The sequence below is a fragment of the Pedobacter sp. AC190 genome, assembly GCF_979258025.1.
In genome coordinates this window covers 288,358-1,211,103 of the sequence record NZ_OZ409824.1, presented here as the reverse complement: position 1 = coordinate 1,211,103, position 922,746 = coordinate 288,358, and the positions used below count along the sequence as shown (strand labels likewise).

Annotated in this window: 766 protein-coding genes, 12 tRNA genes, 3 rRNA genes, 1 other RNA gene and 7 pseudogenes (2 of these 789 cut by a window edge); 413 read left to right on the top strand and 376 right to left on the bottom strand. The window is 36.9% G+C overall.

The window, feature by feature from the left end; all coding sequences use genetic code 11:
• Positions 1 to 389, top strand: the final stretch of a protein-coding gene (locus ACZZZI_RS05280; RefSeq protein ID WP_463488865.1) for a GAF domain-containing sensor histidine kinase. Its footprint begins 814 nt before the window's first position; 389 of the gene's 1,203 nt are visible here — the last part of the coding sequence; the start codon falls outside the window, past its left edge; its stop codon occupies positions 387 to 389.
• Between the two features lie 9 nt (positions 390 to 398).
• On the opposite strand, the gene ACZZZI_RS05275 is transcribed toward ACZZZI_RS05280, so the two are convergent.
• The 4 genes from ACZZZI_RS05275 to ACZZZI_RS05260 all read right to left on the bottom strand — a co-directional run bounded on the left by ACZZZI_RS05275 (position 399) and on the right by ACZZZI_RS05260 (position 4,701).
• Complete coding sequence (locus ACZZZI_RS05275) at positions 399 to 1,688, bottom strand: gluconate:H+ symporter (RefSeq protein ID WP_463488864.1); 1,290 nt, start codon at positions 1,686 to 1,688, stop codon at positions 399 to 401.
• A gap of 2 nt (positions 1,689 to 1,690) precedes the next feature.
• Positions 1,691 to 3,181, bottom strand: a complete 1,491-nt coding sequence (locus ACZZZI_RS05270; protein ID WP_463488863.1) for a gluconokinase — start codon at positions 3,179 to 3,181, stop codon at positions 1,691 to 1,693.
• Between the two features lie 64 nt (positions 3,182 to 3,245).
• The gene (locus ACZZZI_RS05265; RefSeq protein ID WP_463488862.1) at positions 3,246 to 4,352 is read right to left on the bottom strand and encodes a fatty acid desaturase family protein; all 1,107 of its coding nucleotides are present in this window, start codon (positions 4,350 to 4,352) and stop codon (positions 3,246 to 3,248) included.
• Positions 4,353 to 4,491: 139 nt separating this feature from the next.
• Positions 4,492 to 4,701, bottom strand: coding sequence for a hypothetical protein (locus ACZZZI_RS05260; RefSeq protein ID WP_463488861.1), 210 nt, complete (start codon positions 4,699 to 4,701; stop codon positions 4,492 to 4,494).
• A 250-nt stretch (positions 4,702 to 4,951) separates the two neighbouring features.
• Between ACZZZI_RS05260 and ACZZZI_RS05255 the strand changes: the two genes are divergently transcribed.
• From ACZZZI_RS05255 to ACZZZI_RS05240, 4 genes are all read left to right on the top strand, one after another.
• Positions 4,952 to 5,413: a PA2169 family four-helix-bundle protein gene (locus ACZZZI_RS05255; RefSeq protein WP_463488860.1), complete on the top strand. Its 462-nt coding sequence runs from the start codon at positions 4,952 to 4,954 to the stop codon at positions 5,411 to 5,413.
• A 288-nt stretch (positions 5,414 to 5,701) separates the two neighbouring features.
• On the top strand, positions 5,702 to 6,928 hold the full coding sequence (locus ACZZZI_RS05250) for a cation:proton antiporter (protein ID WP_463488859.1): 1,227 nt from the start codon (positions 5,702 to 5,704) through the stop codon (positions 6,926 to 6,928).
• Between the two features lie 593 nt (positions 6,929 to 7,521).
• Positions 7,522 to 7,773, top strand: coding sequence for a DUF3253 domain-containing protein (locus tag ACZZZI_RS05245; protein ID WP_463488858.1), 252 nt, complete (start codon positions 7,522 to 7,524; stop codon positions 7,771 to 7,773).
• 164 nt (positions 7,774 to 7,937) lie between these two features.
• Positions 7,938 to 8,120 carry a YtxH domain-containing protein gene (locus ACZZZI_RS05240; protein WP_463488857.1) on the top strand — a complete coding sequence of 61 codons (183 nt, stop codon included), beginning with the start codon at positions 7,938 to 7,940 and terminating at the stop codon, positions 8,118 to 8,120.
• A 287-nt stretch (positions 8,121 to 8,407) separates the two neighbouring features.
• On the opposite strand, the gene ACZZZI_RS05235 is transcribed toward ACZZZI_RS05240, so the two are convergent.
• Positions 8,408 to 9,646, bottom strand: a complete 1,239-nt coding sequence (locus ACZZZI_RS05235) for a peptidoglycan DD-metalloendopeptidase family protein (protein ID WP_463488856.1) — start codon at positions 9,644 to 9,646, stop codon at positions 8,408 to 8,410.
• Positions 9,647 to 10,281: 635 nt separating this feature from the next.
• On the opposite strand from ACZZZI_RS05235, the gene ACZZZI_RS05230 reads away from it, so the two are divergent.
• On the top strand, positions 10,282 to 10,800 hold the full coding sequence (locus ACZZZI_RS05230) for a hypothetical protein (protein WP_463488855.1): 519 nt from the start codon (positions 10,282 to 10,284) through the stop codon (positions 10,798 to 10,800).
• A gap of 110 nt (positions 10,801 to 10,910) precedes the next feature.
• Here the strand turns inward: ACZZZI_RS05230 and ACZZZI_RS05225 are convergent, their stop codons facing one another.
• The 8 genes from ACZZZI_RS05225 to ACZZZI_RS05190 form a co-directional block, all read right to left on the bottom strand.
• Complete coding sequence (locus ACZZZI_RS05225) at positions 10,911 to 11,456, bottom strand: M949_RS01915 family surface polysaccharide biosynthesis protein (protein WP_463488854.1); 546 nt, start codon at positions 11,454 to 11,456, stop codon at positions 10,911 to 10,913.
• Positions 11,457 to 12,035: 579 nt separating this feature from the next.
• Positions 12,036 to 12,407 carry a VOC family protein gene (locus tag ACZZZI_RS05220; protein WP_463491773.1) on the bottom strand — a complete coding sequence of 124 codons (372 nt, stop codon included), beginning with the start codon at positions 12,405 to 12,407 and terminating at the stop codon, positions 12,036 to 12,038.
• A 78-nt stretch (positions 12,408 to 12,485) separates the two neighbouring features.
• Positions 12,486 to 13,544: an ACR3 family arsenite efflux transporter gene (arsB, locus tag ACZZZI_RS05215; protein WP_463488853.1), complete on the bottom strand. Its 1,059-nt coding sequence runs from the start codon at positions 13,542 to 13,544 to the stop codon at positions 12,486 to 12,488.
• Positions 13,544 to 13,963 (bottom strand): arsenate reductase ArsC, encoded by a 420-nt coding sequence (locus ACZZZI_RS05210; protein WP_463488852.1) that lies wholly within the window; start codon positions 13,961 to 13,963, stop codon positions 13,544 to 13,546. Before ACZZZI_RS05210 ends, arsB begins: the two co-directional genes overlap by 1 nt.
• 12 nt (positions 13,964 to 13,975) lie before the next feature.
• Positions 13,976 to 14,356: an N-acetyltransferase family protein gene (locus tag ACZZZI_RS05205; protein WP_463488851.1), complete on the bottom strand. Its 381-nt coding sequence runs from the start codon at positions 14,354 to 14,356 to the stop codon at positions 13,976 to 13,978.
• Between the two features lie 115 nt (positions 14,357 to 14,471).
• Positions 14,472 to 14,939 (bottom strand): DUF6428 family protein, encoded by a 468-nt coding sequence (locus ACZZZI_RS05200; RefSeq protein WP_463488850.1) that lies wholly within the window; start codon positions 14,937 to 14,939, stop codon positions 14,472 to 14,474.
• 54 nt (positions 14,940 to 14,993) lie between these two features.
• Entirely contained in the window at positions 14,994 to 15,323 is a 330-nt protein-coding gene (locus ACZZZI_RS05195; protein WP_463488849.1) for an ArsR/SmtB family transcription factor, read from the bottom strand.
• 558 nt (positions 15,324 to 15,881) lie between these two features.
• Positions 15,882 to 16,049: a hypothetical protein gene (locus tag ACZZZI_RS05190; RefSeq protein ID WP_344765258.1), complete on the bottom strand. Its 168-nt coding sequence runs from the start codon at positions 16,047 to 16,049 to the stop codon at positions 15,882 to 15,884.
• A gap of 690 nt (positions 16,050 to 16,739) precedes the next feature.
• Between ACZZZI_RS05190 and ACZZZI_RS05185 the strand changes: the two genes are divergently transcribed.
• The 12 genes from ACZZZI_RS05185 (at position 16,740) to ACZZZI_RS05130 (ending at position 35,256) form a co-directional block, all read left to right on the top strand.
• Positions 16,740 to 18,095, top strand: coding sequence for a sugar MFS transporter (locus ACZZZI_RS05185; RefSeq protein WP_463488848.1), 1,356 nt, complete (start codon positions 16,740 to 16,742; stop codon positions 18,093 to 18,095).
• 219 nt (positions 18,096 to 18,314) lie between these two features.
• A complete protein-coding gene (locus ACZZZI_RS05180; RefSeq protein ID WP_463488847.1) occupies positions 18,315 to 21,443 on the top strand; it encodes a SusC/RagA family TonB-linked outer membrane protein in 3,129 nt (1,042 codons plus the stop codon).
• A 20-nt stretch (positions 21,444 to 21,463) separates the two neighbouring features.
• Positions 21,464 to 23,044 (top strand): RagB/SusD family nutrient uptake outer membrane protein, encoded by a 1,581-nt coding sequence (locus ACZZZI_RS05175; RefSeq protein WP_463488846.1) that lies wholly within the window; start codon positions 21,464 to 21,466, stop codon positions 23,042 to 23,044.
• Positions 23,045 to 23,173: 129 nt separating this feature from the next.
• Positions 23,174 to 23,812 carry a carbohydrate-binding family 9-like protein gene (locus tag ACZZZI_RS05170; protein WP_344765252.1) on the top strand — a complete coding sequence of 213 codons (639 nt, stop codon included), beginning with the start codon at positions 23,174 to 23,176 and terminating at the stop codon, positions 23,810 to 23,812.
• 44 nt (positions 23,813 to 23,856) lie between these two features.
• Entirely contained in the window at positions 23,857 to 25,056 is a 1,200-nt protein-coding gene (nagA, locus tag ACZZZI_RS05165) for an N-acetylglucosamine-6-phosphate deacetylase (protein WP_463488845.1), read from the top strand.
• Positions 25,057 to 25,066: 10 nt separating this feature from the next.
• Positions 25,067 to 25,834: a 6-phosphogluconolactonase gene (locus ACZZZI_RS05160; protein WP_463488844.1), complete on the top strand. Its 768-nt coding sequence runs from the start codon at positions 25,067 to 25,069 to the stop codon at positions 25,832 to 25,834.
• Positions 25,835 to 25,892: 58 nt separating this feature from the next.
• Positions 25,893 to 26,708, top strand: coding sequence for a phytanoyl-CoA dioxygenase family protein (locus ACZZZI_RS05155; protein WP_463488843.1), 816 nt, complete (start codon positions 25,893 to 25,895; stop codon positions 26,706 to 26,708).
• A 3-nt stretch (positions 26,709 to 26,711) separates the two neighbouring features.
• Entirely contained in the window at positions 26,712 to 27,545 is an 834-nt protein-coding gene (locus ACZZZI_RS05150) for a sugar phosphate isomerase/epimerase (protein ID WP_463488842.1), read from the top strand.
• A gap of 10 nt (positions 27,546 to 27,555) precedes the next feature.
• Positions 27,556 to 30,423, top strand: coding sequence for a glycosyl hydrolase (locus tag ACZZZI_RS05145; protein WP_463488841.1), 2,868 nt, complete (start codon positions 27,556 to 27,558; stop codon positions 30,421 to 30,423).
• Between the two features lie 16 nt (positions 30,424 to 30,439).
• On the top strand, positions 30,440 to 31,906 hold the full coding sequence (locus tag ACZZZI_RS05140) for a glycoside hydrolase family 28 protein (RefSeq protein ID WP_344765243.1): 1,467 nt from the start codon (positions 30,440 to 30,442) through the stop codon (positions 31,904 to 31,906).
• A gap of 16 nt (positions 31,907 to 31,922) precedes the next feature.
• Positions 31,923 to 34,049 (top strand): polysaccharide lyase family 8 super-sandwich domain-containing protein, encoded by a 2,127-nt coding sequence (locus tag ACZZZI_RS05135; protein WP_463488840.1) that lies wholly within the window; start codon positions 31,923 to 31,925, stop codon positions 34,047 to 34,049.
• A gap of 25 nt (positions 34,050 to 34,074) precedes the next feature.
• The gene (locus tag ACZZZI_RS05130) at positions 34,075 to 35,256 is read left to right on the top strand and encodes a glycoside hydrolase family 88 protein (RefSeq protein WP_463488839.1); all 1,182 of its coding nucleotides are present in this window, start codon (positions 34,075 to 34,077) and stop codon (positions 35,254 to 35,256) included.
• Between the two features lie 65 nt (positions 35,257 to 35,321).
• Here ACZZZI_RS05130 and ACZZZI_RS05125 read toward each other — a convergent pair whose 3' ends face one another.
• Both ACZZZI_RS05125 and ACZZZI_RS05120 read right to left on the bottom strand, forming a co-directional pair.
• Entirely contained in the window at positions 35,322 to 36,293 is a 972-nt protein-coding gene (locus tag ACZZZI_RS05125; protein WP_463488838.1) for an SAM-dependent methyltransferase, read from the bottom strand.
• 7 nt (positions 36,294 to 36,300) lie between these two features.
• Positions 36,301 to 37,248, bottom strand: a complete 948-nt coding sequence (locus ACZZZI_RS05120) for a phytanoyl-CoA dioxygenase family protein (protein WP_463488837.1) — start codon at positions 37,246 to 37,248, stop codon at positions 36,301 to 36,303.
• Between the two features lie 154 nt (positions 37,249 to 37,402).
• Between ACZZZI_RS05120 and ACZZZI_RS05115 the strand changes: the two genes are divergently transcribed.
• The 8 genes from ACZZZI_RS05115 (at position 37,403) to ACZZZI_RS05080 (ending at position 52,436) form a co-directional block, all read left to right on the top strand.
• The gene (locus ACZZZI_RS05115; RefSeq protein ID WP_463488836.1) at positions 37,403 to 38,083 is read left to right on the top strand and encodes an aspartyl/asparaginyl beta-hydroxylase domain-containing protein; all 681 of its coding nucleotides are present in this window, start codon (positions 37,403 to 37,405) and stop codon (positions 38,081 to 38,083) included.
• A gap of 62 nt (positions 38,084 to 38,145) precedes the next feature.
• Positions 38,146 to 39,090, top strand: coding sequence for a hypothetical protein (locus ACZZZI_RS05110; RefSeq protein ID WP_463488835.1), 945 nt, complete (start codon positions 38,146 to 38,148; stop codon positions 39,088 to 39,090).
• 2 nt (positions 39,091 to 39,092) lie between these two features.
• Positions 39,093 to 39,623, top strand: coding sequence for an adenylyl-sulfate kinase (gene cysC / locus ACZZZI_RS05105; protein WP_463488834.1), 531 nt, complete (start codon positions 39,093 to 39,095; stop codon positions 39,621 to 39,623).
• 266 nt (positions 39,624 to 39,889) lie between these two features.
• Positions 39,890 to 40,852, top strand: a complete 963-nt coding sequence (locus tag ACZZZI_RS05100) for a bifunctional UDP-sugar hydrolase/5'-nucleotidase (protein ID WP_463488833.1) — start codon at positions 39,890 to 39,892, stop codon at positions 40,850 to 40,852.
• 66 nt (positions 40,853 to 40,918) lie between these two features.
• The gene (locus ACZZZI_RS05095; RefSeq protein ID WP_463488832.1) at positions 40,919 to 41,467 is read left to right on the top strand and encodes a phage tail protein; all 549 of its coding nucleotides are present in this window, start codon (positions 40,919 to 40,921) and stop codon (positions 41,465 to 41,467) included.
• A 1-nt stretch (position 41,468) separates the two neighbouring features.
• On the top strand, positions 41,469 to 42,623 hold the full coding sequence (locus tag ACZZZI_RS05090) for an ABC transporter substrate-binding protein (RefSeq protein WP_463488831.1): 1,155 nt from the start codon (positions 41,469 to 41,471) through the stop codon (positions 42,621 to 42,623).
• A 10-nt stretch (positions 42,624 to 42,633) separates the two neighbouring features.
• Positions 42,634 to 51,495 carry a YDG domain-containing protein gene (locus tag ACZZZI_RS05085; RefSeq protein ID WP_463488830.1) on the top strand — a complete coding sequence of 2,954 codons (8,862 nt, stop codon included), beginning with the start codon at positions 42,634 to 42,636 and terminating at the stop codon, positions 51,493 to 51,495.
• A gap of 53 nt (positions 51,496 to 51,548) precedes the next feature.
• The gene (locus ACZZZI_RS05080) at positions 51,549 to 52,436 is read left to right on the top strand and encodes a PorP/SprF family type IX secretion system membrane protein (protein ID WP_463488829.1); all 888 of its coding nucleotides are present in this window, start codon (positions 51,549 to 51,551) and stop codon (positions 52,434 to 52,436) included.
• A 138-nt stretch (positions 52,437 to 52,574) separates the two neighbouring features.
• Here the strand turns inward: ACZZZI_RS05080 and ACZZZI_RS05075 are convergent, their stop codons facing one another.
• The 3 genes from ACZZZI_RS05075 to ACZZZI_RS05065 form a co-directional block, all read right to left on the bottom strand.
• The gene (locus tag ACZZZI_RS05075; RefSeq protein WP_463488828.1) at positions 52,575 to 53,636 is read right to left on the bottom strand and encodes a LacI family DNA-binding transcriptional regulator; all 1,062 of its coding nucleotides are present in this window, start codon (positions 53,634 to 53,636) and stop codon (positions 52,575 to 52,577) included.
• A gap of 175 nt (positions 53,637 to 53,811) precedes the next feature.
• Positions 53,812 to 56,013 (bottom strand): glycoside hydrolase family 52 protein, encoded by a 2,202-nt coding sequence (locus ACZZZI_RS05070; protein ID WP_463488827.1) that lies wholly within the window; start codon positions 56,011 to 56,013, stop codon positions 53,812 to 53,814.
• Positions 56,014 to 56,033: 20 nt separating this feature from the next.
• Complete coding sequence (locus ACZZZI_RS05065; protein WP_463488826.1) at positions 56,034 to 57,950, bottom strand: sialate O-acetylesterase; 1,917 nt, start codon at positions 57,948 to 57,950, stop codon at positions 56,034 to 56,036.
• Between the two features lie 377 nt (positions 57,951 to 58,327).
• Here ACZZZI_RS05065 and ACZZZI_RS05060 point away from each other — a divergent pair, with 377 nt between their 5' ends.
• Together ACZZZI_RS05060 and ACZZZI_RS05055 are read left to right on the top strand one after the other, a co-directional pair.
• Positions 58,328 to 58,777 carry a pyridoxamine 5'-phosphate oxidase family protein gene (locus tag ACZZZI_RS05060; RefSeq protein WP_463488825.1) on the top strand — a complete coding sequence of 150 codons (450 nt, stop codon included), beginning with the start codon at positions 58,328 to 58,330 and terminating at the stop codon, positions 58,775 to 58,777.
• 108 nt (positions 58,778 to 58,885) lie between these two features.
• A complete protein-coding gene (locus ACZZZI_RS05055; RefSeq protein WP_463488824.1) occupies positions 58,886 to 59,056 on the top strand; it encodes an ATP-binding protein in 171 nt (56 codons plus the stop codon).
• Positions 59,057 to 59,678: 622 nt separating this feature from the next.
• Here the strand turns inward: ACZZZI_RS05055 and ACZZZI_RS05050 are convergent.
• Positions 59,679 to 61,430: a UvrD-helicase domain-containing protein gene (locus tag ACZZZI_RS05050; RefSeq protein WP_463488823.1), complete on the bottom strand. Its 1,752-nt coding sequence runs from the start codon at positions 61,428 to 61,430 to the stop codon at positions 59,679 to 59,681.
• Positions 61,431 to 62,615: 1,185 nt separating this feature from the next.
• Here ACZZZI_RS05050 and ACZZZI_RS05045 point away from each other — a divergent pair.
• Positions 62,616 to 64,052, top strand: a complete 1,437-nt coding sequence (locus ACZZZI_RS05045; RefSeq protein ID WP_463488822.1) for an ATP-binding protein — start codon at positions 62,616 to 62,618, stop codon at positions 64,050 to 64,052.
• Between the two features lie 417 nt (positions 64,053 to 64,469).
• Here the strand turns inward: ACZZZI_RS05045 and ACZZZI_RS05040 are convergent, their stop codons facing one another.
• Together ACZZZI_RS05040 and ACZZZI_RS05035 are read right to left on the bottom strand one after the other, a co-directional pair.
• Entirely contained in the window at positions 64,470 to 64,631 is a 162-nt protein-coding gene (locus ACZZZI_RS05040; protein ID WP_463488821.1) for a hypothetical protein, read from the bottom strand.
• Positions 64,632 to 64,849: 218 nt separating this feature from the next.
• Entirely contained in the window at positions 64,850 to 65,287 is a 438-nt protein-coding gene (locus ACZZZI_RS05035) for an Hsp20/alpha crystallin family protein (RefSeq protein ID WP_463488820.1), read from the bottom strand.
• Between the two features lie 649 nt (positions 65,288 to 65,936).
• Between ACZZZI_RS05035 and ACZZZI_RS05030 the strand changes: the two genes are divergently transcribed.
• Together ACZZZI_RS05030 and ACZZZI_RS05025 are read left to right on the top strand one after the other, a co-directional pair.
• The gene (locus ACZZZI_RS05030) at positions 65,937 to 67,523 is read left to right on the top strand and encodes a PAS domain-containing sensor histidine kinase (RefSeq protein ID WP_463488819.1); all 1,587 of its coding nucleotides are present in this window, start codon (positions 65,937 to 65,939) and stop codon (positions 67,521 to 67,523) included.
• Between the two features lie 523 nt (positions 67,524 to 68,046).
• Entirely contained in the window at positions 68,047 to 68,286 is a 240-nt protein-coding gene (locus tag ACZZZI_RS05025; RefSeq protein ID WP_463488818.1) for a hypothetical protein, read from the top strand.
• Positions 68,287 to 69,505: 1,219 nt separating this feature from the next.
• Here the strand turns inward: ACZZZI_RS05025 and ACZZZI_RS05020 are convergent.
• On the bottom strand, positions 69,506 to 69,865 hold the full coding sequence (locus ACZZZI_RS05020; RefSeq protein ID WP_463488817.1) for a response regulator: 360 nt from the start codon (positions 69,863 to 69,865) through the stop codon (positions 69,506 to 69,508).
• A gap of 41 nt (positions 69,866 to 69,906) precedes the next feature.
• Positions 69,907 to 70,170 (bottom strand): hypothetical protein, encoded by a 264-nt coding sequence (locus ACZZZI_RS05015; RefSeq protein WP_463488816.1) that lies wholly within the window; start codon positions 70,168 to 70,170, stop codon positions 69,907 to 69,909.
• A gap of 814 nt (positions 70,171 to 70,984) precedes the next feature.
• Between ACZZZI_RS05015 and ACZZZI_RS05010 the strand changes: the two genes are divergently transcribed.
• A complete protein-coding gene (locus ACZZZI_RS05010; protein WP_463488815.1) occupies positions 70,985 to 71,218 on the top strand; it encodes a hypothetical protein in 234 nt (77 codons plus the stop codon).
• Between the two features lie 487 nt (positions 71,219 to 71,705).
• Here ACZZZI_RS05010 and ACZZZI_RS05005 read toward each other — a convergent pair whose 3' ends face one another.
• From ACZZZI_RS05005 to ACZZZI_RS04995, 3 genes are all read right to left on the bottom strand, one after another.
• A complete protein-coding gene (locus ACZZZI_RS05005; protein WP_463488814.1) occupies positions 71,706 to 71,912 on the bottom strand; it encodes an RNA polymerase sigma factor in 207 nt (68 codons plus the stop codon).
• Entirely contained in the window at positions 71,815 to 72,213 is a 399-nt protein-coding gene (locus ACZZZI_RS05000; RefSeq protein ID WP_463488813.1) for a sigma factor, read from the bottom strand. Before ACZZZI_RS05000 ends, ACZZZI_RS05005 begins: the two co-directional genes overlap by 98 nt.
• Before the next feature lie 957 nt (positions 72,214 to 73,170).
• Positions 73,171 to 73,551: a LytR/AlgR family response regulator transcription factor gene (locus ACZZZI_RS04995; RefSeq protein WP_463488812.1), complete on the bottom strand. Its 381-nt coding sequence runs from the start codon at positions 73,549 to 73,551 to the stop codon at positions 73,171 to 73,173.
• Between the two features lie 164 nt (positions 73,552 to 73,715).
• Between ACZZZI_RS04995 and ACZZZI_RS04990 the strand changes: the two genes are divergently transcribed.
• The 4 genes from ACZZZI_RS04990 to ACZZZI_RS04975 all read left to right on the top strand — a co-directional run bounded on the left by ACZZZI_RS04990 (position 73,716) and on the right by ACZZZI_RS04975 (position 77,876).
• The gene (locus tag ACZZZI_RS04990; protein WP_463488811.1) at positions 73,716 to 74,057 is read left to right on the top strand and encodes a hypothetical protein; all 342 of its coding nucleotides are present in this window, start codon (positions 73,716 to 73,718) and stop codon (positions 74,055 to 74,057) included.
• Positions 74,058 to 74,817: 760 nt separating this feature from the next.
• Positions 74,818 to 76,368: a sensor histidine kinase gene (locus ACZZZI_RS04985; protein ID WP_463488810.1), complete on the top strand. Its 1,551-nt coding sequence runs from the start codon at positions 74,818 to 74,820 to the stop codon at positions 76,366 to 76,368.
• Positions 76,361 to 76,723, top strand: coding sequence for a response regulator (locus ACZZZI_RS04980; RefSeq protein ID WP_463488809.1), 363 nt, complete (start codon positions 76,361 to 76,363; stop codon positions 76,721 to 76,723). The genes ACZZZI_RS04985 and ACZZZI_RS04980 overlap by 8 nt, the downstream gene beginning before the upstream one ends.
• A 286-nt stretch (positions 76,724 to 77,009) precedes the next feature.
• A complete protein-coding gene (locus ACZZZI_RS04975) occupies positions 77,010 to 77,876 on the top strand; it encodes an AraC family transcriptional regulator (protein WP_463488808.1) in 867 nt (288 codons plus the stop codon).
• A 490-nt stretch (positions 77,877 to 78,366) separates the two neighbouring features.
• On the opposite strand, the gene ACZZZI_RS04970 is transcribed toward ACZZZI_RS04975, so the two are convergent.
• Together ACZZZI_RS04970 and ACZZZI_RS04965 are read right to left on the bottom strand one after the other, a co-directional pair.
• On the bottom strand, positions 78,367 to 79,017 hold the full coding sequence (locus tag ACZZZI_RS04970) for an HD domain-containing protein (protein WP_463488807.1): 651 nt from the start codon (positions 79,015 to 79,017) through the stop codon (positions 78,367 to 78,369).
• 261 nt (positions 79,018 to 79,278) lie between these two features.
• The gene (locus tag ACZZZI_RS04965; RefSeq protein ID WP_463488806.1) at positions 79,279 to 80,049 is read right to left on the bottom strand and encodes a GDSL-type esterase/lipase family protein; all 771 of its coding nucleotides are present in this window, start codon (positions 80,047 to 80,049) and stop codon (positions 79,279 to 79,281) included.
• 439 nt (positions 80,050 to 80,488) lie between these two features.
• Between ACZZZI_RS04965 and ACZZZI_RS04960 the strand changes: the two genes are divergently transcribed.
• Positions 80,489 to 80,824, top strand: a complete 336-nt coding sequence (locus ACZZZI_RS04960; protein WP_463488805.1) for an RNA polymerase sigma factor — start codon at positions 80,489 to 80,491, stop codon at positions 80,822 to 80,824.
• Between the two features lie 12 nt (positions 80,825 to 80,836).
• On the top strand, positions 80,837 to 80,995 hold the full coding sequence (locus ACZZZI_RS04955) for an RNA polymerase sigma factor (RefSeq protein ID WP_463491771.1): 159 nt from the start codon (positions 80,837 to 80,839) through the stop codon (positions 80,993 to 80,995).
• Between the two features lie 474 nt (positions 80,996 to 81,469).
• Here the strand turns inward: ACZZZI_RS04955 and ACZZZI_RS04950 are convergent, their stop codons facing one another.
• A complete protein-coding gene (locus ACZZZI_RS04950; protein WP_463488804.1) occupies positions 81,470 to 82,141 on the bottom strand; it encodes a response regulator in 672 nt (223 codons plus the stop codon).
• Between the two features lie 504 nt (positions 82,142 to 82,645).
• Between ACZZZI_RS04950 and ACZZZI_RS04945 the strand changes: the two genes are divergently transcribed.
• The 4 genes from ACZZZI_RS04945 to ACZZZI_RS04930 all read left to right on the top strand — a co-directional run bounded on the left by ACZZZI_RS04945 (position 82,646) and on the right by ACZZZI_RS04930 (position 84,074).
• Positions 82,646 to 83,011: a response regulator gene (locus tag ACZZZI_RS04945; protein ID WP_463488803.1), complete on the top strand. Its 366-nt coding sequence runs from the start codon at positions 82,646 to 82,648 to the stop codon at positions 83,009 to 83,011.
• A 236-nt stretch (positions 83,012 to 83,247) separates the two neighbouring features.
• Positions 83,248 to 83,463: a hypothetical protein gene (locus ACZZZI_RS04940; RefSeq protein WP_463488802.1), complete on the top strand. Its 216-nt coding sequence runs from the start codon at positions 83,248 to 83,250 to the stop codon at positions 83,461 to 83,463.
• Positions 83,464 to 83,643: 180 nt separating this feature from the next.
• Entirely contained in the window at positions 83,644 to 83,853 is a 210-nt protein-coding gene (locus ACZZZI_RS04935) for a chemotaxis protein CheB (RefSeq protein ID WP_463488801.1), read from the top strand.
• An 8-nt stretch (positions 83,854 to 83,861) separates the two neighbouring features.
• Positions 83,862 to 84,074, top strand: a complete 213-nt coding sequence (locus tag ACZZZI_RS04930) for a hypothetical protein (protein ID WP_463488800.1) — start codon at positions 83,862 to 83,864, stop codon at positions 84,072 to 84,074.
• Positions 84,075 to 84,181: 107 nt separating this feature from the next.
• On the opposite strand, the gene ACZZZI_RS04925 is transcribed toward ACZZZI_RS04930, so the two are convergent.
• The 11 genes from ACZZZI_RS04925 to ACZZZI_RS04875 all read right to left on the bottom strand — a co-directional run bounded on the left by ACZZZI_RS04925 (position 84,182) and on the right by ACZZZI_RS04875 (position 93,525).
• Positions 84,182 to 84,664 carry a hypothetical protein gene (locus ACZZZI_RS04925; RefSeq protein ID WP_463488799.1) on the bottom strand — a complete coding sequence of 161 codons (483 nt, stop codon included), beginning with the start codon at positions 84,662 to 84,664 and terminating at the stop codon, positions 84,182 to 84,184.
• A 4-nt stretch (positions 84,665 to 84,668) separates the two neighbouring features.
• Positions 84,669 to 85,820 (bottom strand): zinc-dependent alcohol dehydrogenase, encoded by a 1,152-nt coding sequence (locus ACZZZI_RS04920; RefSeq protein WP_463488798.1) that lies wholly within the window; start codon positions 85,818 to 85,820, stop codon positions 84,669 to 84,671.
• 176 nt (positions 85,821 to 85,996) lie between these two features.
• Entirely contained in the window at positions 85,997 to 86,824 is an 828-nt protein-coding gene (locus tag ACZZZI_RS04915; RefSeq protein WP_463488797.1) for a cyanophycinase, read from the bottom strand.
• Between the two features lie 64 nt (positions 86,825 to 86,888).
• Entirely contained in the window at positions 86,889 to 87,086 is a 198-nt protein-coding gene (locus ACZZZI_RS04910; protein WP_463488796.1) for a hypothetical protein, read from the bottom strand.
• Between the two features lie 195 nt (positions 87,087 to 87,281).
• On the bottom strand, positions 87,282 to 87,494 hold the full coding sequence (locus ACZZZI_RS04905) for a hypothetical protein (RefSeq protein ID WP_463488795.1): 213 nt from the start codon (positions 87,492 to 87,494) through the stop codon (positions 87,282 to 87,284).
• Positions 87,495 to 88,795: 1,301 nt separating this feature from the next.
• The gene (locus tag ACZZZI_RS04900) at positions 88,796 to 90,976 is read right to left on the bottom strand and encodes a hypothetical protein (RefSeq protein ID WP_463488794.1); all 2,181 of its coding nucleotides are present in this window, start codon (positions 90,974 to 90,976) and stop codon (positions 88,796 to 88,798) included.
• Between the two features lie 65 nt (positions 90,977 to 91,041).
• On the bottom strand, positions 91,042 to 91,416 hold the full coding sequence (locus tag ACZZZI_RS04895) for an SPW repeat domain-containing protein (RefSeq protein WP_463488793.1): 375 nt from the start codon (positions 91,414 to 91,416) through the stop codon (positions 91,042 to 91,044).
• 195 nt (positions 91,417 to 91,611) lie between these two features.
• Positions 91,612 to 92,439, bottom strand: coding sequence for an MBL fold metallo-hydrolase (locus ACZZZI_RS04890; RefSeq protein WP_463488792.1), 828 nt, complete (start codon positions 92,437 to 92,439; stop codon positions 91,612 to 91,614).
• Between the two features lie 18 nt (positions 92,440 to 92,457).
• Complete coding sequence (locus ACZZZI_RS04885; protein ID WP_463488791.1) at positions 92,458 to 92,652, bottom strand: hypothetical protein; 195 nt, start codon at positions 92,650 to 92,652, stop codon at positions 92,458 to 92,460.
• A gap of 31 nt (positions 92,653 to 92,683) precedes the next feature.
• Positions 92,684 to 93,115: an MgtC/SapB family protein gene (locus tag ACZZZI_RS04880; RefSeq protein WP_463488790.1), complete on the bottom strand. Its 432-nt coding sequence runs from the start codon at positions 93,113 to 93,115 to the stop codon at positions 92,684 to 92,686.
• Positions 93,116 to 93,294: 179 nt separating this feature from the next.
• Positions 93,295 to 93,525 (bottom strand): hypothetical protein, encoded by a 231-nt coding sequence (locus tag ACZZZI_RS04875; RefSeq protein WP_463488789.1) that lies wholly within the window; start codon positions 93,523 to 93,525, stop codon positions 93,295 to 93,297.
• A gap of 263 nt (positions 93,526 to 93,788) precedes the next feature.
• Here ACZZZI_RS04875 and ACZZZI_RS04870 point away from each other — a divergent pair, with 263 nt between their 5' ends.
• Positions 93,789 to 94,289, top strand: coding sequence for a hypothetical protein (locus ACZZZI_RS04870; RefSeq protein ID WP_463488788.1), 501 nt, complete (start codon positions 93,789 to 93,791; stop codon positions 94,287 to 94,289).
• Positions 94,290 to 94,799: 510 nt separating this feature from the next.
• On the opposite strand, the gene ACZZZI_RS04865 is transcribed toward ACZZZI_RS04870, so the two are convergent.
• Positions 94,800 to 95,309 (bottom strand): RNA polymerase sigma factor, encoded by a 510-nt coding sequence (locus tag ACZZZI_RS04865; protein ID WP_463488787.1) that lies wholly within the window; start codon positions 95,307 to 95,309, stop codon positions 94,800 to 94,802.
• A 762-nt stretch (positions 95,310 to 96,071) separates the two neighbouring features.
• Positions 96,072 to 96,308, bottom strand: coding sequence for a transposase (locus ACZZZI_RS04860; RefSeq protein ID WP_463491769.1), 237 nt, complete (start codon positions 96,306 to 96,308; stop codon positions 96,072 to 96,074).
• A gap of 243 nt (positions 96,309 to 96,551) precedes the next feature.
• On the opposite strand from ACZZZI_RS04860, the gene ACZZZI_RS04855 reads away from it, so the two are divergent.
• The 7 genes from ACZZZI_RS04855 (at position 96,552) to ACZZZI_RS04825 (ending at position 107,382) form a co-directional block, all read left to right on the top strand.
• The gene (locus ACZZZI_RS04855; RefSeq protein WP_463488786.1) at positions 96,552 to 96,701 is read left to right on the top strand and encodes a response regulator; all 150 of its coding nucleotides are present in this window, start codon (positions 96,552 to 96,554) and stop codon (positions 96,699 to 96,701) included.
• A gap of 335 nt (positions 96,702 to 97,036) precedes the next feature.
• Positions 97,037 to 97,252 (top strand): hypothetical protein, encoded by a 216-nt coding sequence (locus ACZZZI_RS04850; protein ID WP_463488785.1) that lies wholly within the window; start codon positions 97,037 to 97,039, stop codon positions 97,250 to 97,252.
• 174 nt (positions 97,253 to 97,426) lie between these two features.
• Positions 97,427 to 98,455: a chemotaxis protein CheB gene (locus tag ACZZZI_RS04845; protein ID WP_463488784.1), complete on the top strand. Its 1,029-nt coding sequence runs from the start codon at positions 97,427 to 97,429 to the stop codon at positions 98,453 to 98,455.
• Between the two features lie 67 nt (positions 98,456 to 98,522).
• Positions 98,523 to 103,721: a CheR family methyltransferase gene (locus tag ACZZZI_RS04840; RefSeq protein ID WP_463488783.1), complete on the top strand. Its 5,199-nt coding sequence runs from the start codon at positions 98,523 to 98,525 to the stop codon at positions 103,719 to 103,721.
• A 1,420-nt stretch (positions 103,722 to 105,141) separates the two neighbouring features.
• On the top strand, positions 105,142 to 105,336 hold the full coding sequence (locus tag ACZZZI_RS04835) for a hypothetical protein (protein ID WP_463488782.1): 195 nt from the start codon (positions 105,142 to 105,144) through the stop codon (positions 105,334 to 105,336).
• Between the two features lie 77 nt (positions 105,337 to 105,413).
• Positions 105,414 to 105,638, top strand: a complete 225-nt coding sequence (locus ACZZZI_RS04830; RefSeq protein ID WP_463488781.1) for a hypothetical protein — start codon at positions 105,414 to 105,416, stop codon at positions 105,636 to 105,638.
• A 799-nt stretch (positions 105,639 to 106,437) separates the two neighbouring features.
• On the top strand, positions 106,438 to 107,382 hold the full coding sequence (locus ACZZZI_RS04825; RefSeq protein ID WP_463488780.1) for a manganese catalase family protein: 945 nt from the start codon (positions 106,438 to 106,440) through the stop codon (positions 107,380 to 107,382).
• Between the two features lie 39 nt (positions 107,383 to 107,421).
• Here the strand turns inward: ACZZZI_RS04825 and ACZZZI_RS04820 are convergent, their stop codons facing one another.
• The 3 genes from ACZZZI_RS04820 to ACZZZI_RS04810 are packed head-to-tail and all read right to left on the bottom strand — an operon-like array spanning position 107,422 to position 111,529.
• The gene (locus tag ACZZZI_RS04820) at positions 107,422 to 109,251 is read right to left on the bottom strand and encodes a family 1 glycosylhydrolase (protein ID WP_463488779.1); all 1,830 of its coding nucleotides are present in this window, start codon (positions 109,249 to 109,251) and stop codon (positions 107,422 to 107,424) included.
• Entirely contained in the window at positions 109,229 to 110,371 is a 1,143-nt protein-coding gene (gene glf, locus ACZZZI_RS04815; protein ID WP_463488778.1) for a UDP-galactopyranose mutase, read from the bottom strand. The genes ACZZZI_RS04820 and glf overlap by 23 nt, the downstream gene beginning before the upstream one ends.
• 9 nt (positions 110,372 to 110,380) lie before the next feature.
• Positions 110,381 to 111,529, bottom strand: a complete 1,149-nt coding sequence (locus ACZZZI_RS04810; protein WP_463488777.1) for a glycosyltransferase family 1 protein — start codon at positions 111,527 to 111,529, stop codon at positions 110,381 to 110,383.
• A 1,209-nt stretch (positions 111,530 to 112,738) separates the two neighbouring features.
• Here ACZZZI_RS04810 and glgX point away from each other — a divergent pair.
• The 3 genes from glgX to ACZZZI_RS04795 are packed head-to-tail and all read left to right on the top strand — an operon-like array spanning position 112,739 to position 116,514.
• Positions 112,739 to 114,889 carry a glycogen debranching protein GlgX gene (gene glgX, locus ACZZZI_RS04805; RefSeq protein WP_463488776.1) on the top strand — a complete coding sequence of 717 codons (2,151 nt, stop codon included), beginning with the start codon at positions 112,739 to 112,741 and terminating at the stop codon, positions 114,887 to 114,889.
• Positions 114,890 to 114,920: 31 nt separating this feature from the next.
• Positions 114,921 to 115,634: a DUF3891 family protein gene (locus ACZZZI_RS04800; protein ID WP_463488775.1), complete on the top strand. Its 714-nt coding sequence runs from the start codon at positions 114,921 to 114,923 to the stop codon at positions 115,632 to 115,634.
• A gap of 55 nt (positions 115,635 to 115,689) precedes the next feature.
• Entirely contained in the window at positions 115,690 to 116,514 is an 825-nt protein-coding gene (locus tag ACZZZI_RS04795) for a transporter (protein ID WP_463488774.1), read from the top strand.
• A 271-nt stretch (positions 116,515 to 116,785) separates the two neighbouring features.
• Here ACZZZI_RS04795 and ACZZZI_RS04790 read toward each other — a convergent pair whose 3' ends face one another.
• The 5 genes from ACZZZI_RS04790 to ACZZZI_RS04770 form a co-directional block, all read right to left on the bottom strand.
• Entirely contained in the window at positions 116,786 to 118,345 is a 1,560-nt protein-coding gene (locus tag ACZZZI_RS04790; protein ID WP_463488773.1) for an FAD-dependent oxidoreductase, read from the bottom strand.
• A gap of 29 nt (positions 118,346 to 118,374) precedes the next feature.
• Entirely contained in the window at positions 118,375 to 118,875 is a 501-nt protein-coding gene (locus ACZZZI_RS04785; protein ID WP_463488772.1) for an ankyrin repeat domain-containing protein, read from the bottom strand.
• A gap of 96 nt (positions 118,876 to 118,971) precedes the next feature.
• Positions 118,972 to 119,532 (bottom strand): YciE/YciF ferroxidase family protein, encoded by a 561-nt coding sequence (locus ACZZZI_RS04780; protein ID WP_463488771.1) that lies wholly within the window; start codon positions 119,530 to 119,532, stop codon positions 118,972 to 118,974.
• A 111-nt stretch (positions 119,533 to 119,643) separates the two neighbouring features.
• Positions 119,644 to 120,321, bottom strand: a complete 678-nt coding sequence (locus ACZZZI_RS04775; RefSeq protein WP_463488770.1) for a DUF6766 family protein — start codon at positions 120,319 to 120,321, stop codon at positions 119,644 to 119,646.
• Between the two features lie 4 nt (positions 120,322 to 120,325).
• Positions 120,326 to 120,814 carry a CinA family protein gene (locus ACZZZI_RS04770; RefSeq protein ID WP_463488769.1) on the bottom strand — a complete coding sequence of 163 codons (489 nt, stop codon included), beginning with the start codon at positions 120,812 to 120,814 and terminating at the stop codon, positions 120,326 to 120,328.
• A 185-nt stretch (positions 120,815 to 120,999) separates the two neighbouring features.
• On the opposite strand from ACZZZI_RS04770, the gene ACZZZI_RS04765 reads away from it, so the two are divergent.
• The 4 genes and pseudogenes from ACZZZI_RS04765 to ACZZZI_RS04750 all read left to right on the top strand — a co-directional run bounded on the left by ACZZZI_RS04765 (position 121,000) and on the right by ACZZZI_RS04750 (position 124,927).
• Positions 121,000 to 121,200 carry a hypothetical protein gene (locus ACZZZI_RS04765; RefSeq protein ID WP_463488768.1) on the top strand — a complete coding sequence of 67 codons (201 nt, stop codon included), beginning with the start codon at positions 121,000 to 121,002 and terminating at the stop codon, positions 121,198 to 121,200.
• 26 nt (positions 121,201 to 121,226) lie between these two features.
• Positions 121,227 to 121,778, top strand: a complete 552-nt coding sequence (locus ACZZZI_RS04760; RefSeq protein ID WP_463488767.1) for a YciE/YciF ferroxidase family protein — start codon at positions 121,227 to 121,229, stop codon at positions 121,776 to 121,778.
• Between the two features lie 7 nt (positions 121,779 to 121,785).
• A pseudogene (locus tag ACZZZI_RS04755) lies at positions 121,786 to 123,977 on the top strand (catalase).
• Between the two features lie 329 nt (positions 123,978 to 124,306).
• Positions 124,307 to 124,927, top strand: coding sequence for an alpha-ketoglutarate-dependent dioxygenase AlkB (locus ACZZZI_RS04750; protein ID WP_463488766.1), 621 nt, complete (start codon positions 124,307 to 124,309; stop codon positions 124,925 to 124,927).
• Positions 124,928 to 125,157: 230 nt separating this feature from the next.
• Here ACZZZI_RS04750 and ACZZZI_RS04745 read toward each other — a convergent pair whose 3' ends face one another.
• Complete coding sequence (locus ACZZZI_RS04745) at positions 125,158 to 126,351, bottom strand: PAS domain-containing sensor histidine kinase (protein ID WP_463488765.1); 1,194 nt, start codon at positions 126,349 to 126,351, stop codon at positions 125,158 to 125,160.
• Between the two features lie 741 nt (positions 126,352 to 127,092).
• On the opposite strand from ACZZZI_RS04745, the gene ACZZZI_RS04740 reads away from it, so the two are divergent.
• Together ACZZZI_RS04740 and ligD (ACZZZI_RS04735) are read left to right on the top strand one after the other, a co-directional pair.
• Positions 127,093 to 127,251, top strand: a complete 159-nt coding sequence (locus ACZZZI_RS04740; RefSeq protein WP_463488764.1) for a DUF3606 domain-containing protein — start codon at positions 127,093 to 127,095, stop codon at positions 127,249 to 127,251.
• A 33-nt stretch (positions 127,252 to 127,284) separates the two neighbouring features.
• On the top strand, positions 127,285 to 130,185 hold the full coding sequence (gene ligD / locus ACZZZI_RS04735; RefSeq protein WP_463488763.1) for a DNA ligase D: 2,901 nt from the start codon (positions 127,285 to 127,287) through the stop codon (positions 130,183 to 130,185).
• Positions 130,186 to 130,463: 278 nt separating this feature from the next.
• On the opposite strand, the gene ACZZZI_RS04730 is transcribed toward ligD (ACZZZI_RS04735), so the two are convergent.
• Positions 130,464 to 130,742, bottom strand: coding sequence for a hypothetical protein (locus ACZZZI_RS04730; protein WP_463488762.1), 279 nt, complete (start codon positions 130,740 to 130,742; stop codon positions 130,464 to 130,466).
• A gap of 179 nt (positions 130,743 to 130,921) precedes the next feature.
• Between ACZZZI_RS04730 and ACZZZI_RS04725 the strand changes: the two are divergent.
• Positions 130,922 to 131,185, top strand: a pseudogene (locus ACZZZI_RS04725) (DEAD/DEAH box helicase family protein); the annotation flags it as partial.
• A gap of 65 nt (positions 131,186 to 131,250) precedes the next feature.
• Positions 131,251 to 131,706 carry a hypothetical protein gene (locus ACZZZI_RS04720; RefSeq protein WP_463488761.1) on the top strand — a complete coding sequence of 152 codons (456 nt, stop codon included), beginning with the start codon at positions 131,251 to 131,253 and terminating at the stop codon, positions 131,704 to 131,706.
• Between the two features lie 93 nt (positions 131,707 to 131,799).
• On the opposite strand, the gene ACZZZI_RS04715 is transcribed toward ACZZZI_RS04720, so the two are convergent.
• From ACZZZI_RS04715 to nhaA (ACZZZI_RS04705), 3 genes and pseudogenes are all read right to left on the bottom strand, one after another.
• Positions 131,800 to 132,414: a hypothetical protein gene (locus ACZZZI_RS04715; RefSeq protein WP_463488760.1), complete on the bottom strand. Its 615-nt coding sequence runs from the start codon at positions 132,412 to 132,414 to the stop codon at positions 131,800 to 131,802.
• A gap of 83 nt (positions 132,415 to 132,497) precedes the next feature.
• Complete coding sequence (locus ACZZZI_RS04710) at positions 132,498 to 133,136, bottom strand: TIGR00341 family protein (protein WP_463488759.1); 639 nt, start codon at positions 133,134 to 133,136, stop codon at positions 132,498 to 132,500.
• Between the two features lie 9 nt (positions 133,137 to 133,145).
• Positions 133,146 to 134,451 (bottom strand): annotated as a pseudogene (gene nhaA / locus ACZZZI_RS04705) (Na+/H+ antiporter NhaA).
• 122 nt (positions 134,452 to 134,573) lie between these two features.
• Between nhaA (ACZZZI_RS04705) and ACZZZI_RS04700 the strand changes: the two are divergent.
• Positions 134,574 to 135,386 carry an ion transporter gene (locus ACZZZI_RS04700; RefSeq protein WP_463488758.1) on the top strand — a complete coding sequence of 271 codons (813 nt, stop codon included), beginning with the start codon at positions 134,574 to 134,576 and terminating at the stop codon, positions 135,384 to 135,386.
• A 637-nt stretch (positions 135,387 to 136,023) separates the two neighbouring features.
• Here the strand turns inward: ACZZZI_RS04700 and ACZZZI_RS04695 are convergent.
• Together ACZZZI_RS04695 and ACZZZI_RS04690 are read right to left on the bottom strand one after the other, a co-directional pair.
• Positions 136,024 to 136,938, bottom strand: a complete 915-nt coding sequence (locus tag ACZZZI_RS04695) for a helix-turn-helix domain-containing protein (RefSeq protein ID WP_463488757.1) — start codon at positions 136,936 to 136,938, stop codon at positions 136,024 to 136,026.
• A 10-nt stretch (positions 136,939 to 136,948) separates the two neighbouring features.
• Positions 136,949 to 137,878, bottom strand: a complete 930-nt coding sequence (locus tag ACZZZI_RS04690; RefSeq protein ID WP_463488756.1) for an alpha/beta hydrolase family protein — start codon at positions 137,876 to 137,878, stop codon at positions 136,949 to 136,951.
• A 917-nt stretch (positions 137,879 to 138,795) separates the two neighbouring features.
• On the opposite strand from ACZZZI_RS04690, the gene ACZZZI_RS04685 reads away from it, so the two are divergent.
• The 6 genes and pseudogenes from ACZZZI_RS04685 (at position 138,796) to ACZZZI_RS04660 (ending at position 142,168) form a co-directional block, all read left to right on the top strand.
• Positions 138,796 to 139,428: a hypothetical protein gene (locus ACZZZI_RS04685; protein ID WP_463488755.1), complete on the top strand. Its 633-nt coding sequence runs from the start codon at positions 138,796 to 138,798 to the stop codon at positions 139,426 to 139,428.
• A gap of 37 nt (positions 139,429 to 139,465) precedes the next feature.
• Positions 139,466 to 139,702 carry a hypothetical protein gene (locus ACZZZI_RS04680; RefSeq protein ID WP_463488754.1) on the top strand — a complete coding sequence of 79 codons (237 nt, stop codon included), beginning with the start codon at positions 139,466 to 139,468 and terminating at the stop codon, positions 139,700 to 139,702.
• A gap of 341 nt (positions 139,703 to 140,043) precedes the next feature.
• A pseudogene (locus tag ACZZZI_RS04675) lies at positions 140,044 to 140,517 on the top strand (SOS response-associated peptidase family protein); the annotation flags it as partial.
• Between the two features lie 93 nt (positions 140,518 to 140,610).
• A complete protein-coding gene (locus tag ACZZZI_RS04670; RefSeq protein ID WP_463488753.1) occupies positions 140,611 to 140,802 on the top strand; it encodes a DUF3606 domain-containing protein in 192 nt (63 codons plus the stop codon).
• Positions 140,803 to 141,096: 294 nt separating this feature from the next.
• Entirely contained in the window at positions 141,097 to 141,390 is a 294-nt protein-coding gene (locus tag ACZZZI_RS04665) for a DUF3606 domain-containing protein (RefSeq protein ID WP_463488752.1), read from the top strand.
• 4 nt (positions 141,391 to 141,394) lie between these two features.
• Positions 141,395 to 142,168: a DNA-formamidopyrimidine glycosylase family protein gene (locus ACZZZI_RS04660; RefSeq protein ID WP_463488751.1), complete on the top strand. Its 774-nt coding sequence runs from the start codon at positions 141,395 to 141,397 to the stop codon at positions 142,166 to 142,168.
• Between the two features lie 1,217 nt (positions 142,169 to 143,385).
• Here the strand turns inward: ACZZZI_RS04660 and ACZZZI_RS04655 are convergent.
• From ACZZZI_RS04655 to ACZZZI_RS04620, 8 genes are all read right to left on the bottom strand, one after another.
• Positions 143,386 to 143,505 carry a Na+/H+ antiporter NhaA gene (locus ACZZZI_RS04655; protein ID WP_463491767.1) on the bottom strand — a complete coding sequence of 40 codons (120 nt, stop codon included), beginning with the start codon at positions 143,503 to 143,505 and terminating at the stop codon, positions 143,386 to 143,388.
• A gap of 143 nt (positions 143,506 to 143,648) precedes the next feature.
• Positions 143,649 to 143,876: a Na+/H+ antiporter NhaA gene (locus ACZZZI_RS04650; protein ID WP_463491765.1), complete on the bottom strand. Its 228-nt coding sequence runs from the start codon at positions 143,874 to 143,876 to the stop codon at positions 143,649 to 143,651.
• Positions 143,877 to 144,246: 370 nt separating this feature from the next.
• Positions 144,247 to 145,050, bottom strand: coding sequence for an inorganic diphosphatase (locus ACZZZI_RS04645; protein WP_463488750.1), 804 nt, complete (start codon positions 145,048 to 145,050; stop codon positions 144,247 to 144,249).
• An 83-nt stretch (positions 145,051 to 145,133) separates the two neighbouring features.
• Entirely contained in the window at positions 145,134 to 145,409 is a 276-nt protein-coding gene (locus tag ACZZZI_RS04640) for a hypothetical protein (RefSeq protein ID WP_463488749.1), read from the bottom strand.
• A gap of 55 nt (positions 145,410 to 145,464) precedes the next feature.
• The gene (locus tag ACZZZI_RS04635) at positions 145,465 to 145,674 is read right to left on the bottom strand and encodes a hypothetical protein (protein ID WP_463488748.1); all 210 of its coding nucleotides are present in this window, start codon (positions 145,672 to 145,674) and stop codon (positions 145,465 to 145,467) included.
• A gap of 63 nt (positions 145,675 to 145,737) precedes the next feature.
• Complete coding sequence (locus ACZZZI_RS04630) at positions 145,738 to 147,135, bottom strand: YihY/virulence factor BrkB family protein (protein WP_463488747.1); 1,398 nt, start codon at positions 147,133 to 147,135, stop codon at positions 145,738 to 145,740.
• Positions 147,119 to 147,487: a hypothetical protein gene (locus tag ACZZZI_RS04625; protein WP_463488746.1), complete on the bottom strand. Its 369-nt coding sequence runs from the start codon at positions 147,485 to 147,487 to the stop codon at positions 147,119 to 147,121. The genes ACZZZI_RS04630 and ACZZZI_RS04625 overlap by 17 nt, the downstream gene beginning before the upstream one ends.
• Positions 147,488 to 147,493: 6 nt before the next feature.
• Complete coding sequence (locus ACZZZI_RS04620; protein ID WP_463488745.1) at positions 147,494 to 147,760, bottom strand: YtxH domain-containing protein; 267 nt, start codon at positions 147,758 to 147,760, stop codon at positions 147,494 to 147,496.
• Positions 147,761 to 148,074: 314 nt separating this feature from the next.
• Here ACZZZI_RS04620 and ACZZZI_RS04615 point away from each other — a divergent pair, with 314 nt between their 5' ends.
• On the top strand, positions 148,075 to 149,133 hold the full coding sequence (locus ACZZZI_RS04615) for a DUF748 domain-containing protein (RefSeq protein WP_463488744.1): 1,059 nt from the start codon (positions 148,075 to 148,077) through the stop codon (positions 149,131 to 149,133).
• Positions 149,134 to 149,688: 555 nt separating this feature from the next.
• Here the strand turns inward: ACZZZI_RS04615 and ACZZZI_RS04610 are convergent.
• The 7 genes from ACZZZI_RS04610 to ACZZZI_RS04580 all read right to left on the bottom strand — a co-directional run bounded on the left by ACZZZI_RS04610 (position 149,689) and on the right by ACZZZI_RS04580 (position 160,484).
• On the bottom strand, positions 149,689 to 150,789 hold the full coding sequence (locus ACZZZI_RS04610; protein WP_463488743.1) for a sensor histidine kinase: 1,101 nt from the start codon (positions 150,787 to 150,789) through the stop codon (positions 149,689 to 149,691).
• 226 nt (positions 150,790 to 151,015) lie between these two features.
• Positions 151,016 to 151,744, bottom strand: a complete 729-nt coding sequence (locus ACZZZI_RS04605; protein ID WP_463488742.1) for a LytR/AlgR family response regulator transcription factor — start codon at positions 151,742 to 151,744, stop codon at positions 151,016 to 151,018.
• A 508-nt stretch (positions 151,745 to 152,252) separates the two neighbouring features.
• Entirely contained in the window at positions 152,253 to 152,615 is a 363-nt protein-coding gene (locus ACZZZI_RS04600; protein WP_463488741.1) for a carboxypeptidase regulatory-like domain-containing protein, read from the bottom strand.
• Positions 152,616 to 152,861: 246 nt separating this feature from the next.
• Positions 152,862 to 155,948, bottom strand: a complete 3,087-nt coding sequence (locus ACZZZI_RS04595) for a caspase family protein (protein WP_463488740.1) — start codon at positions 155,946 to 155,948, stop codon at positions 152,862 to 152,864.
• Positions 155,948 to 158,413 (bottom strand): WD40 repeat domain-containing protein, encoded by a 2,466-nt coding sequence (locus tag ACZZZI_RS04590; protein WP_463488739.1) that lies wholly within the window; start codon positions 158,411 to 158,413, stop codon positions 155,948 to 155,950. The genes ACZZZI_RS04595 and ACZZZI_RS04590 overlap by 1 nt, the downstream gene beginning before the upstream one ends.
• A gap of 15 nt (positions 158,414 to 158,428) precedes the next feature.
• Complete coding sequence (locus ACZZZI_RS04585) at positions 158,429 to 159,202, bottom strand: hypothetical protein (protein WP_463488738.1); 774 nt, start codon at positions 159,200 to 159,202, stop codon at positions 158,429 to 158,431.
• A gap of 85 nt (positions 159,203 to 159,287) precedes the next feature.
• Complete coding sequence (locus ACZZZI_RS04580) at positions 159,288 to 160,484, bottom strand: CHASE2 domain-containing protein (protein ID WP_463488737.1); 1,197 nt, start codon at positions 160,482 to 160,484, stop codon at positions 159,288 to 159,290.
• Between the two features lie 933 nt (positions 160,485 to 161,417).
• Here ACZZZI_RS04580 and ACZZZI_RS04575 point away from each other — a divergent pair.
• The gene (locus tag ACZZZI_RS04575; RefSeq protein ID WP_463488736.1) at positions 161,418 to 162,659 is read left to right on the top strand and encodes a hypothetical protein; all 1,242 of its coding nucleotides are present in this window, start codon (positions 161,418 to 161,420) and stop codon (positions 162,657 to 162,659) included.
• Positions 162,660 to 163,021: 362 nt separating this feature from the next.
• Here the strand turns inward: ACZZZI_RS04575 and ACZZZI_RS04570 are convergent, their stop codons facing one another.
• Positions 163,022 to 163,657, bottom strand: a complete 636-nt coding sequence (locus ACZZZI_RS04570; RefSeq protein WP_463488735.1) for an alpha-ketoglutarate-dependent dioxygenase AlkB — start codon at positions 163,655 to 163,657, stop codon at positions 163,022 to 163,024.
• A 223-nt stretch (positions 163,658 to 163,880) separates the two neighbouring features.
• Here ACZZZI_RS04570 and ACZZZI_RS04565 point away from each other — a divergent pair, with 223 nt between their 5' ends.
• From ACZZZI_RS04565 to ACZZZI_RS04555, 3 genes are read left to right on the top strand one after another with little or no spacing between them, the layout of a single operon-like run.
• On the top strand, positions 163,881 to 165,092 hold the full coding sequence (locus tag ACZZZI_RS04565) for a 3'-5' exonuclease (RefSeq protein WP_463488734.1): 1,212 nt from the start codon (positions 163,881 to 163,883) through the stop codon (positions 165,090 to 165,092).
• 9 nt (positions 165,093 to 165,101) lie between these two features.
• Positions 165,102 to 167,222, top strand: coding sequence for a hypothetical protein (locus ACZZZI_RS04560; protein WP_463488733.1), 2,121 nt, complete (start codon positions 165,102 to 165,104; stop codon positions 167,220 to 167,222).
• A 1-nt stretch (position 167,223) separates the two neighbouring features.
• Entirely contained in the window at positions 167,224 to 168,684 is a 1,461-nt protein-coding gene (locus ACZZZI_RS04555) for a hypothetical protein (RefSeq protein ID WP_463488732.1), read from the top strand.
• A gap of 391 nt (positions 168,685 to 169,075) precedes the next feature.
• Here the strand turns inward: ACZZZI_RS04555 and ACZZZI_RS04550 are convergent, their stop codons facing one another.
• Together ACZZZI_RS04550 and ACZZZI_RS04545 are read right to left on the bottom strand one after the other, a co-directional pair.
• A complete protein-coding gene (locus tag ACZZZI_RS04550; RefSeq protein ID WP_463488731.1) occupies positions 169,076 to 170,875 on the bottom strand; it encodes a DUF2357 domain-containing protein in 1,800 nt (599 codons plus the stop codon).
• Complete coding sequence (locus ACZZZI_RS04545) at positions 170,876 to 173,011, bottom strand: McrB family protein (protein ID WP_463488730.1); 2,136 nt, start codon at positions 173,009 to 173,011, stop codon at positions 170,876 to 170,878.
• A gap of 397 nt (positions 173,012 to 173,408) precedes the next feature.
• On the opposite strand from ACZZZI_RS04545, the gene ACZZZI_RS04540 reads away from it, so the two are divergent.
• Both ACZZZI_RS04540 and ACZZZI_RS04535 read left to right on the top strand, forming a co-directional pair.
• Positions 173,409 to 174,425, top strand: coding sequence for a CBS domain-containing protein (locus tag ACZZZI_RS04540; protein ID WP_463488729.1), 1,017 nt, complete (start codon positions 173,409 to 173,411; stop codon positions 174,423 to 174,425).
• Positions 174,426 to 174,465: 40 nt separating this feature from the next.
• Positions 174,466 to 175,023 (top strand): hypothetical protein, encoded by a 558-nt coding sequence (locus ACZZZI_RS04535; RefSeq protein WP_463488728.1) that lies wholly within the window; start codon positions 174,466 to 174,468, stop codon positions 175,021 to 175,023.
• A gap of 457 nt (positions 175,024 to 175,480) precedes the next feature.
• Here ACZZZI_RS04535 and dcm read toward each other — a convergent pair whose 3' ends face one another.
• The 6 genes from dcm to ACZZZI_RS04505 all read right to left on the bottom strand — a co-directional run bounded on the left by dcm (position 175,481) and on the right by ACZZZI_RS04505 (position 180,732).
• Entirely contained in the window at positions 175,481 to 176,479 is a 999-nt protein-coding gene (gene dcm / locus ACZZZI_RS04530) for a DNA (cytosine-5-)-methyltransferase (RefSeq protein ID WP_463488727.1), read from the bottom strand.
• The gene (locus ACZZZI_RS04525; protein WP_463488726.1) at positions 176,472 to 177,368 is read right to left on the bottom strand and encodes a type II restriction endonuclease; all 897 of its coding nucleotides are present in this window, start codon (positions 177,366 to 177,368) and stop codon (positions 176,472 to 176,474) included. Before ACZZZI_RS04525 ends, dcm begins: the two co-directional genes overlap by 8 nt.
• 41 nt (positions 177,369 to 177,409) lie before the next feature.
• The gene (locus ACZZZI_RS04520; protein WP_463488725.1) at positions 177,410 to 178,393 is read right to left on the bottom strand and encodes a hypothetical protein; all 984 of its coding nucleotides are present in this window, start codon (positions 178,391 to 178,393) and stop codon (positions 177,410 to 177,412) included.
• 136 nt (positions 178,394 to 178,529) lie between these two features.
• Positions 178,530 to 178,997 (bottom strand): very short patch repair endonuclease, encoded by a 468-nt coding sequence (locus ACZZZI_RS04515; protein WP_463488724.1) that lies wholly within the window; start codon positions 178,995 to 178,997, stop codon positions 178,530 to 178,532.
• Positions 178,998 to 180,164: 1,167 nt separating this feature from the next.
• Positions 180,165 to 180,401, bottom strand: coding sequence for a helix-turn-helix domain-containing protein (locus ACZZZI_RS04510; RefSeq protein WP_316760039.1), 237 nt, complete (start codon positions 180,399 to 180,401; stop codon positions 180,165 to 180,167).
• A gap of 73 nt (positions 180,402 to 180,474) precedes the next feature.
• Positions 180,475 to 180,732 (bottom strand): hypothetical protein, encoded by a 258-nt coding sequence (locus ACZZZI_RS04505; protein ID WP_463488723.1) that lies wholly within the window; start codon positions 180,730 to 180,732, stop codon positions 180,475 to 180,477.
• 569 nt (positions 180,733 to 181,301) lie between these two features.
• On the opposite strand from ACZZZI_RS04505, the gene ACZZZI_RS04500 reads away from it, so the two are divergent.
• The 3 genes from ACZZZI_RS04500 to ACZZZI_RS04490 are packed head-to-tail and all read left to right on the top strand — an operon-like array spanning position 181,302 to position 187,229.
• Entirely contained in the window at positions 181,302 to 182,639 is a 1,338-nt protein-coding gene (locus ACZZZI_RS04500) for a TlpA family protein disulfide reductase (protein ID WP_463488722.1), read from the top strand.
• Between the two features lie 27 nt (positions 182,640 to 182,666).
• A complete protein-coding gene (locus ACZZZI_RS04495) occupies positions 182,667 to 185,867 on the top strand; it encodes a SusC/RagA family TonB-linked outer membrane protein (RefSeq protein WP_463488721.1) in 3,201 nt (1,066 codons plus the stop codon).
• Between the two features lie 15 nt (positions 185,868 to 185,882).
• Positions 185,883 to 187,229 carry a RagB/SusD family nutrient uptake outer membrane protein gene (locus tag ACZZZI_RS04490; protein ID WP_463488720.1) on the top strand — a complete coding sequence of 449 codons (1,347 nt, stop codon included), beginning with the start codon at positions 185,883 to 185,885 and terminating at the stop codon, positions 187,227 to 187,229.
• 46 nt (positions 187,230 to 187,275) lie between these two features.
• Here the strand turns inward: ACZZZI_RS04490 and ACZZZI_RS04485 are convergent, their stop codons facing one another.
• The 5 genes from ACZZZI_RS04485 to ACZZZI_RS04465 all read right to left on the bottom strand — a co-directional run bounded on the left by ACZZZI_RS04485 (position 187,276) and on the right by ACZZZI_RS04465 (position 191,133).
• The gene (locus ACZZZI_RS04485) at positions 187,276 to 187,611 is read right to left on the bottom strand and encodes a hypothetical protein (RefSeq protein ID WP_463488719.1); all 336 of its coding nucleotides are present in this window, start codon (positions 187,609 to 187,611) and stop codon (positions 187,276 to 187,278) included.
• Between the two features lie 148 nt (positions 187,612 to 187,759).
• Entirely contained in the window at positions 187,760 to 188,227 is a 468-nt protein-coding gene (locus ACZZZI_RS04480; RefSeq protein ID WP_463488718.1) for a MauE/DoxX family redox-associated membrane protein, read from the bottom strand.
• Between the two features lie 93 nt (positions 188,228 to 188,320).
• Positions 188,321 to 188,896, bottom strand: a complete 576-nt coding sequence (locus tag ACZZZI_RS04475; protein WP_463488717.1) for a Crp/Fnr family transcriptional regulator — start codon at positions 188,894 to 188,896, stop codon at positions 188,321 to 188,323.
• 302 nt (positions 188,897 to 189,198) lie between these two features.
• Positions 189,199 to 189,738 (bottom strand): lipocalin family protein, encoded by a 540-nt coding sequence (locus ACZZZI_RS04470; RefSeq protein ID WP_463488716.1) that lies wholly within the window; start codon positions 189,736 to 189,738, stop codon positions 189,199 to 189,201.
• Positions 189,739 to 190,020: 282 nt separating this feature from the next.
• Positions 190,021 to 191,133, bottom strand: a complete 1,113-nt coding sequence (locus ACZZZI_RS04465) for a hypothetical protein (RefSeq protein WP_463488715.1) — start codon at positions 191,131 to 191,133, stop codon at positions 190,021 to 190,023.
• 424 nt (positions 191,134 to 191,557) lie between these two features.
• Between ACZZZI_RS04465 and ACZZZI_RS04460 the strand changes: the two genes are divergently transcribed.
• The 27 genes from ACZZZI_RS04460 to ACZZZI_RS04330 all read left to right on the top strand — a co-directional run bounded on the left by ACZZZI_RS04460 (position 191,558) and on the right by ACZZZI_RS04330 (position 214,174).
• A complete protein-coding gene (locus ACZZZI_RS04460; RefSeq protein ID WP_316760013.1) occupies positions 191,558 to 191,833 on the top strand; it encodes a helix-turn-helix transcriptional regulator in 276 nt (91 codons plus the stop codon).
• 2,167 nt (positions 191,834 to 194,000) lie between these two features.
• Positions 194,001 to 194,948: a toprim domain-containing protein gene (locus ACZZZI_RS04455; RefSeq protein ID WP_463488714.1), complete on the top strand. Its 948-nt coding sequence runs from the start codon at positions 194,001 to 194,003 to the stop codon at positions 194,946 to 194,948.
• A gap of 13 nt (positions 194,949 to 194,961) precedes the next feature.
• Positions 194,962 to 195,333: a hypothetical protein gene (locus tag ACZZZI_RS04450; RefSeq protein WP_463488713.1), complete on the top strand. Its 372-nt coding sequence runs from the start codon at positions 194,962 to 194,964 to the stop codon at positions 195,331 to 195,333.
• Between the two features lie 62 nt (positions 195,334 to 195,395).
• Complete coding sequence (locus ACZZZI_RS04445; protein WP_463488712.1) at positions 195,396 to 196,313, top strand: relaxase/mobilization nuclease domain-containing protein; 918 nt, start codon at positions 195,396 to 195,398, stop codon at positions 196,311 to 196,313.
• Between the two features lie 40 nt (positions 196,314 to 196,353).
• Positions 196,354 to 197,019, top strand: a complete 666-nt coding sequence (locus tag ACZZZI_RS04440) for a hypothetical protein (protein ID WP_463488711.1) — start codon at positions 196,354 to 196,356, stop codon at positions 197,017 to 197,019.
• A gap of 4 nt (positions 197,020 to 197,023) precedes the next feature.
• Complete coding sequence (locus tag ACZZZI_RS04435) at positions 197,024 to 197,344, top strand: hypothetical protein (RefSeq protein WP_463488710.1); 321 nt, start codon at positions 197,024 to 197,026, stop codon at positions 197,342 to 197,344.
• 2 nt (positions 197,345 to 197,346) lie between these two features.
• Positions 197,347 to 197,649, top strand: a complete 303-nt coding sequence (locus ACZZZI_RS04430) for a DUF4134 domain-containing protein (protein WP_463488709.1) — start codon at positions 197,347 to 197,349, stop codon at positions 197,647 to 197,649.
• A gap of 13 nt (positions 197,650 to 197,662) precedes the next feature.
• Positions 197,663 to 197,974, top strand: a complete 312-nt coding sequence (locus ACZZZI_RS04425) for a DUF4134 domain-containing protein (protein ID WP_463488708.1) — start codon at positions 197,663 to 197,665, stop codon at positions 197,972 to 197,974.
• A 10-nt stretch (positions 197,975 to 197,984) separates the two neighbouring features.
• A complete protein-coding gene (locus ACZZZI_RS04420; protein ID WP_463488707.1) occupies positions 197,985 to 198,260 on the top strand; it encodes a DUF4133 domain-containing protein in 276 nt (91 codons plus the stop codon).
• Positions 198,257 to 200,695, top strand: a complete 2,439-nt coding sequence (locus tag ACZZZI_RS04415) for a TraG family conjugative transposon ATPase (protein ID WP_463488706.1) — start codon at positions 198,257 to 198,259, stop codon at positions 200,693 to 200,695. Before ACZZZI_RS04420 ends, ACZZZI_RS04415 begins: the two co-directional genes overlap by 4 nt.
• Positions 200,692 to 201,357, top strand: coding sequence for a hypothetical protein (locus ACZZZI_RS04410; RefSeq protein WP_463488705.1), 666 nt, complete (start codon positions 200,692 to 200,694; stop codon positions 201,355 to 201,357). Before ACZZZI_RS04415 ends, ACZZZI_RS04410 begins: the two co-directional genes overlap by 4 nt.
• Entirely contained in the window at positions 201,354 to 202,010 is a 657-nt protein-coding gene (locus tag ACZZZI_RS04405) for a hypothetical protein (RefSeq protein WP_463488704.1), read from the top strand. Before ACZZZI_RS04410 ends, ACZZZI_RS04405 begins: the two co-directional genes overlap by 4 nt.
• A 1-nt stretch (position 202,011) precedes the next feature.
• Positions 202,012 to 202,677: a hypothetical protein gene (locus ACZZZI_RS04400; RefSeq protein ID WP_463488703.1), complete on the top strand. Its 666-nt coding sequence runs from the start codon at positions 202,012 to 202,014 to the stop codon at positions 202,675 to 202,677.
• Positions 202,674 to 203,444: a hypothetical protein gene (locus tag ACZZZI_RS04395; RefSeq protein ID WP_463488702.1), complete on the top strand. Its 771-nt coding sequence runs from the start codon at positions 202,674 to 202,676 to the stop codon at positions 203,442 to 203,444. Before ACZZZI_RS04400 ends, ACZZZI_RS04395 begins: the two co-directional genes overlap by 4 nt.
• Positions 203,441 to 204,574, top strand: coding sequence for a plasmid transfer protein (locus ACZZZI_RS04390; RefSeq protein ID WP_463488701.1), 1,134 nt, complete (start codon positions 203,441 to 203,443; stop codon positions 204,572 to 204,574). Before ACZZZI_RS04395 ends, ACZZZI_RS04390 begins: the two co-directional genes overlap by 4 nt.
• A gap of 2 nt (positions 204,575 to 204,576) precedes the next feature.
• Positions 204,577 to 205,197 carry a conjugative transposon protein TraK gene (traK, locus tag ACZZZI_RS04385; RefSeq protein WP_463488700.1) on the top strand — a complete coding sequence of 207 codons (621 nt, stop codon included), beginning with the start codon at positions 204,577 to 204,579 and terminating at the stop codon, positions 205,195 to 205,197.
• A gap of 14 nt (positions 205,198 to 205,211) precedes the next feature.
• Positions 205,212 to 205,607, top strand: coding sequence for a hypothetical protein (locus ACZZZI_RS04380; RefSeq protein WP_463488699.1), 396 nt, complete (start codon positions 205,212 to 205,214; stop codon positions 205,605 to 205,607).
• On the top strand, positions 205,594 to 205,932 hold the full coding sequence (locus tag ACZZZI_RS04375) for a hypothetical protein (RefSeq protein ID WP_463488698.1): 339 nt from the start codon (positions 205,594 to 205,596) through the stop codon (positions 205,930 to 205,932). The genes ACZZZI_RS04380 and ACZZZI_RS04375 overlap by 14 nt, the downstream gene beginning before the upstream one ends.
• Before the next feature lie 173 nt (positions 205,933 to 206,105).
• On the top strand, positions 206,106 to 206,792 hold the full coding sequence (gene traM / locus ACZZZI_RS04370) for a conjugative transposon protein TraM (protein ID WP_463488697.1): 687 nt from the start codon (positions 206,106 to 206,108) through the stop codon (positions 206,790 to 206,792).
• Entirely contained in the window at positions 206,789 to 207,607 is an 819-nt protein-coding gene (locus ACZZZI_RS04365; RefSeq protein WP_463488696.1) for a DUF4138 domain-containing protein, read from the top strand. Before traM ends, ACZZZI_RS04365 begins: the two co-directional genes overlap by 4 nt.
• Positions 207,608 to 207,733: 126 nt before the next feature.
• A complete protein-coding gene (locus tag ACZZZI_RS04360; protein ID WP_463488695.1) occupies positions 207,734 to 209,716 on the top strand; it encodes a type IV secretory system conjugative DNA transfer family protein in 1,983 nt (660 codons plus the stop codon).
• 16 nt (positions 209,717 to 209,732) lie between these two features.
• Positions 209,733 to 210,143 carry a hypothetical protein gene (locus ACZZZI_RS04355; protein ID WP_463488694.1) on the top strand — a complete coding sequence of 137 codons (411 nt, stop codon included), beginning with the start codon at positions 209,733 to 209,735 and terminating at the stop codon, positions 210,141 to 210,143.
• A 98-nt stretch (positions 210,144 to 210,241) separates the two neighbouring features.
• Positions 210,242 to 210,787: a M23 family metallopeptidase gene (locus ACZZZI_RS04350; protein WP_463488693.1), complete on the top strand. Its 546-nt coding sequence runs from the start codon at positions 210,242 to 210,244 to the stop codon at positions 210,785 to 210,787.
• The gene (locus ACZZZI_RS04345) at positions 210,774 to 211,967 is read left to right on the top strand and encodes an ArdC family protein (RefSeq protein ID WP_463488692.1); all 1,194 of its coding nucleotides are present in this window, start codon (positions 210,774 to 210,776) and stop codon (positions 211,965 to 211,967) included. The genes ACZZZI_RS04350 and ACZZZI_RS04345 overlap by 14 nt, the downstream gene beginning before the upstream one ends.
• A gap of 3 nt (positions 211,968 to 211,970) precedes the next feature.
• Positions 211,971 to 212,747 carry a DUF4099 domain-containing protein gene (locus ACZZZI_RS04340; protein ID WP_463488691.1) on the top strand — a complete coding sequence of 259 codons (777 nt, stop codon included), beginning with the start codon at positions 211,971 to 211,973 and terminating at the stop codon, positions 212,745 to 212,747.
• 35 nt (positions 212,748 to 212,782) lie between these two features.
• The gene (locus ACZZZI_RS04335) at positions 212,783 to 213,604 is read left to right on the top strand and encodes a C2 domain-containing protein (protein ID WP_463488690.1); all 822 of its coding nucleotides are present in this window, start codon (positions 212,783 to 212,785) and stop codon (positions 213,602 to 213,604) included.
• 348 nt (positions 213,605 to 213,952) lie between these two features.
• Positions 213,953 to 214,174 carry a hypothetical protein gene (locus ACZZZI_RS04330; protein ID WP_463488689.1) on the top strand — a complete coding sequence of 74 codons (222 nt, stop codon included), beginning with the start codon at positions 213,953 to 213,955 and terminating at the stop codon, positions 214,172 to 214,174.
• Positions 214,175 to 214,277: 103 nt separating this feature from the next.
• Here the strand turns inward: ACZZZI_RS04330 and ACZZZI_RS04325 are convergent, their stop codons facing one another.
• From ACZZZI_RS04325 to ACZZZI_RS04315, 3 genes are all read right to left on the bottom strand, one after another.
• Positions 214,278 to 214,439 (bottom strand): hypothetical protein, encoded by a 162-nt coding sequence (locus tag ACZZZI_RS04325; RefSeq protein WP_463488688.1) that lies wholly within the window; start codon positions 214,437 to 214,439, stop codon positions 214,278 to 214,280.
• 72 nt (positions 214,440 to 214,511) lie between these two features.
• Positions 214,512 to 214,751: a hypothetical protein gene (locus ACZZZI_RS04320; RefSeq protein ID WP_463488687.1), complete on the bottom strand. Its 240-nt coding sequence runs from the start codon at positions 214,749 to 214,751 to the stop codon at positions 214,512 to 214,514.
• A gap of 42 nt (positions 214,752 to 214,793) precedes the next feature.
• Positions 214,794 to 215,063: a hypothetical protein gene (locus ACZZZI_RS04315; protein ID WP_463488686.1), complete on the bottom strand. Its 270-nt coding sequence runs from the start codon at positions 215,061 to 215,063 to the stop codon at positions 214,794 to 214,796.
• A 401-nt stretch (positions 215,064 to 215,464) separates the two neighbouring features.
• Here ACZZZI_RS04315 and ACZZZI_RS04310 point away from each other — a divergent pair, with 401 nt between their 5' ends.
• From ACZZZI_RS04310 to ACZZZI_RS04285, 6 genes are all read left to right on the top strand, one after another.
• The gene (locus tag ACZZZI_RS04310) at positions 215,465 to 216,820 is read left to right on the top strand and encodes an ATP-binding protein (RefSeq protein ID WP_463488685.1); all 1,356 of its coding nucleotides are present in this window, start codon (positions 215,465 to 215,467) and stop codon (positions 216,818 to 216,820) included.
• A gap of 444 nt (positions 216,821 to 217,264) precedes the next feature.
• Positions 217,265 to 217,810: a sigma-70 family RNA polymerase sigma factor gene (locus ACZZZI_RS04305; RefSeq protein ID WP_463488684.1), complete on the top strand. Its 546-nt coding sequence runs from the start codon at positions 217,265 to 217,267 to the stop codon at positions 217,808 to 217,810.
• A 76-nt stretch (positions 217,811 to 217,886) separates the two neighbouring features.
• A complete protein-coding gene (locus tag ACZZZI_RS04300; RefSeq protein ID WP_463488683.1) occupies positions 217,887 to 218,882 on the top strand; it encodes a FecR family protein in 996 nt (331 codons plus the stop codon).
• 118 nt (positions 218,883 to 219,000) lie between these two features.
• Positions 219,001 to 222,060, top strand: coding sequence for a TonB-dependent receptor (locus tag ACZZZI_RS04295; protein WP_463488682.1), 3,060 nt, complete (start codon positions 219,001 to 219,003; stop codon positions 222,058 to 222,060).
• An 8-nt stretch (positions 222,061 to 222,068) separates the two neighbouring features.
• Entirely contained in the window at positions 222,069 to 223,355 is a 1,287-nt protein-coding gene (locus ACZZZI_RS04290) for a purple acid phosphatase family protein (RefSeq protein WP_463488681.1), read from the top strand.
• A 23-nt stretch (positions 223,356 to 223,378) separates the two neighbouring features.
• Positions 223,379 to 224,182, top strand: coding sequence for a glycerophosphodiester phosphodiesterase family protein (locus ACZZZI_RS04285; RefSeq protein WP_463488680.1), 804 nt, complete (start codon positions 223,379 to 223,381; stop codon positions 224,180 to 224,182).
• Between the two features lie 225 nt (positions 224,183 to 224,407).
• On the opposite strand, the gene ACZZZI_RS04280 is transcribed toward ACZZZI_RS04285, so the two are convergent.
• Positions 224,408 to 224,863 (bottom strand): DoxX family protein, encoded by a 456-nt coding sequence (locus ACZZZI_RS04280; protein ID WP_463488679.1) that lies wholly within the window; start codon positions 224,861 to 224,863, stop codon positions 224,408 to 224,410.
• Between the two features lie 299 nt (positions 224,864 to 225,162).
• On the opposite strand from ACZZZI_RS04280, the gene ACZZZI_RS04275 reads away from it, so the two are divergent.
• The 4 genes from ACZZZI_RS04275 (at position 225,163) to ACZZZI_RS04260 (ending at position 244,319) form a co-directional block, all read left to right on the top strand.
• Positions 225,163 to 226,374 carry a helix-turn-helix domain-containing protein gene (locus tag ACZZZI_RS04275; RefSeq protein WP_463488678.1) on the top strand — a complete coding sequence of 404 codons (1,212 nt, stop codon included), beginning with the start codon at positions 225,163 to 225,165 and terminating at the stop codon, positions 226,372 to 226,374.
• Positions 226,375 to 226,599: 225 nt separating this feature from the next.
• The gene (locus ACZZZI_RS04270; protein WP_463488677.1) at positions 226,600 to 241,302 is read left to right on the top strand and encodes a DUF7507 domain-containing protein; all 14,703 of its coding nucleotides are present in this window, start codon (positions 226,600 to 226,602) and stop codon (positions 241,300 to 241,302) included.
• Positions 241,303 to 241,365: 63 nt separating this feature from the next.
• On the top strand, positions 241,366 to 242,337 hold the full coding sequence (locus ACZZZI_RS04265) for a PorP/SprF family type IX secretion system membrane protein (RefSeq protein ID WP_463488676.1): 972 nt from the start codon (positions 241,366 to 241,368) through the stop codon (positions 242,335 to 242,337).
• 5 nt (positions 242,338 to 242,342) lie between these two features.
• Positions 242,343 to 244,319, top strand: coding sequence for an OmpA family protein (locus ACZZZI_RS04260; protein ID WP_463488675.1), 1,977 nt, complete (start codon positions 242,343 to 242,345; stop codon positions 244,317 to 244,319).
• A gap of 145 nt (positions 244,320 to 244,464) precedes the next feature.
• Here the strand turns inward: ACZZZI_RS04260 and ACZZZI_RS04255 are convergent, their stop codons facing one another.
• The 30 genes from ACZZZI_RS04255 to ACZZZI_RS04110 all read right to left on the bottom strand — a co-directional run bounded on the left by ACZZZI_RS04255 (position 244,465) and on the right by ACZZZI_RS04110 (position 278,423).
• The gene (locus ACZZZI_RS04255) at positions 244,465 to 245,073 is read right to left on the bottom strand and encodes a Crp/Fnr family transcriptional regulator (RefSeq protein ID WP_463488674.1); all 609 of its coding nucleotides are present in this window, start codon (positions 245,071 to 245,073) and stop codon (positions 244,465 to 244,467) included.
• A gap of 161 nt (positions 245,074 to 245,234) precedes the next feature.
• The gene (locus tag ACZZZI_RS04250; RefSeq protein WP_463488673.1) at positions 245,235 to 246,293 is read right to left on the bottom strand and encodes a helix-turn-helix domain-containing protein; all 1,059 of its coding nucleotides are present in this window, start codon (positions 246,291 to 246,293) and stop codon (positions 245,235 to 245,237) included.
• A 322-nt stretch (positions 246,294 to 246,615) separates the two neighbouring features.
• The gene (locus tag ACZZZI_RS04245; protein ID WP_463488672.1) at positions 246,616 to 248,340 is read right to left on the bottom strand and encodes a carbamoyltransferase family protein; all 1,725 of its coding nucleotides are present in this window, start codon (positions 248,338 to 248,340) and stop codon (positions 246,616 to 246,618) included.
• An 89-nt stretch (positions 248,341 to 248,429) separates the two neighbouring features.
• Positions 248,430 to 249,011: an exosortase Y gene (gene xrtY, locus ACZZZI_RS04240; RefSeq protein ID WP_463488671.1), complete on the bottom strand. Its 582-nt coding sequence runs from the start codon at positions 249,009 to 249,011 to the stop codon at positions 248,430 to 248,432.
• Between the two features lie 167 nt (positions 249,012 to 249,178).
• Positions 249,179 to 250,033 (bottom strand): glycosyltransferase family 2 protein, encoded by an 855-nt coding sequence (locus tag ACZZZI_RS04235; protein ID WP_463488670.1) that lies wholly within the window; start codon positions 250,031 to 250,033, stop codon positions 249,179 to 249,181.
• Positions 250,034 to 250,389: 356 nt separating this feature from the next.
• Complete coding sequence (locus ACZZZI_RS04230) at positions 250,390 to 251,685, bottom strand: XrtY-associated glycosyltransferase XYAG1 (protein WP_463488669.1); 1,296 nt, start codon at positions 251,683 to 251,685, stop codon at positions 250,390 to 250,392.
• Positions 251,682 to 252,335: a hypothetical protein gene (locus ACZZZI_RS04225; protein ID WP_463488668.1), complete on the bottom strand. Its 654-nt coding sequence runs from the start codon at positions 252,333 to 252,335 to the stop codon at positions 251,682 to 251,684. The genes ACZZZI_RS04230 and ACZZZI_RS04225 overlap by 4 nt, the downstream gene beginning before the upstream one ends.
• The gene (locus ACZZZI_RS04220; protein WP_463488667.1) at positions 252,275 to 253,078 is read right to left on the bottom strand and encodes a hypothetical protein; all 804 of its coding nucleotides are present in this window, start codon (positions 253,076 to 253,078) and stop codon (positions 252,275 to 252,277) included. Before ACZZZI_RS04220 ends, ACZZZI_RS04225 begins: the two co-directional genes overlap by 61 nt.
• 105 nt (positions 253,079 to 253,183) lie before the next feature.
• Complete coding sequence (locus ACZZZI_RS04215) at positions 253,184 to 254,158, bottom strand: glycosyltransferase family A protein (RefSeq protein WP_344765113.1); 975 nt, start codon at positions 254,156 to 254,158, stop codon at positions 253,184 to 253,186.
• Between the two features lie 242 nt (positions 254,159 to 254,400).
• Positions 254,401 to 255,591 carry a glycosyltransferase family 4 protein gene (locus ACZZZI_RS04210; RefSeq protein WP_463488666.1) on the bottom strand — a complete coding sequence of 397 codons (1,191 nt, stop codon included), beginning with the start codon at positions 255,589 to 255,591 and terminating at the stop codon, positions 254,401 to 254,403.
• A complete protein-coding gene (locus ACZZZI_RS04205) occupies positions 255,591 to 256,478 on the bottom strand; it encodes an FkbM family methyltransferase (protein ID WP_463488665.1) in 888 nt (295 codons plus the stop codon). Before ACZZZI_RS04205 ends, ACZZZI_RS04210 begins: the two co-directional genes overlap by 1 nt.
• A 91-nt stretch (positions 256,479 to 256,569) precedes the next feature.
• Complete coding sequence (locus ACZZZI_RS04200; RefSeq protein WP_463488664.1) at positions 256,570 to 257,838, bottom strand: glycosyltransferase family protein; 1,269 nt, start codon at positions 257,836 to 257,838, stop codon at positions 256,570 to 256,572.
• 5 nt (positions 257,839 to 257,843) lie between these two features.
• The gene (locus tag ACZZZI_RS04195; protein WP_463488663.1) at positions 257,844 to 259,073 is read right to left on the bottom strand and encodes a glycosyltransferase; all 1,230 of its coding nucleotides are present in this window, start codon (positions 259,071 to 259,073) and stop codon (positions 257,844 to 257,846) included.
• Positions 259,070 to 260,152, bottom strand: coding sequence for a non-hydrolyzing UDP-N-acetylglucosamine 2-epimerase (gene wecB, locus ACZZZI_RS04190; protein WP_463488662.1), 1,083 nt, complete (start codon positions 260,150 to 260,152; stop codon positions 259,070 to 259,072). Before wecB ends, ACZZZI_RS04195 begins: the two co-directional genes overlap by 4 nt.
• A gap of 25 nt (positions 260,153 to 260,177) precedes the next feature.
• Entirely contained in the window at positions 260,178 to 261,131 is a 954-nt protein-coding gene (locus ACZZZI_RS04185; RefSeq protein WP_463488661.1) for a glycosyltransferase family 2 protein, read from the bottom strand.
• Positions 261,104 to 262,075, bottom strand: coding sequence for a hypothetical protein (locus tag ACZZZI_RS04180; protein WP_463488660.1), 972 nt, complete (start codon positions 262,073 to 262,075; stop codon positions 261,104 to 261,106). The genes ACZZZI_RS04185 and ACZZZI_RS04180 overlap by 28 nt, the downstream gene beginning before the upstream one ends.
• Before the next feature lies 1 nt (position 262,076).
• On the bottom strand, positions 262,077 to 263,204 hold the full coding sequence (locus ACZZZI_RS04175) for a glycosyltransferase family protein (RefSeq protein ID WP_463488659.1): 1,128 nt from the start codon (positions 263,202 to 263,204) through the stop codon (positions 262,077 to 262,079).
• 5 nt (positions 263,205 to 263,209) lie between these two features.
• The gene (locus ACZZZI_RS04170) at positions 263,210 to 264,172 is read right to left on the bottom strand and encodes a hypothetical protein (RefSeq protein ID WP_463488658.1); all 963 of its coding nucleotides are present in this window, start codon (positions 264,170 to 264,172) and stop codon (positions 263,210 to 263,212) included.
• A complete protein-coding gene (locus tag ACZZZI_RS04165) occupies positions 264,169 to 265,026 on the bottom strand; it encodes a glycosyltransferase (protein WP_463488657.1) in 858 nt (285 codons plus the stop codon). Before ACZZZI_RS04165 ends, ACZZZI_RS04170 begins: the two co-directional genes overlap by 4 nt.
• Complete coding sequence (locus ACZZZI_RS04160; RefSeq protein WP_463488656.1) at positions 265,004 to 265,954, bottom strand: glycosyltransferase family 2 protein; 951 nt, start codon at positions 265,952 to 265,954, stop codon at positions 265,004 to 265,006. The genes ACZZZI_RS04165 and ACZZZI_RS04160 overlap by 23 nt, the downstream gene beginning before the upstream one ends.
• A gap of 95 nt (positions 265,955 to 266,049) precedes the next feature.
• On the bottom strand, positions 266,050 to 266,856 hold the full coding sequence (locus ACZZZI_RS04155; RefSeq protein ID WP_463488655.1) for a glycosyltransferase family 2 protein: 807 nt from the start codon (positions 266,854 to 266,856) through the stop codon (positions 266,050 to 266,052).
• Positions 266,853 to 267,569 (bottom strand): class I SAM-dependent methyltransferase, encoded by a 717-nt coding sequence (locus tag ACZZZI_RS04150; RefSeq protein ID WP_463488654.1) that lies wholly within the window; start codon positions 267,567 to 267,569, stop codon positions 266,853 to 266,855. The genes ACZZZI_RS04155 and ACZZZI_RS04150 overlap by 4 nt, the downstream gene beginning before the upstream one ends.
• Positions 267,566 to 268,834, bottom strand: a complete 1,269-nt coding sequence (locus tag ACZZZI_RS04145; protein ID WP_463488653.1) for an ABC transporter ATP-binding protein — start codon at positions 268,832 to 268,834, stop codon at positions 267,566 to 267,568. Before ACZZZI_RS04145 ends, ACZZZI_RS04150 begins: the two co-directional genes overlap by 4 nt.
• A 37-nt stretch (positions 268,835 to 268,871) precedes the next feature.
• Positions 268,872 to 269,231: a four helix bundle protein gene (locus ACZZZI_RS04140; protein WP_463488652.1), complete on the bottom strand. Its 360-nt coding sequence runs from the start codon at positions 269,229 to 269,231 to the stop codon at positions 268,872 to 268,874.
• 103 nt (positions 269,232 to 269,334) lie between these two features.
• A complete protein-coding gene (locus tag ACZZZI_RS04135; protein ID WP_463488651.1) occupies positions 269,335 to 270,192 on the bottom strand; it encodes an ABC transporter permease in 858 nt (285 codons plus the stop codon).
• A 358-nt stretch (positions 270,193 to 270,550) separates the two neighbouring features.
• Positions 270,551 to 271,654 carry a glycosyltransferase family 4 protein gene (locus ACZZZI_RS04130; protein ID WP_463488650.1) on the bottom strand — a complete coding sequence of 368 codons (1,104 nt, stop codon included), beginning with the start codon at positions 271,652 to 271,654 and terminating at the stop codon, positions 270,551 to 270,553.
• Positions 271,655 to 271,694: 40 nt separating this feature from the next.
• The gene (gene asnB, locus ACZZZI_RS04125; RefSeq protein WP_463488649.1) at positions 271,695 to 273,497 is read right to left on the bottom strand and encodes an asparagine synthase (glutamine-hydrolyzing); all 1,803 of its coding nucleotides are present in this window, start codon (positions 273,495 to 273,497) and stop codon (positions 271,695 to 271,697) included.
• Positions 273,498 to 273,964: 467 nt separating this feature from the next.
• Positions 273,965 to 274,465, bottom strand: a complete 501-nt coding sequence (locus ACZZZI_RS04120; protein ID WP_463488648.1) for a UpxY family transcription antiterminator — start codon at positions 274,463 to 274,465, stop codon at positions 273,965 to 273,967.
• Between the two features lie 441 nt (positions 274,466 to 274,906).
• On the bottom strand, positions 274,907 to 277,306 hold the full coding sequence (locus ACZZZI_RS04115; protein WP_463488647.1) for a GumC family protein: 2,400 nt from the start codon (positions 277,304 to 277,306) through the stop codon (positions 274,907 to 274,909).
• Positions 277,307 to 277,607: 301 nt separating this feature from the next.
• A complete protein-coding gene (locus ACZZZI_RS04110; protein WP_463488646.1) occupies positions 277,608 to 278,423 on the bottom strand; it encodes a polysaccharide biosynthesis/export family protein in 816 nt (271 codons plus the stop codon).
• A gap of 1,116 nt (positions 278,424 to 279,539) precedes the next feature.
• On the opposite strand from ACZZZI_RS04110, the gene ACZZZI_RS04105 reads away from it, so the two are divergent.
• On the top strand, positions 279,540 to 279,938 hold the full coding sequence (locus ACZZZI_RS04105; protein WP_344765070.1) for a hypothetical protein: 399 nt from the start codon (positions 279,540 to 279,542) through the stop codon (positions 279,936 to 279,938).
• A 1,186-nt stretch (positions 279,939 to 281,124) separates the two neighbouring features.
• Here ACZZZI_RS04105 and ACZZZI_RS04100 read toward each other — a convergent pair.
• Positions 281,125 to 281,565, bottom strand: a complete 441-nt coding sequence (locus tag ACZZZI_RS04100; protein WP_463488645.1) for a hypothetical protein — start codon at positions 281,563 to 281,565, stop codon at positions 281,125 to 281,127.
• Positions 281,566 to 282,291: 726 nt separating this feature from the next.
• Here ACZZZI_RS04100 and ACZZZI_RS04095 point away from each other — a divergent pair.
• The 9 genes and pseudogenes from ACZZZI_RS04095 to pgk form a co-directional block, all read left to right on the top strand.
• Entirely contained in the window at positions 282,292 to 282,804 is a 513-nt protein-coding gene (locus tag ACZZZI_RS04095) for a hypothetical protein (RefSeq protein WP_344765068.1), read from the top strand.
• A 124-nt stretch (positions 282,805 to 282,928) separates the two neighbouring features.
• The gene (locus ACZZZI_RS04090) at positions 282,929 to 283,849 is read left to right on the top strand and encodes a glycosyltransferase family 2 protein (RefSeq protein WP_344765066.1); all 921 of its coding nucleotides are present in this window, start codon (positions 282,929 to 282,931) and stop codon (positions 283,847 to 283,849) included.
• A 111-nt stretch (positions 283,850 to 283,960) separates the two neighbouring features.
• Positions 283,961 to 284,227 (top strand): nucleotidyltransferase family protein, encoded by a 267-nt coding sequence (locus ACZZZI_RS04085; RefSeq protein WP_463488644.1) that lies wholly within the window; start codon positions 283,961 to 283,963, stop codon positions 284,225 to 284,227.
• A gap of 116 nt (positions 284,228 to 284,343) precedes the next feature.
• Positions 284,344 to 284,529, top strand: a complete 186-nt coding sequence (locus ACZZZI_RS04080) for a HepT-like ribonuclease domain-containing protein (RefSeq protein ID WP_425567318.1) — start codon at positions 284,344 to 284,346, stop codon at positions 284,527 to 284,529.
• A gap of 181 nt (positions 284,530 to 284,710) precedes the next feature.
• Positions 284,711 to 285,805: an MraY family glycosyltransferase gene (locus tag ACZZZI_RS04075; RefSeq protein WP_344765062.1), complete on the top strand. Its 1,095-nt coding sequence runs from the start codon at positions 284,711 to 284,713 to the stop codon at positions 285,803 to 285,805.
• Between the two features lie 101 nt (positions 285,806 to 285,906).
• Positions 285,907 to 286,902, top strand: coding sequence for a type I glyceraldehyde-3-phosphate dehydrogenase (gap, locus tag ACZZZI_RS04070; protein WP_344765060.1), 996 nt, complete (start codon positions 285,907 to 285,909; stop codon positions 286,900 to 286,902).
• 65 nt (positions 286,903 to 286,967) lie between these two features.
• Positions 286,968 to 287,405, top strand: a complete 438-nt coding sequence (locus ACZZZI_RS04065) for a GNAT family N-acetyltransferase (RefSeq protein WP_463488643.1) — start codon at positions 286,968 to 286,970, stop codon at positions 287,403 to 287,405.
• A 6-nt stretch (positions 287,406 to 287,411) separates the two neighbouring features.
• On the top strand, positions 287,412 to 288,605 hold the full coding sequence (locus ACZZZI_RS04060) for a phosphoglycerate kinase (RefSeq protein WP_344765056.1): 1,194 nt from the start codon (positions 287,412 to 287,414) through the stop codon (positions 288,603 to 288,605).
• 490 nt (positions 288,606 to 289,095) lie between these two features.
• Positions 289,096 to 289,293 (top strand): annotated as a pseudogene (pgk, locus tag ACZZZI_RS04055) (phosphoglycerate kinase); the annotation flags it as partial.
• Between the two features lie 162 nt (positions 289,294 to 289,455).
• Here the strand turns inward: pgk and ACZZZI_RS04050 are convergent.
• The 3 genes from ACZZZI_RS04050 to ACZZZI_RS04040 all read right to left on the bottom strand — a co-directional run bounded on the left by ACZZZI_RS04050 (position 289,456) and on the right by ACZZZI_RS04040 (position 291,464).
• Positions 289,456 to 289,653, bottom strand: a complete 198-nt coding sequence (locus ACZZZI_RS04050; RefSeq protein ID WP_344765054.1) for a hypothetical protein — start codon at positions 289,651 to 289,653, stop codon at positions 289,456 to 289,458.
• A 147-nt stretch (positions 289,654 to 289,800) separates the two neighbouring features.
• Complete coding sequence (locus tag ACZZZI_RS04045) at positions 289,801 to 290,979, bottom strand: helix-turn-helix domain-containing protein (protein WP_463488642.1); 1,179 nt, start codon at positions 290,977 to 290,979, stop codon at positions 289,801 to 289,803.
• 68 nt (positions 290,980 to 291,047) lie between these two features.
• Positions 291,048 to 291,464, bottom strand: a complete 417-nt coding sequence (locus ACZZZI_RS04040; RefSeq protein WP_463488641.1) for a DoxX family protein — start codon at positions 291,462 to 291,464, stop codon at positions 291,048 to 291,050.
• A 194-nt stretch (positions 291,465 to 291,658) separates the two neighbouring features.
• Here ACZZZI_RS04040 and ACZZZI_RS04035 point away from each other — a divergent pair, with 194 nt between their 5' ends.
• The 6 genes from ACZZZI_RS04035 to ACZZZI_RS04010 all read left to right on the top strand — a co-directional run bounded on the left by ACZZZI_RS04035 (position 291,659) and on the right by ACZZZI_RS04010 (position 299,849).
• Positions 291,659 to 292,690: a LacI family DNA-binding transcriptional regulator gene (locus ACZZZI_RS04035; RefSeq protein WP_463488640.1), complete on the top strand. Its 1,032-nt coding sequence runs from the start codon at positions 291,659 to 291,661 to the stop codon at positions 292,688 to 292,690.
• The gene (locus ACZZZI_RS04030; RefSeq protein WP_463488639.1) at positions 292,690 to 293,430 is read left to right on the top strand and encodes an SDR family NAD(P)-dependent oxidoreductase; all 741 of its coding nucleotides are present in this window, start codon (positions 292,690 to 292,692) and stop codon (positions 293,428 to 293,430) included. Before ACZZZI_RS04035 ends, ACZZZI_RS04030 begins: the two co-directional genes overlap by 1 nt.
• Before the next feature lie 67 nt (positions 293,431 to 293,497).
• Positions 293,498 to 294,622, top strand: coding sequence for an endo-1,4-beta-xylanase (locus ACZZZI_RS04025; protein WP_463488638.1), 1,125 nt, complete (start codon positions 293,498 to 293,500; stop codon positions 294,620 to 294,622).
• Between the two features lies 1 nt (position 294,623).
• Positions 294,624 to 297,485 (top strand): glycosyl hydrolase 115 family protein, encoded by a 2,862-nt coding sequence (locus tag ACZZZI_RS04020; RefSeq protein WP_463488637.1) that lies wholly within the window; start codon positions 294,624 to 294,626, stop codon positions 297,483 to 297,485.
• Between the two features lie 29 nt (positions 297,486 to 297,514).
• Entirely contained in the window at positions 297,515 to 298,615 is a 1,101-nt protein-coding gene (locus ACZZZI_RS04015) for a glycoside hydrolase family 43 protein (protein ID WP_463488636.1), read from the top strand.
• Between the two features lie 208 nt (positions 298,616 to 298,823).
• Positions 298,824 to 299,849, top strand: a complete 1,026-nt coding sequence (locus ACZZZI_RS04010; RefSeq protein WP_463488635.1) for a LacI family DNA-binding transcriptional regulator — start codon at positions 298,824 to 298,826, stop codon at positions 299,847 to 299,849.
• Positions 299,850 to 300,755: 906 nt separating this feature from the next.
• On the opposite strand, the gene uxuA is transcribed toward ACZZZI_RS04010, so the two are convergent.
• Positions 300,756 to 301,925 (bottom strand): mannonate dehydratase, encoded by a 1,170-nt coding sequence (uxuA, locus tag ACZZZI_RS04005; RefSeq protein ID WP_463488634.1) that lies wholly within the window; start codon positions 301,923 to 301,925, stop codon positions 300,756 to 300,758.
• Between the two features lie 252 nt (positions 301,926 to 302,177).
• Between uxuA and ACZZZI_RS04000 the strand changes: the two genes are divergently transcribed.
• Genes ACZZZI_RS04000 through ACZZZI_RS03990 form a run of 3 tightly spaced genes read left to right on the top strand, consistent with a single transcriptional unit; the run spans position 302,178 to position 308,778 of the window.
• Positions 302,178 to 305,261 (top strand): SusC/RagA family TonB-linked outer membrane protein, encoded by a 3,084-nt coding sequence (locus ACZZZI_RS04000; protein ID WP_463488633.1) that lies wholly within the window; start codon positions 302,178 to 302,180, stop codon positions 305,259 to 305,261.
• A gap of 26 nt (positions 305,262 to 305,287) precedes the next feature.
• A complete protein-coding gene (locus ACZZZI_RS03995) occupies positions 305,288 to 307,096 on the top strand; it encodes a RagB/SusD family nutrient uptake outer membrane protein (RefSeq protein WP_463488632.1) in 1,809 nt (602 codons plus the stop codon).
• 23 nt (positions 307,097 to 307,119) lie between these two features.
• Positions 307,120 to 308,778: an endo-1,4-beta-xylanase gene (locus ACZZZI_RS03990; RefSeq protein WP_463488631.1), complete on the top strand. Its 1,659-nt coding sequence runs from the start codon at positions 307,120 to 307,122 to the stop codon at positions 308,776 to 308,778.
• A gap of 306 nt (positions 308,779 to 309,084) precedes the next feature.
• Here the strand turns inward: ACZZZI_RS03990 and ACZZZI_RS03985 are convergent, their stop codons facing one another.
• Both ACZZZI_RS03985 and ACZZZI_RS03980 read right to left on the bottom strand, forming a co-directional pair.
• Positions 309,085 to 311,004 (bottom strand): sialate O-acetylesterase, encoded by a 1,920-nt coding sequence (locus tag ACZZZI_RS03985; protein ID WP_463488630.1) that lies wholly within the window; start codon positions 311,002 to 311,004, stop codon positions 309,085 to 309,087.
• 7 nt (positions 311,005 to 311,011) lie between these two features.
• The gene (locus tag ACZZZI_RS03980) at positions 311,012 to 312,628 is read right to left on the bottom strand and encodes a GH35 family beta-galactosidase (RefSeq protein WP_463488629.1); all 1,617 of its coding nucleotides are present in this window, start codon (positions 312,626 to 312,628) and stop codon (positions 311,012 to 311,014) included.
• A 133-nt stretch (positions 312,629 to 312,761) separates the two neighbouring features.
• Here ACZZZI_RS03980 and ACZZZI_RS03975 point away from each other — a divergent pair, with 133 nt between their 5' ends.
• From ACZZZI_RS03975 to ACZZZI_RS03840, 28 genes are all read left to right on the top strand, one after another.
• Positions 312,762 to 314,402, top strand: a complete 1,641-nt coding sequence (locus ACZZZI_RS03975; protein WP_463488628.1) for a glycoside hydrolase family 43 protein — start codon at positions 312,762 to 312,764, stop codon at positions 314,400 to 314,402.
• 140 nt (positions 314,403 to 314,542) lie between these two features.
• Positions 314,543 to 316,021, top strand: a complete 1,479-nt coding sequence (locus ACZZZI_RS03970) for a xylulokinase (RefSeq protein ID WP_463488627.1) — start codon at positions 314,543 to 314,545, stop codon at positions 316,019 to 316,021.
• Positions 316,022 to 316,038: 17 nt separating this feature from the next.
• Positions 316,039 to 317,370 carry a xylose isomerase gene (gene xylA / locus ACZZZI_RS03965; protein ID WP_463488626.1) on the top strand — a complete coding sequence of 444 codons (1,332 nt, stop codon included), beginning with the start codon at positions 316,039 to 316,041 and terminating at the stop codon, positions 317,368 to 317,370.
• Between the two features lie 79 nt (positions 317,371 to 317,449).
• Complete coding sequence (locus tag ACZZZI_RS03960; protein WP_463488625.1) at positions 317,450 to 319,138, top strand: sodium/sugar symporter; 1,689 nt, start codon at positions 317,450 to 317,452, stop codon at positions 319,136 to 319,138.
• Between the two features lie 483 nt (positions 319,139 to 319,621).
• Positions 319,622 to 323,074, top strand: a complete 3,453-nt coding sequence (locus ACZZZI_RS03955) for a PAS domain S-box protein (RefSeq protein ID WP_463488624.1) — start codon at positions 319,622 to 319,624, stop codon at positions 323,072 to 323,074.
• Positions 323,049 to 323,444, top strand: coding sequence for a response regulator (locus ACZZZI_RS03950; protein ID WP_463488623.1), 396 nt, complete (start codon positions 323,049 to 323,051; stop codon positions 323,442 to 323,444). Before ACZZZI_RS03955 ends, ACZZZI_RS03950 begins: the two co-directional genes overlap by 26 nt.
• 387 nt (positions 323,445 to 323,831) lie before the next feature.
• Positions 323,832 to 324,302 carry a division/cell wall cluster transcriptional repressor MraZ gene (gene mraZ, locus ACZZZI_RS03945; protein ID WP_316759743.1) on the top strand — a complete coding sequence of 157 codons (471 nt, stop codon included), beginning with the start codon at positions 323,832 to 323,834 and terminating at the stop codon, positions 324,300 to 324,302.
• Positions 324,292 to 325,197: a 16S rRNA (cytosine(1402)-N(4))-methyltransferase RsmH gene (gene rsmH, locus ACZZZI_RS03940; RefSeq protein WP_463488622.1), complete on the top strand. Its 906-nt coding sequence runs from the start codon at positions 324,292 to 324,294 to the stop codon at positions 325,195 to 325,197. Before mraZ ends, rsmH begins: the two co-directional genes overlap by 11 nt.
• Positions 325,194 to 325,628 (top strand): FtsL-like putative cell division protein, encoded by a 435-nt coding sequence (locus tag ACZZZI_RS03935; protein ID WP_316759738.1) that lies wholly within the window; start codon positions 325,194 to 325,196, stop codon positions 325,626 to 325,628. Before rsmH ends, ACZZZI_RS03935 begins: the two co-directional genes overlap by 4 nt.
• Positions 325,618 to 327,720 (top strand): penicillin-binding protein, encoded by a 2,103-nt coding sequence (locus ACZZZI_RS03930; protein ID WP_463488621.1) that lies wholly within the window; start codon positions 325,618 to 325,620, stop codon positions 327,718 to 327,720. The genes ACZZZI_RS03935 and ACZZZI_RS03930 overlap by 11 nt, the downstream gene beginning before the upstream one ends.
• Before the next feature lie 80 nt (positions 327,721 to 327,800).
• On the top strand, positions 327,801 to 329,258 hold the full coding sequence (locus ACZZZI_RS03925; RefSeq protein WP_463488620.1) for a UDP-N-acetylmuramoyl-L-alanyl-D-glutamate--2,6-diaminopimelate ligase: 1,458 nt from the start codon (positions 327,801 to 327,803) through the stop codon (positions 329,256 to 329,258).
• Positions 329,258 to 330,505, top strand: coding sequence for a phospho-N-acetylmuramoyl-pentapeptide-transferase (mraY, locus tag ACZZZI_RS03920; protein WP_463488619.1), 1,248 nt, complete (start codon positions 329,258 to 329,260; stop codon positions 330,503 to 330,505). Before ACZZZI_RS03925 ends, mraY begins: the two co-directional genes overlap by 1 nt.
• Positions 330,506 to 330,572: 67 nt before the next feature.
• On the top strand, positions 330,573 to 331,919 hold the full coding sequence (gene murD / locus ACZZZI_RS03915) for a UDP-N-acetylmuramoyl-L-alanine--D-glutamate ligase (protein ID WP_463491763.1): 1,347 nt from the start codon (positions 330,573 to 330,575) through the stop codon (positions 331,917 to 331,919).
• 15 nt (positions 331,920 to 331,934) lie between these two features.
• Positions 331,935 to 333,125 (top strand): FtsW/RodA/SpoVE family cell cycle protein, encoded by a 1,191-nt coding sequence (locus ACZZZI_RS03910; RefSeq protein ID WP_316759725.1) that lies wholly within the window; start codon positions 331,935 to 331,937, stop codon positions 333,123 to 333,125.
• Positions 333,126 to 333,222: 97 nt separating this feature from the next.
• Complete coding sequence (murG, locus tag ACZZZI_RS03905; protein WP_344765008.1) at positions 333,223 to 334,326, top strand: undecaprenyldiphospho-muramoylpentapeptide beta-N-acetylglucosaminyltransferase; 1,104 nt, start codon at positions 333,223 to 333,225, stop codon at positions 334,324 to 334,326.
• A gap of 97 nt (positions 334,327 to 334,423) precedes the next feature.
• Entirely contained in the window at positions 334,424 to 335,779 is a 1,356-nt protein-coding gene (murC, locus tag ACZZZI_RS03900; RefSeq protein ID WP_463488618.1) for a UDP-N-acetylmuramate--L-alanine ligase, read from the top strand.
• Positions 335,772 to 336,899: a cell division protein FtsQ/DivIB gene (locus ACZZZI_RS03895; protein ID WP_463488617.1), complete on the top strand. Its 1,128-nt coding sequence runs from the start codon at positions 335,772 to 335,774 to the stop codon at positions 336,897 to 336,899. Before murC ends, ACZZZI_RS03895 begins: the two co-directional genes overlap by 8 nt.
• Before the next feature lie 46 nt (positions 336,900 to 336,945).
• On the top strand, positions 336,946 to 338,304 hold the full coding sequence (gene ftsA, locus ACZZZI_RS03890) for a cell division protein FtsA (RefSeq protein WP_316759713.1): 1,359 nt from the start codon (positions 336,946 to 336,948) through the stop codon (positions 338,302 to 338,304).
• Between the two features lie 129 nt (positions 338,305 to 338,433).
• Positions 338,434 to 340,053, top strand: coding sequence for a cell division protein FtsZ (gene ftsZ, locus ACZZZI_RS03885; protein ID WP_316759710.1), 1,620 nt, complete (start codon positions 338,434 to 338,436; stop codon positions 340,051 to 340,053).
• A gap of 166 nt (positions 340,054 to 340,219) precedes the next feature.
• Positions 340,220 to 341,461: an aminotransferase class I/II-fold pyridoxal phosphate-dependent enzyme gene (locus tag ACZZZI_RS03880; RefSeq protein ID WP_316759707.1), complete on the top strand. Its 1,242-nt coding sequence runs from the start codon at positions 340,220 to 340,222 to the stop codon at positions 341,459 to 341,461.
• Between the two features lie 258 nt (positions 341,462 to 341,719).
• The gene (locus tag ACZZZI_RS03875; RefSeq protein ID WP_316759705.1) at positions 341,720 to 341,896 is read left to right on the top strand and encodes a histone H1; all 177 of its coding nucleotides are present in this window, start codon (positions 341,720 to 341,722) and stop codon (positions 341,894 to 341,896) included.
• Positions 341,897 to 342,315: 419 nt separating this feature from the next.
• Positions 342,316 to 342,531 (top strand): helix-turn-helix transcriptional regulator, encoded by a 216-nt coding sequence (locus ACZZZI_RS03870; protein ID WP_316759702.1) that lies wholly within the window; start codon positions 342,316 to 342,318, stop codon positions 342,529 to 342,531.
• On the top strand, positions 342,528 to 342,860 hold the full coding sequence (locus ACZZZI_RS03865; protein WP_463488616.1) for a HipA N-terminal domain-containing protein: 333 nt from the start codon (positions 342,528 to 342,530) through the stop codon (positions 342,858 to 342,860). The genes ACZZZI_RS03870 and ACZZZI_RS03865 overlap by 4 nt, the downstream gene beginning before the upstream one ends.
• Complete coding sequence (locus ACZZZI_RS03860; RefSeq protein WP_463488615.1) at positions 342,850 to 343,845, top strand: type II toxin-antitoxin system HipA family toxin; 996 nt, start codon at positions 342,850 to 342,852, stop codon at positions 343,843 to 343,845. The genes ACZZZI_RS03865 and ACZZZI_RS03860 overlap by 11 nt, the downstream gene beginning before the upstream one ends.
• Before the next feature lie 77 nt (positions 343,846 to 343,922).
• Positions 343,923 to 344,468 (top strand): hypothetical protein, encoded by a 546-nt coding sequence (locus tag ACZZZI_RS03855; RefSeq protein ID WP_463488614.1) that lies wholly within the window; start codon positions 343,923 to 343,925, stop codon positions 344,466 to 344,468.
• Positions 344,469 to 345,448: 980 nt separating this feature from the next.
• Positions 345,449 to 348,643 (top strand): SusC/RagA family TonB-linked outer membrane protein, encoded by a 3,195-nt coding sequence (locus ACZZZI_RS03850; protein ID WP_463488613.1) that lies wholly within the window; start codon positions 345,449 to 345,451, stop codon positions 348,641 to 348,643.
• Positions 348,644 to 348,670: 27 nt separating this feature from the next.
• Positions 348,671 to 350,227 (top strand): RagB/SusD family nutrient uptake outer membrane protein, encoded by a 1,557-nt coding sequence (locus tag ACZZZI_RS03845; protein ID WP_463488612.1) that lies wholly within the window; start codon positions 348,671 to 348,673, stop codon positions 350,225 to 350,227.
• Positions 350,228 to 350,358: 131 nt separating this feature from the next.
• Positions 350,359 to 351,528 carry an alpha/beta hydrolase gene (locus tag ACZZZI_RS03840; RefSeq protein WP_463488611.1) on the top strand — a complete coding sequence of 390 codons (1,170 nt, stop codon included), beginning with the start codon at positions 350,359 to 350,361 and terminating at the stop codon, positions 351,526 to 351,528.
• Between the two features lie 76 nt (positions 351,529 to 351,604).
• On the opposite strand, the gene dapA is transcribed toward ACZZZI_RS03840, so the two are convergent.
• The 3 genes from dapA to ACZZZI_RS03825 form a co-directional block, all read right to left on the bottom strand.
• Positions 351,605 to 352,483 (bottom strand): 4-hydroxy-tetrahydrodipicolinate synthase, encoded by an 879-nt coding sequence (dapA, locus tag ACZZZI_RS03835; RefSeq protein ID WP_463488610.1) that lies wholly within the window; start codon positions 352,481 to 352,483, stop codon positions 351,605 to 351,607.
• Between the two features lie 75 nt (positions 352,484 to 352,558).
• Positions 352,559 to 354,571, bottom strand: coding sequence for an NAD-dependent DNA ligase LigA (gene ligA, locus ACZZZI_RS03830; RefSeq protein WP_424059752.1), 2,013 nt, complete (start codon positions 354,569 to 354,571; stop codon positions 352,559 to 352,561).
• Between the two features lie 51 nt (positions 354,572 to 354,622).
• Positions 354,623 to 355,297, bottom strand: a complete 675-nt coding sequence (locus ACZZZI_RS03825) for an ACP phosphodiesterase (protein WP_463488609.1) — start codon at positions 355,295 to 355,297, stop codon at positions 354,623 to 354,625.
• Positions 355,298 to 355,437: 140 nt separating this feature from the next.
• Between ACZZZI_RS03825 and tyrS the strand changes: the two genes are divergently transcribed.
• Entirely contained in the window at positions 355,438 to 356,724 is a 1,287-nt protein-coding gene (gene tyrS, locus ACZZZI_RS03820) for a tyrosine--tRNA ligase (protein WP_463488608.1), read from the top strand.
• A gap of 45 nt (positions 356,725 to 356,769) precedes the next feature.
• Here the strand turns inward: tyrS and ACZZZI_RS03815 are convergent, their stop codons facing one another.
• From ACZZZI_RS03815 to ACZZZI_RS03805, 3 genes are read right to left on the bottom strand one after another with little or no spacing between them, the layout of a single operon-like run.
• On the bottom strand, positions 356,770 to 357,753 hold the full coding sequence (locus ACZZZI_RS03815) for a LuxE/PaaK family acyltransferase (protein WP_463488607.1): 984 nt from the start codon (positions 357,751 to 357,753) through the stop codon (positions 356,770 to 356,772).
• Between the two features lie 19 nt (positions 357,754 to 357,772).
• Positions 357,773 to 358,132 (bottom strand): hypothetical protein, encoded by a 360-nt coding sequence (locus ACZZZI_RS03810; protein WP_316759669.1) that lies wholly within the window; start codon positions 358,130 to 358,132, stop codon positions 357,773 to 357,775.
• A 6-nt stretch (positions 358,133 to 358,138) separates the two neighbouring features.
• On the bottom strand, positions 358,139 to 360,568 hold the full coding sequence (locus ACZZZI_RS03805) for a penicillin acylase family protein (protein WP_463488606.1): 2,430 nt from the start codon (positions 360,566 to 360,568) through the stop codon (positions 358,139 to 358,141).
• 190 nt (positions 360,569 to 360,758) lie between these two features.
• Here ACZZZI_RS03805 and ACZZZI_RS03800 point away from each other — a divergent pair, with 190 nt between their 5' ends.
• The 5 genes from ACZZZI_RS03800 to glgB all read left to right on the top strand — a co-directional run bounded on the left by ACZZZI_RS03800 (position 360,759) and on the right by glgB (position 369,831).
• Positions 360,759 to 363,692, top strand: a complete 2,934-nt coding sequence (locus tag ACZZZI_RS03800) for a TonB-dependent receptor domain-containing protein (protein WP_463488605.1) — start codon at positions 360,759 to 360,761, stop codon at positions 363,690 to 363,692.
• Between the two features lie 227 nt (positions 363,693 to 363,919).
• Positions 363,920 to 364,546: a hypothetical protein gene (locus tag ACZZZI_RS03795; protein WP_344764978.1), complete on the top strand. Its 627-nt coding sequence runs from the start codon at positions 363,920 to 363,922 to the stop codon at positions 364,544 to 364,546.
• A gap of 26 nt (positions 364,547 to 364,572) precedes the next feature.
• Entirely contained in the window at positions 364,573 to 365,184 is a 612-nt protein-coding gene (locus tag ACZZZI_RS03790; protein ID WP_463488604.1) for a hypothetical protein, read from the top strand.
• Positions 365,185 to 365,340: 156 nt separating this feature from the next.
• Positions 365,341 to 367,803, top strand: a complete 2,463-nt coding sequence (locus ACZZZI_RS03785; RefSeq protein ID WP_463488603.1) for a glycoside hydrolase family 31 protein — start codon at positions 365,341 to 365,343, stop codon at positions 367,801 to 367,803.
• Between the two features lie 63 nt (positions 367,804 to 367,866).
• On the top strand, positions 367,867 to 369,831 hold the full coding sequence (glgB, locus tag ACZZZI_RS03780; RefSeq protein WP_463488602.1) for a 1,4-alpha-glucan branching protein GlgB: 1,965 nt from the start codon (positions 367,867 to 367,869) through the stop codon (positions 369,829 to 369,831).
• A gap of 133 nt (positions 369,832 to 369,964) precedes the next feature.
• Here glgB and ACZZZI_RS03775 read toward each other — a convergent pair whose 3' ends face one another.
• Positions 369,965 to 372,151, bottom strand: coding sequence for a TonB-dependent receptor (locus ACZZZI_RS03775; RefSeq protein ID WP_463488601.1), 2,187 nt, complete (start codon positions 372,149 to 372,151; stop codon positions 369,965 to 369,967).
• A 58-nt stretch (positions 372,152 to 372,209) separates the two neighbouring features.
• Positions 372,210 to 372,548 (bottom strand): DUF6660 family protein, encoded by a 339-nt coding sequence (locus ACZZZI_RS03770; protein ID WP_463488600.1) that lies wholly within the window; start codon positions 372,546 to 372,548, stop codon positions 372,210 to 372,212.
• Between the two features lie 901 nt (positions 372,549 to 373,449).
• Between ACZZZI_RS03770 and ACZZZI_RS03765 the strand changes: the two genes are divergently transcribed.
• Positions 373,450 to 379,044 carry an Ig-like domain-containing protein gene (locus ACZZZI_RS03765; RefSeq protein ID WP_463488599.1) on the top strand — a complete coding sequence of 1,865 codons (5,595 nt, stop codon included), beginning with the start codon at positions 373,450 to 373,452 and terminating at the stop codon, positions 379,042 to 379,044.
• A gap of 2 nt (positions 379,045 to 379,046) precedes the next feature.
• Positions 379,047 to 380,036 (top strand): PorP/SprF family type IX secretion system membrane protein, encoded by a 990-nt coding sequence (locus ACZZZI_RS03760; protein ID WP_463488598.1) that lies wholly within the window; start codon positions 379,047 to 379,049, stop codon positions 380,034 to 380,036.
• A 46-nt stretch (positions 380,037 to 380,082) separates the two neighbouring features.
• Here the strand turns inward: ACZZZI_RS03760 and ACZZZI_RS03755 are convergent, their stop codons facing one another.
• Positions 380,083 to 382,473 carry a hybrid sensor histidine kinase/response regulator gene (locus ACZZZI_RS03755; RefSeq protein WP_463488597.1) on the bottom strand — a complete coding sequence of 797 codons (2,391 nt, stop codon included), beginning with the start codon at positions 382,471 to 382,473 and terminating at the stop codon, positions 380,083 to 380,085.
• 440 nt (positions 382,474 to 382,913) lie between these two features.
• Here ACZZZI_RS03755 and ACZZZI_RS03750 point away from each other — a divergent pair, with 440 nt between their 5' ends.
• Both ACZZZI_RS03750 and ACZZZI_RS03745 read left to right on the top strand, forming a co-directional pair.
• Complete coding sequence (locus ACZZZI_RS03750) at positions 382,914 to 383,660, top strand: hypothetical protein (RefSeq protein WP_463488596.1); 747 nt, start codon at positions 382,914 to 382,916, stop codon at positions 383,658 to 383,660.
• 25 nt (positions 383,661 to 383,685) lie between these two features.
• Entirely contained in the window at positions 383,686 to 384,612 is a 927-nt protein-coding gene (locus ACZZZI_RS03745) for a pepsin/retropepsin-like aspartic protease family protein (protein WP_463488595.1), read from the top strand.
• A 39-nt stretch (positions 384,613 to 384,651) separates the two neighbouring features.
• On the opposite strand, the gene ACZZZI_RS03740 is transcribed toward ACZZZI_RS03745, so the two are convergent.
• From ACZZZI_RS03740 to pfkA, 6 genes are all read right to left on the bottom strand, one after another.
• Positions 384,652 to 384,873: a hypothetical protein gene (locus tag ACZZZI_RS03740; RefSeq protein ID WP_463488594.1), complete on the bottom strand. Its 222-nt coding sequence runs from the start codon at positions 384,871 to 384,873 to the stop codon at positions 384,652 to 384,654.
• Positions 384,874 to 385,002: 129 nt separating this feature from the next.
• A complete protein-coding gene (locus tag ACZZZI_RS03735; RefSeq protein ID WP_463488593.1) occupies positions 385,003 to 385,755 on the bottom strand; it encodes a class I SAM-dependent DNA methyltransferase in 753 nt (250 codons plus the stop codon).
• A gap of 201 nt (positions 385,756 to 385,956) precedes the next feature.
• The gene (locus ACZZZI_RS03730; protein ID WP_344764956.1) at positions 385,957 to 386,202 is read right to left on the bottom strand and encodes a hypothetical protein; all 246 of its coding nucleotides are present in this window, start codon (positions 386,200 to 386,202) and stop codon (positions 385,957 to 385,959) included.
• Positions 386,203 to 386,556: 354 nt separating this feature from the next.
• Complete coding sequence (gap, locus tag ACZZZI_RS03725; RefSeq protein ID WP_463488592.1) at positions 386,557 to 387,558, bottom strand: type I glyceraldehyde-3-phosphate dehydrogenase; 1,002 nt, start codon at positions 387,556 to 387,558, stop codon at positions 386,557 to 386,559.
• Between the two features lie 9 nt (positions 387,559 to 387,567).
• Positions 387,568 to 388,410 (bottom strand): hypothetical protein, encoded by an 843-nt coding sequence (locus ACZZZI_RS03720; RefSeq protein WP_316759608.1) that lies wholly within the window; start codon positions 388,408 to 388,410, stop codon positions 387,568 to 387,570.
• A gap of 3 nt (positions 388,411 to 388,413) precedes the next feature.
• Positions 388,414 to 389,400, bottom strand: a complete 987-nt coding sequence (pfkA, locus tag ACZZZI_RS03715) for a 6-phosphofructokinase (protein ID WP_316759603.1) — start codon at positions 389,398 to 389,400, stop codon at positions 388,414 to 388,416.
• Positions 389,401 to 389,510: 110 nt separating this feature from the next.
• Between pfkA and ACZZZI_RS03710 the strand changes: the two genes are divergently transcribed.
• Positions 389,511 to 390,200 carry an NUDIX hydrolase gene (locus ACZZZI_RS03710; protein WP_316759601.1) on the top strand — a complete coding sequence of 230 codons (690 nt, stop codon included), beginning with the start codon at positions 389,511 to 389,513 and terminating at the stop codon, positions 390,198 to 390,200.
• 171 nt (positions 390,201 to 390,371) lie between these two features.
• On the opposite strand, the gene ACZZZI_RS03705 is transcribed toward ACZZZI_RS03710, so the two are convergent.
• Positions 390,372 to 391,232, bottom strand: a complete 861-nt coding sequence (locus tag ACZZZI_RS03705) for a BadF/BadG/BcrA/BcrD ATPase family protein (protein WP_316759598.1) — start codon at positions 391,230 to 391,232, stop codon at positions 390,372 to 390,374.
• 220 nt (positions 391,233 to 391,452) lie between these two features.
• Here ACZZZI_RS03705 and ACZZZI_RS03700 point away from each other — a divergent pair, with 220 nt between their 5' ends.
• From ACZZZI_RS03700 to ACZZZI_RS03685, 4 genes are all read left to right on the top strand, one after another.
• Positions 391,453 to 392,475, top strand: a complete 1,023-nt coding sequence (locus ACZZZI_RS03700; RefSeq protein ID WP_463488591.1) for a threonine aldolase family protein — start codon at positions 391,453 to 391,455, stop codon at positions 392,473 to 392,475.
• Positions 392,476 to 392,491: 16 nt separating this feature from the next.
• Positions 392,492 to 393,985 carry an acetyl-CoA carboxylase biotin carboxylase subunit gene (accC, locus tag ACZZZI_RS03695; RefSeq protein ID WP_463488590.1) on the top strand — a complete coding sequence of 498 codons (1,494 nt, stop codon included), beginning with the start codon at positions 392,492 to 392,494 and terminating at the stop codon, positions 393,983 to 393,985.
• A gap of 9 nt (positions 393,986 to 393,994) precedes the next feature.
• The gene (locus tag ACZZZI_RS03690) at positions 393,995 to 394,582 is read left to right on the top strand and encodes a riboflavin synthase (protein ID WP_463488589.1); all 588 of its coding nucleotides are present in this window, start codon (positions 393,995 to 393,997) and stop codon (positions 394,580 to 394,582) included.
• Positions 394,583 to 394,646: 64 nt separating this feature from the next.
• Positions 394,647 to 395,108 carry a DUF4268 domain-containing protein gene (locus ACZZZI_RS03685; protein ID WP_463488588.1) on the top strand — a complete coding sequence of 154 codons (462 nt, stop codon included), beginning with the start codon at positions 394,647 to 394,649 and terminating at the stop codon, positions 395,106 to 395,108.
• Here ACZZZI_RS03685 and ACZZZI_RS03680 read toward each other — a convergent pair.
• A complete protein-coding gene (locus tag ACZZZI_RS03680; RefSeq protein ID WP_463488587.1) occupies positions 395,105 to 396,256 on the bottom strand; it encodes a tetratricopeptide repeat protein in 1,152 nt (383 codons plus the stop codon). The two genes, ACZZZI_RS03685 and ACZZZI_RS03680, sit on opposite strands and share 4 nt — an antisense overlap.
• A 134-nt stretch (positions 396,257 to 396,390) precedes the next feature.
• On the opposite strand from ACZZZI_RS03680, the gene ACZZZI_RS03675 reads away from it, so the two are divergent.
• Together ACZZZI_RS03675 and ACZZZI_RS03670 are read left to right on the top strand one after the other, a co-directional pair.
• Positions 396,391 to 396,687 (top strand): hypothetical protein, encoded by a 297-nt coding sequence (locus ACZZZI_RS03675; RefSeq protein WP_316759585.1) that lies wholly within the window; start codon positions 396,391 to 396,393, stop codon positions 396,685 to 396,687.
• Between the two features lie 24 nt (positions 396,688 to 396,711).
• A complete protein-coding gene (locus ACZZZI_RS03670) occupies positions 396,712 to 397,302 on the top strand; it encodes a porin family protein (RefSeq protein WP_463488586.1) in 591 nt (196 codons plus the stop codon).
• Positions 397,303 to 397,355: 53 nt separating this feature from the next.
• Here the strand turns inward: ACZZZI_RS03670 and ACZZZI_RS03665 are convergent, their stop codons facing one another.
• Positions 397,356 to 398,312: a YihY/virulence factor BrkB family protein gene (locus tag ACZZZI_RS03665; RefSeq protein ID WP_316759580.1), complete on the bottom strand. Its 957-nt coding sequence runs from the start codon at positions 398,310 to 398,312 to the stop codon at positions 397,356 to 397,358.
• A 78-nt stretch (positions 398,313 to 398,390) separates the two neighbouring features.
• Positions 398,391 to 398,789 (bottom strand): META domain-containing protein, encoded by a 399-nt coding sequence (locus ACZZZI_RS03660; protein ID WP_463488585.1) that lies wholly within the window; start codon positions 398,787 to 398,789, stop codon positions 398,391 to 398,393.
• A 377-nt stretch (positions 398,790 to 399,166) separates the two neighbouring features.
• Here ACZZZI_RS03660 and ACZZZI_RS03655 point away from each other — a divergent pair, with 377 nt between their 5' ends.
• Positions 399,167 to 399,949, top strand: coding sequence for a hypothetical protein (locus ACZZZI_RS03655; protein WP_463488584.1), 783 nt, complete (start codon positions 399,167 to 399,169; stop codon positions 399,947 to 399,949).
• 5 nt (positions 399,950 to 399,954) lie between these two features.
• Here ACZZZI_RS03655 and ACZZZI_RS03650 read toward each other — a convergent pair whose 3' ends face one another.
• The 12 genes from ACZZZI_RS03650 to ACZZZI_RS03595 all read right to left on the bottom strand — a co-directional run bounded on the left by ACZZZI_RS03650 (position 399,955) and on the right by ACZZZI_RS03595 (position 409,821).
• A complete protein-coding gene (locus ACZZZI_RS03650; RefSeq protein ID WP_463488583.1) occupies positions 399,955 to 400,563 on the bottom strand; it encodes an alpha-ketoglutarate-dependent dioxygenase AlkB family protein in 609 nt (202 codons plus the stop codon).
• Complete coding sequence (locus tag ACZZZI_RS03645; protein WP_463488582.1) at positions 400,539 to 400,796, bottom strand: Ada metal-binding domain-containing protein; 258 nt, start codon at positions 400,794 to 400,796, stop codon at positions 400,539 to 400,541. Before ACZZZI_RS03645 ends, ACZZZI_RS03650 begins: the two co-directional genes overlap by 25 nt.
• Before the next feature lies 1 nt (position 400,797).
• On the bottom strand, positions 400,798 to 401,643 hold the full coding sequence (locus ACZZZI_RS03640; protein WP_463488581.1) for a methylated-DNA--[protein]-cysteine S-methyltransferase: 846 nt from the start codon (positions 401,641 to 401,643) through the stop codon (positions 400,798 to 400,800).
• Positions 401,644 to 401,721: 78 nt separating this feature from the next.
• Positions 401,722 to 402,135 (bottom strand): DUF1801 domain-containing protein, encoded by a 414-nt coding sequence (locus tag ACZZZI_RS03635; protein ID WP_463488580.1) that lies wholly within the window; start codon positions 402,133 to 402,135, stop codon positions 401,722 to 401,724.
• Positions 402,132 to 402,512 carry an iron chaperone gene (locus tag ACZZZI_RS03630; RefSeq protein ID WP_316759561.1) on the bottom strand — a complete coding sequence of 127 codons (381 nt, stop codon included), beginning with the start codon at positions 402,510 to 402,512 and terminating at the stop codon, positions 402,132 to 402,134. Before ACZZZI_RS03630 ends, ACZZZI_RS03635 begins: the two co-directional genes overlap by 4 nt.
• A gap of 314 nt (positions 402,513 to 402,826) precedes the next feature.
• Complete coding sequence (locus ACZZZI_RS03625) at positions 402,827 to 403,150, bottom strand: MazG-like protein (RefSeq protein WP_463488579.1); 324 nt, start codon at positions 403,148 to 403,150, stop codon at positions 402,827 to 402,829.
• A 5-nt stretch (positions 403,151 to 403,155) separates the two neighbouring features.
• A complete protein-coding gene (locus ACZZZI_RS03620) occupies positions 403,156 to 403,710 on the bottom strand; it encodes a DNA-3-methyladenine glycosylase I (protein ID WP_316759556.1) in 555 nt (184 codons plus the stop codon).
• Between the two features lie 2 nt (positions 403,711 to 403,712).
• Positions 403,713 to 404,633 carry a helix-turn-helix domain-containing protein gene (locus tag ACZZZI_RS03615; RefSeq protein ID WP_316759554.1) on the bottom strand — a complete coding sequence of 307 codons (921 nt, stop codon included), beginning with the start codon at positions 404,631 to 404,633 and terminating at the stop codon, positions 403,713 to 403,715.
• A gap of 17 nt (positions 404,634 to 404,650) precedes the next feature.
• Positions 404,651 to 405,448: an SDR family oxidoreductase gene (locus ACZZZI_RS03610; protein ID WP_463488578.1), complete on the bottom strand. Its 798-nt coding sequence runs from the start codon at positions 405,446 to 405,448 to the stop codon at positions 404,651 to 404,653.
• Positions 405,449 to 405,607: 159 nt separating this feature from the next.
• On the bottom strand, positions 405,608 to 406,189 hold the full coding sequence (locus ACZZZI_RS03605) for a YdeI/OmpD-associated family protein (RefSeq protein ID WP_316759546.1): 582 nt from the start codon (positions 406,187 to 406,189) through the stop codon (positions 405,608 to 405,610).
• A 171-nt stretch (positions 406,190 to 406,360) separates the two neighbouring features.
• Positions 406,361 to 408,409 carry a TonB-dependent receptor gene (locus ACZZZI_RS03600; RefSeq protein WP_463488577.1) on the bottom strand — a complete coding sequence of 683 codons (2,049 nt, stop codon included), beginning with the start codon at positions 408,407 to 408,409 and terminating at the stop codon, positions 406,361 to 406,363.
• 80 nt (positions 408,410 to 408,489) lie between these two features.
• Positions 408,490 to 409,821 (bottom strand): PQQ-dependent sugar dehydrogenase, encoded by a 1,332-nt coding sequence (locus ACZZZI_RS03595; RefSeq protein ID WP_463488576.1) that lies wholly within the window; start codon positions 409,819 to 409,821, stop codon positions 408,490 to 408,492.
• Between the two features lie 238 nt (positions 409,822 to 410,059).
• Between ACZZZI_RS03595 and ACZZZI_RS03590 the strand changes: the two genes are divergently transcribed.
• Positions 410,060 to 412,279 carry an NADP-dependent isocitrate dehydrogenase gene (locus ACZZZI_RS03590; protein WP_316759536.1) on the top strand — a complete coding sequence of 740 codons (2,220 nt, stop codon included), beginning with the start codon at positions 410,060 to 410,062 and terminating at the stop codon, positions 412,277 to 412,279.
• 183 nt (positions 412,280 to 412,462) lie between these two features.
• On the opposite strand, the gene ACZZZI_RS03585 is transcribed toward ACZZZI_RS03590, so the two are convergent.
• A complete protein-coding gene (locus tag ACZZZI_RS03585) occupies positions 412,463 to 412,717 on the bottom strand; it encodes a hypothetical protein (RefSeq protein WP_316759534.1) in 255 nt (84 codons plus the stop codon).
• A gap of 190 nt (positions 412,718 to 412,907) precedes the next feature.
• On the opposite strand from ACZZZI_RS03585, the gene ACZZZI_RS03580 reads away from it, so the two are divergent.
• The gene (locus ACZZZI_RS03580; RefSeq protein ID WP_316759532.1) at positions 412,908 to 413,315 is read left to right on the top strand and encodes a hypothetical protein; all 408 of its coding nucleotides are present in this window, start codon (positions 412,908 to 412,910) and stop codon (positions 413,313 to 413,315) included.
• Between the two features lie 65 nt (positions 413,316 to 413,380).
• Here the strand turns inward: ACZZZI_RS03580 and ACZZZI_RS03575 are convergent, their stop codons facing one another.
• On the bottom strand, positions 413,381 to 415,210 hold the full coding sequence (locus tag ACZZZI_RS03575; RefSeq protein WP_463488575.1) for a DNA polymerase III subunit gamma/tau: 1,830 nt from the start codon (positions 415,208 to 415,210) through the stop codon (positions 413,381 to 413,383).
• Positions 415,211 to 415,397: 187 nt separating this feature from the next.
• Positions 415,398 to 416,270 (bottom strand): AraC family transcriptional regulator, encoded by an 873-nt coding sequence (locus ACZZZI_RS03570; RefSeq protein WP_316759526.1) that lies wholly within the window; start codon positions 416,268 to 416,270, stop codon positions 415,398 to 415,400.
• A gap of 172 nt (positions 416,271 to 416,442) precedes the next feature.
• Here ACZZZI_RS03570 and ACZZZI_RS03565 point away from each other — a divergent pair, with 172 nt between their 5' ends.
• A complete protein-coding gene (locus ACZZZI_RS03565; protein WP_316759523.1) occupies positions 416,443 to 417,036 on the top strand; it encodes a hypothetical protein in 594 nt (197 codons plus the stop codon).
• A gap of 82 nt (positions 417,037 to 417,118) precedes the next feature.
• Here the strand turns inward: ACZZZI_RS03565 and ACZZZI_RS03560 are convergent, their stop codons facing one another.
• Positions 417,119 to 417,673 (bottom strand): hypothetical protein, encoded by a 555-nt coding sequence (locus ACZZZI_RS03560; RefSeq protein ID WP_316759521.1) that lies wholly within the window; start codon positions 417,671 to 417,673, stop codon positions 417,119 to 417,121.
• Between the two features lie 277 nt (positions 417,674 to 417,950).
• Between ACZZZI_RS03560 and rpsF the strand changes: the two genes are divergently transcribed.
• Genes rpsF through rplI form a run of 3 tightly spaced genes read left to right on the top strand, consistent with a single transcriptional unit; the run spans position 417,951 to position 419,025 of the window.
• The gene (gene rpsF, locus ACZZZI_RS03555; protein WP_316759519.1) at positions 417,951 to 418,307 is read left to right on the top strand and encodes a 30S ribosomal protein S6; all 357 of its coding nucleotides are present in this window, start codon (positions 417,951 to 417,953) and stop codon (positions 418,305 to 418,307) included.
• Positions 418,307 to 418,570 (top strand): 30S ribosomal protein S18, encoded by a 264-nt coding sequence (gene rpsR / locus ACZZZI_RS03550; protein WP_056093004.1) that lies wholly within the window; start codon positions 418,307 to 418,309, stop codon positions 418,568 to 418,570. The genes rpsF and rpsR overlap by 1 nt, the downstream gene beginning before the upstream one ends.
• Positions 418,571 to 418,581: 11 nt before the next feature.
• Positions 418,582 to 419,025: a 50S ribosomal protein L9 gene (rplI, locus tag ACZZZI_RS03545; RefSeq protein ID WP_316759516.1), complete on the top strand. Its 444-nt coding sequence runs from the start codon at positions 418,582 to 418,584 to the stop codon at positions 419,023 to 419,025.
• A 102-nt stretch (positions 419,026 to 419,127) separates the two neighbouring features.
• On the opposite strand, the gene ACZZZI_RS03540 is transcribed toward rplI, so the two are convergent.
• The gene (locus ACZZZI_RS03540; RefSeq protein ID WP_344764900.1) at positions 419,128 to 419,832 is read right to left on the bottom strand and encodes an SDR family oxidoreductase; all 705 of its coding nucleotides are present in this window, start codon (positions 419,830 to 419,832) and stop codon (positions 419,128 to 419,130) included.
• Positions 419,833 to 419,959: 127 nt separating this feature from the next.
• On the opposite strand from ACZZZI_RS03540, the gene mtgA reads away from it, so the two are divergent.
• Entirely contained in the window at positions 419,960 to 420,688 is a 729-nt protein-coding gene (gene mtgA, locus ACZZZI_RS03535) for a monofunctional biosynthetic peptidoglycan transglycosylase (protein WP_463488574.1), read from the top strand.
• 73 nt (positions 420,689 to 420,761) lie between these two features.
• Here mtgA and ACZZZI_RS03530 read toward each other — a convergent pair whose 3' ends face one another.
• Both ACZZZI_RS03530 and ACZZZI_RS03525 read right to left on the bottom strand, forming a co-directional pair.
• Positions 420,762 to 423,176, bottom strand: a complete 2,415-nt coding sequence (locus ACZZZI_RS03530) for an AsmA family protein (protein WP_463488573.1) — start codon at positions 423,174 to 423,176, stop codon at positions 420,762 to 420,764.
• Between the two features lie 97 nt (positions 423,177 to 423,273).
• Positions 423,274 to 423,753 carry an ABC transporter ATPase gene (locus ACZZZI_RS03525; RefSeq protein WP_316759508.1) on the bottom strand — a complete coding sequence of 160 codons (480 nt, stop codon included), beginning with the start codon at positions 423,751 to 423,753 and terminating at the stop codon, positions 423,274 to 423,276.
• 51 nt (positions 423,754 to 423,804) lie between these two features.
• Here ACZZZI_RS03525 and ACZZZI_RS03520 point away from each other — a divergent pair, with 51 nt between their 5' ends.
• Positions 423,805 to 424,269 carry a hypothetical protein gene (locus ACZZZI_RS03520; RefSeq protein WP_463488572.1) on the top strand — a complete coding sequence of 155 codons (465 nt, stop codon included), beginning with the start codon at positions 423,805 to 423,807 and terminating at the stop codon, positions 424,267 to 424,269.
• A 58-nt stretch (positions 424,270 to 424,327) separates the two neighbouring features.
• Here ACZZZI_RS03520 and ACZZZI_RS03515 read toward each other — a convergent pair whose 3' ends face one another.
• Both ACZZZI_RS03515 and ACZZZI_RS03510 read right to left on the bottom strand, forming a co-directional pair.
• Positions 424,328 to 425,116 (bottom strand): (Fe-S)-binding protein, encoded by a 789-nt coding sequence (locus tag ACZZZI_RS03515; RefSeq protein WP_463488571.1) that lies wholly within the window; start codon positions 425,114 to 425,116, stop codon positions 424,328 to 424,330.
• Between the two features lie 55 nt (positions 425,117 to 425,171).
• Positions 425,172 to 426,467: a 4Fe-4S dicluster domain-containing protein gene (locus ACZZZI_RS03510; protein ID WP_463488570.1), complete on the bottom strand. Its 1,296-nt coding sequence runs from the start codon at positions 426,465 to 426,467 to the stop codon at positions 425,172 to 425,174.
• 231 nt (positions 426,468 to 426,698) lie between these two features.
• Between ACZZZI_RS03510 and ACZZZI_RS03505 the strand changes: the two genes are divergently transcribed.
• Together ACZZZI_RS03505 and ACZZZI_RS03500 are read left to right on the top strand one after the other, a co-directional pair.
• Positions 426,699 to 426,771: transfer RNA gene (locus tag ACZZZI_RS03505), tRNA-Phe, on the top strand.
• A gap of 126 nt (positions 426,772 to 426,897) precedes the next feature.
• Positions 426,898 to 426,970, top strand: a tRNA-Phe gene (locus ACZZZI_RS03500).
• Positions 426,971 to 427,018: 48 nt separating this feature from the next.
• On the opposite strand, the gene ACZZZI_RS03495 is transcribed toward ACZZZI_RS03500, so the two are convergent.
• Entirely contained in the window at positions 427,019 to 427,444 is a 426-nt protein-coding gene (locus ACZZZI_RS03495) for an SRPBCC domain-containing protein (RefSeq protein ID WP_463488569.1), read from the bottom strand.
• A gap of 794 nt (positions 427,445 to 428,238) precedes the next feature.
• Between ACZZZI_RS03495 and ACZZZI_RS03490 the strand changes: the two genes are divergently transcribed.
• Positions 428,239 to 429,798: a S41 family peptidase gene (locus ACZZZI_RS03490; protein ID WP_463488568.1), complete on the top strand. Its 1,560-nt coding sequence runs from the start codon at positions 428,239 to 428,241 to the stop codon at positions 429,796 to 429,798.
• A 57-nt stretch (positions 429,799 to 429,855) separates the two neighbouring features.
• On the opposite strand, the gene ACZZZI_RS03485 is transcribed toward ACZZZI_RS03490, so the two are convergent.
• The 3 genes from ACZZZI_RS03485 to ACZZZI_RS03475 form a co-directional block, all read right to left on the bottom strand.
• The gene (locus ACZZZI_RS03485) at positions 429,856 to 430,455 is read right to left on the bottom strand and encodes a hypothetical protein (RefSeq protein WP_463488567.1); all 600 of its coding nucleotides are present in this window, start codon (positions 430,453 to 430,455) and stop codon (positions 429,856 to 429,858) included.
• Positions 430,456 to 430,521: 66 nt separating this feature from the next.
• Positions 430,522 to 430,887, bottom strand: a complete 366-nt coding sequence (locus ACZZZI_RS03480) for a hypothetical protein (protein WP_463488566.1) — start codon at positions 430,885 to 430,887, stop codon at positions 430,522 to 430,524.
• A gap of 47 nt (positions 430,888 to 430,934) precedes the next feature.
• Complete coding sequence (locus ACZZZI_RS03475) at positions 430,935 to 431,576, bottom strand: DUF47 domain-containing protein (protein ID WP_316759487.1); 642 nt, start codon at positions 431,574 to 431,576, stop codon at positions 430,935 to 430,937.
• A 100-nt stretch (positions 431,577 to 431,676) separates the two neighbouring features.
• Here ACZZZI_RS03475 and ACZZZI_RS03470 point away from each other — a divergent pair, with 100 nt between their 5' ends.
• The 5 genes from ACZZZI_RS03470 (at position 431,677) to ACZZZI_RS03450 (ending at position 438,192) form a co-directional block, all read left to right on the top strand.
• Complete coding sequence (locus tag ACZZZI_RS03470; RefSeq protein WP_463488565.1) at positions 431,677 to 432,159, top strand: GNAT family N-acetyltransferase; 483 nt, start codon at positions 431,677 to 431,679, stop codon at positions 432,157 to 432,159.
• A 205-nt stretch (positions 432,160 to 432,364) separates the two neighbouring features.
• The gene (locus ACZZZI_RS03465) at positions 432,365 to 433,372 is read left to right on the top strand and encodes a sensor histidine kinase (RefSeq protein WP_463488564.1); all 1,008 of its coding nucleotides are present in this window, start codon (positions 432,365 to 432,367) and stop codon (positions 433,370 to 433,372) included.
• Positions 433,373 to 433,374: 2 nt separating this feature from the next.
• Positions 433,375 to 434,082: a LytR/AlgR family response regulator transcription factor gene (locus ACZZZI_RS03460; RefSeq protein ID WP_463488563.1), complete on the top strand. Its 708-nt coding sequence runs from the start codon at positions 433,375 to 433,377 to the stop codon at positions 434,080 to 434,082.
• A 105-nt stretch (positions 434,083 to 434,187) separates the two neighbouring features.
• Positions 434,188 to 434,655, top strand: a complete 468-nt coding sequence (locus tag ACZZZI_RS03455) for a nucleoside triphosphate pyrophosphohydrolase family protein (RefSeq protein ID WP_316759479.1) — start codon at positions 434,188 to 434,190, stop codon at positions 434,653 to 434,655.
• Positions 434,656 to 434,805: 150 nt separating this feature from the next.
• On the top strand, positions 434,806 to 438,192 hold the full coding sequence (locus tag ACZZZI_RS03450) for a DEAD/DEAH box helicase (RefSeq protein ID WP_463488562.1): 3,387 nt from the start codon (positions 434,806 to 434,808) through the stop codon (positions 438,190 to 438,192).
• Positions 438,193 to 438,273: 81 nt separating this feature from the next.
• On the opposite strand, the gene ACZZZI_RS03445 is transcribed toward ACZZZI_RS03450, so the two are convergent.
• From ACZZZI_RS03445 to ACZZZI_RS03430, 4 genes are all read right to left on the bottom strand, one after another.
• On the bottom strand, positions 438,274 to 439,065 hold the full coding sequence (locus ACZZZI_RS03445) for an NAD(P)-binding domain-containing protein (protein WP_463488561.1): 792 nt from the start codon (positions 439,063 to 439,065) through the stop codon (positions 438,274 to 438,276).
• 195 nt (positions 439,066 to 439,260) lie between these two features.
• Complete coding sequence (locus ACZZZI_RS03440) at positions 439,261 to 440,193, bottom strand: NAD-dependent epimerase/dehydratase family protein (RefSeq protein WP_463488560.1); 933 nt, start codon at positions 440,191 to 440,193, stop codon at positions 439,261 to 439,263.
• Between the two features lie 129 nt (positions 440,194 to 440,322).
• Positions 440,323 to 440,922 (bottom strand): Crp/Fnr family transcriptional regulator, encoded by a 600-nt coding sequence (locus ACZZZI_RS03435; protein WP_316759469.1) that lies wholly within the window; start codon positions 440,920 to 440,922, stop codon positions 440,323 to 440,325.
• 62 nt (positions 440,923 to 440,984) lie between these two features.
• Positions 440,985 to 441,566, bottom strand: a complete 582-nt coding sequence (locus tag ACZZZI_RS03430; RefSeq protein WP_316759466.1) for a thymidine kinase — start codon at positions 441,564 to 441,566, stop codon at positions 440,985 to 440,987.
• Between the two features lie 186 nt (positions 441,567 to 441,752).
• Here ACZZZI_RS03430 and ACZZZI_RS03425 point away from each other — a divergent pair, with 186 nt between their 5' ends.
• Entirely contained in the window at positions 441,753 to 442,904 is a 1,152-nt protein-coding gene (locus ACZZZI_RS03425) for a hypothetical protein (protein ID WP_463488559.1), read from the top strand.
• Positions 442,905 to 442,983: 79 nt separating this feature from the next.
• Here ACZZZI_RS03425 and rodA read toward each other — a convergent pair whose 3' ends face one another.
• From rodA to purH, 6 genes are all read right to left on the bottom strand, one after another.
• Entirely contained in the window at positions 442,984 to 444,249 is a 1,266-nt protein-coding gene (gene rodA, locus ACZZZI_RS03420) for a rod shape-determining protein RodA (protein ID WP_316759462.1), read from the bottom strand.
• A complete protein-coding gene (gene mrdA / locus ACZZZI_RS03415; protein WP_463488558.1) occupies positions 444,246 to 446,255 on the bottom strand; it encodes a penicillin-binding protein 2 in 2,010 nt (669 codons plus the stop codon). The genes rodA and mrdA overlap by 4 nt, the downstream gene beginning before the upstream one ends.
• Positions 446,255 to 446,770 (bottom strand): rod shape-determining protein MreD, encoded by a 516-nt coding sequence (locus ACZZZI_RS03410; protein ID WP_316759457.1) that lies wholly within the window; start codon positions 446,768 to 446,770, stop codon positions 446,255 to 446,257. Before ACZZZI_RS03410 ends, mrdA begins: the two co-directional genes overlap by 1 nt.
• Complete coding sequence (gene mreC / locus ACZZZI_RS03405) at positions 446,767 to 447,603, bottom strand: rod shape-determining protein MreC (protein WP_424060431.1); 837 nt, start codon at positions 447,601 to 447,603, stop codon at positions 446,767 to 446,769. Before mreC ends, ACZZZI_RS03410 begins: the two co-directional genes overlap by 4 nt.
• Before the next feature lie 74 nt (positions 447,604 to 447,677).
• On the bottom strand, positions 447,678 to 448,700 hold the full coding sequence (locus tag ACZZZI_RS03400; protein ID WP_056092903.1) for a rod shape-determining protein: 1,023 nt from the start codon (positions 448,698 to 448,700) through the stop codon (positions 447,678 to 447,680).
• Positions 448,701 to 449,189: 489 nt separating this feature from the next.
• Positions 449,190 to 450,716, bottom strand: coding sequence for a bifunctional phosphoribosylaminoimidazolecarboxamide formyltransferase/IMP cyclohydrolase (gene purH, locus ACZZZI_RS03395; protein WP_316760124.1), 1,527 nt, complete (start codon positions 450,714 to 450,716; stop codon positions 449,190 to 449,192).
• 646 nt (positions 450,717 to 451,362) lie between these two features.
• On the opposite strand from purH, the gene ACZZZI_RS03390 reads away from it, so the two are divergent.
• The 3 genes from ACZZZI_RS03390 to ACZZZI_RS03380 are packed head-to-tail and all read left to right on the top strand — an operon-like array spanning position 451,363 to position 452,895.
• Positions 451,363 to 451,941, top strand: coding sequence for a dihydrofolate reductase family protein (locus ACZZZI_RS03390; protein WP_463488557.1), 579 nt, complete (start codon positions 451,363 to 451,365; stop codon positions 451,939 to 451,941).
• A 20-nt stretch (positions 451,942 to 451,961) separates the two neighbouring features.
• Positions 451,962 to 452,417, top strand: coding sequence for a nuclear transport factor 2 family protein (locus ACZZZI_RS03385; protein ID WP_344764852.1), 456 nt, complete (start codon positions 451,962 to 451,964; stop codon positions 452,415 to 452,417).
• Between the two features lie 58 nt (positions 452,418 to 452,475).
• Positions 452,476 to 452,895 (top strand): DUF1801 domain-containing protein, encoded by a 420-nt coding sequence (locus tag ACZZZI_RS03380; protein ID WP_316759445.1) that lies wholly within the window; start codon positions 452,476 to 452,478, stop codon positions 452,893 to 452,895.
• 73 nt (positions 452,896 to 452,968) lie between these two features.
• Here the strand turns inward: ACZZZI_RS03380 and purN are convergent, their stop codons facing one another.
• Complete coding sequence (purN, locus tag ACZZZI_RS03375; protein ID WP_316759443.1) at positions 452,969 to 453,547, bottom strand: phosphoribosylglycinamide formyltransferase; 579 nt, start codon at positions 453,545 to 453,547, stop codon at positions 452,969 to 452,971.
• 242 nt (positions 453,548 to 453,789) lie between these two features.
• Between purN and rpsT the strand changes: the two genes are divergently transcribed.
• Positions 453,790 to 454,044, top strand: a complete 255-nt coding sequence (gene rpsT / locus ACZZZI_RS03370) for a 30S ribosomal protein S20 (RefSeq protein WP_056871313.1) — start codon at positions 453,790 to 453,792, stop codon at positions 454,042 to 454,044.
• A 70-nt stretch (positions 454,045 to 454,114) separates the two neighbouring features.
• Complete coding sequence (locus ACZZZI_RS03365) at positions 454,115 to 454,681, top strand: JAB domain-containing protein (RefSeq protein ID WP_463488556.1); 567 nt, start codon at positions 454,115 to 454,117, stop codon at positions 454,679 to 454,681.
• A gap of 204 nt (positions 454,682 to 454,885) precedes the next feature.
• Here the strand turns inward: ACZZZI_RS03365 and ACZZZI_RS03360 are convergent, their stop codons facing one another.
• The 4 genes from ACZZZI_RS03360 to ACZZZI_RS03345 form a co-directional block, all read right to left on the bottom strand.
• Complete coding sequence (locus ACZZZI_RS03360) at positions 454,886 to 455,899, bottom strand: site-specific integrase (protein ID WP_463488555.1); 1,014 nt, start codon at positions 455,897 to 455,899, stop codon at positions 454,886 to 454,888.
• Positions 455,877 to 456,818 carry a tyrosine-type recombinase/integrase gene (locus ACZZZI_RS03355; RefSeq protein ID WP_463488554.1) on the bottom strand — a complete coding sequence of 314 codons (942 nt, stop codon included), beginning with the start codon at positions 456,816 to 456,818 and terminating at the stop codon, positions 455,877 to 455,879. Before ACZZZI_RS03355 ends, ACZZZI_RS03360 begins: the two co-directional genes overlap by 23 nt.
• Before the next feature lie 34 nt (positions 456,819 to 456,852).
• Positions 456,853 to 458,199: a site-specific integrase gene (locus tag ACZZZI_RS03350; protein ID WP_463488553.1), complete on the bottom strand. Its 1,347-nt coding sequence runs from the start codon at positions 458,197 to 458,199 to the stop codon at positions 456,853 to 456,855.
• Between the two features lie 408 nt (positions 458,200 to 458,607).
• A complete protein-coding gene (locus ACZZZI_RS03345) occupies positions 458,608 to 458,898 on the bottom strand; it encodes a HigA family addiction module antitoxin (protein WP_463488552.1) in 291 nt (96 codons plus the stop codon).
• A 570-nt stretch (positions 458,899 to 459,468) separates the two neighbouring features.
• Between ACZZZI_RS03345 and ACZZZI_RS03340 the strand changes: the two genes are divergently transcribed.
• The 3 genes from ACZZZI_RS03340 to ACZZZI_RS03330 all read left to right on the top strand — a co-directional run bounded on the left by ACZZZI_RS03340 (position 459,469) and on the right by ACZZZI_RS03330 (position 464,644).
• Positions 459,469 to 460,665 carry a restriction endonuclease gene (locus ACZZZI_RS03340; RefSeq protein ID WP_463488551.1) on the top strand — a complete coding sequence of 399 codons (1,197 nt, stop codon included), beginning with the start codon at positions 459,469 to 459,471 and terminating at the stop codon, positions 460,663 to 460,665.
• A gap of 104 nt (positions 460,666 to 460,769) precedes the next feature.
• Positions 460,770 to 461,135 carry a hypothetical protein gene (locus ACZZZI_RS03335; protein ID WP_463488550.1) on the top strand — a complete coding sequence of 122 codons (366 nt, stop codon included), beginning with the start codon at positions 460,770 to 460,772 and terminating at the stop codon, positions 461,133 to 461,135.
• Positions 461,132 to 464,644, top strand: coding sequence for a PIN domain-containing protein (locus ACZZZI_RS03330; protein ID WP_463488549.1), 3,513 nt, complete (start codon positions 461,132 to 461,134; stop codon positions 464,642 to 464,644). The genes ACZZZI_RS03335 and ACZZZI_RS03330 overlap by 4 nt, the downstream gene beginning before the upstream one ends.
• 713 nt (positions 464,645 to 465,357) lie before the next feature.
• Here the strand turns inward: ACZZZI_RS03330 and ACZZZI_RS03325 are convergent.
• Positions 465,358 to 466,401, bottom strand: a complete 1,044-nt coding sequence (locus ACZZZI_RS03325) for a DUF5677 domain-containing protein (protein ID WP_463488548.1) — start codon at positions 466,399 to 466,401, stop codon at positions 465,358 to 465,360.
• A gap of 709 nt (positions 466,402 to 467,110) precedes the next feature.
• Between ACZZZI_RS03325 and ACZZZI_RS03320 the strand changes: the two genes are divergently transcribed.
• The 14 genes from ACZZZI_RS03320 (at position 467,111) to ACZZZI_RS03255 (ending at position 485,906) form a co-directional block, all read left to right on the top strand.
• Entirely contained in the window at positions 467,111 to 468,262 is a 1,152-nt protein-coding gene (locus tag ACZZZI_RS03320; RefSeq protein WP_463488547.1) for a hypothetical protein, read from the top strand.
• A 436-nt stretch (positions 468,263 to 468,698) separates the two neighbouring features.
• Positions 468,699 to 469,796, top strand: coding sequence for an ABC-three component system protein (locus ACZZZI_RS03315; RefSeq protein WP_463488546.1), 1,098 nt, complete (start codon positions 468,699 to 468,701; stop codon positions 469,794 to 469,796).
• The gene (locus ACZZZI_RS03310; protein ID WP_463488545.1) at positions 469,778 to 470,293 is read left to right on the top strand and encodes an ABC-three component system middle component 2; all 516 of its coding nucleotides are present in this window, start codon (positions 469,778 to 469,780) and stop codon (positions 470,291 to 470,293) included. Before ACZZZI_RS03315 ends, ACZZZI_RS03310 begins: the two co-directional genes overlap by 19 nt.
• The gene (locus ACZZZI_RS03305) at positions 470,290 to 472,197 is read left to right on the top strand and encodes a hypothetical protein (RefSeq protein WP_463488544.1); all 1,908 of its coding nucleotides are present in this window, start codon (positions 470,290 to 470,292) and stop codon (positions 472,195 to 472,197) included. Before ACZZZI_RS03310 ends, ACZZZI_RS03305 begins: the two co-directional genes overlap by 4 nt.
• Before the next feature lie 707 nt (positions 472,198 to 472,904).
• Positions 472,905 to 473,261, top strand: coding sequence for a hypothetical protein (locus tag ACZZZI_RS03300; RefSeq protein ID WP_463488543.1), 357 nt, complete (start codon positions 472,905 to 472,907; stop codon positions 473,259 to 473,261).
• Between the two features lie 742 nt (positions 473,262 to 474,003).
• The gene (locus tag ACZZZI_RS03295) at positions 474,004 to 474,213 is read left to right on the top strand and encodes a JAB domain-containing protein (RefSeq protein WP_463491761.1); all 210 of its coding nucleotides are present in this window, start codon (positions 474,004 to 474,006) and stop codon (positions 474,211 to 474,213) included.
• Between the two features lie 73 nt (positions 474,214 to 474,286).
• Positions 474,287 to 475,123 (top strand): endonuclease/exonuclease/phosphatase family protein, encoded by an 837-nt coding sequence (locus ACZZZI_RS03290; protein WP_463488542.1) that lies wholly within the window; start codon positions 474,287 to 474,289, stop codon positions 475,121 to 475,123.
• A 309-nt stretch (positions 475,124 to 475,432) separates the two neighbouring features.
• Positions 475,433 to 477,832 carry a phenylalanine--tRNA ligase subunit beta gene (gene pheT / locus ACZZZI_RS03285; RefSeq protein WP_344764844.1) on the top strand — a complete coding sequence of 800 codons (2,400 nt, stop codon included), beginning with the start codon at positions 475,433 to 475,435 and terminating at the stop codon, positions 477,830 to 477,832.
• A 31-nt stretch (positions 477,833 to 477,863) separates the two neighbouring features.
• Positions 477,864 to 478,154, top strand: coding sequence for a hypothetical protein (locus tag ACZZZI_RS03280; RefSeq protein WP_316759433.1), 291 nt, complete (start codon positions 477,864 to 477,866; stop codon positions 478,152 to 478,154).
• 33 nt (positions 478,155 to 478,187) lie between these two features.
• Positions 478,188 to 478,478, top strand: coding sequence for a cell division protein ZapA (locus tag ACZZZI_RS03275; protein WP_316759430.1), 291 nt, complete (start codon positions 478,188 to 478,190; stop codon positions 478,476 to 478,478).
• 290 nt (positions 478,479 to 478,768) lie between these two features.
• A complete protein-coding gene (gene rny / locus ACZZZI_RS03270) occupies positions 478,769 to 480,340 on the top strand; it encodes a ribonuclease Y (RefSeq protein WP_316759428.1) in 1,572 nt (523 codons plus the stop codon).
• A gap of 662 nt (positions 480,341 to 481,002) precedes the next feature.
• Positions 481,003 to 481,458 carry an Mpo1 family 2-hydroxy fatty acid dioxygenase gene (locus tag ACZZZI_RS03265; protein ID WP_463491759.1) on the top strand — a complete coding sequence of 152 codons (456 nt, stop codon included), beginning with the start codon at positions 481,003 to 481,005 and terminating at the stop codon, positions 481,456 to 481,458.
• 111 nt (positions 481,459 to 481,569) lie between these two features.
• Positions 481,570 to 484,365, top strand: coding sequence for a TonB-dependent receptor (locus ACZZZI_RS03260; protein WP_316759425.1), 2,796 nt, complete (start codon positions 481,570 to 481,572; stop codon positions 484,363 to 484,365).
• Between the two features lie 86 nt (positions 484,366 to 484,451).
• Complete coding sequence (locus tag ACZZZI_RS03255) at positions 484,452 to 485,906, top strand: hypothetical protein (protein WP_316759424.1); 1,455 nt, start codon at positions 484,452 to 484,454, stop codon at positions 485,904 to 485,906.
• Positions 485,907 to 485,974: 68 nt separating this feature from the next.
• On the opposite strand, the gene ACZZZI_RS03250 is transcribed toward ACZZZI_RS03255, so the two are convergent.
• The gene (locus ACZZZI_RS03250) at positions 485,975 to 486,271 is read right to left on the bottom strand and encodes a hypothetical protein (RefSeq protein WP_316759420.1); all 297 of its coding nucleotides are present in this window, start codon (positions 486,269 to 486,271) and stop codon (positions 485,975 to 485,977) included.
• A 142-nt stretch (positions 486,272 to 486,413) separates the two neighbouring features.
• Between ACZZZI_RS03250 and ACZZZI_RS03245 the strand changes: the two genes are divergently transcribed.
• Complete coding sequence (locus tag ACZZZI_RS03245) at positions 486,414 to 486,572, top strand: LPXTG cell wall anchor domain-containing protein (protein WP_316759418.1); 159 nt, start codon at positions 486,414 to 486,416, stop codon at positions 486,570 to 486,572.
• A gap of 2 nt (positions 486,573 to 486,574) precedes the next feature.
• On the opposite strand, the gene ACZZZI_RS03240 is transcribed toward ACZZZI_RS03245, so the two are convergent.
• The 4 genes from ACZZZI_RS03240 to ACZZZI_RS03225 form a co-directional block, all read right to left on the bottom strand.
• Entirely contained in the window at positions 486,575 to 486,850 is a 276-nt protein-coding gene (locus ACZZZI_RS03240) for a hypothetical protein (protein WP_316759416.1), read from the bottom strand.
• A gap of 112 nt (positions 486,851 to 486,962) precedes the next feature.
• Complete coding sequence (locus ACZZZI_RS03235) at positions 486,963 to 488,171, bottom strand: hypothetical protein (RefSeq protein WP_316759415.1); 1,209 nt, start codon at positions 488,169 to 488,171, stop codon at positions 486,963 to 486,965.
• 114 nt (positions 488,172 to 488,285) lie between these two features.
• Positions 488,286 to 489,113 carry a lysophospholipid acyltransferase family protein gene (locus ACZZZI_RS03230; protein WP_316759412.1) on the bottom strand — a complete coding sequence of 276 codons (828 nt, stop codon included), beginning with the start codon at positions 489,111 to 489,113 and terminating at the stop codon, positions 488,286 to 488,288.
• A 337-nt stretch (positions 489,114 to 489,450) separates the two neighbouring features.
• Positions 489,451 to 491,202, bottom strand: coding sequence for a lysophospholipid acyltransferase family protein (locus ACZZZI_RS03225; RefSeq protein WP_316759409.1), 1,752 nt, complete (start codon positions 491,200 to 491,202; stop codon positions 489,451 to 489,453).
• Positions 491,203 to 491,296: 94 nt separating this feature from the next.
• Here ACZZZI_RS03225 and ACZZZI_RS03220 point away from each other — a divergent pair, with 94 nt between their 5' ends.
• A complete protein-coding gene (locus ACZZZI_RS03220) occupies positions 491,297 to 492,196 on the top strand; it encodes a ComEA family DNA-binding protein (RefSeq protein ID WP_463488541.1) in 900 nt (299 codons plus the stop codon).
• A 211-nt stretch (positions 492,197 to 492,407) separates the two neighbouring features.
• Positions 492,408 to 493,559 (top strand): acyl-CoA dehydrogenase, encoded by a 1,152-nt coding sequence (locus tag ACZZZI_RS03215; protein WP_316759406.1) that lies wholly within the window; start codon positions 492,408 to 492,410, stop codon positions 493,557 to 493,559.
• Positions 493,560 to 493,715: 156 nt separating this feature from the next.
• Here the strand turns inward: ACZZZI_RS03215 and ACZZZI_RS03210 are convergent, their stop codons facing one another.
• A complete protein-coding gene (locus tag ACZZZI_RS03210; RefSeq protein ID WP_316759402.1) occupies positions 493,716 to 494,102 on the bottom strand; it encodes a hypothetical protein in 387 nt (128 codons plus the stop codon).
• Between the two features lie 517 nt (positions 494,103 to 494,619).
• Here ACZZZI_RS03210 and ACZZZI_RS03205 point away from each other — a divergent pair.
• From ACZZZI_RS03205 to ACZZZI_RS03100, 22 genes are all read left to right on the top strand, one after another.
• Positions 494,620 to 497,793, top strand: a complete 3,174-nt coding sequence (locus tag ACZZZI_RS03205) for a SusC/RagA family TonB-linked outer membrane protein (RefSeq protein WP_316759399.1) — start codon at positions 494,620 to 494,622, stop codon at positions 497,791 to 497,793.
• A 17-nt stretch (positions 497,794 to 497,810) separates the two neighbouring features.
• Complete coding sequence (locus ACZZZI_RS03200; protein WP_316759398.1) at positions 497,811 to 499,262, top strand: RagB/SusD family nutrient uptake outer membrane protein; 1,452 nt, start codon at positions 497,811 to 497,813, stop codon at positions 499,260 to 499,262.
• 174 nt (positions 499,263 to 499,436) lie between these two features.
• The gene (rpsU, locus tag ACZZZI_RS03195; protein ID WP_231462547.1) at positions 499,437 to 499,631 is read left to right on the top strand and encodes a 30S ribosomal protein S21; all 195 of its coding nucleotides are present in this window, start codon (positions 499,437 to 499,439) and stop codon (positions 499,629 to 499,631) included.
• A 139-nt stretch (positions 499,632 to 499,770) separates the two neighbouring features.
• The gene (locus ACZZZI_RS03190) at positions 499,771 to 500,655 is read left to right on the top strand and encodes a tyrosine-type recombinase/integrase (protein ID WP_316759396.1); all 885 of its coding nucleotides are present in this window, start codon (positions 499,771 to 499,773) and stop codon (positions 500,653 to 500,655) included.
• 14 nt (positions 500,656 to 500,669) lie between these two features.
• Entirely contained in the window at positions 500,670 to 501,017 is a 348-nt protein-coding gene (hpf, locus tag ACZZZI_RS03185; protein ID WP_316759395.1) for a ribosome hibernation-promoting factor, HPF/YfiA family, read from the top strand.
• 230 nt (positions 501,018 to 501,247) lie between these two features.
• Positions 501,248 to 501,320 (top strand) — tRNA-Thr (locus ACZZZI_RS03180).
• A 38-nt stretch (positions 501,321 to 501,358) separates the two neighbouring features.
• Positions 501,359 to 501,441: transfer RNA gene (locus ACZZZI_RS03175), tRNA-Tyr, on the top strand.
• Between the two features lie 78 nt (positions 501,442 to 501,519).
• Positions 501,520 to 501,592: transfer RNA gene (locus tag ACZZZI_RS03170), tRNA-Gly, on the top strand.
• Positions 501,593 to 501,678: 86 nt separating this feature from the next.
• Positions 501,679 to 501,750, top strand: a tRNA-Thr gene (locus ACZZZI_RS03165).
• A 126-nt stretch (positions 501,751 to 501,876) separates the two neighbouring features.
• On the top strand, positions 501,877 to 503,064 hold the full coding sequence (tuf, locus tag ACZZZI_RS03160) for an elongation factor Tu (protein WP_316759394.1): 1,188 nt from the start codon (positions 501,877 to 501,879) through the stop codon (positions 503,062 to 503,064).
• 56 nt (positions 503,065 to 503,120) lie between these two features.
• A tRNA-Trp gene (locus tag ACZZZI_RS03155) sits at positions 503,121 to 503,194 on the top strand.
• 91 nt (positions 503,195 to 503,285) lie between these two features.
• The gene (secE, locus tag ACZZZI_RS03150) at positions 503,286 to 503,483 is read left to right on the top strand and encodes a preprotein translocase subunit SecE (RefSeq protein WP_316759392.1); all 198 of its coding nucleotides are present in this window, start codon (positions 503,286 to 503,288) and stop codon (positions 503,481 to 503,483) included.
• Positions 503,484 to 503,492: 9 nt separating this feature from the next.
• Complete coding sequence (nusG, locus tag ACZZZI_RS03145; protein ID WP_316759389.1) at positions 503,493 to 504,032, top strand: transcription termination/antitermination protein NusG; 540 nt, start codon at positions 503,493 to 503,495, stop codon at positions 504,030 to 504,032.
• A gap of 245 nt (positions 504,033 to 504,277) precedes the next feature.
• Positions 504,278 to 504,721, top strand: a complete 444-nt coding sequence (gene rplK / locus ACZZZI_RS03140) for a 50S ribosomal protein L11 (RefSeq protein WP_132529141.1) — start codon at positions 504,278 to 504,280, stop codon at positions 504,719 to 504,721.
• A gap of 20 nt (positions 504,722 to 504,741) precedes the next feature.
• Positions 504,742 to 505,440, top strand: coding sequence for a 50S ribosomal protein L1 (gene rplA, locus ACZZZI_RS03135; RefSeq protein ID WP_316759381.1), 699 nt, complete (start codon positions 504,742 to 504,744; stop codon positions 505,438 to 505,440).
• Between the two features lie 2 nt (positions 505,441 to 505,442).
• A complete protein-coding gene (rplJ, locus tag ACZZZI_RS03130; protein WP_231462586.1) occupies positions 505,443 to 505,964 on the top strand; it encodes a 50S ribosomal protein L10 in 522 nt (173 codons plus the stop codon).
• A 65-nt stretch (positions 505,965 to 506,029) separates the two neighbouring features.
• Positions 506,030 to 506,404: a 50S ribosomal protein L7/L12 gene (gene rplL, locus ACZZZI_RS03125; RefSeq protein WP_316759378.1), complete on the top strand. Its 375-nt coding sequence runs from the start codon at positions 506,030 to 506,032 to the stop codon at positions 506,402 to 506,404.
• A gap of 157 nt (positions 506,405 to 506,561) precedes the next feature.
• On the top strand, positions 506,562 to 510,365 hold the full coding sequence (rpoB, locus tag ACZZZI_RS03120) for a DNA-directed RNA polymerase subunit beta (protein WP_316759376.1): 3,804 nt from the start codon (positions 506,562 to 506,564) through the stop codon (positions 510,363 to 510,365).
• Between the two features lie 80 nt (positions 510,366 to 510,445).
• A complete protein-coding gene (gene rpoC, locus ACZZZI_RS03115) occupies positions 510,446 to 514,732 on the top strand; it encodes a DNA-directed RNA polymerase subunit beta' (RefSeq protein WP_316759373.1) in 4,287 nt (1,428 codons plus the stop codon).
• A gap of 144 nt (positions 514,733 to 514,876) precedes the next feature.
• On the top strand, positions 514,877 to 515,188 hold the full coding sequence (locus tag ACZZZI_RS03110) for a DUF3467 domain-containing protein (protein ID WP_316759370.1): 312 nt from the start codon (positions 514,877 to 514,879) through the stop codon (positions 515,186 to 515,188).
• Positions 515,189 to 515,265: 77 nt separating this feature from the next.
• Entirely contained in the window at positions 515,266 to 516,489 is a 1,224-nt protein-coding gene (locus ACZZZI_RS03105; RefSeq protein WP_316759367.1) for an OmpP1/FadL family transporter, read from the top strand.
• Positions 516,490 to 516,500: 11 nt separating this feature from the next.
• Entirely contained in the window at positions 516,501 to 517,787 is a 1,287-nt protein-coding gene (locus ACZZZI_RS03100; RefSeq protein WP_344764809.1) for a G-D-S-L family lipolytic protein, read from the top strand.
• 51 nt (positions 517,788 to 517,838) lie between these two features.
• Here ACZZZI_RS03100 and miaA read toward each other — a convergent pair whose 3' ends face one another.
• The 4 genes from miaA to ACZZZI_RS03080 all read right to left on the bottom strand — a co-directional run bounded on the left by miaA (position 517,839) and on the right by ACZZZI_RS03080 (position 521,691).
• The gene (gene miaA / locus ACZZZI_RS03095) at positions 517,839 to 518,762 is read right to left on the bottom strand and encodes a tRNA (adenosine(37)-N6)-dimethylallyltransferase MiaA (RefSeq protein ID WP_316759362.1); all 924 of its coding nucleotides are present in this window, start codon (positions 518,760 to 518,762) and stop codon (positions 517,839 to 517,841) included.
• A 73-nt stretch (positions 518,763 to 518,835) separates the two neighbouring features.
• On the bottom strand, positions 518,836 to 519,480 hold the full coding sequence (locus tag ACZZZI_RS03090) for an IS1096 element passenger TnpR family protein (protein ID WP_316759360.1): 645 nt from the start codon (positions 519,478 to 519,480) through the stop codon (positions 518,836 to 518,838).
• A gap of 99 nt (positions 519,481 to 519,579) precedes the next feature.
• On the bottom strand, positions 519,580 to 521,034 hold the full coding sequence (locus ACZZZI_RS03085; protein WP_316759357.1) for a CCA tRNA nucleotidyltransferase: 1,455 nt from the start codon (positions 521,032 to 521,034) through the stop codon (positions 519,580 to 519,582).
• Positions 521,035 to 521,124: 90 nt separating this feature from the next.
• A complete protein-coding gene (locus tag ACZZZI_RS03080; protein ID WP_463488540.1) occupies positions 521,125 to 521,691 on the bottom strand; it encodes an L-threonylcarbamoyladenylate synthase in 567 nt (188 codons plus the stop codon).
• 197 nt (positions 521,692 to 521,888) lie between these two features.
• On the opposite strand from ACZZZI_RS03080, the gene ACZZZI_RS03075 reads away from it, so the two are divergent.
• Positions 521,889 to 522,449, top strand: a complete 561-nt coding sequence (locus tag ACZZZI_RS03075; protein ID WP_316759352.1) for a DUF4136 domain-containing protein — start codon at positions 521,889 to 521,891, stop codon at positions 522,447 to 522,449.
• A 10-nt stretch (positions 522,450 to 522,459) separates the two neighbouring features.
• Here ACZZZI_RS03075 and ACZZZI_RS03070 read toward each other — a convergent pair whose 3' ends face one another.
• Positions 522,460 to 523,665, bottom strand: a complete 1,206-nt coding sequence (locus ACZZZI_RS03070; RefSeq protein ID WP_316759350.1) for a glycosyltransferase family 4 protein — start codon at positions 523,663 to 523,665, stop codon at positions 522,460 to 522,462.
• A gap of 8 nt (positions 523,666 to 523,673) precedes the next feature.
• Positions 523,674 to 524,492 carry a 2,3,4,5-tetrahydropyridine-2,6-dicarboxylate N-succinyltransferase gene (locus tag ACZZZI_RS03065; protein WP_344764801.1) on the bottom strand — a complete coding sequence of 273 codons (819 nt, stop codon included), beginning with the start codon at positions 524,490 to 524,492 and terminating at the stop codon, positions 523,674 to 523,676.
• A gap of 178 nt (positions 524,493 to 524,670) precedes the next feature.
• On the opposite strand from ACZZZI_RS03065, the gene ACZZZI_RS03060 reads away from it, so the two are divergent.
• Positions 524,671 to 525,075: an RNA-binding S4 domain-containing protein gene (locus ACZZZI_RS03060; protein ID WP_316759345.1), complete on the top strand. Its 405-nt coding sequence runs from the start codon at positions 524,671 to 524,673 to the stop codon at positions 525,073 to 525,075.
• Here the strand turns inward: ACZZZI_RS03060 and ACZZZI_RS03055 are convergent.
• The 3 genes from ACZZZI_RS03055 to ACZZZI_RS03045 form a co-directional block, all read right to left on the bottom strand.
• On the bottom strand, positions 525,072 to 525,845 hold the full coding sequence (locus ACZZZI_RS03055; RefSeq protein ID WP_316759343.1) for an EcsC family protein: 774 nt from the start codon (positions 525,843 to 525,845) through the stop codon (positions 525,072 to 525,074). The two genes, ACZZZI_RS03060 and ACZZZI_RS03055, sit on opposite strands and share 4 nt — an antisense overlap.
• Before the next feature lie 89 nt (positions 525,846 to 525,934).
• Positions 525,935 to 526,417: a nucleoside deaminase gene (locus ACZZZI_RS03050; RefSeq protein ID WP_316759341.1), complete on the bottom strand. Its 483-nt coding sequence runs from the start codon at positions 526,415 to 526,417 to the stop codon at positions 525,935 to 525,937.
• A gap of 65 nt (positions 526,418 to 526,482) precedes the next feature.
• The gene (locus ACZZZI_RS03045) at positions 526,483 to 527,079 is read right to left on the bottom strand and encodes an OmpH/Skp family outer membrane protein (protein WP_463488539.1); all 597 of its coding nucleotides are present in this window, start codon (positions 527,077 to 527,079) and stop codon (positions 526,483 to 526,485) included.
• Positions 527,080 to 527,755: 676 nt separating this feature from the next.
• Here ACZZZI_RS03045 and gyrB point away from each other — a divergent pair.
• Entirely contained in the window at positions 527,756 to 529,714 is a 1,959-nt protein-coding gene (gyrB, locus tag ACZZZI_RS03040; protein WP_316759336.1) for a DNA topoisomerase (ATP-hydrolyzing) subunit B, read from the top strand.
• A gap of 235 nt (positions 529,715 to 529,949) precedes the next feature.
• On the opposite strand, the gene ACZZZI_RS03035 is transcribed toward gyrB, so the two are convergent.
• The 9 genes from ACZZZI_RS03035 to mdh all read right to left on the bottom strand — a co-directional run bounded on the left by ACZZZI_RS03035 (position 529,950) and on the right by mdh (position 536,787).
• Complete coding sequence (locus tag ACZZZI_RS03035; protein WP_316759333.1) at positions 529,950 to 530,876, bottom strand: bestrophin family protein; 927 nt, start codon at positions 530,874 to 530,876, stop codon at positions 529,950 to 529,952.
• Between the two features lie 26 nt (positions 530,877 to 530,902).
• Positions 530,903 to 531,400 carry a hypothetical protein gene (locus ACZZZI_RS03030; protein WP_316759330.1) on the bottom strand — a complete coding sequence of 166 codons (498 nt, stop codon included), beginning with the start codon at positions 531,398 to 531,400 and terminating at the stop codon, positions 530,903 to 530,905.
• Between the two features lie 197 nt (positions 531,401 to 531,597).
• Complete coding sequence (locus tag ACZZZI_RS03025) at positions 531,598 to 532,950, bottom strand: sensor histidine kinase (protein ID WP_316759328.1); 1,353 nt, start codon at positions 532,948 to 532,950, stop codon at positions 531,598 to 531,600.
• Positions 532,950 to 533,627 carry a response regulator transcription factor gene (locus ACZZZI_RS03020; RefSeq protein WP_316759326.1) on the bottom strand — a complete coding sequence of 226 codons (678 nt, stop codon included), beginning with the start codon at positions 533,625 to 533,627 and terminating at the stop codon, positions 532,950 to 532,952. Before ACZZZI_RS03020 ends, ACZZZI_RS03025 begins: the two co-directional genes overlap by 1 nt.
• A gap of 171 nt (positions 533,628 to 533,798) precedes the next feature.
• Positions 533,799 to 534,338, bottom strand: coding sequence for an SRPBCC family protein (locus ACZZZI_RS03015; protein ID WP_316759324.1), 540 nt, complete (start codon positions 534,336 to 534,338; stop codon positions 533,799 to 533,801).
• Between the two features lie 59 nt (positions 534,339 to 534,397).
• Positions 534,398 to 534,793 carry a group III truncated hemoglobin gene (locus tag ACZZZI_RS03010; RefSeq protein ID WP_316759321.1) on the bottom strand — a complete coding sequence of 132 codons (396 nt, stop codon included), beginning with the start codon at positions 534,791 to 534,793 and terminating at the stop codon, positions 534,398 to 534,400.
• Positions 534,777 to 535,217 carry a hypothetical protein gene (locus ACZZZI_RS03005; RefSeq protein ID WP_316759319.1) on the bottom strand — a complete coding sequence of 147 codons (441 nt, stop codon included), beginning with the start codon at positions 535,215 to 535,217 and terminating at the stop codon, positions 534,777 to 534,779. Before ACZZZI_RS03005 ends, ACZZZI_RS03010 begins: the two co-directional genes overlap by 17 nt.
• A 59-nt stretch (positions 535,218 to 535,276) precedes the next feature.
• Positions 535,277 to 535,702 (bottom strand): aspartyl protease family protein, encoded by a 426-nt coding sequence (locus ACZZZI_RS03000; protein WP_316759317.1) that lies wholly within the window; start codon positions 535,700 to 535,702, stop codon positions 535,277 to 535,279.
• A gap of 146 nt (positions 535,703 to 535,848) precedes the next feature.
• Positions 535,849 to 536,787 (bottom strand): malate dehydrogenase, encoded by a 939-nt coding sequence (mdh, locus tag ACZZZI_RS02995; protein ID WP_316759314.1) that lies wholly within the window; start codon positions 536,785 to 536,787, stop codon positions 535,849 to 535,851.
• A gap of 294 nt (positions 536,788 to 537,081) precedes the next feature.
• On the opposite strand from mdh, the gene ACZZZI_RS02990 reads away from it, so the two are divergent.
• The 8 genes from ACZZZI_RS02990 to ACZZZI_RS02955 all read left to right on the top strand — a co-directional run bounded on the left by ACZZZI_RS02990 (position 537,082) and on the right by ACZZZI_RS02955 (position 548,180).
• Positions 537,082 to 537,534, top strand: coding sequence for a lipocalin family protein (locus tag ACZZZI_RS02990; protein ID WP_316759312.1), 453 nt, complete (start codon positions 537,082 to 537,084; stop codon positions 537,532 to 537,534).
• 441 nt (positions 537,535 to 537,975) lie between these two features.
• The gene (gene dnaE / locus ACZZZI_RS02985; RefSeq protein WP_316759309.1) at positions 537,976 to 542,409 is read left to right on the top strand and encodes a DNA polymerase III subunit alpha; all 4,434 of its coding nucleotides are present in this window, start codon (positions 537,976 to 537,978) and stop codon (positions 542,407 to 542,409) included.
• Positions 542,410 to 542,576: 167 nt separating this feature from the next.
• Positions 542,577 to 542,897 (top strand): thioredoxin, encoded by a 321-nt coding sequence (gene trxA / locus ACZZZI_RS02980; RefSeq protein ID WP_109923776.1) that lies wholly within the window; start codon positions 542,577 to 542,579, stop codon positions 542,895 to 542,897.
• 117 nt (positions 542,898 to 543,014) lie between these two features.
• Positions 543,015 to 544,226 carry a PQQ-dependent sugar dehydrogenase gene (locus tag ACZZZI_RS02975; protein ID WP_316759303.1) on the top strand — a complete coding sequence of 404 codons (1,212 nt, stop codon included), beginning with the start codon at positions 543,015 to 543,017 and terminating at the stop codon, positions 544,224 to 544,226.
• Positions 544,227 to 544,383: 157 nt separating this feature from the next.
• The gene (locus ACZZZI_RS02970) at positions 544,384 to 545,301 is read left to right on the top strand and encodes a DUF58 domain-containing protein (RefSeq protein ID WP_316759300.1); all 918 of its coding nucleotides are present in this window, start codon (positions 544,384 to 544,386) and stop codon (positions 545,299 to 545,301) included.
• A gap of 137 nt (positions 545,302 to 545,438) precedes the next feature.
• Positions 545,439 to 547,175, top strand: a complete 1,737-nt coding sequence (locus ACZZZI_RS02965; RefSeq protein ID WP_463488538.1) for a thiamine pyrophosphate-dependent enzyme — start codon at positions 545,439 to 545,441, stop codon at positions 547,173 to 547,175.
• A gap of 20 nt (positions 547,176 to 547,195) precedes the next feature.
• Positions 547,196 to 547,657 (top strand): redoxin domain-containing protein, encoded by a 462-nt coding sequence (locus tag ACZZZI_RS02960; RefSeq protein ID WP_316759295.1) that lies wholly within the window; start codon positions 547,196 to 547,198, stop codon positions 547,655 to 547,657.
• Between the two features lie 4 nt (positions 547,658 to 547,661).
• On the top strand, positions 547,662 to 548,180 hold the full coding sequence (locus ACZZZI_RS02955) for a DsbA family protein (protein WP_463488537.1): 519 nt from the start codon (positions 547,662 to 547,664) through the stop codon (positions 548,178 to 548,180).
• A gap of 276 nt (positions 548,181 to 548,456) precedes the next feature.
• Here ACZZZI_RS02955 and hppD read toward each other — a convergent pair whose 3' ends face one another.
• Together hppD and ACZZZI_RS02945 are read right to left on the bottom strand one after the other, a co-directional pair.
• A complete protein-coding gene (gene hppD / locus ACZZZI_RS02950) occupies positions 548,457 to 549,587 on the bottom strand; it encodes a 4-hydroxyphenylpyruvate dioxygenase (RefSeq protein ID WP_316759289.1) in 1,131 nt (376 codons plus the stop codon).
• An 89-nt stretch (positions 549,588 to 549,676) separates the two neighbouring features.
• The gene (locus ACZZZI_RS02945; RefSeq protein WP_316759286.1) at positions 549,677 to 550,843 is read right to left on the bottom strand and encodes a homogentisate 1,2-dioxygenase; all 1,167 of its coding nucleotides are present in this window, start codon (positions 550,841 to 550,843) and stop codon (positions 549,677 to 549,679) included.
• Between the two features lie 320 nt (positions 550,844 to 551,163).
• Here ACZZZI_RS02945 and ACZZZI_RS02940 point away from each other — a divergent pair, with 320 nt between their 5' ends.
• The 3 genes from ACZZZI_RS02940 (at position 551,164) to ACZZZI_RS02930 (ending at position 553,952) form a co-directional block, all read left to right on the top strand.
• Complete coding sequence (locus ACZZZI_RS02940) at positions 551,164 to 552,159, top strand: fumarylacetoacetate hydrolase family protein (RefSeq protein ID WP_316759283.1); 996 nt, start codon at positions 551,164 to 551,166, stop codon at positions 552,157 to 552,159.
• 276 nt (positions 552,160 to 552,435) lie between these two features.
• The gene (locus tag ACZZZI_RS02935) at positions 552,436 to 553,323 is read left to right on the top strand and encodes a flavin reductase family protein (protein ID WP_316759280.1); all 888 of its coding nucleotides are present in this window, start codon (positions 552,436 to 552,438) and stop codon (positions 553,321 to 553,323) included.
• 20 nt (positions 553,324 to 553,343) lie between these two features.
• Positions 553,344 to 553,952, top strand: coding sequence for a YdeI/OmpD-associated family protein (locus ACZZZI_RS02930; RefSeq protein ID WP_316759277.1), 609 nt, complete (start codon positions 553,344 to 553,346; stop codon positions 553,950 to 553,952).
• Positions 553,953 to 553,955: 3 nt separating this feature from the next.
• Here the strand turns inward: ACZZZI_RS02930 and ACZZZI_RS02925 are convergent, their stop codons facing one another.
• The 7 genes from ACZZZI_RS02925 to ACZZZI_RS02895 all read right to left on the bottom strand — a co-directional run bounded on the left by ACZZZI_RS02925 (position 553,956) and on the right by ACZZZI_RS02895 (position 561,032).
• A complete protein-coding gene (locus ACZZZI_RS02925) occupies positions 553,956 to 554,504 on the bottom strand; it encodes a C40 family peptidase (RefSeq protein ID WP_316759275.1) in 549 nt (182 codons plus the stop codon).
• A gap of 117 nt (positions 554,505 to 554,621) precedes the next feature.
• Positions 554,622 to 554,996: a DUF4870 domain-containing protein gene (locus ACZZZI_RS02920; protein WP_316759272.1), complete on the bottom strand. Its 375-nt coding sequence runs from the start codon at positions 554,994 to 554,996 to the stop codon at positions 554,622 to 554,624.
• A 73-nt stretch (positions 554,997 to 555,069) separates the two neighbouring features.
• Complete coding sequence (locus ACZZZI_RS02915; RefSeq protein ID WP_316759269.1) at positions 555,070 to 555,771, bottom strand: SDR family oxidoreductase; 702 nt, start codon at positions 555,769 to 555,771, stop codon at positions 555,070 to 555,072.
• A 52-nt stretch (positions 555,772 to 555,823) separates the two neighbouring features.
• On the bottom strand, positions 555,824 to 557,602 hold the full coding sequence (locus ACZZZI_RS02910) for an aromatic amino acid hydroxylase (protein ID WP_463488536.1): 1,779 nt from the start codon (positions 557,600 to 557,602) through the stop codon (positions 555,824 to 555,826).
• 484 nt (positions 557,603 to 558,086) lie between these two features.
• Complete coding sequence (locus ACZZZI_RS02905) at positions 558,087 to 558,587, bottom strand: GtrA family protein (RefSeq protein WP_316759265.1); 501 nt, start codon at positions 558,585 to 558,587, stop codon at positions 558,087 to 558,089.
• 102 nt (positions 558,588 to 558,689) lie between these two features.
• The gene (locus ACZZZI_RS02900) at positions 558,690 to 560,210 is read right to left on the bottom strand and encodes a catalase (protein WP_316759263.1); all 1,521 of its coding nucleotides are present in this window, start codon (positions 560,208 to 560,210) and stop codon (positions 558,690 to 558,692) included.
• A gap of 132 nt (positions 560,211 to 560,342) precedes the next feature.
• Positions 560,343 to 561,032 (bottom strand): CAP domain-containing protein, encoded by a 690-nt coding sequence (locus ACZZZI_RS02895; RefSeq protein ID WP_316759260.1) that lies wholly within the window; start codon positions 561,030 to 561,032, stop codon positions 560,343 to 560,345.
• A 137-nt stretch (positions 561,033 to 561,169) separates the two neighbouring features.
• On the opposite strand from ACZZZI_RS02895, the gene ACZZZI_RS02890 reads away from it, so the two are divergent.
• Positions 561,170 to 562,366 (top strand): SH3 domain-containing C40 family peptidase, encoded by a 1,197-nt coding sequence (locus ACZZZI_RS02890; RefSeq protein ID WP_316759257.1) that lies wholly within the window; start codon positions 561,170 to 561,172, stop codon positions 562,364 to 562,366.
• A gap of 110 nt (positions 562,367 to 562,476) precedes the next feature.
• Here the strand turns inward: ACZZZI_RS02890 and ACZZZI_RS02885 are convergent, their stop codons facing one another.
• The 5 genes from ACZZZI_RS02885 to ACZZZI_RS02865 form a co-directional block, all read right to left on the bottom strand.
• Entirely contained in the window at positions 562,477 to 563,241 is a 765-nt protein-coding gene (locus ACZZZI_RS02885; protein ID WP_316759253.1) for an SDR family NAD(P)-dependent oxidoreductase, read from the bottom strand.
• Positions 563,242 to 563,327: 86 nt separating this feature from the next.
• Complete coding sequence (locus tag ACZZZI_RS02880; RefSeq protein ID WP_316759251.1) at positions 563,328 to 563,732, bottom strand: helix-turn-helix domain-containing protein; 405 nt, start codon at positions 563,730 to 563,732, stop codon at positions 563,328 to 563,330.
• A 53-nt stretch (positions 563,733 to 563,785) separates the two neighbouring features.
• Positions 563,786 to 564,631 carry a ThuA domain-containing protein gene (locus tag ACZZZI_RS02875; RefSeq protein ID WP_316759248.1) on the bottom strand — a complete coding sequence of 282 codons (846 nt, stop codon included), beginning with the start codon at positions 564,629 to 564,631 and terminating at the stop codon, positions 563,786 to 563,788.
• A gap of 178 nt (positions 564,632 to 564,809) precedes the next feature.
• The gene (locus ACZZZI_RS02870; protein ID WP_463488535.1) at positions 564,810 to 565,685 is read right to left on the bottom strand and encodes a DUF6252 domain-containing protein; all 876 of its coding nucleotides are present in this window, start codon (positions 565,683 to 565,685) and stop codon (positions 564,810 to 564,812) included.
• 210 nt (positions 565,686 to 565,895) lie between these two features.
• Positions 565,896 to 567,539, bottom strand: coding sequence for a glycine--tRNA ligase (locus ACZZZI_RS02865; protein WP_316759242.1), 1,644 nt, complete (start codon positions 567,537 to 567,539; stop codon positions 565,896 to 565,898).
• Between the two features lie 331 nt (positions 567,540 to 567,870).
• On the opposite strand from ACZZZI_RS02865, the gene ACZZZI_RS02860 reads away from it, so the two are divergent.
• The 9 genes from ACZZZI_RS02860 (at position 567,871) to ACZZZI_RS02820 (ending at position 576,058) form a co-directional block, all read left to right on the top strand.
• The gene (locus tag ACZZZI_RS02860) at positions 567,871 to 568,791 is read left to right on the top strand and encodes a glycerophosphodiester phosphodiesterase family protein (protein WP_316759239.1); all 921 of its coding nucleotides are present in this window, start codon (positions 567,871 to 567,873) and stop codon (positions 568,789 to 568,791) included.
• 54 nt (positions 568,792 to 568,845) lie between these two features.
• Positions 568,846 to 569,553, top strand: a complete 708-nt coding sequence (locus ACZZZI_RS02855) for an ATP-binding cassette domain-containing protein (RefSeq protein WP_316759236.1) — start codon at positions 568,846 to 568,848, stop codon at positions 569,551 to 569,553.
• Between the two features lie 3 nt (positions 569,554 to 569,556).
• Complete coding sequence (locus ACZZZI_RS02850; RefSeq protein ID WP_316759234.1) at positions 569,557 to 570,096, top strand: porin family protein; 540 nt, start codon at positions 569,557 to 569,559, stop codon at positions 570,094 to 570,096.
• A gap of 130 nt (positions 570,097 to 570,226) precedes the next feature.
• Entirely contained in the window at positions 570,227 to 570,955 is a 729-nt protein-coding gene (gldF, locus tag ACZZZI_RS02845; RefSeq protein WP_463488534.1) for a gliding motility-associated ABC transporter permease subunit GldF, read from the top strand.
• Positions 570,952 to 572,634 (top strand): gliding motility-associated ABC transporter substrate-binding protein GldG, encoded by a 1,683-nt coding sequence (gene gldG / locus ACZZZI_RS02840; RefSeq protein WP_316759230.1) that lies wholly within the window; start codon positions 570,952 to 570,954, stop codon positions 572,632 to 572,634. The genes gldF and gldG overlap by 4 nt, the downstream gene beginning before the upstream one ends.
• A 33-nt stretch (positions 572,635 to 572,667) precedes the next feature.
• Positions 572,668 to 573,792 (top strand): DNA polymerase III subunit beta, encoded by a 1,125-nt coding sequence (gene dnaN / locus ACZZZI_RS02835; protein WP_316759227.1) that lies wholly within the window; start codon positions 572,668 to 572,670, stop codon positions 573,790 to 573,792.
• Between the two features lie 83 nt (positions 573,793 to 573,875).
• Positions 573,876 to 574,556: a DUF4397 domain-containing protein gene (locus ACZZZI_RS02830; RefSeq protein ID WP_316759224.1), complete on the top strand. Its 681-nt coding sequence runs from the start codon at positions 573,876 to 573,878 to the stop codon at positions 574,554 to 574,556.
• 57 nt (positions 574,557 to 574,613) lie between these two features.
• A complete protein-coding gene (locus tag ACZZZI_RS02825; RefSeq protein ID WP_424056841.1) occupies positions 574,614 to 575,306 on the top strand; it encodes a DUF4397 domain-containing protein in 693 nt (230 codons plus the stop codon).
• Positions 575,307 to 575,380: 74 nt separating this feature from the next.
• Entirely contained in the window at positions 575,381 to 576,058 is a 678-nt protein-coding gene (locus ACZZZI_RS02820; protein WP_316759218.1) for a DedA family protein, read from the top strand.
• Between the two features lie 52 nt (positions 576,059 to 576,110).
• On the opposite strand, the gene ACZZZI_RS02815 is transcribed toward ACZZZI_RS02820, so the two are convergent.
• From ACZZZI_RS02815 to ACZZZI_RS02770, 10 genes are all read right to left on the bottom strand, one after another.
• On the bottom strand, positions 576,111 to 577,064 hold the full coding sequence (locus ACZZZI_RS02815) for a zinc dependent phospholipase C family protein (RefSeq protein WP_463488533.1): 954 nt from the start codon (positions 577,062 to 577,064) through the stop codon (positions 576,111 to 576,113).
• An 18-nt stretch (positions 577,065 to 577,082) separates the two neighbouring features.
• Entirely contained in the window at positions 577,083 to 577,508 is a 426-nt protein-coding gene (locus tag ACZZZI_RS02810; protein ID WP_463488532.1) for a VOC family protein, read from the bottom strand.
• A 99-nt stretch (positions 577,509 to 577,607) separates the two neighbouring features.
• Positions 577,608 to 578,060: a DUF1569 domain-containing protein gene (locus ACZZZI_RS02805; protein WP_463488531.1), complete on the bottom strand. Its 453-nt coding sequence runs from the start codon at positions 578,058 to 578,060 to the stop codon at positions 577,608 to 577,610.
• 27 nt (positions 578,061 to 578,087) lie between these two features.
• The gene (locus ACZZZI_RS02800; protein WP_463488530.1) at positions 578,088 to 579,188 is read right to left on the bottom strand and encodes a hypothetical protein; all 1,101 of its coding nucleotides are present in this window, start codon (positions 579,186 to 579,188) and stop codon (positions 578,088 to 578,090) included.
• 109 nt (positions 579,189 to 579,297) lie between these two features.
• Entirely contained in the window at positions 579,298 to 581,673 is a 2,376-nt protein-coding gene (locus tag ACZZZI_RS02795) for a DUF2339 domain-containing protein (RefSeq protein ID WP_463488529.1), read from the bottom strand.
• 235 nt (positions 581,674 to 581,908) lie between these two features.
• A complete protein-coding gene (locus tag ACZZZI_RS02790) occupies positions 581,909 to 582,940 on the bottom strand; it encodes an Atu2307/SP_0267 family LLM class monooxygenase (protein ID WP_463488528.1) in 1,032 nt (343 codons plus the stop codon).
• A gap of 279 nt (positions 582,941 to 583,219) precedes the next feature.
• Positions 583,220 to 585,076: a molecular chaperone DnaK gene (gene dnaK / locus ACZZZI_RS02785; protein WP_316759202.1), complete on the bottom strand. Its 1,857-nt coding sequence runs from the start codon at positions 585,074 to 585,076 to the stop codon at positions 583,220 to 583,222.
• Positions 585,077 to 585,226: 150 nt separating this feature from the next.
• On the bottom strand, positions 585,227 to 588,205 hold the full coding sequence (gene secDF / locus ACZZZI_RS02780) for a protein translocase subunit SecDF (protein ID WP_316759200.1): 2,979 nt from the start codon (positions 588,203 to 588,205) through the stop codon (positions 585,227 to 585,229).
• A gap of 448 nt (positions 588,206 to 588,653) precedes the next feature.
• A complete protein-coding gene (locus ACZZZI_RS02775) occupies positions 588,654 to 589,142 on the bottom strand; it encodes a dihydrofolate reductase (RefSeq protein WP_463491757.1) in 489 nt (162 codons plus the stop codon).
• Positions 589,143 to 589,271: 129 nt separating this feature from the next.
• Entirely contained in the window at positions 589,272 to 590,066 is a 795-nt protein-coding gene (locus ACZZZI_RS02770) for a thymidylate synthase (RefSeq protein ID WP_109932413.1), read from the bottom strand.
• 408 nt (positions 590,067 to 590,474) lie between these two features.
• On the opposite strand from ACZZZI_RS02770, the gene ispE reads away from it, so the two are divergent.
• The 5 genes from ispE to ACZZZI_RS02745 all read left to right on the top strand — a co-directional run bounded on the left by ispE (position 590,475) and on the right by ACZZZI_RS02745 (position 594,812).
• Positions 590,475 to 591,278, top strand: coding sequence for a 4-(cytidine 5'-diphospho)-2-C-methyl-D-erythritol kinase (ispE, locus tag ACZZZI_RS02765; RefSeq protein WP_316759192.1), 804 nt, complete (start codon positions 590,475 to 590,477; stop codon positions 591,276 to 591,278).
• A 106-nt stretch (positions 591,279 to 591,384) separates the two neighbouring features.
• Complete coding sequence (locus ACZZZI_RS02760) at positions 591,385 to 591,807, top strand: OsmC family protein (RefSeq protein WP_316759190.1); 423 nt, start codon at positions 591,385 to 591,387, stop codon at positions 591,805 to 591,807.
• 160 nt (positions 591,808 to 591,967) lie between these two features.
• Positions 591,968 to 593,140: an O-succinylhomoserine sulfhydrylase gene (locus ACZZZI_RS02755; protein ID WP_463488527.1), complete on the top strand. Its 1,173-nt coding sequence runs from the start codon at positions 591,968 to 591,970 to the stop codon at positions 593,138 to 593,140.
• 560 nt (positions 593,141 to 593,700) lie between these two features.
• Positions 593,701 to 594,423 (top strand): pirin family protein, encoded by a 723-nt coding sequence (locus ACZZZI_RS02750; protein ID WP_463488526.1) that lies wholly within the window; start codon positions 593,701 to 593,703, stop codon positions 594,421 to 594,423.
• 92 nt (positions 594,424 to 594,515) lie between these two features.
• Positions 594,516 to 594,812, top strand: a complete 297-nt coding sequence (locus ACZZZI_RS02745; RefSeq protein ID WP_463488525.1) for a hypothetical protein — start codon at positions 594,516 to 594,518, stop codon at positions 594,810 to 594,812.
• Between the two features lie 117 nt (positions 594,813 to 594,929).
• Here ACZZZI_RS02745 and ACZZZI_RS02740 read toward each other — a convergent pair whose 3' ends face one another.
• The 6 genes from ACZZZI_RS02740 to tgt all read right to left on the bottom strand — a co-directional run bounded on the left by ACZZZI_RS02740 (position 594,930) and on the right by tgt (position 602,955).
• The gene (locus ACZZZI_RS02740; protein WP_463488524.1) at positions 594,930 to 595,256 is read right to left on the bottom strand and encodes a GxxExxY protein; all 327 of its coding nucleotides are present in this window, start codon (positions 595,254 to 595,256) and stop codon (positions 594,930 to 594,932) included.
• Between the two features lie 212 nt (positions 595,257 to 595,468).
• Entirely contained in the window at positions 595,469 to 595,747 is a 279-nt protein-coding gene (locus ACZZZI_RS02735; RefSeq protein WP_344764689.1) for a lipopolysaccharide assembly protein LapA domain-containing protein, read from the bottom strand.
• A gap of 3 nt (positions 595,748 to 595,750) precedes the next feature.
• The gene (locus ACZZZI_RS02730; protein WP_463488523.1) at positions 595,751 to 598,555 is read right to left on the bottom strand and encodes a TolB-like translocation protein; all 2,805 of its coding nucleotides are present in this window, start codon (positions 598,553 to 598,555) and stop codon (positions 595,751 to 595,753) included.
• Positions 598,556 to 599,839: 1,284 nt separating this feature from the next.
• Entirely contained in the window at positions 599,840 to 600,718 is an 879-nt protein-coding gene (locus tag ACZZZI_RS02725; RefSeq protein WP_463488522.1) for a DMT family transporter, read from the bottom strand.
• 1 nt (position 600,719) lies between these two features.
• The gene (locus ACZZZI_RS02720) at positions 600,720 to 601,823 is read right to left on the bottom strand and encodes an LptF/LptG family permease (protein ID WP_316759168.1); all 1,104 of its coding nucleotides are present in this window, start codon (positions 601,821 to 601,823) and stop codon (positions 600,720 to 600,722) included.
• Between the two features lies 1 nt (position 601,824).
• Positions 601,825 to 602,955, bottom strand: coding sequence for a tRNA guanosine(34) transglycosylase Tgt (gene tgt, locus ACZZZI_RS02715; protein ID WP_344764682.1), 1,131 nt, complete (start codon positions 602,953 to 602,955; stop codon positions 601,825 to 601,827).
• A 134-nt stretch (positions 602,956 to 603,089) separates the two neighbouring features.
• Here tgt and ACZZZI_RS02710 point away from each other — a divergent pair, with 134 nt between their 5' ends.
• Together ACZZZI_RS02710 and rsmG are read left to right on the top strand one after the other, a co-directional pair.
• Positions 603,090 to 604,217, top strand: a complete 1,128-nt coding sequence (locus ACZZZI_RS02710; protein ID WP_463488521.1) for a glycosyltransferase — start codon at positions 603,090 to 603,092, stop codon at positions 604,215 to 604,217.
• Between the two features lie 31 nt (positions 604,218 to 604,248).
• Positions 604,249 to 604,884, top strand: coding sequence for a 16S rRNA (guanine(527)-N(7))-methyltransferase RsmG (gene rsmG / locus ACZZZI_RS02705; protein ID WP_316759161.1), 636 nt, complete (start codon positions 604,249 to 604,251; stop codon positions 604,882 to 604,884).
• Between the two features lie 18 nt (positions 604,885 to 604,902).
• Here rsmG and ACZZZI_RS02700 read toward each other — a convergent pair whose 3' ends face one another.
• The 6 genes from ACZZZI_RS02700 to ACZZZI_RS02675 form a co-directional block, all read right to left on the bottom strand.
• Positions 604,903 to 606,144, bottom strand: coding sequence for a M56 family metallopeptidase (locus tag ACZZZI_RS02700; RefSeq protein ID WP_463488520.1), 1,242 nt, complete (start codon positions 606,142 to 606,144; stop codon positions 604,903 to 604,905).
• A gap of 44 nt (positions 606,145 to 606,188) precedes the next feature.
• A complete protein-coding gene (locus tag ACZZZI_RS02695) occupies positions 606,189 to 607,472 on the bottom strand; it encodes a M56 family metallopeptidase (protein WP_463488519.1) in 1,284 nt (427 codons plus the stop codon).
• On the bottom strand, positions 607,472 to 607,843 hold the full coding sequence (locus ACZZZI_RS02690; protein WP_316759150.1) for a BlaI/MecI/CopY family transcriptional regulator: 372 nt from the start codon (positions 607,841 to 607,843) through the stop codon (positions 607,472 to 607,474). Before ACZZZI_RS02690 ends, ACZZZI_RS02695 begins: the two co-directional genes overlap by 1 nt.
• Positions 607,844 to 608,023: 180 nt before the next feature.
• Positions 608,024 to 608,974, bottom strand: a complete 951-nt coding sequence (locus ACZZZI_RS02685; RefSeq protein WP_463488518.1) for a M28 family peptidase — start codon at positions 608,972 to 608,974, stop codon at positions 608,024 to 608,026.
• A 245-nt stretch (positions 608,975 to 609,219) separates the two neighbouring features.
• Positions 609,220 to 612,759, bottom strand: a complete 3,540-nt coding sequence (smc, locus tag ACZZZI_RS02680; protein WP_463488517.1) for a chromosome segregation protein SMC — start codon at positions 612,757 to 612,759, stop codon at positions 609,220 to 609,222.
• An 823-nt stretch (positions 612,760 to 613,582) separates the two neighbouring features.
• Positions 613,583 to 615,880 (bottom strand): ATP-dependent helicase, encoded by a 2,298-nt coding sequence (locus ACZZZI_RS02675; protein WP_316760120.1) that lies wholly within the window; start codon positions 615,878 to 615,880, stop codon positions 613,583 to 613,585.
• A 365-nt stretch (positions 615,881 to 616,245) separates the two neighbouring features.
• On the opposite strand from ACZZZI_RS02675, the gene ACZZZI_RS02670 reads away from it, so the two are divergent.
• A complete protein-coding gene (locus tag ACZZZI_RS02670) occupies positions 616,246 to 616,569 on the top strand; it encodes a DUF493 family protein (protein WP_316759141.1) in 324 nt (107 codons plus the stop codon).
• A 155-nt stretch (positions 616,570 to 616,724) separates the two neighbouring features.
• On the opposite strand, the gene ACZZZI_RS02665 is transcribed toward ACZZZI_RS02670, so the two are convergent.
• From ACZZZI_RS02665 to ACZZZI_RS02655, 3 genes are read right to left on the bottom strand one after another with little or no spacing between them, the layout of a single operon-like run.
• A complete protein-coding gene (locus tag ACZZZI_RS02665; protein WP_463488516.1) occupies positions 616,725 to 618,230 on the bottom strand; it encodes a PH domain-containing protein in 1,506 nt (501 codons plus the stop codon).
• Positions 618,230 to 618,775, bottom strand: coding sequence for a PH domain-containing protein (locus ACZZZI_RS02660; protein ID WP_344764665.1), 546 nt, complete (start codon positions 618,773 to 618,775; stop codon positions 618,230 to 618,232). The genes ACZZZI_RS02665 and ACZZZI_RS02660 overlap by 1 nt, the downstream gene beginning before the upstream one ends.
• A gap of 54 nt (positions 618,776 to 618,829) precedes the next feature.
• Positions 618,830 to 619,801: an SGNH/GDSL hydrolase family protein gene (locus ACZZZI_RS02655; RefSeq protein WP_316759134.1), complete on the bottom strand. Its 972-nt coding sequence runs from the start codon at positions 619,799 to 619,801 to the stop codon at positions 618,830 to 618,832.
• A gap of 259 nt (positions 619,802 to 620,060) precedes the next feature.
• Here ACZZZI_RS02655 and ACZZZI_RS02650 point away from each other — a divergent pair, with 259 nt between their 5' ends.
• Together ACZZZI_RS02650 and ACZZZI_RS02645 are read left to right on the top strand one after the other, a co-directional pair.
• Positions 620,061 to 621,431, top strand: coding sequence for a dipeptidase (locus ACZZZI_RS02650; protein ID WP_463488515.1), 1,371 nt, complete (start codon positions 620,061 to 620,063; stop codon positions 621,429 to 621,431).
• Between the two features lie 196 nt (positions 621,432 to 621,627).
• Positions 621,628 to 622,608 (top strand): glycoside hydrolase family 43 protein, encoded by a 981-nt coding sequence (locus ACZZZI_RS02645; protein ID WP_463488514.1) that lies wholly within the window; start codon positions 621,628 to 621,630, stop codon positions 622,606 to 622,608.
• A 42-nt stretch (positions 622,609 to 622,650) separates the two neighbouring features.
• On the opposite strand, the gene ACZZZI_RS02640 is transcribed toward ACZZZI_RS02645, so the two are convergent.
• The gene (locus ACZZZI_RS02640) at positions 622,651 to 623,877 is read right to left on the bottom strand and encodes an MFS transporter (RefSeq protein ID WP_463488513.1); all 1,227 of its coding nucleotides are present in this window, start codon (positions 623,875 to 623,877) and stop codon (positions 622,651 to 622,653) included.
• A gap of 478 nt (positions 623,878 to 624,355) precedes the next feature.
• Between ACZZZI_RS02640 and ACZZZI_RS02635 the strand changes: the two genes are divergently transcribed.
• The 4 genes from ACZZZI_RS02635 (at position 624,356) to ACZZZI_RS02620 (ending at position 627,089) form a co-directional block, all read left to right on the top strand.
• On the top strand, positions 624,356 to 625,039 hold the full coding sequence (locus ACZZZI_RS02635) for an NAD-dependent epimerase/dehydratase family protein (protein WP_463488512.1): 684 nt from the start codon (positions 624,356 to 624,358) through the stop codon (positions 625,037 to 625,039).
• A 47-nt stretch (positions 625,040 to 625,086) separates the two neighbouring features.
• Positions 625,087 to 625,350, top strand: coding sequence for a hypothetical protein (locus ACZZZI_RS02630; protein ID WP_463488511.1), 264 nt, complete (start codon positions 625,087 to 625,089; stop codon positions 625,348 to 625,350).
• A 5-nt stretch (positions 625,351 to 625,355) separates the two neighbouring features.
• Positions 625,356 to 626,159, top strand: coding sequence for a helix-turn-helix domain-containing protein (locus tag ACZZZI_RS02625; protein ID WP_463488510.1), 804 nt, complete (start codon positions 625,356 to 625,358; stop codon positions 626,157 to 626,159).
• A gap of 63 nt (positions 626,160 to 626,222) precedes the next feature.
• Positions 626,223 to 627,089 (top strand): glycoside hydrolase family 25 protein, encoded by an 867-nt coding sequence (locus ACZZZI_RS02620; RefSeq protein ID WP_316759115.1) that lies wholly within the window; start codon positions 626,223 to 626,225, stop codon positions 627,087 to 627,089.
• 122 nt (positions 627,090 to 627,211) lie between these two features.
• Here ACZZZI_RS02620 and ACZZZI_RS02615 read toward each other — a convergent pair whose 3' ends face one another.
• Positions 627,212 to 628,309 carry a mandelate racemase/muconate lactonizing enzyme family protein gene (locus ACZZZI_RS02615; protein ID WP_344764645.1) on the bottom strand — a complete coding sequence of 366 codons (1,098 nt, stop codon included), beginning with the start codon at positions 628,307 to 628,309 and terminating at the stop codon, positions 627,212 to 627,214.
• Between the two features lie 218 nt (positions 628,310 to 628,527).
• Here ACZZZI_RS02615 and ACZZZI_RS02610 point away from each other — a divergent pair, with 218 nt between their 5' ends.
• The 3 genes from ACZZZI_RS02610 to ACZZZI_RS02600 all read left to right on the top strand — a co-directional run bounded on the left by ACZZZI_RS02610 (position 628,528) and on the right by ACZZZI_RS02600 (position 632,505).
• Entirely contained in the window at positions 628,528 to 630,549 is a 2,022-nt protein-coding gene (locus tag ACZZZI_RS02610; RefSeq protein ID WP_463488509.1) for a thioredoxin domain-containing protein, read from the top strand.
• 703 nt (positions 630,550 to 631,252) lie between these two features.
• Entirely contained in the window at positions 631,253 to 631,759 is a 507-nt protein-coding gene (locus tag ACZZZI_RS02605; RefSeq protein WP_316759108.1) for an FKBP-type peptidyl-prolyl cis-trans isomerase, read from the top strand.
• Between the two features lie 167 nt (positions 631,760 to 631,926).
• Positions 631,927 to 632,505, top strand: coding sequence for a peroxiredoxin family protein (locus ACZZZI_RS02600; RefSeq protein WP_463488508.1), 579 nt, complete (start codon positions 631,927 to 631,929; stop codon positions 632,503 to 632,505).
• On the opposite strand, the gene ACZZZI_RS02595 is transcribed toward ACZZZI_RS02600, so the two are convergent.
• The 5 genes from ACZZZI_RS02595 to ACZZZI_RS02575 all read right to left on the bottom strand — a co-directional run bounded on the left by ACZZZI_RS02595 (position 632,502) and on the right by ACZZZI_RS02575 (position 637,742).
• Entirely contained in the window at positions 632,502 to 633,803 is a 1,302-nt protein-coding gene (locus tag ACZZZI_RS02595) for a hypothetical protein (RefSeq protein WP_463488507.1), read from the bottom strand. The genes ACZZZI_RS02600 and ACZZZI_RS02595 overlap by 4 nt on opposite strands.
• On the bottom strand, positions 633,796 to 634,380 hold the full coding sequence (locus tag ACZZZI_RS02590; protein ID WP_463488506.1) for an RNA polymerase sigma factor: 585 nt from the start codon (positions 634,378 to 634,380) through the stop codon (positions 633,796 to 633,798). The genes ACZZZI_RS02595 and ACZZZI_RS02590 overlap by 8 nt, the downstream gene beginning before the upstream one ends.
• 134 nt (positions 634,381 to 634,514) lie before the next feature.
• Positions 634,515 to 635,243 (bottom strand): DUF4397 domain-containing protein, encoded by a 729-nt coding sequence (locus ACZZZI_RS02585; RefSeq protein ID WP_344764633.1) that lies wholly within the window; start codon positions 635,241 to 635,243, stop codon positions 634,515 to 634,517.
• Between the two features lie 139 nt (positions 635,244 to 635,382).
• The gene (locus ACZZZI_RS02580) at positions 635,383 to 636,039 is read right to left on the bottom strand and encodes a hypothetical protein (protein ID WP_463488505.1); all 657 of its coding nucleotides are present in this window, start codon (positions 636,037 to 636,039) and stop codon (positions 635,383 to 635,385) included.
• 80 nt (positions 636,040 to 636,119) lie between these two features.
• Entirely contained in the window at positions 636,120 to 637,742 is a 1,623-nt protein-coding gene (locus ACZZZI_RS02575; RefSeq protein ID WP_316759095.1) for an ABC-F family ATP-binding cassette domain-containing protein, read from the bottom strand.
• Positions 637,743 to 638,243: 501 nt separating this feature from the next.
• Here ACZZZI_RS02575 and ACZZZI_RS02570 point away from each other — a divergent pair.
• The 4 genes from ACZZZI_RS02570 to ACZZZI_RS02555 all read left to right on the top strand — a co-directional run bounded on the left by ACZZZI_RS02570 (position 638,244) and on the right by ACZZZI_RS02555 (position 640,571).
• Positions 638,244 to 638,798, top strand: a complete 555-nt coding sequence (locus ACZZZI_RS02570; protein ID WP_463488504.1) for a hypothetical protein — start codon at positions 638,244 to 638,246, stop codon at positions 638,796 to 638,798.
• Positions 638,799 to 639,058: 260 nt separating this feature from the next.
• Positions 639,059 to 639,631: a nitroreductase family protein gene (locus ACZZZI_RS02565; RefSeq protein ID WP_463488503.1), complete on the top strand. Its 573-nt coding sequence runs from the start codon at positions 639,059 to 639,061 to the stop codon at positions 639,629 to 639,631.
• Positions 639,632 to 639,726: 95 nt separating this feature from the next.
• Positions 639,727 to 640,071 carry a DUF1801 domain-containing protein gene (locus ACZZZI_RS02560; protein WP_344764626.1) on the top strand — a complete coding sequence of 115 codons (345 nt, stop codon included), beginning with the start codon at positions 639,727 to 639,729 and terminating at the stop codon, positions 640,069 to 640,071.
• A 47-nt stretch (positions 640,072 to 640,118) separates the two neighbouring features.
• Complete coding sequence (locus tag ACZZZI_RS02555; RefSeq protein WP_344764623.1) at positions 640,119 to 640,571, top strand: 3-oxoacyl-ACP synthase; 453 nt, start codon at positions 640,119 to 640,121, stop codon at positions 640,569 to 640,571.
• A gap of 36 nt (positions 640,572 to 640,607) precedes the next feature.
• Here the strand turns inward: ACZZZI_RS02555 and ACZZZI_RS02550 are convergent, their stop codons facing one another.
• Genes ACZZZI_RS02550 through ACZZZI_RS02535 form a run of 4 tightly spaced genes read right to left on the bottom strand, consistent with a single transcriptional unit; the run spans position 640,608 to position 644,998 of the window.
• Positions 640,608 to 641,768: an RsiV family protein gene (locus ACZZZI_RS02550; RefSeq protein ID WP_463488502.1), complete on the bottom strand. Its 1,161-nt coding sequence runs from the start codon at positions 641,766 to 641,768 to the stop codon at positions 640,608 to 640,610.
• 44 nt (positions 641,769 to 641,812) lie between these two features.
• Positions 641,813 to 642,703, bottom strand: a complete 891-nt coding sequence (locus ACZZZI_RS02545) for a polysaccharide deacetylase family protein (protein WP_463488501.1) — start codon at positions 642,701 to 642,703, stop codon at positions 641,813 to 641,815.
• Between the two features lie 11 nt (positions 642,704 to 642,714).
• Entirely contained in the window at positions 642,715 to 644,076 is a 1,362-nt protein-coding gene (locus ACZZZI_RS02540; RefSeq protein ID WP_463488500.1) for a M1 family aminopeptidase, read from the bottom strand.
• A 46-nt stretch (positions 644,077 to 644,122) separates the two neighbouring features.
• Positions 644,123 to 644,998 carry a polysaccharide deacetylase family protein gene (locus tag ACZZZI_RS02535; RefSeq protein ID WP_463488499.1) on the bottom strand — a complete coding sequence of 292 codons (876 nt, stop codon included), beginning with the start codon at positions 644,996 to 644,998 and terminating at the stop codon, positions 644,123 to 644,125.
• Positions 644,999 to 645,174: 176 nt separating this feature from the next.
• On the opposite strand from ACZZZI_RS02535, the gene ACZZZI_RS02530 reads away from it, so the two are divergent.
• A complete protein-coding gene (locus ACZZZI_RS02530; RefSeq protein ID WP_424058379.1) occupies positions 645,175 to 647,682 on the top strand; it encodes a S9 family peptidase in 2,508 nt (835 codons plus the stop codon).
• Positions 647,683 to 647,775: 93 nt separating this feature from the next.
• Here ACZZZI_RS02530 and arr read toward each other — a convergent pair whose 3' ends face one another.
• The 4 genes from arr to ACZZZI_RS02510 form a co-directional block, all read right to left on the bottom strand.
• Entirely contained in the window at positions 647,776 to 648,204 is a 429-nt protein-coding gene (gene arr / locus ACZZZI_RS02525; protein ID WP_316759071.1) for an NAD(+)--rifampin ADP-ribosyltransferase, read from the bottom strand.
• A 135-nt stretch (positions 648,205 to 648,339) separates the two neighbouring features.
• Positions 648,340 to 648,834: an SRPBCC family protein gene (locus ACZZZI_RS02520; protein ID WP_316759068.1), complete on the bottom strand. Its 495-nt coding sequence runs from the start codon at positions 648,832 to 648,834 to the stop codon at positions 648,340 to 648,342.
• Positions 648,831 to 649,151, bottom strand: coding sequence for an ArsR/SmtB family transcription factor (locus ACZZZI_RS02515; protein WP_316759065.1), 321 nt, complete (start codon positions 649,149 to 649,151; stop codon positions 648,831 to 648,833). The genes ACZZZI_RS02520 and ACZZZI_RS02515 overlap by 4 nt, the downstream gene beginning before the upstream one ends.
• 486 nt (positions 649,152 to 649,637) lie before the next feature.
• Positions 649,638 to 650,600 (bottom strand): GlxA family transcriptional regulator, encoded by a 963-nt coding sequence (locus ACZZZI_RS02510; protein ID WP_463488498.1) that lies wholly within the window; start codon positions 650,598 to 650,600, stop codon positions 649,638 to 649,640.
• Between the two features lie 139 nt (positions 650,601 to 650,739).
• Between ACZZZI_RS02510 and ACZZZI_RS02505 the strand changes: the two genes are divergently transcribed.
• From ACZZZI_RS02505 to ACZZZI_RS02490, 4 genes are all read left to right on the top strand, one after another.
• Positions 650,740 to 651,234, top strand: coding sequence for a DinB family protein (locus ACZZZI_RS02505; RefSeq protein WP_463488497.1), 495 nt, complete (start codon positions 650,740 to 650,742; stop codon positions 651,232 to 651,234).
• Between the two features lie 66 nt (positions 651,235 to 651,300).
• Positions 651,301 to 651,678 (top strand): DoxX family membrane protein, encoded by a 378-nt coding sequence (locus ACZZZI_RS02500; protein ID WP_463488496.1) that lies wholly within the window; start codon positions 651,301 to 651,303, stop codon positions 651,676 to 651,678.
• A gap of 87 nt (positions 651,679 to 651,765) precedes the next feature.
• Positions 651,766 to 652,197, top strand: a complete 432-nt coding sequence (locus ACZZZI_RS02495) for a DUF2147 domain-containing protein (protein ID WP_316759049.1) — start codon at positions 651,766 to 651,768, stop codon at positions 652,195 to 652,197.
• Positions 652,198 to 652,207: 10 nt separating this feature from the next.
• A complete protein-coding gene (locus ACZZZI_RS02490; protein WP_463488495.1) occupies positions 652,208 to 653,221 on the top strand; it encodes a WD40/YVTN/BNR-like repeat-containing protein in 1,014 nt (337 codons plus the stop codon).
• A 120-nt stretch (positions 653,222 to 653,341) separates the two neighbouring features.
• Here ACZZZI_RS02490 and ACZZZI_RS02485 read toward each other — a convergent pair whose 3' ends face one another.
• The 3 genes from ACZZZI_RS02485 to ACZZZI_RS02475 form a co-directional block, all read right to left on the bottom strand.
• A complete protein-coding gene (locus ACZZZI_RS02485; protein ID WP_463488494.1) occupies positions 653,342 to 654,931 on the bottom strand; it encodes a hypothetical protein in 1,590 nt (529 codons plus the stop codon).
• A gap of 19 nt (positions 654,932 to 654,950) precedes the next feature.
• On the bottom strand, positions 654,951 to 655,802 hold the full coding sequence (locus tag ACZZZI_RS02480; protein WP_424058388.1) for a dienelactone hydrolase family protein: 852 nt from the start codon (positions 655,800 to 655,802) through the stop codon (positions 654,951 to 654,953).
• A gap of 78 nt (positions 655,803 to 655,880) precedes the next feature.
• Positions 655,881 to 656,885, bottom strand: coding sequence for a phosphotransferase enzyme family protein (locus ACZZZI_RS02475; protein WP_316759036.1), 1,005 nt, complete (start codon positions 656,883 to 656,885; stop codon positions 655,881 to 655,883).
• Between the two features lie 113 nt (positions 656,886 to 656,998).
• Here ACZZZI_RS02475 and ACZZZI_RS02470 point away from each other — a divergent pair, with 113 nt between their 5' ends.
• Positions 656,999 to 657,592, top strand: a complete 594-nt coding sequence (locus ACZZZI_RS02470; protein ID WP_316759033.1) for a 2OG-Fe(II) oxygenase — start codon at positions 656,999 to 657,001, stop codon at positions 657,590 to 657,592.
• Here ACZZZI_RS02470 and ACZZZI_RS02465 read toward each other — a convergent pair.
• The 6 genes from ACZZZI_RS02465 to ACZZZI_RS02440 all read right to left on the bottom strand — a co-directional run bounded on the left by ACZZZI_RS02465 (position 657,589) and on the right by ACZZZI_RS02440 (position 667,641).
• Positions 657,589 to 658,527 carry a helix-turn-helix domain-containing protein gene (locus ACZZZI_RS02465; protein WP_316759031.1) on the bottom strand — a complete coding sequence of 313 codons (939 nt, stop codon included), beginning with the start codon at positions 658,525 to 658,527 and terminating at the stop codon, positions 657,589 to 657,591. The genes ACZZZI_RS02470 and ACZZZI_RS02465 overlap by 4 nt on opposite strands.
• 23 nt (positions 658,528 to 658,550) lie before the next feature.
• Positions 658,551 to 659,648 carry an efflux RND transporter periplasmic adaptor subunit gene (locus ACZZZI_RS02460; protein ID WP_316759029.1) on the bottom strand — a complete coding sequence of 366 codons (1,098 nt, stop codon included), beginning with the start codon at positions 659,646 to 659,648 and terminating at the stop codon, positions 658,551 to 658,553.
• A 12-nt stretch (positions 659,649 to 659,660) separates the two neighbouring features.
• Positions 659,661 to 662,945 (bottom strand): efflux RND transporter permease subunit, encoded by a 3,285-nt coding sequence (locus ACZZZI_RS02455; RefSeq protein ID WP_316759027.1) that lies wholly within the window; start codon positions 662,943 to 662,945, stop codon positions 659,661 to 659,663.
• 13 nt (positions 662,946 to 662,958) lie between these two features.
• Complete coding sequence (locus ACZZZI_RS02450; RefSeq protein ID WP_316759025.1) at positions 662,959 to 664,347, bottom strand: TolC family protein; 1,389 nt, start codon at positions 664,345 to 664,347, stop codon at positions 662,959 to 662,961.
• A 190-nt stretch (positions 664,348 to 664,537) separates the two neighbouring features.
• Positions 664,538 to 664,966: an SRPBCC family protein gene (locus tag ACZZZI_RS02445; RefSeq protein WP_463488493.1), complete on the bottom strand. Its 429-nt coding sequence runs from the start codon at positions 664,964 to 664,966 to the stop codon at positions 664,538 to 664,540.
• Positions 664,967 to 665,049: 83 nt separating this feature from the next.
• Positions 665,050 to 667,641 (bottom strand): PAS domain S-box protein, encoded by a 2,592-nt coding sequence (locus ACZZZI_RS02440; RefSeq protein ID WP_463488492.1) that lies wholly within the window; start codon positions 667,639 to 667,641, stop codon positions 665,050 to 665,052.
• A gap of 206 nt (positions 667,642 to 667,847) precedes the next feature.
• Between ACZZZI_RS02440 and ACZZZI_RS02435 the strand changes: the two genes are divergently transcribed.
• The 14 genes from ACZZZI_RS02435 to ACZZZI_RS02370 all read left to right on the top strand — a co-directional run bounded on the left by ACZZZI_RS02435 (position 667,848) and on the right by ACZZZI_RS02370 (position 686,661).
• The gene (locus tag ACZZZI_RS02435; protein ID WP_316759018.1) at positions 667,848 to 668,378 is read left to right on the top strand and encodes a sigma-70 family RNA polymerase sigma factor; all 531 of its coding nucleotides are present in this window, start codon (positions 667,848 to 667,850) and stop codon (positions 668,376 to 668,378) included.
• Positions 668,379 to 668,480: 102 nt separating this feature from the next.
• Complete coding sequence (locus ACZZZI_RS02430; RefSeq protein WP_316759015.1) at positions 668,481 to 669,128, top strand: YggL 50S ribosome-binding family protein; 648 nt, start codon at positions 668,481 to 668,483, stop codon at positions 669,126 to 669,128.
• Positions 669,128 to 670,360, top strand: a complete 1,233-nt coding sequence (locus ACZZZI_RS02425; RefSeq protein ID WP_316759014.1) for a DUF4374 domain-containing protein — start codon at positions 669,128 to 669,130, stop codon at positions 670,358 to 670,360. The genes ACZZZI_RS02430 and ACZZZI_RS02425 overlap by 1 nt, the downstream gene beginning before the upstream one ends.
• Positions 670,361 to 670,445: 85 nt before the next feature.
• The gene (locus ACZZZI_RS02420; protein WP_316759012.1) at positions 670,446 to 672,839 is read left to right on the top strand and encodes a TonB-dependent receptor; all 2,394 of its coding nucleotides are present in this window, start codon (positions 670,446 to 670,448) and stop codon (positions 672,837 to 672,839) included.
• Positions 672,840 to 672,862: 23 nt separating this feature from the next.
• Entirely contained in the window at positions 672,863 to 674,065 is a 1,203-nt protein-coding gene (locus ACZZZI_RS02415) for a DUF4374 domain-containing protein (RefSeq protein WP_463488491.1), read from the top strand.
• Between the two features lie 36 nt (positions 674,066 to 674,101).
• Positions 674,102 to 675,232, top strand: a complete 1,131-nt coding sequence (locus ACZZZI_RS02410; RefSeq protein ID WP_316759005.1) for a PepSY-associated TM helix domain-containing protein — start codon at positions 674,102 to 674,104, stop codon at positions 675,230 to 675,232.
• Positions 675,233 to 675,242: 10 nt separating this feature from the next.
• Positions 675,243 to 677,528, top strand: coding sequence for a TonB-dependent receptor domain-containing protein (locus ACZZZI_RS02405; RefSeq protein ID WP_463488490.1), 2,286 nt, complete (start codon positions 675,243 to 675,245; stop codon positions 677,526 to 677,528).
• Positions 677,474 to 677,731, top strand: a complete 258-nt coding sequence (locus ACZZZI_RS02400) for a hypothetical protein (RefSeq protein WP_463488489.1) — start codon at positions 677,474 to 677,476, stop codon at positions 677,729 to 677,731. Before ACZZZI_RS02405 ends, ACZZZI_RS02400 begins: the two co-directional genes overlap by 55 nt.
• Before the next feature lie 81 nt (positions 677,732 to 677,812).
• Positions 677,813 to 677,998 carry a Sec-independent protein translocase subunit TatA/TatB gene (locus ACZZZI_RS02395; protein WP_344764570.1) on the top strand — a complete coding sequence of 62 codons (186 nt, stop codon included), beginning with the start codon at positions 677,813 to 677,815 and terminating at the stop codon, positions 677,996 to 677,998.
• Positions 677,999 to 678,282: 284 nt separating this feature from the next.
• On the top strand, positions 678,283 to 681,270 hold the full coding sequence (locus tag ACZZZI_RS02390) for a SusC/RagA family TonB-linked outer membrane protein (RefSeq protein WP_316758996.1): 2,988 nt from the start codon (positions 678,283 to 678,285) through the stop codon (positions 681,268 to 681,270).
• Between the two features lie 12 nt (positions 681,271 to 681,282).
• Positions 681,283 to 682,872 carry a RagB/SusD family nutrient uptake outer membrane protein gene (locus tag ACZZZI_RS02385; protein ID WP_316758993.1) on the top strand — a complete coding sequence of 530 codons (1,590 nt, stop codon included), beginning with the start codon at positions 681,283 to 681,285 and terminating at the stop codon, positions 682,870 to 682,872.
• A 16-nt stretch (positions 682,873 to 682,888) separates the two neighbouring features.
• Complete coding sequence (locus tag ACZZZI_RS02380; RefSeq protein WP_463488488.1) at positions 682,889 to 683,953, top strand: phosphatidylinositol-specific phospholipase C1-like protein; 1,065 nt, start codon at positions 682,889 to 682,891, stop codon at positions 683,951 to 683,953.
• A gap of 19 nt (positions 683,954 to 683,972) precedes the next feature.
• Positions 683,973 to 685,376, top strand: a complete 1,404-nt coding sequence (locus ACZZZI_RS02375) for an alkaline phosphatase (RefSeq protein ID WP_463488487.1) — start codon at positions 683,973 to 683,975, stop codon at positions 685,374 to 685,376.
• 61 nt (positions 685,377 to 685,437) lie between these two features.
• Positions 685,438 to 686,661, top strand: a complete 1,224-nt coding sequence (locus ACZZZI_RS02370) for a CehA/McbA family metallohydrolase (RefSeq protein WP_463488486.1) — start codon at positions 685,438 to 685,440, stop codon at positions 686,659 to 686,661.
• 55 nt (positions 686,662 to 686,716) lie between these two features.
• Here the strand turns inward: ACZZZI_RS02370 and ACZZZI_RS02365 are convergent, their stop codons facing one another.
• Entirely contained in the window at positions 686,717 to 686,947 is a 231-nt protein-coding gene (locus ACZZZI_RS02365) for a hypothetical protein (protein WP_316758984.1), read from the bottom strand.
• Positions 686,948 to 687,522: 575 nt separating this feature from the next.
• On the opposite strand from ACZZZI_RS02365, the gene ACZZZI_RS02360 reads away from it, so the two are divergent.
• Genes ACZZZI_RS02360 through ACZZZI_RS02350 form a run of 3 tightly spaced genes read left to right on the top strand, consistent with a single transcriptional unit; the run spans position 687,523 to position 689,361 of the window.
• Complete coding sequence (locus ACZZZI_RS02360; RefSeq protein ID WP_463488485.1) at positions 687,523 to 688,020, top strand: transposase; 498 nt, start codon at positions 687,523 to 687,525, stop codon at positions 688,018 to 688,020.
• Between the two features lie 20 nt (positions 688,021 to 688,040).
• Positions 688,041 to 688,403: an ISAon1 family transposase N-terminal region protein gene (locus tag ACZZZI_RS02355; RefSeq protein ID WP_463488484.1), complete on the top strand. Its 363-nt coding sequence runs from the start codon at positions 688,041 to 688,043 to the stop codon at positions 688,401 to 688,403.
• A complete protein-coding gene (locus ACZZZI_RS02350; RefSeq protein WP_463488483.1) occupies positions 688,378 to 689,361 on the top strand; it encodes an ISAon1 family transposase in 984 nt (327 codons plus the stop codon). The genes ACZZZI_RS02355 and ACZZZI_RS02350 overlap by 26 nt, the downstream gene beginning before the upstream one ends.
• 272 nt (positions 689,362 to 689,633) lie before the next feature.
• On the opposite strand, the gene ACZZZI_RS02345 is transcribed toward ACZZZI_RS02350, so the two are convergent.
• The 3 genes from ACZZZI_RS02345 to ACZZZI_RS02335 form a co-directional block, all read right to left on the bottom strand.
• A tRNA-Leu gene (locus ACZZZI_RS02345) sits at positions 689,634 to 689,717 on the bottom strand.
• Positions 689,718 to 689,766: 49 nt separating this feature from the next.
• Positions 689,767 to 689,839, bottom strand: a tRNA-Gly gene (locus ACZZZI_RS02340).
• A 93-nt stretch (positions 689,840 to 689,932) separates the two neighbouring features.
• On the bottom strand, positions 689,933 to 690,421 hold the full coding sequence (locus ACZZZI_RS02335) for a regulatory protein RecX (RefSeq protein WP_316758980.1): 489 nt from the start codon (positions 690,419 to 690,421) through the stop codon (positions 689,933 to 689,935).
• Between the two features lie 61 nt (positions 690,422 to 690,482).
• Here ACZZZI_RS02335 and ACZZZI_RS02330 point away from each other — a divergent pair, with 61 nt between their 5' ends.
• The 3 genes from ACZZZI_RS02330 (at position 690,483) to arsC (ending at position 694,053) form a co-directional block, all read left to right on the top strand.
• Positions 690,483 to 692,942, top strand: coding sequence for a bifunctional UDP-N-acetylmuramoyl-tripeptide:D-alanyl-D-alanine ligase/alanine racemase (locus tag ACZZZI_RS02330; RefSeq protein ID WP_463488482.1), 2,460 nt, complete (start codon positions 690,483 to 690,485; stop codon positions 692,940 to 692,942).
• A gap of 166 nt (positions 692,943 to 693,108) precedes the next feature.
• The gene (locus ACZZZI_RS02325; protein ID WP_316758977.1) at positions 693,109 to 693,699 is read left to right on the top strand and encodes a DUF502 domain-containing protein; all 591 of its coding nucleotides are present in this window, start codon (positions 693,109 to 693,111) and stop codon (positions 693,697 to 693,699) included.
• A 9-nt stretch (positions 693,700 to 693,708) separates the two neighbouring features.
• Entirely contained in the window at positions 693,709 to 694,053 is a 345-nt protein-coding gene (arsC, locus tag ACZZZI_RS02320) for an arsenate reductase (glutaredoxin) (protein ID WP_316758975.1), read from the top strand.
• Positions 694,054 to 694,141: 88 nt separating this feature from the next.
• Here the strand turns inward: arsC and ACZZZI_RS02315 are convergent, their stop codons facing one another.
• From ACZZZI_RS02315 to ACZZZI_RS02305, 3 genes are all read right to left on the bottom strand, one after another.
• Positions 694,142 to 694,636: a hypothetical protein gene (locus ACZZZI_RS02315; protein ID WP_316758971.1), complete on the bottom strand. Its 495-nt coding sequence runs from the start codon at positions 694,634 to 694,636 to the stop codon at positions 694,142 to 694,144.
• Positions 694,637 to 694,850: 214 nt separating this feature from the next.
• Positions 694,851 to 695,558 (bottom strand): LOG family protein, encoded by a 708-nt coding sequence (locus ACZZZI_RS02310; protein WP_316758968.1) that lies wholly within the window; start codon positions 695,556 to 695,558, stop codon positions 694,851 to 694,853.
• Between the two features lie 18 nt (positions 695,559 to 695,576).
• Positions 695,577 to 697,085 carry a sodium:solute symporter gene (locus tag ACZZZI_RS02305; RefSeq protein WP_316758965.1) on the bottom strand — a complete coding sequence of 503 codons (1,509 nt, stop codon included), beginning with the start codon at positions 697,083 to 697,085 and terminating at the stop codon, positions 695,577 to 695,579.
• A 197-nt stretch (positions 697,086 to 697,282) separates the two neighbouring features.
• Here ACZZZI_RS02305 and recR point away from each other — a divergent pair, with 197 nt between their 5' ends.
• The 8 genes from recR to rrf all read left to right on the top strand — a co-directional run bounded on the left by recR (position 697,283) and on the right by rrf (position 706,856).
• Positions 697,283 to 697,900 (top strand): recombination mediator RecR, encoded by a 618-nt coding sequence (gene recR, locus ACZZZI_RS02300; protein ID WP_316758962.1) that lies wholly within the window; start codon positions 697,283 to 697,285, stop codon positions 697,898 to 697,900.
• A gap of 110 nt (positions 697,901 to 698,010) precedes the next feature.
• A complete protein-coding gene (locus ACZZZI_RS02295) occupies positions 698,011 to 698,820 on the top strand; it encodes an SDR family oxidoreductase (RefSeq protein WP_316758960.1) in 810 nt (269 codons plus the stop codon).
• 138 nt (positions 698,821 to 698,958) lie between these two features.
• Complete coding sequence (locus tag ACZZZI_RS02290) at positions 698,959 to 699,795, top strand: alpha/beta hydrolase (RefSeq protein WP_316758958.1); 837 nt, start codon at positions 698,959 to 698,961, stop codon at positions 699,793 to 699,795.
• 1,545 nt (positions 699,796 to 701,340) lie between these two features.
• Positions 701,341 to 702,862: ribosomal RNA gene (locus ACZZZI_RS02285) — 16S ribosomal RNA — on the top strand.
• A gap of 303 nt (positions 702,863 to 703,165) precedes the next feature.
• Positions 703,166 to 703,240: transfer RNA gene (locus tag ACZZZI_RS02280), tRNA-Ile, on the top strand.
• A 16-nt stretch (positions 703,241 to 703,256) separates the two neighbouring features.
• Positions 703,257 to 703,330, top strand: a tRNA-Ala gene (locus ACZZZI_RS02275).
• Positions 703,331 to 703,729: 399 nt separating this feature from the next.
• Positions 703,730 to 706,606, top strand: a 23S ribosomal RNA gene (locus tag ACZZZI_RS02270).
• 138 nt (positions 706,607 to 706,744) lie between these two features.
• Positions 706,745 to 706,856 (top strand): 5S ribosomal RNA (gene rrf / locus ACZZZI_RS02265).
• The 16S, 23S and 5S rRNA genes sit together here with 2 tRNA genes alongside, the layout of an rRNA operon.
• 463 nt (positions 706,857 to 707,319) lie before the next feature.
• Here rrf and ACZZZI_RS02260 read toward each other — a convergent pair.
• Together ACZZZI_RS02260 and ACZZZI_RS02255 are read right to left on the bottom strand one after the other, a co-directional pair.
• A complete protein-coding gene (locus ACZZZI_RS02260; protein ID WP_463488481.1) occupies positions 707,320 to 708,375 on the bottom strand; it encodes an IS110 family transposase in 1,056 nt (351 codons plus the stop codon).
• A 683-nt stretch (positions 708,376 to 709,058) separates the two neighbouring features.
• A complete protein-coding gene (locus tag ACZZZI_RS02255; RefSeq protein WP_316760964.1) occupies positions 709,059 to 710,006 on the bottom strand; it encodes an ion channel in 948 nt (315 codons plus the stop codon).
• A 352-nt stretch (positions 710,007 to 710,358) separates the two neighbouring features.
• Between ACZZZI_RS02255 and trpD the strand changes: the two genes are divergently transcribed.
• The 4 genes from trpD to trpA all read left to right on the top strand — a co-directional run bounded on the left by trpD (position 710,359) and on the right by trpA (position 714,355).
• Positions 710,359 to 711,345 (top strand): anthranilate phosphoribosyltransferase, encoded by a 987-nt coding sequence (gene trpD, locus ACZZZI_RS02250; protein ID WP_316760966.1) that lies wholly within the window; start codon positions 710,359 to 710,361, stop codon positions 711,343 to 711,345.
• Positions 711,345 to 711,980 (top strand): phosphoribosylanthranilate isomerase, encoded by a 636-nt coding sequence (locus tag ACZZZI_RS02245; protein ID WP_316760967.1) that lies wholly within the window; start codon positions 711,345 to 711,347, stop codon positions 711,978 to 711,980. The genes trpD and ACZZZI_RS02245 overlap by 1 nt, the downstream gene beginning before the upstream one ends.
• A 341-nt stretch (positions 711,981 to 712,321) precedes the next feature.
• The gene (gene trpB / locus ACZZZI_RS02240; protein ID WP_344767637.1) at positions 712,322 to 713,503 is read left to right on the top strand and encodes a tryptophan synthase subunit beta; all 1,182 of its coding nucleotides are present in this window, start codon (positions 712,322 to 712,324) and stop codon (positions 713,501 to 713,503) included.
• 84 nt (positions 713,504 to 713,587) lie between these two features.
• Positions 713,588 to 714,355 (top strand): tryptophan synthase subunit alpha, encoded by a 768-nt coding sequence (gene trpA, locus ACZZZI_RS02235; RefSeq protein WP_463488480.1) that lies wholly within the window; start codon positions 713,588 to 713,590, stop codon positions 714,353 to 714,355.
• A gap of 563 nt (positions 714,356 to 714,918) precedes the next feature.
• Here the strand turns inward: trpA and ACZZZI_RS02230 are convergent.
• Positions 714,919 to 715,353 (bottom strand): GNAT family N-acetyltransferase, encoded by a 435-nt coding sequence (locus ACZZZI_RS02230; RefSeq protein ID WP_316760971.1) that lies wholly within the window; start codon positions 715,351 to 715,353, stop codon positions 714,919 to 714,921.
• A gap of 903 nt (positions 715,354 to 716,256) precedes the next feature.
• Here ACZZZI_RS02230 and ACZZZI_RS02225 point away from each other — a divergent pair.
• From ACZZZI_RS02225 to ACZZZI_RS02210, 4 genes are all read left to right on the top strand, one after another.
• Positions 716,257 to 716,862, top strand: coding sequence for a TetR/AcrR family transcriptional regulator (locus tag ACZZZI_RS02225; protein ID WP_316760973.1), 606 nt, complete (start codon positions 716,257 to 716,259; stop codon positions 716,860 to 716,862).
• Between the two features lie 74 nt (positions 716,863 to 716,936).
• Positions 716,937 to 718,127, top strand: coding sequence for an efflux RND transporter periplasmic adaptor subunit (locus ACZZZI_RS02220; RefSeq protein ID WP_316760975.1), 1,191 nt, complete (start codon positions 716,937 to 716,939; stop codon positions 718,125 to 718,127).
• Between the two features lie 116 nt (positions 718,128 to 718,243).
• A complete protein-coding gene (locus tag ACZZZI_RS02215) occupies positions 718,244 to 721,438 on the top strand; it encodes an efflux RND transporter permease subunit (protein ID WP_316760977.1) in 3,195 nt (1,064 codons plus the stop codon).
• Positions 721,425 to 722,834 carry a TolC family protein gene (locus ACZZZI_RS02210; protein ID WP_316760979.1) on the top strand — a complete coding sequence of 470 codons (1,410 nt, stop codon included), beginning with the start codon at positions 721,425 to 721,427 and terminating at the stop codon, positions 722,832 to 722,834. Before ACZZZI_RS02215 ends, ACZZZI_RS02210 begins: the two co-directional genes overlap by 14 nt.
• Positions 722,835 to 723,517: 683 nt before the next feature.
• Here the strand turns inward: ACZZZI_RS02210 and nhaA (ACZZZI_RS02205) are convergent.
• Both nhaA (ACZZZI_RS02205) and ACZZZI_RS02200 read right to left on the bottom strand, forming a co-directional pair.
• Positions 723,518 to 724,669 carry a Na+/H+ antiporter NhaA gene (gene nhaA / locus ACZZZI_RS02205; RefSeq protein ID WP_316760983.1) on the bottom strand — a complete coding sequence of 384 codons (1,152 nt, stop codon included), beginning with the start codon at positions 724,667 to 724,669 and terminating at the stop codon, positions 723,518 to 723,520.
• 82 nt (positions 724,670 to 724,751) lie between these two features.
• Positions 724,752 to 725,372, bottom strand: a complete 621-nt coding sequence (locus tag ACZZZI_RS02200; protein WP_316760984.1) for an L-threonylcarbamoyladenylate synthase — start codon at positions 725,370 to 725,372, stop codon at positions 724,752 to 724,754.
• A gap of 83 nt (positions 725,373 to 725,455) precedes the next feature.
• Here ACZZZI_RS02200 and ACZZZI_RS02195 point away from each other — a divergent pair, with 83 nt between their 5' ends.
• The gene (locus ACZZZI_RS02195; RefSeq protein ID WP_316760985.1) at positions 725,456 to 727,117 is read left to right on the top strand and encodes an FMN-binding glutamate synthase family protein; all 1,662 of its coding nucleotides are present in this window, start codon (positions 725,456 to 725,458) and stop codon (positions 727,115 to 727,117) included.
• Positions 727,118 to 727,293: 176 nt separating this feature from the next.
• Here ACZZZI_RS02195 and asnS read toward each other — a convergent pair whose 3' ends face one another.
• The 10 genes from asnS to lpdA form a co-directional block, all read right to left on the bottom strand.
• Positions 727,294 to 728,742: an asparagine--tRNA ligase gene (gene asnS, locus ACZZZI_RS02190; RefSeq protein ID WP_316760986.1), complete on the bottom strand. Its 1,449-nt coding sequence runs from the start codon at positions 728,740 to 728,742 to the stop codon at positions 727,294 to 727,296.
• Between the two features lie 113 nt (positions 728,743 to 728,855).
• The gene (locus ACZZZI_RS02185; protein ID WP_463488479.1) at positions 728,856 to 730,502 is read right to left on the bottom strand and encodes a M28 family metallopeptidase; all 1,647 of its coding nucleotides are present in this window, start codon (positions 730,500 to 730,502) and stop codon (positions 728,856 to 728,858) included.
• Between the two features lie 544 nt (positions 730,503 to 731,046).
• Positions 731,047 to 732,033, bottom strand: a complete 987-nt coding sequence (locus ACZZZI_RS02180; RefSeq protein WP_316760988.1) for a transglutaminase family protein — start codon at positions 732,031 to 732,033, stop codon at positions 731,047 to 731,049.
• Positions 732,034 to 732,086: 53 nt separating this feature from the next.
• The gene (locus ACZZZI_RS02175) at positions 732,087 to 733,022 is read right to left on the bottom strand and encodes an alpha-E domain-containing protein (RefSeq protein WP_316760990.1); all 936 of its coding nucleotides are present in this window, start codon (positions 733,020 to 733,022) and stop codon (positions 732,087 to 732,089) included.
• A 9-nt stretch (positions 733,023 to 733,031) separates the two neighbouring features.
• Positions 733,032 to 734,480, bottom strand: coding sequence for a circularly permuted type 2 ATP-grasp protein (locus ACZZZI_RS02170; protein ID WP_463488478.1), 1,449 nt, complete (start codon positions 734,478 to 734,480; stop codon positions 733,032 to 733,034).
• Between the two features lie 437 nt (positions 734,481 to 734,917).
• Positions 734,918 to 735,445, bottom strand: a complete 528-nt coding sequence (locus ACZZZI_RS02165; protein WP_316760993.1) for a ferritin — start codon at positions 735,443 to 735,445, stop codon at positions 734,918 to 734,920.
• 311 nt (positions 735,446 to 735,756) lie between these two features.
• Positions 735,757 to 736,116 (bottom strand): hypothetical protein, encoded by a 360-nt coding sequence (locus tag ACZZZI_RS02160; RefSeq protein WP_316760994.1) that lies wholly within the window; start codon positions 736,114 to 736,116, stop codon positions 735,757 to 735,759.
• 78 nt (positions 736,117 to 736,194) lie between these two features.
• A complete protein-coding gene (locus ACZZZI_RS02155; RefSeq protein ID WP_316760996.1) occupies positions 736,195 to 736,761 on the bottom strand; it encodes a GNAT family N-acetyltransferase in 567 nt (188 codons plus the stop codon).
• 2 nt (positions 736,762 to 736,763) lie between these two features.
• Positions 736,764 to 737,603, bottom strand: coding sequence for an MBL fold metallo-hydrolase (locus tag ACZZZI_RS02150; protein WP_316760998.1), 840 nt, complete (start codon positions 737,601 to 737,603; stop codon positions 736,764 to 736,766).
• Positions 737,604 to 737,744: 141 nt separating this feature from the next.
• The gene (lpdA, locus tag ACZZZI_RS02145) at positions 737,745 to 739,133 is read right to left on the bottom strand and encodes a dihydrolipoyl dehydrogenase (RefSeq protein ID WP_316760999.1); all 1,389 of its coding nucleotides are present in this window, start codon (positions 739,131 to 739,133) and stop codon (positions 737,745 to 737,747) included.
• Positions 739,134 to 739,670: 537 nt separating this feature from the next.
• On the opposite strand from lpdA, the gene ACZZZI_RS02140 reads away from it, so the two are divergent.
• A complete protein-coding gene (locus ACZZZI_RS02140; RefSeq protein ID WP_316761001.1) occupies positions 739,671 to 743,069 on the top strand; it encodes a TonB-dependent receptor in 3,399 nt (1,132 codons plus the stop codon).
• Positions 743,070 to 743,162: 93 nt separating this feature from the next.
• Here the strand turns inward: ACZZZI_RS02140 and ACZZZI_RS02135 are convergent, their stop codons facing one another.
• Positions 743,163 to 743,669, bottom strand: coding sequence for a GNAT family N-acetyltransferase (locus ACZZZI_RS02135; RefSeq protein WP_316761003.1), 507 nt, complete (start codon positions 743,667 to 743,669; stop codon positions 743,163 to 743,165).
• A 261-nt stretch (positions 743,670 to 743,930) separates the two neighbouring features.
• Between ACZZZI_RS02135 and ACZZZI_RS02130 the strand changes: the two genes are divergently transcribed.
• The gene (locus tag ACZZZI_RS02130) at positions 743,931 to 745,583 is read left to right on the top strand and encodes a M28 family metallopeptidase (RefSeq protein ID WP_316761005.1); all 1,653 of its coding nucleotides are present in this window, start codon (positions 743,931 to 743,933) and stop codon (positions 745,581 to 745,583) included.
• A gap of 91 nt (positions 745,584 to 745,674) precedes the next feature.
• On the opposite strand, the gene ACZZZI_RS02125 is transcribed toward ACZZZI_RS02130, so the two are convergent.
• Together ACZZZI_RS02125 and ACZZZI_RS02120 are read right to left on the bottom strand one after the other, a co-directional pair.
• Positions 745,675 to 746,277: an outer membrane beta-barrel protein gene (locus ACZZZI_RS02125; protein WP_316761007.1), complete on the bottom strand. Its 603-nt coding sequence runs from the start codon at positions 746,275 to 746,277 to the stop codon at positions 745,675 to 745,677.
• Between the two features lie 309 nt (positions 746,278 to 746,586).
• The gene (locus ACZZZI_RS02120) at positions 746,587 to 747,144 is read right to left on the bottom strand and encodes an NADPH-dependent FMN reductase (RefSeq protein ID WP_316761008.1); all 558 of its coding nucleotides are present in this window, start codon (positions 747,142 to 747,144) and stop codon (positions 746,587 to 746,589) included.
• A gap of 93 nt (positions 747,145 to 747,237) precedes the next feature.
• On the opposite strand from ACZZZI_RS02120, the gene ACZZZI_RS02115 reads away from it, so the two are divergent.
• Positions 747,238 to 748,440 (top strand): MFS transporter, encoded by a 1,203-nt coding sequence (locus tag ACZZZI_RS02115; protein WP_316761011.1) that lies wholly within the window; start codon positions 747,238 to 747,240, stop codon positions 748,438 to 748,440.
• Positions 748,441 to 748,740: 300 nt separating this feature from the next.
• On the opposite strand, the gene ACZZZI_RS02110 is transcribed toward ACZZZI_RS02115, so the two are convergent.
• The 4 genes from ACZZZI_RS02110 to pyrE form a co-directional block, all read right to left on the bottom strand.
• Complete coding sequence (locus ACZZZI_RS02110; RefSeq protein WP_316761016.1) at positions 748,741 to 751,272, bottom strand: hypothetical protein; 2,532 nt, start codon at positions 751,270 to 751,272, stop codon at positions 748,741 to 748,743.
• A gap of 202 nt (positions 751,273 to 751,474) precedes the next feature.
• Positions 751,475 to 754,075, bottom strand: a complete 2,601-nt coding sequence (clpB, locus tag ACZZZI_RS02105) for an ATP-dependent chaperone ClpB (RefSeq protein WP_316761019.1) — start codon at positions 754,073 to 754,075, stop codon at positions 751,475 to 751,477.
• A 386-nt stretch (positions 754,076 to 754,461) separates the two neighbouring features.
• The gene (locus ACZZZI_RS02100) at positions 754,462 to 754,860 is read right to left on the bottom strand and encodes an SRPBCC family protein (protein ID WP_316761023.1); all 399 of its coding nucleotides are present in this window, start codon (positions 754,858 to 754,860) and stop codon (positions 754,462 to 754,464) included.
• A 33-nt stretch (positions 754,861 to 754,893) separates the two neighbouring features.
• Entirely contained in the window at positions 754,894 to 755,559 is a 666-nt protein-coding gene (gene pyrE / locus ACZZZI_RS02095) for an orotate phosphoribosyltransferase (RefSeq protein ID WP_316761026.1), read from the bottom strand.
• Here pyrE and ACZZZI_RS02090 point away from each other — a divergent pair.
• A complete protein-coding gene (locus ACZZZI_RS02090) occupies positions 755,558 to 756,169 on the top strand; it encodes an NUDIX hydrolase (RefSeq protein ID WP_316761029.1) in 612 nt (203 codons plus the stop codon). The genes pyrE and ACZZZI_RS02090 overlap by 2 nt on opposite strands.
• A 101-nt stretch (positions 756,170 to 756,270) precedes the next feature.
• Here the strand turns inward: ACZZZI_RS02090 and ACZZZI_RS02085 are convergent, their stop codons facing one another.
• From ACZZZI_RS02085 to ACZZZI_RS02065, 5 genes are all read right to left on the bottom strand, one after another.
• Positions 756,271 to 756,879: a hypothetical protein gene (locus tag ACZZZI_RS02085; RefSeq protein WP_316761032.1), complete on the bottom strand. Its 609-nt coding sequence runs from the start codon at positions 756,877 to 756,879 to the stop codon at positions 756,271 to 756,273.
• The gene (locus ACZZZI_RS02080) at positions 756,869 to 757,372 is read right to left on the bottom strand and encodes an RNA polymerase sigma factor (RefSeq protein ID WP_316761035.1); all 504 of its coding nucleotides are present in this window, start codon (positions 757,370 to 757,372) and stop codon (positions 756,869 to 756,871) included. Before ACZZZI_RS02080 ends, ACZZZI_RS02085 begins: the two co-directional genes overlap by 11 nt.
• Positions 757,373 to 757,558: 186 nt before the next feature.
• Complete coding sequence (coaD, locus tag ACZZZI_RS02075) at positions 757,559 to 758,020, bottom strand: pantetheine-phosphate adenylyltransferase (protein WP_316761040.1); 462 nt, start codon at positions 758,018 to 758,020, stop codon at positions 757,559 to 757,561.
• Positions 758,021 to 758,386: 366 nt separating this feature from the next.
• Positions 758,387 to 758,923: a 16S rRNA (guanine(966)-N(2))-methyltransferase RsmD gene (gene rsmD, locus ACZZZI_RS02070; protein WP_316761041.1), complete on the bottom strand. Its 537-nt coding sequence runs from the start codon at positions 758,921 to 758,923 to the stop codon at positions 758,387 to 758,389.
• Positions 758,914 to 759,720, bottom strand: coding sequence for a DUF3822 family protein (locus tag ACZZZI_RS02065; protein ID WP_316761042.1), 807 nt, complete (start codon positions 759,718 to 759,720; stop codon positions 758,914 to 758,916). Before ACZZZI_RS02065 ends, rsmD begins: the two co-directional genes overlap by 10 nt.
• A 262-nt stretch (positions 759,721 to 759,982) precedes the next feature.
• Between ACZZZI_RS02065 and ACZZZI_RS02060 the strand changes: the two genes are divergently transcribed.
• The 3 genes from ACZZZI_RS02060 to ACZZZI_RS02050 all read left to right on the top strand — a co-directional run bounded on the left by ACZZZI_RS02060 (position 759,983) and on the right by ACZZZI_RS02050 (position 763,938).
• On the top strand, positions 759,983 to 761,122 hold the full coding sequence (locus ACZZZI_RS02060) for a putative sensor domain DACNV-containing protein (RefSeq protein ID WP_344766037.1): 1,140 nt from the start codon (positions 759,983 to 759,985) through the stop codon (positions 761,120 to 761,122).
• Between the two features lie 327 nt (positions 761,123 to 761,449).
• A complete protein-coding gene (locus ACZZZI_RS02055; protein WP_316761047.1) occupies positions 761,450 to 762,883 on the top strand; it encodes an ATP-dependent DNA helicase in 1,434 nt (477 codons plus the stop codon).
• Between the two features lie 386 nt (positions 762,884 to 763,269).
• Positions 763,270 to 763,938 carry an MCP four helix bundle domain-containing protein gene (locus ACZZZI_RS02050; RefSeq protein WP_424057079.1) on the top strand — a complete coding sequence of 223 codons (669 nt, stop codon included), beginning with the start codon at positions 763,270 to 763,272 and terminating at the stop codon, positions 763,936 to 763,938.
• Between the two features lie 86 nt (positions 763,939 to 764,024).
• On the opposite strand, the gene ACZZZI_RS02045 is transcribed toward ACZZZI_RS02050, so the two are convergent.
• A complete protein-coding gene (locus ACZZZI_RS02045; RefSeq protein WP_316761052.1) occupies positions 764,025 to 764,870 on the bottom strand; it encodes a CvfB family protein in 846 nt (281 codons plus the stop codon).
• A 373-nt stretch (positions 764,871 to 765,243) separates the two neighbouring features.
• Here ACZZZI_RS02045 and ACZZZI_RS02040 point away from each other — a divergent pair, with 373 nt between their 5' ends.
• Entirely contained in the window at positions 765,244 to 766,980 is a 1,737-nt protein-coding gene (locus ACZZZI_RS02040; protein WP_316761055.1) for an ABC transporter ATP-binding protein, read from the top strand.
• Complete coding sequence (locus tag ACZZZI_RS02035) at positions 766,964 to 768,724, top strand: ABC transporter ATP-binding protein (protein WP_463488477.1); 1,761 nt, start codon at positions 766,964 to 766,966, stop codon at positions 768,722 to 768,724. The genes ACZZZI_RS02040 and ACZZZI_RS02035 overlap by 17 nt, the downstream gene beginning before the upstream one ends.
• Before the next feature lie 51 nt (positions 768,725 to 768,775).
• On the opposite strand, the gene ACZZZI_RS02030 is transcribed toward ACZZZI_RS02035, so the two are convergent.
• The 3 genes from ACZZZI_RS02030 to ACZZZI_RS02020 are packed head-to-tail and all read right to left on the bottom strand — an operon-like array spanning position 768,776 to position 769,938.
• Positions 768,776 to 769,144, bottom strand: coding sequence for a DoxX family protein (locus ACZZZI_RS02030; protein WP_316761059.1), 369 nt, complete (start codon positions 769,142 to 769,144; stop codon positions 768,776 to 768,778).
• A gap of 6 nt (positions 769,145 to 769,150) precedes the next feature.
• Positions 769,151 to 769,615, bottom strand: a complete 465-nt coding sequence (locus ACZZZI_RS02025) for an SRPBCC family protein (protein ID WP_316761062.1) — start codon at positions 769,613 to 769,615, stop codon at positions 769,151 to 769,153.
• A complete protein-coding gene (locus ACZZZI_RS02020) occupies positions 769,615 to 769,938 on the bottom strand; it encodes an ArsR/SmtB family transcription factor (RefSeq protein WP_344766044.1) in 324 nt (107 codons plus the stop codon). Before ACZZZI_RS02020 ends, ACZZZI_RS02025 begins: the two co-directional genes overlap by 1 nt.
• 169 nt (positions 769,939 to 770,107) lie before the next feature.
• Between ACZZZI_RS02020 and ACZZZI_RS02015 the strand changes: the two genes are divergently transcribed.
• A complete protein-coding gene (locus tag ACZZZI_RS02015; RefSeq protein WP_316761066.1) occupies positions 770,108 to 770,995 on the top strand; it encodes an SMP-30/gluconolactonase/LRE family protein in 888 nt (295 codons plus the stop codon).
• A 61-nt stretch (positions 770,996 to 771,056) separates the two neighbouring features.
• Here the strand turns inward: ACZZZI_RS02015 and ACZZZI_RS02010 are convergent, their stop codons facing one another.
• Positions 771,057 to 771,344, bottom strand: a complete 288-nt coding sequence (locus ACZZZI_RS02010) for a putative quinol monooxygenase (RefSeq protein ID WP_316761068.1) — start codon at positions 771,342 to 771,344, stop codon at positions 771,057 to 771,059.
• Positions 771,316 to 771,948: an NAD(P)H-dependent oxidoreductase gene (locus tag ACZZZI_RS02005; RefSeq protein WP_344766047.1), complete on the bottom strand. Its 633-nt coding sequence runs from the start codon at positions 771,946 to 771,948 to the stop codon at positions 771,316 to 771,318. The genes ACZZZI_RS02010 and ACZZZI_RS02005 overlap by 29 nt, the downstream gene beginning before the upstream one ends.
• 97 nt (positions 771,949 to 772,045) lie before the next feature.
• Between ACZZZI_RS02005 and ACZZZI_RS02000 the strand changes: the two genes are divergently transcribed.
• Positions 772,046 to 772,942, top strand: coding sequence for a LysR family transcriptional regulator (locus tag ACZZZI_RS02000; RefSeq protein ID WP_463488476.1), 897 nt, complete (start codon positions 772,046 to 772,048; stop codon positions 772,940 to 772,942).
• 165 nt (positions 772,943 to 773,107) lie between these two features.
• Here the strand turns inward: ACZZZI_RS02000 and ACZZZI_RS01995 are convergent, their stop codons facing one another.
• The 8 genes from ACZZZI_RS01995 to ACZZZI_RS01960 all read right to left on the bottom strand — a co-directional run bounded on the left by ACZZZI_RS01995 (position 773,108) and on the right by ACZZZI_RS01960 (position 785,235).
• On the bottom strand, positions 773,108 to 774,748 hold the full coding sequence (locus ACZZZI_RS01995; protein ID WP_463488475.1) for a TldD/PmbA family protein: 1,641 nt from the start codon (positions 774,746 to 774,748) through the stop codon (positions 773,108 to 773,110).
• Positions 774,749 to 775,011: 263 nt separating this feature from the next.
• Positions 775,012 to 776,328, bottom strand: coding sequence for a TldD/PmbA family protein (locus tag ACZZZI_RS01990; RefSeq protein ID WP_316761079.1), 1,317 nt, complete (start codon positions 776,326 to 776,328; stop codon positions 775,012 to 775,014).
• Positions 776,329 to 776,330: 2 nt separating this feature from the next.
• Complete coding sequence (locus ACZZZI_RS01985; protein ID WP_316761082.1) at positions 776,331 to 777,965, bottom strand: TldD/PmbA family protein; 1,635 nt, start codon at positions 777,963 to 777,965, stop codon at positions 776,331 to 776,333.
• A gap of 89 nt (positions 777,966 to 778,054) precedes the next feature.
• Positions 778,055 to 779,851, bottom strand: a complete 1,797-nt coding sequence (locus ACZZZI_RS01980) for a hypothetical protein (RefSeq protein ID WP_463488474.1) — start codon at positions 779,849 to 779,851, stop codon at positions 778,055 to 778,057.
• Between the two features lie 2 nt (positions 779,852 to 779,853).
• A complete protein-coding gene (locus tag ACZZZI_RS01975; RefSeq protein WP_463488473.1) occupies positions 779,854 to 781,986 on the bottom strand; it encodes a DUF4175 family protein in 2,133 nt (710 codons plus the stop codon).
• On the bottom strand, positions 781,973 to 783,346 hold the full coding sequence (locus ACZZZI_RS01970; protein ID WP_463488472.1) for a BatA domain-containing protein: 1,374 nt from the start codon (positions 783,344 to 783,346) through the stop codon (positions 781,973 to 781,975). Before ACZZZI_RS01970 ends, ACZZZI_RS01975 begins: the two co-directional genes overlap by 14 nt.
• A gap of 3 nt (positions 783,347 to 783,349) precedes the next feature.
• Positions 783,350 to 784,237, bottom strand: coding sequence for a DUF58 domain-containing protein (locus tag ACZZZI_RS01965; protein ID WP_463488471.1), 888 nt, complete (start codon positions 784,235 to 784,237; stop codon positions 783,350 to 783,352).
• A complete protein-coding gene (locus tag ACZZZI_RS01960; protein ID WP_463488470.1) occupies positions 784,237 to 785,235 on the bottom strand; it encodes an AAA family ATPase in 999 nt (332 codons plus the stop codon). The genes ACZZZI_RS01965 and ACZZZI_RS01960 overlap by 1 nt, the downstream gene beginning before the upstream one ends.
• Before the next feature lie 150 nt (positions 785,236 to 785,385).
• Between ACZZZI_RS01960 and ACZZZI_RS01955 the strand changes: the two genes are divergently transcribed.
• The 8 genes and pseudogenes from ACZZZI_RS01955 to ACZZZI_RS01920 all read left to right on the top strand — a co-directional run bounded on the left by ACZZZI_RS01955 (position 785,386) and on the right by ACZZZI_RS01920 (position 792,508).
• Entirely contained in the window at positions 785,386 to 786,015 is a 630-nt protein-coding gene (locus ACZZZI_RS01955; RefSeq protein ID WP_463488469.1) for a DUF4159 domain-containing protein, read from the top strand.
• 20 nt (positions 786,016 to 786,035) lie between these two features.
• Complete coding sequence (locus ACZZZI_RS01950; protein WP_463488468.1) at positions 786,036 to 786,809, top strand: NIPSNAP family protein; 774 nt, start codon at positions 786,036 to 786,038, stop codon at positions 786,807 to 786,809.
• Positions 786,810 to 788,051: 1,242 nt separating this feature from the next.
• On the top strand, positions 788,052 to 788,270 hold the full coding sequence (locus ACZZZI_RS01945; protein ID WP_463488467.1) for a hypothetical protein: 219 nt from the start codon (positions 788,052 to 788,054) through the stop codon (positions 788,268 to 788,270).
• Positions 788,271 to 788,312: 42 nt separating this feature from the next.
• Positions 788,313 to 789,338: pseudogene (locus ACZZZI_RS01940) on the top strand (RHS repeat domain-containing protein); the annotation flags it as partial.
• Positions 789,316 to 789,798, top strand: a complete 483-nt coding sequence (locus ACZZZI_RS01935; RefSeq protein WP_463488466.1) for a hypothetical protein — start codon at positions 789,316 to 789,318, stop codon at positions 789,796 to 789,798. The pseudogene ACZZZI_RS01940 and the gene ACZZZI_RS01935, both read left to right, overlap by 23 nt.
• Before the next feature lie 392 nt (positions 789,799 to 790,190).
• Positions 790,191 to 791,204, top strand: coding sequence for a hypothetical protein (locus tag ACZZZI_RS01930; protein ID WP_463488465.1), 1,014 nt, complete (start codon positions 790,191 to 790,193; stop codon positions 791,202 to 791,204).
• Positions 791,205 to 791,246: 42 nt separating this feature from the next.
• A pseudogene (locus ACZZZI_RS01925) lies at positions 791,247 to 792,209 on the top strand (RHS repeat-associated core domain-containing protein); the annotation flags it as partial.
• Positions 792,209 to 792,508 carry a c-type cytochrome gene (locus tag ACZZZI_RS01920; RefSeq protein ID WP_463488464.1) on the top strand — a complete coding sequence of 100 codons (300 nt, stop codon included), beginning with the start codon at positions 792,209 to 792,211 and terminating at the stop codon, positions 792,506 to 792,508. The pseudogene ACZZZI_RS01925 and the gene ACZZZI_RS01920, both read left to right, overlap by 1 nt.
• A 67-nt stretch (positions 792,509 to 792,575) precedes the next feature.
• Here the strand turns inward: ACZZZI_RS01920 and ACZZZI_RS01915 are convergent, their stop codons facing one another.
• From ACZZZI_RS01915 to ACZZZI_RS01905, 3 genes are all read right to left on the bottom strand, one after another.
• Entirely contained in the window at positions 792,576 to 792,812 is a 237-nt protein-coding gene (locus ACZZZI_RS01915; protein ID WP_463488463.1) for a helix-turn-helix transcriptional regulator, read from the bottom strand.
• A gap of 347 nt (positions 792,813 to 793,159) precedes the next feature.
• Positions 793,160 to 793,525, bottom strand: a transfer-messenger RNA (tmRNA) gene (gene ssrA, locus ACZZZI_RS01910).
• Between the two features lie 98 nt (positions 793,526 to 793,623).
• Entirely contained in the window at positions 793,624 to 793,983 is a 360-nt protein-coding gene (locus tag ACZZZI_RS01905) for a response regulator transcription factor (RefSeq protein WP_316761104.1), read from the bottom strand.
• Between the two features lie 163 nt (positions 793,984 to 794,146).
• Here ACZZZI_RS01905 and ACZZZI_RS01900 point away from each other — a divergent pair, with 163 nt between their 5' ends.
• Positions 794,147 to 795,025, top strand: coding sequence for an aldo/keto reductase (locus tag ACZZZI_RS01900; protein WP_463488462.1), 879 nt, complete (start codon positions 794,147 to 794,149; stop codon positions 795,023 to 795,025).
• A 16-nt stretch (positions 795,026 to 795,041) separates the two neighbouring features.
• Here the strand turns inward: ACZZZI_RS01900 and ACZZZI_RS01895 are convergent, their stop codons facing one another.
• Positions 795,042 to 795,458, bottom strand: coding sequence for a putative quinol monooxygenase (locus ACZZZI_RS01895; protein WP_463488461.1), 417 nt, complete (start codon positions 795,456 to 795,458; stop codon positions 795,042 to 795,044).
• Between the two features lie 241 nt (positions 795,459 to 795,699).
• On the opposite strand from ACZZZI_RS01895, the gene ACZZZI_RS01890 reads away from it, so the two are divergent.
• Entirely contained in the window at positions 795,700 to 795,951 is a 252-nt protein-coding gene (locus tag ACZZZI_RS01890) for a hypothetical protein (protein WP_316761111.1), read from the top strand.
• A gap of 333 nt (positions 795,952 to 796,284) precedes the next feature.
• Here the strand turns inward: ACZZZI_RS01890 and ACZZZI_RS01885 are convergent, their stop codons facing one another.
• Complete coding sequence (locus ACZZZI_RS01885) at positions 796,285 to 796,869, bottom strand: DUF4142 domain-containing protein (protein ID WP_316761115.1); 585 nt, start codon at positions 796,867 to 796,869, stop codon at positions 796,285 to 796,287.
• Positions 796,870 to 797,089: 220 nt separating this feature from the next.
• Between ACZZZI_RS01885 and ligD (ACZZZI_RS01880) the strand changes: the two genes are divergently transcribed.
• From ligD (ACZZZI_RS01880) to ACZZZI_RS01845, 8 genes are all read left to right on the top strand, one after another.
• A complete protein-coding gene (ligD, locus tag ACZZZI_RS01880; RefSeq protein ID WP_463488460.1) occupies positions 797,090 to 799,828 on the top strand; it encodes a DNA ligase D in 2,739 nt (912 codons plus the stop codon).
• An 83-nt stretch (positions 799,829 to 799,911) separates the two neighbouring features.
• Positions 799,912 to 800,682 (top strand): non-homologous end joining protein Ku, encoded by a 771-nt coding sequence (gene ku / locus ACZZZI_RS01875; protein ID WP_316761120.1) that lies wholly within the window; start codon positions 799,912 to 799,914, stop codon positions 800,680 to 800,682.
• Between the two features lie 491 nt (positions 800,683 to 801,173).
• On the top strand, positions 801,174 to 802,268 hold the full coding sequence (locus ACZZZI_RS01870) for a phosphotransferase enzyme family protein (protein WP_463488459.1): 1,095 nt from the start codon (positions 801,174 to 801,176) through the stop codon (positions 802,266 to 802,268).
• Between the two features lie 425 nt (positions 802,269 to 802,693).
• Positions 802,694 to 805,360, top strand: coding sequence for a valine--tRNA ligase (locus tag ACZZZI_RS01865; protein ID WP_463488458.1), 2,667 nt, complete (start codon positions 802,694 to 802,696; stop codon positions 805,358 to 805,360).
• A 283-nt stretch (positions 805,361 to 805,643) separates the two neighbouring features.
• Entirely contained in the window at positions 805,644 to 806,507 is an 864-nt protein-coding gene (locus tag ACZZZI_RS01860; protein WP_463488457.1) for a sugar phosphate isomerase/epimerase family protein, read from the top strand.
• A gap of 23 nt (positions 806,508 to 806,530) precedes the next feature.
• Positions 806,531 to 807,886 carry a Gfo/Idh/MocA family protein gene (locus ACZZZI_RS01855; RefSeq protein WP_463488456.1) on the top strand — a complete coding sequence of 452 codons (1,356 nt, stop codon included), beginning with the start codon at positions 806,531 to 806,533 and terminating at the stop codon, positions 807,884 to 807,886.
• A 248-nt stretch (positions 807,887 to 808,134) separates the two neighbouring features.
• Positions 808,135 to 809,502 carry a 3-keto-disaccharide hydrolase gene (locus tag ACZZZI_RS01850; protein WP_463488455.1) on the top strand — a complete coding sequence of 456 codons (1,368 nt, stop codon included), beginning with the start codon at positions 808,135 to 808,137 and terminating at the stop codon, positions 809,500 to 809,502.
• Positions 809,503 to 809,958: 456 nt separating this feature from the next.
• Entirely contained in the window at positions 809,959 to 811,158 is a 1,200-nt protein-coding gene (locus ACZZZI_RS01845) for a Gfo/Idh/MocA family protein (protein ID WP_463488454.1), read from the top strand.
• A gap of 87 nt (positions 811,159 to 811,245) precedes the next feature.
• On the opposite strand, the gene ACZZZI_RS01840 is transcribed toward ACZZZI_RS01845, so the two are convergent.
• Entirely contained in the window at positions 811,246 to 811,704 is a 459-nt protein-coding gene (locus tag ACZZZI_RS01840) for a type I restriction enzyme HsdR N-terminal domain-containing protein (RefSeq protein ID WP_463491755.1), read from the bottom strand.
• 121 nt (positions 811,705 to 811,825) lie between these two features.
• On the opposite strand from ACZZZI_RS01840, the gene holA reads away from it, so the two are divergent.
• The 3 genes from holA to ACZZZI_RS01825 all read left to right on the top strand — a co-directional run bounded on the left by holA (position 811,826) and on the right by ACZZZI_RS01825 (position 816,078).
• On the top strand, positions 811,826 to 812,848 hold the full coding sequence (holA, locus tag ACZZZI_RS01835; RefSeq protein WP_344766066.1) for a DNA polymerase III subunit delta: 1,023 nt from the start codon (positions 811,826 to 811,828) through the stop codon (positions 812,846 to 812,848).
• Between the two features lie 184 nt (positions 812,849 to 813,032).
• Positions 813,033 to 813,392: a VOC family protein gene (locus ACZZZI_RS01830; RefSeq protein ID WP_424059073.1), complete on the top strand. Its 360-nt coding sequence runs from the start codon at positions 813,033 to 813,035 to the stop codon at positions 813,390 to 813,392.
• Positions 813,393 to 813,510: 118 nt separating this feature from the next.
• On the top strand, positions 813,511 to 816,078 hold the full coding sequence (locus ACZZZI_RS01825) for a zinc-dependent metalloprotease (RefSeq protein WP_463488453.1): 2,568 nt from the start codon (positions 813,511 to 813,513) through the stop codon (positions 816,076 to 816,078).
• A 73-nt stretch (positions 816,079 to 816,151) separates the two neighbouring features.
• On the opposite strand, the gene ACZZZI_RS01820 is transcribed toward ACZZZI_RS01825, so the two are convergent.
• From ACZZZI_RS01820 to ACZZZI_RS01800, 5 genes are all read right to left on the bottom strand, one after another.
• Entirely contained in the window at positions 816,152 to 816,535 is a 384-nt protein-coding gene (locus tag ACZZZI_RS01820; RefSeq protein WP_424059041.1) for a hypothetical protein, read from the bottom strand.
• A gap of 552 nt (positions 816,536 to 817,087) precedes the next feature.
• Positions 817,088 to 818,362, bottom strand: a complete 1,275-nt coding sequence (locus ACZZZI_RS01815) for an alkaline phosphatase family protein (RefSeq protein WP_463488452.1) — start codon at positions 818,360 to 818,362, stop codon at positions 817,088 to 817,090.
• 299 nt (positions 818,363 to 818,661) lie between these two features.
• On the bottom strand, positions 818,662 to 819,192 hold the full coding sequence (locus ACZZZI_RS01810; RefSeq protein WP_463488451.1) for a GNAT family N-acetyltransferase: 531 nt from the start codon (positions 819,190 to 819,192) through the stop codon (positions 818,662 to 818,664).
• A gap of 28 nt (positions 819,193 to 819,220) precedes the next feature.
• Complete coding sequence (locus ACZZZI_RS01805; RefSeq protein WP_463488450.1) at positions 819,221 to 820,057, bottom strand: carboxylesterase family protein; 837 nt, start codon at positions 820,055 to 820,057, stop codon at positions 819,221 to 819,223.
• Positions 820,058 to 820,169: 112 nt separating this feature from the next.
• The gene (locus ACZZZI_RS01800) at positions 820,170 to 821,063 is read right to left on the bottom strand and encodes a helix-turn-helix domain-containing protein (RefSeq protein ID WP_344767650.1); all 894 of its coding nucleotides are present in this window, start codon (positions 821,061 to 821,063) and stop codon (positions 820,170 to 820,172) included.
• A gap of 540 nt (positions 821,064 to 821,603) precedes the next feature.
• Here ACZZZI_RS01800 and ACZZZI_RS01795 point away from each other — a divergent pair.
• The 3 genes from ACZZZI_RS01795 (at position 821,604) to ACZZZI_RS01785 (ending at position 827,535) form a co-directional block, all read left to right on the top strand.
• The gene (locus ACZZZI_RS01795) at positions 821,604 to 824,762 is read left to right on the top strand and encodes a SusC/RagA family TonB-linked outer membrane protein (protein ID WP_463488449.1); all 3,159 of its coding nucleotides are present in this window, start codon (positions 821,604 to 821,606) and stop codon (positions 824,760 to 824,762) included.
• 12 nt (positions 824,763 to 824,774) lie between these two features.
• Positions 824,775 to 826,352 (top strand): SusD/RagB family nutrient-binding outer membrane lipoprotein, encoded by a 1,578-nt coding sequence (locus ACZZZI_RS01790; protein WP_424059031.1) that lies wholly within the window; start codon positions 824,775 to 824,777, stop codon positions 826,350 to 826,352.
• Between the two features lie 106 nt (positions 826,353 to 826,458).
• On the top strand, positions 826,459 to 827,535 hold the full coding sequence (locus ACZZZI_RS01785; RefSeq protein ID WP_463488448.1) for a cellulase family glycosylhydrolase: 1,077 nt from the start codon (positions 826,459 to 826,461) through the stop codon (positions 827,533 to 827,535).
• A gap of 430 nt (positions 827,536 to 827,965) precedes the next feature.
• Here the strand turns inward: ACZZZI_RS01785 and ACZZZI_RS01780 are convergent, their stop codons facing one another.
• Both ACZZZI_RS01780 and ACZZZI_RS01775 read right to left on the bottom strand, forming a co-directional pair.
• Positions 827,966 to 829,141 (bottom strand): FAD-dependent oxidoreductase, encoded by a 1,176-nt coding sequence (locus tag ACZZZI_RS01780; RefSeq protein WP_463488447.1) that lies wholly within the window; start codon positions 829,139 to 829,141, stop codon positions 827,966 to 827,968.
• Positions 829,142 to 829,214: 73 nt separating this feature from the next.
• The gene (locus ACZZZI_RS01775) at positions 829,215 to 830,072 is read right to left on the bottom strand and encodes an AraC family transcriptional regulator (protein WP_463488446.1); all 858 of its coding nucleotides are present in this window, start codon (positions 830,070 to 830,072) and stop codon (positions 829,215 to 829,217) included.
• 396 nt (positions 830,073 to 830,468) lie between these two features.
• Between ACZZZI_RS01775 and ACZZZI_RS01770 the strand changes: the two genes are divergently transcribed.
• Positions 830,469 to 832,211 carry an ABC transporter ATP-binding protein gene (locus tag ACZZZI_RS01770; RefSeq protein ID WP_463488445.1) on the top strand — a complete coding sequence of 581 codons (1,743 nt, stop codon included), beginning with the start codon at positions 830,469 to 830,471 and terminating at the stop codon, positions 832,209 to 832,211.
• 56 nt (positions 832,212 to 832,267) lie between these two features.
• Here the strand turns inward: ACZZZI_RS01770 and ACZZZI_RS01765 are convergent, their stop codons facing one another.
• Positions 832,268 to 832,795 carry a DinB family protein gene (locus tag ACZZZI_RS01765; RefSeq protein WP_463488444.1) on the bottom strand — a complete coding sequence of 176 codons (528 nt, stop codon included), beginning with the start codon at positions 832,793 to 832,795 and terminating at the stop codon, positions 832,268 to 832,270.
• A 432-nt stretch (positions 832,796 to 833,227) separates the two neighbouring features.
• On the opposite strand from ACZZZI_RS01765, the gene ACZZZI_RS01760 reads away from it, so the two are divergent.
• From ACZZZI_RS01760 to ACZZZI_RS01750, 3 genes are all read left to right on the top strand, one after another.
• Positions 833,228 to 833,482 carry a Na+/H+ antiporter NhaA gene (locus tag ACZZZI_RS01760; protein WP_463488443.1) on the top strand — a complete coding sequence of 85 codons (255 nt, stop codon included), beginning with the start codon at positions 833,228 to 833,230 and terminating at the stop codon, positions 833,480 to 833,482.
• Positions 833,483 to 833,486: 4 nt separating this feature from the next.
• The gene (locus ACZZZI_RS01755; protein ID WP_463488442.1) at positions 833,487 to 834,818 is read left to right on the top strand and encodes a DUF389 domain-containing protein; all 1,332 of its coding nucleotides are present in this window, start codon (positions 833,487 to 833,489) and stop codon (positions 834,816 to 834,818) included.
• Between the two features lie 407 nt (positions 834,819 to 835,225).
• Positions 835,226 to 835,630 carry an EVE domain-containing protein gene (locus ACZZZI_RS01750; RefSeq protein WP_316761187.1) on the top strand — a complete coding sequence of 135 codons (405 nt, stop codon included), beginning with the start codon at positions 835,226 to 835,228 and terminating at the stop codon, positions 835,628 to 835,630.
• A gap of 38 nt (positions 835,631 to 835,668) precedes the next feature.
• Here the strand turns inward: ACZZZI_RS01750 and ACZZZI_RS01745 are convergent, their stop codons facing one another.
• Both ACZZZI_RS01745 and ACZZZI_RS01740 read right to left on the bottom strand, forming a co-directional pair.
• Positions 835,669 to 836,859: a cation:proton antiporter gene (locus ACZZZI_RS01745; RefSeq protein ID WP_424060028.1), complete on the bottom strand. Its 1,191-nt coding sequence runs from the start codon at positions 836,857 to 836,859 to the stop codon at positions 835,669 to 835,671.
• Between the two features lie 69 nt (positions 836,860 to 836,928).
• Positions 836,929 to 837,450 (bottom strand): acyl-CoA thioesterase, encoded by a 522-nt coding sequence (locus ACZZZI_RS01740; RefSeq protein WP_316761193.1) that lies wholly within the window; start codon positions 837,448 to 837,450, stop codon positions 836,929 to 836,931.
• A 270-nt stretch (positions 837,451 to 837,720) separates the two neighbouring features.
• Between ACZZZI_RS01740 and ACZZZI_RS01735 the strand changes: the two genes are divergently transcribed.
• On the top strand, positions 837,721 to 839,211 hold the full coding sequence (locus tag ACZZZI_RS01735) for an alpha-amylase (RefSeq protein WP_463488441.1): 1,491 nt from the start codon (positions 837,721 to 837,723) through the stop codon (positions 839,209 to 839,211).
• A gap of 145 nt (positions 839,212 to 839,356) precedes the next feature.
• Here ACZZZI_RS01735 and ACZZZI_RS01730 read toward each other — a convergent pair whose 3' ends face one another.
• From ACZZZI_RS01730 to ACZZZI_RS01695, 8 genes are all read right to left on the bottom strand, one after another.
• The gene (locus tag ACZZZI_RS01730) at positions 839,357 to 840,286 is read right to left on the bottom strand and encodes a hydroxypyruvate isomerase family protein (RefSeq protein ID WP_316761198.1); all 930 of its coding nucleotides are present in this window, start codon (positions 840,284 to 840,286) and stop codon (positions 839,357 to 839,359) included.
• Positions 840,273 to 841,304 carry an FAD:protein FMN transferase gene (locus ACZZZI_RS01725; RefSeq protein WP_463488440.1) on the bottom strand — a complete coding sequence of 344 codons (1,032 nt, stop codon included), beginning with the start codon at positions 841,302 to 841,304 and terminating at the stop codon, positions 840,273 to 840,275. The genes ACZZZI_RS01730 and ACZZZI_RS01725 overlap by 14 nt, the downstream gene beginning before the upstream one ends.
• The gene (locus tag ACZZZI_RS01720) at positions 841,304 to 842,626 is read right to left on the bottom strand and encodes a Gfo/Idh/MocA family protein (RefSeq protein ID WP_463488439.1); all 1,323 of its coding nucleotides are present in this window, start codon (positions 842,624 to 842,626) and stop codon (positions 841,304 to 841,306) included. Before ACZZZI_RS01720 ends, ACZZZI_RS01725 begins: the two co-directional genes overlap by 1 nt.
• A 22-nt stretch (positions 842,627 to 842,648) precedes the next feature.
• Positions 842,649 to 843,608 carry a formylglycine-generating enzyme family protein gene (locus ACZZZI_RS01715; RefSeq protein ID WP_463488438.1) on the bottom strand — a complete coding sequence of 320 codons (960 nt, stop codon included), beginning with the start codon at positions 843,606 to 843,608 and terminating at the stop codon, positions 842,649 to 842,651.
• Between the two features lie 117 nt (positions 843,609 to 843,725).
• Entirely contained in the window at positions 843,726 to 845,003 is a 1,278-nt protein-coding gene (locus ACZZZI_RS01710) for a type IX secretion system plug protein (RefSeq protein ID WP_463488437.1), read from the bottom strand.
• A 277-nt stretch (positions 845,004 to 845,280) separates the two neighbouring features.
• Positions 845,281 to 847,188, bottom strand: coding sequence for an ABC-F family ATP-binding cassette domain-containing protein (locus tag ACZZZI_RS01705; protein ID WP_316761723.1), 1,908 nt, complete (start codon positions 847,186 to 847,188; stop codon positions 845,281 to 845,283).
• Between the two features lie 257 nt (positions 847,189 to 847,445).
• Entirely contained in the window at positions 847,446 to 848,642 is a 1,197-nt protein-coding gene (locus tag ACZZZI_RS01700) for a hypothetical protein (protein WP_463488436.1), read from the bottom strand.
• Complete coding sequence (locus tag ACZZZI_RS01695; protein WP_463488435.1) at positions 848,642 to 849,280, bottom strand: RNA polymerase sigma factor; 639 nt, start codon at positions 849,278 to 849,280, stop codon at positions 848,642 to 848,644. Before ACZZZI_RS01695 ends, ACZZZI_RS01700 begins: the two co-directional genes overlap by 1 nt.
• Positions 849,281 to 849,424: 144 nt before the next feature.
• Here ACZZZI_RS01695 and ACZZZI_RS01690 point away from each other — a divergent pair, with 144 nt between their 5' ends.
• The 4 genes from ACZZZI_RS01690 to ACZZZI_RS01675 all read left to right on the top strand — a co-directional run bounded on the left by ACZZZI_RS01690 (position 849,425) and on the right by ACZZZI_RS01675 (position 852,383).
• Positions 849,425 to 850,273, top strand: a complete 849-nt coding sequence (locus tag ACZZZI_RS01690; RefSeq protein ID WP_463488434.1) for a hypothetical protein — start codon at positions 849,425 to 849,427, stop codon at positions 850,271 to 850,273.
• 142 nt (positions 850,274 to 850,415) lie between these two features.
• On the top strand, positions 850,416 to 850,976 hold the full coding sequence (locus ACZZZI_RS01685) for a YceI family protein (protein ID WP_463488433.1): 561 nt from the start codon (positions 850,416 to 850,418) through the stop codon (positions 850,974 to 850,976).
• Between the two features lie 4 nt (positions 850,977 to 850,980).
• Entirely contained in the window at positions 850,981 to 851,919 is a 939-nt protein-coding gene (locus tag ACZZZI_RS01680) for a DUF5777 family beta-barrel protein (protein ID WP_463488432.1), read from the top strand.
• An 11-nt stretch (positions 851,920 to 851,930) separates the two neighbouring features.
• Positions 851,931 to 852,383: a QcrA and Rieske domain-containing protein gene (locus ACZZZI_RS01675; protein WP_316761227.1), complete on the top strand. Its 453-nt coding sequence runs from the start codon at positions 851,931 to 851,933 to the stop codon at positions 852,381 to 852,383.
• A gap of 445 nt (positions 852,384 to 852,828) precedes the next feature.
• Here ACZZZI_RS01675 and ACZZZI_RS01670 read toward each other — a convergent pair.
• Positions 852,829 to 852,902, bottom strand: a tRNA-Ile gene (locus ACZZZI_RS01670).
• A gap of 308 nt (positions 852,903 to 853,210) precedes the next feature.
• Between ACZZZI_RS01670 and ACZZZI_RS01665 the strand changes: the two genes are divergently transcribed.
• The 5 genes from ACZZZI_RS01665 (at position 853,211) to ACZZZI_RS01645 (ending at position 863,730) form a co-directional block, all read left to right on the top strand.
• Positions 853,211 to 854,440, top strand: coding sequence for a Pycsar system effector family protein (locus ACZZZI_RS01665; RefSeq protein WP_463488431.1), 1,230 nt, complete (start codon positions 853,211 to 853,213; stop codon positions 854,438 to 854,440).
• The gene (gene ppk1 / locus ACZZZI_RS01660; RefSeq protein ID WP_463488430.1) at positions 854,440 to 856,482 is read left to right on the top strand and encodes a polyphosphate kinase 1; all 2,043 of its coding nucleotides are present in this window, start codon (positions 854,440 to 854,442) and stop codon (positions 856,480 to 856,482) included. Before ACZZZI_RS01665 ends, ppk1 begins: the two co-directional genes overlap by 1 nt.
• Positions 856,483 to 856,540: 58 nt before the next feature.
• Entirely contained in the window at positions 856,541 to 857,398 is an 858-nt protein-coding gene (locus tag ACZZZI_RS01655) for an SdiA-regulated domain-containing protein (RefSeq protein WP_463488429.1), read from the top strand.
• Between the two features lie 140 nt (positions 857,399 to 857,538).
• Positions 857,539 to 861,144, top strand: a complete 3,606-nt coding sequence (locus ACZZZI_RS01650) for a BamA/TamA family outer membrane protein (RefSeq protein ID WP_463488428.1) — start codon at positions 857,539 to 857,541, stop codon at positions 861,142 to 861,144.
• A gap of 294 nt (positions 861,145 to 861,438) precedes the next feature.
• Positions 861,439 to 863,730, top strand: coding sequence for a GAF domain-containing protein (locus ACZZZI_RS01645; RefSeq protein WP_316761241.1), 2,292 nt, complete (start codon positions 861,439 to 861,441; stop codon positions 863,728 to 863,730).
• A gap of 43 nt (positions 863,731 to 863,773) precedes the next feature.
• Here the strand turns inward: ACZZZI_RS01645 and ACZZZI_RS01640 are convergent, their stop codons facing one another.
• Together ACZZZI_RS01640 and ACZZZI_RS01635 are read right to left on the bottom strand one after the other, a co-directional pair.
• The gene (locus ACZZZI_RS01640; protein ID WP_463488427.1) at positions 863,774 to 865,726 is read right to left on the bottom strand and encodes an LTA synthase family protein; all 1,953 of its coding nucleotides are present in this window, start codon (positions 865,724 to 865,726) and stop codon (positions 863,774 to 863,776) included.
• Between the two features lie 127 nt (positions 865,727 to 865,853).
• Positions 865,854 to 866,453, bottom strand: coding sequence for a GIN domain-containing protein (locus ACZZZI_RS01635; RefSeq protein ID WP_344769097.1), 600 nt, complete (start codon positions 866,451 to 866,453; stop codon positions 865,854 to 865,856).
• 246 nt (positions 866,454 to 866,699) lie between these two features.
• Here ACZZZI_RS01635 and ACZZZI_RS01630 point away from each other — a divergent pair, with 246 nt between their 5' ends.
• Positions 866,700 to 867,059: a response regulator gene (locus ACZZZI_RS01630; RefSeq protein WP_344769099.1), complete on the top strand. Its 360-nt coding sequence runs from the start codon at positions 866,700 to 866,702 to the stop codon at positions 867,057 to 867,059.
• Here ACZZZI_RS01630 and ACZZZI_RS01625 read toward each other — a convergent pair whose 3' ends face one another.
• Positions 867,060 to 868,358, bottom strand: a complete 1,299-nt coding sequence (locus ACZZZI_RS01625; RefSeq protein ID WP_344769101.1) for an ABC1 kinase family protein — start codon at positions 868,356 to 868,358, stop codon at positions 867,060 to 867,062.
• A 6-nt stretch (positions 868,359 to 868,364) separates the two neighbouring features.
• Complete coding sequence (locus ACZZZI_RS01620) at positions 868,365 to 869,018, bottom strand: TetR family transcriptional regulator C-terminal domain-containing protein (protein WP_344769103.1); 654 nt, start codon at positions 869,016 to 869,018, stop codon at positions 868,365 to 868,367.
• Between the two features lie 222 nt (positions 869,019 to 869,240).
• Between ACZZZI_RS01620 and ACZZZI_RS01615 the strand changes: the two genes are divergently transcribed.
• From ACZZZI_RS01615 to ACZZZI_RS01605, 3 genes are read left to right on the top strand one after another with little or no spacing between them, the layout of a single operon-like run.
• The gene (locus ACZZZI_RS01615) at positions 869,241 to 870,095 is read left to right on the top strand and encodes an HD domain-containing protein (protein WP_463488426.1); all 855 of its coding nucleotides are present in this window, start codon (positions 869,241 to 869,243) and stop codon (positions 870,093 to 870,095) included.
• A gap of 60 nt (positions 870,096 to 870,155) precedes the next feature.
• Positions 870,156 to 870,296, top strand: coding sequence for a Sec-independent protein translocase subunit TatA/TatB (locus tag ACZZZI_RS01610; protein ID WP_316761262.1), 141 nt, complete (start codon positions 870,156 to 870,158; stop codon positions 870,294 to 870,296).
• A 50-nt stretch (positions 870,297 to 870,346) separates the two neighbouring features.
• Positions 870,347 to 870,535 (top strand): hypothetical protein, encoded by a 189-nt coding sequence (locus ACZZZI_RS01605; protein WP_316761265.1) that lies wholly within the window; start codon positions 870,347 to 870,349, stop codon positions 870,533 to 870,535.
• Here ACZZZI_RS01605 and ACZZZI_RS01600 read toward each other — a convergent pair.
• Positions 870,532 to 870,930: a hypothetical protein gene (locus tag ACZZZI_RS01600; RefSeq protein ID WP_316761268.1), complete on the bottom strand. Its 399-nt coding sequence runs from the start codon at positions 870,928 to 870,930 to the stop codon at positions 870,532 to 870,534. The genes ACZZZI_RS01605 and ACZZZI_RS01600 overlap by 4 nt on opposite strands.
• A 329-nt stretch (positions 870,931 to 871,259) precedes the next feature.
• Between ACZZZI_RS01600 and ACZZZI_RS01595 the strand changes: the two genes are divergently transcribed.
• Positions 871,260 to 874,802, top strand: coding sequence for a PKD domain-containing protein (locus ACZZZI_RS01595; RefSeq protein ID WP_463488425.1), 3,543 nt, complete (start codon positions 871,260 to 871,262; stop codon positions 874,800 to 874,802).
• Positions 874,803 to 874,806: 4 nt separating this feature from the next.
• Positions 874,807 to 875,820, top strand: coding sequence for a PorP/SprF family type IX secretion system membrane protein (locus ACZZZI_RS01590; RefSeq protein ID WP_463488424.1), 1,014 nt, complete (start codon positions 874,807 to 874,809; stop codon positions 875,818 to 875,820).
• 67 nt (positions 875,821 to 875,887) lie between these two features.
• Here ACZZZI_RS01590 and rpoN read toward each other — a convergent pair whose 3' ends face one another.
• Positions 875,888 to 877,360, bottom strand: coding sequence for an RNA polymerase factor sigma-54 (gene rpoN, locus ACZZZI_RS01585; protein ID WP_316761277.1), 1,473 nt, complete (start codon positions 877,358 to 877,360; stop codon positions 875,888 to 875,890).
• A 155-nt stretch (positions 877,361 to 877,515) separates the two neighbouring features.
• Between rpoN and mscL the strand changes: the two genes are divergently transcribed.
• A complete protein-coding gene (mscL, locus tag ACZZZI_RS01580) occupies positions 877,516 to 877,905 on the top strand; it encodes a large-conductance mechanosensitive channel protein MscL (RefSeq protein WP_316761279.1) in 390 nt (129 codons plus the stop codon).
• 43 nt (positions 877,906 to 877,948) lie between these two features.
• Here mscL and ACZZZI_RS01575 read toward each other — a convergent pair whose 3' ends face one another.
• Positions 877,949 to 878,821, bottom strand: coding sequence for a ChaN family lipoprotein (locus tag ACZZZI_RS01575; protein WP_463488423.1), 873 nt, complete (start codon positions 878,819 to 878,821; stop codon positions 877,949 to 877,951).
• Between the two features lie 130 nt (positions 878,822 to 878,951).
• Here ACZZZI_RS01575 and ACZZZI_RS01570 point away from each other — a divergent pair, with 130 nt between their 5' ends.
• From ACZZZI_RS01570 to tsaB, 7 genes are all read left to right on the top strand, one after another.
• Positions 878,952 to 879,719, top strand: a complete 768-nt coding sequence (locus ACZZZI_RS01570) for a LiaF transmembrane domain-containing protein (protein ID WP_463488422.1) — start codon at positions 878,952 to 878,954, stop codon at positions 879,717 to 879,719.
• A gap of 285 nt (positions 879,720 to 880,004) precedes the next feature.
• The gene (locus ACZZZI_RS01565; protein WP_316761287.1) at positions 880,005 to 880,952 is read left to right on the top strand and encodes a sensor histidine kinase; all 948 of its coding nucleotides are present in this window, start codon (positions 880,005 to 880,007) and stop codon (positions 880,950 to 880,952) included.
• Positions 880,930 to 881,664: a LytR/AlgR family response regulator transcription factor gene (locus ACZZZI_RS01560; RefSeq protein WP_316761289.1), complete on the top strand. Its 735-nt coding sequence runs from the start codon at positions 880,930 to 880,932 to the stop codon at positions 881,662 to 881,664. The genes ACZZZI_RS01565 and ACZZZI_RS01560 overlap by 23 nt, the downstream gene beginning before the upstream one ends.
• Positions 881,665 to 881,895: 231 nt before the next feature.
• Positions 881,896 to 882,054 carry a 50S ribosomal protein L34 gene (gene rpmH, locus ACZZZI_RS01555; protein WP_010601723.1) on the top strand — a complete coding sequence of 53 codons (159 nt, stop codon included), beginning with the start codon at positions 881,896 to 881,898 and terminating at the stop codon, positions 882,052 to 882,054.
• A gap of 66 nt (positions 882,055 to 882,120) precedes the next feature.
• On the top strand, positions 882,121 to 882,519 hold the full coding sequence (locus ACZZZI_RS01550) for a ribonuclease P protein component (RefSeq protein ID WP_463488421.1): 399 nt from the start codon (positions 882,121 to 882,123) through the stop codon (positions 882,517 to 882,519).
• A complete protein-coding gene (yidD, locus tag ACZZZI_RS01545) occupies positions 882,503 to 882,733 on the top strand; it encodes a membrane protein insertion efficiency factor YidD (protein WP_344769121.1) in 231 nt (76 codons plus the stop codon). Before ACZZZI_RS01550 ends, yidD begins: the two co-directional genes overlap by 17 nt.
• A 72-nt stretch (positions 882,734 to 882,805) precedes the next feature.
• On the top strand, positions 882,806 to 883,492 hold the full coding sequence (gene tsaB, locus ACZZZI_RS01540; RefSeq protein ID WP_463488420.1) for a tRNA (adenosine(37)-N6)-threonylcarbamoyltransferase complex dimerization subunit type 1 TsaB: 687 nt from the start codon (positions 882,806 to 882,808) through the stop codon (positions 883,490 to 883,492).
• Between the two features lies 1 nt (position 883,493).
• On the opposite strand, the gene ACZZZI_RS01535 is transcribed toward tsaB, so the two are convergent.
• Complete coding sequence (locus ACZZZI_RS01535) at positions 883,494 to 884,897, bottom strand: DUF5723 family protein (RefSeq protein ID WP_463488419.1); 1,404 nt, start codon at positions 884,895 to 884,897, stop codon at positions 883,494 to 883,496.
• Between the two features lie 27 nt (positions 884,898 to 884,924).
• Positions 884,925 to 886,493, bottom strand: a complete 1,569-nt coding sequence (locus tag ACZZZI_RS01530) for a hypothetical protein (protein WP_463488418.1) — start codon at positions 886,491 to 886,493, stop codon at positions 884,925 to 884,927.
• Between the two features lie 93 nt (positions 886,494 to 886,586).
• Between ACZZZI_RS01530 and ACZZZI_RS01525 the strand changes: the two genes are divergently transcribed.
• Entirely contained in the window at positions 886,587 to 886,973 is a 387-nt protein-coding gene (locus ACZZZI_RS01525; protein WP_316761320.1) for a DUF423 domain-containing protein, read from the top strand.
• A complete protein-coding gene (gene priA / locus ACZZZI_RS01520) occupies positions 886,973 to 889,453 on the top strand; it encodes a replication restart helicase PriA (RefSeq protein ID WP_463488417.1) in 2,481 nt (826 codons plus the stop codon). The genes ACZZZI_RS01525 and priA overlap by 1 nt, the downstream gene beginning before the upstream one ends.
• On the opposite strand, the gene ACZZZI_RS01515 is transcribed toward priA, so the two are convergent.
• Positions 889,450 to 890,130, bottom strand: a complete 681-nt coding sequence (locus ACZZZI_RS01515; protein ID WP_316761326.1) for a hypothetical protein — start codon at positions 890,128 to 890,130, stop codon at positions 889,450 to 889,452. The genes priA and ACZZZI_RS01515 overlap by 4 nt on opposite strands.
• A gap of 189 nt (positions 890,131 to 890,319) precedes the next feature.
• On the opposite strand from ACZZZI_RS01515, the gene ACZZZI_RS01510 reads away from it, so the two are divergent.
• On the top strand, positions 890,320 to 890,976 hold the full coding sequence (locus tag ACZZZI_RS01510) for a protein-L-isoaspartate(D-aspartate) O-methyltransferase (protein ID WP_316761330.1): 657 nt from the start codon (positions 890,320 to 890,322) through the stop codon (positions 890,974 to 890,976).
• Between the two features lie 113 nt (positions 890,977 to 891,089).
• Here ACZZZI_RS01510 and smpB read toward each other — a convergent pair whose 3' ends face one another.
• Positions 891,090 to 891,539 (bottom strand): SsrA-binding protein, encoded by a 450-nt coding sequence (gene smpB / locus ACZZZI_RS01505; protein WP_316761332.1) that lies wholly within the window; start codon positions 891,537 to 891,539, stop codon positions 891,090 to 891,092.
• A gap of 219 nt (positions 891,540 to 891,758) precedes the next feature.
• Here smpB and ACZZZI_RS01500 point away from each other — a divergent pair, with 219 nt between their 5' ends.
• The gene (locus tag ACZZZI_RS01500; protein WP_316761333.1) at positions 891,759 to 892,235 is read left to right on the top strand and encodes a TlpA family protein disulfide reductase; all 477 of its coding nucleotides are present in this window, start codon (positions 891,759 to 891,761) and stop codon (positions 892,233 to 892,235) included.
• Here ACZZZI_RS01500 and ACZZZI_RS01495 read toward each other — a convergent pair.
• On the bottom strand, positions 892,225 to 894,087 hold the full coding sequence (locus ACZZZI_RS01495; protein WP_463488416.1) for an Nramp family divalent metal transporter: 1,863 nt from the start codon (positions 894,085 to 894,087) through the stop codon (positions 892,225 to 892,227). The genes ACZZZI_RS01500 and ACZZZI_RS01495 overlap by 11 nt on opposite strands.
• Complete coding sequence (locus ACZZZI_RS01490) at positions 894,074 to 894,736, bottom strand: metal-dependent transcriptional regulator (protein WP_316761338.1); 663 nt, start codon at positions 894,734 to 894,736, stop codon at positions 894,074 to 894,076. The genes ACZZZI_RS01495 and ACZZZI_RS01490 overlap by 14 nt, the downstream gene beginning before the upstream one ends.
• Before the next feature lie 126 nt (positions 894,737 to 894,862).
• Between ACZZZI_RS01490 and ACZZZI_RS01485 the strand changes: the two genes are divergently transcribed.
• The gene (locus ACZZZI_RS01485; protein ID WP_056090420.1) at positions 894,863 to 895,333 is read left to right on the top strand and encodes an Lrp/AsnC family transcriptional regulator; all 471 of its coding nucleotides are present in this window, start codon (positions 894,863 to 894,865) and stop codon (positions 895,331 to 895,333) included.
• A 331-nt stretch (positions 895,334 to 895,664) separates the two neighbouring features.
• On the opposite strand, the gene ACZZZI_RS01480 is transcribed toward ACZZZI_RS01485, so the two are convergent.
• From ACZZZI_RS01480 to ACZZZI_RS01470, 3 genes are all read right to left on the bottom strand, one after another.
• The gene (locus ACZZZI_RS01480; protein WP_463488415.1) at positions 895,665 to 896,078 is read right to left on the bottom strand and encodes a GxxExxY protein; all 414 of its coding nucleotides are present in this window, start codon (positions 896,076 to 896,078) and stop codon (positions 895,665 to 895,667) included.
• A 563-nt stretch (positions 896,079 to 896,641) separates the two neighbouring features.
• Entirely contained in the window at positions 896,642 to 897,319 is a 678-nt protein-coding gene (gene ung, locus ACZZZI_RS01475; protein ID WP_463488414.1) for a uracil-DNA glycosylase, read from the bottom strand.
• A 75-nt stretch (positions 897,320 to 897,394) separates the two neighbouring features.
• Positions 897,395 to 897,913, bottom strand: a complete 519-nt coding sequence (locus tag ACZZZI_RS01470; RefSeq protein WP_463488413.1) for a TlpA family protein disulfide reductase — start codon at positions 897,911 to 897,913, stop codon at positions 897,395 to 897,397.
• Between the two features lie 114 nt (positions 897,914 to 898,027).
• Here ACZZZI_RS01470 and ACZZZI_RS01465 point away from each other — a divergent pair, with 114 nt between their 5' ends.
• Positions 898,028 to 898,567 carry a DUF2892 domain-containing protein gene (locus ACZZZI_RS01465; RefSeq protein ID WP_316761355.1) on the top strand — a complete coding sequence of 180 codons (540 nt, stop codon included), beginning with the start codon at positions 898,028 to 898,030 and terminating at the stop codon, positions 898,565 to 898,567.
• 47 nt (positions 898,568 to 898,614) lie between these two features.
• On the opposite strand, the gene ACZZZI_RS01460 is transcribed toward ACZZZI_RS01465, so the two are convergent.
• Positions 898,615 to 899,112: a DUF1905 domain-containing protein gene (locus tag ACZZZI_RS01460; protein WP_463488412.1), complete on the bottom strand. Its 498-nt coding sequence runs from the start codon at positions 899,110 to 899,112 to the stop codon at positions 898,615 to 898,617.
• 240 nt (positions 899,113 to 899,352) lie between these two features.
• Here ACZZZI_RS01460 and ACZZZI_RS01455 point away from each other — a divergent pair, with 240 nt between their 5' ends.
• Positions 899,353 to 899,907, top strand: a complete 555-nt coding sequence (locus ACZZZI_RS01455) for a pyridoxamine 5'-phosphate oxidase family protein (protein ID WP_316761362.1) — start codon at positions 899,353 to 899,355, stop codon at positions 899,905 to 899,907.
• 8 nt (positions 899,908 to 899,915) lie between these two features.
• On the opposite strand, the gene ACZZZI_RS01450 is transcribed toward ACZZZI_RS01455, so the two are convergent.
• Both ACZZZI_RS01450 and lysS read right to left on the bottom strand, forming a co-directional pair.
• Positions 899,916 to 900,128, bottom strand: a complete 213-nt coding sequence (locus ACZZZI_RS01450) for a hypothetical protein (protein ID WP_316761366.1) — start codon at positions 900,126 to 900,128, stop codon at positions 899,916 to 899,918.
• Positions 900,129 to 900,243: 115 nt separating this feature from the next.
• Positions 900,244 to 901,953: a lysine--tRNA ligase gene (gene lysS, locus ACZZZI_RS01445; RefSeq protein WP_463488411.1), complete on the bottom strand. Its 1,710-nt coding sequence runs from the start codon at positions 901,951 to 901,953 to the stop codon at positions 900,244 to 900,246.
• A gap of 277 nt (positions 901,954 to 902,230) precedes the next feature.
• On the opposite strand from lysS, the gene ACZZZI_RS01440 reads away from it, so the two are divergent.
• Positions 902,231 to 902,920 (top strand): DUF2461 domain-containing protein, encoded by a 690-nt coding sequence (locus ACZZZI_RS01440; protein ID WP_463488410.1) that lies wholly within the window; start codon positions 902,231 to 902,233, stop codon positions 902,918 to 902,920.
• A 68-nt stretch (positions 902,921 to 902,988) separates the two neighbouring features.
• On the opposite strand, the gene ACZZZI_RS01435 is transcribed toward ACZZZI_RS01440, so the two are convergent.
• From ACZZZI_RS01435 to ACZZZI_RS01420, 4 genes are all read right to left on the bottom strand, one after another.
• A complete protein-coding gene (locus tag ACZZZI_RS01435) occupies positions 902,989 to 904,905 on the bottom strand; it encodes an AMP-dependent synthetase/ligase (RefSeq protein ID WP_463488409.1) in 1,917 nt (638 codons plus the stop codon).
• Between the two features lie 275 nt (positions 904,906 to 905,180).
• On the bottom strand, positions 905,181 to 905,507 hold the full coding sequence (locus ACZZZI_RS01430; RefSeq protein ID WP_025142623.1) for a HesB/IscA family protein: 327 nt from the start codon (positions 905,505 to 905,507) through the stop codon (positions 905,181 to 905,183).
• Between the two features lie 87 nt (positions 905,508 to 905,594).
• Positions 905,595 to 906,008 carry a Fe-S cluster assembly scaffold IscU gene (gene iscU / locus ACZZZI_RS01425; protein WP_047797365.1) on the bottom strand — a complete coding sequence of 138 codons (414 nt, stop codon included), beginning with the start codon at positions 906,006 to 906,008 and terminating at the stop codon, positions 905,595 to 905,597.
• A gap of 151 nt (positions 906,009 to 906,159) precedes the next feature.
• Positions 906,160 to 907,371, bottom strand: a complete 1,212-nt coding sequence (locus ACZZZI_RS01420; RefSeq protein WP_316761380.1) for an IscS subfamily cysteine desulfurase — start codon at positions 907,369 to 907,371, stop codon at positions 906,160 to 906,162.
• Between the two features lie 117 nt (positions 907,372 to 907,488).
• Between ACZZZI_RS01420 and mce the strand changes: the two genes are divergently transcribed.
• A complete protein-coding gene (mce, locus tag ACZZZI_RS01415) occupies positions 907,489 to 907,896 on the top strand; it encodes a methylmalonyl-CoA epimerase (protein ID WP_316761383.1) in 408 nt (135 codons plus the stop codon).
• A gap of 218 nt (positions 907,897 to 908,114) precedes the next feature.
• Positions 908,115 to 908,402, top strand: coding sequence for a hypothetical protein (locus ACZZZI_RS01410; protein ID WP_316761384.1), 288 nt, complete (start codon positions 908,115 to 908,117; stop codon positions 908,400 to 908,402).
• 573 nt (positions 908,403 to 908,975) lie between these two features.
• On the opposite strand, the gene ACZZZI_RS01405 is transcribed toward ACZZZI_RS01410, so the two are convergent.
• Complete coding sequence (locus ACZZZI_RS01405; RefSeq protein ID WP_463488408.1) at positions 908,976 to 910,598, bottom strand: amidase; 1,623 nt, start codon at positions 910,596 to 910,598, stop codon at positions 908,976 to 908,978.
• 249 nt (positions 910,599 to 910,847) lie between these two features.
• Here ACZZZI_RS01405 and ACZZZI_RS01400 point away from each other — a divergent pair, with 249 nt between their 5' ends.
• The 8 genes from ACZZZI_RS01400 (at position 910,848) to ACZZZI_RS01365 (ending at position 917,235) form a co-directional block, all read left to right on the top strand.
• Complete coding sequence (locus ACZZZI_RS01400; RefSeq protein ID WP_056090378.1) at positions 910,848 to 911,096, top strand: type B 50S ribosomal protein L31; 249 nt, start codon at positions 910,848 to 910,850, stop codon at positions 911,094 to 911,096.
• Positions 911,097 to 911,168: 72 nt separating this feature from the next.
• Complete coding sequence (locus ACZZZI_RS01395; protein ID WP_463488407.1) at positions 911,169 to 912,335, top strand: GlmU family protein; 1,167 nt, start codon at positions 911,169 to 911,171, stop codon at positions 912,333 to 912,335.
• 38 nt (positions 912,336 to 912,373) lie between these two features.
• Complete coding sequence (gene tpiA, locus ACZZZI_RS01390; protein ID WP_316761393.1) at positions 912,374 to 913,135, top strand: triose-phosphate isomerase; 762 nt, start codon at positions 912,374 to 912,376, stop codon at positions 913,133 to 913,135.
• A complete protein-coding gene (gene prmA, locus ACZZZI_RS01385) occupies positions 913,136 to 913,975 on the top strand; it encodes a 50S ribosomal protein L11 methyltransferase (RefSeq protein WP_463488406.1) in 840 nt (279 codons plus the stop codon). It begins immediately after the preceding gene.
• 69 nt (positions 913,976 to 914,044) lie between these two features.
• Positions 914,045 to 915,397, top strand: a complete 1,353-nt coding sequence (locus ACZZZI_RS01380) for a UDP-N-acetylmuramate--L-alanine ligase (protein ID WP_463488405.1) — start codon at positions 914,045 to 914,047, stop codon at positions 915,395 to 915,397.
• Between the two features lie 6 nt (positions 915,398 to 915,403).
• The gene (locus tag ACZZZI_RS01375; protein WP_316761401.1) at positions 915,404 to 915,724 is read left to right on the top strand and encodes a helix-turn-helix domain-containing protein; all 321 of its coding nucleotides are present in this window, start codon (positions 915,404 to 915,406) and stop codon (positions 915,722 to 915,724) included.
• Between the two features lie 98 nt (positions 915,725 to 915,822).
• Positions 915,823 to 916,302 (top strand): Lrp/AsnC family transcriptional regulator, encoded by a 480-nt coding sequence (locus tag ACZZZI_RS01370; protein ID WP_463488404.1) that lies wholly within the window; start codon positions 915,823 to 915,825, stop codon positions 916,300 to 916,302.
• A 3-nt stretch (positions 916,303 to 916,305) separates the two neighbouring features.
• Positions 916,306 to 917,235, top strand: coding sequence for an EamA family transporter (locus ACZZZI_RS01365; RefSeq protein ID WP_463488403.1), 930 nt, complete (start codon positions 916,306 to 916,308; stop codon positions 917,233 to 917,235).
• Positions 917,236 to 917,262: 27 nt separating this feature from the next.
• Here ACZZZI_RS01365 and ACZZZI_RS01360 read toward each other — a convergent pair whose 3' ends face one another.
• The 5 genes from ACZZZI_RS01360 to ACZZZI_RS01340 form a co-directional block, all read right to left on the bottom strand.
• Positions 917,263 to 918,381: a GNAT family N-acetyltransferase gene (locus ACZZZI_RS01360; protein WP_463488402.1), complete on the bottom strand. Its 1,119-nt coding sequence runs from the start codon at positions 918,379 to 918,381 to the stop codon at positions 917,263 to 917,265.
• Between the two features lie 72 nt (positions 918,382 to 918,453).
• Complete coding sequence (locus ACZZZI_RS01355; protein ID WP_316761412.1) at positions 918,454 to 918,645, bottom strand: hypothetical protein; 192 nt, start codon at positions 918,643 to 918,645, stop codon at positions 918,454 to 918,456.
• Positions 918,646 to 918,734: 89 nt separating this feature from the next.
• On the bottom strand, positions 918,735 to 919,301 hold the full coding sequence (gene scpB, locus ACZZZI_RS01350; RefSeq protein WP_463488401.1) for an SMC-Scp complex subunit ScpB: 567 nt from the start codon (positions 919,299 to 919,301) through the stop codon (positions 918,735 to 918,737).
• Positions 919,302 to 919,552: 251 nt separating this feature from the next.
• Complete coding sequence (locus ACZZZI_RS01345; protein WP_463488400.1) at positions 919,553 to 922,387, bottom strand: sensor histidine kinase; 2,835 nt, start codon at positions 922,385 to 922,387, stop codon at positions 919,553 to 919,555.
• Between the two features lie 157 nt (positions 922,388 to 922,544).
• Positions 922,545 to 922,746 carry the end of a LytR/AlgR family response regulator transcription factor gene (locus ACZZZI_RS01340; RefSeq protein WP_316761421.1) on the bottom strand. Its footprint extends 584 nt past the window's final position, so 202 of the gene's 786 nt are visible here — the last part of the coding sequence; its start codon lies off the right edge, out of view — the gene reads right to left on this strand; its stop codon occupies positions 922,545 to 922,547.

Genomic DNA, 922,746 nt, shown 5'->3' with positions numbered 1-922,746 from the left:
TCTTTAAAGTTATCATGGGTTCAATGCATCAAGACGTCAGTTTCTCTAAAGAAAAATTAATGCAGATTGCAGGAAACCTGATCTCAAATGCGATAAAATTTAGTTCTGATTATGGAACCGTTACTGTAAAGCTAGAACTTGAAATTCCTGATAGACAAATGTTTTTGAAAATTAATGTTTCGGACAACGGGAATGGTTTAAAACAAGCCGCCATTGATAAGATAATGCTCGGCGAGCTGGAATCATCTAATGGGACTTTTGGAGAACTAGGTTATGGTTTAGGCTTGCCAATGGTAATTGGCGATGTTAAAAGCTTAAAAGGCCAAATGGAAATTACATCCGAAGAGGGTTGGGGTACAAACTTTGAAATTACGATACCTTTATATTAGTTTAAGCTTTTAAACAAATTGATTAATCAAGAGAACGCCTAATAAACCAAGCACAGAAACTATACTTTCCATCATAGTCCAGGTTTTAAAAGTTTGTTTTAAACTAAGGCCGAAGTACTCTTTAAACATCCAGAAACCTGTGTCATTAACATGAGAAAACATTAAACTGCCTGCTCCAACAGATAAAACCATTAATTCTGGCGATGCGCCAACTCCAATAAAGGGGAGAACAATTCCCGATGCCGTTAAAGCGGCAACAGTTGCAGAACCTAGTGTTACCCGAAGCGAGGCTGTAATAAGCCACGCCAGAAAAAGTGGCGATAAATTTAATCCTGCGGTAAGCGCCTTAACGGTTTCGCCAACACCGCTATCGACCAAAATTTGTTTGAATGCGCCACCAGCTGCAATAATCAAGATAATCATTGCAATACTTTTTACACCTTCAATACACGATTCCATTGTTTTTTCAATGGTTTTATCTTGAACGAAAATGGTAATAACAACTGCAATTAAAAGTGCTGCGGTTGGATCGGCCAAAAAGGTAAAAATGGGTTTTAAGGTATAAGGATTAGTAAAAGCTGTGCCAATGGTGCCCGCCATAATTAATAGAACAGGTAATAGTGCAGTGAAAAAGCTCTTTCCTGCATTAGGTAAATGCTCTTCTTCAATCAAAGTAAATCCAGTGTTAGATATTGAAATTTCTCGTTTTATAATTAATCGGGGGAAATAAACGCCAGCAATAATTGCGATTGGAATACTTAGGCCCAGTCCGTAAATCAATGTTTTACCAATATTTGCATGAAAAATTGCGGCTAAGGCTACAGGACCAGGATGAGGAGGTAAAAAACCATGTGTAACCGATAAAGCGGCAGCCATAGGTATACCGATATATAATTTTGGTAAACCAGTGGCCGAAGCAATTGCAAATACGAGTGGTATTAAAACAACAAATCCTGCATTGTAAAAAAGTGGAATACCAACCAACAAGCCAGTTAAAAGTACTGCCCATTGAATGTTTTTCTGCCCGAACAGTTTAATCAGAATAAATACAATTTTTTTAGCCGAACCACTGTCTTCAATTAGTTTTCCCATCATTGCGCCTAATGCCAAAACCATTACCATACTACCTAAGGTACTGCCAATGCCATTACTTACCGCAGTCATTACTTTCGCTACAGGCATGCCTAAAAACAAGCCCGTAATAATGGCAACCAAAAGCAGTGCAATCATTGGATTTAGCTTTTTAATAATCAGAATAAAAAGCAAAAGAATGCCGGCAAGCACAATTAATAAAGACATAATTACAAGTTGAGGTGATAAAGCTGATGCATCGTCTCTTTGAGATTACTGTACAGCTGATTAAATATGGGGAAATTTCTTTGGTAAATTTGATGATTGCTCAAATTTGGCCAAATGATTTCGGCTGTTGTGTTTGTGGACGAAGGATATTGGTGACTAAGGCCAGTTGCTTTTGCTGCAAGATAAGCAGCGCCAACTGCGGAGGCGTCCTCCTCTAAAACGAGTACAATGCGCTTACCCGTTATATCAGCCAAAATTTGCATCCATATTTTTGAATGCACAAAACCACCACTAACATTTATCTGTGTAATCGGTTCAGTATGCTGTTCAACAGCTTTCATAACATCATTAAGCGCATAACAAATCCCCTCAATAACAGCTCTGGCCATATGCTTTTGATTATGTTGCAGGTTAAGTCCGAAAAAAGTGCCGCAACTTTCACTATCCCACAAAGGCGCACGCTCGCCAGTTAAATAAGGCAGAAAAATTAAACCCTTGCTACCTGCTTCCGAGTCTTTTACATCTTCAAAAAGCTGCTCATAATCTTCGCTTTTAAGCTCTGGCTTATTAAAAATGTTTTTTAGCAGCCATTGTAAGGCAATACCGCCATTATTAACTGGTCCGCCACATATAAAGGTTTTTTCGTCAAGAATGTAGTTAAAGGTCATTCCAACAGGATTAATTATTGGATTTGGGCTCGCCAAACGCAAAGCTCCGCTGGTACCAATGGTAATTGCTGCAATACCTTTTGCTGTTGCATCGCTGCCTAAATTTGCCAAACATCCATCGCTCGCACCAATTACAAACGTGGTATTTAAATTATTGAGCGATTTTTTTGAAGCATCGATCAATGCCGAACTTTGATAACTTGTTTGAACGGGTATCGATAAGTTTTCAGCAGTAATGCCTGCAAGTATCAAAGAATCTGTATTCCATGATAAACTATGAATATTAAATAAACCTGTGGCAGATGCAAGAGAATAATCTATTTTAAATGTTCCAAATAATTTGAACCAGATGTATTCTTTTATCGAGATAAATTTCGAGCTTTTATAAAATAATTCTGTATCGTGTTTTTTTAGCCAAATGAGTTTGGTGATTGGCGACATGGAATGTATTGGCGTTCCAGTTGCCTGGTAAATAAGCTTTCCTTTTTCTGATGCTAAAAGATTTTTGGCTTCTTCCGTACTTCTGTTGTCGGCCCAGGTGATCATTGGGGCTAAAGAATTTCCTGCTTCATCTATAAGTATTAAACTGTGCATGGCAGAACTTAAACCAATGCTCAAAGGGTCGGCATTTAAGTTACCCTTTAACTCATTTAAGCACTTGATAAAAGCATCCCATATTAATTCAGGATTTTGTTCGCTATAACCTGGTTTTGTCGTTTCGGTTGGGTAATGAAACTGGCTTACTGCTATCGGTTGATACTGTAAATTTAATGCAACGGCCTTTGTGCTGCCTGTTCCAATATCAACGCCGATTAAATATTTCATGCAAAAGGTTTAAATTGCAATTTAGGCTTTTGAGTAGAAAAACGAAATATTATTTATGACAAGGCTAACGGTTTATAAGTGGGTCAATGCGATAAGTATCCCGGCCCAACTTTCTCAACATTCGATAATGAGAACTTAATGCATCGCCAAAAGTTTTGTTTTCGATGTATGGTAAATTATATCTTAAAGCAGTTGCTTTAACAATTTTAGCGATAGCTGGATAATGTATATGGCAGACTTTAGGGAAAAGATGATGTTCAATTTGTCTGTTTAAACCTCCGCAAAAGAATGCGGCTATTTTACTGCTTCCAGCAAAATTTGCAGTCGTTCTCAACTGATGTTCTGCCCATGCTTCTTCAATATTACCCTGTTCATTTGGCTGTGGGAAATCAGTGCCCTCTACCACATGTGCCAGTTGAAAAACCAACCCAAGTATAAGGCCTTGAGAAAGCTGCATAACTAAAAAGCCTAATAGAAATTGCCACCAGGGAATATCAATTACAAAAATTGGCAGGACAAGAAAGAAAAAGTAGTAAATAGCTTTATTAAAAAACAGGTTGAAATAAGCAGATTTCGAGTGATTATTCTTATGCTCTCCAATCTTCTTCTGGAAAAACTTTTTATAATCCTTGCGGAAAACCCAGGAAAGCATAGCAAAACTATAAAGAACAAAAGCATAGAAATGCTGGTAACGCTGAACTTTGTTAACAGTTTCCAATGGGGAAAAGCGAATCAAACCAGGAGCAACATCAATATCTTCATCATGCCCTGCAATATTGGTATAAGTGTGATGGACAATGTTATGGCAAATATTCCAGACATACGGACTTGCACCTAAAAGATTAAAAACATAACTAAAGCTGCTATTTACAGTATTATTTGGGGACAAAGATTTATGTATAGCATCGTGACAAATATTAAAGCCAACAAATGCACCAAATGCACCGAGTAACGATGCTAAGATTAACAAAATAGGCCAGCTAAACCCAGATAAAAGAATTACAAAATATAAAGCGATATAAATTGATAAAAAAAAGGCTGTTTTTAGCCACATGGCAAAATTGGCATGGGTAGAAATTTTCTCGGTTAAAAAATAATCATCAACCTCGCCACGTACTGCAGCATAGAATCCAGATCGGCCTGCGTTGCAGAATTTTAGTTTTTTGCTCATACTTTATTCATCTGTGTGAAGAAACTGTTAATTTACAGATACTCTAGCGCAGATGCATTTAAGTATAGATACGGTAAAACCCAAATATAGGATTTAAAAACTGACTTTTAAATGATATTTCTGTTAAGCAATGTTAAAATTATCCAATTGTTATTTTCCTCTTTGCCTTCTTCGCCTCCAAGTTTTCATTTGTTAGTAGGGTTGCTATTAATTCAAATTTTTCTGGCTGAGCGGCGTATTCATCAAGCATGATTTCCCATTTTTTTAATTCTGCCTGTGCGTGTTCAACTTCTGATTTTAATGATTCAATTTTATTTTGCAATAATTTGCTAATGTTTTGATTTGCCATACTGCAAAATTAAAGTGTTTTCTTTCGCGTTTTAAACGCTTTTTGTTATAAAATTGTAACTGCTTAGTTAACAGTTAGAAAAAATAATGGATTATTCGTTTTGCATGGATATTGCGGTCATCAACTAACAGTATACAACCGAGATAACAAAGAATTGCTTATCTAAATGGCATTCCGTCAAAAGTGAAGTAAATTAAATTGGGCGCAAACATTCGTGAAAAAAAAGTGTTTTCATAGTAAATATAAAACTATGGAAACTCAAGAAAACATCGTGCAGGTTTTAAATGATCTAATCGAGATTAATAATGATAGAGCGGATGGATTTGACCGTGCATCCTCAGACCTTCAGCCTGAAAATATTGATCTTAAGGCAATATTCGAAAAATTTGCTTCTGATAGCAGAGAAAATTCGATACAACTTGCTGGCTTAGTTGGCAAAAATGGTGATAGTCCAGATGATGGCAACACCATACTTGGTACCCTTCATAGAGCATGGATTGATGTTAAAGCAAGTTTCGGTGGAAACGATCGACACAGTATATTGGCGGAGTGTGAACGCGGGGAGGACGCAATCAAAAAGGCGTATAGAGATGCATTGCAGCACAATGATCTTGGAGCTGAAGTAAGAGAAGTTTTATTGAAACAACAGGATGGTGTTAGTACTGGTCACGATACGATTAAAGCATTAAGAGACGCCCAAAAAGCGCTTTAAGATAGATGCATTGTTAAATAAAAAGCCTGTTTCATGGATAAGTCTATGAAACAGGCTTTTTCTTTAGATTTTAACAGTGAAATAAATATTCTTTTACTCGTTTTTAAAATGAATAGCATAAGCTATCACTAAGTAAAAATCCCTTATTAATTTTTATTACAGATTTTTCCTTTCGAGATTTAACCTCTGGCAGGAATAGTCAATGTATTTCAGCATAGACTTTGCTTAAATCCAATATGGAGAAACTAAAAGTCCAAATGTTTGTATTTAATTCATGCTAACCTTAACATGAATCAATATATCCTAATACTAATGCTGATCGGCTTGGCATCCTTCAGCGTGTCTTGGATGCCAAAAATATCTTCCTATACCAGGATTTCTTATTCCGTATTTTACGTTTTAATTGGATTCATAGTTTATAGCTTGTTCCCAAGACAACTTCCTGACCCTTTGCCCGCACATCATCCAGAAATTAGTCTGCATTTGACCGAGCTTGTATTAATCATATCCCTGATGGGTGCAGGTATCAAAATTGACAGACCCTTTTCCATAAAAAGCTGGGTTATTCCACTTAAACTGGTTACGATCACCATGGTTTTAAGTATAGCTTTTAGCATTTTTCTCGGCTATTATTTTTTAAGTTTGGGATTAGCCTCTGCAATTCTTTTAGGGGCATGTTTAGCACCAACTGATCCAGTATTGGCTGCAGATGTTCAGGTGGCGCCGCCAAATGAAACAATTAAATCTGAAACAAGATTTTCATTAACTGCAGAGGCTGGTTTGAATGATGGCATGGCCTTTCCATTTGTCTGGCTTGCTATCACTGTAGGGCTTGTTACTACCACTAATGCGCACGGATTAGTTGGTCAATGGTTCACCTTCGACGTAGTATACCGCATTATACTTGGTCTCATTTCTGGCTATCTTCTGGGAAGGTTCCTAGGATTTATTATTTTTAAATTGTCAAACAAATATGAACTCCTACAAACACGTGATGGACTAGTCGCGATTTCTGCCACATTAATTGTTTATAGCCTTACAGAGTTCATGAGTGGATACGGATTTATAGCTGTTTTTATTTGTGCAATATCACTTCGTCATTATGAAAAAGGAAATGCTTACCATACCGAGTTACATTCCTTCAGTGATCAGATTGAACGGATGCTGGTGAGCGTGTTATTGATTTTGTTTGGTGGAATGCTCGCCAGGGGTGTTTTAGCACCTCTGGATTGGAAAATGGCTAGTTTTGGACTAGTTTTTATGTTTTTCATCCGACCTGTTTCTGGTCTTTTGACCCTGAGTGCCACAAAAATTTCTTTTCATGAAAAACTTGGAATCAGCTTTTTTGGCATAAGGGGGGTAGGGACTGTTTTTTACTTATCTTTCGCTTTCAGTGAATTTGATTTCAAATATAAGGATAGAATTTGGGCGATAGGTGCTTTCGTTATTTTATTATCCATCATCATCCATGGATTCACAGCAACCAGGGTGATGAAAAAACTAACCAAGACTTAAGACATTCTGTGGCTGTTTGTTTATAAAATCAGCAATAACCTATTCAATAATTATTTGTTGCAATGTTTTGGATTTTTAATTTCAGGGCGGATCTACTTGATCCTTCCCCATAATTAATATGAACGCCGAGTTCAAATTATTTTGAATTTCCCAATAATCAATTGATCATTTTTGATGGTTTAATTATCTTAAAATTTTGAAAGATTCAAGCAGTATAAGTTCCGCTTCTGATTAAGCAGACATTTATCGCGGACTAGAGAACAGTATGGGGTAGGATAAATTTTGAATTATTTAGACCCAGTTTTACAATTTCAAAGTGTCCTAACATACAAGTTTAGTCATCCCGGTGCAAACTCAGAATTTCATTAAACTGCTGCTTTGTGGTTATTAGACTAAATTGCTTATTGTGGTAAGGCGATATTTCTGCATTAAAGAATAGAACCTGTATCTATACTAATCTTAATTGAATTCCCACCGGATGGGGTTGTTACTTTAGTATATAAAACTATCGACTTGATGACAGACTAGAATTCAATAGCAGATCTATAAGATAATATATAAAGCAATAATGATCTTAATTTGTTAGTGACTGCATGAAGCAGTCATTAGATATACAAGCGGCCATTTTGCGTATAGCAACGCAACGTGGCAGTCAAAAAAGTACCTGTCCATCTGAAATTGCTCGTATGCTCTTTCCCAGTGATTGGCGAAACCATATGAAAGATGTGGTTAATGAAGCTATACAGTTGCATCATGACGGACGCGTGCTCATAACTCAAAAAAGCAAACCTGTTGATATCGATCGCATCAAAGGTCCTGTTCGCATTAAGTTACTTCAACCTTGACTTCATCGCCATGCATAAAATATTATCTTCTTTCATCATAAACTCTGGTGAAAAATTTTTGACTTTTTATTTTTTTATTGAAAATATATTTAGGTCTTAGCCTTAAAATAATTAAAACTAAACCTAGTCGAATCGTGTTGAATAGGCATATAAGATTTGAAGATATGGGGTTTATAAAAAATGCAATCGTTGGTATTGCGCTGTATGAGGGAATAAAGTATTTAACAAAAAAAAATGCACTCGGCATTTCAAAGTTAGATCAAATTAAAGAACAGGCTCCTGAATGGTTGGATAAAGCTAAGGAAGTGACTGCAGATATTAAGGATGGAAGAATTCCTCAAGTATAATATGTAATGAGTACCTGCAAAAGTGAATATTAACTCTTAAGCATTAATAGATATTCTAAGATAGCTAAAGGTAGATTGGGCTTTTTTGAAATGCTGAATCCCTGAGCAACTGCATATTTGCTGGGAAATGGAGGTAATAGGGGTTGGATTTACTTACCTAGTTTATCAGTTTAGGGGCTGGTTTTTTTGATTATGTGCTCACAAATTAGCTCAACTTAACTTGGGGTAGTTAACCTCGCACGAACATAACTAGCCGAGATAGCCTAAATAAAATCTCTTCACCTGCACTACTGTTTTATCCATCCAAATCGGTCTTCATCAAGACTTATTAAATGAAAGCCTTCGAAACTTCCTAACAAGTTGACAATACTGGCTTGCTGTAAATTCATTTTTACTGCAGCAAGCGTATCGGGCTCATCATAGAGTTTGAGTTGTTTTGCTGAAAGTTTAAGCGTGCTAATAGGACTGGAAACTGAAATTAAATTGCTACTGTTTAAAAATCCAACAGCTCCATTGGGTAAAATGACTCTATAGCCGTTTCCTGATGCTGCACTTATCTTAACAATTGTACCTTTTGGTAAATCAAGATTAGAATTTTGAGCAGATGTCCCTTTTAAAATCTGATCTGATTTGGTTCTTAAGGTTTTATTTAAATTAGATATTGGTGCTGAAATGTTAGCAGGTACTTTAAGATCAGGATTTATGAATGGAAAAGGGTCAATTGCACCGCTGGATGTGTAAATGCCAAAGTGTAGATGAGTTGGAGTAGATTTTGCATTGCCAGTATTGCCCATTAATCCAAGTGTCTCACCTGCTAAAAACTCTTGCCCTTCAATTGCAATCTGCTCGTCCAGGTGTGCATAATACAAAGTATAATCTTGCCCTTTTGGTTTAAACCAAATTACCTTTCCACCAAGTTTATTTTCATTTACACGCGTTACCCGTCCATCACTGGTTGCAAGCACTGGGCTTCTGAAGGAACCAAAAATATCCACTCCCTCATGCTTACGTAAATTGTTTTCCCTTCCGTCGCCCCAATAACTCTTAATATTATTACCTCCTGTTTTGGTGGGGAATCCTAATGAAGGGCCTGAAGTGATCTCCAACGTATATCCCCAGCTTTGAAGCAATTCAGGTTGTATCCTTAAAAGATAAGCGCCCGAATCTCTTATATCCAGTTCCAGAACAGAACCCAGCGTGTCAGCTGATGCAATATGATTTAAAATCTTAGATTCTTTTATTTCCCAAACATCCAGGTAAATCGGTGATGTGTTTGCTGACTTTTTATCTAACGAAATTGATATTTTCTGACCTTTTACAGCCGCAAATTTGTAAAAATGAGATGGTGTTTTATCTGCTGGGAAATAACCTGTTTCTTTATATGGAATGTTAATATTGAGCGCTTTGTCGTTGCTAGTTAAGGATGAATTTATCCAGGATAGTCCAAGATTAGATCTATCCAGGCCAGCTGCTATCAATTTTCTTTGATAAATTTCATGCGGAGAGGATGGTTTAAAGAGATTCATTGAGCCCGATCTACAGGAGTAAAGTATGGTTGTGGAAAGGCATATAGCTAGTATGGAATTTATCTTCATGTTTTTTTAAAAATAGGGTGTAGAAAAGGCAGTTTACAGGGCGATCTGATTACCATTAAACTAGTGCTTTTAAGGGAACAACATAAATCTCAAATTGTTGTTTTGTAATTAATCTGATAACAAATATGTGAAATCTCCATCGGATTAATTGTTTCCGCTGACCAGCCTCGACATGCTTTTATCAGTATTGGGTCTTCTTCATCTTATGTATTTGCACGAAGCTATCTTTAAATCTTGGTCGTCATAACCAAAGCTGCTGCTAGAACAGTAATAAGTGGGTTTGCTGGTAAACTATATTAGATTTTTTGGTGATCACTAATTCGTTAAGTTAAATATCGAAAAGTCGAGCAAGACAAGATTTGACCATTTTGTAAATCTCCAAGTTGGACTACTTAGAAATAGTACAGATGAAAAAAACCATTAAAGAAGATATGCTGTTGTTTGATATATGGAACTGAAGGTGACTTAATAATTTGTGTCTATTGTCATCATTTTTTTGGTTCATAGCTGAACTATTTTTTTTTGTCTGATGAATAGTGTTGGATTTTATATTTGGAGTAATTAAAATGGATATTGAATTTTTGCGCAATTGGGTTAAGGAACAGCACGAAGGCCAAATTATTCCTAAGAACGGCTACCCTTATTTCACTCATCTCTCCGCGGTTGCAGCCCTAGCAGGGGGAGTGGTTCGTTTGGGCGATGAAATTGGCTTATGCCACGATCTTTTAGAGGATACTGAAGTAACTGCTGAAGCACTAAGGACAGCGCTTTTGTCATTTGGGTATTCTCAGACAGATTCGGAAATCATTACCACTTGCGTTGTAGAACTTACCGATGTATATACAGTTTCTGCTTTTGGCGAATTGAAAAAAAACGAGCGAAAGCAGCTTGAAGCTGAAAGGTTAATAACCATCAGCAGCAGGGCGCAGAGCGTCAAATACGCAGATTTGATTGATAATATTGGATGGGTTTTAACCTTCGATAAGCGGGCAGCAAAAAAATATCTGAAGAAGAAATTAGCCCTCCTTAGAAAACTTAACAAAGGGGACCGAGGGCTTATGGCTAATGGCAATGAAATTGATTGAGGACAATCTATAATGTCAAAGTTGTCGCTGCAAAATCAATATAGAAAATCAATGATTAATATTATCTGCAGATCCTACCAAAGTCCTCTTTAATCCGAAATTTGTGTTTTTTAGCCGTTTTTTAACAGCACTCCCTGACCTTTGCGAATGGCTTCCAAAAGTGAGTGTAGGTATTTCCTTATGGTCAAAGGAAGGGCATTGATTTCCTTGTCCTGAATGAAATGCCTGCCTAAATCCATTTCGCTTTCAATTGCCCTGATCACATACTTTTTATTTTTATAAATCGTAATAATTTTTATTCTTTTGTAACCATTTCCATCTTTACTTCCATAAACAATGATTGGGTCAATTCGATTGTCTCCATCTAAATCTTTAAACGAACAGTACTTGGTCCAAAACCAGATATTGGTCTCCTCATTTTCGCTTTTTCTCTCATCTTTAATAGACCAGTGGATGAGGTTTCCGCCATGGTCTGCTCGGAAGGCTATTGCTTCAATGCTATTATTTGTAGTGTCTTTATTTTTAATGTTGAAAATTTTTTCCAGAAGGGCTATTTGGTAGTCTCCGCTAGCATCACTTAAACCATAGGCCCTGAAAATTTCCTTCGGATTAATCTGGAGTTGTTCAGCTACCTGCGCATGTTCGGATTTCATCATCCGATTACTGGTTTGGGAAAAGCTTAAAAAAGGTGAACAGGCTAGGAGAAGGGACATAAGGATTAGATGATTAGACCATCTGAATTTGGCAGTGCTCATTGCTGGGTAGGTGAAATTGTCTTAATTATTAGTTCTTAGCGAGTGAAAGTCTACGTTTAATGTCTGGCAAATTTAAATTTTCTATACTTAGTTTCAGGGTTAATTTGAAGATAATTTTCTCTGATTTGTTTTTAGTGATAGATCAGCACTATCCCAGACTTTTCGGACATTCATACAAAATCACACAAATTGCTTGCATTAAATATATTTTGTTTTTGCTCGCCTAAAAAGTTCGCTATCGAAACTAAAGCGCTTTATGCCGGTATTGAATTACTATGCAGAAATTTGAAAAAATAAAAGAACTGCTATCAGCAATTGAAGCTGATGCAGCAAAGTTTTTATGATGCTGAAAATGCTTCCGCTGGTACCAGGGTGCGTAGCTGTTGCACAACTAGTATTTACTGATTTATATCCATATTCAATAAAAAAGGGCAATTCTCAAGTCGAGAATTGCCCTTTTTACTTTATGTTTTTAGTTGACTAACCTACTACTTCATAAAAGGTGATAAGGTTTCCATAGAGATCCAATGTTGCCAGGTCACGGTAGCCCCAATGCTGGTGCTCAACAACCGAATCCTTAGTGTGAAGCACCCCTTTTGGTTTATATTCCTGATAGAGTTCATCAATTCCCTCGACCTCGACCCTACAGCTTGCCATACCTGCGATGAAAGTTTCTGCTCCAGACCAGATAGGTGGTGAGAAAAGTGCCAGGCTCCGGAACTTCCAACTTTTGTCGCACGCCTGCCAAAGATGGATTTCAACACTTCCACCTACCAATATGGCAAAGCTTTCTTCTTGGTGGCGAGCAACAAAGCCCATTTTTGACTGGTAAAAGTCTAAAGCCTTTTTAATGCTGACAGCAGGGAGCGCTGGAACACTATTCTGAAATTGACCATTCGTTTTTTATCCTATAACTTAAAGTTACTGAATTTAGTAGTACTTTTTGCGGAACCAGAACGCAAGATTAACGAGTGCAATCAACGCTGGAACTTCTACCAGTGGGCCGATCACTCCTGCAAATGCCTGACCAGAATTGATTCCGAATACACCGATAGCAACAGCAATTGCAAGTTCAAAGTTGTTTCCCGTGGCCGTAAAGGCAATCGAGGTACTTCGTGAATAATCTGCGCCGAAGTATTTGCCCGCTAAGAAGCTGACCACAAACATAATGGAGAAGTAGATTACAAGAGGTATGGCAATGCGAACCACATCAATCGGTATCTGAACGATCAGGTTGCCCTTTAGGCTGAACATAATCAAGATGGTAAACAATAGCGCTATCAGCGTAATTGGTGATACGAGCGGTACAAACTTGTTCTGGAACCAATCTTCACCCTTCAGTTTGATCAGACAGTATCTACTGATAATGCCCATTGCAAACGGTAGACCCAAATAAATGCCCACGCTCTTGGCAATCTCGCCAATTGTAATATTTATCTCTAGGCTTTTAAGTCCAAAATATGGCGGAAGAACGGTAATAAAAACATAGGCAAAAACGCTGTACAACAATACCTGAAAGATGCTGTTCAAAGCGATCAGCCCTGCCGCATATTCACGGTTACCCTCTGCGAGTTCATTCCACACCACGACCATCGCAATACATCGTGCAAGTCCGATCAAAATCAGCCCCACCATATATTCGGGATAGTCCCTTAAAAAAGTTATTGCTAAAAAAAACATGAGAAGCGGGCCGATGATCCAGTTGAGCACCAGTGAAACAGTAAGCACTTTTGTGTCCATGAACACTTCGCCCATCTTTTCATATCTCACCTTTGCAAGCGGGGGATACATCATCAGGATCAGTCCGATGGCCAGTGGTATGTTCGTTGTTCCACTTGAAAAGGAATTGATAAAGTTCGATGATGTCGGTATAAAGTAGCCAATACCGACACCAATTGCCATCGCCAAGAATATCCAAAGGGTGAGGTAACGGTCAAGGAAACCCAGTTTTTTCCGCTTGATTATGGGTACACAATTATTTGCAGACATCAGCGCTTTAAGTTTTCGTTAACAAAGTTTTGTGCGTACTTGCGGATCATCTCCCTTACCTCACGGAACTGCTCCATCACTTCTTCTTCTGTTCCGATAGCTTTGGCGGGATCGGGAAAATTATAATGGAACTTTACTGCATTGGTGGGGAAATAGGGACAGCTTTCTTTTGCATTATCACAAACGGTGATCACGTAGTCGAAATCGATACCCATGTATTCATCAATGTTGTTGGAGGTATGTCCAAAAACGTCTATTCCATCACTTTTCATTATCTCGATGGCCTTTGGATTTACACCATGTGTTTCTATTCCTGCGCTGTAGATTTCCGCCTTATCTCCTGCAAAGTATCTTAAATAACCTTCAGCAATCTGGCTCCTGCAACTGTTCCCTGTGCAGAGCACTAATACCTTTTTCATAAATTTTTATTGTTAAATGATTGTTTTACTGCTTCTTTCCAAAAGCACCGTATCCCTCCAAACTCCGTTCTGCTTTCCAATTTTTTCTCTAACGCCGAGCGTCCTAAAGCCTGCTTTTTCATGGATGCGAAGGCTACCGATGTTTTCGGGAAATATACCTGCCTGTAATGTCCATATTTCTTCTATCTCACTCACGGCAACAAGTTCTTCTAAAAGTGCAAGCCCAATTCCCTTTCCAGATTGCTCGGGGTCAACATATACGCTAACTTCAGCTACCCCGGCATATACGCAACGTGAAGAAACGGGAGTCAATGCTGCCCACCCGATCAAACTTCCATTTTCTTCAGCAATAATCCTGCAAGTGCTAAGATGCGAGCTGTCCCATTCTTCCAAAGAGGGTGCGCTGTTCTAGAAAGTGGCATTGCCCGTTGCAATACCCTTTTTCATAGATTAACTTAACCTGCTTCCAATCCGATGGCAATAGTTTTCTTATTTCCATAACAAAGGATTAACAGCAACCGCCACCAGGAGTACAACCGTTCGCCACACCAGCCAGATTGACCATTCCCTTTTTTGGTGTTTCTTCAACACCACAAGCTTCCCTAGCAAGGCAAGCTGTTTGTTTGGCAAGCAACAGGAAATTCGTTCCATCATAACCAAGATCATATTTTCCAATAGTTCCGAATTGGTATTCCACTTCAATTTCCAGGTCTTCCATGCCCAATACCTTTTCCGATAGAGAAATGATGTTCAGCAATTTTCCCGCTTTCAGGCGATGCTCATAGTCATCTGCATCCCATAACTGGAAGTTTGCCACTTTCTCATGGCGCACCTTTCCTCCACAGTCGATGAAGTCTTTTGTGATGACACCTACTTCTGTTACGTGGAAATGTTCTGGTACGGTTTCTCCGTTTTCTACTTGGAAATTAACTGATTCAGCTGCTGCCAAGATGGTTTTGATTTCTGATAGTCTCATATATTCTCCATTTATGTATCGTAATTTTGCGATAGATTCACTTAAAAAAAAGGGTTAACAACAGCGCTTGGGAGCTACATAGGATCCCATAAAATCTCCAAAGAGCTTTTGCAAAAGGCTCCACGTTTTCGGTTCTATGCAGTAGCAGACCTTCACCCCATCGATCGTTCCCTGTATGATACCCGCATTTTTCAGCTCTTTCAAATGCTGTGAGATCGTTGCCTGCGCAAGGCCCAGTTCTTCCACGAGGTCACCACATATACAAGCATTCGCAGAAATGATCTGTTGCAAAATCGCAATGCGTGCAGGATGTGCAATTGCCTTCAAAAGTGTTGAAAGCTCGTTCTGCTCCTGCGTGAACATTTCTGTCTTTGTAAGTCCCATAATTTTATATCGCAATATTACGATTGTAATTATTGATATACAAATAATCTATCGTTATTTTGCGATATATTTATTTAAACAACTGACTATCAATTATATAATTTGTATTTTTGCTTATGCAAGGTAAGAAGAACTATCAGGAAAAGCTTTTCATCAGCTTTCAACTTTCAGACTATATCCCCGCAGATGATTTTTACAGACGTTTAAAGGACATACTCGACCTCGACTTTGTTTACAGTGCAACGGATGTCTTCAGTTATAAATCTGCTTGGACTAAAATATTGTGTTAATTTAAAAACCAAGCGGTTTAATTGTGTCTAAATTCTTTAGGTTAAATAGACATAACTTGATTTGAGGATCATTTAGCCATGGCCACTTCTAGTCGTGGCTTTCTGTATTGACTATGTTAGATATTGGTAAAGAATTGAAGTAAGCGGCTGCAAATCTAATTGGTCAGATAAAGTGTCAAGATAAATATTGTTCGAACTCTGGGTTGCCAATACAACAAAGCCAAATATTTTGGTGGCCCTGTCGTTAGCAATAATTTATAGTTAATAACTAACCTTTAGTCAGCTGTTTTGATAAAACTTTCTTCTTATAACTTTCCAGAAAGCTATTGACCATACCAGCGAAGAGCGTTTTTTTCTGGCGGGCATTTCCAATAAAATCTTGGTATCTCACAATAGCCTGTTTTAAACTAAATTCTTTTTTTAAGTCCTTTTCCATAATCTCTCCTTTTTAAATGGTACATCATCGAAACTCAACGAGTTCGGCTTATTGGCTAGAAGTCGAGTATCGATGGTTTTTACATACAGCAGCGTGTATGTTTTTGTATATCTATTTGATAATAAATGTTTTATATTATAGTAACGGAAATTTAGGCACTTTGTTTTAACCAAATGTTGTATATCGTTTCAAGTAGGGCTACAGCTCTAGGATGTACAATTCATAACTTTTATTGTTTAATTCTTAAACTAAGAACTATAGATTCCCTTCTTCTAGCTCTCTGGGTTCTTGTTAATTTCATCCATAAGTGCCAGTTGGCTTATTTGTATTAATACCCCTTTTTTGTGTTTGTTCAACTAATGAGTCTTCACGGACATTTTGATCTTCCTTTAATAAGTATTTGCGTTAAACTTATTTGTATCTGAATCGTTAGAGAAGACAGCATTAACTGTAGCTCAAATACTATATGTTTTGATCTAATCCAAATTACTTCTAAAAAAAAATTAAAACTTTTGCTTTTTAAAACAAAAGTTTTTATATTCGTGTACGTTAACGGTCATGTTTTTTAGTCAGTTAATGAAGACCAAATATAACTTTACAATAAAGGACAAATTTTTTTACAATAGTTACGTGTACGTACACTATTTGTGTTGTTTGTTTTGACTATTATTATTAATTATAAATAGGGTAATGAGAATAAGGAAAAATATAAATATTGTTGAAGTAGGAAGTTTAACCAAGAAACAAACTTTCATCTCTACTTTAATTTTAGGAGGACTGTTTTTTATTTTCGGTTTTGTAACTTGGGTAAACGCAATTTTAATTCCTTATTTTAAAATAGCCTGCGAGCTTACTCACTTCGAATCTTATTTAGTTGCTTTTGCATTCTATATTTCCTATTTCGTAATGTCTATTCCATCTTCATACTTATTAAAATCTGTTGGTTTTAAAAAGGGAATTATGTTTGGGCTTTGGATAATGGCGGCTGGTGTTTTTATTTTTATTCCTGCAGCGTTAACTAGAACGTATGGCGTTTTTTTAATGGGGCTATTTACAATTGGCTGTGGTCTTGCCATACTGCAAACAGCGGCCAATCCTTACATAACCATATTAGGATCTATAGATAAAGCCGCAAAACGTATCAGCATAATGGGGATATGTAATAAAGCTGCGGGGTTAATTGCACCTTTAATATTTGCATCGGTCATATTTAAAGTAACTGATAGTGAGGTTTTAAGTCGAATTCACACAATTGGAGGGGCGGAGCGAAGTGCTTTTTTTGATGAGTTGGTACGAAGGGTTATTTTTCCTTATACAACTTTAGGTATCGTTTTAACCATTTTGGGTGGATTTATAAGGTATTCTCCGCTGCCGGAAATTAATACCGAAGAAGAAAATTCTGAACTCTCGGTTATCAACGCAGACAAAAAACATGTGTTTCACTTCCCGTATCTCATCCTAGGTGTTTTAGCCATATTTCTACACGTTGGAACTCAGGTAATCGCCATTGATACTGTTATAGGTTATGCAAATTCAATGGGGATCCAAATTTTAGAAGCTAAAGTTTTCCCATCATACACACTCTTCACTACAATTATTGGTTATGTATCTGGCATAATCCTGATCCCACGATATGTTTCACAAGTAAATGTATTGCGTGCTTGTACATTAATTGGTGCGGCGTTAACACTGCTAATTATTTATAGTCACGGCAGCTATATCATTTTAGGGCACAAAGCAGATATTTCTATTTGGTTTATCGTATCGCTTGGTTTAGCTAATTCTCTGGTTTGGGCTGGTATTTGGCCACTTGCACTAAATAATTTAGGGCGGTTTACAAAAGTTGGCTCTTCAGTCTTAATTATGGCTTTGTGCGGGAGCGCCATTTTTCCTCTTTTATATGGCTATGTGGCCGATTTATACAATGAAAGAGCGGCTTATTGGATACTTTTTCCTTGTTATCTGTATTTAATGTTTTACGCTTTTTACGGACATAAGATCACCTCATGGCGATTGATCAAAATTAATAAAGAAATGCAGGTTTAAATTTTCACAATCACCCTCTTGGAAGCACTAATTAGACTAACCAATAATCAATATAAACCAAACACTAAATCAAAAATGAAAAAATGCAGCTAACTCACATCTAAAATTAAATAGGCCATTAATGCATAACTGGCATTAAGAAATAAGCCTGTTGCCAATAAATCAGGGCTTGAACCTGAATTAATACTAACTAACCATTCAATTCTTAAACGAAAAAAAATGAAAAAACAAATAATGCCAGCGGCATCCTATTTTTTCGACTTTTACAAGGTACTGAAGATCAAAAATTATTTTTTCCTTGCACCGCTACTATTAGTTTGTGCAAATGCATCAGCAAATAATTTAACAATTGTAAAAAATGCTGATTTAACTACATCCACCAAGTCGAATTTTAAACCATTAATCAAATCAATATATGATGATGTTCAGATAAAAGGAACAGTAAAGGATGAAGGCGGGCCGATTCAGGGGGTTGTTGTAACCGTATTAGGAACTAAAATAAGTACTTATACTGACGCCAAAGGTTATTACCAATTAAGTGCACCAAAGGGCGCATTACTCAAGTTTTCTTATGTCGGTTTTACCGACCAAACTATAACAGTTTCGAACCAGACTGTTATAGATGTGCTAATGAAACCAGATAATGATAAGTATAATTTAAATGATGTAGTGGTAGTTGGTTACGGAACACAGAAACGCTCTGATATTACTGGATCAGTTAGCTCGGTACCAAAAGAAAGATTGTCGCAATTACCAGTAACCAACGTGCTTCATGCTATGGAAGGTGCTACAGCTGGTTTAAAAATTACACAAACATCTTCAGTGCCAGGAAGCTCGGCAGGTGTATTGGTTAGGGGAGTAAACTCTATAAATGCAAATACGGCACCTTTAACGGTAATTGATGGAGTACCTTTTAGCAATCTTGGTGGCTCGATGAATGATATCAATCCAAATGATATTGAATCAATTGAGATATTGAAGGATGCTTCTGCTGTTGCTGTTTATGGAACAAGAGGTTCTAGTGGTGTAATTTTAATTACCACAAAAAGAGGTAAAACAGGAGAACCAACAATTCGCTACAGCGCGTACGCAGGACCAGAATTTCAAAATAAAACTTTAACACCTTTGAATGCGGAACAGTATGTTCAGAAATATCTTGATTTTTTAAAGCAAAGAAATCAAGCACCGACGGCTACACCTGTACCAAATCAATACGAAATTGAGAATTATACTGCGGGTAAAACAACCGATTGGATGAAGGAAATTTCTCAAAATGGATTTATTCAGGATCATAACCTTAGTATTTCTGGAGGAAGTGAGCGTATAAAATATTTTGTATCTGGTGCTTATCAAAAGCAAAAAGGTGTTTTAAAAGGTTACCAGTACAATCGTGCATCTTTCAGATCAAATTTGGATGCAAAATTAACAGACTGGTTAACAGCTGGAACATCTATTTTTTTTGCAAATAATAATACAGATGGAGGAACCGTAAGGTATTCTGCAGCGATGCAAATGAGTCCTTATGGTCGTGAATATGAGGCAAACGGCGATTATACAATTTTTCCAATGTTCTCTGAAACCAATTTTAGAAATCCTTTACTTGGACTGAATTCTGACGTAATTAACAGAGATAAAAACCTAAATGGAATATTTTATGCAGAAGTAAAACCAACATTTATAAAAGGATTAAAGTACAGATTAAACGCAAATTACGCGTTTTTACCTTCGAGAACTAATACTTACAGTGGCGTTGATGCTGGAGATACATTTGGTGGCACCGCTGGACTTAGCAATACCGAAACCAACAGCTGGATTGTTGAGAATATTCTTACTTACGATAAAAACTGGGGTGACCATCATTTAGATGTAACAGCGCTTTACAGTGCGCAGGAAAAACAATACACAACCAACGGCACAACTGGCAGAACATTTATTAATGATGATTTATCATTTAATAATATTGGCGGCGCAAGTGTAGTTACAGCAACTTCTTTTTATAGCCGAGAAGCATTGGTATCTCAAATGGGAAGAATAAATTATTCTTACAAGAGCAAATATTTGTTTACCGCAACAGCGAGAAGAGATGGATATTCAGCATTTGGATCTGGAACAAGCAAGTATGGCTTATTTCCTTCAGTTGCAATTGGGTGGAATATATCTAATGAAAACTTCCTTAAAAATGTAAAACAAATTGACAACATAAAATTTAGAGCATCTTACGGTACTTCAGGTAACCAGGCTGTAGGTGTTTATCAAACCATTACCACACAAGGCATAACTAAATATGTATATAATGGTGTAACTGCAATTGGCTTAGTTTCGAGCTCTTTACTTGCAAATGGAATCTTAGGTAACGTTAATTTAAACTGGGAGAGTACAAGAGGTAGCAACTTAGCCGTAGATTTTTCCCTTTTCAAAAACAGGATTAGTGGTACTATCGAAGCTTATCAAACCCGTACTAAAGATGTATTGTTAAGTCGCAGGCTGCCAACAATTAGTGGTTATTCTAGTATTTTCGACAATTTAGGAAGTGTAAAAAACAAAGGAATTGAGGTTACTTTGAGTACCATTAATATTAAAAAAGATGATTTTACATGGTCTAGTAATTTTAACTTCTCTGCCAACAGGAATAAAATTGTTTCTCTATATGGAGATGATAAAGACGATATCGGAAATAAATGGTTTATAGGAAAACCGTTAAATGCAATTTATGATTATCAGTTGGCTGGTGTATGGCAGGTTGGTGAAGATCCATCGAAAGTAGACCCAGGTGCAGTACCAGGAAGTTTGAAATTTGTTGATATCAACGGCGATAATAGAATTACAGAAGCTGATAAGATTTATCAGGGAACAAGTTTACCAAAATGGACTGGTGGTATGAACAACACCTTCAGGTATAAAGCCCTTAGCTTAAGTGTGTTTATTCAAACATCGCAGGGTGCAAAAGTAAACAATCCACTTTTAAACTTACAAACTTACGGCGGGCGTGTTAATATCCCACAGGAAGTTTCCTATTGGACACCAGAGAATGGAAACAATACACAACCATCGTTAGTATTTACCAATCCAAGACTTTATGCCTATCCAAGTAAGCATAATTACACCCGCATAAAAGATATAACCATCAGTTATACTTTCAGTGAGAAAACCCTTAATAGACTTAAACTAGGTAGTTTAACTGCTTTTGCAAGTGGTAGAAACCTGCACACATTTACAGATTGGGTTGGACTTGATCCAGAATTAAGCGTAAATGCAACCCAGGCAGGCGCTGCTAATGCACCACTTAGTTATGGTATATATCCATTGGTATCAAGTTTCGTTTTTGGCCTAAATGTTACCCTACGTTAAAAAAATTAAAAGAAATAATCATGAGAAAATTAACTTTTTTAGTACTTATTTTTCCAGTGTTAGCCAGCTTTCTTTCCTGTAAAAAAAGCTTTCTGGATGAAAAATCTGATTCAGCTTACTCCCCTCTAACCACCTTTAAAAATGTTGCAGGTTTGGAGTCGGGTATTGCAGGTTTGCAAGCATCAGTTCGCGAACAGTACACCATGCAGGTTACCCAATCCTTACTGGCGGTTTTCCAGGTTGGAACCGATGTTGCTTTAAACGGTTTGGATGCTGGAGAGGCTGAGCCTTTTCAAAATTATGCACTACTAAATTCTGAAAGTCCTGCTGCACTAAATTATTGGAGCTGGTCGTACAAGGTGATAAATAATGCCAATCAAATTATAAAGGGCGCGTCTGATAATACCAGCGTTTTAACTACGGCACAAAGGAATTTGTATCTGGCTGAAGCCAGATTTTATAGAGCTTATGCTTATAATTTTTTAGTAACTCTATGGGGATCAGTTCCTTTAATTGATCAACCTTTAGATGTTCCAAAAACTGATTTTGTACGAGCAAATCTGGAGAGTTTAAACACGCTGATTAATGATGATTTAATTTTCGCCAGTACAAATTTACCTGCAATTGATGCCGTATCGAAGCCAGGAAGAATAAGCAAAGAGGCTGCACAACAGCTACTTGCCGAGGCTTACTTAAGACAAGGTAAAAATGATCTTGCTGAGGTACAATGCTTAAATGTAATAACCAGCAAAAAGTTTTCAATTGTTAATACAAGATACGGCGTTAAAAAGGCACTTGCTGGCGATCCTTTTTCAGATATGTTCGTAGATGGTAACCTACGTCGCAGACAAGGAAATACCGAAGCCATCTGGGTTCAGGAAATGGAGTACAATCTTCCAGGAGGTTCTTCGAGCTTAGATCAGCATAGAAGGGTTTGGGTTCCATATTATTCTAACGTTGCAGGACTTTTAGTGTGCGATTCCCTTGGTGGTCGTGGAATTGGCCGAATCCGTTTAAGTCCGTGGGTTATAAATGGATTATATAAAGGTAACGACATGCGTAACTCTAAATATAATATTCATCGCGATTACTATTACAACGATCCTAAAAATGCAAAATTTGGTCAAAAGGTAGTTCCATTGGCTGCCGATACACTCTACAAAATTGTTCCTTCTACAACTAAATGGAACCATTATCTTGATGCAGATCCAACGGGTAACGGTTCTTACAAAGATTTAATTATGATGCGCTTAGGCGAAACTTATCTTTTACTTGCTGAAGCTCAGTTTAAACAAACAAAACTAGCAGAAGCAGCCATCAGTATTAATGTGCTGAGAACTCGTGCAAACGCTGCTCAGGTAACCGCTTCGGATATTACACTCGATTTTATTTTAGATGAGAGGGTAAGAGAACTGATTGGTGAAGAAAATCGCAGAATGACTTTGGCTCGTACTGGCACATTGGTAGATCGATTGAAAAAACTGAATTTCAAAGACAATTCAACCGTTCAAGCGTATAATCAGTTATTACCAATTCCACAAAGTGAAATTGACCTGAATAAAGACGCCAAATTAGCTCAAAACCCAGGTTACATACGATAATAAACACATACAGGCAAAAAACACTGGTGGGGTTGATCAGTGCTTTTTTGCCCGCTCTCAAAAATTAACGTCTCTCAACTTTTAGAGGTTAGCTTACAATGAATTTGAAGAAAATAATTTTAATAAAAAATGCGGATACCAGCAATAGCCTCTATTAGCCAAAGCTCTGATATCCAAGAAGTATCAGAGCTATTAGACACATTGCCTCAACATCATATTAGTCATCAACCTTGGATTGAGTTTAAAAGTAATTGCCATACCAGTTTTGTTATTGCCCATTCTGGAGATGCAATTTTTTTAAAATATTATGTAAAAGAAGATATAATCAAATTGGCTACCCACCAAACAAATGGGCGGGTTCACAAAGATAATTGCGTAGAGTTTTTTGTTGCTTTCGAGTCACAGAAAAAATATTACAACATAGAAATCAACTGTGCGGGCGTTGCTTTAATAGGTTATGGCGAAGGAAGATTAAACCGAAAACTATTGGATGAAAAGTTGATAAACAAGATAAATGCACATATTAATATTCAAACAGCTCCACTAAATAGTGGCAATAAATATAGGTGGCAAGTTACGGTAATGCTGCCAATCGAAGTATTTGAAGAGAGTAATATTGGCAGTTTAAATCAAAAAAGTGGCTTAGGGAATTTTTTTAAATGTGGTGATGATTTACCGAACAAACATTTTTATGCCTGGAGTAATATTGAAGCTAAAAAACCTGATTTCCATTTGCCCCAATTCTTTGGAAAGCTTGAGTTTAGTTAAAAGTAGGCCGCAAGGTTTACTGAAGAAGAAATGAACATCTACATATGAAAAATATTAAAATAATTAATGGTCATATTATAACTCCGTACCGCATTATAAAGAACGGTACGCTGCTAATAAAGGATCAAAAAATAGAAGCGGTAAGTCAGGTTGATATTGAAACTAATGATTATGAGATTATCGATGCCAAAGGAAATTATATTGCTCCAGGTTTTATTGATATTCACATTCACGGCGGCGGTGGTTATGATTTTATGGATGGAACCGAAGAGGCTTATCTTAAAATTGCTCAAACTCATGCTAAATATGGAACAACGGCCATGGCGCCTACTACGTTAACCTGTTCTAAACAAGATTTGCTAAAAGCAATTGATTTGTACAAAAGCGCAATGCTTAAAAATACACAAGGTGCACAATTTATTGGTTTACATCTGGAGGGTCCATATTTTGCCCTCAATCAAAGCGGTGCACAAGATCCGAGATACATCCGAAACCCTGATATAGAAGAGTATAAAGAAATAATTGATTATGGGCAGGATATTATTAAACGCTGGAGTGTTGCACCCGAACTGCTAGGAGCAGTTGAAATGGGTAAATATCTAAAATCGAAAGGAATTATAGCGGCAATTGCCCATACAGATGCAATTTACGAAGAAGTTGTAGAAGCCGTTGAAAACGGTTACAGTTTAGCAACTCATCTTTATTCGGCAATGTCTGGGGTAAGTAGAAGAAATACTTATCGCTATGCTGGGGTAATAGAAAGCGCTTTTTTAATCGATTCAATGGATGTAGAGATTATTGCAGATGGGATACATCTTCCGCCGCCATTACTAAAGTTAGTTTATAAAATTAAAGGATCAGAGCGAATAGCGCTTATTACTGATGCAATGCGGGCAGCTGGAATGCCAGAAGGAGAAAGCGTTCTTGGAAACAAGGATACTGGCTTAAAGGTAATTGTAGAAAACGGCGTCGCTATAATGGCAGATAGATCTTCCTTTGCAGGAAGCGTTGCAACTACCGATAGACTTGTTCGCACAATGGTAGAGCAGGCAGATATCTCTTTATTAGAGGCAGTAAAGATGATTTCGAATGTACCTGCAACCATAATGGGCATTTCGGATACAAAAGGCAGCTTAACTGCGGGTAAAGATGCCGATGTATTAATTTTTGATGAAAAAATCAATATAAAGAAGACAATCATCAAAGGAGAAATAATTTATACAGCAATCGATTTTAATAAATAAGAAGAATTTAATGAAAGAATTTATAAAAAACCTACTCACGGTAAAGATTTTTGAAAGCAGAAATTTGATGGGAGAAGCTGTGGCGAATGCTGTGAGTGAAAAAATAAATGAGCTTTTAAGCAAACAACCTTTTGTAAACATAATTTTTGGAGCAGCGCCCTCTCAAAATGAATTTTTTCAGGCGCTTATCAAAAAAAATATAGAATGGTCTAGGTTAAATGCTTTTCATATGGATGAGTATATAGATCTCGATGCAGATGCTCCGCAAGGGTTTGGTAATTTTTTAAAAGATCGTTTATTTACTAAAGTACCTTTCCATTCGGTTAATTATATCGATGGTAATGCTGCTGATTATAAAAAAGAATGTTTACGCTACACAGAATTGCTGAATAAATTCGAAACGGATATCGTGTGCCTTGGTATTGGAGAAAACACACATCTTGCTTTTAACGATCCGCACGTTGCTAATGTAAATGATCCTTATTTTGTTAAAAGAGTAGATCTCGATTTACAGTGCCGAACGCAGCAGGTAAATGATGGCTGCTTTAAAGAATTAGATGAAGTACCCACACATGCGCTAACCTTAACATTGCCCGCATTGTTAAAAGCTCCTTACGCTTTTTGCACTGTACCAGGAGAAAAAAAGGCAAAAGCCGTTCAGCTTACATTAACTCAGCACATAAGCGATGATTTGCCTTCTACCTTATTAAGAATTCATAAGCATGCAATTCTGTTTTTAGATGATCAAAGCAGCGCTTTACTCGATAATAAATTTTAATAACCTCGAACGAGCATTAGAGGTTTAATATTTTCTAACCAAAATAAACTCAACAGAAATGAATTGTGAATTAACAACCGAGCAAATAAATTTTTATCAATCTAATGGATTTATCGTTATCGAAGATTTTCTCTCTCCTGAGGAATTGGCCGAATGGCGTGAAGCGGTTACTGAAGCAGTAAAAGAAAGAAACGGACTTAAAATGCCTGGGAAAGAAGCTAAAATGGGTATGGATGATGGCATAAATAAAGATTCAGAATATTTTTCTAAAGTTTTTGATCAGTTACTTAACCTTTGGCAAACCAACGATAAGGTTAAAAACATTATGTTGGATAAACGAATCGGAAAAATGGCGGCTCAGTTATCTGGTGCGAGTGGGATTAGGATTTGGCATGATCAGGCTTTATTCAAACGCCCTTGGGCAAATCCAACTTCCTGGCATCTTGATACACCATTTTGGTCTTTTTCTGATAGAAAAGCCTTATCGATTTGGGTTGCTTTAGATGATGCAACACTTGAAAACGGCTGTTTATACTTCATACCTGCATCTTTTAAAGAAACCTCATTCGAAAATAAAGGTATTGGAAAAAACATGGATGGTATTTTCGAAGCTTATCCACAATTTGCTCAAGTCGCATCGGTATCAGCAAGTATGAAAGCGGGAAGTTGTTCTTTTCACAATGGTTTAACTATTCACGGCGCTGGTGCAAATATGAGCAGTGGCTATAGAAGAGCAATGACTTGTGCGTATATGCCTGATGGAAACAGCTTTAATGGAGAACCCAATATTCTGCCAGAAAGTTATTTAAAAACGCTTAAGGTTGGAGATCTACTGAATAGTGAAGAACAAAATCCGCTGATTTATCAGGACTAGCTTATGCATACAGATTTAAGATTTTTATCTCCCAGATGGGGATACGAAAATATTCCCTGGCGCAGCTTTTTAAAGCAGGTAAAAGAAGCTTCTTATTCTGGAATAGAATGGTTTCCATTTGCCGAATCGGGCAATTATAAAGAGGTTCTCGATTTGCTCAACCATTACGAATTGGATTACGCCATTGTGATGGCAGTTGTTAGGCCTTATCAAAACTTCGAACTGTATTTAACCCATCTGCAAGAAGACTTGATAAAACTATTAGAAATCGGTATCGGAATTAAAGCTCCATTGTTTATAAGCGCACAAACTGGTCGGGAGTTTTTCAACGATCATCAGATTCAGCAATGTCTGGAAGTATGCCAACAGATTCAGGATCAATTTAATATACCTCTTTATCAGGAAACACATCGTAATAAATGGTCTTTTGCAGCACATCGGGTAGGAGAGATATTAACGAAAAACAACACTATTCGCTTAACGCTCGACGTTTCTCATTGGTTTTGTGTTTCTGAAAGTTATTTAGAAGATCAGCAGCTTGCCGTAAGCGAGGCAATTAAACATAGTTGCCATATTCATGCAAGAGTAGGGCATACCCAAGGGCCACAAGTTTGGGATCCCGCTGCAGAAGAGTACAAAGAGGCTTTAGATGCCCACTTGAAGATTTGGGATAAATGGGTGGCCAATAGAAGAGAAAAAAATGAGCCCGTTTCGATTACCACGGAATTTGGCCCAGCTCCATATCTTACAAAAGGAGATAGAACAATCTCTTTAAGTGATGAGCAATGGAGATTGAATATATGGATGAAAGATTTTCTGAAAAATAGATACAGTTAAAAGGAAAAATATGAAGAGAAAATCTTTTTTGCAGCAGAGCGCTGTTTTTTCTGCGGCAAGTTTTTTAATGTTCAATAGCAATGCTTTTTCCAGATCTATTATTAATGGTTTAGCCAGTTATGGAAATGATAATTTGTATCAGCTATTTAAAAATCCATCAAATATTTACCGACCATTTGTTCGTTGGTGGTGGAATGGAAATAAAGTAGAAAGAACAGAACTGGCCAGAGAACTTAAACTCTTAAAAGATGCAGGAATTGGTGGCGTAGAAATATGTCCGATTTCATTTCCTTCAAATACCGATAATATGGGTATTCCATCTGTTGAGTGGCTCAGTGATGAATGGATAGATCTTTTGAAATTTACTTTAGAGGAGGCTAAAAAGCTGGATATGACCTGCGATCTTTTGGCTGGAACTGGATTTCCTTTCGGCGCTGAATTTTTAGAAGGCGAAGAGCGTGCTCAGGTGGTGGTAGTTGCGGTCAAAAAACTGCAAGGGCCTTTAAAAACAGAAATATCTCTTTTTGATCTTTTAAAAGAGGCCGATCCAGCAACTTTAAGTCCTTATAGTGGTAGAAAACCAGAAATTTTAGAAGTAAGCATCGTTCCAGATCCATTAATTAATATAAATCAGATTAAAAACGTAACCTCGAAAATAACCGACAATGTACTAAAGGTTGATTTGCCCGAGGGTAAATTCGCAGTTCATGCATTGGTAAAGATCGATGGCTTTATGAAAGTAATACAGGGCGCTCCAAGCGGTAGCGGACCAGTATTAAATCATTATAACGAAAAAGCAGTTCAGAAATACTTAAACAAAATCACTGGATCTATTCAGAGTAAAATCGGTCCCCTTACAGGTTCTATTCGTTCTTTTTTTGTAGATAGTTTAGAAATGGAAGGAGCGAACTGGACTGGAGATATGCGCTTGGAATTTCAAAAACGTAGAGGATATGATTTGTATCCTTATTTACCATTTCTACTTTTTAAAACAGGCAGAATGGGAAATACAACCGACTTGAATTATAATGTGAAAACCAGTCCAGAAATGGAGCGCATGTTAAGAAGGATGAGGTATGATTTTGAATATACCAAAGCAGAACTCTTCAGAGAAAGGTTTTCGAATAATTTTAGTAAATGGTGCGCTGATAATAAAATAAAATCGAGAGCACAAGCTTATGGTAGAGGTCATTTTCCTTTGGAAGGCAGTTTTGGGATGGACATACCAGAAGGCGAAACCTGGATGAAATATGGCATTGGGGAAGAAATATCTGAAAAAGACTTTACTAAATATCCCTGGCATCTGGGCCGAGGAAATACAATGATTAATAAGTATGTCTCATCCGCAGCTCATTTAAAAGGAAAAAAACTGGTTAGTTCTGAAGAGTTAACCAATACCGATATGGTGTTTAACGAATCTTTAGAGCTTTTTAAAATTGCAGGCGATCAAAGTACTATTTCAGGGATTACACATCCCATTTTTCATGGATTTAATTATTCTCCAAAAAATGCAGCCTTTCCTGGTTGGATAACCTACGGCGGTTATTTTAACGAACAAAATACAATGTGGCCGTATTTTAAGCACTATACCGATTATAGGGCAAGGCAATCTGCATTATTACAACAGTGTACTTTTTTTGCTGATATAGCAATAATGGCACCTACTGGCGATATGTGGAGTGAAGTTGGCGCACAAATGGAACCATTCCCTTACAGGATTACACCATCCTATCAATTGCTAATCTGGGAATCGATACACCAGAATGGAAATGCCTGTGATTATGTTTCTGAACAGGTAATTGCAGATGCCGACTTTAAGAATGGCTGGATGAATTATGGCTCAAGAAAATATCATACGTTGTTCTTAATAGAAGTGAAGAGTATTTTACCTCAAACAGCAAAAAAAATATACGATTTTGTTAAAGCAGGAGGGCGGGTTTTTTGTATCGAAGCTTATCCTCAGCAATCTTTAGGATGGTTTAATCACGAGCAAAATGATCTGGAAGTACAAAAATGGATAACGGAATTAAAAAAATACCCTAAACAGTTTATATACTTAGCTAAGCCAGCATCTAATTTTAAAGATTGGTACAAAAGTGTACAAAACGATTACAATATTAAGCCTTACCTAAAAATTGCTGCTCCGAATACGTTTATAACACAGGTAAGGTATCAGTCTGATGATGCTGAAGTTTTTATCATTAACAATTCGAGTAGTCACAACAGTATAGATTTCGATGCTACATTCTTGCCCGAAATTACCGACAAAAAGCAAGCGTGGATTTGGGATGCGGCAAATGGTAATAAATTTAAACTGAATTTAAAGGATAGAAATCTTAAAATAAAGCTCTTCCCGGCAGACTCCAAAATTATTGTTTTCAATCAGGATAAAGATGGTGAAAACTGGCAACCTGTCCCCGAGATACCCAACCATGCAATCAGCTTAAAATCTGCCTGGCAAATGGAACTTAAACATATGGACGGAACATCCCGAAACGAGGAATTGTTAAAGCTTACTGATTTAAAGGATGTACCCCATCTTATGCACTTCGCGGGTACGGTTTCTTACAAATATGTACTGGAATTATCGAATGCTACAGATTTCTCTTATCTGGATTTAGGGAAGGTAAGCGGGATTTCTACACTCCTTGTAAATGGTCAAACTTTAGATGTAAGCTGGTACGGACGCAGGGGGTATTCTATTAAAAACTTACTAAAGGCAGGTACTAATCAAATAGAAGTTAAAGTTACAACTGTAATGGTTAACTATATGAAATCACTAACTGAAAATGCTACAGCACAGTACTGGACAAACAATAAGGGAAAAGAACAACCACTTCAATCAATGGGCCTGATCGGTCCAGTAAATTTATTTTAAATAAAAACACAAAATTATGAAGCATCAAAAAACAATAATTTTAACCCTGTTTATTTTTATTCAATCATTAGCTGTATCAGCAAAAGATTATAAGGCATCTTTTTTTAATATTAAATCAGATGGCTTAACGATGAACACCAGATCCATTCAATTTGCTATAGATTACATCAATAAACAAGGAGGTGGTCGGCTGGTGTTTTATGTAGGCCGTTACCTTACAGGTTCTATTCACCTTAAATCAAATGTAACTTTGCAGCTCGAAGAAGGCGCAGTGCTATTGGGCTCAACCAATCCATTCGATTACGATAGAATCGGAAATACGGCTCTAATTCACGCCAGAGATTTAGAAAACGTTGGCATTACAGGCAAAGGTATGATTGATGGTCAGGGCAGAGCTTTGGCTAATAATTCTATACAATACGCAAACGCAGGCTTAATAGAAGATATTTTAAAATACGACCGTACCCGCGAATCAATCAGGCCGATGGTTATCTATTTCTATGGTTGCAAAAATGTGAATATTAAAGAGATAATGCTGCAAAATTCGGCTTGTTGGTTGCAAACTTACGAGCGTTGTAAAGAACTAGTTATCGACAGTATAACCGTTAATAATGTTGCTTTTTGGAATAGTGATGGCATTGATGTGGTGGATTGCGATAATGTGGTTATTACCAACAATAATATTAATGCGGCAGACGACGGGATTTGCCTAAAGTCGCACAACGAAAAATTCTATTGCAATAATATACTTATCGAAAATAACATCGTTAGAACTAGCGCAAATGGCATTAAATTAGGGACAGCTGGTAAGGGTGGTTTTAAAAACATAAAAATAATAAACAATACCGTGTACAATACTTACCGTTCGGCAATTGCTTTACAAAGTGTAGATGGTGGGTTTTTAGAAGACATTGTTGTTGATGGTTTAAAAAGTACCAATACAGGGAATGTTATCTTTTTAAGATTGGGAGAAAGAATTGCGGGTAAAAAATCTACTTTAAAAAGGGTTTTAATTAAAAACGTTGTTGCAGATGTACCACTTGGCAAAGCTGATGCAGGTTACGATTACGAAGGCCCGATTGAAGATTTACCAAGAAATATTTCCCCGATAATTATTGCTGGTTTACCAGGTCAATACATTGAGGATGTTACCTTCAGTAATTTCGATATTTCTTATCCTGGTGGAGGAAGCAAGTTTATGGCCTTTGTAGCTTTAGATAAATTAGATAACATACCAGAAGTGCCTGCTAACTATCCCGAGTTCTCCATGTTTAAAGAAGTTCCTGCCTGGGGTATTTATGTTAGACACGCAAAGAACATAAACTTCTCAAATATCAATTTAAAGGCAGAGAAAAAAGATTACAGGTTGCCTATCGTGATGGATGATGTACACAATGCATTGCTAAAAAAGATAAAGTTCGAACAAATAGAACAGAAAAAACTGTTGTATACTTACAAATCGACAAATGTAACTGTTAACTAAAATTTCTTCACCCAAAATGAGCTGCTTTTTACGTAAGGTTTATATTCTTTTGCTTTTCCTAACCATTGGAGCAAAGTTTTCATACAGTCAGGATGAATTTCAGCTTATTGAATTAAGAATAAACGATTACTTAAAAGCGGAGATAGAACCAGATCAGTTAAATAAAGATGTAAAAAAATACCTTACAGACATTACCAAAGATGGTTATTGGTCTGCCATTGATTATTCCTCGGTAGCTGAAACCAGCTGGGAACCACTTGTGCATTTAAAAAGAGTTAAGCAATTTTCTTTAGCCTTATCATTAAAAAACGAGGATGTTAATGAGAAATCTAAATTGGAAATGCTTACTGTTAAAGCATTAAGATTTTGGTTAATTAAAAATCCGAAAAGTAAGAATTGGTTTCAGAATGAGATTGCCGCTCCTACAACAATTGGAGAAATTTTATTGCTCTTAAAAAATGCCAGCATTCTGCCCGCCACCCTGCAAGATTCGCTTTTACAAAGTATGGAGCAGGGAAATGTGGTAAAAGCGATTGGTGCCAATAAACTTGATATCGCCACGCACATTATTTACAGAGCATCTTTAACAAAAGATAAGGCATTAATGGATTCAGCGGTTCATCAGGCATTTTTACCCATCACACTTGAGAATAAAGAAGGCTTGCAAAGGGATTATTCCTATCTGCAACATGGCCCGCAACTACAAATTGCAAGCTACGGACAAGTTTTCTTAACTGGAGAATATAAAGTGGCCTCCTGGCTATTGGGCACCAGATATGCTTTGCCTGCTGAGAAATTGAAAATTCTGGATTATTATTTAAATGACACTTTTTTGCAAACGATAAGAGGACGATATATAGATTTTAATACCGAAGGGAGGGGAGTTTCCAGGAATGATGTTTTAGATAAAATGGATATTACATCAAAGGCAGGGCCTAATGCTTTGCTGGCTCTTGCCGAAAAAGTTAATCCTTTGAACACAGCTATTTTGGCTGCTGCGCAGAAACGCATTATACAGCAAGAGGAACCCTCATTTATGATTAAACCTGCTCACATTCATTTCTGGAAAGCTGATTATACGGTGCACAGCCGCCCAGCTTATTCCTTTAATGTTAGGGCGGTTTCCAAACGAACCATTAGAGCAGAAACGGGTAACAAAGAAAATCTGCTTGCTAAGTTTTTGCCTGATGGATCAACGAATATTCAAAGAAGCGGGGAAGAATATTTTAACATTATGCCAGTTTGGGAATGGGATAAAATACCAGGGGTTACAGCTCGCGATTATCTTTATGATCAAAAATTAACAATAGAATGGGGAGAAAGAGGTGTTGGCGCTTTTATTGGTGGGGTAAGCGATGGAGTTTACGGCGCATCAGCATATCAACTCAATTATAACGAAGTAACAGCAAAAAAGGCCTGGTTCTTTTTCGATAACGAAGTGGTTTGCCTGGGTGCAGCAATCAATAGCTTTGCTAAAGAGGCAATTACCACAACAGTAAATCAGGCATGGCAAAAGGGTATAGTTAAGGCATTTGCCAATAACAAACTAATTTATGTTGATAAAACACTTAGCTCAAAAGATCTCAAATGGGTCTGGCATGACAGCGTTGGTTATTACTTTCCAAAAGGAGGTAAGCTAAAATTAAGCAATCAGGTTCAAACAGGTAGCTGGTTCTCAATTAATTTAAACCGCTCAAAAGAGCAGGTTAAGGGTAAGGTATTTAAGTTATGGTTTGAGCATGGTATCGATCCAGCTGATAATTCCTACGCCTACGTTGTTCGCCCTGGGGTAAGCGAAAAAGATATGCTGGGTGAAGCCTATACCAGTACAGAGATATTATCAAATAACGGCGCCATCCAGGCCGTAAAAAATGATGCTTTAAATATGGTTCAGGTAGTTTTTTATGAACCAGGGATTTTAAAAGGGTCAAATTTCTCCATTAAAGTTGATAGAGCCTGCATCGTTTTGATAAATAATGTTTCAGGCAAAACCCCAACTGTTCATGTAGCAGATCCCACACAAACATTGGACCAGGTAAAATTAAGTTTTAATTCGCAATGGGTAAAGGAAAACGAAGAACGATTGATCAGCTTTCCCAATGGCACGGATAAAGGAAAGAGTGTGAGCTTTCAATTCGAATAATTAACAAGCATTAACTAACCAAATAATGAAAAAAATAATTTTACTCTTCATCATAATTTTATTTAAGAATACCGATGGATTGGCGCAGAATAAGCTACTAATAGATGTAGAAAAACAATTTAGACTTGCAGCCAAACAATATGAAGGCATGCTGGCTACTCACAAAGATTTAACGCAATTTCCGCAATCAACAAAAAAGAATGGTGAGGCAGATAATAGAACTTCAGATTGGTGGTGTAGTGGCTTTTTTGGTGGCTCTTTGTGGTATTTGTATGAATATACAGGAACAGAAAAATGGAAAACTGCAGCAGACCAATGGACAAAAGCCCTGGAAAAGGAGCAGTATAATACTAAAACCCACGACTTAGGGTTTATGTTATATTGCTCTTATGGTAATGGATACCGAATTACACAAAATTCTGAATACATAGAGCCTTTAATTACTGGTGCAAACTCATTATCAACCAGATTTAATCCCGCTTACGGATTAATTAAATCATGGGATAAACATGCCGATTGCGAATACCCTGTAATTATTGATAACATGATGAATCTGGAATTTTTACTCTGGGCAGCCAAACAAACGAAAGATAGAAAACTGTATGATATTGCCATAACCCATGCCGATAATACGCTTAAACATCATTTCAGAAAAGATTACAGTAGTTTTCATGTGGTTTGTTACCTGCCAGGAACAAAGGTTTTCAGAAAGAAAACACATCAGGGAGCAGCAGATTCTTCTGCATGGGCAAGGGGCCAAGCCTGGGCGATGTACGGTTATGCTTTAATGTATAGGGAAACTAAAGATAAGAAATACCTAAAGCAGGCGGAAGGTATAGCCCGTTTTATTATTAATCATCCGAATCTGCCCGAAGACAAAATACCATATTGGGATTTTAATGCGCCAAATATCCCAAATGAAGAACGCGATGCTTCAGCAGCTGCGGTATTTGCATCTGCATTTTTAGAGTTGAGTACCTTTTCTAAAAAAAATCAAAAGCTTTATTTTAAAACGGCAGAAGATATGCTGGTTAGCTTATCATCACAAAATTATACAGCTAAAATAGGAGAGAACAATAATTTTATTTTAAAGCATTCTGTTGGACATAAGCCTGGAAATTCTGAAATAGATACGCCTTTGGTATATGCCGATTATTACTATTTAGAAGCACTTTTGAGGTACAAAAAGCTAACATTGATTAATTAAATTTTTAATTGGCACTTTATTGCCAAAGTTATTTTAATCCATACAGCTATAAGTTAGATAAATAATTAGGTATTGATTTCTGCAACAATAAACCCAGGTTTTCCAACTACACTATATTTAAAGTTTAAATTCAGAGATCCGTGTTTTTTATGTGTTTTAATTTTCTCCAGTAAGTTTAATGAGCTTTCATTGAAATGCAAGGTGTTTCCATCATTAACCTTAATCTCAGTCAGATAATAAAGTTGTTCCTCCTCTGATATTGTAACCTGAACATTTTGCTGGGGAAAAACCCATTCTCTGTTTACTGAGTTTTGAATAATGGTTTGCATAAAAGAACGATTGAAATTAACAAGCTCTTTTATACTTTCAGGTGTACGCTCCTTTCTATTCATCTTCGAAACAGAGACTTTAATTTCCTCAGGTAAAAAAATAACATCTGTAGAAAGCTGGCTTGCAAGATTCAGCATAATAGCTACCTGCGGTTCAGTAATCAGAGCTCTATTCATTGTTTCACTAATTACAATATCTATCGTTTTATTATCAACCTCCCATAAAGCTGCATCACATTGTTTTATGCTTTTAACATAGGCACCTAAACCGAAGAATTCGATTACTTGCTTCAATTTATCGATACTTTCAGGATTGATTTCCAAACAGGTAAATTGAACTTCTTCAGGTTTTAGCATCATCATAATCGGAAGCGCTAAAGTTGCAAATGGTCCTGTGCCAGCATATAAAACATGAACTGGTTTTTTGCCTTGACAAATCTTTTTCAATATTGATGAGTACAATCCTCTTGAAAATCGTTGGGTTCTAAAAACTTCTCTTACACATCTTGCTGCCCAAAATGTACCTATAGCATTACCATATTGTGTCTTAACATCCGTTCTGCCTTCATTATTTTCTACAGTAAAGTTATCGAACAACAAATCAGCGTAGGCCATTACAGCAAGAGCGAGTTTATCATGGAAGTTTTCTGGAAGCAGAATGTCCTTGCTACACGCTGATAGTCGCTTTTTTAGGGCTTCATTTTTCATAATGGATTTAGTGTAATTTGCTAAAACTGATATACTGAACAAATCGAGGAGAATCGGAGTAGTTTGGACTTGCTGCATGTGGGAGGGCTTCTAGCCAAAGAATCAGATCTCCTTTTTTTCCTGCTAGAGCAATTTCTTTTTTTTCTTTTCGAAGAAAATCTATTGCTTTTTCTACATCATTATATTGCTGAAGGAATGGTTCTATCTGGTGATGAAAACCTGGAACAAGGGTAAAGGCGCCTCTGTTTTCTGGTACATCATTTAAATAGATCAATCCTTGAATATAATAATCAGGCCCATTCTCCATATCAAAGTCCCAGTGTAGAGGCGAGCCTTTAAAGTTAATGCCCTCTTTTAATGGCGGGTTATAACCTAATTTATCTGCGTTAGGTATAAGGCTATTGGTTTTATAAAGATCAGAAAAGATAGCTTTGATGGATTGGTCATTCCTAATCGCAGAAATTGCGTCATGCTGAAAAACCTGAAACATAATACCCTGAAGCTTTTCGTTATTTTTATGCCAGGTTTCCTTATTATCAAGATCAATATTAAGTTCCTCACAGATAATTTCTACTACCGAATCGCATTGTTGCCCATTAATTACACCTTCAACTTTTAAATAACCATTTTCATCCCAAAAGCGGTGCTGTTCTAAACTTACATAATCGTTTAGTGGTAAAGCATTTAATGGCTCTTTATCGGGGGTTTGATTTTGTGTATGATTGTACCATTTAGTAAAACTCAATACTGCTTGGTCATAAGTAGCTTTCCCTTTTCTGTCAATAATCCATTCCTGAAAATGCTCATCGCTATAACATTCGTTAAATAAAAAACTGAAGGTTTCTAATAGCCCTAAACCAAACAAGCCCAGAAATATTTTTTCGGTCTGAATAAACTCCTTATCCTTTTTAATGTTTGGGTTTTTAGGGTCATGATAGCTCCTGTAAATACTCAAAAAACGGCATAACAGTTTATTCTTTAGTGAAGCGTCCTGGTCCAAATTCTATAATGATTAGGGAGATTATGTGAATTTCTGCGGATGAAGTTGCAGATTTATTTGTAGAATCTCAAACACTTAGTTAATATTACCAAAACAATTTAAATCTCCCGTGCTTAAATTCATTCAATTTTCTGAAGGTTACGATTCGCTTAAACTTACTGCTGAACTCGATAAATGTATGAACATGCAATGGTATGATCATTTTAATAAAAAGGATTATCATGGTGCCTGGCAAAGTATTTCTCTTCGCTCTGCCAGCGGTAAAGAACAAGATATATACTCGAATTATAGCGTAGAAAGTTATCAGGATACAGCTCTTCTGGCAGAACTTCCATACCTGAAAGCCATAATTGATTCCTGGCAGTGCAAAAAGGAAAGTGTAAGATTGCTTGCTTTGCATCCTGGTAGCGAAATAAAACCACACCGCGATATTGGCTGTAATTATAAAAATGGGAGTTTCAGAATCCATATCCCAATTCTAACTAATGAACACATTCAATTTACCGTTGGAGAAGAAGATTTGGTTATGTTACCAGGCAGTTGCTGGTATGTAGATTTTACAGAAAAACATAGCATCAAAAATAACGGAACCATTGTTAGGGTTCATTTAATTATTGATGGCTTAAGAAATGATTGGACTGATGAACTTTTTTCGAGACATGGTTATGATCTGAACTTAGATAAAACGATTGAGTACGATGCAGATACCAAACTAAAAATGATTGCAGAACTTGAGAAAATGAATACGGAAACTTCAAAAATGCTTATCAATCAGCTAAGAGGTGAGTAAAATAATCGTTTTTAAAATCAGGCAGTTTAATTTCTGTCTTAAAGCTGTAGATCAAATAACTAATGAATTTTTTAAAAAACTGGATTCCCTACCAGATAAAATATCAGGATAATAATTGGATTATCAATTGGCTTGATCTGGCAGACCGCGATATAGTCGAACCATTTTTTGATGAAACGATTAGCATTTGCAGAAGCAGAATGTTGGAAAGGTCTAAATTTGCCTCACAAAGTTCAACTGATTTTTTAATTGAGGCTGCTGCAGATACTGATTCTGTGATGCCGACTGCATTTATTTTTCATGTTTCTCGTTGCGGTTCAACTCTGCTATCTCAAGCATTAACTACGCAGTATAATAATATTGTTATTGCAGAAGCTCCTTTATTCGATGAAATATTAAGAGCGCAGGAGCAAGATAGTGCAATAGGGTTAGAAAAAATTGAACAAATATTTAAAGCGGCAGTTACAATGATGGGTCAGCAAAGACATCGCCAAAAAAAAGAATATTATATAAAGTTAGATAGCTGGCACCTGCACTTTTATCCTCAGTTAAGAAAGTGGTTTCCTAAAACACCATTTTATTTTCTATCCAGAGCACCTCACGAAGTTATTGCTTCGCATACGAAAAGAAGGGGAATTCATGCTATTCCGAACTATATTAATCCAAGTTTACTTCGAGTTGATCCTGACGAACGCCATACCTATGATTTTAATTTTTACACATCGGCCGTGCTGAAAGGGTTTTATGAGACGATGTGTAACATTGTTAACGAAAAAAATCCATTGAATCGTTTTTTTGATTACAGCTGGGGAATGAATCAGATGGTGAATGATTTCTATAAAACTATTTCTGTAGAAGCTGATTTAACTTTAACAAAGGAGCGTTTGAGCTACCACAGTAAATTTCCAGAACAGCGGTTTAGTGAAGAAAAATCTTCTATAAGTCCTGAGGATTACCCTGATGCAACTCAGGCTTATAAAAAATTACTGAGTATGATTCAATTATAAACATGGGAAAAATAGTTCAGTTTACTGGTTTATCAGGAGCAGGAAAAACAACAATTGCCGAAGCGTTTTCAAGTGATTTTAGTAAGAAAGGCTACCGCATAAAGATAATTGATGGAGATGTTTACAGACAAACATTGTGTAAGGATTTAGGATTTTCCAAAGCCGATCGGATTGAAAATATTTCCCGCTTGGGAAAACTTGCTCATGAGCTCGCTGTAGATTATGATTATATCATAATTGCAGCTATAAATCCATTTGAGGAGTCTAGAAGCCTTCTTCACAAAAAATATGGTGCAGTATTGGTACATATTCATTGCGATCTGCCTGTGCTTCAAAAAAGAGATACAAAGGGATTATATCGCAGAGCAGCTTTAAATGAAGGTCATATAGAAAAGATACATAAACTTACGGGTGTTAATGATGTTTTTGAACTACCTGAAAAAGCAGATTTATTGCTGGATACGACAGACAGTAATATTGAACAAACTTTATTAAAATTTATCTCATTTATAAGCAATTTCAAGAAGAATTGAAATTAAAATACCTATTTGCAAATACACGGATTGTATTATTAATTATTCAAAAAGTTGTCTTTCGTAAAATGAACAAGTGCCAAGTGCCTTTCTGAATGAAAAAAACAAGACTTTTTTTTGCTTAAATCATATTCTGTTATAGAACAAAGGCCATTTTCCTTAGAAGTTGAAAATTAATCTTATCATAAGCCATTATACTCTTGTATAGAATATCATTTTTGTTGGATATTAGGGCAATCTTTATTGTCCCCAATTTAAAGTCCCTAATGAATTCTAATCGACGCTCCTTTTTAAAGAAAAATGTACTGCTTGGTGGTGGCCTTTTAATTGCAAACTCACTCGATGCTGTAGCTGGAATTACCAAAACCATCAACACCAATCAAATTAATAAAACCCAGATCAATGTAATTTATACAAACGATACTTTAGGTAATCTGGATAGCGTTTATCATGACTTTGGCGGATTACCCGCAGTTCATCATTGTATTAAAAACGAAGAACACGCCTCATTATTATTCGATGCTGGTGGTTTTTTAAATTCAGGGGCTGATTTGGTAACTGCGCTAAAAGGAATTGAGGTAATGAATAAAATCAATTACCATGGTGTAAATCTTAGTGCAGCTGATTTAAAGGGAGGTTACGAACATTTGACACAACTTTTGCCTTACATTAATTTTCAGCTTTTAAGCTGTAATTATATTTTTGAAAATGAGCAAATACGTAATGCCTTAAAACCTTATCAGGTGCTTAACTATGGAAAATATAAAATCGGCGTTACTGGCGTTGGGGAAATTGTAAATCTAGAGGGACTTAAAATAGTAGATCCTCAAAAGGCATTAAAAGTAGTTGCTGAACAGCTTAAGAATCAGCACCAATGCGATCTTATTATCTGTCTTTCTCACTTAAGTTTTAACGAAAAATCTGATTACAACAATAAAAAGCTGGCTCAATCCTCTCAACATGTAGATATGGTAATCGGAGGAAATGCTGCTTCATCCAAAAGTCAACTGTGGGTGGTTAAAAATACTCAAAAACACGACGTTGTACTCAGTAATAATTACGACAAAGGTTTATCAATAGCCAAAGTTAGTTTCTCTTTTAATCAAATAGGAGAAAAAACAGGCTTGGATTTTAAACGGTATGTTCCAGGTTTAACTGATCGTACACTTATCGCTCAAACATTATCCTCTATAGAGAATAGAAATAACAAAAACACTCATTTAGCATAAACCGAAATCGGTTTTGGCCGACACAATTAATAATCCCTCTTTAACTCAACTTTTAAAATTACTATTATGGAACCGTATTTAGGTATGATTACCGCATTTGGATTTAATTTTGCCCCTCGCGGCTGGTTTCTTTGTAACGGACAGATGCTGCCTATTGCCCAGTACCAGGCGCTTTTTGCGCTTTTAGGTACATATTATGGAGGCAACGGGCAAACGACTTTTGCAATTCCTGATTTAAGGGGAAGAACACTTATCGGACAAGGCCAAAGCTCAGTAGGAACGCAATATATTATAGGTCAAATTGTTGGTAATGAGAATATTACTTTGCTTGCACCTAATTTGCCAGCGCATACCCATCCATTTACCATACCCGCAGTAACAACCGCAGGTGATTCGGCAGATCCAACTAACAATCGTTTAGCAGCAAGTCCGAAGACTGGATCTGGTCCAAATGCCACATCGCTGAAAACATATTCTACTGCGACAAGCAATGCCACTATGGGCAGTGGAACAACAGGGATTACTGGAAGTAATAACCCCTTTTCAATTATGCAGCCATCTGTAGCTGTTTCTTATTGCATAGCATTAGAAGGATTGTTCCCATCAAGAAACTAAAGTGAACAAGCCTTTAAAAATTGGTTTTCTGATGCCCTACTCGGGTGTTTATCCATTTTATGCGCAACATATAATGACTGGACTGCTTTGTGCGGTATCCCAAATAAACCTTAAATCAAGCGATTTCGAATTCGTTCCTGTATACACGGGCCAAGGCTCGGTTAAAGCAACTTTAGAGGCTGTACAGAAACTCGTTTTTTTTGACGGCGTGGATATGCTGATGGGTATGGTTAATATCAAAGTCTTAGATGATTTGAGGCCTATTCTGGAAAATCATCAAAAAATAGGGCTTTTCTTCGACTTCGGAGAGCTTGTGCCAAGAATCGAAGGCTTTAGTAATCATATTTTTAATATCTCCGCAAAGCTTTGGCAATCGCAGTATATATTAGGTCAATGGGCAGTTAAAGAGTTTGGGGCTAATGGACAAATGGTTTCACCAATCTATGAAGCTGGATTTAACTTAAACACCTCCTTTCTGCAAGGTGCAGCATCTTCAGGTACCGCCTCACTTAGAAGTTTTGTGCTTCCAGAAGCACTTGCAAATAAAGATGTACTCAACCTGGAATCATTTTTTAAGGCCATAGATCTAGAAACTCCAGCTTTTGTACATGCAATATTTACTGGTAAAATGGGCAATCAATTTCTGGCACAATGGCGTAATAGTAAATTTTACGATTCTATTCCACTTCTTACTGTCGAGAATATGGCTTATTCAGATATGCTTGAAGATGTTCAGGATTTGAACCTTAAATTCTATTCGTCATCTTTATGGCAAAAAACATCACAAACTAAAGAAAACCAAGCCTTTGTTAAGAATTTCGAAAATTTTGGCAAGCAACAAGCAAATATTTTCGGAATGATGGGTTATGAGGCTGGTTTAGTACTATCAAACATTTCTTCGCTTATAAGAAAGGGCGATGTGCAAGGCGCTATCCAAGTGTTGAAAATCAAAGATATTATTGGCCCCAGAGGAACATTGAATCTGCAAACACAGTCTGCACAACAATTTTCACTAGTCGATATCAACAAAATTATTACCAATAAAAATACAATTAATCAAACGGTACTGAACCAATCAACCGCGATTGGCTTTGACACTTCTACTGTATTTCAAGATACCCTCAGCGGCTGGCAAAATCCCTATTTATCTGTTTAAATACGCTCCTATGAAAAAAATCTTTACTAAAGGACTTTTTACTGTTTCTGCAATTATTCTTTTCCTTACACTAACTTTACCCTCGTTAGCCCAGTATACAAAATCAACTTTGGAAAGCGGAGGGCAATATACAGCCATGGCAAAAGATGCAAGTGGCAATGTATATGTAACACGACTGGCCGCTGGTGGCGCTAGTTATCAGGTTGTTAAATATACCGGCGGCACGGGGAGTCCTGCCACTTTGGTTAGTGGATTAACTTTCGAATTGGAGGATTATCCTTGGGGATTAGCAGTTGCCAGTAACGGAGATGTTTATATATCTACAGATTTTAGCAATTTAGGCGGTGCAATTATCAAACTAACCGCAGCAACCAGTTATTCAAAATCAACAATACAAACAGGGCGTTATTTTACTGCACTTACTATCGATAAAAACGATGTTCTTTACGCAGCCGAATTTGATTCAGCTGCTGGTAAATATGCAGTTGTAAAATATACCAATCCTGCTGCAGCTGGTACAACTATTTATAATGGAATTTCTACGGGTCTAGGGCTTAGCTACCCGACAGGAATTACGGTTGCACCAAATGGTGATATTTTCGTAACCGATGTATTTAATACAGATAACGGAACAGCAAAGAATGGTGGTATTATTAAGCTTACAGCCCCAAGCTACACATCAACCAATCTGGCTACAAATACATATACTACCAGTATAATGTGCGATGAATTTGGAAATTTATATGCAACTGAAAACAGGGGCACTGGATACCAACTTTATAAATATGCAAATGCTGCAGGTGCGGGTACATCATTTTATTCTCCTTTACATTTTTATTCCTATTTCTATCCTTATGGCGTAACTTTTATAAATAACGTTGGTTATGTAGTTGATGGAGATGATAACGCTGGATCAGGAGGAGAGGTAATTAAATTAGAACCAATAGATACAACTCCAGCAGCAGTGCCAACGGGCTTAGTGGCTAGTGCGGGTAGTTCATCGGCTACATTAACATGGGATCCTAACGTGGATCCTAACGTAAATGGTTATCGGATTTACAGAGGATTGGCTGCAAATCCAACAACTTATGTGGGGTCTGCTCCATTTGGCACTAATACATTTACAGATACTGGACTAAATAACGGGGTTGTTTACTATTACCGAATTTCAGCTACCGACATTTTTTATAACGAAAGTGCAAAAACAGCAGATGCCTCTGCTACACCAACCCCGCCAGTGTTAACCGCTGCAGTATATAATGCTGCAACTGGTAATTTACTTGTAACAGGGACTTCTTTTTCTGCTGCGCCGGGTGCAACGAATGATATTGTAGCCAATAAGTTTACCTTAACGGGGGAGGGCGGAGCAACCTATATACTTACCACTACTCCAAATGTAGAGATTACCTCTTCAACATCTTTTACTCTTGTTTTAGATGCAACTGATAAAGCTGGTATTAATCAAATATTAAATAAAAATGGGGTAGGTTCAACATCGGGAACAATTTACAATATCGCTGCCGCCGAAGATTGGAATGCGGGAGAGCTCACCGCTTCAATTATTGCGGATGCAACAACTCCACTTACCGTTTCGAATGTTCTAATTCCAACAGTTACATCTGCAACTTATAATGTATCTACAGGAGTATTGGCTGCTACAGGAACGGGTTTTGTTTCCATAACAGGTTCGGTAAACGACATTATTGCGAACAAATTTACCCTTACTGGCGAAGGTGGTGCAACATATACATTAACCAATACCCCTAATGTCGATATCACTTCTGGAACTGCTTTTTCACTAACCTTAAGTATAGCAGATATCTCAGGACTTAAAACAATTTTAAATAAAAACGGAATTTCGTCTACGGGAGCGACCGCTTATAATTTAGCAGCAGCAGAAGATTGGTCAGCTGGAACAGATGCGGGTGTTGTGGTTGCGGATTTAACTGGAAACGGTGTGACGGTGAGCAATGTCGCTATTCCAACAATTACTGATGCAACTTACGATTCTGCTACTGGTACTTTGGTGGTAACAGGTACAAATTTCTTATCGCTTAATGGAGCGGCAAATGATATTATTGCAAACAAAATCACTTTAGCTGGTGAAGGGGGTTCAACGTATACTTTAACTGATACCCCAAATGCAGAAATTTCCTCTTCAACATCATTTACCTTAAACCTTAGTGTAACAGATAGGGCCATAATAAGCCAGATATTAAACAAAAATGGCACTTCTTCTACGGGAGCTACTACCTATAATTTAGCTGCAGCCGAAGATTGGGCCGCAGGGGCTGATGTAGCGGTTGTAGTTGCCGACTTAACTGGAAATGGTATTACGGTCAGTAATGTTGCCGTTCCTGCAATTAGCTCTGCAAGCTATAATGCGACCACTGGTGTACTTAGCGTTACAGGTTCAGGTCTGGTAAAATTAAGTGGCGCGGCAAATGATATTCTAGTAAACAAACTTACACTAACAGGCGAATCCACTTATACTTTAACTAGTCCAGGTGTTGAAATTACATCAGCTACGTCATTTGCTGTAACCTTAAACGGAGCAGACAAAATAGCAGTTAATCAAATATTAAATAAAAATGGAACTTCTTCAACAGGAGGCATAACCTATAATTTAGCAGCGGCCGAAGACTGGTCTGCTGGTACAGATGCAGCTGTTGTAGTTGCAGATTTAATTGGGAACACAATTGCGGTTTCAAATGTTCCAGTTCCCATAATTACAGCTGCAACTTATGATGCATCTACAGGGATATTGACTGTAGCAGGGACAGGCTTTGTTTCTATAACAGGTTCGGTAAACGACATTATTGCCAACAAATTTACCCTTACTGGCGAAGGTGGTGCAACCTATACGCTAACCAATACCGCTAATGTTGATATCACTTCTGGAACTGCTTTTTCACTAACCTTGAGTATAGCAGATATCTCAGGACTTAAAACAATTTTAAATAAAAACGGAACTTCGTCTACAGGCGCTACTACCTATAATTTAGCAGCGGGGGAAGACTGGTCAGCTGGTACAGATGCAACTGTTGTGGTAGCCGATTTAATTGGAAACGGTGTGATGGTGAGCAATGTCGCTGTTCCAACAATTACTGCTGCAACTTACGATTCCGCTACTGGTACTTTGGTGGTAACAGGTACGAATTTCTTATCCCTTAACGGGGCAGCAAATGACATTACTGCAAGCAAAATCACTTTAGCTGGTGAAGGGGGTTCAACGTATACTTTTACTGATACACCAGATGCAGAAATTTCCTCGTCAACAGCATTTACCCTAAACCTTAGTGTAACAGATAGGGCCATAATAAGCCAATTATTAAACAAAAATGGCACTTCTTCCACGGGAGCTACCACCTATAATTTAGCAGCAGCAGAAGATTGGGCCGCAGGGGTTGATGCAGCTGTTGCAGTTGCCGATTTAACTGGAAATGGTATTACGGTCAGTAATGTTGCCGTTCCTGCAATTAGCTCTGCAATTTATAATGCGAGCACGGGTGTACTTACCATTACAGGTTCAGATTTGGTAAAATTAAGTGGCGCGGCAAATGATATTCTGGTAAACAAACTTACCCTAACAGGTGAATCAACTTATACTTTAACCAGTCCAGGTGTAGAAATTACATCAGCTACGTCATTTGCTGTAACCTTAAACGGAACGGATAAAATCGCCGTTAATCAGATCTTAAATAAAAACGGAACTTCATCAACTGGTGGCATAGCTTACAATTTAGCGGCAGCAGAAGACTGGTCTGCTGGTACTGATGTAGCTGTTGTGGTTGCGGATTTAACTGTAAATGCTATTACAGTTTCAAGTGTTCCTGTTCCTACAATTACATCTGCAATCTATAGTGCATCTACAGGGATATTGACTGTAGCAGGAACAGGTTTTGTTTCTGCAACGGGCACTGCCAATGATATCATTGCCAATAAATTTACCCTTACTGGTGAAGGAGGTACAACATATACCTTAACCAATACCACGAATGTAGATATCAATTCTGGAACATCTTTCGCGTTAACATTAAGTGCAACAGATAAATCAGTGGTTAACTTGGTATTAAATAAAAACGGAACTTCGTCAACAGATGTAACAGTTTATAATTTAGCAGCAGCAGAAGACTGGGCTGCAGGAGCTGACGCAGTTGTCGTGGTTGCAGATTTAACTGGAAATGGCATTACCGTAACCAATGTAGTGGCTCCAACCGTAACTTCTGCAACTTATAATGTTACTACTGGTGTATTGGTTGTAAAAGGTTCAAATTTCTTGTCGCGTAGCGGATTGGCAAACGATATAATCGCTAATAGAATACGCTTTCTAGGCCAAGGCGCTTTCAATTATACTTTAACTGATACTCCAAACGGAGATATAACATCTGGAACTGAGTTTGCCATAACCTTTAGTGCAACAGATAAAGCTGCGATGATGCTTAGATTTAATAAAGACGGGTCATCGTCAACAGATGGAACAACTTATAACATCGGCTTGTTAGAAGATTGGAATGCTGGAGCGGCTACGGCAGTTGTAATTGCCGATTTATTTGGGAATCCAGTTACGGTATCGGGCGTAAAATCTTCAAATGCAAATCTTGCATCCTTAACAACAACGGCTGGAACTTATACTCCTGCATTTGCACAAGGAACCATAACTTATTCAGCAGATGTACCATTTACATTAAGCTCAATAACTTTAACCCCAACCATTGCAGAAAGTCACGCTACTTTGGAGTTGAACTTTAATGGGGCAGGTTATAATACCATTACAAGCGGAGTAGCAACATCTGCGCTTACTTTAGTTGATGGTCTAAATATGATTCAAGTTAGGGTAACTGCCGAAGATTTAGCGGTTACAAAAGTATATACTTTAAATGTAACTAAACTTCAGGCGGCATCAATTGGTGATTATGTCTGGCTGGACCACAACCAAAATGGTATTCAGGATGCTGGAGAACCTCCTGTAGCAGGGGCAACTGTTAACTTAACAGGTACAGACATTTTTGGCGGCACAGTTAATTTATCAACAACTACAAATTCATCCGGAATTTATAGTTTTACCAATCTTACCCCTTCTGCAGGTTATACGTTGAGTATTTCAGGTTATCCCGCGAGATACACGTCAACCTACGATTTAGATGGCGTTGGCACTGCTGGTACGACAACTTTAGCTCTTACTTCAGGAACTAACGTTAGTAATGTAGATTTTGGGCTATACGATCCATATTACACCAATGCAGATTTATCATCATTAACTGCAACTGCTTTAATCGCTCCGTCTTTTACAGCAGGTACAGTTAGCTATATAGCGAGTGTTTCAACAGCTACCACTACTTTCCAGCTTACAGCAACAACGCTTGCTGCGCCATCTACCATAACACTTAGTGAGAATGGAGGAACTGCAATTGTTCTAACAAGCGGAACACAAAGTGCTGCATTACCTTTAAATTTCGGCGATAATATTTTTGCTGTTAAGGTATTGGCTCAGAATGGATTAACAAATAAAACGTATACGCTAACGGTAAACAGACCAAATGCTGGTCAAACTATTACTTTCTTGCCGCCAGCAAACGTGGCTTATGGGTCGGCAGATTTTGACCCTGGAGCTTCGAGTGCTACATCTGGTACAAACCCTATAAGCTACACTAGCAGCAACCCAACTGTAGCTACAATTGTTGCAGGAAAAGTACATATACTGAATAAAGGTCTTACAATAATTACAGCTAAACAAGCTGCAAGCACGGGATATGATGCGGCAACAGATGCAACGCAAACTTTAACTATAACAGCTAAAGATATCACTGGAAGCTTTACCTCAGCGAATAAGGTTTATGATGGTCTTGCCTCGGCTGTCATAACAAACAGAACCTTGAATGATGTTCTTCTAGCTGATCTTGCTGATGTAACCCTTACCGGCGGCACTGCTAATTTTGCAAATGCTGATGCAGGAACAGGCAAAACGGTTACTTCAACAGGTATGGTATTATCTGGAACAAGAGCTACAAACTACAACTTAACATCGGTTGCCACAGCTACAGCTGATATTACTGGCTTAAGCATTACTGGAAACTTTACTGCCGATAATAAAGTATACGATGGCTTGGTAAATGCTACTGTTTTAACCAGAACTTTAACAGGTGTTTTAAACGCCGATCTTGCTAATGTAACCCTTACAGGTGGTACCGCTAATTTTGCAAATGCTGATGCAGGAATAGGTAAAACGGTTACTTCAACAGGTATGGTTTTATCTGGAACAAGAGCGGCTAATTATAACTTAACATCGGTTAGCACCGGTACTGCAAACATTACTGGCTTAAGCATTACCGGAAACTTTACTGCCGATAATAAGGTGTACGATGGCTTGATAAATGCTACTGTTTTAACCAGAACTTTAAATGGTGTTCTAAATGCTGATCTTGCTAATGTAACCCTTACAGGTGGTACCGCTAATTTTGCAAATGCTGATGCAGGGACAGGCAAAACGGTTACTTCAACAGGTATGGTTTTATCTGGAACAAGAGCGGCTAATTATAACTTAACATCAGTTGCTACAGCTACAGCTAATATTACTGGCTTAAACATTACTGGAAACTTTACTGCCGATAATAAGGTGTACGATGGCTTGGTAAATGCTACGGTTTTAACCAGAACTTTAACTGGTGTTCTAAATGCCGATCTTGCTAATGTAGCCCTTACAGGTGGTACCGCTAATTTTGCAAATGCTGATGCGGGGACAGGCAAAACGGTTACTTCAACAGGCATGGTTTTATCTGGAACAAGAGCGGCTAATTATAACTTAACATCAGTTACCACAGCTACAGCTAATATTACTGGCTTAAGCATTACTGGAAACTTTACGGCTGATAACAAAGTATATGATGGTTTAGCAAATGCTACGGTTTTAACCAGAACTTTAACTGGTGTTCTAAATGCTGATCTTGCTAATGTAACCCTTACAGGTGGTACCGCTAATTTTGCTAATACTGATGCAGGGATAGGCAAAATGGTTACTTCAACAGGTATGGTTTTATCTGGAACAAGAGCGGCTAATTATAATTTAACATCGGTAGCCACAGCGACTGCAAACATTACTGGTTTAAGCATTACCGGAAACTTTACTGCCGATAACAAAGTGTATGATGGTTTAGCAAATGCTGCTGTTTTAACCAGAACTTTAACTGGTGTGCTAAATGCCGATCTTGCTAATGTAACCCTTACAGGTGGTACCGCTAATTTTGCAAATGCTGATGCAGGCACAGGCAAAACGGTTACTTCAACAGGTATGGTATTATCTGGAACAAGAGCGGCTAATTATAATTTAACATCGGTTGCCACAGCAACTGCAAACATTACAGGCTTCAGCATTACTGGAAACTTTACTGCCGATAACAAAGTATATGATGGTTTAGCAAATGCTATTGTCTTAACCAGAACTTTAACTGGTGTGCTAAATGCCGATCTTGCAAATGTAACCCTTACAGGTGGTGCCGCTAATTTTGCAAATGCTGATGCAGGCACAGGAAAATCAGTCACCGCTACAGGAATGATATTATCGGGTAATAGAGCAAATAATTATGTTCTAGCCAACGTTACTACAACTTCGGCTAACATCACGCCAAGGGCAATTGCTATTCTTGCAGATGCAAAAAACAAAATTTATGGTGATGCTGATCCCGCTTTATCTTATACGATTGCTTCAGGCTCATTAGTTACCGGAGATACTTTTACAGGAAACCTTAGCCGTATTTCTGGAGAAAATATAGGGAGCTACGCAATTAACCAGAATACTTTAAGTCTGGGTACTAACTACAACATGGCGTTTATAAGTTCGAATTTACAGGTAAACAGAAGAACTTTAACCATTACTGCAAATAACGTAACTCGAAACTTTGGAGCAATCAATCCAACTTTAACAGCAAGTTATAGCGGTTTTGCTGGTATTGAAAATGCATCTGTTCTATCAATCCCTGTATCTTTATCAACTACAGCCGTTGCAACTTCTCCATCAGGAACTTATCCAATCGTAGCAAGTAATGCAACAGGAGCAAATTATAATATAAATTTCGTGCCAGGCATATTAACGGTGGCAACAACAGTGCAGAATATTAGTTTTGCTGCCCTGCCGAATAAGTTATCAGCCGATCCAATATTTACACTTACAGCTACAGCAAGCTCTGGTTTGATTGTGAGTTATACAAGCAGTGATCCAACTGTTGCAAGGGTGATTAATGCAAATCAGATAGAAATCTTAAAGGCAGGTGTAACCGTTATTACCGCGTCGCAACCAGGAAATCTCAACTTCGCTGCAGCGCCGCAGGTATCACAGAGTTTCACTGTAATTGACAATCCACCTCCTGTAATAAATATTAGCAGTAACAAAGGCTTTAGTATTAGTAAAGGTGAAACAGCCGTTCTAACTGCCAGCGGCGCACAAACTTATCAGTGGAGTAATGCAAATGGTATTATCGGAGGACAAAACACTTCGATCCTCACAGTCAGACCTTCGCAAAACACGACCTATACCGTTACTGGTTTTAATCAATTTGGAAGAAGTAGTACCGCTAATTTTAAATTGGATGTTCGTGCCGATTACCAGGTACTTAACATTATGAATGTACTTACTCCAAATAACGATGGAAAGAATGATACCTGGATTGTAGAGAATATCGACATGTATCCGAATAATACAGTTAAAATTTTTGACAGGGTTGGTAAAATTGTATTTGAAATGAAAACCTACAATAACTCTTGGAGTGGAACATTTAAAGGACGCACACTACCAGAGGGTTCATATTACTACCTAATTGATTTCGGTCCTGGGATAGGCACAAGAAAAGGCTCTATTACTATTGTTGACCAGTTATAAGATACAAATCTCTATCGGCTACTTTAAGATAGCCGATAGATAAAACATTTAATATGAAAACTCTAAGAATTTTTTTAAGCCTGTGTACGCTTTTTTTAAGTACAGCAGCATATAGTCAGCTTAACCCTATGGGTAGCATGTTTTATCAGAATCAATATTTAAGTAACCCAGCAATGGCAGGACTTGAAAAGGGTACTGAGTTGAATGCCACATACAAAGCACAATGGACAGCAATCGAAGGTGCCCCTGCAATGCAGGCCGTTACCGCTACTTATGGTTCGAATAGTAGAAAGGTTGGTTTAGGTTTATCTTTTTATAACGAGAAATCTGGTGTAATACAGCGAACAAACTTTAAAGGTACGTATGCTTACCATTTACCATTAAATAGTGGAGATAGTTTTCTTGATTTCGGACTCTCTGCGGGATTGATGAACGAATGGATCGATTTCAGTAAGATCAAGGGAGACCAGAGCGATATAGCTTTTGGTAATTTTAACGAGAGAAAGCTTTATTTTGATGGTGATTTTGGAGTTGCGTTTAGAACTGGAAACATTAATGTTCAGGCAGCGTTACCGAATTTGAAAAGGTTTTTTAATCGTGATCTTAAGCGAGCAGTGCTGGATAGAGCATCTTACTTCGCTGCAGCAAGTTATAAATTTCGCTCTCCAAATGCGGTGTTAAGCGAAATAGAGCCAAAGGTTTCATACCGTGGCATGGAAAACTATCGGAATATTGTAGATTTAGGTTTGAATGCGCAGTTATGGGGTAATAAAATGCTTTTGAGTACAATCTACCACACCACCAGCAGCGTTACTGCAGGGGTAGGAACAACCTATCAAAATCAGTTATCTATACTTGTAATGTATACCAGTAATACCAAAGATTTACAAAACTATAGTAATGGCGAATTTGAAATTGGATTAAAATATAACTTCAGATAGGAATATCCATTTCCTGATCGAAATGATTACTGGTAATCTAATTTCGTGTCTTTACCTGTTATGAAAAACATAAGGTAAAGACACAAGGAAAACTAACATGAGGATAGTTATTTTTAATCAAGCCAACTATATTGGAGTTTAATTGCGATATGACTTATAATTCTCTTTAGTTATAATATCAATTGGCATATAGTAAGTAGCCTCAACTTCAGTGTTTAAAACCAAATTCTGATAAAGGGTTATTATGCCTTTATAACCTTGTTCCTGAGGTTTTTGGCAGATCAGGAAATCTATTATTCCTTTCTTTAAAAAAGCTATACTTTCGGTTAAAAAGTCATATCCAACCAGGCGGATGTGACTTAAACCGTTCTTCTCCAGAAATTGTGCAACAGAAAAAACCCTGGAGTTGGTTACGAAAATAACCTTAACATCAGCGTTGTCAGCTAATACTACTTTTAGTTTAACAGAAATGGAACCATAATCGGTTTCGGGAGTAATATCTGTTTTTATAATCTGAACTTCTTTCTCATGGCCATCAAAATAGGAAATGAAACCTTTCTCTTTCCTAAGTAAGTGATGGTAGCTATCGATTTCTTTTGAAATGTTAACGATTAAAATTTTATCATGCTTAGCAACCAAATAGTTAACAATATGTGCGCTAAGATGCCCGCTTTGAAATAAGTCTGGCCCGATGTAGCTGAGTCTAGATTCATTAGGGATGTCGGAGTTGATAAAAACCTGAGGGATTTTGGCAAGATTACACAATTTAGAAAAAGCCAGAGACTCTTCGATAAAGATTGGCGCGACCAATACCCCGTCAACATTGGTTTTAAGAATTTTTTTCGACTGTTCTACAAACGATTGCTTATCATTCTGGTTATAGAAGTATTTGTCAATTACAATTCCGAATTGTTTTATTTCGGCCTCAGCAAGCTGAATGCCCTTTAAAGGTGCTTCCCAAAATTCAGTTTCTGATGATACAGCTGGAATTAAACTTGCGAAACGAAGCACTTTTTTAGAAGCTAATCTTCTCGCTAAAATGTTAGGCTGGTAATCCAGTTCTTTCATGATAGCCAAGATCTTGTTTCTGGTTACCTCCGCTACTCCAGTCCGCTCGTGTATCACGCGATCTACAGTGCCTATAGAAACATTGGCCTGTCTGGCTATTTCCTTCACACCTATAAGCACATTGTCCTTCATATTTGCCGCTGTTTTTCTTTTGTAAAAGTATTACTACTATGCGAAAAAAAAAAATCAAAACTCGAGGTTAAACTTCAGCTCTTTATAATCGAGAAATGAAATGATTTACCGCTTTAATTATTAAAATCTAAAAAGATTTGGTTACTTTTTAGAACAGCTTTTGTCAGCTAAAGAGTTATTTTCTCAAAGGATCTTTTAATAACCAATAGGATAATATCGAAATCCCCCTTGGGTACCAGTAACCAATCCATACCTCGCCTTTATTAAGTAGCCCATCGTTATAAGCGTAAGGACTATTTTTATTCCAATTGTAAATATAAAGTGCAGAAGAATGATTTATTCCATACCATTGCGAAGCTACCGCATCAGCCACAATAGTTTTGCTAAACCATGTTGTTCCCTCTCCAGTGGTTAATTTGATGCCATAATCGGCGATACTTTGTTGGTAAGTGGACGCATAATCTTTTTTCAATACCGCTGATAATTGATATAATAACGTAGATTTACTGTCAGCCAGTCCTGGTAAGAATAAACCTTCTCCAATAACAACGGAACGCTGTCTCCATTTAGGAAATGACTCATCTAGGCTAACAGGTATAAAACCATATTTTTGCTGCGCTTTTTTTAGAGTACTCAAAATTAATCTGGCCTGGTTTTCAAAGTGAAGCGCCTGCTTATTTCTTAAAGCTTCGTTATTAACCGCAACGCCTGAATTTTTATAACCAGTCCCTTCGCCATCTACAACACCTTTTTTTGAGTCATCAAAGCTGGTATGCTTTTCTTTGTTCGATAAAGCCCTGAACATTTCAGCGGCCACAGCGTAGGCGCTTAATTGTTTAGCCCCCAGAAAAGTATTGTCTGGCGATAATTTTAATGCCTCATTCGCATCATAGGTGGTCCAGCCATAGGCTTTGTCGGCTATTCCATTTCCGTTGGTATCTCGGTTTATAACCGATTGAAGTAATACATCAACCGTACCCAACATCGATTTCACAAAAACGTCGTCTTTACTGATTTTCCAATACCAATATAAAAGTAAAACGAAAGAAGTATTTTCTTCAACCGCCATATGCGGACCGTAATTATAGTTTGCGGTTTCACTTATGAAGGGCAAATCACCAACATCATGATATAAATAAGGGCCGTATTCAGCTGCAGTCATCCCTTGCTGATAACCTGGTTTATTTTGTGTAGCGTTTGCGGGTATATGTACTTCCTTCTTCGCGATGTAGTTTGTCCATTGGTTAAGCTGAAGCTTTAAACGCCAGGGCGAAAAAATTGCATTCACCTCAGTTTCATGAGCTACATCAACAGTACTTAAATGTTTAAACCGACCTTCTGAAACATAAAAACTAGGCTCGTTATGTTTATCAGTTAAAAAAAAGGTATTCGCCAAATCGGTATGAAAAGTTAAAGCCAGAGCCCATTTTTCTTCCCTGGTTAAATCTCTGCCCATTAAACTATCCTCAAACTTTTGGGTCAGGTTAATGTTTTGCTCGTAGCTTTCCTGTGCATACTTTATAACTGCTCCAATGTTTTTCCAATATTTAGTGTAATAGAATTTTAAAGGTAGATTAATACGTTTATCTTCTATTAAGGTACTATCATTATGAGTCGCGTAAATTTGTGATACTTCTTTTGTGGCCTGCTGAGCCAAACTAAATTCATAAACAAGGCCACCAAACCCATCTTCGTTAAATGCGCCCTTAGCTGCTGGTTTAAGAGCAGCTAAAGCAAGCTTGCTATTTAGGTGAGCGTTATCCTTGAAGAAAAGGATCTGCTCTGTGTTTTCAGGTTTGATAGGCTCCAGGTTCATGAAATTAAAACTCTTTACAGGCGTTTTAGCTAAAGCCACCTTAAGCCTACAATCTATATTAATTTGGCTTTCGTTGGCAACTCGAATCTGCATGTAAAAACCTGGGAATATCTGCGTTTTAATAGCCGCAGTATCATTTAGATCTTTTGAAGCGGTAAAGGAGGAAATTAGGGTAAAGATTACTTTTATTCCTTCGGGCGTTTCTCCGGTAATTTCCATAGATGCTGGTCCAAATCTCAGCATTTGATTTTTCAAGTAACTTGTATTTCTGGGTAGCCTGGTTGTTCTAAAACAGTAATTTTTGTCTTTAACGGTTAAACCAATTAACAACCCTACCTGTTCATCCATGTCAAAACCAAGACTGCCGCTTTGCATACTCTGATTTTGATTAAATAATGAAAAGGTGAACCTGCTTCCCAAACGCGAATTTAAAAGCGAAAAGTTAGTGCTATCTGTTATTGGAGTGCTAATTAAGTTTTGATCAACTTTAAAACTTTGTGCATGGGGTGTTAAAGCAAAACCGAGCAATAATGCAGAGAAGAATATTTTGAGAAAATTCATTGTTAATTTTTTTATAACACTTAGTTACTTTTAAAGCTAGAAGCAGGCAAACCCTCCTCGTTGTATAAATTTGCGCCATCAGGACTATCAGCCCAGGCATATCTAACTGCAATTGGTTTGCTGATCAGATTATTCCACACCACAACTTTATTATTTACAATTTTTGCCTGTGCAGGTATAAAGTTTTTCCCATCGTCGGATATGCTAAAGTAATTTAGCTTTTCGCCAGTAAACTTCAATCCCGAACCCACATTATCAAAAGAAACCACAACTTTTTCGCCTTCTATAGCTATAGATTTATAAATGGGCCCTGAAAAAACGATGTTTTCCTGATAAGCAATTTTTTGCGCCCCCAAGGCAAGCCGTTTACCTACATCTGATTTGTTGCGGGGGTGGAGATCGCCTTTTTCGCCGATATCGTGGATTACAGCCATAGCTGTGTTAGGTATTTTTAACGATTTCATCTGTGCTTCTCTTAGCAAGGCCCAATTGCTATTTTCAGGCTCGCTATCTGTAGCCAGATAATTAGCTAACTGAACATAAATAAAAGGTAGTTTCTGATCATTCCAGTCGGTTCTCCACCTATCAATTAACGAGTGCAACAAACTTTGATATTGTTCGGGTTTTGGAATGTTACTTTCACCCTGATACCACAAGATCCCTTTAATTTTATAATTAGATAAAGGTTTAACCATGGCGTAATAATAGGCAGTAGGCGTATGCAAGGATAATCCGTTTCCTCTTGGTAGAAGTTCTTTCTCAATTCCGAATTTATATTTCCAAGGCTTATCTAAGGTAATGGTATCCCGATCGAAACGAAGTACATAATTGTTCTTTATATCAAAACTAAGGCCCGTTGTTGGGCTCGTTAATCGGATGGTTATGCTGTTTTTTCCAGCTTTAAACAAACCTGGATTAATTGTGTAATCCCTTAACGTATAGCCGCTGTTAATCGAACCTATTTTGTGTCCGTTTATAAAAGTTTCATCTTCAGTATGCATCATCCCTAAAGAAAGCATGGCTGTTTTCCCAATCATAGAAGAAGGAATATCAATTTCTGTTCTAAACCATACAACGCCATATTTCAATGCCTTAGCTTCTGCGTTATATTGTTTAAGATTGTCGATTTCTTTCCAGCCTGTGCTTGTAGAATACGATTCTTCGAACCATTTTTCTTTCAAACCCAAATCATCATTCTTAACAGATCTATACCAGGAATCAGATTTTAGTTGATGGGCATTTAAAGTTTGTGCTAATTCTTGAGGATCTTGAAATCTTTTAGCCACTTTATCATATTCTGGAAAAGCTTTTAACGATTTATAATCTACCCAGGATTGTATAGGGGTTCCACCTACACTCGAGTTAATAATGCCAATTGGGATCTTATATTTTTCGTATAGATCTTTTGCGAAAAAAAACGCTACCGCAGAGAAAGATAGAATTGTTTCAGGGTTTACGCTGACCCAACCGTCATCACTGATTACATCTTCTACGGGTGTAAAAGCCATATCGCGTTTAACGGTAAACTGCCTTATTTCTGGGTAAATACTGTTTTGGATAATCTGACTGTAATTTGCTTTAATGTTTGCTCTCCCCATTAAAGCCTCCATGTTAGATTGCCCTGTGCAAAGCCAAACATCACCAAAAAGCAAGTCCTTTAGCTCGATGTTGTTAATACGCATCTGATACGGTCCACCAGCTTTTTGCGCCTCTATATCTACCGACCATTTTTGGTTAGAACCAGCTTTCGTTTTATAGGTTTTTTTATTAAATGTTAGAGTAATCGCTTCTCCCGCGTCTGCCCAACCCCAAATTTTAATAACCTGACCTCTTTGTAAAACCATACCGTCACTTACTAATCTTGGAAGTTTAACCGCTGCCTTTACGCCAATAAATAAAAATAGTAGTACAGCGGTACAATAGGCTAACTTTTTCATAATGTAAAAGAGGTATTGATTTTATAAATGGTTAGGTATATAATGATTTAAAATATATCAATACAATAATACAATATCTCATTCGAATGTTTGCTAAAAAAAAGTAAAAAATATATAAGTTATCGTACACGAATACAATATTTCTTATTTTGTTGACCTGATTTATCTCTAATTTTTTTAACCAGCGGTGGTGAATATTTTGAACAGATTTCTTTGAAATTGACACCTACATTTTTGAGAAGAGTGATGAAGATCATTTCTTCTCTCGCAGCCAATTTACATATTTGACTGGGTTTTTGTAAAAAACTTACATTGCGGGTTTAAACAATTGATTTTGCTAACCTGTGGCCGTTAAATTGATTTAAAAACTATTAATTATGTTAGGAGACTTAAATAAAAGAGAATTGCTTGATTTGATCGAGAATCAGGTTATTGGCAGATTAGGTTGCCACGATAATGGAGAAACTTATATTGTTCCTGTTAATTATGTTTACCGGGATAATATGATCTATTTACATTCTGGAATGGGCAAAAAGATAGAAATGATGCGGGCCAACCCTAGAGTGTGTTTTCAGATAGATGAAATCAAAGACACCTTCAGGTGGAAAAGCGCAATTCTGCACGGTAATTTTATTGAATTGAGTGGGGAGGAAAGACAACAGGCTATGCAAGGGATTATACATCGTATTATGCCGCTGACTGATCGACCCTCAGAAGAACCTTCTCACGGTATTAAACCTGAATTGCATGATGATATTGTCGTATTTAAAATAGAGCTCACCGATATTAGCGGTAGGTATGAAATGCATGAGAAACAGGATGAATAGCGAGAGGAATAAAATAGTGAATCGTTGATCAGGTAATGGCAATTATGTAGGTAAATATCGCATATCTATCCTAGGGCACTCCCATGGTCTTCCGGCGACTTTTTAGGGTTGGGATATATACAGCAACGCTTTCCTGGCATTGGCATAGGGTTGTATGTAGGTGAGCAGATCATTAAAAATCATGATGGCATGCTTTGGCTTGATAGCGAAAAAGGCATGGGTTCGACATTTAGTTTTACTTTACCTGTCAAACACAAGGAGCAGGATGAGCACAAATAAAACGATACTGATCTGTGAGGATGATGAAGGGATACTGGACATGCCTGGAATGGTGTGCGAGGATAACCGATATAAAGTAAGCCCGGGTCAGAATAGCCTTAATGTTAAAAATATCTTGGAAAACCAGTTGACTGACCTGATTCTGCTGGATCTTTGGATGCCTGTGCTCTCGGCTGATCAGGTTCCTAAAATAATCGGTTATAACCCGGGGCTTGCAAACATATTCCATTGATCATTATGTCTGCCAGCAGATAAGACCGAAAGATTGCAACAGATGAGGGTGCTTAAGGTTTTATAGCTAAGTCTTTTGATTTTGATGAGCTCGCAGATATGGTAACGGTTTTGTGAGCTAAATAAATACGGCTTCATCTATTGATCAGCGTAGTGTTTGTAGCAACTGGTTTTCTTTTGTCGATATATTATAAAGAGAAAGAATACATTCACATTTGTAGAATGATCGACAGGTGATGGACGATCAGAACTTTTTGAATTGGCTTGTTTTACAATATCTTTCTCCTTCAAAGTACAGTAACAGGGGTTTATTTTACACGCTTATTTATCTAAGAATAGCATTTAGTAATTGCCAGAAGTAAATACTTTTCCAAAATCTTGCCCACTTAAACTAATCATAAAGGTCTTCGAGTCCTAATTTTTTGATTCTCATGCTGATTGCTGTTCGAGACCGGCCAAAGTGAATGGAAAGATCACTGGGGCTGTAGCCATCGGCATACATGATAGTGAGTTCATTGTCTAATTCCACTGTCCAGGATTGATTGGCGGATGACTTGTTTTTTTCGCTGCGAATAGGTTTTATCCCTGCATTCTTTATTAGATTTCCTTTGGATATATGCTTAGAATCCTTAGGGGATGGGATCAGGAATATTTGTGGAGAGGCTGGGAAATGTATCGGAACCATGGTTTCTGGAATGTAAAGGCCAGTTCTGGCTCTAGTGATGGCGACATACAGTAAGTTGATCTCTTCGGTCATGCGGCTAAAATGTGCTGGCCCAGTATTTTTATCTTCTCTAAGTTTTCTCACTTTTTCTTCTGTAACGAAATCATCGGCTAAAAGAACGGCATCATACTCCATTCCCTTACAACGGTGAACGGTTGAAAAAACAATTTCAGCCTTCGCCTTATCATTCGGCTCCACATGCTTTTCTTTAATCGCCTTAATCATGCCTGGTATGGTGTTGCCATATTGTAATATAAGTTCGATCATCATCGATAACTGTTTATCCTCAGTTTGCTTCACATATTCTTGAAGTTCCTCTAGATTTCGCATCGATCTGATCAATGGATCCCTTATCTGTTCATGGCTATGGTTATATAGGCTCAAAATATCATACAATGATGCCCCTTCGTCAGCGTATGTATAGGAGTTTATGTTGCCCTCGAAATAGATATGCTTGATGTTCCTTCGCTCGGTCACATATTCAATGGCTTTGATCAAAAGTCCAAGATTTGTTCTGGCAATTACTGCATTGGTTTTGATCTTTTTAGCCGTGCCTTTCCCCAATATCGTCATGGGAGTATGGGGCTGTAAAAGATTTTTCAATCTCAGGGTTTCCATGGCTAGGTTTGCAATGTCTTGTCCAAAGCGAAAGCTGGTGGAAAGGTTGTAAATTTTGAAATTTGCATTTTCCAGGGAGTTTACCGCATGGCGCCAACCGTAAATTTGTTGGTGGGTATCGCCTACGATGACTTTGTTCGAGCTTTGTTTTAAGAAGATATCCAGCATGGCTGGTGAGGCATCCTGCGCTTCATCAAAAAGGATGTAGTCAAAGCCGAGCTGGGGCAACTGGAGCTGGAACTTTTTTAAATAAAAATCATGGGTGATTTCGATTTCTCCTCTGTCCATTTTGCCCAAAAATATACGGGCATTGGAGAAAATGTAATCATAAGCATCGACCACGAAGGATTTAGCCTCATCATCTAATAGGTTTAGATAGTCTAAATTTTGAACCTTTAACTGATCACTGTTGCAGAAATAGGAAACGAGCTTAAGGATGTGGTTGGCGATGATGGCTTCGCTGTGTTTTTCTCCTGTACCCTTTAATTTTAGAATATTGACAATCTCGTTAGTCGTGTAATCCTGATTTTTCACTTGATATTTGCTTCGCATCACGATGTGGCGAAAGGCGAGGGAATGTGCAGTCTCTACATGTACATTTTGTAAACCTTTTTCGCTGAACTTTTTTGCCGCCTCAAGTTTTACGGCCTTGTTAAAAGCGAGGTATAGTATGCGGCTATTAGATGGTCTTGTTCTGGCATATTCTATTATGGTGGTGGTCTTGCCTGAACCTGCTACCGCATTAATTTTAATATGACCAGTGGAGTTTATAATCTCTTTCTGCTGTTTAGTCCATTCCATCTCTCCAAGGATAATTTCTGATTTTAAAGGTACAAGGTTACAAATTTTAAAGGATTGTTCTTGAAGATTTTTGGTGCTTTAGTTCAGCTTTCATATTAGGTGAATAACACGAGTAACTAAATTTTGATTTTAGTTATATGTAAGAGTAAGGTGGGTTTTGATTAGGTGTTAAGTTTTGCGACCTATTTACAAATGGCCGTACAAAAAAAAAGCACGCCACATATTAAATGATTAATGCGTTGCACGCCAAATCGTTGACTGGACTTTATTGATTTCTATTGTTGCTGAAAGGTTACCGTAGCGGCTTTCATATGCAAGGTAACCAGATATGTACCAGCATCGTTTGCAGCTCTTTTCATTTTACACCAGTTAGCAATAAGGTTAAGGTGAATAAGTTTTGTTTAATGGTCATAATTATTTTTTCCTGGTTCATACAAATATGGTTCCAATATCGAGGATTTTCATATAAACAAGTTTACCAGTGTGATTTCACGTGGTTCTTATATCTTCCTTAGAATCTGATATTCTTGATTTTTTAGTTAATGCTTATTTGTTTTCATTTTTCTGAGTGAGATTATTCCGCTGACAAGTACAAATTGATCGCTTAACGCTATTATTCCGAAACATTATCTGCACATTAATATTTACTCGGATTACTTTTAAAAAAGGATATGTCTGGTATGCAGTTTCAACTAAGCCGTGGCCTGTGATTGTTTTCGTATGGTTGAAATGAAATCCATTCGTAATCTAAGGATAATATGCGGAGATTAAGTGGTCTAATCTCCGCAAGCTCTGAGATTATTGGTTATTAAAAACAAATGACTTGAATGTGAGCTCCTTTCAGAGTGAGGTTTCAAACATCTAGCTTTTTTGCTGCTCCAGTGGCCATTACTGGGTAGATTTGAATTTTTTTGCCCGATTTGCTGGAATGGCTAAAGTTGCAAATTACCTTAAACAGTAAGATATGGTTAGATTTTTAATAAATTTTTCACTTCACCTTTTTTATAAAAAGGTTAAACAATGGAAAAAGTGGTAGGCGTTAAACAGTATTTTTTTTACGAAAAAAATCTATTTAAATATTTTCTATTAGATAGATATAAATTACCAAACCACGCTTTGACTGGCTAATTATCGTGTTAATTAAAACATTGCTTTTGCAGAATTGTTAATTTCTCCGACATCGATATGAAAAAAGAAGATAAATCAGATGAATTTTTGAGGAAGTTCAACGAATGTGAACAGCGTTTCAAAGCGATTTTCTCGCTTACCTCTGCGGCAACGAAAATTATTGACCCTAATCTTACCATCATAGAGGTCAATGATGCGTTTATCGATCTGATGGGTTACGAAAGATCCGAGATATGCGGCACCAAGATCATGGAGTATGCCTGCGAAGAATATAAGGATGCATGGAAAGAGCTTCAGCAGGCCATGTGGCTTCATGGAAAACCTGATTTCAAGATTGACGTATGCCTGAAGAAGAAGGATGGTAAACTAGTCTGGGTCCACATTACAACTATACTGTTTACCGATTCTGGAAACAAATATGCGTATACCGTGCTCGATGATTTTACTTATCTTAAGGATTTTGAAGAGAGCCAGAAGCGGCTGAACATGTCTCTGGAATATTCCAAAATGGCGGTATGGGAGCTTGATCTGGATTCAGGCAAATTGATCCATACTGGGGACCTCGCCAACATTCTTGGCCGTTCCGAAGAAGGTGGGGATCTGCAGAAATCGGACTTGATCGACTGCTTTATCGATGGCGGTAATCAGGCGCTTGCCGAGCTCATAGGTTCGATAAGCCAGACTGGCCACTTGGAGTTTTCTGGACGGGTGGTCAATTCTGGCGTTGACAGCAAATGGGTTAATCTCCATGCAAAACTTGGCGAGGGGCCCACTCAGTCAAAAGTGCTGATGGGAACTGCAAAGGATATTTCCGGAGAAAAGCAGGCCGATCGTTACAAGGATGATTTTATCAGCATCGCAAGCCATGAACTCAAAACGCCAGTAACCGTGCTGAGCGGCACTCTCCAGCTTATGGAGCGTATATATCCGAGGGAAAACCCTAGGTTATCCAAACTGATCGACCAGGCCAACCTGAGCATGAAAAAGATCAACGAGCTGATTGGGGATCTGCTCAATGCCAGCAAGATGAACGAAGGACAGCTTCATCTGCAGATGAGAAACTTTAATATTTCCCAGGCAGTCGAGGAGTGCTGTTCGCAGATTGACCGGGAAGGCAAGCACCGAATTATTGTAGAGGGGGACACCGCGCTCAATCTTTATGCGGATTCCGACCGCATCCAACAGGTTATCGTGAACTTTGTCAATAACGCCATCAAATATGCGCCCGATGCCAGGGACATCCGGATACGGGCAACAGATGAGGGCGAGAAGATCCGGGTTGCCGTTATCGATTCCGGCCCAGGAATCGACGAAGAGAAGTCCCTGCATTTATTTGACCGTTATTACCGGGTGGATTCAGAAGGAAGCCAGTATTCAGGACTCGGCCTTGGACTCTATATATCCTCGGAAATTATCAAAAAACATAAGGGTGATATCGGGGTGGAGAGCAAACCTGGAGTGGGCAGTGAATTCTGGTTTACCATACCTAAATAAAACAGGCTACCTTATTTCCCATTAGGCCGGGGGGGGTAAGAAAAGATCAGGGGTTCTCATCTAGTGTGACTAGGGTGGAAATTTATCATAGCCATCAATATTTCGGAGCACCTGTTTTTATCATGGATGCCGTTCAAAAAGAATACCACGGTATCTTACTGACCGTTTGTTCTCTAGATATTTTATTTCTATTAGACCAGATCGGGTCTTGAGGAGTTTTTGCTAGGATTCAAGTCTTTAGTCGTTTAAGTTCCTTTTCTACGGAATTTTCAGGTTCCCACCAAAATTCAGCTTGAACGCATCCTGAAGATGAGTGTGGAAACGCACTTTCTCTGCATTGACTGAAGCATGCCTGCCAATAAATTGACTAGCTCACATGCTTTTGCGATGCGACTGAATGGCAATCCTAAAACATAATTATTGTATTGGCTTTATATCCCTGCCTTCCAGTAGCGCCAGGAGAAAGATCTCTTTAGAGATCAGACCTGCATTTTCCTTCAACTGATCAAGGTTGCAGAAGATTTTTTTTACTGGGACTTCAAGGTCAGCAATTTCCTTGCTGAGTTCCATTTCGATCATGCAGGTTTTTAGAGGACTTTCCGATCCGTTGAGCATATCAAAAGTATCCAGCGCAGAAGGCAGATTCGTTCCCAGAGAAAATCTACCGTAGCAAATTTTAGCACTATTTACACAGAGTGTAACGTTTATCGTTAAAGCAGATTCCGTCTTAAAATTCCTTTCCTAAAATCTCCTATTAAAAATATAAAAAGATGCCGCTAACAGCGGCATCTTGCGATCTAGCTGATCGTTATCTCTCTAGAAACTTTTGCTTCCTCTTTTTTTTGGATCGAGAGCATCAGCACCCCATCGGTATAGCTTGCCTTAATCTGCTCCACGTCGGTAGTTTCGGGTAATGAAAAACTCCTGCTAAATGATGAATAACTAAATTCGCGCCTATTATATGTTTTTTCGTTAGCACTGTTTTCGCTGCGGTACTCTGTGGAAACAATTAGGATATCCTTCTCAACAGAAACTTTAAAATCTTCTTTTTTTAGACCTGGAGCAGCTAGCTCAATGTTGTATTCTTCACTGGACTCAGAAATATTGACTGACGGAATGCTATTCATGCGGCGTTCCGAAAAATACGAGTCGCTCAGTACAGATTCAAAAATGTCATTAAAGCCTGGCAATAACGAACTGTTTTTCTTTTCTGGATTAAATTTAACCAATGTCATAATGTATTCTCCTTAATTTTTAATAAATGGACTATTATTCAATTAATTTTCTCTAAAACCCAAAAGGTTTTACTCTGTGGATATCAAGTGCTGTGCCAGCTCTTTTATAGGGAAGATTAAACTACTGTAGCGCTGCAAAATTTTCAGAAATCCTGAACTTATTTCAGCTTGTGACTGAAAAAATTGCAGTTTAATTCAAGGCAATTGTAGTCTTGTTCATTATAATCAAGATAAAGAATCAGAGTAGGCATTATCTAAATTTTCTTGGACAGTTGTGGGTCGAAGCTCTGGATCAATCGTTTTTTGTATCATGTATTTTAGAAATTTACAGCAAATGTCTATTTCGCCTCTAGATTTAAATTCAATCATATGACTGCGGACATGAAGTTCACCATTTTACGTGTTCTCAATTAATCGCTTATATTGTATCTATCCAGATTTAATAATTAATAGGAGTATAACATACATCAGCTGATAATTTGTTTTGAAGGATTTATAGTCTGAAGTTGTTTTTATAACAAACTCATCGGTTTGTTAAAAAGTTAATTGGACACACTATTACATAATTGTTGATTGAATTGGTTGAAAACTGGCAATTATATCTTTCAATCACATCTATTTGGAAAATCAATACATAAACTAACAAGTTTTGTTTAAGAAAATATCAAAAAAGTCAATTTGTTTAGGGGCTAAATGTTTAGCTTTGGGTATGTGTACTGGGTCAGAATCAAATTCAATTTTTAAACCTGAAGTGGGAAAAATGGGTCAGGAGCCTGACTTAACCTTGAGTACGGATTTATCCTCAATAGATTTATTGAATGCAATTCCTCAACATATATGGACAGCGGATAGATCTGGATCAATAAATTATGTAAACGAAAAGATTAGTAAGGATTTTGGGTTTCCTGCTTCTCAGATTCTAAGTTTAGGATGGGAATATTTTGTACACCCCGAAGATCTTCCTCAAGCTTTAAAAAGGTGGAAAGAAAGTCTCATAGATGAAAAGGAGTACAAATCAGAACTGAGACTACTCTATAAAGACGGAAAATATTACTGGCACTTGGTAAAAGCTGTATCAATTTGTGTTCAGAATAAGCCAGGCATATGGATGGGTACCTGCACTAACATTCAGGCAAGTAAAGAAAACGAATTGAGAAAAGACGAATTTATTTCGACTGCAAGCCATGAATTAAAGACTCCGCTAACTTCAATAAAGGGCTATAATCAAATCCTTCTCAAAATCGCCGAGAATCCAAAAGTGAAAGACTTTTTGCAACGCACTGGCTCCCAGCTTGTACGACTTGAGAAACTTATTTCAGATCTTTTGGATGTCAGCAAAATTAATGTTGGGAAATTGCCTTTGAATGTCGAGACGTTTGACTTCTTAAAATTGTTGAATGAAACTATCAATGGAATGCAGATCATTTATCCCTCGCATAGGCTTATTTTGACAGATAAACCTGAAGTTACCATCCAAGGCGACAAGTATAGACTGGAACAGGTTATACAGAATTTCGTATCTAATGCGGTTAAATATTCACCCAATGCTGATCATGTTTTAATAAACTTGGAGGTACAGGACGACAATCTGATTGTTTCCGTAACTGATTATGGTATTGGGATCGATAGTGAGGAAATTGCCAAACTTTTTGAACGCTATTATCGTTCAGATAATTCATCATCGAGGTTCGATGGATTAGGTCTAGGACTTTATATCTCTGCGGAAATTATCAAAAGACACGGAGGGAGCTTCTGGATCGAGAGCGAATTAGGTAAAGGGTCAGTTTTTTATTTTAAACTCCCGCTATCGCCTCTTGAAGAGATAATGCCTGAAACCGAAACCCTGAACTATTATAAAGATCGATACATCGAGATTTATTGTCCGCCTGACTCAACTATAATGTATGTAAGGTGGTGGGGACATCAGAATATGCATTCGGTTAAGCATGGGGGCAAGCTTATGATTAAATATTTAAGCAAAAACATCCGATCAAAAGTTTTTAACGATAATAGAGAAGTATTGGGCACTTGGTCAGAAGCATCCGACTGGGCTGCTGAGGTTTGGTTGCCGTTAATGGAAAATGCTGGGCTTAAGTTTTTCGCATGGGTATTTTCGGCCAGTGTGTTTAGTCAGTTATCGGCCCAAAAGAGCATTGAAAACAAAGACAAGAAATCTGAAATATCTTTTTTTTATCAAGCGGAAGATGCAATTGACTGGCTTGATTCAAATGAATAAAAACTATTATGGACTAAGTTTCTGGAATTAGTCCTAACGGTTATCACTTTTGTGAATTCTAAAATGAAAAGGAGCTTTGTTTGTTATTAGCAAGTAATGTCGCAAATTTTAATTATTCAAAGATTCTATTGTGAATATTTTATTAATCGGCAATTAAATTAAAGGTTTTTATCTAAATAATCAGAAGCTAAAGAAATTAACTACTGTAAAATTAATAATGTTATTTAATGTAAAGTTCATAAGAACAGATTTCAATGGATGGTGGATATCCAGGAAACTCTGAAATGATTATTGAAATAAATGAGGCTTATCAAATAATGTGGAGATAGACTATCTCTAAATAAGAATATCCATGTAACATATCTGTTGATTTTTTTAGGAAAATTTAGATAATAGCTACCTTCTGTCTTAACCCTTATATTTCCTTTTTACCACGATGCCTGATACTAAAGTGTAAGCTTTGCAAGTTAAATGATCATGAATTTCTAATAACCAAATTTAAGTTATGATATCTGACCAAACTTTGAGAAAATTAAAAAAAGCTTTAATTGAAAAATTTGGCACTGAGGTGAGCAATTCATCATCATGTGAGGAGCTGTCCATAGACATTTTTATGACATGCGGACACTATGTTAGCCAGTCAACTATCATGCATCTATATGGCATTATCAATAATAAAGGTTGCATAAATCCAGCTATTTTAGGTTTTTTAAGCGAATATGCTGAGTTGTCAAACTCCAAACAAAAGATCGAAGGCAAATAATCAAAAGGAAGAGATATATTAATTTTTGGATCGGTTCAATGACTTTTATGTGATTGTGTTTCAATCTGAACAGCTTCCAGACCTTTGTTAGTTAATTCAATTTCGAAGAATACATTGTCTGATATTGCTAGTGCTGCATATGAATTTTTGAGACGAAACGGAATCTCCTGGTCGTTTTCATCTATTATTATTCCGCAATTGTCGATCAGGTTTATGAGCGAAATTTTTCCTTTCCTCATCACCAATTAGATTTAATAATTAACATAAGTATTGCATTGAAATATTGATTTATAAAGAAGATTTAACAAGTATTCGTGTAAAACGTTTTAGTTACAAATAAATAAAAATTTTTTGATAATCCCACATAAAGTAATAAAACTGTATATTAAATAATACAGCCAATCGTTACGTGATTTTCCGGATGATTTATCCCCGAGATATTTGCCCATTCCTGTATTTCAATCTAGCTTATATCTCATAATGTTGATTAATTACTAATTTGCAAATGCTCAATGTGCGGAACGGGTGTTTCTGTCGCGGGTTTTGGTAGTTTACATAAGTTGAAGCAGAAAGAAAAATACAAAATCCTGTGTAAATACCTTCACATTTTTAGGTTATTTTCTCGGTGTAGTTTTTGAACTGAAACGAGAACAGTTGAAAGAAAAATAGATTAGGAGTCCAACGCCTACTTTTCATAAACTAGAAAACTATTAGGCACTTTATATTTTCAAGTCAAAATTTCTAAATCAAAACTCCGGTTTAAAGGCTTATATAAAGACAATATATTAATATTTAGTATGAAAACATCAATAATATGGGATAACCAAGGAGATTTCGTTAGGAGTTATCATAAGGCAACTGAATATTAGTGGATTACGTCGTATTCTCGATCCGATTTTATAAGCGAATTGCAATATATACAGGAGATTTTCTCATCAGATATTTTTTATAGATATATTTATTAACTGAGTTTTCAACTCATTTTATTTGCTGCAAAATAAAATGAAGTTTGATACACTAATACTGCATGTTTGGACTACAGCCCTGATTTATACCACTAAAAGCATTAATTTAATTTAAAACGCCTACTTTTTTAGTTGATACAAATCCTGATTAGCCCACTGAAAAATAAAATCGACGCCATTGCATTTGCCAAATTTTCACGGTTTATTGGTTATCAGGCTAGCATTGCATCAGCAAAGGTTGACTGTCCATCCTTCTACGGGTTCAGCTGCCTTGCAATTTTTCTTAATAGCACATGGATGTCAAAGGGCTTGGTTACATATTCTTCAGCCGTACAAGCACGGGTCATCAGTGGCAGATCTGCATGTGCGCTCATCATTAGTATCGGGATTTTTTTTGTGGCCTCATCTGATTTTAAAAGTTTACACACTTCCAGACCATTCCCATCAGGAAGCATTACATCCAGAATAAATAAGTCTGGACTCGAATCCTTCCTTGAGAAGAAGTCATGTACTTTGCTGTAGGTTTCAACCTTGTACCCCTCTTCCAAAAGCAGTATCTCTATAATCTCGATAATGCCAGGTTCATCCTCCAGGACGCAAATGTTTTTCCCCATAATAAAAATAAAAATTTCGTTTGAATAATCACTGGGAGATATTATCCTTTTTCCTCCTTTAGATCCTTAGCTCCACCCGCCTCATACCTTTGCTCTCCAAGCTCATCTTCGTGGACAATGAGTGAATTCGGGGTAGCGGAGGATGGGTTACTTCCAGTGCCTGATGTCTTTGGAATGGAGACTATTTCATTATCATTCTCTGTAGAGGGCTGGAGAAATTGCTTATTTCCTAAAGCGGCCTGAGCCATTTTCTCTTGGTCCGTTAAGCCCTGTGATTGTTCATTTTTAGTTTCTATGTTAGCCATAACTTCTTGTGTCTGTCTTAGTCAACAATATGAACAATTTAAAGTTTGACATATTTCAAATATTGCGAATCATCATATTGAATTAATACAAAATTAAGCCATTCGATGTTGATCGATCGTCTTAACTCAAGTCCATACGGCCAATGTTAGTCGACAGTGGTTATGAGGTTATGGGCGCTTTTTTGCTTTGATAATTGACCAGATTTCCATAATTAGAAGTCATCCCTAAAAATCTACTTATTACGGTTTATTAATCATTAAACTACTTTTGGGGAATTTGGCCCAGTTTTTTGCAAGAGAGGCGCCATTTGTTTTCCTTCCTGGTTTATGCGTCAATCTATTTGGCTTATTGCCATTCGTGAAAGGGGTAGTAAATCTTGAGCAAACGTTCATTAGAGCGATCGATGAACATTGTTTAAAGAAAAATCTTAACACTTTACTACCCCATCCAAAGTAAGCAGAATTATCCATGCTGATTCCTTTAAGGAATGCATGCACTGTGCTCACCTACTCAAATTAGGGTCGCGCAAAAATAATCACGTTTGTATTTTATATCTTACAACTTATAGGTGTTTTTGTAAAACTTGGGTCTGTTTTTGTTTTAAGCTGTATATGAAACAATTAACCATCACCCTGATTCTCGTATCGATCGTTTTCTATGGTTGTAAAAAGAAATTCTGTGGAAAGATCTCTATGATCAGCTCGGAAACTTCTACCGTGGATGGGGAGCCGTTATATAAAATATACTTGGAGAGTGGCGAAGTCGTGCAGATGAGAAGTCGAGGGAATTACCAGGTCGGGGAAGGATATTGCAATGATTAATGAACAGATTGAAGATTTCACATTAGGCCATAGAATATTTAAAATACGATCCCACAAATTCAAAGAACTCCTCAATGCGATCGAACTTAATTTCAGTCAGGATTCTATTACCCTCTTCACAATAATCGAAAAATTACCTAAGGAGGTTGGAGCGATCTTTATCGAAAAATCAGCATTGGAAACAGCTTATGAGGAATTTATGAAGAAGGCAGAAGATTCTAAATAATTGCTGGTATCGTATTGTCAGAATGTTTAGTAAAACAATTTTCCGCTCATTCCCGATGTCTCCATTTACCTAAAAGAGTCTGGCTAATACGTAGCTCATCAGCTACTTCTTTTACAGATCCCTTGGTGTAAGAAAGCTCTATAGCCATTTTTCTAAAGCATTCACCGAACGCTAATTTGTCCATTTAATCAAATTTAAAAGTTTTTTTCTTACTCTGACGACTAAATTCGCCTAGCTAAATGTAGCAACTCCACCACCTGATTACTTATGTGGTTTAAAATTCAGCCATCGGTTTGAAGGTGTTTTTTTAATAAGGGAAAATCCACTGAATGCCCGTTGCGAATTAAGCTGTTATTAAGTCTTCTCCGGGTTCCGCGTACGCTTTTTGAGCATCTCCGCTCTTACCCTTTTCTGTAATAATTATACGTGTTGTATGTAAGTGATTGTAGATTAGTTATGTGATTTGGAGACACAACAGCTCAACAAACTAAGATCTGTATATCTTCAGATATTTTTTGAGTCCAAGTCTAGCCTGGCGGATATAGGTTTTAACCGTGCCTATGGGAAGCTTCAATTCAGCCGCTATTTCATCATATTTATATCCTTCGAAATACTTTTTTGAAAGGAACAATATATTCCGGCTTGATAGAAGCCATTGCTTTATTGATGTCTTCCATTGCAAATGTACTCTCATCTGTGTTTTTTGTGGCACTTATTGCCAATTGTCCACTGTTAAGTTCATCATCTATCGAGACAATGGCCTTGCGTTTTGTTGCCCTGTTAAAATCATTTATATAGGTATTTCTCATGATAACATATAGCCATCCTTTAACATTAGTACCTTTGTCAAAGGTATCTGCAAATCGAAGTCCTTTAATCAATGTTTCCTGCAGAAGGTCTTTGGCATCATCTTCATCTCGGGTGAATTTCAAAGCGTGCGACATTAACTGATCAGCGTGAGCGTAAATCTCAGATGTGAATTTAGTGTGGTTCATAATTATTATCTACCGTGATAGTTCAGTCCGGATTTTTTCTGGATTTAAATTAAACAGATGAAGCCAAATTTGGTTTTGTACTACAGGATAACAGGTAAAACTCCTCACTTTCAAGTATTAACAGATGTAAAGTACGTAGGGGTTGGATAAAAGAAATGTTTTATCTCCTCTTCGATAAGCATATGAAATACGAGCTGGAATACGAATCTAGCTCTCACTTATTAGCTTAGAGATTGATCTCATCCCAGGATAAAAACAATCCGTTTTACGGAGTAAGTTCACTTTTAAATTATTATTTTCGATGGCCTAACTTCCACATAACGCCTCAAAATGATTAAATACTTCACATTTAGTTTCGCTATTGCATTTATCTCTTGGATCATCGGCATGATCGATACAAGCACACTTTCAAAAAGTGATCTTTATCAGCAAAAGTTATCTAGGTTGGACTTCATAAAAAATGAACAGCTCAATATAGCAATCGGGCTAGATCTTTTTAAATGGATCATCATGCTCAGTTTCTTCAAGTTTTTTAATCCCAAATTATCCCTCAAGAAGAAGATCCTGTTCAAAGGGTTGGAGTATTACAGGTCAGAAATGACGAAGGCGGAAATTAATCACCATTTCGCCTTTACCACTTAGCGGTTTTGCCGAACCGCGGGGTTTGGCAAATATAGCTGTTTTCATCTTCTCACTACGTAAAAAATTTATACATATCACAGTTGCCAAGTTGATAGCGGTACAATGCGTTATGGATGTTGATGGTCGAAGAAAAATTACATGTTAAGGCTTATTGGCATTCCACTCCATAAAGCGGGCGCGATCGTATTGAAGATTTCTATATTGGCTTAATTGTTAATCACATTTTTTGGTGACTTTTAATGAAATTTTTAGGTGAATTAATGTTATCATGTTTGATAAACCGCCTAGGTGATGTTGAAAATGTTTGATTGATAGTTACTTCATTTCACTTTTTAATATTTGATTAACAGATTCAATAAACTTTTCAAAAGGTATGGGTTTGACTAAAAATTTATCTGCATGTACGCTGAAAGCATCTAATGCATATTCTGGATGGCCAGTTATTAATATGATGAATTTAACCACATCACGAAATATCTTTGCTATATCTAATCCAGATATAGGCATATTGATATCTAAAAACAGGAAATCAATCTTTTCGAGATTTTTTATTTCAGTAACGGCCACACTTGGACTCAGATAACTCTTTACTAAGGTCAACTTAGGCGTCAGAGATATGTATTCTTTCAAAATGTTGATGGAGCTAAAGTCATCATCAATTATAATGCATCGATATTTTTTATCTGAATGTTTCATATATATTATACCCTTAAAATATTATAAATGTTTGGATCACAACATTTTGGAATTTAAATGTTGTCCGTTTACAGGGAAATTGAGGTTCTTTTAAAGGCCTTTTCCCAATTTGACATTTGTTTATACCGTGATCATCCGATACTATTGATAATCTAAAAGACTGCATGGAATCACCAAATAGGGAGATGCTTATTGAAAAGGCAAGTTCCTTTTTCAGAAAACACGGTAGACATCAGGTAAAATCCGGGCTGGATTTTCTTTTCAATACAGAGAATGAGGGTGCAAAGGTTTCCCTCCGCTGGAAACAGTATTTGGTAACTTGGTCTGCCATCTATCCGCTAAGCGTATTGATTCCTTTATTGATTTTTCCCATTCTCCACGGCATTCATTTTTATACTAATTATTATTTTAATGCCCTGGTTAGCTCAGGGGTTATCGTCTTTCTAATGGTTTATGTTGTTATGCCCAATTATACCAGGCTCATAAGAAAATGGCTTTATAAATAAAAGCTGTTTTTATCTTTACAATTTATATTTTACCTCATCATGCAATCACCGCACTAAAATTCGGTGATTTTTCATTTATCCACACTGTATTTTAAAAAAGGGTTACTGGTTCCGCCTTGAACGAATAATATTATCTATTGTATTTTTCCCTCTATCGACTGGTTATGCCTTTTCATCGAAAGTTGCATCAAAACCATGTTCCTCCTCAATAGATTTACAGTACGAAAACAAAGCAATCACTTAAGGTCTTTAGCCACCGCTGCAAGGTTCGCTTTGGGATCTCAGGATTAGCATTGGTAATCTGTTCGATCTTGGCCACACCCGCAAACTCCGACAGGTCAGCCAAAATCTTATTTGCTATTGTGCTTTTGTACTTTTCTATAATGGTGCGATCGTGCTTATCGCGCCAAATTAGTGGCGCAATCAGGCTCATCGCGCCAGAATCTGATAAAATGGCGCAATACCGAGGGACTGGTCTTGTACTCTATATTCTAATGAGATTGCGCTGGCTCATTGGGCTATATATCAGTGTAAAAATGACAAGGTGATCTCTTTCATAATCAGATTGCCTGTTTTACCCTTAGAATTAACAGAATTCCCAAACCATTTCGAACCAAAAATTGTTAGTGCATTTAATCAATCAGTCAAGGCGGCCCAGACGTGTTGACCAGGATTTGGATTATACACATAATAATATACTTTTTTCGGAAACTTAGGCCACGCGCTTCGGTTAATATTGAGACAATAAAATAAAATAAAAGTGACTAATTTTATACAAGGCAAGCTGGTCTATTCCGGTGAAACAAAGGAAAGGGATTTTGATCTCCTTACAAAAGCGATTGATGCATCTCTTTCTGGTATCATCATCACTGATAATAGCCAGCCAGACAATCCGATCATTTACTGTAATGCTGCTTTCGAAAAAATGACAGGTTATCAGCGGAAAGAAATCATAGGCCATAATTGTCGTTTTTTGCAAAACGATGATCGCGGCCAGGAAGCAAGGTTAATGCTTCGGCGTGCGGTAGACGAAGGAAGAGAGTGCACTGTTGACATCCGTAACTATAAAAAAGGCGGTGAGCTTTTCTGGAATGAACTTTACATGTCGCCAATTAAGGATGAAAGAGGAAATGTGACCCATTTTATCGGAGTACAAAATGATGTGACCCGAAGAAAGGAACTCGAACAGCAACTGAGGATGAAGCAGAGCCAAATGGAAAAACAGATTTCTGACCGCACTAGAAGCCTTCAGGAGAGCGAAGCTTTTCTTTCCAGTATTATTTCTACAGTTCGGGAAAGTCTGTTGGTGCTTGATCCAGACTTTACAGTGGTTAGTGCAAACTCTCATTTTTTGAAAACTTTCAAAGTAAGTCAAGAAGAAACTAATGGTAAATTACTATACGAGTTGGGTAATCATCAGTGGGATATCCAAAAACTTAGGGAATTGCTAACCGAGATATTACCAACTAACAATCCTGTTGAAGATTTTGAGGTGGAACATGATTTTCCTCATATTGGAAAAAAACTAATGTTGCTGAACGCTTACAGAGTCGAGCTTGAGGGACAGTTTAAAGATCAAATCCTTTTGGCGATCGAGGATATCACCGATAGACGGGAGATTGAACGTAGAAAAGACGATTTTCTTTCAATTGCCAGCCATGAGTTGAAAACCCCATTGACAACAATTAAAGGGTATGTACAGGCATTAGAGCGAACAGTTCCCAAAGAATCGAGCGATAAATTCAGGACAATTCTGAACAAAACGGCTATGCATGTCAATAAGCTGAATAATCTTATTACTGAGCTGCTGGATGTTTCACGGATTCAAACTGGAAATCTGGAACTTCACAAAACTGAATTTGACTTTGACAAATTAGCGGAGGAGACCATTGAAGGTTTGCAGAATGCAGCCCATCACCATAGAATTTCAATTGAAGGTAAAAGTAAAGCGATGGTTTCAGCGGATGAATCCCACATCGTTCAAGTGCTTAACAATCTGATCTCCAATGCGATTAAATATGCGCCTGACTCACCGCGAATTTTGGTTTATGTGTCTGCAGTAAGTGAATATGTTAAAGTTTCTGTAACCGATTATGGAATGGGCATCAGCCTCGAGGATCAGAAACGACTCTTTGAAAGGTTCTTCAGGGCTGGAGAGATTCAGCAGCGTTTTCCTGGAATGGGAATTGGCTTATATATTTGTGACCAGATTATTAAAAACCATGGTGGAACGCTATGGGTACAAAGTGAAAAGGGAAAAGGCTCAACATTCAATTTTACATTACCAATAAATGCCAATACAAATGAATAACAAAAAAATACTGATCTGTGATGATGACGAGGGTATTCTCGACATGTTGGGGTTGATTCTGGAGGAGACCGGATACGATATCGTTACTGAACAGAATAGTTTGAATGTTAACCAACTGATTGAATTTGAATCACCTGATCTCATCATTCTTGATCTGTGGATGCCTGTTCTTTCAGGTGACCAAGTTTTAAGAGGTTTGCGTGAAAATCCGACTACAGAAAACTTGCCGGTAATTGTAATATCGGCAAGCAGGGATGGACAGGCTATTGCAGAGCGAGCAGGAGCTTCTGATTATTTGGCAAAACCTTTCGACTTTGATGAACTTATCGATAAGATCAAGAGTCAATTGAACTAGCTAAAGCAAATGACTTTGAAAACAAATGAAATAAATCGTCCATAACTTTATATTCCAACATCAGATTCCTTTGGGCGTATACATGATTATCTTCGAATATCCCTATACATGCGAAGCTTCTTTTCGATAATGAACAATACGCCTAGGCTTGATGCTGAAGAGTAGTTCACAATCCTAAAGATAGGAGCCTAGTTTATTCAATTTTATTGTGATTCCTTCATTATGATTGCCTATTTTTAACATCTAAATTTTAACATAAGAGGGTAACTTTAAAACTTAAATCATAATGGATTATGTCTCTAATCGCATAGCTAAAATGGAAGCGGATATTATGGATTCCTTTCTGGTCTCCAAGGTCTCTTATGAAAAGAACGTATTAAAACTGTCAAGGTTAGCTTATCATAGGATCATTTTTGTTACAGATGGCAAGGGCAGTTTTACCATTGATGATAAATGCTACAACTTGGAGAAAAATCAATTATACCTTATTTCAAAAGGACAAATGTTTGATAATCGGGGTGTCTCATTAATTGGTGGTTTCCAGATATCCTTCGGCGACTGTTTCTGGAAACGTACGCCAGGAAGTGTGAACAATTGCAAAGCTGTGCTGTTCAACAATGCTCTGGATAATCAGTGTCTGCAGATCCAAGACAGTGATGCCGATAATCTAATGCCACATTTCAATGCACTTATGAATGAATACACTTCCATTCCTTATATCAATAAACTCGATGTACTTGCTGCATTTTTGAAGATCATTATGATAAAGATCGCCAACCTGAATGCATCACTTACCAAGGGATTTGATAATTTTGAAAAACAACTGTTCAGAGACTTTTTGGAATTAGTCAGCCAGGATTATCATTATCGCCATGAAGTGTCTGACTATGCAAAACAATTCAATATCACCCCTCGCAGACTTTCCGAGATATCCAAACGCTGTACTGGTAAAACCGCAAAGGACATTATCAATGGCCAGTTGATTGCTGAGGCAAAAAGACATCTGCAATTTAGCACTGTGGCGGTCAAGGAAATAGCTTTTCAATTAAGTTTTGCAAGGCCAGAACAGTTCAGCCATTTTTTTAAGAAAAACGTAAACACTTCCCCGACAGACTATCGTTCTTACTTTGCTGGCAACATTACAGTAATTTGATCTTACGGTTTAATCCAAGTTTGTATTTCGATTAGTTAGGGTATTAATCCTTTAGAAGACAGTCTGTTATGTTGATAATTCTCCGCTTACAGAAATGAGCTGACGCGATGAGTAATCCTCCCAGGGGAAATACAGTGGCTTCAAGTAAATGCAGGCATGTATGACTAAGGATAATTGACATTAATCCAGCTAGCATTATCATCATCGGAGTTCTTTCCGTTTCTAAAGTGCTGTTCCTTATTCTTCGGATTGCAAAGCATGGACAAATCAAACATCCCTCCTTATACCGGTCCAATCTACAATACACCCAAGCCTAAAATGGACAGGGATGCCGAGAAAATAGGTTATGCCGCAATGTGATGGTTACATCAGAGAGGTGAGAACGCCAACCTTATCACTGGAATTATGATATTTTGTTGAAGAATTCATTTGTAGTTTACAAGATAATAGCCGCCAGCACCACAGCCGACGGCAATATCGCTTATAATAATTATTCGCTCCAAGGAGAATGCAGGATGCATTCGCAGAAATTTTTTCTATGGAAATTTGGTATCATGTAAGCGCATACGTCCGCCTTGATGTTTCCAAAGGTAGTTTCTGTTTTATGTTCGAACCCACCAAAGAAGGTTGGAATTATATTCTTTTTGAAATCATTTCTTGGGAATGCGGTTATGATTTCCTCCCTGTTGGATTCACTTAGGTTTTCGTATCCTTCGCCCATCACATCCAGTCCCACACCGCTGTACATTAGTGCAACTTCGTTCTCTTTATGCTCTGCTATTCCAATGGTTGTGTGCAAGGCGATGGTATCCCACACAAGTTGCAGTTTTTCCTGTGCCATGCCATGACTTTTAAGGAATTCTCTAGCCGCGTTGGCCCCGTCGACTTCAAACCGCAGATCAGGAGTGCTATAATGACTTACTAACCCAAGATCATGAAATACAGAAGCTACATACAGCAGTTCTTCATCGTATTTCAGGCTGTTCCTTTTTCCATTAAGTGATGAGAACAGAAATACCCTAAGGGAATGATTATAAATAAACTCTGTTCCGTACTCGAGCAAGAGCTCGGTGGCCTGTGTAGCTATCGTACTGTCCGGAATACCGATCCCAGCTACCGATTTTAATCTGTTTACTGACATAATTATCTTTTTTTTATGCTCAAAGCTACTGGCTATTAGGTTGGCAGAGCTGTTAAAATAAACCGATGTAATGCCAAAAAATACGACTGGAGATTTCGCTTGTAGTGATCAAGTCATTTCGGAATTTAAGATCAATGTGTTCTGGTCGAAAATGACGGCCTTAATACTTTGCTACTAAGTTACTAGAAGTATGCTATGGAATTTTTTAACCCAGTCAATTCGTTAGGGAATCTGTTGATTAGTTAAGCCGAAATCTCCATACTATTCATGATTCTTCCCCAATGCTTTAATTATTGGTTTTTCGAACTCAACCCACTTCTGATACCCCTTATCGTTCAAATGCACGCCGTCTTTAGTCAATTCCTGTATCAATTCACCGTTTGAATCTATAAATTGACCGTAGAAATCAATGACCTCATAATATCCCTTAAGCTCATTTTTTTTAATCATTTTATTTACCGAAAGAATATCCTTATGCAGGTATGTTCTTCGAGTGGGTAAAAGTGTGCGTACATAAATTTTCGTATTTGGCGATCTGTGATGTATTATTTTGGCGATTTTCAATATGTTCTTGCCAATATATTCGGGTGAAGGAACAATTTTGTCATATTTTAGATCAGGATTATCCTCTTGGTGATGGAGGCTAAAAAGATCATTGATTCCAATTAGTATAAATACAGCTGTTGGTTTAAAGTAGGTTATTTCCCTTAAACGATTCATTACTCCATCAGTGAGATCTCCAGCAATTCCTCTGTTGCGGATATGTTCTATACCGAATTTCCCACTCCAATCTAACCCTCCTTCAGTAATACTGTTGCCAATAAACACGACTTCTCCAAACTCTAAGGGTTCATTTTTAAAATCCTGGATGCGTTTGGTGTAATGTTTTTGCGCCCAATTATTATGGTAACGAGATATGTTTTTTTTTGTTGGAAATAGTCCTGCCAGTTCTTTGGTTGAATCCAGAGATGATTGCCCAAAAGACTCAATACTTAATACAATTAAAAATAAACCAGTAAATATTTTTTTCATCGTTCTGAATTTAATAAATTTTTAACAGTTGAATCTACATTACTTGAAATTTTTAGACTGACACGATAAGGATTTTTTAGATATACAATTATTAATAGGGCAAATTATTAACCAATTTGCATTCTTCATCTAGCGAAAAAAATAAAAAATACTACCACTTATAATGTCAAATTTATGGTTAAAAATTTTCAGATGAAGGTTTGGCTTCCAGTGAGCAGATATTCTTTTTTCATCCCTTTGATTTTTATGGGACAAGCTTAGTTTACAATGGTTTTCACAGAATCACTATTGATGCGGCTTTTGAGCTATTTTTCCAGCCGAGGGTATACTACTAATTCCATCCTTTGCTTCATTTACTCAATATGAAATCGTTTTGATTTGAAAGCAATGAATGGTATGCCTTTTGATTTTTTCCAGTTATACCTAAATATCATTAGCAATGAACCAACATGAATTTGCGCACGTTATAAGGCAGCATGCAGGATCTCTCCGTTCGCATGCATTTAACTTTACAAGAAACCCAGATGATGCAAACGATCTTTTACAGGAAACGCTTCTAAAAGCAACCCGCTTCGCTGCACCATTTAGCGAGGGAACTAATTTAAAAGGGTGGCTTTTTGTCATCATGAAAAATACTTTTATTGATAGTTACGGTAAAAACCTAACAATGAGGGATAAACTGTTGTTTGACGAAGAATTTTCATCAGGACGGTTGGCTAGTATTGCAGCGGAAAATGACGCGGTGAGTATCTTGTGGTTAAAGATATTGAGGTAGCACTGAAGAAACATCCGAAATTATTACATACCATTTATACGTTATTTCGAGGGTTATAAGTATGGAGAAATCGCCAAGGAGCTAAATCTCCCTTTGGGTACGGTTAAGAAAAATATTCATCAGACCAGGATTTTACTGGAGAAATGGTTAAGACATTTAAGAAAAGTCTAAGATCAAAATTAGGACAGTTTGGGTGAGGCAACAGTTCTTCTTTTTAGCATCAACACACTGCGTTAAATACCTGAATTACTTAAGAAAGTTTAAGGGGGCTAAGGAAGTAGGAGCTATATACTTGAAACATAGGTTTTATCCCCATTTAGGGAAGTTTAATAAGGAGAACTTCGTAGAAGGCACAGAATTCATACTCTTTATCAATAAAAGCTAGATGTGGATTTACAGATAAAAGATAAAGTTATAACAGATCAGGTATATTTTTAAGCAATTTAAAATAGGTAGGCTCTGGTATATTCGAACTTTCAAGTCAAATGTTTGGCTGTATCATGTTGTCACACTATTTCCACACGCATATCTTAGCCTTATAACCCGGAGTAAAACTTACGGTGGCGGGGGCATTATGTGTTCTAATAGTAAATGTAAGGTGTACAACCTTCATTTAAGATACGGAAGAACTAAAGAAAAATGCGATTATCGGAGTATCCCGTTGGTGATAGCAAACCTGATCAAAGCAGCGCTGTTCCTCGAGTTGGTTTTGTCGAGCAGGCTCTGTCGATGGCCTTCAACGGTTCGCTTGCTTAGAAAAATAGATTCCCCAATCTCGGTATTTGTCATGCCCTTAGCGATGAGTTCAAGTATCTGCAGTTCTCTATCGGTGAAGAAAGGCAGGTTCGCGCTTTGTTCAACGGCAATACCACTACGAATGTTGGTGACCATTGATTCCGCTACGTCAGAACAAATATATTTCTTACCATTGGAAACTTGTCTAATCCCAAAAAGAAGTTCTTCGGACTCAATGGATTTGGTCAGATATCCCAAACAGCCTGATCTGAAGGCCTTTTCCACATGTTTCTCACCGCTCAACATTGAAAAGGCAATTGTGGCCACGCTGAATTTAGCTTCTGCAACAAATTCAAATAGGCTGTAGCCGTCCATTTCAGGCATGTTAAGGTCTGAAATGAGCACATCAGCGACAACACCCTGCTGTAAAAGTTCGATAGCCTGATTCCCGTTCCCGGCCTCTGCGACCACACACATGTCTTTCTGAGAATCAATTAGCATGCGTAAACCATTCCTCAATACATGATGGTCCTCAACCAGCATAATTTTTATCTCAGAGCTATTTTCCAACAGAGTATCCATAACAAAAGATTAATTTATTCACTTTTATTTCTACGAAGAAACTCAAAAATACGGTTAATTAATACATTTTAGTTGTGTTTTGATAAAGTCGAGTGATTCGCGTCATTAAGGTTTTGATCCAGGGCAGGTGAGGTGTCACAAGTAATAACCTCGCCACTGACAGGGAAATCCCGATTTATGAATTATGTTTATGCATTTCTAAAAAGCACTGCATTTTTTTTGCACGAACGAGCAAAATTGCTTTTAGTTCTATATCCAGTATTTTCCGCAGTTCTTATCGCTAAATACTTGCTTTACCGTCTTTTTATCTTATTTGGTTAAACTCACGAATTAAACTTTATAGATAAAAAAATAAATTGGTACTTAGATGCTAGCTTAAGGAAGGATATGCGCAGGAGCTCCACCACAATAAATACTTATTCTATAAAACTAAATACCTGAAACGGTTTTATTGGTCTTGATTTCGAAAAGAAGAGATTAAATTTATGTTCTAATTCTGTAAGGATGGCTCGAATAGTAATAGTAGAGGATGATAGCAGCAACGCTGAAGTGATTGAGTTGGTTCTTCAGAGCCAGCAGCACACATCTGTTTGTGTCAAGGACGGATCAACGCTTAATCGGGTGCTTTCTAAAATGCGCCCAGACTTGATTATTATGGATATTATGTTAAATGGAGACGATGGACGGGAGTTATGCAGGGCAATCAAAAAGAATAAAGAAACACACAGAATTCCGGTGCTGCTTCTCACTGCGATGCTTGAGTCGCAAGTAGACAAAGTATTCAGCAATGCCGACGAAGTGATGTTCAAGCCCTTTGATTATGAAAAACTGATCAAGACTGTTCATTCATTACTTGATACAGCTTGTTGAGATGAACATGCGAAATTTAAATGATCTACTGTCTTTTAATACCTCTTAAGAGGTATTCACTGTGCGGTTTTACTAGGTCATATATTTTAATTATCAGCAATTATCATTATTGATTAAAGAGTTGATTCTAAAGTGGACTATTCAAAAGCAAGTGAGCTTACATGGCTCGTTTCCGAAAATATATTGTAGAATGGGAGTAAAGTAGAGCTGTGACACTCATTAACCGATAATATTATATGAGAAAGGGTAAAATTCACTTTTATAACAAAACCGATGGAATCGGACTTATTATGGATTGCAACGATCAGGACATTATTTTTTCGCTATCAGAGCATTCATTTATTCCTATTCAAGGACAGTTAGTTTATTTCGAGATTGATTTTCTAGAAGGAGCGTTGGTTGCAACTAAGATAAGGCCTGTAAAGAATAAAAGCGTAAACATGGATTTTTGATTATTTGTAAATTCAAATAGTTCATTTAATTTGTCGTCTTGATATTGTTCGTTTAATCACAAAGCCCGATTTATTTGCAAATCAAAGAAATTTAGATCTATATATCATCACAAATAGGGAGTTCCGTGCCATCGATAAATGGTGATTTTACGGGTGCGCTTAATAAAAATTAAAACCTTAATGGGAAAAAGGGATATCATTGTAATAGGTGTCTCAGCAGGAGGATTTGAAGCGCTGAAACAGCTCATTCAAAACCTGCAAATTGATTTTGATGTCTCGATATTTATTGTCTGGCACATGAGTCCAGATGTTATCGGGATTCTTTCTAACGTTATTAATAAATTAGGAACCATAACGGCCTCAAACGCTGTGGAGCAGTCCAATAAATAAATAAGATTATGGAAAATAGTAATGGTGGTGATTTAAAAGAGGCATCAGAAAACGAATCACTTACACCTGTACGGCCGCCTTCAGAAGATATAATAAAAGGAGCGGGAGAAGATGATGCCACAAAGGAACTGGAAAATAACCCGTCGGATGAAGAGCTTGATAGCGAAGAGCAGCGTGGTACCGGCCCTGGTGCTTACCCGGGCCCGCCTGATGGCGAATAATATTAATTCCTTTATTTCAATTGAACCAATTGTAAGCAAAGTAAAGTGATAATTGTGAATAAGTTGAACCTGCCCTGAGGACTTAAAATCCTTAGGGAGGTTCTTTTTTATTTTCTTTTGCAAAAATGCTTTATTACCAGTGTACCTACAGTGATTGCAAGTGCTGCCTTGCCTATCATAGCCACAGGGTTATGTCTGAATTCTGATTTCCAACCCCTTTCTTTAATAATATTGGGAATTGTACCTTTCTTAAAGTCGTCAATAATACCTTCCCAGGCGTTTACACGATCGGCTATAATTAAGGGTATCCAGTGGCGGTACCTGTCTTCGCTGTGCTTAAAAGCATACCTGCGTATAGCTCCACTAAGCCCTGACGGCGGTGCGGAAGTTCCGAATACTACGCTCGGCTGAGGCCGTTCACTTGATTTTAGCAGCTCAACGGTTAAGGGTTGTTGCGCTGATTTTTCATAATTGCTCCGGTTATGGTCGTCTCCGGTGTAGTTTTTAATAGGGTAGGTGGGTTCGTTATCTGGATCGATATCCATTCCCCATCCCGGAATATTTTTGTAATCTTGATTTTGATTGTTCATAATATTAGGGTTTAGTTGATGGGATAAGTACAGTTTTAATGCATTCATCTAATTTGGATGAGAAAATCCGGTAAGCTTCCGAAATTTCTTCCAGCGGTACTCTATGGGTAATCAGGCCTTTAGGATTCAGCCTTCCAGACTGAACATGATCGATTAAGCGCGGTAAAAGCCTTTTAACCGATGCCTGATTTGCCCTCAGGGTAATTCCTTTGTTAAGAATGTTGCCAATCGGAACGTAATTAAATGGCGGGCCATAAACGCCAACTACAGAAACGATTCCTCCTTTTTTAACGGAGTTTATTGCCCATTGCAACGCTGTTGCTGCTCCGGCCTGCATCAGGGTTAATTTACCGGTAAATGTCTGTAGGGCATTTCCCTCTGCTTCGCAGCCTACACAATCGATACACACATCTGCTCCGTACCAATCGGTGGTTTTTTTAAGGAAAACTACAGGATCGGCCATTGATTTAAAGTTGTAAGCTTCGCACTTTGCATAATTTTTTGCAAACTCGAGGCGGTAGTCTACATGGTCAATAATGATTACTCTTGAAGGACCAAAAAACCACGCGCATCTTGCAGCCATGATACCAATTGGGCCTGCGCCGAAAACCACTACAGTATCACCTTCTTTTATGCCGCCCATTTCTGCTGCCTGGTAACCTGTTGGGACCACGTCTGTTAACAATACGGCATCATCAGGGTCCATATCTGGAGGGATTACAGTTGGCCCAACGTTTGCGTAGGGCACCCGTACATATTCTGCCTGCCCTCCATCAAAGCCACCGGCAGTGTGCGAGTAACCAAAAATGCCTCCGACGGCAGTGGCCATGGTATTGGATTCGTGGCAGTTTCCGTAAAGGCCCTGCTTGCAGAAATTACATTTTCCGCAGGCAATGTTAAAAGGTACCAATACCTGATCCCCAACTTTAACATTGGTTACCAAAGGGCCAACTTCTGCTATTACACCGGTAAATTCGTGCCCAAAAGTGGAGCCTATACGTGTATCGGGTACTAGGCCATGGTAAAGATGAAGATCTGAGCCACAGATGCAAGTCCTTGTAACCCGTACAATCGCATCTTCGGGATGAAGAATTTCAGGCATTGGCCGCTCAACGGTTCGCACCCGGTAAGGGCCGCGGTAGTTCATTGCTAACATAATTTTAAAATTTAATTTAAGTAAATGATAATTTTCTGTTGGTTACTACACCATTTTAAGGGGTTAATCGAGAAAAAGTATTGTGTTACCTATTTAAAACATTGGTTTTTAGCAATAGGTTTGAAATTATTGTGATTGCTTGTTGAATACGACGCTGATTAGTCAAATCCGCTTATTTAAAGGTGAGGGATGTTTCTGCATGGAATAACAAACTTTTCACTCATTGACAGAATCGATACTTTTAAATTGCGGATCGTAATTTTACGATCCTCATTAAAGGAGATAATGTTGGAGTTGTTGCTTACTTCGCCATCCAATAAAATAACCACGCCGTTACCAATCACTTCACAATTAAATGCCTCAGTAACAATTACTGCCGTGTTTTCTTCGATACCTATACCAATAGAAGCCGGATTTGTGGCAATTACCTGTGCCATGCGAACAAAACGGCCGCGGTGAACAAAATGTGTATCTACACAAACGTCTTTTAAGAATTCAAATCCAGTGGTAACTTTTACACCGGCAGCCACCATTTCGTTGTTGCCAGTGCCGTCGAAAATCATGGGTGTAGACATTGCCATTGCGCCCGCGCTTGTTCCGGCCACGATCAATCCGCCATGGATATACCTGTTTTTAATCTGCGCCATAAGTTCAGTTCCGCCGTATATCGCGGTAAGTTTAAGCTGGTCGCCCCCGGTAAAGAAAATACCGTTTGCATGCTCAATACGTTCGGCCAGGTCAGTATCTAATGGCCTGTTATCGTGGTGTATATGGCCGGTGTCACGTGCACCAAGTTCATTAAAACAGGCTGCATATACATTATAGGTGTCATCAACTTCTTCTGATCCAGCAGTGGTAATGATTTCAATTACGGGTGATTTACCACACAGTTCTATAAAAATTGATAGTACAGATTCATCGGTAAGTTCGATAGGTAATTTATTTTCTGCACCACCGATGAGCATCAGTTTACCATTTGGAAGAGGACAGCTTTGTTTTTTCATCCTTTGTTTCTTTAAATCTTTTTGCGGTATTATCGGCCAGATGATTTTATAAGACTAATTTTTACTATGGCCACGAAACTGACCACTCATCAAATCCGCCTGATTTTTTTCCTTTGCTAACGTTGTCGTCAGGTTGTTCTTCTCCGCTTTCAATTTGTTCATTTTTTTTCTTAAGTGTTTCAATAATCTCTTCCTCAAGTGAACGATCGCTATTTACTTCCCCTTGTTTTTTCAGGTTATTATTTTTGCTGTTATCTTTCATAGTATAACTGATTATTTATAATCACCGATAAACCTGGTTGTATTAAACTAGATTTTTATCGGTCGCTATTTGCCATATTATGTGGATGCTAATCCAGGTTTATAATTGCTCCTATGTTGAACATGGTTTTTAAGTTGTTTGATTACTTGCCGATCAGGGCCTTCTATCTGCTGATTAATTCGCAGTCTGCATTGTTTAATCCCTCCCGCTCTTTTCCCAATCGGTTAGGTTACTGCTGGTATCTGTATCGATGCTATCCCCTTTTGGAATATCTAGATCGGCAGGAAGCTTATCTTCTAAAGATTTTGGTCCGTCTTCCACTTTCTGGTCTTCATTGCCTAAAGGTTCATTTTCCAGCCCATGTTTTGTTTTTTCGTTGTCTGTCATCCTTCCCTTGTTATTGTGCATAATGTATTAAGTTAATACCATTTTTTTATTGCGCTTGTTTAGGGGTAAATACCCAAAAAGAAGCCGATAAATCCCTGAATTTGCTTCCGTATTTATTCGTAGAAGTGTGGGTTGCGAAAGGTGATTGGTTTAAAACGATAGAACAGTAAAAGCTATTGATGCACTCGTTTGAAACGATCGCAAGGATGATTTACTATGTAAACCTTCCTGCTTTGAGCAGCAAATAATCGTATTTACTACGGACCCTTTCTGCAGTGGACAGCTAAGAATCATTATTAATACTTGATGTCTTAAGCTAGTGCCTGTTTTTAATTAGCATTGCATAACTTATCGTTTAAAATGATAAAATCGAACGCTATTTAAGCACTTGTTAGAAACGAAGGCTCCCGTAGTTTTATTCATTTAATAATCTGGCCCCTGTGTTTTGAGGTGGCTTTAGGTAATCCTTTGTCTTATTTATATCCGTTGGCAAAACACATAGATATCCAAACCAAATATGTGTCCACACAATAGGGGAAGTCTGTACAGACTTTCGATCTCCTCACAACCGAGGGCCCGCTTATTAGAATCCCCCATTTAGCTATATCATTATTCTTAAAATTGTTTTTCAGATTAGCGCAGTATACCACATGGTATTTGTCTGCAGATTACTGACGTTACTTACCGCATATACCCAGGAGTTTTTTCCACAGTTTTCGCATTTTTTGCCTGCAGGCTCTGTATGGTAGTTACCACCAAATTTGCAAACCTGCTGGGTGCATTGCGGATGTATTTATCAGACATTTCCTTGTCTCATTCCGGAATGGAAGGTAGCCCCGGCGCAGGCGCCGTTTTTTTAAGTAAGCTAAAAGATCCTCCAGTTTCAAAGTACAAACATTTAACCATACCAAGGTGGCTAATTCCTTCTGATCGAAGCTGCGAAATTACCCTTCATCCGCATAAGGGGGTAAAGTATCATTGTGGGCGGTTCTTAATCTAGTAACACCAGCATCGAAATGGATTGGCAGCAGCTGTAAAGATCAGGTATTACCATTATTTTAAGTGAAGTTATGGCTTTGGGGTATCTATCCGGAAATGGCGGCTTGCCTTGATCTTTGGCCAAAGGTAAAATTAACGCAAAAAAATGATTACCCACTCTTTTTCAATGGGTCGGATTAATGACGCTTTCGAAACCGCTCAGAACAAAAAAGAAACCGGGGCAGTATTTGTCGGGCTTACTGTTTAAAGTTTTTTATCTTAATTTTTTATTAGGTTATTTGCAGCACGCTGATTATTATCAACGTGCTGAAACATCAACAAACCTACCAGTTAATACTGACTTTTTGATTCCCTGCTATCCTATATTCCAGCAGATTAGGATCGTTTTTTACAGGATTGTATCTTTCGTTTCTCATTACAGATTTCACTTCCAGATTTTTAGGCCGATCTCCACCCTGGAATAAAATAATTATCCTGCAATTTAGTCGTTCGTCCCCACCAGTGCTTAGGGAGGCTGCATTAGCTTTGCATCGGAAGTTGGATATTGGATAATCGCAAAAAATGATAAAAGATTCATTTTTAACTTTAAAATACTGTTTCGGTATTACGCCGAATGCTATTCCTGCTCCATATACTTCCTGTCCAACCTCTCCAGACTGCTCCCAGCCATCGTGCAGATCTTCCAGGGCAATCCACAGTTTGCGATCAATTTCACCTGTTTTGCTTTCTTTAGCCACCGCTTCTTCTTTCAGTATGGTCGGATAGTAGTGGGCCACACGGCCCATCATGTGCCTGATGAACTCCGCAATTAACAACCTTACCGACGGAAGGATTTCCAGTCCCTCTGCTTCTTTAAGGTAGTCATGTAGGGCGGAATATACCTCCTGCTCTTCATAAGCAGCAGTATATGGCGCATCTCTCAATGGGAAAACTCCAAAAAACGTTGGAAAATGCTTAGCGTTACCATATTCGCATTCCCAAAGCTGTACATTGTCAAAAATCGCCGCTAAGCATACATAACTCAGCTCAAGGAAAGTTTTATCTTGGGTTTCTTTATATAACCTGAGCATGGCTCCGGCAGAAAATGCAGTGTTGTTGGCCTGGTAAAACAGTTCGAAGCTCAGGCCCTTTAATTTAGCTGCTGATTTTTTGGCTTCCTCAAAAAATCTTTTATCTCCGGTTATCTTCCACATTCTCAGCATTAAATCTGCAAATGTACCCGGAACATCTTTTTCACCTCCTTCTCCTTCGGCGGTTTCCGCTTTTATAATATCAAGGGTATCCATCTGATAAAATACCGGCCACTGGTAATTGAATTTATGGGCCACTTTGACTGCATAACCAATGGAATCGAGAAGCATTTTTTTTGCATTTTCATCACCACGGGTACTCAGGCGGGCAAGGTTCATTAATGGATGGTGCAAATACCAGGCATCCATCACCCGCGGCTTTTTCTGCTCTTCAGAATGGTCAAGGTTTTTTTCGGCCGATGGCAGCCACCTCACGATTGTCCCCATGTCTTTCTGGTAAAATGCCTCGAGCCCACTCCTTAATTCAGTTACCAGTTGATGAGTGTTTTCACCTTTCCAATCCAGGTAATCCAGCATCGGGAGCAATACGGCAAGTTGAACCATGACCTCAGGCGGCGTTTTATAATCAGCAACATAAGCGTTAAGGTAGCTGTGGCCTCCGGCAAATGTCCAACAGCCTTTGTGGTAGGTCAAATCTTTAAGGCCTTTTTCCACAGTGTCAAGCCAGTCGTGGTAAAAGCGCTCAGGCCGAGGGATTTTAACATAGATTTCGGCTAACCGATCAAGGTACAATATTGCAGTTTCGGCAGGCGAAGCAGGAAGCTGATCCGATAGGCTCACAAAACCGTCACTAAAGCAGTAGCTTTTACCTTTCTCTAATGGCGCCGTTGTTGCAGGTAAAGCGAAGCCGATTTCAGGCCATTCTCCGCCTATCGCACCCCCTGCACTGCATTTTGCGGTTTCACAGTAATCGTTAATAGCGGTTAGGTTTTGAAAATAAAATACGGAGCCCGAGGTACCATCATTAAAGAAAAGTATTCCGGACCGGGTTCCCCTCTGCTGGGTATGAATTGTTCCCTGTTGTTTTATCTTTCCTTTACTATCGTAACAGATAATATCCCTAGGCCAGTATGGAATAAACAGGGGCACCTTTGGTGTTGCCATAACAGTATAACGGAAAAATTCCTCTCCTGCTTCATATTGAATGGTTACCTGGAAAACTATTGTTGAGCAGGCAAGACTCACCGTAGTTTCACCTTCATCATGGTGGATTTTCTTAATTTCTAATTTTCCAGAGGGTGAGAATGCCGTGCGGAAAGCAATCCGGTTTCCGTCTGGCCTTTCTTTTACCAGCCAAAGTGTATCACTTGATAAATAAGCATTAAGCTGAAGCGATTTAGAAATTTCGGCAACTGGTGCTAACGATTTAAGCTCTGTTTGGGCATTTGCTGCCCAGATGGAAATTGGTTTCATATAGATGTATAATGCAAACTAATTTTTTTGTAACTGAAAAACAACCAGCAATTCTTATTGCTGGCTCATGTATTGCGGTTTCTGTAATCTTTAATCAATGAGTTGCAGTTTGTGGTTAATCCGGCCACTACAGAAAAGGCACCCATAATTACATGCGGCCAAAAAATCTGCTGATAAAAGGCAAAAAGCCAGGGCGAAATTGCTAAGGTAGATCCTAAAACAACATCCATATCAAGATGGAATGCTATGGGCAGCTTTTTCCACACACCGAGTTCATAGTTGGTAAAAAGAGATTGGAAAATAGCAATGAGTGCTGGAATAAAAAAACAAATTGCGGCTGGCATAACATTAATGAAACCTAAAATAAAAGGGGCAGAAATCATCACTGCGGCCCATAGATAATCAATTATTCCATGCGTTTTTCTCGATATTTTTTTCATGCTTTAAGTGTATTTTATTTTCAGGGCTTTTAAACTTTGGGCTGATCTGCTCCTAACATTCATCCCTCAAGAAAACCATGTTTACTGGCTGCGGGTTTTATAAAGCGTTACAAAACGTATTTATCACTTTTATTAAGTACTTCACTTTAAGTAATGTGGAGTATTCAGATTTAAAGAGAACCATTTTGTAAGGATTTATACAAAACGGCCGTGACTTGGTATTGCCACTGTGCTAAAATTTTCAACAAGATTTTTAAGGCCTAACCTAAGTTCTGCGCCTTTCATATATTGGCCGTGCCCTGAAACAACAATTGCTGGGCGCAGGTCTCTCAATTTTTTAACGGTATCCCAGGCAGCCTGCCAGTCGGTGGTTAAATACCTGGGTGGTCCCTGTACTTCACGTTTCTGAATTAAAACTTTGTAGATCGAATCCTGCTTAACGGTAATAAATGCATCAGCAGCGATTAAAATTTTATCTGCCTCGCGAAAAAAAACAACCTGACCAGGCAAATGGCCTGGTGCATGAAGCCAACGCCAGTTTGGTGCATCAGATAAACTTCCATCTTCGGGGTAAGGATATACATGTCCGGAAATATCAATTGGTTTATAAGGGTAAATGGAAGATAGTTTGGCGAGCAGCCCTCCCTCGACAGAACTGTCGGGTTCAGGATATTCCTGTTTGCCCGTAATAAATGGCATTTCTAAACGATGAGCATAAACAGGCACTTTCCATTTTTCGAGTATTTTAACAATGCCGCCAACATAATCAAAATGGCCATGGGTTAAAAAAATCGCTTTTGGTGGTTTATCTTTTCCATAGCGTTCTTCGGTAGCAGCTATAATCTCATCTCCACATTTTGGCATGCCACAGTCTATTAAAATCCAGTCCCCACCGGGATGGCCAAGCATTAAAATATTAACGATCTGGTGGGTGAAATAATACACATCACCAGCTACGGTTTTCCCGTTTCCACTGGACAATGATGTCATCGGAATGATTCTGTTGTCTTTACTCTGTTCCATTCGATATTTATTTAGGGTTTATCCACTACAAATGTTATTTAAGAAAAAACTCGCAACCTCCTCCGCCATTGCCAACTGTCTGTTAAGCTCATTTACGGAGGTCTTTTTGCCTCTGATCAGGTAAACTACATTTATCCGTCCTTCCTCTTTGGATATTTCCAGACGCTCAATCTCTGCACCTGTGTTGTGTAACCGTTTTTCGAGCGACAGCACATTGGAAAACGATAGTTAATGAAATTAATCGTTACCATTCTTTCCTTTTGCAGATCTGAAACGATTTTTTTACATAACTGACCATAACCAAAACGCAGAGTGTACAAATGGTTAGCACAAATGCAAGCGCATGATAACCAACTCCGGCTGTCATGCCGATTGCGGCCGATGTCCAGATTACAGCAGCCGTGGTTAGTCCTCTTACCCATATGCCGTCTTTAAAAATTAGCCCTCCACCTTTAAAACCGACGCCTGTTATTATGTTGGCCGAAATACTGTCGTCGGTGCCGCTTCCATGCCAGGATACAATTGTAAAAATGGCAGATCCCAAGCTGATTAAAATAATCGTCCGGAAGCCAGCAGATTTGTTTCTATATTCTCTCTCGAAACCGATAATGCCACCACATATTACCGAAACCAACATGGCAGTTATATCGCGTATTTCTACAGTTAGGTCAATCATGTTTTATTCTTATCTATAAAACATGTGTGCTGGTGATTTGGTTTTTGAACTATTCAATGCTCAATTGAAAGACCCAACAAAATGTAAAATCTAATTTATTTCACTTAACGAGGATCATTAGGGTGTGATTTTCCACGTTTGATAGTTCGAAGTACTTGTTACGGGGCGATGTACGTGTTTTATTGGGCTCCAAGGAGCCCTTTACTGTACAATCTTATGGCGGGCCGCTTGTCCTGCAGCAATTGGTAATACAATGCCATGAAAAAGGATTGGCCGTAATAAGACAGCCACTGTTTGCCTTTAGCAGGTTTAGCTTTCCCCGTCTTCTTTTTTGTAGTGTCCTGCAGGGTTTGCGCAATTGATGCCACACTGATCGTAAGTGCGAGCATCATCATCATAAGTTTTTTCATAACTATTGGGTTTTTGTTAATACCACTTATAACACAATAGTTCTTTTGTTAAAGTTGAATGTTTTTAGCAAAGCTTATATCCATCTTCCGCCAGGCACGTAGTAATTATTATTCTGTAGATATAAAAACCTGCCAGAGAATTCGCATTATTTTTTTTTAAAACCTTCGCTGTTTTCACTTTGTTTTATAGGTGTTAAACTAAATTGCTCCTGCCTGCAATAATCTGTGCCGGCAAAAGCTGTATCACTATTATTGTTATTACAATGAAAACCGCTAAAAAATTAAGCTTTTATTTATTGCTAACCATTGCACCGCTTGTATACAGTTGCAAGCACGATGAATCCGAATTCGCCATGCACGATGATCAGTTTATTGATTCCATTTATCCGGAAATGCGTTACCAGCAGCAACTGAATCTCGAATTACAAAAAATCCCAAACCGGGAAGATATCAATAGTTTCGGGTATAAAAGAGCAACAGATAGTGAATCTTATTTTAAAGAGTTAGCGATAAATGCAAATATTCCGGAGCAGCCTCCGCTTCAGCAAGAACATATTGAAAAACTTAATGTCCTTCGCAGTCGGGATTCAGTAAGGATAGACGATCTAAAAATATTACTAATTAATTCTGACCAAAAAATTATAAGCTATCATGTAAAAGCGACGGGTTCTACCGGTTTGAAGCATCCAGATTTAAGAGTTTGGGTCGAAAAAAAGCTACATTACTGGATAACAGATTTAAATGAGTTGCAATTATTAAAATGACATTTTTCAATTACTGCAACAAACCGTTGACAAACGAAATATAATATATAAAGGAAACTAAATGAAATGTTTTCATGTTAAGCCTGTCGAAAAACCTTGAAGCATATTCAACCTAGTTTTTCGACAGGCTAAGGATGAAATATCAAACAATATAGTGTGCTTTTAACGTAAGGGTATATTAATGGTTGGCTTTTATCAAGGAATTGAAGGATTTTTTTCAAGCAGTGCAAAAATACCACAGGGTTTTATCACAAATTCTTCTGCTATGCAACCGCTATTCATGCGGTGCACATCGGCATGGGGCAATTAATTATCTTTTAGCTTAGTTAAGCGTTTTATCCATCTTAAATAATAATTTACTTTTTGCCATTATTTTAATAGCGATAAAGCTTTCGATCTTGAATGTCAACTTCTGGTAGTATTTTCATCAATTTAGGTAGTTGACACGGATTTGTTGCAAAGTACGTGTGTAATTTTTTAAACAGGCCTTACATTTTGAAGCCCTGTTATTTAGTATTTCCTGTAATGTTTTAACGACTTTTTTAGCAGCAGCCGAGCCTGATGAATATGGGTTTTAACCGTGCCTACCGGTATATCAAGTTCGAGCGCTATTTCCTGGTATTTATAACCTTCAAAATATTTAATAAAAGGAACCGAATAAGTTGTTGGGAGCTTTTCTAGTGCATTTTTAATGTCTTCCAAAGCAAATTTGCTTTCGCCATGGTTTGTGCTTGCGTTTGTGCAAAGCTGCTCTGATGAGATTTCTTCCACTTGTAAAACGCGTTCCCTGTGACGTTGCTGTTTGCGGTAACTGTTGATAAAGGTGTTGCGCATTATTACAAAAAGCCATCCCCTGATATTGGTTCCTTGGTCAAACTTTGAGGCAAATCGTGTGGCCTTTACCAAAGTATCCTGTAGCAGATCATTTGCATCATCAATATCATTGGTAAACTTTAATGCATGCGAACGCAAGGCGCCTGCATGAAGATTGATGCTGTTTGAAAATTCGTATTGTGTCATAGGTAAATTGTTTAAGGATGTCAATTACTTTCCTCAAAGCATATACCATTTGGCATTGTGGCTTTGGTCCTTTTAACTGCTCACGTATAAACCGCATATCACCTAAACTCATACATATAGTTATTTTAAAGCAGTAAATACAATCATTTAAGCTTTGTTTCAGGCCAGACAAAATTCAGTCTAACCAGATAAGATGAGATTCCATAAAGAGATGGATAACTTGAATTTAAAGTTTATTTTAGGCGATTTTTAGCTTTCAGATTTAAATATGACGGAGATTTTCCGTCCCTTTCCATAAAATAATGGTAACATTTTTTAAATCTTCCTGGTGCAGAAGGCTCCGAACTTCTTGCATAATATCCGAATGGCAAATCAATGCACGTTTCATTTTAATTTCGTTAAACTTACCCTGATGATAAAGGAGGATTTTTTTGCCTTCGGTAAATTTTTCCAGTAGGGGTTAGCTACTGATTAGCCGACCCCAGATCCCGAAGAAGCACAACAACAAAACTAGTTACCATTGCAGATACAAGTGGAGAAGTGAAATTGCAATAATGTTATCAACAGTGCCTTGGAATTGCAATAGTATACTATTGGTTTTTTCTCGTCAGATATTTTTTGAATGCAAATTATGCGGCTCTTTTTCTGTTAATTATCGTTTTTTCAATATCTAAAGGAGTCAAATAACCTAATGAGGAATGGAAATTGCCAGGTATGCCTGTTTCTTAGTTTTGAAAGTTCTTTGATAAACCATCTCAGTTTTCATTGTTTAAAGAAACTCTCTGCAACTGCATTATCCCAAAAGTTTCCTTTCCTGCTCATACTCTGAATTAATGGTAATCCCATCAACTGCTGCCTAAACTCCAAGCAAGCATACTGAACTCCCTGATCGGAGTGGAATATTAGTTTATCCCCAATTCCCCGGTTTGCCTTAGCCATCCGGAATGCGCTAACAGTTGTGTTTTTGGCTTCCATATTATCACTTAGTGACCAGCCAATTACCTTTCTATATTTGGGATGAGCTAGACCGAGTTAAATACGTTTTCGCTGCAACTAAATACCTGAAGCGGTTTTATTGGTCTTGATTTCGAAAAGAAGAGATTAAATTTATTTTCTAATTCTGTAAGGATGGCTCGAATAGTAGTAGTAGGGTGATAGCAGCAACGCTGAAGTGATTGAGTTGGTTCTTCAGAGCCAGCAGCACACATCTATTTGTGTCAAGGACGGATCGACGCTTCATCGGTGCTTTCTAAAATGCGCCCAGACTTGATTATTATGGATATTATGTTAAATGGAGACGATGGACGGGAGTTATGCAGGGCAATCAAAAAGAATAAAGAAACACACGGAATTCCGGTGCTGCTTCTCGCTGCGATGCTTGAGTCGCAGTAGACAAAGTATTCAGCAATGCCGACGAAGTGATGTTCAAGCCCTTTGATTATGAAAAACTGATCAAGACTGTTAATTCATTACCTGATACAGCTTGTTGAGATGAACATGCGAAATTTAAATGATCAACCTGTCTTTTAATACCTCTTAAGAGGTATTCACTATGGGGTTTACTAGGTCATATATTTTAATTATCAGCAATTATCATTATTGATTGAAGTGTTGATTCTAAAGTGGACTATTCAAAAAGCAAGTGAGCTTACATGGCTCGTTTCCAAAATATATTGTAGAATGGGAGTAAAGTAGAGCCGTTGACACTCATTAACCGATAATATTATATGAGAAAGGGTAAAATTCACTTTTATAACAAAACCGATAGAATCGGACTTATTATGGATTGCAACGATCAGGACATTATTTTTTCGCTATCAGAGCATTCATTTATTCCTATTCAAGGACAGTTAGTTTATTTCGAGATTGATTTTCTGGAAGGAGCATTGGTTGCAACTAAGATAAGGCCTGTAAAGAATAAAAGCGTAAACATCGATTTTTGATTATTTGTAAATTCAAATAGTTGATTTAATTTGTTTTATTAATTTTGTTTAGTAAATAAGTCCTACTTAGTCTCAAATCAAAAGAAATTTAGAACTATATACACATCAACGAATAGAGGGATAGTGCAGCTTGTGAGATTTTACGGGTGCGCTTAATATAAATTAAAACCTTTAATGGAAAAAAGGGATATCATTGTAATAGGTGCCTCAGCAGGAGGATTTGAAGCGCTGAAACAGCTCATTCAAAACCTGCCAATTGATTTTGATGTCTCGATATTTATTGTCTGGCACATGAGTCCAGATGTTATCGGGATTCTTCCCAACGTTATCAATAAATTGGGAACCATACCAGCCTCAAACGCTGTGGAGGGAGAAATTATAAAAAAAAATCATATCTACGTTGCTCCGCCGGACCATCACCTTTTACTGGAACCTGGTTTGGTGAGGGTTGCGCGGGGGCCTCGTGAGAACCATTTCAGACCTGCAGTCGATCCACTGTTCCGTTCAGCGGCATTTGCTTACGGTGAGCGGGTAATTGGAATTGTACTTAGTGGTGCATTAGATGATGGAACAGCCGGACTATGGCGGATTAAAGCATATGGCGGAATAGCCATTGTGCAGGACCCAAGTGATGCACAGGTACCCTCGATGCCCGAAAACGCATTACGGGAAGTCAAGATTGACCACTGTGTACCCGTTGCAGAACTCCCCAAGCTTCTGCTTGAACTATGTGCTCAGGAAATAAGCAATAACTTACCAGAAATGAAAGATGAGAAAACTAAAGCAGAAATTGATATTGCTGCAGCTGGCGATGCCCTGAAATATGCTCCCACATTTATGGGTGAGCTGTCACCATTTGCATGCCCGGAGTGCCATGGCGTGCTAGCCAAAATTACAGAGGAAAACCTGGTGCGTTTTCGGTGTCATACCGGCCATGCCTACTCTGGGGACGCATTACTTTCTTCGCTAAGTCAAAATGTTTCTGAAAGCCTGTACAATGCGGTAAGAGGTATGGATGAGACTATATTTCTGTTAAACCACATTGGGGATCATTACGCAGAGGCGAATCTTCCAAAGTTAGCCGCAGAGTATTTTAACAAGGCAAACGAAACCACAAAACGCAGCATGATTCTTCGTAGCGCAATACAGGACCAGCAGCCTCTCAGTTCAGAAATTTTGCGAGCAGAGGGCAACTTAAACTAGCAAATTCTTTTCTCATTACAATGGGTAGAGTAATTTTTCTTATTTTAGCCGGTAGGGTTCGCGTATTATGAAAAAGAAAAACAGTGCCGGCAGGCGAAACACAAATTCTTTGTCACCACTCAACGGTGCTAAAAACTTTTTCATTGTAGGTATAGGTGCATCGGCGGGTGGGATCCAGGCCCTTCAGACTTTTTTTAGGAATGTTCCTGAGCAGCCGGACATGGCCTATATTGTGATTTTGCATCTTTCTCCTGACCATGACAGTCAGCTTGCCGAAGTTTTGAGCATAGAAACTTCAATGCCAGTTACACAAATAAAGCAAAAGACCCGTATCGTCCCCAATCACGTGTTTGTTGTTCCACCTGACAGGCATTTAACCGTTGAAAAAGAATACCTTACCATATCAGCGAATTTGTTTGCAGAAGACAGACGTGCTCCGGTGGATATTTTTTTCAGGTCATTGGCCGATCAACATACCTCTCGAGCTGTATGCGTTGTCTTGTCCGGAACAGGAGCAAATGGTTCGATGGGGCTCAAAAGGATCAAAGAACTAGGAGGCGCGACGTTTGTTCAAAATCCAAGGGAAGCGGAGTTCAATGAAATGCCCCGAAACGCAATTGCCACAGAACTCGTAGATGAGATTCTTAATGTTTCAGACATTCCTGAGCGTATTGTGGCTTACCGTAATGGGATGGGCGTAGTGCAGATTCTTGACGTACCTGCAGGGGAGCCGGAGGAAGTACAGCAGCAGGCACTAAGGGAAATATTTACCCAATTGAAAGTTCGCACTGGCCACGACTTTTCTAATTATAAAAGGCCCACGCTTCTACGCCGGATAGAGCGGCGTATAAATGTTCATGGCCTAGCCGACCTGCGTTCCTACGTCACGGTGCTGACAGATAATTTACAGGAAACACGGGCCCTTTTGAAAGATTTACTTATATCTGTTACAAACTTTTTTCGGGACCGGGAAGCATTTGACGCTTTGGAAAGGGAAGTTATTCCTGCACTATTTGCTGGCAAGAATTCAGCCGATCAGGTTCGCATCTGGGTGGCTGGCTGCGCAACAGGGGAAGAAGCCTACTCTATAGCAATGTTATGTGCAGAGCAGCTTTCCAGCACCTTTGATGCGCCAAAAGTACAGATATTTGCCACTGATATCGATGAGGCTGCTATTTCCACGGCGAGGGAGGGACTTTACACGATAAATGATGCAGCAGATGTCTCTACAGAAAGATTGAGACGTTTTTTTTCAAGAGATGGCGACTACCATAGAGTGAGGAAGGAAATTAGAGAAATGATTCTGTTTGCCAATCATAATTTTCTAAAGGACCCGCCATTCTCGAAACTGGATTTGGTTTCTTGTCGAAATGTATTAATCTATCTTAATGGTACCGCTCAAGACCGGGTTGTGGAGACTTTCCATTTTGCATTAAAACCCAAGCGCTTTTTGTTTTTGGGCACCTCTGAATCAGTCGATGGTGCGAGCGATCTTTTTAACGTGCAGGATCGCGATCATCACATCTATACTGTGCGCGAGGTGGCCTCGCGAAATTATCCGGTGCCGGATTCCGTGCCACAGTTTCAGTATTCACGTAGCCAGAATCTAGCCGAACAACCAGGGAACGTTGGTGCCCAACGTATTTCCTTTGGCGAACTGCACCAGAGAATGCTGGAGGAATATGCGCCACCGTCAATCGTTGTTAATCAGGAATATGATATTGTTCATATGTCAGAACGCGCCGGCCGCTATTTAGAGTTTACCGGTGGGGAGCCGACGCAGAACTTGCTAAAGCTTATTGCCCCACAGATCAGACTCGAGGTCCGTGCGGCACTTTATCAAGCCGTACAGTATAAACGATCGATCGAAATACATAATATCAGATCTGCGGTAAACAATCAGTCTGAGATGCTGGACATTTTAATCCGGCCCTCTCTGGAGGGTGGGAATATTCCCCAAGGGTTTATACTGATCATATTTAAACCTTCGGAGGAAGTTAATCTGGAATCCAACACGATCATAGTATCCGCGGATGAACCTGTTGCAAAACAGTTGGAAGAGGAACTTATCGGATTGAAATCGCAGCTGCGAAATTCGATAGAACATCATGAATACCAGGCCGAGGAACTTAAGGCTTCGAACGAGGAACTGCAGGCGATGAACGAGGAACTCCGCTCAGCTGCAGAAGAGCTGGAAACCAGTAAAGAAGAGCTACAGTCCATCAATGAGGAGTTGAGAACGGTGAATCAAGAGCTAAAAGTAAAAATTGAAGAGACCAGCATAACCAGTAATAACCTCCAGAACTTAATCAACTCCGCAGAGCTTGGTACGATCTTTCTGGACAGGAGCTTCTCTATAAGACTTTACACCCCGGCGATTCTGGAAATTTTCAATCTGAAATCGAGCGACTTTGGACGTCCTGTGACGGATATAACGCACCGGTTGCTTTACGATGATCTTCTCTTAGATGCGGAAGTGGTATTGGATAAGCTCACTGTAATCGAAAAGGAAGTATGTACCAGCGATGCCCGTCACTTTATGATGCGTATGCTCCCTTACAGAACCGCAGAGGACCGGATCAACGGCGTTGTAATAACTTTTTTCGACATAACCGTTCAAAAGCTTTCTCAACATGCTCTAAAGCAGTCCGAAGAGCGAATGAGACTTCTGGTAGAAGGGGTAAGGGACTATGCAATTTTCATGATCGACAAGGAGCGGCTGGTTGTCGTATGGAATAGCGGCGCTCAACTCATCTATGGTTATTCCGAACTTGAAATGATTGGAAATACAAGTGATGTCACCTACGCAAAGGGGGAAATTGATCAGCAAATTCCTGAAAACGAGCTTGTACTAGCCGAAGAAAAAGGTAGTGTAGAAAGTGAAAGGTGGCAAATACGTAAAGATGGTTCAAAATTCTGGGCTTCAGGAATTGTTCAGCCTATAAGTGACGAGCGTGGTGATACCATTGGATTTGTGAAGATAATCCGCGATATGACTATCCAGCGAGACTTACAGCACGCCCTTAAACATTCCGAAGAAAAATATCTTTCAGAACTGGAAAGTGCGGTGCAAAACCGTACAGCCCAGGTCAATGATAGCAAGGAGCAATATCTAACACTGGTCGAAAACACTCCCGATTTGATTTCTCGGTGGGACACTGATCTGAAACTTGTATTCGCCAATAGTGCTTTCTATCAAAAAATAGCTATAAAAGAAAATCAGTCTAATGACAAGGTTGCTGAGGAAACGAGTTTTAACCAAACGTTTCTTGGCCCACATTTACAAGGTCTACAAAAAGTATTAAAAACTGGCGACACTGTCGAATATCTAGCCATTCTGGAAGGCGCTGAACGGATAACTTATTTATACTCACGATTAACTCCTGAGCATGACCAGCAAGGCAATGTTGTAACAATTTTGGCCATTGCCCGTGATATAACCGAAATGAAGGAAGCAGAGATTAAGCTTAATGAAAATCGTGATTTGCTTCAATCGATTCTGGATAACAGTATTATCGGAATGTCTGTTCTCAAAGCAATCAGGGACGAATCCGGCGCGATACGAGATTTTGAAATTACTCTGACCAATCGTGAACTAGAAAAAGAGACGCAGAGAACCGATCTAGTCGGGAAATATTATTTAAAAGAGTACCCGGGAATTATAGAGACAGGAGTATATGAGGTGATGATGCGTGTAATGCGAAGTGGCACGGCAGAAGGACTTGAGTATTTTTATCCTTATGAAGGATTTAAAAAATGGTATTCCTGTATGTTTGTTAAAATGGAGGATGGCCTTTTAGCCACCAATTTAAATATAACTGAGCGAAAGAATGCCGAGCAAAATGTGAGGAGCTCGGAAGAGCGGCTAAGAATGTTTGTTACAGCAAGTGCAGATCTAATTTACCGCATGAGTTCAGACTGGAGTGAAATGACAGTGCTCACTGATGATGTTGTGTTAAAAGATGCTAAAAGCCCTATAAGTGACTGGCTGGACAACTATATTCCCCTAACGGAACATGCTCGCTTCAAACTAGTTATTGCAGAATCGATAAAAACAAAGAAGTTATTTGTTTTGGAGCATCAAATACTATTGGCTGATGGATCAATTGGATGGATGAGCTCAAGGGCGATTCCTTTGCTAGACCAAAACGGAAATATTATCGAATGGTTTGGTGTATCCTCTGACATAAGCGCCAGAAAAATTTCCGAAGAACAGCGGGACAGACATTATCTATTATTACAACAGTCCGAGCAGGTTGCAGCGACTGGAACCTGGCATTATGATTTATTAGTTAATAAAATAACTTGGTCTGACGGCATGTATAGTTTATATGAGGTTCCGACTGGAGGGGATATAGGACTTGAAATTTATGGCTTGCTTGCTTCCCCGGAGTCTATGGCGAATGGGAAATTTTTGGCAGGGTTGATAGAAAATCCAGAAGCTGGCTTTGATGACATTCTCCATATTCAGGTAGGAGGTATCAATAAGGTAATCAAGGTAAAAGCTACAGTGATTCGGAACGATGACAATTTGCCTATTAGTATAGTGGGAGTAGATATGGATGTATCTGCGAGTTTCGCTGCTCAAGAAAAAATACGGCTGATGTCAAAATTTCAACAACTTGAAATTTTTAGAGCTACACTCAGTATGCAGGAGGAAGAACGACGCAGGATTTCTGAAAGTCTTCACAATGGCCTCGGCCAGCTTTTATATGGGATTAAACTCAGTCTTGGAGGGCTCAGTCTTAAAGAGGCTGGGGCAGATAAGGATAAGTTTATCGCCTCTAAAAAATATACGGAAAAGCTGCTTACCGACGCAATTAAGGAATGCCGTCAGATTTCGCATCAATTAATGCCCGCAGCGCTTGAGGAATTTGGACTTCAACCCGCACTTGATGAAGTATGTAAACAACTCAAAGGCAAGGTGAGATTCGACTGCCATTACAACGGCCTGCAGCAGCGAATGGAGAGTTACTTAGAACTTGCAGTATTTAGAACGGTTCAGGAACTGATGCTTAATGTCGTCAAGCACGCTCAAGCTACTCACTGTGAGGTAATAGTAAAGATTATAGGTGATAGGGTCCAGATTGGAGTCAACGATAACGGAAAGGGAATTGATTTTGAGAAGGAAAGGCAAAAAGGGATTGGACTCAGTTCAATTCAAAGTAAGATAAATTTACTTAATGGAAAGGTAAATATTATTTCACAGAAAGGAATGGGAACTCAGATAGCCGTTATTATTCCAATCACATCCTCGCAGAGTTAAGCTTAAATCCTCTATCTTATTTTTTTTTAAAAATTAGTCACGACATCACACTGTTGTGAGCTGAATAAATAAAGTAGGTTGACGCCGTCTCACAGGAAATATATTTGCTGTAAAGTTTTGCCTGTCTGTATTTTAGTGAATTGGCGGAAAAGGGCCAAATGAACTAGTTTGTTCAATTGGTGGAGAATTCGCTTGTCATAGCTTTTCTATGGGCTAACGTGCGGAAAATTTGCATTATGCGCCTTCAACCAGTCCTGCATCTGGGCTGCAGAGGTAGCCGGATAAAGGATAAGCTTTCCCGAATGAACTCTTCAATAGGCATCCTGCCAGTTAGAAAAAACTCAAAAACGAAACACACATATTTTGGAACGTTGAAGGCGAAGGCTACACAACTTCATTTACCTCCCTCTGCCTACTTACTAAGTTACAAACAAGTTTTACAAAAATTTTATTTATGGTAAGACCTTTTCAAGGTACTGGATCATCCAAAATATTACATAACTGCCAGTTTTTCATTAACAATGCCATATTGGAAAAGGCGGTGCAGATTGACCCCATATCACCGAAAATAAAAGTGGTGTAAGTTCTGTATATTTATGATTTATTGAATTGGTAGAAAGGGTTTAGATCAATTGGTGTGCCCATTAAGTGCGGAGAAAATCCTTTAGGATACATGAGAACAGGGGAGAAGGCTTCGAGTTTTGATCTGCGTCGGGAGTATTAAGTTCGTCTATGAATAACTTTAAAAAGTCTTCGCCCACAAGACTGACACCATCTGGATCAGATCCAAAATTGAAGATTTTTAACTCTGTCAATTGTTTCCTTTTTGAAGCTAACGGTCTATCTCTTAGGCCGAAGATGGTATGACATTGTTGACCTCTGGGGGTGTTGTGGCTGATCTTCCCCGTAATCTAATACTTGAGGTCTGTTTCACATTGTTGTAAGACCGAAGTTGCAGCTCATTATGGCTTTTTTGTGACCGCAAAGCCTATTGGATTAGCAGCTTGCAACAATATTGTCGAAATCCAATGTTAAATTAGGAGCCAAATGCTGTGGTCCTAGGCGTTCGTTATGAGAATTGCCCAGCTCAATGTGGTCATAGCAGTACGCGCATAAATACTTTTCAATTAAATAAGCTTCTTTGACATCCCTGCGGACGGCTTGCCTAGTACTCCACTGAAGTTGCCGTAATTCGAATGTGGATGATCGACTTTCCAATTGGACAAACTTAACTGTTCTGCTCCTTTTATGATTCTTCTCATTTTTGGATCAGTTCAAGCCTATTGATTAGCAATCGTGATTTGATAAGCTCAAGGTGGTCTGAAGGCAGCACCTCTTCAAGTTTCTTAAGATGATGTGGAAACAATCCAAACTTTAGCTGAATATTTATGTTCTTCAAATACATCTATAAAGAAAAACTATGAAAACTTTAAAATTAACATTGATTGCGTCTGCCTTTTTATTTTTAGGTGCCTGCAACAACAATACTGAAGAAAAAAATCGGCAATCAGAAGTGAACACAGATACCATTGATACCACTGCAACCGGTGATCAGCAAATGAGAGATAGCACTCACATTGATTCATCAACAAGGACATTGCCCCCGAATAAATAAATGAATAAAGCCCTCGTTTGACGGGGGCTTTTTACGCTCTAGGTGTTTCAGGTTCGTTCATTTTTCTTAAAAGAGTAATGATTATAGTACTTAACGCAACAGTGACCAATATCTTTTTCGCAAATCCTTTAGGGTTGTATGTTAACTCTGATTTTATTCCTCGTTCTGCAAACACGTTGGGAAATATTCCTTTTGCCAAATCTCCTACTATGGCCTCCGATGCGTTAACCCGGTCAGCGAGAATTAACGGAATCCAGTGCCTATACCTGTCCTCGCTATGTTTAAAAGCACATACCGCCTAATCATCCCGCTCAGCCCTGATGGCTGAACGGTATTTCCAAAGACCGTGCTTTACTCAGAGCCTTCATTAGATTTTAAAAGTTCAACATCAATCTTTTGTTGAGGTGACTGTAAGTAGCCATAGTTTTTGACGCTTCCTCTCCAAAACTGCTGTCTATCTCCGGGTAACTAGAATCAAAAAAAGTGTTAAATTGAGCACTAGTTTCCCCGCTAATGCCAAAGCCCAGATTCTTTGGTTCTACCAAAATAATTTTTTGCCTGCGCGCTGTAGATTCAAAGCGGTAGTTAACCCGGTAATTCCATCACCTACTATTATGGCATCTAAACTGAATCTAATATATCTGCTGAAAAGAGGGCTGCATCATAAGGCGCTGCCAGATACTTGTCGTTTTGCCGTCTCGCTGATTTTTTTTATTTTTCATATCTACGTACTGCATCGTTCAGTAATCGTTTATTATCCCTGTATGCCAAATTAGTATATCGGCGATTCCTAGTGTAGATTTAGCAGCGATTGTAGCTGTGCCCTTAAAGGTTTAAAATTCAATCTATGAAGGCCTACAGGCTTAGACAACAGCGTGTAGCATGGGATACTTTTGTGGATACATACGTGATTTAGCCCGGGCTTCCACTATTTGTTAAGGTATAATTCGAGACTCCGCTAACTTGCCTGGGATTAATACGTATATAGTATGGGAAGTATACCCTTTTTGTCCATTGGCTAAACTTTATGAACTTCTACAGTGTGGTATAGAAGCGAGGCGCATTTGCTGCTGAGCCCTTAACTAACAAAAAAAATAGCTTATGTTCCATCACTCAAAAGACTTGCAGTTCAATGCAAGAGTCTCTAAACCAGACGCCGTATTCGCAAACATTTTATTAGAACAGTTTGGTGGTGAAAACGGAGAGCTTGCCGCAGCCATGCAGTATTTTACGCAGGCATTTGGCGCCAAGCAGCCACATCCTGACAAGTACGATATGCTAATGGATATTGCAACCGAAGAGTTTAGTCATCTTGAAATTGTAGGGGCAACTATCCAGATGCTTTTAAAAGGTGTCAACGGCGAACTTAAAGATGCCGCGGATTCATCGGAGATTATGCAAGTGTTAGACGGTAAAGCGGCTAAAGAAAACATCATCCATGCGGCCCTGTCAGCTAATCCCCATTTTGTAATGTTAAGCACTGGTGGTCCGAGACTGGCTAATAGCCAGGGGATTCCATGGTGTGCATCCTACATCCATTCCAATGGAGACCTTACGGTCGATCTGAGGTCTAATCTTGCCTCAGAGTCCAGGGCGAAGCTGGTGTATGAACACTTGATGAAATTTACTGATGATCCTTATGTTAGGGAAACACTTTCTTTTCTTATGACCCGCGAGGTGGCCCATTACAAAATGTTTGAAGCCGCATTGGATACCATTCAGCCAAATTTCCCTCCCGGGGTGCTGCAGGCAGATCCGAGATTTACTCAACAATATTTCAATTTTTCGCAGGAAAATTCATTCGCTGGTCCCTGGAATCAGGGCGAGATGCCAGGCATGGGAAAGGACTTTGAATTTATAGAAGACCCTGTTGCCTTCGTTAAGGAAACCGAAGGGCTTACCAACCTTTCTGGTGACAAGGAAGAAGAAATGGAGCAGGCTCAGCTGCTAAACAAAGAGATGAGCGAAGAGAAAAGTATTGAGGTCAAATCAGCAGAGCCAGAGGGAACTGCTCAATGGAGCAATTACAGAGAACCTAAAATTTAATGCACACAACGGAAGGCCGGACTGCGAAAGCATCTGGCCTTACTTTTTATAAAGGCTGTACCCATTATGTTCCAAATATCCGCTTTCCCCATCGATTAGCAAATCGATTACCTCGTTAGCGGTTTCCCATTTCCTTTTTTGATCCTCTGCATTTTTCCACGCCCTGCCGGTTTTGATTACCATTGTCGGAAGCCGACCGCATTTTTGTTCCCCATACGGGCTAGCGTGTTCCTCAGGACGCGCTTTAGCAGGCATAAACGGGTAAATTTCGTCAGTATCGCCTTTGAACCGCGCTTGGGTCTCGCATTCTTGGGCAACATGCATAGTCATTTTATTGATTTCATCACTCACCTCGAACAGAAAGTTTGTAGTTTCTATATCCATTACAGGTAAGAGGCAAATGATAGACCATGGATTGTGTTTATTTATCAACAGCTTAACGTGTTTAAAGGATTCCAGTGAATAGGTCGCTTCTATTGTTTTATAAGCTAGTCTGCGGCCATCTAAAATGCTTTCATAAACATCTGCATGATGAAGATCTTCTCCAATAATGAGCACTGGCCTGCCTGGCGCGTCTGTCTTGGGGACCTTAAAATCGTTACTACCATAGGCAAACCTGCCTGTAGTTTCCCACCAGCCGCGGCCTTGGACCGCTGGGTGAGCGTAAGTTTTCCCGGTGGCAATCGCCTGCACAAGATTAGCCAGTGCTGTTGGCCTGAGCAGGCCCTTTGACAGGTCAAAAGCGCCAGGCTCGTAATCCTCAAATCCAGTGGTCAGAAGGTTCCTCCAGCCGAAGGACCCAAGAAGAGACCACGCTGTGATTGCAACCATGTTAACTCCTTCTGCCTCTAATTTGCGGGCCTTAAGGTCAATCTGCATCAGCCATTTAAGCTGATCTTCCCGTCCGCAGTGCAGGTACACTTCGGTAAGCGCCACGGGGATATCATAACGGTTGAAAGCCGCTCTCAGCAGCATATCCACGCCACAAAGGACTGCATTGGGAGACCTCACAGCTTCTACGTCCGCATAACGGACCGAACCGCTTCCCCCATGTGTATGCTCGGGATATATTTCCAGATTTTCATCGAGATACCTTTCAGAGGTGATGTAGTAGTTGACTCCATAAATTTCAGGCATGCAGGGATCCTCTGCCAGTTCCTCGAGTTCCTGCGGGGCAATTCCGTTCTCGGTAATGTATTCCCACAGGGGGTGGGGCTGGTTTACTTTTCCGCAAAGCAGATCCATGGAAAGCCACCTCCTCTGGTTCTCAAAATTAGCCTGACTGCGAAGAAAAGGGGTGCTATGGGTCTCTCCCAAGTCTTCGGTTTGAATAAGCTTTGCCTGGGGGTTGATCTTGCGGATTGCCTTCATCGCCGCGCGGGTCGCCCTGCATTCGCTCATTAGGATCCGGAGGAAAGTCTCGTCTGTTTTTTTATGCGGATGCCATAACCCGTAAAGTCCGCAGAACCGGGCTGTAGTCAGCGGCTCATTGATTGGGGTATAATATTCGAGCCAGGGAAACCGCTCCGCAACTAGGTGGGCATAATCAGCCAGTCCTTTTTCAAAGGAACTATCGGTGAGATTCACGTAGGCCGGGCCGCAGCCATGGTGGACAAGCCCGGCGATGACGCCAACACCGTTTTGGCGAAATTCCTCAAGGGCAGTTGCTGTCCCTGACCAGTCTATGATTGCCTCACGCTCTGGTTGATGGTTTTCCCATAGCACGGGATAACGGATCCGTTGAATACCAAGTCCGACAATTTTTGGGATGTCTGCCTCGCGCCCATAGTGTCCAGCAAAAGCCAGCTGGTCAAAGTATTCGTCACCCAGCCTATTTATTGTGCACTCAATTCCGCCCCAGACTTCCATTTGCGCTTTCTAGTACCCTGGTGTTTTCGCTGGCCTCTTTTTTTATCTTTCTGTAGGTTGCCAATGCCTGTGCCACGACCTGGTCCATGTTATAATATTTATAGGTTGCCAGCCTTCCCACAAAGTAAACATTCCTCTGGCTTTTTGCAAGCTCCTCATATTGCCTGTAAAGGGCCATATTGTCTGGTCTGGGGATAGGATAATAAGGATCACCCTCGGCTGTTGGAAACTCATAGACGATCGAGGTTTTATGGTGCTTTTGCCCGCTGAGGTATTTGAACTCGGTGATGCGTGTGAAGCTGTAGTCATTGGGATAATTTATAGTGCCGGTTTGCTGAAAAGTTTCCTGGTCGTGAGTTTCGAACCTGAATTCGATGGAACGGTAGGGTAGTTTGCCAAAGCGGTAGTTAAAATATTCGTCCACTGGTCCGGTGAAGACCATTTTTTTAAACTGAATTTCTGGAGCGGCATCGCGGTAATCTGTTCCGAGCATTATGCTGATGTTAGGGTGGTTGAGCATGTTTTCGAACATTTTCGTATATCCATACAGAGGCATCGATTGATAGGTATCAGTGAAATACCGGTCATCCTTGTTTGTCCGTGTGGGAACCCTTGCAGTCACGGAGGCGTTTAGCTCCGAAGGATCTAGATCCCACTGCTTGCGGGTATAGTTTTTAAAGAATTTTTCATAAAGTTCCCTTCCAATCGAATTCACGACCACATCCTCCGATGTTTCAAGTATATTTTTTGACTCCGCCTTTGAGGCGAAAAATGCTTCCAGCTGCGAGCTGTCAAGGTTCATCCCGTACATCTGATTAATGGTGGTGAGGTTGATTGGGATTGGAAGGTATTGCCCGTCCAGACTCGCGAGTACCTTGTGTTGATAGTGTCTCCACTGGGTAAACCTGGAAAGATATTCAAAAACCTCCTTGCTATTGGTATGAAAGATGTGAGGTCCATATTTATGAATCAGGATTCCAGCCTCATCATAATAATCAAAGGCATTTCCGCCTATGTGGTTCCTCTTGTCCAGAATTAACACCCTGTTTCCTTCGGAGGCAAGTCTTTCGGCCAGTACGCTTCCCGCGAATCCTGCGCCTACGATTAAATAATCATACATATTTTTCTTTTAACTAGCAATCGATACTTTTAATTTTGAGTTCATGGCGAGCACCAGCTGTGCCGCCATGAATTCCTGAGTATAATCCCAGGAAATGTCTTTCAGAAATTCGTCTACCTTATTAAGCCATTCTTTTGTGTCATCCTGCTTTAGGATCGCCTCAACCGCATCGATAAAGCCGTCCGTATCGGAAGCAATATGCACAAGCTTTTTAATTCCATAAGGCAAAATTACGTCGCGTATCGGGGTAGAAATAACCGGTATACCAGCTGAAAGGTATTCAGGGGTTTTTGTCGGACTGATAAACTCTGTCGATTCATTGATCGCAAATGGAATTAAGGCTATGTCCCAGCCGCTGAGGTAAGCGGGGAGCTCGCGATAATTTTTTTGGCCCAGGTAATGGATGTTGGCTCCTTGCGGAAGCGTTATAGGATCTATTTTAACCACGGGCCCGATCAGTATGATGTGCCAGTCAGGTCTTTTGCGAGATAGTCCCTCAATAAGTTCGAGATCAAACCGCTCATCGATTACTCCGAAAAATCCCAGCTTGGTTCCCCTGATAGCGGCCTGGTCTGCGGGCTGTTCCAGGGATTTCCTGGCTTTACCGAAATGTTCTTTTTCTATGCTGCTGGGCACTGGCCAGATATTGCTATGCAGGTTTTTCTTTGCTTCGTAAAGAGAATGGCCTCCTGTGAATACGACGTCTGCCTTTTCGATCAGTTCGCGTTCAAGTCTTTTGAGCGATTCCGGAGCAAAACGGAAGGCGGAAAGTTCGTCCATACAGTCGAATACGGTTAGGGATGATTTAAAATTTCTGCTGAATTCCAGGGCGATGGGGGTGTAGTACCAAAAAGTCCAAGCTTCTTCACCAGCAGATTCCAGGAAACTGCCCAATAGTACCTTTTGCATCTCAACGGTGTCCTCAGGGGCGGTACCTACCGGGATATTGGGAACGATAACGGTGAGATTGTGCATTTTGACATAACTGACAAGAGCAGGCGCAGCTGCGTGCACATAAACTGGTTCTTCCATGTAAAACACACGGCAGTTTTTGGCAAAGCGATTCATCAGGTGCTGCGGGCGCTGAAAAACAAAATCCCATCTCAGGTGGGAAAAACATAATAGATTCTGTGAAACGGTGTTTTTTGGATTTCTCATATATTTTGTAATTGATTAGTCGGAATCTGCCTGTCCGGCCCAAGGCATAGGAAAATATTAACCCGGCAACTATACTTACAACCAAATTTATTGGGGATAGTTCTTGCAATAAATACCTGTTTTAATATCCACTGTTTATTTCTTGAATAAATTGGCCTTCGGATAATGTTACATACCTTTAAAATACGGTTATTTGGATCACTTCTGGTCCCTGTCAGACCCACACTTTCTTTGAGGAAACGCGGCAATCAGCAAAAAAAAATATCCCAAAATAACCATGGAAATAACATTGCTTTTGCACAAGGTTAACAACCCTGAAGACATCGCAACAATTACTCCCAGGTGTGGAGCCATACCCAAATAGAGCTTCAGGGTGGCGATTTTGAAAAAAGGATGGCTCTAATCTGTTTATAAAAGCTAGCCAGAGAACGGATACGCCAGTAGTAAATGCGAACAGTCTTACTAGATTAATTTCCTCAAATTAAACATCTATGGAGCATGCATCAAAAAACACGGCAAAAAAATAATCCGCCAGTGCGAGGACAATTTTTTTGATCATGGCAGTTTTCCATAAGCTGTGTAGGTATTCTTAGGTTTTTCCAATCAACACTGTTGGTGGAAAAAAGATATCACTGGACTAATTACAGGTAGTTTACCGCCAAAGCGTATTTACACGGTGAGGATAGCCATTATGCTTATTTGATCCATTACCGCACACCATTTCTGGTTTATTATGTAACGAAAATTCCGGGCATGAAAAAAGAAGTGGACAAAGGCTTTTGGAGAAATTCCACAAAACGGGGTATCAATGGTGCTGTGCCCCTTCTGGAAACTCCGCCAAATTCAATTTTGCTTTTACCTAAAAGTTGGGTCCGATCACCCAGAAGACCAGCAAATATCTTTCAGCTCTACAATTTCGTGAGCGAGGACTAGTTTTTTTTACCAAGTTCCTTTGCTCGTGAACGTGTCAACTCTGAAGTCTACCCTCCCGACTTATATTTATACTGCTTGGGTCCGGGACGCTCTGGTTATCGATTAACTAGCAGTCTACGCTAAGTAAGCTTCCGAATCTTTCTTAACCATTATCTATTCGAACTAATGATGAATTACCTGGCGCCATAAATACCCTAAATTTTTTCGGTTTTTACCAAAATGGAGTTTCAGGAAAACCTGGGTGAAAATTAAATGTTTTAACCTAAAATGCATTCTATGGAAGACAATTATACCACAACACCCGGCAAATCCTTTCCCCTTGGCGCTACCTGGAAAAGAAACGGGACTAATTTTTCGATTTTCGCCCAAAACGCGGAACGCGTTGAACTCTGCCTTTTTGATGTGACCGGAACCGAGACCTCGCGGATTGAACTTGCCGACCGGGACCACCACATCTTTCACTGCTTTGTTCCTGAAGTAGCCCCCGGCCAGCTTTATGGCTATAGGGTATACGGTCCTTATGATCCATTAGCTGGAAAGCGCTTCAACCCGAACAAGCTCTTAATCGATCCTTATGCCAAAGCGATCTGCGGCAAACTGGTATGGAACCCTGCCGTATTTGGTTATGTGACCGGCGGCGGAGAAGGCAATCTGGGTTTTTCAGGCGAGGACAGCGCTCCATATATGCCAAAGTCGGTTGTCATCGACCCCGTCTATGACTGGCAGGGGGATACTCCCCCGGATATCTCCTACCACCGGACGGTAATATATGAACTGCATGTTAAGGGATTCAGCCAGCTAAATGGCCTTATTCCCGAACATCTTCGCGGAACATTCGCCGGCATTGCCCATCCGGAAAGTATAAAATACCTCAAATCACTTGGCATAACCGCAGTGGAGCTTATGCCTGTGCACCAGTTTATCTCGGACGGTCATCTGGAAAAAAAAGGCCTCCACAATTACTGGGGATACAATACCATAGGCTTTTTTGCCCCACATGGAAATTATAGCGCTGCGGGAGATTCCGGAGGGCAGGTAAAAGAGTTTAAAGACATGGTCAAAGCGCTCCATCAAAACGGTCTGGAGGTTATTCTGGATGTAGTTTACAACCACACTGCGGAAGGCAATGAACTAGGCCCGACCTTGTGTTTTAAGGGCATTGACAATGAAAGCTATTATCGTCTGGAAGAAACAGATAAACGCTATTATACGGATTACACTGGAACAGGCAATACACTTAATACCCGCATGCCCGCAGTACTCAGGTTCATCATGGACAGTCTCCGTTACTGGGTTTCGGAGATGCATGTCGACGGTTTCCGCTTTGACCTTGCATCAACCCTTGCCAGGGGTCTCCATGAGGTGGACAGGCTGGGGGCCTTTTTCGATATCATCCATCAGGATCCCGTTATTTCCCAGGTGAAACTTATTGCCGAGCCCTGGGACGTAGGCGAGAACGGATATCAGGTCGGCAAGTTCCCTGCGGGATGGGCGGAATGGAATGGGAAATACCTGGATACGGTACGCAGGTTTTGGAAAGGCGACTGCGGAATGACCGGCGAATTTGCCCAACGGTTTATGGGGAGCCCCGATCTTTATATGCAGGACTACCGCAGGCCGACCGCCAGTGTCAATTTCATTACCGCCCATGATGGCTTCACGCTGCACGACCTGGTCAGTTATAATGAAAAGCACAACCAACAAAACCTAGACGATAATACTGATGGGGAACAGGATAATGATTCCTGGAACTGTGGCGAAGAGGGCGATACCGAAGATGCAGACATCAATTATCTTCGCGGAAAGCAAAAGCGTAATTTTATGGCTACTCTGCTGCTCTCGCAGGGCGTGCCGATGATAAGCTCGGGAGACGAAATAAGCAGAACACAGAAGGGAAACAATAACGCCTATTGCCAGGACAACGAAATTTCCTGGATAGACTGGACATTACTAGACGATGATCTACTGAAATTCACAAAAGAAGTCATTCATCTCCGGTTGCAACATCCCAGCCTCCGCCGGCGTGAATGGATCGTTGGCGACCGGGTGGATTCGGACGGACTGTTGGACGTTGCATGGTTTTCATCAAATGGCGAGTATATGAGCGAGAACCAATGGAGTGATCAGGAAAGCCGATGCCTGGGTATTTTCCTCCATGGAGAAGGGATTCAGGGAACCGATAGATTGGGCAATGAAATATCTGACTGCCACTTCCTCTTGATTTTCAATGCGGGACACTCCGACATCGATTTCAAGCTTCCGCAAATGAAGTTCAGCCGGGAATGGATGCAGATTTTGACAACAGGTGATAAGATACCGCCGTCTGGGGAGTATGGCGCAGGGGAAATAGTGACCATGGAAAACCGAAGCCTGATGGTTTTTCGCTCAGGCCAGAATGCAGACACTCCTAAAGTCACCAAAGTTTAGACTATTTTATGAAAAAACCAATTGAAAACTTATGATCGTTAACTACACGCAAAGCGGCTGGCAGATCATAGCTCAGCGTTCACATGGCCTTCTTGCAGCACAGATCTGTGCAATGTGGAACCATGCGGAAAGGCCCGAACGCTGGATAGAAACCCTTATTGCGACGGCCGAACATGATGATGTCTTCAATGAACTGGAAACCGGACCGCTGGTCAGTCCAAACGGAGGTCCTGTTGATTTCAGGATGAATGTTTTTGATGAAAGTCTTTCCGAGCAGCTTATCGGGCGCGCCGAGATGAAAGGGAGTTTTATTGCCCTGCTGGTTTCCAGGCATATTGCTTTTACCCATGGACAGGAGCAGGCTGCGAAGCCATTTCTTGCCAGGCTGAAAAAAAAGGAAAAGGAATGGCTTAAGATTGTGGGGGTTTCCAGAAAGGAGGCGGATGCGGCATACGAGATACTGCAGTTCTGCGATGCCCTTTCCCTTTTGATCTGTAAGGACCAGGTTCCCCCTCAGGGGAGAAAAATAGAAATCAGCACCGGTCCTAACGGAAGGATGTACGAACTGTATTGCCAGAAAGGAAGTCTGCGGGTTTTCCCTTGGCCGTTTGAGAGCGATGGGTTCAGGGCGGATTATGAATGCCGGAACTTAAGTGCGCTCACCTTTACAAACGACAGCGCCTTCCGGAAGGCACTTAAAGAAACGACAGCTTCCAGGATAAGTATCAAATTTGAAAAGGAATAGGGCTTTTGAGCCAAACTTTTAGCCTGCCGTCATTGTTTATAGGAAAACTAACCGAATGAAAAACCATTTAATATTTGCGCTCCTGTGTATGTTCAGCCTAAACGCCGCAGGGCAGAACAAACAGTCCTACTCTGTCTTTAAGCCTGTGCCACGCGATAGTTTGAGGAAAATGGAAACTGACCGTCCAGACGTAAGTGAAAGTCCGCAGACCGTTGATGCGGGCCACTTTCAGCTTGAGACCGATCTCTTCCGTTTTCAGCGGCAGAAAACCGAACAGGGGAGAACAGATGATTATCTGATCAATCAGATGAATATAAAGCTGGGACTGACCCGGTCCACAGCGATCCAGATAAATTTTGGAAGCTATGCGGTAAACAAAGATTTTGACAGTGAGGGTCAGGTGGAAAGAAGCAGTGGATTCGGCGATCTTACCCTGCGGGTGAAACAAAACCTGCTGGGCAACGATAGGGGAAAGTTTGCTATCGCAGTACTGCCTTACCTCAAGTTTCCCACATCCAGGATAGATGTGCAAAGGGAGTATGAGGGCGGAATCATCATTCCCATGAGTTTCAAAATTGGCAAAGAATGGAAGCTGGGGATGCAGGTGGAGGCCGATCGGCTAAAGGATGAAGAAGGTAGGGGGCACCACAATGAGCTCCTGCAGACATTAACCCTTTCCCATTCCTTAAATAAGAAAGTCGAAGCCATCATTGAAACCTATTACACCTATGAAATCAAGGCGTCACATTTCGAAAATTTTTTGAATGCGTCCCTGCAGTTTGAGCTTAGCAGGGACATGCTCCTGGACGGCGGACTGAACTACGGCCTCCAGCACGATGCACGGAAAAGCTACTTTCTCGGACTAGCATTTCGGCTATAAGACCATAAAACAAATAAGACCATGAAAAACAAAAATAAAAACAACAACCCGGTGGCCACTGAACCGGCGCCGGAAATTGATGAGGCTGCGAGACGGCTAAATGAACACATCCTATGGGAGAACACAGTCAACGGATCATATAGGGAGGACGAGGATGCAAACCAGGATAGGCCCTCGGGCGGGCAATAGTTAAGTTGTTATGTTAAACGGTCAGGCCTGCGGTCTTTTCATTGAACCGAAGGCCTGCTCTGAGAAGTAATCAATTGATTCTTCATGTTTTATTGTTTATAATCTCATCTCCGGAGATATTGATCTGCGCAAGTGCTTCCCTTGGAGGACCTGTGATCACGCATCCGTCTGTAGCGAACCGCCCGCCATGGCACGGACAATCCCAGCTTTTCTCGCTTGCGTTCCAGTTGACGATACAGCCCGCATGGGTGCATACCGGATCAAGTGCGGTGACCTTTCCGCTGCTGTCCTTATAAAGTGCCAGTTTTTTGCCATCAAAAGAGGCAATTTTTCCCTGGCCATTCGCTAAACCGTTAAGCGTATCGAGTACCGCCCCGCCAAATCTGTCGGCCAGGAAATGATAGGCGACATCCGCATTTTCTTTCACGAATTCGCTAAAGCCCGAGACAGGCTTTATTCTCGATGGCGAAAGGACTTTCGCCAGTGTATGTTCCTTTTTTAAAATCAGGCTGGTGATAATTTCCCCTGACAGGCTTCCGAAGATCATGCCATTTCCGTTGAAACCTGTAGCAACATAGATGCCCTCATCACCACCAGGCAACTGGCCGATATAGGGAAGGCCATCCACGGGAACGTAATATTGAGAGGACCACCGGAATTTTATTTCATTGATCTCAAAAATATCCCGGGCATATTTTTCCAGATCTTTAAAGGCCTGCTCCGGATCATCGTGGCCGGTTTTGTGGTCAGCACCGCCAACCAGAAAATAGTTTTTTCCGTCTATCTCGTGGCTCCTGAAATAGTGGTAGGGTTCCTGCATATCATAGGAGAGGCAATTTGGATAGTTGCCGTCTTTGAGTCCAGCTGCAATCACGTAACTTCGATATGGTGCGTTCCGTAGAGACAGGATATTGATTCCTGGCGGAATGTGCGTAGCCCATACCAGGTTGTTTGCCCTAATTTCCCCATTATCGTGAAGTGCATGGTGGATTCCGTCTCTGAATTCTGTAGAAGTTACCATGATCCCTTCGGAGATCTTTCCGCCAAGTTTTTTAAATCCATCAGCAAGACCGGCTATGTATTTTAGTGGATGAAACTGTGCCTGGTCTTTAAACCGCAGGCAATGCTCGAAATCGATCGGCAGACCATTAGTCTCGGATTCGGTGACCGCAATTCCGGCCTCCTGCGCCGAAGAGAGGATCTGCTGGAGCTGAGTTGTCTCCTTCTCGTTCTGGGAAAAGAGATAGCCGTCCTTAAATTCAAAATCCGCATCTATCTGAAGTTCATCTATATTGGCCTTGATCTTTTCTATCATCCTCCTGGAAGCATCAGCCAGCATGCTGGAAACGTCCTTTCCAAAGTCGCTGTCGATTTCGGGATAGGTTGCATCCAGAAAGGTATTCAAATGGGCGCTTGTTCCGCCCGTAGTTCCAAATCCAAGGTTGTGGGCCTCGGCAAGTATGCACTTTTTCCCCTCCCGTTGAAGGTTTAGCGCGGTAGTCAGCCCAGTGATACCTCCGCCGATAATCAACACGTCGTAAATCTCATTTGAATCGTTTATGCTAGTGGACAAATCTTTTTTGCCTGCCTGCCACAAGCTTGTATTTTTCCCGTCGCGGGGATTTATAGTATTATTTTCCATATTGTTCCAATAAAAAAATGTCAGAAGTCCTAAGCGGTTCTTTCACCATCTGATACCTGTTGGTTCAAAAGTTCAAGTGCTTTTTCATTTCCCTGCATGGCCGCAAGGTCGGCGGCACGCTGTCCGCGGATATCTGTGATACTGGGATCTGCTCCGCTTGCGAGCAGGAACTCAAAGACCTCATTGCGTCCGAACATCGCAGCGAACATCAGTGCCGTCCCACCGTTTCCATGCTGGAGGTCCAGGTTGGCATGACGTGAAACTAGTAATTCTACGATCGGAAGATAGCCTTTAAAGCTTGCGCCCATTAGTGCGGTGTTTCCCCCGCTGTCCCCATCGTCGATGTTCGCGCCACTGTCAAGTAAAAGTTTGGCGGTTTCGAGCCTGTTGTTATAACATGCGATGATGAGCGGGGTGTAGCCTTTTTCGTCTCGAAAGTTTAGGTTTACGCCTCTTTTGATGAGCTCCCTGATTACGTCGTTTTCGCCCTGCCTGGCTGCCGGGATAATGAGCTGGTCAATATTTTCCATAAGTTATAATGCTGTAAGTTGATGTGAAAGCCCGGATACGAGATGTTCTTCTAAATCCTGGAAAATTGAAGAAGGCTCCCTTAAGGAGCCCTGTGATTATTCTGAAACGGCCTGTGCATTAACTGCTCCAACCGCGATTTCGGTAAGGGCGAGGTCAGTCGCCTTTTCGTTTTCAAGCGTTTGGCTAAGCAGGTCGGCTATGTCATCGCGGCCCATGTTCTGCGCAAATACTCTTAAAGTGCCGTATGTGGCGATCTCGTAATGCTCCACTTTCTGCGCGGCAAGGATAAGTCCTGCATCACGGATCATCGTTCCTTTATCAGTGTCTGAAATAATTCCATCAGCCTCCTCCAGAAGGCCCGCCATTGCATCGCATTTTTTAGCGGCGGCTTTCTCCTCTAAAAGTTCAAACACCTGCTCTAAGGTGTCGATGTGCTGCTCGGTCTCAGCGGTATGTTTGTCAAAGGCCGCGGCAAGTTCGGGGCTTGTCGAGGCTTTTTTCATTTTAGGGAGTGCCTTTGCCAGGTGTTTTTCAGCCCAATAAATGTCTTTAAGTTCATCAACAAAGAACTCATGGAACTCTGTATCCTCAATTTTGCCCGCTTTTGGAGCTGTTTTTTTTGCCGCCGGTTTTGCGGATGTTTTTGTTGTTGCCATATTGTTTAATTTTCTAAAGGTATACTTCCAATAACCTCCTGATCTGCGGTTTGGTTTTGAGTTTTTTAATTTTTACCGCCCAGGCATTTGGTCTTGAAGCAAAGCTATTCCTTATTTGCCTGTCTCCAGATCGGGCGCATCAACGGGCTTAGACTCCGGAGATCCTTTCTGCCTTAGGAATATGGTGAGGACGACGATCGAGGCTACCGAGAGAAACTCGCTCTGCCAGTTCTGGAAGGTTTCGAACCAGAAATTCGCGCCGCCAACATATTCAAACATGCTTTCCAAGGCCTTTCCCTTGAGTTTTAGTTCTACGTTGTTGTCCTGCCAGCTTCCGTAAAAATGTAGTCCCCAGCTGACCAGGAACAGGATGCCAAATGCAATTGAAAGTGAATGGCTATAAAGTTTCAGCACAAGCCCGCCTTTTCTTACCGGCCAGGGCGCATGCGGGGAGGGCTTGGGCTCGCGGTCCACTTCTTCACCCTCATCGAGCTTCTTGGATTCTGCGGAACCGATCTGCCGGAGCGAGATCGTTAGTACCACGTATAGTGCCATCTGGAGAAATTCGCTTTCGAAATTCTCGAACGTAGCCGAAATAAAATGCCCGCTGCAGAGGTAAGTGCCAAGGCCAATCGCTTTTGCGCCCAGGTCCTGCAGTTCGGAATTATGTTCGTTCCAGCCGGTGAGTGCCTGTGCAGCAAGGGTAACAATAAAGAGGCTAATGAAAACCACTGAGAGCCCGTTACGGTAGAACCAGGATCTTTTCTGATGCTTTTTTTCTGTTCCCATTATATTAGTTTTTTAAATTCAGATAATGCTCCAGCAGAACCGCTGTTCGTTCCACGGTGCGCAAAACAATCTCCTCCCGGTCCCCAGAAAAATTCATACGTTCAGAAAACAAAAGACCACCATTTTTTAGGGCGTAGACGAACATGGTTCCAACTGGTTTTTCTTTCGTTTCGCTGCCCCCTGGGCAGGTAAGCCCGGTAACGCCAATATGGATGTCTGCTGGTATAACCTCACGAACCCCCTCGGCTATTGCTCTGGTAATCTCCATTGATTCAGGGGTAAATTCTTCTATAAGATCATGGCTGACTTTTAATAGACTTTCCTTGAGGCAGGCATCATAGCACGCTATTCCCCCTTTTAAAAAATCTCCGGCATCATCGATCAGCGAAAACTCCGCACTGAGCCGGCCAGCGGTCGCACTCTCGGCAAAAGCCAGGGTCAGTCTGCTTTCAATAAGCAGGCGACCGACCTGTTTTAGTGTATCACTAACCATAACTTAAATTTTGTTTTTATTTATCCTATAAACACCGTTTTCCGCTTTCTGGTTTTGCGCGTGCTTTATCTTACCGGGTACCGGAAGTTTTTTATCGTCAGATAATAAATAAAAAATCTAAAACCATTCTCTTTTGCGTGTGGTTATTTATCAGAAATAAGTTACTGACCTGTAAACTGAATAGTATGGAAACTAATTCAAAAACTCAACAGTCACCAACTGGCTTATCCAAACCGGTCGAACTTCCGCAAGGCACAGATTACCGGGGAATTTCCGGAAGCGCCAGCCTGAACGCATCAATATCCACTGATAATGATGGCCCTTCTGAAAAGGGAAGGGGATCAGAACAGTCAGATGAAGATAATCCCCTTGTGCGCGGCATTTAGAATTATTCAACCTTAACAGAACAGATATGAAAAAACAAGAAAGCGGTAGCTCACCAAAATTGAGCACCAAACCTGACGCACCAGCGGCCCCATTAAGGGAACTTTTTACAGACGGCATACGCGATTTGTACTGGGCCGAAAACCATCTGGTGAAGTCTTTGCCTAAGATGATTTCGGCGGCAAGTTCACCGGATCTGGTTTCTGCCATCGAATCGCACCTTGCCGAGACAAAGGAACATGTGGAAAGGATCCAACAGATTTTTGCTCTCCTGGGCGAAAAGCCAGTAGCAAAGAAATGCGATGCGATGGAGGGGCTCACCAAAGAGGGCGAAGGTATAATCGAGGAAACTCAAGCAGGAACTGCCACCAGGGATGCGGGCATTATTATGGCCTCGCAAAAAGTGGAACATTATGAGATTGCATCCTATAATGGCCTTTACCAGCTGGCCACAACCTTAGGTCTCACCGAGGTAGCGGATATTTTAGAACAAACGCTTTCAGAGGAAAAGCTGGCGGACAGCAAACTCTCCGATATAGCCGGAAACGAAATCAACTCTAAAGCTGCAGACGAATCATAAAAATATTATGGCAAAAAAGACAACGGGCAATAGCGGGCTTTCCGCTCAACCCGATAACGATAAGACAAAAAGGCTTGAAGAATTTTTGGCTGATAGTACATCGCAGGTGATGACCACCAATCATGGCCTTAAAATTAACGATGATCAGAACTCGCTGAAAGCGGGTGACCGTGGCGCAACACTTTTAGAGGACTTTATTCTCCGCGAGAAAATAACCCACTTTGACCACGAGCGCATACCTGAGCGCATCGTTCACGCAAGGGGATCGGGAGCTCATGGTGTTTTCAAGGTATATGAAGATATGTCATCTTTGACCAGGGCAGCATTTCTCTGCGATCCGGGGCAGAAACCCCGGTATTTGTCCGGTTTTCAACTGTTGCCGGCTCACGGGGATCAACAGATCTTGCAAGGGATGTCAGGGGATTCGCAGTTAAATTCTATACCCAGGAAGGAAACTTCGATCTTGTAGGAAACAATATGCCGGTATTCTTTATCCAGGATGCCATCAAGTTTCCGGATCTGGTGCATGCGGTAAAACCCGAGCCGGATAATGAAATGCCCCAGGCGGCCTCCGCGCATGATACCTTTTGGGACTTTATCTCCCAGATGCCGGAGTCCTCGCACATGATCATGTGGCTGATGAGTGACCGCGCGATCCCGAGAAGTTACCGCATGATGGAGGGGTTTGGTGTGCATACTTTCCGTTTTGTCAACGCAGAGGGAGTGGCGAGTTTTGTAAAGTTCCACTGGAAGCCGCTTCTAGGCGTCCATTCTGTCGCCTGGGATGAGGCGCAGAACATTTCGGGCAAGGACCCGGATTTTCACCGACGTGATCTGTGGGATGCTATTGAGGCCGGTGCTTTTCCGGAGTGGGAGCTTGGCGTACAGATTGTGGCCGAGGAAGATGAATTCAAATACGGCTTTGATCTGCTGGATCCGACTAAGCTCATTCCAGAGGAGCTGGTTCCCGTACAGCGCATAGGAAAAATGACGCTTAATAGGAATCCCGAAAACTTTTTCGCAGAGACCGAGCAGGCTGCTTTCCATGTGGGACATGTTGTTCCGGGGATCGATTTTACCAATGACCCGTTGCTTCAAGGCAGGCTTTTTTCTTATACAGATACCCAGCTGATCAGGCTAGGGGGGCCAAACTTCCACGAGATCCCGATCAACCGTCCCGTGGTTCCAGTTCATAACAACCAGCGTGATGGCTATATGCGCCAAACTATAAACAGAGGTAAAACCAGCTATGGGCCAAATGGAATTGCGATGAATGACCCTCAACAGGTCAAAGCAGCCGATGGGGGATTTGTGAGCTATAACGAGCGAATCGATGCAAGAAAGATAAGGGCCAGGAGCAGAAGCTTTTTTGACCATTTTTCCCAGGCAAGGCTTTTTTTGAACAGCCAGTCTGAGGCAGAGAAAAACCATTTGATCGACGCATTGAGTTTCGAGCTAGGAAAGGTTAAAATGGTACCTGTCCGAGAACGCATGCTCGGCCTTCTTTCCCATATTGATAAAGCACTGGCGGCCGCTGTCGCATATGCATTAGGTCTTCATGTACCAGAAATTCCTTTGGACGAACTTAACGGAAGCGTTCCGGCGGATGGCCTGAATGATGACTACGCTCCAGAACAGAAGGATGGGGAACTGGCGAGGTCCGAAGCGTTAAGCATGGCTGGAACAATCAAGGACTCCATCGCTACCCGAAAGATCGCCATACTCGCCGCAGACGGTGTTGACGGCAAGTCATTAAGTATTATCAAAGACAGTCTGGTAGCCAAGGGGGCTGTTGTGCATATTATTGCACCTAAACTTGGCGAGATCATTTCTGCTGATGATGAGCGCATCCAGGTGGATGAGAGCTTCCTTACTGCTGCGTCGGTTTTATATGATGCGGTTTATCTAACAGGCGGGACAAACAGTTCGGCGGCATTGGAAGCTGAGGCCAACGCTGTACATTTTCTAAACGAAGCGTTTAAGCACTGCAAAGCCATTGCAGTGGATGCGTCCGCTATCCAGGTCATCGAGGCTACTTATTTCTTCAAAAAACTGCCCGCAGACTACACCGAGGAAACTGTGCTGCGCGAAGGAATTCTGGTTGCGGATAAACATGCCGACCTCTCGGTATTGTTTCCCAGGATGATTGCCATGCATAGATTCTGGGACCGTGAGGTACCAAGAAAAATTCCAGCATAATCTGCTTTTCCTTTTTAAGTCAAGCCGGAGCAAGTCTCTGGCTTGACTTAAATTTTTTTCAGTTTCTGTTGTAAATCAATCTCTAGGCTGTGAATAATCCCTTCCCACCAAAAAAAACGAAGATCCAAGATCCCTCGCCGCATTTTTAAGCATCTAGCCTAAATGTAAAATGATCAAAAAGCGGATGTCCACTTTGACTGTGTCAATATGGACTAAAATTCTTGCTAAATCAAAAATGCGTAGAAGGCATGCCTCATTTTCGCTTGGGAAATAAATAACACAATTGTTATTTATTTGGTGTTATCAATTGGCATTGATACTTGAAAAAAATGAAAACTCTTTTGCCAGGATTGTTACTATACCCGGATTTTATCGATTCTGAAAAGGAAGCAAAATTAATTAAAGAAATTGACCGCCAGTTATGGACTGTTGATTATCAAAGGAGACTGCAGTATTACGGTTTTAGCGATGAACTGGAGGCGCCTTATGACCTTGTAACCTATCCTGTTGTTATACCTCCATGTATCAACGAACTTTCTCGGGAAATTTTGGCGCGGGAGATCTTGACCAACCAGCCCGACCAGGTGATCATTAATGAATATCTTCCCGGGGAGGGTATCAAGTCGCATACCGACCGGGCTTATTATGAAAATCAGATTGGTGGCGTAAATCTGGGAAGTGGATGTGTCATGAAATTCACCAACTTAAAAAGCTTTGAAGTTATTGAAATTGAAATTCCCAGACGCTCTGTTTATGTAATGCAAGATGATGCCCGTAAAAAATGGAGTCATGCTATTCCACCAAGAAAGAAAGATATTGTAAATGGAGAAATCATCCATCGGGGCAGGAGAGTTTCGATAACTTATCGAAAAGTGAAACACTCGAAGGTTCGTCCTTTGAATCCCCAGGGCAAAGTTGCGAAGATTTTGAACAATATTTTCCAGTATTAAATAGAATTTTAATACCTTATCAAGTGCGGTGCTAAGCAGCGTCTGTAATGATATTGTTGTTTTTATCAACCATAATCCAAGACCAATCAAAATTCAGCAACGACCTGTAAGGCTAGGTGCTGATATAACGGTTAAAGTTTGCTAATAAAACCACAATCCATTACAGATGCTTTTAGGAGATGTAAAACAATAGACAGATTTTAGTCCTCCCGAAACCAAAAAGACATTCTCTATTTTATCCTCAAAGGCAGACTGAAATGGAATATGCTTCCCTTTCCTAAGGTGCTTTCTGCCCAGATCCTTCCACCGTGGCGTTCCACAATTTCGCTACAAAGAAACAGTCCAAGTCCAAGACCCGGCGCACTGCTGTCTTCCATCCGGTAGAACCGTGAAAATATGATTTCCAGTTTATCTTCAGGGATACCCAATCCTTTGTCGCGTACACTGACCGTTACCTGTTTGTGATCTGTCTCAAGGAAAATTTCCACAAGATTTGAGCAGGGTGAGTATCTGATGGCGTTAGTCAACAGGTTTATAAGTACCTGTTCGATCCTCTGCCCATCAATTTCTACATTGAGGGTTTCAATATCAGTCTGGAATTTGAACTCATGCTGCGGGTGGGCATGTTGCATTATTTCGATACTGTCATCGATAATTCCTTTAATGTCGTTAAGCTGAAGGGTCAACGGAAGCTTTCCCGCCTGGATCTTGGTTATATCCAACAAGTCGTCGATCAATCTGATTAGCTTTTTAACCTGCTGAGATGCTTTATTAACCACATGAATAGATTTTTGTCCGTCACTTGTTTTTGCAAGTATCTGTAAGTAACCATTCAAACTGGTTAGGGGCGTCTTGAGTTCATGGCTCGCCAGCCCGATGAATTCATTTTGTCTATCACTGAGGGTTTTGACCTGTTCATAAAGGCGCGCTTTTTCCTGCTGTAATAAGATTTGCTCACTAATGTTCCTAGCAATCTTCGAAGCACCTATTATCTTACCGTCTTCGGCAATAACCGGGGAAACTGTTACAGAAATAGGTACGAACGAACCAAACTTGGTCAGTCTTATCGTTTCGAAATGGTCAACCTTCTTCCCTGCCTTAATTTGCGAAATGATGAATGTTTCCTCCTCTAGCCTTTCTGGTGGGATAATCAGCGAAATATGGTTTCCGATGGCTTCTGATTCACTATAGCCGAACATTTTTTCTGCGGCCGGATTCCAGCTCATGATGATGCCATCCAGGTTTTTGCTGATAATGGTATCCTGGGAGTTGGCCACAATCGACGCCAGAATGGCGTTTCTATCGTTTATAAAAGACTCAATCATAGGTATGATCAAAGTTAAAAAAATATTCAAAATAGTTGTAAATAAATCAGCAGTCATGTCTGCCCGTTCATCGTTATTGCCGTAAGTTCCCGTCCCCAATATTTACAATAGGTAAGAAAACGCGCGTTTGCACGCTTCAAAATAAGAATGCTGTTAAACTTTTCGATACTTAGTTGTGTTAGTAATTACGATTCAGGTCAATTGCACCATCCATCATGTTTTACGTTTCTAACATCAGATAAAAAGCTAATGGCAGTAGTATCAAAATTTCAGGCCGTAATACAATGCAAATGTCCGCGTTGCCGGAAAGGGGATATCTTTACAGGAAGCGCTTACTCGTTCCGACTTCAAAAAACCAATACCAATTGTCCATACTGCAATCTAAAATTCGAACGTGAACCAAGCTTTTTTTATGTGGCCATGTTTGTAAGCTATGCCATGAATGTAGCGGAAATCATATCTATTGGTGTCGCATCGTATGTTTTGGGCTTATCATTGATGTATGAAAACCTATGGTACTATGTAACGTTCATTCTCATCGGTGTACTTATTCTTTCTCCAATAAATTATCGGTATTCCCGGGTGATCTTATTGCATTATTTGACTCCGGGTTTAGGTTATGTTCCAGACAGCGGTGATGTCGACTCATAAGCAGGACGTTCCCGTCAGATTGATGAGGTATTTCTGCGAATCTCAATTTATCTATTGCCAGTATTTTTTTAGAAACCTTAGCGGAGCTATGTTGTAGATAGAAATCTGGAAGAAACATATAAATAAGAAAAAATCAAACCATGGGCCCAAAACAAATGTTTACTCCCTAGACTTTAAAATATAAACGTTATGGCAAGAGGAACAAAAGTGGAAAGAAACTCTGTTTCTAACCAGGATCACGAAATCAAATACGAAGCAGATAAACTGAATGTGAAACCTGCGAAAGTTAAAGAAGCAAAATCAAGTGCAGGAAATCAGCGAAAAGCGATCGAGAAAAAAGTAAAGTAATGGATAAGCCCCGGCATCGGGGCTTTTTAGCTTATGAAAGTAGCTAGCTACAACATCAACGGAATCAATGGAAGGATCGGTACCCTCCTGAAATGGCTCAGAACCGCTCAGCCCGATATTCTGTGCCTGCAGGAACTGAAGTGTGAGGACAAATCCTTTCCGATTAACCAAATCAATGAAGCAGGATATCATGCCGTTTGGCATGGTCAGAAAGCGTGGAATGGAGTTGCAGTATTAAGCAAAAAAGAAATCAGGGAACTTAGGCGCGACCTGCCCGGAGAAGATCCCGAATTCACCCATAGCCGATACCTGGAGGTATTCACTTTTGACACGGTAATCAGCTGTATTTATCTGCCATACGGCAATCCTTTTCCGGGACCAAAATATGAATATAAAAAACGATGGTTTGCTCGGCTTATAGATCACGCAAAAACCTTGATGGCCACAGGCCTGCCGGTAATGCTCATTGGAGACTACAACGTCATGCCCACTGAGCTGGACACTTATAAGCCTGAGAAATATAAGAAAGACGCACTCTTTCAACCGGAAATCAGAAACGCTTATGCCGAGCTTTTAGAACAGGGCTGGACTGATGCGATCCGTATGCTTCATCCAGGCGAGCGAATATACACCTATTGGGACTATCTCCGCAAGGCCTATGACAGAAACGCGGGGTTGCGCCTCGATCATTTTCTGCTGAGCACCGACCTAACCGAAAAACTAAAGGATGGAAATGTGGACAAAGAAGTACGGGGCTGGGAGGGTGCAAGTGATCACGCCCCGGTTTGGATAGCTCTCTCTGCCAGACCACTGAAAAAAAATGCCGGAAGGAAGCTGAAAGCTGATAATTCAGCCAGGCAACATAACAAAATTATAACTTCTGCACCGGTTTTAGAAATCCTGGCAACGACGGAAAAGCAGGAGATGCCAACAGGAGTTAAGGTGATGAAAGCCACCTTAGTAGATGAACCTTTTGATGAACCCGGATGGCTTTATGAGGTCAAATGGGATGGCTACCGGGCAGTCTGCTACCTAAGGAAGAACGAAACTAAAATCTTTTCGAGAAACAATATCGAGTTCTTGCAGTTCGGTTCGATTTGCGAGGCGCTCGGTAACCTCGGGATTACCGCCGTTCTAGATGGCGAGATTGTAGCGCTGAAGCAAGATGGTACTGCAGACTTCGGTGCGCTGCAGAACTGGAAAAATACCAAAAACGCCAGTCTGATTTACTACGTTTTTGATGTTCTATGGCTTGAAGGCCATTCGTTACTGTCCTTAACCCTAAGCGATCGAAGAAAGATATTGGAGGAAATCATACCTAAAAATCACGATAACATTAAACTTAGTTCCGCTTACTCCACCAGTGGCATTGATTTTTTTGATGCCGCAAAACGGATGAAGCTCGAGGGGATAATCGCCAAACGGGCCGATAGCTTTTACTCTTCGGAAAGTAGGTCCCGTGAATGGCTTAAGATAAAAGCCAAACGCCGGCAGGAGGTCGTGATCGGGGGCTACACCCGAAATGATGGCACCGAAAAATATTTTAGTGCCCTGGCACTTGGTGTCTATGATGGGGCCGGCAAGCTAAAATATATTGGTAAGGTTGGCACAGGCTTTAACCAGAGCACGCAAAAGGAACTAATGGAGGCGTTCGATAAGCTGGCCACTCAAAAATGCTATTTTGATACAACGCCGGACGTGGATGAACCCTCGCAGTTCCGTCCCCAAAGGTTAGGCGCAAAACCTACCTGGCTAAAGCCCGAACTAATCTGTGAGATCGACTTTGCCGAACTTACAAGTGATGGAAAACTCCGCCAGGCCTCTTTTAAGGGGCTGCGTAAGGACAAAAGCCCAAAGGAGGTTGTGATGGAAAATGAGAACGATACTGCCTCTATAATCGGTGAGGTTAAGCTTGATCATGGATTAACCCATAAGAAAAGAGACCAACCCGTAGAGAAAACCACAGATCGGGTGAAACCAAAAAATTTTAAGCCAAAGCAGGGTCCGCTGCTAAGTGGTTCCGCTGATACCCAGGAGAAAAAAATCGATGGTCATCTTCTAAAATTTACACATCTTTCAAAACTCTACTGGCCGGAAGATAAGGTGAGCAAACGGGATATGTTCAATTACTATGATGCCGTTTCGCCACTGATGCTGCCCTATCTGCTCGACCGGCCCATGTCCCTTAACCGATATCCCGGAGGTATCCACAGCCAAAGCTTTTATCAGAAAAACGTGAGGGAAACTGCACCGGCCTGGGCGCATACCATGCCCCATACAAACGAAAAAGGAGAAGAAAAAAGTTACCTTCTGGGCCACGACAGGGCAACCCTTTTATGGATGGCCAGCCTGGGGTGTATAGAAATGAACCCCTGGTTCTCAAGATCTGCCTCGCCCGACTATCCGGATTATTGCGTGATCGATCTCGATCCGGATAAAAACACATTTGAGCAAGTAATAAAGGCCGCACAGGTTACCCGGCAGATACTCGATGCAATCGGCGTACCAAGTTATCCAAAGACCTCTGGATCCACAGGCATGCATATTTATATTCCCCTGGGTGCTCAATATACCTACGAGCAAAGTCAGCTTTTTGCCAATCTTGTAGTCCGTCAGGTAAACCGCGAACTGCCAAAATTTACAACGCTGGAACGTATGGTCTCCAACCGCGGCGGTAAAATGTACCTTGATTTTCTTCAAAACCGGCCAGGGGCTACCATTGCCGGGGTGTATTCACTCAGGCCAAAACCAGGTGCAACCGTTTCCATGCCTTTACTATGGGAAGAGGTAAAACCTGGACTGAAGATGCGAGACTTTACGATTTTTAATGCTGTTGACAGATTGAGAGAAACCGGTGATCTGTTTTCGGGCGTGTTAGCGAAAGGCGTAAACATGGAAAACGTGCTCACCAGCGCACGTGAACATTTCGGTTAAGGCAGCTTTTTTTAGCATTTTTGGAGTAATTATTGCAAAGATAATCTTGATAATGTAGTAGTTTATGGTCCCTGAAGAACCGTTAAAATATCGGGGAACATTACTGTTTTTAAGTCAACCACAATCGATCATAGGATTTTAGGTATTCTGATGGATCACGGTGGATGTAGATCTTGTAACTGCTGGCTACTAGAGGTCGATATCCACAACTTATGTTCCTAAAGAATGTATGTCAGAGGTGATAATGATTTGGATATTTAGCATTAATGCCCCCCCTGTCAAATTTGAGTTTTTAGATGATTTTCAATAATTCCTGCCAGCCGAGTAATATCAGGGGTATGTAGCATAATCCCTTTGGATCTATTCAGATCCTCTTCGTAAACCGGTAAATCCTCAATGAGCTCTTCCATTGGCAATAGCTGCCAATCCTCGCCCGGGGGACGTAACGCTGCAACAATTTTGCCATCATGAAGAATTTCGTATATTCCATTGACCTCGACAACATTTAGTTCGTAGGCAGTGCCCGCAACATCGAAATCGATTTTAAGTGGTTTCATATCCACAGAACAGAACCGAAATCAAAATGTTTGCGAAATCGCGTAAGAAACGGGTTTGAAAGAAGTTAATTGCAAAATTTATTTCTTCGATAAATTTATAAACATTTCGCCCTTGGCCACGGTTTTATCATCATGAAAATCCCCAATTTTAATGTTGCAGCGGTCAGAAAACACTCTATGATTATCAGAGAGCGGATATCGATCGGGTGTTTGATTTACTGAATTCCTTTGAAGGTAAGCGCCGTTTACTTTATCAGCTTGCAACCGGAGGAAGGAAGACCGTTATCTTTTCAGAGATCGTGAACAGGTATATTGAGAAATATCAAAAAAAGGTAATCGTACTCACCCACAGACGTGAGCTCTGCCGACAGACCTCCGTCAAACCGTTTACCTATAAATTAGGATGGTTTCTTGAGGGGATAGTGGAACATGAGGAACAATGAAGGATGATGCTGTGCACAACTTGAGAAATAGTACACCTAATATCTTTATTCAAAATGGATTTGAAATGAACAAGATTGAAAAAATATTGGTTTCCGGTGCTACTGGGACCACCTTTATGACCGCTGCGAGCGCAATTATGTCACTGTTGCCCAAACAGGAATTTCGGGAACCAGATCAATTAGAAAAGGTTATCGGGCGTCTGATGCCTTATTTATCGAACACTGCAAAAGTAGTTGCAGGATGGAGTGCCCATTATGGTATGGGCATGTTGTTCGCCGCTGTTTATGTCGATCTTTGGGAAAAGAATAAGATTAAGCACGATTTGAGAAACGGATTACTGCTTGGCGCAATCAGTGGTCTGGTTGGTGTCCTGATTTGGAAAGCTACTTATAAAATCCATCCGTTGCCACCAAATAGCCGTAAAGGCGACTTCTATTTACAAAGGATTCCCGCACACTTGATATTTTCAATTTTTGCCACACTTTCCTACCGTATAATGCGCAAATATGCTTCCCTATAAAAAGCCAAACTAACCTTTGGCATACGATTAAGCTTTCTAGGGTCTACACTAAATAAGCATTCTTATATTGGAAATCTTATCATTATGACTTTTTTATTCACCGCTGTAAACTGCTCTTAGGGAATCCACTTTCAATCTTCCTTTCAGCCAGGTCCGAATCCGCAACTGATTCGCAGCACTTGGCGTCTTTGAGACCTCTGCGATAAATAGGGTCAGCGTATCTCTTCTCTGGGTATCCAATCTGTTGACTATTGTATGAGAGAGGGAATAACTCCTGATTTCCGGAAAAAGGGCAATTAACTCAGCGCTGATGTTAGGTAGGGGCTGCGCCATTTTTTCAATCTTTTTGACTGTCCCGGACTGATTTCCCTTTTTGAACACATCTTCCATGATACTCGCCTTGATTTGAGAAAAATCAATTTCCTGCCCGGCATTAAGACCCTGCCTGATTCGCAAAGTTGTACCTTCTAGCTTATATTTTTTTAAGCTGTTTTTTAATGCATTAACAACCGTTTGTGGCAGCTCGGATCCAATCAGCAGCAAGTCGATCTCTTGCTCTCCCTTAGCATATCGAAGGTTTCGGTTAACGACCTGGGTGTTTGCAAAGTTGAACTCTTCACGAATAAAGGTCTGAGCGTTGTTTTCAAAAATACTTTTCTGTACAATACCGTAGGCCAGGTATACGCTTGGAATGGTGGTAACGAGCACGCTGATGAGGATGTATCTGGAAACCTTTTTTTCTACACCCGAATCTTCAAAATGTTTCTTGTCAAATTTTAAGAATCTTACAATCAGATACGTGGAGATACAAATAAATAGGCTGTTGATAAAAAATAGGTATAAAGCGCCGAAGAAAGGGGCCAGTTGCCCATCGCAAGACCGTAGCCAGCTGTGCAAAGTGGGGGCATAAGTGCTGTAGCAATGGCTACGCCGGGAATAACGTTGCTTTTTTCTCTTCTTGTGGCGGCGATAATGCCCGCCAGTCCGCCGGTGAAAGCAATAAACACATCCCAGATAGAAGGAGTAGTCCTCGCTAGGAGCTCGCTTTGCGCTTCATGAAGTGGGGTAATATAGAAGTAAATCGTTGAGGTGATAATACTAATACAGGTTGCGATCAGTAGATTTCTTCCCCCTTTTTTGACCAGCTCAAAGTCATTCGTTCCGATACCAAGGCCTATACCCATAATCGGGCCCATGAGCGGGGAAATTAACATGGCCCCGATGATCACCGCTGTCGAGTTAACATTCAGTCCGACAGAGGCGATAATGATGGCAAAGATAAGGGTCCATAGCGGGCCGCCCACAAATATTGAGTTTCTCGAAATCGATTCTACAACTTCGTTTTCATTGGCTTTGTCTAGATGTAGGTTAAAGCGGTTTGCAATAAACGTCCTTAAGGCACCCTGTAGGTCATCTGTTTTCTTTTCCATATATCCTTCTTAGGTATTAACTTCTTCGTTTATTGATGTTTTGGCTCCAATGCGTTTTAGTAAGATGGTTCCTAAAATTCCGGCGAGAACCGAGGCTATTAGTATACCATATTTGGCTTGATCAATGAATGCCGGGTTTTTAAAGGCCAGTCCACTGATAAAAAGCGACATGGTGAACCCGATCCCAGCAAGCAAAGCAACACCCGCTATATGTTTCCAGTTCGCCCCTTCAGGTAAACTCGCAAGGCGGAATTTTACCATGATCCAGCAAAACAGCAAAATGCCGATAAACTTTCCAATAACAAGACCCGAGGCAACACCGATAGATACCGGGTTGATGACGGAACTGAAAAAATCTGAGGTGATCACGATACCGGCATTGGCCAGTGCAAACAAAGGCATGATTCCAAATGCTACCCAGGGATGCAGTGCATGTTCAATAGTCTGCAACGGAGTTTCCGCTGCCATGCTCAAGCTCTTCACTTTTTGGATGGTTTTATTTTGTAAAGGTGTGATCAAACTTCCCCTTTCCGGGATGTCGGCCTCAAAATCATATGATAGCTTTCTTAAGTTACTGGAATAAATCTGCTCATCAATCCGGGTAACTGCCGGGATGGTGAAGGCTACCAACACACCCGCAATGGTGGCATGTACACCCGAGAGTAAAAACCCAACCCACACGCATATGCCCAGGATAAGATAGAACATAGCGCTTCGTATCCCCATTTTATTTCCCACCATCAATAACATCAGAAATCCAGCACCAATAGCCAGCGGCACAAAATTGATCTGGTCTGTATAAAAAATGCAATCACCAATACCGCCCCCAGATCATCTGCTACCGCCAGCGCCGATAGAAAGATTTTGACCGAAACCGGAATGTGTTTACTGGCCATGGAGAGCAAGGCCAACGCAAATGCGATATCCGTTGCCATCGGTATGCCCCAGCCATGTGCAGCATCAGTGCCTTTATTAATAAAAAAATAAATTGCCGCTGGAACGAGCATGCCCCCAGCGCCGCAGTCATAGGCAGGGAAGCATTTTGCAGGGAGGAGAGTTCTCCCTCCATAAATTCGCGTTTGAGTTCCAGGCCAATCACGAAGAAAAATATGGCCATCAGACCATCATTAATCCAGATATGTAAGGGTTGACTGAGTAAAAACTTGTCAAATCCTACCGTGAAATTGATGTGCCAAAGATGTTCATAAAATTCATGAAAGGAAGAGTTGGCCCATACAATCGCAATAACCACGCTAATCAGCAGCACTATTCCACTGGTATATTCCAGGTGGATGAAACGACTCGCTGGGGCCATGATTTTTTCAATCGTTGTTTTTTCCATAATCCTCAAAATTCCAAATATACATTTTTAAAGAAACTATAGGTTTTAATTACGAGGTTAATATGTTAATTTGCCAAAAAACGGATTCAGAGAACATGACCAGGGTTAACGACATCCTAAGGAAAAAACTATATATCGTTATTTTTCGCTCTGATACCAGGGCAGGAAAACTTTTTGATGTGGTGCTGCTGGTATTGATCCTGCTTAGCATCCTTTCCGTTTTTCTGGAAAGCGTGGGCTCCGTGAGAGAAAGGTTTTACCAGACCATACATATACTCGAATGGATATTTACAGTCTTGTTTACAGTTGAGTATCTTCTTCGAATCTATGTCAGCCATAAGCCGCTTCGATACATTTTCAGCTTTTATGGGGTAGTGGATCTGATTGCCTTCATCCCGACATACCTTAGCATTTTCTTTATCGGAACCCAGTATCTGGTGGTAGTGCGGGCTTTCCGTTTGCTTCGCGTGTTCAGGATACTCAAGCTTACCCAGTTTCTTTACGAGGGCAACATCCTGAAAAAGGCACTGCGTGCTAGCCTATACAAAATTGTCATGTTTCTCTCCAGCGTAATTACTTTAGTGACCATCATCGGGACACTCATGTATATAATAGAAGGGGAGAACAGCGGCTTTACCAGTATACCAATGTCCATTTATTGGGCAATTGTAACCATTACCACCGTTGGCTATGGTGATATATCGCCGCAAAGCCCTTTAGGTCAGATGCTGGCCAGTGTACTGATGGTCATCGGTTATGGAATCATTGCCGTTCCCACCGGTATTGTTTCAGTGGAGATGTCAAGGGCTACCGAGGAGGCAAAGACGAAATGTCCGAAGTGTTTTGCAGGACTTCACAGTGAAAGAGACAAGTTCTGTCATAATTGTGGTTTTGAGATCAAAAGATAGTTTTTAGGAAGTCAACTGATTTAATGTGCGCGATGAAGCGCTTACTAAAAAGGATCTGCTCGATAGCAAGGCGGCCGAGAATAACCTGTTAGTTAGCAATGAAGAACAACTCATGAAGAAAAAGCTTTTAGTGCCAATTGCGTTATCATTATCGGGTTTATCATTTTGGTTAATCATTTCAGCATTGTCCACCGGCGGCTGAGGGGAAAAGCAAACAAATCATCGCCCACTTTGTCTTATATTGTCTTATGTTGAATTCCTGCCCATGAACATCCTTAGACCAATCATTAGAGAAATGACATTCAAACCTGGTATCGTAGTGCCGAGTTTGGCATTTATCATATCGATTACGCTTGTATCGAGTTTTTTTCCTGCGCAAACTGCGTCTATCCTTGATGTAATCAAAACCTGTATCTTTGTTAACCTGAACTGGGTTTATGTGTGGTCAGTTACCATCTTTGTTTTATTTATCACAAGTTGTAAATCGCAGATGAGCACGTGATTTTGGAGTAACCTTAGTCCAAAATAACCATCTCCTATTTCAAGAGACGTATCCAATACCGCGAAAGCTATACATGGCTTAAGGAAGCCCCGTTCTTGCGCATTAGGCGATAGTCGCTTTGTACCTCGATTTGCTTTAATCGAAGGAACGCCTGAAATCCAAAGGCGACACACTTGTTTTGAGCTTGAAAAGTTTACTAAAAGACTGAGGATGTTCAAATCCTAATTCATAAGCTATCTCGCTTATCGAGTCCTTGCTTGTCGATAACTGCTGTTTTGCTTTTTGGATCAGGTGGTTATGGATGTGCTGTTGTGCATTTTGCCCCGTAAGTGATCGCAACATATCACTTAAATAACTGGCGCTGACGTTTAACTGCTCCGAAAGAAATTGAACAGTTGGAAGGCCTTGCTTTTGTGCGTTTGATGGCTGAAAGTAGGTATGTAAAACATCTTCTACCTTTTGAAGCAGGTCGCTGCTTACCGCCTTTCGGGTAATGAATTGCCGGTTGTAGAACCTATTAGCATAATTGAGCAGCAATTCGATATGTGAAATCACAACGTCCTGGCTGAAATTATCAATTCTGCCTTCCAGTTCTTCTTCAATGCTTTGAAAGACAGAAATGATGGTGGTTTTTTCTTTCTCTGACAAATGCAATGCTTCATTGATTGAATAGGAAAAAAAGCCAAAATCTTTTATTTTCTTAGCAAGTTCGTAACCGAGTAAAAAATCCGGTTGGATCAGTAAAGTATAACCGGATTGATCACTGAGTGGTTCATGGGCTCCTGTGATCTGGTTAGGCGAAACAAAAAACATTCCGCCCTCCTCGAAATCGTAGTGATGCTGCCCATATTTAAACTTTCCATGGAAGTTCATCTTATACGATATCTTGTAAAAACTTAGAATGTGCGGACTGGGAAGCCTTTCCAGCGAAATAGCTCCTGAAGCATTATTAATTAAACTTACCAATGGGTGCATAGGTGCCGGCATATCCAGCGCCTTATGCAACCTTGATAAAGAATTGAATCTGTGGTTAGACATTTCAACCTTCATATTTGCTTGATTATGATTTGCTTTCAATCCTGCCTAATGAACCCTCTACGCTTTTAAGGTTTTTCTTTGCTTGCTCCCAACTTGAATCGGCTGGATTGAATGTGCTCCGAATATACGCAACAATGCTTTCACATACAAAAGCCACCCGCTCCGGATTTTCATCACTTGTCTCGCGGGCATCATATCCTGATATGCCACCAAAGATGTGTTCAGCGCCAAACACGGTCAGCAAGTCCTTCGGTCCGGGACTTTGATAATAGGCATCTGCACGCCAATTGTCTACATCAGAAAACATGAGGTTTACGTCCTTTTCCCCATTTACAATAAGTGCTGGCAACTTCATGGTATTAAAATTTCCGGCCGCCAACACAGGATACAGCTGTCTGGCGGCTCCGTTAAATCCTTCAGGTCCGCCAGATGCGCCAATTAGCACCCGGGCTCTCAATCTTGGTTCCGCGGCATTTACTATTTTACCCGTCGCGGGGTCAGTTACCTCCATACCAGCCAGCATGGCGACGGTTTGGCCGCCCATTGAATGGCCGACGACAGCAACATTTGTTTTATCAATTCTTGCAGTTAACCCAGGAACTGTGGCAACAATTTCGTCAAGATGATCTAGGATGAATGTTATGTCCGCTGGCCGTGAACTCCAAAATAAGGGTGCTTCTGGAAGGGATGAAGAAAGTCCGAGTGCTTTGGAATTTTGATGCGTAGGTTGAATAACTACAAAACCTTCTGCAGCGAAAAAATCTACCATGGGGCCATATCCTCTGTACGAGGAGAGAAAGTATGACGGGCCATGGCCATGCGAAAGAAGAATAACTGGCAGGTTGTCTCCGCTCGCGGGAGCAGAAACTTTTATTTCAAGGTCTACGTAACGGCCTTCAACTGGTAATATAACCGGACTAAAGCTGATGATGGGTGTTTTTGACTGTTTCATTTTATTATTTATTAAATTTTGATAAAACAAAGTTGATCAACTTTCGACCACCCTGCGTAGTGAAATCGGGGCATTACTTAGCCAAATCGACGAGTGTAGTGATTTTTGGTACCTTGACCATAAAATACTTGAAGTACGTATTGCATTTATTAAATATTTGAGCGAAACGGAAGAGAGAAAACATAAAAAGTTTATTGCACTTATTTGGAGAATAGGTAGAGTTATAACTATAAAACCTCATTACAGTTCATCCCAGGTGGAAAAGATTGCCCATCTTTTTAATAGATATCACCGTGCAGACAATGGCGCGCCACATTAATCAGCGCCAGGGTCTGAATAATGTATATTAATGCGGAGATTATAAAAAAGTACTAGGTTAAGATTCGGGTAGATAGCGTACTAGGCGAAGGAAATATTTTTGGTTTACAATACCATGGGTGAGATAAGTCGATCTTCAAAATGGGGCGATCTAATCGGCAACCTCCAATTCCTTCGGAAGCATTTTGCGATAAATACTTTTCAAGATAATCGACCGTCGCCCTATCAGGTGGTGAATTGATCCACAGGCAACAAAGTCGTCATAGAGTTATGAGTGAGCAAGATTTATCCGTCGCCCGGCCTTTGTAGTGTATCCTTGAATTGATTACCTTAAGAAGGGTTTTTTGTTATAATCAAAAACAGGATGGGCCTTCTCACCTTAAGTTGAACCTGCAGACAATACCATTAAACCATAACATAACCGAACCCAGACTTGTGGAAAACATTCATATTTGGTGGAAAGTTTACACTGTTTAACATGATGACTATTTTAGATAAAAAGGCTTTAAATTTTATTTATAAGTGATAGTTTTCAATCAATTTTATCCCCATCTTGCTGATTTTCAAAACCTATCTGCTCAAATGATTGTTGTTGCTAAATGGACAGAAAAGAAGTAACCAGCCTAATTAGTGAGGTAGATAAAAGCGTCATTAGCTGGGCAAAAGCACATCGCAGTGAATTGATAATTGGCGGTATTTTTGGATTTTCCTTAGCTGCGGCTTATATAATTTTCTCAAAGAAACAGTTTAAATCGGCTAAGCCGTTAAAACCATTGGAACCCGGACTGAGTATGGAAAGATATATTTTTGAAATCCCAACCGACAACGGGACAAAACAAGCTGTCGTAGAAGCTTCAGGCGAATGCTATGGGGTGACACTTGATGGCAAATATATTGGAAGCATGTGGCGCGATGAAAATCTTGGTCTTCAGTGGGACACACTCGATGAAGAACTTGCGCCTCATGTCTGGAATATCGCATCCAAGCTTTCAGAGGCTTTTTCCCGACAGGGATATCCCTCACTGTTAAAAGGTGCCTATCCCGAAATAGAGCATACCGAATGGAAGAGCAGTGAAACCCTTGAAGTAATTCTTGCAAAGGAAACAGATATGGAAGTCTTCACTACATTTTTAAAAGATGAGGTCTTAAACTTGGTTAATTTCGAGGAGCACCTGGACTTGATGGTCAAGAAAGCCGATGATCCCTATTTTGTTATTATCGGCATCAACTAACCGTTTCCTATTTGGTTAACGATTTAGTATTTTTAAGATGATGAAAATAGAAGAGGCTTTTGAGATTACCCTGCCCGATATTAAAATGGTCGTTACTGCTCTTCTGATCGGAAGAAGTGAAATCTTTAGGATCGAGTTCTCTGATGGAAGACTATTACTAAACGTAACAGAAGCCAATGGTTACAGGCAATTCTGGACATCTGTTCTGCAGGGAAGACAGATAGAGGCAGAATTTCTTGGTAAAAAGATTGCTGAACATTTGAAAAATAAATAATTATGTGTTACTACAATGGTCAACGCATTTCAAGGGCAGAGTTTATTTCACTTCTTCAACTTGAGAAGGCAGTAAAAAATTATCATTTTCTGGACAGGGCGGTTCATTGCCTATTCACCTGTGGCGGTTTTAAAAAGAGATGTTGAACAAACAAACTTTGATATCGTACAGAAGGAGTGGGGTTTTTTGCCTCCCTACCTAAAAAACCGCGAGGCTACAAAGAATTTTCGCAATGGCTATAAGATGCTGCCGGTAAATGGCATATCGGCTACACTACACTTAATGCAAAAGCTGAAAATCTGTTTACGAATGAATAGGGCGGTCCATCTGTTTATTCTAATTCAGCCCGCGAGTGCCGATTTCTCGTGCTTTCAACCGGATTTTATGAGTGGCGCCCTGTATTTCCGAAGAACAAAAAAACAGGAGATCCTTTGAAAACTGCCGTTAAGTATCCCTACTATATTTCTGTTAAAGACGAGGAATACTTCAACATGGCGGCAATTTATCAGCAGTGGACCGATCAGGAAACCGGGGAAATTGTTGAGACAGTCGCTGTCACTACCGCGCCGGCCAATCCGCTCATGGAACAGGTCCATAATTCCAAAAAACGTATGCATACCATTTTAAATGATGAGCTCGCCTATGAATGGATGTTCCGGGATTTAATCGATGAGCGAATCACCGAGATAGCATCCAGTCAGTTTGCTGCCAAACAGATGGATGCCTGCACTATTGCGAAAGAGTTCTTGTCAACACTTGAGCCATCAACGCCTTTTATTTATGAATACCTTCCAGCTATTGAGTATTCGATCTAGCATGGCTGGCGCTTGAATAAAGCGCAATTACAATATTTTTTGAATTTCAAAACCATTTTCAATTGAGATCAGTTATATTATAAAATTCATATTATGAGCGATAACAAACATAAACAGGACGGTAGAGAGGATTCAAAAGTTGATCTGAACGATGCAAGTGAGGTTGCTTATGCAGCAAAGCAGGCTGGAGTAACTTCGGCTCAATACAAGGAAATGGCCAAAGCGTCAGGAAGTTCTTCCAGGGCGAAGATTACCGAATATATTAAGTCAACTGCCAAGGAGTAAGTCTACGATATCCACCTGGCCTTGCCAGAAACTCGGAGCAGAGATCTTTAGTGAATCGCCGGGTTTCGGCTGTCTTTCCTCAAGACGTTCATAAATCTGTACTTGGCAGAGGCAGCTCTGTTGCGGAAGTTGTAAATAACTGGGATGGAAACTTAACGGTCATCTTCGCAACAGCACCGCGTAGATCCTATGGTAGATTGTGTTCAGAAAATTTTAAATAATACAATAAATCATGTTCAATCCTATTATGATCAGTTTTATCTGACTAAGAAAAAACAGTAATCTAAATATTTTATGGAAAGGCAGCCAAATAGTCAGGCAAAGTTTAGTAATGAAGAGGACGGCGAAATCAATTCTGAAAAATTCATTAATTCCGATGATCGCCTCGACCGACATGAAACCGAAAGTGATCTTGATTCCCTGGAACCACAGGAATTTGGAACAAACGAGGGCTTACTTAACGTCGATGATCCAAATGAACTCAGCTATTGGGCTGAACAGTTTCAGATCAGTACGGATGAATTAAAAGCCGTAGCACTGCTGCAGGGAAACTCCATCCGCGAAATAAAAAAATATCTATCCACATAAGTTTATGGCAGAACTACCAGATTTGACCGTATTTTCGCAGATACTAACCCGAAGGTTTAAAGGGCAGACTTTGGAAACGCTGGAAATTACGGTATCCAAAAAAATTAATGTCTCGGCAAAGGAAATGAAAAAAGCTTTGGAAGGCAGGGAACTTTTAGATGTCAGGCGTTCCGGAAAAACGCTACAACTTATTTTTTCGGGTTCCCAGGTTCTTGGTCTTCACTTAATGCTTAGGGGAGAACTTATCTCTATTGATCAGGATGAGCCGCCCCGCTTTCAAATTTTAGGGTTTCATTTTGAAGGGGGCGATGCATTTGCATTGATCGATCTTCAAAAACAGGCAACGCCCACCTTGAATCCCGAACCTAACGAAGTTCCGGATGCGCTTGAGATGGAAAAGGATTATTTTTTGCATTTATTGGCTAATAAAAGAACATCGATAAAAACATTGTTGATGGATCAGCATTTGATTCGTGGGATAGGCAATTCCTATTCGGATGAGATACTTTATCATGCCGGCATTTCTCCGTTTTCAGTCTCGAAAGCCATTCCGGACAAAGGGGCAAAGAAATTATACAAAAGCATAAAATCTGTGTTAAATGATGCGATATCAAAAATCGCAGAAGCAAATGGTGATGAATTGAGAGGTGAGTTACGGGATTTTATGTTGGTACATGGTGCCGGATTAAAAAAGACAGCCAAAGGAGAAGATATTTTGTCTGAAAAAATCGGCGGTCGCAAAGCTTACTATACTAAATCGCAGGAATTTTTTGAATGATTTATGCCTACCTACAACAATAACGGTATAATATTCCATGTAAAAGATTTAAACATAAATTTTTAAAACTAAATAACATCAAAATAGATATTATCACTTTTTCCGTAGGATAATGAGTTATCGCCATAAGGCAAAGCTAATTGCTTTTATTCTCCCTCCTTTATCAGAACCTGAGTGGTGAATGCTTGTGTTGATTAGATTTTAAGTTTTTATTGACAATTTATTGTTACTCAATTTAATATCTAATAATCCAGGCTGGTGTGGCTTTTGTAAATTCCATGCTTAAGCATGTTTTCTAACAAAATCATTATGACCAATGGTTTAAAGCGAAAACTCTTAACTTCTTCTGGATAAAATAGGTTAATAAACTGTTCTTTGTCTTTCCTTATTGTTTAAGTGTTATGAGGTTATCAATTTGATGAAGTTCCTCCCAGCTCAGGCAATTCCTCGGTGATCCCTTAGCTTCAGGATTAAACCGTATCAATTCAGCCAAATTAAGAATTGCTTCTCCGGCGTCCTCATTAAATTTCCGAACGCTATCATTTAAAAAAGTCAATGTGTTAAATAATAGGTGTAGATTTGTAATTATCAATTGTTTTACTGAGCAAGAGTGGCAAGTTATTATCGGCAAGCGATGCCGCTGCAATCAGCTGTCATGTTGTAATCGCGTTCATAATGGATATATTTGATACGCTGTAAAAATAGGTCTAGAATTGAGATATTTTTGGGCAATTAACCAGAAATATAAAAGTCGTTTAGAAAAACATTCGCCACTGCATGTTGTTTGTAGCTTATGAGAGGCCCTGCAAAAGATTTCCTCTAAATCTTACATTGTCGCCCAAAGATCTTGTGACCAGCGATTCTTCACTACAGGTGATCGTTCTTCACAATCCTGGCGTGTTCTGTTTTAATGAGAAGATCTGGATGCTGCTCAGGGTATCAGAGAGTAGGTGCCAGAAAAGAAGGCTGTATCTTGCTGTAAGGTGATCCCTCACTGATGTATCTGGCAATCGGTTTGCGATAAATGTCCTTAAGGCACCCTGTAGGTCATCTGTTTTCTTTTCCATATATCCTTCTTAGGTATTAACTTCTTCGTCTATCGATGTTTTGGCTCCAATGCGTTTAAGTACGATGGTTCCCAAAATTCCGGCGAGAACCGAGCCTAATAGTATACCATATTTGGCTTGATTAATGAATGCCGGGTTTTTAAAGGCCAGTCAACTGATAAAAAGCGACATGGTGAACGCGATCCCGGCGAGCAAAGCAACACCCGCTATATGTTTCCAGCTCGTCCCTTCAGGTAAACTCGGAAAGCGGAATTTACCATGATCCAGCAAAACAGCAAAATGCCGATAAATTTTCAATAACAAGACCCAAGGCAACAGCGATAGATACTGGGTTGATGACGGAACTGAAAAAATCTGTGATCACGATACCGGCATGGCTACCAACACACCCGCAATGGCCACCATCAATAATATTAGAAATCCAGTACCAATAGCCAGCGGCACAAATTGATCTGGTCTGTATAGAAAAATGCAATCACCAATACCGCCCCCAGATCATCTGCTACCGCCAGCGCCGATAGAAAGATTTTGACCGAAACCGTAATGTGTTTATTGGCCATGGAGAGCAAGGCCAACGCAAATGCGATATCGGTTGCCATCGGTATGCCCCAGCCATGTGCAGCATCGGTGCCTTTATTAATAAAAAAATAGGCGACAATATAGCAAATTACTCTAAGTCAAAATCAAATCAATAGTCTGAAATTTTTGATTTACATTATCAAATCTTTAATTATGAATTATCAGATAAGTAAAGATTAAGGTTACTATTACGGTAGTAATTATTGTCATTAAAGAATAAATATTAGACTTTTGGACAAGATTCCCTAAACGATCTCTTTCAATAGGGCTTAGAGATTTTACGTTACTTTCTAATCGACTTTTCTCCATCATTTGCCAGCCTACAAAAAGAATCGCGCTCTTAGATCCTTCTTCACTCTTCGACGCAAACAGGTTTTGCAATTGCATCTTGGAGTTTTCCAACGGCAGCATTTTAAATGTTTCTAAGACCGTTTATAACGTGCTAATTTTCATCGTACGTACAAGGATTTCTTTCTGATCCAATTCCTTTTCCAGCGCTAATTTCAGATCCGACCAGAAAGAAATATCATGATTTTCAACCATCGTTTCAATAATCATCGATTGATCAAATTCCACTCGGCCTGCATCTTTCCAAATGCCCTCGACAGGACTGTGCGAGTAGATGCTGGTCCCTCCGAATTTTTCGGTTAAAGTTTTTTGCAACCTTTCCAGGGTCAATCCAAATGCAGGTTTAGAGGTAAGGGGCAAAAATATCTGGACGAGGAAATTCTTTTGTTTGTTTTTTTTCTTTCCTTCTTCGATAATTTTAAGTGCTGCCAGGGGACTGGCCACTTTGTGGATCTTAAACTCTTTCCCTGCGAGACGGTTATAACCGACGAAGAAATGTTCCATCTCAGCTATAAGTTCCTTGCCGAGATCGGCTATTGTTCGGGTCCCTTTAAACATATACGAAATCTCTGGGACCGCTATGAGTCGGTCATTTTCCATTTCCTCACCGTTCTTTTCCTGTTGAGAGGCCCTTAATACCCCGATGATTCGGCAATCCAGTGCGCACCCAGTGAAACTTCCAAATTCTGAGACCACCATAACATCCAGAGGATCGCCGTCCTCACCCAAGGTACCAGGAAGATAACCAAAGTCAAAAGGAAAGACCAGTCCAGCTGGCATAACCTTACTGAGCAAAAAAACATCCTGCATAGGTTCATAGTCAAATTTTTGTCTGCTGCCCTTAGGCGTTTCAATGATTACCCTGAACAACTCATCCTGCTTTTTCATGTCGATACTGTTTAGTTAAATAATTAGGCTGATTTTCGAATGCTTGTTAGTCAATATTACCGTTGATTCACTAAGTCTCCGCGTTAACAGTTTCTGAAATTAGCTGCGTTACTTTCACTCATTAGCCCATCTTCGGTAAAGACTTTCAGTCTTTTTTTTTCCTTTTTCCGTTTCTTCTGGAAGCACAACATTTTGAGGTCTTCCCCTGCTCTGGCATTGTTGATTAGTAACCTCTTTAATAATTTGAGATCTTGAAAATCGCTTGCTCCATTGGCAAGGGAATTGACGGGTATGCTACAAAGTGCAGGCATAGCGGTCAGGATGGTGATGCCATCTTTCGGCATAAGCACAATTGTCATGTTTTTTGAATTTATTTAGCTGATACTATTTGTTTCAGTATCCTCGGGTAACCAATCAGATCTGTAGCTCGATGAATATGTCGTCACTGCTTTCTTGCTCGAAAATCGAGAGTACTTTTTCCAAAACAAGTTGTTTTAGCGCAAGTTTCAGATCACCCAATTCCATTCCTAAATCCTTTGAAGCCTGCGCTAAGCTGAACATTCCCCTGGTAGAATCTTTAAGTTCTTCCGTCAGATATCTTCTAACTACTTCTTTGTTGCTCATAGTGCTCATATACTATTTAATCTAATATTATAATTTGACTGCGTTTCACTGATACGCAGTTGCTTACTTACCTTTTTTATCCACAGATTGAATTGATTCATTTGCCTGTTCAACCTCGACTTCTTTAATGGCAACTGCGTAATGGTTAGGATGGATCTCTGAACCGTATGCAATGGCATATGATTTAGTGAACTCCGCGCCAAAGTATAATATGATGGAGGAATAATAGGTCCAAAGTAAAAGAATTATAAGTGAACCAGCAGCCCCATAAGTACTCCCGATATCACTTTTTGAGATATAAATCGATATCGCAAATTTACCAGCCATGAACAATAAAGCGGTTATTAATGCCCCGGATAACACGTCCCGCCATTTGATTTTAGCGTCAGGAAGCACTTTAAATATAACGCCAAAAATCGAGGAAATTACCACTAGCGTGATGGCTGTATTGATGATATAGAAAACAATTACAGATACATCCTGGAACCGGCTTTGTAGCCTGTCACTAAATCCGTCTAATACGGCTGTAACGGCTAAAGAAACCAATAACAAAAATCCTAGTGAGATGATTACTGAGAAAGAAAGGAAACGATTTTGCAGCATCTTCAACCAACCTCTTCTAGGTTTGGGCTTTATCCCCCAAATGGTATTGATTGAATCCTGTATGTCTGCAAAAATGCTGGTGGCTCCAATAAGCAATGTTACCAGGCCGATAATAAAAGCGATGGTACCCTTGTCTCCAAGTCCTGCACTCTTGATCATCTCCTGCAGCTGCATCGCAGTATCTGAACCCAAAAAACCTTTCAACTGTTCAAATATCTTTCCCTGCGCGGCCTCTTTTTTCATAAAAATCCCACATAAGGCAATGATTACCACGAGCAACGGTCCCATGGAGAAAACAGTATAATAAGCCAGAGAACCACTCATTTTAGTAACCTTATGATCTCCGAAACCAGCAAAAGAAGATTTCAGTACATTCCATATCCCTTTCAGGCTGAGCTTTTCCTTGTTAACGGGTTTTTCAGTCGTAGTTAACTCTTGGGCATCGTTATATCTTGTACTATAAGCGACCAGTTTTGAGGCCGATGTAGCTAACTTTGGAATAGCGATTACTGGGGACGGCTGAACGGTTTTAGGGCTAAGTGTTTTTTTTATAACCTGTTTTGTTGCCATTGATATTAGGCTTCGATTGACAAAACCTGCTTTTCTGAGTATTGTTTTGCGAAGTAAGGAAGCCACAACATCGGGAATGAGTTCCCCTTTTGGATCTTTGAGCTGATCCCCCTTTTTATCTAAACCAGTTCGGAGAATTTTTTTTGCGAATTCCAATGGGCGATGGTTGGTCAGAACGTTTACAAGTGATTTTATTTCTGATTCCCCTAGGGAAATTTCTCTTCTAAGCTCGACATTATAATCCTCCAGCTCTTCCTGGCTTCTAAAGCTTTTATTTTTCTCGATCATTATCCAAATATTTGTGTACAAGTTTTCTAATGGACATATCGATCAACATCTTCTCAATGAAAGTTCTCCTTTTTGAAAATACGCCAATTGCTATGACCAGATAAAAACAGGTGAGACTGCCAAATCCCAGAGCATAGCTGTTGAACAAACCAGAGAAGAAAAATCCCAATGTTATGGTGCCGAAGAGAAATGCCAGTAAAATGCAAACCGACATAATAATATTAGTCACCAGATTGGCCGCCAGTTCGGAAATGAAAATAATCGAACGGTATTTTAAAAGTTCAAGTCGATGTTCGATATTGAGGCGAACAGCATACAGAACGCCTGAAATTTCACTAAATAAATCTCCCATAATAAATTAAGCCTCGGCAGGTTTTTCAGATATTTCTTCTTTGACCTCAGCAGATTTGCCCTGAGCTTTCTCTGCAAGCTCCTCGCTCGCTGCAGTTAGTTTTTTAATTCCCTGTATGGCGTTATCGACGATTCTGTCCTTTAAATCTGAGAGTGCTTTTGATAACCTGTCTTGAGTTTGCTCACCTTTATCAAGAGCGAAGAGGATCCCGAGCGCGGCGCCCGCTGCAAGTCCGGCGATCAGTGCGGCTATTGTTTTCGAATTGTTGTTCATCTTTCAGGGGTTGTTTATTTGCATAACCGTAAGTTCCTGGTTTTTGTTTTCTTTTTCAGTTATAGGTAATACACATTCGGCATTCGAAGCTGTTAAACATGTTCTGTATGTTGAACGCTATTAGCATCTTTACAGAACTTTTGGCGATAATTGGTGTTGAATAAGCAGAAATACCATAAAGTCAAATGAAAGGGAGTTCCACAAAACTTCGCAAACGATATATAATCATCGGCAGCATTCTTTTAATCTTGGTGCTAATTCGCATTGCGCTACCCTATATCGTTTTGAAATACGTGAATAAGACTTTGGCTGAAATGAAAGGATACTATGGACATGTTAGCGATATTGATATCCATTTATACAGGGGTGCCTATCAGATTGATGGGCTGTATATTAATAAGGTAAATAGTAACAATAAAAAGCAGACAGAGTTTATCCGCATTAAAAAAACAGATCTGTCTGTGGAATGGAAAGCCCTTCTAAATGGTGCATTTGTGGGAGAACTTGATATTTTTTCACCCAGACTCGTTTTTACAAAGGATAAGACCGAGATTGGCAAAGTAGCCAAAGATACCAATGATTTTAGAAAAGTGCTCAAGAGCCTCATGCCACTCAAGGTGAACAGGTTTGAGGTGCATGAGGGTAGCATTCATTATGTTGATCCAGGTTCTTCACCCAAGGTGGATATCTCTGTTAAAGACCTTCACATAATCGCGTCCAATCTGACTAATAGTAAAGATGAAAAATCAAGATTGCCGTCTGCGTTGCTCGCTGATGGTAAGGCGTATGATGGTACGATAACCATAAAGATGAAACTCGATGCTTTAGCCAAACAACCTACTTTTGATCTGACTGCAGATATAAGGGGAGCAAACCTAGTCAAGCTGAACAGTTTTTTAAAAGCATACGGAAAGTTTGACGTCAGCAAAGGTACCTTCGGGCTCTATAGTGAGTTCGCAGCAGAAAAAGGTAAATTCAAAGGCTACGTTAAACCCATCATAAAAGACCTGAAGGTCCTTGGGCCTGAAGATAAAAAGGATGGTTTCTTTCAGAAAGTAAAGGAGGCACTTATTGGATTAGCTGGTAATATCCTGAAAAATCCTAAAAAACAACAGGTTGCAACAAAAATTCCCATTGAAGGAACATTTAAAGATGCGTCGGTAGATAGCGGGTCGGCAATTTGGGAAGTGCTAAAGAATGCATTTATCGAAGCACTTATGCCAAGTATTGACAATGAAATCTCTATTGCCTCGGTAGGAGAAGTTGATGGGAAAGGCAAGAAGAAAACCTTTTTCGGGCGATTGTTCTCAGGAAAAGATGAGGAACCCAAGAAAGAACCCTCAGGTTTGCGGAAATTAAAAACTACTAATTAAACGTGTTTGTTTAATCTATTGTTTAAGTGTTTAAACTTAGCATTTACTTAACGAATAAAGGCAGCCATTCTCTTTTGGAATGTCTGTAAACTTATTCATATTTACGAGATTAGAAGAAACATATTTTTGGTGGTAATGAACTAATTGACATAAGTTTCCAGATGTTCTCAATTTCCTTTTCCTGAAAAAGAGTTGGTCCGATTGCATTGCCAAATCAACGGTATCCCGGTGACCACTCTGAACAAAAAAATATATTTGACCCCACTTTGCCAAATTCATAAACCAGAAGATAATTAATGATTTAATATAATTTAATTTCTAGCGAGATGGGGTCAGTCGGCTGTGGTTTATCCACTCCAAGGTTGATTTCTCTATTTTGAGGTACAATGTTAAAAATTTTAAAGGATTGTAGTTATGAGATTTTTTGGGATAGATTGAAATTATTTGTGCTTAGTTCAGCTTTTTTATTGATTAATTAGACCAATAACTAAATTTTGGGCTTACTTTATGCGTAAGAGTAAAGCGCATTTGATTAATAGGGGCTTCGTAATCAAATCACAGCAGACTGATATCAATACTGATTCTTGTGATAAAGTGCCGATCTGGAGTGGAACTGAAAATGCACTCACTATCTATGCCATATGCAGCTTCAATTCTGTTTTGAATATTTTCAATGCCTAAGTTTAGCCCAGAATCGTTCAATCCAGTATTTATAAGGTTTTTGGTTTCTATTTTTAGCTTGTTCTCATTTATAAAGATGTGCATGCTTGCTGGATCATCAGGCTCATTTAAGTTTCCGTGCTTAAAAATATTCTCTAACAGGGTTAAGATGATTAGTGGAATAAAAGGATACTCGAGAACCGCTGACTCCACTTGGAAATGAATATTCAGAGTTCCGGATTTTGGAATTTGCCATAGACTGATATAGTTTCTAGCATGCTGAATTTCCTCTTTGAGCAGAGGGGCTTTTTCACTGTATTCCGCTTCCAGGGCGAAGCGGATCATGTTGGATAGTCGCACGACTGCACTAGCTACCTCAGGTTGTGAATTTTGGGTTAAGCTAAATATATAGTTTAGGGTGTTGAAAAGGAAATGGGGGTTAATTTGGGCTTTTAGATAGGCATGTTTAGCCTTACTGAGTTCTAGTTTGGTTTGCTGTATAATGATTTTCTTTTCCAGGGCTCTTTTTTCGAATTCTGCTCTGCTGCTACGCTCTTTTACATACACCCCAAAGTAGTAGTACAGGAAAGCTAGGATAACAAAATATAGTCCTCTCCAGGCGGTGCCTGAAATATATTGCCTGTTTAGCGCAGGCTTTTTTCCCGTATAAAGTTCCCAGTGTTTAAGCGCACTATCCAGGCCGTATTTCAGAATAATGAGCATTAAAAAGCTTATTGAGAGTAACAACGGCAATCTCCAAACCCACTGCCAGCCTTGCTCGAGACTATGGGGCAAAATAAATAAGGAGAGAAAGTAAAATAAGGCAATATTGATCAGGTAATGGCCAGTCAGCAAGTAAAAATTGCCTATTGCTCCAAGGGCTATTCGCATAGTCGTGAGTTCATAGCTGATCAGAAAAACCCAGGCGAAGACATTCCAAGAATACATTTTTTTCCATTTTATTCTGCCGAAATTTTTAGTCAGATCGGCTTTCAAATAAGTCAACATAGCTTTTGAATAAAGATATTTTTATCGCATTTCCAGGCTGGTAGCTTCCCCTCATGAAGCAATCAAACCACTCAAAATTGAACCGGAAAACGGTGTTTGTTTTCCGTTCCAAAGCCAATAGGCAACTATCTAGTACTGATCCTACCGAGGCCACAATGACAATAGTAGTAACCACGGTTACCTATACTGGCAGGGTAGCAGAAAGAGGCAAGGGCTAATCCTTTCTAAAAAGAAGAGTATTATCTTCCAGGTACCTGATGAAATTTATTTTAAATGGCGCAGTCATCAATACATCATACTTCTGCAGGTGTATGGTGTTGCCTTGGATGGATTGGATGTGATGGGTGTTAATGATATAGGATTTGTGTACCCGGTAAAAGTTGGAGTTCTGTGATAATTTTTTTTCCATGTCTACAAGGGAATAATAAATCATAAAATGTTCATGTTCTGTAAATATATACAGATAGTTTCCTGCTCCCTGTAAATAAATGATGTCCCTCTTTTGGACTTTCACACGGTAGCCGCGTTCTCCAGTGCGGATGTAAAATGCCTGATTATCCTCATCTAGCGGGTTGTCGAAGCATTCTCTGATTACTGTATTTACCTCTTCTGCGAAACGGCTAAGCTCGATCGGTTTCAACAGATAGTGTTTGGCCCGAAGCTCAAATGCTTTGAGTGCATATTCGGCAAATGCGGTGGTAAAAACAATGTTTGGAGTGGTTCGCTGAATGTGTTTGGCTAACTCAAGGCCAGATAGTCCTGGCATGTCGATATCCAGGAAGACAAGGTCGGCCGCAATCGAGTTGATGCTGGATAAGGCCTCCAATGAATTCTGATAAGTTTTCAAGACTTGAAGTCTTGGGATCTTGGCGATATGATCGGTTATAACTTTTATCGCAAAGGAGTCGTCGTCTATAATAACGCAATTAATAAGATTTTTCATAATGATAAAATAGGGTAGAACAAGCTCTCATTTTTATTCCTATTTTGTTTATGGCTTTTTACCCCTTTTTGACTGGGTAAATTTACCCTCCTGTAGCCAACTGGAAGATCCAATGTATTTGACCCTGTAGCGCAGATTTTAAATTTTTTATAAGCAGTTGGTGAATAGGGTGTTGCTGTAATTGTTTCTGGTGATAAGGGATCAATTGACAGCGGTTTATCCAATACGCAACTTGTTGCCAACGGATTGGGACTCGCCAAATCAATATACTACAAAGGCATTGTTACAGGCAAAGCCCCTTTTCAGACCAGCGCAACTTCCCAGGGTGAATAGGACAGATTACATCTTCGCACTTGCGGAATTGTTGCCAAAGAAAGTGGAAAAGTTGTTGCCTGGGCGTCCATGACACCAATTTCTCATCTTGCATGTATGCAGGTGTAGCTGAGGTCTGCTTATGATGCCTATGTGGAGAGCCATTCAGGCTTTAATCAATAAATATCTGTGGTAATTAATCAATTAATACTTCATTTGCATATTTTATTCTAAAATTTAGCACGATAGAGTCTCCAGGGTTTATTTTAATGGTTTTAGGTTTTGAAAGTTTGTAACCCACAAAGCCAGCTCTGATTTTGTAGTTACCTGGTTTCAACTGCGCCTTGTATATACCATTATTATCTGCCATTGCAATTGTTGTCGTATCACCTGCTCTAACTGCTCCAGGTAATATGCTGCCACTATGAGCATCAACTATTTTTCCTGTGATAATACTTTTGGTGGTGCCCAATTTATATCTTTTAATATTATAACTGGAGCAGGCAGAGATCCCTACAGCAGGAATTAAGATTGAAAGAATGATTTTCGTAAGTCTCATTTTTGTAGTTTTTAATTTCTGCTATTTTAATTAGCTGCACAGCCAAGGGATTTTACTTTTTTTGATAGGGGATATCCATTTGCATTAGCGCCGCATTGTTCTATGAGAAGATTAATCTGAATCCAATCGTGCTCACTTTGGTTAAGGGTTTTTAGAACCAGTCTCGTTAGTCCTCGTGGAAATCTCTAAAAATATAGGCATATGTTGCCGACTGATGTTGGTTATTTCTTATAAGTTTTTAACTCTTTACCATATTCTCATGTCATTTAAAAGGTTCTCCATTCGTGATACTGGTTTCTGCATATCTTTAGTCAGTATAGGGACTTCTATAATCACATACTTTTGCAGTTCGGATAAACTAATTTTTCCGTCACGGTTTGCATCTGCATGCATCCCGCCGAGTCCCTGTAGAACTGAATAAGTAAAAGCTCCATTGTTCCATGCGTTTGCTTCAAGCGCTTCGTCAGTTGCCCCTGCGGATGGAATTACCGTCGCGCCCGTTGAAATCCTTAGATCGACAAACATTTGCTTCATCATCTCGAAGGTATTCTCAAGCCCCTTCTGCTTTTCAAAAAGGGTGAGGTTTGATCCACCGCGGAAATTTAGGTCTTCATTGGTTTGTTTTTTAGCATTGCCAATCGCAATGTCTTCTTTGTCAATTTCACCAGAGTGGCAGGCGTCAATCATCAGTAGTTTATTTCTGGCTGGTATATTATCCAAAAGCCCCTCCAAATCGGCATATAGTAAACCTTTTTGGGACGGGTTAGAGAAATTCATATCAAATGTCGAAAGATAGTAATCGAGCTGGTCATCAGGAATACCGTGTCCAGCATAAAACAAAACTATTTTATCATCCTCATTTGTGTTTAACAAGGTTTTCTTCAGATTCAAAATGTTTTCTCTGGTTACCATCTCGTTCAATAGAGAAATTTTGATGATTTTATTATATGTTATTTTTCCTTTTGAAAAAAGATTTTGTATATCCTGAGCGTCCTTCGCTGCATAATCTAGTTTTTTTCTTTTGTCAAGATAATCGCTGACCCCTAGAGTGATAACATAAAGATTTGGTAGTTCTGCAGCGCCATTGTATGTGAGCGAGAATTGGTCCCTCAAACTTTCAATTCCTCTGGAATTTAGAACAGTGACCTCAATCAGGTTACTACCTGTCGCAAGCTTCACAGCGACATCTATCTTAGCTTTTTTTTCCTGCCTTTTTTCTAGCGGTAGTCCCATCGCCCCATAGATGGGGACACCATTTATGTAAACATTCAGCTTCTGGAGATTAAACATTTCATCGTTTGCTTCTACCGAAAACTTTACAAGTCGCAGAGACGATGTAGTAGGTAGAAGAGATTTATTGGCAATTTTAACCTGGGGGACATTGCTGGAACGATCGGCTTCAAAGCGGACGGGGTCAAAGCCTAATTTTTTTAAACGCTTCTGATAGATCCGTCTGTAAACCTCTATAGTCTTTACAGGCGCTGTGCCCATAAGCTCCAGCACCTTGTCTGGCCTGTTGAATTGCAAGTCAAACTGTGAGAATGAATAAAGATCGTTTCCTAATCTGAATTTTAATTTTTTTGCAGCGTCAGGAGTTGACATATAGTAGCCCTCGGGCGTGCTCACCATATAATCTGTGCTGTCTACACAGAAAAATTCCGCCAGTTCCTTACCACTTGACAGATCCCACATCCGGAGTGAAAAATCATCACTTGAGCTGATGAGGAGCTTGTTGTCAGACGAAAAATTTATTGCAGTGATTTTTTGTGTGTGACCGCTTAATGTTGTAATCAGGGCCCCAGTACTCATATTCCATATTTTTATTTTCTGGTCAAGGGCAGCAGTTGCCAGAAGGGACTCATCTTCACAAATTTTAAGGAGGTTAATCGGCTCAGTATGTCCCCGAAATGTTTTAGAAACAATCCCCTTATTGATATCCCAAATTCTGGCTGTTTTATCATCCCCCGCACTTATAAATGAAGTGGTATTTTTTAAAAACGCCAAATCCCGGACTGCTGAGAGCTGCATGAATGATTTGAGTGGTTTCAGGTCTGAGCTGCGCAGGAGTTTTATCTCCCTTGATTGATCTCCTCCATTACTAAGCACAAACTTCTCATCGCTACTCGAAACTGCGACCTCACCACTGGCTATTAGTGCTTCAAGTTTTTTATGACCTCCTCTATTTTCCAGAGTTGCTTGCTGTTTATCTGCGGACAGATCAATTACTCCGTTTCTAATATTCCAGTTTGCAGAGCCATATTGATGGTGAATGTTGATTGTTGAATCGCCCTTTGAAAAGCTGATTTGATCGATATAATTCCCATTACCTGCGATTTTATCGATTAAAGTTCCACTCTCAGGCTCTATCCATAATACCCCACTTTTGCCTTTGCTGTCTTGAAAACTGGCTAGGAGTTTTCCTCCGTCTGGAGAGAATGCCACAGCGGTAAGTACAGCGGAAGGCTCTTCAATAATTTTCGATGTTTTAGTTTTTCCAAAACTGGATACATGTATTCTCTGTTTTTCCAAACTTGCTACGCGGAGGCTTGTGGCAGACAGGCTTGAACTTGAATGGGGAAGGAAATTTTTTTCATACAAAGTGAGGCCTTGGTTACTCGCCAAATCAACACTTTTAATTACCAAGCTTGCCTTACCTGAGAGATCAACGTCACTTCCCAGGCAGAGTAAACGGTTTGAACCACTGAAATCCAGTTTCTCACACCCTTTATTGAAAACCGTAATTTTTTTTACGAATTTGTCATCCTGGAAAACGTGTAACCGTCCAAGGCCGTCGCTTAAAACGAGTACGTTGGAAGTAGGACTATATGCAGAACTGGTAACTGTAAAATCCTTTGGGAAATAACCCAGCATCTTACCCTGGTTTATCTCCCAAGATGATACACTTTTGCCTATGGTTATAATGTTTGTGCTGGCTGCGGTAAAATAAATGCTGCTTAATCCTTCACCTGAATTTAACACAAGTTGTTCACTTCCTGCCTCTAAGTTCCATATAATAATCCTTCCATCGATCCCTCCAGCAGCAAGGAATTTTCCATCTACAGAGAATGCTATAGAGATTACTGGCGAACTAAAGCCACTGATTTCACTTATTTCAACAAGGGTTTCCGCGTCCCAGAGTTTTACAGAAGCCGCTTTTATTTGGCCATGTTCCAAAAGCTCACCTGCGCCAGTGGCAATTATGCGGCCGTCGGGAGAATATGCAATTGTATTAATCCGGCTGTTATGTCCTTTTGGAATAATAACCTCCGCCTGCTGTGCATAGGATACTATCGATGAACATAAGAAAATTAAAAACACAGTGAGTCCTTTCATTATCTGATCTTACTTGGTGCATCAAAATTACGCGTTTCAATTGGAGCGGATAATGTGTTTTTTGAGTTATATCCTACGACCTGCAAGCTATTTCGCTGGCCCCATTTAATAAGCTTTGAATTACTCAGCGGAATGTTTATTGCAGAAACTGCACCTGATGCACTTTTGCTTAGCACCCTTGCATCAGGATAAGCAACTATGCCATTGATAATTACTTTAACATTTCCAATACCTCCTCCATTATTGCTTAACTGTATGTTCAATACAGGGTTTTTTGGATTCACGACCTCATTCAGTTTTACAGTGGGGTAGAGGTCTGAACTTGAAAATGGTGGGATTGGAGGCAAGTTCCCAGGTGCATATCCTAAGAGAATAGGCAAAAGCCCTTTTTTATAATATCGGCTCCGAATTTGTTCGAGCGGGATCGTTATCGATTTAAAAGAATAGTACAGGGTCTGGAGTGCTTTGTCAGATCCGTCAAAGTAGCCTTCTGGGGTAATGATGAGCCACTCCGAAACATCAATTGGAATTAAAGAGGCGATCTGTTTGCCCGATTCTGTGCTCCAGAGCCTGGTGGTGTTGTCAAGACTTCCCGTCACGAAGTATTTTCCCGTAGGCGAGAATTTAGCGGAGAAAAGCTCTGCAGTGTGCCCGGTGAAAACCATGCTTTTTTTGCTGTTGATATCAAATAAATTGGCTAATCGGTCGTATCCCGCCGTTAGAATCTCACTCTGGTCAGGAGAAAAACTCACCGAGCTGACATCCGAACCATGGAGATCGTAGCCCTTGGTTTTTAAACCTAATCCAGTATTCCAGAACCACACGCTTTTATCGTTACTGCTGGTCACCATCGTCTTTCCATCCTTTGTCAAATCCATCGAAGTGATTAGCTCATCATGATTGTCCTGGAAAGTTTTTAAGTATTTACCTGTCTCTGCGCTCCAGACCTGCACCTCTCCAAAAGCTTTTTTAACCTTGTCATTATCCGCCAGACGAAAATCCTGTTTACCGCCAAGGTAAATTAACTTTCCATCGGGGGAAAACATTATACAGGTGCTCACATGATTAGATCCAGTCTTGAGAATGCTTCGCGAGAAATTTGAAATAAGTTTTCCCGAAGCAGCCTCAAATAATATTAGGGTAGAGAAAAAGTCGTTCTTATTTATAGCGGCCAGCTTCTTGCCATCAGGAGAAAATATAATTGCTCCGGATCCTGCGCCAATTGCATAAAGCGCTTTGCCGGAACTTATTTCATAGACCACTCCAGCATTACCTGCATTTCCCACCGCAATCAAATTATTGTCAGGAGAAAAAGATAGTGCAGTGATCGAATATCTTTGATCCTTTAGTATTTTAACCAATGCTCCAGTTTCAATATCCCAAATTTTTGCTGTACCATCCTGACCTCCTGTTGCAAGATATTTCCCGTATGGTGAAAAAGTTACCGCCAATACCCCGCCACTCCTTGTACTAAGTACTTTTATTGTTTCACCACTCAATGCATCAACAATTACTGCTGCACGGTTTGCAAGTCCAATCACGATTGAATTTCCGTCTGGTGAAAATTCTGCAGACATCATGTTGGTAAAGGTATTTTTTAGTTTTCTGATCACTTTCCCAGTTTCCAAGTCAATTAGTTGTATCAAACTGTGATACCCTATTAGAACCACTTTTTTGTCTGGCGATACAGCGGCAAAACTTGCCGAACCGTTAAATTTCACTTTAAGTTTGTTTTTATTATGCAAATCATAAACTCTTCCCTGTCCATCGCCAACTGCGAAGGCATACTGTCCGTCGTTGGTAAACCCTGTCAGTAAAATTTCAGAACCAACGTTAAAGAGTCCAAACACAAAACTAGAAGTTTCATTTCCCTGTCTGTCCCAGAGTTTTGTTGGTTCATCAGTAACATCCCGGTTGTGTATCATATTAACGCCTCCGCCTCCGGTTATGATAAAATCGCCCTGAGGATAATAGGCAGCTGACAATATTTTATACCTGGATTCGCGGATGGTAGTGGTAACTTTACCCGTACTGAGATCATAGATTTTTGCTGTTTTATCCTTGCTGGCAGACAAAAAACGATCTTCAGCAAAAAAATCAACGCATGAAATGGAATCAGAATGGATTTTAACGGTGTTGATGAGCGCTCTGCTTTCAAAATCCCATAAAAGGATGCTCCCATCCTGACATCCCGCTAAAAGGGTTTTGCCGCTTGGGGAAAATCGAAGAAATGACGGAATAGATTTAAGTCCTTTGAAGGTATTAAGCTCTCTTCCTGACGAACTTTCCCAGCTTCTGATTGTTAAGTCCGGACTGCCTGTTAACACAAATTTTCCATCAGGGGAATAGGTAGCCAGTGTAACCTGCTTGGTATGTCCAGCTGGTAATACTAGTTCAGGCTTCTCCTGCGCAATAATTAAGCTTGCGAAAAAAGAAAAAAATGTAATGAGTAGCGTTCTTTTCATATTATATGAATTTGGTTATGGATGAAGAATGAATTCTAGGATTTCCTGCTGATTTAAGTAACCATAGTATACTGAAAGTTCATCTAAAATGATATCTTCAACTATTTTCACTCTGTTTGGGCTGGAGGCGTATAGTAGGTTTAAATTACTCTTCAATACCTTTACTTCCTTAATTAATTGCTCAGGCGGATAGGAAGAGATTTTCAGTGCGGAAATCAATTCAGATTGTTTTTGAACCGCATCGTAATAATAAAGGCCTAGCGCGGATGTGTTTGCCTGATTAATGGGTTTTCCATCGACCAAAAAAAGGTTTTTGTCAATTACCAATGCAATCTCACCGGAAGAATTTCCAGCAATGTCAAAGCTGAGTTTTTTGTTAATTATTTCGCCGTTCAAAGTATAACGGATGAAAAAAAACTGCTTCGTTAAGTCTGTGAAAGCGGATTTGGAAAGAGAAAAACTTAGTGTGTCTAAAAGTGTCAGACGGGGGATGGTGTCTCCTTGTTTGCGGGCAAGATTTTTGAAAAAAAACTTAAGATCATTTTTTGAATTGATGACGCCACGTCCTGCCAGGGTCTGAGTTAAGTTAGTGGGAATGAGATTTTCACTTAGCTTAACTAAAATTCCTGGAAGTCTGCTCGAGTTAAGCGATTTTTTACGTCGCAAGGTGTAGCGTCCCTTCTGCGGGCTTATGAGTGCTACTAAATCTTCATCACTATTGAAAATTAATGCATCATCCAGCTTGAGCTGATCACCGATTTTCAGAGCCTGACGGGTTTTAGAGCTCATTACTTTTCCGTTTATATGTGAAACATAATAAATGTCATTCGACTGGCTGAAAAACAACTGTAGGAAAATCAAAATAACCATCATGCTATAACTTATTTTTTTTATGTGCCTTAAATTCAAGGTACAGGGATACTGCTGTTAGGTAAAGGGAAATCAGTACCACATCTATGTGTTTGTGAAAAAGTGAAAATGAGACTAACGACAAAAATCCGGTAATTAGGAAGAATGTGAAAAATTCTACCAGCGCCGATCCAAAGGGTGTATTTTTGAAGTATTTTATTACCTTTTCAAATACTATTGGCGGATAAAAAACCAGATAACTTAGTAGGGAGAAACTAAAAAGCATGAATAATAACCATGACAAACTGATCTGGTTATCTCCTTTTAAAAAACCAATGATAAGATTTGCAAGGATTAACGACCCTGGTACTTTGCCGCTATAGGTTGGGTGGAGATCGCCACTGAAATCCCCAATAATGATAGTTTTTCCACGAAAAAACTGATCATAAAATGTTTTTTGATCAGCTTCCAGCAAATCCACAATTTCGTTAAGCGGGATAAGTTTACTTTTGCCTCCAGCCGCATCTAAATCAGAGATGGAAATGTAGTTCTCATAAATAATAGTATTGAAGTATACCTTTCCTTTTAACCATAAAAGGCCCAAGGTCTTGCGAGCAGTCATACCCGAAATCTGCTCAACTATTTTTAAGGGAATTGTCGCTGCGCCTGAAGGGGTTGAGTATTGGTATTTTAATAATTTGTCGGATGAGTAAAGCCCCGAAGATTGTTGATAGCCAGCATAGCCCGTATTTACGCCCTTCAGGTATGGATTCAATACCTGATTTCCTTCCCGGGAAAAAGGTACGATCAGTCCATTTACGTGTTTTATTGTTTTGCTAAACTCCTCATCCTGATTTGTTGCGATGTCGAAAAGTAAATCGCAAATAATAGGCTGATCAGGCTTATTACTTATTTGTTTGAATAATCTTGAAAGTGCTTTTCTGTCCGTTAGTACTTGATTTCCATTTAGATCAACCCTTGGAACAACGACTTTGCTTGCACTCACATCAATAAAGGTATAATCCCCAGATAAGTCGCTTTTTGTTGAGAAAAGGTCATCAATAAATAGTGTTGACTTAATTTGACTTTCTTCAGGAGCAAAATTGTAATCAATGTTTAACGCTAAAATTGCCAGAATGAGCAGGAATGCTCCATGAAGACATGAATAACCTACCTTAATTACAATAGGATTTGACTTTGCAAAAAGCCTTTTAGAGGACATGGGCGTTAAAGAGATTTTAGCTAAAGTTATAATATATTTTCTAATATCCTTACTGATACGCAGTGAATTATATATTTTTTATTGACACGTTGCTGTATTAGCGATTAGAAGTTTCGACTCGTAAGGAATCCTGATGGTTTTTATTTCTCGCTGAAATGTTAGCTTGCAAATTTCCCTGTTAGGTATGCCCGAAATTCGGGACATTCCATTGCCTCGAAGTTATCTAGGTGTAAAAATCGGTTATTCTGTCATTCCGATGAATCATATCATCTATAAACTTTACCATTCGGACAATTCTGAAAAAAAGAAGTTACTATAATCGGAAGTGGACCCGCTGGGATTCGAACATAGTCCGAAAGCATGCGTTTAATCAATATTTATTGGGCTTTCGGTTAGATACTCACCTAGTGACTCACCGCTTTTTTTGTGGCTTTTTAGTGCAAATGCTATACTGTAAATGTAACTTTTTTTTTGAAGTTTGAAGTGATATTTTGAAATTCATCTAAAAAAATATTTCTGCGATTTTTAGGATTAAGTAGCAAAAAATTCATTTTTCTCTGGTCGACAATGTTTCCTGCTGAACAATATTCATCAGATGAACATTTGTAGTCAATCTTTGAAAGGGTTCGAGCCCCATCATCCACCAAGAAGATCAAATTTACTATGAATGCTCCCTCTGGAAAAAATACAGATCAGCAGACAGGCCCGGATCTACCGGTGAAAAAGCAAGAAAACCTGCTTTACAATACTGAATCACCAAACCGTTTCTGATCTCGGTTTGAGGTACATTGTGGGCATCGCAGCTATATAAAGAGCAAACACCACAAAAAAAAGATCATAGCAACCTTTAAACAAATATCAAAGATTTTGTGTGCGCAGATATTTCTGACGATTTATGTTGTAATTTCGGTCAATAAACGCGCTTAAAAAATAATGAACATAAACGATAAAGGACAAGTTGGGGAAGATTTTGTTAACAAACTGGCATTCGACTCTTTTCTGAAATATTGGTGTTTCCCAGGTCCAAACGACATCACTGGAGACAACAAGGAAATCTGCGATCTACTCATCATATTCGATGAGGCTTGCGTGATCGTCTCCGTAAAAAATTACGCTTTCAGTGGTAACTATGAAAGGTATTTCAATCACACCATCAAAAAAGCCGTTAAGCAGATCAACGGTGCTGAGCGAAAACTATTCGGCCAAAGGGCAATCCTGATACAGCATCCGGATCGAAACGGTGAACTATTTCCCAAAGAGGAGATAAAGGATATTTACCGGATTATTGTAAATCTCAATACAGGCGTGAAATTCTATCAGTCTTCGTTTGTTGAAAATGGAAAACCATACGCCGTGATGGATGCGGAAGCCTGGATGGACGCTGTCGAATTATTGGACACCATTCCAGATTTCCTGAATTACCTCAAGACAAGGTTTGAATTTTTTGGCACCAGGCCAGCATTTATCTTCCCACGTGAGGAGTATGACTTTGCAGAGAACGATGCACTTGCCGCTGAAAGGGCTGTAAAAGAAATCACAAAGGAAACCGGAAACCTCATTATCATCAACGGTAAAGAAGTCGATCTGATCGCCTATTTTTTGGCGAGCGGCTTTTCTTTTGAAAACGTTCAGGAGCCGATGCAGAGAGAAAGCCTGCTCTTCAGTATTGATGGACAATGGGATCAGCTTCGCACGCACCCAGTTTATCAGCAAAAACTGGAATTGGAAAAAGACAGTTATTTCTTTGACAACCTGGTTGCGAAACATGTAATCAATACCGATAAGGGCCACCATCTGGCAAGGATGCTTTTCAGATTCAAGCGGCTTGAACGTGCACAGCTATCCATGGAATTCCAGAAATACCATGAGAAAATCAGCTTGAGACCAAACGTCCAGGTGAACAGGACAAGGCTCATCTTCAAAGACACCCATTTTCTTTTTATTTGGTTTTCAGACAAAGTTGACATAAACCAAATCAATGCTTTCCTTGAGTTAGCGATGCTACACGCCCACTATAGAACAAAATTCAATAACCAAGAACTTGGAGCGATCGCCTTGTCCAGGTCCAAAGAACATATCGCATATGGGTACGCCAAGCAGTTGAAGGATCCATCCAAAGAGGAGCTAACGCAAATGGAAAAACGCTTCCAAGCAGAAGGTTGGGATTTAAACTAAACTCAAGGACAAGTCAAACTGTAGCAGCACCGCATCACATTCTTCTACCATAAATCCCGCATCCATCAGCGCAACCGCAAAATCCCCGCGCTAAAGTTGGTTGATTTCCTGAAAGGTTAAGATCATACTAACAGCTAAAGCCGTAAAAGATAGATCCACTTTGTGCTCTTAAGCGGGATAGCTCTTAGATTTGAAAAAACATGCCCATAGAAGTGCTTAAAGTCTCAAAAAGGCTTACAGGATAGTATCAGCTTTCGCCCAATAGACGTAATATGATCGAATTATAGTTTATCGAGCAGTGCTTTCGTTCTCAAGACAAAGGTGGTATTGACTCAGAAAAAAACATATTAAGTAAAATGATTTTATAGTATTGTTTTTCTGAAAGTCATCGAGATCCTTAGCGCTCGGTTTACCCGCATGCCATCAATTTCATCAGCCAGTCGGGCTGGTATTCCGTGTGACCACTTGTAACGGGAATCTCCTGATATCGCTACCACACTGCATGGCTGGAGTATAAACTCCTGTTTAGTCTTGCTGGAAAGCTCAATGAAGTTCATCGCACAGGCTGATCCTAGACTTAACGAGATAATGGTATCTCCGAAGCAAGGCTCACAGTCGACATGGTTTGCAATACCCTGGCCAGGCTTATATTCATTGATGATCACCTGATCAGGCGCTTCACTCATTAGCTGCTCGTGTACAAGTTTATCCGCGATGAATTTTATCCATTCCGGTAAAGGACCTAGGTACATGTCGTAGTTCAAAGACCGCGCGCGGTAATCATATTTCCAACCATAATGCTGTACCCTGCGCTTAAGGTCACCTAACCAGGGCTCCTCGGCGATATGCGATAAGAGTTCCAGCTCCTGTGCTGAGGTGATGAAATCAGTTCGGTATTCCAGCCCAGCAATCCGCATGGGACTGGGAACAGTCTGTACAAGTGTAACAGGCTGCGCTGGTGCAGGATTGAAGAGATCAAATTTCGGTTGGGTTTTCATAAACGCTTCTACAAAGATAAGGTTTGGTATTGAAATGCAGTACGAGCAAATTATGAGACAAAAATACTAAAAATATTAGTAAAATACAATTAAATTTATTATCAGGAAAATGCTTGGAAATTAGGGTTTTTGGATTTAAATTTTACTTTTGTAATAACGCTTTGTCTGGCAGCCAATTCTGCCAAGCTGAGCGCTAATATGTTTAACGCCTCAAAATAAATTAATGCCTGAATTTAAATTTACGCTGCCGGCCATCACCGCGCTCAATGATGACCAGCAATTAGCCTATGACCCAAGGGTTCCAATGCTAATCACCGGTGGCCCGGGAAGCGGAAAAACCGTAGTCACCATTTACCGTTTTTTAAGGGCGGTGCTCGAAAAAAAACACCTTATGCTCTTCACTTATAACCGGGCCTTGATCTACTCGATAAGAGGTACTTTAAGGGACAGGGCCGAAGAACTTTTCGGCGGCTTTGACCAGGAACAAATCAAGCATGTTGTTGAAAACCAGTTGTCAACCTTTTACAACTGGCACCACAAACAGATTAAGTACTACGATGCTGAGGCGGAAGACGAAATTGTCAAAGACAATTTTGAGTCATACGCAGCGGAACACCCACGTTTCGATGAAATATTTTTCGATGAAGGCCAAGACCTGCCCCGCACTGTTTATGCCAATGCCTTTATCCTGGGCGAGACGATTTCAGTTGGCGCGGACCGTGCGCAGAATTACCGAGGGCATTACACCTCGGATGAATTGGAGGATACCATATTTGAGGGGCTGTGGAACCAGGACGCGAGTACCGACCGGCAGTACCTAGAGACCAATTACCGCAATACCAAGGAGATTTTTGAGTTTGCAAAAGGATTTGTGCCAGATGATCCGAGGGTACAGCAAATGGAAACCGAACATTTACGTACGGGCAACCAGCCTGAGGTGAGGGATGGATATACGGTTGTAGAGCAGTTAGGGATGCTCAAAGAAATTATCGAAGCCAACCAGAACAGTAACGTTGGGATCTTGGTCCACTCTCCTGAGGAAATCACCACAATCCGGGTGTTTTTGGAGGGGCATCAGTACTCTTGCCACGAGCACGCACCTGTAGCCCGCTCATTTTCTTACTATTATAACAAGATGAGTATTCCACATGAAAAAGCGATGCAGATTCGCTTAAGTTCGCCATTCATTACTACATTTGAATCTTGCAAAGGACTGGAATTTGATGTAGTGATTTTGCCATTTTTTGAACAATCGGATATAGCGACCAATACAAAGAATGACGACGGGCGATTCAAAGCAACACCGAGCCATTACTACGTAGCAGTGACCCGGGCAAAAAATGATTTTATTGTGTTGTGTAATAAAAAGCCAGAAGCACTGTCTTTTTATTCACGAGTTGAAGCAGCGGGAGAGGATGATGACCTCCCTTTTTAAAAAAGTAATATGGCCAAGAAAAGTAACAACGATAAGACAGTGACCGGAGAAAATAAGCTGGATGCAACTTTGTTCAGCGAGCAAGATCTGGAAGGCCTGGTCCACCAACAAGCCGCCGCATCGCTAGGGGCCGAGGAGGAGAAGGAAGCAAACACAAAGAAAAAGCCTGCCAAAACTGCTGCAAAGAAGGCCAGTAAGACAGTTTCAAAAAATCTCAGACAGGACCCTAAAAATATTCCGCTGGAACTAATAGATGTACATACCGAGGCAAGCTCAACCCATGTAACCTCCGGTACAGGATCGGAATCGAGCCAGGATGCAATGGCAGCTCCCATCATAGAAAAAGAAATGGATGGCGAGATGGCGGCCGAGCATACAATAACTCCTCAAGAGGAGCCTGGAGTTGATCAACCTTCGACGGAAGAAGCGCTGCATGAGATTGAAAACCCTGTTGCTGTATCCTTGGAAGCCCCTATGCAAAAGGTCCAAGAAAATGTCTCGAACGATGCTGCTGACCAGCACATCGCATTTGATCCGGCCAAGCCAATTTATCTGGAAATCCACAGGGGCAATATCTACCATTATTTTTCCAGGGCGATAGTCTTGCCTTCACGCTATTATCCCAACCGCGCCTTTTCAGACTTACAGTCGGCATATACCGACCAGCTTATCCTCTCTAACAATGCCTCAAATCCGGATCCGGAAATGGTTTTGCTACAAGTGCAGCTTAAGTCTTTCCAGTTACCTGGCCTAAATGTCCAGGGCCGGTTCGCGTTTATGGATTTCCCACTTGCGATTACCAGCGTTAAATCGGTTATTGTCAGGAGTGATGCCGTGAAAACAACAATTTTGAGCGATGCGACTTTATTTGATGGAGGATTTATTCCCCAACAGCTCATCGCTGTCGGCACCGTTGGAATTTCAACGGCGGACTTTAATAGCTTGAAGCTGCAAAAACAAGGGACGGATTACAGCGCCAAAATTAATAAGTTCAACCGCACCCTGGGGCTGTTGGCCTTTATTAGAAACTATAGTTACCTGACCTCTTCAGGTACAGGGCTTTATAAATCAGTCTCAGATCATTTCTTTCTGGCGATGCAGGCACTCGAGCCAGCCTTCGGTTCGGCAATTCTATCCAACCCAAGCCTCTCCGAATTCTACAGTTTTTTATTTGAGGAAAACTGTCCTGGTGATAAGCCTTTGCTAAAGTGGCTATTTTCTAGATTGCAGATAGATGAAAATTTTAATGACAGAGATGTAAAGGATTTTATGTCTGCCCTAGCAGCCATCAAGGATGAGTCCATCCCACAAGAGCGGATCCGGGAGATTAATGGCAACTTAAAAGATGCCATCAAACGAAAATCAGCTATACGGTTAGTGGAGGGAATTGCCACGAAGTCAACTTCCATTTTACCATTGTACATATTTTCATACTTGCGCAATTACGCGCAGCAAAATAACATACTCATCGCAAGGCGGGACATCGTCAGCCAGTACGCGGTGATGTATGGTGAATATGCATTCGGTTTGCTAGGCTATTTCTATGGTTACGCTGCCCTGGCGAACAGTGAAGAGCGGATGGCAAGCGTCAGTGAGGCCGTCTCGCTGTCCTCAAATCCAAAACCAAGGCCAGAGATAAAATTCAAGGTCGACAGCGAATTTGATCGGTCGGTAATTGATATCGTTTTTGGATACGTCTTTCAAACCAGCTTGAGCAGGCCTGATTATATTCAAGGCGCATTTCCAGTAGAGGAGACCAGCATCTATGCTGATCGCCAAAAAGAGATCATTTTCCGCCGATCATCTATCATTGGGGAGAAATATGAGTCGATCCGTATCAAGCGCCTGCCTTCAGAATTTGATACGCTCATTGGCCAGATCAGTGCAGGTGAGGAATGGATCGGGTACCATACCGAGCTTGGGTTTTTATGCCAGAAATTATCGATGTTGCCTGAGTTTTCTGCAAACGCAGCCAGACGCTTGGTCAATCATGGTTTGGTAGAAGCACTGAAAGAAGTGCGCTTCTCTAGGGCAACGCTCATCGAGCGGTTGAAACACCCATCCATGAAAATAAAAATTGAAGAGCTTCGCATCCGTGTTTTACTAGCCAAAGAAAACAAGGAACTTTAAGATGGAAATTGATGGGCTCTTAGCACGTTTCGTGCTGCTTTCTACCGAAGAAATTATAAACTTCGTATCTGAACACCGTCGGGAACTCCAATTGCTTTTCATCCATGCAGGCTCCGATCAGGCAAATATCTCTAAATTCCGCAGGCTACTCGGTCACCTTTCGCAGAACAATGTGTCTGCCAGCGAAGTCCAGAAGTCCTCTGTGCAGATCCAGTTTTTATATGGCCAGCTTGGCAATTACTTTAAGCGGGCAAATCACCGTCCAGGCGTATCCAACTGTATACGCAAGGTGAATCCCTCGGTTTTACGCAACCGGCTCGAGGCTTGGATACACTATCAGCAGTACAATCACTATCTAGATCACTTCAATTCCTTGCCCAAGTATCTCGAGAAAGTCTCCAATGCACTGAGCGAGGAGGACGAAAGCTACGAAAATGAGGTTGTGAGGGATATACATGAGTATTTTGAGTACGCCTGCCATGCAATGGGAAGATATGGAAAAGAAGGTGACCTGGAAGAATTTGTTGCCCTGTTTTCTTCGGATGCCTTGGCCGAAGACTTTCCCATTTTGCTTTTTTACCGGGAAAATCTGGAACAGTTCGAGCTGAATCTCGAATACAACGCCCATGTGGATAAGATATTCGAGCCAAGTGCTTGGGCAGAGCAACTTTTTAGGGATAAAATCATTGTCCCTATAAAAGCACATCCAGAAACCAATTGGAGTCGGCTACTAATGGGGTATACGTTTGACGAAATCAAAAAGGACATCATCAACTTTGGACAGACAGATTTTGATAAGCCCATAGAGGGGCTTTCTGGTCTGGACATGGTACGACTTTATGCGTATTGCAACATGAGAATGCACTATTTTGCCGCACTGCATCTTTTTGAACGTTCAGACGTATTCCAGACCTTATACAGTACAGCGGGAACAGTTAAATTTATAGATATTGGCTGTGGCCCGGCAACCAGCGCTCTGGCCTTCATTGACCACATCCACCAGCATACCGGGGGAAGGGTAGAGTTTGATTATGTCGGGGTAGATTACTTCGACAGTATGCGCAACGGCGCTGGATATTTTTTGAACAATGACCTTTTTCGGCCCAAGGAGCATACCATATGTTTAAAAGAGCTCAATGAACTGGATTTTCAGGTGTTGGAGAAAGCAAACAGCATTTTCATCAATGCGAGTTACTTATTTGCGAGCGAATACCTGGATCCAAGCGCTTTGGCCCAGGATGTACTCAATGTCCGTAAAAGCCAGCCCGGATGCCCATGTTTCTTTATCTTCCAAAATGCCGTCGGCACGCGCCGGAACGCCAAATATGAGGAATTTAAGGAGCATGTTGGCGCTTTCCAGATCATTTATAATGGAAGCCGGAATATTCCTTATTCTAACTCAAGGGGTAGCTTTTATTCTACCGATCAACTGGTCTATCAGCAAATCCTGAAACTTGACTGAGGTAGCCAGGAATTGTAGGTCGTTATCGTGTGGCCTTAAATACTCAGAAAAATCATAAAAAAAAATCATTAAATCAAGTATCGATTTCTGAGCTTTCGCAGTTTTTCGAAACTTTGAAAAAAGAAAGGAAGATTATAAACGGGGATTTAGGGAGTATATCAAAGCATTTTCTAACACTTTTTTTGAACGTCAACCCGTTCCTGGTCAGCTTTGCGGCATTATCATCCGTTTATCTCCAGCATGCACCACTCCGCTTGATATATTACCAGCTATTCCGCTTGATAGTATCATCGATTCTATAATAGATATCTTAAATACTCAGAAAATATTGATAGCGGTTTTTTAAAAATGGCGATTTTATGCTTTATTGTTAAAATAATGCTTTACTTGCCTAACATTCAGGAGGAATTTTATGTATATCAAAAGTCTGCTGAGCCATGTTTTCTCTTTGGGTCGTTTGGTCTGAAAAATGTGATACAACTTCTAGAATGAATGCTTTTAATTCAGCGATTCCTGTATCTGTCTTTGATGGACGAACTGCGAAAGCACCAAGACCAGGCAAGATTTCATGAAAACCTTTTCTGTAAAGGGAGAATTCACCTGGATATAATATATATGCACCACCGGTTCTTCTGATGGCGTCTTTGTAGGCATGCATTTTCAATAAATCCGCATTCTTGTAAATCCCTTTACGGTTCTGCGTTTTTTCCTCATTCAGCTCCTGCTCACTGCGGTCCCTCATTAGCTCAGTCATGTTTGCAATCTTATACTTTGCATCAAAATGAATGTGAACAATCTGTTCGCTAGTTTCGGCCAGCTGTTCTAAAAGATTCTCCGGCCAGATAGAAAGAGTATAGTCCGGCCTTAGCGTTGTTGACCAGCTGCCTGACGAAGGGTACTCCTTGTTTCCTGTAAAGGAGCGGTTATAATTGAAGCGGATATTAAGTTTTCGCCCTGCCTTTTCATACACCCCGCGAAGGGCAGTAAATCTTCCCTGTCTCAACTGAAGGTTTAATCCGACAGAAGTATGCGCAATAAGCTGCTCAATGTCTTTGGGTTCAATAGAAAAAACCGACTGAAATAAATCAAGCAGCTGAAAAAATAACCAATACTCATATAGCACGGCTACATTTTTTTTACCTCCTGCGTAAACGTCATCACCGCCCTTCCAGATCATTTTTGCAGCCAGATCGAACATCAACCAGACGCGCAGCATTTCCCTGTAACCTTCCTTCCGCTGAAGCACGGGACTGTTTAATTTAAGCGTTTCAGGTCTGGAGATCTCCTTAAAAATCTTATGGTGAAGATATGATTCCAGCTCTGCAATTAAAGCCAGCGTTTCTGTATGAAGTTTGCTTTCTCCCTGGGCACGGGTATTGATATCAGTACAAAACTTTAAGTAGGTTTCTAGGGAATGCTTGATGAAACGGTTTTCTGGCGTATCTGCAGAATCTATTTTATGTGCAGACTCAATTCTTTCTGGAAGACTCCTCAGACCATATCTTTGAAGGTAATGATCTTCAGCGAGGACTGATTGATTGCCACCTTTTAACAGCTCTTTTATGTTTTTAGCTGTAAATCTTCTTACCCTGCGGATATCTGAACTTTTTATACTGTTTTTCCATACAGTGACCGGAGCAGATACAATTCTGCTTACAGCCTGAGAAAACTCATCGGTTTTGATGATGGAGCTGATAAAAGCAAAACGCTGATAAAGCGTTTGCGCATCTGCGGTATAATCAACATCGAAATACTGATTAACAGGCGAATTTGCCTGTAAAAGAAGTCCGGAACATTTCTCAGTAATTGCCTCCAGCATCTGGCGGTAATCCTCCCGGTAAGAGGTTTTTACGGACCTGACCTCCAGAGAAATGCTGCCCATTGGCTCACCCTTTTGAGTAAGCTGTAGTGAAAGCGTTCCAACAAAGATATTTGGAGCCAGGGTACCCACATGAGGCATCCGCTTATGCGAAAGGACAATCTGTACCTCAAGGGGACCAAAGCCAAATTCCACATCATTAAAGGCATAATCATAGAAACAGCCTTCCACGAGCTGAAATCTGGACTCATTATAAAGTTCCGGATCCCCATGCGCATCAAACAAGGTACCTTCAAGACGCTCAGCTATTTCTAACTGGAGCCCATCCTTTATGTGATCTAACGAAATTATAACCAGCGGCAGATTTTTCATTTAAGCTTCAGCAAAACTCGCAAAACCGTTATCTACAGCCGCATTGTACATCCTTGATATTTTTTCAAGTGAAAGCGGATATAGAACCTGAGCTGAGTTAAATTCAAAATCAGGATTATCAAAAACCTCCTTTTCAATCTTCAGCGATGCGCTGATGCATAAAAGACCTAAAGTTGCAAGCACAGGACAAAGCTTTCTTCTGGACCCGTGAAGCTTAGGTAGCAGTTTTTGCATTATGGCAATATCTATCTTTTGATTAAGGGAAAGGCCTTTATCCACCTTGCCAAGCTGGGAGATTAACCTGATAATATCCCCTGCACTCCGATAACCAAACTCGGCGCCGATTTTTTTAAGTTCAGCAAAAAATCCCAGCATGGTTTTATTCACCTCCTGAGCATCTTCCCTGACAATATTTTTTTCCGCTGCAAGGCTCAGGAAATCAGCAGCCATTGCAGCGCCATTAGCATTCAGGTAATCCTTATTAATAACTTTAATTCCTTCGAGAAATCCTGCCATTTCAGCATCATTAACTCTGAATTCAATTGTGCTTGCCCTGTCTAAAACCTTCGGACTGAACATGCTGGTCGTCTCGTCGATATTCACCGTTCCGACGATAAAAAGGTTTGCAGGCAGGGATAGTCTGGATGGAATTCCGTTTTCAGCGGTCTCAAAATCATGTAATGGAATTCCATCTCCCGATTCCATTACACTTAAAAAGTCAGCAAAGTAACGCTCTACGTGACTTAGATTCATCTCATCAAGCAATAAAAAATGTGGCAGGAGCGGAAACTTAGCTGCCTGAATAATTAAATCCAGAACCCCGCTGTCCGGGCTTACATATTCCCCTGATTTAAGCGCGTTCGGGTAACCCAGTAAAGGTTCCCTGTTGGTCCAGTCTGCGCCAACGGGTACCAGCAGATACTGCTTTTTATCCTGACTAATCCACTGAAAAAAGCACTGAGCAAGCTTGGTTTTCCCGGAACCTGAGAGTCCGGTAAGAATAACAAAGGGCTTAGTTAACAGGGAAGCCACAAATCTTGAAATCAAGCTGCGCTCATAAAAAAGACCAGCCGAGCGAATGTCAGCAAGAGCTGCATCAAGATCAAGGGGAAGGGGAGAAATTGCTGATTGCACAACCGGCGCATCAACTGCCCTGAAAATAAATGTACCGGAGTTTTCAAAAATTTCGAATTCGGGATAATATTGTTTTAAAATTACCTTCATCGAATCAATATCAAGTCTTGAATCTTTTTCGGAAGTCCATTCAGTGGAAAAATAATAAATCTTTGAATCCTGATCAACATATATCGGGGTAACAAAACTTCTGGGTTTATTGCCCATTACTAGATCCTGTGGTTCCAATATGGAATCAGAAACCCTGAAAATACTTGTCAGGCTCAAGCCATCTGACTTTATGGATTTATTACTGGTGCCTGGGTTGGTCGAGATTTTATCCTTTAATCGCTCAAGGTCGTCATACTGAAACAAAAACGAGAAAACGTCATAAGCAAACTTATTAATCTGTCTGCCGCTTACCAGAAATGGTAAGTCACGGTAAAAACGTTTTTCAAGATAATCATAGATGTCGCGCGCTCCGCTCAGACTATAAATAAACTTACCAAGCATTGAGGAACTCGCATCAGGAACATTGATAATTTTCAGAATAACGGACATGAAAAAATCACTGGTCCCCCTTATCTTTGAAGAACCTGCATTGTTATTAATTATCGATTTGGCAGCAAAATTATATCCCTCATCCACCACTGGCTTAAGGGCAATGCTCTCGCTCCACGCGTCCAGATTCAGTGCGTTCAGATCAAAATGGCCGGATAAAACTTCATTAACAGTTTCCTCCTTTGAACGCGTGGATTTGAAAGTGTCGAATACATCCATATGATCACGAAGTGCAGTGGCAAACGGTTTAATCAGTACAGCATATAATACATATTGCCCAGGAACGATACAATGATTGCGCTCCACATGAAAAGTAATGGAATGATCTGAAACCTCCGCTACGTTTTCGAGTTTTGATATTTCTGTTTTATCCTGCTGACTGAAAATTATTTCCGGCCATGAGGTGATGCCCTTAAAATATTCCTGAGTGTCTTTGCCCAACTGGCTGATGTCTTTAAGCATAGGTTTCTTTTTTAAAAACACGCCCTGCTGCAAAAAACAGATCTTCGTTTAGGACAAATCAGCTGTTGAATACAAAACAGTTTGTTTGTTATCGCAGATGTCTTAACTAAACCGAACTGAACGGAGAGTGTCTGTGCGAATTTAATCTTTTTTAGCAAATAGAAGACATGATTTCAGTTTGCCTGTAGTCTTTCTTGGTATTGAGCAATATTTCTCACTTAAATCGTAGCCTTAATAATGCTATATTAGCACAACTAAATTAATGCCTCACTTACCAATGATAAATTGCCAGCAGAGAAAACCTGCCTGCAATATTTGTGCATTTAAAACTTATGTTTTAAGCAAAATGCCTGTTCAGAAAAGGTGAGGCTCAGTCAAGCCATATAACCTTAAAAAAATGAATTTTAAAGAAGTACTTCTTGAAGTACAAAAAACAAAAAAGTCGCAGAAGATCTGGCCGGCTCAGATTACCGGTTACCTTGGGGTATCCAGAAGAGGATGGAAAGTTGTCAATACTGTTAACCAAATGCTCGAAGAACACGATCTGATCTGTGAGCCCGACTTCGGGAGCGCATGGTTTTACGGACAGGTCGAGATTAAAGCCAAACCAAAAATTGGCACCGGCAAGGAAAACGCCACTGAATCGGATCTGGATCCTACCCCCAGATTAAGCATGCTTAAGGCGGCAAACCTGAACCTCATTAAGGAAGAAGGACTTGGGAAAGGCCTTATATGTGTAAACAAGGACACGCCGCTGACCGAGGCGATAACGCTCATGATCATACATGATTTCTCTCAGCTCCCCATTCTCTCCGGCGCGCGAGATGTGGAAGGGATTATAAGCTGGAAATCAGTTGGAAGAGCACTCGCCCTTGGAAAAGTATGTAAAATAGTATCTGACTGTAAGGAAGAGGTCATCGTGCTGAACCATGACGAACCGCTGTTCACCGCTGTAAAATCCATACTCGACAAGGAAGTTGTACTGGTCCGTCAGAAAGATAAAACTATATCGGGCATAATTACCGCAACAGACATCAGCGAACAGTTTATCTCAATGGCTGAACCCTTCTTAATTATCGAGCAGGTTGAAAACCATTTAAGGCGATTGCTCGACCAGAAGTTCGGTCCTGAAGAGCTGACCTTTAAGGCAGGCGGGAATGAAGAAAGCCGTCCTGTCGCAACGCTCTCTGAACTTACCTTCGGCGAGTATGTGCGCATCTTTGAAGATCCGAAAAAATTCAACAAACTTGGCCTTAGTATAGACAGGAGTATTTTTGTAAAACAGCTTGAAGAGGTTAGAAAAATCAGAAACGATGTAATGCATTTTGATCCCGATGGTATAACTCAGAAAAGCCTGAATCTTTTGAGGGAAACCGTTTCTTTCCTGCATACCCTGACCAGCACACTTAAATAATTGACTCTATTGTAGCACAATCTCTAAAACATTAACTGCATTGAAAAATAAATTCATAGATGCTGAATTCTGGTCGCTGACGACCGGAGGAGCGTTCCAGAGAGCGAACGTTTACAGGAAAGATTTACCGGATAAAGGGCTGGAAAATAAAAAAAAGGAATTTAAATCGCGGCTCAGGGAAATCGTAGCAGAAATTACAGGGCAGTATATCAATGGTAATATCGATGATGAGCAGCATATTGAAAATATACGCAAAATAATTAATGACAGTGTCAGCGATATCCTCAATGATGGAAAACTAAAGTTTGGTGTTGCACAGAAACTTCTCAATCTCCACCTGAAGTATGAATGGTGCAGGGATAAAATCCCTGAGCCGCCCCATTGCCCTGTTGACCGTGTTGTTTTAACTGAATATGATAAAATGCATGTGTCAAGCTGGACAAAAATGGATAGTGAAGAGGAATACAGGACCCACATCAGCAACCTTCGTACGAAGTTTCATACCCCAGTGCGTTCTCTGGCCATGTGGGAACTGGAGATGTTCAGCAGAAGGTTTGAAAAAGAGGTGAAATCCGTTAAAAGGAAATCTCTATGCTGACCAAAAATAAAATCACCACTTTGTTGGCGGACTACCTGCGCGCTCAACAGTATTCTGAAATTATGACCCTTACGAGCATTCAGAATGGAATTGATGTCACTGCAGGTAGCTGCGAAAAGAATATGTATTGAGGTGAAAGGAGCGACCAGCGTAGGCGTTACCTCTGGAAAGTACGGAAAGCCATTCAGTCCGGATCAGATGAAATCGCACGTGGGCCAAGGCATTGCTAAAAACCGTGACTGATATGAACCTGAATGAAAATAAGGGTTCAGAATTTGCAAGAGCATTACCTGTAAACTACGAAAGTTTAATAGAGAAAATAATACCTGGTCTTAATATTTTAGGGATCAGAGTCTTTCTGGTCTCAGAAACAGAGGTGAGAATTCTTTGAGGGATGAATCCGGAAATCACAGATACAGCAGCGCAGAAATAACTCAGGCGCTGCTGTATTTAAAGGCTAAAGGACTTCTTCCTTTTGCAGACTTTTTTTCTTTGCTGTTGTTTTTTTAGCTTCAGCGGAAATTTTGATGTGCTTAAGCATCTCAAAGGCTACCTTTTCCACAACCTTTACCGGTACGCTGTTTCCAAACTGCTGATATGCCTGATTGGAAGAAACCGGAATTTTAAATGTATCGGGAAAACCCTGCAGTCTTGCCGCCTCTCTTGGAGTAAGTTTTCTTGGATTCAATCCATCCTGAGCGATGAGAATCTCACTGCCGTCCTTATAGTATCTGGCTGAAATCGTGTTGGTGTATTCCGAGTCAGCAGTGACAAGGCCAAAACCAAAGCCCTTTCCTTTTTCCTTATTTGCAATTTTTCTTCGTTTATGCCCTTCCCAGAGACGATCAGAAATTGTAAATTTAGGGTCTACATCTTCTTCTAAAATATCGCCGACCTTTACCGGCTCATTCGTTGGCTCAGGAAATTTAAATTCAATAGAAGGATCAAGAAAACCTACAATATAAATTCTCTCCCTGTTCTGTGGAAGTCCGAAATCTCTTGCTCTTAACACCCTGAACTGAACATTGGTATAACCTATAGTCTTAATGTGCTCAATAATGATGGCAAGCGTGCGCCCCTTGTCATGGCCTTTTAGCTGCTTCACATTTTCAAGCAGAAATGCCTGAGGTTTTTTTTCGATCAGAATCCGCTCAATATCAAAGAAAAGTGTTCCCCTGGTATCAGAAAAGCCTTTTTTAAGTCCTGCCTGTGAAAACGGCTGGCAGGGGAAACCCGCTAAAAGGATATCATGCGAAGGAATATCTTTTTCTGAAATCTGTGTGATATCCCCGTGTACCGTTTCATCATTAAAATTCGCGCGGTAGGTTTCTGCAGAAAACTTATTCCACTCACTGGTAAATACGCAATTAATCTTATGCCCGGTGGCCTTTTCAAATCCGAGTCTGATACCCCCGATACCTGCAAACAGGTCAATAATCTTTATCTCCTTACTCATCTTCTTTCCAATATTTTAATATGTCCGGAATTTCCTCAAACAAATACTCTTCAAAACTGATGATATTCTTAAGTTCCTTAAGACTACCGGAATTTGCCACCCAGTCATAGGCCACAACAATGATGTTATGATTGGACATTTCTGCCGCCTTACTTCCGGCAATGTTTTCATCAGCGGTGAGTAAATGTATTTCCGGAATTTTTGTTCGCTCAATTTCTTCAGCAACTTCCTGCCACCGCTCACGCAGAGAGGTTTTCATTGTTCCGATAATAGTTTTATTACGTCTTTTGGCGTAAGCACCAACGCCGGGAAGGATACTGTCTACTTTTTTTCCAAGACCAAGGCTGTCAAAGATTTTTCTTCCCACCTTGCCCTGAGAATCATAAGGGTAACCCAGATATTCGTAAATTTTATAAATAATCGCCTCAAAACTTTTGCCTGCCCTTGATCTTCTGGACTGGGTATTACTTAAGGCAAGCCTATAAATGTAGGGAAATACTCTTCCTGCATATTCCCCGCAAACTTCCTTAACCCTTTCCAGCAGCTCATCATCCCTTCTTGTGATCATATTCTCACTGAGCAATCCCTGCAGGATTTCATTTGGTGTATTCAGAAGTTTATGCAAATCCCGCATCAGCACCGCATTGAAGTTGACCTCGTCCAGCAGATACTCCTGCCAGACCACTTCCCTGAGATCCCTTACACACTCACTTACCTTTCTTGATTCCAGCTGCTCAATAAATTTATGGTTATTAAGCATGGCCACCTCAACAATTTCTGCTGAACTTCTGATGTGGTCCATCCGGTACTTACGGATAAGAATGTCAAAGTCTTCCAGCTCCTGTGGCGGAATTTCAATAATACTGGGAATCTGGCTGGTGTTGTTCAAGTTCGTTATTTCTTGTTTTCAAATTTAGCAATAATTAAGGATTATCTGACCGTTGAAAGCACTTTAAAATGTTCAAGCGGGCAAATCATTGTCGGATTATCGCTGTTTTCCGCGCGCATTCCAATACCTCCCTGAATTATTTTTCCACTCAGATTCCGCTCAAAATCAAGGATATCAATAATGCGCCACTCCATAAAATTCCGTTCAGTCTGGTTATCGACCCTGCGCACAATGTAAAACAGTTTTATCCTGGTAACCTCAGTAATTTTTTTAAGGTTAAGTATCCGGTGAACATCCATGCCAAAACCCACGGGCTCTCTTTTAGAGAGGTCTTTTTCCTTAAGTTCAATGAACTGCAATTCTTTGCTGATCTCAGAGTAAAGGATAAAATCGATATCCGAAGGCAGTCCCCTTTCTTTACCAGCACCAATATATCCGTCAAAAATAAGCCGCTGCACATATAAATCCGTTAATGCCTTAATTGGAAATTTAGCCAGTTTGCCCAGAAAATAATCCCTTGATTCGTTTGAGGCATGAGGTTTCAGACCTCGACGGGTTAAAGGGAAATATTTAACTAATTCCTCCAGCCTGCTTTCAGTAAAGACATGATTTACCATGTCAAAAACAAAAAACCTGAGCTCCGGAACCGGAAGCGGGGTACCTGTACCCATGACGTCCTTCAAGGTCCAGTCTTTATGATCTTCTCCGGACCAGCGGATAAAAAACATGGCCTTACATTTAAGCCTTGAAACACGGGCATAAATGGGAAGGTATCCTTTGGGATCATCATCTGAAACTGTAAAGTATAATGGAGAATCGAGTGTATCAGCGCCTGGGACTGTCGGGATAAAATATCCGCCGGAGAAAGTTCTTGTATCGGGCCGGTTCTCACCGAGCCATATGGAGAATTCAAGCTCTCCTACGAAACCCTTGTACCGGCTGTTATACTGAAGGTCACCGATTACATTGTGCGAAAGCAGATGATGCAGGCTTGTTAAAATCTCCTGCGGGGAAATAATTGCCATAAAAGAGAGCGTGTCAGGTTTTTAGGATACTAAAATAACTGGTTTATCGGTTTAAAAAATAAATGTACGGTTTAACCTCAGTCCCAAGTTGCAAAAAAAAGATGCACATTAAATAAGATAGCCTGAAAATTCGGACTTAAACTACCGGATCTGTTAACAGGACATCTGATGTGTTTGCTCCATCCGATGAATTGAGAATAGCTTCGGTCAGCCTGGTCAGCGTTTCGCCGATTGCTGCTTTTTTAAGCTCACATTCCCAAATTTCCAGTACTTTCCATTTGTCATTTTTCAGAGCCTCCCTTGCTTTAATATCTCTTTTAACCGTATTATTAATTTTCTCTGCCCACCATTCGGTTCTGGTTTTAGGAAGAATAAAGTAACGGCAACTTTCATGTCCGTGCCAGAAGCACCCGTTTATGAATATGACTGTTTTGTATCTGGGCAGTACGATGTCCGGACTGCTTGGAAGTCTTTTATCATGAATACGGAAACGAAATCCGTTTGCATGTAAAAACTTCCTGACCACCATTTCCGGTTTAGTATTTTTCCCCTTAATCATACTCATATTAAAGGAACGCTTTTCCTTGCTATGTACATCTGACATGTTTTAAAAACACATGATTCAGTTTGATGTTTCAATTTTGGAAATAAAAACGACATAATTTATCAATTCTTACAGAAAATACATAAAACATACCTACTCAATTGATTAAGGTATTCTGAACCTGTCCCGTCAACCTTTCACGCTCAAGTGTTCAATAATTTCTCTATTCTTTGGATGATTGGGTGGTAAATAAACGAAATATCCATCTTTTTGTAGATCATCAAAACAGCAATGATAAGTTGGATAAACCTGAGTACATTGACACCGTCTTACCAGAAATAAAATTGTTTTAAAGTCTTGTTTGCCTGCATTTTACTGAATTGGCGGAAAGGGGTTAAATTAATTGGTTTGTGCACCAATGAACTCTCTTTAAAATTTTATATCTGATAAAAAATTTGAGGAATTTTTTCAATATAAAAATTTAATAGAGCAATTAACGACTGTCCACGCCAACAGAATTAATATTGCGGAAAGCACGACCTTAAATAGGATACTGCTACTTTTAGCGTTCATCCAGATTGCGCCAATTTTAGCAACAATTTACCTGCAAATCATCAAAAAAAGTTTTACCGCCGAAGATTTATTCTCTTCTATAACTTCAGTCATAAGTTGCTTCATGATTTGGTTGATCTTTAGGTTCGTAAACCGCCGAAACATGAAACTTGATAAGTCAAATTAATTTTTACACCTCCAATTATTATTGCGTGTCAAAAATTGTAAACAAAAAGGTTCAGGCAATGTTACATTTTGCTGCCTTGAATGCAATTCGCTATGTGCTATTTCAATCTCAACGGAAACGACAAACTGATTAGAAAATTTGGCAATGAGAACTTGGAGAAATTGGTTTTGCCCACCAGATAATTTACAGTAAAGCAATTAGCGTGACAGGTAGATTGATTTGGACACTCACGTTTAGTAGACTACAAACGTGCGAAATTTCAGAAACTATGTTTAGTTTTTAAGCTTTTGGTCTAAACAACAGTTCCATTGAGCTCTTTAGCTCATTTTTAGCTCATTTTAGTTCATTAGTTTCCCTAATGAAATCCCGATGGGATTCGAACCCGAGATCACTTAAATATTTAATTCATGAATTGACCTGCAAAACACTAAAGAACTGAAGTGTCTAACTTTACCATTCTAATTTATTGATCATGATTACTGCATAAATTATACTTTCTTAAATTCATCAACTTTACTTTTACTCCAATCACTAGGGTGTAACAAATTTCTAATATCAACTCTTAGAAATTCCGCAATTTTATTTAAATCGTTAACAGATGGTTGTCTGTGATTATTTACCCATCTTGAAAGGGTCTCTTCTGACTTTTTGAGATATTTTGCAATATCCCTGTTATAAACATTTTTCTCTTCAAACAATTCCGCTAAACGATTTATATTCTTCATATTATAAAAAAAAATTAAAAAGTTTGACGTTTTATGAAAAACTTTTCTTAACATTGTAATATCATAATGCGAATCATAGAGTTGGAAGGCCAGCTTTAAACGATGTTACTCGTCCAAAATCCGCCAGATTTACCACGAGTTGATCGAGTGTTCGCCTATATACTGGAATTATTATACTTTTGTATAATCCAGTAGGGCGTGCCTCGTAAACTTTTGGGTAATTTTTATCTACTGATAAAAAGCGGTTCTGGCGGAACCATGGCAAAAGTGGAGAGGTGCGACCTATTGGTTTTTCCAAGTCACTTTTTTCTGCTTTTGTTTGAGTCCGCATCGTTTTACATAAAATTAACCGTTTATGAAAACGAAAGAATTAGCCTCTACCAGGTTTCACTCCAAGGAAGTGAAAGGTATTTTTTCCCTTAAACTATTATTAAAGAACGTTATCTGTTCTCCAACCTAATGTTTTGAGCTAAGAAATTCCAGGTAAAAAAATAGCCAAAGAAGAAGAGACTTTTAGTGTGAGCGCACTCTTCAGATTCTTTGGGATATTCTACTGCCTGGGACCAGCCTTTATGGCTTATTAAGTCTCTTTGCATTACTTGGTTTTTCGCAATTGCCAAATTAAGCATCTTTTTACTAATTACCTATACGGTTGACCGTATCTGCACAATGTTTTTGTGTGGTGGGGCTGGTTTTTGTCTTTATTTTTTTAATTATCTGTTTTTTAATCTGATGTGTAATGGTTGTTTATCTTCTTCTTTTTGATGGGCTTTATGCATTGAAGCCGAGGAACCCAGAGTGATGGGTTTTATTCAAGGCGGGTTGATGTTGGAAATAGGTTCTTGATAATGCGCCTGCCTTGTTTTTTCTTTAAAGAATTCTAAACTAACTAACAATCTGATGAAAAAAATATTTGAAAGCATCTTAATGGGATTGCTATGGCCTTTTTTGAAGGGATTTATTCTTTCGCTTCTTATAGGCACTCTGATTGCGTTGTTGCTGATGGCCAGCCCAGTATTGGGCCAAGGAAAGGTCGTTGGACTAAAGGTAGGTGATACTGTTCCTGTTGATGTATTGAACGAGCGCCGATTGACAATTGATCTCTCTTCACCTATTGCTGATGTGGTGCCGACAAAAAGGGTTGCCCTTTCTGATTTTAAAGGAAAGCTAATTATACTGGATTTCTGGGGCACTTGGTGTTCGTCGTGTCTAGCTCGATTTCCGAAGCTTAAATTGCTGCAGGATAAGTATAGGAATGAATTGGCGATTATTATTGTGAATAATGAGCCTTTGGTGAAGACTTATGGTTTGCTTTCTTCGAGGCTAAAGGAGCGGGGGGAGTTATTTTATAATATTGTTTTGGACACGAATATTACTGCGCTTTTTCCGCACCGCACAGTGCCCCATTATGCATGGGTGGGGAAGGATGGTAAAGTAATGAGTGTATCGGGATCTGATGATATAACTGAAGAAAATATCAATGCGGCGCTTAAAAGTGGAGAACTTAATATCACCCAGAAGATTGATATTTCGCCTGAGCCACCACTTTTTTCTTCTGTTTATCTTCCAAAGGATAATCTGATAAAGTACAGTGTTTTTTCGCGTGGTGGATTTTCAGGGTTGCCAGCGGGACGGCGGAAACGTATGGATAGTTCTGGTAGGATTTGTCGCGGTAATTCTTTTTCCAACCATCCGATGGAAGCGATTTTAAAATCCATTGCGATCGAAATTTTGGTGCCAGAGGGTTATAAATTTAGTGATTATAACCTGCTTTATGAGGGGCATGATTTAGAACGCTTCCAGCAGCAAGTTTACAATTATGAGTTTATTGGTCCAGTGGAAAAGGCGGCGGATTTATATCCGCTGATGCTGAAAGACCTGAATGATTATAGCCCCTATGTGGCAGAAATTACTACGCGAAAAATGAAATGCCTTGGCCTTTTTAAACTTGGCGATGAGTTGGATGCGGATGGGTGGGGGAAATCTTCAATCAAGAAAGATTCGCTTAAAACAGGTTCTAAGCCAATTAAAAATGTGGATATCCTAGTCTCCCAGCTTAATGGTAGTCGAAAGCTTGAGAAACTGGTGAGCAATGAGACTGGGGCTAATGACAAGTTGCATATCGTGATGGATATCCAACAGGGTTTTAGAGAAATTAATGCTAAACTAAAAAAATATGGCTATTACCTAAAACCAATGGAAAAGGAATTTCAGGTAATGGTAGTGCGAGATAAATAAAATAATGCTCACAGATAAGATATAGTTATGAAAATATTGATAATCACCATCTACATTTTGTCGATGGTCAGCTTTGCCAGTGCGCAAAGCAGGTTCTCCGGGCGGGCGGTAAATGCTACTGATAGCTCGAAGGCCGTAAAAGTGAGTATAACAATCTCCCGTTCGGCGGGATTGGACCGTGTGATTGAAAGTGATTCAGATGGCCAGTTTTCATTTAGTATTCCTTCAGGAGAAGTAAAGGTTTTGGTCTCTGCTGAGGGATTTATTCCTTATGGACGTGATATGGTGTTGCCTGTTTCTGCACCACTGCTTTTTAAAATGATTCCATCTTCAATTGAATTGCAGGAATTTTCTTTCAATACGGGTTATCAGTTGGTGGATAAAACGCGCTCTACTGGATCTTTTTCGAAAATAGATAACATTGTTTTAAATCAGCAAGTTGGCAAAAATTTACTGGACAGGCTGGAAGCTGTTGGTAGCGGCTTAAGTGTTGACAGGAGTACCAGTTCTACTGGCCGGTTTATGATCCGAGGTTTGAGTACTATACGGGGTCCAAGGGAGCCGCTGATTATTTTGGACGAAATGCCTTATGCAGGGGATTTTTCCAACATCAATCCTGATGATGTCGAGAACATTACGATTCTTAAGGATGCTGCTGCCGCATCGATCTGGGGAACCAGGGCAGGGAACGGGGTGATTGTAATCACCACTAAGAAAGCGAAGATGAACAGTCCACTCCAGGTCAGTTTCGATGCGAATGTGGCCATTCAGCAGCGTCCTGATCTTAAGTATGACAAACGCATTTCTTCATCGGATTTTATCGATCTGGAAAGTTTTCTTTTTTCTAAGGGTTACTACACCAGTCAGTTGAATTCCAACCAAAAACCTGCATTTACCCCTTTTGCTGAATTACTGGTTCTGAATGCAGCAGGAGGGATCTCAACTGAGGAGTTGCAGGTGCAGCGAGCGAGGCTAGCGGGGTACGATGTTTATGATGATTTTGAAAAATACATTTATGAAAATGGTTTTCGTCAGCAGTATTCGCTTTCATTGTCTGCTGGTACCCAGAAGCACAGTTACATTTTATCTTCATCCTACACCAGGGGATATAGTAATCTTGGCGCAGTGGATGAGCGTACGACGGCCCGCTTGGCCAGCAATTACAACCTGCTGAAAAATTTGCAGCTGTCCTCGGCATTTACCTATACTGGCGGTAAAAACTTAGCTGGTAGACCAGGGCTTGGTGGAATTCTGAGCCGAACGGGCATTTACCCCTATGCAAGATTTGCCGATGAGCAGGGAAACCCGGTGGCGATAACTAAGAATTACAGGCAGACTTTCCTGAATTCGCCTGCTACTGCTGCGCTGCTGGACTGGTCTTATTATCCTCTGCTGGATTATATGCAGGTTGAGAATAAAGCAAAATTGACTGATTTGCTGGCAAATTTTGACCTGAACTACAAGTTTCCTTTTGGACTGAAGGCTTCTTTGAAATATAGCGTGGAAAGCCAACGTTCTGAGTCTTCGGTATTGCAAGGGGCGGATTCCTATTTTTCAAGGAACCTGGTCAATAGCTTTACACAGGTAAGCCCTGCGGGTGTGGTGAGCTATCCAGTTCCCCGAGGGGGTGTTTATGATAGCGGCAATGTGGATTTAAATTCCTGGCAGTTCCGCCCTCAACTCAGTTATGATCAGTCGTGGAAGGAACATAGACTTAGCGTTATTGCGGGGATGGAATGGCGAAGGGCCATGTCAAGCGGTCTTGCGGGCAGGCTTTATGGTTATGACAGCGATAAGCTTAGCTTCGGAGCCGCAGATTATACCAGAACTTATCCGAATTTCATCTCTGGTGATATGAGTTTTATTTCCAGCGGCAGCTCGGTATCAAAAACCAATGCATCCTTTTTCTCGGAATTCTTCAACCTGGGGTATACTTTCAGGGATACTTATACTTTAAGTTTTAGTGCCAGGGCTGATGCATCAAATGCTTTTGGAGTGGAAACCAATGATAAGTTTAAGCCGCTCTGGTCAGCGGGGCTAGCCTGGGAATTAACCAAGATGCCCTTCTTGAAGAGCAAGGTTGTTGACTTTTTAAAACTTAGGGTGACTTATGGATTAAGTGGAAATACGGATCCTTCGATGACCGCGGTGACCACTATCCGCTATTCAGGTAATTCCCAGTATACGCTAACGCCATTTGCTTTGGTAGATAAATTTTCCAATCCATCGCTGCGATGGGAAACTGTGCGAATGCTCAATGCTGGACTGGACTTTAACCTGTTTTCTTCGAGGCTAAATGGTAGCGTTGAGGTTTACCGAAAAAATGCGGTAGATCTTTTCGGGGCGTTCCCAATTGATTACACCACGGGAGTCGGTTTTACCGTGACGCGTAATGTTGCGGCAATAAGTGGAAATGGTTTTGATCTCCAGCTGAATTCCAGAAACCTGAATGGTGCTTTCCAGTGGCAGACGATGCTGAATTTTTCCTCTGCAAGGGATAAGGTGAAAACCTATTACCTGGGCTCAGTCCAGGGAAGTAATTTTGTGCAGAGTGGTGCAGCGGTTTCGGGAATTGAAGGCCTACCAGTGTATTCTATCTTTTCTTACAGGTTTGCAGGACTCGATCCGTTGACTGGAGATCCGCGGGGATATCTTGGCGGGGTGGTTAGTAAGGATTACAATAACCTCACCGGGGCATCCACCACGATTAATGATTTGGTTTACCATGGTTCGGCGCTGCCAGGGTATTTTGGGAATGTGATCAATACCTTCAGCTATGGCGGGATTTCACTCTCAGTTGCATTGAGCTTTAAATTCGATTATTACTTCAGGCGGAAGGGTATTGAATATGCGAGCCTTTTTACCAACTGGACAGCGAGTGCGGACTATGCTTCCAGGTGGCGCAAGCCAGGGGATGAAGCATTTACCAATATTCCATCACTTATTTACCCAGTATCAAATGCCAGAGAGAATTTTTACCGGTTTTCGAGCGAACTGGTTGAGAAAGGGGATCACCTTAGGCTGCAGTATGTGAATATAGATTATAGATTTCCTGCTGGACTGGTAAAAAACCTGAAGTTAAAATCTCTTTCGGTGTTTGTTAATGCATCAAACTTAGGGATAATCTATAGGTCGAATAAACTAGGGCTTGATCCTGATCTTAATAATATGGCAAACCCGCTTCCCCCTGGAAAAACATTTTCATTTGGCTTGAAAACCCAGTTATAATTAAATCTGATTGACATGAAAAAAATACTTATTTACCTGGTGACGATCACCTTTGTGCTGATGATGCTACCAGGCTGCAAAAAATTTCTGGAGGAGAAACCTGACCAAAAATTGGTGGTGCCGTCCTCACTGGAAGACTTCGCGGCACTGCTGAACAGTGCTAATGTTTTCAATAATGTGGATCTGGTCAGCCTTGAAATTAATTCGGATGATTATTTTCTAACGGATGCGGACCTGGCTTCACTCACCAGTGAGCCTGACCGAAGGATGTATAGCCTCCAAAAAGATTTCCTTTTTTCGCCATCAACAAATGACTGGTTAGCAGTTTACAGGGCTATTTATTACGCCAATATTGTACTTGAAGGCCTTGAAGGCTCTGGGCTTAACCGCAACGCAGCATTTAATGAGTTGAAGGGAAGAGCCTTAGTTTTTCGCGCGAAATGTTTTCTACAGGCGGTTTCGCTTTGGGGGAAAGCATATAAACTTGCGAATGATCAGGATTTGGGAATTCCATTGAGGCTTAATAGCGACTTTAATCAACCTTCGGAAAGGGCGGGGCTAAAGGCTTGTTATGATAAGATTATTGAGGATTTAAATGCCGCAGTACCGCTTCTGAAGGATAAAAGTTTCCACCCATTTCAACCTGGAAAGGCAGCTGCTTATGGTCTTTTATCACGCGTATATCTTTATATGGGTAGATACGCGGAGTCTGAATTAAATGCAGCACTATGCCTTAAAATTTTTCCTGATTTGCTCGATTACAACAGCGTGAGTACTGCTGACCGGTATCCTTTTCCGCTTTATAATGTTGAGCAAATATTTAATACATTTACGCCTCCAGCAACCATTGTTGGTTCATCGCGAGCCAAAATTGTTCCTGAACTTATCGGCAGCTACGGGGTGAATGATTTAAGGAAGGGACTTTATTATTTGGTTACAGCTGGCGCTTATTATTTCAAGGGCACCTATCACCAGCCTGCACTTTTCTTTGGAATTGCAACAGATGAGCTGTATCTAAATCTTGCGGAGTGTCAGGTACGGGCGGGGATGACCACTTTAGGGATGGAAACTTTGAATAAACTGCTTATCAAAAGATACAAAACGGGGACGTTCCAGCCAATGATTGCTACAAATGCGGCTGATGCGCTGGATAAGGTATTACTCGAAAGACGGAAGGAACTGGTGATGCGGGGCCTTAGATGGATGGACATCAAACGGCTCAATGCAGAAGGGCAGGGTATCGTTTTAACGCGGAACATAAACGGTGTTTCATATAGCTTGAGTCCTAATGACAAAGCGTATGTCATGCCGATACCAGAGGATATTATTGCATTGACAGGTATGCCCCAAAATGAGCGTTAATCAAAACGGCAGCCACAATATGCGGCTGCCGTTTTGATTTCCAATTTTAAAGCTGGGCACGTTTCTCTATAGGAGCTGCCATGACTTCTGTGTAGTTACCATGATAGTTTTCATCGATGAACGCCTCAAGTTCTTCCGGAGTGTCTACATCATCCGGGGTTACTAAAGAACAAGGCAACGCGGTACCTGAATCACATGAAGTTGGCGGAGGCAGCAAATAGGAATATTTGGTTTCATCTGCGGCTTCTGTCACATTGTTACTTTGAAAATACCAGGTTCTGGAGAACTTCGATTTTTCAGTTGATTTAAAAGCACTGGTTACCAGTGTAAGGCTCAAGCCCAATATTAGGGCGGCATAGCCTAAATTTATTTTTTTTAACATGTTTATGTTCTGCTTTGTTGCTTTGAAAAAGCAGATGAAAAAGTTTGCTTATTATTCATTCCATTATCCTCATTCTCTAAGCCTTAATGTTATTTGAGTTTTTAGGTTGTTGTTTATTCTGGGGGCTTACGGGCCAGATTGTTTTCTTTCAATTTCTTGTCACCGCTCCTCCTTTCTCATTTTTGTATAGATAACTGCCTGTTAGGGCAAGGCCGAGGAAAGTTATATTTATCAACAGGTGCTGTACCCAGCTTAAGCTGGATATTATACCACCACAAGCGCATGGCATTTTTTCTCTCATGCCGAAGGCTGCAAGGGCTACATATATGGTGAAAATGCTAAGCAATATGCTTGAGCTGATAAAACCAACCTTTCTCCATTTGTTTTTCAGGAGCATGATGGTAATAAGCAGTTCGGCGACTGGAATCAAAATCGATAGCGGCGTGATAAAGGATTCGTGAAAAAACTGGCGTTGCAGGGCCTGGATGAACTGCTGATGGGAAATGATTTTATCGAGGGCAGTATAGCTCCACAATAGTATGAGCAGACTCGCGAGGCGAATCTGGGTTTCTCTATCTGGAGTGAATATTACCTGGGTTGATTTTAGCCATTTCATACTCCGAAGTTGGCGCTAAGGATTGGTAGATCTTTAAGGCAATTGTCTAAAAATAAAGCTGGTTTTATGATTTGTATACGTCAAATGTCTGCTTTATTGCTTTTTCGCGCGCAGGCGGCTGTATGTTTTGATATCCATACCTAAAAAACTTGCGATATATTTTTGAGCAACGGTTCTTTGGAGCGCTTTGTGTCTGCTCTGGAGGTAAGCAAAGCGTTCTTCTGCTTTGGTACCACTCAAACAGACCAGGTGCAATAGTAATTCTCCTATTGTCTCAGACTGAATGCTTTGGTTTACCAGGATGTATTCTGGGAAAACTCTGTATATGATGGGTAAATGCTGTGCAGATATGCCCTGAAGTATCGTGTCTTCCAGGAAATGAAAATACAAGGATCTACCTGAGCCCTCTGCTATTCTGCCCTGAGGGATAAAAGCACCTTGTTGCCATATATAAACTGTGTTTTCTTCTCCTGATTGATCTTTGCTGGCATATAGTCTCACCATGCCTTCGTTAATTCTAAATGCGCCTGAATGCACAAAGGTTTCTAGGAATATCCTGTCGTTTTTTTTGAAAAAATACTCAGTGAGTACTCCGTTGATGTAGGTTTTCAGACCTATAGACATCTGTCCATGTTCGATCATCGCCTGTAGATAGTGTTGCGTTTCCATAACGTTTTTTACGCAAAGAAAGGGGCATTTTAAGCTTTGTCAAGTTGCTAAAACAGCAATCCCGAGCAACCAAGCAGGTTGCTGTTTTTTTAAGGTTAAAAGCTTGAATTGCATGCAGGGCTAGATCACAATTCACCTGGCTGAAAAACACTTATCCCTTATTTATAAGGTCTTAAGAAGTTAAAGTGCAACAATAGCGCTTGTTGATCTTCGATTGATCCTTTAAAAGCATATTTCTTGCTCTGATCAGTAAGGGTAAAAAACGTTGAATTGACACAGGGATACTGAAAAATTTTTTGAACTTAGTTTTTGTCATGTTTTACCCAGATCAGCTTTCCTGTATCGTAGCCGTCCCGTTTAGCCTTTTCTAAAAAGGCTTCTTTTATTTTGCCGTCCATTTTTTGATTTCTGGAGAGTAGCCAGATGTATTTCGTGCTGCTTCCGTATATCAATGCATTCTGGTAGTCTTCATCGATAGACACAACATTGTAGCCTCCGGAGAATGGTCCGAAAAAGGAGACCTTTAGTTTGGCTTCGGTTTTGGGGCCGATGAATTTAGCCTTGCCCTGAGCGGTGCTCCATTTATTTTTTTTATAGTTAAATCCTTTGTTTATCACTTTTATACTTCCGTCAGTGTTTAGATCGTACTCGGCTGTAGTATTATCCATGTTCTTTTCAAAGGCATAATCAAACCTTGCGATTTCGTACCATTTGCCAAGGTATTTATCGCTATTGAAGTTTTTGACAGCGATTACGTTCTTTGATTTTACGGCGCATGACTGCAACAAAAGAAGTGAGATTGCGGCTGTTCCCAGAGATAGATACAGGAATTTATTTTTCATGATGATGGTTATGCAAATCTTGTGCCTATAAAAACTTTTCATAGGATAGTTTTCGCTTTTTTTATGAATTTTATTTGGTGCCAAATTGCAGCCGAAGTATTATTATAGACTTTTTTTTTCTTAAAACTTCCAGAAAGCAAATATTTGCGGATAAATCGATATCGCTTATTCAGTTGAACAGCTGCATAGTTTCTTCCAATTCAGGTGAATGGCTTGGGAAATCGAGATATTCAAATTGATTACGTTGTTCAAATTTTTTGGATTTATTCTGCAGCTGGGATGCTAATATTTTTTCTGACCGATAATCAGCATCTGGGTGATTTTTTCCAGTACTTTATCCAGATCTGCCGCTGAATTACCGTAGTAAGCGTTTTTGAAACTTTTTTCTGATATTTTGTCTGCATCTGGCGTACTGTAATGTTCCGATACATATTCATGAATGATTTTGGGTTTGTCTGCTATGATAATCCCGCAGGAAATTTGCAGGTTTATAAAAATGGCCAGCTGTCTTACAGTCAGGTTTACCTGGAAGTGCTTAGTTTCTGGAGCCAGGTTTTCGCTCATTTTACTGATGCTTTTTAGATACTCGATTTCTGCATCTACCATTTGTGTAAGGGACTCATTTATTGAGGGGAGGTCTTTCTGATAGTAAGTGGTTGTGATTAAAGTAGCTTGTTGTAGCCGTTTCTTAAAATAGTACAAAAGTTCCAAACGCGATGGAAGTGTGCTGGAATCTAAGGACTGCATTAAAAATTCACTGCAGAAATCATAAAATGTTGTAGGATTGAAGTTTACCCTAATCAAAAAGATGATAAGTTCGAAGGTATCCCTAGGAGGACTTTGAGCGAATTGATCAGACAGGGTTTGAGTAAGCTTGTCCAAATAATTTAATTGACCGTAGCATACTGGCAAACTAGAATGTGCGCTGGAGGGCATGAATCCAGAGAGTATCTCGATTAGCCTGGTTTGGACATTCGCCTGCATGAAGATGGTTTGCATGGTATTCCACTTTAACTGTAACCCCGCAATCCGCCCTTTTACCACTAATGCTGGGACGGCGGTCGTTTGATCTAAATATTCAGGATAAAATCCTTCCAGTTCATCAAATAAAGTTATGATGGCATCTAGTATTTCTTGATAGATTCTCTGTTGTGTTTTTGAATTAATGTTTCCTTTTTTTGCTTTTTCCATTCTTTTTAGCATCCAGATCAAACCGTGCTGATGCTGATGAATGAACTGGTTAATGAGAGCTTGATCGGCAGTTAGTACATTGCGCCTTATGGCTGCAGAAATCCGCAGTTTTTCTTCTGGTATGGAGGTGTCGGTAATTTCTTCCTGCTTACCTTCCAGGCAGGCCTCAATAAGAGATTCTAAAACAAAGAGTTCATAGTTCATATTTTTTAGCTTCTTTTCTGCTTAAAATAATTTTCTGGTTTCATTCTAACCTGGTTTGTGATGCTAAACGCAGTTTGATTCTTTCAAAAGCCAATTTGACTGATGTTCTAAACGTAGTTTTTGGCTTTAGTTTGTCTTGGCGATATTTGGCTTGCGCTACCCCTTAGAGGGGGTTGCTGAATTGGCAACCCGCTGGCAACTTGACAGGAATTTGATTATTGCCTTGTTTTGCTCCTGCAAACGCTAGCTACTTTTAGCTGGGTTTGCGGGATAGGGCCAAATAATAGTATGAACTTTCTGAAAGTTTAGTATTGTACACCATCGCTTAGCTTTCCTATATATTTTTTCGAAAGGATTAAGCTGATGAACTTTCTCCATATTGATTTGCTTGGTTTAGTGTTAACCTCTTTTTTGCTTAGCGGCTATGAATAAACTTGACAAACTAATTGAAGTTTTAGAAAAAATTTATGAAATTATCCAACTCTTTTACAAAAATAACTACGGTCATCTTAGTCTTCCTGAGGATGAGCTTTTAAGTCGTCAGGAGGTTAAAGATTATCTGGGCATAAGTGAGAGTACTTACAAGAGGAAGGTGAGAGATGGTAATCTCAAACCCCAAAGATTTCCAGGTGGGGATCGTTTTTATAAGAGTGAACTAAAAGGAGAGTTAAAGGAGAGTAGGAGAAAGGGTCGAATTTAAAATTGTTGGATTTACCCTCCAATGATTTTATATTTACTTGGTTATAGCAGGTTTTTTTAGGCGCCGTTATTGTGCAACATTCTTATTTGTTTTATGGATTTCAAAGTCCTGCAATGCCATAGTATTAAATTCTTAGTCAGATTAAAAATTAAGCTATTTAAGGAATGCTATTCCTCCAAGTGAAATTCTTAAAAAAGGAGCATGTATATATTTCATTTGAGTATGAATCCCCATTATTTTGATCTGGAAATATTGAGTCAGCTTAACTAAAGATAGATAAAACTTTGGTTTATAGATATAGCACTAGTTATTAACCACCAGCTGAAATTGCAGAAACGCATTTGTGTATGAAAGCATTCAGGAGTCTTTTCAACTCCAGATATTACACCTTGAGCAAAGGACCGCGAATTTTGTATAGTCCGATAACCGCAAACAAAAATAGAGTAAATGTGGATAAGGAGTCTAACGGGCAATAAACTATTCCATAATCAACGAGAATTCCTGAGCCTCCCAGGCTTAGTAGGCCTACCGGGCATGAGTTAGGAGTTGGAGCATTTCTGATGAACTGGGCATGCTGAGTCGAACTTGTCGCACCAGGTGGGCAAGTTTCCGAGATGCCCCCGGTCCAACCATACAAAAAAGCAGGTGGAGTAGTATAAATTACGCCTCCACTTCTGCACCCCCTGTAAACTTGCGCAGCGAGCTCTTCTGCGAGAAAGGATAAGAAAAACAAAATTAAAATTGTTTTAAGTCTCATAATTAACACTTTAAGTTATGAGCGTTGCTTGAAATTAAGGTTAAAACAAAACGGATAACGAATTATCGCATTCATTGTCTGTTCATTTTCTGATAATAACAGAGATTTGAAATGATCAAAATGAATAATATCCAGGATGATTAAATGGTAGCTATTTAAATCATTATTCGGAAATGGTAATCCTACTAATTCGAAGTATACTTCTTACTGCACTTCACGGATAACAGGTTAGCTAAAGGGATAAATCTAACTCTAGTTCTATTGCAATATTAGTTTTGGTTTCTCGCACTTTTACCAAAGCTCCACGGATGATGTTTTTCTTCAAATGTTCTCATTTTGTCTTTTTATGCAAAAAGACCGGTCGTAGATTTTATTTAATAGATGTAGCTGTTAAGGCTGCTTACAAATAGATCCCATTGCCTCAAAATCCTAGGTATTATTGAGGAATCATTGAAGCAAATTTAAATGTTAAAATAATTTATGTTGATGATTAGATCTTACGTTAATCAAAATTGCAGTTATCAATAAGCAGCTTCTATTAGCTCACCTTTAGCTCACAAACCGCCCAATTTAGCTCAATTTAGACCAAAAATTCTCCCGAAAAAAAATCCAAGATAGGTTTGTCTCAATGAAACTAACAGTAGCTGTTTTTTTTGCTGCTGCTTAGTATCGGTCTATCAGCAGAAAGGCCGAAGATCTTTGACATTTGGGAATGAAGCATTATTCCGTGAGGAACGGAAAATCCTGTGAAGCTGAGATGATTTCAATATGCGAAAGCGCAGGGGCAGGCGAGGGCCCGGTCTGTATGGATCGACGTGAGTAATTTCGAATTACCTTTTTTTTACGCATTTTTTTTAGTTGCGTTTAGGTTAAGGTTGGAGGGGTCAATTGGCCCCTTTTTTTGTGCTCTTATATTTCGTCTTTTCCTGGCTCTTGCATTTGCAATGAAATTATAGTTGTAGGCTGCGAAATGTGGACGGGTGTCTTTGTTTCTTTATTGGCAGGGGATGTTTAAAAGCGAAAATCTCTGGTTAGTCAGAGTATGATTGCTTCCAAAAGATAAGGTCTTAGTTGTGCGGGCATTTGCAAGGATATGTTTCAGCGTGGGATGGATAAAGCAAGTAGGATCGATATAAAATATAGATTTCAAAGGAAATACATGAACGCTAATGCTCTTTTTAGGGAGCAATGATGTAGAAATTATTACTACACTTTTTTTTAGCAAAGTATTATTTGCGCGTGCTTTTTGGATGCGCAATTAGATTTTGCTTAGCCAATTGTTTTCTTCCATCTGCTTAAAATACAAAACACTTCAGTCCAGTACCCATAAAAGATAGAGCGTAAAATTTTTTCAAAAGAGAACCCATTAAAGCAAAAGCTATCAGCTACGGACACAATCAACTCAAAATTATGGAAAGCAAATTTGACCTCATAGCTATCCGGGAATCTACAGACCTGGTTAGTACTTTGAAATTGTTGGGCTGCGAACCACTGAGAAAAAGTGGAGGAGAATTATTCTACTTATCCATGCTCAGAGATAACGATTCGTCACCTTCGTTCTGCGTGAATGAGAAATCTGGCCTTTGGTATGATCATGGTATGGGTAAAGGGGGGTCGGTAATTGAGTTTGCGCTTTCCTACTGGGCACACCTTCCCTTCAAGGATGCCATTAATGAACTACTGAAAATTAGCGGTCAATTACCAGGTGACTTAGTGAACAGGCCTGCACAAGTTAAGCAAACCTCACTCTTGATGCGCGAACCTAGCTACATTATCAGGGAAGTTAAGCCGCTTGGTACCAATAATTCAATCAGTGATTATTTAAAGTCAAGAGGTGTTTTTGAAGTTGCTCAAAGTTACCTAAGGGAACTTTATTACAGCATTAAACTTCAGGATAATACTAGAAGAGAAGTCTTTGCTGCCGCATGGCAGAATGAGCTAGACGGCTGGGAAGTGCGAAACATGAATTTCAAGGGATGTCTGGATAAAAAAGGAATGAGCTTCATTGCTGGAAATGATTCTAAAATAAATCTCTTTGAAGGGATGATGGATTTTTTGAGCTGGAAAAAACTTTTTCCCAGCGACCCTTCTTCATCGCTTATCCTCAACACACTTTCCTTTTTAACTCCTGCCATAGAAAGAGCTAAAGTCTACCCAGCGGTTGAAGTATTCTTTGACCACGACAAGGCTGGAAGAAAAGCAACAGATGAAGCTTTGGCGAGCATGCCTCATGCAATTGATAGCTCTGCGATTTATGCAGGCTTCAACGATTTAAATGAAAAACTGCAGAACCTGTTAGCTAAAGGAATGCAACTTAATTCAGCTACCCAGGAGTTTAAAAAAGGTCCAGTTCGATAATTTCACAATGACTATGAAAACAGATAGAAAACTTAAACGCGCTAATATGGTGAAAGGCTATCTAGATGATAAAGAAATGCAAATGGTGACTAAGATTCGCCTCCAGTTAGGCATTACTATGTCAGATCTTTTGAGAAGCAGGTTACTTGATCCCCGTCTGCTCAACATCAATCCTTCAAAACTTTTGACACTTTTAAATGAGATTGGCTTGGAGATAACCAGTATTAATATACAGCTAAAAAAGTATTTTGAAGATTGCAAGGCTCAACAAGAGAGCGATTCCGCTTGCTCAATTGAGGGAATTATTGAAAGCTACCTTTACCAGCAACATAGACTAGAGTTGCAGATACGAAAATTACTAATCAGAATAGAAGGAAGGGTGTAAATATGAGCATTGTCGTAAAGCTTTTTACCACTTCTTTAGGATTTCCAGCGGTAGAGTACAACATGAATAAAGTTGAAAATGGAAAAGCAGAACTTATGTGTTATAAGAACTTTGGAGTACTTCATGCCTTTAATAACCCAGTCAGCCTTGATTTTGAGCATTATTTAGGCGCAGTCTCCTCATTAAACCGTAGAAGCTGGTACGCGCAGTTTCATGCTGTACTTTCAGTTAAAGGTAAAGCCGTTTCTAGCGAAAGTTTAAAAAAATTTGCTGAAAATTGGCTCATCGAGATGGGCCATTCCAAACAGCCTTATTTATTGTTTTTTCACTCAGATACTAAAAATCATCACGTTCATATCGTATCGACCAGCATTAAGCCATCAGGCTTAAAAATTTCTGATAGTTTTAACAGAATAAGGGCAATGGATGCGGTAAATAAATTACTGGGCATTGATGTGGAAGAAGTTTTCAAGGCCGATGTCTCGCCGCTGCTTGGTTATAAATTTTCTTCCCTCGCGGAGTTTTCCAGCTTACTTCGACAAAAAGGCTATGCTAGTTATACTAAAGATAATGTGTTTTTTGTTCGCAAATACGGAAGAACTTTTTTACGGATGGCTGATGAAAAGATCCAGCGCATGATCCTATCGCCCGCTGCTAACTCAGCGCTAATCGAAGATACCAGGCTTAAAATAAATTTAGCTTTGAACTTGAAGGATAATACCTGCCTTCCCATTTATCAGCCGCTCGTGCACCACTTTGCTGAGCGCCTTCTTGGATTTCGATCTGAGCTTTCAGATTATCTTAAAAGTCATTATGCTCTTGAAATTATATATCATTTCAAACAAACAGTAATTACCAGTTTTACCGCTATTGACCATAAAAGTCGCTTCGTTATTCAAGGCTCCCGGTTAATGGAACTTGGAAGGATTATCGGAGAAAAGACGCCTCAGGTATTCCAGGCTAAGAGCCACTCCAGATAATATCATATCTTCTCTTCAATGAGATTTCACTCACAAGCGCATGAAGAATTCTAAAGCTTATTTACTTAAATATAATTTTATGATCATCGCAACTGGTAACTTAAAGGGGGGCTGCGGGTGCAGCAGTTTGCTATTGCTTTTAGCGCATCACCTTTCTGGCGGCAACAAAAGGGTTTATCTAATTGATTTAAGTCTGCAGGGCAGCTTAGACTTGCTTTTTAGCCGCTCTTTACTTTTACGCGAGGAGTTACCTTTTGAATTTTTTCGTTCAGATACCGCTAAAGCAACACTTCTGATCAGCAGGCTAAGCAGCGAAAATAGTATGCTATTACTGGATATGCCTAAAACATTTGTTGATAAAAATCTGCAATCAGTAATTGAAAAGATTGACCACTTTATTATTCCCTTTCAATATGAATTTACGGGCCTGCATGCGGCTACTGGCTTTTCTTTACTGATCAAAAGATTCGCTAAGCGCTCAAAATCCATCTTTTTGCCCAACATGAATTCTCCGAGTGGATTCCCTGATAGGCTTTGGGAAAGCCAGGAGATGCTTCGCTCGATTGGGCAGCTTTCAGCGCCAATCCCACTGGTTCCAGCAATAATGAACCTTAGAAGTATGTACTTGCCACCAGCTTGTATTTTTCAGCTTTCTCCAACGCTGAAACTCCTTTGTAATCAATATTTATTTAACCCTAAATCATAAAATCATGAGCTGGACAAATTTTACCATCTACCTGGCGATAGCTTATTTCTTTTATTATGCCTTTAATTTTCTAATGGATTTCACCCTGAACGGTAGGAAAATCATATCAAGTGAGCATTCAGACACTGTTGGGGTGCATTATCAGGTCGAAAGTGATGAGCAGCCAATTGAAGTTTCGGCTGCAGAGGTAGTAGAGCATTCTGAATTTTCAACTCCAGAATTTTTAAGTTCTGGAGAGACCGATAGCTCGGGCGCGCAGCGATTCGAGCAGCTTATGAAAGCAGCATCCCAAGATTTAATTGAATGTACCAAAAGAATGCTCTAAAAATGAGAACGATATCTATTTTAATTCTGATAATGCTTTCCTACACGGTGATCTATTGCAGTGCCCAGGTACCCGGGCTTTCAGAATTTTCCCAGGCCAGCAGCCAAATCAGGCAGTACTATTTTTCTTTTTCAGATTTAGCAATGGTTATCGGCGCAATTTCTGGACTACTTGGGGGATTGCGTGTATACGCCAACTGGCAAGGTGGCCGCCATCATATCGACCGGCAGGTTGCTGGCTGGCTTTTCTCCTGCCTTTTTTTAAGCCTTTGCGGAATATTTCTTCGCGGGGTATTCGGACTTTAAAATCAAAAACAATATGAAAAAACTAACAAAAAATCTGCTGCTCACCCTAAGCGTGGGCATGCTGTCTGGCGTTGCCTATGGCCAAGCTGGCGGGGGGACAACAGGAATCAACGCCGCAACTTCAACGCTGACCAGTTACATTGACCCGGTTTCCACGCTAACGCTTGCAATCGGGGCCGTAGTAGGAATAATCGGAGGAATCATGGTCTACATCAAGTGGAATTCTGGCGATCGGGACATAAGCAAAGAAGTAATGAGCTGGGGAGGTTCCTGTATTTTTTTAGTGCTGGTATCAGTGGTAATCAAAGCCTTTTTTGGCGTGTAAGAGTATGCTTATGGAACGCTATCCAATTTATAAAGGACTTGAGCAGCCTTTAAGCTATCGTGGCTTAAAGGGAAAATTCATTGGTTGGGGGATTGGCTCACTCATCTGTGGCCTTTTCTTAGGTGGCATAATTGGCGCAGCCTCTAGTATGTATTTCGGGCTTTTTATAAGTATCCTATTTGGCGGCGGTGGGTTTTGCTACACCCTCTACCGCCAAAAACTTGGGCTGCATAATAAAAAAAGAGAACTGGGATTATTTGTTCATCAAAATCGCTTACGATTATGAGTACTAAAATTTTTGAGCTGCCCTACATCGGTTTCGATAATTACCAGGGGTTGGATTTACTTTATACCGCTAAAGGTGATTTTTCAGTGATCATTCAAATTACCAATGCTGTTACCGAGCTTTCTGCTGATGAAATGGGCTATACCTTATATCATGAGCTGCTACTAAAAATTATTAAAATTCTGGGAGAAGGTCATGTGCTGGTGAAGCAAGATGTTTTCTTGGCTAGCGAATACTCGGCTGCGAAAAGTGAAGAATATTTGCAAAAGGCATATGATGCCCACTTTCACGGCCGCAGAAAATGTAGCCTTTTAACTTACCTCACCATAACATGTAAGGTGGACCGTTCCAGGTTTTATGTGCATAATGAAAAATCATTGATCAGCTTTAAAATTTTAGTGACTAAGGTTTCTGATATCCTTGTAGATGCTGCTTTAAATCCCAAGCTTTTAAATCGGGAAGAGATTGACCGTTATATAGGTAAGTTTTTGTCACTGGACTTTTCTTCGGTTAATATCAAGAGGAATAATTTTTCGGTGCAGGATAATCAAATTGATATCGGAAGCTCTTCACTGAGGTGTATTTCGCTAATTGATACCGATAAAATGGAGCTGCCTGCCTATTTCAGTAGTTATCAGAAAAGAGAGGGGAGTAGTGGGTTGCGGGAATTTGCTACCGATAACCTGTCCTTTTTGCATCAGGTGCCAGCATTTGAATGCATGATCTACAGCCAGGTAATATCCATTCCTGCCCAGCCCTCGATACTATCTTCCCTTAGCTTAAAACAGAAACGGCATGCTGGAATACCCGACCCAGCTAACCGGTTATGCATGGAGGATATTTCAGCTTTGCTGGCTGAAGTAGCCAGAGATAACCAGCTGTTAATTCATGCGCACTTTAATATTATTGTATCTGCAAGCAAAGAACACATTGGCGAGGCTTCCAATTTCATAGAGTCTTCGCTATTCTCTCTTGGAATCATTCCTTCCAGAAATGCCTATAACCAGCTGGAAATATTCAAAGCATCCCTGCCCGCTAATGCTACAGCATTAAAAAACTATGATCTGGTGTTAATGCCAAGCCGCGCTGCAATTTGTTTATTCTTCAAGGAGTGCTTTCAGAAAAGCGAAGAATCCAATTTTTTATTGCGTTTTACAGACCGGCACGGGATACCAATCTCTATTGACCTGGCGGATCTACCGATGCAAAGTGGACGGATCGCTAACCGGTCGAAATTCGTGCTTGGCGGTTCAGGCTCTGGTAAGTCATTTTTTATGAATAGCCTGGTCGAGCAATATTTGCTATACAATATGGATGTAGTAATTGTAGATACCGGGCATTCCTACAGCGGGCTTTGCAGTTATTACAACGGCCGTTATCTAAGCTACTCCGAGCAGCATCCAATCACGATGAATCCATTTGCATTTTCAAGGTCAGAATACAATATTGAAAAGCGTGATTTTATAAAAACGCTGATCTTCCTGCTTTTTAAAGGCGTCCATGGAGAAGTTTCTGCAGTAGAAGATACGGTGATTTCCGGGGTCATCTCCTCTTTCTATGCTATGCACTTTTCAGCAGATAAACCTTTTGCGTTAAACTTTGATACATTCTATCACTACTCGGTTAAGCGCATTAAGGAAATAGCGGAGCAGGACCACATTTCATTCGAACTCGATGATTACCGCTTTGTGCTGCGTAAATTCTGCAAAGGTGAAGAATTTGGGGATTTGTTGAATCTCGCCACCGATGCATCCCTTTTAACAGAGAAACTCATCGTCTTTGAGATTGATTCCATCAGGGAGCACAAAGTGCTTTTCCCAATTGTGACCCTAATCATAATGGATGTTTTTCTGCAGAAAATGAGGCTGCGCCACGGCCAGCGAAAAGCGTTGATTTTGGAAGAGGCCTGGAAGGCAATCGCATCTGAGCTGATGGCCTCTTATCTGGTCTACATGTATAAAACGGTAAGAAAATTTTATGGCGAGGCGATAGTGGTCACCCAGGAAATAGAGGATATTATTTCCAGTCCTACCGTAAAAAACAGCATCATCGCAAATTCTGATACCATCTGTTTGCTAGATCAGGGTAAATTCCGAGACGATTATGGCAAAGTTGCTGCGCTGCTCTCGCTCAATGACCAGGAACAAAAGAAAATCTTCACCATCAACCAGCTTGATAATAAGCGGGGAAGAGGCCGTTTCAAGGAAGTTTATATCAAGCGGGGAAGCAGTGGCGAGGTATATGGGGTAGAGGTTTCCCTGCGGCAGTATATGACTTTTTCAACAGAGAAGCCTGAAAAGCTTGCACTGGAATATTATATAATACAATATGGTGATTATAGAATCGCTTTAGATGCATTTATTAAAGATTTTGAACAGTCCGGGACCGCACTAAATCATTTCATTAACCAGGTCCTTTTAAAACATTCGTTATGAAAAATTTTTTGTTTACCTGCCTTTTTGTGGCTGTGATTTGCTCCAATAGCTCAGCACAAATTTATGTTGATCCAAGTACGTCTGCCGCTATGGCCTCGCAATCTGTACTCATCAATTCTCAGTTGAATACCTCAAATGATAAGTTAACGCTATTAGAGCGAGCTCAGCTCTCGGTCAGCGGAGAACTCGCTATTGCAAACCAGCTGCAGAGCAGAATCTTCCGCGGCCTAACCACCGTGTCCGCTGCGGTTAGCTCACTGCTCGCGGTGAAAGATATTTATGAAATAACGCAAGATATATTGCGCGACGGTAGAAGAGCAGTGGAGATCGCTTCCAGTAATCCAGCTCTTCTGCTTTTTGCGCAATCCGGAGCCGATGAATTTTATTCAAGAGCAATACGCTTATCCACCCAGGTAGGGAGTTTTGTGTTACATTCTTCCAATGAAAACCTAATGGATTCAGGCGAACGTGCAAAGCTGCTAAACCACATCGTTACCGAATTATCCATTCTTAGGGGCGTAATTTATGGGATTTACCGAAGTATGTACTGGGCAAAGGTGAGGGGATTCTGGAATTCGGTAAATCCTTACTCAAAATATATCAATCTAGATAAGCGCATTGCCGAGGATGTTGTTTTTAAAAGCAAACTCTTAAAGCGATGAGATCTGCTATGGTGTTGCTTAGTGCGCTGCTATGTAGCATGCTTTGCTCGGCGCAGATCAATGTTGCTTTACTCCATCAGCTTATTGATAACAGTAAATCCGAACATTCCAGGCAGACTATGCTGCGAGATAAGCAAGGGGTTTCTAGCAGTGTTGAGCGTTTGAACGCGATTCAGGCGGGAAAGCTTAAAACCACTTACCAGGATTTAAGAAAAAAATTTTCTGCTTTGGGTATGGGAATCCAGGCGCTACAAATCACAAAGGAGGCGATCCCGATACTTAATCAGATTTCTGCTGATCAAAGCGCCATTATCTCTCTTTCGCTAAGTAAACCTACTTTGGTCCTGCTTTCAATCGAAACGCAAAGCGATTTAGTGGACCGCGCCCAGTTACTGCTGCGCTATATGTATGGTCTTGCCTTATCTACTGGTGAAATCGGAGCGATGTCCAGGTCTGATCGAGTGATGCTGACAGATTTTGTTGTGAGCGAACTACGCGCGATTTCGCTGATACTTTCTGGACTAAAACGAAGTCTTCAGGCGCTGACTGCAATTGAAGCAAAGAAAGGCAGAGGACTGATGGATATGTTTGAGCGTGACAAACTTCTTTCAAAGGATATACTATTAAAAGTGAAACAGTTAAAGCGAAAATAATATGAAAAAATTCTTCCTTTTAGCAACCTTTTTAGCTTTGCTCAATTACAGCTACGCCCAGCAGCTAATTTTTGATAGAGAACATTTTTCTATTGTCAATCAAAATGGCCTGGCCAGGCTATCTGCTGAACTGGCCCTGCAGTCTAGTTACAACCGGATCAAAGCGGACCTGAATGATATCGAAATAAATATCGGCTCGCTGGTACTCACCGAGCAGCTAATTTTTAGCTCACTAACCAAGGTCGATCAGGGACTGAAATCTGGGCTAATGATTCAAGATATCTCCCAGTTGCTAAATGAGATTTATCAGCAGAGCAGTGAGCTGGTTTCTTATGCCTCTAGCAGGCCCGAGTTACTGCTTTTTGCCGAGCGGTTTTCTAAGCAACTCAAAACCCGCGGGGTAAATTTACTTAGCGAAGTGTCGGAACGTATATTATCAGAGCAAGCTGATCTTTTGATGAACGCGGCGAAACGTGATGCACTCTTAAGGAAAATTTCACTCGAGCTTCGCCTCATTCGTTCACTGGTGTTTTCCATGCGAAAAAGTATGTTCTGGGCCGCTCAGCGCTCCTTAATCTCCCAGGTCAACCCATTTAAAGACTTCCTAAACATTGATAAAAGAATGGTTGATCAAATCATCAGCCGTTATAAAACTTTAAAAAAATGAAAATATTTATTTTATTTTTTAGCTGCCTGAGCATCTTTTCAGACGCTAATGCGCAAAAAAGTGTTCACGATGAACACATCGTAAACCAACAGGAACGGATGGTTTTTAAATCCTGGGATGAAGATAAATTCACACCAACCTCTGGTTTTCTAGGGCTTAATCCACTTTATTGGATAACCTGGGGACTGCACCCTAATTATCCGGATAATGATCTTCGACCCTTAGGCCCACTTGGTCCGCAAACCGCCAGGATCGCATTGTCGGTAGCGATGAGCGCTGCTGAGCAAAATCATAAACTTTCTTCAGATAGCATCCGCCAAACTGCGCTCGCCAATCTCTCTACGCACGCTGCAGTTTTATCTGATGCTGATCCCCTATGGATCCTTTATTATTCTTCGGCACTTTCCCCTCTTAAAGCATCACCTGAAAACAGTTTGCAGGGACTCTCTAACAGGGAAATAAATTACCTGCAGCAGTCTGGATATAACAGTTGGTATATCCAGCAACATGCTCAGCTGCAGCAAAGACTCGAAGTGGCCAGGGGAGCCGATATGGAGCGTGGTTCCAGAATTCTCTATTATCACCGCCTGCTTTTAGAGTATAGGAAGCTTCAGGCTGGCTGGGAGGATAAAAAGCGATTGTCCAAATCCCTGATCCAAAATAAAGCGGTAAGAGAAAAGCTTTTAAATAGAAATAAGCCCATAAAAGCGGGGAAAATGAGCGATATCGAAATCGCAGATTATGTAATCAAAAATTCAAAACTATGAAACGCTACTTGACTTTAGGGCTTATTCAGCCCATTTTACAGGCCACGGGGGTAACCGATTCTTTTAAAGATACTTTTAATTTCTTGCAGGGAAATGGGGTATATGAGGAAGGAACGATGCACTTTTTAAAGAATATGAAAGATACGATCTGGACGCATTATGATGTTTTCTTAGTGGATGCCCAAGCGATGTGTGCCATTTTTATGCTGATTTTTTTTGCTTCCAGGAGTTACGGTATGATTTCGGGGGATAAAAAACTTGAAGTGATGCCACTGCTGAGGCCATTTGGTCTTGTGATGGTAATTTTGTGGTGGCCAGCTTTCACCAGAGTGCTTGCCTTTCCTGGAGAGTTGATTGAAAACAGAACCGAAGCACTTTTTGATGGGAGTCAAGCCGAGATCAATAATCTGCGCTTAGAGCGTGCAAAACTCATGGTGGATGTTGCCGATGAACTTTTTAAACTGCAGGCGAGTTCTGAAGTGGCCAAAACCGAAGCGGATACCTGGTATGAAAATGCATGGGAATCGGTTAAGAGTTCAGTTAAAGAAGGTTTTGCTGAGGTATGGAACCCAGTAGTGGAAATGCGCAACCGTCTTCAGGTCGGCTTACAGCTATTAGCGAGCTCACTGCTGGAAACCCTCGCAGTATGGCTACTGCGGATAAGCGTTTACGTGATTTTTATTGTTCAGATTATTTTTTCAACGATTCTCATCATACTCGGCCCGTTCTCAGTTGCTGCAAGCATTCTGCCCTGGTTTCAGCGCTCTTTTACCGAATGGATTGCAAGATTTATTTCAGTTAGCCTTTATTCCGGTATAGCATATCTGGTGATGTATGTTGCCTCGCTGTTTCAGCATTATGCCCTACAAGCCGAAATTCAGCGCTATACCGAGCTGCTGAAAAATGACGGGGAGAGTATTCAAAAGCTCAGCTGGTTTGCATCTAACGGCGTACTCTCTTTTGGCATGGTGATTATTGTTTTTATAATCGGCGCGCTAACCATGTTTACCGTGCCGAGCATATCTACCTGGATTGTGAGCACTTCGGGCGTAAGTTCAGCGGCAAGCGCAATGGGTAGCGGCGCAAGCAAAATGACCAGTATGGCAACTGCAGCGGTAGGAGGGGTTTAAAAATGATCGTTAAAAATATAGAAGCCAAGGTACGCCTGGCGACAGTTTTATCTCTTTCTAGTTTTGTGATGGCCCTTCTGATCTCGCTCGGTTCAGCCTATTTTGCCTACAAGCAGATCAGCGATTCACGCAAATCCATTTATATTCTGCAGGATGGGATAAACCCACTCCGCGCAAGCAGGACGGATTTAGAACTAAACCGAGGGGCGGAATACAGGGCTCACATTTCCAGGTTTCATTCCCTGTTTTTTTCGTTAATTCCTGATGAACAGTTTATTGAATCACAGATGCGTCAAGCGATGTACCTCGTCGATGAAAGTGGGGTCCAACAGTATAATAACCTCAAGGAACGCAGTTTTTTTAGCTCCGTACTTTCTTCTTCGGCCGTTTTGACCCTACAAATGGATTCGATATTTCTGGATGAAAAAAAGAGATATTTTAAATACTACGCTACTCAGCGGATTGATCGAAAAAGTACGGTAACCATTCGCTCGCTGATCACTGAAGGATACCTGCGGGACCTTCCAGCCCGTTCCGAGCATAATCCCCACGCGGTGCTGATCACTTCCTGGAAGACCTTGGATAATACAGAACGCACTAGCGTTGAAAAAAACCAATTCTAAAAAATCTTATCGATATGAAAATTCAAAATCACGCTTTGTCTTTACCGGCTAAGCAAATCGACCAGTTGCGGAGTAGCGCAGCAAAATTTAAAAATAGTCTGCTAGCAAGCCCCCGGCTTAGCCTTGTGATTATGGTGCTAATGATGGTTTGCTCGGCGGTTATATGCTTCACAGTAAATAGGTACCCAGAAGCAGAATCACCCGCTTATTTCGCGAACCTTAAATTATCTATGCCAAGTGAGGCTAAAGGAAACGCGGATGCACTCATGGAAATTCTTTCGATGCAAGCCGAGCTCAAAACCTTTTTAGATAAAAAAACAGCGAGCGTGCAAGATAGCCTTCGGATGGAGATGCTGCTGAGCAAAATTAAGGGACTCAATCAAAAATTGAAAGAATATGAAAAAAATTGATTTAAAAAACCCGCGATATGTGTTGCCGATAATCTGCCTGCCTTTCTTGCTAATTTTATTCCATGTTTACCGATTAAGTGCTGGAAAGCAAGATCATTCATCATCAGAGCAGGACGGGCTTAAAACAGAGATTTCTGCTGCATCCGCTCAAGTTACCAGTAAAGGAATTGAAGATAAACTGGAAGCCTTTAAACAGCGTTATAAAAAATCAGACGGATATTCCGCAGTGGTGCGCTGGATATCTCTGAAGGTTCGGCTGAGCAATCCTCTTCAGCTTATAATGCTAAAGAAAAGAGAATTCTTGACTCTATTAGTCAATCGCTAAAAAGTGCTGGCCAGAAATCCTTCGCTAACAGAAGCATATCATCATCAAATTTCTATCAGCAATCTGACCGCAGAGAATCAGCAGCAGATAGAAGCGAAGATCAGCAGCTCAAGGAGCTGCTATCCAAATATGCGGATCATAATAAAAATGCGCCCATAAAACAAACCGACCCAATGGCCATATTTCGCGCGCAGATGGCTATAGTGGATAGCATGAATAAAGCTGCGAGCTCGCCTTTGAGGCCAGCGAATAAATCCCTCTCCAGTCAATCTAATAACTTACAAAAAACTATAGCCCCAGAGCCGCTACAGGTAACTGGCGTGAGCGGTGCAGTTGGGGATTCTTCTACCATAATTGCCAAAGGACACCGAAGGGAATTCATCCAGGGCATGATTGAGGAGACTCTTGTTGGTTACGCTGGATCCAGAGTGACCATTAAGCTACTCAGCGAGGTTAGGGTGGGAGGGGCTTCGCTTAAAAAAGGCACTTTACTTTACGCGCTGATCAGCGGTTTTGCTCCGCAAAGGGTGTTGATGAATATTTCTTCCATTGCTTTTAATGGCGAGATACTACCCGTGAATTTAGAGGTTTATGATCTGGACGGTATCAAGGGAATCTATGTTCCAGCATCTTTATACCGCGAATTCAGCCGGGAGTTAGCCTCTAATGGGATAACTGGGATATCTGCCGAATCTTCGGGAGAGAAAAATGAGCAAATTATGAGCCTGATTGGCCGAGTGTTTCAATCCACCCAGGGCGCGGTAAATAAACTTATTCGCTCCAATAAAGCGAAAATTAACTATCCATCGAAAATTTACCTGCTGGATAAATCTATAAATAAAACCAAAGCATCATTATGAAAAAACGAATTCAATTACTGCTTTTGCCACTTTTAGTAGTTTTCCCCTGGTTATCTATTCTAGCCGCAGAACTTCCGGTAATTTATATCAGCGCTCAAAGCGCGGTCCATTTCCGCTCGCCTGAACCAATCAAATATGTTGATTTACCTGGTAATAGTTTTACTGGTGATCTACCACAGGAAAATCTGCTTCGACTTCGGCTTAAAGAACCAATGTCCGAACTAAAAAAAGTAGAATCTTTAGGAATTCTGACCATTACGGGCGAACACTATTTTGCCCAGTATAAACTCCTGGCGGCTGATGAATCTCAGGCTAGCGATAGTGAAGTAGAAATCCTGCCATCCCATATGCTGCCGCTCATCCCTGCCTTGCCTTCCCTATCCACCCCTCAAATCCATGCAAAGAGTATTGCGCTGATTTCTGCCAGGGTAAATAAAGCTCTTACGATCCAGAAGAATCAAGGTGTAACCTTAAAACTCAATCAGCTCCGCTGCTCGGGTGAGCTTTTTTTCTTAGACCTTAGTTTTACCAATGATTCCCAAGTTCGGTACGATATGGAAGACTTGACCTTTGTAGTCAGTGATAAAAAAGTATCCAGGGCGAGTAATTTTCAGTCCTTTGAAATCAAGCCAAGGTTCATTTTATCTTCACAGATGAGTTTTCATCGCACGGCAAGGAATATTTATGTGTTGCCAAAGATGAGCTTTTCAGCTGCTAAGCGGCTAAAAATAACCTTGAGCGAAAAACAACCTTCCTCAAGAGCGGTCACCTTAGAGCTAAGTTACGGTGAACTGCTCTCAGCAGATGGTTTTTAGCTAATGCCTAGCCACTTAGGCTTTCTCATGCAATTTGATCTAAGCTGAAGTGCTAATCTCCCTGATATCAATATAGCCAGCTGTGCAGCATCAGCGTTCTCTACACCGTTTTTAATTTTTCGTCTTATGGAAGAACGTGCCGAACTGCAGGGGCTACACCGCCTGCTGCAGTTTTTTATCTATCTTTTTCTTTTTCTGGATATTGCTTATTTTATTGCTATCCCTGGATTGGAATGGAAATCCATACGCCTCATGCAGGCAGCACTCACGGTTCATCAAGCCATGGGTAGAATAGTTATTTACAGCTCGCCTTTATACAGCAGACTTTTTATTTTAATACTGATCTGCCTGGCCTCAATTGGAACGCTCAGTAAAAAACAGCGCAGTATATCGCTAAGAAGACAAATACTTTTTCCCCTAGCCATTGGCCTTTTGTTGTTCTTTTTGGGCTTGATTTTTTTTACCTCAACACCCATCAGCGTTTTTGGATTTATTTTAATTCCAATATTCCCTTACACGATCATGCTGTTAACAGGGGCGATTTTACTGCATAGCGCTATGGATAATGTTTCCAAAATCATCAGCACTAAATTCGGAAAGGACAAGTGGAACATGGAGTCAGAATCCTTTGAGCAGGAGACCAGCGTCTCTAAATCACCCCTGGCAGTAAGCATTCCCATGCTTTTTTATTATCAAAAGCGTATCAGAAAAGGCTTCATAAATATTGAAAATATTTTTCGAGGTACCCTGCTCATCGGCACTCCAGGTTCTGGGAAATCTTTTGGTGTGGTGATGCCTTTTATCCGCCAGCTCATTGATCAGCAGTTTTGCATCTGCCTGTATGATTTTAAATTTCCTGATCTGGCTAGACTGGCATACACCCGATATCTAAATGTTAAAAAATCTGGTCGGGTAAAGTTAGCTTTTCATGTGATTAATCTAAATAATATTGAACTTTCAAGGCGAGTGAATGTGTTTAAAAGTGAATACATTCCTTCCCTGGCCGATGCTTCTGAAACCGCGGAAGCGCTGGTTGAAGCTTTAAAGAAAGGGGATAAATCTGGAGGTAGCGATCAGTTTTTTACCCAGAGTGCCGTGAATTTTCTTTCTGCCTGCATTTACTTTTTCTCTCGCTATCAGTCCGGGCAATTCTCGACTCTTCCCCATGTGCTGGCCTTTTTAAATCATTCTTACCAGGAAATTTTTGATTGTTTAATGAGTAATCTGGAACTCTCTTCATTACTTTCCCCCTTTAAGAGCGCCTATCAGGCGAAAGCTTTTGATCAATTGGAAGGACAAGTGGGCACACTGAAAATCTTCATCTCAAGACTTGCTACACTCGAGACGTTCTGGGTATTTTCAGCAGATGATTTCCCGCTAAAAATCAGTGACCCGGCCCATCCCTCGATATTGGTGCTGGCTAATGATCCTTCTACCCAAAATATCAATTCCGCCTGTTATTCGGTTGTGCTGAACCGGTTAACCAGGCTCATTAATTCTAAAGGGAACCTGCCAAGCGCGTTAATTTTAGATGAGCTGCCAACCATTTTCGTTCACCGCATTGAAAACCTGATCGCAACCGCCCGGTCCAATAAGGTCGCCGTGCTGATGGGACTTCAGGAACTCCCTCAGTTTCATCAGCATTATGGAAAGGAGGTAGCCAATACCATTTGCGCTGTGATAGGAAATGTATTATCCGGATCAGTGCGAGCGAAAGAGACTTTGGATTGGTTAGAAAAGCTTTTCGGGAAGATCAAGCAGGAATCCGAGAGCATGTCCATTGACCGCTCTAAAACTTCTATTTCGCTATCCGAACGCTTAGAAAATCTAATCCCATCTGGAAAAATCGCCTCTCTTAACACTGGAGAGATGGTTGGCATTTTAGCCCGCGAACCCCGAGCAGATTATTCTGGGAGCTTTTCTCCATCAGCGGTTAACTGTAAAATAAATCTTGATTTATCTGCTATTGAAAAAGAGGAAGCGGGCTATACTCCAATGCCGAAATTCTATGATTTTGGAGATAACAAGCAGGCGGTACTCGTTGCAAATTTTAAAAAGATAAACGAAGAAGTATCTGGAATCATTGCCCGCTTCCAGAAGACTCAATAAATAAGGAGAAAATAATATGGAAAACTTTAATGGAATCATTGCACTGGTTAAGGATCAGATCGATGAATACTTATCGGTGATGCGCATTGGCGTAATCACCGCAGTTGATGATGGCTCATTATTTGCTAAGCTCACCTTTGCAGATTCAAGCTCAGATAGGTTTGCAAGTAAGGACATACTGCTTTTAAAAGACAAGGCCGATTTGTACACCTTTCTGCTATCCTCACCAGAGAAAATCCCACTTGAAGATTTTAAACTTCTTTTTCAGGTTAACATGCTTCAGGATAGGGGAGATTCATCTTCTCTTATTTCCGCCTGTCAGCTACTAAAATCCTCCCCATCAGCGCTAGAGCTGGCAACAGATTCGCTCAGCCAACGCCTGGAATCCAGGTATACTGGGCATATAGTAAATACGCCCTCCAGGTGAGGGGCTCACGTAGCATCTATATTTCTATATTTTTCCTTTGCTCATTCAATGCCTTAAAGCTCAAGGCGCAGTTTAGCTTGCCGCTAAGCAAATTCCAAGTGACCAGTCACTTTGGTCTACGTATTCATCCCATCACTGGATTAAAACAGTTTCATTCAGGAATCGATCTTATTGCCCGCTATGAGCCAGTGTATGCAATCCTTTCAGGAGTGGTCAATGCGACAGGTGAGAATGAGATCCTTGGAAAATATGTGAAAATAGATCATGGAAGTGTGCAAAGCATCTATGGGCACCTATCAACGGTACTGGTGAGCAAAGGAGCGTATCTCAATAGTGGGCAAGTCATTGCGATTTCTGGGAATTCTGGCCGCTCAACTGGACCTCACCTTCATCTTTCAATAAAAATTTCTGGAAAATTCTTTAACCCGCTGGCGGTGATAAAAGCTCTGCTGGCCTTAACACTAAATAACTACATGGAAACATATTCAATAACTGAAAATGACAACCTCTCCCTTGCCTCAATCTTATCCTTGCTGGCCGAAAAAGGAAGCATCTCGCTTTCAGCAACTCAGGCCATCGCGTACGGCGTAGATCAGGCTGATAAGCTACCAATTGAAGAGGAAGGGGGGAATGATGAATTCTAAAAATGTTCCACTCTATCAGCAGGTTGCAAGCATGCTGATTGAGCAGTTGGAAAAAGGTACTGCTCCATGGCTTAAGCCGTGGAGTGGCGGTGTTATTCCTCAGCTTCCCTTTAATGTGATCTCTTCAAACCGTTATAGAGGCATAAATGTGATGAATCTCTTATTAAAGGGTCATCAGGATCCAAGGTGGCTGACCTTCAAGCAGGCCGAGTCGATTAACGCCACCATCAACAAGGGAGAGAAAGGCACCCTGATTCAGTTCGTGAAAACACACCAGAAAAAGAGTATGCGGGATGATAAGGGTCGTCTTGTTTTTGATGAGACTGGAAATCCAGTGAGCGAGCGGCTGATGCTGACTAGACCAATTGTTTCTTCAGCCTGGGTTTTTAATGCTGAGCAGGTCAGCGGTCTTCCCCCGCTAAAAAAGGCTGAGCCCCTAGAAATGGCTTGGGATCCGCTCGTCAGGGCAGAAAATTTACTAACTGCATCTGGCGCAGAAATTAATCATTGCTATATCGATGCAGCCTATTATGATGTGAGGTATGACACCATAACCCTGCCCGAACGTTACCAGTTTTCTGCTGCTGATAATTATTATGCCACAGCGCTCCACGAGCTCGCGCATTGGACTGGACATCCGTCGCGTCTGGATCGGGCTTCGCTATTCACTCAAGGCATGGTAGCTTATAGTAAAGAAGAATTGCGGGCTGAAATTGCATCGATGATTATTGGTGCAGAAGTAGGCATCGGACATGACCCAGGCCAGCATGCATCTTACGTAGATAGCTGGGTATCGATACTAAAAGACACGCCGCTGGAAATTCATGCAGCTGCCGCAGATGCTGAGAAAATATTTGATTTTCTGATGGAAATCGAAAGAAAAAGATCAATCAATCTTTCGGAGGAATCCCAGCCAATTCTCTCTAGTGGAAAACAACTCAAATTTTTATCAACTGGGGATGAGATATTATATGAGGATAGCATTTACAGGGTTGAGGGACATTTAAAACAAGGACGACTTCGAATGTCTCAAATGCCCTCAGGAATTCAGTTTTCTCTCTCCAGTACTGACCCGCTTTATGCCGCTTTGCTGGCACAAAAGCTCCATCAGGCCCCAGCTCTTTCTGAAAAAGTCGAGTATAAAACAGAAAAAAACATTTATCAACCTTTAAAAAGATGAATTATGAAAACGCAATTTAACCTGAGTGAACTTCCATTATCTCAATTTGAAGCGCTTGGAATTTATCGAGACAGGCAGCTTCTATTAGACCCCGATGAAATCAATACTTTGCTTTCGGGCAGAAGAACGGTTCTTGTTCCCCTGCATGAACTCAAAGGCACAGATTTTACTATCGAAAGGCTGGATGCAAGACTTTCCCTTCATCGGGACCCTTCTGGAGCAGTAGAACTGCTGATTCATCCGATTTATAAAAATCCCCGAGCGCACCCGCTGCTAAGCGAAAACGAAATGCAGGAGCTAATTTCCGGCTCTAAATTTTTCATCGGGAAAGCGGTAGAAAGGGAAGAAGGTATGGCTGTGATGTATAATATAGAATATGATGAGACCACGCGAGATTTTATGGGTTATTATGTTTCTAAGGTGCAGCCACCAGAAAGGGTAAATGGTATGCTGCTTAGCGAAGAAGAAAAATCAGCCTTTCAGCGCGGTGAACTATTAGAGCTTTCTGATGGAACCAGGGTTCAGCACCGTGCAACGGAGCCAAAAGGTATGCGCTCTGACCGGAAGGCACTAATACTTTCGGTGCTACTTGATGGCGGCATCAGCTACCTGTTACTGCGTGGCATTAATTCACTAGGGGTAGGAATTGAACAGAAAGATCACAAAACACCAGCTTTTAATGCAGCGCTTTCTGAAATGGAAGGAAAGACGACTAAGCAGCGCGAATTCTCGACGCCTGAAATGCAGCTCCAACCGCAAATCAGGGGAATCGGCAGGTAAGATATTAAGCAATTTATAAATATAAAATGAAGATTATGGATGATAAAAATTTTGAATATTTGAAAAAATCATTGGATTATTTGGGATTTGGAACACATTTGAATCAGGTGTTAATAGAGGGGATGAATAAACAGAGTATCTCCTTCTCCATTGGCTTTAATCAAAGGTATATACCCTCGGAGTTTAAGTCAAATCCCAGTCAAGGGGTTGATAAGATGCATTTTGAGATTTATCTCAACAAGTCAAAGACCAGCGATGTGTATTTTTTAACTTCTATGGAAGCGAAGCTCACCCGCTACAATAGTAATGATCCCATTCAAAAAACATTTGAGCTGGATAAGCAGAATAGAATATCTGCACTCCAGGCTTATAAACTTCTATGTGGCCAAAGCTTCCAGAAGGATATTTTTGTTCTGGATCTGGATGATCTACAAGAAAATAAGAACAAAAAAGTTGCAGTATGGCATAAGCTTGATCTTAAAGTCACGGATCGGGATGGCGAACATCCGATGAAATTATTTTTTCCTGAATATGGCTTTGATTTAGAGAAAATCTTTGACCGCTATCCGATTGCAGACATGCAAGATTCAGAAAAGCGGGAGGCTGCAATAAAAGCACTAAAGTTTGGCAATTTGATTTCTCTCAAAATGGAAGTTGAAGGCAAGACAGCGCCAGTTTACCTTTCGGCAGATCCAGAGTATAAATCCCTGAATGTGTACGATCAAAGCATGCAGCCGATCCGAAATGAACGGATATTTGCTAATGGAGACGGTCTCCAAAATATCTCCCCCAAATTTCCTTCTTCGGTAAACCAGCCAGAGCAAAGTCAAGATAACTTTGCAAAAATGAAAAGGTAATAATGGCTTGCGCCTTCCTTTTATTCTACTAACAACTGGGTAAATGTGCGATAAGTCATTCTATCTTTCTTGACGAGAAATACTTCGTCAGAATCGTCTGGGAGCATAATATCACGAATAATACAAGTGGATAAAAATGTTTTTGTTATTGATGCCAAAATTTGATCTTGCTGATCCAAATTAAAACATTTATTTGAAGGTAATGCAATCTCAAGTAGCAGAAATATTGGAAGTTAGTGACTTTAGCTATTTCCTTCGATGACCTACCGCTGCATTGATAGTGAAAATTTTGGTAGCATATATTAAACAAAATCACCTTAATCGGGTTGTGTAGAAAAAGAAATCATTATGTCTAATAAAAATACGAGCGATATTCAAAAATTTATTGAATCTTATGAACCTGCCAAATTTAAAATGTTATCCCGAGGGATCGAGGTTAGGGGTATAAAAGATATACACAGAGGTATTACCTATGCTAATGAGGTCATTCAAAGATTAAGTTTGAGGCTAACCGTAGCCCATAGCGCAGAGATGGCTATGTATGGAAGTTTTGAAGTATTGGATGCTTAAAAAAATATCACAGGAAAGATTCATCATCTTTCCTGTGATATTTTATTGCTTTTGCGCCGACTTTATCGGTTTAAATGTTATTAATCTTAAAGATAAAAAAACGTTAGTCTTCGCTTTCAGATTCATTTTCTTTAGAGCTAGTTTTATCAATCTCCTGATCAAGCTTAGTTTCTTCGCCATCTGCAAAGGGAATTTCTCCTTGTGTATAGGTAGGTTTATCCTGATTGCTATTTTTTTCTGCTGGTTTGTCTTTATCGTTGTTCATTTTGGTTTGTTCAAGAATTGCTAAAAATTATTTATTGTTTGCAATTGAGCCAATCTCAAAGTTTCTGACACCTTAAAGGATGATATCGGTTATCTTGGTTTGATCAGCAGATGAGTTTCCAGTTGGAACGGTTTCATTGTAAGATATTTTTAGGTTTTCAAGATGCTGCTGTAACTTAGTAAACCGGTCATTTACCGAAGTCGTCTCTTCTAATGTGTGCTCGGGTGCCCCATCCAGACTTTTCATCATTTCCATCGAATAGTCCATGTAGTCTTTTAGGTTTTCCGAAAGATGTTCTTTTTTGATAATCATAGCTAATTTTGAATTAATAAGGTTATTGGTGTGTCGAGTTATTTAGCTTGCAAAGAGCTTTTTTTTAAGGGTTAACGTATCATAGATTTCCTTTGCCAAATCACTTTCAGATATCTTAGTGAGTATCGCGTAAACGGGATTAATAATGATGGAAACCAGATCCTGATTTTCACAGTCTATTACCAATGTTCTCTTACCTGCATTCAGTTTTGTGTGAACATGGAACAGACTTAAGGAAACTGCTTCCATTTCCTTTAAGTAGTTACCGCCAGGCCTTGTAAAAGGAATATAGATGAATTCTTTTGTAATCACAATTAATGCTAAATTGACTTAACATCTGAGCAGGGGAAAAGTTCGGTTCCTATTAAAATGTTAGGGATTTTGAAAGAGATTAATTATTGGTGGAGGATGTGACAGCCAATCAACCTCACAGACCAGAATATGTTGCCAAAAAAATGATGCAAATCAACAAAGTTAGATTTTGCATTGGTGTCAGACAATAATCAATAACAACTTGCCCTACCAAACATCATCCAATATCGAAGTTTTTTTAATAACTATGTTTTTGAGTTTAACTAGAATTACTGAGGTGTATCGTGTGATTTCTCCAAATTTGGGTTTGTTTTGTTACAAGAAATCTGATTATTTGGGTTTGTTTTGTTACAAAATTTTAATAAATTTGGGTTTGTTTTATTACAAATAGCCTTTTTGTTATGCCATTTAAAAGAAGTTTAGAGAAATACCTTAATGATTGGAAGATAAGAACTTCGCGTAAGCCACTAATTGTGAGAGGTGCTAGACAGGTAGGTAAGACTACTTTTATTAAGAATTTTGCCAATACTTATAATTATAAAATTTTTCTGAACTTAGAAAAACCGGGTGATCTTCGATATTTTGACAGGTATGAGGATGTGCAAAGCATTCTCGAGGCTTTGTTATTGGGACACAATATTCCTTCTGCAGAAATAAATAATACACTTCTGTTTATTGACGAGATACAGGAGAGCCCAAGAGCAATCCAATTACTGCGCTATTTCTATGAAGAAATTCCTGATCTTCATGTTATTAGTGCTGGGTCGCTTTTGGAGTTTGCTATGAGGCAGGTGCAAAGCTTTCCCGTAGGTAGAGTAGAATTCGTGTATCTACATCCCTTGAATTTTCAGGAATATCTTAATGCAATAGGAAAGGAGCTACTTTTAAACCAGCTAAAGATTGTGCCAGTAAATGATATAGCTCATCAATTGCTAATGGATGAGTTTAATAGATACGCAATTGTTGGGGGAATGCCTGAAGTTGTAAAAACGGATGCTGAACAAAATAACCTTTCGGACCTGCCAAAGGTTTATGAAAGTATATGGGGCACATACAAGAACGATGTAGAGAAGTATACATCTAATGAGACCGAAAGAAAAGTTATAAAGCACTTAATGGATGCTGCACCACTCTATTTAGATGAGCGGGTGAAGTTTCAGCGCTTTGGTAATTCCAATTATAAGTCTAGAGAAGTTGGGGAAGCTTTCAGGACTTTAGACGATGCTAAGATTGTACGTTTGATTTATCCAACTACAAACCAAGATATTCCACTAAAACCGGACCTTAAGAAGTCACCCCGTTTACAGTTTCTGGATACTGGATTAGTTAACTATGCTCTTGGAATACAAATGGAAATGCTAGGTATGAGCGACTTGAGCAGTAGCTTTAAAGGAGCAGTAATACCTCATTTGATTACTCAGGAACTGATATCACTTGAGCAAATTTCTTCTCATAAGCCTTACTTCTGGGTTAGGGAAAAATCTCAGTCCAGTGCTGAAGTTGACCTGCTTTATGTATATAGAAATTTGGTTATTCCTATCGAGATTAAATCGGGTGCAACTGGAAGTCTTAAGTCTCTGCATCAATTTATTGAAACATCAACGCATCATTATGCTATTAGAATTTATGGAGGTGCATTTAAATTAGAAAAAGCAATTACTCCTAGTCAAAAGCCATACCTGCTACTAAACTTGCCATACTACCTGGGAACTTGTTTACCTCAATATGTCGAGTGGCTAGTTCAACAAGATTTTTAAGTTATAAACATCGCAGTCGTGGATTGAAAAATTTAAATGGCTTCTAGTTTTGTTTAGATGCATCGTTGGGAATTATGTATCTATCTTCTGTGGTGGCAGACGGTGGTATTAATGTTTGGACTTGTAGCGCTACTTGAGTTGGTTTAAAATAAACAACTCTATGAATTTCGATGTAATGACTAGACTATATGTAAGCTACTAACCATAAGAGCTGCTAGAAGAATTAGGTATTGCAAAAAAAACCTTCCCTGCTGTCAGGTGTTGGTTAGATTTCATCAGGCCAGAACAGATCCTGGAAACACGAAGAAATCACAAGCTTAATGGTGAGCCTCAACGCTGTGAATTCTTTTAAGCTTCAAGCGTCTCAATCAAATTCAATAGCATAACATTCACTTAATGTGTTGTTAATATGTTCTTTCATTCTTTGGGCTTTGATTTAATCAGGTGGAGACTTTAATAAAATTCGAGCAAAAACAAAGTCAGGAGCATCGCAATGGCCAGCTTGAATATTTATACAAACGATGGGCTTCGATTTTAATTAAATACGCCAATTATTATCTCAACGACTTAGAGGCAGCGTCCAGTGTTGTCAATGATATTTTTATAAAACTGTGGAAAGGTGAGCACGAAGTTGAGAATGCAAAAGGCTACCTGTTTAAGTCTGTAAAAAATGCTTCGCTTAATCATTTATCAAGCAACAAAAAAAAACAGGTTAGGTACCTGGAAGTGCATGACCTTGTTTTAATCTCTGATGGATATCAAACGCAAGCATCTCAATTAGAGGAATCAGCTCAATTACTTCATCTTCAAAAGCTAATTTCGAAACTGCCAGAGAAAAGGCAGCTTGTTTTTAAGATGCATCGAATTGAGGGATTTAGTTACCTTGAAATTGCTGATCTGCTTGGAATCTCCATCCGAACTGTTGAAGATCATCTGGTAAAGAGCATGAAATACATACATGAAAATTGCCAGCTTTTTTTTAACAAATAGTTAACCAAAACTTAATCTTGCCAGCCCGTATTTTCCTCGTTTAGATCTGTCTTTTATTATGAGGACTATATTTAAAATGAAAGAGGAGATCTGGAACAATATTATAAAGCGGCTTAGCGGAGAAGAAACTAAAAGCGATAAGGAGGTATTGGATTTATGGCTTGCCGAAAATCAAACGCACGAGCAAAAGTACAATGAGGTGGCATATCTTTGGCAACTAACTGGAAAGCTTTCACCAGAACAAACAAATAAAGTACCTGATTTAAATCTGGAAAGTAGGGAGGTGAAAGCCTCACCAAAATTATCTACATACTTTAAATACGGAGTTGCAGCAGCTTGCGCAGCGGTATTATTTATTTTTGGTCTCAAGGCGCTAGATAAGAATCAAGCAGGCGATTTGCAGCAGTGGGCAAGTTTAACAGCTGAAACAGGAAAAATAATATCCCTTACACTTCCTGATAGTTCATTAGTAGTTTTGAATGCAGGTAGTACCATTAAATACGCGAAGAACTTCACTCAACAAAAGGATAGATTAATCCGCCTTTCTGGCGAAGCTTTTTTTGAAGTAAAACACAACGCTCAAAAGCCTTTTGTGGTAGAAAGTGGGCAAATTAAAACGGTAGTTTTTGGAACCAGTTTTAATGTAAGGGCTTATGCCAATGAAAAGGATATTAAAATCGGGGTAAAGTCTGGCAAGGTTGGCGTGTTGAAAAACGAAATTGCTAATAAATCAGTACCGATATTTTTGACTAGAAATAACAGCCTGCATTTCAATACCCAAGACAAAAGCTTTTCCCAGGTGCTGCCTTTAACAAGCGAAGCGGATAACTGGACGCAGGGCAAATTAATTTTTGAGCAAACACCAATACTCGATGTGCTGGCAACTTTATCAAGGCGATTTGGGGTGAAATTTAACACCACTCAATACACACACCCATCCTGCAAGTTAACCGCAAGCTTCGGGAGAAAAGATTTACCCTCAATTTTAAAAACCATTAAAACTGCTCTAAACATCACGATAAACCAAATTGATCAAACTATTTATGTAAAAGGAGGGAAACCATGTAACTAAAACTAAAAAACCGTCTCCGGGCAAACGGAAACGGTCTTAACAGCTTGATCAGTGGCTACGAACCGCCGATTCAATATGAAATATGAATAAATACGAACATTTAAACACACCCAAATTTATGAAAAATTTTAATGGGGCTACTCGCTCTATGAAAATAATTATGCGAATAAGCCTGATTTACATCCTGAGTTCCATCCTTTTTATCAATCTTTTACAAGCTACCGAAGCCAGCGGCCAAACGGGCCTGGAAACGAAAATTTCCCTGAGTGTTAAAAACCTGCCCTTAAAAGATGTCTTAAAAGAAATCGAAAAGAAAGCAGGTGTAAACTTTGTTTACAGCAATTCCGAAAAGACAAATCAGAGAGTATCGGCAAATAATCACCATCAAACTGTCCGATCAATTCTTACCCCAATTTTGCTGCAAAGTCAGCTCATTTTGATTGAAGAGAGTGGAATGGTAATCCTCAAAAACAAACCAGTTCCAGTGAAAGCTGTTAAACCAGGCGCGGTGGTAGGCTACGTTAAAGATAAAGACAATGGCAAAACACTGCCCTATGCTTCTGTCGTTTTAAAAACCTCCAACAGAAGATTTATTACTGATGCGAATGGCTATTTTATCATAGATAACATTCCTGTAGGTAAAGCCACAATTAGTGTAAGTTATATTGGCTACTCAGCGAGTGAATTCTCCGTTAGTATCGAGGATAGTAAGACAACAACTGTCGAATTCAAAATTTCTGCTTCCAGCACCGATATGAAAGGTATCAGCATTAACGGAATCAGACGCGGTGAGGCTGTTGCATTAAGTAATATGCGTAATGCGGACAATATTAAATATGTACTCTCAGAGGAGCAGATCGAGCGTTTTCCAGATGCTACAGTAGGTGAGGCCTTACAGCGTGTACCTGGCATAGCAATGGATTATAGCTATGGTCTGCCAAGAAATATCATCATCAGAGGATTGGATCAGTCTCTGGGTTCAGTTACCTTAAATGGAAATAGGTTACCTTCTACCTCTACTAGCTCCAGAGAAATTGACCTTAACGGTATTTTATCTTCAACTGTTGAGGCTATTGAGGTGAATAAAACCCTTACCCCTGATATGGATGCAGACGGAACTTCGGGTTCAGTAAATATTGTTTCCAAAACGCCTAAACAAGGACAAGGGCAGCTGCAGGTGAAAGGTTCTTTTGGGCATAATTTTTTGTTGGATAAGCAAAATCTCGATGGCTCGCTCACCTATGGAAAAAGACATAACAAATGGGCTTATTTGTTTGGCGTGAATTATAGTAAAAGTTTCAGAGGAGAGGACAGGGTACAAAAAGACTATGGCACTTTTAAAATCAATGGAGTAGACCGGGTACTGCTATCGAATTTAGACCTGGAAGGAAGTGATTTGAAAAGAGAGAATTTAGGCTTGCAAGGTGAACTGAATTATTTTCCAACAGAAAAGAGTCAGATCTATTTAAGAGGTTCATACAATAAGTTCTATGAACTTCAAACCAGAGGAACTAAAAGCTATAGCATCGGAAATTATACTGATATTGATCATGTTACTGGCGTTACCATAGGTTCAAGCGGAACGCCAAGAAATTATAACAGAAATTTAACCACTTTCTCGCTGGGATATAAAACCGACTTTAATAACTGGAAAGCAAACGTTGATTTTACCTATTCAAAAGGCTTATATGATCAGCCGCTTTATTTCGATGGGTATTTTACAAATACCGGCCTTTCAGCTAGTTTAGATGTTTCAAATCCGCGGGCACCGCAATTCAATTTTGGAAATATTGATGCAAACAATGCAGCAAACTATAAAACGAGCAGTTATACAAACCGTCATCAGATTGCACACGATCAGGATGGACAGGCTTCTGCTAATATCGAACGTGCTTTTAACTTTAGTGAAAAAAACAAATTAAGCATCAAATTTGGCGGGCGCTATAAATATAAGGAAGATGATCATACCAGAGACTATTTTCAATATAGTCTGAAAACAGGAAGTTTGTCGCTATCTAATTTTCTTGGCAATTATGAACGTAAGAATTATTTTGACGGAAACTACGACCTTTCAGGCGCCATCGCCGATGGATATTTGGTAGAACAGTTCTATCAGAGTAACAAATCACTTTTTGTTGATAATATAACTTACATCCGCCAAAATACAGATCCAGATTCGTATAGCGGTAGCGAAAACCTTGCTGCAGGCTATGGAATGGGAAAACTAACCTTAAATAAACTTGATATTATCACAGGTTTAAGGTACGAACGTACTGGATTTAACTATAATGGAAATGTAGTAAACTTCGATAACACTGGAAATTATGTTAGCACCAATAAAGTAAATACCGCTTCATCATTTGCAGGTTTTTTCCCAAGTTTAAATCTAAAATATGCGCTAAACACGCGTACCAATTTCAGGGCAGCAATAACCAAATCACTTTCACGTCCAAGCTATTACGATCTTGTGCCTTGGCAAGAAATTGAGCCAAGACGTAAAAGAATGAAAATTGGTAATCCAGAACTAGATCAGGCAACCTCAACCAATGTTGATTTATTGTTCGAACATTACTTAAAATCTTTGGGTTTAATCTCAGGAGGTGTTTTTTATAAAAACATTAATAACTATATCTTCCAAAGTATATATAGCCAGGTTGGCGGTCAGTTTGATGGTTACCAGGTTACTCAGACAGTTAATGGTGCAAATGCACACGTGTATGGTTATGAAATTGCCTGGCAACAGCAGCTTACTTTCCTTCCTGGTTTCCTGAATGGTCTTGGTATCTATGGTAACTTCACTCAAATTCAGTCGAAATTTAAGGTGCCAGGTACTGTGGGCGATCGTACAGTAAGGCTGCCTTCGATGCGTCCGAAAGTAGGTAACGCTTCGTTGTCGTATGAGAAATATGGTTTTTCAGGCCGAATATCATTGAACTTTTATGAAACCTTTATTTCTGAACTTGCGGAAAAACAGGCTGATGATTTAATGGAGAAAGGCAGGGCACAGCTTGACTTTTCTGCATCTCAAAAAATCAGCAAAAGCTTTTCTGTTTTTATGGGTATAAGTAATATCAATAACGCTCAAATCATTCTCGATTATGGCGATGGCCGTCCAAACGACCACAAATACTATTCATCATGGGCCAACATCGGTTTCAAATACACTCCATTTCATTAGAAAATAATATGAAAATATTTATTAAATCAACCTTAGTGTATGCCTGGTTTATATTGCTGGGCCTAACTAAAATCTCGGCTCAGGAATTTAAACCTGGGATTTTCCCAGATCGGATAATTTTAACCTGGTCTGCAGATCCAAAAACAACCCAATCGGTAACATGGCGCACAGACTCGACCATTAAAGTTAGCTTTGGCCAAATATTAGCCGAAAATAACTCACCGAATTTGGAAAAACCTGAAGCTAAAGAATATCAGGCATCCACCACCAGTTTAAAAGGAAAAGAATACGAAACAGCAAACTATCATAGTATAACTTTTACGGGGTTGCTTGCTGACCGGGTTTATACTTACCGCGTCGGTGATGGCAAGAACTGGAGCGAGTGGTTCCAGTTTAGAACAGCGCCGTTCGAAGAGAAGCCCTTTTCTTTTATTTATTTAGGTGATGCGCAAAATGACATTAAATCGAAATGGTCAAGGGTAATCCGCAGAGCTTTCGCTACTCATGGCGATGCTCGGTTCATTGTACATGCAGGCGATTTAATTAACCGCTCGAATAATGACGCCGAGTGGGGCGAATGGCATTTTGGAGGTGGTTTTATCAATGGGATGATTCCAAGCATTCCATCTTCAGGTAACCACGAATATTTTCGAGATGAGCAAAAAGCCTTAACTTTAGATCCACATTGGAAAGCGCAATATACTTTACCAGAAAACGGCCCAGATGGTTTGAAGGAATCTGTTTACTATACCGACTATGCTAATGTGCGGATCATTTCCCTTAACTCGCAAATGATTGTCCTGGATTCAAATTCCTTGAAAATACAAGCTAAGTGGCTAGAAGAGGTGTTGAAAAACAACCCTCAAAAATGGACCATGATTACCTACCACCACCCAATTTACTCGACTGCTAAGGGCAGGGACAATAAAGAATTCAGAGAAGTTTTTAAACCACTTTTCGATAAGTATCATGTCGATATTTTAATGCAGGGACATGATCATACTTACAGCCGTGGACAAAATCTTCCCTTGGGTATATCAGGAAAAGTCGGCGGACCGATGTATGTCGTCTCCGTTGCAGGTCCGAAAATGTATAAAGTGGATGTAAATCCAAAATGGATGGATGTATTTGCAGAAGATACACAGCTCTTTCAAATCATTTCTGTAAATGGTGATGAGTTAAATTATACCGCTTATAAGGCGTCTGGAGAAGTTTTTGATCAATTCAGATTAAAAAAGAAATCTAAAGCGCATGCTGCAGAATTTAAAGATTTGAATGTTGCTGCAGGGAAATGAAGACCTCAAATGTTAAAACATTAATGCGTATAATAATTTTATGCTCTTTTTCTTCAACTGCATTTACTCAATTCACAAAAAGGCCACTACCAAAATCCAAACACCAATTGGTTGTGATTGCCCATCGGGGAAGTCATTTAGTAAAACCTGAAAATACAATAGCGTCCATCAAGGACGCTATTGCTATTGGGGCTGACTATGTAGAAATCGATCTGCGCACCACTCGTGATGGACATCTGGTGCTTTTGCATAATCAAACGGTTGATCAAGTGACCAATGGACAGGGAAGAATAGAGGACCTTGATTTTAAAGCGGTTCAGAAATTAATACTTAAAGGCAGAGATAGTAGCGAGCACCATATTGCAACTTTTAAGGAGGCTCTAGGAGTCTGCAAGGGAAAGATTAATATTTATCTGGATTTCAAATCTGCGTCTGTGAAAGATACCTATACGGCAATAAAAGCCGCTGGGATGGAGAAGCAGGTTCTGGTATACGTGAATGGTGGTGATCATTATCAGGAATGGCGTAAAATTGCCCCAGAATTACCGCTCATCTCAGCTCTGGATAAAACTATAAATACAAAAGTACAATGCTTAGCATCGATGGAGAGGATGCCTTTAGAAGCAATTGACAAAATCCCTGCATTAGACCTGTTATCTATATTAAGGGAACTTGGAGTAAGTGTTTTTCTGGATGTTCAACATTCTTCCGAATCTGATAAAGATTGGAATACTGCATTAAAAAAAGGTATTCAGGGTCTGCAGACAGATCATCCCGAAGCGCTAATTGAGTATTTAAAAAGAAACAAGCTGCGGAATACTTTATAGAAATTGCTGGTGATATTTAGCTTGTATAATTTATCTGTTTGTAGATTCTGACTTGTTTATAAAATGTGCTGTTTGCTAGGTTCAACGTATAAATAGTTCATTCCCTGGCATTTTTCTTAAAAACCCATTATTGAGTTTCATCAAAAACACCCATCAACTACTACCGCTAGATAGCAGTTAATGGGTGTTTTGATGTAATAAAGTAATAAACTGATATCTTCCTTTTTAGGATTTCGATGTAGACTTTTGAAGTGTATTGGTAATTCTTTCTACCGAAAACATGCCATTGCCCTCAATTAAAAAACAAAATAATCCAATAAGGACTGCAAGTGATAGCCAGAATTCAGCATAGGGACGAAAAATTCCCCCTGACAGATTTACTAAGAAAGTGGCAACAAGAAGAATAGGGATATTCAGTAAGCAGAAAGTACGCGTGTGGGTGCCAATCGCTATCGCCAGCCCGCCAATTATGTGAAGCAGGATAATCAGGTGAGCTAGTATGCTAATGGAAACGGCGGTTCCTAACTGTTCTCCCCGCATCAAGCTGTTAAAAGCTTCCATATTCGTCCAAAATGCTACGCCTTTCCAAATCAGTACAATACCTAAAGCAATTCTGAAAAAGTCCAACCAGGCAGGGTGATGACTATCGCCCCAGTCCTGAATTTTTTTAATTAAGCTCATATCCGTCTTTATATTGGTTATAAGCAATATAGCTAAAAAAAATGAAAAGACAAATGACTTCTTATTCTCCTATTTGCTTTTACTGCTTTAAATATATTATTGATTTAGCTACTGTTGATAACGCAGGTGTAACCAAATGGCTATGGCAGATATTCAATTAATCTGCTGCTCTTGTTCTGATTTGTTGGTTTTGATATTTCAATGCTTGAGTCTCGAGCGCAAAGCATTCTTTGGATTGTTGACAATTGTCAATATTTTTTATAAAATTAAGCATGATTTAAAAACGAATATTTGTAATTTTGCAGGAAAACCAATCAAACTACATCTTGCATCCCGTATTTTTATCAGTTGTTGGCTCCATTTTTATATTGGGCTTAGTTATTGTTAAACTCTCCCTGTTTGGTCGTGAAAAGAGCTATTTAAATCTGTTATTGACCACAGCCATCGCAGGAATTATGTGGTATGCGTTAATTTACCTGCTAACCAACTCTGGATATTTGAGGCAATACCCGTTTTTATTCAACAAAGGGTTGCCACTTTACTATTTGATCGGACCATGCTTTTATCTCTATATAAGGGGATCACTGAATCCGGCGCATGTGGCGTTCAAAAAAAAGGATCTGCTCCATCTGATTATAATTATTCCAGCAGTACTTTCTATCATCCCTTATACGATTGCCAGCCAAGATCAACAGCAGTGGGTGGTGGATCAGGTCGCAAGTGACGTTCGTTTTGCTTTCACAGATAGCAAATATATTGTGGGGGCCTGGCACTGGTTTGCCTTTCCACTTTCCGCTTTCGTCTATACAGTGATGCAATTAAAGCTAACTGTAAACATCGCTAAACAGAAAAAACATGATCCAAAGGTGATCAGGTGGATTTATATGTTTACCGCTGTCTGCGGTATCATTTTTCTGGGTATGATTGCTGTAAATTTAACCGTACTGGGCAACCTAAATAATACCTATTCTATTTTGCATTCAAGCAAATTGGTTTTAAGCTTGTGTTTGTGTTTGCTTTTCCTGAGTGGTCTGTTTTTTGTAAATCCAGCATTTCTTTACGGTTTTGTGCAGGCAACTACACTGTTGCCAAACGAAACACCAAAACGTAAGCGAAAATCCTTGGAAGAATTTGAAAGCATCCGGGTTAACATGTATGATAATGCATTGGTCGTAAGGGTTGAAAATTATATCAATCGAACAGGGGCCTTCAGAAAAACTGGCTTTACTATAAGCGAACTCGCTTCAGCGCTTGAAGTCCCTAACCATAAGCTATCCGATTTGTTTAATAATCACTATCAACTTAATTTTAATACCTATATTAATAATCTCCGGATTGAATATGTGAAAGGAAGATTGGAGTCAGGGGAGTGGAGACAGTTCACGCTCGAAGCGATAGCCCAGGATGCGGGTTTTTCATCCAGAAATACTTTTTTTCTGGCCTTTAAAAAGGTGATGGATACCACCCCATCAAATTATCTTGCCATGCTAAAACAGGCTTCTGTTGCCTGATTTGATGTATTGATTTTCAAAATCAGTACATCTTGCGTAAATGTGCGTACAATAAGAATGAAATAATTGGTGAATTTTTGCGCCGTGTAAATCCACGGGAATGCTCTCTTTTTTTTGGAAGATGTTTACCATTGGGAACTAATTTTCCCCTTGCAGTAGACATTTTCTGATCAATCTGGAACAAACTTTTGGATGAGCTCAGAAAGCCAAACATCCCAATTGTTTATGAATAAACGTTTACTTCTACTTTTTGTTGTGCTGGTCATGCTATGGACCAAAAGTTCTGCACAATTTACCTTATCTGAAAATTTTAAAGGCAGCAATGCGCCAGGAATCAAGCTTGGTAATGACGCTTTGCTCACTTCGGGTAATGCTGATGCAGTCAATCAAGGCTGGCTCCGGCTGACTAATGATGTTGGCGACCAGCGAGGTTATGCTTTCATCGATAAATCTTTCCCTTCAACACTGGGGGTATTGGTCGATTTTGAATATAAAACCTGGCACAATTCCAGCGAAGGTGCGGACGGTATCGTAGTTTTTCTTTTCAACGGTAACATCACACAAACAGATTTCAGAACGGGCGGAAGTGGCGCAGGCCTGGGCTATGCGCCAAGGGGAGATCAAAGTCTTGCCGGATTGAAAGGCGCTTATTTAGGTATAGGTCTGGATGAGTTCGGAAATTTCTCTTCAAATTTTGGTGCAGGAGCGCCCGCAAATACGGGAACTACATATACAGAGAACACACCCAGCGCGGGGTTGACCCTGGGCCGCTATCCCAATAGTATTACCCTTCGTGGAAGCGAATCTGATAAATACAGATTGCTAGCGAAGAATACTTTACCGATAAGCGTAGGAAATACCGTTCAGTATACAACAGGAGGAACGACATCACGGCCTGCAGATGGTACTTTTTATAGAAGGGTTCAAATTGAGATTAAACCAAATGCAAATGGGCGCTATGACATCATCGTACGATGGGCAACAACGCCAGGAGGTGCCTTCACGCAACTTTTCACTTACTCTTTAGTAGATCAGGGCGGGGTGAGCTATGCGCCGCCTTCAACACTAAAGCTTGGCTTTGTTTCAGCAACTGGTGGTTCTTTTAACAAGCATGAAATCCGAAACGTCCAGGTTACTACACCTGGAAACTTAAGGGTTAATAAACGTGCAGATAAGGACTTTTTAAGAACAGTATCTACGGGCGATGCTAACAAAGTAACCTATACCATTGATGTTAATAATGATACGCCTACAGCGGTAAATAATGTGCAATTCAAAGATAGATTAACAGATGCTTCAGGTAATCTGATCAGCAATGCTGCATTCACCATTAACAGTATAACCCTATCAGGATTTAAAGCGGGAAGTTCAATACCGCTTCCTACTACAAATGAGATTACAGGCTCATTGAATATGGATCCAAATACTACAGGTAAAGTAACTGTGATAGGAACCATTGGATCCATTCCTGCAGGGAATAACCTGGTCAACACGGTAAATATCGTGCCGACCGACATTACCGATTTAGATATTGACAATAACACTTTTGTTGTTAATACCCCTGTTCTTGCCGAAAATGTGGATCTCACGATCAGTAAAACATCCGCAAATCCATGTCTTTCATCCACTGGAAATACGTTTACAACAGTGGTATCCAATGTGGGTACCCTTGCAACGACATCTGGAAATAGTATCGTTGTGACCAAAAGTTACCCTACGAGTTACACTTTTACTCCTGGCACCAATACGGGCTGGACAAGAACTGGCCCCGTATTAACTGGTAGTAACAATGTGTATACTTATACCTATACGGGTGGCGTTCTTAATTCTGGAGCGAGTTCATCCCCTATATTGTATACGGTTACTGCTCCAGCAGGATCGAGCACCTATGTGGATGATGTACAGGTAAAATACGTAAACTCAGGCGGCGCTAATATTGAAGTTGCAGCGAATCTTAACAATAATACTTCATCAAACACCCTTTCAACGGTCTCCGCAAAACCGGCGGTAACCACGCCAGTGACTTATTGCCTAAATGCTACAGCAACTGCGCTTTCTGCAACCGCTACCAATGGAAACACGTTACTATGGTATAGAACAAAAGGTGGTGTATCATCTGTAAATGCGCCCGTTCCCTCAACCACTGCAGCTGGAAATTCCAGCTATTTTGTAACCCAAACCAATGGAAGTTGCGAGAGTGACTATGCAGAGATTATAGTTACTGTACAGGCAGCAGTAAACGCTGGTAGTATTGGCAGCAATCAAACGATCTGCAATGGCGCTTCAGTTACCGCCTTAACTTCTTCCTCTGTTGGAAGTGGGGGTACAACGGGTTCTACCACTGCCTACAGATGGGATAAATCTGTAGATAATGGGACAACCTGGACAAGTATCCCAGGTGCTACCGGAACTACATATTCGCCTGGTGCACTTAGCCAAACAACCCAATTTAGAAGGGTTTATATCTCTACTTTAAATGGTGTATCTTGTGAGGCGGCAACAAGTCCAGTTACCATTACGGTACAAAATGTGGTCGGAGCAGGTTCCATCGGAGCAGATCAGACCATCTGTACAGGCACAATCCCAGCACCTTTGAGTTCAGTTACTGTTGGAACAGGATCGACCGGTTCTACACTAAGCTACAGATGGGAAAGTTCGCTAAATGGCACACAATGGAATGTAATTACTGGCGCAACTGCTGCCAGCTACACTCCAACGGCTGCTTTAACAGCAACTACGCAGTTTAGAAGAGTTACAATTTCTACTCTTAACACTGTTGCTTGTTCTTCTATTCCCTCGAACGTAGTTACGGTAAGCGTTGACTTAAATCCAACTACTGCAATTGCAGGTTCAGATCTAGAACAGTTTAACTCAGGGGTATTTACCATGCAAGGGAATGCACCGACTGTAGGTTCAGGTAGTTGGTCAGTCGTTACCGGAACAGCAACGATTGCAGATCCTGCTGATCGCAATACGTCCGTTACCATTGCCCAGAGTACCTCGGCAACATTAAGGTGGACAATTAGTAATGGTCCTTGTGCATCTTCTAGTGATGATGTGCTAATCACCTACACGAAACGTTCGAATTTACAAATCACAAAAACAGTTGATAAAGTAAATCCAGTGGTAGGCGACAATGTGACCTTTACGTTGGTCGCTAAAAATAACGGGCCGAGTGATGCAAGCGCTGTAAAAGTTACCGATCTTTTAAAAGCTGGATATACTTTTGTAAGCAGTTCATCTGTAAATTACACCGCATCCAATGGAGAATGGCTGATTGGAACGCTTGCAAATGGCGCTTCTCAAACCCTTACCTTAATTGCCCGTGTTAATGCAAATGCAGCAACTGCTGATTATGCTAACACTGCAAGCATTATAGGGGCAGAAACAGATCCTGATGTAGCCAATAATACCTCAACTTTAAATACAATTACCCCGATTCCTTCTGTTGATATCGCGGTAAACAAAACCGCAACTCCAAAACCAGCCATCGCTGGGCAAGCGCTCACCTATAGCATAACCCTAAAAAATAACGGTCCAAGTGCAATTAGAACTTCGGATGTATTTAACCTCACTGAAAACCTTCCGGCAGGATATACCGCAAATAATTTTAGCCCCTCTTCCGGGACTTATAATTCCTCAACTGGTAACTGGAGCGGTTTAGCTTTAGCTAGCGGTCAGCAGGCGACATTAACAATTACTGGAAACGTTGCCCCAACGGCTACAGGAACTTTAAGTAACACTGTTTCGATAGCGGTTCCATCTGGTATTTCAGATCCGAATATCAGCAACAACAGCAAAACCGATAACACAATAATTAGCAGGTTGGTTGATTTAGGAATTACCAAAACCTCTAATCCCAAACCAGTAATTTCTGGCAACAATTTAACATACACGATAACTTTAAGCAATAACGGGCCATCTGGTTTATTACCTGCTGATATTGTGAAAATCAATGAAAACTTCCCTGCGGGCTATACCGCTTCAACTTTCACCCCATCGACTGGCGTTTTCGATAAAAATACAGGAAACTGGACTGGTTTAACGTTATCTCAAGGCCAAACTGCAACACTAACCATTACAGGGGTTGTAGCTGCAAATGCGAGTGGAACATTAAGCAATACAGCAAGTGTTGTCGCGCCATTAGGCACAACCGATAACAATAGCGCAAATAATAGTGCAACCGAAACTACGGCAGTAAGTCGTCAGATTGATTTTGAAATTACCAAAACTGCAACACCAAAACCAGCAGTTGCAGGTGAAACCCTTACCTATACCATCGCAGTAACCAACAAAGGCATTAGCTCGATGAATGCGACTGATGTTTTAAAAGTTGTTGATGCCTTACCAACCGGATTTACCGCTTCAAGTTACAACCCATCAAGCGGAACATACGATTCTGCAACAGGAAACTGGAATGGGTTAAGCTTAACCAGCGGACAAACAGTGAACTTGACTATTACTGGAAAAGTAGCAAGTGCTGCAACGGGATCTCTGTCAAATAGAGTTGTGTTGACTCCTCCACAAGGAATAACCGATCCCATTACAAATAATAATGAAGCAACCGATATTACCTCGATTGTATCTAAACCCGTTTTGGCGATTACCAAATCCGGCGCCTCAGGTTTAACTGCAGGATCGGCGGTAAATTACACGCTTAAAATTGTAAACACCGGAAGTAGTGATGCGGTAAATGCGGCTATAAATGATGCTGTTCCAACAGGTGTCGAAAATGTAACCTGGACGGCAACGGCAAACGGAAGTGCAACTGTTGTTTCTGGAGCATCAGGAAGTGGAAATGCAGTTGCGCTGAAGGCCAATATTCCCTCAGGTAATGCAAATAACTTCATCTCGGTTAACATCAACGGAACATTAAGTCCGGCAGCAACGGGAAGCGTAAACAATACCGCTTCTGTTACGCCATCTGAGCCACAAGGTTCTGGAAGCAATTCCGCTGTGAACTCTAATGTAACCAGCTCTTCGGGAATTGTAATTTCTAAGGCAGGCCCTTCATCTGCATCTGCAGGAGATGCCATTAGTTACAGAATCGAAGTTGGAAATAATGGACCAAGTAATGCAACTGCAGTTCAAATCTCGGATAACGTGCCGGCTGGTTTAACCAATGTAAGCTGGACTTCGCAAACCCAAGGAGGCGCAAGCATTACAAGTGGAGTAACAGGCTCTGGAAATTCGATTAATTTGGTTGCCAATGTTCCAGCAGGCGCACAGCACAAAGTAATCTTGAATGTGAGCGGAACGGTAAAACCAGATTTCAATGGCGCTTTAACCAATACAGCTGTGGCAACGCCCGGGGAAACTGGCAGCACACCAGTAAGCGCGCAAGCGGTTACTAATATTAATAGCAAACCTTTATTTACCATAACAAAAAGCGGCCCGCCTACAGTTACAGCTGGCAATACGATTAGCTATACCATAACGGTTAGAAATACCGGACCTTCAAATAGTACTAGCACAGTAATCACCGATAATATCCCAGCGGGAATAACAGGGGTAAGCTGGACAAGTACAGTCACTGATGGATCTGTTAACATTACAACAGGCGCAAACGGAACTGGAAATGCCTTAAGTTTAACAGGGAATTTCAATGCAAATAGTACCGTGCAAATTAATGTAACGGGAAAAGTGAGCTCGGATCTATTGGGTAACATCGTGAACTCGGCTGTTGTAAAACCAGCTGAGGCTGGAGTGGTCCCAGTTACCTCGAACGAGGTGAATACATCTGTTAATACAGAATCTGGTTTAACCATCGCTAAAAACGGCCCTTCATCTATAGTTTCTGGAACAAATATTATCTATACCATTGAAGTTGGAAATACAGGGCCAAGTGATGCCCTTAATGCTTCGATTGCAGATTTAATTCCTTCGGAGATATTAAGTCCAAGCTGGACAAGCACAACCCAAGGCACTGCAAGGATATTAAGTGGTGGAACAGGAAGTGGTAATACGCTTCAAACAGTTGCAAATGTACCAGCTGGCGCAGCCAACAAAGTAATTATCACCATAATTGGAAAAGCAAGTCCGTCTTATAGCGGGAACATTACCAACACTGCCAATGTTACTGCAACGGAGCTGAATAGCGCTTCTCCACAATCATCAGTAACCACCTCAATCAATAGAGTTCCTACAGTATCTATTACCAAAAACGGACCATCATCTGTAATTTCGGGTGCAAACATTAGCTATAGTATTGATGTGATAAATACCAGCACAGCTGATGCGCAAAATCTTGAAATCAAGGATTTGGTTTCAACTGAGATTAGTGGGGTAAGTTGGAACGCGGCTGCAGCAGGCTCTGCCAGCATAAATACTTCAGCGTCTGGAACTGGAAACAACATCACCTTGAGTGGAAATATTCCTGCAGGTGCAGCAAATAAGATAACGCTGAACATTACTGGAAAAGTAAGTGCAGGCTACAGCGGAATTCTAGGTAATACCGCAACGGCAACTCCTGCAGAAACTGGTACGACCGTTAAATCATCATCGGTAAATACAGCGGTACAAAAAATACCAGTATTGGCGATTGAGAAAACAGGGCCAGAAAATATTAGCGCAGGTCAGAATATAAGCTATACCATAAAAGTTAAAAATACGGCAACAGCAAATTCAGATTTAGCTACAATTGCCGATAATGTTCCTGCAGATATTCAAAATGTAACCTGGGGAGCTACAATTAGCGGTTCGGCATCAATTAATGGCGCTGTAAATGGAACAGGGAACACCATTAGTCTGGTTGGAAATATTCCGGCAGGAAGTGGAAACGAGATTTCTATAACCATAAATGGGACAGTAAATCCCTCAACCAATGTCAATTTAGTCAACACCGCAACGGTAACACCTTCAGAAAATGGCGCATCAGCTAAAACTTCGAACACGATAACCACTCAGGTAAGTAAAACGCCTTCGGTTAGCTTAATTAAAACAGGACCAGCGAGCGCAAAAGCTGGAGAGAGGGTAACTTATATCATTGATGCAGTTAATGCAGGTCCATCTAATGCAAACAGTCTTGCTTTAGCGGATGTAGTACCTGCAACTTTGACCAACGTTTCCTGGACAGCGGTTGCTTCTGGAACTTCCACCCTTACTGCGACCTCGGGCAGTGGAAATGTTAGCTTAAACGGAAACTTAAATGTTGGAAACAGCAATAAAATCCAAATTAGCGTTAGCGGAACAATTCCTGCAAGTCAGTTAAATACTACAATTAACAATATCGCAACGGCAACTCCGGTAGAAACTGGAGTTACCGTTAATTCTAATACAATTGCTACGGTAATTTCCAATAAGAGCAATATTTCTATTGTGAAATCTGCCCCAGTTTCTATAAATGCTGGAGAAGTAGTGAACTATACCTTATTGGTTAAAAATACTGGACCAAGTAATGCAATAGATGCTACAATTGCAGATGCCGTGCCTGCAGATATTCAAAATGTGAACTGGACTGCCGTTTCTAGCGGAACAGCCAATATAACTTTTGGGGCAAGTGGAACTGGAAATGCGGTAAGCCTGAAAGCTAATCTTCCAGCGGGGGATGCAAATACGATTTTAGTTCAAATTGCTGGTAAACTAAATCCTGCTTTTATCGGGACTTCGTTAACCAACACCGCAACGGTGACACCGTCTGAAAATGGAAACCCTGCTGTAAACTCTAACACAGCAACTACGGCAGTAAGTAAACAGGCGGATTTAAGAATTTCTAAAACCGGCCCGTCAAATCTTTTTGCCGGAGAACAGGCAACCTACACCATTACGGTAGAAAATCAAGGTCCTGGGGATGTTGTTGGTGCTAGCATCAGCGATTTGCTTCCTGCGGGCATAATCAATGCAAGTTGGACCGTTGCTACTCAAGGGGCTGCAACAGCGAATGTTAACAGCGGAACAGGAAATCTAAATTTATCCGCATCGCTAAAAGCTGGAGGAACAGATAAGGTTGTTGTAACCTTAATTGGAACAGTAGATCCTGGTTATCTAACGGCGAGTTTGACAAATACTGCTACAGCAACTCCACCAACAGGCGTTACCGATCCAAGTGCAGCAAGTGCTTTTGTTACCACTACAATTGCGCGTAAAGCAAACGTTAGAATTGTAAAATCTGGTCCGGCAAATGCAAAGGCAGGAGAGCAAATTGATTATACATTAAAAATAACCAATCAAGGGCCAAGCAGAGCCATAGGAACGACAATTGTTGATAATTTGCCAGCTGGAATCCTACCAGGCTCAATCACCTGGACGGCCACAGCAACTTCTGGCTCAACTGTTAGTAAAACATCTGGAACAGGGAATGTAAACTTAACTGCAGATATTGCCCCAACATCGGGAATTATCGAGGTAAAGGTTAAAGCCACAGTTAGTCCTTCTTTAGCTGATGGTGCCTCTATTTCTAATATAGCAACAGCCACAATTGGTGCAGGTATAACCGATCCTGAACCAGCGAACAATACCTCAACATTTCTTACGATAGTAGATAACGATCCGAACTTTACCATTGCAAAATCGGGTCCCGCTAATGCTAATGTTGGCGATCAGATTACCTATACCATTCTGGTTAAAAATACAGGTTCTGGAGATATAACTGATGCCTTTATTGTGGATAATGTTCCCGATGATGTTGAGGTTTTAAACTGGAGCGCAACAGTAAATGGTGTGGCTTTAATTAAGTCAGGTTCTGCAGCAGCAGGTACAACAAACAATATCTATACTGTCGGTGACATTCCAACTGGAAACAATAGTATTCTAATCACCGTTAACGGAATTATTAAACAAAGCGCAGGCTCATCCTTTACCAATCGCGCGGAGGCAACCTCTGGAGTAGTTAAAGGGAGCTCAGTTACCACAAGCGTAAACCGTTCTACAGATATTGCGGTCATTAAAGCTGGTCCGCAAAGCGTTTCTGCGGGAGAGAATATCACCTATACTGTAAATGTATACAACAATGGTTCGGTGGATATTAATGATCTTGTACTTGCTGATAATGTAAACCCTCTGTTAACTGGGGTAAGCTGGTCAGCAACTCCAACGGGATCAGCAAGCGTAACCTCTACACCTAATGGCCTAGGCAATGCCATTGAGTTAACTGGAAATATCGCAGGTGGACAAGGCAATTTTATCACTTTAACCATAAACGGAAAAGTTCCTTCAAACGCAGTTGTAGGGCCATTAACCAATACCGCAACGGTAACTTTGCCTGCAGGGGTTACCGATTACAATACAGCAAATAATTCATCTTCGGTAAGTACAAATGTAATTAGTACGCCGACTTTAGTATTGCAAAAAACTGGTCCAAGTACAGCTTCCGCTGGCAACCAGATTACCTATAAAATCAAGGTGGAAAATACTGGTCCGAGTGATGCAATAGCGGTAAATATTACCGATGCATTGCAGGCTGAATTAGTGGTGGCATCATGGACAGCCACAAACAATGGTACTTTGGCAACAATTACAGGTGCGGCAAGCGGAACTGGAAATGTGTCTACTGTTGCAAATATCCCCTCAGGTTCTTACCTAATGATAGATATTAACGCAACGATTAATCCTGATTTCTCTGGAACAATTCGAAATGCCGCAAGCGCTAAAATTGGAACGAGTCCTGCAGTTTTATCACCAGAGATTCCTACAGTGGTAACCAAGGTAACCAATTTGACTATTGCAAAATCAGCTCCGTCAATTTTAAGCGCTGGTCAGCCAATTGTATATACAATTGAGGCTAGCAATAACGGACCGAGCAATGCTGTAGCTGCAGTACTGACCGATAATATTCCAGCATCGGTTGTCAATCCGAGCTGGTCTAGTACAACCTCTGGCGGCGCACTAGTTACTGCAAACCCAACTGGAACTGGAAATACCCTGTCACTAACAGCAAACATTCCATCTGGCGGAAAAGTCTATGTAACCATTAACGGAACCTTGGCATCAAGTGCAACTGGAAATATTTCTAACACCGCCACGATAACCCCATCGGAAACAGGAAATCTTCCTGTAATTTCCACTCCAGCAGTTACGGTTATAAAACAGTCACCCAACTTGCTATTGACCAAATCTGCACCAACGGTCTCATCTGGAGGAAGAGAGATTACCTACAGCCTTAAACTTACCAATAGCGGACCATCTGATGCGGTGGGGACAATTTTAACGGATGCTGTACCTAGCAATGTAGAGAACGTGAGCTGGATTAGCACTGTTGCAAACGGCGCAACGATAACTTCTGGAAGCACAGGGACCGGAAATAACGTTTCGCTAACTGTAAATGTACCAGTAAACGGCACAATTGATGTTATCATTAAAGGAACCATTAATCCACTGTTCAAAAATACATTGGTTAACATAGCAAATGCTTCTCCTTCTGAGCCCGGAGTTCCGCAAGCTCAGAGTACAACTTCTACTTTGGTAAGCCCATCTGTTGATATGGTTATTTCGAAAAGCGGACCAGCAAATGTGTCTGCAGGTGCAGCGATAAACTATCAGGTAGTTGTTAGAAATAACGGGCCAAGTACCGCTTTAAATGCAATTATAGCAGATCTTGTTCCAGCAGAAATTAACAATGTGGAGTGGACCGCAACTGCAGAAGGTGCAACTAGGATCTTATCTGCACAGCAAGGTACTGGCAATAACATTTCAGTAAATGCAGATTTACCTTCAGCGGCTGGGGATCGTATTGTAATTGATATTAAAGGAACGGTTTCAGCAGCATTTCATGGTAACATTAGTAATGCCGCAAGTGTTACACCAGTAGAAACTGGAAATGCTTTAATTTCTACTCCAGTTATAACTGCAGTCAGCAGACAACCCATCATTAAAATTACCAAAGGTGGTCCAGCAATTTTAAGATCTGGCAACAAAATCAGTTATTTAATTAATGTAGTTAATGAAGGGACTGGCGATGCCCAGAACCTTGCCATAAGTGATACTGCACCAACTGCGCTTAATAACCTAAGTTGGACAGTTCAAAACCTGGGTACCGCAAGCGCTTCAACGGCAAGCGGAACCGGTGACATCAATATAACAGCAGATCTTCCGGCGGGGGCATCAAATGGAATTAATATCTATGTTACAGGAGAAATTCCAGCATTATTTGATGGAACTATCCTAAACACGGTCACCGCTCAACCTGCAGAAAGTGGAGCTTCCAGCTCAAGCTCGTCTGTATCTACAACCGTTTACCGTTCATCTTTAACCTTGGTTAAAACAGCCTTGAACCCGGTGAGCAAAGCAGGTGATGTGATAAATTACGAATTAAGCATAAACAATACAGGCACATCTGTTTTAACCGATTTGGTTATTGAAGATGCGGGCGCAGATGCTGGAAGCATTTCGCCCGCAACGATTGCCTCGCTCGCTGCAGGCAGTGTCGTGAAAGTAACGGCTAAACATACGCTTAGTCAGGCAGATGTAGATCGCGGAAGTTTCAGTAACAGTGCGTTAGTACTGGCTAAAGCTCCAGATGCATCTCAAGTGCGTGATGTTTCTGGTGGCACTGCAACTGATGATCTTCCGACGATTGTACAGATCACACCAATTCCAGGGGTTACTCTAGTTAAAACGGTTGTGGGTGCAGTACCAAACCAAGCTGGTCAAAGCCTGAATTATAATTTAACGGTTAAAAATATAGGGAATGTTACTTTAAACAACTTAGTAGTAACAGATGCTAATGCGCTTGTTGCTGGAAGCCCGATTGCGCAGCTTGCGCCGGGGGTAAGCGCAACCATTACCGCTAGCCACCTTCTTACGCAATCGGATGTTGATGCTGGCACCTATTCCAACTCTGCAGAAGTAACTGCAAGTCCTGCGATTGGGGCAAACATTACAGATAAATCTGGAACGGACGAAAGTAATGATAGCCCTACTGTGAGCGTAATTACGCCAAATGGCGCAATGAGTTTAACCAAGGTGGCCAACAATACTGGCAGCAAGGCTGGAGATGTGATTAATTATACTTTAGTGGTTAAAAATATTGGAAACCTAACCTTAGCCAATGTTGTGGTGACTGATACTGGCGCGGATGCCGGTTCTATTTTACCAGCAAGTATTGCTGTTCTCGCGCCAAATGCCGCTGTAACGATAACGGCCCAACATACTTTGACGCAGACAGATGTTGATCAGGGCACTTACAGTAATCAAGCTTCGGTAGTTGCTAGCGATACCAAAGGAAATCAGGTTTCAAACGCTAAGTCTGATGATCCAGGTACCCCAGCGGTAGATGATGCAACTATAGTTACCATTACCCCAAGTGGATCAATAGCGTTAACAAAAGCCGCAGATAACGCTGGTAGTAAAGCTGGCGATGTCATCAATTATACCATCGTGGCAGCCAATACGGGTAATGTAACCCTAAATAATGTAGTCATTAGTGATACTGGCGCTGATGCGGGCTCAATTTTACCAGCAAATGTTACAAGTTTATCGCCAAATGCCAGCACAACATTTAAGGCTAAGCATACTTTAACACAAAGTGAAATTGATAACGGGACATATAGCAATCAGGCTTCCGTTTCTGGAATGGATCCAAAAGGGACGATCATCACTGATTCAAAATCTGATGATCCTAATACCCCGACCTTAGACGATGCTACCGTAGTAAGGATTGCAGCAAATGGTGCAATGAGCTTAACAAAAGTTGCAGACAACACTGGTAGCAAGGCTGGAGATGTGATCAGTTATACCATTGCGGTAAAAAATACTGGCAACGTAACTTTAAGTAATGTTGTAGTGAGTGATGCAGGAGCAGATAATGGGTCGATTACGCCAGCAAGCTTAATAACTTTAGCGCCAAATGCAACCGCTACAGTTACCGCTAAGCATACCTTGAGTCAAACTGAAGTGGATAACGGAAGTTACAGTAATCAGGCCTCTGTTTCCGGAACCGATCCTAAAGGAACGGTAATTGGAAATTTAAAATCTGATGATCCAAATACTCCAGCTCCAGGGGATGCAACCGTGATTGCCATTGGTGCAAATGGATCAATGAGCTTAACTAAAGTGGCCAATAATACAGGCAACAAAGCTGGCGATGTAATCAATTATACCATCTTGGTTAGAAATACTGGAAATGTAACTTTGAGTAATGTTCTGGTAAGTGATAGCGGGGCGGATGCTGGTTCGATAACGCCTAGTAGCATAACGAGTTTAGCGCCAAATGCAACTGCAACAGTTACCGCTAAACATACTTTAACGCAGGCGGATGTAGACCAGGGCGTCTACAGCAATCAAGCTTCAGTAGTTGCCACAGATACCAAAGGGAATCAAGTTTCAAATTTGAAATCTGATGATCCAAATACTATAGCTGTAGATGATGCTACCATAACCGCTATTGCTGCAAGTGGATCGATGAGCTTAACTAAAGTAGCGAACAATACAGGCAATAAAGCAGGGGATATAATCAATTACACCATCGTAGTCACCAACACTGGTAATATAACTTTAAGTAATATTATTGTGAGCGATGCGGGTGCTGATACGGGTTCCATCTTGCCAGCAAATATTGCAACGCTAGCACCAAATGCTAGTGCATCAGTTACTGCTAAACATACTTTAACACAAAGTGAGATTGATAATGGAAGCTTTAGCAACCAGGCCTCAGTTTCTGGAAATAGTCCAAACGGAAGCGTAATCAGTAAGCAAAAATCTGATGATCCGAATACCACTCAGATTGATGATGCAACAACAACGCTAACGGTTTCCAGTCCTGCTATAACGATTGTTAAAACCGCAGTTTTAAGTACAGATGGAAATACAATTACCTACAGTTTCAATATCAAAAACACGGGTAATGTTACTGCATCAGGGGTAACCATCACGGATGCAAAAATTGGTTTGATTAGAAGGTTACCTGCAGCTTTAGCACCAGGAGCATCAATTGTCGAAACTGCTACTTATACCTTAACTCAGGCCGATAAAAATGCAAGATCAGTAAGCAACAGTGCAACTGTCGTAGCACAGGCGCCGAATGGACAGGCGTTTAGTGATATATCTGGAACTGCTGAAAATAATGATACACCAACGGTAACCCTTGTGCCAGAAAAAGGCATAATCTCATTGGTGAAAACGGCAAGTTTTACAGGTAATAAGATCACTTATACATTCACTATCAAAAATGTGGGTAATGTTAGCTTAGATGTAATTCAGCTTACCGACGCTAAGTTAGGCTTAGCTAATAAAAGTATTGCAGTTGCAGGTGGTTTATTACCTGGAGCCTCGGTAGTGGCAACAGAGATGTATACATTAACTCAGGCCGATAAAGATCTGGGAAGTGTAAGCAACACAGCCTCTGTACAGGCAAGTGCACCATCTGGAATTATCGTTCAGGATGTATCTGGGACCGCTGATGGAAACAATACGCCAACAATTATTACTGTACCAAAATCACCAATAGCCTTTGATGACAAAGGTGAAACAAAAGCTAATAGTCCGCTGGTTATTGATGTCTTAGGAAATGACGATCCTGGAAATTCAATATTAGATAAGTTAACCATTGAGATTGTTTCCTCGCCAACACATGGAACTGTGAAAGTTAATGCTGACGGAACGATTACTTATACACCAAATCCAGGATATACTGGAGCTGATTCGTTCCAGTACCGCGTTAAAGATGCCTTTGGCTATTCTACCAACGTCGCCACTGTAACGCTTAATTCTAACTTTTTTGAAATAAAGGTTCCTAATTTATTTACACCGAATGGTGATGGAATTAATGATGTGTTTGAAATCAGAGGTTTAAATCAGTACGGCGAAAATCAGTTACAGATTGTAAACAGATGGGGCAATGAAGTTTTTCATGCAACCAATTATCAAAATAACTGGACAGGGGAGGGCTTAAACGAAGGTACATATTACTATCTGTTAAGAGTGAAAAGAATTGGAAGCAATGAATATGAAGTATTGAAAGGTTACATCACTTTAATAAGAGCGTTTAAAAAATAGGATGAATTTTAAGAGAAATCAGATGAGATAATCTGGTTTCTCCTTTATTCAAAAAGATATAAGATGAAGAAACTAATATTTTTAATTGCCGGATTAATATTTTTACTAATTCAGCCTGCATCAGCACAACAGGATGCACAGTTTAGTCAGTATATGTTTAACGGCATTTACATTAACCCTGCTTACGCGGGTTATCGGGAGCAGTTAAACTTACACGCTTTTTACCGCAGTCAGTGGACAGGTATTGAGGGTGCGCCAAAAACGATGTCGCTAGCTGTAGATGCGATTGCAAATGATGGCAATGTTGGACTGGCATTTCAGGTTTCCAGCGATAAACTGGGAGCTCAGCGTAACCTGGCCGCTTATGGCAGTTACGCCTATCGCATCCGAATGAATGCGGATGGTTCTTCCAGACTGGCTTTCGGCATCAGTGCAGGTATGGTACAATTGGGTATTGATGGCGCATTGCTTAACCCAAATGATCCGGAACCATTTCAGCCAGTAGGTATGCAAAGTACTATTGTTCCTGATGCAAGGGCTGGGGTTTATTATTCAGACAATCGTTTTTATGCTGGCTTTAGCGCTGATAATCTGGTTTCTCAATACATTGATATTGATCGCTACGCATTTATTCCACAGCCTAAACCTCATTATTACTTAACGGCCGGAATGCTAATCCCCTTATCTATGGATGTGTTACTCAAACCATCTTTCCTGATCAAGGATGATCGAGGTGGGCCGACAAGTCTGGATTTGAATGCCTTTTTTATTTTGGCTGAAAAATTCTGGATCGGCGGCTCTTACCGCACTGGAGTAAAGCTGTATGATAAATCTTATCTTCAGAAAGAGCTCACAAAGGTTAATTCCGCAGTGGCTGCTTTACAGATTTTCCCATCCCAAACCTTAAGAGTGGGATACGCTTATGATTTTTCAATTGGTCCTTTGCAAGGTTACAGCAGTGGTACCCATGAAATTTCCGTTGGTTACTTCTTTAACCGTAAAAATGCCAGGATGCTAAGTCCAAGGTATTTTTAAACCCATTGAATAATACTTTAGATACTCGCGTTACTATGAAAAAAGGTTTACACATAATTTTCTCTACCCTGCTATTGCTTTTGTGCACAGCTAGCCTTAAAGCACAGTATGTTTTAAAGGAAGCGGACAGGCAATATGAATTATTTAATTACAGAAAGGCTGCAGATTTATTTGCACAAGCCTACAAAAAAAAGCCAACGCTTTATGCAGCAGAGCACCTAGCGTACAGTTATAGTTTTATGAGGGACTATCCACAGGCTGAAAAGTGGTATGGCATCGCCGTAAAGTTACCAGGAAGTAAAACTGAAAACATCTTGAATTATGCAAAAGCATTGCAGCAGAATTCAAAATATACGGAAGCAAAACAGCAATATGAAAGCTATTTCCAGCAGGATGAAAAATTCCCCGCTAATCTTAAAATCAATCTTCTCGCCTCCTGTGATTCTGCCCTGGTTTGGATGGCTAATCCTAAAATGGTAACGCTAGAAAATCAGCTTGAGCTGAACAGTAATTTCTCAGACTGGGCAGCAACGAATTACCAGGACGGAATTGTTTTTACTTCAGACCGGAAAAATGCCATGCTTAGCTCAAAAGGGATAAAACCTTTCTTGAAATTTGATGGGGCCAGATTGCCAGACAGAAAACAATATGGCTGGACTGGAGCGGGTTATTTAAATTTATTCCTTAAGCAGTCTAACGATAGTGTCAGCTTATTCCCTTTAGAACTGCCTGAAGGCTACCATATCGGTCCTGCGAGTTTCACCAGTGATGGCAATACCATGTTTTTTGCTGTAACCGAAATTCCTTCAGTTATTAAAGACAAGCTTACCACCATTAATATTGGTATCTACAGCTCCAATAAAAATGCCGAAGGTAAATGGGGTAGGCCCATAGCTTTTCAGCACAATAAAATATCCGAATACAATTTGGGTGATCCTTTTATTTCAGCTGATGGAAACCGTCTATACTTCAGTGCAGACATGCCTGGAGGATTGGGTGGCACGGATATTTATTATACCGATAAAACAGGTCCTAAAACCTGGTCTGCACCTATCAATTTGGGAGCAATCAATAGCGAAGGCAATGAAAGAAGTCCGTTTGTAGATAGCAACGGTTCTTTCTATTTTTCTTCAGATGGCCGGATCGGAATGGGCGGATTAGATGTTTATGAATGGATCAAAAGCGATGGAGATTCTGGCGTAGTACGTAATCTCCGCTATCCCTTAAACTCGGCTCAGGATGATTTTGCTTTCGGTTTAAGCAATGCAGGTTCGCAAGGATATTTGTCTTCTAACCGCGCAGGCGGTAAGGGAAGCGATGACATTTATACTTTTGATAAACGGGCATTACTTGTCTTTAAGCTAAAGGGCAAAGTTTATGATAAAAACAATAACAAGCCGCTCAATGGTGCGATTTTAACTTTGGCCACTCTCAACGGAAAACCGACTAAGGTGGAAACAAACCAACAGGGTAGTTTCAGCTTCGATTTGGATGGTGATACAGATTATAGCCTTATTGCTGAAAAAACACCGTATGCTGCAGCAAATACCAGCTTATCTACAAAGGGCTTAAACAAATCAGCTTCGATTGGAAGAGATCTATTTCTAGAACTTGTTGGACTGGACAAAACGATTAGAATTGAAAACATATACTATGATTTTGATAAATCGGTTATTCGCCCAGATGCAGCTATTGAGCTGGATAAACTTGTAAATATTCTACAGGAAAATCCAGCAATTAAGATCGAACTTGGATCCCATACCGATAGTCGGGGCTCAGATGCTTACAACCAGGTGCTATCTCAAAAACGTGCTGAAGCAGCGGTAGCCTACATTATCTCCAGGGGAATTGATAAAGCCAGAATTCAGGCCAAAGGCTATGGTGAACAACTATTACTAAATCACTGCAAAAATGGGGTGAACTGCGGCCCAGATGAGCATCAGTTGAACCGTAGGACAGAATTTAAAATAATAGAAAAGTAGAACGTGGGCTAATCTGTAAATAAAAAAATTCCCAGGCTGTTGCCCGATTTAGATGAACTTAAGTTCGTATTTTCGGATCAGAAAACCTGGGAATTTTTGCTAATATGGAGCGCGTTAATTTAGGAAAATATGGTATATAGTATTATCAACAGGCCAATTTGAGTGACTTATTCCGGATTCTGCTCAGGGTTTCTAAACGAATGCCAAGGTAACTGGAAAGATGGCGAAGAGGGATTCTATTGGTATCCATTGAACTCTCCTCCAGTTTTAAATACCTGTCAATTGCAGAAGGTATTCTTGCCACTATCGATCTTTCACATGCAGCATGTAACTGTTGTTCCAACAGTTTTCGGCTTATTGTGTTTGCCTCAGGATATTGATGGGCAAGAATATCAATGTTTTCGTAGGGAATGCATATCAGTCTGCAATCTTCTACCGCTTGGAGATATTCTTTAGAATGATTGGATGTCTCATTTGGTTGACGAATAGCAGAGATAAGTTCATTTTCGAAACTAAACCATGTTGTGATGTCTTTTTGAGCTTCTCTTACAAAGCCCCTTACCACCCCTTTAAGTAGAAAGTAAATTGACTTATTATTGTCGATGGGAGAGAGGATGAACTTGTTCTTTTTAACATGAATGATCTCACATTTTTCGATATGGTAATTGATGAATTCATTAGATAAGGCTTGGAATTGTCCAAGGAAGTTTATCAACGGTTGTATTAATAAACGATTTTCGGAATCTTTTGTCATGTGGTTCAGCAATAAGAATTTAGAGTAAAATGTATTTGAGATTTTAAAAATTATAAAATCTACTCTCAAAATTACCTGTGATTCATTGCAAACATACCAGAAGTGCCAGATCTTAACCCCAACGATTCAACGGTTAGACCAAAAAGACGCTTTCAAAGTCTTCAGATTATGCTTTTTTGAAAGTAATCAGTTGGCAATACGCCTTTTTCTTTTTTAAAGGCGTTGTAAAAAGTGGCTAAACTTTTGAAGCCCGATTCTTGCGCAATCGCCTCGATTGTGATTCTACCACTAACAATTGGGTATTGTTTCAAGAAATGTTCGATGCGGTAACCATTGATCCAGTCCCTGAAGTTTTTCCCGATTTCGTTATTCAGCACGTAGGAACAGTGATGAATGGGTATATTCAGTTTAGTAGCCAGGTCGATGATCTGTAAATCAGCTTTAAGATAAAGCTGGTCATTTTCCATGGCATCTTTAATCATAATACTGTAGGAAGAGAGAAGCTGCTCAGAGAGATTATGTTTTTTTGGTGAAGAGCTTATGGCCTTTTCTTTAAGTACTTTTGACATATCAATAACCTTTCCTTCCGTTGCCATTTGAAAGGATTCTTTTTTATTCCAGTCCGTTGCAACTAGCAAGTAACCATAAAACATTTTGGGTTTATGAAGCGCATACAATAGAATGCCCAGCAATACAATGCAGTTGATGGCAATAAAGGATGCATGATATATTGGGATATGCAAACCTTTCAGAATAATTGGCAAAAGGCCAATGACTTGGAAAAGTGTCGCTGCCCAAAGCATAAAAAATATCCAGTCTTTTCCAGGATTATCGATGTCGGTTTGCTTTCTGATTCCAGATTTCGAAATCGCAATCCAGCAAAGTGGCAAGTAAATCACAATCAAAATGGTTCTGCCCCAGCTATGAAAGTAATTGGGAAATAATCCGCTCCTGGTATGCAAATTATGATATCCGTTTTCGGTAAGTTGACTGGCGATCAGGTCCCAGTCCAATTCGGCTCGCCCTGGCCATGGAAAAACATGAATTGCTGCCAATAAAACTGGAATAAAATGAAGCCATTGCCATTTGTTTATTCCTTTTCTATTGGTTAAAAAGCCAGTAACGTATAGATATAAACATGCAGGAGAAGCAAAGTATATTGGAGTCAGGCTTTGAAAAAATATAGCCAGTAGTTTATGGTTGCCGCTTTCTATGATCAACGAAGTCAGGATCTGGCAGGTACGGGTAAGAAATAGGATAGACAGTAGAACATTATTCGCCTTATTACCCTTTTTCGAAAAAAAAAGATGAGCGGAAAATAACAATAAGAAAAAGCAGGTTGTGCTAACCAAAAAATACATAAGCGTTGCTTACAAGGTAAAACATTGTTGTTTAAATGATATTACTTTGTCAATAAAGTTTCGTTAAAAAAATATTGATGAATTTCAGTAGGGATGATGCGAAGATAGCTAAAAAAACTTGATGATTTTAAATAGAAAAAGCCGCATTAGCGGCTTTAAAATGAGTTGTATTTTTTATTTTTTATCTCACAATGATAATGTCTTCCAGAACCAGCATATCCATCTTCGTTCTTAAAAAACAATCTAGGGCTTCTTCAGGCCTATTAACAATAGGTTCGTTTTCGTTAAAAGAGGTATTTAATAAAATCGGGGTACCTGTAGCCTGATAAAAATGTTGTATTAGCTTATAATATTTTAAATTGTTTTCGGCCTCCACAGTTTGTAAACGCCCCGTTCCGTCGAGATGTGTAACTGCAGGAATTTCTGCTCTTTTATCTTGCCTAATTAAAAATACCTTTTCCATAAAAGGAACTCCATCATGCTGTTCGAAATAATCAGCAACAAATTCCTTTAAAACAGATGGCGCAAACGGGCGAAAAGATTCTCTCCTTTTGATTTTGCAGTTAAGTAATTCTTTAGCGAGTTCATTTCTGGGATCAGCAAGTATAGATCGATTTCCTAAAGCCCTTGGCCCAAATTCGGCCCTTCCCTGAAACCAGCCTATAACACCATTATTGGTTAAACAATCGGTTATAGTCTTAAAGAAATCTTTTTCAACAGGTTTTTGATAGGAAATTTGCCTTTCCTGTAATAATTTCTCTATATAATCATTGTTAAAACAACTTCCAAAGTAACCATTTAACATCGGTTGGTTTCTATCGTTGTGGAGCAATTGATTATAAACCCATAACGCAGCACCAATGGCTGTTCCCGCATCATGCCCTGCAGGTGGAATGTAGATATTTTCGAATTTAGTATTTAACTTAATTTTACCATTTGCAACAGAGTTTTGGGCAACACCGCCTGCTATACAAATTGAATTAAGATTGGTTGTATTTTGTACATGATTCAGAATGTGAAATATTGTATTTTCAGTTACTTTTTGAACACTTGCTGCAATATCTTTATGCTTCTGATTAAGCGTTTCATCTGTTTTTCTTGGAGGACCTAATAAATTAATAAGTTCCTTTGAAAATACAGATTCCATAGATGGTATCCCATCTTCCCAGGCCATTTGCACGCCTTTTGTAGTATGGTTAAAATATTTAAGATCGAGTTCAAATAAACCATTTGACTTAAGATTAACAATTTTTTGAATCTCTTGTTCATAAACAGGTTTGCCGTAGGGCGCAAGTCCCATAACTTTATATTCATCGCCATAATGCAGAAAACCTAAAAACTGGGTTAGCGCTGTATAAAATAATCCCAAAGAATGAGGATAGCTTACAGAATCGATTACATTAATCTTATTATCCTTTCCAGTGGCCGTCATCGTGCTGGTAAAATCACCAAAACCATCGATACTTAAAATAACAGATTCTTCGAAAGGTGAAGCAAAAAAAGCACTCGCCAGGTGTGAACGGTGATGTTCAACATTATGAATGTGTGCTTTTAGTTCATTCGGTTTTAATCCAAAGTGACTAATAAATTCTTCATCAATACTTTTCGCTTTTTGAAGATTTCGCATCCGATCGGCAATATTTTTAATATTCAGTCGGTTTTTAATTGCTGTAAAAACCTTCTTGCCGAAATTGGCCTTCGGATCTCTTGAGATGGCAATGTGATCTACTTCCCTGATATTTATTCCAGCTTCATCCAAGCAGAATTGAATAGCCATTGAAGGAAAGCCAGCCCAGTGTTTTATCCGCCTGAAACGTTCTTCTTCTGATGCCGCAATAATTTCACCATCCCTATAAATGCAGGCGGCCGAATCGCCATGATAAGCGTTAATACCTAATATATACATATTTGGAGGTAGAATTATTTATAAATGGGGAGTAAACGGCCGAAATTAAAAGATTATTAGTGTTTTTAATTTCAGATAAATGGAAATACTTAGTTTTTTATTTTGGTGTTCTTTCTAATCCAGATGTACAGCATAATGAAAATAATGATGTAAACAATTACATTAAAAATTTCATGATGGTATTCGAAGTAGTTTCTCTGCGATTGAAAAGTGCCAAATAAGACACCCAGGCCCGCAATACGGAAAATGTTTAAAACATAAATGCTGATGAGTCCGATAATAAGCATTTTAAAAGTCGACTTCCAGGATGCTGGAAATGATAAAACAAATGCAGCCAGGAAACTCATTACGCCTAATCCCAGGCAAGAATAGTTAATTCGAAGTAATGGACCCGAAACAACCATAACATCCATTTCATTGTAAATGGCATAAAAGCCAAAAAGCTTAATAATCCAAACTGCAGGAATTATTAATGCCGTTTTTAACCCTTGTATATAATCAAAATGCTCAGCGATGTACGCATTATAAAACTTCCCACCAGGACTCATAACACTATTCATGAATAAGTTACCCTGACTAAATAAAATGTAGAGTACAAATAAGGCAATAATGAATTTTATGGCTTTTTTATCAGCCTGTTTCTTAGCTTCTTTTTGCTGGATTTCGTTCATAATCTGTTTGATTTTTTAAAGATATACTAATCTTTTTATTCATCCCAATCTTATTAAATTGTAATAATTTAAAGCTTAATTTTTCTTCTTCCTTGCAAAACATTCTATTTCACTATTCATTTACCCTAAACCCTAAACCCTAAACCCTAAACCCTAAACCCTAAACCCTATAGCTTATTGCGTTTCAATTCAGAAATCTTCTTATCAACCAATAACCTAAACCAAAGCCCCTGCAGGTAATGAAAACGAATGCCCGTTTTGCCATCGAGTATACCCATCTTAAAAATCATCCGATAGCTAAAATATAAATATGGCCTTAAGCCTAAGGGTAAATTTCTCCATTGCTTTTTAAACCAGGTCTTTTGCTCATCCGGATTTCCCCATAATTTGGCCTCCAGCGTTTGTGATCGAAGTTTTTGTTCCCGCTCAATTTCTTCAACAGCAATTAAATCACTATAACGTTCGTGTTTAGCTTTCCAGAATGCAAGATTGTTTTCTTTTAAATTTTCTTCCAATAAATGCCCCTTTTTCCAGATAATGGTTTTTCCACCTGGTATAAACCGATGATCCATATTTTCATTTAAATCTGAATAAGCCATTCCCGTTCTAAACATTTTTAACATATAGATGGGGTAGTAGCCCCCAAAACGAATCCATTTTTCTTGAAAATAGTTTTTGCGGTTAAAATATATACCACTGATATCCGCGAAATCTTCATCTTGAAAGCCTTTAAGTAACTCAAAAAGCTCAGGACTTACAATTTGATCAGCATCTAGGCCAATAGTCCATGGCGTACTAACCTGAAAGTTTTTTAAGGCAAAATCCCACTGTTTGGGATGATTTACAAAGGAGTTGCTTTGAACAACTGCGTTAAAGCTTTTAGCTATTTCCAGCGTTTTGTCCGTACTTCCACTATCCAAAATAAATATTTCGGCATTCAAATTTTTAATGGAATTCAATAACCTAGGCAAATGAATTTCTTCATTATATGTGAGAATAATAAAACTGAAATTTTTATTCATCGTTTTTGTTTTTGTTCTGTCATCCTGAGCGGAGTCGAAGGATAAACCATTCATTCAGACCATATCATGCTGAGCTAAGCCTGCACTGAGCTTGTCGGAGTGTCGAAGCGCTATAATCAAAGCTATTTTTTCTCCGCTTTGTCATCCCGTTTTTGTTTTGTCCTGTCATCCTGAGCGGAGTCGAAGGATAAACCATTCATTCAGACCATGTCATGCTAAGCTAAGCCTGCACTGAGCTTGTCCAAGTGTCGAAGCGCTTTAATAAATGTTATTTTCTCTCCGCTTTGTCATCCCGTTTTTGTTTTTGCTCTGTCATCCTGAACGTAGTCGAAGGATCAACATTCATTCAGACCATGTCATTCTGAGCGGAGTCGAAGAACCCTTTCGTACAATTCTATATAGCTCCTAACCAAAACCTCGTCATCGAAATCATTTTTAATGAGAATAGGAGCATTACGTTTTATGGTTTCTCTCTTAAGCTTTTGATTATAAGCCAAATTAATTTTCTCAGCAATGTCTTTTGGTTTCAGGCTACAAACCCATCCAAGCTCATTAGCTTTTACATAGTCAGCAAGTCCAACATTTTTACTTACAAGCACAGGCGTACCAACACTTAAACTTTCGACAACAACATTGGCAAAGTTTTCATTATAGGAGGGAAGAACCAATAAATCATGATAAGCCATCATGGAAAACTTTTCATCATTGCTAACTTGCCCAATCCATTTAATGCGTTCACCCAGCTTTAGGCTTTCAGCTTTAAGCTTTAAGCTTTTAATATAGTTTTCGTCTCCTGTTCCTGCAATGGTTAAGCGATAGTCGAAATTAACATCTGATAGCGCATCAAATAAAAGTTCTAAACCTTTGATTCGATTTATTCGCGAAAGGAAAATAATTTTAAATTTTTGATTACATTGTTTCTCCTGATCAAACTTAATATTACTTTTTCCAAGACTTACAAGGTTCGAAATTACTATAATATTATTGGCATTGATAAAGTCTACTATTTCTTTCTTTTCTTTATTAGTTGTAGCATGAATTGCACAGTACTTTAGTAATTTTTTTCCTATTAAATGATGGATTATTTTTTTCAGAGTTTTATTGCCAGTACTATAAGTATGAAAATTCAACATACCTCTTGGCGATAATACAACTGGGATATTATACCATTTTGCGACTAAACAACTCAACACAGAAACCAGGTTCCACCAGGCATGGATGTGAATCACGAGTTCATTCGCCTCCTTTGGAGGGGTGCCTATAAGGCGGGGTGGTTCTTGTTCCCCTTTAACGCGTGGCGACTCACCTGGTGAAATAGAAGGAAGCGGATTTTTAAACTGACTTATTTTCTTTCTTAAATCCCACAACAAACCAGGCGAAAAATGACTGTGATCCTTTGTCCACCTCTTAAAATAATTAACCACAACACCATCTACCAATATAGGCTTCCCAACTTTTAACTCTAATTCAGCTTTGCCATTGGCAGTTGTTGTTAAGACCTGAAGTTCTAATTTCGCTTTCCCATTTACATTATCCTGAGCGGAGTCGAAGGACAATAATTTAATTGACTCACACAACATCGAGACTGAAGCGATCGGCCCGCCATAAATATAGGAAGGCTTGTAGGAAGGAGTAATATGCAGGATTTTCAATTTTTTAAATAATTATCCAATCTTTTGATCACGAATTTGTTTAGCAACAAAAAAATTAGAAAAAATGCAATAAGGCTACCTATTAATTTGTCAAGCGCAGTCTCAAATAAATTTATTTGAAAAATTAATGGAACCAAAAAAGCAAATCCCCAGATAAGATTGTAAGATTTTGTAATGATGTATTTGTATACAATACCAATTACCATACCCCAGGCAAACAGTGGAATTAACATCCCTGGAAATCCAAAATCAATATAACTCTCTGTAACATAGCCTAAACTAATTGAAGTTCCCGATTCAACTCCAGCAAATCCTATCCCCGTGTAGATATTTGTTTTTTCGGAATCGTTTATAGCGGTTTTATCTGGAAATAAAATTCGAGGCATAAATACCCTTTTTATTGCATCAAGCCACAATCTTCCATGTTCATGAGGTCGATTAAGTGGAACATATGAAGTTGTAGCTGAGAAAATATCTATGTATGTTATTCTATCTAATAATATAGTAATACCATCTTCATATTTTAGTTTTTCCGAATCACTAGCTAGCTCAAAAAGTTTTTCTAAAGCATTAGCTTTTGAAACTTTAACTACTTGTGCACGCTCCCCCCTGAAAGAAATGAACGATACTGTGGCTTTACATATTGCCAAATAATAAGTAAATTAAAAAGTAGCGCAATCATTGATGCAAAAAAGAGGTAATTGACGAAAGTGTAAGATTTTTTTACAAAAAGGTATAGTAATAAAGAAGCTATAAAGAACTCTTTAAAAGAGCTAAAATACCCACTTAAACTAAATAGGATCTCGCCAACTAATATTATATAGAACAGGCGTTTGTTCTTTTTAAATACAAAATAGAAAGAAAAAAATATAAAAAATATTGCCCATTTTAAATCCTGAATTTTTACGAAAAACTGTTGTAATCCGGGAATGATATGTGATAATGCTAACAGGACTGGCATTAAAAAGATTGCAAAAGCATATAGAATTACTATTTTCTTTTGATTGTATTTTGCGAGTTGGTATTTAAAATCATCGAAATTTGATTTTGGTATTTTTTGAATGATAAGAAATATTCCGAGAGTTATAACGTATAAAGAAATTAGACCGTAGTAATAAGCAAGATGAATGTTTTGGTAGTAGATAAAGAGTTCTGAAAAATCTTTGTAAATAAAATCTGCATAAAAAACTTTTAGGCAAACCTGTAACCACTGCGTAAGCAATGCAAAAAAAAGTACTGGTGGTTCTCCTTTTCTCCACAAAAGTTTAGCTGCAAAGGGAACAAATAGCGCTGCCATAAATGTTGCAAAGGGGTTTATTGTAAAAAGCGATAACATAAGAATTACCCCAATTGCAATTTTTAAACTTCCTAATTTTATAGAATTTTCAAACAAGTTTTTTCGATATAAGATTAATACGTATGTTGTTGTATGTAATAAGGTATACTGTCAAAAATATAAAGGACGAATAAGTGGTTGTCTGATTTTTAAGTTTAAATGTTAGCGGTTAAGAATTTTTTTATAGAATCCAATTTCTAGTTTTATTAAACGAAGTATTCTAATTATTAACCATTTAATGAACAACGAATACAGATTGAAATTTTGCTGTAATAGGTTATGTAGCTTTTTTGCTTCGAGTGGCAGCCCCTTGCGTTTTAAGAATATATAGTCGTTATAATAAGATACTTGAGTTTTCCAATTCCACCATCTTAGTGCTTTTATTTGGTCATTTTCAGATAACATAGTTATTATTTGGGAATGGATCGGTATGTCCTCCTTAACTCTTAAATATATACTCTTAAAACTGCGGCTTAATTGTTCCTGATGAATCCTCAGGTAGATTAGTGTAGAGTTATTTTTTCCTATAGAAGATATACTGGCTAAGCGTGTCCATAAATCAAAATCACCACTTACGATCATTTTATCATTAAATATACCAGTTTTCTTTAGAAAAAACCTATTAAGAGTTACGTTAGAAATATTTCCAGGAATACATCCCCACCTTATCGAAATATTTGCATATAGATGTGATGATATAATTTCAGGAGTTCCATCATTTTTAATATCTTTTATCTGTTTACTATCGTTATCGATATATTCAACTCCATGATAACTCATACTTATGAAAGGATATCTATTATGGAACAATTTGCAATTTGTTAAACAATCAGGTTTCATGATGTCATCTTGAGACCAAAGATGTATCAAATTGGTTGAGCTTTTCTCGATTAAGATATTTAAGGTTCCAAATAACCCTTTATTTACTTCGTTTTCTAATATGATAATTTTCCCAGGATTCTCATATGAGATTTTTTTTATTATGGCTAAACTATCATCAGTTGAACAGTCATCACAAACAATAAATTCGAAATTATTTAAGTCTTGCTGGAGTACTGAATATATTGACTCTTTCAAATATCTTGATCCATTGTAAACAGGTAATATTACGGATATTTCAAAACTGTTATTTCGCATTAGATACTGCTCTTCTCATTGGTTAATTTTTGAAGCTGATTTACTTCAAGCATGTTAATCTTTATTTATAACCAAAGATGTCACATATTTGCTTTAAAACACATATATGTAAATAAATTATTGAAATTTTACTCATATTAATTTTATTAGCTTTACGAAAATTAATCAGATTAGCTTAAGCAAAAGTAGTTTGCAGATTCAAAAGAAAAAGTTAATGATAAGTTTTAATTAGCAATATTAACCTATCTAATCTTATTTAACTCCCTAATTAAAGTATTTACTTGTTGATTAAAACACCAACTTGAAATAATTTCTCTGGATTTTTCTCCTAACATCATGCTTTCTCTTGGATTCTTAATAAAGTATGACATCAATTCTCGCAACTCTTTGCTTTTTTTGAGTTTAAAAATAAAACCATTAATTCCAGGTTTGACTAAGTCGATAGCACATCCCACTTGATCTGAAACTATTATAGCCTTACCTGCAGCCATAGCCTCATTAACTGCTAAACCCCAAGTTTCGTTCATAGAGGGCAAACAAAAAATATCGCAAGCTTGGTACACAATGGGCATTTGAGTCTGGTTCTGAAATTCTAAGAAATGAACTTGAGAATTGAGATTTCCAACTTGAGATTTGAGCTTATCTTCAAGCACGCCATTACCCACGAAAAGTAAATGAGCTTTTCTTATATTAGAAATAAATCCCTCAGGCTGGTTTCTGTTTTCCTCAACAGCACTAGTAAACTCCTTCAATAACAATTTAGGATTTTTATTAGGTTCTAATTTTCCAGCAAACAAAAATACCAATTCTTGTTGTGGGATGTTTAATTTCCTGCGGAGTTCGGCGGCCTCTGCATTATGATGGATCGCAAATCTGTCATTGTCAATAGCATGCGGTGCAAAGACTAATTGCTCTTCTTTAAGGCCAAATTGTTTGAAATATGCTTTGTTATTTAATCCTACGTAAAAAGCTATATCAACTTGATTATAAATCCAGCGTAAGTAAATGTTTTTTATGATTTTTTTGTACAGTGGCAAGTTGTTTAATAAGGTAGAATCGCCTCTAAACCAAATAGGGATCTTACCTTTAAAGTGGCGCATAACTTGTAAATGACTATGGTAGATGTAACCATATACCAAAATAGCATCAGGTGTAAATACATCAATTTTTTTAATAATATCAGGATTTACTATACCTTTTCCATGATGAGAGCCAGGATCAGGAGCTATATTCTCTAATAATTCATAGTCGTAATCTTCTAGAAAGGGCAAATCCCAAATGATCTCTTTGCGAAAATCTGGATCATATTTTGGGTCTACACCAGCTGTGCCCCAGGTATAAAATACTTTTAATCGACATTGCTTTGCTAGTAACTGGAAAACAGGAAAGTGATATTGGATAGGATGTGTGGTTATAATGGCTAACTTTTTCATTAGAACTTAACTCCTAAAACTTTCACCTTCAGAGCCCTCTCACACCTTATTTTTGCAAAATTAATGTCTTTGATATATATAGTGTTATGTTTTCCAAAATATTCAATTTCAGTAAAAATTCGAGTAAAGGGGTCATATAAGTAGGGAGCAAATCCAACTGTTTTGAGATAATGATGTATATCTTGATCTCTAAAGTTGTATCTTTCCCCACTACCATTAAGTTCTATAATTATCGCTTTTGTAGTTTCGCGATCTAATAATTCTTTACCCCCTTCAATCACTTCTCTTTCAAAACCTTCGACATCTATTTTTAGCAAAATGGGTTCGTAATCAATAAAGTTATCGAGCTGCTCCATTTTCACATTGATGCTGTTTTTCTCAAATTCGTTTTCAGCAATCGCGTGATTTACAGTATCATAATCAACTGTGAATTTTATTTCTCCATTTTGATTTCCTAAAGCTTTGTTATGTAAGGTTACCTTCTTTTGCAGTTGATTAAGTAGTATATTTTTTTCTAAAATAGAAAAGGTGGAAGGGACAGGTTCAAAAGCAATGGATTTAGCACCAATATATCCACTGGCCAAAAGGGTATAAGCTCCAACGTTGGCTCCAATATCACAGAATTTGTCTTCAGTTCTCAAAAAATGAAGTAAGAAGCCCATATCATTAAATTCATGGAGACCAGCATAAATATTCCCCGTTATGCCATGTAATCCTTTCTTTGCATAAAAAAGTACCTCGCCTGCAAAGGTTTTAACAATTAATTTTTTACAAATAGAAGATTGGATTTGCCATATAATGATACGAATAATAGCTGAAATAGGCTTTCTTTTTGAAAGTGGATGGTTAGTGATGAATGAAAATAGCCTTTTGAATTGCTGGACCATATAAGTTTTTTTAGAATCGACTATTATTTGTATTATAAAATTTTTTAATAACTATTTGTTATGGACTTGAACTGGTGATTTGCGTCATATATCAAATTTTTTTTAATGCATCTGCTAAAATTTTTGTAGCTGCTTTTGCTGAATATTGCTCTAAATATTCGGCGTTAATGGTATGGGCATTAAAGCCAGATCTGAATGATAAAAATGAGTTCCATTTATTGTCAAAGTTATTGCTAATAGCTAAAAGATCATTTTCACCATTAAAAGCTAACACAATACCAACTCTGCTTTGTTCTATAATTTGACATGCAGTACTATCACTGTGAAGTATGGCAAATATAGGCTTCTGTGACAAAGCTGCTTGATAGACTTTCGAAGGAGTGTAATGTGGCTCGGTACTTCCTAATATAAATGCTCCATCCGCAGCTATTAAATGGGTGAGAACATCTAAATACGGGATACGTTTTGGATATTCAAAAAATACTGTCTGCCACAAATTATATTTTATAGCTAGTTTTTTTATGTTAAAGCCATGGGAATCATTTGGAGATTTACCAGACCCAATAAAGTGAATACGAATATTGCTGAAAGAGTTTGGAGCTTTAGATATCGCCTTCATAACCATTTCCAGGGGCTTAAACGCTTTTGGCAGCATTGCGCCACCGTAAACAAAGTCTAATATTTCATTTTTTTTTTCGAATAAATAAGGCTTCGACTTCGTTTTTTTTAAAATCTTAACGTCATTTTCTTCGCCTCCATATGGCATTGATGCGGTAATAACTTGAGTTTTTAATGCGGTGTTACGTTCAAGTACGCCTTCATAATAGCTGAGGGCTACACCTGTAATTAGACTAGCTTTTTTAACAGCTATTGGCTCTAACCATTCCCCGATTTTCATACTCCACCAGTGTTTGGAAAATTTTTTTTCTGTGCCTGGCCATTGGTGTACCCATGGATCGATGTAATCAATACCGTATTTTATGCCAGTTTTAAAGTGCGCCAAGCGCCCGATTAAAGCCGTGAAGTGGGATGGAATTGTAATGTAAAGAAAATCTATTTGTTCGGTTTCAATCAGTTTAACTACAGCTTTGTAAAGTTGATAAAATGCTCTTACACCTATATCCCCAATTAAACGAAGAGGTTTAGTTGATATCGCTTTCGTTTTTATAATTCTCAGGCTTTGAGGGAGCAAGCTTTCTAAATTGTAATCTAACGCTTCCTCATAGTATCGCTCATGTACCGTAACTATTATCGGCTCCCATCCAAACTCTGGCAAATGCTGGGCAAATAAGCGACTTCTGTGCACAGCTGCTAAATTAGACGGTGGAAAATGCGGAGAAATAATTATTATTTTTTTCAAACCGATTAATTGTGACTGGAGAGTTCAATAATGTTGGCTAATTCGTTTTCCCAAAAACAATCCTTCTCTCTAGCCTTAATAGAATTCATTTTTAAGTTGTTTAATAGTTCTCTATTTTTATGGAGTTTAACGATACATGCAGCAAGTTCATCTGCGTCACCTGGTGTGTATATTAATCCGTTGTGATATTCGTTAATAGTTTCCACAATACCAGCAGTGCTTGAGGTTATGATTGCCAAACCAGCACCAATAAAATCAAATAACTTGTTGGATGAAGTATATTCTTGATTAAGTTCTTTTGGCAACTCTCCTATAATGCCAATGTCATAGTGACTTATAGACTTTACAATTAAAGTAGGATCTGCTGAGGGTAAAAGGTAAATTGAGTTTTCACTCATGAATTCCTTCTTTAGCCTCTCAAGTAGCATTATGTTACTTTGGTCAATCTCACCCTGTAAATATAAATCACATTTACACCTTGCTTTTAAAACGGCTTCTATAATAATATGCACTCCACGAATATTTCCAATGTTAATTGATTTGCCATGCCAGACTAATTTCAAAGTTTCATTATATTGGTGACCTTGGTTATAGGGTATTTCTTTTTTTATAGGAACATTCCGAACACGATAGATTGGATTAGTCAATTTATATTTTTTTTTCAATGCTGCTAACATCACATTAGTAGTAGCAAAAATTGCGTCAAAATTATTAAAGTGTTTTTGTTCAATAGCCTCAACCCAATCTCTTTTCTCTGATTGAAAAAGTTTATACTGTCCAGTAAAGAACTCTTGAGAGTCAAATATAACTTTTGCATTTGGGTTCAAACTATTTTTTGCTGCGATAGCATGGGGAAGGGTGTCAATTAAGTTTGTAATTATTAGATCAAACTTAATTTCTGGAAATTTACTTAGTAAAAGAGTTTTATTTAATATTCCCTTATTAGGTAGCAACTGTAATTTAAAAAAAGTCCAAACCTTTAAATTTATTATGTGTAACAAGCTACTCAAGAACCATAAAATTCTAGATCTAAAACTTGTTTTAGAAACATCTATGATATGAAAACTAATAGATGGATATAATTTCTTTATTTCAACATATAGGTTTTTTTCTTTTTGAATAGTACGAGCAGTGAGAACATGTACTTCGTGCCCAATGCTATCTAAAAAGATCGCAGTTTTTCTTAAGCGTGGCTCCGAAAAAAGTTCATTCGGACAGATAATTAGTGTTTTCATTCTAGTCCAGCTAAAATTTTGGCGATTTTTATACTAGCCATGCCATCACCAAATGGATTAATTACTGTTTTTAATGAGTCAGAGTATTGTTTATCATCAAGTATTTGAATCGTTTTCTCTTTGATTAGGGCTTCATTTGTTCCGACCAAGAAACCTAAACCACAGGTAATTAGTTCGGGCCTTTCGGTTTCTTCTCGAAGAATTAGTACGGGTTTATTAAATTCTGGAGCTTCCTCTTGAATGCCCCCAGAATCTGTCCATATGATATGAGAATTATTAATTAATTCCAACAGTGACAAATAGTTAACAGGCTTAATCAAAGAAACCCTGTCAATTTGGCCTAACTCTTTGTAAACTATATCCATAACATGTGGGTTTGGATGTACTGGCCAGGTTACCCAAACATTTTCATAAATTGAAAGAATATCTCTAATTGCATTACAAATGTGTTTAATGCCCTCTTTATGGTTTTCTCTGCGATGAGCTGTTACGAGAATATGAACTTTATTGTCTTCTACTTTAGTTAATAACCTTTTCTTTACGAGTTTTAAAGTGTCAATAATTGTATTGCCTGTTACGTAAATAGTCTCTGCTTTAACTCCATCCTGAATCAAATTTGTTTTCGCATTTTCAGTTGGAGCGAAATTGATATTGGAAATTAGACTAACGGTCCTTCGATTAAATTCTTCAGGGAATGGCGAGTTAATGTTTCTGCTTCTTAAGCCAGCTTCAAGATGGCAAATTTTGATGCTTTTATTAAAAGCAGCTAAAGCAGTACTCATAACTGTTGTAGTATCGCCTTGAATAAGCACAAAATCAGGCTTTAATTCATCGAATAGATGGTCACAAGCAAGTACAATTTTACTTACTATTGAATTTAATGATTGCCCCTCTGTCATAATATTAAGATAGATGTCTGCACTATAATTGAAAAAAGATTCTAATTCAAGTACCATATCTCTATGTTGACCCGTATTTATAACGCTCAACAATATGTTGTCTATTTTCAACAATTCTCTAATTAGAGGATAAACTTTTAAAAACTCTGGCCTAGTGCCATAAACTATTAAGATTCTCATAATTTCTAACAATGAAATCTCCCGATCAAACCTTTAGCCAATGTTTTAGTGTGGTGGTTAGTTTCCATCCAAATAATAGATTTAAAATTTTAGTGATGCCCCCTGCTGGAAATTTAAAATTTGGGCTAGGTAGTTTGGCTAATTCTTCATCTACTCTATCTATAAGCTTTGTATAGCTGGGATAAATTTGATATTTTAGATTTTGCCACATATTAGCGCAACATATTTTTATATTTTCACTGTTTGGATATTTCAATAAGGCTAATTCTATACCGCGCTTTAATGAGTAATAATTAGATAGGTAAAAAAATTCACTTTTTTTGCTAGATAAACCTTCAATACCACTTCGATAGTAAAAATCACTATTACTATAAATAATTCTATCGCAATGAAAAAACAATTCATTAAAGAACTGAAAGTCGTCATTTAAGGTCAAACTTTCGTCCCATAATGGGGTTTGTTCCACTAACTTTCGTGAAAAAAACAATCTTCCTGGCGGTGTGTTATGGGCTGCCGTATGCCAGTATGCTAATATCCATTCTTCATAAGTTAGATTAACTTGCATAACGTTTGGATCATTTTTGAACGATGACAGATCATCACGATAAAATCTACCCCAGTTAGCTGCTACAATATCATTTTCAGATTTAATGCATTTTAACTGGCATTCTATAAAATCATTTGGTATCCAGTCATCCGCATCAAAAAATACAATATATTTTCCTGCTGAATTTAAGAAGGAATGATTTCTAGCTGAAGCTGCATTCTTTCTGGGATTTTGAAGTACCGCTAAACGTGTATCTGAATATGACTTTAAAATACTAAGAGTTTTATCAGTTGATCCATCGTCCACTACAACCAACTCTAAATTTCTATAGGTTTGATTAAGTAGGCAATCCATGGTTTGGTTGATATATTTTTCTGCGTTATAAGCTGGTATGCAGATTGATATTAATGGTTCTTTATAATCTTTTTCCATGCTTTGGTAAAATAACCATATTTTGAAATATCGACATAGTGATGCAAAGCGCCATTTTGAAAATGAATATCCGTAGGACTAGGCCAAACGATATAGTCTGTTCGCGGAAAAACTGTTAGGTTTTTTTGACTAGTTAATAATAGCGAAGTAATGAATTGTTCCATATAATAACTACTGCCATAATTCTCCTCAATATCTTTTATCAACCTTTCAATTTCATCAAAATTTACATTCTTCGTATGGAGTCCATAAAAACCAGCATTAATTTTATGATCAATTGTTTTTTTTGCTATATTTTCTATTTGATATTGATTATAGCCATAACTTCTCATGATATCTTCTATAGCAAAAGCAGAATTTGAATTTCCGTAATTTAAGGTTAACCAATTTAAAAAATCGCTAGGCCTATTTACAAATAGCATATCAGAATCCAAATAAACTTTTAATCCCGGATCATTCCCAGAATGTAAGAAAAACAATTTGTTGAAAAAGAACAATTCAGTAATTTTTTTATTTATATATGGATAATCATTTTTAGGAAATTTATTTCTTACTTTTTCTACAGTTTCGTTATAGGTAAAGATTTGTAGCTGAGGAAATTTAGCTTTTAAAAGTTCTATTGTTTTTTTTTTTAAGCTTTTATCATCATACAAGGATATAGAGAAATTTTTTGCTTCTTCATAAGTTAGCCACTTCGAAAAACTATAAATGCAAAAAAGTGTCTGATGAATAAACTTTTCTCCAGTTAAGAAATTTAGCTTGAATTTACCAAAATTATTGAAAGGACTTGAAAAAGCTAAATTATCAAAAGCGTAATTTCGCATTTCAGCTTCTCCATCTAGCATTTCAGTATATTTTATCTTACCACCGTATCTTTTAATAGTATCTCTTTTTTCTATTGGGCGATAATAATATTTGTAAAGTAACTTCCCTAAAAATGACATATTATAGGGTTAAATAGTTGACTAATTGTTTATGAATATAATCTGGGTTAAACATCGTGCTACTAAATAATTCTATCATATTTAGCGTTTCTGTAGTTGTTATTTTTGTGGCTAAAAGTTCATATAGCTCTTTTTGGTTATACTCTTTTAAATATAATGGCCATTTATTTTTAATGCACCATTTACCTAAAGCAGACTCGATAGGTGCGATTATAATTGTAGGGATGCCCATTCTAGTATATTGAATAAATTTACTCGGAAAACAAGTTTTAATCCAAGGCATTTCTATTAAAAGTTGTGGATATGGAATAATACAAGCTTTGCATGTTGCTATAAGGAAATCATTTGATTCTTTTGCCGTTTCGAATAATGTTTGATAACGTACATTCGTATATGAATAAGAAAGGTATTTAGCGTTATCGTTATTTCCTATAATATAAAAAGGTACTCTAATATGATAAAGAAAAAGTGATACTTTCTCTAAATATGGAATTACCTCATTGTAAACAGATCCAGAGTATGCAATAGCTTTATTCTTTGTTGGAATTGGCAGCTTATCATTTTCTCTTGCATCTTCAGGTATAGGATAAAGAAGTTTCAATTTCTTGCTAAACTGTGGCCAATTATCTATCAAGGCCTCTGACGCAATGAAGACAAACCGACTAACTTCTAATATTTTTTTTGAATTTTCAATAGAGATTTTTTTTGATTTGTGGCTATTTAATTCCGATGTGTCATCATGGAAAAAGCTATAAAGTGGCAAACCTGTTTTTATCTGAACAAATGAACAAAATGTAGCCAAAAAATCTCCATAAACGAAGCCAATTAAAGTATCAATTTGGTTATCCTCAATTATTGCTTTAGCATGCAGTTGATAATAGTCGAAAAATCTGATTTTTTGAAGTATACCATATGGCTTGTAAGGGGGATAATACCATTTACGATTTGGTAATAAATGAATTCTAAATACGGAATCTAAATCTTTTTTCCTGTTCGCATAAGAATTTACATCAGTTAAGATATGTATAGTGTGACCTTCGGATATTAATCTTTTAAAGTGCCGATGAAATACCACATCACTTGCATAAGTGTTTATTGGAAGAATTTCTGATATAAAAAGGATGTTCATGAAAACTATATTTTCATTTCCCGTGAAATTTTGGCTAATAGTCGAGTGATTAGAGAAGGCACCTTCTTTGGAATAGGGTAACTAGAGTTATAATATTTTACAGATTCGTAACTTACATGGCTATGATAATTGATATCATTTAGATAGTCAAGATATAAAGATTTCATTTCTGGCCGATTTTGAAATGTAAATCTTCCATCATCTCGAGGCATTAATTTTTCAAGTTTCTTATCGAAACTGCTGAAATGATAGAAAAAGAGATCTTCAGTATTATTTACCATGAACTTTCCTGCTTCTAAATGAATTGCTCTATCATGAAGATTCCAATATGCTGCATTAAAACCCGGATGATCTATAACCAAAACCTCATTAAATAGGGAAGGTACTAGATTAAGCCATATTTGATCAGTAAAATATCCTTCCTTTAAATCGATAATGCATTTTTCGTTCAACCTTTCGCACCACCAATGTAGAAATTTTTCAGATATCTCAGATCTTTTTAAGCCTAAGAAACCCAAATTATATATTCCATGATTGAGAAATAAATTTTCCTGCGGGAACAATCCATCAAATGGAACAGGCTTCAGGATATGTGGAGTTAGCAAAATAGACTTTTTTTTCCAGAATTTCTCAAAATTATTTAATGACTGGTATACTTTGATATCTGGGTCAAAATAATAGATTGTTTGAGCATCAGTGTATTCAAAAAGATAATTAAAGGCGGCACCTTTGATTGCTGTATTAAATTCTACAATACTGTAGTTTTCCAGCTGCCATTGCAAATTTGGTATTTTTAACTGATCGGGTGTCAATATTTTGTCAAAGCCAAGCTGCTCGTAATTTATCTTATTCGATTTTTGGTCTGCAAGAAAAAGGTACACAACGGCTTCTGATTTTTTCTTTATAGAATTCACCAAAACCCTCGCTTTGCTTAAGTAGTTATTTGAACAAATAGTAAATGCAATCATTTCTTAGCCTTTAAAAGCATTTTAAAAATAGTTTTCTTATATATTAAGACACTATATAAGTAAAGACTCTTTAAAAATCTCCCATTCATTAATTGTTGATGGGCTTCTTTCTGGATTTTTATATTTAGTAAATTAAATTTGTGGACTCGATAAGGATGATGCTTAATTACAATGTCATCAAAATCAGATATAAAATTAGCGTCCGTTTGAGAACTTAACCCACCTCCTCGAAATTTTGCAATAATAAGATCAATATGGTGGAATCTAAATTGAGTTGCTAATCTAATATTTAAATCATGATCTGCACAGATCTTGTATAATTGATTAAAGGTTTCGGAATTATTAAACATTCGTTTGTTATAAAAAATAGATTGATGACAGATATTGTTAGAAATAATCTTCTCTATTGAGAAATGACCATCATAAACCTCTCCATCTTTTGCCCATCCTGCGTCTCCAACAACAAGAACGCTTCCGTATATAGCCATATTTCTTGAAGTCTTCAGCAGCTCATAAACATTATCAAATACACGTTTGCCAAACAATTCGTCATCACTACCTAAAAAATAAATCCATTCACCTTTAGCTGTTGTTATCCCCTTATTCATTGCATCATAAACACCTGAATCTATTTCTGAATAAACTTTTATTCGATTATCATTGAAAGAGTTGATACTTTTTAAAGTATCATCATCCGAGATGCAATCTCTTATAATAATCTCATAGTCCTGAAAGGTTTGGCTTAATATACTACATACGCATTTTTTTATATGTAGCTCGCTGTTTTTTGTGGGTATAATTATAGTAATGAAAGGATTACTTTTTACCAATTTAATATTTGGATCTGAATACAACGTAGTTAATTTTGAAGCAAAACATCAATGATTTTAAAAGAGGCTCATTGAATGCTTTAGAAATTATTAAAGCAATTTCAATAAATTTATGCCAAGGAATTCCCTTATAATGCGACTTCAAAACCATAGCTAGATTATTTTTTGACTCGATGTGTATTTCGCTAAGCTTCACGCCATATATGTATTGATCTGCATTATTAAATTTGTTATTAATCCAAGATATGAATTCAAGGTGACCGAAGATTAAACGCGATTTATTTTTCGCGGCATTTGAAGAAATATTTTTACCACTTCTTCTCCACTCAACCCGGGGACCTTCAATTGTGTAAAGTCCTTTCGGATACGAAAAATTAATAGATGTCGCCCAATCACTTGCTTGTCCTTGAATAAAATTAACAAAACCTCCGAGCTCATTATACTTCTGTTTTTTAAATATATGGTCTGGCATAGAATTTCCTCTTTTCCATTTTAGTATATTTATCGCTAAACTCATTGGGTTCTCTAATTTTGGACTAACTTTTGCTGCTGCAAGAAAAATATCATCTGCATCAATTATAGAGGTATTAAATCTATATACATCGTAGAAAGAACTGGTAATGCTTAAGGCTTCGTAAAATTTTTCTACACAATTTGAGTCCGCCAAGTCATCGTCTGAAAAAAGCCATATCCATTTTTCATCTCCTGCCAAATTAACGCATCTTTCCCACTGTGCAACTAAGTCTTTCCCACCTAAATTTCTTTCAAACCTATGATAATTCAAGTTGATTCTATCAGCAAACTGATTGCATACTTCTTTCAATGAATAAGGACTGCAGTCATCTCCAACATATAAATTGAAATTTTTATTTGTTTGAGAACAAATTGAATTTAAAGCCTTCTCAAAGTATTCTTGCTTATATGCTGGAATTATAATGGCCAGTTCAATCATTTAATTTGCAAAACTAATATTCGATAAGCTTACTCTAACTCTTAGAACTCCTTTTGAAAAATTAATTCTTCCCTTTTTTGACCTTAAAGTATTCACTATTTATAATAATTGAAAATGTTAAGCGATCTATATATATACTTAAATATACTTCTGAAAGGATGTTGAATGTCATTTGAGTACATTTTAGACTTTGAATAATGAGACGCCAATTCACTAAGTATTTGATTTCCACGTTTACTCATTAGATAATTTATTGTAGCATTATTTTTATCCTCTGAATTTATTTGAGTAATCATCGAATCACTTAATATTCTATATTCATAAAGTTCTTCGTCGATAAAATGAAATTTGAAACCATTGAAGTAGCTATTTAACCAGAAATCCCAATCCTCTACTCCTTGATATGGCATTTTATCATCATAACCTTTATTCTTAAGCCAGACATCTTTTCTAAATACGGCACAGGCATCAATATAATTATGGAAAATTAAGTCGGATCCATTAAATTCTATAGGTTTGAATTTTCTATCGATTGTTACTTCGCCAAAGAAACTTGGTTTTGCATAAACAATATCGTAACTATTTGTGTCTAAAAGCTGTATAGCTTTTTTAATATAATCGGCTTTAATTTTATTATCTGCATCTAGAGGCAAAATGTATTTACCTCTAGCTTTTCCTATACCTACATTCCTTGCGGCAGCTAAACCAGCATTTGTTTGCTGAATTATCTGATAATTAAGAACTTTGAGCTCCTCCATTTTATTAATAGTGTAAAGGTCTGTGGAGCCATCATCTACAATGATAATTTCAACTGGTTGGTCTTGATAAGTTAAAACACTATCAATGGCCTCTTGTATGTATTGACCATGGTTATAACATGGAATGACCACTGTTAGCATCATTGAGTTTTTTTTGCCACAACAACATAATTCATCGTATTAGAATTGTCATTGATCTCATCATCAATTTTCTGAAAAAAAGTATTAACTCCCTTAATCCCTCCAAATAATTGAAAAGATTTACGTAAGAATATTCCTTTTAATCCTTTAATATTATAAACACTTGGCAATAATGCATGTAAAAATGCTTGTCCAGCTACAGACCATTTACCTCCGTTTGATTTTATTTCGACAATCTCAAAGCCAGCTTTTTCTAAAATGTATTTAAAGCCATGTTTGGTAAATCTAAAGAAGTCATAAGGTTCTTCATGTAAGGGCCAGTACATTGGGCCGCTAACAATAAAAATTCCATTTGGCTTCAATAATCTATAAGCTTCATTTACTAAGCCCTGATGATCTTCCACATGCTCTATTGTTTGGGTTGAAATTACTGTTTCAAATAAACTGTTTTCCAAAGGAATTTTATTCGCAGGGCATAAATAATCAACTTTGTTATCACTAGATTGAATAATATCAACGCCTGTATATTTACTAATTTTATGCTGTAATTTATTTTCGTAAGGCTTATTGCCACATCCAATATCTAATAAATTACCTAGAGCATACTTTTCAAATGCATCAAATAAATCTCGATGATAATACTTATAATGTAAATAATATAAATCATCAATTTTTATATCTGTTGTGTTTAAACGGCCAAGTTTCTCTTCTCTCATATAGTTATTTTCTCCCAAATAAAGTCTTCAGTGTATACACAAGTGTTTTTTTGCCAGCCCCATTCGATGACCTTATTGGGCATAACCACTTCGAATTCACAAATTCTATGGACTTCTTCAAACTTGAATTTACCCTTAGTTTCAGCTAAGTGCATTATTAAATAATAGGTATTAGCGTACAGCTTACATTTGGGGAGTATACAACGCATTTTGTTAACACCACTTTTTCTCAATAGGGGCGATTCTGTATCAAATAAGTAGGTATAAATTATGGGAATTTCCTTTGAATTGCAAATTTGTAATGATACTGACATGCCTTCTATAATCTCAGGCATGTTGATGTCAATATCTATAATTAGATCTTCTCCATTCATGTGAGTACCATCTTTTTCTGATGTTATAACTTCTACTTTCGTAAAAGATGGGCTGTTAGCATTTGGATCTTTGATATAAATACCAACTTCATTTGTATCTGTTTCTAAATATTTCTGAATAGTAGTTTCTGTCTTGTCGTATAAGTTTAATTCACCATTTTTTAGATAAAGTGATTTGGTTGTGAGTGTTGCTACAGCATCCATATTATGGCTCACAAATAATACGGTTCTACCTTCGCCTTTACTGACATCATTCATCTTGCCCAGGCATTTTTTCTGGAATTCTGCATCACCAACCGCCAATACTTCATCAACAATTAAAATTTCAGATTCTAGGTGTGCTGCCACGGCAAAGGCTAAACGAACATACATGCCAGATGAATATCTTTTAACTGGCGTATCCAAGTATCGCTCAATTCCCGCAAAATCTACAATCTCTTCCAATTTCCGCTGTATTTCTTTTTTGCGCATACCTAAGATTGCACCATTAAGAAAAATGTTTTCTCTGCCGCTCAATTCTGGATGAAATCCTGTTCCAACTTCCAATAAACTTGCAATCCTACCTTTTCCAGAGATCTTGCCTGTAGTAGGCGCAGTTACTTTGCTTAATATTTTTAAGAGCGTACTTTTGCCAGCACCATTCCGCCCAATAATGCCAACGGCATCGCCATGTTCAATTTCAAAATTAATATCCTTTAAACTCCAGACTACGTCGCTTTCACTTTTTGTATTTTGGTTATTGTTTTCGCCTATTCTTAACAATGGATCTTCTTTGCCTCGCATGCGGGCATACCAGCGCTCCAAATCACGACTGATCGTGCCTGTGCCGATTTGGCCAAGCTGATAGGCTTTAGAGAGCTTTTCTACTTTTATAGCAATGTTATTCGACAAGCTTTTTTGGATTTGGCGTTTAATTTATTTAAATGTATTAAGTAAGTTGAGATTTTCTCAATGCACTAAGTTTAGTCGTTATAATTTCTATTCTAGTTCTTAATGATAAATATTCTGATTCAGAAATATAATCTAAGTCTATTGCAGCGACCAGATGATTCAATGTTTCAAGTGTAGTGGTGTAGGCCATGTTGGTATAATATGCTTTGACCCTGGCGGTTATTTTTCCCGAACCTTCAGCTAAACAAGCCCCAATACTACTTACCGATCTTTTAATCTGACTTGTTAATCCAAAAGTTTCTTCTTTAGGAAATTTTGAGGCCAGTTGATAAATGTCTTTTCTAAATGCTCTCGAAAGTTGACACACTTCCAGTTTTTCAAATGAATAAATATGCATAATCTTTATTTAGTTACTGATGCAATAAACAAAGGATGATTTTTATTAAATATTCTATATCTACCGAAACTAACCTACCCCAAAACCCTTAACTCTTCCTAGCCTACACCGTATCCACAAAATTCCGTTCCACCTTGTTAAAAATCACAATTCCAAATAGGAGCAGGGCAGTAGTAACACCAGTTGCATAACCTAAGCTACCCCAGCTAAAACTTCCTTCACCTAAAAATCCGTATCTGAAAGTTTCGATAATAGGCGTCATGGGGTTGTACTCAATAATCCATGCGTACTCTGGATATTTCATTAGTGCCGTTGAGAGCGGATAGATTACAGTCGTGGCATACATTAATAATTGCACACCGAAACCCACCAAGAATGCTAAATCGCGGTATTTGGTTGTCATGGCGGAGATAATCATTCCTGAACCTAAACCCAATAAGGCCATTAATAAAACTACTAAGGGGAAAAGACAAATGGCCCAACTGATGTTAAAATGAGCACCTGTAAAATAGTAATAAGCCATAAGCATAACAAAAAGCAACATTTGCACACCAAAGCGAACAAGGTTGCTAACTACAATGCTCAGCGGCATAATAAATCGTGGGAAATAAACCTTGCCAAAAATACCAGCATTATCTCTAAATACCGTCGATGTCTTAATTAAACAATCTGCAAAGTAATTCCAGGCTGTTATGCCTGCCATATAAAAAAGTGGTTTTGGTAAACCATCGGTCGAGATGCCTGCAAGGTTACCAAATATAAAAGTGAAAATTATGGTTGTGAAAATTGGTTGTATAAAAAACCACAGCGGACCAAGAATCGTTTGCTTGTAAAAGGAAACAAAATCTCTTCTAACCAACAGAACCAATAAATCGCGATAAGCCCAAACCTCATTTAATTTTAAATCAAATAAGGAAGCTTTCGCTTCTATAGTCCAGTTATGTTCTTCTTTATGCTCCATTAATAATTTTCAGTTGTTTGCTATCTGCTGCCTGTTTTTTGTTTTTAATCACCAATTGACCAATTTTTAACTAACGAAAACCCAATTAACCAAATGCACCTGCTATTTCCACCCACCTAAGCCTTACCACCTCATCTTCGTTCCGCTTTACGACCGGCATGGCCTAGATTTCGGGATGCAAAAACTAGCCTAACCAATAACTTCGACAGAAATCTAGCGAGCCGGCAATTTTGTGTTTTCGCTAGTTTTTAGTTTTTTTTATTTGTGTTCAAGCTTGCTTCGCGAGTCTTTTGTTGTCAAAAGAAAAAAGCCCGTCTGGCCAAGACAAAAACAACGCTTTGACAGTTTCAACAATTAATCAATTAACCAATGCACCTCTTACACGCTTCTGATATATTTCATATCCGAAAGCCGCCAAACACTTTTGTTGTAGATCTATCTTGTTGTAATTCGAATTCACTTCATCAAGTATGGCTGTTTTAAGGGCAACTTTATCATCTGGATTAACCGACTGTCCCAGTGCTCCATTTAAAATTGCGTCCGTGCTTCCATCCATATTTCCTGTAATCGAACGACAACCAAAAGCTGCAGCTTCAATGAAACTGATTCCAAAACCTTCACCCTTACTTGGCATTACAAAAACATCAGCCAATAAATAATGGTCTTCTATTTCTTCATCTGGAACAAAACCTGTTAAAATTACTCTTAGCTGCAAATGGTTCTTAGCGATTAAGTTTTTTATTCTTTGCTCTTCAATTAAATCAGCCTTACCGCCAAGTATATAAATGATATGCTCAGGAAGTTCAGCGAGTGCTTCAATAACTTGATGATAGCCTTTATACTGTTCATCAGACGATAATCTACTCAGGGTAAATAGAACCCGATTTTCTTCTTTTAGATGATAACGGTTTATTAATTCCTGAGGTTTCTCGAAAGAAACAGGATTATTGAAAAATGGACCGAGGCAATTGTTAATCACCGTTATTTTGTTTGCCTGCAGTTGATGTACCTCTTCAATTTTTAGAGCAGTGAATTTACTTACCGCAATAATTTCGACCTGCTTTCTAATGAAATTCGTTTTCCACTTGCTCAGCTTTTCCCAAATTTCAATACCGTGGGCGAATAAAATAATTCGGTTTTTGGGCTTGAGCTTTTTAATTAGCCAGCCGAAAATTAAAAGGTTTACGTGACTTAAAATGATAACGTCCGAATGCAGTCCGCTTGTTAATGCTTGAATGGCGAAATTGATTCTTCTTCCGTTAAAACCAATGTAGGATTTCTGATCAACGTAGTTTAAGTCAGGGCTCTGATCATACATGCTTAACAACTTATAATCGCTTATTTTTCGTTCAGTTAATAAATCTTGTAAAACTTTGGAAAAACTCCTGCAAACCTTTTCAATCCCTCCTGTTAGACTGAAGGTATATAAAGTAAGAAAGAGAATTTTTTTATTAGATAACATTAGATATTACTTCGGGCATAGCACTTTCAGCTTTGTTCTTTCAGCTTTTTGCTTCACTCACCTGATATAACGCCATCATCTTACTCCAATGCAGTTTACCACTTCTAAAATCATCCGTTAAATTTCTAACCTGCTCATTTTCATGGTTAGAAAGCCTATCCAAAAATTCATGATTATTACTCAACCACTTCTGAAAAGGAAAGGTGAAACCCATTTTTGGGCGATCCCATATTTTTTCAGGCAAAGCATTTAAAAATGCATCAACCAATAAACCTTTAGGTTTTGCGCCATTAAAAACCAAATCGCTTTTTATTTGATGAACGAGTTTAACTAAATCTTTATCTAAGAAGGGTACACGCACTTCGACACCATGTTGCATACTCATGGCATCTGTATCTTTAAGCAGTTGATTTTGCATGTAAAGATTATATTCCAGCCAGCCTGCTTGGTCCTCGTTTTTTAATTCAGGATCGATATTACCAATTTGAGCCGTTTGTAATACCGTATCTACCTGTGCTATTGAACAGTTTGATAAAGCTGCAATCTCATCAGGTGTGTAAAAGCCCCTTAAAAAAAGATATTTTCCAACGGTGTTTTTATAGTTTAAATAATAAGCTCTTTTTAATGCTGGGTTATTAAAGCGCAAACCTAATTTTAGAATGAAACCAGGCAGTTTACTCAATTTTTCAATCAGCCTCATTCTTTTAAATGAAGGATAGCCCCCGAAAAGTTCATCGGCACCAATGCCGGATAAAACCGCCTTTAACCCATTTTTCTTGGCAAAATAAGTAATAAACCAGGAATTAATTCCGTCGGTTGTAGGTTGATCCATGGCCGATAAAGCAGCCTGGAATTCATCGTTAAATATCGATTCATTGATTGTATATTCCTGATGATTGCTTTTGATTTGTGTGCTGATTAGATCTTGATAAGGCTTTTCTGAATAGCTAGCATCATCAAAGTTAACAGCTAGGGTTTGTAACGAAGATTGGTTTTTAAGAACACTACTCGCCAAAATGCTGATGATACTGCTATCAATGCCACCACTTAAAAAAGCACCAACGGGCGCATCAGAATATAGATGTTGCCTAACCGAATTTTTCAATGCTTTTTTTACCGCAAGAACAGCTTCGTTATAATCGGTAATTTTTGTTTCTCTCGAAGGATTATAATATCGTTTAATTTGGAAAGTCTGGCTGGCGTGCAGCCAAACTAAATAGCTTCCTTTTGGTAGCATTTCGATTTCTGAAAAAGTGGTATAAGGCTCAGGAATATGTCCAAATGCCAGGAAGTAAATTTTCCAGTTTACGTTTTCCGTAAAATGATAGTCCGTTTGATTAAAGGCTCTAACTTCAGAGGCAAAAACCAATTGTTGGTTAGTGCTGCTATAGTAAAGTGGTTTTATGCCTGCCGAATCGCGAACCAAATAGGTGCAGTCTAGCTCAGCATCAAAAAGAGAAAAGGCAAACATACCGTTAAGTTTATCAAAACTTTCTTTTCCCCAGGCGGCGTACGCAGCAAGGATAACTTCTGTATCGCTGTTGCTGTTAAATTCGTAACCGAGATTTAGTAAAACCGCTTTTAAGTCCCGATAATTATAAATCTCTCCGTTAAAACTGATCACATATCGGTCCTGATCGTAAAACATAGGTTGACGCCCGGCTTTACTAAGGTCAATAAAAGCTAACCTTCGGTGACCAAAGGCAATTCCTTTAACAGCATTAAAATAGAAACCTTCATCGTCAGGGCCACCGTGAGCCATAACATCGCACATTGCCTTTACTTGAGCCTTCAACTGTACCTCGGTTCTAGTTTTATCTATAATCCCCGCAATGCGACACATTTTTTATCTCAAATATGTACTTAAAAATGAATTTGTGACTAATGAACGAATGAATAAAAAGCAGCTTCGCCCTTTCAGTCACATTTCTTTTAAAAAAGTAAACTGATTATTATATTTTTTAGCTTAACCATGTTTGCCATCTAGTCAGGCCTGCTTACAAAATCTCCGTTCTACTTTAGACCAGCCTAATAATTTTTTTTGGTTGGCACTATTTAGCCTTCCGACAAACTTTGCAAGAAAAATTTTCAGCTGGTAAATTTTCTTTCTTTTTGTTGTCAAAAAGAAAGAAGCCCGTCTGGCCAAGACAATATAAAATCTATATCTTCTACTACCTGGACACAGCTTCGCCCTTTCAGTCACATTTCTTTTAAAAAAATAACTGATTATTTATATTCTTCCCACCTCACAACAATGGTACTCGTACCACAAAAACAATCACCAAAAAACTAACAAACAACTAATCCAAACTACATCTTTTCCACAAAAGCCATCGAAGTATTAACCTCAATGGCAACCCCCATATTCTCTAAACGCAAAATTAAGCGCCGTTTATTATGCAGGGCAACTATTTCAGCGAGCATCCCTTTAAATGGACCTGCCTTAATGATAACCTGCTCACCAGCTTTAATATCATATTCCATTACCTCTAATTCTGCATCAGTAGCAAGTAGTAACTTTAAGTTTTCAATTTGCTGTTCAGGCATAGAAGTAATATTGCCTGAGAAATAAAGAAACCTGGCAATTCCATTTGTCATTAAAACTTCAGCATACTCCCTGGCCGAAATATACACAAAGAGGTAGGATTTAATTAGAGGTTCTTCAACTATTTTTTTTCGATCACTCCATTGCTTAAGTGTCTTTTTAAGAGGTAAATAGCACTTTATGTCCTTTTTGATCAGTTCGTCGTAGGCTTTTTTTTCTGCTCGAGAACGGGTGTAAACAGGATACCACTTATAATTATTGTCCATTTTTCATTATCGGTTTTCGTTTACCGCGGTTCGATGATCGTCTGAGCGGAGTCGTTGTCAGTCTGAGCGGAGTCGAAAACCATAATTGATAATTAACAATTCTACAACCAACCAATTCACCAAATTTTTGTTATTAGCTATCCGTTTTTCATTTTCAGTTAGACCAATAAACATGAACCAAATTTACCCTAACCAATCGCCCAACAACCAGAATACCTAACAGCACCTTTTCTTATTTCAATATCTAACTCTTGCAACCAACTAAGCCTGGCTCCTAAATCTCCGTTACACTTAAATCCAACCTAACAAATTTTTTAGTGAGTAACAACAAACGTCACTACTGTCTTTAAAAGAAATTTTCAGCTGGTGATTTTTGTTTCTTTTGTTCACACAAAAGAAAGAGTCTTTCCGCGGCGGCGAGCGGAAGACGTCTTAACCAAATTACTTTTTCTTCCAAAACTGCCACCATCTTCTATTCTCATCATCATAATAACCAGAACCCGAATAACCCGAATAATCAGAATAGTAATAAGTACTGTTTCCGCCACCTCTGCTATAGTCTGTTGTATAATAATTAGAGTAAAGTGCATCATCACCAAAGGCATTAAGAACAATAGCTAGATTACTCAATCCATATTCCCGCGATAAGCGCTCTGGAATATTAGCGGCTCTTTGTTGTGAAACACCCGAACGGATTACGAATAGGTTAACATCCGAAGAGCGAATAAGCGGAATCGCATCAGATACTAAGCCTACAGGGGCTGTATCTACCAAAACATAGTCATAGTCTTTTTCCAGTTGCCTTAATAGGGCTTTCATCGCTTCCGTGTGTAATAATTCAGAAGGGTTAGGTGGTACTGGACCTGAAGGAATGAAGTCGATGTTATGTACCGCATCGTGCGTTAGTATATCCTCCAGTTTCGTCTGGCCAGAAAGTAAAGAGCTCAAACCTTTCTTGTTATCATTTCCAAATGCACGGTGTAGTTTCGATTTTCGTAAATCGGCTGCAATTAGAACCACTCTTTTCTCGATTAATGCCAGCGTGCTAGCGAGATTAACAGTAACGAATGATTTTCCTTCTCCTGAAATTTCAGAAGTAATGCAGATGATTTTACTCGCCTTATGGCTAGCCAGAAAACTAAGGTTCGTTCGAACAGACCGAATAGACTCAGCAAACACAGATTTTGGCTTGGATAAAGAGAGTGCCTGCTTACTATCCTGATCAATAAAATCAGGGAATTTGCGTATAACGCCAATGATAGGTGTGTGCGTTAAGCCTTCAACCGTTTCTTTATCGTAGATATAAGGATTTAGAAAACGTACCAACAAAATCAAACCAAAACCTGATGCTAAGCCAAGCATTAAAGCGGTGCTGTAAGCTTTATTGGAATTTGGTGAAATGGCGAAGTAAGAAGGATAAGCTGGATTTACAATAGAAGCGGCGGAAACAACGGCTGCGGCATTCATTTCTGCTTCCAGTTTTTTCTCTGATAAATACGATCTTACCTTATTGTTAACCTCAAAATTAGTTTGCAGCTTTACAAAATTCTGTTCTTTAACAGGAATTGTACTCATGCTACGGGTTACACCAGCAATCTGCTGATCAAGGTAGGCGATGGTTTGTTCGTTTTGTCTCAACATTCCATCAACCGAACTTCTTATACTGGCCTTTACATTGGCAATCTGTTGTTCAATTTGTTTTACAGGCTGAGAATCGCTGTTAAACTGACCTAATTTTATTTCGCGGTTAGCTAAAAGTGTATTAAGCTGGTTAACCAATAGTCCTAAGCCAGAATTTATATCGCCTTCTAAATCCAGGCCAATTTCTACTTTTGATTTATTACTGTTTACCTGCTCTTGTAATTGCTTAATGCCCAGTTGTTTCAGTTTAAGTTCAGTTTTCTGCTTCTCAAAGTCAGAAAGTTTCCCAACCGTCATTGAGGTGGATGAGCTCATGTCAACCAGTTTATTTTGCGTTTTGAAATTCGCTAAACTGCTGCCAGATTTACCCGCTTCTGTGTCAATAAAATTTAATTGATTATCAATGAAGTCTACTGTTTGCTTAGCCGAACGCCTGCGTTGGATGATGTCATATTTAACATATTCCTTCATAATCGCATTCAGGATGTCGGCTGCAAAAACTGCATTTCCATCAGTTTGGCTTAAACTCATCACATTAGTAAAGCGGGCAGCTTCACCAATATATAAACCACCCATAGCCCGACCTATAAAATCTTCTTTGCTGTTAAATTTAAACTGATATTTACTATTTGCAGGGATTTTATCTTTAATGCGGAAGATCATGTTGCCGATGCTAATGCGCTGTCCGTATTGATAAACAGTTTTATGCTTATCGTTTTCGGCTAAATATAAATTGAAATGCTGCTCATCTGCAGCCGTCACTTCGTAAAGCGACCGATCAAAATTAACACTGTCTTGTTTTATAATTTCTATAACAAAGGGCACATTTGGATAAAGCTCTGTAGTACGTACGCGACCTTTTAAATAATAACTGATCTTATAATCCAGGGTTTTTACTGCATTTGAAATTACTTCATTACTGCGGATGGTAAAGCTTTCAGCCTGTATTTTATCGGTATAATTGTAATTTTGAGCGGCCATTTGATTGCCTGTACTCACACTCCGATCACTATCCTCGAGTTTTAAAGATGCACCAGTCTGATAGATCGGTGGCGTGTACCATAAATAGAGCCAGGCAATACAAGATGCAATACCAACTGTAGCAGCAATCCAATACCAGCGACTTAAAAAAACCCTGAAGATTTTATAGAAATCGATACTCTGGCTAATGCCTTTTTTTTCTTGAACAGTTTCAGTCAATGTTTTCTGTTTTTATTAATTATTTCTTATCTGTCAGTCTGAGCTTATCGAAGACCGTGGTATTTAATAGCCAATATCAATTTACAATAATCAATTACGCAATTCATAATCTGTAAGTTTTCCGTTTCTCCTTGTTCGTTATCTTTCTTTCAACAATTAACCAATTATCAAATTTCACTAGTGATTTTGTCATTCTGAGTTTTGTCGAAGCCTCATTTAATTAATAATCAATAAAACAATTTCTCCTAACCACTAACTACTAAACTGCTAAACAACTAACCCACTAACCAACCACAAAAAACTACCTCGTCACGGTAAAGATCAGTACCGCTAAATTGACCACAACAAGCAAGGGTTGTAAAAGATTATTATAACTCTGCAGTTTTTCAGTTGTGGCAGAACTTTTCGTCTGCTGTAAAACAATTATATCGTTATTTTGTAGAACGAGTTTCTTACTGGCTAAACTATTAATATCATTCAGGTTAACATAAATAATCTCGGGATTGGCACGATCACCTCGGATAATTTTTAAGGTTTTCGGGTCTGCAGTTTTGGTAATCCCCCCAGCTTCACCAATAATATCAATCAAGGTAGTATTATCTCTTTCCAATAAGAAATTACCTTGTTTACTAAACTCACCCAGCAGGGTAACTTTTAGGTTCACTACACTTAGTTCAATAATTGGGTCGCGGAGCAATTGTTTCGCATAAAGCTCCTGTATTTTAATCGCAGCTTCACGTCTGCTTAATCCTACAACCCCTACTTTGCCGATAGCAGGCAAATTTACTTGCCCATCTAAATCTACAGGGTAGGAGAGCACACTGTTAATAGCGCCGCTGTTGGAACTGGAAGTACTGCTGTTACTGATCGTCGATGCTGTTGCACCAAATTCTTTATTTTGTACGTTTCGAATAGCCAGCCTGTCGTTTATTTTAATCTTATAAAATGCATCGCTGATACCCTGATCATTAACAACATAAACCTGCTTAATGGTATCGGTTACGATATCGCTCTTTGCATTGAACAAACTACGTTCTTTACGAGCGGCACAGCCGAACAAGCCAATAGTGATAAATAAAAGAACGAATGATTGTATTAAAGGTTTTTTAAACTTCATAATTCTGAAAGACGATGCCACTATATCCAAACAATGTGTATTTACAAAAATAACTCTTAAATATGCTAAAAAAAATGAATTGTACAAAAAACAAACACTTGATTATATATATCAGCAGGTTTGCTTTTGTGCAGCTGGTCCTTTTAATTACGGTCCCGTGAGTTCATCGGCTTCACTCAATATAAACTAGGTCGAAGGACTATTGCGTAATATCTTTTTTGTTTCCCTCAGCACAGCAGCAGAAGCTGTCGTAGAATTATGGGCTAGAAATACATTTAATTAGTATAATTGTAATAAAGACCGGCAACGGTTTCATCCCCTCGTTCTAATTTCCACATTTATTTATGGCATAAATCCATACGATTGCCATCTGGTCAAAACTAAAAGAAATTTTAGGTGAGTGTGCAGCATATATCTGTTTTTATAGAATAATTTTTGATTGTCCTAAATTTCTATTTTTTTACTGTTTCCTTTCTTATGTTGCTTTTCTGTCGAAGCTCAAAATCCAAGTTACTGTTGTTATATTTACAACGTAAATTATATACAAACTCAACTGTTACTTCGGCTAGTCTTACTCCTTAAAGTCAATGGTTAAGTTGTAGTACAGGTAGGCCTCATATTTACCAAAATGATACACCTTCTGTAAGCGGTACAGCTTGGGTAATAGATCGCCTATATGGAGGTAATTAATATGAGATGGCCTTCCGAAAAGATGCCTACACTCCACTTGTCCTTTTAACAAAATATGGTGTTGCATTTTTGATTTTGAGCAGAAAAAATAGCTTATCTCTAAAGAGATGTAATCTTCGTTTTAACTCGTAATCCTAAGTACTTCGGCTGTGCGCCATATATATTGAGTCGAAGTTATCATCCTGAGCGGAGTCAAAGGATGAATGAGTCTTCGCCTCCGCTTAGACTGAAAAGTCTAGGCTCAAGGAAAATGTTGTTGACTTTAATCAACTTAAAAACAGCTCATTGGTGCGGCGCTATTGGTGATTTAAAATATTATGATTATTAATTTTTGAAGTTTTTTAATTCCCAAGATTATGTTTTTGATTATTATCAAAAAAATTAAATTCTGTCTTTTTAAGAGTACAATTCAGTTTATTATTGTGCATGAAGAACTTTAAGTACTTAATTGGTTTTTTATCTTTTGTGTTTAGCAATTATGCAGTCGCTCAAGGATGTGCGTTAAATTATGGAACACCAAATGAATTGATTTACTATGGAGCCTTACCAACAGGAACCAGGAATTTCGGCACACCTATTGCATATAATGATGCTTCAAATACCGCCTATCCAAATGCTTGTCCAAAGTATGATTATCTGAGCGCTTCAACAAATGGGCAGTCTTGTCGTATTAATGGATCATTAGTTGGTAACTACTATATTCCAGCTTCAAGGCTTATTTTCGTGCCCTGCCCCCTAGATGACTATGTCTCGCATCTCATTTTAGCTTTTGGCAGTTTTGGCCTTATGGTTTTAAGACGAAGAAATCTGCTTAATATCACTTAGATATTTTTACATAAATACCATTTATTATAATTTTATTTTCAATTGAATACATTCTGTAAACTCTTACTCTTCAAACTAATTCCACTCTTTTAAATTGTATCTTTTCGTTTTTTCTCATCAAAAATCATAAAAATTGTATTATGATGTAGCTCATATGGTGTAATTATTACACAGTTCTATATTTTTGTGAATGGAAACTGTCCCATTCCAATTCTAATTATGATTACCAAGTGGTTTAAGATTTTCGTCCTTTTATCTTTAGTATCTATTTCGTCCTTTTTTTCAGTTGAATGTAAAGCTTACATAAGTCCTGCTAATATGCCAAAGCTTAACGGAGCAGATTTTACTTATGGATGCTTAGTTAGTGGTCGATTATATTATAGAACAATAGGGACTAATGTTGTTAGTCTTTATCAGAATGATATGAACAAGATTATTGATTATAGATTTCGGTTTGATCCGAATTACTCAGTCCCTTATACGTGTCAACCAAAAGGGAGTGCTATCAGAGGAAGATTGCCTGGAAACGGTACGACAGATAATAATGCAAGCTCAACAACTGTGGCAGTTGGCTGTACAATTTACTTGGGAACAGATTATTCGATGTCTATAAATGGCGTTAATAGCAATATTAACGAAACGAATCCATATTCATACGTTCCCTGCCCCCTCGATGATTGCATCTGGCTATTAATTCTACCATTAGGCGCCTTCGGGTTTTATTACATGCGAAAACGGAGCATGCTCGCTCTAAATTAGTGTAGGTTTTAGATATATACGCATACTTATTGATCGAAATGGTCTTCGACAGGTTCAGAATGGCGCTTTAAAAAAATATTTAGTTTCCGGTATGCTTCAAATCGTCTTCAACCGTTTCTCTTCCAGATCAATCTGATATAATTGCTGGCGAATCAGTTTTTCATTGATTTAGGGTCGAGGTTAAGTTCGCTTCAATAAAGTCGTTGAATGTTCAGTATCTCTATGAAAACGGCTTTTGTTTTTTCATTCGTATAGTCGTCATCAGCAGCAACTTTTGTTTTTTCTTCCCAGTGCTGTAAAACCCTTTAACATGCATTCGCCCGCAGGGTCGTTATGGTATTTATTTTGCAAAAAACCTGTAAACATGCTGGCGCAAGCCTTTCTTCAGTGCCCGAAAATCTACTTCTTCGTTTTCTGCTGGATAAAATCAAATAATTTGCCTCTGGTGATGAACTAGGGTAGGGTAAGTCCCTGCACCAGGAGTGTAAGCAAAATGGCTACAGAATTGATGAATATCAGATTTCGGTGCGGGAGGTGCAATCATCACTACATAAGAACTGATCATTTGCGCGCAAATTAAAATGGCTGTTACCAGTACCCTGTAACCAATTGTGGTAGATAGAGATATACCTTCCAAACGCAAACCGCCTACGACCTCGGGAGCTTCTAGGCCCATAATGAGGAACACAATGTCGTTTAGGATGAAAACAAAGCTTTCCCAAACGCTGTAAGTTTTAATGCGGCTAGTGCTGTTAAGAAAAACCAATCTTTTAGTCGAGAGGGACAAATCGCCTGCTACTACCGCCCATACACCCGAACTATGAAGCTGTTCGGCTACCCAATAATGCAATAAGGGTAAACTGAACATCAGAGGTCAAGTCGGTTGGTAGGCGTTTACGTGCCTGAACAAATAACCAGCTCAATACCCACACCGCCAACCACTATCTAGGTAAAAGTAAAGGCGGCTTCCTTTAACACAAACTTGCCAGTACCAATGGCCACTAAGGCAAAGCGAAAAATAATTAACGAAGATGTGTAATTTAATAAACTCTCTCCCTCCAGAATGGCCGAAGTTGATTTGGATATTTCTTAAAATAGGCAGGGCTGGGACAAAACTGATTAACAGGCCCGCAGCCACCACCAATATGGGAAAAGCAACTTTTATTTTTGTCGCCCACATTTCTAAAAGTGTAGTAATGGCGACTAGCGCAAGTAAAAAGGGCAATATTCTATGAATTAAACGATGGTTTTAATTAAAAAAAATCTTCGGCCTCAAGTAAATTAATTAATAAAAGCAATACGATACAGCTACTTATTTTACATTTATTTTATGCAGAATATCGTTATTTATAGTGTTTATATTACAAAAATATTAAAGACCTTTCTCATGTTTGGAGTTGTTATCGCTCCATGCTTTCTGAAGAAATTTTAATAATTCTTATTAGCTTTTTATCTATTCATCCTGTTCATTTTTTTTGGCTGACTAATATTTTATCCGCCTTTATCATAAGGAGTTAATGTTGTATTTGAACAAAAAGAACGACTTTTTTTGTTTGTGCTGTCTTTAGATTTGTGATGTCGCTAAAGTATAAATATGAAGGATTTAAAATATATTCTTACTTTTTTTGCCTTAACATTTTTTTTTAAATCAAATGCTGCCATTGGATGTAGGATTTCGGGCGGCTCGGTAATTTACACTAGCTTCTCAGCTTACACATTAGGTGTTGATGTAGGTAGTGGGCTGAGCCTTACTTTAGGAGGAAGAATTTATCAATTAACTCCTATCATAAATTCAAATGTATCGTGTACTATCCCTTGGGCTAAAAATGTAACTCCAATAAACGTTAATGGTTGTATTTACGGTTCTCCAAGTGTAAATATTCCAGGAGTTTCGGCAGTTTGCCTAACATGTAAGTATGGCGATCTAGTAGATTACACATCAACTTTGGAATGTAACCTCGACGATTACAGCCTGCCCTTAGTCGCCGTTTCTGGTATTCTGGGTTTACTGATTCTAAAAAAAATAAACACTAAGCCATTTTTTAGACTAAACCTCATCCCTTTAACTTCCGTCATTATAATAAGTGGATATATTACTGATATATGAAACTTTTTTCCATTCGGGCTATACGGATTAAGTGCCTTAGGTTTGGAAAAGAGTAAAGATCTTCCCGTAAGGATCAAATCACCGTTTTCGAAATCAAAAAAGATAAATCATTGCCTTCAAAAAGATGCGTAAACTTTTCGATCAATATCGTTTGTGTTTGCAGCTGAAGTGTGCTTGTGGCGTGTTTTATTTAGGTTATTACGCCGTCGTAACAACCAATTGCCAGATTGACGATTATATCCCTGCATCTGTTATCTTTACGATTTTAATTGCAATAGGAAGACTTACGAAATTGGGCATGAAAATATCAATCATAACCGTTGTTTATAATGCTGAAGCTTTTCTGAAAGATTGTATTGAATCCATTATCGCACAAACCTATTCCAATATCGAATATATCGTGGTAGATGGTGGTTCAAAGGATGATACGATTTCGATTATTAAGCAGTATAGCGGCTTTATTACACATTTTATCTCCGAAAAAGATGAAGGGCTTTACGATGCAATCAATAAAGGTATAAAATTGGCAACGGGTGATGTAATTGGGATCTTAAATTCAGATGATGTACTTGCTGATCAAAATATTATCCAACAAGTTGTTCGGACTTTTGAGCAGAATAAAAACACAGATGGTGTTTATGGTGATTTGAATTATATTCATCCAACTAAAATGAGGGTTGTAAGGGGCTGGAAATCAAAACAAGCTAATTTTAATGATATTGAAGAAGGCTGGATGCCTGCGCATCCTACTTTGTACCTTAAGAAAATGCTCTTCGAAAAATATGGTAATTATGCCTTAGATATGGGGACTGCGTCAGACTATGATTTAATTCTAAGGTTTTTTCATAAATACAAAATTACTGCAACCTACCTATCCCTTTTAATGGTGAATATGCGTACTGGTGGTGTAAGTAATAAATCGATAAAAAGTCTTTTACTGGGATTGGCGAATGATTATAAAGCTCTTAAAAGAAATAAAATACCGAATGCGATAATTGTTTTGTTTAAAAAAAAGTTTGCAAAGTTAAGTCAGTTTAAGCGATAGGAGTAAGAACCGCTTAACGGGCTTTTTCTTATTGCTAGAATTAAAATAATAGAGTAAATTTGTAAAATGATCAATAAGGTTTCAAATAAGCAAGTTCTTTTTTCTACGCTATTGTCTAATAGTAAGACGATTAAATCATTTGGCGTAGCGAAACTTGGGGTTTTTGGTTCTCTTATTACAGGTAACCAGAAGGATGAAAGTGATGTAGATTTTCTTGTCGAATTTTATCCAAATCAGAAGAGTTATGATAATTACATTGATCTTTCCTACTACCTTGAAGGGCTGCTAGGAAGAAAAGTAGAATTGGTTACACCTCAGTCTTTAAGCAAATATATCGGTCCTCATATCCTAAAACAAACCGAATATGTTGCCATCTAATCTTGAGCTTTTAAATCATATAATAGATGAAATTTCTTTTATAGAGCATTCGTCATAAATAAAAATCGAGATGAAGTAAGTGATGATCCATATTATCTCGGACAATTATTAGAAGTATGGAAATCATTGGTGAAGCTTGTACTAAAGTTGACCTCGATCTCAAATTGCAATATCCACATATTGAATGGAGGAAAATGTCAGACACAAGAAATCGTATAGTTCTTGATTACTATGGAGTGGATTATAATATCGCCTGGAATATTATTATGGATAAACTGCCGGATTTAAATTTTTATATTTAAAAATAATAATGAATAACCTGAATAAATGATCTATTCTTCTATAAAAAGGTGATTTACGGTCCTCAATACTGGAATCAGAAACTGTTTACTTAAAATGCAATTGATTTTAGTCAAATCAGTTACAAACCAACACCCACACTTTAGTTACAATCCTTATATTTGCTAGTAAATCTTCTACAATTTGCTTACAGATTTACTAAATACCAATCCTGTATTTTTTTGCTTAGCGATCTTTCTGCTTGCTGGTGTAACTGTGGTTTTATCTATCCCTTCTATTATTCATACCTCGATTAAATATAATTTGTTTGATACAAATGATATGCATCGAAAAATTCATGGAGATAATATTTCCCGATTAGGCGGCCTGGCTATCGTTGCCAGCTTTACCATTGCCACGTTGCTGTTCTCGACGCTTACGGCATTCGAAGAAGCTAATTTTCTAATCACTTCTTGCATCATTCTGGCCGCATTAGGCTTAAAAGATGATGTCTATGGGAGTAATACCAGCACTAAATTTATTCTTCAACTCATTGTAGCAATTATATTAGTTTTCTTTGGTGGTTTCAGGCTAACCAGTTTATACGGCGTGATGGGTATTGGTGATATGAATCTGATCTGGGGCGGCGTATTCTCGGTAATACTAATTATTTTTCTGAACAATGCCTTTAACTTAATAGATGGTATAGATGGGTTAGCTGCCTCCATAGGAATAATTGCTAACCTGATTTTCGGGATTCTCTTTGCACTGATGGATCAAATACCCTATGCATTTATAGCTTTTGCACTGGCAGGTTCTGTAGCTGGGTTTTTAAAATTTAACTGGAACCCTGCAAAAATATTTATGGGCGATACAGGGGCTTTAATTATAGGACTCGTTACAGCTGCATTGTCGATAAAGTTTATTGAACTGAATAAGTTTTCTGGACAACTAGATCCATTTATTTATTCTGCGCCTGCAATCGCTGTTTCAATTTTAATTGTTCCCATTTTCGATTCGCTCCGCATTTTCACTGTTCGCATATTAAAAGGCAAATCTCCTTTTGATGGAGACAGAAATCACATTCATCATCGTATGGAGCGCTTGGGTATTAAAAATCCAATAATAATTCTTATAACTGCAAGTTTAAATATTGGAATGGTTGCAATGACGGTTATAATGCGGCATCTTGGAAATTTCTTTTTGATTTTTTTTATTATTGGCTTATGTGTTATTTTCGATTTTATCCTTTTCGTTCGTCTTCGAAAAATGGATAATAAGCAAATCATGAAACTCTAGATAAATGCTTCATCTTCTCATTAATCGCTCTATTGTCAAAGGCTTAATTTATCTCCTTCAATCTCAAAATAAACACTAATTTTGCGCTCTAATTTTAATAGATGAGAATTGCAATAAATGGTTTTGGAAGGATAGGAAGAACGTTCTTACGTTTGGCTTTCGCAGAAGGATTTGAAGTGGTGGCCATTAACGATTTGTCTGACCCAAAAACAATGGCACACCTTTTTAAATATGATACCGTTCATGGTGTATTTAAAGGTAAGGTTTCGGCTGTTCCCGATGCTTTGGTTATCGATGATGTTTCAATTCCTGTATTTTCAATTAAACATGCGATTCAATTACCCTGGGCAGCATTAAGAGTTGATATTGTTGTAGATTGTACGGGCAAAAACTTAACTCTGGAAGATGCGGAATGTCATCTTACCTCTGGCGCCAAACAGGTAATTATTTCTGCACCTGCAAACGATGATATTCCAATGGTTGTACTTGGTGTAAATGAAAATGAAATCGACTTAACCAGTAAAGTACTTTCTAATGCAAGTTGTACAACCAATAATATTGCACCAATGATTAAAATTCTGAACGATAACTGGGGAGTGGAAGAAGGTTATATCACAACCATCCATTCTATGACGGGCGATCAGAATCTGCACGATAGTAATCACAAAGATTTGCGTAGGGCAAGAGCAGCCTCAGCTTCAATTATTCCAACTACTACAGGAGCTGCGAAAGCCATTACCCATATTTTTCCCGAACTGGATGGCCGTTTAGGCGGGGCAGGTATCCGAGTTCCAGTATTAAACGGTTCATTAACAGATTTTACCTGTCTATTAAAGAAAAAAACAACCATCGAAGAAATAAATGCGGCCTTTAAAAATGCATCAGAAAACGAGTTTAAGGAGGTTTTGGAATATACTGAAGATCCAATCGTTTCTGTCGATATTATTGATAACCCACATTCTTGTATATTTGACGCGCAACTAACCTCCATAGTAGGCGATTTGGTGAAAGTAGTAGGTTGGTACGATAACGAATTTGGATACAGCAGCCGATTGGTTGACTTAATAAAAAAAATAAGCTTATTAAAAGCTGAATAAAAATAAGCTTTAGCAAATTACGGGAACGTTTGCATAGTTTTGAATATCCCTTTTTAAATGCAATTATGGTAAAATTCATCACCAAAGAAGAAGTACTTCCTTTAAGAAGCCTGGTTTTAAGAAACAGCAAGTCTTTTGAACACTGTCTTTTTGACGGGGATGATGCTTATGATACCTTTCACCTGGGCTATCAGCTGGGTGGTGAAATCCTTTCGATAGCTACTTTTATGCGGAACGATTTTTTTGAGGGCGCAGGAGAGGGCTATCAACTAAGAGGCATGGCTACGCATCCCGATTTCGGGGGAAAAGGTTATGGCGCAGCATTAATTTCTTTTGCGATAGAATATTTAAAAGAATACCAAACCAATTATTTGTGGTGTAATGCCCGATCGACGGCAGCAGCATTTTACAAAAAGATTGGATTTACAACCGAGTCTCCAGAATTTGATATTCCTGGAATCGGTTTCCATTATGAAATGAAATTAAACTTAAATCAAAAATAATAAAGCATGAAAACAGTAGACCAGTTTAACTTTAAAGATAAGAAAGCGCTAATCCGTGTAGATTTCAACGTTCCTTTGGATGATGAATTTAAAATTACGGATGATAAAAGAATGCGTGCTGCACTACCAACGATCCAAAAAATATTAAACGATGGTGGTTCAGTTATTCTGATGTCGCACTTAGGTCGCCCGAAAGATGGACCGACTAACAAATACTCTTTAAAGCATATTCTGGGCGATTTATCTCGCATGCTGGATTTAGAGGTGAAATTTGCAGATGATTGCATTGGCGAATCGGCAGTAAATCAAGCTAAAAACTTATTTCCAGGCCAGGTCTTGTTATTAGAAAACCTTCGTTTCTATAAAGAAGAAGAAAAAGGTGATGTTGCTTTCGCTGAAAAGTTAGCTGCTTTGGGCGATGTTTATGTTAACGATGCTTTCGGTACAGCACACCGTGCACACGCTTCTACAGCCGTAATTGCACAATTTTTCCCTGATGCAAAATACTTTGGTTATTTAATGGCATCTGAATTAGAAAATGCAGAGAAAATATTAAACCATGCCGAACGTCCGTTTACTGCGATTATGGGTGGAGCAAAAGTGTCAGATAAAATTCTTTTGATCGAAAAACTGTTGGATAAAGTAGATAATATCATTATAGGTGGTGGTATGGCTTACACCTTTGCTAAAGCGCTGGGTGGCGAGATTGGTACTTCACTTTTAGAAGCAGATAAGCAAGAACTTTCTTTAGAATTGATCGAAAAAGCGAAAGCAAAAGGTGTGAACTTAATCCTTCCTGTAGATACCGTAATTGCAGATAAATTTGCAAACGATGCAGCTAAAAAAGATGTAGATTCTGGTCAGATTCCTGCAGATTGGATGGGACTTGATATTGGCCCTAAATCCGCAGCTTTATTTGCTGAGGTGATTAAAAACTCTAAAACATTACTTTGGAATGGTCCAATGGGCGTTTTCGAAATGGAAAGCTTCGAAGTTGGAACAAAGGCAGTTGCTGAAGCAGTTGTTGCAGCTACTAAAGATAATGGCGCATTCTCTTTAATTGGTGGTGGAGATTCGGCTGCGGCTATTGCAAAATTCGGAATGGAAGATGCTGTAAGTTATGTTTCTACCGGTGGAGGTGCATTATTAGAATACATGGAAGGTAAAGAATTACCTGGCGTTAAAGCCATTAACGAGTAATTCTGATGTTACTTTTTTAAAAAAAGAATTATATAAAAGAAAGCCTGGATGTGAAAATCACAATTCCAGGCTTTTTTGTTATTAAGAGATCTTCTATTCTATTATTTACCCATAACGCCATAGCCGATAAAATATACATTTTCCCAGGATTTGATTATCGCCTTCACATTGATTTGGAAAAGATATTTAATTAAAATAACAGGATATATTGCCGAGGGTTCAATTTTAGCGGTCTGATTTTTTTTCCAAATTGAAAACCTATTATACTGATCTTCTATTTCTTTAATTTCGTTGACTTCGCTGAAAAATACTTATGAGATGTGAATTTTGATTATAATTATACATATATCGTGAAATAGGTTTATCAAATATAGACGAAAGATATTTGTTGGTTGTGAAAATGATTATAATTTTTGAATTATGCGAGCCTAACTTCCTTGCAAAATATTCAACGATCCTAATCGAATTTATAAATCTACTTCGTATTCGAAAGGGAGTTGCTGAAGCAGTTGTTGGAGCAACTAAAGATAATGGCGCATTCTCTTTAATTGGTGGTGGCGATTCAGCTGCGGCTATTGCAAAATTCGGAATGGAAGATGCTGTAAGTTATGTTTCTACTGGTGGCGGTGCATTATTAGAATATATGGAAGGTAAGGAATTGCCTGGCGTTATAGCCATTAACGAGTAATTCTAGTATTCCTTTCTTAAAAAAAGAATTTATATAAAAGAAAGCCTGGATGTGAATGAATCACAATTCCAGGCTTTTTGTTTAAGTGGGAGCGCGAGTATATTAACCCTTGTTTTTTTATAGCAGAACCAGGATCGCTTTCAATCTTTAATTTAGAAATGGTTAGGATGCGTTTTCAAATTCTTCGAACAACGTTTCCAGAATTGATTTCTCCTGAAAAATAGCGCCACTTGATACTTCGTCAACTGGGCTGAATACAATAAGAGAATTCTGATCACAATCTACAAAATTGGTCAGTTCTGTAAATTTATCCGATGCGATTTTAAAAACCATTATAGTTTTCTTCTTCGAATTAGGCATTTGTTTGGTTTTGTTTTATTAGTTTACTAAGTGGTTATGCTTTCGTAAAATCATATTCGAAGGCATTTTACAAATGTTGAATTTTTCATGCACAATTGATTGGAATGATCAACCAAGAATGTAATGAAATTATAAATCATTACATATTTATGCCTTTTTAAGATCTTTCAGATAGGTAGATGGAGTTTTACCAGTGGATTTCTTAAAAGCTACAAAGAAAGTGTTTCTTGATGAAAAGCCAGCATCAAGTGCTATAGCCTCCAGGGTCAATTGTTTCCAGGCTCCAGAATCTAATCTTTCCTTGATGTAGACAAGGCGGAGGTTATTAATATAGTTGTTGAAATTAAGCTGATAATGGTTATTAAATAAATCTGATAGTTTATGGCTTGGTACATCAAGCTGAGAGGCAAGCTCGCTAAGGGTGAGCCCGTTTTTCCTGAATATCTGTTTTTCAATGATAAATGTTTCCACCTGCTGAACCAAATTTTCGTCGACCATTTTTGCTTTCGTTTTCTCTAAAGCATTAATATCAGATTTATCTTCACTGGTCGAGAGGACTTGGCTTTCCTGTAATCGATCTGTTTTTCTCAATCCAAATATCAGCTCTGGATTAATAAAGAAGCTTAGGCTCAGTAAAAGTAAACAGCAGCAAAGCAATAAAATTATATTGCTCTGGTGAAGTATAAACCAAACCCTGTTCAGGTTTTTTAGTATCAGTACGTTAACGATTAGCATCCCGATAAATATGGTTAAACAGATACTAGAAAATAAATAAACCCAGTTAACAATTTTGGTGTTAGACTTTTTACGTGATGCTGCTCTGGCTAATTTGAATTGCAAACCCGTGTAAATTATAGCCGATATAGGAAAGGTAAACCAGTGCCATGGTTCGACAATATATTTATGCTCTGAGAAGGCAAATTTAACATCTGATGCAATTTTTCTTACAACCTCCAGCTGTGCAGGATAATCGAGTAAATTATAAGGTAAAACGGAAATAACCGCAGGAATAACAATTAAAAAATGAAGTAGATGGGTTTTCCTGAATTTTGCATGCTCAATGCTCAGCGATCCCCTTACATAAATATATAAGCATGGAGCGATGGCATAGTAGAGTGGTAAACCTTTGTTAAATAAAAATGGGTAATTCCTAATGTAACCAGAATTAGTCATCAGAAAAATTAATGCATACCAGGCGATTCCGAAAATGGCGGTAGCCAATAAAAAGTTAAGGTATTTTTTTGAGCCACCGTATAAAGAAAGCTGGATAATTACTAAAGAAAGAATAAATATTGCACCGATAACGGTGAAAAAAAAGGGATGCAAAGTTGTTGTCGTTTAGGGGTTACTAAAATATAAATAATATCTTATCAAAGCAGCCTTTATCACACTGTCTAAGTAATAGTTTTATCAAATTTTTTATCCAGATTTCTTGTGCTTTTTAAAGCCCAGTATACTAAAACTGGCTGAAAAAATAGCCTCGCCAACCTTTTGGCATCTGTGTCTAATCCAAAGGCACTTCTTCTATTCGTGTATTGAGCGATATTGCCTGGAAAAACGGCTACAAACATGGATGCAGCCACTAAGCCCAGCAGTTTTTCGTGTTTTTTAGGCGCTAAAATTAATGCGGTGCCGAGTGCAATCTCTCCAAATCCCGAAATTAAAACCGTATCGTCTTTTTTTAAGGGTACCCAATTCGGAACCTGTGCCTGGAATGCCTTCCTGGCAAAACTTAAATGCCCGATTCCTGCAAATATAAGCCCTGCTCCTAAAAGAATTTTTGCTGCTCTTTTTAAATTTTCATTTCCCATCTCCATGAAGTTTTAAATAATAACAAAAAATTTTGAATTATGTTCTTTTTCAATACATCACTTATTAGAGTGTTTTATTTGGATTATACCAATAATGGAAAGTGTAAAATATAATTAATGCAATCGGTTGCAATTTTGAAAATATATCCATACTTTAGGCATACCAAATAGAATAATATCATTTTGATTAGTGTATGCAAGATAAGGAAATTACAATTTACGATTTAGCTGAGCGACTGAATATATCTGCAACTACAGTAAGCAGGGGGTTGCAAGATCACCCTGCAATTAATAAAAAAACAAAAAAGAAAATCTTTGATTTAGCTACCGAGCTAGGTTACCGGTCTAATAAATTTGCAAGTAACTTGCGCAGGCAGAAAACCAATACAATTGGTGTTATTGTCCCAAGGCTAAATAGTTTGTTTATGTCGGCAGTTATTTCAGGCATCGAAAAAATAGTTAATAATTCAGGCTATAACTTAATTATCAGTCAGTCTTTTGAGCAGGAAAAGAAAGAGAAAGCCAATGCTGCAACTATGTTTAACAGCAGAGTTGATGCCTTAATTGTTTCTCTTGCTTCTGATACCCAGGATTTCAGCCATTTTGATAGCTTTAACAAGAAAAATATTCCCATTATATTTTTCGATCGCGTGGCAGAAGAAATTCAATCTACCAAGGTGTTGATTGATAACTTTAAGGCAGGTTATTCGATTACCAAACATTTAATTGAGCAGGGCTGTAAGGAGATTCTTCACATAACAGGAAACATCTCCAGAAATGTATACAGAGATAGATTCGAGGGTTATAAAAAAGCATTAGCAGATCACAAAATCGAGTTTAGGCCAGACTTGTTTATCTCTAATGATTTAACTGAACAAGTCTTACAGGATCATTTTGCGAATGATATTTTTAAAAGGGATAAAATGCCCGATGGCTTATTCATAACCAACGACTCTGCCGCTGCAGTTGCACTAACCATTTTGAAGGACGCTGGTTTTAGTGTACCCAAGGATGTTGCAATTGTAGGTTTTAATAATGATCTAATATCTCGTGTTACAGAGCCTGCAATTACGACCGTAAATTACCCTGGAAATGAAATGGGCGAAAACATTGCCCGTATTTTAATCAATCATTTAGACGGAGAAGGAGATTTGAGCTTTACCAGTACTGTCATTTTAAATGCTGAACTAATCGTCAGACCATCATCACAAAGAAATAAAAAATAATGAATAAACAAATAGCGGTTGTAACAGGCGGTGGGGCTGGATTAGGCTTGGCGATTACAGAGAAATTGGTAAAAGAAGGTATCCAAACCGTAATAATTGGCCGGAATGAAGATAAATTGAGCTTGGTAGCCAGGGAGCTTGGTCATTTATGTAGTTATAAAGTTTTCGATCTGCAGAACCTGGCAGCCATACCAGCGCTAATTGATCAGATACATACAGAATTTGGAGCGATTGATATTTTGGTTAATAATGCGGGTATCAACATGAAGAAGCCCTTTATTGAAGTTACTGATGAAGACTTCGCGACCATAATCCAAACCAATTTAAGTTCGGTATTTGCAATTAGCAGAGAAGTGGTAAAGAAAATGCTGTTTGTAGGTGCTGGAAATATAGTGAATATAAGTTCGATGGCAGCTCAATACGGTATTCCAAAAGTTATTGCCTATTCTGCGGCAAAAACAGGCATTGAAGGCATGACAAGGGCTATGGCAACCGAGTTATCTCCGTTAGGCATTCGCATTAACTGCGTGGCGCCAGGTTTTATCAAAACAGCTATGTCGGCAAAGGCTTTAGATGCCGATCCAGAACGTAAGAATAAGGTTTTTTCAAGAACACCAATGGGTAAAATGGGCGATCCCGAGGATGTAGCAGAAGCCGTATATTTCTTATGTTCGAATGCTTCGAAATATGTTACGGGTGTAATTATGCCTATTGATGGGGGAAATTCCATCGGATTTTAGTTTAGTAAATAAATGTTTTCGAGTATAAAGCACAAGTTGCTTTATACTCAAAAAAATAACCAAATATATGAGCAGGGATTCTAGATTTTTAAAATTTATGGCATCGGTGTGGGTTTATTTAATCCTTTCAGGTGTCTTCTATACTGCTCACGCTCAGCAATTAACTGTTGAACCTGGTTTGGATAATCAAGGGCTGAAAGATTTTTATAGCAATTATTTTCCAATTGGCGTAGCCGTTGGTTTGAGAAATCTAAGAGGAGACGAATCGGTATTAATCAAAAAACAATTTAATAGTTTAACGGCTGAAAATGCAATGAAAATGGCTCCTTTACAACCAAAGGAAGGGGAGTTTTATTGGAAGGCTGCAGATTCGATCGTAAACTTCGCAGTTAAAAATGGCATCAAAATACGTGGGCATAACCTTTGCTGGCACCAGCAAACACCCGATTGGATGTTTAAAGATGGTGATGAACAAGTATCTAAAGAAACCTTACTCAAACGTTTAAAAACACACATCAATACAGTTGTTGGTCGTTATAAAGGAAAAATTTACGCATGGGATGTAATGAATGAGGCAATTGACGATAATCCTGCAAATTTCCTGCGGAATTCTAAATGGTTCGAAATCTGTGGAGAAGATTTTATAACTAAGGCTTTTGCGTATGCGCATGAGGCAGATCCCGAAGCAAAACTTTATTATAACGATTACAATAGCGAATTGCCCGAAAAACGAGAACGAATTTATAAACTTCTAAAAAGCCTTAAGGGTAAAGGTGTACCAATAGATGGAGTGGGCTTACAAGCGCATTGGTCGTTAAAGTCACCAACAGAAGCAGATTTACGCACCGCTATAGAAAGGTATTCATCCCTGGGTTTAAAAATTCAGTTCACAGAGTTAGATATTTCCATTTATCCATGGGAAAAGGATAGAAGAGCGAAAAGGCCTGGCGAGTCAGATCAATTCACTGCCGATTTGGAAGCCAGACAAGCGGCAAAATATGCCATGGTTTTTAATGTATTCAGAGCATATAAAGATGTAATTACCAATGTTACTTTTTGGAATGTTTCCGATCGCCACAGCTGGTTGGATGAATATCCGGTTATGGGAAGAAAAAATTACCCTCTACTTTTTGATACTAATCTGCAACCAAAAAAAGCTTATTGGGAAGTTATCAATTTTAAAAGCAAATAATATGAAGAAACTTAGCCTGTTAATTCTTTTAGTCAGTTTTAAAGCAATTGCTTTCGCAGCAGGTGCAAATCCATTTGTAACAAAAGTTTATACACCTGGAAGTTTTCCAATTGCGAAAAAAGGCAAGGTCTCATCTATTTTGGTGAGTGGTACTGACTGGCCTGGGGTAATCAGAGCTGCTAAAGATCTTCAGTTAGATATAGAAAAGGTTACAGGTGTTAAGCCAGATTTCCTAGCCGATAAAAAATCGACAATGGCCATTATAGTTGGCACCATTGGAAAAAGTGAAATCATTAATCAACTTATAAGAGCAAATAAAATTGATGTGGCTGGCATTGCAGGGAATTGGGAAAGTACCTTAATTCAGGTGGTAAAGAACCCAGTTGCAGGTATAGATTCGGCGCTGGTTATTGCAGGGAGTGATAAGCGTGGTGCAATCTATGGTATTTACGAACTCTCCACTCAAATTGGGGTTTCGCCTTGGTATTATTGGGCTGATGTTCCGGTGAAAAAAAGTGAAACACTTTATGCTATTGGTGGTCGACATGTCATTGCATCGCCAGCGGTAAAATACAGAGGCATATTTTTAAATGATGAGGCACCAGCTTTATCGGGTTGGAGCAGAAAGGAATTTGGTGGTTTTAATAGTAAATTTTATGGGAAGGTTTTTGAATTAATTTTAAGACTAAAAGGCAATTATTTATGGCCTGCAATGTGGGGAAGTGCATTTAATGATGATGATAAAATGAATCCCGTTTTGGCTGATGAGTATGGAATGGTAATCGGTACTTCGCATCACGAACCTTTAACCCGAGCCCACGATGAGTGGAAGCGGTACAATGGTGGGAAATGGAATTACGATCAAAATCCAGCGCAGCTAAGAGCGTTTTGGGAAAGTGGCTTAAAGCGGGTGGCGGGTAAAGAGCAGATTATTACCGTTGGTATGCGTGGTGACGGCGATGAGCCTATGACAGAAGGAACAGCAACTGCTTTGCTGGAAAAGATTGTTAAAGATCAACGGGAAATTATAGAAAAAGTTACAGAGAAACCAGCAGCAGAAACGCCACAGCTTTGGGCGCTTTATAAAGAGGTTCAAGCTTATTATGATAAGGGCATGAGAGTACCCAATGATATTACTTTGCTGCTTTGTGATGATAATTGGGGGAACATTAGGAAATTGCCAAAGTTAAACGAAGCACCAAGAAAAGGTGGTTATGGCATTTATTACCATTTTGATTATGTGGGCGATCCTAGAAATTATAAGTGGATTAATACCAACCCCATTCAAAAAGTTTGGGAACAAATGCATTTAGCTTACCAGTACAATGCAAATCAAATCTGGATTGTTAACGTTGGCGATTTGAAGCCTATGGAATTCCCAATTTCATTTTTTCTGGATTATGCATGGGCTCCAGATGCCATTCCTGCAGAAAAACTGAAACAGTACACCATTGATTGGAGTGCTGAACAGTTTGGAGAGCAGTTCGCCCCAGAAATTGCTGACATATTGGATCGCTATTCGAAGTATAACGGCAGGATAAAACCCGAACTGCTTTCGGATAGTATTTATAGTTTAATAAATTATAATGAATTTGAAAACGTGGTTTCGGATTATAAAGATCTGGAGCAGAAAACCAGCCTGATTTACAGCCAAATTCAAGCAGACCAAAAGGATGCATTTTACCAATTAGTTATGCACCCGGTAGAGGCCAGCGCCAATTTATACGAACTATATTTTAATGTAGCTAAGAATAAACTTTATGCCAGACAAGGTCGGTTTTCTGCAAATGCCTTCGCTGATAAAGTGAGTGTGTTGTATAAAAAAGATGAAGCCATAACGCATTATTATAACAAAATCTTGGCAGGTGGTAAGTGGGATCATATGATGGATCAAACTCATATAGGTTATACTTATTGGCAACAGCCTGAACAAAACAGCATCCCTAAAACCATTACCCTTGCTTATAAAAGTAATTTGAATAAAGCGGAAATGGGTTTGTCAATTGAAGGTAGTGATTCATCGTGGACGGGTAAATCAAAAGTTAATTTTACATTGCCTTCTTTCGATTATTATAGCAATAAACCTCACTATTTCGAACTTTTTAACAAAGCTAAAGGCAGCTTCAGTTATGAAATAAAATCATCAGCATTTGTAAAAATTAAGGAGGTAAAAGGAACTGTAAATGATGAGAAGCGTATTTGGCTGAGTATTGATTGGGACAAAGCTCCTGCAGCAAAATCGCAAGCTTTTGTTACGGTTTCTGCAAGCGATGGTTCTAAAATCACGATGCTGTTAAATGTTGATAACAGACGGTTTGCTGATAAAAATATAAATGCTTTCCTACCAGATAATGGTTATATCGCAATCGAAGCACCTAATTATACCAAGGCTGTTGGCAGCAGACCCATCTTCTGGAAAAACATTCCAAATTATGGAAAAACCTTGGGTGGTATGATGCCAGTACCTGTTACTTCGTCTACTCAAAATTTAGACGCCAATACACCACATTTAGAATATGATATTTACCTAAATGAAACTGGAACTTTTGAACTGAATAGTTTCATATCTCCAACCATAGATTTTACAAATGGAGATGGATTGAAATTCGCTGTTTCTATTAACGATGAAGCCCCTGTTGTTGTAAATATTAGTAGCGATTATAAGACTGAAACGGCCTGGAGAAAATCTGTAGCTGATAACATTAAAATTTTTAAAACACCATTAAAATTTAGTCAGACAGGAAAGCATACCTTGAAATATTGGATGATTAGTCCAGGTGTTGTGTTGCAAAAATTAGTTTTAAACCTTGGCGGCTTAAAACCTAGTTTTTTAGGTGCGCCAGAAACTTTTGTATTGAAGTAAAATAATCCATTTATAAATCTGAAAATAAGATGATGAATAATTTTAAAAAGCTATCTGGCATAGCAATAATTATGGCTCTTGCTGCAACCAGTTCATGCCAGCAAAATACTGGAGCTAAAAACGAACTGAAAAATGATACGGTTAAAAAGTCGAAATTTCTTAGCGAACCTTTAATTAAAGATATTTATACGGCTGACCCCTCAGCTCATATTTTTAACGGTAAAATATATATTTATCCTTCTCACGATATAGAATCGGGTACGCCGGAGAACGACAATGGGGACCATTTTGATATGAAAGATTATCATATTTTAAGCATGGATAGTATAAATGGTAAGGTTACCGATCATGGTGTGGCACTTAGCGTTAAAGATATTCCATGGGCAGGAAGGCAACTTTGGGCGCCTGATGTTGCTTTTAAAAATGGTACTTATTACCTGTATTTTCCAGTTAAGGATAAAAATGATGTATTCCGTATTGGTGTTGCAACATCAAAGAGCCCAGCTGGTCCGTTTAAGGCAGAACCAAAGCCTATAGAAGGTAGTTTTAGTATTGATCCTGCTGTGTTTACGGATACTGATGGCACTAGTTATATGTATTATGGTGGTATATGGGGAGGCCAACTGCAACGTTGGAATAATGGAAAATATGACGCTAATGGTTCTAAAACAGATTCGGGAAAAGAAAACGAACCAGCATTGGAGGCAAAAGTTGTTAAGCTGAGTAAAAATATGCTGGGCTTTGATGAGGCTGTTAAAGATGTTGTAATTTTAGATGCTGCGGGCAAACCACTTTTAACCAACGATCATGACCGTAGATTTTTTGAAGGCGCCTGGATGCATAAATCTAACGGGAAATATTATTTCACTTATTCTACCGGCGATACTCACTTTCTCGCTTCAGCAATAGGCGATAGCCCTTACGGGCCTTTTAAATATCAGGGTACATTTATGAATCCGGTTCAAGGATGGACAACCCACCATTCTATTGTAGAAGTAAAAGGTAAGTGGTATATTTTTTATCACGATACCCAACTATCTAATAAAACGCATTTGAGAAATGTGAAGGTTACCGAACTGCGCCATAAAGACGACGGCACAATTGCGCTAATCGATCCAATAAATAAATAAAAAAAATCCTGCTCCATTTATAAAAAGAGCAGGATTTTTTTTAGAGCCCTTTGGTGGTTAACCAGATTTTATGTTAGGAAGAATTCTTTTTTTTTGAGCTAAAAAGAATTTCATCATTTCAGGTAAATACTTAAATTGCCAAAACAAGCTGTTAAGTTATATCTAACTTCATTGTCTTATTAGGTAACTTTGCTCACCACATTTAAATTTGAAAAAGAAAACAACCATATACGATATCGCAAAAGAGCTAAACATTACAGTTTCAACTGTATCAAGAGCTTTAAGTGGTTTCCCTGCAATAAGCGATGCGACTAAAAAGGCGGTTGTGGAGATGGCTAAAAAACTAAATTATAGTCCAAATAAGCTTGCTTCTGCATTAAAATCTGGTAAAACCCATATTATTGGTGTAATTGTGCCAAGTGTACAGGCGCATTTTTTTGCATCGATTATTCACTGCATTGAAGACGGGCTAAAAGACAGTGGTTACCGGGTAATTATATATCAATCAAACGAATCTGTTGAAAATGAAATTAACGGGGTAAGAACTTTACTCGAAGCCCAGGTTGATGGGATTATGGCTTCTATGTCTCTGGAAACTGAAGACGTTTCACATTTTGCCGAAATTATTAAACAGAATAAACCTTTAATTTTATTTGATCGGGTTAACGTAGATTTAGCCGTACCTACAATAACTTTGGATGATTTTAAAGCAGGTTATCTAGCTACGCAACATTTGATAGACAGAGGTTATAAAAAAATTGCATTTATCACGACTATTCATCAGATTAAAATTTTTAATGACAGGCTTAAAGGTTACAAGGCTTGTTTGCAGGATAATAACTTGCCAGTATTAGATGAGCATATCGTTTTTGGTGGCTTATCCATAAAAGATGGCAGATTTGGTGCAGGTAAACTGATCAGAAGTGAGCATAAGCCAGATGCAATAGTTGCTGGCGATGATTTTACGGCATTGGGTGTAATTAAAAAACTTAAGGAAATTGACGAAACACCACCTGAAATAGGTGTTATTGGTTTTGCTAACGAAGCTTTTTCGGCCTACATAACACCGAATTTATCAACGATAGATCAGCACGCACCGCAAATTGGTTCCGAGTGTGCAAAAATGTTTCTAAAAATGATTCAGCAGGAAAATCCTTATGAAAATATAGAACATATTGTACTTGACCCAACCGTTGTTGCCCGGCAATCTACTGATAAAAATCATCAAAGGTAGCTTTAAAAAACTTCTATAAGCAATTTTGCTAGAAATCTTTACTATCTATATTGTTAATTTAATCTTGTGTCGATAAACCAACTGATTTGATCCCATTGTACTAACCCTTATTAATTTTCAAACAACTAGTACTTTCGATAGCGCTAATCAACGATTTCGTGGGCAATAATATGTTCATGCCGAATATAGATTCAGCTTGCTAGTCAGAATTCATCACGGCAACAAGTTTATGACTGAAATTATTGATTTGCGTAGCATAAATTCTTGAAGTGATCATTTCGACATGGAATCTTTTGATCCGTTACACTGCAATCCCCAGCCAGGTAAGGGCATATTTTATTGTTTAACTAACCACTATAGTATTTAGGGAAACTGAAGTAGTAAATGCTTCGAATAGGATTTTTTTTTATCCATAGCCAAAACTCATAGTGCAAATATTTAATGCTAATTCGAATAAAATTTACAAACCAATCAAATTTTTAATGCTAATTAAGATTGTTTTACAAATTTTTAATGTTAAATACTCGATCGGATCGTTATAATTCTTAAACTAAGCATTACGCATCTTTATAACAGCTTATTGTATATAATCATTTGTGCGATGATGCAAGTCAAATTAGGAAATAATATTTTTAACTTGAGAAAAAGAACTCTTTTGCAGAGCGCCTTTTGTAGAGTTGCTGTCGGTTGATATGATTGGTAATTTGCAATTGCTTCCCGAGGCGTAGATTATGGGGATTGTAATTCTTCGTCACTTTTGGTGAAATAAAGGGGTTCAGTTGCAAGCATGATCCTATAACAAAATCAAAACATCTTTAAAATCAAATTTCCTTCGAGTGATAATTAACTTTTTTTTTATTTCATCAAAAGTGACGAAGAACCAACGACGCTTGAATCTCCAGTTAATTATTTGAAAATACTTTTTTGTATGCCCATTTCTAACCCACGTATCTCTGCAAGGCCTTTTAACCGCCCAATAGCGGAATAGCCAGGATAAGGATTCTTATCTAAATCATCAAGCATTTGGTGTCCATGATCCGGTCGCATCGGTATTGCTCTATTCTCTTTGTGCATTAGTTTAACTGCCTGGGTAACCAAAGTAAACATATCTGCATTTCCTTCTAAATGATTAGCCTCGTAAAAATTCCCTGCATCGTCTCTTTGCGTGCTTCTTAAATGAAGAAAATATATTCTCGAACCTAATCTTTCCATCATGCCAGGTAAATCATTGTCTGGTCTGGCACCGAAAGAACCGCTGCAAAAACAAAGGCCATTTGATTTTGCAGGAACTTGTTCTATAATGAAACGGGCATCTTCTTCGGTACTCATTATTCTTGGTAAACCTAGTATTGGGTAGGGTGGGTCATCAGGATGGATAGCCATTTGCATACCGTTTTCATCGGCTACAGGCGTAATCTCTTGCAGAAAGTGAACCAGGTTCTCTTTTAGGTTACTTCTGGTAATTCCCTTAAAGCCATTAAGCAAGTTTAAAACCTGCTCAGGGGTAAAGCTATCCTTACTGCCTGGTAAGCCCTGTAAGCAATTGCCCATTAACTTCTCCCGCTCTTCAGGGCTAAGCTTTTCAAAATGAGCGGTTGCGTGCTCTACTTCGGTTTTAGAATAATCAGCTTCGGCGTTTGGTCTTTTGAGTAAAAACAAATCAAAAGCAATAAAGGCCGATTTTTCGAAGCGCAGGGCTAATGCACCTGTTTGGGTTTCGAACTTTAAATTGGTTCGCATCCAATCTAAAACGGGCATAAAATTATAAGTAATTACCTTAATGCCACATGAGGCAAGATTGGCTAAACTGATCTTGTAATTTTCTATCCAAGTTTGATACTGGCCGGCTCGTTTTTTAATATCCTCGTGAACGGGTAAACTTTCTACAACGCTCCAAAACATTCCATGTTTTTCTATTTCGGCTTTTCTTTTTTCGATTTCAGCTATGGGCCATATTTCACCAACTGAAATATGATGTAGCGCCGTTACAACACCTTGGCAGCCTGCTTGTTTAATGTTGGTTAAGCTTACAATATCTTCTGGTCCATACCAGCGCATGGTCTCAATCATTTTCATAGTAAAAAACTCTACTTATTTAGTTTGTGCAATCGGTACAGTGTAAAAATACACCATTTTTTAGCGTTTTATAAACGATTGTAAAAATAATTGAAAATATTTTATGCAATCGGTTGCAAATTGATTTTTTATTTCTACATTTATCATAACCAAATATAATTACGCATCATTCTTTGTCTCTAACTAGGCGAACGGGTGCTTAAAATTATTTAAAAACTACAGCTAAAAGCTGTGAATTAAATTGAACCTTTTATGAGAAAACCCAGACAAAAAATCTTTTTGCAGCGTATGGTTGTTCTGCTACTTCTGCTAGGACTAACTCCAACATTGCTGTTTGCACAAAACATTTTAAAGGGGAAGGTTGTAGATGAAAAAAATCTTCCTTTACCAGGTGCAGGCATTAAACTTAAACTTTCAGGTAAAAGCACATTAACATTAGACGATGGAAGCTTTACCATTAGTGCGCCTACAAATGAAAAGACATTAATTGTGTCTTTTATAGGTTATCCATCGCAAGAAATTGAAATTAAAAATGGTGTTTCGAGTTACAATGTTGTGCTAACTCCAGATTCGAAAAACCTAAATGAAGTTGTTGTAATCGGCTATGGTACTCAGAAACGTAAAGATGTTACGGGCTCTGTTGTATCTTTAAGTGGTGCGGCAATTAAGGAAGTTCCCGTTGCGAATATTCAACAGGCATTGCAAGGTAGAATGGCGGGGGTAGAAGTTCAGTCGGTGGGTACCAGGCCAGGTTCTGGAGCTCAGATTAGAATTCGTGGAGAAAGATCTATTAATGCATCAAACGACCCATTGTTTGTTGTAGATGGGATACCTTATGGTGGTACATTAAATGATATCAATCCAGATGATATTGCAAGTCTTGATGTTTTGAAAGATGCATCGGCAACTGCAATTTATGGTTCGAGAGGTGCAAACGGGGTGGTTTTAATTACGACAAAGCGAGGAATTGCTGGTGATACAAGAGTTTCATTTAATACTTATTATGGCGTGAGTAAAATCACCGATAAGTATAATGTTTACAATGCAGATCAATATAGAGCACTTCGTGATTATTCTGTTTATAATCAAGATTACCTGGCTGATGAGAAACAGGGTATTGCGACTGGTAGAAATACAGATTGGCAGGAATTACTCTATAAAGATGGTTACATGACTGACAATAATCTGAGCATTTCAGGTGGAAGCGATCAAAGTCAATTTTCTGTTGGCGGAGGTTATTTCAAACAAACTTCGGCTTTGCCAAGTCAGGATTTTACGAGGGCATCATTAAAAGCAACAGGCGATTTCAAAGTAGGTAAACGCGTAAAAATTGGTTTCAATAATTTAACCAACTATAGCATTACTAACGGTTCGCAATTCGGGCTAAATGTGTTTCCGTTGCTGGCTTTGAGTCCGTTAACCTCGCCATACAATACCGATGGAAGTGTAAATATAAAACCATCAGGTAATCTTGATGACTTAAATACAACCTATAACCCACTTATGTTATTATCTAATAATAATCAGTGGGTAGATCGGGTTCGACGTTTCCGTACATTTAATAGTCTTTATGGAGAAGTTCAGATTATTGATGGGCTTAAATATCGCTTAAATGCAGGTTTAGATTTTAATCAGGAAGAAGGAGCGCAATTTAGAGGAACCAACAGTTATTTCAGACCAGGTTTAGGGAATACGGCATCTGTTAATAACGGAACTGGAACAAAGTACTCTTTAGATAATTTACTTACATACGAGAAAACCATAGCACAGAAACATCGTGTTTCGGTTACTGCTTTATTTGGCTTTGAACGAGAACAATACCACAATACATCGGTAAGTAAGGATTCAATTACTGCTGATTTTGTACAGTTTTACAATCTTGGTCAATCATCTGTTGGTCCTGTTGCCATTTTAGGTGGAAGTGAATCTTCAGCAACATTGATTTCCATGATGTTAAGGGCAAATTATGTTTACAATGATAAGTACATGATTACTTTAACAGGTAGAAGAGATGGTTCATCACGTCTTGGTGATGGAAATAAATGGAAGCAATACCCTGCAGTTTCTGCAGGTTGGAGTATTACGAACGAGGATTTTATGAAGAACCAAAAAATTGTTTCGAATTTAAAACTTCGTGCTGGATTTGGTATTACTTCAAACCAGGCTGTGCCTGCATATAGTACTTTAGGTGGTGTGGCTTCGAATAGTGTTCGATATAATTATGGGCCATCATCGCAAATTGGTTATTATGTAACTAAAATTGTAGATCCGAAATTGGATTGGGAGTATACGCGTACGACAAATATCGGTTTAGACTTCGGTATATTAAATAACCGTATTACTGGTAGTGTTGATTGGTATACCGCTAAAACAGACAAACTTTTATACGGTGTTCCGCTACCGCCTACATCAGGAATATCAGAACCTTATTTGACCAATATTGGTAACGTAACCAATAAGGGATTAGAGGTAGCCCTATCAAGCCAAAATGTTAAAACCGATGGTGGTTTTTCTTGGAGCACGGATCTGAATTTTTATTTCAATAGAAATAAACTGGTTGCCTTAAATGGTAATATTACTCAGGTAACGAATGCGCAATTATTTGTTGGACAGCCTTTAACTGCGATTTTCGATTATAAAAAATTAGGTATCTGGCAAACAAGTGAAGCCGCCGAGGCGGCAAAATACGGATTTGTTCCAGGTCAGCTTAAATTAGAAGACCACAATGGCGACGGAAAATTAACCGTTGATGATAAATACGTTATCGGTAATGCTCAGGCAAAAATTCAAGGAGGTATAACTAACCGTTTCAATTATAAAGGTTTCGATTTCTCTTTTGTAGTTTATGCTCGTTTTGGTGGTACATTAATAAGTCAGGTGCACCAACCACTTGCGGGCTATTTAACAATTAATGATGGTCGTAGAAATCAATTAGCTGTTGATTATTGGACACCAACAAATCCGACAAATAACTTCCCATCGCCAAATGGTTCAGGAGGACAAATTACTTCAGCTTTAACGAGTGACGCATGGTCTACTTTAGGTTATTATGATGCCAGCTTCATCAAAGTAAGAAGCATCAACCTTGGTTATTCCTTAAGTAATAAACTTGCGAATAAATTGGGTGCACAAAAAATTAAGGTTTATATAGCTGCACAAAATCCATTCATTTTATATTCTCCATACGTTAAGGCTGGTGGTTTAGATCCAGAAGCTACAGGAACTGGAAACCAGGGTGTTTCAAATCCAGGAAATATATCAAACAGAGCATTAACAATTGGCGCTACAATACCACCAACGAGAACTTTCCTGGCTGGTTTAAATGTTACATTTTAATAAACCTCAGTCATAATATTACAGATATGAAAACAAAATATTTTATACTCGCGGCATTTCTTTCGGTGGTAATTACGCTTGAAGGATGCAAAAAAGCCCTAGAAGAAAAACCTTATACAGCCTTTACCACCGAATATTTAAGAACACCTGAAGGCCTGCAGGCTGCCATAACATCTGTATATGCAGGGATGCGTTACGATTTTGGACCAATTGGTGCGGTTTTATTGGCTAACATGGGTACTGATGAATGGACCTTTGGTGATCAGGGAAATTCTGGGCAAACCCTGGAATTGGGTACTTACCAAATTCCACCTACAAATGGTGCTATTTTAACACCATGGAATAGAAATTATTCAAATATTAATCTTTGCAATTTTATTGTAGATAATGCACCGAAGGTAACAATGGATAATGCGGCACGTAATGTTATTGTTGCTGAGGCCAGATATTTGAGAGCACATTATTACTTATTGTTAGTTGAGCAGTTTGGCGCAGTACCTTTGGATTTAGGATCGGGCGATCTGGTTTTTACAGACGTGGCGTATTATGGCTTTAATCGCTTGCCTTTCACTGATATTTTAAAGAAAAACTATCAGGCAATGGTTAACGACCTAACTTTTGCAAGTCAGAACTTGCCAGTTACCAGGCCAACAAATGCCTTCAAGCTGTCGCAAGCTGCTGCTTTACATTTACTTTCGAGGGTTTATCTCTACCGTGGTTATTCTGATGTAAAAGAGGCTACAGATTTCAATAATGCTTATAAAACAGCGATGGAATTAATCAATAATAAAGCAAAATATGGTACTGATTTATTACCAGATTATAGTCAGGTGCATAAACAAGGTAATGATTACAACAAAGAGGTTTTGTATTCAGTAGAACGTTTAGCTTTAAATAATTCGAATAACGAAACTACAAGTCCAGGCACCGAATTTGATGGTAAAGTAAATCTTGCAAACAATTTATTTAATGCCAACTATCAAAATGCGATTACGGTTGGGGGTGTATCACTTATTGATGATCGTCCTTTACAATATGGTCGTCCGTTGAGACAATTGGCGCCAACGCCTTATGTTTTTAATAAGGTTTTTGCAGAGAAGACTAATGATAGCCGTTACGATGCAACTTTTAGGGTGTTATGGCGGGTTGCAACTTTACGCACTGGTGCAGATTTAGAAACCTTTAAAACTAAACTGGCAGGGGTTGGCTTTGCTTTGGGTGATACCGCAATTTATTTGGCGCCAACCGATGCCCGAGCAGCTCAGCTAAAAGCAGCAGGTAAAAAGTATAAGGTTTTGGGTCCATCAGAATTCTGGAGTAATCAAAATAAAACCAATCAGCTTTATCCAAATCTTAAAAAATACGATGACAGTGTTCGTAATAACTTTCAGGATGTTTCTGGTCGTCCGTTTATAGTTGCAAAACTATCAGATGTTTACCTAATGGCGGCAGAAGCTGCATTGCAAGATGGTCATCCTGCAGATGCAGTACCGTTAATTAACGCTTTAAGAGAGAGAGCTGCGTTCCGATCAGGTTTATCGGCAACAGAACTTGCCAGTAGAAAGGCAGCAATGGATATTACATTAGCGCAAATTAACCTTGATTTTATTTTAGATGAACGCACACGAGAACTATGTGGTGAAAGCATTCGCTGGGCTGATTTGGCTGTTCGTAAAAAGTTGGTAGAACGTGTAAAGGCCAATAATCCAGATGGAGCTACTAACATAAAAGATTACCACAATTTAAGGCCCATCCCTCAAAGTCAGATTAATAGTGTTGTCGATCCAACAGGCGATCCAAACCGAAATAAATATCAAAACCCAGGTTATTATTAGTCAAATCATTAGCGCAAATTAAAATGAAAAATAAATTAATTATCCCTGGCTTACTGTTACTAACAGCAGTTGGGATGTATTCTTGCAAAAAAGATATTTATAACGGAGCAAATAGCCTGGTTGAAGATCAATTTACAGACAACGCTGCATCTTTAAAATCTTTGGTTTCTTTTCCAATAGGTTTAGCTGCAGAATATCCATTATCATCAACCAACTCTTCATATTGGGAAACCATAAAAAGAGAGGCTGGATGGATTACATTTGGCAATGAGCTAAAAAACAATGCAATTGTAAAGGCTGATGGAACTTATGATTTTACAACTGCCGATAACTTCTATAATCTGGCAACTACAGCAGGTATAAAAGTGTTCGGGCATACTTTAGTCTGGCATTCGCAACAAAGAGCCTCATACTATAATAGTTTAATTGGCGGAGGTGGAAGCGGAACTGGCCCAACAAATTTAGCGGTTAATCCAGGTTTTGAAACAACCACGATTGGTACCACTGCCGAACCAGCCGATGGGTGGCAGGTTTTAAATGGCGCAGGACAATTTGTAAGTACAGCAAGTAATGTGAATACTGGCTCAAAAGCTTTACAGGTTAATGTGCCTGCGGGCGGGCAAAACTATAATACGCAATTGGCTAGCAAAGCGCAGATTGCCGTTACAGCAGGTAAAACATATACGATATCTTTTTACATAAAAGGAGCGAGTGCACAAAGCATCCAATTTGAAATTAGACCATATTCTGGTGCTACTGCTGGTTCTGTAAATTATCAGGGAGGAAAGGCTGTAACCACTTCTTATACAAAAATTTCGTACGACTATGCTATTCCCGCAGGCGTTACTGCTATGCAATTGGCCTTTGATTTAGGTGGAACGCAAAATACACTTTATCTGGATGATGTTAGTATTACCGATGCATCAATAGTTGCGCCTCCAACTGGTGGCGCTTTGACAACGATTGTAGATAATGCGTTGAAAAAACACATCCAAACGGTTGTAGGTAGGTATGTAGGTAAAATAACAGCCTGGGATGTTATCAATGAGCCTTTTACTGATGCAGGTGAAATCAGAAACAACACCAATACGCCTGTTCCAGCTGGGCGAACTGATATTTTTGTTTGGCAAAATTATCTGGGAAGAGATTATGCGTCAAAATCTTTTACATACGCAAGAGCCTCTGATCCAAATGCAGATTTATACATGAATGATTATAATCTGGAATCGAGCACGGTGAAACTGGATGCATTTGTAGCCCTGGCTAAAGAGTTAAAAGCTGCAAATACTGGTATTACTGGCGTAGGCACGCAAATGCACTGTAACATCAATACTTCTTACAATATGATTAATGAGATGTTTCAGAAATTAGCTGCAACTGGACTGAAGGTTCGTATATCTGAATTAGATGTTAGATTAAACCCATCAGAAAAGGTTGGGGCGGTTGCTACTTTCCCTGCTTTAAGAAATCTTCAGGCGGCGATGTATAATCACGTGGTTAAAGCTTACTATAAATATGTACCAGAAGCACAACGTGGTGGAATTACGGTTTGGGGTGTTACTGATGCCGATAGCTGGATTACAACAAGTTTAGCAAAAAATGATGGGCCTCTGCTATTCGATGGCTCATACAATAAAAAACCAGCTTTTGGAGGTTTTTCTCAAGGTCTCAAAGGCCAGTAATAAAATGGTTAGTTAGTGGTTAAGGCCATTCCGAGTTCGGAATGGCCTTTATTTTTTAGTGCTGTCAGAAAGTTATGATACTTCGATTCTAGAGGCACTATTATTATGGTTTTCAGCCGAATTACCGCTAGTAAAATTGATTATTACCTTTTAAAATCCCGAATTATTATGATATTTTTGGATTGTAATCCTTTATTATTATGTTTATTCGGGATTAGAATCCAAAATGATTATAAGAACTATTCAGAAATCAAACCAGTTCTTTTTATTGGTGAAAGTAATTGGCTTATCCATTCTATTCCATAGTTATTTTATTGAAGCTTCAAAAGGTTCGGTTGGTAAACCGTTTCTGTTATAAAGGTTTGCCCCTTCAGGATTATCAGCCCACGCATAACGAACATAAACAGGATTAGCTATTTCTTCACTCCAAACTAAAACTTTGCTATGTTGTATTTCTGCCTTGGCCCACACAAATTTTTTGTCGGCTCCTGCTACAGCAAAGTATTTTAATGCCGAACCTGATTTAATTACTAATCCATCACCAACATTATCAAAGCTCAAAATAAGTTTATTTTTATTCAAAATTAACGACTTAAAGGTTGGTCCGCTTGAAATTGTTTTTTTATCTCCATAAACCAAATGAGCAGCCTGCAGGGCTAATCTTTTACCAATATCCTGTTTATTTAACGGATGAATATCATTCCATTCGCCTAAATCTATTGCCACTGCCATTCCTGTGTTTTTAACACTTAACAAAGCTCGTTGCTGAAATCTTAATTCTGCCCAGTTACTTTCAGAAGGCTTATCCTTAGCTTCCATAAAATTAGGTAACTGAACATAGATAAATGGCAATAATGGCTTTTTCCAGGTTGCTCTCCAATCTTCAATAAGACTCTGCATAAGCTCTATGTATTCTTTGGCATTTCCAGTATTCGCCTCTCCCTGATACCATAATACCCCTTTAATTTTATAGTCTTTTAATGGAGCAATCATCGCATTATAGAGTCCGGTAGGTTTCCATCTAATAAATGTTTGCGATGGCGCAGGAACTGATTTTGCGCCTAATTTATACTTCCATTTACCTTTTAAGTTGATTGTATCTTGACCCGTAATAAGTTGGTACGCCTTATCTTCTACAAAACCACCATTGCCCGAATTATTAATTAATTTAACTGTTACGGTATTTTTACCTTCTTTTAAAACTCCTGAATTAAAAAGATACCTTCTTGGCGGATACTGATAGCTGGTAGCGCCAACAAATTCGCCATTAATAAATACAGAATCCGCATCTACAATTCTACCCAATAGTAATTTCGCGGGTTTACCAATCATCGATTTTGGAATAATAATATCCTTTTTAAACCAAACGACACCATTGATTTTTCCTAAATCGCCATTTGCCCAGTAGCCTGGGATATTCATTTCTGCCCAATCAGAATCTTCAACATTTCCTTTCCAGTTATTCTTTACGCCTAAATCATTTGTATTTAAGTTTTTGTACCACGCATTTGATAAGCTTTGATCATCCGTTTCAATTTGCTTAATAAGCTGATCATCTTTAAATTTTAGTGCTTCTTTATAATAGGCTGGAAATTTTTCGATTGCACTTTCACTAATCCATGCTTGCGCTGGTGAGCCGCCCAATGCTGCGTTAATAATTCCAATCGGGACGTGGTATTTTTTATTTATATCTAAAGCGAAGAAGTAAGCAGCGGCAGAAAAATCTAAAACTGTTTTTGGATTAGCGGCTTCCCATCTTCCACTTGATAAATCGTTTCTTTTTTGTTTGAAATCATATTCATCAGGGACTAAAAATTGCCTGATTTGCGGGTGGTTTGCATTGGCTATTGCCTCTGGATATTGATCAATCAACCTACCCATTGGCAATTCCATGTTCGATTGGCCACTACAAAGCCAAACATCACCAAATAAAATATCTTTTAAAACGACTTTGTTACTAGCTGTAAAAACCATTTCGTAAGGCCCGCCAGCCTTTTGTGGCATTAGCTTTATTTCCCAGTTCCCGTTTTTATCTGCTTTTGTATTATACTTTTTTTTGTTGAAATCTAAGCTTATGTTTTCGCTGGCCGCCGCCCAGCCCCAAACTTTAACGGTATCCGATCTTTGTAAAATCATTCCACTACTAATCAGTTTAGGAAGTTTAATTTGAGCAGATCCGTATAAGAAGCTAAAAACTAATAGAGATAATATTGCTGTTTTCTTCATCTGGAGATTATTTATAAGCGTATAGTTTTATTTTTTGAATACTAAAATTACCTTCGGGGATTCTTAAATGTCTGCCTTGATGACTTTGATCGCCATTTAAACGCAAGCCAGGTATCCATTTCTCATCCTTAAAATTACCTTCATCGATTTGCGCAATACCTGCGTTTAGATTAGCAGCTAAGGGTTTGAAAGATGCCACTATACCAGTTCCAGCTACAATAAATTCATCTGGTGCCAGTTGTATAACTAATCCACCAGTAATCGGCCAGTTATCTTCTTTTGATTTTGGTGACCAGCCCAAATTTAAATCATGCGAGAAAGTTAAAATATAGTCGCCTAATTTAATTTCCTGCTTGTTATCTTTTTTATCAAATAAAACACCATTTATCATTCCTTTCCCTCGGTTTTGAAGAATTAAAGGGCTTAATTTATCTAATAATTTATAAGCGCTAGAAATCTCCATATTCATTTTTTCATCTCCATTTTCGATTGAGAAGGGGGAAAAGCCAACGGCGTTATAGTGACCAATAGCATTGAATGCTTTACCCGCTACACCTTGTTCAAATTTAATCTCAGGAATAAATAGGGTGTTATTGCCTCTTACATACAAATCATTCCAGTATTTAAAATTAGGATTATAAAAATCTGGAGAAAGCAAGTCGATTTTTGGTGCACCAGCTTTCCAAACGTCAATAATGTGCGGTAACGGACCAGCACTCGGGTATTCTCCGGGTTTAGCTTCTTTTTTATAATTAAGAGCAGCATTTAAATACATTGGTAAATTATAAGCTTGTTTGCCCGCATCTGCTAGTTTGTTAATAAAATCTGCATAATACCACGCCATAAAAATTTCATCAGTGGCTAAACTTTTGCCAAAAACGCTCTCCCATGTACCTGAGGTTTGGTAACCGTTTTTGGCCCAGGCAGCTTTAAATTCTGGCATCAGGTTTTCTTTGTTTAACTTTAGGTAATTGAATAATGGCTGCGGGACAGCTTTATTAAAAGCAGATGTAGCCATTGCACTATGATCTCTGGCATCGGGTAGCATTCCGATTTCATTTTCTACCTGTATCATAATAACAGTTTGCTCTTTGGCATCTATTTTTTTAATGTAGGTCATCAAAGCTCTAAATGCTTTAATATCTGAGGTTAAATTATTTTCAGAGAAAGGGCTAAGGATTTCTTGTCCGACACCATTCTTATTTGTAGCTCGTGGAAATCTTTTCTGGTCTTTTTTAACCCAGTATGGCGCATAGCAAGACATGCTGTTTTTCCAGGCGCCAAACCACAGAAATACTAACTTGATGTCGTTTTTTCGGGCATTTTGTATAAGGGTTTCAATTAGGTTGAAATCAAATTTTCCCTCTTCAGGTTCTACTAATTCCCAATAAACTGGTGCTAAAACCGTGTTTAGATTCATGGATTTTAGTTTTGGCCAAATCGGTTGCATGTATTCTACAGTCGATGAGCTCGAGTTACCGAGTTCACCTCCTAAAATTAGAAATGGTTTGTCGTTTACATAAAGTTGTTTTACGTTGCCTTGAGTTTTAAAATAGCTTTGCGAAAAAGTTACCGTTGTAGTGAGCAGGCTAAGGCAGAAAATCGATAGCGCCAGTTTTTTCATATTGATTTGGTTAGGGTAAAAATGAGCTTGAAACTTTTACTAAAATAAGAAAAAAAATAGTTTCTGCAATCGGTTGCATTTTTATTTCTTTATTTATATCTTTCCTCTTCGTAACCAAATAAAATTCCTCAAAATGAGAAAGTGTTTCACTCTTTTTTTTCTATGTATAGCTATAACCTGTTCTGCACAAATTAATTTGGTTAATCCAATTTTATCTGGTTTTTATCCCGATCCAAGTGTTAAGAAAGTGGGCGATGATTATTATTTAGTTAATTCTACATTTTCATATTTTCCAGGTATACCTGTTTTTCATAGCAAAGACTTAAAAAACTGGAAGCAAATCGGCAATGTTATAGATAGGCCAAGCCAAATGAACTTTTTAGGAGATGGCGTATCGCGGGGATTATTTGCACCATCTATAAATTTTCATAATGGAACATACTATGTAACCTGTACGTTAATCGATCGGAAAGGCAATTTTGTAGTAACAGCCAAAAGCCCATCAGGCCCCTGGAGCAATCCTGTTTGGTTGCCAGAAGTTAAAGGAATAGATCCATCTTTGTTTTTTGATGCTGATAAAGCATATATTGTTTACAATAGCGATGCGCCTGATAATAAGCCGCTTTATAGTGGCCATAGAACAATTCGTGTTTACGAATTTGATCCCATTACCTTAAAAGTTTTAGGTGAAGAAAAACAATTGGTAAATGGGGGAGTAGACATTAGTAAAAAGCCTGTTTGGATCGAAGGACCTCATATTTTTAAACGAGGAGATTGGTATTATCTGTGCGCTGCAGAAGGCGGAACCTCCGTTAATCACTCGCAGGTAATTTTAAGGAGCAAGCAGGCAATTGGTCCTTACTTAGCGTACGAAAAGAATCCAATATTAACACAACGGGATTTAGATCCGAAACGTAAAAATCCAGTAACTTCTGCAGGACATGCAGAGCTGGTTGAGGGGCCAGATGGAAATACATACGCTGTGTTTTTAGCCGTTCGCCCTTATGAAGACGATTTTTATAATATTGGAAGAGAAACATTTATTGCTCCCGTTAGATGGGACAATGAATGGCCAATTATTAATCCCGATTTTAAAGAAATTCAACCCGTGTACAAGGCATCTTTTAAGGAAGTTACAGAGTTAAACACAATTCCTCAAAGTGGCAATTTTCAATACAGAATCAAATTCGAGGATAAAATTGACCCAGCGCTACTTTTTTTAAGAACCTTAGATCAAAGCTGGTTTAAGCTCAGTAAAGCCGACGGTATAACGATGAATCTTTCACCGGAAACTTGCATGGGGACGGGGAATCCCGCTTTTATAGGGAAACGGCAGCAACATTTAATTTGTAAGGCCTCAACTGAATTAAATTTTACAGCAAGGGCTAAAAACGAAAAGGCGGGTTTGTTGATTTATCAAAGTGAATTTAATTTCTATTATCTCTGCAAATCTATCGAAGGTGGCAGGCAGGTATTGCAGATTTTTAAAGGCAACAAGCAAAATAATAATATGTCTTTAATTAAGCAGGTTTATGTTGGAAAAAGCAAATTATATCTTCAAATCGAAGCAGATAAAAGCGTATGTAATTTTTATTATTCAAATAATGCCAACGATTGGAAATTATTGGCAGGAGGCTTAGATGGGAAGTATTTAAGTACAAAGGTAGCGGGCGGTTTTGTGGGCTCACTGTTTGCCTTGTATGCCACCTCTTCTGGCTTAACATCAGATAATAAGGCAAGCTTTAAGTGGTTGGATTATGCAGGAAAAAATTAGGGTTTTTGCTTGAATTGATGATTAATAACAATAATTGTCCGTTAATTACGAATGATTTTTTAATAAAAAATTTGCAGTTTATAAATTAAATCTCATATTTATGCAACCGTTTGCATAACATTATAAAATTTTAACCATATATGTATTTATTAGGTATCGATATAGGCACTTCTTCCATTAAGGCATCTGTTGTTGATGCAATTACGCAAAAGTGTTTAGCTACTGTTCAGTATCCTGATATTGAAACGGAAATTAAATCCATAAAGCCTGGCTGGGCAGAGCAATCTCCAATGGATTGGTGGAGAAATACACAACAAGCCATCCTAAAATTAAATGCCCTGGAGTTGTTTAACCCCAAAGAAATCGTTGCAATTGGTATTGCTTATCAAATGCATGGATTAGTTGTGGTAGACAAAGAACAAAATGTATTGCGAGACAGTATAATCTGGTGCGATAGCAGGGCTGTTGAATTAGGAGAAGCAGCATTTGATGCCATTGGGCAAGAGAGATGTTTACATAATTTGCTTAATTCACCTGGTAATTTTACAGCATCGAAACTGGCCTGGGTTAAAAACAACGAACCCGAACTTTACAGTAAGATAGATAAAATTATGCTGCCTGGCGATTTTATTGCAATGAAATTTACTGGAGAGATTACTACAAGTATTGCTGCGCTCTCCGAAGGAGTTTTTTGGGATTTTAGAAAAAATGAGGTTTCCAAAGATGTTTTAAATTTTTATGGCTTGGATGAAAGTCTAATTCCAGATATAAAACCATTATTTTCTGAGCATGGTTATGTAAGCCCTGGAATTGCCAGATTATTAGGGTTAAAAGAAGGTATTCCGGTAACCTATAAATCAGGTGATCAACCTAATAATGCATTGTCTTTAAATGTACTTAAACCAGGAGAGGTTGCCGCAACTGCAGGAACTTCAGGTGTAATTTATGGCGTTAGTGATGAATTAACATATGATCAGCAATCGCGTGTTAATACTTTTGCTCATGTAAATTATTCAAACGATGCAAAACGAACTGGCGTGTTGCTTTGCATCAACGGAACTGGCAGTATGTACCGCTGGGCTAAATATAATTTTGCGCCAAATCTTTCTTATTCAGAATTAAATCAACTTGCAGCCTTATCACCAATAGGTAGTAAAGGTATTCGCGTGCTGCCATTTGGCAATGGTGCAGAGCGTATGTTGAATAATAAATATACTGGAGCCCAGTTATTAGGGGTTGATTTAAATTTGCATAATCAATCCGATATTTTCAGGAGCGTTCAAGAAGGAATCGCCTTTTCTTTCCGTTATGGCTTAGATATTTTACGTGAAAACGGAATGCAACCAAAAGTAATCCGAGCTGGGATGGCTAATTTGTTTTTAAGTGATTTGTTCGCCCAGGCTTTTGTAGATGTAACAGGTGTGCCCGTAGAATTATATGAAAATGATGGAAGTGTTGGGGCTGCATTAGGTGCAGGAATTGGCGCTGGTGTTTTTAAAAATGCGGAAGAAGCTTTTGCTGAACATAAAGTATTACGTTACCTCGAGCCTAAAAATTCGAATGATTATGAACCATTGTATGGAGATTGGAAAAATATATTAATTAAAGCATTAAAATAATTACAAAATATAATAAAATGATAAAAGTAATAACAGGAGCGACTGAATTTTTTAAAGGAATCAAACAGATTCAATACGAGGGTTTACAAAGTGATAACCCGCTCGCATTCAGATGGTACGATGCAGATAAAATTGTTGCGGGTAAAACCATGAAAGAACATTTTAAATTTGCCTGTGCTTATTGGCACTCTTTCAACGGGAACGGAGCTGATCCGTTTGGAGGGCCAACTCATATTTTTCCGTGGGATGAAAAGAAGGATGCGGTAGAGCGGGCTAAAGATAAAATGGATGCCGCATTTGAATTTATCACCAAAATGCAGTTGCCTTATTATTGTTTTCACGATGTGGATGTTGTGGATTATGGAAATGATATAGCAGAAAACGAACGTAGATTACAGACTTTAGTGGAATATGCTAAAGAAAAGCAGGCACAAAGTGGTGTAAAGTTACTTTGGGGAACTGCAAATTTGTTTAGTCACGGGCGCTACATGAATGGTGCTTCTACTAATCCAGATTTTCATGTTTTGGCGCATGGTGCGGCGCAGGTTAAATCAGCGTTAGATGCAACAATCGCATTAGGCGGAGAAAATTACGTGTTCTGGGGAGGCAGAGAAGGTTATATGAGCTTACTGAACACCAATATGAAACGGGAGCAGGAGCATTTGGCTAAATTTTTACATACCGCTAAAGATTATGCACGTAAACAGGGTTTCAAAGGAACGTTTTTTATCGAACCTAAGCCTTGCGAGCCTTCTAAACATCAATATGATTATGATGCAGCAACAGTTAAAGGCTTTTTACAGCAATTTGATTTGTTGGAGGATTTTAAACTGAATCTGGAAGTAAACCATGCAACTTTAGCTGGCCATACTTTTCAGCATGAACTTCAGGTAGCAGTAGATAGCGGTCTGTTAGGCTCAATCGATGCAAATCGTGGTGATTACCAAAATGGCTGGGATACCGATCAGTTCCCAAATGATATTAATGAGCTAACAGAAGCGATGCTTATTATTTTAGAAGGTGGAGGATTAAAAGGTGGTGGCGTTAATTTCGATGCAAAAATCAGACGTAATTCTACTGATCCTCAAGACTTATTCTATGCTCATGTTGGCGGTATGGATATTTTTGCAAGAGCATTAATTACCGCTGATGCTGTTCTTCAAAAATCAGATTATAAAAAAGTAAGAACAGATCGCTACGCATCTTTTGATAGCGGTAAGGGTGCAGAATTTGAACAAGGTAAACTTACACTCGAAGACTTAAGAAATTATGCAGCAGAAAATGGAGAACCAAAAGTAATCAGCGGTAAGCAGGAATATCTCGAGAATGTTATAAACCGATATATTTAAAAGCTTTGCGGAAAGTTTATATTTGTCTAACAGCTAATCCCTGGCTGTAAGACAAAAAAATATTTAACCAAATAAATTAATGAAAAATAACATACTCGATACGAAGGATTACATTGTTTTTTTAATCTATTTCGTCATTGTAGCTGCTTACGGGCTTTACATTTACAATAAAAAGAAATCCGCTTCAACTGGTTCTAAAGATTATTTCCTGGCAGAAGGTTCTTTAACCTGGTGGGCAATCGGTGCCTCGTTAATCGCATCGAATATTTCTGCAGAGCAGTTTATTGGCATGAGCGGGTCGGGTTTTAAAATGGGTCTGGCTATTGCAACCTACGAGTGGATGGCAGCTGCTACCTTGATTGTGGTTGCGGTATTTTTTATTCCTGTTTATCTAAAAAATAAAATATCGACAATGCCACAGTTTTTGCATCAGCGCTATAATGGCACTGTTGCGATGATAATGGCTGTTTTTTGGCTTCTATTATACGTTGTGGTAAATCTAACCTCAATTTTATATTTAGGTGCTTTAGCCGTTAGCAGTATTTCTGGTTTCAACATCGATTTCTGTATGTACGCCATCGCTGGATTTGCCATCATAATTACACTTGGTGGAATGAAAGTTATTGGTTATACAGATGTTATACAGGTATTCTTCTTGATTTTAGGCGGGCTAGCAACAACATATCTAGCCTTGAATTTGGTATCTGATCATTATGGAACCAAAGGAATTTTAGAAGGCTACAGTCTGATGACTTCGAAAGCATCGGAGCATTTTCATATGATTTTAAAACCAGACAACGAAAACTATATTGATTTGCCTGGTTTAAGTGTGTTAGTAGGTGGTATGTGGATTGTTAACCTGAACTATTGGGGTTGTAATCAATACATCACGCAAAGGGCATTGGGCGCCGATTTAAAAACTGCACGTAGCGGAATATTATTCGCGGCATTTTTAAAATTGTTAATGCCAATAATTGTGGTATTGCCTGGTATTGCAGCTTACGTGTTATATAAAGATGGCGCATTTCAAAGCGAAATGCTTCAAGATGGTTCAGTAAACCCTGATAGAGCTTACCCTGTTCTGTTAAACTTATTACCAGCAGGATTAAAAGGTTTATCTTTTGCCGCATTAACGGCAGCTGTTGTTGCATCTTTAGCGGGTAAAGCCAATAGTATCGCGACTATCTTTACTTTGGATATCTATAAGAAAGTACTTAACACGGATGCAACAGAAAAGAGCCTCGTTTTAACCGGGAAAATAACAATAGTTGTGGCAATGGTTTTAGGTGTGTTAATCGCACCTCATTTGGGAATCGATAAAAAAGGTGGTTTCCAATACATACAGGAATATACAGGTTTTGTTTCTCCTGGTATTTTTGCTATGTTTATTTTAGGTTTCTTTTGGAAAAAGACAACTTCAAATGCCGCGTTATTTGCTACTATTGGTGGCTTTGGCTTATCGTTGCTTCTAAAATTCCTGCCTAAATTAACAGATCTTTTCTGGTTATCGGGCATGGGTTTCTCTAAACTTGTAAAACAAGAAAATGGCAGTATGCTCTATGAAATTCCTTTTTTAGATCGGATGGGTTTTGTATTCGTTTTCTGTATAATTGGAATGTACATTATAAGCATGATAGAGAGCAAAAAAGTAGTGAACGATAAAGGCCTTGAAATTGATGTGAAAATGTTTAAAACATCAAGAAGCTTTGCAGTTGGTGCATTAATTATCATTGGTTTAATCGTTGCACTATATAGTGTTTACTGGTAGCAATAAAAGATTAACAAGTTGTTAAATATCTCATAGAGCTAGATTAGCTCGCGAGTGATTAATTTCAGTTTGTGACCTCATTCGTTTTGTCATTATAAACCCATGCCCATCTGATGAGTATGGGTTTACTCTTTTTAGTTTTGACCAACAGTTTTTTTTACTTACACTTGAAAAGTTAATTTCCTCGTTGTTGAATACACATTTTGTAAGGTAGGCAAAGCAAAGCTTATTGTTCAGTATGTTCTCTGCGAAAAATTATTACTGACGAACTAGCCTATTCTGGCATTAATAAGTTTTGAAGGGTTTAGCATTATTTACTTTAACGAAGATTATTGTTCATTTTATTCAATAACACAATTATGTAATTGATATCAGATATTGGTTGTTAATTTCAGCATTCTGATTTAACTGATTGATGGAATTTACACAAGTCATCGAGATCGATTACGAGAGAAACTAAGGATTAATATTAAGATATTGTGAATGGGAAATGATACGCAAGATGTTTTTCTGGAATTAGGAGTTGTTGTGAAGCTTCTGGCTTCCATAACTCAACCCGCTGCATTATTGAGGGTAAATAATTCCAAAATTACTATTGAGGCCACTAATAAACAATTTTTACAAGCTGCTGGATTAACAACTCGAACTATTAACGAAGTCGATCTGCAGGGGATTTACAGGTCTTCGGATTCTTGCGCTCAACTTATCCACTCAATCTTTATTAGCGCAAAGAAAAAAAGCTCAACAGAAGATAGGGTGTGTCTAAATTTGGAAGGTATTTCAGCGGAATCTTTCGCCTTCTGTGTTAACAATAAATTTCTTTTTCGTAAAGATGATAACTTTTATGTTTTGCACACACTGTCAGCCATTCAGCAGGCCGATGTGATGTTATTAAATAATCGTCCAGATGATAAGAATAATTCGGCACTTGAAGAAGCGGAGAAAAATCTGGGAGCAGAAATTTTGCGGCGAAGTGAAAAACGATTCCGTGCGCTGGTTCACGATGGTTCAGACATGATTGCCATATTAGACGACACGGCAAATTATACATACGTAAGTAATTCAGTCCGATATGTCCTGGATTTTGAGCCAGAGATTTTTATCGGAAAGAATGCGTTTGAATTTATTCATCCTGATGATATCGAAGTTGCAAATTCAGAATTTCATAATGCGGCAGGGAAACGGAAGTTTTCTTTAAGCCCTTTCCGGTTTCGCCATAACAATGGGAGCTGGAGATGGGTTCAGACTGTTATTACCGACTTACGACTGACCCCAGCTGTGAACGGCTTTGTTGCAAATTCTAGAGATGTTACCGATCTGATCGAAGCCCGAATGGCCATTGAGCGGAGTAATGAAAGGTATCGTTTTGTCGGTCGGGCGACCTCTGATGCGGTATGGGACTGCGATCTAGTTAATGGCACAATTTTTTGGGGTGAGGGTTTTTTAAAACTATTTGGTTATACAGATGAAACGCTAAATTCAGATCTGCGGACCTGGGAGTCCAGGATTCATTCCATGGATATTCAAAGAGTTAAAGAACAATTGGATAGCTTTCTTGGCTCATCTGGTACCAACTGGAGTGATGACTACCGTTTTTTAAAATCGGATGGAACATATGCTTATGTATCTGATAAGGCTTTTGTGATTAGGGATGAATTTGGAGCCCCGTTGAGGCTGATCGGGGCCATGCAGGATATCACTTTGAAAAAACAGGAAGATATCAGACTTCGAATCATGGAATCTGTTGTGACCAACACCATCGATGCGGTTTTAGTCGCGGAGGTCGTCCATGGTGCAGATTTTTTCACTAAGATTATGTTTGTCAATGCGGCTTTCGAAGAGATGACAGGTTATACATTTTCAGAGATCGAAGGAACGAGTCCTTGGTTTTTGCAAGGAGACGATTCAGATCCATTGGAATTAAGCAAGTTATTGGACTGCATTCGAAACAACAGGTCTTACAAAGGTGCAATTGTTAACTATCGCAAAGATGGCACAGCCATATGGGTAAATTATTCAGTTACCCCTGTTGGAGATCAAAAGGGGGAGTACACGCACTGGATCGCCATTCTCCGCGATATTACAAAGGAAAAGCAACAGGAGCAGCAATCCATACTTTTATCCAGGGTAACCGAAATTTTTAATGAAGATCAGGGGTTAAAAAGTTCAGCCCGCGGAGTACTCTGCGAAATAGCTGAGTTTGGAAGATTCGCCTTTGCTGACCTATTTCTACTGGAAGAGGTTCGGGACAATCTGGAGCTTATTGTAGAATGCTTTGGCGCAGGTTTTAATAAGCAAAATATTAGTCGTCAGTTTTCACAAAGTTTATTAGAACAATATGCTGAACAAATAAAATCGAGCGCAAAAAAGGCGGTCTGGACTGTAAAATCTCCTGATGGAGAAAATAAAAAGTATATAAAAGATCTTTTTGGTTTGCCGCTTTTTCATCATGATAAGTTTATTGGGGCATTGATCTTTGGTTCGTCAAATGAAGATAAAGGAGCGGTAAAAGTGCTGCCTGAATCATTGGGCAAACATCTGGGTACCGAACTTCATCGTAAAAAACTGGAACAGGAATTAGATCAGATTTTCAGAGTAGCGCCCGATGTAATTGCCATTACAGACTATCACGGGAACTTCAGAAAACTTAATCCTGCAGCATCAAAAATACTTGGTTACAGCATGGAAGAGCTCTTGTCGCGGCCCGCTATCGATTTCTTGCATCCTTTAGAACGGGAACAAACATTAGAGCAATTGGATAAGCTCAAAGGGAGTGAAGATTGTTATTATATAGAGGCTCGTTACCTTACCTCAAGTGGTAGGAGCAAGTGGCTGGCATGGACCTCTCAGCCAATTGAAAAAGATCAACTCGTTTATTCGGTGGCAAAGGATATCACCGAAAAAAAGGAAATGGAAGAGCTGTTATTTCGCTCCAATAGCCTGGCACGTATTGGAAGCTGGGAGATCACCATTCCCGAAAAACGCATTCATTGGTCGGAAATTACCAGGGAGATATTGAAAGTCGGTGCTGATTTTCAGCCTCAGGAGGAAAACCCGCTTGGCGTTTTCTATCCAAAGGAAGCTATTGATAAAATGAACGCTCGTATGCACGATTGTATTCATTATGGTATCCCCTGGGATGAGGTTTTGCAGGTTACAACCATTTCTGGCGAACTTAAATGGATTAGGAATATCGGAAGTTCAGAGATGGTTAATGGTCAGTGCATAAGGCTTTTTGGAAGTCTTCAGGATATAGATAATCAAAAACGAACTGAGATTTCAGAGGCGATGGTTAAGGCAGATCTTAAAGCCTCGGAAAAGCGGTATAGTGAGCTTTTCCATCTTAGCCCCTTGCCGATGTGGGTTTATGATTTTGAAACGCTGAAATTCTTGGATGTAAATGAAACGGCAGTTATTAAGTATGGCTTCTCCAGGTCTGAGTTTCTTAAAATGAACATCATGGATATAAGACCGAAAAGTGAGGTAGATAAAGTTCAAGACGTAATAAACGAAACCAGAAAACGCGGAAAATCGATTTATCAGGGATCCTTCATCCATCAAAAGAAAAATGGTCAATTAATGCATGTGGATTTAAAAAGCAATACGATTATATTTAAAGGTAAAAAGGCAAAGCTTATTGTCGTGAACGATATATCTGAGCGTATTGAGTACTTCCGTGCTATTGAAAAACGAAATGAACGGTTGCGGGAAATTGCCTGGATTCAATCTCATAAAGTACGGGCGCCGTTAGCAAAATTGATGGGCCTGGTTAATATGCTTTCGAGTAAAACTTTTGAGGATGCTGGGGTAACTAAAATATTGGACTATATAGATTCTTCTGCAAATGAACTCGATTCTATTATTCGAGAAGTAACTTCCAAATCAGAGGACGTGGATAGATTAATGACTAATGGAAAAGAAAATTTTGATAATTGATGATGATGAGATCATTCTCTTTCTGCATCAAACTATAGTTGAAGACCTTTTACCAACGATACCCAGTATTAGCTTTAAAAGCGGTAAGCTGGCATACGATTATATTTTGATGAATGAAGGTGCTGAGTTCCTACTATTTCTGGATATCAATATGCCTGATATGAATGGCTGGCAGCTTCTCGATCTGTTAGTTGATTTACCTTATAGATCGCAGCTTACTGTTATTATGGTTACCTCTTCGGTAAACAATTCAGACAAATTAAAATCTTACAATTACCCTTTAATAAAAGGATTTTTAACTAAGCCTCTACGAATCTCTGATTTGGAGGGAATGAGTATAGATCCCCAGTTTGGCAGTTTCTTCATTTGAGGTTTTGCATCTCAGTCTTTTAACCCCATATAGATGCATAAATCTACATGGGGTTTCTTTTTTAGATAAATTTATCAGTCATCATTTGATTGTGAGTAAAATTTCGACCAAAGTGCTTCAATTGTGTTTAGATTTGACTCCGCTATAGACTAGGCAATAAATATCTTTTCTTTGTTAATATGTTTTTAAAAAATTTGGCTTTTTAATCATAACTTGCTTTTTATCAGTATTTAAGCGGTTTTTTTAATTACAGAGACTGATTTTTCTTTCTTCATTTTAAAGGCAAAGTGGGAGAAAGAGTATGTGGAAAACTTTTTTGTGGTAAAAAGTGGTAAAAAGTGGTAGAACTATTTACTTTTACACTACATAAAAAGTGTAAAGACCACTATGTCCAAACTTTTCGGCGAATTTGATTGTAAACTTGATGCTAAGGGGCGCCTTATGGTTCCTGCTATGCTTAAGAAAAAATTGCCTGATGTTGAGCGTGAGGGTCTTATGATTTGCCGTGGTTTTGAGAATAGTTTGATTATTTATCCGATGAAAGTTTGGGAAAAGATGGAGCAGAGATTAGAGGAAGTGAATTATTTTCAAAAAGATGGACGTGGTTTCTTGCGTTCCATGCTTCGTGGTCTTACCGAATTGTCTCTTGATGCTGCTGGTCGTGTTTTGCTCCCGAAAACATTATTGGATCATGCAGGTATAACTTCTGAATTAGTATTGGTTGGACAGTTGGATAAGATTGAGGTTTGGGATAAGGCAACTTACGAGGCTTCGTTTGCTGAAGAGCAGGATGAAGATTTTGCTGAAAAGGCGGAACGTGTTTTAGGTAAACAGAAAGGAGGAGTAGATGGAGAATAATTACCATGTACCTGTGATGTTGCAACCTTGTATCGATGGTTTGAATATTAAACCAGATGGGGTTTATGTTGATGTTACTTTTGGCGGCGGTGGTCATTCAAAAGAAATTTTGAAATACCTTGGTCCGAATGGCAGATTGATTGCTTTCGATCAGGACCCAGATGCGCAAAGAAATATTCCTGCTGATGATCGTTTTATATTTATTGATCAAAACTTTGGATTTCTAAAAAATAATCTTCGTTTAAAAGGTTTCAAGCAGGTTGATGGTATTTTAGCTGATTTGGGTGTTTCTTCTCATCAGTTTGATGTTCCTGAGCGTGGTTTTTCTATTCGTCATAATGCAGATTTGGATATGCGTATGGATAGAAATGGTTCATTAACGGCATCCGAAGTTCTAAATACTTATTCTGAAGATAAGCTTCATAAAATTTTCGGAATCTATGGAGAGGTTAAAAATGCTAAATCGTTAGCTCGTGCAGTGGTTACCGCTCGCTTAGAAAAATCATTCACAGATATCGATAGCTTCAAATCGGCTATTTCAGAATATATCCCAAAAGGTAAAGAGAATAAGTACTTGGCGCAGGTTTTTCAGGCATTGCGAATTGAGGTAAATGCAGAAATCAGGGTGCTAGAAGATTTTTTACAGCAAACAGCTGATGTTTTAAAGCCTGGAGGCCATTTAGTTGTAATGTCTTATCATTCTTTGGAAGACAGGCCAGTAAAAAACTTTATGGCTAAAGGCAAATTTCAGGGCGAAGTAGAAAAAGATTTCTTCGGAAATCAGCAAAAGCCATTTAACGTAATTACCCGCAAAGCGATAATTGCCACTGATGAAGAAATTGCACAAAACAACAGAGCTCGCAGTGCGAAATTAAGAATAGCTGAAAAGATATGAACAAGTTCAGAGAAGATATAGATGAAGAATTCGGACCTGAACCTGAATTAAAAGTTAAATCTGAAAAGATTAAAACTGAAAAAATAAAATCAGAAGATGATAAAAAGTTTAGCGAAACATTTATCGGAAAGTTTTTTAATGAAGGTGTAATATCGAAAGAAGCGGCAACAGATGCATTGCCGTTTTTATGCTTTTTGGCTCTTTTAGGCATGATTTATATTGCTAACAGCCATTTTGCTGTAAACAATGTTCGCCGAATTGATAAGTTAAATAAAGAAGTTAAAGAGTTGAGATGGGAGTATAAATCTTTAAAAGCAGACCTAATGTTTAAAAGCAAATTAACAGAGGTTGCTAAAAAGGTAGATACCCTTGGAATAAAAGAATTAATTGAACCACCCAAAAAACTAATTGTTAAAAGCAATGAATATTAGAGCAAACATATTGCTTCGTGTATATCTGGCATTTGGCTTAATTGTGCTTTTTGCTTTGGCGGTATTTTTACGTCTTGGCCAGGTGCAGTTTGTACAGGGGCATAAATGGAAAGCTATGGCAGATAGTCTTTCTACGAAATACATGGCTGTTGAAGCTACTCGTGGAAATATTTATTCTAATGATGGAAGTTTGCTTGCTACCTCGGTACCAGAATACGAATTGCGTATGGATATGTTTGCAGGCGGTATAGCGGAAGATAAAGTTTTTAATGAAAAAGTTGATTCGCTGGCTTTTAAGCTTGCTCAGTTATTTCAGGATAAAACTGCAAAAGACTATTCTAGAATTCTTCGTAAAGGTCGTCAGGATAGTGCTCGTTACGTGTTAATTCGTCGTAAAGTAAATTATGCTGATTTAAAAACCGTGAGAACTTTTCCTTTATACAACATTGGTAAGTTTAGTGGAGGTTTAATTGCGGTACAACAAAACAAACGCATATTGCCTTTTCAGGCTTTAGCTGCCAGAACGATTGGTTATAAAAATGCCAATGTTGCAAACGGTGTTGGTTTAGAGGGTGCTTATAATCAATACATAAATGGAGAAACGGGCAGAAGATTAATGCAACGCATTGCTGGTGGTGTTTATGTCCCTGTTAATGATGAGGAAGAGGTTGCTCCAAAAGATGGTGCTGACATTATTTCGACCATTGATATTAATATGCAGGATTTAGCTCAAAGTGCCTTGCAAAAGCAATTGATCAAAAGTGATGCTGACCATGGTGCTGTAATTTTAATGGAGGTAGCTACAGGCGAAGTTAGAGCGGTTGCAAATTTTTCAAAAGTATCTACAGGGGTTTATCAGGAGAAATTTAACTATGCGATTGCAGGTAATCAGGATCCAGGATCTACTTTTAAACTCGCCTCGTACATGGCACTTTTGGAAGATAAATTGGTTGATACTAATTCGTTAATCGGTACAGGTTATTATCAAATTCCTGGTAAATTAATTACCGATTCTCACCCCAAAATAGAAACTGTTACGGTAAAAAGAGCGTTTGAAGAATCTTCAAATGCAGCAATTGCAAAATTAATAAACACTCATTACGGTAATGATCCGATAAAATTTACAGATCATTTGTATGATTGGCATTTAAATGAGAAAATGGTTTTGCAAATTCCAGGTGAAGCACAGCCTGTAGTTAAGAATCCTAAAACAAATAAAAGCTGGAATAGAAACATGACGTTGCCACAAATGGCTTATGGTTATGAGATGCAGTTAACCCCATTAAAAATGCTTTCATTTTATAATGCAGTAGCGAATAATGGTAAATACGTAGCGCCAATTTTTGTAAAAGAAATTAGAAGATTGGGCAACCCGATAGAGCAGTTTAAGGCTCGTGTAATTAACGAAGAAATTTGCTCGGAAGTAACATTGAGTAAAATAAAAAAGATGTTAGAGGGCGTAGTTACCCAGGGCAGTGGTAAGCAATTTGTATATAATCCGCTTTACAAAATCGCTGGTAAAACCGGTACTGCGCAAGTTGCGGATGGTAATAAAGGATATAAAGCAAAAAAACAATATCAGGCGTCTTTTGTAGGTTATTTCCCTGCTGACAAGCCCAAATACTCGCTTATAGTCGTAATCAACGATCCTAAAGGTGGTTATTATGGAGGTTCGGTATCAGGTCCGGTTTTCAGAGAAATTGCAGACCGGGTTTATGCCAGCGATATGCAAGTGTATAGCGATGTTCCGGTGAGATTGGTGGGGAATACAGGTAATCCGCCAACTAAGGCTGGTCAAAGTAAAGCCACTCAAAAGGTTTACAAAGCATTTGGATTTAAGCCACTTTTTGCGTCGAAATCAGAATATTACAACACAATTGATACCAGTGCCGGAACAATTTTCCAGGAAAATAGTGAACGCAAAGGCGTAATGCCAAATGTAGCTGGGATGGGTTTAAAGGATGCACTTTATCTGCTTGGTAATGCAGGGCTTAAAACCAAAGTAACTGGTTCTGGAAAAGTAATCAGGCAATCGGTGCAGGCTGGGACAAAAGTTGGTAAAGGATTATTAGTCGATATACAATTAGATTAAAGAATTAGAGGGGGATGGATTGGAATGGTGGATATTAAATATTAAATCATCTGAAATTCAATCATTCAAAAATAAATAATATGCAATTACAGGATTTACTTTATGGCGTAACAATAAAAGAATTGGTTGGGAGAACCGACAGGGAAATTCATGCCCTAAACTTTGATTCGCGTAAGGTAACTGAAAATGATGTTTTCTTTGCGATAACAGGTACGGTATCAGATGGCCATCTTTTTATTGAGCAGACTTTAAAACAAGGTGCTAAAGCTATAATTTGTGAAAACCTGCCTGAAATTGAAAATTTTGATGCTACTTACATTAAGGTCGAAAATGCATCAGTTGCCTTGGGTATTATGGCGGGCAACTTTTATGGAAATCCATCAGCAGATTTAAAGCTAATTGGAATTACAGGGACCAATGGTAAAACAACGATTGCAACTATTTTATTTAAGCTTTTTAGAGATTTAGGTTATAAAACAGGTCTTATATCAACCGTAGAAAACTATGTAAATGATGTTATTGTACCTGCAACACACACTACACCAAATCCATTGGTGCTTAATGAGCTATTGAAAGATATGGTTGATGCAGGTTGCGATTATTGCTTTATGGAAGTGAGTTCGCATGCGGTTGCACAACACAGAATTGAAGGTCTTACTTTCTCAGGCGGTGTTTTCTCGAATTTAACGCATGACCATCTTGATTTTCATAAAACTTTTGACAGTTATTTAAAAGCTAAAAAGGCATTTTTTGATATTCTGCCAAAATCAGCTTTTGCGTTAACCAATATCGACGATAAAAATGGTATGGTTATGCTACAGAATACCAAGGCGCACAAAAAAACTTATGCGCTTAAGCAGCTGGCCGATTTCAAAGCAAAAATTGTTGAAAATGGATTTAGCGGATTGCATCTTGATATTGATTACGAAGACGTTTTCTTTAAATTAATCGGTTCGTTTAATGCCTATAATTTACTTGCTGTTTACGGTACGGCAATTTTATTAGAACAAGATAAATTAAAGGTTTTAACCCTTTTAAGTCGTTTAACTGGCGCTGAAGGTCGTTTCGATTACATCGTTTCTGAAGATAAGATTATTGGTATTGTAGATTATGCACATACGCCAGATGCGGTTCAGAATGTATTAGGCACCATTGCCGATATCAGAAAAGGAACAGAGCAGGTTATTACTGTTATTGGTTGTGGTGGCGATCGAGATAAAACTAAACGCCCTGTAATGGCTCAAGTTGCCTGCGATTGGAGTGATAAAGTTATCCTTACTTCGGATAACCCAAGAACAGAAGATCCAGCTGCTATTATTTCGGAAATGGAAGCAGGTGTTTCGCCAAGCAACAAACGTAAAACAATATCCATTTTAGATAGAAGGGAAGCGATAAAAACGGCCTGCCATTTGGCAAAAAGCGGAGATATTATTCTTATTGCTGGAAAAGGCCATGAGAAATACCAGGAAATTAATGGCGTACGTAATCATTTTGATGATAAGGAAATTTTACTTGAACAATTAAACCCTGCCAGCTAATGTTATATTTATTATTCGAATACCTGCATAAGCATTATGATATACCTGGATTAAGGTTGTTCCAATACATCACTTTCCGTGCCTCAGTATCTATTATTTTATCATTGATTATAACCACTGTTTACGGTCGCAGACTGATTGATTATTTGCATAAAAAACAAGTTGGTGAGACAGTAAGAAACTTAGGTTTAGAAGGCCAAATGCAGAAACAAGGTACCCCAACAATGGGTGGTATTATTATTTTGCTCGGTATTTTAATTCCGACGTTATTGTTCGCAAATATCTCTAACGTTTACGTAATCCTGATGATCATTACAACCATCTGGATGGGCGCAATCGGATTTTTAGATGATTATATAAAGGTATTCAGAAAAAATAAAGAAGGTTTAGCAGGGCGTTTCAAAGTAGTTGGTCAGGTAGGTTTAGGTTTAATTGTAGGCTGGACTATGTACTACAACCCTAATATTGTTGTTAGAGAAACCGTTCAGGATAATGTGAAAACCACCTCTTCTGCACCAATGGTTTTACGTCAGAAAGGTGAAACTTTTTATTATACGCAAGATGTAAAATCAACCAAAACCAATATTCCTTTTTACAAGAATAATGAGTTTGATTATGCAAAGGTGCTTAAGTTTTTAGGTACAGGTTATGAGAAATACGCTTTCTTAGTTTTTCTTGCTTTCACTGTTTTTATTATCACGGCTGTATCGAATGGGGCTAATATAACCGATGGTATCGATGGTCTGGCAACAGGAACATCGGCAGTAATCGGAACTACGCTGGGTATTTTGGCTTATGTTTCGGGTAACGTTGGCTTCGCCGATTACCTCAATATTATGTATATCCCGAATTCGGGAGAGCTTATGATTTTTGCAGGTGCATTTGTTGGTGCTTGTGTTGGTTTTCTTTGGTACAATTCGTACCCAGCACAGGTTTTTATGGGCGATACTGGAAGTTTGGCTATTGGTGGTATTATCGCCTCGTTCGCAATTATGATTCGTAAGGAATTATTAATTCCGATACTCTGCGGAATCTTCTTGGTAGAACTCGTATCAGTTATTATGCAGGTTACCTATTTCAAATACACAAAGAAAAGATTTGGCGAAGGCAAGAGGGTTTTATTAATGGCGCCTTTGCATCACCACTATCAGAAAAAAGGATATCATGAAGCTAAAATTGTTAACCGCTTTTGGATTATCGGAATCATGCTGGCGATTATGACAATAGTAACTTTAAAATTAAGATAAGTAACAAAAAATAATAAAAATGCAAACCAATAATTCTACACAAACGCCTATTCAACCTAAGTCAGCAATGGCAGGGCAAGGCCGTGTGGTAATTTTGGGGGCTGGTGAAAGTGGAGTTGGTGCTGCAAAATTAGCGATGCAAAAGGGTTTCGATGTTTTTGTATCCGATTATGGTGTAATTACTGATAAGTATAAAGCCGCATTAGAGGAATTAGGTGTTGCCTTCGAATCAGAACAACATTCCGAAGAACTAATATTAAATGCAATTGAAGTAATTAAAAGCCCAGGGATTCCTGCAACAGCTCCAATTATAAAAAAATTGCTTGCAAAAGGTATTTCGGTTGTATCAGAAATAGAGTTTGCTAAACGATACACTACCGCCAAAACGATTTGTATAACAGGTTCGAACGGTAAATCAACAACAAGTCTACTAACCTATCATATCCTAAGAAATGCTGGTGTAAATGTAGGGTTAGCAGGCAACATCGGACAAAGCTTTGCAGCGCAGGTTGCAGATGAAGAATTTGATTGGTATGTATTAGAGATCTCGAGCTTCATGCTTGATGACATGTTTCAGTTTAAAGCAGATGTAGCAGTTTTATTAAATATAACGCCTGATCATTTAGACCGATACGATTATAAACTGGAAAATTATGCTGCATCTAAAATGCGGATTATCCAGAATCAAACCTCAGCTGATGTATTTATTTACTGTGCTGACGATGAAGAAAGTTTAAAAGCGCTTAAAGGCGTATTGCCTTTAGCAAACACATATCCCTTTTCAATTGTGAAAAAAGTTGATCAAGGTGCATACTTACAAGACGATACAATACATATTCACACAGAACCAAATAACGAACTAACCATGTCTATTTCAGATTTAGCCTTACAAGGTAAGCACAACATTTATAATTCTATGGCTTCTGGCATTGTTGCCAAAGTATTAGAATTAAGAAATGACACCATTCGCGAGAGCATGGGCAATTTCAAAAATATTGAGCACAGATTAGAACATGTGGCTAAAATTTCGGGAATTGATTTTATCAACGATAGTAAAGCAACCAATGTAAATTCTACCTGGTATGCTCTAGAAAGCATGACAACTGATGTGGTTTTGATTATGGGCGGCGTTGATAAAGGCAATGATTATAACATGCTTAAGGATTTGGTGAAAAGTAAAGTTAAAGCTATTGTTTGCCTTGGTAAAGATAATAAACGCATTCACGATGCATTTGAAGATGATGTGGAAGTTATTGTAAATACTTTTTCAGCAGAGGAAGCTACGCAGATTGCATTTCACTTAGCTAAACGAGGAGATGCAGTTTTACTTTCTCCAGCCTGTGCCAGTTTCGATTTGTTTAAGAATTATGAAGACCGCGGTAATCAGTTTAAAGCGGCAGTTAAAGAATTATAGAAGGAGGTTTTTATTATGCTTCAAGCACTATTAAATAAAACAAAAGGCGATAGATGGATCTGGTTGATCATCATCCTGCTTTCGCTTATTTCTGTAATGGCAGTTTATAGTGCTACGGGTACGCTTGCATATAAAAAGGGAGAAGCAGTAGAGAAGTTATTGTTAACCAAACACTTAATTTTTGTTTTACTAGGTATTGGAATGATTTACATTTCACATTTACTCGATTACCGTTATTATGCTGGAATATCAAAAATATTGATGATTGTGACTGTTCCTTTATTGTTATATACTTTAGTGTTTGGTGCAAATGTAAACGATGCATCACGCTGGGTTAAAATACCAGTAATTGGATTAACCTTCCAAACATCCGATTTAGCAAAACTTGCCTTGATTACTTTTTTGGCCAGAATGCTTACCAAGAAACAAGAAAACATTAAGAATGTTAAAGAATCTTTTATTCCTATTATGGGTTCTGTTTGTGTGGTGTTTGTTTTAATTGCACTGGCTAACTTATCTACAGCATTAATGCTTTTTGGTGTGAGTATTTTGCTTTTAATTATTGGGCGTATCAGTATCAAACAAATTTCATTAGTTTGTGTTGGTGGTGCAATACTGTTAATGTTTGTAGTGTTTTTAGGTCCAAGAAGAGCAACGTACGCATCTCGTATAAAATCTTTCATGCATCCAGAGCAACAGCATTCTGATAAGACTTTCCAGGCCGACCAGGCAAAAATTGCTTTGGCTACGGGTGGAGTTTTCGGTAAAGGACCAGGTAACAGTACGCAGCGCAATTTCCTTCCACATCCTTATTCGGATTTTATTTTCGCCATTATTATTGAAGAATGGGGAACGTTTGGAGGATTAGTGATTATGATGCTTTACCTGGTGCTTTTGTACCGATGTATAAAAATAGTAACACGGGCACCCAAGGCATTTGGAGCTTTACTTGCCGCTGGTTTAAGCTTTAGCTTAACCATACAAGCTTTCGCAAATATGGCCGTAGCAGTAGGATTAGGGCCGGTAACAGGTGTGCCACTTCCATTAGTAAGTATGGGTGGAACATCTATGATTTTTACCAGTGTGGCTTTTGGCATTATTTTAAGTGTAAGCCGTGATGTTGAAGAGCACGTTGCGGGAAAAGATGCGACAGATAAAGTGAAGAATAATAAAGTAATTGTAGGTGAGATTCCTGCGATGGCATAGAAGCTTAAGGCGAAAGCGGAGAGCAGAAAAAAGAAATAATATTTTAAAAAGAAAGCTTTAGATTTTGGTCTTTTGGCTTCGAGTTTAACAAATAAAAATGAATAATTCCCCAAAAATTATCATATCAGGAGGTGGCACAGGCGGGCACATTTTTCCCGCCATTGCCATTGCCAATGCACTAAAACGCATTGTGCCGACTTGTGAAATTTTATTTGTGGGTGCAACGGGTCGTATGGAAATGGAAAAGGTTCCAGCGGCAGGATATAAAATTGTCGGTTTAAACATCAGTGGTATTCAACGAGGTTCTATTGTTAAAAATCTTGCCTTACCATTTAAAGTTATTGGCAGTGTGCGTAAAGCCATGCAGCTAATAAATGATTTTAAACCTAATGTGGTAGTTGGAGTTGGCGGTTATGCTTCTGGCCCTTTATTGTACGCAGCTTCGTTAAAAGGAATTCCATATTTAATTCAGGAGCAGAATTCTTATGCAGGTGTTACCAATAAATGGTTGGGTAAAAAGGCTTCAAAAATTTGTGTAGCTTTTGATGATATGGATCAGTTTTTTCCCTCTGATAAAATATTGAAAACAGGAAACCCGGTTAGACAGGAAGTTGTAGATATAAAAGGTAAGCACTATTCGGGCGCAGAACTGTTAAAGCTAGATCCTCAAAAGAAAACAATCTTGGTAACAGGCGGTAGCCTTGGTGCAGGAACATTAAATAAAAGTATAGAAAAACATTTAGCTGAAATTATAGCGCAGGATGTTCAGGTAATCTGGCAGACAGGTAAATTTTATTATAAAGGTATTATCGAAAGATTAGGTTTAAACTATCATCCTAATGTGCGTATTCTGGAATTTTTGAATAAAATGGATTTAGCTTATGCAGCAGCAGATGTTATTGTCAGTCGGGCAGGAGCAGGAACCATTGCTGAACTTTGTTTAATTAGAAAGCCGGTTATTTTGGTGCCATCGCCTAACGTTGCAGAAGATCATCAAACTAAAAATGCGTTGGCTTTAGTTAAGAATAATGCCGCTGTTTTGATCAACGATCGCTCTGCAGAGGACACTTTAGTAACTGAAGCGCTACGATTATTAAACGATAAAACTTACAGCGAAACGCTTTCTGAAAATATTTGGAAAATGGCACTGCCTGCAGCGGATGAAATTATAGCGAGAGAAGTATTGAAATTGATTAAATAAGCTAAAAGACTAAACCTAAATAAACTATAATAAAAACTAGTTGAACGAATAGAAAAGCAGCTTTAAGCTTTACCTTTTCTACTTTAACCTTAAAAAAATGGAATTAAGTAAAATAAATAGGGTGTATTTTATAGGTATCGGTGGTATCGGTATGAGTGCGCTTGCCCGTTATTTTGCTAAGCGGGGTGTTTTGGTTTGTGGTTACGATAAAACGCGGACTAAATTAACCGAAACGCTCGAACGCGAAGGTATTCTAATTTCTTATCTTGATGAATCTGGATCTTTGCCATGTGCATTTTTAGATAATCACGATGATACATTAATTGTTTATACCCCAGCAATCCCGAAGGATTCTAAAATTTTAAATCATTTTAAAAATAAAAGCTTCAGCTTAAAAAAACGTTCTGAAGTTCTAGGTATTATCAGTAAAGGAATGTTTTGCATCGCCATAGCGGGTACGCATGGTAAAACCACAACTTCTTCTATAGTTGCGCATATTTTAAAAGATACAGGTTACGATTGCACAGCCTTTTTGGGTGGGATAACTAGTAATTACAACAGCAATGTTTTATTTGGAGCTAATAATGTAGTTGTTGTAGAAGCTGATGAGTACGACAGATCGTTTTTAACGTTACATCCTGATGTTGCTGTAATCACTTCAATGGATGCGGACCACCTGGATATTTATGGCGATAAAAGCAAACTGGAAGAGTCGTTTCATCTTTTTGCAGGTCAGCTTAAAGCTGAAGGTAGCTTATATGTGCACGAAGGCTTGCCAGTTAAAAATGCAATTACTTATGCTGCAAATTCAACAGCAGACGCTAAAGCAGAAAACTTAAGAGTGGAAGGCTCGAAATTTGTTTTTGATTATTCGGACCAAACTCAACAGATTAAAGATTTAAACTTAATGTTGCCTGGTAAACATAATGTAGAAAATACTACTGTTGCCATTGCTATTGCATTAAAATTGGGAATATCGGCTGATAAAGTCAAGCAAGCGGTTGCAAACTTTAAAGGAGTTAAACGTCGTTTCGAATATATTGTAGATAACGAAAAGCAAATTTATGTTGATGACTACGCGCATCATCCTGAAGAACTAAAAGCCTGTTTTGATGCCCTTAGACAATTATATCCAGAAAAGAAATTAACCGTTATTTTTCAACCGCATTTATTTACCCGCACCAGAGATTTTGCAGATGAGTTTGCAAAAGTTTTGAGTACAGCAGATGATTTGATGTTGTTAGATATTTATCCAGCGAGAGAACTGCCGCTTGAAGGAATCAATTCGCAGTTTCTGTTGGATAAAATTACATTAGCTGATAAACAAGTTTGTAGTAAAGAATTTGTAATTAATTATGTTGCCAAAACAAAACCAGAACTAGTATTAACAGTTGGTGCAGGCGATATTGATACTTTAATTGAACCTTTAAAAAACACATTAAACCATGTTTAAACGAATAAACTGGAGCGCAATTTTTACTGGCTTTGCCTGGCTAATCAGCCTGGCAGGATTGGTTGTGCTTTTAAGTTTTATTAACGTTAAAAAGCAAACGGTAAAATGCACCAATGTTAAAATATTAATTCCTGGAGCTGATAATTTTATCGAAAGAGAGGAAGTTGATCAGATTTTAAGAGAAGATCAAGGTGTTTTAATTGGACGTAGCCTGGAGAAAATAAACATCCATCAGATTGAGAAAAAACTACAAGCTAATCCATACATCGGTTTTGCGAAGGTTTATGTAGATATGGATGGGGTATTGCATATCGAAATTAAACAGAGACAGCCAATACTTAGAATTTTGAACTTAACGGGTCAGGATTTTTATATTGATAACGATGGTTTGAAAATGCCAATCTCGCCAAACTTTACGGCGAATGTGCTGGTTGCAACAGGTAATATTCAGGAAGTGTTTGGTACACGTGTTGATACTTTGAGAACGCAAATGGCTCGAGATTTATACAAAACCGCTCAATATTTTAAGAAAGATACACTTTGGGATAGCCAGATTGAACAAATAATTGTTGATACTAAAAACGATATTCAATTGATACCAAGAGTAGGTAATCAGCGAATTATTTTGGGTACAGCAGATTCATTGGATAAAAAAATGAAAAACCTGTTGGTTTTTTATAAACAGGCTATGCCGCAAGTTGGATGGGAGACCTACAAAACGATTAACATTAAATATACCAATCAAATAATTGGTGAGAAGAGAGATTCATCAGCAATAAAGAAACAGGTAAAAGTACTTTCAGCTGCTGATAGTTCGAGGATAACAAGGAAAGTATCCGATTCACTGATAAGAGACGTCATTGGGAAATCAATTGCAGAAACAAATCCCGATGCTGATCGTAAAGATAATCAGGTTAAGGCAATTGCGGCCAAGCCCGAGGTGAAAAAGCCTAAACCCACGATTACCAAACCAGAGGTGGTTAAAGAGAAACCAAAAGCGACTCCCGTAAAAACAGAAGCTAAAAATGATAAACCAGCTTCAGCACAAACGGTGTCAAAACCAAAAACTGTAAAGCCTGATGCAAATCAGAAGAAACCAGTAGAGAAAAAGAATAAATAAGATCCCTTTCAAGAACAAAATATATAACTCAACAAAATTAACGAATATGGACAAGGCAAAATTTACCAGTCAGTCTCCAATTGTAGTCGGCCTGGATATCGGTACTACTAAAATATGTGTTATCGTAGGTCGCAGAACACAGCATGGCAAAATCGAGGTATTAGGCATCGGTAAGGCAGAATCGGCAGGGGTTACTCGAGGAGTGGTTTCTAATATTCAGAAAACCGTTCAGGGAATTGCTCAGGCTGTAGAAATTGCCAGCGGACAATCAAATGTAGAAATACAGGTGGTGAATGTTGGTATTGCTGGCCAGCATATTAAAAGCTTGCAGCATCGTGGCATTTTAACCAGAAGAGAATTAAATAACGAAATCGGTAAAAAAGATATCGATAAGTTAATTGATGATATGTTCAAGCTGGTTATGCCTCCTGGAGAAGAAATTATTCATGTGTTACCACAAGAATTTACTATAGATAATGAGCCAGGGATTAAAGATCCAATTGGTATGGCTGGCGTTCGTTTAGAGGCTAACTTTCATATCATTTCTGGTCAGGTAACTGCAGTTAAAAATATTATCAAATGCGTAAATAATGCGGGCTTACAAACTCAGGATTTAATTCTTGAGCCTTTGGCTTCTTCTGAATCGGTGTTGAGCGATGAAGAGAAAGAGGCTGGTATTGCTTTGGTAGATATTGGGGGTGGTACAACTGATATTGCAATTTTTCATGAAGGGATTATTCGTCATACCGCTGTTATTCCTTTTGGAGGTAACAGTGTAACTGAAGATATTCGCGAGGGTTGCTCGGTGATGCGTAATCAGGCTGAGTTATTAAAAACACGTTTTGGATCTGCTTTGGCCGAAGAAAATAAAGAAAACGAAATTATCTGTGTTCCAGGATTACGCGGTAGAGAGCCTAAAGAAATTTCAGTAAAAAATCTTGCTTACGTGATTCAGGCTCGTATGGAAGAAATTATAGAACACGTTTATTATGAAATTAAAGCTTCTGGATACGAGAAAAAATTAATTGGTGGTATTGTGATTACTGGCGGTGGTGCGTTATTAAAGCACTTATCTCAGGCGGTAGAATATGTAACTGGCTTGGATTGCCGTATCGGTTATCCTAACGAGCATTTATCTAAATATGAAGATATGCCGAAAACCATTTATGATGATTTGAAAAGCCCGATGTATGCAACAAGTGTTGGTTTATTAATCAAAGGCATTCAGCGTGCGGAAGAGCAGGAAATTGAAATTAAGAAAGGCACTGTAATCGTTGATAAATCAAAACCTCAGAAAGAAAAAGAGAAACGCGGTCCAGGGTTATTTGATAAGTTACTTGCAAAAACAAAGATTTTCATCCAGGATGATATGGATGTAAGCGATGAAGATTACTTGAAAAGCTAATTTTTTTCCACAAAAAGTGAGTTTTCCACATTATGAACACTTGTGGAAAACGTCTGTTGAAAAAGTGTTAATATTACATTGAGTAATGAACAGAATTTAAGAATTTTTAAACAACTGATTCATAATATTATGCAGTTCGAAATGTTAAAAGATAAGTCGTCAATCATCAAAGTTATTGGTGTTGGAGGCGGTGGCGGCAACGCAGTGAACCATATGTACCTATCGGGTATTACTGGTGTGGATTTTATTATTTGTAATACCGATGCCCAGGCTTTGGAATCTAGCCCTATACCTAACAAGGTACAATTAGGTGCAAGTTTAACCGAAGGAATGGGTGCTGGTTCTATTCCCGAAGTTGGTAAAAATTCGGCAATAGAAAATATAGATGATATTAAAGCGATGTTGGGCAGCACAACCAAAATGCTTTTTATTACAGCAGGAATGGGTGGTGGCACTGGAACAGGCGCTAGTCCCATTATTGCAAAAGCCGCTAAAGAACTGGATATTTTAACCGTAGCGATAATCACAACGCCATTTTCTTTTGAAGGAAAAAGAAGAAAATTGCAGGCGGATGAAGGTATGGAAGAACTTAAGAAATATGTAGATTCCTATCTTGTAATTTCTAACGACAGATTACGTGAAATTTTCGGAAACTTAACCTTGGGTTCTGCTTTTGGTCAAGCTGATGATATTTTAACAACAGCTGCAAAAGGCATTGCCGAAATCATTACTGTTCCAGGTTATATAAACGTAGATTTTAAAGATGTGCGTACCGTAATGAAGGAGAGTGGTGTCGCTATAATGGGTAGTTACGCTGCTGAAGGCGATGACAGAGCTTTACAGGCAGTTGAGGGTGCTTTAGCATCTCCATTGTTAAAAGACAACGAAATTGAAGGTGCAAGATATATTTTATTAAACATCAGTTCAGGTTTACGTGAAGTAACTATGGATGAGGTGTCTATTATTACAGATTACATTCAAGAAAAAGCAGGCTTATCAGCCGACTTAATCTGGGGTAATTGTACTGATGAATCATTAGAAAATAAGTTATCTGTAACCATAATTGCTACAGGTTTCCAAACTTCTGAGGAACGCGTACACGAAGAAAAAAACAAAAAGAAAATTTCTTTATTAACACCAGAGGAAGCACCATTAGTACGTGTTGTTGAGCCTGTTAATTCTTTTATTCAGCCTAAAGCTGCTCCTGTATTAGAGCCAGTTATGAAAGCTAAAGAAGAAACACCACAAGCAGATTTGTTTGGAGGTATGTTTAATAAAGCTGAAGCACCAAGATACCAGGAACCAGAAAATGATGTAATTCGTCATACTTTGATTGAAGAAGAGCCTCAGGCTGAAGCGCCTGCAGAAACAGGTTTCGAATTTGAGATTAAGCTTGCAGAAACTGAATTTGTTTTTGAAACACCGGTTGCCGAAATTCCATCAATACCAGAACCTGAAATGCCAGTTGTTGGTTTAGACGATAATCAAAACGATGAATCGGTTGAAGAACAACTTAAAAAATCAAGAGAACGTATTATGCGTTTAAAAGATTTGAGTATGAAACTTCGTACTACGAATGGCTTACAAGAATTAGAAAACGAACCTGCTTATAAACGCAAGCAAATGCAGTTACAACAGGTTCAGCATTCCTCAGAATCGCAGGTTAGCCGCTTTACATTAAGCAACGATCAGGATGGTGGTACAGAGATTAGACCTAACAATTCTTTTCTACACGATAATGTTGATTAAATTAATCTAAACATATTTTTAAGGCTCCGAATAAACACGGGGCCTTTTTGGCATAATATTAGATTGTTAAATATTCTTAATTGACACCTTACAGATGAATCGGGTTGATTTTAAGACGAATAAACCGTAAATTCGCAAAAATTATTACAAAAAAATACATAATACATTGGATATATTTGATAAGATAGCAAAGCACATGGGCCCACTTGGTCAACACCAAAAATGGTCTCATGGGTATTTCTCATTTCCAAAATTAGAGGGAGAAATTGCACCACATATGCAATTTAAAGGAAAAGAGCATTTGGTTTGGAGTTTAAATAACTATTTAGGCTTAGCCAATCACCCTGAAGTTAGAAAGGCTGATGAGCAAGCTGCAGCAGAATTTGGTATGGCTTACCCAATGGGCGCCAGAATGATGAGCGGTAACTCAAAATATCACGAACAACTAGAGCAAGAATTGGCTGTTTTTGTAGGTAAACCTGATGCATTCTTGTTAAACTATGGTTACCAGGGTATGGTGTCGATTATTGATACCTTAGTTGATAGAAATGATGTCATTGTATACGACGCAGAGTCTCATGCCTGCATTATCGATGGACTTCGTTTACACATGGGTAAAAGATTCGTGTATCAACATAATGATATTGACAGCGCTCGTAAACAGTTAGAGCGTGCTACTAAATTAACAAAAGAATCGGGTGGTGGCATACTTTTAATTACTGAAGGCGTTTTCGGAATGAGTGGAGCGCAAGGTAAATTAAAGGAAATCGTTGAACTTAAAAACGATTTCGAATTCCGTATTCTTGTTGATGATGCGCATGGTTTTGGTACTATGGGTAAAACTGGAGCAGGAACACATGAGGCGCAGGATTGTATCGATGGTATTGATGTATACTTCGGTACGTTTGCAAAATCTATGGCAGGTATCGGTGCATTTGTTGCTTCAACTGAAGAGATTACTAATTTTTTAAGATATAACATGCGTTCTCAAACTTTTGCTAAGGCGTTACCTATGCCGATGGTTATTGGTTTATTAAAACGTTTAGAATTATTGAAAAGCCAACCTGAGTTAAAAGATAAACTTTGGGAAATTGCTACAACCTTACAAAAAGGTTTACGTGAACGTGGTTTCGATTTAGGGGTTACAAACTCTGTTGTAACACCTGTTTTCTTAAAAGGCGAATTAACAGATGCAACTGCAATTACTTTCGATTTACGCGAAAATTACAGCATCTTCTGTTCAATTGTTGTTTATCCAGTGATACCAAAAGGTATGATCGAATTACGTTTAATTCCAACTGCAGTACATACCCTTGAAGATGTCCAACGTACCTTAGATGCTTTCAGTGAAGTTTCTCAGAAATTAGAAAACGGTTACTATAAGGAAAATCAGTTTGCCATAGCTTAAACTGAAAATATTTTGAATAGCCCTTTAATTTACTTTAAAGGGCTTTTTTATTTTATTTCTTTTTGTATTTTATTGATTTACAGTATTTTGTCTTCGTTTTTGTCGCTGTCAATGTGTGTAAAACTATATAATGTGGAAAAAAACGGGTTTAAAGGCTGTTTTTTGTGCTCTGAAAAGTTTTTTATTTAATTAAAGCCTTGTAAATTAGACTTACAAATAATTAAAACTTAAAACCTAAAATTACAGGAGCCATTAAAAATGAAAAAATTTGAAGAAGTAAAAAGTTTGGTTGCAGCTTTAGAAGCTGACGCAGACAAGTTTTATAACAAAGGTAATAGTGCAGCTGGTACTCGTGTACGTAAAGGCATGCAAGATTTGAAGAATTTAGCACAAGATATTCGCTTAGAAGTTCAGAATACAAAAAACAGCGCTTAAGGATATATAAATATTATAAGATGGCTCAGAATTTTCTGAGCCATTTTTATAACTAGCCATTTTTGATTACCGTTGTCTAAATTACCAGATAGCTTCTTACTTAAAATTCCTCACCTGGGGTATCCTCTGATCTTCAGCAACGCTACATGCGTTTGTTCTCCACGGGATGTGTCCCGAACTCATTTTAACTCATACCTCAATGGTGGCGAATGATCAATTTGTCAAAAGTTTTACAGATCATTACAGTATCTAAGATTAGCCCATAGATAGGTTACTTAAACTCTAATTCCATAGTATACTGTGAAATAGAGGATGAGCTCTACTGGAAATTTAATTTTTAAATCAAAAAACACATTATAGTATGTTTTTAGATTAATTATTAATTTTAATTATTATTTTTGATTGAAATTCATATTACAATGGGAAAAAAACTTGGTGATTCATTGAAAGAAAGAAGAAAGCAGTTGCGAATGACTCAGTTTGATTTGGCTGAACTCGCGGGTATCAGCGCGAATACCTTGTATAAAATTGAGCGTAACCAGGCAAACCCGACCCTGGCCGTCATTGAGAAAATTACACTCATCTTAGGCCTGGAACTATCCTTATCTATTAGACAAGTTAATATAAATCGATGAGAAAGGCAGCCGTATTTTTGAACAACCTGCTTGCAGGTTATTTAACTGAAAGAGATGATAGCAAGTATAGCTTCTCCTATGAAGAAAACTATTTTTTAGATCCCAAGCTGCCATCGATTAGTTTAACGCTCCCAAAGGATCAAAAAGAATATATAAGCGAATCGCTGTTTGCTTTTTTTTACAATATGCTTTCTGAGGGTGTAAACAAGAAAATGCAATCTAGGCAGTTTCAGCTAGATGAAAATGATGCGTTTGGTCTGCTGCTGAAAACTGCAGGATCTGACACCATTGGTGCTGTAACCGTTAAAGAAATTATAAATGGAAATTAAAACTGATCCTGGAACACTTGCTTCTGGCTTTGAGACCTATAGCCCGTTGGCTTTGCGACGATTGTTTGGCGGTAAGGTGGTCAGTCATATCCTGCCGTATCTTTCTCCTGATAAAAATGAAAAAGATGCAGAAATATTTCTGGAAAACCGCAAGCGCATCTCAATCTCTGGGGTACAGGAAAAACTTTCGATGATTCGGATTGGGAAAACCTTACGCCTGACTAAGGAAGGTGAACAGGGGACATATCTGCTCAAACCTATTCCGCGGGATGTCCGGTTTCCCAGCCAGGTCCCAGCCAATGAACACCTGACTATGCAAATCGCAAAACAGGTCTATGGATTGCAAACCGCAGAAAATGCACTGATCTTTTTTGAAAGCGGTGAACCAGCTTATATCACCCTACGTTTTGATGTTAAGCCTGATGGAAAAAAATGGCGCATGGAAGACTTTGCCAGCCTGGCTGGAAAGGTGAGCGCAGATGGAAGCCCAGATTATAAATATGATTACAATTATGAATCCGTTGCAGCCCTGATCAGGCAGTTCGTACCCGCATGGCGGATCGAAATGGAAAAATTCTTTACACTAGTGCTGTTTAACTACCTGTTCTCCAACGGCGATGCCCACCTGAAAAATTTCTCCCTTCTTGAAACCCAGCAAGGTGATTTTATTCTAGCGCCCGCCTATGACCTGCTCAATACCAAAATACATGTAAACGATGCGGATTTCGGATTGAATGGAGGCCTATTTGCTGATAACTATCAGTCTGCCTATCGCAGAAACCATGGCCCTGTGGCTGGTAGCGATTTTAGGGAATTTGCTAAACGGATCGGTATTCAGGAAAAACGTGTCGACAAACTTTTATTGCCTTTTGCCCAAAAGCAAGAGCAGGTGGAACAACTGATCGAAAATTCCTATTTATTGGCTACCCGGAAAAAAACCTACCTGTTGAACTACAACCGGAAGCGTAAACTCTTAAGCTGCTGATACGAAATTATTTTTTTACCGTTGTAGCGTTAGTGCAGCCCGCCCCGTTTAGAAGATAAAACCTCAGGAACCACACCATGAAAAACATAACGCTTAAAGCCAGCATCTTAATGCTTGGCCTTATCATCCTAGTAAGCTGCAAAAAACCATTCGCTACACCCGCACCTGAAAGATCTGATTCTTTTTTGCCTATGCAAGTCGGTAACCTCTGGTATATGAATAATCAAAACTTTACCGAAATCAAGGACAGTGTTATGATTAGCGGAAAACTTTTCTACAAATTTGTTTCACTCATCGGAGGCGATGCTTATGCAACCAGCTACCTGCGCATCGATGAAAACGGAAAACTCATTTCCAGCGATCCCAGATTTCCGGAATTAAAGGTCATTCGCGGAGATTTCAGCGCCAAAGTTGGTGATCAGTTCTTCACCACTGGAATAGGAAACGATACCGATCAGCAGGTGACCGTCACCGAGAAAACCGATACTAAAATGAGTTTTTCCTTCGACTACATCTATCACGTTAACTTAAAAGGACATCCTTATGTGAACACCTACATCAAAGGGCAGGGTTATCCGGGAGACTGGACGAGATTAAAGCTCAATGGGGTGGTGCTGAAATAACAAGCAATGCTAAGTGAAAAAAAACAGATCCCTATGTATCACAGTTAGCTGCTACTATGAGTCTACTCATTGCAGTTTCCCAGCCAATGATTTTCTGGGAAGGATCGACTAATTCGATGGATAACAACAGAGACCTGAGAACGCATACTTGATCGAAGACGATTTATATCTTATAGGTATTATAATTCTTTTCTGAACGCTGGCTGTGATGGAAGTTATTATGCCTTAAAAACAGGGTGATGATATGGACTTTTTCTTCTGGTAATAGCGGACTAATCACAGAGCAGATTTGAGCTTGATTTCATTCATGCTTTTTCAGTCACTACGCTTGTTTGCGGATAGATTCGAATTAATAAGCAGTTGGGGTCATAAGTTAGCCGCTAATGTTAGATTTCTATCCAATATATATCCGTCTTTTGTACTGAATTGCATGAAAGCAAAATCTCATTTCAGTGTTTATCAACAAAAAATCAAAAAGATCATGTTATTTTTAGAGCCAATTTCTTTTATTTTAAGATGTGGTCTTAGAATCCAGTCTATAGGTATTTTAAGCTGTATTTTTTAATTATTAGTTGAAATCTTTAAGATAATAGATAACCTATTTTAATCTAATATGTCTAAGTAATTATACGATATATTTTATGTTCTGTTGAAGAGTTTTTTTTTAAAATTCCTCTTGACTTTGTTAAGTTAATTATCTAATATTGAGTTAGTAAATCGTTTTAACTCTAACCAAGTATATTATGAAATCTAATTTAGGCCTCCAAAAGGATTGTCGATCTGTCTATCAATATGGCTTTTCCTGCTCATTGTACCAATAATATTTCAGCTTTAATTTTATACTAAATCACTATATATTTTTGCTTGTTATTTATTTTAATTAATAACTAAATCGTTTAACTATTAAATCGTTTTACCATTAACAAATAGTACAATTATAAATTCAAACTAACCATTTACTAAATCTTAAACTAATGAAAATGAATCTACTAAAGATTTCAGGGCTTGCTGTGCTTTTTTCGCTCAATAACCCTGCTTTTTCAATGAATCCAGGAGGGGAGGAAAACAAAGGATTTCCAACTGACCACACAAAAGCCTCAATTTTGAGCATTAGGGCAGTCATTGGCGGAACAGTCGTTGATGAGAAAGGCCAACCTATTCCAGGTGTGGGCGTTAAAAATTTATCTTCTGGAAAATCTGCCGTGACAGATGCCTCAGGTAAGTTCAGTATCGAAGCTAACGCAAGTGATGTACTTCGATTCAGCTATGTGGGCTATCAGAATAAAGATGTCACCGTAGGAAGCCAGACGAATCTGAATGTTAAAATTGAACCAGCCGAAGCCAGCAAGCTTGATGAAGTTGTTGTAATCGGTTATGGCCAAGTTAAAAAATCAGATTTAACAGGTTCGGTTGGCGTTGTTAAAGCAAGCGAATTACAGGAACGTCCCGCCTCCTCACTTAATCAGGCACTTGCAGGCAGAATTTCTGGTGTGCAGGTAAATACCAACTCAGGTCGTCCAGGTGGGCAAACCAATATTAAAATTAGAGGTTTCAGTTCTATCAACACCAGTAATAATCCATTATATGTTGTCGATGGTGTAGCTTTACCTGTTGGGACTCAAACACAAAACAGTAACGCGATCGATTATATTAATCCAAGCGATATTGCATCTGTTGAGGTATTAAAAGATGCATCATCAACCGCTATTTACGGAGCAAGAGGTGCTAATGGTGTAATCCTCATCACAACAAAAAAAGGTACTGCAAATACGCAAAGAATCACCTACGATGCAGAGTTTTCTACTAATACTTTAGGACCAAAACATGTAGAAATGCTTGATGCATTCGAATATGTAAAGGTGCAGGATTTGGCTTATGACAATATAAAAGTTTACGATCCGGTAGGTTGGGCAGCAGGAAGCTATGCTTCAACTCCTGTTCCAAAAGCTGCAAGAATTGCTTTACCTCAATTCTTTGATGGTAATGGTAATCCTTTATATAATACCGACTGGTTAAAAGAATCAGTACAAAATAAGCTTTCTCAAAATCATCAGTTAGGTTTTACAGGTGGCAGTGAAAACAGCACATATGGTGTTTTCGCGGGTTACCGCGATGATCAGGGGTTATTATTAAATTCCTATTTGAAACGCTATTCTGCTCGATTTAATTTCGATACTAAAATTAAATCATGGTTAAAAGTTGGCGGTAACTTGAGTTACAACAATCAAAAAGAGAACATTGTAGATCAAGGAACTGGCGGATTAAACTCCGTTCGTATGATTACCGAAGCTTTTCCTTTTCTTCCAATTAAGTTAGCTGATGGCAAATGGGGTGATAATAAACTTATTCCCTGGGCAGAAGGTGGATCTAATCCTGTGCACATCCTAACCGATCAAAAATATGGTGTTGTTACCCAGACGCTATTGGGAAGTTTATATAGCAGTATCAGCTTAACCAAAGATCTAGAGTTTCGTACACAATTAGGATCAAATGTTGTAACCAGAGGCGTGAATGAATATAATGCAAAATTGCTATATGGTATATCTGATGGGCAGAACGGAACCGCTAATATCACAGATTCAAGAGAAACTTTCTGGTCGATTGAAAATTACTTAACCTATAATAAACGTTTTGCAGAAAAACATGCGATTAATGCTTTACTAGGTATTTCATGGCAAGAAACAAACTTTTTTAGTAATACAAGTCATGCAGAAAATTTTGTAACTGATTTTTATCAGGAGAATAACATTGGTTCAGGTAGTAAATCTATAACTGTTGGTTCGAACAGAAACCGTTCTGCGTTTAACTCTTACTTTGGAAGGGTAAATTATGCATTTCAGGATAAGTATTTGTTAACAGTTACGGGAAGGGTAGATGGTTCATCTAAATTTGGTGATAACCACAAATACGCATTCTTCCCTTCTGCAGCGTTAGCTTGGAAGGTTTCAGATGAAGATTTTCTTAAAGGCAATAAAACCGTTTCAAACTTAAAATTGCGTACCAGTTATGGTTTAAGCGGTAACTCAGAGCTACCAGCTTATCAGTCCCTAGCCACACTAGTTAACAATTCTGCAATTATTAATGATAGCAGAGTTACGGGTATTGGAATTGGAAGATTAGCAAATCCAGATTTAGTTTGGGAAAAAACAGCTCAGTTTGATGGTGGTTTTGAATTGGGATTATTTAATAATCGCATTAATATCGAAGCTGATATCTATTACAGAAAAACAACCGATATGCTTTTGGATGCACCAGTTCCACGTTCAACAGGTTATTCTGTAATTCGTAAAAACGTAGGCTCTATGGAAAATAAAGGTTTGGATCTTGGAATTACGAGCACAAACATAGAATCTGAAAATTTTACATGGAAAACTAGTTTTAACATTTCATTAAACAGAAATAAAGTACTCTCTTTAGCTACTCCTGATGATATCTTTGGCGTTGGTAATCCTAATTTCACTAATCAAACTGGAATTATCAGAGTTGGAGAACCAGTAGGCTCTTTCTGGGGTTTAGTTCGATTAGGAACTTGGAGCGAGGCAGAACGTGCGCAGGCAGCTCAATTTGTAAGTTATCGTGGTGGAAAAACACTTCTTCCTGGAGATATCAAATATCTTGATGTAAATGGTGATAAAGCTATTACTGATGCAGATCGTCAGATTATTGGTAATGGAATGCCTAAAGGTTGGGGCTCATTTTCGAACTCATTCCGCTACAAAAATTTAGATCTGATTGTTGAGTTACAATATTCTTACGGTAATGATGTGCTGAATATGACGCACCACTCTGGAGAAGACAGACAAGTACAGGCAAACAGTTTTGCTAGTGTGCTAAATGCATGGACTCCTCAGAATCAAAATACATCAATCGCAGCCATTCGCGATCAATCTGCGGGTTATGTAACCAATGTTGATACACACTGGTTGGAAGATGGCTCATTCATCAGAGGGAAAAACCTTTTATTGGGTTATACTTTTAACTCTTCAGTTGCACAAAAATTACACTTAAGTAAGCTTCGTATTTATACTTCTGTTCAGAATTTCTTCTTAGCAACCAAGTATACAGGAAATGATCCAGAGGTAACCACTTATGGTAATGCATTTGCGCAGGGACAAACATTTTTTGATTATCCGAAACCGACAACATTTATGTTGGGCTTAAACATCGGATTATAAATATTACTAATCAATAAGAATACTAAAATGAAAATCAACATAAAAAATACCTTTTTGTTATTGCTTCTAAGTGGAGCGATAATGAGTAACTCTGGTTGCAAAAAGTTTTTAGATGAAGAAGATCCAACAAATTTATCTCCATCTAGTTTTTATACTTTGCCAGAACATGCTGAGGCAGGAATTGCTGCAGTTTATTCAGAATTGAGATTTATTGGCGGCGGTGCAGGTATATTTTCGAATAACTGGCAAATGTTCGATGCCCCTAGTGGAATTCAATCGACAGAAACAGCTCAAAACTCTGATTTAAATAACCTTTACTCTTTGATTTACGATGGCTCTAATCTTCATATTAATCAAAACTGGAATGGCTTTTATAAAGTTATCGCTCAGGCCAATTTGGTTTTAGATAAAGTTCCTGGTATCAACCCAATGGATGCAGTTCAAAAGAAACGTATTTTAGGGGAAGCATCTTTTGTAAGAGCATGGGCATATTTTTACCTTGTACGTTTATGGGGCGATGTACCGTTGATTCTTAAACCAATAACAAGTCCAAGTGATCCAAATTTTGCGCCAGCCAGAACGCCACAGGCACAGGTTTATAAACAAATTGTTGATGACTTGGTATTGGCAGAGGCAGCGGGTTTACCTTTTATGGATGCAAGTGGAAGAACCTCTACGGCAGCTATCAAAACAGAGCTTGCAAAAGTATACTTAACTATGGCTGGCCAGCCCTTAAATTTGGGCGCTGCTTATTATAAGTTATCGGCAGATAAAGCTAAAGAAGTAATTGATTATTCAACAAGCAATCCTTCTAGTCTTGGTCTTTTTACCAGCTACGCGGCTATACATAATGCAACCAATGATAATAAGATAGAGCATTTATTTGGAATCCAATATAATGATGCTGCTGGAGCTGGTAATCCACTTCAATCATCTTATCTTCCATTACACCAACCATTAGTTTCTAAAATTGATGGTATCGGAACCTCTATTCCAACACCTGAATTTTATGCATCTTATGAAGCAGGAGATCTTCGTGCAAAAAATAGAGAAGGCTATTTCTTTACCGATTATTACACAGATGGTTTTAAATTGCCGCTTATCAATCGCGGCAAGCCGTTTATTTTCAAGCACTTTGATTTAGTTGCTAATGGTACACTTGGTGTAGAGGGTACCAGCAGAAGTGATTTGAATATTCCTCAGATTCGTTATGCTGAAACCTTGTTAATTTATGCAGAAGCACAGAACAGAGCAGATGGCTCACCAAATGCAGCTGCTTATGCGGCAGTAAACGCAATTAGAAAAAGAGCGCAATTGGCTGATCTTACAGGTTTGGCTCAAACACAATTTGAAGAAGCTGTTTGGAGAGAGCGCTGGCATGAGCTATGCTACGAAGGCATTACCTGGTTTGATATGTTGCGTTTACGCAAAGCATACAATGAAACAACTAATGGTTTTGATAATTTTATCGGACATGTAAATAAAAGTGTAAATCAACCTTTACAGTCTAAAAACTTATTGTTTCCAATACCAACACCAGAAATTAAAAACAATCCTAAATTGGTTCAAAACCCTGGATATTAGTAATCAGGTAACGATTCTCATCATGCGGGTGCCTTAAAAGCATCCGCATTTTTTTTTGCCCTTTTTATAAATTTAGGATGCTTGCTTCATTGCATAATTTTCTATCTTTAATAAAGCCAATTATCCGTTTTATGAAAAAAATACTATTCTTAATCCTTATCCTCAGTACTCAGCTAATTCATGCTCAGGAAAATTTAAATTTTGGACGCCAGAAAGAAATCATTTCGCCTCAAGCTAACAATGATGGTACCTTTACATTTAGACTTAAGGCAAGTAATGCTAAAAAAGTAGAGATACAGGGTGATTTTTTGATTGCTAAAGGAAATGCACCCGCAATTGAACCGATGAAGTTAGGGGCCGATAGTATTTGGACATTCACCTCTTCAATCTTACCATCAGAGCTGTACAGTTATAGTTTTATTGTTGATGGATTAAAAATACGCGATCCAAATAATGTATACCTAATTAGAGATGTATCATCCGTAGTTAATGTTTTTTTAGCAACAGGTGGTAAGGCTGATTTATATACAGTCAAAGATGTTCCTCACGGAACGGTTGCTAAACGCTGGTATGAATCAGCAGGACTTAAAGCTAACCGCAGGCTAACAGTTTACACACCTCCAGGCTACGAATCATCAAAAGGAAATTATCCTGTTTTATACCTCTTACATGGTGTTGGTGGTGATGAAGAAGCCTGGATGCAATTGGGTAGGGCTTCTCAAATACTGGATAATCTAACAGCTTCTGGTAAGGCCAAACCGATGATTGTGGTCATGACCAATGGGCATACCAGTAATACCGCTGCTCCAGGAGAATCTTCTAAAGGTCTTTATAAACCAATTATGATGACTCCTGATGTATTTAATGGCGATATGGAAACTTATTTCAAAGAAATTATTGCCTTTACAGAGAAGAATTACCGTACTGGAAAAAATAAAGCAGACCGGGCAATTGCAGGCTTATCTATGGGCGGATTTCACTCGCTTTGGATTTCTGCAAATTATCCAAACACTTTTGGTTATGTTGGTTTATTTTCTCCCGCAGTTTTACCACCAGCAAATGCAAATAGTCCGATTTATAAAGACTTAGATGCAAAGCTGGAAGCACAAAAAAAGAACGGCTACAACCTTTACTGGATTGCTATAGGTAAAACTGATTTTTTATATAAAAATGTAAGCGATTATCGTAAGAAACTTGATGCCATGAATTTTAAATATGATTATAAAGAAAGTGAAGGTGGGCATACCTGGTCGAATTGGCGAGATTATCTATCTGCTTTTACACCAATGCTTTTTAAGTAAACAATATCCAAAAGAAAAAGGCTTCCAAATATTAATTGGAAGCCTTTTGTGTTGCTAACTGTAAGTTTTAAGCTGGTTAGCTTAATTTTTTAAGTTCGGCAATTATAGATTGTTCTAAAGAAGCAGAAGCTTTTATCAGCGGTAATCTTACTGTGTCGCCACATATATTTAAATGTTTTAATGCAGCCTTAACTCCTGCAGGGTTGCCTTCTGCAAATGCTAAACGGGTAAATTCTACCAAACTTAAATGAGCTGGCGTAGCAGCTTTAAAATTACCATCAAGACATAAGTTTACCATATCTGTAAATTGTTTCGGCAGTGCATTCGCAATTACTGAGATAATACCAGAAGCTCCTAAAGCAATCATCGGCAAAGTAATCGGATCATCGCCAGAAATCAGCATAAAATCTTCTGGCTTGTCACGCATAATTTGATTGAACTGATCAAAACTTCCTGAAGCTTCTTTGGTTGCTATGATGTTCTTAAAATCGTGCGCCAATCTGCAAGTCGTTTCTGGGCTCATATTGCTCATTGTACGGCCAGGAACATTATATAAAATAAGGTCTAAAGGAGAAACTTCTGCCAGATATTTATAATGCTGATAAATTCCCTCTTGAGTCGGTTTATTATAATAAGGGCTAACCGATAATATGGCACTGTAACCCGTTGAATCGAAGTTTTTAATGTCTTCTGCAACAGCTAAAGTATTGTTGCCACCAATGCCAGCAACTAGAGGTAATCTGTTATTGTTAATTTCAGCAGTATAGGCCCACACCTTCTTCTTCTCGTCCTTTGTCATTGTGGCGGTTTCGCCTGTTGTACCTAAAGAAACGAGGTAATCTATTCCTCCTTCTACCAAATGATTAATCAGGTTTTTTAAACCATTATAATCAACTGATCCATCTGTGTTAAAGGGTGTAACCAATGCTACCCCAGTACCCTGAAATTTGTTCATTATATAAATGTAATTATTGAATTATGACTTATAGACTGAGGGATGTTCAATCGTTTCTCTTTCTATAATTCTTTTTTATTTTATCATTGCTAAAAGTTCCGTATCGCTTATTATCGGAATATTTAGTTTTGTAGCCTTTTCTAGTTTTGAGGGTCCCATATTATCTCCTGCAACCAGGAAATTTAATTTAGCCGAAATGCTGCTTAATATTTTTCCTCCGTTAGCTTCAATTAAGTCTTTCAGTTCATCGCGGCTATATTGCTCAAAAACGCCCGAAATTACGAATGTTTTTCCAATAAGCGTATCGCTATCGAGTGTAATTACCTTTTCTTCAATTTCAAAAGCTAATCCAGCTAATTTTAATAATTCTATCTGCTTTAAATGCTCCTGATTTCCAAAATACTCAATAATACTTTCGGCAATACGTTGCCCGATTTCATCAATTGCGATTAGTTCTTCCAGTGAAGCGGTTGCAAGTTTGTCGATATTCTTAACACCTGCCGCCAATTTTTTCGCAACAGTTTCACCAACATAGCGAATGCCCAACCCAAATAACACCTTTTCAAAAGGCATCTCCTTAGATTTTTCAATCCCTGCAAGCATGTTATCAATCGAGCGTTCGCCAAATCTTTCAATCCCTTTTAATTCTTCAGATTTCTGATGTAAAGTGTATAAATCGCTGATGTGTTTAATTAAGCCTTTTTTAAAAAAAGTTTCGATAGTTTCATCACCTAAACCATCAATGTTCATGGCTTTACGGCCAATAAAATGCTGAATTTTACCTACAATTTGTGGTGGACAACCTTCATCATTAGGGCAGTAATGAACCGCTTCGCCTTCTTTTCGAATTAATTCAGTTCCACATTCGGGGCAATTATGCAGATAATTAACTTTAGTAGCGTTAGCTAAACGTTTATCCAGATTAACTTTAATTATTTTAGGAATAATTTCGCCACCTTTTTCTACAAAAACAGTATCGCCTTCATGTAAATCTAAACGCTCAATCTCATTCGCATTATGTAAGGTGGCCCGTTTAACGGTTGTTCCAGCCAGTAGTACTGGCTTAAGGTTTGCCACAGGTGTTACAGCACCAGTCCGTCCGACCTGATAGGTTACTTTTTCGAGAATGGTTTCTACTTCGGCCGCTTTGTACTTATAAGAAATTGCCCAGCGGGGAGATTTTGCTGTAAAACCTAATTCCTGCTGTTGAGCATAACTGTTAACCTTAATTACAATTCCATCGATATCGTAACTTAGTTTGAAACGTTCATCTTCCCAGTGGTGTATAAAAGCTAAAACATCATCAATGCTGTTAACCAAACGATTATGTTCGCAAACATGAAATCCCCAGTCTTTTACAGCGTTTAGGCTATCCCAATGGGTTTTAAATTCGTTTTTATCAGTGTATAAAAAATATATAAATCCATCTAAGGGACGTTTGGCTACTTCTTTACTATCCTGCATTTTAATCGTACCCGAAGCAAAATTTCGAGGGTTTGCATAAGGAATTTCTCCAAGTTCCTCGCGTGCAGCATTTAAACGTAAAAAGGCAGCCTTATGCATAAAAATTTCGCCGCGGATTTCGAAATGCTCAGGTGCGTTAGCATTCTTTAACTGATGAGGAATGGTATGGATGGTTTTAACATTGGCCGTTACATCATCACCTTGTGTTCCGTCTCCACGGGTTACAGCTCTGCTTAGCTTACCATTTTCGTAAGTTAAACTAATGGATAATCCATCAAATTTGAGTTCGCAAACATACTCGAAATTATCCCCGATTGCTTTACGGATACGTTCATCAAAATCTCTTAAATCTTGCTCGTTGTAAGTATTTCCCAACGATAACATTGGGTATTTATGCTTTACCGTAATGAAGTTTTTGGTTACATCGCCACCAACGCGTTGAGTAGGCGAGTTCGGGTCGGCAAAATCTGGATTGGCTTTTTCCAGTTCCGTTAAATGCTTTAATTTTTTATCAAATTCATAATCACCAATTGTAGGCATCGCCAATACATAATAATTATAATTATGTTGGTTTAACTCTGCAACCAGCGTATCCATTTCTTCTTTTACTTCAAATAGCGACATAACACAAAGATAAAAAAAGGAAGGATGCTTGAAAGACTCTATCTTGATAAGTTAAGATAGTTTCAATTCTATTTCTTCGAATATATCCATGAAATCTTTTTCAAGCACTTCTTTAAAAAAAGCAAGCTGAAAAGTTAATTGATTAATCTGTTTTTCATCTAAAGTTTCGGGCCATAATCGCATGCAAATTCTATTTAAAGCATAGCTGATGTTTTCGAGTTTTTGATAACTTAAAAGATATTTACTGCTTATAAATTGCACTAAAAATTTGAAGAAGATTTCGGGATTTTTAAGCTTGCAATGTTCCAGAAAATCGCTTAAAGATTCTTTTTTAACTGCAGCCAGTTTATCGTAGAAATGATTAACCTGAATTAGATTGTGTTCGATGAGTAGGTGATCGAGTAATAATTCCAGTCCAATATGAGCTAAAAATGAAGGTCTAACCGACGTGTTTTCAACAACGGGGATAATAAGCTGTTTTAACTCGGTTGTTTTTTGCAGAAAGAAATCAGAAGAATGAAAAAACAAATCGACAGCTAAATGTCGCTTCCAGCCAGCAAGCAATCCCTCTTCATCAGAATTACCCAAAAATAAGAACTCATTTTTTTGGGGATACAGGTTTGCTTCTTTTGATGCATTTTTGATCAAATCGGGCAAAACAACTCCCATTACTACATTGGCATCGGCATTTAATCTATCGAAGTAAAAATGAGAAAGGAAATTCATGTTGTAAATATAGTTTTTAAAGTTTCATTTGTGATTAATCTATCCTTAAGATCGTGCCAAGTATGCTAAAATTCAAGTATAGGATTTAAGTTTTCAGCTTTACAGGCAAAAAACTATCTTTGCCAAATTAATTTTATACCATGACAAATTTCGTTGAAGAGTTACGTTGGAGAGGCATGTTACACGACATTATGCCGAATACTGAAGAAAAGTTAAATGAAGGTATGACTTCTGGTTATATCGGTTTTGACCCTACTGCAGATTCATTACATGTTGGGCATTTAACTCAAATCATGACCCTTATTCATTTTCAAAATGCTGGTCATAAGCCATTTGCATTAGTTGGTGGAGCAACAGGTATGGTTGGGGATCCTTCTGGTAAATCTGATGAGCGTAATCTTCAAACTGAAGAAATGATTGAGCATAACCTTAAAGGCATGAAAACTCAATTAGCTAAATTTTTAAAATTTGAAGATGGCGGTAATGGTGCGGTAATGGTTAACAATGCCGATTGGTTTAAGGATATGAATCTTTTTACCTTTATTCGTGATGTAGGTAAGCACATTACCGTTAACTACATGATGGCTAAAGATAGTGTTAAGAGGCGTTTAGAAGGCGATTCTGGTTTATCCTTTACCGAATTTTGTTATCAGTTAATACAAGGTTACGATTTTTATCATTTATGGAAAAACAATAACTGCCTGGTACAAATGGGTGGTTCTGATCAGTGGGGAAATATTGTTACTGGAACAGAGCTAATTAGAAGAAAAGACCAGGGAACTGCTTACGCGATTACCACTCAGTTAATTAAAAAAGCCGATGGAACTAAATTCGGTAAAACAGAAAGTGGTGCCGTTTGGTTAGATGCAGAAAAAACATCACCATATAAATTCTACCAGTTCTGGTTAAATGCATCAGATGATGATGTTAAAAAATGGATTAGAATTTTTACGCTAAAAAGTAAAGAAGAGATTGAGGCCTTGGAAACAGAACACAATACAGCGCCTCACTTAAGAATTTTGCAAAAAGCGCTTGCTGAAGATATAACTGTTAAAACGCACTCACTTGAAGCTTTGGAAACTGCAATCAAAACTTCTGAGTTTTTATTTGGAAATGGTTCCTTAGAGTTTTTAAAAAGCTTATCAGAAAATCAGGTTTTAGAAATGTTCGAAGGCATTCCACAGTTTAATGTTTCAAAAACAGAATTAACTGCTGGAATTGATGCCGCAACATTATTAGCTGAAAAAACTGCTGTTTTTACGTCCAAGGGAGAGGCTAAAAAATTGATTCAAGGTGGCGGCGTTTCTGTAAATAAGGAAAAAATTGCCGATGCAAATCATGTTTTTAATGCTGAAAACTTAATAAATGATAAATTTATTGTGATTCAAAAAGGAAAGAAAAATTATTTCCTTTTAATAGCAGGATAATAAAATTGAAATAATTGAAAGCTCTGAGAATTTCTCAGGGCTTTTTTATTGCACCAATAAATTACAACCTCTTATATCTGCATTATCAAAGCGGCCTAAAACCTCAAAACTTCCATCGGGGTAAATTTTACCTAAATCTTGGGTAGCAATAAAAGAGCAAGAATTTACATTTGCCAAATCGATAACATTAATACCGCCAGTTCTGCCTTGCGGAATTAATGAAAGTGGATCGTTTGTATCGCGAATTAAAACCTGCATCCAGTTCGGGCAGTTAAAAATGCCCGCTCCTAAAGAATAAGCCTGAGAAAGTAACTCGGTCATGCCATATTCGCTGTGGATAGCTTTAATTCCAAAACCTTTAGTAAGTTGCTCATGCAACTCTTCCCGGACCATTTCTTTGCGTTTGCCTTTCATGCCGCCAGTTTCCATTACAATAAGGTTAGGGAAGTTGATTTCGTATTGCTCAATAAAATCGAGCAGGGCATAAGTAACGCCAATTAAAACGGTTTTTTGATTCTTTGCTTTTAAATCTTTTAATGTTTCAAAAAGCTCATCATGATTGTAAAGAAAATAGCCACTTTGTGGATTCTTACTTTTCTCAATTAAATCGTTAACCATATAAATTAACGATGAACCAGCCCGTTGTTGGTAGGATGGAAGCAGGGCAAGAAAGCAATATTCTTCGACAGCTCCATAAAATTGATGAAAAGCCTGAAGATAACTTTGTTCGTACAATTTCACATTGGTAACCTGATGACTGCTTTGAATCATACCAGTGGTGCCAGAACTACTAAATTCGATTTGGATTGGGTCTTTACTGCTTATAACCGAGTGTGTTTTAAAAAAAATGATAGGCAGAAATGGAATTTGAGTTACCTCTTTTACCTCATCAGTATTAATTTTTAAATGATGTATATATTCAGCGTATACAGCACAATTAGCTGCCTGATGTTTGAATATTTCTAATGCCAGTTGACTAAACTGTTCATCATTTTGAATCGAAAAAATATTGTCCGCAGTAAAATTCACAACACAAAAGTACGAAGCCTTATGCTATTTTCTCGTCAGTTTTTTTAACCAGCATCGTTTTACGGAATTGATACCCACAATAACCGCTTATGCCAGCTGCCAAGCCGCTAATAAAGCCAGTAACTAAAAGCAAAATCCACCATATTTTTACACCTGTCATTACTGCTACACGACTTGCAAGCACATTATCATTCGGTAAACTTTTAAATAAAGCGTAGCCAATCCAAAGTAAAAATATTGCAAAAAATGATTGCCAAAATGAGATTTTGCCAGTTTTGCCAATAATGCCACAGGTGGCAAAAGAAATAACAATAATTACCCACCATGGAGCAACCATTTGAAGCAGAAAACAAATAATTAATATAACGATGAAAACCATTTTTAGCTATTTAGAAATTTTTAAACGAGAGATTATTGTACCCGATTTATCATCAGGAGTTTGCATATAAAACAAATCATAAAGTTTGCCATTTGCCCAGGTATCAACCATATTGTCGTAAAACTTACTTCCTGGATTACCCGATTGTCCGCCAGGGTAAACACCATGACCCTTAGGTGTTTTTCCTAATTCGATAACCATTCTCCATGAAGGGCCATTGGACTCGCTGATGGCATTAATGGTGCTTTTTGCTCCGCCAATTTGTAATACTTTAGAGCCGAAGCCAGGTATTTTTGCCAAATGAGGCACATTGGTTTGCTTTACATTAGCCCAGTTCCAATCTTTATTAATTGGCCCGAACCTACGTTCTAAACTATCGCAGCTATATTTGAAAGCTTCGTTAACCAAATCCGACAGCGTTTCTTTCTTTTCTGTTTTAATATTATCGTACCATTTTGCATTTGGTTCTTTTAATATCATTTCAACAGTTCGGTCTCTGGAAGGGTAACGCATCGGGATACCTTTAACCTCGAATTCATCATTCCAGATGTCAAAACTCAAACGCTTTGTCCATATTTCGAAAACACTGGCTGCAATTTCGTTCGCATCGTAACGCTTATTCCATTTCGATACATAAGCTAAAGCTTCCTTTTGCGTCGCATTTAACTGTTCGGTGTTAAGTAATGGCACTAATGCGGGTATAATATTTTGGGCAAGAATGCTGTAATTATCGGTTTGCATTAAACGAATGCTATCTGCAGTTGCTTTATTCATTGCTGCTAAGCGATCGTTAATTCTTTTTCCGCGTTCGTATGGTGCAAACTCCCAGTTAATATAGTATGGGTAGGTTTTATCTGTAGAAGATTGATTAGCAGAACTTACAAAGCCTCTCTGCGGGTTTTTTACCGTTGGATTTTGAGCTGCTGGAATCCAGCCTTGCCAATCATAAGCTGGATCAGTTCCATCAAGAATAAATTTTCCCTGATCTTTCCATTTTAAAGGAAACTTACCATTCGGTGTAATTGCGATATCGTTATCCACACTGGCAAATACAAAGTTTTGTGCTGGCGCTGTATAAAAAGTTAATGCTTTTCTGTAATCGTTATAATTTTTTCCTCTATTGAGATAATAAAAGGTCATCAGTTCGTTCGATTCATCATGCGCAATCCATCGTAAAGCATCGCCTACAGGCACATTATCAGCTCTTGAATATTTTGCTTTCTGAAAATAAACAACTGGACCATGATGCGTATAATAAACCGTATCAATCTCATCTGCGCTGCCACGAATTTTTATGGTTTCTAATCTGGATTTAGTCGGCTTCCATGTGTTGTTATACCAGTATTCTTTATGAGAATTATCTTTAAATTTAATCTGATAAAAATCAAGAACATCGGCAGCAACATTGGTAACCCCCCAAGCGATTTTTTGGTTAAAACCAATAATTACTCCAGGCGCACCAGGTAAAGATACGCCGTAGGTATTTACCCCAGGTGCATGCAATTGTATTTGATACCAGATAGAAGGTAGCGTTAAGTCGAGGTGTGGATCGTTAGCTAAAATAGGGAAACCTGATGCTGTTTTATCTCCGGATAATGCCCAGTTATTACTTCCTATGCCCTCGATTTTCTCTTTAGTTTTAACATCACCAGTTTGTGCTTTTGTAAAGGATTCGGGTGTTTTAGGTGTTTGTAGAGCAGAGAAATCCCATTTTGTTCCAACAGGAATAATCGGGTCTTCACGGAATGGGTAATCAGGAAATAAGTCTTTGGTAATTTCAGGGCCAAATTTTTTCAAGATATTGGTCATGTAAAATTCATCAGAACCCATAGCTAAAACGGCCGACATTTGCTTAAGTAATAAAGCACATTTTACTGGCGACCAGTTCTCAGGCTTGAAATCTAAAATTTTATATTCGATTGGATATTTAGCATGAGAAAGCGTTTTGATGTAAGCATTTATCCCATCGGTGTAAGCTAAAATCATTTCTTTAGCTTTGGGGTCGGCCATCATGCCCTTTAAAGAGTTTTCTGCTCCATAAACCATGCCCATTCTACGTTGGTAACGATCAACTTCTATGGCCTTTTCGCCTACAACTTCACTAATGCGGCCAGCTGCAAAACGAGTTTGAAAATCCATTTGCCAAAGGCGATGCATCGCAGTAACATAACCCTGAGCCAAATAAAGGTCGTGGTCGTTTTTAGCGAAGATATGCGGAATCATTCTGTCGTCAAAAACAATTTCAATTTCATCAATAGCACCAGCTATTTTTGCTTTATGGTTAAACATAAAATGATTATTCTCGGCATTTTGCCAAAAGCCCATAAAAGGGTTCAGGAACTTTAAAAGTGGGGGGGTACTACCAATTTTTGTATTTAATAGAAACGCTAATGCTATTGGGATGAGGATACAAAAAAGAGCCTTAAGTTTATTCATAAAATGGTTAGCTAAATCAACAATGCATAATTTATTTGCAATATTATTTATCTGCAAAATACGACAAAGTAAATGTCAATCAAAATTATAAATTCTAGCAAAATTATTATGCTAACATAATTTGTTTAATTGAAAAAAAGGGTTTAAGTTTAACTAACTAAAAAATTACTCTAACCAAATAATTTATTTTATGAGCAGAATCTTTACACAGATCTTCTATGTGTTTATGCTTGTTTGTGCAACTGGATTTGCCTCACAAGCTCAGAACATAACGGTAAGCGGAACCGTTAAGGATAAACAAACCAAAGAGCCATTAAGTGGAGTAACAGTGATTGTTAAAGGACAATCGGGCGGTACTTCAACAAATTCAGACGGCGCATTTACTTTTACTACTTCTGCAAAAATCCCATTAACCATTTCTGCAAGTTACATCGGTTATGGTGTGGTTGAAAAGCAAGTTACTGGCAACACAGCTAATATTTCAATTGAAATGGAAGCTGCTGTTGTTTTAGGTGGTGATGTTGTTGTTTCGGCATCAAGAACGCCTGAACGTATTTTAGAATCTCCGGTTTCGATTGAGCGAATGAGTGCAGCTACAATTAAAGATATTGCGGCTCCATCTTTTTACGATGCGTTAAACAATATGAAGGGTGTGGAAAGCAGCATGCAGAGTTTAACTTTTAAATCAATTAATACGCGTGGTTTTAACTCTAACGGAAATACTCGTTTCAATCAATATATCGATGGCATGGATAACCAGGCACCTGGTTTGAACTTCTCGGTAGGAAATATTGTTGGTATCACGGAACTTGACGTTGATAATGTAGAGTTATTGCCTGGTGCATCTTCAGCACTTTATGGTGCTGGCGGTATCAATGGTACGTTATTAATGACCTCTAAAGATCCTTTTAAATATCCTGGGGCAAGTTTTCAATATAAAACAGGTGTTAATCATGTTAATGATGATAACACATCGACGAAGCCATTTAATCAACTTGATGTAAGATTGGCAAAATCATGGAATAACAAATTTGGTGTGAAAGCCGCGTTTTCATTCTTGCAGGCTAAAGATTGGTTTGCGAATAACTACAGTAACTTCGATCGCATTTCTCGCACGGTTAAACCAGGTGATAGAAACAGTGACACAAATTATGATGGTATTAATAGCTACGGAGATGAGGTTAGCCAAAACATGAGAAATGTTGCTTTAAGTGTTCAAAATGCAACAATTTCAGGTATCAATACAGGTTCAGGCGGCGCAATACCAAATATTAAAAGCTTAATTGATGGTACTTTTGGTGCTGCAATTCCTAATGCTGCACAACAAGCTGGTTTTTTATCTAATTTACCTGCAGCATTACGCCCAGCAGTACAAAATTATTTTCCGTTTTACGTTGGATTAAAGGCAAACTTAATTCCTGATCAAAATGTATCAAGAACGGGCTATAATGAGGAAAACTTAGTTGATTATGATACTAAATCTTTAAAGGTTTCTGGTGCTTTATACTACAATTTTAGCAGTACAATACAGGCTGTTGCACAGGCAAACTGGGGTACTGGTACTTCAGTATATACAGGTTCCGATCGTTATTCTTTGAGAAACTTTAACATTGGTCAATACAAACTTGAATTAAAAGGCGAAGATTTCTCGTTAAAAGCCTATACCACTCAGGAAAGATCGGGCGATTCTTATATCTCTTCTATCTTAGGAAGTTATATAAACGAAGTATCTAAGCCATCAACAACTTGGTTTCCACAATATATTGGCAATTATGTAGGTGCCAGAGCTGCTGGTCAAACAGATGCAGCTGCACACGTATTTGCAAGAGGTGTAGCAAACACAGGTCGTTTTGAGCCAGGAAGCAATGGCTTCGCAACAGCGAAAGATCAGATCATGAACACGACGATTAGTGCAACTTCTATTAACGCTGCTGATCCAACTAAAAGTGTTTACGGTGCTAAATTCGATGATAAATCTAATCTTTATCACTACGAAGGAATGTACAACTTAACTAATGCATTTAATAAAGTTGTCGAGTTCCAGGTTGGTGCCTCTTACCGTATTTATGATTTAAATTCAGCAGGAACTATTTTTGATGATTTAGGCCGTCAGATTGACATTGAAGAATATGGTGCTTTTGCTCAGATTGGTAAAAAACTATTCAACGATAAGGTTAAAATTACTTTTGCAGGCCGGTATGATAAAAGCCAGAATTTTGAAGGTAGGTTTACACCAAGAATAACAGGTGTGTTTACGGTAGCTAAAAACAATAACATTCGGGTCTCGTATCAAACAGGATATCGTAACCCAACAACGCAAAATCAATACATCGATTTATCCGTTGGTGGTGGTTCTCAAAGGTTAATTGGTGGCTTACCAGAAATTATGTTCGGCAAATATAAGCTAGATGCAAACAAGCCATTTACGGATGTTAGTTATCGTGCTTTCTTAGCTTCTGCTGCTACCGGCACTCCAAACCCAGCCTTATTACAGCAGTATACTTTCGATGCGAAAGGTGTTCGCCCAGAAAGCGTTCAATCTTACGAACTTGGTTATAAAGGCTTAATTTTGCCTAATTTACTTATTGATGCTTATGGTTATTTTAATCAATATAAAGATTTTATTACCGCAGTAGATGTTTATCAAAATGTTGGAACTTTAGCAGCGCCTACATTTGTGAAATTCGGTGTTCCAGTAAATGCCCAAGGCAGTGTGAACTCTTATGGTGGTGCCTTAGGTTTAGATTATCTTGTTGGAAAATATAATATCAGCGGTAATGTATCCTACAACCAGATTGGCGATTTGCCAGTAAATTATATTAATGATTTCAATACGCCTAAAATCCGTTACAACCTTGGATTTGGAAATAAGGAAATTGTGAAAAACTTTGGTTTTAATGTTGCTTATCGCTGGCAAGACAGGTTTTATTGGAACTCTTCTTTTGCCTCAGGCGAGGTGCCGGCATACAGTTCTTTGGATGCTCAGGTTAGCTTAAAAATTCCTTCAGTGATGTCGGTTATTAAACTTGGTGGTTCTAATGTACTTAACAAATATTACACAACCTCTTTCGGAAACCCGATGGCAGGTGCAATTTACTATGTGGGGATAACTTTTAATCCATAAGAATATTTCGTTTATGGGAGCCTCCTTACAAAAGTATGGGAGGCTTTTCTGTTTACGGATTTTTTAAAAATCACATTAAATCGAAGGCGGAAAAATCTTTTCCCCAAATGTTGGCAATCTTAAAGCAGGCATTGTTTTTGATTAAGACGAGATTACCTGCAGATCAAGTATATCGATAAAAATGCAGGTGATGACTAAAAAAAATCAGACCATTCAATTAAATCCAAATGAAAAAAACACTTCTCATCCTAGCTATCAGTGCGACCATTGCATCCTGCACCAGTAAAAAAACAGAAAATGCAGAAACTAAACAATTAGATAGTGCAGCAATGACTTCCCAAAAAGAAGAGAAAGAAAGCATAACGGTTCCAGCAGATAGTATTGATTGGGGAAATGTTCCTGAACTTAGAGATATTGGCAAATTCCCATTTTATACGCCGACAGATGATTTAAAAATCATCGATGAGAAAAATGGTCTTTCAGAGTTTTTTGATTATGCTAAGATGGAAAATTATACCGGAAGCGGAATTAATACAACTAAAGGAAAGTTAGGGGTAATGGTTTTTGAAGATAATGGAGATAAAAAGTTTAACCAGCAACTATTTGAAGATATGGTTTATCCTTACTTAGATAAAATCGGAGCAAAAAAAATATTTAATGGTAAATTTCCAAGTGACCAGGCGTTGAGAGCAAAGCTCAACGAAAATATGTGGAACGGAAATAAAAGAACAGTTGGACTTGGGGATGATGAGCCGTTTGCTGTCTACGCATTTATTAATGATAACAAGAAGTATGTTTTGAATATTCAATCTAATTCTGCACAGGGTAAGGTTTTTATCATGGAACTGAAATAAACAAGCTGGTAATAAATAATGGATATATGAGAAATTTATTCTTAACAGCCACATTAGTTGTTTGCAGTCTGTTCGCTTATTCGCAGGAAAATGATTGTGATGACCCAAGTAAACAAGCTTGCTGTCAGGCAGGCAGCTCTGCTGTAGTTGCGATTACCCCTTTGGCAGACCTGCAGTGCAAAGATCGCTCAGCGCACCTATATAAAATCTTTCCTAAAATTCCAATCTACAAGGGCTTTTTGTTTAATCAGGTCAACATGTGCGGTGCTGGAAAATCAAGCGGTATTTTAGAGTTCGAATACTGCATTGCAAAAACAAGGCAGCATATGACCGTAACCATTACCGATTGGGCAGATCCATTTTTTAAAACCGATGCAGGCCAGTCACAAGTGAATTTCTTTCAGACCATGTTCCTGGCAGGTACTTCGCCAATCTTAAAAACTTATCCAAGTAAGAATCAAAAATTCAATAAGTCTTTTATTGCTATGCAAGGAAATGAAACCAAGAAATATGTCAGTTTCGAAGGATTAAAGGATAACCGATTTTTAGTGCACATCGTAATTGATGGAGATCGGTTCAAGCTTGCAACAGAGGTTGATACTTTTCTGGCAGATTATATAAACGCTTTTGATTTTTAAAATTGATCGTCAGGTGCCCTGAAAAAACAAAAGAATTGACATTACGTTTTTTCTGATTTAATACGAGCCTTTTATAAAATATTTGTATTATAGTACTTTCTTATTAAGTGATACTTAGTTAAGAGAGGGTCGAATTAAATTTTTGAAATTATTAGGATGGAAGAGCAAAACGATAAGCCGCTTGAGACTAGCGAGCTGATTGAAAAAGAACAGGAAATACAGCATTTAAACAATCCTGTTGATATATCTGTAAAACCTATTGTTAAACAATATTTAGGTTCAGTAAAAAAAGTTAAAAAAGAAGGTAACCGTTTTTATTTTTCCGATGGAGATGCAAGAGTTGAAATTAGAGTTGTAAGCGATGAAATTATTCGCGTTCGCCTTGCTCCACATGGCGTTTTTTTAGATGATTTTTCTTACGCCGTACCAGAGGTTGATCAAAAAGTTTCTGTTTTTAAGATGCAGGAACATGAAGATAGCTATACCGTTTCTACCCATTCGGTTACCTGTAGAGTAGATAAAAACAATTTCCATATTTCATTTTCTGATAACATTACCAATACATTAATGGTTGATGAAGCCAATTCAATGCATTGGGAAGAGAACACTGATTTTGGTGGATATTATATCTACGCAACTAAAAAATGTCAACCAGAAGAAAATTTCTTTGGTTTAGGTGATAAATCCGGAAATTTTAATCTTCGCGGACGCAGATTTGAAAACTGGAATACGGATGCCTATTCTTTTGGATGGAATCAGGATCCTTTATACAGGACTATACCATTCTACATCGGTTTACACGACAAGGCTGCCTATGGCATTTTCTTTGATAATACCTTTAAATCTTATTTCGATTTTGGTGGCGAAGATGTAAGTAAAACAAGTTTCTGGGCCGATGGAGGCGAGTTGCAGTACTACTATATTCATGGGCCACACATGATGGATGTTGTTAAACGTTATGCAAGTTTAACGGGTACACATCCTATGCCTCCAAAGTGGACTTTAGGTTATCAACAATGCCGATGGAGCTATTATCCTGAATCGAAAGTAAAGGAAATAGCAAAACAATTCAGAGCCAGAAAAATTCCTTGTGATGCCATTTATCTCGATATCGATTATATGGATGGCTATCGTTGCTTTACCTGGAATAAGAAATATTTTCCAGATCCACGTAGAATGATTAAAGAGCTTTCTGATGATGGGTTTAAAACCGTAGTCATGATTGACCCTGGAATAAAAGTTGATGATGATTACTGGGTTTTCAAAGAAGGAAAAGAGAAAAGATTTTTCTGTCGCCGCAGCGATGATTATTATATGGAAGGGCACGTGTGGCCAGGCCGTTGCCAGTTCCCTGATTTTACCAATCCTAAAGTTCGTACCTGGTGGGGCAACTTGTATAAGGAATTGGTAGATATGGGCGTTGCCGGTTTTTGGAATGATATGAACGAACCTGCCGTATTTGGTTCAGGAACATTCCCTAACGATGTTCGCCATAACTACGATGGGTTCAGGGGATCTCACCGCAAGGCACATAACGTTTATGGCATGCAGATGGTTCGGTCAACCTACGAGGGTTTGAAAAAACTAATGCGAAATAAACGTCCATTTACCATCACTAGAGCAGGTTATTCAGGTATGCAGCGTTATGCCAGTGTTTGGACGGGGGATAATTTAGCTAGTTGGGAGCATTTAAAAATGGGTAATATCCAGTGTCAACGGTTATCCGTTTCTGGTGTGCCTTTTTGCGGTACTGATATTGGTGGCTTTAGCGGCGAACCTGATGGAGAATTATTTACTCGTTGGATTCAGCTAGGGACTTTCTCTCCTTTCATGAGAGCGCACTCCGCAGGTGATACCGCAGAAAGAGAGCCATGGAGTTTTGGGGAATTTTTTGAAGATATTAACCGCAAGTTTATCGAGTTAAGGTATCGCCTAATGCCATACTTATACTCTGTTTTCTGGGAGCACCATCGCTACGGTTTTCCAATATTAAGACCATTGGTAATGTTGGAGCAAGAAAATATCAGCAATCATTTCCGTCAGGATGAATTCTGTTATGGCGACAAATTATTGATCTGTCCAGTGTTAGAGCAAGGTGCAGTATCAAGAAAAGTTTACCTGCCAAAAGGAACCTGGTACAATTTCTGGACGAACGAGGTTCTAGCTGGAGAAAGTGAGCATTTGGTCGAAGCAAAGATAGACAGCATGCCAATGTTCGTTAGAGCAGGTTCAGTAATTCCTGAATATCCTGTTATGCAGTACGTTGATGAGAAAATGATAACTGAAGTAATGCTTAACATCTATTATAGCGATTACGAAGTGAATTCATTTATGTACGAAGATCATGGAGACACTTTTGCTTATGAGCAAGATATTTATCTTGAAAAGAAATTCACGGTAAAAGGTGATGGCAAAACTTTAAAAATTAACCAACTTACCGAAGGTTTATACACACCAAATTACGAGTTTTATGCTTGCAATATTTTAGGTGTAAATTCTCAGGTTAGAAAAATTATGGTTGATGGAAGAGAGGTAACAGACTTTTATACCGACGAGAAATCAGCATTACACTTTAAATGCAATAAAAACTTCAACGAAATACAGATTTTTAGTCTGTAATAAACATAACCCCGAAACTTTAAAAAGCTTTCGGGGTTATATCATATCTAACCTGAATTTACTATGCCCGCAGCTAAAAAAGTATCTGTTAAAAAAGCAGTATTACCTGAGATTGATCAAAGTTTAGCCGTATGGCCCTATAGTTTATTCACTGAATATGATATTGATTTATTTCTTGTAGGAAAACATTTTCGTTTATACGAAAAAATGGGTTCACATCTCATTACAGTAGAAAATAAAACTGGTGCATATTTTTCTGTTTGGGCACCAAACGCCATTAAGGTAGCAGTTTCTGGCGATTTTAATAACTGGAATACTTCTTCACACCATTTAAATAAAAGATGGGATAAATCAGGCATTTGGGAAGGTTTTATTCCAAATTTAAAAAAGGGCGATGTTTATAAGTATTTTGTAAAAGGCTTTGATGAATCTGAACATTTAAAAGGAGATCCATATGCGGTAAGATGGGAGCATCCCCCGCAAACCGCAAGCATTATTTGGGATACAGATTACAGCTGGAAAGATAAACCTTGGTTAAACAAAAGACCAAAGTTAAATGCTTTAGATCAGCCCATTTCTGTTTATGAATTGCATGTGGGCTCTTGGCAAAGAGACCCTAATAATCCAGAGCGGGTATTAAATTGTAGGGAGGTTGCTGCGGCATTAGTACCTTATGTTGTCGAAATGGGTTTTACCCACGTAGAGCTTATGCCTGTAATGGAGTTTCCTTTTTTTCCGAGCTGGGGTTATCAAATTACAGGTTATTTCGGTGCAAGTTCGCGTTACGGCTCTCCCCAGGATTTAATGTATTTAATTGAAGAATTGCACAAGGCAAATATCGCTGTAATTCTGGATTGGGTACCTTCACATTTCCCTGGCGACAGGCATGGATTGTATGAATTCGATGGAACGCATTTGTATGAGCACGCAGATATGCGCAAAGGATTTCATCCTGATTGGAAGTCGTATATTTTTAATTATGATAGAAATGAAGTTCGCTCATTTTTAATTAGTAATGCCCTGTTTTGGCTCGATAAGTACCATGCAGATGGCTTACGTGTTGATGCCGTGGCTTCGATGCTTTACTTTAACTTTTCCAGAGAAGATGCTGATGCCGCTACAAATGAATATGGAGGAAGTGAAAATTTAGGTGCCATTCAGTTTTTGCAAGATTTAAATGTTGCTGTATATGGTAATTTTGATGGTGTACAAACCATTGCTGAAGAGAGTAGTACTTATCCAGGGGTAACACATCCTGTTTATGCGGGTGGTTTAGGTTTTGGCATGAAATGGATGATGGGCTGGATGAACGATACGCTTAAATATTTCAAGGTAGATACTTTAGCAAGAAAACATCATCATCATAAGCTTAGTTTTAGTATGACTTATGCTTTTACCGAAAATTTTATGCTTCCTTTCTCTCATGATGAAGTTGTGCATGGGAAATCGCCAATGCTTTACAAAATGCCAGGAGATGAATGGCAAAAGTTTGCCAATCTTCGGGCGCTTTATGGTTATATGTTTACACATCCAGGGGCAAAGTTGCTATTTATGGGTAACGAATTTGGCGACACAAATGAATGGAACTTTACCCAATCACTAGATTGGCATTTGCTGCAATATGCCCCGCATAAAGGCATGCAGGAAACAGTTAAGGCGTTAAATTTTTTGTATAGAAAAGAACCAGCATTATATCATTATAACTTTAGTTACGAAGGTTTTGAATGGCTTGATGCAGATAATAGCGATGAATCCATATTCGTTTTTATGCGTAAAGGCCCGAAAGCTAAAGATACCTTGGTTATTGCTTTAAACTTTACGCCTGTTGTAAGAGAAAATTATAAAATAGGTGTACCTTTTAAAACCAAGTGGAAAGAGTTATTCAATACTGATGCTATAGAATTTTATGGCGGAGGAATTAATAATAAAGGCGATATTGTTCCTCATTTGCAGGGTTATAATAATCAGGAATTCTCGATTATTGTTGATTTACCGCCGTTAGCAGTTGTTATTTTCAAGAGCAAATAGAGGAAATAAAAAAAGCCTTCCGTTACCAGAAAGCTTTTAATAACCTCGGAGTGGAAGCTTCCGAGGGTGGGCAAAGATACAATTAAGACCCTATCCGAACAAATTTTATTTAAAATAGCTGTAAGTGTTTCATTTACAGCTTTAATTTTACCCCTGCATTAAAAGTTCTACCCTCGGTATGTGTCCAAATATCATCAAAGGTAGGGTTGTTATGCGGGCCGTTAACTACGCTTTTATATCTACTCTGTCTGGTATCGGTAAAGTTCTCGGCGTTAATAAAAACAGAAATTTTTCCAAATACTTTTTCAGCCATTAGGCCAAATTCCCAGTACGGATTGGTTTGAAAATTATTATACAGATATTGTTTGTCAGTGAAATAGCCTTCTAATCCAATTTTGAAATTTCTTTCTTTTTCGTATAGTAATGCCAGGTTCAATTTGTTTTTAGGTAATAACCGAATGTCTTGAATAACGGGTAAATATTTTGCTTTTGCATTTGTAAAAGTATAGCCTGCAAACAACTTGAAATATTCTTTACAGATAATTTTTGCATTACTTTCAAAACCTAAGCTATTAACTGGCTGAGATGTATTACTGAAATAGAAAAAATTATTTATATCCTGCAGCAAAATAGTCGAATTTGATATTTTGGTGTAGAAAAACATCTGATTTAAACTTACCAGCCAGTCATCGCCAATACTGGTTTTATAATTGATATCAGCCGTTCCGCCATAGCTTTTTTCTGATTTTACGTTGTTTAACGGCAGCAAATTTTGGTATTGAAAAGTCTCGGTTTGCTCCGTAAAAAGTGTAGGTGTTTTGTAACCTAAACCACCACCAATTCTCGAACTCCAGTGATCGTTAAATTTATATAATATCGAAACTCTTGGTAAAATGAAGAAATCAGTTTTGCTGTATAAGCTGTTATGAAAATTTGTTAAATCTGTTCTTATACCGCTTTCGAACTTAAGCTTTTCCGTTGCATCCCAGGTTTGTTGAAAGTACAATCCAGCGGTTTTAGTTATGAAATCTTTTGCTAAAACGGTTTGATTTGCTTCTCTAAAATCATCATAAACTAAATTTGCCCCAAATATTAAACTTTGGGTTTTTAGGTTTTTTAAGTAGCTGATATCTGTATAAACATTATAATTATCACCTTTAAAACTATAATTTGGAATACCAATATCACGCTTAAAATAGTTAAAACTTGATTTAACCCTGAATAAATCCTTTTCCGCTGATTTTATGCTTAAGTCTACAGTTGAGGTATTTCTTAAGCTTGCATTATTCTCAAAATAAGTATGATTATTATCTGCTCCGTTTTTTATCAAAACAATATCACCACCAGTTCTGTCGCTTTTAGTAAAAGCGTTACCAATAATAAGGGTGGTTTTTTCGTTTGGATAGATAAACAATTTAGGATGGATGGTGAAATCCTTTGATTTGGGAAGTTCAGTGAAATCATCTTTATCAACATCGTAAGGTTTCTGAAAATTTGTAAGCGCAAGTAAGCTATAACCAATTTTCTTATTTCTTTTCATCGCAAAAGCACCAATATTGGTTTGCCCAACATTCGATTGGTTTATAATAAAGTTGTAATCTCCCTTTTCACGCGGTGTTCTGGAGATGAAATTTACTACACCCGCTATTGCGCCAGCGCCATAAAGGGTAGAAGCCGGGCCTTTTATAATTTCTACCTGACTCAAATCTAAAGGTGGGATTTCAAGTATGCTTAATCCACTGGCGAAATTGCCAAAACTTGCATATCCATCTTTTAAGAGTTGCGTATAGCGGCCATCTAAACCTTGTATTCTAATGCTTGCATTGCCGCTTGTTGCCGAAGTTTGCTGTACCGAAATTCCAGTGCTTTCATGCAATATCATCGAAACATTGGCTGGTCGCATATTGCTTTTTTCATCAATTTCTTCCAGTTCAATAGTTTCTACGCGTGTAGGTGTGTTTTGAATACTTCTACTGGTTCTGGTTGATGAAATGATCACCTCTTCAAGCTCATCTTCGGATTGCTCAAGCAAAATTTCCATTGGATTTTGCTGATCAACAGGGAAACTTATAGTAATGTTTTTCTCCTCAAAACCAATATGATTTACCTTGAAAACTTGTTTTCCATCTGGAATGTTATTGAAGGTGGCTAAGCCCTCATCGTTGGTAACACTTTTAAGTTTTGTGTTATTAAGGGTAATTGTTGCGCCTTGTAAAACTGATTTATTATAGGCCGCTTTTACAGTAAATTTAAAACTGTTTTGCGCATAGGTAGTGGTTATGCACAGCATGGCACATAACAACAAATATATTTTTTGCATTTTTTTTATTGAATTGAATGAATAATATCGACTGATAGGCCGATTTAAAATTTAGGGATTAACCAATAAATTCCTTATTCAATTTTGGCGGTTGCCAGATACTTTGAAAAAAATCTGATGCAAAATGCTTTCTGTAAGCTATTATTTTTTGAGTACTTGCTACAGGTTTTAAAGATTTAAGCGAGATGGATTTTAAATTGAAAACCAAAGGCTGGCCGCAACAGTTGCATGTACAAAGTGGCGAACAGTAATCCGTATCGCTATGCGATTGGTTTTTACTTAGAGAAGTCGTTAAATTTTCAGCTTTGTCAATAGTTTTTAATTCAGTTACATCCTCGCAATTTAGGCAGGAAATAACTAAAATAGAAATGGTTAACAAAAGACTAATGATTTTCATTCTTGACAGCAAAGGTAAGCCAATAATTGAAATTATTCTAAATTTTATTTCCGATGATATATTCTTGGCTTCTATTTCAGTTACCCCTAATAGTTGTATTTTTTTTAAGCGAAATACGTAAACAATATGAAATTACTAATGTTGATTATTTAATCATCTAAATGGATAATGCAAATGAAAGAAATATACGTTGGAAAAAAATAAAAGTTCGGATGGAAGTACACTCAAACCGCTTTATAATTTATTGCATCCCAAAAATATGATAGTGGTTTAAATGTGGAGCTAACATTAATGAATCCCGTATGATATTTTCGCATTATTGAAGAAAACTATCAATTATAACTTACTTAATATGAACTTTTAAGTAAAAGCATAAAAAACATAATTAGCTATTGTGATATCTCTGTAATTACTCATTTATTTTCTGGTTTATGTTGTCTAGGCTTTTAGTTCGTCTTGAAATCCTATTGTATCTTTCGCTATTCATCAAATAATTTGCTTTTTTGATGTTGGTGTTGTTAATTAAAGGTGATTCTACGGAAACAGCTGATAATCAGATAGTTTTTTGATATAGTTTGTTAAAAATTCAGCTAATATGTAGTATTACGATTACAAGCTGTGGTTTTTATGTAATGCTCTGATAGATAGACGATTAATTACGTGTAAAAATTAACATAGGCCTAATAACAGAGGCTTTGTAATTGGTTATTTTCGCGTAAACTTCTGTAGTCGAATATTCTTATTTGACCTTAACAGACGCTCTTGTAAGCTTAGTATTTATTGTTTTAGATTATCTGTCCAGCGAGGATCTCTGTACGGATTTACATAGGGATTATTGTGTTTAGGATGTTTTATGGTAAATAGCTCGGGTTTTAAATTATCTGTATACTTATTATGCTTAATGTTATTAAGCTTTAGTAATCGTGTACACGCCGAAGTTTTACCTGCTAATTTAAATAAAGTATTTTCAAGTGCGCCGAATTTATTCAGTCCGCCCACTTATTCTACCCACTATATTGCTCCAGCGCCATGGCAATATTGGAGTAAGGCAAATCAAGTTGTAATTACTACCGAAAGCGCCACGATCGTGAGTGGGGTGATCAGAAAAAGTAATGGTGATTTCATATCAAATTTTACCTGCAGTGCTAATTCGCCTTTTGTGATGCGTTTTTCAGGGTTACCAAGCGCGGCACCTGTTCATCCGCTAAATACAGTGATTTCTGGAGCTGGGTTAGTCGTAATAGCCGATGCATCAATTTCTGTTAATTTAAGAAATATCGCTTCTGATAATTTAGGAAGTGATGGTTCAGATAATAACATCAAAGGAAATGCGTCACTTTTTAGTTTTGGAGATGCTGGTGTGGGAACTTCCTTTAGAGTAGGCTATTACAGGGATGGTGATCTTGCAGGAACAGAAAGGCCAATTTACAGCATAATGGCATTGGATGATAATTCAGTAATTAGGGTTGCTGGATTGGTCAAAGCGACTTTGAATAAAGGTCAAAGCTACCTTTTTCAGTGTCCTATGGGTACGTTGGTAGAATCTTCAGGCGCTGCGGTAATGAATACATCAGCAAGGTTGGATGCTCCTGGTGGTTGTGGAGATGGTGCTTATAATCCAATTCCTCCGATAATTTCATTGGGTTCTGAGTATGTAATTGTTAGGGGTGAAGGAAATTTAATCGCTGAACAAACAACTGTAGTCGCGACTGAACCTAATACAGAAGTTTCCGTCCAGTTTTTTGACGATAATGGAGTGCAGCAAGGCCCGCCCTTAAAATTTACAATAGCACAACCAGGCCAATTTCAAACTTTTGGACATGGTTATATAAATGGAGGCTATAATTCTAGTAACAACACTGGGAAATATTCCTCATCAAGAATAGTAACCACTAAAAATGTTTTAGTTTTTTCTGGTACTGGCGGTGTTTCTGTTGGTGGCGGATGTGAGGTAGATATTGCAACTCTGGTTCCGATTGCATCCTGTGCAGGCTCAAGAAGGGTGGAGACTTATAAATTTACGGATTATACAGATCTGAAATTGCCATACTTTGGTTATATTCTTACTAAGTCTTCCGATCAGATTAATTTAACTACGCAAGGAACTGGTACAACTTATAACAACCAAAATATTGAATCCGTTCCAGGTATTGCTACAAGAAAACAATTGGGCACAACGGGTTTGTTCCTGGTTAAGTTTACCGATGCAAATATTAATTTCCCTAATGTGATAACGATTAGTAGTGCAAGCCGTTTAACCGTTTCTATGGTTCAGCAGAGCAGTGCTTTCTCAATGTCAAATTTCATCTCCAGGTTCGCAGAAAAAGCAGTACAGCCAAGAATTGATTTAACGGATTGTACTGCAGCAAAACTGACAGCAGATCCTTTGAGTTCAGGCCCTTATCAATGGTATTTAAATGGGGAATTAATAACTGGTGCAACACAAAATTTTTATGTTGCTACCGTTTCAGGTAATTATACTGTTTCCTCAATGCTTGAGTGCGGTATGAGTGCCCAATCTCTACCTTCGATTATTTCGCTTTGCAACATTGATCGATCCATCGAAAAAACAGTTGATATAGCTTTGCCTGAACTAGGTGATATTGTAAATTTCACCCTCACGGCAAAAAATTTAGGGGCTGGAAATGCTATTGGTGTTTCTGTTAATGATTTATTGCCCTCGGGTTATACTTATGAGTCTAGTATTGCCTCATCTGGTGTATATAATTCTTCTACTGGAGTTTGGTCAATAGGTGTGATGAATAGTAATGCCGTAGCAACCTTGTCAATTAAGGCAAAAGTAGCTACTACGGGTGTCCATGTTAATAATGCGGAAATTACTGGAACACAGCCAGATGTTAATGCAGGCAACGATAAAAGTTCCGCTTCAACGAGTACTACTGAGGGAACAGTTACTTTAATATCTATAGGATCTAGCGATAGAAGTGTTTGTGTTGGTACATCAATTGATGAGATTGTGTATTTAATTGGTGGTGGAGCATCAGGTGCGGGAATTACTGGGTTGCCTGCTGGTCTCAGCGCCAGCCCTTATGATCCCATTACTAAGCAAATCAAAATAACAGGAACTGCAACAGATGCAACAGCGGCCACTGGCGCAATTTACACCGTTACTACAACAGGTGGTATTAGAGTTTCTAAAACAGGAACAATAACGGTGAAAGACAAAGTTACCAAGCCAGTTTTTTCAAGTTCATCCGTTGCATTACGTTGTGTTGGGGTTGGAAATAATGATTATGTGGCAACCTCTTCTAATAGCGAAGGAATACTTTACAGCTTATCACCAGCTGAGGCAGGGTCAATCGATGTGGCAACTGGAACGGTAACCTGGGCGCTTGATTTCGTTGGTCAGGCGACAATAACAGCTAAAGCAATTGGCTGCGATGAGAAAACAACCGATTTTGTTGTTACAGTTAATCCACGACCTGCCGCTCCTGAAACTGCTCCAATAAGTTATTGTCAGAATCAAACAGCGGTAGCTTTAACTGCTGATGGAGATAATTTAACATGGTATGATGATAACGGTGTGTTGCCTGGTGCGCCAACTCCAGTTACTACTTCGGTAGGAACCACAAACTATTATGTAACACAGAAAAATAGCAATGGGTGTGAAAGTCCAATTTCTACAATAAAAGTTACTGTAAATGCAGTTCCTTTAGCTCCAGTTGTTTCTTCATTAAGTTATTGCCAGAATCAAATTGCAGTGGCTTTAACTGCTGATGGCACTAATCTAACCTGGTACAATGATAACGGTATTTTGCCTGGTGCGCCAACTCCGAACACTAGGTCAGTTGGAACGACAAATTATTATGTAACACAGAAGAATAGTGAAGGCTGCGAAAGTCCAAGATCGACGGTGACCGTTATCGTGAATGCAGTTCCTTTAGCTCCAGTTGTTTCTTCATTAAGTTATTGCCAGAATCAAATTGCAGTGGCTTTAACTGCTGATGGCACTAATCTAACCTGGTACAATGATAACGGTATTTTGCCTGGTGCGCCAACTCCGAACACCAGCTCAGTTGGAACGACAAATTATTATGTAACACAGAAGAATAGTGAAGGCTGCGAAAGTCCAAGATCGACGGTGACCGTTACTGTAAATGCAGTTCCTTTAGCTCCAGTTGTTTCTTCATTAAGTTATTGCCAGAATCAAATTGCAGTGGCTTTAACTGCTGATGGCACTAATCTAACCTGGTACAATGATAACGGTATTTTGCCTGGTGCGCCAACTCCGAACACTAGCTCAGTTGGAACAACCAATTATTATGTAACACAGAAAAACAGTGAAGGCTGCGAAAGTCCAAGATCGACGCTAACCGTTACCGTAAATGCCGTTCCTTTAGCTCCTGTTGTTTCCTCATTAAGTTATTGCCAAAATCAAATTGCGGTAGCTTTAATCGCTACTGGAACCAATCTAACCTGGTACAATGATAACGGTGTTTTGCCTGCTGCGCCAACTCCGAATACGAGCATAGTTGGAACAACCAATTATTATGTAACACAGAAAAACAGTGAAGGCTGCGAAAGTCCAAAATCGACGGTAACCGTTACCGTGAATGCCGTTCCTTCAGCTCCAGTTGTTTCTTCATTAAGTTATTGTCAAAATCAAATTGCATTAGCTTTAACCGCTACTGGAACCAATCTAACCTGGTACAATGATAACGGTATTTTGCCTGCTGCGCCAACACCGAATACGAGCGCAGTTGGAACAAAAAAATATTATGTAACACAGAAAAACAGTGAAGGCTGCGAAAGCCCAAGATCGACGGTAACCGTTACCGTAAATGCCGTTCCTTCAGCTCCAGTTTTTTCTTCATTAAGATATTGCCAGAATCAAACTGCGGTAGCTTTAAGCGCTACTGGCACCAATCTAACCTGGTATGATGATAACGGTATTTTGCCTGGTGCGCCAACGCCGAGTACGAGCTTAGTTGGAACAACCAATTATTATATAACACAGAAAAACAGTGCAGGCTGCGAAAGTCCAAGATCGACGGTAACCGTTACCGTAAATGCCGTTCCTTCAGCTCCAGTTGTTTCCTCGTTAAGTTATTGTCAGAACCAAACTGCGGTAGCTTTAACTGCTACTGGAACCAACCTAACCTGGTATAATGATAACGGTGTTTTGCCTGCTGCGCCAACACCGAATACGGCTTTAGTTGGAATAACCAACTATTACGTTACTCAGAAAAATAGCGAGGGCTGCGAAAGTATGAGGGCAATGATTAAGGTGACTATCAACTCCTTACCAGCGAAACCTGTAGTTGTAAGTTCAGGGCCAACTGTGTTTTGTGTGGGCGGTTCAGTTGTTTTAAAATCAAGCGATGCAAATCAGTATCAATGGTATAAAAATAATTCGATCATAACAGGAGCAGTTAATCAAACTCTGATTGTAGCAAGCAGCGGAAACTATAAGGTTTTAGCATTTAATGAAAATAACTGCGGTAGCATTGCATCAGACGATATCGATGTAATTGTCGAACCAATTCCAGCTAAACCTGTAATTGCGTGGCAAAATTCTTTAGAGATTTGCGAAGGCAATACTGTTCAACTTAGTTCTTCTGCGACATCAGGAAATATATGGTATAGAAACGGGGTAATAATTCCAGGTGCAACAAATACAACTTTCAATGCGAGTTTAGCAGGGCGATATACTTTGGGTGTGATTTCCACAGGAGGTTGTGTGAGCCAGATTTCGGATCCAATAGATGTAATCATTAATGCTCCACCGCCAATACCTACTATATCTACTCGAAGTTCTTTAGTTATTTGCAAAGGAAGTGCAGCCCTATTAGTGTCATCTGCCAGCTCTGGTAATCAATGGTTTAAAAATGGAGTAGTAATCAATGGTGCTACCAGTCAAAATTATTTGGCAAATGCTGCAGGTCACTATAGCGTAAAGACGAAAAATAATTCTGGCTGTGAGAGTTTAATATCAAATTCTATTTCAATTTCTGTTGAAGCCTTTGAGTTATCCTTAACTGCAAGTAAGACTATAGCTGAATTTGGATCGAAAGTAGAGCTAAAAACAAGTTCAAACTTAAAATACAAGGTATTAAACTGGTCTCCGGCAAATCTTTTTAATGATGCAGGGGCAATAAGTCAGATTTTTGAATTTAAAAATGAAATTATAGTAACAGTAAATGCAATTTCAGAAAATGGTTGCCAGGCCTCAGCAACAATAAAGATAGAGCTTAATAAAAAAAGAGATCTTTTTATTCCAAATACTTTTACGCCCAATGGCGATGGGAAAAACGATTTTGTGAAGGTTTATGGAACAGGTATAGAATCTATAGAGTGGTCTGTTTACTCGCAATGGGGAGAATTAATTTATAAATCAAAAGAACGGGATGCCGCCTGGGATGGTAGTTACAGAGGGGTTATGCAGCCTGTTGGTGTTTATGTATATAAGTGTGTAGTGAGATTTACTGATGGTGAAGAGATGGTTAAACATGGCTCGATAAATTTGTTAAGATAGCTATGAAGAGGGGAGTGTTTGCATTTATTTTTTTGCTGGTTTATTCAAATTTGAAAGCTCAGGTTGATCCACATTTTTCCCAATATTATGCTTATGCATTATGGATGAATCCTGCATTAACAGGTGTTTCGCAAATGGATTATAGGGCGACTTTAATTCACCGAAATCAAAACTTTGGCAATGTTAATACTTTTAGCACTTCAGGATTATCTGCCGAAATGTCAACAAATCAGAATATAAATATCGGTTTGAACGTACTCAATCAAACCGCTACCAGTGGTGGTTATGGTTATTTAAACGGGGCTGTATCTCTGGCTTATACTGGCGTTAAATTAGGGTATAATGAAGATTACAACATAACCTTTGGAATGAATGTTGGGTTTCTAAATAGAAGATTTGATCCAAGTAGATTTCAATTAGGTGATCAGTATGAACCTGGTGTTGGATTTACTCCGTTAATTCCAACGGCTGACAATTTCAATAATAGTGCATCAACAGTTCTGGATGCTGGTGCTGGAGTAGCTTTTTTTGATACGAACCCTTTAAAGCGAGCTAACTTTTATGCTGCATTTTCGATGAACCATTTAACAAAACCTGTTGATCCATTTGTAGATTCAGAGGGGAAATTATTTCTGCCAATCAGATACCTGTTTAATGCGGGGGTAAGCATAAAATTGGCGAATGATATGGTCGTTATTCCGCATCTTATGTATGCTCGCCAAGGGAATGCACAGGAGCGTATGGTTGGAGTTTACTTTACAATACCCTTTGGAGAAACTTCAGAATTAATTGCTGGGGCTAATTTACGATTGAAGGATGCAATTGTACCTTATGCAGGCTTTACATTTAATAACCTTACGCTTGGAATGAGCTATGATGTTAATCCTGGATTACGCAGTTCGGGAACGAGTACCAATACTTTCGAATTTTCACTTACTTTTTTTCGACGTAAGTCTGGCAACTATCGCGGGATAAGGTGCCCAGTTTTTTAAGTTCAATTGGATATTATCAAGAATCCTAATGGTAATAAATGTCAATTTATGCTATTCTCAGATCTTTGTTAGATTGATGATGAGCAGATAAAGCTGTTGTTATTTTCTTATACAGAATTTCTTCTTCCACAGGTTTATTCATGTAGTCTGTAGCGCCAATATTAAAAATCCTGTCTTTTGTCGCTTTTGTAATATCAGCAGTTAGAACAATGATTGGTACACTAATCTTGTTTATTCCTGCCAAACCGTTTCTTATAGAAGAAATGGCTTCGTATCCATCCATAACAGGCATCTGCAAGTCCATCAATACCAAATCAATGTCTTTGGTTTTCATTGTTTCCAGGCATTCTGCTCCATTATCGGCAAGCGTTACGGTCGTGTTTTTCCAATCTTCTAACATCATTTGAACAATCATTTGATTCATAGGGTTATCTTCTACAACTAAAATATTCTTCCCCATTAAATCGTAGTCATCTTCTGGATACATAGTAATTGGTTTTTTAGCACTTTCCTGAATAGGATATTTAATTTCTATCTCACAGGTTGTACCTTCATTTAATTCGCTTTGAATTTTTATTTCACCTTTATGTAAATCAGCTAACGCTTTTACGATACTCAATCCAATTCCAAAGCCGCCATGTTTCCTTTTGTTGTTGAAATTGGTTTGAGAGAATAGATCAAATATTGTTTCCAGTTTTTCTTTTGCTATTCCAATTCCAGTATCCTTTATTATAATTTTTAACAGGAGCGTATTTTGCTCGGCTTCTGCTACAATTTCTAGGTTAATACTGCCTTTTGAAGTAAATTTTATTGCGTTACCTAAAACATTGTAAATAATTTGTTCAAGTCTTATGGGATCGCCAATAATTACCATTTCTTTATCTAAAGAAGAGTAAAAATTAAATTTCAATCCTTTGTTATGGCTCTGTTTTTCAGCACTTATAGCTAATTTATTCAAAAGTTCATGTAGTATGAATTCGCTTTTGTCCAGTTCCAGTTCACCCTTTTCAATTTTTGAAAAATCTAGAATATCGTTAACCGATGATATTAAACCATGCGAAGAGTACTTAATAATCTCACAATTTGCAATGACCTTAGGGTCATTACTCTCTTTTTCCATAATCGCAGCTAAGCCTAAAATAGCATTCAAAGGTGTTCGCAATTCATGGCTCATGTTAGAAAGAAAGTAAGATTTCATATCATTCATTTCTTCTGATTTCTGTAAAGCTATATTTTGAAGCTCTTCCTTCCTGTTTCTTAGAATTCCAATTCGATTAGCCATAGATAGAGATAAGGCCATAATTTCTAAGCCGATACCGAGTTTTGTAATATTATCCGTAAAGAAGTTTTCAGGAAAGACACCAAAATTCATAAGTACAGCCATAATTATGGTTAAAGCTAGAATTGCAATACCAATGGTGTAGAACAAATCGATTGGTTGTTTTTTGTAAATGATGACTGCGATAGATGCAAATATCAAAATCAATCCAAAAAGAGTCAGGATGTTTATTATGGGGTAAGAATATTTTAAAAAGAAAGGGAAAATAATAATCCCAACTAATACAACACCTAAAGCGATATACAATGGATTGAAAAGTTTGTGTATACGTTGGTTTTTGCGTTTAATTTCAAGGATGATTTCGCTATATTTTCCAAAGAAGAAACAGCTAAAAATCGCTGATATAATAACAATATGGAGATTGAACCAAGAATTACCAGTTCCTATATATTGATGATAAAATCCATCTAGTGCAAACTGACATAAACCCACAAATAATACATAAAGCGAATAATATAGGAATGAAATTTCTTTAATTGCGAAATAGAAGAAGAAGTAAGTAATGGCAATAAAAGCTAAGATGCCATAAAATATCCCCATAATTAGCTGATCAGAATAGGTTGTTTCAAGAAACCTTTCCTGACTTATTAAAAGAAGTGGTAAGGTATTTTTCTCTCCGTCATTTTTCAATTCCAGGAATGCACTTTTAGTTTCCCCTCCATTAAGTTCAATTTTGAATAATGTTTTTCGGTTTTTAAGGCTACGCTGTGAAAAATCTAAATTATCCCCACTTCGTTGAATCTGCGTTGTATTATTTGCATCAATCAAAAACAAATTTGCATTATCAGTAACAGGTTCTGCGGTTTGTAAATAATAAACTAATGGAGTTTTTAGGGTGTTTTTTATTTGAAATTTTACCCAAAAATTATTGCTTGTAAAGCCTAAATTGCCCAGCTGTCCGCTTAATGGTTTAAATGGTAGCGTTTGTTTGCCATCTATTATTTTGCTTAAAGGCAGTACTTCCGCTCCAGTGTTTAGTATCGAAGCAAAATTTAGGATTGATACTTCTTCGGGTAAATTTTCTTCACGAAATTCGTATTGAGCTTTTGCCGTTAGTAAACACAACAGTAAAAAGGATAAGGCATATAGTCTTTTCAAAATAGGATTGAATCTAAAATATATTTAAATATTCATATTATGGCAAGCAAATTCGAGGAGCGTAAAAGTTAGAATTTGTAGGTTTGGGTAATAAAAATAGGTGAACAATTATATAATTAAGATTCGGGAATTATTATTAACACATTGCCACTTTTATGTTATACAGAGGCATATTCGCACAACCCGTAGGAATGCATAATTGCGGTAAAATGTAAGTCAACGCGAACGATATTCTAATTGGATGATGTAAGTAAGTGTTTATCTTCGGCTTAACATGTATAGCTTTGATGGTGTTCGATATAAAATAATAGTTCTCGCTTCGAATGATTGTTGAGGCAACTAACAAATAATGAAAACCATTTAATTAAAATGAAATGGTTAACCGTAGGGTTATTATATTTAAAAACAAATAATTAATATATTTAATAAATTTAATTCAAATGAAAAGGTTTGCTTATTTGTTGTTCTTGTTTTTTTTCTTGTCTCTTTCACTTTTCGCACAAGAAAATTTAAATCACTATAAATACATAATAGTTCCTCAAAAATATGCTTTTTTAAAGCAGCCAAACCAGTACGGTTTAAATGTTTTAACAAAAGAATTACTGGAGAATAAAGGGTTTGCTGTTTTTTTTGATGATGCTCAATTGCCAACAGAACTTACCACTAATAAGTGTGATGGACTTATAGCCGAAATTTTAGATAAAAATAGTATGTTTTCTACAAATTTAACCCTTATACTAAAAGATTGTGGCGGGCAAGTTGTATTTAAAAGTAAAGAAGGTAAGAGCCGAGAAAAAGAGTATAGTGCATCTTATAACTTGGCGCTGCAAGATGCGTTTATCTCGTTAAACGATTTTAAATATGCTTATAAGGCGCCTTCAAACCAAATACCAAAACCATTGGCGCAAGAGGTTATTTCAAAAGTTGAAACAACACCTAGTCAAGCTACTCCGGTAAGCAAACAAATTGAAGAAACACTATATGCCCAGCCAGTTGCAAATGGATACCAGTTGGTCGATAGCAGCCCTAAAAAAGTATTAGCCTTACTTAAAACCTCTGTACCAGATTATTTTATTGCAAGTACTGAAACCGTAAATGGAGTGCTGCTAAAAAAGAATGGAGATTGGTTTTTTGAATACTATCAAAATGGTCAGTTAGTTTCTGAAAAGCTTCTTGTTAAATTTTAATACAATTCAGTTTTAAGTCCAATTCATGTTTAAAATAAAACAATATTGCCTGTTAATTTTTATTGCTTCAAGTCAATTGGTATTTGCGCAACGCCATAAGCAAAGTGATAATACCAATAGTGTTTACATTATTCCGTTTCACCTAACCAGCTATAATAATTTATCGGTGCCTGCTATTTTAAATGGAAAAGATAGTTTGAATTTAATGTTTCATACAGCAGCCAATGCTATAACCCTAACAGAAGAAACCATTAAGCGATTAAATGACTTAAGCTTTAGCGGTGTTGATACAGTGAAAAGCTGGGGTGGATCAGACAATGAATCCAGATTTAGTAAAAACAATATCTTACAGATTGGTTCCTTAAAATGGGAAGGACAGTCTATATGGGAAAATAAAAACTCAGGACAAGAAACGGATGGGAAATTCGGAACTGATCTTTTTGAAAATAAAGTAATTGAATTGGATTTTGAGGAAAATGTTATGCGAATCAGCAATAATTTACCTGATAAAATTAAAAAATACCAAAAACTTAAATTAGGTTTCGAAAACGATTATATGTTTATCGAGGCGGGTTTTAAAATTGCTGACATAACGCTCAGTAATAAATTTTTAATACATTCTGGTTATTCGGGAGCCCTTTTGTTTGATGACAAATTTGTAGCTGAAAATAAACTCGATCAAAAATTAAAAATTGTTGATGAAAAGCAACTGAAAGATTCTTATGGCAATATCTTGAAAACTCAAAAAGCCGTTTTACCTTTATTATCTATTGGTAATATGAATTTGCCAAATGTACCCGTTTCTTTTTTTTCAGGCGGAATAGGCCGACAAAAAATGAGTATTATAGGTGGTGAGGTTTTAAAAAGATTTAACATCATCATTGATGCCAATAGAACTTTTATTTATCTGAAAGCGAATAAGTTAAAAACCTTAAATTATTCCAATATATAACAATAATTTAGGTTTTTAACTGCAGAGATTCTTTATACTTTAATCTTCGTCTGGGACATTCTCCTGCTTATCATCCGTATTTAAAGTATAAGCCGATTCCGAAGCACGATAAGCTTCATCTAGTAAATCTTTATTAGTATGATTTTCTTCGACAATTTTTTCATCTAAACCATTAGAGTGTATGTCTTTTTGGCTTTGTTGATCTTCTGCTTCATTGCTTGAGCTATCGTCAACAGGTATTTTTTCATCTGGATTAATCATAATGCTGTTTTTGATTATTTAACAGTAAATAATGGAATTAGTTTTAAAAAGAAATAACATCAGCCTGCAAGTTTACTGGGTATATACAGTTTCTTTAATTGATCTGCACACTGTGGATGTACGAATTTTTTATACTTTACGTAATACAAAGCAAACCCCCCAGGTATTAGGCCCAGGTGTTTCGCCTGAAAGAAATTCTTCCGTCTTAATAATTTCAAAGCCAGTTAGTTTTGCAAGGAGTTCTATTTCAGGGATGCTAAAGTGTCTCATGTTATGTGTTTCTGATAAAACATAATCTTCTTTATTTTCCTTATCAAAGACGTTAATATCATATATAACATCAATTATATTCTTATTCCAGTGGTTAACGGGCGTCGCATTTCTGATAACTTTTATGTGATCATCTTCTGTAACCTTCGTGCGCTTTTCTGGTATTTGAGATAATACTGCAGGTGTATACCAGAGATCAAAAATCAATAAACCACCCTCGTTTAGGTGTTTGTGGATATTTCTGAAAGAGTTAATAAGTTCCTCATTCTCGTTTAGATAACTAACAACATGAAATAGGGCAGTTGCTACATCAAACTTTTCAGCCAGTGCTAAAGATTCTATAGAGGCATGAGTAAAGGAAAGATTAGTATGTGAATTGCTTTGAGCAATTTTTAGCATTTCTGCGCTCGGTTCAACTCCATTAACTTGAAATCCTTTTTCGCAAAATAAAAGTGCATGCTTTCCAGTTCCTGAGCCAAATTCAACTAATGTTTTTGCCTCAGGTTTATGCTGCTTGATTAAATCAACTATATAATCTGCTTCTGAAACGTAATCTTTATCCTTGTAAAGAAGATTGTAGTAAGAGCTGTAAGCGTTAAAGACTTTTTTCATTTAATTTTCTTGTGGTTTGAGCATTTATGATTAAAATTTGTTTTATAACTGCGGGCTCAATTATTGCTGTGGTTAATTGGAGAGGCAACATTAATAATAATTTTATTTGTGCAAGTTATTATAAACTTATTTATGTTAATTTCTAGCTCTAAGGTAAGATTTTAAATTATACTAATGAATACAAGAGGAGTGTATATAAGATTAGAAAACGTCATTAAAACAAAAAGGAGACCTCATCCAAGCGTCTCCTTTTTTTCTAACCAAATATAAACCTGTTATGAGCCAGGCTTTGTCTTTATTCTCCATTTTAGCATAACGCTTTTCAAGAGAAGATTTATCTTTTTTTATGGTAATAAATAATACTTCATTTATTACTCTACAAATATAGTAAAAAAAACGATAGTGTAAAAAATACACTAAGAAATTTTTAAGTATTTTTTTTGTCATTTTTTAATTGCGGTATCTTTTATAGCAGATTATGCAACCTAAAATGACAGTGTTGCAAATATAAGCTGAAAAAGTGTTAACTAATTGTTAAATATTATCAAAATATGATATGATATATGCAAATCGTATCATAATGTCTGTTGATTAAGTTTTTTTTAATAAAAATCAGTCTTTTTTGATGTGATTGCTGTTTTAATAGGTTGATTAATGTGTTTTTTAAACAATTAATTGTGAATTGTAATTATTATGAAAGGAAATTTATATCCAAAAAATACATTTAAATATAAAAGGCAACACTAAATGAATAATGTTGCCTTTTATTTTATAGAAATTAGCCGTTAGGCTATGTTTTTATTATAAGCTAGCGTAGTATTCTACGAATTTAGCAAGAGCAGAAGAATATCCCCACTCATTATCATACCAAGAAACAACTTTTACGAAGTTATCATTTAATGAAATACCTGCACCAGCATCAAAAACAGAAGCGTGATCGTTACCAACGAAGTCAGAAGAAACAACTTCATCCTCAGTATAACCTAAAACACCTTTTAATGATCCGCTTTCTGAAGCTGCTTTCATAGCTGCTTTAATTTGCTCGTAAGTAGCTGGTTTTTCTAAGCGAACTGTTAAATCTACAACAGAAACATCAGCAACAGGAACACGGAAAGACATACCAGTTAATTTTCCTTTTAACTCAGGAAGAACCATACCTACTGCTTTAGCAGCGCCTGTAGATGAAGGAATAATGTTAGAGAAACCACCGCGGCCACCTCTCCAATCTTTAGCAGATGGACTATCAACAGTTTTTTGTGTTGCAGTTACCGCATGGATTGTGCTCATTAAACCTTCAACAATACCGAAGTTATCGTTTAATACTTTAGCAATTGGTGCTAAACAGTTTGTAGTACAAGATGCATTCGAAACAATTGTTTGGTCTGCAGTTAATTTATCATGGTTAACACCCATTACGTAAGTAGGGATATCAGCATCTTTAGCAGGAGCAGAGAAAACTACTTTCTTAGCACCAGCAGCAATGTGTTTTTCAGCATCAGCACGTGTTAAAAATAAACCAGTAGATTCAATTACAACTTCAACACCAACAGCATCCCATTTTAAGTCAGCAGGATTACGTTCTGCAGTAACACGAATAGTTTTACCGTTTACCACTAAATTTCCATCAACAACTTCAATTGTCCCATCAAACTTGCCGTGAGTAGTATCATACTTTAACATATAAGCCATATAATCTGGCTCAATTAAATCGTTAATTGCTACAATATCTAAACCTCTTTTTAAAGCAGCTCTGAAAACCAGTCTGCCAATACGGCCAAAGCCGTTTATTCCAATTTTGCTCATTGTTTTTTGTTAATTAATGTAATGTTTTAATAAATTAAGTATAGGTTCTTTAGTTATGCTTTTTATAGTTAAATCGTATTTTTCTGCCGTATGTCTAAGCCTGTCTTCAAATTCTGCCGCTATAGTACCTACAAAATGTAAGTCCTCGTTGGGATATTTTTCTACCATTGGTAAAATATATGTTTGAAAATGTTTTTCAAACCCTTCATCTACCATCCTAATAATATGGCCATGTTTTTTATTCTGAATAAAAAAATCAAAAAACGAACTTAAAAAAATATTCGCCTGGGGCTTGTTATAAATTCTTTCAAATATTTGAGAACGCTCCAAAACATAAGTTCTGCTAAATTTAGTTTCAAGTTCTTTTGGTAATTTCTTATTTAAAAAACTTTTTAAAAGCATTTTGCCAAGATAGTTTGCCGAGCCCTCATCCCCTAAAATATAGCCCATGCCAAAATTATTATCCAAAGGCTTTTTGCCATCAAAGTAAGCACAGTTTGCACCGCTTCCTAACATAGCCACAATACCCGACTGATCAAAACACGCTGCCTTAGCGGCGCCAAATAAGTCATTTTCTACAACAACTTTGCTATATCTAAAAAAAGATGACAAAGTTTTTGCAAGTTCCTCTTTTCTATCTGGTGATGATGCTCCAGCGGCAAAGAAATAAATTTTCTTTATACTTTCTGCATTATTTACTAAAACTACCTTCTTGTTTAAAATTTGAAGAATTGTTTTAGGATCAACAAAGCAAGGATTGATACCAGTGGTGTTACAATGCGCTACAACCACTCCATTTTGGGTAAGTTTCCAAAAAGCTGTTCTCGAACCGCTATAAACAACTGCTATCATATTTTATATGGATAAAACCTCCGTCATCTCCATTAAATCGTTCTCTAATTTAAAAGTATGGCTACTTAATGCATCTGTAATACTGGTTAATTTAATCTCGTTACCGCGTAAACCAACCATTTGAGCACTTTCTCCAGCTATTAGTGCGTTTACAGCCGCAAAGCCTAATCTGCTTCCTAAAATTCTGTCAAAACTGCTTGGGCTACCTCCGCGTTGTAAATGACCTAAAATTGTAACTTTTGTATCGTAATGATCGAAAGTTTCTTTAACCTTTTTGGCAATTTCGTAAGCGCCACCTTGTTTATGCCCTTCGGCTACAATAACAATGCTTGATGATTTTTTAGTCGCTGCACCTAAAGTCAGTTTTTGAATTAACTCATCAACACTGGTTTCAAATTCTGGTAATAAAACAGCTTCAGCACCACTCGCTATAGAGCTTCTTAGGGCAATACAGCCAGAATCCCGACCCATTACTTCGATAAAAAATAATCTATCGTGTGCATCAGCCGTATCTCTGATTTTATCTACTGCTTCTATTACTGTATTTATTGCGGTATCATATCCTAAAGTAAAATCAGATCCGCTTAAATCATTATCTATAGTACCAGGTATGCCGATAACTTTTACGCCATATCTTTCGCCAAAAAGTTTAGCACCTGTAAAAGTACCATCTCCACCAATCACAACTAAAGCGTCGATATCGTTTGCTTTTAAATTATTATAAGCAATTTCTTGGCCCTCAATTGTTTTAAATTCTAAGCAACGTGCTGTTTTTAATATCGTTCCGCCCAAATGTAAAATGTTGCTTACAGAACGGGCGTCCATTGGTTTTATGTTGTTTGTAATAAGACCCTGGTAGCCTTGCATAACACCAAACATACTGATGCCATGGTAAATTCCTGTACGTACAACGGCTCTAATCGCAGCATTCATGCCTGGCGCATCGCCTCCTGAAGTAAGTACAGCTATATTTTTAATATTTGGTTTCATCTTCGTACTACGAATATAGTGTGTATTTTCTACACTAAGTAATTTATTTTATTTTTTTTACTTAATATTGAAAGTCATACCTTTAACGCTTAAATTAACTAAATTTTACATTGGAACAAATTTTACCTCATTTAGATTCCGTTTTCTCGATTGACTGTGTGCTGTTTGGATTCGACGGTAAGGAATTAAAAATCTTGCTCATCGAAAGGAATGAAGAACCTTTTAAAGATTGGTGGGCTTTACCTGGAAATATAGTTGGTGCTGACGAAAGTTTAGACCAATCTGCTGCCCGTATTTTATATGAACTAACTGGTTTACGAGGGATTTATATGGAGCAATATTATGCTTTCGGAGATCCAGGAAGGCACCCGCAGGGGCGTGTGATTACTTTGGCTTATTACGCTTTAATTCGCTTAGGCGGAGATAAAGATCTTCGTCCGATAAGTAATTATGCAAAGCAGGCAAACTGGCTGCCAATTACCGATTTGCCAAAACTTGCTTTCGACCATCAAAAGATTTATGATAAAGGACTTGAAAAAATCAAGCGTAGAATTAAGCATCAACCGATTGCTTTTGAATTGCTGCCTGAGAAATTTACATTAACGCAATTGCAGCATGTTTACGAATTGGTTTTAGGTAAAAAACTCGATAAAAGAAATTTTAGAAAGAAAATTGTAAGCTTTGGTGTTTTGAAAGAGCTTGATGAAAAACAAAAAGGTGTTTCTTACAGAGCTGCTACTTTATACAGGTTTGATAAACGCAAATATGCCAAGCTTTTTGGTAAAGAGATATCTTTTTAAGCTGATAGCTAAAGTAAAAAGTAAAAAGTAAAAAGTTGAAAGGCGTTAAGCCGATAGGCTATCAATAAAAAAGGTTCAGTTTGAAATTTCAAACTGAACCTTTTTTATTGATAGAACTTAAACTTTGTACTCTAAACCTTAAACTCTAAACTTTATACTTTTCACTCTAAACTATCCCTTTGGAGCTAACTCTAAATGGTAATGTACCAAATCATCTATTGGCGAACGGATAATTTTACCTACACCCATTTCGTAACGATCGGCAACAATACTTAAAATATCGCGGAAACTATAACCTACAGAACCTACACAATTTAATTTATGGTCTTTGTAGTTAGGGTAGTGTACAACCAAAGCTTCGAAAAATGCAGTGAAAGCATAATCGATCGTTTTGTATGTGTAATCTTCGTAAGTATCTTTAAAATCGTATAAAAATTTACTAAAACTTGCGCAGAAACGGTTTGGCAGTGGTTTATTGTAAATATTGTCGAAGATATCTTCGTTAGTTAAAGCATAATTATCATAAAAAGCCTCTCTTAAACCTTTAGGCATGTAACCTTTCATGTAATCACTTAATATGCGTTTACCGATGTAAGAGCCACTACCTTCATCGCCTAAGAAATAACCTAATGAATCGATATTTAAAGTGATGTCATTTCCGTCATACAAACATGAATTTGTACCAGTTCCTAAAATAGCAGCAAATCCAGGCTCGTTTCCTAAAAGTGCTCTGCAAGAAGCAAGTAAATCATGACCAACGAAAATTTCTGCATTTAAAAAAATCTGTTTCATGGCATCAGCAACAATTTTCTTGTTACCAGGTGTAGAACAACCCGCACCGTAGTAATAAACCGCTGTTAATTTTTCTCTTTCTAAGTGGTCCGGAAGAGTTTCATTTAAAGATTGTACAATGTATTCCTCTTTTGAGAAATAAGGATTGTAGCCTTCGGTATTAAAGTAAATTTTTCTGCCGGCCTCGTTAATCAAACACCAATTTGTTTTGGTAGATCCACCGTCTGCAATTACTATCATTTTATTTATTTTTGGTTTTAGCACGATAAAAGTATAAAAACTCTTATATTTTGTATCTTTTTTTTTAATAATTTTTTAACAATTTGTTGTTGTTGAAATTTAAGTGTGTAAAAAATACACTATATAAGCTGTTTAATCAGCTTAAAACCTTAAAATTATACCAAATAAGGCATTGGTATTATTTTTTATACGTCAACAATATTTTACAATTTTTATCGATATGATTAATAAAATTTTGGATTTCAGGAGCGATACGGTAACCAAACCGACAGCGGGTATGCTCGATGCTATGATGAGCGCTAAAGTTGGCGATGACGTTTTCGGAGAAGATGAAACTGTTCATACTTTGGAAACAAAACTTGCAAATATTTTTAATTTGGAGGCAGGTTTATTTTGCCCCTCGGGTACCATGACTAATCAAATCGGTATAAAGTGTTTTACCCAACCTATGGACGAGGTAATTTGCGATCAGACAGCGCACGTTTACCGTTACGAAATTGGTGGTATTGCCTTTCATTCTGCCGCTTCGGTTAGATTGCTTTATGGCGAACGTGGCATTTTAACGCCCGAACTTATAGAGCCAGAAATTAATGAGGATAACATTCATTATCCTAATTCGAGCTTGGTGGTATTAGAAAATACAGTAAATAAGGGCGGTGGAAGTTGTTATACTTTATCGCAAATTGCACCGATTCATCATCTTTGCAATATTAAAGGGTTAAAATTACACTTGGATGGAGCCAGAATTTTTAATGCGTTGGTGGCTACTGGTGATAAAGCACATGATTATGGTCAATATTTCGACGGCATTTCAGTATGTTTATCTAAAGGGCTTGGGGCGCCTGTTGGTTCTGTGTTATTAGGCGATCGAGCCACCATTCACAAGGCAAGGAAAATAAGAAAAGCTTTTGGTGGCGGAATGAGACAAGCTGGTTTTCTTGCTGCTGCTGGTATTTATGCGCTAGATAATCATGTAGAACGATTAAAAGAGGATCATGACCATGCTAAAACTTTAGCCGCAACTTTAAGTGCGGTAAGTTATGTAAAATCGGTAATGCCAGTAGAAACCAATATTGTAATTTTTGAAGTTGAAAAAGGATCTGCAGATAAAATTGTTAACCAGTTTAAAGAAAAAGGCTTGCTCTGCAACACAACAAGCTCAAGTACGGTACGCTTGGTAACCCACCTGGATCTTAGTGCAGAGATGATTGAGCGTGCGATAGAAATAATATTACATTTGTAATTCAGTATTTAACCAAATGTCTAAAATCTCAAAAATTCTTATTGCCAATCGTGGAGAAATTGCATTGCGTATTATGCGTTCTGCAAAAGAAATGGGTATAAAAACGGTTGCTGTTTTTTCAGAAGCCGATCGTAATGCCTTACATGTCCGTTACGCCGATGAAGCAGTTTGTATTGGTCCTCCACCGTCTAATCAAAGTTATCTTTTAGGAGAAAAAATTATTGATGCAGCAAAAAAAACAGGCGCTGAAGCGATACATCCAGGATATGGATTTTTATCAGAGAATGCTGGTTTTGCAAAATTGGTTGCCGATTCGGGTTTAATTTTAATCGGTCCCTCGCCACAGGCAATGGAGATTATGGGTAATAAATTGTCGGCAAAAGCTGCGGCTTTAAAATATAATATCCCCATGGTTCCTGGAACCGAAGAAGCAATTCAGGATGTTAATGAAGCAAAACAGAGGGCCATTGAGGTTGGTTTTCCAATTTTGATAAAAGCTGCAGCAGGTGGTGGTGGCAAAGGAATGCGGATTGTAGAAAAGGCTGATGATTTTGAAGAGCAAATGCAATTGGCTGTTAGCGAAGCAACGTCTGCTTTTGGAGATGGTGCTGTTTTTATCGAGCGGTATGTTACCTCACCAAGGCACATTGAAATACAGGTTTTAGGCGATAATCATGGCAATATTGTTCATTTATTCGAACGCGAATGCTCTGTTCAAAGGCGACACCAAAAAGTGATTGAAGAAGCACCTTCATCGGTACTAACCGAAGAAATAAGGGCGAAAATGGGGGCGTGTGCTGTAGATGTTGCCCGATCAGTTAATTATTCCGGTGCAGGAACGGTTGAATTTATTCTGGATGAAAATCTCGACTTTTTCTTCCTTGAAATGAATACGAGGTTACAGGTAGAGCACCCAGTAACTGAACTGATTACAGGGATAGATTTAGTTAAAGAGCAAATAAAAGTCGCCGCTGGCGAAAAGTTGAGCTTTACGCAAGAAGATTTGAAAATAAGCGGTCATGCAATTGAACTTAGGGTTTATGCAGAAGACCCGAATAATAATTTCTTGCCAGATATTGGTACTTTACATACCTACAAAACTCCAAAAGGGAACGGCGTTCGGGTTGATGATGGTTTTGAGCAAGGGATGGAAATACCCATTTATTACGACCCAATGATTGCCAAACTGATCACCTTTGGGAAAGATCGGGAAGAAGCCATCGAACGAATGGTTAGGGCAATTGAAGAATATGAGATTACAGGGATAGAAACTACTTTAGGTTTTGGTAAATTTGTAATGCAGCACGAAGCTTTTAAAACAGGACGGTTTGATACTCATTTTGTAGGCAAATATTTTAATAGCGAAAGTTTAAAAAATGAGGATGAAACTGAAGCGTTAATCGCTGCAATTATTGCTGCAAAATTATTTCAAAAGGGTGGGAGCACTGACATTGTAAAACAGGTTACAGAAACTTCATCCGATTGGAGAAAAAACAGATTGAAATTTTAATCATAAATAATGTTTACTGGAATTATAGAAACGCTTGGCGAAGTAACGGCCATTAAAACAGAGCATACAAACATTCACTTTACTATTGCCTCAGCAATTAGCCACGAGTTAAAAATCGATCAAAGTGTGGCGCACAATGGCGTTTGCTTAACCGTTGTGGCTTTAAATGATGGAAACCATACCGTTACCGCAATTGATGAAACGTTGAGTAAAACCAGTTTAGGGCAACTAAAAGTTGGGAGTAAGATAAATCTAGAGCGTTGTATGCAAATGAACGCCCGCCTGGATGGGCACATCGTTCAGGGCCATGTAGATCAAACCGCAATATGTATTAAGCGTGAAGAATTAGATGGTAGCTGGGAATATCGATTTAAGTATGATGCTTCATCTGGTAACGTTATGGTAGAGAAAGGCTCAGCCTGTGTTAATGGCATCAGTTTAACAGTGGTAAATTCACAAAGTGATGAATTTTCTGTCTTTATAATTCCTTACACATTTGAGCATACTAATTTACAGGAAGTTCAGGTCGGTGATACAGTTAACTTAGAATTTGATATTATTGGTAAATATGTTGCTCGCCTGATGGGCAATAAATAAAACAAAATTTATCTTGATCGTTATAAATCAGACGCTAAAAAATCGAAATCAGTAAATTAATTTAATGTATAGTAAAGAAGAAGCCACACGCTTGCGCCAGCAATTTTGGATAAGTTTTGGGCAATACATGAAACCTGTTCCATCAGCAAGTGGCTCAACCGTACACTGGATAAATTATAAAACTGGTGTAAAGCAGATTTTCTTCAAAATGGATGTCGATAATAAAAAAGCAGTTATATCCATTCAACTCACCCATCCTGATCCTGGAGTAAGGCATTTAATTTTCAATCAGTTCGAAGAATTTAAATCGATGCTAAGCGCTACATTAAACGAAGACTGGGATTGGATACAAGATGCAACCGACGAATTTGGAAAAACCGTGAGCTTGATTACAACTGAATTAATCAATGTTAATATTTACAGTCAAAAGCATTGGCCAGAATTAATCTCCTTCTTCAAACCCCGAATTATTGCGCTTGATGAATTTTGGGATAATGTTAAACCAGTGTTCGAAGATTTAAGTTAATCTGCTGATTTAATTTGTTCAATACGCGATTTTACGAAGGCAATTTCCTCCTTGTTATCTTTTGCGTTAGGCTTGCTTTTTAGGTATAAGTTATAATACTTCTGGGCGTTCTTCATTTGCTTTAGCTTAGTATCGTATAGAACTGCGAGGTGGTAGTAAATATTTGGAGTTGCCTTATATTCCAACCCCTTTTTATAAGCCGCATTAGCCTGACTTACTTTATCGCTCTCCGAATAAACTAATCCAAGTAAAGCATAATATTCGGCTGTATTAGTCGATATACCTTCATCAATTGTTCTTTTGGTATATGTTGTTGCCAAAGGGTAGTTTTTAATGCCTCTGTAACATAAAGCCGTTAAGTACAAGGTTGTTTCATTTTGCATGTTCGCCAGTTCTAAAAGCTTAAATAAATTGATCGCTTTCTGGTAATTTTTAAGATAATAATAAGCTTTGGCCACATCCTTTATCACATTCGGATCGGCATCTGCTAGTAAAATTTTCTCTCCTGATATAATAACTTCGTTGTACTTTTTTAGAAAATTAGCAACAGGAAGTATTGCTTTTTGTAAAACGATATTTCCAGTATCAGCAGCAATTGCAACATTCAAAACTTGATATGCTTTTTCTCGATCTTGAAATTTCATGTAAACATCCGCTAAGTCGTATGCCACATCGCCTTCCTGTGGATTAATTTTACTGGCCTTTAAAAGGTAAATTAGTTTAGTAGAATCTTTATTTGAATTATATAAACCTGCCAAAAGCTTATAAACACTAAAATTATTACTATCAATTTTTACTATTTCGCCGTAATAGAATTTTGCTTTTTCAACATTTCCTCTTTTTGAATTTAACCTCGCAATACTAAAAAGTACTGGAAGATTTTGCGGTTGTTGCTGGTAAGCCCTAATGTAAAACTTTTCTGCTTCTGCATTGTCGCCATTCATTAAATAGCAGTAACCGATTTGAGTAATGATTTTAAAATCATTTACATCATCGCCATATACACTTTTTAGATAAACCGCAGCTTCGCCATATTTTTGAGATTGATATAAGTCGAAAAGTTTTTCTTTATCAAGTGCAGGCTCACTTTGAGCGAAGAGTGCTAAACTCAATAACATCGAAAATAAAACTGAAAATAACTTTTTCATCGTTTTTTAATTTAAAACTAATTTATTAGTTGTTTTCGTTAATTCCAATTTTTAGTTTAAAATTTATCGAAAAAAAACAAAATTGGACTATAAGGGTTTATTATTTGAACATTTAAAAATTAAAATAAGAACCTATGAATACTTTAAAGAAGTTTGAATTAATGGAAAAGATTGTGCGTGAGTTAGAAGATTTACAAAATTCTCAACAGGCACTTATTCAAAAAATTGGTAAAATCGAAGTCGACAATATAGAGTTGGGCGAAAAACGCCTGGAAAAAGATTTACCAGATATTCATCAAAATCTTGCTGATAATTTGGATACTATATCAGGTATTTTAGATTACTTTGCAGATAAGACTCAAAACTTTGGCGATAAAAACAATGTTGATGCGCTTAAAGAGCAAGAGGCTATTAATAATGCAACAAGTTAAAAACTATTAATCATCCCTAATTTTATGAAATCAATTTATCTTACCTTAACCTGTTTGTTTATTGGCTTTTGTGCCAGTGCACAGGTTCTGCCTACTTTCCAGCTCGGAATAAAGGCTGGTGCAAATTTTTCGAAATTTGATACCGAAAATACTTTTAGCAGTGATAACCGAACAGGGTTTTACGGTGGATTGTGGGCAAGGGTAGGTGCTGCTGGTATTTATTTTCAACCTGAATTATATGTTTCAGGCAAGAAAACCAATTTAATTAGCGATGCAACTGGTGCCGTAAATCAGGTTCGCTTTACCAGTTTAGATGTACCATTACTAGTCGGTACTAAATTCGGTGCTGCAGGTGTTGGTTTGAGAATAAATACTGGTCCAATGTTTTCTTTAATTTTAGATGAAAACCAAAGTTTAGGACAGGCAACTGGAAATGTTTTTCAGGGTAATTTTAAAGATCAGGCATTTGCCTGGCAATTTGGTGCAGGTTTAGACATCAAAAAGCTTAGTATCGATGCCCGTTACGAACTGGGTCTATCTAAGCTTAACAAAGACGGTTACCCACCAACAAAGTTAAATTTATTTACAATTGGCCTGGGCTATCGTATTTTGTAAATATTATATGAAGCTGTAAAAAACTCGGCTAAGTATAAAAAAAGGAGAAGCTATTATTTAGCTTCTCCTTTTTTATTTGCAATAATTTCTTCAATCTCATTTTCAACCTCCGTAAGTTCATAAGCAAATGCACCATTTTTAGGTACGATAGGTGTTTCTCTGCCCACGCTTAAGGCTTTGATAAACGATGCTCCAAAATAAAATATAAGTGAAGAATAAAATACGAAGAGCATAATTACAATTATGGAACCAGCCGAGCCATAAATGTTACTGATATTACTCAATGGCAATAAAATTCTTAAAATATATTTCCCTGCGGTAAAAAGACAGCCAGTTAATAAACCACCAGATATTGCTGCCCTCCAGGTTGGTCTTCCGTTAGTTAAAAACCTAAAAAGTATGCTAAACCAGGCAGTTACAATGATTACAAAAATGATCTGATTAATAATAGAGGTGATAACCAATTCGAAGGATGGCGAATTCGTTTTAAGATACGAACCAATAATTGCCTGAACACTATCAGCAAGTAAGCCAAATAAAAATAAAATACCTGCCAGCAAAATTATAGTTACAGAAATGGCTCTTGATTTTAAGGTATTTACAATTCCTTTTTTATCTTTCATAGCAATGTTCCAAATCTGTTCTAACGAATTTTTAATTACATTAAACAGTGTTGTAGCTACAAATAGAAAGAAAATAAAACTAAAAAGGGTGATGTACCAGGCTTGATCAATACCTCTGATGTTGCGCAACGTTAATCTGATTTGAGCAATGCTCTCATCATCAAGTATATTATTTAATCTTTCAAAAAGATGAGTAACCAGTAAACGCCTGTCGGTGAACATTCCAAAGAGCCTGATTAAAATGATCAGGATCGGAGGCAATGCGAAGTTGGTAAAAAATGCGGTTGCTCCTGCAAGTCTTAAAGGATCGTTTTTTTGAAATATATTAAACGCTTTCCTCAAGGTTGAGAAAAAAAACTTTAAGTCTTCTTTTAAAAGTAGGGGCATTCGGTGGGTTTAAAAACTGAAAAGTCCGAAAATACTAAAAATAGTTTATTCGGACTGATCAGTAAATGTTAATTTATATTAATTTACTTTCGTGAAAATTAGAATTGTTTCTTCGCCTTTTAACAAATGCAATTTACCATCCACCATTTTAGCCGAACTGGTTTCATTTAAAGCACTTAAAAAAGCATTTTCTTCTGATGCTGTTTCCTGACAAAACATTTTTGTTCCAAAAACATTCTTAAGGCTAACTTTATTATTTTCAATTACAGCCTGACCACCATAGTTATTACAGAAAGATTTGCCGCTGAATTTTAAGTCCTCAGCAAAATTAAGGGTTGCTACCGAATTAGCTGGCAAAGTTTTACCTGTTAATTCTGTTAATTGCCAATTTGTATTGGTTAATGATTTTGGGTCGATTTTTTCTAAACAAGAACTGAAAAGGCAGATAATGATGCCTAGGATGATTATATGTCTCATAATATTTGTTTTTCTTTTAAACGCAAAAATTAAACCAAATGCTACAGTTAATGCTAAGTATTGTTTTCTGCCTTATTTAGGCGGCTGTAGTAGTTCTCACAAGTTATTAAGAAATTCGATTGTTTACTTTTTGATACTTAATTTAAGTGAATAATGTTTTTGCTTTTTTTAGAATTTATATGCTAATTAAAATATCGAAAACAATAAAATAATCAATGAATCCATAAAGGATTGAATTTCTATTTTTGCTTGCTAAATTTGATTTTAAAATAATCTGTTTCTAACTAACCAAAAACTACAATCTTTATTTTTAACGTATTTCAATTTTTTAGAAACAAAAAAGGTAATAAATTAGCCAAAAAAACAACTTGCATTTTATGAAAACGACACTACTAACTTTATTTTTATCCCTAACACTTTTGGCCTGCAAGGAACAAAAAAATGAAAAAGTAATTCATCCCAGAGATTTAAAATTAGGTGAAAGTTTTAACGAATTTCCAAAGGTAAAAGGAGAGGGGTTAGCTTTTGTTAAAATAGATTCAGGTAGAAAATTGGGCGATACATATGCGATTAAGTTTAAGGATACTTTAATCGCTGTTCAGGATGATCCGAAACCCTTAGCAGATAAGTTTTTCCTGATGAGGTTTTTAAATACACAGAAAACTGCAGTTTTGGCTCAGGTAGCAGATAGTTCAAATTTAGTTTCTCCATTTTATATTATTTCTTTAAAAGATGGCGAAACCGATGCAATAAAACTGGAGCGCGCTTCTAACGGAAGGGATGATAAAAAGGTAACTATAGGCTTACAGGAAATTAGTTTGAGCACAGTTTTAGTAAATAATGATTTTGTGGTAACGCTGATTAACGGAATGGTTTATCCGCTTAAAAGACAAAATGATGCGGAACGTATTCAAGGTCGTTTTCTATTAAATTCTGGCGATCGGACTACATTGGTATTCGCAACATCGAACTCTTTATATCAGGTAAATTATAAAACAGGTGAAACCTTTGATTTGCCCGTAACACAAGGGAAATTAAATGCAGCTACCTTTACCAAAGATATTATGCAGAATTACAGCTGGGAAAAAAGTGCTAAGGGATCGATGTTTTTAAAAGAATACGACAGTAATAAAATTGTTGATTTAAGCGATTTCAAATAAGCAGGTTATACAACCATCGTTCTAAAAGTAAGATTTACCCTTGGCGTGTTTACTTTTTTAGTTGGCGGTAATCGATGAAGCCAATTGGTTTGGGTTGCACCTTTCATAATTAGTAAGCTTCCATGCTCTAAAAAGGTGGTTATGGTTTCTTTAGTTTGCTTATGCTTAAGCAGGAATCTTCTTTCGGCACCAAAACTTATCGAAGCAATTGCCGAATCTTTGGCTAAAGCTTTTTCATCGTCGCTATGGTAGGCCATGCCCTCATCACCATTATGATATAAATTTAACAGACACGAATTAAAATTTGTGCCTGTTTTTTCTTCTGCTATTTTTTTTAATTCTAAGAGTTCTTTTGTCCATGGTAGAGCAAATTTTGATGCATTTGAATAAGTATAAGCGTAAGACTCATCTCCATACCAGGCAACTTTTCTTTTGGTAATGATGTGTTTACCCATAATAAAAGCCTCATCGTTTTTCCATTCAATTGTATCCATTAATAGCTGGTAATACAGATTAGCTTCTGTATGGCTAAATAATTTGCCATAATAATTTACGGTTCCTCCGTATGGCAAAAGATTTTTATTGATGTCTATTTCCTGGTTAAATAAATCCATTCTTTATATTTCATTTTAAGGCAATGGCCGCATGGCCGATAACCGTTTTCCAAAGCTTCTTTTTCTGTTTTAAAAAATACCCTGTTTTCAGGTTTCATACGCTTACCCGATTTGCAGCTTAGTTTGCCGTAAATTTTTAAACGAAGGTTCCCACCAAAACAAATCTCTTGATTTCTTATTTTACTTTTTAATATTGATTGCGTTAGCTCACTATGTTTTAACACATTAAACATGCTAAAAATCAGTTTCTGTTTTCGCGGCTTCCCAACCAATAATCGCACTTTTTCTATCCATTCCCCAATGATAGCCTCCTAACGCACCACTCGATTGAATTACCCTATGACAAGGAATTAAAAATGCGACTGGATTATCGCCTATGGCCGTTCCAACTGCTCTCGAAGCTTTGGGATTTTGCAATTTATCGGCAATTGCTCCATAAGTAGATAATTTTCCCATTGGGATTTTAAGTAATGTTTCCCAAACCTTTAATTGAAAATCAGTGCCCTTAAGATGTAATTTAATTTGATTTAACTTTTTCCAATCGTGATTGAAAATAAAAAGTGCATTTTGCTGGTCTAAATCCATCATTTGCTTATAACTGGCTAAAGGGAAAAGTTTTTTCAGATTACTTAGAGCCGAGAGTTCCTCATTGTAAAATGCGATATGGCAAATCCCTTTTTGTGTAGAAGCAACGATTAAATTGCCAAAGGGACTTTCGGCGAAGCTGTAATTGATATTTAAATTTTCACCGCCATTCTTATATTCTCCAGGCGTCATGCCTTCGATATTTATAAATAAATCGTGTAATCTGCCTGTGCCCGAAAGTCCAGTTTCCAAAGCCGTATTAAATAAGGTTTCGTTCTCCTTAAGCAGCTTTTTCGCATGAGTTATACTTATATACTGTAAAAACCGCTTCGGACTTGTACCAGCCCATTCGCTAAATAGTTTTTGAAAATGGAAAGGACTTAAATTTACCTTTTCAGCAATTTCTTCTAAGCTAGGTTGGCTTTTAAAATTAGCCTGAATATAGTTAATGGCAGCTGTAATCCGATTAAAGTTTATCTCGTCTTGAACTTTCATATGATCATTATTTATATACAAAAGTAGTGCTGATAAAAATTTTAAGCTACCCGATACTTGCGATATTTAAAAGAAATATTATTTCTCGATTAATTTTAGCCATTCTTTAATAATGGTTTGAAGCTTACCCGCTTTTGATTCTACATCTTCCAAATTCTTGAAGTTTATTAAACGCCTGCCGTCCGTGTATTTTCCTTCCAGCAAATTCGTAGTGTCACTTATTTTGGCACCAGTTGGTAAAACCAGCATAATTCTTCCTTTATGAAGATTTAGTACAATTAAATCCCTTTTATATTCTTTTGGATCGAAGGCTTTCATTGTTCCAGAATAGTAAAAACTCGGACTATTCCATTTTATATGCTCGGCTATTTCTTTATCGGTTTTTAAAATGATTTCCCTGATGCGCTGTACAATTTCAGCCTGTTCTTTTTCGAGGTTTTGAATGAAAAGATTAACCTGTTCCTTATCGCTTAATTGTACTGTATTTTTCATGAGTTCTTTTTGCCTTTAGTTGTCGGTTTCTGCTCATTTTGGACAACTCTGAATTTTGTAATTTCACTTACAAGTTTTAAAGGAAGCGGTTGATCTAAAGGGAATTGAACTGAGCCTTTCGCACCTTTGTAAACAGATAATTCTTCTTGGAATTTTTCTATTCCAGCTGCTCCAGGATAAAATCCAATATGATTTTTATAACCCGCATAATGAACCAAATTGCCATTTAATACAAATGTTGGAATCCCATAACCAATTTTTTCAGTGGCTGTGGGCGCAACTGACCTAATGGTTTGCCTTATTTGCTCAAGCAGTTTCTGTGTTTCTTTTGGGAAAGTTGCAATATAGCTTTCTACGTTTTCAATGCTCGTATCCATCTCTGTAATTTGATTAAAACAATTTAAAACTTAATTCATCTTAATCAAAATTAATACGGAATGTAGTTTGAGAAAAGGGTTGTTTAGGTCATATTGCAACACTATTCAAGACAGCTATAATTATGCTATTCTAAAGGATTTTAAAGACATTCCATAAGCACACTTTCTCCAACAAGTGCTGTATAGCCTGTTTAGTCACCTTAATTTAATCATAAATAATTAGCTCTTTTTAAAATAAAACCAGCAGCTTATATACTAAATAATCAATTTCAATCTCCTAATAGCACATCTAAATTCCATAACCAAATAGCATCTTAAGGTCGTAATAAATCTTCTGTCTTTGTTAAAAATTTTTCAATCGCATCGTTAATATCTAAATCCATTCGATTTGCCAATATAGTTAACCACCATACACACTCGCCGAGTTTATGCTCCAGTTCTTCTTTGGTATCTGCTTTTGGCCAGCGCCCTTGTTGCGACATGGTATGCCTTCCAACCAAACCTGCGTCTGTTAAGAACGCAAGTGCATCTTCTTCAACAGACCATTCACTGCCATGATGCGTTCGCTCCAGTTCATGATACGATTTTCTTATTTCTAAAGAACGATCAATTACTTCTTTTAAATCCAAATGCTCCATAATAATTACTTTTTAACTAACCACATCGGTTTTTGTTTCAGAATCTCTTTGTTAACCGGGCAGTTACTATCATGGCAACCAGGTAAATAACCAATACTCATTAAGAACTCGTTAACAATTTCTCCTCCAGTAAATTTGAAAGTCTTTTTGAAAATCTTAATCCATTCTTCTTTTGTTTTTGGGTGGTGGTAGGTTAACCAATTCTCAAATGAACCAAAGTCTTTCTGTAGCGCAAGTATCGTTTTTGCATTTTCAATGGCTGCATTAATTTTCAAACGATTTCTGATAATTCCTGCATCGCTCAATAATCTTTCCCAATCCGCTTCCGTGTAAGCTGCAATTTTTTCAATATTGAAATCGTTATACGCTTTTCTAAAGGATTCTTCCTTTTTTAAGATAGTTTCCCAGCTCAAACCCGCCTGGTTAATCTCCATAATTAACCTGCCAAAAAGTTCATTGTCATCATGAATAGGGAAACCATAATAATTATCATGGTAATTCTTATGCAAATCCTTTCTTTCTTTGGGCTCCATGTATTCGATGGCACTGCAATACGACATATTTAATTTTTATAAAATGATTGTTTGAATTGGATTGGGGTAAGGTTTGTTTTCTTTTTGAAAACTTTGTTAAACGATTGAGGGTGTTCGAAGCCCAATTGATAAGCAATTTCAGCTACGGATAAATGATCGGAAGTTAAATAATCCTTTGCTTTTTCAATTAACTTTTCGTGGATATATTGTTGCGTATTCTGACCTATTAATGAGCGAAGCATGTCACTTAAATATCTGGGCGAAAGGTTTAGTTTTTCCGCCAGGTATTCAACTGTTGGCAAACCAATTGTTAAGGGTTTTTCATCGATGAAATAATTATTCATTATGCTTTCTAAATGCGTTAATAAATCGTGATTAACTGCTTTCCTGGTAATAAACTGTCGTTTGTAAAAACGGTTACTGTAATTTAAAATCAATTCTATCTGCGAAATAATTACATCCTGACTAAAATCATCAATGTTAGATTTTAACTCTTCTTCAATATTTTTGAAAATTGAAATAATAGTATTTTTTTCTTTATCTGATAAATGCAATGCTTCATTAGCCGCATAAGAGAAGAAACCATAGTTTTTAATATTTCGCCCTAAAACATGATTTCTAATAAAATCAGGGTGAATCAGTAATGTATAACCCAAATATTCAGTATCATCAGTAGTTGCCAGTATCTGATTCGGAGCTGTGAAAACAAGGCCACCCTCGTCAAAGTCGTAGTATCCCTGCCCATATCTTATTTTTCCCTTAAGTGTTTTTTTATACGATATTTTGTAAAAATTAAATAGAAAAGCAGCGGGCAAAGCTTCTTTATCGACCGAAATATGTGTGTTATCAACCAAAGTTACCAAAGGATGCAAAGGCTTTGGTAAGCCAAGCATCCTATGCAAATCGGATATGGAATCAAACTGGTGAGGGGTAAAATCTTCTTTTTTCACTTTATAAATATAAAGATTTAGTTTTCTGAAATCATTTCAGCCATTTGTTTTCTAAACACTTCATCGCCGAATTGCAAACGCTGAGCATAAAGTGCTTTTGCATCTTCACCTGCAACATACCTCAATTGCTCCTTCTCATCGGTTGCGGCTTCATAAACTACTTTTGCAATATCCTCGGCTTCTGTAAAATGATCTTCGTTTAAGCCTTTAAACATTTTATCAACCCATTTTTGATAGGCAGGATGCGCAGACATATCAGCAGATCGGTTTAGAAAATCGGTTTTTATGCCACCTGGTGAAACTGTTTTAATTCCCACACCAATTTTTTTTAATTCAAAAGCCATGCTCTCACTCCATCCTTCTAACGCCCATTTTGTTGCGTGATAAACTGAACTGAAAGGGAAAGTGATTAAGCCTCCAATAGACGTTGTGGATATAAACAAACCAGAACCTTTTTCTCGAAAGTACGGGATGAAAGCTTGAGTTACTCTGATAACACCTAAAATATTGGTATTTAGCTGGCGGGTTAATTGATTATCGGATGTAGATTCTAAAGGTCCCATTAAACCATATCCTGCATTATTGAAAACAACATCGATATTACCCGTAGCAATTGCAAGCTTTGTAGTTTCTGCAATCTGATCAATATTGGTTACATCCAGTGGTAACAAAGTTATGTTTTCGATTAAATTTAGCTCTGTTTCTTTTTCTGGGTTGCGCATAGTTGCGATAACATGCCAGCCTTTCGATTGAAATAACTTAGCTACGGCCTTACCTAAACCAGTAGAGGCGCCTGTGATAAAAATAGTTTTCATTGCTTTTTCTTTTTGTACAACAAAGGTGCACGGTAGAAGAAATTCCAATGTATCTAAATTGAGTAAGCTTGTAGCCAAAATGACGGAAGCAAAAATAACTTATTTATAGAAAATTTAAGTTTTAATAACTGGATAAACGCTGCGTTTTTAAATAACTTTTTATCTAAACTGCTTAGGCTTTAAACCTTGCGCTGCGAGTTCGGCAATTTCATTAATTCTTTTTTCTCTTGTTTCAACACGTTTGGCAAACATAAGCCATTGTAATATCGCTTTTTTAACAGATTTGCTCAACAATGCAAAATAATCTGCCGAACCCGCTTTCGTTTTAAATGCTAGTTCTAAATCTAAAGGTATTTTCAACTCCTCAACTTCATCTAAAATTGTCCAGGAACCATTTTGTTTCGCAATTTCAATACTTTTATAGCCTGCCTCCGCCATCAGCTTTTGAGCTATTAATACTTTAATTTTTTCTTTATTGATTTTAGACCAGGTACTTTTTGCTTTTCGTTTGCAGAAAAACTGCATAAACTTTTCATCGTCTATACTTTTTCTGATGCTATCGACCCAACCAAAACACAAAGCCTCATCAACAGATTCGCTCCATGAAATTGTTGGAATATTTGCCTTCTTTTTATACTGAATAACCCAAACTGACTGTTTAGACTCGTGGTTTTTTTTAAGCCACTTTCTCCAATCGGCCGAACTCACTGGGTAGAAAGTTTCTACATCTTGTTGTGACATAACTTTTTTTTATTTAGAGAACAATAAAGTAAGTTTCTTTAATATTATTTCGATCAACAGCAGCTTAAAAGCTATCCCTTCCTTATCTGTCTCTACTTTTATTGATCCTTGCTAAGGAAAAATTGTCTCTATTTTTTGAGTCTTATCTGGTAAAACTAACCAGGTAAGGCTTTATAACTTTGCAGCTAAACCTGCGTAGAAATTTCGTGTTGCTGCGGCATTAAAATAACGATTGTTAGCTGCGTTTAAATCGTTGCCTAAACTGTACTTTTCATTCAGCAAATTATTCGCGCCAGCAAAAACTTCAAATCTGGTTTTTCCAACTTTTAAATTTCTAATTCCAGCTTTAGCTTCAACTAAGTTGTACTTTTTCGCAAATACGGTATTCGCGTCGTTAAGCGGAATGGATGATGTATAACTATGTTGGCCAAAAAGATAAAAGCCTTTTTGAAAATTAAATTCCAAACTACTAGCTATAACATTTCCAGGAACGCCAGTTAATTTATTGCCTGAAAAGCTAGTATTGCCATTTATAAAATTTTCAAAACGATAGTGGCTTAACGTGTAACTGTTTTTCAATTGCAAGTCTTTTAAAAAACCTTCATTGTTTTGAAGAATTAAAATAGAAGTTTCCAGCTCGATACCTTTTTGATTGGTACCGCCAGCATTTACAAAATATTCGGTATCGTTCGCATTAAGCCTTCTTACAATTGCATCTTCTAGCTGATAATTAAATAAATTTGCGCTGGCATAAAATCGGTTGTTTTTTGTTTTATAGCGTAAACCCAATTCGTAATTCCAGCCTTTTTCGGCTTGTAAATTATTGTTTATATTATTATCAGATGAGCGAACTTCTGCTAGTGTAGGAGGGGAGTACCCTTTACTGATTGAACCCCGTACTGAAAATTCAGGACTTAATAAATAGGACATGGCCAGTTTAGGCATAAACGCTGCGGTGAATTTTCTTTTCTGTTCTGCAACTGTTAGCGGAAAAAAGCTTTCATATTTATAATGGAAAAAGTTTAAGCTCGAGGAGAGTTCAATGAGTATTTTGCTATTGATATCGAAGTTAAATCTCAGGAATGCAAAATTTTGATTAGCCTTTAAGTCATCATAAGCTTGCATAGCAGCTGGAGAGCCTGCATTATTATTGAAGTTTTTAACCTGTGTTCTCGTTCCCGAACTTTCCACGCCACCCTGAGCATTCCATTTAAAATGCTCGTTAACTTCCGCGAATTCTAAAAATGTTCTTAAACCTAAAGTACTTTCGTAACGCTGCTCATAATTGGTAATAAATGGATTTTTGAAATCGGTGTAAGAGGTAAATAATGCCACTACATGCCTAAAATTTTTATCGATTTGATATGTGTTGGATAGTCCTGCAAATATCGTTTTATTATAAATAGCTGCTTGCTGTGTTACGGCACCAGGAATGGTTGGTGTAGCGGGTCTGGCTTGTTTTGGGTTTTGCTCTAACTGTACGGCGGTTAAACCACCAGGAGTTTGGTAGGATAAATCACTATAAAAAATAAAAGCTTTTAAAAAGCCTGAGCCACTATAATTCCATTGTTGTGTAGTTTGGAAATATTTTCGGTTCATAGCGCTGTTTTCTCGATAGCCATCGCTTCGCTGATAACCCTGATTAAAGCTAAAACTGTAATTTTTAAATTGCTGCTGAATACCAGCCGTTTGGTGCAACAATCCGAAGGAACCACCAGTTATGCTTGCTTCGATCTTATTATGAATTTCTGCTGAATTTATAAGGATTGCTCCACCCGTATTTGCGCCGAAAATACTGGCTTCAGGGCCTTTGTAAACTTCTATAGAACCTATAGCAGCTGCATCCAAAAGATTTAGATAGGTATTTCCACCAGCATCTGTTAGCGGAAAATCATCCACATATATTTTAATATTTCTAATCCCGAATGGAGATCGAAGTAAACTACCCCTTAATGATAAACGATAGCTTCCTGGAGAACGTTCTTCCATTCTTACTCCTGCAACTGTATTGAATGTGCTTACCAAGGAGCTATTTTGCTGGTTTCTAATCAAATTACTATCAACCAAACTAACGGCTGAAACGGAACGTAAAATAGGTTGACGATTGTAATAGCCATTAACAACTACCTCATTTAATTTCTTTACGCTATCGGTTTTAGAGATTTGTGCAGATACAGAAACATATAGTACGAAAAGGACGGAAGTAAAAAGTAATTTCAAGAGGATGGTTTTAAGGGTTTCTGTAAAAACAAAAGGCCGAATAAAATTACAATTTTATTCGGCCTTTTGAGTATTTTGATTTATTTAGCGACTACACGCCAAACAATGCCACTTACATCATCCGCAACTAATAATGCGCCATCTGGTGTTAGCGTTACCCCAACAGGTCGGCCGTAAACTTCACCTTTTTCTGCATTTGCGATAAAGCCTGTTAAAAAATCTTCAGGTTTACCAGTTGGTTTGCCATTTTTAAATGGAACAAATGCAACCTTGTAACCAGTTAATGCAGAGCGGTTCCATGAACCATGCTGACCAATAAACGCACCACCCTGATATTTAGCAGGGAATTTCGTGGCTTTATAAAAAGCTAAACCTAAAGATGCGGTATGTGAACCAACTGGAACATCAGGCGCAATTGCTTTTTTAACTAATTCTGGATTTTTACCTTTCATTCTTGGATCTTCATTTTGTCCGTAATAAGAAAACGGCCAGCCATAAAATGCGCCTTGCTTAACACTGGTAATGTAATCAGGTACAAGCTCATCGCCTAAACCATCCCGCTCATTAACGGCTGTCCAAAGCATATTCGTGCCAGGAGCCCAATCTACGCCTACAGGATTACGTAATCCGCTCGCGTAAATTTTTTCTCCAGTTCCATCAGGATTAATTTCTAAAATATTCGCACGTCTAATTTCATTTTCCATGCCGTTTTCGCCAACATTACTGCCAGAACCAACGGTTACATAAATCTTACTTTTATCTGCATTGGTAATTAAATTTCTGGTCCAATGGTTATTATAACCGCCTGCGGGCAGACTCAAAATCTTTTTCCCATTGGCAGTAATTTTTGTATCGCCAGGCTTATAAGGGTATTGTAAAATGCCATCTGTATTGGCTACATAAAAATTATTTCCAATTATGGTCATGCCATAAGGCTGATTTAGTCCGCTCAGGAAAGTTGTAATCGTTTCAGCCTTACCATCTTTATCGGCATCACGGTAAAGCAGAATTGAATTGGCACTTTTACCTGGAACTTCCGATTTTGCTTTGCCAGTTACGGTATTGGCAACTGCTTCTACGGCACTTCGTTCAGAGTTTGTTAATACAATTAAAACATCGCCGTTTGGCGTAATGATCATATTTCGGGGGCTTTTTATCCCAGTTGCAAATCTGCTCACGACAAAACCTTCTGGCGCAATTGGTGTTTTGCCAGCGGGCCAGTCGATTACTTTGCTGAATTTATTTTTTGATGCTGCGGTATCTGGCGCTGGAAGATTCAATTCCTGAACAGATGTGGCTACGGTTGTATCGTTTTCGAGACTATCACTTCCTTTATCGGAATTTGAATTAGACTGGCAACTCACTAGCACAGCTGATGATAATAGGGCTGAGTATAAAATTTGTTTTTTCATCGAGTTTACTTAGGTGTTTATCGTACTGATTTATGCAAATGATAACACCAAAAACCAAAGCTATGTTTGTAACAATTAGAAAATACGGCGTTTTGTTTATCAAATGCACCTTATAAATAACATTACGATGTTCCTAAATTCAATCGATTATTTTATCTTTAGGCGATTTTAAAAAAGACGGGTTTTAAACAAAAATCCAATTGTTTCATTAAATAAGTAGTAAAAAATCAAATATAATATGTCAAATACATCAAAAATAATCTACACCAAAACCGATGAAGCGCCAATGTTGGCTACTTATTCATTGTTACCTATTGTGCAAGCTTTTACTGCATCAGCAGGTATTGATGTAGAAACCAGAGATATTTCTTTAGCGGGAAGAATTTTGGCAAACTTTCCAGAATATTTAAAAGACGACCAAAAGATTGGTGATGCTTTAGCTGAACTTGGTGGTTTAGCCACTACTCCCGAAGCAAACATCATTAAATTACCAAATATTTCAGCTTCTATTCCTCAATTGGTTGGCGCAATTACGGAGTTGCAAGCGCAAGGTTTTGCATTGCCAAACTATCCAGATAATGCACAAACAGAAGAAGAAAAAGCAATCAAAGCTAAATATGCCAAAGTTTTAGGTTCAGCTGTAAATCCAGTTTTACGCGAAGGTAACTCCGATAGAAGAGCACCTAAGGCGGTTAAAAATTATGCTAAACAAAACCCGCACTCAATGGGTAAATGGTCTGCAGATTCGAAAACTAAGGTGGCAAGCATGAGCGAAGGTGATTTTTATGGTTCAGAGAAATCGACAACCGTTGCAGATGCCAGTCAGTTTAAAATTGAATTTGTTGCAGCAGATGGAACCGTAAATGAATTAAAAGGTTTAGCTCCGTTAAAAGCAGGCGAAGTAATAGATAGCTCTGCACTAAGTTTATCCGCTTTAAAAAGCTTTGTTGCTAAAGAAATTGAAGAAGCAAAAGCAGCTGGTGTTTTATTATCAGCCCATTTAAAAGCAACGATGATGAAGGTTTCTGACCCAATTATCTTTGGTGCAATAGTAGAAGTTTATTTTGCTGATGTTTTTGCTAAATATGCAGACCTTTTTAAATCATTAAATGTTGATACCCGTAATGGTTTAGGTGATGTTTATGCAAAAATTGCAGGCAACGCCAAACAGGCAGAAGTAGAATCAGCTTTAGCTTCGGCAATAGAAAACGGACCAGCTTTAGCAATGGTAAATTCTGATAAAGGAATTACGAACTTACATGTTCCAAGTGATGTAATAGTTGATGCTTCGATGCCTGCAATGATTCGTACTTCGGGCCAAATGTGGAACAAAGAAGGAAAAGCTCAGGATACTTTAGCATTGATACCTGACCGTTGTTATGCTGGGGTTTATACTGCAACCATCGAAGATTGTAAAGCGCATGGTGCTTTCGATGTAACGACAATGGGTTCGGTACCTAATGTTGGATTAATGGCACAAAAAGCTGAAGAATATGGATCTCATGATAAAACTTTTCAGGCTACTGCAACTGGCGTAATTCGCGTTACTGATGCTGATGGTAAAGTATTTTTCGATCAGAAGGTAGAGCAAGGCGATATTTTCCGCATGTGCCAAACTAAAGATGCTCCAATTCAGGATTGGGTTAAACTTGCTGTAAACAGAGCACGTTTATCTGAAACACCTGCTGTTTTCTGGTTAGATGAAAACAGAGCACACGATAGAGAAATCATCGCTAAGGTTAACAAATACTTAAAAGATTTTGATACAACAGGTTTAGATATTCGTATTCTTGCCCCGGTTGAAGCAACTAAATTTACTTTAGAGCGTATCAGAAAAGGTGAAGATACTATCTCGGTAACTGGTAACGTATTACGTGATTATTTAACAGATTTATTCCCGATTTTAGAATTAGGTACTTCTGCTAAAATGCTTTCTATTGTTCCTTTAATGAATGGTGGTGGTTTGTTCGAAACTGGTGCTGGTGGTTCTGCACCTAAACACATCGAACAATTTATAGAAGAAGGTTATTTGCGTTGGGATTCATTAGGTGAGTTCTTAGCGCTTCAAGCTTCTTTAGAACATTTATCGCAAACGCAAAACAATACAAAAGCACAGATTTTGGCCGATGCTTTAGATGAGGCAAATGCTAAGTTCCTGGCTACTGATAAATCTCCAGGCCGTAAGTTAGGTACAATTGATAACCGTGGTTCTCATTTCTATTTAGCTTTATATTGGGCTGAAGCTTTAGCTGCTCAATCTAAAGATGCCGATTTGAAAGCAAGATTTGCACCATTAGCAAAAGCTTTAACTGAAAATGAAGCTAAAATCAATGAAGAATTAATTGGTGCTCAAGGTAAGCCACAAAATATTGGTGGTTATTACAATCCTAATGATGATTTAGCTGGTAAAGCCATGCGTCCAAGCGCAACTTTAAACAATGCTTTAGCAAGTTTATAAGTAAGCTTTAGGTATAAGAAAAGCGCTGGTAAAATTATTTTACCAGCGCTTTTTGTTTTTATGAAAGCGGAGTAATTATATTAAGGATTTCTCTGTAACGTCGAAATGACGACGATTAAAATCTGCGTTAATCATCCTAATCAGCGGGAGGAAATTCGTTATTTGTCACGTTGAGCCCGTCTCTTATTGTAAGTTTCGTTCCTTCATGAGCACTTCTATTTCTTTTGCTTTTTTATTCTTTGGGTCATTTGTTAATTTATAAATTAAAAAAAGCGGTATTAGTAAAGAAAGGTTGTAAGCGCTGAAGTAAACGCTTATAAATAAAATGCCTGCCAAAAAGCCAATAATAAAGGCATTGATTATGGAGAAAGACTTCATCTCCTTTGCTTCCAGTAATAGCTCTTCGTTTGTTAATTCTGAGAGGTTTTTTTGTGCCATTTGTTTATTTTACTGTTGTTTGTAGTTAACCTGGGTTATTCTATTATTATAAGAATAATCATCGTAACTAGTTTTCTTAAACTACTAATATAATTAAATCAGTATAATTAAGATTATATTTGTTAAGGTTCCAAAACCATCGAACAATCCAGTTGTTATAATTAAATATAAAAAATTAAGAGATACCATCATGGCAGATAACGAAAATAAAGGGTCGCAGGATAAGATTCATAGCACCACTCAAAATAGCGAAATCAATAAAGAAAATTTATCTTACGATAAGCATAAGCAAAGTTATGAACTTGATGTAAAGGGTGAGGATAAAGATTATGATCATCCGATGGGTTATGAAACAGTTGCAGCTGGTGCTGTTGATGATGATTCTACCTATGATGAAGCAAATCCTTATGTTGGTGATGAATACGCGAGAAAGGAAGAAATTGCTGATGATAATTTAGAAGAATTGGGCATGCATGTTGATAATGGAGAAAGTGTTAAGTTAAGTACAGAGGATGAAATTTTAGCTCGTACAGACGAAGATAATCGGGATGATTTGGATGAAGAGGGTTATCCAGTAAATGATATACCCGCAAAATAACATTACAAATTGTTATAAAAGCACAATAATAAAAAAGCAGAATTAATGGTGTTAATTCTGCTTTTTTATGGATTTACATCTAAATTAAATCGTTTCCTCAATTCTTCTAGCTTTGGGTTTTTGTTAACCAGGTAATCGTATTTCTCCCGATTGCCATAAAGCCTGTTTTCCAACTTACGTTCCATTAGTTTAAAGGTAATGTCTACAGCAAAATTCTGTAACTCATTCCTAAGGAAATTCATAAGATCTACAGATTCTTGTACAATAAATTGCTCCTGGGTTTTACTTTCGACAGAGATTTCGATTAAAACGGGGCTAAGTAAAGTCGGGGCAAAATTGTTTAAAATCGTAAACAAGTTAATTTTATCGCTTGCTTTTAAAATCTGGATGTAATTGTTCCATACCTCCAAAAGCCTTTCGTAAGTAAAAGTTTGACGGGCTTCTCCAGTAACAGTTTTCGGCTTTCCATCGTCTTCTCCATTAGCAACTCGCTCCAAATCATTTAATGATGGAATTAATGTGCTCGCAGGGTTTGCTTTAGGAATTTTAATGCTTATTGATGTTGCCGAAGGTGCTGGATTAACTCTTTGTGTTTCTTTGGCTTGATCTGATGGAACACTTAAAGGAACTTCTTGTTTTGTTATGTTTGTGGCCGTTGGAACAGAAGTTTCGCTTTCAGTTTTAGACTTTAAACCATCTGCTTGTGGAGCTGTTTCGGCTACGACATTAGTTTTTTTTTTATCCTGATCTTGGTCAGTTGCTGTGTTACTAAGGTTTAAAGGTTGCTGCGCCAAATGGACGACAGAGCGGATATGGCACATTTTTATTAATGCCAACTCTACCTGCAGGCGCTGATTTTTAGAGTTTTTATAATTTAAATCGCAACTATTGGCTAGGTTCAGCGCAGTTAACAAAAATGAAAGTTCGGTTTGTTTACACTGCTCAAGATACTTTTGCTTAATATTTTCGCTTACTTCTAACAGTTTAATGGTCGCACCATCTTTACCCACCAACAAATTACGAAAGTGAGAAGCTAAGCCATTTATGAAATTGTTGCCATCGAAACCATTATTTAAAATCTCATCAAATAAAAGTAGCGTTTGGCTAACTTCTGCTGCAGTTAAGTACGAAGTTAATTTAAAAAAGTAATCGTAATCTAAAATATTAAGGTTATCAATTACCGCCTTATAAGTAATGTTCTTATTTGCATAACTCGCAATTTGATCGAACATCGAAAGCGCATCACGTAAACCGCCATCTGCTTTTTGAGCAATAATATGTAAACCATCGGTTTCAAAAGCAATATTTTCGCGACCAGCAATTGTAGCTAAATGAGACGAAATATCTTCAACCTGAATTCTGTTGAAATCAAAAATCTGGCAACGAGATAAAATCGTTGGTAAAATTTTATGTTTTTCGGTAGTTGCAAGAATAAAAATCGCGTAAGAAGGTGGTTCTTCCAAAGTTTTCAAAAATGCATTAAATGCACTTTGCGATAACATATGAACCTCATCAATAATGTAGATTTTGTATTTGCCTGCTTGTGGAGGTATGCGAACCTGCTCAATCAAACTACGGATATCATCAACAGAGTTGTTAGATGCCGCATCCAGCTCATGGATGTTAAAAGAATGACCAGTTTGGAAAGAAACACAATTCTCGCACTGTCCGCAAGCTTCCATTTCTGCTGTAGGATTAGTACAGTTTATGGTTTTAGCTAAAATACGTGCGCAAGTTGTTTTACCTACTCCACGCGGACCGCAAAATAAAAATGCTTGCGCTAGTTGATTGTTTTTAATGGCGTTTTTTAGCGTACCTGTAATATGCTGTTGACCAACAACGGTTTCAAACGTTGCAGGGCGATATTTACGGGCAGAAACGATAAAATTTTCCATCGGCACGAAAATAGGAAAAATTTAGGTGTTGAGGGATTGAAAAGTTATAATGTTGAAAAGTTGGGTTTAATACTGCTATTTCGTTTATCGCTGGTCGTTGTAGATCTCAAATTTTCACTTACAAATTATCAAATTGCGATCGTCAAATAACAATGAAAATATACCATTAGAACAATTTTAGCCTAAGCTACTTAATTACAGCCTTCAGCTCCTGTCTATATTGTGAAGCACTTTTCCCTGTAAACTCTTTAAAAATCTTATTAAAATGGCTAAAGTTATTAAAGCCGCTTTCGAAGCAGATATTAGCAATACTCATTGGTTTTTCTGCCAATAGTTTAGATGCATGTACAATACGGTACTCATTTACAAACTTGGTAAAAGTTTTTTTGGTTATCTTTTTAAAATACCTGCAAAACGATGGAACAGTCATGCTGGCCATTTCTGCAATATGTTCTAAGCTGATTTCCTCCAAAAAATGATCCTTAACATAATTAAATACCATATTTATACGGTCATTGTCTTGTACTTGCATTTCGAGAGAGAAATTTTGTGCATTCAAGAGTTTGTAGTCAGAAGCCTGTTCTAATTCTCGTAATACACCAAGCAAGGCTAGTAATTTCTCTAATGGCCAGGCGTTATGCATTTTTTCTAATGTCGGGCCAACAAGTTTCATAGTGTCTTTACCAAAGGCGATGCCATACTTAGCCTTTTCAAATAAATTAGCTATTCCTCTGGTTTCTTTAAGTGTTAAAAATTCAGCGCCTAAAAAGTCGGGTTTCATTTGCACCACAACTTCTGTTTTATTACCAGTATTGGTATCCGTAAAGCCGCAATGCGGCAAATTACTGCCAATTAAGATCAAATCGCCATCTGTGTAATACGATACGTGGCTGCCGATTTGCCGCTTGCCTGAACCGCCATTAACGAAAACCATTTCTATTTCTGGATGGTAATGCCATAAATGCGCTTTATTGTTGGCATTCTCAATGTACTTTGAATAATAAAACGAGCTTCCGAAAGAAGGTTCTACAACTTCAAAACTGGGTCTAATTTTCTTCATTTATAAATCAAAAATACAAAATAAAATATGCTTTATTGTTTGGTTTATGTATGAATTTGATATTTAAGGGTAAAATAGCATAGTAATCGGTGAATATAGAATCAACTATGTGCCTGAAACAGTGGTAATTTAGCATTATCAAATAATTACAAACCCTTAAAAATTATTGATCATGAAAAATTTACTTAAAATCAGCCTTTTAGCAGCAACTATTTTTACTGCTTCAGCAACATACGCAAACGACGAAGTTTACACACTTAAGGTAAAAGCAGACGATAGCAAATCTATCCGTTTCTTTATCGATGAGGCTTCTGATATTAATTTATCAATCAGAGAAGTAAACAATGATGTTCTGTTTGAAGAAAGCATTCATTCGAAAGGTGCTTCTACAAAGACTTATGATTTAAATGCTTTGCCAAATGGCGAATATGTGCTTAAAGTAGAATCTGATTCTAAATTAGCAGAATACAAAATTGTTATTGCAAATAACAAAGCTGTTATATCGAAACCTACTATTAAAAATGTTTTCAAACCAGTAATCACAAAAGAAAACTCATTGATTACGCTTAGTCTTGATAACGCAGGAAAAGAGCCTGTTGAAGTTGCGGTTTACAACGAATATAATGAGGAACTTTATAAAGAAACTTTCACCAACAAATCGAAAGTGGTAAAAAGATTCGAAACATTAAAAACTTACGGAAAAGAACTAACTTTTCTAGTAAAGTCAAACAATCAAGAAGCTGTTAAAACTGTTCAAATTCGCTAATTCAATTAAATATTAAATTGATTAGGGATTATCTGAAAAGATAATCCCTTTTTTTGTTTTGAATGATATTTACTTCAATTGCTTATTTGCCCCAGTTAACCTGGATATTATGCTTTGCAGCGTAGGTTTTGCCTTTGTTCATTAAGCTGTTGTAAGTTTGCTCGAAACGGGCACCGTATTGCTGATCTATTTTCTGTATCACCGCATCTTTATCTTCCTGACTTCCTTTTTTATCGCAAATTTTAGCGTACGCGAGGTATTCATTTTTATAGACAGGAATCACTAATTCATAAAGCTGTGTAGAGCATTTTTTAATCTCTTCCTCATCAGCTCCCGATGCAGAAAGTTTTTTCACTTTTTCCAGCGATTGCTCCAGGTATAAAACTTTATTTGTGAGATTAGTGGCGGCTTCGTTTCCTACCTTTTTACTCGATGGAATATCTGGATATTCTTTCGTTTCATCATTTATATGACGGGCTAAATCGGGGCTGGCAAAATCGTTAACCATATTGGTGTTCAGGATAGTGATGTCAAAGAATTTTTCAGGTGTTTCTGAACAAGCAGATAAGAAGAGGGTAGCAGAGGCTAAAAAATAAAATAGTGTTTTTTTGGATAGTGTTTGTTGTCTAATCATCATCTAATTGGGTTTTGCGTTGAAATTATAATGAGGGTGGGAGCAAAGATTGAGCCGATTTGTGATCGCATTGATGTGATATTGGACGATTTTCGTGATTTTTGTTGGCGTAAGTGAGTGTTTAAAATCAAACCCTTATGAATCGATCATGATCAGCAGCGGTTTTTAAAGAAAATTATTAGCTCTTTTTCTTATTAAAGGTTTGATTTTAAGAAATATATTGTTACTTTTGCGTCCCCGTAATATACCTCGGGATTAAAAAATTAAAAATTTTATAACAATGAATCAGTACGAAACTGTTATCGTTCTAACCCCGTTGTTATCAGAAGATGTTGCGAAAGAAGCTATGGCTAAATTCAAAGCAGTTCTTACTGATGGCGGTGCCGAAATTATCCACGAAGATAATTGGGGTTTAAGAAAATTAGCGTATCCGATCGCTAAAAAATCAAACGGATTTTTCAATTTAACTGAGTATAGTGCTCCAGGTGACTTGATTGCTAAATTAGAATTACAATTAAAACGTGATGAGCGTGTGCTTCGTTTCTTAACCATCAGGTTAGATAAACATGCAGTTGCTTATAACGCTAAAAAACGCAGCGGTGCGTTTAACAAAAAAACTAAGGAGGTTGCAGCGTAATGGCAAGAGAACAAATACAATACGTTACTGCCCCTAAAGTAGAGGATAACCGTAAAAAATATTGCCGTTTCAGAAAAAACGGTATTAAATACATTGATTACAAAGACGCAAACTTTTTGTTAAAATTCATTAACGATCAAGGTAAATTATTACCACGCCGTTTAACTGGTACTTCGTTAAAATTTCAACGTAAAGTGGCTCAGGCTGTTAAACGTGCTCGTCACATCGGTTTGTTACCTTTCGTTGCTGACCAATTAAAATAGGAGGATTTGATATGGAAATTATTTTAAAACAAGATATTAAATCATTAGGCGAGAAAGACGATATCGTTACGGTAAAACCAGGTTATGGTCGTAACTATTTAATTCCGCAAGGATTTGCATCTTTAGCAACTGTTTCTGCAAAGAAAGTATTAGCTGAAAACTTAAAGCAAGCTGCTTTTAAACAAGATAAAATTAAGAAAGATGCTGAAGGTATCGCTGAACGTTTAACTGATGTTAAACTTTCTATCGGTGCTAAAGCTGGCGAAAGCGGTAAAATATTTGGTGCTGTTAACACAATCCAAATTGCTGAAGCATTAAAAGCTCAAGGCTTTGATGTTGACCGTCGTCGTATTACTTTTGAAACTGAACCTAAATTTGTTGGTGATTATATCGCTAACTTAAACTTACACAAAGAAGTGAAAGTTCAGGTTCCTTTCTCAGTAATCGCTGAATAAGCATTTCTTGAAGAATATAAAAAAGTCCTTTCATTGTGAAAGGACTTTTTTTATGGAAAATATATTGATCTGGAACGTAATATACTTCCTTTTTACATCTTTTTATCCTTTTGGCGTAGTTGGCCTGATTTCGACTTTACTCGGTAAGGTTCTCGCTGGCATTGCCAATAAATCAACAATTAGCTTGCCCATGTCTTCTGGCTGAATTTTCCACGCATCATTTTCGGCATCGGGATTATGATCGTTAAAATGACTGGCAACAGAACCTGGCATAATGGTGCTTACCTTTACACCATATTTTCTTAGATCGAGCATAACCGACTGTGTAAATCCTGTTAAGCCAAATTTACTTGCGTTATAAGCAGAACCACCAGCAAAGAAGTTTGTGCCCGCTAAGCTGGAAATGGTAAAAATAGTGCCTTTAGTTTTTTTAATTTCTTCAACAGAAGCTTTTATACTATAGAAAACTCCAGTAAGGTTGGTGTCGATAATTTCATTCCAAAGGTTAACATCCATTTCATCAATTGGTGCGAAATGTCCAACGCCTGCATTTGCGATCAGCACATCTAATTGTCCCCATTTTTCGACAACCAAATTCACGGCAGCGGTTTGCGAGTTAAAATCTTTCACATCAGCTTCGATCGCCAAAATATCGCCATGTTTAACTAATTCTGAAGCTGCCTGATTTGCACTTGCAATGGTTCTAGCTGTGATGGCAACCTGATATCCATTTTTTAAAAGGGCTTCTGCAATCCCAAATCCAATTCCTTTGCTTCCTCCAGTAATTAATGCTACTTTCTTGCTCATAATTTCGTTTCTGATTTAACGAATAAGATGCAAATATGTTTAAGCTACTTTAAAAAAACGTTTAATTTTTGTCATTTACCACTAGATTGAAATTATAGCAAGATTAAGATTTTGCTAACTTTGTGTTATGGCTAAATCCCGAAATACTAAAGCTAAAACTAAAACAAAGCACCCACGTTTAAAACGCATTACTGATATAGCCACTAAGGTATTTATTTACTTTTTGTGTGTGTCGGTGTTTTGGGTGATTACGCTTCGCTTTATTAATCCACCAATTACCTTGTTAATGGTTTTGCGAAACATTGAGCGTAAAGCAGATGGAAAGTCTTTTAAAACGGATAAAAAGTGGGTTAAATTCGAGGATATATCTGATAATATGAAACGTGCAGCGGTATCGGCAGAAGATCAGTTGTTTTTAAAGCACATTGGTTTCGATTTTAAATCTATAGAAAAGGCTTTTGCCAGTAATGCAAAAGGAAAAAAAGTAAAAGGTGGAAGTACAATCTCGCAACAAACGGCTAAAAATGTTTTTTTGTGGCCTGGTCGCTCATGGATTCGTAAAGGCTTTGAAGCTTATTTTACTTTACTAATCGAAATGTTTTGGAGTAAAGAACGTATTCTGGAAGTTTATTTGAATGTAATCGAAATGGGCGATGGTATTTATGGCGCAGAAGCTGCATCGCAAGAATATTATGGTAAATCCTGCCAGAAGTTAACCCGAAATCAAGCGGCCTTAATTGCTGCCTGTTTTCCAAATCCATTGCGGTGGACACCTAAAAATGCGACACCATACATCAGGCATCGCCAGTACCTGATTTTAAGAAATATGAAAAGATTGGGGCCTTTGGATTTTTAGTTGATTTTCGTTGTTCTTTTCGTTTAATACAAGTAAGCTAAAAAACCAACCAACTAAACAACTAACAAGCCAATTAATCGTGATCCTTATTCCACCTTACCTTTAATTCCCCATTTTCATCTACAGCTTTTAGATGTAAAACAATTCCACGCATCCTCGCTTCGCGTTTTTGTTTTTTGTCGAGCACTTCATCGCCTTTAGGGTTTCTTAAAGGGATATCCATAGCAATGTTAGTGCCCGATGTTAAGCCGTAAATGCCTTTAACATTAAGGTTTAATACACTCGAATTAATTTGCATCGGACTTATTGCTATTTTATCTCCATTAATATTTAAGGTTCCATCGAGGTTATTAATTCGAATATCGGATAAATTACGGTTTGCAAAGGCCAGTTTGCCTACTTTTTCCAATGGTTCGAAATTAACCAAAGCGGCATTTTTAAGGTTGAAAACTACTTTTCCGTTAATGGACCTTGGTAGAATTTTTCCACCGTGCGAAATTCGGCCACCGATATTAACCAAGGCGGATAAGTAACCTCTTAAATTTTGATTGGTAATGCTTTTCTGACCGAAATTATCGAATGAATAAAAGAAATCTTTAACACTTACGTGGCTAATCTTTGAGTTAATTTTAAAGCGGTTTGAAGCTGACTCCTGGATGATGCTACCATTTAAAGAAAGCAAGCCACCAGCATGTGCAACACTTATTTTGTTGAGGAAAATACCCTCACCACGAAGCGAAATATCTGCATCAAGATTCTTGGCCGTAAATTTATCGTAGATAGCTTTATCTACAGTTAGCCGAATATTCATTTTAGAAACTTCTAAAACATTACTTAGTTCTTTCGATACTGTTTTTGTGCCTGCAGAGGATTTCGTTTTTTTCTTTACCGTCCTTGGGCCTAAAAATGGCAAAAACTCATTTAGATAAAGCTGAGGACTATGCATTTTTAAGTTAACTAAAATTTTCTCTGGATCGGTATAATATAGATTTGCAAAATTTGCAATGTTGCAACTTACATTAAGCTCGCTTTTACCTAATTGAAAGTGCCCGTTTTGAATTGATAAGTTGTTTTGATTGAAATCGATATTTAAAGCACTTTTAACTAAATGCATTTTTCTGGGGATGTATAGGATATCTGCATTTGCAATTTTAATTTTACCAGAAACCACGGGTTTGGTAAAACGGAAATTATCAATATCGGCTTTACAATATAAACTTAAACTGGCTGTTCCGTTTTTAAATTCAAAGTCGTTAGTTCCTATTGAGTTATTAAGGTTTGAAAGTGGAAACTGAGAGGTAATCAACCCTGTGGCAATAGGGCGGGCTAAATTATTTACCGTAAGGGTATCAATTTTTAACGGAGCATTGAAGTACTTTGCTGTTAATTTCAAAAATTTTATAGAAGAATTTTCATCACCAATAATGCCACCAACTGTATCTTGATTGGTAAAAGAACCATCGAAATTTGTAGCTGTTAATGTTCCTGCGGGAATAGAAACGATGTTATCTCTTACTTTTATACCAACTCGAATTAAAGGGTCGCCATATTTTCCCGAGCCGTCGTCGATAATATTTCCTCTTACATCAATTGGTTTTTCGATTCCGAATTTTAAAAGTTTCGAAGAAATGTTTGGAGAAAGGAGCAAGGCTATATCTTTGTATAAAATTTGATCTACAGCTATGCTTATGTTAAAGCCCGAGTTGGCCAAATCTATTTTCGCACCAATTTTAAACGGGTTAGCGCCAATTTTAAGTATTTCTGGAGCTAAAATTACGGCATCTTCAATCCGACTGTAATGAGCTGATAAAGTACCTTCAAGTAATTTGTCTTTTAAAAAGCTCCCTTTTCTGGTGTTAAAAGCAAAGCTATTAACCATTGTTTTTAACTTGATCTTTCCTGTCCAACCACTATCTGGGTATTCCATTTTACCTTCAATTTGATCAATAGCGAAATTGAATAATTTAAAACGTTTTTGGTTATCGAGAACCAATTTTACATTGTTAAAATTTATATTTTTTATTTCAAGCGCTGATGATTTCGGAGATGATTTTTTTTCTGGAGCAGGTTTGCTTTTGAAAATACTGGTATTGCTATAACCCGAAGAATCTTGATAGATGTAAACAGAAGCGTTGTTTATACTGATTCTATTTATATTGACATTGCCAGAAAACAAAGAAAATAGGTTTAAGGAAACATCAATATCTTGTGCTTTTAGCAAATCGTGTTTGTGTTGCGCCCACAAACTATCTCGAAGTAAAACATCATTTAGTGAAACAGATATACCTGGAAAACCTTTCAATAAAGTAGGTTCCATACTTCTGGCCGTTATTTTTCCATTAAGGTTTTTATTTAACTGCTCTAAAATAGAGGCTAAAACTTCTTTCTTATTTCGGTTGATGTAAAAAGCACCTGCAAGCCAAGTCAATATGATCAATCCAACAAATACCGAAAGAATTCTTAGAGAAATTTTGAGCCACCTTGCCATAGAGATCGTTTATATTCGGTAATATAAAGCTTTTCCTAGCGATTTTGTTTGGGTAAGGGCAAAATTATTTAAGAGATAAAAGGGGTGGAATTATATATTATAGGAGGTGAGCAAAAACATTTGCATGCCAACTGTTTTCAAACGGAACTTCCCATTTGGTTTCAAGCTCTTGTAAAGTTTGCACCATGTTGTTAAAAACAATTGTTTTTGTAGTAATCTGCTTAATATTTACCAATGTTTCAAAATCTTCCTTGCCCTGTACATGTACCTCTTCACCTATTTTGTAAGCCATATTAAAACGGTTAAATAGATCTACATGATAACTTTGTTCAATATCTTTAATAATTCTTACTGAGCTATCAATAGAACAGCCAGTTACGTTGGCCTGGCTTTCATCAACTGTTAAAATGATAAAAAAGCCATATCTGATTTCGGCTTTCGCCATTAATTCATTTCCATGAGCTTTCCACTGGCTTGTAAAGGCTTCGAGTTTATGTAAAATCTCAATTTCTTCTACCGAAGAAAACTTTCTATTGCTTTGGTATATCCAAACTCTTGATTGTGGAGAAAAAATCATACTACAAATTTATCATTTTATTTAACTTGCTATATCCTAAACGCCATCCCTATGAAAAAGTTTACATTCTGCTTGAAATTACTTTGTATTCCTGCCATTTGCTTGCTTTTATGCGCTTTTTCGTTTAGAGATTCTTTAGAAGAATATGCTGAATTTCTTCAAAAAAGCCTAATTGAACATTACGATTCGAGCCAGGAAAGCAAGTTGGTTAAGAAGTATGAACTGAATGTTACCAACAATGGTTTTTGCAGGTATAAACGTTATTTTAATAATGGAAAAGTAGAATACTTTGCTTTTAAACTGGCTAAATTTAAGGATTTGGATTACTATGGAACCGCAAGCTCTGGACAATTATTTTTAAGAACTAAAAGCGACGATGTTATTGTTCAGACTTATAATGATAAAAAAGGCGATGTAGATTCGATGGCTGCCTGTATTGTAATTCCTTTAAAAAACATTGAAGCAGAAGATTTAAATATTATGAAAGAACGCTTAACTAAAATTAATAATCCTTAAGTTTTATTATAAAGCTTTGCTGAGAAGGTTTTGTAGTTCCTCAGCAAAGCCGATTTAATTACAGCCCATTTGCTCTTGCCGTAATTTCAGCAATATCTAAAACTTTAACTTCCTGTTCTTTATCTTTTAGCTTAATTCCATCGCTTAACATGGTCATGCAGAATGGACAGCCAGCGGCAATTACTTGTGGATTTGTTTGCAATGCTTCATCAATGCGTTCTACATTGATATCTTTGTTGCCTTTTTCGGGTTCTTTAAACATTTGTGCACCACCAGCGCCACAGCATAAGCCGTTACTTTTACAGCGTTTCATTTCAACCAGTTGCGCATCTAAAACTTCTAAAGCTTTTCTCGGAGCTTCGTAAATTCCGTTTGCACGGCCCAAATAGCAAGGATCATGATAAGTAATTTTACGTCCTTTAAAGCTTTCGCCGCCTTCTGCTTTTAATTTGCCATCGTTTATTAAATCCTGAATAAGCTGGGTGTGATGAATAACTTCGTAAGTGCCACCTAAGCCTGGATACTCGTTTTTAATAGTATTAAAACAATGCGGGCAGCCTGTTACTATTTTTTTTATGTTGTATGCATTCAATACCTCAATGTTGGTCATGGCCTGCATCTGAAACAAAAACTCATTTCCAGCTCTTTTTGCAGGGTCGCCTGTGCAACTTTCTTCGGTACCTAAAACAGCGTATTTCATCCCAACGTGATGTAATATCTTGCAAATATCGCGGGTTATTTTCTGAGCTCTTTCGTCATAACTTCCAGCGCAACCTACCCAAAATAATATTTCTGGTTCTTCTCCTGCGGCCATTAATTCGGCCATTGTAGGGACTTTAAATTCCATCTTTTAAATATCAAGTATCAAGTTCAAAAACCTGAGGTTTATTAATAATTCTAAACTAATTTTCCTGTGCCCAGTTAAAACGATCGGCAGGTGAATATTTCCATGGTGCCTGGTTGTTTTCGATATTGCCAAGCATGGAATTAATGCTCGATGGTGCCTGCGATTCTTCCATCACTGCAAAGCGACGTAATTCCATAATAATCTGCAATGGGTCTATATTTACAGGACAGGCCTCTACACAAGCATTGCAACTGGTGCAAGCCCAAATTTCTTCTCTCGAAATATAGTCGTCAAGTAAGGATTTGCCATCCTGATGTTCGGCGCCATTCTTATCTATATTTTTACCTACTTCAGTAATTCTGTCGCGGGTATCCATCATAATTTTTCTTGGCGATAATAATTTACCTGTAATATTTGCAGGGCAAACAGAAGTGCATCGGCCACATTCGGTGCAAGTGTAAGCATTCATCAGGTTTACCCATGTTAAATCAGTTACATCTTTTGCACCAAATTTACCTGGTTCAGTTTCTGCAGGAACAAAAGAAGGATCGAGCATGGCTTTAACTTCGTTTGTAACAGAAGCCATGTTAGTAAATTCACCTTTAGGCTCCAGGTTTGAAAAGTAGGTATTCGGGAAGGCAAAAAGAATGTGAAAGTGTTTTGAGTAGGGCAGGTAATTTAAAAAAGCTAAAATGCCGATAATATGAAACCACCAACAACCTCTTTCGATCAATTCTAATGCATTAACTGTATTTGGCAACAGGCCTTGTAAAAACTGACTTACGGGAAATGAGCCTGCATTAACGTAATGGCCTGCTCCTAAAGCCTGTAGTTTCGCATCAGCTGCATTCATCAGTAAAAAAGCCGACATTAATAATATCTCGGTGATCAAAATATAATTTGCATCAGATTTTGGCCAGCTTGTCATTTCAACACCTCTAAAGCGCTTTAATTTTAAAATATTTCTCCTAACTAAGAATATTGCGCATGACAGCCATACTGTAAAAGCTAATATCTCGAATGAGCCAATAAGGAAGTTATATAAACCGCCTAAGCCGTGAAAAATACGATGGGTTCCGAAAAGGCCATCGATCATAATTTCTAAAACCTCGATATTAATGATTACAAAACCAACATAAACGAAAAAGTGTAAAAATGCTGGAATAGGGCGGACCACCATTTTCGATTGGCCAAAGGCTACCCTAATCATGGTTATTAACCTTTTTTTAGGTTGATCGTTACGATCAACAGCTTTACCTAAGCGTATATTGCGGATAATTTTTCGAAAATTAACTGAAAATAGCGCAACTGCGGCCAATGTTATTAGGAGAAAAAGAATTTGGCTTACCATCTGTTTTTAGGTTTGTTAGTGCTAAATTAGGATATTTAATTCAAATAAATTACTATGCATGCATAAAAAAATAGGATAAATTGTTGTTTGTATTTATTCTAAATTTAGTTTTCGCATTAAATTTAAAGCGCTGTAAAAATTAATTAATTGATAATCAGTTAGTGAAAAGGTTTTTTTAGAAAAAGTTTTGCTTTTGAAAAAAGAACGCTACATTTGCAATCCCAAACGGAAGGTGCCTTAGCTCAGTCGGTAGAGCAAAGGACTGAAAATCCTTGTGTCGCTGGTTCGATTCCAGCAGGCACCACTTTCCAAAGCCTTTCAGAAATGAAAGGCTTTTTGGTTTTTAAAGTTGAGAACAGTAGCGAATATTTTTTCAATTCGGTTCTTGGATTTGAAAAAAAGAATATTACATTTGCAATCCCAAAAGGGAGGTGCCTTAGCTCAGTCGGTAGAGCAAAGGACTGAAAATCCTTGTGTCGCTGGTTCGATTCCAGCAGGCACCACTTCCTAAAGCCTTTCAGAAATGAAAGGCTTTTTTGGTTTTAACAGGTTTATTTTTCAGCCAATTCTTTTACAAGAGCCAATGCTTTCGGCCAGGTATCATTCATATAATCTTTCCAGTCGTTGCTAATATTTAGTTCAATATCTAATATGGTATGTCCGTCTTTTTCTGTTAAGGTGTAATTTTCATACGCATCACCCCAATTTTTATCTAAATCCTCTTTTCCATCTTTAATTTCTCCCAAATGTTTTATCGATAAAAATTTAAATGGTATATTTTCTTCAATTCTGGAAACCATACCATTTCCCGTTCCATCTCCGAATATTGCTTTACTACCTTTTTTCCAATCTGTTTCTACCGAAGAACCTTCTGCAAAAACTGAAGTCCATTTAGGATAAGTGTCCTTACCTAACAGAACGTCCCAAACTTTTTCTGCCGATGCTTTAACCTCTTTTTTAAATTCTATTTTTTCCATTTTCTGAGATTTTAATTTTCCAAATTAAATATACATTGTTCTCTATAAGTTATTGGGGTGTAAGAGAGACAAATTAAAAGGCATTTAGGTCTACTTATTTCTTCTGTAAAATACTAAACAAACGTTTGATTAGAGTGATAAAAGCATATTTCTACTATTTTTTGTAATATAGCTTTTGGCTCTAATCTTCGGTAATTCTATTTACCTCTACTATATTTAGGCCTTCATCTACTTTATTAAATTAGCTTCAAAGTATTATCTATTTTTATTATAGATAAATAAACAAGCGTATGATAAATGTAACTTATACAACATCTCTACGAAAATTAAATCGGGTTAAAATCGGCGATGAGATCGTAGATGAATATGAGAACCAAGGTAAGGTTGTCAAAATAAACAAAACAAAATCTACCATAGGGAGAGAATATTTGTTTTTACTCGATAACAGGCAAATGATTTACATTTTAAGCGAAGCTATTTGATAAAAAAACTACTTAAACTATTCCTGTTTAAACATATTTCAGTTAGTAGAAGAACTGAGATTCATTGTAGCATATAATGTCATCCCATTTAGCTACAACAAAAGCCTTTCAGGATTGAAAGGCTTTTTATCGTTAAATAATTGTTATTTAACGGTACATTGATTAAATATATTTGGAATAACCTTACATTAGATTATCTGTTTTTTCTGCGAAATTTTTTTAAAACAAACTTTTATGCCAAAAAAAACGTATTTAGTTTAATATCGTTAGAACATTGTATCAGCCATGAAAAGATCTACCCCACAATTCCTTATGCTAATAACCCTTATTAGTATATCGGTGATTAGTGCTTGTAAGAAAAGCGAACCCGCACCAGCGGTTACACCGACTCCAACTCCAGTGGCTGCTACAAGAGATGAGCTAACAAAGGATTCGATTTTTTTATATGCCAAAGAACTTTACTACTGGAATACTTCGTTACCAACGTACGAGGCCTTTAAACCCCGTAATTACAGTTCTATTGAAACAGAATTATATGCAATTACGCAATTTTCTTTAAACCCAGCTACAGGAAAACCTTATGAATATGTTAATGGAAGTACATCGCCTAAATATTCGTTTTTTGATTATGGTACCACAGGGAAAACAGCATCTTTAAAAGCAGATATAAATGGCAGTGAAACCGATTATGGTTTTTCAGTTTTATATAACACGACTACAGATTTACGCGTTAAATACGTTTATCCAAATTCGCCTGCAAGTCAGCAGGGTTTATCAAGAGGGTGTAAGATTACAGCCGTAAATTCGCAAGCAAATTTAACTTACAGCTCAAGCAACGTTACTTTTTTAAATAGTGCCTTATTTGGTACAAATAGCAGTGTAACAGTAACCTTTACCGATTTGGCAGGTGTTTCTAAAACTGTTACCGTAAATAGAGCTACCTATACTTTAAATCCGATATTATACACAAACGTATATACGGTTGGTACAAAAAAGGTAGGATACATTGTTTTTAATAGCTATACCAATAATGCGAATGCAGTAATAAGTGCAGCATTTGCAAATTTTGCAAGTCAGGGTGCAACCGAAGTGATTGTAGATTTAAGGTATAATGGAGGTGGTTATGTAAGTACTGCAACACAAATTATTAACATACTTGGTCCTGCTGCGCAAACGGGTAATACAATGTATACCTCTTATTATAATGCTTATTTGCAGGGCCTAACTACAGCACAGCGAAAAGCATCTATTTTAGCTAAGCAACCAATAACCGATGATGCAGGTAAATTACAGCCATTTAAGGGTGGTGTAAATGATACTTATGCAACTTATGCCGACTTAAATTATTCATCAACTTCGGCAGATAATATTGAGAAATTTGCAAAATCTGGTGCATTAAACCTAAGTAGGGTATATTTTATTGTAACCAATGCAACTGCTTCAGCAAGTGAATTAACCATTAATAGTTTAAAGCCTGTTATGGATGTTAAATTAATTGGAACAACCACCTATGGTAAGCCAGTTGGCTTTTTCCCAATTAAAATTGATAAAGTAGATATGTATATTCCTGAGTTTGAAACCAAAAATCAAACTGGAACTGGTGGTTATTATGCAGGGTTAACTGTTGACAAAGAAGCTTTTGAAGATTTAACAAAAGCTTGGGGAGATGAATCAGAAACACTATTGTCATACGCTTTGCTTTACGCAAAAACAGGTAGTTTCGTAACTACGGCGGCTAAAACGTCAAGCTTAAGCGCCCAATCTACAACAATGCCAACAAGGTTATCAGTTGCAGAACTTAACTTAGTGTCAGAAACTCTGGACCAAAATAGTTTTAAAGGAATGGTAAAAGAACCACGTAAGAAGTTTTAATCATACGTCAATAAAAACAAAAAGTCCTCAGATTTAATATCTGAGGACTTTTTGTTTTTATAATAGGATTTTACTACTGATATCCTTATTAATGGTAATGTAACCAGGATATTTTACTGGTGTATTCCCAATCATAATTGTTGGTTTAATTTTAATTGTCAATAAACCTAACTTTTCATCACTTTTAGAGCCTTTCTGAGCAGCTTTTATAATATCATTTAAAACGTTTCCGTTTGATATTAAACCATAAATATTGCTGGTCATTTGTACAGGTACAGAAACGGTTTGCCCTTGTGGAATACTTACGGCCTGATTTATAATACCTTCTGCTAAATCGGTATTGTTTACTAAAATTTTATATTCAAACTGATTAATTGCAGCTAAGTTTGATGAAGGATTAGTAATTTCCAGATTCAGTTTTGCGCTTAACGGAATATCTTTTCTCAATAAACCTAAGGCAACACCTGGTAAACTTGTCAAACTAAAATTCTGCTCATTAATTAATTTGGCTAAATCTGTACCAGCAAGACTTATTTGATTTACGTTTTTAACCTTATAGGTACAGGCTTCAAGTGCCTTTATTTGTTGTGCTTGCTTGTTAATGCCACAACCGAACATTGAAGCGGTTAAAAGGCAAAGCAATAGTTTCTTTTTCATGCTAATCATAACGCCAAATTAGCAAAACTATTTCAGCATTGATTTAAATATAATAAGTTCGAAAATTTAAGGGGCAACAGTTTCGATCTGATCAGCTTCGTCAGATTCATCAGTTTTTTCTTCAGCATTGGCTTCGGTGTCTTCAGCATCCGTTAAATCATCGGGATCAGTAACCTCATCTTTTTTTTCTTGAGATGCCACCTCGTTATTTTTATCCTCAGCTTTGTCGCTTGTATCCTCTTGTTTAACTTGCTTAACTTCGGTTGTTTTGCTTTCCTCGGTTTCAGTAGATGGAATTATAGTTTCTACCTGTGCCTGTGCATCATCAGATGGTTTTGGATGTGGATTGTTGGTGTTTTTATCTTGATTTTCCATAAATATCTTTTCTTTAACAAATGATTTAGGATCATCTTTTGTTTTAATATTTATCAATTATTTTAAATAAAAGGATATAAAATACCCCTTTAATTGGCGGAAAACTAAGCGTTTTTTAAAAAGATGGTTTCGATTACATTTGCTAAATCATCACATTTATCTGTCGCTTTTTCAAGTAAGCTCAAAATTTCAGATTGTCTGATTAACGAAATCGCATCTGTTTCGTTTTCAAATAATAGGGAGATGGATTGCTCGTAAAGTCGATCAGCTTTACTTTCCATCTGACCAACTTTATAACAAATATCTATAATGAGTTGCTTGTCTTTAAAGTGTTTTATTTCCTTAATTGCAACAGCAAGTTCGCTGCACATTTTAGCAATAATTTCGGCAAGTTTTAACATTGCATCATTTGAAACGTTTAAATGATAAAGTTCCATATTTAGCATAATGGCAAGAATATCATCAGCGATGTCATCGATTTTAGTTGCTAAAGCATGTACATCTTGCCTATCAAACGGTACAATAAAGCTTTTATTTAATTCTTCATAAATCGCATCTGTAGCTTTGTCTCCAACCAACTCCAATGCCTTTATTTCTTTAGAAAGCAAGCTTCTTTCAGCCTCATCTTTCGAGCGGATGAAGTGAACAAGTGCTTCAGAAATTTTCGAAAGATTAACAGCGCCATCTTCAAACAATGGTTGAAAAGTTTTATCTTTTGGAATAAATAAACTAAATATTTGATTCATGTCTTCGATTAAAATATTTGTAAATGTACCTTTGGTATATTAACAGAATATCAAATAAGTATTATATCGTAAAGTTTATACTCCTATAATTAATTAGAAAATGGCCATCAAGATTCGTAAAATAGAGGAAAGTGATAATAAAGAATTAGCAACGCTTATTCGTGTAATTTTCAGAGAATTTAAAATTGATAAGCCAGGCACTGTTTATACTGATCCGACTACCGACCACTTGTATGATGTTTTTAAGCAAGAAGGTTCTGACTACTGGCTGGCAGAAGAAGATGGCGTTATACTTGGTGGTTGCGGCATTTATCCAACAGCTGGTTTGCCCGATGGTTGCGTGGAGTTGGTGAAGTTTTACCTTTCTGCGGATGCACGGGGTAAAGGAATTGGCAAAATTTTAATGCAAAAAAGTATAGAATCTGCCCAACACTATGGTTATAATGAAGTTTACTTAGAATCTTTCCCCGAATTGTCTACTGCAATTGGAATGTACGAAAAAGCAGGTTTTAAGAAATTAGATCATGCGCTTGGCAATTCAGGCCATTTTGCTTGTAACATTTGGATGTTGTTGGTGCTTTAATTAATAGCATCGAAATATGTCCTCAACCTAAAAGGATAATAATCTTTTTATCTGTTGATTGGGTGATTTTTTGAACCAAAGAGTACAAGTATCAGTTTCCTTATTAAAATAGACTTTGTCCTTAATATTGAGGTGTTGGGATAATTTTTTTTAGGTTTGGAATAAGAAGATTTAGCCTTTGAAATGCTTTGTCTAGTTTTAGAACATGAAAAATACAAAAGTCATTTTTATACACCTGCTCTGTTGGGTATTAATTCTTACTTACCAATATAGTGGCTACCTTATAGAATCAGCAAGTTTTGTAAGTATTGCCTTAGGCGTTTCCATGACAATTATTCAAATTGTTGAATTTTATATTTGCTATTTATGGGTGTATCCTAAGTATTTGAAAAAGGGTAAAATCCCTCAGCTAGTTTTAGGTGTAATATTTGCGCTGGGTGTTTTTATAGCGTTACGCTTTCTTATTGAGGAGATATTGTATTTGAACTGGTTTAATTTTCATAATTACTCCGACCAAACCACTACAATTAGCTACATTATAGATAACATTTACTATGGTATTTCTTACATCACCATTTCGGCTGCGGTTTATAGTGTACAACAGAACTTTAAAACTGAAATTGCGAATAGAAAATTAAAGGATGAGGTTGTAAAATCAGAGCTTGCTTTTTTAAAATCACAAATCAATCCGCATTTTTTATACAACACTTTAAATTATGTGTATTCACTGGCCATTCCTGTTTCCGATAAACTGGCTAATGCTATATTGCGATTATCTGATTTAATGCGTTACACTTTAAACGAAAGCCCTGACGGACGAGTAAGCCTCGTTAAAGAAGTAGAATATTTAGAAAGTTATATTGAACTATTTAAAATGCGCTTTGAGCCTAATTTCTTTGTCGATTTTAATGCAGAAGGCATTGTAGAGCAAAAAGTTGCTGCTTTAGTGTTAATTCCTTTCGTAGAAAATGCTTTTAAACACGGGGTTTTAAACGATGAAAAACATCCCGTAAGGATAAAATTAAAAGTAAATGGAAAAAGGCTGAGTTTTGAGGTAAGCAATAAAATTAGCCATGCACAAAAAGATCATTCAAGTGGCGTTGGATTGGTTAATATTCATCGTAGGTTAGATTTAATTTATCCAGATCAGCACGAATTATTAATTTCGAATAACGGAAATACTTATAAAACCACATTAATAATAAATCTTTAATTATGATTCGATGTTTAGCTGTTGATGATGAATCTTACGCATCAGATATTATTGCCGCATTTATTAATAAAACACCTTTTTTAACACTAGTTGGCACAACAACTAATGCTTTCGAAGCTTTAAACCTAGTTCAAAATGGCCAGGTAGACCTGGTGTTTCTGGATATTCAAATGCCTGAATTAACTGGAATTCAGTTTTTGAAAATATGTGGCGATAAATGTAAAGTAATTTTAACAACAGCATATCCAGAATATGCACTCGATGGTTTTGATGTAGTAGATTACCTTTTAAAACCAATTTCTTACGAACGTTTTTATAAAGCTGTGCAAAAAGCACAACAAATTATAGCACCCGCACAAAACGAAGTTGTAAATCAACCTGCTACAACCAACGATTTTATCTTTATTAAAGGCGATACCAAAAACAAATTTATTAAGGTAAATTATAATGAAATTTTATACATCGAAGGCTTGAAAAACTACGTTTCAGTTTACACAGCAAATCAAAGAATCGTAACTTATCAGGCATTACGCGAACTGGAAACACAATTGCCGCAACCACCTTTTTACAGGGTTCACAAATCCTATATCGTATCACTCGAAAAAATTAAAATGATTGATGGCAATACGCTTTACATTGGCGATCAATCTATCCCAATTGGGGATACTTATAAAGAAGATTTTTTTAAAATCGTTAGAGAAAACAAATAAACTGATTTTTTATAATTGTGATTAACCTGATTTATGTTTATAAAACGACAAAAATATTTATATCGATTTTTTTAAGTTTGCAGCATTATAAAACCAAACATTATTATGCAAGAAACGAATTCTTTAAACCAGGTTGCAGAATTTCACACCACATTTAAACACCCGATTTTAGAATCGCCTGTTATTCCATCAAAGCAACGTGCAAATCTTCGCATTTCACTTTTAGCAGAAGAATTAAAAGAATTACAGGAAGCGGTTGAAAATGATGATTTAGTTGAGGTTGCAGATGCACTTTGCGATTTGCAATATGTTTTGGCAGGCGCCATTCACGAATTTGGTTTGGGTGGAAAATTTAAAACCTTGTTTGATGAAGTGCACCGTTCGAACATGAGCAAAGCTTGCAAAACTGTAGAAGAAGCAGAACAAACTATTCAGTTCTATTTTGATAAAGACCAAACTGAATCATACTATAAAGAAATCGACGGATTGTTTTTAGTATTCAGGAAATCGGATGATAAAACTTTAAAATCAATAAACTATTCGCCTGCCGATATAAAAGGCTTGCTAGGCTAACCACTATAAATTGACGATTTAAGAAATATAAGTTCAAATTAAACCTATATTTCTTAAATGTCGTTGTAAGCCAATAAACGCTTAATGAATTTTTAAAGCCATAAATTTAAAAGCGTTTCCTTACTTTTATTCCTCAATATTTACTTTTAAATGCAGGAAAAAAACACCGAAACAGGCGAAAAAGAAATAAATCCATACGATTATATCTTATCGGATTTTAATCTCAAACACCTGAGTCATTTATTTATCCTGAAACACTTAAGGCAACAAATTCATACCGATACCAAAGGTTTTTTTAGTCTTTTCCCTGAACAGATTGAAATAGACTTCGGCGCTTTTAGTCATGAATCGGCTACTTTACCTTTTCCAATAGTACAAATACAGCAAACCGCAAACCTGGTAAAGTTATCTTGCCGTTGCGATACGCCTAAAAACAAACTTTGCGAACACCAGGCGCAGGTTTTGTATAACATTTTACAACGCCAGGATTTGCTGGTATTTTTTGATGAAAACCTTCGTAGGCAAAAACTTAAAAAGATTGCGGTTGATTATGGCTTGGAAAACGAAGAAAATCTCGACGCAAGATTCAACCTTAAATTCGAAAACGGAGAATTAACAATTAAACCTAAAATTGCTGCCTTGCAAGCTTTTAATACCGAAGCCAAGCAGCAACTAGCAGCGGTTTTGTTGCCCGATAAGAAATTAAAAATTCCGCCTAGGAATCAAAAAGATGCCAATAAAATGATTCTGGTTTTAAGCCAGCATCGTTATTACAATAATCTGAATATAGAATTATTCGAAGCACAGATTACCAAAACAGGAAAGGCTAAAAATCCCTTTAAATCTGTTAGTCCTGCCGATTTAATATTTAAAGTAGAAGACAATTCAGCACTTAAATATTACAGTGGGGTTTCTAAATTTCAAAATAATTATACACCAGGTCAGGTAGAAACGGAACTTGAAGCGTTAAAGGCGATCGCTAAAAACCCATTGAACATTCCTGTTTATTTGCACGATGCAAAGGCATCTGTAAATATCCAAGCGTCCTCAATTACAGCAGTTGAGTTGATGGTTTTGGATGCAGATTTAAGGTTAACCGTTAATCAGAAAGACGATTTCTTTGAAATCAGTGGACGATTAATTATTGAAGGCAATGCCTATGCTTTAGAAAACTTAAGGATTCGTCATCAGTATTTTGTGCAGTTAAATAATAAACTTTATTTGCTGCCACGTGCCGACTTGGTTAAAGTCATTAGCTTTTTTACCAAACAAAGTAATCGTTTGGTTATTCATAAAACCAAGTATGCAGAATTTCAAAAGAATATTCTTATTCAGCTCGAAGGCAGCATACAGGTAGATTATTCGTACTTAAAACCCGCAACACCAAAGCAGATTGAAGAAAAGGGCTTCGATTTAGAAAACGAGAAACTAATTTACCTTTCCGAATCGGAAGATTATATTTTGATTACGCCAGTAATGCGCTATGGAAATTTGGAAATACCCGTATTATCCAAAAAGCAAATACAGGCACAAGATAAATTTGGAAATCTTTTTACGTTACACCGCGAAGAAGATGCTGAATTACAATTTACGGCCGAAATTTTAAAGCAACATCCATTTTTTTACGACCAGGAAACGAACGATTCCTATTACCTTCATCGGAAACGGTTTTTAGAGGATGCCTGGTTTTTAGATGCTTTTGAAACCTGGCGCAGTAAAGATATTCATATTCTGGGCTTTAATCAGCTCAAAAATAATAAGCTTAACCAGCATAAGGCCGAAATTAATATTGAGGTTTTAAGCGGTACCGACTGGTTTGAAACCAAGGTTCAGGTAAAGTTTGGCAAGCAAAAAGTAGCACTAAAACATCTTCATAAATCCATAAGAAATAAAAGCAAATTTATTACCCTTGATGATGGAACACAAGGCATTTTACCTGAAGAATGGCTAGAAAAATTTACAGGCTATTTTAACGCTGGCGAAATTGTTGAAGACAGTTTATTTACGCATAAAATCAAATATGCTTCGATAGATGATTTATATGAGGATGCCTTGCTTGATGGACAGGTACGGAATGAATTGCAGAATTTGAGACAAAAATTTGATGGAATTAATGCTGCGGAAGAAGTAGAGCTACCAAAAGCTTTAAAAGCAACCCTTCGTCATTACCAAAAAGACGGCTTAAATAGGCTTAATTTTCTGGATGATTTTAATTTCGGCTCTATACTTGCCGATGACATGGGCTTGGGGAAAACCATCCAAATTATCGCCTTTATTTTATCGCAAAGAGAAAAGGTAGAAAATAATGTCAACCTTGTGGTTGTTCCAGCTTCGTTAATTTTTAACTGGAAAGCCGAAGTAAAGAAGTTTGCACCATCGATTAAGGTTAAAACTATATATGGTGCCGACAGAATCAAAAATACAAATGATTTTGAAGGTTTTGAAATCATCCTGACTTCTTATGGAACCTTACTTTCTGATATTCGTTTTCTAAAGGATTATCGTTTCAATTATATTTTCCTGGATGAATCTCAAAATATTAAAAATCCAGAATCGCAACGTTATAAAACGGTAAGGATGTTGCAATCCAGGAATAAAGTGGCCCTTACAGGCACGCCAGTAGAGAACAATACTTTTGATTTATATGGACAGCTTTCTTTTGCCTGCCCTGGTTTATTCGGTAGCAAACAACAATTTGCAGATCTATATTCTACGCCAATTGATCAGTTTAAAGACAGTAAACGAGCTGCAGAATTGAGAAGAAAAATAAAACCCTTTATTCTCCGACGAACCAAAGAGCAGGTTGCAAAAGAACTGCCTGATAAAACTGAAATTGTTTTGTATTGCGAAATGGGTGAGGAGCAACGAGAAGTTTACGAGGCCAATAAAAAGGAAATTCAAGATTATATTATGGGTAAAAGCGAAGATGATTTACCCAAAAGCTCTATGCATGTGCTACGAAGCATTACACGTTTAAGGCAAATTTGCAATTCGGCCGCCTTACTTGCCGATGGCAAGTCCTATTTACAGGCTTCTTCAAAAATTGATGTATTGATGGAGCAAATAGAAAGCAAGGCAGGAAATCACAAAATCCTTGTTTTTTCTCAATTTGTTACCATGCTCGATTTGATTAAAAAACAGCTTCAAGTTAAAGGAATCCGCTACGAATATTTAACAGGTCAAAGCCGTAAAAGAGAAGAAATTGTTCAGTCTTTTCAGAATAACGCCGATATTCCTGTGTTTTTGATTAGCTTAAAAGCTGGTGGAACAGGCTTGAATTTAACACAAGCCGATTATGTTTATTTAGTAGACCCATGGTGGAATCCAGCTGTTGAAAATCAAGCCATTGATAGGGCTTACCGCATTGGGCAACATAAAAATGTGATGGCTGTACGCTTAATTTGTCCAAATACAATTGAGGAGAAAATAATGAAGTTACAATCCGTTAAGAAGGATTTAGTAAAAGATTTGATCCAAAATGAAGGTATTATATTTAAAAATCTAACTAAAAAAGCTTTGTTAGGACTGTTAAGTTAATCCTAGTAATTAGCGGGAGAAAAAATCTATTTTCTAAATCGACGTTTTTTTAATGCTTTGAAATCTGCGGAAGAATCTAATCTACAATGCTATCTGGAATTCATAACCCAAATAATTAGGCACATTTAAGCTTTCTACAATTTTCCAGCTTTGTTTTTCCTCCAAAAATTCCGGTTCTTCGATTGCCGATTGTTTTGCTGCTTTTACATAAAAATCTTTCTTTGTCGGATGATCTGGAGAGCAGGCATTATAAATTCTGCCAAATGCTTGTTTATCTAATATGGCTTCGGCTATACCTACTGCATCTTTTTGATGAATCAGATTAACAGGAGCTAAGCCATTTGCAAGGTTCTTTTTTCCCGCAAAAAACCTTCCTGGGTTTCTATCTGGACCAATTAATCCCGCGAAGCGGATAACCGTAAAATCATTTGGGTAATATTCTTTTAAGATTTGCTCTGCCAATAAAACCACTTTTCCCGAATCTGTATCCGGACTAGTTTCGTTGGTTTCGTTTACTATCTTATTCTCGTCGTTGTAAACACTCGTCGAACTGATTAAAATAACTTTGGATGTTTTCCCTTTAGCAGCGTTTAAAATTGCTTTAATCTTATCAGGATAATTATGTAACTCGTTCGAATTCCTTTTAGGTGGAATGCAGATAAAAAGTGCCTCTGCTTCAAAGAAAATTTCCTCTGCCTGAATATGTTCAGGGGTGAAATTGATTAAGAAAGGTTTAATGTGGTTTTCACTTAGCAATTGAATTTTCTCATGCGTTGTAGTGGAACCATTAACCAAATAGCCTTCAGCAACCAACTTCTTTGCCAAAGCCAACCCAAACCAGCCGCAACCTAAAATAGAAACAGTTTTAATCATATATTAATATGGTCTTAAAATATTAATTGTTTCGGTCGGTGAGACACCAACCGATAGTTTAATTATTATCAATTATTTCGGTCGGTGAAGACACTAGCCGTTAGTTTAATTATTATCAATCGTTTCTGTCGGTGAAGACACAACCGAGAGTTAATCGATGCTTTAAAGATAGGCAGTTTCACCATCAAATTCTGGTCAATTCTGCTTCTCGTACATCGTTTCAGATAGTTTTAAAATTCCATCGTAATAGCTCGTTGGTTTAAAGTTAAAGGCCTTTTCGAATTTTGAAGAATCGAAGTGATAATCATGATCATACTGATAATACATTTCTACCGTCCCTGCCACTACCTTTTTAAAGAAACCCACCAAACGTAACATTAGCTTATTAATGGTAGAATAGCTGGGTTTGGTTCCATAAATCTTTGCCGCCATTTCTATAAATTCTTTTCCTTTCAAAGGTGCTGATGTTGGTAAATGCCAGATTTGGTTACCCGAATTCGGAGTTTGTCCGAGTAAAAACATGGCTTTACCTACATCTTCAATATAAGTAAAGCTGTGTAGTGTATTAGGATTGCCGATCCATTGTGCACGGCTGTTTTTGGCAAATTTGTCCAGTACCATCATATCGAAAAAACTATTCATGGAGTCAGCACCATAAAAATCTGCTGCACGTGCAATGGTTACATTAATTGTACCTGTCTTGCTTTCTTCCATTAGCTGTTGAGCTATTTTAGCCCTAACTTTTCCTTTTAAACTTTGCGGATTATATGGCGTGCTTTCAGTCATAGCGCCATTCACCAGTCCGTACATATATACATTGTCAAAAAATATTAACCTCGCACCTGTATTTTTGCATAAATTAATTACGTTTTCGATAATAACAGGCCATTGTTCCTGCCATATTTTGGCATCGTAAACCAAACCTGCACATAGATAAATTACGGTCGAACCTGCTGCTGCGGCAAAAAGTTCTTGTTGGTTTAATAAATCGGCCTTAACCCAGCTTACTTTAGGATTGGTAGTGGAAACGGGTTTCCTGCTTACTAATCTAACCGTTTCATTTTTGGCTGTTAATTCTTTAGTAAGTGCGTTTGCTGTTGGCCCGCCAGCGCCTAATATTGTGTGCATATCTTTTTTCTTTTTGATTAAATCAAAGTTAGCGCACGCGTTAGGATAAAAACGTTAACAAAAGATAAGGATTACAGATGGAGTAATTATAATCATTAACTGCTCAAGGGCATCCATAGTTAACGCTTTTTATTGTAATAGCGTCCGTTTGCGGATACGGGATAGAGAAACTGGTGTAATGCCTAAAAAATTGGCAATAAAGTGTTGGGGAACACGCTGAAAAATATCACTCCTTGTTTTTTCGAGGCTGGTATATCGCTCCTCGGGGCTCTGGGTAATAAAAGAGGTTACCCGATCATCATAACAACAAATGTAATATTCGGCAACCAAACGGCCAAAGCGTTCTATTTTTAGGGCTAATAACGGCAGGCTTAACATTTTCTGAAAATTGTTATATGAGATTAGTACAAGCTCAGTTTCTTCCAATGCCTGAATATAATTTGTACTAGGTGTGCGTCTTAGAAAGCTTTTATAGGCACTTGCCAATTCATTTTCGAAACTGAAATAACCTGTAATTTCTTGTCCATCTTTTAGATGATAATAACGCAAAGCACCCTTCACAATGAAAGCCATGTGATCGCATACTTTTCCCTCAATGGCAAAATGTTCTTTTTTATTTAAGCTTGAGAAACTTAGATGTTGAATGAAAACTTCCCACTCCCTTTCGGTAAATGTTACAAATTGGGCTATACCAGTTCTAAAAGCATTAAGTTGAAATTGTCTATCCATATCAAGAATGAAATTCTCATTAAAATAATTAATCAATAAAACAATTTAACAATTGGCCAAATCTAGCCCTTATCTAAATTATAGCAAGCTCTGCAACGCGGTTCGTAACTTTCCTTTTCACCAAGTAAAACAGTCGATTCATCGGCAACCGTACGATAGCTGTATAAAGCAGGATTACCACAGCAAACACAAACTGCATTCACTTTTGTTACGTGCTCAGCAATCGCCATTAAAGCGGGCATTGGTCCGAAAGGTTTCCCAGTAAAATCCATATCCAAACCAGCAACAATAACCCGAATGCCTTTCATAGCAAGTTTATTGCAAACATCGGGTAATTCGTCATCAAAAAACTGGGCTTCATCTATACCAACAACTTGGGTATTGGTGCCTAAAAGCAAAATTGCAGATGCGCTATCGACAGGAGTAGAATTTATTGAATTTAAATCATGAGATACGACGGCACTCTCGTGATAGCGTGTATCTGTTCGGGGTTTAAAAATTTCGACATTTAATTTAGCAATCTGAGCACGCTTTAATCGGCGTATTAATTCTTCGGTTTTGCCCGAAAACATCGAGCCGCATACCACCTCTATGCTACCCGAAAATTCGCCTCTTCTTCTAAAATTTTGTTCACTAAATAACATGCTCAATACTTATAATGTTCAGTTTCAAATCTTTTAAAGCATTTGAAAATAGGATAAAACTTTCTTTTTTAAGTTAAATTTGATAAAGAAAGTATAATTTTTAAACCGAACAAATATGAGAATTATGTGTTATTTTTGAATACATAGTTACCAACATAAATCGGCAAAAAAATCGTTTAATATTATATGATGAATCAACAAGACATTTTCAGAAAGATAGGCAATATATTAACAGAACTAAATGAACAATACCAGTTTCTGGCTAAAAATGCTGAAAATCTTAATGAACTTGAAATGGAACTTTTTCTGGCCAATGCAGATTTCCTGTCAGATCATGTAAGAATTGCACAGAAACTAAATACCTTAACTGCTCCAGCGCACCCAGCAGAAAGTGATCCAAATTTTTTATTGGAAGAACAAAATACCATTGTTTTACCCAAAATAACTGAAAGCTATGCGGCAGACGAAGAAGCGCCTAAGTCATCTTCTGAATTAGAAGCATTTGCAACAGCGGAGGAAGAAGAAGAACGTGTAGATATACAGCCTGAAGAAGAGCGCATCGAGGATGAAATTATTCACCAGGAAACCGCCGAAAAATTGTTGGAAAAGGATTTTTTTAAACCAGATCAGGACGATCATACCTTTGAATTTGTATTAGGGAATCATTCTGCCGATGATAAATTCGATTTTGAAGAAAAATCAGTTGATGAAATTTTCGACCGCCCCTTAAGCAGAGCTGAAGAAGAAATATTAGCGCAGAAGAAAAGAATTCACGAGAAAGAGCAAGAACCTGTAAACGAATCTTTAGAAGCAGAAAATGATGAAATAGGACCAGAGCCTTTCTTAATTCCTCATGAAGAAGAAGCTAAAGAGGAATCCCAAACGCTGTTTACACAAGTAGAATCAAAGCCTATTGAAGATATTAAAGTCGAGAAATTTGATGATCCAATTATTTCTCCACCTGTAGAAGAACGCCCTGTTTTTGTTCCACAAGCAGTTCCTGTAAAACCTGTAGAAGAGCCAAAAGCTGATAAACCAACGCCAAGTTTAAATGATTTACTAGCCAAAACTAATGGGCAAACAGAAACCGTTAAAGCGCCAATTGCTGATTTGAAACAGGCCATTAATTTAAACGAAAAGTTATTATTTATTAAAGATCTTTTTAGCGGTTACAATATGGCTTATTCTGAGGCAATTGATATTGTAAATAAAATGCCAAATTTTGAATCTGCCGATAGTTTCTTGCAAAATAACTATGCAATTAAAAATAATTGGGCCGGAAAACAAAATACAGTCGATCAGTTTTACGAATTATTAAACAGAAGATTTAGCAAATAGAGCAGGGATTAAAGAAAGAATAAATAGCTAAGAATTTAGTATATCTTTTTTAGTTGGTATTTGTTTGTTAATCTAGCTCTTAAATAAAACCCATCCTGTTCGAATCCAGTTTAAGGAAAATGAACAGCAATATGGTAAAGCTCCAAAGCGACGAACCACCATAGCTAATTAATGGAAGGGGAATGCCAATAACCGGAATAATACCGATGGTCATGCCGATATTTATAAAAATGTGAAAAAATAAAATACAGGCTACACTATATCCATAAACCCTCGAGAAGGTAGATCGTTGTCTTTCTGCCAGGTTAACTAATCTTAACAAAAGAAAACAATATAAGCCAATTAAAACAGAACAGCCTAAAAAGCCCCATTCTTCGCCAACGGTTGAGAAAATAAAATCGGTACTTTGTTCGGGTACATATCCATACTTTGTTTGTGTACCCTGCATAAAACCTCTTCCAGTTGCCTGGCCCGAGCCGATGGCAATCTGCGATTGAATTACATTATAACCTGCCCCCTTATTATCGGTTTTCAAACCAAGCATTAATTCAATACGGCTACGCTGATGAGGAGCAAGAACTTTTTCGTAAGCAACCTTAATTAAAAACAGGTATCCTATAGCAAATAACGTAACGAATACAGTTGTAATAATGAGCTTTTGTTTGCGCTTATTTGCGTAGATAAATAAACCACCAATAGTAGTTAAAACAATAATTAATATATATGTCGGAACCAGGAAATCAGCGATAAAAAGCACAATCATTCCTAAAAATATCAATAGAAAATAACCAGATAAACCTTCTCTATATAAAGGGAACATAAATGCAAGGAAAACCAATGCCGATCCTGTATCAGGTTGAAGCATGATTAATGCCAAGGGAGCCAATACGATTAGGGCGGCAAAAAATATCGATTTAAAATCTCTGAATTTTGGATTAAAAGTACTTACATAACGTGCTAAAAATAGTGCCGTTCCAAATTTTGCAAATTCTGATGGCTGTAGCCTAAAAGAACCTATCGGTATCCATGCCTGGTTGCCACCAACATTTCTACCAACAACAAGTACTGCAACCAAAAGCAGCAGGGTAATGCCATAAATAAATGGCGAGAATACATTAAATAATCTTCCATCGAACAGCAGGATAGATAAACCCAATATTAAGCCCGAAACAATATAGATTAATTGTTTACCATAACTGCTGGTAAAATCGAAAGCTGTTGCATTTTCTGGATGGGGAATAGATGCATAAATATTGGTAAAGCCAATGGCGCAAAGCGATATATAGATTAAAACAGTAATCCAATCTACGTTAAAAAAGAAACGATTTCCCTGTTGTTGAATCATTTTTTATTGGTTTCTATTTTATTAGCATTAATAGTCGGTTTGTTAATCAATTTTACGGATAGGGGCGTTTTAGTTATTTGGCCTTTAATCCGTAAACTATCGTTAACTTTTTTAATAGAATCTGCTTTTTTTAATTTTAAGCTATCTGCGGCTGTTAATTTTATTTTTTTTGTTTTATCGATTAATGCAGGTAGTAAGTTTTGGTTTTTCATCCATTCTACCTGATTAGCCCTTGTGCCTGTTACTTTACCCTGGATATATTTTTCTACCATATAACTGGCAATCGGAGCAGCGTAAGTACTGCCATAACCAGCGTTTTCTACAATAACCGCAATTGCAATTTTCGGATTGTCGCGAGGAGCAAAACCAATAAATACAGAGTGATTTTTACCTCTGGAGTTTTGAACGGTACCCGTTTTTCCACACATTATAATATCTGGAATACGCGATAAAACTGCCGTTCCCCACGGACTATTAACAGCATCCTGCATTCCATCAATTACAGGTTCAAAATGTTTTGCATCTACACCAACATAATTTTTGGTTACATATTCTTTTTTTACCAGCATTTTATCGCCCATGGCTTTAATTAAATGCGGCTTTATGTAATAACCCCTGTTTGCAATAATTGCCATTGCATTAGCAATTTGTAGGGGCGTTGCCGTTATTTCACCCTGACCAATAGCCTGTGAAATTACTGTGGTATAACCCCAGCGTTTACCATATATTTTATCATAATGATCCGCATTATAAAAATAACCTTTCTTTTCAAAAGGTAAATCTATGTCGAGTTTAATGCCAAAGCCAAATTTTGATACCCGATCACGCCAGTCTTGATAGGTTTGACGTTGGTTTTTCATGCCGTTTTTGGTAATCAGTTTTTGAAAAACATAACAGAAATATGTGTTACAACTTCTGGCAATTCCCCTTCGCATGCTGATGTTTCCATCAACGTGTTCGCATTTTACTTTATGATTTCCTGCCATGTAATAACCTGGACAGTTGAAAGTTGTATTTACATCGATAACACCTTCTTGCATCCCAATAAGCGCATCAATAGGTTTAAAAGAAGAACCTGGAGGATAATATCCTTGAATAGGCCTTACCATAGAAGGGCGATAGGGATTCCCGATCAAGCTCATATAATTATTTCCCTGGCTTTTTCCAACCAGCAAATTTGGGTCGTAACCAGGGCTACTAACCATTGCAATAATTTCGCCCGATGAAGGTTCTATAGCTACAATTGCCCCCACTTTATTTTGCATTAATTCTTCGCCCAGTTTCTGAACTTCAATATCAATTCCAGAAACTAACCGTTCGCCAGAAACTGCATTAATATCGTATTTTCCATCAGCGTAACTTCCTTGTGGTGTGTTTTTAGCATCGTAAACCGTATTAACTACTCCGCGTTCTCCACGTAAAACCTCTTCGTAAGAGCGTTCAAGTCCGCTTTTACCAATGTAATCACCAGATCGGTAGTAACCTTCAGATTTATCAATATCTACCTGACTAACCTCTTTTACGTAACCAAACAACTGTCCTGCAACACTGTCTGGGTAATGACGAATGGTTCTATCCTGTGTAGAAAAACCAGGGAATCGATACATAATTTCCTGCAAGCGGGCATAACTCTGAACAGAAATTTGCTTGGAAAAAGGAGTAGATTGATAATTAGATTTTCCTTTTGCTTTTTTTAAATTTTTGCGTACATCTTCGATCGAAATTTCAAGTGCATTAGCAAGGGCAACCGTATCAAAAGGCTTTACCTCATTCGGAATCACCATTAAATCGTAAACAGGTTCGTTTTGCACGATAACCTTATTATGGCGGTCTAAAATGGCCCCACGGGCAGGGTATTTAAATTTCTTCTTAAGTACGTTACTTTCGGCAGCAACAAAAAATTTATCGCTAACAATTTGTATATAAAAGAGTTTTGCCAGTAAAATAAGCACCACCACAACAAACAAGCCCTGTACTACATATTTTCGATTAAATAACTGTTCCATTAGCGAGATGTTCTTTTATAGAAGATAAACTCAACCAGCAGGATAATTAGTAAGGTAAGAATACAGCTTAATCCGCATCTTACTAAAGTATAACCAATTTCTGTTAACCTAAATGTTTCTAAGAAAAATAGCACAAGGTGATGCGTAATTACACACAGAAAAGCATATAGCGAAAACCACTGAAAGCCCATATAACTTAAAGAAGGTTCAGGATCGTCAATTGCATCTTTGTTTAAACTTATTGAAATAAAAGAGATTCTAACAAACGCCAAAACTACACAGGCAGTAGCGTGTACACCCATTGTGTCGTAAAAGGTGTCGAGTGTTAAACCCGTTCCAAATGCCAGTAAGTACAATACAATATTTGGAATTCCAAATGGCAGGAGCAATAGAAATAATACGTAAATAAAAGGCGTAGACAAATCATAGAAACCCATGTTTTTGAGCAGAAAGATCTGCACAAATAAAAGGATGAACCATCTGATTACGTTAACTATGATTAATCTGCTGTTCATTTTAATTTAACAGGGTTTTCTAAAGTTTCTTGCTCCTTTGCTAATTTATCTTTTATAACGTAGACATATTGCAGTGTACCAAAATCGTTAAATAAACTAACCTCTCCCGATAAGAAATTATCATTTGTGGCAATATTTGTTTTGCTTAATCGGCCAACAAGAATTCCAGCTGGAAACTTTCCGTAACCCGAAGTAACTATTGTATCGCCAATACTCATTTTGATATGATTAGGCACTTCCTTAATAAATGCCTTTTTGATATCAAAATTTCCATCGCCCCAAACTAACGAGCCAATGGCATTATTCTTTTTAATAACAACGCTTATTTTAGTGTCTTTATGCAGTAGCGACTGAATGGTAGCCAGGTGTGGAGATACATCTCGTATAAAGCCAACCACGCCCCGCTGCGGAGAAATTACAGCCATATTAGCCTCAATTCCATCCAGCGTACCTTTGTTAACCGTCATTACGTTATTACGCAAAGTAATTGAGTTTTTAACAACTTTAGCTGCCAGATAAGTATATTGTTGGTTGGTTGTGGTATCGATAACTTTTGTGTCTTTTGCAGAATCAATCGTAGTTAAACCTAATAATCTTGTTTTAAGTTTAGCATTTTCTGCCGCAAGACTATCGTTTACCATTCCCAGGTTTAAATATCTTTTAAAAACATTTAATCGTTCGTAAGCAGTACCGACAATTTCGTTGGTCGAGTTTAAAGTTACGCTACGTTGATATGAATTGTTTTTTACCGTTAAGTAAATCCCTACAATAAAGAAAATTATAAACAAGAAGAATGCGTTATATCTGCTTATGAAAATCCAAAGGTTACGCATTTTGTAATAAGTTATAAGTAATATGTTGTAAGTTACAAGACTTAAAACTTATAACTTACAACGTATAATATGAATTATTGCATTAAGAATTTATAAGTTCCGATGTTTTTAAGGGCTATACCAGTTCCACGAACAACCGCACGTAACGGATCTTCGGCAACGTGAACAGGTAATTTTGTTTTAGCCGCAACACGTTTATCCAGTCCTCTTAATAATGCACCACCGCCAGTTAAATATATACCAGTTTGATAAATATCTGCAGAAAGCTCCGGAGGTGTAATCTCTAATGCTTTTAAAATCGCTTCTTCAATTTTAGAGATCGATTTATCTAAACAATGCGCAATTTCGGTGTAAGAAACCGTAATTTGTTTAGGTACACCAGTCATTAAATCACGACCTTGAACCGCGAAATCAGCAGGGGCATCCTGTAATTCAGGCAAAGCTGCACCAACTTCGATTTTAATTTTCTCAGCCGTACGGTCACCAATCATAATGTTGTGCTGGCGACGAATGTAGTTTACAATATCAGAGTCAAAATTATCTCCCGCAACGCGGATAGACTGGTCGCAAACGATACCAGATAAAGCAATAACCGCAATTTCAGTCGTACCACCACCGATATCGATAATCATATTACCCATCGGTTCTTCCACGTCAATTCCAATACCTACTGCAGCAGCCATTGGTTCGTGAATTAAATAAACCTCTTTAGCACCTGCAATTTCAGCCGAATCACGTACCGCACGTTTCTCCACCTCGGTAATGCCCGAAGGAATACAAATTACCATACGTAAAGAAGGAAACATCCAGCCTTTACCGCCATTTAGCATTCTGATCATACCTTTAATCATAGCCTCAGCAGCATTAAAATCGGCGATTACACCATCTTTTAGTGGGCGAACGGTTTTAATATTATCGTGGGTTTTTCCCTCCATTTGCATGGCCTGGCGACCAATAGCAATAACTTTGTTTGTAGTACGATCAAAAGCAACGATAGATGGTTCATCTACAACCACTTTGTCGTTATGTATAATAAGGGTATTCGCAGTGCCTAAATCGATGGCAACTTCTTGCGTAAACCAGTTAAATAATCCCATGTAGAAGGTGTCTTTATTTTAATTTTGTTAAATCTATACTATTCCTAATGTAAAAATAGCTTTTTTATTGCTTTAAGTTTTATTTTCATCCTGCATTTAATTGATTTTGTTGCAATTAAAATATTTCGAAAATCAAAACCTGTAATTCTTAGGTTAAATCAGCCCCGCTTTCTGTTTCAATCTTTTTGTGCGTGTCAGTCTGATCTTGTCGAAGACCGCTATCAAAAAGTATTTCCACTTCAATCGGGTTTATTTTACTCGGGTTTGGTTTTTTAAATGCCATTCCCTTTCTAAAATCCCAAACATTGTCAGTCTGAGCTTGTCGAAGACCATCGCCAAATTGACTAAAAGTTTTCTATCGCTTTAAGATTTTTCATCTCCTAATTTTGTTTTTAATGGTATTCAAGCTTGCTTCGCAGGTGCTTCGTGCCTCACAATAACGAGCATGAAGGTAATCTCACGTTAAGAACCTTAAGCCTTAAACCTAAACTAGTGTTTAAAGTGTCTCACGCCCGTTGTAACCATTGCAATGCCTTTTTCATTTGCTTTTGCAACCGAATCAGCATCTTTAATCGAACCTCCTGGTTGTAAAACAGCTGTAATTCCAGCTTCAGCAGCAATTTCCACACAATCAGGGAAAGGGAAAAAAGCATCCGATGCCATTGCACTTCCTTTTACACTGAAACCAAATGATGCCGCTTTTTCAATCGCTTGTCTTAAAGCATCAACTCTTGAAGTTTGACCAACCCCGCTTGCAATTAAAACATCATTCTTAACCAAAACGATGGTGTTCGACTTAGTATGTTTTACAATTTTGTTCGCGAAGTATAAATCTTTTAATTCTTGTTCTGTAGGCGCTTTATAGGTAACGGTTGTCATTTGCTCAGGACCTTCGATAATTAAATCTTTATCTTGCTCAATTACACCGTTTAATAATGTTTTAAATTGTTTTTTACTCAATTCAACCTCGTTGCGTTGTAAAATAACACGGTTTTTCTTTTTACTGAATAACTCAACAGCTTCTGGCTGGTAAGATGGCGCAATTAAAACCTCGAAAAACAAATTGTTAATTTCTTCAGCAGTTGCTAAATCAACTTCCACATTGGTAATAAGAACACCACCAAAAGCAGAAACTGGATCGCAAGCTAATGCATCAATCCAAGCTTGTTTAACAGTAGGGCGAGAAGCAATACCACAAGCATTTGTATGTTTTAAAATGGCAAAAGTTGGGTCTTCAAACTCATCAATTAAGGCAACAGCTGCATCAACATCAACCAAGTTATTATAAGAAAGTTCTTTTCCATTTAATTTGGTAAACATTGCATCTAAATCGCCATAAAATACACCACCTTGATGTGGGTTTTCACCATAACGCAAAGTTTTAGCTTGAGTTACACTTTGTTTGAAAACATCAAGTGGTTCTTCCTGATTGAAATAGTTGAAAATTGCGGTATCGTAATGAGAAGAGGTATGGAAAGCCGTTTTCGCGAAAGACTTACGTTGCGCTAATGTAGTTTCGCCATTTTGCGCCTCTAATTGGGCTTGTAAAGTTGGGTAATCGTTTTTAGATGCAATAATGACTACATCGTTAAAGTTTTTAGCTGCGGCACGAATTAATGAGATACCACCGATATCAATTTTTTCGATAATTTCTTCTGCTGTACCACCTGCTTTTACGGTTTCTTCGAATGGATATAAATCAACAATAACCAAATCAATTTCTGGAATTTCGTATTCTGCAATTTGTTGTTTATCGCCTTCTAAGCCTCTGCGGTTTAAAATTCCACCGAATACTTTTGGGTGTAATGTTTTAACACGTCCACCTAAAATGGAAGGGTAACCAGTTAAATCTTCAACCGCGGTAACAGGCAGGTTTAAATCCTTAATAAATTGCTCGGTTCCACCTGTCGAGAATAGCTGCACGCCCTGAGCGGCTAACAATTCTACCAACGGGGCTAAACCGTCTTTATAATATACTGAAATTAAAGCGTTTTTGATTTTAATGGACTGACTCATTCTACTGTAAATTTTGAGCCGCAAAGGTAGTAAAACAGGATTGTTTTTTTTGTATGTTAAGCATGTAAAAATCGATTAAATAATTAAAATAAATTAATAAACCTGGCTTGCATAAAAATATTAATCATCTTCTGGTTCGAAAAACTAACTACAGGCTTTCTCCGCCCATTTTAGTGTCATCATTTAGAAAAAAAAGATTCGGCAATTTTATCAGTTAATTGTGTGCGTTTTTTCGGTTATCTTTCTAGTTTATTTTCATAATAACATGGGGCAAGAAATTTGTTATGATCCCCACTTAATCGGGTAAGCTATATCCTTTCTTCGCCTTCGCTTAGTCCTCTTGCTATTCCCACACCAGTCTCAACGCATACTACCTACTGGCATACGTTTTTATACGTCGAAGTATTCTCGAAGCAAACCCAAAGCATTGTGGGAGCATGGAGCAAGCATGCATAGCTAAAACACGGACTGGAGTCTGATTGGATACGGATTTGATATTTTAGAAAATGATGGAAAAGTTACTATATTGGATTGATCAATCCCTTGATATTCAAATATAAAAAACTTCTTGGCCCTAAAATTTCAAGTTATTAAATATTTTAGATTAAGGAGCAATAAAAACAATATATCACTAAATTAGAATCCTATGGGGAAAATAATTTCATTTATGCATATATCGCTCGATGGGTTTGTAGCTGGTCCGAATGGAGAAATGGACTGGATTAAAGTTGATGAGGAAATTTTTGATTATGTAGGAAAGCGCATTAGCAAAAGCGATACAGCCTTGTACGGAAGATTAACTTATCAGATGATGGAAAGTTATTGGCCGACGGCAGCAGACCACCCGACAGCAAGCAGGCACGACATTGAACACTCAAAATGGTATGGTAAAGTTCAGAAAGTTGTATTATCAAAAACAATAAATAATGCGGGATTGATTAATACAGAGATAATTAGCGAAAACCTTACTGATCGTATAAATGAAGTAAAACAGCAAACAGATACAGAAATTTTGCTTTTTGGTAGCCCGACCGCAACACATTCACTTATTCAACAGAATTTAATTGATGGCTACTGGTTATTTGTTAATCCAGTTATTCTTGGACGAGGCATTCCTTTATTTGTAGATGTTAAAGAAAAAATAAAACTCAGTTTATTGGATACCCGGCAATTTGATTGTGGCGTAACTGCATTAAGTTATATAGTCGAAAAAAAAATAATTTAAATTTCGATAAATTAGTGAAAATGAAGATAATAAAACCTTTTTTGTGCCTTATATTGTTGCTGGTGGCTAATTTAGTTTTCGGGCAGACTAAACAAGATAGTTTAGCTATTAAACAAGCAGCGCTTGATTATATAGAATCTCAGCATAAACCAAATCCAAAACAAATGGAAGATGCATTACACCCAAGAATGGTAAAACGCACTTTTTGGAAAGATAAAGCAACGGGTAAAGATTATGTACGAGAAACCACAACAGAATCGATGGTTTTGCTTGCGGAAACTTATAACAAAAACGGTGACAAATTCCCTAAGCCACCTAAAAAAGAAATCTTATTGCTTGATGTTTCGGAACGTACAGCTTCGGTAAAGTTAATTGCCGATGAATGGATTGATTATATTCACATTGTGAAGCTTAATGGTATTTGGAAAATTATTAATGTTCTTTGGCAGTATAACGATATCAAGCAGCATGAATAATAATACTCAGGCGGAACTTTAAATAAAGATCTAAGAAAAGAAACACTCCTAGTTTTATATGGATATAGAAGCACAAATTGAACAATATATTGCTGGCCAAAGCGTATCGAAACGCATTGATATGCAAGCATTACATCAAGTTATTCTGCAATTAATGCCAGGTTGTAAATTATGGTTCCTGGATGGTAAAAATAGTGCGGGTAAAACGGTGTCTAATCCCAATATAGGTTATGGATCTCACACCATAAATTACGCCGACGGTAAAACTAAAGTGTTTTATCAAATAGGCTTGAGCGCAAACACAACTGGAATTTCTGTTTATATTTTAGGCATTAAAGATAAAAGTTATCTGGCCCAAGCCTTTGCTGAAAAAATAGGAAAAGCAAGCGTGACTGGATATTGCATTAAATTTAAAGCATTAAAAGATATAAATATTGATGTTTTAGAAGAAGCAATACTTTACGGACTGAAGTCGTAATTAAATAAAACCTACAGTAATCGTTTTTTGAAGATAGCTTGCTATAATACTTCAGATTTTAATTCAATAAAAATTATTTCTTAATTTTTTTAACAATACTTTCTACAATTCTTGGATAGTGCAAATGCTCTAGCTGTTGGCCTTTAAACTTAACCATTTCTAAATTATCGTTCTTATCTATTTTATACCTGGCCTGGTAAATGTATTCCCCTTCATCGTAGTTTTCATCAACATAATGAATGGTGATACCGCCTTCTGATTCGCCAGATGCAATAACCGCGTTATGGACATGATCTCCATACATGCCTTTTCCTCCAAATTTTGGTAAAATGGCTGGGTGTATATTTATAATTCTGCCTGGGTAAGCTGCAATTAAATTTTTAGGAATAAGCCAAAGAAATCCAGCGAGTACAATAAAATCTATATCGAGATTTTTGAGTAAATCAATAATTTCATCGGTTTTATAAAATTCGTTTTTATCGAAAATATGACTTGGGATTTCGAAATTATCTGCCCTTTGTAAAACATAGGCGTCGGCATTATTAGTTAATACCAAAGAAATTTCTGTATCGGTGCTTCTTTTAAAATGCTCCATTAGTTTTTGGGCGTTAGAGCCCGAACCTGAAGCAAATATGGCTATTCGTTTTTTCACTCAAAATTCGTTTTCCCCAAAAATAACATTTTTAGGCAGGTATTCTTAATAGATGATGTTTTTTATAACATTAATTTATTTGCTTAAAACTGCTAAAATTAATGTATTTTTGCAGTTCAAATAAAAGGATAAAAAAAATCAATAAAAAATTGAAAAGTGTTTTGTAATTTAAAAACATTAATCCTATATTTGCAACCCGAATTATAGGAAACGATTAGAAAAAAAATAAAGGCTAAATTAAAATGGCAAATCATAAATCTTCATTAAAAAGAATTAGAGCAAACGCTACAAAACGTTTACGTAACAGATATCAGGCAAAAACTACACGTACTTTTATTAAAAGATTACGTGCAGCAGAAGATAAAAAAACTGCTTCAGATTTATTGCCTAAAGTAATTTCTATGCTAGATCGTTTAGCTAAGAAAAATGTTATTCACAAAAACAAAGCAGCTAACAACAAATCTAAATTAACGAAATTCGTTAACGGTTTGAAATAAGCTATTTTATTACGATATTAGTGAAAGGCATCCCAACCAAAAGTTGGGATGCCTTTTTTTTATCTAAAAAATGGCAGATTACGAACAAAAAATCGGTATTAAGCTATGGGCCGAAGAAGACCGACCAAGAGAAAAACTCTTAAAAAATGGCCGCAGACATTTAACTGATGCCGAACTTATTGCAATTTTAATTGGCTCTGGCAATAGAAATGAAACCGCAGTTGATTTAAGTAAGCGAATTTTAAGCTTTTACGAAAATAACCTAACCAAACTGGGGAAAGCTTCTATCTCTGAACTTTCTAAATTTAAGGGAATAGGGGAGGCGAAAGCCATTTCCATCGTAGCGGCGCTCGAATTAGGCTTAAGGCGTAAAGAAAGCCCGGTTGATGAAATTATTCAGGTAACGGCATCAAGCGATGTGTATAAATATCTGCGTAATACTTTTGTACATCTTAATCACGAAGAATTCTGGATATTACTTTTAAACCGATCGAATAGAATTATTGGTAAATACCTAATTAGTAAAGGTGGGCAAGCTGGAACTGTTGCTGATCCTAAAATTATATTTAAAATTGGCTTGGAAAATAATGCTGCCTACATTGTAATGGCGCATTATGGAAAGAATTTTTTTATGTAAAGTAAATTCTAACTACTCGAATAATACCATCTCGGTGCAGATATATTCCCATTTTACTTTGCATAATATTTTTTTCTAATTTGAAATCTCTTGAGAATCAAATTTTCGGTTTCACTAAGTTTTGAGAATATATTGTTGGGAATTTTATACTGTGCGTCAAAATGCCCAATAGCTCAGTTTATAAATTGTTTAAGCTGAAACGAACTAAAACTTTTTAAGCCAGGATATGAGATCATCATTGTTTGACCATATTGCCTCTTCGTTCTCATTGACAGGAAAGTAAGCTTTTTCTAATGCTTCGCGTTTGTGCTTAGAATCTGCCCTGGCATAAATTTCAGTTGTTTGAACTGAGGTATGCCCTAATATATCTCTTATATAAACTAGATTAACACCTGCTTGGAGAAGATGCATCGCTTTGGAGTGCCGAAAAGTGTGGCAGCTGATACCATTAGGTATTAACATTTCATTTTCAATTCTTGCGATTTTGGCATATTTTTTAACTATGTGGTTGATTCCCGTCCTGGTAAGCTTTTCTTTTCTTACATTGGTAAATATTGGGTATCTATTTGCGTAAGATTCATCAAGTTTATTCTCTTTCAAATAATTTTGGAGAATGTTTAGTTGAGCTTCAAGCATTGGGACCAACCTAGTTTTCTTTCCTTTTCCAGTAACTTTAATAATTGGTGGTTTGTCAAAACGAACATCAGATGGGGTTAGATCGATAAGCTCTTGAACTCTCATACCTGTATCGTATAAAATCGATAAAAGCGCTAGGTCTCTACGACCTTTTTCAGTAGTTACATCAGGCTGTTTGAGCAACAGTTTTATACCATCGATCGTAAGATAGTTAATCGTTGCCTTTTTTGTTCTCTTGAATTTAATTGATAGTATTCTTTGGCACGTATGAATGTAATCGATGTTTTCATTCTGAAGGTACTTATAAAATGAGTGTATTGCTGCTAATCTAGAATTTCTGGTAGAGGCAGAACATTTTCTATTAGATTCCAACCAATCAAGAAAATCTAAAACGAGTTCTTTTGTGATATCTCTAATTGTAAGTTTTTCTGTTTTTATACTTTTTATATCTCTCGAATACCTTAATAATAATATGAAAGAATCTCGATAAGATGCAATTGTATTTATCCCAGCTCCCCTCTCATTTGGTAGATACTTTGTGATAAAATCAGATATGTATTTAGATAGATCTGTCGGATTCATACGCTTTAAACCTTGGAAATATATTAAGGGAAGTGGTATCCAGCTTAGCAAGAAGTTCAGGATACATTGCAGACGTTATTCGCACGTAGTGATTTGTAGATTCGATTGATGAGTGTCCTAAGTAATTTGATAATATTGGTAACGATACGTATGGGTCCATACCTTCTCGACTCATCTTCGCGAGAGCATTAACAGCAAAAGTGTGTCTGATATCATGTATTCTTGGTCCTTTCATTCTGCCTAAAAATGGAATACCTGCTATCTCGAGGCACATTCTAAATCTTGTTTGAATCAAATTGTATGATACTTTTTCACCATTTTTTTTAACAAAAAAATATTGTGACTCAACTTTATTAAATGGAAGCAGATTTCGGTATTCTAAAAATTGCTTGCATACAACAGCAAGCGTATCTGATATTGGTATTAGTCTTTCTTTGTTGTTTTTTGAGTCTTTTATTTTTATGATCTTTTGTTCTGGATAAACATCTTCAACTTTAAGAGCTAGAACTTCACCTATTCGGATTCCCGTGCCATATAAAACTCTAAATATTGCGGGGATTGAGATGAGTCCAGAATCAGGCCTAATCATTTTTACATTCATCTCATCGCATGCTTTAAATATGTTGGATATTTCTTTATCGGTATAAATGTAGGGTACAAAACCGCTGCGTTTATAGTAGGGTAGTTTTGGAAGATACGTGTCTATTCCTAATGCTTCTAGATACGAAGCAAACTGTCGTAAAATGCTTATTCGCGTGTACGTATAACTATGTGACTCATTGAAACGTGGAGCGCCCCAGATTTCTGAGAACTCCTTTGTAATTCCAGGCCCACTTTCAAAATTTTTCTTTGCGAGCTGCTCAATTTGTGCTAATATTATTTCTTGGGTTGAAAACTTGTAACCAAGCTTTCTTTTCATTTCAATGAAAGTTGACATATTAGACCAATAAATGTTATGTTGTTTTATCATAAAAAATTCCTCCTAATTGTTCATAAAAATCCCTGGAAATTGGCGTTACTTCTAATGCACAGGGTTCCATCGAATTAAGATCTATCTTGAGATAATATTTTTTTGTAGTTTCCGAATTCTTATGACCCAAAACCTCTGAGATTACCGATATACTTGTTTCTCCTTGCAATAGACGATATCCCAAGCTATGCCTAAGTGCATGTGGGCCAAATCTTCTTCCTTGAACCGATATTCCTGATTTTAAGAATGCTCTTTGTATTACATGAGTTATCACACCGCTATTAGTAAAGTGATTATAGGGAGATGTTTCATATAGTAGAAGATAGGGGTCTTCAGATTTTGGTCTAGCATATTTAAGATAATCTATAATTGCATTTCCAACTGCAGGTAGCAGAGGTAGTGAAACTTCTCGGCCAGTTTTTGACTGTATCATAGTTATGGTGTTATTTTCCCAATCTAAGTCAGAGAGTTTGAGTGCAGCAATGTCACCTGCTCTAAGTCCAAGCCTCGCAGCTAATAAAACAATGACATAATTGCGTTTTTCAATAGCACTACTTCTCGGAGTGGAATAAATAAGCTTTTCAACCTCCTCTTTTTGATAGATTGATGGAAGTTTGATTTGAATAGTTTTTTTGTAGACTGGGATTTTTTTAGAAAGGTCTGTGCCTGAAATTCCCTTCTCATGTAAATATCTCATAAAGACTCTGAGATAACATACAATTCGGTATGAGAGTGATTTCTCTTGAGGATCAGTAATAAAACCAATTATGATAGGCAAACTGATCTCCTCTGCCGAGGAAATTCTTTTCGTAATACAATATTTGAAAAATAATGAAAGATATGTCTCGTAAACTCGAACTGTATGTCTTGACAAAGCTTTCTCATCAATCAAGTATTGAAAAAAAAACAGAATGGTTTGACCAAGAGCCCCCTCAAATAAATTCTTTTTTCTGCGAGTTCCAATGTAAACTGTCATCTTTTTGTTTTTCGAAAATTCGGTTAAAAGATTGATAGCTTTTCTAAAACGCCACTCGCCGGATGTGAGCAAACCTAGCGGCTTCTCTCCATATTTGTGATATAATATAGATTCTGCAGCATTTTCATCGTATTGATAAATTTTATGCTTAGCCATTAGTGTCCGAGCCTGCTTCCATATTCGTAGAAAATTTCCTATACGAATTATGTCTGCTTTCACAATGAGCTCAAGATATTCTGTTGCCTCATCTATTAATTTGTTAAAAGCTGAAAGACGTTCTAGTCCTATACTTTCATATTTCAAATCGGATTTCTCTCGCCAATTTATTTGCAATTTTTTTTCTTTAGAATTCATATTTTCGAGAGAAAAGGTAATAGCCTCAATGGCCAAAAAATATAAGGTGATCGAAAGGTTTTTTTGTTTTTGTGAGCCATTTCGCACTGCAAGTATTTACATATTTATATGTAAATATTTTTAAAAATGGAATTTATATTTTCCCATTAATTTTTTTTGAAATGCAATAATTGACGAATTTTAAAAAATTATTTAAAAATAATACAATAACCTGTTAATCAGTATTTTGTATTTGGTAATTTAAATAAATCAAACGATTTTCGCAAAAGAAATATATAATAATGAAAGCAGTATTATACTGATTGCAGAAGAAAAACTATTACAAGGATCGAATGTAATAGCTCTGTTTTTTTGAGTAGATAATAGCTTTTATAGCTGTTGGGAGTTAAGGCCTACATTTTAAAACAATTATGTTATCTGTTGTCTAACTTTAGCGATCTGTAAATCATAATCTGCTTGCATACCGCACCAATATTCAGCACTTATATCTAATTTTTTTTGAATTTTAAGTGCGAGCTCTGAAGAAATTCTTTCTTTACCAGCAAAAATGAGGGTCAAGTTTTTGGATGAAATTCCTAAAGAAGAAGCAAATTCTTCTTTAGGAATTTTTCTCTCTTTAATTTCTTCCAATAAAAGGATTCCTGGGTGAAAAGCCTGAATTGCGATTTCAGCATTTTTAGAATTGATGACCTTTTTCATTTCGTCTAATTTTTAAAAATTAATTAATTTAAGTTTAGCAAATATTGTAAGGGCAATTGAGCGCTTGTTATTTGTTATGTTCCGCCTACAAAATAACTGCTTTACAAACCTATATATTCACAATGAAATTCTTATGCAAATGACAACTGCTATTAAGCGAGTTGTTCTAGATGCTGGCGCTAAATTAATTTTCATAATCCAGACGTTTAATTTGTCATCATTATTTTCACATCATGAATTTATAATTCAATCTTGTAAAGACAAAGATATTAGAAGTTATTATTACAAGCCTCAAATTTGTATGTATCAAGGTGAGTAAATTTCGGAGTAATACTTTTAAGTGTTCGAGTTGACTTTTTTGAAATACCTTAGATTTGTATTAATGAACATTAATAATTCAAGTTGGAGGAGTCAATTATTGAAATAATTGTTGGTTTGAGATCTTCTAGCGTTTTGACGCTTTTTTAATCAAAAATAACGAATAGAATTACATATAGATTTATGTTACTCAAGTGATATCATTGGGTTTCCGGCTATAACCCTCTACCAACTATTTCGTATATTTCGCTTATGAAACAATTTAAATCTGATGTCCAGTATATGGTAGTCGGCTTTGGTGGCGCTGGTGTCCAAATTGGCAAAATGCTTGTTAAAAACGGTTTTCCAACGTCAAGAATACATTTATTTGATACCGATAAACTACAAATTGAGAATAATGGTCCATCAGGCAGGTATCTATTGGGTGAGAAACAATTGAAAGGTAGAGGAACACATACAAATACCCATCTTGGTAAAAATGCATTCGAGGACGGTAAAGTGTATCTTGATAGACTCTCAGAGGAGGATTGTCTATACATTATTCTAGGAGCATTCGGTGGAGGAACTTTTAGTGCAATGGCTCCGCTATTTGCTCAAACATTAAATTCAAAAAGCAAAAAATTCATTGTTGTTGCCAAATGGCCTGACGGAGAGGAAGCTATACATAAAGGCATTGCTCACCAAGCTTTAAATGTCTTAAATGATAGTACCGATAAAGTTTTATTGTATAAAGGCGAGGTTGTAACTACTGAAATTAATAAGTATGGTAAAGAAGTAGGTTACTTTGAAATCAATAAGAGAATAGTTATTGATATAAAAGATCTGCTCAACACACATTCGAATCGAATTATTCCAGCTAACAGTCGGGAGGAAATTGAACTTCAGGATAATTTTCTAAGAATTAAGGCCTATGTTAGCGGCTCTGATTGGCTTATTGGGGAAGACGATGATGCACTTTATCTAACCCGCGCTAATGTGGCTTTGCTAGATACCATTCATAGTGGTCACACTGCCCTTTATATAAACACACCAAGAAAATTTGAGGAGCTAACTGCCGAAATATTCAAGAGTGCTGGTTATGATACTATCCTGACGGCTGCTACTCGTGACAAAGGTGTAGATATTCTTCTTGAGATGCAAAATCCATTCAGTAGCCCATTAAAAGCTGTGGTACAAACGAAAATGAAAGGCAAGGGTAAAAAGATTCAGCGTCCTGAGGTTCAACAATTACATGGATCAAGATCAGGAGCAGATAGAGCCTTGTTTGTTAGTTCTGTTGAGTACTCAAAAGATTCAATTCATTTCGCAAAGGAAGAAAAAATAGACTTACACCAATTTTTTGATCTTCTCAATGAATATAAACGGAATTATGAAGGTAAGGTTTTGCAATTTCCAAAATCTAATAAAACAAGCGATTCTTGTATAGAAGAAGGGGATGAGCAATACTAAACTTATATGTTTACTATTTGTTTACTTTTTAAGAAAGTGTCTGAACAAATATCAGTGTATGATTAGAGAATGCAATATTAGTTTATTGTTGAGAATTCACAAACATGAATCATGGAGGATTTACTAATTTTGAATTGACCATCAAATTTATGAGTAAAAGGAAAGAAAAAGCCCCTCTGGAAGTTGTTAAGCGTTTGGCGCCTAAGTTAGAAACTTTGCGGCTGCTTTTTGGTCTGTCTGGAAACTGTTGTGCCTTTGATGGTTGTTCGAATAGATTGTTTAACGATAATAATAAGCTTGTAGGGCAGGTTTGTCATATTGAGAGTGCATTGGCTGGGGGGAACGTTTCAATCCGGATAGCAGTAATGAGCAGAGGCGGTCTTTTGAAAATTTGTTGGTGCTTTGCTATGAGCATCACATTGAAACGGATGATGTTATTAGTTATCCTACAGGTCGGTTGTTGGAAATGAAGACTGCTCATGAAAAGTTGTATTCTGGGAAATTTAACCCGAATCAATTACAGTTGGATGATGCTTTTGAGCGGGAGATGCAAAAATCGCTAATTAGGATTGAAGACAATACTATTGGCATTCAAAATGTTCAATCGGAGCATGGTGAGGTGCTTTCTGATGTGCAGCAGATGCTAAAGCAGATAGTCTCTGGTGTAGTTACTGGTGGTAATTCAAAATCTAATCTAGGAAGTAGGATTGAAGAGATTGATGCGGTCCGGATAGAGGGTAAGCAGCAAGCTGCAATTTTATTATTTGAACAATTAAAAGAGGATAACTGGTCGCTGTTATCTGATCATGAGAAATATAGAACGATTGCATCAATAGGCTTATGTCATTTTGACTTGGGCGAGCTAAAGAAAGCTGCATCACTTTTTATTGAGGCTTTGGCTTATGACCAGGAAAATATTAAAGCAATTAACTTGGGTGTTTTAGGTTATTCAATATTGGAGGAGAATGATCTTGCAAAAACTTGGATTGATAGGGGTCTGACAATTGATGGGGAATATGCAAGTATTTGGGCAGCTAAGGTTCGTCTGGCTTTGGAGGTTAAACCGGAGAGGTTACTAGAGGAAATACCATCTAGTCTGAAAAAAAATCCTGATGTCGCTTTTGAAGTAGGAAGGCGTTTTTTGATAGTAGGTGATTTCAATGAAGCCATTCGGTGGATGAAGAGTTCGGCCAAAAACTGCACTGAGGGTCAGTCCGAAGTGATTAATGGAACTCTGGCAACCGTAATTTTACAGTCTATTTTCGATCAATTCATTCTGGAGTCTGGTCAGGTGAGTGCCCAGCATAAAGAGGAGGCTAAATATATTATCCATCTCTATGATAAGGCTTGGAGCTGTATTGAAGGTACGGATGCGAAAAAAACCAAAGTATCGTATCTGCTCAATCGTGGGATTGCCAAAAAGATTAATGATGACCTGGATGGTTTTTACGAAGATTCACTACTCGCCTCGATAATTAACCCGGATTACCAAACGCTAGATCACTTTTTAAAGGTTTGCTTGGAACTCGGGAAACATACTAAATTTTCTGAAACTACCTTAGCTTTACGAAATTTGGCCAGTGAGGCTCAAAAACTTGAGCTTGATTACTGGGATGCTCACCTGTTGTTAAATCTGAATAAGATTCAAGAGGCGGAAGCTGAATTTAGCCGGCTATTGGAACTCAATTTGCCTGAGAAAACCAAGATTATGGTACTTTTAGATTATGTGGGCTTACTGATGTATACGGAACGTTTCGCAATGGCTGATGATTTAGTATCTCAGTTGGAAATGCTCTTGCCAGATAGAATTTCAACGTGGGTACTTAGAGCAAGGGTAGAAGATAGGTTGGGCAGAAAAGATATTAAGATAGGTCTGTGCGAAGTTGCGGAGCGGGTTGATGCATCGATGAGTAAAGCGGAGATTGAACTTTTGGTTAAAAATTTACTGGAATACGACTTGATAAAACCAGCTATCATTTTGCTAGAGATTATTACAGACTTAAAAATTTATACACGTTATACCGATCAGTTATTGCGTCTGTATTATCATAGCGGCGAAACGTCAAAAATTTTATCTTCTTGCGAATATTTATTACAAAAGTATGGACCAATTCGTCACTGTACTGAATTGACTTCCTATGTTTACGAGCGAATCAGGAATGAAGTTAAAGCCATTCAGACTTGTAGGGAGTATTTGGAGGTTTATCCTGATGATCAGCAGATTCGCTACCGGTTAGCGTCTATTTATTTTCGCTTGAAGGATATAAATAATTTAAGGGATCAGATGGGCTATTTTGAGTATTTGGACAGTAATCTGTCTATGAGAGTACAGTTTACTCTTTGTGAATATTTGGTAATGAGCGGTTTTGAATCCAGGGGCTTCAACTTTGCGTATGAGGTACGACGACGCTTTTTTGAGGAAGGACTGACGCATGATACTTTTATTTATTTGAGTATGGAGATGAAAACGCTCGGGAAAGTTTCTGTTAACGCTAGTGTTATTGAACAGGATTGTGTTGTGCTGGTAAGAGGGAATGGTAAAGAACAAATTTTTATCATCGAAGACAGACAGGACGGTATCTTTTCAAGAGGCGAGGTAGACATTCGCTCATTTGAGGCTACAGCTTTGTTAGGGAAATCAGTTGGGGATAGGTTGTACCTGCATGAAAGTTATCCTGATGATGTTGTTGAGGTATGCCAAATCCAGCATAAGTTTAATTATGCGGTTTCTGAGAGCTTTAAACTTATACAAGGGCCGATGGCATCCAAGACGAGTTTTAAAAAGTTTTCCATTCCTGAAGGTACCCCAGAAGGTGATAAAGGAAAGGTGATGCTTGAAATGCTTGATGGTATAGCTCAGCAGGGGCGCCAAATTGATGTGCTTTTCGAAAAAGGTCAGTTGCCTTTAGGGGCCATAGCGAGCTTAAAAGGAAGAAATGTTATAGACATTTGGAAAGAAGTCATTTCCACCCCTGGCCGGGAACTTATTAACACCGGGCCAAAGGAGGAGATTGGTCTGGTGCATGTAATATTAGCGGATCAGGTGCCAATCGTTATTGATGTTATTTCTATCATGACCTTATTTTCGCTTGGTCTGGAGGGTCTTTTAAGCAAACTTCCAAATAAAATCATTGTACTTAAATCTTCACTTGATGAAATTGATGGCCATTTAAATGATTTACAGTTAAAGTCTGCGGGTTATGTATCTATTGAGAAAATTGACGGAGAATTTGTTCGAATTATCACTACCGCGGAGGAAATAGTGGCGGAGATGAATAAAATCCGAAAAATAATTGATTGGATAGTGTCTCACTGTGAAGTAGTACCTTGCACAGCGGCCTTAAAGATAAATGATAAGGTTCGCCAGGAATATCAGGAAAATTTTGGAGAGAGTTTTATAGATACGATGCTCACCGCAAAAGAAATGAATGCACTTTTGTTTTCTGAGGAAATGCTGTTAAGACAAATCGCGATGCATGAATACAAAGTGTCAGGAATGACTTGCTTTATTTTGCTATTGCATTTAAGGCAGATGGATCTCATAACGCATCAACACGTTGGTGAGGCTTGTATATCGCTTATGGATATGCATTACAATACTTTACCAGCTAATAAGGGTATTTTACTAAAAATTGTTGATAGGGAGAATTATGTATTATCCCCCGCTTTAAGTTTTGCAATAGAGGGTTTGGCTTCAGAATATCTTAATGTTCATGCCTCAATTGCAAATTCGATTTGGTTTATTGTTGATTTGTACAAAATCAAGCTAAAAAATAATTCTGAAGAAAATGAAAAATCCCTTTCGGCAATTGTTTGCAAAGTTTTATCTGTGATGGCCTCTCGATGGCAGCCTGAGTCCTTCAAGGAATTGTTTATAAATAATATCAAAAAAGCTTTGAGGGAAGAGCAGTCCAAGCTTGCAGTTATTGCTGTAGAAAGTTATTTTAAAAATTTAAACCTTGATAAAAATAGTGAGTGATCGGGTCTATATTCATTCCTATAGTTGCGTTCCCTTCAAGCAGTTAGCCTAGGTCCTAAAATGTAGCTGTTCTAAGACAAATCAATCCATCTGACCCCTTACACCAATTTACTAACAAACTGGAAAGTATAACATTACAAAAATTTTATTTCTGGTGAAAGAGTGTCAATCTACTCTTGTTTATCCCCTTTATTATCAAACACGCCCACAATATATGTATAAATCGGTCTTCAGAATATATCTGGCGACACAATTGTTAAAGGTCTTGAACGGAAGTTTTACCGACAAAATGTTTCTGTTCCATATCAAGAATGAGATTTATGGGCAGCTTGTGGAAATAAAATATCTCTATTTCAGAAAACCTGCAAAAATATGCGGATTGATGCATTTGAAGGTATGGATTATTTTTAAATCTTGCTGAGCTGGTTTCAATCATGGCGATCGTAGATTTTATCGCCTCGAACCTGCACCGTGCGTAAAATTCAAATTCCTGCCTGCTCGTTATTGGATTGGTCAGGTATTAGAGTGAAACTGATTTTTTTGTTTGAGGTCAGCTTGCCTATTGGGATTTGTTTCTGCTAAGCAAAAAACTGGTTTTCATAAACGCTGTACTGCAAGATTTTTAACGACATTTGGTGAGCGTTTCGATGAACGGGGCTGGGGAAGAAGTTATGGAATGGCACTCCTCGTTTCCCATCATCTATGGTTCCTTTTCAGTTTTCTTCATTCTCCAGTTTATCAAATTCGGTTATTGTCTCTTTTTGGAAGAACACCAGAAGTTCATCTAGTATGCCATGCATCAGCGAATCCTCCATGGAAAGCAGGGTACTGCTCATTTCAACCAGTGAATAGGTCGTGAACTGCACTGGATCCAAAAATCCGCAGTCGTTTGGCCCGGTGAGCAAAAAATGCTGTTCGCTATCCCTGAGACTGAGTTTTTCATTGTTTGCCGAAGCGCCAGAATGCACGTTTTCGCTTGCCCAGGCATAGACCATGCGCAGGTGGTCGAGCTCAACGAATTCCTCAATACCTCGGATATGCCGTTGACCCTTGGGCAGATAGTCCATCGTCCAGCCGTAGCCTTCTGCATATTCCTTTCCATAAAGGGAGATAAGTTCATTTCGCTGATTTTCTAGTTCGTCCAGTTCATGTTTTTCCAGTGGCTCAAATCCAAGGCGTTCACATCCCTTCATGTATTCTTTGGCTTTTTTATACTTGTCCATCACCTCAAATCTGTTATACATGTGGATCGTCCCGTAGTCTGCTTGGTAGAGGAAGAGAAAGGTAATGCAGATTTCGTGGAGCGTCCGCCACCTTGCATGTGCGCCGTCGGCGTAGCCGCTAGCGACCATCGTCCTTACTTCGTTGGCCACCTGGCAGCCCCTTACATGCAGGGAAATCAGGGTGTCCAGTTTGGTGTGGTCATCGATGTTATCAAAAAAGGTATAGTATTTATTGTAGCAAATCGATGATATCTTGCTGTTGAGTTCGATGAAGCCGCCGAACAGCGCAAGTCCGGTCTTATATCTAGAACTGATGTTTTTGATGATCTTTCGCTGTTGTTTCGCGTTATCGTTGGTGCTGCTAAGGCAATAACGCGAGATTTCATCCGCCATTCCTTTGGTGAGTTCAATTATGAGACCTTCGGTTTTTTTCGCCATTAGTTTCTCAAATTCAGCGTCAGTCCCCTCGAAAGTTTTCCTTCTTTCGGCTATCAAATCCTTTAGCAGATTTTCGATATAATAAGGCGTATCCATATGTGGCATATATTTTTTCCTAAGATAGTATTTATCCGTGCCTGAAATTTCAGCTTTGAAAAGTTTGTTACAAGCATCACAAACTGCTGTTTGGAAAAATCTTATATATGCGCATGCCTTCCCTCCTTGTCGTCTTAGAAATTGGGGGCAGGTTCACTGCAATGGCGCTTTTTTCGGCTTAGATTAAACCTGTGTATTGTCTTTTTTTGTTTAAATCGAAAAAAAGTCTTACCAAAGAAGAAAGTACAATGGGTAGATGCTTAGCTGACATGTTTTTTTTTAAAGTTTCATCCTTTCGAAAAGTATAAGGGACTTTAGAAAATAACGAAATAATAAGTTCAGATAATAATAAGTAATCAAATTCTTTAGGCTGCCAAACAGCGGTTGCTAATTTTTTGTTCGTTTGATTTTCTTGTTCATGTATATATGATGGCTTAAGGAAGGTTTCTCGAGTGGGATTTGCGGAGATCGGTTGCGAGGTGGTTTATCTATGGCATATCCTGGTGGTGGCCATGGGCGCGGGGGAGCGTGGGCTGGACGGGAGGCCGTTGCTTTTTCGGCACGCTCGATGTTTTTGTGAGGTCTATGACTTACATTCCGATCTTTTTGTTTTTGGAGATTTCTCTTAGCTTTACGTTTGCGCTCCTCTAGCGGTCGGTAAATGACTGCCTTTTTTGCATTTCGCATTATTTAATAATTATTTTTTCTTATGGGTGTAGTAAGCCATTGCGTGAGGTGCCTAAATTGCGGCGCCAAATACCGTCTAAGATATAATGTAGGGAACAAGTTTCCCCAGACTGCGACCTTTCCCTGCGGGGACTGTGGAGAGGATCTGACAGTCGGCGTCGACAAAACCGAAAAGGCCTGGATTGAAATCAATGTGGAGGAGGTCGAAGCGGATAGGACGCTGAAGGTCGTAAATCTGCATCCAGAAGTAATGATCGATCCTGATCAACTTCATGACCCTATGTACTTTCCATCGATCGATTCCCTGATGAAGCAGAGGACAAAAGGTAATTCTGGTATTTTCAATTTCAAACAGGCACAGCTTAGCTGCGTACTCTACCAGGAGCACTGGGACAAGGTCAAAAAGGATCTAAGATACCTGAAAGAGAAGCGTTGGAATCTGCTTGAAGAAGAGTATGGGAAGGATAAGGCCGAAGTGGAGGACAGAGTGATCGGAGAGGTCATCCGTACGGTGGATTACTTTCTACTGGGCGAGTGGAGAAAAATGTTCCCAGGAATAAGGGCAGAGCTCAAAATGGTTATGGAACATATCGGCTTCCAAGGGTTCAAAGCCTATCTTCTGGAAATGTCCGATGATGTCTTTTACAACAAGATGTATGGGGTGATGACCCGTTACAGGGACATCGAATCTGTTCTGTTGCCGACGCTTTTAGATCAAAAGTGCGGATTTACCCCCGAGGGCGTATCCTCGAAAATTGAATGGGACACCATCAAACATTTCTATGGCGAGGTGTATGAGATCATCGGGGATATGATGGTGGTTCCATCGGCAATGAACAACCTGATTGTCCGAGGGGATTTCAAGAAGTTCGCTTCGCCTGGCTTTGACTTGGAAAAGTACATTGATACGGACAAGGCTGGAAGAAATGCCAATTTCTCGCACAATGCGGCATTGGAATGCTTGGGGAAATTCTATGTAGCTGGGATCCGAAATGGTACCCACCATGAGGCTAGTACCTTTGATAAGGCCACTCAGACTATTACTCTCCGCACAGGTAAGGGCGGCAAAATTCTCAAGACCTTGCAATTAATAGATTATATCGCCCATTGCAACGAGCTCTATGCAAGGTTGCTGATTATTTTCAGAATGTACTCAACTCTGACCAAGGGCTAGTGAGTTTCACATATTATCTATGCATGACTTGGGAAATTCCTCCGTTATCAGCTGCTGGGTGAATCTTTGCTGGAAAGGTTCGGGCAGGGGCACGATGGCGCCCATGCCAGTAGCAGGTCGGCGGTTTCTTCGATTGTCGTTTCCATAGGCTACGGTAGTCTGTGGGCCTAAATGGGATTTTAGCTTTTGGTTACGGTATGATAACGGATTATGGCGTTGATTGTTGGATTGGACTTGGTTCTTTTTAGCACAGGATGGGACAGTGAGAGCAGGCAAAGTCTTAAGGAATGTAGTTTTTTGGTTAAATTTATTTGGTGTTGAAAAATACTTTATTGCATAGTCTTATTTTGCTAAAAATACATCACTCAGAATTTTGATTTGCTAATCATATGTCTAACTTAGCATTCGGTTAAAAGAATCAATTTGCCGCTTTTCAATGTCTCTCATTCCAGTAACCGATTTTCCGAAGCCCGCGAGTATTGGCATGCTTTCCAATCAGGATATCCTATTTGGGGCATACATACCTGCTATCGATAGGATTAAAGTACTGTCGCCTGACCAGTTTGAAGACATGATCCGTGAATGGGTAACCGGCTTTCTGATGAAAAACGGAACGTATGCCTCTTGTAAAAAGTGTTCTGGTGCGGGAGATATGGGAAGGGACGTGATTGCAACCGTAGACAGTAGTCAATGGGACAATTACCAGAGCAAACATTATGGAGATCCTTTAGCACCATCGGAAATTAACAGTGAACTTGGGAAATTGGTCTATTACACATACCATAAAAAATATACTCTGCCAAGGAGGTATTATTTTGTCTCTCCAAAAGGTGCGGGCCCAAAATTTAATCAACTTCTCGAAAATCCAGATCTACTGAAATCACAACTTGTTGAAAACTGGGATAAACATTGTAAGGATAAAATCAGTTCTAAAGAAGAAATTGTTCTAGATGAGAAATTATTGGCCCACCTAAATTCTATTGATTTTTCAATATTTGGAAGTTATGACCCGCAACAGCTTATAGATGAGCATGCCCAGACCCCATACCACGCCGGCAGGTTTGGCGGTGGTCTAAAGAAAAAAAGAGAAATTGTTTCGGCACCTCCGACTGGCATAAAGCCAACGGAATCGGTTTATATCAACCAGTTGTTCAGAGCCTATAGCGAACATGCTGGAAGAAAAATAGCTAATGTTGAACATTTCACCGAAGGGGATGAGTTCGAAGGCCATTTTCAGAGGCAGCGGTTGGGCTTTTATTCTGCTGATTCATTGAATCAATTCAGTAGAGACAGCCTTTCTCCTGATATAGACTATTTTGAAGATTTGAAGGAAGAGTTCTATAAGGGTGTGATTGATGTCGTTGAAGAGACACATACTAGTGGATTTGAAAAATTAAAGGCAACTACAAATTTTGCTAAACAGTTAGCGATTAGTTCAAGCCCACTTGTTAATCATCTACGTGTAGATGACCGGGTAGGTATTTGCCATCACCTTGCAAATGAAAACAAAATAACATGGACAAAAGAGAGCTAAGCCATACAGAGAGGAATGTCAAGTTGTTCAATTCTCCCGTAGAGATAGGTCTACGTTGTCTTGTAGTGTTGTCTCGTTTTACTGGTGAAGCATTGTCAATGGATAAGCTTGTCTATTTAGACTATATGCTCATCCACTCAGGTGATGTGGCAACGGAGGTCAAAAGCCTTCACCCTAAATACCCGTTTAGGAGTACAGAGATCATTGTCAAAAGAGAAATACTCGCAAATGCATTAAAATTGCTAATAAGCAGGGAGCTGGTTACAACTGTATTTGCTTCAACTGGCATCGCTTACAAAGCGAGTGAGGTAGGAAGTAAGGCAATTGAATATCTAGATAGTGATTATGCTTCAAAGTTACGTGGATTGGCTGAATGGCTCCATAACACTTATGATAAGTATTCTGAGGAGCAACTTTCCGAGCTTATCAACGGCAATCTACAGAAATGGGGAAGTGAGTTTTCCAATGAATCAAAATTTAGAAATCTTTTTGAATGAACAACGGCTTTTACATTAAGCGCCTAGCACTTATGGGCTACGGCAAGAAAATGGCTTCGATCGATTTTACTACCGGTCTGAATGTCGTAGCGGGTGCATCTGATACGGGGAAAACGTTCATTTTTCAATGTATTGACTTTATGATGGGAGCTCAGAAGGTTCCCAAGCCCATAGATGAGAGCGAAGGCTATGAAACTGTCTTTTTGGTATTAGGGACGCATCTGGGTGAAAAATATACGCTAAAGAGGAAGATCATCGGAGGCAATTTCCAAATCAAAGAAGGTGAGATGGAAAGCGATAAGGTGTATTTGGAATATGGTGACCGGTTAACACTTGGAGCCAATAATATTTCTACATTTCTGCTTTCTCTGTCGGGACTGGAGAATGTGCAGCTGAGAAAAAATGCACAGAATGCAAAAGTTAGGCTGAGCTTCAGGGACATTGCTGGATTATGCCTTATTGACGAAAAAACTATTATTACGGAGGACTCACCAGTATACCATTCTGGCGAAGCCATACAAAGGACTAAGGAGCAATCGTTATTTTACTATTTTTTAGCGGGAAAGGATGCAACCGAGCTAGCTGAGACTGAAGACCCCAAGGTATTAAAGAATAAAATTGCTGGGAAGATCGAACTTGTGAAAGAACTGATAGTTAGAACCCAAAAGAAACTTGATGAGTTCGAGGGGCAGAATATTGAGCAGCTCCACGCAGAGCTAGAAAATCAATATGAAAACCTTAACCTTGAATACAAAACCACGATAGAAGAGATCGATAAACTACGCAATGAAAAGTCCACCTATTTTAAACAAATAGAAAAACTTGAGAGCAAAAAGCTATTTAATAAAGAACTTCTCGAAAGGTTTCAGCTATTAGACAAACATTATACAAGCGACAAAGAAAGACTGGAGTTTATTGCGGAAGGTGGTTTTTTGTTTAACCAACTCAACATTGTAGCCTGTCCAGTGTGCGGATCGAAAATGGACGACACGCACGAGGCACACCTTTCCCAATTCGAGCAGGACAATGAAAATTTTGAGGCCTCGCTACAGAATGAGCTTTCTAAGATAAGCTTAAAGCAGTCCGAACTTAAGGAAACGATTTTAAAGTTGAAATCGGACAATACCGCACATGACCTTCTGTTGAACAAGATAAAAAAGAAGTTGGAGGCAATCAACATGTCCCTGGGCAATTCCTTAGCGCCGGTCAGCCTAACTTTGAGGGAACGCCTCAATATACTATCTGATGAACGGGCGAAAGTCGACCGCTTCAATTCTTGGAAAGGTGACATCAATGCATACAATGCACAGCTGAACCAATTGAATCAAACAGGGGGTAAAAAAATCAAGGAAGTTGAAACTTACAATGCTGAAAAGGAGCTGTTATTCGTGGAATTTTGCAAGACAATCGAAACAGTACTTAACGAATGGCAGTTTCCCAATATAACGACACTGACATTTGATTCAGCAACCAGGGTGTTCGACATAAAAATCAATAATAGTCCAAGATCTACAAGTGGTAAAGGCTATCGAGCAATAACCTATACAGCATTTATCTATTCGTTGATGAAGTTTTCAATCGAGAAAGACCGAAACCATCCGCGTTTTGTAGTATTCGATTCTCCATTGACAACGTTTAAAGATAGAGATTCGATAATCCAAAATTCGAAGGATAAATTAGAGGGTAATATTGAAACCGCATTCTTCAAATCTCTATCAAAAATGGCTGCCACCCAACAGGTAATTATTCTGGAAAACAAAGAGCCCGAGGAAACTTTGGTAGATACCATCAACTACATTCACTTTTCCAAACAAGCAGGTTCGGGACGTTTTGGTTTTTTTGAAATTGAAAGCGCCGATGATAGCGAAAATGTAAATCCGGATGACATGACAGACCTGATTTAGCACCGTCCGGATTAACTGTTCAGAAAATATCCAACAAAGTACATCGTGATGTGTGTCACCAAAATAAACCAGATCAAATAATAGATTATGGAAACATTGAGGACAAGATCGGAAAGGTTCAAGATGGACTTACTGATTCCTTATGTCAAGTTATTGGCTATCAGGTATCGTAACCCTGGCATGGATTTGGAAGAATATTTGGTTGCGAGTAAATAGTCTTTGTTTTCAATTGGGGCTGTTTTCTACAATGATATTGTTTTGGCAATATTTTCAATTTTTTTTGAATGGATATCCTCGGTTTCTATAAACTCGAATTTTCCTTCTTCGTTAATACCTACTTGGAACTAATTTCGCATCACAAGTTCAAGCTGGATGTCCGTTACCGATTACAATCTAGATGATTCTTCCTCAATTTTAACAACTTATGCTCATATTATCCAAGTTAAATTTCCCGCCTTTGTTCTTTAAAATGATAATTTTGATAAAATAACACTTTAATTTATTAAAATGGTAATAAAAAATCTGATGGAGTTAGTTGGCTAAGATAATAATCCCAAATTTTCGAAGCTAGATCAGAACTTAAATAATTTCTATATGAGAGTGAAAGAGATTAATTTTGCTTTTGTATATTTGAAAATAAAATATTTGAGTAATTCTCTAATTCTCGTTTTAGAAAACTGGTAATTTTTAAGGACACGAGAGATGGGATGAATGCTCACGCAAATAAGCGTGGGCTTCACCTGTTCGTGTCCAGGTATACCAGTACCTCTAAAACGACTTGTGGAGTACCACGTTTAGTTTTTATGGCAAAATCATCAAAAGATAAAGATATTTTCTCGTTGGAGAGTACTTTACAAACTGCAAAAGTTACTGTTTTAAGAAACCCTAAGGTGGTACAATTTGATAATAGTATTATCGTAAAGCTCAAAAATATTGTAACTGATTTTCCGGAGCACGGCCTATCTTCAACTAAATTGTTAAATGCGATTGTATCAAAATGGCTAGAGGAGCACAGGGATGAACTATTGAAAAATCATATCTTAAATTCATCCAAAAGATATTGATAACTGAGATCAAAAATGAAAAGGTATAATGTTCCTTCGCTAATCCTGGTGAGATTCTTGAAAGCAAAGTTACTTTAGAACTTAGATTAACAGTTGACAAGCAGCCGAGTTAGGGTATTAACAGATGATAAAAATAAACCCTGTATCGATGAAATTCTGATTTCGAAGGAAATTGCATCAAAAATTTCATCGGTGTTTGGCAGAAGTCCGAGTTTATGGATGGGAATACAGAATTCTTTTACGATATGGTAAATCCTAGTTCTATTCTCTGAAAAAAAACACCTAAATACTTTCAACACCTAAAGATTTATAAACATCCAATTGAACATGTTTGCAATGCTAATTTGCATTTCATTTTTTATCAATACCTATAGGTCAAAAATTCATAATTTCATTTATTAAGCTGTAATGCCAATTAAAACTATTAATCATTTCTTTTAGCTTTTTGTAAATTTCCAGATTATAGTAGCTGCTGTTTATACGATTTCCTTAAAATTTTTTTCCAAATCGACTTTTTTTATGGTTTGCTTAATAAAATTTAGTAAACCTAAGAGAAGCTTATTTTGAAAGTAATAATGTATTTGCTGCAATTTTGAATGCTAAAAATCATAGTGAACACTTACGTTTTATGAGAAACATGAAAAAATCTTATGTATATATATATTAGGTTATTTATGTGAAGCTAATTTCTCATATATCTACCAAATAAATGATTTGGGATGCATTAACGAGCTAACGTCGCATAAGTAAATTCTTTCCATTAATCGCTTTATGTAAAACTTTTCATAAGGCGCATAATCATCCGTCGGGAAATTTAAAGCCAAGCGAAAGTGATGATCTCTTAACAAGAGATGCGGCAGCATCTGGACAAATGTTAAGTTTACCAGTTGTAGATCATATTATATTTACCGATAACGGGTATTATAGTTATAAAGACGAAGGTTTGCTTTAACTGTAAACAATAAAACAATTGTTACTTAACAATAAATCAATATTGAAATTAAACAATTTTGTAATTTGGCGGGATGAAAACTTTAACATCCTTCCTAATTTGTTTGCTTTTGTCTGCCGCCGTTTTTGCTCAGAAAAAAGAAACCCCGATTAATATAATTACTTACAATATCCGTTACAATAATCCTGGCGATGGAGTAAATGCATGGCCAAACAGAAAAGACAATGTTAAAGCATTGGTGAAATTTCATGATGCAGATATTCTTTGTGTGCAGGAGGCGCTTGCCGAACAATTTGATGCTTTAAGTGAAAATACAGATTTCGATTTTGTTGGGGTTGGTCGTGATGATGGTAAACGCAAAGGCGAATTTTCTGCAATATTTTTCGATAAAACAAGGTTCGATAAAAAAGATGGCGGTACTTTTTGGTTGTCGGAAACACCAGATGTTCCTTCAAAAGGATGGGATGCTGTATTACCAAGGATTTGTAGCTGGGTTAAATTATTCGATAAATTAAATAAAAAAGAGTTTATCGTTTTTAACACACATTACGATCATGTTGGGGTTAAAGCTAGAATTGAATCGGCGAAACTGATTAAACAAAAAATACAAGAAATTGCGCCAAAGCTGCCTGTTGTTTATACTGGAGATTTAAACGTAACCCCAGAAACTGATGCGATTGCGACTATAAAATCTTTCCTTCAGGATGCTAAAGAGATTACAACAGAACCTCCCTACGGTCCGACTGGCACTTTTAATAACTTTGATTTTAATAGTGAACTGAAGAATCGAATTGATTATGTTTTTGTAAACAATGGGTTTAAAGTTCAGAAGTTTGCAGTGTTAAGCGATAGTAAAGACAAAAAATATTTTTCTGATCATTTACCAGTTTTTGTTCGCCTTTGGTTTTAGTGGCCATATTCTAATTTTATTCTAAGGATTTCTTCAAGTCGTCCTTTCGACCGTAGTGGAGAAATCTTTGATTATATATTGTTCAAAGCTATCTCCGTTTCGCTGCACTCGAGTAGAGATGGAGGCTGCTTTCTGGTGTTATAGGGTTGTGCTTTCGCCAAGATTATAATTTAGTAGTATTTATTACATCAAGATTTCTTGTTTAGCTTTCTGCTTTGGGCTTTAAATAATATCTTTGCATTTTATAAAATTTGATTATCAATCAGGCATAGTCTTGATGTTCGATACTCCTTACTTGATACTAAGCAAATGAAAATATCATATAACTGGTTAAAACAATTCGTTCAAATAGATAAAACACCTGAAGAGCTTTCATTAATCTTAACAAATGTTGGCTTAGAAGTGGAAAGTGTAGATAAAGTTCAGCCTGTTATAGGTGGCTTAGAGGGTTTGATTATCGGCGAGGTTTTAACTTGTGTGCAACATCCTAATGCCGATCGTTTACGTGTAACCACGGTAAATGTTGGTGGAAAAGAAAATCTGCAGATTGTTTGTGGTGCGCCAAATGTTGGTGCTGGACAAAAGGTTGTAGTTGCTACAGTTGGTACAACCGTTTATCCGTTAGAAGGTGAACCTTTTAAAATTAAAGAATCAAAGATCAGGGGCGAAGTTTCTCAGGGGATGATCTGTGCGGAAGATGAAATTGGTTTGGGTAAATCTCATGATGGAATTATGATTTTGGATGCGGATACGGAAATTGGTATCGAAGCTAAAGCGCATTTCAAAATGGACGATGATTTTGTATTTGAAATCGGTTTAACCCCAAATCGTGCTGATGCGGCATCACACCTAGGCGTAGCCAGAGATTTAGCGGCTTATTTCAGAAGTGAATTTGAAATGCCGGATCTTTCTGCTTTTAAAACAGATAACGAAAATTTAGTTATTCCAGTTACCGTTGAAGATACAGAAGCTTGCCAACGTTACAGCAGTGTAACTATTTCTGGTGTTACGGTAACAGAATCGCCTGATTGGTTAAAAGATAAATTAAAAGTAATTGGTCTTCGTCCGATTAATAATGTTGTAGATGTAACAAATTACGTTTTGCACGGCTTAGGACAACCTTTGCATGCTTTCGATGCCGATAAAATTACTGGCGGAAAAGTAATTGTTAAAAAAGTGGCAGAAGGTACTCTTTTTACAACGTTGGATGACGTAGAACGCAAATTAAGCGCCGACGATTTAATGATTTGCAATGCAGATGCACCAATGTGTATTGCAGGTGTATTTGGAGGTAAAACTTCGGGTGTTGATGCCAATACCAAAAATATATTCTTAGAGAGTGCTTACTTCAATGCTGTTTCTGTTCGTAAAACATCAAAAAGACACGGATTAAAAACCGATGCCTCTTTCCGTTTTGAGCGTGGTACTGATCCTGAAATTACCGTATCAGCTTTAAAGTATGCTGCTTTGTTAATTAAAGAAATTGCCGGTGGCGAAATCTCCTCATCAGTTTCCGATCTTTATCCAGTTCATATTAAGCCTTTCGAGTTTGAGGTAAGTTATACCAACATAAATACATTAATTGGTGCAAATATTCCATCAGCAGAGATTAAACAAATTATTACTGCTTTGGGTATTTCTGCAACCAATACATCAGAAGATACACTTGCTTTAAGAGTACCATCATTTAAGGTTGATGTTACTCGCGAATGCGATATAACTGAAGAAGTTTTACGTATTTATGGCTATAATAATATAGATATTCCTGCTAAAGTAAACGCTTCGCTTTCTTACAGTTCGAAACCTGAGAAAGAAAATACGCATAATACAATTGCCGACATGCTTACTGCAAATGGTTACGCTGAAATTTTATGCAATTCTTTAACAAAATCTACTTATTCTAAAAATTTAGAAGAGGCGGTATTCATACTCAATCCGCTAAGTAGTGATTTAAATGTAATGCGCCAAAGCTTATTAATGCCTGCATTAGAAAGTGTTGCTTACAACCAGAACCGCAAAAATGCTGATGTTAAGTTTTACGAATATGGTAAAACCTATCATTTAATTAACGAGCAGTATGTAGAACGCCCAAGGTTATTACTTCTGATATCAGGAGCAAAACAAGGTGAGCAGTGGAACCAAAATAGTAAATCTGCGAGTTTCTATAATTTAAAATCGGCTGTTGATGCAATTATTTCGAGGTTAGGTATTTCAACTTATCAATCGGATGCTTTAACAGATGAAAATTTTGCCTACGGTATAAAATATTTCAGAGGAGATAAAACACTCGTAAGTTTTGGGGCTGCAACAAAAGAGGATAGAAAGAAAGCCGATGTTAATGCAGAAGTTTTTTATGCGGATTTTGACTGGGCAACTTTATTGGATATTGTAAGAAAGAATAAGATTGTAAACAAGGAAGTTTCCAGATATCCAGCAGTAAGAAGAGATTTATCTATGCTTATTGATAAAAATGTAACATTTGATACCCTTAAAGGGATCGCTTTTAAAACTGATAAGAAGTTAATTAAAGAAGTTGGTGTTTTTGATGTTTACCAGGGTGATAAATTACCAGAAGGCAAAAAATCTTATGCATTAAATTTTATTTTGCAAGATGAAGAGCAAACGCTTACAGATAAGCAGATTGAAAATACAATGCAGAAACTAATTGCTAATTTAAGTGGTCAGGCTGGTGCAGAAATTAGGAAATAAAATTTAAATTCGTATTTTTAGAAATAAATTCATGACTTCTGTTGCAGAACAATTAGGTACGGTAATACAAAAAACAACGCGATTAATCGAGTTGTGTAACGCTTTACAAGAAGAAAATGATTTATTAAAGCTTGAAAATCAATCGTTAAAAGTTGCGCTTGATACTTCAAAAGGTAAGCATACTGATCTGGAAGAGAAATTAAGGGTTACTAAACTTGCCAAAAGTATTGAGGGAACAAGCGAGAAGTCGCTTGATATTAAACAAAAAATTAACGATTTTGTGCGAGAGATTGATAAAAGTATCGCATTGCTTAAAAAATAGGTAATGGGAAAGAATCAGAAACTAAGCTAAACAATGGGAGAAATCTCTATTAAAATAACCATTTCCGACCGTATTTACCCGCTTAAGGTAAACATGGAAGAGGAAGAAATTGTGAGACGGGCGGCAAAAATGATTAATGAACGCATAAAAGACTATCAGGAAAATTATGCGGTCAGAGATAAGCAGGATCTACTCTCAATGTCGTTGTTGCATTATGCAACGGCTGCATTAAGAACAGAAAATAAAGTGCAAAACCAGGATACTGCTGTGGCTGATCAAGTTGAGGAATTGGATGTTTTATTAAGTGATTTCTTTAAAAAATAAGGTACGTTCTTAAGCGTTTCGTCACTCTGATAATACATCAGAGCCTTTTAATTTAAGATCCTTTATAGGATGATGATGCGATAAATTAGCATAAAGACATAGCCGCGGCTAGTTTTTTGAGTTTCAAATTTTATAAAACTTAACACTTCAATATCTATAGGGTTAAGAGGGCGTATTTCATCTGCTATGGCACCTGAAAATGGCTTAAACCCTAATTATGCTTAGTTGAGGTTTAAAATGTATGAGACTTTAAAAAATTAGTTGCGGTTTTTTTTTACATAAAAAACAAAATGGAGATAGTAGAAATATTAGGATACGTATTCGCCTTAATAGCCGGTTTAGGAATCGGTGTTGCAGTTGGAAGATTCCTGCTGCGTAACTTACTTAAACAACAGGAAGTTGCGGCTCAGAATAAAGTTAAGAAGATTTTAAAGGATGCAGAAAACAATGCTGAAATCTTAAAAAAGAATAAACTTTTAGAAGCAAAAGAGAAGTTTTTGCAAATGAAAGCAGAGCATGAACAAGAGGTAAATGCTAAAAACAACACCATTAACCAACGCGAAAATACGATAAAGCAAAAAGAGCAATCGGTAAATCAACGTTTAGAAAACTTCAATAAAAAAGAAGGCGAACTTGATAAACAAAAGGTTCAATTAGAAAAGCAAACCGAACTTGCTGTTAAAAAGCAAGAAGAGGTTGAGGTTTTGAAAAATCAGCACCTTACGCAATTGGAAACTATTGCAGGTTTATCAGCAGATGAAGCTAAAGAGCAATTGGTAGAAAACCTGAAGGAAGTGGCGCGTACACAAGCCATGATTCAGATTAAGGATATCGTTGATGAAGCAAAACTAACTGCAAGTAAAGAAGCAAAGAAAGTTGTTATTCAAACGATTCAGCGTACGGCTACAGAAGCTGCAATCGAAAATTCGGTTTCTATTTTTCACATCGAAAGCGATGAGATTAAAGGCCGTGTAATTGGTAGAGAAGGTAGAAATATCCGTGCTTTAGAAGCAGCTACTGGTATAGAAATTATTGTTGATGATACACCTGAAGCAATTATTTTATCGGGTTTTGACCCTGTAAGAAGAGAAATAGCTCGTTTAGCGCTACACCGCTTGGTAACTGATGGTCGTATTCACCCAGCTCGTATCGAAGAAATTGTTGCGAAAACTAAAAAGCAAATTGAAGATGAAATTGTAGAAATTGGTGAACGTACCGTGATCGATTTAGGTATTCATGGTTTGCATCCAGAGTTAATTCGTATGGTTGGCCGTATGCGTTACCGTTCATCTTACGGACAAAATTTATTGCATCACTCGCGTGAGGTGGCTAATTTCTGTGCTACAATGGCTGCAGAACTAGGCTTAAATGCTAAAATGGCGAAACGTGCTGGTTTACTCCACGATATAGGTAAAGTGCCTGATGATAACCCTGAATTGCCACACGCAATTTTAGGCATGCAGTTAGCTGAAAAATATAAGGAACATCCTGAAATTTGTAACGCAATCGGAGCTCACCACGATGAAATCGAAATGACTTCTATGATTTCGCCTATTATTCAGGCTTGTGATGCAATTTCTGGTGCTCGTCCAGGTGCTCGTAGAGAGGTTGTTGAAAGTTACATCAAACGTTTAAAAGACTTAGAAGAACTGGCTTTATCATATCCAGGTGTAGAGAAAACTTTTGCAATACAAGCAGGTAGAGAACTACGTGTGATTGTAGAAAGTGAAAGAATTACGGATGCACAGGCAGAATTGCTTGCAGCAGATATTTCAACCCGTATTCAAACTGAGATGACTTACCCTGGTCAGATTAAGGTTACTGTTATTAGAGAAACCCGTTCTGTGGCTTTTGCCAAGTAGTAAATGATTACACCGATTTAGGTGACAGAAATATTAAAGCGATGACCAATGTCATCGCTTTTTTTATGCGTATGGATTTCTGAAGTAGTTTTTTTACCATTTCGACTTGATGAAGTGAGAGGGAAGGATTTTTAACTTTAGATAATAGAGATATTTATTTGCCCTGAGCACTTCTTGATTTTTGGCTTCGCTGGAAATGACATGATCCACGTGTCCGTCATCTCGACTGTAGCGCAGCGAAATGGAGTGATCTTTGGATCAAATTAAACCTCATTATTTTTCGGTCGGTGAGACACCAACCGATAGAGTAAATGGAGAGATGTTTTGATCAAATTAAACCTTATTATTTTTTGGTCGGTTAGACACCAACTGATAGATTTTACTGATGGAAAAAGTTAGTTGAGGTGAGCACTTTATGGCGATCTATACAGGCTAAGTAAGTTCGAGATATTATTTGAAATACTTTTCCTAAACTATTTTTCTTCAAAAAAAAAGATCTGCAGAGCGTACATTTATGGAAACCTGCGAAATCTCGTTGAGATTAATTCTATACTTATTATAATAAATAAATCACTCCAATATTTTTTTTATTTTTACATGATGAGCAAGCAAACCAAAAAGACCCTTGAAGTTAAAAGACCTGTTGATGTTTATTTTGATAAATACAGGAAAGTCACCATAATCCAACCAACGAACTTATTCACTGGATTTGTGTACCATTAATTATCTTCAGTTTGTTGGGCTTGGTTTGGTCAATTCCATTTCCTCATTTAAGCTTTTTAGGCCGCTATAACGGCTTCGTAAATTGGGCGTCTTTTCTTATTGCATTTTCGATTTATTACTATTATCGTCTTTCGCCTATACTATCCTATTTCATGCTTTTGATCATCGTATTATTTTCTTACGGAATCGTATCGTTAGAAAAATGGGAAATAGCTGGTGGGCCAGCAGTTTGGTTGGTGTGTTTGATTATTTTTGTAGTAGCCTGGATTGGTCAGTTTATCGGCCATAAAATTGAAGGAAAGAAACCTTCTTTTTTGGATGATGTTAAGTTCCTGTTAATAGGTCCAATCTGGTTATTGCACTTTATCTGCAAGAAAATGGGTTTGAGGTATTAAATTTTTGGCGGGTAACATTAAATTAACCTTTAGCTAAACAAAGCTTAATTAACATCTAACATACAGCTAACATTGTGGTAATAGCTTTGCCTAAAATTAAATACAGGCAAATTGAACTTACTAACTACTCTTAAAAGAACAGCGCTAATGGTGCTGGTTTTATTCTTAAGCATAGCCTCTTATGCACAAACAGGTAAAATTTCAGGTATTGTATCCGATAAAAAAACAGGAGAAACCTTAATTGGAGTTTCTGTAAAAATTGCAGGAACAAATAAAGGCATTTCAACTGATGTTGATGGAAGATATGCGATAACAGCTTTAGCTAGCGGTAAATATACCCTTCAAATATCGTACGTAGGGTATACTACTAAAGAAATCAGCGATATTGATGTTACAGGTGGTAAAGCTGTAACCTTGAATGTAATTCTGGAAGAATCTTCATCATTAAAATTAAATGATGTGGTAATCAGAGCAACTTTTAAGCAAGAATCAGTTAACTCTCTGTATGCACAGCAAAAAAACAGTTCGGTAATATCGGATGGTATTTCAAGTGATCAGATAAAAAAATCACCAGATCGTAATACTTCGGATGTTTTAAAACGAGTAAGTGGTGCAACTATTCAGGATAATAAATTTGTAATTGTGCGTGGTTTAAGCGATCGTTACAATACAGCAACGCTTGATAATTCGACACTGCCAAGTACAGAAGCAAATAGAAAAGCCTTCTCTTTCGATATTGTTCCTTCAAATCTTGTTGATAAAATCACGATTAATAAGACTGCAACACCAGATCTACCTGCAGATTTTGCTGGTGGTGCCGTTCAAATTGTAACTAAAGATATTCCAGAGCAAAACTTTCTTTCATTTGGTGTGGGTTATGGCTATAACAGCCAATCTACTTTTAAAGATTTTTTAGCAACTAAGAAAAATGCTGTAAACTATTTGGGTTTTGAAGATGGCTCTAAGCAATTAGCTGAAAACTTTCCAACTAGTGACCAAATCGCTAAAGGAACACTTTCGAGTTCGAAAAACATTGCTGCCTTAAAATCATTACCAAATGATTTATCGGTAAGAAATAGAAGTGCCTTGCCTACTCAAAATTACCAATTAAGCTTAGGAAGAGTTAAACATTTTGAGAACGGAAATACTTTTGGTGCTTTGATTTCTGGAACTTACAGAAACTCACAAAATATAAATCAAGATGTTGAACGTAATTTTTATGTTTACAACTATACTGATAATCAATATAAATTCTCAACTAACTTAGGTGGTTTAGCAAATTTTGCATACACCTTTGGAAAGAACAAAATTAGCTTTAAAAACATCTACAACAGAAACTATGATGATACATATGCATTAAGAACAGGTATAAAAGACGGAAACTCTTTAAATCAGTTCTATGCTTATGATGTTATGCAGAAATCACTTTTCAAAACTACTTTAGAAGGAGATCATCAGATTGGTGAGGGTAATAATAAATTGAAATGGACTGCTTCATACAGTAATATTGGTAATAATCAGCCAAATCAATTAAAAATTAACTACACAAAACCTTTAGCAGCTCAAAATGATCCAAGTGTTTTATATCAGGCAAATATTACTTCATTAGGTAAAGATAACACAAGATTGTTTTCGGATTTGAATGAGGATATTTATGCAGGTGATGTTAACTATAGTACTCCATTTAAATTATTTGATGCATCTACGATTTTTAAAGTTGGTTTAGGTTCTCAGTATCGCGATCGTAAATTTAGTGCTCGCTTTATTGGTGCAGAGTTAATTACTAACAATCCAACTTTACAAACTCAAATCAGAAGCTTACCTGTTGATCAAATATTTTCTCAATCTTTATTCGAATCAGGTGTTTACAGAATTGCTGAAGTAGGTGGAGAATTGGATAGCTATTCTGCAAATTCATTTACAAACTATGGCTATTTAATGCTTGACCAAAAGTTTGGTGAAAAATTAAGAGCAGTTTACGGTGTAAGGGTAGAAAGTTACAATGTTAAGGTTATGAGCATAAGCAAAACTTATGTTGATGATTCGCAGGTAGATTTTTTACCATCTTTAAATTTAACATATAGTTTAACCGATAAGGCAAACTTACGCGCATCTTATTATCGTACCCTTGCTAGACCAGAATTTAGAGAGTTATCACTTTCATCATATTATGATTATGAATTACTGGGTAATATCACTGGTAATCCAAACTTGAAAAGGTCACTTATCGATAACGCAGATATCAGATACGAAATTTATCCAGAAGCTGGTCAATTATTTTCAGTGTCTGCATTTTACAAACATTTTACTAATGCTATTGAGTCTTATCGTTACGATGTTTTATCAACACCAGACGTTTCTTTCTTTAACACACCAAAGGCTTATACTTATGGTGTTGAGCTAGAGGCAAGGAAGAATTTAAACTTTGTAAGTGGAAGTAATTTCTTTAAAAATACAACGGCATATTTTAATTTATCATTAATAAAATCTAAGGTTACCAATCCAACAGATCAGAATTATATAGACAAAACCCGTCCAATGGTAGGTCAGTCACCATACGTAATAAATGCTGGTTTACAACATAGTGCCTTGGATAACAAGCTTAATTTCAATATTCTTTATAATAAAATCGGCAGAAGAATTGTTCAGGCAAGTGGTGTTAATTTCCCAAGTACATGGGAAAATCCAAGAGACGTACTTGATTTACAAGTTAGCTATAAAGTGCTTAAAACTAAAGGTGAAATTAAGTTAAACGCTGGTGATATTTTAAACCAAAGAAGTTTGATCTATTTCGATTATAACGGTGATAAAAAATACAATGGAAGTGTAGGTAACGGTGGTGATGAGACTTTCTCATCTTACAAACCAGGTACGAACATCTCTTTATCTTTTAATTATACTTTTTAGTCATTAACAATTTGGTAACAGGATATTAATCCTAAAGAAAAGTTAAAAAACTCTATTTGTAAAAAAAAATATTAAAACAAAAAAAAATGAAAAACCAATTCATACTACTTGCCTTATCGGTAGTTTTATTTTCAACTTCTTGTAAAAAGAATGTTATTGTTGAAGGTCCTTCAACTGAAATGCCTGGTGGTTCAACTGCAAATGTTGTAGAGGTTACTGGAGAAATTTCTGCAAGCACTACCTGGTCTGCAAGTAAAATATATTTATTAAAAGGATTTGTATTTGTTAGTAATGGCGCAACTTTAACTATTGAGCCTGGAACAATTATTAAGGGTGATAAAGCAACAAAAGGAACTTTAATTGTAACTCGTGGTTCTAAAATTAATGCAACAGGTACAGTAGATAAACCGATTGTGTTTACTTCGGCTTTAGCCGCTGGTGCACGTACTCAAGGAGATTGGGGTGGTGTAATTCTTTTAGGTAAAGCACCTGTTAACCAAGGTACAGATGTAAAAATTGAAGGTGGTTTAGTTCAGCCTACTGGAAAAGATGAAAAAGCTTACGTCTACTACGGTGGTACAGATGCTGCTGATAATTCTGGTATTATGAAATATGTACGTATTGAGTTTGCTGGTATTGCTTATTCTGTTGATAATGAAATTAATGGTTTAACGTTGGGTGGTGTTGGTAATGGAACCACGCTTGATTACATCCAGGTTTATCGTTCTGGTGATGATGCATTTGAATGGTTCGGTGGTACAGTAAATGCAAAACACTTATTGGCAATTGGTACTTGGGATGATGATTTTGATACTGACTTTGGTTACTCAGGTAATGTTCAGTTTGCTTTAGCGCAACGTGTTGCCACTGTAGCCGATCAATCTCAATCTAACGGTTTTGAATCTGATAACAATAACACAGGTAGTGATCAAACACCAAAAACATCTGCGGTTTTCTCTAACGTAACTGTTTTAGGTCCAATTAAAGCTAATGGAGGTGCATTTAATGCTAACTTCTACCATGGTGCTCAAATTCGCCGTAACTCTTCAATCAGCATTTTAAACTCAGTTATTTCTGGTTTCCCAATTGGCTTATATATCGATGATACTAAAGTTGTTACTGCAAATTCTACATCAGCTAACTTTACAAGTGGAAGTATGGTAATTGCTAATAACTTAATCTATGGTACAAAAACTACAGAAGTAAGCGTGAGCAATACAGCAGCAGCAGCTGCAATCGAAGCTAAATTACGTTTAGATAATACTTTCGCACAAACTTCATTTGCCTCAGCACTTTTAGTTAATCCTTATTTATACTTCAGTGATTTTGGTTCAGGTGTAACATTAGGAACTGCAAGTTTCTTAGTTGCTGCTAACTCTGCTGCTGCAACTGGCGCGGCTTTTACAAATGCTAAAGTTTCAGGTTCGTTCTTTACGCAAGTTGCTTATAAAGGCGCTTTCGGTACAGAAAACTGGGCTTCAGGTTGGGCAGAAGTTGATGCTCAAACATTGGCATATACAACTGCTGGCGCTGTTAAATAGTAAGCAAGTTTTTTTAATATAAAAAAGGCCGAAACTAATGTTTCGGCCTTTTTGCATTTATATCGTTTTTATTCAGCTGATTCTTTAACAGGAGACTTAGTTTTTTTAACTGTTGACTTTGCTTCTTTTTCTTTTGCGGTTACTGGTGCTTCAACTTCTTTAGCTGGTGACTTATCCAGGTTTGTTAAGGTAATTTTTTTGGTAAGTTGTTTGCTAAACTTCTCAATAATCTGATCTGCTTTTTTAACTTTTCCATATCCCGCTACAATTTCATTAAATGCTACGGATAATTTGGCTGTTAATTCTTTCTTTAATTGTTTATTTTTAGATGCTGCTTTTGATTTTAGCTTATTCTTTCTTTTCATTTGGATCTTAGGGTATTTCCAAAGATATATTATCGTAATATTAAATTCATATTATTCTTATGTTAACTAAGTTCGATTACTTAACAAACAAGTTATTTTAAATTATATTTGTTTGTATAGCAGCACTTTAATAAAAATAGATATGAATGTTAATTACCTTGTCGTTGGAGTTATTGTACTTGTTTTATTGATCTTACTCATTTTGTTTTTAAAACGAAATCGAAAAGATGAAAAAGAACTTAGAAATGATCTTAACCAAAATGAATTGGAAGAAGAGCAGTACAAAGAGGATAAAGCCTAAATTTAAATAACAGAACCTTTAGTTACACTTCCACCCATATCTAAAGCGCTTTGAAACTCTTCGAGGTATTGAAGTAAATGGCGTTCTGCTGTTGCGAAAGAAGTAAAGGAAGCAGAAGGTTCGTAAGCATCGGCGCTGTGATGGTTTTTATAGTATAAACTAGTTTGAAATACAAAAACATCTTCCTTGTTAATTGGCGACATAATCCTGGCTTTAACAGGGTTAGTATGTATTTCGGTAAAATATTCTTTTAATACATTGTAGATTACAGGTTGCATAAGTCGGCTTATTTAAATTAATCAACAGAAAATAAAAATAACTTATTTTATAACTACTTGTTTGGTGTTCTTAATTTAATAACATTTAGTTAACATTAAATTAATATGTATTTTACTTAACAGGTTCATAGTTGTAAACAACCTTATATTGCATGTTTTTTAATTGCGCCGAAAGCTGGCCAATCTTTAAATCTTTTTGTTGTGGCGTAGGTTCACAGAAGGCGTATTTCTTGCCTTTATAAATCAAGAAGTCTCCTTTTACTGGTTTATCAAACTGAACGGCCATTGTTAAGTGTGTAGGATAGAGAAGTGCTACCATAGGTAAATTGTAGATTTCTTTTACCAGATAAAAAAATAAGGCAGCGCGATCATCGCAGTCGCTGTATTTATTTAATAAAGTTTGTTCAGGCGATAAACGCTTTTCTTTACCAAAATTATCCTGATCATTCTCATAAAGGAAGGCATATCTGGTAAAACGCATCAGGTAATCTACTCCCTTTTTCTGTTCCATACCTTTTAAATTATTCTTAAGGATTGGGATCAGTGAGCTGTACGTTTCGCGACTCAATGGAATATTAAAGTAAGATTCAAAATCTACTCCAGGGTAATTGGCGAAAATGGTTTCCACGTCATTATTAACCTTAAGTTTAAAATGATAGGTTTTTTGCTTGTAACTAAATTCTACGTCCTTCTCTACATAACTATCTGGTTTAAAATCGGGCATGCGGGTTACTTTGTAAGAAAATGCATTTCTGGCTTCGGCTATTGCAATGTTAACCGGCTTATAGGTATTAGCTTGCTGAAATAATTTCCCGTAATCATGGTAATTTAGGCACATGTACTTTTTGTCATCAATCATAAAAAAGGGGATATCGCTAATATCCTCTTCATTCCTAACATAGAATATAATTTGGCCTTTGCCTACTGCAAGTCTTGCATCGTAGCCACATTTATTTAGTAGAAACCATTTATATAAAGTGTAGCGGCTGTAATTTTCTGCCTTAGGGCTAATCTGCTCGGCAGTTTTACGAATCAGCTGATAATATATCCAATCGTTTAGTTTATATTTTTCTTTATAAGAGATTAAAGAAGCAATGAGTTCATGGTAATTAGCCAAGTTTATATCGGTGTAAAATTTTTTTACAGATGATTCCGAAACACTATTGCCTGTTTGGATAACCATCGAAGTATCTACACTGAAATTAAAGGTGCCGTTATAAAAATCAAAAGAATAGTTTTGGGCTTCCGTTTTTAAAAACGAAAATAGCAAGCAGAAGCAAAAAGCTGCAATTGAATAATATTTATAGGCCCGATTTTTCAATCTAATACATATTGTTAATATTGAATTTACCTATAATTAACGATAAATTAATAATTTCTTTATGTAAAGCTTAGTGATGGTGTTAATTTTAATTTAACACAATTGCCTGTAAGGCTATGCGAGTGGCATTTTTTTCTTATCGCCTAATGCATATAAATTTGTCCTCAAGAATTTTAATAATGAAATATTACATTCTTTTGCTGGAATTTCTTTAGGTAAGATAGGCTTACCGATCTTTATTTTAAGGATATGGCCTTTTTTATTAAAGAGTTCGGAAATGAGTTTAGCTGTTTGTAAAGATGGATGTATCGTTTTAAGCAGACTAAACAAGAAACCATTATTGCCGTGGAAGTAAACAGGTAAAATGGGAACATCTGCTTTTGATATAATTTTACCAACAACAGGATGCCAATCCCGATCAGTAATTTTTCGGGTTTTAAGTTTAAACGATGAAACTTCTCCAGCTGGAAAAATCGCTACAGGGAACCCATCCTTTAAGGTCTTTAAGGTTATCTTCAATCCGCTTATACTCGATGAATCCTGTACTTTTTCGAATGGGTTTACTGCTATAATGCAGTTAGATAGGTTTGGAATTTTCTTGAGTAAAAAGTTACCCATAAACATGGTATCGGGGCGATATTTAGCTAAAGTACTTAATAAGGCTAGAGATTCTATTGCGCCGTAAGGATGGTTAGCGATAGAAATAAAAGCACCTTCAGTTGGTATATTCGCAATATCGCTTTCATCGATTTCTATGATTACACCAAGAGTATCTAATAAATAATTTGCAAACGGTTCTCCTTCTAAGTTATTGGCATCTCTAATAATATTGTTGAAACGATTTATCTTCATCATCTTCATAATCATTGAAGTTAAACCTGGGATGGGAACATGGCAAAGGCCAGTTGCTTTAGAGAAATCTTCCTTAGATATAAGTGTCATAGTTTGTTTTTTAACCTGGAGGGATTTACACCAGGTGATCGTATTTATACTAAATACAAGGAGAGAAAGCTTTTTTGTTTGATGGATAAAAAGCTAAACGATGCTTATAAGGAGTACCTAAAGGTAACAGAATAATGTTAACTACAAAGTTTTTGACAAGAATAAGGGCAGGCGTTGAGTGGCTGAATTGGTAATCAACAGATAACTTAGCATTAATAACAACTTAACAAAGTAAGCCTACTTTTGCGGTATAAATATTTGGTTAGTATTTATAAAGTTTAGGTTAGTTGATAAGAAAAAACCCAGATGGATATCTGGGTTTTTCATTTTTAAAATTTTATAAGTTTTTGCCTAATTTTTCAATCATTTCTGGTGGAATATTATGGGTATCTACTACTAAAAATCCATCTAAGCAATCCGAAAATTTAGGATCGATATTAAAAGAAATAATTTTTGCATTTAAATTCATGTATTGTCTTAACAAAACAGGTATTTTAATGTGCGAATTCTCTATATCCCCAATTAAACTGTCCAAATCTTTAAAAGAATCACTGCTATCTACCAAAGTATCGGTAGAAATTGGGAGCAAATCAGCTTTAAATTTATTTCTAGGCTTTACATATTTGGCCATTTCGTAATCGAAATGGTTTTTAGTAATATAATCTACAATAAGTGCTTTACTAAACTTAGAAAAATTATTACTTATACTAACTGGCCCAAACATAAAACGATACTGAGGATTATCAATAAGGTATTTTAAAATGCCTTTCCAAAGTAAGAAAAGTGGCAGTGGTTTACCTTGGTATTCTTTTCTTATCCACGAACGGCCAAGTTCGATACCTTGCTTTAACATTGGATAAAACTGATCTTTCATTTTGAACAACTCAGAAAGATAGAAACCACGGCGGCCCATGCTCTCTAAAATTTCATCGCCTTTGCCAATACGGTATGCACCAACGATATTTTCTAAATCTTTATCCCATATAAAAAGATGGTTATAGTAAATATCGTAATTATCTAAATCGATTTTTTTATTGGTGCCTTCGCCAACTTCTCGAAAAGTGATTTCCCTTAAGCGACCAATTTCTCTTAAAATATTGGGTATTTTTAAGGTTGGAACAATATAAACTTCATAATTCTTTTCTGTCCATACTTTAAAATCTTCTAAAGTACTAACCTCTTCTTTAATCAGAACTCTCGAAGTTTCTTCAATTATTTCTTCTGCTTTCTTTTTAATCTTGAATAACTTAAGCGGATTGAAAAGTTTTTTATCTGTATCCAGCCCAACGCCTAATGCATAAGTACGGGCACGTAAAAAGTCCATAAGCTTATTGCTGCTATTCATGTTCGAAATCTCTGCAGGTGCTATAGATTTACCAATTCTTACTCTAATGGTTCTGCCGTGTTTATTTAAAAACTCAGAAGGAAGTTTAGCCGTACGAAGTGTAGGATGGATAAAGCTTAAAATATTAAATAGAACCCCATTATTACCGTGGAAATAAATTGGTACAACTGGTACTTTTGCTTTAGCGATAAGTTTTCCAACTACAGGGTGCCACATTCTATCGGTTACCTGCTGCGCATCTAATTTAAAGGTAGAAACCTCGCCAGCAGGAAAAATGCCAATCGGTGTACCGCTTCTTAATAAATCGAAAGTTGTTTTTAAACCGCTGATACTTGATGAGTGCTGAACATTTTCAAATGGGTTTACAGCCACAAAAAACTCATCCAGATTTGGTATTTTTTTCAGAATGAAGTTTACCATTACCTTTGCGTCAGGACGTACCGTGCATAAAAGTTTAACCAGGGCTAAGCCTTCTACACCACCATAAGGATGATTTGCAATGGCTATAAATGGGCCCGTTTTAGGAATGCTGTTTAATTCGTCTTCATCAAAATCGATAGAAACACCAATCGTTTCTAAAATTTTATCTACAAACTCTAAGCCTTTAAAGTGCTGATTTTGAGAGAAAACGTCGTTGATGTCGTTCAGTTTCATGAGTTCCATCAGCAAGCCTGCCAAACCAGGAACGCCTAATTTATCAATCTTCGTCGCCTTTGCAAACTCTGAGGTAGTAATAATCTTCATAAAAAATAATTAGCTTGTTGATCTGCAAAACCCCAAGTGTTTTGCAATCCCAAAAATAAGATTTATATTTATAATAAGCATGTCATATCGCATTATGAGAATTTGGCTCAATAAATACTTCGGTTTTAGTAAAGGAGAATTCAACGGATTAGTGTTCTTAATCGTAATTATAATTGTTTTAAAATCCTTTCCGTTAATATACAATTATTATAAACCTGTTGAAAAAGATAATGGAAATTTGTTAGCCTCCATCCAAAAATTAACAATAGCAGATGAGCAAAGTTACAATTACACAAGAGATCGAATTGAAAACTCAAGTCTGAAAAGTGCACCTAAATTATTTAAGTTCGATCCGAATACGATAGATTTAGAAGGCTGGCAAACACTTGGTTTATCTCCAAAACAAGCTCAATCAATTGTAAATTATACAAAAAAAGGGGGGAAGTTTTTTAAGGCTGAAGATTTACAAAAAATGTATACCATTTCGCCCGAAATGTATAAAAAGCTCTTGCCGTATGTTGAAATTGATAATCAAAATTCGACTTTTCTCAAAAAATATTTTCCATATGATAAAAAGGAATACGTTAAGAAAGCTTTGGTTGTGGTTGATGTTAATCGTGCAGATTCAGCCCAACTTGATGAAATAAAGGGAATTGGACCTTCTTTTGCTTTAAGGATTCTTAAATATCGCGAAAGGTTAGGTGGTTTCCATAAAAAAGAACAGCTTATGGAAGTTTATGGTTTGGATTCGTTAAAGTATGCAGAAATAAAAGACCAGATTTCCATTAATTCTGCTGTTATAAGAACTGTTAATATTAATGTTGCCGATTTTAATGCATTAAAAAGTTCACCCTATTTATCTTACAAACAAATAAATGCTATTATTCAATTTCGTAAACAGCATGGTAATTATAATGATGCAAACGATTTGAAAAAGGTTTTAATTCTTAGTCCTCAAATTATTGAGAAAATTGCTCCATATCTTACTTATTAGTATGAAAAGCAGTTTAATGCTAAATTGTAGCATTAAGGCAATAAAAAAAATATTTATTTTTTTGATATCTTTTGAGGGGTTTAAAATTAATGTATAAACTAATTGAACCAAATACCATTTCATTCTGCAATTGCACAAATATTTAATGGTAAACAACTATGAAATAAATGTTTATCATTGCCGCAACTAACTACATAAAAAATATAAATTAATGAGCGTAAGCTATAATTTTTCAGAAACTGAAACGCAGGTAAATGTTAAGGCAATGGTTCGGGATTTTGCCGAAAAGCACATTCGTCCGAATATAATGGAATGGGATGAGGCACAGATTTTTCCTGTGGAGTTGTTTAAGCAATTAGGGGATTTGGGTTTAATGGGCGTGTTGGTGCCTGAAGAGTATGGTGGCTCGGGTTTGGGTTATCAGGAATATGTTGATGTTATTGTTGAAGTTTCTAGAGTTTGTGGTTCGATAGGTTTATCGCTTGCTGCACATAACTCACTTTGTACTGGGCACATTTTAGCTTTTGGTAATGAAGAACAAAAACAGAAATGGTTACCAAAACTTGCAACAGCAGAATGGATTGGGGCTTGGGGTTTAACAGAGGCAAATACAGGTTCTGATGCCTTGAGAATGATGACAACTGCAGTTGAAGATGGTGATGACTATATTATTAATGGATCAAAAAACTGGATCACTCATGGCAAAAGTGGAGATATTGCAGTAGTTATGGTTCGTACTGGCGAGCAGGGGAGTTCGAAAGGAATTTCAGCAATAGTTGTAGAGCGTGGTACACCTGGTTTTTCTGCAGGGAAAAAAGAAAATAAATTAGGTATGCGTGCATCAGAAACTACTGAAATGATTTTTGATAACTGCCGTGTACCTAAAGCGAATTTGCTTGGTAACGTTGGTGAAGGTTTTAAACAGGCGATGAAAGTTTTAGATGGTGGAAGGATTTCTATCGCAGCTTTGGGTTTAGGAATTGCAAAGGGTGCTTTTGATGCTGCGGTGTCATACTCCAAACAACGTCAGCAATTTGGGCAACCGATTTCGAGTTTTCAGGCTATTAGTTTTAAGCTTGCTGATATGGCAACGGAAATTGAGGCGGCAGAGTTATTGATTCGCCAGGCAGCAGATTTAAAAAACAGGCATTTACCTATGACAAAGGAATCGGCAATGGCAAAATACTTTTCATCTGAAGTAGCTGTAAAGGTATCGACCGAGGCCGTGCAGATTTTTGGAGGTTATGGATATACAAAAGACTTCCCTGTAGAAAAGTTCTATCGCGATAGTAAGTTATGTACAATAGGCGAGGGTACATCCGAAATTCAGAAGATTGTAATAGCAAGAGAAATATTAAGCTAATGGCTTAAACACCAAAGCAGAAAGCTTGGTTAATAAAGAAACAACAAACCAAATATATTATGAGTAATCCGGATCGTTTAATCGCGTCCGGATTTTTTTTGCCTGGATAATTTATATTTTCTACTAATGAATTGTATTTCGAAGAGAAAGAAATGACTATTGCGGTAAATCTTTAACAGAAATTACACTATCTACAACATATACTGTGAAACCTCTCCATGGTAAAGTATTTTTGTATTCTTTATAATGTAACTCGTAAAATTTGCCACTATTGGCCATCATCTTTTCCGCAATTTCTTTACTGCCAATAGAAAACTCGAATTCGTTATTCTGTAATGTTCCAGTCTGTCTTGATTTTATGCCGCTTTGAATCAGTTTGCCTTCATATGTTTTAAACATATAGCCTTTTTTTACTACATAGTTAAGTTCTCCTGCTTTTACGCCTTCTCCGAAAACAAAAAAGTAGCGGTAGTATGCTATTCCTGCAATTACTAAAACTGCAATTAAGATAATTAGGCCGATAATTTTTTTTCCTGAGGTCATTTTTCTACTGTTTTTACAACTAAAAGTAAGAAAACTATATAATATTACTACAAATTGGAAATAATAAATATTATGATAGGTTCTTTCGCTTTTATTAGTCGTTATTTTTTAATTAAATGATGTTTAATGTTAAGTTTTGCATTTATTTTTGGTCTTTTTGGTTTTGTTGTGGGTATTATTTGTTTTGTTTTTGATTTTATCGCTAATATTTAGATATTTTTTTAGTTAAATTTTATATTTTATTCTTTTTTTAAATTTATTTTTTGTTTTTTTAGAAAACCAAACCAAAAACAATCTATTTTTAGCCAAATATTACATGTTTTGAAGAAAATTTAACTAGTTTTCTACATATATATGTGATATTTTTTTGTTTATAGGTGTTTTTTAAATCAGATAGGGGAGTTTTTCATGTGTTTAGTGAGTCTTAGGGCTTGCTTAGGCGATTTGATGGGTTTATTTTGTGCTAGAATACAATTTTCCTCAATATATAATTAATCAATAACCTAAAATTAAATGTATGAAAGAAAAACTACTAGTTTTGTTTCTTCTTGTTGTGCTGAGCTTTTCAGTTCGGGCACAGCAAAAAACGATTACCGGAAAAGTTACAGCCGAGAAAGATGGACTTCCAATACCTGGTGTTTCAGTAACTGTTCCAGGAGTTAGAATTGCGGCTCAAACTGGGGCAGATGGTGCATATTCCATTTCCGTACCCAGTAACACAACTTCACTTACCTTTAGGTTCATCGGTTATGCTGGTAAAACACTCCCTTTAAAAGGAGCTACGTTAAACGCACAGCTTGAAGAAGAAAGTAATTCATTAACTGATGTTGTTGTTACAGGCTATACAACTTTAAGAAAAGCAGATAATATTGGTTCAATCTCAACCATTACTGGGAAGCAACTAGAAAATAAACCAGTTCAAAGCTTTGACCAGGCTTTGGGTGGTAAGGCTGCGGGTGTTCAGATAACTATCCCAAATGGAGTTTTAAATAATCCTCCAGTAATCCGTATCCGTGGTACAAATTCAATTTCATTAAGTTCTTATCCTTTAATAATTGTTGATGGTGTAGCTACTTATACAGGTGATGTAAGTGGAACAAGTGCACCAGGTAATGCACTATCAAGTATTAATCCTAATGATATTGAGCGACTCGAGGTTTTAAAAGATGCTGCAGCTTCAGCTATTTATGGTAGCCGCGGTGCAAATGGTGTAATTGTTATTACCACTAAAAAAGGCAAGCCTGGTAAAGCTGTTGTTTCATACGATTCGTGGGTAGGTTCTACCAAAGCCAGGGGTTTACCTGAACTTTTGGATGCATATCAGTATACAGATTTAAAAAACGAAGGTTTAAGAAATGCAGGAACTTTCGATAACACAAATGCAAACCCAGCTAACAGAAGATATTTTGCTTTGTCGAATGATGCCGCTGGAAATGTAATTAACACAAATTGGTATGATTATATTTATAGAACAGGCTATTCGCATAATAATTCGGTAAGTATTTCTGGTGGAACCGAATCCACCAATTACTATATGTCTGGAAGTTATACCAAACAACAGGGTATTGTAGTAAATAATGATTACACCAGGAAAGCAGGCTTGTTTAAAGTTGATCACCGGGAGGGTAAAATTTTTACTATTGGTGGTAAAATATCTTATTCAAATGAAGAAAATTTATCGGCGACCTCTACAGGTTCTCTTGCAGGCGAAGCATTTGGAACTGGCGGTCTTGGTCGTTTAGCGATTGTAACTGCGCCAAACGTTTCTCCTTATAATAATGATGGAAGTTATAGTGTTTTTAATGCGACTACGATTGGCAGAGGGGCAAATGTTGGTTCCGATGTTGGTTTTTATAATCCTGCTGCTGTCTTAAATCTCGATCGTTCCAATAACGAGATCAATCACATCCAATCGAATATTTATTTACAAGCCAATATTACACCTTGGTTAAATGCAAAATCTGTTTATGGTATAGATTATATCTTTTCAGATAATGATTCTTTTGCAAACCCGATCAATGGAGGTTCTGCTGCTTCTGGTGGTTCTGCTGCAGAAAGTTTAAATAAGAATAAGCGTTGGGTATTAACGAATACTATCCAGGCAGATAAAACTTTTGGAGAAAAACATAATTTCTCACTTTTGTTGGGTAACGAACAACAGAGAAGTACTTCATTAGGGTTTGGCGCTTCCCGTACAACCTTATCCGATCCAGCATTTAATGTATTTGCAGCTGGTTATGCAACCCCCGCTGTAAATGTTGCCAACATGGGCGAAAATTATCTGGTGTCTTTTTTTAGCGGTTTAACTTATAATTACGATAAGAAATATTACGTTAATGCTAACGTACGTCAGGATGAATACTCGGCTTTTGGAGCTGATAATAAAAAAGGTGTGTTCTATGGTGTTGCCCTAGGATGGGAAATTGCAAGAGAAAAATTCTGGTCGAAAATTGGACTTGATAAAACCTTTACAAGTTTCAAAATCAGAGGATCGTATGGTACTGTTGGTAATACAAGTGGCTTAGGGAATTTGGCTTCGTATTCATTCTATTCAACGGGCTTATATAATGGTGCTTCAACGTTAGTTCCTAATCAAACGGGAAATGATCAGATTGGTTGGGAAGAAAGTAAAAAGTTAGACCTTGGTTTTAATTTTGGAATTTTAAATGATAGGATTACTGTAGAAGCGGCATATTACAAAAACACACTTGATGGCTTGATCTATAACGTGCCTCAGGTTCCTTCGGCTGGTTTACCAAGTACTCCACAATTAAACATTGCATCTATGTATAATAAAGGGCTTGAACTGGCTATTAATGCAGATGCTGTGCGAACTGAAAGCTTCAGCTGGTCTCCATCTTTTAACATCTCTTACAACAAGAATGAAATCTTGTCATTATCAGAAGGTTTAACTCAGTTTATTCAGGCTACATCTTCATTGGAATCTGCAAGTATTTCTAAAGTTGGCGGTCCGTTGGGTATGATTTATGCAGTTCAAACCGCTGGTGTTGATCCTGCAACAGGAAGAAGAATCTTTATTGAAAAATCAACAGGGAGAAAAGTATTATATCAACAAGTTGCGCCTGCAGGCCAATTTAGATATTCTTATGAAGACGGAACTGAAGCAAGAAACGGTATTTCATTAAATAACGATGGTATTCCCTATAAAAACACTCAACCAAAGTTTTCTGGAGGTTTTAATAATACATTCAGATATAAACAATTCGATTTAGATTTAACCTTTACCTACCAATTAGGTTTCTACATTTATTATGGAACGAACTCTGGCTTAAGAGATCAGCGTTTCTGGAATAACTCAACCGATATGTTGAATAGATGGACTACTCCAGGACAGGAAACTGATATTCCGAAAATCGTTAACGGAGATAACGTATCAAACGGGTCATCGTTTCCGATTGATATTAATGTTTTTAAAGGTGATTTCCTAAAACTTAGAAGTGCGACTTTTGGTTACACCATTCCAAAAAGTGCTGTTGCAAAATTGAAGCTTGCAAGTGCAAGACTGTACGTTAGTGGTAGTAACCTTTTAATTTTAACTAAATATCCTGGTTCAGATCCCGAAGTTTCATCAAACGGAAACTCAGTTGGAGGTAATGCTTCTCCAGGTGTTGAAAGGAATTCTGTTGGAAATGGACGTGCATTTACTGCAGGTTTATCGGTTAAGTTTTAAATTTTTAATCAATAGATATGAAAAAGAAATTAATATATATTGTTTGTGTATCGCTTTCGTTATTAACAAGCTGCAAGAAATCGTTGCTTACGCCCGAATCGCAAACAGCTGTTGCAACATTAGATTATGCACAATTCTCTACTGTTGGAAGAATTCAGGGACAGGTTTTAGGCTTATATGCAGGTTTAAGAGCTGGCGATTTTTATGGAAGCAGATACCTTATTTATAATGAGCTTCGTGCAGATAACTTTCTTGCTCAAAGCAGTAACTCAGTAACGGCTTATCAAACTTATAACTATACACTAGGTAATGGTGCTCAAGAAGTAACTGATTTCTGGGCTTCGGCTTATAGTACAATAAATAGATGCAACCTTTTTATTGATGGTATGGCGGTAAAAGGAGTATCGGTAGTTGGTGCAGATCTGACAAAGAATTATGTGGCCGAAGCCAAATTGGTTCGTGCTATAAGTTATTATAGTTTGCTCCAGCTCTACGCCAGGCCATATTATGATGGCTTGGGTAGTAAACCAGGATTACCTTTGCGTTTAACAGGAAATTCCGTTGCTGGTAATTATGATTTAGCAAGAAGTACAGTTGCTCAGGTTTATACTCAGATTTTAAAAGATTTAAATGAAGCAGAAACCGAATTACCACTTAGCTACGGTACAACTGCAGTTACCAATGTAACCAGGGCGCATAGAAATACAGCAATTGCATTTAAAACAAGGGTTTATTTAACGATGCAGCGTTATGCAGATGTAATAACCGAAGCCAATAAAATTGTAAGTACAACCGCACCATATGTTGCATCGAGTGGTGTGTCACTGGCTTTGCAAAGCGATATTACCAATGTATTTAAGACACCATACACAACCAGCGAATCTATTTTATCGATGCCGTTTGTAACTGGAACAGAAGCAGGAGGAGGTCAAAGTGCTTTAGGTTCTTACTTTTTTGGAGTAAAATTATATTCTTTAAATCCAACAGGAATAATTGGTGATGCAGGATATAAGGCAACTGATAGAAGAAGGAGCTTTATTACTTTATCAGGAGGTTTGCCGTATATGTCGAAATTTCCAACGCTTGCTGCTGCGGGTTATGCAGATTATGTTCCAGTAATTAGATATGCAGAAGTATTGCTGAATCTGGGCGAGGCAAGAGCCAGAAGTTTAAATGCTTTGGATGCACAGAGTATAGGTTTACTAAACGCCGTAAGAGGCCGATCGGATGCGACTACTGTTTTTACTGCAGCAAATTTTGCTAGTCCACAGGCTTTGTTTGATGCTTTTATGACGGAACGTAATATCGAATTTTTAGGCGAAGGTTTGCGTAGTCCTGATTTGTTACGTTTGGGTCTAACAATTCCAGGTAAAGGAAATGTTTCGGCAGTTCCAGCAAGTTCTTCGCAGTACATCTGGCCAATATCAGGTACTGAATTATTATACAATAAACTTATGACGGATAATTAATTTAACCATCTTAAATAATAAAATGCCCTGAACGAAATTTCAGGGCATTTTATGTTATCAGCCATGGATGAATATTTTTTTTGAAATCCTTTCTCATTTTCAATTATTTGCTTACATTTGCAGCCCCGATAACACGGGAAATTTAAAAACCACGAGAGGAGGTATTTCAGCGTTATGATCATTATCAACATTAAAGACGGCGAATCATTAGATAAAGCCCTTAAACGTTTCAAGAAGAAATTCGAAAAAACTGGAGTTTTGAGAGAACTACGTAGCCGTCAGGCATACGAGAAAAAATCTGTAGCTCGTCGTACTGAAATTAAACATGCTGTTTATATTCAAAACATGAATCAAGATACAACTATATAGTTGTTACCGATATAAGTTATTAAATGCCTTCAGGATTTTTTCTGAAGGCATTTTTTTTGTGTAAAATTTTCAGTTAATAATTTCTTAATATTAAAACTATTAGTAACTTCATTCTAAGTGCCGAACTAATATTTACTAAATGCTGTTAAATAGTTTTCTAACTTATATATCACACGAGAAACGTTATTCTCAGCACACCATAAGTTCTTATCAAACTGATTTAGGCCAATTTGAAACTTATATCCAAAGCACATTCTTATTAAGTATTCCAGAAGTTAAGCACACGCATATAAGAAGTTATATGGTCGATTTAATGGAGTCGAAATCTTCGGCTGCTACCATTAACCGAAAAATATCTGCATTGCGTAGCCTTTATAAATTTTTGCTTCGCGAAGATAAAGTTTCCCAAAACCCGATGCTTTTAGTTAAAGCGCCAAAAATCCCTAAACGTTTACCAGTGTTTATCGAAACACAAAAAATCGATAATCTTTTAGATTCTTCTGAGTTTTTCGACGATAGCTTTAGCTCTGTCAGAGATCACCTAGTAATCGAATTACTTTTTGGTACAGGTATGCGATTATCGGAATTATTGCAATTAAAAGAAACTGATGTTGATGCTTATGGCGGAACGATAAAAGTTTTAGGTAAAAGAAATAAAGAAAGAATTATACCTATAAATAAACAGCTTATTAATCAGTTAAATAGCTATGTTGAGGCAAAAATGGTGCAGAATTTCAATAACAATTTACTTAATTTAATCGTTACCAATACAGGTAGTGCTGCATACCCTAAGTTAATATATCGTATTGTAAGTTCTTATTTAAGTCTTGTATCAACCAGTGATAAAAAAAGCCCGCACGTATTAAGGCATAGTTATGCAACGAGTTTGCTTAATGCTGGTGCCGATTTAAATGCTATTAAAGAGCTTTTAGGGCATTCTAGTTTGGCTGCTACACAGGTTTACACACACAATTCAATCGAAAGATTAAAAACAATTTATAAACAAGCCCATCCAAAGGCGTAAAAAAAGGAGGAAAAATGAAAATCGGAGTTCAATCAATCCACTTCAGTGCAGACAGTAAGTTGTTAGATTTTATACAGAAGAAGGCAAACAAGCTGGATCAGTTTTTTGATCAGATTATTAGTGGCGAAGTGTATTTAAAATTAGAGAACGTAGAAGATGAGGCTAATAAAATCAGTGAAATAAAGCTGATTGTACCAGGCGGCACCTTATTCGCTAAAGAACAATGTAAATCATTTGAAGAGGCCACCGATCTGGCTATCGAATCATTAAGAAAGCAAATAACGAAGCATAAGGAGAAAACTAGAAAAAAAATTAGTGAACAAAAAATAATATTAAGCGAAGGCGAAATATCTGATTACTAAGCAACTATTTTCTTAAAAAATGAATAAAAAATTAGCGAGCCATCAAGCTCGCTAATTTTTTTTCAAATTTATTTTGAATAGAAATATAAGTGTGTATATTTGCATTCCAATTCGGAAAGGGGGTTACCTCAAAAAAGAATTGGATAAGTTCTGTGAAAAGATAAATATTTTAAAAAACACGTTAATAGTATGAAAAATTAAGTTTTTTCGTATCATTGCGCAAAATTAAAGCCTCCTTAGCTCAGCTGGTAGAGCAACTGACTTGTAATCAGTAGGTCATTGGTTCGATTCCGATAGGAGGCTCTATTTATTGTAAAGTGTTCGCATTTTAGGATAAAGTTGGGGAGATTCCAGAGCGGCCAAATGGGACAGACTGTAACTCTGTTATCGCAAGATTTCGAAGGTTCGAATCCTTCTCTCCCCACATTAATTTTAGATTTGAAGATTTTAGGTTTACGAATGAAAGTTTGTAAACCTAAATCCAACAATCGGAAATTGATAAGCGGAAGTAGCTCAGTTGGTAGAGCGATAGCCTTCCAAGCTATAGGTCGCGAGTTCGAACCTCGTCTTCCGCTCTTTGGTTCATTGGGTAGTTTGTTCAGTGGTTCATTTGCAACCTAATGAACGATGAATAATTGAGCTGATGAGCTAAAAGAAAAAAGCCGACTTAGCTCAGCGGTAGAGCACTTCCTTGGTAAGGAAGAGGTCATGGGTTCAATTCCCATAGTTGGCTCAGGTAAATAGCTTTGTTAAATCTGTTATAAATACAGAAGAGGCAAGGTTTTTTGTGTTGCATTGCATCAAAACAATAAATAAAAAAAATAATAAAAAGTTAACCTACTAATTAGTTATAAATAAAATGGCAAAAGAAAAATTTGACCGCAGTAAACCGCACTTAAACATCGGTACAATCGGTCACGTCGATCACGGTAAAACAACTTTAACAGCAGCTATTACAAAATGTTTAGCTGATGCAGGTTTATCTGAGGCACGTTCATTCGAATCTATTGACTCTGCTCCAGAGGAAAAAGAAAGAGGTATTACAATCAATACAGCTCACGTTGAGTATTCAACAGCTAACCGTCACTATGCACACGTTGACTGTCCAGGTCACGCGGATTACGTGAAGAACATGGTAACTGGTGCTGCTCAAATGGACGGTGCAATTATCGTTGTTGCTGCTACTGATGGTCCAATGCCACAAACTCGTGAGCACATCTTGTTAGCTCGCCAGGTAGGTGTTCCTTCATTAGTTGTATTCATGAATAAAGTGGATATGGTTGATGATCCAGAATTATTAGAATTAGTTGAAATGGAAGTTCGTGAATTATTATCATTCTACGATTTCCCAGGTGATGATATTCCAGTAATCCAAGGTTCTGCATTAGGTGGATTAAACGGTGATCCGAAATGGGTTGGTAAAATTATGGAATTAATGGAAGCTGTAGATAACTACATTCCAATCCCTCCACGTTTAACTGATCTTCCTTTCTTAATGCCTGTTGAAGATGTATTCTCAATTACTGGTCGTGGTACTGTTGCTACTGGTCGTATTGAGCGTGGTGTAATCAACTCTGGTGATCCAGTTGAAATCTTAGGTATGGGTGCTGAGAACTTAAAATCTACAGTAACTGGTGTTGAGATGTTCCGTAAAATTTTAGATTACGGTGAAGCTGGTGATAACGTAGGTTTATTATTACGTGGTATTGAGAAAACTGATATCCGTCGTGGTATGGTAATCTGTAAACCAGGTTCAGTAACTCCTCACTCTGATTTCAAAGCTGAGATCTATGTATTATCAAAAGCAGAAGGTGGTCGTCACACACCATTCTTTAACAAATATCGTCCTCAATTCTATTTCCGTACTACAGATGTAACTGGTGAAATTTCATTAGCTGAAGGAACTGAAATGGTAATGCCAGGTGATAACGTTACAATCTCTGTAAAATTGATTTCTCCTATCGCAATGGAAAAAGGTCTACGTTTCGCAATCCGTGAGGGTGGTAGAACAGTAGGTGCTGGTCAGGTAACTGAAATCTTAGCTTAATTTTAAGCTATAATAATATTAAAAGAGCTAGTTTAGTCTAGCTCTTTTTTATACACACGGGAATAGTTCAACGGTAGAATAGAGGTCTCCAAAACCTTTGATCAGGGTTCGAATCCTTGTTCCCGTGCCAAAAATAATGATTGAATTAGTGAATGTTTTAATGATTGAATGTTAGGCATTCTCTCACTCACTAACTCAATCATTTAATCATTATAATAAATATGGCTAAAGTAGTTGAGTTTATAAAAGAATCATACGAAGAAATGACCAGTAAGGTTACGTGGCCTACTTGGGGAGAACTTCAAAATTCGGCAGTTCTTGTTTTAGTAGCCTCTTTAATTATTGCATTAATTATTTTTGCAATGGATAAAGGTTCTGTTTTTGTTTTAGATACTTTTTACAAATCACTTTCTAATTAATATACTATAATGAGCGAATTAAAGTGGTATGTTGTAAGAGCGGTAAGCGGTAAAGAGAAAAAGGTAAAACAGTATATTGATGCTGAGATTAGCCGTTTAGGTTTTTCTCATTTGGTACCTCAGGTTTTAATACCTATGGAAAAATATTACCAAATGAAAGATGGAAAAAAAATTGCTAAAGAACGTAACTTTTATCCTGGATACGTTTTAATTGAAGCAACTTTAGATGGTGAGTTAGAACATATTATTAAAGGCATTAATAGTGTTATCGGCTTTTTAGGTGATAAAGCAGGCAATCCAATTCCAATGCGCCAGGCAGAAGTTAACCGTATTTTAGGTGTGGTTGATGAGATGAGTGAGCAGGGGGAAATGATGAATGTTCCTTTCTACGTTGGCGAGAACATTAAAGTAATGGATGGTCCTTTTAATGGTTTCACTGGTGTAATTGAAGAAGTTAACGAAGAAAAGAAAAAATTAAAAGTTATGGTTAAGATTTTTGGTCGTAAAACACCTCTTGAACTTAACTATATGCAAGTAGAAAAAGAATAATTTAATTTACGATTGTAGATTTAAAATTATTAAAATATTAAAAAGCTTTCCTCAAAAGGGAGAGCTTTTATATTTTATTAGTGTTACACAAATAAACTAATATAATTATTTTCTGTAATCTATTGTAGGACTGCAAGATTATTCATATCTTTGCAGTCCTTTAAGCTTTATAGGAGTTAAAAGGAATTAAATGTTACATGCTTCCAATATTTAACATTGAGTTTTAAATAAACAAAAAACACAAAATGGCAAAAGAAGTCAGTGCAATGATCAAATTACAGATCAAAGGCGGAGCGGCAAATCCATCGCCACCAGTAGGACCTGCATTAGGTGCTAAAGGGGTGAACATTATGGAGTTTTGCAAACAGTACAACGCTCGTACCCAAGATAAAGCAGGTAAAGTATTGCCGGTTGTAATTACTGTTTATGCTGATAAGTCATTCGAATTCATCATCAAAACCCCTCCAGTAGCTATCCAATTAAAAGATGCTACTAAATTACAGAGTGGTTCTGCTGAGCCTAACCGTAAGAAAGTTGGGTCGGTGACCTGGGACCAGATTAAAGTTATTGCAGAAGATAAAATGCCTGATTTAAATGCATTTACAATCGAATCTGCAATGAGTATGGTTGCTGGAACAGCACGCAGTATGGGAATCACCGTTTCTGGTGACGCACCCTGGAACAATTAATTAAAAAACAGTTTACAACAGTGGCGAAATTAACTAAAAATCAAAAAAAGGCACATGCTAAGATAGAAGCTGGTAAAGCTTATACCTTAAAGGATGCGGCTGCTTTGGTAAAAGAAATCACTACTACTAAATTCGATGCTTCAGTTGATATTGATGTATCTTTAGGAGTAGATCCGCGTAAAGCCAATCAAATGGTACGTGGTATTGCTACTTTACCACACGGAACAGGTAAAACTGTACGTGTTTTAGCTTTAGTAACTCCTGATAAGGAAGAAGAAGCAAGAGCGGCTGGCGCAGACTTCGTAGGTTTAGACGAGTATGTAGCTAAAATTGAAGGTGGTTGGACCGATGTAGACATTATTATCACTACACCAGCTTGTATGGCTAAGGTAGGTAAATTGGGCCGTGTTTTAGGTCCAAGGAACTTAATGCCTAACCCAAAATCAGGTACAGTAACTAACGAAGTTGGTAAAGCTGTAACTGAGGTTAAAGCAGGTAAGATTGATTTTAAAGTAGACAAAACGGGTATCATACACGCCTCGATAGGAAAAGTATCATTCCCAGCAGATAAAATTTATGAGAATGCACTTGAAATTATTCAGGTTATTTCTAAATTAAAACCTTCTGCTGCAAAAGGAACTTATTTTAAAAGCATTCACGTGTCTTCTACAATGAGTCCTGGGATTGCAATTGAAACTAAATCAGTAGCGGGGATCTAATCATGAACAGAGAAGAAAAAAACGAAGTAGTTCTAGAACTACAAGGACAAATGCAAGAGTTTGGCAATTTTTATATTGCTGATACATCTAGCCTTTCTGTTGAGCAGATCAATAACATCCGCCGCAAATGTTTCGAAGGTGATATCGTAATGAAGGTTGCTAAAAACTCTTTAATTCGCAAAGCGATTGAAGGTTTAGATGGTGATGCTTCTGAGATATACGAAGCCCTTAAAGGTTCTTCATCATTATTATTCTCAAAAACAGCTAACGCTCCGGCTAAGTTGATTAAAACTTTGAGAAAAACTTCTGATAAACCAGTGCTTAAAGCAGCATATATAGATTCATCAGTATACGTTGGTGATGATCAATTGAATAACTTAGTAAGCTTAAAATCGAGAGAAGAGCTTATTGGCGATATCATTGGATTATTACAATCACCAGCGAAAAATGTTGTATCTGCGCTTAAATCAAGCGGAGGCAAAATTGCAGGAATTGTTAAAACTCTACAAGAGAGAGAAGGTTAACGAACACCTTAAGTTCGCAAATTAAACAAAATTATTACACACGTAAATTTTAAAATCTTAATAAAATGGCAGATTTAAAAGCGTTTGCTGAGCAATTAGTAAACTTAACAGTAAAAGAAGTTAATGAATTAGCTCAAATCTTAAAAGATGAGTATGGTATCGAGCCTGCAGCTGCTGCTGTAGTTGCTGCTCCTGCTGGTGGTGATGCACCTGCTGCTGCTGCAGAAAAAACATCTTTTGATGTAATCTTAAAAGAAGCTGGTGGTCAGAAATTAGCAGTTGTAAAACTTGTTAAAGACTTAACTGGTTTAGGTTTGAAAGAAGCTAAAGACTTAGTTGACGGTGCACCAAAAGAATTAAAAGCTGGTGTTGCTAAAGACGAAGCAGAAGCTCTTAAAAAACAATTAGAAGAAGCTGGAGCAGTAGTTGAAATTAAGTAAGCACTTAATTTAGCTAAGCTAAAAATGTATTAGACACCGACTGAAAATGTCGGTGTCTTTACCTGTTTATAAACATCTCATTTTGCTTGGTTAATGAGAATGTTTCAAACCCGAACCAAACAAATAGTTTATTCTTAAACTAAAATCTTTTAGTCCATTGGCAAAGACAGTCGAACAAAGAGTAAATTTTGCAACTAGTAAGCACATTATAGACTATCCGGATTTTCTGGATGTGCAATTGCAATCATTCAGAGAATTTTTCCAGATAGATACCACATCAGACGATCGCTCTAGCGAAGGTTTGTTTAAAGTGTTTGCTGAAAACTTTCCAATAACAGATTCAAGAAATATCTTCGTATTAGAGTTTCTTGATTATTTTGTTGATCCGCCACGTTACGATATACACGAGTGTATTGAGCGTGGATTAACCTACAATGTTCCATTAAAAGCAAAGCTTAAGCTTTCTTGTAACGATGTTGAACATGAAGATTTTGAAACCATTATTCAGGATGTGTATTTAGGTACTATCCCGTATATGACACCAAAAGGTACATTTGTTATCAACGGTGCAGAACGTGTTATCGTTTCGCAATTACACCGTTCTCCAGGTGTGTTCTTCGGCCAGAGCCGTCACACAAACGGAACCAAATTGTATTCTGCTCGTGTTATTCCTTTCAAAGGTTCATGGATCGAGTTTGCTACAGACGTTAATAACGTAATGTATGCGTATATCGATCGTAAGAAAAAATTCCCGGTTACCACTTTATTGCGTGCTATCGGTTACGATTCTGATAAAGATATCTTAGAACTTTTTGATCTTGCTGACGAAGTAAAAGTTAGTAAATCAGGTTTAAAGAAATATATCGGTCGCAAACTTGCAGCAAGAGTTTTAAAGAAATGGGTTGAAGATTTTGTAGATGAAGATACAGGTGAGGTAGTTTCTATCGACCGTAATGAAGTGATTCTTGAAAGAGAAACCGTTTTAGAAGACGAACACATTGATATGGTTATCGAAGCAGGTGTTAAAACTATTATCCTTTCTAAGGAAGATGGTGCTAGCCAGGCAGATTATACCATTATTTATAATACATTACAAAAAGATACATCAAACTCAGAAAAAGAGGCTGTTGAAAACATCTATCGTGCATTGCGTAATGCAGAACCACCTGATGAGGAAACTGCTCGTGGTATCATTGATCGTTTATTCTTCTCGGATAAACGTTACGATTTAGGAGATGTTGGTCGTTACCGCATCAACCGTAAGTTGAAAATGAATACACCTGATGATGTAAAGGTTTTAACAAAAGCGGATATTATTGCAATCGTTAAATACCTGATTAAATTGATCAACTCTAAAGAAGAGGTGGATGATATTGACCACTTATCAAACCGTCGTGTACGTACGGTAGGTGAGCAGTTATATGCACAATTCGGCGTTGGTTTAGCTCGTATGGCTAGAACAATCCGTGAGCGTATGAACATTCGCGATAACGAGGTGTTTACACCAACTGATTTGATTAACGCTCGTACGTTATCATCAGTAATCAACTCTTTCTTTGGTACAAATCAGTTATCTCAGTTCATGGATCAAACGAATCCATTGGCAGAGATTACACACAAACGCCGTTTATCAGCATTAGGCCCAGGTGGTTTATCACGTGAGCGTGCTGGTTTCGAGGTACGTGACGTTCACTATACTCACTACGGTCGTTTATGTACTATTGAAACTCCTGAGGGACCAAACATTGGTTTAATTTCATCACTTTGTGTGCATGCAAAAATCAATAATTTAGGTTTCATTGAAACACCATACAAACGTGTTGAAGAAGGTAAAGTAGTTGTAGATTCAGATGTTATTTATTTATCTGCTGAAGATGAAGATGGTAAAACCATCGCCCAGGCTAATGCGGAATATGATGATAAAGGGGTATTTACAACACCACGTGTTAAAGCACGTTATGAGGGTGACTTCCCGATTATTGAGCCTGAGAAATTAGACTTGATGGACGTTGCACCTAACCAGATTACTTCAATTGCTGCTTCGTTAATTCCGTTCTTAGAACATGATGATGCGAACAGGGCTTTGATGGGATCGAACATGCAACGTCAGGCCGTACCATTGTTACGTCCTGAAGCACCAATCGTTGGTACAGGTTTGGAAGGTCGCGTTGCTCGTGACTCAAGAACATTGATCAATGCTGAAGGTAACGGTGTTGTAGAATATGTAGATGCTAACGAAATCACTATTAAATATGAACGTAACGAAGATGATCGTTTAGTTTCATTTGAAGGTGATAGCAAAACTTATCGTTTGATTAAGTTCAAAAAAACTAACCAGAATACTTGTATCAACTTAAAACCAATCGTTAAGAAAGGTCAGAAAGTTACTAAAGGACAAGTACTTTGCGAGGGTTATGCAACTGAAAATGGTGAATTAGCATTAGGTAGAAATTTGAAAGTGGCATTTATGCCTTGGCAAGGTTTCAACTTTGAGGATGCGATTGTAATTAACGAGCGTATTGTTCGTGATGACGTTTTCACTTCATTGCATATTGAAGAGTTTGAATTAGAAGTACGTGATACTAAACGTGGAGAAGAGGAATTAACACCAGATATCCCGAACGTTTCTGAAGAGGCTACAAAAGACTTAGATGAAAACGGTATTATCCGTATCGGTGCTGATGTAAAAGAAGGTGATATTTTAATTGGTAAGATCACTCCAAAAGGAGAATCTGATCCATCACCAGAAGAGAAATTACTACGTGCAATTTTTGGTGATAAAGCAGGTGATGTTAAAGATGCGTCTTTAAAAACTCCTCCTTCAATCCAAGGTGTGGTAATTGATACTAAATTATTCAGCCGTGCTAAGAAAACTACAAAAGCTGAAGAGAAATCGGCGATTGAGAAATTAGACAAAGGATATAACAATATCACTGAGAAATTAAAAGCAGAATTAGTTGACAAATTATTCACGATTGTAAATGGAAAAACATCTCAAGGTGTATTCAACATTTACAAAGAATTATTAGTTGCTAAAGGCGCTAAATTTACTCAGAAAATTTTAGCAGATCTTGAATTTGCGCACATTAGCCCTAACAAATGGACTACTGATGACGACAAAAATGAGATGATTAAAATGTTGCTTCACAACTACGGTATCCGTGTTAACGAAGAGCTTGGAGCTTACAAACGCGATAAATTTGCGATTAGTGTAGGTGATGAGCTTCCATCGGGAATTGTACAAATGGCAAAAGTTTATGTTGCTAAAAAACGTAAGTTAAAAGTAGGTGATAAAATGGCGGGTCGCCACGGTAATAAAGGTATTGTAGCACGTATTGTACGTGATGAAGATATGCCTTTCTTAGCCGATGGTACTCCAGTTGATATCGTGTTGAACCCACTGGGTGTACCTTCACGTATGAACCTTGGCCAGATTTACGAAACTATTTTGGCGTGGGCTGGTCAGGAATTAGGTGTTAAATTTGCAACTCCAATTTTCGATGGTGCTACACACACTGAAGTAGAAGAGTGGATTGCTAAAGCTGGTGTTCCTGCTTCGGGTAAAACTTACTTATACAATGGTTTAACTGGCGAGCGTTTCGATCAGACTACAACTGTAGGTATTATCTACATGTTGAAATTAGGTCACATGGTTGATGATAAAATGCACGCCCGTTCAATCGGACCATATTCATTAATTACACAACAACCATTGGGTGGTAAAGCTCAATTCGGTGGTCAGCGTTTTGGTGAGATGGAGGTTTGGGCATTAGAGGCATTTGGTGCTGCTAATATTCTTCAAGAGATATTAACCGTTAAATCGGATGATGTTATCGGAAGAGCCAAAACTTACGAAGCCATTGTTAAAGGTGAAAACTTGCCAACTCCTGGTGTACCAGAATCGTTTAACGTATTGGTGCATGAGTTGCGTGGTTTAGGTTTAGATATTACGTTAGACTAAAGTATAAAGTTAAAAGTTGAAAGTTTAAAGCTCCGGCTACTTTCAACTTTGCACTTTTAACTTTTAACTCAAAAAAGCATATGTCTTACAAAAAGGATAATAAATTAAAAAGCAATTTCACATCAATCACGATTAGCTTATCGTCTCCAGAAATTATTTTGGAACGCTCGAGCGGTGAGGTGTTGAAACCGGAAACCATTAACTATCGTACTTACAAACCTGAACGTGATGGTTTGTTTTGCGAGCGTATTTTCGGTCCGGTAAAAGATTACGAATGTCATTGCGGTAAATATAAACGTATCCGTTATAAAGGTATTGTTTGTGATCGCTGTGGTGTTGAGGTAACTGAAAAGAAAGTACGTAGAGAGCGTATGGGACACATCGCTTTGGTGGTTCCTGTTGCACATATCTGGTATTTCCGTTCTTTACCTAACAAAATCGGTTATTTATTAGGTTTGCCTACTAAAAAATTAGATTTAATTATTTATTACGAGCGTTACGTAGTTATTCAATCAGGCTTAATGGCTGAAGAAGGTATCAACTATATGGACTTCTTAACAGAAGAAGAATATTTAGATATCTTAGATAAATTACCTAAAGAAAACCAATACTTAGACGATAAAGACCCTAACAAATTCATCGCCAAAATGGGTGCTGAAGCATTAGAGGATTTATTAAAGCGTATTAACTTAGATACTTTATCTTACGATTTACGTCACCAGGCAGCTAACGAAACTTCTCAGCAACGTAAAAATGAGGCTTTAAAACGTCTTCAGGTTGTTGAAGCTTTCCGTGGTGCTAATACACGTATTGAGAATCGTCCTGAATGGATGATTGTTAAAATTGTTCCGGTTATTCCACCAGAATTACGTCCTTTAGTTCCATTAGAAGGTGGTCGTTTCGCTACTTCAGATTTAAATGATTTATACCGTCGTGTAATTATCCGTAACAATCGTTTAAAACGTTTGATTGAGATTAAAGCACCAGAGGTAATTTTACGTAACGAAAAACGTATGTTACAGGAAGCTGTAGATTCGTTATTTGATAACTCACGTAAAGTTAACGCGGTAAAAACTGAAGGTAACCGTGCTTTGAAATCACTTTCAGATATCTTGAAAGGTAAACAAGGTCGTTTCCGTCAGAATTTATTAGGTAAACGTGTGGATTATTCAGCTCGTTCGGTAATTGTTGTAGGGCCTAGCCTTAAATTACACGAGTGTGGTATTCCTAAAGATATGGCTGCTGAGCTTTACAAACCGTTCATTATTCGTAAGATGATTGAGCGTGGGGTTGTAAAAACAGTTAAATCTGCTAAGAAAATCGTTGATAGAAAAGATCCATTAGTTTGGGATATTTTAGAAAATGTATTAAAAGGTCACCCAGTATTATTAAACCGTGCTCCAACCTTACACAGACTAGGTATTCAGGCTTTCCAGCCAAAATTAATCGAAGGAAAAGCAATCCAATTACACCCATTAGTGTGTACTGCATTCAACGCCGATTTTGATGGTGACCAGATGGCTGTCCACTTACCGTTAGGTAACGCAGCAATTTTGGAAGCTCAAGTATTAATGTTGGCTGCACATAACATCTTAAACCCTGCAAACGGTACGCCAATTACAGTACCTTCTCAGGATATGGTTTTGGGTCTTTATTATATTACTAAAGGCCGTAGAACTGATGAAACAAGAGTTGTAAAAGGACAAGATTCTAATTTCTATTCACCAGAAGAGGTTATTATTGCTTATAACGAGAAAGAATTAGACTTACACGCATTTATCAAAGTAAGGGTAAATGTTAAACAAGCTGATGGTTCTATCGTTAATAAATTAACTGAAACTACTGTTGGTAGAGTGTTATTCAACCAATTGGTTCCAGAAGAAGTTGGATATATCAATGAGTTATTAACTAAAAAATCGTTAAGAGATATTATCGGTGAGGTAGTAAAAATAACTGGCATGGCTCGTTCTTCTCAATTCTTAGATGATATCAAAGAATTAGGATTCCGTATGGCATTCCAAGGAGGTTTATCGTTCAATTTACAAGACGTAAACATTCCTGTAGAAAAACATACTTTATTAGAACAAGCAGCTGCTGAAGTTGAAGAGGTAAGAAACAACTATAACATGGGTTTCATTACCAACAACGAACGTTACAACCAGATTATCGATATCTGGACTCGTATCAACAACAGGTTAACTACTTTCGTTATGACTCAGTTATCTTCAGATAACCAAGGTTTTAACTCAGTTTACATGATGCTTGATTCGGGTGCTCGTGGTTCTAAGGAGCAGATTCGTCAGCTTTGCGGAATGCGTGGTTTGATGGCTAAGCCTCAAAAATCAGGTTCAGGTGGTGACATTATCGAGAATCCAATTTTATCAAACTTTAAAGAAGGTTTATCGGTATTAGAGTATTTTATCTCTACTCACGGTGCTCGTAAAGGTTTGGCGGATACGGCATTAAAAACGGCGGATGCGGGTTACTTAACTCGTCGTTTACATGATGTTGCTCAGGATATGATTGTTAATTCAGAAGATTGTGGTACTTTAAGAGGTATGTACACTACTGCATTGAAAGATCAGGAAGATATCGTTGAGCCGTTATTTGATAGAATTTTAGGACGTACTTCATTGCATGATGTTTACAATCCTTTAGATAATACATTATTAGTAGGTGCTGGTGAAGACATCAACGAAGAAGTTGCAAAACTAATCGAAGAATCTCCGTTAGAAGGTATCGAAATTCGTTCTGTATTAACTTGTGAAAACAAGAGAGGTGTTTGTTCATTATGTTACGGTCGTAACTTAGCATCTGGTAAACGTGTTCAAAGAGGTGAAGCTGTAGGTGTAATTGCTGCACAGTCAATCGGTGAGCCAGGTACACAGTTAACACTTCGTACTTTCCACGTGGGTGGTACTGCATCGAACATTGCTGCAGAATCGAACATTGTAGCTAAGTTTGATGGTGTTATTGAGTTCGAAAACATTCGTACTGTTGATACACAAACAGAAGATGGTACAGTTCAGGTTGTATTAGGTCGTTCAGGTGAGTTCAAAATTGTTGAACCAGGAACTGGACGTATCATTGTAACTAACAACATTCCTTACGGTGCATTTTTATTCGTAAAAGAAGGTGATAAATTATCAAAAGGTGATAAAATCTGTTCATGGGATCCGTACAACGCGGTTATTCTTTCAGAATTTGCTGGTAAAGCACAATTTGACGCAATTATAGAAGGTGTTACCTTCCGTGAAGAGTCAGATGAGCAAACTGGTCACCGTGAAAAAGTTATTATCGATACACGTGATAAAACTAAAAACCCTTCAGTTCAAATCGTTGATAAGAAAGGTGAATTTATTAAAGGATATAACATTCCAGTAGGTGCTCACGTTTCAGTTGATGAGGGTGAGGCTATCCAAACTGGTCAAATTATTGCGAAGATTCCTCGTGCTACTGGTAAAACCCGAGATATTACAGGTGGTTTACCACGTGTAACAGAGTTATTCGAAGCTCGTAATCCATCTAACCCAGCTGTAGTAACTGAGATTGATGGTGTGGTAACTTTAGGTGGTGTTAAACGTGGTAATCGTGAGATTACAATCGAATCGAAAGATGGTGAAGTTAAAAAATACCTTGTTCCATTGTCTAAACACATCCTTGTACAGGATAATGACTTTGTGAAAGCGGGTATGCCTTTATCAGATGGTTCAATTTCTCCAGCGGATATCTTATCAATTAAAGGCCCTGCAGCGGTTCAAGAATACTTAGTAAATGGTATTCAAGAGGTTTACCGTTTGCAAGGTGTAAAAATTAATGATAAGCACTTCGAGGTAATTGTTCACCAGATGATGCAGAAAGTTCACATCGAGGATCCAGGTGATACTATTTTCTTAGAAAACAATGCAGTTGACCGTTGGGATTTCGCTGACGAGAATGATGCGATGTATGACAAGAAAGTTGTTGAAGATGCAGGTGATTCAAACGAAATCAAACCAGGACAAATTATTTCATTACGTAGATTAAGAGACGAAAATTCTCAATTGAAACGTAAAGATTTAAAACAAATTACGGTTCGCGATGCGAGACCAGCAACAGCAAGTTCTATCTTACAAGGTATTACAAGAGCATCATTAGGTACTAAATCGTTCATTTCTGCGGCTTCGTTCCAGGAAACTACGAAAGTATTAAATGAGGCGGCAATTGCAGGTAAACGTGATAACATGTTAGGCTTGAAAGAAAACGTAATTGTTGGTCACTTAATTCCTTCGGGAACAGGTGTTCGTGGTTACGAAAGAATCATCGTTGGTTCTCAAGAAGAGTACGATAAATTATTAGCTTCGAAACAAGAAGAAGTAGAAGCTTAATATAGCATATCATTTTATAAAAAGGGTTGTTTCGATAAGGAACAACCCTTTTTTGTTTTCAATAAATTTTAAAGCTTGGCACTTAAGTATTACCTTTAAAGGCTCTTAGTTTAATATCAATTACAAATTTTATTTAAAATCTTAATGGAAGAACAACAGAACGAAAACCAGTTAAATATAGAGTTATCAGAGGAAATTGCTGAAGGAATTTTTTCTAACCTTGCAATTATTACCCACTCAAACACCGAGTTTGTTTTGGATTTTATACGCGTTATGCCAGGTATTCCAAAGGCAAAGGTAAAATCGAGAATTATTTTAACTCCAGAACACGCTAAGCGGTTATTAGCGGCTTTAGAAGATAATCTTCAAAAATTTGAAGCTATAAACGGACGTATTAAAACACAAGAAGAACCACCATTTCCAATGGGTTTTGGCGGGCCAACTGCTCAGGCATAATTTCTTTTACAGAAACTTAAACAAATATTTGATTACTATGTTAGCATAGTATACATTTGTGCTATAACCATATATAAATGAAAAAAATTTTATTGAGCGTATTACTTTCCGCCCCATTATGGGTTTTGGGGCAGGGTTTCCAGGTTAACTTACAAGGGCAAAAACAAATCGGTATGGCAGGAGCAGGTTCTGCACTTGCATTAGATGAAGCCTCTGTATTTTTTAATCCTGGTGCAGTTAGTTTCTTAGAGAAAAACTCAATTTCAGCAGGCGTTAATCCATTATTATTTAAATCAGCTTTTCAACAATCAGGTTCTAATATTACGGAGAACGTAAAAAACAAAATAGCTCCACCATTCGAAGCTTATGCTGTTTGGGGGCCTAAATCAAACAGGTGGAAATTAGGCTTAGGTGTTTATACGCCATTTGGTGGATTAGTGGATTGGGGAAATGATTGGTCGGGTAAATACGCACTAACCTCTTTAAATTTAAAAGCAATATATTTTCAGCCAACCTTAAGTATTAAAATTACTGATCGTATAGGTATTGGCGCAGGTTTTGTTTATAACCATGGCGAGGTAAACCTACAACGTGCATTGCCTGTGAATTTTCCTGATGGACGTTCTGGTCATGCAACATTAGAAGGTACTGGAAGTGGGTATGGCTGGAATGCTGGTATATACATTAATACTCTGAGTAATATTACTTTTGCTGTTGTTCATAAGTCTAAAGTTGTAACTAAATTGGATGGTGGAACAGCAACTTTTGATGTTCCAAATTCTTTGAAAACATCTTTTCCAGATGGGAATACATTTAACGCAGAGCTTCCTTTGCCATCTACAACAACTCTAGGTATTGGTGTTCCGCTTTCATCAAGTACAACATTAGCATTTGATGCGAGTTGGGTACAGTGGAGAGTTTATAAAGAATTAGCATTTGATTATGCAATAAATACACCTGCTTTAGCAGATACAAAATCGGCTCGTAATTATCGTGATGGCTCTTCGTTTAAGTTAGGTGTTAATCACAAAGCTTCAGATAAGTTAGCACTTAGAGCGGGTGTTGGCTATGCTTTCTCCCCAGTTCAAGATGGTTATGTTACGCCCGAAGCACCAGATGCAGATCGTTATATATTGAGCGCCGGTGTTGGATATGCCCCTACTAGTCGCTTTGAGGTTAACGCATCGTTTTTCTTTGAGGACGTTAAGTCGCGTAAGCAAAAGAATTTGGAAACAGGTTTAGACGGTACATTTAAAACGTTAGTTTATGCTCCTGGTATTTCGTTAACTTATAAATGGTAGGAGAAAATCACATGAAAAGATATATATTAAATAGTTTAGCAATTGCTGCATTACTTTTTGCAGCTTCTTGCAAGCCTGAAATTGAAACTACCGCAGGTACTTCTACAGGGCAGGCTAATTTCACTAAATACATTGCAGTTGGTAATTCCTTAACTTCGGGCTTTGCTGATGGTGGTCTTTATTTGGAAGGTCAAAAAGTGGCTTATCCAAATTTAATCGCTGCAAAAATGACAACTGTTGGCGGCGGAAGTTTTACTTCTCCTTTTTTTACAGATGCGCAAGCAAATGGTTCAGGTTATTTATCATTAACAGCTTTAGTTAATGGAACACCTACATTAACGCCCGTAACCACTAATCTGGCAGTAAGAGATGCGGCAGGTCATTTAACAAAATATACTGGCGAGGTACAGAATTTAGGTATACCTGGTATGCGTGTTGATTTGGCTTTTGCTGCTCCGTTTGGTGCTGCAAATCCATATCTAGAGCGATTGTTAACAGATACACAAGTTGGAACAGTCAGTTACTTTCAGTTTATTCAAGGTAGAAACCATACATTTTTCTCACTTTGGTTGGGTAATAATGATGCGCTTGGTTATGCAACTAACGGCGGTGTAACTACTGATGCAACTAATGTTTTAACCGATAAATCTACTTTTGCTTTATTATACTCAAACTTAGTAAATTCTTTAACTGCAAATGGGCAGAAAGGCGTCGTGGCTACAATTCCTGATGTAACTTCTATCCCTTATTTTAATACAGTAACGGTTGCTGCTTTATTAAATGCCGCAAAGGCGATAAATCCAGCTGCTGCAGCTATTTATATTCAAACAGGTGCAGGTACAGTAAGAACAGCTACAGCTGAAGATTTAATCCGTTTACCATTTCAAACAGCAGGTTTGTTTGGTGTACCGAACGCTGGTGGCATTCCTTATGGTTTACACCCTTTAAATCCTATAGCAAACAATTGGGTGTTAGACAAAGATGAAGTTATAAAGGTTAAGGATTATGTACTTAGTTATAACAGTACAATTAAATCGTTAGCAGATAGTAAAGGTTTAGCTATAGCTGATACTTATAGTTACCTTAATCAAGTTAAAACAGGAATTGTAATTCAAGGAATTGGTATTAATTCATCATTTATTAGTGGTGGTGCTTTTTCTTTAGATGGCGTTCACTTAACACCTCGTGGAAATGCGGTAATTGCAAATGTATTTATCGATGCAATTAATGGGAAATATGGTTCTAACATTCCTGTAGTGGATGTTACACAATTCAGAGGCGTTAAATTTCCGAATTAAGATTTTATAAGTATTTTAAGGTCTGCCGATTGGCAGGCCTTTTTTTTTGTTTTATACGGTTTTTAGGTTTTTAGCAATCAGATTTAAAACTTGCTCGGTTTGATTGGGTTCAAACCAATTAATTTCTTCATCCCTTCTAAACCAGGTTAGTTGTCTTTTAGCAAAGCGACGTGTATTTTGTTTAATTGCTGAAATTGCATCATTTAAGGAAATTGTCTCATCGAAATAGTCAAATATTTCGCTGTAGCCAACTGTATTTAAAGCATTATTTTTTCTAAAGAAAATTAAAGATCTAACTTCTTCTACCAATCCATTTTCAACCATTTTATCAACTCTATTGTTGATTTGCCCGTACAACTTAGCCCTATCGGTATTTAAGCCAATTTTAATTATTTCAAAAGGTCTTTGTTTTTTTGTTGCAGATAACATTGACGATAGCTTTTGACCCGTTGATAGAAAAACTTCTAAACCTCTAATCATTCTTTGAGGATTATTCTGATCTACTTTTTCAAAGTACTCTGGATCGTATTCTTTAAGCTGGTTTTGGATAGCTGAAATTCCTTCTTCTTCAAACTGTAGGTTTAATTTTTCCCTGATTTGAAGATTAATTTCTGGCATTTCATCCAAACCATTTACAACCGCATTAATATACAAGCCCGATCCACCAACCATTATTGCCACATCATGCTGTTCAAAAATCTGTTCTATCGTTTTTAATGCTTCCAGCTCGAAATCTCCAGTGCTAAAAAGTTCATTAACAGAATGAGAGTTAATGAAATGGTGTTTTGCCGCTAAAAGCTCTTTTGCATTTGGTTTAGCAGTACCAATTTCCATTTCCCTATAAAACTGTCTGGAATCTGCTGAAATAATTTCTGTGTTGAAATACTTTGCCACTTCAATAGCAAGGGCAGTTTTTCCGATAGCGGTAGGGCCAACAATTACAATTAATGTTTTAGAATTTAGACTTTCAGGCATGTGGATAAGGTATAAAAAAACTGTCGGGTAGTGTATCCGACAGTTAAATATTTTTAAAAAGAAAAGCTACAGCCTAATAATCATCTTTGTTGCCATCCTCTTCGTAACCTTCGTTATCAGAGAATTCATCACCAAACTCATCTCCATCTTCTGATTCTTCTTCGTCTCTTTCTTGTTCATTAATCCCCATTTCACCCATCGCTTCGAGTTCATCCGTATCTTCAGGGATAAAGTTCAATTCATTCAAGAAATCGAATTCGTTTGCCGTTACAGCTGCTGCACTTGCATCAGCAGCAACGCTATTCTGCTCTATAATTTTAGGTGCTTCACCAGTACTTTTTGCTAAAAAAGGATATTCTATATGTGGATCAGCGTCTAAAATAATTTTAACAAGTTCAACGTGAAAATCGTAAGGACGATCAAAATTATAGATGTAGTAAAATTTCTGATGTGGATCTTCGATAAAACCACTTAATTTCGAGTTTTCCATTAAAACCACTCTATCTTTTTTACGTTCACTTGGTAAATAAGCTATCTCATCACCTTTTAACCAGTTATCGGTACTTACATAAAATGATGAAGATTTTTCTGCATTATAACCTGTAGATTTATGAATAGCCTTGTGCAGGTCTTCAAATGTCTGATTTGATTTAATGTCGATCTCTCTCACTACATCATCAAAATCTTCGAAAGTAATTTTAAATTTATAAATAGCCATTATTGTTATTTGGAGCTGTAAAAATAAAGTTAATTTGTTTTATCGCAAAACAGGAAACGGTACAAATTGTTGCCCTTTTCATCTATTTTGGTAATTAAATTATTTATTAACAGGATTTAATCCCATTTGTTTTGCCAGATTTAGCATAAAATTAAACGCTTCTGTGTAGTCGTTTGTTATCTCACCTTCTAAAATTGCTTCTCTAATTGCACTTTTAATCGTTCCAACTTCTTTACCGGCTTCCAGTGCAAAAGTTTCCATAATGTCGTTGCCAGAAATAGGAGGTTGCCAGTTTCTAATTTTATCGCGTTCTTCAACATCTTTGAGCTTTTGCTTTACCAACTCGAAATTGTTGCGATATTTTGTTTTTTTATACTCGTTTTTAGTGGTTACATCTGCATTGCAAAGCAACATTAAACTCTCAATTTCCTCACCTGCATCGAACAATAGTCTTCTTACAGCCGAATCTGTTACGGTATCTTGAGCAAGAACAATTGGGCGTAAATGCAGCTGAACAAGTTTTTGAACAAATTTCATTTTTTCGTTCAAAGGCAATTTTAACTGATTAAAGATTTTTGGAACCATCCTGGCACCTTTATCTTCATGACCATGGAAAGTCCAGCCATGCCCTTCTTCAAAGCGTTTTGTAGCAGGTTTTGCAATATCGTGTAATATGGCAGCCCATCTTAACCACAAATCATCCGTATCAGCACAAATATTATCTAAAACTTCGAGTGTGTGGTAAAAGTTATCTTTATGTCCCTTTCCTTTGACAATATCAACGCCGAAAAGGTTGGCCATTTGAGGGAAAATGATGTGAAGTAAACCTGTATCGAAAAGAAGTTTAAAACCAACAGAAGGTTTTTTAGACAAAATAATTTTATTCATTTCATCGGTAATTCTTTCTTTTGATACGATGCTGATGCGTTCTTTTTGCGTTTTTATTGCGTTTAAGGCATCTTCATCAATATTAAAATTTAATTGTGATGCAAAGCGTATTGCTCGCATCATTCGCAACGGATCGTCGGAAAAAGTAATTTCTGGATTGAGCGGTGTACGGATGAGTTTATTTTCTAAATCCTTAATGCCATCAAACGGATCGAGTAATTCGCCAAAATTTGCTGCATTTAGGTTTATTGCAAGGGCATTTATGGTAAAATCTCTACGAAGCTGGTCATCCTTTAGCGTTCCATCTTCTACAATTGGTTTGCGAGATTCTGAGCGATAAGACTCTTTTCTTGCCCCAACAAATTCGACCTCTAAATCCTGAAATTTAATATTTGCTGTTCCAAAGTTTTTAAAGATGGCAACCTTGGTATTTAGCTTTTTTCCAACTGCTTCCGCATACGCTATACCACTTCCTACAACAACAACATCAATATCTTTTGATGGACGCTTTAAGAATAAATCGCGTACAAAACCTCCGATAACGTAAGCTTCGGTTTTATCTTTATCGGCAATTGCAGACAGAGTTTTGAAAATTGGATTTTTTAAATGAGCCCTTAAATCCTCTGATGGGGATTTCTCATTTTCATCACTTAAATTAGAATTCATATATAAGGGCAATAAGCCACAAAATTAAGAAAAACATTCGGTGCACAAAGTCTTTTAAGCTTTTAAAAGCCCCTTTGAGGGTTTTGGTATTTACTTACGAATAAATTCAAACTGTCCGCCAGGTGAAAGTTTCATTATTGTTGAAGGTTTTTTAGAACTTTTGTTTTCCTGTTCAAAATCGACAATGTAATCAACTGCTTCCGTAATTTCGGAACTTACATCATCAAAATTCTTTGGCGAAGGTGCTCCACTTATATTTGCAGAGGTAGAAACAATTGGCTTTCTAAAGAGTTGAATTAATGGTGTACAGAAATCATGTTTTACAACTCTTATGCCCACACTGCCATCTTCGTTTATAACATTTGCTGCCAGATTTTTAGCTCCCGAAAAAATAATAGTTAATGGGTTCTCTGCATATTCTATTAAATCGTAAGCAACTTCAGCAACTTCATTAATATAGCTTTGGATTTTATTATCGACATCCAAAAGAACAATAAGGCTTTTTTCAGCTGGTCGGTTCTTAATTTTAAGCAATTTATCAACCGCTGCCTGATTTGTTGCATCGCAGCCTAAGCCCCATATTGTATCGGTAGGATAGAGAATAACGCCGCCTGATTTTAAAACTTCAAGTGCTTTATTAATTTCTTCTTTTAGCATGCTGCAAAGGTAATCTTTAAAATAATATGTTAAATATAGTAAAAGCTGATTATTTAACATTTACTATAAAACAAAGGCATTTATTTAACGTTTTTAGATAATCAATCTCATTGTCAAATTGGTTAATTTAAAAATCGTTTTTGTTTATTTTTTCGTATTTTTAAATAGGTTATTATCAGACAATAAACGCAAAGCAAATGAAAACACTTCAAAAATTATCAATGTTGATTACCGTTGTAATTGCATTGGCTGGGTGTACATCACTCAGAACCGCATCAGACTATGACAAAAATGTAGATTTGAACGCCTACAAAACCTACAATTTTTACGATAAAGGCATAGCTAGAGTTAAACTTAATAATCTTGATAAAAGAAGATTATTAGCTGCAGTAGAATCTGAAATGAATGCTAAAGGATTTACTAAATCAAACCGACCAGATTTATTAGTTAACTTGGTTGTTGTTGCCCGAGAGAAAACTGATTTCTACGGACCAGGCTACTACGGTGGATGGGGTTGGGGCGGCGGCTGGGGCTGGCGTGGTGGTTGGGGCGGCTGGGGCGGCTCAAACTATATAAATCAATATATCGAAGGAACAATTATTGTTGATTTCTTAGACCCAGCTAAAAAGATTTTATTTTGGCACGGACAAGGCTCAGGCTTTAATCTTGATAACTTTAGCAAAAGAGAACAACGTTTAAATACAGGTGTTAAGGAGATTTTGGCTCAATATCCGCCAAATGCGATAGCTGCAAAATAAGTAGAAATTCTTATCTTAAAATATTTATATAGCAATCCATTAATTGCTTAGTTACTACAGGGCTGTCGAATTTTTGTACAAATTCCAGCCCTTTTCTTTTCATCTCAGCTTGCAAAGGTGGTGATTCAAGAACCTGATTAATTGCCGATGATAAACTCGGAGAATCTACTGGAGAAATGTAGATGCTAGTTGGCCCGCCCGCTTCTTCCAAGCACGATCCTGTTGCAGCAATTGTTGGAATGCCTGAATATAAAGCCTCTATAATCGGAATGCCAAAGCCTTCGTAAAAAGAAGGATAAACAAAAACAGTTGCTAATTGATATATTCCTGGTAAATCTGCAAATGGAATATTTTTTTGGAATAGAATTCTGTTTTTTAATCCGAGTTTTTCTATTTCCTCTTCAACGCTTTTAAAGTATGGCGTTTGTTTTCCTATAACAACCAGTTTATAATCTTCGTTTACTGTTTTTAAAGCCTGAACAATAAGTTTAAGGTTTTTTCGCTCTTCTATTGTTCCAACGTTGAGAATGTATTTTTCAGGCAGCTTATAGTTTAAGCGAATTTTATCCAAAACTGATTGATCCAAAAAAGTTTTAAAACTATCATCACAAGTTTGATAAATAACTTCAATTTTATTTGGATTGATCTTGTAAAATTCTACAATATCAGCTTTGGTTTTTTCGCTTATAGCAATAATTTTATCTGCATGCTTACAAGCCGATTGGCTTTTCCATTTGTAAAGTTTCCGATCGATAAACTTATAATACTTTGGAAAGCGAAGGAAAATCAAATCATGTATGGTAACAATAGATTTAATTTCGGTTTTCTGAATAGAAAATGGGATTTCGTGGCTTAAACCATGAAATAATTGAATGCCATCGTGCTTTAAATCTTTTAGAATATTAAAACTCCGCCATAAGAAATTACTTTTCGACGGAAGTTTAAGTTGAATGTTTTCTTGCTCCAAAAAAGTATCGATCTGTTTTGAAGATTTTACTTTTGGAGAATAAACAAAATATTTATTTTCAGGAAATTGACGGGCAAGCTGCTCTATTAAGGAACGACTGTAATTACCAAGTCCAGTTAAATTATTTGCAGCTCTTTTTCCGTCGAAGCCAATTTTAAACTTAAAACTTAAAGCCGAAAGGCCAAAGCTTGACTGGTCAAGTTCTGTACTTTCGGCTTTTTTATTTTTTATTTTGCTATCAGCTTTCACTTTTCAGCTTAAACTGCTACATTATTTTCTCTCAACGCATCGTTAAGCGAAGTTTTCTTATCTGTACTTTCTTTACGTTTACCAATAATTAAAGCACATGGAACCTGATATTCGCCAGAAGGGAATTTTTTAGTATAACTACCTGGGATAACTACTGAACGTGCAGGAACAATTCCTTTATACTCAACAGGCGTTGGGCCAGTAACATCAATAATTTTTGTTGAAGCAGTTAAAACTACGTTAGCACCAAGAACAGCTTCTCTTTCTACTTTAACACCTTCAACAACAATAGCTCTTGAGCCCAAAAAAGCATCATCTTCAATAATAACTGGAGCAGCTTGAACAGGCTCTAAAACGCCACCAATGCCAACACCACCACTTAAGTGAACACGTTTGCCGATTTGTGCACATGAACCAACAGTCGCCCAGGTATCAACCATAGTACCTTCATCTACGTAAGCACCAATGTTTACATACGATGGCATCATAATTACTCCTTTAGCTAAATATGCGCCATAACGAGCACTTGCCATAGGCACAACACGTACACCAGTTGATTTATAATCGGTTTTTAAATCCATTTTATCGTGGTAAACGAAAGGGCCGCTTTTAATTTCTTTCATCTCACGAATAGGGAAATATAAAATTACAGCTTTCTTTACCCACTCATTAATGCCCCAAGAGTTTAAAACGGGTTCAGCAACACGAATTTCACCCTTATCAAGGCCCATAATAACGGCTTCGATGGCTTCGCAGTAATTGCTGTATTTTAAAAGGGTTCTATCTTCCCAAGCGGCTTCAATTAATTTCTTTAAATCTGAATACATGATGTTTTTAAATTTTACGCAAAATAACTTAAAATTTTTGGTTTTTTAGTTTTTTAGGTGTTTGGTTTTTTTGGTTAGGGTTGCTTAACTTTGGTTTTTAGAATTTTTATGTTTTGGATTTTTAAGTTACGGTTGTAAACCACCAAACTAAAAAAAACAAGCAATTAACAAACAAATAATGGCAGAAACAGAAAAACTTAGGATTGATAAATATTTGTGGGCGATTAGACTGTTTAAAACCAGAAGTTTGGCTACCGATGCTTGTAAGGCAGGTAGAGTGAAGTTGAAAGGACAAAATATTAAACCATCGGCTATTGTGAAAATTGGCGATGTTTATTCTGTATCAAAAGGGATTGAAAAAAAGATAATCGAAGTTGTAGAGTTTTCATACAATAGAACAGATTCGCCAATTGCATTAACTAAATATAAAGATTTAACTCCTGTAGAAGAAACCCACGCCTTTAAGTCGATGTTTCATTCACCAAATTTAAAGCGTGACAGAGGCACAGGTAGGCCGACTAAAAAAGATAGGAGAGAAACGGATGATTTAATCGGAGGACTTTTCGAAGGCGAAGACGATTAGTTTTTTGCTTTGATTTGATGAATTTCTACAGCTTGCACACTTGTAATCGCATATTGTAAACTGAAATGCCTCATTCTATAGCTCATCATGGCAGTTTTGCCAAGCTTTTCGATTAATTTATAATTAGCAACCGCCCCAACTGCTGCGCCAATAAATGGTAACATTTGCGCAAGCTTCGCTAAATCTATATAATCGCGATATTGTTGTTGAAAGGTAAGCCAATCGAATTCATCAATATTTGTTGGCAATTTATGTGCTTTATCATCCCAATCTAGCATTTTAAGGTAAACATTTTTGCTTTCCTCTTTACTCGAAAAAGCTAACTGAAAGATATGTAAAATGTATAAACGTTCACGGTAATCTTTAACATCGTAACCATAAGTTGCCGCAATATCGAAAAGCATTTTCATTTTAATACTCAACAGTAAAGGGAAATCGGCAAGGCTCATTAAAAAACCGCCTGCGCCAGTAATTCCACCTTCTGCGGCACCAGTTTTTTTATAATTTTCAATCTTTTGTTTTATTAAAGCTTCGCGATGCATTAATGTTAAATCTAAAACGGGCTTAGAAGTTGTAAATGCAGATCCAAAAAGTACGGCTTTAACCATTTGCTTAATGGCAGTTGTTATAGCACTATGAACTTTATCTGGGATAAGACTATTAATTTTCTTTTGAACTTTATTTGTAGTTTTATCTAAGAAGGATGGTTTTTGCAAAGTTTTAAACTTCCAAAACTCCAACTCACTAGTAATTTTTTGTTCGTAGGTCATACACTTATAAGACGCTAATCGTAAACTTTTGTTTCAAAAGAAGATTATGTATTAATTGACTGATTAAAAACTTTTCCGCTAATCACTTTTTAATATTCAATTCGCATAGGCGATGTTTCCCAAAGTTTAAAAGCTTGCATAGCTTCGTCACGCATCATTTGCACAACAGGCAATGTTCTTTCCTCCATTGGTTTATCCAATTCTTCATAAATAAATTTATCGCTAAAGCCGATATTCTCTGCATCTGTTTTTGTGTTGGCATAATAAATCGTCTCAATTTTGGCCCAATAAATGGCACCCAAACACATCGGACAGGGTTCGCAACTGGTGTAAACAACGCAACCGCTTAAATCGAAAGTGTTTAACGCTGTGCAAGCCAAACGTATCGCCGAAACTTCTGCATGTGCAGTTGGATCGTTTGTTGATGTTACTTTGTTAGCCGAGCCAGCAATTAGTTTTCCATCTTTAACAATAACAGCACCAAATGGCCCGCCAATACTTTCGCTAACATTTTTTACCGATAGCTCAATAGCCATACGCATAAATTCTTCGTGTTGTTTTTTATTCTCCATTGTAAAATTTAGAGCAAAAAAAATGCCCCGTTTTTGCGGAGCATTCTTAATTCTATAATTGTAAATTATTTTTTAGCGTAATCTGCGTTTAAGCCTTTAATAACTTCAGAAGTTACATCTAAGCTTTCATCAGCAAATAAGATAGCGCTATTACCTTTAGAATAAGTTAAAACCATTTTGTAACCTTTTTCTTTAGCGTATCCTTTTAAGTAACCAGCAACTTTATCGTAAAGTTTTTCGTTTTCTGCAGCCTGCTCATTTTGTAAAGCGCCACCAGCATTTTGCTGATAAGCTTGTAATTCTTGTTGTTTACGAGCTAAACGATCTTCTGTAGTTTTGCGAACATCAGCAGCTAAACTAGCTGCGTTTTGTTGGTATTGAGCAACTTCTCTTTGGAAAGCTTCACCTTTAGCTTTCATGTCATCTTGCGCTCTCTTGCCTTTACCTTCAAATTTAACTTTAAGGTCTTTGTAGTAATCGTATTTTGTTAATAACGAATCTGAATTTACAAATACAATTTTCTCATCTGCAGAAACAGCTGTAGCGCTATCTGTTTTTTTAGTTTCAGTTGTTTTAGCTTCTTTGTTTTGGCAAGCAGAAAAAGCTGTAATAAGCGCTGCTGTTGCAAATAAACCAAAGGTTTTAAAGGTTTTTCTTTCCATTATTGTTTAATAAATTTTAGCAAACTTATATAAATTAGTTTTTATATGCAATTTCAATGCAAGTTTGTGTGGTTAAGGTATTTTCATAAAATAAATTAGTTAAGCGTAAAATTTAAATTATTAGGAAAAATGGTTTAGCCATTTTATTAAAGTGTTTGATTGGTGGAAAATCATTATTTCGGTTCCGTTAGGAACATATGGTGGACACAAAAAATGGTTTATGCGTTTTGTTAGGAATTTTTTATCCATGAAAAATCATCATTTTCGTTCCTTTAGGGACGTTTGATGGGATAGAAAAAATGGTTTGTCCATTTTGTTAGAAGTGTTTGATTGATGAAAAATCATCATTTTCGTTCCGTTAGGAACGTTTGATGGGTAGAAAAACGCAATGTTTTTCGTTTCGTTAGGGACGTTTGGTGGGATAATTGCATTCATTTTAGTTGATTTTTTGCCCTCTAAACCCGATTGAAATGTAAAGCCGCCGAATTTTCTCGGCGCTTGTAATAAAAAGCGGGACTAACACATGATTGAAACACAGATTTTGCTTTTCAAAAGCTTATTTAAACCCCTTTTAAGGCATTATATTTCTGATGTTTCAACAAGCTAAAACTTATCCACATATTAGTTTATGTACCAAAAAATGCGTATTTTTGATGATTATAGTTTTAAATAAAATATGAGCGAAGAACAGGATTTAAAGTCAAATTATTCGGCAGATAATATACAGGTTTTAGAAGGTTTAGAAGCGGTGCGTAAGCGCCCTTCGATGTATATAGGTGATACAGGTGTAAAAGGCTTGCACCACTTGGTTTACGAGGTTGTAGATAACTCGATTGATGAAGCTTTGGCTGGCCATGCGGATACAATTGACGTTAGAATTTTAGCAGGAAACTCAATCAGAGTTGAAGATAACGGACGTGGTATTCCGACAGGAATTAATACGAAAGAAAATAAATCGGCGCTTGAAATTGTAATGACGGTTTTACACGCGGGTGGTAAATTTGATAAAGATACTTATAAGGTTTCTGGCGGTTTGCACGGTGTTGGGGTAAGTTGCGTTAATGCTTTATCTACCGATTTAAAAGCTGAAGTACACCGCGAAGGTAAAATCTGGATGCAGGAATATAAAATTGGTGTTCCGCAATATGATGTAAAAGAAGTTGGAACAACCGATAAAAGAGGTACAATTGTAACTTTTACGCCAGATGCTACAATTTTTACGCAAACAACCGAGTATAAGTATGATACTTTGGCTGCTCGTTTACGCGAACTGGCTTTCTTAAATAAAGGGATTAAATTAACATTAACTGATGAACGTGAAACTTTAGAAGACGGAACATTTTTGTCGGAAGTTTTCCAATCAGAAGGCGGTTTAAAAGAATTTGTTTCCTTTTTAGATGGAACAAGAGCATCTTTCTTGCCTGAGCCAATTTATATTGATGGTATAAAAAATGGTGTACCAGTAGAATTAGCTTTTCAATACAACGATAGTTATTCGGAAAACGTTCACTCTTACGTAAACAATATTAATACGCACGAGGGAGGAACCCACATTGCAGGTTTCCGTAGAGGTTTAACACGTACTTTAAAAAGTTATGCAGATAAATCGGGTTTGTTAAAAAACCTGAAAATGGAAATTACTGGTGATGACTTTAGAGAAGGCTTGACAGCAGTAGTTTCTGTTAAAGTTCAAGAACCGCAATTTGAAGGACAAACTAAAACTAAACTGGGTAACAGTGAGGTTATGGGTGCGGTAGATATTGCTGTAGGCGAAGCTTTGGGGGCTTACTTGGAAGAGAATCCGAAGGAAGCTAAAATGATTGTTAACAAGGTTATTTTAGCGGCTACGGCTCGTGCTGCGGCTCGTAAAGCCCGCGAAATGGTTCAGCGTAAGAGCGTAATGGGTGGTTCTGGTTTGCCAGGTAAACTTGCTGATTGCTCGGACAGTGATCCAGAAAAATGTGAGATTTACTTAGTAGAGGGTGACTCGGCGGGTGGTACTGCTAAACAAGGTCGCGATAGAAACGTTCAGGCTATTTTACCTTTAAAAGGTAAAATTTTGAACGTTGAGAAAGCGATGGAGCATAAGATTTACGAAAACGACGAGATTAAAAATATGTTCACAGCTATTGGTGTTAGCATTGGTACGCCAGAAGATGATAAGGCTTTGAACTTAACAAAACTTCGTTATCATAAAATCGTAATCATGACGGATGCTGATATCGATGGTTCTCACATTACCACTTTGATATTAACTTTCTTCTATCGTTATATGAGAGCATTAATTGAGGCTGGTTATGTTTATATTGCCTCGCCACCACTTTATCAGGTGAAAAAAGGTAAAGATTTTGAATATTGCTGGAATGACGTACAACGCGATGCTGCTGTACAACGTATTAAAGGTAATGGTAAGGAAGAGAGTGTGCACATACAACGTTATAAAGGTTTGGGCGAAATGAACGCTGAACAGCTTTGGGATACAACTTTGAACCCTGCTACTCGTACTTTATTACAAGCTACAATTGAAAGTGCTGCAGAATGCGATCATACTTTCTCTATGTTAATGGGCGACGAAGTTGCTCCACGTAGAGAATTTATTGAGCGTAATGCTAAGTATGCGAAAATTGATGCTTAATTGAGCTAAGGTTAAAAGACTCAAGTAGAGAGCGAAACATATTAAAAACCGCTTCAAGTTTTAACTTGAAGAGGTTTTTTTATTTAATAACAAAAAAGCCACCTGAATAAATCAGGTGGCTATAGCTCACTCGTTTTTATAAAAATTTTGCCATTTCCGCTCTCTATCCAAAGCGCAGAAGTTGGCTAACTAACCATCCCACAAAGCAGGATTAAACTAAGAATTAAAGAGTCTCTTATAAAATGTAATACGAGCCTATTGGAGCTAATTCTGTTTGAGGCTTATCCTCATATATTTTATTATCATCAAGCATTTGGTATAAATCACGCTCAATGGTTCTGCAAATTGTAGTGGTTGGTGTATCTGTCGGTTTATTCTCAAATGGATCTTGCAGATGAACAGCCATTTTTTCGACTAATAAGAAAAATGCTGCAATTGCTACCACCAACGGCACTTCCATATATCCAAAGTATTCGATTAAGCCAAAAGGCAATAACACAATAAATAAGTGAATAGACATGCTTATATATTTACTATAAGTTACTGGAAAAACGGTGTTTTTAATTCGCTCAGAGCCACCCATACTATTGCATAAAGCGTTTAAGGATTTATCGATTTCAATTTGCTGATACTTATTTATCCAACCTTCTCGTAAAGCTTTTTTCAAATCCATTGCATGCAATTCCAATAGTGAGGTTGTTACATTTTTGCGTTTTTTAATAAAAGCTACTTCTTCAGCAGAAAGATATTCTTCTAAACCTTTACGGGGATTAAAACCTCTTAACGATTGGCTAAGTGCATAACACCAGGCAATTTGTCGTTTAATAAATCGTTCTTTAAACTCTTCTATTTCCTCTTGCCCGTAAGGATTTTCTACAAATGATATTATTTGGCGAGAAATGGATCTGGAATCGTTAACGATTGCACCCCAAAGTATTCTGGCTTCCCACCATCTATCGTACGCCTGATTAGAGCGAAATGCTAGTAAAAGTGAAATTATTGTGCCTAGTAATGCTGGTACTGCAACAGGAATGGAGATGCGTGTAACATGGAAATTTTGATATAGAACTACAATACCAACCGAATAGGCGATAACAAAAAGTAGTTCTTTTTTTACTTTTCCAAATATGTATGTGAGCGGAATATTATTTCGTAACAGCATGATATAAAATCTTATGTGTGAATAAATTAAACTTTAAGCTCTTGTAATTGAGCCTCGTGAATTTTGGTATCGATTAAATTTTCTGTGGTATGAACAGTTAGCGTATTTAACTGAATGGTTTCGCAGCCCGAACGTTCGGTTAAATATTTAGGATCGATACTGTACTTATTTATAGGTGTAAATTTGTAATCTTTTAAGTAAGCAACACTATTAACATCAAAAGCCTCGATAAAATTTTTAAATGCGGCAACCGTACTTCCGTAGAAATATTCTATACCTATGGTTTTAATTTTACTAGGATATTTGTTTTTATAATTATTTAATGCCTGATAAAATTCATCACTTATATTTTCGTAATCGCGGCTGCGGCGACTAAGCATTAACATGTCAGTTATAGAATCTGAAAGTTTAAATGCGTGTACAAAAATGATATTTAAATTTTCTTCGCCTTGATTTTGAACAAGTGCATCGATAATTTTAGTGCTTTCTAAATTGAAATCGGTTGGTACTAATACTGTTTTCATGGCCTTATGTTTAAATAAACGATTAAATTATTTATACAAGTTTAAGGCGATATTATTACAGCGAAATAAGAACGAGATTAAAATTAGATTAGAATTTAAAATTGTTTATTGGAAATTTCATTATGGAGAGTTTTTACTCGTTGAAGAAGAAGTAGAGGTTATTGAAGCATTAAATGATATATTATGATAAGATTTTTTTAGCCTTTTATTGGCAGTAGAACTTTAATTTCAGTTCCGATTCCTTCTTGAGATTTTATGGCAATGCTACCTCTATGTAAACGAATAATATTTAACGATAAAGGCAAGCCTACTCCGTAACCTTTAAAATCGTTGGTGTTCGAGGCTCTGTAAAATGGCTCGAAAATATGTTGAATATCAGTTTGCGGTATTCCAATACCAAGATCTGTTACAGCAATTGATAACGTGTTTGCCTTGCTTTCAAGATTTATAGTTACGGGATTATTATTCGAATATTTACAGGCATTACTTACAATATTACTAATGGCAAGCTTTATTAGGTTTTTATTTATCTTAAGTGTTAACTGTTCATCATCGTCGGGTAGGGTATTCAAATCAATATCAATTCTGCTATTTGGATGTACTTGATTTACTGAAGCTTTAATTTCCCAAAGTAATTCATCTATTCTTACTTCTTCCCATGGTTGGTTTTTTCCGTTAAAACCAGATTGGGCTAAGCCTAATAAACTCGTTAAAATATGCTCCAATCTATCCGATTCATCTTTAATTTTAGTTAAGGCTTTATGCTGTTTTTCTGCATCATCTTTGGATTTGATTGCCAATTCTACCTCTCCGCTAATAATCGTTAATGGTGTTCTTAATTCATGCGAAGCATTACTAATAAAATTATTTTGGGTTTCGAAAGCTGTTTCCAGCCTGTTAAGCATATTATTAAAGGTTTGTGCCAATTGCGACATTTCATCGCTACCGCTTTTAACATCGAGCCTTAAATGTAGATTTTCTGCCTTAATTTTTTTTACACTTTTGATGATATTTCTTAAAGGCATCAACATATAGTTAGAGAATCGCCAGCCAACTATAAATGATAAAATTATTGAAAGAAAGAACCCAATAATCAATATTTTTTGCAAATCTTTTAATTCTCTAAAACCAAAAGGATCGTTTGCGGAAACAATCACAACGTAACCTTGCTGCGAATTTTTAAAAAATTTACCTGCATAAAAATGATTATCAACACGGTATCTGGCCATAAAACCAGCATTTATCCTATCATAGAAAACCTTAGGCAGTTCTCTATCAACTGTAGATTGGTTGGAGCCTGCTTCGATTATAAATTCTTTTTCTGATGGTAGACGTTCCAGGTATTGATTGCGCATTTTTGCGTAAACATCGTTATTGTCGTCTTCGTAAAGCTTTATTTGTGCCGCAATGTTTACCCTTGCCTCTAATCGCTTATAAAAATCCTCGAAAGCAAATTCATTAGAAAAATACCATACAAAACCACTTAAAAGCGAAATGATAACTGCTGATAAAATGGCAAAGAGTAATGTAATTTTCTTGGCTATTTCCATTATCGATCTTTTAATACATAACCTAATCCAACTGCAGTATGTATTAATTTTTGCGTTGAGTTTTTATCTATTTTTTTGCGAAGGTAGTTTACATAAACATCAACTACATTTGTTCCGAGGTTAAAATCAATATCCCAAACACTTTCTAAAATATCTATTCGAGATAATATTTTAGATTTATTCTTCGCCATAAATTCTAGCAAGCGATATTCTGTTGCTGTTAATATAATTTCCTGATCATTTCTTTTTACACTTTTGGCGCTTAAGTTAATTTGCAAATCGGCTATTTGGATAATCTGATCAAGCGTTGCTACGCCATTGTATCTTCTTAATAGCGTTCTGATTCTGGCGAAGAGTTCAGCAAATTTGAAAGGTTTTATCAAATAATCATCAGCACCGTTATCTAAACCGTTAACTACATTTTCGGTCGTTCCTAAAGCGGTTAGCATGATAATTGGCGTAGTAGGTTTTTGTTCTTTAATGATTTTGCAAAGCTCCAAGCCGTTTATGCCTGGTAACATAATATCAAGCATAATTAAATCGAAATTATGCTCTAAAGCCATCTGTTTCCCTATAATGCCATCTGGCGCAATACTAACTGTAAAGCCCTCGTCGGTTAACCCACGCGAAACAACTGAAACAATGCTTGGCTCGTCTTCTACTATTAACAAATTCATCTAATGGCAAGTAATCTAAAAAAATGCGAATAACAAAATCTAAATCGACAGAAATTAATAAATGTTGCTTTTTTAACCAAAAGCCGACACAATTGTTTGTTTAAAAAAAAAAGTAAAAAAAAACTTCCTGATTTAAGTCAGGAAGTTCAAAAAAGGATTTTGCTAATGATATTATTTTCCAGCTTCTGATTTTTCTTTCAGGCTCACTAGTCCGCTTTCGAAGTCTTTACCAATCATTTTATCCATACCACCCATAACCAGGCACATCCACTTGCTTATAAAATTGTTTTCACCACTCATTGTCCAGGTAACTTTATTTCCCGTTCCTTCTGTCGTGATATCAAATTTAGTGTCGGCATGACTTTCAAAAGGTTCTTTGAAAAACAAATCGATATCAACCTGTTTGTATGGTTCTACCTTTAAAATTTTCATTTCCCCACTTCCAGTTTCTTTACCTGCCCATTCGTACAAATGACCTGGTTGTGCAACTGTACCCGAAAAAGTTGTTTTAGCAGTTGGTTCCATTTTAGCCCATGGATTCCATTTGTAGAATTCGTTAAAATCTGCAATGTTTTTGTAGATTACACTATCAGGTGCATTAATAGTTGTACTTCTGCTTACCGAATAAGTTTTAGGAAGAAAAAAACTTCCAACTACGAGAATTATTGCGATTACAACAATAATCCCGACTAAGATTCTTAAAAATTTCATATTTGATTTGTTTGGTTACTTAAATTTAAAAAGAAACGGTTTAAATCAAAATAAATATTTTAAACTATATTGATGCGTTGGTTCGGACTGTTTAATTTGTAATGCATTAAATCGGCTATGGATTGTGCTTTTTGTTTTATCATTTCTGCATACTCACCTTCAAAAAGTTCATCAACGGTTTCAAAGAAAAGTTTTTTCCAGGTATTAAATTCTTCCTGGTGCATGTTAGCTTTTTCTCTTAATGCAAAATGTGTAAGCATTGGGTTGCCTTTGTAAACTGCTTTGCCAAATAAAATACTCTCCCAAAAATCGTACATTTTAGGTAAATGGTGCGACCAATCTACTTTAGCAATCTCTGTAAAAATAGGGCCAATTTTATTATTCTGTTGTACTTTGGTATAAAAAGTATCAACCAAAAAAATAATATCTGCTCTGTTGCTAATGTCGATTTTCATGTGATAAATCTTTTAAGTTTAAAAAGCCAAGTATTACCAGCAATATGAATTTAAAACTCTCGATTACTATATAAAGGATGTGATGAAAGCTTTCGGTAATTGGTTTTCCGTCTAATACCAATTTTGCTCTTTCATCTAATAATGGTAAAAGCCAAAAAGTATCAGTTAACAATAAAATTGTAATGAAGAATAAAAGTAATCCTTTTAGGTTTTTTAATGATGTTTGGTAAGTGCAAATCAAAATTAGTACTAATAAAACTATTTCAATTTTATTTAGGGCCTGAAAAACAAGTTGCCCTATTCCTAAACCTAATGGTATGGTAATTCCGGGAGCTCGAAATTTTAATGGTGCTTCTAAAAAACTAATTCCAGCAACTAATCCGCTCCAAAAAATAATACAAAAGCAAAGAATATACTTTTTCATTTTATACAAATATCTGCTAAAAAGATTAGAGAAAAATGATATGTATCAGAAAATGGTTATTATTTGTATAACCTTAACATTAATTTATCGTAATTAATAACCGCTTTGTATTGCATCAATATATCGCCGCCAATAATGCCACCAATTGGAGGATGACCAAATTGCTGGTAAGTATCACTCACTGATTGCAAATCGAAAGCCACAGTTTCGTAGTTCTTTAACTTTAATGTGCCGATTTTTAATTCGGGAATTGTAGCCTGAATGGTTGTCGTAGTTGTAAATAGGGTAGCGGCATTAATTTCTTCTGATACTTGAAGGGTTTCTGAAAGATGCTGTTCGATTAATGATTTGTCGAATACACTTCTTGATGCGCCAGTATCTAAAACAGCGTAGTGTTTTTCTTTAAAAACAACAATTTCTACCAAAAGATGAAAACCGTCGTCTTGTAAGTTTATGAGTTTTAAAGGAATTGAAATTGTTTTCATAGTTATTTATGTCTACTACCTTCGACTACGCTTAGGATGACAATTACTAAATTGAAAAAAAATGCCACCAAAGAACAGAATTTACGGATGATTAGCATATTCCGTGCTTCTGTATTTGGTGGCAAAAATAAGTTAACAAATAAGGATTACACCAATTTCATTTCGGCAAGCACGCTATTCATATTTCTAACCGCATCTGCGCTTTTATTAAGTGCAGCTTGCTCGTCGTCAGTTAATTTAAAATCTATAATTTTTTCCCATCCATTGCGGCCAATAATTACTGGCACACCTAAGCAAATATCATTTTGGCCATATTCACCTTCAAGCGATACGCAACAAGTAAAAAGTTTTTTCTCATCCCGTAAAATTGCTTCTACTAATGCTGCACCAGCAGCACCAGGCGCATACCATGCAGATGTTCCAATCAAACCAGTTAAAGTTGCACCACCAACCATTGTATCAGCTGCAACTTTATCAAGTGTAGCTTTATCCAATAAATTGCTTACTGGTAAACTTTGGTATGTAGCCAAACGCGTTAAAGGAATCATGGTTGTATCGCCATGGCCACCAATAACAAAACCTTGTAAATCGTTTGGATTACAATCTAATGCTTGCGATAAATAGAATTTAAAACGAGAACTATCTAAAGTTCCACCCATCCCAATAATGCGGTTTTTAGGTAATCCTAAAGATTTCAATGCTAAATAAGTCATCGTATCCATTGGATTACTAATCACAATGATAATCGCCTCTGGAGAAAATTTTAATATATTTTCTGCAACACCCTTTACAATACCTGCATTAATTCCAATTAATTCTTCACGAGTCATTCCGGGTTTACGTGGTAAGCCTGAAGTAATTACAACTACATCCGAACCAGCAGTTTTGCTGTAATCGTTTGTTACACCCGAAATTTTTGTATCGAAGCCCAAAAGAGTAGCGGTTTGCATCATATCGATGGCCTTGCCCTCGGCGAAACCTTCTTTAATATCTAATAATACAAGCTCATTAGCCAGTTCTTTACGTGCAATGTTATCTGCACAAGTTGCGCCTACAGCGCCCGCTCCTACAACCGTTACTTTCATATATCTAAATTTTAATGGTTTGCTGTTAATTACCAATCGAAGGTATAAATAAATATAAGGTTAAAAAATCCTTTTCAAAACTTTATAATTATATCTGATCGTTGCAGGTTTGCGGTAGGCAAATGCACAATTATACTGGTTGTATCAATTTGCAGTAGACAATTGCAAGAATGCATTATTTTCTACAAGTTTTGATGATGAATATTTTATAGAAACCTTACTCTTTTAGAGAATAGATTGTGATAACTAAAACCTTATCAATACTAAATTGGTTACTTCTAAAAATATTAAGCAATGGAAAATAAACCTATTTCGAATATCGATTATAAAGCTTTTGAAGGAAAATGGTATTCTCTTTACTCTATTCCTACTCTAATGGATAAGCATTGGAAACAAACTACTGAAACCTATACGTTAGCAGATAATGATCATTTTGATGTTCTAACAACTTATCATAAAGAAGGAAAACCTGAAGAAAAATCGATCACATCTAAGTTATTTTTTGAGGAAGAAAAACCTGATGGTGATATGAAAGCGCAATTTTTGTGGCCTTTTAAAATCGGGTATTGGATTATCGAACTAGCTGATGATTACAGTTATGTTGTTGTTGGGCATCCTGATGAAAAATACCTCTTTATAATGGCTCGTGAACCAAAGATGGAGGCTGATTTACTGGTTGATATTATCGAAAGATGCCGCGAAAAAGGCTATGATGTAAGTGAGTTGGTTAGCCAGGAGCATTTTTAGGCAATTATTACAATCGTCCTCCGTTAGTCGGGATTTATAATCCCGATTTTAGCGCTGTGGATTTCAAATCCACAATACATAAGGTCGAGATTATAAATCTCGACCAACCAAGGTTGGAATTCCAAATTTAAATCTGCAGAGTGTATCAACTCTTTACTCTTTTGTTGATAATTTACTGACAACCTAAGGCTTCAAATTCCTTATTTTCTGTTAGTCGGGATTTATAATCCCGATTCTAGCACTGTGGATTTCAAATCCGCAATACATAAGGTCGAGATTATAAATCTCGACCAACCAAGGTTGGAATTCCAAATTTAAACCTGCAAAGTGTATCAACCCTTTACTCTTTTGTTGATAATTTACTGACAACTTAAGGCTTCAAATTCCTTATTTTTGAAGAACCGTTAATATTCTACAACGGTTAATTCTTTTCAATAAAATATGTACTTAATTTTTGATACTGAAACCACGGGTTTACCACGTAATTACAACGCACCAATCACCGATACGGATAACTGGCCACGTTGTATCCAAATTGCGTGGCAGCTACACGATGAGATGGGGCGATTGGTTGAACATCAAGATTATCTGGTTAAACCAGAAGGATTTAATATTCCTTACGATGCAGAAAGAATTCACGGTATTTCGACTGATTTAGCAATAGAGCAAGGTATTTCATTTGATGAAATGCTGTATAAATTTAATGAAGTTTTAAATAAGGCAAAGTTTATTGTTGGTCAGAATGTTGGCTTCGATGTAAACATCATGGGTTGCGAATTTCATCGTTTTGGTGTTGCAAATCGCATGGCCGAAATGCCAGTTTTAGATACCTGTACTGAAGTTACCGCACAACTTTTGCAATTACCAGGCGGTAGAGGTGGTAAGTTTAAACTACCTACCTTAACCGAGTTACACGCTTATTTATTTGGTGCGCCATTTAACGAAGCCCACAACGCAACCGCCGATGTGGAAGCAACTACGCGTTGCTTTTTAGAGCTGGTTAAACGTGAAGTTTTTAAAAAAGAAGAACTACTGGTCGATGCAGAATATTTTCCTCGTTTTAGAGAGGTAAACCCTGCAACAATTGAGGGTGTTGGTTTAAAGCACATCAATTTAAAATCAGCTTCTGATGAAATTCGTAAACGAATACAAAAAGCTGAAGGTGGCGGAATTTCAAAACAAGAACTCGAAGGCAATAAGCAAGAACTTGCTGCGGCAACTTTTGTTCACTTGCATAATCATACCCAGTTTTCAGTTTTACAAAGTACCATAAGTATTCCTGCTTTGGTAAAAGCTACAGCTGCACAAAAAATGCCTGCCGTTGCAATGACGGATCATGCAAATATGATGGGTGCATTTCACTTTGTAAATGCAGTTTTAAATCATAATAAGGCAGCAGAGGCTAAAAATGCCGAAGCTATAGAAGCTGGGCAACGCCCTACAGAAGTGGTTATGACACCGATTGTTGGGGTAGAATTTTTTGTTTGCAACAATCACTTAGATCGAACGGCAAAAGATAATGGCTACCAAATGGTACTATTAGCAAAGAATAAAAAGGGCTATCATAATTTAGCTAAAATGTCTTCTATTGCTTATACTAAAGGGTTTTATTATGTTCCTCGTATTGATAGAGATATAATCGAACAGTATAAAGACGATATTATTGTGCTTTCTGGCAACTTATCGGGAGAGATTTCGAATAAGATTTTGAACATGGGTGAAACCCAAGCCGAAGAAGCCTTAATATGGTGGAAGGAAAAGTTTGGTGATGATTTCTATATTGAAGTTATGCGCCACAATCAGGAAGACGAGAATCGTGTAAACGAATCTTTAATTTCATTGGCAAAAAAACATGCGGTTAAACTCGTTGGAACAAACAATACCTATTACATCAATAAAAAGGATGCTAATGCACACGATATTTTGTTGTGTGTAAAAGATGGTGAGAAACAGGCAACGCCAATTGGCCGTGGCCGTGGCTATCGCTATGGCTTACCCAACCAAGAATATTACTTTAAATCGCCTGATGAAATGAAATCGCTTTTTGCGGATTTACCCGAGGCTATTTTAAATATTCAGGAAATTGTAGATAAAATTGAAATCTATAAACTTGCTCGTGAGGTACTCTTACCTAAATTTGATATCCCTGAGGAATTTTTAGTTACCGAAGACGAAGCGGATGGTGGAAAACGAGGTGAGAATAAATTTTTAAGGCATTTAACCTACGAAGGTGCTAAAAAACGTTATGGCGAATTAACGCCGCCAGTAATTGAGCGTCTAGATTTCGAATTGGCTACAATTGAAAAAACGGGTTATCCTGGTTATTTTCTAATTGTACAGGATTTTATTGCCGAAGCTCGCCGAAGAGATGTTTCTGTAGGTCCTGGTCGTGGTTCGGCCGCAGGATCTGTAGTTGCCTATTGCTTGTGGATTACCAACATCGACCCGATTAAATACGATCTCCTTTTTGAGCGTTTCTTAAATCCCGATCGTGTTTCCATGCCCGATATTGATATCGATTTTGATGATGAGGGTCGTGGTCGCGTAATGGAATACGTAATCAACAAATACGGCTCGAGTCAGGTTGCGCAAATTATCACTTATGGAACGATGGCTGCGAAATCGTCAATCCGAGATACAGCAAGGGTATTGGATTTGCCTTTATTTGAAGCCGATAAAATTGCCAAGCTAATTCCAAATATGAAGCTTGCTAAAATCTTCAATCTGGATGAAAAAACTTTAAAAGATGCTTTGCGTCCTGATGAATACGAACGCGTTCAGGAATTAAAAGCATTGGGACTTTTAAAGGATTTGAGTGGCGAAACCATTCAACAAGCTCAGGTTTTAGAAGGTTCGTTAAGAAATACAGGTATCCATGCCTGCGGGGTAATTATTACGCCGAGCGATATTACGAATTTTGTTCCAGTTGCAACAGCTAAGGATTCTGATTTATACGTAACTCAATTCGATAACTCCGTTGTAGAAAGTGCTGGCTTATTAAAAATGGACTTTTTGGGTTTGAAAACCCTTACACTTATAAAGGATACGGTTAAACTGGTAAAGAAAAGACACAATATCGATTTAGACCCAGATACGTTTCCTATTGATGATGTAGCAACCTACGAACTTTTCCAGCGTGGAGAAACCATCGGGATTTTCCAGTACGAAAGTCCAGGTATGCAGAAATACATGAAAGAACTTAAACCTACAGTTTTTGATGATTTAATTGCCATGAATGCATTATATCGTCCAGGACCTATGGAATATATTCCAAGCTTTGTTAAGCGTAAAAACGGAGAGGAAGAAATTAAATACGATTTAGATGCTTGTGAAGAGTATCTAAAAGAAACATACGGAATTACAGTTTACCAGGAACAGGTAATGCTTTTATCGCAAAAGCTAGCTGGTTTTACCAAAGGTGAGGCCGATGTTTTGCGTAAAGCGATGGGTAAGAAACAGAAGGATGTTCTGGATAAAATGAAACCTAAATTTGTTAAGCAAGCGGCAGAAAAAGGCCATGATGCGACAACTTTAGAGAAAATCTGGAAAGATTGGGAGGCTTTTGCATCTTACGCCTTCAACAAATCTCACTCTACTTGTTACGCATGGATTGCTTACCAGACTGCATTTTTAAAGGCACATTATCCTGCAGAATATATGGCTGCGGTACTTTCCAACAACATGAGTGATATTAAACAAGTTGCTTTCTTTATGGAAGAATGTCGCCAAATGGGTGTTGTGGTTTTAGGCCCAGATGTAAACGAATCTGATCTTAAATTCTCTGTAAATACCAAAGGTGAAGTTCGTTTTGGTATGTCGGCTGTTAAAGGAGTAGGTGAGAAGGCTGTAGAAAGTATAATTGAAGAACGATTAGCAAATGGGCCATACGGTACGGTTTATGATTTTGCTAAGCGTTCTAATACACGTATAGTAAATAAAAAAGCTTACGAAAGTTTTGTTTACAGCGGTGCATTCGATGCCTTCGGCGGACACAGAGCGCAATATTTTTATATCGGTCCGAACGATAAAATGAATGGCATTGAGAAAATTATTAAATATGCCAACGATTTTCAGAATAATGAAAATACATCACAAGCTTCGTTATTTGGAGGTTCGAAAGCCGATTTGATATTAGAACCATCGTTACCAGTTTCGCCCGAATGGGCTTTAATGGATCGCCTAAAATATGAGAAAGATGCGATCGGAATTTTTCTATCTGGTCATCCTTTAGATAATTATAAACTAGAACTTGATAAATTCTGTACACATGGTGTTAGGCAACTCAGTATTATCAATAAGGTAAGAATGGGTGATATGAACGAAGAAGTTCTTGCAGAGTTTGAGAAACTCAAAAACCGTGAACTTTGTGTTGGTGGTTTGGTTGTAACTGCATCACAAAGAATAACGAAAACAGGCAAGCCATTCGGCACATTTGTATTCGAAGATTATGACGATGCTAGTGAAATGGCACTTTTCGGAGAAGATTTTCTAAAGTTTAAATCATTTTTAACGGAAGGTTATTTTTTACAGATAAGAGGAAGAGTTGGTGAGCGTTTCGGAAAAGCAGGGGATTGGGAGTTTAAAATCACCGCGATCAATTTAATGTCTGAATTGAGGGATAAATTAGCTAAAAGCCTAACGATTCAGGTTCCTATCGAAAGGATAAATGAAGAGTTAATGAAGCAGATAGATGAGATTTTAGCAGACAATAAGGCAAATTCTGAGCAACAAAACTGCCAACTTAACTTCGCTATTTTTGATAGTGAGAAGCAGATTATGTTAGATATGCCATCTAAAAACCTTAAAATTAATCCAAACAATAAATTTTTGGAACAATTAACAGGATTGAATGTTGTTAATTACAAACTGAATTAGTTTTTTGGCTGTTTAGTTAGTTTGTTGTTTCGTATTTGTAACGGATGCCTAAAAACGAATCAAGTAAAAAAACAACCAGCTAACAAACCACAATAATGTCAAATTGGCATTACAGTATAGGTGGCATTAGAATTGAATACATATATTTGAATATAAAAAAATAAATTATGGCATTAGAAATCACAGATGCAAACTTCGAGGAGCTTGTATTAAAGTCAGATAAACCCGTATTAGTAGATTTTTGGGCAGAATGGTGTGGCCCTTGTCGCATGGTTGGTCCAGTAGTAGAGGAAATTGCGAAAGAATATGATGGTAAAGCTATCGTTGGTAAAGTAAACGTAGATAATAACCCACAAATTTCTATGCAGTTTGGTATCCGTAACATTCCAGCTTTATTGTACTTTAAAGATGGTCAGGTTGTAGATAAACAAGTTGGTGCTGTTCCAAAATCAGTATTAGCTGAAAAATTAAATAAGCAATTAGCTTAAAGCAAAAAACTAAAGCACAACGCTTTATTAAAATATATCACCCGAATTCGTTACAGAGTTCGGGTTTTTTATTACAATTTTTTTTTGTTCTTTTATTCTTCTAACAAAATCATAACTATGAACCTGTTCAACAACAAAACATCCAAATTAATATTAGCTGGTTGTTTATTAAATATTGGTGGAATTACTTTAGTTTCTGCACAAAATCCTGTAGAAACTGGAACACCTTCGGCAGATTACAAACCTGCTTTTGCAGGCCAAACACGTATTGCAAGTGTTAAAACTGCTACACCTTTAAATATTTCTATTATAAATGATAAACTGGAACGTCCTTGGGCAATTTCCGTAATGCCTGATGGAGGTTTTTTAATTACACAGAAAGAAGGAACTATGGTTACACTTTCTGCCGATGGGAAGTTAAAAAGTAAAATTGTGGGTTTGCCACAGGTTGATGATTCGGGACAAGGTGGCTTATTAGATGTAACTTTAGATCCAGATTTTGCTAAAAACAGAATGGTTTATTACGCCTACTCGGAGCCTCAGAGCAAAGGTGCTTTGCTTGCAATTGCTAAAGGTAAGTTATCTGCAAATGAAACTGCAATAGAAAATCAAACTGTAATCTATCGTGCTACACCAGCTTATAGCGGTAAACTTCAATATGGTTCGAGAATTGTTTTTGATAAAAATGGAAATCTATTTGTTAGTACTGGCGAACGCTCAGGCTCTGATATCAGAATCCAGGCACAATACTTAAACTCTTCACTGGGTAAAATTTTACATTTAACTACAGATGGTAAACCAGTTGCAGGCGGCCCGTTTGTAGGTAAAGGAGACGCGAAACCTGAAATTTACGCATACGGACTTCGTAATCCTGATGGTTTGGCAATCAATCCGCAAACAGGCGATTTATGGGAAGCAGAATTTGGACCAAAAGGTGGTGATGAAGTAAACATTATTAAACCAGGTAAAAATTATGGCTGGCCAATTATTACCTATGGAACTGAATATAGTGGTAAAAAAGTTGGCGATGGTATTCAGCAGAAAGAAGGTATGGAGCAGCCCGTGTATTTTTGGAATCCAAGTATTTCGCCTGGTAGCATAGCTTTTTACAACAGCAACCATATTGCAGAATGGAAAGGTAATTTGTTTGTAGGCGCTTTAAGTGGTTCGCACATTATCCGTTTAGTTATTAAGGATAATAAAATTGTTGGTGAAGAAAGACTTTTAGAAGGTAAAGGCGAGCGTTTCCGAGATATGGTAGAAGGTAAAGATGGTGCTTTTTATTTGGTTACCGATAATGGTAAGTTATATAAGATAGACAAGAAGTGAGCCTGAAAACTGAATCAAAGAAGCCCCGATTTCGATGGAGAATTCGGGGCTTCTTTGATTAATTAAGCTTGTTAGAATTATAATTTTAGTAATTAAATGCATTGATACTGTTTTTACAGATTCTGTTTATTAAAAAATCTTTCGTTAGCTTTACTTTATGCCAGCAGTAAATTACGAAAATGAAACCAACTTTGGCAATTTAGAATTGCTCGCTCAGCAAGTTGTTGAAGGTTTTATAACAGGTTTACACAAAAGTCCGTTTCATGGTTTTTCTGTAGAATTTGCCGAGCATCGCCAATATAATAACGGCGATAATGTAAAAAATATCGACTGGAAATTATACGCCAAAACCGACAAGCTTTACAGCAAGCGCTTTGAAGAAGAAACCAATCTACGATGTCAATTTGTTATTGATGTTTCTTCATCTATGTACTTTCCTGAACCAAAAAATAATAAATTAACTTTTTCTATTCAAGCTGCGGCTGCTCTAATGTATCTCTTAAAAAAGCAAAGAGACGCATTTGGGTTGAGCTTATTTACTGATGAGATTTTAATGAATTCGCCTGCGAAATCTACAACAGTCCACCAAAAATATTTATTTACACAGCTAGAGGAATTGCTTCAAAAGCCAAAAGTAAATGCACAAACAAACTTAAGCGAAGCGTTACACCAAGTTGCAGAATTAATCCATAAACGTTCATTAGTCATCGTGTTCAGCGATTTATTTAATACACAAACAAGTCCTGAAAAAACAGATGAACTTTTTGATGCTTTACAACATTTAAAGTTTAATAAGCACGAAGTAGTTGTTTTTAACGTAGTTGATCTATCGAAAGAAGTAGATTTTAATTTTGAAAACAGACCGTATGAATTTATTGATATGGAAACGGGCGAAACAATTAAAGTCCACACCAATCAGGTAAAGGAAAATTATGTGGATGCTGTATCTGCTTACAGGCAACAAATTACATTAAAATGTGCTCAATATAAAATAGATTTAATTGATGCAGACATAAATGAGGGTTTCTATCCAATTCTTCAATCCTATTTAATTAAAAGACAAAAACTGGGTTAAAATACTATACTAAACCTAAAGTTTCAAAAATTACAAAATACTGTAATTTCAAAGCAAACAATACCATCGTTATTAAAGTATAAATAGTATTAATATTTAAATCAAGGTCCAAACCATCTTAACTTTAAGAAATATATATGGCTAAAAATGTTGCAGAACAATTAGTTGAAATGCTGGTTGAAGCAGGTGTAAAAAGAGTTTATGCGGTAACAGGCGATAGTTTAAACTATTTTAATGATGCTGTTCGTAGAAATGGAAAAATAAAATGGATTCATGTTAGAAATGAAGAAGTTGGTGCTTTCGCTGCAGCAGCAGAGGCTGAGTTGGATGGTTTAGCTTGTTGTGCAGGAAGTTGTGGACCAGGGCATGTTCATTTAATTAACGGATTGTACGATGCACATCGCTCTCATGTTCCTGTAATAGCCATTGCATCAACGATTAATACCAATCAATTTGGTATGGATTATTTTCAGGAAACCAATACGACAAAATTATTTGATGACTGTAGTTCTTATAATCAAATAGCTACTACCGCAGAACAAGTGCCCAGAATGTTTCAGTCTGCTATTCAACATGCGATAACCAAAAAAGGCGTTGCTGTTTTTGGATTACCTGGCGATGTTGCACAACTAGATGCAGTAGAAAGCGAAACTTCAATGCAGCTGTTTAAGTGTAACCCTATAATCAGACCATCAGACAATGAGCTTCAGCTGCTTGCAGACTGTTTGAATGAAGGTAAAAAAATAACAATTTATTGCGGAATAGGCGCTGCAGAAGCTCATGCTGAGGTTATAGCTTTGGCAAAAGAATTAAAGGCTCCAATAGGCTTTTCTTTTAGAGGTAAAATGGGCATGCAATATGGAAATCCTTACGAAATAGGAATGACGGGATTGCTCGGACAACCATCAGCATATCATAGTATGCACGAATCGGATGTGGTTTTACTTTTGGGAACAGATTTTCCTTACCAAAATTTTATGCCTGAGAAAAATAAAATTATTCAGATTGATGAAAATCCTGAACGATTAGGTAGAAGGGCGAAATTACACATGGGATTATGCGGAGATATTAAAGATTCTATTTCAGCATTACTGCCATTAATTAATAATAAAGAAGACGATAGCTTTTTAAATGCACAACTTGCATTCTACGAAAAAGTTAAAGCTCAACAACAGAATTATGTTACTGATCAAGGAGAGGAAAATAAAATACAACCAGAATTTGTTGCCGATACAATTGATAAGTTAAGCAGTAATGATGCAATTTTTACAGTTGATACTGGAATGTGTTGTGTTTGGGGTGCAAGATTTATTAACGGAACAGGTAAAAGAAAAATGTTAGGTTCTTTTAATCATGGCTCAATGGCTAACGCGATGCCGATGGCTATTGGTGCCGCACTTGCTCATCCAGAACAGCAAGTAATTGCGCTTTGTGGCGATGGAGGACTTTCGATGTTGCTAGGTGATTTGGCTACAATTAAACAATATAATTTGCCAATTAAAATTATTGTGTTTAATAACAGGGCACTGGGAATGGTTAAACTTGAAATGGAAGTTGATGGTTTACCCGATAACGAAACGGATATGATAAATCCTGATTTTGCATTGGTTGCTGAGGCAATGGGATTTAAAGGTGTTACAGTTTCGAAACCAGAAGATGTTGAGCATGCAATTGCAAATGCGATGAGCCATGATGGACCAATTTTGTTAAATATATTAACCAATCCAAATGCTTTAGCCATGCCACCAAAAATAGAATGGGAACAAATAATAGGTATGACAGTTTCTATGACAAAACTAATGCTTGGTGGAAAAATGAGCGAAGTATTCGATACTATTAAATCGAATTATAAACACTTAGGTGAAGTTCTTTAGCCTAAATTAAAAGATAAACTATGTTAGAAAAAGGCGCTACAGCACCCGATTTTGAGTTGAATGCTACTCCTGATCAAAAAATAAAACTTAAAGATTTTCTTGGTAAAAACGTAATTCTTGCTTTCTACCCAGCAGATTGGAGTCCAGTTTGCAGCGACCAAATGGCACTGTATAATGAAATGCTAAAATATTTTACAAAACATGATGCGCAGATTTTCGGAATCTCTGTAGATAGTGTTTGGTGTCATTTAGCGTTCGAAAAGGATAGAAGTTTACACTTTCCGTTACTGGCAGATTTTGAACCAAAAGGAGCGGTTTCTAAAGCCTACGGTGTTTATGATGATGAAGTTGGGGAATGCAAGAGAGCGCTTTTTGTTATCGATAAAAAAGGTAAAGTTGCCTGGAGTTATTTGTCGCCAACTGCCGTAAATCCTGGCGCCGATGGAATTTTAGACGCACTTGAAGAATTAGATAAAAAATAGAAACATGAGTATATTAAAACCCGAAATCAGTAATCAAGATCATATTCAAGGCGCAGATTCTGCCGCTATTTCTATTGTAGAGTTTGGCGATTATCAATGCCCGCATTGTGGAGACGCACATCCAATTATGAAAGAAATCGAGGATGGTTTTGGTAGTCAGATAAAATTTGTTTTCCGAAATTTTCCTTTGCAATCATCACACGAATTAGCTTTGCCTGCTGCAATAGCTGCAGAAGCAGCTGCAATGCAAGGCAAATTTTGGGAAATGCATGATGCACTTTTTGAAAACCAATATCGCCTAAGCGAAGCACTTTTTGATGAACTTGCAGAAACAATTGATCTTGATTTAGATAAGTTTCAAAAAGATTCTTTACTAAAAGAACTAGCAGAAAAAATCGAAAACGATTTTGAAAGTGGTGTTAGAAGTGGTGTAAATGGAACGCCATCATTTTATGTTAACGGTACGAAATTCGATGGTGGGGCAACTGATTTGTATCAAATGCTAAAAGAAAGCGCCGAATAAAATTAAAAAACCTCATGTATTTTGCAATACATGAGGTATCAGATAAGGGTAACCGGAAAACTAAAAAACTAATTATGAGTTTTTAGAATTTAACAAAACGGAAATCGCTTCTTGTGTTTTGTTATTCAAAGGTGCATTTCAATTATGAAGTTTTAGTGAAGATTTTTAAATAGAGAAACAAGGGGTAAAGGCGAAGTATTAGTATGCGTGGCACTAAAAGCGGCCTGTGCTCTTTTATCTTTGTTTATTTCCCTTAGTTTCTCAATCTTACTCGTCCTACAAGTTTCCTCTTAATTCTTGTTCTCTTTCTAAAGATTCGAAAAGCGCTTTAAAATTACCTGCACCAAAGCTTTGAGCGCCTTTACGCTGAATAATTTCGAAAAAAAGCGTTGGGCGATCTTCTACAGGTTTAGTGAAAATTTGTAGTAAATATCCTTCTTCATCACAATCAACCAATATCCCCAAGCTTTCCAATAGAGCAATTTCTTCATCAATTTTACCAACCCGTTGTGGCATCATGTCGTAGTAAGCTTCTGGTGGCGCACTTAAAAACTCTACTCCCCGCGATTTTAATTCTCTAACTGTTTTAACAATGTCTTTAGTTGCAACCGCAATATGTTGTACACCTTCGCCTTCATAATATTCTAAGTATTCTTCAATCTGCGATTTCTTTTTACCTTCTGCAGGTTCATTAATCGGGAACTTAGAAAAGCCATTTCCATTGCTCATTACTTTACTCATTAATGCAGAGTATTCTGTGTTAATTTGCTTATCATCGAAAGATAAAATGTTTACGAAACCCATTACTTCCTCGTACCATTTAACGGCTTCATTCATTCGGTTCCAGCCTACATTACCTACGCAATGGTCGATGTATAAAAGACCTGCATCGGCTGGTTTATAATCGCTTTCCCAAACGCGATAACCAGGCATAAAAGTTCCATTGTAGTTTTTACGCTCGATAAACATGTGGATGGTTTCCCCATAAGTGTAAATGCCACTCATTTTAACTTCGCCATTGTCGTCGGTTATTGTTTTTGGCTCCATGTACGATTTTGCACCGCGTTTTGTAGTTTCTTCGTATGCACTGTAAGCATCATCAACCCAAAGGGCTAAAACCTTTACACCATCGCCATGTTTTTTTACATGTTCAGAAATTGGATGATCAGATTTTAATGCAGTGGTTAAAATTAACCTGATTTTTCCTTGTTGCAGAACATAAGAAGCTCGGTCGCGTACACCAGTTTCGGGGCCAGCATAAGCCAAACTTTGAAAGCCAAAAGCCGTTTTATAATAATGAGCCGCTTGTTTGGCGTTGCCCACATAAAATTCTATATAATCTGTTCCGTTAATTGGCAGAAAATCTTGTGCTTTTGCTATTTTTTCTGCGAATGTTTGTGTGCTCATAGTTATTGTAATATTTATCCCAAATGCTTTTGGGAGTTGAAGTGTTTTATTTTAAATGCTGTAATCCTAAATCTGTTTAATACTGATATTTATTCTATGTTTTCCTGCCAGCTTTTGTGGTAGTTTTCATCTTCAATATCTAAGGCATCTTGCGTTAACATTAGTGGTTTAAACGGATCGATCATTACTGCTAATTCATCCGTTTTTTCTTTTCCTATTGATTTTTCTACCGTTCCAGGGTGTGGGCCATGAGGGATTCCGCCTGGATGTAAAGTGATCTGGCCTTTTACAACACTTTTACGGCTCATGAAATCGCCATCGACATAATACAGTACTTCGTCGCTATCTACATTACTGTGATTGTAAGGTGCTGGAATAGAATCAGGATGATAATCATATTTACGAGGAACGAAAGAGCAAACAACAAAATTATGTCCTTCGAAAGTTTGATGTACAGGTGGTGGTTGATGTAAACGACCTGTTATAGGTTCAAAATCGTGGATAGAAAATGCATAAGGATAATGGTAACCATCCCAGCCAACGTAATCGAACGGATGGGTACCATATGTGTATGGATAAATTAAACCTTGTTTTTTTATAAGCACTTTAAAATCACCGTACTCATCATGCGTTTGCAAATTTTCAGGCAATCTCAAATCGCGCTCGCAATAAGGCGAATGTTCCATTAATTGACCATACTGGTTTAAATATCTTTTTGGTGGCCTTAACGGGCTGAAACTCTCTACAATAAACAAACGGTTATCTTCATTGTCGAACTCCATTTGGTAAATTGTACCGCGAGGAATAATCAAATAATCGCCATAGCCAAATTTGATTTCTCCAAAGCCAGTCTTTAGTTTGCCTGAACCTTCGTGCACAAAAATCATCTCATCAGCCTGACTATTTTTATAGAAATAATCAGTCATCGATTTTCTTGGCGCAGCCAAAACAATATGTAAATCGCTGTTAACCAAAACAGGTTTACGGCTTTTTAAAAAATCATCTTCAGGCTTAATTTTAAAACCAATTAAGCTGGTATGTTTAAGGTGTTTTTCTCGGGCAATTTTTGGCTCAACATTATAAGGCTCACCTAAATGTTTTACAATAGTAGGCGGGTGGCAGTGGTAAACCAGCGAATAAAGACTCGAAAAACCTTCGGTTGATACCAATTCTTCTGCATATAATTTTCCATCAGGTTTGCGAAAAACCGTATGTCGCTTTGCAGGAATTTGCCCCAATTTATGATAAACAGGCATATTAATTATTTTTTGGTTAGGAAAAAATCTTATTGAATAAACAATTAAAACGACAATGCGTTTCAATTAAAAGGAATAGTAAAAGAAATTACAGAGAATATTGAGCCATGATTAATTTAGATAGCATTTTATAGCGACGTGCAGCAATGGCGTCGTTCACTAAATTGATATGTAATGCTTTTAAAATCATGGTTTTGATGCAGCTAAAGTAAGCAATTTATTTAAAAGATTAAATTTTTTAGATTTCAATAAATTTTAAATTATTGTTTTAATTCTTAAGCTAATTATTAGCTTTACCATGTATTTTAACCAAATGATATATGAAATTAGTATCGTACAAAACAGAAGACAGAGAGCATCTTGGCGTTTACATAAACGGTCATATCTATAATTTAAATAGTTGCGATAAGTTGCTTCCAGATAACATGAACGAATTTTTGCAAGGTGGGGAAGTGCTAATGGAAAGAGCAAAAAAGGTTGATTTACAAATTAAGGATGAAAGCTTGCAGGCTAAAGAAGAAATTTTTTACGAACTTTTAGCACCAGTTCCGCACCCAACCAGTTGTAGAGATGGATATGCTTTTAGGCAACACGTAGCAGCTGCTCGCCGTAATCGTAAAGTCGATATGATCCCTCAATTCGATGAATACCCGATTTTTTATTTTACTAACCACAATGCTATTCAAGGTACTGGCGAAATCGAATGTATGCCTGATCACTTTGAAAAGCTTGATTTCGAACTGGAAGTAGCAGTTGTTATTGGTAAAAAAGGCCGAAATATTAAAGCTGCCGAAGCAGATGAATACATTGCTGGTTATATGGTAATGAATGATATGAGTGCCAGAACGCTTCAAATGGAAGAAATGTTGTTAAATCTGGGCCCTGCAAAAGGAAAAGATTTTTCTACCGTTATTGGCCCTTGGTTGGTAACACCAGATGAATTGGAGCAGTATAAAGTTGCCACGAAAGCTGGTCATACAGGTAATGCGTACGATTTGAAAATGACTTGTCGCGTAAACGGCATCGAAGTATCTAAAGGTAACACTGCAGATATGGACTGGACTTTTGCAGAAATTATAGAGCGCTGTGCTTACGGCGTAGATATTCTTCCTGGCGACGTAATTGGTTCGGGTACGGTTGGTACAGGTTGCTTTTTAGAACTTAATGGTACTGGCTTACTAAACGATCCAAATTACAAAACACAATGGTTGCAACCGGGCGATGTTGTTGAAATGGAAATTACTGGTTTAGGTGCTTTAACTAATAATATTACCAAAGCCGATACCGATTTTTCCATCCTGGCTTTGAAAAAATAATATAATTTGAAAAGCAGGCTTCGGTTTTCATTGGTTTAGAAAGCCCTGCCATTCGCTTTACTTCATTACATTCCGTGTTCGCTGCTGTCAGGTTTAAATTACTTAGGTTTACCTTGCTATAATAAACCCGACAGCAGCGATTATCCTTTTCTGGAGTACTAACTGTTGTTTAGCAACAACTTTTATCAAAAAAGATAATGCGTATGGCGGGACTGACAATAAAAAGTAGCTTCTGCCATCGATTTTCTTAATACTAAATTTTTAATAAATATTATCGTGTTAACCCTAAAAACCGAAGATTTAACAGCTGTTCAATTACAGGATTATTTGCAGTATGCTATTGCGCCGCGGCCAATTTGCTTTGCATCTACTATCGATGCTGAAGGAAATATTAATTTAAGTCCTTTCAGTTTCTTCAATATGTTTAGCACTAAACCACCAATTTGCGTTTTTTCTCCAGCAAGGCGTGTTCGCGATAATACAACAAAACATACTTTACAAAACGTATTAGAAGTTAAAGAATGTGTTATCAATATTGTTAATTACGATATGGTGCAGCAAATGAGTTTAGCCAGTACCGAATATGCAAAAGGGGTAAATGAGTTTGAAAAAGCAGGTTTTACCATGTTGAAATCGGATATTGTAAAACCACCACGAGTTGCCGAAGCGCCAGTTCAGTTTGAGTGTGTTGTAAATCAAGTGATTCCGTTAGGTGATAATCATGGCGCAGGAAATTTAATTTTGGCAGAAATAAAACTCATTCATATTAACGAAAACATATTAGATTCCAGTGGCAAAATCGATCAGCAAAAAATAGATTTGGTTGCTCGTTTAGGCGGCGATTGGTACTGCAGAGTTACAGAAGATAATCTTTTTAAAGTAGCCAAACCATTGGCGAAACTTGGAATAGGGGTAAATGCTTTACCTCAATCTGTTCGTTTATCTAAAGTTTTAACGGGTAACGATTTGGGTATGCTTGGTAATGTAGAGTATTTGCCCAGCGATGAAGAAGTTGATTTAATTAGCTTAAATCCACAGGTTAAAGAGGTTTTGGATGCAACAATTGGCGATGTAACCAATAGGGAAAGAGAATTGCACGAACTTGCTAAAATTTTTCTTGATCAAGGCGAGGTAGAACTTGCATTAAAGATTGTTTTGCTTTAAATTTATTAAAAAATACGGCCATGCATACCATTGTTCAGGTTGATCAATATATTATAAATTCAGCAGAATTTGCAATCCCTATTTTGGAGCACTTACGTAATTTAGTACATAAGGCAGATGCTCGAATAGAAGAAAAAATGAAATGGAGTATGCCTTTTTTCGAGTTAAAAGGCCCAGTTTGTCATTTTGCTTCGTTTAAAAATCATTGTGCTTTTGGTTTTTGGAAAGGTTCATTAATGAAAGATGAGTATAATCTTTTTAAAGATAGAAGCAATGCAATGGGTTCGTTGGGTAAAATAACATCTTTTAAAGATTTACCAGCAGACGAAATTCTTATTGCCTATATAATTGAAGCAATTAAGTTGAATGAAGATGGCATAAAGTTACCTCCTAAGCCAAAAGCACCAGAAAAACCTACTCTTGTAGTCCCTAAATATTTTATTGATGCCTTGCAGGAAGATCCTAAAGCTTTAGGTGTTTTTCAAAATTTTAGCGAATCTAATAAGCGTGAATATGTAAATTGGCTAGAAGAAGCCAAAACTGAGGCTACCAAACAAAAACGTTTAGATACAGCAGTAGAATGGATTGGAGAAGGAAAACAGAGAATGTGGAAATATATAAAAAAGTAGATACTAAATTATACTTACAATTTTCATAAAACGAGTTCTGTAATGGCCATTAAGTGGTGTAATGGTAACGCTATGTGTTTTTCCTGACGATGCGTGAATGAATTTAATTCCATCATCATCTATCGAATATACGATCCCAACGTGGCCAACTCGTCGCACTTTCGAATTACTTCCAGTAAAAATTAATACATCGCCAACTTTAGCATTTTCTAAAGTTGTTTCTTTCCCAGTTCCGCTAAATTCTCTTGATGAACGTGGAACTTTGAAGCCAAAATTACTGAAAACATAACTTACAAAACCCGAACAATCGAAACCGATTTTAGGGTTGCTAGTAGCATAACGATAACGGATGCCGAGCATACTTTTTGCAAAATCGATAAGTGTTTCGGAATTTGTATTTTCTGTCTTTTTAATTGATTCTTCAGCGCTTTTTGGAAGATTTGCTGTTAGTTTTTTAACCAATTCCTGATATTGTGCAGGTATGACTGTTTGTGCTTTTCCTGCAGTTGCAGACAAAATGAAAAACGAAATTATAATTAATATTTTCTTCATATGTTGGCGCCAAAGATATGGAAAATATTTTAAGCGCATTAAAATGTTGAAAACCAGTTAAAACAAAAAAGACCCAGGTAAAACCTGGGCTCTTTTTTGAAATATTTTTTTCAGTAATTAAATACCTGGAAATAAGGTCTGAGCTTGCTCTCCAATCAGCGGAATAGGTTTTTTCTGAGCCTGAATTGCTCCAATTAAACCAATTAGCCAAAGAATAAACAGAACTAAATATATTATCGAAAATAAATAATACAAAGTGGTTGATGCAGTAGCAATTAGTACCACTCTTTGAATTATATTTAAACCGATATAAATCAAATTTATTAAAAGAGATTGTCTAAGATGAAAACTTCCTAGCGAGGTTTTCTTGTCTTTATGTAAGGCGAAATACGAAATCAGCCAGCCAATAATTGTAAGATAGCTGACTATACTTGCTGTTTTTCCATCTTCTGCAGTAAGTGGAGCTTGTTGAAATGGGTTATTTGTTTCCATAGATTTAATTTTAGATTATTGATTATCAATACTCTAAGTAACACATAATTTAAATAAAATCATTCATTTTATTTTACGGTGTAGTAACTGCTACAGGTAATATTTTCCCATTAAAAAATTTATGAGCTGTTTTAGCAAAGTCAGCTACGTACTTACCCATTTCAAAAGCCATTACAGGACTTTGATAACCTGGAAAAGCAGTTTCTAACATTTCTGTTTGAGCAGAACCTAAGGCCAGGCAATTAATTTTGATGCCTGTTTCGGCTAATTCAAAAGCTAAGCACTCTGTAAGTGTATGTAGTGCTGCTTTACTAGCCGAATATGCTGATAAGCCTGGAAATTTAACACTTCCCTGAAATCCTCCCATGCTACCAATGTTAACAATGTGGCTACCAACCTGCATTAAGGGCAAAGTATTTTTAATCATTCGGAAATGAGAGATTACATTGCTTTGCAGCATTTCGCCTAAATCTTCCTCAGTAGTTTCTAAAAAAGGTTTATTAATTAAAGATCCAGCATTATTTATTAAAATATCAATTGTACCTAAACGTTCTTTCAGGAAAGGTATTAAAGCTGAATAGTCATCATTTACAATATCGAATTCTACAGGTAAAAGTGTACAATCGGGGTTAATGCCTTTGGCAATTTCTAAAAGTTTATGCAATTTATCTGCAGAACGGGCAATTGCTACAATTTTATTATCCTTTTGTAAACTAAGCTCTAAAGCTGTTTCAAACCCAATTCCGCTACTGGCGCCTGTAATTATAATATTCATTTTAATTTTTTTAAAAAAATAGATTCTTATAAGCAGAATCTGCACAAATTTACTATTCTGTAATTAACTGGCTAACTGGATTTTTAATTACATGCAAACCATCGTTAATTAGTTTTGTATGTTCAGCTTCTCTTCCTGCCTTAATCTCCAGATATACAAGAACTTCTTTTTCCAATTGATGATAGATTTTTTTGTGATAAACGAGTTCTAAAATTTCAAGTGCACAAAGCCAATCTTGCCTATGGTTAGTTTTAAGTTGTTCGAAAATGTAGCTTAGCTTATCAATATGTTCGCCATTTTCTCGTATCGTTCTAACCTCTTTATATAGATTATGCAATTTAATGATTTTCTCATCATAGGTTATCTTATGCGTTTTAGCTTCGCTAATTAAAGTTATTTCTTCGTAAGCATCTTTATCGGCAGCGCCATTAAAAACCGAAATAATTTCTTCCCCAACAGCCATATCGTAAATGCCCCATTCGGGTTTAAATAAAATATTTCCATTACTTTCAGTAACAGTACAATCGTTAAAAGTGATTAAAATGGCTTTTCCATCTGCACGCAAAATATTCTCAACGTTACCATTAACCGTAATTCCACTTTCGAAAACCAATTGAGATCTGCCACCTGAAGAATAACCTAACATTTTTATTTCTTCGTTGGTAAAATCTTCTAAAGGTTTTTCAGCGCTTTTTAATTTGCCAACAGGCGAAGAAAAACCATCGGCATGGTAATTTTTACCATGATTATTTAATTGTTTGTTGTGGTATGCTAAAGCAGATGGCCCAGTTGATTTAATAAAAGTAACTTGATCGGTCGGGCTTACGCCTAAATCTGTAAAAACTCCGCTTACCTGCAAGCCCGAACTATAAACAGCCGTAGCAACGTTTTTACAAGCAATAGCTTTCATAATACTCTCGGTTCCACCTTTTCTAAATGCCATTGTATCAGCAAATTCTTCTAAAACATCAATCAAATTTTGAAAGGTGGCTGTTACAAAAAGCTGCGGTTGAGTTTTAGTAATATCATAAGAATAATTGATGGTGTCTTTATTATACCATATTTTTTCTACTTCCGTATTCATACAACTGGCACTTTCGCCAATTGACGATAATAAACCTGCACCATAAATTTTAGGATTTTCCAGCGTGCCAATTAAGCCATATTCAACAGTCCACCAATGTAAACGCCCAAGCAAAGCCATTTCTGATGGTTCACCCATGTTTTCATTTATAAAACGAAGCTCTTTTTCGGCTTTAACGATATCGTATTCATTCGCATCGGCCGATTCTTTTAAAATAGAAAGTTTTCTAATGGCCTCATATAGTTCAAAATCTTTGGCCGAAAACATGGCTTTTGCGCCAATAGAGCCAAAATAACTTAAATAATTATTGTAATCGGTATCGGCAATAATAGGTGCATGGCCAGCGCTTTCATGAATAATATCTGGAGCAGGCGTATATTCTATATGATTTATTTGTCTAATATCAGCAGCAATAACCAAAACTCGGTAAGCCTGATACTCCATAAAAGCAGCGGGCGGAATAAAACCATCAACGGTAACGGCACCCCAGCCAATTTTGCCCAAATTATCATTCATGGTTTGCAAATCGGGAATATGCTCAATACTTAAGCCAGCTCTTTGTAAACCTTTAATGTATGGGTAATAGGCAACATTTTTAAGATAACTATAATTTTGGCGCATAACATAACGCCAAACCGCCTGATCTATTGGGGTGTATTTTTCGTAATTCTGGTCAACAATAAACTGCTTTAAATGGTTAGGCAATTTTGCAACCTGCGCATTATTAAAGTCATTAAAATGGCTCATAGGTATTAAGAAAATAAGTTGGTCGGCAACTAAGTTACAGCCTTGATTTTAAGTAAGCAAGAAAGTAACTGCTTAAATTGGCCGAGTATATTAATAAAGGTTTTGTAGAGATAAATGTTTGGTTAAAAAGCTTTATTTGAAATTTAATTTCGATAATCAGAAAATGTTTGTTTGCATTTCATCGGAAAATTCAATCGGGCTGTACGCTAAATTTTTTGGCTGTTCTTCGGCTTCGCTCAGAACAAAAGCCAAAAAGATATCGCTGCCATCCCGTTTACAAACAAAGTTTTGAGCCACAAACGGGTTATATGCAACCAGCTGGTAATAGAATTACAAATGTAAGCCACCTAAACCCGACTTTAGTGAGAAATACTTTTTTTGGTGCAGTACTTAGACAAGCGCAGCATTACATTGATAAAAAAGATTGAAACGAAGGCGGGACTGCTGTACCCTAAAAGCTTAGAAACTTGCTTTTCAAATTAAATTAATGCTTTTTATCGCCAATTTTTTTCACGCTAAAAGTAAAATAGTGTTGGTATATGTAGCTAAAAAGCGCCATTAAAACAGAAACGGCAATTCTAGATAACATGGCTAAGGTTGGATAATCTCTTAAAAGCTCGAGTAAAAATTTTAACAATACGTAGTTGGCCAGGATATTAATGATTTGGAGGTTTAAAAACCTGAAAAACTGAACACGCCCTTTTAGCTTACTATGGGTAAATATTACATATTTATTAAGTAAAAAACTGGTCGGAATTGCGACTAAATAATCTACAAATAATGATGCAGTTTCTCGCTGAACTACAATTAAGCCAAAATTTACTTCTTCAGTTTTAAATATAAAAAAGTAGGCAAAGTAATAACTTAATATACCTAATAACAAGGTGCCGCCACCTGTTGCTAAATACCTGAAATTGTGTAATGAAATATATTTTTTAAACGGCGGGTGAAAAAAATCTATTATTGCTAAAATTAATTTGCGCATTATTTGTACCTAAGCCTGCAAAGGTAATTTTTTAAAATATTTATTTTAGATAGAAAACAAAAAAGTCCTGATTTTAAAATCAGGACTTTTCATATTTAAAAATTAATTGTTTGTTGCTTTATGCGTAGGATCTGCATGAACCATGCCCTCCATTGCCTTATCGAGATTTAAATCAAGTCCTTTTGCAATGCCTAAACCTAAATTCATATCGGCTCTAAACCAGTGGCAAAGCTGGCGATTAACAATTTCGTCTTTTTTAACGCCATTTATACCGCCCATTGCGCCAACAATATTTGCAATTGTATTCTTTTTAGCTTCAGGATCCATTAATCTAAACAGATTTCCTGGTTGCGTGTAATGGTCGTTTTCACCTTCAGCGTTTCTATCGTATTGATCTGCCATAAGCGAATCTAACGGCCATGCTGGTTGCTTATAACTTTCGTCAACCTCGATATCGTCGAAGCTATTTGGGAAATAATTCGGATTAGAACCACCATTGCCATTTACAGCCATTAAGCCATCGCGTTGATAATTATTTGTCATAAAAGGACAACGGTTTACTGGAATTTGTTCGTAATTACCACCCAAACGATAACGTTGTGCATCGGGGTAAGATAAAATACGACCTTGAAGCATTTTATCAGGAGAGTAATAAATTCCATCAACCACGTGTGCAGGTGCAAAAGCGGCCTGTTCTACGTGTGCGTAATAATTGTCAGGGTTTTCGTTTAATTCCAATTCTCCAACTTCGATTAAAGGATAATCGCCATGTGGCCAAACTTTAGTTAAATCGAAAGGGTTTAAATGGTAAGTTTTTGCATCTGCGAAAGGCATAATTTGAACTTTTAATGTCCATTTTGGAAATTCGCCTCTTTCAATCGATTCAAACAAATCGCGTTGCGAATGATCTGGGTCTTGCGACTTCATATCCACAGCTTCGTCATTTGTAAAATTTTGAATGCCCTGTTTTGTTTTAAAATGAAACTTTACATAAAAGCGCTCATCTTTTGCATTGTAAAAAGAAAATGTATGACTACCAAAACCATCCATGTGGCGGTAAGAGAATGGTGTTCCTCTATCGCTCATTAAAATTAAAACCTGATGTAAACTTTCGGGATTTAAACTCCAAAAATCCCACATCATAGTTGGGCTTTTCATATTGGTTTGGGGATCTCTCTTTTGGGTATGAATAAAGTCGCCAAATTTTTTAGGGTCTTTTACAAAGAAAACGGGGGTGTTATTTCCAACTAAATCCCAGTTACCATCTTCTGTGTAAAATTTCAATGCAAAACCACGAGGATCGCGTTCGCTATCTGCAGAACCTTTTTCACCACCTACGGTAGAGAAACGCAAAAATGTTTTGGTTTGCTTTCCAATTTCAGAAAAAAGTTTAGCCTTTGTGTACTTTGTAATATCGTGAGTAACCGTAAAAGTGCCGTAAGCGCCAGAACCTTTAGCATGCACAACGCGTTCAGGTATGCGCTCACGATTAAAATGAGCCATTTTTTCATGGAGAATGAAATCTTGAATTAATATCGGGCCGCGTGGACCAGCTGTCATACTATCTTCATTACTTGCATACGGTATGCCCGATGCTGAAGTAAGTTTTTTCTTTTCGCTCATAGTTTATGTTTTATTATGTTGCTATAAAATTGAGGTTATTTAATCGCTAAAGCAAACTGTTATTATCTATTTCAACATAGATATTATTGATATGTTCTAGCTCAAAAAAGTATAAATTAAATTTAAGAATTTTTAGCGATTGTTGGTGTAAAAAGTAGGTTGCGAAACATAATCTATTACAGCGCACCAACTATAGGATGGATGAGGCTGAAGACTAACGCCAACCGTGTTTAGTTTATTTTTTTGATCTAGAAGATTAAACCTATGCCCAAGTGTTGGAACGCCGCAATCTAACAGTAAATGACATACGATATCTAGGCTGTTAGAAAAGCCAAAATCTATGTTTTCACTCATTGTCTTGTTTGGGAAGTCTTTAGCGAGGCGTTTCGAAAACTTATCACCATTACTACTATCATGCGATTCTAAATTATTTCGGTTTAAATCTATTGCATGGCTTCGGCTTAATGATGTTAGTTTTTCATCAGGATAAAACATTGGAAGGTTTTTTACGCCTTTAACATGTTTTAATAAGGATAAATAATAGGAGTTATTGCGTGCGATTTTTAACTCGTTGTAATTTCTATATTGCCTAACTTTTGAATTGTAATTATTAATGTAATCTTCTAAAAAGGTGTAATAAAATTTTTCGCCATCGAGGCGGATGAGGTTCATGTACAAAACAACATTTTTTTCTTCATTAGTTAAGTAATCAGCGTTTACGGCTGTATTGGCTTTTTTAAATTCGGCATCTGTCCAATTTTGCCCTAAAGCAATGCCCGTGTTAAACAAAAGGAAAATGAAGATAGAAATTGGACGGTACATGTTTGGCATTTTATGGATAACGCCTTTTAAAATTATTTATTTTTAGATTTTAAAATTTAACTGGAATTAAGCTCGGTAAGCAATTAGTTACAGGTGGTGAAAAGTATTATTAGTATTTTTAATTTTTGTTAAAAACTATGAAAAAACCAATTATTCTGTTCTGCTTTTTTTTAATTTCCATTGCAGTAAAGGCGCAAATTGATACGGCAAGTTTCAAAAATGTTTTCAATCAAATAAAAAAGGAATATGCTCCAGATAAGAGGTCTATTTACTTTAATACACAATTTAAGGGTGATAGTATTTTTGTAGAAAGTACTTCGGCAGAAGCTTTGGCTGCTTTAGATAAACAAGTTTCAGGCGTTACAGGTTATACAAAGGTAAATTCGTTATTGCCTGCTAAAAATCTAAACGGACTTGAGTATGGATTGGCAAATCTTTCTGTTTGCAACAATCGGGCTGCGCCACAAAATGCAGCCGAAATGATGACGCAAATGATTTTAGGAACGCCTGTTGAAGTTTTGAAAAAACAAAGCGGTTATTATTTGGTTCGCACACCTGATGGTTATTTATCTTATACCGATGGAACCGCAGTTAGTTTAATGAACAAGCAAGAATTTGATGCCTGGAAAAAATCCACACGAATAATTTATTTAGAAGATTTTGGTCATGCTTTTAGTAAGCCTGATGTAAATTCTATTCGAGTTTCTGATTTGGTTAAGGGCAATATTTTGGTTTTAACAAGTGAGGAAAAAGGTTTTTACAAAGTAAGTTTTCCTGATAAGAGAATTGGGTATATTAAGAAAACGGATGCTAAGTTGTTCTCAGAATGGCAGAAGAAGCCAAATCCTGACGCTGAGGCAATTCTCAAAACGGCTAAAACACTAATTGGTGTTCCGTATTTGTGGGGCGGAACATCGGTGAAAGGGGTAGATTGTAGTGGATTTACTAAAACCAGTTACTTTTTAAATGGGGTTGTGATTCCAAGAGATGCCTCTCAACAGGCTTTAGTAGGCGTAGACGTTGACGTATTGGAAGGAGATTCTACAAGTCTTGATAAATGTTTGAAAAATTTAAAAGCTGGCGATTTGCTTTTTTTTGCTGCAGCTAAACTTCGCGGTAATATGGGCGGAAGAGTAACGCATACCGCGATATACATGGGAAACGGCGAATTTATTCAATCAGCTGGAATGGTTAAAATTAGCAGCTTATTACCAACAGCTTCAAATTATGATGAGCGTGAGTATAAAACCTTAGTTAGTGCGAAAAGATATTTAACAGAAATTGGAAAGGCTCAGATTACTCGTGTCAATCAGCACGATTGGTATGGGAATTAAACTTAGATTAGTCATTCCGAGTTCTAATACAATTGACATTTCAAACTCTCGGGCGGTGATTAACCGACCGAGCGTTATTAATCTAATTTTCTTTGCTTCCGTGGCTAAAATTATAAAAACATACCACCTGATGCTTCAATGCGTTGTGCATTAATCCATTTTGCGTCTTCTGTACATAAAAAGGCTACTACGCCACCAATGTCATCTGGTAAACCAACGCGGCCCAAAGCAGTTTGCGATGCTATCATTTTATTTAATTGTTCATTATCGCGAACCGCACCTCCACCAAAATCTGTTTCTATTGCGCCAGGTGCAACGATGTTTACATTTATCCCGCGTGCACCTAATTCTTTAGCCTGATATTTTGTAAGCGTTTCCATGGCGCCTTTCATCGATGCATAAGCCGCATAACCTGGTAAAGCAAAACGAGCCAATCCACTCGAAATATTAACAATGCCACCACCATCATTTAAAAGAGCCAATGCTCTTTGAGTTAAAAAAAATGCTCCTTTAAATTGAATGTTTACTAAAGTATCGAATTGTTCTTCCGTAGTTTCTGCAAATGAATTATAAATTCCAACTCCTGCATTATTAACCAAATAGTCGAATTTTTCTGCATTAAAAACAGATTTTAAGACTGTTTTCACTTCTTCAAAAAAAGAATCAAATGTTTTGCTATCTGCTACATCTAACTGTAAAGCCGCTGCATTAACACCAATTGCTTTTAATTCTCTAACAGTTTCATCTGCATCATCTTTTTTCGATTGATAAGTTAAAAGTACATCAAAACCTTTTTTTGCTAAGTGTGTTGCTGCATTTTTGCCTAAACCGCGACTACCGCCAGTTACCAATACTATTTTATTTTGTTTTTCCATTTTCTTTTAATTTGATAAACAAAGTTAAATGGAAAGTAGTGATCAAAATGGTGATACGTTAAGGAAAAATGGTGAGTACTTAAGTTTTATATGGTGACAGTTTCCTTTTTTGTTAACGAATTGAAGTATTCTTCGCGATATTGCTTTGGCGTTTTGCCTTCAAAGTGTTTAAAAAACTTGGTGAAGTTTGATGGATCGTAGGTTAAAATTCGGGCGATTTCAGAAATTGGTGTGCTTACATTTTGCAACATCGATTTTGAAATTTCCATTAAACGCTCTTCGAAGAAAAAACATGGGGAATGGCCTGTTGCCGATTTAATCGTGTTACTGAAATGTGTTGGATGTACAAATAACAGAGCAGCAAAATCTCGAACCTCAAACATCTCTGTTGCTCTGCCCGAAACGATGTCATCAAGGTGCTTATCCAATTCTTTTAAATAATCGGCTGCAATTTCATGTTGACGAGCAAAGAATTTCTGTGGAATTTTCATCTATAATTTTGCGTATTCATCAAATATAAACCCGATGATGGATAAATTAATGATTACTTTATTTTTTTACCTGTACCCAACCAAATTAAACTATTCAAAATCATTTTATTTTGAATTTCATTATCAAAAGTAAAGGATAATGTTTTGTTTGTATTATCGTATTTATGTTCATAATCCATATCGTTATGGCCCATGTTTACATAAACCATTTTATAGTTTTTATTGCTCCAAACTACAGGGTAGTAACCACTTTTCCATATTTCATGTTGTTTTGGCCCAGTTCCTAATGGAAAACTTGTTGAATCGATGGCTATTAAAATTTTAATATCTGGATTTTTAGTTAAATCATTTTGCCAGCGATACCATTCGTTGGGTTGCGATTTGAATGTATTTGGAAGGTTCTTAGTTACTGGGTGTTTCTTATCCTCGAGCCTTAAAATGGCAGATGTTGGTCGCCATGTATTACTACCATAACCACCAGAACCTAAAAATGTGTTGTGGTACCAATCCCAATTCATGTCATAAGCTGATTTTTCTAAAGCAAAAGCAGAAAAATGGAAGCCTAGCCACGCACCTCCGTTTTCCATATATTTTTGAAATGCGGCTCTTTGTTCGGGTTTTTCTGGTCTTGTATCCAAAAAAAGCACCACTTGGTACTTAGAAAGAAATTCTGCGTTTAAATTATTCCAGTTCGAGGTAGAATCATATCCGAAATTATTTTTACAGGCCATTTCTGGAAACTGCTTATTAGCTTCGTGCACAAAACTAATATGCGCTAAGTCGTTTTTTGCAGTATAAAAGGCAATTACTTTGAATTTAGTCTTTTTGGTTTGTGCAATAGCAATAAAAGAAGAACACAGAAAAATAGTGACAACGAAAAATAATTTGATCTGATTCATAGTATAAATTTGGTTAACTCAAATTTAATTATTTCCAAATCATTAATATTTCAATTCTATGTTCTTTGTGTGTTTTAGGTCAAACGGTTAAATTCAATCGATTGATATAATTGAAAATACAATAATTTTAACCAGATCTGGCCCGTGAATTTGAGCAAATCTGGTTAAAAGTATAGCCTTATTTTTTACTGAAAGGTAAATCAAAAGTTCCCTCAGTAATATTTACCGATGTTTTTATCGAACTATCATCATTTGGGGCTTTAAATGCAAAGGTTCCTTTCAACTTATTATTTGCATCACTGGTAATTATTAAAGTACCACTGTCTGATGAAAATGAGCCAGTTGCTGTTTGATCTTTCATATAACCGCCAGTTCCATCACTTGCTAAATTATAAGTGCCAACACCCTTGTAGCCAATAATTCCTATTATTATACGTTTATCGCCGTTAATACTTGTTATTGTTAGCACATTACCAAGAAGAGGGACGTTAATTTGCACTGCTTCGCCAGTAAAACCAGTTAAAACTCCATCTACCTTAGCACTTAAGTTATTTGTACTATTGTTTGTTTCTGGAAGTTTAACAGGTACTAAACTTATGCTAAATTGTCCTTCAGTAATGTTTTTTGTTGTTGAGTTTGATGGATTTTCGCCTTTAAATTCGAATGTGCCAGTAATTATGTTTTGATCGGTATAACTCGTAATCTTTATTGTTCCGATAGAGTTTGCCATATACGATTCTGATGGGCCTGTATTGCCAGAAAGATATGTTGCGATATTATTATCGGCAACATTATAAGTGCCAACCCCTTTAAAATCATTTATCATTAAGGTAAAACCACTTGTTCCTTTAAGACCAGAAATCTGAGCAGTTGTTTGTGCCCCAACATTATAAAATTGAGCTGTAGCTAGGGTGCATTCTAATAAAATACCATCAATTTTTGCACTCATTGATGAGGTATTCCATTCAGGATGATAATTGATTTCTTTTTTACAAGATGAGGTAAAGATAAGACAGGTTAATGCCAATAAGCATAATTTGAAAAATACTTTCACGAGCGTAACTTTTTTAGTGTTAATTAATTAGTTGGCTAAGATAAAATAAATTAATAAAGCCTCAATCGAAAATCTATGTAAATCCATCAGATTTTTTATTATTCGATGGGATTTATTGGATTTTGCATAAAAAAAAGTCGCAGGTTTAAACCTGCGACTTAAATATTATAAATATCTAACCTAAAGTTCTTAGGTTTCGAAAACGGTAAATTACGCTAATAAATTTTTCCAGCTAACTGCTTTTCCAATAATATTTGTTAAATCGGCAATGGCAACACGTTCCTGTTCCATGCTATCGCGATGACGAATCGTAACCGTGTTATCCTCTAAGCTTTGGTGATCTACAGTTAAGCAGAAAGGCGTGCCAATTGCATCCTGACGACGGTAACGTTTACCAATTGCATCTTTTTCTTCATAAATACAATTGAAATCGAATTTCAATGCATCCATAATTTCACGAGCTTTTTCTGGTAAGCCATCCTTTTTTGTTAAAGGGAAAACAGCCACTTTGTAAGGTGCTAAAGCAGGGTGTAAACGTAATAAAGTACGGCTATCCTGTTTGTCTTCAGTGCTTAAATCCTGTTCTTCGAAAGCATTAATCATCGTTAACAAAAACATTCGATCTAAACCAATTGAAGTTTCAATTACGTAAGGAACATAATTTCCGTAAGGTTTACCTTCTTCGTTTAAATCGTTATCGAAATATTGCATTTTCTTTCCCGAAAACTCCTGATGCTGTGTTAAATCGAAATCAGTTCTACTGTGAATACCTTCCACTTCTTTAAATCCGAAAGGGAATTCAAACTCAATGTCAGTAGCCGCATTTGCATAATGCGCTAACTTAACATGGTCGTGGTAACGATATTTGTCAGGAGATGTTCCTAAAGCTTGGTGCCATTTTAAGCGAGCTTCCTTCCAATATTCAAACCATTTTTTGTCTTCACCTGGGCGAACGAAAAATTGCATTTCCATTTGCTCAAATTCACGCATACGCATAATAAACTGGCGGGCAATCACTTCATTTCTAAAAGCTTTACCAATTTGCGCAATACCGAAAGGAATTTTCATCCTTCCCGATTTTTGAACGTTCAAGAAGTTTACGAAAATACCTTGTGCCGTTTCAGGGCGAAGATAAACTTCATCACTACCTTCTGCCATTGCACCAAATTGCGTGCTAAACATTAGGTTAAACTGGCGAACATCCGTCCAGTTAGATGTTTTCGAAATTGGGCAAATTACTTTATAATCTACAATTAAATCTTTCAGCTGTGCTAAGTTTTCAGCTTTTAAAGCCAGATTCATTTCAACTTCAAGCACCAAGCCTTTTTTCACAAATCTCCAGCTAGCCTCATCAACAAAAGGATATTTGGCGTTATCTAAAATCGAAACTTCTTCCTTAAATCCAGGAATCCAGGCCGCTTGTCCTTCATCACTTAATCCTAAAATTTCTTGTTGAAATTCTTCAAACTTAGCCTTGTTCTCTGCACTAAAATTGGCTAGTTCAGAATATAACTCATCAATTTTATTTTCTAATAATTGATCGGCACGGTAACGTTTTTTCGAATCCTTATTGTCAATCATCGGGTCGTTAAAACCATCAACGTGTCCGCTGGCTTTCCAAACTTTCGGGTGCATAAAAATTGCAGAATCAATTCCTACAATGTTTTCATGCATTTGTACCATGGCTTTCCACCAGTACGATTTAATGTTGTTTTTTAACTCGGCACCCAATTGGCCATAATCGTAAACGGCACTTAAGCCATCATATATTTCGCTGCTTTGAAACACGAAACCGTATTCCTTAGCATGTGATATTACATTTTTAAATTGTTCGTCGTTATTCTTTTGAGCCATAATGGAGGCAAAGATAATTATTTTGAGCTGAAAGACTAAAGCTGAAAGATTAAAGTAGAAATGCTTGGTTCGATGTTCGTAAAAATGCTTTACAGCTCTAAATTTTTTAGAAAAGCAATTGTAGTGCTAGTCAGGTTCTGTAGTCCCGCTTTTTGCTGCAATCTTTTAAAAACTTCTGACAGCTAGTTTATCGTTGTTGCAATTTTAAAAGTATTTCCGCTGCAATCGGGTTTAAGAGGCAAAAAATATCAATCTATTTATGTTTTAAATGCATACCGCTAAGAATTCTGTTTTACATCTTACATCTTCCATTTTTTCCTATTTTTGAAGCATGAAATTTTATCATTTGATTTTATTAGCCTTGGTATCGGTTTTTACATCCTGCAATCAAGAAGAAAAAGTTCATCATTATATTAAATTTAACAACACCCAAGAATTGTATAAATTCTTAAAATGGTCGCCAGAAAACCGTTTTCCGTTAATTAGTGCCCATCGTGGCGGCCCAATGCCAGGTTTCCCTGAAAACTGCATCGAAACTTTCGAAAATGCCACAACTTATAATCCGATGGTAATCGAATTCGATATTGCTTACAGTAAAGATTCGGTAATGGTAATTATGCATGATGATAATCTTGACAGAACATCGACAGGTAAAGGTCCAATCGGAAATTATACTTACGAGGAATTAAAGGCTTTTAATTTAAAAGACGACGATGGAAAGGAAACAAAATTCAAAATACCAACTTTGGATAGCGTTTTAAGCTGGAGTAAAGGAAAGGTTTTACTAACCATCGACTTAAAGAAAGGCGTTTCTTATGCAAAAGTTATCGAAAAAGTTAAGCAATATAAGGTAGAAAGCAATTCAATAATTATCACTTACACCGCTAATCAAGCTCAAGAGGTACATCAGTTGGCACCCGATTTAATGATTTCTGCATCAGTACAAAAGAAAGCCGAACTAAAAAGATTAAATAGTTTAGGTATTCCTAGTGATAAAATTGTAGCTTTTGTAGGGGTTTCTGCACCTGATAAAGAACTTTACAAATACCTTCACGATAAAGGTATTACCACTATTTTGGGTACAATGGGTAATATTGATAAAAGTTCGATTGCAAACCCAGCTAAAAACGTTTATTATCATTTGGTAAACAATGGAGCCGATATTTTATCATCAGATAATATTGGTCAGGCTGCAGAGCAATTAGATAAGTTTAGGTATAATAAAAAAATAAGTTCAGTATACGTTAATTAAAAGCATAACGATCGTTTAAAAAACTTTGTATTCTTTGCGTTTAAAATTTTTACCATGAGTATTTCAGTTAAAAACCTTTCCAAGCATTACGATAAACAAATAGCAGTCGATTCGATAAGTTTCGATGCAAAACCTGGTCGTATTTTGGGTTTTCTTGGTCCGAACGGAGCTGGTAAATCTACAACAATGCGTATGCTTACTGGTTATCTGGAACCAACATCAGGGGAAGCTCAAATCTCGGATAAGAATATTGTAACGCAAGCAATTGAAGCAAAAAAGCATATTGGTTATCTGCCAGAGAATACGCCACTTTATGCAGATATGTATGTAAAGGAGTTTCTCAACTTTGTTGGCCAAACTTATGAACTGAAAAATTTAAGTGTAAGGATTGATGAAGTAATTAAAATGGTAGGTCTAATACCCGAACAACATAAAAAAATTGGTACGTTATCAAAAGGCTATCGCCAAAGGGTAGGATTAGCGCAGGCAATTATTCATAATCCTGATGTTTTAATTTTAGATGAACCTACATCGGGTTTAGATCCAAATCAGTTGGTTGATATTCGTGCTTTGATAAGAGAATTAGGAAAGAATAAAACGGTTGTAATTTCTACACATATTATGCAAGAAGTGGAGGCCATTTGCGATGACATCATAATTATTAATAAAGGTAAAATTGTGGCAAACGATTCACTTGAAGGAATTAAAAAGGCTTATAATGAAAATTCGTTAGAAGATATTTTTAGAAAACTTACCGCATAATTTATGTTGAAAATTCGTTTTGCTTTATTTGCATCGATGCTTTTTATTTCTTTTATAATTAAAGCTCAAAATGCTGTTAAAATTGATATTGGTGCAGAGTTTGGACTTCCGTCACGTAATTTTGCTGCGATTTCTAATATTGGTTTAGGTGGATCGGTTAAAGCAGAATTTCCAATAGCTTCATCGTTTGCATTAACTTTAAATGGTGGTATTACAAATTTTTTTGGTAAGAGAAACCAACTATTAAACGTTCAGGATTTAACCTACGCTCCATTAAAAGCAGGATTAAAATACTATTTAAGCGAAACTTTTTACGTTGAGGGTCAACTTGGGGCAGCGTTGGCTTTAAGTAACGGTCAAAAAACATTGTTTGCCTGGTCACCAGGCTTAGGAAACATATTCAACTTATCGGGCAAAAATAAACTGGATTTAGGTATAAGATACGAAGGTTGGACAGGCAAGAATGAAAGTATAACATTTCTCAATACATCGAGCACAAAAGGTTTTCTGGGTGTTCGTTTTGCTTACGTTTTCGCTTTATAACAAAATCATACCGTCTTAATTAATCAGCTGTTTCAAAAACCTTTTCAAATAACTTTATTTACCTAATTACCCTTTTTTTACGTCTTTAATTTGCCCAATTATTTAGTTAACTTCGGCATTTTAACATTGTATGTACGCAGTATTTAAACGCGAATTATTTAGTTTTTTAAATTCGATGGTTGCTTATGTAACCATTGGAGTTTTTTTAGCCGTTTCTGGACTTTTACTTTGGTTTTTTCCAGATACTTCGCTACTTGATTATGGCTATGCAGAACTAAATGGTTTTTTTAGTCTGGTTCCATATCTTTTTATGTTTCTAATTCCAGCAATTACTATGCGCTCTTTCGCCGAAGAAAGGAGAGAAGGAACTTATGAACTTTTAATTACCAAGCCAATTACACTTTGGCAAATTGTTATTGCAAAGTATTTAGCCTGTTTAGTATTGGTTCTTTTAGCATTAATACCAACATTGGTTTACTATTATTCTATTTCAAAATTAGGTTTACGAGAAGGTAATATCGATTCAGGTGCTGTAATTGGCTCTTATATTGGTTTGTTTTTATTAGGCTCAGCCTTTACCTCAATCGGAGTTTTTGCTTCTGCCTTAACCAAGAATCAGATCATCGCTTTTGCAATTTCTGCTGCATTATGTGCTTTTGCCTTTTTAGGTTTCGATTATTCCAGCCAGCTTTTATCCATGCAAAGTTTTGAAACTACAATAGCCTCTTTTGGTATTAATCAACATTACCAATCTATTAGTCGGGGCGTGTTAGATACACGTGATTTAGTTTATTTTATTAGTTTTTCAACAGTGTTTTTATTGTTTACAAAACTTGCAGCGGGAGGGAAGAGAAAATGAAAATCAATAATAAATGGATAAATTTTGGATTGGTATTAGTCGCTTTAATATTGTTAAATATTGGAGGGAAATACATTTTTCATCGTTTCGATTTTACTGCCGATAAGCGCTTTACTTTAAGTGATAAAACTAAAAAACTACTGAAAGGTACAGAGAAAGCGATCATAATTACTGTGTTTTTAAATGGAGAGTTACCTGCGGCCTTTAAGCGTTTGCAAGCATCTGTTAAAGATTTATTAACCGATTACAAAGCTTATTCAAACACAGATTTAAAAGTTGTATTTATCGATCCACTTGCAGGCTTTAATGCTGCAGATCAGGATACGGTAATTAATAATCTTTATCAACAAGGTATAGAAGCTACTAATTTAAGCGTAAAAACAGAAAACGGATTAACTCAAAAATTGGTTTTTCCGATGGCAATGGTCGAAAGCGATGGCAAACAAATGCCAGTTAAATTGTTTCAAAATTTAGATGCTGGGGGCAGTTATGAAGACAATATCAATCGCTCTATCGAAAATTTAGAATATATTTTTACTTCAAGCATTAAAAAAGTAATTGGCGGAAATAATCCTCGAATTGGATTTACTGAATCGAACGGAGAGCCTTCCGATTTACAGCTTTATGATGCCATGCACACACTGGCAAATAGTTACGAAGTTGGGCGAGTTAACCTAAATACCATAGATAAAGCAGGCTTGGATAAATTAAAAATGCTAATTGTAGTTAAGCCTCAAACCGCGTTTACCGAAGCTGAAAAATATAAAATCAATTACTTCATAATGAATGGCGGTCGGGTACTTTGGAGTATCGATCAAATTTCGGCAGAATTGGATAGCTTAAGAGGAAAAGGCAGCCAGATGGTTTTAAATAAAAACCTTAACCTAGATGATATGCTGTTTATGTATGGAGCTAGAATTAATTACAACGTAATTGCCGATAAGAATAGCGCCGAAATTCCTGTTTCTACTGGAAATGTTGGTGGTCAGCCACAAATACAGCTTGTACCTTGGTTGTACTACCCAATTTTATTGCCTGATACCGCTGCGAGTTTAGTAAAAAATTTAGATGGAATTAAATCCGAATTTCCAAGTACCGTTGATACAATTGGTTCAAAAGGAATTAAGAAAACTTATATTTTAACTACTTCTGCATTTAATAGGGTATTTAACGTGCCTAAACAGTTCTCCTTACAAATGGTTGCAGAGCAGCCCGACCCCAAAACATTTCAAAATCCAATGCAAAGTGCAGGCGTTTTATTAGAAGGGAATTTTCAGTCAGTTTTTGCAGGAAGACCTTTGCCAGCGGGCATTTCTACACCTTTCGCAAACGTTGCAGTTGGTAAGCCAAGCAAAATGGTAGTTATAGGCGATGGAGATTTATTTAAAAACCAGGTTGTAGCTAAAGATAATTCGCCATTGCCATTAGGCTTTGATAGATATACACAGCGGACTTACGGAAATAAAGCACTACTTTTAAATATTGTTGATTATTTTACTGATGATGATAACTTAATTGCGTTAAGAAACAAAGACGTTAAAATCAGATTGCTTGATAAGGCAAAAATTAAACTGGAAAAAACCAAATGGCAGGTTTTAAATATTATAGTTCCGTTATTATTGTTAATATTATTTGCAATTTTTCAACATTATTACCGCAAGTACAAGTACGCTAAATAATTTTTATATTTTTGAAGAAGACTAATTGATATCATGAGATTTATTGTATCCACATCAACTTTATTAAAACATCTACAAACTGTTAACGGTGCATCTAGCAGCAGTACAGTTTTACCTATACTAGAAAATTTTCTTTTTGAAATTAAAGATGGTAATTTAACCATCTCCGCTACTGATTTACAAACCAGTATGACTACTGCCCTGGCTGTAGAATCAAAAGAAGAAGGAAAAGTTGCCGTTCCATCTAAAATTTTATTAGATACGCTTAAAACTTTACCAGATCAGCCAATTGCTTTTAATATTGACGATGCAACTTTCGCAATCGAAATTAGTGCAGGCGAAGGTAAATATAAATTGAGCGGTGAAAACGGTGATGATTTTCCAAAAATTCCTGTTGTAGAAAACGCTTCATCGGTAAATTTACCAGCATCTGTTTTAACAGAAGCAATTACCAAAACTATATTTGCGGTTAGTAACGATGAGTTACGTCCAGCAATGACAGGTGTTTACTGTCAGTTATCGCCTCAGCACATTACATTCGTAGCTACCGATGCTCATAAATTGGTTCGTTACCGTCGTATGGATAGCAAAGCTGATAAAGCAACATCGTTTATTTTACCAAAAAAAGCTTTAACACTTTTAAAAGGCGCCTTGCCTTCAAATGATATTAATGTATCAGTTGATTATAATGCAACCAGCGCTTTCTTTAAGTTCGATAATATCAATTTAGTGTGTCGTTTAATAGACGAACGTTATCCTGATTACGAGGCAGTTATCCCGCAAAATAACCCTAATAAATTAGTAATTGATAGAAGTTTATTTTTAAATACGCTTCGTAGAGTAGTAATTTTTGCTAATAAAACTACTCACCAGGTTAGGTTGAAAATTAATGGAAGTGAGTTAAATATATCGTCAGAAGATTTGGATTTTGCAAACGAAGCACACGAGCGTTTAAGCTGTCAATATGATGGTGAAGACTTAGAAATCGGCTTTAATGCACGTTTCTTGATTGAAATGCTAAGTAACTTAAGTGGCGATGAAGTTACTTTAGAACTTTCTACACCAAATAGAGCAGGCTTGTTAATACCGCAAACTAATGATGAAAACGAAGATGTTTTAATGTTAGTTATGCCAGTTATGTTAAATAATAGTTATTAGAAACTACTAAATCTTTAGTTTTTATAGGGAAATGGCTTGGTTTTTGACCAAGCCATTTTGGTTATAACCAAGTACAACTACCTATGAAAATCTTTACAAAACGTGTCTCAATCACCCAGGCAATTCTGCTTGCAGTTTGCTTTTTATGTATTACTTCCTGTAGTAAGAAAGATCCCGATTTAATTGTTCAGGGACAAACTAAAATTAAAGTTACTAATGCCGTGCAAACAGAAACTAAACAAGATGTTTACATTGATAATGAAAAGTTAACTTCTGCCGCTTTAACCTTTGGTGAAACAAGCGATTATTTAACAATCCCATCTGGAAACAGAAACCTGAGCTACCAGGGTTCAAATAATTTAAATACAAGTACGAATTTAAATTTTACTCCATCATTAACTTATAGTACTTTTTTAGTTTCTGATAGAAATGCGAATAGAGAAATAGTTAGTTATGAAGATAATTTAAGTATTTCTGATATGGCGACTGCAAAAATCAGGCTCATAAATTTATCGCCAAATTTTGCTACGGGTATTAATGTAACTGTACAAGCAGGTGCGCAATTTGTTAATGGCTTACTATTTAAAGAAGCATCCAATTATTTTTCATTAGATGCAGGTGCTGCATTAAGGTACAATGTTGTGGGCTCAGGAAGTATTAAAACTATCGCTGCCACAGATTTAATTCCAGGTAAAATTTATACAATTTGGTTTAGCGGCTTAACTGCTGCAACATTAGAAGCTCATCTTATCGAGTATAATTAGTTACAGTTTACCTAATTGAAATACAAAAGCTATCTTTGCGTATAAGATATTACCTGTATGAATTTCAAAGCCTTTAACTTTTTAAAACTATCTTTTCTATTTACAGCAGTTTGCTTAATTACGGCCTGTGTTAAAAACGATAATTTAATTAAAGGAGATACTAAGGTTCGGTTCTTTAATAATGTTGATCAGCTTTCTCAGGATTTCTATTTAAACGGAATTAGAAGAACGACTACTACAGGAATATCTTATGGTAACAGTACAGATTATCTGGTTTACGAGGGTGATAAAGAATACAACATTTTAGCCAAAAACACAGGAAGTACGAAAATTGGTGATTCTATAAAATATACCTTTGGTATAGGAAAAAATTACTCAGTTTTTTACACTAAAACTTCAGAGATAGATTCTTTGCTAACGATTTATGAGGATAATTTGACTCCTGATCCTGCTAATGCCAGGCTATTCTTTATAAACTTAGGATACACTTTGGATTCAAAAGTTAATATCAGGAACAGGACATCATCTTTTACAGCTTCTTTAGCAAATGGAGAAAATTCTGGATATATCGTATTAAAACCAGATTCTAACGCTAAAATATTCTTAAATCTTGTTAATTCAACAAGTGTAATTGACACCATACCTGCTACCAATTTTTATAAAGGTAAAACCTATACCATAATCATTGATGGTGTTAATAAAGGAGTAAATAAAGGGAAGTTAAGGGAGCGATTAATTGTCAACAATTAATCAAATTCAATTAATATTTCAGAAACGGCTTTTTATCAAATTGATATTCCTATTTTTGCTCAAAATCAGATACATTGGAATTACTACAGCAACTCATAGATTTTATTCTTCACATCGATGTCCATTTAGCACAAATTGTTAACGATTATCAAACTTGGACTTACTTAATATTATTCCTTATAATTTTTGCTGAAACAGGATTAGTTGTTTTACCATTTTTGCCTGGTGATTCCTTATTGTTTGCAATGGGTGCATTAATAGCTGGTGAGCATGAAACTGGTTTAAATATTTGGGTTATGCTATTGATTTTAATTGTTGCGGCAATTTTAGGTAATACAGTTAATTTCAAATTAGGAAGTGTTTTAGGCGCTGGTGTATTTAAGGAAGATAATAAGATTTTAAAACTTAAATATTACGAACAATCGCATGAATTTTTCGAAAAACATGGTGGTAAAGCAATAATTTTTAGCCGCTTTTTGCCAATTTTCAGAACAATAGCTCCGTTTGTAGCAGGCATAGCTAAAATGCCATTTGGTAGATTTACTTATTTTAACATTATAGGTGGCATAACTTGGATCGTAGCTTTATTATTAGGCGGTTATGTACTAGGTCAAATTCCGATCATTAAAAATAATTTCGAACTGGTTATTGTTTTTATAGCCGTTGTAACCTTTGTGCCTGCAATTTGGGCAGCGGTAAAAAGCCGTCTTCAACCAAAAAAAATAGAAAAAATTATTGAGGGTGAGAACTAAACTCAACTATAAGTATTAAAAAAGGCGAGCAATAATGCTCGCCTTTTTTTGTTTAAATCTCTCTTCCTAATATTTTACCATTCTGGTATTTCTTTTCCGCTTCTTCTTCCTCTTTTTTATGCCTTTGTTCAGCCTCAATTTTAATGAGATTTTTAAGTTCGGGTTGCCCTGCATCAACCCAGGCAGAATACCAGAAAGAGCCAATTTCTAATATTGCAGAACGCATTTGTTTTTCTACCATATTATTCATTTTATCGTGATAGGCTTTTGAGTATGCTAAAGAATATTGCTTCAAAACTGTATTATTCCGTTCGGAGAAACTATACTTCTTATCCGATGGAAATGATATGCTTAATTCTTTTTCAAAGGTTAAAACGGTATCAAGTAAGGTATGAGTGTGTTTTGTTATTTTCCAGGCTTCTTTTAAAGGGTTTTCGATGTAAGTTGCCCTGCCAATAATATAGCTGTAATTCGTCGAGAATAATTCAGGTAAGCGGCTTTCCCAAAAGGCATGTATACCAACTTGGTTAGTTAATTGACCATTGTGATTAGAAGTGGTATGTAAAGGAACGTGAGCATCGCCAATATAATGACCTAAATCGGCAGAATACTTTAAGATTTTAATGGAATCTCGGGTTTCGAAAGCTTTAACTAAACTATAATACGTTCGCTGAATTTGCCATGGAACAATGCCATTTTCATTTAAATGTTTTTTACCGTACTTAGCTAAAGCATCGTTCCATTTTTCGGGAATGCTATCGATACTTTTCTCATAGTTTTCTACGTCTAAGTAATGCCTTGGTGCTTCCAAAGTATCAGCATACCTACGTTTATCAGGATCTACAGCATGTTCGGTAATGTATTTTACATTCTTTTTGTAGAAACCAATCATGCCATTTGGTAAAGTGAAAACAGCCAGGTTATTTATTCTTTGGTGTGCAAAGAAACCCCAAGAGGTACAAAAGAAAAGCGGGATGATTAACATAATTATCGTTAATCGCTTCATTCACTGTAATTAGGTTATTTAAGCATTTTCAATTTTAGCTATGTCCAGTTTTTTCATTTGCATCACTACATCCATTACCCGCGTAGCCTTTTCAGGGTTGGATAATAGTTCGACGATGTTAGCGGGTGCAATTTGCCAGGAAACTCCAAACTTGTCTTTTACCCACCCACACATGCTTTCTGCTCCACCATCTTTGGTAAAAGTTTCCCAATAGTAATCAATTTCATCTTGTGTATCACAACTCACCACAAATGAAATTGCTTCATCAAATTTTAATTTTGGGCCATCATTTAAACCCATAAATTTGTTTCCGTTCAACTCAAAAGTAACTACCATTGGTGTTACCTGGGTAATTTTTGAATTTTTGAAAACTGTACAATAAAATTTTGCTGCTTCCTCTGCTTGTCCATCAAACAAAAGACAGGTAACTAGTGGTTTTGCCATTCTTAATGTTTTGGTTAGAATTTTGTCTATACAAGTTAAGCAACAATTTGCTTTTTTGCGGTTTTATTTAAGACTTATTTAGGGGCAGTTGAAACTTTTTTAAACCCCAAATTGTCCTAAATGATAATCTAAGTGTTTGTAAAACATATTATTCCATTCGGTTTTTGTAAGCTTTCCAAATGAATGTGATTTTTTTCCATCAAAATGCGCCTCTCCTAACTCTTGTGTTTTATTAATATAGGCAATCAGTCTTGCTTTTTCATTATCAAATTCCTTTTGGTCTGAAATTACAAATGCTGGCGCTGTTTGACTGTTTTTTTTGTACGGTTTCTCACTAACTACTAAATTTTTAACCACTAATTTCATAATAAGTTTCATAAAAGCGTTTGGTTGTGGGTGTGTGTTCTCATAAACCAATTCATAGCTTACATTGCAGTGCGCTAACATTTGCGCAACATTCATTTTACCCCAAAGTTGAGGTGTTGATGAGGTAAGATTGTTAATCCTACTAATAACTTCCCCAGTTATTGCGGATTGAAAAATGTTTTTCATGTTTTGTTTTAATGGTATATATAAATTTTAATTCTTAAGCATTTTAAAAGAAAACCAACCCAAAAGTGCTATAATTACCGCCATTAAAGCCCATAGCCAAACTTTATTTTCGAATAATGGTTTTTCTATTTTAGTAGTATAGGTGGAATTTTTCTGTTCTTCTCCAATAGTTAATGAGGTTAAATTTTCAGGGATTTTACTTTCAAACTTCTCAATTTCATAGCTAGGAGCCTGTATTTTATCATTCCCATAAAATATCGCATAAGTTAGTTTCGGGTTATCAAAACGAGCAATAATCTCGTAAATGTTTCCTCTTAGCTCTAATTTACCTAAGCGCAATGGTTTGTTATCATTATTTTGAATAGTGATTTTTAACCTTGAAGCAATGGTATTCTCAAAATTATACTCAGTTTTTTCTAATGAACTTAAAGTTCCTTGATAAAGACTGGCATAATTATAATGCATTCCTTTATCAGTTTTAAAACTATCTGTGGCATATTCAATTTTTATTGATCGGTAAAAATCGAAATCGCTTTGCGCATTTAGCGATAAATAGGAGAGCGGTACAGGATTTTCTAAAGTAACATCTATAACTGTTTCCTTATTAACAGCATCATTATTTAAACGGAAAGTTTTATATTTTACATCCTGATAAGTGCCTTTTATGGTATCGGTTTTATTAATTAATGCCTCCAGTAAACCAGGTTTTTCGGCGCTCCTGATCATCAACCTATAATACAAATATTTAGAATCTGGAAAACTAAGTTTTGTAAATTGGTAATCGGTATTGTTGTTTTTAATGGATAAAATGCGGTAGTCCTTTAAAATTGTAAACCATTCGGTGTTGGCATTACTGCCTTCGAGGGTAATTTGCCAATTAAAATTACCTTCTTTAAAAGCCAAGTTAATTTGGTTAATAGTAGAAGCACTGTTCAGCTGAAAGGTGTAAAAAAAGCCATTAGAATTTGCGCTTTCGTTAACGGGTTTAAAATCAACTTCTTTTGATGTAACTTTGTCTGCTCTTTGCTTTAAAAGGTATGGTACTTCTAAGGTATCTTTTCCATCGACACCAAAAATTCTTAAATCATCAAAGCCCGAATTTGCATTTTTATAAAGTTGATTCGGCAATTGTAGTTTGTGCCAAGCCGAATTGACGCCAATTATATTCCGTTTAAATTTAAAGGCACTTGTTTGTGCACTAGCGATATAGAAACACATCGAAAGCAATAAAAAGATATTAATTTTCAGCTTTAGCATCATCAATAATTAAATGTTTATACTTATTGTAAAGAAAGGAAATGATTAATAATAATATGCCAAGCGACACAAAAACAATGGTTTTTGAAATCGTACTTAAGTAAGCAATATCATAAATAAATAGTTTTATTAAGGTAATGCCAAATAAAACCATAGCCCCAATCCGCAAATGTTTTTTGTTTTTAGCTAAGCCCATGCTAATTAAAAACAGTGAATAAATGCCCCATAAAATGCTAAGCCCTAGCTTATAGCTTCCATCTAAATCTGCTAATTCTAAAATGTTAATTAATTCACTACTAATTAACCACAAAATGGAAATATAAAGCAAGTAGTCAAACATCACTTTCAAATCCATTTTGAACAAGCCAGAATTGATTAATTTATAACATTGGATAATAAATGGGCCAAAGAATACAATGCTTAAATACCTAATGCCAATATTAAATGAACTGATATTGAAGTATTTATCTGTGTGGGATAAATATGCGTCCCTCAGTTCGCTCAAATTATAAAGTCCATGGGTTAAAAAAGCAATAACAACTATCAAATTTATAACTAAACATGCAATAGCTAATTCATTGCTTTTAAGTTTTCTAACATTAAAATAGCTTAAAATTGATGCAAAAAATAAGGTATAAATATAAATCCAGGCAGTTTGGAGCTTTTCGTAATTATAATTGTACTCATAATTTACGTATGCAGATTTACCGTTTGGATTGGTATTAATTTTGGTTAGCTCGAAAAGGTTATTGAAATATTTGGAAATCTCTATCCTAAAAGTAACGTACACCACTAACAATAAGATAGATGGTATTGCATAGTTAAGTATTTGTCTTGCCCACGCCCATTCTATAGGTTTCTCTATTTCTTTTTTGCTGATGTTGTACATCCAGATAAAGCTTATTATAAAAATAACTGCAGTTAAAAAGCCAACATTTAATATTGGTGTAATGAACTCTGAGTCATAATAAAAATTATAATATGTTGTCCAATCTTTCAGTAAACTGAAGAAGGCAAGGAATATTAATGGAAAAGAAAGTTTTTCGTAAATCGCGATGTTTTTAACTCTTGCTAGATAGAACAATACAGCAGCCTCAACGGTCCAGAAAATTGTAACCCAGCCACCATTTAATTGTACTGGTGCAGCCATTGTAATAAAAGTAATTACCATTGCCAGAATCAAGTAAAATAAATTTCGATCAGCAAGTTGTTTTTTGTAGATAATTAAACTTACTACAAAATGAATTACAGCGTTTGCTAGTGTAAATAAGCCTAATAATTCTGCGCTATTTTTATTCCCTAAAAGGATAAAATAGCCAATTCCGTAATAAATAAATGAATTTAAAAGAATAATTACAACATCGCTCAGCCCAAAAATTTCTTTCTTTGCTACTTTATAGGCAAGGTTTGTAATGTAAAAAATAACAAAAAACAAGGTCGAAAACAGGACCGATAGACCAAAGAAAATATTTGCAGAACTCAAATCTAACCGCCAGGCTAAAAAGATAATCCAGGTTAATCCAAAAGATGCATAAAACAAAGGTTTCCAATATTTTTTGAAACTTAAAATCAAAATCCCGATGTTGATAATAGCCATGTAGGTGAATAATACACCAACTTTTCCAGAACCATCACTTAGTAAAAAAGGAACGGCATAAGCACCAACTAAACCAATGTGTGCTATAACCTGCTTATTATATTTTATGGCGGCCACAACAGTAAAAGATGTAAATATCACCATTAATGCAAACGCTAATACCTGCGGAATGAGGGTATAGAAATCGTATGCTGCATAAGTTATGAAATACATAATAGCAATTGCCCCACTAACCAAAACCGCCGAAAAGTTTTCGTATTTTTCTTTGAGTTTAATTGCAAATGCCATTAAACCAGCACCAACAGCATAGCCTAAGATAATCCTGGTTAATGGACTAATCATATCGTGGTCGATAGCATATTTGGCCCCAATGGCTACACCAATTATGAGAATTAGAATCCCGATTTTACTAATTAAGTTTTCACCAATAAACTTTTCGAAATCCGACTTAACTATGTTTTCACGTTTAAATCTATCAGCAAAATTAGGTTGCTGCTGATTTGTATTTGATGAAGAAAAACTCGGAACGGGCCTAGAATTATTCGTGTTTTGGATAACCTGAGAGGGAGGCGTGTTTCTTGGTAGTGGCGCAATAGCTGGCCCTTTAACTATTACATCGTGAGTTGGAGTGGCTCCAGGAGATTGCAAAGCTCTAACTTCATCTCTCAAAGCTTTAATTTCAGCATCGAAGCCTTGCTGTCTGAGCAACAAATTCTCTAACTTAATTAAAAGCAGGTTTATTTTTTCCGAATTATCCATTCTATATTTTATCGTGCGTAATTTACTTTAATAAATATAGGGATGAATTTTTACAAGGTTAGGGAAATTTATTTGAACTGATTTATTAATTATCTCTTTTTATGATTTCAATGGTGTACATTCATTCATTTGTTAGAGAGGTATCTTTTGCGATTAAGCTTAACGGAAAGCCTATTAAGAGTATATAAGCTATTATATACTCTTAATTTTATATGTTGAAAAAAACAAGTGTTAATTATTTTTTCAAGGCTGCTCTTACTTTTGGTGCTATTTTAGTTCCGAAAATTTCGATGGATTTCATCATCGCGGCATGTGATGGGCCGCCAACATCCATATGGGCTGAGAAGCGCGTTAAGCCAAAAGTTTCTTCCATTTCTAACATTTTATCAACTGATTCGTTCGCATCCCCGATAATTAATGCACCACCTTTACCAATTCCAGCGTCGAACTGATTACGTTGATAAGGTGCCCAACCACGAGTTTTGCCAATTCGGTTCATTTGCGCAGAGTAAAGCGGGTAATAATAATCAGCAATATCTTTGTTGTTTTCGCCAAATAAAGAGTGCATATGAACGCCTACTTCAAATTTATTCATATCATGACCATAAGCCTGATAAACCTTTTTGTAATAATCGAAAAGTGGCTTAAATTGTATGGGTTGGCCGCCAATAATGGCAAACATTACAGGTAAACCTAATCTTCCTGCGCGTTCTACAGATTCTGGCGTGCCACCCACAGCAACCCATATTTTTAAATTATCGTTTACCGCACGTGGCAAAACTTCCTGATTAACCAATTCTGGACGGAAATTACCTTTCCAGCTTATTTTGGGTGTTGAATTTATTTTTAAAAGTAATTCTAATTTCTCTTCATAAAGCTCATCATAATCTTGCAGGTTAAAGCCAAATAGTGGAAAAGATTCGATAAAACTTCCACGGCCAGCCATTAATTCGGCTCTGCCATTCGAAATTAAATCTATTGTAGCGAAATTTTGGTAAAGTTTAACTGGATCGGATGAACTCAAAACCGATACAGCGCTACTTAACTTAATGTTTTTAGTTATGGTTGCTGCAGCAGCTAAAATAATTTCGGGACTGGAAACTGCATAATCCGGGCGATGGTGTTCACCGATTCCGTAAAAATCTAAACCCACTTCATCCATGAGTTTAATTTCTTCTATAATTTCCTGAAGTCTTTGTTGTGCGGGTTGAATTTCTCCCTTTGCATTAATTTGCAAATCGCCAAACATGCCAATACCTAATTCCATAATTGCTAAAATTTGTTAAACAAAGTTAATGGGTTAGGAGCAGAGAATTTTTGATGTATGGTAAGAAATTTTAACCACAAAGCGCACAAAGCTTCTGTAGAGAAGGCAGAGTAAAATAATCTCAAGCATTATTTTGTGCGGTTTTTTTGGTCATCATTGTTAGGTACGAAGCAACTCTAATGCCTTGATTTTTGTTCCCCGCTATAGTCTTAGGATTGCTTCCTGCATCGCAATGAGGAAAAAAATTAATGAATCAGGCAATCAACTTCAACCCCAGATTTACTCGATTTTCTTTCCCTTCATTGCAGTAGAAATTGCTGCATCCATCACACGTTCTGCAAACGGACGCGTAAATTCATTCAGTTCGTCAGCCTTCTTTAAAATCGTATCTTTTTCTTGAGAAGCTAAAGCGGTTTTCAAGGCCTCAATATGAACTTTAGTTTCAGAGATTTCTTCAGCTGTTAAATGCTCCGAATGTTTTTCAATAAAACGTTCGGCAGTGTAAAGCAATTGCTCACCTTCGCTACGCGCCTCGATTAGCATACGTTGTTCTACATCGCTTTTAGCATGGGTAATGCTGTCGATTAACATTTTTTCAACCGTATCGTCGCTCAAACCATAACTTGGCGTAATCTCAATTTCTTGTTTTACACCAGAGCGTAATTCAATCGCCTGAACAGTTAAAATTCCATCTGCATTAAGCAAAAAGTTAATGTCAACTTTAGGCAACCCAGCTGGCATAGCTGGTATGCCTTTTAGGTCAAACTCAGCAAGCTTACGGTTTTCCTTAACCAAATCGCGTTCGCCCTGATAAACAGAAATTTTCATGTTTATCTGTCCATCAATCGAAGTGGTATATTGGCGACCAGCTTTCGTCGGAACTTTGCTGTTACGAGCGATAATCACATCCATTAAACCGCCCATGGTTTCAATGCCAAGAGAAAGTGGCGTAACATCAAGCAATAAAATGTCAGAACGATTTCCTGCTAGAACATCAGCCTGAATAGCTGCTCCAAGCGCCACAACCTCGTCAGGATTGATATTATCTTGTGGCTTTTTACCAAAGAAATTTTCTACTTGTTGCTTTACGAATGGTGTGCGGGTAGAGCCGCCAACCAAAATAACTTCATCAATATCTGAAGCCGTTAAATCCGCATCTTTTAAAGCGTTTTTACATGCAGTAATGGTTTCCTCAACCTTTGTGGAAATCAACTGCTCGAAAGTTTGTTTATCCAGCGTACACCAGATTTCACCAACTTTTTCATTATATAAATTTTGAGTAGATAATGCTTTTTTAGCGGCTTCAGCTTGCAAACGTAAGGTTTGCATTAAAATATTATCCTCTGCTAAAACCTTAATATCTAAATTGTTTTTCTCAATCCAATGATCTAAAATGGCTCTGTCGAAATCATCACCACCTAAATAAGTATTTCCATTAGTCGCCAAAACTTCGAAAATCCCATTTTGAATTTGAAGAATAGAAACATCAAAAGTTCCACCTCCTAAATCGTAAACGGCAATGGTTTTTTGTTGCGATGGGTCTAAACCAATCCCGTAAGCCAAACTTGCAGCTGTAGGTTCGTTCACAATACGCATAACATCTAAACCTGCAAGTTTACCTGCATCACGTGTGGCTTGTCGCTGGCTATCGTTAAAATAAGCTGGAACGGTTATTACAGCTCTGTTAACAGGTGTTTTCAAAGCATGTTCTGCTCTGGCTTTAAGCTCTTTTAAAATCTCAGCCGAGAGCTCAATCGGTGTATAAAAACGATTTCCAGCTTGGATTTTAACTAAGGCATCGGTATCGTCATCAATAATTTTATAAGAGAAAATATCTTTGTGGTCGGCAACATCTCTGTAAGAACGGCCTAACAATCTTTTAACAGAAAAGATTGTATTTGCAGGGTCGGTAGTTAAAAACTCTTTTGCTTCATTACCTACTATTGCATCGTTCTGATTATTGAAATATACTACAGATGGCACTAATAATCCCTTTCCAGCATCGTTTATCACCTGCGGATTTTTATCAGGATTGATGAAAGCAACCAAACTATTTGTGGTACCCAAATCGATTCCGACTATTATTTCTTCCTTTTGAAACGAACCTGTAGCAAGGTTAATTGATATTTTTGCCATAGGGCGAATTTACAGAGATTGTAGCAATGTTTTAAGTCTGAAATGTTTTAATGTTGTAAAGATTGGAGTGATTGTTAACATTTTTAGCCTAAACAAAAAAACGCCCCGATAAATATCGAGGCGTTTAATATATCTAAAGATTAAGAAATCTTATTTTCTTTTTTCAGCAGAGCTACCCAAATCGATTACGATAGGAGTAGAGATACATAATGATGAGTACGTACCAATGATACGACCGATTAACAATGCGAAGATAAATCCGCGGATGCTATCGCCACCGAAAATGAAGATTACCAATAACACGAAGAATACCGTTAATGAAGTTAAAATGGTACGACTTAATGTACTGTTCAACGCGAAGTTGATTAAGTTGTTACGCTCTTCACCGTGTAAATCGTCTTTACCAGCTTCTTTCAATTTCTCACGAATACGGTCGAATACAACAACTGTTTCTGTCATGGTGTAACCCATAACGGTTAAAATCGCTGCAATAAAATCCTGACCAATTTCTAATGAGAATGGTAAAACGCCATCTAAAATTGTGTAGAAAGACAATACCATTAAAACGTCATGCGCTAATGCAAGTACTGCTCCTAAACCATATTGCCATTTTTTGAATCGTACTACGATGTAGATAAACATGAATACACATGATACCAATACCGCGTAGAAAGCACCGTTAACAATATCGCTAGCAATAATCGGCGTTACTTTTTGCGAGCTTACAATTTCATATTTAGAACCTGCTAAACCTTTATTTAAAGCATCCTCAACAACTTTATCAGTTTTAGGATCTTGATCTTCAATATGGAAAGTAGTTGTAATTTTTACTTGACTATCGCTACCAGCGGTTTTAACTTCAGGCGTTTCATTATCAAAAACAACAGTCAGTTTAGATTTTAAATCTTCAGTATTAACTGTTTTATCGAAATGAACCAAATAAGTTCTACCACCTTTAAAGTCAACACCTAAGTTTAAACCACCATGTTTAAAATACATACCAATACCAGCAATAATAATTACTGTAGAGATGATGTAGTAAATTTTACGACGGCCAACAAAGTTGAAGGCTAAGTTTTTAAATGCGTTACGTGTAAATTGGTTATCGAAACTGATTTCCATTTTACGATCCAACATCGCTTCGAAAACAACTCTCGAAATAGCAACGGCAGCAAACAAAGAAGAAAGGATACCAATACATAATGTAGTTGCGAAACCTTGAACTGGTCCGCTACCAAATAAGTAAAGAATAGCACCTAAAATGAATACGGTAATGTTAGCATCTAAGATTGATGGCATTGCATGTTTGAAGCCTTCTCTAATTGCAGTAGGGATGTTTTTACCTAAAGCAAGTTCTTCACGTACACGTTCGAAAATTAGAATGTTCGCATCAACCGATAAACCAATTGTTAAAACGATACCAGCAATACCAGGCAATGTTAACACAGCACCTAATGATACCAAGATACCAATAATGAAGAATAAGTTAATTAATAACGCAAAGTTAGCAACCCAACCAGCACGGTGATAATATAGCGCCATGAAGATTAAGATTACAATAAATGCAATTATGAAAGAGATTAAACCATCGTGAATAGCTTGAGCACCTAAAGTAGGACCAACAATGAAGCTACCAGCGATACGAGCAGGAGCAGGTAATTTACCAGCTTTTAAGATGTTCGATAAATCTTTAGTATCTTCTTGTGTAAAGTTTCCAGAGATAGAAGAAACACCATTAGGAATTTCGTTTTGTACCGTTGGAGCGGAGTAAACCTGATTATCTAATACAATAGCAATAGATTTTAAATTATTTCTATCAGCAGATGCTTCAGCAGTAATTTTTTTCCATTTTGCAGCACCTTCGCTGGTCATGTACATGGTTACTTCTGGTTTACCTTTTTGGTCAAAATCGTTACGAGAATCACTTACTGCTTCGCCACCTAAATCTGGTTTACCATCAGCACTGGTAACTTTAATAGCGTAAAGTTCGAATACTTTAGAACCTTCCATTGGTTTAACGCTCCACATAAACTTCATAGTAGAAGGAATAGCTGCAGCAACCTCAGGCGTTTTAAAATATGAATTTACTTTTGCAGTATCTTTTTGTGCAACCCAACCAACAATTGGTCCTGGACGTAAAGCTGGTTGACCATTTTCTCCCTGATAAGTAGGAATACTTAAAATAGAGAATAAAGGATTTGATTTTGCAATTGCTGCTTTAGCAGCTGTCGAATCTTTTTTGCCTAAGCCAGCAAGTTTACCACCTTTAGTAGTATCTGCTGCAGTTTTCTCTAAACCAGCTAATTTACCACCTGCAGCAGGAGCTGTAGTAGTTTCTTTAGCAACAGCAGTAGTATCTTTTAAAGTAGATGCTAATGTTTTGTTAATGTTTTCAAGTAAAGAAACAACTTCTTGTACTTGGTACACTTGCCAGAATTGTAATTCTGCAGAACCTTGTAATAATTTAGAAACACGTTCTTTATCTTGTACACCTGGCATCTCGATTAAGATACGGTTACTACCAGGTTGTTTTTGCATATTCGGACTCACAACACCAAAACCATCAATACGAGAACGTAAGATTGTAAATGAACGATCGATAGCACTTTCAGCTTCTTTCGATAAGAAAGACTGAACTTCGCTATTACTTGCATTTGGTTTTAACTGTGAAGCATTATCTTGATTAGAAAAATAATCAGCAAGTTTTACACCTGGATTCAATTTTTCAAAATCATCAACAAATAATTTGATGTAATCTTTACCGCCTGCGTTTAATTGTGTTTGCGCATTTTGTAACGCTTTGTTAAAATTAGCATCAGTTGTGTTATCTGCTAACGATTTAACTAATTCCGCCAACGATATTTCCATCGTTACGTTCATTCCACCTTTTAAATCCAGACCAAGATTAATCTCTTTCGATTTTACGGCCTGATAAGTAAAGCCCAATAACGGGTAAACTTTTTCAGTACTCATCGAATCTAAGTAAGCCTTTTCCTTGGCTAAATCACCTTTCGCATAGTTTTTTGCGTCTTTTTCCACACTGGATGAGACCAAAGTGAAAGAAAGTGCATACGCACAAACGATAGCTAATACTATCGCTATAAACTTAATAAAACCTTTTCCTTGCATTGTTTGTTTAAAATAATTTGTCTTCGCTGTTTTTTTAACAAGTCGGCAAATCTAATTAAATTTTTAAATTATAGAACCCCTTAATTGATAATTTATTAAGATTAATTTTTAACGACGAATAATCGCCATACATTCGTTACACAGATCTTGTTTTGGATACGAAATTATGCTTTGATTTATTTGGAAAGCAATAACAGTAGCTTTTAGCTTTGGTTCGGTCCTGCTAACCGCTTTAGCTCCGATAGAAAAAATCGGAGGCTGCCGCTAATATCAGGTTTAGGTGGCACAAGAAGTAATTCTATTTTCGGCTAAAAGCATAACGCTTCCTTCCTTGTGAGGTATGATGGAATCCTGCAACAGTGGATGGAGTTTTTAAAAATTATAAACACGGGCCTTAATAGTTAATACATTAAGATTGCTTCGTACCTCGCAATGACGACTTTTCAGATTACTTTCGTTTTAAAACCTCAAAAGTATAATCGTACTTATTCTTTTCATCAGCTTTATGCGGATCACTACTCACAACTTCCCACACGCTTCTATCAATCTCAGGGAAAAACGTATCAGCATCAAAAGTATGGTGTATAGTAGTTAAATAAAGGGTATCAGTTTTTGGTAAAGCCTGTTGATAAATCTCTGCTCCGCCGACAATAAAAACAGGTTTCTCTTCTGCTTTAGTAATTTCTAATGCCTCATCTAAACTATTTACTACTTCAACTCCGTCGATTTTTAGTGATGAATCTCTGGTTATTACAATATTTCTACGGTTTGGCAAAGGCCTGCCAACAGAATCAAATGTCTTGCGACCCATCACTATAGTATGCCCCGAAGTGGTTTGCTTGAAAAACTTCAAATCTGCAGGCATGTGCCATAGAAGCTGGTTGTTTTTGCCAATGGCGAAGTTTTCGCCTACTGCAACGGCTATTGATAACCCCAACCCCTGAAGGGGCTTTTCATTGCCATTGTTTAACCCCTCAGTTTCTATAGAGGAACTTGAATTTGTCGTATTCATTTGATTTTGCTAATTTCCAATTTGCTTTCAGCTCCCCCTTTAGGGGCAGGAGGGTTATACCGCCACAACACCTTTAATATGCGGATGCGCCTCGTAATTCTCCAAAGTAAAATCCTCAAACTTGAAATCAAAGATGCTTTTCACATCAGGATTGATTTTCATGGTAGGCAATGGTTTTGGCTCGCGGCTTAACTGCAAATGTGCTTGCTCAATGTGGTTATTGTATAAATGCGCATCGCCTAAAGTATGTACGAAATCGCCAGCTTCTAAACCACATACTTGTGCAACCATCATTGTTAATAAAGCATAAGATGCAATATTAAAAGGAACACCTAAGAAGATATCTGCACTTCGTTGATATAATTGGCAACTTAATTTGCCATCGGCTACGTAAAACTGAAAGAACGCATGACAAGGCGGCAAAGCCATATTTTCTATCTCTGCAACGTTCCACGCTGAAACAATAATTCTACGCGAATCGGGATTGTTTTTTATGGTGTTAATAATGTTGGTAATCTGGTCGATGTGTTGTCCATCTGGAGTTGGCCAGCTTCTCCATTGTGAGCCATAAACTGGGCCAAGGTTTCCATCTTCATCAGCCCATTCATCCCAAATGCGAACGCCATTATCTTTTAAGTATTTAATATTGGTATCTCCAGTTAAAAACCAGATTAATTCGTGTATGATAGATTTTAAGTGCAGTTTCTTGGTGGTAACCATCGGAAAGCCCTCTTGTAAATTGAAACGCATTTGATAGCCGAAAACGCTGATGGTTCCAGTTCCTGTACGGTCGTGTTTTTGTGCACCGTTATCCAGCACATGCTGCATTAAATCTAAATATTGTTTCATAACCCTTAATCCCGAATAATCGGGACTTCCAAAATCTTAAATAAATAATTAATTGCAAATATCTAAAATTTATGATTTGTTGATGCTCCTTTTTATGCACACTAATAATTTACTAACATTGAAATGATTTGGGCTTTACGGTTTTTTAAAAACTTTAATAGTTGTATAAATTTTGGGTATAGCCCTGGGTGCAGCGATTACCCTGCAGCAAGGAGGTACGACGACGCGAAGCGTAAAAGCGAAACACAGGTACAAACTTAAAGTTGGTTTGCAGGTTTTGCGCTTCAATTTAGCTTGAGAATTGTTAAGAAACATAAATCACTAAAAACACTTTTGTATGTTTGTGATGTGTTGTAGCGATTGAAAGAAAATCTTAATCCTCGATACTTATTGCTAGATATTTAGAAAATGTTATCCTTTCCAAACGCAAAAATAAATTTAGGCTTAAATATTACAGAGAAGCGCAGCGATGGCTACCATAACCTCGAAACTGTTTTTTATCCGATCAATATTAAAGATTCAGTTGAAATTACCGATGCCGATTTTACCTCCTGCAAAATTCATGGCATCGATATTCCTGGAAATGCGAATGATAATTTGTGCGTAAAAGCTTATCAGCTGATTAAAAATGATTTCGATATTCCTGCACAGCAAATTAATTTGTTGAAAAATATTCCAGTAGGCGCAGGTTTGGGAGGAGGTTCGGCAGATTGTGCTTTCCTCATTAAATTGTTAAATGATAAATTCAGTTTAGATTTATCAATTATTCAGATGGAAGATTACGCCCGTCAGCTCGGTGCAGATTGTGCTTTTTTTATCGAGAATAAACCTGTTTATGCTTTTAATAAAGGCGATGAATTTGAAAAATGTGAAGTTGATTTGTCAGCCTGGTTTAAAGTTTTGGTAAAACCGCCCGTACATGTGAGCACGGCGGATGCTTATGCGTTGGTAAAACCTGAAAAGCCTTTGCAATCGTTAAAAGAAATCATACATTTGTCGCCAACAACATGGAAAAATAAGGTTATCAACGATTTCGAGCCATCGGTATTCGCGAAATATCCCCAAATTCATCAAATAAAAACCAGTTTATACGATGCAGGCGCTACATTCGCTTTAATGAGTGGTAGCGGTTCGTCGGTTTTTGCAATTTTTAACGCACCCGTTAAACTGCCTGAACTGGAAAAAGACAACTTAGTTTATTATAATATTTAAAAAGAGCTGAAAGGTTAAGGCAGAAAGCGCAAAGACTAAAGCTGAAAGTAGAAAGGTTTGAGCAAAATGTCTTGATACTTGATACTAAATACTTGAATACTAAAAAATGAATATAAATCTAATCCGCAAGAGCGGAAAATTTAATTTCGAGGCAGAAAACGAGAGCGGTTTTACTGTTGAATTAGATGCAAAAGCTGCTATTGGTGGCGAAGGCAAAGGTTTCAGACCAATGGAAATGTTATTGGTTGGCCTAGGTGGTTGTAGTGGAATTGACATGGTAAATGTGTTAACCAAACAAAAGGAACCGCTTGATGATATTAAAATTGCTATAAACGCTACCCGAAAAGATGAAGAAATGCCGCCGATTTTTGACGTAATTGAAATTCACTTCGAATTATATGGAGATTTAAGTACAGCAAAAGTAGAGCGTGCTCTGGCCATGACTTTCGATAAGTACTGCTCTGTGTCGAATATTTTAGGTCGCTCTGCAAAAATTAATTTTACATACACAATTAAAGGTGATAAGTAATACGTTTTAAGTTATGAGTATCACATGCGCTAAACTTAATTACTTTACCTACATTTTTATAATCTAACATACTCAACTAAGGTAATAAGTTGTGTTTAAGCTAAATTAACCCACCTTATTTTAACTTATTACTTAGAACCTAAAACTTACAACTTTATACATGAAATCCCAAAATTTTGAAACCATAGCGATCCGCACTCAAACCGAACGTAGTTCGCATAAAGAACATTCTGCACCAATTTACTTAACCTCGAGTTATAAGTTTGATGATGCCGAAGAAATGCGTGCTTTATTTGCGAATGAGAAAGAAGGAAATGTTTACAGTCGTTATTCAAATCCTAATACCTCAGAATTTATAGAAAAAATGTGCCTATTAGAAGGTGCTGAAGATGGTTTTGCAACCGCAACAGGCATGGCTGCAATTTTTACAACCTTTGGTGCATTTTTAAAAGCGGGCGACCATATCGTTTCCAGTCGTTCGGTTTTTGGTTCTACGCATCAGTTATTAACCAATGTTTTCTCTAAATGGGGCGTAACTTTCGATTATGCAGATTTAGATAAACCAGAAGACTGGGAGGCTTTGATTAAGCCGAATACGAAAATGATTTTTGTTGAAACGCCATCAAATCCTGGAATTGATATTATCGATTTAGCTTTTCTGGGCGATTTGGCCAAGAAACACGATCAGCTTTTGGTGGTTGATAACTGTTTCGCAACGCCGTATCTTCAACAGCCAATTAAATTAGGCGCACATATTTCTATTCACTCTGCAACTAAATATATTGATGGACAAGGTCGCGTTCTAGGTGGAATTATTTTAGGTACAAAAGAGCTTATAGCTGAAGTGGTAGGTTTCGCCCGTCATAGCGGACCAGCTTTGTCGCCTTTCAACGCCTGGATTTTATCTAAAAGCTTAGAAACATTAGCTGTGCGTATGGACCGCCATTGTGAAAGTGCTTTAAAAGTGGCCGAATATTTAGAGCAACATCCGAAAATTAAATTGGTTAAATATCCTTTTTTGCCATCGCACCCACAGTATGAAATTGCCAAAAAGCAAATGAAACAGGGCGGAGGTATCGTTACCATCGTGGTTGAAGGTGGTGTTGAAGGCGCCAGTAAATTTATGGATGGCTTGAAAATGTTCTCCATCTCTGCAAATCTTGCCGATACACGTTCTATTGCGACGCATCCAGCAACGAGTACGCATAGCAAATTAACAGAAGCAGAGCGTAATATTGTTGGTATTGAGCAAGGTTCTATTCGGTTATCCATCGGTTTGGAGCATATTAATGATATTTTAGCAGATATTGAGCAGGCGTTAGAAACCCCCTAGCCCCCTAAAGGAGGAATTACAGGCGAGGTGGAAAAGCAATATCAAAGAGCGATAGAAAGTTAATGTCCACCTTAGTCGATTTAGAGGGAAAGCAATTACAGTGGGGCATCGGTTTCGATAGCCCCGCTTTTTGTTTCAAGCTTTTTATTAACTTCTGTCATGCTGAGGCACGAAGCATCTGTTTCATCGGTTGCAGATACTTCGTTCCTCAGTATGACAGCGTATTCTCGGCTAGTACAAATTAAAAAGGCTTTCCGAACTAAAGGCCATCAGCAAACCTGAATATTTAAAAAAAATGGCGCACTTTGGAATTGATACTTCAAAAAAATAGCTAACAATAACTTATCCCAACCAAACAAAAAAAGCAAATTGGATGGCTTTTGATGTATTACGAGGACTCAACAGCGATGCTGTTATAGCAAAACAAAACTAAAATAGCATTTAAGCGCCGCAATCTTGTAATCCTAAAATCTAATTAAATCCTGGTATTACTTACCCTACATCAATGCACAGGTTTAAAACCTGTAGTAAATTTGTATCATAAACAAGAAAGGAAATTTATGTCACAGTTTATTTTGTACAAAGAAAACACCAGAGGCCATGCAAACCATGGTTGGTTAAACGCTCACCACTCATTCAGCTTTGCTAATTATTACAATCCTGAAAGAATGCATTTTGGAGTTTTACGCGTTTTAAATGATGACTTGATTGATGGTGGAATGGGATTTGGATCGCATCCACATGATAACATGGAAATTATTACCATCCCACTAGCTGGAGCCATTGCGCACAAAGATAGTATGGGGAATTCGGCAGTAATCAATGCTGGAGAAATTCAGGTAATGAGTGCAGGTACGGGCGTTAGCCACAGCGAATTTAATGCGCTAGAAGATGTTCAGTTAAACTTATTGCAAATTTGGTTGTTTCCGAATAAAAAGAATGTTGCACCACGTTACGATCAAAAAACTTTAGATGTTGCTGCTCGTCACAATAATTTTAAACAAATTTTATCGCCAAATGCCGACGATGATAATGTTTGGATTCATCAGGATGCCTGGTTCTCTTTAGGTAAATTCGATGCTGACTTTGAAACTGAATATAAAATCAAAAAAGCTGGAAATGGTGTTTATGCTTTTGTAATTAGCGGAGAAGTTACCATTAACGGACAGGTTTTAAACAAAAGAGATGCAATTGGTATTTGGGATACAGATAGCATCAGCTTTAAAGCAAATTCTGCAGATGCAGAGGTGCTGTTTATGGATGTTCCGATGGAATTGAATTAAATCAATTATTAATTGTCATACTGAGCTTGTCGATGTACTTACATTTCGACAAGCTCAATGTGACAATTCTATTTAAAACTATTTGATAATTTATGCAAACTACCATACTTTATATCGGCCGAGATACAGAAATTACTGTTGTGATGAACCGCTTGCTTAATGCCCGACCAGAATGGAAAGGTATTTGCGTTTGTACCGATGAGGAAGCGATATCTATTTTAAAAGCGCAAGACGTTGATTTGGTGCTTTTAGGAAATGGTATTAGTCCTGAATGTGAAAAAGCGCTTAGAAGCGATATAATTGCTTTAAAACCTCAAATCAAAATTATTCAGCACTACGGTGGTGGAAGTGGTTTGCTTTACGGCGAAATTATGACCGCTTTGGGCTAATTGTCTTTGACTAGGATTATTAAGATTAAAGGATTTTATTTTCTGATTCCATTAATCCTGATTTCTGTTTTCAGGATGCTTTGTGTTGTAGACTCTTTTAAAAGATAAACTTTTGCTTCAGAAGTTTATCAGTAAGCCAACTGGAAGATTGTAGGCTTCCAAATAATTTATTGCTTGATTTAAATGTATATCGTTCAATTCAGAAACAGCTTTCAACTCAAGCATAATAGTATCCTGAACAAAGAAATCTACTCTTCTTACACCGATTTGAATGTTATCGTAAAAGATTGTCATTTCCATTTCTCTGCGAAAACCTAAATTTTGTTTTTGCATTTCTATCGCAAGTGCTCTTTGATAAATTACTTCTTGAAAGCCCGAGCCTAAAGTTGCATGTACTTTCATAGCGCAGCCGATAATTTTTCCAGTTAAATCGCCATATTTCATTTTAGTAGAATTGAATTTTACTTTTTAGAAATAGGGATAAACTAATATCGATTAAATTTTTAATCCATTGCAATTCACTGCCAAATTATTTTTAAGCATAATATTTTGGAACTTTGCTGAAATTATTGATTAGTACTTTGGAATCTGGATTTGAGGACACTATTAATCCTAAAATCATTTAATCCTTAAAATCCTGGTAAACCTTTCTGCACCTAGGATATATAATCCCTGTCCTCGTCACTCAGCTCCTTTTTGTTTGAAATAGGTTGGTGCTTTTCAATTTCAGCATCATAGCTACTCACTGTTTTTCTTGGTCTTCCTACGATGAAACCGATAATAAAACCAATAATAATGCATATCCCGATTACCAGAAGTTTGGATACCGCAACAGTTGACACGAGGAAGTCGAAGTCGACAGGTTCGGTGTTTACCATCAAAAATATGGTTAATAGTGCCGTTAGGATGATGATGAAGATGGTTTTTCCGCTCATGGGTTAAAAGCTATAATTAAATGAAAACTCTAATATCGGATTTTGATTGTAAATTTTGTTAACAAAAACCAATCTCGCTCCCACATCAACAACAGGTTGATACCGCAAAATGTTTAAGCTACTGTTCAATTCTACGCCATAAGTTTTCGGTTGGCCAATATTTGTGTCTATGCCAATGTTCTCATAATGGCAAAACAAACCAGCTCGGAAGTTACGTACATAGGCCAGTGAGCTCAACTCCCAATCGGGAAAAGCAAATGGAAAACGATAATTTAGAAGCAAACTATTTTGCAGTTTAGTTCTTGCAAGAATATTGTTGTAGCCATAAACCGTTGAAATTTCTGTTGCATATTGATTTACGCCAGTAGCTTTTTGGTAATTGAAACTTGTAAGTAAGGAATGATTTTTTGCAAGGCCAGGAAAATATAAGAAACTTTCGAGCGCTATAATTTTACCGCCAAGATTTTTATCGAAAGGTTGATGGTTATAAGTTGCCCGAAAAATCTGAGCCCATTTTGGAGCAATATCTCTTTCTGTTGTACGAACACTATGATTAAACGTGGCGCCGTACTCCATCGGGAATTTAAGTGCAGTGATAAAATTGCTGGGCATATTCTCTGTCATGTAACGTTGCGTAAAACTGGTAGCCGCATTTAGCGAAAAAGAATAATTTTGATTTCTTGCGTTTACAGAGAAGGGAAGTGATGCATTAAGTTTAACAAAGTTCTCTCTCCAGTCTCCTTGTTGTATCACATTTTTAGCTCTGTAGAACGTCCGTTTTGGTCGGTTTCGATACGCAACACTAAAAACAGGGTAAAGCGCTTTATAACTAATATCTGCGGTGTACTCAAAGCGTTTTAAATCGCGATGGTATTTTGCACCCGAATAAAAATCCATGGTGTTTAATAAATTGTTCGATTGAAGTTCTAAGCCGAAAATATATTCGTTATCGATTACTGGAATTATACTGTGAAAACTAAAAAGATTTAGTCCATGACGAAACCGTTTAGATTGAAATACGCTATCTGGAATGTTATTGAAAACGTTGCCCACATTTTCTTGTTTTTCTGCGGCTGCGGTAAAATCTATAAATACATTTTTGCCTACAGGTTTTTCAGAGATTTTCTTCTCAGTGATTTCGTATCCGTTAATTTTGTAATTGTTAAAAATTATTTTTCCATCTTCAGTTTCTGTTGCATTAAAGGCTCCGTACCTCGATGCACTTAAGGCACTGATCTTCTTTGTTTGGATATTAATGCTGTAAATATTATCGATGCCATTGAAGTGTGCATTGAACACAATTTTGTCGCCAACAAAAATTGGTCTGCTTAATTGTTGTCTGCTGTTAGAAATGACTCGTGTATTTTTTTTGTCTTCCATTAAGCACAAACTTTTCCCACTTTCGCTTACGCTGATATAAGCAATTCTAATTCCTGTTTTATCAAAACTGGGTGTTTGCAAAATTTCATTTTTAGGGTTGGGATAAGTTTTTAAAATTTGGCCAGTTGAGGCATCAAGTTCAACAAGATTAAACTGGTTGTTAAGTTCTACTTTTGCAGCGATGATTCTCTTGCCATCTTCAGAAAGACTAGGGGAGAAGAGGCGGCTTTTGCTACTTAGTTTTTTGAATTTTTTTGTTTTTAAATTGTAGCTGCAAATTACACTATAGCTTCTCTGTTTGTATCTCGGATCATAGCGAATTTCATCCCAAACTAAGAGGTTGTTTTTTAGGCTAAACCAAGGCTGTTCCTGATAGCCTATTCCAAATAATTTTTGTTCAGATTTATCCTCATTTATCACTACAAAATATCGTGCATCTGTTTTACTTTCTTTAAGTGCTAAAATCTGATTTTTATTCAGTCGGGTTGGTAGAAAATAGTTAGTGGCTAATGAAGTTTTTTGATTAAGGCTTTCATACTCTTCAAAGGATAATTTCTCTTCCTGAGCTTTCCAGTTTTTATTTAACTTTTCCTGAGTTGATAAGAAATATTTTTTTGTGTTTTCTCTAGTAAATTTTTTCAAACTCTGCGAAAACGGATAAAGTCTGATTGGCCTTTTTCTAATGTCGGCAAGTAAGCTATCAGAAATGAATTGGCCGTATTTTTCTTTCATATCGGCAACCATTAAAAATCCAGTTTGATAGTAGCCAGGAGTTACGTCTTTGTTCGAGCCAAAATATGCTTTGCTGTAAGAAATTTTTTTGCCACCCAAAAGTGAGGTCCGAAAAGGCATAATCCATTTTGGTTGTCTTCCTCGTCCTGATTCGGTTAAGGCGGTTTCGTTTACGACTGCATCTCCTTCAAAAAACCAGATCGGTAGGCCAGCTCCGAAGTAAGCGAAATAAACCAGCTCGGGGAAAGGGCGTGCTTGTGTTCCTGTCAATTTGTCAAACTGTGCAATGTGTCTTAACTCATGAATAGCAAGGTTGTTTAACCAATCCTGACTGTCGAAATATTGTGGGGGAGTTGTATAGAATTCCGACTTCTTGGGGCCTAACTGAACAAAGCCATTTACTATGGTTCCCTGGTTTTGCAACAACAGCGGAATGGATGCTTTTTGCTGTCTTAAACTTAGTCCTATTTTGGGATAGATATAGGGTAGGGTATTGGCCATTCTTTGTGCTTCTTTTTCCAGTTCTTTTGGGTAGATGATTTTAAAGCCTCCCGATTGAATGTAGTTCCATTTTACACTAAGTGGGTTTTGTGCAGTGCTGAAAACTTGCCCAAAAACTGATGATGAAATAAAGCTTAATGTAAATACGTGTAAGTATCTGAAAAATAGTTTATTGTTATGTTTTATTGTGTTCATCTAAAATGTTTGCTAAAATACTTAGTTTTTTATTTTTTAAAAGATTCTATTTTTGTAAATTTTAACTTTATTTATAAATATTTAATTTATTGTTTTTCAATTTGTTATGTATTTTATATGAATTGCGATATTTTATTTTAATGTAGTTTAAATAGTGTGGTAATTGTTGCTTTTACATCAAAATACAGTATTTTTTTAATCCATTAATTTATGCCCTTAATTTACACTTATTAATCGATTTTCCTTAAATTTTTTCACTCCGTTTGTGAGTTTAGGTTACGGAAATTGGAAATCAGAATTTATTTTTTAGCCTTAAAATATTGAGCTTTTAATCGAATTTTTCAACTTAATTAAGCTGACTTTATTAGGGATTATCATTTAAAAAAAATGAAGATAAAGGCTTGTAAAGATGACTGGTTTCGCAAATTTTTTTGTTGAAAATTGATGATTTTTCGTCGCATCAACTGATGTATTTTTCCTTTTTTTATTCAGCTATTCTCATAGTTTTAGCTTAAAAAATTTGGAGTAGAATAATTATATCTGACTAAATGGCGTTAATTTAATCGGGCCTCGATAGAGTTACTGCTCAATGGATAATCATGATATTTGGTTAAAATGAATGTGACCCGTAGGTATTTTGCTTTGTTTTTTAGGCCAGATATTTTGATGGTTTCGACTTTCAAAAGCCTTTTTTCCTCTTACAATCCAGCCTCTTTTTGATACTGTTAAGAGTCTGTATGTTTGATAAAATGTATATAAAATACCAAATATTAGTCTCAAAATATGCTCGTTTCAGCCTCTTTAATTGAATTTCTCTGCAATATTCGCTTTCTAATAGGTGATTTGTTGACTTTATAGCTAAAATCCATTTTTGTTATTAATTTGCTGATTATTAGTGTTTTGTGGTTGTGTTTTTGAGGTTAAGACTTTCAGTTTGAAATTAACTCACCTGTTGTTACAACCACCTATTTGTTGCAATTTTATCAGCTTTATGAGTAGTAATTTGAACTAATTATTGGTTCGAATTAAGGAAAATAAATCGCTTAAAGGGCGAACTAAATACTCCGTTTTAATCGGGATATCTCAATTTCTAATTAATTTGGTTAGCTTTAAAACCGAGCTTTTTAGGGTCGTAATGTTTGTAAGCATATTACAAAATTGGTGTGTTGGAGGTGTTTAGAATTGTTCCATAAACCGAAGTTTTTTCTATTACATTCAATGGTAAATATCTTGCCTTTTGGCTAATAGATTAATCCGTTAAAATGTGTTTGAGCTTATCGAAAACTAAAGATTGTTCTTCCTGTTTTTATAGATAGGGTAAAGGAAAACAGAAGCCAAAATTACAATGGCACCGATGTAAAAACCGCCAGTCATTTGCTCTTTATTTTTGAAGAAAATAAAGGCCAGGATAATGCCGTAAACTGGTTCTAAATTGGTTACGAGTGCAACTCGAAATGCAGATAAAGTTCGCATAACAGAAACACCTGCAACGTAGGCAACTGACGTACAAAGCGTGCCTAAAATGGCGATATAAAACCAGTCTTTTGTGTTAAGATTGAAATGAGTATTTAATAATGAACCATCATATAAACGATACAAGGTTATCCAAAATAAACCTCCAACGAGTTCGTAAAATCCGATAATTGAAGGTTCGCTTTTTTGAACAAATGTAGAGTTTATTGTAGAGAATAAACTGGAAGCAACTGCGGCTAAAAGGCCAAAAATTATTCCTAAAGTGTATTGACTTTCAAATTTGAAAATCATGTATATACCAACAATAATTAACAATCCAACTAAAATATCGCCCATGTGAATAGGCTGTTTTTTAATTAAAGGTTCTAAAATTGCAGTAAATAAAGTGAAGGATGAAAGGCAAACTAGGGTTACAGAAACGGTAGAAACTTTGATAGCGTGGAAGAAAAAAATCCAGTGGATAGCCACGATTCCGCCAGTTAAAAAAAACTGTATAAACTGTTTTTTTGTGATTTTTATATTCTTTTTGGTTAATAAAAACCAGACAAAAAGTGTTGATGTAGCAATTAAAACTCGGTACCAAACCATAGGTACTGCATCAATAGAAATTACTTTTCCAAGTACGCCAGTAAAGCCCCAAATAAAAACAGTAAGATGAAGAATAAGGAGGTTTTTTTTGTTGGCTTCCATGTTATTTTGGTGCACGTTTGAGTAGGTACAAACCTAACAAACCGAATACAATTGTTGGGGATAAAACTGCTATAAAAGGAGGTAAGCCGCCTTTGGTAGAAAACATTTGAGTGAATTGATTAAATACAATATAAGCGAAGCTTAAGAAGATGCCAATACCAAGCGAAACGCCAACGCCACCACGTACTTTTCGTGATGATAATGCGACACCGATAAGGGTTAACACAAAGGCTGATAATGGTTGGATATAGCGTTTATATTGCTCAAACATTAAGTCGTTCATTATGCCTGTTCCGCGGGTTCTTTCTTTACGGATTTTCTCGGCCAATTCAGGGGTAGAAAGGTTTTGAACTACGTTATCATATGCCGAAAAATCATCAGGACGCATATCCAAGATTGTATCTTTTAGCTTTCCATTTCCATAAATCATGCTCTCTTTTAAACCATCAATTTTTCTAATAGAGTAATTGCTTAACTGCCATTTTCGCTTAGTAGAATCCCATTTTATATTATCAGCAACTATCTTTTTTACCAATACATCGCCATTAAAATTATCTAAGGAAAAACGATAGCCGTAATTAGTTTTGTTATCAAAACTTTGAATATATATGTAAGTTTTATCATCCAGTTTCATGTGGATGTTTGATTTCGTAGAAGGGTCGTTTCTTTTAACGTAGGTATTTTCGAAGGTATTTTTTAGCGTATTTGTATAAGGCAGTATATACAAATTCGACGCTAGATTTGCCGAAAATATAATACTTGCCGATATAAAATAAGGAAACAAGAATCGGTTAAAACTAACGCCACCACTTAAAATAGGCACAATTTCAGTTTGGTCGGCCATTTTTGCCGTAAAAAATATTACCGCAATAAAGTTAATAAGGGGCGAGAGCATATTTATATAAAAAGGAATAGAGCCAGCGTAGTATTTAGTTAATACGCCCCAAAAGCTCAATCCGCTTTTTAAAAAATCATCAAGTTTTTCAGATAGATCGAATACAACAATTATAATTACGAAAATAGCGAGTGTATATACAAATGTACCCAGATATTTGCCAATAATATAGCGGTCGATAATTTTTATGTTGCCCTTTATTAAATTCATTTTATAGCTTATTGCCCAATACTTTAACCATTTGGTTTTTCCATTCGTAAAACTCTCCGCTGATTATTTTTTCCCGAGCTTCTTTAACTAACCAAAGATAAAAGTGCAGGTTATGCAAGGTAGCAATTTGTGCGCCAAGCATTTCTTTGCTATGTACTAAATGTCGTAAATAAGCCTTGCTGGTTACTAAATCGACATGTAAATCGCTATCAGCTTCTATTGGAGAAAAATCTTGCTCCCATTTTTTATTTCTAATATTTATAATACCGTTTTTAGTAAACAACATGCCGTTTCTGGCATTTCTGGTAGGCATAACGCAATCAAACATATCAACACCAAGTGCAATGTTTTCGAGCAAGTTAATCGGCGTACCAACACCCATTAAGTAACGAGGTTTATCGTATGGTAATATATCGCAAACAACTTCAGTCATTGCATACATTTCTTCGGCAGGTTCTCCCACCGATAATCCACCGATTGCATTACCCGCTCTTCCCATGCTTGCAATAAATTCTGCTGATTTTATTCTTAAATCTTTATAAACAGAACCTTGTACAATAGGGAATAAAGTTTGATCAAAACCATATTTTGGTTGTGTATTATCAAAATGAATACAGCAACGTTTTAACCAACGGTGCGTCATTTTAACGGATTCAGCAGCATATGTGTAATCGCACGGATAAGGTGTACACTCATCAAAAGCCATTATAATATCTGCACCTATTGTACGCTGAATATCCATTGCATACTCTGGTGTAAAAAGGTGCTTAGAACCATCAATATGCGAACGAAATGTTACGCCCTCTTCTTTTATTTTTCGTACTTTACTTAAAGAATAAACCTGATAACCACCACTATCAGTTAAAATTGGGCGATCCCAACCTATAAATTTATGCAGGCCACCAGCTTTTTCTAAAGTGTCTAATCCTGGTCTAAGGTATAAATGATAGGTATTGCCTAAAATAATCTGCGCATCAATATCCTGTTTTAATTCGCGTTGATGAACAGCCTTAACCGTTCCAGCAGTACCCACAGGCATAAAAATTGGTGTTTGTATTTCGCCATGGGCTGTTGTAACTGTGCCCGCTCTGGCTTTAGAAAGCGGATCGTTAGCCTTTAAAGTAAATTTCATATGGTGTTTTTCTCGTCACAAAAATCTGCCAAAAATAAGAAAATAAGAGGGTATATTTTTGTTTAATTTTTTATCAAAATAAAAGCGTATTACAGATTAAAAATGAGAAATTTGCGCTTGTTTATTTTAACGTTGTGATATTATCCATACCCGAAATTTCTTTACTTTCTATTTTAGTTCTTTGTCTTTTTGTACAGCTCTATTATGTGCTTTTTGTGCACTTAAAATTAGCTCAGGTCCGTGTTGAAGAAATACCTGAAACGGCAAAAGAGCCAGTAAGTGTAATTATTTGTGCACGAAATGAGATTACAAATCTTGAAAGATATTTGCCAAGCATTTTAAATCAAAATTATCCTGATTTTCAGGTTGTTGTTGTTAATGATCGCTCTTGGGATGGTACTGAAGAATTTTTAGAGCAATTAGAAAAGCAATACTCAAAACTAAAAGTTGTTAAAATTTTAGATAACGATAAATTCATTGCAGGTAAAAAGTTTGCCGTAACTATGGGAATAAAAGCTGCAAAACACGATTGGCTGGTTTTTACTGATGCTGATTGTATACCTGAAAGCGATAACTGGCTGTTGGGTATGCATCAGCCTACCGACGAAAATGTTGAAATTGTTTTGGGCTACTCTCCATATTTAAAAAGAAGAAGCCTGCTAAATGCACTTATTCGTTTCGAAACATTTTTTACTGCCGTAAACTATCTTTCTTTTGCCCTAAAAGGGATGCCGTACATGGGTGTTGGTAGAAATATGGCTTACAAGAAATCACTATTTTTCAAAAATAAAGGTTTTGCAGCTCATATGCACATCCCTTCGGGCGATGATGATTTATTTGTAAATGCGCATGCAAATAAACATAACACACAAATTAGGATCAATAAAGAAAGCCAGGTTTGGAGCGAACCAAATCAAACCTGGAGTGGCTATTTAAAACAGAAAAAGCGCCATTTTGGAGCAGGTAAATTTTACAAGTCAGAACACAAATTTATTTTAAGTCTGCAAATTATTGCTCAGTTTATGTTTTATGCTGCCTTTGCAGCTTGTATGTTTTTTAGTCTCGAAACGAGATATATTGCTGCAGGAATTCTTGGATTTAGTATCCTCATCAGATGCCTGATTTACCCGAAATTATTAAACCGTTTAAATTATAGAGATTTACGTTGGTGGTTCCCGATATTAGATATACTTTTGTTCTTCTTTTTAACTTTAAATGGATTTTTATCCATGTTCGGCAAAAAGAAAGTTAGTTGGAAATAAAATTAAACAGCCATTTTAAGGCTCCACCATTATGCTTGAAGTTAAACCAGACCTAATTCTTAAATATTTTAATAACTTAACTGATAAACAAATTGCACAGTTTTCGCAACTTTTTGATTTATACAGTTATTGGAATGCCCAAATCAACGTAATTTCAAGAAAAGATATCGAAGAATTGTATGAACGTCATGTACTCCATTCAATTGGAATTGCAAAGGTTTGTACTTTCAAAGCTGGCGAAAGTGTGCTCGATGTGGGTACTGGTGGTGGCTTTCCAGGTATTCCTTTAGCTATTTTATTTCCTGAAACTCAGTTTCACCTAGTAGATTCTATTGGGAAAAAAATTAAGGTTGTTAAAGAAGTTGCCTCTGCTTTAGGTTTAGATAATGTTAAAGCCGATCATTTAAGGGCAGAACAACTTAAGGATAAGTACAATTTCGTCGTTTCCAGAGCGGTTACTCGCCTAGGTGAATTCTATCCTTGGATTCAGGGAAAGTTTAAAAAGGAATCTTTAAATGCAATTCCAAATGGAATTTTATATTTAAAGGGAGGCGATTTAGCCGAAGAAATTAAAGAATCGAAACTGAAAGCAGAATTATATCCGCTTTCAGCTTATTTTGAAGAAGATTTCTTTGAAACTAAATATGTGGTTTATGTGCCGCAGTAAGTCTAGTCGATATTCTAATTAATCAATTGGTTTTCCAGGAGGCGGTGGAGAAGGGACATTTAGAATTTTTATGTTTTTTCCGACAGCTTCAACTGCCCCAAATTCAGCCTTTTTGCCGTATTTTTTCATTCCATTCTCCGAATCTAAATCTATAAAATAATCTGCATTTTCAACACCACCAATACTTCCAGATTCAATCGATTTACCATTTACAATAAAGAGTTTTTTTGATACTGGCATACCCTTTTTTAGTAAGTCATTATATCTAAACGTTAAAGTAAATTTTGTGCCTTCATCTAGAATCGTTAATCCTTCAATTATACTATTAGCTTTTATGGTGTCTTGTTTTACCAATGCATGTGAATATAAATCCAATACACCATAGTCTTTTGTAAACGCCATGGTTGATAAGGCTAGTACCCCGCCAATTAGAGGTAAAAGAATTAGCATTTTGAGCCTTGCCCAGTTACCCGATTTTTTTTGATTTAGCATTGTAATTCTTTTTTTTAAAATAGATGAACTAAATATTTGGTTAGTAAGTTTAAAATTTTGAAAGCCAACAGAATTTTGAATAAGAAACATCGCATAGGGATATCGTTCGATTTCTGCCTTAGTGGTTTCTTCGTCAGCCAAGTATTCATGTATTAGTTTTACATCCTTTTTAAGGAAATGTAGAGTGGGGTTAAACCAATTTACAATTTGTAAAATCTCAAAAAATAAAACATCGAAACTGTGTTTCTGATTAATGTGCGCTAACTCATGTTTAATAATGGTATGTCTGTCAGGTAAATGAGGGTCTAAAAAGATTATATTAAAGAAAGAAAATGCCATCTTTGAATTTTTCAATTCAATTAATTCAACTCCGTTTTCCAGGGTTATTGATGGCTGATTTTTTATTTTAACAATGTTTTTGATCGTTAAAATCATTTTTATAAGTAATGAAAAAGCAACTAAAATATATATTGCAAACACAATATGATCAGCCGTTAGAAAATCTTGCTTTACCTCCTGCAAAGGTAAAATATCAGAATATTGAGGTTCAGATGCACTTGGTTGAACAATTAAATCGTTCAGGATCAGAATTGGTTTTTTTAAAAACCCTAATTGGATGAATGGAAAAAATAAAGCTAAAACTGAGCTTGTAATTAAATAGAACCTATTTAATTTAAAGAAAGTGTCTTTTTGCAGGGTTATCTTATAAAATCCATAAAATAATACGAGGTACAAATTAGCCTCAAGTAAATAATATAGCCAGCTCATAATTTTAGATTTAGTTTTTAAATTTTTCTAGGTTCTAATGAATTTTACCTAGTTCCTGGTATTGGATCTCCGTAAATTACATCGTCTGTACCAGCTTGCTTTTTAGGTGCAGATTCAATTGGCGGTGGTGATGGGGCTAATTTTATACCTTTTACTTTTTTTATAACTGGTTCTTCTATAGTAATTGTGGTTCCCGATATCACATCACTTTTGCTAACTTTTTTCTTTGGCGCTGGCTCAATTGGCGGTGGAGGTGGAGCGATTTTTTTTAGTCTCAGTTTAGTTGGTTCTTTTGGTGGCGGAGGTGGAGCTATTGGCTCAACAGGTGGTGGAGGTGGCACCTGTTTTATACCTTTTACCTTCGATTTTTGGCCTGGTGCTGGTGGAGCAGGTAAAATTGTAATCTCTTTAACTTTTTTCTTTTTCAGGCTATCTTGCGGACTAGCAGCGTATTTGTGAATATTTTTCGGATACAAATCAACAACTCCATAATCTTTAGTAAATGCCATTGTAGAAGTACAAAGCATAAGTCCTGTAGCTGGTAATACAAGTAACAATTTGAGCCTGGCCCATTTTGCCGATTTTTTCTGATTTAACATGTTTATTCTTCTTTTTAGAATTGATGAATTAAATATTTGATTAGTAAATTTTATTGACTGGTCACCGTAAGAATTTTGTATTAAAAAAATAGCATATTCATATTTTTCTATCCCATTTTTAGTTGTTTCTTCATCGGCTAAATACTCATGCAAAAGTTTAATGTCGCTTTTTAAGAAATGAACGATCGGATTGAACCAGCTTAAGCTTCCTATTATTTCAAAAAACAACACATCTAAACTATGTTTTTGCTTTATATGAGCCATTTCGTGATTTAAAATAGTATTTCTTCGAGGTAACTGAGGATCGATAAACAAGAAGTTGAAAAAAGAAAATGCCGTTTTGGTATTAGATAATTCGATTACAGTTACGCCATTTTCAATTCTTCTTCCTGATTTCTTTAATAAGTGAATGATATATCTTAAACCCCATATCATTTTTGAAAGAAAAAACATAGCCGTTAATGTGTAAATGAATAACAATATGTTTTCAACTGTAAATAATGATTTATCTATTTGAATCTGCTGATAAATAACCTGTTCATTTTGAATAATGTCTTTATTTAAAAAGCCCAGTTTTAAGAACGGAATTAAAAAAGCTATAAGTGAGCTTAATATCAGATAATATCTGTTCAGTACATAAAAAGTTTCCTTATGCAAGAACAATCTGTAAAAGCCGTAGAATATGGAGAGGTATAGATTAGCTTCGAGTAAATAATATAACCAGTTCATTATTTATCTTTTTTAAGTTTTTCTGCAAGCTGGATGATTTCGTTAAGCTCATCATTGCTCATGATTTTATCTTTTACAAGAAAGGAGACTAAACTCTCGTAAGAATTTTCAAAGTAATTGTTCATTACTTTTTCTAACGCAAAACGCTTATAATCAGCTTCTTTAATAATAGGAAAATAGATGTACGTATTACCGATTGCTTTATGATCTACAAAACCTTTGCCCTCTAAAACCCTAATTACCGTTGATACCGTATTATAAGCAGGCTTTGGTTCATTCATCTTTTCGATTACATCCTTTACCAATGCTTCTTCCATTTCCCAAAGGATAAGCATAATCTGTTCTTCTGCTTTTGTGAGTTCTTTTATCATAGTAACTATTTTTATAGTTTGGTTAAATGAAGTTACTACTATATTTATAGTTTACAAACTATTTTTGTAGTTTTAATTTTAAGATATTGATTTACAGTTATATAATTTTATTTTTAAAATCTAAGGCATAAAAAAACCTGCCCAAATGAGCAGGTTCAGATTCGTTATGAAGAAATAAAATTAATTTTTCATAATCATTTTATCTTTTAAAGATTTCTGTAATTCGGATTGTTTATCAATACTTTTAACAACATCTAAAACTGCATTCGCTGCATCACTGAAAAACTGTTTGGTAATGGTCGAATATTCATCGGTTGCTTTATGGTAATCTTTGTGGTCTTCTACGCCAAAATATAGAAACGGAATATTTTTAGCATTAAATGCGCCTTGATCACTTTGGTTAGTCCAGTCATCATGACCAAGTTTAGGATCATCGTGACCTAAAATAACTTTGATTCCCTTTCTTGTAGTATCTACATATTTCTTCAAATCAGGATACTTAAATGTACCAGCAACATAAAGTTCGCCTTTATCACTATGACTAATCATATCCATATTTAAATTAACAGCAATGGTATTAATGTTAACTGGTGGATTAGCCACAAATGCTTTTGCGCCCTGTAAACCCATTTCTTCTGCATCGAATGAAGCAAAAATGATGGTATTGGTTGGTTTATTTTTGGCGAAATATGCCGCAATTTTTAGTAAGCCTGCAGTTCCTGATGCATTATCATCTGCACCATTAAAAACTTCGTCTTTAACCACGCCTAAATGATCGTAATGTGCTGAAACCACGATTACGTTTGATGTTTTGCCAGGAATATAGCCTATTACATTTGTGCCATTAACTTTTGCGCCACCTCTTGAATTAAACGTAAACTCCTGTGCGTAATTTACGTGCTGAGGATAAGATTTTAATCCAAGTTTCTGAAAGCGTTCGATGATGTAAGCTCTTGCCATTTCTGCGCCTTTTGTTCCTGTTTTTCTACCTTGGTAGGCATCTGATGATAATACTTCTACATCTTTTAAAAGCTGGTTATCTAATTTGCCTGATCCAGTTGAAGATTGGTTTTTAACTGATGAACAACAGCTGAGCATCATTGCTAAGGGGATAATATATAGGATTTTCATTTTTTATAATATTAAGGCTTAAAGATATTAATTATTGGGATATTGAAAGGGAAACGTAGTTTTTTTACTGTATTGCGTAGATAAGGCTTTGTCATGCTGAGGCACGACGCATCTGTTTCATAGGCTGCAGATGCTTCGTTCCACAGCATGACAGAAGTTCAGAAAGATTTGAATTTACCAATGTTATGATATAGGGTCGCTTGTTAATGGAATCTGTTTCTCGCTTTTACTTTAATACTTTCATCCTAAGCCGCAACTTCCCTTAAATCAACTGCTACAACCCTCGAAACGCCCTGTTCAACCATGGTTACGCCATAAATAATATCAGTACTGGCAATGGTACGTTTATTATGCGATACGATAATAAACTGCGATTGATCGGAGAATTTACGGATGATGTTGTTGAATTTATCAATGTTCGTATCATCCAGCGGGGCATCAACCTCATCGAAAATACAGAATGGGGCAGGTTTTAATAAATAAAGTGAAAATAGAAGTGCAGTGGCGGTTAAGGTTTTTTCTCCCCCAGATAATTGATTAATAGATAATGGCCTTTTGCCTTTCGGTCGGGCGATAATATCGATATCGGCTTCTAATGGGTTATTTACATCCGAAAGAATCAAGTCGCAACTATCTTCTTCATTGAAAAGTGAACGGAAAACCACAATAAAATGTTCGCGAGCTTGGGTAAAGGCTAGCATAAATTTATCTTTTGCGGTATCATCAATCTCTTTTATGGTCTGCAAAAGATCGGTTTTGGCTGCATTCAAGTCTTTTTTCTGATTCTGAATAAAAACGTAACGCTCTTCCATTTCTTTAAAAGCTTCCATTGCCATGGAGTTGATTGCACCAAATTCATCCAGTTGGCGTTTCATTTTCTCTACTTTCAGGCGAATCTCAAACTCACTTTCTAAAATTTCTACCTCAGCTTCAGTTTCTAAAAGATCGTTTATGTCGATGTTAAACTCAACAGCCAAACGTTCCTTCAATGAATTTAAATCAATCTTAAGCGCATTCTTTTTGTCCTTGATTTCTGTTAAAAGAAAGTCTGTTTCCTCACGATTTTTACGAATATTTGTGAGGCTATTTTCCATTTCGTTGATATTGCCTTTACGCTCAAAATACTCCTTTTCCAATTCAGCCAAGCCTTTTTCCATATCTTCTCGTTGCTGGTACATCTCTAAAAGTGTATCATCGCTTAAATCGGTATGTTGCAAAGTAGCTGTAATTTGGGTTAAGGTTTCCTGAAGTTCCTTGTCATTTTGAGCAATTCGTTTATTTAAGGCTTCTTCCTGAACAAAACGATAATCCAAATCTTTTTCCAAACCCGAAAGCTTATTTTGTTGCTGATGGAAACGGATATTATCCTGATTATATTTTCCAGCAGATTCATTTACCAAATCAGCCAAATCTTGATAATTTAGTTGCTGTTCTTGCAGGTTAACATGATCTTGTTGTTGCTTTCTCTGCAATTCAACCAAAGCTGGTAATTTTTCTGATAAAGATTTTTCAATAGAAACTATTTTCTGTGCGATATCTGTTTTTCGATTTTCGCTGGTCGTAATAAATTCCTGGTATTGATCTCGACGCGTTTGAACCGAAATTTGCTCGTTACTGATTCGATTTAATTCTTGCTGAAAAGTATTAATCTGATTGATTTTTGAGGATTCTTTCAGATTTAAAATTTGTTCAGTTTCGGTAGTTATTGCAATATTATATTGATTAATCAGCGATTCGGATTGCTTAATTTCTTTAGCTAAGTTCTCTAAATTTTTAGCACGACCGATTCTTTTCCCTTCAAATAAACCAACCGAGCCACCTGAAAGCGTAAATTTAGTTTGCGCATATTTCCCGTTTTTGGCTAAAACAGTCAAACTTTCGGTTGGCGCATTCTTGAAAATATTTTCTTGCTCTGCAATAGCGATGTACACATTTTGCAAAAGCAAATTACAAAGCTGCTGGTATTTCTTATCTACCTCTATAACTGAAAGGGCAGAAACCAACCCTTCATGTGTAGCAAATTGTGGGTTTTTATCTGGAATATTTTCTAAAATAAAGAAATTAGCTCGCCCACGGCTGGCGTCGGTCAATAAGTTAACTGCTTGAACAGCATCTACATAACGATCGACCACATAGTGATTCATTACAGGCTCAAGATAATTTTCTATTGCAATTCGATAATCTTCGTTACAAAACAAAATATCAGATAGGAGCAAAGCACTTTTAGCAAAAGCCGTATTTTTCTTTAAAAAGCGGATAGATTCGGGAAAGCCCTCCAAACTATCTACAAGCGATTTTGTAAGGTTGTATTCGTTCTGCTTAGCATCTTTTTTACGATTTTCTGCAGTAAGTTTTTCTTTATTCGAGCTTAGGTTAACTTCCGATTCAGCCAGTTTTTCTTTTAAGATTTCTTCTGCTTCTTTAAGTAATTTAATGTTGGATTGCCTTTCATTAACTTTCAAATCTAGCTCCGCCAAAGCATAATCAAAAGCCTTTAATTCTGATGTTTTGGTTTCAGTATCACCAACATTTCTGTTGGTTTCTTGTATTAAAGCATCTTTTTGAATATTTAAAATATCGATTTCTTTTTGAGACAGATAAACCTGATTCTGCAAATCGTTAACCGATTTTACCAGATTATCAATCCTGTTTTTCTCTATTTGTTGTTGCTCGCGAAGAGTATCAAGAGAAGTTTTAAGAAGTTTTAAATCTGATTCGACTTTATTAAAAACCTCCGTTTCTGTTAAAACTTCCTCGTTTAAACGCTTAATATTGTATTTAATGTGGTTAACCTGATTTTTATCTTTCTCCAGTTCTCCACTCAAACGCCCTTCTTTTTCCTGTAAAAAACGCATTTGCTCATTTTTTACCTTCTTCTCGCTTTCATAAGCACGAATTTTAGAAACCAATTCATTGGTTGCTTTCTGCTGAATGGATAGATTTTTTTCCTGATGAATACTTTCCAATTTAGTTTTTTGAAGTTCAGCTTCCTGCGTATCAATCTTGGTGTTTAATTCAATTCTCAAAATTTGCTGACTTTGCTCTTGGGTTTCCAGAGCATTTAAATCGGTGCGGAAAAAGGCAATTCGATGGGTAGCCAATTGAACGCTCAATTCGCGGTATTGTTCCTTTAATTTGTAATAACGCTCAGCTTTTCTCGCCTGACTTTCCAAGGTTTTCAGGTTCTTTTCTATCTCGAAAAGTAAATCATCCACACGTTCTAAATCCGCTTCAGTATCTTTTAATTTATTGAATGTCTGTTTCTTGCGTAGCTTGTATTTCGAAATTCCTGATGCTTCTTCAAATAACGAACGTCGACTGTGTTCCTTATTGGTAATGATTTCATCAACCATTTTCAATTCGATAATTGAGTAACTGTCCGAACCGATTCCAGTATCTAAAAATAGATCGGTAATGTCTTTTAAACGACATTGAACATCATTTAAACGATATTCGCTATCGCCATTTCTATATAGTTTTCGGGTAACTGTAACCTGAGAATAAGCAGTAGGCAGGATGTTTTTGGTATTATCAAAACTCAACGAAACTTCGGCTAGTTGTGCCTGTTTACGGTTTTTGGTGCCATTGAAGATGATGTTTTCCATCTTTTCAGAACGTAAAGCTTTGGTGCTTTGCTCGCCCAAAACCCATCGCATGGCATCAATCACATTCGATTTTCCACAACCATTTGGTCCAACAATAGCTGTAACGCCCTCATTAAAATTGATGGTCACTTTGTCGCCAAAGCTTTTGAATCCTTTAATTTCTAATCGAGTAAGCTGCATGGTTTTTCTGCGGGAGAAACAGTCTCAATAATAAGGATAATTTTGGGCTTTTTCAAACTCAAAATAGGGGTTAACTTCTAAGGACAAGGTTTTGCCACAGAGCGCACAAAGGTTTCACAGAGTGGACGAAGATTAATTAGTACGATTAAAAAAATTGCCACGGAAGTACCCAATCCACGGAAAATTACAACCCAATTCCATGTCTTTCGTAGCAAATAAATATTTAGCAAATAGAAGAAATCTACTTCGAAATATTTAAATATAAATTGCCACGGAGGCACAGAATCCACGGAAATTAAAACCTAGTTCCGTGTCTTTCGTGTTTCCGTGGCAAACAAATTTTAAGCAAAAGAAGAAACATACATGGAAAGATTTAAATATAGATTGTCACGGAGGCACAGAATCCATGGAAATTAAAACCTAGTTCCGTGTCTTTCGTGTTTCCGTGGCAAACAAATTTTAAGCAAAAAGACGAAACCTACTTCGAAATATTTAAATATAAATTGCCACGGAGGCACAGAATCCACGGAAATTAAAACCTAGTTCCGCGTCTTTCGTGTTTCCGTGGCAAACAAATTTTAAGCAAAAAGACGAAACCTACTTCGAAATATTTAAATATAAATTGCCACGGAGGCACAGAATCCTCGGAAATTAAACCCTAGTTCCGTGTCTTTCGTGTTTCCGTGGCAAACAAATTTTAAGCAAAAAAGAAACCTACATGGAAAGATTTAAATATAGATTGTCACGGAGGCAAAGAATCCACGAAAAATTAAAACCTAATTCCGTGCTTCCGTAGCAAATAAAATTTTTTGCAAAAAGATACTTACCTCACAATCATCAATTTCGCAAACTTCAGTAACAATTGCTTATTACCCAGTCCTTGAAAAAATACCGTTGCTTTAACATCAGGCAAAGCGCCTTCCAAACTAATAATCTTTCCGAAACCGAACTTTTCATGCTCCACTTCCATACCGCCTTGAAATTCATGTGGTTGTGACGGCGCAAAACCAGGCGTAGGCACGTGAGCCTTTGCCAGTAATGAAGTAGTTTTTGGGCGTGGAGGAGGAGCAGAACTTGTACTTGCAGGTTTCGGTTTACTAAAGAAATCACGCGGTTGCGAAGTCCATGTTTTACGCTCATCATCAAAACTGCCCTCAATCATATTGCTTTTAGCAGGTTTAACTTCCAATTCTAAAAACCGCGGATTAATTTCGTTAATGAAGCGACTTGGTTCACAGTTAGTTAAAGTTCCCCAGCGATAGCGAGAGGTGGCATAAGTAATGGTTAGTTTTATCTCGGCTCGCGTGATGGCTACATAAAACAAACGACGTTCCTCCTCTAAGTCAGAACGCGAATTAACCGACATTTGCGATGGGAAAAGGTTCTCTTCCAACCCAACAATAAATACATTTTTAAACTCTAATCCTTTGGCCGAGTGAATTGTCATTAACGAAACCGTATCCTTGTTTTTATCGCCATCCTTATCGTCATTGGTTAAAAGCGCCACATCTTGCATAAAAATATCCAGACCTTTCTCTTCAATATCCTCACGCTCGGCAAACTCTTTTATACCATTTAACAACTCTTGGATGTTTTCATATCTCGCCCTGCCTTCAACACTATCATCGGTATAAAGTTCCTTTAAAATACCAGCGTGTTGCGCAATAAACAAAGCCGAATCGTAAGCATCAAGCTTTTTTGCTTCCGCCTGAAAGCTTTGAACCATCATCGAAAAATCGTTCAACTGGTTTGCTAAGCGACCATCAACATATTGATGTGCGTTGGAAATCACATCCCACATCGTTACATTATTTTGATCTGCCGCAACAATAATTTTATCAATAGAAGTATCGCCAATTCCACGTTTAGGATAGTTAATCACCCTTTTAATCGCTTCCTCATCCTTCGGATTAAAGGTTAAACGGAAGTAGGCAATTAAATCCTTAATCTCTTTGCGTTGGTAAAAAGATTGACCACCGTAGATTTTATAAGGAATGTTCAGCTTGCGCAAACCTTCCTCCATCGCTCTGCTTTGGGCGTTTGTACGATATAAAATAGCAAAATCGCTATGCTTGTAACCTTTTGTTGTACGCTCCTGAATAATCGATTCGGCAACCAATTTGCCTTCTTCATTATCTGTAAAAGCACGTGCAACCTTAATTCGATCACCTTCGGCATTTTCAGAGAAAACATTTTTCTCTAACTGATTTTTGTTGTTCGCAATAATGCTACTCGCTGCATCAACAATATTTTGAGTAGAGCGGTAGTTTTGCTCTAATTTGTAAACTTTTAAATCAGGATAATCGCGTTCGAAGTTCAAAATGTTTTGAATATTCGCTCCACGGAAAGCGTAAATACTTTGCGCATCATCACCTACCACACAAATGTTTTGATAAGCAGCAGCCAGTTTTTTCACAATTGTATATTGCGAAAAGTTAGTATCCTGGTACTCATCCACCATCAAATACCTAAATTTTTGCTGGTATTTATTTAAAACATCCGTATGTTCTTTCAGTAAAATATTGGTTTTGAATAATAAATCATCAAAATCCATGGCGCCAGCCCTAAAGCAACGTTTGGCATATTGCTCATAAATCTGTCCAATCAGCGGACGTTTATTTTGAATATCTTCCGCCTGAATTTGGTCGTTAGCCTGGTATTCACCCCACGAAATCAAATTATTTTTGGCCGAAGAAATCCTTCCGAACACGAAGTTAACCGCATAAAGTTTATCATCTAGTTGCATTTCTTTCAAAATGGCACGCAAAACGCTTTTGCTATCATCGGTATCATAAATGGTAAAATTGCTTGGATAACCAATTTTCTCCGCTTCAACACGCAAAATTTTCGCAAAAACAGAGTGAAAAGTACCCATCCAAATGTTTTTCGCCTCAGCACCAACCACTTTACCAATACGCTCACGCATATCCTTACTCGCCTTGTTGGTAAAGGTTAAAACCAAAATGTTAAAAGGATCGGTTCCAGTTTGAATCAAATGGGCAACCCTATACGTAATTACCCTCGTTTTGCCCGAACCCGCACCCGCAACAATCATTACTGGTCCTTTAGTGTTCTCTACTGCTGCTCTTTGTTGTGGGTTTAATCCTTCTAAATAATCCAAATCGGCTCCTGTTTTTTTGAGGCTCAAAAATAACAATTCAAAAGTTTTTTATTGAATTTGTGGAGAAATAGAGGACCGATTTTTTTGAAAAGCAAAACCTGTGTATCCACATAATGTTAGCCCTTTGCTTTGCTCATACGCCTGCAGGCCTTACGCTCAAGGCAGGTATCCGCTACGCCAAGGTTTAGAAATGATGGGTTTCTGCTACTATCCAGGGTTTAATTTGCAAAATGCATTTCTATAATTACATTAAAGCATTGCTAGTTTGTATCGAACTTCAGTCGTTTAATGGTTAAAGAAAAAATAGCTTTTCTGCCATAATTACACCTAAATTATTTAGGAATAGAATTTGATATATTGCTACTATGGAAGATAAAAAAATAAATAAAAACATAGAATTTACAGATATCCCAGAGGGAAACAGTACAGATATTTATGCCAACCTTAAAGAGAAACTAGAAAGCGTTGAGAAGTTTCCAGGTTTGTATCATTTTAAGTTTATTATCACTGGTGGACTTGATAAAATTGAGGATTTGAGAAAGGTTTTGCCGAATGATGAGTTTTTTGAACAGCCATCTAAAACAGGCAAATATGTATCAATTACTGTTAAAAAGCATGTGCAGAATGCTGATGAAGTAATTGCAATCTACAAACAGACAGCAACCATCAAAGGAATTATGACATTATAGAATTTCCCGCAGAAAGAAAGTGATTTTGCAGAAAATCTGCTTTAATCTTTTTGATCTGCGGGAAATATTATTGACTAAATCAGCCTGCAGATTGAAGATGATTTGCACAGAAACAGCTGCGTGTATTTGTAATTTCCGAAGAAATAAACCATCAACTACATCCAATCCTCATTAACGCTTTCCACCTGATATAACCAATAGTTAACCAATTGCTTAATCTCAGTGTAATTGCCGTATTTAAAATGAATTTGACCAGCGGCAGTATGCAAACAAAGGTGGCCAACATCTACACTTTTATGCCAAGGATATTGAAAAGTAGTAATAGCTTGTATCTTAACTGGCGAAACAATTTCCTTAGAAATGTCCCAAATCCCACTTTGCTTGATGATAAAATCGCGATTTACGGAAATTCGATGCCTTCGATAGCTTATATAAATCATTAAAACGCCAATAATAAAATAAGCAAAGGCAAAACCAATAAAAGGTTTCACTTCTGGTGTATTAAATCCTAAAACTAGAAAAACAGCAACAGGTAAAACCAATTTAAAGAAGATGGGCAAATTTAGGAAACGCCAATCGGGTATAAACGTTTTGCCTTGTTCTGGGATTTTTCCTAAAATCATTTTCAGTAAGTCATCTCGTTCTGTTGGGTTGCAACCTGGAATTTCCAATGTAGATCCATGCATTTCATGCCCTTTTTTACTTTGACCAAAATGTGCCTGCTTTAAACTAAGATTAAGCATGTTTAGTTTCTTTTGGAAATAATTCTGACTGTATTTGGTAATTTGAACTTTCTTTGGACTTACCAAAGTGTTTTTCTTAGCGATTAATCCTGATGATAGGAGCAGGGAATGTTTGTGCTCACTAATTTCCAGTTCGAAATACTTATAAAAAGTTCTAACCAGGTTAATAATTAGTAAGGTAATTAAAAGAGCAGCAACTAAAATAGCAACCGTTAATATGGTAAGCATGCCAGTTACCGTAGTTTGTATTTCATCTTTATCAATTTGAAAAGCATCTATTAATTGTCTGCCTTCATATATTATAGTGTAAAAGAAAGCAACCAATAAAGCTACGCTTTGCCCATAGTTAGAGGTTAAACCAACTTTAAGTAAGGTCCATGAGCTTATTTTCAATAAAGGTACTTCCGCAGTCGAAGAATGCTGTTCAGCGGTTTCCAAGTCATCAATAGCCAATGCTTTTCTGTTTAAAAGATGCTCTTTTAAGTTATATGCAGATGTTTCGTCAATTGCTTTAATATCTACCTCTTCGCTGTGTGCACCAGCAGTATCTATTTTTAAGCCATAAACGCCGATAATTTTTTGCAGTATCGATTGATTAATGTTAACCTGTTGTATCTTATCGAGTTTAATCGTTACCTGGTCACGATTAAAAATCCCCTTGTTTACTACGAATTCCTGCTTTTCCTTATCTAAAAAGAAAGTAAACTTAATGTACCATAAATAAGCAAATAAGAAACTAACTAATAACATTAAGGCCAGGGCCAATAAAATGTATAACAAGTAATTACCCTGAGATTTAACAAGGGCAATAACGATCAAAAATGCAAAGGCTCTACCTATTTTAAAAGCGGTATGGGCTGCCATTACAATAATACCAAAAGCCGATTGCCTTTGCGGTTTACTAAAGTCGCTGTTCATTATTGTTCGATTTCAGTTGTCGGTTTTTCAATCAGCTCGAGTTTATTCAAAAGTAAATCGCGAATACTTTTTGCTTCGTTAATTGGTATTCCCGCAATATGTAAATGTCCGCTTTGGCCTCCAGCTGTAAATATTTGTAAAGAACCTAATTTGTAAATTCTGGATAATAAACCTTCATTTAGCTCTATATGCTGAATTCTGTTTAAAGGAACAATCGTTGTAGATTCGGCTATAATTCCGCTTTTGTAAATTACATCTTTTGTTCTAATAGCATAGCCACGTTTCTTAAAGCTTGCCCTGAATAGTAGAAAAAGAAGTACTGCCATTACAAAATATATACCAATAATAAGCAAAGCATTTGGTCTGATTTCATCAATAAAAATTATCAATATTGTAGCACCAATTGCAGCTAAGCCTAGCACGGTTAAAAGATTAATGCAAATGATTTTCCAATAATCGGAGTGAGGTTGGATTAGTTGGATTTCTTCATATTTAGGAAGCTTTTCTATATCAATTGCTTCGTTTGTGAAAGTTTCTGTAGGCATGGTTAAAGATATAAAACTATTAATCCACTATGTGACTAACAAATAAATCTTTTGTTACCTTGATACGATGAACTTTTTCACAGAATTATACTGACCAGAGTCTGATGATATTTTGAAAAAATAAACCCCAGGAACGAAGTTGCTTGTATTAATGTCGAAAGTGTGTTTTCCTGTGTTTAAGTATTCATTTACAACTGTTTTAGTCAAGCGCCCCATAATATCATAAATCTGTACATTTACTTTATCCGATTCGGGAAGAACAATATCAATAAAAGTTTGCACCGATGCTGGGTTAGGGTAGTTCTGGGTTACAATAAACTTCAGAAATCTATCGAAAATAGCCTTGTTTATAGCGTCGAAAATTACATAGCTTATAAGTCGGTAACCTCTCGCGTTTGGATGAAAAGCATCCTGATAAAGGGAGAAATCTCTACGCATAGCAGCGTTTACGTCGGCGAGGTAAATTTTATACTCTGCGGCCAGTTTTCTGTATGCTGCATTAATGTTTCTAATGTTTACGTTAACCGCTACAAGAGGTGTATTATTTCTATCATCAACATTTTGTAATGTGCATAATATAGGAACGAGTTTCTGTTTAAGGCTGGTCGTAATCAGAAGCCTCATGTTTGCGGTAGTTTCGGCAACACTTCCTTTTCCTGAAGCAATGGCTATGGCGTCGTTTACACCCATCGAAATTACAATAAAGCCTGTTCTGTTTTGTATAGCCTTATCAATTCTAAGTAAGCCCTGTAAGGTGGTTTGTCCGCCAATACCCTGATTTGTGATGTTCACAACCTTGCCGCCATAGCAATTTAAAAAATTGGATTCGAGCATGGTTTGAAAACCAAGACCTTTTACTCCTTCTACAGTGCTTGCTCCAAAAGTTACAATATTAATACTATCCTTTGCATAATACTGAGCCGCTTCAGGGCAACTAACTTTTACGTTAGTTTGAGCCATCGTAATTAGCGGCATTAAAAATGAAAACAGCAGCAGGGTATGCGGTATAATTGCGCTTAATTTCATTTATAACTTTCTTGTTTTGAGGTTTGTATGTAGGGGTTTAAAGGGCGCAATTTAGCAAAAAAATGAAATAATAATGTTCGGTTAAAACAATTTATCTAAATAAATAACAATAAAATTATTTTACCAAAAAAAGAACAACTTGTAGTTTTACTATCACAACATTTTCTAGGTAATGTTTCCTGTAATTTTGTGTTCATTTATGCCGAAAATTTCAAGGCTTATATACTAAAACCCTATATTTGCCCAAACTAATTTTGTTATGCAAGAGATTAAAAATTATGTAGAAACGCACAAACAACGTTTTTTAGATGAGCTGTTTGAATTATTGCGCTTTCCATCGGTTAGTGCCGACCCGAAATATAAAGGCGATGTTTTAAAAACTGCAGATTATGTAGCGCAAAAGCTAAAAGATGCAGGTGCGGATCAAGTTGAAATTTGCGAAACAGCAGGATATCCTATTGTTTATGGCGAAAAAATTATAGATGCTTCTTTACCAACTGTTTTAATCTACGGTCACTACGATGTGCAACCTGCAGATCCATTGGAGCTTTGGCATACTCCACCTTTTGAGCCAACTATACGTGATGGTAAAATCTACGCTCGTGGTGCTTGCGATGATAAAGGTCAGTTTTATATGCATGTTAAAGCATTCGAATTGATGATGGAAACCAATACTTTGGCGTGCAATGTAAAGTTTATGATTGAGGGGGAGGAAGAAGTTGGTTCTGCTAACCTTGGTATTTTTGTTAAAGCAAATGCAGAGCGTTTGAAAGCTGATGTAGTTTTAATTTCAGATACTTCGATGATCAGTATGGAGCATCCATCAATTGAAACAGGTTTACGTGGTTTAGCCTACATGGAAGTAGAAGTTGTTGGTCCGAACCGTGATTTACACTCTGGTGTTTACGGCGGTGCAGTGGCAAACCCAGCAACAATCCTTTGCAAAATGATTGCTTCGTTACACGATGAGAACAACCATATTACCATTCCTGCTTTTTACGATAAGGTTATCGAATTAACAGATGAGGAGAAGAAAGCTTTAAATTCAGCTCCTTATGATGAGGAAGAATATAAAAAAGACCTAAATATAGAAGAAGTTTGGGGTGAAAAAGGTTATTCTACGTTAGAACGTACTGGTACTCGTCCGACTTTAGAAGTTAACGGAATTTGGAGTGGTTACATTGGCGAAGGTGCTAAAACAGTATTGCCAAGCAAAGCAAATGCAAAAATTTCTATGCGTTTGGTTCCCAATCAAAGTTCAGAGGAGATTGCAGAAATTTTTACTAAACACTTTGAAGGCATTGCACCTAAAAATGTGAAAGTAAAAGTTACACCTCATCATGGTGGCGAACCTGTAGTAACTCCAACAGATAGTGTTGCTTACCGTGCTGCGGAAAAAGCTATTGAAGATAGTTTTGGTAAAACGGCTATTCCAACACGTGGTGGCGGAAGTATTCCGATCGTTGCATTGTTCGAAGATGTTTTGGGCATTAAATCTGTGCTTTTTGGTTTTGGTTTAGATAGCGATGCGTTGCACTCACCAAATGAAAAATACGATATCTTTAACTATTACAAAGGAATCGAAACTTTACCTTTATTCCATAAATATTTTGCTGAATTGAGTAAGTAATTTATTAATACATCAGTTGTTGTAATTTGCAACAATTCAAAAATCCCTGTAAATAGCAGGGATTTTTTTATTTGTTCTCATCATATCGAACGTAGCGGAAAGATTTTTGATCTTTAAAAATCTTTACATCGCAGTCGAAGCAGTTAGGTATCCCAGCATTATTTTTTTTGAAGGGATTTTTTTATAAATTGTCATCATGAAATACATAACCTCATCTCTTTTACTTTTATCGGCTTTTAGTTCTTTTGCTCAAAGTACTAAAACGATTAATCAATCTGGAAACCCTATCTTTCAGGGCTGGTATGCTGATCCGGATGCTACAGTTTTCAATAATAAATACTGGGTATACCCAACCTATTCTTCCAAATATAAAGAACAGGTTTTCTTGGATGCTTTCTCATCTGATGATTTGGTGAAATGGAAAAAACATCCACATGTTTTAGATACTTCTGCAGTTAAATGGGCTAACAAAGCAATGTGGGCGCCTGCAATTGTTGAAAAGGATAAAAAATACTATTTGTTTTTCGGTGCGAATGATATCCAGAGTGATAAAGAAGTTGGTGGTATCGGGGTAGCTGTAGCTGATAAACCTGAAGGGCCGTTTAAAGACCATTTAGGCAAACCTTTGGTAGATAAATTTCATAATGGGGCTCAACCCATCGATCAGTTTGTATTTAAGGACAAAGACGGACAGTACTACCTAATTTATGGTGGTTGGAAACATTGCAACATTGCTAAGCTTAATAAGGATTTTACAGGTTTCTTGCCCTTTGATGATGGAACAATTTTTAAAGAAATTACACCTGACAAGTACGTAGAAGGACCTTATATGTTTATCAAAAATGGTAAATACTATTTCATGTGGAGTGAAGGTGGCTGGACTGGTCCTGATTATTCTGTTGCTTATGCCGTTGGCGATTCGCCATTTGGCCCATTTAAACGGGTAGGTAAGATTTTAGAGCAAAACGATACTATTGCTAGAGGAGCAGGGCACCATTCGGTTATTATCAATAAGAAAAAAGACAAGTATTATATTGTTTACCACCGCAGACCAATTGGCGATACCGATGGCAATCATCGTGTTACCTGCATAGATGAAATGAATTTCGATACTAACGGAAACATTCTTCCTGTAAAAATTACGAACGAGGGAGTTAAAGCCGAAAAACTTAAATAGTTGCTGTTTTCCGTTTTCAGCTATTCGGTTGAAAACGGAAAACTAATCTGCATTTAGAATGGCTTTTTCCTGTTTCTTATCCAGGATGCTAAAGCCATAGGCACAAAGTAAAAGTATGCAAGCCAAGCCAAACCAAAGCCAGTTGTAGCCTAAGTGTTTGGCAATAAAAAAGCCAGCTAAAGGACCAACAACCTGCGCACATGACCAGCTTAAAGTATAACCAGCCGCATATAAGCCACGGTTATGTTCGTTACTTCTGCTAATAACAACGGTATTTATAAATGGTAGCACAAACATTTCTCCAACAGTGAAAATTACGATTGTTAATACAGCTGTTAATACATGAAAAATAATCGGTGCGCTTAGCAATAAATAAGATACTGCAAAGAAAACCGATCCGATGATGATGAAAAACATGGGCGATTTTTTCTTCTCTATTTTATTAATCATAATCATTTCGAACAGGGCGATAATTGCACCATTTATACCGATAATAATCCCGATCGCAAATTCGTCAATATGCCATTCTTCTTTAAAAAACACTGGAACAACTCTAAACATTAAGAAAGCACAGGTTATGAATAAGGTGGTTAAAAGAATAAATTTTACATAAAAGGCATCTTGCCAGGGCTTCAAAATAACCATTGTGCTGCGGTTTTCCTTCGCTTTTTTTATAAAGTCTTGTACTTTAGGTAATAATAATAAAATCGAAATGCTCACTAAAATACTCACCGAACCTTCTACAATAAATAAGAGTTTATAGTTGATCGACGCAATGATGCCCGCCATACTTATGCCAGCTGACCAGCCAATATTTACAGCCAACCGGTTTAATGAATAAGATCGTGTTATGGTATTTTCCTTTGCATAATGTGCCACCGCTGTGAAATTGGCAGGGCGAAAAGCTTCAGAAAAAAAGCTGATTACCACAGCTAAAATGCATAGCGTAGAAAAATGCGTAATGGTGGAGAATAATATAAAAAGTAAGCCACCAATAATCGACGATAGAATTTGTACTGGCCTGAAACCAATTATATCTGTGAGTTTCCCGCCAGTTGCCGAGCCCAAAATTGAGCCTACACCAAATAAGGTAATGATTAAACCTGCATCCATTTCGCTTCTGTGCAGGCTTTGGGTAACATACAAACCCATAAATGGAACTGCCATACTGCCGCATCTGTTAAACATCATCACAATACTTAATAACCAGGTTTCTCTGCTCAGGCCACTGAATGATGTTTTGTAGGTGTTTAATATGAGTTTGAACATGGATTTATCTGGTAATGCAAAAGTAGAAATTATCAGCTAATCTATAGCGGTTTTAATAGCCATTCTTTATCAGCGATGCTGATTTAAGGTGTAGGGTAATATGGTTTGTAAGTTCTATCTTTTATCTTGAATAATTAGTTAAACCTACTTCTTAAGAAATTTCTTTTGGACTCGCAACCAAGAACCAATGAGGAAGCTATTTTTGCGACTGCAAATAGCTTAATCGATTTAAAAATTGTAAACATATAAAGAAGGTGACGAATTAGCATTAGTAATATTGTTATTGAATTGGGATTTGAGGATTCGCAGAGCTGTCGCATAATTGTTCAAAGCAAAAAAATCACCAGAGTTTCTAGCGGCCAGTTAAAGGCAAAATAAATTCAGTTTACCTGAACTTCTCAACAAATAAATCTGGACTTGTCAACAAAAGAATATTATCTTTCATTATTGAAGTTTGTACCATTAAAACCTTAAAAAAATGAAAGTAATATTAACAGGCGCAACAGGAATGGTAGGCGAAGGCGTTTTATTCGAATGTCTGGAAAATCGTGTAGTGACAGAAGTGCTCATCATCGGAAGAAGAAATTACGATTTAGAACATTCGAAACTGAAACAATTAGTTCTAAAAGATTTTTCCGAAATCAAAAACCATTCAGACCTACTCAAAAATTATGATGGTTGCTTTTTTTGCGCAGGTGTAAGTTCTGTTGGCGAAAATGAGGAAAGCTTTACGAGGAAAACCTATGATTTTGCCCTTCCGTTTGCCAAGGCATTGTCAAAAATCAATTCAGAAATGACTTTCATTTACGTTTCTGGCAACCGTACAGACAGCTCTGAAAATGGAAAAGTAATGTGGGCAAGGGTGAAAGGCAGAACCGAAAATGCTTTGATGAAATTGCCATTTAAAGGTCAGTACAATTTTCGCCCAGCGATAATGACTGGAACCAAAGGACAAAAAAATGTGAAGACCATTTACAAAATATTGGGCCCATTAATGTCGCCATTTTTATCTGCTAAAACATTGAAACTTTCTGAAGTAGGAAAGGCAATGATTAATGCTGTATCAGAAGGTTATAGTAAGCAAATTTTGGAAGCAGACGATATTTTTGACCTTTCAAAAAATATGCAAAGCGGAACGCATCAAAAAAATTCCATTGCCTAGACTTATATGCCAATTTAAGTTTTGTATTTGTTTGCATCTTTATCATTATGTTGCCCTTCTGTCTTATGGGCGAATTTTCAAAATTAGGAGACATGGGCATTTGGATATCGGTGCCACTGGTAGTGGTTTTAGGTTGGGTTTACGTAAGCTTGGAATTGGTGGGCGACTATAGCGAAAATCCATTTGAATGCTCTTACAACGATGTGCCAATGCTTTCTATTTGCCGTACCATTGAAATAGATCTATTGCAAATGCTGGGCGAAACGGATGTGCCACAACCTATTCTGCCTGTTGGAGATATATTAATGTAGAACAGATGAAAATAACGGAAATAAAATCCTGCATTATTGGTCCAGCTCTCTCGGCAGAGCAATTTATAGCCGGGCATTTTTTTCTTTTTCTGGCTCAGGGAACGATGAATGGTTACGATGGCAACAAACATTATGTGTTGAAGCAGGGTGAAAGTTGTCTCGTTCGTAAAAACCGTTTGGCTCGTTACAACAAAGTAAAAAATAACAACGAATTCGAGAAAGTTATCATTTTTTTCGATGAAACATTTTTAAAGATATTTCAGAAAAAGTATTCGATTTTATTTAAAAATTTCATCTCAAAGGATGCTTTTATTAAGTTGAAAAAAGATGATTTAATCAATAGTTTTTTGTTGTCATTAGAGCCCTATTATAATAATTCTGGAAATATCAGTTCAACATTCTCAGATATTAAAAGAGAAGAATTATTACTCATTCTACTACAACTTCAACCAGAATTATCAGATATTTTGTTTGATTTTGGCCTTCCTGGAAGATTGGATTTGGAAAAATTTATGCAACAAAATTATAAGTTCAATGTAAATATAGAACGTTTTGCGTTTCTAACAGGACGAAGTTTATCAACATTTAAAAGAGATTTTAAAACCATTTTTAATGAAACACCCAATCGTTGGTTGATAAAACGACGTTTACAGGAAGCTCGGTTTCTCATCGAAGAAAAAACGTTAAAGCCTGCCGATATTTATATTGATTTGGGCTTTGAAGATTTATCGCATTTTTATTTTGCTTTTAAAAGGGAATTTGGGATATCGCCAAGAGAAAGAACGAACGATACAAAAAAAACATCTTAGCTGCAGTTTTTTCGTTTTTTTATTTCCCTTCATTTTCCTCAACTTAGCAGAATCAAATATGCTATGCCGCCAGAGAAACGAAAACCTGTTGCTAAAAAAACTGTAACACGAAAAGCAACACCAAGAAATAAAAAGTCGAAACCTTTTCCTACACAGTGGAAAGTAGCTATTGCTGGTCTGCTTTTAATTTTGCTTTCTCCGTTTTACTATGGTTACATTGTTAATGGCTTTGTATCTACCTGGCGATGGATTAAGGATTGGGGGCAAGACCCGAACTACCGCACTTACGAAAGTTTTAACATTAAAATACCAAAGAAATATTCGATACATGGCATTGATGTTTCTTATTATCAGGGTAAAATTAACTGGCAGAAGGTTAAAAATATGAAAGAGGACGAAGTAAGCATTCGCTTTGCTTTCATTAAAGCCACGGAAGGTATTTTGTTAGTCGATCCTTATTTTCAACGCAACTGGCGTGAGGCTCCAAAAGCTGGAATTATTTGTGGTGCTTATCATTTTTTCAGACCCAAACGTGATGGTAAAACACAAGCAAAGTTTTTTTTACAAGTTGTTAATATTGAAAAGGGTGATTTGCCTCCTGTTGTAGATATTGAAACGCTTGATGGGGTTTCTCCTCTCAAAATGAGGGCGGAACTGTCTGATTTTCTGAATTATGTAGAAATGAAAACTAAAGTAAGACCTATTATTTATACAGGTTTGAAGTTTTACGAAGATTATTTAGATGGAAATTTTGACGATTATCCGCTGTGGATTGCGCATTACTATCAACCAAAATTACGCTTATCTAAAGATCGATGGAAGTTTTGGCAACATTCTGATAAAGCAAAAATTAATGGTATTGGTCATATTGTAGATTTTAATGCTTTTAATGGGGATAGTACGGCCTTGGCGGAGATGGTTGTAAAATAATATCCGCAAGGGGTCTTTGCCCTGCAAATGCTTTTATATAATTTTTTAGCGTGTTAAACTTCTTAAATAAACTTTAAACTTTTTTTAATTGACCGGTGCTTTCCCCCTAAGAGATTAGGGAGTTAAATAGTCCAGCTTTCACATTTTTCCAAGAAAAATTCATCTGCTTCTGCACCGATACCAATTTCATCAGAAACATCAAGAAAATAGCCATTATAGGTTAGTCCACCAACGCAAGGATCTGCTAAATGACCTAACAGGGCTGTATCTAAGTCGAAAAATTCTACATTTGGACTGGCTAATGCAAAATGTAAATTTGCACTTAGGGCAATTCTACTTTCCAGCATACTTCCAATCATGCATTTAACACCAGTCTGCAAAGCTTCTTCATGGATTTTTTGTGCTTCTAAAATTCCACCCGATTTTGAAAATTTAATGTTTAAATACGTGGTAGATTGACTGTTAATTAACTTCCTGGCGTCGTGGTGATTATAACAACTTTCATCGGCCATTAGTTTGATCGGAGAATTTACATTCAATTCGGGCAATTTATCATCGTACCAGGTGCGCATGGGTTGTTCGCAAAACTCAATGTTGTATTTTTCCAATTCTCCTAAAGCGAATAAAGCATTATCAAAACTCCAACCCTGGTTTGCATCTAATCGCAAAATCATTTCTTCACCAACTGCTTCGCGGATATGTTTTACACGCTCGATATCATCGTTTACCTTTTTTCCGAGTTTAATTTTTATAATTCTGCAACCCTGACTCTGGTATTTTAAAGCAGTTTTAGCCATTCCTTCTGGGGTATCGATACCGATTGTCATGTCGGTTTCTATGGTCCGCTTAGTACCACCTAAAAATTTATAGAGTGGTAACCCCGCATCTTTAGCGGCAATGTCGAATAAAGCCATATCAAAAGCACTTTTTATTGTGCTGTTGTGGTCGGCATAACCTAATAAATCATTCATTCTTTCAGGAATATCTAAAGGATTCTTTCCCTTCAAAATGGCAGCAAAATCTTTAGCCATTGCTATACAGGTTTCCTGCGTTTCACCAACAATCATTGGGAAGGCGGAGCATTCGCCAATACCATGTATACCTGCATCCGTATAAATTCTAATCAACACATTCTGAGCAAAGTGCATAGTACCAGTTGCAATTACAAATGGTTCCATTGGGATGCTAAAGCGATATATTTCAGTGTGTGTGATTTTCATGTTTTAAAGGTTTTAGGTTGAAGATTAAAAGTTGAGGTGTTTAATATAGATAGACAAATTTGTTAGTCGATACTAGGTATTACAAATTTAGTGATGCTAAAGAACCATAATAATTAATCTATAAATATTAAACTAAAGTATAAAAACAAAAACTAAAACCGAACAGGTTTGTAGATAATTAATAGCTTTACAGTTTCAATTCTCATATCCAAAAAGCCATGTCAAACACTAATTCTGAGCCCAATAACCTAATTAACGCTTCATCTCCTTATCTGTTGCAACATGCTTACAATCCTGTGCAATGGCACGAGTGGAGCACTGAGGCATTAGAAAAAGCTAAAGCAGAAAATAAATTGATTTTGGTAAGTATTGGTTATTCGGCCTGCCATTGGTGCCACGTTATGGAACGCGAAAGTTTCGAAAATCATGAGGTTGCCGAAGTGATGAACCGACATTTTATCTGTATAAAAGTGGATCGGGAGGAGCGACCTGATATTGATCAGATTTATATGTATGCTATTCAGTTAATGACTGGAAGTGGTGGCTGGCCATTAAATTGCATTTGTTTACCCGATCAGCGACCGATTTATGGCGGTACATACTTTAAAAAAGACGACTGGATTAATATTTTAGAAAATGTTGCAGGTTTGTGGGCAAACGAACCAGATAAGGCTACTCAATATGCAGAGCGTTTAACTTCAGGTATCCGCGATAGCGAAAAAATAATTCCATCGGTTAGCCTGGAAACTTATACTAATGAACATTTAACAGAAATTATCGAGCCCTGGAAGCGACATTTCGATATTGGATATGGCGGCTATAACCGTGCTCCGAAATTTCCTTTGCCAAATAACTGGGTTTTCTTGCTTCGTTATGGTTTTTTGAGTGATGATGAATCTGTTTTTACGGCCGTTTGCCATACACTTGAGGAAATGAGTCGTGGCGGAATTTACGACCAGATTGGTGGTGGTTTTGCCCGTTATTCTGTCGATGATCAATGGCATGTTCCGCATTTCGAAAAGATGCTCTATGACAATGCCCAATTGATTAGCCTATATATCGAGGCTTACCAATGCACAAAATTCGATTCTTTTAAACAAACTGCAGTAGAAACGATAGACTGGGTATTTAATGAAATGACATCGAATGATGGCTTGTTTTATTCGGCGCTTGATGCAGACAGTGAAGGTGTAGAAGGTAAATTTTATGTTTGGGATCAGGAAGAATTTAATGCGATTTTAGGGGAGGATGCAGCATTGATTGGCGCCTACTTCAATATTACCGAAGATGGAAACTGGGAAGAGGAGCAGACTAATATTTTACGTAAAACAATTAGTGATGATGTTTTAATAGAAAAATACAATCTTGATGCTGAAACGCTTTTAGATAAGGTAAAACAAGCAAAAATAAAATTGCTGGAGGTAAGAAGTAAACGCATTAGACCTGGACTGGATGATAAATGTTTAACCGCCTGGAATGGATTGATGATTAAGGCCTTGGCCGATGCTAGCCAAATTTTGAGTCATGATTTATATTATAAAAAAGCAGCAGCAGCGGCCAGTTTTATGCTGTTAAACTTAAAATCTAAAAATGGAGGCTTATATCGTAATTTTAAAAATGGCAAGGCTTCAATTACTGCATTTTTAGATGATTACGCCTTCTTTATCGAAGCCTTAATTGTACTTTATGAATATGATTTCGATGAAAAATGGTTAATGGAGGCGAAATCACTAGCAGATTATGTTTTAACCAATTTTACAGATACCGATTCACCGATGTTTTTTTATACTTCGGCCGAAAGTGAAGATTTAATTGCCCGAAAGCACGAAGTAATGGATAATGTAATTCCAGCGGCAAATTCTACAATGGCTTTAAATTTGAAAAAACTGGGTTTACTTTTTGATTTAGAAAGTTATAGAGCAAAATCGTCAGAAATGCTTGCTGCGGTATATCCAATGATAAAAAGTTATGGCTCTGCCTATTCGAACTGGGCCATTCTATTGCTTAACGAAGTTTATGGAATTAATGAGATCGCTATAACAGGATTAGAAACCGATGTAATTAAGTTGGAGTTGAATAATCACTACATTCCAAATAAAATTATATTAGGTGGCACAGAGAGTAGTTTGCCGTTGTTAACAGGTAAACAAAGTAATGAAACCAAGGTTTATGTTTGCCGAAATAAGGTATGCCAGCTTCCAGTTAAAACTGTTGAGGAAGCATTGGAGCATATCCAATAGAGGAGTTATTGAAGATGATTTAAATCATTTTTTTTTGATATAACGCTTTCTATTTGATTAAAGTCAATTTCTATGGATTATCTAAAACAAATGGGCTTAATGGAAGTTAAAAATTCGGACATCTGGCATTAACTGATGTCTAGTTTAGATTAAACCTCAAACATCTACCGAAAAAAATTAAGAGCAGCTACATTAAATTTGTAGCTGCTTTTTGTTTAAACAAACCAAATAGGAGTACTTTTTTGTAAAACCTTTATCTGTAAAGGGTGTTAATAGTATATTAAATTTAAGTAATAGAAGTATGGATGTACTTCGTAAATTAGTTTGTTTCAAGGTGCAGGGTTGTGATAAGCTTTGCACCTTCTTTTTTTAGCACGAAGTGATTTTAGTGTTTAACGATCAGCGAGTGCTTCGTTTGTTCGGCTTAAACCTAGCTTCTTTAAGACAAAAGAAAATTTAGACCCCTTTCCCAAACAACCCTTAGATATAATACCAAAGTGATTGATCATGGAATTTTATCATAGTTTTGTTCTTTTCTGAACAAAAGGCGCATCTTTTTTGTTAGGTAAATAATTAACTTATCTTTGCCACGCAATATTTAAAAGGCTTAATCAGTTTAATAAACATTTGCCAAAATAATTATGCCAGTTGCGGGTTATAACTGTTGAGGAAGCATTAAAGTATTTACAAAAAATTAATTTAAATGAATATTTCACCAAACTCTGTAGTATCGTTAACTTACGAATTACATACTACTAACGAAGAAGGACAACAAGTTTTTGTTGAAAAAGCTGATGAGCAAAATCCTTTAGTATTTTTATATGGCGTTGGCATGATGTTGCCTAAATTCGAAGAACATTTAACTGGTTTAAAAACTGGTGATGAATATGGCTTTGAATTATCGGCTGTTGATGGTTATGGAGAAATTGATCCAGGTGCTTTTGCAGACCTTCCAAAATCTATGTTTACTGATGCAGGCGGTGAAGTTCCAGCTGTGGGAGATGTTATTCCTTTACAAGATAACAACGGTAACCAATTCAGAGCTGGCGTAACTGCTGTACACGATGAAACAGTTGCTGTAGATTTAAATCACCCAATGGCTGGTAAAAACTTAGTGTTTGCTGGTACCATTTTAAGTGTTCGCGAAGCTACACAAGACGAATTGGCTCATGGTCACGCTCACGGTGCCGATGGTCATTCAGGTCACTAATTTACAATTCGAATCGATCAGTTTCAGCTGATTACATATATCATAAAAAGCCCTGAATTTATTCGGGGCTTTTATTTTTGCTGATTTTTTTTAATATTTAACTGTAAGGTAATGGAGTTATGAACGACTAAAAGTTTAAACTACATTTATAAATTAAATTAATCAAAATGAAAACCTTAATCCTTTCGCTTTTTGCGTTACTTTTTTCTTACAGTTTACAGGCACAAACTGGTTTAAAAGTTGGCGATAAAGCGCCCGAATTTATTGCCAAAAATAGTGAAGGCAGAGAAATTAACCTGAAAGAGTTGTTGAAGACGAACAAAAGTGTTGTACTATTCTTCTATCGTGGTCAATGGTGCCCTTATTGCAATAAACACATTAAAGATTTGCAAGATTCGTTAACGAGCTTAAGTGCAAAAGGTGCTTATGTACTTGGTGTAACTCCAGAAAGTGATGAATCTATTACTAAAACAAAAGACAAAACGAAAGCTTCTTTTTCTCTTATATCTGATAAAGGATATAAAATTATGAAAGCTTATAAGGTTGATTTTGTGATGGAGGAGGGCCTTGTTTCAAAATACAAAGGCTATGGCATTGATGTTGCTAAAAATAACGGCGCACTCGATGCAGTTTTACCAGTTCCTGCAACGTACATAATTGGTAAAAATGGCCGGATTAAATTTGTACAATTTGATAAAGATTATAAAAAAAGGGCATCAGTAAAAGAATTGGCTGCTATACTTTAAAAATCGAGCTTTAATCTTAAACCGCCATTGGTAAGGTTTAAGTTATCCTTTGAAAAGTTTTTCATTGGTACTCTTAAAAAAGGCTCAACCGCTATATTTTTCTTTGGTGATATTTTCTGTTTATATCCCAAAGAAAAATTATAGAAACCTAAATACTTGTCTGGGGCTGCAACTGATTCTTTTTGTGCTTCTGAAACTCTTCCAGTTACCACTAACATTTTCTGTTCTGAGAAGCCCATCGAATTTACAACGGTTGTATTTTGTGTCTGGCTTACGATGTAATTGTTTTCTTGTCTGTTATTTAAAATGGCCAGTGCCGAAACGCCAATTCCTGTATAAATTTTATCGCTAATATTGTATTTCAGTTCTAACGGAATGTTTATTCCTCGAACTCTAGCATCAACAGATTCTAAGCTTTTGCTGTCTGTAGATAAAGATTGAGATGATGCAGGCGAATTCATTGCTCCCGAATAAACATTTGATAAATCATTTTTACCACTTAAAGCCGTGTAGGCAATGCCAGAACTAATCGATAATTTTTTAGCCAAGCTATAAGATAGCGAAAAGCCATAGTTCATATTTACCTTATTATCATTTCCCATTGCAGGGGCTACAAAAACTCCAGGTTCCCATTTATCAGCACCTTTATCTTTCTCTGTTTTTGCTAATTTGTTATTATGGCTATCGGCTGCAAGTATTTGTTCGAATGTAATTTTAGCCGACGATGGTTTTTTCTTCTCTGGTACAAATTCGATATTCTTGCCCGATAAATTTTGGGCTATTCTTTCTGATTTGATTGTGTTTAATAGTGTAGGCTGATTTTTCAAATCGATTGAAATGACGGCCGAAGACGTATTTTCGACTTGAGCATAAGGCAAATTAGATGCGTTAATTTCAGTCAAGTTCGTTTTTTCTATTGGAGAAACTGATGCAAGTTGATTTGAACCATAATTATTTGGAACAATCGCTTTTTCGTGAGTTAAAGGATTTAATTTTGATACTTTGTTTTCAGTATTTACTGGTTTCGGTTTGTTTTTCTGTATTGTTGCTTTCGAATTTTCAGTAGCTTTTATGGGTTTATTTACAACTATTTTGGTTTGATTTTGCTCCTCGTTTCTAAAGAAAAATAAACCGCCAGCAATTAAAATAATGGCAGCAGCAGACCATAGAGGCCAGTAAATAAAGCCTCTTTTTTTCTTTTCTTCTTGCACAGCAAAGCGCTCCCACGCTCCAGGCGTGTAAGCTTCTTCATGTGCATGAAGATTATCTTTAATCTGGTCAATTAATTCTTTATCCATTTTTCTCATACGAATTAACCATTGTTTTTAAATACAGCGTTCGAAGCTTGTTTTTTGCTCTTGTTAAGTAAACTCTGCTCGAACTCTCGGGTATATTCATCATCTTCGATATCTCATCGTGCGCAAAGCCTTCAATTTCATAAAGGTTAAATACTAGCCGGTGTGTTTCTGGCAAATCATTTAATAGTTTTAAAATATCCTGAACGTGCAAATCGGAGGTTACTGAAACGTTGCTTACAGGATGTTCAGCTTCCGATAAATCATCAACATAGGATTGGTTCTTTAATGTGCGAAGTTTATCTATTGCCGTTCGAGATGCAATTCTGGCTATCCAACCCTTAAATGTTTTTTGTAATTCGACTGAATTACTTGGCGGTTGGAAACTTTCTATATTCTTAAAAATCTTTATAAAACAGTCATTTACAAGCTCTTCGCCGTCGTAACTGTTGTTTACATACCTTAAAATAATACCCATTAAATAGCCGTAAAATGATTTATACATCATTTCCTTACAGCTGTTATCGTTCTTTTTGCAGCCTTTTATTATTTCCTCAATAGTGAGTATTTTTTTGATCAACCTGTAAGAACTTAATTAAGAGTAGCTTTTATGTAACATTGCCTGTATGGCATTCTGGTTTCAAAATTAATGAAAATAACACCATCCTTTTTTTAGAATTAGGATGATGTTAATTTTCGTTTCATATGTAGGTGTTATTTATTAGTCATTATGCCTATAGATAGTTTTGTACTATCGGTTGCCGCTTTCAGGCCTTTTGCCCAAATGGTATAAATTTTTCCTTTTTCTATTTTAACATTAGATATAGTTGCAACAGTAGCCGCAGAACCTGTTTCTTTCAATGCAAAATTATAGCTAATTGATGGATTGATAGAAGCAAAAGCACTAAAATCTTTAAATGCTTTATTAGTTGTTAACAGGTACGGAGCGGTAAGCGCTGCAGGGTCGGTATTACTCACTTCTAAATCGAAAGGAGTAGAAGCTGGGCTCAAATTAATGAAACGAATTTTAGCTTTATCCGTTTCGGGTGCTTTCAAATCATCTTCTACCAATAAAATTTTCGGAGCTGGTAAAACATCAATAACAAAAGCCGAGTAAAATAAACCAGAGCGTAACGTTAAGCTCGAGGTAGCAAGGTACCTTGTAGAATCTTTTTTAACGACACCAAACAACCTTGTTCCAGGGTATGCACCAAAGTAACCTAAATCGTTGGTATAAGTAAAATCTTTACTGTTAACCTTCTGGTTATCTACAACCAAATCCAAAGCGCCAGTTCCTGGTGATGCGTGTACAAAGCCAATGCCTGCGACGGTAACGGAGTTCGAATCGCCCCAATCTTTTTTACAGGCAGATATAAATATAGTTAAAGCAAGTAGAGAGAATATAATCTTAATTGTACCGAATTTTTTCAGAGTAGTTTTCATTTTAATGTTTTAAATCAATTTTTAATAAAATTGGTTAATGGCCATTAACACTTTTTCTGATAAAACGAGAGGCGTTAGAGAAACGCTACAGTAGAGTTATTTTTTTTAATAAATTATTCGATTCGCTTGTTAAGGATACTTAATGGCCGATTCTTACTCTAACTTTTAAAATCATTTGACTGTCTACAGCATTTCCATTTGCTATTGCAGGAGAAAATTCGAAATCCTTATATCCATGAGTCTGGTCAACCAATTCATAACTTTTGCTAATGTTATTTGATTTATAGTTTACCTCCTGTTTGGTTATTTTTCCAAATTTACTGATACTTATTACAAAGGTTACCTGATATTCATCTTTTATCTGCTTTAGCTCATCAGGTACTTTTGCAGTTGAAGCCAGGTACCAATACAAATTATTCATAATACCAATTTTTATTGGATATGTTACTTTGTCGCCTTGATTTAATGAGTCTATATTATAAGCCAATGTGGTATCAGGAACATTATATTCTATTTTTTTTGATTTGTAATCATAAACTTGCGAAATGCTGTCTCTATTAAAAAAACGCCATCTACCAACTCTTTCATTGTCTTTGTATAAGCCAGTAGCAACAAGCTTCTTGTGAAGAAAAACGTCGGCCGAACCGTTTTTTACATGCGGCTTTGATTTTAATTCGGTGCTTTCTTCTATTAAATTATAGCCAATTGCGGTTTTTCGAATACGTGTAGAATCGCTCTTTTGAGCAAAAACCGAAAAGCAAATTAAAGATAAAAGGAGTGAGGCGAGCGTTTTCATAAAATGGATTAGTCTTATAAAGAAAAAGAGTTTTGATATCATATCAAAACTCTTTTCAATTAAATTTTTATTTAAATCTTTTACGAATACATTTCCTCGCGAAGTTTTGCAACATCGGGACTGTTGATGTACTCATCATAAGTCATTAACTTATCAATTGTACCTTTTGGTGTAATTTCGATAATGCGATTTGCAACGGTTTCTGTTAACTGGTGATCTCGTGAAGTAAACAAAACGGTACCTTTAAAATCTTTCATCCCGTTGTTTAACGCTTCGATAGATTCCAAATCCAGGTGATTGGTTGGCTCATCAAACATTAATAAGTTTGCTTGTTGTAACATCATTCTCGAGAACATACAACGCATTTTCTCCCCACCTGAAAGCACTTTTACATTCTTCAAAACTTCTTCACCAGAAAATAACATACGGCCTAAAAAGCTGCGTACAAATTGCTCATCAGCATCCGTTCCCGAATATTCGCGTAACCAATCAACCAGGTTTTCATCTTTTCCAGCAAAATATTCAGAGTTATCATTCGGTATATCAGCTGTGCTGATGGTAACGCCCCATTTAAATTCGCCTTTATCAGCAGGTGTTCTACCTGTTAAAACATCGTAAAATGCTGCAGTAGCCAAACTGTTTTGAGATAAGATTGCAATTTTATCGCCTTTATTTACCATGAAAGTAACTTTGTCGAATAAAACGCCATCATTGCCAGATTTTCCCAAAGCATCAACCTGTAAAATTTGATCGCCTGCTTCGCGACCTGTATTATTGAATATAATTGCAGGATATTTACGGCTCGATGCCTTTATCTCGGTAATATCAATTTTATCTAAAGCCTTTTTACGCGAAGTTGCCTGCTTTGATTTCGATGCATTTGCACTAAACCTGCGGATAAACTCCTGTAACTCCTTCACTTTGTCTTCCATTTTCTTGTTCTGGTCGCTACGTTGTTTTAACGCCAGCTGACTAGACTCATACCAGAAAGTATAGTTACCTGTATAAGTACTCATTTTTGCGAAATCGATATCCACAATATGTGTACAAACGGCATCTAAAAAGTGCCTATCGTGAGAAACCACCAATACAATGTTTTGGTAATCCGCCAGGAAATTTTCTAACCATGCAATCGTTTCGATGTCCAAATCGTTGGTTGGCTCATCCAGTAACAAAATATCAGGATTACCAAATAACGCTTGCGCCAGTAACACACGTACTTTTTGCGTATTATCTAGCTCTTTTAATAATTTAGTATGGTTATCTTCTGTTATGCCTAAGTTGCTCAACATGGTTGCAGCATTGCTCTCCATGTTCCAGCCATCCATTTCAGCGAAAATATTTTCCAATTCTCCAGCACGTTCTCCATCTTTTTCGGTAAAATCTTCCTTCATATAAATGGCATCTTTCTCTTTCATGATGGCATAAAGCTCTTTATGGCCAATCATTACGGTTTCTAATACCGAAAACTCATCAAATTCGTAGTGGTTTTGTTTTAAAACCGCCATTCTTTCTCCTGGAGTAAAAGCTACGCTACCCGATGTCTGACTTACTTCGCCCGATAAAATTTTCAGGAAAGTAGATTTACCTGCCCCGTTAGCGCCAATTACACCATAGCAGTTGCCTTGGTTAAACTTGATGTTAACGTCTTCAAATAATGTGCGTTTGCCGTATCGTAAAGATAAATTAGAAACTGAAATCATACTGTAAATAAATAAGCCGCAAAGATACGGAAAAAGGTTGAGGGTAAAAAGGTTGAAGAATTATAATTTGAAAACGATTGCGCAGCATTTCATAGATTCTGTAGTCCCGCTTTCACTTCAATCTTTTATAAATAACGTCTGTCATGCCGAGGTACGAAGCACCTGTTTTATAGGTTAGAGATGCTTCGTGCCTCAGCATGACAGCCTATTGAAGGTTGCTACTATTTATAAAAGTATTTCAGTTCAATCAGGTTTATTTAACAAAAGATTGTACCTTTTAATACGCTTGTTTTCTTTTTTGCTAACTCCATTCCGTTCTTCAGTCTTCTCGACTGTAACGCGGCGGATGGAGAGATTTTTCAAATTAGTATTCCTTATTCAAAGATTTCTCGGCTTCGTTCGAAATGACGACTTGTTGATGCTGCTTATGCCTTTAGCTATTTCATTGCGGTCTGCTTCAGCAGGCAGTTATTTCAATTGATTTTTTTATTTTTATGGTTCATGCAATTTTTAATAGATATCATACAAAAACCTATTGGCAAAATAGAAGTTGAAAAATTGGCATCTAATGTATCAGATCAAACTTTTTCTGCAAAGGATTTAATTGATTTGAGTTTTCATCATGATGAGCAAATTGGATTTAGAGCTGCATGGATTTTAGAACGGGTTTATTCCAATCATCAAGTTAACTTCCTGCCGTTTGCTGATTATTTTTTAGATAAACTTCCTCAACAAAATAATCATTCTGCTTTACGCCATTTTGTTAAAATTCTGGCTTTTATGACAAATAAAAAAGCTTCAAGAGAAGTAAAAGATATTTTGCAAGATTACGATACTAATGGTTTTGTTGAAGCAGTTTTTGCTTGGTTAATTGATGAAAATATTCCTGTTGCGGTAAAATCACACTGTTTAAATATTCTGGCTAATGTAATTTCAAAACACCAGTGGATTAAAGAAGAACTAATTGATACTATGGAATTTTTAGTTGACAAGGAAAGCATTGCGTTTTTTGCAAAGGTTAAACAAATTAGGAAGCAGCTGAAAAGTATCAAGTAGTAAGTATCAAATTGTAAGTATCGAGTATCAAGAGATTAAAGCGGCAAATGTTTTAGTTTTAACAATTTTGCTATTGGCTTTCAGCCTTAATCTTTTTGCTTTCAGCTTTTATCTTTTGGCTTTTATCTTTTTGCTTTCAGCTTTTATCTTTTTGCTGTTTACAGCCTATCAAGACATTAAAAAGTCAAATATTTTAGTTTTTAACAATTTTGCTTTTGGCTTTCAGCTTTAATCTTTTTGCTTTTAACTATTTTTACCAGATGAGTAATTACGAAATCATATCACAAGTTATAAAAGAACGCCGCAGTATTTTTCCTGCCAGTTATATAAAAAAAGAAATTCCAGTTGAAGTTATTAATCAAATTTTAGAAACGGCCAATTTTGCACCAACACATAAGTTAACCCAACCCTGGCGTTTTACTGTAATTAGAAAAGCAGGTTTGGCAAAATTGGGGGCGGAGCTTGGAAAACTTTATAAGGAATTGGTGTCTCCTCAAAATTTTCTTCAAAAAAAGTACGATAGCTTTGCAGAGAAAACCAGTCAGGCTAATTGTATTATTGCTATTAATATGGCGGTTAGCGGAAAAATTCCCGAATGGGAAGAACTGGCTGCGGTATCTTGTGCAGTTCAGAATATGGCTTTAACTGCCGAAAGTTTAAAAGTTGGTGCTTATTGGAGTTCGCCACCATTAATACACGATTTAGGCAGTTTCTTAGGCTTGAAAGAGAATGAAAAATGTATTGGCTTATTTTATATGGGCTACCATAACGAAAAACCATGGGCTCCAAACCGTACATCGATTGAAGAAAAAGTGAGTTGGATTGAGGAGTAGGTTTGTGGGTTTATTAGTTCATTGGTTCATCAGTTCGCTGGCTGGGAAAATGCACAAACAATTTAGCAATAAAACAAACCATCAATCCTTAAAATATGCTTAATCCATTAGATCATTACTTCGAACAGAAAGATGAACCAATTAAGAGCTGCCTTCAATATTTAAGGTTGCTTTTAACTGGTTATGATAACGTAACTGAACATTGGAAATATGGAATGCCGTTTTATTACCATAAAGGAAAAATGTTCTGTTATCTTTGGATTCATAAAAAAATCCATCAGCCTTACATTGGTTTGGTAGATGGAAATAAAATTGACCACGAAGATTTGTTGCAAGAGAAAAGGGCCCGAATGAAAATTTTACTAATCAATCATTTCGAAGATATTCCAGCGGAAAAGATAAAATCTATTCTGGAAAAAGCTTTTGCACTTCGCAGTTAATCCATTAACATCTTAAATCGCCCGTTTTACATTATCTATTACAAATTATGTCTGCCTTAAAAACTCAACTCTATCAGCTTTGCTTAACTTTTATTCAAAATAGAATAGAAAATATCGAATATTCTATGCAACAGGCTCGGCAGGCATCGAATGATGATACTAAAAGCAGTGCAGGCGACAAGTACGAAACTACTAGAGAGATGATGCAGCAGGAAATGGACAGAAATAGTAAACTTTTGTACGAGGCGGGGCAACAAAGAATCGCCCTGCAACAACTGGAAAACGTTGATGTTGCAAAAGAAGTTAAGAACGGAAGCTTAGTTTTAACTACTGAAGGAAATTTCTACATCAGCATTAGTGCTGGAGAATTAAATCTTGATGGGCAAAAGTTTTTTGCAGTATCTCAGGCTGCACCGATTGGCAAGCTTTTTATTGGAAAAAAACTTGCTGATGAATTAAGTTTTAATGGCAAAACGTATTTAATAAAAGAGATTCTTTAAGATCGTTATGTTGGCCTGTGCGGATAAAAAATTAAGCTATTTGAGTTTCATTCGTTGAACAAAATCTGGCGTTAAATAGCTTTTAATATCAGCAAAGGGAATAAAAACTACGATTTGTCCTTGCGCATAACTGGCAACCTCATAAGGATTGTACATAAAAGCTATTCCATTTGAGTTGAAGTAAAAATTGTTATTTGGTTTTAAAAAGTTATCAAATAACACGGTGCTTAATTGCTCGTTAGACTTTATGTTATAATTTTTTCTTAAACCTTTTTCCAAAATTTTCTGCAAAGTATTGCTATCTATTTTAACAATATCGCTTAAAACAAGCTGTTTTTTGTTCTTTACATCGAGGCAGTACATTGTACTGCTGTAATTTCCGTGCGCACCACCTGTGTAAGCATCAGCAAGAAAATCGATAACCACATAGCCATTATCGTTATAATCGATAGATTGCTGACTATTGTTGGTGTAATTCATCCATTGCATAAATCCTCTATCGGGGCCAGTTTTTTTCTGCTCCTTAATTTGTTGTTCGTAATCAGAGAAATAAGCCTGGGCAATTTTTTTAAAGCCAGTTTCCCGATCTTCAGCACCTAATTTAATACCCGAGATTCGTTTTAATTGATTATCAAGCCATTTACCCGAATCGTCATTTTGTTTTGGCTTAAGGTACTCAAAACTGATTTCAGCCACTGGAGATTTGGCATCGCCTGCAATGGCTTTTACCGAATCCTGATACATTCCAGCAGTAAACTCATAACTGCCTTCAGGATATTTTTCCTGTAATGCTACAGCAAACTTTTTGGTCTCGTTAAACCAATTTCCGTCGAAACCATTGCCGTTCCATTTTAAAGCAATTTTTGATTGCTTGGCATCTTTATCAAAATAATAATCATAAAAACTATTTTCGAAAAGAACAATGCTATCCTTTCCAATTAATGTATCGGTCGATAAATTTAACCAAGATGCATCATAATAGTAAACGCCGCTGTAATCATCATCGGCATTTTGCAAATGCATAACCACAGGTTTACCAGCAATTGTGCCTTCCAGTCTTTTATAGAATGTGCTTGTTAAAACGGTACTCTCATTTTTTGTTGATTCAGCGGTTTCTGCATTTTTATCCGTTTTCGGGTTGTTGCAGGCTGTAAATATAATTAAGGCTAAAAAGCTAGAATAAATTAAGTTTTTCATAGTATGTGGGCAATGCTGATTATGTTTTCTTAATTAATCTACACTTACGATTTGGCTTTTGTTTTATTAAAACTTTTATTAATGCTGAAATAAAGGTTTTTTGCAGTGTATCTGCCTGGATCGATTATTCTTCTAATGGTAAGCAGAGGGAAATTTTCATCACTTGCCGTGGATAAGATAAATGCTGCTTTAAAGCCATGCTCTTTTAATTTATGGAGATTGGCAGCCTTGTAAACACCGTATGGATAAGCAAAATATTCTACTTTTTTTCCTGTTATTTCTTCCAGTTTTTTAGTTGGTTCATCTATCTGGGTTTTCCAATCTTCCTCATTAAACTGAGCGAAGTTTTTGTGGTCATAAGTATGACTTGCAATAGTATTGCCTTCATCAGATAATTGTTTAATTTGCTCTTTCGTCATATAGTTAATCCGACCCTTTCTCCCGATAGATACTGTCATGATGAAATAAACGCCTTTATATCCATATTTTTTTAAAGTGGCATTCCCAACCGTAAACTGATCCATGTCCGTATCATCGAATGTGATCATGATTGGTTTTTCAGGTAATTTTGCGCCATAAACCAAATAATTATATAGCTGATCGGGTAGAATGGTATGATAACCACTATCGGCAAGCATTTTTATATGTTCTCTAAACTTATCTGGCGCAATTATGTCATCGTGCGCTCTTTTGCTATCACTGGAAATATTATTTCTTATTTGATGATAACATAAAACAGGAACCTCCCTACGGGCTAAAATAGTTTTAGCATCAGCTGGTTTTTGCTTGGTGGTGTCTGCTTCACTTTTTTCTAAAGCACTGGCTTGTTCAATTGATTTTTCTTTAGCCTGATTATTTGAGCATGAAGTAAGAATTAATCCCGAAAAAATAAAAGATAAAAGGGAATAAGTGATTGATTTTAGATTTGTATTCAATTTATTTGATATTATTTAATCAAAGATACTGCGTTTTCAGAAAGAATAAATTCTTTTTCAAAAGTTGACCATTCCGCTTCAGAAATGCCAGATTTTATTGCATTCTGCTTCAGAAAATCATAATTGGTGAATGATTTATCGGCTTTTAAAATCGTAGTTAAGTATTTAAACATTCTTTTTTCGCCAATGATTTGCTCTAATCCTCTTAACAAAAATGGACCATAATAATATCTGTAAGTTCCAGAAATCTGGTTCATTTCAGTAATTTTATTTAGTGGTACTGCTTTAAAGTTCTTGAGTTCTTTTCCACGTTCTCTAAAATATTTAGCCGTAAATTCCTTTCCAAATTTTGCCTCTGCAGCTTTTACTGATAAATATTCTGCTGTCGATTCTAAGAAAAACCAAAATAATGTAGAGTTTGGTTGCAAAACATCCCCAAAGTAATAATGGCCAATTTCGTGTGCAATAAAAGGGTAATCTGACGAATCTTTTAAAGATGATTTTTCTTCGCTAACCATATCGCCAAGCTTAATTCCAGCAAATGCTATAACAGGGAAGGATACAAAACCCCAACTTCGGCCTTTATTAAATTTTTCTATAGGTTCATGCTCTATAAATACATTTTTTGTTTCGTATGGTATATTCAAATTTTTTGAATAATAAGACTTAATTTCTGCAATGTTTTCTTCAAATACTTTAAGTTGTTTGGCATTCATTGCTGTATTTAGAAACATAGCATTTTTCGTATTTTGAACATCATAGTTACCCACAAATAACATTGGCGATAATGGTACTTTTGATGTAAACCTTGCTTTTGGTGCTGCCTTTGGTAAATCTCCGTTAACAAATATCGTTTTAGCATCCTTACTAATTACTTCAATATCGAAAGTCAATTGCTCAATTTGCCTGTCGTTTTTTACATCATAAATAATTGGATACCATTTCGACTGGTCGGTTGCCCGCATCGTTTTACCGTTAAAAGCGATTAAACCCTTAAAATCAGTAAAATTTAGGGTATCCGTGTAAATCGGGAAAGAACCTACATAATTAATATGCAAGGTTTTAGGATTTGTTAATACATCATTTCCAGCTACTGGTATGTAAGTCAAACCTTCGCCACGCATTTTGCCATTGTAATAACCAGAGTAGCTTAAAGTTTTATTAGCAGAATCTTTTATGTATTTGATGTTAAAGCCCTTATTTAGTAAAATCTGATATTCTTTACCTAAATCGGGTATGTTAGAAATTGTAAAGTTACAGCTAATCTGGCCAGTAGACATCGAGATTTCTACCTGACCGCTAAGGTGGGGTACTTGTGCTTTTAGCGTAGCTATACAGCAGAAAGTAATCAAAAGTGAGAGAAGTTTTTTCATAATTGGGCTTAAAAAAGAAACCCCAGCATTTGCCAGGGTTTAAAGGTTAAAAACTATTTTTAATGCTGTTGCTTAATGTTTTTGGCGACCAGTAACCACTGGCTATAATTCTGCGAATGGTAAATAACGGGTCTTTTTCATCGCGTTTGGTTGAAAGTTGGTAAGCCATTCTGAAACCACGTTTTTTTAATTCAGGAATACCTTCTGCATTCCATAAGCCGAATGGATAAGCAAATTCTGTCATTTTTTTACCCGTTATCTCTTCTAATCTTTTGGTAGGTTTATCTAATTGCTCTTCCCAATCCTTACCTGCATATTTTTTGAAATTTTTATGATCGTAAGTATGAGAGCCGATTATATTTCCTTCATCAGATAACTGTTTAATCTGATCACTGCTCATATAATCAACAAACTTTCCTTTTTTGCCAATCGAAACCGTCATGATGAAATAAACCGCTTTGTAACCAAGTTTTTTTAAGGTTGGATTTACTATCGTAAATTGATCGAGATCCGTATCATCAAAAGTTAGCATAATTGGTTTGCTTGGCAAAGCTGCCCCAGTATTTAAGTAAGCATATAATTGATCTGGTAAAATGGTATGGTAACCGCTATCGGCTAACATTTTCATTTGATCTTTAAAGTTTTGAATTTCTACGATATAATCTTTACCCACTTTTCCATCAGTTGATTTCCAGTTTCTAACCTGATGATAGCACAAAATAGGCACTTGTTTACGATCCAATATAGTTTTTGCATCTGCAACTTTAATTTTAGAAACGTCAACAGGAGTTGTAGTTTGGTTGCCTTTTGTAACTTGTTCAGTAGAATCTGCACTTTTTTTGTCTTCGGCCTGAGAATTAGATTGGCAACCGCTGAACAAAATAACAGTAGCCGATATTATCGTTAAAAAATTGAATTTCATAGTTAAGTATTTTGTACAAAACTAAAAAATACTCTAATTATTTAAGCTTCAAATAAAAGGGTGTTGATAAGTATTTGAGTTTGTTGCTTTTTAAGCTAACTAACGCATTTATTACATGTATAATGCATTGTAATTGCAATAATTAGATAGTTTTGGCTTCTCAAAATAAATCCTTAATGAATAAAATTTACAAACTGTTATTAGGAGTTCAGCTTTTATCATTTACGGCTGTTGCCCAAACTAAAACCTTCACTATAACCGAAAATATACAGGCTGGCCCTAAAGCTAATTACCAGCTGGCATCAAGGTTTTCGCCAAATAAATTAAAAAAGATGGTGTATTCTACATCAGTAGATCCACATTGGCTTAAACTAAGCAATCGTTTCTGGTATACATTCGAAAGCCCGAAAGGTAAATTTTGGTATTTGGTTGATCCAGCTACGAAAAGCAAAAAAATAATGTTCGATAATGCGAAAGTTGCGGCAGATATTACGCTAATTGTTCGCGATCCTTTTGATGCAGAGCATTTACCTTTAGAGAATCTGAAATTTGCTTCTGATGAAAAAAGTATCACTTTCGAAATTAAAAGCACTGTTGATGAATTAAAAAAAGACAGAAAGGATAAAAAAGCTGCAGATTCGATGCAGAAAAAAATCTATTCGTTTAAATATGATTTAGCCACAACCAAACTTACTGAGGTAGCTAATTTTAGCAAGCCAAAACCGAAACCATCCTGGGGTTCTGTAGCGCCAGATTCGTCGGCTATTATCTTCTCCCGCAATTATAATTTGTATTGGATGGATAAAGAAAACTACAAAAAAGCGGTTAAAAATGAAGAAGACAGCACTATTGTAGAGCATCAGCTAACAAAAGATGGCGTTAAGTTTTATTCTTACGGAAGTGACGGCGATGGCGAAAACAATGTAGAGAACGAGAAAAACAACAAAAAACGCCGCGGTGCCTATGTACTGTGGTCGCCGAATGCGAAATATTTTGTTTTAGATAGAACCGATTCCCGTAAGGTAAAAGATTTATGGGTAATTAACAGCGTAACACCTGGTCGCCCGACTTTAGAAACTTATAAATATCAAATGCCAGGCGAAGCTGAGGCACCACAGGATGAAGTATTACTTTTTGATTTTGCAGCAAAATCTTATAAAAAACTAAATGTTTCTGCTTTTAAAGATCAGAGTGTTTCGGTCTGGAGCAAACCTGTTTTGGCAAAAGACCGCGATAACGAATTCCGTCCGTCGGTTTGGTTAGGTAATGATAGCAGGTTTTATTTTTCTCGTACAAGCCGCGATTTAAAACGTATTGATGTTGGTACCATTGACATTACTACAGGAAAAGTTTCAGCATTAATTGATGAAAGATTTAATTCATATGTAGAAGTTAATCGTCCAGGATTGGTTAACGATGGTAAAGAACTTATTCACTGGAGCGAACGCGATGGTTGGGCACATTTTTATCTTTTTGATGGAGACGGGAAACTAAAGAATCAAATTACAAAAGGTTCTTTTCATTGCGAAAGCATTGTAAATATTGATGAGAAAAACCGCGTACTTTATTTCACCGCAAATGGGAGAGAAGGGAAAGAAGATCCATATTATTTACACCTTTACAGCATTAATTTCGATGGTTCGAATATGAAATTGCTTAATGCAGGCGATTTTGATCACCAATCGAGCATGAACGATAATAATACCTTTTTCGTAGATAACTATTCGAGGGTAAATACGGCACCAAAATCGAGCGTTTACGATAGAAACGGTAAAAAGGTAATGGATTTAGAAACAACTGATTTATCGTTACTAATCTCGGCTGGATACAAGTTCCCTGAACCCTTTAAAGTTAAAGCTGATGATGGAGTTACCGATTTATATGGTGTAATGTATAAGCCGTTTGATTTCGACCCAAATAAAAAATACCCGATTATAGAGTACGTTTATCCTGGACCGCAAACTGAAGCCGTAAATAAAGCTTTTAGTAAAAGTATGGATCGCACTGAGCGTTTAGCGCAGTTTGGCTACATTGTAATTACAGTAGGTAACCGTGGTGGTAATCCTTCACGTTCTAAATGGTACCACACTTACGGTTATGGTAACCTCCGCGATTATGGCTTGGCTGATAAAAAAGCGGCTATTGAGCAATTGGCTTCGAAATATGCTTATATCGATGATACAAAAGTTGGTATAACTGGCCATTCGGGTGGAGGTTTTATGTCTACTGCAGCGATGTTGGTTTACCCAGAGTTTTTTAAAGCGGCGGTTTCCAATGCAGGTAATCACGATAATAGTATTTACAACCGCTGGTGGAGTGAGAAGCACCATGGTGTAAAAGAAATTGTGTCTTTAAAAGGCGATACCTCATTTAAATACAGTATTGATAAAAATCCAGATCTGGCTAAGAATTTAAAAGGTCATTTATTGTTAATGCATGGAGATGTTGATAATAACGTTCACCCGGCAAATTCGATTCGTGTGGCAAATGCTCTAATGAAAGCAGGAAAACGTTTCGATTTCTTATTAATTCCTGGCCAGCGACATGGTTTTGGTGATATGACTGAATATGCATTTTGGAAACTGGCCGATCACTTTAATAAATATTTAATCGGCGATTTCTCAAGTCCAGAAAATGTAGATTTAATAGAAATGGATAGAGACGTAGAACAAAACGGGAAGTAAAATTTCCTCTTTTAATTTAAAATGGCCTGCTTTTTAGCAGGCCATTTTTGTTATAGCAATTTTAAAGTCGTTTTATTTCGAACTTAATATCTTTTATAAATCGTTCAACGAATCAATTCCTTGTTCTTTTAGTTTTTGTAGATGCCCTTTCATCGTTTCAACTTGTTCTAAAGGATGGCCTTGCCATAAAGTAATTTCGCCAACCACTTTAAAAGGATGCTGCGAACGGTAAGACTTTGTCGGATTACCTGGGAATTTTTTGTCGGTTAAATCAGGATCGTCTTCAATTGGACCAGTAGGCTCTACTAAATAAATTCTTCCTGGCCCATTACCTAAAGAGAGTTCGGCACCCCAAATTGCGGCATCTAAAGTTGCTGATAAGAAGATATATTTAGCGTTTATTCTTTTTCCAAAGTTCGAGTTGTAACCAACAACAATAAGTTCACCTAGTTTTAAATCGGCTTTTGTTCCATGGAAATAAGTTTGACTAAAAGGGCTTGGGGAATTTTGATTAGAATCCATTTCGGTTTTTTAAATTATTAAGAATGGGTTATAACGTTTTTAGGTTTCTACAAATTACTACAAAAGCCGAATGATTTACAATTCGGCTTTTGTTAATTATTGCAAAGTTAGATAACTGCCAGCAAGAATGTATTCTTACTTCAAAGTTTCCAATAACTCATCAAGGCTATTCAGCGTCATAGTAAAGCCTTCTTTGAAGCCCATTTCGATCATTTGCTCCAAACGTTCCAACGATTCGTTGTAAATCGAAATATTAACCTTTGTCTTTCCGTTTTCTTCACTAAAATTTAAATCCCATTCAGAACCAGGTAATTGCAGGTTTTCATGCTCGTCTGCAAAAGCATTTAGCATTTTAAAGTTGGTTTTCGGTGTAATCGAATTATATTTCTGAACAGACCAATGTTCTTGTCCTTCGGGACCTACCATAGCGTAAAATCTATGGCCGCCTACTTCAAAATTCATAACTTTGGTTCTTGATTCCCAGGGTTTAGGTGCCCACCATTGATCTAAAATTTCCTGCTTGGTATAAGCATCCCATACCAAAGAAAGATCAGCATCAAACTCTCGGGTTATTGATACCGTTTTGGTCGCTTTGTCAACGGTAAAATCAAATAGCAAATCATTTTTCATATTTTCTGTTTTTTAATGGTTGATAATACATGGTCAAGCTGATTAAATCGGGTTTCCCAAATTGCCCTAAATTGATTTAACCATTGATCAATTTCCTTCATTTTTTCAATTTCAAGCGAGTAATAAATCTCTCTTCCTTTGTATTCCTGTTTTACCAAATTTGATTCTGTTAAAATTCGGAGGTGTTTAGAAACAGCCTGTCTGGTAATGTCGAAATGCTCAGCAACCGTATTGGGCGTCATAGCCTGCAAGGCAATCAGCGTAATAATTGCCCTTCGGGTTGGATCGGCTATGGCTTGGAATACATCTCTTCTCATTTCGGTTCTGTATATAGGAAACTAATTGGTTGCAAATATATATGCAACTATTCGGTTTCGCAAGTTTTTAACGAAATATTTTTAAGAAAAGAAAAACGTTAGGGTAGGGTTAGACTAATAACTAGTCATAGAAATAGAATTTTAGCTATTTAAGCTAAGATCTAAGGCTTAGAAAATTAAAAATATAATTTCTAGTTTTAAATAAACAACTTGAGAAATTTCGCTTAACTCAAGTTGTTTATTTATTTGAATCTTTTATGTTATTCGTAATCATAAGGTATTTGTTCTGCTGAATAATAGCAGTAGATCATCGAACAGAGAGAAATTAAATAGAAGGAACCAATGATTAACAGTAGTGTGCTCATAATACAATTCGGCTATATTACTATAACGTTAAGTTAACAACAATTATTTTGTTATTTAGAATTATTTTTAATTGTATTAGAATGATTACAATATTTTGATCTTAATGTTGTGTTTCTGAGGTTATCTAGCCTGAAATTTATCTCTGTATTGAGAGGGTGTCATACCTACTGTTTTCCTGAATATTTTTCTAAATGCTTTTGGATCGTTATATCCAGAGTTATAGATTACTTCAGTCATCTGCTGTGCAGTTTGTTCTAGCAATTTTTTTGCTGCCTCTATTCGGGTTTGCTGCAAGTATTCAATTGGTGTAATTCCTGTAACTTGTTTAAAACGTCTAACAATATTTCTTCTGCTAGATGGAATATCCTTTATCATTTCTTCTATAGTAGAAACATCGTGATAATTACTTTCAATTTTCTCTTGAGCTGATGCAACTATTTCATCGTTATGGTGCCTAGTGGGTTGAAATGAACTAAAGTACGATTGATTTTGCCTATCCATATCAATTGCAAAAATTTTAGCTGTTTTAATCGCTAAATCTTTTCCGCAATGAATTTGCAATAAATATAGCAACAAATGAAAGGTAGAAGTAGCGCCTCCACTGGTAAAAAGCTTACCATCGTGTGTAACCGTTTTATCTGCTTTTAGCTGAACAGCAGGGAAGGCAGCTGAAAACGCAGTGCAAGCATCAACATGTGTAGTTGCAGCTTTTCCATCTAACAAACCAGTTGCGCCGAGTAAAAATGCTCCAGTACAAAATGTTGCAATTTCTGCATCTTCACGAAATTGTTTAATTAACCATGGGATGTAAGCCCGATTTAGCGAAATGGTGCTTTTAATATCATCGGTAGTAAATGAAGGAATTAAAATAAGCTGAAACTTTTCTTCCTTATTGATGGTATCAGCTTTATAAGTGTTAAAGAAACCATCAACAGTATTATTTATAGTTAATAAGGTGATGTCGAAAGCCTCTTCAAATTTTTCTGCAATTTGAAACTTGTTTGCTGCTTCGAGAACCTCTAAAATGGCGGCTACGCTTAATAATTTATATTGCTCGGGTATAAGAAGGCCTGTTTTAATCATATGGTTAGCTTTTTGGCAAGCTAAATATAAAATTTTTTGTCTTAAATAACCCCTATAATTGACTTTTACGGCAACGCGAATTTTAATGCAATCTGCATAATTTTAATATTAATTAATTAAATTAAAGAAAAATAACGTTATGGAAACTAAGCCAGTTAGCAGTAAACTGCACGGATTAATTGTTTTATATGAAATGCACACCGATTTTTTAATAAGGGCATTGGATGGAATTGAAGAAAAAGATGCGGAAAATAGGATGGATACGAAAGCAAATCATATTGCATGGATTACAGGCAGCGTAATTTCTGGACGTTACCATTTAGCGAAATCTTTTGGTATCGATTTACCTTCATCGACAGGCGAATTATTTAAAGACAATAAAGGAATTATCGACGATCAGGCTTATCCGAAATTAGAGGATTTTAAAAAAGATTGGCAAAAAATATCGCCACCGTTATTAGCCGCATTAACAAACGCGACAGATGAAAAGTTAGAAGAAGCTTATGAAATGCCTGGCATGAAAATGACTTTGTTTGAAATGATTTCATTTACTATATATAGAGAAGCAAATTGTATAGGTCAAATTGCATTGTGGCGCAGATTGTTGGGGTATGCTGGAATGAATTATATGTAATCCATAGAAAATAAATAGTTACAAATCATTATAATATTAACCACAACTAAAAACTAACCAAGAATTATGAAAATTGCAATTATTATTGTTCGGGTGCTTTTGGGCTTAATGTATCTTTTTGCTTCCGTTGTTTATTTTATAAATTATACACCCGAAGCTCCAAAACTGAGCGCCGATCAAACTACATTTATGGCTGGTGTTATGGCGTCGGTTTACTTAATGCCTTTAATTAAAGTAACCGAACTCGTATCTGCTATTTTACTTTTAATTGGCCGAACTGCTCCGCTGGGAGCCATTATTATATTTCCAGTAACCTTAAACATATTTCTTTATCATGCATTTTTAGGGCCGCAACAATTACCAATGGTGGCAGTAATGCTTATATTCAATATATTTTTGCTTTTTGCCTACCATAAAAAATATTTGCCTATCATTTCTAAGTAATAAAACCTACTCCTATTTTTTCTATTTATTATGTTTGCATAGAAAAGTCAATTTGTTATATTTAAAAACACTAAATAGAAATCAATTATGAGAAAGTTTCAATTATTTATGCTGCTGTTTGTAGCCGTTAGTTTTAATGCGATTGCACAAAATAAGGACGCAATTGTTGGTAAATGGCTCAATGCTTCGGGCGAAGGGCAAATAGAAGTTTATAAAAAGGGCGACAAATATTATGGGAAGCTGGCTTGGTTAAAAGAACCAAATCTGAATGGTAAACCAAAAATGGATTCGAAAAATCCAACCGCTAGCTTGCAAAGCAGACCTTTACTAAACTTAGAAATTTTAAAAGATTTTGTTTTTGAAGATGGTAAATGGACGGATGGAACAATTTACGATCCGAAAAGCGGAAAAACTTACAGCTGTAACATATCTTTAAAAGGGAATGATGTTATGAATGTTCGAGGTTATATAGGAATTTCACTACTAGGTCGTTCAGAAGCTTTCAAAAGAGTCAAGTAAATCTAATAAAATGAAAAAAATAATCTGGTGCCTTTTAATGGCACCTTTTTTTTGCGATGCGCAAACGTTTTCAGTAAAAGCTTTAACAGAAAATACGAAAACCAGTTTAAGGGGCTTAAGTGTGGTAACTGATAAAGTTGTTTGGGTAAGTGGAAGTAATGGTTCGGTTGGAAAAACTTTAGATGGAGGTGCAACCTGGCAATGGATAAAACCAAAAGGCTACGAAAAGCTAGATTTTCGTGATATTGAAGCCTTTAATGAAAAGGAAGCTGTTGTGGTAAATGCAGGATCGCCTGCCTATATTTTGAAAACTGTTGATGGTGGCGAAAGCTGGACAGAAAGTTACAAAAATGTTGATACAGCTATATTTTTAGATGGTTTGGGTTTTTGGGATAAAAATAAAGCGATCATTTTTGGAGATCCGATAGGGAATAAAATGCAGTTACTGAAAACCATCGATGCTGGGAAAAGCTGGTTAAACATTTCGGATAACTTAAAGTTTCCATTAGCAAAGGGAGAAGCTGCGTTTGCGGCAAGCGGTACAACGGTTAAAACATTACCAAGTGGTAAGGTTTGGATTTCTAGCGGTGGTACCGTTTCTAATATTTACTATTCTGGCGATTATGGTTTAAACTGGCAGGTTTTTAAATGTCCGATTTGGCAAGGCGAAAATAGCACAGGTCCGTTTGGAATGGATTTTTACGATGCTAAAAACGGAGTAGTGGTTGGTGGTAATTATGTTAAGGATAAAGAGAACAGCAATAATGTTTTGTTAACAGCTGATGGTGGTAAAACCTGGACAAAACCAGAATCTCCAGTATTAGGTTATCGCTCAGGTGTTACCTATCTAGACAAAAACACACTAATTGCTACAGGAACTTCAGGAATCGATGTATCTACAGATGGAGGCAAAAACTGGAAACATATTTCTGATATCAGTTTTAATTCTGTTCAAAAATCTAAAAAAGGTAATTTGGTAGTTTTTGCTGGAAACAAGGGCTTTATTTATCGGTTATTTTATTAGAAGAAGAGGCCGTTTCGAAATCACATAAATTTTTATTGACTTCTGAGTTTATCGAATGGATTTATTATAAATTACCCTTCGATAAACTCAGGATGACAACTTGAATTTTATTAGTTTTAATTATATTTTCTCTACAAAAATTGGTGTTTCAGTAACCTGAATTGTTAATTTTCCGTTCGCTACATTTACAGTTTTGTGCGACATTTCATCCTTACCAATCTGTAAAGTATGAATGATCGCTTGCGTTGATGTGCCTAAATCCAATTGATAATTTACAGTTCTATCTTTTTGGTCGGGAACAGTGAGTACATAGATTTCTTTTTTATCAAGTTTATACAAATCAACTATAGGGTCTTTATTTAGAGTAGCAGCATAATAATAGCTTCCAAGCAGGTTTTTTGTTTGTGATATGTAATCTGCTGATGGTCGTTTAGATAAATCGTCGTTATGGAAGCCTGAGGAGCTATACTGGGTTGTACTGTTAAGTCCGCCAGCATCATCTAGCATGTAAAACATGCATCTGTTTAAGCCATGTCGAGCATATAGAAAAGCAGTTCTTAAATTCCAGTCTGCCTGTGTAACATACGCGGTTTTAGAGCCTATAGCTATCGCTTTTTGAGGCGTATTCCCCACATCATAACCCGTTTCGGTCATCCAAACCTCTAAACCTGGCGCATTTGTTTTTGCCATTTTAATAAAACTATCTGCAACAGTTCCGATATTGGAAAGCTCTGGCGCCACGCCTGTAGTTGCGTTTCCATTGTTGATGAAAGCATTATTGGCGTATAAATGATAATTTATTACATCGAAACATAAATCTACAGTTCCGTCTGCTTTTAAGCCTCTGTTTTTCCTACACCAATCAATCATCTTAACTACATATTCGGGATTTGCGGTTGATAGACCAGCCATAACAACTATCATCTTCGGATCCGCATTTTTTACCCCGACATTTTTACCTAATTTTCCTTTATGGCCATCGTAAAATGCAGACATATTCGCTGCATATTCTTCTGCGGTTTGTTCGGCTTGTTTTCCCTTCCACCATTTATCGCGTTCATTATCACATTCAATATATTTTACCAAATCAAGACCAATTTTTACTGAATTTGCATCATCGCCAGTCCACCTTATTGAGGTATTTACTGTTACCAGGCTTGGATCTAAGGTTTTATTTGACCCGTATCTAGCAGCAAACTGAAACCCAGTTTTTGCTTGTTTTAAATAAGAAGTGGGATCGCTTTTATCCAGACCGTATGGAGCTGGTACATTTTCTGCGTCCCGCTGGTTAGCTGGGTAGGTGTTCATCAGCCAGTCTGGAATCGTTTTTAAACAAACCAGAAGATCTAACCCTTCGGTTTTACATCTTTGATAGATTATGTCGTAATACCAGCCGCCTGAGTGAGATGGGTTAAAGGTATATTTTCCTTCTGATTGCTCTATTTTACTCCAATCGAGATAATGACGTACTCCTCCAAATGACTTAATTAATGAAATTTGAGGATTAGTAATTATGCTCGGCTGACTTGGCGATACAAAATCCCATTCGAAGGCATTCACTCCCAAATAATTTTTAAAAGGGATGTTTGATGTTGTTAAAGGATTTGCAGTGTCTGGAACATATATTTCAACCTCATCCAATTTACTTGGAGATTTAGAACAAGCATAAATAAGTAATAGGGGGATTATGCAACTTAAATAGTATCTCATGATCTGTTTATATCAATGTCTATGCTAATTTACTTTTAAATAAATCGATTGTTCTTTGCCAGGCCAGTTTTGCTGCGGCTTCATTGTACCGTGTTGGCGATGTGTTATTATTAAAGGCATGATTTACACCATCGTAAATAAAGATTTTATAATCGATGTTACTAGCTTTTAAGGCTGCTTCGTAAGCTGGGATACCTGCATTAATTCGTTCATCTAAACCGCCATAATGCATCATTACGCTGGCTTTAATTTTAGGTACATCAGCAGTTGCAGGTTGAGCGCCATAATAAGCAACGGCCGCTTGTAATTTTGGGTCGTTTACAGCCAGTTTATTTGCCATACCACCGCCCCAGCAAAAGCCAACACAGGCAACTTTACCATTTCCACCTTTAATTTTACGAAGGTATTCTAGTCCCTTTAAATAGTTTTGAAGATTTTTTTCAGCGTCTAGCTTGCCAATTAACTCGCGACCTTTATCTTCATCGGCAGGTGTACCACCTAAAGGCGATAATGCATCAACTCCAAGCGCAATAAAACCTTCTGCTGCAATGCGTTTGGTTACATCAATAATATGTGGGTTTAAGCCTCTGTTTTCGTGGATAACCAATACGGCACCTAAATTCTTTTTGCCTTTTGGTTTAGCCAAAATGGCTTTCATATCACCTTCAACACCAGGATAAGTAATTTCTTCTGCTGTAATTTCATCACTTTCAAATTCGGCAGCAGATACGTAATTGTTTTCGAGCAAAGGTAAAACGGTAAGCGCTAAAGCTGTACTTCCTGTTAGGATGGCTAGCTTTTTCATAAATTCTTTTCTGCTTAGCTGACTGTGTGTGTACTTATCGTACAGCGTGATGATTTTTTGATCCATGAGATGTGAATTAGTTATTTAGCTAAGTTAACATTCTGATTTTGAATATTAAAGAATGCCTTTGATAATGTTGCGTAACTAAAACTCACAATACATTTCAACCCATTTCTTAATTAAGCCAACCCTGTGTTTGGTGTATCGCGGTGTTAGAAAAACATTCGACCAATCATCGTAATTATCATAAAAGAATTTTAGAAAGAAAATATGAAAAGTAATGCCTAAGTATGGAATTGCCTTTATTTCATCTGCCGTTAATACCCTGATTTCCTGATAAGCCTTTAAGCAGGTTTGGAAGTCTTTTTCTGCTTGTTGAATGGTGGTGAGATTATTTAAAATATGAAAGAAGAAGTGGTTTAAGAACGACATTAAGTCGTTAATTAAATATCCTTCGCCAGCAAAATCGAAATCGAAAAAAGTAATTTTTCCTGCTGAATCAAAATGAAAGTTTTTAGGAAATAAATCATAGTGGCAATAACCATAACTAAAGTTTTTAATATCAAATATTTCGAATTTTTTAACCACTTTATCAGCAACTTCTTCCAGATAAACGAACTCCTCTGGCATATCTTTAAAATGCGGCTTCAGCGTTTTCAAAGGCTCAAATAAGGTGGTTTCAAAATTAAACTCCTGTCTTTGGTTTTTTAGCTTTAATGATGCAGTCGTGTTGTGCAATTTCGCAATCGATCTGCCAATATTTTGAAGCTGATCGTCATTTAAATCAAGAATTACATTTCCTTCGGCATAAGAAAATAAAATACCATTTCTTATCCCTTCTATTGCATGAAACTGCTGAATTTGATTTCCATGAATGTCGTTTATCGGGTAAGAAACAGAATTTCCTTCACCTTTTAAAATGTTTAACAACTCTACCTCAGCTTCAATTTCGCTTAATTTACGATGTGAATCACGGTAAATTTTGAATATAAACTTTTCATCGCCACGTTCTAAAATATAAGTGTCGCTAACATTTCTGATTAACAGTTTGCAGTTAAAATCATCCAGATTATAAGTTTGAGCAATATATTTTTTTAAAGCTGTAGCAGATAGGGTAGAGTATTGAGCGGGGAAAATGTCTTGCTTCATCAAAAGGAATAGTTTTGGTTATCAAAAGTAAAATTTTATAAAGCTTTTCTACCATTAATTAAGACTACCTTACCAAAAGATTGGATAGATTATCGAATCGATAAACCAAAATATTGGAAAAAATCTTTAATACATTAATCGATAGTTTTATTGATAATGAAATAGGCATAGCCGAAAATTTCCTGAGCCTTTCTCTAGCGGGCCATTTACGAGATAATATTTTCGATTTGTACAAAGGTAATCAGCTTTTAGCAGCTGGAACAGGAAATAATTCCGTTGTAAATCATGATAAACTGGTGCGCAGCGATGTAATTTACTGGTTAGATCGAAAGCACGACAACCAGTATGAGAATGATTTTTTTGATTTAATGGATCGCTTTGTACTTTATTTAAACCAAACTTGCTATACTGGGATAACAGGTTACGAATTTCATTATACCATGTATGAGAAAGGAAGTTTTTACAAAAAGCATTACGACCAGTTTCAAAATAGCGGTAGCCGTAAATATTCGATGATTATGTATTTAAACATTGGATGGAAACCTGGCGATGGGGGAGAACTCTGTATTTATCAAGAAGGTGTTCCGCAAAACGTTGCGCCAGAAAATGGCAAGATAGTATTTTTTAAAAGTGATGAGTTAGCACACGAAGTACTTTTAACAAATGTAACCAGAATGAGTATTACAGGCTGGCTAAAGGCAGATTAGTTTCTGAAAGATTTTGGAGTTGAGCCCATTTGGCGTTTAAAGAAAATATTAAAATTGGCTGGATATTCAAAGCCCAGGCAATAAGCGATCTGGGAAATATTCCACTCTGTATGCTTCAACAAAGCCACCGCTTCTGTAATTATTCGTTTCGCAATGTGTTCTGATGTAGTTTTGCCAGTAACTTCCTTAACTGCATGATTTAAATGATTAACATGCACCAAAAGTCGGCATGCAAAATCATTAGCTGTTTTTAATTCTAAAACGTGTTCGGTGGCACCAATTGGAAACTGACGTTCTAAAAGTTCGATAAACTGGGCCGTTAAGCGGGCCGAAGCATTATTTAATTTAAAAATATTTCCCTTCGGAAGCACTTTCAAAGCTTCGTGAGCAATTAACTGGACATAATTCCTCAACAAATCATATTTATGAATGTAATCGCCATCCATTTCTTTAATCATCTTTGAGAAAATATCTTTCAGTATTTCTTCCTGCTCGTCATCAATATGGATAACAGGGTTCTCATTAATTTTCCACAGCAAAGATTCTCTTAAAGTTTCGTTGCGGTGGTGGATAAAGTTTTCTGTAAATAAACAGAAATAACCATTTGGCTTCGGCGATGTGCTTTCCCAGGAGTATGGTACATTTGGGTTTGTAAACAATAATGCTTTTCCATTAATTTGAATTTGCTTATCAGAATAATGCAGAATACCATCTCCAATGATCAGCGAGATTTTATAAAAATCGCGTCGGCTAAAGGCAGATGGCATATTTGTACAAACGATTGAGCGATTGAAAACGTTGAAATGCCCAATGTCGTTTATTAAGCCTAAGTTAGGCATCGGGATTTCGGGAAGACGAATAGTTAAATTATTGTAGAAATCCTCGAGGGTTTCATTTTTCGTTAACGGATTTACTTCCTGATTTCTGGCTAACATTTGTACAAATTCTTTAAGTAAAGTTAAGGGTTAATGGTCATTCCCTCATGCATTTCCTCTGTAGGTTCTGCAATTAATTTGTCACCTTCTTTAATATCACCGAAAATTTCAACTTTATCGTCGGTTTCTCTACCTTTTTTTACGGCAACTTTTACCAGTTTATTGTTCTCAGCTCTTAAAATGTATAATCCTTCACTAGTATCTAACAAAGCTTTTTTTGCGATAACAAAAGTGCTTGCATTTGCTGGCAGGGGAATGTTAATTTCGGCGACCATTCCTGGTAATAATGCTTTATTAGCATTTGCCACATCAATTTCAATTCTTTCAGATCGTAAGCGTAAATCTAAGGCGCCCGATAAGCGCTTAACTTTTGCTTTAAAAGTTTCGTTTGGTAGTGACTTTACCGTAAAGCTAACTTCATCGCCCAGTTTTAAGTAACCTGTATAAACTTCGGGAATGGAAACCGCTAAACGTAAGTTTTTTTGATCTTGAAGGGTAAATATTGGCAATTCTGAACCTTTTCCCGATGGACCAACATAAGCACCTAAGTTTACATTTCTGGCAGAAATTACACCACTAAAGGGAGCCCTTATTTCTAAATAATTTTGAATGGAACCTACCTCTTTGTATGCAGCCTTTGTTGCTTCAAATTGTGCTAAATCAGAATTACGTTTAGCCAGTGCCTGATCCAAATCATTTGTAGATATGGTTCCAGGGGTTTTACTGGTTTCGTATAAACGATTGTAATTTGCTTTACTGGCGGTGTAAATTGCTTCCTGTGCTTTCAATCTCGATTGAGCGGCTGCTAACTGCGAATTCATTTCAGGAGCATCTAAAGTCATCAATAATTGCCCTTTTGTAACTTCAGAGCCAATATCCACCTTTAGTGCTTTTACAAAGCTGCTTACTTTTGCATATAAATCAACTTGTTGCAGTGCGATTAGCTCTCCAGGTAAAGTTAGGGTAGTAGATAATTTATCTTTCTTCAAAACGAATGTGGCAATTGCTGCCCGAACTTCTTTTTTCTCTTCCTTTTTTTCTTCGTTACCACAACCGTAAATTGTAGTAAATAACAATAAACCAGAACCTAAAATAGCCGTTGAAAATATTTTTGTTTTCATTTATGATGTGCGTTATGCGTTTTCTTCTAAACCTTTAATATAATGTAAACTTTCTTTATCCTCTGGATCAAGGGATATCGAATCTGTTGTTTGTTTACCCTGAACCCAGGCAAATACAAGCGGTAAAACAATTAATACCGCAAATGTTGAGGCTAATAAACCACCAATTACCGCACGGCCAAGCGGCGAAACAGCACCACCACCTTCACCATGACCAATTGCCATTGGTAACATACCTGCAATCATTGCAATACTCGTCATAATAATTGGGCGTAAGCGTAAGGCTGCCGCTTCTCTGGCAGATTCTAATGCATTACCATTGTGTTTTCTGAGTTGCTCAGCATTGGTAATTAGTAAAACAGCATTTGCAATAGAAACCCCAACCGACATGATAATTCCCATGTAAGATTGCAGGTTTAAGGTGGAGCCCGTTATTCTTAACAATAAAAGTGAACCCAATATTACCGTTGGAACAGTAGCCAAAATAACCAATGGTACCTTAAACGATTGGAAGTTTGCGGCAAGCATTAAAAAGATAACAACTATGGCTACCAATAAACCCGATTGTAAGCTATCTAAAGTTTCGGTTAATACTTTGCTTAATCCAACAGCTGCAACATTTAAACCTCTTGGCAATTCTCCAACATCTTTTATTGCTTTTTCAACATCTTTTGATGCTGTTCCTAAATCAGTGTGATAAAGATTTGCGGTAACAGAAAGGAAAGGCATAGCACCAATATTATCGTTTTCGCCATAAGTGGTGTCGGCTGTGATTTTCGCAACATCACTTAAAACAGGTCTTGCCGAATTTTTAAGAACAGGTATTTGTCCAATGTCATCTTTACTTGTCATTTGATTTAAAGGAACCTGAACCTGAACGCTATATGGCAAAGCAGCTTTTTCATCAAGCCAGATGTTTTTATCTGTATAGCGAGATGAAGAAGTAGAAGCGATTAGCGAGCGCGAAATATCGGCCATATCCACACCAAGCTGTGCAGCTCTAGTTCGATCAATATCTATATTTAACGATGGGTATTTAATTGGCTGTGCAATCTGAACATCCCGCATGTATGGAATTTCTTTTAATTCTGCCAGAATTTTACTTGCATATTTTTCGTTTAACTTTTTGTTTTTACCCGAAATCCGAACCTCAACAGGAGTAGGAGAACCCTGACTTAAAACCTTATCGGTAAGCTCAATAGGTTCGAAGGAAAGTTTAACATCAGGTAAAACCTTCTTAATCCTGGCACGAAAGTTATCTTTAAAATCATCCATGTCTTCCTCGTAATCTTTTAAGCTTACCTGGAAAACGGCCTCGTGAGGGCCCGTCATGAATAAATAAATAGGGTTTACAGAGAACTGCGCAGGATGCTGACCAACATAAACCGATGAAATGCCAACGTGTTCTGCCCCAACCATTTTTTTGAGTTCTGCCAAAACGGTATTTGCTTTTTCTTCAGTACGCTCTAAGCGTGTACCGTCGGGTGCACGCAACCTTAATTGAAACTGACTGGAATTTACTCTTGGCAAAACATCTCTTCCGATATTTGCCAATAATAGGGCCGCCAAGCCAATTATAGCAACTAAATAAATTAATACAACCGATTTTCTGTAAGGCAATATCCTATCCAGAAATCGCATAAAACGGTTTCTAAATTTATCGAAGAAGCTTATTTTCCCATCATCGTTAAAATCCTTACGCTCTACTAAAATCTTCTTCTGATTCAGTGTATCCTTTTCAGATTCTATAGGAATTCCTGTCGCTATAAAATCGGCTTCATCTTGGGTAATTCCAGGATGATGGGTAGCACCTTTTTTAGGGTGGGCAATCATTAACCAATTTGCCATAATGGGCACAAAGGTTTGCGATAGCAAGAATGAAACCACCATAGAGAAGCCAATAGCCAATGCCAGCGGCAAAAATAATGCTCCAGGAATACCTGTCATGGTAAAAGCAGGCGCAAATACAGCTAAAATACAGAACAGAATAAGGAGTTTTGGGAAAGCAATCTCTTTACAGGCATCCCAAATGGCTAAAGCCTTGGGTTTGCCCATATCGAAATGTTGGTGAATGTTTTCTATCGTTACTGTTGATTCATCGACTAAAATACCAATTGCCAAAGCCAGGCCACTCAAAGTCATAATGTTGATGGTTTGCCCGAACAATTTGAGGAATAAAACACCTGCTATAATCGATGTTGGAATGGTTAGAATTACGATTAATGCTGCTCTTTTATCACCCAGAAAAAGTAAAACCATTAAGCCTGTTAAAATAGCACCAATTGCGCCTTCGTAAACTAAACTTTTTACGGCATTAATTACATAAACCGACTGATCAAATTCGTAAGAAAGTGTAACATCTTCTGGTAAGGAGCTTTGAATATTTGGTAAATTTTTCTTTAAGTTTTTAACAACATCCCAGGTTGAAGCATCGCCAGATTTTGCAATACTTAAATACACCGAACGTTTTCCATTGATTAAGGCATAACCCGCAACTAAATCTGCACCATCTTTAATAGTTGCTACATCGCGAAGCTGAAGGTTCTGAACGCTCCCTTTAAATAATGGAATGTTCTCGAAATCTTTAACCTTTTTAATGGTATAATTAGTTGGTGTGATGTAGTTTTTATCTCCAATTCTAATATTGCCTGATGGAGCCGTTTGATTATTTAACCTGATGGCTTCTACAACCTGATCAACCGTTAAATTATGAGATCGCAATAAGGAAGGATTAACATTAATTTCGATCGTTCTGGGGCTACCACCAAAAGGAGCTGGAGAAAGTAAGCCTGGTATTGCTGAAAAGCTTGGTCTGATGTAAGTATTGGCCAAATCCTGTAATTCGTTATTTGTACGCGTTGGGCTACTTAAAACCAGCTGACCGACAGGAAGGGAAGAAGCATCGAAACGAATTACAAAAGGCGGCTGCGAACCTGGAGGGAAAATTGCCTGAGCCCTGGATGATAATGCGCTTAGCTCTGCAGCAGCCTGCGCCATGTTCGTGCCTTCGTAATACGTTAACTTCATCAGCATTAAACCTTGGGTATTTTTGGTTTCGATGCTTTTTATGCCATTAGCAAATAATAAGATGTTAACGTATTGTTTGCCAAAATAAGCCTCCATTTGGTTGGGCGTATAACCGCCAAAAGGGTGTGCAATGTAAATTACAGGCAAATTCATTTTAGGTAAAATATCAACCTTAATCTGGTTAATGGCACCAATACCAAAAAAGAATAATCCTGCTACTAAAACAAGTATGGAAATGGGTTTTCGGAGTGCGAAACGTATTAAATTCATTTATATAGCTTGATTAAAATTCGTTGATAAATAGATTGTAGTTGCCCAAAGCCGCAGATTTTAAAAGTAGCGCTTGCCATACATTTGTATAAGCAATATCTCTATCGGTTTCAGCTCTGTTTAAAGTAAATAGTGCTTGTGTTAAATCGACCAATGTGGTTAACCCATTTTTATACAAAACGCTTTTTTGTCGGTAAGCATCGGATGCTGCCTTAACCTGAATGGGTACTTCATTGTAATTATCGAGGGCATTTTTTAGTTTGGCTTCGGCAAGGGCGAGTTGCGATTTTAGTTGCTGATCAACCAATTCGTACTCATTTTTTAAACCTTCGGTAGTATATTGTTGTGCTTTAACCTGCGAATGGTTTCTCAGTAAAGAAGTTAAGTTCCAGGTCATTCCTATTCCAATCAAATAGTTACCACGTGTTGGATTTATACCGTCGCTATAACTTTTTGAGTATAAGGATTGGTTTAAAATATAGTTCGGATTAAAGCCAGAGCCACGACCTTGCATTACGCCAAAAAAGGAGAATGTTGGGTAATATAATTTTTTAAAGTAATCTACCTGTTGGTTGCTAACGTCGATTCTGTTTTGGTAAAATTTTAGTATCGGGTGGGAGGTTTTTATGGTGTCGTTAAGTAAACTGGCAGGAATTCTATTAATTGATGCGGTATCTAACTTATATTCGGTTGATGTTAATCCCATTAAAACGCCTAAACGATTGGCTTGCTCTTGCTCTAAATCTTTAGCCCTGGTTAGGGCAATTTTGGCACTAGATACTTCAGCTTTAGCAAAGGAAGAATCTACACCAGCAATTAATCCGTTTTTTGCTCGAACAGCAGCGGTATTTTTAAAAGTTGTGGCTCTTTCTAAGTTTTTTTCCTGCGATTTGGTTAACCGTTGAGCGGCTAATAAGTTTAGGTAAGCAGCCGAAACTCTAATTTCTTGTTGGAACTTTTCTTGTTCCAAATCATTTTGATCTCTTTGAAAAGCCGCATCGGCTACTTTAATACGTTGTTTGATCCGCCCAAAGGTGAAAAAATCCCAGTTGACATTTGCCAGGTAAAGTGCTCCAAAAGCAGCGTTCCAGTTTTGCTGCTCTAATGCAGGTCCTGATGAAGCGATTCCTAAGCCGCCAAGACCGTAAGATGGCCCATTTTGACCATTAATAGTACCGTAATCTTGTTGGGCACTTATGCTGAAGTTAGGTAAGTAATCTCTCTTGGCCTGTTGTATAGTCGATTTTGATGCATTTGCATAATTCTGCTTCGCTTTTATGGTTGCATAATTAGTTAATGCGGTATTTACAGCCTCCTTAAGGGTTAAAGTTTGCGCTTTCGAGCTGTATGCAGAAATAAAAATTAAAAAAAACGTTGAATAAACAAATGATATTCGATGCATAGTGTGAAATTTACACCACAAATGTAAATTATGAAAGGAACATCGAAGTATTAAAGTCAAACCAATTATTATGCAAATCAAATAATAATCGAATTGTTACTTAATTATGGTTCAGGAATTATAAAATCTATAGTTTTTAAAAAGTTAGACCAGTTAAAATAGCTAACTGATCTAACTTTTATCAGAAGTTTTAGTTTTCCTCTGTATGTTTTTTAAAGTTATCCAAAATTGCCTGCCAGCCACCTTTTTGCATTTCAATAGGGTTTTGGGTTTCTGGATCGAATGTTTCTGTAATGTTTGTTGTATCGCCAGCAGCTTCGAAAACTATTTTTACTTTTCTTCCATCTTCAAGCGTATAGGCTATAAGTTTGTTTTCCTCTACCGTATCGTAAGTTCCTCCAAAATCAAAACTCATACTTCCATCTTTTGCGGCCATGGTTGTAGAAAATGCTCCACCTACACGTAAATCGTTTTCTGCTTTAGGAGCATGCCATTCTGGTGAAGCAAAAGCCCATTTTTTGATGTGTTCTGGATTATTCCAAAATTCCCAAACTTTTTCTACGGGTGCATTTATTGTTGCCTCAATTGTAATTGGTGTGATATTATTCTCAGTTGCCATATTTCTATTGGTTTATAGAATAAAGGTATTAGAAGATTCTAAAAATCAAAAAGGGTAAATGAGACAAATTTAGGGTTAATTGGTTAAGCCTGTTCTATTGGTATTTCGAAATAGAAGGTAGAACCTTCGCCGACATTGCTCGTTACACCAATTTTACCGTTATGTCTTTCTACAATTTCGGCACTCAAATACAAACCGATTCCAAAGCCAGAAACTGTATGATGCTTACCTACACGATAATATCTATCGAAAAGTTTTTCTAAGTCTTCCGCATCAATTCCTATTCCCTGATCAGTTACAGAAACTATAGCTTTGTCGCCTGATGCTTGACAATTGACACCTATTTTTGTATTTGCAGCAGAATATTTTACTGCATTACTAAGTAGATTCGATATTACACTACCAATTTTATCTCGATCGGCGTATATGGATATTGGTTCTTTAATTGATAGTGTAATCTCATGAGAGAATTGTACGAGATCACTTTCATCAATTAATTCGTTTAATAGTTCATCTAACTGAAAGTGAGATTTTTCTATTAATAATTTACCTGATTCCAGTCTCGAAACATTAAGGAAACCATTAATCATGGTTGTCATTTTCTTAACCTGATTATAAGCTCTGTTTAAAGCAAGCAGAGCATAATCATCATCATTCTTTTTAGCTCTCGATTGCAACACCTGCACAAAACCACTAATGGCTGTTAAAGGTGTTTTAAGTTCGTGGCTTACCATTCCAATGAAATCGTTTTTACGCAATTCATCTCTTTTGAGCTCCGAAATATCTATAGAGGTGCTGATATAACCAGCAAATGTACCATCAGCATGAAAACGTGGCGTTCCTTTAGCCAAGAGCCAAACGTATTCACCTTCTTTATTTAGCAATCTAAACTCACCCGTAAAAGGAAGTTTATTTTCAAAGGCATTTAAATATATGTTTAAATATCGTTCTCGATCTTCAGCATGTACCAAATCAACCCAGCCAAATTCAAGCAGACTTTCCATGGTTCGGCCAGTAATATCGCTCCACGAGCTATTAAAGTAAGTTGCATTACTGGTTTCATCGCCAACCGCAATAAATACATCAGTTGCTTCGGCCATGTTTCTAAAACGGTCTTCACTCTCTTCCAGCGTGTGTCTATATTCAATTTCTGATGTAATATCGATAATGACGCCTAAAAATCTTGCTGGCCTAAGTTTTGTTTCGGATACGCTTTTACCAACTACACGTACCCATTTAATGGTTTTAGTTGAACTTTGAATAATTGGGTATTGTACGTCGAAAGGTAATTGATTTTTTAAAGCGTTAATTCTGGCTTGTTCAATAATGTGCAAATATTCTGGAATAACAGTATTCGTTACATCAATCCAGGTAATGGGGCCTTCGGGCGCCAATCCATAAAATTCTCTGGCTTTTGAAGAAATATCAAATTTTCCAGTAGATGGCTCGATGCTGTAAATACCTAAATTACCAGAAGCTAAGGCTAATCTCAAACTTTCTTCTGTTTCCGATAATTCATCAATTTTTAGCGATAAATTTTCTTGTGCCTCCTGTAATTCTTCGTTCGTGGTGGCTAGTTCTTCATTTGTAGCCGATAATTCTTCGTTTGATGCTGCTAATTCTTCGGTTGTTGCCTGAAGTTCCGACTTGCTTTCCTCAAGCTGTTTTAAGTTCTCAACCTGCTCTGTAATATCATTAACAGAAGCTAAGATATATTCAACTTTACCATCCTTGCTAAATATCGGGTCGTAAGAAAAATCTACATAAATAAGCTTAATCTCGCCATTCGGATACGAAATATCTACGGGAACCTGAGGCATGGCAATTCGCTTTCCAGTTCTGAATACATCTGCTAAAAGCTGAGGAAATCTTTGGTTTTTAAGTTCTGGAAATACATCTGTGATTTTTTTTCCTTCAACTGCCTTTAAATCTCTTTGCCAAATGTGAAGCATTTTCGGATTAGGCAATTCGATTATTAAATCTTCACCCTTTAGTAAAGTCATTGCAATATTGGCCGTACTAATTATGTTCTGGAGCAAAAGTTTACTAGCCTGAACATCTATTGTGCGTGCTTCAACACGGTTTTCGAGTTCTCTATTTAAGGATTGGAGTTCATTTTGCGATTGACTTAAAGCTTCATTGGTAACTAATAAATCTTCCAAGTTAGCTAATAGTTCCTCATTAGAAGCAGCAAGTTCTTCGTGTGTTTGAGCCAGTTCGTTACTTAAGCTTTGTTCACGTTCTATGTAATTGCTTATCGTTTTATTTCTCTTAACTTGCTCCGTAATATTAATGGTTTTTACAAGCAAAGAGTCGGCTTTTTCACCATCACTCGAAATCGGTTCGATTTCAATTTGCCACCATCTTGTTTCGTTAGTATTTTCATCTGCTGAAGGAATATCATAGCGAAAAGGAGGTAGGACAATTTTTTTGTTTTTGTCTGTCGCCTCTGCCAATCCTCGTTCTAAAATCTCCGCTCCACCGTGTATTTCATCTTTAGGAAATGCAACCCATAAAGATTGACCTCTAACCTTGCGATTGGTGGTGTATGTAACCTTTTTATAAGTTTCATTATAAGTTATAATGGTATAATCGGGTACATTTGCTGCAAGAATTATTCTTGGAACATCATCTTCAAAAAGACTTTTAAAAAGTGGGGAGTCTAAAACGTTCATCAAGGATTTCTACTTCGAAACTGGTTTTACAGCGAAGATAACAAGTTCAATTAAATTATTGTTTCAGTCACAGCCCTTTTTAAAATAAAATATTAAACATGTAAGTTGTCATAACAATAAGCTAAGGCTGCGATTCATATTGATTGTTTTTATTTATAATTAATCTAAATAATGTATATTCGCAGCAATTTACCTCATAATATCCCTTGGCAAATAAATTAGATAGCGATAAAATCACCATCATTAATAAAGCGATGTTCGAAAGAACGTATGAACTTTATTGGGAAAAACTTTATGCTGTTTGTTTTAACACCATCAGGGAAGTTGAACCTGCCAAAGAAATGGTTCAGGATATTTTTAAATCCCTTTGGGAACGCAGGGCTGAACTCGAAATTCAAAAAATAGAACATTATCTTGTTCGTTCGGCCAAGTTTAAAGCTTTCGAATACATTAGAAATCAGGTTAGCAGGCAAAAACATAGCGAATTGGCTATGCTCGATTGTTTAACTGCCCATAATTGTACCGAAGAAAAGGTTTTATTTAATAATTTAAAACAACAGGTTAATCTTTTGGTTGATGAATTGCCTTGCCAGTGTAAAAGAGTTTACAAACTGAGCAGAGAAGAAGGGATGCCAAATAAAGATATTGCCACTTTACTATCAATTTCAGAGCGTGCGGTAGAGTATCACATTACTAAAGCGATGGGTAAATTAAAATCGGGTTTGGCTAATTATTAATTTTTATAAAACATACTTCGTAAATTGTTAGCTTATGCTACTTATAATTAAAAGGAGTATTTTAATTAAGTTTGTTCAACCTAAAGCGATAAGTAAAATTTGATGGAGATTAATAGAAGACTGATAGAGAAATATCATCTAGATGAATGTACGGAAGAGGAACGTAAGCTTGTTGAAGCGTGGCTTTTTAGTACTGAAATCGAAGATTTAGCTATCCTTCCGTTAAATGAAGATAAATTAGACCATAAAAAACAAATGTGGGCTAATATTGATGCATTTATAACCCCAGATTTAAAAGCTGATCGGGCAAAAAATACAACTATTGTTTTTTGGCAAGGGGCAATTGCTGCATCATTGGTTATCGGCTTGATCTGCAGCCTCCTTTATCTTTTTGTGAATAAGCAAGAAAAACTTCCTGATTTTGTATCGGTTAACAATGCGTATTCAGAAAATGTAAAGCATGTTAACTCTTTAGAATTTAATGCCGCAATCGGGCCCAACACAATAGCGAAAATTAATAAGGATGCTGGTGTTATCAATCTAAACGGCAGTATCTTACTGTCGCCCAAAAAAGATATTGAACTTATTTTTGAAGGAACCCATAAAAAAATTACCCTTAAAAAAGGACAAACTTATATCATCCTCGACAATAAATCGGGTAAACAAGGGATTATCGTGGTAAGCCAAAAGAATCTGCTCGATTTACCTCCTGTTATTCAAAAGCAAATCAGTTCTCAATTTGATATTTAATGCGCTCTTTACCTATTCCATTTATGCCGATTTATAAGCAATTCGCAATCTTATTTTTGTTTGTTGCTGTATTGCTAACCGCTTGCGCTGAAAAGCCAAAAAGTGTAAATGGTAAATACAGCTTTTACATATTGGGTAAAAATGGCAAAGAGTATTTAATGCAAAGCGATAACCTGAGCAATGGCGAACTTAAGCCCGAAATATCGGGAACTGAACTCGATGGAAGTGAAATGGATCGCGATGTTTTTGTGAAAAACGGATTCTATTACCATTTAAACAGGAAATCGCCATTATTTACAAAATTTAAGCTCGAAAACGGAAAATTTGAACGTGTTGCTGCGGTTAAACTCGAAAACTTTTCGATAGAAAACTTTAATTGGATTAGTGCCGATACCTTACTTTTAACAGGATTGAATGTTAAGGGGTATAACCAACCAGAATATGCTTTGATAAGTGTTGGAAGCATGAAATTAATTTCGAGAGGTTTCAGCGGTATCCCTAAACCGAAAGGAAAATTTACATCGATGTCTATCGGTTTTTTAAAAAGAAATGAAGATAAATTATTCGTGGGCTATACCTACCATGTAGCTGTCGAAACTTCTAATTACCTAACAAGCGATACGATGTATTTTTCTACGCTAAGTTATCCGGCAATGAAACTGCTTAAAACAGAAAAGGATAGCCGATCTACCTATCCAGGCGGTATAAATACCATTCAACCTTACAGTTTTGCAGATTTTAAGGGCGATCACTATTTTATGTCGTGCCCAGGAATTGCCTTGGGTAACCGACCAGAAATGCCAACCGCAATATTTAGAATTAAGGCAAAAGAAAATAGTGTAGATCAGGATTACTTTTTTAATATATCGAATTCTGCAATTCAAAACCATGCTTATGGAATGTGGTATTTAGGTGGCGATGAAGCGATCATCCGCTCAGAACGAAAAGATCTTTTTAAAGGTTTGGGCGATCATTACAGTACGGCACACTTCGAATTTTATATCCTTAACCTCAAAACAAAATCGGTTAAAAAACTTAATCTTCCTTTAGATAAGGGTACCAGAAAGCAATGCGTTATTGTAGAAGGCAATACGGCTTACATAGCCGTTAACTCTACCCAAGAAGGTAATTATGTGTGGCTTTATGATATAAAAGCGGGGACTTTAAAAAAAGGAATCCGTTTATCGGGCGATACCGATTTCATCCTTAGAATGGATAAACTAAGAGACTAAAAATAAATTTTAATATTTTTTCATTTTCCACCTTCGGAAAATTGAAAGTTGTGCTACTACCTTATATAAGCACAATATTAAAATAATGTCTATTAATAAAATTTTACTTTCATTATCACTCTCGTTTCTAACTTTTTCTGTAGTTGCGCAAACCTCAAAAATTTCTGGTCAAATTTCTGATGATTCTGGTTTTATTTCTGGAGCTTCGATAGCTTTAAAAAACAGTAAAGTTGGTACTACTACCGATTCTTTGGGTATTTATCAACTTACCAGACTTAAAGCAGGAACTTACAGAATAACAGTTTCGTTTGTTGGTTTATTAAGCGAAACCAAAGAAGTTACTTTAAGAGATAACGAAGAAATTCAGTTAAACTTCATCCTGAAAAGAAGCAAAAACGACTTAAATACGGTAGCAATTAATGGTAAAACAAAATCTGCAGTTTTAAAAGAATCAGGTTTTAGTGTAAATGGCATCGAAACCAAGTTGTATGTAAATATGACTTCAGATCTCAATCAAATTTTAAACCGAAGTACTGGTGTTAAGGTTAGGGAACAAGGCGGAATGGGTTCTGATTTCAATTTTTCGCTAAACGGTCTTTCAGGCAAACAAATTCGTTTCTTTTTAGATGGGATCCCAATGGAAGGTTTCGGAAAAGCCATGTCGCTTAACAACATTCCTGTAAATCTGGCCGAAAGAATAGAGGTTTACAAAGGTGTGGTACCAGTAGAATTAGGTGCCGATGCGCTTGGTGGTGCAGTTAATATCATTACCGATCAACACACCAGGAAGTATTTGGATGCAAGTGTAAGCTATGGTTCGTTTAATACCTCAAGAGCTGCATTATCTGGGCGATATACCGATGCTAAAACAGGTTTGGTTTTCGATTTCAATGGTTTTAATAACTACTCGGATAACAATTACTTAATGCGAAGTAACCCGAAATACGATGCCGCAATTAAGGTTACCGAAAATGGCCAGGTTGTCGAAAAGGATGTTCGTCGCTTTCACGATGCCTATCGCTCTACAATGGGGCAAATAAATGTGGGGTTGGCTGATAAATCGTGGGCTGATAAAATCACCGTAGGTTTGGTTTATTCGAATTTGTATAAGGAAATTCAGACTGGTTCAAATCAGAATAAAGTTTATGGTGCCGTAAATAACCGCGAAAATTTCCTTATGCCCAGCATAAACTATAAAAAGAAAGATTTTCTTTTAAAAGGTTTAATTGCTAACCTAATGACTTCGTATTCAATTACACGTTCAAATGTTGCAGATACATCATCCTATCTTTATGGTTGGGGTGGAAAAGGAAGATTCGAACCTATTCAAGGAGAATTAAGTGATATAAAAACCATTTATCATTATAAAAATACATCGGCTATTGCCAGGGCAAATTTTGCCTATCAGTTAAACGATAATAACAGTTTAAATCTTAATTATAACTATAACCATTACGGCCGCAGTGCGGTAGAAGATTTAGGAACGGTTAAAAACAATGTATTTGATATTCCGAACACCATTTCAAAAAACATTGTTGGATTAGCTTATCAAAATAACTCATTCAATAATAGGTTAACAACCACGGCTTTTGCCAAATATTACAATCTTGGGGCTTTTGTTCGTAACGCTGCATATTTTGGGGGTGAGCAAGGTTGGGTAAACTCCGATTCCAGAACTCAGGAAGGTTATTTAGGTTATGGGATAGCTTCGAGATTTAAAATAACAGAACAGTTTGGATTAAAGGCTTCTTTTGAGCATGCCTATCGATTACAGGAAGGCGAAGAACTTTTTGGTAACGGAATCGATATCGCCTCAAACAATAAGTTAAAACCAGAACAAAGTGATAATATTAATCTCGGCGCATATTACACTTACCGCATTGATCAGCACAAGTTTGCCTTCGAAGGTTCTTACTTTTTCCGCAACGCGAAAGACTTTATCTACTTTATCCCATCGGGAGGGATTTTTTCTACCTATGATAACATTGGCGCAGCTAAAATAAATGGTGCCGAAGCCGAAATTAAATATAATTATGGCGATGTTTTTGAAATCGCATTTAATGCTTCTTACCAAAATGCGGTTAATAACCAACGCTACGAGTTAGGCACAGATATTTTAGACATTACTTATGGCGATAGAATTCCAAATCAGCCGTGGTTTTACGCAAATGCTAATTTTAGTATTGGTAAGAATGATGTTTTTGCCAAAGATTCGAGAATTCAATTTAACTACTCGAGCCAGTTTGTAAACTGGTTTTACCTAAACTGGGAGAGCAGAGGAAGTATCGAATCGAAAAATAAGATTCCAAATCAGCTCATTCATAATGTTGGCCTTTCTTATGCCTTAAAAAACGGAAGGTATAATCTTTCTGTCGAATCTTTAAATGTAACCAACGAGTTAGCCTACGATAATTTTAGGTTACAAAAACCAGGTAGGTCTTTTTTCGTGAAGCTTAGATATTTCATCAAATCATATTAATTCATTCTATACAATTTAAAGTCATGTTAAAAACAAACTCAAAACGATTCGTTTTATCTGCTCTTGTTTTATTTGTTGCAGGTTTTTCTGCCTGTAAAAAAGGAGGTTCAGCAGAACCCGAAGTTCCATCTACAACAAATAATTTTAGTTTATTTGTTGATGCAGGAACGCCATCAGGCACTTATATTCTTCGTACATCATCATTAAGTGAAGGTTCTGTAACTACAACTGGAAATGGCGTTGAAACCAGTTTAACCGTAATTACTTCAAAAGATGGTTATTACTATGCAACTAACGATGCGGGCAACCTGGTTAAATTTTCATCTGATAATAAAAAGATTACAGTTGCAAAAGAGATTCCATTTACTCAAATTAGTTGGGCATACTGGTCTAGTTTTTACATCTGGAAAGATGCTAAAACGCTAATTTTCTTTAGTGTAAATTCTGGTCTTCAGTACGAATATGCTTCCCTTAATGTAGAAACAATGGCATTTACAGCGAGTGGTAATATCAATATACCAAAACCACCAGCGGGTTATTATTACTGGGGAAATAGTGCAACTTTTATCGATAATAAATTATACATAAGCTACACCAGAAACGCAGATGCTGATGATATTTCTGTTAACGAATCTTATTTAGCTTCGATCGATTATCCAGCGATGAACAACATTGTTGTAACAACTGATACCCGTTTTAATTTTCCTAGCCATTATACTTTACACATGCCTGGTGCATTTACAGATAACGGAACGGCATACTTCTTAAACTCGCCAACCATTTGGGCAACAAAAATGACGAACAAGCCATTTGGCGTTTATCGTGTAAAAAGTGGTTCGACACAAACCGACGCTACTTATTTCTACGAACTTACCGACAGAACTAAGGAAGAGGCCTTATGTCTTTATCATGTAGGTAACGGAAAAGCAATTGTTAAGATTATGGATAAAACCCAAATCGATGGTTCATCAGCATACGGTTCTAAATACATCACCGATTATTATTTAGTAGATGTAGCTAACCAAACCAAAACTAAAATCAATATCCCAAAAAGCATTAGCGGTGGTTATTCTGAAAATGTTTTGGTTGATAACGGCGTGGTTTACATTGCTGCAAAAACTGCCGATGGATTTTATGTTTATGTATATAATGTTGCAACAGGAACAGTTACTCGTGGCTTAAAATTAGAAGGTATTACAAGTCTTCGTCGTCTCGAAAAATTATAATAATCCTTGTTCGATAAAAAAATTAAAATAAAATTTATGCTTAAAAAACGCTTAAAACAACTTAATGCATGGCTTCATTTGTGGCTCGGACTAATATCTGGAATTGTTGTGGTTATTTTAAGTATAACGGGCTGTATTTTAGTTTTTGAGCATGAAATTAAAAGTTTAAATGCTCCCTGGCTAAAGGCTGAAAAGCCTGCTGGGGGCATTTTACTTCCACCATCCAAATTGCACAAAAGTGTATCGCAGGCATTACCAGGTAAAGAAATTCATTCGATTTGGTATCATGGCGAAAATAAAACCGTACAGTTTTCTGTTGATTCAGATTCGCTTATTTACGTAAATCCCTACACTGCAGAAGTTGTCGCTATGGTTCATCACGAAGATTTTTTCGAATTCATAGATGAAGGACACCGCCGTTTATGGTTATCCGATGCAATTGGTAAACAGGTTGTTGGCTGGTCTACTTTTATTTTTTTTCTGCTCCTTATTACGGGGATAGTTCTTTGGTGGCCAAAGAAATGGAATAAAGCAGGTAGAAATCAGAGCTTTAAAATTAAATGGAAAGCTCGTTTTAAACGGGTTAATTATGATTTGCATAATGTGCTTGGCTTTTATTCGCTTGTTGTTGCGCTAATTTTTGCAATAACAGGCTTGATTATGAGTTTTAGTTGGTTTAACAAAGGTGTTTACTGGCTAAGCGGAGGCAATGTAAATCAGAAATTTGAACAATCAGTTTCAGATACAACCGTGCATAAACAAGTTGCTTCAATACAGGCTATAGATAAAATCTGGAAAAAGGCGACCAGCGAATTGGCCGAATATAACAGAGACGAGGTCATAATTTCATTTCCCGAGCAGGCGTCTGATGCAATATATGTTTGCGTAGATATGATTAATGGGTCGTGGAGAGATATTTATTTAGATCAGCATACACTTCAGCCTTTGCCAGGCTCTCAAACTAAACTAAAGGATGCCGCCATTTCTACCTGGTTAAGGCGTTCTAATTACGGATTGCATGTTGGTGCATTTGCTGGATTAACCACGAAGATCATTTACTTTTTGGCAAGTTTAATTGCCGCCAGTTTACCAATAACAGGTTTTTACATCTGGTGGGGAAAGCAAAGGAAAGTAAAATCCAAATCAAAAACTTTTTCAATACAATAAATTTCAGGAGATGATGATTAATCTAAATATTTCATCGGCTAAAAAAGCCGATGCAGGAATTCTTTTGTCTATGTTTTTTACAATGATGCTTTTTCTGGGTACATCATTATCGGTAATGGCTCAAAATAATTCCTCAATAAAAGGCACAGCATTAACGGCCGATGGGCAGGCTTTGCCTTTTGCTTCTGTTGCGCTACATCAGGAAGATGGAACTCGTATAAAAGCTGTATTGAGCGATTCTTTAGGCGCTTTTTCTATTGCTTCTATACCCAAAGGGAAGTTCCATGTAAAAGTAAGCAGTATGGGTTTTATAACACACCAAAGCGAAATTGTTCAAATTACCGATGTTAACAGAATGATAGACTTAGGCGTAATTTTAATGAAAGAAGAATCCATGAGTTTAGGGTCGGTGAATATTCGCTCGCAGAAAAAAATTATAGAACAACATTTAGATAAAACGATTATTAATGTAGAAAATAGCATTCTTTCTGAAGGAAATACAGCACTCGAATTATTAGAACGGGCACCTGGCGTAAAAGTTGACGATCAGGGAAAGATTACCCTAAAAGGAAGGCCAGGGGTTTCTGTAATGATTAATGGAAAACTCACGTATCTAAGTCCCTCCGAGTTAAGCATCCTGTTAAAAGGTACAAATGCGGCATCAATATCAAAAATTGAAATTATCTCCAACCCATCTTCCAAATTCGATGCCGCAGGTAATGCTGGAATTATCAATATTTTGATGAAAAAGAATCAAATGCAGGGATTGAATGGTTCAGTATCGGTTAATGGCGGGGCAGGACGAAATGCCAGATATGGTTCAGGATTAAACCTAAATTACCGCAATAAAAATGTAAATGTTTTCGGAAGTTATAATTATGCGTATCGTGGTGAAACAGAATACCTCGATTTTACGCGAAGGTTTTATACAAACGGAACCGCAGTTGGCAATCCTGACCGTATTTCTAATCAACATACCAAAACGAACGAACCTTTAAACACAAATAATTTTAGAATGGGGCTTGATTTGGATTTAGATAGTACAAATAATTTAAGCTTTGTGGTGAACGGTAATATTGGCAAATACCTTCACGATAGTAAAACAACAAATCAACTGAATGGATTTAGTGGAAACTTGATTAGCGATATGTTAACCACAAATTACGACCAGCAGAATTGGAAAAATCTTACCTATACGGCAGGTTATCTTCACAAATTCGAGAAAAAGGAAAGAGAATTTTCTGCTGATGCTGATTACGCATCTAATAGTTTTACCTCAAACCTAAATTTAGATACTTACAATTATCCTGTAGGAACAAGTTTAGGGCAAAGAAATGTAAGGAGAGGTTATGTGCCAGCCAAAACCAATGTTTACATTTTTAAAACAGATTATAAAGACCAGTTTGGAACACAATTAGACTTCGAAAGTGGCTTAAAAAGTTCGTTTATTAATTCTGATAACAACTTGGTTTACGAAAATTTATCAGGAAACGATTGGATTTACGATGTTGCAGGAAGCAATCATTTTCGATATAAAGAACAAATCCATGCAGGTTATATCAGTTTAAACCAAAAATTCACTACGCTAACCATTCAGGCAGGTTTACGCGGAGAGTACACGCAAACTGTTGGAAATCAAATTACCTCAAATACAATTTTCAATCGGAATTACTTTCAATTATTTCCTAATGTTAGTATTACCAAACCCCTATCAGAAAATCACCAGCTACAACTTGCCTACAGTAAAAGAATAGAAAGACCCGATTACGGCGATTTAAATCCTTTTCGTGTATTTAGAGACCCATTGTTGTATTATGAGGGAAATCCAAATTTAAAACCTGAGCTGACGCAAAGTTTAATGGCTAATTATGTTTTTAAAGAAAAATACACCGTATCGCTAAACTATAGCAGAACTAAAGATGTGATTACCTGGATTACAGGGCAGAATGATGCTACAAATACAACTTTCGAAAGTCCACAGAACCTAAACCGATTGGTAAATTATGGCTTAAGTTTAACTGGGCAAACCACTTATTTCTCGTGGTGGAATGCGAGTAACTTTGCCAACGTTTTTAAAAATATTTATAACGGCGATTCTGGAGACGGAACTTTTGATAACAGCAGATGGAGTTACAGCTTTAATACACAAAACTCGTTTAAGGTAGGAAGTGGTTATTCTTTTGAACTCAACGCTTATTTTAACTCAAAATCTGCTTATGGCATATCAACTGAAAATTATTATTGGGCGGTATCTACAGCCATGCAGAAAAATGTATTGGCGATAAAGGAAGTTTAAAGGTATTGTTTAACGATGTTTTTCAGAGCAGTCAATATAAAACCGTAACCAGATATCAGAATATAGATATGAACAGCCATGTAAATGTAGATAGCAGAAGGTTAATTCTTTCCTTCTCGTACCGATTCGGAAATCAAAAATTACAAAAAGAACGGAAAACTGGTGGCGATGATATTCTAAAACGCGTTAAAGGCGGGCAGTAGCCAGTTAATTCTAAAATAAAAAACCAATTGTAGTTTAACTGCGTATATGAGTTAAATATCCTTTACTAAAACTATTTAATTATGTTAAACTATACAATTGCCGCACTATTGGGCGGACCAGAAATGATTATTGTAGCTATTGTTGTACTTCTATTATTCGGTGGTAAAAAAATCCCTGAATTGATGAAAGGTTTAGGCAAAGGCATTAAAGAATTTAAGGATGGCCAAAATCCTGAAGAAGCTAAAGTACCGACTAAAGAAGTATAACTTCTTAGAAGTAGAAATTTCAAAATTTTACTATTATATAAAAGCGAGTTGCATCAAAAAGCAACTCGCTTTTTTTGTATGCCATATTAAATTAATCTCTTTTACAGCGCCTTAAGCTCCCAATTGCTTAATATTCTCTTTAAACAGCCACCTGCCTTTTAACAATTTCATAATTCTAACTGACTAAATTCCTAACGAGGCTCAGGCATCTTTGTGGCAATTCACCACGAGATAAAATTAGGTTGTTTTTGTGGATGAATCCAAACAATCATAACTAATCATTCATGAAACAAAATTACAAACGGACTTACTTGTCTTTGATGAGCAAATGGCATTGTCTCGTTGCAATCCTGCTTTTCTTTTCCCTCAATGCTCATGCTCAAGGTAGTAAAACGATTACTGGTAAGGTAATCGACGAAACCAATCAAGCTTTGCCTGGTGTAACTGTGCGGGTAAAAGGCAGTGCAGTCGGAACTTCAACCAATACCGAAGGTACTTACACCATTCAGGCAAAAGCTTCAGACGTACTTACTTTTTCCATGCTTGGAAGTTTAACAAAAGAAATTTCTATAGATAACCAAAGTAAAATTAATGTAACGTTGATGCCTGATAATCAGACTTTAAAAGATGTTGTGGTTATTGGTTATGGAACTGCAAACAAGAAGGACTTAACTGGAGCAGTAACTTCCGTAAAAGCTGAAGAATTTAATCAAGGTGTTATGGTAAACCCAGCACAATTGCTTCAAGGTAAAGTTGCTGGTTTAAATGTGACTAAAAGTGGAGATCCAAATGCAAAACCTTCTACTATTTTGCGTGGTCCTTCTACCTTACGTGAAGGTGCAGCGCAAGAACCATTTTATGTTATAGATGGTGTTCCTGGTGCATCTATTGATTTACTTGCTCCTGCTGATATCGAAAATATTGACATTTTGAAAGATGCATCTTCTACAGCTATTTATGGTTCAAGAGCAGCAAATGGAGTAATCATTGTTACTACAAAACGTTCTAAAAACGGCCAGTCTCGCTTAAACTATAGCGGTTATGCAGCAGTAGAAAAAGTTTCGAGAAAATACGATATGCTTTCGGCGCCTGAGCTAAGACAATATCTTTCAGATAATAAGCAAACCTTAAATGCGGTAGATGATGATGGTTCGGATACGAACTGGCAATCCCTTTTAGAGCGGACTGGTTATTCTCAAAATCACAACCTTTCTTATGGTGGTGCGGGTCAAACTTCAGATTATGGTGCAAGTGTAAATTACCTGGATAATAAAGGAATTCTTAAAAATACATCACTAAAAAGAACAATTGTTCGTGCTTTTCTTAACGAGAAGTTCTTTAACGATAGGTTAAAATTAGGTTTAACGATTACCAACAGTAACTCAAAAAGTTCTGATGTGTACCAGTCGCAGGCACTTCCAAATATGCTTTTCTATTTGCCAACGGTAAATCCTTTTAATACTGATGGTAGCTATAAGGAAAATTACAACCGTACTGGCAGTGGTACCAGAAACCCGTTGTCTATTGTTGATAATAACGTAATTGATAACCTGAACAACAAAACCTTAATTAATGGTATGGCTCAGGTAAATATCATTGCTGGATTAAAATTTACAGCAAGCGTTTCCACTCAAAGAGACCAAAATAATTACAGCACCTATTTAAACAGTCAATCGGGATTAGCCCGGGGTGTTAACGGACAGGCACAAAAGATTGATGTTTTAAATAAAAGTCAGGTTTTAGAAGGCTATTTTAACTATGATAAAACTTTTGGAAAGCATAGCCTAAAATTACTTGGAGGTTATTCATGGCAAGAAGACCGAACGAATGATGGATTTGGGGTAACTACTCAAAATTTTTCAAACGACAATTTGGGGTATAACAATCTATTTCTTTCTAACCCAAGTTTGCTTTCGCAAATCGCTTTCAATAATGCACCCATATCTACTTTAAGATTGATTTCTTACTACGGTAGGGTTCAGTATAACTACAATGAAAAATATTTGTTCCAGGCATCGTTAAGAAATGATGGTTCTTCGGCATTCGGCAGAAATAACCGTTGGGGTTTATTTCCAGCAGTTTCTGCAGGCTGGAGAATTATTGGTGAAGATTTTATGCAATCAGTTCCTGTTTTCAGCGATTTAAAACTTCGTGCAGGATATGGAGTATCGGGTAACAGCTTAGGTTTCGATGCTTTCTCTTCTTTATTAATTTACGGAACACTTTCGGGTAGTAATAAATTTTTAAATAACGGTTCAATCAGTAATGCAATTGGACCTGTTAGAAATGAAAATCCTAATTTAAAATGGGAGAGTACAGCAACCACTAACATTGGTTTAGATTTTGGTTTGTTTAAAGATAGAATTACGGGTTCGATTGATTATTACGTAAAACAAACTTCTGATTTGATTTACGACCGTTATGAAGTTTCGACCACACAATTTTTCTTACCAACGATTACCGCGAACGTTGGTAAAATCAAAAACACAGGGGTTGAGTTCTCGTTAAATGCTACCGTTTTTAAAACAGATAGCTTTAGATGGACAACCTCGCCGAATGTTGCACACAACAAAAACGTTGTCGAAACTTTATCTGATGATTTTTACAAAATTTCGGCAATTCAAACTGCTCAGCTTGGTGGTAAAGGCCAGTCAGGTAATTTTAGTCAGCTTATCCAACCAGGTTATGCATTAGGTACTTTTAACCTTTGGAACTATGCCGGTAAAAATGCTGCAGGTGTGAGTACTTATGTAAATGCTGCGGGCCAAACCATTGCTACGCAACCTTTAACAACCGATGCTAAAATTGCAGGTAATGCTCAACCAAAATTAATTTACGGTTGGGGCAACAGTTTCAGCTATAAAAACTGGGATTTTAACTTTCTGGTAAGAGGCGTTTTAGGAAATAAAATTCTTAATGCCACAAAAGCTTCTCTAAACAATCCAGCAGATGCTAAGCTTCAAAACATCCCAAGATTTACATTGGGTGAGTCGTTTAATGATATTAATGCTTACCTGATATCAGATCGTTTTCTCGAAAGTGGTTCTTACTTACGTTTAGATAATGCTACACTTGGTTACACCATTAAGCCAAAAACGCCATCGATCAAAGCCATCAGATTGTATGTTACCGCAAATAACTTGTTTGTAATTACTAAATACAGCGGCTTAGATCCAGAAATTAATATCGGTGGTTTAACACCAGGGATTGATAACAACAATTATTATCCAAAAACAAGAACCTTCAGTTTTGGTGTTAGCGCATCATTTTAAAAAAATATAAAGATGAAAAAGTTTATAATCCTTTTTAATATCCTGGCTTGCCTGATGGTTCTTGAATCATGCAGTAAGTTAGATGTCGACGTAGAATCGCAGTACGTTAAAGATAATTTTCCTTTTACCAATTCAGATTATGCGGCACTATTTGGTACCATGTATTCTAATCTTTCTTCTCAGTACGGTGTTCCGTATTGGAGAATGCAAGAACTTTCTACCGATGCGGCAATTATTCCTGCACGTGATGGAAATTTTGATGACGGCGGTCAGTATCGTCAGCTTCACTACCACACCTGGACTATCGACCACCCAAATGTTAGAGATATCTGGCAATGGGGATTTGGTGGTATTAATAACTGTAACCGTCTAATCAACCTTACAAATGAATCATCAGTTTCTGCAACTGCAAAAAATAGCAGTTTAGCCGAAGTAAAGGCTATGCGGGCTTTATACTATTACTTTATGATGGATTTATACGGTAATGTGCCTATTATCGATACTTTTCCAGTGAGTTCACTTCCAGGTAACCAAACTCGCGATAAAGTATTTGAATTTATTGAAAAAGAGTTATTGGCAGCTATTCCAAACCTGCCTGTAAAAGATAATAACAACCGTGTATTACTTTACGGCCGCCCAACACAGGCAATGGCTTATGCTTTATTAGAGAAAATGTACCTGAATGCAGAAGTTTATACAGGAAAACCTAGATATGCTGATGCGGTAACCATGGCAGATAATATCTTGAAAAACACCAACTATGCATTAGATAATAAGTATTCGGATATTTTCGATGTAAATAATGGCCCTCAAATTAACGAAACCATTTTTGCCATTCCTTACGATCAGCAAATTCCAGGTAACCAGATTACAAGATTTGGTTTCTATCCTGCATTGGCGCCAGCTTATGGTATTAACGTAGGTTTCAGTATCGCGATGAGTACAACGCCAGAGTATTACAACCGCTTTAATCTGAACAACGATATCCGCAATAGCTTTTGGTTAATTGGTAAACAATATGCACCTGATGCCAATCGTAAACCTGATTTAACGAAGCCCGTACTTGTTGCAGGAACAACAACTCAAATAGAAATTACACCTGATTTAACATTAAAACCAGGCAAGCCAATGGATTTAGGTAACACGGTTGCCGATCAGGCCAAAGGTGTTCGTTCGGTAAAATATTGGCCAGATGTAAATGCCATTCAAGCAACTCGTTTAAATGGGAATGATATGCCTTTGTTGCGTTTAGCTGATGTAATGCTAATGAAAGCAGAAGCCATATTAAGAGGTGCAACAGCCACCACAGTTAATGGCGAATTGCAAACCCCTTTATTATTGTTGAATAAAATAAGAAGTCGTGCAGGTGCTGAACTGGCAAATACCGCAACCTTAACCAATTTATTAGATGAAAGAGCTCGTGAGTTTAGTTGGGAAGCCTGGAGAAGAAACGATTTAATCCGTTTCGGACAGTTTGAAACAGAATACCCCTTACCAAACGATGTACTTTTTATGAACAAGGATTTAACCAGAAGAATTTATCCTATTCCTGCAAACGAGCTAAAGCTTAATGCAAACTTGAAACAAAATCCAGGTTATTAATAATCAAAAACTGCAAATGAGAATCATCAGTTGTATAGGGCTATTGTTGGTGTTACCAGCAATAGCCTTAATTACGGTTAAAGAAGACCCAAACATTAATCAAATTCAGGTTATTGGTTCGCACAATAGTTATAAACAAGCTATCGAGCCAGCGCTATTTTCTGTATTCAAGAAAACAGATTCAGTTTCTGCAAGCAAGATCGATTACGAACATATTTCCTTGCCAAAGCAATTAGATCTGGGATTGAGAAACCTTGAAATCGATGTGTATGCGGATTCAGCAGGAGGAAAGTATGCACAACCGAAAGGTTTGGGTTGGGCTAAAGGACAATCAGCTTTTGATGCTGCTGGAATAATGAAAAAACCAGGGTTTAAGGTTTTGCATATTCCAGAACTTGATTTTAGGAGTTCGGTTCCGACTTTTGTAGAGGCTTTAAAGGCGCTTCGAAAATGGTCAAAAGCCCACCGCGATCATACTCCAGTTTTTATAACCCTTGAAGCTAAAGACGATTCGATAAAAAGGCCAGGCTTTACACAACCTGAGCTTTTTACAGCAAAAGTTTTTGATGAGCTGGATAAGGTGATTACCGAAAATCTAGGTAAAGAACATCTGATAGCTCCAGATGATGTAAAAGGTAAGTACAGGACGCTCGAAGAAGCTGTTCTTCATCAAAACTGGCCGAAATTAAGTAAGGCGAAAGGCAAATTTATTTTCGTGCTCGATGCTACAGGTAAAAAAAGAGCAACCTATATTCAAAATCATCCTTCATTAAAAGGCAGGGTAATGTTTGCCAATGCAGATCCTGGCACACCAGAAGCTGCGTTTATGATTCGCAATAATCCGAATGATAAAGAGATTCCAGAACTGGTAAAGAAAGGATACATCATTAGAACGAGAGCTGATAATGATACGCAGCAGGCACGAAAAAATGATAAAAGTGATTTCAATGCCGCTTGTAGCTCTGGTGCGCAGGTTATTACTACAGATTATTATCAAAAAAGTACGCATTTCAGTTCCGATTACTTTGTAAGCTTTGCTGATGGAGCGTATTTCAGGGTTAATCCTTTATTTAAAAAATAAGGGTAGAAAAATAGAATATATGAATAGAAGATCATTATTAAAAGGTGGCTTGTTAGCGGGTTTGGCTGCTCCTTTTACAGGTATAAAAGATGTAATTGCAAAACCTATTGGCGGCTCTAAAAAGGCGAAAAATATCATTATGCTGGTAAGCGATGGCATGAGTACTGGAACACTGAACATGGCCGATATTTATTCGAACAGAATTTTAGGCGTTGGCAGCAAGTGGTTAAACTTGTATCGTGATAACAAAGGCGTAAGAGCATTGATGGATACGGCTTCGGCGAACTCTATGGTAACCGATTCAGCAGCGGCAAGCTCGTCCTGGGGTGGCGGAATGCGCATTAACAATGGCTCCTTAAACGTTGGGCCAAAAGGTGAAAAGCCACAACCAATCCTACAAAAGTTTAAAGAAAAAGGTAAAAAAGTAGGTTGTGTTACCACCGTGCCAATCACACACGCAACGCCAGCTGGTTTTTGTGTAAACATTGATAATCGTGGTGGGCAGGATATTATTGCCGAAATTTATTTAGGGCTAAAGTTCGACGTAATGATGGGCGGCGGACATAAATATTTTGGAGATAAACGTCCAGGTGGAAACTTAATTCCAAAATATTTAACTCAAGGTTATAAAGTTGCTGAAAATAGAAACGAAATGCTGGCTTTAGATAATTCAAAGCCTGTATTGGGTTTGTTTGCTGAAGATGGGATGCCTTATGAAGTGGATCGCAAGCATGATGAAAGTCTGATGAAATCGACGCCTTCATTGGTAGAAATGACAGTGAAAGCCATCGACTTGATGAAAGACCACAAAAATGGTTTCGTACTACAAGTAGAAGGTGGTAAGGTAGATTGGGCGGCACATTCGAATGATGTAAGCGGTTTAATCTTCGATCAGCTGGCTTTCGATGAAGCGGTTGGGAAAGCCCTTGAATTTGCTGAAAGAGACGGAGAAACGTTAGTGATTATTACCACCGATCATGGTAACTCAAACCCAGGTTTGTTTAATGCGAATGATAACAACAGAAAATTCGATGGTTTGAAGAATTTCAAACGTAGCAATACCTGGTTGCTAGCGCAGCTTAACCAATCTTTTAGCGAGCAAAGAATAATAGACCTTATTAAGGAGAATCAGGGTTTTAACATGAAATCCGAAGACGTAAAGTTCTTGATGAATCATTTTAAAGATATTACGCCAGATCAACTTTATAACGAGTCGAATCTTCCATTTTATGAATACGGAAAGATTTTAGGGAAATATACGGATGTGCAATGGGCTGGAATGAACCACTCAGGCGATTATGTAGAACTTACCATGTTCGGCCCTGGTTCTGAAAACCTTAAGCCTTTCGTTAAAAATTATGAACTGCATAACTTCATGCTAAAAGCTGCAGAAATGCCCGAATCATTCCTGGTAAAATCATAAATCAAATTTTAAAATAACAAACAAATAATCATGCGCTTGCATCAGCAGGCGCTTTTTAGTAATGGAGGAATTTAAAATGCTTTTTAAAAATAAAACAACAATTCTAAGCAGGTGTAAACTGTTTATTTCCAGTTTTAAACCAGTAATTTTTGTGGCTTTGGTTTTAGCTACGAGTGCAGTTAAAAGTCAGGAAAATCTAAACAAACCAGTTTCACCAGCATCAGTTGGAATGTGGTTAAAGGGAGATTTGCACGTACATTCTAGGCACAGTACCGAATCTTCAAATAATTCCATTTCCAAGATCATTAGCTTTTCTAAATCGGTTAAAATGGATTATGTGTGCATTACTGACCACGATAATCATGTACATGGCGATGTAGAACACCATACCTGGGCAGATCCTGAGTTTAAATCAGATTCATTGCTTTTACTATACGGCGCCGAATGGACAACAACCAGAGGGCACGGCAATGTTTTTTCGGATAAACCTTATAATCACCAAAAACTATTCGATGTTCGCGATCAACGGGATGTAAATATTGGTAAAGTTAAAAAATCATTAGGCATTCATTTGTCGGCAAACCATCCTAGCGGAAAAGATAATTTTGGTTTTTCTTACGACTTAGTCCAATCGATCGAAGTATGGAATTCGGCCGTTTGGCCTAAAAATGCAAATGCGATCATGATTTGGGATGATATGCTTTCTTCGGGCAGAATGATGACTGGAAGGGGTGGGAGTGATGCTCACCACGGAGTGCCTAGTAGCTCCGAAAAGCCAAGTTCAAATACTTGTCAGGCAGAATATAATTATGTTGGAACACCTACTACCTGGGTTTTTGCAAAGGAAAGAAGCTTGAAGGCCGTTGTTGATGCGCTAACGCAAGGAAAGGTTTCGGTAAGTTCCAATCCTTTTGCACCAAGAGTTGAATTTTATGCCGATGCCAATGGCGACGGGAAATTTGAAATGATGATGGGCGATAACATCAAGTCGAATGGCAAGCCAGTAAAATTTAGAGTTCAGTTAAATGGAAATCCGCTGCCAGATGCCGATTATACAATAACTGTGATTAAAAACGGTGGAAAATTTAATACTTACAATCTTAAAGGTTCAACACCTATGGTTGAATTTGAAGATACGCCGAATGTGCAAGGGCGAACTTATTATAGGGTTACAGTTGAAGGGACTAATACACCATATCCGCAAGTTCCCAAATCTATGGCCTTAAGCGAGAAAATGGTTGCCTTGTCGAACCCGATTTATTTTAACTTCGATCCTGATTTTTAAATTCAGGTTTTAATTCAAATCGGGCACATAATTATTTGCCCGATTTGGATTAGCATTAAATATTATTCACTTCGAAACCCTTGTAGCTCAGCATTTCTGCGTTATGAGAAACAATAAGTTTCAATTCTAACCTCTCAATAATTGATTTCGCTTCCAATATATTGCTGTGCAGGTTGTTTATTCCCCTCACTTCAATTCCTTTAGCCATTACCTTAAATTTATTGGGTTCAAATTTGTTAATGAAGGTTTGCAGATCTGAACTTACATTCAATAAAGTGTTTTCCATTTTGATTTTTTATTATGTGCAAAACAATGGAAATCGTTTTAAGTAATTGCGTACTTGATGTTATGATATTAACAATTGTTGAAACGCAATTTTAATTTATCCTACATCGAACTTGCAGAGCATAAATCCAATAAAAAGTAAAAGGTATAATACCTGGCAAATAGAATATTTTGCATTGCTTTATAATTTTATTTATAGACCTTATCATGCGCCAGCAGTAATCTTCAGCACTGAAGATGAAATTATAAATTCTGATTATCAGAAAGATAAGTTGTACTTAACTAAAACAAGGCGCCTTCTTAAAGGCATTTCATAAATTGACAACTGGTTAGAATTGGAGCTAATTTGACTATATAATTTTTGGTTGAGTATGTTTACGCATTGCACCTCAAAAAAACTTTTCCAATTTTTGGGAGAGTACTTAATATTTAAATCCAAAAATTGATTTTGAATGTATTGCTGCGGAGGTTTGCTATAGTTGTTGTAATTATAAGTGACTGTATAAGAGATTTCCCCTCGCTGGCGCACGCGTGTCGCGTGTGAATGAGTAATAAAATAAGAAGCCAAAAGAAACAATGAGCCGTAAATACAAATTCCACAACAAAGAAGGCCTATACTTTGTAAGTTTTGCAACAGTATATTGGGTAGATGTATTTGTTAGGCCATTATATAGCGATATTTTGGTTGAGAGCTTAATTTATTGTCAGGCAAATTTAGGTTTGGAATTGTATTGTTGGTGTATTATGCCAAGTCATGTACACTTAATTTTTAGGGCAAAGGATAATAATCCTGATGTTTTGCTTGGCAGATTTAAAGAGCATACATCAAAGCAGATTGTAAAAGCGATAAAAGAAAATAGCCAAGAAAGCGGGAAAGAATGGATGCTTTGGATGTTTGAAAGAGCAGGCTCAAAAAGTAGTAATGTAAAAGCTAACCAGTTTTGGCAGCATAACAATAAACCTATTGAATTATGGAGTGCTGAGGTTATTGAGCAAAAAGCAGATTACCTACATAATAATCCAGTTGTTTCTGGGATCAAGCAAAAAAGTTGGGGAGTTGAGAAGTTTATTTAATTTTGTTCAACATTATTATTTTGGACAGCTCAATATTATCTTTTATACTACCAGAAGGGTTAACTGAATACTTCGAACTTGATAAGTTCGAACTTTCTGAAGGCTCTTACCATATTTATCTTTTAGAGAAAAACATTCATCCCGAAGAGTATTCAGGAGAGAAGTTGATTTCTAAAGGCTTTTTCGATGAAATCACCGTTCGTGATTTTCCTTTGCGTGGAAAACCTTGTTTTTTGAAGGTGAAGCGGCGCAAGTGGCAAAATCTCAATACAAAAAAGATTGTTTTCAGGGATTGGAACCTGGTTGCCGATGGCACCAAGATGACTACCGAGTTTGCATTTTTTTTTGAAAAGCTATTTGGATTCAAGCCCAATAAGCTGTAAAACGCTAGGTCATTTCTTTGGTGTTGACGGCAAACGTCTTGAGGAACAATATGCTAGCCATCTGAGTGGATTTACCGTTTGGGATCAGCTGCAGCATGCTGAGGACTGGCTTATATTTCCTGAAAATATGGGTGAATATCTTTCCATAGATGAAACCAGCCTGTCGCAGGGAGAGTTGTATACCGTTTTGACCAATAAGGCTGCAAAAGGTAAAAAAGGTGCCCTTGTTGCAATTATTAAAGGAACCGAAAGCGAATCGGTGATCAAAGTCCTATCTCAGATCAAGGTAGGCTTGCGCAGAAAAGTGAAAGAAGTTACTCTTGATCTTGCTCCAACTATGTCTCGTATCGTTAAACGGTGCTTTCCTCAGTCCAAACTGGTCTCTGACCGGTTCCATGTTCAGCAACTGGCTACCGAAGGCGTCCAGGAAATAAGGATAAGACATAGATGGGAGGCGATAGAACAGGAAAATAAGGAAATGGAGCTGGCCAAGACTGTAAAAAAACGATGGGTGCCGGAATTACTTGAAAATGGTGATACAGTAAAACAATTGCTCGCAAGAAGTAGATACTTACTGTTCAAGCGAGAGGTCAACTGGACACCTTCACAATCACATCGGGCAGAACTTTTATTTGGCTTGTATCCTGATCTTGAACAGGCCTATAAACTGAGTCAGGGTTTGTCCACTATACTCAGTACATCCAAGGACAGGATAATTGCTTTTAAAAAGCTGGCCATCTGGTATAATCAAGTAGAATCCGCTGGATTCAAATCGTTTAACACAATTTCAAGAACAATCCAGAACAACTACGAAACGATACTAAACTACTTCGATAACAGATCAACCAATGCCTCCGCAGAATCCTTTAATGCAAAGATAAAGGCTTTTAGAGCACAGTTTCGAGGGGTTAGAAACGTAAAATTCTTTCTATTCAGATTATCTAAAATTTATGCATAGAATTGCTCCCCAACTTTTTTGCTTGATCCTGTTTCTGGCTTTGTAAATGAAGGTTGGCATTGGAAATATAGTAGTGCAATAGATTACAGCGGAGGCAAAGGAATAATTGAGATCGCTTATTTATAAAGGTTTTTTGGAATTGCACACGCGACACGCGTGCGCCAGCGAGAAAATGCGCTGCGCTTAACATTTTGAATAGGGTGGATGAAAAAGAGTGTAAAACAAAAAAGCCATCATTTCTGATGGCTTTAGTTTCGATTTTTTTTTTGAAGTACTCGGGGCGGGAATCGAACCCGCACGCCTTTGAAAGCACAGGATTTTAAGTCCTGCGTGTCTACCAGTTCCACCACCCGAGCAGGCGATTAACCTTTTAAAATAAATGCCTCCTGGTAAGAAGGCATTTAGAGCGAAAGACGAGATTCGAACTCGCGACCCCGACCTTGGCAAGGTCGTGCTCTACCAACTGAGCTACTTTCGCATAAACAAAACCGATATGCTGTTTCGTTTTGGTGATGCAAATATAGGCAGATTTATATTTCTGTCAAGATATTTTTTATTAAAAATTTAATATTTAGTTTAAATTGCTGGCTTTCAGCGCAAGTAAAATTAAATCAGTTTCAAATCCTCTGGTCTGAAGGTAGCTTATCAGCTTCATTTTTCTTTTTAAAGGATTATTTTCAGCTAAACTACATGCTTTTTTTAGCGCTAAATTTTCTAAGGTTTGCATATAATCATCGTCGTCGATACTATATAATGCCTTGTTCATCATTTTATCGGGTACACCTTTGAGCTTTAATCCCTGCTTAATTTTTATACGGCCCCATTTTTTGATGTTGAACTTACCCGATGTATACGAATTGGCGAAACGTTCTTCATTAAGGAAATTGCTCATAATGAGTTCGGATAAAATCTCTTCTAGTTCATCTCCACGAATTCCCCATTCTACCAGTTTATAACGAACTTCCTTTTGCGATCGCTCCTGGTAAACGCAAAAACTTTCAGCTTTTCCTAAAGCTTGCTTTTTATCTAATATTCTTGCTTCGTCTTTACCGCTTTTCATAATTAATTACTGAAATTCGTAAAAATATAAACGATTACCATATTTTTCTGAAACAAAACGAATGCAGAAACCGATATATACCATTTCAAAAATTGCCGAAATATTAAATGCTGATGCTAAATTCGTTGATGAACAAAACGTTATAGAATATCTGGTGATTGATAGTCGTTCGGTTTTAGTTCCAGAAAATTCTTTGTTTTTTGCCTTGTCTTCGCATCGCGATGGGCATGAGTTTATACAAGACGCTTACGATAAAGAGATTCGGAATTTTGTAATCACCGATGGAAAATATATAAATCAGCACCCGAATTGTAATTTTCTTTTGGTTACCGATGTTTTAAAGGCCTTACAAAAATTAGCACTTTATCACCGAAATCAGTTTACTTTAAAAACAATTGGAATAACGGGTAGTAATGGAAAAACTATTGTAAAAGAATGGCTTTATCAGCTTTTAGCAGCCGATTTTAATATTATTCGCAGTCCGAAAAGTTATAACTCCCAAATTGGTGTACCGCTTTCGGTATGGCAAATCGATGTCGATCACAATTTGGCTATTTTCGAAGCTGGTATTTCTGCGGCTAACGAGATGGAAAGTATTGAAGAAATTATCAAACCCGAAATTGGAATTTTAACAAATATTGGCGAAGCACATGCAGAAGGGTTTAGCTCGAAAAGAGAAAAAATTACAGAGAAACTTAAGTTATTTGCTGGTGCCGATTTGTTTATCTATTCGCCTGAATACGTTGCTGAGGTTAATTTTAAAGATTTACCAGGCAAAAAGAAGTTTAGCTGGAGCAGTAAACAAGGCGCTGATTTAAGAATTATTGCTGTAGAACCAATTGAAGGAAATTGTTATTTGCGGGCAATCTATCAGGATAGAGAGATCGAATGTATGTTGCCTTTTAAAGATAAAGCATCAATCGAAAATGGGATGATTTGTTGGGCAACCTTACTAGCTTTGGATTATACGCCCGAGCAAGCCGATTTGCGCCTGGAGAAATTGAGTCATGTAAGTATGCGTTTAGAGTTGAAAAACGGTATTAACCAGTGCTCTATCATCGATGATTCTTACAGTGCAGATATTTCTTCACTTGCCATAGCGCTCGATTTTTTGAATCAACAAAATCAGCATCCAAAGAAAACAGTAATCCTTTCGGAGTTATTTGAAACAGGAAAAGATGATTTGGATCTATACAGTGAAATTGCCGAATTGCTTACACAAAAGAAAGTAAGCCGCTTAATCGGAATTGGAGCAAATATTGCGAAATATGCAGATCTATTTAAATTTGAAACGCAGTTTTTTGAGGATACAAATGCTTTTATTGATGCTTTCCCAGGCTTGCCTTTTAGTCACGAAACTATTTTAGTAAAGGGGGCAAGGCGTTTCGAATTTGGGCGGATCAGTAAATTATTGACCCAAAAAATACACGATACAGTTTTAGAAATAGACCTGAATGCAATGGTTGGTAACCTTCAGTTTTATCGTTCTAAAATTAAGCCTGGAGTAAAGATTATGGCCATGGTTAAGGCTTTCTCTTATGGTAGCGGAAGCTTTGAAATCGCAAACCTCTTGCAGTTTCATAAGGTAGATTACCTGGCAGTTGCTTACGCTGATGAAGGTATTGCCTTGCGTAAGGCTGGGATTACTTTACCAATTATGGTTATGAGTCCTGAAGAGTCGGCCTTCGAAGCCATTATAAAGCATAATTTAGAGCCAGAAATTTATAGTATCGAAATTCTGAATAGTTTTTTAAATGCCCTTTCTGATTACGATTTTAATTATCCTATTCACATTAAAATCGATAGCGGAATGCATCGTTTAGGTTTTGATCAGCCTGAGATTGAAGATTTGTCTGTTTTATTAAAAGATAACCAACGACTTAAAGTTCAGAGCATTTTCTCGCATTTGGTGGCCAGTGGCGAAGCCGAACACGACGGCTTTACGCAACAACAAATCGAAAAATTCAAACTTATTTCGAGCGAATTGGTAAAAGTTTTAGGCTACAAACCTTTACTTCATATTGCGAATACTTCTGGAATTAGTCGCTGGGCCGATGGACAACTGGATATGGTTCGTTTAGGTATTGGCTTATATGGGTTTGATGCAGCTTTACAAAATAACCGAGGCTTACAAACCGTAATGGTGCTTAAAACAACGGTTACACAGGTGAAAATTTTAGATGCAGGAGAAACTGTTGGTTATAGTAGGAGAGGTGTAATGCCAATGGGCGGTAAAATTGCCACGGTAAAAATCGGTTACGCAGATGGTTACAACCGTGCTTTCGGAAATGGCGTAGGCAAAATGCTGATTAATGGAAAACTTGTGCCTACAATTGGTTCTATTTGTATGGACATGACCATGCTCGATATCACAGGCATAGATGTAAAAGCTGGTGATGAAGCAATTGTTTTTGATAAGGAACATACGATAATGCAACTCGCAGAAGAGATTAACACAATACCTTACGAGATTTTAACTAATATTTCTCAACGCGTAAAACGGGTATATTTCTATGAATAAATTGATTCTCTATTTCATTTGTTTATTAGTCTGGATGTAGATTTAAATGTGCGAGCAGATAAACTCACTACTTAATGAACCATTGACCATTCACCACTAATGAACATTTCCAACCAATGATCCAATGACTAGTGAACTATTGAACATTTTTAAATAAGTTTGCAGCATGAATAAAGTCGGGAAAGCTATTTTAAACTATTTGATTAAAGGTTTACTAATTGTTGTGCCCATTGCTGTGAGTATTTTCATTGTAATTTGGGCTGTTACAACAGTAGATAGCTGGTTAAACGTCAATAATATTCTGGGTGTAAATCCGCGAACAGGAGAAAGCAGAAACATACCTGGTTTGGGCTTACTAACGGTTTTAACCATCATTTTATTGGCGGGTATTTTTGTAACCAATTTAGTTACCGAACCGATGTATAATTGGTTTCAACGGATGATGCAGCGTTTGCCTTTGCTAAATTTTATCTATTCATCTATAAAAGATTTAACGGAAGCTTTTGTTGGCGATGAGAAGAAATTTAATCATCCCGTTTTAGTTGAGGTTGAAGGCGGTTTGAAAAAGATTGGTTTTTTAACCCAGAACGATTTACACAAACTCGAATTACCCGAAGATGTTGCAGTTTACTTTCCATTATCTTATTCTTTCGCAGGACAGCTTTGTATCGTAAAACGAGATAAGGTTAAAGATTTAAATATGAGTGCTGCGGATGCAATGAAATTGGTGGTGAGTGGTGGTGTTAGCGGACTTTAAATAATCAACATGATTCAGATTTACCACAATAACAGATGTACTAAAAGCCGCCAGGCTTTACAAGAGTTAGAAAAAAGCGGACAAGCTTTTCAGGTGATTTACTATTTGGAAACTCCACCAGCTAAGGCACAGCTTGAAGAATTAATAAAGAAACTGAATATTAAACCTTTCGAACTGATTCGAAAAGGCGAGAAAATTTATACTGAAAACTATAAAGGCAAAACTTTAAGTGATGCGGAATGGATTGATGCAATGGTAGAAAATCCAATTCTTATTGAAAGACCTATAGTAGTTTCAGAAAATAAAGCCATTATCGCCAGACCAACCGAGCGAATTAAAGAGATTTTGGAGTAGCTTAAAACAATTTTGTAACGATGGGAGTGGCGCTCCCGATTGTTCATCCAGAACATGGGAGACAACGTATTAAAACGACCAAAATAATTTAAAAAATACTTCTGGTCATCGATAAAACTAAGATTAGAAGAATAAAACCATAAAGTATTCTACTATAGTATTCTCGCACAAATAATCCTGTTAAAATGAATAGGTCATCATCAACATTGCTATGGATTAGCCCACTATTAGTTGATGAGCTGTAGATAATTTGTTTATCCTTATGGTTATTTAAAGACCAGCGACTCAACCAGCTATTTTGAAATCCCCAGTCGAACTCCTCTCCAGAGGTAAAAGATATTTTCGCCTTAAAATTTAGCCAGTCGTATCTGATTATAGCTATAACTTCATTTTTATTATTTAATATTTTTGTTTCAGGATTAGAAAAACCTTCACTTCTTAAAAGGTAAATACCCTGCTGTGTTGTGGCGATAGCGGAATTTTTAAGCGAACTAAAATTCAGAGAAAACTTTAGCAAGGCATTGCCAAATACCTGATAGTTGCTATCAAATAATCCTTTTCTCCAATTTAAAATTTGCTCCATGTATAAAATTTTATTCTTTCAGACTTGTAATAAGAAAAAAAGAGTGGTTTTGTTTTCCAAAGATTAGAGTTAAGGAATGATAACATGTTACAATGAAAAGTTAAGACATAAAAAAAGTGCTTGCGATAACAAGCACTTTTTTATAATGATTTGAATTTTAAAGGATAGACTATAATTTTAATCCTGAAAACCTTCTATTTGCTTTAAGCCTGATCTAGAAGTTAGGTTTAAGCACATATTTATCATAGAATCTGAAGATATGCTCTGCAGCTTCTTCAGCAGTATCAACCAATCTGAATAAGTTTAAATCTTCTTCGTGGATGTTGTGTTCTTTCTGGAGCATGGTTCCTTTAATCCAATCAATTAATCCTCCCCAATAATCTTTTCCAACTAATACAATCGGGAAACGGGCAATTTTACCAGTCTGGATCAATGTTAACGCCTCAAAAAGCTCATCCATTGTGCCAAAACCGCCAGGTAAAACCACAAATCCCTGACTATATTTCATAAACATTACTTTACGTACAAAGAAATAATCGAACTGCAACAGTTTGTTGTGGTCGATGTATTTATTGTGGAATTGCTCAAAAGGTAATTCGATATTTAAACCAACCGATTTACCTCCATTTGTATAAGCACCTTTATTACCAGCTTCCATAATACCAGGGCCACCGCCTGTAATAACACCATAACCACGGTCGGTTAATAACTTTCCGCACTGCTCTGCTAATTGGTAATATCTGTTTGATTCTGCGGTACGGGCCGAACCATAAATGGTAACGCAAGGACCAATTTTAGCTAGTTTTTCGAAACCATCGACAAACTCAGCCATTATTTTAAAAATTTGCCAAGAGTCGGTTACTTTAATTTCTTGCCAGTCTTTATTTTCAAAAGCACTTCTAATTTTTTCTTCACTCGTCATATATACTGTATTCTAATATTAAAATCTGGTTTGCGCATCAGTTTTTTTGCTGATGAATAGCAAGCCTATAAATGTAATTAAGCCGTTAACTAAAATTAGTTCGACGCTAAATACATAACCCCCTAAAAGTTCTTTTGAGAAGGTTGAAAGCAAGTAACATAAAAAAGGCGATATAATACAAACTATCGGTACTAATTTATCGTGCAAGCCTCTACTTTTTACAAACAATCCAAAGCTATATAAACCTAACAGAGGCCCGTATGTGTAAGATGCAATCGTGAAAATCAAACTTACAACTGATGAACTATTTAATGCGTTAATTACTATAATCACTAAAAACATTAAGATTGAAAACGCTATGTGAACCGTATGACGCTTTTTAACCGCATTTTTCGCATTAAGGTTTTCAGCTTTATCCATGCCTAAAAAATCAACACAAAAAGAGGTTGTTAAAGCCGTAAGTGCCGAATCGGTTGTTGCAAATGTTGCAGCCGTTAAACCCAGCATAAATATTATGGCAGGTATTGCGCCCAAATTATTCAGCGCAATTTCAGGAAACAACAAATCTGTTCTTGGTTTACCCGTAATGTGATCTAAAGGAATATCGATGCCATTTTTTGCAGCAAAAATGTATAATAATGCACCAACACTTAAAAAGAAAACATTCAAAATCACAAACACGCCCGTAAAAGTAAACATGTTTTTCTGTGCCTCTTTAATGGTTCCCATACTTAGGTTTTTCTGCATTAAATCCTGGTCTAATCCCGTCATGGCAATGGTTACGAAAATACCACCGATAAACTGCTTGCTGAAATAAAACTTGTTGGTTAAGAAATCATCTAAAAAGAATATTTTAGAATAACTGCTGCTTTTAATAGTTTCAAATGCCTGTGGAATACTAAGGTTTAAACTGTTGCAAATGAAATAAATGGTCAAGAAGACAGATAATACCAAAAAGAATGTTTGTAGCGTATCCGTAATGATAATGGTTTTCAGGCCGCCCTTAAACGTGTACGACCAAATTAGGGCTAAGGAAATTAAAACCGTAAGCCAAAAAGGAATTCCATAATTATCGAAAATAAAGCGCTGTAAAACGATTACAACCAAATACAATCTTGTTGCAGATCCTAAAGTCCTGCTCAATAAAAATATCGATGCTGCGGTTTTGTAACTGTAGTGACCTAAACGCTGTTCGATATAGCTATATATCGAAGTTAATTTCATTCGATAATATAGCGGTAGTAAAACCGTACAAATAATGATAAAACCAACAGCATTCCCCAAAACGAACTGAAAATATTGAAACTGATTTCCGCTGGGTGCACCAACTTCTCCAGGAACAGAAATGAAAGTTACACCTGAAAGTGCCGTTCCAATCATCCCGAAGGCTACCAGGTACCATTTAGAATTTCTATTTGCAACGAAAAATGAGTTATTATCCGACGAATCTTTGGAGGTAACGAATGAAATAATAATCAGGACTAAAAAATACCCAATAAGGAAACATAAGAGAACAGTTGGCGACATATTTTTGTTTTAAGCTGCTAAATGTAAGAAATTACTAATTAGTAAAGAAGTTCATCTGTTCATTTGTCAATAGTTCATCATTTAGCATTATGTAAAACCGCATTTAAGCAAATCACAAATAGAGCAAAGCATAATGAACTCGTAACTAATAAACCAAACCACTAAAAAACCAAACAACTATTTCATATTTTTGTACCATGAATTTTTCATCCAAACTGCTTGAAGATGCGGTAAACGAATTCTCTAAATTACCTGGGGTGGGACAAAAAACGGCTTTGCGTTTAGTGTTACACCTTTTAAATAAAGAACAGGAGGAAGTGAATCAGTTTGGCAATACTTTTATAAAGCTTAAACAACAAATCAAACATTGTACAACCTGCCACAATATATCTGATTATGTGGTTTGCGAAATTTGTACATCGCACAAACGTGATAAAGAAACCATTTGTGTAGTAGAAGATACCCGAGATGTTATGGCTATTGAAAATACAGCTCAATATTTTGGTGTTTATCATGTTTTAGGAGGTTTAATTTCACCGATGGATGGTGTTGGTCCTACCGATTTATTTATAGATGGTTTGGTTTCCAGGGTTGCAGCTGGCGGAATTAAAGAAATTATTCTGGCACTTAGTCCAAACATGGAAGGCGATACTACGCTTTTTTATCTCTATAAAAGGTTGAAAGAATTTAATATTCCTGTAACTACAATTGCCCGCGGAATAGCTTTTGGTGGCGAATTGGAATATACCGATGAAATTACGCTCGGTAGATCGATAATCACCCGTGTACCATATGAAACTGCAATGATGAAATAATTTTGGTTGATTAAAACATGATCGCCAAAAGCTTTCAAATCACAAAGCAATTTGCCTAACTCCCAAAAAACTAACAACTAAAAATCCATACAACGAACAAACCAAAATAAATGAAGGATAAAGTAATCATCATAACTGGCGCATCTAGCGGAATTGGTAAAGCCTGTGCCGAAGAATTCGCTAAACGTGGCGCAAACTTAGTTTTAGCTGCTCGTCAGTATGTTACACTTTGCGAAATTACAGCCGATTTAGAAAAAAAATACGGAATCAGAGCAGTTGCTGTTCAGGCAGATGTTAGTAAAGAGGCCGATTGCGAATTGATTATTAAACAAACTTTAGTTTCATTTAATAAAATTGATATTTTGGTAAATAACGCTGGTTTATCTATGCGTGCTTTATTTAACGATGTAGATTTATCCGTACTAAAAAACCTAATGGATGTAAATTTCTGGGGAACAGTTTATTGTACAAAATACGCTTTACCCGAGATTTTAAAAACCAAAGGAACCGTTGTGGCTGTTTCATCAATTGCAGGTTATAGAGGTTTACCTGGCCGAACAGGTTATTCAGCATCAAAATTTGCAATGAATGGATTTATCGAATCACTACGTACCGAATTATTAAAAACAGGGGTAAATGTTTTGTTAGCTTGCCCAGGTTTTACAGCTTCGAATATTCGGGTAACTGCGCTTTCTAAAGATGGTGCAGCACATGGCGAAACCAGTATGGACGAAGGCAAAATGATGTCTTCAGAAGAAGTAGCTAGTAATATTGCTAACGGTATCGAGCAACGCAAACGCACTTTAATTATGACTGGCCAAGGTAAATTAGCCGTTTGGATGAATAAACTTTTTCCTGCTTTTGTCGATAAAAAGGTTTTCGATTTGTTTGCTAAAGAGAAAAATCCACTAATAAAGTAAGATTGTAATTTTATAACAGACGATGTAGGAGGGAAGATATTTAATCACATCATCCCTCTTATTCGCTACATCTTACATTTTAAAAACATCCACAATCCAAACAATTTCGTTTGTTGTATGTCGAAAGGATAAATTTTTATGTTTAAAAAACTGCTTTTCTTAATGCTCTTGTTTCAAACCCTAATTTCTTCTGCCCAGGTAAAAACGGCTAAAAACATTAATTACGCTGGCAATGCCGATATAAAAAACACACTCAACATTTTTTATAAAAACGATGGAGTAGCCGATAAGCCTGTTCTGATTTTTATTCATGGCGGCTCCTGGAGCAGTGGTAAAAAAGAAACCTACTGGTGGTTGGGCAGAAACTTTGCTAAAAAAGGCGTCGTAACTGTCATCATAAATTATCCTTTAGCTCCAAGTGTTCAATATGGTAAAATGGCCGAAGATTGTGCTTTGGCTGTAAAATGGGTTCAGGAAAATATCAAAACTTACCAAGCCAGTGCAAATAAAATTTTTGTAATGGGCCATTCTGCAGGTGCACATTTAGGAGAGCTAATTAATGCAGATCCACAATATTTCAAAAAAGTGGGCATAAGTAACCCAATAAAGGGCGTAATCCTAAACGATCCGTTTGGCCTTGATTTATACGAATATCTTACCACAGCCGAAAAGGACGACTTTTATTATGATTTCATCAGAACTTTTACCACAAATACTGAAGTCTGGAAACTTGCATCACCAATGGATTACGTCAACAATATAAAAAACCCGCACTTGCTTTTTTATGGCGGTAAAACCTATGGCGCCATCCGTATTCAAACACCAAGACTATATCAGCAATTAAAGGCAAACAACATTCCAGTCGAAATAAAAGAGGTAAAAGGTAAAAGTCATGTACCTATGATTAGCCAAATGATATTTGGAGCAAACGATTTATATAAAGATATAGTGGCTTTTATCAACAGAACTAAATAAATCCTAAACAACATATAGTTTCATTATATGTAAATCAACGTTTTTTCTACTATTATTCTGCAGTCCCGCCCTCCATTCTAAATCCTCGGTTAGGGTGTGTGCCGATCTCATCGTTACTTCCTCCTGCGGGTTTTCCATTAGGGTCGGGTTTAATTCATTCTGGCAGGCATTTCAAAGGCCAGGTTGCACGGTTGCAGATCCTGCAATTCTTATCACAACAGAAAAAGCATTCTGATAACTTATGTTCTAATAAGTAGCCAAAAAATCTCTTGGCTTCAATCCCCGTGCTACCCTATATAGCCATCTAAAACCTTCGCGGATAATTCCCCATTTGTCATCAGGATCTAGCCAGGGTAAACACAGGCTTTATACAGGGTTACGCACCCTGTTATAACCGAGTCCTGACCGAGTTTACACCCTGTTATCACCCTGTTAACCCTAGCCAAAAAAAATCCTGGTCAACTAAGAAACTTTGCCCGAATACAGCTGTCCCTCTCATCAACTTTAGAACCCTCAACTAATTAACTTCGAAATCCTCTTTAATCAATGTTATTTACCCGATTACTGATGCTGAGCAAATCCTTGTAACATCTGTAGAAATTATAATTTTAACATCTGACATCCATATAAATACTACCTACTATTACATAATCCTAGTAAACCTTCTATATGGCCTATCTATCTATATGGCTAAAAACCGCAACCCGCAAACTAATCCGCTATCAACTTAGATGTTCTAAGACTTCTTAGATGGTTAAAATTTGTGCGACAGGGCACAAACCTTCCTGAGCCCTGGTTTTCCAACCGCCCAAGCCGCCATCCAGGCCTGCCAAACAAACCAGGTTTAAAAAAGTTTTCATTTTTTCTCCCTGTAAACCATGCACTTGTAAAAAACCATTAGATAAAAGGATAAAACAATTTGAAATCGTGTTGTTTTTTTCTACTTTTGCATCCCGCTTCGGAAGGAAGGGAAAAGATGTTTGAGGTATTGTAGAGCAGGAAAAGAAGCTTAAATTATTTTAAAATAAGCTTTGCAGGAATGCTAAATATTATTACCTTTGCATCCCGCTTCGGAAGGAAGAGGGGAAAATGAAAGACTGGGAATAAGGGTTGTTAGCGAGAGAAATAAGTGATAACGATTAACCTTTGAAACAAACGAAAAAATAAAAATTATTTTATTTGGAAGTTTAAAAAAGATTCCTACCTTTGCACTCCCAACGGAAACGAAGGGAAAACAAAAAGATCGGAACGGCGGATGTCGGGAAGATAAAAAAAACGAGATTGAAACGGATGAAACATATGCAGGACGAATAAGACCAGCAGAAACTGAAACCCGAAGATATATAAAAAGGCCGCCGCGAGGTACCGAGCCGAATAAGTTCTTAAAAGAGATGTCAATGTAGCGCAAGCGGGGTAATGAAGTACGGATTCAAGTACAGAGTACCGAAGCTTGATTTTAAAGTCAATGTCTGACAGACATAATTAAAAAAAAGAAGACTATTTTTAACAATAGTTAAAACTGGTCAGAATCTTACAACACATTTTACAATGGAGAGTTTGATCCTGGCTCAGGATGAACGCTAGCGGCAGGCCTAATACATGCAAGTCGAACGAGATTATCCAGCTTGCTGGATATGAAAGTGGCGCACGGGTGCGTAACGCGTATGCAACCTACCTTAATCAGGGGGATAGCCCGAAGAAATTCGGATTAACACCGCATAAAAACACAGAATAGCATTATTCAATGTTCAAATATTTATAGGATTAAGATGGGCATGCGTGTCATTAGCTAGTTGGCGGGGTAACGGCCCACCAAGGCGACGATGACTAGGGGATCTGAGAGGATGACCCCCCACACTGGTACTGAGACACGGACCAGACTCCTACGGGAGGCAGCAGTAAGGAATATTGGTCAATGGAGGCAACTCTGAACCAGCCATGCCGCGTGCAGGAAGACGGCCCTATGGGTTGTAAACTGCTTTTATCTGGGAATAAACCTTTTTACGTGTAAGAAGCTGAATGTACCAGAAGAATAAGGATCGGCTAACTCCGTGCCAGCAGCCGCGGTAATACGGAGGATCCAAGCGTTATCCGGATTTATTGGGTTTAAAGGGTGCGTAGGCGGCCTGTTAAGTCAGAGGTGAAAGACGGTAGCTCAACTATCGCAGTGCCTTTGATACTGACGGGCTTGAATAAACTAGAGGTAGGCGGAATGAGACAAGTAGCGGTGAAATGCATAGATATGTCTCAGAACACCGATTGCGAAGGCAGCTTACTATGGTTTTATTGACGCTGAGGCACGAAAGCGTGGGGATCAAACAGGATTAGATACCCTGGTAGTCCACGCCCTAAACGATGAATACTCGCTGTTAGCGATATACAGTTAGCGGCTAAGCGAAAGCGTTAAGTATTCCACCTGGGGAGTACGCTCGCAAGAGTGAAACTCAAAGGAATTGACGGGGGCCCGCACAAGCGGAGGAGCATGTGGTTTAATTCGATGATACGCGAGGAACCTTACCCGGGCTTGAAAGTTAGTGAATTATCTAGAGATAGATAAGTGAGCAATCACACGAAACTAGGTGCTGCATGGCTGTCGTCAGCTCGTGCCGTGAGGTGTTGGGTTAAGTCCCGCAACGAGCGCAACCCCTATGTTTAGTTGCCAGCATGTAATGATGGGGACTCTAAACAGACTGCCTGTGCAAACAGAGAGGAAGGAGGGGACGACGTCAAGTCATCATGGCCCTTACGTCCGGGGCTACACACGTGCTACAATGGATGGTACAGAGGGCAGCTACATAGCAATATGATGCGAATCTCACAAAGCCATTCACAGTTCGGATTGGGGTCTGCAACTCGACCCCATGAAGTTGGATTCGCTAGTAATCGCGTATCAGCAATGACGCGGTGAATACGTTCCCGGGCCTTGTACACACCGCCCGTCAAGCCATGGAAGTTGGGGGTACCTAAAGTATGTAACCGTAAGGAGCGTCCTAGGGTAAAACCGATAACTGGGGCTAAGTCGTAACAAGGTAGCCGTACCGGAAGGTGCGGCTGGAATACCTCCTTTCTGGAGCAGAGTTGACTACTCGCTGCGCAACATGATACTCTAATAAGTAAAAAAGTTATAAGTGGTAAGTTGTAGGTTATACGTTGAAGGTTAAAAGTTGAAAGATATTATTCTTATACTATATACCGGGTACGAAAGAACCAAACAACCAACCAACGAAAAAACGAAAAGAAAACAAAGAAACACCCAGAAGAAATGACGGTTGTCCCAATAACCAAAAAGACATCGGCACGGACAGCTAGGTAAGCAAAGGAAGCGGTAGCGGTAATATACTAACCCGCAACTATAAGCAACCTAACAAGAAGTCCCGTAGCTCAGCCTGGTTAGAGCACTACACTGATAATGTAGGGGTCTCCAGTTCAAATCTGGACGGGACTACAAAATCAAATCCTTTGGGGGATTAGCTCAGCTGGCTAGAGCGCCTGCCTTGCACGCAGGAGGTCAACGGTTCGACTCCGTTATTCTCCACACCTGAGCGGAAAGCTCAGCGACGAAAGCAGAAAGCTTTTAAAAAACAGGATTACCGGGATCGGTATACTACATTGACATAACAAGAAAAGAAGAAACGCCATGGGGCATATATAATAAATCTATATTATATAAAACGGTTCGAGACCGCAGTTTTTTACTAACAAGATGAAGCTAAAGGCTTGAGCGCAGACAATGAAACCTGCAATCTTATACCCTTTACTTAGGTCTTAGTAAAGTTCTTTGACATATTGGAAGAAGTTAAAAAAGAAGAGCAAACAACAATAGGCGACTGTTGTGTTTGTGCTCACTTAAAGGAATCGCAAGAGACTGATAAGTATGAGACATCATAACAAGAGCAAAAAAGCATACTATACGGCGCAAAAGGCGTATAAGTAGAAGAAAGTAATAAAGAGTACACGGGGGATGCCTTGGCTCTCAGAGGCGATGAAGGACGTGATAAGCTGCGATAAGCTTCGGGTATTTGCAAATAGGAATTAATCCGAAGATTTCCGAATGGGGCAACCCGGCATGTTGAAGACATGTCACATATAATGAGCAAACCTGCCGAACTGAAACATCTAAGTAAGCAGAGGAAGAGAAAATAATAATGATTTCCTAAGTAGTGGCGAGCGAACGGGAAAGAGCCCAAACCTACTTTGTTACGGCAAAGTGGGGGTTGTAGGACTACGATGTGGTATTAACAAACAGAAGTGGAATGGGATGGGAAGCCCAGCGATACACGGTGATAGCCCGGTACACGTATAGAATGTTAGCCTAGTAGTATCCTGAGTACCGCGAGGTCGGAGACGCCTTGTGGGAATCTGCCGGCACCATCCGGTAAGGCTAAATACTCCTGAGAGACCGATAGTGAACCAGTACCGTGAGGGAAAGGTGAAAAGAACCCCGAACAGGGGAGTGAAATAGAACCTGAAACCGTGTACTTACAAGCGGTCGGAGCGTCCAGGTGGCGTGACGGCGTGCCTTTTGCATAATGAGCCTACGAGTTACTCTTCTCTGGCAAGGTTAAGTGTTTAAGACACGGATCCGAAGCGAAAGCGAGTCTGAATAGGGCGTATAGTCAGAGGAGGTAGACGCGAAACCTTGTGATCTACCCATGGACAGGTTGAAGGTGCGGTAACACGTACTGGAGGACCGAACCGATAAACGTTGAAAAGTTTCCGGATGATCTGTGGGTAGGGGTGAAAGGCTAATCAAACTGGGAAATAGCTCGTACTCCCCGAAATGTTTTTAGGAACAGCGTGGATATTAAGTTATATAGAGGTAGAGCTACTGATTGGGTGCGGGGGAGTCAAATCCTACCAAATCCAGACAAACTCCGAATGCTATATAATATGATCTGCAGTGAGGCCCGGGGTGCTAAGGTCACGGGCCGAGAGGGAAAGAACCCAGACCATCAGCTAAGGTCCCTAAGTGTACGCTAAGTTGAACTAACGAGGTCCGATTGCACAGACAGCTAGGATGTTGGCTTGGAAGCAGCCATTCATTTAAAGAGTGCGTAACAGCTCACTAGTCGAGCGATCGGGCATGGATAATAAACGGGCATTAAGTGTATCACCGAAGCTATGGGATTGAAATATATCGGTAGGGGAGCATTCTATATGCAGCGAAGGTATCTGGTAATGGGTGCTGGAGCGTATAGAAAAGCAAATGTAGGCATAAGTAACGATAAGGCGGGCGAGAAACCCGCCCACCGAAAGGATAAGGTTTCCTGATCAACGCTAATCGGATCAGGGTTAGTCGGGTCCTAAGGAGAACCCGAAGGGGATATTCGATGGACAACTGGTTAATATTCCAGTACTTTTTATAACTGCGATGTGGGGACGGAGTAGTGACACTGCCGCGATCTGACGGAATAGATCGTTAAAGGGCGTAGGTATTAGGACTGTAGGCAAATCCGCAGACCTAGCTGAAACCTAATAGTACCGCGAGACTTCGGTTGAGTGGATAGAGCAGGTAAACAGACTTCCAAGAAAAACCGCTAAGCTTCAGGTTATAAAAACCCGTACCGCAAACCGACACAGGTATCCGGGAAGAGGATTCTAAGGTGCTCGAGTGAATCATGGCTAAGGAACTCGGCAAAATGGCCCTGTAACTTCGGGAGAAGGGGCGCTGGCAGTAATGTCAGCCGCAGTGAAAAGGCCCAGGCGACTGTTTAACAAAAACACATGGCTTTGCAAAATCGAAAGATGAAGTATAAGGCCTGACACCTGCCCGGTGCTGGAAGGTTAAGAGGGGATGTCATCCGCAAGGAGAAGCATTGAATCGAAGCCCCAGTAAACGGCGGCCGTAACTATAACGGTCCTAAGGTAGCGAAATTCCTTGTCGGGTAAGTTCCGACCTGCACGAATGGTGTAACGATCTGGGCGCTGTCTCAGCCATGAGCTCGGTGAAATTGTGGTCCCGGTGAAGACGCCGGGTACCCGCAACGGGACGGAAAGACCCCATGCACCTTCACTACAATTTAACATTGACATTGGATACAGGATGTGTAGGATAGGTGGGAGGCTTTGAAGCGGCGTCGCTAGGCGTCGTGGAGCCAACGTTGAAATACCACCCTTTCTGTATTCGGTGTCTAATCCCGCCAAGCGGGAGACATTGTTTGATGGGTAGTTTGACTGGGGTGGTCGCCTCCAAAAAGGTAACGGAGGCTTTCAAAGGTAAGCTCAATACGCTTGGTAACCGTATGAGGAGTGCAATAGCATAAGCTTGCTTGACTGTGAGACAGACAAGTCGATCAGGGTCGAAAGACGGATATAGTGATCCGGTGGTTCTGCATGGAAGGGCCATCGCTCAAAGGATAAAAGGTACGCTGGGGATAACAGGCTGATCTCCCCCAAGAGCTCATATCGACGGGGAGGTTTGGCACCTCGATGTCGGCTCGTCACATCCTGGGGCTGGAGAAGGTCCCAAGGGTTCGGCTGTTCGCCGATTAAAGTGGCACGCGAGCTGGGTTCAGAACGTCGCGAGACAGTTCGGTCCCTATCTGTTGTGGGCGTAGGAATTTTGAGTGGGGCTGACCTTAGTACGAGAGGACCGGGTTGGACTAGCCTCTAGTGAATCTGTTGTTCCGCCAGGGGCATTGCAGAGTAGCTACGCTGGGAATAGATAAGCGCTGAAAGCATCTAAGTGCGAAACTAGCCACGAGATGAGAATTCCATATAGGACCGTAGAAGACTACTACGTTGATAGGCTACAGATGTAAAGCTGGTGACAGCATAGTCGAGTAGTACTAATCATCCGAAGCTTTCAAAAGCAACATACTGTTGTTTGTTCTTCAAAACTTAACTTCTTTCAATAATATGTCATTTAAGTTGTATGTTATAAGTTGTAGGTGGTACGTTCAAAAACGTAAAACCTGATACTTAAAACGTAACACTTATTTAAAAACATTTAGGTGCCTATATCGGTGGTGTCCACCTCTTCCCATTCCGAACAGAGAAGTTAAGCCCACCAGAGCCGATGGTACTGCGGTAACACGTGGGAGAGTAGGTCGGTGCCAAATCTTAAACTGCTAAAAGCAGATTAATAAAAGAACCCTTGTAGTAACAACTGCAGGGGTTTCTTGGTTTACAGGGTTTTTGTATGATGCTTAAAGCGGAAAGCTAAAAGACTAAAGCAGAAAGATTAAAGACCAAAGTGGTTAAGGGTAACAGGAAATTGATTTTACCAGCTAAGACATTCTAAGGGAATCTAAGGTTTCCAGTTTCATTTAAGGGTTATTAATATAATTCCTTCAGACTAAAGAGAAGAGCACAGATTGTTAGATGCTAAAAGACCAAAACGTCAGGTTGGGGATTTCAATTGATCTATTGTTTATGCTGAAAGCTTAATGACTAAAGCAGAAAGCGGAAAGACCAAAGTGGTTAAGGGTAACAGGATATTAATTTCACCAGCTAAGACATCTAAGATTCTGTGTTGATTTCCAAATAATATTTTATTAATTTTGTTTTCTAGGCAGTCTAGAACTAGCCTGTAATAGCGTACTGATCTTGTATCTGTACGCTATTCTCTTTTTCAAGATAATGGGTATCATATGTATTTTTATTTTTAAATAATATATACATCATTTCTAATAATTTTCTTTGTACTGCGACTAACCCTTTCATTTTTATTCCATTTCTACCCACAATTCTGGCATATATTGCCTTAAATCTTTCGTCCCATTTAACAGCACTTAATGCCGGCAGGTACATTGCCTTTCTTAAACTTCGATTTCCTTTCTTAGATATCTTTGGCTTTCCTTTTACTGATGTACCGGATTGTTTTTCTTTTACATCAAGGCCTGCGTAGCTGGTAAGCTGTTTTTTACTCCGTATCAATTCAAATCCGTTAGTTTCTGCCAGAACAATTATTGCTGTCAATTCTCCAACACCCGGTATTGAGCTCATAATCCGCACTTCTTGCTCCAAATCTTTATTTTCGCTAACAATCTCTTTGATATCTTGCTTGATTTCTTTTTCCTGTTTATTCAAAAAAAATATTCTGTCCTGTAGCCGCTCTATACTTTTCTGGTAGGGATATGCTTCAGAACTTTCTGCATGCAACTGATTTTTAACCATGGATCTTTCTGATACAATTTGATCACGCTCTCGTGATAGTTGTTGAAGATTTCTATACACCGCCTTTGGCCTTTGCCAATTATCTAACTTACGCTCTAATCCAAACTGGGCTATAGCTTCTGAACAAGTTTTATCAGTGATGGTCTTGTTCTCTAATGTGCGCATATAGTTGCTTATCTTATTGGGCAGAATAATACTTACTTCATAGTCATTTTCTGCCAGATGATAGGCAATTTTCTGGTGGTAAACGCCTGTGGCCTCCATTACGTAACGAATATTTATCGTATTATCCGTATGTTTTTTAACCCATTCCAATAGTGATCTGATCCCCGAATCACTATTCTTAAAAACCTTATGGGCATAAAGCTCGATAGTGAAATCTTCCAGTGTTCTACCTAAGGTTACCACTAATTCTTTCTGGGCTACATCTATGCCCAATACTTGTTTTAATACTTTTTTCATCTTTTATCTTATAATGTAATTGATGAATCTCTCTTCGTTTTCTCTCCTGGTTGGATATTCTGGATATCATGAAGCATGGTTCCTTACATTCTGTTCAAACTCGAAAAGATAGAAAAGGATGAGGCAAGTTCTTAGATACAATATGCTAAAAAGCTATTTAGACATCCATGTGCTCTCATCCTCCATCAATTATATTCACAAATTTAAGCCTTTGTAAACATAGGAGGGCATCTAAGTTTTCAAGTTTCATTTTAAGGATTATTAATATAATTCCTTCAGACTAAAGGGAGGAGCACAGATTGTTAGATGCTAAAAGACTAAAGCAGAATGCTGGGGATTTCAATTGCTCCATTGTTTATGCTGAAAGCTTAATGACTAAAGCAGAAAGCTAAAAGACCAAAGTGGTTAAGGGTAACAGGATATTAATTTCACCAGCTAAGATATCTTAGGGCATCTAAGTTTTCAAGTTTCATTTAAGGGGCTATTAGGTTTTTTTATTTGTTTTGGGCAGGATGAATGTTTCAAAAAAGTATTTGTCCCTGCTCTTTAAACCTGATGGTAGCGAAAATCCTTTTTGGGTTTCCAGGCTTTCATACGATCGGGTACTTCCAATGGCCAAAAAGATTGCAGCAAACAGCAGGACTGCATTGGCCCACAAGCACCGAAATTGTTTTACTGGAAATTTAATCTATAAAAGCTTTTTCTGTTTTATCAAATAGGCTATAATCCATTACGGTTTTTCCTTGCTCATTGTGTGAATGCATAATTTTAAACTTAGCATTCCATTCAATATCTTCGTCTTGATAGCTTGTTCTGGTGTGGATAGTTTGAGCAAAAGTATCATCAAAAGCCCTTAAAATTACAAATATCTCTACCTCTGCAACCATCAGTTCATCTAATGTTTTCTCAAACAATGGGCTATCTTCTGTGATTGGGTGAACGATTGTCCAGTTAAGGGATAGGACACTGATTTTGCTGCGCTCCAATTCGAGCGGATAAAAACTGCGCTTGAGTTTACCTTCAAAGGTTTCGTTAAAGGTCATGAACATTTGTACTTCAACATCAATTAGCGAATTTTTTCTCAAATTGACCAAACGACACATTAAACCAGTTTTATTTTGATAGGGTGCGACGACCATTTTTTTACTAAAAGAAACTTTAGAGGTAGGGCGGCTGAAGCGACCATAAAGTAGTCCTGTAGCTAGTGCAAAAGCCAATAGACCTAACATACTTTCGAAAGCAGCAAGTATACTTGTGATGAAGCCTTGAGGTGAAATATGACCATAACCTACTGTAGAAATGGTTTGGGCAGAGAAGAAAAAGGCATCAAAAAATTGATCGCGGAGGGTTGTACCTTTAGCGCCATTGAGGTTTTCGATACCAATAATATTATAAGCAGCTGCAAAAAGTGTATTTACAATGAGGTAAACAATTAAAATAACAAAGAAGAAACGAGGCCAACTCATGGTTACTAAACGAGTATAAGTATCGTCGAATTTAAACCATGGTAAGCCAATACGTTCGATATTTGGTGTACCGTCGGTGTTTAGAACGCGTTGATTTTTGATTACGGGAACAGAACCGAAACCTAAATCATCATTAAATTGTACTTTTCTTTTAAAGAAAGCCATATATTTTTAGAAAGATTTTGGAATTATAAAAAACAATGTTAATATTTGTTTTATACAAACATGATAATTAAAAACTTAAATAACAATTGGTGGTGGCATAACGAAATTCGTTAGGCAAGTTCTGTTGTTATATATTTTAAAATATTTTAAATACAATTGAAAGGATTGCCCAAAAAGCAATCCTTTTTTTATTGAACTATATCCTCGGTTCGTGTCGTCACGAAACGAAAGAAATTGGCGTTAAAAGTGATTAACCGCAGATAGAAAAGATGGACATAGATAAAAGTAAAAGATAAACACAAAGAAAAATCTGTGTGTATCTGTGTTCATCGTGGTTAAAATAAAAGAAAACATGAAAAAGATATTAAACCATTTATTTGAAAATAAGAGTTTCAGTAGGGAAGAGGCAAAAAACATCCTGATTTCTATTACGCAGGGCGAATTCAATTCTTCTCAAATTGCGGCTTTTATTACTGCTTATGCCATGCGAAACATCACGGTCGATGAATTGCAGGGTTTTCGCGATGCGATGCTGGATTTAGGGATTAAAGCAGATTTTTCAAACTACGAATTAATCGACCTTTGTGGAACTGGTGGCGATGGTAAGGATACTTTTAATATTTCTACACTTTCATCGTTTGTAGTAGCGGGAGCTGGTTATCAGGTGGCAAAACATGGTAATTACGGGGTTTCATCGGGTTGTGGTTCTTCAAATGTAATGGAGTATTTGGGTTATAGCTTCACTAATGATCAGGATATTTTGAAACGGAATTTAGATCGTGCTGGAATTTGCTTTTTGCATGCTCCGCTGTTTAACCCAGCTATGAAAATTGTTGCGCCTATTCGTAAAGAATTGGGTGTGAAAACTTTTTTCAATATGTTAGGGCCAATGGTTAATCCATCACAACCAAAATATCAAATGGTTGGCGTTTTTAGTTTGGAACTGGCTCGTTTGTACAATTATTTATACCAGGATACTACAAAGAATTATACCATTGTACACGCATTAGAGGGTTACGATGAAATATCATTAACCTGCGATGTGAAAACTTTTAATAACAAAGGAGAAAGTATTTTGACTCTGAACGATATGGGTTTTGAAAAGGTTGCTATAAATGATATCAAAGGTGGCGATACGGTAGAATCATCGGCGAAAATATTTATGGATGTGCTAAATGGCGAGGCAACGGACGTTCAGAATAATGTGGTGCTTTGTAATTCTGCACTGGCCATTAAAACCATAAAACCATCGGCAAGTTTTGCAGATTGTTTCTATGAAGCTGAGGAATCGCTAACGAGTAAAAAGGCATTAGATAGCTTTAAAAAATTAGTAGCCTAATGAGAGATTTGAAACTTAAGGTTTGTGGAATGAAATTCGCAGCGAACATTGCTGCTGTAGCAGGCTTGCAGCCTGATTATTTGGGCTTTATTTTTTATGATAAATCGCCAAGGTATATTAGTGATGTTTCGGCAGAGTTAATTAAATACGTTCCGTCAGAGATTAAAACTGTTGGTGTTTTTGTGGATGAGGATTTGGAAATTGTGAAGAAAAAAATAAATCTTTATCAGTTAAAGGCTGTTCAATTACATGGAAGTGAGACACCCGAATACTGCGCCGAATTGAAAGCTACTTTTAATAATTTGGAAGTGATTAAAGCTTTTGGTGTTGATGAAGATTTTGATTTTTCTACTTTAGATGCATACCAGAATGTGGTTGATTTCTTTCTGTTCGATACCAAAACGAAAGCACATGGTGGTTCAGGAAAAACATTCGATTGGAAGATATTAGAAAGTTATACGATTGATAAGCCTTACTTTTTAAGTGGAGGGATTGATTTGGGGCATGTTGATGTAATTGTGGGAATAAATGATGAAAGGTTATATGGGTTGGATATAAACAGCAGATTTGAAACTGAACCTGGCGTTAAAGATGTAGAACGGATTAAGGCATTTGTAGCGAAGCTAGGAGATTAGTTTTTTTTGCGCATCGCTATCCCCCCTTTGGAGGGGGCAGGGGGAGGAATTAAATTATATTTGTCCTAGCCAGACAGGCTTTTTTCTTTTGACCGCAAAAGAAACAAAACTCCCGGCTGAAAATTTTTCTTTTGAAGTTAGTGATTTAGCTTGGTCTGACTAACCCGAAAAATTTGTTAGGCCGGATTGAAGTAAAACGGAGATGAACTGGTAAGGCTTAACTGGATGTAATTGCAAGCGGGTAAAAAATACTTCTAACAACCCATGATTTCAATCATGGGCAATAAAAAAATACAATTCATTGCCGTCGGTTTCAACTGATGGAATATTGATTAAGATATATGAAATACAAAGTAAACGAAAAAGGATATTACGGAGATTTCGGTGGAGCATACATCCCAGAAATGCTTTATCCAAACGTAGAGGAATTGCGTCAAAACTATTTAAAGATTATTGATGATGCCGATTTTCAGAAAGAATTTCATCAATTATTAAAAGATTACGTTGGCCGCCCTTCGCCATTATATTTAGCCAATAGGTTATCAGAAAGGTATGGTGCAAATATTTTCTTGAAGAGAGAAGATTTAAACCATACTGGCGCACATAAAATTAATAATACCATCGGTCAGATCTTACTAGCTGAAAAGTTAGGCAAGAAAAGAATTATTGCCGAAACTGGTGCTGGTCAGCATGGTGTTGCAACGGCTACTGTTTGTGCCTTGCGTAATCTAGAGTGTGTGATTTATATGGGCGAGGTTGATATCGAGCGTCAGGCGCCAAATGTTGCACGTATGAAAATGTTGGGTGCAAAGGTTGTTCCAGCAAGTTCAGGAAGTAAAACACTTAAAGATGCAACCAATGAGGCTATGCGTGATTGGATTAATAACCCAGTTGATACGCATTACATTATTGGCTCTGTGGTTGGTCCACACCCTTATCCTGATATGGTGGCGATTTTCCAATCCATCATTTCTGAGGAGACTAAAAAACAGTTAATTGAGCAAACTGGAAATGATCAGCCTGATTATGTTTTGGCTTGCGTAGGTGGTGGTAGTAATGCCATGGGTATGTTTTATCATTTTATGGATGATGAAAATGTGAAATTAATCGCTGTTGAAGCTGCTGGTAAAGGTGTTTCTAGTGGGTTTTCTGCCGCAACAACCTATCTTGGTAAAGAAGGGGTTTTACATGGCAGCAGAAGTATTTTAATGCAAACTGAAGATGGGCAAGTGGTAGAACCGCATTCGGTTTCAGCAGGTTTGGATTATCCTGGAATCGGTCCACAGCATGCACATTTGTTTAAAACTGGTCGAGGAAAATATGTTTCCATTACTGATGAAGAAAGTTTGGATGCTGGTTTATTGCTCACTCAATTAGAAGGGATTATTCCAGCAATAGAAAGTGCTCATGCATTGGCTTACCTGGAAAAGATGGAATTTAAAGGTGGCGAAAATGTAGTGGTTTGCTTGTCGGGCAGAGGCGATAAGGATTTAGATACTTACATTAAATATTTTAATTTATAAAAAAGGGAATGGAAAATAGTGAATTGGAAATGGCTTGAATTACCATCTATTTCCTATTTCCAAATAACCATTACCACTAATATTATGAACAGAATCAAACAACTCTTCGAAACGAAGAAAAATATATTATCAATTTACTATACCGCAGGTTATCCAAATATCGGCGATACTATACAAATAGCCGAGGCTTTAGAAAAGTCGGGTGCAGATATGCTGGAGATTGGTTTCCCATATTCTGATCCAGTTGCTGATGGCCCGGTAATTCAGGCAAGCAGCAAAAAATCTTTAGACCAGGGCATGACGCTGAAAGTACTTTTCGAGCAATTAAAAGACCTGCGTAAAAACGTAACCATTCCTGTTTTATTAATGGGTTATGTAAATCCAGTTTTGCAATTTGGTGTAGAGAACTTTTGTAAAGCTTGTGCCGAAGTTGGCGTTGATGGTTGTATCGTTCCTGATTTGCCAATGGTGGAATATGAGGAGTTTTACCAAACTTGCTTTGAAGAGCACAATTTAAGTAATGTGTTTTTGATTACTCCTCAAACCGCTGAAGAACGCATTCACAAAATTGATGGGCTAACCAATGGGTTTATTTATCTACTTTCTTCGTCAGCAACAACAGGTAAAAACCTGGAAGTAGGGGATACCACAGAAACATACTTTGGCAGAATTAAGAATATGAACCTGAAAAACCCAACGATGATTGGTTTTGGTATTAGCGATAAACAAACTTTTGATAAAGCGTGTTCTTACGCAAATGGAGCGATTATCGGAACGGCATTCGTTAAAGCTATTGAAGACGGGAATATTGAAGAGCGTGTGAGTGATTTTATGAAGAAGTTTAAAGGTTAATGATTTAACCGCAAAGACGCAAAGTTATTCGCAAAGAACACTAAGTTTTGCTGCTTTTCTAGCCCTATAGCTAATTTTAGCGTTTTATTTCAATCGTTGTACTTTATTGTTGGATTTTCGAGCAATAACAATTTTCAAGGTTTTTGTAGTGGGAAAATAGCTTACGTTATACTGTTTCGGTTGGTGAGACACCAACCGATTGATGAATTCCCTTTTCATCATGCTATCTCTATTTGGAGGGGCAGGGCAACGTCATTAACTTAAGTGAAAACAAAAAAGAATTGTCATCCTGAGCGTAGTCGAAGGATAGATTATTTTTTGTTTTCCGACAATTGACCAGGTCTTCGACTACGCTCAGACGGACAGCATTTGTGCGTAGTTAATGACGTTTCGGTTGGTGAGACACCAATCGATAGAAAGAATTGTCATCCTGAGCGTAGTCGAAGGATAGATTGTTTTTTGTTTTCCGAAAATTGAACAGGTCTTCGACTACGCTCAGGCGGACAACATTTGTACGTAGTTAATGACGTTTCGGTCGGTGAGACACCAACCGATAGAAAGAACTATTTAAACCAATCCTCATAATGCATTTCGAACTTTACTTCTCCTTTATTTACCATACCGACATTTTTCCAGCCTTGTAATTCATAAAATTTTTCCGCCTTTGTATTGGGCGCAGTTCCCAACCAAACTTTTTCTTTTGTTTGATTGAAGTACCAATCCATCATTAAGCGATGCAGTTCTTTGCCGATGCCTTTACCTTCAAATTCTGGTCGAAGGAAAAGTGCCCAAATGTTGTGCTCTTTCAAATCAACAATAGAGAAGCCAACTATTTCTTCTTCAACTTCACAAACCCAACCTTTGCCACGTTGGGTTATGAATTCTTCGCAATCGGCATCGGTTACAAGTGCTGGGTTGGATAACGTGTTTTCTTTGACGGTATGTCGAACAATTTGTATTTGAGGGATGTCGGTTGTTGTGGCTTCACGATAAATCATAAACGAATATAAAGTTTTGGGTAAGGATTTACGCTAAGAGAGAATAAATGTTTTTGTCCTGACCGGACGGGCCTTTTTCTTTTTGATGTCAAAAAGAAGCAAAAAACACCGGCTGAAAATTTTTGTTTTGAAGTTTCTACTTTGGCGTGGATAGTGCACCCCCAAAAATTTGTTAGGCCGGATTTTAGCGAAACGGGGATAGAGTGGTAAGGCTTAGTTGGATAGAAAGACAATTTGGATAGGCGGAGAGTTGTTAATAAATCGTCATTTCGACCGAAGCGGAGAAATCTTTTAAATTTGTCGGTACAGTTTAAAAGATTTCGTAGTTCTGTTACCGATGTAAAATTGGTATAAGGTGCACCATTTGAAATGACAACCGTCTTGAATAGCAAAATGTATTAAACACCCCGCCCTGCGGGCACCCCTCTGAGAGAGGGGAATTGCAAAATGCATAAAAACTTTGAGGGATTGGGGGTGGTTTGTTGTAGATAGCAAATTGCCCAAGTTATCTAAACCCGACCGAAATGGAAATACTTTTTTATTGCAATTATCTTAAACATGCTGTCATGCTGAGGCACGAAGCATCTGCAAGCGATGGAAACGACTAATTTCATTACATGCACAACAGAATCTAAAAAAGATTGTAATAAAGGGCGGGACTTCCGTTTCAAAAAGACTACAGTTATTGCTTTCCAAAAAAGAAAAATTGTCTGCTTGTCATGAATTTTAAGAGGCTGCAAAAAACTCAAGATAAAAATCTACCAAACAAATGCTATTTTAAATGCTGTAAACGACCTTTTTGAAGGAGAAAATTCTATTTGACAATAGCATGATTGTTGATTTCTGAAATGGTTCTACATTTGCTTAACGGTGTTAGATTATTTACACTTAATAATTCCAGTCATGGGAAGTAAAGAAAGAATTCTACGTTTAAAAGAAGAAACCAGAACCAGTATTCTGGATGCAGCCTTGAACATTGTTCAAACGGAAGGTTGGCAGGCTTTGAGTATGCGTAAAATTGCCGACCAGATTGAATATACTGCGCCAATTATTTATGAATATTTCCCGAATAAGGAAGGTATTTTATTGGAGCTAACCAGAAGAGGATACCAAATCTTAGGTAAAGATATTCGCGAAGCTCGTGATCAACATGGTAACGCTGCAGACCAAATGGAAGCCATGTGGGTTGCTTATTGGAACTTCGCTTTTTCTCATAAAGAATTTTACCAACTGATGTATGGTGTTGATATGGTTTGCTGCACGGTGAAAAATTCTATGCAGGAAGCTGAACAAGTGTCGAATATGTTGGGTGATGTAATTGAATCTTTGTTCGAAAAGAAACCCGTATCTGAAAACGACATCTGCATGAAGTACTATACTTATTGGTCGATTATTCATGGTTTGATTTCGATTAACCTGGTTAGGCCAAATGGTAGAACAACTGACGAACTTAACCAACAAATTTTGAAAGACGCTATTAAGGGAATTACTTTATCTATTAACAGCTAAACTTTTTTTTAAATCTACCATTTAACACTGTTAGATTATTTATACACTTTAAATCCACAATAAATTATAATCATATGAATGCTATCCATCGCTTGTTTATTTTACTTAACACTGTTAAACGGTTTAATCAGGTTAAGTCTATGTTAATTATTTTTTCTCTCTCTATAATTCTGGTAAGCTGTAAATCATCTCCAGATCAAGCTGCTGCCGCACCGCCGCCACCAGTTTTACCTGTAAGTTTGATCAGCGAAAGCTCGCAAACAACTTATATCGATTATCCAGCAGCTATTCAAGGTGCTGTTGATATTGATATTCGTCCGCAAGTTAGCGGTTATTTACAAAGTGTTTTGGTTAACGAAGGTGCTTATGTAACGGCTGGACAAACACTTTTCAAAATCAATGAAAACCCTTACCGCGAAGCTTTAAATAATGCTAAAGCTAGTTTGCATGCTGCTGAAGCTGCTATTTTAAATGCTCAGTTAGAAGTAGATAAATTAACGCCTTTAGTACAAAATAAAGTAGTATCTGATTTCCAGTTAAAAACTGCCAAAACCGCTTATAAAATTGCTCAAGCTAATGCAGAGCAAGCGAAAGCGAGTGTTGCTTCGGCCCAAATTAATTTGGGTTACACCAATGTTAAGGCTACGGTGAGCGGTTATATCGGTCGTATTCCAAAGAAACAAGGAAGTTTGGTTTCGCCAACTGATCAGGCTGCTTTAACGCAATTATCAGATATTCATGAAGTGCATGTTTATTTCTCTTTGGCTGAAAATGATTTCAACAATTTCAACGCCAACTATCCTGGTAAATCGCCAGCTGATAGGATTAAACACTTACCAGCTGTTGAGTTGCTTTTATCGGATAATACTACTTATCCAATTAAAGGCAAGATCGATATGATTGACGGACAGTTTGATAAAAATACTGGCGCTATTACTTTAAGAGCAAGTTTCCCGAATGCAAACGGAACATTACGTTCTGGAAATACGGGTAAAGTTCGTTTAGGTTTATTACATGATGATGCCATATTGATTCCGCAAGCTGCTACTGTAGAAATGCAGGATAAAGTTTTCGTTTTTGCAGTAAGCAAAGACAATAAAGTGAGCAAAATGCCTATTACGGTTATCGGTAAAAGTGGCAACAATTATTTAGTAAAAGATGGTGTAAAATCTGGCGATCAAATTGTGTTGAGCGGTTTAGACCGTTTGCAAGAAGGACAGGTGATTACGCCTGAAAAAGGAACTGATAAGGCAGCAAAGTTGTAGCTGAAAGACTAAAGCGGAAAGCTAGTTGAAAGTTAAAAGTAAAAGGTTTAAAGATCAAAGCTCAAATACTAAAGCTTAAAGCATATTACAAGAACAAAAAATAAAATAAAAACAAAATGTTCAAGATATTTATACAAAGACCAGTATTGGCAACTGTTATCTCCATCTTATTGGTGATATTAGGTGTACTTGGTTTAACGAAACTGCCTTTACAACAGTTTCCTGATATTGCGCCACCATCTGTTTTGGTAACGGCGGTTTATCCTGGTGCGAATGCCGAAACTGTTTTACGTTCGGTTGCGCCATCGCTTGAAGAATCCATTAATGGGGTAGAAAACATGACTTACATGAGTTCTACAGCTAGTAATGATGGTTCGTTAGCTATTACCGTTTTCTTTAAATTGGGTACTAACGCCGATCAGGCAGCGGTTAATGTTCAGAATCGGGTAGCACAAGCTACGAGTCAGTTACCAGCAGAAGTGGTTCAGCAGGGCGTAACTACAGCGAAACAACAGAATAGTTTTATTATGGCTATTGGTTTGTACACAGAAGATGAATCGAAATACGATCAGACTTTCGTAGCCAATTATGCGCAAATCAATATTATTCCAGAGATTAAACGTATTCCAGGTGTAGGTTCTGCGGCTATTTTTGGTGGTGTTAAAGATTATTCGATGCGTGTTTGGTTAAACCCAACACAAATGACTACTTATAAGGTTACCCCGAATGAGGTGATGAAAGCCATTCAGGATAAAAGCTTGGAGGCTGCGCCGGGTAAATTTGGTGAGAAAAGTAAGGAAGTTTTCGAATATGTAATTAAATACAAAGGTAAATTAACCAAACCAGAAGAATATGAAAATATAGCTATACGTGCCAATGCAGATGGTTCTATTTTACATTTGAAAGATGTAGCAAGAGTAGAATTAGGTGCATATTCTTACAACAGTATTACGCGTATCAATGGTAAAAAAGCCATTGTAATTGGTATTATTCAATTGGCTGGCTCTAACTCGAATGATATTCAGGTGGCGATTAATAAGCTGATGGAGAAATCAGAGAAAAGTTTTCCAGCGGGGATAAAAAAGAATATTTTTTATAGTACAAAGGTTGCCTTAGATCAATCTATAGAGCAGGTAGAACACACATTGGTTGAAGCTTTTATTCTGGTTTTCATTGTAGTGTTCTTATTCCTACAGGATTTCAGATCAACCTTAATTCCTGCTATTGCGGTTCCAGTAGCTATTCTGGGTACATTTTTCTTTATGCAGTTATTCGGTTTCTCTATTAACTTACTGACTTTGTTCGCCTTGATTTTGGCCATTGGTATTGTTGTGGATGACGCGATTGTGGTCGTCGAGGCGGTGCACGCCAAGATGGAACACAAAGGTTTGGCACCAAAAGCAGCCACGCACGAAGCGATGCATGAAATTACAGGTGCAATTATTTCGATTACTTTAGTAATGGCCGCAGTGTTTTTACCCGTTGGTTTTATGGAGGGTTCTACAGGTGTTTTCTATCGCCAGTTTGCCTTTACCATGGCTATTGCGATCGTGATTTCAGCGGTTAACGCTTTAACTTTAAGTCCTGCTTTGGCTGCTTTATTTCTTAAAGATAACCATTCTTCACCTAGTGAAAAACCTGAGCAGAAATCAAACTTCAAACAAAGATTCTTCAACGGATTTAACCACAGTTTTAATTCCCTTACCAATCGTTATGTTGGCGGTTTGAAGTTTTTGGTTCGTCATAAATGGTTGAGCATGGGCGGTTTAGTGCTGATTACTTTAGCTACCGTTTTCATGGTAAAAACCACACCTGCAGGATTTATTCCAACAGAAGACCAGGGTTTTATCGCCATTGCGGTAAATACGCCATCGGGTACATCATTAGAGGGCACACAAAAAGTAATGACAGAAGCGGAAACTTTATTAAGCAAGTTAGATGCTTCAAGAGATGTAACGGCTATTTCAGGTTTCAACTTATTAACCAATTCTACCAGTCCATCTTCAGCTGTGGTTTTCGTATTGTTAAAGCCAAATGAAGAGCGTGGCGCAGTAAAAAACATCGAAGAGATCATGAATCAGGTTCGTGGTAAACTGGGTGGTATTACCGGCGGTAGTTTCTTCGTATTCAGTTTTCCAACGGTACCTGGTTTTAGTAATGTGGAAGCCTTAGATATGGTTCTCCAAGATAAAACTGGCGGTAAGCTGGATAAATTTAGCGGAATCTCTCAGCAATTTATTGGAGAATTAATGAAGCGCCCAGAAATAGCAGTAGCTTTTACCAGTTTTAAAGCCGATTATCCACAATTGCAATTGGATATCAACGACGAAAAAGCTGACCAATTGGGTGTAAATGTGAAAGACATTTTGCAAACCATGCAAACTTATTTCGGTAGTGCACAGGCATCAGATTTTAACCGCTTCGGTAAATATTACCGTGTTGTTGTTCAGGCTGATGTTCAGGATCGGGCAGACCCATCATCAATCGACCGTGTTTTTGTGAAAAGTAACCGTGGCGAAATGGTACCTATTAATACGCTGGTAAAATTGAGTCGTATTTATGGTTCAGAAACGGCTTCGAGATACAATCTGTTTAATTCGATTTCAATTAACGCGATTCCGAAACCAGGTTTTAGTTCTGGCCAGGCGATTAAGGCAATCGAAGAAGTGGCTGAGAAACATTTGCCATCTGGTTACAGTTACGAATTCTCTGGTCAAACCCGTGAAGAAATTTCTTCTGGTGGCCAATCGACCGTGATTTTCTTATTGTGTCTGGTATTTATTTACTTCCTGCTTTCGGCACAGTATGAAAGTTATATTCTGCCTCTTTCGGTAATCTTATCGATCCCAGCAGGTATATTCGGTGTATTTGTTGCCATTGGTTTAACAGGTATTCAAAATAATATTTATGTACAGGTTGCGCTGATTATGCTGATCGGATTGCTGGCTAAGAACGCGATTCTGATTGTAGAATTTGCGGTTCAACGGAGAAGAAGCGGACAACCATTGGTTGCATCGGCATTGGAAGCTGCTAAATCGAGGTTGCGTCCGATTATTATGACGTCATTGGCTTTTATCGTTGGTTTAATTCCGATGATGGGCGCTACAGGTCCGTCGGCACAAGGTAACCACTCGATCAGTATTGGTGCAGCGGGAGGAATGATTTCGGGCGTAGTTTTAGGTTTGTTTATCATCCCGGTACTCTTTGTCATCTTCCAGGCTTTACAAGAAAAAATATCAAGAAAATCAGATGAGGTTGTTCCTCATCATGAAGAAGAACTTATAATTAAAGAAGTTTATGAAACGGTTTAATATTTTAAGCATCCTGCTTTTTGCTTTAATCTGGAGCGGATGTTCAGTATCTAAAGATTTAGCTTTACCACAGAGTTTGGCGCCAAAAATGTTTAGAAATTCAATGCCAAAAGATTCTTCAAGTGTGGGTGATTTGCCTTTGAAGAGTTTTATCAACGACCTCACCGTACAGAATTTAATTGATACGGCTTTGGTTAAGAATTACGATATGCAAATTGCATTGAAAAATATCGATGCGGCTGAAGTATTGTTTAAACAATCCAAATTGGGTTATTTACCTGAGTTAAAGTTACAGGTGGCGGCAAGTTCAAGCCGCCCGTCTGACAACAGTTTAAACGGCTTAAGCTTAAATCAGTTTACAGGTTCAACACATATAGAAGATTATAATGCCAACCTTGGCTTACTTTGGGAAGCTGATATCTGGGGAAAAATCCGTAATCAAAAAGCTGGTGCTTTAGCCAGTTTTTTGCAAACCGAAGAGGCACGTAAAGCGGTTCAAACTCGTTTGGTTTCTAATGTTGCGCAAGGCTATTATAATTTGTTGATGCTTGATGCTCAATTAGAAATCGCCAAGAAGAATTTAAAACTGAACGATAGTACTTTAAGGATTATCAATTTACAATTTGATGCTGGTCAGGTTACTTCATTAGCAATCCAGCAGGCTGAGGCGCAGCAGTTAAATGCGGCACAATTAATTCCTCGCCTGGAGCAAAATGTTGCTTTACAGGAAAATGCTTTGAGCGTGTTGATTGGTACGATGCCAAAGGCGATTAACCGTTCGAATCGTTTAGATAAAATGGCGATTCCACAAGACTTAAATGCTGGGTTCCCATCATCGTTGCTAAGCCGCAGGCCAGATATTAAGTCTGCTGAGTTGGCTTTAAACATAGCAAATGCCAAGGTTGGTGTGGCGAAAGCGAGTTTGTATCCATCTTTAGTGATTACAGCAAGTGGTGGTATCAATTCGTTTAAAGCCAGCAATTGGTTTAATGTGCCTGCCTCGCTCTTCGGCCTGGTTTCCGGTGGAATTACACAGCCCATTTTTCAAAGAGGTCAATTGAAGTCTACGTTAGAACTGGCTAAAATTGACAGGGAGAAAACGGTTATTCAATTCCGTCAATCTGTTATTAATGCGGTAGGAGAGGTTTCTGATGAGTTAACAAAAGTAGAGAAATTGAAAACGCAGTATGGTATCGCTGAAAAAAGAGCTTTGACATTACAACAGGCATCTAAAAATGCAAGTATGTTGTTTAAAAGTGGTATGGCCAACTATTTAGAAGTGATAACGGCTCAGGGTAATTTGTTGCAAAGCGAATTAGAGTTAACAACCATTAAAACTGAACAGTTAAATGCAGTTGTTGGTTTGTACCGCTCTTTGGGTGGTGGCTGGAATTAAGTTCCTGCGTTAACAAAATATTTTAACCACATAAGGAATGTAATGCATTTAAGTCGTTTGACTTATTTGAAATTTATATTTCTTATGTGGTTATTTTTTTGAAATTATTTTAGCCATATAGATATTTAAGAACATATAGGTTGTTTCGCTTATTATTTCTTAATGGTTATATTTTTTCGAAATTATTCTAGCCATATAGACATTTAAGATCATATAGGTTGTTTGGCTTATTATTTCTTAATGGTTATATTTTTTTGAAATTATTCTAGCCATATAGACATTTAAGATCATATAGGTTGTTTCGCTTATTATTTCTTAATGGTTTTTTTAAAATTATTCTAGCCATATAGACATTTAAGAACATATAGGTTGTTTTGGTAATTATTTCTTAATGGTGATATTTTTTTGAAATTATTCTAACCATATAGACATTTAAGATCATATAGATTGTTTGGCTTATTATTTCTTAATGGTTATATTTTTTTGAAAAGCAAAATTAGTGCTCATCGGTTAAGGTAGTCCCGCTTTTTACTGCAAGCTTTTAAAATAGTGGTTTTTCCATACAAACCTGATTTCGAGAAATGGGGAAGCTACCTCTTGGCAAACGGATGGTAATTCAATTTTAAAAGGCTTTCCGTTTTAATCGGGTTTAATTAACTAAGCTTAGTTTTCTTTCCAATTTACTATGATTTTATCCTTTTCAAAAATACAAAACCCACTAAGCCCGAAATAATTGATGCCGTTAATATTGCAAACTTGGCTTCCGAAATATGCAATTCATCACTAAACGAAAGCAGTGAAATAAAAATTGACATGGTGAAGCCGATTCCTGCTATCATACCTAAACCCAAAATGTGTTTCCAGCCTGCGCCAGATGGCAGTTCAGCCCATTTCAGTTTAACAGCTAGCCAACTGAAAAATGTTACCCCAATGGTTTTTCCTGCAAATAAGCCTAAAATAATCCCTAAACCTAAAGGTGATACCAAACCTGAAATCATTTCTTTTTGGAAAGTGATATTAGTATTTGCGAGTGCAAAAATCGGCATGATCAGATAATTAACTGGAGTAGTTAAAAAGTGTTCTAATTTTTCTAAAGGTGACAAAACATCCGTTTCGTTGGTTGGGATCGTAAAAGCAAGTAGTACACCCGCAATAGTTGCATGTATGCCCGAATGGTGAATAAAATACCAAAGAAAAACACCTGGGATTAAATAAAAAACGAGATTCTTTACACCAAAGTAATTCAATAGTATTAATAAGGCCAAAATGCCTGCGGCCATTGCTAAATATTCGAAATGAATTTGACTCGTATAAAATATGGCGATAACCAAAATGGCACCTAAATCGTCAACGATAGCAAGAGCAGCCAAAAATATCTTTAAACTTGTGGGTACGTTTTTACCTAGCATTGCAATGATTGCCAGTGCAAAAGCAATATCAGTAGCCATCGGGATTCCCCAACCTGAACCAGTTTCTGTTCCAACATTAAACAGGAAATAAATTAAAGCAGGAACAAGCATACCGCCCAATGCCGCAATAACTGGAAGTGCTGCGCTTTTAACAGAAGATAGTTCGCCTTCTACCAGTTCACGTTTAATTTCTAAACCAACAAGTAGAAAGAATATTGCCATTAAGGCATCGTTAATCCAAGCTAGAATGCTATAATTAACGGCTCCAAATCCAAGTTTGACTTCCAAAAAGGCTTCGAAACTTTCTTTTGAGGCCGTATTCGCTATTAATAGAGAAATGGCAACGCAAAGCAATAATAAAAAACCACCAACTTGGCCAGATTTGAAGAAACGTTGAAACACTTCGAGATTAATGAGTTTTGCCATAGCGGTAAAAATACCAAAAATAGAGGTATTAGATAGTGAAAAAAGGTGTAAATAGCTTTATGCGTTTTTAATGAGGGTAATATTATAAGAAATCTTCGATATCGCCTTTGCCTTCACGAATAATCTCAAATTCGCCATTTGTGCAATCGATAACGGTAGATGCTTCGTTATCGCCAAAACCACCATCGATTACCAAATCAACCAGGTCTTCGTATTTTTCATGTATTAATTCAGGATCAGTTGAATATTCAATAAGTTCATCATCATCTTTTATGGAAGCAGAAATAATTGGATTCCCTAATTCTTTTACAATACATCGAGCAATGTTATTATCTGGAACACGAATACCGACTGTTTTTTTATTAGAGCTTAACAGTTTAGGTACATTATTATTCGCGTTAAAAATAAAGGTAAATGGACCAGGTAATGCTTTTTTTAAAACCCTGAATGTTGTATTGTCGATAGGCTTAATATAATCTGAGATATGACTTAAATCATGACAAACGAATGAAAAATTTGCTTTTTCAGGTTTTATTCCGCGTATTCTAGCAATTTTTTCTATTGCTTTTGGGTTGGTGATATCGCAACCCAAACCATAAACTGTGTCGGTTGGGTAAATAATTAAACCACCTTTTTTTAACACGTCAACCACTTGCTCTATGGCCTTTTCATTTGGGTTCTCTGGATAAATCTTAATAAGCATAGCGTAAAAATAACAATTTAATGGTGTCAGTTGTTTAATAATACTAATCTTTGTAGAAACAAAACATACGCTAATCTAATTTTATGAGAAAAGCTTTCGTCGCAATTGCCGCATTTTTAGTTGCCCTAACCATTATGTTGGGCGTTTACCAGCCATTTTTATGGTGGACTTTCCTTTTTACTGGCCCATTTGTAATATTAGGCATTTACGATTTATATCAACCTAAACATAGTATTGTACGTAATTATCCAGTTTTTGGTCGTTTAAGATACTTTATGGAAGAATTGCGTCCGAAGGTTTATCAATACTTTGTAGAAAGTGATACTAACGGTACGCCATATAACCGCTTAAATCGTTCTTTAATTTATCAACGAGCAAAGAAAGATAATGATACGATTCCTTTTGGAACACAATTAAATGTTTACGATAACGGATATGAGTGGCTAAGCCATAGTATTGCGGCAATTTCACATCATGAATTAAACTTAGATCCTCGTGTTTTGGTTGGCGGGCCTGAATGCACCAAGCCTTATGCAGCCAGTATTTATAACATATCGGCGATGAGTTTTGGCTCGCTGAGTCAGAATGCTATTTTGGCTTTAAACGGTGGTGCAAAAATGGGCAATTTCGCTCATAACACTGGCGAGGGTGGGATAAGTGATTATCATCGTAAGCCTGGAGGTGATTTAATCTGGCAAATTGGAACGGGTTATTTCGGCTGTCGAAATAACGATGGAACCTTTAATTTTGAAGCTTACGCTGATAGAGCAAAAACTGATCAGGTTAAGATGATTGAAATTAAATTATCTCAGGGAGCAAAACCAGGTCATGGAGGGATGTTGCCAGCCAAAAAAGTTACGGCAGAAGTTGCCAGAATTCGTTTGGTGCCAGAAGGTAAAGATGTTTTGTCGCCACCTGCACATTCCGCATTTAATACACCAATTGGTTTACTGCAGTTTGTAAAAAAGCTAAGAGATTTATCGGGTGGAAAACCTGTTGGCTTTAAACTTTGTATAGGTCGCAAGAGTGAATTTTATGCCATTTGTAAAGCGATGATATCAACTGGAATTCACCCTGACTTTATTACTGTAGATGGGGGCGAAGGCGGAACAGGAGCTGCCCCACAAGAATTTTCTAATTCGGTTGGTATGCCTTTGCGTGAAGGTGTTGCCTTTGTTTATGATGTTTTAACAGGTTTCGATCTAAAGAAAAACATTAAAATTATTGCTTCGGGAAAAGTTGCTACAGGTTTCGATTTAGTTAAAAATATAGCTTTAGGTGCAGATATGTGTAATGCCGCCCGTGGAATGATGTTCGCGTTGGGCTGTATTCAGGCATTAGAATGTAACAGTAATACGTGCCCTACAGGCGTAGCTACACAAGATCAGAGCTTAATGAAAGGTTTAGTTGTAGAAGATAAAACAGTGCGTGTTAAAAATTTCCACAACTTAACGGTTGCAAGTGCTGTAGAATTACTTGGTGCTGCTGGTTTAAGAGAGCCTCAACAGTTAAGTCGTGCTTATATTAATAGAAGGGTTAGTCCGAGTTTAATGCAGTCTTACCTCGAAAGTTTTCCATATATTCCTGCAGGTAGTTTACTTAAAACACCTTATCCATCGCGTTTTGAGTTAGGAATGGCACTAAGTAATGCCGAAAGTTTTGCACCTACAGATTATAAAGTTTCGGCTGTTGATTATGCTCATGCAAACCCATACGGCGATACCATGCATGATGAAGGGCATTAAGTTTAAACAATAAAAAATCTTGAAATAGAAGTTTTGAATTAAAAGATCACGCTGTTTGGTGTCTTTCCTTTCGGGACTTTCAAAATATAAAAAGCCTGTTGAATATTATTTCAACAGGCTTTTTTGTATTGTTAGACTTTCGCTCTCGTCTTTATTCTTTTAATTTAAATCTTAAATTAAAACTCTGCATTTTTAGGGAAACGAGGGAAAGCAATTACATCACGGATGTTAGTCATACCTGTAACAAATAACACCAAACGTTCAAAGCCTAATCCAAAGCCTGAATGTGGAGCAGAACCAAAGCGACGTGTATCCAAATACCAGTCTAGTTCTTCTGTAGATATATCTAACTGATTCATTCTATTAACCAATTTATCTAAACGTTCTTCACGTTGTGAGCCACCAATCATTTCACCGATACCAGGGAATAAAATATCCATCGCTGCTACCGTTTTTCTGCCTTCAGCATCTGGTTCATTCTGACGCATGTAGAAAGATTTAATATCTGCAGGATAATCGGTTAAGATTACTGGTTTTTTAAAGTGTTTTTCAACTAAATAACGCTCGTGTTCACTTTGCAAATCAGCGCCCCACTCATCAATTAAATATTTAAATTGTTTTTTCTGATTTGGTTTAGAAGATTTTAAAATTTTGATTGCCTCTGTATAAGTTAAGCGCTCAAAATCATTTGTTAAACAGAAATCTAATTTCTCTAATAAAGAAAACTCACTGCGTTCGTTTTGTGGTTTTTGTTTATCTTCTTCTGCTAAACGTGTATTTAAAAATTCTAGTTCATCCTTACAGTTATCTAAAGCATATTTAATTACATACTTCATCATATCTTCTGCAAGCTGCATGTTATCTTCTAAGTCTGCAAAGGCAACTTCAGGTTCAATCATCCAGAACTCGGCTAAGTGACGGGTAGTATTCGAGTTTTCCGCTCTGAATGTGGGGCCGAATGTGTAAATCTGTCCGAAAGCCATTGCTGCTAATTCGCCTTCTAACTGACCAGAAACCGTTAAGTTGGTAGCACGGGCGAAGAAATCCTGAGAGAAATCAACTTTTCCATCCTCTGTACGAGGCGTGTTGTCGAAATCTAAAGTAGTTACTTTAAACATCTCACCAGCACCTTCGGCATCACTTGCGGTAATTACTGGAGTATGCATATAAACAAAGCCACGTTCGTTATAAAATTGATGAATGGCAAATGCTAATGCATGACGAACCTTAAAAACTGCATTAAATGTATTGGTACGGAAACGCAGGTGTGCAATTTCACGTAGAAACTCTAAACTGTGTTTTTTAGGTTGCAAAGGAAACTTTTCAGGATCGCTATCGCCTAAAATTTCTACTGAAGTAGCTTTAATTTCTACTGTTTGGCCTTTTCCTAACGATTCGATTAGGTTTCCTGTAGCAGAAATAGCAGCACCAGTGGTAATTCTTTTTAACAGCTCATCGGGTAAATTATTAAAATCGATAACTACCTGGATGTTGCTCATGCAACTTCCATCATTTAAAGCGATAAACTGATTATTTCGGAAAGTTCTAACCCATCCCATAACCGTTACTTCTGTGCCAAATGCAGTCGATTTTAATAAATCTTTAATTTGCTGTCTCTTAATCATATTGTTATTTGTAAAAGCCGCAAATTTAGGAAAAAAAATGTATCGGTTAACAGTTTCCTCTTATCAGTTTCCAGTTTTTTGCAGGAGCCTGTTTCATTGCAAATGTTAAAAAGTTATTTCTCCATCGATTCATCTCTTGCGGCCTTAAATTCCGAGCCATTTTTCCATCCTGGAAAGGTAGTTTCATTACTTAATTTAAAACCTACCGAAAATAAAATATTAGCAATTTGGGTAAAACCACCTACATTAATTTGTTCGGAGTACTCATCTGATGGTTGATGGTATTGTTTCTCATTATAGCTAAGCCTTTGTTCTTGTCCCCATTTAGCGCCATACTCCTTACTATCAAATCCATTTACCAAATCAATCGCTGGCACGCCAACTTTAGCGAAATTAAAATGATCTGATCGGTAGTAACTTCCAGCACTAGGACGCGTATCGCCAACAGCTACTAAATTATTTTCAGTAAGTACGTTAACAATATAGTCTTCAATTTCATTCTGGCCTTTTCCTTTAAGCGATATATCTTTCGTTTCGCCATAAAAACCCAAAGCATCCATATTTAAATTGGCTACCGTTTTATTTAAAGCATAAATTGGGTTTAGCGCATAATATTCTGAGCCTAATAAGCCTTGCTCTTCTCCTGTAACCGCAAGAAAAATTATAGAACGCTCTGGTTTTTCTTTCTTATCCTGAAAAGCTTTGGCAATAGCCAGCATCGCTGCAACGCCGCTTGCATTATCTACAGCACCATTATAAATCGAATCGCCGTTTACCTTTGGTCCAATACCTAAATGATCCCAGTGAGCGGTGTAAATTATCGTTTCGTCAGGTCGTTTGGTGCCTTTAATTCTGCCGATTACGTTTTGAGATGTTGAGTATTTAAATTTATTACTTAGGCCAACTGTAACAGATTGTTTTAATTCTACCGCTTTAAAATCTTTCTTACGAGCGTATTCGCGAATATCGCCAGTTATTCCAGCGTTTGCCAATAATTTTGTAGCTGCGTTTTCTGTCATCCAACCTTCTAATTTACATCTCGATCTATGTTTGTCTTTGTCTTGCAGATATAAACGAGCACCTGTATTACTGTTTGTAACAACCGACCAGCCGTAACTTGCTGGTTCTGTTTGGTGTATAATAATAATTCCTGTGGCACCTTGCCTTGTTGCTTCTTCAAATTTGTAAGTCCAGCGCCCATAATAAGTCATGGTATCGCCTCTGAAAACCGTTTTATCTTTTGATTTAAAGCCTGGGTCGCTGATTAAAACTACAACTGTTTTCCCTTTAACATCGAGGTTTTTATAATCGTTCCATTTAAATTCTGGCGCTACAATACCATAGCCTGCAAATACCAATGGCGAATTTTTAAGTTGAATGGTGTCTTGTTCTCGTCGGGTAAAGGCAACAAAATCTTCAACAGCCTTTAAGCTAAATTTTCCGTTTTTGCCCGAAATTTCCATCGTGGTCGATGGGGTAGAAGTCACCTCAACCATTGGTACTTTTTGAATATAACTGTCACCGTTGCCTGGTTCAACACCAACTTTTTTTAGTTCAGCAGAAATGTAATTAACCGTTTTGGTTTCGCCAACTGTAAAAGGACGACGCCCTTGCAGCGAGTCGTTAGCCAGTACAGCAATGTGCGATTTAATAGTTTGAGCCTCAATGTTGCCCAATTTTGTCGACTCATCTTTTTGCTTACAAGCTGGTAATGCCGAAAGGGCTACTAAAGCAGTAAAGCAGGTGTTTAAAGTTTTCATAGTAATTTATTAAAAAAGAAAAGTATGAAATAAAATTTAAAATCATTTCTCTCATATTTTTATTCAGGGAAAAAGAATGCTTTTTTAAATATTAAGAAGCGCAATATTTGTGCTGCTTGGGTTACTTCAGTCCCGCCAATGCTGCAATCTTTTGGTTAATGGTTTAGAGAAATTGAGAAGTTTGTGCTGCCAAAAGTATTTCCGCTAATGTCGGGGCTATTTGGCAATTCTGCTGCTAACCGTAAAATCCAATATCTTTTTGATTTGAAAAAATCACCTTTGAAAATCTGGGTTGTACCGAAAACCTTTAAAGTTTTTGAAAATGATGATGGATTAATCTAGCATAACGCAATCCTAATTTTAATAGTTTTACCAGCCAAAGTATTATAAACCTGATAGAGCCAAATAGCCCGCATCCCATTTTTTTGGGTGCGGCTATAGGTGATAGCAGGACTGAAATTGCCAAATGTGTTTTGCATTCGTTTTCAAATCCATTTTTAAATTATAATCGCAGATTAAGGACTAAAATTAAGAATTAAGCAATCTACTGTTGTTGTTGCTGCTGAATTGCCTCCATATATTGCTGGTAACTATTCTGTTTTCTACTGGCTGTTATCGTTGCAGATGGTTTTGGGTAATTAACTTCTTTAGGCTGAAAGTAATTTTCGTTATCATTAAAATCTTCATCGTTATAACCCACCGAAACATTAACCTCCATGATGTGTTCAAAGCCACCTTTGTAAACGCCTTTAACAGGAGAGCAATCGGCAAAATTTCGCCCAACGGCTAAACGAACATGGTTTTCGTTGGCGATACAATTATTTGTGGGATCTAAGCCTAACCAGCCATATTCTGGTAAATATGCTTCGGCCCAGGCGTGTGTTGCCCCTTCGCCACGCATACCATCTCTGTTCGGACAAATGTAGCCACTTACATATCTTGCGGGGATTCCTGTTAATCGCAACATGGCTGTAAGTACATGAGCAAAATCCTGACAAACGCCAGCTTTCAGCTTCATGATTTCTTCGATTGTGGTATCTACAGCCGTTATTCCTTTTATATATTCGAAAGAGTTGAAAACGTATGCACAGTATTTAATAGCCGTTTGATATGGTGTGTCGTCATCGCTTTTTATACTTAATGCCGTTTCTTTGAGCTGTGCCATGCCTTCGAAAGCCTCTTGGCGCAGGTAATCGATATAAGGAACTTCATATTTAATTGCATCTAAACTATGCCATTGTTCGCTGCTAAACATATCATCTTGTGGCAATAATTTAGGAAAAGTTTCTACGCTTACTTTCGAAAATATTTTTAATTGATTATGGGGTTCATTTTGGGTAAAAGTACCAACCTCATTCCCATAATAATCTATAAAAATTTCAATTTCTGGGCTTCCAGAGATATTTAAATCATGTTGTACTACTTTTTGAAAATCGTCTTTTATCGGGAATAAGATAATTTGATTTGCACTGTCTCTAACAGGCAATTCGTATTTGTAGTTGGTAATGTGTTTAATTTTGAAAATTGGCATAAATGCTTTCGTTTATTCGATTTATATTTGGACTAATCGAGATGATTAATTTACTATGAATTTGCAAAGTAATATTCATTTAAAGAGTTACCTATGCCGAAAAGCTCGGCTCTAATCTGGGTTAAATAATCATGCAATTGCGATTCGCCCATTGTATTTACCGAACTGTAGGTAATCATGCTTCGCAGGCGGCCAATTTTAAACGATAAATTATTGTAATGTTCGATGTTGTTTTCGCTCTTCAGACGCCCAAAATAACGTTCTATATTATTCATGGAGTAAAGGGCCGAACGAGGGAAATCGTTATTAAGCATAACTAATTCGATTATGTTTTTTGCATCAAAACCCTGGCGATAAGTTTTTAAATATAATTCGTAGCCGCCTAAAGAGAGGAGTAAATGTTTCCAATAGGCAATGTCTGTTAACAAATCGGGATTGGTGCTAATCGAACTAAACTTAATATCCAATATATCTACCGATTGAATGCTTCGCTCCAGGTGTTTGCCTATTTTCATAAAGCTGCGGCTTTCACCGCGTTCCATTGCGCTATCTGCTGTGCCATGATAAAGCATAACTTGTTTAATTAAAATATCTAATGCCGTAATTGGATCGTCTTTCTGTACATACCACAATAGTTTTTCGTCTTTAACGGTGTGGTAGTATTCGTTTAAACATTGCCATAAATCTTTCGGAATGTGTTCTTGTACACTTCTAGCATTTTCGCGGGCCAGGGTTATAATGTTTAAAATTGAATTCGGGTTATCTCTGTTTAATAAAAGATATTCGATAACAGCACGACTATCGTGCTGAATGTTTAGCAATTCATTTTCATCATCAGAAGAAAAAATCCGTATTACGGGTTTCCAGGTAAATTCCTGAATGGTATCTTGAGATGAGGCATAATTTATTTTTAACATGCGCAACATACCATCGCTACGCTCTACATATCTGCTTAACCAATATAAGCTCGATGCTACTCTACTTAACATATTCGTATTCTAAGAAGTTAAAACCCATGTATCTTTACTGCCGCCGCCTTGCGAGCTGTTTACCACAAGCGAACCTTCTTTTAAGGCAACTCTGGTTAATCCTCCAGGAACGATCGATATCCCATCAGGGCCATTTAAAGCAAAAGGGCGGAGGTCGATTCTTCTTGGTGAAAGCTTTCCGTTTATAAAACATGGGGCAGAAGAAAGGCTGATGGTTGGTTGAGCTATAAAATTTCTTGGATCTTTTAATATCTCTTTTTTATATTCTTCTGTTTCTTTTTCATCGGCGGCGTGTCCCATCAGCATTCCATAACCACCACTGCCATTGGTTTTTTTGATAACCATTTTGTTAATGTTTTCAAAAACGTATTCAAGTTCATCGCGATTGCTTAATTGATAAGTAGGTACGTTTTTTAATATTGGTTCTTCGTTTAGATAATATTTAATCATATCTGGAACGTAAGTGTAAACGGCCTTATCATCAGCAACGCCATTTCCAACCGCGTTTACAATAGCTACATTTCCTTTTCTATAAGCGCCCATTAATCCTGCAACACCTAAAACGCTATTTGGGTTAAAAACTAATGGATCCAAGTAGTCATCATCAACGCGGCGATAAATTACATCGATTTGTTGTAGTCCAGTAGTTGTTTTCATAAATACTTTTAGATTTTTAACTACTAAATCTCTTCCTTCAACTAGTTCTACACCCATTAGTCTGGCTAGCGTTGTATGTTCGTAATAAGCAGAGTTGTACATCCCAGGGCTTAACATTACAATTGTTGGATTGGAAACGGCTCTGGGTGAAAGCGCTACCAAGTTTTTATATAAAATTGATGGGTACTCGGTTACACTTCTTACGCCACATTGCGGAATAAGATCGGGAAAGAGCCGCTTGGTAATCTCTCGGTTTTCGAGCATATAACTTACGCCCGATGGGGTGCGCAGGTTATCTTCCAGAACATAAAAGGTGCCATCATGGTCGCGAATTAAATCTATCCCTGCAATATGGATGTATATATCATGTAATACGTTTACATTATGCATCTCCCGTAAAAAGTGCGGGCACGAATAAATTACATTAATCGGAACAATTTTATCTTTTAAAATAAATTGATTGCTGTAAACATCTTTAAGGAAAAGATTTAAAGCTTTTAAGCGCTGTTTAATTCCTTTTTCTATAAAAGACCATTCGCTTGAAGTAATAATGCGTGGTATAATATCAAAAGGGAAAATTTTCTCTATTCCTTCTCCACTATCATACACGGTAAAGGTAATACCCTGGCTCATGAACAGTTTTTTAGCCAGTTCTTCTTTTTTGTTCAGATTGTCGAGCGATTCTTTTGAGAAATTATTAATGAAATTTGAATAGTGATTTCTATAATTATCACCAATTAAAAACATTTCATCGTAAGTGTTTGGATGATTTAAGTAGTTTTTTATAAAATTTTCTATCATTTTATCTAATTATTTCCTTAAAGTATGGTTTTGAAAAGAAAATATCTAGTTTTTTAAATAAAAAATTAAAATAAATAAGTTTTTATTTCGTTTTGTGTAGTTTTTTGAACTGATAATTATGTAATTATCGTTTTCCTATTAAAATAAACTAAATATTTATATTTTTTTCTTGATAATATCACAAATGTTCGTACATTTGTAATGCTCGTTAATTATTATTATATATTTGGTTTAAAAAAAGCGCTGGTAACGGCGCTTTTTTTACAAAATTTAAAGACTTATTCATAATCAACATAAACCAAACAACCTAAACTAAACCAAAAAGCTTCTCCATAACAGAGAAGCTTTTTTTTATACTATTTTTGGCTGGAAATCTTAAAAACAAAAAAGCTACCTCAATTTGCATCGAGATAGCTTTACAATTTATGTTTTGTTAGTTATTGTTCTGAGTAAGTGATTTTATTAACGTGTTTGTCAATTTCCCATCTTCCTGTACCTTCTTCTCCGATAACATCAAATAATTCTAGCGCACGACGAGCTTTGTATTCTTCTTCACGTTGCTCTTTTAAGAACCAGTTCAAGAATTCCATAGTAACGAAATCTTGTTCTTTATGGCATTTAGCAGCTAAGTTTTTAAAACTTTGAGTAATTGCAATTTCTGCTTCCAATGCATCTTCAAAAACTTCTCTAAATCCTGCGAAGTCTGTTTTAATGCCTGTAACTTCTGGAGAAATAGCATTACCACCCATGTCTAACACATATTTAAACAATTTTAACTGGTGCATTCTTTCTTCCTCAGATTGCTTTGCAAAATAATCTGCTGAAAAATCGAATCCGTTTTGGTCACACCAAGATGACATTGATAAATATAGTGATGAAGAGTGAGCTTCTTTTTTAATTTGCTGATTTAAAAGTGTTTCGATATCCTGAGATATTAAACATTTAATACGCATTAAATCTTTCATAATTTCTGTGCTTTAATAACAATACAAATGTACCATGTATTTGTTTAGATATATAAATTATTTGCAATATGAAATTAGTCTAAATTGCTGATGGTTAGCTATTTGTAATGAGTTTAAATAATGACAAGAAGATGAGGTTGGAGAAATGTAAGATGGAGAATAAACTACTGGTGATCTACAAAGTAACGCGAAACGGATACTCATTGTAAGTTAGGAAGATAGGCGTTGATTTCGGTAAAAAGTGAAAGTTTTTTTGCTTTAATTAGTTGGTAAACTAAAAAAAACAAACATCACGAAAAAGAAAAAACTAATTAATAAACCAGTCTGTAAAGGCAATCGTTAATCAAATGATTTAGTTTAAACATGGTAAAGGTGCCCTGTAATAAATCTTTTAAAGCAACAATTTCTAAAGCACTTAGTAAGTAGATGTGCTCGCAGCCATTAAATGTAACCAATTCGAAATCGGCTTTATGGGTATTTAAAAGAAGAGATTCAATGTCTATTTGCTCTACAACTTTTTTTAATTTTTGAAGGGATAAGCAATTGTAGCGTGCAAATTTGCCGCCGAAATCAACATAAAAGCAGTTTAATTTATCCGATTGATAAATAGAGCCTTGAGCATTTGAAAATACACTAATGAGTTCGTTAATATCTATACACGCTTTTTCCATCGGACACAAAAATTGGTATTATTTAGATTAAATACAAATAAAAGTGTAAATAAATTCCTGATATGACATTCTAAAGATTTACGCCAAGATTTGATAAACCATATGATAATAACTTCCTCCGATAAATTTTTTTTCGTCTTTAATCTCGAAACCTTTGTTTTGATAAAGTTTTAAAGCTTTATAATTATCAACTTCTACCAGTAAACCCACTTGAGTGTGGCCTAATTCTTCTGCTAATTTAATTCCTGCATCAATTAATTGTTTACCGATGCCTTTGCCTTGAGCGGCTGGGCTAACACTAATTGTGTCGAGATAAAATTCGCCCGCTTGTGTTTCTGGTTCTGGATTAAAATTATTTAACCCATGATGAGTGGAGAGGTAATCTAAAAAATTAGTTCTGAGTTCTATCAGCTTTGCGCCATCATAAGCATTTAAAGAACCCAATACTTCATTGTTATCATTAACGTAAACTAATGTGTTTTCAAAACTATACTGATTATTGGTTTCTTTAAAGAAATGTTCAAAAAGTTTTATTGTAGCATTATGATCACTGGTATTGCTAAATTTGTAAGCCAGTTCGCCCATCGCCTGAATAATTAAACGGGCTACAGTTTTTGCATCACTAATTTTTGCTTCGCGAATCATTATTAAATATCACTTAGATTAAAAGTTTCTAATACACGAATGCCTTTTTCTGTTCTTTGTAAAGTGCAACACTCGTTAACGGGATCGTGTTCCAGATATAAAACATAGCCATTATCTACAGCTTCTTCTAAAAATGCCTGTTTTTCGGTAAGCGTTTTTAATGGAAACATATCATAAGCCATAACGTAAGGTAGGGGTAGGTGCCCAACTGATGGAAGTAAATCGGCCATGTAAACAATGGTTTTACCTTTGTAATTAATTTTTGGAAGCATCATCGCATCGGTATGCCCGTAAGCAAAACTAATTTTGATGTCTTTTTTCCATTCTACATTATCTTTTTCTTCAATAAATTTTAGTTGTCCGCTTTCTTGAATTGGCAAAATATTTTCTTTCAAGAATGAGGCTTTTTCTCTTGCGTTTGGTTCAATAGCCCATTGCCAATGTTTTTCATTACTCCAGTAAGTCGCGTTTTTAAATGCAGGAATGAGTTTTTCGCCTTCATTAATGATCGCACCGCCTACATGGTCGAAATGCAAGTGGGTTAGAAACACATCCGTAATATCAGATGTGCTAAAACCTAATGCGGCTAAAGATTGTGATAAAGTGTCATCGCCATGCAAGTAATAATGACTGAAAAACTTGTCATTCTGTTTATTTCCAATTCCAGTATCAATTAAAGAGAGTTGATTACCGTCTTCAATTAAAAGGCATCGCATAGCCCAGGTACAAAGGTTGTTTGTATCTGCAGGATTTGTTTTTTGCCAAATTGCTTTTGGTACGACACCAAACATTGCGCCGCCATCTAATTTAAAAAGTCCAGTATTTATGGTATGTAGTTTCATCCTATTGTTGTTAAGTATTTCTTATCGGTATACTGATTCCTAAAATAAGAAAACCCTTTAGAACTAACTAAAGGGTTTTCTTATTTTGTTTTTAATTAGCTTTTAGGTTTACCTTTAAGCTTAAACCTATTGCCTTTCAGCTTATAAGTGGATCACTTCTCCGTAAGCATCAGCGGCAGCTTCCATAATGGCTTCGCTCATGGTAGGGTGTGGGTGTACTGATTTAATCATTTCATGGCCGGTAGTTTCTAATTTACGGGCAACCACAATCTCTGCAATCATTTCTGTAACATTCGCACCAATCATGTGAGCACCTAATAATTCTCCATATTTAGCGTCGAAAATTAATTTAACGAAACCATCTTTTGCTCCAGCTGCACTGGCTTTACCCGATGCAGAGAAAGGAAATTTACCAATCTTTAATTCGTAACCAGCTGCTTTAGCTGCTTTTTCGGTGTAACCTACAGAAGCAATTTCTGGTGTGCAATAAGTACAGCCTGGGATGTTGTTATAATCTAATGCCTCAACATGCTGACCTGCGATTTTTTCAACACAGATAATTCCTTCTGCTGATGCAACGTGAGCCAAAGCTTGTCCGCCTACAACATCACCAATTGCATAATAACCTTTAACTGAAGTGTTATAGAATTCGTCTGTAACGATTTTACCTTTTTCAGTTTTGATACCTGTTTCCTCTAAGCCTATGTTTTCGATGTTTGCAACAATACCAGCTGCAGATAATACGATATCTGCTTCGATCGTTTGCATTCCAGATGCTGTTTTAACAGAAACTTTGCAGCCAGCGCCACTTGTATCAACCGCTTCAACAGAAGCTGAAGTCATTACATCGATGCCAACTTTTTTCAAGCTACGTAGTAATTGTTTAGAAACGTCTTCATCCTCTACAGGAACAACGTTCTCCATAAATTCAACAATTGTAACTTTAGTTCCCATGGTCGCATAGAAATATGCAAACTCAACGCCAATGGCTCCAGAGCCTACAACTACCATACTTTTTGGCAATTCTGGTAAAACCATTGCCTGGCGGTAGCCAATAATTTTTTTACCGTCTTGTTTTAAGTTTGGTAATTCTCTAGAGCGAGCTCCAGTAGCAATAATAATATTTTTTGCAGTTAATTCTTTTTGAGAACCATCAGCACCTTTAACTTCTAATTTGTTTCCTGGTTTAACCTTACCAGTACCCATAATTACGTCAATTTTATTTTTTTTCATTAAAAACTGAACGCCTTTACTCATACCATCGGCAACACCACGGCTACGTTTAACAACAGCTGCAAAATCTGCAGTCGCTTCAGCAGTTGTAATTCCGTAATCAGCAGCGTGATTAATGTATTCGAAAACCTGAGCACTTTTCAAAAGTGCCTTGGTTGGGATACAACCCCAGTTTAAACAAATGCCACCAAGAGATTCACGCTCTACAATTGCAACTTTTAGTCCTAATTGAGAAGCTCTGATTGCAGCTACATAACCACCTGGGCCGCTGCCTAAAACAATAACGTCGTAATTCATCTGTTTTTTTTAATTTATATTTTACCTGTCAGATGGAGCATACCATAATTAAAAATCATCATTAAAATGAATGGATAATTATAGTCAGTTCGTATCTATTTCAAATAGGTTTGCTTTTTAATTGTTTTGTAAGCTCCGAATAGGAGAAGGCTCTTATGAGAAGATTTCCCTCGCTTTGCAGCATTTCTGCTTTAGCATTACAATTTAGAGAATGTTACTTCTCTTTCAATGCCAAAACTAAAAAAATGTTTGTTAATAAACGATAAATGAAAAATTCCTTACAATAACTTTATAATGACCGAAAATTTGGGGGTTTTGAGCGGTAATTATTACGCTATTTTTATAATCAGAATCAAGTTGTTGATAAACTGAAAGTTAAAGGCTTATAAGCAGTGTTAATTGTTGAAAAGTTTTGTGATAATTAATAATAATTTAACATTGGATGTTAAAATGTGTTAAAAATTAATAATTACATTTGCACCATTAAAATCATTCCCGATTTATTATTCAACAAAAAACAAATTAAAAAATCAAAGTATGAAGAAATCTTTACTTTTAAGATTAGTACTTGTTATCGTGGCGTTTGTAGGTATTAACTTAAGTGTTAATGCACAGGTTACAACGTCGTCTATGACAGGAACCATTAAAGATGCCTCTGGCTCTTTACCTGGTGCAAGCGTTAAAGCCGTCCACACTCCAACAGGTACGGTTTATGCTGTTCAAACGAACAACGATGGCCGCTTTACCATTGGTGCTATGCGTGTTGGTGGTCCTTACACAATTGAAGTGAGCTTTGTTGGTTATAAGCCAACTAAATTATCAGAAGTTTATTTGAAGATAGGTGAGCCTTTCGTGGCAAACTTAACTTTAGTGGATAACAGTTCAACTTTATCTGAAGTAAAAGTTGTTGGTCAAAGCGCTAACAGCATTTTAAATTCAAATAAAAATGGAACCTCTACTGTCATTGCGAGACAGCAAATCCAATCATTACCAACCATTACTCGTAGTGTCAACGATTTAACTCGTTTAACGCCACAGGCAAATGGTACTTCAATTGGTGGTGGTAACTATCGTTCGAACAACTTTACTGTAGATGGAGCGAACTTTAATAATCAATTTGGTATCGGCCAGAATATCCCAGCTGGTGGTTCTCCAATTTCTATTGATGCGTTAGAGCAAATTTCTATTAACGTTACGCCTTACGATGTACGTCAAACAGGTTTTACTGGTGGTTCTGTAAGTGCAGTTACGCGTTCAGGCACAAATACCTTCCAAGGTAATGCATTTTATACAATGCGTGGCGAAGAAAATCAAGGTAAAAGAATTGGTGAAACTTATAGAATTCCTGATGCAGCTATCCAAAAATTAGATGAGAAAAATTATGGTTTTAGTTTAGGTGGTCCAATTATTAAGGATAAATTATTCTTCTTTGTTAACTACGAGAAAAAACATACGATTCAGCCTGGAACGACCAGAATTGCTTCAACTCCAGGTTTAGCTTATGGTGCTCCTGGTTCTCCTAACACTGTTGTTCAGGCTTCTGCATCCTTCTTAAATGAAGTTTCTTCTTATTTATTAAACACTTATGGTTATGCTACTGGTCCTTACCAAGGCTATTCAAATGTGAGTGATAACGAAAAAATGTTCGCTCGTTTAGATTGGAACATTTCTAAAAATCATCGTTTTAGTGTACGTTATAACCAAGTAGAAAGTCAAAGTCCATCATCTGCTAGTACATCTGTAACTAACTCTGCTGTTACTGGTGTTTTAGCTTATAATAATGCAAGATCTGGTACTGCCAATAATGCAGGTTTACCTTTTTTCAACTCTAACTATTATCAGGCAGCTAATTTATACTCTGCAGTAGCTGAGTTGACTTCAAACTTTGGTAGTAAGCTTACTAACGTAGCTCGTGTTACTTATTCACACCAAAATGACCCTCGTAATTCTGATAGCTCTCCTTTTCCTTTAGTAGATATATTAGATGGTACGCAAACAGCAACTTCTGCAAACGCAGGCAACGTATTAACAACTTTTGGTTATGAGCCATTTACTTATGGTAATTTAAGAGATGTTAAAGGTTATACCTATAGCGATGATTTAAGTTTAGCATTAGGTAAACACAACATTACTTTAGGTTTACAAGCTGAATTAAGCACTACAACAAATGGTTTCCAACGTTTCGGAACAGGTTTCTACTCTTTCAAATCATGGGATGATTTCAAAAATGGGGCAAAACCATTACAATATTCAGTAACTTATCCTTTAACTGCTGATGGTTCTCAGGCTTTCCCAAGCTTTAAGTTCGCTCAATATTCAGCTTATTTACAAGATGAGTTTACCGTAACTGATCGTTTAAAATTAACTGCAGGTATTCGTTTCGAACAAGCAACTTATCCTAATTCTCCAGGTATTTTAACACACCCATTAGTTGCTGCACAAACTTTCGCAGATGGCAGAAAAGTTGATACTGGCGTATTGCCAGAAAACAGAATTTCTTACTCTCCAAGATTTGGTTTTAACTGGGATGTAAACGGTGACCGTTCATTACAAGTACGTGGTGGTTCAGGTATCTTCACAGGTCGTGTTCCTTTCGTATGGATTGTATCTCAATCTAGTGATGCTGGTTTATTACAATATTTACAAACTTATTCTAGCACTAATGGTGGAGCTGTTCCTTCATTTAGCCCAAGTATTGCACCACAATTACTTACTGCTACTAAGCCAGCTGCCGGTACTAGTATCCCAGGAACAATTAGTGTAATGTCGCCAGATTTAAAATTCCCTCAAACATGGAAATCAAGTTTAGCATTTGATGTTAAATTACCATTCGGTATTGTCGGAACTTTAGAAGGTATTTACGGTAAGGACTTAAATGTTGCTGTTGCAAGAAACATCAACTTAGTTGACCCAACAACAACCAATATTACAGGTTTCCCAGATAACAGACCATTATATCCAAACTCAGTTGCTGGAAGACAAGTGGTTGATATTAACAGTGCTGGTATTCCAACATTAAACGGAACTACTGCTTTAAACGTTACAGAAATGACTAACTCAAAAGGAGGTTATAACTGGCAAGTTACTGGTCAATTGACTAAACAATTCTCAAATGGTGTTTCTGCAATGGTTGCTTATACTCGTTCAGATCAACGTAATTATGGTGATGGAGCGGGTGATCAGTTAGGTAACTTATGGTCTATTCCAGCTACTTCAACAAACCCCAATACACCTACTTTAAGTTACTCTCAAAACTTAAACCCAGATCGTATTATCGCTAATATTTCTTATAAAAAAGAATATTTGAAAAACCTTTCTACTTCAATCTCATTATTTTATGAGGGGTCTCAACAAGGAAGATATTCATACATTTATGGTGCTGACTACAACAGAGATGGTGTTAATGGAAATGATTTAATTTATATTCCAAAGGACGTATCAGAAATGAATTTTGTTGCTATTCCAGCTAACTTAGTAAGTACTGCTACTGTTACTAGAGCATATCCAAGATCATATACTGCTGCTGAACAAGCTGCGATTTTTGATGCTTATATTTCTCAAGATCCTTATTTAAGCAAGCACAGAGGTGAATATGCAGAACGTAATGCTGCTAAATCTCCTTGGAGAAATCAATTCGATTTAAGAATTACGCAACAAGTATTCAAAAACTTTGGTAAATCTAAAAATAGCTTTGAATTTACTGCCGATATCTTTAACGTAGGTAACTTGTTAAACCGTAAATGGGGTAATGTAAATTTTGTAAACAATGCTAATATTTTGGTTCCTCAAAATGCAGGTTCAATCACAGCAACAACAAAACCAACATTTATCTTAGGTGCAGCACAAGGTGATATTGTTAGAGATACTTTTGGTACATCACAAACGATTTCTTCTACTTACTACATGCAGTTTGGAGTTCGTTATAACTTTAACTAATACTTAACTTAGTATAAAATAAAAAGTCCCGATTTTCATCGGGACTTTTTTTGTTTAATAGTATTTTGAAATTGCTTTTTTACAAAAATGTATCTACTTGGTTATAGCTGCATCAGTTAAGTCTTTATACATTATAAAAGCATCAACAAAGCCTAGTGTTTTGTGTCTGAACGCCTTCGGTGTTTTGCCGATAATATCAAAGCCAAATTTCTCCCACAGTTTTACAGCACCTTCATTCGTGCTAACCACTATGTTAAATTGTATGCCTAAATATCCATTGTCTTTGGCGAATTGAATAGAATGTTCGCAAAGTAGTTTTCCTGTACCTCGTCCGTGATGCTTTGGATTTACCATATAACTGCAATTGGCAATATGGTTACCCAGGTCAATCTGGTTTGGCTTAATAATATAAGTCCCTAAAATTTCGCCGTTATCTATAGCAACGAATGTGTTCATATATTCGGCAAACCAATGTTTATCTAAGCTGCTCTTTGGTGTATTTGGGTCGAAAACATAGGTGTCGCCTGTCGAAATCACATTTTCAAAAATTTCCCAAATCTTGTCAAAGTCGGTTTGTTTGTCTGCTGGTCTTATCTCCATTTAAAATTATAAATCTAATGTTTCATTATTCTGTTAAACGAATATAACACAAAGTAAAAAGTTGTACGATTGCAATTGTACTTTTTTAAGTTCGAGGCTCCTAAATTCCTTTTGTTTAATGCTTTGTATAAAATGATTTAAATAGTTGTCTAACGAGTTACTCAGCTCAACCCAAAAAATTAGGCGTTTAAACTTTAGCAATAACTTGTTTAAGATTATTTTGAACTTATTTCCTTAATATTACGAATCAAATTAAAATTTATGAAAAAAACGCTGATTTACTTATCAGCTTTAGCTTTTTGTATTTCTGCCTGCAAACAATCGGGAGAACATACGGCTGAAGCACCTGATTCTACGGCTATAAGGGCAATTAACGACATTAGCCTTAGCCAATATTTATCGGTTATTGCGGCAGATAGTTTAGAAGGAAGAAAACCCTTTACCAATGGCGAAACGAAAACCATTAACTATTTAAAAAGAGAATTCGAGAAATTAGGCTTAAAGCCTGGCAATGGCGATAGTTATTTTCAGGAGGTACCGATGGTGGAAATCAAATCGACTCCAGATGAGAAAATGCTTGTTAAATCGGGTTCGAAAGAAATAGCCCTAAATTATCTGACAGAATTTGTTGCAGGTTCCAGGCGTGTTCAAAACGAGGTAAGTGTTAAAAATTCTCCGCTGGTTTTTGCTGGTTATGGTATTGTAGCACCCGAATATGGCTGGAACGACTACAAAAATTTGGATGTAAAAGGAAAAACAGTCGTGGTTATGATTAACGATCCTGGTTTTGCTGATTCAACATTGTTTAAAGGCAAAAACATGACATATTACGGTCGCTGGACTTATAAATTTGAAGAAGCTTCGAGACAAGGTGCTGCTGGCGTTTTAATTATTCACGATACGGCACCTGCTGCGTATCCTTGGACCGTTGTTCGCAGTGGCTGGTCTAAATCAAAGCTGCAATTGCAATCGGCAGATAACGGCATGAACAGAACTGTGGTTGAAGGCTGGATCGGTTTAGATGTAGCGAAGAAATTGTTTGCTTTGGGCGGTCAGTCTTTTGATGCATTAGTTTCAAATGCCCGAAAAAAGGATTTTAAAGCAGTTGATTTGAATTTAACAACTTCGTTAACAGTTAAAAATAAAATTAAAAAATCAGTTACTTATAATGTTTTGGCTTCAATTCCTGGTGATAAGCTTAAAAATGAAGCCATTATTTACTCTGCACATTGGGATCATTTAGGTATTGGTGAAAAAGTTTTAGGCGATTCTATTTACAACGGGGCAGTAGATAATGCAACAGGGGTAGCTTCCTTATTTGAAATTGCTTTGGCATTTAAAAAGTTACCGAAAAATCCAGATAGAACCATTCTGTTTATTTCTTATACTGCTGAAGAGCAGGGCTTGTTAGGATCAGAATATTATGCTAAGCATCCTACATTTCCATTAGCCAAAACGGTTGCCAATATTAATATGGACATGATGGGAATTGCGGGCAAAACTAAAGATATTGTGGTTTATGGCTTCGGTCAGTCTGAATTGGAAGATTATGCTGCGGTTTCAGCTAAAAAACAAGGTCGTGTTTTAGTACCTGATCCAGTTCCATCTTCAGGTTTATATTATCGTTCTGATCACTTTAACCTTGCTAAAGTTGGTGTGCCTTCGTTGTTTACAGGTTCTGGTGTTGATAATATTAAAAACGGTAGAGATTGGGGTTTGAAACAGGTTGCTGATTTTACTAAAAATCGTTACCACTCTCCTCAAGATAATTTCGATGCCAAAACCTGGGATTTATCGGGCATTATTGAAGATGTGAGATTATTATTTGATATGGGTTATAGGCTAAGTAATGAAAGTACTTATCCAAAATGGAAAGCGGGTTCGGAGTTTAAAGCGATAAGAGAGCAGAAATAAAAAGAGCAATTTACACGTTATAGGATAAAATTTAACCTAAAAAAAATCCCAGCCTAGGCTGGGATTTTTTTGTTGAATTTATACTTTAGTTCTAGAAGTGGAACATTACACCTAATTTTGGAGCAAATGTATCAGCTTCTAAACCGAATGAGTTTGAAGTTACTTTAGCGCCACTTGCTTCGTTTTTAACCTGGAAGTTTTGGTAACCTAAACCATTAACAGAAACTTCGATACCGATTCTTTTAGTAGGGAAGAATGCAAAACCTGGAGCTACATTTACACCAATTGAAGTAGTAGAAGCAACTTTAGCACCTGCATCACCATTTGGAGCTACAACTTTATTTGAACCGAACGCCATTGGTACAGATAACTGACCAAAGAATTTGAACTGATCTGATAAACCAACATAGTAACGACCGAATGGTGCAACTACAAATGCTTCGTTTTGAGTTAAACGACTAACTTGTTTATCAAATGTATAGCCTACGCCTGTACCAATAGCGAAATTGTTAGCTACAAAATAGCCTGCACTTGGAATGATGTTAAAGCTAACATCTGATTTTGCTGCACCTTCTACTTTAGTTGAATTAAAACCAACGCTACCACCTAAAATTACTTTTCCTTTTTCTGTTTGTGCATTTGCACCATAAACTAAACCTGCAACTGCTACTAACGATAATAATAGTTTTTTCATCTTTTTTATTATTTATTTGTTTAAAAATTATAGTCAATTTTTACTTTTTTAATTTCTGACTATATTTGGCTAAAAGTCAATACCTGTGCCAAAAAACATTAATAAAGTCACTAAAAAATCAGTTTTTGGATAACTATCTTATTAGTAATTAGATATAAATTTGGTGTTAATTCAATATTATTTTACTGTGACTTAAAATTAATCGATTGATTAATTTTTGCGACTGTCAGAAATTGACAAGCTGACTTTTTTTGTATAAATGTCAGATTTTTAAATGGCACATTTGGCAGGAGGGCTACCGCAATTAAATTAAACGCGGCAGGCCGAAATTAGATTTTCTAGCTTTATTTTGATGATGCTGAGGGTTTTATCGTCAGTTAAATTTCCATTTTCATCAAATTTATTCTGCGCTTGTGCGATTAAAACTTCAGGCTGTAAAACAGGATTCATATTTAAAAAAGTAAAAACTGGCAGAAATGCGGTTTGCATTCTAACAGTTCCCCACATTCCCTGGGTTGCTCCAATTAATGCCACGGGTTTGTGCATTAAAGGGGAATCTTTTCCACGGCTTGCCCAGTCTATAGCATTCTTTAAGCCGCCAGGAATAGAATAATTATATTCAGGAGATGCAATTATGAAGGCGTCGGCAGTGGCAAGCGTATCTCTAAATTTTTTAACCGATTCAGGTCGATCGCTTACTTCTGGTATATCATGATCGGCGTTGTAAATAGGAATATCATCATAAGAAACAATTTCAAAGTTTATTCCATCTGGCAATAAGCTCCCTGCCACTTTTAGTAGCATTGCATTGTACGAATTTTTTCTAAAGCTTCCACAAAGGCCAACAATTTTACCATTCTTTTCCATAGTTAAATAACCAATAATGGAGTTAAAAGTTTTTATTGATTCGTGTGTCGATAAAAATATCAAATGTTAACTTTGGCTTATATCTAATAATTTATGAACGATAATTCCAATTCTCAGGCTTTAATTGAAAAAACTGTTTTCCCAATACTTTTTGCATTAAGTTTTTCGCATTTACTTAACGATACAATTCAATCATTAATTCCAGCTATTTATCCGATTATAAAAACTAGTTACCATTTAAGTTTTTCTCAAATTGGTTTAATTACCCTTACCTTTCAGCTGGCAGCTTCTTTGTTACAACCTTTTGTAGGGCTTTATACCGATAAAAAGCCTCAGCCATATTCATTGGCAATTGGTATGGGGTTTACGCTTATCGGTTTGATTACACTTTCTCAGTCTGTACATTTTTACACCATGTTAATTTCTGTTGCTTTGATCGGGGTTGGGTCATCAATCTTCCATCCAGAAGCCTCAAGAATGGCCCATGCCGCATCAGGAGGTAAACGGGGCTTGGCGCAATCTGTATTTCAGTTGGGTGGCAATGCTGGGAGTTCCTTAGGGCCTTTACTGGCTGCGTGGATAATTGTTCCTTATGGGCAATTTAGTGTTATCTGGTTTTCTGCAATCGCTCTTTTGGCAATTGTTGTTTTAAGTTATGTTGGCAATTGGTATAAAGGTTTTGTGCTTGCCAGAAGCAAAAAAGTTAATATTCAATCTGTAGTAAATCAGTTTTCGAGGAGTAAAGTTATTTTCTCTGTAGGTATCTTGTTATTGCTTATTTTTTCAAAATACTTCTACATGGCTAGCTTAACTAATTATTTTACATTTTATTTAATTGATAAGTTTCATGTATCTGTACAAACCTCACAAATCTATCTATTTGTATTTCTGTTCTCAGTTGCTGCTGGTACTTTGTTGGGTGGGCCGATTGGCGATAAAATAGGCCGTAAATATGTAATATGGGCTTCGATATTAGGAACAGCGCCATTTGCACTTTTACTTCCCCATGCAAATTTATTTTGGATCGGGGTTTTAATTGTTCCTATCGGGATGATTTTAGCCTCTGCATTTTCTGCAATTTTAGTTTATGCACAAGAATTGATACCAGGAAAAGTTGGGCTTGTAGCGGGTTTATTTTTTGGCTTTGCTTTTGGTATGGGGGGCATAGGTTCAGCGCTTTTAGGTAAGCTTGCCGATTCTAAAGGAATAGAATATGTATTTTCTATCTGCGCATTTCTGCCTCTTATCGGTTTGTTAACGGGTTTTCTACCAAATATAGAAACGAAGAAAAAATAAGATAGCCCACCAAATTAACGACGGGATATCATTAATAAAATCTCGAAAAAAACTTTAAAAAAGTATGTAAATTTTAAACCTTAAATTGTCGATGAATCCCTGATAGCTAAGATTGAAAGATGTGTTCTGCACTTTATTAATTAATGTAGACACACCTTCGGTTTGTTTATTTGAGTTGCAAGCTATATCAGCAGATAATAAACTGTTTAAGTTGAAAATTAGGTAAACATAATTACCTAATGAATACGATATAATAGCAAGATTAGTTGAATTAAGTTAATATTTTTTATAAACTGAAATTTATTTTACTTCTAACTTCAGGGCCTTCATTCCAAAATTTCCATTCATATCCGAACCTTCAATCCATACCGTGTAAAAACCTTTTTTATCAGCCGAAAAGAACGAAAAATTTGCAATGCCTTTTTCATTTGTCAAAATATGTGGATTCCAGTAAATGGTAGAACGGTAGTCTGGCTTTTTATTTCCCTTATTCTGATCTGTATATTTTGGACTATAAAATTCTTTATTATCGCCATAAGCTGGTGGGTTATATTTGAACATGTTAGACGATTTTCTTAAAAATGGCCCACTCCCAGTTCTTGTGGTAACTTCAACAAATACATAGGTTTCAACCGTAAAGGGATCTTCATATTGTTTAATGTAATTATTTACATTTTTGCCACTTGTCATAATTTCAATCCCTTTAATATCTTCCGCATTGTAATAATCAAAATAACTTTTTATGAACTGTAAATATTCCGTTTTAGAAGTAGGATCAAAATTGGTAAAAAAATAATCGACTTCAACTCCGTCGATAATCATTTTAAAGATAGATCCATTTACTTTATAAAGCTGGAAACCTGTTTTTGGTTTAACGGATTCATGTAAACCTTTTATATTTTCTTTAAGCACATCGCCAAGCGTTTTTTTAGCAACCTTATCGAGGTCTTTTTCTGTTAAAGTAATATCTGCGTTTCCGTCACCATTTAAATTTTTGGAACCTTTAATGGTCTTTTTTCCAGTAATTTTAACTTCTCTTAAAATAATACCACTTTTAAACGAAGCTTCATATTCTTCATTTTTTGCCGCAATAAATTGTTTAGAAATGCTATCTAAAGGCTCTTCATAGTTTGTCAGGTTATTTTTTGCAGTCATTAAGAATGGAGCACTCTGAAATTCGTTTAATTCAATACCCAAGGTGCCGACTTTGCCTTTCGCATTTTTAGCTTGTACAACGAAAGCAGCACTATCGAGTACAGGAAAATCTCTAAAAATAAATACTCCATTACTATCTGTTCTGGTTTCCATTATCGATATAGGTTTCTTCATACCCAGTAAAAGTATTTGCCCATTTATTGCAGGTTTGTTAGTTATATTGGTTACCCGACCACTTATTGTAAATTCTTTTTCGGCCTTAAATAATGGCCTTTTATCTAATTCCCAATTGTATTTGATCCAACCTTGGGTAAGTACCAAGGCTTCTAAGTCATTATGTTTTTGCTCATCGAAATGATTAAAATAATATCCTGGCGATTCGATCTCACCTTTTAAATCGGAGGCTAGTAATAAATGGCTTAAAATATTATTATCATTTAAACTATCTTTTTGAATCTGGTTGTCATCCGTTACAGCTACCGAAAAAGTTCCTGATATTGGTTTTTTTTCGAAATCTGATGCCTGTATATTTACGCAAATGCTATCACGTAATCCGTAAACTGAAGTTGAGGTTGATGGTTGGATAATTAAGTCTTGTGATCTGTTTATAAAAAAATTTCTTTCATTAAGAACATGGTTTTTACCATCCATTAATAAAATTTGACAAATCCCTCTAGGAAAAAGACTTTTGGGAACATAAACGGTTTTGTATTTTTTGCCCGAGATAAACTTTGCAGTGAAGCAAGCAACTCCCTTCGATTGACCAATCATTGTAATTTCCTGTTCAGGTAAATCCGAATCTACGTTAATGGCCAGGCCATCTGAACCATAAGAGTTATTTACTTGTAAAAACGCACCAGAACTGGCTAATTTAGGGAGATTTTGCGTTTTAGTTATTTCAGTGCTATTTATGGTTGCCGTATAGGCTTCGTTTAGGATTGGAACCATCATAAAATAACCCATTCCTTTATTATTCGATTTAAAATCTAATATTTTATTCTGTTTAGAATCGAAAATTTCTCCCGTAACTTCTATTCCTTTTCCCGCATAATTAACAGCCTTAAATGCCATTTTTTGCATGCGATCTGCTTTCCAATTTCCACCCTCGGGTAAAAATTGAATATCAATATCTTTACTTTTTTCTATGGTTCTTGCACTAATCTTTCTGGGGGTTGGCAAGGGTTTTTTATCAAGTTGATAAACATTCTCGTCTTTAATGAAATCCAGAATTTTGATCTCCTTTTTGAATATATAGGCATCTCCAAAATTCTGCATCCAATTGGTGTAAGCTCTAAAGGTGTAGCTTCCAGCTTTGTAAGCATCGGGTTTTAGCGCAATGCCACCCCAGGCAACACCCATAGCAGTAGGTACACAAATGGTTTCGATTAAGGTACCATTGGCATCAAACATATCAAAATAAATTAATCCGCTAATTTTAGAGAAAACGTTTGTGGTCGCATCAACCAAATAGGCCTTAAACCAAAGAGTATCTTGTGGCGCAAAAATAGCTTTATCTAGGTGTACGTATATTTTTTCTCTTGGGGCAACGGTTCTGGCACTGTCGTATTGAGCGATAAGTTTAGCATTCGATGTCGGCTCTTGTGCAAAAGCTATTTGTCTGAAGCAAAGAAATAGTAAAAGAAAAAATGAAATGGGAGTAGAGCGAAGATTTATCATAGGGAGAAAGCTGTAATCTAAAATACAACTTTCTTTCGATAAAATGGATGTAAATCCCTGGTTATAAACAGATCACATTGGTAAAGAACAATGTTTTCGTATTTGCTATTTTATAAAGGAAGATGGCCGAAGTTAGGCACCTCACAATTGCACAAAAAAAATCCCCCAAAATTTCATTCTGAGGGATTTTAAAGTGCTTTTGTTAGCCTTGATTCTGATTCAGAAACACAAAATTATGATCAAACATATCTAACTTAATTTTGCTCTCCTTATCAATTTTGCCTGCCAGTATCTCTTTCGATAATTCATTTAAAATTCGTTTTTGAATTACACGTTTTAATGGCCTAGCGCCAAACTGAGGATCGTAACCAAGTTGTGCCAACCAATCTAAAGCTTCTGGCGATGCATCCATCTCTATACCCATTTCTGCCAGCGTTTGTTGTACATGCTTAAACTGCAAGCTCACAATATCTCTTATTTCGTTACGGTTTAGTGGCGTAAACATAATCAGCTCATCAATTCGGTTTAAAAACTCTGGACGAATGGTTTGTTTCAAAACTTCGAATAATTCGTTTTTAGTTTTAGCAATAACTTCATCACGGTTTTCATCATTTAAATCTTTAAAATTATCCTGAATTAAATGCGCTCCGATATTCGATGTCATGATAATGATCGTGTTCTTAAAGTTAACCGTTCTGCCTTTATTATCGGTTAAGCGGCCGTCATCTAAAACCTGCAGCAAAATGTTAAACACATCTGGGTGTGCTTTTTCAATTTCATCGAGCAATACAACCGAATAAGGTTTACGTCTTACCGCTTCGGTTAATTGTCCGCCCTCGTCGTAACCTACATATCCTGGAGGCGCTCCAATTAAGCGTGATACTGCATGGCGCTCTTGATATTCACTCATATCAATGCGGGTTAGCGCATTCTCATCATTAAATAAAAACTCAGCCAATGCTTTAGCCAATTCAGTTTTTCCAACTCCTGTTGTTCCTAAAAATATAAACGAGCCAATTGGTTTGCGCTTATCTTGTAAACCTGCACGAGAGCGGCGAATGGCATCAGAAATGGCTTCAATAGCCTCATCCTGCCCAGCAACACGTTGGTGTAATTCTGCTTCCAGATTTAAAAGCTTTTCGCGTTCGCTCGCTATCAGTTTAGTAACAGGAATGCCTGTCCAACGGCCAACCACACCAGCAATATCATCGGCGGTTACCTCTTCTTTGAGCATTCTGCTATCGCTCTGCTGATTTTCTAAATTAGTTTTAAGCTTTTCGAAAGTATCTTGTGCTTCCTTAATCTTTCCGTAACGGATTTCGGCAACTTTACCATAATCTCCAGCACGTTCAGCTTGCTCAGCTTCCAGTTTGTATTGCTCAATCAATTCCATTTGGTTGTTTAAGTTATCAACCAAATCTTTTTCACCTTGCCATTTTGCCTTTAATTCATCACGCTCTGCAGATAAGTTTGCAATTTCTTCTGAAAGCTCTTTAACTTTTTTATCGTCTTTTTCGCGTTTAATGGCTTCGCGTTCAATTTCTAAACGCATAATTTCTCGGTCTAGCGCATCCACGTTTTCTGGTACACTATCCATTTCCATCCGCAGTTTCGAAGCCGCTTCGTCCATTAAATCGATGGCTTTATCTGGTAAAAAACGATCAGAAATATAACGCTGACTCATTTCTACAGCAGCGATAATAGCTTCGTCTTTAATTCGAACTTTGTGGTGGGTTTCGTAGCGCTCTTTCAATCCACGAAGAATTGAAATTGCATCTTGCGTATCTGGTTCTTCAACCATTACTTTCTGGAAACGACGTTCTAAAGCCTTATCCTTTTCTAAATATTTTTGATACTCATCTAACGTTGTTGCTCCAATTGCACGCAATTCGCCACGAGCTAGTGCTGGCTTTAAAATATTTGCCGCATCCATCGCACCTTCTCCACCGCCTGCACCAACTAAAGTATGAATCTCATCGATAAACAAAATGATATCACCATCGCTCTGCGTAACCTCTTTAACTACGGCTTTTAAACGCTCTTCAAACTCGCCTTTATACTTTGCACCTGCAATTAACGCACCCATATCCAAAGAGTAAACAACTTTGCTTTTTAGGTTTTCAGGTACATCGCCTTTTATAATTCTGAAGGCGATTCCTTCTGCAATTGCAGTTTTACCAACACCAGGCTCACCAATTAAAATCGGATTATTTTTTGTTCTACGTGATAAAATTTGAATCACCCGACGAATTTCTTCATCTCGACCAATAACAGGGTCAAGCTTTCCGCTTTCGGCATATTCATTTAAATTACGAGCATATTTACCCAAAGCCTGATAGGTTGCCTCTGCATTTTGATCGGTTACACGATTGTCGCCACGTAACTCTATAATTGCTTTTTTAAGATCTTTTTCGTTAGCGCCTTGTTCTTTTAATAGATTCGAAGTGCTGTCGTTAACGGCTAAAATTCCAAGTAGTAGGTGTTCAACAGAAACAAATTCATCTTTAAATTCTTTTAAAAATGATTGTGCCTTTTGTAAAACATTATTGGTGTTCGATGACAAATAGACATTACTTCCGCTAACTTTCGGAAATTTTGCAATATCTGCATCTAATTTTTGATTAAGTAAATTAAGATTAACGTTTAATTTCTTTAAAACATAAGAAACTACGTTTTCATCAACAGTAAGCAAACCTTTTAACAGGTGTGCCGTTTCAATAGCCTGCTGCTGATTGCCCTGAGCTATTTCGGAAGCCTGTTGAATTGCTTCCTGGGCTTTTATTGTAAAATTGTTGAAGTTCATATTTCCCTTTAAATCAAAACAAATGCCATATCAATTTTGATTTTATAATCGGAAATTTTGTCGGTAAGAATATTTTTAATATGACTAATTTACTGATTAATAGTGTTTTGTGCTGAAAATTTGTCTTAATTTTGAATTGGAAAGCATTTGCACTGTGCTTTTGATTCTGCAGCCCCGCTTTCCGCTTTTTTTTTTGTTGTCCTTCGACTACGCTCAGGATTACAACAAAAATATGCCGCTCCAATCGGGTTTATGCGGGCTGGCTTGTGTACCTATTTACGATAAACCATAGCGCATAAAAAAAGCATCTGCGTTTTATTTGCAGATGCTCTTTGATATTTTTGTTGATTGTTAAACAATTTAACAATCAAATAATTAACAATATTCTATGCCAAAATTTCTTTTAACTTTTCTGTCTGGTGATCAGCCAATTTTTGAAGCGGACCAGAAGCCAACATTTTCATCATCATATTCAAATCTGCTGATATTATATGCTTAGCAGTTGTAGTACCGTTTCCGTTGTCTTTAACAGTCCATTTCAACTCTAAATCGAATGGTGCTTTTTCTGTAGGGATAGCAGTAAGTTCTTGGTTTTCTACACGATTTGAAATCTTAATTGCAAGTTTAGCCATATTCTGAATGGTAAAACGTGCTTCATCTTCGGTCGAATCCCAATTGTAAATATTCTCAGGCATTAATTCCTGATGATTGTTCATATTTGCAAGGAATGTATAAACCTCAGCAACTGGTTTGTTAACTTCTACGGCACTTTCAATAATTGTCATTGGTTAAATATATTTGGGTTAGGGAATTTTACCTTACGATTCTGAATTTAAAACCTGATTTTGGCCCCATTCTGCTGGGTTTAAACGCCATTTACCTAATAATTCCATGTCGCTTTTAGCAATAATACTGTGCTCTGCAGCATAATCAATTAAAGCAGCATAATTAGATAAAGTTAGGTATCGGCATTTAGCTTCAGCAAAATTTTCATCAGCTTTTTCAAAGCCATAAGTAAAAATTGCAGCTAAACCAGCAACTGATAAGCCTGCATTTCTTAAAGCCTCAACAGCTTGTAAACTACTTTTGCCTGTAGAAATTAAATCTTCAATTACCATTACACGTTGGCCCTCTACAACTTCTCCTTCAATTAAACTTCCTGTTCCGTGTTCTTTAGCTTTTGCTCTGACATATATAAATGGCAATCCTAATTCTTGTGCAACCAAAACACCTTGCGGAATTCCAGCAGTTGCAACTCCAGCAATAACATCTACCGAACCAAATTCTTCCTGAATTGCTTGCGCAAGTTTTTGACGAATGTAAGTTCTAACCTGAGGATGGGAAAGGGTAATTCGGTTATCACAATAGATTGGCGATTTCCAACCAGAAGCCCAAGTAAAAGGATTATTAGGTTGTAATTTAATTGCCTTTATTTGTAATAAAAATTCCGCTACCTTTAATTCAATATCACTTTTATTATACATGGCCCAAAATTACAGAATTTATATCAACGATAACACTTTGTTTATCTCAGATGTTTTACCAGAACAAAAAGAAAAAATTCAACAGCTTGAAATACAGGATTTTGATTTGCAAACTTTTTACAAAAAACTGAAAAATGGGTCTAAAAAAAGCTACATTTTCCTTACTAAAAACCCAAAGGAAACATTTAAGAAGCTTAAAAAGAACTGCGAAATCATTAAAGCTGCTGGCGGCTTGGTAGAAAGTGCCAATGGAAATTATCTTTTTATTTTTAGAAATAAGAAGTGGGATTTACCAAAAGGTAAGCTGGAATACGGCGAAAACATGAAAGAAACTGCCGTAAGAGAGGTTGAAGAGGAATGTGGAATCAAAGTTTTCAAGCGTGAAGAGAAGCTTTGCAAAACTTATCACGTTTATCCAATGGGATCGAAAATGGTAATTAAAAAAACCAATTGGTACAAAATGAAGGTTAAAGGTGAACCAAAATTAGTTCCTCAAAAAGAAGAAGGAATTGATGAAGCAGTTTGGTTAGATAAAAATCACATTTCACCTGTAATTAAAAATACTTTTCCATCGATAATGGATGTATTGAGGACAGGTGGAATTTTATAAACTTTAAGCTTATCGTTATTTCGACTAGTGGAGAAATCTTTGAAGTATTTTAAAAGATTTCTCCACTTTTCGATGCTTCAGTCGAAATGACGACTTAATTTTTAATTTTCAAAATCCAATTCATCAACCACTTTCTGAACACGTTTAAGGTATTTTCCATAATAATACCAGGCCCATAATTCGGTTATTACACCAATAATCAATATAGATATAAAGCAGTTTAATAAAATATAAACTGGTGAGAGTTTGCCTACTATTCTAGCAAATATGGAGGCTTTTTCTACGAATAAATAAATAGCGATAAAGGCAAACCCTATAAAAGCGACAATGTAGGTTAGTGCCTTATAAAGTTCAATATTTAGCTTCATTTCGTAATAAAACCAAAGAATGCTTTTTCGGCTATCCAAACTCATATCATAAGAGTTTTTATAAAAACGGTAGAATTTGAGAAAATAATAGGCTGTAAAACCACAAGTTATGGCATAGAAGGCTAAATATATATGCTTCATGTTTGCCGAAAAATTGAAACAATATGGTAACAAAGCCATTATAACCAACGCCACAATCTGGTAATTGAATTCATGCTTCATTTTTCTTCGAATAATATCAATTGGAGTTCGAGCCTCTTTAACCTTAAGCATAGCCTCAGAAACATTGTTTGCTTCTGCATTGTCGGCATTCCATTCGTTTTTTAAATCGTCAAAATTCATAACCATTTTTTTTTATAATGAATTGTAATTTCTCTTTAGTTCTGTTCAGTTTTACACGGGCATTTACTTCACTTATACCTAAATTTTCGGCAATTTCTTTGTGCGATTGATTCTCCAGAAAAAGAAATATCAATGCTTTTTCTATCGAATTTAATTCTTGAACCGCTTTATATAGGTAAGCAAGCTTCTCTTCTTTTAACTCGCTTTCATTTACGTCTATGATATCGATGTTCTCATCAAGCGGAGTCTTATCCACTTTTCGTTTGTCTTTTTTGAAATAGACTAAAGCGGTGTTCAGAGCTACCCGATACATCCAGGTAGAGAATTTGCTGTTGCCCTTAAATGTTGGATAAGCCTTCCAAAGTTGCATTACGATTTCCTGAAACAAGTCTTGCTGTTCTTCAACTTGGTTCATATACATTTTAGAAACTTTATGTATGATGGCCTTGTGTTGATTAATCAGGGTGAGAAATATCGTTTCAGTTTCTTTCATTCAAAGCATTTTAGGTACGCTAAACAAATACTAATCATTAAAACCAAAGATATATGCGGCTGTACTAAAATTTTCTACCCTTCGAGTTTTCATAAAATCATTTTATATACTCAATTGGTAACCGATTTTTTAAAACGTTACAGTTTAACTCGAAAAATATTTTTGTCTGTCTGGTAAGCAAGAAATTTATAGAAAGCTCAAAGCCTCTTTCGGTACAAAAGGACTAACATCGCCATGGTTTCTTAAAATATCACGAACAATCGTAGAACTGATCGCCGAATATTCTGGTTTACTTAAAAGTAGAATTGTTTCTACTTCAGGCATCATAGTTTGGTTAATTTGTGCAATGGCTCTTTCATATTCAAAATCTGATGCGGAGCGAATACCCCGAACCATATAAGTTGCGTTAATCTTTCTACAAAAATCGACGGTTAAGCCTTCGTAAGTTTTAATTTCGATGTTTTCATAGCCGTTAAAAACGGTTTCTAAAATTTGTAAACGCTGTTCGGCTGTAAGAAAATTTTGCTTAGAACTATTTAATCCAATGCCAATAACAATCTTATCAAAAAGGGGAGTAGCACGTTGTAGAATGTTAACGTGTGCAATCGTTATTGGGTCGAATGAACCTGGAAATAGCGCTATTTTCATCAGTTTTGAATTGTTTTTGATTGGTGATGAAGCTATAATGGTTTTTGTTTTAAAGTTATGATGAAGGCAAAAAGCATGATGGTTTCACAATTCAAATATAGATTTTTAAGCGGAAACGAGAAAGATTAAACCGCAAAGCTTTCCTACTTCGTCACGGCGAGTTGCGAAGCAATCTTAATACATTCGCTAAACTCATAATGTAAAGCTTGTTCATCATTATCGTTTTTTCAATTGCGTCAGCTACAAATTCATAGTAGAAAGATTTAGCTCGCTGAGCAGTTCGTGGTTCTCCACTTCGGCCAAAAGACGACAATATTATTAATGGTCTGGCTTTACGTTCTTTGCGAAAATTTAATGTTTTTTACATTAACTAAACTCGAAGAAACTAAACGACGAGTTGCCATACTTACGGGTTTCGGTATAACCAGGCTGGCTGTTTAATTTCATATTACTTTGGTGCTCTACAACCAGCAAACCATTAGGTTTAAGCAATTGCTGCGCCGCAACCATTACTGGGATTTGAGGAATGTTGGGCATATTGTATGGTGGGTCGGCGAAAATTAAATCGTAAGCGCCTGTCATTTGTTTTAGCAGTTTAAAAACATCACCCTTACGTACTTCAACCTGATTAAATTCGAACTTTTTAGCCGTTGTTTTGACCCAGTTTACACAGCCGTAATCCATATCTACGGCTAAAATACTTTCAGCATCTCGAGAAGCAAATTCAAAGGTTAAATTTCCTGTTCCACAAAATAAATCGAGAACAGAACAACTATCGAAATCAAATTTGTTGTTTAATATGTTGAATAAGGCCTCTTTCGCCATATCTGTTGTTGGGCGAACAGGTAAGTTTGCTGGCGGTTGCAAACGGATTCCTTTTAGCCTTCCACCAATTATTCGCATAAATCTAAAGCAAGTAATCCGCTGAAATAGTGTTGAGGCATATCGGCCAATAACTCACTTTTTTGTTTTCCGGCAGGAAGAAAGAAATAAAGATTGTTAAAATATTTTAAAAGGGTATTGTAGTAATCATCATCCTCATTAATAATGCCTTGCAAATAAACTGGGATAGTATCATTTAAGCCTAGTTGTTCTATTATTAATAGCAAAAAGTAATTAAATTCATCTACCGTTTCGGCCTGATAATGATTTTGGAAGTTAATTTTCTTATCCTTTATGCACAGTAAGTTAAATGATGATGCAGTAAAATCAATTAATAAAGCATCAGTATTGATTTGGCCAAATAACGCCAACAAGGGCGAAGATTGAGAATAAACAATTACTTCCTCAGGCAGCTCTTCTTCTACATTTTTATTTACTGAGAATACCGTGTTAAAACCTAAATCATTATGGCTTTTGGTATGAATTTTACCTTCAGAAATTAAGAAATTTGAATAAACCGATAAATTATCCGCATCAAACCACTCGTTAGGAACAAAAATAAAATTTGAAGTATGAACGGCAGCTTTTATTGTACCATACTTTTGTGATAAGTAGGTATCTGTTTCGAAAGCATTTTTTAAATCTTGCTGCACATCCTCGCAACCCTGCTTATCAAAAATTACATTAATCTCATCCGAATCTTTGTTTATTACAGCATACGAAAAGCTATCATTTGTTATTTTTAACAATAAATGGCAGTTAGCAGATGCATCAGCTTTAAAATTTGGATTAACTAATAAAAGGCTGTTGTTACTCATTGAAACAAAAATAGAGTTTTTTAAGGATTAACTGCAAGCTAAAACATACAAAAGAAATAATCCACAGATAATAAGGAGTAACACAGATCAGTTTTATTATTTTCGGTGACAAATTGTTAAATGACAAACTATTGCTTGAGAATCCAAATGAAAATCTGTGTTTATCTATGTAAATCTGTGGCTAAAACTCCAATAAATCTTTTTACCAAAATCAAACCTTTCGTCTATCAAAAAATCAAAATATTCAGCTTAAATTCGAAACATGAGTTACAAGCCTACTTATAAAGCTGCAAACACCATTGCCGCAACAATTGAACAGCATTTTGTTAGACTGCATAAAAATGCAATAGAACAAGGCGAGATAGATTTGGCTACTCAACCTAATAAAAATATAATTGAAGCTATAATTGATGTGGCCTTTTGGAGCAGCTTGCGTAAGGAGGAAGGTCATTCTCCACGCATTTCAATTGCCTTTTTACCTCCATCGCAAACTTCTAAACCGCTTCATTTTGCAAAGCGATTGGCTTTAAATGCGAACACTTTAACTAAAATTGCTCCTGGAATAGAACGTTCGGGTATTCACTTAGGGGTATGGGAAGAGGATGGTGAGCTTTACATTTGGGGTACTACTTTAAATATTCCAAATTTTTGTTTCGTGGTAGATGTTTCTGAACCTGGTTTAATTGTAATTAAACACCGCAGGATTTATGGTATTGGCAAATTTACTAATGTGGCTGTTTTAAAAGGAGAGCAAATTAGAATTGTTGATGATACCAGTTGTACAAACCGCGATTGTCCGCCGATTTTAAAGGCTTTACTTGATTTAACGGTATTAGCCAGCTGGAACGATCCGATAAATATCCTTATACAGTTTGCCGTTTCTATGCGGGCGCACGGTAGGGGTGGCGCTTTATTAATTGTGCCTAAGGGCGATGAGAAATGGGCCGAATCCATTATTCATCCAATACAGTATTTGGTAGAACCACCGTTCTGTGGCTTATCTAACTTAGCCAAACAAAGTGGAAACCAGAGTGAGATTTTCTCGCAGGGAGCTGTTCGTAGGGAGGTTGACCATTTAGCTGGTTTAACCGCTGTAGATGGGGCGACAATAATTAATGAAGAGTTTGATTTAATCGCTTTTGGTGCAAAAATCGGTCGTGCGAAAGGGAAACCCACTGTTGAGCAAATTGCTTTTTCAGAGCCAATTGTTGGTGGCGAAGATAAAATTTTATACCCAGGGCAATTGGGCGGCACAAGACATTTTTCTGTTGCACAGTTTGTTAACGATCAGCCGCAAGCTATTGGTTTAGTCGCATCGCAGGATGGTCATTTTACGATTTTTAGCTGGAGTACCAAGCAGGATATGGTAATGGCACATAGGATTGAAACGCTGTTGTTGTAATTAGTTTGGTGCATTACATTCTCTCTTAGATTTTCAAAGAATAAAGCGCAGTTTTTTATTTGGGGGTTATTGGCCTCGTTAATTAGGATATTTTATGCATTTTGCTGGAGGTGGCTTTTAAAAGAGCTATTGTCTTTGCCAATTAAACCGTATTGAAGCGGTATACTTTTAAACTGCAGCCACTTTGTTTTTCAGAATGACAGACGTTTTTAAAAGATAAAGCGGAAAGACGGACTGATGAATCCTATAAGAACGGTAAATTGCTTTTCAAATAATTAAAACAGCTGCTATTCAAAACAATTTAATAATAAAATCATTCAATAATACATGTACATCGATAAAAGTCAACTAATTGCCCAAGCTTATGAACATACGCCAACCAAAGAGCAGTTGCTTTTTTGCGAGCGCATGTCGAGGTTTTTGCAAGAGGATGATGAATATAAGTGTTTTGTGTTGAAGGGATATGCTGGTACAGGTAAAACAACTTCGGTTGCGGCTTTAGTAAAAGTGTTGGCTAAATTTAATTTGAGAAGTGAATTATTGGCGCCAACGGGGCGTGCGGCGAAAGTAATGAGCCAATATTCTTATAGAAAAGCATTAACCATTCATAAAAGAATTTATAGAAAGCGTTCTGCGGCATCGCCAGAAATGCAATTTCAAATTGCTCCAAATTTATCGGAAAATACCCTTTTTATTATCGACGAAGCTTCGATGATTGCCGATGAATTTAATGAAACTGGTTCTTCGATTTTAAGAGATTTACTGGAATTTGTTTACAATAAGAAAAACTGTTTTTTGCTTTTTGTGGGCGATACGGCACAATTACCACCTGTTGGTAGCTTGGATAGCCCTGCATTAAACGAACAGTATTTAAAAGATAAATTTGCTTTGCATATCAGTTCGGTAGAGCTTAAGGAAGTTGTTCGGCAGGAAAAGAAGTCGGGAATTTTAGCAAATGCAACCATGCTAAGAAATCAGATTTCGAGGAATCCAGAAAAACCTTTGCCTAAATTTCTGACGAAGAACTACAAAGATATTTACAATATGGCGGGTGCTCGTTTGGTAGAGGGTTTGGAGTATGCTTACCGCAAGTTTGGGATAGAAAATACCCTGGTGGTTTGTCGTTCTAATAAATCGGCTAATGTTTATAACCAGCAAATCAGAGCCCGATTGCTTTATCGAGAAGAGGAACTAACTGGTGGCGACCAGATTATGGTGGTTAGGAATAATTATTTCTGGCTGCCCGATAATGAAGAAACGGCTTTTATTGCCAATGGCGATATGGCTAAGGTAATTCGGGTAAGGGGTGAAGAAGAACGATATGGTTTCCGCTTTGCAGATGCTACATTAGAGTTTTTGGATTTTCCAGCCGCTGGACAAATTAGCTGTAAAGTAATGTTAGATACTTTGAATTTAGAATCGGCTAATTTACCCTACGAACAAAATAAAAAGCTTTTTGATGGCTTAAATGAGGATTATGAACATATCGCTAATAAAAGACAAAGAATGCTGGCGATTAAGGCCGATCCGTTTTATAATGCTTTGCAAATTAAGTTTGCTTATGCGGTAACTTGCCACAAAGCGCAAGGTGGGCAATGGGATGCAGTTTTCGCTGATCAGGGTTATTTAACGGAAGAAATGATCGATTTAGATTTTCTTCGCTGGTTATACACTGCAGTAACCCGAGCAAAAAAAGAGCTATATTTAGTGAATTTTGCGCCACAGCTTTTTGCTAAAACAGCACAGGAGGATTACTTTTAATTTTTTAACAGAAATTAGAATTTTACCATCTAAGGTTTGTCAGAACATCTTAGTTTGTGTTTTTAAATTTTTTACTTGCATAAGATATCAAGCAGGTAGAGAAATTATTCTAGATGTTCGTTTTGAACTAGAATTTTACCATCTAAGGTTTGTAAGAACATCTTAGTTTATGTTTTTAGATTTTTTACTGGCATTATTATATCAAGCAGGCAGAGAAATTATTTTAGATGTTCGTTTTGAATTAGAATTTTACCATCTAAGGTTTGTAAGAACATCTTAGTTGTGTTTTTAAATTTTTTATATGGTAACAATATTAGGATATCGAACAGATAGTTAATTATTTTTTAAATATTCTAACTACATTTTAGAAATAACCAAGTCATACTATGAAATTCGCATTTAGTCTTAAAAACAAATTAAAAATAGCTTTTCTGCTTTTTTGCATCATGTGTTGTACTTTACTTATTCGTTTTTTAGAAGATAAAAGTGTTAAGAAAATAAATGAATCGTTTATTTCTATGTATAATGATCGCTTAGTGCCTGCTACAGATTTATACTTTATTGCCGAAAACTTGTACCATAAAAGTGCCATTCTTCAAGATGCTATGGCCGAAAATGCAGTTCATCAATCTGTTAATATTTCAAAAATTAATAAGCACAACCGCACTATAGATTCGGTAATTAATAAATTTGAATTAACCTTTTTAGTAAAACAAGAAAAGGGTTTTTTAAAAGATTTAAAAGAAGCACTTTCTGCTCAACAAGAAATCGAAAATAGAATACTGAACCTGGCAATTGCCGATGGTAAAAAAGTTTATGAAGCGATTGGTAGAAATGCAGCTGGTAAAACTTTAGATAAGCTATCTGCATTGATAAAAATTCAATCGAATGTTGGGGATGAATTGATTAAAGATTCTAAAATCTTTGTTTCTGGAACCAAAATTTACTCAACCTTTCAGGGGATTTTAGCAATTATAATCGGAATTATGATCGTTTCTATTGTTTCTGCATCAAATGCAGTTAAAATTCAGAACGATAAATTCAATTTGAATTAAAATTAACCACAGATTTTGACAGATAAACACGGAAGATTTTCTATAGATCCGTGTTCATCATTTTGATCTGTGGTTAAAATATTCTATTACTCGGCGTCTTCGTCGGTTAGTAACCTAATCGAATCATCAGAAAGAACAATTAAACGCTCTTTGTATAACGAACCTATTGTTTTTTTAAATGCGCTTTTACTAATCTGAAAACGGTGATAAATTTCTTCAGGAGAGCTTTTATCGCCTAGTTCAATTACACCGCCGCTCTTTTTCAACTCGGCCAACATCATTTCTTTCGAATCTAAAATGTGTCCGTAACCGCTTGGTTGTAATGTCAAATCTATTTTGCCCTCTACACGGATTTTTTTAATCCAGCCTTTACGTTGGTCGCCAATTTGAATGTTATCAAAAACCTCGTTGTGGTACAGCAAACCAATATAAGTATTGTTAATAATCGCATTGAAACCCAAATCGGTTTCTTCAGTTATCAATAAACTCACTTCATCGCCTTCTTCAAAATCGAAGTCTTCTTCCTCAACAAAATCGTACAATTTCGACGAAGCTAATAATCGATCGCTATTTTCATCTAAATACAAGTAAACCACATATTTGTAGCCTTTTTGCATTGGTCTTTTTTGTTCTTTTGTAGGCACGTAAACATCTTTATCGATCCCTAAATCCATAAAAATACCATCGTCACCATCCGAAACAACTTTTAAGAAAGCAAAATCGCCAACCTCTGCATAAGCCTTTTGGGTTGTACCCGTTAAGCGGCCGTCTTTTTGGATGTAAACAAAAACGTTAACGTTATCGCCAATTTCAGCATTTTTGGGTACGTACTGGTAGGGTAAAACGACCAATTTATCGCCATCCGTTAAATTTAAGCCTGCCTCTGTTTTACTTAAAATCCTTAATTCGTTGTATTTTCCTATTTCAATCATAATGTGGGTCAACCATTTTCTTCAATGGTTCTTTACAAAGGTAGCAATGTTTAATTGCAATTGGTTTTTAAATCATTTGAAAAGGTGCTGCAGTATTTCATCGGGGTTTGTAGTCAGGCTGTTCGCTAAATCTTTTTTGGTATCGTTACGGGTTAAAAAATTAGCAAGTGAAACAAAAAAGTATATCGCTACCATCCTGTTTATAATCGAAAGGATTATATATAATGGCAAAAGAACCTACCATTAAAAGTATATATTGTTAGCCAAACACAATACCGTTCGTTTTGCTTTTATAAAAAATTACACGCCCATATCATACTATTCAAAATAAATCGGTTAAATTTGATATTCACAACAGCGTACATTTATTTTTATGGCAAAACCCAAAGAAGCTAAAAAACCAAGTGTTTTTAGCTTGCTTTCATCATACAGAGGCTTAATTTTTCTATTGATTTTATTTGCATTGCTAAGCAACGGTATTAATTTATTACTACCAAAAATTATTGCAAATGGAATCGATTCTTACACCAACAAAACTTTTAATCTCCATTCAATTTTAGTACAGTTTTCTGTAGCAATTGTATTGGTTTTTATTTTCACTTACTTACAAAGTATTGTTCAAACTTATGCCTCCGAACGTGTGGCAAGAGATTTAAGGACTAAACTTTCCGATCAGATTTCTCGTCAAAGCCATGCCTATGTAATTCAATCGAACCCAGCAAAACTGCTAACCAATCTTACTTCCGATGTCGATTCGATTAAAATGTTTGTTTCGCAAGCTATTGTTTCGCTTGCATCGTCCATTTTTTTAATTGTTGGCGCAAGTATTTTGCTCTTAATTATTAATTGGAAACTTGCGCTTTGTGTTATTGCAATTGTGCCCATAATAGGCGGCGCTTTTTTTCTGGTATTAAAAAAAGTCAGGGTTCTTTTTATCAAAAGTCGCGAAGTTATCGATTGGTTAAATAAGGTGATTAGCGAGAGTATTTTAGGCTCCGCTTTAATTCGGGTAATCAATTCTCAACAACTAGAATATAACAAATTCTTAGATGCAAATGCGAAAGCAAGAGATTTAGGCCTATCAATTTTAAGACTTTTTGCAGGTTTAATCCCGATTATTGTATTCGTTGCAAACCTTTCTGGCTTATGTATTTTGGTTTTAGGCGGTCATTTTGTAATTACCAACTCAATGTCTTTAGGAGAGTTTACAGCTTTTAGCAGTTACTTAACCATGATTATTTTCCCGATTTTAGTAATCGGTTTTATGAGTAATGTAATTGCTCAGGCTACTGCATCTTTTCAAAGAATAGAAAGCGTGCTAAATGCGCCCGAAATTAAACACCCAGGAACATCTGCTAATGAATTGATTGGTAACGTAGAGGCTAAAAATATATCGTTAAACTTCGGACAAAAACCAGTTTTAAAATCGGTTAACTTTTCTGCAAAAGCAGGCTCTAAAACAGCTATTATTGGCCCAACTGCTGCGGGAAAAACACAGCTTCTGTATGTATTAACAGGTTTAATTGCACCAAATAGTGGAGAAGTGCTTTTTGATGGGCAGGAAATAAACAGCTACAATCAGGAAAATTTTCATAAGCAAGTTGGCTTTGTTTTTCAGGATAGTATAATGTTTAACATGAGCATTCGTGAAAATATTGCTTTTAGCGATACCGTTACAGATGAATCTTTAGAAAAAGCCATTCAAACTGCCGAGTTGAAGGATTTTGTAGATTCTTTACCCGATAAATTAAATACAATAGTTTCCGAGAGAGGAAATAGTCTTTCTGGCGGACAAAAGCAAAGAATTATGCTTGCTCGGGCATTAGCCGTTAATCCGAAAATTTTATTGTTAGATGATTTTACCGCCCGCGTAGATACCAATACGGAAAAGCGTATTCTGGAAAATATTCAACAAAATTACCCCGACCTTACTTTACTTTCTGTAACTCAAAAAATAGCATCTGTAGAAAATTATGATAAAGTAATCTTGCTTATGCAAGGCGAAATCATTGCAGAGGGAACGCATCAGGAGTTGATTAAAACAAGTCCAGAATACGTTCAAATTTACAATTCACAACAGAGCACCAGCAATTATGAACTACAATCTTAACCAGCTTAGCGAAAAGCAGGAAAAGCAATCTACTTACCAGGCGCTTAAAAGATTGCTTAATCTTATATCCGCTGAGCGGAGAAACCTTTGGCTGGCTTTAATTGCAATTTTAGTTAATTCTGGCTTGCTATTATTAGGTCCGTTATTAATTGGACATACAGTTGATACCTACATTCGCACTAAGCAATTTCATGGCGTTTTAATTTTTGGCGCCATCCTTTTAGGTATGTATATGATTGCAATGGTTACAGGTTATCTGCAAACCAAATTAATGGGTGGCATTGGTCAAAGAATGCTTTACACATTGCGTAATGCAGTTTTTAATAAGCTTCAGGAGTTACCAGTTTCTTTTTTCAACCAAAATAAGGCAGGCGATTTAATTTCTAGGGTAAATAATGATACCGATAAGCTTAACCAGTTTTTCTCCCAATCGTTAATGCAATTTATCGGCAGTATAGTAACGATGGTTGGAGCAGGCTTTTTTCTGTTATCAATCAATTTTAAATTAGGTGCGGCAACACTTAGCCCAGCTGTAGTAATCGTGCTTTTTACTTTGATTTTATCACCCTGGGTGAAAAGAAGGAATGCAAAGAACTTAAAAAGTGTTGGCGGAATGAGTGCTGAGATTCAGGAAAGTCTGAATAATTTTAAAGTAATTATTGCTTTTAACCGTCGCGATTATTTTAGAAAACGCTTCGATGAAGCCAATAAAGAAAATTATAAAACAGCTATTGGCGCAGGCCTGGCAAATAATATTTTTGTACCTGTTTATGGTTTTTTAACCAGTGTAGCGCAATTAATTGTATTGCTTTATGGTATTCATTTAATTTCGATTGGTGAATTTACTATCGGGTTATTAGTGAGTTATGTAGCCTATTGTACCAGTTTTTATAATCCTTTAAGACAGTTGGCTGCCTTGTGGACAAGTTTTCAGGTTGCAATGGCGGGCTGGGATCGAATTTCCCAAATTTTACTGCTCGATACAAACTTAACTCAGGTTGAAGATCAGCAAACCGAAAAATCTGATGCTTTGCTGGAATTTAGAAATGTTCACTTCTCTTACGATGATTCGAAAGAAATTCTGCACAACATTAACCTGCGATTTGAGAAAGGGAAAACCTATGCTTTAATTGGACCTACAGGTGGCGGAAAAACCACAACTGCATCTTTAATATCTCGGTTATATGATGCTACAAAGGGAACTGTTCTGTTAAATGGTAAAGATATTAGATCTTTTTCTGCAGAAGAGCGCACCCAGAAAATTGGATTTATTTTGCAGGAGCCATTTTTATTTACAGGAACGGTTAAAGACAATATTCTTTACGGCAACAGCCGATATAAAGATGCAAGCAATGATGAATTGAAAAAAATTATTCAAGATGCTAATCTCGATGCACTTCTAGCCATTTTTGATGAAGGCCTGGATACTCAAATTACCTCTGGTTCTGATAATATCAGTTTGGGGCAAAAACAGTTAATTGCCTTTATGCGTGCCGTGCTTAGAAATCCTGAATTATTGATTTTGGATGAAGCGACTGCAAATATTGATACCATCACCGAGCAGTTATTAAGCAGTATTTTAAACAAATTATCTAAAGAAACAACTTTGGTAATTATTGCTCACCGTTTAAATACCATCGAAAATGCAGATGAAATTTATTTTGTAAACGAAGGAGAAGTACAAAAAGCTGGAACACTCAACGATGCGCTAAGTATGTTGTTAAAAGGAAAGCGGGTAAGTTAAATCGGAACTAACTACCCACTTTTTATGCTAAGAAAAGCTACTTTTTCAGCTTTAACTTAATTTTCTTGAAGCGGGTCTTAAGTACCAGGAAAAAATAGCTAAACTCGCAATTACTAATGGTACTATGATATGAAACGGAGAATCATTTACAGCTAAATGCGATGCAGATGCACCCGTCATAACAAAGAACACCCCAGCATAAGCCCACTCTTTCAATAGTGGAAATTTAGGTGCCAATATTGCAATAATGGCTAGTACTTTCCATAATCCAATTATCGAAATAAAATAAGTAGGATAACCAAGAGTCTTAAAGCCGTCAACAACTTCTTTTATCTGAAAGAGTTGTCCAATACCTCCAAGCATACAAAAACAGAGTAAGCCCGTTGCAATCCAGTAAAAAATGTTTTTTTTGTTTTTCATTAGTGATTATTTTAATTTGATCAAAAATTCTTGAAGTCTGTCGTGCGCCATATTTAAACCATAAGCAAAAGGCATTTTTAATTGTTCTTGTCGGTGCTCAGCCGATTTGTAGATAATTTGAATGGTTAGTTTGCTTGTTTCTTCTGTAAGTTTTTCGAAATTTAAAAATTCAAGCTGAACGCCAATGGGCATATTTAACATTTCAAATGTTCGAATAATTTGTTGATTTGGAACACATTCGTGGATCGTTCCTTCTGCACTAAATACGACATTACCATTATGGCTTGTTTCGAATTGATAACTGCCATGTTTTTGGCTTTCTAGTTTAAGCACTTTTGTTCCCATCCATTGCGCTACAAACTCGGATTCTGTGTATGCTTTAAAAAGTAGTTCAACAGGTAAGTCAAATGTTCTGGTTATTGTTAAATCCTGTTTGCCTTCTTCAGCAGCTATATTAGTTTTTTGTTCCATTATTTTTTTGATTGATAGTTTTTCATAACCGCTTCCAATTTATTAAATCGATTATCCCACATTTGTCTGAAAGGTTCTATAAAATCAGCAACTTCTTTCATTTTGTTCGCATTTACCTGATAGTGAATTTCTCTTCCATTCTGCTCTTTTTTTAACAGTTCGCACTCGGTAAGAATTTGTAAATGTTTGGAAACTGTTGGCCTTGCGGTATCAAAGTTCGAAGCAATTGCACCCGCTGTCATTGCCTGTGTGGCCACTAATAGAAGTATTGCTCTTCTGGTAGGGTCTGAAATAGCCTGAAATACATCTCGTCTAAAATTCATTATGTAGTTATTTGACTTCAAATATATGTGTAGTTATTTGGCTACGCAAATTTATTTTTCATTATTTTATTTAATCCTGATTTTATTAATCTAATACAAATCAGCACAACATTTTTACTTGCAAGGCAAAGGATTAATCTGCACTTTGCGAATCCAATAAAAATTATCGATGAAAAAATATTTTTCCATTCTGCTATTTTTAGCGCTCTCTATTTCATCTTACGCACAATCTAATTATCCAATTTTTGTTCAGGATAGTTTGAAGTTAATTTCTGCTCAGTTCGAATTTACAGAAGGCGCATCAATTGATAAAGACGGAAACGTTTTCTTTACCGATCAACCGAATGATAAAATATGGAAATACGATATTAATGGCAAACTGAGTTTATTTATGGATAAATCAGGAAGAGCCAATGGAACTTATTTTGATAAACAAGGCAACTTAATTGTTTGTGCTGATGAAAATAATCAAATCTGGTCTATCGATAAAAACAAAAAAGTAAAAGTTCTTTTTTCTGATTATGAAGGTAAAAAGGTAAACGGCCCTAACGATATCTGGTTAGATGCAAAAGGGGGGATTTACTTTACCGACCCATATTATCAACGCGATTACTGGACGAGAAAAACATCAGAAATGGATGGGGAAAAGGTTTATTACCTTCCAAAAGGAAAGAAAAATGCCATGCTTGTTGCTGATGGACTTGTTAGACCAAATGGTATTGTTGGTACGCCTGATGGTAAATTTTTGTACGTTGCAGATCGGGTTGCCGATGTTACTTACAAATATCAAATTAACAGTAATGGTTTATTGAGTAATCGTCAGCTTGTTTTAAAACAAGGCTCGGATGGAATGACATTAGATAGTAATGGAAATATCTATATAACGGGCAAAGGTGTAGATATTTACAAGCCAAATGGCGAAAAGATTGGACATATTAACGTGCCCGAAAACTGGTGTGGTAATATTTGCTTTGGAGGCAAAAATAAAGATGTTTTATTTATAACGGCTTCAAAATCACTTTATAGCATAAAGACCAACGCAAAAGGAGTAGAGTAATTGTTCAGGCCGGGTAAATCTGCGATATAATTCGGCAAACCCCGCCTGAACAATTAATTTTTTAACTGATTTTATTGCATTTATAGATGATTACTTCATCAATTATTGCTTTTGATTCCGTTTGAAAAGCCTTTAAATAAGGTTGATTGTTATGCAAATCTAAGCCCTCTTGATTCGCCCATATTTCATTGAAGATAAATATGTTTTTATCTTCTAATGATTGATGTAAATCGTATTGCAGGCAAGCTTGTTCTTTCCTCGAATCGATTACCATTTCTTGAAGAACATTTTTAAGCACATCTGCCTGACCAGGTTTGGCTTTAATTATAGCTGTTAAGTACACTTTCATTTTCAATTTGATTTTGGATAAATAGTCTGTTTAAATGTTGATTGTAATTTTTTAAATCCTGAAGAATAAATTCATTCTTCATTACATCATGAAAATGGATACTTTCCAAAGGTTTCATTCCTGTAAAGGCATTCATTCTATGAAAACCAAACATTGGGCCTTCATCTACCGAATGCTCGTTGAAAAATTCTCCAGGCAGGGTAAAAGCTTCTTTTGGTGCATTCCAAGAAGTGGTTAGCATATAATGTTTTCCATGCAACATTCCTCCAGTACCATAATTAATTGCTGGGTTTGCAGCCGTACGGCCATCACTGTGGTAAATGCCTGTTTTATGTCCCTGGGTAAAAACAGTATCTATGTATTGTTTAAAACCATGTGGCACCTGAAACCACCAAACAGGAGTATGGTAAATTACTACATCAGCCCATTTGTATTTTTCCACCTCTTCTTCCAGATTATATGGTTGGTTAATATCTGTTGATTTAACTTCAAAGTCTGGGTTATTTTCAAAAAAAGTTATCGTAGCTTCTAATAATGATTTATTAAACTGACCGCCAGAGTGCCCAAAAACCTGCCCTCCGTTTATTACAAATATATTTTTCATTTTATTTTCTTTTTAACTGCACAAAAATACCTGCTATATATCTACTATTAAAATAATATAAATTATACATTTGTATCATAATTATGATGTGTTAACTATGGTAAATTTAGAATGGTTCAGAACTTTTAAAGCAATTTACGAAACGGGTTCTTTAACAGCAGCGGCTGAAAGTCTCTTTATATCTCAACCTGGGGTAAGTTTGCACTTGAGTTCGTTAGAAAGTTATGTGGGCTATAAATTGTTCGATCGGGCGTCCAGAAAAATGATTTCTACTGAAAGAGGGAAGATTCTTTATAACTACGTTCAGGAAGCGATTTGTAAATTGGAAGACGCTGAAAAGCACTTTCATAAAACAACAGAAAAGGATGTTCCTACGATAAGTATTGGTATGTGTTTCGAAACTTTTCAGTTTACACTCGAATCTTATTTGCCCACTTTACCTTTTAATGTAATAATCAAATTTGGCGAATACCCACAAATGTTAGCCGATTTAGATAGCGGCATTTTAGATTTAATTATTACACCACAAAAAGGCGATTATAAAAATTTGCTTTATAAGCCCTTTTTTAAGGAGAAAATTGTAGTTGTTGCTGGTTCTGATACAGAAACTAAAGAATTTCAAAAGTTAATTAAAGCTAAAAACCTTCCAGATATTCAAACCTGGTTAAAAAAACAAACCTGGTATGGTACAGCTGGAGACATGGAGCATTTACGCAGATTCTGGCATATTAATTTTGGTATAAGACCTGATTTTAAACCCAACTACATAGTGCCAAATATGAGTTCGATTTTGCGTTGCTTAAGTGGAGGAAAAGGTATTGCGGTAATTCCGGATTTTTTATCTAAAAAAGAATTAGATTCTGGGCACGTTAGTATATTATGGGATGGTTTCAACAAAATCGAAAATACATTGTATTTTGGAACACGCAAGAAATCAATTTATGAAGAGCAAATAAAAATTGTGCAGGAAATTTTTGAGAAAGAGATGGTGTAAATTTCTTTTCAGTATAAACATAGCCAAAAACTTTGGAAGTCAATGTTTACTAAAGCGGTTCCTGTGTTGCATTGGTCATTCTGAGCGGAGTCGAAGAGTTTCTAAGTTTGGAGAAATAAACATGTGTCCTTCTGCTACGCTCAGGATCACATGTTTATTTTTTTATTAACCTAATCTTCTTCCTGTGTTGATTACGTTTACGCCATTAAAACGGGTAGTTGGACTACCATGAGAAACTGCACTCGCTTGTCCTGGCTGGCCTTTTCCATCAGAAAAAGTTCCACCTAAACGATAATCGTTTTTATCGCAACGCTGAACGCAAGAATTCCAGAATTCCTGGGTGTTAGCTTGGTAAGCTGCATCTTTTAGCATACCCACAATTTTGCCTTCTTTAATTTCGTAAGCCAATTGTGCACTGAATTGGAAATTGTAACGCTGTTGATCGATAGAGTAGGAGTTCCTGCCAAACATATAAATACCTTTCTCTACATTTTTAACCATATCTGCAGCGCTTAAAGCCGCATTTCCTGGTGCCAGAGAAACATTTGGCATTCTTTGAAACTGGATACTATCCCAGCTATCCGCATAACAGCATCCTTGAGATTCTTTTAAGCCTAAAATATGAGCCTGATCGCGGATGGTTTGATAATTAACTAAAATTCCATCTTTAATAATATCCCAGTTGCCACATTTAACGCCTTCATCATCGTAACCTACAGCACCCAAAGAACCAGCTTCGGTTTTATCTGCCAGTATGTTAACCTCTTTACTGCCAAAATTGAATTTCTTAGATTCCCATTTATCAAGTGTTAAAAAACTTGTACCTGCATAATTTGCTTCGTAGCCCAAAACACGATCTAATTCTGTAGGATGGCCAACAGATTCGTGAATGGTTAAGAATAGGTGAGAAGGATCTAAGACTAAATCATACTTACCTGGAGCAACTGGCTTGGCTTTCAGTTTTTCATCAACATGAACGGCAGCTTCGCGTACATCTTCCAAAATATCGTAACGCTTCTTGTACATTGTTACTGGGCCGCCCTTTATTTTTTCTTCATCTTTCGGTTTTAAGTATTCAAAACCCATTCCCATTGGTGCACTTAGCGCATTTCTGGTTTCAAATTTTCCACTTGCAGCATCTGTTTTGGTCAAGGTGAAAGTAGGCCAGATTCTATGAATATCCTGATCGATATAAGAACCATCAGTCGAAGCAAAATACTTCTGCTCATTTATCATAAACAAATTCGAGCTGATAAACTTTGCACCACCTTTCAGGGCTTCACTATTCACATTTAAAAGTAAATCAACCTTGTCTTTAATGGGCACTTCAAAGGCATTAATCTCTACTGGTGTTTTCCAGGCTACTTCACCAAAACCTTTCTGAGCCGCTAATTGAACAGGTTCTTCCATTAGTTTAGAATTTCCTTTTGCAATGGCTACGGCAGCTTCGGCGGCTTTTGCAATGCTGGCGTTATCCATATTGTTTGTGGCCGCAAAACCCCAGGCTCCATTTGCAATAACACGAACACCTAATCCATAAGATTCAGCATTAGAAATGTTTTCGACCCTTGTTTCTCTGGTGGCTACCACTTGATTTAAATACCTACCAATGCGAACATCTGCATAAGTTGCACCCTTACTTTTTGCCGCATTCAATGCAACATCAGCCATTTTTTTCTTCAGGGCAACATCTACAGGTGTTAAAGATTCTTCAACTGAAATAATTTTGCCAAAGGCAGATAGGTTTGGAAGCATGGTTGTACCCACTCCAACACCAGTCATATATAAAAAATCTCGTCTTCTCAATTTGTGTAATTAATTATCAATGTTACTCCTTAATCTATGTTTCCACAGATCATTGTTTTAATATAGTTCCAGTTCTTGGGACAACAATCTCATTAACTTAAGCAGAAAACGAAAAAATACGTTCATTCTGAGCATAGTCAGAGGACATGTATTTTTCCGTTTTCGATCATAGAAAGTCTTCGACTCCGCTCAGACTGATATCAATTTTCCTAAGTTTATTCAACTATTAGATTTTCATTCCATTGCATTTCAGTCGAGATGAATTAAATAGCGTCTGATAATGATGTAAAAGTAAAGTCACGGATTTTCATTGGAGGAATCATACCTGTACCTGTTCTAACTGGTTTTCCTAATGCTTCAACGTTGTTAAGCATAATTACCGGGCTTTCGTTAAACCTGAAGTTTTTAAGCGGGAATTTAATCTCGCCGTTTTCAATGTAGAAAGTACCATCACGGGTTAGTCCAGTTAGTAATAAAGTTTGTGGATCTACCGAACGGATATACCAGAAACGGGTTACTAAAATTCCCTTTTCGGTGCTCTTAATTAAGTCTTCTAAAGATTGATTTCCACCTTCCATTACAATACTGCGGCTAAATGGAATTGGCTCAACATTCTTTTGAGCAGCCCAATATCTAGAATAAGAAAGGTTTTTCACTACACCTTTTTCTACCCATTGCGTTCTTTTTACTGGTAAGCCATCGCCTGTCCAGGTAGAAGAAGGTAATTCAGGGTTCATCGGATCTGAGTAAATGTTTACGTTTTCAGAGAATAATTGTTCGCCTAAACGTGTTCCACCACCTTTTTTGCTCATAAAACTACGGCCTTCATCTGCACTTCTTGCATCAAAACCTCTAAACATATTGCCAAGCATATCGCTTGCAGCTAAAGGCTCTAAAATAACCGTGTATTTTCCTGGTTCGATGGCTTTTGCGCCTGCAGAACCATTTGCTTTACTTGCTGCAATCTTGCTTAATGCAAGCGTATCCATTTTTGCAAGGTCGTTAAAATCTTGCTCTATATAGCCAGAACCTGTTCCCTGCTTATTTCTAACCGTAACCGAGAAAGAAACGTTGGTACCTTTGTTATAGGCAAATAAACCTTTAGAGTTCATTATCGCATTAAAACTTGTGGAGTTTTCTAAGAAACCCGCTGCATCTAAACCTGCGGCTTTAGAAACGCCTAAACTTTTTCCAACCATTTCCGCTCTGGTATCAGGCGTAATTGCTGCGGTTGCTGCATTAAATGTTTTGGATTCTGCAAAAGTTTGTGGGCCTAAAAGTGGCATAAACTCTGGGTTTTCAGGTGCCAGCATGGCCAATTCTTCAGCTCTTTTTACAACTTTTTGTAATGATGCATCATCAAACTCATTTATTGTTGCCGAACCTGTTTTTTTACCGAATGTAGAGCTTACCCCTAAACTCATTACACTAATCTGTCCTGCAGTAGAAACTGCATTACGAGCATAACGAATGTTACCTCCATCAGATCCTCTTAAACTTACTTCGCAAGAATCAGCTTTTGAAAAGCCAATTACCTTCTTTAATATCGCCTGGGCTTCTTCTTTACTTAATATGGCCATAATTATATTTTTCTAGCTGTATTTATAACATTAACTCCATTAAACCTTGTAGTAGCACTACCATGAGAAACGGCACTACTTTGACTTGGTTGACCTTTTCCATCATTAAACGAACCACCTAAACGGTAATCGCTTTCATCGCAAATTGCGTTACAAGAATTCCAGAATTCTTGAGTATTTGCCTGATAAGCCACGTCGTTTAACATGCCAACAATTTTCCCTTCTTTAATTTCGTAGAAAATTTGTCCGCCGAATTGAAAATTGTAACGTTGCTGATCGATAGAGAAACTTCCATCACCGATTATATAAATGCCCTTTTCAACATTTTTAATCATATCATCAACGCTCAGTTTTTCTTTTCCAGCCTGCAATGAAACATTTGGCATACGCTGGAACTGAACATCATCCCATCCTTGAGCATAGCAACATCCGTTTGATTCGGTTAAGCCAATAATGTGCGCCTGATCCCGAATGGCCTGATAACTCACCAAAGTACCATCTTTAATCAAATCCCATTTTTTACATTTAACACCTTCATCATCATAACCTACTGCACCTAAAGAGCCAACCTGAGTTTTATCGGCAACAATGTTTACCTTATCACTTCCGAATTTGAATTTTTTCGATTCCCATTTATCCAGCGTTAAGAAACTTGTACCCGCATAATTAGCTTCGTAACCCAATACACGATCTAGTTCTGTCGGGTGACCAACAGATTCGTGGATGGTTAACCATAGGTGAGAAGGATCTAATACTAAATCATATTTCCCTGGCTCAACAGATTTTGCTTTTATTTTTTCAGTTGCTACACGAGCTGCTTCTTTAACATCTTCAAGCATATCGTAACGACCTTTGTAGCGGGTTACAATACCCGAAACTTTGTCTTCCGGACGGGCGTGCATATACTCGTAACCTTTACCCGTTGGAGAACTAAGGGAGTTACGGGTTTTAAATTTACCCGATTCTCTATCGATTCTGGTTACGTTGAAGTTTGGATAAATACGATGCACATCCTGATCGATGTAAGAACCATCGGTAGAAGCGAAGTATTTTTGTTCGTTAACGGCAAAAATTACCGAGTTAACAAAGTTGGCGCCATTTTGCATGGCAACATCATTAACATTAAGTAACAAATCTACTTTTTCTTTTACCGGAACTTCAAATGCATTAATTTCAATAGGTGTTTTCCAGCTTACTTCGCCATAGCCTTTTTGTGGCGCGAGTTGTACGGGTTCACCGCCAATTTTAGCATTTGCTTTTGCCACAGCAACCGCTTGTTCTGCTGCTTTCGCAATTGCATCTTTAGTTACGTTGTTTGTTGCTGCAAAACCCCAGCATCCGTTAACTAAAACACGAATTCCTACACCGAATGATTCGGTATTAGCTACGCCTTGAACGCGTTTTTCGCGGGTTGCCACAAATTGGTTTAGATAACGACCAATACGGATATCTGCATAGGTTGCACCTTTGGATTTTGCCGCATTAAGCGCCACATCTGCAAGTTCTTTTTTAATTTTCACATCAACTCCATCCAACGCCTGTAAGGGGTCTATGGGAGTTCCGAATGCGGAGAGGTTGGGTAGCATTAAAGCGCCCATACCCATTCCAGACAAATAGAGGAAATCTTTTCTTTTCAATTGGTTCAGTTTAGGTGGTTTACGATTACAAGATAGCCAATTGTGTACTTAATTGGTAAATTTGATTATAACATTTTAGTTTCAATCCGTTATTTGCCTTTTACAATACGCGATTCGTGCCATAAAAAACTTGCAGCTAATAAAAAACCAGCAAAAAACCACCACTTAGATATTTCATTTTGAATAATTTGGTCTGTTATTGCAATTTTATTATTCCTGCGACTGGTGTTTTTTATAAACTGTTGCATTAAATCTGTTTTAGCTTGATTTTTGAGCAATTGCCAATCTTCTTTTTTATAAACATAGAATGATTGATTAACTTGATTGATATAAAGATTATTCCAGCCTTCATTTTGCGGCCACGAAACGGCATCCCATTGAAACGGTAATTCTATATTTTGCCTAGGGCTCAGTTTTATATCATTAATCATTATCGAAGGTGTTTTTCCACCCTCCTTAAAATCTGCTATAAATCTTATTTTTTGATTGAGAACAGGAAATTGAGGTATGATTTCTACCGTTTGAATCTCTGCTTTTTTACGGGCTGTTTTCGATATAAGGGAAGCCCAATAACTGGCATAATCTGCTTGGTTGCCTGATAAAAGCCAGTTGTAAGTTGCAGATAGTGATGAAATTATAATTTTGCCTGAACCATTAATTCTCCTACTTACCAAAATTTTATTGGTGTTGTCGGTTATCAATGGTTGATCGGTAGTGCTTGCTTTTAAAAATAATGTTTGCTCAAAAGGTAATTTAGTGAGTTTAAAATCTTCATTTTTAATATTCAAGCTAAGCGTTTTTTCTTTGGGAGCGGGCGTTTCGTAGCGACTAATTCTTCCGCTTAATGCGGTTGCAGATTTGGCATTTGAAATTCTGATGAGTAAACCCATTCCATTATTAACCGCCTGATCGATAGATGCACGTTCTTCAACACTAATGGATGCTAATTCTTCTTCATCGATTATTAAAACATCAAATCTTTTTAAAGCAGCGCTGTTAACTCTGTTTAGGCTTAAGCTATCCATATTCAGAAAATCAGAACTATATTTATTTTTGCTAATCTGGCTACGGAAGGCTAAAGGATATTGATTATCGAAAAGCCATTTTTTTAAAAATTTATATTCAAAATCGGGGAATGAAGCCAGGATTAACACTTTCATTGGTGTTTGATCTTCAACCAAAAACGGAACAGGTTCCTTAGAAATTGTATCGTTTCCCTGTAAAGTAATTAATTGATAAACCGCTTTTCCATTTTGTTTTGGCTTGTTTTTAAACGAAAATGGGACAGTTGATTGTGGCTTTATGGTAAGAGAATCAATTGAAAAACCTAATCCCTTAAGCAAAAGTTTAACTGATTTATTACCTGCGTTTTGGTAGGTTCCCTGAACCAGCAAATCGTTTGTTGCCTTTAGTTTTGGTTGCCAGTTAACCGAAATTATGCCTGTTGATTTTGCCGATGGATGAAAGGAAATTTCGTGCCCAGCAGCATCTTTTAATTCAGAATCGGTTAAACCATAGCCATAAATGTTAAGTTTTTGAAAGGTTGGATTGGCCTTTAAAAAATAGGAAAGGTCTGCAATTGGTACGGCCTTGATATTTTTTAATTCAGCTGTACTTGCTGAACCTAAAATGTACTTCTTTCCCTTTATTTTTGAAATTGAATCTGGGTTTGTTCCATTAGTTAATAATACAATTTCATTTGCATTTTGCTGTAAATGAGTTTCGTATTTAATGGGTACGATTAATAATGTAAAACAGGCAACTGCAATTACTGATGCTAAAATTCTCCAGAATAATCGAGATTTGTCGGCTCTGGTAATTTCTTTAAACAAGCAAAATGCAAGTAAAATTAAGCAAACAAGAATAGCGATGTATTTAAATTCCATATCTATTTTCCTGTTTTATTTAAGTTGTTAAAGTAATTTTGATATAAAGAGGCAGCTGGTTTCGAACTTTGCGACAGCGGTTTTTGAAATTCTAATTTTAGCATTTTTTGTATTGCTAATTGTGCTACATCAATATCTTTAACTACGAGTTTATTGCTAATCGATAATTTTCTTAAACTGGTTAATGCCGATAAATAAGTTGCTGGATGATCGGCTGCCGAACCAATCATGTATTTTTCAGTTTCACTCAATAAAAATTTATCTTCAGTGGTAAATTTCTTGCCTTCTTTTCTACTTTCTAAAAGTGCGAGGGTGTTTTTTAAATGGACATTTCTTAATTCCTTCTGCTCGAAACTCATCTTTTGAACAGGCTGTGTAATTTTATCCAGCTCGCCACTCAAACGTTTCTCAGGTTTTAGCGCAGCCGTTTTTACCGTTGTTTTGGCTACATAAGCTCTTGATTTTTGTTGCAAATCTTTAAGCAAACGCAATGCTTTATATTCATAGGGCAAAGCTTCCTGCGGTTTATATGTCCTTAATCGTAATTCAGAATTCCACATTTCTGTTAAAACTGCTTTTAACTGGGCTTTCATTTCTGGCTCAAAGAAAGTTGCATCTTCAGCAATGTCGTGCTTATGCGCATATTTATCCATGATGGCCGTTACATCGCCAAATTTCTCTTCGGTTTGCTTATGGTCGCCATGTTCATCGTGATCATCATGATCGCCACCAATCTCTGTTTCATTTTCTTCGCCTAAAAACTGCCCATACCTTAATCTCAACAGTTTCTGGTCAATTCCAAGATTATTGCTGCGGTTTTTGAAGGCATCGGCTGGAATGGTACTTTGTTCTTTCAGTAATTTTTCGGTATCGATAATAATCTGCCTTTGACTCCTGAAATATTCTGGAACCAGATTTACGCCATTTGTCATGCCCACTAAACTCATCAATTCAGTTGTATCTACAATCGAAACAAAATAAACATCAGAGCGGCTCGATTGACCATGATTATCCATAGCCTTGATGAAAAAATACAACTCATCACCAGGTTTCATGCCCAGGCTTTTCAAATCGATTTGTTTGGTTAAGGATATGCTTTTACGATTTCCAAAATTGGTGTCGAAAGTTAATTTTTTCTCCGTAAAACTTACGCCTTCACCTTTTCCACTTGCCATCGTTGCAGATATAAAAGCATCATTTATGCCGTAATCATCATTTAATGTTGCATTTAAAGTAAATTTTTGTGGCTGTCCAATGTCTATTGTTGTACGCTGTTTGGGCTGCGTAATTTTGATATTGACGGGCAAGTCGGGGATAACCTCTATTTGATATAAATCTGATTTTTTGCCATCTAAATCCAGTTGGTAAAAACCAGCTTTATCAATTGTTTTAGTATAAGAAAAGCCAGTTGAAGCCGAACTATAAGGTTTTAATGTATTTATTTCTTTATCGTTAAATATGATTTTAAGTTTTTTAATGGCAACATTGGTTTCTATTTTCCAGTTAATTTTTGCGCCAGTTTCTGCCTTAATCGAAAATTGTTTTTGTTCGCGGGTGCCTTTTCCAGTATAAGCAGGTGGAATAATTGTTGCGCTGAAATCCGAAATCTCTGGTAAAATATTTTCTTTAATTACTGGATTTAAGCGCTGCTGTTGCGTAACAGCACTAGCTTCTTTTTTTAAAGCGGGAACTTTCGTAATCCCAAAACTTAGTAACACTCCAGCAGCAAGAATTGCTAAACCAAAATATAGTTTTTTTACAGGTTCTTTGGGCTGCGGCAAGGATGGTAAAAGCGTTTCAATTTTACTTCTTTGCAATTGTTGAAGCATCGAAAGCTCCGTTGGGTTCTTTAATAATAAATCGGCACTTTCTTCAAGCTCAGGATATTGGTTATTGATATATCTTGAGATATCTGAATCGGTGGTTTTCCAAATGGGATTAATAAATAAACTGATAACTAAAATTACTGGAAAAACAACGGCAAAAAGCCAGGCCGAAAGCTGGAAAATATAAATACCAAGTGCAGCTATTACAATTGTAATAGCGAGGCTTATGGCAATTGTTCTAATTAAATAAAGTGTAATCCACTTTATTCTTAAATTATGAATCCAATTTTGTCCTTCAGCTTCTAACATAATCTGGTTTTTTTCTGAATGATAAAATACGTTCGGTAGCAAAAATTAAAAAGGCTGCAAACCAGAAAATTGTACTCAAAGGTTCATCTGTTGAAACTTTTAGCTCTTTTTCTATTTTGTTGGTTTGGATATTTTCCTTCTGATTTAAGGGCATTTTTCTCTGGTCGCTTAAGTTATTTTCGAAACCAAACTCACTAAATTTATCGTCTTTAATTATTATTGGCATTAATGCTTTAACAAAGGTTTCATTCCAAACCAATTCATTCCATTGCGGATTTAATCTGCTGTAAAAGTGAAGAATACTTAAACCATTTGTATTTTCTGCTGATAGAATGGCATTACCAAAACCATCGCTCCATATCTTATTAAATGAATGATTAGGGACGATTCGCCTGGTTAAATCAACTATTCCACTATTGGTATTGATAACAGATTTTTCTGAAACAATTTTTCCTGATGCATACTTAAAGATACTTCCGTTTTCCTTTATAGAAGCTTTAAAGTTTTGTGAGATTGATTTTTCTGAGAGCCAAAAACCGACATCAAATGATGCATTTGGCTGATTGATTTGAATTTTTCTTTTGCTAAAACTGGCAATTGCATGTATTGCCGCTTTAATGTATTTACTATCGTTGCTGCCAGCTTCTTCAAAAATGGCTACAGATATTAGAGGTGCATCGTCGCTATTTAATGCTTTATATTCAACAACTGAAGGATTAGAGTTTGCTTCGTATTTTTTGCCAGCAAATTGGGTAATCCAACTGCTTAAAGTATCGGCCTGGTTTACAGGTTTCCAAATTAATTTATAATTGGTTAATGGTAATACATTGCCAAATTGATTTAGATGCTGGCTTGCAAACAAGTAAACCGATGTACCCGCAGGAACCAAATTGTTTAGTTCTTTAAGTAAAGCAGTATGTTTTAGGGCGTTTACAGTCTGTTCTCGTTCAGAAGCTATTGTATCTTTTAAGCTCCGTAAATTAAAACCCAGATTAAAATCGTGTATTTCGTAATTGCGTTTTATTAATGAATCGATTGTTTTACGATTATCTTTAAAAACCTGCGGAAATTTAGATTTTTCGACTAATATCCAGCCGCCTTTGTTTTTTGCATTCAGCGTTTTTTTAATGTATGGTTGCGCTAAAAGAAAAGGAATTAAAATAATTAAGAGGCAGCGTAAAATAAAGAGTAACCAATCAGTTATGCGAAAGCTTTTTGAGCTTACACGAGCACTTGCGCCTAAAAGCGAAATGCTGCCAATTTTTAGTGTTTTGCTTTCTTTAAAGTTCCACAAATGAATTATTAGTGGAATAATTAATGCTGCTAAAGCCAGTAAACCGATGGGATATAAAAACTGCACAGGCTAAATTCTTAGTTTACTTCTTTGTTTTAAAAAATCTCTCAAAGCCTGATCTAAAGGTTCATCCGTAGAAATTGTACGATAAAAAATCCTTCTGTCGAGCATTTGTACCCTTGTTTTTTCGAGGTAGGCGTTAAGGTTAGTTTTATATTCTGTTCTGGCTTTTGCCTGGTCAATTTGAATGGTTTCGCCCGTTTCCAAATCCTCAAAAGTAGAGTAGCCTTTAAAATCTAAATCAAGCTCATTTCTGGAAAGTAAATGAAAAACCACAATTTCATGGCGAAGGGTATTTAACGTATCTAAAAGATGAATTATTTCATCATCAGCTTGATATAAATCGGTAACGAAAATTAAAAGTTCACGCTTTTGGGCACCTGCAAAAAGTTCTTTATAATGTATCGGCTTAGTAAACTCACCATCTGGATTTATATTTTCCAACTGATAAAATAACCTTGCCAAATGTTGATAATCCTGTTTGGGCGTCATCGAAAAAATGCCCGAATTTTTGAGCACATACAAACCAATGGCATCACCTTGTAAATTTGCCAGATAAGCCAGTGATGCGCCTAAATACCTGGCGTATTCAATTTTAGTGAAATCGCCATCGCTGTGGTTCATAGATGCACTGGCATCCATTAAAATCCGAACGGAGATATTGGTTTCTACTTCCGATTCGCGGATGTAGTACCGATCGGAACGTGCAAACATCTTCCAGTCTAAAGAGCGCAAGTCATCGCCAGGCTGGTAGCTTCTATATTGACTAAACTCTAAGCCAGCGCCCTTAACCGTACTTTTATTAATGCCGCTCATAAAGCCATCTATCGTCATTTTGGCCGATAAATTCAGTTCTTTAATTGCCATCAATACTTTCGGATCGAGCAGTTTACTCATTAAATGTTAGCTTTTGGTTTTGATATTGCCTTAATCAATTCATCCGTTACTTTATCCGAAGAAACATCTTCCGCTTCGGCTTTAAAATTCATTAAAACCCTGTGGCGAAGTACTGGATAAGCCATTGTCTGTAAATCTTCTAAAATAACGGCATACCTGCCTTTAAATAAAGCTCTGGCTTTTGCAGTAAGAATTAACGCTTGTCCTGCCCGTGGGCCAGCACCCCAGCGCACCCATTCTTTAACAAATGGTACTGTTGTGGTATCTGGTCTGGTTGCACGAATCATTTCACTCACGTAAGTAATTAAATCATCGCTAATGCTTACTTCGCGGGTTATCGATTGCAGTTCCTTAATTTCTTCAGCTCCAATAATAGGATTAATGGTTGCCTTTGTAGCGCCAGTTGTACTGCTTAAAATTCTTGATTCTTCGGCAGCTGTTGGGTAACCGATTTTAATGTATAATAAGAAGCGATCGAGTTGTGCTTCGGGCAGGGGATAAGTTCCAGCTTGTTCTATTGGATTTTGTGTAGCCAGAATAAAAAATGGTCTGTCTAAAGGATAAGTTTGTCCGCCATAAGTAACTTCAAACTCCTGCATGGCTTCTAAAAGTGCCGATTGTGTTTTCGGAGGTGTTCGGTTTACTTCATCAGCCAAAACGATATTAGCAAATAACGGACCTTTGTTAAACTTAAAGAAACGTTTGCCAGTAACATGGTCTTCTTCCAGAATTTCTGTTCCAACAATATCAGTAGGCATTAAATCGGGTGTAAACTGAATTCTTCTAAAAGATAAATCTAATGCTTGCGACATGGTTTTAACCATTAAGGTTTTAGCTAAACCAGGTACGCCTTCTAAAAGACAGTGTCCGCCAGCCATCAAAGCAATTAACATTTCCTCGATTATTACATCCTGCCCAACAATTACTTTTTGTATTTCGCTTTTTAATTGGGAAATCTTGCTGATCAATATTTTTAAGTTAGTTTCTGAACGCTCCAAAACGATTTTTTTTAGTTTGAATGAATATTGTGCCTCAATATAGTGCATTAAGGCATATATCTTTAGGCTTATTGGAAAGAATATCAAAAAATTTACAAGATTATCTTATTAAAAACCCGAATTAATAAAAATAGGCCTTAATTTAGAGCCATGCTGAGATCGAAGTTTACATTTGCTAGGCTAAAATATAATTCGGGCGATTGGGATACAGATCAGCGTATGCCATCGAACGTACTAAATTCTTTGTTGGAATACACCACCATTCCGCTTGACGAAGAAGAAAAGATAGTAGAGTTAAGTAGCCACGATTTGTTCAAATACCCATTCTGTTATTTAAGCGGCCACAAACTGGTTCAGTTTAACCAGCAGGAAGCCGCTAATTTTAAAATGTACGTACAGAATGGTGGTTTTGTTTTTGTAGATGATTGCAACCATGATATAGATGGTTTATTTGCACGCTCCTTCGAAACACAGATGAGCAATTTATTTGGTGCAACAGCTCTGAAGAAAATCCCAAATAATCATGCGGTTTACAATTCATTCTTTAAATTTGAGAAAGGTCCACCTACAACCTCTTTCGAGTTAAATGGTTGGGGAGATGATTTAGTACATGATTACCTGAAAGCCATAACCATAAATAATAGAATTGGGGTGTTGTACAGCAATAAAGACTATGGTTGCGAATGGGATTACGATTTTAGGAATAAACGTTTTCTTGCAGAGGATAATACTAAATTTGCCGTGAACATTATTTTGTACGCCATGGGCGTAAATAGTTAACGTTACTAAAAATAAATATCTTGAAAACTAACCTAAGCAGATTACTTTTTCTAACGGTGATCTTACTATCAACCGCTGCAAGCGCTTTTGCCACTAAAAATCAATTCTATTATCAGTTAAAAGTTTATCATTTAAAAACATCAGCCCAGGAAGTTATGGTTGATGAGTATTTAAAAGATGCTTTTTTGCCTGCGCTTCACCGTGCAGGAATTAATAGTGTTGGCGTTTTTAAACCAATAGCAAAAGATACGGTAGAGCAACTGGTTTACCTTTTTATCCCATTTAAAAAGATGGACGACTTCGCGAAGCTGAATGAAACCTTATCAAAAGATAAAGAATACCTTAAAGCAGGCGCGACCTATTTAAACGCGGAATACAATGCAACCCCTTATACAAGAATCGAATCTACCTTATTAAAGGCTTTTTCGGCTATGCCTGAATGTGCCGCTCCGAATTTCAATTCGCCGAAAAGTGAGCGGGTTTACGAACTTAGAAGCTATGAATCGGCTACCGAAGCCTTGGCAACCAATAAGATAGGTATGTTTAATGATTACGAAGTTGATATTTTTTCGAAGTTAAACTTTAATGCCGTTTTTTACGGTCAGGTTATTTCAGGAAGCAAAATGCCAAACTTGATGTATTTGACTACTTTTAAAAATAAGGCAGATCGTGACCAGCATTGGGTAGATTTTGGTGCTGAGTACAAAAAGATTAGTGGTTTACCCCAGTATCAGCATAATGTTTCGAAAAATGTAACCCTGTTTCTTTATCCAACAGCGTATTCCGATTTGTAACGGATTTATTTATCAGAAATGCAAGGGTATCTCGGTGTTACATTAAGCACTTTATATCCATTTGTTAATTAAGTTTCAGACAAGCTTTCCTGGGGAATTCTGGGGTTCAACTCCATATCAAGTCCATGTTAAGTCCATGTTTTGCTGGTAAAATACGGACTTTCAGTTGAGTTGATTTATTCTGGTATGGGGTATGGTGCGAATGGGTATGCCTGATGATTAGCTTCATCTAGGAGAGAGGGCTAGGTTTAACCTAGCGGATAAATTTTGTAAGTAAGCTTTTTTGGGTTTCTAAATCATCATGAAAACTATAAGTCCGATAATTAAAGCAACAGCAAAGGCGCCTGCCATCATTAACATTACAAATTTTTCAAACGAGTCTAGTGGTTGCATAATTGTCTAACTTATAAAATTGAATAATGTTTGTAAAATATAAGTTATGAAAAAAAATTGCAAGGAGATTTATACTATTAATGGTAAATGAAGCTTAAAATGCGCCGTCAACCAGCCATAATATATAATATACAATATTATGGCCAGTAGACTATTAATTACATTCGACTGTTCGGACGGGCTAACAGAGCCAAAATTCCAACACTCATAATCAACGTAATTATTCCCGCGATCAAATTAAATTTCTCTGCCATAGTTTGTTTGGTTTGAAATCTAAAATATAACAAAGCCGTTACAAAAACAATAGTTAAACAGAAAAAAATACGGTTTTAATGAAATTATTTTTCCACAAAATATTCGTTAAAAAAAATAACCCTCATAAATTTATATGAGGGTTAAATGATTCAGTAACTACGATCTGATTATAGATCACGTAAAATTTGTTGTGCATAAGTCCATTACGGCTTAACCTTATCTTTTTATGAGGAAACTGGTCGGTATCTTCATCATGCTTTTTATGAAGCAGAAGCGGAAAGATTATAATAGTTAAGCCAAAACATGGGGATGCGTCCCCGATAGGACAGCCTATCCTTATCGGGCATCATTCAGGTCTGACCGCAAGTAAAGGGATAAGATATTGGCAATGGCACTAATGCGATAGGGCAAATCAACAATGGCAATATTTCTTATTCTTATGACCCATCTGGAAATCGGGTATCGAAGTTATTTAATAATAAATCAACCTGGTATGTAAGGGATGCACAAGGGAACAGTTCGGCGGTTTATGATAACGAAGGAGGGCATACCAACTGGAAAGAGCAGCAGCTTTATGGGAGCAGCAGGCTGGGGATGTGGAAGCCAGAAATAAATCTGGATTCTGTAGGGATAATTAATGCAGCAATAAGTACCAATCTTTTAAGTCTTACTGGGAATAAAAACTATGAACTGACCAATCATTTGGGAAACGTTATGGCCGTGATTACCGATAGCAGAACGCAGGCTGGAAGTGAATACGAAGCAGATGTAATTAATGCACAGGATTATTCACTGTTTTTAATTTATTTTTAATTGTGTTCATGAGCTCGCCAAAGGCTCGGTTATTATGCATTTGGTTCTCAAATGCCAGGAAGAATATTTAATTTAGGGGGCTACCGTTATGGATTTAATGGTAAGGAGAACGATAGTGAGGTGAAGGGTGATGGTAACCAGCAGGATTATGGGATGAGGGTTTATGATCCAAGGGTAGGAAAGTTTTTGAGTGTGGATCCTATAAGTGATAAATATCCTGAATTGACACCATATCAATTCGCTTCAAACCGTCCGATAGAGGGAATAGATCTTGATGGGCTGGAATTTTCGGGAGGTTACATGCCGGGATATTCAGGCAATACTATAGCAGTATCTAGAGCAATAGCTAAACAAAAAGATGATAATAAACGAGAGGAAATGACTGCAGCTTATCATAAGATTAATATGGGGCAACTTAAGTTGGATCTTGCTGCGACCTATTTAGGTATGCTGGTTTACAATCCAACTATGATATTTGCGGGGGCTGCTGGAGGAATTTTTAATGGACTATATGGTTACTCAACGGAAAAAAGCCCATATGAAATCAAAAAAAGTATATTTTCAGGATTTATATCTGGATCTCTTCTTGCGTTTGGAAATGGTGCCGTTTCAAATGCAGTCGTAGGTGCTGGTAGTGGAGGTTTAGGAGAATTAATAGACCAAAGTATTGATGAATCTTATGGTGTATATAAAAGTCCAGCCCTAAAAAATCAGGAGTTTCAAATTGGTGTCATGAGTGGAGCTATTGCAGGACCTTTAGGGGGAATAGCGGCGAAAGAAACTACTAAAATTTTTAATACAATTACGAAAAATTTGATTAGCAAAACGGAAACTAAAGCATACAGAAATATAGTAAAAAAGGCCATTCTAGAAAGAATACCAAGAATAGGAAATAAGGAACTGAATGCAGAAATAAAAAATGAGATTAAAAAACAACAAAATAGTATTTTGAATGAAATAGCTACGGTAAAAGCAGCCTTTACAAAGACAATTGGCACGGGATTGGACATAAGTCAAGAAAAAGCAAAAGATAAATTGAAAGAAGATGCAGCAAATAACAAGAAGTAAAAGTTCCATCTATAAACAAATATTTGAAGATGTATTGGGAGTGGCTTTGTCTCTATATGTAATTTACTCGATATTCCCTTCCACAATTGATGATGTCTCATTTCTTTTTGTTAAGAATGAGACATCGGCAGAAATTATGAGCATATCTAGAAATGGAACTTCTAAAAATCCGATTATTCTCAATATTAAATACCTAGAACAGTCAGTGATAAAACAAGACCGTATTTTTACTAATGAAAAAATTGCTCCAAATCTTCAGAAAGGTCAAATGATAGAGATTTGCTACGGTGGTTTTTTCGATGAAAAAACTTATATTATTGATCATACTCCTGGTCTTTTCGTGATGCTTGTACAAGTTGCTACTATTTTTATACTTTTATTGGTACTTATTGCAAGTAGTAAAAGGCTTTTAATTTTTTTTAGAACAAAAATAACATTATCGAATTATAACCCACTCTAGTAGAATTCTCTTACTTACGCTGTAAATTAACTTCAAATCAGCCCAACCTTTGTCTGAGCTGCATTATTCATTTCCGAACAAAGCTAGATTAATTTTTATGATGCTATAAAATCATCTAAACTGCTTTAATAAAACCTCTTCATCGGTCGGTCATGGCTGTTTCTGGTACTCTATCGTCGACACCTATCCTTAAGCTTATCAGCTTGAAGTAGAATATCTTTTTTTAGCTGGTCAAGGAAACTGAACGCTTCTATTTAGCGTTCGGTCTTTACATATTTACAAAGGGTACCTTTTTTGTTTTATAGTAAATCTAATTTTTAGCAGATGCCTACACTTTACAAGGCTGCTTAAAAGGGGTAAACGGCACGCATCTGGATAGTCAGGAAAGTGATATGGGACAAGACGGTGCAGTGGTAGCCAAAGATGCTTTAGGGTATAGCCTTGGCTATTATGCAGGCGATTATCAGCCTATTGGCGGAAGCAGTGCGAATGTTTTTGCCTCTACTTATCAACAGGCTTTGGGCGATATTACCGGTCAAAACCTTTACAATGGCAATATTGGCAATAGCACGTATGCAATAGGGCAAATCAATAATGGCAGTAGCGTTGGTTATACCTATAAATATGATCAGCTGAACCGCTTAAAAGCACTTCGCCAGCATGGGTTATCAGGAGCTGGAACCTGGTCGGCATCTACTTTAAGTGATCACTACAAAGAAGATTTCAAATATGATGGTAATGGGAATATTTTAGCCTTGCTTAGAAATGGCCCAGGCGGACAGGCGATGGATCAGTTGAATTATCGCTATAGCAGGGATAAAGCAGGGCGTTTATTAAATAATAAACTGGGCGGCATAAACGATGCGGTAGACAGCGGACAGCAAGGGGAACTTGCAGGCAATACCAGTTACAGCTATGATGCGATCGGGAATTTGATTAGAGACACCAAAGAGGGTATTACCGGAATTGACTGGAGTGTTTATGGTAAGATCAAGCAAATCAATAAGGCTAATGGCAATATTTCTTATTCTTATGACCCATCAGGTAACCGGGTAAGTAAATTGTTTAATAATAAATCAACCTGGTATGTAAGGGATGCGCAAGGAAATAGTCTTGCAGTATATGATAACGAAGGAGGGCATACCAACTGGAAAGAGCAGCAGCTTTATGGGAGCAGCAGGCTGGGGATGTGGAAGCCAGAAATAAATCTGGATTCTGTAGGGATAATTAATGCAGCAATAAGTACCAATCTTTTAAGTCTTACTGGGAATAAAAACTATGAACTGACCAATCATTTGGGGAATGTGATGACTGTGATTACCGACAGCAGAACGCAGGTTGGAAGTGAATACGAAGCAGATGTAATTAATGCACAGGATTATTCACTGCTTTTATTTTATTTTTAATTGTGTTCATGAGCTCGCCGAAGGCTCGGTTATTATGCATTTGGTTCTCAAATGCCAGGAAGAATATTTAATTTAGGGGGCTACCGTTATGGTTTTAACGGTAAGGAAAATGATAACGAGGTAAAAGGACCGGGGAATAGTATCGACTTTGGTGAAAGAATATATGATCCGAGGATTGGGAAGTTTCTGAGTGTTGATGCTTCAGAAAGGAATTATCCTAGTATTTCTCCTTATGCTTTTTCTTTTAATAATCCTGTACTATATAATGATCCAGATGGTAACGATCCGATTATCACGGTTAAATCATCCAATTCAAAATTAATAAAAGGTGTTACTGTTATAAATATTGTTATCGATGTTACTCTTAAGGGTAAAATAGTTTCAAATACATCGAATAGAAATTTTGATGGGCGCATGACTGCCGCTCAAACGAATATTAATGGAGGCAAAATTTTAAGTGGTACAGGTACTGTAAATAGTCAAGAAATGTTCAAGTTCGATGGTAAAGGTGGGACATTTTCTAAGCCATCTAAAGTTCAAATAAATTATACTATTAATGTTAATGTTGATTTTGAATCAACTAATAATATCAATGGAATTACCAAAGGTGATGATGTCGTTCTTTTTCAAGATAACCTGTCTAAATTCACTACAAACACTAAGGCGCAAGGTATAAATACGCATGTGGGTGTGGCTGGCGCTATTCCTGATACAAAAGGTAGAGCCAAACGGGATGCTCATACTGCATTACATGAAACAATGCATACTTATGGGCTTGGTGATGAATACAGGACAGATGCGAATGGAAATATAACATACAGTGCATATGGGAATACGATGGGGGCTGATCAAGATATTGATCGAACATCAATAACTCCAGAACAAAGAGGCGAATTTGTTTTATCTATTCTTAAAATTAGAGAATCAATGAAAAAGAATAAAACGGATTACAATGGGATCACTGGGCGTGATGCTCGGAAAGAAACAAAAAAGAAATTAAACTAATGAAAATAAAGATTTGCTTTGTATTAGCTTTATTTATATTCTCTTGTAGAAGAAAAGAAAATAGTTCTTTTGATAATATTAAATCAGGCAAAAAGATATTTAATAAAAGTTGCCGCCCTTGTCATGATTTAAACATTCTGATGATAGGGCCGCCATTAGCATCTTTATCAGACAGTTCTTTTAAATTTATTAAGAGATTTAAGCAGACTAAAGAATGTCACAATGATTCTCTTACAAATGAAGATCTTCGAGATATTATTGATTATATTCAAAATAATAAAGTAAATGTTGACTATTGAGGCATTTTGCTCTTGCTCGGTTGATCTGTGCATTTAAAATAATCTTAGCCTGGCATATGCCGGGCTTTTACTTTTCCAGCATTTCGAGTTTGATGAGCCTTGCTTTAATCGCCCCATAGGATCGCCCGTGCAGTTTAGCGAGTTGAGAGATCTTGTTGCCTTCATTAAAAGCTCTGGCCATCTTTGCGACCATCTCTATTGAGGGCAGGTTCTCGTTGCGCTCATACTTTCCGATGATCTCACGTGAGGCCTCAATCTGCTGTGCCAGTTCTCCCTGCGACCAGTTCCTGGCTGGATAAACCAATTTAATTGACCCCGCTCCGCCAGTTTTAAGGTATAGATGAGTCAGCTGTAAGCCAGTAGACTATTGCTTGCTTATTTTTAGTGAGATGGGGTCAATGCCTTCCGGTTTTTCCAGAGAAGGCTTGGATTGATAGATTTTACTCTCTCTCTTGAATATGCTTTCACGCTCATGGTATTTCCGAATCTTCTATTTTTAAAATTGCAGAAACTTCGAAGACAGATATTCTTACCTATTCTGGAGTTAAATAGGAATATAAAACACATTATGTAAAAGAATTGTATAGCATTTTGTATGGGAAAAAAGAAAATCCGCGAGATTATTGAAATTTCGCGGATTCTTTTAAAGATTTGTGGAGCCGAAGGGAGTCGAACCCTTGTCCAGTTGTGAGATAACTTATACCTTCTACATGCTTATTTTTCAATTGATTTTCGGGAAATAAACGGGCTGAAAACCGACCTTATTTAAATCCTTAGATACTTTATCTCACCTTAAATCGTATCTCTTTAAGGCCAGCTTTGTTATTTCGATGCCCCAGATTCTAACCTAACAATGCAGCAGTTAGAGGGACAAAAGCTAATTAGTTCTAAACTAAGCAGCTAAGGCGTAAGTATTTTCGCCAACTAAAATGTGAACGTTCACTTTAAGTGCTCTCCGTACAACGCACTGCATGCTAACATAACCTTCGCCACCCTGTCAAATCCAAGAACGGCCCCAGTTCTCGAGTTTTCAATTAAGAAACAAGATTACAAATATACGAAAAATCCCTCAACAGCGCATTGAATAAATGATATTTTGAAATCTGGTGTCGTATTTAATGAATTTGTGCGTTAAGCCTAATTACAAAATCATTAATATCAAAAGGTTTATGTATATAATCATCTGCATGGCATTTGCTTCTCATTTCTGTATCAGAAAAATTTGCCGACATCATCACAATTGGCATATTTGCCGTTTCTTTTAATTTTTTAAGTTCGCAACATAAATCTAAACCATTTCCATCAGGCAACATTACATCCAGTAAGAATAAATCTGCATGAAAATCCAATGCTCCTTTTCTAAACTCTTGTATATTTTTAAAGTATTTTACTTTATAATGCTCATCTTCTAAAATAAAGCCAATAATTTCTCTAATATCTTCGTTATCTTCCAAAACACATATTCGCTTATCCATACTCAATAATTTTTAGTTCCTATATATTAACCAAACAGCTGTATTAATGTTTTGATTTTTAGCAGGTTAAGTAACTCCAAAAAGGTGTTGGTATTCGCCAAACAATAAAAACAAAATGTAAATTAAACCTGTTAATAATTGGCATCAAAAGACTTTAGAATTTATGAACATAAATAAAACCCTCATCATAGGTAAAGATTCAGAACTACCTTTCACCGCTAATCGAATTGGTTATGGTACCATGCGTTTAACTGGAAAACACTTTTTTGGTGAGCCTGAAAACCGATTAGAGGCTTTACAAATTTTAAAAAAAGCGGTCGAACTTGGCGTAAACTACATTGATACCGCCGATTATTATGGTATTGATGTTACCAATCGTTTAATTTCTGAGGCTCTTTATCCTTATCAGGATAACTTAATTATAGGCACAAAGATTGGCGCAATGCGTAAGGATGATGCAAGCTGGAATGTTTTTAGTAAACCCGAGCAATTGCGACATAGTGTAGAGAATAACCTTCGGGTTTTAAAATTAGATCAATTGGCTGTTGTCCATTTTCGCTATATGCCTGGTTCTGAAACTTCTTTCGAAGATTCACTTTCCGCTGTATTTGAACTGCAAAAAGAAGGGAAAATAGCTCATGTGGGTTTGAGTAATGTTAACAGAGAACAGTTAGAAGCTGGATTAAAAATGGGCGAAATCGGGACGGTGCAAAATTTATATGGTTACACGCAACGCACAACTTTAGCTGGGCCTATGGGTGGGGCAGGAGGAGAAGAGATTTTAGATTTGCTTGAAGCACATCAAATTCCATTAATTCCTTATTTTTCTCTTGAAGCATCTTTAGGCAAAGGTCAGCAAAAGATTGAGGAAATAGCCAAAAAATACAATGTGAGTACGGCTCAAATGAATTTGGCCTGGTTGCTACATAAATCTCCTTTAATTTTACCAATTCCTGGAACTACTTCGCTTAAGCACCTGGAAGAAAATATGGCAGCGGCTGAAATTTCTATTTCTAAAGAAGATCTGGATTACTTAGGTTAATTTGGAATAAAAAAGCTTAATTATTTTCTTTTAATTTCTTGAAGATTTGGGTCATGGTTTTAGAATCAAGTGCATCCATATCTATAAGTTTTAAAGATTTAACCATTTTTAGGGTAGAAGTTTTATACTTTAAAAAATGTGGTGTTTTGAGATGTGCTTGATAGGATTCTGAGTTTTCATAAATTTCCAAAATCCTTATTTGGTTCGGGTTTTCCTTCTGACTCATTGGGAAAATAGCAATTACGCCAGGTTCTAGCTTTACAGATGCTTCTGATTCTTCCTTCAGAATTTTGTTGTAGGCTTCCAGGTGATTGGGAAATATTTCAATTTCAGAAATTCTGACGATCATACCTGGCTGTTGTGCCGAAGATTTCTCTAAGCTAAGTAAGCATAATAGGCTTATGATAAGTATTTTGAGTGCTTTTGTAGTCATGTTTATTATTTGTATGGAATAATACTTCCCACTTCAAAAGTGGTCATTTTTCTCCAAAGGATTTGTATATAAATTCCTGTATCCTATACCATTATTCCTGATGTATTAATTATAAATTGATTTTTTAGCCATTTATTTGATTAAAGTACTAAGAAATAGCAAAACAGCTAGTAAATAAGGGTGATTTTACGGTATAAAAATAAATAAAGTTGATTTAGATTTGTTGTAAATCAAAACTACAATGGAAAATCAAAGAGAAGTTTCTTTATTGCAAAGCCTTGTAAATAAGGCTGAAACGCTTAAAACTTATAATAAAAAAACCTTTGACGATATTTTCAATGTCCTTAAAGGAGCTCCTGAATTACAAACCTCAAAAACCACTATACTTTTAAATGATTCCCTAACTGAAAAGAACTGGATAAATTTTAAGTATAATTTAATTGATGAAATGGTAAAAAAGATAGGTGATATTTCTATGCTAAACATAGCCTAGTTTTTGGTTATTCGAAATCAATTCAAATTCGATAACATCTATCTATTCTAATCACAGATCAACTGATAATGCGGGTCTAAAATTTATAACTGTCCAACCTTAATAGCTCGGTTTTGCCTTTATTTTTGAGAGCATCATTTCCATTTAAGAATAGAAGTAACTCAAGGATTGTTGATTTGGGCAGGAGTTACACATTTGGAACAACGCCAAAGAAAAAGAAGGATTTTAAATTTGATAACAGCCAGTAATACCAGCTGAAAACCTGTATTTAAATGCATAAAAAAAACCTTCTGATATCATAATCAGAAGGTTTTTTTATAATTCAAGATTGGCTTATTTCATGCCATCTTTAATTTTTTGAATCATATCCAAATGTGTTTTAACAATTGGTGCTGTTTTAGATGCAAATGCTTTTAAGTCTACATCCATACCATCTTTTGCTTCTTTTTCCATTAAATCCAAAGTAGATTTATGTCCATCTACCATTGCATCAACATAAGCTTTATCAAAATCGGCGCCTGTTTTTTTACTTAAGTCGTCCATTTTTTTCTTGTGGTCATCATCAACAGTAGTTGGTAATGTAATGTTTTTTGTGCCAGCTAAAGCCATCAATTCTGTATTCGCTTTACCATGGTCGCTCACCATCATTGTAGCAAATTCTTTTACCTTAGCATTTGTGCTTTTTTCTAAGGCAAGTTTACCTAATTCTACTTCTGCCATTCCACCAACTGCTGCTGAAGTTGCAAATTTCGAATCTTCTTCAGGTACTGCAATACCACCAGTTTCTGCTACGTTAGTTGTTGTGTCTTTCGACATATTCAAACTATCTGCTGTTTCTTTGGCATCCTTGTTTCCACTGCAAGCCTGAAAGGTTAGTGCAGATGCGGAAATTGCCATTACATAAAATAAATTTTTCATAGTATAAATTTTGTTGTGTTCTTTAAACCTCAGATTCAATGAAATAGTTTTAAAAAATTTTAGAACTACACGATTCCTTAAAAAAAAGGCATAAAAAATTAGGCTTTATAGAATCCTTCATATTTAAAAAACAGTCGAAATAAAACCAACACATATAGTGCATTGTTATCCAGTTGCTATTGAATGTTTTTTTCATCACGCCGTTGTTAATTAATTAGTTATGAGTTTAGATAAGTATAAACAGAAACGCGACTTTACAAAAACTGCCGAGCCAAAAGCGGGTTTAAGCAAGGATCGAAATAAAATGATTTTCGTGATTCAGAAACATGATGCATCCAGACTTCATTACGATTTTAGATTAGAGATGGGTGGCGTTTTGAAAAGCTGGGCTGTACCTAAGGGGCCTTCTCTCGACCCGAAGATTAAACATTTGGCTATGATGGTTGAAGATCATCCCTTTGATTACCGAAATTTTGAGGGATTAATTCCAGAAGGGGAATATGGTGGAGGAACGGTAATTGTTTGGGATCAGGGTTGGTATGAAACGATTGAAGATATAAAAGGCAAAAAAGCGCAGGAAAAATATCTTCTTGCTGAGTTAAAAAAAGGTTCGGTAAAAATGCGCCTGCATGGCGAAAAATTAAATGGAGAATTTGCCCTGGTCAAAACCAAGGGAATGGGTGACAATGCCTGGTTGTTAATTAAACATGATGACGAATTTGCGACTAAAAAGGATGTAACTAAACAAGATAAGTCTATACTTTCGGGAAAAACCATTGAGGTTATGGAAAAGAGTGGAGATAAAGTCTGGAAGTCGGGTAAGGAACAAAAAATCAGCGTTAAAGATAAAGCCGTAGCCAAACAGATTGAGGAAGGTGAAAAGAAAACTAAAAAAAAAGCTGAAGCAGATGATGCTGATCAGTTTTTAAAGGATGCACCAAAATCATCCATCTTTAAAAACATTAAACCCATGCTGGCTACTTTGGTTGATGCACCATTTGATGATAAGGAGTGGCAGTATGAGGTTAAATGGGATGGTTACCGTGCACTGGCTTTTTTAAATAAAGGAAAAGTTGAATTACTTTCCAGAAACCAGAAATCATTTAACGATCGGTTTTATCCAATTACCAGTATTTTAAAATCCTGGAAGCAGGATGTGGTTTTGGATGGGGAAATTCTGGTACTTAACGATAACGGTATATCAAACTTTGGTGCCCTTCAAAATTGGCGGAGTGAGGCAGATGGAGAACTGATATTTTATGTTTTTGATATTTTATGGTACAAGGGTAAAGATTTAACAGGTTTAAGCCTGATCGAGCGTCAAGCCATACTCAATCAGATCCTGCCTAAGGATGATGATCGTATACGGATTTCGAAAGTATTTGATGCCAGTGGAATCGATTTTTTTGCCGCTGCCGAACGAATGGGTTTGGAAGGTATTATGGCTAAAAGGAAATCATCGAGTTATGTTATCGATAGCCGATCGAAGGACTGGCTGAAAGTAAAAATTAGTAAAAGGCAGGAAGTAATTATTGCTGGTTTTACCAAAAACAAAGATACCTCCAAATCTTTCAGTTCGCTGATTTTAGCTGTTTATGAAAATAAGGTGCTAAGCTACGCTGGAAAGGTTGGTACTGGATTCTCTGATGCTGCACAGCGAGATATGGTTAAGCTTTTTAAACCATTTGTAACGGATAAAAGTCCGTTTAAGGTTGCACCAGATGTTAATAAGCGTTCCAGATTTCAGTCGAAACAGCCTGATGCCGAGATAATCTGGATGGAACCTCAATTGGTATGCGAAGTAGCTTACACGGAGATTACCAGTGATGGTGTATTTAGACATCCATCTTTCCAGGGGATGCGCGAAGATAAAAAGGCTAAAGATGTTACCCGCGACAAGGCAATTGAAACCACTGATATTGTTGAACAAGATACGGAGGCTATTAGTGAAAAGAAGAAAACAACAGATCACCACGCCAGTGCCATTAAGCCGCCTAAAACTACCATACCTAAAACTTTATTAAATCCAAAGGATGAAACTCAGGTTCGAAAGATTAATGGAAAAGAAATAAAGTTTACCCACCTTTCTAAAGTTTACTGGCCCGATGATGGCGTTACCAAACGGGATATGTTTAACTATTATTATCAGGTTTCTGATTTTATCTTACCCTATCTGAAAGACAGACCACAATCATTAAACCGTTTTCCAGGCGGGATTAAAGGAAAGAGTTTTTACCAAAAAGATGTTAAAGGAAAGGCACCCGACTGGGCTAAAACCTTTCCATATTCTACCAGCGATGGGGAACCTAAAGAGTATTTATTAGGTGATGATCAGGCTACGCTTTTATGGATGGCATCTTTAGGTTGTATTGAAATTAATCCCTGGTTTTCCCGTTCTGAATCGCCCGATTATCCTGACTATTGTGTAATTGATTTAGATCCAGATAAACAAAGCTTCAATCAGGTTATAGAAGTTGCGCTTACCGTTAAAAAAATATTGGATTCGATTGATGTACCCAGCTTTCCAAAAACATCGGGTTCTACGGGAATTCATATTTACATCCCAATGGGTGCAAAATACACTTATGATCAAACCCAGCTTTTCGCCAGAATTGTGGTTGGATTGGTGCATGATCTTTTACCAGATTTAACTACGCTGGAGCGAAAAATTTCTTCCCGAAAGGGTAAAATGTACCTGGATTTTTTGCAAAACCGACCAGGAGCCACCATTGCAGGCCCTTATTCGCTGCGGCCCAAACCAGGCGCAACGGTTTCTATGCCGTTAGACTGGAAAGAGGTTAAGGCTGGTTTAAAGATGCAGGATTTTAAAATTTTTAATGCGATTGAAAGACTTAAAAGAAAAGGCGATTTATTTAAAGGTGTTTTGGGAAAGGGTATTGATCTTGAACAGGCGATTAAAAAGGCTCAAAAGAAATACCCATCAGCAGCTAATTTATAGGGGAGATTTCTAGTTCAAGGCTACATTTGTAAAACAATAATCTTTTGTTCATGTTATTTGTTAAAATCAAAAATAGATAAGTTATGCGTTCTATATGGAAAGGCTCTATTGGGTTTGGATTGGTTAACATTCCAGTTAAATTATTTTCTGGTGTGCAAAACAGCAACCTGGATTTTGATATGTTAGACGAACGCGATCATGAAAAAATCAGGTTTATGCGGGTTAATGAAAAAACCCACAAAGAAGTTCCTTTCGAAAAAATAGTAAAAGGCTATTTTCTTAAAGACCGATATGTGATTTTAGACAAGCATGATTTTGAGGAAGCTGCCCCCGAAAAGACCAAGATTATAGAACTTGAAAACTTTGTAGACATAACAGATATTAACCCAGTTTACTACGAAACATCTTACTACACAGAGCCAGAAAAGCAAGGTAGAAAAGCTTATGCGCTACTTTTAAAAGCTTTGGTTAAATCAAAAAAGGCAGGCGTTGGTCGTTTCGTTTTGCGTAATACCGAAAACTTATGTGTAATCCATCCGATGGAGGATGTGATTGTAATTACCAAAATTCGTTTTCAGCAAGAAATCAGGCCTGTATCTGAAATTAATAAAGTGGAAGATATCAACATTACCAAAAAGGAAATGGATGTTGGTTTAGCCTTGATTAAGCAATATAGTTCGTCATTCGACTTAAGTACCTTTAAAGATGATTACAGTAATGAGTTACTAAAAATTATAAAGGCAAAAGCTAAAGGAAAACGTGCTACTGTTAAGAAAATGAAGCCTCAGAAAGCGACTAGTGATGACCTTTATGAACAACTTATGCAAAGCCTTGGTTCGAAAAAAGGTGCTTAATGTTGTTATTAATTGAGCTAAGTTATATTTTAAACAAGTGTAGTTCAATAAATAATTATCCTGGTTTCGTTGTCTGCCGTAAAAATAAATTACTGCCTTATAACATCTTAAAAGCTTTTTGGCAGCTTTTAAAACTTGTTTTTTAAAGATAAACTTTAATATCAAACGTTTGCGTTTCGTTTGTTTAGTAGCTTAATTTCTTTCTTTTCGCCCGAGTAGCGAAATCCTCTAAAAAAATGCATACCATAATTTTATGATGGGTTAGCCTAACATTAAGCTATAATTTTTTAAAATTTAAGTTTATAAGGGCAACGCTTGGATCTTTTTCCAGGTTTTATAAATCAAACGTTTGCGCTTTATTTGTTTGGCAGGCAATATCTGTATCCTCTTATATTGGTCTCGCCGATTCTAAAATAATAGGTTTTAACAGAAATTAATAGGAAAAGGTTAATGCCCTAATTTTTGAATACTCAAAAATAAATAATAAATAAATGATTGAAAAAGTTCTAAAAGCCTACGGACTCGAATACTTAGAATGTGAAATTGAGCCTTTTGGAAATGGTTTAATCAACCAAACCTGGAAAGTATCTGCTAAGAGCGGAAAATATATTTTGCAAAAAGTTAATACGAACGTATTTCATTCTCCACAAGATATAGCCAGTAATACCCTGAAAATAAAAAAATATCTGGATCGGGTTTCGCCACAATATTTATTTATAGCCCCAGCAACTACAACAACAGGCCTTGGGGTTTTCGAAGATAATGAAGCTTTCTATCGACTTTTCCCTTTCGTTGCCGATTCTTTTACCGTTGATGCCGTTACCGAAGCTAACCAGGCTTATCATGCGGCCAAACAATTTGGCAAGTTTACCAGAATTCTTGAGGCTTTTAATCCTCATGATTTAAAGGTTACTATTCCTGATTTTCATAACCTTTCTTTAAGAGCGGAACAGTTTACTTTGGCATTGGAAAATGGCAGTCAGGAGCGTTTAAAAATTGCTAAATGGGCTATCAGTCAAATTGAAACCTTTTCTTGGATTGCTGATCAGTTTAAAGAACTGCTTCAAGAAAATAGCCTTAAAACAAGGGTTACTCACCACGATACCAAAATAAACAATGTGCTTTTACATGTTGGAAGTGGAATAGGATTAAGTGTGATTGATTTGGATACCGTTATGCCTGGTTACTTTATAAGTGATGTTGGCGATATGATGAGAACTTACTTATCCCCCGTAAATGAAGAGGAAACTTCGTTAGATAAAATTATGGTTCGCAATGACGTATTTCTTGCAATTTATAAGGGATATATGGAGGAAATGAGGCGAAGTTTAACCATTAGAGAACAAGAATTGTTTATTTACAGTGGTCAGTTTATGATTTATATGCAAGCTTTACGTTTTTTAACCGATTATCTGAATAATGATATTTATTACCCAGTATCTCATGGAGAACATAATCTTATGCGAGCGAAAAACCAAATTACATTGCTAATAGCTTACACTAAATCAGAAGAATATTTCAAACAAATCATTAAAGAATACGAAGCAGATTTAGAGATTTCGAGCAGCAAAATTATTAGTAACTAAAATTTGATTAAAAAGATAACGAGGTTAAAATAGTTAGTTCATTAGCTTAAATTCTAAACTTGTCGAAAACTTTGTTCTTGAAAATGAAAAACATTCTTCTCTATGCAGCTTTAGAAATCAACTTATTTACTATTGGGTAGGAGAACATTGTAAAGCGCACTGGACAAAGTTTTTAAACCTGATTGCAGTGGAAATACTTTTTGTTGCAGGTTTTAAATGCCTATGTAGTAACATTCGCAAAAAGATTGCAACAAAAAGCAGGACTAGCTTGAAAATGGAACACTGTTTCTTACTTTTCAAATCAAGAGAAATATCCATCTTTTAGCCACTTGATTGGGAGTGTGGGCTTAGATCGTACCAAACTTTTAGCTTTGCACTTTAGTCTTTCAGCTTATTTAGCTATTTTTGGGCTTTTAATATAATTCATGAGCATTTCCACGAAGTACAATCCAGCAGAAACAGAAGATAAATGGTATAGCTATTGGCTATCGAAAAAGTTTTTTCACTCAGAACCTGATGAGCGTGAGCCTTACACTATTGTAATTCCACCGCCAAATGTTACTGGTGTGCTGCACATGGGGCATATGTTAAATAATACGATTCAGGATGTTTTGATTCGTAAAGCCCGTATGGAGGGTAAAAATGCTTGCTGGGTTCCTGGAACTGACCATGCTTCTATCGCTACCGAAGCGAAGGTTGTGGCGATGTTAAAGGAGCAAGGCATCAATAAAAAAGATCTTTCTCGTGAAGAATTTTTGAAATATGCCTGGGAGTGGAAGGAAAAATACGGCGGGATTATTTTAGAACAGTTAAAGAAACTGGGTGCAAGTTGCGATTGGGACCGTACTCGTTTTACAATGGAGGAAGACCTTTCTGCGGCCGTGATCGATTCGTTTATTCATTTATATAAAAAAGGTTGGATTTACCGTGGTATACGCATGGTAAACTGGGATCCAGCGGGTAAAACGGCAGTTTCTGATGAAGAGGTAATTCGTAAGGAAGTAAACCAAAAGCTTTATTACATTAAGTATTTGATTTCGGGGACGGAAGATCAGTTTCTAACGATTGCCACTACTCGTCCGGAAACGATTATGGCTGATGCCGCAATTTGTATTAACCCGAATGATGAACGTTTTACGCACTTAAAGGGTAAAAAAGTTTTTGTACCGCTTGTTAATCACGAAATCCCAGTTATTGAGGATGAATATGTTGATATTGAATTTGGTACAGGCTGTTTAAAAGTTACACCAGCGCATGATTTAAATGATTACGAACTGGGTGTAAAACACAATTTGCCAGTTACCGATATTTTAAATGATGATGGAACCTTAAATGAATTGGCGGTTATTTTGGTGGGCGAAGACAGGTTTGTTGCCCGTAAAAAGATCGCTAAAATGCTTGATGAGGCAGGCCATTTAGATAAGGTTGAAGATTATAAATCGCAGGTTGGTTTCTCGGAGCGTACTGATGCGGCTATTGAACCAAAGCTTTCTATGCAATGGTTTGTAAAGATGAAAGAGATGGCACAGCCAGCTTTGGATGACGTTTTGAATGGTGATGTAAACCTGATTCCAAATAAATTTGAAAATACCTACCGCCATTGGATGGAAAATGTTCGCGATTGGAACATTTCTCGTCAGCTTTGGTGGGGCCAACGCATTCCAGCCTGGTATGATGATAAAGGAAACTGGGTTGTTGCGAAAACTAAGGATGAAGCGTTAGAAGAATTCTGGAAGAAAAAACATTTGGATGAAAGCGCTAACGAAAGTGAAAAAGCTGGATTTAAACATCAGTTGGAGCCTTTCTTAAGGCAAGATGAAGATGTAATGGACACCTGGTTTTCATCATGGTTATGGCCAATTTCGGTTTTCGATGGTTTTAAAGACCCAAATAACAAAGATATCAATTACTACTACCCAACCAATGATCTGGTTACTGCACCAGAGATTATGTTTTTCTGGGTGGCACGTATGATTATGGCTGGACATGAGTTTATGGGCAAAAAACCATTTACTAATGTTTATTTAACTGGTATCGTTCGCGATAAGTTAGGCCGTAAAATGTCTAAATCGTTAGGTAACTCTCCAGATCCGATTGGATTGATCGAAAAATATGGTGCAGATGCCGTTCGTGTGGGTATGTTAATGTCGTCGCCTGCGGGGAACGATTTAATGTTCGATGAAAGTTACTGTGAACAGGGGCGTAATTTTGCTTCAAAAATATGGAATGCCTTCCGCTTGGTAAAAGGTTGGGAGGTTGATGAAAATCTAGAAAATCCGAATAGCCAAGCGATTTCCTGGTTCGAAAACCGTTTTAACGAGGCTTTGGTAGAAATTGAGGCAAACTTTAAACAATATCGTTTATCAGAAGCTTTAACAACCACTTATAAATTGGTTTGGGATGATTTCTGTGCCTGGTATTTAGAAATGGTTAAACCTGCTTATCAACAGCCTATCGATGCCGAAAGTTATAAAGCTACGGTTGGTTTCTTTGAACAGATTATTAAGTTATTACACCCGAATATGCCTTTCTTAACCGAAGAATTGTGGCACGATGATTTGTTTGCCGAACGTGGCGAAATGGATTGCTGTATTGTTGCTGAATTCCCGAAGGGTGGTGCAATTGACGAGAAATTATTGAAAGATGCAGAGGTAATTAAAACGGTTATTGCTGAAATTAGAAATGTTCGTAACCAGAAGCAAATTTCGCCAAAAGAGGCTTTGCCTTTAAGTTTAAAGGTAAACTCTGATATCGATTACGAAAAGTGGCTGAACATTGTTTTCAAATTAGCTAATGTTTCTGAAGCTGAAATTGTAAACGATAAAATTGCTGGTGCAACGGCGTTTATGGCTGGAAAGGACGAATTTTTCATTGCGCTTTCAGAAAATATTGATGTTGATGCAGAACGCATTCGTTTAAATGCTGATTTGGTTTATCTGCAGGGTTTCTTAAAATCTGTTGATGCTAAGCTGGGCAATGAACGTTTTGTACAAAATGCAAAACCAGAAATTATTACCAATGAACGTAATAAAAAAGCAGATGCAGAAGCGAAAATCAAGATCATTGAAGAAAGCTTAGCGATGTTAGGATAAAACATAGATTAAATCTTAAAAGTTTAGAATCAGCCCTTTAGAATTAAGTTTCTAAAGGGCTTTTTGTTTTATAAAGTATTAATAACGCTAAATATCTTCCTGGTATTCAAGTAAGGAGCTGAAGTAATTTGAGCATCGGCCTGCGACTGACCGTTTCTAAAATGTTACTAAACCGTTTTACGATCTTTCATTTAAAAGCACTATTTTAGGGTAGAAAAAGAGCGAAAGCTTTGCTAACCAATATCTATACGTTGCCACCAACGAATGCCTAATTTAACTGAGAATGAGACTAAAAGTTGTAATCATAGTATTTCTTCTTCTGCCATTAGTTTTCAGCTTTCAATCAGAAAATAAATCATTTATAACGCTAGGCATTGTGGCGCCATTAGAAAAAGACAGTTTAATAAATGCGTCTGGATTTAAATTAATGGGAGAGTCGGTTAGTAAAATGATTTCTCCATCCTTATCTGACGAAAAATTCAGACAAAATCTTGAGCTAATTAAAAAGCTTAAGACTAAACTTTACATGTGTAATGTTATGTTCCCTGGCGATATGAAAATTGCTGGACCAGATGTAAACGAAACGACTGTACTCGCTTATGCCGATCGTTTATTTGCCAGAGCGCAACAAGCAAAAATAAAGGTTATAGTGCTCGGAAGCGGAACCGCCCGGCGGTTGCCAGATCACTATGACGTGAAAAAAGCCACAGCAGATTTTATAACCTTAAGTAAAAAAATAGCAGTTATAGCTTCCAAATACCAAGTCAAAATCGCACTAGAAAATCTTCAAAGCAAAGAAACCAATTTTATTAACACAGTGAAATCGGTTGCAGAAATTGTGAGGCTAGTTAATCATCCAAATTTTAAACTTAATGCTGATATTTTCCATATGCGAAGAGCGCATGAGCCTCCTCAAAATATTATCGAAGCAAAAGATTTGCTTATTCATTGCGAAATTGCAGAGGATGCTGAAAGAACTTTGCCAGGCATTAAAGGCGATGATTTTACACCTTACATCGAAGCTCTAAAAATAGCTAAATACAAAGGGCCAATTTTTGTGGAGGCGGGAAGTAATTATTCAGATGCACAGATGGCTTTGTGCTTTAAGTACCTTAACAAACAAAGCGAGAACGTTTATAAAAATTAGATCATATACATTCATATTATCCCATGGAAAACTCCAGAAGAAAATTTATTAAGCAGTCGGCTATTTTTGCTGCGGCAACTTATGCAGGTACAATGGGCATGAGTGCAAAGAGCTATGGCAGAATTATCGGCGCAAACGACCGTGTTCGCGTAGGTGTGGTCGGTTTTTCAGACCGATTTAAAGACACGCTTTTGCCTTGTTTCTTAAATCATAACAAAGAACTAAATTTTGATATAGTTGGGCTTTCTGATTTATGGAACTACCGCAGAGATTTGGGAATTGCTCATCTAAAAGAAAAATTCGGTCACGATATTAAGGCTTGTAGAAACAACGATGAACTTTACGCAACCAAAGATTTGGATGCTGTAATTATCAGCACAGCCGATTTTCAACATGCACTGCATACTATTGAAGCTGTTAAAGCCAATTGTAATGCTTATGTAGAAAAACCATTTGCCGAAACGATGGATGATGCGAAAGCTGCTTTTAAGGCCGTTAAAGCAACAGATCGAATTGTTCAGATCGGGTCGCAGCGCAGAAGCGGAGAAAACTATGCAAATGCAGCAAAATATATTCAGGATGGAAAATTCGGACCGATTACCGCGGTAGATTTAGTTTGGAACGTTAATCAGCCTGGTCGTTGGCGCAGGCCAGATTTGGTTGCTAAACTTAAAGTGGAAGATATCGATTGGAAAAGATTTTTACTTAACCGACCTAACGAAGCTTTCGACCCAAGAAAATATTTAGAGTATAGATTGTTCTGGCCATATTCTTCAGGAATGCCAGGACAGTGGATGTCGCACCAGATTGATACGGTACACTGGTTTACGAACTTAAAACACCCGAGAAGTGTAGTCGCTAATGGTGGTATTTATACCTGGAAAGATGGTCGCAGAAACTGGGATTCGATGGTTGCCGTTTTTGATTATGGTCAGCCAAATACTAATGATGGTTTTCAGGTTACTTTTACCTCGAGAATGCAGAATAGTGTTGGCGATGTTGGCGAAGTTTACTATTCAAATGGCGGAGAACTGAATTTAATAACGAATAAAGTTTCTCCAAAAGGTGGGTTAAAAGAAAAAGAAGCTGCGGCAATGGGTTTGAAAGCCAACTTGCTTCCAGATTTTGATTTAAGTAAAACTGAAATTAAAGCGGCAACTGGCGCAAATATGGGAGGCGATGCCTTAACTTCTGGTCATATGAGAAACTGGATGGAGTGTGTGAGGAGTCGAAAAACACCAAATGCCCCTGTGGAGGCTGGTTATTCGCATTCAATTGCAAATATTATGACTAATGCTGCGGTTCGTACGGGTGCAAAAGCAGTATTCGATGAGGGTAAACAGGAAGTAATCGCTAACGGAAAAGTTTTTAAATATTAATAATTATACATCTTCATTTGGAGGTACGAAGCATTATTTCATCGTCTTAGCCAGACAGGCTTTTTTCTTTTGACAACAAAAGAAACAAAATTGCCAGCTGAAAATTTTTGTATTTAAGTCATTGATTTGGCTTGGTATATGGATCCCCAAAAATTTGTTAGGCTGGGATTTAGTAGAACGGAGAAATAGTGCGATGGACTTTCATGCTGCACAAACAACTTTTATATAACACAAATTATTTATCAACCATGTTAAACCTAAAAAAATATAGTATAATAACACTTTCGCTAATCAGTTTTTCTGCCTTTGCGCAAAAAGCAAAGCCACTCTTCGATGGAAAAACCTTAACCGGATGGAAAGCCGTTGCAGGAGCCGCACCTTATAAAGTGGAAGATGGAATGATCGTGGGTACGATGACCAAGGGCACACCAAACTCATTTTTAATTACAGAAAAAGAATACGGAGATTTTATTCTTGAGTTGGATGTTAAATTAGAAGGCGAAAGCACAAATTCTGGGATCCAAACCCGAAGCCACTTAAAGCCAGAAGGTAATAACGGTAAAGGTTTAGTTTTTGGCAGGCAGGTTGAAATCGATCCAACCCCGAGGGCCTGGACGGGTGGTATTTACGATGAAGCCAGGAGATTGTGGTTATATCCTTTAGAGCTAAATTCGGCGGCAAAACCGTTATATAAAAAGAATGAGTTTAACCATTACCGAATCGAAAATATTGGTAACGAACTTAAAACCTGGGTAAACGGAAGTCCTGTGGCATATGTAATCGATACCCTGGATCGGTCTGGATTTATTGGTTTGCAAGTGCATGGAATTGGTAACGTTTTAGAAAACGATGGGAAGAAAGTTTATTTCAAAAACATCAATATCCAAACAGAAGATTTAAAGCCAAAAGCATTTCCTAAAGGGATTTATAACGTTAATTTAATCCCAAATACCTTATCCGCTTACGAAAAATCGGAAGGTTACAAATTGCTTTTCGATGGTAAAACGAACAATGGATGGGTTGGTGCTTATAAAACAACTTTCCCTGCAAAAGGTTGGAAAATTGCCGATGGGGTAATCAGTGTAGAGCCATCTGGCGGGGCAGAATCTACTAATGGCGGCGATATTGTAACTCAAGAAGAATTTGCTGCTTTCGATATGTCGTTCGAATTTAAACTTACACCAGGCGCAAATAGTGGCGTGAAGTACTTTGTAACCCTTAGCGAAAAAAACACAGGTTCGGCTATTGGTTTAGAATACCAGGTTTTAGATGATGAGTTACACCCTGATGCGAAGTTGGGAAGAGACGGAAATAGAACTTTAGCTTCCTTATATGATTTAATAACAGCGAAAAAAGAAGCCAGATATTTACGTCCGATTGGTAGCTGGAACAACGCTCGCCTAATCGTTTACCCAAATAATAAAGTGGAGCATTATTTGAATGGTGTTAAAGTTTTGGAATACGTTCGTGGTTCGGAAGCGTTTAAAAAACTGGTTGCCATTAGTAAATACAAAGATTGGGAAAACTTTGGCGAGGCGCCAAAAGGCCATATTCTAATTCAGGATCATGGTAATAAAGTTGATTTCAGAACGATTAAAATTAAAACCTTAAAGTAGCTGAGACTTTGGCAAGCGTTTGTTTTTTGAAAATGAACGCTTGCTTTTCATGGCGGGTGGCAGTCCCGCTATTCGCTACAATTTTTTAAATTACAACTGTCATTCTGAGGAACGAAGAATCCTTTTCATTGGTTGCAGATTCTTCGTTCCTCAGAATGACAGCCTATTTATGGTTACTGCTTATTTAAAAAGATTTTCGCTGCTATCGGGTTTATAATGAAAGTTTGTACATTAAAACCACCCAAGCGCAAATAAATAAGATTAAATAGCCTCGACATAAACGGATTCCGATTTAAGCATTGTTTTGCATTTTTAAAAGGTATGCTTACTTTTTTCACAGGTTTCATCGGAAATCGTATTTGGCGGGACTGTCTTACTAAAAAGAATTACAGGCCTTGCGCTCCGAAAGCGTTATAATAATCGTAGATTTTTAACAAAAAAGATTTAATTTATATCATGCACCGCCGTTCGTTTATTAAAAAGTCAGCATTGTTAAGTTCGGGTTTATTTGTGGCTGATGCTGCAGTTGCAAAATTCAGTTTGAATCGTGAAAAAGTAATCAACATCGCAATGATTGGTTGCGGTGATCGAGGCAAAGGTGTGTTATCGGTCATTAAATCGATGCCTGCAAAGTTTAATATCGCTGCATATTGTGATGTTTTGGATTTCAGATTGGAAGAAACGAAGAAATTTGCACCTCAATCTGCAAAGAGCGTTAAAAATTACAAGCAAATTCTAGATGATAAAAATGTTGAGGCTGTATTTATCGCTACGCCTTTAAGTGCACATTTTCAAATCGCTAAAGATGCTGTTTTGGCTGGCAAACATGTTTATGTAGAAAAAACCATGACCTATAATATTGCCCAGGCATTAGAATTGAAAAATTTGGTTTTGAAATATCCGAAGCAGGTTTATCAGGTCGGCTATCAATATCGCTATTCGCCCCTTTATTTTAAGGTTAAGGATATGATTAGGAGTGGATATTTGGGAGATGTTTCGCAAGTAGATTGCCGTTGGGATAGAAATGGAAATTGGCGACGAAATGTAAGCGATCCCAAACTGGAGAGGCAAATAAACTGGCGGATGTACAAGGAATATTCTGGCGGTTTGGCTGCCGAACTATTATCTCACCAAATAGATTTTATCAATTGGGCCTTCGAAACCCAGCCTGATGCGATAACAGGAACTGGTGGTATCGACATTTTTAAAGACGGTAGAGAAACCTATGATAATATTCAGGCCATGTTTAGATACGAAAAAGCTGGAATGATCGGTAATTTTGGTGCTACCTGCGGCAATGCTCGTGATGGTTATCTTTTTAAAATAAAGGGAACCAAAGGTTCGGTAAATCTCTTGCCTGATACAGGGATTTTTTACCCTGAGCAGCAAACCAAAAAAGAATTGGGCATTGTTGATGGCGTAACTGGAGCCACAAAAATTGTGGTAAACAAAGATGGTGGAATCCCGATTTTGGATGCGCCAACGAAAGATGGAACAACTTATGCCTTAGATGAATTTTATGAATCGGTTATTACAGGGAAATTTCCAGCGTCGAATGTGAAAACAGGTACGCAGGCTGCCATTTGCGTAGCGCTCTGCAATGAGGCCATTTTCTCTGGCAATAAGCAGGTTTGGAAAAACGAGTATAATTTGTAAGATTCCAAAGTATTATGTCAGTCTGAGCCTGTCGAAGACTTTCTACTTATGGTCTTCGACAGGCTCAGACTGACAGCCTTAATTACGTTACAAATCCAGGTAATCTGGCATTTCCTGTGTAAACGCAAAACTCCCTTTTTCTACGTCCATTTTAGCATAAACGTGTTGTAAACCATTAGTTAGAACAATCCATTTTGCCTGGTGAATAGAATTGTACCGAGATGCTTGTTCAAAAACAGCTTGAGTAATTTTAACTTTGGGTGCCTTACATTCAATTAATACTAATTTTTCGCCATCGGAGTTGTAAACCAAAATATCGCTGCGTTTTTGCAATTGGTTAAGCACCAGTCCACCTTCAATTTGAATCAATGTTTTAGGGAATTTCTTTGCGGTAATCAGGTTTTGAATAAAATGCTGACGAACCCATTCCTCTGGCGTTAAAACTAAATGCTTTTTTCTTAATTCATCAAAAATGAAAACAACATCATCTTTTTTGGTGATTTTAAAAGGATAAGGCGGAAGATTAAGCGGGGTGGGGTTAAACATTTTAAAATTCGGTTGAGCAATTTGAACAATTAACCAATTAAACATTCTTACAGCGGTCAAAGTTAATATTGTTTATAAACATTTACCTAAATCCTAAAAGCTAAATTGTAATTTTACGGCAATGACTGCTGCCGAAATTATTAAGGATATAAAAGCTAGAAAGTTTAAGCCTGTGTATTTATTACATGGTGAAGAAGCTTATTACATTGATCAAGTAACCGAATACATCGAAGATAAATTATTGAACGAGGCCGAAAAAGGCTTTAATCAAACTGTTTTGTATGGTAAGGATACCGATATGGCGACTGTTTTAGGTGCTGCAAAGCGATATCCGATGATGTCAGACTATCAGGTAGTGATTGTTAAAGAGGCACAGGATTTGAAATGGGCAAAAGAAGAAGGGAGTAGCAAAGAGGCAGAATTTGTTTTAAACTATTTCGAAAAACCACTTCCGAGTACCATTTTAGTTTTGGCATTTAAATATGCTAATTTCGATAAACGAAAAAAAATCTACAAGGCGATTAGTAAAAGTGGTCTTATCTTTCAATCTGATTTGGTTCGTGATTATAAGTTAGTTCCATGGATTGAAGATTTTATAAAAGAAAAAGGCTATAAAATCGACCAGCAGGCATCGGCATTAATGGCCGAATATCTGGGTACAGATCTTTCTAAAATTGCCAATGAAATTGAAAAGTTAATGCTAAATGTGTCTAAAGACACTATTATTAACACCGACTTGGTTCAGAAAAATATTGGTATTAGTAAAGAATACAATGTTTTTGAGTTACAGAAAGCCTTAGCAATCCGCGATGTTTTAAAATGCAATCGCATTATCAGTTATTTTGCCAGCAACCCAAAAGCTAATCCGACGGTAATGGTATTGGCAAATCTTGGTGGCTATTTTACCAAGCTTTTAAAATATCATTATATTCCCAATAAGGCCGATGCGGCTTCCGCTTTGGGGGTTCCTCCATTTTTTATTAAAGATTACGAGGTTGCCGCCAGAAATTACAATACTGGAAAAGTTTTTCAGGTGATTAGTTTATTAAGGGAATACGATTTAAAAAGTAAGGGTTTGGACAGTAGTGGGAATGTGGATGATGGCGAACTCTATAAAGAACTTATTTTTAAGATTATACATTAGGAATCAATAATTAAAAGCTTAAAGACTAAAGCTGAAAGACTAAAGCCCAGGCTTAAAGGCTAGAGCTTAAAGCTTAAAGCCTAAAGCTAAAAGACTAAAGCTTAAAGCCTAAAGCCCAGACTTAAAGGCTAGAGCTTAAAGCCTAAAGCTAAAAGACTAAAGCCAAAGACTAAATACTAAAACCATGCTACAAGGATTAAGAACCATAGTTTATTATGTAGGCGATTTGCCAGCAGCAAAAGAATGGTATAAAAAGATTTTCGAAATTGAGCCTTATTTCGATGAACCGTATTATGTTGGTTATAATGTTGGTGGCTTCGAATTGGGTTTAAATCCTGATGATTCTGGCTATAGTAACGGCAACCATTCGATAACTTATTGGGGTGTTAAAGATATTAAAGAAACTTTTGCCCGTTTTGCCAAGCTTGAAGTGGAAATTCATGAGCAACCTAACAATGTTGGTGGGGCAATTTGGGTTGGTAGCATTTTCGATCCGTTTGGAAATGTAATTGGGCTTATCGAAAATCCTGATTTTTCTTTATAAAATCATTTTTCTCCTTAAACTTAGCAATTAAGCTGCTTTGTAACTTAAAAGTTATTACTGAAACGGTTTCAAATCTTCGTTCTGAAACTATATTTACAGCCAAATCAACTAATTTGTTATGAAGAAAAATTTACTCAGCATATTATTTGCTGTTTCTGCCGTTACTTTTGCTCAGGCACAAGTAAGGCAAGGCCAAACTGTTGCCACGACAGATTCTACCAGGCGAGCTCCAGGTGCGGCATTAGGCTCGGGCGTTCGTGCGCAGCCTAAACCATACGATCAGGTTATTACCAGTAAGGCATCTACCAGAAAAGGTATGATTACTACCCATAAATTAGAAGATAAGTTTTTCTTCGAAATTGCCGATACAACATTAGGAAGAGATATTTTAGTGGTTAGTCGTATATCTAAATCGGGTGCAGAAGTTAGAGCTGCCCAAGGTTATGCAGGCGATCAGATTGGAAGTGCTGTTATCCGTTTTGAAAAAGGACCAAACAACCGCATTTTTATGCGTAAAGTGAGTTACAGAACTTATGGACCTGATAGTACAACTTCTATGTACCAGTCTTTAAAAAACTCAAATATTCAAGCTATTGCAGCTTCATTTAACATCGCAGCCTTTACACCTGATAAAACCGGAAGCGTTATCGATATTACAGATTATTTGAACAGCGATAATGATATTTTTTATTTCAGCTCTCCTGCGTCTAAAACCCGTTTCAGATTGGGTGCTCAACTGGCAGACAGAAGCTATATTCAAAATTTAAGAAGCTTTCCTACAAATGTAGAAATCAGCACGGTTAAAACTTATAGCTTAACTGCTGCTCCAAATCCTTTTGGCGGTGCTGCAGCTTCGGCTATGGGTGGTGCTCCAGCTGGTTCATCAACTGTTGAGTTAAATACATCATTGGTTATTTTACCTAAAGTGCCAATGAAAGCTCGTTATTTCGATCCGCGTGTAGGTTATTTCGCTGTTGGATATACCGATTTTGATTTAAATCCTCAAGGTGTAAAAGAAATCGAATTAATTAAAAGATGGAGATTAGAGCCAAAACCACAAGATTTAGCAAAATACAAACGTGGCGAACTGGTTGAACCGATTAAACCAATTATCTTTTACATCGATCCAGCTACACCGAAGAAATGGATACCGTATTTAAAAGCAGGTGTTGATGATTGGGCAAAAGCATTTGAAAAAGCAGGTTTCAAGAATGCGGTTATGGCTAAAGAAGCGCCGAGCTTTAAACAGGATTCTACCTGGAGTATCGATGATGCACGTCATTCGGCTATTGTTTACAAACCATCTGAAATTGCAAACGCAAGCGGACCAAGTATCTCAGATCCACGTAGTGGTGAAATTATGGAAAGTCACATTAACTGGTTCCATAATGTTCAAAAACTGGTTCACGACTGGTACATGATTCAAACCGCTGCTGTAGATACAAGAGCTCGTAAAATGACTTTCAGCGATGAGTTAATGGGCGATTTAATTCGTTTTGTTTCTTCTCACGAAGTTGGTCATACTTTAGGTTTACGTCATAATTATGGCTCAAGCTCTACAGTTCCTACCGAATTATTGAGAGATAAAAAATGGGTAGAAGCAAATGGGCACACGCCATCTATTATGGATTATGCCCGCTTTAACTATGTTGCGCAACCAGAAGATAAGATTTCGCCAAAAGGATTATATCCTCGCATTGGCGATTATGATAAATGGGCAATAGAGTGGGGTTATAAGTACTTCCCTGAAACTAAAAATGCAGAACAAGAGGTGCCAATTTTAAATAAAATGACTATCGAATCTGCTAAAAACCGTAGATTATGGTTCGGCACCGAAACTAATCCAGATGATCCGCATTCGCAAAATGAAGATTTATCGGATAATGCAATGAAAGCGAGTACTTACGGTATTAAAAATCTTAAAGTAATTTTAACAAATTTACCAGAGTGGACTAAAGAACCTGCCGATGGTTATGCTAATTTAGAGAACATGTACGGTCAGTTAACAACACAGTTTGGTCGTTATATGGGACATGTTGCTAAAAACATCGGTGGTATATATGAAAATCCAAAAACAGTTGAGCAGGCAGGTTCTGTTTACGAACGTACCCCAGCAGCTACTCAAAAAGAGGCAATGACGTTTTTAGATACACAGTTATTTAAAACACCAACCTGGTTATTAAATAAACCGATTTTAGATAACATTTCTCAGGACGGTTTAGAAGTTGTAGGCAGACTGCAAAATACAACCATCAACAGAATTTTAAGTACAAGTACTTTAACCAAATTAATTTCTGCAGAAGCTTTAGATGGCGCATCAGCTTATAAAATTACCGACTTATTCGCTGATTTAAATGGTTCTATTTTCTCTGAACTGAAAGCAAATCAGCCAATTGATGTTTACAGAAGAAACTTGCAGAAATTATATGTAGATAAACTAATTTCTATTGTTAAGCCTGCTGCAATGCCTACCGCTACAAATGCTATTTTAGCTGGTGGCAGAGGTGGTGCATCGCAAAGTGGTTTAACGGCTTCACAAAGTGATGTATTATCTGTAGTGAAAGGTCAGTTAAGAGAATTGGAAGGTACAATTAAAGCGGGTTCAGGTTCTGCAACCGGTTTAAGTAAATATCATTTACAAGATCTTTCTGATAGAATTGAAAATGCCTTAGATGCAAAAAAATAAATAGAGGAAACTCATCCCCACAAAAAAAGCTGCCAGTTTTATTACTGGCAGCTTTTTTTATATTGACTAAAAATTACATTTTATTCAATCCGACAAAAACAACGGCAAAAACAGCCAGAGCGCCCGCTACATAGCCAACTGTTCCAATTCCTCCACGTTTTGTTTCTGCTTTGCTGTTTCTTATTTTATTATATGCCGCATCGCGATAAGCTTTTACATATATAGAATCATTTAAAAGCGAAGTATTACTTGCCTGTTCTTTCGATGGTTTAAAATAATCAGAAGAACTTTCGCTCCTTTGGTTCCTGATTTTTTTTATAGTTTCTTCTTTTAACATAAAGTTTTGTACATCGGCAACCGCAATCCTTTTTATGGAGTCGGGATTAGAAGTTTGTGAAAATGCATTACCTGATAAGGCAGATGTTAGAAGAGAAGCGAATAGGAGAGACTTAAACATATATAAAAATACAATTTATTAATTTCATTTTAATATTTGAGTTGGGCAAAAAGAAAATTCTAATGACTTTGATTGTGTATTTTGGTCTAGCTTTTTTACTGAAAAACCTTTTGATTAATGCTTAAAATTTATTGAACTAACAATATCATAAGCGTAAAGTTTTATTGATTTGGAATTTTATCAAGCAAATATTCACCTCCGTTAAAAAACATTTGTTCATTTAGGATAAGAAAAAATATTGTACTCAGTTTAATAGAATGATAAAACTAATTTAATTTCCTGGAAAGCATAAAAAAAGGGTAAACAGCTCCGCCATTTACCCTCATATCTAAATTAACGCTCTCAAACATGAAGTTTGATTACAAGGCTCTCAACCCTTGATGGTATAAAGTTACGTGATGTTATATGAAGATTTAATGAAGTCGGTTTGAATTTAGATTTGTAATCCTTTTTCTGAGCCTGCTTAACGTTTCCAAGTTTATATTTTAGTATTTATCATTTTCATCAACATCTTTAAACTGGATAAAGTGTGGAAACAATATGGCATTAATACTAACGGATGTTTTCTAAAACTTTTCTTTTACCGTCTATTGCTGCTTCATCATAATTCAAACCAAGTATATCTGCAACGAGTGGATAAACATTTACGTTTTCAAAAGACGGTATTTTTAAACCTTTTTTAAATGTTGGTCCCCAGGCTAAAAATGTAGCGTGCATGTCTTTCACAACCGAAGGATCAAACCCATGATACCCTGCTCCAGGTTTTCTGCTGGAGAAAACTTTTGGCCAGGTGGGAATCAGTAAAATGTCGCCAATACGATTCATCTTATCATCTTTTGAACTATAGTGAAAATGTTCAGGCATTTCACTTTTTAAATAGGTGGTGTAATCTTTTTCTTCGCTTTTTAATTTTTGATATAAGGTATTTATGTCTGCTTTATTTTTGGCGTGAATATCCATCATGGTACCTGAAGATGCAATAATGTATTTAGCGCTATCAATAGATTTGGGGGTAGGTATTGGATTTTCACGGTCAACAGCAGTCATACCATGATCTGAAACAAATACGTAGTTAACAGGCAGTTTAGTGGTTGCAACAGCTTTGGTAAGTTCATAAATAATAGAATCTACTTCCTTAACAGCCTTACTGGCGTCATCGGATTCTGGTCCAAAACTATGTCCAGCATGGTCAGGTTCAGAAAGATAAAATGTTATTAGGTGAGGTCTTTGTTCTTCTGGTAACATCAGCCATTCTTTTACCGTGTTTATGCGTTGGGCAACAGGAATTTTTTCGTTATAATCATAATAGTAACTAGGTCTTGTTCCTTTAATTTCAGCTTCAGAGCCTACCCAAAACATACTTGCAGTCATCATGTTTTGTTGCTCGGCAAGTACCCAAAGTGGCGTACCTCCATACCACTTACCATCTTTCACTTTAGCTTTGGCACCCATCGAATAGCGCTCGTTTGATTTTTCATCCAGGAAGCTGTTATTAACCAATCCATGGTGGGAAGGGTATAATCCAGTAACAATGGTATAGTGATTTGGAAAGGTTAAGGAAGGAAAACTAGGAATCATTGATTCAGCTTGTACACCCTTACTGCCGAGCTCGAGTAAGTGAGTCGCTTTATATTTTTGAGCATAATCCCACCTAAAACCATCGGCCGATATTAATATTACATAAGGTTTCTTTTGCTGCTCCAACGAATTTTTTCTGCCCTGTGCTTTGTGTTGTAGCGTATCGGTTTGTGCCGCTGCATTTAAACTTCCAGCTACTATAAGTAAGAAAAGCACAAAGTATTTAAACTCTTTTTTAATTATTTTCATTTATCAATTTTTAAGCTTAGTTATAGATTTCTTTTAGCAAACCAGCCAGGCGGAAGACAGCCTGGGCAAGGCCTTTTTCATTACCTCGGCATGATCGGGATGGCGAGCAACAGCAGGGATTGTAATTTTTCTTGACATAATATAATAATGAGAAAGGGGCGGCTTAATGCAACCAACCGCGATCAACAAGGCTGCAAATTTCCGTCTTTAAATTAAAAACTATGTTATCGGAATGTTAACATAGTTTTTAAATACCGTATAAAGCTTGTTACGAGCCAAGAGTATTATAGAATGAATATTCAATCTCTGGTCTTTCTTTCTATTTTGTACCAATTATGTTTTATACCATCGAAATTGAAAGTTTCAATAAAGCTAAAGCCTATTTTATTTAGAATTTTATTTGAACCATCGTTTTCACAATCTACAATAGCATAAACTTCATTGGCCTGGAGTTTATCAAAAGCATATTCGAGCGAAGCTATTGCCGTTTCAGTAGCGATTCCCTGTCCCCAATATCTTTTAATTAGTCTATAACCCAGATCGTAATAATTTTTATGGTGATTGGTTTCTTCTGTTATTAGTTTTAAGCCCGTCCAGCCAATAAATTTATTTGTTTTCTTATCTATGATGGCCCAGCGCCCGATGCCATTACTAAGGTATTGTGCTCTGATAAAATTTATATCTTCAATGGCTTGTGTGGTGCTTGTTATTGGTTTATTACCCAGGTATTTTTGTACTTCGGGATCAGCGTTGAGCTCGAAAAATCCCTCTGCATCTGTTGGTAGTATTTCTCTTAAAATGAATCTTTCAGTTTCTGCAAATATTTTCATGGCGATTATTTATTAGCGATACTGTCTTTTATTTATGTTGTTTAAATAGCCATTCAGGAATTTCAGCGCTTAATAATAACGGGATATTTATCGTGTCGTGATTCAGCTCTGTAAATGTTTTAAAAGTTATTTTTTTACTCTGTTTTAATTGTTCAAATAATTCGGCACTTCCTTTATATGGGTTTTCAACATCTTTTTGTCCGTGAATAAGGAGGATGCTTTTACGCTTCATGGCTTTAAGATTAGAAAAATCGGGAACAGCAGCTATAGAAACTACTGCGGCAAACTTCTGTGGCGCTAAGCTTAATAGGTTTTGAGCTGTTGAAGCGCCCATTGAGTAACCGACTAAGTAAATTTTTGATTGGTCGATATTGGTGTATTTTGCCTCCATCTCGTTCAGTAAATCTAAAACTAAGTTAATCTTATCACCAGGCTTTGAAAGCAACAAACCATTTTCATTTGCCAAATAATTTGAAGAACGTTCGTTAAACTGAGGGGCAATAACGAAGCAATTGTAGTTTTCGTAAATTTCTGGTCTTAACCAAATTTTAGATAAAGGCTCCAGTTGTTTTTCATTATCGTTTCCGATACGTGTAGAATTATGAAAGGTTATAACTACAGGATATTTCTTTTTTATGTCGTAATTTTTAGGGAATAAAAGTCTGTATGGCAATTCTGTATTATTATGCTTATAAATTCTTTTTTCGAACTTATCATTCGGAATTTTATTGATTATGGTTTTGGTTTCTACAAATGTTAAACTGTCTACTTTTAAATGATCGAATGTTTGAATTTGAGCGATTGCAAAGCTAGTGTTAAAGCATAATGCGGAAAATATTATTAGGTTTTTTAAATGTTTATGCATTTTTTATTATTGAGGATTTATTGCCCTAAGATATATATTATAAAGTTTTTCAGGTTATAATATTTACCTAAACTGGTGTTATATGTACAATGCAATTATATTATTTGTTAAGCTAAACTCGGACTGAAAATTCGGCTAAATATATTTGTTTTTTGTAGGTACCTGGGGATAATCCCGTTATTTTTTTAAAGGTCTTTGAAAAGTAGGAGAGGTTATCGAATCTAAGATGAAGGGCAATTTCGGTGTAATTTAAAGCCGTTGTTGCCATCATATACTGAGCTCTTTCAATACGTTTTTGCACCAAAAAGTTTAACGGGCGGATACCTGTATGCTTTTTAAACTGACGTGAAAAATAATCTACATTTTGATCTACCCGTGCTGCGAGGCTGGATACAGATAGATCTGAATCTAAGTGTTTAAGAATATAAGTTACCGTATCGACCATGTTTGATGACTGGACACTCTGGGGCCTGGTATGATGGGTTTCAAAATTTAAAAATCGGGAACTTAATTGTTGAATGATACCAAGAGTTTCATAAAACGTCGAAGAATTTTGTCTTAGATTCTTTTGTTGGCAATCATTGTAAAAAAGTTCGTTTTCATAGGTTTTTGGGTCGTAAGATTTTGTAATGCCTCGCTCTGGGTTAATTTCAATAAGCCTTTGGAAAAGTTGAAAATCAAGATCGCTGGCAGAAACCTTCGCTATAGATTTTATGTTTTGAAATAAAGAACTGCCTGTTTCTAAATCATCAAAAAACTGTACATAATATTGCGTCAGTTTATCCTTGCATAACATATCGCACATGGTATAGCTGGGTACTAAGTATATATAGCCTTTTTCTAATTTGATATTACCTGTTGCATCAGATAACTGTCCAAGCCCAGCGCCTATATAATAAATTCTGGTATATGGGCTGATTATTCCACGATAACTCCAATTGGATGTAAGTTCTACGACATCGACATTTAGCAACGAGTAGCGCTGTTGTGATAAACGATTTAGCATCTGAATTAATCTAGGGATTTATATAAAATCAGAAGTCGGATTTTTACCAAAAAAATTCCTTTTTCTACAAATAAAGATATATTATTTCATTTAAGTTTGAATAACCAATATAAACTTTTGTTATTCGCATAAGGAATAATATTAATGTTTGAAGAACTTTTTTGTAACCATGTTGTCAGGATGCGTGATTTGCCAAGTTTCATTAACCTGCAATGGGAACAACTAGCTTATTAGGTATTAAAGTGGAACATGTTAAATTATTTTGCTGTATGTTAAATTTCATCGAAGGAGGCGGTGGTTTTGCCTTTAAGCTTTTTTAACTATTAAAATTTCATTAAATAACTGTACTAAGCAGTTTGGATAACTACCAAACAATATAAAATATTTGATCTAGTCTAAATTAGTGGAGGTTGTATGTAGAGCTTTATATACTATATGGCTAAAATTACGTAAAACGTTTTACGAGCTCACCTACTTCTGCCAATGAATCTGATTAAAGAGATTAAAACTAAAATAACAAACTAAACTAAATGTATGAAAATGAGGAAATTTTACTCCACTTTTAGTGGCCTAGAGCGGGATAAATCTACCGCTTCAAGAAGTATACTCAAACTTGTTGTAACAGGTATCGCTATTTTGAGCTTACAAAATTCTGCAAAAGCAGGGATTATTGGCACAGAGCTGAATGCCGCCGTTGCTCCTTTTGAGGATGCGAACAAGCTTAACAAATTAAATAAAGCATTCTTTAAACCCATTACTGGGGTTGTAACCGATGATACTGGAAATCCGCTTCCTGGTGCAACGGTTGTAGCAAAGGGTACAAATGTAAAAACAGTAACAGACAATGATGGTAGGTTTTCCTTAAATGTTCCAGATAATGCGACCGTATTGGTTATTTCATTTATCGGCATGGAAGCTCAGGAAGTAAATATCAGCAATTTGAGTAATGTTACCATCAAGTTGATACCATCAGGCAGCGCCAATTTATCGGAAGTTGTTGTAACGGCTTTAGGTGTAAAACGCGAGAAAAAAGCATTAACCTTTGCGGCACAACAACTTAGTGCGGTAGAGTTAACCAAAGCTGGAGCGCCCAATTTTATGGAAGCCTTAAGTGGTAAGGCTGCAGGTGTTGATGTTGGGATTAGTAATTCAGGTGTTGGTGGTTCAACAAAAACAGTATTAAGGGGTTCTAAATCTATTGCTGGAAGTAGTGAAGCACTTTTCGTAATTGATGGTGTGCCTGTGGTGAACAACAAGGGTGGGCAACCTGGATCGTACGGAGGAACAGATGCAGGTGATGGTTTATCAGCACTAAATCAGGATGATTTTGAATCTGTAACGATTTTAAGAGGTGCCAATGGTGCTATTTTGTATGGTAGTCAAGGTGCAAACGGCGTTATTTTAATTAATACTAAGAAAGGTCAGGCGGGAAAAATTGCTATCGCCTTAAATTCTACCACAAACTTTAGTACTGTAGCTACCTTACCAGAATTCCAGTTTAGTTATGGAGCCGTAGGAGGAAACGACAGAAGCTGGTCTAAATCAAAAGGAAATTATCAAACCAATTATATCGATGATTTTTTTCAAACAGGCGTAAACACAATCAATACGGTATCTGTATCAGGAGGAAATGAAAAAACAACCAATTATTTTTCATACGGAAATAATTACGCTTCAGGCGTTGTACCTACAAGTACTTATAACAAGCATAACGTAACTTTAAGTCAGGAAACAAAATTATTTGATGATAAGTTGATTCTTAGTGGAAACGTTAGGTTCTCTTATGAGAAATCAAAAAACCGTCCAGGAGCAGGTTATTATAACAACCCATTAACAGGTTTATATCTGTTTGCCCGCGAAAGAGATTTTGATAGCTACAAAACAAACTATCAGATTTTTGATGCAACCAGAAACCTGTTCAGACAAAACTGGTATTCTACTGAAGAAAAACAAAACAACCCATATTGGGAATTAAACAACGACCCAAAACTTACAACCAGTAACAGGGTAATTGCAACAGCAAAAGCATCGTATGCATTTTTACCACATTTTAGGTTTGATGTTCGCGGAAATATAGATTATAACGATCGATTATTAGATTATCGTTATGCTGCAGGCGGTAATTCAGTAAGTGTAAGCTCTAACGGAACCTGGAATTACACCAAGTATAACGACAAAGCTTTATATGGAGATGCTATTGTAAACTACGATAATAATTTTGGTAAATTTAGTTTAAACAGTGTTATTGGAGCAAGTATTCAAGATTACACCTTTAATGATGGAATGGCTTTTGGAAACGGTACTGTACCACTTCAATATCCTAACTTCTTTAGTTTTGCAAACTTACCTTATAATCTGGTAGTTAATCAAACTTATAGCAGAGTGCAAAAACAAGGTTTATTTGCAAATGCTTCGTTGGGTTTTAAAGATATGCTTTATTTGGATTTAGCAGGTCGTAATGACTATGCATCTACATTGGCAACTACTGGAAACGATTCTTATTTCTATTATTCAGCTGGTTTATCGGCAATTATAAGCCAAATGATTAGCCTTCCAAAAGAAATTAGTTTCTTAAAATTAAGAGCATCAACATCAAAAGTAGGTAATGAAGTGCCATATAATATTGTAAGTCCAGGTAATGTAATAGGTGGCGCTGGCGGACCTGATGGTATCGGTGGTATTAACAGAAATACACAAACTCCTTTTGCAACCTTAGTACCTGAAAAGATAATTAGTAACGAGATTGGTTTAGAAACCCGTTTCTTAAATGACAGATTAAACCTTGATTTTACTTATTATAAAAACTCAAGCACGAATCAATTTTTATCTTTAACTGCTCCTTCTGGTTCTGGTTATACTTTTTACTACGTAAATGCGGGTAAAGTAACTAACCAGGGTTTTGAATTAACATTAGGTGGCGATCCTATTAAAAATGATAATTTCAAATGGAACTCTACCATAAACTTATCACAAAACAAAAACAAAATTGTTCAGCTTATAGCCGAAAATCCAGAGTACCAGGTAGGTAGTAACGATGAAGGGTTTAACTCAATTATTAAATCTGGTGGTTCATTTAACGATTTATATATCTTTAAACTTGCCCGTAATGCAGCAGGACAAATTATATTAGATGCTGATGGTAAGCCAACCAGAACTGCAAATCAAGAATATGTAGGAAATTTAAACCCGAATTTTATTACTGGCTGGAACAACACATTTACTTACAAAGATTTAAGCTTAAGTGCTTTAGTAACGGCTAAGTTTGGTGGTGTTGCATTCTCTAAAACAGAAGCCTTCTTAGATTCGTATGGGGTAAGTAAAAGAACTGGTGACATTCGTGATGCAGGTACAACTATGCCAATCAATGCAATTCAAGGAACTACGCCTGTAACCTCAATCGACCCAGAAGTTTACTATAGCGTAATCGGTGATCGAAACGGAATCATGGAACCTTACGTATTTTCTAGAACGAATGTTCGATTAGCGCAGGTTTCATTAGCCTATAACATTCCGATCAAGGGTTCGGCGATTAAATCAGCTTCGGTTTCGCTAGTTGGTAGAAACCTGTTTTTCTTCTACAAAAAAGCACCATTTGATCCTGAGCAAGCCATGAGTACAAGTAACAGTAATCAGGCAAATGATGTGTTCGCAGTTCCTGCTACACGCTCGTATGGTTTTAATCTTAAGTTGAACTTTTAATATCTTAAAGTAATGAAAAAATTATGTTTAGTAGTGCTTGCTTTGATTTTACTCAACTCCTGCACCAAAAATTTCGAAGAAATAAATACTAATCCCAATCAAATAACAGACAAATTATTAGAGCAGGATTTTAATCTTGTGGGTTCTTCGTTTTCAGTAATGTTGTTTAACCTTATGGGGCATCAAATTGAAGAAGATTTGTGTTATGATAACTGGATGGGTTATATGGGTGCACCAACCCCTTATGTTGGTGGTGTAAACAACACAACCTATTACCTGCGTTGGATTGATGCATACTGGAATCGTATATATGGTAGCGTTATGTCTCCTTCTAAACAAGTAATTGAGCTTGCAGGAGAGAAAAACTTACCATTATTTGCCGATTGGGCAAAATTTGTTAGAATCTTAGCTATGTCTAAACTAACCGCTATACACGGACCAGTAATTTATTCTAACTATGGAACTGCAGGTTTAGGCTCAATTAAATACGATAAAGAATCTGATTTGTATACTGCTATGTTTACACAATTAGATCAGATTGAGTCAAATTTTAAAGCTAACCCAACTTATACAGGCTTTACTAAATTTGATCCGAGCTACAAAGGCAATATGGCTGCATGGTTAAAATTAATTAACTCAATACGTTTCCGCTTAGCTATGCGCATAGTAAAAGTAAGTCCAGCTGTTGCAAAAACACAGGGTGAAAAAGCCTTAGCAGATCCAGTTGGTTTAATCAGCACTAATGCCGAAAATTTTCTAATACCATTAAATGGTAATGTTATGCCAGTTGCCATGATTAGTTTTGATTGGGGCGATACACGTATGGGAGCAACAATGGAATCTTTTATGGTGGGTTTAAAAGATGGACGTATGGCTAAATACTTCAACGAGGTTAGCGATGCATCATTAGTTACTGATCATCCTACGTATAAGTATAAAGGTATCCGCAGTGGAGCATTTATCAATTCTAAAGACGATAGGATTTCTTACTCTACAGTAAGTTCAGATTTCAAATCAGTACAAAACAGAAGAGGTTTCGTGGCTGCAGAAATTGCATTTTTAAAAGCTGAGGCAGCATTAAGAGGCTGGGCTAACGCTGGTGATGCGAAAACAAATTATGAAAACGGCGTACGTCTTTCTTTTGCCGATTGGGGAGCTGCAGGTGTTGATGCTTATTTAGCTGATGCAACAAGCAAACCTATTAATTACATCGACCCGAAGGATAGCAGAAATAATTTTACAGCACTTTCTACTATTACAGTTGCCTGGAATGCAGGTGATTCTAATGAATTAAAGCTGGAAAAAATTATTACTCAAAAATACCTATCAACTTTTACCAATACATTGGAGGCTTGGGTAGATTTTAGAAGAACAGGTTATCCTAAAATTCCACATGTTGCTAAAAATGATAGCAGTCCAGATTGGGGTATTATTACTTCGGATCAGTGGATAAAACGTTTGGTATATGTTCCTGCAGAAAGAACTGGAAATGGTGCTGCTGTAGCAGAAGCTTCAACTTTTTTAAGTTCGGGTAAAGATGATATTGCATCGCGATTATGGTGGGATACTGGCGCCGCAAGTAATTTCTAAATGTTGCTAAAATGGCCACCGAAAGGTGGCCATTTTTTTTGGGTATTAGCACGATTATTATTACTTTACGATATTGCTATATTACCCTATCCATAAAATAAATCTTATGAATATTAAGAAATTTTTAACGACAGCATTTTGCCTTAGTCTATTGGTAAGCAGTGTTTTTGCTCAAAAAGATAAAAAATTACCAGGTCAGGTTTGGTCTGTAGAAAAGGCGAATGAATGGTATAAAAATAATCGTTGGCTAACAGGAGCAAATTATATTCCTGCAAACGCAATTAACCAGTTGGAAATGTGGCAGGCAGATACTTTTAGCCCTGATTTAATTGATAAGGAATTGGGTTGGGCAAATGGCATTGGCTTTAACACTTTACGGGTCTTTTTATATAGTAAGGCTTATAAACAAGATCCTCAAGGTTTTTTGAAAAGGGTAGATCAGTTTTTGGCTATTGCAGATAAACATCAAATTAAGCCAATGTTTGTATTCTTTGATGATTGCTGGAATAAAACATCAGAAATCGGGAAGCAGCCAGCACCCAAAACAGGTATTCATAACTCGGGTTGGTTACAGGATCCTGGTGATCCTGCTTTCAAACAAGAAGCTAATTTTCCTGAACTTGAAGTTTACGTAAAAGCGGTATTAACACGTTTTGCAAATGATAAAAGAGTACTTCTCTGGGATTTGTATAATGAACCAGGCAATAGCGGCAAATTAGAAAGTTCTATTCCATTGTTAACTAAAACAATAGAATGGGCCAGAGCCGTTAATCCAAGCCAGCCTATTAGCATCGGTTTGTGGAGTTGGGGTTTCGAAAAACTGAACAAATTGCAACTTGCCAATTCAGATATTGTTACCTATCATAATTATGAAGCACCTGATTGGCATCAGCGTACAATTGATTTGCTAAAAGCGAGTGGTAGGCCGCTGATTTGTACAGAATACATGGCCCGCACCCGTAATAGTCGTTTCTCGAACATTATGCCCTTACTTAAAAAAGAAAACGTTGGTGCGATAAACTGGGGCTTTGTTGCGGGTAAAACCAATACAAAATATGCCTGGGATACGCCATTGGCAGATGGTAGTGAGCCAATAGAATGGTTTCATGAAATTTTTAATCAGGATGGAACGCCATATCGTAAAGATGAAACGGATTTGATTAAAAAGCTGAATGGTAAATAAGTGTCGGTATTCTATCAGGTAAAGCAGGTATTAAGATGGTAAGAGGCTGTAAGTGTGCATAAATCTATTGAGATTAATAGTTTCTCATTAAATACTCTATTTAACGTTTTCCAAAGACGAGTTAAAACCTTAATTGGTGGCTTAAATTACTTCAGATGAATCATTGGTTTGTCAAGTCATAACTTTGCCAACTTTTTGCGGCGGGATTGCCTTATGTCAATTTCGTCAACGGTTTTGTCACTCAAAATTTTTTGCCAATTGCTTTTATACTCTGGATAATCCAATCTATTTGACCCCATATTGCCAAATTTATAATTGCAAGATAATTAATGATTTAATAAAAATTTTAGTTCAGGCGAGATGGGAGACATCCACTTGCGGTTTATCCACTTTGGGCAAAGATAATTCTGAAAATCAAACTTTTGAAATTTTAGCTAAGCATTTTAATTAAGTCCTGTATAGATTCTTCCGTCGGCGCTGCAAAGTCACTTATACCTTCAATGGTTTCTTTACACAATGGCGCTGCCCTTTCAAACATGATCATTTCATAAGCTGCAATGGCGTCATTAAGGTTTGTAAAGTCTGTATTAGTCAAACAAGTTGATAGGTTTAAGGCATCAAGCATGGCCAGATTAACACCCTCACCATTGGGTGGCATCAGGTGTGCGGCATCACCAATAAGCGTAATGTTAGCTTTGGTCTCCCACCTGTTTTCCAGAGGAAAATAATTCAGCGGCCGGGGAACAAAGTGTTGGCAAGCTTCAAATAAGCTGAAAAAAACAGGGTTCCAATTGTTGTAATGATCGATAAGGTAGTCTTGAACTTTTTTTGTATTATTAAAATCAATCCCACTATCCTTTATCCAGTTTTCCGGGTACATTGAGGCAGCATAAAACGTCAAGCCGCCATCGCCACGCGGTTGTACAGCTAAGGTAGCTCCGTTCCCCATCGCCATCAGGTTCGCCTGATTAACTAACTGGTAAAATTCCGGGCAAGCTGTTTCTGGTTGTTCTATTTCGCCCTGGATAATTGTAGCACCCGAATATCTTGCTTTAACGTCAGTAAGATAAGGGCGAATCAGGGAGCGGTAACCGTCTGATCCGATAACTATATCTGCCACAGCGGTAGTTCCATTCTTAAATTGCATTTCCCACCTTTTGTCCACTTCTTTCATGCTGACGAATTGGCTGTCCCATACTATGGTATCCGGCAGCAACCCGTCTATCAACAGATCTCTCAGTGCACCTCTGTCTATCTCAGGCCTGAATTGTGGATTACCAAATTGTGACTTGCCTGACTGGTTTCCTTCATCTAACAAAATATTTCCCTGCGGATCGAGTATGCGATATTTATCTGCATCCGGCATGTAGTTCGCTTTGAAAGCCTCCATCAGCCCAGTCGCTTCCATTGCTTTCAAGCCAGATTCAAAATGCAAGTCAACAATTGCGCCTTGCACGCGTGCTGCCTGGCTGTGGTCTCGTTCATAAACTTTAACTTGTATTCCTTTAAGCTGCAAAAGCCTGGCAAGTGTAAGGCCACCGGGGCCACCACCTATTATAGCAATATTTTTATGAACCAATAGCTCTGTTATTTGTATCTTTTCCATTGTGTATTTTTATAATCACAAAGAAACGCTGGAAATCAACTGAATACAATGACAAGAGCCTGGAAATGTAGGACTATTCGCGGTTTTTGTCGCGAAAAGTAATTGGTGCTATGCCAACCACCTTAGTGAACAGCCGTGTAAAATAGGAATAATCATCGTAGCCTAATTCACCAGAAATCTCTTTTACAGATTTTCCTGAATGATAAAGCAAGCGCTTAGCTTCCAATATCACGCGCTGATGAATGTGGGAGGAAACGGACTTTCCGGTAGTTGCCTTAACGCATTCATTCAGATATGAAGGCGATATATTTAATCGGGAGGCATATTCAGATGGATTTTTAGTTGAATTATAATGATTTTCCAATAAGGTTTTAAACTCCTTTGTAATATCCTCAGATCGGGTATGATGCTCAGCTGATTTAGATAATGCGAGGTATTGTGAGAGGATCAATGCAACCAACGTATTAATACTTTCCTTTAAAATAGAATGGTAAAGTACTTCAGTTTTCTTTTCAGACAGTGTCATGCATAATGTTGCAGTTTCCGTGAGGACAGCAAGTGTTTCCAGATTAACTGGCAATACGTTCACGGGCGAAATACTTTCCAGCAGCCTTAAATACTCCTGGAGGAGGTTTTCTTCTGTTATTATCCATGTAGTAATCATAGCATCTTCGAATGCCAAAACCCTGTGCACCTGATGAGGATGAATAAAAGTAATAGCAGGCGCCTGGATATAATGAGTCTGGAAATCAATTTCGATGATGGTTCTTCCTTTTTCCTGGATAATGAACGTATAGCCGCCATCCCGGTGAGACCGTTCTACTTGTTCGGAATTGGGTGATCCGTTAAATGTTTCCCGCAACAACATGATTCCTCGGCTGCTTTCTTCAGGCAGCGTGTTAACAGGGATATGATCGACTTTCTTACGCATCGTATAAATTATAAAGATAGCTAAGGAACGGATTATAGCTTATGAATACAAGATTTAGGATTTTACTGAATCCCTATCCTACAAAAACAATGCTTAACGTGTCGTTCCTTAAATATATTGTATTTATCATCATATCTGTAAATGTATAAATTTAGTTTTTGGAAAATATAGATGGGTTAATGATACAGAATCAAGATGTGAGTGTGAAGCCATCCACATTCGGATCGGAAAGCAATCTCATGATGCCACTCGACGATCTTTTTTTTTATCAAAAGATTAGAGACGGAGTCGATATTGGTCTGACAAAGTTTAAAGAGGGTAATGGCTTTATCTTAAAAAAGGACCCAAACCATTAAGCGTTTTAGGCGTTGATTAAGAAATAGTTTTTTTTAAAACATGAAAATACTTGTTAAATATCTTCTCCCGCATAAATGGTTGATTATTTTATCCCTTGTCCTCGCCGCAACTGCGCAGCTTTTAAGCTTGCTCGATCCTGTTATTTTTGGAAAGATTATCGACGATTATTCTACTAATAAATATGGGCTGAGTCAGCGAGCGCTCGTTTCGCAGGTTATATATTGGCTGTTGATTGCCTTGGGAATTGCCTTACTCTCCAGAATGTGCAAATCTGTTCAGGAATTTCTTACCCGCAGAGCCGTTGCCAGCTTTGGCATGAACATTTTCAACGACGGATTGAAACAGACCCTAAGGTTGACCTTTCAGGAGTTTGAGGAAAATAGGAGTGGAGCAACGCTTTCTGTGCTTCAAAAAGTAAAAACTGATGCGGAGCGCTTTATTAACGCTTTTATCAATATTCTCTTCAGCTCCCTTGTTGGGATCGCTTTTCTTTTATGGTACAGCATCAACAAAAATTGGCTACTGGTGCCGGTTTTCTTTATCGGTGTGCTTGTTTTGGGATCGCTTACTGGCTTGGTATCCAAGAAAATAAAGTTTATTCAAAGATCAATTAACAGACAGGCCGATAATCAGGCAGGAATTATTACCGAAAGCCTACGTAATATTGAACTGGTTAAAAGTCTTGGCCTCACCTTTGCGGAAATCCGAAGGCTCAATGAGCAGACTAAACGGATTTTTGATCTGGAAATGCTGAAAGCCAAAAAAGTGAGCACGCTCTCTTTTTTGCAGGGGGGACTTTTGATTTTGCTTAAGCAATCGGTGCTCTTTATTTTGTTGTGGCTGATATTCAGGAATATTCTCAGTACTGGTGAGCTGATAGCCATGCAGTTTATATCAAGCGCTATTTTTACGCCCTTGCAGGATCTGGGCAATATGATCATTCTGTACAGGGAGGCAGATACCTCACTTAACACTTTCGATACGCTAATGAAAAAGCCCGTCGAAACCCGTCCAGAGAATTCTGTCGAGGTGGCCAGCTTGGAAACCTTAGAATTTAGCAAAGTAGTTTTTCGCCACAAAACAGCCTCATATAATGCGATAGATGATCTATCCTTCTCTATTAGTAATGGGCCAACTGCGGCATTTGTCGGTCCATCTGGTTCGGGAAAATCAACGTTAGTTAAATTGTTGGTGGGGCTATATGCTCCAAACGAAGGTGAGATTTCGTTTAATGGAATTTCATCCAGAAAAGTACGCTATAATCCGCTTCGTCGACAAATCGGCTTTGTCACTCAGGAAACCCAGCTTTATGCCGGATCTATCAAAGATAATATGTTATTTGTAAATCCTGCCGCTAGTGATGAGGACATTATTACGGCCCTCCAGAAAGCATCGGCCACAAACCTGATTGCTAAAGCAGGGAATGGCATTAATACGGTTTTGGGAGAGAACGGGATGAAGCTTTCAGGTGGTGAAAAACAGCGGATTTCCATAGCAAGGGCACTGCTCAGAAATCCCCGGCTTTTGATATTTGACGAGGCAACTTCTGCACTTGATTCCATTACTGAAGAGGAGATTTCCAAGACGATCCGTAATATATCTGATAGACGGGAGCAAATGACCATTTTGATTGCGCATAGGCTTTCGACCATTATGCATGCGGACACTATATATGTACTCGAAAAGGGGAAGGTATCTGAGGTAGGTTCGCACGAATCTCTTCTTGCTAGACGTGGATTGTACTATTCGATGTGGCGGCAACAAATTGGGGAACGGAGGTAAATATTCAGGTTGGTTACTGATCCCGGCGGAAGTAAGCAGTAATTTCATAGATTTTGCTAGAACAATTGTTCTTGTGGAGGGGTTACTTTTGCCAGCCTAAGGTACACGGTGGTCTGTCCCCTGTGGTGGGCCTGATGTTCCATTACCTTTTCAAGCGCAGTCTGCCTGTTCATCTCGAACTTGTCAAAAAGTTTTATCTTTTCATTCAATTGGGCAGTTGTCATCTTTCTGGCTCCACTGATTACAAAGTCATAACTGGCCATAACGATCTTGATGACATTTGCCTTGGAATGGTCTGAGGACTTTTCAAGTTCCCCTGGGGCAGACGGGGCTTTGTTTCCAATGGCCAATGCACCAAGACCATAGTTTGCGTCAGCTAGATGTAGCATCTGCTGGGCGAAGGTACGCATCTCAGGAGTTGGTTTTAGGCTGTAGCCGGCTTCTGGCATAGCCTCTAAATATTCTTTGGTATAGGCTTTCGATCTTTGCCATTCCTTTACTATCTCGGCGGAGGTGATCTGGGCTTTTGCGCCCATTATGCATGTGATCAGAAATAGGGTAGTGGTGAGTATGTTGGTTTTCATATTTTTGTTCTGGTTGTTAATCAAATCTAAGCTGGATGTATAACATTTACGCGGTTATAAAAGGACATTTTGAAGGGGTGTTTGAGACAGTTTAGTATAATGTCCCTAAGTCGCTAACAAAAATGCCGTATTCAATCTTTGTATCATTGGCAACAGTCGATTCGCGACCCAGTGATTCCGTTTAGTCTGAAAGGCCCGCTGAAGTTTTTTTAAGTCTTCGACTTTTAAATTTGAGGTTTAAAACACTAAAGTCGGTCAAAATAAAGTTGTTTAATAATTTTAATCTTAAAGAAATTTAACGTGGAAATATCGACAGCAAAGATTTAGAACGATTGAATGAAACTAACAATTGATAAGTTAAATCCTTTAAGATACTATAATCGGACTAAATCGGTATTTTAGCAATTTGTAATATTATAAAAAGTTCATGTAATGAATCCTTTACCGAAAAGCCCAATAGAAAAAATAATAGCCCCTGTCAGTCGTTTTAAACACATGATTGGGGTTGCGCTGCTTGCCGGAATAGGCTTTACCATGTCGCTTTTTATTAGCGGCCTTGCCTTTTCAAATCCGCAATATGTTGAACAGGCTAAGTATGGGGTACTGATTGCCTCTGTGCTGGCTGGCATATTGGGAACCTTGTTATTAAGAGGAACTGCAAAGAATCAAATTGGATTAAAAAAATAGTTTTATGAAAGAACACGAATCAGGACTGGGCGCTTATATCAGATTATTTTTTCAGCGCAGGTTCAACCTGCACCTCGATAAGGCCAATGAAGAAGAGGTAGTCACGGCAATAAAGGCCAATACGGTTTTTGTCGGTCCAAGCTTATGGACGCTTATTTTTGCGATATTTATCGCATCGATAGGTCTGAACGTGAACTCGACTGCCGTAATTATAGGGGCAATGCTCATCTCCCCGCTCATGGGGCCAATCATCGGGATTGGGTTGGGTATTGGAACCAACGACCTTGCACTGGTAAGACAGGGCGGAAGAAACCTGCTGATTGCGACACTTATCAGTATCGCTACCTCAACACTTTACTTTTACATCACGCCATTGCACGATGCGCAGAGTGAACTGCTGGCCAGGACAACGCCTTCTATATGGGATGTATTCATCGCCTTTGTTGGTGGCCTGGCTGGAGCAATAGCGGTGACAAGAAAAGAAAAAAGCAATGTCATCCCTGGGGTAGCCATCGCAACCGCTCTGATGCCGCCGCTTTGTACCGCTGGATTTGGGCTTGCCTCGGGCAACCTGCTTTTCTTCGCTGGGGCAATTTATCTCTTTTTCATTAACAGCTTGTTCATTTGCATTTCCACCTACCTGATCGTCCGTTTTCTTAAATTCAATAAAAAGTATTTTGAGGACAGAAATACGGAGAAAAAGGTATCGAGATATATTCTTATCACCGTTTTGGTAACCGTTCTGCCGAGCATTTATCTCGCTTATGGAATAGTACAAAAAAGTATCTTTGAAAACAGCGCACAGCGATTTATTCGGGAGGAGTTTAATTTCAGGAATACCCAGGTAGTAAATAAAAGTTTTAAGTATTCCAGGAATTCAAAGGAAATTGATTTACTTTTAATTGGTTCGGAACTGCCAAAATCAACTGTTGACAGCATCCGTTCTAAATTATCCACCTATAAACTTAAAGGTACAGAACTCATTATTCGCCAGGGACTGGATGCGAGGGCAAATGTCGACTTTTCACAGATCAAAGCCAGTATTATGGAGGATGTATTCAACCGCGATTCGCTCGCTAAAAAGGTTGTGTCTTCTAACAATAATGAGACCAGCATTCCCGACATACGTGAGGAACTCAGGAGTTTATTTCCAGCTATAAAGAGTTATAGCTTAGCCAATACAGTTATCATTAATACTGATACCCTTAAAAGAGATACCGCTCTTCAGTTTACAGCAACTTTTAATGCGACGATGTCGGATTCGAATAAAAACAAGATGGCAAAATGGCTTAAGGCAAGGCTTAGCACCGATAAGCTTAAGGTTGTTTTAGAATAAAGGATAAACCATTTAATCTCGATGAAAATTACTCCTTTTCACTTGATAACGACCGCCTTTTTCTTAATAGAGAACCGTGTATCTTTTACCCCGCCGATGCCGCCTTTCCTTGCCCTTTCTATGGTGGCATAATTGTCTGGATTCGGCTAATAAAAATATATAAAAGGTATGTTGGAATGTGTTATTTTTGCCGGGATCGAAAGATTGAACTCGGTTCCGTTTCATTTCTTTATGAAATGATTTTCGTACTGTGGTTTGGCATTACTTGCTTTCATATTCCTATAAATTTCTAAGGTTTAAATCCTACGCCTTGGGGAGATGTGCACGGGATTGTTAGCGTTTTTGTCAACGGTTTTGTCAACGATCGAGTAAAAAAAACTTTTAAAGTCCTTTAAACAATTTAAATAATGAATTATTGGTTAGTCAAATCAGAACCTTTTAAATATAGCTGGGAGAAATTTAACGAAGACGGTCGTACATTTTGGGATGGTGTTCGTAATTATCAGGCCCGCAATAATCTCCGTGATATGCGTGAAGGAGATTTAGTTCTTTTTTACCACAGTAACGAAGGTAAGAATGTGGTTGGTGTGGCTAAGGTTGTTAAAGAATCTTATCAAGACCCTACTACAGATGATAAAAACTGGGTAGTTGTAGATTTAGCACCAGTAGAATCGCTTAAAAACCCTGTTTCTTTAGAGCAAATAAAAGCAGAAGAAAGCCTTAAAGATATTTCATTGGTTCGCCAGGGCCGTTTATCGGTTATGCCTTTAAAAGCCGAAGAGTTTGATAAGATTTTAGAAATGGGGAGCTAATTGCTCTCATTTCTACTTATTTGAAAATTTCAAATCATTTAAATTAATGGTATTTCCTCTTTTTTACTTTTGGTGAGGGTTATTCCTAAAGTCATTATAATACTGGTTCCTAATACGACCAGGAATAGGAATGATGGACCAACTTCGGGTATTTTAAGCGATGCAGGTAGATTAAAGTAAAGTAATATACTAATTAACCCACGCGGTGCAATGTACAGAATAGGGGTAATTGTACCATTTTTAAAGAATCTAAGGAAAACAAAACGCATGGCGTAGATGGTAACTAATATAAAAAAGCCATTGGCTAGAACAGGTTTGTCGTTCAGCTCGTTTAAATTCATGGTAAAGCCAAAAATAACAAAGAAAAAGGTTCTTAAAATAAAAGCACTTTCTGCTGATAATTGGTAAAGCTGAGACAAATCGGCTGTTAAGTTCTTGTAGATAAATACGCCTCTAAACCAGGCATTTTGAATTGTATCTGCATTGTTTAGAAATAAACCTGTGCTTAAAATTAAAACTAAAGAGGATAGGTGGTAAGACTGACCGATTGCGTAAACTAAAATCAATATCGAAATAATTAGGAAGAACTTAATGTGATGTACTAACCGCCCCATAATATAAAGCAAAACCACACAGGCAATAGCCGAAAGCAGAATAATAAGAAAAGTGCTTAAACCCAAACCAATGAATGCTGATGTGGTAATAGAATGATTGGCAATGGCAAAATTGAAAATAATAATAGCCAGAATATCAGAAAAGGAGGATTCGTAAATTACAAATTCTCTATCCTGTTTGCCTAAAGCTGCGGCCGATGGAATGGCAATTGCAGAACTGATTACGCTAAAAGGTATGGCATTTGCTATGCAGGTATATAAATCCTTGTGCGTAATCTGATATATAATTAGGGTAATTATCGTTATGGTTCCGAGCAAAATGGTTAACGCTGACAGAAATGCCGTCTTGATAACTTTGTTCTTCTCGCGTTCGTATTTAAGTTCTAAAGAGCCTTCGAAAACTATTAAAATTAAACCAACCGTACCCAGTGTCGGTAATATGGATAAAAAGTTGAAGGTTTGAATTTTCAGGTAATCAACCAAAAAACGAAGGCCTATCCCAAGCAGCAGTAAAAGTAATACCGATGGTATTTTAGTTTTACTGGCCACTAAATCAAACAGATAGGAGAATATTACTAATCCGCTTAAAATAATAAGTATGGTATATGTTGTCATATTTACAGCGTATGGTAAGCCGCTAAAATAAAACAAACATATTAAGCAACAAGAAGTTTTATGTAAAAGTTACGGTTTAAAGAACAAGGCTTTAAGCTCGCTTGCATCATCTGGACTCATTTTGCCACCTAAAACTAAACGTAACTGCCTGCGGCGCAGTGCACCATCAAAAAGCTCGGTTTCTTCTTCTGTTTCGGGAACTAATTCAGGTACAGGAATGGTGCGTGCGCTTTGATCGACGGCTACGAAAGTGTAATAAGCTTCGTTACTTTTTTGGCGGGCACCACTTGGAATATTTTCGGCCCAAACATCTAAACGTACTTCTACCGAGGTATTAAAAGCACGAGTTACTTTAGCTTCGATTGTGATTACGTCGCCAAGTTTTATAGGGTGTTTAAATGAAACATTATCAACTGATGCGGTAACAACAATGCGGTTACAGTGTTTTTGAGCTGAAATTGCTGCTGCAATATCCATCCAGTGGAGTAAACGACCTCCCATCAAATTATTTAATGTGTTGGTATCATTTGGCAATACCAATTCGTTCATTATCGTAAAACTCTCTCTGGCAAATTTCTTTTTCAAACTCATAATAGAGCGCAAAAGTAAATAAAATGTGGGTTATAATGGTATTAAATTAAGATTTAGAAAGGCTTAAAGCACAGGCTTATGCTAAATAAACCCGATTGAGCGGAATAGCCCACAGCGAAGCGAGGACTATAAGCGAAAGCGGGGCTGATGTTACCGAATATTATGTGGCTTAAATTTGCTAATATTTTTTAAAATCTATTTACTCAAGGCTTACATTTTGAAAAAACAATTGCATGGGTATCATGTTATCTTAGCATAAAAAATAAATTAATGCAGAATCAAACCATCATCCAATTTTTCCATTGGTATTATAACGAAGAACAAAATTTGTGGACTAAAGTAGCAGCAGAGGCTGCTCATTTAAAGGAAATTGGGGTTACAATGGCTTGGTTACCGCCAGCTTATAAATCGAACAATGCTGCTTACGATGTTGGTTATGCCGTTTACGATTTGTTTGATTTAGGCGAATTTGACCAAAAAGGTGCAGTTAACACCAAGTATGGCCATAAAGATGAGTACATTAATGCTATTGATGCCTTGCACGATAATGGAATTAGTGCGCTTGCTGATATTGTTTTTAACCACAAGGCTGGTGGTGATAAATTGGAAAAGATTAAGGTTAGAACTGTAAATCCAGATAATAGGGAAGAATTTACCAGTGATGTATTCGAAATTGAAGCCTGGACGAAGTTTACTTTTCCTGGAAGACAGGGGAAATATTCTGAATTTATTTGGGATCACATGTGTTTTAGTGGGGTAGATTGGGCTGAAGATTTAAAGCAAACTGCTATTTATTCTATTCAAAATTATTTGGGTGAAGGTTTTGAGAAGGTACCATCTACCGAACTTGGCAATTATGATTATTTGATGTTTAACGATATTGATTATAGAAATAAGGCTGTAATTGATGAGTTGAAATACTGGGGAGAGTGGGTAGTTGAAACCACAAAAGTTGATGGTTTTCGGTTGGATGCCGTTAAACATATTAATCCAGATTTTATTATTGAGTGGCTTGATCATTTAAATACTAAATATAACCGCAAATTTTTTGTGGTGGCCGAGGATTGGAATGTGGTAGATATTGAGGGGCAGCTTGAATATATTCAAATTACCGATGGAAGAACACAGATTTTTGATTCTTTGTTGCACCATAATTTTTATCTGGCAAGCCAGGATGATAGTGAGTTTGATATGAGAACCATTTTCGATAAAACGCTGGTACAGATAAATCCTGAACTGGCTGTAACTTTTGTCGATAATCATGATTCTCAACCTTTGCAGGCTTTAGAATCGTATGTTGAGTTTTGGTTTAGACCACTTGCTTACGCGATGATTCTTTTGCGTGAGCAGGGAATTCCTTGTTTATTCTTCCCCGATATTTATGGTGGAATTTATGATGATAAGAATGAAGCTGGAGAAGATGTACACATCGATTTGGCAATAATTCCTGATGTTATAACAATGAGTAAAATTAGAGCCAGTCTTGCTTATGGTTTACAACGTGAGCACTTTGATCATGGTAATTGTGTGGGGTGGACACGCGAAGGGGATGATGAGCATGAAAATAGTGGTTTAGCGGTTTTAATGAGTACTGGTGAAGAAGGATATAAGGAAATGGAAATAGGTAAGAAATTTGCTGGCAAAACCTTTATTGATGCATTAGGTAATAGAGAAGGGGAACTTGTTATTGATGAGAATGGCTGGGCTGAGTTTCATTGTAATGCTGGGAGTGTTTCGGTTTGGGTGTTGAAAGGGGAGTAGTTGATTTTTTTCTATAGTTAGATCGGAAAATGAGGCTGTTCGAGCATAATTTACAAATTCATTTTATTATGCTGAGCTTGTCGAAGTGCCAAAATATGCTTTCCACAAGCTCAGCATAACAGATTTTAAAATTTGACACCTCCCTCTAAGTTAAAAAGTTATCCGCTTCTCGATATGCTTTAATTACGGCAAGTTCGCCATCTTTTCCGCTTTGCGAATTTCCATGTTCCATACCCATTACGCCTTTGTAACCTTTGGTGTGTAACCATTTAAAAAGATTTTTATAGTTTATTTCGCCTGTTCCTGGTTCTTTTCTGCCTGGGTTATCACCAATTTGGATATATGCAATTTCATCCCAGCAACGTTCCATCGTTTTAATTAAATCGCCTTCAGTACGTTGCATGTGGTAAATATCGTAAAGGATTTTACACGATGGACTTTGAACGGCTTTACAGACAGCATAAGTTTCGTTTGTTTTCTGTAAGAAAAGCTCAGGTGTATCACTTAAGGTTTCTAATACCATAATTAGTCCGTGTGGTTCTAAAATTTCAGCTCCTGCACGCATGGCATCAATAACGTTGGCAAACTGGTTTCCATAAGGTAATTTACGTTCGTAAAAGCCAGGTACAACTGTCAGCCATTTTGCGTTACAGCGTTTTGCAGCTTCAACTGATTTTTTGCAGGTTTCGATAAATTTATCTTTAAATTCCTTTTTACCTGTTGTAAGTGAAGTTTTCCAATTATCGCCACCATCTACAACAAAAACGCCCATTCTCATTCCGAGTTTCGTAAGTAAACTTCCAATTTTTTCTTGTTCATCTACTGGCCTGTTTAAGTAGCCGTTATCTTCGATTGAGCGAAAGCCCTTATCATACATAAACTGAATCTGATCTAAAAAGCTTTTACCGCCATGGTTTTCGAACATGCCCTGATGAGGGGCATAATCCATGTTGAAAGTTTTATCACCTGCTAAGAGATTGTTGTTTTCTGAAGCCAGTGCGCTTGATAAGCCACCTGATGTAGTTATTGCACCTGCAGTTAGCAAAGTACTTTTAATGAATTCACTTCTTTTCATCTGTTTGGTTTTTAAACTGATTTTCGGGAATAATTAATTTTTTGAAACCTGAGGTCAAGGTATCAACAATTTTCCCTTGTTGATTCTTATAAACAAAATATGCTTCCAGGTTTTTTCGTTTTTCAACAAAATTAATGGCTTCGTTAATATGCATCGACATTAAACTATTATCATATCCATCGGCAGTAATGGCATCATTAGCATAAACAGTAACACTGATCATTTCGTTGTTTAATGGATAACCTGTTTTCGGATTGATTAAATGTGATATGGTTTTTAGTCCACTTTGGTGAAATTTACGATAATTACCTGACGTTGTTATTGCACCACTGTTTATTGCTGCGATGTGTCTGATGGTTGGTGTACCGTGGTCTCCTGGTCCCTCGATACCAATTTTTATCGATTCGCCATTTGGCTTTGGTCCAGATACTCTGATTTCGCCACCGAGTTGGGCAACATATTGTTTTAAGCCCTTTTGCTCTAAATATTCGGCAATTAAATCTACACTGTAACCTTGTGCGATGCCGTTTAAATCGATATTTATGCAAGATTTTGATTTAAGAAGCATATCGCCTTTAAAAAAAAGGTTTTGCATGCCAACACATTGCAATATGCTTTTAATTGTTGTGCTATCTGGCTCTTGTCGGGTTTCTTTTGGCCCGAAACCCCATGCCTGAACCAGCGGTGCAACTGTAATATCGAATAATCCTTTTGTATCGGTATTTATTTCAAAACTTCGTTTTAAAACATCACGAATAAACTTATCGGTTTTGATTGATTTATTCGCATTGTTAAACTGGTTAATTAATGAATTTTTCTTGTAAAGAGACATCGATAAATCTATTTTATTTAATAGATTATCGATGTCTGTTTTGCTAACCAAACTATCGGTTGCAAAGTATGTTATGGTGTAATCCGTGCCCTGTGCTTGTCCTGCTAACTCATATTTCCTGATTTCTTTCGAAATGGAAAACGATGTTAAAGTGAGCAGACAAATAAAAAATAGGAGTAAGCGCATTATATCACTTTAGTTTTTCCAGGCATTGCGTATGGATATAAGCCGTTTGCATCGGGCAATAATTTAGGCATTGCATCCCAGGCAAGTTTTTCGGGGAATAAGCTATTATCTGCTGCTAAAGCTTCATCCCATTTTATGGTTTCACCAGAATAGGTTGCATAGCGGCCAATAATAGAAGTAAAGGTACTGGTTGCAGCGTATTCTACATTGTTAAACTTATATTCACCTTTAGAAATGGCTTCAAAAAGTTCATCATGTTCGGTTTGATAAGGATTTGCATTTCCTTTTGTATTGTGATTGTATAGTTCTTTGCCGCTGTAATCTTTCATAACGGCCTGGTTGCTGCCAGATAAATAAATTTTGCCTTTTGTACCCATAAAGGATTCGTCAACACGGTTACTTATGCCCTCGAAGTGACGGCATTGGCTGTGGATTACTGCACCATCAGCATAAGTGAGTTCGATAGAATGATTATCGTAAATCTCGCCATAATCTTTCCCCGTTCTCCAGGCTCTGCTGCCTGTACCCTGAACAGAAACTGGATGTGCATTTTTGATCCAGTTGGCAATATCTATGTTGTGAACGTGTTGCTCTACGATATGATCGCCACATAACCAGTTAAAATAATACCAGTTTCGCATTTGATATTCCATTTCTGTTTGACCAGTTTTACGAGGATTTACCCAAACGCCACCGCTGTTCCAATATACCTGACCCGACATAATATCGCCGATGGCACCATCGTTAATGCGTTTCATCGCTTCGCGATAGTTAGTTTGATATCTTCGTTGCAAACCTACAACTACGTTTAATTTTTTCTTTTTAGCTTCTTCTGCAGCAGCCAATACTTTTCTAATTCCAGGCGCATCGACAGCAACAGGTTTCTCCATAAAAATCTGTTTATTCTGTTTAACAGCTTCTTCGAAATGTATAGGTCTGAAACCTGGAGGCGTAACCAATAAAACTACATCTGCAAGCGGAATTGCTTGTTTATAAGCATCGAAGCCAACGAACTGACGTTCTTTAGGTACATCCATTTTGGCAGAAAATTTACTTGAAAGTGCTTCATAGCTTTTATCGATTCTATCTTGAAAAGCATCAGCCATTGCAACTAATTTTATGTTGTATTTTGTGCTTAAAGCCTGAAATGCCGCACCTGTACCACGGTCGCCGCAACCAATTAAAGCAATTTTTATGGTATCAGAGCCCGATGCATAGGCGCCTACCAATGGAATAGTGCTTAACATTGCCCCGCCAGCAAGAAGTGCCGAGGTTTTTAAAAATTCCCTGCGTTGCTGCAGGGTGAGGATAGACTTTTTCATATATGGTTTTATTTGGTTTAGGTTAATAATCTGATATGGGCTTTTTGTTATAGTAAGCTTCAATTTCTTCTTTCGATGGAGGCGTAGCAGGACGAACCAATCTTAATCCAACAAAAGGCGCTTCAGGAAACCACCAATTGCTTTTTGGAATTTGAGGGTCTAACTGTTTCCACGATGGATTTGAAGCTAAACGAACTGAAGCAGTAAGTTTATCGCTAGTTTCATCGTAAGAACCGCCTCTTACACTATTTGGGTAGAGTTTATCGGGAACTGCGACAGGGTTTTGAGCAATTTTATCTTTTTGCCTGGTGTAAAAATCTTCTAAGTACTGGTCGTAAGTCCATTCGGCGACATTACCATGCATATCATATAAACCCCATGCATTTGGTTTTTTCTGGCCTACCTGATGTGTTTTATTTTCGCTATTTTCCTTATACCAGGCATATTCTTTTAACTTGCTTTCATCATCACCAAAGGAATATTTAGATTTACTACCAGCTCTACAGGCATATTCCCATTCGGCTTCGGTAGGCAAGCGATAAAAAACACCTGTACGAGCATAAAGCCACTTACAAAATTGTATGGCGTTGTATTGGGTCATTGCAATGGCGGGCTGATTGTCTTTACCCATTCCAAAGGTCATATCGAGATATGGTTTTGTTGGCCTGGTTACGGCGTCTACATTTGCTGGTATTTTTCCGTTACTGGCTTTAAGTTCGTAATCGCGATAAAGAAAAGGTTCAAACAAGTTCCAGGTAACTTCGTATTTGCCCATGTAAAAGGCATCAACCTTAACCTTATGCACTGGTTTTTCGTCGTTAGCGCCAGTATTACTTCCCATATCGAAAGTTCCTGAAGGAATGGCTGACATTTCGAATTTTAAAGAAGTTCCTTCTATATTTTGAGTGTAAGATTTTGTTTGGGCTTGTACATAGCTTAGCGGCAAGCATAAAAAAGCAAGTGCAGTTATTTTTTTTAACATAGATATTGGTTAGTGCAGATTTGGTAGCTTTTTTATATCGCTAAATCGTATTACTAATTTAATAAGTATGTTTTAAAAGGAAGAAAAATTTTGTAACAAAAAGATTAGGTTTCAGGATTATCTTTTATCAGTTATCCGATTTGATAGATTAGTAAAACCAACCAAGGTATCCCATCTTGCTCCAGGTTTTCGGTAATAAACAAAAATCTGATAAGTATTCTCTGTTTGAAAGAAAGAGCCTTCAAATGGTTTTGTTTCTGTATTTTTTGATGTTTTATCGAGCCAGGCATATTCATAATCGTATAATCCCTGTTTCAGTAAAATATTGCCGTAAAATTGTTTTCGATTGGCATCGTAAACCAATTTATTTTCTTTGCCAAGTGTGTAGTTATTAAAGCGGCCCACTACGTAAGCATCGCCATCGGCGGTAGGCGGAGCAGAATTTAACATAAAGAGCACACCCATATACTCTGCTTCGGTTTTATCATCGCGGCCATCGGTATTGCGGATAAAGAAGTTCCCATTTTCGTCAAGTTGGTTGGCGAAGGTTCCAGTGTTTCTTGAAATATCCTGAAAAAGCATCACATTAACAGATTCATTATCCCGATAAATATCCTTTACATTATCGCCCTTAAAACGTAAACTTCTGGTATCGAATTTTCTGAATTCATTATCTCCCCAAAAATCATTTGTATTGATATCATTATAAACCAATTGATTTGGGCGAACAAATGAAGGACGAGTGTTTAGCTGCACTGTATTTGAATTGAAATTTTGCATTACAACAGCCTTCAAATCCTGATAAGGATTTGGTATTGGCATGCTGTGATTTAAGGTGAAATTTATTTTCTGCTTAGAATTTCGATCAGCAACCTGTAAAGAATTTGTAATTTCTGCGGCAATAGCGATCTGACTATCCAGTACATAAAAACGTTGCGATATTACGGGTTGGTTTTTATCTCCGTTTAAATAAACCTTAAGAATATAGTTGCCGCCAATTTTTGGTTTAACCTGTGTGTTAGGCAGGTTTAGCTCATAGTGCGTATATTTTCTGGTTGTGTTTGATGAGTAATGGTAATTAATTATTCTATCATCACTAAAGCCATCCAGGTAATCGATACTTGTAATTTTTGAGGTTTGCCAATCAGACGTACAATGCTCTACCGTGTACCAGTAATTCTTAGTTCCAGCCAATAAATCATCAAAAGAAAAGGTAATGGTTTCTGTTGAGTTGAGCATAATTACTGGAATACTTTGCTCTTTATTACTATTAAAACATAAAACAGTTTTAATATTTGGGAGATAAACTTTGTTTTCGTTGGTAAAGGCTTTATCGTTTTGGGCAAAGGTTAGAATAGGGAAGATGAATAGTAATACAGCGATTAGTTTTTGCATGACTAAAAGTACATAGTATTAAGCAATTTTAAAAGATTTGCCTTTGAGTGCTTATTATCAGAGATAAATTTCTGCGTCTTCCGTGCTTTTTTAGCCAAGAATGAACTCAAATAGTGCAACGGAAACGCAGATTACACGGGATATTATTCCTTTGTATACATTACGTATTTCATTGACAAAAAATAAATCATAAAAAAGCCGCAGAAAAAATCTGCGGCTCCAATATTATAATATTGCCAGAGCCGAAAAAAAATCGGCTTCTCCATAAAGTAATTTCTTAACCTTCCAATTCCATAATTTCAGCAGCTAAAGTTTCCCATTTAGTCTGGCTGTTATCTAAATCTTGTTTTGCGGCTAAATAACGTTTATTTGCTTCAGCTAATTTATCTGCCTTCGAGTAAACATTTTCATCTGCCAATTCTGTTTCGATATTTTTAACCGAGGTTTCCAAATCAGAGATTAAAGTCTCTACCTTTTTTAATTCATCATTCAGCTTTTTTAACTGATTGGCTGTATTAGGCGTAACAACTTTCGGTTGTTCTTTTGCTTTTTCTGGTATTTTTATCGGGATAGGCTTTGCAATCGGAACCTCACGTTTGCTATTCCATTCCTCGTATTCTTCGTAAGTACCAGGATATTGTTTAATTTTTTCGCCTTCGATAAACCAGATTTTGTTGGCTACATTATCTAAGAAATACCTATCGTGAGATACTGCAATAAATGTACCTTCAAATTGCTCTAAAGCCTGAATCAATATGTTAACCGACTGGATATCCAAGTGGTTGGTCGGCTCATCCAGAATCAGGAAGTTTGAATCGGTAGTTAACGATTTCGCTAAAGCCACACGAGATTTTTCGCCACCTGAAAGCACTTTTATTTTCTTGAAAACATCATCGCCCGTGAACAGGAAACAACCTAAAATACTACGAAGTTCGGTATCGCTATGTTTAGGTGCAAAAGCCTGTAATTCTTCTAAAATAGAATTCTCCAGATGCAACGATTCTAACTGGTGCTGTGCAAAGAAAGTGGTGGTTACATTATGACCCGTTTCGCAGAAACCATCAAATTTTTCGGTACCAGCAATCATTCTTAACAAAGTAGATTTACCTTTACCATTGGCTCCAATTAAAGCAATTTTATCGCCTTTTTCGATTACCGCTTCGGCATCTTCCAAAATGTGAACATTCGGATAATGTTTAGTTGCGTGCTCAATACGAACAACGTGACGGCCAGAAGGCTTAGTAAATTTAAAACTGAAGTTTACCGTCGGGTTATCATCATCAACATCGTCGATTCGCTCCATTTTATCTAAAGCTTTCATACGCGATTGCGCCATTTTTGCTTTAGATGCTTTAGCCTTAAATCGCTCGATTAAACGTTCTTCCTGTTTAATTTTAGCTTGCTGGTTTTTAAATTCACCTTTTTGGATTTCGCCACGTAAAGCTTTTTCTTCTACATAAAAACTGTAGTTACCTGCGTAAACCGTTAATTTACCTTTACGGGATTCAACTGTACGGTTAACAATTTTATCTAAGAAATACCTATCGTGAGATACAATTACAATGGCACCTTCAAAACTCGCTAAATAGTTTTCCAACCATTTAATCGAGGGTAAATCCATGTGGTTGGTCGGCTCATCAAGTAATAAAATATCAGGATCTTGTAAAAGGATTTTTGCCAGCATTACACGCATTCGCCAACCTCCCGAAAAAGTATTTAAAGGGCGGTGTTGATCTGCAGTGCTGAAACCTAAACCTGCTAAAATTTCATTCGCTCTGTATTCGATGTTGTAACCATCCAAAGCCTCAAATTCTTGCTGTTTATCACTCAGTTTATATAAAACCTCTTCACTATAATCCGTTTCGATTTTTTTAAGCAGTTCTTCTATTTCATCATGTAGTTGATTTTGGCGTTCAAAAGCCTCCATTGCTACATGCAAAATGCTATGGTGCGAATCGTAAGAAAGTAAATCCTGGTTTAAGTAACCAATTTTCAAGTCTTTAGACATGGAAACCGTACCCGAACTTGGTGCGTATTCGCCTACAATTATTTTTAATAGTGTGGATTTTCCTGTTCCATTGGCGCCAATTAAACCTGCTCTATCTCCAGGTTTAATGTGCCAGTTTGCCTCATCGTATAAGGCTCTCGAGCCAATCAGGAATGTTAAATTATTTATTGAAATCATTTCGGCTGCAAAAGTACGCATTTTAAGGGCTTTTTTCTGCTCGAAATTCAAATAGACTGGAAGGTTAGTTTCTTTACTTATCCGAGGAGGATTACAAAAGGAATGCAGGGGTGAATTATATTGTACAGATAACGCACTACAAATATTATTGCGTGATGAAACTGAAATCAAGTAGAGTTTCCGAATTGTAGTTCATCTGAGCCAATCACTAAAGAAATAGTCCTTCAAAATCACCATTCGGGATGTTTTAAATTTTATTATTTTGGCATTGATGTGTTTTCTTTCTTCGAAAATAGATTAGTCATATTTACAGAAACTGCAACACCTGTTGATGACAACCTAGAATTTCCGTAGCCAATATTTGTTAATGGAATTTTAGCAAACGGCGTAATACCCAAGCTCAGTCTGCTGTTTATTTTACGTTGAAAAGTTACCCCGATGTTTGCAATGCCTAAATAATGTTGGTTCTCATTTTTGACTTCGTATGATTGTGGCCATTTTGAGTTTGGAGTTTCATAAGAATAGTAATAATCTTCCTTGAGCATTAAATAAGTCGATAATCCTGTGGTTAATATCAGAGCGTTTCGGTTATTTCCTAAAATTTTATAGTTTACATTTAATGGTATATCCAGTACATCGCAATTGGCATGGATATTTAAGGGTTGGTTTTTAAATACATAATTAGATTTCGGGTTATATAAGCTAAAATCAGAATCATATATTTTTTTGGCATAAGCTGCACCCGTAGTAATACTTAGTCTTTTGGTAAGCATTAAGGTTGCTTCAATACCGATACCGCCACTTAAACTACTTCTTCCCGATTTTTGAATACCTGTTAAATCCGGAGCTGCAATAATTGCCAATACAAATCCAGGTTTGGTTTTAGTGGTTTTGATAACGCTGTTATTCGCTTTTTGTAAAGCTAAATTTGTATTAATAGCTTGTTTTGAAAAAGTAATTGAACTTTTACGATCTTCAAATTCAATACTTGATTTGGGTAAAACAGGTAATATATTATTCTGGGCAATATTTTGGATTAGATTTTCCTTTGGAAGCATATTAATACTTTTGGTGGTACGTTTATAATCAGTTTTTTTAGTCTGTGCGCTTAAACTGATTTTATCATCCGTTATTACAATTGGTTTAGGCAATTCATTACTTTTTTCAACTTTAGAATCAGTATTTACAGGTGTGCTTTTTTGATTGTATTTGCTTTTTTGTTTAACGATAGCAGGCACAGATGATCCATTGTCTTTACCTGGTAATAGAAAAATAAGTATTAACGTAGCTGCAATTCCAGCTGCGGTTGCCAACCAAAAAAACGGCACTATTCTGCGCTTTGGCTTAGGATGCAATTGTTTGTCTAACTCCTCCCAGTCAAGTTCATTAAAAGGAATATCGGGTTTCCCTAAACCATCCTTAAATAACTTATCTATATCATTATGCGCTTTCATTACATATTTGTGTTTAATCTAACCTGAACAAAATTTGTATTATCGTCTGCAGGCAGAATTTTATAACTTTTTTCTTCCAAGGCTTTTATCATTTCCTGTAATTTTAATCTGGCCTTAAAAAGATTTGATTTTGATGTTCCTATAGAAATATTTAGTAATTCGGAGATTTCTTCGTGACTATTTCCATCTATGGCAAAAAGGTTAAAAACCGTTCGGTAAGCTGGACTTAAATTCTGTACCAGATTTATTAAGTCTTCGTAAGCGAGTTTTTCATATACCATTGTAACTTGTGCGGGGCCTTCAATATCATCGATATCCATATGGCCTGCAAACTTCAGGTTACTTCGGTAAAAATCGATGGCAGTATTAGTCACAATTCTGCCAAGCCAAGGCAGAAATGCTTTGGATGATTCGTATTTCGAAATGTTTTTAAATGCTTTGAAAAAGCTATCATTTAATATCCCTGCAGCATCCAACCTATTATTTGCATAACGCAAACAAATACCCATAGCAAAGCTATAGAAATGTTTATATAGTGCTTTTTGACTATTTCTATCATTTCTAAGGCAGCCTTCGATATACTCTTTTATAAGATGTTCACTATCGCGATTAGTGGTCACAGATTCTCCTTTCAGCATACATTACGATAGCCACAGGCGAAAGGTTGCCTGCATAATAATATTTTTTTAATAGAGAAAAAACTTCGCAATAGGGAGCAACCATTTTCATTTAAGGTGCGTAATGATGACAAATAAAGATACTAAAACCTAAAACAAAATCTTATGATAAGCTACCTAAAAAAATACCTGATTGTTACGACTTGCCTGGCCATTATATTAATTACTTCGTGTAAAAAATCAGTAATTGATGAGCCTGTTGTCGAAAAGAAAGGAATTCAACTTTTTACCAATGCTCAGTTCGGATCATTACTTACGGATAAAGAAGGGAAAACACTTTACTTTTTCGCAAACGATGTGAACGGAACCGCAAATTGTACAGGAGGATGCGAAGCGGTTTGGCCCTTGTATTATTCGGCAGATGCAAGTACCGATTTGAATTTAGATAAGTCGCAAGTGAGTGAAATTACTCGGGCCGATGGTAAAAAGCAGAGCACTTACAAAGGTTATCCACTCTATTATTATGCGAGTGATGTCGCATCGGGTGATACAAAGGGTGATGGGGTAGGCGGCATTTGGTTTGTAGCCAAACCCGATTATTCTTTGATGCTTGCTAATGCCCAGTTAATTGGTTCAAATGGCAAATCGTACACTTCTTTGTATGTAGAAGGAACTGGCAATACAAAGTATTTTACTGATGCTGCTGGCAGAACTCTTTATTCATTTTCCCCTGATAAAAACAATAAAAACACATTTACTAAAGCAGATTTGAGTAATAACAGTATTTGGCCAGTTTACGATATCGATACTAAGGTTTTACCATCGGTAATTACAAAAGATTTGATCAGCGTTATTGATGTGTTTGGCAAGAAACAAATGACTTATAAAGGCTGGCCACTTTATTATTTTTCTCAGGATGCAAAGCGGGGAGATAATAAGGGTGTAAGTATTGGAGCTGCGCCAGGATTTTGGCCTGTACTAACTCCAACATCTTTAATCGCTCCATTGCCTTAAAAATATGGGGGTTAGGTAAGTGTGGTTTGGTCGATCGGCATTGCTGATCGACCTCATTATTCAGCGTTGGGCATAACAAAAGCGGATAGCTATGAAAAATCTAATCCTATATCATTTAACTAACTAAACTAATTTCTTAAACATGAAAGCTAAAAATACTGTAATGGCAATCTTATTGGTCGTGTTTTTTTTAATGCGATGCATAGCGGCCAATGCCCAAAATTTTGTTTCGGCGAATGTTAAAACCTCGTTTTTTTCTTCAACACCAATCGAAGATATTAAAGCCTCGAGCGATAAAACTTCTGCTGTTTTGATTTCGAAAAGTGGTGAATTTGCAATTCAGGTGACCATCAAAAGCTTTGAGTTTGAAAAGAAACTTATGCAGGAGCATTTTAATGAGAACTACATGGAAAGTGATCAATATCCTGTGGCAGCATTTAAAGGGACGATATCTCCCAATATCGATTGGACTAAAAATGCTGAATATGCGGTAACAGCAAAAGGCACACTTACTGTACATGGTGTAAGCAAACCGCGAACTATTTTAGCGAAGATTCTAATTAAAGATGGCTCTGCAACCATTTCATCTGCCTTCGATGTAGCCTGCGTGGATCATAATATCAAAATACCAACTTTAGTTTTTACTAAAATCGCCAAGATCATCAGTGTAAAAGTAAGCGGAAACCTAAATCCTAAACCCTAAATATATGTTACGAACTTTTACTTTAATAAGCTTTGTTTGTCTTTTAGCAACAAACATTTATGCGCAATCAGCAGATTCATTATTAAAATCGGTAACTGATAGCAACGCATTCAAAATTCAGAACCCAGCCTTTAAATCTACAAGGATTGTGTTATCACATTCTACCGAAACTCAAAAAAAGCATGATATGGATATGCGTATTCGTCATCATTTTGGAGATATTGGAGGTGAATTTGGAAGTGCACACACGCTTTATGGTTTAGATGTTGCCACCGATTTGTTTATCGGCTTCGATTACGGTATTACCGATAAATTAACGGTAAGTATTGGGCGAAGTAAGCATGATGAACTTTATAATGGCTTTCTTAAGTATAAATTATTTGAGCAAAATGGAGGAAGTAGCCATAGCTTTCCATTAAATGTTACCCTGTTAGCACAAATGGGCTGGATAGCCAGAGCACCCTTTACAACAAATGAATTCTCCAGTTATGGCAATCGTTTTTCCTACTTTCTTCAACCCATTCTTTCAAGAAAAATTACACAACGAATTTCATTACAAGTGGCGCCAGCTGTTCTCCTTAGAAAAAACACAACAGAAGCTAGGGATCCTGAAAATCTTTTTAGTATAGGTTTTGCAGGGCGTTTAAAACTAACGAAACGCCTATCATTTATTGCAGATTATACGTTGGTAAACGGTTTAAATCGACCAACTGATTTAGCTCAACAGTTTTATAACCCTTTGGGAGTTGGACTGGAAATTGAAACTGGCGGGCATGTTTTCTCTCTTAATTTCATGAATTCGGAATATATTTCTGAGAACAGCTTTGTTCCCGATACCCAAAAATCGTGGCGTAAAGGCGGGGTTCGCTTTGGCTTTACCATTTCCAGAAACTTCACATTATTTAAATCGAAGGATAAAAATATTCAATCTAAAATTTACTAACAAAACAAATTATGGAACGTAATGAATTTCTTAAATCTTTGGGGCTAGGCGTAGCGCTGGCTTGTACAGGTAGTTGTTTCTCATCTTGCGGAAAAAAAAGTGATGCACCAGGACCGACAAACCCAGGTGGTGGCACAACACCGCCAGGTTCTACTGTAAGTGTTGATTTAAATAGTCAGTTGCTTGCAATTGGTTCTTCTTTAGTACTCAGTGGAATTTTGTTTATTCGTACTGCGAGCGGAAATGCAACCACTTCCTTTGCAGCTACGCAAGCTACATGCCCACATCAGGGCGGCTCGCTAGGTTTTATACAAGCTAACAATTACATTCAATGCAGCTTGCATAGTTCGAGATACACAACTACAGGAAGCATTTTAGCACAACCAAATGACGGCGGAACAACGAGTGCATTGAAAGTTTATCCATTAACCGTTTCAGGAACTACACTTACTGCAACGGCTTAATTGAGTAATAATCGCCAAAAATCATTAAAAATACCTTTGGCGATTATTCGATTAACACCGATCCGAAATTTAAGTTGGTTGAGCGCAATCTCGCACTTTACCCTATAAGGAGCTACAGCAATGTGGCTCTTTTTTTATAATTGATCTCCAAGCGGGAGCATTTTATGATTAAAACAGAAAGTTATTTTTTGCCTGATTGACAATATTTTTATCATCATCTGAAATAAAAAAACTAATCCAATAAAAGCTATTATATTTAACTGTGATGAAAAAGGAAAAGAAGATAAGCTGTATTATCTTAAAGGAATTACAGGCATTGAATTAGGTGCATTTGCAAAGCCTAACCACCTTAAAAATCTAAAATCAGAATTACATATAACCTTTAGTTGATCTATAACCAGCATTTAGCGCATAAAAAAACCCTCCAGTTTTCACTGAAGGGTTGTGGGCCCAGCTGGGCTCGAACCAGCGACCAAAAGATTATGAGTCTTCTACTCTAACCAACTGAGCTATAGGCCCTGAAAAAACATTTGTTTTTTGCGAGTGCAATGTTACAAAATTGCATTCAAATTCGGAAAAAGTTTTTCATTAAAATTTCAAATAAATTGTTTCCAATTCATTTTCAGTTATTTGACGATTTTTAAAAACAAAAACCCAATTCGTACATTATAGATAACATTAATAATGAATAAACAGAATTTAATTAGTTATCGCTAGCGTGAATCATTTTATGAAAATTAATGTAATTTTATAACAATAAACGCAATCAGCTTGTTTTTTATCTGGAAAATATTTCCAAATTAGATTTATATTTTAGCAACACCCCCATGGATTATAAGCAACTACAAATTGATGTAGAAAAGCATGTTAACGATTATTTTAACACTCATCACGATTCAAGGCTGGTTTACCACAACTTTCAGCATACTAATGATGTTGTAAAAGCCGCACAAGAAATAGCCAATCATTATCAATTAAATAACGAAGATTTCTTTGTGGTAACTGTTGCAGCCTGGTTTCACGATACAGGTTATTTTGTAGATGTATTCCATCACGAAATAAAGGGTGCTGAAATGGCTAGTGATTATTTAAAAAACCTTGGTGTTGACGAAACCATCAGGGAAAAAGTTTCTAACGCGATTTTAAGTACCAAAATTCCTCAAAAGCCCAAAAATTTATTAGAAAACATCCTCTGTGATGCAGATCTTTTTCATCTTGGAACTACAGATTTTAGGGAAAAAGGCAAATTAATGCACAAAGAGGCTGAGTTAATTTACAATAAAGACATCAGTAAAAACGATTGGCGGATAAATGATATTCAGTTTTTAGAATCTCAGCATTACCATACCGATTATGCTCAGCTATTGCTTAACGATCAAAAATCGAAAAATATTGAAAAGATAAAAAGTAAGTTATCGAAAAATGATGAGCAGATTAACTTTGTTCAGCCCGCTTTACATACTAATTTATCGCAGGAGGTAGAAAATACTAAAGGTAAAAAAGACAAAAAAGGTAAAGACGATAAACCTGATAAGGGAATTGAAACCATGTTTAGGATTACTTCGGCAAATAACCAGCGATTAAGCGATATGGCTGATAATAAAGCACATATATTAATAACTGTTAATTCCATCATGCTATCCTTAATTGTGAGTTTACTTTTAAGAAGACTGGAAGATCATGGAAATTTAATCATCCCGACTTTTATTTTATTGATGGTTAGTTTAACCTGTGTGGTGGTGTCAATTTTATCAACTCGTCCATCCATCCCGCAAGGAATTTTTACGCCAGAAGATATGGATAACAAAAAGGTAAATCTGTTGTTTTTTGGCAATTTTTATAAAATGTCGTTACCAGCATATACAGATGGTATGCTAAAGGTAATGAACGATAAAGACTTTTTATACGGCACCTTAATTACTGATGTGTACTCACAAGGTGTGGTTTTAGGTCGAAAGTATAAATTGATTAGGTTGGCTTATAATATCTTTATGTTCGGTCTTATTGCTGCGGTTTTAGCATTTGTTGTTGCTTATGCAGCTTACGGTAAACTTTAATGGAAGAATTAGTAGAAACCAGGCTGTTTAACAGAGATTTAAGCTGGCTTAAATTTAACGAGCGCATTTTAATGGAAGCCGAAAGGGAAGCTGTTCCTCTTTTAGAACGCATTAAATTTTTATCTATATTTTCTTCCAATCTGGATGAGTTTTATCGGGTAAGGATGCCTGTTCTTTTGGCTCTTGAGAAACTGAGCGGTAAAACAGATAACGATATTCATATTGAAGCGGATTTATTAAACAGCGCAAACAATTTAATTTCCGATCAGCAGCAGCGTTATGGAAAGGCTTTAAAACAACATATTATTCCGCATTTAAAAGAAAATAACATCCACTTGCTTTATGGTGATGTTTTTCCTGATGAAATTAAACAACAGATAAACAGATATTTTTTAAGTCAGGTTTTGGCTTTTATGCAACCTGTTTATGTTGAAGAAAACACAGATTTCTTTCCGTCGAATAATGAGCTTTATTTCCTAATTACTTTAAAGCAAGATAAAATCGAAAAAACGGTTATTCTGAATATTCCTTCGAACGAGTTACCCAGGTTTTATAAAATTGAGCACGAAGACAAAGTATTTATAGTTTTTCTGGATGATATTGTGCGTTTTAATCTCGATTCTGTTTTTAAGAATGAGGAAATTACAGGCTGCTTTAGTTTTAAAATTACCCGTGATGCAGAAATTGATTTAAAGGATGAATATTCTGGAAATTTATCAGATCAGTTAGAAGCACAGCTTTTAAAACGCGATTCGGGCCTGGCTACAAGATTTCTTCATCAACCAGGCATTCCAGAAAACGTTTTAGCTCTATTGAAAAAACTTTTTAGTCTTAAAAAGGCCAATATGGTCGAAGGTGGACAATACCATAATCTTAAAGATTTGATGAGTTTTCCTGTCAACAAACCAGGGCTGTCCAATCAATCGTGGCCAAAAATATGTAATACTGATGTTTTTAATGGCACCTTAACGCAAGCCATCGAGAAAAATGATATCATTATTCATACACCTTATCAAAGTTACGATAGTGTATTAAGATTTTTTAATGAGGCGGCAATTGATCCAGATGTTAAGGAAATTTACCTGACAATTTACCGTGTCGCCAGCGATTCTAAAATTATTAATGCATTAATCAGCGCTGCAAAAAATGGTAAAAAAGTGTTTGTTTTAGTAGAGTTAAAGGCAAGGTTCGACGAGGCAAACAATATTAAGTGGGCCAAGAAAATGAAGGAAAAAGGGGTGGAAATTGTTTACAGCGTTACCGCCTTAAAAGTTCATGCTAAAGTTGCTTTGGTAAAAAGAAAAATTGGCGATAGGACAACCTATACTGGTTTACTTGCAACTGGGAACTTTAACGAAAGTACGGCGGCTTTTTATACCGATCATATTTTAATGACAGCTAATAAAGCCATTTTGCGAGAAATAGAGTTATTATTTATTTTTTTGGCTAAAAGAGTAAAGCCATCATCGCCCGATTTAATAAAGTTTGAACATATCCTGGTTGCTCAATTTAATTTACAAACCAAATTTCTGGCGCTTATTGATCGCGAAATTGAGTATGCAAAGGCAGGGCGAGAAGCTTCAATTACAATTAAACTTAATAATCTCGAAGAGAAAATTTTAATAGATAAACTTTATCAAGCATCACAGGCAGGCGTAAAAATTACCATGCTTGTGCGTAGTATTTGTCGCTTAATTCCTGGTGTTGATGGAATGAGTGAAAATATTAAAATTATCAGAATTGTGGATCGATATTTAGAACACGGCCGTGTTTTTATATTTCATAATTTGGGTAAGCAGGATGTGTACTTAGGTTCTGCCGATTGGATGAACCGAAATATTTACAGAAGGATAGAGGTTTGCTTTCCAATTTATGATGAGAAAATAAAAACAGAGATTTTGGAGATTATTAATATTCAATTACGCGATAACCTACAAGCTGTGCGTATTGATGAAAATATGAATAATGTTCCTGTTGAAAAGGATGGAACACTTATTGCATCACAGCACGCTATATACGAATTTTTAAAAAATCAATCTTAATTTTTATCCGATGAGAAACTTAAAAAAACAAATATCCTCTGCACTTATAATTCTAGTTATGGCGTTTTTCTTCATTTCATGTGTTAACGAAAAACATGATGAAGCAAAATCTGAAACAGACAAAGGAGTAACGGTCGAAAAAACAAGTTTACCCTACGATTTAGAAAATCCAGTAAAGTACAATATGCCTCATAATCTGTTCGAAATTTCTGGAATTGTGTTTCATAATGGGGATCCAAAACAAGTTTTTGCAATCCAAGATGAGGATGGAGATTTGTTTTATCTTGGCTTAAATGACAAAGAATCTAAATTTACCAAGTTTGGCGGTAAAGGAGATTATGAAGATTTAACAATAATCAAGGAACAGATTATGGTGCTTAAAAGTAATGGCGAATTGCATATGTTTCCAATGTCGGAACTAAATAAAGCTGAAGCTGTTAATGTGGTTAAAATAAAAGGTATGGTGCCCAAAGCTGAATATGAAGGACTGGCCGCCGACGAAAAAGCTGGTAAAATTTATATATTAACAAAAGGCAGCAAAGCTGATGAACAGAATAAAGCAACAAGTATTTATGCATTCGATTTTGCGGCTGATAACACATTAAAACCAGCAGGTACTTTTAATCTGGCTTTTAAAGAAATTGAAGCATTAAGTGGAGAGAAAAAAGTGAAATTTAAGCCTTCTGCTTTAACCAAAAATCAGCGCACAAATGAGTGGTACATTCTGTCTTCAGTTAATAAATTATTGGTTGTTACCGATGAAAATTTCAAAATTAAAGCAGCATATCCGCTAAAAGGTGGTAATTTTAATCAACCAGAGGGAATCGCTTTTGATAAGGATAACAACCTTTACATATCAAACGAAGGTGGGACTTTAGCTGCAGGTAATATTTTGCAGTTTAAACTTAAAAAATAATGATTACGTTTTATTAAACGTAAATTTTATCGTGTTGAGTTAGTAGGGAATTTTTTAAGTTTTTTACGAACTCAATACGACTTTTGAATATATAATACCTTTTAACAATTCCAGTTTGGAAACCGTTTTAAACCAACACTATGACTAAAAATTTTACGCTATCAATTTTTTTTACACTGATAAGTTTTGCAGCTTTTGCTCAAAATGATGTAAAGTATCGTGTCATTTTGTTTGGCGATGCGGGAGAAATGAATCCAGGGCAAATGCAGGATTTAAAAAATGCAGCAAAGCAAATTATTCCTAAAAAAACTACTGTAGTTTACCTTGGTGATAATATTTATCCAACAGGAATGGGATTACCAGGCAGCCTCGAAGAGGAAGAAACTAAAAAGATATTGCAATCTCAGTTCGCACCTATGCGTGAAAAAGGAGCTGCTGTATATTTTGTTCCAGGCAACCACGACTGGGATAAATCAGGTCCGAAAGGTTTGGCCAAAATAAAAGCTCAGGATGATTATTTAAAAGCACAGAACGATCCGTTGTTAAAGCTTATTCCTGAAAATGGTTGCCCTGATCCAGTTGCAATAAACCTTACCGATAAATTAACCATAATTGCATATGATAGCGAATGGTGGTTATTTCCCTACAATAAATCGAATCCAAACGGAGAATGCGAATGCCGTACTAAGGATGAGGTATTAGTGAAAATGGAAGATTTGCTAGAGAAAAATAAGAATAAGATTATTCTGTTAGCTTCTCATCATCCTTTTCAAAGTTATGGGCCACATGGTGGTTATTTCAATTTAAGGAATCACTTTTTTCCGTTAACCTCGTTAAATAAGAATTTATATATCCCAATGCCTGTTTTGGGTTCTGTTTATCCGTTTTTACGTTCTACTTTATTAAGCCCCGAAGATTTAAATCATCCTGCCTATAAAGATATGATTAAGTCGGTTAATGGTGTTTTTGGCGATTATCCAAACGTTACATACGTGGCTGGTCATGAACATGGTTTACAGCTTATCAAAGGTAAGCAGTTACAGATTATTAGTGGCTCGGGCTCAAAAATATCGCCAAATAAAAAGGGTAAAACCTCTTTGTTTCACGAAATGGAGCAAGGTTACGTAGTTGCAGATCAGTTAATGAATAACGATATGCGTTACGAATATTATGTTTATGCCGATACAGGTGTTAAACGGGTTTACAGTTATACCAAGAAGTTTGAAACTATAAGCCAAAAAATTAAGGCTCGTGATAAGGTTATTACTGCAGATAGCATTATGGTGAGTGTAAAACCAGAATACGATAGTGTGGGACGTTTCCACAGATATGTTTTTGGCGAAAATTACCGTAAGGAGTATGCCGAAAAAACAAAAGTTCCAGTGCTTAGAATTTCTGAAATTGCTGGCGGATTAAAAGCAACTCAGCGTGGTGGTGGTAATCAATCGAGATCGTTAAGGTTAGAAGATAAAAACGGCAAAGAATACGCTTTACGAAGCGTAGAGAAATTTCCAGAGGTTTTATTGCCTGCCGCCTTAAGAGAAACTTTTGCAAAAGATATTATTAAAGATAATATGAGTGCACAGCATCCGTTTTCGGCTCTTGTTGTACCCGAACTGGCTAAAGCCGCAGGAATTGCACATAGTAATCCCATAATTGGCTGGGTTTCTCCTGATGATAATTTGGGTGAATATGAATCTGCCTTTGCTAATACTTTATGCCTTTTGGAGGAGCGTGAGCCCGTGGGCGAGTCGGACAGTTCTCCGAAGATGGATAAAAAATTAACCGATGATAACGACAATACTTTAGATGGGCCTGGCTGGGTTAAGGCAAGAGCATTGGATGTTTTACTTGGCGATTGGGACAGGCATGAAGATCAATGGCGTTGGAAAGAAACTAAAAAAGATGGAGGTTCGCACTATACACCAGTACCAAGAGATCGGGATCAAGTGTTTTTCCGATCAGATGGTGCCTTACAGCGCTACACACAGTCGTCTTCATTATTGCCGATGATGCAAGGTTACGAACGAAAAATTAAGGATATCAATTGGTTTTTGTGGGAGGGAAGAGAGATTAGCAGTCGTTGGACAGCAAATATTGGGGAAGAAGAATGGGATAAGATTGTAGCCGATTTTTGTTCTAAGTATAATGATGATGTTTTTGAAAAGGCATTACGTAAACTTCCTGAGCCCAGTTATTCTTTACATCACGATGCCTTGCTTGCTCAAATGCGCTCGAGAATTAAAGAATTACCAAAGTTGATGAATGATTATTATCATTTCTTTAATCGTATTGTAGATATTGAGGTAACCAATAAAAATGAGTTAATTCAGATAACAGATGCATCGGATAAGGGTTTAAAAGTTAAAATCAATAAAATTTCCAAGGAAGGGAATATTAAAGAAACACTTTTTAACCGAACTTTCGATCCGAAAGTAACCAAGGAGCTTAGGGTTTATATGCACAATGGTAACGATAGCTTAATATTGGATAACAAAAATTCGAATATTAAAATCAGAATAATCGGTGGTAAAGGTGAAAAGGTTTACGATTTTGCAAATAGTAACGGCTTGGTAAAGCTTTACGGTAGAACTGATAAAGCAACTTACAATGGAGAAGACGCTAATAAAATCAGGAAAATTATTTCTAATGATACCTCAAACTTTAGCTATATTCCAAAAGATATGTATCGCAGAAGTTCGTGGCTGTTAAATGCAGGCTATAATAACGACGATGGGATATTGCTTGGCTTAATTTATAAGCAAACCAATCCTGGTTTTAGAAAACAACCTTACGGTAATTCGCAGACTGTTTCATTCTTGCATTCGTTTTCTTCAAAAGCATTTAGATTTAATTATAAGGGCGAATGGCTTAAGGCTTTAGGAAAGGCAGATTTTACAATCAAGGCTGATGCTTTTGCACCCAATAACACTCAAAATTTCTTTGGATTAGGCAATGAAACCGCTTTCGATGAGCATGGTGACGACATTAGGTATTATAGAGCTAGATTCAATTTGTATCAGGTAGATGCGGCTTTAAGATGGCGCAGACCTAAATCTACTTTGAGTATTGGTCCTTCTATTCAGTATTATAAATATAATCAGGAAGATAATGACGGTCGTTTTATTACTCAAACGGCGCAATTACATTCTTATGATAGCTTAACCATCCGCAATGAAAAGATGTATGCTGGTGCTTTTGTAAACTTTGTTAATAATACCCGCGATAACGACTTGTTGCCAACTTTAGGTAGCTACGTTGATTTTAAACTTACGGGTTATAAAGGAATAAATAAATATTCAAACTCATTCGGTCAGTTTACGGCAAGTATTGCCTTGTACAAAAACTTAGATGGTAGAAAAGCATTTATACTGGCCGATCGTTTTGGTGGAGGTGTAACGGTTGGTAAACCAGCTTTCTATCAATCGCAATTTCTTGGTGGTCAGGGTAATTTACTTGGTTACCGTCAGTTCAGGTTTGCAGGCGATCATAGTTTTTATAACAATTTAGAATTAAGGGCAAAGCTAGGCGATTTGGTTAGCTATGTGCTTCCTGGGCAAGTTGGTTTACTTGGTTTTTACGATCTTGGTCGTGTTTGGAGCAATAACGATTCTTCAAACGCGTGGCATCACGGTGTTGGTGGTGGCGTTTATTTTGCGCCAGCATCTTTAACAGTTGTTCGTTTTGTAATGGGCCATTCTACTGATGGATGGTACCCTTACGTATCGTTAAATTTTAGATATTAGAATAAAGAGGAGTAAGAAAGTTGAGCTTTTTAAAACTAAAATGAGTTTTTGAGCGTATTTTAATATAATGATTGTAAAAATAGTATTACGTTTAGCAGACTATTTATCATATTTACTGTTTGTACTTTTGTAGCTAATAAATTATATTTTTTAGTTACCATTAAATTTTACGTCTATAATAAACATATACTCATGAATACCAATGTAATAAAGATTCATAAAAATGAATGTATTGGTTGTCAGGTAAAATCAAACTTGTCTTTCAGACCCTTGGTCAATTATCTGAAAAACAGATTGAAAACCGAAAAAACTGTTAAATCGGAGTTTTATAGATTCTTATTGGAAAAAATCGAGAAAGAAAATGATCTGCTCGGCAATATAACCACACAAGAATTAGCAAAGCATAAAGAAACATTAGAATTAATATTCACCATTCTTACACCTTTAATGGCAAATGAGAATGAAATGTTCTGGGCCTTAAGCACCCCAGTTCCTGATGAGATTTTCTTCAGTACCAATGCATTTTATCAATTTTTCAAAGATCATGATCCTAAATCAAAAGTTAGTCAGGATAATGAACCTTCTGAAAAAAAACAAATCAAATTTATTTATAATTTAATACTGGATAGATTTTACAATTTCACTTCCGTATTAAAGAATGAGATTATTTACGCTCATGTTAATCCTGAAAATAATTTAACCTCTTATTATAATATCCAAAACGACACACAGTTTATTGATATCCAACATAAGGGCGATTTACCTGAGCTTAATTTTGAAGAATTAGCAAAACACTTTCAGGAAGGTACCGAAATGGAATATTTATTTAAAGAGTTATCTTTAAAGAATTTTACTTTTGAAGGTTTTAGTGTAATTTCTATAACTGATGTTACTTTGCAACATGCAATTGATGGCATTAGAAATGCTTTAGTTGATCATAATTATCAAACAGAGGCTTATAATCATGTTATTCAGGCATTAAAAACATTAAGCAGAAATGGTAATATAGAGTTTGGTTTAATGCCATTTTTAACCGTTAATAATAAACTGGTTTTTGATAATCAAGACTTTTCGCAAAGTATGCTTATCAATTCGGCAAAAGCATCAAACTTAGAAGAAGAAGTTTTTTATTCATTGGTTGATAAATACAAAGAAGATCCTCGTCCGATTTTTGTGAGTTCGATTAATGAAGACCAAATGGCTAAAGATCCTTTTTTGAGGGTTTTAAAAGCAGCTGGCGTTTGTTCTTATTCGGTACTGCCAATTTACTATAATACACAGCTGGCAGGGGTTTTAGAAGTTTACTCAAACCAGGAAATAATTGTCGATGATAAAATCTTATCAAGATTACGTCCTGCTATGCCACTTATTGGACAGTTATTTCAATACAGTATAGAAGAATTTAATGCCAAAATGGATGCTGTTTTAATGGATAAGTTTACCGCTTTACAACCGTCGGTGCAGTGGAAATTTAATGAAGCTGTATGGCATTTTATCCAACAGAATAAAGAAAACAAAAAGCATAAGCAAATTGATACCATTACGTTTAAAAATATGTATCCATTATTTGGTGCAATTGATATTCGTAATTCTACGGTTGAGCGTAATCAGGCTTTAAAAGAAGATATGCATGTTCATTTATTGAACATTATTAAAACTTTAAAAGGTTTAAGAAAATTCGTTTACCTGGAGCTTATTGATAAATTAATTTTTAACTGTAACGACTGGATTGTTCGAATAAGCAATGTTGCTTCGAGTAATGAGGAAATGCTGTTAAACGAATTTTTAGCAGCCGAGGTTTATCCTTTCTTCTCTGTTATAAAAGTAAATCATCCAGAGGCGGCAGAAATTGTTGATGATTATTTTGCAGAAATATTACCAGAAACAGGTTTAGCTTACGAAAATAGGAGGAAACTGGAAGTTTCGATGCAACTAATCAATATGGAGGTAAGTCAGTATTTAGAAACTGCACAACAAAATCTTCAAACTTCATATCCATGCTATTTCGCCAAATTTCGAACCGATGGTGTTGAATATGATATTTACATTGGTCAGGATATTGCACCGAATAAGCCCTTCGATTTATTGTATTTAAAGAATATCCGTTTGTGGCAGTTAACATCGATGGTCGAAATTGCTCGTTTATCTAAAAGTTTAATCGGCGAAATGCCAAGGCCTTTAGAAACCACTCAACTGGTATTTATTCATTCAAATTCGATAGATATTAGCTTTAGAAATGATGAGCGTCGTTTTGATGTTGAAGGTGCTTATAATATTAGATATGAGGTAGTAAAAAAACGAATTGATAAAGTACTTATAAAAGGAACTACCGAACGTTTAACGCAGCCTAATAAGATTGCAATGGTTTATTTTAATGCCGATGAAGCTAAAGAATATATTGAGTACATCAAATATTTGCAAGATCAAGGTTATTTAAATGATGATTTGGAGCAGTTGGATTTAGAAGAACTACAAGGTGTTTCTGGTTTGAAAGCACTAAGAGTTGGCGTTAAATATCTCAGTAAAACCAAAAAGAAAGAGTTAGCACAAGCTAAAGCTCAGGATTTAAGCATGAACTTAAATTAATTTTATAGTCTGTAAGGTCTTTAAACCTTACAGACTATAAAATCTAATACCTTAATTTTCCGTCTTTAAAAATATCGAAAGCGGTTTGGTAATTTGCAATAGCCTGATCGGTTAACGCTTTAGGAAAACTTGCTTTTGTTTGCTCGTTTTTAGCTTTATTGTAAATGTAGGTGTCAACTTTTCTATGCGGACTTAAAATCACGAGACTATCGCCACTCATGTAAACCAGTTTTTGATAAGTACCTAAAACAACCCTCGGCTTATAATCTTTATCCAGTACATTCTTACCGTAAAAACTGCTGGTATATTTCCATCCTAATAAACTCCATAATGTTGGGAAGAGATCAATTTGAGAAGTCATTTTATCAATATTCATATCAACTGTATTTTTAAGATTCAGAATCATACAGGGAATTTGATATTTAGAAACATCTATTTCGTTTTTACCTGCGCTACTTGCACAATGGTCTGCCACGATAATAATAACTGTATTTTTAAACCAAGGTTTTGCTTTAATTTTCTTTATAAAATTACCAATTGCATAATCGGTATATCTTACTGCAGCTGCTCTCGTTCCCGAAGGTAAATTGATTTTATGATCGGGGAAGGTGTATGGCCTGTGGTTCGAAGTGGTCATGATGAAATTATTAAACAATTTGTTTGCCTTAAACTTTTCATCGGCATCTTTTAAAACCACATTAAAAATATCTTCATCGCAGATTCCCCACGCATTTTCGAAAGTAACCTCATTATCTTTAATTATGGTTCTCGAGCCATCGTAGGTTTCATCTAGTAATTTTCTGCCCCTATCTACAATATTGTATCCGTTATTGCCGAAAAAGTGATTCATGTTATCAAAATAGCCATCGCCACCGTAAAAGAAAGTATTGGTATAGCCTTTTTCTTTAAAAACATGGCCAACTGTAAAAAGATGCTCATTATCCATTCTTCTAACTATACTACTTCCTGGCGTTGGCGGAATGCAAAGTGTTAAAGCTTCCATACCACGAATAGTTCTTGTTCCAGTTGCGTACATATCGCTAAAGAAAACGCTGTGATTTGCAAGACTATCTAATTCGGGCGTTATATGCTCTTTATTCCCGTATTTTTGCATAAAATCAGCGCTTAAACTTTCCACCGTAATCATTATCAGATTTGGTTTATAAGCTTGGCTGGAATCATTTGTTATCTCTCTTTTTATTGATAATTCATCTTTAGAGAAAGCAACTCCAGTTTCTTTTAATTCGTTTCTTACTAAAGTAAATGCTTCTTTACTGCTAATTAACTTATAGAAATCGGTATAGTTTAATTCGTTGTTTTTAAAGGCAGCAAAAAATGAATAAGTTCCAGCTTTACTTAATTCGTTAGCATATCGGTTGTTACCATTTTCTGCCCAGCTATTTTTAACAAACAAACTAAATATAATAGTAGATATAATTAGTGTTGATGAAATGATTATTCTTTTGTTAAACGGTGTGTTAGCATTAAGGCTGTTTTTGAAGATATTTAGTTTATAAAACAAATACATAATTACTACAGCAAGTAGGAGCATGCCAGTAATTAAAAGAGGTAATGGATAAGATTCGTTTATATTTTGAACAACCTCGTAAGTGTAAATTAAATAATCTACGGCTATAAAATTGAAACGGCTTTCAAATTCCTGCCAAAAGGTTAATTCAGCAAAAAAGGAAAACAAAGTTATTAGTACAAATAGAAACAAGGTTACCCAATTAAATATTATGTTCCATTTTTTTGTATAAAATTTATTTGGAATGATAAGAAGATATAGCGCATAAAAAATGGTAATCAATAATCCTGATCCAATATCAAAAAATAGACCTGTAATATAAATCCTTACAATTTCTAATACTTTAAAGTCAATGTGTTTACTTAGCGATTCTATTAAAAGAATTGTTCTGATTAGAAATGAAAAGGATAGAAAATAAGTAAGAAATGCAAATAGAATAGCAAATCTACCTTTAAATAATTTGGTCATTTGATTAGGAATTTTTGCAAAATACTTTATAATTCTGAAGAAAGACTGAAGTTTGAGTTTTATCCATTTTTTAAAATAAAAAAAGCGATGAAGAAATCCATCGCTTTTAATCTATATGCTGAGTTGATTATTTTATTAATGCAGCTATTTCATTTTCATTTGCTTCTTTTGCACTTATATTTGTTTTCAAAGCTGCAAATCTATCAATTGTTAACTTAGGCGTTTTACCCATTGTTAAAGTGTGGTTATCAGTTGCGCCACTTAATTTTAATTCGGCATTATCATCTATAACGGTGTACAAACCTTCGGTTACAGAATTAATATCTGCATGTGCATTACCTTTTAAAAATATTTGTAAAAATCTAGCTTTCAACTTACCACTACTTCTTACAACAGCATTTTCTGAGGCTTCAATACGGTAAATATCATTTACGTAAACAATTAATTTACATACTTCTTTATCAGTAGAACTGATGCGTAAAATATCACCTTCTTGAGTAATTTTTGCTTTTCCAGTGTTATCGTCGGTATAATTTATACCATCATTTTGTCTTTGTACAAAGGTAACTTCTACATTTCCTTTAACTGATACTCTTTTAAATGAAGCAGGGACCGAAGTTGTTGTTGGTTTCTTTTCAGTATTTTTTGCGCTTGCTGCGAAAATCGAAGTAGTTAAAACGATAGCAGTTAATGATGTTGCGATTAAGGTTTTGATTGAGGTTTTCATAATGCTTTTGTTTATAATTATTTGTTAATTAGTTATTTATGTTTTTTGTGGTGGTTTTGTAGATAAGACGCCGAGAACTAAAAAACGTTGCAAGGTAATTCGTGTTTTTATACAAGCGTATGTAACTAATCGACGAACGGGATTTTAAACCTGACGAACTCGTACAGGAGTTTTTAAAGAATAATAGAATTTACTTCATTATTGTTCTTTTTCTTATCTTTAGAAGAAATTAGTCAATTAGTTGATATGAAGAAAAAGGTTGTTCTTGTTCAGGATAACAAGGATATTTTGGAAATTATGGATCAGGTGTTGGATGATGAAGGATTTGAAGTAACATCTTCTTTGACAACCGAGCCAATAGAAAAAATTGATGAAATAGAACCTGATGTTGTGGTTATAGATGATCACATTAAAGGGACTAAAAAAGGCTCGAAAATAATTAAAGAGCTAAAATCTAATCCAGAAACGGAAGATATATCGGCGATTTTAACTTCAACATCAAACGAGTTACCTCAAATTGCAGAAGAAAGCAAAGCTGATGATTTTATTCAAAAACCATTCGATATTGAACATATGGTTGATGTTGTGAAAAAAAATGCAGAATAATTAGAGAGAAGGCTTAAATGTATCCGTTTTAACAGTTGCTTTCAAATCGTGTAAAATTGTATATAAACCAAAGTTTGTACGATTTACATAAATAAAATGTTTAACTCCTCTTGCTTGTTTAAATTCGGGCATTTTAGCTATTTTTTCACCATACTCATATAATTTCTCGAAAAATTCATTTTTGCTAAAATCAAACGACGCATTAATATAAGGCTTAGCGAAAAGTTCGATCATTTCTTTATACGATTTATAATAGAACTCAATTTGAGTAGGCGTATCATCAGTATGAATCATATCTAGTTTTCTAAAAGCATCAATTGTTTTGGCTTTATCCTGAATAACATCTGTAGAAATTAAAGAGAAAAACGGATTGTAGAAATCTTCAGGCATTTCTTTAATGCAACCAAAATCGATAACCCCTAGCTTTTCATCAGGTGTAATCATAAAATTTCCTGGATGAGGATCGGCGTGTACAGCCCTTAATTCGTGCTGTTGGAAATTATAAAAATCCCATAAAGCTTGTCCTATTTTATTTCTTAATTCTTGTGATGGATTCGTTTTTAAAAACTCTTTCAGGTGTAAACCTTCAATCCAATCCATAGAAATAATTCTTTTTCCTGATAGTTCTGGATAATAAGTCGGGAAAACAACATTATCGAGGTTTTTGCAAGCTTCTGAAAATTCTATGGAGCGTTTAACTTCTAATTCGTAATCGGTTTCTTCGAGTAATCTTTCTTCTACTTCTTTAATATAAATATTTAATTCTCTTTCCGACATGCCAAGCAGGCGGAATGCAAAAGGTTTTACAAGTTTTAAATCAGAAGAAATACTATCGCCAACGCCAGGATATTGTATTTTAACGGCTAATTTTTTACCATTTAAAGTAGCTTGATGAACCTGGCCTATTGAAGCCGCATTTGTAGAGCTAAGGTTAAAACTATCGTAGATGTTTTCTGGCGTTTTACCGAAGCTTTTGGTGAATGTTCTCACAATAAGCGGTCCTGAAAGTGGTGGAGCGTTGTATTGCGATTGCGTAAATTTATCTACGTAAGATTTTGGTAGAATATTTTTATCCATACTTAACATCTGTGCAATTTTTAATGCACTTCCTTTAAGTTCGCTTAACGACTTATAAATATCTGTGGCATTATCTTCGTTTAACTGTTCTCGATCCAAATCTGGATTGAACAATTTTTTTGAATAATGTTTTATGTAATTGCCGCCAATTTGAAAACCTGTTTTAACAAATTTTGCCGAACGTTCTGCCTTTGTAACTGGAATACTTTTTTGCTCTTTCATTTAGTTTTATAAACCCATGCTTTCTTTAAACTTACCATTTCTGCTTAAAAACTTTCCGTATTCAAACAAATTATCGATAGGAGAATGTTGGAACAAATCGAAAGTGACATTAATGCCTTTTTCTATAGCTTCATCTGTTTTTTCAAAGCCATCGCTATCATCATTAACCCAAAAATTTAGTATAAATGCAAATTGAATCCATAGAGCATCCTTATATCTTTTGCTCAAAAATTTACGCTCTGCAAGTTCTCCGCTTTCCAAACCATCATTAATAATTTCTTCAGCAAAATTTTCGAAAATTGGCTTTACGCCTGCAAGTACATTTGGTGTAGAAAACTTGCCTTTAAAGTTTTTTAAGCTATAAATAATAAAACTGCGCTCATTCTTAAGGTTTTCTACATAGCTATAGAAAAATGAAAGTATTTTTTCTCTTGATGAATATTGAAACCAGACTTCTTGTTCCTTAATTTTGGTAATGGTTTCAAAAGTTAATTCGAACCAAATATTTTTTTCTATACTTTCGAAAGAAGCATAAAATTGATAAAATTCTGCTTCGGTAATTTTAAGTTTTTTAACGAAACTATAAACTGATTTAGGCTTCTCGTTGTTTGTTAAAACATAATCGAGATAAGCTTTACGTATTTGCTGAGCAGTTGCCATATACATCTTTTTTACAATTATAACGTTTATATTAAATGCTTGTTTTTTATAAGTAAGTTTTGTTAATCATTGTATTGTAATAATCATTTTCAAAATATTTGAAAGTTAATTGTTGGCTAATTTATTTAGCTTATTTGATTAGTTGTGGATATTTAAATTTTCTTTAAGCTAAAATATTTAGTAATATTGTTTATTGATTTTTTATAGCATAAAGGAGGCGAAATGATACAGGTAAATGATTTTTTATATGGCAAAGCAGAGTTGCCTCAAGTATTTGAAGATATTTTAGCTACTGATGCATTGAAGCGATTGGCGGGTGTACACCAGAGTGGTGCCATTTATTTGGTAAATCCTGATATTTGCCATTCGAGATTGGAACATGCAATTGGTGTAATGATGTTGATTAGGAAACTTGGTGGTTCTGAACTTGAACAAATTGCAGGTTTACTGCACGATGTTTCACACACTGCGTTTTCACATGTTGGTGATTATGTTTTCGAAAATTCGGATGAAGACTATCACGAAAAGGTATTTGCCGAAATTTTATATAAATCTGAAATTCCTGATGTGTTACTAAAGTATGGTTATAGTGTTAATCAAATTCTTTTTGGAACATTTAATATTTTAGAACAACCGCTTCCTGCATTATGTGCCGATCGTTTGGATTATACTTTACGTGATGGGGTTTATGCAGGAATTATATCAAGACAAAGAGCAAAGGAATTTTTAAATGCTGTAATTTTAAAAGATGGGCAGATTGCTGTAAATGCCGAAAATGAAGCTTTCTGGATAAATGAAACTTTTAAAAAATTAAACGATGAGGTTTTTAAACTACCATTACATTTATACGCGAACGGCAAAATGGCTGAATTAATAAAAACCTTTTTGACGAAAGGAATTTTAGAAGAAAGTGATATGTTTAAAACTGATACGATGTTGTTGAACAAAATTAGAAGCACTTTTGAAGGTTACGAGGCCATTAAGGCTATTAAACAGTTGAAAGGTTTTTCAGAATTTATGAGATATGGGGCAGTTCCTAAAGTAAAAGCTAGAACATTAAATGCGTTGCTGGTTTAATTTTGTTTATATTGAAAACACTATTATTCTTTTAACGTATATTACGTCAAAAAATATCTCATGTCGATTATAGAAATTATTTTAATTGGAGTTGTTGTTATTTTAATTTTTGGTGGTAAAAAATTACCAGAATTAATGAAGGGGATAGGTAGAAGCGTTAAAGAATTTAAAGACGCTAAAGACGAACCTCCTGTAAAATAAATAAAAACAATTATTTGGTAATGATGTTCTTATTCTAAGATATAAGTAAAATGGAATTACCCAAAAATATTCGCCCCAATAATGATACTAAAGCCGAAAGTGGTTTAGATAATTGGAATGATCGGCTAGATGAAAATCTTGAACCTGAAGATGAAAATGATGTATCTGCAGATTCAAGAGCAAAAGCTTTTTCCGAAAAATATAAAGATAAAGAAGAGGCCGATGATAGCGGCAACTAAGCTATAGCTCTAAAGCCATACTCTTTAAATTCATCAGGATTTTTGGTTAAATTATAATTGGATAAAATTGAATTTACATTATCTAATATCTCATCTAATTCAATTTTATCATAAAATGAGCCGTTTAGTTTCTCAATAAAAGCATCTAGGCATTTCTTGTCTGATTCGTTTAAATCGTAAATAACCCTTCTTGTTCCATCCTGAATTGCATTACAAATATGTCTTTTCAGAAAAAAGAATGTATTCCTATAATTATATAGTATAAAATCATTTGTGGTTTCTAGTTTTTGCATTCTGAAGTAAGCCGTTTCCATTGCTAAGTAAAACTGAACATCAGTTTTCTCTCCAAATCTTGCTGGGTAAATTTTCTCGATTAAATTTTTATAAGCATTCATAAATACGCATTTAGTTTAAGTGTTAAGACACTTAGGGTGTAAGCAAAAATAAATCGGGATGGTTATACTAAATATTCATCAGCAGACTAGGGGTGTTGTTCTGCTTGAAGAGCGTTTTGTGAATATTGTGTAATAACCCAAACATTAAAATTTTATTAATTTTCGAAAATAATTTTACACCAACCCCTTAGATTTTTACACGAAATAAAATTTATTGTTTAAAAAAGTGTTAATTTTTTGATGTTGCCTTTTGTTGTATATTCTTTAGTAGTATATTGCCTTTCTATATTATTAAAAATGCAAACTATTTCTGAATTAAGTTAATAACAATGAAAAGGGCTATTCTATTAGTTTTTATTGTTGTTTGCTTTCTGCATCCTTATAAAGTTTTTGGGCAAAATGTTTCTAATGAAGGAACAGATTTTTGGTCGATCTTTCCTACACATGTAGCTAGTGGGAATTCGGGAACATCACTTTCTAGCCATGCTGAGTTATCGGTATTTGTTACATCTAAATCTATATCAGAGGTTACGGTAAGTTGTCGCAATTATTCTGAAACGAAAATTATTCCTGCAAATACAGCCATAGAATTTAAGGTTACTTGGGCAGAGGCTTACATTTCTCAATATAATACTGGCTTACCAGATGAAGCAAACCAACTGTTAGCTAATCGTGGTATTCACATAAAAGTAAGCGATGGAAAACCAAAAGTTTCGGTTTATACACATATTTACGCTGGGGCACGATCAGCCGCCTCGTTAATTTTACCGTTTGACACCTTAGGTCAAAATTATTATTCCATGAACTATACGCAATCTGGTCAGGGGAATAATTTTTTGGTTTTGGTGGCTGTTGAAGATAATACAGATTTAATACTACATCGAAAGGATGGGACTAGCTTACCTATCACTTTAAAAAAGGCTGGTGATGCTTACGAATATATGGATGGAAATGCCGATTTAACTGGTGTTTTTGTAGAAACCAATACTACAACTTCATCTTGCAAAAGATTTGCTGCATTTTCTGGTTCATCTGCATTAAGTATTTATTGTACAGGATCTCAAGACCCATTGTATCAGCAATTGTATCCAACAGTAAGTTGGGGTAAAAATTACGGAGTGGTTCCGTTTCCAAATCGAAGGTATATTTTAAGAATATTAGCCCAAGAAGATAATACAAAAGTTACTTACAACGGGCAAACTTTTACTGTAAACAAAGGTCAGTTTATCGAGAGTGATCAATTAACAGAACCCACGTTTATCAATTCAGATAAATTAATCAGTGTAGCTCAATACTCATTAACCCAAGCATGTTCTTCTGTTTCTGGGGGGAATATTACGGGCGATCCTGAAATGGTGATGTTAAATCCAGTAGAATTCAATATAAAAATGGTCACCGTTTTTTCTTCTACCCTTCAAACTATCACAGAAAGATATATTAACGTATTAATGTTAACTAAGAAAGCTTCGAGCTTTAAAATAGATGGAGCTGCACCAACTACTCCTTGGGTTACAATTCCTGGTAATACTCAATATTCTTATAACCAGATTCCTATAACTGGTACCACAAATAATTCGACTTTTAGGAGTTTAACATTAACAGCTGACGATGGCTTTAATGCCACAGCTTATGGTTTTGGACAAGCAGAATCTTATGCTTATTCTGCTGGAACAAATCTTTCTTCAAATAACTATCTAACCGTGGTAGATGAAGTAAAAAAGGAAGAAAGCCCTAATGGATGTGTTGGTCAAGCGATTGATTTTAAAATCAATTTTCCATATCAAGCAGACAAAATTACCTGGACTTTAGATAATGGAAGATCGGATATTACATTAAACCCTATTCCCGAAATTAAAACGGTTAATGGGCAAACTATATACGTTTATAAATATCCAATTAATAAAACTTACACTACTACAGGAGAATATCACTTAAACGTAGTGGCTCATGTTCCAAATAATGCAACAAACTGCCAAAGTGGTGATTTGGAAACGAATTATATTTTTAATATTTATGATTTACCCACTGCTGCTTTCGAAACTGCTTCAACCAGTTGCGCAAAATCTGATGTTGCATTTACTGATAAAAGTTTATCAAATACTACTGATTTTGCAGTAACTAACTGGCTGTGGGATTTTGGAGATGGTTCAACCTCTACTGAGCAAAATCCTAAACATGGGTATGCTAACGAAGGTTCCTATACGGTAAGTTTGTCGGTTAAGGCGGGTACAGGTTGTTACTCTAATGTAGTTACAAAAACAGTTCAAATATTTCCCTTGCCAGTTTCAAAATTTTCATCAACAAGTAACACTTGTACTAATACCGATTATTTAATCACAGATCAATCAACTATTAGCAGCTTGAAAACAGCTAATAAGATTGTAAAATGGACCTGGGATTTTGGTGATGGAACTAAAGTTGATAAAACGGATGGAATACCATTTATTCATCAATATGCTGCCCAAGGCACATTTGTTATTTCCTTAATTACAACATCGGCCGAAGGTTGCATTAGTACCGCTTTTACAAAAAATGTAACCGTTACCATTTTGCCAGTGGCCGATTTCTCTATGCCTGATGTTTGTTTAACAGATGCATTTGCAGTATTTGTTAATAAATCTATAGATGCAACAGGTGGTTCGGGCGCTTTTACTTACGAATGGGATTTTGGAGATGCTGCAAGTTCTACGGCAATTAATCCGAATACCTCGACAGATAAAGATGGAAAGCACAAGTACATAAAATTTGGCGAGTATATCGTTACTTTAAAAATAACAAATGCTAATGGGTGCGTTACAACTAAAACGCAGAAATTTGTCGTAAATGGTGCTGTTCAAAAAGCAGATTTTTCTATTCAAAACATAGATAACCTGTGCAGCAGTCAGGATGTTATAATAAATAATTCATCGGTTGCATTTTTTGGTAAAATTACGAAGATTGTTATTTACAAAGATTATGTAAATGCACCAGAAGTATTTGAAACTATAACGTACCCAACTGCTGATGATATTCCTTTGACCTATCCCGTTTTCGGAGGTAACTTAACTAAAAATTATACCATTCGGTTATTGGCGTATTCCGGAGAATCATGTTTTGAAGAAACTAAGAAAGATATAACACTTAAACCAGTACCAATTTTAGAATTTACAGATATTCCATCTGCGTGCCAGAATGATGTTTCGGTGGTTATAAATCAGGCAAAAGAAACAACAGGAATTTTAGGAAGTGGTACTTACGTTGGAGAGGGAGTTGATGCAGAAGGTAATTTTAATCCTAAAAACGTAAATGTTGGTATGCATATAATCACATATACTTTTTTGGCTTCCAATGGTTGCTCTACATCAATAAGTAAAACTATTAATGTTTATAAATCGCCTACTGCTGATGCTGGTCAAACGCTATATATTCTATCTGGTGGTCAAGTAACAATTCCTGCGGTTGCAGAAGGCGCTGGCTTAACTTACAAATGGAGTCCTTCAGTGGGATTGGATCATGATAATATCCTAAATCCAGTAGCGTTTCCAGAAAAGGATACCGATTATTCGCTGCTCGTAACAACGGCTGAAGGATGTACGGTAACAACATTAATTACAGTAAAAGTTTTGCAGGCATTGGTGCCTCCAAATTCATTTACGCCTAACGGAGATGGGGTTAACGACTTCTGGACTGTAAAATACCTGGAGAGTTACCCAAATGCAACAATTGAAGTTTTTAACCGCAACGGTACAAGGGTATTCTTTAGTAACGGATATAAGGTTCCTTTTGATGGAAATTTTAAAAATGAACCATTACCTGTTGGAGTTTATTACTATATTATCAATCCAAGAAACGGTAGAAAAACTGTAACTGGCCCGCTAACCATAATCAGATAAAAAATTGAAAAGATACATCTTAGTAATTGCGCTATTTATCTCATTTAATGCTTTTTCGCAGCAAAAGCCACAGTATACACAGTATATTTTTAATCAGTATTTGTTAAATCCCGCTTTATCTGGTATCGAAAACTATATTGATTTTAAAGCTGGCTTTAGAAAGCAATGGGCTGGAATAAATGATGCTCCTCAAACGTCTTTTGTTTCTGCGCATTGGGCTTTAGGCGATAACCAGTTATGGAGTAATGCACTAACCTCGTTTCCAGAACAAACAGGAAACCCAATGGATAGAAATTATACGCAGAATTATACTTCATCTCCTGCACATCATGGCATGGGTGTAACGGTTGTTCAGGATAAGGCTGGTCCGTTATCCAGAATTGATGCAAATGTTACATACGCTTACCATTTGCAGTTAAGTAACGATTTTAATTTATCAGTTGGTGCAGCTGCAGGGGTTTCGAGTATTAAGCTCGATGTAAATTCACTCACTTTTCCTGATACACAAGTAGATCCTGCAATTTCAAATACTATAGTAAACCAGTTAAGGCCAGATTTAAGTGTTGGAATTTGGTTATACGGGGCAAGGGTTTTTGCAGGCTTATCGGCACAACAAGTTTTATCGCAAAAATTAAGTTTTACCAATTCTGATGCATATAATACAGGAAAAGAGGTTCCTCATTACTTTGCTACAGCTGGTTATAAATTCTTTTTGGATGATCAGATTGCTGCAATTCCTTCAATTATGGTAAAATACGTACAGCCATCACCAGTATCGGTAGATTTAAACATGAAAATAGCCTTCAAAGATAAAATATGGTTAGGTGGAAGCTACCGCAAAGATGATTCTTTTTCTGCAATGGCAGGTTTTAACATTGGCAAAATGGTTAACCTAACATATTCTTACGATTTTACAACTTCAGATTTGAATACAGTTAGTAACGGCAGCCACGAAATTGTATTAGGCTTATTGCTAAACAATATCTACAAAGTGCCTTCTTATATTAAAATGTGGTAATTGGGTTGGGCAACGTTCGGTTCGTTAGTTTTATTGAAAGCTAAACAACTAATAACCAAAAAACTAGTTAAAGCTCTTTTCTCAATCTTGCTACTGGAATATTCATTTGCTCGCGATATTTTGCAACCGTTCTTCTGGCAATGTTATAACCGCGTTCTTTTAAAATCTCTGTAAGCTTTTCATCGGCAAGAGGCTTACGCTTATCTTCATTTCCAATACAATCTTCCAGGATTTTTTTAACCTCTTTATTCGAAACTTCTTCACCATTCTCGGTTTGAATCGCCTCAGAAAAGAAAGATTTTAGTAAAAACGTACCAAATTCAGTTTGAACATATTTAGAGTTTGCTACCCTTGATACGGTAGAAATATCCATATCGATTTTATCTGCAATGTCTTTTAAAATCATTGGGCGCATTTTACGTTCATCAGCAGTTAAAAAATATTCGTACTGATAATGCATAATTGCATTCATAGTTTTAAGCAAAGTTTGTTGTCTTTGTTTAATGGCATCGATAAACCATTTCGCAGAATCTAGCTTTTGCTTAACAAACTGAACGGCTTCTTTAAGTTTTTTATCTTTTGCCGAAGCTTTATCGTAATGTTCGAACATTTCCTGGTAAGAACGACTTACCTTAAGCTCTGGTGCATTTTTAGAGTTTAGCGTCAAAATCAATATACCATCGTTATTGCTGATATGGAAATCAGGAATAATTTGCATTTGTTTAGTTGTAACCTGATTTGCATCGCCTGGTTTTGGGTTAAGACGAAGAATTTCGTTTACAACTTCTTTAAGCTCTTCGCTATCTAAACCTAAGCTTTTCTCTAATTTATCGTAGTGTTTGCGGGTAAATTCATCAAGGTAATTTTCAACCACGTTCATAGCTTTAACTATAATCGGGTTGCTGGCATCTTTCCTTTTTAATTGAATTAATAAACATTCTTTTAAATCTCTGGCGCCAATACCTGGAGGATCAAAACTTTGAATTAGCCTCAACATTTCCAAAACATCTTCCTCTTCAACCATAACATTTTGAGAAAATGCCAAATCATCAATCATAGAGCTTAAAGGACGACGTAAATAACCATCATCATCCAAACTTCCAATAATTTGTTTACCAACGATAAAATCTTGATCAGATAATGGAATTAAATCAAGTTGTTCCTGAAGGCTTTCGAAAAAAGTACTTTCAATAGCTATTGGAGTTTCTTTTTTCTCCTCATCATCATCACCATTATTATAATTTGTACTATAATCGTTGGTATTGTCGTCTTGCAGATAATCATCTACATTAAACTCATCTGTGCTATTATCATCTGATGATTTTTCGTAATCATCAGGTCCATCGTTTAAATCATCATATTCACCCTTAGGCTCTTCTGCGGTCATTAAGCTTGGATCTTCAAGCGCTGGATTTTCTTCAAGTTCTTCTTTTACTCGGGTATCTAAAGCAACGGTTGGCACCTGCAACAACTTTATAAATTGTATTTGCTGAGGAGATAATTTTTGTAATAATTTTTGTTGTAGGTGTTGCTTTAGCATATTATATAAAGAATTGGAGCAAAAATAAACAAATCATCTCAGATATTTCTTAGAATTAATATCAAAGCAACATAGAATTTGGTTTAAATAATGCGAATTGGGTTTGTTTTTAGACTTTTGTTTATTAATTTCGTTACAAATAAACATTAAACAACATGGGATTTATAAAAGAATTTAAAGATTTTGCAGTTAAAGGAAATGTACTTGATTTAGCTGTCGGTGTAATTATCGGAGCTGCATTTGGTAAAATTGTTAGCTCTTTAGTTGAAGATATTATTACGCCTGCTGTACTGGGCCCTGCATTAAAAGCTGCTGGCTTGGAGGATTTAAGTAAACTTACTATTGCTGGAACAGCAATTAAGTATGGAAACTTTTTATCACAGGTAATCTCATTTATTATTGTTGCTTTGGTGCTTTTTTTAATTATTAAGGCTGCAAACAACTTGAAGAAGAAAGAAGCGGCTGCACCTACTGCTCCGCCAGTACCAACAAAAGAAGAAATTCTTTTAACAGAAATAAGAGATTTGCTTAAAACTAAAGCATAAAATAAAAAATCCGCTGGTTATTGTTGCCAGCGGATTTTTTTTGCTAAAAACTTCTTTTAATTTTTGGATTGGTGATGATAATGTAATCGCCTAAATTTTTAAATTTATCCCATTCAGGATTATCAAAATTTTCATCAGAGAAGGATGAAATGTTTAGAATTTGCAGTTTAGGGGAGTATTTTTGAAGTTTAGCCAGTGTGCCAAGTTTTTCATCGCTATGAAAGCGCCCGTTTAACTGGAGAATTTTAAAGCCTTTGTGAAGCTTGCTAAACTTATTTATAGACCAGGCCATTGTTGCATCCCAAAAGTTTTGCGTTTGATAAACCTTCATGGCGCCCATACTGTGCCCGCCCAATAAATCGGTAAATTTCTCATTATATCTGCCAGTAGCAGTATCGATTGGTAAAGGAGGTAGAAATGATAGAGCGGTTTTTGGAAAGTTTTTTAAAGCTTCTAAGCCATTTTTAGTAACGGCATTACTATATCTTGTGGCGGCATTAGCTCCAATTACATCAATTTTATGCTCTTTTGCATATTCAACTAAAGGTCTGTAATCTTTATAGTTTGGCCAGGCTCTTCCTTCTTTTATAAAATTCTTTTCTGAGATCAAACCAGCCAGGTATTCATCAACAACAGGTTGGATATCAGTATGAAACATTTCCAACGTTAAGGCTGTTTTTTGAGGATATTTTTCGCTTAATTTCTTGAAAATTTCTACTTCTAAATAATGTCCAATCGAGTCATTATGTTCTTCGCCAAAAAATAGAACATCAGATTTATCCATATCCGCGATTATATCATCGACAGCAATAAGCTTCTGTTTTTTTACATCGTAAATTTTATAATTGCTCTTGATATCCTGAGCATACAGGTTGGCAGAGATAAATGAGACAAGTAGTAATGCTAAAAATTTCATGCTGTCAAAATACTAAAATATTTTTCACCGATGAAATTTAGCAACTCACCGCCTTTTAGCTGTTTTTTAAAGTATACATATATATGCAGTACTACATTATGGATATTTTTGGTTATTAATAATTGCACAAATGGAAAATTCAAATAATAATAATGTAACCAATAACCGTTCTGGCAGAATGATCAACGGTTTGGTAATTGTTTTCATCGGTCTCGCATTTCTTTTAGATAATGTTGGCTTCGATGTTCCGCATTGGGTGTTTAGCTGGCACACACTTTTAATTGTAATTGGCCTTTTTGTTGGAGCCAGACGTAATTTTAAAGGTGCTGGTTGGTTAATTATGGTATTAATTGGAAGTTATTTTACCATCGACGATATAACAGGGTTAGATTTTGATGCTTCGAAATATGCCTTAGGAATAGGCTTGGTAATTTTAGGTGGCTATTTAATCTTTAAACCAAAAGGTGATTTAAGATTTAGAAGAAGAAATCGACTTGCTGATAATTTTGGCTCTGGTACAGAAAGCACAAATCCGGTTCAAGATAAAAACGCAAATAGCCAGGATTTTGTTGAAGCAACTGCCGTTTTTGGCGGAAGTAACCAAATAATATATTCTAAAAATTTAAAGGGCGGAGATATAACAGTTGTTTTTGGAGGTGCTGACGTTAATTTAACGCAGGCAGATTTTAATGATAGCGCCACATTCGATGTTACTGCAGTGTTTGGAGGCGTGAAATTAGTAGTTCCACAAAACTGGATTATCAAAGCGAATGTAACGCCGATATTTGGAAGTATCGAAGATAAAAGAGGTCATTTAATTCCGACTGGAGAAGTTCAGAAAACTTTAATAATTGATGGAACAGTAATGTTCGGAGGCATAGAAATTAAAAGCTTTTAGCAATAATTGGAGTCAACTGCAATTGAGGTAGTAAAACAAATAATTGCCAAATATGTGAAACTGAAGATGGGTTAGAGATAAGTTCGAAGATTTGGAAATAAAATCGATTGAAGCTTATCTGAAAATTTAGAATACCGAATAAAAACTTTACCTAAACTAAACTCATAAGTTTTGACAACAAGACCGTTATCAGTCCCGCAAATTCAAAAAACATCCCTCGGATTTGCCATAGCGTGGACTATACTATGTGGAGTAGGACTTCATTATGTGGTAAATTTTTCGTGGATGATATCTTTTACAGATAGTGTTATTAATAATGCTTTACTGGCAATTGCCTGTGTGAGTATCAGCAATATGCTGGGCTACTATCAGCCTAAAAATGAACGAATTCTTTATGTTTTGGTTGTTACACTTGCTTTAACCTTCGTAATAATTTATGCAGCAAAGTATAGTTTGGGTTACGTGTTTACAGATTTTAAGAATTATCTGGATTTTTATAATTTCTCATTCGCCTTTCGGGGCCTAATCTCTTTCATGTGTTTGGGTTGGTGTGCTTTGGCAAACATTTTATGGTACCGCTTAGAAGAACAATCTGAAACTCAAACCCGACTTTTAACTGCACAAAGCTTGGCTAAAGAAGCTGAACTTAATAAATTAAGACATCAACTACAGCCACACTTCTTATTTAATAGTTTAAATTCTGTTTTTGCTTTAACTATGGTGAATCCAAAAGAAGCAGGCGTAATGATTACTAAATTAGCATCCTTTTTACGTGGTACACTAAAACGTGATGACGAATTATGGGTTTCTGTGGAGGAAGAAATGGAATACATTCAACTCTATTTAGATATTGAAAAAGTACGTTTTAGCCATAGATTAAAAATTGAAGTTAATGTAGATGATGAAACTTTAAACCTTTGTTTACCTGGTACATTACTGCAGCCAATTGTAGAAAATGCAATAAAATTCGGCCTTTATAATACATCGGCCGGTATAACCATTAAAATTGATGTTACGGTTGAACAAGACATTTTAAACCTACGAGTGCAAAACCCCTTCGACCCAGAGATGAAAGCTACAGGTGGAACTGGATTTGGTTTAACTGCTATTAAACGAAGATTATATCTGTTGTTTGCAAATCCACATTTATTGCAGACAGAAATTGAGGCAAATAATTTATATATTACAACCCTAAAAATTCCTCAAAAAAATGATCAGGACTATATTAATTGATGATGAGCCTTTAGCAAGAGATATTGTAAAATATTATCTTTCTGAACATAAGGAAATAGAAATTGTTGCAGAGTGCTGCGATGGTTTTGAAGGCCTAAAAGCAATTACACAGTATAAGCCAGATTTAATTTTTCTTGATATTCAAATGCCTAAAATAAGTGGTTTTGAAATGCTTGAATTGGTTGAGGACAAGCCTGCTGTAATTTTTACTACTGCTTTTGATGAGTTTGCAATAAAGGCCTTTGAGGTTAATGCTGTTGATTATTTGTTGAAACCTATTGATAAAACCCGTTTCGATCTGGCTATTCAGAAATTACCTGCGAGATTAAATCAAAGCGAAAATACTGAAGCTGTTTTGGATGCGGCGGCGAAAAGTCCGGCACAAAATAATAGGGTAGTAGTTAAAAAAGATGGAGTTATTAAGATTATCCCTGTTGCCGATATTAATTATTTAGAAGCAGATGATGACTATGTGAAATTAAGTACTACTGATGGGGCGTTTTATAAAAATAAAACCATGGCTTATTTCGAACAAACGCTAGATGCTGGCCAGTTTATACGCATACATCGTTCTTACATAATAAATTTAGCCCAGGTAACTAAAATAGAATTGAAAGAAAAAGATAGTTATGTAGTGCTGCTTAAATCGGATATTTGGCTGCCTGTGAGTAAAACGGGCTATGTGAAATTAAAAGCCGCTTTGGGTTTATAGGCAATATGCAACTTTAAATAGTAGCAGGAACAGTTTTTATTAAACCCGACTTTAGCGAGAAAGCCCCGATTTTTTCGGGCTTGAAGCGTAGGCGGGGCTACATTTTAAAAAGAATTACTACATTTGATTTTCGAATAGAAAAATAATAATTAAACAGACTTGCAATTGTAGAGAAATCGCTTTATATTTGCACCTCTTAATTTTGAAATTATAATAAGATAATATACAGTCATGAAAAGAACATACCAACCTTCGCAAAGAAAGAGAAGAAACAAACACGGCTTCCGCGAAAGAATGGCAACAGCTAACGGCAGACGAGTATTAGCATCACGTCGTGCTAAAGGAAGAAAAAGATTAACAGTTTCTGACGAACGCAAGCATAAAGCATAATTTTTGATTGCTTTTCCGTTAATTCGGAATTGGCAGATCAAATCTGCAATTATCAATCAAAAGTATATGTACACATTCAGAAAAGAAGAACGGTTATGCAGCAGGAAATATTTAGACCTGTTGTTTAAAAACGGTTCTTCTTTTTTATTATACCCATTTCGGGTTTCTTATCTCTTTATTGATGAACCAGCCGAGGTTCAGGCTCAGGTGGTTATCAATGTCCCAAAGAAGAGATACAAAAGGGCGGTTGATCGCAATTTGCTTAAACGCAGAATTCGAGAGGCTTACAGGCTGAATAAAGAAGAAAATTTCTATACTCCATTACCAACTGACAGAGGTTTGCTTTTGTTTTCTATACAATTTGTTGGTAAAGATAAGTACGAGTTTGTGTTTATTCAGAAAAAACTGATTGCTACTTTTAAGCGTTTTCAAAGTTTAATTCAATCTGATGAAGCTAATCAATAAAATTTTTGGTTGGTTTTTTTTAGGCTTGATAAGGGTTTATCAATACGCGATTTCGCCAATGCTTGGCGCTAATTGTAGGTTTACGCCAACGTGTTCGCAATATGGAATAGAAGCAATAAGAAAACACGGCCCGTTTAAGGGCGGGTGGATGGCTTTAAAAAGAATTGGTCGTTGCCATCCATGGGGTGCTCATGGCCATGATCCTGTACCTTAAATTATTGTCAAATTAGATTTATTCTTTTATATCTCCATTAACCATTTTCCATTTCTTTAATATCTTTGCATTATGGCTAAAATACTTCAAATAGAAACTGCTACGGCTGTTTGTTCAGTTGCTTTATCGATTGATGGTAAAACTGTTTCTATAAAAGAAGAGAGCGGTCAGAACCTTCATGCAAGCAATTTAACCTTGTTTATTGAAAGTGTAATGCAGGATTCAGAACTTAATCTGAGCGATTTAGATGCAATTGCAATTAGTAAAGGTCCTGGTTCTTACACAGGCTTGCGCATCGGCGTTTCTACTGCAAAAGGCTTATGTTACGCTTTAGATAAGCCTTTAATTGCTATCGAAACTTTAAAAATGATGGCTGCTGGATTTGTTCTCGAAAAACCAGATTATGAAGGTTTAATATGCCCGATGATTGATGCGAGAAGGATGGAAGTATACACAACTGTTTTAGATGGAAATCTGAACGTACTGGAAGAAACATCAGCAAAAATAATAGACGAACAAAGTTTTTCAGAATTATTATCTAATTATAAAATTACCTTTTTAGGTGATGGTGCAGCTAAATGTGCTGATGTATTAAACCATCCTAATGCTTTATTTAGTGATTCGAATTTTAATTCTGCAGGCAATATGTCTTCACTAGTATTAAATGCCTTTACGCACGCTAATTTTGAAGATGTGGCATACTTTGAGCCTTTTTACTTGAAGGATTTTGTTTTAACTCAGCCTAAAAAGAAGGTTTAAACTATTTCTTTTTAAAGATAGAAAATAAGCTTTTAAAGAAACTTCCTCCTTCATTGTCGTTGATACCTGGCATTACATCACTAAACTGAGGGTGATTGACAATGTTTCCAAATTTAATGCCCACCCCCATGTAAAAAGATGCACCAATAGAACCATTTAAGGTTGCATCATTTTTTATTATTGATTTTGCAGTGCTTGCTGATGAAATTAAGTTATCGGTACCCATAAAAAGTTCGAAGTTAGGGGTTTGATATTTACCCTGTAAGCCAACCATAAATACGTTGTTCAGATTGTATAAAGGCGTAACACTTCCAGCTAAATTATTGTATTTGAATGTGTTGATAAAGGCAATATCGCCACCTCTATAGAATAGATTTTTTGAAACAGCCAAAGCTGGTTGGTAGAAACCGTAGGTTTTAGAAAGGTAAACATCGGCTTTAGCATTAGTTAAGGCTGTAAATTTACCTGGTTGCTCCCTTAACTCGAATATATCTCTGATTTCTTGGTTTGTATTGCCTTGGTTTTGAAGATCTGTTATGGTTTTACTTGTATTAACTGTTGTTTGTTGAGTGTTGTTACGCCACCAAATAAACCCCAAATCTTTAATGTTAGCCATCAAAAATAGTCCTTTTTTAGTGGTGTAGTTTGTACTAAAGCCAATTGAAACACCAGGGTTTTTAAAAGTTGGTATAACTGTATTTCTGGTAATTTTATTCTGATCGTTAAAGTTGCTTGAATATGTGCCTGCAAGACCAATATCCAGGTAATCATTTTCAGGATCGAGATACAGGCGTGAATCCGAAATGTTTAAATCATTGTAAATAATGCCGCTCAATAAACTTGCTTTCACTCCAAATGCTAATCTTTTGTTATAATTTTCGCGATAGGTAAAACTAAACTGATGATAAGATTGCTGATAACCTTTTGTATCAAATATGCCTGTTAAAAGGGTTTGAGTAGGAAATCTTCTATAAGAGTCGAAGATAGCAAGAGTTTCATTTGTGTAATCTATTTGAGAATCTGTTCTGATTTGCCAGGCAAAACCCATTTCTTTTTGGTATTTATACGATTGGAAAATGCGAAGCGTAAGAACATAAATATTACTATTTGCGTAGAGGTGATTAATTTCTCCTGTATTTATTGGTAAAGTTCTGGTATCGTTTGTTCCATCTACAATCAAGCGTCTAACTACTGATTCTGCATTACCGCTGTTTGCACCATTTACTCCAAAATAAGGTAAAAAAAAGTTTGAAGAAAATCTGCGGGAAGAATCTAAAGTAAACGATTTTTGAGAAGGGTTTTCAAAGGCATCAAACATTGTTTTCGTTCCGAAAAGTGCATACTGCTGACTGTATAACTTTTGAAACGATGCCAACAAAATTACAATAAGTAAAGTTTTCTTCATGAAATTGGTTTCTTAGCTTAATTTAATTTAACGGTTGCTTAACGAATCTGGTATTTGTTGTTCTAAATATTTGTTTAAAAGCATGTTAGTGATAAATTTATTTTTATCTGCACTCATCTGATAGTAAAAAGTATCGAAATTTTTCAATCCGCTATCTGCCCTTAAATGCTTGTAAAATGGTAACAAAATATTGTTTCTGAAAATATCTGACGAATTATTTGTACTAATATAATAACCAATATTTGAAGTTGTAGAAATTTGATTTAGCGCATTAATGTATTTTGGTGTTTGGATGAGTAATCGGTTGTTTTTATAGCTGGTTAAAAAAGCCTGTACAGTGCTGGCATTATTTGCAAAAACCAAATTGTTATCGATTATTGTGTAATAAGGTCTTCCAAATTTTTTAAATGGTTCGCCAAAGAAATTGTATAATATATCCGATGATTTAAATATTTTAATTTCATCACTATAATCAGCACTTACATCCAAAAGAAGTTGTTTAACTTTTTCTCCATTAGATAACGCAATTGCGCCTAGTTTTTCGCTTGTGCTTAATTGGAAACTTATAAATTGATTTTTAACATAAGGGAGGAAAATGCTATTTAAATCTACCCGATACTCATCCTTAACTGAGTTTATAACCGAAGCTATTTTTTTTGTTTCACCTTTAATAGTTTGCCAATCTTGTAGTTTTTTAAACCAGTTTTTGTACTCATCGTAGGCATATACAGCGTAATTCGCAGTATTACTTGGCAGTAAATTAGTAATACTTATACTTTGTGCTGCTACATTCTCGAATAGTTTTAAATAATTATCGTTAGCCGTTATTTCGGTATTTCCGTTGAATAAAATTTTCTCTTTACTGAAATTGTAGTTTAAAGATGCAAAGCTATTTTGGTTGTTAAGCAATGAAATTTCTCCATTTATATTGCCTGCTATAATATTTTTTAATAATAAAGGAGCCTGATTGAAATTGATATATAAATGCGCTAATACATTTTTATTGAGCAAATTATTTTGTTTAATGTACTCTGTAAATGGGTTTTCGTCTAATCTAACGGCTGCATCCATAATTAGTTTTTTTGATGTGGAAGCTGTTAGCACCTGGTCTTTAACGCCTAAAAAAACTGTTAAACTGTCATTAAATTTTATGGTGTAATTTTCATCTGATTCTTTATTCAGTACTTTTTTTGATTTTAAGTTTTCGTAAAACTGTTTGAAATTTTTATCAGCCTTGATTTGAATGGTAAGTAAAAAATTTAAGGTTTTATTTTCATCAGGTAGAATGCTTAAATATACCTGCTGATCTCTTAAAAAGCTATTTAAGGTATTGTCGCTAACAATATTTTCCTTGAAATTGGTTAATAGTTCAGTTTTTTGCTTGCCTAAAACTTGCTGTAATAAGCCTTGTCCTTCGATAATCTGGTAAAAACTTTTGTCATTTTCGAAAGCGAAAATTAACGCAGCATTATTTGTTGCAGATTGTAGAGCCAAATCTTTAGCATTGTTCTCATTGTTCAATTTAGAAAAATAGATGTAAGCCAAAAAGCCAACACCTGTAATCAATGCAATTAATAGAACTAGTATTTTTTTCATCTGTTATGCAACAAATTTAAATTATTACATCCATTTGTACGAAGTTCTTACTCAATTTATTAATTTAGCAATTGCTTTAAGCTAAAAACTTATATGAACAAACGTATTATTCTTACTGCTTCTTTTTTTGGTGCCGTTGCTGTTTTATTGGGTGCTTTTGGTGCACATGGTTTAAAAGCATTAATAGATGCTCCTTCTTTGGAAATTTGGCAGAAAGGAGTTGACTATCAGTTCTACCATACCTTTGCACTTTTATATTTATCAACCTTTGCCCGCTACAGAAATAAGCTGATTAATATCGCCTACTTTTGTTTTACTTTTGGTATTCTGCTCTTTTCAGGATCATTGTATTTATTAGCAACTCGCAGTATTTTAAAAATTGGTTTTGTTGATGTACTTGGCCCGATTACACCAATTGGAGGTTTGCTTTTTGTTTTAGGCTGGATAATGCTATTCTTTGCAGCTGTAAAAGATAAATAATGAACGGATTTGAAAATGATATTTTTACAGAAAGAGAAACACTTTTTGTGGAAGTGATTTTGCCATTATCTTTGGCGAAAAACTATACTTATCGTGTACCTTTTGATTTGAATGATCAAATTGAGATTGGCAAAAGGGTAGTAGTTCAGTTCGGGAAACATAAAATTTATACGGCACTAATTAGCGGAATTACAACAAAACCACCAACGATTTACGAGGCTAAATATATTTTAGACGTTATTGATTCCGCTCCATCCGTTACGCCAACACAATTAAAGTTCTGGGCCTGGATGACCGATTATTACATGTGCAACGAAGGCGATGTAATGGCGGCAGCGCTGCCCGCAAGCTTAAAATTAGCCAGCGAAACTATACTAATTCTTCGCGAAGATTTTGATGATCATGTCGAATTATCGGAGAAAGAACAAATAATTATCAGTACTTTAAAGAAACAACAGAAATTAACCGTTAACGATGTTTCTAAGCTGTTAGGACAGAAAACTATTTATCCGATAATAAATAATCTTTTAGATAAAGAGCTTATTCTGGTTGCTGAAGAAGTTATTCAGAAATATAAACCCCTGATGAAATCTTTTATCATTCTGAATGAATTTTATAATGATGAAGAAAATTTAAAACAACTTTTTAATGTTTTAGATCGAGCCCCAAAACAACTTGATGCATTATTAGCTTATATCAAACTCAATAAGACTGGCATTCCAATCGCTAAAGAACAACTTTTAGAAGAGAGTAATTGCGGACCTGCAGCCTTGAAAGCATTAACTGATAAAGATATTTTTACAGTTTTAAAGCGTCCAGTTAGCAGACTTGCCGCTCATGATGATGATTTTAGTGTGAATTTCACTTTAAATGATGGTCAGCAAAGTGCATTAAACCAAATTAATAATGCTTTTGAAGAGAAAGATGTTGTTTTGCTTCACGGCGTAACTGCATCTGGTAAAACACAGGTTTACATCAAACTAATTGAAGAAATTATAAATAAAAGTGATAGTCAGGTTTTATTTCTTTTACCAGAAATTGCCTTAACTACACAAATTGTCGAACGGATAAAAAAATACTTTGGAAACTCAATTGGGGTTTATCACTCGAAATTTAATAATAGCGAACGTGTAGAAATCTGGAATAAAGTTAAACATGGAGCTTATAAAGTAATTCTTGGCGCCCGTTCGGCTGTGTTTTTGCCTTTTCAAGATTTGAAATTAATTGTTGTAGATGAAGAACATGAGCCATCTTATAAACAATACGATCCTGCGCCAAGATATCAAGCCAGAGATTCGGCCATTTATCTTGCTCATCTTTATAAAGCAAAAGTAATTCTCGGCTCTGCAACACCCTCTTTAGAAAGTTATTACAATGCTTTAAACGGTAAATATGGTTTGGTCGAAATGAAGGAACGCTTCGGCGGTGTTCAATTACCCAATCAACAAGTTGTTAGTATAGCAGAAGAAACCAAAAAGAAAAGCATGGTTTCCTATTTTTCAAGCGTTTTAATAAAGGATATAGATTTAGCTTTGAGTAAAAAGGAACAGATTGTTCTTTTTCAAAACCGAAGAGGCTATGCAACGATTTTAATTTGTGCAACTTGTGGCTATACACCAAAATGCGTCAATTGCGATGTTAGCTTAACTTATCATAAAAGTAGTGGTAAACTACATTGTCACTACTGCGGTTATCTCCAAAGTAGCGTTAATATTTGCCCAGCCTGTGGTTCTGTACATGTAGAACAAAAAGGTTTTGGAACAGAGCGTATCGAAGAAGAGTTAAGACTCTTATATCCAGAAATTACGATAGCCCGCTTGGATATGGATACAACCAGAACCAAAAACGGTTTACAGCAAATTTTAACCGATTTTCAGGATAAAAAGACTGATATTTTAATTGGTACACAAATGGTAGCAAAAGGGCTTGACTTTGATAACCTAAGTTTAATAGGCGTTATTAATGCCGATACGCTATTAGGTTATCCTGATTTTAGAGCTTACGAACGCAGTTATCAATTGCTGGCTCAGGTTGCTGGTAGAGCAGGCAGAAGAGCCGACCAGGGAAATGTATGTATTCAAACCTACGATGCTGATAACCGAATTATAAAACAGGTTGTAGATAACGATTACCTGGGTATGTATAATGATGAAATAGCCGAACGCGAGAAATTTCAATATCCTCCGTTTTCGAGAATGATATTTATTTCTGTTAAGCACAAAGAATCTAATGTTTTAGATCGGGCAGCGGCTAATTTAGGCCAAACTTTAAAGGCAAAATTCGGTCAACGTGTTTTAGGTCCAGAACAGCCTTTAGTAAGCAGAGTAAGGAATCTCTATATTAAACAAATTATAATTAAAGCAGATAAACATACTGCAATACAAAAAGTTAAAAATGTTTTAAGAGAAACCCTTACCGAATTTAATGCTACAAAAGATTTTAAAAGTGTTATTATACAAATCGATGTCGACCCGTATTAATTTTTGCTGTTAAAATTAAATTGAATTCCTGCTGAAACTGGATTTAATAAAAATTCCCATTTATTGTAAGTAAAGATATTTCTACCAGCTTGATTTTGTTGAGTAAGATCTTGTTTCTCGTATGAATAGTTAAAATCTAAACTGCTTTCTGCGAATATGCTCAAATTAGGAATGATGTTTATTTTTAAACCTAAAGTTGGTGTCATTACCAATCCATTTTTGCTGGCATCAGCCGATTGAGTGGAAGTACCAACACTTGAATTTGCAGGGCTTAGCGTTCCGCTAAATCTATTAGAGCGGTAACCGATATCAAAAGCGAAGTAAGGTTGGATTCTTGAATAATTAAAATTCTTTTCGAAACCAATTTTGAAAGAGTAATCTGTAACTTTTCCTCTTGCTATTTCGCAAGTTTCGCATGTGTTTTGAAATTCAACATCTTTGTCGCGAAAATAATTTCCACTAATTCTGTAACTAATTTGGTTATCATTAAACTTTAAAATAGCACCATTACCTGCCATTCTTGTGTAATCTTGTGTATTGGTTTGATTTAAAATTTTAGGCAGTTGCATCATACTGTAACCTCTTACAGCAATAGAATAGTTGTAATCGGCACTTGTTTGTGCAAAAGAAGTAATGCCTGCGCATAAAATAAGGATGCTTAAAAATACTTTTTTCATTTAAGAGGAGATAGATTAGTATATGTTTTATCAGTTTTCAAAAGTAGAAATAATTCTTTATAACGAACAAATAATATTAATGAGGATAAAAACGGGCTAAAATATTTTAGTTTTGATTTCCTGCAACTTACAGGGAGAATAAAATTATTACCATAATTCATCGGATAAAAAACATACTTTTGAGACTTCATGGCCTATAAATTTATTGATAATTATCGGGAAAGAGGAGCGAGAAAAAAACTTGTAGAGTTATTGGCATCTCGTGGAATCGAAGATCAAAATGTTTTAAAAGCAATTGGGAAAGTGCCTCGCCATTTCTTTTTTGACGAAACCTTTTGGAACCAGGCTTATAAGGATATTGCTTTTCCAATTGGTGATGGACAAACCATTTCGCAACCCTATACAGTTGCTTATCAAAGCGAATTACTGCACATTAAAAAAGGAGATAAGGTTTTAGAAATCGGAACAGGCTCTGGTTATCAAACTTGTATTTTAATGGAACTTGGCGCTAAGGTTTTTACCATAGAAAGGCAAGAGAATATTTATAACCGAACCATTCAGGTTTTACCAGGAATGGGTTATAAGCCACATTTTTATTGTGGTGATGGCTCGAAAGGAATAGCGGAACAAGCGCCATACGATAAAATTATAGTAACTGCAGGTGCGCCTTTAGTGCCAGAAATTTTATTAAAGCAATTGAAAGTTGGCGGTATTTTGGTGATCCCGGTAGGCGACGAACATACACAGAAAATGGTTACAGTGCTTAGAATAAGCGATACTGATTACGAAAAAATTGTGCTCGATACTTTTAGGTTTGTACCTTTAGTTGGCGACCAAGCCTGGTAAAATTGTTCATTAGTCATTAGTTTATTAGACTGCCTGCTAAAAAGAAGTATCTGCTTTACTTTTTATATTATTCGCATCAAATAAACTAATGATATGCTTGAGCTAATTAACCATTATCTCTTCAATGCTCGATCTAATTCGCGTTTAGTATCTCTGTCTTTAATGCTATCGCGTTTATCGAATTCCTTTTTACCTTGTGCTAGTGCAATTTCTATTTTAGCAAAACCACGCTCATTTACAAAAATTCTTAATGGAACAATGGTGTAGCCTTTTTCTTCGCCCTTAGCTTTTAATTTTCTGATTTCTTTTTTCTGAAGCAACAATGCTCTATCTCTTTTGATATCGTGATGATAAAAGGAACTGTGACTATATTCCGAAATATGAAGGTTTCTAACGTATAAATTTCCGCCAATGAACATGCAAAAAGCATCAGTCATATTGGCTTTTCCTTGTCTTATTGCTTTAATTTCTGTACCTAAAAGTGCTATTCCAGCTATATATTTATCAATTAAATTATAATCGAAATAAGCTCTTTTATTCTTTATGTTAATATCGTTTTTCAAAGTGTGTTGTTATATCTGTGCAGATTTTAATGATCTGCTTAATTATAAGACTATAAAATAGTCGGGCTGCAAATATCTTAAAAAATGCTTTAAAATTATTTTTTAATTAAAACATGTCGTTTTATATTATATGATGCTAATGTTCTTCTTTTGTAAAACCTAAATTTTAATTGTTTTGTTCGAAATTAAAAATTTAAGTTTGAATTTTATTTATTCAATATGAAGTTAAGAAACCTGTTTTTTGTAATTACTTTTTTGTTTGCAATTCATGCAAATGCTCAACAACCAGCTTATTTACCTCAATTTAAATTCTTTAAATTAGATGGAAAAGCATATTCTAATGTTAATATAAATCAATCGAAGAAAACGCTTTTTATTCTTTTTGATTGTACTTGTGAGCATTGCCAAAGAGAAGCTAAAGAATTAAACAGTGTGTATAGCAAATTTAAAAACGTTAATATTTTAATGGTAACACTCGATGAATCTATTTCTATTCAGAAATTTTTTGGTTTATACGCACCAGGCTTAAATCTTAAGCCAAACGTCACCGTTCTTCAAGATAAAAACCGGACTTTTATTCCTACGTTTTTGCCTTCTCAGTATCCTGCAATGTATCTTTATGCTCCAAATGGTAAATTAATGGTTTACAGCAACGGTGACGGCGGGATTAAGAAAATTTTAAAATCTATCGGATAATTAAAACTGGTATTTTTACTTTGTGTCTCACGGCATCAACTGTTGTCCCGAAAATAAGGTCTTTCAGTCCTTTATGCCCGTGAGCACCCATCACTAATAATTCAAATTCGTTTTTGTTACTGATATCTGCAATTGCTTTTGCCGTACCACCAAATCCAATAAAAACGGTCGAATCATAGCCTAAGTCTGCTAAATTAAGTTTGTATTTTTCCAGGTTTTCTGCATCACTTTGTGTTTCATGATCCATTGCACGATCACCGTGATAACGCGCTACGGCTGTTTCAACAACGTGGATTAAGTAATAATGGGCTTCTTTTCCTCCCTGAATAAGTGCATGTCTAATCGTGTTTCTATCATTTTTCGAAAAATCTACAGCAATCCCAATTCTTTGGTAGTTGATTTTTTCAATTTTGCCGATATCTAAGGCATTGCCGTGAGGAACCATTTGTTTGTTTTCATTTCTTTTATCAATTAATGGATGAAAGAAAACATAGAGTAATAACAGCACCACTAAAATAATAATCGGAATTAGAATAACATAAATCCACCAGTTATTAGTACCCTTTGTCCAGCCACTTATTTCTTCGATTACAAGTTTTACATTTAACGAAATAATGGCTAATGCGCTTCCCCAAGCCAAAACTTTTACCCAGGTTTTTATCGCAAAATCTTTCATTAATTTCTTGTCAGAAGTAAAATGTATTAATGGAATTATGGCAAAACCTAATTGTAAGCTTAATACCACCTGACTTAGAACCAATAATCCACCTAAAGCATCGTCTCCATAGTGAAGAATGGTGAAGAATGCTGGTATTATGGCTAGTAAACGTGTTATTAATCTCCTCAGCCAAGGTTGTATGCGTAAATTAATATGGCCTTCCATTACAATTTGTCCAGCCAGTGTACCTGTTACAGTAGAACTTTGCCCAGCCGCAATTAAAGCAATTGCGAATAAGGCAGGGGCAACGTCTCCAAAAATATTTGAAAGCAATTTATGAGCATCCTGTATTTCAGCAACCTCATGTAATCCATTTTTGTAAAATGCAGCGGCAGCAAGAATTAATATGGCCGCATTAACAAAAAAAGCAAGGTTTAAAGCAACAGTTGTATCAATTAAATTAAATTTTAAAGCTTCTTTAATGCCTTTGTTTGTACGTTCTATTTTTCTGGTTTGTACAAGTGATGAATGTAAATAAAGGTTATGTGGCATAACGGTGGCTCCAATTATACCAATAGCAATATAAAGTGCGTCGCCACTTAAGAATGAAGGCTCAAACCCCTTAACAACTTCTTTTAAAGATGGCTCGACAATAAACATTTCGACCAAAAAGGAAATCCCCACAATGAAAACCATTGACACAATAAAACCTTCCATTGCTCTCATCCCTTTATTTAAGAGAAAAAGCAATAAAATAGTATCGAAAATGGTAATAGAAATTCCCCAGATTAATGGTAAGCCGAAAAGTAATTGTAAGCCGATTGCCATACCAATAATCTCAGCTAAATCGCAAGCAATTATGGCTGTTTGAGCCAGGCCAAATAAGGGGATATTTGCCCATCTAGGATATGCTTGTTTAGATGCCTGGGCTAAATCTAACCCTCTTACAATTCCTAAGCGAGCACTTAGCGATTGTAAAAGTAGGGCAATTAGATTCGACATCAATAAAACCCAGATAAGCTGATAACCAAATTTACTGCCACCAGCTAAATCAGTTGCCCAGTTTCCTGGGTCCATATAACCAACGCTAATTAAATAAGCAGGACCTATAAAAGATAAAATTCTGCGCCAACCTTTTCTTTTATCTGTACTTACACTTTGATGTACTTCACTTAACGATTCAGTTTTTGCCATTACTACTAATTAAAATATGTTTTGCTACTTCTCTGCTAATGTTAATTTGCTTGTTATCTACAACTATCTCTACTGAACCATCGAAATCAGTTACATCGGTAATTTGTATTTCTTTACCTAGTGTTAAACCCAATTTCTCTAAGTGTTTTAAAAAGGCAGAACTGTGCTGAGAAACGCCTGTTATAGTTCCGCTATCGTTAATGCTAAGTTCGATAAGTTTTATAAACTGCGTTTTAGCAAACCTTCCGTTTTTATCGGGAATAGGGTCGCCATGAGGATCGGATTTAGGGAAGCCAAGAAATTCATCTAATCGTTCAATCAAATCAACTGATTTAATATGCTCGAGTTCCTCAGCTACATCATGTACTTCATCCCATTTGAAATTAAGTTTATCAACCAGAAATACTTCCCAAAGCCTGTGTTTTCTTACAATATCAATAGCCGCCTGCTTTCCTTTTTCAGTTAAAGTAACGCCTTGGTATTTAACATAATCTACAAATCCCTTATCCGCAAGCTTTTTAATCATGTCGGTAACAGAAGCTGGCTTGGTTTGGATCTGTTCTGCAATAGCGTTGGTTTGAACGTTATTTGTTTTTTCTGCCAGATGATAAATGACTTTAAGGTAATTCTCTTCGGTAAAGCTTTGCATTTATGTTTATCTAATTTTATTTTTAGGTAAATCTAAAAATTATTATTTAAAATATAGATGATAAATTATGTTAAAATTTAGAATATAATTTGGTTATGTTTGTGTTCTCAATACCTTTGAATTTATATGGCATCTGAATTAGACAAAATTGATTTTAAGATTTTAAGGATTTTACAAGAAAATGGTAGAATTACCAACTTGTTATTATCTCAAGAAATAGGCCTTTCGCCAGCACCAACTTTAGAGCGTGTTCGCAAGCTCGAAATGGCTGGCTACATCAAAAGCTACCATGCTCTTGTTGATGAAGAAAAATTAGGTTTAGGTATAAAAACCTTTATCCAGATTCAGTTAGATTTTCATAAGAATAATACCATACAAATCTTTTTGGACGAGGTAAATCAAATTAAAGAAATTACGGAGTGTCATCACGTTACTGGTCAGGCAGATTTCTTGTTAAAAGTTTATGTTAAAGACATTAAATCTTACGAGCGCTTAATTATGGATAAAATCAGTAAAATATCGGTAGTTAAAACTTTTCAAACTATGATGATTATGTCTACAACTAAGAAGGAGCCAATTGTGCCTTTGGAGTATTAAAAAGGGATTTATGATCTAAGAATTTTTAGATCATCTAAGTTTGATGGTAAGTTTATTCAGCTACAAATGCCTAAATACATTTTTTAAACGCGTTTAAGGGATTCACCATCTTAGGGTTTTTAGATCATCTAAGTTTGATGGTGAATTTATTCAGCTACTAATGGCCATATACATTTTTTAAACGCATTTAAGAGATTCACCATCTTAGGGTTTTTAGATCATCTATGTTTGATAATGAATTTATTCAGCTACAAATGCTTATAAATTTTTGAACGCATTTAAGAGATTTACCATCTACGAATTTTTAGATCATCTAAGTTTGATAATGAATTTACTCATCCGCAATTCTTCGATATAAATTGTTAACAAAAGTTTTTTTACCCTCAGCTATTATGTTGATACAATTGAAGTTTATAAGTAAACCGCAAGGCGCATTTAAGAGCTTCATATAAGTTAAAATTTGTGCTTGATGAATTGGGAGCATTCTTTCGATAGATTTTAGCTTTAGGACCATGCAGTTTTCTATAAATAAATCAGCTCTAATTTCTGTATCTATAAATATGTTTTTATACTCAACAGTAATTTGATGTTCACTTATAAATCTTATGCCTTGTAGCTGAAGTTCCCTTATTAGGCATTTATGGTAGATACTTTCCAAAAGACCTGGACCAAGTCTTTTATGGACTTCTATACAGGCCCCACTAACTTTATACTCTAAATCGTCAAGAAATTTTTTATCAATCATTTTTATCAATTAAGTTTTTAGCTTAGGGATGATAAAATGCTGTTCTTAGATGTTCTAAGTTATCTAAGATGGTGAAATCAAATTAATTTCTAATCATTTTTATCAAATTAAGTTTTTAGCTCATGAATGATAAAATACTATTCTTAGATGTTCTAAGTTATCTAAGATGGTGAAATCAAATAATTTCCAATCATTTTTATCAAATTAAGTTTTTAGCTCATGAATGATAAAATGCTATTCTTAGATGCTCTAAGGTATCTAAGATGGTGAAATCAAATTAATTTCCAATCTTTTTTATCAAATTAAGTTTCTAGCTCATGAATGATAAAATGCTATTCTTAGATGCTCTAAGGTATCTAAGATGGTAGAATCAAATTAATTTCTAATCATTTTATCAAATTAAGTTTTTAGCTTAGGGATGATAAAATGCTGTTCTTACATGTTCTAAGTTATCTAAGATGGTGAAATCAAATTAATTTCTAATCATTTTTATTAAATTAAGTTTTTAGCTTAGGATGATAAATAATATACTTAGATGTTCTAAGTTATCTAGGATGGTGAAATCAAATTAATTTCCAATCAATAGGTGTTAAATTATCTTGCACCAACAATTGATTTGTTTTGGAGAAATGTTTTGAGCCAAAGAACCCGTTATATGCAGAAAAAGGCGAAGGGTGAGCAGCCATTAATACATGGTGTTTTCTCGCATCAATTAGCTCAGCTTTTTGTTGCGCATATTTGCCCCATAGTAGAAATACAATGTGTTCTCTTTTTTGAGATAATGCTTTAATGATTTCATCCGTAAATATTTCCCAACCTCGCTTTTGATGAGAACCTGCTTCTGATGCCCGAACGGTTAGTGTAGCATTTAAAAGCAGAACCCCTTGCTCTGCCCAGTGAGTTAGATTACCATGGCCAGGTGTTTTAAAGCCATCTATGTCAGTTTCTAATTCCTTGTACATATTTTTTAGAGAAGGAGGGACGGCCACACCTTTCTGAACTGAAAATGATAAACCATGGGCCTGACCAGCGCCATGGTAAGGATCTTGGCCTAAAATAACAACCTTTACCTTATCGAAAGGAGTGGTATTAAGTGCATTAAAAATATCGGTGCCTTTAGGATATACAGTGTTACCTTTCTCTTTCTCTTCTAATAAAAAGGCTTTTAGGCTTTTCATATAATCCTTTTCAAATTCCTCCTCCAATACGGTTAACCAACCAGGCTCTAATGCAGCAGACATAATAATTTTGTTAATTTTCTTAATAATGAATAACGAGGATTTCCTGCTATTGTTTAATTTATTTTTTATTAAAGCTTAAGATTTCTTTTGCAAAATGGCCAATAAATCGCCTTCTAGAGTGGTTTTAGGGTGTTCAACAATTCTTCCTAATTCTTTACCTTTCTTATCATAAACAATAAATGTTGGCACACTTTGAATATCTAAACCATCAATTACCCCGTTTTCTGCTTTTTTATGGCCATCAACAGCTATAATTTCCATGTTCTTTTCTTTGAATTGTATCAGATCTAAAACTTTAAAAAAATTAGGTACATAAACCTTACTATCGCCACACCATGTTCCTAAAACAACCTTAATTCTTTCACTTTTAACTAATTTTTTCAATTGAATCATTGTAGCCGAATCAGGCAAATAAGCCGAATATAAAGGTTCATACATTTCTTTAAACTGTGGAAATGTTACTAAACCCTCACGAGTACAAACATTAATTAATATGTCTTGGTTATGCGAAGTATCGTGTTTGTGTTTATTCAGTTTTTGTGCTGAAACATTCATAGTAATGATAATTAGGGTTATAGATAAAAGATATTTCATTCGAATAACATGGTTTTAGTATGTTGTAAAATTTTAATGAAATTATTGTTTTAATCTCTAATTTCTGCCATTTAAAAACGATATTTGCAGAAAAAAATAATTAGAATAAATTTTATGCCAAATTTTATCAGATTAATAGCAGGGTTTGCATTGTTGGGTGGCGCAGTTGCTTTATTCATTTTCGGTTTCTGGCCTTGGGGTATTGTAGCCATTTTACTGGGTTTAATCGTATTAGTTACTTATTTCTTTAACGAGAATATGCTTTTAGCACAATGGTTTCTTAGAAAAGATAACATGCCAAAAGCAAAATCGTATTTGGATAGAATTACCGATTACGAAAAACAGTTAATTAAAGTTCAGCATGGTTATTACAATCTTTTAGTTGGACTAATAGAGAGCAGAACAGCTCCAATGAAATCGGAAAAGTATTTTAAAACAGCTTTAAGTTTAGGTATGCAAATGGAACATAATGTTGCCTTGGCAAAATTAAGTTTGGCTGGCATTGCAATGGCAAAGCGTAATAAACGCGAAGCTACTATGTATTTAGCGGAAGCCAAAAAAGCAGATAAAAATAAACTATTAGCCGATCAGATTAAACAAATGAAAGATCAGATGGGAATGATGGACAAGCAACAACAGGTTCGTTACAGATAAATAAACCAAAAAATAACGAAGCCATTTCTTAATTGAAATGGCTTTTTTTATGGATGATTTCTGCCTATAAACTTTTGGTTACCCAACAGAAACTGAATGGCTTTTTCAATATTTTTATCTACTGATGCCTCTGTTTTTAAGTTATTAATATATCTGATTATTTCTTTTTGAAGATAAGGAGCAAGGCCATTGAAAATGCTATTGGCGATATTATTTTCGCTTAATGCTTTTCTGAATTTTGGGTTAGGTTGAACGATTCTTTCTTCGTAATCGATTTCTATTTCGAAAGTTGCATAATCACCAACTTCTTTTTTTACCATATTTCTCATTGGCGTATTTAGATACAAACGCCACTCACCAGCATATTTTACTAAGGTTTGTTCAAAGGAATAACCGTCTATTTTAATTTCTACTGGAATTTTTCCTTTGTCATTTCCAGATTTATTGAAAAGATATTTAAGATAAGGTTTTGGAACAAAAACAAATGGGTTTATTCCGATAATTTGAATTTCTGCCTTGAAAGGTTCGGGTTTTAAATTTTCCATGATAGAATGCAATACTTTAAAGTTAGCATTTTAGGTTTATTGCAGAAAACTGAGTTTATTAAACCTGATAGAATGGCTATACTTTTTGTTGCAAAAGCTTTCAAACGTTTATGCCCACTTAAAACAAAAAGATAATAGTGATAGCAGGGCTGAACTTTATTCTTTTCAGGAATGTGCTTTTCACAGTGATTAAAAACCAAATTAAGATTTCTGTTGTAGTGTATTATAAATCTTATACTTATGGCAACATCACAAGAAGGAAGTACTAACAATACTCAGGAAGAAAATAACATTAAAGATTTAGGTGGTAAAGAAGCCATCGAAAAACTTAATGAATTAGCCGAAAAGGCAGAAAGCTGCTTTTTTTGCACAAATATTAAAACAGGGGTGCCATTATCGATTAGGCCGATGGCAATTCAACAAGTTGATGAACAAGGGAATATCTGGTTTATGAGTATGAAGGATAGTCATAAAAACGAAGAAATTGCAAGCGACCCGTTTACACATCTTTTATTTCAGGCTGGAGCGCACTCTGGTTTTGTTAACATTTACGGTATCTCAGAAATTAGCCGAGATCAGGCTAAGATAGACGAGCTTTGGAGCCCTTTTATTCAAACCTGGTTTCAGGGTGGCAAAGATGATCCAAATATTACTTTAATTAAAGTTATACCAAGTGAAGGTTATTATTGGGATAATAAACATGGTACTGCTGTAGCTTTTTTAAAGATGGCAGCATCGGTACTTGTTGGAAAAACGATGGATGATTCGGTAGAAGGTACTTTGGATATTGATTAAGAGAGAGATTATTTATCTCCCAGATAATCATATCCTTCTAGTTCTTCCCGTGTAGTGCGTTTGCTCAAAATGTCTAATTCTTCTGATTCGGCTCTTTTGAAGAAAAATGCCTCGGCTTGAATTCTTTTGATTAACTGGTGAACAAGGGATAAATCGAACGCATCTTTACTTAGTTTGATGCAGTATTCTCTTTCTGTAATTTCTAAACTTGAAGTATTCATAAGGCAACGATTTTATTGTCGATTGCTGTAAATATAGAAAAGGCTTGCTAAATAATTGTTAGCAAGCCTTTTAAGTTTATGTTATGCTTTTGTTAACAAAGCATCTACGAAAAAACTATTTATGCGATAGAAATAAACCGTCGTCGGTTTTGGCAACTTTTAAAATGTTTTTTCCCGTTAAACCTTTTAAGGTTGTATCCCATTTTTTGTTGCTCCAATCTGCTAATTTTGCTTTAACGTCAGTTAAAAGATATTGCTCATCTTCTTTAACTAATGCATAAAGTTCGATTTCTTCAGCAGTCATTTCTATTTTCTTTTTTTCAGGGCGCATTTGTGGGAAAAATAGTACTTCCTGAATTGTGCTTTGATTAGTCATTAGCATAACGATACGATCGATCCCAAAGCCTAAACCTGATGTTGGCGGCATACCATATTCCAGCGCACGAACGAAATCTTCATCCATTGCCATTGCTTCAGCATCGCCACGATCTGCTAATGTTAACTGGTCTTCAAAACGTTCTTTTTGATCAATCGGATCATTTAATTCTGAATAAGCGTTACCAATTTCTTTACCATTAACAAATATTTCAAAACGCTCAACCAAACCAGGTGCAGAGCGGTGTTTTTTTGCAAGCGGTGTCATTTCGATTGGATAATCGGTAATAAACGTAGGTTGAATTAAATTCGCTTCTACTTTATCACTAAAAATTTCATCTACAAGTTTACCACGACCCATTGTAGAATCGGTTTCGATGCCTAAATCTTTACAGGTTTGTAGCAGTTGTTGCTCATCCATCGCAGAAACATCAATACCTGTATATTTCTGTATGGATTCGTACATGGTTAACTTTTCATAAGGACCTTCGAAGTTGATGTCGTTTTCGCCAACTTTAACTACAGCTGAACCATTGGTTGCAATTGCTACTTTTTCCAAACATTCTTCAACCATAGCCATCATCCAGATATAATCTTTGTAGGCTACATAAATTTCCATCGAAGTGTACTCTGGATTATGAGTACGGTCCATACCTTCGTTGCGGAACATTTTACCAAATTCATAAACGCCATCAAAACCTGCAACAATTAGCCTTTTTAAATACAATTCATTAGCAATACGCAAATAAAGAGGCATATCTAAAGTATTGTGATGCGTAGCAAACGGACGAGCAGCTGCACCGCCGTGGATAGGCTGTAAAATCGGCGTTTCTACTTCCATCCAGCCCTGGCTGTCGAAATAGTTACGCATCGAATTAATTACCTTACTACGTTTGATGAATATTTGTTTGTAATCAGGATTAACAGTTAAATCTACATAACGCATTCTGTAGCGCAATTCTGGATTGGTAAACCCATCATATACGTTTCCATCATCATCGCGTTTAACAATTGGTAAAGGGCGTAAAGATTTAGCAAGAACTTTAAATTCAGTTACGTGGATAGATATTTCGCCAGTTTGAGTAGTAAATACGTAACCTTTAATACCGATAAAATCGCCAATATCTAAAAGTTTTTTAAATACGGTATTATATATTGTTTTGTCTTCACCAGGACAAAGTTCATCTCTCTTTAAATAAACCTGAATACGAGCAGTAGAATCCTGAATTTCGGCAAAAGAAGCAGCCCCCATAATATTACGGCCCATAATACGACCCGCTAAGCTAACCGTCTTGTATGCTGTTTTATCCTTTTCGTAGTTTGCTAAAATATCTGCAGCGGTTACATTAACCTCATATGATTCTGCAGGATATGGCTCTATGCCTAATTCGCGTAATTGTTTTAACGACTCACGTCGTAATATTTCTTGTTCTGATAATCCTATACTCATTTCGGGTATTTTTTGCAAAAGTAATGATTTTGCAATTTGTTACGTAATTATAAATTAACAGCTTCGATTAAAACAGAAACATTTTAACTTCGAAAAATTGAATTCAAAATAGAGATGTTCAAAACCCTTTATAATCGTTTAAAAGCTGATGGATACAAAGATAATAAAGGAAAAGGAATTAAAAATCTTATTCTAACTATTATGTATAACCCATTTGGTTTAAAAACTAATTAACAGGTATTATATTTGTTGTAGCATATTTCAATTAAATATTTCCATGTCTGATATAAAGCCAATACAACAGTCGAGTTTAGAATTTTTAAAACTACTAAAGAAAAATAACGAAAGAGAGTGGTTTAATGCCAATAAATTAGCATTCCAAAAAGAACAAATGCTAATTGAATCATTCGCTCAGCATTTGCTGGATTTAATGAATATCCATGATGTAATTGAAACTGCTTCGGGTAAAAAAAGCTTATATAGAATTTATCGTGATACCCGTTTTTCTAATGATAAAACACCTTACAAAACCCATTGGAGTGGAAGTTTTAAGCGTACAGGAAAACAACGTAGGGGAGGTTATTATTTCCATATCGAATCTGGAAATAGTTTCGTTGCGGGTGGTTTCTTCGGGCCATCACCACAAGATTTAAAATTAATTAGAGAAAATATAGCTTTTGATGCAGAGCCTTTACGAGAGATATTAAAGGATAAAACTTTTATAAAATCGTTTGAACATTTAAAAGGCGAACAATTAAAAACAACGCCAAAAGGTTTTGATGCCGAGCATAAGGATATTGACTTACTTCGTTATAAGCAATTTTTGCTGGTTCATCATTTTTCTGATGAAGAAGTATTAAAGGCAGATTTTCTTACTAACTGTAATCAGGTTTTTAAAGATATGCGACCTTTTTTAGATTACATGACAGAGATTTTAACAACTGATGCTAATGGAATTGAATTGTAATTAATTTTTTAAATTAAAGGCTGGATTTCACTTCAGAAAAACCCACCCTTTATCTTATTTAGAGCATTTTACGATTCTGCCTCTACGCCTTCTTCATACATCTCGTCAATCACATCTATATACTTCTTTTCAACAATACGACGTTTTATCTTCATTGTAGGTGTAATTTCTCCTTCATCAATGCTAAAAGGATTACGTTTTATTTTGAAGTTTTTAATACGTTCGAACTTGGCTAATTCATTAGAAATTTTCTTAATGTCTTGTTCCATCCAATCAATAATTTCCTTGTTTTGAATAAATGGATCTGATTCTTCGAAGAATGAAGGCTTAAGTTTAAAAGTCTCTTCTAAAGTTTCTCTATTTGGAATAATGATCGCTGTAATAAATTCACGTTTATCGCCTATAAGGAATAATTGATCAATTTTCGGGCTTTTTAAGTAAATATTTTCTACAGGAGTAGGATAAACATTTTTGCCATAAGCATTTACGATCATGTTCTTTAAACGATCGGTAATTTGAAGATTGCCCTTGTAAAAACGACCGATATCGCCTGTGTGAAACCACATAGCTGCATCTATTGCTTCGGCTGTTTCTGCAGGTTTATTAAAGTAACCTTTCATTACACAATGGCCACGTACAATTACTTCGCCTTCTGCACATTCAAATTCCTCGTTAAAAGTATGGTGTGTTTGTATATTAATAATTTCCTTAGTTTCTACATCCTGAATACCAACTTCAATACCTGGAATTACACGTCCCACTGTTCCATAAACCTGCCTATGGTATTCGGTAACCGACATAACTGGCGAAGTTTCTGTTAAACCAAAACCCTCTAATATTTTAATGCCTAAATCGCCGAAAAACTCTCCCACATTTTTTGGAAGTGCAGCACCTCCAGAAATCATAAATTGCAACCTACCACCAGTTTTCTCTTTAATTTTACTGAAAACTAATTTTTCGGCTATACCTTTTTTAATTGAAAGCATTAACCCTGGGTTTTTACCAGCTTCTTTTGCAACTCGATAAGTTTTTCCTGTTTCTAAAGCCCAGGTAAATATTTTTGCTTTTGTTCCACCAGCTGATGTTCCCGATTTAATGGCTTTATCATGAATGCGTTCCAGTAATCTCGGCACACAACTCATAACCGTCGGACGAACTTCGCCCATATTTTTTGCTAATAATTCAAGGCTTTGAGCAAACGCAATTTTACAGCCTTGTGCACAGCACACATGATAAGTTGCCGTACGTTCAAAAACATGGGAGAGTGGTAAAAATGATAGAAAAGTTTCTGTTTCATCGATAACAGGAATCTGTTGCAGGCAAACCTCTACATTTTTTACAAAATTATAATGGGTAAGCATAACCCCTTTTGGTGTACCTGTTGTTCCTGAAGTGTAGATTAGAGAAGATACATCATTTGGTAAAACTAAACTTCTGCATTGATCTATGTCGGCCCGTTCTGCTGCCGTAACCTGATGTTTAAGTGCAAGAATATCTGAAAAAGCAATTACTTCAACATCAACATCTTCTGGAACAACGACTTTTTCAAAATCTTTAAATGCAGGGATAATGTATTTTAACTCCTTACAATTTGCTGCAACTTTTAAAACCTTGCGATAAAGAAAGTTATTTCCAACAAGAATTGATTTTATGCCAGAATCGTTAATTATATAAGCTACTTCCTGCTCAGAAAGTGTAGGATATATAGAAACATTAATTGCACCAATTTGTTGAATACCTTGATCGTAATAAACATATTCAGGCGAATTTTCAATCATTAAACCTAAACGATCGCCTTTTTTTATTCCTCTTTCTAAAAAATATGCTGATACGGCATCAGCTCTTTTTAAGGTATCCTCAAAAGAAATTTCCGTCCATTCAGTTCCTTGTTTATGAATTAAAAAGGTTTCTTCTGGCTTGTGAATATTTTTTATCACATTCCTTAAAAGGGTAGGGACGGTTGAAAATTCGTTAATTAATGGCATTGCTCGTTATTTGGTGTTCGTTATAATTAACAATTATAATACTTTTTGGTTTAAAAATGTAAATTGATGTATGCGAGCTGATTTTGGTTTGTATATTTTTCCCGAAGATCAACGAGATTTACTCACATTATCGTCTCAACGTTACTGCAAGGCTTGAAGCAATCTCCTTTTATCACTACTAATTCAATTACTCCGCTGTTTCGCATTTATGAATGTTTAAAACGCAAAAAGCCTCGAAAATATCGAGGCCTTTGAAATATTATTTGTAATGAATTTTAAACTGAGAAACTCTCGCCACAACCACAACTGCGACTAGCATTTGGATTAATAAAGTTGAAACCTTTGCCATTTAACCCATCAGTAAAATCCAATTCTGTACCAGCTAGGTATAAGAAAGATTTCATATCTAATGCAATTTTGATTCCTCTGTCTTCAAAAAACTGATCGCCTTTTTGTTCTTCGTTATCAAAATCCAAATTATAAGATAAACCTGAACAGCCACCGCCTTTTACCGAAACACGTAAAAAGTAATCAGAACCCATTTCCGAATCCTGCATTAAGTGGGTGATTTTTTCTTTTGCTTTATCTGTTATAGTAATCATAGTATCAAGATTTTAGTATCAAGTATCAAGGTTTTATCAAGTCGAAATCCAATCTCGATACTTGATTCTTTATACTTGCTACTATTATTAATGGTGCGATTTCTCTAACACAATTGCTTCTAAGCCATTTTTAACGCGGTAATCGTTAATGGCCGATTTAATTGCATCTTCTGCTAACACCGAGCAGTGAATTTTAACTGGAGGTAAAGCTAATTCTTCAACAATATCCATATTGTCGATAGTTAAAGCCTCATCAATTGTTTTTCCTTTTAACCATTCTGTAGCTAAAGAAGAAGAAGCAATAGCCGAACCACAACCAAATGTTTTAAATTTAGCATCAGTGATTACGTTATCTTCACTAACTTCAATTTGTAAACGCATTACGTCGCCACACTCAGGTGCGCCAACTAAACCAGTTCCTACAAATTTGCTGTCTTTATTTAATGTACCTACGTTACGTGGGTTATTGTAATGGTCAATTACTTTTTCTGAATATGCCATGATTTTATTTCTTTATATCTCCGAAGAGATGATTTTAATTTATTAGTTTACTGTTATCGGTTGTCTGTTTTCAGTCTAATCGCTTTATGCTAAGCATCTAAACATGTAACAGGCAACTTGTAACACACAACACATTAATTTGCTTTGCAAATTAATGTTCTGCCCACTCAATTTTACTCAAGTCAATTCCTTCTTTAAACATTTCCCAAAGTGGAGAAAGTTCTCTTAAGTGATTAACCGCTTTTTCAGTAACTGCAATCGCCTGGTCAATTTCTTCTTCAGTAGTAAATCTTCCCAAACCATAACGAATTGAAGAGTGTGCTAAATCATCAGATAAACCTAAGCTTTTCAAAACGTAAGATGGTTCTAAAGAAGCTGAAGTACAAGCCGAACCCGAAGATACTGCTAAATCGCTCATGGCCATCATTAAACCTTCACCCTCAACATATTTGAAAGAGATATTAGCTACATGTGGTAAACGGTGTTGTGTATTACCATTAACATAACTTTCTTCCATTTTGTTTAAAGTCGATTCTAACTTATCACGCAAAGCTGATAAACGAATAGTTTCGCTTTCCATCTCTAAACGACAAAGTTCGCAAGCTTTACCTAAACCAACAATACCTGGAACGTTTAATGTACCAGAACGCATTCCACGCTCATGGCCACCGCCATCCATTTGTGAAGTTACTTTAACTCTTGGGTTTTTTCTACGTACATAAAGTGCACCAACGCCTTTCGGACCATACATTTTATGTGCCGAGAAAGCCATCAAATCAATCCCGTCAGCATTTACATCAACAGGAATTTTACCAACTGCCTGCGTAGCATCAGTCATAAATAAAGCGCCATGTTTGTGTGCAATTGCCGAGATTTCTTTAACGGGTTGAATCACACCAATTTCGTTGTTGCCATACATAATCGAAACTAAAATAGTTTCTGGAGTCATAGCAGCTTCTAATTCAGCTAAATCAATTAAACCATCTTCTTTAACGCCTAAATAGGTAACACGAGCACCATTTTTTTCAAGGTGTTTACAAGTATCTAAAACAGCTTTATGTTCGGTAACCGCAGTAATAATGTGGTTGCCCTTTTCTTTATACATTTCAAATACACCTTTAATAGCTAAGTTATCAGCTTCAGTTGCACCTGATGTAAAAATAACTTCTTTTTCGGTACAGCCAATTAGTTTGGCTACCTGCTCACGAGCATAATCAACTCCTTCTTCTGCCACCCAACCAAAAGCGTGATTACGGCTTGCGGCATTTCCAAATTTCTCAGTAAAGTAAGGTAGCATTGCCTCTAATACCCTCGGATCAAGAGGTGTAGTGGCATTATTATCTAAATATATCGGCTGTTTCATTTCAGTTCTGTTATTTCTACTACAAAGATACGAAAAAACTTATTTAACAATTATAAATAATAGCTATGAGGTTATAGAGAAAACCTGCATTTTTACATTCACATAACCTTATAATCTATGAATAAGATAGAGCACATTGGCATAGCAGTAAAAGACCTGAATAATTCTATAGATATCTATCAGAAATTACTCAACACCGATTGTTATAAAACAGAGCAAGTTGCGTCAGAATTTGTAAATACTGCCTTCTTTAAAACTGGCGATAACAAAGTCGAGTTATTGCAGGCTACTTCGCCCGATAGCGCTATTGCAAAGTTCATAGAAAAAAAAGGAGAGGGCATTCATCACATTGCCTTCCTTGTCGATGATATTTTAGCCGAAATGGAAAGGCTGCATAGCGAAGGTTTTGTACTGCTTAACGAATCGCCCAAAAAGGGAGCCGATAATAAAATGGTTTGCTTTGTACACCCAAAAGATACAAACGGCGTTTTAATAGAAATATGCCAGGAAATTAAGTGGGTGTAGGGAATAAATAGAAAGTAAAAAAGGTTGCTAATTCTTTACCTGTTTGTTTTTATTTGAAAACGATTGGTTCTGTATTTCATTTCTGCTGTAGTCCTGCTGTCCATTTCAAGTCCTCGTTGCACTGCGGGCTTTTCATTTTCATCAGGTTTATTAATTTTGGCCTTTGGTACTAGGCAAAACAGCGAAGCCTACAACTCTATAATCTTAATAATTTATTTGTGAGCGATAACTTATCCTTAATTAAAATCATCAGCAAAGATTTTGATATTCAAAATGAATTGACGGAAAATCAATTGCATCAGGCAATGGTTGATGCTTTTGCATACCTCGTCGATCATGATTTCCCTAAACTCATTCAGATACTTTACAAGGCAGATGTCGATCAATATAAATTAAAAGAGTTATTAGAAAATACAGAAGGCTTAAGTTCGGCAGAAGTTATTGCTAATGCCTATATCTCACGACAAAAAGCTAAAGTAGAAACCTGGAAAAAGTATAGCTTATAAGCTTTAAGCCAAAAGCTGCAAGCATAAAGTGAATATAAGCTTGTAAGCTGAAAGCATAAAGTGAATATGATACTAAGATATTCTTAAGTTTCCTCAGATGGTGAAAACTAAACCCTAAAGTACAAACCTTGAAAATTATAGCTTGTAAGCTAAAGCATAAAGTGGATATAATACATAAGATTCTCTTAAGTTTTCTTAGATGGTGAAAAACTAAACCCTAAGTACAAACCTGGGAAATTATAGCTTGTAAGCTGAAAGCATAAAGTGAATATAATACTAAGATTCTCTTAAGTTTTCTTAGATGGTGAAAACTAAATCCTAAAGTACAAGCCCAGGAAATTATAGCTTGTAAGCTAAGCATAAAGTGAATACAATACTAAGATTCTCTTAAGTTTTCTTAGATGGTGAAAAACTAAAAACTACCTCTCTTTCTAAGTATTCTTAGTCCTTTTATTACCAGTTCTAATTCAGTATTACTCAGGTATATCTCGGGTGTTATTCGGTTGTTTACCTTGTAACATACCCAACTTAAAACCAAGTATGTATTGGGGTATAACTATAAATTACATAGTGTTAAATCCCTGATGAAAAGTTAGATGATTTAAGAAACTTTGGCGCAGTTCTATGTTTCGTTGCCTGTTCAAAAGTAAAAGCCATATTTAAAACTTTATCTTCTTCGTAAGCATTTGCCATAATCGATAAGCCAACAGGTAATTCGTAAATTTTTCCCATCGGCACTGTTATATGTGGAAAACCAGCCATTGCAGCTGGACTGCAAAAATAAAAACCATTGCTGTAATCGCCATTAAACAAATCAATTAAAGATGGAATGCCATAACTCGTACCTACAATAGCATCCAAATTGTTTTTTGCCATTAAATCTGTAATTATTTTTCTCGAAGAAAGAACCTTTTCTACAGCCTCTTTATATGCTGCACTCGAAATGGCCGGCGCCTTATCACTGCTTTCTAAGGTTTCTTGCTTAAAGTAGGACATGGTTGTATTTTCATTTGCTTTATTAAAAGCAATAACTTCAGTTAAATTTTTAACTTTTGCATTTGCTGTTTTTAAGTAAGCATTAACACCATCTTTAAATTCGCATTGAAGTACCGTAAAACTTGCTGAACCAATTACCCTAAGTTCTTTTAAAAGCTCTACCTCAATAATTTCGGCACCAAGTTCCTTTAATTTAGCAATTGCATTTTGATATAATTTTACAACGCCTTCATGGCCAGTTAAAAACGATTTTTCAATACCAATTTTCTTTCCTTTAAAACCATCGTTTTTTAATGCCTGATTATAATCTTTTTGTGTTTTAGCCGAGTTATCTTTGGTTGCTTCATCCTGCTCATCTTCTCCTGTTAAAGCAGAGAGCAAAATTGCAACATCAGTAACCGTTCTGCCCATCGGGCCTGCCGTATCTTGTGTTTTGGAGATGGGGATAATTCCGCTACGACTTAACAAACCCACTGTAGGCTTAAAACCTACAAGACCATTATACGATGATGGTGCAATTATAGAGCCATTGGTTTCGGTTCCGATTGCAATAGCACATAAGTTTGCAGAAGCTGCACAACCCGAGCCAGAACTGGAGCCGCTTGGACTTCGATCTAAAATATTTGGATTTTTAGTTTGACCACCTCTGCTGCTCCAGCCACTGCAAGAGCGGGTTGAACGGAAGTTTGCCCATTCGCTAAGATTAGTTTTACCCAAAATTACTGCGCCAGCCTCACGAAGTTTTTTAACAATAAAAGCATCAAGGGAAGCTATATTGCCCGCTAGGGCTAAAGCCCCAGCCGTGGTTTGCATTTTATCAGCCGTATTAATATTGTCTTTAATTAAAACAGGTATGCCGTGCATCATGCCTCTAATATTACCAGCTTTACGCTCTTCATCCATTTTGCTGGCAATTTCTAAAGCATCAGGATTAATTTCGATAACGGCATTTAGTTTCGGACCTGTTTTATCTAGCGCTTCAATTCTTTTTAAATATAACTTTGTTATCGATTTAGAAGAAACTTTGCCGTTCTTCATCAGGTTTTGTAATTCAGTTATTGTAATTTCGTTTAATTCAAAATCGTCTTTAAAGGCTGTTGTAATATCATTGTTTGTAACTATCGCGGCTGATGCAGGTAAGCCGATTGTTGTAATTAAACCTGCAGCAGAACCGCTTTTTATGAAATTTCTTCTGTTCATTTGGGATAGTTATCAATGCTTTAAATTATAAATATAGATTTTAAATATTTGTACCTAAATAGATTTGATAAAAACTTGTTATTTAAATTTTGGTTTTGCTATTGTAAATCAAAAATAAAATTAGGATATTTGCATCCTCTAAAATAGAGGTTGAAAAGACAAATAGAAAATGTCATAAGCGTTGTTGCCAGCAAATTGCAACTAAATGTTCTTGATGCTTTCACATAGATAACTTAAAATAATATTCAAATGAAAAAAGATTTGCACCCATCAAGCTACAGACCAGTTGTTTTCAAAGATATGTCTAACGAATATGCTTTCTTAACAAAATCTTGCGTAGATACTAAAGAAACAATTAAATGGGAAGATGGTAACGAGTATCCTCTATACAAATTAGAGATTTCTCACATGTCTCACCCTTTTTATACAGGTAAAATGAAATTGGTTGATACTGCAGGACGTATCGATAAATTCAAAAACCGTTACGCTAAGAAATAATTTTAGCAACAAAAAGCATTTTTTGAAGTCCCTTTGCCAAAAGCATCGGGACTTTTTTTATTTTTGCTGCTTATGACAATCAATCTTTTTGATGATTCCAGTTGGGAAACATTACGTCCGCTTACTTTTACCAGGCCTGTAGCCGATTTACGCATAGGTATTTTAACAATAGCTGAGAAGTGGGCAAAACATCTAAATGCCGATTTTGGTTTCCAAACTCAAGACTATCTTTCGGTAAAGTACCCAGCCAAGAAAAACCCTAGTCTTTTTATTAACGGCTCAATTTGTCCTGATCAGGCTTTAGTTGATGCGATAAGCCAATTGAAAGATGGTGAAGTACTGATTAAGGACGATATTCTTATTGCACATCATAATGATCCTGCTGATTTTAAAGCGGTGACATTTAATAAAGAGATTCAATACACCAGAGATTTTGTAAGGATTACATATCCTGAGAATATTTTCACAAATAACCCTGCAGAAATTAGAAAGGACTTTGAGCTTTTAACTAGAGGGCGTACTTCTGCTAAAATAAGTAGTACCAATCAATTATTGGGCGATGATATCTTTTTTGAAGAAGGTGCAAAAGCAGAGTGTAGTGTTTTAAATAGTGGTTATGGGCCTATTTATGTAGGTAAAAATGCCGAGATTTGGGAAGGAAGTTTGATTAGAGGATCTTTTGCGCTTTGCGAAAACTCATCTATTAAAATGGGTGCAAAAATATATTCAGGTACTACTATAGGGCCAAATAGCCGTGCGGGTGGCGAAATTAATAATTCAGTAATTTGGGGTAACTCGGCTAAAGGGCACGATGGATACTTAGGTAATTCTGTATTAGGTGAATGGTGTAATATTGGTGCAGATACCAATAATTCGAACTTAAAAAATAACTATGCTGAAGTGAAGCTTTATGATTATGAAAATAAAAAAATGCGCAACACCAATTTACAGTTTTGTGGTTTAATTATGGCTGATCATGCTAAATCTGGCATAAATACCATGTTTAATACAGGTACAATTGTTGGCGTTAGCGCAAATATTTTTGGAGGAGGTTTACCCCCAAATCACATTGCTGATTTCAGTTGGGGCGGTGCCGATGGTTTCGAAAACTATAAACTGGATAAGATGTTCGAAACTACAGAAAAAGTTTTTGGACGGAAAAACGTAATCTTTAACGATACGGAAAAGGAAATTTTAACTAAGGTTTATGAGCTGACAGCAGCTCATAGAAATTTTTAATATAAATGTGATCTTTAAAAAATCAAAACTAAAATATAATGAGAAAACAAATAGTAGCAGGTAACTGGAAAATGAATTTGGATTATAACGAAGGTGTTTCGTTATTCAGTGAAATTGTAAATATGGTTAAGGATGAACGCAAAGGTGATCAACTGGCTATAATTTGTGCTCCATTTATTCATTTAAATAGTTTGGCTAAACTCGGTGGTTCTGATGTTGCTATCGGTGCTCAAAACATTCACGATAAAGAAAACGGTGCTTATACAGGTGAGGTTTCTGCGAAAATGGTTAAATCTGTTGGAGTAGAATATGTAATTTTAGGTCACTCAGAACGCAGACAATACCAGGCAGAAAGCGATGAATTATTGGCTTCAAAAACCAAAACAGCTTTAGCACACGATTTAAAACCAATTTTTTGTATTGGTGAAACTTTAGATGAGCGTAATAATGGAAGTTATTATGAAGTTTTAAAGAAACAATTAGTAGAAGGTCTTTTTAGCTTAACTGAAGCGGATTTCAAAAAAGTAGTTATTGCTTACGAGCCAGTTTGGGCAATCGGAACAGGCTTAACTGCATCGCCAGAGCAGGCACAAGATATTCATGCATTTATTCGTTCTGAAATTGAAGCAAATTATGGTTTCAATATAGCGGATGATACTACAATTTTATATGGTGGTAGCTGTAACCCAGGCAACGCTGCAAGTTTATTCGCTCAAAAAGATATTGATGGCGGCTTAATCGGTGGTGCATCATTAAAATCACGTGATTTTACAGATATTATTAAAGCATTAAATAGCTAAATGCAATACATAAAAGCAATTTTTAAATTCAAAAGTATTAAAGAATACCAACAAGATTTGCTGATCAGTGATTTAGCAGATACTGGTTTTGATACATTTGAAGACAGCGAAAATGGGTTTACCGCTTTCGTAATAAAAGAAAATTTTAACGAGCAGGACCTGATAGGCCTGCTCGCTAATTATGCAGAAGATTTCACGGCAGAATATTTTTTAGAGGATGTTGCCGACGAAAACTGGAATGCTGAATGGGAGAAAAATTTCAATCCGTTAATTATTGATGATGTTTGTTATGTAAGGGCAACCTTCCATGAACCGCAACCATCTTATCCTTACGAGATTGTTATAGACCCGAAAATGGCTTTTGGTACTGGTCATCATCAAACTACAACCATGGTGATGCAGTATATTCTTGCTGCCGATGTAAAGGATAAAGATATTCTTGATATGGGTTGTGGCACAGGAATTTTAGCAATTTTAGCGGCTAAATTAGGCGCTAAAACTTTAATGGCAATCGATTATGATGATATTTGTTATGAAAGTACGCTAGAAAATGCTGCGTTAAACAATGTTGAAAACCTGGAAGCACTCTGTGGTAGTAAAGAAGTGATCCCAAATGAGGAGTACGATATTATTTTAGCAAATATTAATAGAAACATTCTTTTAGATCAGATCGGTAGATACGCAGAGGTTTTGAAAGCAGAAGGAAAAATTTTCTTTAGTGGCTTTTATTTGGATCCAGATTTAAGCATGATTACGGCTGAGTGTGCTAAGTATGGCATAAAATACCTTGATCACAAACAAAATGGCGATTGGGTTGCTGCTCAGTTCGAGAAGAAATAGAAGAGTAAAGAACAAAGATAATGACGCAAGAGAAAAATCTGCTCATTATTCTTTTATCGAAAAATAGATATGCGTATACATTTTATTGCAATCGGCGGAAGTGCCATGCACAACCTTGCCATTGCGCTTCATAAAAAGGGTTATCAAATTTCTGGTTCAGATGATGTGATTTTCGAACCCGCAAAATCGAGACTAGATAAGTATGGTTTGTTGCCAGCTGAAATGGGTTGGGATGAAAATAGAATTTCTACCGATTTAGATGCCGTAATTTTAGGCATGCACGCCAGAATTGATAACCCTGAATTATTAAAAGCCCAGGAAATAGGCGTTAAAATCTACTCATACCCCGAATATATTTACGAACAAAGTAAAGATAAACTGCGTGTAGTAATTGGTGGTAGTCATGGTAAAACAACGATTACCAGCATGATTTTACATGTTTTGAACTATTATAATCGTGATTTTGATTATTTGGTTGGTGCACAATTAGCTGGCTTCGAAACTATGGTTAAAGTAACTAAAGAAGCGCCAGTTATGATTATTGAGGGTGATGAGTATTTATCATCGCCAATTGATAGAAGGCCAAAATTTCATCTTTATAAAGCCAATGTCGCCGTAATTAGCGGTATCGCATGGGATCATATTAATGTTTTTCCAACTTATGCAGATTATACTTTACAATTTGATAAGTTTATCGATACCATCGAAGAAAACGGTACTTTAATTTATTGTAAAGCGGATGCTGATTTAAATGAAATTGTAACGCATTCTAATGCGAAGGTTCAGAAAATTGGTTATGCTATTCCAGAACATGAAATTGTAAATGGTATTACCTTTTTGCTACCAGAAAAAACAGCACTAAAAGTATTTGGCGATCATAATTTAATGAATATGAACGCAGCCAAGTTGGTTTGTGCGCAGTTGAATATTAGTGAAGCTGAATTTAACGAAGCAATTTCTTCTTTTACTGGAGCAGCAAAACGTCTTGAAGTTATTTCTGCTGATGAATCGACAAATGTTTACAAAGACTTTGCCCATTCACCATCGAAATTAAAGGCAACTATTGAAGCTGTAAAAAGTCAGTTTACCGACCGAAAATTGATAGCTTGCATCGAGTTGCACACATTCAGTAGTCTAAACAAAGATTTCTTAAAAGAATATGCAGGTTCTATGGATAAAGCGGACGACGCAATAGTTTTTATCGACCTGAAATCTTTTGAACAGAAAAGAATGGAACCTTTTAGTGAAAGTGATGTTCAGGAAGCTTTTTCGAATCCACGTTTGAAATTTTTTAATGATGCAGCGAAATTGAAAGCATATTTATTAAGCCAAAATTACAAGGATACCAATCTTTTAATGATGAGTTCGGGTAATTATGCTGGTTTCGATTTACCTGAGCTGGCTAATTCATTAACTCGCTAATATTGAATGAAAAGTGTTGGAGAGCATATTAAGCAGAGTAGGGTTGCCCTTGGCCTGAGTCAGGCAGAAGCCGCGAAGAAACTTAATATTTCAACTCCAGCCTTTTGTAAAATAGAAACGAACCAAACCGATTTAAATATTTCCCGATTGCTGCAAATTGCCAAGGCATTTAAAGTTTCTGCTGCACAATTATTAGGAGAAAGTTTCGAAGCGTCAAATTCTTCCGAAGAGCTAACCGCTCTAAAACAATCATTGTCTGAAAAAGAAGAAGAGATCAATAAACTACGTAAAAAGGTTATTGATCTCTATGATAAACTAGGGATCTAATATTTTCTGTTTATCTTTTAATTAGAGTTTTTACTGAATATAATTCTGTTATATGTTTTTATTTTGAATTTTATTCGAAATATTTATAGATTTACAGAATGATAAATGATGAGAGCTTTACTTTAGATCATGTTGATTTGGCAATTCTTAGGCTGATGCAAGCCAATGCCCGAATTTCAAACGTTGATTTGGCCAAGTCCTTAGAGCTTGTTCCCTCGGCTGTTTTGGAACGGGTGAAGAAGCTGGAAAAGAAAAATGTTATTACGGGTTATTATGCCAAGGTAAATCCTGTTGCAGTCGATTTGAAATTATTGGCCTTTATCTCGATGAAATCATCTCAAAGTTTCAGTTGTAATGATACAGCGAGAGAACTGGCTAAAATCCCTGATGTACAGGAAGTGCATGTTATAGCGGGTGATGATTGCTTTTTAGTGAAAGTAAGAACGGCAGATTCGGCTTCACTGATGGCTTTGCTACGCGATTCTTTTAGCAAAGTTCCAAATATCTTATCTGTTAAAACTACTATAGTACTGGAAACCGTTAAGGAACAGCAACAATTGATAATTCCTGAAAAATAAATCATGACTAATTTAAATAAATCATCTTCACCAGTTCTGGTGTATTTAGCTTTTGCCATAGTTTATCTGGTTTGGGGTTCAACATACTTCTTTATACAAAAGGCACTTGCGGGCTTTCCGCCCTTTATTCTTGGTGTCTTTCGCTTTTCAGTGGCAGGTATTTTGATGCTGGTATGGTGTAAGTTGAAAGGAGAGCAAATATTTAATAGCAAAACAATAAAAATTGCTGCGGTTAGCGGTATTTTAATGTTGGGCATTGGAAATGGCATAGTTATCTGGGTAGAACAGTTTATTCCAAGTGGTTTGGTAGCCATAATGGTAGCCTCTGCCGCTATATGGTTTATAATTTTAGACAAACCGAAGTGGAAAGAAAACCTTAGTAATAAATATATTGTTTCTGGTATTTTAATCGGTTTTTTTGGCGTTATTGTTTTGTTTGGCGATCAGCTTTTACAGGCGTTAGATAAGCCGCAAAGTAGCTTACAGATTATTGGAATGGTTTTACTGGTTGTAGGGCCAATCGCGTGGGCTGGAGGTTCTCTTTATTCGAAGTATAATCCAACAACAGAAGGTTCGGTTTCTGTAAATACAGGCTGGCAAATGCTTATGGCTAGCCTGGCTTTTTTACCAGGAACTTTTATAAAATCAGAATTTAAATTTTTAGATTGGAGCAGTATTTCTTTGGATGCCTGGTTATCGATAACCTATTTGATTGTTTTTGGTTCCATAGCTGCATTTAGCGCTTATGTATGGTTGTTAAAAATGCGGCCTGCAACACAAGTTAGTACTTACGCTTATGTAAATCCTGTAGTAGCTGTTTTACTTAGTTTAAGCTTTACCAACGAAGTTATCGGGGTTACGCAGATTATTGGCTTAGCTATTATTTTGGGAAGTGTACTGCTTATAAATCTTCCAAAATATAAAAGCGTATAGACCCAGAATTTATACGCTTTTATATACTTAAAAAACCTTACGCATGGTTAAATGCTTTTTACCAAATGTTGCACCAGTTGCTTTATGGATAGAAATCATTTGCTCATTAAAATCGCCAACCCAGCTTAATTCTAACTCTTTATATTGATTTTTAGGTAACACATATTCACCCAACCTGATAAATAGAACAGATTCTAACCCATGTTTTTGAAACTTGGGTTTGGTACCCATTACAATGGCTCGCATACGGGTAACACCAACCCAGCGACGGTAGGCAAATTTCAGTTTTTCGATCAATCCTAGCTTTCCATCAAAACCTTTAATCATTTGATTGGCGTCAGGAATAAGTACCACAAATGATGCTGGTTCGCCGTTAAAGTAAGCAAACTGAATTAAATGTTCATCCATTATAGGCTCCATGCTTTTAAAACTTTCTTCTAAAGTTTCTTTTTTAATGGGAACAAAGTTTTCGAAATCCTGCCAGCCATCATTGTAGATTTCCATTAAATCTGCAATGTACTTTTCAGAATTACTTTTAGTGAAATATTCGAAAGTATATCCAGGTTTGTTTCTAACCCAATTAGCAATTTTTGTAAAGCGCTCTGGAAATGGAATTGTTAAATTAATATGGTTGGTTAATTGTTCGTATTCTTTTGTAAAACCATAAGCATCGAAAAATTTCTCGTAGTAAGGAAAATTATAATTCATACCGAATGATGGAGGCGTAAAACCTTCAACTAATAATCCCCAAAAAGAGTCGTTCTCGCCAAAGTTGATCGGCCCATCCATAGCTTTCATGCCATTTTCGATTAACCAGGCTTTAGCAGTATCAAATAAAAGAAAGGCGGCCTTCTCATCATCAATACATTCAAAAAAACCCATTCCGCCAGTAGGTTGCTCGTAATTAAATGCCTTTTTTTCATTTATAAAAGCAGCTACCCGACCAATTAATTTACCAGAATCGTCTTTTAAAACCCAGCGAGTACATTTTCCATGGTTAAAGAAGTTATTTTTTTTAGGATCAAAAACATTTTCGATTTCTGAATCTAAAGGGCAAATCCAGTTTTTATCTTCCTTATAAAGGATTTTTGGTGTTTTGAGAAAATCGTTTTTTAGAGAATTATTGCTTACTTGTATAACTTGCATGGGTAGTTTTAAAATTAAAAAGCATCCTACCAAGCGGGCGGATGCTTTTTCAAATATATAGTTTTTTAAAAATTAATAATCGTCATCGTCGTCATCAAAATTGTCGAAGTTATCCAGGTCATCTAACGGCATATCAAAGTCGTCTTCATCTTCATCTTTTGATTTTTTCGCAGGCGTAATATCTGCATCATCTTCAAAATCGTCATTATCTTCTACCTCTTTCTTTGTAGTTGGTTTTGTCGGGGATTTCTTTGGAGTTTTCATACAACAAAAATAAAAATTGCTTTTATAGTTTAAAAATACGAAAAAACTTTTTTTAATAACAAGCTGGTTGTAAACAAATTAAAATTAATTTATTCTGCAGTTTCTCCGATTGTATTTTCCGCTCTGGAAATATCTTTTAATTGTGGCAATTGTGAAAGGTTATTCAATGCAAAATAATCCATAAATAAGCTACTTGTAGTATATAAAATAGGCCTTCCTGGAGTTTCAGCTTTACCCTCGATACTTATTAATTCTTTTTCTAAAAGGCGCTGTACCGAGTAATCAGAATTTACACCTCTTATTTGCTCTATTTCTAATTTTGTTATGGGTTGGCGGTAAGCAATTATAGCTAATGTTTCCATTGCCGCCTGACTTAATTTCTTTTTAGAGCGATGTAGTTGCAGCTGGTTAACTGTTTCGTGGTAGATTTTTTTAGTTAAAAACTGATAACCATTGTTTAAGTGTACCAATTCTACAGCAAAATCATCATGATTATATTTTTCCTTTATCAAATCTAAACTCTCGAAAATTTGGCTTTCGATGTGTTCTTCTCCAAAAACAGCATTTAATGCCAAGATAATTTCCTGCACACTAATACTTTGAACAGAAGAAAAAATGAGGGCTTCAATGTGGCTGGTGATTTTGTTTTGAGGCATATACAAAAATAAAATTTTTGGGCAAAAAAAAGCGGTCTCGCTTTTTAAAAAACAAGACCGCTTTTAACACACAAATGAAACCTGAATTAAGATATAGTTTTAGGTTAGGTTATTAAATATCTATATCAATTCTATAAGAACGTTTTGATAAACACTATCGTTTATTTCTAACACAAGTTTAAGGCTAAACTTAATGCAACGTTATTTCTATTTAGTGAGTGGTATTAATAATTGAGTAAACGGTAATATTTCTATTTAAGTGGTATAGAAATGAATACGGTTGTACCATTTTCGGCATTTTGGTGTACATCTAAGTGTATAGGTTTTGCTTCAATCTGACCTAAAAGATTTAAACGTTCGCGGGTTAACTGCATGCCTTTACTAATATGTGCATCTTTTTTAGCCTTTAAAGAGTTCTCAATGCCTACACCATCATCTATAATTTCGATGTTTAGGTAATCATCATTTTTCAGCTTGATATTAATTTGAATTTCGCCACCAGTTTCTTTGGGCATTATGCCGTGCCATATTGCATTTTCTACATAAGGCTGTAAAAGCATCGAAGGAATTAGAGTATCGTCTTTATCAATATCTTCATCTACGTGAATAACATATTGTAATTTATCGCCGAAACGATTTTTTTCGAGCTTAAGATAAAGGTTTAAGTATTCTAATTCTTCTTCAATAGAAATGTAACTTTTTGTACAGATTTCTAAATTCTTTCTAATCAGCCTTGCAAAACCAGTTAAAACCTTATTAGCCGATGCCGTATTTTGTGTATTGATGTAATGCTGAATCGAATTCATAACATTAAAAACAAAGTGAGGGTTCATCATTGCTTGTAAAGCTTGTTGTTCGAGCATTAAGATTTTATTTTTGAGTAGAAGCTGTTCCTGTTCTTTATCTTTTTGTCTGCGTGTAATATAAACCGCTAACTTGTAAAATACATACCCAACCAGTAAAATTAAAATGGTAAGGAACCATAAGCTTTGCCAAAATTGTTTTTTAATGGAAAAAGATATTTTTGCTGATGGACCCCATTCGTTATTCTGGCTTTTTGCGCTAACTTCGAAAATATAATCGCCAGGTTGAAGCGCAGAAAAATCAAGTCGCCTTGTTCGCGTTTCTACCCAGTTGGCATTTTCACTTAACCTATAGCGGAAAGTAATGTCGCTGGTTGTAAAATCTACCGCTCCAAAAGTAAAAACGATGGTGTTGCTACCGCTTTCGAAAATAAAATTGTTTTTATTTATGGGTAACCGTTCTTTATCTTTTATTATAGATGTGATGTAGACTTTAGGTAAAGTTTTAACCGTGTTTTTGTTATTGTATTTAAAAAGAATTAGGCCTTTATTTGTGGCGAAATAAGCAGTACTATCATCAATATAAAGGTTGTTTACATCTTCGGTAAGTAAATCTTTACCGTAATCGAAATTGATGACTTCAGCTTTGCCTGCATAATCCGAAACTTTGTTTACCCCTTTATTGGTTAACACCCAGATTTCATTGTTCTTAATAAATAATCGAGTACAGATATCATTTGTTAAACCATTTTTTTGTGTTACTTGCTTAATGATTTTGTTATCCCGATAAAATAATAAACCATAACCATCCGTTGCCAGTATTAAGGTTCCATCTGGCAATTGTTGAATGTCGTTTATCCTTTTGGTTAATAAAATATTGTTTCTAAAGTGCTGAATAAGTTTGCCATTAGAAAATTCGGAAAGGCCGTCGATATTAGAAAACCATAAATCTCCATTTTTATCATAAAAAACATGATAGGAGCGGTCTTTGAAAAAGTCTTCTTTCTCCTTATATTTCAATGAGTTAAATTCTAGTCGGTTAAACCGATCTGAAAGAAAAACCACGCCCGATGAAAGTGCTAAAGCCAGGCGATTATTATACTCGCTTAAGCTAAAATGTTTGATTACAAACATCGAGTTATTCGTTTCTTTTAAGTATTTAACATCATCTTTAGTTTGATAAATATTTTTAAAAACTCCTAAACCATAATCTGAAGCAAAGTAAATAGATTGGTTTTTATGATCGTACGTGATTTGCTTAATGGTTTTGTATTTTTTGTAATCATCCAACCCAACTTCATCAATCTGGAAATTTTTAATGTTTAGGATGTCTATTACGGCATCGTCTGTACCCAACCAAAGTCTGTTTTTGTTATCCTTAGTAATGCTTTTAATTACATTGCTGCTTAAACCCGATTCTGCATCGATAATTGATAAACGGGAATTTATATTTGGAAGCATATAAATACCCTGATTTGTAGCAAACCACATATTGTTGCTGTTATCTTTTATCGATTGATTAACCGAAACGCCTTGCAGATACATCACGGTTTTGCCACTTTTGTTCATCACTAAAGCACCATTGTTGCTTGCAAGCCACACTTCCTGATCTTTATCATCGTAATAAAAATAACCTGCCATATTGTTTAGCAAATTATCAGGAATAGGGAAGAGCGGTTTAACCACCCCGTTTTGAAATTGCTTTAAGCCTGCCTCATCTAAATAATATAAGGAGCGGTTTGGCGCATTAAAAGCAGTCATGTATGAAATTGGACTAACTTTATTATCTGTTAATTCAAAACGATTACCATCAAATTTTTGTGTGCTTAAATCGCTGTAGGCGTAAATGTTTCCCTTTTCGTCTTCATGAAGAAATGCATTTGTAAATTGCTCGTTTACATGTGGGGAAACAAATCTTTTAACTGATTTTCCATCCCAAAGCACAATTAAATTAGAGTTTGTACCTAACCATATTCTTCCTTTCTTATCCTCTAAAAAGGATACAATAACGGTGTTGGAATTAAGTTGTTTGAGTAGCTTATTATTATCCTGATTGTAAAACTTACCATCTTTTAAATAACTGAGTTGACCATTAAGTGCTAAAAACCAAAGCTTGCCTTCCTTGTCTTCCCGCATATGAAGAATTTGCGTGTCGGGTAAACCATCCTCGATTGTGAAATTTTGGAAGTTAGTTCCGTCGAAACGACTTAATCCAGCATCCGTTGCAATCCAAATAAAACCCTTTCTATCTTGAAGAATGTAGTAACAATTATTACTTGCCAAGCCATTTTTAGACGTATAATGTGGAAGGTAAGTGGTTTGAGAGAATGATTTTAGGCTTAGAAAAGCAAATATAAAAAGCAAAAGCAGTGAACATGCAAATGATTTTTTTGCATAAATAAGTCGGTTTAAAACCGAAAAAATAAGCTTTATGATTTTGCTAATGCTCACTTTTAGATTTTGTAAAAAGTTTTATTTTTTCATAAAAATCGCTGGCCCTTCTTCTCGATACATTAATGTTATCGCCATTTTTAAGCAAAGCTTGTAAACCATTTTTAGAGTTATATTCTTTTAAATGATTTAGATTAATGATACTTGATTTGTGTATTCTAACAAACTGATCGGAAGGTAAAAGCTCTTCG

Coding starts and splice junctions, on each gene's coding strand:
- ACZZZI_RS02080 (WP_316761035.1), bottom strand. CDS start 757,372: ATGAAAGAAACTGAAACGATATTTCTCACCCTGATTAATCAACACAAG.
- ACZZZI_RS02945 (WP_316759286.1), bottom strand. CDS start 550,843: ATGCCTGTTTATCATAAATTGGGGCAAATTCCTGCAAAGCGACATACG.
- ACZZZI_RS04740 (WP_463488764.1), top strand. CDS start 127,093: ATGGCAAGAGGAACAAAAGTGGAAAGAAACTCTGTTTCTAACCAGGAT.
- ACZZZI_RS01975 (WP_463488473.1), bottom strand. CDS start 781,986: ATGTTAGAAGCTGAAGGACAAAATTGGATTCATAATTTAAGAATAAAG.
- ACZZZI_RS05225 (WP_463488854.1), bottom strand. CDS start 11,456: ATGATGAAATCCGAACATGCGCAGGTAGCTGAACAACTCCAGATTAAT.
- ACZZZI_RS02365 (WP_316758984.1), bottom strand. CDS start 686,947: ATGGAAAACACTTTATTGAATGTAAGTTCAGATCTGCAAACCTTCATT.
- ACZZZI_RS04775 (WP_463488770.1), bottom strand. CDS start 120,321: ATGGGAACAGAAAAAAAGCATCAGAAAAGATCCTGGTTCTACCGTAAC.
- ACZZZI_RS03705 (WP_316759598.1), bottom strand. CDS start 391,232: ATGATAGTAATTGCAGACGGTGGATCTACCAAAACAAATTGGTGTTTG.
- ACZZZI_RS03625 (WP_463488579.1), bottom strand. CDS start 403,150: ATGGAGCATTTGGATTTAAAAGAAGTAATTGATCGTTCTTTAGAAATA.
- ACZZZI_RS04930 (WP_463488800.1), top strand. CDS start 83,862: ATGGAAAATAGTAATGGTGGTGATTTAAAAGAGGCATCAGAAAACGAA.
- ACZZZI_RS05000 (WP_463488813.1), bottom strand. CDS start 72,213: ATGAACCACACTAAATTCACATCTGAGATTTACGCTCACGCTGATCAG.
- ACZZZI_RS03795 (WP_344764978.1), top strand. CDS start 363,920: ATGAAAAAAACACTTCTCATCCTAGCTATCAGTGCGACCATTGCATCC.
- ACZZZI_RS04090 (WP_344765066.1), top strand. CDS start 282,929: ATGCGTAAACTTTTCGATCAATATCGTTTGTGTTTGCAGCTGAAGTGT.
- ACZZZI_RS03055 (WP_316759343.1), bottom strand. CDS start 525,845: ATGACCTACGAACAAAAAATTACTAGTGAGTTGGAGTTTTGGAAGTTT.
- ACZZZI_RS04600 (WP_463488741.1), bottom strand. CDS start 152,615: ATGAGACTTACGAAAATCATTCTTTCAATCTTAATTCCTGCTGTAGGG.
- ACZZZI_RS02810 (WP_463488532.1), bottom strand. CDS start 577,508: ATGGCAAAACCACTAGTTACCTGTCTTTTGTTTGATGGACAAGCAGAG.
- ACZZZI_RS02295 (WP_316758960.1), top strand. CDS start 698,011: ATGAAGGATAAAGTAATCATCATAACTGGCGCATCTAGCGGAATTGGT.
- ACZZZI_RS04630 (WP_463488747.1), bottom strand. CDS start 147,135: ATGATCGAGAAAAATAAAAGCTTTAGAAGCCAGGAAGAGCTGGAGGAT.
- ACZZZI_RS04700 (WP_463488758.1), top strand. CDS start 134,574: ATGACCAGGGTTAACGACATCCTAAGGAAAAAACTATATATCGTTATT.
- ACZZZI_RS04750 (WP_463488766.1), top strand. CDS start 124,307: ATGAAAACTCTTTTGCCAGGATTGTTACTATACCCGGATTTTATCGAT.
- ACZZZI_RS02740 (WP_463488524.1), bottom strand. CDS start 595,256: ATGAAATATGGCGATTTAACTGGAAAAATTATCGGCTGCGCTATGAAA.
- ACZZZI_RS02730 (WP_463488523.1), bottom strand. CDS start 598,555: ATGAACACAATAAAACATAACAATAAACTATTTTTCAGATACTTACAC.
- tgt (WP_344764682.1), bottom strand. CDS start 602,955: ATGAAATTTACTTTAAAGGCTAACGATCCGCTTTCTAAAGCCAGAGCG.
- ACZZZI_RS05125 (WP_463488838.1), bottom strand. CDS start 36,293: ATGAAAAATGAAGCCCTAAAAAAGCGACTATCAGCGTGTAGCAAGGAC.
- ACZZZI_RS05265 (WP_463488862.1), bottom strand. CDS start 4,352: ATGAGCAAAAAACTAAAATTCTGCAACGCAGGCCGATCTGGATTCTAT.
- ACZZZI_RS04635 (WP_463488748.1), bottom strand. CDS start 145,674: ATGAGCAACAAAGAAGTAGTTAGAAGATATCTGACGGAAGAACTTAAA.
- ACZZZI_RS02990 (WP_316759312.1), top strand. CDS start 537,082: ATGGAAAATAAACCTATTTCGAATATCGATTATAAAGCTTTTGAAGGA.
- ACZZZI_RS04015 (WP_463488636.1), top strand. CDS start 297,515: ATGATGAATAATTTTAAAAAGCTATCTGGCATAGCAATAATTATGGCT.
- ACZZZI_RS01700 (WP_463488436.1), bottom strand. CDS start 848,642: ATGAAAGCGCATAATGATATAGATAAGTTATTTAAGGATGGTTTAGGG.
- lysS (WP_463488411.1), bottom strand. CDS start 901,953: ATGAGTATAGGATTATCAGAACAAGAAATATTACGACGTGAGTCGTTA.
- rpsR (WP_056093004.1), top strand. CDS start 418,307: ATGGCAAGAGAACAAATACAATACGTTACTGCCCCTAAAGTAGAGGAT.
- ACZZZI_RS02325 (WP_316758977.1), top strand. CDS start 693,109: ATGAATAAAGTCGGGAAAGCTATTTTAAACTATTTGATTAAAGGTTTA.
- ACZZZI_RS01640 (WP_463488427.1), bottom strand. CDS start 865,726: ATGACCAAATTATTTAAAGGTAGATTTGCTATTCTATTTGCATTTCTT.
- rsmD (WP_316761041.1), bottom strand. CDS start 758,923: ATGCGAATAATTGGTGGAAGGCTAAAAGGAATCCGTTTGCAACCGCCA.
- ACZZZI_RS01400 (WP_056090378.1), top strand. CDS start 910,848: ATGAAAAAAGATTTGCACCCATCAAGCTACAGACCAGTTGTTTTCAAA.
- ACZZZI_RS03645 (WP_463488582.1), bottom strand. CDS start 400,796: ATGTTTAATGTGTTAAAACATAGTGAGCTAACGCAATCAATATTAAAA.
- ACZZZI_RS01830 (WP_424059073.1), top strand. CDS start 813,033: ATGCTACAAGGATTAAGAACCATAGTTTATTATGTAGGCGATTTGCCA.
- ACZZZI_RS03950 (WP_463488623.1), top strand. CDS start 323,049: ATGGAAAAGAAAATTTTGATAATTGATGATGATGAGATCATTCTCTTT.
- ACZZZI_RS02420 (WP_316759012.1), top strand. CDS start 670,446: ATGTCTATTAATAAAATTTTACTTTCATTATCACTCTCGTTTCTAACT.
- ACZZZI_RS01780 (WP_463488447.1), bottom strand. CDS start 829,141: ATGGAAAAGATACAAATAACAGAGCTATTGGTTCATAAAAATATTGCT.
- ACZZZI_RS02930 (WP_316759277.1), top strand. CDS start 553,344: ATGCATACCATTGTTCAGGTTGATCAATATATTATAAATTCAGCAGAA.
- ACZZZI_RS02385 (WP_316758993.1), top strand. CDS start 681,283: ATGAAAAAGTTTATAATCCTTTTTAATATCCTGGCTTGCCTGATGGTT.
- ACZZZI_RS01525 (WP_316761320.1), top strand. CDS start 886,587: ATGAACAAACGTATTATTCTTACTGCTTCTTTTTTTGGTGCCGTTGCT.
- ACZZZI_RS04575 (WP_463488736.1), top strand. CDS start 161,418: ATGAACATAAACGATAAAGGACAAGTTGGGGAAGATTTTGTTAACAAA.
- ACZZZI_RS04155 (WP_463488655.1), bottom strand. CDS start 266,856: ATGATGCTAACAGTGGTCATTCCATGTTATAACCATGGTCAATACATA.
- glf (WP_463488778.1), bottom strand. CDS start 110,371: ATGTATGATTATTTAATCGTAGGCGCAGGATTCGCGGGAAGCGTACTG.
- ACZZZI_RS01765 (WP_463488444.1), bottom strand. CDS start 832,795: ATGAAAACCAACATACTCACCACTACCCTATTTCTGATCACATGCATA.
- secE (WP_316759392.1), top strand. CDS start 503,286: ATGGCTAAAGTAGTTGAGTTTATAAAAGAATCATACGAAGAAATGACC.
- ACZZZI_RS02115 (WP_316761011.1), top strand. CDS start 747,238: ATGAACGATAATTCCAATTCTCAGGCTTTAATTGAAAAAACTGTTTTC.
- ACZZZI_RS04510 (WP_316760039.1), bottom strand. CDS start 180,401: ATGAAGAATATAAATCGTTTAGCGGAATTGTTTGAAGAGAAAAATGTT.
- ACZZZI_RS01440 (WP_463488410.1), top strand. CDS start 902,231: ATGTCTGATATAAAGCCAATACAACAGTCGAGTTTAGAATTTTTAAAA.
- ACZZZI_RS03345 (WP_463488552.1), bottom strand. CDS start 458,898: ATGAAAAAGGTCATCAATTCTAAAAATGCTGAAATCGCAATTCAGGCT.
- ACZZZI_RS02635 (WP_463488512.1), top strand. CDS start 624,356: ATGAAAGTAATATTAACAGGCGCAACAGGAATGGTAGGCGAAGGCGTT.
- ACZZZI_RS04910 (WP_463488796.1), bottom strand. CDS start 87,086: ATGAAAGATAACAGCAAAAATAATAACCTGAAAAAACAAGGGGAAGTA.
- ACZZZI_RS01790 (WP_424059031.1), top strand. CDS start 824,775: ATGAAAAAATTATGTTTAGTAGTGCTTGCTTTGATTTTACTCAACTCC.
- ACZZZI_RS03740 (WP_463488594.1), bottom strand. CDS start 384,873: ATGATTAATCCAGATGAAAAAATACCTGTTGACGATAGCTCAAGCAAT.
- rplK (WP_132529141.1), top strand. CDS start 504,278: ATGGCAAAAGAAGTCAGTGCAATGATCAAATTACAGATCAAAGGCGGA.
- ACZZZI_RS04150 (WP_463488654.1), bottom strand. CDS start 267,569: ATGAGAGAAGAGAAACTTGGCCGTTTAAACACAACAGATATAAAAATT.
- ACZZZI_RS01740 (WP_316761193.1), bottom strand. CDS start 837,450: ATGAGTTTGAAAAAGAAATTTGCCAGAGAGAGTTTTACGATAATGAAC.
- tpiA (WP_316761393.1), top strand. CDS start 912,374: ATGAGAAAACAAATAGTAGCAGGTAACTGGAAAATGAATTTGGATTAT.
- ACZZZI_RS04360 (WP_463488695.1), top strand. CDS start 207,734: ATGGAAGAACGTGCCGAACTGCAGGGGCTACACCGCCTGCTGCAGTTT.
- ACZZZI_RS03455 (WP_316759479.1), top strand. CDS start 434,188: ATGCAAGAAACGAATTCTTTAAACCAGGTTGCAGAATTTCACACCACA.
- ACZZZI_RS04890 (WP_463488792.1), bottom strand. CDS start 92,439: ATGGAACAGAGTAAAGACAACAGAATCATTCCGATGACATCATTGTCC.
- ACZZZI_RS02310 (WP_316758968.1), bottom strand. CDS start 695,558: ATGACGAGTGAAGAAAAAATTAGAAGTGCTTTTGAAAATAAAGACTGG.
- ACZZZI_RS04430 (WP_463488709.1), top strand. CDS start 197,347: ATGAGAACGATATCTATTTTAATTCTGATAATGCTTTCCTACACGGTG.
- ACZZZI_RS04455 (WP_463488714.1), top strand. CDS start 194,001: ATGGAAAGCAAATTTGACCTCATAGCTATCCGGGAATCTACAGACCTG.
- iscU (WP_047797365.1), bottom strand. CDS start 906,008: ATGGCATATTCAGAAAAAGTAATTGACCATTACAATAACCCACGTAAC.
- ACZZZI_RS05190 (WP_344765258.1), bottom strand. CDS start 16,049: ATGGAAAAGGACTTAAAAAAAGAATTTAGTTTAAAACAGGCTATTGTG.
- ACZZZI_RS01605 (WP_316761265.1), top strand. CDS start 870,347: ATGGAATTACCCAAAAATATTCGCCCCAATAATGATACTAAAGCCGAA.
- ACZZZI_RS04965 (WP_463488806.1), bottom strand. CDS start 80,049: ATGAAAAAAATATTTACTGGTTTATTTTTAATTGTATTAAGTATTGAG.
- ACZZZI_RS02625 (WP_463488510.1), top strand. CDS start 625,356: ATGAAAATAACGGAAATAAAATCCTGCATTATTGGTCCAGCTCTCTCG.
- ACZZZI_RS04925 (WP_463488799.1), bottom strand. CDS start 84,664: ATGAACAATCAAAATCAAGATTACAAAAATATTCCGGGATGGGGAATG.
- mdh (WP_316759314.1), bottom strand. CDS start 536,787: ATGAAAGTAACGGTTGTAGGAGCGGGCGCTGTAGGCGCAACTTGTGCA.
- ACZZZI_RS03790 (WP_463488604.1), top strand. CDS start 364,573: ATGAGAAATTTATTCTTAACAGCCACATTAGTTGTTTGCAGTCTGTTC.
- ACZZZI_RS01560 (WP_316761289.1), top strand. CDS start 880,930: ATGATCAGGACTATATTAATTGATGATGAGCCTTTAGCAAGAGATATT.
- ACZZZI_RS02925 (WP_316759275.1), bottom strand. CDS start 554,504: ATGAAGAAAATATTAATTATAATTTCGTTTTTCATTTTGTCTGCAACT.
- ACZZZI_RS03800 (WP_463488605.1), top strand. CDS start 360,759: ATGAGCAGAATCTTTACACAGATCTTCTATGTGTTTATGCTTGTTTGT.
- ACZZZI_RS03045 (WP_463488539.1), bottom strand. CDS start 527,079: ATGGAAAGAAAAACCTTTAAAACCTTTGGTTTATTTGCAACAGCAGCG.
- ACZZZI_RS05035 (WP_463488820.1), bottom strand. CDS start 65,287: ATGACATTGGTTAAATTTAATCCAGAAAAGAAAAACAGTTCGTTATTG.
- ACZZZI_RS02180 (WP_316760988.1), bottom strand. CDS start 732,033: ATGCCAATTTTCAAAATTAAACACATTACCAACTACAAATACGAATTG.
- ACZZZI_RS03090 (WP_316759360.1), bottom strand. CDS start 519,480: ATGGCTATTTATAAATTTAAAATTACTTTCGAAGATTTTGATGATGTA.
- ACZZZI_RS03640 (WP_463488581.1), bottom strand. CDS start 401,643: ATGAAAGTTCAAGACGAGATAAACTTTAATCGGATTACAGCTGCCATT.
- traK (WP_463488700.1), top strand. CDS start 204,577: ATGATCGTTAAAAATATAGAAGCCAAGGTACGCCTGGCGACAGTTTTA.
- ACZZZI_RS03630 (WP_316759561.1), bottom strand. CDS start 402,512: ATGGATACGAGCATTGAAAACGTAGAAAGCTATATTGCAACTTTCCCA.
- ACZZZI_RS02745 (WP_463488525.1), top strand. CDS start 594,516: ATGCAAACTACCATACTTTATATCGGCCGAGATACAGAAATTACTGTT.
- ACZZZI_RS05245 (WP_463488858.1), top strand. CDS start 7,522: ATGAAGCAGTCATTAGATATACAAGCGGCCATTTTGCGTATAGCAACG.
- ACZZZI_RS05155 (WP_463488843.1), top strand. CDS start 25,893: ATGAATTGTGAATTAACAACCGAGCAAATAAATTTTTATCAATCTAAT.
- ACZZZI_RS05015 (WP_463488816.1), bottom strand. CDS start 70,170: ATGGCTAACATAGAAACTAAAAATGAACAATCACAGGGCTTAACGGAC.
- wecB (WP_463488662.1), bottom strand. CDS start 260,152: ATGAGAATCTTAATAGTTTATGGCACTAGGCCAGAGTTTTTAAAAGTT.
- ACZZZI_RS04375 (WP_463488698.1), top strand. CDS start 205,594: ATGAAAAAAATTGATTTAAAAAACCCGCGATATGTGTTGCCGATAATC.
- ACZZZI_RS03100 (WP_344764809.1), top strand. CDS start 516,501: ATGAAAAGATATATATTAAATAGTTTAGCAATTGCTGCATTACTTTTT.
- ACZZZI_RS03030 (WP_316759330.1), bottom strand. CDS start 531,400: ATGAAAACAGTATTAGTACCAACCGATTTCAATTTAGAAAGCACTAAA.
- ACZZZI_RS03910 (WP_316759725.1), top strand. CDS start 331,935: ATGCTTCAAGCACTATTAAATAAAACAAAAGGCGATAGATGGATCTGG.
- ACZZZI_RS03845 (WP_463488612.1), top strand. CDS start 348,671: ATGAAAATCAACATAAAAAATACCTTTTTGTTATTGCTTCTAAGTGGA.
- ACZZZI_RS04905 (WP_463488795.1), bottom strand. CDS start 87,494: ATGCACAATAACAAGGGAAGGATGACAGACAACGAAAAAACAAAACAT.
- ACZZZI_RS01685 (WP_463488433.1), top strand. CDS start 850,416: ATGAAAGCTAAAAATACTGTAATGGCAATCTTATTGGTCGTGTTTTTT.
- ACZZZI_RS04570 (WP_463488735.1), bottom strand. CDS start 163,657: ATGAAAACCCAACCGAAATTTGATCTCTTCAATCCTGCACCAGCGCAG.
- ACZZZI_RS04555 (WP_463488732.1), top strand. CDS start 167,224: ATGGAAATTGATGGGCTCTTAGCACGTTTCGTGCTGCTTTCTACCGAA.
- dapA (WP_463488610.1), bottom strand. CDS start 352,483: ATGAACAAATTTCAGGGTACTGGGGTAGCATTGGTTACACCCTTTAAC.
- ACZZZI_RS02225 (WP_316760973.1), top strand. CDS start 716,257: ATGGGAAGTAAAGAAAGAATTCTACGTTTAAAAGAAGAAACCAGAACC.
- ACZZZI_RS02860 (WP_316759239.1), top strand. CDS start 567,871: ATGAAATTTTATCATTTGATTTTATTAGCCTTGGTATCGGTTTTTACA.
- ACZZZI_RS02315 (WP_316758971.1), bottom strand. CDS start 694,636: ATGGAGCAAATTTTAAATTGGAGAAAAGGATTATTTGATAGCAACTAT.
- ACZZZI_RS04290 (WP_463488681.1), top strand. CDS start 222,069: ATGAAAATATTTATTAAATCAACCTTAGTGTATGCCTGGTTTATATTG.
- ACZZZI_RS02905 (WP_316759265.1), bottom strand. CDS start 558,587: ATGCGCAAATTAATTTTAGCAATAATAGATTTTTTTCACCCGCCGTTT.
- pfkA (WP_316759603.1), bottom strand. CDS start 389,400: ATGAAACCAAATATTAAAAATATAGCTGTACTTACTTCAGGAGGCGAT.
- ACZZZI_RS05230 (WP_463488855.1), top strand. CDS start 10,282: ATGGATATTGAATTTTTGCGCAATTGGGTTAAGGAACAGCACGAAGGC.
- ACZZZI_RS03665 (WP_316759580.1), bottom strand. CDS start 398,312: ATGCCCCTACTTTTAAAAGAAGACTTAAAGTTTTTTTTCTCAACCTTG.
- ACZZZI_RS01355 (WP_316761412.1), bottom strand. CDS start 918,645: ATGAAAACTCCAAAGAAATCCCCGACAAAACCAACTACAAAGAAAGAG.
- rpoN (WP_316761277.1), bottom strand. CDS start 877,360: ATGCTAAAGCAACACCTACAACAAAAATTATTACAAAAATTATCTCCT.
- ACZZZI_RS02410 (WP_316759005.1), top strand. CDS start 674,102: ATGCTTAAAAAACGCTTAAAACAACTTAATGCATGGCTTCATTTGTGG.
- ACZZZI_RS04060 (WP_344765056.1), top strand. CDS start 287,412: ATGAAAACAGTAGACCAGTTTAACTTTAAAGATAAGAAAGCGCTAATC.
- gap (WP_344765060.1), top strand. CDS start 285,907: ATGAGAATTGCAATAAATGGTTTTGGAAGGATAGGAAGAACGTTCTTA.
- ACZZZI_RS04135 (WP_463488651.1), bottom strand. CDS start 270,192: ATGGAGCATAAAGAAGAACATAACTGGACTATAGAAGCGAAAGCTTCC.
- ACZZZI_RS02055 (WP_316761047.1), top strand. CDS start 761,450: ATGTACATCGATAAAAGTCAACTAATTGCCCAAGCTTATGAACATACG.
- ACZZZI_RS01455 (WP_316761362.1), top strand. CDS start 899,353: ATGGCAACATCACAAGAAGGAAGTACTAACAATACTCAGGAAGAAAAT.
- nhaA (WP_316760983.1), bottom strand. CDS start 724,669: ATGGCAAAACTCATTAATCTCGAAGTGTTTCAACGTTTCTTCAAATCT.
- ACZZZI_RS04255 (WP_463488674.1), bottom strand. CDS start 245,073: ATGACAAAAGATTCCGAAAATCGTTTATTAATACAACCGTTGATAAAC.
- ACZZZI_RS01890 (WP_316761111.1), top strand. CDS start 795,700: ATGGAAAATCAAAGAGAAGTTTCTTTATTGCAAAGCCTTGTAAATAAG.
- ACZZZI_RS02170 (WP_463488478.1), bottom strand. CDS start 734,480: ATGATAGAAAATTTTATAAAAAACTACTTAAATCATCCAAACACTTAC.
- ACZZZI_RS02515 (WP_316759065.1), bottom strand. CDS start 649,151: ATGAGAAGAGATGTATTCCAAGCCATAGCCGATCCAACCCGAAGGGCA.
- ACZZZI_RS03855 (WP_463488614.1), top strand. CDS start 343,923: ATGAAAAACATAACGCTTAAAGCCAGCATCTTAATGCTTGGCCTTATC.
- ACZZZI_RS04900 (WP_463488794.1), bottom strand. CDS start 90,976: ATGAAACCAATTTCCATCTGGGCAGCAAATGCCCAAACAGAGCTTAAA.
- ACZZZI_RS03215 (WP_316759406.1), top strand. CDS start 492,408: ATGAGCGTAAGCTATAATTTTTCAGAAACTGAAACGCAGGTAAATGTT.
- smc (WP_463488517.1), bottom strand. CDS start 612,759: ATGCAGCTTACTCGATTAGAAATTAAAGGATTCAAAAGCTTTGGCGAC.
- ACZZZI_RS03365 (WP_463488556.1), top strand. CDS start 454,115: ATGGCAGATTACGAACAAAAAATCGGTATTAAGCTATGGGCCGAAGAA.
- ACZZZI_RS03895 (WP_463488617.1), top strand. CDS start 335,772: ATGTTTAAACGAATAAACTGGAGCGCAATTTTTACTGGCTTTGCCTGG.
- ACZZZI_RS03025 (WP_316759328.1), bottom strand. CDS start 532,950: ATGGAAATAGCCAAGAAAATTACATTACTCTTTGCCATTTTATCAGCA.
- ACZZZI_RS04990 (WP_463488811.1), top strand. CDS start 73,716: ATGGAATCACCAAATAGGGAGATGCTTATTGAAAAGGCAAGTTCCTTT.
- ACZZZI_RS04595 (WP_463488740.1), bottom strand. CDS start 155,948: ATGAAAGGACTCACTGTGTTTTTAATTTTCTTATGTTCATCGATAGTA.
- ACZZZI_RS04780 (WP_463488771.1), bottom strand. CDS start 119,532: ATGGCAACAACAAAAACATCCGCAAAACCGGCGGCAAAAAAAACAGCT.
- ACZZZI_RS03240 (WP_316759416.1), bottom strand. CDS start 486,850: ATGCAACCTGTAATCTACAATGTATTAAAAGAATATTTTACCGAAATA.
- ACZZZI_RS01755 (WP_463488442.1), top strand. CDS start 833,487: ATGAAAGAACACGAATCAGGACTGGGCGCTTATATCAGATTATTTTTT.
- ACZZZI_RS03280 (WP_316759433.1), top strand. CDS start 477,864: ATGACTTCTGTTGCAGAACAATTAGGTACGGTAATACAAAAAACAACG.
- ACZZZI_RS04950 (WP_463488804.1), bottom strand. CDS start 82,141: ATGGATACTCTGTTGGAAAATAGCTCTGAGATAAAAATTATGCTGGTT.
- ACZZZI_RS04025 (WP_463488638.1), top strand. CDS start 293,498: ATGAGCAGGGATTCTAGATTTTTAAAATTTATGGCATCGGTGTGGGTT.
- ACZZZI_RS01360 (WP_463488402.1), bottom strand. CDS start 918,381: ATGCAAGTTATACAAGTAAGCAATAATTCTCTAAAAAACGATTTTCTC.
- ACZZZI_RS03380 (WP_316759445.1), top strand. CDS start 452,476: ATGGATATAGAAGCACAAATTGAACAATATATTGCTGGCCAAAGCGTA.
- arsC (WP_316758975.1), top strand. CDS start 693,709: ATGATTCAGATTTACCACAATAACAGATGTACTAAAAGCCGCCAGGCT.
- ACZZZI_RS04000 (WP_463488633.1), top strand. CDS start 302,178: ATGAGAAAACCCAGACAAAAAATCTTTTTGCAGCGTATGGTTGTTCTG.
- ACZZZI_RS03495 (WP_463488569.1), bottom strand. CDS start 427,444: ATGGAAAAAATAGAATTTAAAAAAGAGGTTAAAGCATCGGCAGAAAAA.
- ACZZZI_RS04850 (WP_463488785.1), top strand. CDS start 97,037: ATGAGAAAGGGTAAAATTCACTTTTATAACAAAACCGATAGAATCGGA.
- ACZZZI_RS04420 (WP_463488707.1), top strand. CDS start 197,985: ATGGAACGCTATCCAATTTATAAAGGACTTGAGCAGCCTTTAAGCTAT.
- ACZZZI_RS04265 (WP_463488676.1), top strand. CDS start 241,366: ATGAAGAAACTAATATTTTTAATTGCCGGATTAATATTTTTACTAATT.
- mraZ (WP_316759743.1), top strand. CDS start 323,832: ATGTCCAAACTTTTCGGCGAATTTGATTGTAAACTTGATGCTAAGGGG.
- ACZZZI_RS02900 (WP_316759263.1), bottom strand. CDS start 560,210: ATGAGCGAAAAGAAAAAACTTACTTCAGCATCGGGCATACCGTATGCA.
- ACZZZI_RS03320 (WP_463488547.1), top strand. CDS start 467,111: ATGGGTGTAGTAAGCCATTGCGTGAGGTGCCTAAATTGCGGCGCCAAA.
- ACZZZI_RS05235 (WP_463488856.1), bottom strand. CDS start 9,646: ATGAATCTCTTTAAACCATCCTCTCCGCATGAAATTTATCAAAGAAAA.
- ACZZZI_RS05185 (WP_463488848.1), top strand. CDS start 16,740: ATGAGAATAAGGAAAAATATAAATATTGTTGAAGTAGGAAGTTTAACC.
- ftsA (WP_316759713.1), top strand. CDS start 336,946: ATGGACAAGGCAAAATTTACCAGTCAGTCTCCAATTGTAGTCGGCCTG.
- ACZZZI_RS02110 (WP_316761016.1), bottom strand. CDS start 751,272: ATGATAAATCTTCGCTCTACTCCCATTTCATTTTTTCTTTTACTATTT.
- ACZZZI_RS03685 (WP_463488588.1), top strand. CDS start 394,647: ATGTATAGTAAAGAAGAAGCCACACGCTTGCGCCAGCAATTTTGGATA.
- ACZZZI_RS01465 (WP_316761355.1), top strand. CDS start 898,028: ATGCCAAATTTTATCAGATTAATAGCAGGGTTTGCATTGTTGGGTGGC.
- ACZZZI_RS03980 (WP_463488629.1), bottom strand. CDS start 312,628: ATGAAAAAACTGGCGCTATCGATTTTCTGCCTTAGCCTGCTCACTACA.
- ACZZZI_RS03390 (WP_463488557.1), top strand. CDS start 451,363: ATGGGGAAAATAATTTCATTTATGCATATATCGCTCGATGGGTTTGTA.
- ACZZZI_RS04470 (WP_463488716.1), bottom strand. CDS start 189,738: ATGAAAAATAAATTCCTGTATCTATCTCTGGGAACAGCCGCAATCTCA.
- ACZZZI_RS03865 (WP_463488616.1), top strand. CDS start 342,528: ATGAGAAAGGCAGCCGTATTTTTGAACAACCTGCTTGCAGGTTATTTA.
- ACZZZI_RS04405 (WP_463488704.1), top strand. CDS start 201,354: ATGAGATCTGCTATGGTGTTGCTTAGTGCGCTGCTATGTAGCATGCTT.
- ACZZZI_RS04080 (WP_425567318.1), top strand. CDS start 284,344: ATGGAAATCATTGGTGAAGCTTGTACTAAAGTTGACCTCGATCTCAAA.
- ACZZZI_RS02605 (WP_316759108.1), top strand. CDS start 631,253: ATGAATATTTCACCAAACTCTGTAGTATCGTTAACTTACGAATTACAT.
- ACZZZI_RS03735 (WP_463488593.1), bottom strand. CDS start 385,755: ATGAAAAAAGTCTTTAACGCTTACAGCTCTTACTACAATCTTCTTTAC.
- ACZZZI_RS01760 (WP_463488443.1), top strand. CDS start 833,228: ATGAATCCTTTACCGAAAAGCCCAATAGAAAAAATAATAGCCCCTGTC.
- ACZZZI_RS03060 (WP_316759345.1), top strand. CDS start 524,671: ATGGCAGAAACAGAAAAACTTAGGATTGATAAATATTTGTGGGCGATT.
- ACZZZI_RS04175 (WP_463488659.1), bottom strand. CDS start 263,204: ATGAACATCCTTTTTATATCAGAAATTCTTCCAATAAACACTTATGCA.
- ACZZZI_RS04680 (WP_463488754.1), top strand. CDS start 139,466: ATGATGAAAATAGAAGAGGCTTTTGAGATTACCCTGCCCGATATTAAA.
- ACZZZI_RS04895 (WP_463488793.1), bottom strand. CDS start 91,416: ATGAAAAAAATATCGAGAAAAACGCATGGAATAATTGATTATCTATGG.
- ACZZZI_RS02405 (WP_463488490.1), top strand. CDS start 675,243: ATGATGATTAATCTAAATATTTCATCGGCTAAAAAAGCCGATGCAGGA.
- ACZZZI_RS05200 (WP_463488850.1), bottom strand. CDS start 14,939: ATGAGACTATCAGAAATCAAAACCATCTTGGCAGCAGCTGAATCAGTT.
- rpsT (WP_056871313.1), top strand. CDS start 453,790: ATGGCAAATCATAAATCTTCATTAAAAAGAATTAGAGCAAACGCTACA.
- ACZZZI_RS03805 (WP_463488606.1), bottom strand. CDS start 360,568: ATGAATAAACTTAAGGCTCTTTTTTGTATCCTCATCCCAATAGCATTA.
- ACZZZI_RS02475 (WP_316759036.1), bottom strand. CDS start 656,885: ATGAAGCAAGACATTTTCCCCGCTCAATACTCTACCCTATCTGCTACA.
- ACZZZI_RS04810 (WP_463488777.1), bottom strand. CDS start 111,529: ATGAGAAATCCAAAAAACACCGTTTCACAGAATCTATTATGTTTTTCC.
- miaA (WP_316759362.1), bottom strand. CDS start 518,762: ATGCCTGAAAGTCTAAATTCTAAAACATTAATTGTAATTGTTGGCCCT.
- ACZZZI_RS02815 (WP_463488533.1), bottom strand. CDS start 577,064: ATGAAGCGATTAACGATAATTATGTTAATCATCCCGCTTTTCTTTTGT.
- ACZZZI_RS01485 (WP_056090420.1), top strand. CDS start 894,863: ATGGCATCTGAATTAGACAAAATTGATTTTAAGATTTTAAGGATTTTA.
- ligD (WP_463488460.1), top strand. CDS start 797,090: ATGAGTTTAGATAAGTATAAACAGAAACGCGACTTTACAAAAACTGCC.
- ACZZZI_RS04325 (WP_463488688.1), bottom strand. CDS start 214,439: ATGAACAACGATAAAGACAAACCAGCAGAAAAAAATAGCAATCAGGAT.
- ACZZZI_RS02825 (WP_424056841.1), top strand. CDS start 574,614: ATGAATTTCAAAGCCTTTAACTTTTTAAAACTATCTTTTCTATTTACA.
- ACZZZI_RS05100 (WP_463488833.1), top strand. CDS start 39,890: ATGAATTCTAATCGACGCTCCTTTTTAAAGAAAAATGTACTGCTTGGT.
- rny (WP_316759428.1), top strand. CDS start 478,769: ATGGAGATAGTAGAAATATTAGGATACGTATTCGCCTTAATAGCCGGT.
- ACZZZI_RS03675 (WP_316759585.1), top strand. CDS start 396,391: ATGAATACTTTAAAGAAGTTTGAATTAATGGAAAAGATTGTGCGTGAG.
- ACZZZI_RS03580 (WP_316759532.1), top strand. CDS start 412,908: ATGGCAGATAACGAAAATAAAGGGTCGCAGGATAAGATTCATAGCACC.
- ACZZZI_RS03020 (WP_316759326.1), bottom strand. CDS start 533,627: ATGAATTTGTTAATAGTAGAAGACGAGCCAAGCATTGTTTCAGTTGTT.
- ACZZZI_RS03925 (WP_463488620.1), top strand. CDS start 327,801: ATGCAATTACAGGATTTACTTTATGGCGTAACAATAAAAGAATTGGTT.
- ACZZZI_RS02255 (WP_316760964.1), bottom strand. CDS start 710,006: ATGGCTTTCTTTAAAAGAAAAGTACAATTTAATGATGATTTAGGTTTC.
- mrdA (WP_463488558.1), bottom strand. CDS start 446,255: ATGGAACAGTTATTTAATCGAAAATATGTAGTACAGGGCTTGTTTGTT.
- ACZZZI_RS04390 (WP_463488701.1), top strand. CDS start 203,441: ATGAAACGCTACTTGACTTTAGGGCTTATTCAGCCCATTTTACAGGCC.
- ACZZZI_RS01530 (WP_463488418.1), bottom strand. CDS start 886,493: ATGAAAAAAATACTAGTTCTATTAATTGCATTGATTACAGGTGTTGGC.
- ACZZZI_RS04105 (WP_344765070.1), top strand. CDS start 279,540: ATGAAGAACTTTAAGTACTTAATTGGTTTTTTATCTTTTGTGTTTAGC.
- ACZZZI_RS04235 (WP_463488670.1), bottom strand. CDS start 250,033: ATGAATAAAAATTTCAGTTTTATTATTCTCACATATAATGAAGAAATT.
- trxA (WP_109923776.1), top strand. CDS start 542,577: ATGGCATTAGAAATCACAGATGCAAACTTCGAGGAGCTTGTATTAAAG.
- ACZZZI_RS02425 (WP_316759014.1), top strand. CDS start 669,128: ATGCGCTCTTTACCTATTCCATTTATGCCGATTTATAAGCAATTCGCA.
- ACZZZI_RS03995 (WP_463488632.1), top strand. CDS start 305,288: ATGAAAACAAAATATTTTATACTCGCGGCATTTCTTTCGGTGGTAATT.
- ACZZZI_RS04040 (WP_463488641.1), bottom strand. CDS start 291,464: ATGGGAAATGAAAATTTAAAAAGAGCAGCAAAAATTCTTTTAGGAGCA.
- ACZZZI_RS04185 (WP_463488661.1), bottom strand. CDS start 261,131: ATGGAAAAAGATTATAAAGAACCATTAATATCAATCTGCATACCAGCT.
- ACZZZI_RS04625 (WP_463488746.1), bottom strand. CDS start 147,487: ATGGGAGATTTATTTAGTGAAATTTCAGGCGTTCTGTATGCTGTTCGC.
- ACZZZI_RS03330 (WP_463488549.1), top strand. CDS start 461,132: ATGAAGACTGCTCATGAAAAGTTGTATTCTGGGAAATTTAACCCGAAT.
- ACZZZI_RS03465 (WP_463488564.1), top strand. CDS start 432,365: ATGAAAAATACAAAAGTCATTTTTATACACCTGCTCTGTTGGGTATTA.
- ACZZZI_RS03255 (WP_316759424.1), top strand. CDS start 484,452: ATGAAAAACCAATTCATACTACTTGCCTTATCGGTAGTTTTATTTTCA.
- ACZZZI_RS05240 (WP_463488857.1), top strand. CDS start 7,938: ATGGGGTTTATAAAAAATGCAATCGTTGGTATTGCGCTGTATGAGGGA.
- ACZZZI_RS04790 (WP_463488773.1), bottom strand. CDS start 118,345: ATGGAAAATAATACTATAAATCCCCGCGACGGGAAAAATACAAGCTTG.
- ACZZZI_RS05040 (WP_463488821.1), bottom strand. CDS start 64,631: ATGATCGAAATGGAACTCAGCAAGGAAATTGCTGACCTTGAAGTCCCA.
- ACZZZI_RS03955 (WP_463488624.1), top strand. CDS start 319,622: ATGGGAAATGATACGCAAGATGTTTTTCTGGAATTAGGAGTTGTTGTG.
- ACZZZI_RS01630 (WP_344769099.1), top strand. CDS start 866,700: ATGAAGAAAAAGGTTGTTCTTGTTCAGGATAACAAGGATATTTTGGAA.
- ACZZZI_RS04980 (WP_463488809.1), top strand. CDS start 76,361: ATGAATAACAAAAAAATACTGATCTGTGATGATGACGAGGGTATTCTC.
- ACZZZI_RS02520 (WP_316759068.1), bottom strand. CDS start 648,834: ATGAAAAATGATTTGCTATTTGATTTTACCGTTGACAAAGCGACCAAA.
- ACZZZI_RS03325 (WP_463488548.1), bottom strand. CDS start 466,401: ATGGATACGCCTTATTATATCGAAAATCTGCTAAAGGATTTGATAGCC.
- ACZZZI_RS03400 (WP_056092903.1), bottom strand. CDS start 448,700: ATGGGATTATTTAACTGGTTTACGCAAGAAGTTGCCATCGATTTAGGC.
- ACZZZI_RS03650 (WP_463488583.1), bottom strand. CDS start 400,563: ATGGATTTATTTAACCAGGAAATAGACATCAATAAAAATCTTTTGCCA.
- ACZZZI_RS03860 (WP_463488615.1), top strand. CDS start 342,850: ATGGAAATTAAAACTGATCCTGGAACACTTGCTTCTGGCTTTGAGACC.
- ACZZZI_RS03990 (WP_463488631.1), top strand. CDS start 307,120: ATGAAAAATAAATTAATTATCCCTGGCTTACTGTTACTAACAGCAGTT.
- ACZZZI_RS02010 (WP_316761068.1), bottom strand. CDS start 771,344: ATGAAAGTGTACTTAACAGCTATAATTAAAGCCAAACCTGGTCAGGCA.
- ACZZZI_RS04210 (WP_463488666.1), bottom strand. CDS start 255,591: ATGAAAAAGTTAGCCATTATAACCACACATCCTATCCAATATCACTTT.
- ACZZZI_RS01850 (WP_463488455.1), top strand. CDS start 808,135: ATGTTAAACCTAAAAAAATATAGTATAATAACACTTTCGCTAATCAGT.
- ACZZZI_RS02595 (WP_463488507.1), bottom strand. CDS start 633,803: ATGGATAAAGAATTAATTGACCAGATTAAAGATAATCTTCATGCACAT.
- ACZZZI_RS04490 (WP_463488720.1), top strand. CDS start 185,883: ATGAAAAAAATACTTATTTACCTGGTGACGATCACCTTTGTGCTGATG.
- dnaN (WP_316759227.1), top strand. CDS start 572,668: ATGAGATTTATTGTATCCACATCAACTTTATTAAAACATCTACAAACT.
- ACZZZI_RS03105 (WP_316759367.1), top strand. CDS start 515,266: ATGAAAAAAATTTTATTGAGCGTATTACTTTCCGCCCCATTATGGGTT.
- ACZZZI_RS01610 (WP_316761262.1), top strand. CDS start 870,156: ATGTCGATTATAGAAATTATTTTAATTGGAGTTGTTGTTATTTTAATT.
- ACZZZI_RS04545 (WP_463488730.1), bottom strand. CDS start 173,011: ATGCTTAAAGACATCAGCCAGTTGGGCAAAGACACTCAGGAATATTTT.
- ACZZZI_RS02215 (WP_316760977.1), top strand. CDS start 718,244: ATGTTCAAGATATTTATACAAAGACCAGTATTGGCAACTGTTATCTCC.
- ACZZZI_RS03470 (WP_463488565.1), top strand. CDS start 431,677: ATGGCCATCAAGATTCGTAAAATAGAGGAAAGTGATAATAAAGAATTA.
- ACZZZI_RS04875 (WP_463488789.1), bottom strand. CDS start 93,525: ATGAAAAAACTTATGATGATGATGCTCGCACTTACGATCAGTGTGGCA.
- ACZZZI_RS01500 (WP_316761333.1), top strand. CDS start 891,759: ATGAAGTTAAGAAACCTGTTTTTTGTAATTACTTTTTTGTTTGCAATT.
- ACZZZI_RS01885 (WP_316761115.1), bottom strand. CDS start 796,869: ATGAAAAATTTATTTTATGTAATGGCAATTTCCGCATCTGCACTAACC.
- trpB (WP_344767637.1), top strand. CDS start 712,322: ATGAAATACAAAGTAAACGAAAAAGGATATTACGGAGATTTCGGTGGA.
- ACZZZI_RS04180 (WP_463488660.1), bottom strand. CDS start 262,075: ATGTCATTTTTAGGGAAGTTACTTTACAAATATTATTATCGCCCAATA.
- ACZZZI_RS04645 (WP_463488750.1), bottom strand. CDS start 145,050: ATGAAAAAGCAGGATGAGTTGTTCAGGGTAATCATTGAAACGCCTAAG.
- gyrB (WP_316759336.1), top strand. CDS start 527,756: ATGAGCGAAGAACAGGATTTAAAGTCAAATTATTCGGCAGATAATATA.
- ACZZZI_RS01595 (WP_463488425.1), top strand. CDS start 871,260: ATGAAAAGGGCTATTCTATTAGTTTTTATTGTTGTTTGCTTTCTGCAT.
- ACZZZI_RS01490 (WP_316761338.1), bottom strand. CDS start 894,736: ATGCAAAGCTTTACCGAAGAGAATTACCTTAAAGTCATTTATCATCTG.
- ACZZZI_RS02125 (WP_316761007.1), bottom strand. CDS start 746,277: ATGAAAAAACTATTATTATCGTTAGTAGCAGTTGCAGGTTTAGTTTAT.
- ACZZZI_RS01450 (WP_316761366.1), bottom strand. CDS start 900,128: ATGAATACTTCAAGTTTAGAAATTACAGAAAGAGAATACTGCATCAAA.
- ACZZZI_RS02535 (WP_463488499.1), bottom strand. CDS start 644,998: ATGAAATTCAATTTTTTAACGATAATATCGGCTACTGTTATTTTGTTC.
- ACZZZI_RS04110 (WP_463488646.1), bottom strand. CDS start 278,423: ATGAAGTTTAAAAAACCTTTAATACAATCATTCGTTCTTTTATTTATC.
- asnB (WP_463488649.1), bottom strand. CDS start 273,497: ATGTGTCGCATTGCGGGGATTATAGATAAAACTAGAACCGAGGTACAG.
- ACZZZI_RS02790 (WP_463488528.1), bottom strand. CDS start 582,940: ATGGAATTAGGTATTGGCATGTTTGGCGATTTGCAAATTAATGCAAAG.
- ACZZZI_RS04765 (WP_463488768.1), top strand. CDS start 121,000: ATGGAAACTAATTCAAAAACTCAACAGTCACCAACTGGCTTATCCAAA.
- ACZZZI_RS01920 (WP_463488464.1), top strand. CDS start 792,209: ATGAAAATAAAGATTTGCTTTGTATTAGCTTTATTTATATTCTCTTGT.
- ACZZZI_RS04565 (WP_463488734.1), top strand. CDS start 163,881: ATGCCTGAATTTAAATTTACGCTGCCGGCCATCACCGCGCTCAATGAT.
- ACZZZI_RS04550 (WP_463488731.1), bottom strand. CDS start 170,875: ATGAAAAATCTGCCGCTGGTTATAATTTCGTTAGATCACATAAAGGAT.
- ACZZZI_RS02155 (WP_316760996.1), bottom strand. CDS start 736,761: ATGATTCGCGAAGCAAAAATTAGTGATGCAAAAACTGTAGCCCGTTTA.
- mscL (WP_316761279.1), top strand. CDS start 877,516: ATGGGATTTATAAAAGAATTTAAAGATTTTGCAGTTAAAGGAAATGTA.
- ACZZZI_RS04495 (WP_463488721.1), top strand. CDS start 182,667: ATGAAAATATTGATAATCACCATCTACATTTTGTCGATGGTCAGCTTT.
- ACZZZI_RS02165 (WP_316760993.1), bottom strand. CDS start 735,445: ATGAAAGATTTAATGCGTATTAAATGTTTAATATCTCAGGATATCGAA.
- ACZZZI_RS02120 (WP_316761008.1), bottom strand. CDS start 747,144: ATGGAAAAGAATGGTAAAATTGTTGGCCTTTGTGGAAGCTTTAGAAAA.
- ACZZZI_RS04970 (WP_463488807.1), bottom strand. CDS start 79,017: ATGTCAGTAAACAGATTAAAATCGGTAGCTGGGATCGGTATTCCGGAC.
- ACZZZI_RS02030 (WP_316761059.1), bottom strand. CDS start 769,144: ATGAAAAACAAAAAAAACATTTTTTACTGGATTGCAACGGGCTTACTC.
- ACZZZI_RS01695 (WP_463488435.1), bottom strand. CDS start 849,280: ATGCTGAAAGGAGAATCTGTGACCACTAATCGCGATAGTGAACATCTT.
- ACZZZI_RS02090 (WP_316761029.1), top strand. CDS start 755,558: ATGGCCCAAAATTACAGAATTTATATCAACGATAACACTTTGTTTATC.
- ACZZZI_RS04460 (WP_316760013.1), top strand. CDS start 191,558: ATGAATAAACTTGACAAACTAATTGAAGTTTTAGAAAAAATTTATGAA.
- ACZZZI_RS03005 (WP_316759319.1), bottom strand. CDS start 535,217: ATGAAAAAGTATATTCTTTGCTTTTGTATTATTTTTTGGAGCGGATTA.
- ACZZZI_RS01565 (WP_316761287.1), top strand. CDS start 880,005: ATGATATCTTTTACAGATAGTGTTATTAATAATGCTTTACTGGCAATT.
- ACZZZI_RS04395 (WP_463488702.1), top strand. CDS start 202,674: ATGAAAATATTTATTTTATTTTTTAGCTGCCTGAGCATCTTTTCAGAC.
- ACZZZI_RS03760 (WP_463488598.1), top strand. CDS start 379,047: ATGAAGAGGGGAGTGTTTGCATTTATTTTTTTGCTGGTTTATTCAAAT.
- ACZZZI_RS01945 (WP_463488467.1), top strand. CDS start 788,052: ATGTGGAAGCCAGAAATAAATCTGGATTCTGTAGGGATAATTAATGCA.
- ACZZZI_RS02060 (WP_344766037.1), top strand. CDS start 759,983: ATGAGTTACAAGCCTACTTATAAAGCTGCAAACACCATTGCCGCAACA.
- ACZZZI_RS03225 (WP_316759409.1), bottom strand. CDS start 491,202: ATGAAGATTATTACTACCTCAGAGTTTGCAAAGGCGACGAAGATTGAT.
- ACZZZI_RS05250 (WP_463488859.1), top strand. CDS start 5,702: ATGAATCAATATATCCTAATACTAATGCTGATCGGCTTGGCATCCTTC.
- ACZZZI_RS01815 (WP_463488452.1), bottom strand. CDS start 818,362: ATGAAAATAATTAAAAAAGAGTTTAAATACTTTGTGCTTTTCTTACTT.
- ACZZZI_RS04440 (WP_463488711.1), top strand. CDS start 196,354: ATGAAGAATTCTAAAGCTTATTTACTTAAATATAATTTTATGATCATC.
- ACZZZI_RS03935 (WP_316759738.1), top strand. CDS start 325,194: ATGAACAAGTTCAGAGAAGATATAGATGAAGAATTCGGACCTGAACCT.
- ACZZZI_RS05045 (WP_463488822.1), top strand. CDS start 62,616: ATGAAAAAAGAAGATAAATCAGATGAATTTTTGAGGAAGTTCAACGAA.
- ACZZZI_RS02575 (WP_316759095.1), bottom strand. CDS start 637,742: ATGATTTCAGTTTCTAATTTATCTTTACGATACGGCAAACGCACATTA.
- ACZZZI_RS02290 (WP_316758958.1), top strand. CDS start 698,959: ATGTTTAAAAAACTGCTTTTCTTAATGCTCTTGTTTCAAACCCTAATT.
- ACZZZI_RS01745 (WP_424060028.1), bottom strand. CDS start 836,859: ATGACAACATATACCATACTTATTATTTTAAGCGGATTAGTAATATTC.
- ACZZZI_RS04445 (WP_463488712.1), top strand. CDS start 195,396: ATGAATAAAGTTGAAAATGGAAAAGCAGAACTTATGTGTTATAAGAAC.
- ACZZZI_RS04035 (WP_463488640.1), top strand. CDS start 291,659: ATGCAAGATAAGGAAATTACAATTTACGATTTAGCTGAGCGACTGAAT.
- ACZZZI_RS01650 (WP_463488428.1), top strand. CDS start 857,539: ATGACTAAAAATTTTACGCTATCAATTTTTTTTACACTGATAAGTTTT.
- ACZZZI_RS02560 (WP_344764626.1), top strand. CDS start 639,727: ATGCTTAATCCATTAGATCATTACTTCGAACAGAAAGATGAACCAATT.
- cysC (WP_463488834.1), top strand. CDS start 39,093: ATGGGAAAAATAGTTCAGTTTACTGGTTTATCAGGAGCAGGAAAAACA.
- ACZZZI_RS03010 (WP_316759321.1), bottom strand. CDS start 534,793: ATGAAAATCGACATTAGCAACAGAGCAGATATTATTTTTTTGGTTGAT.
- rplJ (WP_231462586.1), top strand. CDS start 505,443: ATGAACAGAGAAGAAAAAAACGAAGTAGTTCTAGAACTACAAGGACAA.
- ACZZZI_RS03530 (WP_463488573.1), bottom strand. CDS start 423,176: ATGGCAAGGTGGCTCAAAATTTCTCTAAGAATTCTTTCGGTATTTGTT.
- rplL (WP_316759378.1), top strand. CDS start 506,030: ATGGCAGATTTAAAAGCGTTTGCTGAGCAATTAGTAAACTTAACAGTA.
- ACZZZI_RS05255 (WP_463488860.1), top strand. CDS start 4,952: ATGGAAACTCAAGAAAACATCGTGCAGGTTTTAAATGATCTAATCGAG.
- ACZZZI_RS04285 (WP_463488680.1), top strand. CDS start 223,379: ATGCGTATAATAATTTTATGCTCTTTTTCTTCAACTGCATTTACTCAA.
- mraY (WP_463488619.1), top strand. CDS start 329,258: ATGTTATATTTATTATTCGAATACCTGCATAAGCATTATGATATACCT.
- ACZZZI_RS02650 (WP_463488515.1), top strand. CDS start 620,061: ATGCAAGAGATTAAAAATTATGTAGAAACGCACAAACAACGTTTTTTA.
- ACZZZI_RS02135 (WP_316761003.1), bottom strand. CDS start 743,669: ATGGAGATAAGACCAGCAGACAAACAAACCGACTTTGACAAGATTTGG.
- ACZZZI_RS03350 (WP_463488553.1), bottom strand. CDS start 458,199: ATGAATTCTAAAGAAAAAAAATTGCAAATAAATTGGCGAGAGAAATCC.
- ACZZZI_RS04760 (WP_463488767.1), top strand. CDS start 121,227: ATGAAAAAACAAGAAAGCGGTAGCTCACCAAAATTGAGCACCAAACCT.
- ACZZZI_RS01930 (WP_463488465.1), top strand. CDS start 790,191: ATGGGACAAGACGGTGCAGTGGTAGCCAAAGATGCTTTAGGGTATAGC.
- ACZZZI_RS04720 (WP_463488761.1), top strand. CDS start 131,251: ATGAACAAGATTGAAAAAATATTGGTTTCCGGTGCTACTGGGACCACC.
- ACZZZI_RS04665 (WP_463488752.1), top strand. CDS start 141,097: ATGGAAAGGCAGCCAAATAGTCAGGCAAAGTTTAGTAATGAAGAGGAC.
- ACZZZI_RS03310 (WP_463488545.1), top strand. CDS start 469,778: ATGGACAAAAGAGAGCTAAGCCATACAGAGAGGAATGTCAAGTTGTTC.
- ACZZZI_RS02375 (WP_463488487.1), top strand. CDS start 683,973: ATGAATAGAAGATCATTATTAAAAGGTGGCTTGTTAGCGGGTTTGGCT.
- ACZZZI_RS02050 (WP_424057079.1), top strand. CDS start 763,270: ATGAAATTCGCATTTAGTCTTAAAAACAAATTAAAAATAGCTTTTCTG.
- ACZZZI_RS02160 (WP_316760994.1), bottom strand. CDS start 736,116: ATGGAAAAAGCGTGTATAGATATTAACGAACTCATTAGTGTATTTTCA.
- ACZZZI_RS04960 (WP_463488805.1), top strand. CDS start 80,489: ATGAACCAACATGAATTTGCGCACGTTATAAGGCAGCATGCAGGATCT.
- ftsZ (WP_316759710.1), top strand. CDS start 338,434: ATGCAGTTCGAAATGTTAAAAGATAAGTCGTCAATCATCAAAGTTATT.
- ACZZZI_RS02465 (WP_316759031.1), bottom strand. CDS start 658,527: ATGTTAGCCAGAAATCAGGAAGTAAATCCGTTAACGAAAAATGAAACC.
- ACZZZI_RS05160 (WP_463488844.1), top strand. CDS start 25,067: ATGAAAGAATTTATAAAAAACCTACTCACGGTAAAGATTTTTGAAAGC.
- ACZZZI_RS02580 (WP_463488505.1), bottom strand. CDS start 636,039: ATGAAAACGCTCGCCTCACTCCTTTTATCTTTAATTTGCTTTTCGGTT.
- ACZZZI_RS02890 (WP_316759257.1), top strand. CDS start 561,170: ATGAAAAAACCAATTATTCTGTTCTGCTTTTTTTTAATTTCCATTGCA.
- ACZZZI_RS04095 (WP_344765068.1), top strand. CDS start 282,292: ATGAAGGATTTAAAATATATTCTTACTTTTTTTGCCTTAACATTTTTT.
- ACZZZI_RS04945 (WP_463488803.1), top strand. CDS start 82,646: ATGGCTCGAATAGTAATAGTAGAGGATGATAGCAGCAACGCTGAAGTG.
- ACZZZI_RS02750 (WP_463488526.1), top strand. CDS start 593,701: ATGTCACAGTTTATTTTGTACAAAGAAAACACCAGAGGCCATGCAAAC.
- ACZZZI_RS02390 (WP_316758996.1), top strand. CDS start 678,283: ATGAAACAAAATTACAAACGGACTTACTTGTCTTTGATGAGCAAATGG.
- ACZZZI_RS04845 (WP_463488784.1), top strand. CDS start 97,427: ATGGAAAAAAGGGATATCATTGTAATAGGTGCCTCAGCAGGAGGATTT.
- ACZZZI_RS01535 (WP_463488419.1), bottom strand. CDS start 884,897: ATGAAGAAAACTTTACTTATTGTAATTTTGTTGGCATCGTTTCAAAAG.
- ACZZZI_RS02695 (WP_463488519.1), bottom strand. CDS start 607,472: ATGAACTGGTTATATTATTTACTCGAAGCTAATCTATACCTCTCCATA.
- ACZZZI_RS01615 (WP_463488426.1), top strand. CDS start 869,241: ATGATACAGGTAAATGATTTTTTATATGGCAAAGCAGAGTTGCCTCAA.
- ACZZZI_RS02885 (WP_316759253.1), bottom strand. CDS start 563,241: ATGGAAAAACAAAATAAAATAGTATTGGTAACTGGCGGTAGTCGCGGT.
- nagA (WP_463488845.1), top strand. CDS start 23,857: ATGAAAAATATTAAAATAATTAATGGTCATATTATAACTCCGTACCGC.
- ACZZZI_RS03335 (WP_463488550.1), top strand. CDS start 460,770: ATGAATCATGGAGGATTTACTAATTTTGAATTGACCATCAAATTTATG.
- ACZZZI_RS01900 (WP_463488462.1), top strand. CDS start 794,147: ATGAACATAAATAAAACCCTCATCATAGGTAAAGATTCAGAACTACCT.
- ACZZZI_RS03810 (WP_316759669.1), bottom strand. CDS start 358,132: ATGGTTTTCATCGTTATATTAATTATTTGTTTTCTGCTTCAAATGGTT.
- ACZZZI_RS03360 (WP_463488555.1), bottom strand. CDS start 455,899: ATGAATCCGACAGATCTATCTAAATACATATCTGATTTTATCACAAAG.
- ACZZZI_RS02450 (WP_316759025.1), bottom strand. CDS start 664,347: ATGCATCGAATATCATTTGTTTATTCAACGTTTTTTTTAATTTTTATT.
- gldF (WP_463488534.1), top strand. CDS start 570,227: ATGTACGCAGTATTTAAACGCGAATTATTTAGTTTTTTAAATTCGATG.
- ACZZZI_RS03670 (WP_463488586.1), top strand. CDS start 396,712: ATGAAATCAATTTATCTTACCTTAACCTGTTTGTTTATTGGCTTTTGT.
- ACZZZI_RS04515 (WP_463488724.1), bottom strand. CDS start 178,997: ATGTCAGATGTACATAGCAAGGAAAAGCGTTCCTTTAATATGAGTATG.
- ACZZZI_RS03385 (WP_344764852.1), top strand. CDS start 451,962: ATGAAGATAATAAAACCTTTTTTGTGCCTTATATTGTTGCTGGTGGCT.
- ACZZZI_RS01495 (WP_463488416.1), bottom strand. CDS start 894,087: ATGGCAAAAACTGAATCGTTAAGTGAAGTACATCAAAGTGTAAGTACA.
- ACZZZI_RS02000 (WP_463488476.1), top strand. CDS start 772,046: ATGGTAAATTTAGAATGGTTCAGAACTTTTAAAGCAATTTACGAAACG.
- ACZZZI_RS03570 (WP_316759526.1), bottom strand. CDS start 416,270: ATGAAGAAAATTAGACCCAGTTTTGAAGTTGTAGAACCTTCTTTCGGA.
- ACZZZI_RS02620 (WP_316759115.1), top strand. CDS start 626,223: ATGCCGCCAGAGAAACGAAAACCTGTTGCTAAAAAAACTGTAACACGA.
- ACZZZI_RS01980 (WP_463488474.1), bottom strand. CDS start 779,851: ATGGAATTTAAATACATCGCTATTCTTGTTTGCTTAATTTTACTTGCA.
- ACZZZI_RS04865 (WP_463488787.1), bottom strand. CDS start 95,309: ATGACACAATACGAATTTTCAAACAGCATCAATCTTCATGCAGGCGCC.
- ACZZZI_RS03770 (WP_463488600.1), bottom strand. CDS start 372,548: ATGAAAATCATTAGTCTTTTGTTAACCATTTCTATTTTAGTTATTTCC.
- ACZZZI_RS03655 (WP_463488584.1), top strand. CDS start 399,167: ATGAAAACGACACTACTAACTTTATTTTTATCCCTAACACTTTTGGCC.
- ACZZZI_RS02570 (WP_463488504.1), top strand. CDS start 638,244: ATGCAATTTTTAATAGATATCATACAAAAACCTATTGGCAAAATAGAA.
- ACZZZI_RS01480 (WP_463488415.1), bottom strand. CDS start 896,078: ATGATTGATAAAAAATTTCTTGACGATTTAGAGTATAAAGTTAGTGGG.
- ACZZZI_RS04605 (WP_463488742.1), bottom strand. CDS start 151,744: ATGAAAAATCTTATTAATTGCGTTATTATAGACGACGACTCCTTTGCG.
- ACZZZI_RS04355 (WP_463488694.1), top strand. CDS start 209,733: ATGGAAAACTTTAATGGAATCATTGCACTGGTTAAGGATCAGATCGAT.
- ACZZZI_RS03930 (WP_463488621.1), top strand. CDS start 325,618: ATGAATATTAGAGCAAACATATTGCTTCGTGTATATCTGGCATTTGGC.
- ACZZZI_RS02200 (WP_316760984.1), bottom strand. CDS start 725,372: ATGCTTATTAAGATTTATCCAGAGAACCCAAATGAAAAGGCCATAGAG.
- ACZZZI_RS02970 (WP_316759300.1), top strand. CDS start 544,384: ATGCCAGCAGTAAATTACGAAAATGAAACCAACTTTGGCAATTTAGAA.
- ACZZZI_RS03110 (WP_316759370.1), top strand. CDS start 514,877: ATGGAAGAACAACAGAACGAAAACCAGTTAAATATAGAGTTATCAGAG.
- ACZZZI_RS02770 (WP_109932413.1), bottom strand. CDS start 590,066: ATGAAACAATATTTAGATTTAATGCAGCATGTGCTGGATAACGGTGCA.
- ACZZZI_RS01785 (WP_463488448.1), top strand. CDS start 826,459: ATGAATATTAAGAAATTTTTAACGACAGCATTTTGCCTTAGTCTATTG.
- ACZZZI_RS03590 (WP_316759536.1), top strand. CDS start 410,060: ATGTCAAATACATCAAAAATAATCTACACCAAAACCGATGAAGCGCCA.
- ACZZZI_RS02510 (WP_463488498.1), bottom strand. CDS start 650,600: ATGATTAAAACAGGCCTTCTTATACCCGAGCAATATAAATTATTAAGC.
- ACZZZI_RS02460 (WP_316759029.1), bottom strand. CDS start 659,648: ATGAAAACAAAAATATTTTCAACGGCTATTTTAGGTTCTGGTTTATTG.
- recR (WP_316758962.1), top strand. CDS start 697,283: ATGAATTTTTCATCCAAACTGCTTGAAGATGCGGTAAACGAATTCTCT.
- ACZZZI_RS03460 (WP_463488563.1), top strand. CDS start 433,375: ATGATTCGATGTTTAGCTGTTGATGATGAATCTTACGCATCAGATATT.
- ACZZZI_RS01600 (WP_316761268.1), bottom strand. CDS start 870,930: ATGAATGCTTATAAAAATTTAATCGAGAAAATTTACCCAGCAAGATTT.
- ACZZZI_RS02565 (WP_463488503.1), top strand. CDS start 639,059: ATGAGTAATTACGAAATCATATCACAAGTTATAAAAGAACGCCGCAGT.
- ACZZZI_RS04835 (WP_463488782.1), top strand. CDS start 105,142: ATGAAAACTTTAAAATTAACATTGATTGCGTCTGCCTTTTTATTTTTA.
- ACZZZI_RS04335 (WP_463488690.1), top strand. CDS start 212,783: ATGGATGATAAAAATTTTGAATATTTGAAAAAATCATTGGATTATTTG.
- ACZZZI_RS03445 (WP_463488561.1), bottom strand. CDS start 439,065: ATGATTAAAACTGTTTCTATTTTAGGTTGCGGCTGGTTTGGGTTGGCT.
- ACZZZI_RS05070 (WP_463488827.1), bottom strand. CDS start 56,013: ATGAATTTTCTCAAAATATTCTTCTCTGCATTATTGCTCGGTTTTGCT.
- ACZZZI_RS02690 (WP_316759150.1), bottom strand. CDS start 607,843: ATGATAAAAGAACTCACAAAAGCAGAAGAACAGATTATGCTTATCCTT.
- ACZZZI_RS03635 (WP_463488580.1), bottom strand. CDS start 402,135: ATGAAAAATACAGTACAATTAAGCGATAAGGAACAGGTTAATCTTTTC.
- ACZZZI_RS03485 (WP_463488567.1), bottom strand. CDS start 430,455: ATGAAAAAGAAACTATTGCTTTGCCTTTTAACCGCTTCAATGTTCGGT.
- ACZZZI_RS04800 (WP_463488775.1), top strand. CDS start 114,921: ATGATCGTTAACTACACGCAAAGCGGCTGGCAGATCATAGCTCAGCGT.
- ACZZZI_RS02440 (WP_463488492.1), bottom strand. CDS start 667,641: ATGAACGTTTTAGACTCCCCACTTTTTAAAAGTCTTTTTGAAGATGAT.
- ACZZZI_RS01665 (WP_463488431.1), top strand. CDS start 853,211: ATGGATTATAAGCAACTACAAATTGATGTAGAAAAGCATGTTAACGAT.
- ACZZZI_RS04065 (WP_463488643.1), top strand. CDS start 286,968: ATGGTAAAATTCATCACCAAAGAAGAAGTACTTCCTTTAAGAAGCCTG.
- ACZZZI_RS05065 (WP_463488826.1), bottom strand. CDS start 57,950: ATGAAAAAGTTAGCCTATTGTACCGCTGTACTACTATTTTTATTTATT.
- ACZZZI_RS04365 (WP_463488696.1), top strand. CDS start 206,789: ATGAAAAAACGAATTCAATTACTGCTTTTGCCACTTTTAGTAGTTTTC.
- ACZZZI_RS03575 (WP_463488575.1), bottom strand. CDS start 415,210: ATGGAAAATTTTATCGTTTCTGCCCGTAAATATCGCCCTGCAACGTTT.
- ACZZZI_RS04520 (WP_463488725.1), bottom strand. CDS start 178,393: ATGGCAATTATTTCCCCGCAGGAGATTTTAACAAGCCTGCATCATCTG.
- ACZZZI_RS02395 (WP_344764570.1), top strand. CDS start 677,813: ATGTTAAACTATACAATTGCCGCACTATTGGGCGGACCAGAAATGATT.
- ACZZZI_RS02610 (WP_463488509.1), top strand. CDS start 628,528: ATGTCAAACACTAATTCTGAGCCCAATAACCTAATTAACGCTTCATCT.
- ACZZZI_RS03425 (WP_463488559.1), top strand. CDS start 441,753: ATGATGAATCAACAAGACATTTTCAGAAAGATAGGCAATATATTAACA.
- ACZZZI_RS01510 (WP_316761330.1), top strand. CDS start 890,320: ATGGCCTATAAATTTATTGATAATTATCGGGAAAGAGGAGCGAGAAAA.
- rsmG (WP_316759161.1), top strand. CDS start 604,249: ATGCTTGAAGTTAAACCAGACCTAATTCTTAAATATTTTAATAACTTA.
- ACZZZI_RS01990 (WP_316761079.1), bottom strand. CDS start 776,328: ATGGCCATATTAAGTAAAGAAGAAGCCCAGGCGATATTAAAGAAGGTA.
- ACZZZI_RS02665 (WP_463488516.1), bottom strand. CDS start 618,230: ATGAACAGCGACTTTAGTAAACCGCAAAGGCAATCGGCTTTTGGTATT.
- ACZZZI_RS04425 (WP_463488708.1), top strand. CDS start 197,663: ATGAAAAAACTAACAAAAAATCTGCTGCTCACCCTAAGCGTGGGCATG.
- ACZZZI_RS03050 (WP_316759341.1), bottom strand. CDS start 526,417: ATGGAGAATAAAAAACAACACGAAGAATTTATGCGTATGGCTATTGAG.
- ACZZZI_RS01515 (WP_316761326.1), bottom strand. CDS start 890,130: ATGAAAAAAGTATTTTTAAGCATCCTTATTTTATGCGCAGGCATTACT.
- ACZZZI_RS01725 (WP_463488440.1), bottom strand. CDS start 841,304: ATGCGCTTACTCCTATTTTTTATTTGTCTGCTCACTTTAACATCGTTT.
- ACZZZI_RS01460 (WP_463488412.1), bottom strand. CDS start 899,112: ATGGAAAATTTAAAACCCGAACCTTTCAAGGCAGAAATTCAAATTATC.
- ACZZZI_RS03355 (WP_463488554.1), bottom strand. CDS start 456,818: ATGAAAAGAAAGCTTGGTTACAAGTTTTCAACCCAAGAAATAATATTA.
- ACZZZI_RS04320 (WP_463488687.1), bottom strand. CDS start 214,751: ATGATTATCAAAAAAGAACATCTTTCGGAAAACCTAAAAGACTACATG.
- ACZZZI_RS02540 (WP_463488500.1), bottom strand. CDS start 644,076: ATGAAAAAACTTCTCTCACTTTTGATTACTTTCTGCTGTATAGCTACG.
- trpA (WP_463488480.1), top strand. CDS start 713,588: ATGAACAGAATCAAACAACTCTTCGAAACGAAGAAAAATATATTATCA.
- ACZZZI_RS04400 (WP_463488703.1), top strand. CDS start 202,012: ATGAAAAAATTCTTCCTTTTAGCAACCTTTTTAGCTTTGCTCAATTAC.
- ACZZZI_RS02015 (WP_316761066.1), top strand. CDS start 770,108: ATGAAAAAATATTTTTCCATTCTGCTATTTTTAGCGCTCTCTATTTCA.
- ACZZZI_RS01705 (WP_316761723.1), bottom strand. CDS start 847,188: ATGATTTCAATAAATAATTTAACATTCCTGATTGGCTCGAGAGCCTTA.
- ACZZZI_RS05150 (WP_463488842.1), top strand. CDS start 26,712: ATGCATACAGATTTAAGATTTTTATCTCCCAGATGGGGATACGAAAAT.
- ACZZZI_RS03660 (WP_463488585.1), bottom strand. CDS start 398,789: ATGAGACATATAATCATCCTAGGCATCATTATCTGCCTTTTCAGTTCT.
- gap (WP_463488592.1), bottom strand. CDS start 387,558: ATGAGCAAAATTGGAATAAACGGCTTTGGCCGTATTGGCAGACTGGTT.
- ACZZZI_RS01750 (WP_316761187.1), top strand. CDS start 835,226: ATGAATTATTGGTTAGTCAAATCAGAACCTTTTAAATATAGCTGGGAG.
- ACZZZI_RS03825 (WP_463488609.1), bottom strand. CDS start 355,297: ATGAATTTCCTTTCTCATTTTTACTTCGATAGATTAAATGCCGATGCC.
- ACZZZI_RS05095 (WP_463488832.1), top strand. CDS start 40,919: ATGGAACCGTATTTAGGTATGATTACCGCATTTGGATTTAATTTTGCC.
- asnS (WP_316760986.1), bottom strand. CDS start 728,742: ATGATTAAGAGACAGCAAATTAAAGATTTATTAAAATCGACTGCATTT.
- ACZZZI_RS04660 (WP_463488751.1), top strand. CDS start 141,395: ATGGCAGAACTACCAGATTTGACCGTATTTTCGCAGATACTAACCCGA.
- ligA (WP_424059752.1), bottom strand. CDS start 354,571: ATGTCGCTATTTGAAGTAAAAGAAGAAATGGATACGCTGGTTGCAGAG.
- ACZZZI_RS02035 (WP_463488477.1), top strand. CDS start 766,964: ATGAACTACAATCTTAACCAGCTTAGCGAAAAGCAGGAAAAGCAATCT.
- rpsU (WP_231462547.1), top strand. CDS start 499,437: ATGATCATTATCAACATTAAAGACGGCGAATCATTAGATAAAGCCCTT.
- ACZZZI_RS04500 (WP_463488722.1), top strand. CDS start 181,302: ATGAAAAAAATATTTGAAAGCATCTTAATGGGATTGCTATGGCCTTTT.
- ACZZZI_RS04840 (WP_463488783.1), top strand. CDS start 98,523: ATGAAAAAGAAAAACAGTGCCGGCAGGCGAAACACAAATTCTTTGTCA.
- ACZZZI_RS01895 (WP_463488461.1), bottom strand. CDS start 795,458: ATGACTACAAAAGCACTCAAAATACTTATCATAAGCCTATTATGCTTA.
- ACZZZI_RS01625 (WP_344769101.1), bottom strand. CDS start 868,358: ATGAAAGAGCAAAAAAGTATTCCAGTTACAAAGGCAGAACGTTCGGCA.
- ACZZZI_RS05195 (WP_463488849.1), bottom strand. CDS start 15,323: ATGGGACTTACAAAGACAGAAATGTTCACGCAGGAGCAGAACGAGCTT.
- ACZZZI_RS03620 (WP_316759556.1), bottom strand. CDS start 403,710: ATGTCGTATTGCAGTGCCATCGAATACATGGAGCCCAAAGAAAGAAAG.
- ACZZZI_RS02195 (WP_316760985.1), top strand. CDS start 725,456: ATGAGAAAAGCTTTCGTCGCAATTGCCGCATTTTTAGTTGCCCTAACC.
- clpB (WP_316761019.1), bottom strand. CDS start 754,075: ATGAACTTCAACAATTTTACAATAAAAGCCCAGGAAGCAATTCAACAG.
- ACZZZI_RS02960 (WP_316759295.1), top strand. CDS start 547,196: ATGTTAGAAAAAGGCGCTACAGCACCCGATTTTGAGTTGAATGCTACT.
- ACZZZI_RS01395 (WP_463488407.1), top strand. CDS start 911,169: ATGACAATCAATCTTTTTGATGATTCCAGTTGGGAAACATTACGTCCG.
- ACZZZI_RS02920 (WP_316759272.1), bottom strand. CDS start 554,996: ATGGAAACAAATAACCCATTTCAACAAGCTCCACTTACTGCAGAAGAT.
- ACZZZI_RS02230 (WP_316760971.1), bottom strand. CDS start 715,353: ATGATTTATCGTGAAGCCACAACAACCGACATCCCTCAAATACAAATT.
- dnaK (WP_316759202.1), bottom strand. CDS start 585,076: ATGGCAAAAATATCAATTAACCTTGCTACAGGTTCGTTTCAAAAGGAA.
- ACZZZI_RS03850 (WP_463488613.1), top strand. CDS start 345,449: ATGAATCTACTAAAGATTTCAGGGCTTGCTGTGCTTTTTTCGCTCAAT.
- ACZZZI_RS02850 (WP_316759234.1), top strand. CDS start 569,557: ATGTTGAAAATTCGTTTTGCTTTATTTGCATCGATGCTTTTTATTTCT.
- ACZZZI_RS04920 (WP_463488798.1), bottom strand. CDS start 85,820: ATGTTAGCAATGAACTACCGCGGCCCTTACCGGGTGCGAACCGTTGAG.
- ACZZZI_RS02700 (WP_463488520.1), bottom strand. CDS start 606,144: ATGAGCTGGCTATATTATTTACTTGAGGCTAATTTGTACCTCGTATTA.
- ACZZZI_RS03290 (WP_463488542.1), top strand. CDS start 474,287: ATGAAAACTTTAACATCCTTCCTAATTTGTTTGCTTTTGTCTGCCGCC.
- ACZZZI_RS02495 (WP_316759049.1), top strand. CDS start 651,766: ATGAGAAAGTTTCAATTATTTATGCTGCTGTTTGTAGCCGTTAGTTTT.
- ACZZZI_RS05180 (WP_463488847.1), top strand. CDS start 18,315: ATGAAAAAACAAATAATGCCAGCGGCATCCTATTTTTTCGACTTTTAC.
- ACZZZI_RS03000 (WP_316759317.1), bottom strand. CDS start 535,702: ATGAAAACAATTTCAATTCCTTTAAAACTCATAAACTTACAAGACGAC.
- ACZZZI_RS01795 (WP_463488449.1), top strand. CDS start 821,604: ATGAGGAAATTTTACTCCACTTTTAGTGGCCTAGAGCGGGATAAATCT.
- ACZZZI_RS04695 (WP_463488757.1), bottom strand. CDS start 136,938: ATGAAGGTTGAAATGTCTAACCACAGATTCAATTCTTTATCAAGGTTG.
- glgX (WP_463488776.1), top strand. CDS start 112,739: ATGGAAGACAATTATACCACAACACCCGGCAAATCCTTTCCCCTTGGC.
- ACZZZI_RS02615 (WP_344764645.1), bottom strand. CDS start 628,309: ATGAAAATCACACACACTGAAATATATCGCTTTAGCATCCCAATGGAA.
- ACZZZI_RS03080 (WP_463488540.1), bottom strand. CDS start 521,691: ATGCTAAAAGAAGAAATTAATAAAGCACTTGAAGTTTTAAAATCAGGC.
- ACZZZI_RS02045 (WP_316761052.1), bottom strand. CDS start 764,870: ATGATTGAAATAGGAAAATACAACGAATTAAGGATTTTAAGTAAAACA.
- ACZZZI_RS04435 (WP_463488710.1), top strand. CDS start 197,024: ATGAGCTGGACAAATTTTACCATCTACCTGGCGATAGCTTATTTCTTT.
- ACZZZI_RS04205 (WP_463488665.1), bottom strand. CDS start 256,478: ATGGTCCAGCAATTCAAAAGGCTATTTTCATTCATCACTAACCATCCA.
- glgB (WP_463488602.1), top strand. CDS start 367,867: ATGCCCGCAGCTAAAAAAGTATCTGTTAAAAAAGCAGTATTACCTGAG.
- ACZZZI_RS02415 (WP_463488491.1), top strand. CDS start 672,863: ATGTTAAAAACAAACTCAAAACGATTCGTTTTATCTGCTCTTGTTTTA.
- ACZZZI_RS04830 (WP_463488781.1), top strand. CDS start 105,414: ATGATTATAGTACTTAACGCAACAGTGACCAATATCTTTTTCGCAAAT.
- ACZZZI_RS01805 (WP_463488450.1), bottom strand. CDS start 820,057: ATGCATAAACATTTAAAAAACCTAATAATATTTTCCGCATTATGCTTT.
- ligD (WP_463488763.1), top strand. CDS start 127,285: ATGAAAGTAGCTAGCTACAACATCAACGGAATCAATGGAAGGATCGGT.
- ACZZZI_RS04560 (WP_463488733.1), top strand. CDS start 165,102: ATGGCCAAGAAAAGTAACAACGATAAGACAGTGACCGGAGAAAATAAG.
- ACZZZI_RS04215 (WP_344765113.1), bottom strand. CDS start 254,158: ATGCGAAATAACAGTTTTGAAATATCCGTAATATTACCTGTTTACAAT.
- gldG (WP_316759230.1), top strand. CDS start 570,952: ATGAAAATCAATAATAAATGGATAAATTTTGGATTGGTATTAGTCGCT.
- ACZZZI_RS03875 (WP_316759705.1), top strand. CDS start 341,720: ATGAAAAAATTTGAAGAAGTAAAAAGTTTGGTTGCAGCTTTAGAAGCT.
- ACZZZI_RS04995 (WP_463488812.1), bottom strand. CDS start 73,551: ATGAAACATTCAGATAAAAAATATCGATGCATTATAATTGATGATGAC.
- hppD (WP_316759289.1), bottom strand. CDS start 549,587: ATGAGCACACAAACATTCGCAGAAAAAATAGCAAAAGCACAAGATTTT.
- ACZZZI_RS02795 (WP_463488529.1), bottom strand. CDS start 581,673: ATGGATAATTCGGAAAAAATAAACCTGCTTTTAATTAAGTTAGAGAAT.
- ACZZZI_RS01620 (WP_344769103.1), bottom strand. CDS start 869,018: ATGGCAACTGCTCAGCAAATACGTAAAGCTTATCTCGATTATGTTTTA.
- ACZZZI_RS02940 (WP_316759283.1), top strand. CDS start 551,164: ATGAAATTAGTATCGTACAAAACAGAAGACAGAGAGCATCTTGGCGTT.
- ACZZZI_RS04940 (WP_463488802.1), top strand. CDS start 83,248: ATGAGAAAGGGTAAAATTCACTTTTATAACAAAACCGATGGAATCGGA.
- rpoC (WP_316759373.1), top strand. CDS start 510,446: ATGTCTTACAAAAAGGATAATAAATTAAAAAGCAATTTCACATCAATC.
- ACZZZI_RS01770 (WP_463488445.1), top strand. CDS start 830,469: ATGAAAATACTTGTTAAATATCTTCTCCCGCATAAATGGTTGATTATT.
- ACZZZI_RS03985 (WP_463488630.1), bottom strand. CDS start 311,004: ATGAAGAAAACAGCAATATTATCTCTATTAGTTTTTAGCTTCTTATAC.
- ACZZZI_RS03680 (WP_463488587.1), bottom strand. CDS start 396,256: ATGAAAAAGTTATTTTCAGTTTTATTTTCGATGTTATTGAGTTTAGCA.
- ACZZZI_RS03435 (WP_316759469.1), bottom strand. CDS start 440,922: ATGGATAGACAATTTCAACTTAATGCTTTTAGAACTGGTATAGCCCAA.
- ACZZZI_RS02585 (WP_344764633.1), bottom strand. CDS start 635,243: ATGAAAACTACTCTGAAAAAATTCGGTACAATTAAGATTATATTCTCT.
- ACZZZI_RS04295 (WP_463488682.1), top strand. CDS start 219,001: ATGAAAAATTTTAATGGGGCTACTCGCTCTATGAAAATAATTATGCGA.
- ACZZZI_RS03840 (WP_463488611.1), top strand. CDS start 350,359: ATGAAAAAAATACTATTCTTAATCCTTATCCTCAGTACTCAGCTAATT.
- ACZZZI_RS05050 (WP_463488823.1), bottom strand. CDS start 61,430: ATGGAATGGACTAAACAGCAGAAAGAGATTATAAACTCCACTGGTCAT.
- ACZZZI_RS03730 (WP_344764956.1), bottom strand. CDS start 386,202: ATGACAAAAAAAATACTTAAAAATTTCTTAGTGTATTTTTTACACTAT.
- ACZZZI_RS02445 (WP_463488493.1), bottom strand. CDS start 664,966: ATGGCAACTGAGAATAATATCACACCAATTACAATTGAGGCAACAATA.
- ACZZZI_RS03565 (WP_316759523.1), top strand. CDS start 416,443: ATGAAAAATTTACTTAAAATCAGCCTTTTAGCAGCAACTATTTTTACT.
- ACZZZI_RS01800 (WP_344767650.1), bottom strand. CDS start 821,063: ATGCTAAATCGTTTATCACAACAGCGCTACTCGTTGCTAAATGTCGAT.
- ACZZZI_RS01905 (WP_316761104.1), bottom strand. CDS start 793,983: ATGGATAAGCGAATATGTGTTTTGGAAGATAACGAAGATATTAGAGAA.
- ACZZZI_RS02455 (WP_316759027.1), bottom strand. CDS start 662,945: ATGAATTTAATACGTTTCGCACTCCGAAAACCCATTTCCATACTTGTT.
- ACZZZI_RS04485 (WP_463488719.1), bottom strand. CDS start 187,611: ATGTTAAAAAAAATAAATTTAGGCTATGCCGCCCTAATATTGGGCTTG.
- ku (WP_316761120.1), top strand. CDS start 799,912: ATGCGTTCTATATGGAAAGGCTCTATTGGGTTTGGATTGGTTAACATT.
- ACZZZI_RS04710 (WP_463488759.1), bottom strand. CDS start 133,136: ATGGAAAAGAAAACAGATGACCTACAGGGTGCCTTAAGGACGTTTATT.
- ACZZZI_RS03035 (WP_316759333.1), bottom strand. CDS start 530,876: ATGCTGTTACGAAATAATATTCCGCTCACATACATATTTGGAAAAGTA.
- priA (WP_463488417.1), top strand. CDS start 886,973: ATGAACGGATTTGAAAATGATATTTTTACAGAAAGAGAAACACTTTTT.
- ACZZZI_RS02130 (WP_316761005.1), top strand. CDS start 743,931: ATGAAAAAAACGCTGATTTACTTATCAGCTTTAGCTTTTTGTATTTCT.
- ACZZZI_RS05135 (WP_463488840.1), top strand. CDS start 31,923: ATGAGCTGCTTTTTACGTAAGGTTTATATTCTTTTGCTTTTCCTAACC.
- ACZZZI_RS04785 (WP_463488772.1), bottom strand. CDS start 118,875: ATGGAAAATATTGACCAGCTCATTATCCCGGCAGCCAGGCAGGGCGAA.
- murD (WP_463491763.1), top strand. CDS start 330,573: ATGGCAGGGCAAGGCCGTGTGGTAATTTTGGGGGCTGGTGAAAGTGGA.
- ACZZZI_RS01715 (WP_463488438.1), bottom strand. CDS start 843,608: ATGTTAAAAAAAATAACTGCACTTGCTTTTTTATGCTTGCCGCTAAGC.
- ACZZZI_RS05130 (WP_463488839.1), top strand. CDS start 34,075: ATGAAAAAAATAATTTTACTCTTCATCATAATTTTATTTAAGAATACC.
- ACZZZI_RS02760 (WP_316759190.1), top strand. CDS start 591,385: ATGAATATAAATCTAATCCGCAAGAGCGGAAAATTTAATTTCGAGGCA.
- tuf (WP_316759394.1), top strand. CDS start 501,877: ATGGCAAAAGAAAAATTTGACCGCAGTAAACCGCACTTAAACATCGGT.
- ACZZZI_RS04120 (WP_463488648.1), bottom strand. CDS start 274,465: ATGGACAATAATTATAAGTGGTATCCTGTTTACACCCGTTCTCGAGCA.
- ACZZZI_RS03190 (WP_316759396.1), top strand. CDS start 499,771: ATGCTGTTAAATAGTTTTCTAACTTATATATCACACGAGAAACGTTAT.
- ACZZZI_RS01570 (WP_463488422.1), top strand. CDS start 878,952: ATGGAAAATTCAAATAATAATAATGTAACCAATAACCGTTCTGGCAGA.
- ACZZZI_RS04450 (WP_463488713.1), top strand. CDS start 194,962: ATGAAAACAGATAGAAAACTTAAACGCGCTAATATGGTGAAAGGCTAT.
- ACZZZI_RS01935 (WP_463488466.1), top strand. CDS start 789,316: ATGCAGCAAATAACAAGAAGTAAAAGTTCCATCTATAAACAAATATTT.
- ACZZZI_RS02305 (WP_316758965.1), bottom strand. CDS start 697,085: ATGTCGCCAACTGTTCTCTTATGTTTCCTTATTGGGTATTTTTTAGTC.
- ACZZZI_RS02830 (WP_316759224.1), top strand. CDS start 573,876: ATGAAAATCTTTACAAAACGTGTCTCAATCACCCAGGCAATTCTGCTT.
- ACZZZI_RS02875 (WP_316759248.1), bottom strand. CDS start 564,631: ATGAATCAGATCAAATTATTTTTCGTTGTCACTATTTTTCTGTGTTCT.
- ACZZZI_RS02600 (WP_463488508.1), top strand. CDS start 631,927: ATGAAAACCTTAATCCTTTCGCTTTTTGCGTTACTTTTTTCTTACAGT.
- ACZZZI_RS03015 (WP_316759324.1), bottom strand. CDS start 534,338: ATGAAATTTTTAAGAATCTTAGTCGGGATTATTGTTGTAATCGCAATA.
- ACZZZI_RS01680 (WP_463488432.1), top strand. CDS start 850,981: ATGTTACGAACTTTTACTTTAATAAGCTTTGTTTGTCTTTTAGCAACA.
- ACZZZI_RS02550 (WP_463488502.1), bottom strand. CDS start 641,768: ATGAAAAACTTAATTTATTCTAGCTTTTTAGCCTTAATTATATTTACA.
- ACZZZI_RS02880 (WP_316759251.1), bottom strand. CDS start 563,732: ATGAAAATTCCACAGAAATTCTTTGCTCGTCAACATGAAATTGCAGCC.
- ACZZZI_RS03065 (WP_344764801.1), bottom strand. CDS start 524,492: ATGTATTCAGATTTAAAGAAATTAATTGAAGCCGCTTGGGAAGATAGA.
- ACZZZI_RS03605 (WP_316759546.1), bottom strand. CDS start 406,189: ATGTCACAACAAGATGTAGAAACTTTCTACCCAGTGAGTTCGGCCGAT.
- ACZZZI_RS03200 (WP_316759398.1), top strand. CDS start 497,811: ATGAAAAAGAAATTAATATATATTGTTTGTGTATCGCTTTCGTTATTA.
- secDF (WP_316759200.1), bottom strand. CDS start 588,205: ATGCAAGGAAAAGGTTTTATTAAGTTTATAGCGATAGTATTAGCTATC.
- ACZZZI_RS03560 (WP_316759521.1), bottom strand. CDS start 417,673: ATGATGATTAGACAACAAACACTATCCAAAAAAACACTATTTTATTTT.
- ACZZZI_RS01965 (WP_463488471.1), bottom strand. CDS start 784,237: ATGAGTAAACTGCTCGATCCGAAAGTATTGATGGCAATTAAAGAACTG.
- ACZZZI_RS04620 (WP_463488745.1), bottom strand. CDS start 147,760: ATGAACAACAATTCGAAAACAATAGCCGCACTGATCGCCGGACTTGCA.
- ACZZZI_RS03430 (WP_316759466.1), bottom strand. CDS start 441,566: ATGTTATTTAGTGAACAAAATTTTAGAAGAAGAGGCGAATTTTCGGGT.
- traM (WP_463488697.1), top strand. CDS start 206,106: ATGGCCATATTTCGCGCGCAGATGGCTATAGTGGATAGCATGAATAAA.
- ACZZZI_RS02335 (WP_316758980.1), bottom strand. CDS start 690,421: ATGAAAAGCGGTAAAGACGAAGCAAGAATATTAGATAAAAAGCAAGCT.
- ACZZZI_RS04770 (WP_463488769.1), bottom strand. CDS start 120,814: ATGGTTAGTGATACACTAAAACAGGTCGGTCGCCTGCTTATTGAAAGC.
- ACZZZI_RS04280 (WP_463488679.1), bottom strand. CDS start 224,863: ATGAGCTTAATTAAAAAAATTCAGGACTGGGGCGATAGTCATCACCCT.
- ACZZZI_RS01825 (WP_463488453.1), top strand. CDS start 813,511: ATGAAGAAAAATTTACTCAGCATATTATTTGCTGTTTCTGCCGTTACT.
- ACZZZI_RS03475 (WP_316759487.1), bottom strand. CDS start 431,576: ATGAATCAAATATTTAGTTTATTTATTCCAAAAGATAAAACTTTTCAA.
- ACZZZI_RS02685 (WP_463488518.1), bottom strand. CDS start 608,974: ATGAAAATCCTATATATTATCCCCTTAGCAATGATGCTCAGCTGTTGT.
- ACZZZI_RS02490 (WP_463488495.1), top strand. CDS start 652,208: ATGAAAAAAATAATCTGGTGCCTTTTAATGGCACCTTTTTTTTGCGAT.
- ACZZZI_RS01430 (WP_025142623.1), bottom strand. CDS start 905,507: ATGATTACTATAACAGATAAAGCAAAAGAAAAAATCACCCACTTAATG.
- ACZZZI_RS01840 (WP_463491755.1), bottom strand. CDS start 811,704: ATGTTTAACCCCACCCCGCTTAATCTTCCGCCTTATCCTTTTAAAATC.
- ACZZZI_RS04580 (WP_463488737.1), bottom strand. CDS start 160,484: ATGTCCTCTAAAAGGCTTTTTGCAAAGTCAAATCCTATTGTAATTAAG.
- ACZZZI_RS02895 (WP_316759260.1), bottom strand. CDS start 561,032: ATGTACCGTCCAATTTCTATCTTCATTTTCCTTTTGTTTAACACGGGC.
- rpmH (WP_010601723.1), top strand. CDS start 881,896: ATGAAAAGAACATACCAACCTTCGCAAAGAAAGAGAAGAAACAAACAC.
- ung (WP_463488414.1), bottom strand. CDS start 897,319: ATGTCTGCTGCATTAGAGCCTGGTTGGTTAACCGTATTGGAGGAGGAA.
- ACZZZI_RS03785 (WP_463488603.1), top strand. CDS start 365,341: ATGGAAGAGCAAAACGATAAGCCGCTTGAGACTAGCGAGCTGATTGAA.
- ACZZZI_RS05060 (WP_463488825.1), top strand. CDS start 58,328: ATGTTAGGAGACTTAAATAAAAGAGAATTGCTTGATTTGATCGAGAAT.
- ACZZZI_RS02655 (WP_316759134.1), bottom strand. CDS start 619,801: ATGAAATTAAGCGCAATTATACCGCATACCCTGCTGCTGTTTTCATTT.
- ACZZZI_RS01855 (WP_463488456.1), top strand. CDS start 806,531: ATGGAAAACTCCAGAAGAAAATTTATTAAGCAGTCGGCTATTTTTGCT.
- rodA (WP_316759462.1), bottom strand. CDS start 444,249: ATGATTCAACAACAGGGAAATCGTTTCTTTTTTAACGTAGATTGGATT.
- nusG (WP_316759389.1), top strand. CDS start 503,493: ATGAGCGAATTAAAGTGGTATGTTGTAAGAGCGGTAAGCGGTAAAGAG.
- ACZZZI_RS04540 (WP_463488729.1), top strand. CDS start 173,409: ATGAATTTTAAAGAAGTACTTCTTGAAGTACAAAAAACAAAAAAGTCG.
- ACZZZI_RS01730 (WP_316761198.1), bottom strand. CDS start 840,286: ATGAAAAGAAGTGAATTCATTAAAAGTACTTTGCTAACTGCAGGTGCA.
- ACZZZI_RS01860 (WP_463488457.1), top strand. CDS start 805,644: ATGAGACTAAAAGTTGTAATCATAGTATTTCTTCTTCTGCCATTAGTT.
- rplI (WP_316759516.1), top strand. CDS start 418,582: ATGGAAATTATTTTAAAACAAGATATTAAATCATTAGGCGAGAAAGAC.
- ACZZZI_RS01470 (WP_463488413.1), bottom strand. CDS start 897,913: ATGAAATATCTTTTATCTATAACCCTAATTATCATTACTATGAATGTT.
- ispE (WP_316759192.1), top strand. CDS start 590,475: ATGTTATCCTTTCCAAACGCAAAAATAAATTTAGGCTTAAATATTACA.
- ACZZZI_RS02505 (WP_463488497.1), top strand. CDS start 650,740: ATGGAAACTAAGCCAGTTAGCAGTAAACTGCACGGATTAATTGTTTTA.
- ACZZZI_RS02040 (WP_316761055.1), top strand. CDS start 765,244: ATGGCAAAACCCAAAGAAGCTAAAAAACCAAGTGTTTTTAGCTTGCTT.
- ACZZZI_RS04935 (WP_463488801.1), top strand. CDS start 83,644: ATGGGAAAAAGGGATATCATTGTAATAGGTGTCTCAGCAGGAGGATTT.
- ACZZZI_RS02915 (WP_316759269.1), bottom strand. CDS start 555,771: ATGAATATTATAATTACAGGCGCCAGTAGCGGAATTGGGTTTGAAACA.
- ACZZZI_RS02185 (WP_463488479.1), bottom strand. CDS start 730,502: ATGAAAACTTTAAACACCTGCTTTACTGCTTTAGTAGCCCTTTCGGCA.
- ACZZZI_RS04345 (WP_463488692.1), top strand. CDS start 210,774: ATGATGAATTCTAAAAATGTTCCACTCTATCAGCAGGTTGCAAGCATG.
- arsB (WP_463488853.1), bottom strand. CDS start 13,544: ATGTCTGCAAATAATTGTGTACCCATAATCAAGCGGAAAAAACTGGGT.
- xylA (WP_463488626.1), top strand. CDS start 316,039: ATGATAAAAGTAATAACAGGAGCGACTGAATTTTTTAAAGGAATCAAA.
- ACZZZI_RS02530 (WP_424058379.1), top strand. CDS start 645,175: ATGAATAAAATTTACAAACTGTTATTAGGAGTTCAGCTTTTATCATTT.
- ACZZZI_RS01810 (WP_463488451.1), bottom strand. CDS start 819,192: ATGAAAATATTTGCAGAAACTGAAAGATTCATTTTAAGAGAAATACTA.
- rpsF (WP_316759519.1), top strand. CDS start 417,951: ATGAATCAGTACGAAACTGTTATCGTTCTAACCCCGTTGTTATCAGAA.
- ACZZZI_RS04410 (WP_463488705.1), top strand. CDS start 200,692: ATGAAAAATTTTTTGTTTACCTGCCTTTTTGTGGCTGTGATTTGCTCC.
- ACZZZI_RS03690 (WP_463488589.1), top strand. CDS start 393,995: ATGTTTACTGGAATTATAGAAACGCTTGGCGAAGTAACGGCCATTAAA.
- trpD (WP_316760966.1), top strand. CDS start 710,359: ATGAAAAAGATATTAAACCATTTATTTGAAAATAAGAGTTTCAGTAGG.
- ACZZZI_RS03075 (WP_316759352.1), top strand. CDS start 521,889: ATGAAAACACTTCAAAAATTATCAATGTTGATTACCGTTGTAATTGCA.
- ACZZZI_RS05145 (WP_463488841.1), top strand. CDS start 27,556: ATGAAGAGAAAATCTTTTTTGCAGCAGAGCGCTGTTTTTTCTGCGGCA.
- ACZZZI_RS03975 (WP_463488628.1), top strand. CDS start 312,762: ATGAGAAAGTGTTTCACTCTTTTTTTTCTATGTATAGCTATAACCTGT.
- ACZZZI_RS02910 (WP_463488536.1), bottom strand. CDS start 557,602: ATGAGCCATTTTAATGACTTTAATAATGCGCAGGTTGCAAAATTGCCT.
- ACZZZI_RS03525 (WP_316759508.1), bottom strand. CDS start 423,753: ATGATTTTTTCTCCACAATCAAGAGTTTGGATATACCAAAGCAATAGA.
- ACZZZI_RS03275 (WP_316759430.1), top strand. CDS start 478,188: ATGGGAGAAATCTCTATTAAAATAACCATTTCCGACCGTATTTACCCG.
- ACZZZI_RS03220 (WP_463488541.1), top strand. CDS start 491,297: ATGAGAATTTGGCTCAATAAATACTTCGGTTTTAGTAAAGGAGAATTC.
- tsaB (WP_463488420.1), top strand. CDS start 882,806: ATGGCTAAAATACTTCAAATAGAAACTGCTACGGCTGTTTGTTCAGTT.
- ACZZZI_RS04310 (WP_463488685.1), top strand. CDS start 215,465: ATGCCATTTAAAAGAAGTTTAGAGAAATACCTTAATGATTGGAAGATA.
- ACZZZI_RS04690 (WP_463488756.1), bottom strand. CDS start 137,878: ATGAAACAGTCAAAAACACCCATCATCAGCTTTAGTCCGGTTATATTA.
- ACZZZI_RS04475 (WP_463488717.1), bottom strand. CDS start 188,896: ATGGAAACGCAACACTATCTACAGGCGATGATCGAACATGGACAGATG.
- ACZZZI_RS04820 (WP_463488779.1), bottom strand. CDS start 109,251: ATGGAAGTCTGGGGCGGAATTGAGTGCACAATAAATAGGCTGGGTGAC.
- ACZZZI_RS02210 (WP_316760979.1), top strand. CDS start 721,425: ATGAAACGGTTTAATATTTTAAGCATCCTGCTTTTTGCTTTAATCTGG.
- ACZZZI_RS03410 (WP_316759457.1), bottom strand. CDS start 446,770: ATGAACAGCAGATTAATCATAGTTAACGTAATCAGATGGTTCATCCTT.
- ACZZZI_RS04915 (WP_463488797.1), bottom strand. CDS start 86,824: ATGAAAAAACAAAGCTGTCCTCTTCCAAATGGTAAACTGATGCTCATC.
- ACZZZI_RS02500 (WP_463488496.1), top strand. CDS start 651,301: ATGAAAATTGCAATTATTATTGTTCGGGTGCTTTTGGGCTTAATGTAT.
- mce (WP_316761383.1), top strand. CDS start 907,489: ATGAATAAGATAGAGCACATTGGCATAGCAGTAAAAGACCTGAATAAT.
- ACZZZI_RS02360 (WP_463488485.1), top strand. CDS start 687,523: ATGAGCCGTAAATACAAATTCCACAACAAAGAAGGCCTATACTTTGTA.
- ACZZZI_RS04640 (WP_463488749.1), bottom strand. CDS start 145,409: ATGACAATTGTGCTTATGCCGAAAGATGGCATCACCATCCTGACCGCT.
- ACZZZI_RS02020 (WP_344766044.1), bottom strand. CDS start 769,938: ATGAATTTTAGACGAGATGTATTTCAGGCTATTTCAGACCCTACCAGA.
- ACZZZI_RS03700 (WP_463488591.1), top strand. CDS start 391,453: ATGATTAATAAAATTTTGGATTTCAGGAGCGATACGGTAACCAAACCG.
- ACZZZI_RS05210 (WP_463488852.1), bottom strand. CDS start 13,963: ATGAAAAAGGTATTAGTGCTCTGCACAGGGAACAGTTGCAGGAGCCAG.
- ACZZZI_RS02965 (WP_463488538.1), top strand. CDS start 545,439: ATGGCTAAAAATGTTGCAGAACAATTAGTTGAAATGCTGGTTGAAGCA.
- ACZZZI_RS04160 (WP_463488656.1), bottom strand. CDS start 265,954: ATGATTGAACTGGCCATTATAATTCCAGCATATAAGCAAGAATACTTT.
- ACZZZI_RS02260 (WP_463488481.1), bottom strand. CDS start 708,375: ATGAAAAAAGTATTAAAACAAGTATTGGGCATAGATGTAGCCCAGAAA.
- ACZZZI_RS02725 (WP_463488522.1), bottom strand. CDS start 600,718: ATGGAAGCCAACAAAAAAAACCTCCTTATTCTTCATCTTACTGTTTTT.
- ACZZZI_RS04685 (WP_463488755.1), top strand. CDS start 138,796: ATGGACAGAAAAGAAGTAACCAGCCTAATTAGTGAGGTAGATAAAAGC.
- rsmH (WP_463488622.1), top strand. CDS start 324,292: ATGGAGAATAATTACCATGTACCTGTGATGTTGCAACCTTGTATCGAT.
- ACZZZI_RS01365 (WP_463488403.1), top strand. CDS start 916,306: ATGACTAATTTAAATAAATCATCTTCACCAGTTCTGGTGTATTTAGCT.
- ACZZZI_RS02065 (WP_316761042.1), bottom strand. CDS start 759,720: ATGAGTAACAACAGCCTTTTATTAGTTAATCCAAATTTTAAAGCTGAT.
- ACZZZI_RS03775 (WP_463488601.1), bottom strand. CDS start 372,151: ATGCAAAAAATATATTTGTTGTTATGTGCCATGCTGTGCATAACCACT.
- ACZZZI_RS02735 (WP_344764689.1), bottom strand. CDS start 595,747: ATGAGCGGAAAAACCATCTTCATCATCATCCTAACGGCACTATTAACC.
- ACZZZI_RS02150 (WP_316760998.1), bottom strand. CDS start 737,603: ATGAAACTACATACCATAAATACTGGACTTTTTAAATTAGATGGCGGC.
- ACZZZI_RS04415 (WP_463488706.1), top strand. CDS start 198,257: ATGAGTACTAAAATTTTTGAGCTGCCCTACATCGGTTTCGATAATTAC.
- ACZZZI_RS02640 (WP_463488513.1), bottom strand. CDS start 623,877: ATGTTCAAACTCATATTAAACACCTACAAAACATCATTCAGTGGCCTG.
- ACZZZI_RS03245 (WP_316759418.1), top strand. CDS start 486,414: ATGAATGTTAATTACCTTGTCGTTGGAGTTATTGTACTTGTTTTATTG.
- ACZZZI_RS02855 (WP_316759236.1), top strand. CDS start 568,846: ATGAGTATTTCAGTTAAAAACCTTTCCAAGCATTACGATAAACAAATA.
- ACZZZI_RS04880 (WP_463488790.1), bottom strand. CDS start 93,115: ATGATTGACCTAACTGTAGAAATACGCGATATAACTGCCATGTTGGTT.
- ACZZZI_RS02025 (WP_316761062.1), bottom strand. CDS start 769,615: ATGGAACAAAAAACTAATATAGCTGCTGAAGAAGGCAAACAGGATTTA.
- ACZZZI_RS03210 (WP_316759402.1), bottom strand. CDS start 494,102: ATGACCTCAGGAAAAAAAATTATCGGCCTAATTATCTTAATTGCAGTT.
- ACZZZI_RS03540 (WP_344764900.1), bottom strand. CDS start 419,832: ATGAGCAAGAAAGTAGCATTAATTACTGGAGGAAGCAAAGGAATTGGA.
- ACZZZI_RS01955 (WP_463488469.1), top strand. CDS start 785,386: ATGCTGAGATCGAAGTTTACATTTGCTAGGCTAAAATATAATTCGGGC.
- ACZZZI_RS01775 (WP_463488446.1), bottom strand. CDS start 830,072: ATGCGTAAGAAAGTCGATCATATCCCTGTTAACACGCTGCCTGAAGAA.
- ACZZZI_RS02630 (WP_463488511.1), top strand. CDS start 625,087: ATGTTGCCCTTCTGTCTTATGGGCGAATTTTCAAAATTAGGAGACATG.
- ACZZZI_RS05170 (WP_344765252.1), top strand. CDS start 23,174: ATGCGGATACCAGCAATAGCCTCTATTAGCCAAAGCTCTGATATCCAA.
- ACZZZI_RS05075 (WP_463488828.1), bottom strand. CDS start 53,636: ATGAAGGACAATGTGCTTATAGGTGTGAAGGAAATAGCCAGACAGGCC.
- ACZZZI_RS02805 (WP_463488531.1), bottom strand. CDS start 578,060: ATGAAAAACATTTTTCAATCCGCAATAACTGGGGAAGTTATTAGTAGG.
- ACZZZI_RS05020 (WP_463488817.1), bottom strand. CDS start 69,865: ATGGGGAAAAACATTTGCGTCCTGGAGGATGAACCTGGCATTATCGAG.
- ACZZZI_RS02140 (WP_316761001.1), top strand. CDS start 739,671: ATGAAGAAATCTTTACTTTTAAGATTAGTACTTGTTATCGTGGCGTTT.
- ACZZZI_RS02100 (WP_316761023.1), bottom strand. CDS start 754,860: ATGACAATTATTGAAAGTGCCGTAGAAGTTAACAAACCAGTTGCTGAG.
- ppk1 (WP_463488430.1), top strand. CDS start 854,440: ATGGAAGAATTAGTAGAAACCAGGCTGTTTAACAGAGATTTAAGCTGG.
- ACZZZI_RS05260 (WP_463488861.1), bottom strand. CDS start 4,701: ATGGCAAATCAAAACATTAGCAAATTATTGCAAAATAAAATTGAATCA.
- ACZZZI_RS02220 (WP_316760975.1), top strand. CDS start 716,937: ATGAATGCTATCCATCGCTTGTTTATTTTACTTAACACTGTTAAACGG.
- ACZZZI_RS03300 (WP_463488543.1), top strand. CDS start 472,905: ATGAATGCTCACGCAAATAAGCGTGGGCTTCACCTGTTCGTGTCCAGG.
- prmA (WP_463488406.1), top strand. CDS start 913,136: ATGCAATACATAAAAGCAATTTTTAAATTCAAAAGTATTAAAGAATAC.
- ACZZZI_RS03960 (WP_463488625.1), top strand. CDS start 317,450: ATGAAAAATAACATACTCGATACGAAGGATTACATTGTTTTTTTAATC.
- ACZZZI_RS03250 (WP_316759420.1), bottom strand. CDS start 486,271: ATGAAAAGAAAGAATAAGCTAAAATCAAAAGCAGCATCTAAAAATAAA.
- ACZZZI_RS03205 (WP_316759399.1), top strand. CDS start 494,620: ATGAAAGAAAAACTACTAGTTTTGTTTCTTCTTGTTGTGCTGAGCTTT.
- ACZZZI_RS01720 (WP_463488439.1), bottom strand. CDS start 842,626: ATGAAAAAGTCTATCCTCACCCTGCAGCAACGCAGGGAATTTTTAAAA.
- ACZZZI_RS02955 (WP_463488537.1), top strand. CDS start 547,662: ATGAGTATATTAAAACCCGAAATCAGTAATCAAGATCATATTCAAGGC.
- ACZZZI_RS04615 (WP_463488744.1), top strand. CDS start 148,075: ATGAAAGGATACTATGGACATGTTAGCGATATTGATATCCATTTATAC.
- ACZZZI_RS02175 (WP_316760990.1), bottom strand. CDS start 733,022: ATGTTAAGTAGAGTAGCATCGAGCTTATATTGGTTAAGCAGATATGTA.
- ACZZZI_RS04050 (WP_344765054.1), bottom strand. CDS start 289,653: ATGCCTAATTCGAAGAAGAAAACTATAATGGTTTTTAAAATCGCATCG.
- ACZZZI_RS05005 (WP_463488814.1), bottom strand. CDS start 71,912: ATGAGAGTACATTTGCAATGGAAGACATCAATAAAGCAATGGCTTCTA.
- ACZZZI_RS01865 (WP_463488458.1), top strand. CDS start 802,694: ATGAGCATTTCCACGAAGTACAATCCAGCAGAAACAGAAGATAAATGG.
- ACZZZI_RS03450 (WP_463488562.1), top strand. CDS start 434,806: ATGCAGGAAAAAAACACCGAAACAGGCGAAAAAGAAATAAATCCATAC.
- ACZZZI_RS03610 (WP_463488578.1), bottom strand. CDS start 405,448: ATGAAAACTATTTTTATCACAGGCGCCTCTACTGGTTTAGGTAAGGCC.
- arr (WP_316759071.1), bottom strand. CDS start 648,204: ATGGATTCTAATCAAAATTCCCCAAGCCCTTTTAGTCAAACTTATTTC.
- ACZZZI_RS04270 (WP_463488677.1), top strand. CDS start 226,600: ATGAATAAACGTTTACTTCTACTTTTTGTTGTGCTGGTCATGCTATGG.
- pyrE (WP_316761026.1), bottom strand. CDS start 755,559: ATGTATAATAAAAGTGATATTGAATTAAAGGTAGCGGAATTTTTATTA.
- ACZZZI_RS01375 (WP_316761401.1), top strand. CDS start 915,404: ATGAAAAGTGTTGGAGAGCATATTAAGCAGAGTAGGGTTGCCCTTGGC.
- ACZZZI_RS01675 (WP_316761227.1), top strand. CDS start 851,931: ATGGAACGTAATGAATTTCTTAAATCTTTGGGGCTAGGCGTAGCGCTG.
- ACZZZI_RS02720 (WP_316759168.1), bottom strand. CDS start 601,823: ATGAATTTAATAAAGGGCAACATAAAAATTATCGACCGCTATATTATT.
- ACZZZI_RS03085 (WP_316759357.1), bottom strand. CDS start 521,034: ATGAATTCTAATTTAAGTGATGAAAATGAGAAATCCCCATCAGAGGAT.
- tyrS (WP_463488608.1), top strand. CDS start 355,438: ATGACAAATTTCGTTGAAGAGTTACGTTGGAGAGGCATGTTACACGAC.
- ACZZZI_RS04140 (WP_463488652.1), bottom strand. CDS start 269,231: ATGCATATTTATTCATTTGAAAAACTGGAAGTGTGTCAACTTTCGAGA.
- ACZZZI_RS04300 (WP_463488683.1), top strand. CDS start 217,887: ATGAAAGAGGAGATCTGGAACAATATTATAAAGCGGCTTAGCGGAGAA.
- ACZZZI_RS04795 (WP_463488774.1), top strand. CDS start 115,690: ATGAAAAACCATTTAATATTTGCGCTCCTGTGTATGTTCAGCCTAAAC.
- ACZZZI_RS04380 (WP_463488699.1), top strand. CDS start 205,212: ATGAAAATTCAAAATCACGCTTTGTCTTTACCGGCTAAGCAAATCGAC.
- ACZZZI_RS04030 (WP_463488639.1), top strand. CDS start 292,690: ATGAATAAACAAATAGCGGTTGTAACAGGCGGTGGGGCTGGATTAGGC.
- ACZZZI_RS02245 (WP_316760967.1), top strand. CDS start 711,345: ATGAGAGATTTGAAACTTAAGGTTTGTGGAATGAAATTCGCAGCGAAC.
- ACZZZI_RS04670 (WP_463488753.1), top strand. CDS start 140,611: ATGAGCGATAACAAACATAAACAGGACGGTAGAGAGGATTCAAAAGTT.
- ACZZZI_RS04870 (WP_463488788.1), top strand. CDS start 93,789: ATGAAAACCGCTAAAAAATTAAGCTTTTATTTATTGCTAACCATTGCA.
- ACZZZI_RS02865 (WP_316759242.1), bottom strand. CDS start 567,539: ATGGCTCAAAAGAATAACGACGAACAATTTAAAAATGTAATATCACAT.
- ACZZZI_RS05085 (WP_463488830.1), top strand. CDS start 42,634: ATGAAAAAAATCTTTACTAAAGGACTTTTTACTGTTTCTGCAATTATT.
- ACZZZI_RS01550 (WP_463488421.1), top strand. CDS start 882,121: ATGTACACATTCAGAAAAGAAGAACGGTTATGCAGCAGGAAATATTTA.
- ACZZZI_RS05140 (WP_344765243.1), top strand. CDS start 30,440: ATGAAGCATCAAAAAACAATAATTTTAACCCTGTTTATTTTTATTCAA.
- ACZZZI_RS01845 (WP_463488454.1), top strand. CDS start 809,959: ATGCACCGCCGTTCGTTTATTAAAAAGTCAGCATTGTTAAGTTCGGGT.
- ACZZZI_RS05010 (WP_463488815.1), top strand. CDS start 70,985: ATGATTAATGAACAGATTGAAGATTTCACATTAGGCCATAGAATATTT.
- ACZZZI_RS03970 (WP_463488627.1), top strand. CDS start 314,543: ATGTATTTATTAGGTATCGATATAGGCACTTCTTCCATTAAGGCATCT.
- ACZZZI_RS03765 (WP_463488599.1), top strand. CDS start 373,450: ATGTTATTAAGCTTTAGTAATCGTGTACACGCCGAAGTTTTACCTGCT.
- ACZZZI_RS03510 (WP_463488570.1), bottom strand. CDS start 426,467: ATGGTAAGCCAAATTCTTTTTCTCCTAATAACATTGGCCGCAGTTGCG.
- ACZZZI_RS04130 (WP_463488650.1), bottom strand. CDS start 271,654: ATGTTATCTAATAAAAAAATTCTCTTTCTTACTTTATATACCTTCAGT.
- ACZZZI_RS04330 (WP_463488689.1), top strand. CDS start 213,953: ATGTCTAATAAAAATACGAGCGATATTCAAAAATTTATTGAATCTTAT.
- ACZZZI_RS03720 (WP_316759608.1), bottom strand. CDS start 388,410: ATGATAGCAGTTGTTTATAGCGGTTCGAGAACAGCTTTTTGGAAACTT.
- ACZZZI_RS02670 (WP_316759141.1), top strand. CDS start 616,246: ATGGAAGATAAAAAAATAAATAAAAACATAGAATTTACAGATATCCCA.
- ACZZZI_RS04465 (WP_463488715.1), bottom strand. CDS start 191,133: ATGAACTATGAACTCTTTGTTTTAGAATCTCTTATTGAGGCCTGCCTG.
- ACZZZI_RS01820 (WP_424059041.1), bottom strand. CDS start 816,535: ATGTTTAAGTCTCTCCTATTCGCTTCTCTTCTAACATCTGCCTTATCA.
- pheT (WP_344764844.1), top strand. CDS start 475,433: ATGAAAATATCATATAACTGGTTAAAACAATTCGTTCAAATAGATAAA.
- ACZZZI_RS04245 (WP_463488672.1), bottom strand. CDS start 248,340: ATGTATATATTAGGTATTAACGCTTATCATGGCGATTCGGCCGCCTGC.
- ACZZZI_RS01635 (WP_344769097.1), bottom strand. CDS start 866,453: ATGAAAACCTCAATCAAAACCTTAATCGCAACATCATTAACTGCTATC.
- ACZZZI_RS02645 (WP_463488514.1), top strand. CDS start 621,628: ATGAAATACATAACCTCATCTCTTTTACTTTTATCGGCTTTTAGTTCT.
- xrtY (WP_463488671.1), bottom strand. CDS start 249,011: ATGAACGAAATCCAGCAAAAAGAAGCTAAGAAACAGGCTGATAAAAAA.
- ACZZZI_RS03315 (WP_463488546.1), top strand. CDS start 468,699: ATGTCTCTCATTCCAGTAACCGATTTTCCGAAGCCCGCGAGTATTGGC.
- ACZZZI_RS04100 (WP_463488645.1), bottom strand. CDS start 281,565: ATGTTCAGTTTACCCTTATTGCATTATTGGGTAGCCGAACAGCTTCAT.
- ACZZZI_RS01370 (WP_463488404.1), top strand. CDS start 915,823: ATGATAAATGATGAGAGCTTTACTTTAGATCATGTTGATTTGGCAATT.
- mreC (WP_424060431.1), bottom strand. CDS start 447,603: ATGCGTAACCTTTGGATTTTCATAAGCAGATATAACGCATTCTTCTTG.
- purH (WP_316760124.1), bottom strand. CDS start 450,716: ATGAGTCAGTCCATTAAAATCAAAAACGCTTTAATTTCAGTATATTAT.
- ACZZZI_RS01690 (WP_463488434.1), top strand. CDS start 849,425: ATGATAAGCTACCTAAAAAAATACCTGATTGTTACGACTTGCCTGGCC.
- ACZZZI_RS05275 (WP_463488864.1), bottom strand. CDS start 1,688: ATGTCTTTATTAATTGTGCTTGCCGGCATTCTTTTGCTTTTTATTCTG.
- ACZZZI_RS03585 (WP_316759534.1), bottom strand. CDS start 412,717: ATGGCACAAAAAAACCTCTCAGAATTAACAAACGAAGAGCTATTACTG.
- ACZZZI_RS03595 (WP_463488576.1), bottom strand. CDS start 409,821: ATGAAAAAACAAATTTTATACTCAGCCCTATTATCATCAGCTGTGCTA.
- ACZZZI_RS03340 (WP_463488551.1), top strand. CDS start 459,469: ATGAAACAATTTAAATCTGATGTCCAGTATATGGTAGTCGGCTTTGGT.
- ACZZZI_RS03870 (WP_316759702.1), top strand. CDS start 342,316: ATGGGAAAAAAACTTGGTGATTCATTGAAAGAAAGAAGAAAGCAGTTG.
- ACZZZI_RS02755 (WP_463488527.1), top strand. CDS start 591,968: ATGAAATCCCAAAATTTTGAAACCATAGCGATCCGCACTCAAACCGAA.
- yidD (WP_344769121.1), top strand. CDS start 882,503: ATGAAGCTAATCAATAAAATTTTTGGTTGGTTTTTTTTAGGCTTGATA.
- ACZZZI_RS05270 (WP_463488863.1), bottom strand. CDS start 3,181: ATGAAATATTTAATCGGCGTTGATATTGGAACAGGCAGCACAAAGGCC.
- ACZZZI_RS03490 (WP_463488568.1), top strand. CDS start 428,239: ATGCTAATAACCCTTATTAGTATATCGGTGATTAGTGCTTGTAAGAAA.
- accC (WP_463488590.1), top strand. CDS start 392,492: ATGTCTAAAATCTCAAAAATTCTTATTGCCAATCGTGGAGAAATTGCA.
- ACZZZI_RS05080 (WP_463488829.1), top strand. CDS start 51,549: ATGAAAACTCTAAGAATTTTTTTAAGCCTGTGTACGCTTTTTTTAAGT.
- ACZZZI_RS02660 (WP_344764665.1), bottom strand. CDS start 618,775: ATGCCTACAGAAACTTTCACAAACGAAGCAATTGATATAGAAAAGCTT.
- mtgA (WP_463488574.1), top strand. CDS start 419,960: ATGGCTAAATCCCGAAATACTAAAGCTAAAACTAAAACAAAGCACCCA.
- ACZZZI_RS01575 (WP_463488423.1), bottom strand. CDS start 878,821: ATGAAATTTTTAGCATTACTACTTGTCTCATTTATCTCTGCCAACCTG.
- ACZZZI_RS01435 (WP_463488409.1), bottom strand. CDS start 904,905: ATGCCATTAATTAACGAATTTTCAACCGTCCCTACCCTTTTAAGGAAT.
- ACZZZI_RS04505 (WP_463488723.1), bottom strand. CDS start 180,732: ATGCGGACTCAAACAAAAGCAGAAAAAAGTGACTTGGAAAAACCAATA.
- ACZZZI_RS02430 (WP_316759015.1), top strand. CDS start 668,481: ATGGAGATTAATAGAAGACTGATAGAGAAATATCATCTAGATGAATGT.
- dcm (WP_463488727.1), bottom strand. CDS start 176,479: ATGAGTAAGGAGATAAAGATTATTGACCTGTTTGCAGGTATCGGGGGT.
- ACZZZI_RS03440 (WP_463488560.1), bottom strand. CDS start 440,193: ATGCACACAATATTAGGCGCTGGCGGGCCAACAGCAAACGCACTTACT.
- ACZZZI_RS02370 (WP_463488486.1), top strand. CDS start 685,438: ATGGAGGAATTTAAAATGCTTTTTAAAAATAAAACAACAATTCTAAGC.
- holA (WP_344766066.1), top strand. CDS start 811,826: ATGACTGCTGCCGAAATTATTAAGGATATAAAAGCTAGAAAGTTTAAG.
- ACZZZI_RS01655 (WP_463488429.1), top strand. CDS start 856,541: ATGGCGTTTTTCTTCATTTCATGTGTTAACGAAAAACATGATGAAGCA.
- ACZZZI_RS03750 (WP_463488596.1), top strand. CDS start 382,914: ATGAAAAGGTTTGCTTATTTGTTGTTCTTGTTTTTTTTCTTGTCTCTT.
- hpf (WP_316759395.1), top strand. CDS start 500,670: ATGAAAATCGGAGTTCAATCAATCCACTTCAGTGCAGACAGTAAGTTG.
- murC (WP_463488618.1), top strand. CDS start 334,424: ATGGAATTAAGTAAAATAAATAGGGTGTATTTTATAGGTATCGGTGGT.
- ACZZZI_RS04480 (WP_463488718.1), bottom strand. CDS start 188,227: ATGAAATGGCTAAAATCAACCCAGGTAATATTCACTCCAGATAGAGAA.
- uxuA (WP_463488634.1), bottom strand. CDS start 301,925: ATGAAAATGATTGAGACCATGCGCTGGTATGGACCAGAAGATATTGTA.
- ACZZZI_RS03305 (WP_463488544.1), top strand. CDS start 470,290: ATGAACAACGGCTTTTACATTAAGCGCCTAGCACTTATGGGCTACGGC.
- ACZZZI_RS04585 (WP_463488738.1), bottom strand. CDS start 159,202: ATGAGCTCTAAAACCCGTCAGGCTCTGAAAATCGGTGATCAGCTCAAG.
- ACZZZI_RS04590 (WP_463488739.1), bottom strand. CDS start 158,413: ATGAAAAGAACGCTACTCATTACATTTTTTTCTTTTTTCGCAAGCTTA.
- ACZZZI_RS03520 (WP_463488572.1), top strand. CDS start 423,805: ATGAAAAAGTTTACATTCTGCTTGAAATTACTTTGTATTCCTGCCATT.
- ACZZZI_RS04195 (WP_463488663.1), bottom strand. CDS start 259,073: ATGAAAACACTAATTATCTGTCCGAATGAACTTTTTTCGGAGCCACGC.
- ACZZZI_RS02485 (WP_463488494.1), bottom strand. CDS start 654,931: ATGAGATACTATTTAAGTTGCATAATCCCCCTATTACTTATTTATGCT.
- murG (WP_344765008.1), top strand. CDS start 333,223: ATGAATAATTCCCCAAAAATTATCATATCAGGAGGTGGCACAGGCGGG.
- ACZZZI_RS02330 (WP_463488482.1), top strand. CDS start 690,483: ATGCAGAAACCGATATATACCATTTCAAAAATTGCCGAAATATTAAAT.
- ACZZZI_RS05110 (WP_463488835.1), top strand. CDS start 38,146: ATGAATTTTTTAAAAAACTGGATTCCCTACCAGATAAAATATCAGGAT.
- ACZZZI_RS02005 (WP_344766047.1), bottom strand. CDS start 771,948: ATGAAAAATATATTTGTAATAAACGGAGGGCAGGTTTTTGGGCACTCT.
- ACZZZI_RS04975 (WP_463488808.1), top strand. CDS start 77,010: ATGGATTATGTCTCTAATCGCATAGCTAAAATGGAAGCGGATATTATG.
- ACZZZI_RS02480 (WP_424058388.1), bottom strand. CDS start 655,802: ATGGATCAAAAAATCATCACGCTGTACGATAAGTACACACACAGTCAG.
- ACZZZI_RS03230 (WP_316759412.1), bottom strand. CDS start 489,113: ATGACACTTATATCTAAGGAAGATTTCTCTAAAGCAACTGGCCTTTGC.
- ACZZZI_RS01870 (WP_463488459.1), top strand. CDS start 801,174: ATGATTGAAAAAGTTCTAAAAGCCTACGGACTCGAATACTTAGAATGT.
- ACZZZI_RS03745 (WP_463488595.1), top strand. CDS start 383,686: ATGTTTAAAATAAAACAATATTGCCTGTTAATTTTTATTGCTTCAAGT.
- ACZZZI_RS01420 (WP_316761380.1), bottom strand. CDS start 907,371: ATGAAACAGCCGATATATTTAGATAATAATGCCACTACACCTCTTGAT.
- ACZZZI_RS02975 (WP_316759303.1), top strand. CDS start 543,015: ATGAACCTGTTCAACAACAAAACATCCAAATTAATATTAGCTGGTTGT.
- coaD (WP_316761040.1), bottom strand. CDS start 758,020: ATGAAAATAGCGCTATTTCCAGGTTCATTCGACCCAATAACGATTGCA.
- ACZZZI_RS01380 (WP_463488405.1), top strand. CDS start 914,045: ATGCGTATACATTTTATTGCAATCGGCGGAAGTGCCATGCACAACCTT.
- scpB (WP_463488401.1), bottom strand. CDS start 919,301: ATGCCTCAAAACAAAATCACCAGCCACATTGAAGCCCTCATTTTTTCT.
- dnaE (WP_316759309.1), top strand. CDS start 537,976: ATGTACTTAATTTTTGATACTGAAACCACGGGTTTACCACGTAATTAC.
- ACZZZI_RS02555 (WP_344764623.1), top strand. CDS start 640,119: ATGTCTGCCTTAAAAACTCAACTCTATCAGCTTTGCTTAACTTTTATT.
- ACZZZI_RS02380 (WP_463488488.1), top strand. CDS start 682,889: ATGAGAATCATCAGTTGTATAGGGCTATTGTTGGTGTTACCAGCAATA.
- ACZZZI_RS04170 (WP_463488658.1), bottom strand. CDS start 264,172: ATGATTGCATTTACTATTTGTTCAAATAACTACTTAAGCAAAGCGAGG.
- ACZZZI_RS04340 (WP_463488691.1), top strand. CDS start 211,971: ATGAAAACGCAATTTAACCTGAGTGAACTTCCATTATCTCAATTTGAA.
- lpdA (WP_316760999.1), bottom strand. CDS start 739,133: ATGAATTACGACGTTATTGTTTTAGGCAGCGGCCCAGGTGGTTATGTA.
- ACZZZI_RS04730 (WP_463488762.1), bottom strand. CDS start 130,742: ATGAAACCACTTAAAATCGATTTCGATGTTGCGGGCACTGCCTACGAA.
- ACZZZI_RS05175 (WP_463488846.1), top strand. CDS start 21,464: ATGAGAAAATTAACTTTTTTAGTACTTATTTTTCCAGTGTTAGCCAGC.
- ACZZZI_RS04825 (WP_463488780.1), top strand. CDS start 106,438: ATGTTCCATCACTCAAAAGACTTGCAGTTCAATGCAAGAGTCTCTAAA.
- ACZZZI_RS01735 (WP_463488441.1), top strand. CDS start 837,721: ATGCAGAATCAAACCATCATCCAATTTTTCCATTGGTATTATAACGAA.
- ACZZZI_RS01710 (WP_463488437.1), bottom strand. CDS start 845,003: ATGCAAAAACTAATCGCTGTATTACTATTCATCTTCCCTATTCTAACC.
- ACZZZI_RS02085 (WP_316761032.1), bottom strand. CDS start 756,879: ATGAATTTTGACGATTTAAAAAACGAATGGAATGCCGACAATGCAGAA.
- ACZZZI_RS01405 (WP_463488408.1), bottom strand. CDS start 910,598: ATGAACAGAAGAAATTTCATAAAAAGCGGTTCTGCTGCAGGTTTAATT.
- ACZZZI_RS04020 (WP_463488637.1), top strand. CDS start 294,624: ATGAAGAAACTTAGCCTGTTAATTCTTTTAGTCAGTTTTAAAGCAATT.
- ACZZZI_RS03515 (WP_463488571.1), bottom strand. CDS start 425,116: ATGGAATTTAAAGTCCCTACAATGGCCGAATTAATGGCCGCAGGAGAA.